The organism is Deefgea piscis, assembly GCF_013284055.1.
GTDB classification, from domain to species: Bacteria; Pseudomonadota; Gammaproteobacteria; order Burkholderiales; family Chitinibacteraceae; genus Deefgea; species Deefgea piscis.
In genome coordinates this window covers 1433902-2356647 of sequence record NZ_CP054143.1, presented here as the reverse complement: position 1 = coordinate 2356647, position 922746 = coordinate 1433902, and the positions used below count along the sequence as shown (strand labels likewise).

The 922746-nt window shown below is 48.0% G+C and carries 795 protein-coding genes, 13 tRNA genes, 6 rRNA genes, 1 other RNA gene, 4 pseudogenes and 3 riboswitches (2 of these 822 cut by a window edge); of the genes and pseudogenes, 384 read left to right on the top strand and 435 right to left on the bottom strand.

The annotated features are described in order from the left end of the window. From HQN60_RS10995 to mltA, 10 genes are all read left to right on the top strand, one after another. Nucleotides 1-1215, top strand: the 3' end of a protein-coding gene (locus tag HQN60_RS10995; protein ID WP_173533687.1) for a PAS domain S-box protein. It extends 1674 nt beyond the left edge of the window; the window shows 1215 of its 2889 coding nt (coding positions 1675-2889); the start codon falls outside the window, past its left edge; the stop codon is at nt 1213-1215. A gap of 62 nt (nt 1216-1277) precedes the next feature. After that, entirely contained in the window at nt 1278-2867 is a 1590-nt protein-coding gene (locus HQN60_RS10990; protein ID WP_173533686.1) for a peptide chain release factor 3, read from the top strand. 136 nt (nt 2868-3003) lie between these two features. Further along, nucleotides 3004-3954, top strand: coding sequence for a DUF4396 domain-containing protein (locus HQN60_RS10985; RefSeq protein ID WP_217390111.1), 951 nt, complete (start codon nt 3004-3006; stop codon nt 3952-3954). Between the two features lie 155 nt (nt 3955-4109). After that, complete coding sequence (locus tag HQN60_RS10980) at nt 4110-6371, top strand: mechanosensitive ion channel domain-containing protein (protein WP_173533685.1); 2262 nt, start codon at nt 4110-4112, stop codon at nt 6369-6371. 8 nt (nt 6372-6379) lie between these two features. Continuing rightward, on the top strand, nt 6380-6673 hold the full coding sequence (locus tag HQN60_RS10975) for a hypothetical protein (protein WP_173533684.1): 294 nt from the start codon (nt 6380-6382) through the stop codon (nt 6671-6673). A 355-nt stretch (nt 6674-7028) separates the two neighbouring features. After that, the gene (gene trpS, locus HQN60_RS10970; protein ID WP_173533683.1) at nt 7029-8060 is read left to right on the top strand and encodes a tryptophan--tRNA ligase; all 1032 of its coding nucleotides are present in this window, start codon (nt 7029-7031) and stop codon (nt 8058-8060) included. Nucleotides 8061-8197: 137 nt separating this feature from the next. Next, the gene (locus HQN60_RS10965) at nt 8198-9379 is read left to right on the top strand and encodes a response regulator transcription factor (RefSeq protein WP_173533682.1); all 1182 of its coding nucleotides are present in this window, start codon (nt 8198-8200) and stop codon (nt 9377-9379) included. 210 nt (nt 9380-9589) lie between these two features. Further along, on the top strand, nt 9590-11875 hold the full coding sequence (locus HQN60_RS10960; protein ID WP_173533681.1) for an NADP-dependent malic enzyme: 2286 nt from the start codon (nt 9590-9592) through the stop codon (nt 11873-11875). Beyond that, nucleotides 11868-12119 (top strand): PhaM family polyhydroxyalkanoate granule multifunctional regulatory protein, encoded by a 252-nt coding sequence (locus HQN60_RS10955; RefSeq protein WP_173533680.1) that lies wholly within the window; start codon nt 11868-11870, stop codon nt 12117-12119. Before HQN60_RS10960 ends, HQN60_RS10955 begins: the two co-directional genes overlap by 8 nt. 11 nt (nt 12120-12130) lie before the next feature. Further along, nucleotides 12131-13345, top strand: coding sequence for a murein transglycosylase A (gene mltA, locus HQN60_RS10950; RefSeq protein ID WP_173533679.1), 1215 nt, complete (start codon nt 12131-12133; stop codon nt 13343-13345). Between the two features lie 103 nt (nt 13346-13448). On the opposite strand, the gene HQN60_RS10945 is transcribed toward mltA, so the two are convergent. The 7 genes from HQN60_RS10945 to HQN60_RS10915 all read right to left on the bottom strand — a co-directional run bounded on the left by HQN60_RS10945 (nt 13449) and on the right by HQN60_RS10915 (nt 19723). After that, entirely contained in the window at nt 13449-14720 is a 1272-nt protein-coding gene (locus HQN60_RS10945) for a dihydroorotase (RefSeq protein ID WP_173533678.1), read from the bottom strand. 151 nt (nt 14721-14871) lie between these two features. Then, complete coding sequence (locus HQN60_RS10940; RefSeq protein ID WP_173533677.1) at nt 14872-15834, bottom strand: aspartate carbamoyltransferase catalytic subunit; 963 nt, start codon at nt 15832-15834, stop codon at nt 14872-14874. A gap of 137 nt (nt 15835-15971) precedes the next feature. Then, nucleotides 15972-16388, bottom strand: coding sequence for a Holliday junction resolvase RuvX (ruvX, locus tag HQN60_RS10935; protein ID WP_173533676.1), 417 nt, complete (start codon nt 16386-16388; stop codon nt 15972-15974). Then, on the bottom strand, nt 16385-16939 hold the full coding sequence (locus tag HQN60_RS10930) for a YqgE/AlgH family protein (RefSeq protein ID WP_254456618.1): 555 nt from the start codon (nt 16937-16939) through the stop codon (nt 16385-16387). The genes ruvX and HQN60_RS10930 overlap by 4 nt, the downstream gene beginning before the upstream one ends. Nucleotides 16940-17098: 159 nt before the next feature. After that, nucleotides 17099-18460, bottom strand: coding sequence for a hypothetical protein (locus tag HQN60_RS10925; RefSeq protein WP_173533674.1), 1362 nt, complete (start codon nt 18458-18460; stop codon nt 17099-17101). Then, on the bottom strand, nt 18457-19353 hold the full coding sequence (locus HQN60_RS10920) for an ABC transporter ATP-binding protein (protein WP_173533673.1): 897 nt from the start codon (nt 19351-19353) through the stop codon (nt 18457-18459). Before HQN60_RS10920 ends, HQN60_RS10925 begins: the two co-directional genes overlap by 4 nt. After that, a complete protein-coding gene (locus tag HQN60_RS10915; protein ID WP_173533672.1) occupies nt 19346-19723 on the bottom strand; it encodes a GntR family transcriptional regulator in 378 nt (125 codons plus the stop codon). Before HQN60_RS10915 ends, HQN60_RS10920 begins: the two co-directional genes overlap by 8 nt. A gap of 211 nt (nt 19724-19934) precedes the next feature. Here HQN60_RS10915 and HQN60_RS10910 point away from each other — a divergent pair, with 211 nt between their 5' ends. The 7 genes from HQN60_RS10910 to HQN60_RS10880 all read left to right on the top strand — a co-directional run bounded on the left by HQN60_RS10910 (nt 19935) and on the right by HQN60_RS10880 (nt 28388). Further along, nucleotides 19935-21353 (top strand): cryptochrome/photolyase family protein, encoded by a 1419-nt coding sequence (locus HQN60_RS10910; protein WP_173533671.1) that lies wholly within the window; start codon nt 19935-19937, stop codon nt 21351-21353. Nucleotides 21354-21601: 248 nt separating this feature from the next. Next, complete coding sequence (locus HQN60_RS10905) at nt 21602-22489, top strand: protoglobin domain-containing protein (protein WP_173533670.1); 888 nt, start codon at nt 21602-21604, stop codon at nt 22487-22489. Further along, nucleotides 22489-22857 (top strand): STAS domain-containing protein, encoded by a 369-nt coding sequence (locus HQN60_RS10900; RefSeq protein ID WP_173533669.1) that lies wholly within the window; start codon nt 22489-22491, stop codon nt 22855-22857. Before HQN60_RS10905 ends, HQN60_RS10900 begins: the two co-directional genes overlap by 1 nt. Before the next feature lie 61 nt (nt 22858-22918). Continuing rightward, nucleotides 22919-23260, top strand: a complete 342-nt coding sequence (locus tag HQN60_RS10895; protein ID WP_173533668.1) for an anti-sigma regulatory factor — start codon at nt 22919-22921, stop codon at nt 23258-23260. 132 nt (nt 23261-23392) lie between these two features. Then, on the top strand, nt 23393-23992 hold the full coding sequence (locus HQN60_RS10890) for a SpoIIE family protein phosphatase (protein WP_173533667.1): 600 nt from the start codon (nt 23393-23395) through the stop codon (nt 23990-23992). Then, complete coding sequence (locus tag HQN60_RS10885; RefSeq protein ID WP_173533666.1) at nt 23989-27213, top strand: hybrid sensor histidine kinase/response regulator; 3225 nt, start codon at nt 23989-23991, stop codon at nt 27211-27213. The genes HQN60_RS10890 and HQN60_RS10885 overlap by 4 nt, the downstream gene beginning before the upstream one ends. Before the next feature lie 74 nt (nt 27214-27287). Beyond that, complete coding sequence (locus tag HQN60_RS10880; RefSeq protein ID WP_173533665.1) at nt 27288-28388, top strand: response regulator; 1101 nt, start codon at nt 27288-27290, stop codon at nt 28386-28388. 167 nt (nt 28389-28555) lie between these two features. Here the strand turns inward: HQN60_RS10880 and fba are convergent, their stop codons facing one another. Beyond that, the gene (fba, locus tag HQN60_RS10875; protein WP_173533664.1) at nt 28556-29590 is read right to left on the bottom strand and encodes a class II fructose-bisphosphate aldolase; all 1035 of its coding nucleotides are present in this window, start codon (nt 29588-29590) and stop codon (nt 28556-28558) included. 425 nt (nt 29591-30015) lie between these two features. Here fba and HQN60_RS10870 point away from each other — a divergent pair, with 425 nt between their 5' ends. The 4 genes from HQN60_RS10870 to HQN60_RS10855 all read left to right on the top strand — a co-directional run bounded on the left by HQN60_RS10870 (nt 30016) and on the right by HQN60_RS10855 (nt 33112). Beyond that, nucleotides 30016-31230, top strand: a complete 1215-nt coding sequence (locus tag HQN60_RS10870; protein ID WP_173533663.1) for an MFS transporter — start codon at nt 30016-30018, stop codon at nt 31228-31230. A gap of 88 nt (nt 31231-31318) precedes the next feature. Continuing rightward, entirely contained in the window at nt 31319-31897 is a 579-nt protein-coding gene (locus HQN60_RS10865; protein WP_173533662.1) for a hypothetical protein, read from the top strand. A 148-nt stretch (nt 31898-32045) separates the two neighbouring features. After that, entirely contained in the window at nt 32046-32441 is a 396-nt protein-coding gene (locus tag HQN60_RS10860; protein WP_173533661.1) for a YkgJ family cysteine cluster protein, read from the top strand. Between the two features lie 173 nt (nt 32442-32614). Then, nucleotides 32615-33112, top strand: a complete 498-nt coding sequence (locus HQN60_RS10855) for a hypothetical protein (protein WP_173533660.1) — start codon at nt 32615-32617, stop codon at nt 33110-33112. Between the two features lie 89 nt (nt 33113-33201). On the opposite strand, the pseudogene arfB reads toward HQN60_RS10855, so the two are convergent. Next, a pseudogene (gene arfB, locus HQN60_RS10850) lies at nt 33202-33591 on the bottom strand (alternative ribosome rescue aminoacyl-tRNA hydrolase ArfB); the annotation flags it as partial. 34 nt (nt 33592-33625) lie between these two features. Continuing rightward, the gene (locus tag HQN60_RS10845; RefSeq protein WP_173533658.1) at nt 33626-33928 is read right to left on the bottom strand and encodes an energy transducer TonB; all 303 of its coding nucleotides are present in this window, start codon (nt 33926-33928) and stop codon (nt 33626-33628) included. A gap of 170 nt (nt 33929-34098) precedes the next feature. Here HQN60_RS10845 and HQN60_RS10840 point away from each other — a divergent pair, with 170 nt between their 5' ends. The 5 genes from HQN60_RS10840 to HQN60_RS10820 all read left to right on the top strand — a co-directional run bounded on the left by HQN60_RS10840 (nt 34099) and on the right by HQN60_RS10820 (nt 36905). After that, complete coding sequence (locus HQN60_RS10840) at nt 34099-34302, top strand: hypothetical protein (protein WP_173533657.1); 204 nt, start codon at nt 34099-34101, stop codon at nt 34300-34302. A 66-nt stretch (nt 34303-34368) separates the two neighbouring features. Continuing rightward, nucleotides 34369-34731, top strand: coding sequence for a response regulator transcription factor (locus HQN60_RS10835; protein ID WP_173533656.1), 363 nt, complete (start codon nt 34369-34371; stop codon nt 34729-34731). A 2-nt stretch (nt 34732-34733) separates the two neighbouring features. Next, nucleotides 34734-35345, top strand: coding sequence for a chemotaxis protein CheX (locus HQN60_RS10830; protein WP_173533655.1), 612 nt, complete (start codon nt 34734-34736; stop codon nt 35343-35345). Nucleotides 35346-35350: 5 nt separating this feature from the next. Next, nucleotides 35351-36304: a diguanylate cyclase gene (locus tag HQN60_RS10825; RefSeq protein ID WP_173533654.1), complete on the top strand. Its 954-nt coding sequence runs from the start codon at nt 35351-35353 to the stop codon at nt 36302-36304. 145 nt (nt 36305-36449) lie between these two features. Beyond that, the gene (locus HQN60_RS10820; protein WP_173533653.1) at nt 36450-36905 is read left to right on the top strand and encodes a copper chaperone PCu(A)C; all 456 of its coding nucleotides are present in this window, start codon (nt 36450-36452) and stop codon (nt 36903-36905) included. 183 nt (nt 36906-37088) lie between these two features. Here the strand turns inward: HQN60_RS10820 and tkt are convergent, their stop codons facing one another. The 4 genes from tkt to HQN60_RS10800 form a co-directional block, all read right to left on the bottom strand. Continuing rightward, nucleotides 37089-39089 (bottom strand): transketolase, encoded by a 2001-nt coding sequence (gene tkt / locus HQN60_RS10815; protein ID WP_173533652.1) that lies wholly within the window; start codon nt 39087-39089, stop codon nt 37089-37091. A 246-nt stretch (nt 39090-39335) separates the two neighbouring features. Continuing rightward, the gene (locus tag HQN60_RS10810; RefSeq protein ID WP_173533651.1) at nt 39336-41063 is read right to left on the bottom strand and encodes a PHA/PHB synthase family protein; all 1728 of its coding nucleotides are present in this window, start codon (nt 41061-41063) and stop codon (nt 39336-39338) included. 193 nt (nt 41064-41256) lie between these two features. Then, the gene (gene murU / locus HQN60_RS10805) at nt 41257-41949 is read right to left on the bottom strand and encodes an N-acetylmuramate alpha-1-phosphate uridylyltransferase MurU (protein WP_173533650.1); all 693 of its coding nucleotides are present in this window, start codon (nt 41947-41949) and stop codon (nt 41257-41259) included. 150 nt (nt 41950-42099) lie between these two features. Next, nucleotides 42100-43092: an aminoglycoside phosphotransferase family protein gene (locus HQN60_RS10800; RefSeq protein WP_173533649.1), complete on the bottom strand. Its 993-nt coding sequence runs from the start codon at nt 43090-43092 to the stop codon at nt 42100-42102. A 96-nt stretch (nt 43093-43188) separates the two neighbouring features. On the opposite strand from HQN60_RS10800, the gene HQN60_RS10795 reads away from it, so the two are divergent. From HQN60_RS10795 to HQN60_RS10755, 9 genes are all read left to right on the top strand, one after another. After that, nucleotides 43189-45366 carry an LPS-assembly protein LptD gene (locus HQN60_RS10795; RefSeq protein WP_173533648.1) on the top strand — a complete coding sequence of 726 codons (2178 nt, stop codon included), beginning with the start codon at nt 43189-43191 and terminating at the stop codon, nt 45364-45366. 15 nt (nt 45367-45381) lie between these two features. Next, nucleotides 45382-46671 (top strand): peptidylprolyl isomerase, encoded by a 1290-nt coding sequence (locus HQN60_RS10790; protein ID WP_254456617.1) that lies wholly within the window; start codon nt 45382-45384, stop codon nt 46669-46671. Continuing rightward, the gene (gene pdxA, locus HQN60_RS10785; protein ID WP_173533647.1) at nt 46671-47669 is read left to right on the top strand and encodes a 4-hydroxythreonine-4-phosphate dehydrogenase PdxA; all 999 of its coding nucleotides are present in this window, start codon (nt 46671-46673) and stop codon (nt 47667-47669) included. Before HQN60_RS10790 ends, pdxA begins: the two co-directional genes overlap by 1 nt. Nucleotides 47670-47818: 149 nt before the next feature. After that, complete coding sequence (gene rsmA, locus HQN60_RS10780; protein WP_173533646.1) at nt 47819-48604, top strand: 16S rRNA (adenine(1518)-N(6)/adenine(1519)-N(6))-dimethyltransferase RsmA; 786 nt, start codon at nt 47819-47821, stop codon at nt 48602-48604. A 72-nt stretch (nt 48605-48676) separates the two neighbouring features. Next, nucleotides 48677-49417 (top strand): amino acid ABC transporter ATP-binding protein, encoded by a 741-nt coding sequence (locus HQN60_RS10775; protein ID WP_173534687.1) that lies wholly within the window; start codon nt 48677-48679, stop codon nt 49415-49417. Between the two features lie 308 nt (nt 49418-49725). Then, nucleotides 49726-50625: a glutamate/aspartate ABC transporter substrate-binding protein gene (locus tag HQN60_RS10770; protein WP_173533645.1), complete on the top strand. Its 900-nt coding sequence runs from the start codon at nt 49726-49728 to the stop codon at nt 50623-50625. Between the two features lie 67 nt (nt 50626-50692). Continuing rightward, on the top strand, nt 50693-51439 hold the full coding sequence (locus HQN60_RS10765; RefSeq protein WP_173533644.1) for an amino acid ABC transporter permease: 747 nt from the start codon (nt 50693-50695) through the stop codon (nt 51437-51439). Then, complete coding sequence (locus tag HQN60_RS10760; RefSeq protein ID WP_173533643.1) at nt 51440-52105, top strand: amino acid ABC transporter permease; 666 nt, start codon at nt 51440-51442, stop codon at nt 52103-52105. After that, nucleotides 52102-52830, top strand: coding sequence for an amino acid ABC transporter ATP-binding protein (locus HQN60_RS10755; protein ID WP_173533642.1), 729 nt, complete (start codon nt 52102-52104; stop codon nt 52828-52830). Before HQN60_RS10760 ends, HQN60_RS10755 begins: the two co-directional genes overlap by 4 nt. Before the next feature lie 79 nt (nt 52831-52909). Here the strand turns inward: HQN60_RS10755 and HQN60_RS10750 are convergent, their stop codons facing one another. From HQN60_RS10750 to HQN60_RS10730, 5 genes are all read right to left on the bottom strand, one after another. Next, complete coding sequence (locus HQN60_RS10750; protein ID WP_173533641.1) at nt 52910-55426, bottom strand: sensor domain-containing phosphodiesterase; 2517 nt, start codon at nt 55424-55426, stop codon at nt 52910-52912. A 177-nt stretch (nt 55427-55603) separates the two neighbouring features. Beyond that, nucleotides 55604-57898, bottom strand: a complete 2295-nt coding sequence (topA, locus tag HQN60_RS10745; protein WP_173533640.1) for a type I DNA topoisomerase — start codon at nt 57896-57898, stop codon at nt 55604-55606. Between the two features lie 53 nt (nt 57899-57951). Next, nucleotides 57952-58350, bottom strand: a complete 399-nt coding sequence (locus HQN60_RS10740; protein WP_254456616.1) for a DUF494 family protein — start codon at nt 58348-58350, stop codon at nt 57952-57954. Nucleotides 58351-58418: 68 nt separating this feature from the next. After that, entirely contained in the window at nt 58419-59528 is a 1110-nt protein-coding gene (gene dprA / locus HQN60_RS10735; protein WP_217390109.1) for a DNA-processing protein DprA, read from the bottom strand. Between the two features lie 2 nt (nt 59529-59530). Continuing rightward, a complete protein-coding gene (locus HQN60_RS10730) occupies nt 59531-60598 on the bottom strand; it encodes a LysM peptidoglycan-binding domain-containing protein (protein ID WP_173533638.1) in 1068 nt (355 codons plus the stop codon). A 170-nt stretch (nt 60599-60768) separates the two neighbouring features. Between HQN60_RS10730 and def the strand changes: the two genes are divergently transcribed. From def to HQN60_RS10680, 10 genes are all read left to right on the top strand, one after another. After that, nucleotides 60769-61272, top strand: a complete 504-nt coding sequence (gene def / locus HQN60_RS10725) for a peptide deformylase (protein ID WP_173533637.1) — start codon at nt 60769-60771, stop codon at nt 61270-61272. An 80-nt stretch (nt 61273-61352) separates the two neighbouring features. Continuing rightward, a complete protein-coding gene (fmt, locus tag HQN60_RS10720; RefSeq protein ID WP_173533636.1) occupies nt 61353-62273 on the top strand; it encodes a methionyl-tRNA formyltransferase in 921 nt (306 codons plus the stop codon). A gap of 29 nt (nt 62274-62302) precedes the next feature. Continuing rightward, complete coding sequence (gene htpX, locus HQN60_RS10715) at nt 62303-63166, top strand: zinc metalloprotease HtpX (protein WP_173533635.1); 864 nt, start codon at nt 62303-62305, stop codon at nt 63164-63166. Nucleotides 63167-63256: 90 nt separating this feature from the next. After that, a complete protein-coding gene (gene rsmB, locus HQN60_RS10710) occupies nt 63257-64543 on the top strand; it encodes a 16S rRNA (cytosine(967)-C(5))-methyltransferase RsmB (RefSeq protein ID WP_173533634.1) in 1287 nt (428 codons plus the stop codon). Then, nucleotides 64506-65120, top strand: a complete 615-nt coding sequence (locus HQN60_RS10705; protein WP_254456615.1) for a DUF4390 domain-containing protein — start codon at nt 64506-64508, stop codon at nt 65118-65120. The genes rsmB and HQN60_RS10705 overlap by 38 nt, the downstream gene beginning before the upstream one ends. Next, the gene (locus HQN60_RS10700; RefSeq protein WP_173533632.1) at nt 65117-67243 is read left to right on the top strand and encodes a sensor histidine kinase; all 2127 of its coding nucleotides are present in this window, start codon (nt 65117-65119) and stop codon (nt 67241-67243) included. The genes HQN60_RS10705 and HQN60_RS10700 overlap by 4 nt, the downstream gene beginning before the upstream one ends. Then, complete coding sequence (locus HQN60_RS10695; protein ID WP_173533631.1) at nt 67236-68537, top strand: sigma-54-dependent transcriptional regulator; 1302 nt, start codon at nt 67236-67238, stop codon at nt 68535-68537. Before HQN60_RS10700 ends, HQN60_RS10695 begins: the two co-directional genes overlap by 8 nt. An 83-nt stretch (nt 68538-68620) precedes the next feature. Further along, nucleotides 68621-69997, top strand: coding sequence for a Trk system potassium transporter TrkA (gene trkA / locus HQN60_RS10690; protein WP_173533630.1), 1377 nt, complete (start codon nt 68621-68623; stop codon nt 69995-69997). Then, complete coding sequence (locus tag HQN60_RS10685) at nt 69998-71467, top strand: TrkH family potassium uptake protein (RefSeq protein WP_173533629.1); 1470 nt, start codon at nt 69998-70000, stop codon at nt 71465-71467. It abuts the gene before it with no gap. 59 nt (nt 71468-71526) lie between these two features. Continuing rightward, nucleotides 71527-72162, top strand: coding sequence for a LysE family translocator (locus HQN60_RS10680; RefSeq protein WP_173533628.1), 636 nt, complete (start codon nt 71527-71529; stop codon nt 72160-72162). Nucleotides 72163-72312: 150 nt separating this feature from the next. Here the strand turns inward: HQN60_RS10680 and HQN60_RS10675 are convergent, their stop codons facing one another. Further along, nucleotides 72313-73284 carry a GGDEF domain-containing protein gene (locus HQN60_RS10675; protein ID WP_173533627.1) on the bottom strand — a complete coding sequence of 324 codons (972 nt, stop codon included), beginning with the start codon at nt 73282-73284 and terminating at the stop codon, nt 72313-72315. Between the two features lie 135 nt (nt 73285-73419). Here HQN60_RS10675 and mpl point away from each other — a divergent pair, with 135 nt between their 5' ends. Beyond that, nucleotides 73420-74793, top strand: coding sequence for a UDP-N-acetylmuramate:L-alanyl-gamma-D-glutamyl-meso-diaminopimelate ligase (gene mpl, locus HQN60_RS10670; protein WP_217390374.1), 1374 nt, complete (start codon nt 73420-73422; stop codon nt 74791-74793). A gap of 94 nt (nt 74794-74887) precedes the next feature. On the opposite strand, the gene murB is transcribed toward mpl, so the two are convergent. From murB to ppc, 3 genes are all read right to left on the bottom strand, one after another. Beyond that, on the bottom strand, nt 74888-75904 hold the full coding sequence (gene murB, locus HQN60_RS10665) for a UDP-N-acetylmuramate dehydrogenase (protein ID WP_173533625.1): 1017 nt from the start codon (nt 75902-75904) through the stop codon (nt 74888-74890). A gap of 752 nt (nt 75905-76656) precedes the next feature. Further along, the gene (locus HQN60_RS10660; RefSeq protein ID WP_173533624.1) at nt 76657-77133 is read right to left on the bottom strand and encodes a hypothetical protein; all 477 of its coding nucleotides are present in this window, start codon (nt 77131-77133) and stop codon (nt 76657-76659) included. 28 nt (nt 77134-77161) lie between these two features. Beyond that, nucleotides 77162-79924 (bottom strand): phosphoenolpyruvate carboxylase, encoded by a 2763-nt coding sequence (gene ppc / locus HQN60_RS10655; protein ID WP_173533623.1) that lies wholly within the window; start codon nt 79922-79924, stop codon nt 77162-77164. Between the two features lie 111 nt (nt 79925-80035). Between ppc and HQN60_RS10650 the strand changes: the two genes are divergently transcribed. The 3 genes from HQN60_RS10650 to HQN60_RS10640 all read left to right on the top strand — a co-directional run bounded on the left by HQN60_RS10650 (nt 80036) and on the right by HQN60_RS10640 (nt 83382). Then, a complete protein-coding gene (locus tag HQN60_RS10650; RefSeq protein WP_173533622.1) occupies nt 80036-80878 on the top strand; it encodes a PhzF family phenazine biosynthesis protein in 843 nt (280 codons plus the stop codon). 61 nt (nt 80879-80939) lie between these two features. After that, complete coding sequence (locus tag HQN60_RS10645) at nt 80940-82559, top strand: methyl-accepting chemotaxis protein (protein WP_173533621.1); 1620 nt, start codon at nt 80940-80942, stop codon at nt 82557-82559. Nucleotides 82560-82683: 124 nt separating this feature from the next. Continuing rightward, nucleotides 82684-83382, top strand: coding sequence for an outer membrane lipoprotein (locus HQN60_RS10640; RefSeq protein WP_173533620.1), 699 nt, complete (start codon nt 82684-82686; stop codon nt 83380-83382). Nucleotides 83383-83455: 73 nt separating this feature from the next. Here the strand turns inward: HQN60_RS10640 and HQN60_RS10635 are convergent, their stop codons facing one another. Both HQN60_RS10635 and HQN60_RS10630 read right to left on the bottom strand, forming a co-directional pair. Then, entirely contained in the window at nt 83456-84553 is a 1098-nt protein-coding gene (locus tag HQN60_RS10635) for an AI-2E family transporter (RefSeq protein WP_173533619.1), read from the bottom strand. A 124-nt stretch (nt 84554-84677) separates the two neighbouring features. Continuing rightward, nucleotides 84678-84977 (bottom strand): hypothetical protein, encoded by a 300-nt coding sequence (locus tag HQN60_RS10630; RefSeq protein WP_173533618.1) that lies wholly within the window; start codon nt 84975-84977, stop codon nt 84678-84680. 167 nt (nt 84978-85144) lie between these two features. Here HQN60_RS10630 and glmS point away from each other — a divergent pair, with 167 nt between their 5' ends. Further along, the gene (gene glmS, locus HQN60_RS10625) at nt 85145-86968 is read left to right on the top strand and encodes a glutamine--fructose-6-phosphate transaminase (isomerizing) (RefSeq protein ID WP_173533617.1); all 1824 of its coding nucleotides are present in this window, start codon (nt 85145-85147) and stop codon (nt 86966-86968) included. Nucleotides 86969-87241: 273 nt separating this feature from the next. Here the strand turns inward: glmS and HQN60_RS10620 are convergent, their stop codons facing one another. Further along, the gene (locus HQN60_RS10620) at nt 87242-88348 is read right to left on the bottom strand and encodes an alpha/beta hydrolase family protein (protein ID WP_217390107.1); all 1107 of its coding nucleotides are present in this window, start codon (nt 88346-88348) and stop codon (nt 87242-87244) included. A 247-nt stretch (nt 88349-88595) separates the two neighbouring features. Next, nucleotides 88596-88721, bottom strand: a complete 126-nt coding sequence (locus HQN60_RS16320; protein ID WP_256435129.1) for a hypothetical protein — start codon at nt 88719-88721, stop codon at nt 88596-88598. A gap of 718 nt (nt 88722-89439) precedes the next feature. Here HQN60_RS16320 and HQN60_RS10615 point away from each other — a divergent pair. Next, on the top strand, nt 89440-90381 hold the full coding sequence (locus tag HQN60_RS10615) for a S8 family serine peptidase (RefSeq protein ID WP_217390105.1): 942 nt from the start codon (nt 89440-89442) through the stop codon (nt 90379-90381). 55 nt (nt 90382-90436) lie between these two features. Next, complete coding sequence (locus HQN60_RS10610) at nt 90437-91039, top strand: hypothetical protein (protein WP_173533616.1); 603 nt, start codon at nt 90437-90439, stop codon at nt 91037-91039. A gap of 285 nt (nt 91040-91324) precedes the next feature. Here the strand turns inward: HQN60_RS10610 and HQN60_RS10605 are convergent, their stop codons facing one another. After that, entirely contained in the window at nt 91325-91924 is a 600-nt protein-coding gene (locus HQN60_RS10605; RefSeq protein WP_173533615.1) for a short chain dehydrogenase, read from the bottom strand. Nucleotides 91925-92068: 144 nt separating this feature from the next. Between HQN60_RS10605 and HQN60_RS10600 the strand changes: the two genes are divergently transcribed. Then, entirely contained in the window at nt 92069-93004 is a 936-nt protein-coding gene (locus HQN60_RS10600) for a LysR family transcriptional regulator (RefSeq protein WP_173533614.1), read from the top strand. 247 nt (nt 93005-93251) lie between these two features. Here the strand turns inward: HQN60_RS10600 and HQN60_RS10595 are convergent, their stop codons facing one another. Beyond that, nucleotides 93252-94193 carry a DUF2157 domain-containing protein gene (locus HQN60_RS10595; RefSeq protein ID WP_173533613.1) on the bottom strand — a complete coding sequence of 314 codons (942 nt, stop codon included), beginning with the start codon at nt 94191-94193 and terminating at the stop codon, nt 93252-93254. Then, complete coding sequence (locus HQN60_RS10590) at nt 94190-94792, bottom strand: hypothetical protein (protein WP_173533612.1); 603 nt, start codon at nt 94790-94792, stop codon at nt 94190-94192. The genes HQN60_RS10595 and HQN60_RS10590 overlap by 4 nt, the downstream gene beginning before the upstream one ends. 378 nt (nt 94793-95170) lie before the next feature. On the opposite strand from HQN60_RS10590, the gene HQN60_RS10585 reads away from it, so the two are divergent. From HQN60_RS10585 to HQN60_RS10560, 6 genes are all read left to right on the top strand, one after another. Continuing rightward, nucleotides 95171-95575: a hypothetical protein gene (locus HQN60_RS10585; protein ID WP_173533611.1), complete on the top strand. Its 405-nt coding sequence runs from the start codon at nt 95171-95173 to the stop codon at nt 95573-95575. Nucleotides 95576-95776: 201 nt separating this feature from the next. After that, nucleotides 95777-96976, top strand: a complete 1200-nt coding sequence (locus HQN60_RS10580) for a TolC family protein (RefSeq protein ID WP_173533610.1) — start codon at nt 95777-95779, stop codon at nt 96974-96976. Then, complete coding sequence (locus HQN60_RS10575; RefSeq protein ID WP_173533609.1) at nt 96973-97497, top strand: hypothetical protein; 525 nt, start codon at nt 96973-96975, stop codon at nt 97495-97497. The genes HQN60_RS10580 and HQN60_RS10575 overlap by 4 nt, the downstream gene beginning before the upstream one ends. Further along, a complete protein-coding gene (locus HQN60_RS10570; protein WP_173533608.1) occupies nt 97494-98588 on the top strand; it encodes an efflux RND transporter periplasmic adaptor subunit in 1095 nt (364 codons plus the stop codon). The genes HQN60_RS10575 and HQN60_RS10570 overlap by 4 nt, the downstream gene beginning before the upstream one ends. A 9-nt stretch (nt 98589-98597) precedes the next feature. Continuing rightward, nucleotides 98598-101708 (top strand): efflux RND transporter permease subunit, encoded by a 3111-nt coding sequence (locus tag HQN60_RS10565; RefSeq protein ID WP_173533607.1) that lies wholly within the window; start codon nt 98598-98600, stop codon nt 101706-101708. Nucleotides 101709-101745: 37 nt separating this feature from the next. After that, nucleotides 101746-102120, top strand: coding sequence for a hypothetical protein (locus tag HQN60_RS10560; protein ID WP_173533606.1), 375 nt, complete (start codon nt 101746-101748; stop codon nt 102118-102120). A gap of 166 nt (nt 102121-102286) precedes the next feature. Here the strand turns inward: HQN60_RS10560 and cueR are convergent, their stop codons facing one another. The 3 genes from cueR to HQN60_RS10545 form a co-directional block, all read right to left on the bottom strand. Further along, nucleotides 102287-102682 (bottom strand): Cu(I)-responsive transcriptional regulator, encoded by a 396-nt coding sequence (cueR, locus tag HQN60_RS10555; protein ID WP_173533605.1) that lies wholly within the window; start codon nt 102680-102682, stop codon nt 102287-102289. A gap of 56 nt (nt 102683-102738) precedes the next feature. Next, nucleotides 102739-105144 (bottom strand): heavy metal translocating P-type ATPase, encoded by a 2406-nt coding sequence (locus HQN60_RS10550; RefSeq protein WP_173533604.1) that lies wholly within the window; start codon nt 105142-105144, stop codon nt 102739-102741. A gap of 147 nt (nt 105145-105291) precedes the next feature. Then, nucleotides 105292-105489, bottom strand: a complete 198-nt coding sequence (locus HQN60_RS10545) for a heavy-metal-associated domain-containing protein (protein ID WP_173533603.1) — start codon at nt 105487-105489, stop codon at nt 105292-105294. Between the two features lie 501 nt (nt 105490-105990). Between HQN60_RS10545 and HQN60_RS10540 the strand changes: the two genes are divergently transcribed. Next, nucleotides 105991-107409 (top strand): DUF2252 domain-containing protein, encoded by a 1419-nt coding sequence (locus HQN60_RS10540; RefSeq protein WP_173533602.1) that lies wholly within the window; start codon nt 105991-105993, stop codon nt 107407-107409. 76 nt (nt 107410-107485) lie between these two features. Here the strand turns inward: HQN60_RS10540 and HQN60_RS10535 are convergent, their stop codons facing one another. The 7 genes from HQN60_RS10535 to HQN60_RS10505 all read right to left on the bottom strand — a co-directional run bounded on the left by HQN60_RS10535 (nt 107486) and on the right by HQN60_RS10505 (nt 117273). Further along, entirely contained in the window at nt 107486-108094 is a 609-nt protein-coding gene (locus HQN60_RS10535) for a histidine phosphatase family protein (RefSeq protein WP_173533601.1), read from the bottom strand. A gap of 229 nt (nt 108095-108323) precedes the next feature. Next, nucleotides 108324-109064 (bottom strand): peptidylprolyl isomerase, encoded by a 741-nt coding sequence (locus tag HQN60_RS10530; protein WP_173533600.1) that lies wholly within the window; start codon nt 109062-109064, stop codon nt 108324-108326. Between the two features lie 70 nt (nt 109065-109134). Then, on the bottom strand, nt 109135-109821 hold the full coding sequence (gene narI, locus HQN60_RS10525; RefSeq protein ID WP_173533599.1) for a respiratory nitrate reductase subunit gamma: 687 nt from the start codon (nt 109819-109821) through the stop codon (nt 109135-109137). 2 nt (nt 109822-109823) lie between these two features. Continuing rightward, nucleotides 109824-110498 carry a nitrate reductase molybdenum cofactor assembly chaperone gene (gene narJ / locus HQN60_RS10520; RefSeq protein WP_173533598.1) on the bottom strand — a complete coding sequence of 225 codons (675 nt, stop codon included), beginning with the start codon at nt 110496-110498 and terminating at the stop codon, nt 109824-109826. A 9-nt stretch (nt 110499-110507) separates the two neighbouring features. Next, complete coding sequence (gene narH / locus HQN60_RS10515; RefSeq protein WP_173533597.1) at nt 110508-112061, bottom strand: nitrate reductase subunit beta; 1554 nt, start codon at nt 112059-112061, stop codon at nt 110508-110510. Nucleotides 112062-112071: 10 nt separating this feature from the next. After that, the gene (locus HQN60_RS10510) at nt 112072-115761 is read right to left on the bottom strand and encodes a nitrate reductase subunit alpha (protein ID WP_173533596.1); all 3690 of its coding nucleotides are present in this window, start codon (nt 115759-115761) and stop codon (nt 112072-112074) included. Between the two features lie 108 nt (nt 115762-115869). Next, nucleotides 115870-117273, bottom strand: a complete 1404-nt coding sequence (locus tag HQN60_RS10505) for an MFS transporter (RefSeq protein ID WP_173533595.1) — start codon at nt 117271-117273, stop codon at nt 115870-115872. 735 nt (nt 117274-118008) lie between these two features. On the opposite strand from HQN60_RS10505, the gene HQN60_RS10500 reads away from it, so the two are divergent. The 3 genes from HQN60_RS10500 (at nt 118009) to HQN60_RS10490 (ending at nt 120606) form a co-directional block, all read left to right on the top strand. Then, the gene (locus tag HQN60_RS10500) at nt 118009-118656 is read left to right on the top strand and encodes a thioredoxin domain-containing protein (RefSeq protein ID WP_173533594.1); all 648 of its coding nucleotides are present in this window, start codon (nt 118009-118011) and stop codon (nt 118654-118656) included. Nucleotides 118657-118825: 169 nt separating this feature from the next. Continuing rightward, complete coding sequence (locus HQN60_RS10495; RefSeq protein WP_173533593.1) at nt 118826-119872, top strand: DUF2817 domain-containing protein; 1047 nt, start codon at nt 118826-118828, stop codon at nt 119870-119872. Further along, complete coding sequence (locus HQN60_RS10490; RefSeq protein WP_173533592.1) at nt 119869-120606, top strand: alpha/beta fold hydrolase; 738 nt, start codon at nt 119869-119871, stop codon at nt 120604-120606. Before HQN60_RS10495 ends, HQN60_RS10490 begins: the two co-directional genes overlap by 4 nt. 130 nt (nt 120607-120736) lie before the next feature. On the opposite strand, the gene sstT is transcribed toward HQN60_RS10490, so the two are convergent. The 3 genes from sstT to HQN60_RS10475 form a co-directional block, all read right to left on the bottom strand. Further along, nucleotides 120737-121945, bottom strand: coding sequence for a serine/threonine transporter SstT (sstT, locus tag HQN60_RS10485; protein WP_173533591.1), 1209 nt, complete (start codon nt 121943-121945; stop codon nt 120737-120739). 260 nt (nt 121946-122205) lie between these two features. Continuing rightward, nucleotides 122206-122778, bottom strand: coding sequence for a hypothetical protein (locus HQN60_RS10480; RefSeq protein ID WP_173533590.1), 573 nt, complete (start codon nt 122776-122778; stop codon nt 122206-122208). 65 nt (nt 122779-122843) lie between these two features. After that, nucleotides 122844-123578: a DNA-3-methyladenine glycosylase I gene (locus HQN60_RS10475; RefSeq protein ID WP_217390103.1), complete on the bottom strand. Its 735-nt coding sequence runs from the start codon at nt 123576-123578 to the stop codon at nt 122844-122846. 422 nt (nt 123579-124000) lie between these two features. On the opposite strand from HQN60_RS10475, the gene HQN60_RS10470 reads away from it, so the two are divergent. Then, nucleotides 124001-125488, top strand: a complete 1488-nt coding sequence (locus HQN60_RS10470; protein ID WP_173533589.1) for a tetratricopeptide repeat protein — start codon at nt 124001-124003, stop codon at nt 125486-125488. 106 nt (nt 125489-125594) lie between these two features. Here the strand turns inward: HQN60_RS10470 and HQN60_RS10465 are convergent, their stop codons facing one another. Both HQN60_RS10465 and HQN60_RS10460 read right to left on the bottom strand, forming a co-directional pair. Continuing rightward, nucleotides 125595-129329 carry an AAA family ATPase gene (locus HQN60_RS10465; protein WP_173533588.1) on the bottom strand — a complete coding sequence of 1245 codons (3735 nt, stop codon included), beginning with the start codon at nt 129327-129329 and terminating at the stop codon, nt 125595-125597. Further along, nucleotides 129326-130570, bottom strand: a complete 1245-nt coding sequence (locus HQN60_RS10460) for an exonuclease SbcCD subunit D C-terminal domain-containing protein (RefSeq protein ID WP_173533587.1) — start codon at nt 130568-130570, stop codon at nt 129326-129328. The genes HQN60_RS10465 and HQN60_RS10460 overlap by 4 nt, the downstream gene beginning before the upstream one ends. A 257-nt stretch (nt 130571-130827) precedes the next feature. Between HQN60_RS10460 and HQN60_RS10455 the strand changes: the two genes are divergently transcribed. The 8 genes from HQN60_RS10455 (at nt 130828) to HQN60_RS16240 (ending at nt 140008) form a co-directional block, all read left to right on the top strand. Continuing rightward, the gene (locus HQN60_RS10455; RefSeq protein ID WP_173533586.1) at nt 130828-131637 is read left to right on the top strand and encodes a cysteine hydrolase family protein; all 810 of its coding nucleotides are present in this window, start codon (nt 130828-130830) and stop codon (nt 131635-131637) included. 23 nt (nt 131638-131660) lie between these two features. Further along, nucleotides 131661-132860 (top strand): nicotinate phosphoribosyltransferase, encoded by a 1200-nt coding sequence (gene pncB / locus HQN60_RS10450; protein ID WP_173533585.1) that lies wholly within the window; start codon nt 131661-131663, stop codon nt 132858-132860. 579 nt (nt 132861-133439) lie between these two features. Then, complete coding sequence (locus tag HQN60_RS10445; RefSeq protein WP_173533584.1) at nt 133440-134003, top strand: GspH/FimT family pseudopilin; 564 nt, start codon at nt 133440-133442, stop codon at nt 134001-134003. Further along, nucleotides 133994-134440 (top strand): type IV pilus modification protein PilV, encoded by a 447-nt coding sequence (gene pilV, locus HQN60_RS10440; RefSeq protein WP_173533583.1) that lies wholly within the window; start codon nt 133994-133996, stop codon nt 134438-134440. Before HQN60_RS10445 ends, pilV begins: the two co-directional genes overlap by 10 nt. Beyond that, nucleotides 134437-135459: a prepilin-type N-terminal cleavage/methylation domain-containing protein gene (locus HQN60_RS10435; RefSeq protein ID WP_173533582.1), complete on the top strand. Its 1023-nt coding sequence runs from the start codon at nt 134437-134439 to the stop codon at nt 135457-135459. The genes pilV and HQN60_RS10435 overlap by 4 nt, the downstream gene beginning before the upstream one ends. After that, complete coding sequence (locus HQN60_RS10430) at nt 135456-136010, top strand: pilus assembly PilX family protein (RefSeq protein WP_173533581.1); 555 nt, start codon at nt 135456-135458, stop codon at nt 136008-136010. Before HQN60_RS10435 ends, HQN60_RS10430 begins: the two co-directional genes overlap by 4 nt. 4 nt (nt 136011-136014) lie before the next feature. Beyond that, nucleotides 136015-139584: a pilus assembly protein gene (locus HQN60_RS10425; protein WP_173533580.1), complete on the top strand. Its 3570-nt coding sequence runs from the start codon at nt 136015-136017 to the stop codon at nt 139582-139584. A 1-nt stretch (nt 139585) separates the two neighbouring features. Continuing rightward, the gene (locus HQN60_RS16240) at nt 139586-140008 is read left to right on the top strand and encodes a type IV pilin protein (RefSeq protein WP_308419403.1); all 423 of its coding nucleotides are present in this window, start codon (nt 139586-139588) and stop codon (nt 140006-140008) included. 48 nt (nt 140009-140056) lie between these two features. Here HQN60_RS16240 and HQN60_RS10415 read toward each other — a convergent pair whose 3' ends face one another. Next, nucleotides 140057-141202 (bottom strand): patatin-like phospholipase family protein, encoded by a 1146-nt coding sequence (locus HQN60_RS10415; RefSeq protein WP_173533579.1) that lies wholly within the window; start codon nt 141200-141202, stop codon nt 140057-140059. A 307-nt stretch (nt 141203-141509) separates the two neighbouring features. On the opposite strand from HQN60_RS10415, the gene HQN60_RS16235 reads away from it, so the two are divergent. Then, nucleotides 141510-142196 carry a thermonuclease family protein gene (locus HQN60_RS16235; RefSeq protein ID WP_173533578.1) on the top strand — a complete coding sequence of 229 codons (687 nt, stop codon included), beginning with the start codon at nt 141510-141512 and terminating at the stop codon, nt 142194-142196. A 290-nt stretch (nt 142197-142486) separates the two neighbouring features. Here the strand turns inward: HQN60_RS16235 and HQN60_RS10405 are convergent, their stop codons facing one another. The 4 genes from HQN60_RS10405 to HQN60_RS10390 all read right to left on the bottom strand — a co-directional run bounded on the left by HQN60_RS10405 (nt 142487) and on the right by HQN60_RS10390 (nt 147495). Continuing rightward, nucleotides 142487-144754, bottom strand: coding sequence for an alkaline phosphatase D family protein (locus tag HQN60_RS10405; protein ID WP_173533577.1), 2268 nt, complete (start codon nt 144752-144754; stop codon nt 142487-142489). Between the two features lie 234 nt (nt 144755-144988). Next, complete coding sequence (locus tag HQN60_RS10400) at nt 144989-146173, bottom strand: M20 metallopeptidase family protein (protein ID WP_173533576.1); 1185 nt, start codon at nt 146171-146173, stop codon at nt 144989-144991. After that, the gene (locus tag HQN60_RS10395; RefSeq protein ID WP_173533575.1) at nt 146174-146623 is read right to left on the bottom strand and encodes a hypothetical protein; all 450 of its coding nucleotides are present in this window, start codon (nt 146621-146623) and stop codon (nt 146174-146176) included. A 5-nt stretch (nt 146624-146628) separates the two neighbouring features. Continuing rightward, nucleotides 146629-147495 (bottom strand): DUF3100 domain-containing protein, encoded by an 867-nt coding sequence (locus HQN60_RS10390; RefSeq protein WP_173533574.1) that lies wholly within the window; start codon nt 147493-147495, stop codon nt 146629-146631. A gap of 381 nt (nt 147496-147876) precedes the next feature. Between HQN60_RS10390 and fumC the strand changes: the two genes are divergently transcribed. Then, the gene (fumC, locus tag HQN60_RS10385) at nt 147877-149265 is read left to right on the top strand and encodes a class II fumarate hydratase (protein ID WP_173533573.1); all 1389 of its coding nucleotides are present in this window, start codon (nt 147877-147879) and stop codon (nt 149263-149265) included. 203 nt (nt 149266-149468) lie between these two features. Here fumC and HQN60_RS10380 read toward each other — a convergent pair whose 3' ends face one another. The 10 genes from HQN60_RS10380 to HQN60_RS10335 all read right to left on the bottom strand — a co-directional run bounded on the left by HQN60_RS10380 (nt 149469) and on the right by HQN60_RS10335 (nt 161674). Then, nucleotides 149469-152372 carry a phosphocholine-specific phospholipase C gene (locus HQN60_RS10380; RefSeq protein ID WP_173533572.1) on the bottom strand — a complete coding sequence of 968 codons (2904 nt, stop codon included), beginning with the start codon at nt 152370-152372 and terminating at the stop codon, nt 149469-149471. A gap of 235 nt (nt 152373-152607) precedes the next feature. Next, nucleotides 152608-152748 carry a hypothetical protein gene (locus HQN60_RS10375; RefSeq protein ID WP_173533571.1) on the bottom strand — a complete coding sequence of 47 codons (141 nt, stop codon included), beginning with the start codon at nt 152746-152748 and terminating at the stop codon, nt 152608-152610. Nucleotides 152749-152889: 141 nt separating this feature from the next. Continuing rightward, nucleotides 152890-154131: a DEAD/DEAH box helicase gene (locus tag HQN60_RS10370; RefSeq protein ID WP_173533570.1), complete on the bottom strand. Its 1242-nt coding sequence runs from the start codon at nt 154129-154131 to the stop codon at nt 152890-152892. Nucleotides 154132-154404: 273 nt separating this feature from the next. Further along, on the bottom strand, nt 154405-155724 hold the full coding sequence (locus tag HQN60_RS10365; protein ID WP_173533569.1) for a hemolysin family protein: 1320 nt from the start codon (nt 155722-155724) through the stop codon (nt 154405-154407). A gap of 86 nt (nt 155725-155810) precedes the next feature. Further along, nucleotides 155811-156491, bottom strand: a complete 681-nt coding sequence (locus HQN60_RS10360) for a Fe2+-dependent dioxygenase (protein ID WP_173533568.1) — start codon at nt 156489-156491, stop codon at nt 155811-155813. Between the two features lie 474 nt (nt 156492-156965). After that, nucleotides 156966-159182, bottom strand: coding sequence for a TonB-dependent receptor (locus tag HQN60_RS10355; protein ID WP_173533567.1), 2217 nt, complete (start codon nt 159180-159182; stop codon nt 156966-156968). 169 nt (nt 159183-159351) lie between these two features. Then, nucleotides 159352-159768: an ExbD/TolR family protein gene (locus tag HQN60_RS10350; protein ID WP_173533566.1), complete on the bottom strand. Its 417-nt coding sequence runs from the start codon at nt 159766-159768 to the stop codon at nt 159352-159354. 74 nt (nt 159769-159842) lie between these two features. After that, entirely contained in the window at nt 159843-160505 is a 663-nt protein-coding gene (locus HQN60_RS10345) for a MotA/TolQ/ExbB proton channel family protein (protein ID WP_247646300.1), read from the bottom strand. Between the two features lie 5 nt (nt 160506-160510). Beyond that, nucleotides 160511-161227: an energy transducer TonB gene (locus HQN60_RS10340; RefSeq protein ID WP_173533565.1), complete on the bottom strand. Its 717-nt coding sequence runs from the start codon at nt 161225-161227 to the stop codon at nt 160511-160513. Between the two features lie 243 nt (nt 161228-161470). After that, a complete protein-coding gene (locus HQN60_RS10335) occupies nt 161471-161674 on the bottom strand; it encodes a hypothetical protein (protein ID WP_173533564.1) in 204 nt (67 codons plus the stop codon). A gap of 283 nt (nt 161675-161957) precedes the next feature. Between HQN60_RS10335 and purB the strand changes: the two genes are divergently transcribed. The 6 genes from purB to HQN60_RS10305 all read left to right on the top strand — a co-directional run bounded on the left by purB (nt 161958) and on the right by HQN60_RS10305 (nt 168013). Then, on the top strand, nt 161958-163328 hold the full coding sequence (gene purB, locus HQN60_RS10330) for an adenylosuccinate lyase (RefSeq protein ID WP_173533563.1): 1371 nt from the start codon (nt 161958-161960) through the stop codon (nt 163326-163328). 63 nt (nt 163329-163391) lie between these two features. Further along, nucleotides 163392-164843 (top strand): YdgA family protein, encoded by a 1452-nt coding sequence (locus HQN60_RS10325; RefSeq protein ID WP_173533562.1) that lies wholly within the window; start codon nt 163392-163394, stop codon nt 164841-164843. Between the two features lie 107 nt (nt 164844-164950). Beyond that, nucleotides 164951-166084, top strand: a complete 1134-nt coding sequence (gene earP / locus HQN60_RS10320; protein WP_173533561.1) for an elongation factor P maturation arginine rhamnosyltransferase EarP — start codon at nt 164951-164953, stop codon at nt 166082-166084. Nucleotides 166085-166245: 161 nt separating this feature from the next. Next, nucleotides 166246-166812 carry an elongation factor P gene (locus HQN60_RS10315; protein ID WP_173534680.1) on the top strand — a complete coding sequence of 189 codons (567 nt, stop codon included), beginning with the start codon at nt 166246-166248 and terminating at the stop codon, nt 166810-166812. A gap of 231 nt (nt 166813-167043) precedes the next feature. Next, entirely contained in the window at nt 167044-167451 is a 408-nt protein-coding gene (locus HQN60_RS10310) for an SRPBCC family protein (RefSeq protein WP_173533560.1), read from the top strand. 103 nt (nt 167452-167554) lie between these two features. After that, a complete protein-coding gene (locus HQN60_RS10305; RefSeq protein WP_173533559.1) occupies nt 167555-168013 on the top strand; it encodes a DoxX family protein in 459 nt (152 codons plus the stop codon). Nucleotides 168014-168080: 67 nt separating this feature from the next. Here HQN60_RS10305 and yiaY read toward each other — a convergent pair whose 3' ends face one another. From yiaY to HQN60_RS10285, 4 genes are all read right to left on the bottom strand, one after another. After that, entirely contained in the window at nt 168081-169232 is a 1152-nt protein-coding gene (gene yiaY, locus HQN60_RS10300) for an L-threonine dehydrogenase (protein WP_173533558.1), read from the bottom strand. Between the two features lie 242 nt (nt 169233-169474). Continuing rightward, on the bottom strand, nt 169475-169978 hold the full coding sequence (locus tag HQN60_RS10295) for an FUSC family protein (protein WP_173533557.1): 504 nt from the start codon (nt 169976-169978) through the stop codon (nt 169475-169477). 144 nt (nt 169979-170122) lie between these two features. Beyond that, nucleotides 170123-170923 (bottom strand): MOSC domain-containing protein, encoded by an 801-nt coding sequence (locus HQN60_RS10290; RefSeq protein ID WP_173533556.1) that lies wholly within the window; start codon nt 170921-170923, stop codon nt 170123-170125. Further along, nucleotides 170920-173256 (bottom strand): DNA internalization-related competence protein ComEC/Rec2, encoded by a 2337-nt coding sequence (locus tag HQN60_RS10285; RefSeq protein ID WP_173533555.1) that lies wholly within the window; start codon nt 173254-173256, stop codon nt 170920-170922. Before HQN60_RS10285 ends, HQN60_RS10290 begins: the two co-directional genes overlap by 4 nt. Before the next feature lie 75 nt (nt 173257-173331). Here HQN60_RS10285 and HQN60_RS10280 point away from each other — a divergent pair, with 75 nt between their 5' ends. After that, complete coding sequence (locus tag HQN60_RS10280; protein WP_173533554.1) at nt 173332-174513, top strand: UbiH/UbiF family hydroxylase; 1182 nt, start codon at nt 173332-173334, stop codon at nt 174511-174513. Between the two features lie 55 nt (nt 174514-174568). Then, entirely contained in the window at nt 174569-175297 is a 729-nt protein-coding gene (locus HQN60_RS10275; protein WP_173533553.1) for a DsbC family protein, read from the top strand. 88 nt (nt 175298-175385) lie between these two features. Here the strand turns inward: HQN60_RS10275 and bioH are convergent, their stop codons facing one another. The 3 genes from bioH to bioF form a co-directional block, all read right to left on the bottom strand. Continuing rightward, nucleotides 175386-176147 (bottom strand): pimeloyl-ACP methyl ester esterase BioH, encoded by a 762-nt coding sequence (gene bioH, locus HQN60_RS10270; RefSeq protein ID WP_173533552.1) that lies wholly within the window; start codon nt 176145-176147, stop codon nt 175386-175388. A 113-nt stretch (nt 176148-176260) separates the two neighbouring features. Beyond that, complete coding sequence (locus HQN60_RS10265; protein WP_173533551.1) at nt 176261-177115, bottom strand: Rossmann-like and DUF2520 domain-containing protein; 855 nt, start codon at nt 177113-177115, stop codon at nt 176261-176263. Between the two features lie 16 nt (nt 177116-177131). Next, on the bottom strand, nt 177132-178346 hold the full coding sequence (gene bioF, locus HQN60_RS10260; RefSeq protein ID WP_173533550.1) for an 8-amino-7-oxononanoate synthase: 1215 nt from the start codon (nt 178344-178346) through the stop codon (nt 177132-177134). A gap of 282 nt (nt 178347-178628) precedes the next feature. Between bioF and HQN60_RS10255 the strand changes: the two genes are divergently transcribed. After that, the gene (locus HQN60_RS10255) at nt 178629-179903 is read left to right on the top strand and encodes a nitronate monooxygenase (protein WP_173533549.1); all 1275 of its coding nucleotides are present in this window, start codon (nt 178629-178631) and stop codon (nt 179901-179903) included. Between the two features lie 84 nt (nt 179904-179987). Here HQN60_RS10255 and dapA read toward each other — a convergent pair whose 3' ends face one another. Then, nucleotides 179988-180851 (bottom strand): 4-hydroxy-tetrahydrodipicolinate synthase, encoded by an 864-nt coding sequence (dapA, locus tag HQN60_RS10250; RefSeq protein ID WP_173533548.1) that lies wholly within the window; start codon nt 180849-180851, stop codon nt 179988-179990. A gap of 82 nt (nt 180852-180933) precedes the next feature. Beyond that, a riboswitch (Lysine riboswitch) is annotated at nt 180934-181157 on the bottom strand. A gap of 96 nt (nt 181158-181253) precedes the next feature. On the opposite strand from dapA, the gene HQN60_RS10245 reads away from it, so the two are divergent. Continuing rightward, entirely contained in the window at nt 181254-182234 is a 981-nt protein-coding gene (locus tag HQN60_RS10245; RefSeq protein WP_173533547.1) for a type II secretion system F family protein, read from the top strand. A gap of 79 nt (nt 182235-182313) precedes the next feature. Here the strand turns inward: HQN60_RS10245 and HQN60_RS10240 are convergent, their stop codons facing one another. From HQN60_RS10240 to HQN60_RS10230, 3 genes are all read right to left on the bottom strand, one after another. Next, complete coding sequence (locus tag HQN60_RS10240) at nt 182314-182628, bottom strand: AzlD domain-containing protein (protein WP_173533546.1); 315 nt, start codon at nt 182626-182628, stop codon at nt 182314-182316. Further along, nucleotides 182628-183311 (bottom strand): AzlC family ABC transporter permease, encoded by a 684-nt coding sequence (locus HQN60_RS10235; RefSeq protein WP_173533545.1) that lies wholly within the window; start codon nt 183309-183311, stop codon nt 182628-182630. The genes HQN60_RS10240 and HQN60_RS10235 overlap by 1 nt, the downstream gene beginning before the upstream one ends. Before the next feature lie 174 nt (nt 183312-183485). Next, on the bottom strand, nt 183486-184667 hold the full coding sequence (locus HQN60_RS10230) for a glycoside hydrolase family 18 protein (RefSeq protein WP_173533544.1): 1182 nt from the start codon (nt 184665-184667) through the stop codon (nt 183486-183488). Between the two features lie 258 nt (nt 184668-184925). On the opposite strand from HQN60_RS10230, the gene HQN60_RS10225 reads away from it, so the two are divergent. The 4 genes from HQN60_RS10225 to HQN60_RS10210 are packed head-to-tail and all read left to right on the top strand — an operon-like array spanning nt 184926 to nt 187838. Further along, nucleotides 184926-185474: a chorismate--pyruvate lyase family protein gene (locus HQN60_RS10225; protein ID WP_173533543.1), complete on the top strand. Its 549-nt coding sequence runs from the start codon at nt 184926-184928 to the stop codon at nt 185472-185474. Further along, entirely contained in the window at nt 185474-186370 is an 897-nt protein-coding gene (gene ubiA, locus HQN60_RS10220; RefSeq protein WP_173533542.1) for a 4-hydroxybenzoate octaprenyltransferase, read from the top strand. The genes HQN60_RS10225 and ubiA overlap by 1 nt, the downstream gene beginning before the upstream one ends. Further along, nucleotides 186367-187191, top strand: a complete 825-nt coding sequence (locus HQN60_RS10215) for a hypothetical protein (protein ID WP_173533541.1) — start codon at nt 186367-186369, stop codon at nt 187189-187191. The genes ubiA and HQN60_RS10215 overlap by 4 nt, the downstream gene beginning before the upstream one ends. 2 nt (nt 187192-187193) lie before the next feature. After that, nucleotides 187194-187838 (top strand): glutathione S-transferase N-terminal domain-containing protein, encoded by a 645-nt coding sequence (locus HQN60_RS10210; protein ID WP_173533540.1) that lies wholly within the window; start codon nt 187194-187196, stop codon nt 187836-187838. A 26-nt stretch (nt 187839-187864) separates the two neighbouring features. Here the strand turns inward: HQN60_RS10210 and HQN60_RS10205 are convergent, their stop codons facing one another. Continuing rightward, nucleotides 187865-189400: a S41 family peptidase gene (locus HQN60_RS10205; protein ID WP_173533539.1), complete on the bottom strand. Its 1536-nt coding sequence runs from the start codon at nt 189398-189400 to the stop codon at nt 187865-187867. Between the two features lie 159 nt (nt 189401-189559). Then, nucleotides 189560-191095, bottom strand: coding sequence for a S41 family peptidase (locus HQN60_RS10200; protein WP_173533538.1), 1536 nt, complete (start codon nt 191093-191095; stop codon nt 189560-189562). 364 nt (nt 191096-191459) lie between these two features. Between HQN60_RS10200 and HQN60_RS10195 the strand changes: the two genes are divergently transcribed. Beyond that, on the top strand, nt 191460-192188 hold the full coding sequence (locus HQN60_RS10195) for a YebC/PmpR family DNA-binding transcriptional regulator (protein WP_173533537.1): 729 nt from the start codon (nt 191460-191462) through the stop codon (nt 192186-192188). A gap of 234 nt (nt 192189-192422) precedes the next feature. Here HQN60_RS10195 and HQN60_RS10190 read toward each other — a convergent pair whose 3' ends face one another. The 3 genes from HQN60_RS10190 to HQN60_RS10180 form a co-directional block, all read right to left on the bottom strand. Further along, the gene (locus HQN60_RS10190) at nt 192423-193268 is read right to left on the bottom strand and encodes a hypothetical protein (RefSeq protein ID WP_173533536.1); all 846 of its coding nucleotides are present in this window, start codon (nt 193266-193268) and stop codon (nt 192423-192425) included. A 532-nt stretch (nt 193269-193800) separates the two neighbouring features. Further along, the gene (locus HQN60_RS10185) at nt 193801-194538 is read right to left on the bottom strand and encodes a C13 family peptidase (RefSeq protein ID WP_173533535.1); all 738 of its coding nucleotides are present in this window, start codon (nt 194536-194538) and stop codon (nt 193801-193803) included. Nucleotides 194539-194911: 373 nt separating this feature from the next. Further along, complete coding sequence (locus HQN60_RS10180) at nt 194912-195055, bottom strand: hypothetical protein (protein WP_173533534.1); 144 nt, start codon at nt 195053-195055, stop codon at nt 194912-194914. Between the two features lie 148 nt (nt 195056-195203). Between HQN60_RS10180 and rph the strand changes: the two genes are divergently transcribed. After that, entirely contained in the window at nt 195204-195920 is a 717-nt protein-coding gene (gene rph, locus HQN60_RS10175) for a ribonuclease PH (RefSeq protein WP_173534679.1), read from the top strand. 52 nt (nt 195921-195972) lie between these two features. Here rph and HQN60_RS10170 read toward each other — a convergent pair whose 3' ends face one another. Beyond that, nucleotides 195973-197145: an HD domain-containing phosphohydrolase gene (locus tag HQN60_RS10170; protein ID WP_173533533.1), complete on the bottom strand. Its 1173-nt coding sequence runs from the start codon at nt 197143-197145 to the stop codon at nt 195973-195975. Between the two features lie 275 nt (nt 197146-197420). Between HQN60_RS10170 and HQN60_RS10165 the strand changes: the two genes are divergently transcribed. After that, entirely contained in the window at nt 197421-197876 is a 456-nt protein-coding gene (locus HQN60_RS10165) for a YkgJ family cysteine cluster protein (protein WP_217390101.1), read from the top strand. Between the two features lie 34 nt (nt 197877-197910). Here the strand turns inward: HQN60_RS10165 and HQN60_RS10160 are convergent, their stop codons facing one another. From HQN60_RS10160 to HQN60_RS10100, 13 genes are all read right to left on the bottom strand, one after another. Next, nucleotides 197911-198513 carry a hypothetical protein gene (locus HQN60_RS10160; RefSeq protein WP_173533532.1) on the bottom strand — a complete coding sequence of 201 codons (603 nt, stop codon included), beginning with the start codon at nt 198511-198513 and terminating at the stop codon, nt 197911-197913. A gap of 44 nt (nt 198514-198557) precedes the next feature. Then, on the bottom strand, nt 198558-198965 hold the full coding sequence (locus tag HQN60_RS10155; protein ID WP_173533531.1) for an FKBP-type peptidyl-prolyl cis-trans isomerase: 408 nt from the start codon (nt 198963-198965) through the stop codon (nt 198558-198560). 53 nt (nt 198966-199018) lie between these two features. Beyond that, entirely contained in the window at nt 199019-200242 is a 1224-nt protein-coding gene (locus HQN60_RS10150) for an AGE family epimerase/isomerase (protein ID WP_173533530.1), read from the bottom strand. Between the two features lie 82 nt (nt 200243-200324). After that, nucleotides 200325-201230: a carbohydrate kinase family protein gene (locus HQN60_RS10145; protein WP_173533529.1), complete on the bottom strand. Its 906-nt coding sequence runs from the start codon at nt 201228-201230 to the stop codon at nt 200325-200327. A gap of 178 nt (nt 201231-201408) precedes the next feature. Next, entirely contained in the window at nt 201409-202851 is a 1443-nt protein-coding gene (locus HQN60_RS10140; RefSeq protein ID WP_173533528.1) for a beta-barrel assembly-enhancing protease, read from the bottom strand. Nucleotides 202852-202888: 37 nt separating this feature from the next. Beyond that, the gene (locus tag HQN60_RS10135; protein ID WP_308419402.1) at nt 202889-203302 is read right to left on the bottom strand and encodes a YqaA family protein; all 414 of its coding nucleotides are present in this window, start codon (nt 203300-203302) and stop codon (nt 202889-202891) included. Next, nucleotides 203299-203610, bottom strand: a complete 312-nt coding sequence (cyaY, locus tag HQN60_RS10130; protein ID WP_173533527.1) for an iron donor protein CyaY — start codon at nt 203608-203610, stop codon at nt 203299-203301. The genes HQN60_RS10135 and cyaY overlap by 4 nt, the downstream gene beginning before the upstream one ends. A 56-nt stretch (nt 203611-203666) precedes the next feature. Then, nucleotides 203667-203924: a hypothetical protein gene (locus HQN60_RS16510; RefSeq protein WP_254456614.1), complete on the bottom strand. Its 258-nt coding sequence runs from the start codon at nt 203922-203924 to the stop codon at nt 203667-203669. Between the two features lie 47 nt (nt 203925-203971). Beyond that, nucleotides 203972-204625 (bottom strand): Crp/Fnr family transcriptional regulator, encoded by a 654-nt coding sequence (locus HQN60_RS10120; RefSeq protein ID WP_173533525.1) that lies wholly within the window; start codon nt 204623-204625, stop codon nt 203972-203974. Between the two features lie 152 nt (nt 204626-204777). Beyond that, a complete protein-coding gene (locus HQN60_RS10115) occupies nt 204778-205431 on the bottom strand; it encodes a Crp/Fnr family transcriptional regulator (RefSeq protein WP_173533524.1) in 654 nt (217 codons plus the stop codon). A gap of 10 nt (nt 205432-205441) precedes the next feature. Beyond that, nucleotides 205442-205804 (bottom strand): hypothetical protein, encoded by a 363-nt coding sequence (locus HQN60_RS10110; RefSeq protein WP_173533523.1) that lies wholly within the window; start codon nt 205802-205804, stop codon nt 205442-205444. 115 nt (nt 205805-205919) lie between these two features. After that, complete coding sequence (locus tag HQN60_RS10105; RefSeq protein ID WP_173533522.1) at nt 205920-206846, bottom strand: Tim44 domain-containing protein; 927 nt, start codon at nt 206844-206846, stop codon at nt 205920-205922. A gap of 153 nt (nt 206847-206999) precedes the next feature. After that, complete coding sequence (locus tag HQN60_RS10100) at nt 207000-207356, bottom strand: dihydroneopterin aldolase (protein WP_173533521.1); 357 nt, start codon at nt 207354-207356, stop codon at nt 207000-207002. A 92-nt stretch (nt 207357-207448) separates the two neighbouring features. Between HQN60_RS10100 and plsY the strand changes: the two genes are divergently transcribed. Then, nucleotides 207449-208087, top strand: a complete 639-nt coding sequence (gene plsY / locus HQN60_RS10095) for a glycerol-3-phosphate 1-O-acyltransferase PlsY (protein WP_173533520.1) — start codon at nt 207449-207451, stop codon at nt 208085-208087. A gap of 66 nt (nt 208088-208153) precedes the next feature. Here plsY and smpB read toward each other — a convergent pair whose 3' ends face one another. Next, nucleotides 208154-208609 (bottom strand): SsrA-binding protein SmpB, encoded by a 456-nt coding sequence (smpB, locus tag HQN60_RS10090; protein WP_173533519.1) that lies wholly within the window; start codon nt 208607-208609, stop codon nt 208154-208156. Nucleotides 208610-208647: 38 nt separating this feature from the next. On the opposite strand from smpB, the gene HQN60_RS10085 reads away from it, so the two are divergent. Continuing rightward, on the top strand, nt 208648-209625 hold the full coding sequence (locus HQN60_RS10085; protein WP_173533518.1) for an asparaginase: 978 nt from the start codon (nt 208648-208650) through the stop codon (nt 209623-209625). A gap of 39 nt (nt 209626-209664) precedes the next feature. Beyond that, an RNA gene (gene ffs, locus HQN60_RS10080) (signal recognition particle sRNA small type) lies at nt 209665-209762 on the top strand. Nucleotides 209763-209818: 56 nt separating this feature from the next. Here the strand turns inward: ffs and HQN60_RS10075 are convergent. Next, complete coding sequence (locus tag HQN60_RS10075) at nt 209819-209977, bottom strand: hypothetical protein (protein WP_173533517.1); 159 nt, start codon at nt 209975-209977, stop codon at nt 209819-209821. Between the two features lie 14 nt (nt 209978-209991). On the opposite strand from HQN60_RS10075, the gene HQN60_RS10070 reads away from it, so the two are divergent. From HQN60_RS10070 to HQN60_RS10055, 4 genes are read left to right on the top strand one after another with little or no spacing between them, the layout of a single operon-like run. Continuing rightward, on the top strand, nt 209992-210534 hold the full coding sequence (locus HQN60_RS10070) for a septation protein A (protein WP_173533516.1): 543 nt from the start codon (nt 209992-209994) through the stop codon (nt 210532-210534). A gap of 25 nt (nt 210535-210559) precedes the next feature. Further along, nucleotides 210560-210862 (top strand): YciI family protein, encoded by a 303-nt coding sequence (locus HQN60_RS10065; RefSeq protein ID WP_173533515.1) that lies wholly within the window; start codon nt 210560-210562, stop codon nt 210860-210862. A 9-nt stretch (nt 210863-210871) separates the two neighbouring features. Then, nucleotides 210872-211138, top strand: a complete 267-nt coding sequence (locus tag HQN60_RS10060) for a BolA family protein (protein WP_173533514.1) — start codon at nt 210872-210874, stop codon at nt 211136-211138. 36 nt (nt 211139-211174) lie between these two features. Continuing rightward, the gene (locus tag HQN60_RS10055) at nt 211175-211963 is read left to right on the top strand and encodes a peptidylprolyl isomerase (RefSeq protein ID WP_173533513.1); all 789 of its coding nucleotides are present in this window, start codon (nt 211175-211177) and stop codon (nt 211961-211963) included. A gap of 60 nt (nt 211964-212023) precedes the next feature. On the opposite strand, the gene HQN60_RS10050 is transcribed toward HQN60_RS10055, so the two are convergent. Next, nucleotides 212024-212368 (bottom strand): ComEA family DNA-binding protein, encoded by a 345-nt coding sequence (locus HQN60_RS10050; RefSeq protein WP_173533512.1) that lies wholly within the window; start codon nt 212366-212368, stop codon nt 212024-212026. A gap of 119 nt (nt 212369-212487) precedes the next feature. Between HQN60_RS10050 and hpnC the strand changes: the two genes are divergently transcribed. The 4 genes from hpnC to HQN60_RS10030 all read left to right on the top strand — a co-directional run bounded on the left by hpnC (nt 212488) and on the right by HQN60_RS10030 (nt 216670). Next, nucleotides 212488-213342, top strand: coding sequence for a squalene synthase HpnC (gene hpnC / locus HQN60_RS10045; RefSeq protein WP_173533511.1), 855 nt, complete (start codon nt 212488-212490; stop codon nt 213340-213342). Next, nucleotides 213339-213923, top strand: coding sequence for a thermonuclease family protein (locus HQN60_RS10040; RefSeq protein WP_173533510.1), 585 nt, complete (start codon nt 213339-213341; stop codon nt 213921-213923). Before hpnC ends, HQN60_RS10040 begins: the two co-directional genes overlap by 4 nt. 348 nt (nt 213924-214271) lie before the next feature. Then, on the top strand, nt 214272-215387 hold the full coding sequence (locus HQN60_RS10035; RefSeq protein WP_173533509.1) for a tetratricopeptide repeat protein: 1116 nt from the start codon (nt 214272-214274) through the stop codon (nt 215385-215387). An 8-nt stretch (nt 215388-215395) separates the two neighbouring features. After that, nucleotides 215396-216670, top strand: coding sequence for a L,D-transpeptidase family protein (locus HQN60_RS10030; protein WP_173533508.1), 1275 nt, complete (start codon nt 215396-215398; stop codon nt 216668-216670). 112 nt (nt 216671-216782) lie between these two features. Here HQN60_RS10030 and HQN60_RS10025 read toward each other — a convergent pair whose 3' ends face one another. Then, a complete protein-coding gene (locus tag HQN60_RS10025; protein WP_173533507.1) occupies nt 216783-217523 on the bottom strand; it encodes a beta-ketoacyl-ACP reductase in 741 nt (246 codons plus the stop codon). Between the two features lie 132 nt (nt 217524-217655). Then, nucleotides 217656-217949: pseudogene (locus HQN60_RS10020) on the bottom strand (DUF3579 domain-containing protein); the annotation flags it as partial. Nucleotides 217950-218160: 211 nt separating this feature from the next. On the opposite strand from HQN60_RS10020, the gene argF reads away from it, so the two are divergent. The 7 genes from argF (at nt 218161) to HQN60_RS09985 (ending at nt 222541) form a co-directional block, all read left to right on the top strand. Continuing rightward, nucleotides 218161-219075 (top strand): ornithine carbamoyltransferase, encoded by a 915-nt coding sequence (argF, locus tag HQN60_RS10015; protein WP_173533505.1) that lies wholly within the window; start codon nt 218161-218163, stop codon nt 219073-219075. Next, complete coding sequence (leuE, locus tag HQN60_RS10010; RefSeq protein WP_173533504.1) at nt 219076-219699, top strand: leucine efflux protein LeuE; 624 nt, start codon at nt 219076-219078, stop codon at nt 219697-219699. 43 nt (nt 219700-219742) lie between these two features. After that, entirely contained in the window at nt 219743-220966 is a 1224-nt protein-coding gene (locus HQN60_RS10005; protein WP_173533503.1) for an argininosuccinate synthase, read from the top strand. Nucleotides 220967-221129: 163 nt separating this feature from the next. Then, on the top strand, nt 221130-221330 hold the full coding sequence (locus tag HQN60_RS10000; protein ID WP_173534676.1) for a DUF2788 domain-containing protein: 201 nt from the start codon (nt 221130-221132) through the stop codon (nt 221328-221330). 22 nt (nt 221331-221352) lie between these two features. Continuing rightward, nucleotides 221353-221664, top strand: coding sequence for a pyrimidine/purine nucleoside phosphorylase (ppnP, locus tag HQN60_RS09995; RefSeq protein WP_173533502.1), 312 nt, complete (start codon nt 221353-221355; stop codon nt 221662-221664). Nucleotides 221665-221750: 86 nt separating this feature from the next. Beyond that, nucleotides 221751-222245: a YajQ family cyclic di-GMP-binding protein gene (locus HQN60_RS09990; RefSeq protein ID WP_173533501.1), complete on the top strand. Its 495-nt coding sequence runs from the start codon at nt 221751-221753 to the stop codon at nt 222243-222245. A gap of 131 nt (nt 222246-222376) precedes the next feature. Continuing rightward, nucleotides 222377-222541, top strand: a complete 165-nt coding sequence (locus tag HQN60_RS09985; protein ID WP_173533500.1) for a DUF3149 domain-containing protein — start codon at nt 222377-222379, stop codon at nt 222539-222541. An 86-nt stretch (nt 222542-222627) separates the two neighbouring features. Here HQN60_RS09985 and HQN60_RS09980 read toward each other — a convergent pair whose 3' ends face one another. From HQN60_RS09980 to HQN60_RS09895, 18 genes are all read right to left on the bottom strand, one after another. Beyond that, nucleotides 222628-224253 (bottom strand): ArnT family glycosyltransferase, encoded by a 1626-nt coding sequence (locus tag HQN60_RS09980; protein WP_173533499.1) that lies wholly within the window; start codon nt 224251-224253, stop codon nt 222628-222630. Nucleotides 224254-224346: 93 nt separating this feature from the next. Beyond that, nucleotides 224347-224556 carry a 50S ribosomal protein L31 gene (rpmE, locus tag HQN60_RS09975; RefSeq protein WP_173533498.1) on the bottom strand — a complete coding sequence of 70 codons (210 nt, stop codon included), beginning with the start codon at nt 224554-224556 and terminating at the stop codon, nt 224347-224349. Nucleotides 224557-224645: 89 nt separating this feature from the next. Next, nucleotides 224646-225902: a transcription termination factor Rho gene (gene rho / locus HQN60_RS09970; RefSeq protein WP_173533497.1), complete on the bottom strand. Its 1257-nt coding sequence runs from the start codon at nt 225900-225902 to the stop codon at nt 224646-224648. Nucleotides 225903-226032: 130 nt separating this feature from the next. Then, a complete protein-coding gene (trxA, locus tag HQN60_RS09965; RefSeq protein ID WP_173533496.1) occupies nt 226033-226359 on the bottom strand; it encodes a thioredoxin TrxA in 327 nt (108 codons plus the stop codon). Nucleotides 226360-226469: 110 nt separating this feature from the next. After that, nucleotides 226470-227825, bottom strand: coding sequence for a DNA repair protein RadA (radA, locus tag HQN60_RS09960; protein WP_173533495.1), 1356 nt, complete (start codon nt 227823-227825; stop codon nt 226470-226472). A gap of 58 nt (nt 227826-227883) precedes the next feature. Continuing rightward, nucleotides 227884-229227, bottom strand: a complete 1344-nt coding sequence (gene flgL, locus HQN60_RS09955; protein ID WP_173533494.1) for a flagellar hook-associated protein FlgL — start codon at nt 229225-229227, stop codon at nt 227884-227886. Between the two features lie 24 nt (nt 229228-229251). After that, complete coding sequence (gene flgK, locus HQN60_RS09950; RefSeq protein ID WP_173533493.1) at nt 229252-231273, bottom strand: flagellar hook-associated protein FlgK; 2022 nt, start codon at nt 231271-231273, stop codon at nt 229252-229254. Between the two features lie 30 nt (nt 231274-231303). Further along, nucleotides 231304-232245 (bottom strand): flagellar assembly peptidoglycan hydrolase FlgJ, encoded by a 942-nt coding sequence (gene flgJ / locus HQN60_RS09945; protein WP_173533492.1) that lies wholly within the window; start codon nt 232243-232245, stop codon nt 231304-231306. 383 nt (nt 232246-232628) lie between these two features. Beyond that, on the bottom strand, nt 232629-233717 hold the full coding sequence (locus HQN60_RS09940) for a flagellar basal body P-ring protein FlgI (protein WP_173533491.1): 1089 nt from the start codon (nt 233715-233717) through the stop codon (nt 232629-232631). 19 nt (nt 233718-233736) lie between these two features. Continuing rightward, a complete protein-coding gene (locus tag HQN60_RS09935) occupies nt 233737-234429 on the bottom strand; it encodes a flagellar basal body L-ring protein FlgH (RefSeq protein WP_254456613.1) in 693 nt (230 codons plus the stop codon). Between the two features lies 1 nt (nt 234430). Next, a complete protein-coding gene (gene flgG, locus HQN60_RS09930; RefSeq protein WP_173533490.1) occupies nt 234431-235216 on the bottom strand; it encodes a flagellar basal-body rod protein FlgG in 786 nt (261 codons plus the stop codon). Nucleotides 235217-235240: 24 nt separating this feature from the next. After that, nucleotides 235241-235981 (bottom strand): flagellar basal-body rod protein FlgF, encoded by a 741-nt coding sequence (gene flgF / locus HQN60_RS09925; protein ID WP_173533489.1) that lies wholly within the window; start codon nt 235979-235981, stop codon nt 235241-235243. 9 nt (nt 235982-235990) lie between these two features. After that, the gene (locus tag HQN60_RS09920; protein WP_173533488.1) at nt 235991-237508 is read right to left on the bottom strand and encodes a flagellar hook protein FlgE; all 1518 of its coding nucleotides are present in this window, start codon (nt 237506-237508) and stop codon (nt 235991-235993) included. Between the two features lie 15 nt (nt 237509-237523). Next, nucleotides 237524-238219: a flagellar hook assembly protein FlgD gene (locus tag HQN60_RS09915; RefSeq protein WP_173533487.1), complete on the bottom strand. Its 696-nt coding sequence runs from the start codon at nt 238217-238219 to the stop codon at nt 237524-237526. 8 nt (nt 238220-238227) lie between these two features. After that, nucleotides 238228-238641: a flagellar basal body rod protein FlgC gene (gene flgC / locus HQN60_RS09910; protein ID WP_173533486.1), complete on the bottom strand. Its 414-nt coding sequence runs from the start codon at nt 238639-238641 to the stop codon at nt 238228-238230. Between the two features lie 11 nt (nt 238642-238652). Further along, nucleotides 238653-239066 carry a flagellar basal body rod protein FlgB gene (gene flgB, locus HQN60_RS09905; protein WP_173533485.1) on the bottom strand — a complete coding sequence of 138 codons (414 nt, stop codon included), beginning with the start codon at nt 239064-239066 and terminating at the stop codon, nt 238653-238655. A 214-nt stretch (nt 239067-239280) separates the two neighbouring features. Next, nucleotides 239281-239499 (bottom strand): hypothetical protein, encoded by a 219-nt coding sequence (locus tag HQN60_RS09900; protein WP_173533484.1) that lies wholly within the window; start codon nt 239497-239499, stop codon nt 239281-239283. A 337-nt stretch (nt 239500-239836) separates the two neighbouring features. Next, nucleotides 239837-242527, bottom strand: coding sequence for a bifunctional acetate--CoA ligase family protein/GNAT family N-acetyltransferase (locus HQN60_RS09895; RefSeq protein WP_173533483.1), 2691 nt, complete (start codon nt 242525-242527; stop codon nt 239837-239839). 256 nt (nt 242528-242783) lie between these two features. Here HQN60_RS09895 and ppa point away from each other — a divergent pair, with 256 nt between their 5' ends. Next, nucleotides 242784-243314 (top strand): inorganic diphosphatase, encoded by a 531-nt coding sequence (ppa, locus tag HQN60_RS09890; protein ID WP_173533482.1) that lies wholly within the window; start codon nt 242784-242786, stop codon nt 243312-243314. A 170-nt stretch (nt 243315-243484) separates the two neighbouring features. Here the strand turns inward: ppa and HQN60_RS09885 are convergent, their stop codons facing one another. The 5 genes from HQN60_RS09885 to HQN60_RS09865 form a co-directional block, all read right to left on the bottom strand. After that, the gene (locus HQN60_RS09885; protein WP_173533481.1) at nt 243485-243973 is read right to left on the bottom strand and encodes a dihydrofolate reductase; all 489 of its coding nucleotides are present in this window, start codon (nt 243971-243973) and stop codon (nt 243485-243487) included. Between the two features lie 100 nt (nt 243974-244073). Next, nucleotides 244074-244751 carry a peptidoglycan DD-metalloendopeptidase family protein gene (locus HQN60_RS09880; protein WP_173533480.1) on the bottom strand — a complete coding sequence of 226 codons (678 nt, stop codon included), beginning with the start codon at nt 244749-244751 and terminating at the stop codon, nt 244074-244076. Beyond that, nucleotides 244751-245302, bottom strand: coding sequence for a DUF1415 domain-containing protein (locus HQN60_RS09875; protein WP_173533479.1), 552 nt, complete (start codon nt 245300-245302; stop codon nt 244751-244753). Before HQN60_RS09875 ends, HQN60_RS09880 begins: the two co-directional genes overlap by 1 nt. A 255-nt stretch (nt 245303-245557) precedes the next feature. Next, nucleotides 245558-246373 (bottom strand): flagellin N-terminal helical domain-containing protein, encoded by an 816-nt coding sequence (locus tag HQN60_RS09870; RefSeq protein WP_173533478.1) that lies wholly within the window; start codon nt 246371-246373, stop codon nt 245558-245560. A gap of 127 nt (nt 246374-246500) precedes the next feature. Continuing rightward, nucleotides 246501-246755, bottom strand: a complete 255-nt coding sequence (locus tag HQN60_RS09865) for a hypothetical protein (protein ID WP_173533477.1) — start codon at nt 246753-246755, stop codon at nt 246501-246503. Nucleotides 246756-246890: 135 nt separating this feature from the next. Between HQN60_RS09865 and HQN60_RS09860 the strand changes: the two genes are divergently transcribed. Both HQN60_RS09860 and HQN60_RS09855 read left to right on the top strand, forming a co-directional pair. Beyond that, the gene (locus tag HQN60_RS09860; protein WP_217390099.1) at nt 246891-247496 is read left to right on the top strand and encodes a YitT family protein; all 606 of its coding nucleotides are present in this window, start codon (nt 246891-246893) and stop codon (nt 247494-247496) included. Nucleotides 247497-247709: 213 nt separating this feature from the next. Beyond that, a complete protein-coding gene (locus tag HQN60_RS09855; RefSeq protein ID WP_173533476.1) occupies nt 247710-248483 on the top strand; it encodes a restriction endonuclease in 774 nt (257 codons plus the stop codon). Between the two features lie 102 nt (nt 248484-248585). On the opposite strand, the gene panC is transcribed toward HQN60_RS09855, so the two are convergent. The 4 genes from panC to pcnB all read right to left on the bottom strand — a co-directional run bounded on the left by panC (nt 248586) and on the right by pcnB (nt 252367). Further along, nucleotides 248586-249428 carry a pantoate--beta-alanine ligase gene (panC, locus tag HQN60_RS09850; RefSeq protein ID WP_173533475.1) on the bottom strand — a complete coding sequence of 281 codons (843 nt, stop codon included), beginning with the start codon at nt 249426-249428 and terminating at the stop codon, nt 248586-248588. 171 nt (nt 249429-249599) lie between these two features. Continuing rightward, nucleotides 249600-250391, bottom strand: a complete 792-nt coding sequence (gene panB / locus HQN60_RS09845; RefSeq protein ID WP_173533474.1) for a 3-methyl-2-oxobutanoate hydroxymethyltransferase — start codon at nt 250389-250391, stop codon at nt 249600-249602. A 130-nt stretch (nt 250392-250521) separates the two neighbouring features. Then, complete coding sequence (folK, locus tag HQN60_RS09840; protein WP_173533473.1) at nt 250522-251019, bottom strand: 2-amino-4-hydroxy-6-hydroxymethyldihydropteridine diphosphokinase; 498 nt, start codon at nt 251017-251019, stop codon at nt 250522-250524. Between the two features lie 4 nt (nt 251020-251023). After that, nucleotides 251024-252367, bottom strand: a complete 1344-nt coding sequence (gene pcnB / locus HQN60_RS09835) for a polynucleotide adenylyltransferase PcnB (protein WP_173533472.1) — start codon at nt 252365-252367, stop codon at nt 251024-251026. Between the two features lie 212 nt (nt 252368-252579). On the opposite strand from pcnB, the gene HQN60_RS09830 reads away from it, so the two are divergent. The 8 genes from HQN60_RS09830 (at nt 252580) to HQN60_RS09795 (ending at nt 265332) form a co-directional block, all read left to right on the top strand. Further along, nucleotides 252580-253404, top strand: coding sequence for a PhzF family phenazine biosynthesis protein (locus HQN60_RS09830; RefSeq protein WP_173533471.1), 825 nt, complete (start codon nt 252580-252582; stop codon nt 253402-253404). A gap of 624 nt (nt 253405-254028) precedes the next feature. Then, nucleotides 254029-255423, top strand: coding sequence for a glutamate decarboxylase (gad, locus tag HQN60_RS09825; protein ID WP_173533470.1), 1395 nt, complete (start codon nt 254029-254031; stop codon nt 255421-255423). 130 nt (nt 255424-255553) lie between these two features. Beyond that, entirely contained in the window at nt 255554-256825 is a 1272-nt protein-coding gene (locus HQN60_RS09820) for a carbohydrate porin (RefSeq protein ID WP_173533469.1), read from the top strand. 69 nt (nt 256826-256894) lie between these two features. Next, nucleotides 256895-258439: a glutamine/gamma-aminobutyrate antiporter GadC gene (gadC, locus tag HQN60_RS09815; RefSeq protein WP_173533468.1), complete on the top strand. Its 1545-nt coding sequence runs from the start codon at nt 256895-256897 to the stop codon at nt 258437-258439. Beyond that, nucleotides 258436-259374 carry a glutaminase A gene (glsA, locus tag HQN60_RS09810; protein ID WP_173533467.1) on the top strand — a complete coding sequence of 313 codons (939 nt, stop codon included), beginning with the start codon at nt 258436-258438 and terminating at the stop codon, nt 259372-259374. The genes gadC and glsA overlap by 4 nt, the downstream gene beginning before the upstream one ends. Before the next feature lie 151 nt (nt 259375-259525). After that, nucleotides 259526-260734 carry an efflux RND transporter periplasmic adaptor subunit gene (locus tag HQN60_RS09805; protein WP_173533466.1) on the top strand — a complete coding sequence of 403 codons (1209 nt, stop codon included), beginning with the start codon at nt 259526-259528 and terminating at the stop codon, nt 260732-260734. A gap of 12 nt (nt 260735-260746) precedes the next feature. Then, a complete protein-coding gene (locus HQN60_RS09800) occupies nt 260747-263920 on the top strand; it encodes an efflux RND transporter permease subunit (RefSeq protein WP_173533465.1) in 3174 nt (1057 codons plus the stop codon). Beyond that, nucleotides 263917-265332, top strand: a complete 1416-nt coding sequence (locus tag HQN60_RS09795; protein WP_173533464.1) for an efflux transporter outer membrane subunit — start codon at nt 263917-263919, stop codon at nt 265330-265332. The genes HQN60_RS09800 and HQN60_RS09795 overlap by 4 nt, the downstream gene beginning before the upstream one ends. A 47-nt stretch (nt 265333-265379) precedes the next feature. Here the strand turns inward: HQN60_RS09795 and HQN60_RS09790 are convergent, their stop codons facing one another. Further along, complete coding sequence (locus HQN60_RS09790) at nt 265380-267002, bottom strand: methyl-accepting chemotaxis protein (RefSeq protein WP_217390097.1); 1623 nt, start codon at nt 267000-267002, stop codon at nt 265380-265382. Between the two features lie 243 nt (nt 267003-267245). After that, entirely contained in the window at nt 267246-269012 is a 1767-nt protein-coding gene (locus HQN60_RS09785) for a helix-turn-helix domain-containing protein (protein ID WP_173533463.1), read from the bottom strand. A gap of 100 nt (nt 269013-269112) precedes the next feature. Between HQN60_RS09785 and HQN60_RS09780 the strand changes: the two genes are divergently transcribed. Next, complete coding sequence (locus HQN60_RS09780; RefSeq protein ID WP_173533462.1) at nt 269113-271986, top strand: ImpA family metalloprotease; 2874 nt, start codon at nt 269113-269115, stop codon at nt 271984-271986. 69 nt (nt 271987-272055) lie between these two features. Here HQN60_RS09780 and HQN60_RS09775 read toward each other — a convergent pair whose 3' ends face one another. Next, a complete protein-coding gene (locus tag HQN60_RS09775) occupies nt 272056-272361 on the bottom strand; it encodes a hypothetical protein (protein WP_173533461.1) in 306 nt (101 codons plus the stop codon). 212 nt (nt 272362-272573) lie between these two features. On the opposite strand from HQN60_RS09775, the gene HQN60_RS09770 reads away from it, so the two are divergent. The 3 genes from HQN60_RS09770 to HQN60_RS09760 all read left to right on the top strand — a co-directional run bounded on the left by HQN60_RS09770 (nt 272574) and on the right by HQN60_RS09760 (nt 275500). After that, nucleotides 272574-273716, top strand: coding sequence for a D-alanyl-D-alanine carboxypeptidase family protein (locus tag HQN60_RS09770; protein ID WP_373281522.1), 1143 nt, complete (start codon nt 272574-272576; stop codon nt 273714-273716). Between the two features lie 456 nt (nt 273717-274172). Next, nucleotides 274173-274382, top strand: coding sequence for a VF530 family protein (locus HQN60_RS09765; RefSeq protein WP_173533460.1), 210 nt, complete (start codon nt 274173-274175; stop codon nt 274380-274382). Nucleotides 274383-274438: 56 nt separating this feature from the next. Beyond that, nucleotides 274439-275500 (top strand): M29 family metallopeptidase, encoded by a 1062-nt coding sequence (locus tag HQN60_RS09760; protein WP_173533459.1) that lies wholly within the window; start codon nt 274439-274441, stop codon nt 275498-275500. Between the two features lie 74 nt (nt 275501-275574). Here the strand turns inward: HQN60_RS09760 and HQN60_RS09755 are convergent, their stop codons facing one another. Continuing rightward, nucleotides 275575-276264 carry a DUF502 domain-containing protein gene (locus HQN60_RS09755; RefSeq protein ID WP_217390095.1) on the bottom strand — a complete coding sequence of 230 codons (690 nt, stop codon included), beginning with the start codon at nt 276262-276264 and terminating at the stop codon, nt 275575-275577. A 443-nt stretch (nt 276265-276707) separates the two neighbouring features. Between HQN60_RS09755 and HQN60_RS09750 the strand changes: the two genes are divergently transcribed. Beyond that, nucleotides 276708-277412, top strand: a complete 705-nt coding sequence (locus HQN60_RS09750) for an oligogalacturonate-specific porin KdgM family protein (protein WP_173533458.1) — start codon at nt 276708-276710, stop codon at nt 277410-277412. Nucleotides 277413-277477: 65 nt separating this feature from the next. On the opposite strand, the gene HQN60_RS09745 is transcribed toward HQN60_RS09750, so the two are convergent. From HQN60_RS09745 to HQN60_RS09730, 4 genes are all read right to left on the bottom strand, one after another. Continuing rightward, nucleotides 277478-278797 (bottom strand): sodium-dependent transporter, encoded by a 1320-nt coding sequence (locus tag HQN60_RS09745; protein ID WP_173533457.1) that lies wholly within the window; start codon nt 278795-278797, stop codon nt 277478-277480. Nucleotides 278798-279368: 571 nt separating this feature from the next. Beyond that, nucleotides 279369-280169, bottom strand: coding sequence for a M15 family metallopeptidase (locus HQN60_RS09740; protein ID WP_173533456.1), 801 nt, complete (start codon nt 280167-280169; stop codon nt 279369-279371). A gap of 81 nt (nt 280170-280250) precedes the next feature. Next, a complete protein-coding gene (locus HQN60_RS09735; RefSeq protein ID WP_173533455.1) occupies nt 280251-280829 on the bottom strand; it encodes a hypothetical protein in 579 nt (192 codons plus the stop codon). Between the two features lie 584 nt (nt 280830-281413). After that, the gene (locus HQN60_RS09730) at nt 281414-281950 is read right to left on the bottom strand and encodes a PEP-CTERM sorting domain-containing protein (RefSeq protein ID WP_173533454.1); all 537 of its coding nucleotides are present in this window, start codon (nt 281948-281950) and stop codon (nt 281414-281416) included. A gap of 391 nt (nt 281951-282341) precedes the next feature. On the opposite strand from HQN60_RS09730, the gene HQN60_RS09725 reads away from it, so the two are divergent. Continuing rightward, entirely contained in the window at nt 282342-282641 is a 300-nt protein-coding gene (locus tag HQN60_RS09725) for a hypothetical protein (protein WP_173533453.1), read from the top strand. 864 nt (nt 282642-283505) lie between these two features. Here the strand turns inward: HQN60_RS09725 and HQN60_RS09720 are convergent. Together HQN60_RS09720 and HQN60_RS09715 are read right to left on the bottom strand one after the other, a co-directional pair. Next, nucleotides 283506-284702 carry a toll/interleukin-1 receptor domain-containing protein gene (locus HQN60_RS09720; RefSeq protein ID WP_217390093.1) on the bottom strand — a complete coding sequence of 399 codons (1197 nt, stop codon included), beginning with the start codon at nt 284700-284702 and terminating at the stop codon, nt 283506-283508. 54 nt (nt 284703-284756) lie between these two features. Then, nucleotides 284757-285284 carry a gamma carbonic anhydrase family protein gene (locus HQN60_RS09715; RefSeq protein WP_173533452.1) on the bottom strand — a complete coding sequence of 176 codons (528 nt, stop codon included), beginning with the start codon at nt 285282-285284 and terminating at the stop codon, nt 284757-284759. Nucleotides 285285-285538: 254 nt separating this feature from the next. Here HQN60_RS09715 and HQN60_RS09710 point away from each other — a divergent pair, with 254 nt between their 5' ends. The 5 genes from HQN60_RS09710 to HQN60_RS09690 all read left to right on the top strand — a co-directional run bounded on the left by HQN60_RS09710 (nt 285539) and on the right by HQN60_RS09690 (nt 294318). Then, nucleotides 285539-287584, top strand: a complete 2046-nt coding sequence (locus tag HQN60_RS09710) for a M3 family metallopeptidase (RefSeq protein WP_173533451.1) — start codon at nt 285539-285541, stop codon at nt 287582-287584. 436 nt (nt 287585-288020) lie between these two features. Next, entirely contained in the window at nt 288021-288308 is a 288-nt protein-coding gene (locus HQN60_RS09705; protein ID WP_173533450.1) for a hypothetical protein, read from the top strand. Between the two features lie 102 nt (nt 288309-288410). After that, nucleotides 288411-289694, top strand: a complete 1284-nt coding sequence (locus HQN60_RS09700) for a TolC family protein (RefSeq protein ID WP_173533449.1) — start codon at nt 288411-288413, stop codon at nt 289692-289694. Further along, a complete protein-coding gene (locus HQN60_RS09695; protein ID WP_173533448.1) occupies nt 289691-291166 on the top strand; it encodes an efflux RND transporter periplasmic adaptor subunit in 1476 nt (491 codons plus the stop codon). Before HQN60_RS09700 ends, HQN60_RS09695 begins: the two co-directional genes overlap by 4 nt. Further along, a complete protein-coding gene (locus HQN60_RS09690; RefSeq protein WP_173533447.1) occupies nt 291163-294318 on the top strand; it encodes an efflux RND transporter permease subunit in 3156 nt (1051 codons plus the stop codon). Before HQN60_RS09695 ends, HQN60_RS09690 begins: the two co-directional genes overlap by 4 nt. 256 nt (nt 294319-294574) lie before the next feature. Here the strand turns inward: HQN60_RS09690 and HQN60_RS09685 are convergent, their stop codons facing one another. The 5 genes from HQN60_RS09685 to HQN60_RS09665 all read right to left on the bottom strand — a co-directional run bounded on the left by HQN60_RS09685 (nt 294575) and on the right by HQN60_RS09665 (nt 299003). Beyond that, nucleotides 294575-295342 carry a hypothetical protein gene (locus HQN60_RS09685; protein WP_173533446.1) on the bottom strand — a complete coding sequence of 256 codons (768 nt, stop codon included), beginning with the start codon at nt 295340-295342 and terminating at the stop codon, nt 294575-294577. 201 nt (nt 295343-295543) lie between these two features. Next, nucleotides 295544-296920 carry a chromate efflux transporter gene (gene chrA / locus HQN60_RS09680; protein WP_173533445.1) on the bottom strand — a complete coding sequence of 459 codons (1377 nt, stop codon included), beginning with the start codon at nt 296918-296920 and terminating at the stop codon, nt 295544-295546. A 138-nt stretch (nt 296921-297058) separates the two neighbouring features. Further along, complete coding sequence (locus tag HQN60_RS09675) at nt 297059-297394, bottom strand: DUF5710 domain-containing protein (protein WP_173531755.1); 336 nt, start codon at nt 297392-297394, stop codon at nt 297059-297061. 424 nt (nt 297395-297818) lie between these two features. Beyond that, nucleotides 297819-297894 (bottom strand) — tRNA-Thr (locus HQN60_RS09670). Between the two features lie 86 nt (nt 297895-297980). Then, nucleotides 297981-299003, bottom strand: coding sequence for a CDP-6-deoxy-delta-3,4-glucoseen reductase (locus tag HQN60_RS09665; RefSeq protein ID WP_173533444.1), 1023 nt, complete (start codon nt 299001-299003; stop codon nt 297981-297983). A gap of 82 nt (nt 299004-299085) precedes the next feature. Between HQN60_RS09665 and HQN60_RS09660 the strand changes: the two genes are divergently transcribed. Together HQN60_RS09660 and HQN60_RS09655 are read left to right on the top strand one after the other, a co-directional pair. Next, complete coding sequence (locus HQN60_RS09660; protein WP_173533443.1) at nt 299086-299979, top strand: NAD-dependent epimerase/dehydratase family protein; 894 nt, start codon at nt 299086-299088, stop codon at nt 299977-299979. A 137-nt stretch (nt 299980-300116) separates the two neighbouring features. Next, complete coding sequence (locus HQN60_RS09655; RefSeq protein WP_173533442.1) at nt 300117-300335, top strand: hypothetical protein; 219 nt, start codon at nt 300117-300119, stop codon at nt 300333-300335. Nucleotides 300336-300427: 92 nt separating this feature from the next. On the opposite strand, the gene HQN60_RS09650 is transcribed toward HQN60_RS09655, so the two are convergent. From HQN60_RS09650 to queA, 4 genes and pseudogenes are all read right to left on the bottom strand, one after another. Next, the gene (locus HQN60_RS09650; protein WP_173533441.1) at nt 300428-300877 is read right to left on the bottom strand and encodes a bacteriohemerythrin; all 450 of its coding nucleotides are present in this window, start codon (nt 300875-300877) and stop codon (nt 300428-300430) included. Nucleotides 300878-301105: 228 nt separating this feature from the next. Then, nucleotides 301106-302326, bottom strand: a pseudogene (locus HQN60_RS09645) (HD-GYP domain-containing protein). A gap of 341 nt (nt 302327-302667) precedes the next feature. Beyond that, nucleotides 302668-303780, bottom strand: a complete 1113-nt coding sequence (gene tgt, locus HQN60_RS09640; protein ID WP_173533440.1) for a tRNA guanosine(34) transglycosylase Tgt — start codon at nt 303778-303780, stop codon at nt 302668-302670. 133 nt (nt 303781-303913) lie between these two features. Next, entirely contained in the window at nt 303914-304933 is a 1020-nt protein-coding gene (gene queA / locus HQN60_RS09635; RefSeq protein ID WP_173533439.1) for a tRNA preQ1(34) S-adenosylmethionine ribosyltransferase-isomerase QueA, read from the bottom strand. Nucleotides 304934-305140: 207 nt separating this feature from the next. On the opposite strand from queA, the gene aroQ reads away from it, so the two are divergent. From aroQ to HQN60_RS09580, 11 genes are all read left to right on the top strand, one after another. After that, nucleotides 305141-305596, top strand: a complete 456-nt coding sequence (gene aroQ, locus HQN60_RS09630) for a type II 3-dehydroquinate dehydratase (RefSeq protein WP_173533438.1) — start codon at nt 305141-305143, stop codon at nt 305594-305596. Nucleotides 305597-305738: 142 nt separating this feature from the next. After that, a complete protein-coding gene (gene accB / locus HQN60_RS09625; RefSeq protein ID WP_173533437.1) occupies nt 305739-306203 on the top strand; it encodes an acetyl-CoA carboxylase biotin carboxyl carrier protein in 465 nt (154 codons plus the stop codon). A 77-nt stretch (nt 306204-306280) separates the two neighbouring features. Beyond that, nucleotides 306281-307660 (top strand): acetyl-CoA carboxylase biotin carboxylase subunit, encoded by a 1380-nt coding sequence (gene accC / locus HQN60_RS09620; RefSeq protein ID WP_173533436.1) that lies wholly within the window; start codon nt 306281-306283, stop codon nt 307658-307660. A 583-nt stretch (nt 307661-308243) separates the two neighbouring features. Continuing rightward, complete coding sequence (locus HQN60_RS09615) at nt 308244-308849, top strand: LysE family translocator (RefSeq protein WP_173533435.1); 606 nt, start codon at nt 308244-308246, stop codon at nt 308847-308849. 125 nt (nt 308850-308974) lie between these two features. Further along, nucleotides 308975-309868, top strand: a complete 894-nt coding sequence (gene prmA / locus HQN60_RS09610; RefSeq protein ID WP_173533434.1) for a 50S ribosomal protein L11 methyltransferase — start codon at nt 308975-308977, stop codon at nt 309866-309868. A 16-nt stretch (nt 309869-309884) separates the two neighbouring features. Then, a complete protein-coding gene (locus HQN60_RS09605; protein WP_173534669.1) occupies nt 309885-311012 on the top strand; it encodes a DUF3426 domain-containing protein in 1128 nt (375 codons plus the stop codon). 60 nt (nt 311013-311072) lie between these two features. Continuing rightward, complete coding sequence (gene tpx, locus HQN60_RS09600; RefSeq protein WP_173533433.1) at nt 311073-311624, top strand: thiol peroxidase; 552 nt, start codon at nt 311073-311075, stop codon at nt 311622-311624. A 193-nt stretch (nt 311625-311817) separates the two neighbouring features. Then, complete coding sequence (gene tpx / locus HQN60_RS09595; RefSeq protein ID WP_173533432.1) at nt 311818-312318, top strand: thiol peroxidase; 501 nt, start codon at nt 311818-311820, stop codon at nt 312316-312318. Nucleotides 312319-312374: 56 nt separating this feature from the next. Next, nucleotides 312375-313160 carry a DUF3025 domain-containing protein gene (locus tag HQN60_RS09590; protein WP_173533431.1) on the top strand — a complete coding sequence of 262 codons (786 nt, stop codon included), beginning with the start codon at nt 312375-312377 and terminating at the stop codon, nt 313158-313160. 171 nt (nt 313161-313331) lie between these two features. Further along, a complete protein-coding gene (locus HQN60_RS09585) occupies nt 313332-314528 on the top strand; it encodes an ammonium transporter (RefSeq protein WP_173533430.1) in 1197 nt (398 codons plus the stop codon). Nucleotides 314529-315303: 775 nt separating this feature from the next. Continuing rightward, nucleotides 315304-316491, top strand: coding sequence for a sugar efflux transporter (locus tag HQN60_RS09580; RefSeq protein ID WP_173533429.1), 1188 nt, complete (start codon nt 315304-315306; stop codon nt 316489-316491). Between the two features lie 50 nt (nt 316492-316541). Here the strand turns inward: HQN60_RS09580 and HQN60_RS09575 are convergent, their stop codons facing one another. From HQN60_RS09575 to HQN60_RS09550, 6 genes are all read right to left on the bottom strand, one after another. After that, nucleotides 316542-317405, bottom strand: a complete 864-nt coding sequence (locus HQN60_RS09575; protein ID WP_173533428.1) for a hypothetical protein — start codon at nt 317403-317405, stop codon at nt 316542-316544. Nucleotides 317406-317733: 328 nt separating this feature from the next. Then, nucleotides 317734-318774, bottom strand: a complete 1041-nt coding sequence (locus HQN60_RS09570; protein ID WP_173533427.1) for a sulfate/molybdate ABC transporter ATP-binding protein — start codon at nt 318772-318774, stop codon at nt 317734-317736. 141 nt (nt 318775-318915) lie between these two features. Next, on the bottom strand, nt 318916-319785 hold the full coding sequence (gene cysW, locus HQN60_RS09565) for a sulfate ABC transporter permease subunit CysW (RefSeq protein ID WP_173533426.1): 870 nt from the start codon (nt 319783-319785) through the stop codon (nt 318916-318918). A 15-nt stretch (nt 319786-319800) separates the two neighbouring features. Further along, entirely contained in the window at nt 319801-320625 is an 825-nt protein-coding gene (gene cysT / locus HQN60_RS09560) for a sulfate ABC transporter permease subunit CysT (RefSeq protein WP_173533425.1), read from the bottom strand. Between the two features lie 300 nt (nt 320626-320925). Then, nucleotides 320926-321936 carry a sulfate ABC transporter substrate-binding protein gene (locus HQN60_RS09555; protein ID WP_173533424.1) on the bottom strand — a complete coding sequence of 337 codons (1011 nt, stop codon included), beginning with the start codon at nt 321934-321936 and terminating at the stop codon, nt 320926-320928. A 210-nt stretch (nt 321937-322146) separates the two neighbouring features. After that, the gene (locus tag HQN60_RS09550; RefSeq protein WP_173533423.1) at nt 322147-323148 is read right to left on the bottom strand and encodes a sulfate ABC transporter substrate-binding protein; all 1002 of its coding nucleotides are present in this window, start codon (nt 323146-323148) and stop codon (nt 322147-322149) included. A gap of 300 nt (nt 323149-323448) precedes the next feature. Here HQN60_RS09550 and HQN60_RS09545 point away from each other — a divergent pair, with 300 nt between their 5' ends. From HQN60_RS09545 to HQN60_RS09535, 3 genes are read left to right on the top strand one after another with little or no spacing between them, the layout of a single operon-like run. Then, nucleotides 323449-323985, top strand: a complete 537-nt coding sequence (locus HQN60_RS09545) for a hypothetical protein (RefSeq protein ID WP_173533422.1) — start codon at nt 323449-323451, stop codon at nt 323983-323985. 59 nt (nt 323986-324044) lie between these two features. After that, nucleotides 324045-324947 carry a TraB/GumN family protein gene (locus HQN60_RS09540; RefSeq protein ID WP_173533421.1) on the top strand — a complete coding sequence of 301 codons (903 nt, stop codon included), beginning with the start codon at nt 324045-324047 and terminating at the stop codon, nt 324945-324947. 4 nt (nt 324948-324951) lie between these two features. After that, nucleotides 324952-325989 (top strand): NADP(H)-dependent aldo-keto reductase, encoded by a 1038-nt coding sequence (locus HQN60_RS09535; protein WP_173533420.1) that lies wholly within the window; start codon nt 324952-324954, stop codon nt 325987-325989. A 75-nt stretch (nt 325990-326064) separates the two neighbouring features. Here the strand turns inward: HQN60_RS09535 and HQN60_RS09530 are convergent, their stop codons facing one another. The 8 genes from HQN60_RS09530 to HQN60_RS09495 form a co-directional block, all read right to left on the bottom strand. Next, on the bottom strand, nt 326065-327168 hold the full coding sequence (locus HQN60_RS09530) for an ABC transporter ATP-binding protein (protein WP_173533419.1): 1104 nt from the start codon (nt 327166-327168) through the stop codon (nt 326065-326067). 58 nt (nt 327169-327226) lie between these two features. Further along, entirely contained in the window at nt 327227-328159 is a 933-nt protein-coding gene (locus tag HQN60_RS09525; RefSeq protein ID WP_173533418.1) for a carbohydrate ABC transporter permease, read from the bottom strand. A gap of 20 nt (nt 328160-328179) precedes the next feature. Continuing rightward, nucleotides 328180-329058: a carbohydrate ABC transporter permease gene (locus HQN60_RS09520; RefSeq protein ID WP_254456610.1), complete on the bottom strand. Its 879-nt coding sequence runs from the start codon at nt 329056-329058 to the stop codon at nt 328180-328182. 365 nt (nt 329059-329423) lie between these two features. Further along, nucleotides 329424-330668, bottom strand: a complete 1245-nt coding sequence (locus HQN60_RS09515) for an ABC transporter substrate-binding protein (RefSeq protein WP_173533417.1) — start codon at nt 330666-330668, stop codon at nt 329424-329426. A 698-nt stretch (nt 330669-331366) separates the two neighbouring features. Then, entirely contained in the window at nt 331367-332107 is a 741-nt protein-coding gene (locus HQN60_RS09510; protein WP_173533416.1) for a GntR family transcriptional regulator, read from the bottom strand. A gap of 14 nt (nt 332108-332121) precedes the next feature. Then, entirely contained in the window at nt 332122-333000 is an 879-nt protein-coding gene (locus tag HQN60_RS09505; protein WP_173533415.1) for a glucosamine kinase nucleotide-binding domain-containing protein, read from the bottom strand. A gap of 309 nt (nt 333001-333309) precedes the next feature. After that, entirely contained in the window at nt 333310-334014 is a 705-nt protein-coding gene (locus tag HQN60_RS09500; protein WP_173533414.1) for a phosphoadenylyl-sulfate reductase, read from the bottom strand. Between the two features lie 14 nt (nt 334015-334028). Then, a complete protein-coding gene (locus HQN60_RS09495) occupies nt 334029-334814 on the bottom strand; it encodes a sulfite exporter TauE/SafE family protein (RefSeq protein ID WP_173533413.1) in 786 nt (261 codons plus the stop codon). 138 nt (nt 334815-334952) lie between these two features. On the opposite strand from HQN60_RS09495, the gene cysB reads away from it, so the two are divergent. Next, nucleotides 334953-335891 (top strand): HTH-type transcriptional regulator CysB, encoded by a 939-nt coding sequence (cysB, locus tag HQN60_RS09490; protein WP_173533412.1) that lies wholly within the window; start codon nt 334953-334955, stop codon nt 335889-335891. Nucleotides 335892-335948: 57 nt separating this feature from the next. On the opposite strand, the gene HQN60_RS09485 is transcribed toward cysB, so the two are convergent. After that, nucleotides 335949-338531, bottom strand: a complete 2583-nt coding sequence (locus HQN60_RS09485; protein ID WP_173533411.1) for a hybrid sensor histidine kinase/response regulator — start codon at nt 338529-338531, stop codon at nt 335949-335951. A gap of 104 nt (nt 338532-338635) precedes the next feature. On the opposite strand from HQN60_RS09485, the gene rlmD reads away from it, so the two are divergent. After that, nucleotides 338636-339961: a 23S rRNA (uracil(1939)-C(5))-methyltransferase RlmD gene (rlmD, locus tag HQN60_RS09480; protein ID WP_173533410.1), complete on the top strand. Its 1326-nt coding sequence runs from the start codon at nt 338636-338638 to the stop codon at nt 339959-339961. A 216-nt stretch (nt 339962-340177) separates the two neighbouring features. Here rlmD and HQN60_RS09475 read toward each other — a convergent pair whose 3' ends face one another. Next, nucleotides 340178-341101, bottom strand: a complete 924-nt coding sequence (locus HQN60_RS09475) for an Asd/ArgC dimerization domain-containing protein (protein ID WP_173533409.1) — start codon at nt 341099-341101, stop codon at nt 340178-340180. Between the two features lie 728 nt (nt 341102-341829). Here HQN60_RS09475 and HQN60_RS09470 point away from each other — a divergent pair. From HQN60_RS09470 to aroA, 7 genes are all read left to right on the top strand, one after another. Continuing rightward, on the top strand, nt 341830-342078 hold the full coding sequence (locus HQN60_RS09470; protein WP_173533408.1) for a hypothetical protein: 249 nt from the start codon (nt 341830-341832) through the stop codon (nt 342076-342078). A 79-nt stretch (nt 342079-342157) separates the two neighbouring features. Next, a complete protein-coding gene (locus tag HQN60_RS09465; RefSeq protein WP_173533407.1) occupies nt 342158-342535 on the top strand; it encodes a hypothetical protein in 378 nt (125 codons plus the stop codon). Nucleotides 342536-342865: 330 nt separating this feature from the next. Then, entirely contained in the window at nt 342866-343276 is a 411-nt protein-coding gene (rnk, locus tag HQN60_RS09460) for a nucleoside diphosphate kinase regulator (protein ID WP_173533406.1), read from the top strand. A gap of 288 nt (nt 343277-343564) precedes the next feature. Continuing rightward, a complete protein-coding gene (locus tag HQN60_RS09455) occupies nt 343565-344485 on the top strand; it encodes a branched-chain amino acid transaminase (protein ID WP_173533405.1) in 921 nt (306 codons plus the stop codon). 169 nt (nt 344486-344654) lie between these two features. Continuing rightward, nucleotides 344655-344852 (top strand): zinc-finger domain-containing protein, encoded by a 198-nt coding sequence (locus HQN60_RS09450; protein WP_173533404.1) that lies wholly within the window; start codon nt 344655-344657, stop codon nt 344850-344852. 243 nt (nt 344853-345095) lie between these two features. Then, nucleotides 345096-346103 carry a lipopolysaccharide heptosyltransferase II gene (gene waaF / locus HQN60_RS09445; RefSeq protein ID WP_173533403.1) on the top strand — a complete coding sequence of 336 codons (1008 nt, stop codon included), beginning with the start codon at nt 345096-345098 and terminating at the stop codon, nt 346101-346103. A 188-nt stretch (nt 346104-346291) separates the two neighbouring features. Next, complete coding sequence (aroA, locus tag HQN60_RS09440; protein WP_173534667.1) at nt 346292-347581, top strand: 3-phosphoshikimate 1-carboxyvinyltransferase; 1290 nt, start codon at nt 346292-346294, stop codon at nt 347579-347581. Between the two features lie 114 nt (nt 347582-347695). Here the strand turns inward: aroA and msrB are convergent, their stop codons facing one another. Continuing rightward, nucleotides 347696-348088, bottom strand: a complete 393-nt coding sequence (gene msrB, locus HQN60_RS09435; protein WP_173533402.1) for a peptide-methionine (R)-S-oxide reductase MsrB — start codon at nt 348086-348088, stop codon at nt 347696-347698. Between the two features lie 79 nt (nt 348089-348167). Here msrB and HQN60_RS09430 point away from each other — a divergent pair, with 79 nt between their 5' ends. Further along, nucleotides 348168-348491, top strand: a complete 324-nt coding sequence (locus HQN60_RS09430; RefSeq protein ID WP_173533401.1) for a tryptophan synthase subunit beta like protein — start codon at nt 348168-348170, stop codon at nt 348489-348491. Nucleotides 348492-348589: 98 nt separating this feature from the next. On the opposite strand, the gene HQN60_RS09425 is transcribed toward HQN60_RS09430, so the two are convergent. Then, nucleotides 348590-349378, bottom strand: coding sequence for a ChaN family lipoprotein (locus tag HQN60_RS09425; protein WP_173533400.1), 789 nt, complete (start codon nt 349376-349378; stop codon nt 348590-348592). 187 nt (nt 349379-349565) lie between these two features. On the opposite strand from HQN60_RS09425, the gene HQN60_RS09420 reads away from it, so the two are divergent. The 8 genes from HQN60_RS09420 (at nt 349566) to HQN60_RS09390 (ending at nt 358259) form a co-directional block, all read left to right on the top strand. Further along, complete coding sequence (locus tag HQN60_RS09420; RefSeq protein ID WP_173533399.1) at nt 349566-351716, top strand: TonB-dependent hemoglobin/transferrin/lactoferrin family receptor; 2151 nt, start codon at nt 349566-349568, stop codon at nt 351714-351716. Between the two features lie 78 nt (nt 351717-351794). After that, nucleotides 351795-352841: a hemin-degrading factor gene (locus HQN60_RS09415; protein ID WP_173533398.1), complete on the top strand. Its 1047-nt coding sequence runs from the start codon at nt 351795-351797 to the stop codon at nt 352839-352841. A 93-nt stretch (nt 352842-352934) separates the two neighbouring features. Continuing rightward, nucleotides 352935-353780 (top strand): heme/hemin ABC transporter substrate-binding protein, encoded by an 846-nt coding sequence (locus HQN60_RS09410; RefSeq protein WP_173533397.1) that lies wholly within the window; start codon nt 352935-352937, stop codon nt 353778-353780. After that, complete coding sequence (locus HQN60_RS09405; RefSeq protein ID WP_173533396.1) at nt 353780-354787, top strand: FecCD family ABC transporter permease; 1008 nt, start codon at nt 353780-353782, stop codon at nt 354785-354787. The genes HQN60_RS09410 and HQN60_RS09405 overlap by 1 nt, the downstream gene beginning before the upstream one ends. Before the next feature lie 8 nt (nt 354788-354795). After that, complete coding sequence (locus tag HQN60_RS09400; protein ID WP_173533395.1) at nt 354796-355584, top strand: heme ABC transporter ATP-binding protein; 789 nt, start codon at nt 354796-354798, stop codon at nt 355582-355584. 226 nt (nt 355585-355810) lie between these two features. Beyond that, a complete protein-coding gene (hutW, locus tag HQN60_RS09395; RefSeq protein WP_308419400.1) occupies nt 355811-357076 on the top strand; it encodes a heme anaerobic degradation radical SAM methyltransferase ChuW/HutW in 1266 nt (421 codons plus the stop codon). Between the two features lie 17 nt (nt 357077-357093). After that, on the top strand, nt 357094-357618 hold the full coding sequence (gene hutX, locus HQN60_RS16385) for a heme utilization cystosolic carrier protein HutX (RefSeq protein ID WP_308419399.1): 525 nt from the start codon (nt 357094-357096) through the stop codon (nt 357616-357618). Next, entirely contained in the window at nt 357615-358259 is a 645-nt protein-coding gene (locus tag HQN60_RS09390) for an NAD(P)H-binding protein (RefSeq protein ID WP_173533394.1), read from the top strand. Before hutX ends, HQN60_RS09390 begins: the two co-directional genes overlap by 4 nt. 126 nt (nt 358260-358385) lie before the next feature. On the opposite strand, the gene HQN60_RS09385 is transcribed toward HQN60_RS09390, so the two are convergent. The 9 genes from HQN60_RS09385 to HQN60_RS09345 form a co-directional block, all read right to left on the bottom strand. Further along, the gene (locus HQN60_RS09385) at nt 358386-358709 is read right to left on the bottom strand and encodes a hypothetical protein (protein ID WP_173533393.1); all 324 of its coding nucleotides are present in this window, start codon (nt 358707-358709) and stop codon (nt 358386-358388) included. A gap of 281 nt (nt 358710-358990) precedes the next feature. After that, nucleotides 358991-359065 (bottom strand) — tRNA-Glu (locus HQN60_RS09380). A 68-nt stretch (nt 359066-359133) separates the two neighbouring features. Further along, a tRNA-Arg gene (locus HQN60_RS09375) sits at nt 359134-359210 on the bottom strand. 39 nt (nt 359211-359249) lie between these two features. Further along, nucleotides 359250-359325, bottom strand: a tRNA-Glu gene (locus tag HQN60_RS09370). A 21-nt stretch (nt 359326-359346) separates the two neighbouring features. Continuing rightward, nucleotides 359347-359423, bottom strand: a tRNA-Arg gene (locus HQN60_RS09365). Between the two features lie 20 nt (nt 359424-359443). Then, nucleotides 359444-359535 (bottom strand) — tRNA-Ser (locus HQN60_RS09360). A gap of 179 nt (nt 359536-359714) precedes the next feature. After that, the gene (locus HQN60_RS09355; RefSeq protein WP_173533392.1) at nt 359715-360941 is read right to left on the bottom strand and encodes an aspartate kinase; all 1227 of its coding nucleotides are present in this window, start codon (nt 360939-360941) and stop codon (nt 359715-359717) included. Nucleotides 360942-361275: 334 nt separating this feature from the next. Continuing rightward, nucleotides 361276-362349, bottom strand: a complete 1074-nt coding sequence (gene alr, locus HQN60_RS09350) for an alanine racemase (RefSeq protein WP_173533391.1) — start codon at nt 362347-362349, stop codon at nt 361276-361278. Between the two features lie 96 nt (nt 362350-362445). Next, nucleotides 362446-363054: a DedA family protein gene (locus HQN60_RS09345; protein WP_173533390.1), complete on the bottom strand. Its 609-nt coding sequence runs from the start codon at nt 363052-363054 to the stop codon at nt 362446-362448. A 145-nt stretch (nt 363055-363199) separates the two neighbouring features. Here HQN60_RS09345 and lplT point away from each other — a divergent pair, with 145 nt between their 5' ends. The 3 genes from lplT to HQN60_RS09330 are packed head-to-tail and all read left to right on the top strand — an operon-like array spanning nt 363200 to nt 368734. Next, nucleotides 363200-364504 carry a lysophospholipid transporter LplT gene (gene lplT, locus HQN60_RS09340; protein ID WP_254456609.1) on the top strand — a complete coding sequence of 435 codons (1305 nt, stop codon included), beginning with the start codon at nt 363200-363202 and terminating at the stop codon, nt 364502-364504. Nucleotides 364505-364526: 22 nt separating this feature from the next. Next, nucleotides 364527-365660 carry an efflux RND transporter periplasmic adaptor subunit gene (locus tag HQN60_RS09335; RefSeq protein ID WP_173533389.1) on the top strand — a complete coding sequence of 378 codons (1134 nt, stop codon included), beginning with the start codon at nt 364527-364529 and terminating at the stop codon, nt 365658-365660. Next, a complete protein-coding gene (locus tag HQN60_RS09330) occupies nt 365660-368734 on the top strand; it encodes an efflux RND transporter permease subunit (protein ID WP_173533388.1) in 3075 nt (1024 codons plus the stop codon). Before HQN60_RS09335 ends, HQN60_RS09330 begins: the two co-directional genes overlap by 1 nt. A gap of 117 nt (nt 368735-368851) precedes the next feature. Here the strand turns inward: HQN60_RS09330 and HQN60_RS09325 are convergent, their stop codons facing one another. From HQN60_RS09325 to rluC, 9 genes are all read right to left on the bottom strand, one after another. Beyond that, nucleotides 368852-369727: a diguanylate cyclase gene (locus HQN60_RS09325; protein WP_217390091.1), complete on the bottom strand. Its 876-nt coding sequence runs from the start codon at nt 369725-369727 to the stop codon at nt 368852-368854. A 28-nt stretch (nt 369728-369755) separates the two neighbouring features. Continuing rightward, the gene (locus HQN60_RS09320) at nt 369756-372722 is read right to left on the bottom strand and encodes a tetratricopeptide repeat-containing hybrid sensor histidine kinase/response regulator (protein ID WP_173533386.1); all 2967 of its coding nucleotides are present in this window, start codon (nt 372720-372722) and stop codon (nt 369756-369758) included. Continuing rightward, complete coding sequence (locus HQN60_RS09315) at nt 372715-374196, bottom strand: tetratricopeptide repeat protein (RefSeq protein WP_173533385.1); 1482 nt, start codon at nt 374194-374196, stop codon at nt 372715-372717. The genes HQN60_RS09320 and HQN60_RS09315 overlap by 8 nt, the downstream gene beginning before the upstream one ends. Beyond that, the gene (locus HQN60_RS09310) at nt 374180-375670 is read right to left on the bottom strand and encodes a hypothetical protein (RefSeq protein ID WP_173533384.1); all 1491 of its coding nucleotides are present in this window, start codon (nt 375668-375670) and stop codon (nt 374180-374182) included. The genes HQN60_RS09315 and HQN60_RS09310 overlap by 17 nt, the downstream gene beginning before the upstream one ends. Nucleotides 375671-376069: 399 nt before the next feature. After that, nucleotides 376070-376840, bottom strand: a complete 771-nt coding sequence (motD, locus tag HQN60_RS09305) for a flagellar motor protein MotD (RefSeq protein WP_173533383.1) — start codon at nt 376838-376840, stop codon at nt 376070-376072. Between the two features lie 9 nt (nt 376841-376849). Continuing rightward, nucleotides 376850-377782 carry a S49 family peptidase gene (locus tag HQN60_RS09300; protein WP_173533382.1) on the bottom strand — a complete coding sequence of 311 codons (933 nt, stop codon included), beginning with the start codon at nt 377780-377782 and terminating at the stop codon, nt 376850-376852. Further along, the gene (locus HQN60_RS09295) at nt 377775-378131 is read right to left on the bottom strand and encodes a Rieske (2Fe-2S) protein (RefSeq protein WP_173533381.1); all 357 of its coding nucleotides are present in this window, start codon (nt 378129-378131) and stop codon (nt 377775-377777) included. Before HQN60_RS09295 ends, HQN60_RS09300 begins: the two co-directional genes overlap by 8 nt. Then, nucleotides 378124-378780 (bottom strand): HAD-IA family hydrolase, encoded by a 657-nt coding sequence (locus tag HQN60_RS09290; RefSeq protein WP_173533380.1) that lies wholly within the window; start codon nt 378778-378780, stop codon nt 378124-378126. Before HQN60_RS09290 ends, HQN60_RS09295 begins: the two co-directional genes overlap by 8 nt. Beyond that, the gene (gene rluC / locus HQN60_RS09285; RefSeq protein ID WP_173533379.1) at nt 378780-379742 is read right to left on the bottom strand and encodes a 23S rRNA pseudouridine(955/2504/2580) synthase RluC; all 963 of its coding nucleotides are present in this window, start codon (nt 379740-379742) and stop codon (nt 378780-378782) included. Before rluC ends, HQN60_RS09290 begins: the two co-directional genes overlap by 1 nt. A gap of 627 nt (nt 379743-380369) precedes the next feature. Here rluC and HQN60_RS09280 point away from each other — a divergent pair. From HQN60_RS09280 to HQN60_RS09265, 4 genes are all read left to right on the top strand, one after another. Further along, complete coding sequence (locus HQN60_RS09280; protein WP_173533378.1) at nt 380370-383279, top strand: Rne/Rng family ribonuclease; 2910 nt, start codon at nt 380370-380372, stop codon at nt 383277-383279. Nucleotides 383280-383416: 137 nt separating this feature from the next. Continuing rightward, entirely contained in the window at nt 383417-384241 is an 825-nt protein-coding gene (locus tag HQN60_RS09275; protein WP_173533377.1) for an HDOD domain-containing protein, read from the top strand. 195 nt (nt 384242-384436) lie between these two features. Further along, a complete protein-coding gene (locus tag HQN60_RS09270; protein ID WP_247646786.1) occupies nt 384437-385138 on the top strand; it encodes a basic amino acid ABC transporter substrate-binding protein in 702 nt (233 codons plus the stop codon). 128 nt (nt 385139-385266) lie between these two features. Further along, the gene (locus tag HQN60_RS09265; RefSeq protein ID WP_173533376.1) at nt 385267-386064 is read left to right on the top strand and encodes an amino acid ABC transporter permease; all 798 of its coding nucleotides are present in this window, start codon (nt 385267-385269) and stop codon (nt 386062-386064) included. 47 nt (nt 386065-386111) lie between these two features. Here the strand turns inward: HQN60_RS09265 and HQN60_RS09260 are convergent, their stop codons facing one another. Beyond that, nucleotides 386112-387503, bottom strand: coding sequence for a UDP-glucose dehydrogenase family protein (locus HQN60_RS09260; RefSeq protein WP_173533375.1), 1392 nt, complete (start codon nt 387501-387503; stop codon nt 386112-386114). A gap of 186 nt (nt 387504-387689) precedes the next feature. Next, a complete protein-coding gene (locus HQN60_RS09255; RefSeq protein ID WP_173533374.1) occupies nt 387690-388058 on the bottom strand; it encodes an Mth938-like domain-containing protein in 369 nt (122 codons plus the stop codon). 167 nt (nt 388059-388225) lie between these two features. Here HQN60_RS09255 and HQN60_RS09250 point away from each other — a divergent pair, with 167 nt between their 5' ends. The 4 genes from HQN60_RS09250 to thrC all read left to right on the top strand — a co-directional run bounded on the left by HQN60_RS09250 (nt 388226) and on the right by thrC (nt 393109). Beyond that, nucleotides 388226-389470 carry a pyridoxal phosphate-dependent aminotransferase gene (locus HQN60_RS09250; protein WP_173533373.1) on the top strand — a complete coding sequence of 415 codons (1245 nt, stop codon included), beginning with the start codon at nt 388226-388228 and terminating at the stop codon, nt 389468-389470. Between the two features lie 70 nt (nt 389471-389540). Continuing rightward, nucleotides 389541-390854 (top strand): homoserine dehydrogenase, encoded by a 1314-nt coding sequence (locus HQN60_RS09245; protein ID WP_173533372.1) that lies wholly within the window; start codon nt 389541-389543, stop codon nt 390852-390854. A gap of 431 nt (nt 390855-391285) precedes the next feature. Next, complete coding sequence (locus tag HQN60_RS09240) at nt 391286-391612, top strand: hypothetical protein (RefSeq protein ID WP_173533371.1); 327 nt, start codon at nt 391286-391288, stop codon at nt 391610-391612. A gap of 54 nt (nt 391613-391666) precedes the next feature. After that, complete coding sequence (gene thrC / locus HQN60_RS09235) at nt 391667-393109, top strand: threonine synthase (RefSeq protein WP_173533370.1); 1443 nt, start codon at nt 391667-391669, stop codon at nt 393107-393109. 75 nt (nt 393110-393184) lie between these two features. On the opposite strand, the gene HQN60_RS09230 is transcribed toward thrC, so the two are convergent. Genes HQN60_RS09230 through HQN60_RS09225 form a run of 3 tightly spaced genes read right to left on the bottom strand, consistent with a single transcriptional unit; the run spans nt 393185 to nt 394896 of the window. Beyond that, entirely contained in the window at nt 393185-393910 is a 726-nt protein-coding gene (locus HQN60_RS09230; protein WP_254456608.1) for a response regulator, read from the bottom strand. After that, nucleotides 393907-394089, bottom strand: a complete 183-nt coding sequence (locus tag HQN60_RS16220; protein WP_254456607.1) for a response regulator — start codon at nt 394087-394089, stop codon at nt 393907-393909. The genes HQN60_RS09230 and HQN60_RS16220 overlap by 4 nt, the downstream gene beginning before the upstream one ends. A gap of 15 nt (nt 394090-394104) precedes the next feature. After that, nucleotides 394105-394896, bottom strand: coding sequence for a ParA family protein (locus HQN60_RS09225; RefSeq protein WP_173533369.1), 792 nt, complete (start codon nt 394894-394896; stop codon nt 394105-394107). 259 nt (nt 394897-395155) lie between these two features. Between HQN60_RS09225 and htpG the strand changes: the two genes are divergently transcribed. The 3 genes and pseudogenes from htpG (at nt 395156) to HQN60_RS09210 (ending at nt 398738) form a co-directional block, all read left to right on the top strand. Continuing rightward, nucleotides 395156-397057 carry a molecular chaperone HtpG gene (gene htpG / locus HQN60_RS09220; protein ID WP_173533368.1) on the top strand — a complete coding sequence of 634 codons (1902 nt, stop codon included), beginning with the start codon at nt 395156-395158 and terminating at the stop codon, nt 397055-397057. Nucleotides 397058-397811: 754 nt separating this feature from the next. After that, nucleotides 397812-397904: pseudogene (locus HQN60_RS16475) on the top strand (PEP-CTERM sorting domain-containing protein); the annotation flags it as partial. A 327-nt stretch (nt 397905-398231) separates the two neighbouring features. Next, the gene (locus tag HQN60_RS09210; protein WP_173533366.1) at nt 398232-398738 is read left to right on the top strand and encodes an FxDxF family PEP-CTERM protein; all 507 of its coding nucleotides are present in this window, start codon (nt 398232-398234) and stop codon (nt 398736-398738) included. Between the two features lie 112 nt (nt 398739-398850). On the opposite strand, the gene wecC is transcribed toward HQN60_RS09210, so the two are convergent. The 22 genes from wecC to HQN60_RS09100 form a co-directional block, all read right to left on the bottom strand. Beyond that, nucleotides 398851-400098, bottom strand: coding sequence for a UDP-N-acetyl-D-mannosamine dehydrogenase (gene wecC / locus HQN60_RS09205; RefSeq protein ID WP_217390089.1), 1248 nt, complete (start codon nt 400096-400098; stop codon nt 398851-398853). Next, on the bottom strand, nt 400091-401224 hold the full coding sequence (gene wecB / locus HQN60_RS09200) for a non-hydrolyzing UDP-N-acetylglucosamine 2-epimerase (protein WP_217390087.1): 1134 nt from the start codon (nt 401222-401224) through the stop codon (nt 400091-400093). Before wecB ends, wecC begins: the two co-directional genes overlap by 8 nt. After that, entirely contained in the window at nt 401221-401925 is a 705-nt protein-coding gene (locus HQN60_RS09195; RefSeq protein ID WP_173533365.1) for a WecB/TagA/CpsF family glycosyltransferase, read from the bottom strand. Before HQN60_RS09195 ends, wecB begins: the two co-directional genes overlap by 4 nt. 160 nt (nt 401926-402085) lie before the next feature. Continuing rightward, a complete protein-coding gene (locus tag HQN60_RS09190; RefSeq protein ID WP_173533364.1) occupies nt 402086-403372 on the bottom strand; it encodes a phenylacetate--CoA ligase family protein in 1287 nt (428 codons plus the stop codon). A gap of 238 nt (nt 403373-403610) precedes the next feature. Then, nucleotides 403611-405593, bottom strand: a complete 1983-nt coding sequence (locus tag HQN60_RS09185) for a heparinase II/III family protein (RefSeq protein ID WP_173533363.1) — start codon at nt 405591-405593, stop codon at nt 403611-403613. Next, nucleotides 405590-406651: a glycosyltransferase family 4 protein gene (locus tag HQN60_RS09180; RefSeq protein ID WP_173533362.1), complete on the bottom strand. Its 1062-nt coding sequence runs from the start codon at nt 406649-406651 to the stop codon at nt 405590-405592. The genes HQN60_RS09185 and HQN60_RS09180 overlap by 4 nt, the downstream gene beginning before the upstream one ends. 1 nt (nt 406652) lies before the next feature. Then, nucleotides 406653-407978, bottom strand: a complete 1326-nt coding sequence (locus HQN60_RS09175) for a phenylacetate--CoA ligase family protein (RefSeq protein ID WP_173533361.1) — start codon at nt 407976-407978, stop codon at nt 406653-406655. A 332-nt stretch (nt 407979-408310) separates the two neighbouring features. After that, nucleotides 408311-410524, bottom strand: a complete 2214-nt coding sequence (locus HQN60_RS09170) for a heparinase II/III domain-containing protein (protein WP_173533360.1) — start codon at nt 410522-410524, stop codon at nt 408311-408313. Nucleotides 410525-410538: 14 nt separating this feature from the next. Further along, nucleotides 410539-411132, bottom strand: coding sequence for a serine O-acetyltransferase (locus HQN60_RS09165; protein ID WP_173533359.1), 594 nt, complete (start codon nt 411130-411132; stop codon nt 410539-410541). A gap of 12 nt (nt 411133-411144) precedes the next feature. After that, nucleotides 411145-411567 carry a serine O-acetyltransferase gene (locus HQN60_RS09160; protein WP_254456606.1) on the bottom strand — a complete coding sequence of 141 codons (423 nt, stop codon included), beginning with the start codon at nt 411565-411567 and terminating at the stop codon, nt 411145-411147. A gap of 10 nt (nt 411568-411577) precedes the next feature. Continuing rightward, a complete protein-coding gene (locus HQN60_RS09155; protein ID WP_173533358.1) occupies nt 411578-412765 on the bottom strand; it encodes a glycosyltransferase in 1188 nt (395 codons plus the stop codon). A gap of 32 nt (nt 412766-412797) precedes the next feature. Beyond that, on the bottom strand, nt 412798-413736 hold the full coding sequence (locus tag HQN60_RS09150) for a glycosyltransferase family 2 protein (RefSeq protein ID WP_173533357.1): 939 nt from the start codon (nt 413734-413736) through the stop codon (nt 412798-412800). A gap of 17 nt (nt 413737-413753) precedes the next feature. After that, entirely contained in the window at nt 413754-415148 is a 1395-nt protein-coding gene (locus HQN60_RS09145) for an O-antigen ligase family protein (protein ID WP_173533356.1), read from the bottom strand. Nucleotide 415149: 1 nt separating this feature from the next. Beyond that, a complete protein-coding gene (locus tag HQN60_RS09140; protein ID WP_173533355.1) occupies nt 415150-416658 on the bottom strand; it encodes a lipopolysaccharide biosynthesis protein in 1509 nt (502 codons plus the stop codon). Next, complete coding sequence (gene epsI, locus HQN60_RS09135) at nt 416655-417338, bottom strand: exosortase-associated protein EpsI, B-type (protein ID WP_173533354.1); 684 nt, start codon at nt 417336-417338, stop codon at nt 416655-416657. The genes HQN60_RS09140 and epsI overlap by 4 nt, the downstream gene beginning before the upstream one ends. Continuing rightward, nucleotides 417331-418218: an exosortase B gene (gene xrtB, locus HQN60_RS09130; RefSeq protein ID WP_173533353.1), complete on the bottom strand. Its 888-nt coding sequence runs from the start codon at nt 418216-418218 to the stop codon at nt 417331-417333. Before xrtB ends, epsI begins: the two co-directional genes overlap by 8 nt. Beyond that, a complete protein-coding gene (gene epsG, locus HQN60_RS09125) occupies nt 418215-419081 on the bottom strand; it encodes a chain length determinant protein tyrosine kinase EpsG (protein ID WP_173533352.1) in 867 nt (288 codons plus the stop codon). The genes xrtB and epsG overlap by 4 nt, the downstream gene beginning before the upstream one ends. After that, complete coding sequence (gene epsF, locus HQN60_RS09120; protein ID WP_173533351.1) at nt 419078-420451, bottom strand: chain length determinant protein EpsF; 1374 nt, start codon at nt 420449-420451, stop codon at nt 419078-419080. The genes epsG and epsF overlap by 4 nt, the downstream gene beginning before the upstream one ends. Before the next feature lie 31 nt (nt 420452-420482). Further along, the gene (epsE, locus tag HQN60_RS09115; RefSeq protein WP_173533350.1) at nt 420483-421274 is read right to left on the bottom strand and encodes a polysaccharide export protein EpsE; all 792 of its coding nucleotides are present in this window, start codon (nt 421272-421274) and stop codon (nt 420483-420485) included. Beyond that, nucleotides 421274-422167, bottom strand: a complete 894-nt coding sequence (locus HQN60_RS09110; RefSeq protein ID WP_173533349.1) for an EpsD family peptidyl-prolyl cis-trans isomerase — start codon at nt 422165-422167, stop codon at nt 421274-421276. Before HQN60_RS09110 ends, epsE begins: the two co-directional genes overlap by 1 nt. Nucleotides 422168-422198: 31 nt before the next feature. Next, on the bottom strand, nt 422199-423671 hold the full coding sequence (locus HQN60_RS09105) for an undecaprenyl-phosphate glucose phosphotransferase (protein WP_254456605.1): 1473 nt from the start codon (nt 423669-423671) through the stop codon (nt 422199-422201). Nucleotides 423672-423699: 28 nt separating this feature from the next. Further along, nucleotides 423700-424875, bottom strand: coding sequence for an outer membrane beta-barrel protein (locus HQN60_RS09100; protein ID WP_173533348.1), 1176 nt, complete (start codon nt 424873-424875; stop codon nt 423700-423702). A 525-nt stretch (nt 424876-425400) separates the two neighbouring features. Here HQN60_RS09100 and HQN60_RS09095 point away from each other — a divergent pair. Then, entirely contained in the window at nt 425401-425700 is a 300-nt protein-coding gene (locus tag HQN60_RS09095; protein ID WP_173533347.1) for a PEP-CTERM sorting domain-containing protein, read from the top strand. An 80-nt stretch (nt 425701-425780) separates the two neighbouring features. Here the strand turns inward: HQN60_RS09095 and HQN60_RS09090 are convergent, their stop codons facing one another. Further along, nucleotides 425781-427007, bottom strand: coding sequence for a DUF1615 domain-containing protein (locus HQN60_RS09090; RefSeq protein WP_173533346.1), 1227 nt, complete (start codon nt 427005-427007; stop codon nt 425781-425783). A 355-nt stretch (nt 427008-427362) separates the two neighbouring features. Here HQN60_RS09090 and HQN60_RS09085 point away from each other — a divergent pair, with 355 nt between their 5' ends. From HQN60_RS09085 to infA, 7 genes are all read left to right on the top strand, one after another. Next, on the top strand, nt 427363-428271 hold the full coding sequence (locus tag HQN60_RS09085; RefSeq protein WP_173533345.1) for a ribokinase: 909 nt from the start codon (nt 427363-427365) through the stop codon (nt 428269-428271). Further along, entirely contained in the window at nt 428268-428666 is a 399-nt protein-coding gene (rbsD, locus tag HQN60_RS09080; protein WP_173533344.1) for a D-ribose pyranase, read from the top strand. Before HQN60_RS09085 ends, rbsD begins: the two co-directional genes overlap by 4 nt. Nucleotides 428667-428674: 8 nt before the next feature. Continuing rightward, nucleotides 428675-430150: a sugar ABC transporter ATP-binding protein gene (locus HQN60_RS09075; RefSeq protein ID WP_173533343.1), complete on the top strand. Its 1476-nt coding sequence runs from the start codon at nt 428675-428677 to the stop codon at nt 430148-430150. Beyond that, nucleotides 430147-431085 (top strand): ABC transporter permease, encoded by a 939-nt coding sequence (locus tag HQN60_RS09070; RefSeq protein ID WP_173533342.1) that lies wholly within the window; start codon nt 430147-430149, stop codon nt 431083-431085. The genes HQN60_RS09075 and HQN60_RS09070 overlap by 4 nt, the downstream gene beginning before the upstream one ends. 153 nt (nt 431086-431238) lie before the next feature. After that, complete coding sequence (gene rbsB, locus HQN60_RS09065) at nt 431239-432171, top strand: ribose ABC transporter substrate-binding protein RbsB (RefSeq protein WP_173533341.1); 933 nt, start codon at nt 431239-431241, stop codon at nt 432169-432171. 58 nt (nt 432172-432229) lie between these two features. Then, entirely contained in the window at nt 432230-433237 is a 1008-nt protein-coding gene (locus tag HQN60_RS09060; protein WP_173533340.1) for a LacI family DNA-binding transcriptional regulator, read from the top strand. Between the two features lie 274 nt (nt 433238-433511). Beyond that, nucleotides 433512-433775, top strand: coding sequence for a translation initiation factor IF-1 (gene infA, locus HQN60_RS09055; RefSeq protein WP_027469097.1), 264 nt, complete (start codon nt 433512-433514; stop codon nt 433773-433775). Between the two features lie 600 nt (nt 433776-434375). On the opposite strand, the gene HQN60_RS09050 is transcribed toward infA, so the two are convergent. The 8 genes from HQN60_RS09050 to HQN60_RS09015 all read right to left on the bottom strand — a co-directional run bounded on the left by HQN60_RS09050 (nt 434376) and on the right by HQN60_RS09015 (nt 446541). Then, entirely contained in the window at nt 434376-437498 is a 3123-nt protein-coding gene (locus HQN60_RS09050; RefSeq protein WP_173533339.1) for an AAA family ATPase, read from the bottom strand. After that, nucleotides 437495-438109, bottom strand: a complete 615-nt coding sequence (locus HQN60_RS09045) for an ABC-three component system middle component 1 (protein WP_173533338.1) — start codon at nt 438107-438109, stop codon at nt 437495-437497. Before HQN60_RS09045 ends, HQN60_RS09050 begins: the two co-directional genes overlap by 4 nt. Then, nucleotides 438093-439358 carry an ABC-three component system protein gene (locus HQN60_RS09040; RefSeq protein WP_173533337.1) on the bottom strand — a complete coding sequence of 422 codons (1266 nt, stop codon included), beginning with the start codon at nt 439356-439358 and terminating at the stop codon, nt 438093-438095. The genes HQN60_RS09045 and HQN60_RS09040 overlap by 17 nt, the downstream gene beginning before the upstream one ends. A gap of 7 nt (nt 439359-439365) precedes the next feature. After that, entirely contained in the window at nt 439366-440421 is a 1056-nt protein-coding gene (locus HQN60_RS09035) for a ComEC/Rec2 family competence protein (protein WP_173533336.1), read from the bottom strand. Nucleotides 440422-440541: 120 nt separating this feature from the next. Further along, entirely contained in the window at nt 440542-441390 is an 849-nt protein-coding gene (locus tag HQN60_RS09030) for a restriction endonuclease (RefSeq protein WP_173533335.1), read from the bottom strand. Nucleotides 441391-441421: 31 nt separating this feature from the next. Further along, the gene (locus tag HQN60_RS09025; protein ID WP_217390083.1) at nt 441422-444112 is read right to left on the bottom strand and encodes a DEAD/DEAH box helicase; all 2691 of its coding nucleotides are present in this window, start codon (nt 444110-444112) and stop codon (nt 441422-441424) included. Beyond that, the gene (locus tag HQN60_RS09020; protein ID WP_173533334.1) at nt 444109-446043 is read right to left on the bottom strand and encodes a site-specific DNA-methyltransferase; all 1935 of its coding nucleotides are present in this window, start codon (nt 446041-446043) and stop codon (nt 444109-444111) included. The genes HQN60_RS09025 and HQN60_RS09020 overlap by 4 nt, the downstream gene beginning before the upstream one ends. A gap of 219 nt (nt 446044-446262) precedes the next feature. After that, nucleotides 446263-446541: a hypothetical protein gene (locus tag HQN60_RS09015; protein ID WP_173533333.1), complete on the bottom strand. Its 279-nt coding sequence runs from the start codon at nt 446539-446541 to the stop codon at nt 446263-446265. A 91-nt stretch (nt 446542-446632) separates the two neighbouring features. On the opposite strand from HQN60_RS09015, the gene HQN60_RS09010 reads away from it, so the two are divergent. From HQN60_RS09010 to HQN60_RS09000, 3 genes are all read left to right on the top strand, one after another. Further along, on the top strand, nt 446633-446953 hold the full coding sequence (locus HQN60_RS09010; RefSeq protein ID WP_217390081.1) for a helix-turn-helix domain-containing protein: 321 nt from the start codon (nt 446633-446635) through the stop codon (nt 446951-446953). Between the two features lie 358 nt (nt 446954-447311). After that, entirely contained in the window at nt 447312-452312 is a 5001-nt protein-coding gene (locus HQN60_RS09005; RefSeq protein WP_173533332.1) for an AAA domain-containing protein, read from the top strand. 16 nt (nt 452313-452328) lie between these two features. Then, nucleotides 452329-453753, top strand: coding sequence for a hypothetical protein (locus HQN60_RS09000; protein WP_173533331.1), 1425 nt, complete (start codon nt 452329-452331; stop codon nt 453751-453753). 523 nt (nt 453754-454276) lie between these two features. Here the strand turns inward: HQN60_RS09000 and HQN60_RS08995 are convergent. The 5 genes from HQN60_RS08995 to HQN60_RS08975 form a co-directional block, all read right to left on the bottom strand. Then, complete coding sequence (locus tag HQN60_RS08995) at nt 454277-454726, bottom strand: hypothetical protein (RefSeq protein ID WP_217390079.1); 450 nt, start codon at nt 454724-454726, stop codon at nt 454277-454279. Beyond that, a complete protein-coding gene (locus HQN60_RS08990) occupies nt 454701-456743 on the bottom strand; it encodes a hypothetical protein (RefSeq protein ID WP_173533330.1) in 2043 nt (680 codons plus the stop codon). Before HQN60_RS08990 ends, HQN60_RS08995 begins: the two co-directional genes overlap by 26 nt. Nucleotides 456744-456745: 2 nt before the next feature. Beyond that, nucleotides 456746-458473 carry a site-specific integrase gene (locus tag HQN60_RS08985; RefSeq protein ID WP_173533329.1) on the bottom strand — a complete coding sequence of 576 codons (1728 nt, stop codon included), beginning with the start codon at nt 458471-458473 and terminating at the stop codon, nt 456746-456748. Next, nucleotides 458466-459728, bottom strand: coding sequence for a tyrosine-type recombinase/integrase (locus tag HQN60_RS08980; protein ID WP_173533328.1), 1263 nt, complete (start codon nt 459726-459728; stop codon nt 458466-458468). The genes HQN60_RS08985 and HQN60_RS08980 overlap by 8 nt, the downstream gene beginning before the upstream one ends. A 361-nt stretch (nt 459729-460089) precedes the next feature. After that, a complete protein-coding gene (locus HQN60_RS08975; protein ID WP_173533327.1) occupies nt 460090-461706 on the bottom strand; it encodes an ABC-F family ATPase in 1617 nt (538 codons plus the stop codon). 295 nt (nt 461707-462001) lie between these two features. Between HQN60_RS08975 and HQN60_RS08970 the strand changes: the two genes are divergently transcribed. From HQN60_RS08970 to HQN60_RS08920, 11 genes are all read left to right on the top strand, one after another. Further along, on the top strand, nt 462002-463516 hold the full coding sequence (locus HQN60_RS08970; RefSeq protein ID WP_173533326.1) for a cyclic-di-GMP receptor FimW-related protein: 1515 nt from the start codon (nt 462002-462004) through the stop codon (nt 463514-463516). Between the two features lie 64 nt (nt 463517-463580). After that, a tRNA-Ser gene (locus tag HQN60_RS08965) sits at nt 463581-463670 on the top strand. Between the two features lie 65 nt (nt 463671-463735). After that, a tRNA-Ser gene (locus tag HQN60_RS08960) sits at nt 463736-463825 on the top strand. A 171-nt stretch (nt 463826-463996) separates the two neighbouring features. Then, a complete protein-coding gene (locus tag HQN60_RS08955; protein WP_173533325.1) occupies nt 463997-465016 on the top strand; it encodes a methionine ABC transporter ATP-binding protein in 1020 nt (339 codons plus the stop codon). Continuing rightward, complete coding sequence (locus HQN60_RS08950; protein WP_173533324.1) at nt 465010-465678, top strand: methionine ABC transporter permease; 669 nt, start codon at nt 465010-465012, stop codon at nt 465676-465678. The genes HQN60_RS08955 and HQN60_RS08950 overlap by 7 nt, the downstream gene beginning before the upstream one ends. A gap of 163 nt (nt 465679-465841) precedes the next feature. Continuing rightward, the gene (locus tag HQN60_RS08945) at nt 465842-466618 is read left to right on the top strand and encodes a MetQ/NlpA family ABC transporter substrate-binding protein (RefSeq protein ID WP_173533323.1); all 777 of its coding nucleotides are present in this window, start codon (nt 465842-465844) and stop codon (nt 466616-466618) included. A 171-nt stretch (nt 466619-466789) separates the two neighbouring features. Then, nucleotides 466790-468571 (top strand): adenylate/guanylate cyclase domain-containing protein, encoded by a 1782-nt coding sequence (locus tag HQN60_RS08940; RefSeq protein WP_173533322.1) that lies wholly within the window; start codon nt 466790-466792, stop codon nt 468569-468571. Beyond that, nucleotides 468568-469083, top strand: a complete 516-nt coding sequence (locus HQN60_RS08935) for an SH3 domain-containing protein (protein WP_173533321.1) — start codon at nt 468568-468570, stop codon at nt 469081-469083. The genes HQN60_RS08940 and HQN60_RS08935 overlap by 4 nt, the downstream gene beginning before the upstream one ends. Continuing rightward, nucleotides 469080-469952 (top strand): M48 family metalloprotease, encoded by an 873-nt coding sequence (locus HQN60_RS08930; RefSeq protein ID WP_173533320.1) that lies wholly within the window; start codon nt 469080-469082, stop codon nt 469950-469952. Before HQN60_RS08935 ends, HQN60_RS08930 begins: the two co-directional genes overlap by 4 nt. A 116-nt stretch (nt 469953-470068) precedes the next feature. After that, nucleotides 470069-471376 carry a Xaa-Pro aminopeptidase gene (gene pepP / locus HQN60_RS08925; protein WP_173533319.1) on the top strand — a complete coding sequence of 436 codons (1308 nt, stop codon included), beginning with the start codon at nt 470069-470071 and terminating at the stop codon, nt 471374-471376. Between the two features lie 129 nt (nt 471377-471505). Then, a complete protein-coding gene (locus tag HQN60_RS08920) occupies nt 471506-472675 on the top strand; it encodes an FAD-dependent monooxygenase (RefSeq protein WP_173533318.1) in 1170 nt (389 codons plus the stop codon). Between the two features lie 219 nt (nt 472676-472894). Here HQN60_RS08920 and metE read toward each other — a convergent pair whose 3' ends face one another. Beyond that, nucleotides 472895-475258, bottom strand: a complete 2364-nt coding sequence (gene metE / locus HQN60_RS08915; protein ID WP_173533317.1) for a 5-methyltetrahydropteroyltriglutamate--homocysteine S-methyltransferase — start codon at nt 475256-475258, stop codon at nt 472895-472897. 96 nt (nt 475259-475354) lie between these two features. On the opposite strand from metE, the gene HQN60_RS08910 reads away from it, so the two are divergent. Next, nucleotides 475355-476275 carry a LysR family transcriptional regulator gene (locus HQN60_RS08910; RefSeq protein WP_173533316.1) on the top strand — a complete coding sequence of 307 codons (921 nt, stop codon included), beginning with the start codon at nt 475355-475357 and terminating at the stop codon, nt 476273-476275. A 226-nt stretch (nt 476276-476501) separates the two neighbouring features. On the opposite strand, the gene HQN60_RS08905 is transcribed toward HQN60_RS08910, so the two are convergent. The 4 genes from HQN60_RS08905 to HQN60_RS08890 form a co-directional block, all read right to left on the bottom strand. Further along, entirely contained in the window at nt 476502-477077 is a 576-nt protein-coding gene (locus tag HQN60_RS08905) for a hypothetical protein (RefSeq protein ID WP_173533315.1), read from the bottom strand. Nucleotides 477078-477212: 135 nt separating this feature from the next. Further along, on the bottom strand, nt 477213-477977 hold the full coding sequence (locus HQN60_RS08900) for a class I SAM-dependent methyltransferase (RefSeq protein ID WP_173533314.1): 765 nt from the start codon (nt 477975-477977) through the stop codon (nt 477213-477215). A 474-nt stretch (nt 477978-478451) separates the two neighbouring features. Next, nucleotides 478452-479129, bottom strand: coding sequence for a 4'-phosphopantetheinyl transferase family protein (locus tag HQN60_RS08895; protein WP_217390077.1), 678 nt, complete (start codon nt 479127-479129; stop codon nt 478452-478454). A gap of 104 nt (nt 479130-479233) precedes the next feature. After that, entirely contained in the window at nt 479234-482806 is a 3573-nt protein-coding gene (locus tag HQN60_RS08890; protein ID WP_173533313.1) for a DUF748 domain-containing protein, read from the bottom strand. Nucleotides 482807-482962: 156 nt separating this feature from the next. On the opposite strand from HQN60_RS08890, the gene HQN60_RS08885 reads away from it, so the two are divergent. From HQN60_RS08885 to HQN60_RS08865, 5 genes are all read left to right on the top strand, one after another. Further along, the gene (locus tag HQN60_RS08885; RefSeq protein WP_173533312.1) at nt 482963-484189 is read left to right on the top strand and encodes an STAS domain-containing protein; all 1227 of its coding nucleotides are present in this window, start codon (nt 482963-482965) and stop codon (nt 484187-484189) included. Nucleotides 484190-484262: 73 nt separating this feature from the next. Then, nucleotides 484263-484835, top strand: coding sequence for an ATP-dependent protease subunit HslV (gene hslV, locus HQN60_RS08880; protein WP_173533311.1), 573 nt, complete (start codon nt 484263-484265; stop codon nt 484833-484835). Nucleotides 484836-484972: 137 nt separating this feature from the next. Beyond that, a complete protein-coding gene (locus tag HQN60_RS08875; RefSeq protein WP_173533310.1) occupies nt 484973-485947 on the top strand; it encodes a biotin--[acetyl-CoA-carboxylase] ligase in 975 nt (324 codons plus the stop codon). Further along, a complete protein-coding gene (locus HQN60_RS08870) occupies nt 485944-486690 on the top strand; it encodes a type III pantothenate kinase (protein ID WP_173533309.1) in 747 nt (248 codons plus the stop codon). The genes HQN60_RS08875 and HQN60_RS08870 overlap by 4 nt, the downstream gene beginning before the upstream one ends. Continuing rightward, nucleotides 486687-487421, top strand: a complete 735-nt coding sequence (locus tag HQN60_RS08865) for an SPOR domain-containing protein (protein ID WP_173533308.1) — start codon at nt 486687-486689, stop codon at nt 487419-487421. The genes HQN60_RS08870 and HQN60_RS08865 overlap by 4 nt, the downstream gene beginning before the upstream one ends. Before the next feature lie 118 nt (nt 487422-487539). Here HQN60_RS08865 and HQN60_RS08860 read toward each other — a convergent pair whose 3' ends face one another. The 8 genes from HQN60_RS08860 to thiS form a co-directional block, all read right to left on the bottom strand. Further along, the gene (locus HQN60_RS08860; protein ID WP_173533307.1) at nt 487540-488370 is read right to left on the bottom strand and encodes a transglutaminase-like domain-containing protein; all 831 of its coding nucleotides are present in this window, start codon (nt 488368-488370) and stop codon (nt 487540-487542) included. Between the two features lie 170 nt (nt 488371-488540). After that, nucleotides 488541-489170: a hypothetical protein gene (locus HQN60_RS08855; RefSeq protein ID WP_173533306.1), complete on the bottom strand. Its 630-nt coding sequence runs from the start codon at nt 489168-489170 to the stop codon at nt 488541-488543. After that, a complete protein-coding gene (locus HQN60_RS08850) occupies nt 489163-490398 on the bottom strand; it encodes a flagellar assembly protein T N-terminal domain-containing protein (RefSeq protein ID WP_173533305.1) in 1236 nt (411 codons plus the stop codon). Before HQN60_RS08850 ends, HQN60_RS08855 begins: the two co-directional genes overlap by 8 nt. A gap of 32 nt (nt 490399-490430) precedes the next feature. After that, entirely contained in the window at nt 490431-490982 is a 552-nt protein-coding gene (locus HQN60_RS08845; RefSeq protein WP_173533304.1) for an LPP20 family lipoprotein, read from the bottom strand. A 109-nt stretch (nt 490983-491091) separates the two neighbouring features. Then, on the bottom strand, nt 491092-491814 hold the full coding sequence (gene trmB / locus HQN60_RS08840; protein ID WP_173533303.1) for a tRNA (guanosine(46)-N7)-methyltransferase TrmB: 723 nt from the start codon (nt 491812-491814) through the stop codon (nt 491092-491094). Between the two features lie 126 nt (nt 491815-491940). Further along, a complete protein-coding gene (locus tag HQN60_RS08835; protein WP_173533302.1) occupies nt 491941-492387 on the bottom strand; it encodes a GNAT family N-acetyltransferase in 447 nt (148 codons plus the stop codon). 107 nt (nt 492388-492494) lie between these two features. After that, the gene (locus tag HQN60_RS08830; RefSeq protein WP_173533301.1) at nt 492495-493286 is read right to left on the bottom strand and encodes a thiazole synthase; all 792 of its coding nucleotides are present in this window, start codon (nt 493284-493286) and stop codon (nt 492495-492497) included. A gap of 125 nt (nt 493287-493411) precedes the next feature. Next, nucleotides 493412-493615, bottom strand: coding sequence for a sulfur carrier protein ThiS (thiS, locus tag HQN60_RS08825; protein WP_173533300.1), 204 nt, complete (start codon nt 493613-493615; stop codon nt 493412-493414). Nucleotides 493616-493847: 232 nt separating this feature from the next. Here thiS and HQN60_RS08820 point away from each other — a divergent pair, with 232 nt between their 5' ends. Further along, on the top strand, nt 493848-494192 hold the full coding sequence (locus HQN60_RS08820; RefSeq protein ID WP_173533299.1) for a DUF4870 domain-containing protein: 345 nt from the start codon (nt 493848-493850) through the stop codon (nt 494190-494192). Between the two features lie 55 nt (nt 494193-494247). Here the strand turns inward: HQN60_RS08820 and HQN60_RS08815 are convergent, their stop codons facing one another. From HQN60_RS08815 to HQN60_RS08800, 4 genes are all read right to left on the bottom strand, one after another. Beyond that, nucleotides 494248-496437 (bottom strand): RelA/SpoT family protein, encoded by a 2190-nt coding sequence (locus HQN60_RS08815; RefSeq protein ID WP_173533298.1) that lies wholly within the window; start codon nt 496435-496437, stop codon nt 494248-494250. A gap of 9 nt (nt 496438-496446) precedes the next feature. After that, the gene (gene rpoZ, locus HQN60_RS08810; protein ID WP_173533297.1) at nt 496447-496656 is read right to left on the bottom strand and encodes a DNA-directed RNA polymerase subunit omega; all 210 of its coding nucleotides are present in this window, start codon (nt 496654-496656) and stop codon (nt 496447-496449) included. 70 nt (nt 496657-496726) lie between these two features. Further along, complete coding sequence (gene gmk, locus HQN60_RS08805; protein ID WP_173533296.1) at nt 496727-497341, bottom strand: guanylate kinase; 615 nt, start codon at nt 497339-497341, stop codon at nt 496727-496729. A 40-nt stretch (nt 497342-497381) separates the two neighbouring features. After that, nucleotides 497382-498236: a YicC/YloC family endoribonuclease gene (locus HQN60_RS08800; RefSeq protein ID WP_254456604.1), complete on the bottom strand. Its 855-nt coding sequence runs from the start codon at nt 498234-498236 to the stop codon at nt 497382-497384. Nucleotides 498237-498412: 176 nt separating this feature from the next. On the opposite strand from HQN60_RS08800, the gene HQN60_RS08795 reads away from it, so the two are divergent. The 3 genes from HQN60_RS08795 to eco all read left to right on the top strand — a co-directional run bounded on the left by HQN60_RS08795 (nt 498413) and on the right by eco (nt 500945). Further along, the gene (locus HQN60_RS08795; RefSeq protein ID WP_173533294.1) at nt 498413-499381 is read left to right on the top strand and encodes a serine/threonine protein kinase; all 969 of its coding nucleotides are present in this window, start codon (nt 498413-498415) and stop codon (nt 499379-499381) included. Beyond that, entirely contained in the window at nt 499378-500286 is a 909-nt protein-coding gene (locus HQN60_RS08790; protein ID WP_173533293.1) for a PP2C family protein-serine/threonine phosphatase, read from the top strand. The genes HQN60_RS08795 and HQN60_RS08790 overlap by 4 nt, the downstream gene beginning before the upstream one ends. Before the next feature lie 185 nt (nt 500287-500471). Further along, the gene (gene eco / locus HQN60_RS08785) at nt 500472-500945 is read left to right on the top strand and encodes a serine protease inhibitor ecotin (protein WP_173533292.1); all 474 of its coding nucleotides are present in this window, start codon (nt 500472-500474) and stop codon (nt 500943-500945) included. Nucleotides 500946-501007: 62 nt separating this feature from the next. Here the strand turns inward: eco and HQN60_RS08780 are convergent, their stop codons facing one another. The 3 genes from HQN60_RS08780 to HQN60_RS08770 all read right to left on the bottom strand — a co-directional run bounded on the left by HQN60_RS08780 (nt 501008) and on the right by HQN60_RS08770 (nt 503569). Then, the gene (locus tag HQN60_RS08780; RefSeq protein WP_173533291.1) at nt 501008-502225 is read right to left on the bottom strand and encodes an HD-GYP domain-containing protein; all 1218 of its coding nucleotides are present in this window, start codon (nt 502223-502225) and stop codon (nt 501008-501010) included. A gap of 175 nt (nt 502226-502400) precedes the next feature. After that, nucleotides 502401-503093 carry a DUF1345 domain-containing protein gene (locus HQN60_RS08775; protein ID WP_173533290.1) on the bottom strand — a complete coding sequence of 231 codons (693 nt, stop codon included), beginning with the start codon at nt 503091-503093 and terminating at the stop codon, nt 502401-502403. Between the two features lie 17 nt (nt 503094-503110). Then, nucleotides 503111-503569, bottom strand: a complete 459-nt coding sequence (locus tag HQN60_RS08770; protein WP_173533289.1) for an RrF2 family transcriptional regulator — start codon at nt 503567-503569, stop codon at nt 503111-503113. Nucleotides 503570-503802: 233 nt separating this feature from the next. On the opposite strand from HQN60_RS08770, the gene HQN60_RS08765 reads away from it, so the two are divergent. The 10 genes from HQN60_RS08765 (at nt 503803) to HQN60_RS08720 (ending at nt 513796) form a co-directional block, all read left to right on the top strand. Further along, nucleotides 503803-504822, top strand: a complete 1020-nt coding sequence (locus HQN60_RS08765) for a putative 2-aminoethylphosphonate ABC transporter substrate-binding protein (RefSeq protein WP_173533288.1) — start codon at nt 503803-503805, stop codon at nt 504820-504822. Between the two features lie 259 nt (nt 504823-505081). Continuing rightward, entirely contained in the window at nt 505082-506182 is a 1101-nt protein-coding gene (locus tag HQN60_RS08760) for a putative 2-aminoethylphosphonate ABC transporter ATP-binding protein (RefSeq protein ID WP_173533287.1), read from the top strand. After that, complete coding sequence (locus HQN60_RS08755) at nt 506179-507873, top strand: putative 2-aminoethylphosphonate ABC transporter permease subunit (protein WP_173533286.1); 1695 nt, start codon at nt 506179-506181, stop codon at nt 507871-507873. Before HQN60_RS08760 ends, HQN60_RS08755 begins: the two co-directional genes overlap by 4 nt. Nucleotides 507874-508284: 411 nt before the next feature. Further along, on the top strand, nt 508285-509418 hold the full coding sequence (locus tag HQN60_RS08750; protein ID WP_173533285.1) for a 2-aminoethylphosphonate--pyruvate transaminase: 1134 nt from the start codon (nt 508285-508287) through the stop codon (nt 509416-509418). An 11-nt stretch (nt 509419-509429) separates the two neighbouring features. Further along, the gene (phnX, locus tag HQN60_RS08745) at nt 509430-510257 is read left to right on the top strand and encodes a phosphonoacetaldehyde hydrolase (protein ID WP_173533284.1); all 828 of its coding nucleotides are present in this window, start codon (nt 509430-509432) and stop codon (nt 510255-510257) included. After that, on the top strand, nt 510254-511657 hold the full coding sequence (locus tag HQN60_RS08740; RefSeq protein WP_173533283.1) for an FAD-dependent oxidoreductase: 1404 nt from the start codon (nt 510254-510256) through the stop codon (nt 511655-511657). Before phnX ends, HQN60_RS08740 begins: the two co-directional genes overlap by 4 nt. A 319-nt stretch (nt 511658-511976) precedes the next feature. Beyond that, nucleotides 511977-512537: a DUF2975 domain-containing protein gene (locus HQN60_RS08735; protein ID WP_173533282.1), complete on the top strand. Its 561-nt coding sequence runs from the start codon at nt 511977-511979 to the stop codon at nt 512535-512537. A gap of 8 nt (nt 512538-512545) precedes the next feature. Beyond that, nucleotides 512546-512779: a helix-turn-helix domain-containing protein gene (locus tag HQN60_RS08730; RefSeq protein WP_173533281.1), complete on the top strand. Its 234-nt coding sequence runs from the start codon at nt 512546-512548 to the stop codon at nt 512777-512779. 225 nt (nt 512780-513004) lie between these two features. Further along, the gene (locus HQN60_RS08725) at nt 513005-513355 is read left to right on the top strand and encodes a hypothetical protein (protein ID WP_173531754.1); all 351 of its coding nucleotides are present in this window, start codon (nt 513005-513007) and stop codon (nt 513353-513355) included. Nucleotides 513356-513451: 96 nt separating this feature from the next. Beyond that, a complete protein-coding gene (locus HQN60_RS08720; RefSeq protein ID WP_173533280.1) occupies nt 513452-513796 on the top strand; it encodes a hypothetical protein in 345 nt (114 codons plus the stop codon). Nucleotides 513797-513800: 4 nt separating this feature from the next. Here the strand turns inward: HQN60_RS08720 and phnF are convergent, their stop codons facing one another. Beyond that, nucleotides 513801-514511, bottom strand: a complete 711-nt coding sequence (gene phnF, locus HQN60_RS08715; protein WP_173533279.1) for a phosphonate metabolism transcriptional regulator PhnF — start codon at nt 514509-514511, stop codon at nt 513801-513803. 311 nt (nt 514512-514822) lie between these two features. On the opposite strand from phnF, the gene hdeA reads away from it, so the two are divergent. From hdeA to HQN60_RS08700, 3 genes are all read left to right on the top strand, one after another. Then, entirely contained in the window at nt 514823-515155 is a 333-nt protein-coding gene (gene hdeA, locus HQN60_RS08710) for an acid-activated periplasmic chaperone HdeA (protein ID WP_173533278.1), read from the top strand. A 249-nt stretch (nt 515156-515404) separates the two neighbouring features. Further along, entirely contained in the window at nt 515405-516691 is a 1287-nt protein-coding gene (gene gabT, locus HQN60_RS08705) for a 4-aminobutyrate--2-oxoglutarate transaminase (RefSeq protein WP_173533277.1), read from the top strand. Then, the gene (locus HQN60_RS08700) at nt 516678-518132 is read left to right on the top strand and encodes an NAD-dependent succinate-semialdehyde dehydrogenase (protein WP_254456603.1); all 1455 of its coding nucleotides are present in this window, start codon (nt 516678-516680) and stop codon (nt 518130-518132) included. The genes gabT and HQN60_RS08700 overlap by 14 nt, the downstream gene beginning before the upstream one ends. Before the next feature lie 74 nt (nt 518133-518206). Here HQN60_RS08700 and HQN60_RS08695 read toward each other — a convergent pair whose 3' ends face one another. Beyond that, nucleotides 518207-518605: a DUF779 domain-containing protein gene (locus tag HQN60_RS08695; RefSeq protein ID WP_173533276.1), complete on the bottom strand. Its 399-nt coding sequence runs from the start codon at nt 518603-518605 to the stop codon at nt 518207-518209. Between the two features lie 45 nt (nt 518606-518650). Further along, nucleotides 518651-520171 carry an aldehyde dehydrogenase gene (gene adh, locus HQN60_RS08690; RefSeq protein ID WP_173533275.1) on the bottom strand — a complete coding sequence of 507 codons (1521 nt, stop codon included), beginning with the start codon at nt 520169-520171 and terminating at the stop codon, nt 518651-518653. 393 nt (nt 520172-520564) lie between these two features. On the opposite strand from adh, the gene HQN60_RS08685 reads away from it, so the two are divergent. Next, nucleotides 520565-522340, top strand: coding sequence for a sigma-54-dependent Fis family transcriptional regulator (locus tag HQN60_RS08685; RefSeq protein WP_217390075.1), 1776 nt, complete (start codon nt 520565-520567; stop codon nt 522338-522340). 189 nt (nt 522341-522529) lie between these two features. Here the strand turns inward: HQN60_RS08685 and hmpA are convergent, their stop codons facing one another. Both hmpA and HQN60_RS08675 read right to left on the bottom strand, forming a co-directional pair. Then, entirely contained in the window at nt 522530-523726 is a 1197-nt protein-coding gene (gene hmpA, locus HQN60_RS08680; RefSeq protein WP_173533274.1) for an NO-inducible flavohemoprotein, read from the bottom strand. A 125-nt stretch (nt 523727-523851) separates the two neighbouring features. Further along, nucleotides 523852-524898 (bottom strand): sensor domain-containing diguanylate cyclase, encoded by a 1047-nt coding sequence (locus HQN60_RS08675; RefSeq protein WP_173533273.1) that lies wholly within the window; start codon nt 524896-524898, stop codon nt 523852-523854. 385 nt (nt 524899-525283) lie between these two features. Here HQN60_RS08675 and HQN60_RS08670 point away from each other — a divergent pair, with 385 nt between their 5' ends. Then, nucleotides 525284-527491, top strand: coding sequence for an OsmC domain/YcaO domain-containing protein (locus tag HQN60_RS08670; protein WP_173533272.1), 2208 nt, complete (start codon nt 525284-525286; stop codon nt 527489-527491). A 190-nt stretch (nt 527492-527681) separates the two neighbouring features. Here the strand turns inward: HQN60_RS08670 and ssb are convergent, their stop codons facing one another. The 3 genes from ssb to HQN60_RS08655 all read right to left on the bottom strand — a co-directional run bounded on the left by ssb (nt 527682) and on the right by HQN60_RS08655 (nt 530942). Continuing rightward, complete coding sequence (gene ssb, locus HQN60_RS08665) at nt 527682-528197, bottom strand: single-stranded DNA-binding protein (protein ID WP_173533271.1); 516 nt, start codon at nt 528195-528197, stop codon at nt 527682-527684. Nucleotides 528198-528252: 55 nt separating this feature from the next. Next, on the bottom strand, nt 528253-529647 hold the full coding sequence (locus tag HQN60_RS08660; protein ID WP_254456602.1) for an MFS transporter: 1395 nt from the start codon (nt 529645-529647) through the stop codon (nt 528253-528255). Between the two features lie 329 nt (nt 529648-529976). Continuing rightward, entirely contained in the window at nt 529977-530942 is a 966-nt protein-coding gene (locus HQN60_RS08655; RefSeq protein WP_254456717.1) for a phosphotransferase, read from the bottom strand. Between the two features lie 150 nt (nt 530943-531092). Here HQN60_RS08655 and HQN60_RS08650 point away from each other — a divergent pair, with 150 nt between their 5' ends. Together HQN60_RS08650 and uvrA are read left to right on the top strand one after the other, a co-directional pair. After that, a complete protein-coding gene (locus HQN60_RS08650; RefSeq protein ID WP_173533269.1) occupies nt 531093-532160 on the top strand; it encodes a GGDEF domain-containing protein in 1068 nt (355 codons plus the stop codon). A gap of 120 nt (nt 532161-532280) precedes the next feature. Beyond that, nucleotides 532281-535136: an excinuclease ABC subunit UvrA gene (gene uvrA, locus HQN60_RS08645; RefSeq protein WP_173533268.1), complete on the top strand. Its 2856-nt coding sequence runs from the start codon at nt 532281-532283 to the stop codon at nt 535134-535136. Nucleotides 535137-535200: 64 nt separating this feature from the next. On the opposite strand, the gene HQN60_RS08640 is transcribed toward uvrA, so the two are convergent. From HQN60_RS08640 to HQN60_RS08630, 3 genes are all read right to left on the bottom strand, one after another. Beyond that, nucleotides 535201-537174, bottom strand: coding sequence for a type IV pilus assembly protein FimV (locus HQN60_RS08640; protein WP_173533267.1), 1974 nt, complete (start codon nt 537172-537174; stop codon nt 535201-535203). A 446-nt stretch (nt 537175-537620) separates the two neighbouring features. Further along, on the bottom strand, nt 537621-538757 hold the full coding sequence (locus HQN60_RS08635) for a PilT/PilU family type 4a pilus ATPase (RefSeq protein WP_173533266.1): 1137 nt from the start codon (nt 538755-538757) through the stop codon (nt 537621-537623). Between the two features lie 12 nt (nt 538758-538769). Beyond that, complete coding sequence (locus HQN60_RS08630) at nt 538770-539813, bottom strand: type IV pilus twitching motility protein PilT (RefSeq protein ID WP_173533265.1); 1044 nt, start codon at nt 539811-539813, stop codon at nt 538770-538772. Between the two features lie 88 nt (nt 539814-539901). Here HQN60_RS08630 and HQN60_RS08625 point away from each other — a divergent pair, with 88 nt between their 5' ends. From HQN60_RS08625 to HQN60_RS08610, 4 genes are read left to right on the top strand one after another with little or no spacing between them, the layout of a single operon-like run. Further along, nucleotides 539902-540597 (top strand): YggS family pyridoxal phosphate-dependent enzyme, encoded by a 696-nt coding sequence (locus HQN60_RS08625; RefSeq protein WP_173533264.1) that lies wholly within the window; start codon nt 539902-539904, stop codon nt 540595-540597. A 49-nt stretch (nt 540598-540646) separates the two neighbouring features. Next, nucleotides 540647-541462 (top strand): pyrroline-5-carboxylate reductase, encoded by an 816-nt coding sequence (proC, locus tag HQN60_RS08620; protein ID WP_173533263.1) that lies wholly within the window; start codon nt 540647-540649, stop codon nt 541460-541462. A gap of 15 nt (nt 541463-541477) precedes the next feature. Then, a complete protein-coding gene (locus HQN60_RS08615) occupies nt 541478-542065 on the top strand; it encodes a YggT family protein (protein WP_173533262.1) in 588 nt (195 codons plus the stop codon). Beyond that, on the top strand, nt 542065-542358 hold the full coding sequence (locus tag HQN60_RS08610; protein ID WP_173533261.1) for a DUF167 domain-containing protein: 294 nt from the start codon (nt 542065-542067) through the stop codon (nt 542356-542358). The genes HQN60_RS08615 and HQN60_RS08610 overlap by 1 nt, the downstream gene beginning before the upstream one ends. A gap of 1 nt (nt 542359) precedes the next feature. Here the strand turns inward: HQN60_RS08610 and HQN60_RS08605 are convergent, their stop codons facing one another. After that, on the bottom strand, nt 542360-542773 hold the full coding sequence (locus tag HQN60_RS08605) for an FxsA family protein (RefSeq protein WP_173533260.1): 414 nt from the start codon (nt 542771-542773) through the stop codon (nt 542360-542362). 76 nt (nt 542774-542849) lie between these two features. Between HQN60_RS08605 and cutA the strand changes: the two genes are divergently transcribed. The 3 genes from cutA to HQN60_RS08590 are packed head-to-tail and all read left to right on the top strand — an operon-like array spanning nt 542850 to nt 545119. Then, entirely contained in the window at nt 542850-543107 is a 258-nt protein-coding gene (gene cutA, locus HQN60_RS08600) for a divalent-cation tolerance protein CutA (RefSeq protein WP_254456601.1), read from the top strand. Then, the gene (gene dsbD / locus HQN60_RS08595) at nt 543108-544658 is read left to right on the top strand and encodes a protein-disulfide reductase DsbD (RefSeq protein ID WP_173533258.1); all 1551 of its coding nucleotides are present in this window, start codon (nt 543108-543110) and stop codon (nt 544656-544658) included. It abuts the gene before it with no gap. Further along, on the top strand, nt 544655-545119 hold the full coding sequence (locus HQN60_RS08590) for a TlpA family protein disulfide reductase (protein ID WP_173533257.1): 465 nt from the start codon (nt 544655-544657) through the stop codon (nt 545117-545119). The genes dsbD and HQN60_RS08590 overlap by 4 nt, the downstream gene beginning before the upstream one ends. A 62-nt stretch (nt 545120-545181) precedes the next feature. Here the strand turns inward: HQN60_RS08590 and HQN60_RS08585 are convergent, their stop codons facing one another. After that, nucleotides 545182-545487: an ArsR/SmtB family transcription factor gene (locus HQN60_RS08585; protein WP_226763265.1), complete on the bottom strand. Its 306-nt coding sequence runs from the start codon at nt 545485-545487 to the stop codon at nt 545182-545184. A 192-nt stretch (nt 545488-545679) separates the two neighbouring features. On the opposite strand from HQN60_RS08585, the gene gpmI reads away from it, so the two are divergent. The 4 genes from gpmI to hemG all read left to right on the top strand — a co-directional run bounded on the left by gpmI (nt 545680) and on the right by hemG (nt 551391). After that, a complete protein-coding gene (gene gpmI, locus HQN60_RS08580; RefSeq protein ID WP_173533256.1) occupies nt 545680-547212 on the top strand; it encodes a 2,3-bisphosphoglycerate-independent phosphoglycerate mutase in 1533 nt (510 codons plus the stop codon). Nucleotides 547213-547333: 121 nt separating this feature from the next. Beyond that, nucleotides 547334-548701, top strand: a complete 1368-nt coding sequence (locus tag HQN60_RS08575) for a murein hydrolase activator EnvC family protein (protein WP_173533255.1) — start codon at nt 547334-547336, stop codon at nt 548699-548701. A 50-nt stretch (nt 548702-548751) separates the two neighbouring features. After that, entirely contained in the window at nt 548752-550203 is a 1452-nt protein-coding gene (locus HQN60_RS08570; RefSeq protein ID WP_173533254.1) for a S41 family peptidase, read from the top strand. 630 nt (nt 550204-550833) lie between these two features. Then, on the top strand, nt 550834-551391 hold the full coding sequence (gene hemG, locus HQN60_RS08565; protein ID WP_173533253.1) for a menaquinone-dependent protoporphyrinogen IX dehydrogenase: 558 nt from the start codon (nt 550834-550836) through the stop codon (nt 551389-551391). Between the two features lie 2 nt (nt 551392-551393). On the opposite strand, the gene HQN60_RS08560 is transcribed toward hemG, so the two are convergent. After that, nucleotides 551394-552137, bottom strand: a complete 744-nt coding sequence (locus HQN60_RS08560) for an LOG family protein (RefSeq protein ID WP_173533252.1) — start codon at nt 552135-552137, stop codon at nt 551394-551396. A 348-nt stretch (nt 552138-552485) separates the two neighbouring features. Here HQN60_RS08560 and HQN60_RS08555 point away from each other — a divergent pair, with 348 nt between their 5' ends. The 3 genes from HQN60_RS08555 (at nt 552486) to HQN60_RS08545 (ending at nt 556032) form a co-directional block, all read left to right on the top strand. Next, nucleotides 552486-553436: an HDOD domain-containing protein gene (locus HQN60_RS08555; RefSeq protein ID WP_173533251.1), complete on the top strand. Its 951-nt coding sequence runs from the start codon at nt 552486-552488 to the stop codon at nt 553434-553436. Further along, nucleotides 553423-555498, top strand: coding sequence for a putative bifunctional diguanylate cyclase/phosphodiesterase (locus tag HQN60_RS08550; RefSeq protein ID WP_173533250.1), 2076 nt, complete (start codon nt 553423-553425; stop codon nt 555496-555498). The genes HQN60_RS08555 and HQN60_RS08550 overlap by 14 nt, the downstream gene beginning before the upstream one ends. 135 nt (nt 555499-555633) lie before the next feature. After that, entirely contained in the window at nt 555634-556032 is a 399-nt protein-coding gene (locus HQN60_RS08545; protein ID WP_173533249.1) for a YidB family protein, read from the top strand. A gap of 123 nt (nt 556033-556155) precedes the next feature. Here the strand turns inward: HQN60_RS08545 and HQN60_RS08540 are convergent, their stop codons facing one another. Continuing rightward, nucleotides 556156-556572 carry a GtrA family protein gene (locus HQN60_RS08540; RefSeq protein ID WP_173533248.1) on the bottom strand — a complete coding sequence of 139 codons (417 nt, stop codon included), beginning with the start codon at nt 556570-556572 and terminating at the stop codon, nt 556156-556158. A gap of 105 nt (nt 556573-556677) precedes the next feature. Then, nucleotides 556678-557622 carry a glycosyltransferase family 2 protein gene (locus HQN60_RS08535; RefSeq protein WP_173533247.1) on the bottom strand — a complete coding sequence of 315 codons (945 nt, stop codon included), beginning with the start codon at nt 557620-557622 and terminating at the stop codon, nt 556678-556680. Between the two features lie 700 nt (nt 557623-558322). Here HQN60_RS08535 and HQN60_RS08530 point away from each other — a divergent pair. The 3 genes from HQN60_RS08530 (at nt 558323) to HQN60_RS08520 (ending at nt 563167) form a co-directional block, all read left to right on the top strand. Further along, on the top strand, nt 558323-562153 hold the full coding sequence (locus HQN60_RS08530; protein WP_173533246.1) for a phospholipid carrier-dependent glycosyltransferase: 3831 nt from the start codon (nt 558323-558325) through the stop codon (nt 562151-562153). Between the two features lie 131 nt (nt 562154-562284). Next, nucleotides 562285-562599 carry a YkgJ family cysteine cluster protein gene (locus tag HQN60_RS08525; protein ID WP_173533245.1) on the top strand — a complete coding sequence of 105 codons (315 nt, stop codon included), beginning with the start codon at nt 562285-562287 and terminating at the stop codon, nt 562597-562599. A 70-nt stretch (nt 562600-562669) separates the two neighbouring features. Continuing rightward, nucleotides 562670-563167, top strand: coding sequence for a hypothetical protein (locus HQN60_RS08520; protein ID WP_173533244.1), 498 nt, complete (start codon nt 562670-562672; stop codon nt 563165-563167). Nucleotides 563168-563289: 122 nt separating this feature from the next. On the opposite strand, the gene HQN60_RS08515 is transcribed toward HQN60_RS08520, so the two are convergent. Together HQN60_RS08515 and HQN60_RS08510 are read right to left on the bottom strand one after the other, a co-directional pair. Beyond that, a complete protein-coding gene (locus HQN60_RS08515) occupies nt 563290-566094 on the bottom strand; it encodes a M16 family metallopeptidase (RefSeq protein WP_173533243.1) in 2805 nt (934 codons plus the stop codon). A gap of 296 nt (nt 566095-566390) precedes the next feature. After that, nucleotides 566391-569198 (bottom strand): M16 family metallopeptidase, encoded by a 2808-nt coding sequence (locus HQN60_RS08510; RefSeq protein WP_173533242.1) that lies wholly within the window; start codon nt 569196-569198, stop codon nt 566391-566393. A gap of 293 nt (nt 569199-569491) precedes the next feature. Here HQN60_RS08510 and HQN60_RS08505 point away from each other — a divergent pair, with 293 nt between their 5' ends. The 3 genes from HQN60_RS08505 (at nt 569492) to HQN60_RS08495 (ending at nt 572662) form a co-directional block, all read left to right on the top strand. Further along, nucleotides 569492-571510 carry a site-specific recombinase gene (locus HQN60_RS08505; protein WP_173533241.1) on the top strand — a complete coding sequence of 673 codons (2019 nt, stop codon included), beginning with the start codon at nt 569492-569494 and terminating at the stop codon, nt 571508-571510. After that, nucleotides 571507-572091: a 2OG-Fe(II) oxygenase gene (locus tag HQN60_RS08500; protein ID WP_173533240.1), complete on the top strand. Its 585-nt coding sequence runs from the start codon at nt 571507-571509 to the stop codon at nt 572089-572091. Before HQN60_RS08505 ends, HQN60_RS08500 begins: the two co-directional genes overlap by 4 nt. Nucleotides 572092-572191: 100 nt before the next feature. Next, on the top strand, nt 572192-572662 hold the full coding sequence (locus HQN60_RS08495) for an outer membrane lipoprotein (protein ID WP_173533239.1): 471 nt from the start codon (nt 572192-572194) through the stop codon (nt 572660-572662). A gap of 99 nt (nt 572663-572761) precedes the next feature. Here HQN60_RS08495 and metF read toward each other — a convergent pair whose 3' ends face one another. After that, entirely contained in the window at nt 572762-573598 is an 837-nt protein-coding gene (gene metF / locus HQN60_RS08490; protein WP_173533238.1) for a methylenetetrahydrofolate reductase [NAD(P)H], read from the bottom strand. 234 nt (nt 573599-573832) lie between these two features. Here metF and HQN60_RS16380 point away from each other — a divergent pair, with 234 nt between their 5' ends. After that, nucleotides 573833-575569, top strand: a complete 1737-nt coding sequence (locus tag HQN60_RS16380; protein ID WP_308419397.1) for a chitinase — start codon at nt 573833-573835, stop codon at nt 575567-575569. Nucleotides 575570-575665: 96 nt separating this feature from the next. Here the strand turns inward: HQN60_RS16380 and HQN60_RS08480 are convergent, their stop codons facing one another. From HQN60_RS08480 to HQN60_RS08465, 4 genes are all read right to left on the bottom strand, one after another. Beyond that, nucleotides 575666-576808 carry an HD-GYP domain-containing protein gene (locus tag HQN60_RS08480; protein ID WP_173533237.1) on the bottom strand — a complete coding sequence of 381 codons (1143 nt, stop codon included), beginning with the start codon at nt 576806-576808 and terminating at the stop codon, nt 575666-575668. Next, nucleotides 576805-579795, bottom strand: coding sequence for an ATP-binding protein (locus HQN60_RS08475; RefSeq protein ID WP_173533236.1), 2991 nt, complete (start codon nt 579793-579795; stop codon nt 576805-576807). Before HQN60_RS08475 ends, HQN60_RS08480 begins: the two co-directional genes overlap by 4 nt. Then, on the bottom strand, nt 579792-580937 hold the full coding sequence (locus tag HQN60_RS08470) for an FIST signal transduction protein (protein ID WP_173533235.1): 1146 nt from the start codon (nt 580935-580937) through the stop codon (nt 579792-579794). The genes HQN60_RS08475 and HQN60_RS08470 overlap by 4 nt, the downstream gene beginning before the upstream one ends. 203 nt (nt 580938-581140) lie before the next feature. Next, nucleotides 581141-582361 carry a multifunctional CCA addition/repair protein gene (locus HQN60_RS08465; RefSeq protein WP_173533234.1) on the bottom strand — a complete coding sequence of 407 codons (1221 nt, stop codon included), beginning with the start codon at nt 582359-582361 and terminating at the stop codon, nt 581141-581143. Nucleotides 582362-582454: 93 nt separating this feature from the next. On the opposite strand from HQN60_RS08465, the gene cysK reads away from it, so the two are divergent. After that, nucleotides 582455-583387: a cysteine synthase A gene (gene cysK, locus HQN60_RS08460; RefSeq protein WP_173533233.1), complete on the top strand. Its 933-nt coding sequence runs from the start codon at nt 582455-582457 to the stop codon at nt 583385-583387. 403 nt (nt 583388-583790) lie between these two features. Here cysK and HQN60_RS08455 read toward each other — a convergent pair whose 3' ends face one another. The 3 genes from HQN60_RS08455 to HQN60_RS08445 all read right to left on the bottom strand — a co-directional run bounded on the left by HQN60_RS08455 (nt 583791) and on the right by HQN60_RS08445 (nt 589453). Continuing rightward, complete coding sequence (locus tag HQN60_RS08455; RefSeq protein ID WP_173533232.1) at nt 583791-585980, bottom strand: PAS domain-containing protein; 2190 nt, start codon at nt 585978-585980, stop codon at nt 583791-583793. Between the two features lie 157 nt (nt 585981-586137). Further along, nucleotides 586138-587664: a threonine ammonia-lyase, biosynthetic gene (ilvA, locus tag HQN60_RS08450; protein ID WP_173533231.1), complete on the bottom strand. Its 1527-nt coding sequence runs from the start codon at nt 587662-587664 to the stop codon at nt 586138-586140. Between the two features lie 217 nt (nt 587665-587881). Then, the gene (locus HQN60_RS08445; RefSeq protein ID WP_173533230.1) at nt 587882-589453 is read right to left on the bottom strand and encodes a response regulator; all 1572 of its coding nucleotides are present in this window, start codon (nt 589451-589453) and stop codon (nt 587882-587884) included. A gap of 289 nt (nt 589454-589742) precedes the next feature. Here HQN60_RS08445 and hslU point away from each other — a divergent pair, with 289 nt between their 5' ends. Beyond that, the gene (gene hslU / locus HQN60_RS08440) at nt 589743-591065 is read left to right on the top strand and encodes an ATP-dependent protease ATPase subunit HslU (protein WP_173533229.1); all 1323 of its coding nucleotides are present in this window, start codon (nt 589743-589745) and stop codon (nt 591063-591065) included. Between the two features lie 235 nt (nt 591066-591300). Here hslU and HQN60_RS08435 read toward each other — a convergent pair whose 3' ends face one another. Beyond that, a complete protein-coding gene (locus tag HQN60_RS08435; protein WP_217390073.1) occupies nt 591301-592353 on the bottom strand; it encodes an autotransporter domain-containing protein in 1053 nt (350 codons plus the stop codon). A 205-nt stretch (nt 592354-592558) separates the two neighbouring features. Between HQN60_RS08435 and nrdD the strand changes: the two genes are divergently transcribed. The 11 genes from nrdD to lnt all read left to right on the top strand — a co-directional run bounded on the left by nrdD (nt 592559) and on the right by lnt (nt 603998). Continuing rightward, a complete protein-coding gene (gene nrdD / locus HQN60_RS08430) occupies nt 592559-594712 on the top strand; it encodes an anaerobic ribonucleoside-triphosphate reductase (protein ID WP_173533228.1) in 2154 nt (717 codons plus the stop codon). Between the two features lie 403 nt (nt 594713-595115). After that, nucleotides 595116-595586, top strand: a complete 471-nt coding sequence (gene nrdG / locus HQN60_RS08425; protein ID WP_173533227.1) for an anaerobic ribonucleoside-triphosphate reductase activating protein — start codon at nt 595116-595118, stop codon at nt 595584-595586. A 305-nt stretch (nt 595587-595891) separates the two neighbouring features. Further along, a complete protein-coding gene (locus tag HQN60_RS16375) occupies nt 595892-596323 on the top strand; it encodes a pilin (protein ID WP_173533226.1) in 432 nt (143 codons plus the stop codon). A gap of 58 nt (nt 596324-596381) precedes the next feature. Beyond that, nucleotides 596382-596804 (top strand): pilin, encoded by a 423-nt coding sequence (locus HQN60_RS08415; protein WP_173534650.1) that lies wholly within the window; start codon nt 596382-596384, stop codon nt 596802-596804. A gap of 287 nt (nt 596805-597091) precedes the next feature. After that, nucleotides 597092-597517, top strand: a complete 426-nt coding sequence (locus tag HQN60_RS16370; RefSeq protein WP_282099282.1) for a pilin — start codon at nt 597092-597094, stop codon at nt 597515-597517. 150 nt (nt 597518-597667) lie between these two features. Beyond that, entirely contained in the window at nt 597668-598045 is a 378-nt protein-coding gene (locus HQN60_RS08405) for a hypothetical protein (RefSeq protein ID WP_173533225.1), read from the top strand. A 488-nt stretch (nt 598046-598533) separates the two neighbouring features. Continuing rightward, nucleotides 598534-599877 (top strand): tRNA (N6-isopentenyl adenosine(37)-C2)-methylthiotransferase MiaB, encoded by a 1344-nt coding sequence (gene miaB / locus HQN60_RS08400; RefSeq protein ID WP_173533224.1) that lies wholly within the window; start codon nt 598534-598536, stop codon nt 599875-599877. A gap of 121 nt (nt 599878-599998) precedes the next feature. After that, a complete protein-coding gene (locus HQN60_RS08395) occupies nt 599999-600955 on the top strand; it encodes a PhoH family protein (RefSeq protein ID WP_173533223.1) in 957 nt (318 codons plus the stop codon). Between the two features lie 98 nt (nt 600956-601053). Next, on the top strand, nt 601054-601527 hold the full coding sequence (gene ybeY / locus HQN60_RS08390; RefSeq protein WP_173533222.1) for an rRNA maturation RNase YbeY: 474 nt from the start codon (nt 601054-601056) through the stop codon (nt 601525-601527). A gap of 60 nt (nt 601528-601587) precedes the next feature. After that, entirely contained in the window at nt 601588-602436 is an 849-nt protein-coding gene (locus HQN60_RS08385; protein ID WP_173533221.1) for a CorC family transporter, read from the top strand. A 98-nt stretch (nt 602437-602534) separates the two neighbouring features. After that, nucleotides 602535-603998: an apolipoprotein N-acyltransferase gene (lnt, locus tag HQN60_RS08380; protein WP_173533220.1), complete on the top strand. Its 1464-nt coding sequence runs from the start codon at nt 602535-602537 to the stop codon at nt 603996-603998. A gap of 85 nt (nt 603999-604083) precedes the next feature. On the opposite strand, the gene HQN60_RS08375 is transcribed toward lnt, so the two are convergent. From HQN60_RS08375 to HQN60_RS08360, 4 genes are read right to left on the bottom strand one after another with little or no spacing between them, the layout of a single operon-like run. Beyond that, a complete protein-coding gene (locus HQN60_RS08375) occupies nt 604084-604641 on the bottom strand; it encodes an RDD family protein (RefSeq protein WP_173533219.1) in 558 nt (185 codons plus the stop codon). Nucleotides 604642-604648: 7 nt separating this feature from the next. Continuing rightward, complete coding sequence (locus HQN60_RS08370; RefSeq protein WP_173533218.1) at nt 604649-605032, bottom strand: DUF3106 domain-containing protein; 384 nt, start codon at nt 605030-605032, stop codon at nt 604649-604651. Further along, nucleotides 605029-605379: a DUF3619 family protein gene (locus HQN60_RS08365; RefSeq protein WP_173533217.1), complete on the bottom strand. Its 351-nt coding sequence runs from the start codon at nt 605377-605379 to the stop codon at nt 605029-605031. The genes HQN60_RS08370 and HQN60_RS08365 overlap by 4 nt, the downstream gene beginning before the upstream one ends. Next, the gene (locus HQN60_RS08360) at nt 605376-605942 is read right to left on the bottom strand and encodes an RNA polymerase sigma factor (RefSeq protein WP_173533216.1); all 567 of its coding nucleotides are present in this window, start codon (nt 605940-605942) and stop codon (nt 605376-605378) included. The genes HQN60_RS08365 and HQN60_RS08360 overlap by 4 nt, the downstream gene beginning before the upstream one ends. A 396-nt stretch (nt 605943-606338) precedes the next feature. Here HQN60_RS08360 and ilvB point away from each other — a divergent pair, with 396 nt between their 5' ends. The 3 genes from ilvB (at nt 606339) to ilvC (ending at nt 609692) form a co-directional block, all read left to right on the top strand. Then, nucleotides 606339-608099: a biosynthetic-type acetolactate synthase large subunit gene (gene ilvB / locus HQN60_RS08355; protein WP_173533215.1), complete on the top strand. Its 1761-nt coding sequence runs from the start codon at nt 606339-606341 to the stop codon at nt 608097-608099. Nucleotides 608100-608111: 12 nt separating this feature from the next. Continuing rightward, nucleotides 608112-608603 carry an acetolactate synthase small subunit gene (ilvN, locus tag HQN60_RS08350; protein WP_173533214.1) on the top strand — a complete coding sequence of 164 codons (492 nt, stop codon included), beginning with the start codon at nt 608112-608114 and terminating at the stop codon, nt 608601-608603. 72 nt (nt 608604-608675) lie between these two features. Then, nucleotides 608676-609692, top strand: a complete 1017-nt coding sequence (ilvC, locus tag HQN60_RS08345; RefSeq protein WP_173533213.1) for a ketol-acid reductoisomerase — start codon at nt 608676-608678, stop codon at nt 609690-609692. 180 nt (nt 609693-609872) lie between these two features. On the opposite strand, the gene HQN60_RS08340 is transcribed toward ilvC, so the two are convergent. The 3 genes from HQN60_RS08340 to asd all read right to left on the bottom strand — a co-directional run bounded on the left by HQN60_RS08340 (nt 609873) and on the right by asd (nt 612534). Continuing rightward, entirely contained in the window at nt 609873-610340 is a 468-nt protein-coding gene (locus HQN60_RS08340) for a hypothetical protein (protein ID WP_173533212.1), read from the bottom strand. Between the two features lie 344 nt (nt 610341-610684). Next, nucleotides 610685-611209, bottom strand: coding sequence for a hypothetical protein (locus HQN60_RS08335; protein WP_173533211.1), 525 nt, complete (start codon nt 611207-611209; stop codon nt 610685-610687). Between the two features lie 482 nt (nt 611210-611691). After that, nucleotides 611692-612534 carry an archaetidylserine decarboxylase gene (gene asd / locus HQN60_RS08330; RefSeq protein ID WP_173533210.1) on the bottom strand — a complete coding sequence of 281 codons (843 nt, stop codon included), beginning with the start codon at nt 612532-612534 and terminating at the stop codon, nt 611692-611694. Nucleotides 612535-612649: 115 nt separating this feature from the next. Between asd and pssA the strand changes: the two genes are divergently transcribed. Together pssA and HQN60_RS08320 are read left to right on the top strand one after the other, a co-directional pair. Then, complete coding sequence (pssA, locus tag HQN60_RS08325; RefSeq protein ID WP_173533209.1) at nt 612650-613426, top strand: CDP-diacylglycerol--serine O-phosphatidyltransferase; 777 nt, start codon at nt 612650-612652, stop codon at nt 613424-613426. Between the two features lie 127 nt (nt 613427-613553). Then, a complete protein-coding gene (locus HQN60_RS08320) occupies nt 613554-615356 on the top strand; it encodes a 2-isopropylmalate synthase (protein WP_173533208.1) in 1803 nt (600 codons plus the stop codon). A gap of 370 nt (nt 615357-615726) precedes the next feature. On the opposite strand, the gene HQN60_RS08315 is transcribed toward HQN60_RS08320, so the two are convergent. Both HQN60_RS08315 and wrbA read right to left on the bottom strand, forming a co-directional pair. Further along, nucleotides 615727-616098: a DUF2069 domain-containing protein gene (locus HQN60_RS08315; RefSeq protein ID WP_254456600.1), complete on the bottom strand. Its 372-nt coding sequence runs from the start codon at nt 616096-616098 to the stop codon at nt 615727-615729. Continuing rightward, nucleotides 616095-616697, bottom strand: coding sequence for an NAD(P)H:quinone oxidoreductase (wrbA, locus tag HQN60_RS08310; protein ID WP_173533207.1), 603 nt, complete (start codon nt 616695-616697; stop codon nt 616095-616097). Before wrbA ends, HQN60_RS08315 begins: the two co-directional genes overlap by 4 nt. 67 nt (nt 616698-616764) lie before the next feature. Between wrbA and HQN60_RS08305 the strand changes: the two genes are divergently transcribed. Further along, on the top strand, nt 616765-618000 hold the full coding sequence (locus tag HQN60_RS08305; protein WP_173533206.1) for a YihY family inner membrane protein: 1236 nt from the start codon (nt 616765-616767) through the stop codon (nt 617998-618000). Here HQN60_RS08305 and aroB read toward each other — a convergent pair. From aroB to HQN60_RS08270, 7 genes are all read right to left on the bottom strand, one after another. Further along, a complete protein-coding gene (gene aroB / locus HQN60_RS08300; protein ID WP_373281560.1) occupies nt 617931-619019 on the bottom strand; it encodes a 3-dehydroquinate synthase in 1089 nt (362 codons plus the stop codon). The two genes, HQN60_RS08305 and aroB, sit on opposite strands and share 70 nt — an antisense overlap. Further along, complete coding sequence (locus HQN60_RS08295) at nt 619019-619534, bottom strand: shikimate kinase (protein ID WP_254456599.1); 516 nt, start codon at nt 619532-619534, stop codon at nt 619019-619021. The genes aroB and HQN60_RS08295 overlap by 1 nt, the downstream gene beginning before the upstream one ends. Before the next feature lie 67 nt (nt 619535-619601). Next, complete coding sequence (locus HQN60_RS08290; RefSeq protein WP_217390071.1) at nt 619602-621686, bottom strand: type IV pilus secretin PilQ; 2085 nt, start codon at nt 621684-621686, stop codon at nt 619602-619604. Then, entirely contained in the window at nt 621683-622207 is a 525-nt protein-coding gene (locus HQN60_RS08285; protein ID WP_173533203.1) for a pilus assembly protein PilP, read from the bottom strand. Before HQN60_RS08285 ends, HQN60_RS08290 begins: the two co-directional genes overlap by 4 nt. A 21-nt stretch (nt 622208-622228) precedes the next feature. Beyond that, nucleotides 622229-622858 carry a type IV pilus inner membrane component PilO gene (locus HQN60_RS08280; protein ID WP_173533202.1) on the bottom strand — a complete coding sequence of 210 codons (630 nt, stop codon included), beginning with the start codon at nt 622856-622858 and terminating at the stop codon, nt 622229-622231. Next, the gene (locus HQN60_RS08275) at nt 622855-623445 is read right to left on the bottom strand and encodes a PilN domain-containing protein (RefSeq protein ID WP_173533201.1); all 591 of its coding nucleotides are present in this window, start codon (nt 623443-623445) and stop codon (nt 622855-622857) included. Before HQN60_RS08275 ends, HQN60_RS08280 begins: the two co-directional genes overlap by 4 nt. Next, nucleotides 623442-624515, bottom strand: coding sequence for a pilus assembly protein PilM (locus HQN60_RS08270; RefSeq protein WP_173533200.1), 1074 nt, complete (start codon nt 624513-624515; stop codon nt 623442-623444). The genes HQN60_RS08275 and HQN60_RS08270 overlap by 4 nt, the downstream gene beginning before the upstream one ends. 230 nt (nt 624516-624745) lie before the next feature. On the opposite strand from HQN60_RS08270, the gene HQN60_RS08265 reads away from it, so the two are divergent. From HQN60_RS08265 to HQN60_RS08250, 4 genes are all read left to right on the top strand, one after another. Then, nucleotides 624746-626956, top strand: coding sequence for a penicillin-binding protein 1A (locus tag HQN60_RS08265; protein ID WP_254456598.1), 2211 nt, complete (start codon nt 624746-624748; stop codon nt 626954-626956). A gap of 247 nt (nt 626957-627203) precedes the next feature. After that, nucleotides 627204-627812 (top strand): nucleotidyltransferase domain-containing protein, encoded by a 609-nt coding sequence (locus HQN60_RS08260; protein ID WP_173533198.1) that lies wholly within the window; start codon nt 627204-627206, stop codon nt 627810-627812. A gap of 9 nt (nt 627813-627821) precedes the next feature. Next, entirely contained in the window at nt 627822-628565 is a 744-nt protein-coding gene (locus HQN60_RS08255) for a flagellar brake protein (RefSeq protein WP_173533197.1), read from the top strand. Then, complete coding sequence (locus tag HQN60_RS08250) at nt 628565-629401, top strand: NAD(P)H-hydrate dehydratase (protein ID WP_173533196.1); 837 nt, start codon at nt 628565-628567, stop codon at nt 629399-629401. Before HQN60_RS08255 ends, HQN60_RS08250 begins: the two co-directional genes overlap by 1 nt. Nucleotides 629402-629596: 195 nt before the next feature. Here HQN60_RS08250 and rrf (HQN60_RS08245) read toward each other — a convergent pair. The 13 genes from rrf (HQN60_RS08245) to rplU all read right to left on the bottom strand — a co-directional run bounded on the left by rrf (HQN60_RS08245) (nt 629597) and on the right by rplU (nt 644122). Continuing rightward, a 5S ribosomal RNA gene (gene rrf / locus HQN60_RS08245) occupies nt 629597-629710 on the bottom strand. A 226-nt stretch (nt 629711-629936) separates the two neighbouring features. Further along, nucleotides 629937-632829, bottom strand: a 23S ribosomal RNA gene (locus HQN60_RS08240). 360 nt (nt 632830-633189) lie between these two features. Beyond that, nucleotides 633190-633265: transfer RNA gene (locus HQN60_RS08235), tRNA-Ala, on the bottom strand. A gap of 7 nt (nt 633266-633272) precedes the next feature. Next, a tRNA-Ile gene (locus HQN60_RS08230) sits at nt 633273-633349 on the bottom strand. Nucleotides 633350-633413: 64 nt separating this feature from the next. Next, nucleotides 633414-634947: ribosomal RNA gene (locus tag HQN60_RS08225) — 16S ribosomal RNA — on the bottom strand. Together the 16S, 23S and 5S rRNA genes with 2 tRNA genes alongside form the textbook arrangement of a ribosomal RNA operon. Nucleotides 634948-635352: 405 nt before the next feature. After that, nucleotides 635353-636516 carry a THUMP domain-containing class I SAM-dependent RNA methyltransferase gene (locus HQN60_RS08220; RefSeq protein ID WP_173533195.1) on the bottom strand — a complete coding sequence of 388 codons (1164 nt, stop codon included), beginning with the start codon at nt 636514-636516 and terminating at the stop codon, nt 635353-635355. An 18-nt stretch (nt 636517-636534) separates the two neighbouring features. Beyond that, nucleotides 636535-639366, bottom strand: a complete 2832-nt coding sequence (locus tag HQN60_RS08215) for an ATP-binding protein (RefSeq protein WP_173533194.1) — start codon at nt 639364-639366, stop codon at nt 636535-636537. Continuing rightward, a complete protein-coding gene (locus HQN60_RS08210) occupies nt 639353-639889 on the bottom strand; it encodes a GNAT family N-acetyltransferase (protein WP_173533193.1) in 537 nt (178 codons plus the stop codon). Before HQN60_RS08210 ends, HQN60_RS08215 begins: the two co-directional genes overlap by 14 nt. Further along, complete coding sequence (locus tag HQN60_RS08205) at nt 639886-640545, bottom strand: hypothetical protein (protein ID WP_173533192.1); 660 nt, start codon at nt 640543-640545, stop codon at nt 639886-639888. The genes HQN60_RS08210 and HQN60_RS08205 overlap by 4 nt, the downstream gene beginning before the upstream one ends. A 113-nt stretch (nt 640546-640658) precedes the next feature. Next, nucleotides 640659-641921: a hypothetical protein gene (locus tag HQN60_RS08200; protein ID WP_173533191.1), complete on the bottom strand. Its 1263-nt coding sequence runs from the start codon at nt 641919-641921 to the stop codon at nt 640659-640661. Between the two features lie 238 nt (nt 641922-642159). After that, nucleotides 642160-643320 (bottom strand): GTPase ObgE, encoded by a 1161-nt coding sequence (gene obgE / locus HQN60_RS08195; protein ID WP_173534646.1) that lies wholly within the window; start codon nt 643318-643320, stop codon nt 642160-642162. 192 nt (nt 643321-643512) lie between these two features. Then, a complete protein-coding gene (gene rpmA, locus HQN60_RS08190) occupies nt 643513-643794 on the bottom strand; it encodes a 50S ribosomal protein L27 (protein WP_173533190.1) in 282 nt (93 codons plus the stop codon). 16 nt (nt 643795-643810) lie between these two features. After that, nucleotides 643811-644122 carry a 50S ribosomal protein L21 gene (gene rplU, locus HQN60_RS08185; protein WP_173533189.1) on the bottom strand — a complete coding sequence of 104 codons (312 nt, stop codon included), beginning with the start codon at nt 644120-644122 and terminating at the stop codon, nt 643811-643813. A 403-nt stretch (nt 644123-644525) separates the two neighbouring features. Between rplU and ispB the strand changes: the two genes are divergently transcribed. The 5 genes from ispB to HQN60_RS08160 all read left to right on the top strand — a co-directional run bounded on the left by ispB (nt 644526) and on the right by HQN60_RS08160 (nt 648294). After that, a complete protein-coding gene (gene ispB / locus HQN60_RS08180) occupies nt 644526-645488 on the top strand; it encodes an octaprenyl diphosphate synthase (RefSeq protein WP_217390361.1) in 963 nt (320 codons plus the stop codon). A 135-nt stretch (nt 645489-645623) separates the two neighbouring features. Then, on the top strand, nt 645624-646376 hold the full coding sequence (modA, locus tag HQN60_RS08175; RefSeq protein WP_173533187.1) for a molybdate ABC transporter substrate-binding protein: 753 nt from the start codon (nt 645624-645626) through the stop codon (nt 646374-646376). After that, nucleotides 646373-646774, top strand: coding sequence for a TOBE domain-containing protein (locus HQN60_RS08170; protein ID WP_173533186.1), 402 nt, complete (start codon nt 646373-646375; stop codon nt 646772-646774). Before modA ends, HQN60_RS08170 begins: the two co-directional genes overlap by 4 nt. After that, a complete protein-coding gene (gene modB, locus HQN60_RS08165) occupies nt 646767-647432 on the top strand; it encodes a molybdate ABC transporter permease subunit (RefSeq protein WP_173533185.1) in 666 nt (221 codons plus the stop codon). Before HQN60_RS08170 ends, modB begins: the two co-directional genes overlap by 8 nt. Continuing rightward, a complete protein-coding gene (locus HQN60_RS08160) occupies nt 647425-648294 on the top strand; it encodes an ATP-binding cassette domain-containing protein (RefSeq protein WP_173533184.1) in 870 nt (289 codons plus the stop codon). Before modB ends, HQN60_RS08160 begins: the two co-directional genes overlap by 8 nt. Here the strand turns inward: HQN60_RS08160 and HQN60_RS08155 are convergent. The 5 genes from HQN60_RS08155 to lptF all read right to left on the bottom strand — a co-directional run bounded on the left by HQN60_RS08155 (nt 648291) and on the right by lptF (nt 653700). Further along, nucleotides 648291-649058 carry a type II secretion system protein gene (locus HQN60_RS08155; protein ID WP_173533183.1) on the bottom strand — a complete coding sequence of 256 codons (768 nt, stop codon included), beginning with the start codon at nt 649056-649058 and terminating at the stop codon, nt 648291-648293. The genes HQN60_RS08160 and HQN60_RS08155 overlap by 4 nt on opposite strands. After that, the gene (locus HQN60_RS08150) at nt 649049-650335 is read right to left on the bottom strand and encodes a hypothetical protein (protein ID WP_173533182.1); all 1287 of its coding nucleotides are present in this window, start codon (nt 650333-650335) and stop codon (nt 649049-649051) included. The genes HQN60_RS08155 and HQN60_RS08150 overlap by 10 nt, the downstream gene beginning before the upstream one ends. 179 nt (nt 650336-650514) lie before the next feature. Then, nucleotides 650515-651528, bottom strand: a complete 1014-nt coding sequence (gene galE, locus HQN60_RS08145; RefSeq protein WP_173533181.1) for a UDP-glucose 4-epimerase GalE — start codon at nt 651526-651528, stop codon at nt 650515-650517. A gap of 62 nt (nt 651529-651590) precedes the next feature. After that, complete coding sequence (gene lptG / locus HQN60_RS08140) at nt 651591-652664, bottom strand: LPS export ABC transporter permease LptG (RefSeq protein WP_173533180.1); 1074 nt, start codon at nt 652662-652664, stop codon at nt 651591-651593. A gap of 4 nt (nt 652665-652668) precedes the next feature. Further along, on the bottom strand, nt 652669-653700 hold the full coding sequence (gene lptF / locus HQN60_RS08135) for an LPS export ABC transporter permease LptF (protein ID WP_254456715.1): 1032 nt from the start codon (nt 653698-653700) through the stop codon (nt 652669-652671). 141 nt (nt 653701-653841) lie between these two features. On the opposite strand from lptF, the gene HQN60_RS08130 reads away from it, so the two are divergent. Genes HQN60_RS08130 through HQN60_RS08120 form a run of 3 tightly spaced genes read left to right on the top strand, consistent with a single transcriptional unit; the run spans nt 653842 to nt 656797 of the window. After that, on the top strand, nt 653842-655311 hold the full coding sequence (locus tag HQN60_RS08130; protein WP_254456597.1) for a leucyl aminopeptidase: 1470 nt from the start codon (nt 653842-653844) through the stop codon (nt 655309-655311). A 15-nt stretch (nt 655312-655326) separates the two neighbouring features. Further along, nucleotides 655327-655812, top strand: coding sequence for a DNA polymerase III subunit chi (locus HQN60_RS08125; RefSeq protein WP_173533177.1), 486 nt, complete (start codon nt 655327-655329; stop codon nt 655810-655812). Beyond that, nucleotides 655784-656797 (top strand): hypothetical protein, encoded by a 1014-nt coding sequence (locus HQN60_RS08120; protein WP_173533176.1) that lies wholly within the window; start codon nt 655784-655786, stop codon nt 656795-656797. Before HQN60_RS08125 ends, HQN60_RS08120 begins: the two co-directional genes overlap by 29 nt. A 263-nt stretch (nt 656798-657060) precedes the next feature. Here the strand turns inward: HQN60_RS08120 and HQN60_RS08115 are convergent, their stop codons facing one another. Then, entirely contained in the window at nt 657061-657609 is a 549-nt protein-coding gene (locus tag HQN60_RS08115) for a TetR/AcrR family transcriptional regulator (protein ID WP_173533175.1), read from the bottom strand. Nucleotides 657610-657718: 109 nt separating this feature from the next. Between HQN60_RS08115 and HQN60_RS08110 the strand changes: the two genes are divergently transcribed. Next, nucleotides 657719-658219 carry an HPP family protein gene (locus tag HQN60_RS08110; RefSeq protein WP_173533174.1) on the top strand — a complete coding sequence of 167 codons (501 nt, stop codon included), beginning with the start codon at nt 657719-657721 and terminating at the stop codon, nt 658217-658219. 106 nt (nt 658220-658325) lie between these two features. On the opposite strand, the gene HQN60_RS08105 is transcribed toward HQN60_RS08110, so the two are convergent. Next, nucleotides 658326-661046 (bottom strand): glycosyl hydrolase family 18 protein, encoded by a 2721-nt coding sequence (locus HQN60_RS08105; protein WP_308419394.1) that lies wholly within the window; start codon nt 661044-661046, stop codon nt 658326-658328. A 355-nt stretch (nt 661047-661401) separates the two neighbouring features. On the opposite strand from HQN60_RS08105, the gene HQN60_RS08100 reads away from it, so the two are divergent. Beyond that, nucleotides 661402-664206: a valine--tRNA ligase gene (locus HQN60_RS08100; RefSeq protein WP_173533173.1), complete on the top strand. Its 2805-nt coding sequence runs from the start codon at nt 661402-661404 to the stop codon at nt 664204-664206. Between the two features lie 71 nt (nt 664207-664277). On the opposite strand, the gene HQN60_RS08095 is transcribed toward HQN60_RS08100, so the two are convergent. After that, nucleotides 664278-664706 carry a hypothetical protein gene (locus HQN60_RS08095; protein WP_173533172.1) on the bottom strand — a complete coding sequence of 143 codons (429 nt, stop codon included), beginning with the start codon at nt 664704-664706 and terminating at the stop codon, nt 664278-664280. 115 nt (nt 664707-664821) lie between these two features. On the opposite strand from HQN60_RS08095, the gene HQN60_RS08090 reads away from it, so the two are divergent. The 4 genes from HQN60_RS08090 (at nt 664822) to HQN60_RS08075 (ending at nt 667307) form a co-directional block, all read left to right on the top strand. Continuing rightward, nucleotides 664822-665286 (top strand): NanQ anomerase/TabA/YiaL family protein, encoded by a 465-nt coding sequence (locus HQN60_RS08090; RefSeq protein ID WP_173533171.1) that lies wholly within the window; start codon nt 664822-664824, stop codon nt 665284-665286. A 19-nt stretch (nt 665287-665305) separates the two neighbouring features. Continuing rightward, the gene (locus tag HQN60_RS08085) at nt 665306-665899 is read left to right on the top strand and encodes a LemA family protein (protein ID WP_173533170.1); all 594 of its coding nucleotides are present in this window, start codon (nt 665306-665308) and stop codon (nt 665897-665899) included. 98 nt (nt 665900-665997) lie between these two features. Then, nucleotides 665998-666804 (top strand): TPM domain-containing protein, encoded by an 807-nt coding sequence (locus HQN60_RS08080; RefSeq protein ID WP_217390069.1) that lies wholly within the window; start codon nt 665998-666000, stop codon nt 666802-666804. After that, nucleotides 666804-667307 carry a TPM domain-containing protein gene (locus tag HQN60_RS08075; protein WP_173533168.1) on the top strand — a complete coding sequence of 168 codons (504 nt, stop codon included), beginning with the start codon at nt 666804-666806 and terminating at the stop codon, nt 667305-667307. Before HQN60_RS08080 ends, HQN60_RS08075 begins: the two co-directional genes overlap by 1 nt. A 126-nt stretch (nt 667308-667433) precedes the next feature. Here HQN60_RS08075 and HQN60_RS08070 read toward each other — a convergent pair whose 3' ends face one another. Genes HQN60_RS08070 through HQN60_RS08060 form a run of 3 tightly spaced genes read right to left on the bottom strand, consistent with a single transcriptional unit; the run spans nt 667434 to nt 670797 of the window. After that, nucleotides 667434-669392, bottom strand: coding sequence for an EAL domain-containing protein (locus tag HQN60_RS08070; RefSeq protein WP_173533167.1), 1959 nt, complete (start codon nt 669390-669392; stop codon nt 667434-667436). A gap of 29 nt (nt 669393-669421) precedes the next feature. Beyond that, the gene (locus HQN60_RS08065) at nt 669422-670129 is read right to left on the bottom strand and encodes a transglutaminase-like cysteine peptidase (protein ID WP_217390067.1); all 708 of its coding nucleotides are present in this window, start codon (nt 670127-670129) and stop codon (nt 669422-669424) included. Between the two features lie 38 nt (nt 670130-670167). After that, nucleotides 670168-670797, bottom strand: coding sequence for a helix-turn-helix transcriptional regulator (locus HQN60_RS08060; RefSeq protein ID WP_173533166.1), 630 nt, complete (start codon nt 670795-670797; stop codon nt 670168-670170). Between the two features lie 284 nt (nt 670798-671081). Between HQN60_RS08060 and HQN60_RS08055 the strand changes: the two genes are divergently transcribed. After that, on the top strand, nt 671082-676496 hold the full coding sequence (locus tag HQN60_RS08055; protein ID WP_173533165.1) for a retention module-containing protein: 5415 nt from the start codon (nt 671082-671084) through the stop codon (nt 676494-676496). Between the two features lie 94 nt (nt 676497-676590). Here the strand turns inward: HQN60_RS08055 and HQN60_RS08050 are convergent, their stop codons facing one another. The 8 genes from HQN60_RS08050 to HQN60_RS08015 all read right to left on the bottom strand — a co-directional run bounded on the left by HQN60_RS08050 (nt 676591) and on the right by HQN60_RS08015 (nt 685861). Further along, on the bottom strand, nt 676591-677925 hold the full coding sequence (locus tag HQN60_RS08050; RefSeq protein ID WP_173533164.1) for an HlyD family type I secretion periplasmic adaptor subunit: 1335 nt from the start codon (nt 677923-677925) through the stop codon (nt 676591-676593). After that, nucleotides 677912-680086, bottom strand: a complete 2175-nt coding sequence (locus HQN60_RS08045; RefSeq protein ID WP_173533163.1) for a type I secretion system permease/ATPase — start codon at nt 680084-680086, stop codon at nt 677912-677914. Before HQN60_RS08045 ends, HQN60_RS08050 begins: the two co-directional genes overlap by 14 nt. Nucleotides 680087-680249: 163 nt before the next feature. Then, nucleotides 680250-681560: a TolC family outer membrane protein gene (locus tag HQN60_RS08040; RefSeq protein ID WP_173533162.1), complete on the bottom strand. Its 1311-nt coding sequence runs from the start codon at nt 681558-681560 to the stop codon at nt 680250-680252. A 187-nt stretch (nt 681561-681747) separates the two neighbouring features. After that, a complete protein-coding gene (locus HQN60_RS08035; protein ID WP_173533161.1) occupies nt 681748-682353 on the bottom strand; it encodes a lipid-binding SYLF domain-containing protein in 606 nt (201 codons plus the stop codon). 89 nt (nt 682354-682442) lie between these two features. After that, entirely contained in the window at nt 682443-683954 is a 1512-nt protein-coding gene (ubiB, locus tag HQN60_RS08030; protein ID WP_173533160.1) for a ubiquinone biosynthesis regulatory protein kinase UbiB, read from the bottom strand. Nucleotides 683955-684010: 56 nt separating this feature from the next. Then, a complete protein-coding gene (locus HQN60_RS08025; RefSeq protein WP_173533159.1) occupies nt 684011-684550 on the bottom strand; it encodes a ubiquinone biosynthesis accessory factor UbiJ in 540 nt (179 codons plus the stop codon). A gap of 89 nt (nt 684551-684639) precedes the next feature. Beyond that, nucleotides 684640-685383: a bifunctional demethylmenaquinone methyltransferase/2-methoxy-6-polyprenyl-1,4-benzoquinol methylase UbiE gene (gene ubiE, locus HQN60_RS08020; protein ID WP_173533158.1), complete on the bottom strand. Its 744-nt coding sequence runs from the start codon at nt 685381-685383 to the stop codon at nt 684640-684642. Between the two features lie 109 nt (nt 685384-685492). Next, complete coding sequence (locus HQN60_RS08015) at nt 685493-685861, bottom strand: gamma-butyrobetaine hydroxylase family protein (RefSeq protein ID WP_203564109.1); 369 nt, start codon at nt 685859-685861, stop codon at nt 685493-685495. Nucleotides 685862-686195: 334 nt separating this feature from the next. Here HQN60_RS08015 and phoB point away from each other — a divergent pair, with 334 nt between their 5' ends. From phoB to HQN60_RS07990, 5 genes are all read left to right on the top strand, one after another. Beyond that, the gene (gene phoB, locus HQN60_RS08010; protein ID WP_173533157.1) at nt 686196-686882 is read left to right on the top strand and encodes a phosphate regulon transcriptional regulator PhoB; all 687 of its coding nucleotides are present in this window, start codon (nt 686196-686198) and stop codon (nt 686880-686882) included. A gap of 83 nt (nt 686883-686965) precedes the next feature. Beyond that, on the top strand, nt 686966-688252 hold the full coding sequence (gene phoR, locus HQN60_RS08005; RefSeq protein ID WP_173533156.1) for a phosphate regulon sensor histidine kinase PhoR: 1287 nt from the start codon (nt 686966-686968) through the stop codon (nt 688250-688252). Between the two features lie 130 nt (nt 688253-688382). Further along, nucleotides 688383-689462, top strand: coding sequence for a transaldolase (gene tal, locus HQN60_RS08000; protein WP_173533155.1), 1080 nt, complete (start codon nt 688383-688385; stop codon nt 689460-689462). A gap of 189 nt (nt 689463-689651) precedes the next feature. Beyond that, the gene (locus tag HQN60_RS07995; protein WP_173533154.1) at nt 689652-690278 is read left to right on the top strand and encodes a nucleotide-binding protein; all 627 of its coding nucleotides are present in this window, start codon (nt 689652-689654) and stop codon (nt 690276-690278) included. Nucleotides 690279-690536: 258 nt separating this feature from the next. Next, nucleotides 690537-691655 carry a methyl-accepting chemotaxis protein gene (locus HQN60_RS07990; protein WP_173533153.1) on the top strand — a complete coding sequence of 373 codons (1119 nt, stop codon included), beginning with the start codon at nt 690537-690539 and terminating at the stop codon, nt 691653-691655. Nucleotides 691656-691746: 91 nt separating this feature from the next. Here the strand turns inward: HQN60_RS07990 and HQN60_RS07985 are convergent, their stop codons facing one another. After that, nucleotides 691747-694611 (bottom strand): glycosyl hydrolase family 18 protein, encoded by a 2865-nt coding sequence (locus tag HQN60_RS07985; protein WP_173533152.1) that lies wholly within the window; start codon nt 694609-694611, stop codon nt 691747-691749. A 642-nt stretch (nt 694612-695253) separates the two neighbouring features. Here HQN60_RS07985 and HQN60_RS07980 point away from each other — a divergent pair. Next, nucleotides 695254-695847, top strand: a complete 594-nt coding sequence (locus HQN60_RS07980; protein ID WP_173533151.1) for a 6-pyruvoyl trahydropterin synthase family protein — start codon at nt 695254-695256, stop codon at nt 695845-695847. A gap of 103 nt (nt 695848-695950) precedes the next feature. Here HQN60_RS07980 and HQN60_RS07975 read toward each other — a convergent pair whose 3' ends face one another. The 5 genes from HQN60_RS07975 to HQN60_RS07955 all read right to left on the bottom strand — a co-directional run bounded on the left by HQN60_RS07975 (nt 695951) and on the right by HQN60_RS07955 (nt 701018). Next, nucleotides 695951-697054, bottom strand: coding sequence for a VanZ family protein (locus HQN60_RS07975; RefSeq protein ID WP_173533150.1), 1104 nt, complete (start codon nt 697052-697054; stop codon nt 695951-695953). A gap of 50 nt (nt 697055-697104) precedes the next feature. Continuing rightward, on the bottom strand, nt 697105-698163 hold the full coding sequence (locus HQN60_RS07970; protein WP_173533149.1) for an ABC transporter substrate-binding protein: 1059 nt from the start codon (nt 698161-698163) through the stop codon (nt 697105-697107). Between the two features lie 67 nt (nt 698164-698230). Then, a complete protein-coding gene (locus HQN60_RS07965; RefSeq protein ID WP_173533148.1) occupies nt 698231-699007 on the bottom strand; it encodes an ABC transporter permease in 777 nt (258 codons plus the stop codon). Beyond that, entirely contained in the window at nt 698997-699791 is a 795-nt protein-coding gene (locus tag HQN60_RS07960) for an ABC transporter permease (protein WP_254456695.1), read from the bottom strand. Before HQN60_RS07960 ends, HQN60_RS07965 begins: the two co-directional genes overlap by 11 nt. A gap of 138 nt (nt 699792-699929) precedes the next feature. Next, nucleotides 699930-701018 (bottom strand): ABC transporter ATP-binding protein, encoded by a 1089-nt coding sequence (locus tag HQN60_RS07955; RefSeq protein ID WP_173533146.1) that lies wholly within the window; start codon nt 701016-701018, stop codon nt 699930-699932. A 221-nt stretch (nt 701019-701239) separates the two neighbouring features. On the opposite strand from HQN60_RS07955, the gene HQN60_RS07950 reads away from it, so the two are divergent. From HQN60_RS07950 to HQN60_RS07940, 3 genes are read left to right on the top strand one after another with little or no spacing between them, the layout of a single operon-like run. Further along, nucleotides 701240-702601, top strand: coding sequence for a cyclic di-GMP phosphodiesterase (locus tag HQN60_RS07950; RefSeq protein ID WP_173533145.1), 1362 nt, complete (start codon nt 701240-701242; stop codon nt 702599-702601). Between the two features lie 12 nt (nt 702602-702613). Further along, nucleotides 702614-703870, top strand: a complete 1257-nt coding sequence (locus HQN60_RS07945) for a putative bifunctional diguanylate cyclase/phosphodiesterase (RefSeq protein ID WP_173533144.1) — start codon at nt 702614-702616, stop codon at nt 703868-703870. Next, complete coding sequence (locus HQN60_RS07940; protein ID WP_173533143.1) at nt 703867-705189, top strand: deoxyguanosinetriphosphate triphosphohydrolase; 1323 nt, start codon at nt 703867-703869, stop codon at nt 705187-705189. The genes HQN60_RS07945 and HQN60_RS07940 overlap by 4 nt, the downstream gene beginning before the upstream one ends. Before the next feature lie 48 nt (nt 705190-705237). On the opposite strand, the gene waaC is transcribed toward HQN60_RS07940, so the two are convergent. After that, nucleotides 705238-706194 carry a lipopolysaccharide heptosyltransferase I gene (gene waaC, locus HQN60_RS07935; RefSeq protein ID WP_173533142.1) on the bottom strand — a complete coding sequence of 319 codons (957 nt, stop codon included), beginning with the start codon at nt 706192-706194 and terminating at the stop codon, nt 705238-705240. A 268-nt stretch (nt 706195-706462) separates the two neighbouring features. On the opposite strand from waaC, the gene HQN60_RS07930 reads away from it, so the two are divergent. Beyond that, nucleotides 706463-706732 (top strand): hypothetical protein, encoded by a 270-nt coding sequence (locus tag HQN60_RS07930; RefSeq protein WP_173533141.1) that lies wholly within the window; start codon nt 706463-706465, stop codon nt 706730-706732. A gap of 174 nt (nt 706733-706906) precedes the next feature. Here HQN60_RS07930 and HQN60_RS07925 read toward each other — a convergent pair whose 3' ends face one another. The 6 genes from HQN60_RS07925 to glyQ form a co-directional block, all read right to left on the bottom strand. After that, complete coding sequence (locus tag HQN60_RS07925; protein WP_173533140.1) at nt 706907-707518, bottom strand: M48 family metallopeptidase; 612 nt, start codon at nt 707516-707518, stop codon at nt 706907-706909. A gap of 86 nt (nt 707519-707604) precedes the next feature. Continuing rightward, nucleotides 707605-708342, bottom strand: coding sequence for a lysophospholipid acyltransferase family protein (locus tag HQN60_RS07920; protein ID WP_173533139.1), 738 nt, complete (start codon nt 708340-708342; stop codon nt 707605-707607). A 111-nt stretch (nt 708343-708453) separates the two neighbouring features. Beyond that, a complete protein-coding gene (gmhB, locus tag HQN60_RS07915; protein WP_173533138.1) occupies nt 708454-708996 on the bottom strand; it encodes a D-glycero-beta-D-manno-heptose 1,7-bisphosphate 7-phosphatase in 543 nt (180 codons plus the stop codon). A gap of 124 nt (nt 708997-709120) precedes the next feature. Continuing rightward, nucleotides 709121-711190 carry a glycine--tRNA ligase subunit beta gene (glyS, locus tag HQN60_RS07910; RefSeq protein ID WP_173533137.1) on the bottom strand — a complete coding sequence of 690 codons (2070 nt, stop codon included), beginning with the start codon at nt 711188-711190 and terminating at the stop codon, nt 709121-709123. A gap of 43 nt (nt 711191-711233) precedes the next feature. Further along, entirely contained in the window at nt 711234-711725 is a 492-nt protein-coding gene (locus HQN60_RS07905) for a surface-adhesin E family protein (RefSeq protein WP_173533136.1), read from the bottom strand. A 16-nt stretch (nt 711726-711741) separates the two neighbouring features. After that, the gene (gene glyQ / locus HQN60_RS07900) at nt 711742-712635 is read right to left on the bottom strand and encodes a glycine--tRNA ligase subunit alpha (protein WP_173533135.1); all 894 of its coding nucleotides are present in this window, start codon (nt 712633-712635) and stop codon (nt 711742-711744) included. Here glyQ and HQN60_RS07895 point away from each other — a divergent pair. The 7 genes from HQN60_RS07895 to yaaA all read left to right on the top strand — a co-directional run bounded on the left by HQN60_RS07895 (nt 712528) and on the right by yaaA (nt 720039). Continuing rightward, nucleotides 712528-712854: a hypothetical protein gene (locus HQN60_RS07895; protein WP_173531753.1), complete on the top strand. Its 327-nt coding sequence runs from the start codon at nt 712528-712530 to the stop codon at nt 712852-712854. The genes glyQ and HQN60_RS07895 overlap by 108 nt on opposite strands. A gap of 77 nt (nt 712855-712931) precedes the next feature. Further along, a complete protein-coding gene (locus HQN60_RS07890; RefSeq protein ID WP_173533134.1) occupies nt 712932-714824 on the top strand; it encodes a lytic transglycosylase domain-containing protein in 1893 nt (630 codons plus the stop codon). A 139-nt stretch (nt 714825-714963) separates the two neighbouring features. Further along, on the top strand, nt 714964-715221 hold the full coding sequence (locus HQN60_RS07885; protein ID WP_173533133.1) for an RNA-binding protein: 258 nt from the start codon (nt 714964-714966) through the stop codon (nt 715219-715221). A 4-nt stretch (nt 715222-715225) separates the two neighbouring features. Then, complete coding sequence (locus HQN60_RS07880; RefSeq protein ID WP_173533132.1) at nt 715226-716221, top strand: 2-hydroxyacid dehydrogenase; 996 nt, start codon at nt 715226-715228, stop codon at nt 716219-716221. Continuing rightward, nucleotides 716214-718523, top strand: coding sequence for a PAS domain-containing sensor histidine kinase (locus HQN60_RS07875; protein ID WP_173533131.1), 2310 nt, complete (start codon nt 716214-716216; stop codon nt 718521-718523). Before HQN60_RS07880 ends, HQN60_RS07875 begins: the two co-directional genes overlap by 8 nt. 57 nt (nt 718524-718580) lie before the next feature. Continuing rightward, nucleotides 718581-719210 (top strand): response regulator transcription factor, encoded by a 630-nt coding sequence (locus HQN60_RS07870; RefSeq protein WP_173533130.1) that lies wholly within the window; start codon nt 718581-718583, stop codon nt 719208-719210. A gap of 64 nt (nt 719211-719274) precedes the next feature. Next, nucleotides 719275-720039 carry a peroxide stress protein YaaA gene (yaaA, locus tag HQN60_RS07865; RefSeq protein ID WP_173533129.1) on the top strand — a complete coding sequence of 255 codons (765 nt, stop codon included), beginning with the start codon at nt 719275-719277 and terminating at the stop codon, nt 720037-720039. Nucleotides 720040-720150: 111 nt separating this feature from the next. Here yaaA and HQN60_RS07860 read toward each other — a convergent pair whose 3' ends face one another. Then, nucleotides 720151-721482 (bottom strand): CoA-disulfide reductase, encoded by a 1332-nt coding sequence (locus HQN60_RS07860; protein WP_173533128.1) that lies wholly within the window; start codon nt 721480-721482, stop codon nt 720151-720153. 148 nt (nt 721483-721630) lie between these two features. Further along, nucleotides 721631-723052 (bottom strand): cation:dicarboxylate symporter family transporter, encoded by a 1422-nt coding sequence (locus HQN60_RS07855; RefSeq protein WP_173533127.1) that lies wholly within the window; start codon nt 723050-723052, stop codon nt 721631-721633. Between the two features lie 484 nt (nt 723053-723536). On the opposite strand from HQN60_RS07855, the gene HQN60_RS07850 reads away from it, so the two are divergent. Further along, complete coding sequence (locus HQN60_RS07850; protein WP_173533126.1) at nt 723537-724160, top strand: helix-turn-helix transcriptional regulator; 624 nt, start codon at nt 723537-723539, stop codon at nt 724158-724160. A gap of 33 nt (nt 724161-724193) precedes the next feature. On the opposite strand, the gene HQN60_RS07845 is transcribed toward HQN60_RS07850, so the two are convergent. Together HQN60_RS07845 and HQN60_RS07840 are read right to left on the bottom strand one after the other, a co-directional pair. Beyond that, entirely contained in the window at nt 724194-725114 is a 921-nt protein-coding gene (locus HQN60_RS07845; RefSeq protein ID WP_173533125.1) for a pseudouridine synthase, read from the bottom strand. 165 nt (nt 725115-725279) lie between these two features. Next, nucleotides 725280-725903: a pseudouridine synthase gene (locus HQN60_RS07840; protein WP_173533124.1), complete on the bottom strand. Its 624-nt coding sequence runs from the start codon at nt 725901-725903 to the stop codon at nt 725280-725282. Nucleotides 725904-726034: 131 nt separating this feature from the next. Between HQN60_RS07840 and icd the strand changes: the two genes are divergently transcribed. After that, nucleotides 726035-727258, top strand: a complete 1224-nt coding sequence (icd, locus tag HQN60_RS07835; RefSeq protein WP_173533123.1) for an NADP-dependent isocitrate dehydrogenase — start codon at nt 726035-726037, stop codon at nt 727256-727258. 130 nt (nt 727259-727388) lie between these two features. Here icd and HQN60_RS07830 read toward each other — a convergent pair whose 3' ends face one another. Beyond that, complete coding sequence (locus tag HQN60_RS07830; RefSeq protein ID WP_173533122.1) at nt 727389-727592, bottom strand: cold-shock protein; 204 nt, start codon at nt 727590-727592, stop codon at nt 727389-727391. Nucleotides 727593-727831: 239 nt separating this feature from the next. Here HQN60_RS07830 and clpS point away from each other — a divergent pair, with 239 nt between their 5' ends. Next, nucleotides 727832-728143, top strand: a complete 312-nt coding sequence (clpS, locus tag HQN60_RS07825) for an ATP-dependent Clp protease adapter ClpS (protein WP_173533121.1) — start codon at nt 727832-727834, stop codon at nt 728141-728143. After that, the gene (clpA, locus tag HQN60_RS07820; RefSeq protein ID WP_173533120.1) at nt 728140-730404 is read left to right on the top strand and encodes an ATP-dependent Clp protease ATP-binding subunit ClpA; all 2265 of its coding nucleotides are present in this window, start codon (nt 728140-728142) and stop codon (nt 730402-730404) included. Before clpS ends, clpA begins: the two co-directional genes overlap by 4 nt. 76 nt (nt 730405-730480) lie before the next feature. Here the strand turns inward: clpA and HQN60_RS07815 are convergent, their stop codons facing one another. The 13 genes from HQN60_RS07815 to HQN60_RS07755 form a co-directional block, all read right to left on the bottom strand. After that, on the bottom strand, nt 730481-731311 hold the full coding sequence (locus HQN60_RS07815) for a mechanosensitive ion channel family protein (protein ID WP_173533119.1): 831 nt from the start codon (nt 731309-731311) through the stop codon (nt 730481-730483). A gap of 74 nt (nt 731312-731385) precedes the next feature. After that, nucleotides 731386-732315, bottom strand: coding sequence for a site-specific tyrosine recombinase XerD (xerD, locus tag HQN60_RS07810; protein WP_217390296.1), 930 nt, complete (start codon nt 732313-732315; stop codon nt 731386-731388). Next, the gene (locus HQN60_RS07805) at nt 732305-732790 is read right to left on the bottom strand and encodes a methylated-DNA--[protein]-cysteine S-methyltransferase (protein ID WP_173533118.1); all 486 of its coding nucleotides are present in this window, start codon (nt 732788-732790) and stop codon (nt 732305-732307) included. The genes xerD and HQN60_RS07805 overlap by 11 nt, the downstream gene beginning before the upstream one ends. Nucleotides 732791-732857: 67 nt before the next feature. Further along, nucleotides 732858-733922 (bottom strand): glycoside hydrolase family 18 protein, encoded by a 1065-nt coding sequence (locus HQN60_RS07800; protein WP_173533117.1) that lies wholly within the window; start codon nt 733920-733922, stop codon nt 732858-732860. A gap of 78 nt (nt 733923-734000) precedes the next feature. Then, complete coding sequence (locus HQN60_RS07795; RefSeq protein ID WP_173533116.1) at nt 734001-734351, bottom strand: RidA family protein; 351 nt, start codon at nt 734349-734351, stop codon at nt 734001-734003. An 84-nt stretch (nt 734352-734435) separates the two neighbouring features. Then, complete coding sequence (locus HQN60_RS07790) at nt 734436-735620, bottom strand: DesA family fatty acid desaturase (RefSeq protein WP_173533115.1); 1185 nt, start codon at nt 735618-735620, stop codon at nt 734436-734438. Between the two features lie 87 nt (nt 735621-735707). Beyond that, the gene (locus HQN60_RS07785; protein ID WP_173533114.1) at nt 735708-737012 is read right to left on the bottom strand and encodes a mechanosensitive ion channel family protein; all 1305 of its coding nucleotides are present in this window, start codon (nt 737010-737012) and stop codon (nt 735708-735710) included. Beyond that, entirely contained in the window at nt 737009-737515 is a 507-nt protein-coding gene (rfaE2, locus tag HQN60_RS07780) for a D-glycero-beta-D-manno-heptose 1-phosphate adenylyltransferase (protein WP_173533113.1), read from the bottom strand. Before rfaE2 ends, HQN60_RS07785 begins: the two co-directional genes overlap by 4 nt. Nucleotides 737516-737717: 202 nt before the next feature. Then, nucleotides 737718-737831, bottom strand: a 5S ribosomal RNA gene (gene rrf, locus HQN60_RS07775). Between the two features lie 226 nt (nt 737832-738057). Next, nucleotides 738058-740950 (bottom strand): 23S ribosomal RNA (locus tag HQN60_RS07770). A 360-nt stretch (nt 740951-741310) separates the two neighbouring features. Continuing rightward, a tRNA-Ala gene (locus HQN60_RS07765) sits at nt 741311-741386 on the bottom strand. A 7-nt stretch (nt 741387-741393) separates the two neighbouring features. Further along, nucleotides 741394-741470 (bottom strand) — tRNA-Ile (locus tag HQN60_RS07760). 64 nt (nt 741471-741534) lie between these two features. Further along, nucleotides 741535-743068 (bottom strand): 16S ribosomal RNA (locus HQN60_RS07755). Nucleotides 743069-743614: 546 nt separating this feature from the next. Here HQN60_RS07755 and grxC point away from each other — a divergent pair. The 4 genes from grxC to HQN60_RS07735 all read left to right on the top strand — a co-directional run bounded on the left by grxC (nt 743615) and on the right by HQN60_RS07735 (nt 745938). After that, nucleotides 743615-743869, top strand: coding sequence for a glutaredoxin 3 (gene grxC / locus HQN60_RS07750; protein WP_173533112.1), 255 nt, complete (start codon nt 743615-743617; stop codon nt 743867-743869). A 103-nt stretch (nt 743870-743972) separates the two neighbouring features. Further along, entirely contained in the window at nt 743973-744452 is a 480-nt protein-coding gene (gene secB, locus HQN60_RS07745; RefSeq protein ID WP_173533111.1) for a protein-export chaperone SecB, read from the top strand. A gap of 40 nt (nt 744453-744492) precedes the next feature. Further along, the gene (locus HQN60_RS07740; RefSeq protein WP_173533110.1) at nt 744493-744909 is read left to right on the top strand and encodes an SH3 domain-containing protein; all 417 of its coding nucleotides are present in this window, start codon (nt 744493-744495) and stop codon (nt 744907-744909) included. 36 nt (nt 744910-744945) lie between these two features. Next, a complete protein-coding gene (locus tag HQN60_RS07735; protein ID WP_173533109.1) occupies nt 744946-745938 on the top strand; it encodes an NAD(P)H-dependent glycerol-3-phosphate dehydrogenase in 993 nt (330 codons plus the stop codon). A 180-nt stretch (nt 745939-746118) separates the two neighbouring features. Here HQN60_RS07735 and HQN60_RS07730 read toward each other — a convergent pair whose 3' ends face one another. The 15 genes from HQN60_RS07730 to HQN60_RS07665 form a co-directional block, all read right to left on the bottom strand. Beyond that, nucleotides 746119-746649 (bottom strand): GNAT family N-acetyltransferase, encoded by a 531-nt coding sequence (locus tag HQN60_RS07730; protein ID WP_173533108.1) that lies wholly within the window; start codon nt 746647-746649, stop codon nt 746119-746121. Nucleotides 746650-746772: 123 nt separating this feature from the next. Then, nucleotides 746773-747837 (bottom strand): tRNA 2-thiouridine(34) synthase MnmA, encoded by a 1065-nt coding sequence (gene mnmA / locus HQN60_RS07725; RefSeq protein WP_173533107.1) that lies wholly within the window; start codon nt 747835-747837, stop codon nt 746773-746775. Then, nucleotides 747834-748289 carry an NUDIX hydrolase gene (locus HQN60_RS07720; RefSeq protein ID WP_173533106.1) on the bottom strand — a complete coding sequence of 152 codons (456 nt, stop codon included), beginning with the start codon at nt 748287-748289 and terminating at the stop codon, nt 747834-747836. Before HQN60_RS07720 ends, mnmA begins: the two co-directional genes overlap by 4 nt. 91 nt (nt 748290-748380) lie before the next feature. Further along, the gene (locus HQN60_RS07715; protein WP_173533105.1) at nt 748381-749460 is read right to left on the bottom strand and encodes an acyltransferase family protein; all 1080 of its coding nucleotides are present in this window, start codon (nt 749458-749460) and stop codon (nt 748381-748383) included. A 105-nt stretch (nt 749461-749565) separates the two neighbouring features. Continuing rightward, nucleotides 749566-750441 (bottom strand): metal ABC transporter solute-binding protein, Zn/Mn family, encoded by an 876-nt coding sequence (locus tag HQN60_RS07710; protein WP_173533104.1) that lies wholly within the window; start codon nt 750439-750441, stop codon nt 749566-749568. 478 nt (nt 750442-750919) lie between these two features. Continuing rightward, nucleotides 750920-751795, bottom strand: a complete 876-nt coding sequence (locus HQN60_RS07705; protein WP_173533103.1) for a metal ABC transporter permease — start codon at nt 751793-751795, stop codon at nt 750920-750922. Nucleotides 751796-751925: 130 nt separating this feature from the next. Further along, a complete protein-coding gene (locus tag HQN60_RS07700; RefSeq protein WP_173533102.1) occupies nt 751926-752642 on the bottom strand; it encodes a metal ABC transporter ATP-binding protein in 717 nt (238 codons plus the stop codon). Next, the gene (locus HQN60_RS16315) at nt 752639-752767 is read right to left on the bottom strand and encodes a hypothetical protein (RefSeq protein WP_255587982.1); all 129 of its coding nucleotides are present in this window, start codon (nt 752765-752767) and stop codon (nt 752639-752641) included. Before HQN60_RS16315 ends, HQN60_RS07700 begins: the two co-directional genes overlap by 4 nt. A 163-nt stretch (nt 752768-752930) precedes the next feature. Then, complete coding sequence (locus HQN60_RS07695; protein ID WP_173533101.1) at nt 752931-754610, bottom strand: response regulator; 1680 nt, start codon at nt 754608-754610, stop codon at nt 752931-752933. Nucleotides 754611-754675: 65 nt separating this feature from the next. After that, the gene (locus HQN60_RS07690) at nt 754676-756832 is read right to left on the bottom strand and encodes a UvrD-helicase domain-containing protein (protein WP_173533100.1); all 2157 of its coding nucleotides are present in this window, start codon (nt 756830-756832) and stop codon (nt 754676-754678) included. Between the two features lie 102 nt (nt 756833-756934). After that, nucleotides 756935-757252 (bottom strand): H-NS histone family protein, encoded by a 318-nt coding sequence (locus HQN60_RS07685; protein WP_173533099.1) that lies wholly within the window; start codon nt 757250-757252, stop codon nt 756935-756937. Nucleotides 757253-757345: 93 nt separating this feature from the next. Then, nucleotides 757346-758674 carry a TolC family outer membrane protein gene (locus HQN60_RS07680; protein WP_173533098.1) on the bottom strand — a complete coding sequence of 443 codons (1329 nt, stop codon included), beginning with the start codon at nt 758672-758674 and terminating at the stop codon, nt 757346-757348. A 129-nt stretch (nt 758675-758803) separates the two neighbouring features. After that, nucleotides 758804-761869 (bottom strand): efflux RND transporter permease subunit, encoded by a 3066-nt coding sequence (locus tag HQN60_RS07675; protein ID WP_173533097.1) that lies wholly within the window; start codon nt 761867-761869, stop codon nt 758804-758806. Beyond that, nucleotides 761866-762951, bottom strand: a complete 1086-nt coding sequence (locus tag HQN60_RS07670; protein WP_173533096.1) for an efflux RND transporter periplasmic adaptor subunit — start codon at nt 762949-762951, stop codon at nt 761866-761868. The genes HQN60_RS07675 and HQN60_RS07670 overlap by 4 nt, the downstream gene beginning before the upstream one ends. Continuing rightward, the gene (locus HQN60_RS07665; RefSeq protein ID WP_173533095.1) at nt 762944-763588 is read right to left on the bottom strand and encodes a TetR/AcrR family transcriptional regulator; all 645 of its coding nucleotides are present in this window, start codon (nt 763586-763588) and stop codon (nt 762944-762946) included. The genes HQN60_RS07670 and HQN60_RS07665 overlap by 8 nt, the downstream gene beginning before the upstream one ends. Before the next feature lie 170 nt (nt 763589-763758). Between HQN60_RS07665 and argB the strand changes: the two genes are divergently transcribed. The 3 genes from argB to HQN60_RS07650 all read left to right on the top strand — a co-directional run bounded on the left by argB (nt 763759) and on the right by HQN60_RS07650 (nt 765860). After that, entirely contained in the window at nt 763759-764637 is an 879-nt protein-coding gene (argB, locus tag HQN60_RS07660) for an acetylglutamate kinase (RefSeq protein WP_173533094.1), read from the top strand. A 107-nt stretch (nt 764638-764744) separates the two neighbouring features. After that, a complete protein-coding gene (locus HQN60_RS07655; protein WP_173533093.1) occupies nt 764745-765176 on the top strand; it encodes a CBS domain-containing protein in 432 nt (143 codons plus the stop codon). 63 nt (nt 765177-765239) lie between these two features. Further along, nucleotides 765240-765860: a pyrimidine 5'-nucleotidase gene (locus tag HQN60_RS07650; protein ID WP_173533092.1), complete on the top strand. Its 621-nt coding sequence runs from the start codon at nt 765240-765242 to the stop codon at nt 765858-765860. A 73-nt stretch (nt 765861-765933) separates the two neighbouring features. On the opposite strand, the gene HQN60_RS07645 is transcribed toward HQN60_RS07650, so the two are convergent. From HQN60_RS07645 to ttcA, 7 genes are all read right to left on the bottom strand, one after another. After that, nucleotides 765934-767826, bottom strand: coding sequence for a potassium transporter Kup (locus HQN60_RS07645; protein ID WP_173533091.1), 1893 nt, complete (start codon nt 767824-767826; stop codon nt 765934-765936). Between the two features lie 102 nt (nt 767827-767928). Then, a complete protein-coding gene (gene ampD / locus HQN60_RS07640) occupies nt 767929-768522 on the bottom strand; it encodes a 1,6-anhydro-N-acetylmuramyl-L-alanine amidase AmpD (protein ID WP_173534641.1) in 594 nt (197 codons plus the stop codon). Between the two features lie 46 nt (nt 768523-768568). After that, entirely contained in the window at nt 768569-769936 is a 1368-nt protein-coding gene (locus tag HQN60_RS07635; RefSeq protein ID WP_173533090.1) for a sigma-54-dependent transcriptional regulator, read from the bottom strand. Next, nucleotides 769920-771506, bottom strand: coding sequence for a sensor histidine kinase (locus tag HQN60_RS07630; protein WP_173533089.1), 1587 nt, complete (start codon nt 771504-771506; stop codon nt 769920-769922). Before HQN60_RS07630 ends, HQN60_RS07635 begins: the two co-directional genes overlap by 17 nt. A 51-nt stretch (nt 771507-771557) precedes the next feature. Next, the gene (locus HQN60_RS07625) at nt 771558-772052 is read right to left on the bottom strand and encodes an RNA pyrophosphohydrolase (protein ID WP_173533088.1); all 495 of its coding nucleotides are present in this window, start codon (nt 772050-772052) and stop codon (nt 771558-771560) included. Between the two features lie 169 nt (nt 772053-772221). Continuing rightward, nucleotides 772222-773013 carry a fused MFS/spermidine synthase gene (locus HQN60_RS07620; protein ID WP_173533087.1) on the bottom strand — a complete coding sequence of 264 codons (792 nt, stop codon included), beginning with the start codon at nt 773011-773013 and terminating at the stop codon, nt 772222-772224. Further along, nucleotides 773010-773951: a tRNA 2-thiocytidine(32) synthetase TtcA gene (ttcA, locus tag HQN60_RS07615; RefSeq protein ID WP_217390293.1), complete on the bottom strand. Its 942-nt coding sequence runs from the start codon at nt 773949-773951 to the stop codon at nt 773010-773012. The genes HQN60_RS07620 and ttcA overlap by 4 nt, the downstream gene beginning before the upstream one ends. Before the next feature lie 324 nt (nt 773952-774275). On the opposite strand from ttcA, the gene HQN60_RS07610 reads away from it, so the two are divergent. Continuing rightward, nucleotides 774276-776429 (top strand): Ig-like domain-containing protein, encoded by a 2154-nt coding sequence (locus HQN60_RS07610; RefSeq protein WP_173533085.1) that lies wholly within the window; start codon nt 774276-774278, stop codon nt 776427-776429. A 214-nt stretch (nt 776430-776643) separates the two neighbouring features. Then, nucleotides 776644-776967, top strand: coding sequence for a hypothetical protein (locus tag HQN60_RS07605; RefSeq protein ID WP_173533084.1), 324 nt, complete (start codon nt 776644-776646; stop codon nt 776965-776967). Between the two features lie 360 nt (nt 776968-777327). On the opposite strand, the gene HQN60_RS07600 is transcribed toward HQN60_RS07605, so the two are convergent. Continuing rightward, nucleotides 777328-778185, bottom strand: a complete 858-nt coding sequence (locus HQN60_RS07600; RefSeq protein WP_254456712.1) for an FAD-dependent oxidoreductase — start codon at nt 778183-778185, stop codon at nt 777328-777330. A 150-nt stretch (nt 778186-778335) separates the two neighbouring features. Between HQN60_RS07600 and HQN60_RS07595 the strand changes: the two genes are divergently transcribed. From HQN60_RS07595 to HQN60_RS07585, 3 genes are all read left to right on the top strand, one after another. After that, a complete protein-coding gene (locus HQN60_RS07595) occupies nt 778336-779502 on the top strand; it encodes a class I SAM-dependent methyltransferase (protein WP_173533082.1) in 1167 nt (388 codons plus the stop codon). A 209-nt stretch (nt 779503-779711) separates the two neighbouring features. Beyond that, a complete protein-coding gene (locus HQN60_RS07590; protein WP_173533081.1) occupies nt 779712-780524 on the top strand; it encodes a lysophospholipid acyltransferase family protein in 813 nt (270 codons plus the stop codon). 225 nt (nt 780525-780749) lie between these two features. Beyond that, the gene (locus HQN60_RS07585; RefSeq protein ID WP_173533080.1) at nt 780750-781940 is read left to right on the top strand and encodes an integrase core domain-containing protein; all 1191 of its coding nucleotides are present in this window, start codon (nt 780750-780752) and stop codon (nt 781938-781940) included. A 570-nt stretch (nt 781941-782510) separates the two neighbouring features. Here the strand turns inward: HQN60_RS07585 and HQN60_RS07580 are convergent. Then, complete coding sequence (locus HQN60_RS07580; protein WP_173533079.1) at nt 782511-783974, bottom strand: amino acid permease; 1464 nt, start codon at nt 783972-783974, stop codon at nt 782511-782513. A gap of 201 nt (nt 783975-784175) precedes the next feature. Here HQN60_RS07580 and HQN60_RS07575 point away from each other — a divergent pair, with 201 nt between their 5' ends. Further along, nucleotides 784176-785489: a Na+/H+ antiporter family protein gene (locus HQN60_RS07575; RefSeq protein WP_173533078.1), complete on the top strand. Its 1314-nt coding sequence runs from the start codon at nt 784176-784178 to the stop codon at nt 785487-785489. An 80-nt stretch (nt 785490-785569) separates the two neighbouring features. Further along, nucleotides 785570-785646: transfer RNA gene (locus HQN60_RS07570), tRNA-Met, on the top strand. Between the two features lie 345 nt (nt 785647-785991). Here the strand turns inward: HQN60_RS07570 and HQN60_RS07565 are convergent. Continuing rightward, nucleotides 785992-786870 carry an AraC family transcriptional regulator gene (locus HQN60_RS07565; RefSeq protein ID WP_173533077.1) on the bottom strand — a complete coding sequence of 293 codons (879 nt, stop codon included), beginning with the start codon at nt 786868-786870 and terminating at the stop codon, nt 785992-785994. A 195-nt stretch (nt 786871-787065) separates the two neighbouring features. On the opposite strand from HQN60_RS07565, the gene HQN60_RS07560 reads away from it, so the two are divergent. Together HQN60_RS07560 and HQN60_RS07555 are read left to right on the top strand one after the other, a co-directional pair. Continuing rightward, nucleotides 787066-787611: a carboxymuconolactone decarboxylase family protein gene (locus tag HQN60_RS07560; protein WP_173533076.1), complete on the top strand. Its 546-nt coding sequence runs from the start codon at nt 787066-787068 to the stop codon at nt 787609-787611. Nucleotides 787612-787728: 117 nt separating this feature from the next. After that, entirely contained in the window at nt 787729-788430 is a 702-nt protein-coding gene (locus HQN60_RS07555; protein WP_173533075.1) for a glutamine amidotransferase, read from the top strand. Between the two features lie 316 nt (nt 788431-788746). On the opposite strand, the gene ahpF is transcribed toward HQN60_RS07555, so the two are convergent. Both ahpF and ahpC read right to left on the bottom strand, forming a co-directional pair. Continuing rightward, nucleotides 788747-790294, bottom strand: coding sequence for an alkyl hydroperoxide reductase subunit F (ahpF, locus tag HQN60_RS07550; protein ID WP_173533074.1), 1548 nt, complete (start codon nt 790292-790294; stop codon nt 788747-788749). A 133-nt stretch (nt 790295-790427) separates the two neighbouring features. Beyond that, nucleotides 790428-790991: an alkyl hydroperoxide reductase subunit C gene (gene ahpC, locus HQN60_RS07545; RefSeq protein WP_173533073.1), complete on the bottom strand. Its 564-nt coding sequence runs from the start codon at nt 790989-790991 to the stop codon at nt 790428-790430. A gap of 233 nt (nt 790992-791224) precedes the next feature. Between ahpC and HQN60_RS07540 the strand changes: the two genes are divergently transcribed. Next, nucleotides 791225-792001: a hypothetical protein gene (locus HQN60_RS07540; RefSeq protein WP_173533072.1), complete on the top strand. Its 777-nt coding sequence runs from the start codon at nt 791225-791227 to the stop codon at nt 791999-792001. A gap of 20 nt (nt 792002-792021) precedes the next feature. Here HQN60_RS07540 and HQN60_RS07535 read toward each other — a convergent pair whose 3' ends face one another. Then, entirely contained in the window at nt 792022-793050 is a 1029-nt protein-coding gene (locus HQN60_RS07535) for a LacI family DNA-binding transcriptional regulator (RefSeq protein ID WP_173533071.1), read from the bottom strand. Nucleotides 793051-793378: 328 nt separating this feature from the next. Here HQN60_RS07535 and araD point away from each other — a divergent pair, with 328 nt between their 5' ends. From araD to HQN60_RS07465, 14 genes are all read left to right on the top strand, one after another. Further along, nucleotides 793379-795130 (top strand): L-arabinonate dehydratase, encoded by a 1752-nt coding sequence (gene araD / locus HQN60_RS07530; RefSeq protein WP_173533070.1) that lies wholly within the window; start codon nt 793379-793381, stop codon nt 795128-795130. A gap of 10 nt (nt 795131-795140) precedes the next feature. After that, nucleotides 795141-795932 carry an HpcH/HpaI aldolase family protein gene (locus HQN60_RS07525; protein WP_173533069.1) on the top strand — a complete coding sequence of 264 codons (792 nt, stop codon included), beginning with the start codon at nt 795141-795143 and terminating at the stop codon, nt 795930-795932. Further along, the gene (locus HQN60_RS07520) at nt 795932-796816 is read left to right on the top strand and encodes an aldose 1-epimerase (RefSeq protein WP_173533068.1); all 885 of its coding nucleotides are present in this window, start codon (nt 795932-795934) and stop codon (nt 796814-796816) included. Before HQN60_RS07525 ends, HQN60_RS07520 begins: the two co-directional genes overlap by 1 nt. Beyond that, nucleotides 796809-797684 carry an SMP-30/gluconolactonase/LRE family protein gene (locus HQN60_RS07515; RefSeq protein ID WP_173533067.1) on the top strand — a complete coding sequence of 292 codons (876 nt, stop codon included), beginning with the start codon at nt 796809-796811 and terminating at the stop codon, nt 797682-797684. The genes HQN60_RS07520 and HQN60_RS07515 overlap by 8 nt, the downstream gene beginning before the upstream one ends. 2 nt (nt 797685-797686) lie before the next feature. Next, nucleotides 797687-798559 carry an NAD(P)-dependent oxidoreductase gene (locus HQN60_RS07510; protein WP_173533066.1) on the top strand — a complete coding sequence of 291 codons (873 nt, stop codon included), beginning with the start codon at nt 797687-797689 and terminating at the stop codon, nt 798557-798559. Between the two features lie 32 nt (nt 798560-798591). Then, a complete protein-coding gene (locus HQN60_RS07505; RefSeq protein ID WP_173533065.1) occupies nt 798592-799359 on the top strand; it encodes an SDR family NAD(P)-dependent oxidoreductase in 768 nt (255 codons plus the stop codon). A 13-nt stretch (nt 799360-799372) separates the two neighbouring features. Then, nucleotides 799373-800245, top strand: a complete 873-nt coding sequence (locus HQN60_RS07500; RefSeq protein ID WP_173533064.1) for a sulfite exporter TauE/SafE family protein — start codon at nt 799373-799375, stop codon at nt 800243-800245. Between the two features lie 123 nt (nt 800246-800368). Further along, the gene (locus HQN60_RS07495) at nt 800369-801733 is read left to right on the top strand and encodes an MFS transporter (protein ID WP_217390291.1); all 1365 of its coding nucleotides are present in this window, start codon (nt 800369-800371) and stop codon (nt 801731-801733) included. A gap of 244 nt (nt 801734-801977) precedes the next feature. After that, complete coding sequence (locus tag HQN60_RS07490) at nt 801978-802262, top strand: DnaJ domain-containing protein (protein WP_173533062.1); 285 nt, start codon at nt 801978-801980, stop codon at nt 802260-802262. Continuing rightward, nucleotides 802259-802822, top strand: a complete 564-nt coding sequence (locus HQN60_RS07485) for a hypothetical protein (RefSeq protein ID WP_173533061.1) — start codon at nt 802259-802261, stop codon at nt 802820-802822. Before HQN60_RS07490 ends, HQN60_RS07485 begins: the two co-directional genes overlap by 4 nt. An 80-nt stretch (nt 802823-802902) precedes the next feature. Continuing rightward, complete coding sequence (locus HQN60_RS07480) at nt 802903-803670, top strand: hypothetical protein (RefSeq protein ID WP_173533060.1); 768 nt, start codon at nt 802903-802905, stop codon at nt 803668-803670. Between the two features lies 1 nt (nt 803671). Then, nucleotides 803672-804877 (top strand): hypothetical protein, encoded by a 1206-nt coding sequence (locus HQN60_RS07475; RefSeq protein WP_173533059.1) that lies wholly within the window; start codon nt 803672-803674, stop codon nt 804875-804877. 427 nt (nt 804878-805304) lie between these two features. After that, on the top strand, nt 805305-805919 hold the full coding sequence (locus HQN60_RS07470) for a LysE family translocator (protein ID WP_173533058.1): 615 nt from the start codon (nt 805305-805307) through the stop codon (nt 805917-805919). 29 nt (nt 805920-805948) lie between these two features. Beyond that, nucleotides 805949-806287 (top strand): FKBP-type peptidyl-prolyl cis-trans isomerase, encoded by a 339-nt coding sequence (locus HQN60_RS07465; protein ID WP_173533057.1) that lies wholly within the window; start codon nt 805949-805951, stop codon nt 806285-806287. Nucleotides 806288-806307: 20 nt separating this feature from the next. Here HQN60_RS07465 and HQN60_RS07460 read toward each other — a convergent pair whose 3' ends face one another. The 13 genes from HQN60_RS07460 to HQN60_RS07400 all read right to left on the bottom strand — a co-directional run bounded on the left by HQN60_RS07460 (nt 806308) and on the right by HQN60_RS07400 (nt 819353). Then, nucleotides 806308-806910 carry a 2-hydroxychromene-2-carboxylate isomerase gene (locus HQN60_RS07460; RefSeq protein WP_173533056.1) on the bottom strand — a complete coding sequence of 201 codons (603 nt, stop codon included), beginning with the start codon at nt 806908-806910 and terminating at the stop codon, nt 806308-806310. A gap of 450 nt (nt 806911-807360) precedes the next feature. After that, nucleotides 807361-808794 (bottom strand): sulfate adenylyltransferase subunit CysN, encoded by a 1434-nt coding sequence (cysN, locus tag HQN60_RS07455; RefSeq protein WP_173533055.1) that lies wholly within the window; start codon nt 808792-808794, stop codon nt 807361-807363. Nucleotides 808795-808922: 128 nt separating this feature from the next. Further along, nucleotides 808923-809849, bottom strand: coding sequence for a sulfate adenylyltransferase subunit CysD (gene cysD / locus HQN60_RS07450; protein WP_173533054.1), 927 nt, complete (start codon nt 809847-809849; stop codon nt 808923-808925). Nucleotides 809850-810123: 274 nt separating this feature from the next. Continuing rightward, on the bottom strand, nt 810124-810495 hold the full coding sequence (rsfS, locus tag HQN60_RS07445; RefSeq protein ID WP_173533053.1) for a ribosome silencing factor: 372 nt from the start codon (nt 810493-810495) through the stop codon (nt 810124-810126). Nucleotides 810496-810577: 82 nt separating this feature from the next. Next, complete coding sequence (gene nadD, locus HQN60_RS07440) at nt 810578-811213, bottom strand: nicotinate-nucleotide adenylyltransferase (protein ID WP_173533052.1); 636 nt, start codon at nt 811211-811213, stop codon at nt 810578-810580. Between the two features lie 12 nt (nt 811214-811225). Then, on the bottom strand, nt 811226-811501 hold the full coding sequence (locus tag HQN60_RS07435) for a chorismate mutase (protein ID WP_173533051.1): 276 nt from the start codon (nt 811499-811501) through the stop codon (nt 811226-811228). A gap of 3 nt (nt 811502-811504) precedes the next feature. After that, nucleotides 811505-812761 (bottom strand): glutamate-5-semialdehyde dehydrogenase, encoded by a 1257-nt coding sequence (locus HQN60_RS07430; protein ID WP_173533050.1) that lies wholly within the window; start codon nt 812759-812761, stop codon nt 811505-811507. 267 nt (nt 812762-813028) lie between these two features. After that, nucleotides 813029-813916, bottom strand: a complete 888-nt coding sequence (locus HQN60_RS07425) for a trypsin-like serine peptidase (RefSeq protein WP_173533049.1) — start codon at nt 813914-813916, stop codon at nt 813029-813031. A 67-nt stretch (nt 813917-813983) separates the two neighbouring features. Next, nucleotides 813984-814622, bottom strand: a complete 639-nt coding sequence (locus HQN60_RS07420; protein ID WP_173533048.1) for a hypothetical protein — start codon at nt 814620-814622, stop codon at nt 813984-813986. 147 nt (nt 814623-814769) lie between these two features. Further along, complete coding sequence (locus HQN60_RS07415) at nt 814770-816059, bottom strand: ATP-binding protein (RefSeq protein ID WP_173533047.1); 1290 nt, start codon at nt 816057-816059, stop codon at nt 814770-814772. A 205-nt stretch (nt 816060-816264) separates the two neighbouring features. Beyond that, nucleotides 816265-816984, bottom strand: coding sequence for a two-component system response regulator RstA (rstA, locus tag HQN60_RS07410; RefSeq protein WP_173533046.1), 720 nt, complete (start codon nt 816982-816984; stop codon nt 816265-816267). Nucleotides 816985-817012: 28 nt separating this feature from the next. Next, nucleotides 817013-817657: a HugZ family pyridoxamine 5'-phosphate oxidase gene (locus HQN60_RS07405; RefSeq protein WP_173533045.1), complete on the bottom strand. Its 645-nt coding sequence runs from the start codon at nt 817655-817657 to the stop codon at nt 817013-817015. Between the two features lie 217 nt (nt 817658-817874). Further along, nucleotides 817875-819353: an aldehyde dehydrogenase family protein gene (locus HQN60_RS07400; RefSeq protein ID WP_173533044.1), complete on the bottom strand. Its 1479-nt coding sequence runs from the start codon at nt 819351-819353 to the stop codon at nt 817875-817877. A gap of 268 nt (nt 819354-819621) precedes the next feature. On the opposite strand from HQN60_RS07400, the gene ald reads away from it, so the two are divergent. From ald to HQN60_RS07370, 6 genes are all read left to right on the top strand, one after another. Then, a complete protein-coding gene (gene ald / locus HQN60_RS07395) occupies nt 819622-820746 on the top strand; it encodes an alanine dehydrogenase (protein ID WP_173533043.1) in 1125 nt (374 codons plus the stop codon). Nucleotides 820747-820762: 16 nt separating this feature from the next. Then, complete coding sequence (locus HQN60_RS07390) at nt 820763-821512, top strand: gamma-glutamyl-gamma-aminobutyrate hydrolase family protein (RefSeq protein ID WP_173533042.1); 750 nt, start codon at nt 820763-820765, stop codon at nt 821510-821512. Nucleotides 821513-821569: 57 nt separating this feature from the next. Next, on the top strand, nt 821570-822898 hold the full coding sequence (locus HQN60_RS07385) for a glutamine synthetase family protein (protein ID WP_173533041.1): 1329 nt from the start codon (nt 821570-821572) through the stop codon (nt 822896-822898). Nucleotides 822899-822919: 21 nt separating this feature from the next. Beyond that, nucleotides 822920-824200, top strand: coding sequence for an NAD(P)/FAD-dependent oxidoreductase (locus tag HQN60_RS07380; RefSeq protein ID WP_173533040.1), 1281 nt, complete (start codon nt 822920-822922; stop codon nt 824198-824200). Nucleotides 824201-824341: 141 nt separating this feature from the next. Next, entirely contained in the window at nt 824342-824875 is a 534-nt protein-coding gene (locus HQN60_RS07375) for a YbhB/YbcL family Raf kinase inhibitor-like protein (RefSeq protein WP_173533039.1), read from the top strand. Nucleotides 824876-824918: 43 nt separating this feature from the next. Then, nucleotides 824919-825743 (top strand): helix-turn-helix transcriptional regulator, encoded by an 825-nt coding sequence (locus HQN60_RS07370; protein WP_173533038.1) that lies wholly within the window; start codon nt 824919-824921, stop codon nt 825741-825743. Nucleotides 825744-826111: 368 nt separating this feature from the next. Here the strand turns inward: HQN60_RS07370 and HQN60_RS07365 are convergent, their stop codons facing one another. After that, the gene (locus HQN60_RS07365) at nt 826112-827071 is read right to left on the bottom strand and encodes an ABC transporter substrate-binding protein (RefSeq protein ID WP_173533037.1); all 960 of its coding nucleotides are present in this window, start codon (nt 827069-827071) and stop codon (nt 826112-826114) included. Next, nucleotides 827071-827577, bottom strand: coding sequence for a glycine cleavage system transcriptional repressor (locus HQN60_RS07360; protein ID WP_173533036.1), 507 nt, complete (start codon nt 827575-827577; stop codon nt 827071-827073). Before HQN60_RS07360 ends, HQN60_RS07365 begins: the two co-directional genes overlap by 1 nt. A gap of 284 nt (nt 827578-827861) precedes the next feature. Then, nucleotides 827862-827948: riboswitch (glycine riboswitch) on the top strand. A 1-nt stretch (nt 827949) separates the two neighbouring features. Continuing rightward, nucleotides 827950-828046, top strand: a riboswitch (glycine riboswitch). 92 nt (nt 828047-828138) lie between these two features. Here HQN60_RS07360 and HQN60_RS07355 point away from each other — a divergent pair. Continuing rightward, complete coding sequence (locus HQN60_RS07355; protein ID WP_173533035.1) at nt 828139-828753, top strand: trimeric intracellular cation channel family protein; 615 nt, start codon at nt 828139-828141, stop codon at nt 828751-828753. Nucleotides 828754-828863: 110 nt separating this feature from the next. Next, the gene (locus tag HQN60_RS07350) at nt 828864-829076 is read left to right on the top strand and encodes a hypothetical protein (protein ID WP_173533034.1); all 213 of its coding nucleotides are present in this window, start codon (nt 828864-828866) and stop codon (nt 829074-829076) included. 20 nt (nt 829077-829096) lie between these two features. Here HQN60_RS07350 and HQN60_RS07345 read toward each other — a convergent pair whose 3' ends face one another. From HQN60_RS07345 to dnaA, 6 genes are all read right to left on the bottom strand, one after another. Beyond that, nucleotides 829097-830236, bottom strand: a complete 1140-nt coding sequence (locus tag HQN60_RS07345; RefSeq protein ID WP_173533033.1) for a GNAT family N-acetyltransferase — start codon at nt 830234-830236, stop codon at nt 829097-829099. A 191-nt stretch (nt 830237-830427) separates the two neighbouring features. Continuing rightward, on the bottom strand, nt 830428-831498 hold the full coding sequence (locus HQN60_RS07340; RefSeq protein ID WP_173533032.1) for a restriction endonuclease subunit S: 1071 nt from the start codon (nt 831496-831498) through the stop codon (nt 830428-830430). 59 nt (nt 831499-831557) lie between these two features. Then, complete coding sequence (locus tag HQN60_RS07335) at nt 831558-833594, bottom strand: N-6 DNA methylase (protein ID WP_173533031.1); 2037 nt, start codon at nt 833592-833594, stop codon at nt 831558-831560. 315 nt (nt 833595-833909) lie between these two features. Beyond that, complete coding sequence (gene gyrB / locus HQN60_RS07330) at nt 833910-836339, bottom strand: DNA topoisomerase (ATP-hydrolyzing) subunit B (protein WP_173533030.1); 2430 nt, start codon at nt 836337-836339, stop codon at nt 833910-833912. Nucleotides 836340-836437: 98 nt separating this feature from the next. Beyond that, a complete protein-coding gene (dnaN, locus tag HQN60_RS07325) occupies nt 836438-837544 on the bottom strand; it encodes a DNA polymerase III subunit beta (RefSeq protein ID WP_173533029.1) in 1107 nt (368 codons plus the stop codon). Between the two features lie 245 nt (nt 837545-837789). Next, entirely contained in the window at nt 837790-839181 is a 1392-nt protein-coding gene (gene dnaA / locus HQN60_RS07320; RefSeq protein WP_173533028.1) for a chromosomal replication initiator protein DnaA, read from the bottom strand. A 311-nt stretch (nt 839182-839492) separates the two neighbouring features. On the opposite strand from dnaA, the gene rpmH reads away from it, so the two are divergent. The 16 genes from rpmH (at nt 839493) to HQN60_RS07240 (ending at nt 853799) form a co-directional block, all read left to right on the top strand. Beyond that, nucleotides 839493-839627, top strand: coding sequence for a 50S ribosomal protein L34 (gene rpmH, locus HQN60_RS07315; RefSeq protein ID WP_173533027.1), 135 nt, complete (start codon nt 839493-839495; stop codon nt 839625-839627). A gap of 40 nt (nt 839628-839667) precedes the next feature. Beyond that, nucleotides 839668-840045 carry a ribonuclease P protein component gene (rnpA, locus tag HQN60_RS07310; protein WP_173533026.1) on the top strand — a complete coding sequence of 126 codons (378 nt, stop codon included), beginning with the start codon at nt 839668-839670 and terminating at the stop codon, nt 840043-840045. Next, complete coding sequence (gene yidD / locus HQN60_RS07305) at nt 840018-840227, top strand: membrane protein insertion efficiency factor YidD (RefSeq protein WP_173533025.1); 210 nt, start codon at nt 840018-840020, stop codon at nt 840225-840227. The genes rnpA and yidD overlap by 28 nt, the downstream gene beginning before the upstream one ends. Nucleotides 840228-840260: 33 nt before the next feature. Next, the gene (gene yidC, locus HQN60_RS07300; RefSeq protein ID WP_173533024.1) at nt 840261-841913 is read left to right on the top strand and encodes a membrane protein insertase YidC; all 1653 of its coding nucleotides are present in this window, start codon (nt 840261-840263) and stop codon (nt 841911-841913) included. 133 nt (nt 841914-842046) lie between these two features. Next, nucleotides 842047-843381, top strand: a complete 1335-nt coding sequence (gene mnmE, locus HQN60_RS07295) for a tRNA uridine-5-carboxymethylaminomethyl(34) synthesis GTPase MnmE (RefSeq protein ID WP_173533023.1) — start codon at nt 842047-842049, stop codon at nt 843379-843381. Between the two features lie 211 nt (nt 843382-843592). Continuing rightward, the gene (locus tag HQN60_RS07290; RefSeq protein WP_173533022.1) at nt 843593-844048 is read left to right on the top strand and encodes a Csu type fimbrial protein; all 456 of its coding nucleotides are present in this window, start codon (nt 843593-843595) and stop codon (nt 844046-844048) included. Nucleotides 844049-844279: 231 nt separating this feature from the next. Further along, entirely contained in the window at nt 844280-844738 is a 459-nt protein-coding gene (locus tag HQN60_RS07285; RefSeq protein ID WP_173533021.1) for a spore coat protein U domain-containing protein, read from the top strand. 104 nt (nt 844739-844842) lie between these two features. Further along, complete coding sequence (locus HQN60_RS07280) at nt 844843-845565, top strand: fimbrial biogenesis chaperone (RefSeq protein WP_173533020.1); 723 nt, start codon at nt 844843-844845, stop codon at nt 845563-845565. Further along, the gene (locus HQN60_RS07275; protein WP_173533019.1) at nt 845553-847838 is read left to right on the top strand and encodes a fimbria/pilus outer membrane usher protein; all 2286 of its coding nucleotides are present in this window, start codon (nt 845553-845555) and stop codon (nt 847836-847838) included. The genes HQN60_RS07280 and HQN60_RS07275 overlap by 13 nt, the downstream gene beginning before the upstream one ends. Further along, a complete protein-coding gene (locus HQN60_RS07270) occupies nt 847835-848290 on the top strand; it encodes a spore coat protein U domain-containing protein (RefSeq protein WP_173533018.1) in 456 nt (151 codons plus the stop codon). The genes HQN60_RS07275 and HQN60_RS07270 overlap by 4 nt, the downstream gene beginning before the upstream one ends. Nucleotides 848291-848569: 279 nt before the next feature. Beyond that, nucleotides 848570-849058, top strand: coding sequence for a 5-(carboxyamino)imidazole ribonucleotide mutase (gene purE, locus HQN60_RS07265; protein WP_173533017.1), 489 nt, complete (start codon nt 848570-848572; stop codon nt 849056-849058). A 431-nt stretch (nt 849059-849489) separates the two neighbouring features. Next, a complete protein-coding gene (locus HQN60_RS07260) occupies nt 849490-850629 on the top strand; it encodes a 5-(carboxyamino)imidazole ribonucleotide synthase (RefSeq protein ID WP_173533016.1) in 1140 nt (379 codons plus the stop codon). 10 nt (nt 850630-850639) lie between these two features. Continuing rightward, the gene (locus HQN60_RS07255) at nt 850640-851365 is read left to right on the top strand and encodes a DNA alkylation repair protein (protein WP_173533015.1); all 726 of its coding nucleotides are present in this window, start codon (nt 850640-850642) and stop codon (nt 851363-851365) included. 68 nt (nt 851366-851433) lie between these two features. Beyond that, a complete protein-coding gene (locus HQN60_RS07250; protein WP_173533014.1) occupies nt 851434-851976 on the top strand; it encodes a GNAT family N-acetyltransferase in 543 nt (180 codons plus the stop codon). A gap of 78 nt (nt 851977-852054) precedes the next feature. Then, nucleotides 852055-852933 (top strand): phosphoribosylaminoimidazolesuccinocarboxamide synthase, encoded by an 879-nt coding sequence (locus tag HQN60_RS07245; RefSeq protein ID WP_173533013.1) that lies wholly within the window; start codon nt 852055-852057, stop codon nt 852931-852933. 125 nt (nt 852934-853058) lie between these two features. Next, nucleotides 853059-853799 (top strand): dienelactone hydrolase family protein, encoded by a 741-nt coding sequence (locus HQN60_RS07240; RefSeq protein WP_173533012.1) that lies wholly within the window; start codon nt 853059-853061, stop codon nt 853797-853799. Nucleotides 853800-853836: 37 nt separating this feature from the next. On the opposite strand, the gene HQN60_RS07235 is transcribed toward HQN60_RS07240, so the two are convergent. From HQN60_RS07235 to HQN60_RS07195, 9 genes are all read right to left on the bottom strand, one after another. Next, complete coding sequence (locus HQN60_RS07235; protein ID WP_173533011.1) at nt 853837-854370, bottom strand: hemerythrin domain-containing protein; 534 nt, start codon at nt 854368-854370, stop codon at nt 853837-853839. Between the two features lie 134 nt (nt 854371-854504). Next, nucleotides 854505-854675 (bottom strand): hypothetical protein, encoded by a 171-nt coding sequence (locus HQN60_RS07230; RefSeq protein WP_173533010.1) that lies wholly within the window; start codon nt 854673-854675, stop codon nt 854505-854507. Between the two features lie 74 nt (nt 854676-854749). Next, nucleotides 854750-855097, bottom strand: a complete 348-nt coding sequence (locus tag HQN60_RS07225; protein ID WP_173533009.1) for a DUF1801 domain-containing protein — start codon at nt 855095-855097, stop codon at nt 854750-854752. A 19-nt stretch (nt 855098-855116) separates the two neighbouring features. Further along, on the bottom strand, nt 855117-856250 hold the full coding sequence (locus HQN60_RS07220) for a M14 family metallopeptidase (RefSeq protein WP_173533008.1): 1134 nt from the start codon (nt 856248-856250) through the stop codon (nt 855117-855119). Between the two features lie 131 nt (nt 856251-856381). Next, nucleotides 856382-856729: a DUF2185 domain-containing protein gene (locus tag HQN60_RS07215; protein ID WP_173533007.1), complete on the bottom strand. Its 348-nt coding sequence runs from the start codon at nt 856727-856729 to the stop codon at nt 856382-856384. Between the two features lie 37 nt (nt 856730-856766). Further along, complete coding sequence (locus tag HQN60_RS07210; RefSeq protein WP_173533006.1) at nt 856767-857726, bottom strand: Gfo/Idh/MocA family protein; 960 nt, start codon at nt 857724-857726, stop codon at nt 856767-856769. Nucleotides 857727-857797: 71 nt separating this feature from the next. Continuing rightward, a complete protein-coding gene (gene metW / locus HQN60_RS07205) occupies nt 857798-858415 on the bottom strand; it encodes a methionine biosynthesis protein MetW (RefSeq protein WP_173533005.1) in 618 nt (205 codons plus the stop codon). Continuing rightward, the gene (gene metX, locus HQN60_RS07200) at nt 858415-859545 is read right to left on the bottom strand and encodes a homoserine O-succinyltransferase MetX (protein ID WP_173533004.1); all 1131 of its coding nucleotides are present in this window, start codon (nt 859543-859545) and stop codon (nt 858415-858417) included. The genes metW and metX overlap by 1 nt, the downstream gene beginning before the upstream one ends. Further along, entirely contained in the window at nt 859538-860746 is a 1209-nt protein-coding gene (locus HQN60_RS07195; RefSeq protein ID WP_173533003.1) for an O-antigen ligase family protein, read from the bottom strand. The genes metX and HQN60_RS07195 overlap by 8 nt, the downstream gene beginning before the upstream one ends. A 587-nt stretch (nt 860747-861333) precedes the next feature. Between HQN60_RS07195 and HQN60_RS07190 the strand changes: the two genes are divergently transcribed. Further along, nucleotides 861334-862083: a glycosyltransferase family 2 protein gene (locus HQN60_RS07190; protein ID WP_173533002.1), complete on the top strand. Its 750-nt coding sequence runs from the start codon at nt 861334-861336 to the stop codon at nt 862081-862083. Beyond that, entirely contained in the window at nt 862080-862907 is an 828-nt protein-coding gene (locus HQN60_RS07185) for a glycosyltransferase family 2 protein (RefSeq protein WP_173533001.1), read from the top strand. Before HQN60_RS07190 ends, HQN60_RS07185 begins: the two co-directional genes overlap by 4 nt. 33 nt (nt 862908-862940) lie before the next feature. Here the strand turns inward: HQN60_RS07185 and msbA are convergent, their stop codons facing one another. The 18 genes from msbA to HQN60_RS07095 all read right to left on the bottom strand — a co-directional run bounded on the left by msbA (nt 862941) and on the right by HQN60_RS07095 (nt 883600). Beyond that, nucleotides 862941-864695 (bottom strand): lipid A export permease/ATP-binding protein MsbA, encoded by a 1755-nt coding sequence (gene msbA / locus HQN60_RS07180; protein ID WP_173533000.1) that lies wholly within the window; start codon nt 864693-864695, stop codon nt 862941-862943. A 170-nt stretch (nt 864696-864865) separates the two neighbouring features. After that, nucleotides 864866-865588, bottom strand: coding sequence for a 16S rRNA (uracil(1498)-N(3))-methyltransferase (locus HQN60_RS07175; protein WP_173532999.1), 723 nt, complete (start codon nt 865586-865588; stop codon nt 864866-864868). Nucleotides 865589-865634: 46 nt separating this feature from the next. Continuing rightward, nucleotides 865635-866549 carry a UDP-3-O-acyl-N-acetylglucosamine deacetylase gene (gene lpxC, locus HQN60_RS07170; protein ID WP_173532998.1) on the bottom strand — a complete coding sequence of 305 codons (915 nt, stop codon included), beginning with the start codon at nt 866547-866549 and terminating at the stop codon, nt 865635-865637. Nucleotides 866550-866665: 116 nt separating this feature from the next. Then, complete coding sequence (gene ftsZ / locus HQN60_RS07165) at nt 866666-867844, bottom strand: cell division protein FtsZ (RefSeq protein ID WP_173532997.1); 1179 nt, start codon at nt 867842-867844, stop codon at nt 866666-866668. A 43-nt stretch (nt 867845-867887) separates the two neighbouring features. Then, entirely contained in the window at nt 867888-869120 is a 1233-nt protein-coding gene (gene ftsA, locus HQN60_RS07160) for a cell division protein FtsA (RefSeq protein WP_217390289.1), read from the bottom strand. Between the two features lie 91 nt (nt 869121-869211). Continuing rightward, nucleotides 869212-869985, bottom strand: coding sequence for a cell division protein FtsQ/DivIB (locus HQN60_RS07155; protein WP_173532996.1), 774 nt, complete (start codon nt 869983-869985; stop codon nt 869212-869214). Nucleotides 869986-870137: 152 nt separating this feature from the next. Further along, nucleotides 870138-871055, bottom strand: coding sequence for a D-alanine--D-alanine ligase (locus HQN60_RS07150; protein WP_173532995.1), 918 nt, complete (start codon nt 871053-871055; stop codon nt 870138-870140). Further along, nucleotides 871052-872446: a UDP-N-acetylmuramate--L-alanine ligase gene (gene murC / locus HQN60_RS07145; RefSeq protein WP_173532994.1), complete on the bottom strand. Its 1395-nt coding sequence runs from the start codon at nt 872444-872446 to the stop codon at nt 871052-871054. Before murC ends, HQN60_RS07150 begins: the two co-directional genes overlap by 4 nt. Beyond that, nucleotides 872443-873552 carry an undecaprenyldiphospho-muramoylpentapeptide beta-N-acetylglucosaminyltransferase gene (gene murG, locus HQN60_RS07140; protein WP_173534639.1) on the bottom strand — a complete coding sequence of 370 codons (1110 nt, stop codon included), beginning with the start codon at nt 873550-873552 and terminating at the stop codon, nt 872443-872445. The genes murC and murG overlap by 4 nt, the downstream gene beginning before the upstream one ends. A gap of 62 nt (nt 873553-873614) precedes the next feature. Next, entirely contained in the window at nt 873615-874802 is a 1188-nt protein-coding gene (gene ftsW / locus HQN60_RS07135; RefSeq protein WP_173532993.1) for a putative lipid II flippase FtsW, read from the bottom strand. After that, nucleotides 874802-876196 (bottom strand): UDP-N-acetylmuramoyl-L-alanine--D-glutamate ligase, encoded by a 1395-nt coding sequence (gene murD, locus HQN60_RS07130; RefSeq protein ID WP_173532992.1) that lies wholly within the window; start codon nt 876194-876196, stop codon nt 874802-874804. Before murD ends, ftsW begins: the two co-directional genes overlap by 1 nt. Before the next feature lie 6 nt (nt 876197-876202). Then, a complete protein-coding gene (gene mraY / locus HQN60_RS07125) occupies nt 876203-877276 on the bottom strand; it encodes a phospho-N-acetylmuramoyl-pentapeptide-transferase (RefSeq protein WP_444542352.1) in 1074 nt (357 codons plus the stop codon). Between the two features lie 2 nt (nt 877277-877278). Next, nucleotides 877279-878643: a UDP-N-acetylmuramoyl-tripeptide--D-alanyl-D-alanine ligase gene (locus HQN60_RS07120; RefSeq protein ID WP_308419436.1), complete on the bottom strand. Its 1365-nt coding sequence runs from the start codon at nt 878641-878643 to the stop codon at nt 877279-877281. Continuing rightward, nucleotides 878640-880130: a UDP-N-acetylmuramoyl-L-alanyl-D-glutamate--2,6-diaminopimelate ligase gene (locus HQN60_RS07115; protein ID WP_173532990.1), complete on the bottom strand. Its 1491-nt coding sequence runs from the start codon at nt 880128-880130 to the stop codon at nt 878640-878642. The genes HQN60_RS07120 and HQN60_RS07115 overlap by 4 nt, the downstream gene beginning before the upstream one ends. After that, the gene (locus tag HQN60_RS07110; RefSeq protein WP_173532989.1) at nt 880127-881977 is read right to left on the bottom strand and encodes a peptidoglycan D,D-transpeptidase FtsI family protein; all 1851 of its coding nucleotides are present in this window, start codon (nt 881975-881977) and stop codon (nt 880127-880129) included. The genes HQN60_RS07115 and HQN60_RS07110 overlap by 4 nt, the downstream gene beginning before the upstream one ends. Continuing rightward, the gene (gene ftsL / locus HQN60_RS07105; protein WP_173532988.1) at nt 881977-882276 is read right to left on the bottom strand and encodes a cell division protein FtsL; all 300 of its coding nucleotides are present in this window, start codon (nt 882274-882276) and stop codon (nt 881977-881979) included. The genes HQN60_RS07110 and ftsL overlap by 1 nt, the downstream gene beginning before the upstream one ends. After that, nucleotides 882273-883214, bottom strand: coding sequence for a 16S rRNA (cytosine(1402)-N(4))-methyltransferase RsmH (gene rsmH / locus HQN60_RS07100; RefSeq protein ID WP_217390349.1), 942 nt, complete (start codon nt 883212-883214; stop codon nt 882273-882275). Before rsmH ends, ftsL begins: the two co-directional genes overlap by 4 nt. A gap of 5 nt (nt 883215-883219) precedes the next feature. Further along, nucleotides 883220-883600 (bottom strand): division/cell wall cluster transcriptional repressor MraZ, encoded by a 381-nt coding sequence (locus HQN60_RS07095; protein WP_247646478.1) that lies wholly within the window; start codon nt 883598-883600, stop codon nt 883220-883222. 388 nt (nt 883601-883988) lie between these two features. On the opposite strand from HQN60_RS07095, the gene HQN60_RS16505 reads away from it, so the two are divergent. Then, nucleotides 883989-884159 (top strand): protein MIGRI, encoded by a 171-nt coding sequence (locus HQN60_RS16505; protein ID WP_444542350.1) that lies wholly within the window; start codon nt 883989-883991, stop codon nt 884157-884159. 76 nt (nt 884160-884235) lie between these two features. Here HQN60_RS16505 and rpoH read toward each other — a convergent pair whose 3' ends face one another. From rpoH to ftsY, 4 genes are all read right to left on the bottom strand, one after another. After that, nucleotides 884236-885081, bottom strand: coding sequence for an RNA polymerase sigma factor RpoH (rpoH, locus tag HQN60_RS07090; protein WP_254456694.1), 846 nt, complete (start codon nt 885079-885081; stop codon nt 884236-884238). Between the two features lie 189 nt (nt 885082-885270). After that, entirely contained in the window at nt 885271-886173 is a 903-nt protein-coding gene (gene ftsX / locus HQN60_RS07085; protein WP_173532985.1) for a permease-like cell division protein FtsX, read from the bottom strand. A gap of 29 nt (nt 886174-886202) precedes the next feature. Next, the gene (ftsE, locus tag HQN60_RS07080; RefSeq protein WP_173532984.1) at nt 886203-886856 is read right to left on the bottom strand and encodes a cell division ATP-binding protein FtsE; all 654 of its coding nucleotides are present in this window, start codon (nt 886854-886856) and stop codon (nt 886203-886205) included. 207 nt (nt 886857-887063) lie between these two features. Then, nucleotides 887064-888296: a signal recognition particle-docking protein FtsY gene (gene ftsY / locus HQN60_RS07075; RefSeq protein WP_173532983.1), complete on the bottom strand. Its 1233-nt coding sequence runs from the start codon at nt 888294-888296 to the stop codon at nt 887064-887066. Nucleotides 888297-888363: 67 nt separating this feature from the next. On the opposite strand from ftsY, the gene rsmD reads away from it, so the two are divergent. The 3 genes from rsmD to HQN60_RS07060 all read left to right on the top strand — a co-directional run bounded on the left by rsmD (nt 888364) and on the right by HQN60_RS07060 (nt 890531). Further along, on the top strand, nt 888364-888918 hold the full coding sequence (gene rsmD, locus HQN60_RS07070; protein WP_173532982.1) for a 16S rRNA (guanine(966)-N(2))-methyltransferase RsmD: 555 nt from the start codon (nt 888364-888366) through the stop codon (nt 888916-888918). Nucleotides 888919-889023: 105 nt separating this feature from the next. Further along, nucleotides 889024-889275: a YfhL family 4Fe-4S dicluster ferredoxin gene (locus HQN60_RS07065; RefSeq protein ID WP_173532981.1), complete on the top strand. Its 252-nt coding sequence runs from the start codon at nt 889024-889026 to the stop codon at nt 889273-889275. A gap of 170 nt (nt 889276-889445) precedes the next feature. Next, nucleotides 889446-890531: a tetratricopeptide repeat protein gene (locus HQN60_RS07060; protein ID WP_173532980.1), complete on the top strand. Its 1086-nt coding sequence runs from the start codon at nt 889446-889448 to the stop codon at nt 890529-890531. Nucleotides 890532-890587: 56 nt separating this feature from the next. On the opposite strand, the gene ahcY is transcribed toward HQN60_RS07060, so the two are convergent. The 3 genes from ahcY to metK all read right to left on the bottom strand — a co-directional run bounded on the left by ahcY (nt 890588) and on the right by metK (nt 893850). Beyond that, nucleotides 890588-892003, bottom strand: a complete 1416-nt coding sequence (gene ahcY, locus HQN60_RS07055; protein WP_173532979.1) for an adenosylhomocysteinase — start codon at nt 892001-892003, stop codon at nt 890588-890590. A gap of 194 nt (nt 892004-892197) precedes the next feature. Next, nucleotides 892198-892605 (bottom strand): hypothetical protein, encoded by a 408-nt coding sequence (locus tag HQN60_RS07050; RefSeq protein ID WP_173532978.1) that lies wholly within the window; start codon nt 892603-892605, stop codon nt 892198-892200. A 72-nt stretch (nt 892606-892677) separates the two neighbouring features. Beyond that, nucleotides 892678-893850, bottom strand: a complete 1173-nt coding sequence (gene metK, locus HQN60_RS07045) for a methionine adenosyltransferase (RefSeq protein ID WP_173532977.1) — start codon at nt 893848-893850, stop codon at nt 892678-892680. A gap of 83 nt (nt 893851-893933) precedes the next feature. Here metK and HQN60_RS07040 point away from each other — a divergent pair, with 83 nt between their 5' ends. Both HQN60_RS07040 and HQN60_RS07035 read left to right on the top strand, forming a co-directional pair. Further along, nucleotides 893934-894809: a lysophospholipid acyltransferase family protein gene (locus tag HQN60_RS07040; protein ID WP_173532976.1), complete on the top strand. Its 876-nt coding sequence runs from the start codon at nt 893934-893936 to the stop codon at nt 894807-894809. A gap of 128 nt (nt 894810-894937) precedes the next feature. Beyond that, nucleotides 894938-895798 carry an LpxL/LpxP family acyltransferase gene (locus HQN60_RS07035; RefSeq protein ID WP_173532975.1) on the top strand — a complete coding sequence of 287 codons (861 nt, stop codon included), beginning with the start codon at nt 894938-894940 and terminating at the stop codon, nt 895796-895798. 29 nt (nt 895799-895827) lie between these two features. Here the strand turns inward: HQN60_RS07035 and HQN60_RS07030 are convergent, their stop codons facing one another. The 3 genes from HQN60_RS07030 to HQN60_RS07020 all read right to left on the bottom strand — a co-directional run bounded on the left by HQN60_RS07030 (nt 895828) and on the right by HQN60_RS07020 (nt 900505). Next, nucleotides 895828-896463, bottom strand: coding sequence for a LysE family translocator (locus HQN60_RS07030; protein WP_173532974.1), 636 nt, complete (start codon nt 896461-896463; stop codon nt 895828-895830). A gap of 201 nt (nt 896464-896664) precedes the next feature. Beyond that, nucleotides 896665-899406, bottom strand: a complete 2742-nt coding sequence (gene secA, locus HQN60_RS07025) for a preprotein translocase subunit SecA (RefSeq protein ID WP_173532973.1) — start codon at nt 899404-899406, stop codon at nt 896665-896667. A gap of 220 nt (nt 899407-899626) precedes the next feature. Next, nucleotides 899627-900505: a M23 family metallopeptidase gene (locus HQN60_RS07020; protein ID WP_173532972.1), complete on the bottom strand. Its 879-nt coding sequence runs from the start codon at nt 900503-900505 to the stop codon at nt 899627-899629. 14 nt (nt 900506-900519) lie between these two features. Here HQN60_RS07020 and HQN60_RS07015 point away from each other — a divergent pair, with 14 nt between their 5' ends. The 3 genes from HQN60_RS07015 to HQN60_RS07005 all read left to right on the top strand — a co-directional run bounded on the left by HQN60_RS07015 (nt 900520) and on the right by HQN60_RS07005 (nt 903284). Further along, nucleotides 900520-900957 carry a DciA family protein gene (locus HQN60_RS07015; RefSeq protein ID WP_173532971.1) on the top strand — a complete coding sequence of 146 codons (438 nt, stop codon included), beginning with the start codon at nt 900520-900522 and terminating at the stop codon, nt 900955-900957. Nucleotides 900958-901354: 397 nt separating this feature from the next. Continuing rightward, nucleotides 901355-902179: an undecaprenyl-diphosphate phosphatase gene (locus tag HQN60_RS07010; protein WP_173532970.1), complete on the top strand. Its 825-nt coding sequence runs from the start codon at nt 901355-901357 to the stop codon at nt 902177-902179. A 232-nt stretch (nt 902180-902411) separates the two neighbouring features. Continuing rightward, nucleotides 902412-903284: a DMT family transporter gene (locus HQN60_RS07005; RefSeq protein ID WP_173532969.1), complete on the top strand. Its 873-nt coding sequence runs from the start codon at nt 902412-902414 to the stop codon at nt 903282-903284. Between the two features lie 7 nt (nt 903285-903291). Here the strand turns inward: HQN60_RS07005 and HQN60_RS07000 are convergent, their stop codons facing one another. The 4 genes from HQN60_RS07000 to HQN60_RS06985 are packed head-to-tail and all read right to left on the bottom strand — an operon-like array spanning nt 903292 to nt 905524. Further along, a complete protein-coding gene (locus HQN60_RS07000; RefSeq protein WP_173532968.1) occupies nt 903292-904023 on the bottom strand; it encodes a GNAT family N-acetyltransferase in 732 nt (243 codons plus the stop codon). Beyond that, the gene (locus HQN60_RS06995; protein WP_173532967.1) at nt 904010-904618 is read right to left on the bottom strand and encodes an FMN-binding negative transcriptional regulator; all 609 of its coding nucleotides are present in this window, start codon (nt 904616-904618) and stop codon (nt 904010-904012) included. The genes HQN60_RS07000 and HQN60_RS06995 overlap by 14 nt, the downstream gene beginning before the upstream one ends. Before the next feature lies 1 nt (nt 904619). Continuing rightward, nucleotides 904620-905057, bottom strand: a complete 438-nt coding sequence (locus HQN60_RS06990; protein ID WP_173532966.1) for a rhodanese-like domain-containing protein — start codon at nt 905055-905057, stop codon at nt 904620-904622. A 53-nt stretch (nt 905058-905110) separates the two neighbouring features. Beyond that, complete coding sequence (locus HQN60_RS06985; RefSeq protein WP_173532965.1) at nt 905111-905524, bottom strand: hypothetical protein; 414 nt, start codon at nt 905522-905524, stop codon at nt 905111-905113. Nucleotides 905525-905970: 446 nt separating this feature from the next. On the opposite strand from HQN60_RS06985, the gene pdxR reads away from it, so the two are divergent. Continuing rightward, complete coding sequence (gene pdxR / locus HQN60_RS06980; protein WP_173532964.1) at nt 905971-907395, top strand: MocR-like pyridoxine biosynthesis transcription factor PdxR; 1425 nt, start codon at nt 905971-905973, stop codon at nt 907393-907395. Nucleotides 907396-907785: 390 nt separating this feature from the next. Here the strand turns inward: pdxR and polA are convergent, their stop codons facing one another. Then, nucleotides 907786-910557 carry a DNA polymerase I gene (polA, locus tag HQN60_RS06975; protein ID WP_173532963.1) on the bottom strand — a complete coding sequence of 924 codons (2772 nt, stop codon included), beginning with the start codon at nt 910555-910557 and terminating at the stop codon, nt 907786-907788. Nucleotides 910558-910750: 193 nt separating this feature from the next. Here polA and HQN60_RS06970 point away from each other — a divergent pair, with 193 nt between their 5' ends. The 9 genes from HQN60_RS06970 to HQN60_RS06930 all read left to right on the top strand — a co-directional run. Continuing rightward, entirely contained in the window at nt 910751-911083 is a 333-nt protein-coding gene (locus HQN60_RS06970) for a DUF2782 domain-containing protein (RefSeq protein ID WP_173532962.1), read from the top strand. A gap of 9 nt (nt 911084-911092) precedes the next feature. After that, nucleotides 911093-912031, top strand: coding sequence for a homoserine kinase (locus HQN60_RS06965; RefSeq protein ID WP_173532961.1), 939 nt, complete (start codon nt 911093-911095; stop codon nt 912029-912031). Nucleotide 912032: 1 nt separating this feature from the next. Beyond that, a complete protein-coding gene (locus tag HQN60_RS06960; RefSeq protein ID WP_173532960.1) occupies nt 912033-912617 on the top strand; it encodes a sigma-70 family RNA polymerase sigma factor in 585 nt (194 codons plus the stop codon). Beyond that, nucleotides 912614-912793 carry an anti-sigma factor family protein gene (locus tag HQN60_RS16470; protein ID WP_173532959.1) on the top strand — a complete coding sequence of 60 codons (180 nt, stop codon included), beginning with the start codon at nt 912614-912616 and terminating at the stop codon, nt 912791-912793. Before HQN60_RS06960 ends, HQN60_RS16470 begins: the two co-directional genes overlap by 4 nt. 36 nt (nt 912794-912829) lie before the next feature. Beyond that, a complete protein-coding gene (locus tag HQN60_RS06950) occupies nt 912830-914209 on the top strand; it encodes an FAD-binding oxidoreductase (RefSeq protein WP_254456693.1) in 1380 nt (459 codons plus the stop codon). Between the two features lie 249 nt (nt 914210-914458). Beyond that, entirely contained in the window at nt 914459-916645 is a 2187-nt protein-coding gene (locus HQN60_RS06945) for a type I secretion system permease/ATPase (protein WP_173532957.1), read from the top strand. After that, complete coding sequence (locus HQN60_RS06940; protein WP_173532956.1) at nt 916645-918057, top strand: HlyD family type I secretion periplasmic adaptor subunit; 1413 nt, start codon at nt 916645-916647, stop codon at nt 918055-918057. Before HQN60_RS06945 ends, HQN60_RS06940 begins: the two co-directional genes overlap by 1 nt. Further along, nucleotides 918054-918644: a response regulator transcription factor gene (locus HQN60_RS06935; RefSeq protein ID WP_173532955.1), complete on the top strand. Its 591-nt coding sequence runs from the start codon at nt 918054-918056 to the stop codon at nt 918642-918644. Before HQN60_RS06940 ends, HQN60_RS06935 begins: the two co-directional genes overlap by 4 nt. Nucleotides 918645-918730: 86 nt before the next feature. Beyond that, a protein-coding gene (locus HQN60_RS06930) for a retention module-containing protein (RefSeq protein ID WP_173532954.1) crosses the window boundary here: on the top strand, nt 918731-922746 show its 5' portion. The gene runs 8932 nt beyond the window's last position; the window shows 4016 of its 12948 coding nt (coding positions 1-4016); its start codon is at nt 918731-918733; the stop codon falls past the right edge of the window.

Here is a 922746-nt window from a genome sequence, read left to right as displayed (position 1 = left end):
GTTTACGCCAAAGCCTTGGTGCCTGGCGATATGTCCAAAGGGTTGATCGCGGTGATTGAAGACATCACCTCGCAACGGATTGCCGCCCAAGCGATGCGTCAATCAGAACGTCTTAATCGCACCATTATTGATCAAACTGCAGACGGCTTCTTACTCATTGATGCTGGCCATCGCATCTGCGACGTTAATCACTCATTTACTCGCTTGCTCGGTTTTAGCCGTAAAAACCTCATTGGCCGACACCCGAATGACTTATGGGGTGAAAATGCTAAAAAATTCTTCCCAGATCAATTGGCCAACTTAATTGATAAACACCAAGCGCCGATTGATTTAGAGCTACTCAATCACGAAGGGATTGCACACCCATTCCTGATTAATAGTGGGGTGGTGCTTGATGAGCAAAAATCGATTGAATATGCCTATGCCTTCTTTACCGACATTACCGTTTTAAAGAAAATCGAAACGCACTTAGTTGAAGCGAAAGAAGCGGCCGAAAGTGCCAACTTTGCCAAGTCTTCTTTCCTTGCCAATATGTCACATGAATTACGCACGCCAATGCATGCGATTTTGTCTTTCTCTGAAATGGGCTTAGGCAAAACACAAAACCAAAATCACAGCGAAAATCTCAATTTAAATCGTTACTTTGAACGCATTAATGCCTCAGGAAAACGACTATTAGTCCTATTGAATGACCTACTCGATATGTCGCGACTTGAAGCCAATAAAATGACTTATGACAAAGGCGTGCATAGTTTACAAATGATTGTACGAATGGCGTGCGCTGAAATTAGTTCACTCATTAGCAGCAAACAATTACAACTGCATATTCAAGATGGCGAAATCGAAGCCAGCGCCCATTTTGATAAAGCACGCCTGACTCAAGTGCTGGTCAATTTATTGTCCAATGCCATCAAATTTAGTCCGCACGGTGGCGAAATTGAAATTCACTTTATTGCCAATGCGCAGCTAGAACCAGATCAACCGGCCATCGGCGTCAGCGTTCGTGATCATGGTCCGGGCGTACCTGACGATGAGCTAGAATATATCTTTGATAAATTCATCCAAAGTAGCCGCGCTCGCAATGGCAGCGGTACTGGACTGGGTCTGGCAATTAGTCGACAAATCATTAGCGACCATGAAGGGCAAATTATCGCGAGCAATCACCCACAAGGCGGCGCGATATTTACCGTCCTACTGCCGAGTCATCCGCGCTAAAGGTTTTGCTTATCGCCACATTCGCGTACAATTGCGCGTTTTTCCCCTTTGACATCAATACCATGCCCGACATCATCAGTGAAGTGGCGCGCCGCCGTACTTTCGCCATTGTCTCCCACCCCGATGCGGGTAAGACCACGCTCACCGAAAAACTGCTGTATTTCTCGGGCACGATTCAAAATGCGGGTACTGTAAAAGGTAAAAAAGGCGGTAAGTTTGCCACCTCCGACTGGATGGACATTGAAAAGCAACGGGGTATTTCGGTTGCGTCTTCAGTGATGCAGTTCGATTACCGCGATCACGTGGTCAATCTGCTCGACACCCCAGGTCACCAAGACTTCTCGGAAGACACGTATCGCGTACTTACCGCAGTGGATTCGGCCTTGATGGTCATCGACGCGGCTAAAGGTGTTGAAGCGCAAACGATCAAACTACTGAACGTCTGCCGCATGCGCCACACCCCGATTATCACCTTCATGAATAAGTACGACCGTGAAGTGCGCGATTCTTTAGAGCTACTGGACGAAGTCGAAAGCGTGCTCGAAATCCGTTGCGCGCCGATTACTTGGCCAGTCGGTATGGGTAAAACCTTCCGTGGGGTGTATCACATCCTCAAAGACGAAGTGATTATCTTTACGCCGGGCAAAGGCCCACTTGATGAAGTTGAAGTCATCAAAGGCATCGACAATCCACGTTTGGACGAACTCTTCCCGCTCGAAATCGACCAAACTCGGATGGAATTGGAGCTCGTTCGCGGCGCTTCGCATCCTTTCGTGCTCGAAGAATTCCTCGATGGCACGTTGACACCGGTGTTCTTTGGTTCGGCGATTAATAACTTCGGGATTCGTGAAATCTTGAATGCGCTGGTTGATTGGGCGCCACAACCGTCGGACAGCGCCGCGATTCAACGCGCCGTTTCGCCAACGGAAGAAAAATTCTCCGCGTTTGTGTTCAAAATCCAAGCCAATATGGACCCAAAGCATCGCGACCGCATTGCGTTCTTGCGCGTGTGTTCGGGCGAATTTACTCGCGGGATGAAATTTAAGCATTTGCGCCTCAACCGTGATATCGCCGCCAACTCGGTGGTGACGTTTATGGCGCAAGGTCGTGAGCAAGTTGAAGAAGCTTACGCAGGCGACATTATTGGTTTGCCGAACCACGGCAATATTCAAATTGGCGACTCGTTTTCTGAAGGCGAATTGCTGTCGTTTACCGGGATTCCTTACTTTGCGCCGGAAATGTTCCGCATCGTGCGCATCAAAAACCCGCTCAAGATCAAGCAATTGCAAAAAGGCTTGCAGCAGTTGGGTGAAGAAGGTGCGGTTCAGGTTTTCAAACCGCTCAATGGTGGCGATTTGATTCTCGGCGCGGTGGGGGTATTGCAGTTTGAAGTCGTTGCATCACGCTTGCTGAACGAATACGGTGTGGAAGCGATGTTTGAATCGACGACGATTTACACTGCGCGCTGGGTGTCTTGCGATGACGCGAAAAAACTCGCCGATTTTGAGCGCACGCTCACCAACAACCTTGGGCGCGACGCTGCCAACAGCTTGGCTTATTTGGCCACTAGCCGTGTCAACCTGGATTTGACGATGGAACGCTGGCCAGAATTGCGTTTCCACGCTACACGGGAACACGCGATTACGCTCTAAGGGTATTGCTCTGGATGCAATGGGTTTAATTCGTTGCATCCAGATACCCCATAGTAAATATCACCAAAATCAAGCATAGCATCTCAAAAGTGATGGGCTATAACTACATTATTTCTTTCATAGAAGTAGTGCCATCATGCCCCACGCTCCCCTACCCGATTGGCTAAGCACTCTGGCCATTTGCAGCATACTGGTCGGTATTGCTTGCTTTGTTTACATTCTGCTCGATCAACGTCAACGCCCCAAACCCATGATGTCGATCATGCTGTGGGTGTGGCCGATTAATGCGCTTTGGGCTGGTCCGCTGGCGATTTGGGCTTATCGGCATATTGGTAATGGCAGTAAACCTCGAATTAGCCATGCATCACCACCCCTGCCCGCTCAATCGTCAAAACCACAAGGCGACGAAGCCAAGCCCGCAATGATGCACAATATGGCGATGCATGACATGCCCATGAAGGATATGCCCAATATGGACACGTCCAATATGCAGATGCCTATGCCTAGTCCTACCCCTAGCACAGCCCCTACTTCAACCTCAATGTCGTCCATGCCAGAAATGAAAATGGCTATGCCAATGCATATGAATATGGATATGCCGGCGCAGATGAAAATGAATATGCCGATGCAGATGGGCGCAAAAAAACCGTTCTGGCAAAGCATTACCGCCGGAACACTGCATTGTGGTGCCGGTTGCAGTCTCGCTGATTTGATTGGGCCATGGCTATTTGCCGCCACCCCCTTTTTATTGTGGGGCAGCCCGGTCTTTGGCGAATGGGCGCTATCCTACCTGCTGGCACTCGCCATTGGTGTCACCTTTCAATACGGTGGTTTAATCGGCATGGTGCCTGAAACCGGCGCAGCGCTCTGGTGGCGGGCACTCAAAGTGGATTCGCTGTCTTTAACTTCATGGCAAATTGGCATGTATGGCTGGATGGCTATCGCTATTTTTGTACTGATTGGGCCAATGTCCCCCACCGAGCCGATATTTTGGTTCATGATGCAAATCGCCATGGCTTGCGGTTTTATCACCGCATACCCAATGAACTGGTTTTTAGTCAAAGCAGGCATCAAAACCGCAATGTAACCGTACTTCATTCGTCAGCAATGCCATTGTCACTCCGGCATTGGGTCGCAAGATCGACGTGGCATGCTGACGCCCAAGCCTAAGCTTGCATATTTCTGAATCTCGCCCCGGTGTAACGCGTAAAATACCCCTCTCTGACTCAGCCAGCGCCGACTATGTCTCGTTTTTTTACTGTATTTTTGCTACTCATTTTCTCTCAAGCGATTGCTGCGCCAAGTGAGCTAGGTTTAACACCTAAGCCTACCAGCAGCAGCACGGCATTCGTCAGCACCAGCAGCGAATTTGAACGCTTAAATCAGCGGCTGGAGTTAGCCCAAGCAGCGCTCGCCACTTTAGAAAAAAACACTACCGCACCAGACCGAGAATTAAATCGATTTTGGCTCACGCTCGAAATCTACGCCTACCGCCAACATCTGGCCGCACTCAACGGCTTGAGCGCGCTTGATCAAGAAAATCACGCTCCACCTGCAAGCTTGCAAGCGAGCCAAAGCAAGGTACAGCAGCAAGGCGAGCGGCAATTGCTAGAGCAAGAAGTCGATATTTTACGTAACAATCTCAGCGTGCAAGAAGCCTACCTCAATACCATCCATGATGAGTTAGGCCAAGCACAAGCCGAATTACGCCTCAATCAAGATTTGCTAGAGAAAGCGCCGGCACAAAGCAGCGCTCGCACTCAAATCGCCGCCAAAATTGCGACTTCACAACAAAAAGTCGACACTTGGCTCGCCACCTTGGCCAGTATTGATGCACGGCAGCAATTTAATCGCGCGCAATTGCAAGCGCGCCGAGAACAAGTATTGGCGCTCGATGCCAAACTCGGCCCCAATCAAGATCAATTACAAAGCGCGGTAATCAATGACGAGCTACAACAAATCACTGCGCAACAACAGCATTACGCGCAATTACAAAACAATCAAATCACCAAAGAGCAGCAACTTCGCCAACAATTAACCCAGCTAAAAACGCAGCGCGACACACTCAATAAGCAACTAGAAAACCCAAAAACCAATCATACCGTTGCATTGCAAACGCAGCTTTCAGCACTCGATCAACAACAACAAGTACTCCAGCAACAATTGGAAACGCTGGCAATTGAGTCTGGCGTTTTATCTGACTTAATGATGGCCAACACCATTGAGAGTAGCTTTTGGAAAAAACGACTGGCACTTAAAAACTCCGGCAAGCAAGCGGAAATTCAACAGCTCAATGAAGAGGCGCAAAGCTGGCAGCACACCTTGCAAGGCACACTCGTTGCGATGCAAAAATCGGCAGGTATTGCTCAGGACCAATTAGACCAACTAGGCCGCTCAAGCGATACCCCTGCGGCTTTACAGCAAACGTGGCAAGAACGCGAAACCATCTACCGTGAAGCGGCAATTGATTTACGTCGCTCGAACGAAAAATTTAATCGCTGGCTCAATGAAACTGCACAGCAAGATAAAACGCTGGCCATGCGTACCGATTATTGGCAAGAAAAAATGCACCGTCTGGCGACGAAAATCTGGCGCTATGAATTATTTAGCGTCAATGACAGCGTTGAGGTAGATGGGCAAAACATCAGTATTTCGCGCGGCGTCACCATCGGCAAAATGTGCATCGCGGTGTTGTTAATTACCGTTGGCTTTGCGCTGTGTATTTTCTTTGGGCATTTAATCGAAAAAATCCTCATCAAACGCAGCCGGTTTCCCGAGGTTTCAATTCGCATTGCCAAGCGCTGGATCTTATCGATCGCCTTTATTGGGCTGCTAATCAATTCACTGCTGATTGTGCAAATCCCACTCACGGCCTTTGCATTCTTGGGCGGTGCGATTGCGATTGGTCTGGGTTTTGGCATGCAAACACTGCTCAAAAATCTAATCAGCGGCCTGATGATGCTGCTCGAGCGCCCGTTTCGCCCAGGTGACACCATTGCCGTCGCCGGCATATTGGGCACCGTCGTCGATATGAATGTGCGCGCGGCCGTGGTGCGCGATGTAAATGGCATCGACACCTTGGTGCCCAATAGTACTTTTTTAGAGCAAAATGTCACCAATTGGAGCTACACCAACAGCGTCATTCGCCAAGGTTTTCAAGTCGGTGTCGCGTATGGCAGTGATTTACGACTGGTTGCCAAGCTACTCGAGGACGAAGTGCTGCGGCACGGCCAAATCTGCAAAAATAAACCACCGGAAATATTGCTAGAAGATTTCGCTGCCGATGCGCTCACCTTTGGAATTTATTATTGGGTGGATATCGGCGCCGGTATTATCGGCCGTCAAGTGGCCAGTGACTTACGCTTTATGATTGATGCCAGCTTTAGAAAACACGACATTTGCATTGCTTACCCACAGCAAGATGTGCATCTGGATATTAAAAACCCACTTCAAGTTCAGCTCCAAACGCCAACGCTAGACCCTAGCAAAACCGACTCACATTAAGGCTTTATATGTCAGAACAATCTCCCTTACTTCTTATCGACTGGACTCCCGACGAAGCAAAAATCTATCAACGCCTCAGCCGGCAACGGCAATGCACCAGTGTTGAGCTGATCAAGCACTGTGTCATCCAAAATCCGCACGGTTTAATTGCCAGCATGAATCAAAAGCTCGCAGACAGCGACTGGCAAATTTTCATTAGTGTGGCGCGGAGCAGTCGGCCACAAGCCACGCCCATTGCCTACTATCGTCTATGCCGCAAACCGCTAATGAGTTTTGACCCGCCACCAACACCGTCACGATAAAGTATTGCTATGTCTGCTGATTGTGGTTAAACCGTGCCATGCAGACATACTTCAATCAATCTAGGTATATCACTAAATGCTTTTTAAAATAAAGCGTACAAGCCCATACCTAACGAAATTAATTGCTGTTGGCTTGCAATAAAGGGCAAAACACTTGACGGGCTAAAGTTAAGCCTGTCACTATTGAGCCATGAACATGATCCAACACACCCTTTCTGTTGCTTATTACTGGTGGCGCCTCTAGGCGGCACTGGGCTTGTTGGTATCGACAAAACCTGCCGCCGGATTACGGTGACAGGTTTTTTTGTTTTCTACCCCTCTCCCATCCGGCGGCTCCATTTTAAGGAGCAGCATCATGTCACAAACATCTACCGCGTCGAATCCATCGGCAGCCACCATCGTGGTCACCGGTGATCGCACCACTGGCCCCTTGCATTTAGGCCATTATGTTGGCTCACTACAAACTCGCCTTAGCCTACAAGAAACCCATCATCCCTTTATTTTATTAGCCGACACGCAAGCCTTGGCCGACCATCAAGGCGATTATCGTGCAGTACGTCAGTCGGTGATTGATGTGGCGCTGGATTACCTTGCCGTCGGCATCGATCCGCAAAAGTCGACCATTTTGATTCAATCTATGGTGCCAGAACTGGCTGAGCTGTCTTTTTACTTAATGAATCTGGTTTCCATCGCCCGTTTAGAGCGTAATCCCACCGTCAAATCCGAACTCAAGGCCAAAGGGCAAGATCGCGATGTGGCCGCTGGTTTTTTAACTTATCCCGTTAGCCAAGCCGCTGACATTACCGCTTTGCGCGGCAGCTTGATTCCGGTTGGCGCCGATCAATTGCCAATGATTGAGCAAACCAATGAAATTGTTCGCCGTTTTAACCGCATGGTGGGCGAAAACGTACTCAATGAATGCAGTGCCTTACTGTCTAATACCAGTCGCCTGCCGGGCATTGATGGCAAAACAAAAATGAGCCGTGCCGCAGGCAATCACATTAGCCTGGCTGCCAGCGCGGATGACATTGAGCAGGCGGTCAATAAAATGTATACCGACGCCAACCACCTCACCATTGGCAGCCCTGGCCAAATTGAAGGCAATGTGGTGTTTAGCTTTTTAGATGCATTTGATGCCGAACCAGCACACGTCAATGAATTAAAAGCTCAATACCAGCATGGCGGACTGGCCGATCGAGTGATCAAAGCGCGCCTCAATGAACAATTACAAGCCCTGATCGGCCCGATTCGCGAACGCCGTGCACAATTAGCCAAAGACCCCGATGCCATTTTGTCGCTATTGCTATGTGGCTCAGCCAAAGCTCGACAAACTGCCGCGCTCACCTTGCATAAAGTCAAAACTGCAATGGGGATGTATTACTTTTAATCCAACATCAAACTGTCACTAAACTGCCAATACTTAAAAATATAACCTATAAAGAGCCAAAGCAGGCGCGTTCTGCTTTGGCCTAGCGCACGCGAAGGTCATTGTTATTTCCGGCCATTTCAATGGAAATTTAGCCAATGCCACTCACGCTACTCATTGTTGATCCAGATTGTTCTGCTTACGATGCTTTGCGGCCCAATATCGAGGCACATTTTGTAATACAAATGGCTGAAAACGGCTCAAATGCAATGGCGCTACTTGAGCATGCGCAACCCGATATTCTACTGATCGACGGTAATTTGGCCGATCAGACAGCCTATGCAGTTTGCCAAAGCTACAAAACAAACAACCCAAATGGCCAAATATTGTTTATTGCCAGTACTGAAAAAGCCGATTATGTCGCCGCTTATGGCGCTGGCGCGGACGACTTTATTAGCAAGCCGTTTAGTAATGATGAATTACAACAAAAATTGTTATTGTTTCAACGCAGCATTGAAGAAACACAGCAACTGCGCAGCTCAGTCCAAGCGGCGACCGTTACGGCGATGCAAGCCATCTCTAATTCGGCAGAATTAGGCAAAGTGATTAGTTTTTTTAAACGCGCCAGTTTGGCGCCCGATGAAGCCAGCTTACTCAAAGCGCTAGTCCATACAACCGCCAAATTCAATGTACAAGTTGCCGCCCAAATTCATCAACAAGACACCTTACTCACACTCAATAGCCAAGGACGCAGCAGCCCGCTCGAAGAGCATATGCTACAAACATTGGCGCAAGACCCACAACGTATTTATGAGATGGGCAAACGATTGGTGATTAATTTCCCCAGAATTATCTTGCAAGTCAAAGATATGCCGGTGAACCAGCCCGATTTGTGTGGCCGTTTACGCGACCATATCGCTATTTTGGTCGAAGCGGCCGAAACACGACTGGACGGTATTTTAAATGAAACGCAAATTCGCGCTCAGCAGCAGCTCACCTTAAATGCGATTACCTTAATTCAATCCTCTATTCAAAAACTAGAAAACGAATATCGCCATCAAGCGAGTTCATCAATGCTATTGTTTAGCGAATTACAAGATCAGTTTGAACACAAGATGGTGTATTTAGGCCTCACCGATTCACAAGAAGGGGCACTACTAGATATGATTGCGCATAGTCTGGCTGCAGCCACCCAAATATACGATCAAGGTTTATCGCTAGACGATGAGTTTTCTCATGTTATCGCCACCTTGATTTATCTAACTCAACGATCGCCACAAGCTGTTCCGGCCGTGCCACCCGAGCCCGAAGAACCAAGTGATGACATCATGTTGTTTTAATTACGCAGCATAAAACAATCATCATAAATACAGGGTATAGCCTCGTAAACTATTAACAACACCAATCAGAAAGCAATACCTATAATATTTAGACTCACTTTTTAGTCATCGATGCTCTTTTTTATCTGTCTGTGGGAATATCCCTAATACTTTTCAGCGTCATATTCCCCCAGCATCAACTCACATCGATACACGCACCAGGGGCAGATCATGGACGAAGAACTCAGAAAGAAAGCACTTGAATATCACCGTTTCCCAAAACCCGGCAAGATTCAAGTGGTGCCCACCAAAGGGCTCGCTAGCCAGCGCGACTTAGCATTAGCTTATTCACCCGGCGTGGCAGCAGCCTGCGATGCCATCGTTGCCGATCCATCCGAAGCGCGCAATTTAACCGCGCGCGGTAATTTAGTCGCCGTGGTTACCAATGGCACTGCCGTTTTAGGCTTGGGCAATATTGGCCCTTTGGCCGGCAAACCGGTCATGGAAGGCAAAGGTGTATTGTTTAAAAAATTCGCCGGCATCGACGTTTTTGATATTGAAATCGACGAAAACGACCCCGACAAACTGATTGAAATCATCGCCTCGCTCGAACCGACTTTTGGCGGCATCAACCTCGAAGACATTAAAGCGCCCGAATGTTTTTATGTAGAGAAAAAACTTCGCGAGCGAATGAATATTCCGGTGTTTCATGATGACCAGCATGGCACGGCAATTATTGTCGGCGCTGCCGTCAAAAACGCCCTTGCCTTACTCAATAAAAACATCGCTGATGTTAAATTAGTCGCCTCCGGCGCCGGTGCCGCCGCAATTGCGTGTTTAGACTTACTGGTTTCTTTGGGCGTACAAAAAAGCAATATCTTTGTTTGCGACTCTAAAGGCGTGATTTATAACGGCCGTGGCCCGCTAGACGAAACCAAGCAGCGTTACGCGCGCGACACGGACATTCGCACCCCAGCTCAAGCGCTGGTTGGCGCCGATATTTTCTTAGGCCTATCGGGCCCAGGCGCGATTGATGCCGAAATGCTCAAAACCATGGCCGTGTCGCCATTGATCTTGGCACTGGCCAATCCAAATCCTGAAGTAACCCCGCCAGAAGCCCGCGCAGCACGCCCGGATGCGATTATTTGTACGGGTCGCTCGGACTATCCAAATCAAGTTAATAACGTACTTTGCTTCCCATTTATCTTCCGTGGCGCGCTCGATGTCGGTGCGACCACGATTAATGAAGCGATGAAACACGCGGCAGTGAACGCCATTGCCGAGCTGGCACACGCCGAATTGTCCGATGTGGTTGCCAATGCCTATAGCGGCAAATCACTGGCTTTTGGCGCAGAGTATTTAATCCCAACGCCGTTTGATCCGCGTCTAATCGTAAAAATCGCCCCCGCTGTCGCCAAAGCGGCAATGGACAGCGGCGTCGCCACGCGCCCGATTGAAGATTGGGCAACGTATATCGAAGAACTCACGCAATTTGTTTATAAATCGAGTCTCTTTATGCGGCCCGTATTTATGGCTGCCAAAAAAGCGCAAAAACGCGTGGTGTTTTGTGAAGGCGAAGATGAGCGTACCTTGCATGCCGTCCAAGAATTACTCGACATGCGCTTATGCCAACCCATTCTCATCGGTCGCCCGCCGGTGATTGAGGCACGAATTGAAAAGCTCGGTTTGCGCATTCGCCTTGGTATCGACTTTGAAGTTTGTAATCCAGAAAATGACCCGCGCTATCGCGAATATTGGCAGCTGTATTACAGCATCATGCAACGCAAAGGCGTTTCAGAAGACCTCGCCAAAGCTGAAGTACGCCGCAAAACGACGCTCATTGGCGCTTTAATGGTCGAACGTGGTGAAGCTGACGCCATGATTTGCGGTACTTACGGTTTGTATCACAATCACTTGGCGCACGTTAAAAATGTGCTGGGCTTAAAACCGGGCGTCTCGACCACAGCGGCAATGAATATTTTGCTGTTGCATTCGGGCAATATTTTCATCACCGACACCTATGTCAATGCCGACCCTAACGCCGAACAACTGGCTGAAATCACCATGATGGCGGCTGAAGCGGTACGTAAATTTGGTATTGCCCCAAAAGCGGCGCTATTGAGCCATTCAAGCTTTGGCAGTAACGACAGCCCGTCAGCGCGTAAAATGCAAGAGGCGCTACGGATTGTCACCGAGCAAGCCCCGGAATTAGAAATCGACGGTGAAATGCACGGTGATGCGGCGCTCTCAACCGCCATTCGGGCGCAGGTATTTCCTAATTCCCGCCTCAAAGGGGAAGCCAATATTCTGATTATGCCGAATTTAGATGCGGCGAATATTTCGTTTAACTTGCTCAAAGCCACCGCTGTCGATGGCGTGACGATTGGTCCGATTTTGATGGGCATGGCCAAACCGGTGCATATTTTGACCCCAACGGCATCAGTTCGCCGTATTATTAATATGGCGGCATTGGCAGCTGTTGAAGCCGCAATGGCTGAGGAGCAAAATAATGAGTGAATTTAATCCAAGCGATCCCTTTGGCTTTTTTGCCAATATGTTAAAGCAAGGTGCGAGTAATCCATTTATTCCACCGCTGACCGAAGAAGAAATCGAGCGTAAAATTGTCGAATGTAAAACCGTCGAGCAATGGCTCAGCATGCAAATTGGCATGCTGCAAATGACGGTGAAAACACTCGAAATGCAAAAAGCCGGCTTAGCCGCTTTTAAACAAAATATCGACCCTAACCCTGAACACAGTTAAAACGGATCACAATGATTGAACGTCGCCCCGCCAAACGTCCTGCTTTGGCGTTAAAGCACACACTGGCCAGCTTGTTGCTGGCCAGTTTTTTTACCGCCTGCGGCACTGCACCAGTCAAACCGCCAGCGCAACCTAGCCCAACACCAAGCACCTCCCCAGAAACCACCAGCCCCACAACAGCCGCCGCACCGCGCTATGTCGCCAGCAGCTGGCAAGCGCTACCCGCTTGGTCACAAGATGAACTGATCAAAGGTTTTCAGGCATGGCGTAATGGCTGCGCTCGGCTACAAAAAAATCCAATTTGGTCGCCGATTTGCCAAGACGCCGCCAATGTAGCGCTAACGACACCGGCTATTCGCCAGTTTCTACAAGCCCGACTTACGCCCTACCAATTACAAAATCCAGACCAAAGCACCACGGGATTAATTACTGGGTATTACGAACCAGTCTATGCCGGTAGCCTCACGCAGACCCATACCGCCAATCAAGCCGTTTACGGCCCACCGCGAGACATGATTACCGTGGCCTTGGATAGCGTTTATCCTGAACTCAAAGGCAAACGCTTACGCGGCAAAGTGCTCGGCAATAAACTAGTGCCTTTTCCCGACCGCGCCGAGATTGTCAAAAATGGTGTCAATGCCCCGGTATTGGCTTGGCTGAACGATCCAATGGACGTGCAATTTTTGCAAATTCAAGGCTCTGGGCGCGTTCAACTCAGCAATGGTGAACAATTGCGCTTAGGCTACGCCGACCAAAATGGTCGCCCGTATAAGCCCGTCGGGCGTTGGTTGGTTGAACAAGGCTTGCTGCCGGCCAGCGAAGTCTCAATGCAAACCATTCGCGCTTGGGCCAAAGCCAATCCTAAGCGGGTGAATGAATTACTCAATAGCAATCCAAGCTATGTGTTTTTCCGCACTTTACCGGCCAGCAATGAGGGTCCAATCGGCTCGCTCGGCGTACCACTCACTGCGGCCTACAGCATCGCCATCGACCCGAATACGGTCCCGCTGGGCAGCATGGTGTTTATCGCCACCACACGGCCCGATAACGCTGGCGGCATCCATCGTTTAGTCGCAGCGCAAGACACGGGCGGCGCCATTCGCGGCAGTGTTCGAGCCGATTTCTTTTGGGGAACGGGCGACGCAGCAGGTGAACTCGCTGGAGAAATGAAGCAAAGCGGTAGCCTGTGGCTGCTGTGGCCGAAAGGGCAAGCACTACCGAAATAATCAAGACAACAAAAAGGGCAGCTCCGCGCTGCCCTTGTATACATCATAGCCGTATATCACCATAAGCCTATCTATATATAGCCTATCGCAACATACCTAACTATCAAGCAAAAACCACTTTCCCCTTCACCAAGGTATATTTCACTTTACCGAGCATTTCATGCCCAATAAATGGCGTGTTTTTACCTTGGCTTTTTAGGCGCTCAGGAATCACTTGCCAATGTGCGTTGGCGTCAAACACCACCAAGTCAGCGCGATTGCCAACGGCTAAACCCGCTTCAAAACCGAGCATTTTGGCTGGCATTGACGAGATTTTTGCCAGTGCTTGCGGCAAGCTGATGTGCTGGCTGCTAGCCCATTTCAGCGTTAGCGGCAGCAATAATTCCAAGCCCGTTGCGCCGCGTTCAGCTTGCGCAAACGGTAGCAATTTACCATCATCATCAACCGGCGAATGATCCGAGCAAATCGCATCAATGGTGCCATCGTTCAGCGCTTTAACAATCGCATCGCGATCAGAAACCGCCCGCAGTGGCGGATCAAAACGGTATTGGCTATCAAAGAAGCCAATATCAATATCGGCCAAATGAATGTGATTGATGCTCACGTCGCACGTCAGTGGCAGCCCTTGCGCTTTCGCTGCGCGAACCAAATCCAAACCCGCAGCGCTCGACATCCGCGCTAAATGCACGCGGCAACCGGTGGCGCGCATCAATTGCACAATTTGCGCGACGGCGATGGTTTCAGCAATCACCGGAATCCCAGTCAGCCCGAGGCGAGATGCATACGGACCATCGTGCGCCACACCATCATTGACCAACGATGCTTCTTCAGGGCGCAAGCGCAACTCATAGCCAAAATTAGCCGCATACTGCATTGCGCGATACAGCACTTGCAAGTCGGCAATCGGCACATCGCCTTGCGAAAACGCTACGCAACCGGCCTCATCCAGCATCGCCATTTCGGTAATTTCTTTACCCTTGAGCCCCACGGTTAACGCGCCAACCGGATAAAGCCGCGCTAAATCGAGATTTTTAGCCCGTTGGCGTAAATTCATCACCAAGCCTGACTCGTCGAGCACCGGATCCGTATCGGGCGGACACACCACGCTGGTTACGCCACCGGCAACGGCCGCCGCCATTTCCGATTTGAGCGTTGCTTTGTACTCAAAACCCGGTTCACGCAAACGCGCGGCTAAATCAACCAAACCCGGAGCCACGATCAAGCCCGTTGCATCAATGGTTTCATCAATCACAAACCCAGCAGGCGCAGCACCCACGGCGGCGATTTTGCCACCCGCTAAATACAAATCAGCCACTTGCTCCGTACCGGCAATCGGATCGACCAAGCAACCATTTTTAATCAGAATATTTTTCATTTTCACCCTCGACGTGCGATAAAAACTCACCACAGAGGCGCAGAGACACAGAGACTTCATCCCATTCAATGGCATGACCTGCCACACAATGATGAACTTTAGATTTTTCTCTGCGCCTTTGTGCCTCTGTGGTTCATGTTTTTTTATCCACTTAAATCAATTCACGTTGATTGGCCGCCACGATGCTCAGCACCGCCATGCGCACCGCGATACCAAACGTCACTTGCGGCAAGATCACCGCTTGATCACCATCGGCCACGGCCGAATCAATCTCAACGCCGCGATTCATCGGCCCCGGGTGCAGCACAATCGCATCGGGCTTAGCAAATGCCAATTTTTCTTGGGTCAGGCCGTAGACTTTAAAGAATTCCTGCGTTGACGGCAGATACGCCCCAGCCATACGCTCATTTTGTAGGCGCAACATCGCCACCACATCCACGTCTTTCAGGCCTGCTTCCATATCGTGATACACATGCACCCCAAGCTGCTCAATACCCGTTGGCAACAAGGTTTTTGGCGCGATGACACGAATATCTGGGCAACCCAAAGTCGATAAAGCATGAATTTGCGAGCGCGCCACGCGGCTATGCAATACATCGCCCACAATCGCCACGCGCAAATTGGTAAAGTCACCTTTGTAATGGCGAATAGTGAACATATCGAGCATGGCTTGCGTTGGATGCGCGTGGCGACCGTCGCCAGCATTCACCACCGCGACGCCCGGCTTCACATGCTTGGCAATCAGATGCGCTGCGCCCGAATCTGAATGGCGAACAACGAATAAATTCGCGCCCATCGCTTCAATATTGTGAATCGTATCGAGCAGCGTTTCGCCTTTAGCGGTACTGGAAGCTTGAATATTCAAGCTCGACACATCGGCCGACAGGCGTTTGGCCGCGATTTCAAACGTCGTACGGGTACGCGTTGAGTTTTCAAAAAACAAGTTAAACACCGAAGTGCCAGCTAAATCGGCGAATTTTTGATTCACCAGCTCACCGCCCGAGACAAACTCGGCGGCTTTATCCAAAATCTGCGTCAAAACACGACGCGGCAGCCCTTCGGTGGTGAGTAAATGAATCAACTCACCTTGGGCGTTCAGTTGCGGGTTATACATAGCTTCCTCGCGAAGTAAATTCGTTTTAAACCCACCACAGCGGCACAAAGGCACAGAGAACTGCATAATTTCCACTACACAGTTTTCGCTTGCTCTGTGTCTGTCTGCCTCTGTGGCAAATATTTTTTCTAGCGTCTTTAGACGGGCGGTGTATCAAAGTAAGTTTGCAGAATTTGCATCGCCGCCACTTGATCCAACGCAGTTTTTTGTTTACGACCTTTTAAGCCCGTCTCATTTAAAGCCGAGCTGGCCGCCGCACTACTTAAGCGCTCATCGACCAAATGCACCGGCAAAGAAAATCGCCCATTCAGGCGATTAGCAAAGCGACGAGCCATGCGTGTCATATCATGCTCGGTACCATCGAGATAACACGGCAAACCCACCACCAACAACGAAGGTTGCCATTCTTTAATCAGCGCCTCGATGCGGGCAAATTTTTTATCGTTTTCTTCAAAAGCAATGGTTTCAACGGGCGTCGCAATGCCGATTTCGGTCGAACCCGTGGCCACGCCGATTCGCACTTCACCAAAATCAAAAGCTAAAATCGTACTCATGCGTGACCAATCTCTTTGGACAACATCGCCACATCCACGCCCAATAAAGCCAGCGCAGCGGCATAGCGTTCTTCAGAAGGGATATCAAACAGTTGTTGCATCGTTTCAACCGGCACCGTCAGCCAAGAATTCTCAAAGATTTCTTTTTCTAGCTGGCCCGCTTCCCAACCGGCAAAGCCCAAAGAAACAAATAGTTTTTCTGGCCCCTTGCCTTCGCTCACCGCCAATAAAATATCTTTTGACGTGGTTAAACCGATTTCGGGTGAAATAATTAAAGAAGATTGCCAATCGCCCAATGGGGTATGCAACACAAAGCCACGGTCGGTCTGCACTGGCCCGCCGAAATGAACCGGCAATTCCGCCACATCTGGACGATGCATTTCCAGATCGATTTGTTCAAATAAGGTCGTCAGCGTCATGCCGAGCGGACGGTTCATAATCACCCCCATCGCGCCTTTTTCATTGTGTTCACACACATAAGTGAGTGATTTAGCGAAAATAGGATCGACCAGATTCGGCATCGCGATCAGGAAGTGTCGAGAAAGATTCATTGTGTTGGCGTTTTCCATAACCCAATTATCGCATAGCTTTTACAAAGTCGCTGCGACTAAGCGACGACTCAACATCGGCTCAAGTAAAAAAGATCAAGACCTATGGGTATGAGTCCAGAGGTCTTTATGATCAACGCATAGGAAACAATACACCGTGAGTTAACTTCGTTTCGCGCGCCGAATCGCGCCCAAATCAATTTTCAGTGCTTTGCGGTAAGAAATAAAAGCCAAAATCAACGAAAAGAGCGCAAACACCGCAATCATTAAATGGATTTGATTCTGAGCACCTGAATTCCAAATTATCGACACCACGATAAAGATAGGGAATATAGAGAGATACGTTGGCATAGCGCCTGTTTGCAAAACCCGACCATCTGCACTTAATCCATAAAGCCACATCCATTGCAGACTGAAAACTAAATATCTCAGGCTGGCCAGACCAAACACGAATAACAACGCGCCATTGAAAATATTAGTCAAACTATCAATTCGGAAGATGAACATCAGCACGGAATGCAGGACGGCATTGAACAACAATACCGCAACAAAAAGTTGCTCATCTTCTCGCCATAACTTCGAGCGACTATGACTGCGAGTAAACCACGAACCTGACCACTGCTGGCGACCTGACGCAAACATGGCAAGAAATCCAGGAAGTAACATTAAAAATAATGCTCCAGCCCCCCATTGATCCAGCGTAGGCATTCGCAGTAGATGCTGAGAAGCTAATATAAAAGCATATGGAAACAAAAATGATGAGACAAAAATTTTACGCAACCCTTTTTGATCTAATGCCCCACCCATATTCATTTCTAGCTGCAACAACATCGGGTGTTTTGACTTAGGTTTTAACTTTTCTACACACTTTTCTACTAACTCAACATTTGCAAACTGTCTTGGACGCGCAAATTGCGTAAACTGCCAAATTACCGCTATCAGTAAGCAACTCGAGCTGAAAATAAATATTTGCCGTATCAACCATTCATATTGTGGAAACACAATAAATCCAAGTGATAGAGCCAATGGAATTAAACCCCCTTGCACTTGAAACATTTCTGCTTGCAAAGGATTAGGGTGCTTATTGGTAATCGCCTGTGGCAGCATTAAACTCAGCATGAGCATCAGCAACAACAGAAAGCTGAGTAAAAATAAAATGGTTGAATTTGCTGTTCGATACCAAATGATTACTCCTAGCCCACACCAGACTACCCCATATAACAACAAAGCTTGCGCAGCTACTATTTGTAATTGAGCTGCTCGTAAACGCCATTTTTTCAGTGAAACAAGGACCTCCGCAGTACTCAGTACATGCATATAGCACAACATTCCTATTGAGTAGCCAAACCCCTTAACCAGCTCCGCTGGCATCAGCAGGCAGAGACACGCAAAAAACAAATAGGCAAAAAACCAGCCAATTCGCTTATTAACACTACGCCCCCAAAACTGCAAAAACAGCCACTTCCGCTGCGCTTTCACCGCCGGATCACGCCAGCTTGCCAAGATTTGATAGCCCAAGCTCATTGCGAGATCTCCACAAAAGCGTCTTCCAGCCCCAGCGCTTCAACCTGATACGGCGACGTAATTTGGGCGGCGCATTCGGCAGCCAGCGCTTCATTCCAGCCACGAATAATCCATGTTTCTCGCCCTGTATTCACCTCGGTGCGAATCACCTGCTTGGTGGTCAGCGCCAAGCTGCCATTCACTTGCAACGGTCTGCTTAAATGCAAGCGAACGACGGACTCTTTCAGTTCATCCAAGCCGCCTTGATAGGTGATACGGCCTTTTTCTAGCAACCACACCTCGCTGGCAACGCGCTCGATGTCGCTGAAAATATGGCTGGATAACAAAATAGATCGCTCGCCATCGGCGACAATATCAATCAATTCACCAATCAAAGCGCGGCGTGCCAGTTGGTCTAAACTGGCGGCAGGCTCATCCAGCACCAGCAGCTTGGGTTCATGCGCCATGGCAGCGACCAGCGCCAACTTTTGCCGCTCGCCGACCGACATATCGCTAACTTTCTGCCACGTTGGCACCGACCAACGATCAAGCAGACGATCCACTAATTGATGATTCCAATGTGGATAAAAAAGTCGCGTCGCCGCCAGCATTTCGCTGCCGGTGAGCCACGGCAACAAATCATCTTGCTGCGCAACAAAGCCAATTTGGCTACAAACATCGGCGGGTAATTCGGTGGGCTTATGGCCAAATAGGCTCACCTCCCCTGCGTTCAAAAACGTATAGCCCAGCAAGCCATCAAGCAAGGTGGTTTTGCCCGCGCCGTTTTTACCCAGCAAGCCCACCACTTGCCCCGGCATAATCGTCAGCGTTTGCCCCGCACAATTGACGACACCAAGAGCGACATCTTTAGCCGTGACTAAGGTTTCTAATACCGCAGGGTTGCGATCATTCATGGTCTTGATCCTGATTCAGTTCAGCATGGAGGGCGGCGATTAGCTCGGCGTCGCTCAATCCCAGTTGGCGCGCGGCGGTAATGGTGTCGCGCAAAATCGTGTGTAATTGAAGACTGGCTAAGATGTGCGGCGGCGGGTGCTCAGCGACGGTCATTGGTTTACCGCGTTGCCGCGCCAACAAGCCTTCGGCTTCAAGCAGGCTGTAGGCTTTGGAAATCGTCATGGGATTAACGGCATGAATTTCGGCCAACTCGCGCACCGATGGCAGCGCGGTGCCCGGCAGTAATTGCCCACCCGCAATCAAGCGGCGCACTTGGTCTTGGATTTGCCGATATATCGGCGTGGGCAAAGCGGGGTTTAAGATGAACATGCGCAATCCGCTGGTTGGTGTTTGCGTGTATTGTTGAACTAATACACATATACAGTCAAGCGAGGCGCAGAGTGTTAAGATGCGCATATTCAAAAATGCAACAGAATGCAGCCCACGCCATTCGCACTTCGCGCGCTGCATTCAATAGGTATATGAATCTAGTCGCTTTTTATCAAAGCCTAGCTTCAGATACCCACGAAAAGGAATCAATATGACTACCACTGCCCTCGTCTGGCTGCGCCGCGATTTGCGCTTATTTGACCATCACGCGATGTATGAAGCGTTAAAAAATGCCGACCAAGTGATTTTGGCTTTTGTTTTTGACACAACAATCTTAAAAGATCTTCCTAAACAAGACCGCCGGGTGGAGTTTATTTGGGAAGCGCTTAAAGAAATCAAAACCGAGTTGCGCCAATACAATACCGATCTCGTCATTCGTCATGGCGACCCTCGGACGGAAATCCCAGCGCTGGTCGAACAATTTGACATCAGCGCCGTGTATTGCAATCGCGATTACGAGCCACAAGCGATTGAACGTGATGGGTATGTAGCTGCAAGCCTTAAAGAAAAAGGCGTAGCGTTCAATACCTATAAAGACCAGGTTATTTTTGAACAAGATCAAATCTTATCGCAAAGCGGCGGCATGTATAGTGTGTTTTCGCCGTACAAACGCACGTGGCTGGCCACGCTGCGCGATCAAGACGTTGCGGCCTACCCCGTCAATCGCGTGATCAAGCAGCTAAAGCCGCTGAAGCCACAATACTTCCCGAGTCTTAAAGAGCTGGGCTTTGCCAAAACCAATCTCACCCAGCTAAAAGTACCGCTAGGCATGAGTGGCGGCGAAAAGTTATTCGAAGACTTCAAACGCCGTATTAATGATTACAAAGATGCTCGTGACTTTCCGGCGATTAAAGGCGTTTCTTATCTATCGGCGCACATCCGCTTTGGTACGGTATCGATTCGTGAGCTAGTGCGTTTTGCACATGAACACGGCGGCATTGGCGCAGAAACTTGGTTATCGGAACTCATCTGGCGTGAATTTTATTCGCAAATTTTATGGCATCGGCCGGATGTGGTTGAGCATACGTTTAAGCCAGAATTCGATCAGTTGCCGTTCCCGAATCATCCCGAGTTATTTGCGGCATGGTGCGCCGGTGAAACCGGCTACCCAATTGTCGACGCCGCAATGCGCCAATTAACGCAAACCGGTTATATGCACAATCGATTGCGCATGATTACCGCCAGCTTTTTGGTCAAAGATTTACTGGTTGACTGGCGCTGGGGCGAGCAATTTTTTGCCGAACACTTACTCGATTACGATCTAGCTAGTAATAACGGTGGCTGGCAATGGGCCGCGTCCACCGGTTGCGATGCTCAGCCATATAACCGCATCTTTAACCCGGTATTGCAATCGGAAAAATTCGATGCTAACGGTCAATTTATTCGTCGTTATGTGCCCGAATTAGCCGAGCTACCCGATGTGGCAATTCACTCGCCATGGGCTTTTTCTGCCAATGAGCGGCGCGGCGCATTGTTTGTGAGCTTCTTAGAGCAGACTGATTATTTCCCACCGATTGTTGACCATGCCGAGCAACGCGCTGCGGCACTCGCGCTGTATCAAAATCACTAACATCAGCAATTAGTCCCACCTGAGACACGCCGCCAGCCATTATTGACTGACTCGAAGCGGCGTGTTGATTTGCCCCTCCCTTCTATCCCCCACGCCCGTCGAGTTCATCGGCCCGATTGCCGCCACCCTCGATTTCTTGGCCGACAAACGTCATTGATTTGCCAAGGGATCGGATTGCTTGCGCTTAGCGTGTCTGCTATACCAAACCAATGGCAACCATACTGTCAGCCAAACAAAGGGTTAAGCTCATGCAAACTGATCTTAGAGAAATGAAAACGTCAGGCCTGATGAAAATGCATGATCTTGACGAAAGCGATTTAGTCATGGTTCGTAAGTATGGCGCGATCATCAGCCCCAAACTGGAAGAATACGCGGTGATTTTTTACGAGTGGATTGCTGAGCTGCCTGAATACCAGGTGTTATTTAGCAACCCTGAAGTGATGGGTCGTGCGCGCAGCGAGCAAATCAACTATTGGCGGAGTTTTTTTAATGCCCGTGTTGATGACACTTATGTGCAAGAGCGGCGAAAAATTGGTGAAGTCCACGCCCGCGTTGGCCTGTCATTACCCAGCTATTTTGCCGCAATGAATGTGTCATTTATTATTTTCACTAAAAAACTCTACGATGGCGGTCTGTATAGCGAAGAGTACAGCTCGGCCATTAGTGCGCTCACCAAGCTCATGCACTTTGACATCACGATTGTCGTTGAAACCTATTCTCGCCTGATCAATGAGCGCATCAGTAAGCAAAGTAAAGCGCTGATGGAAATGTCAACCCCCGTCACACAAATCTGGCAAGACATTTTAATGCTGCCGGTGGTTGGCATCATCGACTCTAAGCGCGCGCAAGACATCATGATGACCATTTTGTCGCGCATTGGTGAAACCCGCGCCAAAGTTTTCATTATGGATATTTCTGGCGTGGCGGTGGTTGATTCGGCGGTGGCCAACCATTTATTTAAAATCACCAAATCAACGGGATTAATGGGCTGTACCAGCCTGATCTCAGGGATTTCGCCGGCCATTGCTCAAACCATTGTGAATCTTGGCATCAATGTCGATGAGGTGAACTCAACCGCCACGCTGCGTGATGCGCTAGAGCAAGCGTTTAAAATCATTGGTCGTACGGTCACCTAATGGACTTTGCCAATGAAGAACGGCGCATCCCGGTCTCGATGGTATCCGGTGCCGTGTATGCCTCAATTCAACTTGATCCCGATACGATCTTGCTGCAATGGCTGCGAGAAGATCTACTGAATTTGACCATTAAATATGGTGCCAGAGGCGTATTGCTGGATGTTTCAGGCATCACCATTTTAGATGGTGAAAGCTTTGTTCAGATTGTCAACACCACGCATATGCTCAAACTGATTGGCGCTAAAACGATTGTTGTTGGTTTACGCCCCGGCATTATTGCGGGCTTATGCGCGCTCAATGTCGCACTCAATGCAATTCAAGGTGCCAACAGCGTGGCACAAGCGCTGGAGTTACTCGATGGACGCTAAAAAGGAATTTCCTTGCGAGCGCTTTGACATTAATAACGAGGATGATGTCAGGGGGGCTGTCATGCTCACTTATTCCGAAGTCATGTCACGCTATAGCGACACCGGATTAGCCACCCAAATTGCCACATGTATTTCTGAATTAGCCATGAACATTATTAAATATGCGCAATATGGTGAGGTTTATATTCATTACCAAAATAATTGCAGCATTGAAATTATTGCCGAAGACCATGGCCCGGGGATTGCCAATATTGAGCAAGCGATGCAAGACCATTTCAGTAGCAAAGGTACGCTAGGACTAGGCTTACCCGGCGTCAAACGCATGGTCGATGAATTTGAAATCCAATCAAAAATAAATCACGGCACCCGAATACGCGTAAAGAAATGGATTAATGATTACTAAATCAGCGCCAAAAACAAATGAAATAACCCGCTGTCGCCATCTATCAAATACGAAATTCAACATCAAAAACAACGCGTTTACTGATCAATTTAACAGATGTTTGCGCTGCATTTGCAGCATGTAGGTATCGCAATGGAAATGACTCAGCCAACCGTACGCCCATATCAACACGCCAATATTGGCCGACCTTGCTTTGGTGAAACCGTCACTGGGGATGGCTATGTGGTGATTGATCTAGAAGACAGCCTGCTCATTGGCATTATTGATGTGCTTGGGCATGGCGAAGAAGCACACGAGTTGGCGCGCTTTTGTGAGTCGTGGCTAAAAAGCCATGCCAGCAGCGATATTTTGGGCTTAATGCACGAGTTACATATTCAACTCAAAGGTAGCCGAGGAACAGCCTTAACGCTCGCCCACTTAAAGCCACCTTTAATTCGTTCTGTGGGCATTGGCAATACCATGCTGTACCGAATGAAAGATCAACCGAAAAGTGTTGCTGCGCAATCCGGTATTTTGGGTCAAATTATGCCGACCCTAAGGATTGTTGAAACCCCTTTAATTGCTGGTGATCTGATTTTTTTAGTCACTGATGGCATTAGTGAACACCTAGATAATTGGCGCTTAATGTCTTGGTTTTCACTGCCACTAAATCGATTTTGTGTTGAGATCTTACGAGAGTATGGCAAAGAGCATGATGATGCGACATGTCTAGCAGTGAGGTATCTACCATGAAAACGGCAACATTTGGACAGCTCGAACTCAATACTGAAGCCAGTTTACTCACCGCTCGAACTAAATTTAGACGTGTGTTACAAAGTATTGAACTCGCCCCCCATTTGATTGATTTTTATGCAATTGGCTTTTCTTTACTTATTCGTGCATTAGTCGATGGCAAAATCGGTGCTTTAACCTTGCATTATGACCAACAAAACATCTATTTAACCGCCAATGCACTTGCGGTGGCCCCCAAAGAAATTGAAACCTTTTTTAAAAAACAAGCAGCGAGCAATAGCTCGCAATGGACTTACTCGTTTGGGTTTGCAGGTCAAAACGTTTCGCCTTCATTACTGCAATCAATACAAGAAATCATCACACAGCCAAGCAGAGAAGCGCTTTTTGCTGAACTATCTAGCCGCAATACACAATTAGCAGAACAACAAAATGGCTTAGAACAAGAAATAGAACGCCGAACCATGGCCCTTACCGACAGCGAAGCGCGCTCTCGAGCGGTTCTTGAAGGCGCTCCCGTGGCGGTCGCCTTACTAAACAACCAAGGCATCATTACCGACTGGAATCGTGCGGCAGAACTGACTTTTGGTTTTGAGCGACAATTTGCCATTGGCAAACAAATCATTGATTTAATTGCACTACCCGAAAAATCTCTGCTCTATGAAATTTTAAGTTATCACTTAAACGAAGAATCAAAAAATAAAGTCGGTAATTTATTTTGGGATTTAGAAGCAAAAAATAAAAGTGGCAGCAAACTATCTATTGAAGTTGGCATTACTATTTATCAACAGAATGAAGATTGGGTTGCAACACTCTTTGCCAGAGATATTAGTCAGCGCAAGAAAAATGAAGTTGAGCTACAAATTGCCAAAGCCAAAGCCGAAGATGCGGCCAGCGTAAAATCAATGTTCTTAGCCAATATGAGCCATGAAATTCGCACGCCAATGAATGCCATCATCGGCATGAGCCACTTAGCCTTAAAAACAGATTTAAATCCAAAGCAGCATGATTATGTCGCCAAAATTCATAATGCAGGCACTTCATTACTCGGCATTATCAATGACATTCTTGACTTTTCAAAAATAGAAGCCGGCAAACTGCATATTGAGCAGATCAAATTTGAACTGGATCAAGTGCTCACGAATGTCAGCACAATCACCAGCCAAAAAGCATACGAAAAAGGGCTGGAATTTATTATTCATCCTTTAACTGGCATTCCGGCCCATTTAATTGGTGACCCATTGCGGCTTGGCCAAATTCTAACCAATCTGATTAACAATGCCATCAAATTTACCGATCAGGGTGAGGTCGATATTCGCATCAATTTAGTAGAGCAACTCGATAATCGCGTGAAGCTCGAATTTAGAGTTAGCGATAGCGGCATTGGCATGACCCCAGAACAACAAGAGCATTTATTTTCACCCTTTACTCAGGCCGATAGCAGCACCACACGCAAATATGGTGGCACCGGACTGGGTTTAACCATTAGTAAACGCTTGGTTGAAATTATGTCTGGGCAAATGGCATTTACTAGCCAGCCGGGCATGGGCAGTTGCTTTTATTTCACTGCGTGGTTTGGTCACGATGATATCGAAAATGTGCCGCGTGTATTTCCGACCAAGGTCAACAATTTACGCATTTTAGTCGTCGACGATACCGACAGCGCCCGCCAGCTATTGCATGAAATTTTATCGACCATGCCAGTGCAAATCGAAATTTGTGACTCTGGTGCCGCAGCGGTTGAAATGGCCTTAGGTGCTTTGCAGCACAAAAACCCTTTCCATTTGATTTTAATGGATTGGCAAATGCCGGGAATGGATGGCATTACCGCCGCCAGAGAAATTCGCCAGCATCTACCCGGACAAAACCAACCGCGCATTGTTTTAGTCACTGCGTTTGAGCGTGAAGAAGTTCACCAAACGGTTCGTGATGATTTGCTCGATGCCGTAATTGTTAAACCGGTGACGGCTTCAAGTTTAGTCGATTGTATGGTCGAGCTGTTTGCACCGGAGCAAAAATCCAATAGCGGCGATCAAATCAGCCATGATCAAGAAAATCACTCATTACTCAAAGGTATGCGCGTCTTACTCACCGAGGACAATTTAATTAATCAACAAATTGCTTTTGAATTAATGAGTTCAGTCGGCATTGAAGTGACCATTGCCAACCATGGCCAAGAAGCGATCAGCATTTTAGAGCAACATCCAGATCAATATTTTTCAGTCATTCTAATGGACATGCAAATGCCCGTAATGGATGGGTATGAGGCTAGTCGGCATATTCGCGCTGATGCACGCTACGATACCGTGCCCTTACTCGCCATGACCGCGCATGCAATGGTCGAGGAGCGCGAACGCTGCTTATCACTTGGAATGAACGATCATATTTCCAAACCGATTGACCCTGCAGTTCTATTTGAGCGCTTGCAGCATTGGAAAACACAAAAACAGTCCGCTACGCCACTCAATGAGCAATCATCAATACTGCATTTAGCCACCGCTCAGTATATTGATACGGCGCGTGAAACCGCTTCACCTACCAGCTTAATGCCATCGCCATCAACAAAAGAGCAAACCGATAACGAAATCAGTAATACCTTAAGCGCGATTGCTAAATTACCCGGCATTGATTTAATCGGTGGTTTAAGTCGCTTAATGAATAATAAGCCATTATATTTACAGCTAATGCGTCAATTTTGTCAAAGTGAAGTCGATTGTATTTCTCGTATTAATGCGGCGATTAATAATAACGACCGAGCAACAGCTTCTCGTTATGCGCACACCATTAAAGGTGTCGCCGCTAACTTAGGTGTAACTCAACTGGCTGAAGATGCCGGTATTGTTGAACATTTTTTACGCACAGAAAATGACCAGCACGACTTAACCCCTTGGCTCAACAATATTGAATCCGCATTAAAGTCCATAGGCAATGTGGTATGTAATTTAAAAAATCAATCCAATGCCACTAATACCACAAAAAACACAGCGCGCTCGGCAAACCCAGAAGAACGAATATTACTGAATGAACTACTATCCTTATTAAAACAAATGGATTGTGAGGCACTGGATTTTTTTGAAGTTAATCGAGCCACGTTCTCTTCAATTTTTAATAACGATGATTTTTCTGATCTCAACTCAACGATTGAATGCTGTGATTTATCAGCGGCACATACAAAATTAAACAAGTTACTAACTACCAATGAATCATTAATGCCGGTTAACTAAATATCAATTTAAGGATTTTATAGATTTTATTTTTATTTTTATCTTCGACCTTATATTTTTGGAAATTAAATTAAATGACCACGAAATCGCTACCCACTTTGCTGATTGTTGAAGATAGCCCTGAAAACAGGATGCTATTGATTCACTTGCTAAAGGATAGCTATCGATTAAAAGTTGCCATTAATGGCGAGCAGGCGCTTGAAGTGGTACAACTTGAATTACCCGATTTGATTTTACTCGACATCATTATGCCAGGCATTGATGGCTACGAAGTCTGCCGCCGGCTAAAAGCAGAACCTAGCACGAGTAAAATACCGGTTATTTTTCTCACTGCAATGACCGATGTGGCTGATGAGCAGCTTGGTTTTGAAGTGGGCGCGGTGGACTTTATTTTAAAGCCAGTGAGCCCCCCTATTTTATTGGCTCGTGTTCGTAATCATTTATTGCTGTTTCAATTACTCAATAATCTTAAAAATCAAAATGACATTTTAGATGCCAAAGTCAAAGAAAGAACCGAAGAATTAGAGCACACCCAAGATGCGATTATTTTAGCCATGGCTTCATTGGCTGAAACACGCGATAACGATACCGGCAATCATATTCGTCGCACGCAACATTATGTCGGACGACTCGCCACTCAATTAATGCACCACCCTGATTTCTGCCAACAACTCAGCTTGGCCAATATTGCCTTACTGGAAAAATCGGCAGCCCTGCATGACATTGGTAAAGTCGGGATTCCTGATGCCATTTTGCTCAAACCTGGCAAACTCGATAGCGCCGAATTTGAAGTGATGAAAGAACATTGCCGCTTAGGTCGCGACGCCATTCTTGCCGCAGAAACCGTGATGGGTAAAGAGAGCGCTTTTTTATGCTACGCCAAAGAAATTGCTTACTCGCATCAAGAAAAGTGGGACGGTAGTGGCTACCCCCTAAAATTAGTAGGTGATCAAATTCCACTGTCTGCTCGTTTAATGGCACTGGCCGATGTGTATGATGCCTTACGTGCTAGGCGAGCCTACAAACCCCCAATGAGCCATGAAACCGCAGTAAAAATCATCATCGAAGGTAAAGGCACGCATTTTGATCCACGCGTGATCGATGCATTTATTGTCATACAGCATGAATTTGAAGAAATTGCTGAAGCACTCAAAGATGCGCTACCCGATGAATAAACTCAAACGAGGTAGGCCAGAAGACGACGTAAACTCAGCGCGATGAAGGTCTTGTCACGGTTTTTTGCGTTTGGCGCGGCCTTTACTGCAGACGCCTAACCGCTAACAGGGGTATTTAATTGCAGGCCATATTAATTAAAGACCAGCATCAAATACCCCACTATTTACTATGCTTTAGCTAACATTTTTTCTAATGCTTTTGGCTTGATTTTGTCAGCTTGCCCAGCGGCACCAAAATCAATATAACGCGCATGACACACCGCTGCCATGGCCGCAATGGCCGGTTTTAAATATTGGCGCGGATCAAAATCGGCGGGATTTTCTATTAAATGTCGGCGGATTGCCCCCGTCATTGCCAAGCGCAAATCAGTATCAATATTGATTTTGCGCACCCCCCAACGAATCGCCCGCTGGATTTCTTCAATCGGCACACCCCAAGTTGGTTTTAGCTCACCGCCAAAATCTCGAACTTGCTGCAATAAATCCTGCGGCACACTCGAAGAGCCGTGCATTACCAAATGGGTATTGGGAATCACATCATGAATTTCTTTAATGCGATCAATATCCAACACCGATCCAGTCGGTGGCGATGAGAATTTATACGCGCCATGGCTGGTACCAATGGCAATCGCTAGCGCATCGACTCCTGTCGCCAAAACAAATTCTTTGGCCTGCCAAGGGTCGGTTAACATTTCAGCGTGGGTTAATGCCCGATTGGCGCCGACGCCATCCTCTTCTTCACCCATGCCCGTATCTAAGCGGCCCAAGCAACCGAGCTCGCCTTCAACTGAAACGCCAAAGCTATGCGCCATTTTTACGACTTCGCGAGTCACTTCAAGATTATATTCATAACTTGCAGGTGTCTTACCGTCGCTCATTAATGAACCATCCATCATCACACTCGAAAAGCCATTGCTAATCGCACTCATACAAACCGCAGGGCTAGTGCCATGATCTTGATGCATCACAATCGGTAAATGCGGATAACTGGCTACTGCGCCTTGAATCATTTGCCGCAAAAATAACTCACCCGCATATTTGCGAGCCCCCGCACTGGCTTGCAAAATAACTGGGCTGCGTGTGGCATCGGCAGCTTGCAAAATAGCTTGGACTTGCTCCAAATTATTCACATTAAAAGCAGGTACGCCATAACCATGTTCAGCAGCATGATCCAAAATTTGATTCAGAGAAACGAGGGGCATAGTTTTTTCCTTGTTGCGTTGCACCAGCGCACTGTAGGTGGTAATAAACCGGCTGCCAAATCAGGAAATTCATCATTCGGGAAAGCACTAAAACCACTGCAGCGGCAAATCACCTGCCGTTTTACATTCGAAATACATCGATCTGCCTTACATAACAAGTCCCTTTATCATAGCCTGATGTTCACCATGTGCATTTCACCGCTCAAGACCTCACCAAGCTAATACCACTTCAAGTTTTTATTGCCGACTTACCTGACAACGACCCAAGTAAAATCAACATTCTTCGCTGAGATAGCTGCATTCTTTCGTAAAAAGTCGCATACTCTGAACGCAATATTTCAATAACAAGCTGCCGCCACCCTCTTGCTCTGTCACGGCCCTAGGCCGAAAGCAATACAAATAAAAAAGCCGTATTTTTAAAATCTATGTCAATACAGCCCAACTTATTTAAAAATCGTAATTTTGGCCTTTTATGGCTAGCCTCCATCATTGGTAACTTTGCGCTCGCCATCGCCATGATGGCTGAAACCTGGTATGTCGTTAAAACCTTAGGTGCAAAAGAGCAATTAGGCTGGGTGATGATCGCTGGCTCCATCCCAAGGATCGCCTTAATGGCCATCGGCGGCGTATTGGCCGATCGCATGTCGCGCAGCCGAATTATTTTAGTTTCTTTAGCATTGCGAGTTGTCTTACTCTTTGCTTTGGTTGGGCTGCTGTATTTACAGCGTTTAGATATATGGGCGTTAACCGCTTTTGCTTTCTTTTATGGTGCCTTAGACGCTTTTTTCTGGCCCGCTCGCGATACGCTCACGCCGGCCATTGTTACCGATGGCGATCTCACACGCGCCAATTCGATTATGCTCACGACCAATCAAGTGGGCATGGTATTTGGGCCGGTACTGGGCGGCGCAATGCTGGCGCTGATGAGTTACGAAGCGATTTTTAGCCTCACCGGCGGCATGTTGTTTATTGCTACATTATGTATTGCAGGGATTAAAGAGCCACGTAACCAAACCATTCGTCAAGCCAGCTCGATGCTCACCGAACTCAAAGAAGGCGTCATTTATGCCATTCAAACGCCGGTTTTGCGCGCATTAATGCTGATTTACATCACCGCGAATCTGCTGTTTATGGGGCCGCTGGCATTAGGCATTCCAATTATCGTGGCTGATTATTTACATGGCGAAGCCAGCACCTTGTCATTCTTACAAAGTGCTTTTGCTGCAGGCATGGTCTTAGGCGGTATTTTATTAACGCTTTACCCGCCGAATAAAAAACGTCTACTGATGATTACCGTCATTATTGCTCTTGAAGGCGTCTTACTGTCCTTGCTAGCGCATACCCCTTGGATTTGGGCGGCAGTGGCCATTCAATTTTTTATTGGTATGGGCGTCGCTGGCAACAATGTACCGATGATGTCATTGATTCAGCAGTCCGCTGATCGCGACAAGTTAGGGCGTGTGATGAGCCTGAATAATATGGTGTCGATGGGTCTATCGCCCGTCTCTTACGCGATGGTCACCGCCATGCTTGCGGCACAACTGAGCATCACTTGGATCATGCCTATTTTTGGTTTAACAATGGCACTGGTCATGCTGCTACTGAGCTGGCAACTCAAAGTGATTCGCACCACCGATTAAGCGTTTATAGCTCGGCAACACATAAACCCAAGCTGAACTCAATCTTTCAACCTATAAAGAATCATTCCTTTATTTGGACGATTGAACCATGGTGGAATTACCTTTGGGTGGCTCGGCGGCACACAATCCAGATTTAGCTTGGGATCAAGTTCGTGAAACCATTTTAATGATGGGCATCGCCGTGGCTCAAGTTCGCCATGCGATGGAAGAAGGCAGCGCTTCATTTACCACCTTAGCGGACTCCTTTGCCGTCACTTGCCAGCATATTGAGTCACTGAGGAACGATCTCACCCAAATTTTACCGACACTACCGGCAGAACTCGATCTACCCAATAAAATCAGCGAAATTAATGCGCAAAACATGCAGTCGATCATCGCATTTCAATTTTATGATCGCCTTTCACAACGACTGGAGCATGTTTGCAGCACGATTAGCGAACTTGCGGTACTGGTTTCCGATCATGCTTTGCCGCACCAAGCCCACGCATGGCTTGATTTACAAAGAAAAATCCGCTCGCAATACACGATGGAACAAGAAAAAGTTTTATTTGATGCCATATTACACGGCGACCCAATTCATACCGCGCTCATTAAAGCGGGCAATATTAGTATTAACTTTGACCCCAAACCTAGACCCGCTGATGACGGTGGCGTTGAATTGTTTTAATCAAGGCCAATTCATCGCAATTTCGCGCCAGCTGATTAGGAAAGCCAACATCAACCAGCCTTAAGGTAATATTTTTTCTACCAGAACAACTACTTAGCGAGCCGCAGACTGTGGTATGCTGCGCACCTTTCTTGATTTTGAACGCATCATGACCCGCCAAATTCTCAACCGTACCGAACTCCACGATCCTGATACATGGGTGAAATTCACCAAAGGCAAATGCGACGATTGCTATTCGGGCTGTTGCACCATGCCGGTCGAAGTCAAAATCGGTGATTTAATCCGGATGGGTGTGGTCGATGAATTCGATAAAGACGAACCGGCGAAAAACATCGCCAAACGCTTAATGAAAGCGCGAATTATCGAGCATTTTAATTTCAAACACGAAATTTACACCCTCGCCCGACGCGGCACCCGTGATTGCATTTATTTAAACGAAGAAACTCGTTTATGCACCATTTACGACAAGCGCCCAAATACCTGTCGTAACCACCCCACGATTGGCCCAAAACCTGGCTTTTGTGCCTATATCCGCTGGTTTTAAGTGCGACTAGGCTGGTAGTGTATTGCATCCCAAGCTACATAGATTAAGGCTTAGAGGCAAATACCCCTTGCCTACTTATTTTCACTGCTTCATTACTCAACTTTGAGGCAACACCTTCCCCACGTGTTGCCCGCAGCCATTGAATGGCCGCTGTTTACTTATTTTGGAATTTTATGCAAACGCAAATTATTGAACTCTTTGAATTAATCGCCGATGGCGGTTTAGAGCATGAAGACATTCTTGCCATGACTGCCGAAGTGACCGCGGCTCAGCAAGATCCAATCGCCTATCGCGCTCGCCATGCCGCTGATTTTTATCCGAGTGAAACGGCCGTGCCGCTGTGGGAAGTCGTACTGCTTGAGCAACTCGCTGATGGTTTGATTTTCAATGCCCAAGCAATGCCTGCGCTATACCAGCAAATCAGCGAAGCTTTTGGTGAAGGCGAGCTTGAACTCCAAGCCAGCGCTTTGACTGAATTGAGCGAGACATCGGCACTAAAAGCCATTCAAGATGAACTCAATCCAAATTTCACCTTAATCGACTTTAGTGATCGTGATCAAAAGCAAATGCTCCTGATCCGCACGCATCATCTAACGGCTTTTTTCAAGCTGTGCCAAGCGCTCAATATTCAAGCCAGCCTCGCTTACGAAAACCGCTTTAAAACCAATTAAACGTTTTACAGCGACCCAATCCAAACCGACTTTGCCAGTCGGTTTTTTTCAAACCTGATTCGACAGCAAATCACACTAAAAAAACCACCTTAATACGTTACTTTTCCCCGCAGTGCTTTCACTGAACCTCGCAACTGTTTGCCATCCAAACGACGTTGTTTAGCACCATAACTGGGCTTGGTTGCTCGGCGTGGTTTGGCCAATACCGCGACACTTTCAACCAGCGCCATTAAGCGCATCAGCGCCTCGGCACGATTGGCTTCCTGACTGCGCGAAGTTTGCGCCTTAATGACCACTACGCCTTCTTTATTAATTCTTTGATCATTTAAAGCCAATAGCCGGCTTTTAAATTCGGTGGGCAATGAAGAGTTTGGAATTGAAAAACGTAAATGCACCGCACTTGAAACTTTATTGACATTTTGTCCTCCCGCGCCTTGCGCACGAATGGCACTAAACTCAATTTCATGACTGGGAATTTCTGGTATTTTCATCGCTTTAAAAGATCGCCTAGCTTTATTTCAAATTAAATTCAATCGCAAAAACAACATTGGCCTCTATCGGCACACCGTTCTTTTTGGCTGGGATAAATCGCCACTGCGTCTTCACGGTATCCACCGCGGCCTGATCTAAACGCGGGTAATGACTACTACTTAATACCGTGACTTGAATTGGCTCACCGGCTGCGCTGACCTTCACGTGTAGCTGAACCTTGCCACTTTCCATTTTCATGCGTGACAAACGCGGCATTTCCGGCTCTGGGTTATTTAAATACGCCGCACGATATTGCACGGCGGTCTCCACGACCGCAGCGCTCATACCTGCTGATGTAACAGCGGAGCCCACAATCTGTGTTTGCTGCGATTGAAGCCCCATACTGGCCGCTGAAGTTTGTGGTTTGGTAAGCGGTGCCGCTATGTGCTCTCGTGGCTTTGGCAAAGATGGCGTAAGTTTTTTTTCAGTCGTAGTTTGCCGTAAAGGAGGCCGATTTGATTGAACAACTGAGGGCTGTTTTGCAACCGCAGGGCTCAGTACCGCTGGCGCTTGCAAGAGCACTAAAAGCGGGAGATCCGATGCCACAGCCTCAGTCGCAAAACGCCCCTGCCAAGCAAAAACCACCAGTGCATGCAGTAATAATGAGCTTAAAAAAGCGATTCGCCAGATCATCTTGTAATTCTACAACTCCAATTTAAAACATCATACATTGCAATTTCACAGCAAATACCTACACTGAACTGACTATCTGCTGGAATAAACACATGCCCTATACCATGCTCATTGTTGATGACAGCCGTGTCTCACGCATAATGATACGATCTTTTGCCATCGCACAACGTCCAGACTGGGTTTATCTTGAGGCCGGTTCTGGATTAGATGCCATCGAAATAGCAAAAACCCACAAAATCGATTTCGTTTCTATGGATCTTAACATGCCCGGTATCGATGGCATTGAAGCGGGCACCGCCATCAAAGCCCTGCAGCCCGATTGTTTTATTGCATTACTGACGGCCAATGTCCAAAACAGCACGCAAGAGCGCGCACTCAACGCTGGCTTACACTTCGTGCCCAAGCCCATCGTTGCGGACACCCTTCTTAAAGTCTTTACGATTGCAGGAGCTTAAGCATGCTAGAACTTGGCTCACTGCAACGCGATGCGCTCTGCGAAATTTTTAATATCAGCGTGGGTCAAGCTGCTGCCAGCATGAGCCAAATTATTAACGAAGAAATTTTACTCTCAGTACCGATGGTTGAATTTTATAGCGTCGAGGAGGCTGCCCATTATTTAGAACGATCTAGTCAGCGTGTCTGTAGTGTCAGGCAAAGCTTTGACGGCAGTTTTCACGGCAATGCGCTACTCATTTTTCCTGAGGCACGCAGCTTAGATTTAGTTCGTTTAATGATGGGTAATAGCTTACCCATCGAGCAACTAACCGAATTAGAACAAGATGCCCTATCCGAAATTGGCAATATTATTCTCAACTCTTGCTTAGGATCTCTAGCCGATATTTTCAAACAACCTTTTCAATGTGGTTTACCAGCACTACACATCGGTTCAGGTATCTCAGTGCTCAAAGAGTGCGATGCCGATCATGTGGTGATGGTGCTACAAATTCAATTTTCATTGGCGTCTCGTGAATTACATGGACACGTTATTTTTATTATGAATGCCAACTCACTCGATTTGCTCAGCGAGGCAATTAATCAATTTTTAGGTACCATGATGGTACAAAGCTAAGCTAAATGATGAACAACCATGCTCCTTTATTATTATTTAGCACCTTTGACGCACTCGAACTTGGCGTCCTGATTTTAAATGGTAAAGGTGAAATTGCATTATGGAATCGCTGGTTAGTTAAAGCATCTGGGCGTAATTCAGATGGCTTAATTGGTTTACCCTTAAGTATTGCCTTCCCTGAATTAAAAAATACTCGCGTAGAGCAAGCCGTTAAATTGGCAATCGAAAAAGATCAGTCTTCTTTTTTATCGCAATGTTTAAATCGAGCGCCATTTAATTTATTTCGCCTGCATAATAATGACGAAGTACCCCTTAGAATGCAGCAACAGATTCAAATCACGCCTTTGCGGCAATTTGATAATGAACAGTTTTGCTTAATTCAAATCCAAGATGTCACCGCGTCGGTGATTCGTGAGCAAATTTTGCAAGAACGCGCCGCTGAATTGCATCGTTTTGCCTATCAAGATGGCTTAACCGGCATTCCCAATCGCCGCTATTACGAAGAGAAATTAGCCGAAGAATGGCGTCGAGCCATTCGACAAAAGCATCCTCTGAGTGTCTTGATGATCGATATTGATTTTTTTAAACGCTATAACGACCAACTTGGCCACCAACAAGGCGACACCTGCTTGCAAGAGATTGCCAAAGCGCTGCAAGCGGCATTACGTCGACCTACCGACATTATTGCTCGCTATGGCGGCGAAGAATTTATCGTCTTACTGCCGGCAACACCGATGGCTGGCTGCATCACGATCGCCGAACAATTACTCGATGCCGTTCGTGAACTCGAGCGGCCACACCCAGACTCACCGCACCATATTGCCACCGTGAGTATTGGCTGCGCCACATCAACACCGAACCGTGACGCGGAAGCGAGCGTGCTGATTCAAGAGGCTGATCTTGCGCTGTATTTTGCCAAACAACATGGTAGAAACCAGCTTCGCGACAGCCAATCCTAATCCCGCTATAGTCAACTGACAAATACCCTGCTTTTAAACTTATTCCTCATCCAGTTATACTGACAACTCCCTCGCCAGCCATCAGTCAATGCCTGTGCAATAACGGCTGGCTGTCTTTTTAAGTTGTCTTGTTTTGGAAAAGAATATGTTCAAAAAACTCGCCCTTTTCGCGGCTCTTGCATTCAGTGCAAACCTATCCTTGGCGCAAGATAGCGTGTCAGTGGATCAAGTTTGGACGCGAGCCACGCCACCTCAAGCAGCCAATGCCGGGGTTTTTATGACCATCAATAGCAAAACGGCAGATCAACTGCTATCAGCAAGCTCAGACCTTGCAAGCAAAACTGAGATTCATGAAATGAAAATAAGCGATGGCGTGATGAAAATGCGTCAAATGACGGCTGGACTCCCTGTTGCTAGCAATCAAACGCTGACACTCGCACCAGGCGGCTATCACATTATGCTAATTGGACTAAAAAAAGGCCTTGTTGCCGGTGAAAAACATGCGCTCACGCTCAACTTTGCCAAAGCCGGCGCGATCAACGTGAGCATTGACGTTAAAAACATCGCTCACATGCCCGCTGCAGCGACACACTCACACTAAAACAAGATTGCCTCATTCAGGGCTCAATGGAGCCTAGATCATCGATTTAGCCGGTTAAATAACAGGCTAAATCGACCACTGATTTAAGCCATTCATGCTGACTCAAGATCAACGACTTTCATCGGCGCGATAGCCAATAAAAAAGCGCCCGAAGGCGCTTTGGTCATGCAGTAACTCACTCGCTTATTTCAGCAAAGCTTTCGCACGCGCCACTACGTTTTCAACTGAGAAGCCAAAGTGCTTGAACAATAGATTTGCCGGTGCAGACTCACCAAACGTATCCATACCAATCACATCGCCCTCAAGACCGACATATTTACGCCAGAAGTCGCTGGTTGCCGCTTCGACGGCCAAGCGTGGTACGCCAGCTGGCAATACCGATGCTTTGTACGCTGCATCTTGCTTATCAAACACATTGGTTGATGGCATTGATACCACACGAACCGCAACGCCTTCAGCTTGCAATTGCGCCGCAGCTTTCACTGCTAAATCGACTTCCGAACCCGTCGCCAAAATCAGCAACTGTGGGTTAGCTGCATCAACAAGTACGTAGCCGCCTTTGGCAATATCCGCCAATTGTTGCTCAGTACGCGCTTGGAATTGCAGGTTTTGACGCGTGAACACCAATGATGACGGCGTAGTACGCTCGCCAATTGCAGCAGCCCAAGCTACGACCGATTCAACGGTGTCGCATGGACGCCAAGTGTTCATGTTCGGGATGCAACGCAAGGTTTGCAATTGTTCAATCGGTTGATGCGTAGGACCATCTTCACCCAGACCAATTGAATCATGCGTGTAAACGAAGATGTTATTGGTTTTCATCAACGCAGCCATACGCAATGCATTCAATGCGTATTCGCAGAACATCAAGAACGTGCCACCGAATGGACGGAAACCACCGTGCAACACGATACCGTTCATAATCGCGCTCATACCAAATTCACGCACGCCATAGCTGATGTGATTGCCGGAAATTTGACCGTTTTCAACTTTCAAGCTGGTCGAGCCCTTCCAGTTGGTCAAGTTTGAACCGGTCAAATCAGCAGAGCCGCCCAGCATTTCTGGCACAGATGGGCAAAGTGCTGACAATGCATTTTGGCTGGCTTTACGTGTCGCAATAGTTTCAGCTTTGCTGTTGGCATCTGAAACGGCAGCAGCAACAATGTCATTCCAATTGGCTGGCAAATCGCCTTTCATGCGGCGAGTAAACTCAGCGGCTTCAGTCGGAAATTGTGCAGCGTACTTAGCAAACAACGTGTTCCACTCGGCTTCAAACGCAGCACCAGCAGCTTTACGATCCCAACCTGCGTACACATCAGCAGGGATTTCAAATGGTGCATACGGCCAGCCAATCGCTTCGCGCGTTGCAGCGATTTCAGCATCACCCAATGGTGCGCCGTGGCAATCATGGCTCGCCGCTTTGTTGGGTGAGCCTTTACCGATGATGGTTTTGCAGCAGATCAAAGTTGGCTTGTTGGTTTCTGCTTTTGCGGCATCAATGGCGGCATTGAGTGCATCCACATCATGACCATCAACACCAGCAATCACATGCCAGCCATAAGACTCAAAGCGTTTTGGGGTATCGTCAGTGAACCAGCCTTCAACATGGCCGTCGATCGAAATACCGTTGTCGTCCCAGAATGCCACCAATTTGCCCAAGCCCAAAGTACCGGCAAGTGAGCAAGCCTCGTGTGAAATGCCTTCCATCAAGCAGCCATCACCCATAAAGACATAAGTGTGGTGATCAACGATGTCCAGACCTGGTTTATTAAATTGCGCAGCAAGCAGTTTTTCTGCCAATGCAAAACCCACGGCATTGGTGATACCTTGGCCCAAAGGTCCCGTCGTCGTTTCTACACCTGGGGTGTAATGCACTTCTGGGTGGCCCGGGGTTTTTGAATGAAATTGACGGAAGTTTTTGATGTCGTCCATCGACACATCAAAGCCTGTGAGGTGCAATAACGCATATTGCAACATCGAGCCGTGGCCGTTCGACAACACAAAGCGGTCGCGGTTAGCCCAAGCGGTGTTTTGTGGGTTAAAGCGCATTTTACCGCCCCACAAAGCTAAACCAATCTCAGCCATACCCATCGGCGCACCAGGGTGACCCGAATTGGCTTTTTGCACAGCATCCATCGCCAGTGCACGAATTGCATTTGCTAAATCAGTACGCGTTGCTGCCATCACAGTTTCCTCAGATTGAATATAAGCGCTCTTGCGCCAACTTGATTAAACACGCGCTGCTTGGCCGAACTGCCGCCTAACAGCACGTAAAAATAGGGCTTATTCTCGCTTTAACTCAGCTTTACGACAGAATTAAAGTGCTTATGCTGACATTGTACTCATGCTACCTAAATAGAGATATTGCTTTGGCGCAAACTAAAATTGAATCAAAACAAAAAGCCAAAGCAAAGACCGCTGACTAACCTCTTACTCCAAAACATACGTCCCCGGGGCTGCGCCCAGATTAGGGTGTTGTCGGCTGGTTAACTTGGGTTTGATTTGTGCGCCAGCAAAACCGCGCAACCAGTCAACCCAATTGGGCCACCAAGAGCCCGCTACCGGTGCTTGCTGACCAAGCGCCGCAGGAATGTTTTGGTTTTGATCAAAGGCAATTTGTCGAAAACTGCGCTTTGATTGAGGGCTAGGCGGATTAATAATGCCAACGATATGGCCTGATGTCGATAGGGTTAACCGCACAGGTGCGCTCACCCGATGGGCCAAAGTAAAGGTTTGCTGCCAGGGTGCGATATGGTCTTCTTCGGCGCTCACCATATAGATAGGCTGGGTAATTCGAGCTAAATCAATACCTTGGCCTGCCAAGTGCAAACCATCGGGCTCAATCATTCGATTATGCCAATACAGCTCACGCAAATAGGTGTGATGCATTTTTTTTGGCATTCGCGTGCTATCCATATTCCAATACAAGATATCAAATGCCGTCGATGGCTCGCCCAATAGGTAATTGCTTTGCCAATACTGCCAAATCAAGCTATTGCTGCGTAGCATTCGAAAGCTAGCAGCCATGTCTTTGCCATCCAGATAGCCCTGCCGCTCCATAATGGCGTCGATGGCATCCAGACCGTCTTCATCGATAAATACTTCAATATCACCCGGGCAAGAAAAATCGGTCAATGTGGTCAGTAAAGTCACCGACGACACTGGCACCGCAGCAGGTGAAAGGCGATTAATCCAAGCCATATAAAGGCTCACCAAAGTACCACCAATGCAGTAGCCGACTAAATTCACCTGCTCACTGCCCGAGATTTCTTTAGCCACTTGAATCATCGGCACAATGCCCTGCGTTAAATAATCATCCAAGCCAATCTCGGCCATTGTGGCATCTGGATTTTTCCAACTGGTGACAAACACCGAAAATCCTTGATCCACCAAATATTTCACCATGCTCTTGGCCGGATTTAAATCCAAGATGTAGTACTTATTAATCCACGGCGAAATCAGCACAATCGGTGTTTGGTGAACTGTAGGGGTATTGCTCTGATAGTGAATTACTTCAAGGAGTTCATTGCGATACACCACTACACCGGGGGTTGTCGCCAGATTCTCGCCCACGGTGAATGCCGACAAATCGGTCAAGGCAATATCGCCAGCGCGAACATCTCGCGCAAAATGATCCCAGCCTTGCCACAGGCTCTCGCCTTGCGTTGTGATGGCTTTATTGAGTGCAGTGGGATTACCCAATAAGAAATTATTTGGCGCCAAGGCATTCAACAATTGTCGCAACCAAAATGCCGACTTACGCCGCTCACCCTCAGTGAGCCCTGGCGTGGCATACAGCGAGTTTTGCATCCAGCGCGTTTGAAATAAATAATACTCTTTGACGCTATCCCAAAATGGCGACTCAGACCAAATCGGATCGCTAAAACGCGGGTCGTCTGGCTGCGGTTCGACTAAGTCCACATCCGCTTCGCCAGCAAATCGGCGCAACAGCGCCGCTTGCAATTGAAAGCCATCCATTGCATAGCGATGTAAATTATCCGCCAGTTCAAATGGATGGTTGGCCCATGCTTGCTGGGCTGTTCGAGTCGTTGCCAGCAAACCAAAAGGATCAAATATTTGCTGTAGCTGCCGCTGCAAAACTTGAGTCCGTTGCGCCTGTTCAGTCAAAAAAGCGGTAAACACGGATGATTCAGACATCGCAATTCCCCATCGTGATAACTCGACTTTAATTTACGTTGCAGCGCAACAAAAGACAAGCGCGATGCATTCGCACCTCTAGGAAGCGCACACGCTCAATTCATTACGCTTAAGCGCACTCGGCAACGCCGCAAATCCCAAGTCATCACAACGACGCAATCAAACTACGGTGTTCCGCCACGCTGAATTTAGGTTACAGCTTGGCGGCATATTGCGCCCGCGCCAATGCCAGTCGTTCCACCGTACCCACATCCAGCCACTGCCCATGATGACATTCACCACTCACACGCCCTGCCGCCATGGCGGTCAATAAACAAGGCAATAAAGGCATTGCCTGATCAGAAGGCACATCGGCAAAAAATTGCGGGTGGTAAGCCGCAACGCCGCAAAAAGTCAGCGGTTGATCGTCGCTCTGGCACGGCACCACCAAGCCTGCGCGCAAACTCAGATCGCGCCCCGTTGGATAGCCCGCCTTGGGCACCAACATCAAATGCGCCCAATGCGTTTGCGGATTTAATTGTGCCGCAGTTTGGCTTAAAGCCACAAAATCAACGTCGGTCAGCACATCGCCATTCACCACGAGAAATGGTGCGTCTCCCAATAATGGCAGCGCCCGGGCAATACCGGCCGCGGTTTCCAGCGCCGTGCTTTCCGCTGAATATTGAATCCGCACACCCCACTGCGAGCCATCACCGAGCACGGCTTCTATTTGCTCACCGAGCCAAGCGTGATTAATCACCACGTCGTGAATTCCAGCCGCCGCTAAGCGCGCTAAATGCCAAGCAATCAACGGCTGACCACCCACTTCAAGTAACGGCTTGGGCGTCACATCGGTTAAAGGCCGCATCCGCTCACCACGGCCAGCCGCTAAAATCATTGCTTTCATTGGAAACTCAATCAAAAAAAGTCGAAAAAAAAGCTCGACCAGCGCCATGCTGATCGAGACTGCAAATCAAACATCCAGCCAATGATGCCAAAGCGTAACGACTGCAAACCGCACAGCAAAGTCGCCCGCTATGCGGCAAAAAACGGCGGATTAAAAAGTAAAACCAGACTCGATTTTTTCGCCATTTAAGTTCACCAATAAACGCCCTAATGGCGTTAATTCGCTATAACGCAAGCAAACTTGGCGCACATAATGAAATACGCGGGGAATATCGGCTTGATATTGCGGTTTATTATCGCGGTATTTTAAACGAGCAAATAAACCCAAGATTTTTAAATGGCGCTGCAAACCGGCCATTTCAAATGCCAAGTAAAAGTCACCAAAATCGTCATGCACCGCTAAACCGGCTGCGCGGGCTTGTTCCCAATAACGAATGGTTAAATCCAGCACAAAGGTTTCACCCCATTCGACATAAGCATCACGCAGTAATGACACCAAATCGTAAGCAATCGGCCCTTTGACCGCATCTTGAAAATCAATCAAGCGCAAGGCATCGTTTTGCACCAAGATATTTCTGGAATGAAAATCGCGATGCATAAACAGCGTTGGCTGTTGAATGATTTGCTGCACAATCAAAGCGCAAGCGCGCTCCCAAGTGGCCAATTCTTTACCCGCCAACGTAACGCCAAATTGCTGACCAAAATACCACTCGCGGCAAATATCCAGTTCACGCTGAACAAAAGCAGCATCAAACAGCGGCAAATCATCATCAGAGGTATTGGCCTGCATCTCAACCAGCAATTTGATTGCACGCAGATACCACTCTTTTGCGCTAGTCTCGCTGAGAACACTGGCCAAAGTCACATCGCCTAAATCTTCCAAAACGACAAAACCCAATTGCAAGTCTTGTTCAAAAACTTGCGGTACGGCAATGCCGGCTCCGGCCAATTGTTGCTGGCGCGCCAAAAAAGGCGCGCAATCAAAAACGGCTGGATCAAAATCCATCACCACCACCGAGCCATCGGCGTAACTCACACGCCAATATTGCCGCACACTGGCGTCAGCAGCAGCTAAAACGATGCTTTGCGGCGTTGCAGCGCGCACTTGTTGCAACCAATTGGAGAGCTGTTCACTGCGATTCATGAGAAATATCGTTCCTGTTTACCACGTTTGTTAAGAAAGTTAAGCGCGTTTACTGCTAGAATCCACCAATTCTATCAAAGTAATGACGACAACCACATGCGGGTGCGTAATTCTCCTCCCTATACCATCAAGATCGTAGCGTTCTCATTGGCCATTTTACCGGTACTGAGCCATGCTGCGGCATCCAGCCCTGCCGCCGAGCCGCCCTTATTCATTGAAGCAGATCAAGCCAGCGTCCAAGAAGGAAAATATTCAGAAGCGCGCGGCAATGTCATCGTCAATCGCGATGGCATGGTGGTCAACGCCGACTGGGTAAAGTACGAACTCGAGGCCGATCAAGTTCATGCTGGCGATAAAGTCAAAGTTACGCAAAAAGGCGATACGCTTGAGGGTGACTCGCTGAATATGACGGTGCAGACTCGCTTGGGTGAAATGGACAATCCGATTTACCACATGGCCGAAGGCCAAGTGCGTGGTGACGGTGTCAAAGTTTTATTTGGCGGCAAAGACAAGTACACCATCCAAAAGGGTCGTATGACCACTTGCCGCGATGGGCAAGACGATTGGTATTTACACGCCAGAGAAATTGATCTCGATTACACCAGTAATTATGGCCAAGCTTGGCATGGCTGGGCCGAATTTAAAGGCGTACCGTTTTTTTACTACCCTTTTGTAGATTTCCCACTCAATGGTGATCGCAAAAGTGGCCTCTTATTACCCACGCTAGGCTATAGCAATACCAATGGCTTGCAATACAGCCAACCGTATTACTTTAATCTTGCCCCCAATTACGATGCGACGATTACGCCAAGCTATTTTGGTGAGCGTGGCGTCATGCTCGGTGGTGAATTTCGCTACCTGCAACCCGAATACGCCGGCACCCTACGTGCGGCGGGAATTAACGACAAATCGACTGACACACAGCGGTATGGCGTTTACTTCCAACACAATCAACTGCTGAGCGATCGCTTGTCGTTAAGTATTAATTATCAAAAAGTATCCGACTCAGATTACTTTATTGATTTTTCTGACACGCTAGCGGGTGCCTCGCAAGTTAACTTGCCGCAAGAAGCATTGCTCAATTACAACGGTGATTTTTGGTCCACGTATTTACGCGTGCAACGCTATCAAACACTACAAACCGAAACCAACCCAGTTGAAGATCCATACTGGCGCATGCCACAGTGGTATTTTACCGCGAGCCCACAAATTGGTTATGGTTTAGAAACCAAAATCAGCGGTGAAGTCACGCGCTTTGTGAATCAATCCTTGGTACAGGGCGATCGCGCGTGGATTAACCCTAGCATTAGCCTACCAATGAGTAATAGCTACGGCTTTATTACCCCACGTTTAAGCGTACACGCCAATACCTACCGCACCGAAAGCGCAACAGGCCAAGACATGGGCAATCAATCCTTTGTCGTACCGATTGCCAGTCTGGATACCGGACTCTTTTTCGAGCGCGAAGGCAGTTTGTTTGGCTCAGACATTGTGCAAACCTTAGAGCCACGCGCTTTTTATGTGTATGCCCCGTATAAATCACAAAGCGATGTTCCCAATTACGACTCAGCCGTTGCGGCATTGTCGTGGTCACAGCTGTTTAGTGAAAATAAGTTCACCGGTAATGACCGAATTAATGACGCCAACAATCTGACTTTGGCTATTAGTAGTCGTATTTTTGACGATGCCACTGGGGTTGAGCGCTTTTACGCCGGTGTCGGTCAACAGTTTTATTTCACCTCGCCGCGAGTGACATTGTCCGGCCCAGATAATACCGATGAGCAAAAAAGCTCAAATATGTTTTTGATGATGGGCAGCCAGTTACCCAACAATGTCAATGTGAACTACTTATTACAGCAAGACTTACACACCAAGAGCACCATCAATTCGGAGTTGAACGTCAGCTGGACACCGAGCGAATATAAAACCCTTAACCTACGCTACGTGCATAATAAATCGTCCAATATCGAACAAGCCGACATCTCGGGGCAATGGCCACTGGGCAATGGCTGGTATGCCGTGGGTCGTTACAACTATTCACTGAATGATCGCAAAGCACTAGAGACGATTGCTGGCGTTGAATATAATGCCGGCTGTTGGGCGCTGCGTTTTGCTGCGCAAAGCTATGTCACTACCAATAGCACGTACAAAACCAATTACTTTGCAATCTTAGAATTAGGCGGTTTGGCCGGATTGGGGATGAATCCGATTAGCTTATTAAAGCAATCCATTCCTGGTTACGCCGACACTTATCGCTCTCCAAAACTTCGTTAAAGGCTGTACAACCGTATGAAGACTATGACTTTGCTGCGTACCGCAACGCTAACTTTAGCGCTCTTTAGTAGTGCGGCAATGGCCGAAATTATTACTGCCGATCGCGTGATTGCAATTGTGAATCGCAATGCGATTACGCAGGTGGAATTGAATCAAAAAATCAACGCGATTCGCAAAAACCTCGAACAGCAAAAAGTTCAATTGCCGCCTGAGCAAGTATTGCAAGAACAAGTACTGGAACGGATGATTTTAGATCAGCTGCAGACCCAATACGCTCAGCAGCTCGGCATTCGCGTTGATGACAATCAGCTAGAAATGGCCATCAACCGGATTGCGGCACAAAATCAGATGAGCCTGCCGGTGTTTCGCCAAAAATTGGAAGAAACTGGCATGTCATGGCGTGGATTTCGCGATCAAATTCGCCAAGAAATGCTACTGGCTCGCTTAAAAGATCGCGAAATTGATAGCAAAGTAGTGGTCACTGATTCAGAAATTGATGACTACATCAAGCTAGCGGCCAATAAAGTCCAAATGGAATATAACTTGGCCCAGATTTTTATTCCATTACCTGAAAATGCCGCGCCCGACCAAATTCAAGCGCGTCGTTTACGCATTCAAGCGGCCAAAAAAGAGCTGGAAAGCGGCGCCGCATTTGCCAGCGTCGCTGCTAGCTACTCCGCCGATCAAAACGCCAATAAAGGGGGCTCATTAGGTTGGCGTCCTGCTGGCTCTTTGCCACCGGCATTCACTAGCTTGCTCGACCAACTCAAACCGGGTGGGATTACGGATGTGGTGCGTAGCCCAGCTGGGTTTCATTTATTCAAACTACTGGACAAGCGTAGCCAACAAGAACAAGTTGTGGTCGATCAAAGCCATGTACGGCATATTTTGATTCGCAGCAATGAAATCACCTCGACCACCGATGCACAGCAAAAATTACGCCAAATTCGCAGTCGTATTGAGCATGGCGAAAAGTTTGAAGACCTCGCCAAAGCGTTTTCCGATGATGCCAGCGCGCCCAAAGGCGGTGATTTAGGCTGGCTCAATCCGGGTGAAACAGTACCTGAATTTGAAGCCGTAATGAATTCACTCAAAGTGGGCGAAGTGAGTCAACCGGTACAAACGCCGTTTGGTTTCCACTTGATTCGCGTTGATGAGCGCCGTAAACAAGACGTGACTTTAGAGCGTGCGCGTTTCAAATTACGCAATGAATTAAAACAACGCAAAGCCGAAGAACAATACGAAGATTGGCTGCGCCAATTGCGTGATCGCGCCCACGTTGAATTGCGTCTAAAGGACGAGTAATGCAAAAACCATTGGCGATCACCACCGGAGAACCTGCAGGTATTGGCCCTGAGCTTGCAATACAATTAGCGCAGAGCAATATACCCGCACCTATCGTTTTATTGGCTGATCGCCAATTGCTGCTTGAGCGTGCCAGTTGCGTAGGGATTGACCCTGCCATTGTGGCGACTTGGCCTGAATATCGTGCCGAGGTCAGCGCCCCCGTTTCGATTTTGCACATCCCCTTAGTCGTCAACAGTATTGCCGGGCAACTTGATCCTCAAAATTCCAGCTATGTTTTGGCGCTACTTGATCGCGCCATTGCGGGTTGTATGCAAGGTGAGTTCGCCGCAATCGTTACTGCGCCCCTACACAAAGGGGTGATCAACGATGCCAAACTCGGCGGGTATTTCTCTGGACATACCGAATACCTTGCAGAAAAGACGCATACCCCACAGGTGGTGATGATGCTGGCCGGTCAATACGGCACAGATGCCAAGATGATGCGAGTCGCTTTGGCCACCACACATTTGCCACTCAAAGACGTCGCTAGCGCAGTGACTAGCGATGCATTACGCAGCACATTACGTATTTTGCAGCATGATTTACAGCAGCATTTTGGCTTAGCGCAACCCAAAATCATCGTCGCGGGGCTCAACCCACACGCCGGCGAAAGTGGCCATATGGGCCGTGAAGAAATGGATATCATCATTCCGGTACTTGAGCAGTTACGCGCCGAAGGCATGCACTTAATCGGACCACTCCCCGCTGATACTTTATTTAATCCGCCCATTTTGGCGCAAGGCGATGCGGTGTTGGCGATGTATCATGACCAAGGACTGCCGGTGTTAAAATTTGCCACCTTTGGTGCAGGCATCAATATCACGCTGGGCTTGCCGATCATTCGTACTTCAGTGGATCACGGCACCGCGCTCGACTTAGCCGGTAAAGGTCTCGCAGAGGTCGGCAGCCTGATTGCTGCGACTCAATTAGCCGCCACATTAGCGGCCAACACTTAAGGACTTCAGCGCACCACGTGGACTCTTTTTTCGGCATAGGTCGATAAACTGAATCGATCAACGGAAAAACCACGCGATGCGACTGCTTTACAATAGCGAGACATCTCGCTTTTTATTTTTGTATGTCCCCGTTGGGGGCAAGGATTCAAATGGCACATATTCCCCGTAAACGCTTTGGACAAAACTTTTTGCAAGACCAAGGCGTCATTGCTGGCATCATCAACGCAGTTGACCCACAAGCTGACGACGTCGTCGTCGAAATCGGTCCCGGCCTTGCTGCGCTAACCGCACCGCTACTGGCCCGCGTTCCGCAACTGAATGTCGTCGAAATCGACCGTGATATTGTCAGCCATTTATCGAGCATTTATCCTCCTGAGCGTTTAGTCATTCACAATGCCGACGCACTCAATTTTGATTTTGGCGCGCTGGCGCGTGAAATCGCCCCTGGCAAACGGATTAAATTAGTCGGTAACCTACCGTATAATATTTCAACCCCATTGCTGTTTCATCTGGCGAGCTTTAGCGACATCATTTACGACATGCACTTTATGTTGCAAAAAGAAGTCGTTGAACGCATGGTCGCCGAACCGAGCACCACCGATTACGGCCGTCTTTCCATCATGCTGCAATATCGCTACCTGATGGATCATATTATTGACGTACCACCAGAATCCTTTGATCCACCGCCGAAAGTCGATTCGGCCGTGGTACGGATGGTGCCTTATGACGTGCTGCCTTATCCGGCTAAAAATGAAGATCACCTGCGTAAACTGGTGTTAGCTTCATTTTCACAACGCCGCAAAACACTGCGCAATAATTTAAAAGGCATTGCCAACGATCAAGTACTGGCTGATTTGGGTATTGACCCGAGCTGCCGCCCTGAGAATGTGAGCGTTGCCCAGTATGTGGCATTGAGCAATGCCTTGGCCAACTAGGGTTTTCCCCGCTAGGCTAACCCTGAATACCCTTACAAAATAACAGGTTCACCCATGAATGATAATGTGACCATGATTCGCTTTAATAATGTCAACAAATGGTATGGTCGCGACCACCATGTCTTAAAAAACCTCAACCTTGAAGTTAGGCAAGGTGAGGTGGTTGTGGTCTGTGGCCCCTCTGGCTCGGGGAAATCCACCCTCATTCGGACGATTAATCAACTTGAAGCGATTAATGATGGTGAAATTTGGGTTGATGGCATTCAAGCCAATAGCACCAAAACCAATATCAATAAACTGCGTGAAGAAGTCGGCTTTGTGTTTCAGCACTTCAATCTTTATCCGCATTTATCGGTATTAGAAAACATCACCTTAGCGCCAATTAACGTCAAGAAAGTCCCTGCAGCACAAGCTAACCAGCAGGCTTTGGAATTACTTGAACGTGTTGGGCTATTAAACAAGAAAGACGCTTATCCAAGCAATCTGTCAGGCGGTCAACAGCAGCGTGTAGCGATTGCCCGTGGTTTGGCGATGAACCCACGCGTAATGCTATTTGATGAGCCCACCAGCGCACTCGACCCTGAAATGATTGGTGAAGTGCTGGGTGTGATGAAGCAGCTGGCAGAATCGGGCATGACCATGATGGTGGTTACTCACGAAATGGGCTTTGCACGCGAAGTCGCCGATCGAGTCATTTTCCTCGATCATGGTGAAATTGTTGAAGACACCATGCCAGAAAACTTTTTTACCAACCCACAAACCGACCGCGCCAAACAATTCTTACGCCAAATCTTGACCCCCATGGATCAATAATTACGCGAAAAATACATTAAGCAAAAACAAAATGGCTGCCCTATGGCAGCCATTTTTATGGGGTATCTCGCGGTAGCAATTAGCTAAAATACTGTTACAAACAATACCCCACCATCAGCATACAATCCACAGCATTGCAGTCTATCAAGCTAAATTATAATTCAGTGTATATAACTTCTATGCATGCAAACAATTGACTTGACACTACCGTATTCCCGTAAGGAACATCCCTAGATGTTGCTTTATTCAGTTCTACATATACTGAAAAAAAACTTAAAAAACAAAACCCTCACATCTTGGAGCACGACATGAAAGTATTACTTCCTCTCGCCATTGCAATGTCTCTACTCACCACCGCACACGTTGGCGCAGAAGAACTCAGCGGCACCTTAAAAAAAGTAAAAGAAAGTGGTGTCATTGTACTCGGTCATCGTGACTCATCGATTCCATTCTCTTATCTTGCTAATGATGCAAAACCGATTGGCTACTCAGTTGACCTCTCTAACAAAATCGTTGACGCAGTAAAGAAAGAACTTAAAATGCCGAACTTACAAGTTCGTTATAATTTAGTTACTTCACAAACCCGTATCCCACTAGTACAAAACGGCACCGTTGACGTTGAGTGTGGCTCAACCACCAACAATATTGAGCGCCAACGACAAGTTGCATTCTCATTAGGTATTTTTGAGATCGGCACGCGTCTTTTGACTAAAAAAGGCGGAGCAATTAAAGACTTCTCTGATTTGGCTGGCAAAAATGTCGTAACTACTGCTGGCACGACGTCTGAGCGCATTTTGAAAAAAATGAACGAAGACAAAAAAATGAATATGAATATCATCAGCGCCAAAGATCACGGCGAATCTTTCTTAATGCTTGAATCGAATCGCGCCGTTGCATTTATGATGGACGATGCTTTATTAGCCGGTGAAATGGCAAAAGCCAAAAAACCAAGCGAATGGGAAATCGTCGGCAAGCCACAATCATATGAAATTTATGGCTGCTTATTGCGTAAAGATGATCCGCAATTTAAAAAGATCGTTGATGGCGCCATTGCCAGCACTTATAAATCAGGTGAAATCAACACCATTTACAAACGCTGGTTTGAAAGCCCTGTTCCACCAAAAGGCTTAAACCTCAACTTCCCAATGTCAGATGATTTCAAACAATTAATCGCTAAGCCAACAGACAAATCAGCCGAGCAAATGTAATTCACCGCATACTCAGCAAGCCGAGTAGCACCACTACTCGGCTTTTTTACCTTTGGAGAAAATATCGATGAATTATCATTGGGACTGGGGTGTGTTTTTTAAACCCACCGGTATCGGCAGTGAAATTTATTTAGACTGGTTTATTACCGGTTTAGGCTGGACTATTGCACTGGCCCTCACCAGCTGGATTATTGCTTTATTCATTGGCACAATCGTTGGTGTTGCTCGTACGTTACCGAATAAAATCATTTCAAATTTAGCTGCAGGTTATGTTGCTTTATTTAGAAATGTACCACTCTTAATTCAATTGTTTATTTGGTACTTTATGGTGCCTGATTATCTACCTGAAAACTTAGAGATTTGGTTTAAGCAAGACATTAATCCAGCGACCAGCGCATTTATTAGTACAGTTATCTGTCTAGGTTTATTTACTGCTGCTCGAGTTGCCGAACAAATTCGCACAGGGATTGAGGCTCTGCCGCAGGGTCAAACAAATGCCGCTTTAGCGCTAGGTTTACGTTTGCCACAACTGTATAAAGATGTTTTATTGCCGCAAGCTTTTCGTATCATCATTCCACCGATCACCAGTGAGTTTTTAAACGTATTTAAAAACTCATCCGTTGCATCATTGATCGGCTTGATGGAATTGTTAGCGCAAACTAAACAAACCGCTGAATTCACAGCTAATTTATTCGAAGCATTTACACTGGCAACTTTGATTTATTTCACACTCAATATGAGTCTGATGTTGTTGATGCGTAAACTAGAAAAACGGGTACAAGTACCTGGCCTGATTGCTTTAGGAGGAAAATAAATGGATTTCTCCAATATCTTACCTGCACTACCGAGCATGATGGATGGGCTGTGGTTAACACTTAAACTCACCGTGCTTTCTATTATTGGCGGGGTCATCATCGGGACTTTACTCGCCTTAGCACGCCTGTCTAAATATAAATTTTTAGCCATGGCCGCAGGGTTTTATGTTAATTATTTCCGCTCTATTCCATTGCTATTGGTCATCACTTGGTTTTACTTTATGGTGCCCTTTATCATTGGCTGGGTCACCGGAACGAATCGCCCAGTTGGTGCTCTCACTTCATGTTTAATTGCATTTATGCTATTTGAAGCGGCTTATTTTTGTGAAATTGTTCGAGCAGGGATTCAATCGATTTCGAAAGGCCAAATTAATGCTGCATATGCACTGGGTCTCAATTACCGCCAAGCAATGCAACTGATCGTTTTGCCGCAAGCGTTTAGAAAAATGATGCCGCTATTAATGCAGCAATCCATTATTTTATTCCAAGACACCTCATTGGTTTACGCCGTTGGCTTAATGGACTTTTTAAATACCGCTCGTTCTCGTGGCGATATTGTCGGCCAACCGCATGAATTTTTATTATTTGCTGGTTTAATTTATTTTATTATTAGCTTTGGTGCGTCAAGCTATGTGGCGTACCTCAAAAAGAGGACAACCGTATGATTTCGATTGAACACATTAATAAATGGTACGGTGATTTCCAAGTCCTGACCGATTGCACTGCAGATATCAGCAAAGGCGAAGTCGTCGTCGTATGCGGACCATCGGGCTCGGGTAAATCAACCTTAATTAAGTGCGTTAATGCACTTGAGCCTTTCCAAGAAGGCCGAATTATTGTTGATGGTATTTCAGTGGGTGACCCTCAAACCGACCTACCTTTATTGCGCTCGCGAATTGGGATGGTATTTCAAAACTTTGAGCTGTTCCCACATCTATCGATCACTGAAAACTTAATGCTCGCTCAGCAACGCGTTTTAGGGCGTAGCGCTGATGAGGCGCGCGACACAGGGCTCAAGCTACTCGATCGCGTTGGCCTTAAGGCCCAAGCGGCGAAATTCCCAGGACAGCTCTCTGGTGGTCAGCAGCAACGTGTGGCAATTGCTCGTGCCCTGGCAATGAACCCGATTGCCATGCTGTTTGATGAGCCAACCAGTGCTTTAGACCCAGAAATGGTCAATGAAGTGCTCGACGTGATGACCGAATTGGCACAAGAAGGTATGACCATGATGTGCGTGACCCATGAAATGGGTTTTGCGCGCCGCGTTGCCAATCGCGTGATTTTTATGGATAAAGGTCGTATTGAAGAAGACTGTAGTGCTGTTGAGTTTTTTGGCAGCCCACGTGGTGAACGGGCACAGCACTTCTTATCAAAAATTCTGCATAACTAATCATCGATGTATTAGCTGATAAGCCAATGTAAAAAAGGGCTGCAAGTGTATACCTTGCAGCCCTTTCTTTTCGCCATTGTTACATTTTGGCTTGCAAACCCAGGCGCATCCAAAGTTCGGCAACACCGGCCGGAACGGGCTCACTAAAGTAAAATCCTTGCATATAATTCACGCCCAATCCTTGCAAAAAGCGGGCGGTTTCTAAATTCTCAACGCCTTCAATGACCAAATCCAACTGCAAGCCTTGCGCCATTTGTGCAATCGCATGCATCACCCGTCGGCCATCTTCTGTATGTAAACGCTGCGCAAATGAAACATCCACTTTAAGCATTTGGGCCGGCATTTCATGTAATTGCGACAAACTAGAATAACCTGTACCAAAATCATCAATGGCTAACTCAAAGCCTGCCAAACGTAATTGCCGCAAATGCCGCATTTGCCGTGAATAATCAGTCAGCGCAATACTTTCGGTGATTTCTAAAATAATATCCGAAGGCCGTAAACGAAAGCTCGATAAGCGCTCCACCAATTGCGTCACAAAGCTGGGCAAAAATAATTGACTACGTGAAATATTAATCATCATTTTTTGTGCCAAACCAACATCGCGCCAATCGCGTAACTTAGCAAATGCAATTAGCATAATTTGCTCGGATAGCTCTTGAATTAAACCGACCTTCTCCGCCATCGGAATAAATAACTCTGGGCTAATCCAACCACTTTTATCGTCCTGCCAGCGCGCCAAAGCCTCTACCGAAACCACTTCACCGGTTTTAGCATTGACTACTGGCTGATAAAACACTTGTAAACCACCATGCTGAATCGCACTCGATAACCGCGATTGAATTGCCACATGCTCACGGCCTAGTGCTTTTAAATGCAATATATCGCCATAAAAACAGGCGTTATTTCGCCCTGCATGCTTGGCGTGATACATCGTATGATCTGCCGCGGATAATAACTCTTCACCGCTTTCTGCATTATCTGGATAAATTGCAAAACCAACTGAAATCGTCGGCTGCGTTTCCATGCCGTTGATACTCACGCTTTCTCTTGCTGCCAACCTTAATGATTCAGCAATTATTTTTAATTGTTTGCTGTCTTTTAAGTTTGGAATTAAAGCAATAAATTCATCGCCCCCCCAACGCGCCAAAATAGCATCGTCAGGCAATACCGCCTTTAAGCGCTTAGAAAGACTGATTAATAACTCATCGCCAGTTTGATGGCCAAACGCATCATTAATTTGTTTAAAGTGATCTAAATCGATAAAACCTAAACCGACCTTACAATGATTCACTCGAGCCTGATCGATGGCGCGATGTAACTCATCATCTAATAAAAGGCGATTAGGTAAACTAGTTAATCCATCGTACAGCGCTAATTGCGTAATATGCTGTTCATTTAAATGCGCAACCGTTACATCACGCAATACACCGCGCAAACTGGTAATTTTTTGATCCGGCCCGAAATGCGCGATCAAGCGCGCTTCAACCCACACAAACTCGCCATCTTCACGCATCAATCGGAAACGAACTTGATTAGGCACTGCGGATTTGGCCAATTGCGCTAAAACATCAGCCACCAAGGTCACATCATCCGGATACACCCATGACAAAATAGAGCGAGATAAATCCTGATTTAAATGTCGCGGATCGACCCCGCGCAATTTAGTCCAAGCGGTGGTCGCCTCAGTCAGCAGACCTTGCGGCGACAGATCGATAATGGCCTCTTCCAGCAGATTTAACGTATCGAGCGTGGTTTTTTTGCGTGCGGCATCCTGCATTAATGTCGTCACATCCTGCATCAACACCACAATGTTCTGACGATTGCCTGCGGCAACGCGCTGTAAACGAACCAAAAGGCACACCTGATCTGGCAATACGCAGTGAAACTGCATACTGGTTGGCCCCGCCAGCAATTTAGGCACGCGCTGCACCAACTCGCTGGCTAATTCAAAGGGCAATGCAATCGTTAATGCCCGCCCCAACAACTCACTGGGTGCTGGTAGGCTAGGATGACCGGACCAAACTTGGCAAATCACGCCATTGGGCTCTAGCTCAAACACCATATCTTGCGTTGCACCGACTAAGGCGCGAAGACGCTGCTGATTGGCAATCGATTCGGCCTCTACTTTGGCTTTTAACAGCGCCTGCGCTACGTGATTGCTCAGCATTGATAATAAGCGCAGCTCGGTTGAATCGCGCTGCCGACGCTCATCGTCATTTAAAAAAGTTAAAAATCCAAACAACTGCCCATTATCTAACAATGGAATACACAATAATTGGCGCACCCCGACTTGTGCCAATAGCATTTGCTCAGCGAGCGGCAGCTCAAGCAATGATTTATTCAGCACCATACCAACAGCAAGGGTATCTGCCAGTAATGGATATTGGTCATACTCTAGCGTAACAAACGGCTGGGGGGTATTTCGTGCAAGGTGGCAATCATCATCTCGCCATGCAGCAATGAGTCGTGCAATTTTGCCATCGGCTTCATTCAAATACAGCCCTGTCATCCCGCTATGTGAAGCCTCAGCGAGCGTGCGCAATACTTCGACCATGGCATCAGGATCATCGGCGAGCGCCAATAAATTAACCACACTATCAAAAGCGTTAAAATAGGTTTGGTAAAGGCCTAGGGCCTCATGAGGCGCAAGCGACGCTGCAATAGAGACTAGATTTTCAGACCGCACAAAAGCCTTGAGAAACAATTGAATGAGCTTTATCAAAAAAACACTAAAAACGGGAACCGAATCGATTCCCGTTGTGGTGTGATTTTACGCTTTTTCTGGCGGAGGGATCAGTACTTCACTGTATCCACACTCTTTTTGTGGACACACTTTTTCAGTACCACGGCGTTTCGTGACTTTGATCGTCATAATCGGCCATTTACACTGTGGGCAAGGCTCTGCAACCGGTGGATTCCATGTTGCATATTTGCAATCTGGATACGTATTGCACGAATAAAACAGCTTACCATAACGGCTTTTACGCTCAATCAAGCTACCTTTATGGCACTCAGGGCATTCAATACCCGTGTCTTTTGGCTTTTCAAGCGGCTCAATATGCTTACATTTTGGATAATTTGAGCAGCCAATAAACTTGCCATAACGACCCAATTTGATCAGCAATGGTGATTCACATTTCGGGCAAGTGCGATCAGGCACCACTTCGGGCTCAACCGGTGCTGCATTTGGATCATCGCCAATATTGCGCGTGTAATCACACTCTGGGTACGAGCTACAGCTAATAAAGCGACCACGACGACCTAATCGAATCGATAGCTTATGTTTGCCACATTTCGGGCAATCCTCATCCATCGCTTCATGCGTGACTTCAGCGCGCGTTAAAGCTTGTTTTTCTTCAACTTGCTTATGAAATTTGGTCCAGAACTCATCCAAAACTGGAATCCACTCACGGCTTCCGTTGGAAATTTCATCGAGTTTGTCTTCCAATTTGGCAGTAAAGTTGTAATCCACATACTGAGTAAAATGCTCAGATAAAAACTTATTCACCACTTCACCGGTATCGGTTGGCGTGAAGCGTTTTTTATCTAAGATCACGTACTCACGATCTTTTAAGGTAAAAATAATCGATGCATACGTTGAAGGACGACCAATGCCAAATTCTTCGAGTGACTTCACCAAACTCGCTTCAGTAAAACGCGGCGGCGGCTGGGTAAAATGCTGCTCACCAGAGAGTTTTTCTACTGGCAAAACATCACCTTCAGTCATCACCGGTAAGCGAGCTTCATCTTCATCATCGTCGACATCATCAGCATCTTCTTGGTATACCGCGATAAAGCCAGGAAATACCAAAGTTTGCCCTGTAGCGCGAAATAAATTTTCTGGACTACCTACCGCAATATCAACTGCCACGGTATCGAACTTTGCCGATGTCATTTGGCAGGCCAATGTCCGCTTCCAAATCATTTGGTAAAGCTTAAATTGCTCAGGCGACAAGAAGGTTTTGACTGACTCAGGCGTACGATGAATCGACGTTGGGCGTACCGCCTCATGCGCTTCTTGGGCATTTTTGGCTTTGTTTTTATACGCGATCGCGTCTTTCGGTAAATATTCTTTTTCGAAATGCTCGCCAATATAGCCACGTATTTCAGCTAACGCATCATTCGATAACGCCACCGAGTCGGTACGCATATACGTGATTAAACCCACGGTTTCCCCGCCGAGATTAATCCCTTCATAGAGTTGCTGCGCAGTTCGCATCGCTCTATCAGTGGTAAAACCTAATTTACGCACCGCTTCTTGTTGCAAGGTTGACGTGGTAAATGGCGCGGCAGGACTGCGCGATTTCTTTTTCTTTTCAACCGAATGCACTTGAGCTGGCAAATCAGCTAAACCCGCCAAAATAGTGGCCTGAGCCGCTTCATTTGGAATATCAAACTGATCGAGTTTTTTGCCTTGCCACGTCGTGAGTTTCGCAGCAACTTTACTGCGTCCCTTTTTGGTATCAAGGTGGATTGACCAATATTCTTGCGCATTAAATGCACGAATTTCAGCCTCGCGCTCACAAATCAAGCGCAATGCTGGGCTTTGTACTCGACCTGCCGATAGGCCCGTACGGACCTTACGCCATAGCAACGGCGACAAATTAAAGCCAACTAAATAATCTAAGGCGCTACGTGCTTGCTGCGCATTAACCAAATTAAAATCAATATCGCGTGGATTAGCAACGGCCTGCAAAACAGCAGACTCAGTAATCTCATGAAAGACGACGCGTTTAAAGGTTTTTTCTGGGCTGATTAATTTCTTAGCTTTTAAAATTTCCATAATATGCCAAGAAATAGCCTCACCTTCTCGGTCCGGATCGGATGCGAGATAAATATGGTCAGCGGCTTCAACGGCATCACAGATGGCATCAACATGCTTTTTATTTTTTTCGATGATCTGATACTTCATTTTGAAGTCTTTTTCAGGATCAACCGAGCCCGACTTACGCACTAATCCGCGCACGTGGCCATAAGAAGCAAGGATTTGAAAATCTTTGCCCAAATATTTTTGTAGTGTTTTCGCTTTCGAAGGCGACTCAACGATTAAGAGATTGGCCGGCATGGTTCCCCAAGGCAGCAGAGATTCAAAAACTGGAGTGCGTGGCACCGCGTGGTCTAATGCAAAGCAAAACCTTCACGGCCAAACAACAACTCCTCGATTAGGAGATTGGTTAAAGCATCACGCTTTTGCCAAATCACCATTAAAACTATTAATTTAATTCTTTCTAGAGCGACTTCACCATCCGGTTCACGCCAAAGTCGATCAAGTACTAATTCGCGCTCGCCCGCACTTAAGATTCGCGTCGCATCCAGAGAGTGCATAAATATTGCTGCGTCTTCACTCAGTCTTTCTAGCTCCATCGGATGTAAGGAGCGAAAGCCAAATTCATTGGCATCGAGTAATTTATAGGGAGCAACATCAATTTGTTTGAGCTCAGATAACCACGTCAGCGCGTCATGTATATCTTCACCTTCAAAGCCAGCCAAAGACAATTTCTTGGCTAATTGAGACATATCAGGCAAGCCGTCTGCGTTATAAAACTGCTCAAAAAGGTAAGCAAGCACTTCTAACATAATCTTTATTAAACCCCTCCGCCAATGCGTTGATAGCGTCCGCCAGGCAAAGAAGCCAGCTTCCCTTCCAATTCAAAACCCAACAGAATCTCGTACAGCGCGACATTCGTCAAGCCAGTTCGCAGAATTAAAGTCTCGATATCTACGGGATCCCAACCTAAAGCTTGCCAAAACTCATCCTCAGGCAGGGGTTGTTTAGCCTGTTTGTTAGGCTCAACAGCAACTGAAAATAAATCATTACCAAAACAAAGTTCGCTCAAAATATCATCCCCCGATTCCACTAGCTTAGCACCACTCTTAATCAAAGCGTGGCACCCTTTTGCTTGTGGGGAATGAATTGAACCGGGAATTGCAAAAATTTCTCGGCCAAGGTCAACTGCCTGCTTCGCCGTAATCAATGACCCGCTACCTAATGCCGCCTCAACCACCAAACACCCCAAACCCAAGGCTGCAATAATTCGATTTCGCTGAGGAAAGTGCATCGGCAATGGCGGCGAGCCCAAAGCAAACTCAGACAAAAGTAAACCTGCTGCGGCCAATTGATGTGCGAGTTCACGATTGCTGGCGGGATAGATCCGATCAAGCCCAGTACCCACAACTGCAATGCTCGAACTACGGCCAGCTAAGCCACCACGATGTGCTGCAGCATCAATACCACTGGCCATGCCGCTCACAATACACAATCCCGCATTGGATAAATGCGTAGCAAATTGCTGAGCATGTTCAATCCCCTGCGGTGTAGCGTTTCGACTCCCTACTATACTGAGTGCGGGCTTTTTAAGTAAATTCAAGTCCCCTTTGGCATACAACACAATCGGTGGATCGGGTAGCGACAACAAAGAAGCCGGATACAATGCATCATTTAAAGTTAATAAATGATGCTGAGGCTCAAGCAGCCATGCTTGGGTTAACTCGACGATGCCAACGGGGCTTGGCACAGTCGCGCTCAACACAGCATCAGTGAGTTGCGGAGAAATTAGATCTTTAAATGCGCTGCGTGGCGCAGAAAAAATACGCTCAGGCTCCCCCAATGCACGCAATAAATGCAATTGGCTACGAACCCCTAGTCCAGGAACTAGAGAGAGTCGTAGCCAAGCTTGAAGTTCAGCGGTAAGCAATATTATTCTGCCGCAGCACTGGCCTTCGCGGTATCGCCAGCATTAATCGGCAACGTACTGTCCATCACCAACGCATAGGCGACTTTTGGAAAGATGCGATATACAAATAAATTACCGCTCTTAATCGGTGGTGTATATCGAGTAGGTTCAGCGCTGGTTTCTTTAGCAATCAATCTTGGCGCCTTGTAGCTAAATAGCACCGTTCCCATATCCAAGCCATCGAGTGCACCGCGATTTAAAACCACCGTGGTTAATGAACCCGCTTCGGTTGATCCACCATAAGTAGAAATCACTTTGCCTTCGATGGCATGGGAAGGCAAGTGCGGGACATAATTAATAAACTGTTTTTCCGGCGAGCGAATCAGCCGATCGCCGACTGAAATTTCTTCTCGGCTATTGACGACCGTCATCGTGGTCACATCACCCTCGCGCTTAACGCGAACATCACCCAAGTAAGTGACTTCGATGCCAATCACTTCCTTTGGATTATCTGGATCAACCAATGGTTTACCTTTGCGGAACGCCTGCCAAGTTTCACCAGGCTGTGCATCCACCAAATCCACTGAGTAAATTTGATCGTTAGGACCAAACAATAAGCGGCTATCGGGTCCTGCAGCAATTCGTGGCGCTGCAGTAAAATCCTCAACGCTCATCACTAACGGTTTACTCAAAAAAGGCTCAATAGAGGCATAAGGAATGCTCGCAATCGCATTACCAGTGAGCGAGGTTTCGCGAATTCTCGGGCTTAATTTACCATTTCCGCCACGCCCGTCTACTTTTTGACTTTTCAATAATTTAAGCCGCGGTTGGCCGCTTGAAGTATCCAAGACAATGACATCACCAGGATAAATCCAGTGTGGATTTTTAATATCGGTTTTATTTAATTGCCAGATTTCCGGCCAACGCCAAGGCTGGCTTAAAAATTTGCCGGAGATCCCCCACAATGTATCGCCCTTGACCACCACATAACGATCCGGTGCATTTTTAGCTAACTTCAATTCATCTGCCACGGCAGGCGCGGATAAAAAACCAACCGCTAACAGCAGCGATACAATGGATTTACGCATCATTATTTAAGCCCAAAGCTTACCGGTCATCGACCTTGCAAGCAAAAATTCAAAGAAGTTCACCGATATGATCTTGATATCCAACCACCCCGACCCATATCGAATATAATACAACGCTATAGATTATCTCTATTTTTAATTCTGCATATCAACTTTTGGTCTAGCAAGCACACATGGCAATTCTAAACATTCTGCACTATCCCGACGAGCGCTTACACACAATCGCTCAGCCCGTGACTGTTTTTGATACAGTTCTGCAACGCCAGATCGATGACATGGCAGAAACCATGTACGCCGCTCCAGGCATTGGTCTTGCCGCTTCGCAAGTTGATTTTCATCAGCGCTTGATTGTGATCGATATTTCTGAAGATAAAAACGACTTGCTGGTGTTGATCAACCCAGAAATCATCGTTGCCGATGGTCACACCACGTACGAAGAAGGCTGCCTCTCGGTACCGGGCATTTACGAAGAAGTTGAGCGTGCGCAAACGCTCACCGTTAAAGCACTCGATCGACACGGCCAACCGCTTACACTCGAAGCCGATGGCTTGCTGGCCATTTGCATTCAACATGAAATGGACCATCTGAATGGCAAAATTTTTGTTGAAAAATTGTCGCGCCTCAAACTCAATCGCATCCTACAAAAAATCAAAAAAAACCAAAAACGCACGATGTAATTGTGCCTCCGTTTGCTCGACAACTTGAACTTCGCCGCTAACGAGGGCATTCACATCCAATTTACTTTGCACATAAACCCATGAAAATTATATTTGCAGGCACGCCAGACTTTGCGGCTGAAGCACTCAAAGCATTGATTAGCGCAGGGCACGAGATTGTATTGGTCCTCACGCAACCCGATCGCCCCAGTGGCCGTGGCATGAAACTCACGCCATCAGCCGTCAAAGTGGTCGCCCAAGCGCACCAAATCCCGGTGTATCAACCCGAAAAACTACGTACGACTGAGCAACAAGCGCCTTTAATGGGTATCGAGGCCGACGTTATGGTGGTTGCAGCTTACGGCCTTATACTGCCACAAGTCATTCTCGACCTACCCCGCCTTGGCTGCCTAAATATCCATGCCTCACTCCTGCCGCGCTGGCGTGGTGCTGCGCCGATTCAACGGGCGATCATGGCGGGCGACACCGAAACCGGCATCACCATTATGCAAATGGACGCAGGGCTCGATACTGGCGACATGCTCACTGTCCACATCACACCGATTGCGCACGATGACAACGCGCAAACCTTGCATGACAAGCTAGCGCAACAAGGCGCGAGCGCTATTGTGAGTGCTTTGGCGCAACTGCCAGATTTAACGCCAATGCCTCAGCCTGAGACTGGCGTTTGCTACGCTGAAAAACTCAAAAAAGAAGAAGCCCAAATCGACTGGACGCAATCGGCCAGTCAGTTAGCGCTAAAAATTCGTGCTTTCAACCCCTTCCCTAGTGCGCAAACAACGTTAGATGGCGCAAGCCTCAAGCTCTGGCAAGCCAGTGCCATTGCAGGCCAAGGCGCTGCAGGCACATTGATTGCCACTGAGAAAGACGCGTTGATTATTGCTTGCGGTGAGGGCGCGCTACGCGTCACTGAACTCCAAAAAGCGGGCGGCAAGCGCCTTAGCGCAGCGGCTTTTTTAAGTGGCTCGCCACTCGCGATCGGTCAGCAATTGGGTGCTTAATTTCATTCACATCAACAGGAGCCAAAAACATGGATAACTGGTTTAAAACCACGATGCTAATGGCCGCGATTTTGGCCTTGTTTATGATGATTGGTGGCTTAATCGGCGGCAAAAGCGGCATGTTAATGGCGCTGATTTTTGGTGGCGGCATGAATATTTTCGCTTACTGGAACTCCGACAAAATGGTGCTCAAAATGTATAACGCGCATCAAGTCGATGCGCGAAGTGCCCCTGAGCTTTACACCATGGTCGAAGAGCTCGCGCGCAATGCGGGTCTGCCGATGCCAAAAGTCTTTGTGATTGATGAAGACCAACCCAATGCATTTGCCACTGGGCGCAATCCTGAAAATGCCGCCGTTGCCGCAACAACCGGCATTATGCGGGCGCTCAGTTATCGCGAGTTACGCGGTGTGATGGCGCATGAATTAGCGCACGTACAGCATCGCGATATTTTAATTTCAACCATTTCTGCAACGATGGCTGGCGCCATTTCTGCACTGGCTAATTTTGCCATGCTATTTGGCGGCCGCGATAGCAACGGACACAGCATCAATCCCATCGCACGAATTGCGGTTGCCATGCTGGCACCATTGGCCGCCAGTGTGATTCAAATGGCGATCTCTCGAGCGCGTGAATTTGAAGCCGATGCCGGTGGCGCGCGCATTTCTGGCGACCCTGCGGCGCTGGCTGATGCCTTAACTAAAATTGAAGCTTTTGCGAGTGGCATTCCAATGCACGCCGCTGAAGCACACCCTGAAACCGCCCAGATGATGATTGTGAATCCACTGCACGGTGGTGGCTTACAAAATTTATTTCGTACCCACCCACTCACCAGTGAACGGGTGGCACGCCTGCGCCATATGGCACAACAAAATATCAGGTACACCGGATAGGTATATCTTTGTAGCCATTATTAAAAAAGATCTCTAACTCGATACCCCAAAGCCCGACATCTGGTCGGGCTCATTATTTGGAAGTTTATTATGTTTATTACCCAAAAATTAGCCGGACAAACCGTGGCCCATGTTTTGGCCGGTCAAAATCTCACCGAAGCCCTCAATGCGGTCTGGCGCAGCAACCCCAACCTTGAATCGGGTCAGCGCGGCGCGATTCAAGACATTTGTTATGGCACTTTGCGCCAACTTGGTCTAATTGAAGGCATTCTCAAACAGCTCTTGCGTAGCCCTTTGCACGAGGCGGAACTCAAAGCACTTTTGCTTATTGCTGTATATCAATTGCAATTCACGCGTGCCGCATCGCACACCATTGTTGACCATGCCGTCAAAGTCGCCGCACAAACCGGCAGCGGCTTTGGTAAGGGCTTGGTCAATGGCGTTTTACGTAGCTTTTTACGCGGGAAAGACGAATTAGTCCGTCGTGCGCAAGCCAATGAAGTGGGTTTGTATTCACACCCAGCGTGGTGGATTAAAACCATGAAATCGGCCTACCCAACAGAATGGGAAGCCATTTTAAATGCCAATAATCAACACCCGCCGATGACCCTGCGCGTCAATCCAGCGCATACCACGGTAAATGACTACTTGGCACTATTGACCGCCGCCAATATTGAAGCGATTGCCCTTGATGACTCGGCCATTAGTTTAAAGCGCCCGGTGAGTGTTGACTTTTTACCACACTTTTTTGCCGGCTGGGTTTCAGTGCAAGATTGGGGCGCACAAGTTGCGGCTAAGTTACTGGATTTACACGATGGACAGACCGTACTTGACGCTTGCGCCGCGCCTGGCGGCAAGACTTGTCATATTCTAGAGACTGCCAACGTCACCCTCACTGCGCTGGATAATGATGCAACGCGTCTGCAACGCGTTAAAGACAACCTAAATCGCATCAACAAAACCGCCACCTTACTACAAGGCGACGCTTCTGCCCCCGATACTTGGTACGATGGTCAGCAATTTGATAGAATACTTGCCGATGTACCTTGCTCGGCAACTGGAGTTACGCGTCGCCATCCTGACATTAAATGGTTGCGCCGCAATGATGACTTGGCAAAATTCGCGCGGCAACAGGCAAAAATCCTGGATGCGCTATGGCCACTCGTAGCGCCAAACGGCAAACTCCTGTACGCTACGTGCTCAGTTTTTCCTATAGAAAATGCCGCTTCAGCCGAGGCTTTTGCGCTCCGTCATCCCGATGCAAAGCGCTTAGAATTACCCGCGAGCGCATTACCGAATGGCCAGTCACTTGATGGCCAGTTATTACCCACCGCGGAACATGATGGTTTTTATTACGCGCTCTTCTCTAAATCGTAATTGGCGATACCTGCTGGGTATCTTGCTGCTGCTATGCGCTTACTTAGCGCATGCCGGCAGCATTAAAACCATCAAATCTGAAGTTGAATTTAACGGCAATCATATCGAACTGGCGGGACGTTACTTAGTCACGTTATCGCCAGATATAGAAACCGCACTAAAAAATGGGCTTTCACTGCCATTTACCTACGAATTTAAACTGACAAAACCTAAGCTGTATGCTTGGTATCGCAATTTTGCCGATAGTTTTAATTCCACTGCCAGTATTACTTATCGCCTAAGTTACCAACCGCTCACCCGACAATATCGCCTCAATACTAGTGGACTCACCCGCAGCTTTAATAGCGCCGAAGAGGCACTGGTGGCGCTGAGTATTATTCGCGGCTGGACGGTACTTGAAGGCAGCAATATTGATAGCGACGATTTTGCTGGCAAAATTCGCTTTCGTTTAGATCATTCGCTATTACCCAAATCGTATCAACTCACCGCCTTAGGTGACGAAGACTGGGTGCTCGACTCTGGCTGGCATGAATTACAACGTCCCGTCAGCACACCCTCAGCCGAGCCTGTGCCATGAAAAAACTATTAATTTTTCTCGGCGTTTTGGGTACGATTTTATTATTTCTTTTGGCATCGGCCTCGGGAAATACCTCCGAATCTTCGCAATACTACAAACTGATTTTAGCGCTCAACGCCCTACTGTTGATCGCACTTGCCGTTTTGGTGGGCTCTCGACTCACCCAATTACTCAAACGAGTAAGAAGCAAAGTTTTTGGTTCTCGGCTCACCATTCGTATGGTGTTGATGTTTTCCTTGGTCGCGGTACTACCGGGCGCCTTGGTTTACACGCTTTCAGTGCAATTTTTAAATCGCTCCATCGAAACGTGGTTTGACGTTCGGGTGGATAACGCGCTGGATCGCGGGCTGAATTTGGGCCATAACGCGATTGATTACCAGCTCAATGACTTGCACCGCAAAGCCAGCGTCATCGCATGGGACATTCACGACAATAACCTCAGTGCTTTATTAGAGCGACTCTCCAAACTACGCGATCAAACTGGCGTTCAAGAAATCACGCTGTTTGATAATAATGGCCAAGTACACGCCCATATTGGCAATGAATACGCCAACTTAGTTCCTAGCCTACCCGATAGAAAAATCATTACCGAAGCGGCTCGGAGCAGCTACAAAGCCATTGAATCCGACCCCGTCAATGGCTTGATGATGCGCGTCATCGTGCAATTACCCGGCAGTGAGTTCTCCAATCGGGTCAAACTTTTGCAATTGCTGCAGCCGGTGCCCAAGCAATTAGCGCAAGACGCCGAATTAGTCGAGCAAGTTCGCAGTGAGTACAAGCAGCTCTCACAATCCAGAGAAGGCCTCAAGCTGATTTTTAGCCTCACACTCACCATGGCGCTAACGATGGCCCTACTGGGTGCTTTGGCCTTAGCGATTTACTTATCAGACAAACTTGCCGCACCGTTATCAGTTCTGGCCGCAGGCACCCGAGCGGTGGCCCAAGGCGATTTTACCCAGCAGCATCCCGTGATTAGCCGCGATGAACTCGGGATTTTGACCCACTCGTTTAACCGAATGACCCGGCAGCTCTCTGATGCTCGCGACACGCTAGAGCACAACCAAGCTGAACAAGCCGAAGCCAAAGCCTATGTTGAGGCGATTTTGGCTTCCTTATCGGCAGGGGTATTATCGCTAGACGAAGACTGGCACCTCCAATCGGCCAATCACAGTGCTTTACGAATTTTAGGTCTAGACCCCAGCCGAATCGGCGACTTGCCGCTCTCGAAATGGAATCAAGCCTACCCTAACCTTACCGCGTTTTTTGCCCATACCATTCATGGCTTTTTATCAGATGATGAAGTTTGGCAGCGCCAAATCGAGCTCGATGCAGAAAAACGTGTGCTGTTGGTGCGTGGTACCCGCTTAACGCAAAAAATCGACGGCAGTGATGATTTGCACGGCTACGTGATGGTGTTTGATGACATCACTGAACTGCTCTCAGCGCAGCGCGATGCGGCATGGGGTGAAGTGGCGCGCCGCCTAGCCCACGAGATCAAAAACCCACTCACGCCGATTCAGCTGTCAGCCGAACGAATGGAAATGAAGCTGGTTGAAAAACTCGACCCAGCTGGCGCTGACTTTTTGCGCCGTAACACGCAAACCATCGTCAAACAAGTCGCCGCGCTGAAACAAATGGTGGATGCCTTCCGTGATTATGCCCGTAAACCATCGGGTAAAAAGCGTCCGCTTGATTTGATACAATTACTAAATGAAGTACTGGTACTGTACGAAGCATCACCGATCATGCTCGACTTTAAAGTACACGGTCCTCTCATGGTCAATGGTGACCCAACGCATTTGCGGCAAGTAATTCATAACTTGCTACAAAACGCCCAGGATGCAATTACCGATGCTGCAGAGCAAAGGATTTGCCTTCTGGTGGAAAAAGACGAAAAATGGGCACGTCTTTATATTGAAGACAGCGGCAAAGGCTTTCCAGCTGAACTCTTGCCACGTGTTTTTGAGCCCTACGTTACATCAAAGGCCAAAGGTACAGGTCTAGGTTTAGCAATCGTGAAGAAAATTATCGAAGAACATCACGGGCGCGTTCAGGTGGGTAATTCCACCGGTGCATTTGTTAGGATCGAGCTGCCGCTCTGGGAGGAAACAACTAGTGGCTAATCAAGATATTTTAATCGTCGACGACGAAATCGGCATCCGCGAACTTCTATCTGAAATCTTGCTGGATGAAGGGTATAGCGTTGCACTCGCTGAAAATGCAGAGGCTGCACGCAAATACCGTAACCAAGGTGAACCTCGTTTGGTGCTTCTGGACATCTGGATGCCCGACACCGATGGCGTGACACTACTCAAAGAATGGGCGCGTAACGGCCAACTCACCATGCCCGTCGTGATGATGTCAGGCCATGCCACCGTGGATACTGCGGTGGAAGCGACTCGGATTGGGGCGCTTGATTTTCTTGAAAAACCGATCGGCCTGCAAAAGCTACTGGCTACCGTCAAACGCGCTTTTTCGCAACCTGTGAATCAGGTAAAGCCGAATCAGGGTTTGCAGAGCCTCGGTAATAGCCCAGCGATTACCGCGCTGCGCGAGGCGCTTGACCAGGTTGCAAGCCAAACCCTGCCCATCACATTAACCGGCGAACCAGGATCCGGTTTTGAAACGTGTGCACGGCATTTAACCCGCCCTAACACGCCGTTTATTTCACCAAGCTCTAACGAAGAACTCGCCTTGCCACCGCAAGACTTGCTCAATCGCGCCACGGGCGGCACCATCTTTGTTCGTGATATCGCGTGGCTAGATCGTAAAGCGCAAACCGGCTTACTCAATTTGCTACCTAAGTTGGACAAATACAAAATCCGCTTAGTCACCGCATCTAGTCGGCCACTCGATCAGCTCATTGGTCAGTGCGAACCTGAATTGCTACGCCAACTCACCCAGATTATTCTGGCCGTACCGCCTCTACGAGCCCATGCTGAAGACGTTCCAGCCATGGCCGAAGTTTTATTGGCACAAACGGTCACCAGCAATAAACTGGGCCCACGGCGCTTTTCTAAATCAGCTTTACAATTACTGAGCCAACAAGATTGGCCAGGTAATATTGATCAGCTGGCCAATGTGGTGAAAAGTCTCGCCCTCACGGGTCGCGATGGTGATATTGATATCTTGCCGGTCAGCCGCCTGCTCACTCAGTTGTCGCCCAACTCGCAAGAAGCGACGCTTGGTGTCACTCAGCAAGCCATGCCACTACCGCAAATCGATCTTGATTTACCATTGCGTGAAGCGCGAGATCAATTTGAGCGGTTTTATTTAGAACGCCAAATTGAATTATCCAACGGAAATATGAGTCGTGTTGCCGAACGAATCGGCTTAGAGCGCACCCATCTTTACCGGAAACTAAAACAATTAGGCATTCAAATGCCGCGTAAGCAACGCATCGCTGAAGAGCAATAACTCACGATACTGACGCAAAAAATCGGCCATTTTGTGGCCGATTTTTGTTTTTAAGCCGCTAATTCTGACTATGAGGGTTTATTTTGCCCAATATTTTAATTTTAGGTGCCGGACGAGTCGGCTCTTCGGTCGCCGAACAACTGGTGCATGAACGCTACAACGTCACCATCGTAGATAACGATGCCAGCCTACTCAAACCACTGGCTGATCGCCTGGATTTACGCACCTTATTAGGCTCGGCCAATAGCCCCAAAACCCTCATCGCCGCCGGCATTGAAGATACCGATCTACTACTGGCAGTTACGCCTTATGATGAGGTCAATATTGTCGCGTGTAAAATCGCCCACGATTTATTTAATGTGCCAATTCGCTTAGCGCGAATCCGCGAGCAAGACCTACTGAGCTACCCAAGTCTGTTTAACGACAGCGGTTTTGCCGTTAATCACGTCATCACCCCTGCGCAAATTGTCACCGACTATTTAGTCAGCCTGATTGAAACCACTGAAGCATTGCAAGTTTTAGAATTTGCCGATGGCTTAGCCAAAATGATCGCCGTTCGCGTTGAAGCCGGCTCGCAAATGGATGGGCAAGATTTAGCCTATCTCGCTCGAAAACTCAATCCAACCGAGTGCCGCGTGGTATCGATTTATCGCAGCAATCAACGCTTAAAGCCCAACGGACAAGTGAGCTTAAAATCTGGCGACGAGGTGTTTTTTCTGGCCGCAAGTCGTGATGTCAGTCGCGTGATGAGTGAGTTTTGTACTCAAATCAAACCCATACGCCGCATCACCATTTGTGGCGGTGGCAATGTCGGCTACCGGCTGGCTAAACAGATCGAAAAACGCTATGCCATCAAATTGATCGAAAGTAATCGCGATCGCGCGCAATGGCTGGCTGAACATCTCACTGATTGCTTAATTTTGCACGGCCAAGCCACCGATGAAGACTTACTCGAAAACGAGCAAGTGGATCGCTGCGATTTATTTTTGGCACTCACATCTGACGATGAAGACAATATCATGTCGTCTTTACTCGCCAAGCAAATGGGCGCGCGTCGCGTGGTGTCAATTATCAACCGCTCGCGCTACGTTGATTTATTGCAAGGCGGCAAAATTGATGTTGCGCTCTCGCCAGCGCAAATCACCATAGGCGCACTACTGGCCCATGTTCGGCAAGGCGATATCGTAGCAGTGCATAGCCTACGTCGCGGCGAAGCCGAGGCCATTGAACTCATCGCCCATGGCACGCCAGACACCTCCAAAGTCATTGGTCGTAAAATCGAGGATATCAAATTGCCGCAAGGCGCTGATTTAGCGGCAGTGATTCGCGATAACACCGTCTTAATGGCGCATCACGACACGGTGATTCTCAATAACGACCATGTGATTTTATTTATTGATAATAAAAGCCATATTCGTGACGTTGAGAAATTGTTTGCGGTTTCATTAGGGTTTTTCTAAATGCAATTGGCACAAAAATTATTACCCACCGTCAATATCGTCGCTCGCGTCTCGATCTTGTTTTCTCTGAGTCTATTGGTGCCGATTGCAATGGCATGGTGGCGTCAAGACGCGGCTTTACTGCCTTTCATCCAAGCGTTGATTGGTTTGCAGCTGTTTAGCATCAGCTTATTTTTACTCACTCGGCATTACCGGCGAGAGCTATTACCGCGCGATGGTTTTATTTTGGCCGTGGGCCTGTGGACGGCGCTACCTGCCGTAGCGGCAGTGCCATTGATGCTATACGACCCGCAAATGTCATTTACCAATGCGTACTTTGAAACAATGTCGGCGCTATCCACTACCGGTGCCACGGTCATGGTGGGCTTAGACCATTTGCCTCAATCGATTAATTTATGGCGACACCTACTTAATTGGCTAGGGGGTATGGGTATCATTGTGTTGGCTGTTGCGATCTTCCCGCTATTAGGGGTGGGGGGTATGCAATTATTTAAAGCCGAAACCCCAGGTCCAATTAAAGACAGCAAGCTCACGCCACGCATTCATGAAACCGCCCGCAATCTGTGGCTGATTTATACGGGCCTCACGGTATTGTGCGCACTGCTACTGCGTTGGGTGGGTGGCATGAGCTGGTTTGATGCGGTGTGTCACGCTTTTGCGGCACTCAGTCTTGGCGGGTTTTCTACTTATGATGCTAGCGTTGGCTTTTTTAATTCGCCGCTGATTGAGGCGATTTTGATGCTGTTTATGCTGTTAGCAGCAACTAATTTTGCCACCCATTACTTTGCCTTATCCGGTCGCAAGCTTTCGGTGTATTGGCACGACTCTGAATTCAAAGCCATGCTGTTGCTGATTGCATCGAGCATTGCCGGTTTAAGTGGCTTTTTAGTCTGGCAGCAAACCTATCCAGATTTGCTCACGGCATTACGCCATGTTTCCTTTAATTTGATTTCAATTGCCACCGATTGCGGCTTTGCCAGCGTCGATTTTGGTCAATGGCCGATTTTTGCCCCCTTAGTCATGCTGCTATTGTCATCGATTACGGCGTGTGCCGGCTCAACTGGTGGCGGGATTAAAATGATTCGTACCATTATCCAAACGCGTGAAGTTGGTCGGCAAATGTCATTGCTGCTGCACCCACAGGGGATTCACCCATTACGCGTTAACGGCCAAATCATTCCCAATTCGATTTTGGCTTCGGTAATGGGCTTTATCTTTTTATATTTCACCAGCATTGTGGTGCTCACTTTTGCCTTACTGGTCTCGGGCTTGGATTTTATTTCCAGCTTTAGCGCCATTATTGCCTGTATCAATAATGCCGGCCCAGGACTTGGTGAAGTGGGTCCTGCTAGTAATTACTCCGGCCTCAGTGATTTTCAAACTTGGGTGTGCAGCTTTGCAATGCTCTTGGGGCGGCTAGAAATTTTCTCAGTTTTAATTTTATTTACTCGGGCTTTTTGGCGGAGTTAATCCCGCATTGACTCAGTTACGACCCGCAATTGGCTTTAACTCGCAACGAAAGAAAAACAATGGAAACACTTTTTACCGGTATTTTGCTGTCTTTATCACTGTGCTTAGATATAGGCATGGTGAATGTCGCAATGATTGATGTCGCCATGAAGCATGGCCGCCGTGCTGGCTTTATTTTGGGACTTGGTTCTTGTTTTGCCGATTTGTTCTACGCCATTTTAGCGCTGCTTGGCATGCGCTATTTATTGCAGTTTCCTGCCGTGCAATGGGTCACTTGGCTCGGTGGCGGCAGCATTTTGATTTATCTGGCGTGGAAAATGGCCAAAGAAGCATTACAAGACGCCCAACGTGCCGAAACCGCCCATCCGCCCCTGCCCCCCAAGCATCATTTATTTGGCCGTGGACTGATGCTGGCCTTGGCCTCACCGACGTCGATTTTATGGTTTGCCGCCGTCGGCGGTGCGCTGATCGCGCAAGCCACCGATGGCTCTTGGTTCAGTAGCGCGGAATTTTTACTCGGCTTTTTTATTGGTGGCGTCGCGTGGAGCCTAGGAATTGTAATGGCCAGCCACCACGGCGGCCAAGTGATGGGCAATCGCTTTAAGCAAGCTTGCCATGCGATTTCGGCGCTGCTGTATGTGTATTTTGCCGTGCTCGTGCTACGTAATGGTTATCTGGCCCTCTGGCTGAACTAGGGTCTGTTGACATTGGGTTTACCAACCGCGCTGGCGCGAATTTTGGACTGAGGCAAAGCATCAAGCGCACAGCGTAGATTGCCACGCCAGCGCTTTTTAGTAATGCAGCATCAGCCCGAGAACCGCCAACCCCGAAGGGCAAGATCACGCTTAATCGGCGATTTCGGTCTTGCCCCGACCCGATTGCTTGGCGCGGTACAAAGCCTCATCCGCACGCAGCAATAAGGCGCGGCCATTTTCGTCGTCTTTTAACTGCGCAATACCCGCAGAAAAACGCACTTCAATTCTTTGATTGTGGTGAATATACGGTGTTCGCCCGGCCACCAATTTCAGTCGATCAATCACATAACTGGCACCACGAATATCGGTATCGACCAACAACAGTAAAAACTCTTCGCCACCATAGCGCACTAACACATCGGATTCGCGCAGCACCGCTTTGGTGAGGTTAGTCACGTGAATTAACACCTGATCACCGACTAAATGCGTAAAGCGATCATTAATTAACTTAAAGTCATCCAAATCAATAATCGCAGCGGTTAAACGACCATCGATGCGCTGCGCCCTTTTGACTTCACGCAGCAATAAATGATCCAGCCCTTGCCGATTTAAAGCACCGGTTAAGGCGTCTTGCTCAAGCACTTTACGATTAAACGCTAAGTCTTCTTCAATATGCCGAATTGAATCGCGAATCGTCTGTAAATCGCTATGCGATGTTCTCACGGTAGAGTGCACATTATGCGTGGTGCTAATCACCACATTGAGCATGTCTTCTAAAGACGCTTGCGTTTCTTCAATACTCACTTGCTGCGCCACATGCGCTTGGCGCACTTGCTTTAAATCACCGAGTTTTTGTTCAAAAACTTGGCTAGAATCGGCCAGATTTTCCAATAAACATTCAGTCAGTAAACTTGCCCCGTCCACAGCATCATCGAGCTTATACAACACCTGCCAAGCCACTTGCATCTCACTGGCGGTTTTGCTTTCTGGTGCCTTAATCGTCAAAATTGCGTTATAAAATTGGGTGTAATTTTCAGGCGTTGGCGGCAAAGCGCGCTCAGAAAGCCGCTTAAGTGCAATGCGGGCAATTTCCACCGGATTAACAGGGGTGGACAGAGTCATGGAATTAAAGCCTAATTGTTGGTTTATACTATTGCCCTCGATTGTAAGGACAAGCGCATACTTCGCCAAGTCCATTATTCAAAAACAATCGTTTTCATTTCATTTAATTTCGCCACGGGCACTACGGTTATCTCCATTATGCATATTCATATTCTTGGTATTTGCGGCACTTTTATGGGTGGCATTGCCGCACTCGCGCGCGCCGCAGGGCATACCGTTACCGGCTGCGATAGCAATGTTTACCCTCCGATGTCGACTCAACTCGAAGCGCTCGGCATTGAGCTCATCGAAGGCTTTGGCGTAGAGCAATTGGCACTGCAGCCCGATTTATACGTCGTGGGTAATGTGGTTAAACGGGGTATGCCGCTGATGGAGGCTATTTTAGACGCAGGGCTCCCTTATACCTCGGGCCCTCAATGGCTAGGCGAGCAAATTTTACAAGGCAAGTGGGTGTTGGCCATTGCCGGTACACACGGCAAAACCACCACCACCGGCATGCTGGCGTGGATTTTAGAATACGCTGGCTTGGCCCCCGGATTTTTGATCGGCGGCATCCCAGAGAACTTCGGCATTTCGGCGCGCTTGCCGCAAACGCCACGCCAAGATCCGCACAGCACCTCGCCATTTTTTGTGATTGAAGCTGATGAATACGATACGGCTTTTTTTGATAAACGCAGTAAATTCGTGCATTACCGCCCGCGTACTGCCGTTTTAAATAATTTAGAGTTTGATCACGCTGATATTTTTGCGGATTTAACGGCGATTGAAACCCAATTTCATCACCTCGTTCGCACCGTTCCCGGCCAAGGCCGCGTGATTGTGAATGGCAAAGAGGCCAGCTTGCAACGCGTACTCGATCGCGGCTGCTGGAGTGAGACCGAGTTTTTTGCTGGCAGCGAGCACGGCTGGCAAGTGGGTACGGTCTACCCAGATGGCTTTGACGTCTTACTCGATGGCCAAGCACAAGGTCGCTTGACGTGGGCGCTGATGGGCGAGCACAACGCGCACAACGCCTTAGCGGCGATTGCAGCGGCGCGCCATGTTGGCGTTGCGCCAAGTGTCGCCATTGAAGCGTTGGGGCAATTTGCCAATGTTAAACGGCGTATGGAAGTCAAAGGCTGCGTCAATCAAATCACCGTTTACGATGATTTTGCCCATCACCCAACGGCCATTGCCACCACCATTGCTGGGCTACGCGCCAAAGTCGGCCAAGCGCGGATTTTAGCGGTGCTTGAACCACGCTCAAATACGATGAAGCTCGGCACAATGAAAGCAGCCTTACCCGCCAGCTTAGCGGCCGCCGATCAAGTCTTTTGTTATGGCGCCAATTTAGGCTGGGAGCCCAGCGAAGCACTGGCTCAATTGGGCGATAAAGCGCAAAGCTTTAATGACATACCGGCATTAATCCAAGCGATCACGGCATCCGCGCAAGCGGGCGACCATATTTTAGTGATGAGTAATGGCGGCTTTGCGGGCATTCATGACGCTTTACTCAAGGCCTTGGCATAAGCTGCAACGTAGCCGCAACGCTCGAAGATAAAAAGAGAGCGATACCGGGGTATCGCTCTATAATCAATATTTCATAATATCTAGCGGAATATACCTACCATTTAACTGGTTCCGATTCTAAAGCCAATTCAAATAAAGCAGCAATATCAGCCTGTACCGCTTGCTCCAAAGCCAGCACATCAGCGGCGGTTGCACCACCGTGATTAACCAAGACTAAAGCTTGTTTTTCATACATCCCAACCGGCCCTAAGCGCCGCCCTTTCCAACCAGCTTGTTCAATCAACCAACCTGCGGCCAATTTATACTGACCATCGCCCAAGGCATAAGCCACCAATTGCGGATAGCGCGCCTGCAATTTTTGATAATGCGCGGCACTCACGATGGGATTTTTAAAATAACTGCCAGCATTGCCAATCACAGCAGGATCGGGCAATTTTGCTTGTCGAACTTGGCAAATCGCTTGTGAAACGGCGCTTGGCGTTGCCGGCAATTGCATCGCCTGTAAAGCGTTAGCAATATCCCCATAATTGGTTTTAGTTTGATGATTTTTTGGTAAGCGAAACACCACTTCACAAATCAGCCAAGGCGTTGTTGATTGCTTAAAAAAGCTATCGCGGTAAGCAAACTGACACTGGGCAGCACTAAATTGTTGCATCTGGCCACTGCTTAAGTCGACGGCGGTCAAATGATCCAAGGTATCTTTAAGCTCAACGCCGTAAGCGCCAATATTTTGTACCGGTGCTGCGCCAACAGTCCCCGGAATTAAAGACAGATTTTCCAGCCCACCCCAGCCCTGCGCCAAGGTCCATTGCACAAAAGGATGCCACAGCTCACCGGCTGCCGCTGCGACGTACCACGCCTCATTATCCTCGCGTAAGAGTCGCTTGCCTTTGAGCTCAACATGCACCACCACTCGATCCAGCGACTCGGACAACACCAAGTTACTACCGCCGCCTAAAATCGACCACGGCAAAGTATTTAATTCAGGATCAAGTCGCCACTGTTCGAGTTGTTCAATCGACTGTAGATGTAAAATTCGGGCCGCAAAAGCTGTCAAACCCAAGGTATTCATTGCGCTTAAATTCGCACGCGGGCTTAATGAAGCAGACATAATCATCACAACAAAGCAAAAGGCGATTATCCACCACTTTGCGTACGGGATAAATAAAAAAACCCTTCCACAAGGGAAGGGTTGATTGGCAATCATGCACTACGTTAGCAACACAGACCCCGATCGAGTCCGGTTCCGCCTCTTTGCCATGGCTTCATCTCTATAGCTTGAGTCATCAATGCCGCTCAAGCTTTTTATTCCTAACAATATTAGTCTCCATCCTCATTATTTTTGGCATTACCCGCGCAATCGAACTGGTCTTGCCTCAACCTTAAAAATGAAAGATTAATGTAATATTAATTCATTTTTAATGATTGTATCGCGTCGAAATTATATTTTTGATCACGATAAAGTCTATTTAGTAGCAAAGCATTTTTTCTGTCAAGCGCCTCAACCATGAAATAAACCAATTTGAAAACATGCTCAACAATCAAGCAGCGGCACTACCGAATAGCGCAAAAACATCAGTGTTGCGTTGCAACATAAAACAAATAAACTGTGCTTATCACTAGGTATTAAGCTTTAAATTAAATATTGCACTGCAACATCAACAAATAATGATGTAGTCAAAACCGCAATTAATCAATTTATAAGTATCAAAAAGAGATGGCGTATTTCCGACACTTTTAAAAATAGCCAGAACAGCCATTTAAACCGGTCGCTGTAATATTAATATTTTATTACAAATAAATAACAAACACGTAATAAAACAAACCTGTATTGAACTTTTAAATGACTAGAAAGTGGTATTTCTATGGACGGTTACCCAAATTCCAGCGCGCACAATACCATTTGGTTTGCTCTGCCGAAGTCGGTACCAAGACACTACCAAATTGCGATAAAAATCGAGGATATGGCCCAGCAAGTTCAACAAAACGCATTCCGAGTCGCTCCTCGATATTTTTTCTTACCGTGGCCACGGGTGAATTAATCAATACGCCAACCATCAATGCGCCAGATTCTGGGGTATTCACAAAGATTTCTTGGGCGGTGTTACCCGCTAATTGCGCATTTTTGCCGGCATACCACTGCGCCTCACCCCAAACCCGAATCGGTGCATCTAAGTGCAATTGAAAGTAACTATGCCACCACTGTGTTGACCATTCACTGCGACACGCCAAAGCCGCCTCGACTTTATCGCTAAAGTGACTGGGTAAGGCCCACGTTGGCGCAGAATGCAAAAACGCCACCATACAGCCACAAGCAAACAATCGTTTTACTGGGCGCATGATGGCGTTTCCTTGTTATTGCGAGTAATTAGCCGCTATTACGTAAACCGGCTGAAACCCCATTGATGGTCAAATGCACCGCATGACGTAATTCTTCAGAATCATCACCGCTACGGATTCGCTTGAGTAATTCAACTTGCAAGTGATTGAGTGGGTCCAAATACGGCAAACGATTGTCCAGACTACGCGCCAACATTGGATTATCTCCCAATAACTCGGCATGCTCGGTAATCACCAAAACGGCATCCACTGAGCGTTGCCATTCGGCTTTAATCCGACCAAAAATACGTTTGGCAATCGCTTGATCCTGCACTAATTCAGAATAGCGCTCAGCAATGGCAATATCCGACTTAGCCAAGACCATTTCCATATTCGAAATCGTCACTTGCAAGAACGGCCAAGTTTTATACAGCTCACGCAATAAGGCTAAACCTTCTGCCCCTGTTTCATCGAGATACTCCGCCACGGCAGTACCAAAGCCATACCAACCTGGCAGCATTAAGCGGCATTGTGACCAAGAGAACACCCAAGGAATCGCACGTAAATCACCAATGCTGGTGGTATTGCGACGCGCTGCTGGACGTGAACCAATATTCAAATTCGGAATTTCGGTAATCGGCGTGGCTTCTAAGAAATAAGTAATAAAGTCAGGTGTTGCATAAACTAAATCACGATAGAACTGATACGCACGGCTCGACAAACGCTCCATCAACACACGACGTGCCAAGACATCATCGGTTTGCTCGATCAAAGGCTGAAAGCTGGCGTCCAAAGTAGCGGCAACCAAAATTTCCAAATTACGTCGACCCACTTCACGGTCGGCATATTTGGCGGTAATCACTTCACCTTGCTCAGTAATGCGGATTTGTCCATTTACTGAACCGGCTGGCTGCGCCAAAATCGCATCGTAAGCAGGTCCACCACCACGGCCAACCGTACCACCACGACCATGGAATAAACGCAGCGTAACACCAGCAGCAGAAAACACTTCGACCAAGTTAAGCTCGGCTTTATATAGTTCCCAATTAGAAGTGAGGTAGCCGCCTTCTTTATTTGAGTCAGAATAACCCAGCATCACTTCTTGCACTTGATTACGGCAATTGAGCAGCAAACGCCATTGTGGCAAGGCAAATAACTCACCCATGATTTTGCCGCTATCGCGCAAATCGGGGGTGGTTTCAAACAATGGAATGATATTGACTTTACTGCGAACTTGCGGCGCCAATGACACCAAGCCCACGTCATTGAGTAATACCGCCACTTCCAACATATCCGAAACGGATTCACAGTTAGAAATAATATAATTCGGTAATACCGCCTCACCATAGCGCGCTTGTAATTCAGCGGCAGCGAGCAAGATATCTAATTCTTGCTGCACTTCAGGGCTATAAGTCACATCGTATGGACAGATTAATGGCCGTGGGCTTGAAAGCTCACGCAGCAGTACCGTACGGCGAGATTGCTCATTGAGCTTGCTGTATTCTTCTAAACCGGCTTGCTGGAACAGCTCACCAATCATTTTTTCATGAATGGCCGAATTCTGACGCATATCGACTGGCGCTAAGAAAAAGCCAAATACTGATACTGCACGCTGCAAACGGCGCAAACGACCATTGGCTAATTTCACCGCACCATGGGCTTTTAATGAGCGCTCAATCGTTGCTAAATCTGCCGATAATTCTTCAACATTTTTATAGGGTGCAGCCCGAGCCACATCGTGTAATTCATGATGGAACGTGCCAATTTCTAGCGCGGTAGCAAAAATGCGCGATGCAATCGCCGATACCGCCTGACGATAAGGCTCGCCAATTTTGCGATTTTTATCATCAACGGCGCTTTCAGCCAATTCAGACAAAGCTTGATCAACGGCCACTAAGCGCGTCGACATCGACAACTCGCCTTCCAGCTTCAAGCATTGTTGGTAGTAATGATCTAATGCCACCCCTGCTTGGCGTGACACGGCATAACGCATCACATCGGCCGTGACATTAGGATTGCCATCGCGATCACCACCAATCCAGCTACCGACTTGAATAAAGTTAGGCAACTGAATGGCTTCACCACTCATATCAGAAAACTTGTCTTCTAAATCTTGGTAAAGGCGTGGGATTTCATGCAAGAAGGTATTACGGAAAAAGGTCGAGCCATTTTCAATTTCATCTTGCACGGTTAGTTTTACCGTACGCACTTCGCGGGTTTGCCACAAAGTCAGCATGACCCGTTCCATCGCCTCTTGGTTGTCGCGAACTTCTTCTGGCGTCATCTGGCTACGATCGCGCTCTGTCAGTAAGGCGGCGAGCGCATTATGACAATTGAGGATGGTTTTACGCTTCACTTCTGTCGGATGCGCTGTCATCACCGGGGCTATCAGTGTATCCGCCAATAACGCTAACATTTCAGATGGCTTAACGTTACGTTCTAATAGATCATCAATCACCGCTGCAATACTGCCACGTTGTGGTTTTGAACCGGCAATTTTATGCGCGCGGCGGCGGCGATTATGGTGCAAATCCTCTGCTATATTAGATAAATGCGAGAAATAACTAAATGCACGCACCAAGGCCATGGTGGTTGGCATATCCAATATCGACAAGGAGCGCGCCAATGCTTTACCCGCATCAGGCTCGTGCCCTTGCACGTAGCGGAAAGCAAGTTGACGAATGGCTTCAATTTGTTCAGCAGTTGCAGCACCAGCCTGTTCACGAATCGTGTCAGACAACAAGGCAGCAAGCAGATCAAGATCTCGCTTTAAGGGTTGGTCTTTCTCAGCAATAGGTAAGTTCACAGGCATGGCAGTCCAACTTTTTGGAAATTCAAGACAATATTTTTTCTATCTTACCAAAAAATACCAATTTTTGCGTCACTAAGTGTCAGCAAGCAATTCTTTCAAGGTTATCGCCGCATGCCACAATATTCCTTTCACATGCTGAATGTTTTTGCCGAAAAGCCCTTAGCTGGCGATCCATTCGTGGTTTTTGTGGTCGATGACTTCCCAGATACTGAAATCTGCCAAGCCCTCGCCTACCAAATGGGCGGCACCGAAGTGGCTTTTTTTAGTCCAAATAGCAAACAACTGCAATGCTTTACGCCGCAATACGCATTGCCATTTTCGGGCCGGGCTTTAATTGGTGCCGCTGCCGTTGCTCGGCATTTAGATCCTGAGTTTAAGTCGCTCTTCATCACGCACAATGTACGGCAATTTAAGGTGGGGTATAGCCATGAAGAATATGATTTCATTAGTTCACCAAGCAGTACCCGCCCTTATGACCAAAGCCCACTGGCCTTAGCCCAAGCGCTCAATATTAGCGTGCATGATTTAGTTTTGCCGATTTTATGGGTCGATAATGGCGTCGAACAGCTCATGATTCAAACGCATTCACGGCAAAGTGTGTTACAAGCCAAGCCCCACCCTGCTTTGTTAGCGCAAGTTCTCAATAGCCCCCACGCCTTGGCACAAGTCACCATCTGGCGGCGTGATGCTGAGCTATTTACCGTGCGCTGCTTTAGCTCAGATGCTTTTGGTGTCGAGGAAGATTTTGCATCGGGCACGGCTGCGGCCAATCTGAGCAGCTACTTACTGGCCACCGGTGCTAAAGCACCGTTGCAATTTAGAATTGAGCAAGGCCACACCATCCAAAAACTGATTAGCCGACTTTGTGTGATCAATATCAAAGTTAATCCACTACTACAGATTTACTGCTCAGGTAAAGTGAACTATTTAGGAAACGGTATTATTAATCTCTAATATCCAAGGCATAATAGCGCCCATACACCGTCTTTGTTACAAATGGTATGGGACCTTCACGATGACACTTAAATTTAAAGCATGGGCCTTATCCATTGCCGTTCTCGTCGCCTTAATCGGCGTCATGTTAGTTGGCTTAATCACCATGCGTGATATGAGTGCAAGCGATAACCAAGCACGTATTGAACAACTTCTCAAAAGCACCTACCTGACCATTACTCAGCTAGAAAACTTAGCGGCCAGCGGTCAACTCACCGAAACACAAGCCAAAGCCATTGCAACGCAAATTTTACGCGAAAACAAATATCACAAATCTGAATACGTTTACGTTACCGACGAAAAACTCAACTTTATTGCGACGCCACTTGATCCACAATTGCACGGCACGAGCTTTAATGAATTTAAAGACGCCAGAGGCGGCAGCGTTGGCGCTATTGCACTGGCAGCACTGAATCAATCGGGCGGCGCACTCACCGCGTATCCGTGGACCTCAGAGCGCGATGGTAAAGTCGTTGAGCTACTGTCTGTGGCACAAAAAACACCACGCTGGGGTTGGATTGTCGGCAATGGCGTTAGCTCAGCCGAAGCGCACGCTCGCTTTTGGAGCAATGCGCGCTGGCAAGTTTGGATCTGCCTAGTGGTGGCTGGCATTGTTGGTTTTCTAATGCTCACCACCGTGCGCCGCATTTTAAATGACTTAGGTGGCGAGCCCGCTGAGGTATTAAAACTGGTGCAAAGCGTTGCCGATGGCAATTTACAAAATCACCACGAAGCCGACAACGCCTCCCCGCATAGTATTTTTGCCTCGGTCATCCGCATGCGCGAATCATTACGCACCGTGATGTCGCAGCTATCACAAGCGGTATCTACCTTACATCACACCAGTGAAGACATCGTGGCACGCGCCCAAGACAGTAATCGTCTAATCGAAGCGCAAGGCCATGCGGCCAGCCGCATCGCGCATACCGCAGAGCAATTTGCGGCGCAAACTCGCTCAGCTGAACAGCAAGCCAATACAGCCCGCCAACAAAGCGAATCAGCCACGGCCATTTCGGCACAGGGTCTCACCGTGATTTCATCGGCTGTCACGCGCTTTGCCGATATCGAACAAGCGGTTGGCGATACCCAAAGCAGTATTGATGATTTAGCGCAGCGCGTTGGCAGCATTTCCGCCGTCATTGCCGTCATTCGCGACGTTGCCGACCAAACCAATCTACTGGCTCTAAATGCAGCCATTGAAGCGGCTCGCGCTGGCGATATGGGGCGTGGCTTTGCGGTGGTTGCCGATGAAGTGCGCAAACTCGCCGAGCGCACCAGCTCAGCAACGCAAGAAATTGGCCTCACCATTACCGCAGTTCAAGGCAGTGGTCAGAATGCCAAAACTAGGATGGATGATATGTTTATCCAACTCAAAGAAGGGATACGCCAAGCCAAAGAAGGCGGCGAAGCAGTCAAAGCCATTCGCCAAGAGACCGAAGCCACCGCAATGGTGGTGGGCGCGATCGGCAATGCGCTCGCCGAACAAGTGCATGCCAGTATGGCGATCCGTAATGATGTCGATGAAGTCGCCCAATCTTCAAACGGCACCATGTCGGCAGCCCAAGGTACGGTCGGCGCAGCACAATCGATTAAAGTCGTATCAGAGCAACTGGCGACCTTAGTGCATAAATTCCGGCTATAACACCCTCCTCGTAAGACCAAAGCTCGTCGTTATTCACGACGGGCTTTTTTTATAACTGTGCACCACTTCATAGCTTGGTTTATAAAAACGGCGCAAAATCAATGGATTCCAAGCAGGAGCATTCATGATGAGCACGACGACCTCAAGCACCCATCCTCTGATTTTAGCGGCAGCGGCGTCTGTCATTTTGGCATCCGGTGTCGGCATCGCCCATTGGCTGGGCTATGTCGGTAATACGCCTCAGCCTAGCGCCAGTGCCCCCGCGCTGATTGCCAGCAGCACAGCAACCGCGAGCCCAACACCTACGCCGACAGCAACGCCAACGCCAACGCCAACCCCCACTGCAAGTCCGAGTCCGAGCCCAACGCAGGCCCCAACCGCGGCACCGACGCCCAGCAAAAAACCAAAATATCACCCGAAACCAACGCCAGTACCCGTTGCACCTGAGCTGGTGTGGACTAAAGTCCCGGCAAGCAATAGCCCGGTTAGCTGCCCCAACTGCGGACAAATTACCCATATTGAAACCATTCAAACCGATGGTGAGGGCTCTGCCGCGGGTGTATTACTCGGCGGCGCTGCAGGTGGCGTGATCGGCAATCAAATCGGCAAAGGCCACGGCAAAACCGCCGCCCGAATTTTAGGCGCTATCGGTGGTGCACTGATTGGCAATCAAGTCGAAAAACGCGTTAATACACAAACCCATTATGAAGTCACCGCACAATTTGCCGATGGTAGCACCCGCACCATTCAATACCCAGAAATGCCAACATTACGCGTTGGCCAGCAGGTTAAATTAATCAATGGTGAGTTAGTTGCATACTAAAACATCGCAGCAATCGAGGGATTAAGCGAAAAAAAAACCGCAAAGCATTTTGCGGTTTTTTTATGCTGTCTATTTATTCTTTCGGCTCATCGGGCAAGGTAGTAACGGTTGCTGGCGGCAAACGCTGCGGATAAAAAATCCAGCTACGTGCAAGCTCATAAAAAATCGTCAACAACACTGGACCAATAAATACACCCAGCATCCCAAACGCCAAAGCGCCGCCAAGCACACCAAAGAAAATCAAAATAAACGGCAGTGAACTACCTTTACCAATCAACAATGGTTTAATCACATTATCGGCCGAGCCCACCACAAATAGCATCCAGACCACCATAAAAATCGACCAGCCCACTTCGCCTTGATAATACAACCATGCCGCAGCTGGCAAACCAATCAACGACGGACCAAATGGCATTAACGCTAAAATAAAGCTCGCAAAACCCAGTGAGGCGGCATTCGGTACGCCCGATATCAAAAAGGCCAACCATGCCAACACCGCTTGCACCACGGCCGTTCCCATAAAGCCGTAGACCACGCCCTTAGTCGAAGCCAAAGAAATACCCAATAATTCAATACTGCGCTCTCCAGCGAGTCGCTCAACAAAGCCGCGAATCCACGCCAATAAATCTTCGCCACCCATATAAATAAAAAATGAAATAAATAAACTCATCACCAACAGCATCATGCCACTGCCAATCTCTTTGGCCAGCAGCAGCAATAACTGAGATGCGGGCGCGATATAACTACGAAACGAGGTAATCGTTTCGGCGTCTTTGGCGCCAAGTTTGTTCCAAAATTGATCAATATAGTTACCCGCAACCGGCAAAGAAACTAACCATTGGGGTAATGCTGGCCAGCCCTCGCCAAATGCTGCATGCAGCTGAATACTCCAAGTAGAAGCCGCACTAGAAAAATCACTCGCCGCCAAAACAATGGGTAAAAGAATGAAACAACATAGCGCAGCAATCATCGTCACCGCAGCCAATGCACGCCGACCACGCAGGCACTTCACCAAAAAAAGGTAAGGTCGCCATGTGCTAATCACCAAAATACCGGCCCACAAAGTGGCAGCCAAAAAGGGGCGAACAATCGAAAAAATCGTCAATGACAACAAACAGATCACTGCCAATGCAACCAAGGGCTCAACAAAATCAGCCGTTTTGTTTTTCATAGCATGTAAGCTCAACAAGTAAATTGGGCTAAGCATAATCTAAAAAGCCGTCACCTGTCGTGATCGGCAATAAAAAAACGACCCATCGTAAGATGGATCGTTTTTAAACGACACTCAATTTAAATTATCGTCCTTGATTGGCCGTCACTCGTGCACGGTAAATTAACAAGCCCATCATATTGCTAATATCTCTTTTAACTTGCAAAGAGTCCACTCGCCCAAAACGATCGCTCAATGCTTCATGCACTTCGCAGGCCAAATGAAATAATAATGGTTTTTCGCGCATTGGCGCGCTCACCAAATAATGATTAATTTCATTCACAATTTGATCGGCTAATTCATCGGGATAAATTGCTTTCGAATTTAAAATACAATCGAGTAAGCGCACACCAATCACACCCAGCGAAAGCAATTGAATTGTCATTGCAAACCTCTTTGATCCAAGCATTTGCTTCACTTTAGTGAGCATGCCCTTGTAATGTCGGCCAATCCGTCAAACGGTACTCAGACTAGGGGTATTCCAATAGCGACAAAGCATGTAATTTATTTTACATTTCAATGATGCAATGCACCATTCGGAGAAACCAATTTATGTGCGGAATTGTTGGCGCAGTATCGAATCGAAATGTTGTTCCTATGTTATTGGCAGGTCTTACCCGACTTGAGTATCGCGGTTATGACTCCAGCGGCATCGCACTCAATGGCGAACAGCAGTTAGAACGCATTCGGGTAGCAGGCCGAGTGGCCGATTTAGCTGAACGCTGCCAGCATGCATCCGGTCAAAGTGGCATTGCCCACACTCGCTGGGCGACCCATGGTATTCCGTCAGAAGCCAATGCCCATCCGCACTTAGGCGGCGACTCCGTCATGCTGGTGCACAATGGCATTATTGAAAACCACGCCGAACTCAAGCTTGAGCTACAAGCCGCTGGCTATGTGTTTAGCTCAGAAACCGATACTGAAGCGATTGCGCATTTAATCCATTTAAATTTGCAACGCAGTCATCATCTACAAACCGCAGTGCAAGAAAGTATTCTTCGTTTACGCGGTGCATTCGCCATTGGTGTTGCCAGCTTAGCCGAACCCAATGTGTTAATTTGCGCACGACAAGGTAGCCCCTTGGTCTTAGGGCTGGGTTTTGAAGAGCAATTTTTTGCTTCAGACATCGCCGCCCTATTACCACTCACCCAACGCATGATTTACCTCGAAGAAGGTGATTTAGCGGTACTCAACACCAGCGGCATACAAATTTTTGATCGACAAGGCCAAAGTGTTGAACGCCCTGCGCGCACCTTGGATGTGGTCACCGATTCAGCAGACTTAGGGCCTTACCGCCACTACATGCAAAAAGAAATTTTTGCCCAACCCGTTGCCCTTGCCGACACACTTGCTGCCGCGCTCAAACACGGCTTCTCCCCTGCGCTATTTGGCAGCGATGCGCATGACATATTCAGCAAAACCACCGCGATACGTATCGTCGCTTGTGGCTCAAGCTATCACGCTGGCCTGGTTGCTCGATACTGGATTGAGGAATACACCGGCTTACCCGTCAGCGTCGATATCGCCAGTGAATACCGCTATCGCAGCGGCAAAGAGCAAGACGGCACCTTGATCGTGGCGATCTCTCAATCGGGAGAAACCGCCGATTTACTCGCCGCACTTCGTTCCGCCAAAGAGCGCGGCCAAGTGCATATTTTGGCCTTATGCAATGTCGCCCACTCAACACTCACTCGCGAAGCTGACCTGGTCGCGCTCACTCATGCCGGCATTGAAATTGGCGTTGCTTCTACCAAAGCATTCACCACCCAACTGGCCGCGCTATTTACTTTGGCTGGCTCACTAGCTCACTGCCGGCAAACTTTAGACCCCGCAGCATTAGCGGAACTGGCCAATTGCCTGCCCCGCTTGCCTGCGATGTTTACGGATATTTTCCCGCTAGAAACCGCGCTAGAAGAATGGGCGCACGAACTGAGCCACTATAACCATGCGCTCTTTTTAGGCCGCCATACGCTATTTCCAATTGCGCTAGAAGGCGCACTCAAGCTCAAAGAAATTGCCTACATCCACGCCGAAGGCTACGCCGCTGGTGAACTCAAACACGGCCCACTGGCTTTGGTTGATGAGGAAATGCCGGTCATTGTCTGCGCCGCCAATGATGCGCTATTTGATAAATTACTATCTAACCTGCGCGAAGTCCAAGCACGTGGCGGCAAGATTTTTCTAATCGCCGAGCCCGGCTGCGAAGCCGCTTTTGACTATTGCCATCGCACCATTACCCTGCCGAGTAAAACCGGCCCACTGGCACCCATTGTCTTTACACTGCCACTGCAATTTTTGGCCTACCACACCGCCTGCCGCAAAGGCACCGACGTCGACAAGCCGAGAAATTTAGCCAAAAGCGTCACCGTCGAGTAATTGTTAAACGGTGAAATTTAATTTTTTTGTAATTTTAATGCAATGTTTTGCATTAAAATTACCTCGTAGGTGTCAAAAAGTTTAAAACTGAAGTTCATACGTCAAATCTGAGTCAATGTATCGATACACAGGCTTGAAAATGTCGAAGGCCGCGACCTGATGGTTTGCGGCCTTTCATATTTTCAGTATTCGTATCAGCTCCTCTGTCTAAACGGACATTTCCGGCTTCCAGCACCAAGTATTTGCATGTCTACCAGACGTGAAGCAGTCCATTCAGTAGTCAGTAAGCTCTTGAACAAAAAACTTCGCGATAGCAGCATTCAACTTGGGAATGCTCACCGCTCGATCAAACGATGGAGGATCGCTCAAAAGATGATCTGCGATGCTTCCTCGTTCAAAGGGTGGCAGCGGTGAAAGCATTGCACCATGCCCAGCCTCAATCAGCTCAGCCAATATTTGGCACCTCGGTTCACAGGCCGACTGAATGGCCTTGACGTGGAATCTTGGTACTTGATTGATGTCTTTTTCTGCAATAACCAGACCAAGTGAGGTTTGCGGTGTCTTCAGGGACTCAGCAGAAAAGTCTGCTGCGAACGGGACCATGGCGACCACGGCTCGGACGCGCTTGTCGGTGTATCTGTATGAGGTTTCATCGTCGAACCGCCATCGGATAATCAGTTTTGCTATCGATAGCTTTAGGGAATCTAGCCAAGTACCGTGTAAGCGCGTTGCAAAACCCACGCAGGATGAAAAGTCATCCGCGATGTGTTGCATGCAGTGATCGCGGAATCGAGCTGGCGACCACTCGCCACCAGCAAATGAGAGTGCCGTGTGCCCACCAGCTGACCCACCAAACACCCCTACCGCGTCCAAACGCAGTAGAGGCGCAAATAATGGATTTGTCGACACTTGATTGATCGCTTGACTGACCTCAAGTGGACGCCGCTTCCAGCTTGGTGGACCAGGTTCGGAGAAGTCGAGATAGTTGTCGCCGGCATGTTGAGGAATTGCGACAACGAATCCGTGCTGAGTTAGCGTGCGTGCTAAATCTGTATGCACCCATGGTGAGCCGCCTGAGCCATGCGAAACCACGATCAGTCGGCCATTGCCCTTGAGTGGCGCGCTATTCTCCGCCCAAGAGAGTCGGAATGGGCCTTGGGAGACTTGCGTTTCGCTAGCAAGAGTTGGAAAGAAGACCATTGTTGTCCCGCCACCTTCTTGAGGCTGTCGAATTAGCCCCATGTTCATGGCTTGCGCAGCGGGAGGCAAACCGCAGAGAAAGAAAATCAGTACGCGGAAAAATTGGCATCGCAGCGCATAGCGCCAGCATCGGCCTTGATGTGGCCAAGTTGTTTGAGGCTGTGAAAGGTACTGCAACATATAGGCACCAACGCTTGGGACACGGTCTGTCCGCACAATAAAACTGGATAGTTCGGCTTGGCCGATCTGTCGATACAAATCAACGACAAACAACAAACCGTCAGGTTGAAGGTTACTGCCTTTATTAATTAGCTGGCATACCTTTGCAGCCCAGCCTAATCAGATAGGTTCAAATTTCTGCTCCTATGGCTTTTGCGAGTATCGAATACTGCCCATCGGTCTGAATAATTGCTCGAACCAATATCCACTAGGCTATGGCGGCCATAAATAGCACACAGCCATACAGCGCTACAGGTATTTGAGCAAAATGGTTTTCACCCATCCAGCCTGTGGCAAAGACAAAACGACGAAATAAACCGTGTTTAATTGCCATATGAAAGCAAATCAGTTGCTAGCGATGATTTATTGCCCCATTAGCCGACCACCGTCAGCTGACGTTTGAGTGTCAACTTGTACCATAGCTGACGCAAAAGTAAGTTGTGAGATGTCGTCGAAAGATTTCAATCGTGGCAGCGATGGCCGCGGGCTGTTGGTTTGCGGCCTTTCGCATTTTTATTGCTTTAGCAGCATCACTGCGCTCTGATTGAACGGTTAATCCCTCATAACCGAAAGCCAAAACCAGTATCTCACTACAGTTCATTAAATGGCTCGTTTCACGGGTAAATGTCTAGCCGTATTCGAGCCAATAACGAGATGTAAGCGCGGAAAATTGAGCCGAAAACAATTCAATCCGGTTTCGTTTGGCATATTGCGCGGCTTATGCGCTAACCGTTGGGCGGCTGAGCAAAGCCTAAACAACGACACGATTGCTCGCCGCGTCTCCAAAACCAAAATGTTATTTCTACGTCATTAATCAGGGTATAGGCGCCTAAGCCGCCATTCAGAATGCTTTAAGTATTATTCCCCAGCAAGGTATCTCAATATATTACTAATTATTGTGATATTTCTTACTTCGCTAGCTCAATAAATCAAATAATTACACGCAATGAAATGAAGATGGACGGCACATCCCGATCTTGATACCTATATCAGACAATACTAATTTACATTTAGTTTTTAAATAGCCTTGGGGAATGATGATGAAAACCAAAATGTTCGCATTATTAATTACAAGCAATTTTATTATGCTAAATGTTAAAGCAGAGACAGCTTTAGATAATTTAAATTTAGAAACAACAGCAACACCTGCAATAAAAAGTGTAGCGCCACCAACGCCAGTTTTAAGAAATTGGATGCACACAGACATAAAAGCAGCATGGGACAAAGGCTATAAAGGCCAAGGCACCAATGTTTATGTAATTGATGATTTTTCTAGTGCTAATAAATTCTCAGGTAACTTAGTCGGTGTAAATCAAATTCAAAGACATGGGGAATGGACCAGTGCCGAAATAAATGCAATTGCCCCATCAGGAAACATGACCAGAATAGACTTCAATGGAAAAAATGCAATCGCATTCTCAAAAACTGGATTGAACGTAGTCAATGCCAGTTATGGGCTGTATGCCAGAAGTGGATATAACGTAAATCAAATTGGTTTTGGTAATTTACATGGCAGCTTAATCAATGCAGCAAAAAGTGGCACCGCAATCGTGGTAAAAGCTGCTGGCAATAATGCAGTTGCTGTCAATGGTTCCTATGCTGGAAATAGTGACTATCTCAACTTAGCTTTAATTGGCGCACCAACTGCAATTTTTGCAGGCGCATTAAATACCAATGGTAGCACCACATCTAAAGCAACAATGGCGAGTTATTCAAATTATGCCGGCAATGATATAAGAGTACAAAACCAGTTTTTAGTGGTTGGCGTGGAAGGTAATAAAACCAATCTTTATGGCACATCATTTGCAGCGCCTATCATATCTGGGTACTCTCAAGTTTTAGGTAGCAAATTTACCAAAGCGACTGCCACTCAAATCACTAAGCAGTTATTAACTACAGCTAGAACCGATACCATTCAAAACTATAACCCCTCAATACATGGCAAAGGTGAGGCAAGCTTATCAAGAGCTTTATCACCAGTAACCTTAAAATAAAGTCAGCGTAATGTTAATCACATTAACACCAAGACAAAGGCGTACGAGTAAAATAATGGCATATATTATTTTATTTTTATGTCTTTGTTTTAGCTCTGGATTTTCAAGGTCTGAAACTTATACCATCTATGAAAATTTACAAGAAAGCGACCAAGATGTTTTTGAATCGACGTCTTTATATGATTTAAAACAGGGCTCCGAGCTATCGGATAATATATATAGCTTTAGGAATGTATCTTACGAAAGCTCGTTAGGTGATGCAATTAATCTTAAAAACTTTTATAAAACAAACTGGACTGATCTAAGCTTAACGTGGATAACTAAAATAGATAAAAATTTTGGTTTAATATGGGGCGGCAGCACTGGAGAATATGGAGAGAAATACACAATTTATCCAAAGTTTAAATTTGGATTTGTGTTCCAAACTTTTTTATCAAAAAATTCAAAACTAAGCTTATATGCGAAAAGTTATTTAGGCGGCATGCTAAAAGAAAAAACCTGCCAAGCAGACTATGGTGATATAGGAGGAGTACAAACAGTGAACTGTCGTTTAGCAGGCAGTACTTTACAACCAGCGGAAACCTTAAAGTACTTGCTAAATAAAAAACCGAAATACGACCAATTTATATCAGTTTCTTTAAATATTAGTTTCAATTAAATCAGAGTATGGCTACACCAATCATTCTAAATAAAATTTATAGTTAAAATAACCCACAATTTTAACTATAACCCACCATTTTTAGCCACAGCTGCAAACCACAGACATACTAGAACTAATTTAACGACTTGAATCGATCGGCACAATCAAATTTAGTCGTGAAATTGACCCCCATAAAAATGCCCCTTGCTGCAAAGGGGCATTATCAGTTTTGCTCGCTACGCTAAATAATTGAGCGTAGCGCCATATCCAGCCACATCAAGCGGCGTGATTTGCATAAGGAGATTATTGAACGTGGTAGATTTTACCTGTTTGTTGCCCTTCGACGCTTTTACTAAAAGCAAGCGCGACTTTTGCGGCATCCACTGAAGCAAAACCACGGAAATAAGGGCCATATCCGGACAGCGATTCAGTGAGCACTGTCGGGCTAATCGCATTAATACGCAGGCCACGCGCCAATTCAATCGCCGCACCAATGACAAAACCATCAATACCCGCATTAACCATGCTGCCGCTACTACCGTAGACAATGGGGTCGTGAGACAGTACGCCACTGGTTAAAGTGAAGCTGCCACCATCATTCAATACATGTTGACCAGCCAATACCAAGTTAACTTGCCCCATTAATTTATCAGCAATGCCGATTCCCATTAGCTCCGGTGTCATATCGGCTAGAGGGCCAAAGTGCAGATTGCCTGCCGCTGCAATGACAGCATCAACGGCGCCCACTTGAGCATACATGGCCTGCACCGAGGCAAAGTCTTTCAGATCGACACGAACTTCACCACTATTGCGACCGGCGGTGATGATCTCGTGACGGGGTGAAAGCTCAGTTTGGATGGCCTGTCCGATTGTGCCGTGCGCGCCGATTAATAAAATTCTCATTTGTTTTCTCCATCAGTGGTTATCAAGTTCGTTTGAAGGTCGTGGTGTATTTGTCGAGCTTGATTGAACGGTTGTTAATGAATTCATCATATCTGGCGCTACATTTACGATAAACTAGGCTTTTATTGATTCATTGTTAACGCTATGGCGACAATCAATCGCATCGATGAACAGCAGCTTTGGCCATGGGCCATGGCATTTGCTGCTGTAATGAGCCACGGTAGCTTTACCGCCGCCGCCAACGCACTTGGTGTTTCCAAGGCCTTGTTAAGCAAGCAAGTGCAGCAGCTGGAGCGTGCGCTAGGAACGCAATTACTCTACCGCACGACACGGCGGCTGAACCTCACTGAGGCGGGCAAAGTGTATCTGGCGCATTGCCAAGATTGGCAATTACGAATGCAGGCGGCAAACCAAGCCTTGCAAGAACATGGTCAGACCGTGGCTGGGCATTTACGCTTAACGGTACCAACGAGTTTTGGTGGCGTGTTTATGGCTAAAGCATTAATGGATTTTCGGGAACAATATCCCCATGTCACCGTTGAGCTTGATTTGTCGACCACCCCGCGTGACTTGGAAGCCGATGGCTATGATTTAGCAATTCGCGCCAATTTGGCGCCACCCGAACGCCTCGTGAGCCGACCTCTGGCTTTGGTCTATGACTGGCTACTGGCTACCCCTGCGTTTTTGGCTAAATATCCCCCATTGACGCATCCTGAGCAGCTAACTCGGTTGCCATGCATTATCAATATGCATTTTGCGCAGCCGCAGCGCTGGGAACTGAGCCGCTCGGGTGAGCTATATGTAGCGGAAGTCAGTGCACCGTATCAGGCAAATGACTATGGCTTGTTGCGTAATTTTGCATTGCAAGGGGCTGGCGTAGCGCGTTTACCTAGCTATCTAGCGGCTGCTGATGTAGAAAATCATCGGCTGCAACGGGTGTTGCCTGAATATCAGTTGCACGGCCAGGCTATGTATATGATTTACCCGCAAAGATTACCTCAGCCAGCCAAGGTGCGAGCATTGGTGGATTTTCTACTGAGTTGGTTTGCAAAACCTGAGCAGGTCAAAATGTGGGAATGAATTTTGATGAAATCTACTTTTTAGCGGCACTAACAATCGTTAGTGCCGCGTGAAATGGTCAACTATCGCCACATATTAGGATGATTTACCCCCCAAGCGCAGCCATAGTTTCAATAATGGGCCATCCCCTGTAGCGCATAAAAATCCGTATCTCAAAGCGCTCAGCAGTCGCTAGAAAAACCAGAGCGATTCAGTCATGATTCCAAAACGGTTACACGAAAGACGGCACATCAACCGGTTGCGGCGCCTAGCCTGTTTGCTTGATGTATTTGTTGTTGATTCTAACTGCCAGCACACCCGCGCCAATCAGCAACACGCCCAACAGCACCAAGCCGATAGGCCCAGCAAGACTATCCGCAAAATGCTTATTCATGAAATAACCGACATAAGCTAGCGTAGCCAATGTACCCACGGTCAGCAGCGCGCCCGAGCGCACCACGGTCGATAGAAAAATAGTGCCGCAGGCTAGACCAAGGAAAAGGATTTCAATTGGCGTATTGCGCAGCCAGTCGCCCATCGCACACAGGAACATCATCGACCCAAATAAATAGCAGATCGGCGCTAAAGACTGGTGCTTAGATTTGCCAAGACTCCAGCCGATACAGGTGAGTGACAGCCCCATAACAACGCCGATCAGGTTCGCATCAACCTGCATCAAATCAAAAGCAATGGCGAAAAAGAAGGCGCCAAAGAAGATCGTCGTGAATGCCAGCACCGTACGATCCTTAGCCCAAAACGTAAACCCTTGTTGTATCGCCATCACGCAACACATAAACAGCATGCCATGCGCAGGGTTACCACCACGCGAAAACTCATTCAGCGTCACCAAAATGCCAGTTGGCTGTAGCAGCGCAGCCAGCAGAAATAATGGTGTTGCCGCTTTTTCGAGACTAGGCCGCGTAGTACAAGTAATGGCCATGATAAATACGCAGTAGCCCAAGCCCAACGTGGCCAAAATTCGCGCAACCGTGCCCATTTCGTCCCACTGCATACCGATAAAATAGGCCACGCCTGAAACAATGAATAAACCGCCGATATATCCGAATAGGCGCGCGAGAATGCTACTGCCCTTTTTCGCCTGGACTTCGGCGCTGTCGTGTAAAGCGCCCGTGATTTCATCAATCGTTATCGCGTGGTTTTTCATCAGCGCAATGATGTCATTGAGTGCATCGTCTCGGTTTGTCATCATGGAATAACCCAGCCAATAAATTGCGCCTGTCCGCTGTAAAAATAAGTGCGCCCGTCGTCTGGCGACAATTTTACATTGCGTGATCCGTTGCTAATCATGCTATTGCTCGAACTACGACCCCAGCCGAAGAAGATCTCGTTGAACAGCCCACGGTGTTGATAGCGGTCACTCAATTCGTAACCATCCGGCGATTTTAGCTCGGTCGACAGTTTCAAGCCTTTCGTGCTCTGAACGACTTCTTCACGGGTGCCGCTGATTTGATCAGCGGCATTAGGCAGGCCAAACTCCAGCTCGCGTACTCCTTGTGTCTTCGCATCGAATAAATACAACTTTGGCCAGTAGGAACCATAGTTGTTATTACGGTCTTTTAGCTGGGTGTACTGCGCCATTAACACACCATTTTTTACGACTAGGTTCGCCGAAATCGGCATTGATTGATTGCTGCGGTAATCGTTAATACTGAAAACGAGACTGTATTTCGGCGGCTCCCCCGAAGCGGGTAAAGCGCTAGCCACCATAAACCCAATCATCAGTAGCACCGGCAAGGCCAATCCGATGATTAGTACGAAATTATCCTTAAAGAAATTCTTTGCCGCCATATTGTGTTCCTTCGCCGCAACCGGCTTAGCAGTTCGCATTGATATTGCTTATCACTTGTTGTGATTCAGAGGATGACGATACCCGCACCTTGATTCACGACGAAACACGCTTTTCTTGGTCGATATTATCCCTTACGAAATCATAGAGCAAAGGCCCAAGTAAGAAATACGTTTGTGAGTATTAACTACTGCCGCTATTGCGCAGAGAATATATCGCCAGATGAATAAAGCAAAATCACCGGCATGACCGAACGGCAGTAAGCATTCAATTCATACTGCATTTTTGAACCCAGTTAGCTTAGAAATAAATGCTTTTAGTTTTTAAGTTGGCGTCAGCTGCTGCTATACATGCGATTTGCATTAATGTAAGCTCATGGGATGAAATCGCTGCGTCTCTTCTTTTTTTGCGTGTTGGCCTTGGTGCTGCCAGTTAATTCCGTGCTGGCACAGATGCCTGCGTATGCAAAAATAGCCAGCGCTCATACTGAGCATGCCGCGCATCAACATGATGCCAGCGCACCCCACTTAAGCCAGACCCCAAGCAGCGAGCAGCTGCATATTCATCTCGGTCTTTTTGGTCAGCAAAGTGTTCATGTGCATGAGCCAATGCCGGTGACAACCACCGATTGCGCCAAAGCGTGCCAAACCAGCCTTAACTCCATTTTGCTGGACCCTTTGTTTGCAATACCGCTTTTCTCTGCCATCTTGGTGGATGCTGCACCTGCCACCTTATGCAGTGTGACGCTAGCCCCGCTCGAAGACCCGCCTAAATTGCGCGCCTAATCAGGCGCGTTTCCGACCTATTTTTTAATTGCTCTGGCTTTTTCGCGGATGACTTAGCGAAATTACGCGCGTATCGCGTTAATTTGCTGCGCTTTTTTGCGGCCAGAGGATTGAATCTGCGGCGACTGATGCGTCTTTTCTTACTGACCGGCCAATACACGCTATTGGCCGATGTTCTGTAGACATGATGATAGGTACACCATGCAATCAAAACGATTTTATGCGCCCATTTTGTGGTGCACATTGATCGCGTTGCCCGCACACGCGGCAACGATCAAAGAAGCCTTTGCGCTGGCCAGCCAAATCGATGCGCCAGTACAAACGGCGCAGCAACGCAAAGCACTGAGCGCGCTGCGTCATGCGCAGTCGATAACACCAGAGCCCTTATCGCTCACGCTTTCGGGTAGCAATTCGCTCGACGACAACTTATCGCCAAGCCAAGGCTCGCGTGAATATGAAGCCGAGCTGGGCATTCCTTTGTGGCAATGGGGGCAAAAAGATCGCCTCTTGGCGCAAGTCAATCAATTGACCAAGCTCGAACAAAGCCAGTGGATGCTCAGCCGCTGGGCGCTGGCCGGTGCGCTACGTGAGGCCGTTTGGAGCGCTCGTTTGGCCAAACTGGCGCAAGACAGCGCGCAGCAAAAACTGCTGGCCTTAGAAAAAATACACCACGATTTACAGCGCCAGCTTCAAGCCGGTGAAGTTGCTCCGCTCGATGTCAATCTAGCCCATCAAGCATGGCTAGAAGCACAGTTGCAATTGGCGCTCAGCGCGCAGCAATTGAACGACAGTTTGCAGCAGTTTCAGGCGCTAGCCGGTGACATCCCGTTACCGGATCAGCCCGAGACGCGCCCTCTTGCGCTCGAAACGATGGTTCATCCACAGCGCCAAGTTTTACAAGCGCAGACCGAGTTAGCGCTGGCACAATTGGCACAAGCGCAATACGACACCCGCGACACGCCCGAGCTGGCGCTTAGCCTAACGCGTGAACGTGGCGCGCCGGATGAGGACTACAAAAATCGCGGCAAAATCTCCATGCGTATTCCGTTTGGCGCCGAGGGACGCACTCAAGCCCGCGTCACAAGCGCCAATAGCGAATTGATCAGCGCACAAACGCAAGTACAGCGTACTGAGCGGCAAATCAGCACTCAGCAGCAAATGGCGCACCACGCACTGACGCTGGCGAATCAGCAATTGCAAATGGCGCAACAGCGTTTACAACTGGCGACGCAAGCATGGCAATGGCAACAACGCAGCTACCGCGCCGGACAAACCAGTTTGACGGCTTTTTTGACCGCGCAAAGTGATTTTCTTGAGCGCGGCTTTGCCGTGCAGCGCGCCGAATTAGAACTGGGCCGTGCCGATTCACGATATTTACAAACACTTGGGGTATTGCCATGAAACGTATTACTGTATTGATCTGCGGCCTAATACTTAACACTGCAGCTTGGGCGCATGGCGATGATGATCATAGCGCAGCACCACAAACGGCCGCCACGCAAGCGAGCTTAACCAGCGTACCCAGCGCTGAAAGTGCATCGAGCGATTTTGAAGTGCTAGCACAGATGGACGGGGAAATACTCACGGTTTACCTCAATCGTTTTGCCGACAACCGTCCCGTTAGCGATGCCAGCCTCGAAGTCGAAAGCGGTGCGTTTAAAGCCAAACTCACCGCCGTCGCCTCAGGGATTTATCAAGCCCCAGCCGCGCCCTTAGCCAAAACCGGCGAGCATGCCCTCACGCTGACGCTCTTCGCGGGCGAACAGTCTGATTTGCTCGGCACCACCTTAAACGTCGCGGCACCGACACTCGCGAATGCACCACACATACACATTCAAACTTGGCTATGGATTGGTGGCGGCGTTGCTGCCCTGCTACTGCTGCTGGTGGCATTGCGCCGCCGTGGAGGAAACAAATTATGAAACGCAATGCAATCATCCTCAGCTTAACCATGGCCGTTGCCGCGCTTAGCCCAATCACGGCATCGGCCCATGGCGATGACAATCATGCACACGATGCAGCACCAGCGACGCAAACCGCCAATAAACCACAGCGCCTACCCGATGGCCGCGTGTTGGTACCCAAGCTCACCCAATATCAACTCGGTGTGCTAACCCAGTTGGCACAAACCAGTTCGGCGGCAAAAACCATCGAGCTCAACGGCCATGTGGTGATGAACCCCAATCATGGCGCCCGCGTGCAAGCCAGTAGCGGTGGACGCGTTAGCGCACCGGCAGGTGGTTTACCGCTATTGGGAAGCCGGGTTAAAAAAGGGCAAATTCTGGCGTGGATTCAGCCAGCACAAAGCAGCTATGACACGGCGCAGCAGCAAGCCGAGTTAGCCGAAACCCGCGCTAACTTAAAGCAGGCCGAACAAAACTTGGCACGCCTGCGCCAACTCGAAGGCTCGGTACCACGCAAAGAAATTGAAGCCGCGCAAGCGCAGCTCAGTGCGATTCAAGCGCGCAGCGCCGCTTTATCAACCGCCCGTCGCGGCGAAGCCTTGCGCGCCAGTTTGGACGGCGTACTGGCCAGCAGCAATGTGGTGAATGGTCAGATGATTGATCCGGCCACCATCTTGTTTGAAATTGTCGATCCCAAAGGCTTTTTGATTGAAGCACTGGCTTACGACCCAGCAATGCTAACGCAAATCGAAAGCGCGGCCTTTAATGGCGTCCAATTGCGCTATTTAGGCGGCGCTAGCGCAATGCGTAATGGCGCTTTGCCCTTATTATTCGCGCCGAACGAAGCGATGCCGCTGGCCTTAGATCAAGTAGTGAAAGTGATCGCCAAGACGCGTGAACCAACGCGTGGCGTCGTATTGCCCGCCAGCGCCATTGTCAAAAACACCAGCAATCAAAACGTCGTCTGGGTGCTAGAACAAGCCCAAATATTACGCGCCGTGCCAGTGCAGCCGATGCCACTCGATGGTCAGCGCGTTTTGGTCGGCCAGCTTAAAGACGGTCAGCGCATCGTGGTGCAAGGCGCCAATCTGATTAACCAGATTCGATAGGAAAGCATCATGTTGAGTTGGATTGTGAATGCCAGTTTAAAAAACCGGCTGTTTGTGGTCGCCATTGCGGTGATCATGATGATTTATGGCGGCTATACCGCCAGCAAAATGCCGGTGGATGTGTTTCCGGATTTAAATAAACCCACCGTGACCATCATGACCGAAGCGGGCGGGATGGCGCCCGAAGAAGTCGAGCAATTAATTAGCTTTCCGCTAGAAACCTCACTCAATGGCATGCCCGGCGTCACCCGTGTTCGCTCGGTTTCGGGCGTGGGATTATCGATTGTCTATGCCGAATTTGCTTGGGGCTCGGAGATTTATCGCAATCGACAATTGGTTGCCGAGCGATTAGCCGAGGTCAAATCGCAACTGCCTGACGGTATTAGTCCAACAATGGGCCCAATATCGTCGGTCATGGGCGAAATTATGCTGATTGCTTTTCCAATTGTGGCGCAAGGCGCGAATCCACAGCAAGGCATGGCAGTGCGTGAGTACGTTGATTTTGTACTACGCCCTCGCCTACTGTCGATTCCGGGCGTGGCGCAGGTCATTCCCATTGGCGGCGAAGTGCGTCAATTTCGGGTTGAACCCAATTTGGCAATGATGGCGCAGTTGTCTGTTGGGTATGAAGACATAGAGCAAGCAGTCAATGGCTTCTCTGGCAATACCAGTGGTGGGTATTTGGAACAAAACGCGCGTGAATATTTGATTCGCAATATGGGCCGCACCACCAAGCTAGCCGACATGCAAAATCTGGCAGTCAAAGTGAACAACGGCCAGCCGGTGCTACTCAAGCAAGTGGCCGAGGTGAAGTTTGCGCCAGCGTTTAAACGCGGCGATGCTGGTTTTGGTGGCCAGCCGGCGGTGATTATCGGCGTGCAAAAACAACCAACTGCCGACTCGGTACGGGTAACGCGTGAGGTTGAAGCGGCGTTAGCCAGTCTGAGCAAATCATTACCGGCTGGCGTCAGCACGCCCAAAGTCTCGTTCCGTCAGGCCGATTTTATTGAAGCCTCGGTCAATAACGTCGAAGAAGCGCTACGCGATGGCGCGATCATGGTCGCGGTGATTTTATTTCTGTTTTTAATGAACACCCGAACCACGATTATTTCGCTGACGGCGATTCCTTTGTCGTTAGCACTGACCTTTCTCATCTTCAAAGCACTGGATTTATCGGTGAATGTGATGACGCTGGGCGGTTTGGCCATTGCCATTGGCGAGCTGGTCGATGATGCCTTGGTCGACGTTGAAAACGTCTTGCGGCGCTTAAAGGAGAAAAAGCCGCAAGGTGCGATCGCTTCGATCAAAGTGATTGCCGATGCGTGTAATGAAGTGCGCTCGGGCGTGGTGGTGGCAACGCTGGTGGTGGTATTGGTATTTGTGCCGCTGTTTGCCTTGCCGGGGATGGAAGGACGCTTATTTGCCCCCTTGGGCATCGCTTATATCACCTCGATTTTGGCCAGTTTATTGGTGGCGCTCACCGTCACACCGGTGATGTGTTACTACCTATTACCCAAAATGAAGCAGATCGAGCATGGCGATTCCAAGCTGGTGCAATGGCTAAAACGCCACGATCAACGCTTATTAGAAGGTTCGTTTGATCGTGCCCGCAGCCTGCTGGCCGGTGGCGTGCTCATGCTGGTGGTGGCAATGGCGAGTCTGCCGTTTTTGCCGCGCGCATTTTTGCCCGCGTTTAACGAAGGCACTTTGCTGGTCAGCCTGCTGCTTAATCCGGGTACGTCGTTGGCCGAGTCCAATCGCATTGGGCAATTGGCTGAAACACTGGTGCAGCATGTCCCAGAAGTGGAAAGCGTTGGCCGCCGTACCGGTCGGGCCGAACTCGATGAGCATGCCGAGGGCGTGCATACCAGCGAGCTCGATATTGACTTAAAAGCTTCGGATCGACCGCGCGACGAAGTCTTGGCGGATATTCGGCAACGATTATCCAGCCTGCCTGCCACCGTGATGTTGGGCCAACCGATTTCGCATCGACTCGACCATTTACTCTCGGGCGTTCGGGCGCAAATTGCCTTAAAAATCTACGGTGATGATCTCGATACACTGCGCGCTCAAGCGGCTGACGTGCAACAAAAACTGTCGGGAATTCCAGGGCTGACCGATTTGCAAATTGAAAAGCAAGTGTTGATTCCGCAAATCAAAGTGCAAATTGACTACGACCGTGCTGCGCAGCTTGGCGTTGCGCCGGGGACCTTACTCAAAACGCTAGAGGCCTTAAGCGAAGGCGATACAGTGGCACAAATTGTGGATCAAAATAAGCGCTTTGATCTGGTGATTCGCCTGCCGGATGCGGCACGAGATGCGGCGGGTTTAGCCAATATCTTGATTGATACCCCGCATGGCAAGGTGCCGCTGTCGCAAGTGGCAACGATTGAGGAAGGCGATGGCCCCAATCAAATCGGTCGAGAAAATGGTCGGCGGCGCATTGTGATTTCGGCCAATACCGATGGCAGCGATATGGCGCAGATCATCGCCCAAATGCGCGGCGTGTTAGCCGAAAACAGCATGCCGGAAGGCTATTTCGTCAGTCTGGAAGGACAATTTCAAGCCCAAGAAGACGCGACGCGGCTGATTGCTTTATTGTCGATTTTATCGCTGGCGTTGATTTTTATGGTGCTGTACACGCGCTACCAATCTGCGGTGCTGGCGGCGGTGATTATGGCCAATATTCCAATGGCGCTCATCGGCAGTGTGGTGGCAATGTGGCTGGGGGGCATTACCTTGTCTGTGGCATCGATGGTCGGCTTTATTACGTTGACCGGCATTGCCACTCGCAACGGTATTTTGAAAGTCAGCCACTATATCAATCTGTGTAAATTTGAAGGCGAAACCTTCAGCAAACAGATGATCGTGCGCGGCTCGCTAGAACGGTTAACGCCGGTGTTAATGACGGCATTAACCGCGGCGCTGGCCTTAACACCACTGCTATTTGCTGCTGATGCGCCGGGTAAAGAAATTCTCCACCCCGTTGCGGTGGTGATTTTTGGGGGTCTAGTCAGCTCGACCTTACTCGATACTTTACTCACGCCGCTGATGTTCTGGTTGTTTGGCCAAAAGCCCTTGCAACGTTTGGTCGATGATCAGAGCGCAACCACGTTTTAACTTTGCCTAACGGGCATTAATGACTGAAGGAAATACCATGAAAAAAACCTTACTCACACTCAGCTTGGTCTTGCTATCTCATATGGCGTTGGCCGATGGTGAAATGAAACCAGCGCATCAGGGCGTGATGGCCGAAGCGAGCACCGGGACTCGCGCCGAACTGAGCACCCAGGGCAATATGCTGATGGTGTATCTGACGACACACAGTGATAAGCCCATTGCGACCAAAGGCGCGCTCGCCGAATTAACCTTGCTCAATGGCAGCGAAAAACAAACCGTGAAGATCTCCCCATCGGGCGACAATTCGTTTATGGTGTACGGCCCATATAAAGCCGTTGCTGGCACCAAAGCTTTGTTAAAAGTCACGTTACCGGGAAAACCGGCTGAACAGTTTCGCTTCTCTTTGAAGTAAAATCTATGGGTATTGCCATCATGCCTTTAAAAATAAAAGTATGCGTGGCAATACCCTTCCCTACTATATAAAGTCATCACTTTGACCAAATAAACTACTGCAAGCGAGTGGTTGCAAACTTGAAGCGCAGGGGTTTAAACACAATCGCCGCTGGCGTGAACTTGATTCAAATGGCAGCGCTAGATAGCGATGTTAAAATCGGGCAGTTCGGATCGGCGCTCGCCGGACAGATGTCGATCAGTTGCTCTAAGGTGTGTTTCATCTGTTGCATTGATTCAATTTTGGCGTTGAGTGCATTGATGTGCTGCTCGGCAAGCATTTTCACATCCATACTGGCGCGATCTTCTTGATGCCAGAGCTGCAATAATTGCCCAATTTGTTCCAGCGAAAAACCCAATACCCGCGCTTGGTGGATAAATTTAAGCTGGCTCAGATCAAAGTCATTAAAGATTCGATACCCTGCTGCGCTACGCCCTTGAGGTTTGATCAGCCCTAGGCTTTCATAATGTCGAATCATTTTGCTGCTAAGCCCACTGAGCTGGGCGGCTTGTCCGATATTCATTGCCTATCCTTTTACGTTTTCCATAAAAAAGGGGCGATACCCCTATTCAGATGGCGCTAGGGTTTCCAGCGCTTCAATAATAAGGCATTAGATATCACGCTAACACTAGAGAATGCCATTGCACCACCCGCAATCATTGGGTTGAGCAATCCAAATGCAGCCAAAGGAATTCCGATGGCATTAAAAATAAATGCCCAGAACAGATTTTGCCGAATTTTACGGTAAGTCAAACGCGAGATTTCAATCGTTTGGCTCACCAATTGCAGGTCACCGCGCATTAGCGTAACGCCGGCCACATGCATCGCCACATCGGTACCGGTGCCCATTGCAATCCCAACATCAGCGGCAGCCAGTGCCGGCGCATCGTTCACACCATCGCCGACCATCGCTACCACTTGACCTTGAGCACGCATCGCTTCAATGTGTGCGGCCTTTTCATGCGGCAAGACTTCGGCGATCACTTCATCAAGATTCAACTGCTTAGCAACCCGCTGTGCAGCAAAGCGATTGTCGCCCGACAACATCACCGTTTTTACCCCCAAGGCCCGCAGTTGCGAAATCGCGTCTTTCGCGCTGGCTTTGATGCCATCACTAAAAGCCAGCATCCCGATCAAGGACAAGTCTTGTTCACGCGCTAACCATGACACGGTATAACCTTGGCCCAGTGCCTGATCATGCGCAGCTTGCATCACGCTCAGATCAATGTTTTTTTCTTGCATTAAACGCTGATTACCCAGTAAGTAGCGTGTGCCGGCAATATCACCCGCAATGCCGCGCCCTGGCAAAGCCTGCACATGATCTGCTTGATGGCGTTGAACAACATCGGCTTTGGCAATCACCGCAACAGCCAGTGGATGCTCGCTGCCGCGTTGCAATGCGGCGGCCAATTCCAGCATTTCAGCCTGTTCGCCATCATGAGCAATGAGCTCGGCGAGATGAGGTTTACCCTCGGTCAGCGTACCCGTTTTATCAAATACCACCACTTGTACTTTGTGGGCCAGTTCGAGTGCCTCGGCGTCTTTAATCAAAATGCCAAACCTTGCCGCCACGCCAGTCCCGGCCATAATTGCCGTCGGCGTTGCCAAACCCAGCGCACAAGGACAAGCAATAACCAACACCGCCACAGCATACAAAATCCCGGTTTCTAAATTGCCGGCCCAAAACCACCACGCCAGCACAGTCGTCAGTGCAATCACGAGCACCACCGGCACAAACACCGCGCTGACTTGATCAACGAGGCGCTGAATCGCCGCTTTCCCCGCTTGAGCGTCTTCTACCATCTGAATAATGCGTGCGAGCGTGCTTTCGCGACTTAAAGCTGTGGTTTCAACCAGTAAAACGCCATCATGGTTAATTGCACCGCCAGTGACTTTGCTACCCACTTCCTTGGTGACCAGTACACTTTCACCAGTGAGCATGGATTCATCGTGCTGACTTTCACCTTCTCGTACCAGACCATCAACAGGCACTTGCTCCCCCGGCAAGACCAGCACCCAATCACCCAGCTGTACCTGCTCGAGTGGCATTTCCATATCCTGCCCATTTTTACGCACTCGAGCGACGCTGGGGCGCAAGGCTTGCAACGCTTTAATCGCTGCCGTAGTTTCCTGTTTGGCGCGGGCCTCCAGCCATTTACCCAAGAGCACCAAGGTGATGATCACGGCCCCTGCCTCAAAGTACAAAGCGCCTTGGCTGGCATCAAATAACCAGTGATAAAGCGACAATCCATAGGCGGCACTGGTCCCTAGCGACACCAGCAAATCCATATTGCCGCGCCGATTGCGTACCGCATGCCATGCCGAGCGATAAAAACGAGCACCTAGCCAAAATTGCACCGGTGTCGCCAATAAAAACTGCACCCACGCCGGCAACATCCAATGCATCCCCAAGGGCTCGACCAGCATCGGTAGTACCAAGGGCAAAGACAGTAAAGCGCCGAAGCCTATCGGCCAAAACGGTGACGACTTCACCGCAGTGGTGTTGACGATATCGACCGTTAAAAGACGAGCTTGGTAACCCGCGCCAGCAACGGCATCAAGTAGTGTGGCCACGTTAACGCCGGATGTAATCCGCACTTGGGCAGATTCAGTCGCTAAATTGACCACGGCAGCAACCACGCCTGTTGTGGCCAGCAAAGCACTTTCTATCCGCCCAACACAGCTGGCACAACTCATACCACTAAGACTCAAGTTAACCGTTTGCTCAACGTCGAGGCGCGATGCATTCACCAGCTTGGCTGAAAAACCAGCCTTGGCCACCGCATTGAGTACACTGCCCTCATCATGACCGGCTTGCAGTTTGACTTGCGCGGTTTCCATCGCCAAATTCACTGCGGCACTCATCACGCCCGGCGTTTGTCGTAATGCCGCTTCAATATGCGCCACACAACTCGCACAATGCATGCCAATAATGTCGAGCCTTAATTCCCGATCTGCGTTTAATGATAAAGATGCGTTTTTCATGATGATGACGGCTTATTTGTGGTCAATGAATAGAGTCTCAGCCTTGCCACAATAGGAAGGTCAAGTACGATATTTTTTGGGTACAAAGAGGCAAAAATGAAAAAGCCCTGTGGAGACACAGGGCTGGAAAGGGATAAGACATGAGCGTCATATCACAGCAGTTGGATAACCGATTTGATCCAATGCCGTTCGAATTTCATCGAGTGAGAGATCACTTTTCACTTGAATAATCCCCGCCATGCGATCAATGACGATTTCGGCGGCTTCATCTACGGTCTTCAAAACGGTGTTAATTTTAGCGGCGCAGCCACCACAAGCAATTTTAGCGACCTTAAGTGTGTACATAGTCTGTTCTCCATTGAGCATCGGCCAACGTTGACCGTGAATGCACGATAAAGCTTGCCATCATGGCAAGGTCAAGTGCTCATGGAAATATTTCCTATTAGCCGGACGACGTCACTGCTTGCAATGATGCGCCAAACATTGCGGTAATTTGCATCAGTGAGTACCCGAATTGCTCGGCTTTTTCGGCTTCTTTTTTCTGACGGGTTTCATCTCAAGCATTGGTGTGTTAATCAGGCAAACCCTTTTGATGCAACCTTGCGATCAGGCATTGCTTAATTTTTTTGCCGCTGAACACGCAAAAAAATACCCCATCACAATGGGGCATTTGGCTCAGTGGCGCTAAATGTAAAAGCTATCTCACCGAGTGTAGCCTGCGCAATGCTTTCCAGCCTTAACGATCGCTTGCGTTAACGATAACAAGCCACTAGAACACGACAAGCCTACAGAATCCCTGCCGTGAAGCTGATAAACTAAGCGGCAATTCATTTGGGAGTTGTCATTATGCTCAATGCACTGCAACAGCAACTCAGCAAAGGACAAGCACGACGTCAAGCAGCGCCAATTGCCGCGCATGCCACTTTAGGCAATATTCAACGCGATCCGCTCGAGCTACTCATTGCCAGCAGTCAAGGCAGAATTGAACGCTTAATTCCTCTGCGTTATGGCCGAATGCTGGTGTCGCCATTTACCTTTTTTCGTGGCTCAGCCATGCTGCAAGCGCATGATTTAGCGGCCACGCCACACAGCGGCATCATTCAGCAAATTTGTGGCGATGCGCATTTGGCTAACTTTGGTGGCTTTGCCTCACCCGAGCGCACGCTGTTATTTGATCTGAATGATTTTGATGAAACCCACCCGGGGCCTTGGGAATGGGATATAAAACGCTTGGCAGCCAGCTTTGTTTTAGCTTCACGTAGCTCAGGGTTTTCTGCAGCGGCGGCCGATGAAACGGTCTATCGATTGGTGCGTAGTTATCAGCATTGGATCGCGCAGTATGCCGAGCAAGGTGCGATGCAAATTTGGTATGACCAAATTAGTTATGAGCGACTGCTGGCCAATATTACCGACAAAGACGCACGCAAGCAGCTGAGCAAAGAAATGAAACGCGCTCAAAAGCGTACCCACGAACGTTTGCTACCCAAAATCAGCAGCAAGGTCGATGGCCGCTGGCAAATTAACGATGAATTACCGGCTTTATTTCATATTTTTGGTGAGAACAGCATCTTTGGTGAACATGAGCGCGAAATTTTATTAGGCAATCGCCAAGCATTGGCACAGCAATTATTTAGTGAATACCAAAACACCATCAGCATCAGCCACCGCCAATTACTATCACGGTTTACGATGCAAGATCTGGCTTGCAAAGTCGTCGGCGTAGGCAGTGTCGGCACGCGTTGCTTGGCGCTACTACTGACCGATGAGCAAGATAAACCTTTATTTTTACAAATCAAAGAAGCTCGCCCTTCGGTACTCGCGCCGTATGTACCTAGCGGGGTATCACCGTATAGCAATGAAGGGCAGCGCGTGGTGGTTGGCAAGCGATTAATGCAGGCGTTTAGTGATATCTTTTTGGGCTGGTCTAGTGCCGGCAATCATCATTTTTACTTCCGCCAATTGCGCGATATGAAAATCTCGCCAGCCATCGATAGCTATACCCCATCAATGATGACGCTGTATGGTGAGTTGTGTGGCTGGGTGCTGGCGCGTGCGCATGCGCGCAGCGGTGGTTTTGCGGGCGAAATTGCGGGCTATTTGGGTGAGGATGATGAATTTGCCATGACCATGATGCGTTATGCGCGTAACTATGCCGACCAAAGCGAACAGGATTACACGCTATTTCAAACCGCGTGTAAAAGTGGCCGACTGCAAGCGCAATCTGAAGCCGATTTTGTCAGTAGCATGAGCAACCAAGGCTCTTAGCGCGGCAATCAATCGCCAGCAACAACCCAAGCGAAACCACGTCGCTTGGGTTTAATCTATAGCGGCACTAAACAAGTTACACGGAAACGATAGGCAAGGGCTGGCACTCAATGCGGGTCAGACTGCCATTTTGTAAGCGGAAAAACGCATCTTGCGGCATATCTTGCTCCCACAGCGCAGCGGGCGATAATTGGGCATAAATCCCGCGTAAAATGCGCCCTAATAAGCCATGCGCCACCACAATAAGCTGATCTGGCAAGGTGTCATCGGCAAGCCAGTTTTCAAGTCGCTGCACCACATCGGCGTAGGCTTCACAACCCGGCGCTTGAAAATGCCAATCCGGTAGCGTTGCTAAGTGAGGATATTGCGTATGCAGAGTTTGAACTTGCTGCTGCTCCCAATCACCAAAACCGACTTCAATCAAGCGTGGCTCTGGCTGGATACAGCGACTGGCTAAGCCTAGCTCGGCGCAAACCAGTTCGGCGGTCTGCATGGTTCTGCCCAGTGGGCTGGCGAACACTTGCCAATTGTCCAGCGAGCCCAATTCTGCCCGTAAAGTCGCGCCCATGGCTCGCGCTTGCGCCACACCAAGCTCAGTGAGGGCGGAATCACAATGCCCTTGCATGCGACGTTCGAGATTAAATTTCGTTTGTCCATGCCGTAGCAAATAGATGGTACGTGACATCAAAAGCCCCTCGGATCAAAAGGGGTAAAGTGTAAAACCTTTTAAACAGAAAGCCCAAGGGAATAACACCAGCGCTTGACAATACCCCTGCTGCGTATTGGCTTAGCAAGCATAATTTTAGCGCTTTACACCGTAATACCAATCATTATGTTCATGCTTTGCACAAGCGCTGATCACTAAAAAATGAAAAAACATATCAACATTGCAGCCAAAAATGCATTCTGATTCGCTATTGCATGAGCACCGATTCGGCGCCGACAAGATCAAACCCTTCTATCTTTGCCGCTCTCACTTTTTGCTGCAAATAGTGATTCATTCCCTGCCGAGTGGCCGCTTCGTGTAAATACTGCGCGATTTTATTTTGCACCATCGCAAAATCTAATCTTTTGCCAAGCAGCTTATGCTCACAGCGTAAGATATGTAAACCAAAACGAGTTTCTAATAAGCGCGGCGAGATTTCCCCCGCTTGCAGCGCAAACACCACTTTATCAAATTCAGGCACCATTTCGCCGCGCGAAAACTGCCCTAAACTGCCGCCCACTTGCCCAGAAGGGCAATTTGAATACTGCCGAGCACATTGCTCAAACAAGGCTGGATTTTGCAATATATCCGCCAAAATAGACTCGGCCTTCGCCCGCAATAATTCCAAATGGACCGTCTCGCTGACTTGAAATAAAATATGACTGGCCGTCACCAACTCCCCTTGCACAAAGGTTGACGGGTGCTGCTCATACCATTGCAGACAACTTGCCGCATCGGCCTGCGGCACTTTGATTTCTCGATCTAATAGGTTACCAATGATTTCATCGTCATCTTGACCTGCAACGTCTAATTTTTGCGCCTCTTGCAGCAAAACCGTCCGTAAAATAACTTCTTTGACGACCTCATCAAGTGTTTTATCCGGTTGCATTTGCCGCTCTAATTGAATCACATCGTCACTAATATCCACCCCATTCACCGAGATTCCCATCGCTATTTCCTTTTTTATTTGCCAATAAAAACGGCGAACTCAGTTCGCCGTTATCATGTAATGCGTTAAATTAAGCGCGCGGCCGGACCAACTGCCAAGCTCGTCCCAAATAAGTCACACTGGCAAAACCACTCCAGACATGCACCATACGAGTAAATGGGAAAATAATAAAAAACGTCATTCCAAAGAAAATATGCAGCTGAAACACTAAAGGAGAACCAATAACAAACGGCGCGGCATCACCACGAAAGGTCACAATTCGCTGCGCCCACTCCATAAACATCACCATCATGTCGCCGTTTAAGTGCGCCATCGACAATGGAATTGTCAGTAAACCTAAACCTAAGGTGACTAACAACCACAGCAATACCACTTTATCTCGCATTGGCGTCATTGCTGCCAAACGCTCATTACTAAAGCGGCGATAGAGTAAAATCAGCAAGCCAATAATGCCTAAACCACCCAAAATCCCCCCTGCCGTCATCGCTAAGATTTGTTTTGCTTCGTGGGTCACCCCCAAGGCTTGCCACACTGCCATCGGAGTGAGTAGTCCGCCTAAATGCCCCAAAAATACGCCAATAATCCCGATATGAAACAAGTTTGAACCTAAGCGCAATTGCCCACGATGAATCATTTGCGTTGATTCGGATCGCCAAGTGTATTGCTCGCGCTCAAAACGGACTAAAGAGCCCAAAAGGAAAATAGTTAGCGCAATATAAGGATAAATACCAAAAATAAAATATTGAAGGTAGTCCATCGTCAAACTCCTTGCGAGGCGCCAACCGGGGCAGCCGTACGTGGATAAAACTGTATCGTTTGCGTTGTTGCCTGATGACTCAAACTCGGGCTGAGCAGTGGCTCAATGCCATCTACCCCACTACCAAACTGCTCCATGACTTCATCCATGTCTCGTACGGGTGGCTCTGCCAATGGCAAAGGTTCAACATCCGTTAAACTGCGTAAAGCGGTAAATACGCCATGATAAGGACTCTCTCCTTCATCAAGCTTGTCACCAATCCGTGCGATCACATGAATGGATTCACCCAAAAATTCAGCGGCAGTCGCTTCATCGGTTTGCCCCAAAAACTCGAGAAACATGGGCAAAAAATCCGGCAATTCATCGGCAACCACCAAAAAATTGTGATTGGTGTATTCCTGCATCAAGCTCACCATTGCTGGGCCCCGCTCTCGACTTTCCCCGTACACATGCTCAAATAAATGCAAACTACAGGTTCGATTACGATCAAACGTGGCAACATAATTTTCTTGCAGTTCAATCAAATCATGCTGCGCCAAATAAGCCAAAAGCGGCGCAATCGAAGTGTGAACTTCAGTCGAACAATGCTCTAGCTCTGCATGAATCTCTGGCAAAGCCTCTAACAAGGCCTTTTCGGGGTATTGCAGTAAAGCCGATAGTATTTGAAAGCTCCGCATAGATACCCCCTATTCTTCTTGAGTTGATTTTTTGCGTGATTTAGGCATCTCGACAAAAATAATCGAACCCTCTTTTTTCTTACCAAATAAAGTCCCTGAAGAAACGCCCGTCGAGCAGCCATTACCAAAAGTAAAGCCGCAACTGCCTTTTTCATTAAAACTATCTTCAACGACTTCTTTGTGGCTTGATGGAATCACAAAACGATCTTCATAATTGGCAATCGCCATGATTTGGTACATATCATCGACTTGCGCTTGCGATAGTCCAACTTGTTTTAGCACATCCAAATTGTCGACTTTATCTACTGTTTTGCTACGCATATAAGCGCGCATCGCGAGCATTTTGTCCAGCGCAGATAGCACTGGTTTTTCGTCACCCGCAGTGAGTAAATTGGCCAAATATTTCACCGGAATTCGCAACTCTTTCACATCGGGCAAAATCCCATTGCGCCCCAAAACGCCACGTTCGGCCGCAGCTTGAATTGGTGATAAAGGCGGGATATACCATACCATCGGCAAAGTGCGATATTCAGGGTGTAATGGAAATGCCACCTTCCACTCAACTGCCATTTTATACACTGGCGATCGTTTAGCTGCGTCGAGCCACGAATCAGAAATACCTTGCTTGCGAGCCTCTTCAATCACCGAAGGTAAATTTGGATCGAGGAAGATTTTAAGCTGTGCTTCATACAAATCTTGTTCATTGGCCACGCTCGCTGCCGCTTCGATTTGATCGGCGTCATAGAGCAAAACACCTAAATATCGAATCCGGCCAACACATGACTCAGAACAGACCGTTGGCTGGCCGCTTTCAATGCGGGGATAACAAAACGTACATTTCTCCGCTTTCCCTGAATCCCAGTTGTAATAGATTTTTTTATACGGACAGCCCGAAATACACATCCGCCAACCACGACATTTATCTTGGTCAACCAGAACAATGCCATCGTCTTCGCGTTTATAAATAGAGCCCGATGGGCATGACGCGACACAAGCTGGGTTTAAGCAATGCTCACACAAACGCGGTAAATACATAATGAAAGTGTTTTCAAATGTCGAATACATTTCTTTTTCGATATCTTTAAACAATTGATCTTTACTGCGTTTGGCAAACTCGCCTCCCAGGTCGTCTTCCCAATTCGGCCCCCATTCGATTTTGTCCATTTTTTTGCCCGTTAACACCGAAATCGGGCGAGCCGTTGGCGGTGTTTGCATCTCTGGCGCATTTTGCAAATGTTCATAATCGTAAGTAAATGGCTCGTAATAATCATCAATTTCGGGCAAGTTCGGATTGGCAAAAATATTGGCTAAAATCCGTAATTTTCCACCCTGCCGAGGTTCAAGCTGACCTTTAGCATTGCGCTGCCAGCCACCTTTCCATTTACTTTGGTTTTCCCATTCTTTTGGATAACCAATCCCAGGCTTGGTTTCTACATTGTTAAACCAGGCATACTCGACACCATCTCGGCTAGTCCACACGTTCTTACAGGTGATCGAACAGGTATGGCAACCAATACATTTATCAAGGTTAAGGACCATCGCTACTTGAGCACGAATTTTCATAACGATCTCCTCACGCCTCAACTTTATTGAGTGGCTGTTCTAACCAATCAACATTTTTCATTTTACGAATAATCACAAATTCATCGCGATTACTCCCCACGGTGCCGTAGTAATTAAAGCCATACGCCAATTGTGCATAACCACCAATCATATGCGTTGGTTTCATCACCACACGCGTCACAGAATTATGAATGCCGCCACGCTTACCCGACATTTCAGCACCGGGCACATTGATAATTTTTTCTTGCGCGTGATACATCATCGTCATTCCATCCGGCACGCGTTGGCTAACCACCGCTCTTGCGGTTAATGTGCCGTTGACGTTAAAGACTTCCAGCCAATCGTTATCGACAATCCCTGCGCGCTTGGCATCGCCTTCAGACAACCAAATGTGTGGGCCGCCACGACTTAAAGTCAGCATCCGCAAATTATCGGAATACGATGAATGAATGCCCCATTTTTGGTGTGGCGTAATGAAATTAAGCGTAATTTCAGTTTCACCATTGGGTTTTTTACCCAAAATACCTGCCGTCGTTTTTAAATCAATGGCTGGCTTATACACCGCAAATCCTTCACCAAAATCAATCATCCAACGATGATCTTGATAAAACTGCTGACGGCCCGTCAGCGTGCGCCATGGAATTAACTCATGCACATTGGTATAACCTGCGTTGTAACTCACTTCTTCAGATTCAATGCCTGACCATGTTGGACTTGAAATGATTTTTCGCGGCTGCGCCTGAATATCACGGAAACGAATCGCATCGTGCTCACGTGGCAAAGCCAAATGCGTGTGATCTCGCCCAGTGATTTTACCTAAAGCTTCCCACGCTTTGACCGCAACATGGCCATTGGTTTCTGGCGCTAGGCTCAATATCATCTCAGCAGCATCAATGGCGGTTTCTAATTTGGGCTGACCATTTTCAGCTTTGCCGTTGAGCTGCAAAAGTTGCTCAACTTCTTTTCCGGTTTGCCAAGCAATGCCCTTACCGCCATTACCTAATTTGCTCAATAAGGGGCCAATCGTGGTGAATTTTTCATAAATTCGTGAGTAATCGCGCTCAACCACCGTCATTTGTGGCGCAGTTTTGCCAGGAATTAAATCGCATTCCCCATGCTTCCAATCTTTAGGCGCAAATGCCTGACCCAACTCACTCGGTGTATCGTGCATCAGCGGCGTCAGCACCAAATCTTTTTGTATTCCCAGCTCAGGCCCGGCCATTTCGGTAAAGCGTTTGGCGAGTAATTTGTAAATTTCCCAATCGCTTTTTGCTTGCCAAAGCGGCTGCACAGCCTCTGAAAGTGGATGAATAAACGGATGCATGTCTGAGGTATTCATATCGTCTTTTTCATACCATGTTGCCGTTGGCAGCACGATATCGGCGTACAAACATGTCGTGCTCATTCTAAAATCAAGCACCGTCAATAAATCGAGTTTTCCTTCCACAGCCGGACGAATTTTGACTTCCGATGGTTTAATTCCTGTCGCTTCATCATCAAATAAAGCGTTTTGTGTGCCAAGTAAGTACTTGAGAAAATATTCATGCCCCTTACCGGACGAGCCCAAAATATTTGAGCGCCAAACCATCATATTGCGAGGGAAATTACGTGGGTTATCTGGGTCATCGCACGACATTTTTAATGCGCCAGATTTCATATTTTCAACCGCATAAGCCACTGGATCTTGGCCGGCTTCTTGGGCGGCGCGAGTGACTGCAAAAGGATTGGTTTCTAATTGCGGCGCAGAAGGCAGCCAACCCATACGTTCAGATTTGGCATTAAAGTCAATCAACGACATGCCATCGAACTCAGATTTGGTCGTTGTGGGGCTAATAATTTCATCGACAGCTAGTTTTTCATGCCGCCATTGGCTGGTATGCGCATAAAAGAAACTTGTGCCATTCATTTGCCGAGGTGGACGAGACCAATCCCCAGCAAAGGCGAGTGGCGCCCAGCCTTGTTGTGGACGTAGTTTTTCTTGCCCAACATAATGCGCCCAGCCACCGCCACTTTGACCGATACAACCACACATCATCAATAAATTGATAATGCCGCGATAAGTCATATCCATGTGATACCAATGATTGAGCGCGGCGCCGACAATCACCATACTCTTACCTTGGGTTTTGTCGGCATTATCGGCAAATTCACGCGCAACAATCTCTACATCAATAGCCTTAACACCGGTATGTTTTTCCTGCCATTTTGGCGTATATGGAATATCCATATTGTAAGAGATAGCGACATTGTCACCGCCATGCCCATTATCCACCCCGTAATTGGCCAGCATTAAGTCATACACCGTTGCCACCAAAACGCTACTACCGTCTTTTAAGGTGACACGCTTAACCGGCACATTTCTTTGCAAAACTTCACCGTGCTCGCTGCCAAAATATGGAAATCCAACACTAACCACTTCATCGGCTTTGTCTTTCAGCGACAGCAATGGATCAATTTCTAAGCCAGATGTGGCTTTTAATTCTAAATTCCATTTGCCAATTTGATCGCCAGTCTCGCCCCAACGTAAACCTATTGCGCCATTGGGAATAACAATTTCACCGGATTTTTCATCAATCAGTAGCGTTTTCCAATCTGGATTATTCGTACTTTCATGTTCAGATAAATGCGACGCCCGTAGGTAATGATCGCCAACCCAGCCTTGACCATGATCTTTAAGCATCACCAGCATTGGGAAATCGGTATATTGCTTGCCGTAGGATTTAAAGTAAGCGCTTTTACCTGTTTTGTGAAATTCATTCAAAATCACATGCCCCATCGCCATCGCGAGGGCGGCATCAGTGCCTTGTTTCGGCGCTAACCAAATATCACCAAATTTGGCCATTTCACCGAAATCACTCGAAACCGCAACCGTTTTAGTCCCTTTATAGCGAACCTCGGTATAAAAATGCGCGTCGGGCGTGCGCGTCATTGGCACGTTAGAGCCCCATACCATCAAATAAGTCGAGTTATACCAATCTGCCGACTCTGGCACATCGGTTTGTTCGCCCCAAACCTGTGGGCTAGCAGGCGGCAAATCACAATACCAATCGTAAAAAGATAGGCAAACACCGCCAATTAAACTCAAATAGCGACTACCTGCAGCGTACGACACCATCGACATGGCGGGAATCGGCGAAAAACCAACCACCCGATCAGGGCCAAACTCTTTAATGGTATAGGTTTGCGATGCGGCGATAATTTCAGTGGCTTCATCCCAAGATGCGCGAACAAAACCACCTAAACCACGGATTGATTTATACGCTTTAGCCCGCTCAGGATTTTGGCTAATGTATTCCCAAGCCGCGATTGGCGACATGGTTTTCCGTGCTTCGCGCCACATACTCACCAATCGGCCACGAATCATCGGATATTTAAGACGCTGGGCAGAATACACATACCAAGAATATGAAGCGCCACGTGGGCAACCGCGCGGCTCATGATTGGGTAGATCTGGCCGAGTGCGTGGATAATCAGTTTGCTGCAGCTCCCAAGTAATCAAGCCATTTTTTACATAAACTCGCCAGCTACAGGAACCCGTGCAATTAACGCCATGGGTAGAGCGCACAACCTTGTCTTGCTGCCAACGGGCACGATAGGCGTCCTCCCATTGACGATCTTCAGCAACGACTGCACCATAGCCATCAGCAAAAGTTTCTCGAGTACGGCTTAAGAATTTTAAACGATCTAAAAAATTACTCATGGACCCTCCAACAAGCAGCTGTCAGTATGTGATAGGTGCTTTCGCTTGAGCTGAACACCTTAATTCTCGGCAAGCGTTAACGGCTTGCCTCTTGATCAATAGGGTGAACTAGCAGGGTAACGGTGCATTTTTCCGTGCATAGAAAAACCAAGTGATGGCGAAGCACAGCGCATAAAACACGATAAAACAATACAATGCGACTTCGGGGCCTCCGGTGTTTTTCATCGAAAGCCCAAAGCTTTGCGGAATAAAAAAGCCACCATAAGCGCCAATCGCACTAATAAAACCAGCTGCCGCCGCAGATTCTTTTAAGCCGTCCAATCTAGATTGCTCAATGGCCGCATCGCCTTTGCCTTGCGCTTCACGACGGCATACCGTGGCAAAAATAGTTGGAATCATTTTGTAAGTTGAACCATTACCGACGCCGGTTAACGTAAACAAACACAAAAACATGGCAAAAAATCCAGTCCAACTGCCACCGACTAATTGCCCAGTTGCATCATGTGATGGCAAGAAATACAGCACACCTAACACAGCAATGACCATGCCGAAAAACACCGCCGCAGTGACCTTAGCGCCACCTAATTTATCGGAAATCGCGCCGCCAACCGGACGAATCAAAGCGCCAATTAAAGGGCCTAAAAAGGCATAGGTTTTAACGCTAATCTCAGGAAACATTGTTTTGGTCAGCAATGCAAAAGCGCCTGCAAAACCAATAAAACTGCCAAAGGTACCTAAATATAAAACGCACATAATCCAATTATGTTGCCGTTTAAAAATCACCGCCTGCTCAGCAAATGAAGCCCGTGCATCAGCAATATCATTCATACCAAACCATGCGGCAATCGTCGCAATCGCAATCAACGGCACCCACATAAACCCGGCATTTTGTAGCCACAGTTGATGCGTCACACCGTCTTTTAAATAAGTTTGCGCTTCGCCGCCAAAAACGCCCATCAAAGGCAAAGTCACCGCCAAAGGAATCAATAATTGCGCCAGTGACACGCCCAGATTACCAAAGCCAGCATTCAAGCCATTGGCTGAGCCTTTTTGTGCTGTAGGAAAGAAGTACGCAATATTGGCCATCGAGCTGGCGAAGTTGCCGCTACCTAAACCACACAGCAAGGCAATGGTGAGCATGACCGGATAAGAAGTAGTTGGATCTTGAACAGCAAAACCAAGCCATAAGGCCGGAACCAGCAGCAAGCCCGTTGAAATCGTGGTCCATTTACGCCCTCCGACTAAGGACGGCATAAATGAATAAAAAATACGCAGTGTGGCACCGGATAATTGCGGCAAAGCGGTCAATAAAAACAGTTGTTCTTTGGTAAAGGTAAACCCCGCGTTGGGCAGATCGAGTGTGACCATGCTCCATAACACCGAGATAATAAAACCCAAGGTCAGACATGGAATAGAAATCCAAAGATTACGCTTCGCAATCGACTGGCCTTCTGATTGCCAAAAAACCGGATTTTCAGGTTCCCATCGTTGCAATAGTCCCGCTTTTGCCATTTTTCTCCCCTTTTTCGATTCGATTTTCGTCAGCTAGCGAATGATGCCCAGACTCATCAGTAGCTGGCATTTCCTTTCATTTCAAGCGCACGATGTAATTTAGCTAGACCAATGGTGATCGCTACGCGGCTTGTAAAACAGCCAAATCAGCACCATCAAAAGAACCAAGTAAGAACAAAACAATAAACAAACCTAAAAACTTACACCAACAAAACAAAGATTAAACATCAGGCGTCAAAATAGCATCGTAAATAATGCAAACTACCTCTTTGTTGCTAGGGGCTGTTGACGTTTGGTTTGCGGATCGCGTTTGTGCTGATTTTGGCCTGAAACAAGGCGAAAGACGCGTGGCATAGTCATTCTATGCAAGCGTTTTTCAACGCAGTGTCAGGTCAAAAGCAGCCAAACCCTAAGGGCTGGGCGCTTTTCGCGGCATCTCTGCGTTATTTCATGCTCGAATAACGGGTTATTGGTCGCATAAAATGCCTTGATCTGCCGCGAAAATCGCGCCAGCGCGACCGAAAACCAAACGTCAACAGCCCCTAGGATTGGTGGGGATTGGATTTCTTACTGTGCTCGCGCGATGGCGAGCGCGAGAGGTAACTCGGCGGCATGCTTTGACCGGCCTATGCACGATGCAAATTGATCTAACAAACCGTACTTTTGGTGCATTCAACACGTTAAAATCAAACGCTGGTTATTTTCTTATCGATCATGGATCGCTTGAAGGGGTATATGCAGCGCCGCACTTTTTTAGCTTTACTCAGCACATTACCGAGCACGGTATGGGCGCAATCATCCCTACAAGACATGCAGGCTGAGGCCAATCGTCGCCGCGTTATTTTTTTAGCGCAAGTACGCCAAATGGCCATCGAGCAAGATCCAGCGATTTACTTTAGCGCCGCCGATCCGGTGATCGGTGCAGCCACTGCGCCACGTACGGTTTTGGTTTTTACAGATTTTAATTGCCCTTATTGCCGCAAAATGGATGCCCTGCTGCAGCAAGTAGCCCAAGCATGGCCCAATGCACGCTTTGTTTTAAAATGGCAAACCATGATGGCTGATAGCAGCGCCAGCGCCGCCAACTTCGCGCTGCAGGTTTGGCAATCGGCGCGCCAGCAGTATTGGCAAGTCCATCAAGCCCTAATGCAATCACCGATTCCCATCACGCAACAAGCCATCAATGACATCGCGCAGCGCACCCAAACTCAGCATTTACTGAATTTGGCCGAGCCCGCAGCGCTCAAAGCCAGCGTCCAGCTCGGGCAGCAATTGCGGGTATTTGCCACGCCGAGCTTATTGATCGGCAGCAAAATGATGGGCGGGATGACGGATGCCAAAACGCTGAAAGCCACGATTTTGCAATGGCCACTCAAGCCTTAAATGGCCTATTTGTTGCGCCATGCTGGCATTGCGGGGTGATGAAATATGAAATTTAAATGACAAGTATCTTTATCCAGCCCATATTGCATCTATGCTGGCTTGATATACCGTGTGTTTTTTGAATCAAGCACTACACTCAGTTTATTCTCTTGCCCACTGAGACTTCACTTTGTACCTTGCTGAACTTGCCGCACTCGAAAAAATCATTGCCAGCGCCGGCGCCCAGCTACGCACTCAACAACACGGCAGCGTGACGTATCAGCAGCACTCCTTCCCACTATATAGTTTGCAACTGGGCTCACAAGATTCGGCCGCGCCGGTGATTGGTTTTTTTGGCGGGGTTCATGGCTTAGAGCGCATTGGCAGCCAGATTTTAATTGGCTTTTTACATAGCCTATTGCAAAGGCTCAAATGGGATCGCAGCCTGCAATATCAGCTTGAATCGCTACGCATCGTGTTTATGCCCATCATCAATCCCATCGGCATGGCGCTGGGCCGCCGTGCCAACGGCAATGGCGTTGACTTAATGCGAAATGCCCCGATAAATGCCGCTGGCCCCGCGGCGTTTTTAGTCGGAGGCCAACGTATCAGCCGCCATTTACCTTGGTTTCGCGGGCTAGAGGGCGCGGCAATGGAGGGCGAAAACCAAGCGCTTTGCGCGGTAGTACAAAACCAATTACTCAGTAGCCCGCTGAGCATTGCCTTAGATTGCCATTCAGGCTTTGGACTACGTGATCGAATCTGGTTTCCCTACGCCGCTACGCGCCAACCCATGCCGCAATTGGCCGAAATTTACGCCTTACAACAGCTTTTAATCCAGTGCTATCCGCACCACCCCTATGTGATTGAACCGCAAGCGCGGCAATATTGTACGCATGGCGACGTGTGGGATTATTTATTACACACCCTCACCCCAGCCCCAGCGTTACAAAGCGCCAGCGTACCCCCTCACGCGCATATTTTTTTACCCCTCACCCTTGAGCTTGGTTCTTGGCTGTGGATTAAAAAAAACCCACGGCAATTGTTTTCTATTGCGGGCTTTTTTAACCCCTTGGTCGCGCATCGCCAGCGACGAGTATTGCGCCGCCATTTACCGCTGCTGGAATTTCTCATTCGCGCCACCCACGATTACCGCAGCTGGCTACCGCAATCGATCCAGCGCATGGATTGCCAACACGCCGCCATCGAGCAATGGTATCGGCAGGATAGGCCATGAAAAACTGGGTGTTACTCCGTGGCTTGATGCGTGAAACGCGGCATTGGGGCGATTTTTCACAGCAATTGCAGCTGCAATACCCGCAAGATCGCATCATCATGCTCGACTGGCCGGGCAATGGTCAGCTCAATGCAGAAATCAGCCCAAACCGCATCGAACACATGGTGCAATACCTCAGGCAAACGCTGATCGAGCAAGGGCATCAAGCCCCCTACCATGTAATAGCGCTCTCACTTGGCGCGATGGTGGCCATTGCTTGGGCGCAGCAAGCGCCTAATGAATTGGCTAGCGCGACGCTGATCAATACCAGCTTGCGCCCCTTTAATCGGTTTTACCAACGCCTAATGCCACGCAATTATCTGCAACTACTGCGCCTACTGTTCAGCACTGCTGCGCAACAAGAACAAATCATTTTGCAACTCACCAGCAATCGATCTCAAGCTCAGCTATTACCGCAGTGGATCGCGTATCAGCAGCAATATCCAATTCGCCGCAGTAATATTTTGCGGCAATTATTCGCTGCCCTCAGCTACCGCAGCCACCTTGAATGCCCCGCTGTTCCGCTGCAATTACTAGCCAGCCAATGCGATCAGCTGGTGAGTGCACAATGCAGCCAAACACTGGCACAGCGCTGGCAAATCCCGCTGTATAGCCACCCCAGCGCAGGGCATGATTTACCGCTAGACGATGCCGCATGGGTGCTAGCGCATTTGCAGCTTGGCCAGCCAACATGATTTTGATAGGCAATCGAACTTAGGCAAATAAAAAAGGGTATATCAACACAGCGCTTATGGATAAAGCACTATATCGATATACCCTTAAATCACCAGCCGCATTACGGCGGCATCAAATCAGCAAATCAATTTATTTTTTATTTTCTTCGGCTTGACACGCCGCAGCAGTAAACAAGACATCGGTCGAAGAATTCAACGCGGTTTCTGCCGAATCTTGCAATACGCCAATAATAAAGCCGACTGCGACTACTTGCATTGCCACATCATTCGAAATCCCAAACAAGCTACACGCCAATGGAATCAATAGCAGCGAACCACCAGCCACGCCCGAAGCGCCACATGCACAAATCGCGGCCACTACACTCAATAGCAAAGCCGTTGGCAGATCAACCACAATACCCAGCGTATTCACCGCCGCCAAAGTCAGCACCGTAATCGTAATTGCCGCACCGGCCATATTGATGGTTGCGCCCAATGGAATCGACACCGAGTATGTGTCTTCATGCAGGCCTAGCTTTTCACACAAGGCCATATTTACTGGAATATTCGCGGCTGAACTGCGGGTAAAAAACGCCGTAATCCCGCTTTCGCGTAAGCAAGTAAATACCAAAGGGAATGGATTTTTGCGGGTTTTCCAAAACACAATCAAAGGATTAAGTACCAAAGCCACCAGCAACATACTGCTCAATAGCACCGCCAACAACTGGGCATAGCTCCATAGCGTGCTAAAACCGGTTTCGGCCAATGTCGCCGCAACCAAGCCAAAAATACCCAAGGGCGCAAAACGAATAATCAAACGCACAATAAACGTGATGCCATAGCTTAAATCGTGCACCACCAATTTAGTGCTTTCCGAAGCATGTCTAAGCGCAATCCCCAGTGCAATGGCCCACGCCAAAATGCCGATAAAATTAGCTTTTAATAAGGCATTAATTGGATTGTCCACCACATTAAACATCAAGCTTTTGATGACTTCACCAATGCCACCGGGCGGTGCTAATTCGCCGGTTTTCGCCACCAAAGTCAGCGCAGTCGGAAAAGCAAAACTCATCATCACCGCAACCAAAGCGGCCGAAAACGTACCCAATAAATACAGCACTAAAATCGGCCGAATATGCGTTGGTTGGCCTTTTTTATGATTGGCAATCGATGCGGCAACCAAAACAAACACCAAAATCGGTGCCACCGCTTTTAGCGCACTGATAAATAAATTACCCAGCAACCCCACCGATTTTGCCGCGTCGGGCGCAATCAAGGTCAACAAAATACCTGCCGCCAGACCCAGCATAATCTGGCCCACTAAACTTCCATGCTTTATATAGCGCAGCAAATGATTCATTTTATTCCTCTCTCAAAGTGACCCCCCCTCAAGCGCAGCATCAGCCGCCTTAAATTCGAAGGGGGTCGACAGTCTAGCGGTAAAAACGTCACTAATTTGAAATAAACCACAACAATTTACTATTTTTTGCAAACAGAAAGCCAATCACTAACAAGTAGTAAATAAGGAGTTGATTTTGGGTAAGAAATAAGCCGAACTACTGACAAAACGCAGCAATACTCGCCAACGTAACAAAACCCACTCGCACCAAGCAATGGGCGCTAGCGAGCTGGGCTTAGGCTATTGGCGGTATAAATGAGCTGGCCTTGGTAACGAATATAAAACTGATCTTTAGCCCGCAAAATACTCAGCCCTTCAGTCTTGTTTTGATACAAGGTCGGCGTGACATCGCCCTCAAGCACCTTTTGAGCGCTCAAGATGGCTGGTTTATCGCTAGTGGCAAAAAAGATTTCGGCTTGCTGCCGATCAGCAGACAACACCACAAAAATAGACTGCGGCTCGCTCGCCTTGGCGTCATAACGCTCAAAGCGAATACCGCGCTCAAACAGGCGAATACATTCACCCAGCATCGCCGACCATTGATACCCTGCCGAAGCAATACAGCCGTTGGCATCTCGATCCGCACCCACAACCTTTAGCACCGACCGCGCTTGCGCGACATTCGTCGACGATGCGCTGATGGCAGCGCGACTCACAACGGGCGCATCAGCAGAGGTGCATTGATTGCCCGCCGCAGCACCAGCTTGATCGAGACAACGATCTTGTTGCCCAAAAGAGCAAGCCCCCAAGCTTGCCAATAATAGGCATGCGCCCAATCGTTGATATTTTTTCATTCGTTTTAGTCCTTCAAACAAGCCACTCAACAGCAAGCGGCTAGCCTGTAGTCGCCGCCTGCCACTTAATCCATCATCGCATTAAATTTACTCACGCTGTGATCAATCTGTTCTGGGGCGTAATTATTACCCACCGAATAAGCCGCAATCTTGCCCAGATGGGTGTAGCTCAAACCGGTTTCATCCGCCCAAGTATTAAACGCCTGCTGAATGCGTTCTAAATCGCGTTTGGCGCTCGGTTGAGCGGGAATATCCAAACCGGCTTGCTGCAGCGCCAACACCACATCTTGGCTTAATACAAAACCATCTTTGCCGACATAGCGCAAAAACCATTGCCCGGTATTACCACCCAAGCGGCTACCGCGTTTTTTTAACACCGCCATCAAGTCGATCTGCCTCGACGCAGGAAACGTATTTAAAAACCGCGCAAAACTACCGTACTCATGGCTATACGCCCGCACAAAGCTGACATTCTCCATTAGCGCTTTAATCCGCGGCCAATGCCGCACCACACGAGCATCATTGCAATACGCCTCCCACTGCTCAGCAGACAGCATCGCCAATCGATCGACATCAAAACCCAAAAAAGCCGCCTCAAACTGCGGCCATTTGTTATTGATCACCGTCCAATTAAAACCCGCTTGATTAATCGTGCGGCACATCATCGCCAACACCCGATCATCGGGCAACGCCAAAAACTGCGCCTCGCTCGCCACCTTGGGCAATAAAGCCTGCAAAGCCTGCGCCCCACCTTTACGCGCCATCGCGCGGGCTTGAATCTCAGCAAATTTTTCCATCATCGTCTCCAAATCACCAAACAACGCAGCAAATCAAAATCGAGCCAAGTCGCTACCAATCATGATACCCAAGTCCAACGCAGCGCAGCGCGTACTGATGGCTAAACAACGCGATCAACGCAACATCGCCAAGAGCGATTCATCCAGTGAGGAAATAACAAGTGGAGGTTAATACGGGGGTATGAATAGCAAGGCTTAGAAAATAAAGAGCGGCAATTAAATACCTAGGCAGGGTGTATTCGACGCGCAGCGGCAATACGCCAATCGGCTTAAGGATTCAGCATGGTGGTGTGCGATGTGGATTGATTACGGTATGCGGCGTAATGCCTTCGGCGATTACGCCCTACTTCGTACCACTGTATTTCACCGAGACAGCTTGCAGATGGCATAATGTCAGCTCATTGTCCAATATGGCACGCTCAGCTATGCGCTTATCCCTTCGTTTGTTTGTCCTTAGTTGCTTGCTGTGTCTTGCCCTGCCTATCGCCGTCGCCAACGAAAAACAAGATAGCAATGCACTAAGCACCCAGAAAGAATTGCTGCAACTAAAAATCGACAGTAACCGAGAAATACAGCAAAAAGATATTGAGAGCCTAAAAGCCCGCATTGATGCATTTGACAAAAGAATCGATGACCAAAATAACCGTGTAAGTGATATTAATTCTGAGGTAGATCGGTTTGCTATCGCTACTGGTCTGCTTGGCTTACTAATTACCGTTGTATTTTTTCTTGGCGGTTGGGCGGCGTATGTTTCTGTGGCCAACAAAGCGAAAGAAGATGCCAAATCAGCCAGCAAGCAATGGTTTGATGACAATGCTGATAAGTTGATGACGCAAATGCTGGAACTGGAAAGAGCGGCAGAACAAGCACATCAGACAATAAATGATAAGGTGGCTGATGTGGAGCAGAAACGTAGCGCAGCAATTAAAAATATGCAGGACAGCATGTATGCATCTGTAAAAGATGCTCCGCCAATTAGTGATGAAGATACTAAAGCACTTCGTAGCAACGAAGAACGCCTACGGCATATCCCGGAAGCTAGCTATTCTTATGAAGATTGGAACCAGCGAGCTTTCGCTGCATACAATGCCTCGAAGCTTGAAGACGCTGCCTTATTCTGGAAACGTGCTAGTGAAATCCCAAACACTGGTGCAGATAAAGCGGTACAAGCACTATTTAATCGCGGCGTTGTTTTAGATCAAATGAAAATGCTAGATGAGGCCATCGCCACTTATCAAACAATGATAGACACTTACACGACAAGCTCGACTCCAAACATTCGTTTACTAATAGCCGCGGCAATGCACAATAAAGCGATCATCCTTAAACAAAATCAACCAGAAAACGCTATTGCTGCCTACCAACAGCTGATCGATACTTTTGTTTATGACACAACGCCTAAAATCTGTAAGTACGTAGCGACAGCAATGCATGACATGGGCATTGCTCTTACAGAGATGCAGAGATTAGATGAAGCAATTGTCGTTTACGAACGACTGATAGATAAGTATCTAGTTGACTCAACTCCGGAAATTAGTGAAGTGGTGGGACAAGCGTTCGGCGGAAAAGGCTTTGCACTACTGATGAAGGCTAAGAAAAATTGGGCTAATCGGGAAGAAGCCGACTCTCTGCTCCATGCAGCAAAGGCCGCGCTAGAAGAAGCCCTTAAATTATGTTCGGATTGTGGGATTTCCCGCGGCAATCTAGCTTATGTGCACTGGTTGCTTGGGGATGCAGCAAAGGCAGAGGTATGCTTTCGCATTGCGCTGGCCTCTGCTCAAAAAGGAGGCGAAGAACTGTACGTAGCGACGCAAGGCGATTTTGATCAATACCCTCTGCCAGAAGATGAAGGTATGCGCGCAATGATTGATCGCTTATGGAAAGACTATTCACTCGCATCAAGTAGCGTGTAATAAGCGAAGCGCATACCTTGTTATGCATAAATTTGATACAACGCCATGCGAGATGTATTTGATTGCAGGGCTTTATTAACAAAGCCCTACCACCAATACCCCCCAATCACCGCCCTTCCATCACGCTAATCACGCTTCGACCGCCGGCGGTTTTTTGTACGCTGATTTTGCTGGCGATGCGTTCGGTCATTTCTTGTACGTGCGAGATCACGCCGACTTTTCGGCCTAGCGCTTGCAGGCCGTCGAGCGCATCCATGGCGATGCTGAGGGTGTCGGCGTCGAGGCTGCCAAAGCCTTCGTCGATAAATAGCGATTCAACGCGCACGCGCTGCGATGAGAGTGATGCCAAACCGAGCGCCAGCGCTAGCGACACCAAGAATGATTCGCCACCCGAGAGCGAATGCACCGAGCGCGCTTCGTCGCCCATGTCTTGGTCAATCACCATCAGCGCCAGCGTGTCGTTAATCCGTTGCAAGCGATAGCGGCGGGAGAGTTGCTGCAAGTGCCGATTGCTATAGCCGAGCAGCACATCCAGCGTGTATTGCTGGGCGTAATTGCGAAATTTTTTACCGTCGCTTGAGCCAATTAAATCACCCAGTTGCGCCCAGCGGCGCTGGATGGTTTCTTGCGCGGTGATTTCTAGCAACAGATCGGCGGCGGCGCTGCGGCGCGCTTCGTCTTGGGCGAGTTGTAACTGCAAGCTCGCGGCTTTCGCCTGCGCGGCGGCTTGCTCGCGGCTGATGTCTGCAACCTGCGCTTGCAATTGCGCCAGTGCGGCGCCGTCCTCAGCGTTGACGAGCTCGGGCTGTTGCGCTTGGTGATGCTGCTGTTGCAAACAGCGTTCTTGCAATACCGTTTGCGCGTGCAATACCGCTGTATCGAGCGCCAATAGCGCGGCGCGCTCACTGGCTAACCCTGCGGCATCCAATGCCAAATGTTGTCGTAACACCGCCAGTTCAATGCCCTGCTCGGCCAACCATTGATCAAGTTGCTGCTGCGCGCTGTGCGCTTGTTGTTGCCACTGGCTCAGCTGCGCTTGAGCTTGGGCCAACGCCGCTTGCTCGCGAACCACGTGCTGCGCGGCCGATTGTGCGGCGAGCTGGGCTTGGTTTTGCAGCGCTTTGGCGCTGGTCAAGGCTTGCGCCAATTGCGCCTCAACACTCGCTACGCTGTGTCCGGCAAACAGCGCCTGTCGTTCCGATTGCAATGCGCTTAGCGCGGCTTGCTCGGCATTGAGTTGCGCTTGCAAGCGCTGCTGCTCGGCGCTGGTTTGTTGTGCGGCGGCGAGTAATCCGGCCACCGTTTGCGCCAGTAAGGCGGTGCTTTGCAGGCCGCTCGCGTGTGCGCTGTGCTGCGCCAACCAAAGCTGAGCTTGCTGTTGCCAATGCGCTTGCTCCACCGCCGGATCGGCCTGCCAGCGCGCTTGCCAAGCAGCGTCAAACTGTAAAGCCGGTGCCAATTGCGCCAAGCTGGCGGCGCAGCGCGCGGCGTGCTCTTGCTCGGCAAGTTGCGCGGCAGCACGTTGCGTGGCGATCTGCTGCAATACGCTTTGGCATTGTTGCACCGCGTCTTTCTGGCTTTGCTGCGCTTGGTTGGCTTGCTCAAATGCTGCTTGCGCGCTGTCTTTGGCCTGCTGCGCCTGTTGCCATGCGGCTTCTTGCGCGGCCATGGCGCTGGCTTGTGTTTGTAATGCGGTGTGTTGCTCGGCAAACCATGCGGGCTGCTCAGCCGGATTCATTGCGCTAATTTCGGCTAGTAAAGCATGGTTTTGCCATTGCGAATTTAAGGCATCGCGCTCTGCGGTGATGCGGGTAATTTCGGGGTGAATCTCGGCCAAAGCGCGCTGGATGTTGGCAAGCTCGGCATTCAATTGGCTGTGTAAGCTTAATTGCTGTTGCTGCTGCTGCTGCTGCGTGGCGACTTCGGCTTGCAAGCTGGCCAACATCGCTTGCAACTGCGGATTTGCACTGACGTAAGGATGATCGAGCGCACCGCAGACAGGGCAAGGTGCATCCTCTTGCAGCGCATCGCGTAGCGACTCAACGTTGCTGTTACACGCCGCTTCGGCCGATTTGAGCGAGCGCTCAGCTTGCGCCAAGGTGGCGGCAATCAGCGGTTGCTGCTGCGTTAGCACTGCCAAATTTTGCTCGGTTTGCGCCTGCGCCGCTTGCTGCATGGCTTGCTGATGCAGCAATTTATTCAGCTGCGCCGTGTATTCGCTAATGCGCTGCACCAGTTGCTGGGCGCTGGCTAAATCATCGCGCCGCTGCGTCCATTGCACTTTTTGCGCTGGCAAGCTGCCAATGTCGATTTGCGCCTGCTGGGCTATGGCGACTTGCCGCTGCTGCTCGGCCTGCTGCAGCGCGATTTGTGCTGTTGCTAATTGTTCATTCGCGGCACTGAGCTGCGCTGTTTGCATAGCGTGCGCTTGCGTCAATTGGGCGCATTGGCTGGCCGCGCCTTGAGCGGCGGTGCGCGCCGCTGCCGCTTGTTGTAGCTGCACCGCATACACAGCCCAATTCTGCGCCAAATCTTCATACTGGGTATGTGCATGCAGCCATTTTTCAGCATTGGCTAGCTGTACATACCCATGCTCAAGCTCTTTTTGTTGCTGCTCGTGCTGCGCCCATGCTTGCTGCGCGGCGTGATTGGCTTGCGCCACCGTACTGTGCAATGCCGCTTGTGCGGATTGGCGAATGTCGATGCTGGTGTCGAGCTTTTTGGCGGCATCCAGTTGTGGCGCCGCAGCGCTTTGCGCTTGTTCGGCCGCCAGTTGCTGGCTTTGCGCTTGGCTCAATGCGGCATTGGCTGTGTCACTGGCCTGATTGGCCGCGCTCAATTGCTGCTGCCCCACGGTGATGGCCGCGCTGGTTTGCGCCAAACTCGTGGCAAGGCGATCCACATCAAGCAATAAAGGGCGGGCGGCTTGCACCAGATCGAGCTGCTGCAGCATTTCGCGGCGTGAGGCCGCCGCCGCGTGGGCAGTCTGTTGTTCATCCACGGCAACTTGCGCGGCGTTCACGCCAAGGGCGAGTTTGTCGGCCTCGGTGTACCAGCGCAGTGCGTTATTCAATGACTGCGCCGTGGTATCGAGGGTGCTTAAAGCTTGCGCGGCAGTAGTGGCCGCCACATCCAGCTCGCTACGCGCCTCTGCACTGAGTGGTTTTTGATCGGCGAGTCGATCGTTAATCCGCTGCAGCGCTTGTAATTCAGCTTTGGCGCGAACAAAAGCGCCTTGCGAGAGCTGACTATAAATGGTGCTGCCGGTGAGCGTTTCTAATAGCTCGCCGCGCTCGTTGTCATCGGCTTTTAAAAAGCTGGAAAACTCATTTTGCGCCAGCAATACCGCGCGAGTGAATTGCTCAAAATTCAAACCAATGCGCTGGATGATCTCGGCTTTGACTTCATTTTTTTTGCCGCCAATCGGCTGCATATGCGGCAATTGCAGCAGCGACATCGTACTGGCTTGCAAGCTGCCTTTAACACTGCCGCGCGCCCGGCGCACGCTCCAGCGCGCGCGATAGCTCGCACCATCGTTGCCGACAAAATCCACTTCGGCATAGCCATCAGCACAGCCACGGCGCAGCAAATTGGCGGCGTCTTGATGGGTGATTAAATCGGTGCCGTCAGGCAAGGTTTTACCGCTACCGGCTTTAAGTAAGCGCGGCGTGCTCTCATACAGCGCCATACACAGCGCGTCCAGCAATGTGCTTTTGCCAGCGCCCGTTGGGCCGCTAATGGCAAATAAACCGGCCGATTTAAGTGGCTCTTGCTCAAAATCAACCCCAAATTCACCGGCCAAAGAGGCAAGGTTTTTACCGCGTATCGCTAAAATTTTCATTTTTCATCCGCCCCTGCATTGAGCATTAATTCGGCCAATGCCGCCATCAATTCGGGCGGTGCATCCGCCGCGTATTTGCTGCGATAGAGGCGATTAAAAATGGCATCGGGCTGCAATTGCGCTAACTCAGGCAAGGTTTCATCTTCAAGCTCAGCGCTATTTTTAGCGGCAAAGCGGGTTTCAATTTTGGCCAAGCGCACCGGTTTTCCTTCAATGGCCGCTTCAATTTGCGCACGCAAACCGGGCTCGGGCTGCTCCAGCGCAATACGCACTTCTAAAAACGGATACTGCTCCGGCGCTAAATCAGCCGGTAAATTAAGCGCCGCAAGTGCCGCCAACACCTCGGCCATTGGCGCGGCTTTGTTCGGCACGCGCAATAAATCCACCGCGCGCGGCACCAATAAAGGCGTCACATCTACCACCGTTTCACCTGCGGTATCAAAGCGCAGCACTTGATGCGGATACGCCACTTCGGCAAACGACAACGGAATCGGGCTACCGCAATAGCGAATATGCGCTTGTTGCCCCACCATTTGCGCCAAATGCAAATGCCCCAAAGCGGCGTAGGCAATATTGGCGTCAAACATTTTGGCCGATAGCGCTTCGCTGCCACCAATTACAATCGGCCGCTCTGAATCTTGCGAGACTTCACCGCCCACCATATGGCAATGCCCGAGCGCAATAATCGGCTGGCCCGCTTGGCGCAGGCTCAGCGCATGCGCCAAAGTCTGTTGATACAGCGCAGTAATGCCGGCGGTATACGGGTCAAGCCCTTCGGCTAAATCGGCAACGCGCGGCACATCCCCCGGGCGTAAAAATGGAATCGCCAAACACCACGCCGCCACGCCTTGCGTGTCTTGCAGGGGAATCACTAAACGGCTGACGTCGATTTGCCCTGCCGCATCGCGCGGTACAAAGCCGATTACGCTGGCATCCATCCCCGCTAAAAACGGCGCAGGCATTTCAAGCCGCCCCGGTGAATCATGATTACCGGCGATAATCACAATATTCAGCGCCGGAACGCGCGCCTTGGCTTGCTGCAAAAATTGATAAAACTGCTTTTGCGCTGCGGCCGAAGGGTTGGCGTTATCAAAAATATCACCCGAAATCAGCAAGGTTTGCGCTTGCTCGGTCACCAAGGTCGCCAGCAACCAATCCAAAAAACATTGATGCTCAAATCGACGCTCAAAATGATGCAAGGTTTGGCCTAAATGCCAATCAGAGGTGTGAATAAAACGCATACCAATCCCAAAGTGAATAACTCAATGTGCCAGCGCCCAAATCAGCACAAAACGCCCCAATATAACCGAATCAATCCGCTGCCGTCAGTAAGCCAAGCCAAAGCCGCGCACGAATCCCCACTCCCTACTCCCCATTCCGCCCCAACCTTGATCCAGATCGCGCAGTGTGCCTAGTTTACTGCGCTCAAGTACAGTTCGGAGTATGCTGCCAATCCCCGCGTTGCCCGTCACTGGGCGCAATCAATGAAGGAACGCCGATGCCTGAGCGCAATGTGCAACTGATCATCATCGACCCGCAAAATGACTTTTGCGATCAAGCCGGCGCGGCGCTGCCCGTCGCTGGCGCCAGCGCTGATTTGCAGCGCATTGGCGCACTTTTAGCCCAGCAAGGCACCGCGCTCAGTCAAATTCATGTCACGCTCGATTCGCATTTACCGGTGGATATTGCCCACCCGAGTTGGTGGTGTGATGCCGCAGGCCAACTCCCCGCGCCGTTCACCGTGATCAGCCAAAACGAGGTAGAAAGCGGTGTGTGGCGGGCGCGCGATCCGGCGCAGCAAGCGCATAGTTTGGCGTATGTGCAAGCGCTCAGTTGCAATCAACGCTATCAACTGATGATTTGGCCCGAGCATTGCCTGATTGGCAGTTGGGGGCAAGCGGTGCAAAGTGATTTACTCGCTGCGCTTTACACATGGCAACGGCAAACGCTCAAACCGCTGCACTTTATTCATAAAGGCAGCAATCCGCGCAGCGAGCATTATTCGGCGCTGCAAGCCGAAGTGCCCGATGTGAATGACGCCAATCCAGCCGATACCGCGTGGTTAACTGAGCTTGCCAAAGCCGATTTGATTTTGATTGCCGGCCAAGCGCTATCGCATTGCGTGGCCAGCACGGTGCGCGATTTAGCCAACGCCTTGGGCGAAGCGCAGATTCATAAATTATTATTACTCACCGATTGCACCAGCCCGGTAGCGGGTTTTGCCGAACAAGGGCAAGCTTTTATCACCGAGATGCGCGCCCGTGGCATGCAAACCGCCAGCCATTTAACGCTGGCGCTCGATCATTGATCCAACTTAGAAGCGATCTTTGCATGACAACTTTAGTGCCTGTGATTGAGTCTTTACTCGACACCGATTTATATAAATTCACCATGATGCAAGAAATCTTGCATAGCCAGCCGCAAACGCAGTCGGAATACGCGTTTAAATGCCGCAATCGTACCGCGCTGCCGCTCGCGGCTTGCCAAGCCGAAATCAACGCCCAGCTGGATCATTTGTGCACGCTGCGCTTTAGCGAGGACGAGCTGGCGTATTTGGCGGGGCTGCGTTTTATCAAATCGGATTTTGTCGATTTTTTGCGTTTATTTCAGTTGCAACGCCGCTTTATTTGCGTGAGCGAATCAACGCAACAGCCGGGCGAATTAAGCATCACCGTGAAAGGGCCGATGCTGCATTGCATGTTGTTTGAAATCTACGTGCTATCGATTGTGAATGAAGTGTATTTCCGCCAGTTTGCGCTGGCGCCGGCATTAGCAACAGGCCGCGCCCATCTGGCGGCCAAAATCAATACTTTGCAGCAATTTGCCCAGCAAGCGCCGCTGGCCAATCCTTTTGTGTTTTTTGATTTTGGCACTCGACGGCGCTTTTCCCGGCAATGGCATGCTGAAGTGGTGCAAGCACTCGCCAGCCAAAGCAGTGCAATGCGCGGCACCAGCAATGTATTACTCGCCAAACGCTTTGGCCTTACGCCGATTGGCACCATGGCGCATGAATATCTGCAAGCGTTTCAAAGCTTTGGCTCACGACTGCGCGATTTTCAAAAAAATGCGTTAGAACATTGGGTGCGAGAATATCGTGGCGATTTGGGCATTGCGCTGACTGACGTTGTCGGCACCGATGCGTTTTTACGTGACTTTGATTTGTATTTTTGCAAGCTGTTTGACGGCGTGCGCCATGATTCAGGCGACCCATTTATTTGGGGTGAAAAAATCATCGCGCATTATCACAAAATGAAAATCGACCCGAGCAGCAAGCAATTGGTGTTTAGTGACGGGCTCAATATTGATAAAGCCATTGCGCTCTACCAACACTTTGCGCCGCGCTCACGTGTCGGTTTTGGGATTGGCACGGATTTATCCAATGACTGTGGGCTAGAACCCTTACAAATCGTCATGAAACTGGTGTATTGCAACGGGCAACCGGTGGCCAAAGTCAGCGATACGCCGGGTAAAGGCATGTGTGAGGACGTGAATTTTCTCAATTATTTGTGTGATGTTTTTAAAATCAAATAAGCCGCAAAAACCCATAAAAATCCAATATCGCCGCATCAGTGCAAGCAGCAAATCCATGCCGAGTGGTGTAATGCTGACAAATTCAGGCGTATTGTGATTGATTCAAAAGACGCGAGCGCCTTCCCCTTTGCTGGGATTGCAGCAACACGCAAACCCTCACTTCTTCATCGGTATTGATGGGTATTTACTTGTAGGCAATGATGACAATTGCCTGCAGGTAAATACCCATATAGATAGTATTTCAGCACTCGCCTTAATACCCGTTAAACCGACCCCGCTCGAATAATGGCAATCGCCAACAAAAAACAATACAATAAAAGAAAGAATAAAGTAAGATTTAACACCTTATTTACGCAGCTTACTCGGCAAACTATTCTTGCCGCGATCTCACCCGACTAAAGCCTTACGGATCAACACGCTACAGCTGAAAACTGATGCATGCAAACCACAGAAAGCGGCAAATTGCATTAGGCATTTCCCCTAAAATGACGACATGCCAAATAAATTACTAGTCATTTAAGCTGTAACCCAATACCATCAGCATTAACTAATATACCGTTAATCTAATTTAAAGCCACCATGCCGCACCAACCCCATTTCAATCCACTCTGCCATTGCGTTAAAACACCATTTCAACTGGGCTTTACCTTAATCGAGCTCATGGTCACGCTGAGTATTTTGGCCATTTTAACCGCCATTGCTGCCCCCAATTTCAGCCAAATGATGGTCGCCAATCGCATGACCACGCAAAACAATGAATTGATTGCGGCGATTAATTTGGCACGCTCCGAAGCCATCAAACTCAATCGCAGCGTCACTTTTTGTAAGCTTGATTCGGCCAGCGCCAGTGCGTGCTCGAGCACTGCCGGCAATTGGTTGCATTGGGGCGTGATTTCTAACGAAGGCCTAATCCGCCGTGGTGTCATCACCACCGCCAGCGAAATCAAAGTCATTAGCGATTTAACCGCCAACCAACTGCGCTTAGGGGCCGATGGCTTGGCTTACAACAATAACAATTTAGCGGCCGCCAATATGTCGATTTGGTCGTGTAGCTGGGGCCGTCCTAGCGACAATTTAATGACGCTCGCCATTGGCGCCGGGAGTCGTTTAGTCAGCACTAAAGGGAGCAAAGTATGCCCGTAAACTCATTGTCTTCGCCCCGATCACAAGCTGGCTTTAGCTTAATCGAAGTGCTGATTGGGATTGTGGTGCTATCAGTCGGTTTATTGGGTTTGGCGGCGTTGCAATTGGCCACGCTCAAGCACAACCAAAGCTCGACCGAGCGCAATATGGCGGTGATTCAAACCAATTCAGTGCTCAGCGCCATGCGCGCGGATCGCGAAAACGCCATTAACGGGCAGTTTAATCTGGCGATCGATAGCGCCGTCAGCTCTGGCAGCAGCTTTGCCAGCGGGGTACTGAATCGTTGGCGCACCAGCATTAGCAATCAGTTGGGTGAAGGCGCTAGTGGTGCGGTCAACTGCAAAGCAGCACTATGTACGGTGACCATACGCTGGGATGATTCGCGCGCGGCGCAAGGCGAGCGTGAACAAACCATCGTCACCGAGGTGTTTCTATGAGCCAAGCCGCCCTACCCGCTCGAGCCGGACTTTTAACTGAGCGCGGGTTTTCGATTGTCGAATTGATGATTGCCGTCGCCATTGCCTTACTGATGATTGCCGCGGTGTCTGGAGTGGTACTGTCGAGTAAGCAAAGCTATCGCAGCTCTGAGGGCTTGTCACAAGTCAACGAAAGCGGCCGCAGTGCGCTGAGTTTTCTAGAGCGCGCCATTCGTGGCACCGGCGTGATTGCTTGCGGGAACACCCAGCAAGTAGCCAATGTGTTAAATAATCCAACGTCACAATGGTGGTCCAATTGGGCGGCAATTCGCGGGTTTTCTGGTGATGCCGCGACCAGTGCCGCCGCTTTTGGTTCGGGCGTCGGCCAGCGCATTGCTGGCACACACGCGATTCAATTACAAGGCATGAGCGATTCGGCGTATAGCATCGAAAGTCACAACGGAGGCTCGGCCAATATGAAGCTCGCTGGTAGCGGGCACGATATTGTTGCCGGCGATATTTTAATGGTGTGCGATACCGATCATGCCACCATTTTTCAAGTTTCCAATATCAATGGCACCGGCAATCTGGTGCATAACAAAGGCAGCGGTACTTCTCCGGGTAATTGCGGCAATGGCTTGGGTTTTCCGACGGATTGCAGCAGTGGCCCTGCGAGCAAATATGAATTTGCCCCGAATTCAACCGTGGCTAAATTGGCGGCTGCCACTTGGTATATTGGCAATAATGGCCGCAGCCAAGACGGTGGCCGCTCGCTCTATCGCGTTGGCATCGATGGCACACGCATCGAGATGGCCGCTGGCGTGGTTGATATGCAAATCAGCTATCGCATCCCCAGCAGCACCAGCTGGGTGGACGCCAGCAGCTTAAACAATACGCAGTGGGATCAAGTCAACGCCGTCACCTTAACGCTCAGCCTACAAAGTGCGGAAAAAAACATTGCCACCGCAGCGACCACGCCCAATGGCCGTTTAACACGCGAAATCACCCAAGTTATCTCGCTGAGGAATCGAACATTATGATGCGCGCAGCGTCTTACCGCCCTGCACAAGCGGGGATTATTTTAATCATGGCGCTGGTTTTGCTATTGATTGCGACCTTGCTCGGCGTATCGGGCATTCGCAATGTGCTATTGCAGGAAAAAATCAGCGGCAATAATTATGATCAATCCATGGCCTTACAAGCCACCGAATCGGCACTGCGCGCTGCCGAAGCCAAGATTGAAAGTAACCCCGATATCACCGCGCTTAATGGGCAAAGTTGCCTTGCGCCCACGCTATGCCCGATTTCTCCGCCCGATGATGCCCCAACTGGCTGGACCGATATCGACGCAGCCTATTTGGTCAACACCGCCTTGCTTGAAGGCAAGCCGCAGTATTTTATTCAGCTAATGTCCGAAACCAATAGCGATGATGAATCGGGGATTTCAGGCAGCGCCTTAGCCAATCAATACGGCGGTAGTGGCGGGATTGTTTCGCGCACTTACCGCATTACCGCGCGCAGCCATGCGCCCGACGCGGCCACTGGCCGTGCCGCAGTTCGCCTACAAACCACCGTCAAAGTCGATAGGTAGCACCATGTTTAAATGTCAGATCAAATCGATCACCTACTTGGTCGCGATCGCGGTTGCGACGCTAACGCCGCCCGCTTGGGCTGCGATTGAGATTGCCCCTGCTCCCTTGTATGTGGGTGGTTTTGTGCCCGGCAGCTTGGCCTTAGTGCCCTCAGTTGAGTTTCCGACCATTATTAGTCAGGCCAATGTCGGCGCTTATTCATCTGCCAACGAATACACCGGCTATTTTGACGCCAATAAATGCTACACCTACGTCAATGACCCCATAGAGGCCAATCGCCATTTCAAACCCGTCAGCAGAGCAAACGCGCGCAGTTGCTCGGGGAATTGGAGTGGTAATTTTATGAATTGGGCGGTCACACAAACCATAGATCCATTTCGCGCAGCACTAACTGGCGGCTATCGCGTTCGCGATACGGTAGGCGAGACGTGGCTAGAAAAAGCTCGCCATGATCGTGGCGGCGGTTATGGTGATCGCACCAGCAACGTCGCCGGTACTACGCCATTTAGTTGGGGCAATCTGACGATACGCGTCGCCAATTTGGGCAATAAGATGTATTTCACCGGCACTGGTAATGTCAACAACCCAGGCACAGTGCGGCCTTATCCTGATTCAATCAGCAATGCTAAAAAAGATCAGGTGTTTGAAGCCTCGGTGCGCGTGAAAGTCTGCGACTCGGCCTTCCCCGAAAAAAACTGCACGCAATATGGCAGTAATTGGAAGCCAGAGGGCTTGATTCAACAATATTCAAGTAACTTGCAATACAGTATTTTTGGCTATCTCAATGACAGTAACGCACTGCGAGATGGTGGCGTGATGCGCGCCAAAAATAAATTTGTCGGTGAATATAAACTCGACCCCAGCAGCAACCGTTTAGTCGCCAATAGTTCACGCGAATGGGACCCTAGCACAGGGATTTTATACCGCAATCCAGATTCTGCTGATGCGGCCGATACCAATGCGGGCATTCAAGATAGTGGCGTGATTAACTATCTGAATAAGTTTGGCCAAATGACCAATCGCCAACACAAAAGTTACGACCCGGTGAGCGAGCTGTATTACGCCGCGATTCGTTATTTTAAAAACTTGGGCAATGTAGCGAGTTATTCCACTTTGTCCGGCGATAGCACGCAAAAATATGAGCAAGCTGATGGCTTTCCGGTGATTACCCGCTGGGATGATCCGATTAAATACTGGTGCCAAAAAAACGTGATTTTAGGGATTGGCGACGTTAATTCGCACCGAGACAAAAACTTACCGGGCAGTACCCAAAGTCGCGGTGAGCCAAGCATGCCAAGCGAAGTGAGTGATGACAAAACCATTAATGTGGTCACCGCAACGCAAAAAATCGCGCAATTAGAAGGGATCAGCATCAACGATACGCAATTTACTGGCCGCGACAACTCAGCGTATATCGCCGGTTTAGCCTATGACGCGCACACCGTGGATCTGCGCCCCGAAGGGACTAGCAGCAGTAGCGAGCAACTCAAACGCATTAAAGGCATGCAAACCTTATCTACGTATTGGGTTGATGTCCGTGAAGGTGGTGTTTTAGCTAACCGCAGCAGCAATCAATATTGGTTAGCAGCAAAATATGGCGGTTTTAAAGTACCGAATGACTTTAAACCTTACGATAGCAAAACCATCAGCATTGCCGATGCACTGTGGCATACCTCAGGCGAAATTTTATCTCCGACCAACGACAAGCGCCCAGATAATTTCTTTGTCGCTAGTGACGCACAAAATATGGTCTCAGGCCTGACTAAAGCCTTTGCTAGTATCAGCGCCGAGAGAACCAGCTCGGCCGCGGCCCTGACTTCGTCGAGCAATAAAATTGAGCCTGGCGTCGCGGTGTTTCAAACTACGTTTTCTAGCTCTAGCTGGAGTGGTGATTTAAGCGCCTACGCCATCAATCAAACCACGCAAAAACCAGAAAGCACGCCGTTATGGAGCGCCGTTGCCGCACTACCTAAGCCGGCTGACCGTAAAATTTATTTTAATCAAACCCCACAAGCGGCCTCAGGCAAGACTGAATTTAAGCCCGGTGCCAGCGGTTTAGATCCCAATGTATTCACGACTGATATCGTTAACTACTTGCGCGGGGATCGTAGCAAAGAAGTACCGAGTGGCGCTTTTCGAGCACGTAGCAGTGCACTGGGTGACATTGTCAATTCTGCGCCAGTGTATGTCGGCAGCCCTAACCCTCGGCTGTATGCCAAAGACGCCAGCTATGTGCAATTTGCCAAAGACAAAGCCAATCGCACGCCGATGGTGTATGTCGGCGGTAACGACGGCATGTTGCATGGGTTTAATGCTAAAACCGGCGTTGAAGTGTTTGCCTTTATTCCCAATGCGGTACTCAATAAGCAGCTGGCCAACACGGCCTCACCCGACTATAGCCATCAGTACTTTGTCGATGGTGAAATCACCGTGGCCGATATTTATATTAATTCCCGCTGGAAAACGATCTTAGTCGCTAGTCTAGGCCGAGGTGGCCGTGCGACTTTTGCACTGGACGTGACCGACCCCAACAATATGTTGCCACTATGGGAAAACAACCCACAACGCGCGCCAAACATTGGCCAAGTCATTGGTAAACCGGTGATTGCACAATTAGCCAAAGGCAGTTGGAGCGCCATTATGGGCAACGGCCTTAACAGCGCTGGCGACAAAGCCCAATTGATGATGATTGATATCGACAGCGGTGATGCCACCTTTGTCGACACCGGCGTTGCGAGCAATAACGGCCTATCTGCGGCCGACGTGTGGGATACCAATGGCGATGGGATTCATGACACGGCCTACGCGGGCGATCAACGTGGCAATCTTTGGAAATTTAGTAATTTAAAAAGCAACCCCACTGCCTTCAAGCTGTTTAGCGCCACCAGCAGCTCGGGCGCTCAAGCGATTAGCGCGGCACCGATTGCTGTTGTTAACCCCAAAACCAAAGTTCGCTGGGTGTTTTTTGGCACTGGCCGTTTTTTAAATACCAATGACTTAAGCAATAAAGACGTGCAAAGCTGGTATGGGATTATCGACAGCAATCAAGCGGTGGAGCGTAGTAGCTTGATGGCGCGAAGAATCCTCAAAGACGGCTCGACCACCAATGGCTCGATTCGCGTGATGTCCACACCAAGCCCGAATGATATGCAAGGCAAATCAGGCTGGGTGATTGATTTTAAAGGCTCGGGTGTGGCCATCGAGGGCGAACGAATGCTGTTACCGAATCAAATTCGCGGCAATAGCTTAATTGGCACAACTCGGATTCCAGACGGGAGCGATCCTTGTTTACCCGAAGGTCGCGGCTACACCATGGCCATTGATCCATTTAGCGGCGCGAGTTTAGATCAGGGCTTTTTTGATCTCAATGGCGATGGCAAAGTCGATGAAAAAGATCAAATTGATGGTGCTTACGCCAGTGGTGTTGGCTTTGACAGTAGCCCGAATGCGCCGATTTTTGTTGGCGACGGCATGATTTCCAGCTTGGAAAACGCCGGTACTTCACACATTAAAACCCAAGGAAAATTAGGACGCATTGTTCGCACTTCTTGGCGTGAAATTTTAGGAGTTTAAGTTGAAAATCCAATCGCCCTACCGCGCAGCACATGGCTTTACGCTGATTGAAATGATGATTGTGGTCGCCATTATTGGTATTTTGGCCGCGATCGCCTACCCCTCTTACACCCAATACGTAGTGCGTAGCCATCGTGCGGCGGCCAAAGCGTGTCTTTCTGAGCAAGCGCAATTGATGGAGCGCTATTACACCACGCATATGAATTACACCGGCGCGTCACCAACGCTGGCTTGCCAAACGGAGAGCGGCATGGCAACGCGCTATCAATTTACAACGGATATTGCCAGCGCTCGCAGCTACACCGTCACCGCTACACCGCTTGGCACACAATTGAGCCAAGATCGGCAATGCGGCGCGCTGAGTATTGATTCACAAGGTGGTAAAACCGCCAGCGGTAGTGGCGGCGCAGCCGCTTGTTGGTAAAAAAACGGCGCTACCAAGCAGCGCCGTTTTTTTATCTTGCCTGCCCGCTCAAACTGGACACAAGGTCTGCATCTCTTCACCCCGTATCGTATGCACGGCAGTGCCAAAATGCGCTGGCTTCACATGTTGCGTCCATGGTGATTTGGCCAAAGCATGTTTCATATCGGCATAACCGGCATTGCGTCGCTCTAAAATCGATGGCCGAGAAAACTCAGCATCTGAATCGGCAATCTGCTCACCGCTAGGGTGATACACCAAGTGGACAATATCAAAATGCGCATTGCCATTATGCGCGCTCAGGTTCAAATCATCGCTCACCGCGCTAATATCGACGCTAGCACCTTGTGCAACATGATGCATCGCACGGCGATGATTATGTCGCTTGGCCAAAGAATCAATATGCTGCTGAGTACGGCTAGCGTATTGAATCTGTTTTTGTCGCCATGCCACACTGTCCATATTGCGCGGCGCAGGGCCGTGCGCATCCCATAAATCAATCATAAACACCAAGGTGTTGCCGTCGAGCTCACTGTGAAAAATCGCATCCAATGGCGTGTTAGACACACAGCCGCCATCCCAGTACAGCTCACCCTCCACCTCGGTGGCCGGAAACCCCGGAGGTAATGAACCACTGGCCAAAACATGCTCTGGACCGATGGTTTGTCGATGATTATCAAAAAAAACCAACTCACCAGTCGTGACCTTGGTGGCGCCCAACACCAATTGCGCGCCTTGGTGGTTGATCAAATCAAAATTGGCCAAACGCTGCAACGTGGCTCGCATTGGCGAGGTATCGCAAAAACTGGCAGTCTCGGGCGGCATATCATTGAGTAATAAAGGACTAGGAAACCGTGGTTGCCAAAAATTAGGCTGGCCCATGGTGACTGCTTCCATAAAACTCAATTTGTTATACATTCGCCGCCAATCGCCTTGTAGATATTCACCGCTCATATTTTTGCGCGAAATATCTAACCATAATGCATCCAGCTGGCTTAAACGATTTTCAGGGGTATTGCCCGCTAAGATGCAAGCATTAATAGCCCCAATGGATATACCCGCAAAAAAATCCGGCTCTAAGCCGGCTTCATGCAAAGCTTGATACGCACCAATATGATAAGCCCCTAAGGCGCCACCGCCTTGTAGCACCAAGGCAATGCGCGGTTTTTGAGATGCTTTTTTTTCTGCCACAGCCATCAATCGCTCCTTAATCCAATAATCAGCAAACCGGTTTTATTTTTTGCATTACGGGTCATCACGCTGTTGCAAAAAACATTGCTGCGCCGCAGCAAATAAAGCGTAGTCGATGAATGGCACGTTGGCATTATTTTTAATCATCACCATCACCCGGCGATCTTGATCAAGACTCTGAAAGGATTTTAATCATAAACTTACAATAATCTGTACAATCCACCGCACAAATTTGGCTAGCAAGCTAAACACCGATGCAAAAAACCTTTACCGGTCTTCATCCCATTTGATTCACCCTACCTAAGGCGCCAAGATGCTGCGTTTTTTCCTAATTTTATTGTTCATGACCTCGGTGCACGCCGAAACACTGAGCGGCCATATTATTGGCATTAACGATGGCGACACCGCCACGCTACTCACCACCGACAGAAAACCCGTCAAGATTCGCCTGTGGCAAATCGATGCGCCGGAACGAGACCAAGCTTTTGGCGAAAAATCCAAACAATCTTTATCTGATTTAATTTATCGAAAAGACGTCACCGTGCAGGTCGATACCCAAGACCAATATGGGCGCAGCGTCGGCAAAGTGTTTGTTGGCGGGATGGATGTCAATCTGGAACAAATCAAACGCGGCATGGCTTGGTTTTATACCCAATACGGTAGCGATGAAAAATACCGCGCCGCTGAGAAGCAAGCTAAAGCGGCAAAATATGGTTTGTGGATCGACCCTGCAGCTGAAGCGCCATGGCAATGGCGCGCCAGTGGCAAAACCAGTCGCCCAGCCGCCGTTAACCCACCGGCCGCTAACCTACCTGCGCCAAGCAAAGCCACCACCAGCAATCCGTCCGCCATCGTTAGCAATTACCGCTGTGACGGCCGACAACACTGCTCACAAATGAGCTCTTGCGCGGAGGCAACGTACTTCATCAAGCATTGCCCCAATGTCAAAATGGACGGCAATAACGACGGCATTCCGTGTGAAAAACAATGGTGTAAATAAGGCAGATTCACCTCAGCGTTAAGCAACTCAAATCCAACACAGAGGCGCAGAGACGCGGAGCAAACCAGAGCAAAAAAATCAGCAAAACACGGCTTAAATCGTGTTTGCTCAGTTCTGATTTGGCCTTTCTCCGTGCCTCTGCGTCTCTGCGTCAAAAAGGTTTTATTGCGTTTAGCAGTTTGATCTGACTTGGTTTTCTCTGCGTCAAAAAGACTTTCGTCAGTGCGGCATAACGATCGATTGATCCTCATGCCGCAACGCAATCCACTGAACAAGCTGCGTCCCTGCAATTAATTCACTTTCACCTCAAGCACTCCTGATTGAATCGACAACTGCGTGTCTTTCATAATGATCTGGCTAGGCACTTGGCCGTTTTGCAAGGGGTTGATTTTGCGGAAGGTGCATTGCAATTGCGTCGGGGTTAATTTCACCACCGCGTAGCCTTGTGCATCAGTATCGGCGTAACGGATCCATGGATTATTCACCGGTGCTGCCCCCGTTGTTGGATTGGCAAAGGGATTCAAAAATGGCGTGACTTGGCTGGCAGGAATCTGCGCCGCCGTGATGCCGCCGCCGACTTTTTGCGCGATATTTTGTGCAATAAAACCGGCGAGTGTTTGCGCGGCGATGGATTTTTTAGTCGCCGCCAAGTTGGCAATCAGCGCGGCAATGGTTTGCCCGAGTTGGCCACCAAGCAAATCATTAAAAGTATTCACCTCGCTGCGGCTTAAACCTGCCGTGGCGACAAAAGCTTGCGCCGGCACAATTTTGGCCTGTATTGCTGCCGTCACCGCGGCGCTCACTTGGCTGCTATTACTTAAATCGCTGACCCCAGCTTGCTGCGCGATACCGACGCTGAGCATTTGAATCGCAATTTGCTCCGCCCCCGCCTCACTACTAAACACCAAAGCCTGCGCGCTCGCCAAAGCCGGGTCACGCACCGCACTGGCAAAATAATGGTAGAACGAATCGCTACTCATTCCCGCCGTCACCAAATCGATCAATGCTGGCGTATTGGGCGGCGTAGCGCTGTAGTCGGCGTGAGCCACACCGGCGTAAAAACTATGAATATCACCAGTAATCGCCACCACATTTTTGATTTGATTTTGGCGAATAAATTGCAGCAAATCGCTGCGCTCGGCATTAAATCCGTCCCACTGATCGGCGTTAAGGACCAAGTCTTGCTGCAAGGCGCTTGGCACGCCGGGCAAATTGCGGGCATCTAAGCGCATTTTGAGTAAAGACACTTCATTGCCCCACACCTTCCACTGCGCTTTGGAATTTTTAAGTGTACTTTTCCACCAATCACGTTGGGTTTTACCCAAAATCGACACCAGCGCCAACTCGTCGCCCTGTGCTTTACCGATGGCCATTTTTTGCGCTTCTACCGCGCTTAATTGCTGGCTAGGCACCAAATACCGACTGCCAACACTGCTGCCCACTGCCGCTTCGGGCAAGATATGGTCAGCGCGGTAAAGTCGCTCGTCGGTCATCACCAAATGCATCAGCTGGCCAAATTGAAAATCGCGATACAGTCGCACGGTATGAAAACTACTGGCCTTGGCGTCAAACACGATGTCTGCCGGCATAAATTCATACCATGCTTGATTGGCCGAACGGCGACGCGTTGTTTCGTGCTTGTTATCACCGCCGCGCTGCGGATCGTAAGTCCCATTATCGTAGGTGGTCGCATCGCCCCAGCAATCATCAGAAAACTCATGATCATCCCAGATGGCAATCATCGCAAAGCGCGCATGCACTTGCTGCAAGCGTGGGTCGCTGCGGTATTGTTTATACAGCGCGCGGTAATCGGCCAAAGTCAGCGCATAGCGCGCACCGCTATTGCCCGCTTTAAATGCACCATCAGGTAGTTTTAGCGCGCCGTGACGAGCTTCAACCTGACCGGTTTGAAAGTCTTCACCAATGGTTTCATAAATATAATCGCCAAGATGGACGATAAAATCGAGATCCTCAGTCAACAATTGGCTAAAGCCGCCCCAGTGATGAATGCTCCAATCCTGACAAGACAAAAACGCAAACTGCAATTGCGCTAAATCAGCATTGGCTGCCGCTGCGGTTTTAAAGCGCCCCACCATCGAGCGCGAACCATTCACAATAAACTGATACCCATAGTAGGTATTGCCCGCTAAGCCAGTTAATTTGTGGCGTACGCTGTGATCCCACTCAGAGAGCGCCTCGAGCGTGACATTAGCAACCACTTTACCCGTTATCACCCCTTCGCTACCGGTCAAGCCCGCTGGATCGCCCTCGGTCACCAATAACTGAATCGTGCTATTCATTGCCGCACCTTGGCTGGCAATCGGATCAACATTGCGCGGTAAAACGCGAGTCCATAAGACGATGCTATCGCTGCGTGGATCGCCAGCCGCAATGCCTTGTGGAAACTGATACTGCATAGGATTAGGACTCGAACTTGGGCTTAGACTCTCTGTTGGCCCTAAAGCCGAGTCAGTGCCACCACAAGCAGTGAGTAAAATTGGGCTAGCTGCGCTGGCAGTCATAAAGCCAGCAAGACGAATAAATTGACGGCGATCCACGGTTTTCTCCCAGAAAGAACGCCATCCTCCTCGCCTTGTATTGCAACAATATAAACGGGTGTTTTATTTTTGATTCTGTTGTAAGCGTGCCTAGCCGCGTCTGCCTAAAGAGGCAAAACTCAAGTCACCCATCGCCATTTTTAAACTGTACAGATGTCGATAAAATCCAAGCCAACAAAAAGCCCTGCAGGTATTAAGCTGCAGGGCTTTTGTGGTTGGTCTAGAGCTCAATACTTAATGCGTTGCTAGGTGAATAAAGATTTGTGCGCCAACCAGCATAAAGTCGTCATCGACAAAATACGGGTTTGCGTGCAAATAGTTATTGATGCCTTTGCTGCGATTGCCGCTGCCTAAAAAGAACATCGCACCACGTTGCTCGCGAGCGGCGTTCACCATCAGGCTAAAGTCTTCGCTGCCAGTCATGGGTTTGCAATCGGCTTGCAGCAGCTCAGCAGGAATAATGTCCTTGGCTGCTCTGACTACGCGCTGATATGCATCTGGATGATTAATCACTGCTGGGTAACCGCAGTAATCCATGCTGGTAACAAAACCGCGCAAGGTGCTTTCTTTAACAATCCCATCAAAACTATTTTTTAAGATTTGATCGGTATTGGCATCCATGGCGCGAATCGTGCCGCGCGCTTGGGCATGGTCGGCAACGGCATTGGGAATCGTGCCGCCATGAAACATACCGCAGCCAAAAACGGCGGGGCTAAATGGGCTGGTTTTTTTGGCGACGATATAGTCAAAATCCATAACGATTCTGGCGGTTTCGCGAATCGCATCCAGACCTTTTTCTGGCGTTGAGCCATGCGCCGAAATCCCTTGCACATCCAAAGTCCAAGCCGAACCATACGACGACATTACGCCAGCATTAATCAGCACCGTACCGCATTCGCGTGAGGCATCGTTATGCAGGGCATACACTTCGTCAACGCCGTCCATGCAGCCCAATTCAACCATTTTATCCGCGCCCGGCACGCGCATATCTTCTTCGGCCATTTGGAATACAAAGCGCACATTGTGCTTTAATTCTTCACGGTGCAAAGCCAGATAACGCGCGGCAGTCAGCGCAATGGTCATATGCGTATCATGACCACAATTGTGCGCGCAGCCGGCATGTGTTGAGCTATACGCATCATTGGTCAGGTCATCCATCGCCAAGGCATCCATATCGGCACGGAAAGCCACGCGGCGCGCATCAGGATTGATATCTAAATCAGCAACAAAGCCAGTAAAGCCAGCAAACGTTGTGATTTGGTAACCCACTTCACGCATCAAGTCTTGGCAGAACTGCGTGGTTTTATGCTCTTGCCCAGATAACTCTGGGATTTGATGCAAGTGACGACGCGTTTGAATACTAAAGTCGTGCAACTCACGCAATTTGGCGTTCAATTGAAAGGCATTTAACGTGCTCATTTAGATGATTCCTTTCATTTGGAAGCCAATTTGCGCCACCAAGGATGCGCCAAAGAAGCAGCTAGTCGAAACAATCAAGAAAATCACGATGACTTTCCACGACATTTTTTTCAATTCTTCCATCTGGCCACCCACTGACAAACCAGCAAAAGTCAGCAAAGGTACACAGCAAGACAGAAAAGAGACTTTACCAATCGATTCTAAAAAATAAGCACGCACCAGCGTATCGGGCAAACAAATCGCAATACCGATCAAAGTCGCGTAGGCAAAAGTCGGTAGCGACGATGGAATAAACTGTTTGGCAACCAGGGATAAAAACACCACGATCGACATCGCTAAAAAGCTATGCAGCATGTCAACAATCGGCGTTCCTGTCGTCAGTAACTGGGTAAACATGGCTAAGATAATGGCCATGAACACCAGTTTCATATCGATTAAGATGGCTTTCATTGAATTTAGCCCTCCTTTTTATTACAAAATTTATACATAAATTCAGCCAGCGGTACACCAAGGTAAGTCAAAGACAAAGCGCCTAATACCGATGACAATAAATTTGATGCGGCAGCAATACTGAGTACTTTTTGTGCCACAAGTGGATCTAGACCATGAATCAAAGCGCCTGATGCAGCACTGAGCATTGAGCCACTACCTACGCCAGCACCAGCGGCCAAGGCCAATGGATTTAAGCCAGTCAATGGGCCTAAACTGCCCAAAATACTGAACCACAAGGTACCAACCACAGAGCCACATAGATAAATCGCCAACACGCCAACGTACTCTGGGCTGCCGGTACCAAATCGACCTTGAATCACGGCAATAGATGGCTCGCGACTAATTGACGAGCAAGCGCCGATGGCTTTACGGCCAAAACCAAATTTCACCGCCAATGGAATCGCGATAAAAATTGGCAATAAATTGCCTAACTCTTGCATCACCAAAGGAATACCGGCGGTAACGATAATGTCTAGATTAGGAATAATCATGCCGGCGTATTGGGTACCGAGTACCAATAGACAAATGCCGACCATTTTGGAACAGAAGCTTTCTTCTTTTTCAGTAAAGATTTGGCCCCAAGCTTTTACTTTTTGCTTAGTCCAATTGACTGACAAACCCATCCCAATCATCACCGCAAACAACATTGGCAAGATCGGCAATTTAGCAATGCCAACATCGATTTCTTGTTTGCCAATAATAAATTGCGCAATAAAAATAACAATGGCAGCGACAATCCCACTGGTCACCGCAATTTTTATTCCGCTTCGACTAGGGCCTGACTCATCCGCTAGCGGCGTTGCGCTGGCATGATCCTGATTTGTGGACATTATTTTCCTTTGCTTAAAGCATACCCAACGGTATCGTTTCCGAATGTTAGCGATAGTAAGGCAAGCCCAAGGGCGAAAAATTGACTGACATCAATTTTTAACAGCCGAACCGTAGTGACATAATGCCAAGTAAAAGTCAGCCCAATTAGTAAGCCATTGTGTTAACTACCGCGTTTCAGACCACAAAAATAACCATAAAAAACATCACGATAAGCAGCAAACAAGTGAGAAAATAGCTTTTCATAAAATTACACTTAGCGTAAAAAACCGCCTACTTATTTGAGCTATTTACACGCTGAAGTGGCGCCAGCTTGGCGTTCAGACGGCAACGCTGGCTCGCTTGCGCTATACCAAATGATCAACTCGCCACAGGCCAAGATCATGAGTAACTACCGCATCGAAACCGATTCTTTTGGCGCCATACAAGTCGCAGATTCGGCGCTATGGGGCGCGCAAACACAGCGCTCTTTAATGCATTTTCATATTTCGACTGAGCGGATGCCGCCCGAACTGATGTTAGCTTTAGCGCGCGTGAAGCGCGCCTGCGCGGCCAGTAATCAAGCACTGGGATTAATCGACAGCAGTAAAGCCAACGCAATTATTGCCGCTGCCGATGAAGTGCTCGCTGGGCAACACGCAGCGGCGTTTCCCCTCTTGGTTTGGCAAACAGGTTCAGGCACACAAAGCAATATGAATATGAATGAAGTGCTCGCCAATCGAGCGTCTGAATTACTCGGCGGCTCGCGCGGCGCGGCGCGATTATTGCACCCCAATGACGACGTTAACCTTGGGCAATCGAGTAATGATATTTTCCCCACCGCGATGCACGTTGCTGCCGCACAAGGGATGCAAGATGAGTTATTACCCAATTTGGCCCGTCTGATTGAAAGCCTGCGCAGCAAGTCGGCCGAGTTTGCCGACATTGTCAAAATCGGTCGCACGCACTTACAAGACGCCACTCCGATCACGCTAGGGCAAGAAATATCCGGCTGGTATAGCCAGCTAGAGCACGCCGAACGCATGCTCAAACTCAGTTTACCGTCCTTATGCCAATTGGCCGTTGGTGGTACCGCCGTTGGCACTGGGCTCAATACGCATCCACAATTTGGCGCTCGCGTTGCGGCCGAATTAGCGCTGCACACGGGTTTACCCTTTGAAAGCGCCAGCAATAAGTTTGCCGCTTTAGCTGGGCACGATGCGATGGTTAGCGCGCATGGTGCGATGAAAACCTTGGCCACGGCCTTAATTAAAATCGCCAATGATATTCGCTGGCTAGCCTCTGGCCCGCGCTGTGGCTTGGGCGAATTGCAATTACCTGAAAACGAACCGGGCAGCTCAATCATGCCCGGCAAAGTCAATCCAACCCAATGCGAAGCAATGACGATGCTGTGTTGCCAAGTATTAGGCAACGATGTCGCCATCAGCATCGGCGCGGCATCGGGCAATTTTGAACTTAATGTTTTTAAGCCCTTAATTGCTTATAACTTTTTGCAAAGCTTGCGCCTTTTGCGCGATGGTATGGCGAGCCTCACAACGCATTGTATTGTCGGCATCAGCGCGCAGCGCGAGCATATTGCCGCACTGCTTGAACAATCCTTAATGCTGGTCACCGCGCTCAGCCCGCATTTGGGCTACGATCAATCGGCAGAAATCGCCAAATACGCCCTGAAACAAAACTGCACTTTAAAACAAGCCGCGCTGGATTTAGGTCTATTAACCGGCGAGCAATTTGATACCTGGGTGAATGCCAAAGCGATGACGCATTCCTAAAATCGGCTACCGTCGGCGTGACCGCTGCTGACACGGGTTTAGCGCTCAAGCAAGGTCTAAGAAGCGATGCATCGTTGGCGACATGCACTGGCTACACAGCGCAATCATCGCAAAAAGGGCCGCAACCGCGGCCCTTTTTCTTTATCCAACCCTGATGATCAGTCGAGCAATTTCAAGCGATGACTAGAGCATGACTGAAGCAATTACTGGCAGGCGCCCAAATCTTGCCACGGCATAGCGCTACCGGTATTGCGGCTTGGCCGCTCGCCTTGACTGAGCCATTTGGCTTGATATTGATGGCCTTGATCAGTGACAACACTACCCGCTGGATAACTCATCTGGCTTTGCCAAGGGCTAGCACAGCTAAGTGTTTTGCCGCTCATCGTCACGCTACGCAGCGTTTGCAATGGTTGATTGGCCGCGGCAATAGCACGAATTTCGCTAGCTGGTAAAGCGCGATTCCACACGGCAACATCGTCAAAAGCCAAGACAAATTTTTCTTTCGGATAGCGCTTATAGTAATCACCACGGGCGTCTTCATTGAGCGCCCAACGCTGATAACTGGGGATGATTTTGCCCGTCACATTGGCGTACGACAGCACACTCTCACCAATCAAACCGGCCGCATTGCTGGCATAACAGCGCATGCGTTTTTGCGCTGGCTCAAGCACAATCGCCACATACACCCAAGCGCCAGTGACCATGCCTAAATACGTATCCGCGCGATTGGTGCCATCGCCAATATTAAATTTAAAGCGACCATCGCCCGAATGGCCAATTGAAATACCGATATTTTTGCCCGATGCCCAGTCTTTATTGGCCACCACACTGCACATATTGCTGCCCATATTGCTTGGCATTTTGACCCAAAACCCGAGCGTAAAATCAGCGGCACTCGGATCAAAAGGCATAAATGCAGCACTACCCTTAGTGGCATCAAGCTGCAAGGCAGATAAATATTTGGCGCCAGCGCTATACCCTACGGCTCCAACGGGCGTTAACGCCGCATTACCGATCTCATCATTGAGGGTGTTTTCAAATTGATAATAATGACTCACTTGGCTCAGTAAGGCGGCGGTAAACGGCGCTTGCACCGGCGGAGTTGGCGTGGGTGCCGGACTTGGCGTTGGCGTTGTCACACCCGCTATCGGCAAGCGGCCCGGATACGTTTGGCTGATACCGCCTTCGATATGACCGCAGTATTCATAAATAAACCGGCCGCTACTGTCATTGGCGAGCAAAATCATCACGTCATACCAATTATTCAGCGTTGCAATCGTCCAGCTAGCGCTGGCATTCGCGCCAATCACTTGCTGGCTGCGTTGCCCAGTTAGATAGTCATCGACATACAGCGTTAACACCGCTGGGGCGCGATTTTGCACCTGCAGCGTGATAAAACCACCACTCAAATTGGGCACCATGCTGATTTGCGGATAAGCGCCATTTTGCCAAGCATTGGGCAATAAACTACCGGCAAAGCGTCGATAAAAACTATTTGGCCCATGAATTGCCAAATCAAACTGCCCAGCACTGGCGGCGGCACCCTCAATGACTTGGTTTTGTGCGCTGTTGCTCGGTACGGTGACAAAAATCGGATTAAACACCAAACTTTGATAGCCATGAATATCAAAAGCCGCCGCTTGCGCCCCGCTATTACTCATTTGCAGCGTGATTTTTTTACTCGCAACATCCACCACGGCATCGACATTGACTTGCACCGCCACTGGGCGTAATGGTCGCGAACCACCAGCCGAACTCATCGGCACGGCGGTTTCTCCATTCGGTTTCGCGGCCGGCAAACTGCTACAGGCAAAAGCGGCATCACTGGCCAAAATGGCGGTATCGGGTACGCCGGTTGGATAGGCATAAGGGCTGGCCGTAAAATCAAAGCCATCCATTAAATCAGCACAGACACTACGCCGCCACGCACTGATATTCGGTTCTTGCACGCCGGTGAATTTTTCTAAAAAGCGTATCGTCGAGGTTAAATCACACGTTTGGCTATAGACATAACCGCCAATACTCCACGGTGAAATCAGCCACGTTGGCATACGGTGGCCTAAGCCCAGCGGAAAACCGTTTTTCCACTCATTGGCTGTACCAATCGGCGCTGTGGGCGGCACAACGTGATCAAATATCCCGCCGTTTTCGTCATAGGTATAAATAAATACGGTTTTTTCCCACACTGCGGGATTGCTCGCCAGCGCATCTAAAAAAATCTTGGCGTAATTGGCGCCAGCATTTGGTGCATGGGCTGGGTGCTCAGACAATGCCGCAGGGGCAATAATCCAGCTCACCGCCGGCAACGTATTGTTGGTCACATCTTGAGCAAATGCATCGCGGCTGCGCTTAACCATTCCGTTTAAATACAAAGGTGAACTAGGCAGTGCGGTTTTAAACTTGGTAAACCACGCTAGCGCATTGTCATCATAATTATCTTGCTCTTGATACATTTTCCAGCTGACACCCGCCGCTTGCAGCCGCTCGGCATAGGAGGTCCAGGTAAATGGAATCACTTCGCTATTGTCCATGACCGCGCCTGCAGACCATAGCCCTTGGCCATTACTGCCGCTCATTAAAAATAAGCGATTGGGATTGGTACTGGTATTACTCGAACAAAAGAAATGATCGCACGTAGTAAAAACATCGGATAAAGCGTGGTGAAAAGGAATGTCTTCGCGCTGGTAATAACCCATCGCATAATTGCCTTTATTGGCAATCCATTGATTCATTTGCCCGCCATTAAATGCATTACGGCCAGAAACCCAATCATGCGTCACATCAACCATGCATTGACCATTGCTGGTTTTGCTATTGAGGCGAAACGGCCAAATGGGCTGATTATTGGCATTTTTTTGCGCAAAAACGCTACTGCCATCGGGTTGGCGTAATGGATGTGGATCATTAAAGCCACGCACGCCATTGAGCGTGCCTAAATAATGATCGAAAGAGCGGTTTTCCTGACTCAAAATCACCACATGCGCCACCGAAGACAAACTACCGCTACTAGTCCCTGCGGCTAAAGCGCGTTGCACGCTCAAAGGCAAAGCGGCTAATGCGCCGCTGGCGCTGGCATATTTTAAAAACTGACGACGATCGAACCCCATGACTTCTCCTTAGAAAAGTCAGCATCGTCGTCTAGATGTATTGAAGTTTTATCACGGCCAAATCAAATTTATATGACATACGCCAATTCGTTCCGCATCCAAGCTGCAAATAGCTCGCGCCGCCTGATGCCGTAAGCTGACGCCTCAGAATATGCAACAGCAATAAAAACAGGGCACCCGAAGGTGCCCTGTGGTTAATTTAAGACGCTGTGCTTTTGAGTTGTCGGCAACGCAATTAGCTACCCATTGAGCCAGCGTGTTTCGCCGCTTCATTGGCTTGCTCGGCGGCCGAAGGCGCGGTGTATTCTTTTTCTGCGGCGCGGACGGCACCAGCGACAAAAGTAAACACCAAGGCCAGCATTAAGAGGATTTTCATCGTCCTACTCCTTTATCGATTCATCCAGCTTTAGCTATAGCCCTCTCCAGATTGAAATCGGTCTAAATAGCGCTCAACGGCGCCATTTGGCTGGATCATCGGAGGTTTATTTGCTGCCTGAAAAACCCTAGCGCCTTGCTGTCAGTTTGAGTCTGGCTCATGCCCTTCTTGCTGCGCTCTGGCGGCTGCGGCGCGTAATTTATCTTTTTTACTCATTCGGGCGCCTTTAATCCCGCCCTCACCCGAACCAGCAACGGCTTGCTCTTGCGCGATAAAACCATCGATATGCTCGCGTACAATTCGCATTTCAAGGCGTTTTTCCAGCAGTCTAAAATGCGCTTCACTGTGCGGCGTCACCAAGCTAATCGCCACGCCACTGCCACCGGCACGGGCAGTGCGGCCAATACGGTGGGTGTAATCGGCGGGCGAGCGCGGTAAGTCAAAATTAATCACGCACGGCAAGTCGTCAATATCAATGCCGCGCCCAGCTAAATCGGTTGCCACCACCACTTGTAGATTACTGGATTTAAATTCCGCCAAGACTTGGCTACGCCGACCTTGGCTAAATTCACCATGAAACGGCGCAGCTTTAATTCCGGCACTGGCTAAATAGCGCGCTAATTGTTCCGCGATATTTTTCGATGCAACAAACACCAAAGCCCGCGCATCGCCACTATCCAAAATCAACTGCACCAATAAATCAGCGCGCTGCGCTTCATCCACCACAATCGCACGCTGCAAAATATCCGGGCGATTTTCAGCGTTGTTTTCGATAATAATTCGCGTTGGCTGCTGCAAAATGGCATCGGCCAGCGCATTAACATTGCTTGGAAAGGTTGCCGAGAATAATAAATTTTGTCTCTGGCTGGGTAGCAAGGCCAAAATGCGATTAATTTCTTCGCTAAAGCCCATATCCAGCAAGCGATCGGCTTCATCGAGCACCAACGTGGTAAAGGCTTCGGGCTTAATCGCATTTTGCCCGATCAAATCGAGCAAACGCCCCGGTGTGGCCACCAACACATCCGCGCGGCCGCGCAATTGCATCATTTGTGGATTGATCGACACCCCGCCAAACACAGCAACGACTTTAATTGGCGTCGCCAGCATTTGTACCAGCGATTTGATTTCTTGCCCCACCTGCATCGCCAACTCACGCGTTGGCACCAAAATCAACACCTTACGCCCAGCGCCTTGCACCAATTGCAATAAAGGCAAAGCAAAAGCCGCGGTTTTACCCGATCCAGTCGCCGCCTGCGCCAGCACGTCCTCACCACGTAAAATCGCCGGAATTGCCGCGGCTTGAATTGGCGTAGGCTGAAGGAATTTTTTCTTGCTGGCAGCAAGGGCTAGAGCGGGCGATAAACCCAAAGCGCTAAAGGGCATAGCAGGCCTTAATCAAAGAATATGTCGTGCATGATACCAAGTGAGGGGGCCACTGGACGAAAAACATCGCGGTTTGGCTTAGCCAACGGCAAGACAAAACCATGAATCGCCCTGTTCCCAGCCACAAAAAAGCCGCTACGCATGTTGCGCAGCGGCATTGATGGTTGATAAAAACAATGCAGCTTCAATCAAATACTGAATTTCAAAACCAGCGCCACAAGCAGTAGGTATATCTATGCAGACCTTTATTTACAAGCCAAAAGCAGCAATACCCTAGCCATCAGTATTTTTACTTATCTCGTCAATCGGCGTTACTGGTTTTTCGGTAGCGAGGATTTTATCGATGCGGCGACCATCCATATCAACCACTTCAAACTGCCAGTTTTCCCATTGCGCAATATCACCGGTTCTTGGCATTTGCCCCAACAGCAGCATCACCAAGCCACTTAAGGTATGGTAACTGCCCTTTTCTTCATCGGGCACCCTCGGTAAAGCCAAACGATCTTTGAGCTCTGGAATCGGAATCAAACCATCGAGCAACCACGAGCCATCCACCCGCTGCACCGCCCAAGCATCACTACTGTCCTCAGTGGTAAATTCGCCGGTCAATACTTCCAGCACGTCTTGCAATGTGACCAAGCCTTGCACTTCGCCGTATTCATCGATCAAAAAGACCATTTCCACGCCGGAGGTTCGCATTTGGTCAAGTAGCTCTAAACCGCTCAGCGTTTCGGGAACAAACACGCAAGGCTGTAAATTACTGGATAAATCAATCGACTCGCCTTTGAGCATTTTTTGCAAAATGTCTTTCGCGCTTAAAATGCCGAGCAAATTATCTAGCCCATCTTGGCATACTGGAAAGCGTGAATAACGCGCTTCAGACACTATCGCCATGTTTTGTGCGACCGAGTCATCTAAATCAAGCACCACCATTTCTGAGCGCGGCACCATCAAAGACGCCACTTTTCTATCGTCTAAACGCAGCACATTTTTCATCATAGTGTGCTCGTGCTCTTCGATTAAACCGGCCGCCGAGCCTTCGTGTAGCACGGCATCGATTTCATCTTGCGTCACGCTTTGTTGGGTATTTTGATCAGCCCCCAATAAGCTAAGCACACCTTTGGTTGAGCCAGTGAGTAAGTGCACAAAGGGGCGTGAGATCAAAGCTAAAAACTGAATCGGCCGAGCGATTAAGCAGGCAATTTTTTCTGGACTGATTTGCCCAAGACGTTTGGGAACCAATTCACCAAACACAATAGAAAAATACGTCACCGACATCACCACCAGCACCGTGGCAATCGTGGTACTGAGTTCAGGGCGCATGCCCGATTGGATGAGCCACAGGGCAAATGGTTCGGCCAGCACCGATTCACCAACAATACCGCTTAAAACCCCAATCGAGGTAATGCCAATTTGCACCGTAGACATGAATTTAGTTGGTTCATCGGCCAGCTTTAAAGCCGCTGCAGCGCCTTTATTTCCTGCTTCTGCCATTTTGCTAAGCCGCGCTTTGCGTGAGCTAACCAAGGCCAACTCCGACATTGCAAATAGGCCATTTAGCAAAATCAGCCCCAGCAGCATGAACACTTCCATGAATCAATCCAAATTATAAATAATGAGTTTAGATGCGGACAAAGCGAAAAAATTCAATGCAAGTGCGACCGTTTAGCGTGGTATTTTTAAATGTCACCCCATTTTCGTAGCAAATTATGGTAAATCCCGGTCATTGAAATCGCCGTTTCCGTGTCGCCCATATCTTGGCGTAACTGCCGAATATTACGATCCAAATCAAATAATAAGCCGCGTTCAGTCCCGTCTTTAATCATACTTTGCAGCCACATAAAAGACGCCACGCGATGGCCTCGGGTAATCGGCTCAACGCGGTGCAAACTACTCGATGGATACAGCACCATATCGCCGGCGGCGAGTTTGACTTCGTGTACGCCGTAAGTGTCTTCAATCACCAACTCACCGCCATCGTATTCATCGGGCTCGGAAAAAAACAAGGTCGCCGATAAATCCGAGCGCACCCATTCACCAGTGTCGGTAATACGGCGCATGGCGTTATCAACGTGCATGCCAAAGCCCATACCTTCGCCATAGCGATTAAATAACGGAGGAAAAATGCGCTTGGGTAAAGCGGCAGAAAAAAACAAATCATTTTTAGCCAGCGCCGCCAAAATCACCGCCCGCACGGCCACGGCATTGGCTTCATCGTTGGCCAATTGCTGATTGTTTTTGACTTTGGCCGACTGACTGCCAGCGGTAATTCGCCCATCCAACCAATCGGCTTGATCCAAGCGCTCGCGGCAGGCTTTAACGGTCGCCAAATCAAGTACTGCGGGGATGTGTAACAACATACAAAACTCCAAATTCAAACATAAAGCGAAGCGCAACAAAATTCGGCGAACTTTGCAATATTCATCAAAGGTATATCCAGCTAAGTCATAATAATTAATGACTTCATGGCTATACCCAAAATAAAAATATTCGAATTGAGTGTTAATGCTGTGCCACGCTCGTTGGTCTGGGCTTTAAACCCCGTCCAAGCGCACCGAGTGAGGAGAGAGACAAACCGTTTTATCGTTTGGCTCACGACAATCGAGGGCATCGGGGACCGATGCGCGCTCGGGTCGCCTTTCTTTGCTTACTTTCTTTGGCGACGCAAAGAAAGTGAGTCCCCGTCGCGGACTGCGACTGCAAACATCGGTGCCGCAGGCACACCATCAACACGTTATCCGAACAAACCAAAAGCAATAACAAAAACCAGCAACAGCAAAGCCCTGCATCCATGATTTGGACTGATGTGGACTTTGCTGCCGTGGTGTGACGACTTAATTAAACTTATAGCTGGCGCTTAAACGAGCAGAACGCTGAGTGCCCGGTAAAGTGAAGCCTTGATACAAACCTTCGTAATGGTCGGTATCAAATAAGTTGTACACATTGAGCTGCACGCTAACATCACGGTGATTCCATTCGGCCATCGCATCCCAACGCACATAGCCTGGCAGGTTCACGATATTGTCCAAATTGGTGTAGCGCTTGCCCATGGCGTTAAAGCCGCCACCGACTTTCCAATTGCCGTCGATTTGATACGTGGTCCACAAATTGGCGGTATAGCGCGGCGCATTGTCCGGCAGATTGCCTTCTTGATATTTACGTTGTGGATTAGCAATCTCGGCAACCACCGGATCCATCAACGCCACCCCAGCAAAGATTTGCCAATCGGCGCTCAACTGCCCAGCGGCTTCGAGCTCAATCCCGTCGGTATAACGGCGACCCGACAGCAAATACGGTTTCACCACACCGGGCTCAATATCGGTTTGGCGTTCATTGGTTTTCTCGGTACGGAAAATCGCCGTACGCAAGGCCAAACGACCGTCATACAAATTAAACTTGGCGCCGATTTCGTAGTTGGCGTTTTTTTCTGGATCGGTCAGCGCGCTCTTTGGATCGGTTGAATACGCTTCAGCCGATGGATTAAACGACGTACCGTACGACACATAATACGATTGCACCGCAGTCGGCTGATAAATCAAGCCAGTGCGCCAGCTCCATACATTATCAGTACGACCGGTATTGATCGCAGCAGGCAGCTTGGTGAAGGATTCATTGGTGGTTTCAGCTTTGAAATGATCATAACGTGCGCCAAGTAACACTTTCCAATGCGGGTTTAAATCAATCATGTCTTGCAAGTAAAACGCCACCGTATCGGCCGTTGAATGCGCGGCAACGGTATTAACTGGTGCGCTGCAATTGGGCGCGCCGCCTAAGTTTGGATTGCCCACGGTGGTCGACGGCATAATGCATGGTCTTAAACCAGCATCATTGGGTTTAGCCGTGCCGGTGAGATCTAACTGCATGCGGCCAGTGCTGGTGAGTTTTTCGCGCGTTAATTCCATCCCCGCCAAAATACTGTGGCGGATGGTGCCGGTTTCGACATCCCACAACACATCGGTTTGATTGGAGATAATTTCTTGATCGCGCATCCGCAATTTACGGCCACGAGTGACCTTGGTGCTGTCGCTTAAAGCGTCAGAAGGGCTGGCAAATTGCAAGCCCGGTGCGCTGGCGCGTAAATCAAGCTGATATTTACCCAAACGCGTGCCGTTTTTGAGCAATAAATTAGGGGTAATTTGATGCTGAAAATTCAAACTCAGCATATCGGCCACGGTGTCTTCCGAATCAAAGTCGCGTAAGCCATAAAATTGATCGACGTTGCCAATCGGCTGATCGGTACCATGAATCGACGCACTTTTACGGTAATACGGCACGCCATAATCGGGCACATTATTTTCTTCGTAATGCAAATACATCACGCTCAACTGAGTCGGCTCGCCAATACCAAAGGTCACCGTCGGCGCCACGCCCCAACGATTCATCTCGGCGCCATCGCGGAAACTATCGGCTTTTTGCCCCATTACATTCAAGCGAATGGCGGTGTTGTCGTTAATGGCTTTATTAAAGTCGCCTTCGGCGCGGTAATACGCATCGGTTCCCAAAGTGGTGGTCACTTGGTTTAAATCGCCTTTAAAGGCTTTTTTACTCACTTGATTCACCACGCCACCGGTTGAACCACGGCCAAACAACATCGACGCAGGGCCGCGTAATACTTCGACCGAATCAATAAAAAAGGTGTCGCGATTGTATTGCGCCGCATCGCGGAAACTATCGAGATACAAATCATTGGAAGCGCCAAAACCACGAATACGAATGCCATCGCCACTGGCGCCGCCTTCAGCAGCATTAAAAGTCACGCCAACGGCATTACGCAGCGCTTCTTTGACCGTGTTGGCGTCTTGATCGTGCATTAATTCTTGGGTAATGGTGGTCACCGATTGCGGCACATCAAGGGTATCTTGCTGCATACGGCCCACACTCACGGTTGGCGCGTTATACGTATTAGAAGTGCCATTTTGATTGGCTTCAGCACTCACTTCAACCGGCGCTAATACCGCCTCATTGGCATGAACGCCGCCGGCAACGGCGCTGAACAACGCTGCTGCTGCGGGGAATTTGGCAAAGTGCCGAATACCTGATTTATCTCGCATGAGTTTCTCTATTAATCAATTTTTGAACAAAAAAAAGGCGGGGTTAACCGCCAAAACGAGGGTAAGTTGTTGGTGTAAACGTCGATGTCAGCCCTCCCCTAAGCGCATTCAGTGCCTAGCAGGGGGTGACAACGGGCCTTTACTCAATCACTTCAGTTAACAGGACAAATCAGCCTCCTTGCCCATTGGTCATTAATCCAATTTTGTTTAAACCGGCGCGCTGCGCGGCCGCCATGGTTTGCGCGATGCGTTCGTACTGCACGGTTTTATCGGCGTATAAATGCACCTCAGTCTGCGGATCGGCTTTAAAAACGGCGGCCAATTTAGCGTCCAACTGCGCGGCATTCAGTACGGTTTGCTCATCGAGCAAACTACCGTCGGCTTTGAGCGTTAAACGCAGCGGCGTTTTGACCACCTGCTGCACACTGGCCGTCGCCTTTGGCAATTCCACTTTGACGGCATGCGTCATCACCGGTGCCGTCACAATAAACACCACCAACAGCACCAGCATCACATCCACCAGTGGCGTGGTATTGATTTCTGCCATTGGCGCGGCATCTTGCTGCCCAAAACTACCAAAACCCATTATCAAACTCCTTCATTCATTCATTGCCAGCGCTAGCCCAAGCCAGCACTTGATTTTCAACCGCAAGCCTAGCATCAGGGTGCTTCGCTTAATAATTGCGCGTGCAAATCATGGGTAAAACCATCGAGCTCTTGCCCAAAGCGGCGATTGGCACGAATAAACGCGTTGTACGCCACCACTGCCGGAATCGCGACCGCCAAACCGGCGGCTGTTGCCACCAACGCTTCACCAATGGGCCCGGCCACCGTGGCGAGTGAGGCATTGCCGCTGGCAGCAATGCCGACCAAGGCGTTATAAATCCCCCACACGGTGCCAAACAAACCAATAAAAGGCGCCACCGAACCGGTCGTTGCCAGCCAAGTTAGGCCGCGCTCCATCTTGGCGGTTTCTTGGCTTAAACCGGTACGCAATTGCCGCACTAAATAATCATCCAGCGACACCGCTTTAGCCAAACCACGGCCTTCGTGCGCACGGTAATGCTGCAAACCAGCGGCACCCGTTGTGGCTAATTTGGCGGCGGGCGATTGATTTTTTGCGGCCAAATTAAGCGCAACTTGCCAATCGCTGGCCTCCCAAAATTGACTCATAAAGCGCTGCTGATGGCGCTTCATCACCCACAGCAAACGTGAGCGCGCCACAATCACCACCCAACTGACAATCGACATCAACACCAACAAACCAAATACCGACTGCAAAATCGGATCACCCGAATGCAAAACCAAAGATAAATCCATCATCAACCTCAAGACTTTTTAATAGAAAAATGCACCGGCACAATCACCGTGCCCGCCACCGCATCTTGGCCGCGCTTGGCCGGAACAAAACGCCATTGCGTTACCGTAATCTGCGCCACCCGATCTAGGCGCGGATAACCACTGCTTTGCTGCAAACTCACCGTTTCGGCACTGCCTGCGGCGCTCACTTGTACTCGAAGCATCACCACGCCTTTTTCACCCAGAGCTAAAGACTGTGGTGGATACGGTGGTTTGGGATTGTTTAAATAATTGGCATGAAAGCTCGGCTCAGTCACGCTATCGACCACTTCCGCACTTTGCCCATGCGCCCCAGCACTCGATTGCGCAGCAGGACGACTTTGCGACACCGCGTCAGCTGTTTGGCTTTCAGTGGCGGGCGTAGTTTTCTCTGCCGCGGCTACCATCATCGTCGATGTGCGCTCCGGCGTAGGCGCAACGCGACTTGGCTTGGCTTTGGCGATGACGGGGTTTGCCGCCGTTTTCACAGGCGTCTTGGCCGCCGTAACTGGCTTGACTTTGGGCTTGGCTACGGGCGCGGCGGCTTTGCTAAGTTCTGGCGCGGGTTCGCCCTGACTGAGCGGCATCGCTTGCAGCAGCATCGGCTCGGGTAAACGGCTAGCACTTGGCGTACTCATCACCCCATGCAATAAACCGGCATGGGCCAACACCACCAAACATAAAGAGTATTTGTTATCGAGAATCATTCTCGTATGTTATCAAGAAGCATTCTCATTAGCAATATGCCATTGAATTTATCTTTCGCCGCTGAACCGTGGCGATGCAATTGACTGGTGTGGCGTGATGATTTAAAAATCAGAACTCACGCAAAGAAGGATTACGAAGGATTACGAAGGATTTTAATGAGATGGGTATAGCCCTGTACCCTTTAATAAAAATAGATTTACAGGCTATACCCTAAGACGAAGAGCAATAAGACCAGTAGCAAATTAATGCGCATCCTTAAGTGGCGCGGCACTTTGCGATTCTTTTGCCAGGTTGGATGAAAAATGAAACACCATGGCATTGGCAAACATGGCATCAAAGCCTTTGGCAATCATCGTCTGCACCAAAGTTTGTGCCTGACAACCACGCTCTAGGTTTTCAATAATCCATTGCTGCCATTCAGGGGTTAAATGGGTATAACTAGACATGCACTCTCTCCATAGGTTTTATCACGGCCAGCTCGAACGGCCAGCTCGTCACTTGATCGATACTTACAATTGAAACCAAAAACAGCGACAAACACGCCAAAATTGTAAGACAACGGTATTATTCATCTGATTAGCCAGCACTGTCACGATTCCATTTTTTGCTGTGCAAACCATCCACATAATGCGTGTTGTCACGCACACGCAAGCACTGCTGTGAGTGGATGAAGGCACTGTGTTAGAATCGGCGCTTTGATAGACCAAGACCTACGGACGGGTTGGCATTATGGAACTTTCAGCACTCACCGCACTTTCGCCACTTGATGGCCGCTACGAAAAACAATTGACCGATTTACGGGCTCATTTTAGCGAATACGCATTGATCAAAAACCGCGTAACGGTTGAAGTGGCTTGGCTTAAAGCCCTCGCCAGTGACGCTGCGCTTGAAGATATCAAGCCTTTTTCTGCTGCCACCATTGCTGAACTCGACGCAGTCGTCAGTCAATTCAATACCGAACACGCACTCGAAGTTAAAACCATCGAGCGCACCACCAACCACGACGTAAAAGCGGTTGAATACTGGTTAAAAGAGCGCCTATCGGGCAACGCCGAAGTCTCTGCAGCCAGTGAATTTATTCACTTTGCCTGCACCTCTGAAGACATCAACAATCTATCACACGCCTTGATGCTCAAAGGCGCACGTGAAAGCGTGATGTTGCCAAAACTGTCGGAAATCATCACCAAGCTTAAAGAATTAGCTCACGAGCTCGCTGATGCGCCAATGATGAGCCGCACCCACGGCCAACCGGCAACGCCGACAACCATGGGTAAAGAAATGGCCAACGTGGCATTTCGTCTAGAGCGCCAATTGTCGCGCATTAGCGAAGTTGAATTACTCGGTAAAATCAACGGCGCAGTAGGTAATTACAACGCACATTTATCGGCTTACCCTGGTTTTGATTGGGAAGGCTTTTGCCGCCGCTTTGTCGAAAGCCTAGGCATTAGTTTTAATCCCTACACCATCCAAATCGAGCCACACGATTACATGAGCGAGTTGTACGACGATTTCGCTCGTGCCAACACCATTTTGGTCGATATGAACCGCGACATCTGGGGCTATATTTCGCTGGGCTTCTTTAAGCAACGCGTTAATAAAAACGAAGTTGGCTCTTCGACCATGCCGCACAAAGTCAATCCAATCGACTTTGAAAATTCCGAAGGTAACCTCGGTATGGCCAACGCGGTATTGTTCCATTTAAGCCAAAAATTACCGGTATCACGCTGGCAGCGTGACCTGACTGATTCGACCGTATTGCGTAATATGGGCGTAGGTTTGGGTTACACTTTGCTGGGCTACGTTGCGGCATTAAAAGGCTTGAATAAATTAATGGCCAATCGCGATGCCATGGTTTTTGATTTAAACAATAATTGGGAAGTATTGGCCGAGCCAATCCAAACCGTGATGCGCCGCTATGGTGTGCCTAACCCATACGAACAACTCAAAGAGTTAACGCGTGGCAAAACCGGCATTACCAAAGAAGCACTGGCGGTGTTTATTGATGGCTTAGCGATTCCGCAAGACGCCAAAGATCGCCTCAAAGTATTAACGCCTGCCACCTACCTTGGTACGGCTGAGGAACTTGCTCGTCGTATTTAAGTCTGCAGCATAGAGCTCGGGCAGCGCTGCCCGGCTCTTTTTACCGTATTTAAGGAACTCACAGTGAAACGTAAAGTTGTTTTGGCCAGTAGCCTCACCTTCGCCGCGCTTGCCATCGCCTACGTCGGGGGCAGCTATTACGCTGGCCAAGCCGTAGAACAGACCATGCAAAAGCAACATGCTTGGCTGGCTAACTTGCCGTATTTCATTGTGAAATCGCACAGCTATCAGCGCGGTTGGTTTAGCTCAACTGAAACCACCACCTTGCAAGTGCGTCCTGAGCTGTATCGCTTTATGCTGGAAAAAGAAGGCGAACCCCTGCAAACCTTTGCAGTGACGTACACCAATCACATCAAGCATGGCCCACTGCCCTTGCTCAGCCAATTTAATTTCATGCCGTATAAGGCTGCAGTGAATACAGAATTTGTGTTTGCGCCCGATACTCAGAAATTTTTAAGCAAATTCTTTGGCGAACAACAGCCAATTAAAATCGAAAATCGCATTAGTTTTAACGACGATGGGATTGTGAATTTATCCATCCCCGCGTTTGAATACGAAGAAGCCCTGTCCGGCATTAAAGCGCACTGGGAAGGTCTCACCGCCAGCCTCGATTACGGTGGTGACTTTAACCGCGTAACGCTGATTGCCAATGCGCCGGGCCTAAAAGGCGAAGCCAAAAACAAAGGCCAATTTGCCCTCAAAGACTTTAGCTTTAACATCACGCAAGTGCGCGGCACCAGCGGCTTAATGATTGGCAGCACCACCGCCAAAATCGGCCAGCTCGACCTCAATCTCACCGAAGGCACGCCGTTTAAACTCAAGCTGGAGCAATTGGCTTACGCGGGCGACATCAAAGAAGCTGGCGAATTTATCAATGCCAGCGCCAAGATCGATCTCAATACCTTGACGCTGGATCAGCAGCCCTACGGCCCAGCGGTGTTGATTGCCGAAGCGAATCATTTGCACGGCAAAACCTTGGCTAAAATTGGTGACGAGCTCACCTTATTACAAAAACAAAACCTCGATCGTGACCAACTGACGGCCGCGCTGACTAATCTGGCCAAAACCCAAGGCCTGCCTTTATTGCAAAACAATCCGCAACTGGCGATCAAAAAATTCGAAGTCAAACTCCCCGATGGTGCGCTGCGCTTTACTGGTGAAGTGGGCTTAAATGGCTTTGTCGCAGCAGATTTAGAAAACCCAGTTGATTTAGTCAATAAAATCGACGCTAAAGCCGATTTTTCTGTACCACGAAAAGTCGTCGAAACCTTGGCGCTATGGCAAGCACGCAATGTATTTGGCGGCGCCGATAGCCAAGTGAATATGGCCGATTTGGACTTTCTAGCTGGGCAATTTGTCGAAGGACAAATCAATAAACTGGCCGAACAAAACCTAATTCGCGTTGATGGCAAACTGCTGGCAGCGACGGCCTCACTGAATAAAGGTAGTTTTATTCTGAACGGCATTAAAGTGCCGCTACCATGGGCAACACCAGCCAGCGCAGAGGCCGAATAAATTACGGCGGCAATTTAAACTCAAGGCCTATTTACGGGGCCTTTTGTTTTTTATGCTAAGCGCAGCCGACACGCTGCGCCAAGCCCCATCAATCGCAAGGAAAGCCAATGCAAACTTGGACAATTTTTTGTCGCGTGGTCGACAATTTTGGTGATATTGGCGTGTGTTGGCGTCTAGCACGGCAATTGGCCACTGAGCATCAGTTGGCCGTCACTTTATGGGTGGACGATCTAACCAGCTTTGCCCAAATTCGGCCAGAAATTCAGCCTGATTTAGCCGAGCAACAGCTCGACAGCGTCACCATCAGGCACTGGTCTAGCCAATGGACAAACACCGCCGCTAGCGATGTGGTCATCGAAGCCTTTGGTTGCGATTTACCTAGCGAGTACCTCGCGCAAATGCAGCAATGGCCAAGCAAGCCCATTTGGCTGAATTTAGAATACCTCAGCGCCGAAGATTGGGTGGCCGGTTGCCATGGCTTGCCATCGCCACAAATGGGTTTAAATAAATACTTTTTCTTTCCCGGCTTTAGCCAGCGCACCGGCGGACTCATCGCTGAGCGCAGTATGCTCAAGCGCCGAGCACACTGGCAGGCCAGTGACAGCCAGCAATTGCGCCGCCAATTGGCGCCGCAATTGCCCGCCGAAACTGCTGACACCGTGTTTATTTCTTTATTTGCCTACGAAAACCCCGCCGTGATCGACTGGCTGAGCGCACTCAAAGACAGCCCTACCCCGATTCATTTGTTTATTCCTACCGGCAAGGTATTGCCACAGATTGCACAGCTACTCAATCAGCCAGCGCTATACATCGGGCACGTGTATCAATACGGCGCGTGCCATATCGCTATATTACCGATGCTCAGCCAAGACGATTACGACCCATTATTGTGGAGCTGTGATTTAAACTTTGTTCGCGGCGAAGATAGTTTTGTTCGCGCCCAATGGGCTGGCATACCGATGGTGTGGCAAATTTACCCGCAAAGTGAAAATACCCATTTAGACAAACTCGCGGCGTTTTTGGCGCTGTATACCGCCGACTTACCAACTCAGAGTGCCGCAGCTTTAACCGCGTTTTATCAGTGCTGGAATCAAGGGGGTGAGGTTGCCGCCAGTTGGCTGGCCTATCGCCAGCAATGGGCAATCTTGCAAGAACACGCCAAAAACTGGGCTTTTCGACTAGCGGAACACGGAGATCTTGCGACTAATCTGGTCAAGTTCACCCAATCCAAGTTAAAATAGTCGATTGTGTCGAGCGTGTTTTAAAAGTACGTGGCTCGATTGATGTTTTTTGGCCGTAGCAAAGCCAAGCATCAACGGATGCTCTGGTTCACACCGACAAAATCGCCGCACTCTTAAAACCCGTTCTATTTAATCTGCTTTTAGGTATGTAAAAAATGGCAATCAAAACTGCTCAAGAAGTTCGCGCTGGTAATGTGATTTTAGTTGATGGTCAACCTTGGGTTGTGCAAAAAACTGAATACAGCAAATCAGGCCGTAACTCATCTGTTGTTAAAGTTAAAGCTAAAGGTTTGTTATCAAGCCAAGGCTCTGAAGTTGTTTACCGCGCTGATGACAAACTCGACGTGGTCACTTTAGAAAAACTTGACTGCACTTACTCTTATTTTGCTGATCCAATGTTTGTATTTATGGATGCAGAATTTAACTCGCACGACGTTGAAGCTGACAATCTTGGCGACACTCGTGGCTTGATCGTTGACGGCATGGAAGACCAATGCCAAGTGACTTTCTACGAAGGCAAAGCAATCTCTGTTGAATTGCCAACCGTGGTTGTGCGTGAAGTGGAATACACTGAGCCAGCAGTTCGTGGCGATACCTCAGGTAAAGTCATGAAGCCAGCTAAACTCAAAGGCACTGACTTTGAATTGCCAGTGGCTGCCTTTATCGAAATCGGCGACAAAATCGAGATCGACACGCGCACTAACGAATTCAAAAAACGCGCTGCTTAATTGCTCGTTTAAGCTGCCAAAAGCCACCGTTCGCGGTGGCTTTTTTATTGTCATGTCGATCCACAGCACACCTTCCCGCAAAAAGACTTTCAATTCCCCTGCCCCGTTACAGCACCAGCAAACCACAATTAATGCGCTATTCAAATTGGCAATCTAAACTATTTTGACCGTTCCCCCTCACACGAGAACATCAGACAGCTGTAGTTGCCAACGACCAGTAGGAGTTAGCTAATGAAAATTACGGTTGAAACCATCATCAATGCGCCAATTGACAAAATCTGGAGCGCCTACACCACACCCAACGACATCATGCAGTGGAATGCCGCTTCTGATGATTGGCACACCACGCAGGCAACGGTTGACTTACGTGTGGGCGGGACATTTTTATCGCGCATGCAGGCGAAAGATGCCAGCTTTGGCTTTGATTTTGCAGGGACCTATACCCAAATTGTGCCGAACGAATTGATTGCATATTCTTTTGGCGGCCGTAGCGCTGAGGTCGTATTTGAAAGCCGCGCCAACGGTGTATCTATTCGTGTCACTTTCGATGCGGAAACTGAACACACAGTGGAACAACAACGTCAGGGATGGCAAGCCATTCTAAATAATTTTGCTATGTATGTGACAACACACCCATGAATCCATGCGTATCAAAAATAAGGCGGCATAAATTGACTCAGTCCAGTAAGAAACTCACCCAGTCAGCGACTACAGTACAATCCAATGATCAAGGTGAAGCAAAATGCTGCAAAAATGTATCCCCGCGCTGATTCAAGCCAAAATACTCGACGCCTTAGCCCCAGTTGCCGATTTTTTACTGCGACTCTATCTGTGTAAAGTGTTCTTTCTTTCTGGTTTAACGAAAATTCAAGACTGGAATACCACGCTATTTTTATTTACCGATGAATATCATGTGCCACTGCTGCCCCCCGTTATTGCCGCCTTATTCGGTACCGCAGCTGAGCTAATTCTACCCATCGCTTTACTCTTTGGTTTATTCACTCGCAGCTCGGCTCTGGGTTTATTTCTAGTTAATGGCATGGCGGTGGTGGCGTATTTTCATGTGCTCAAAACGATCCCCTCAGCACTGCAAGACCATTTGGAATGGGGCCTAATGCTGCTGGTCTTAGTTGCTATTCCGACGCGGCGCTGGGGTTTAGATTGCGTGTTACTTCGCGCACAAAAATCACCGAAACTTTAAAAGTTTAAATTTTCAGCGCAAAAAAAAACGCCACAGCGATGTGGCGTTGTTTACTGCACTCTTGGCGTTACATCGCCGCGCGATAGATTTCGCAAACTTCTTCAAACGTCGGCTGTTTTGGATTGGTCAAACCACACGCGTCTTTTAATGCATTCGTTGCCAAGGTTGGAATGTCTTCGAGCTTGGCCCCCAATTGCGCGACGCCAGTTGGAATACCCACATCAACCGACAATTGACGGATCGCAGCAAGGCAAACATCGGCGGCAGCATCGTCACTTAAGCCATCCACCTTCTCGCCCATTGCCCGTGCAATATCGCCCAAACGTTTAGCACACACTTGCTTGTTATACGCTTGCACATGTGGCAACAAGATTGCATTGCAAACGCCATGCGGTAAATCGTAAAAACCACCCAATTGATGCGCCATGGCGTGCACATAACCCAGCGACGCATTATTAAATGCCATCCCAGCTAAAAATTGGGCATACGCCATTTGTTCACGCGCCGCAATATCATCACCGTGACGCACCGCTTGGCGTAATGATTGGCTAACAATCTCAACGGCTTTGAGCGCACACGCATCGGTAATCGGCGTTGCTGCGGTTGATACATACGCTTCTACCGCGTGCGTTAAGGCATCCATCCCCGTGGCGGCGGTTAAACCGGCGGGTTTAAGCAACATCAATTCAGGATCATTCACCGACAAAATCGGCGTAGTGTGCTTATCCACAATGGCCATTTTTACATGTCGCGCTTCGTCGGTGATAATGCAAAACCGCGTCATTTCACTAGCGGTACCGGCCGTGGTGTTAATCGCAATGAGAGGCAATTGTGGTTTAGCCGAGCGATCTAGCCCTTCGTAATCTTTAATATCTCCGCCATTGACCGCAACCAGAGCAATGCCTTTAGCGCAATCGTGCGGAGAGCCACCACCGACTGAAATCACGCAGTCACAGCCATTTTCTTGCAGCATGGCCAAACCTGTCGCCACATTGGCGGTGGTTGGATTAGGGTGAACACCATCAAATACCACACTGGCAACGTCTTCTTGCGCCAATAAATCAGTGACAGTTTTCACCACCCCAATTTTAACCAAGGGTAAATCAGTAACAATCAGGGCTTTTTTAAAGCCATAACTTTTAATTGTTTTTGCCGCATCGCGTAAGCAACCAGCACCCATTAAATTCACACTCGGGATAAAAAAAGCAGTCGTTGTCATGATCAATACCTCGTTTCACAGTAGTAACTACAATACGTCTAGACTACTCCGAAAACCGCTGTAATAAATTGACGTATATCAGAACCCACACCCACAAAGTACCTCATAAGCAATACCCGCAATAGGTGTAAATCATTGCGTTTATCTAACTCTAACGAGGTACTTTGCGGTGTTTTTTAAATTGAAAAACGCTCGCTGAGACTGAGCACCGCCAGCATCGATTGAACGCTTAGCACGAGCGCTTATTTTTCGCCTTTCGCATCAGCATCTGTTGGCCACAAACTAATCGCCGCCATCGACAAAGCAATGCCAATCATCGACTCGCTAAAGCGCAATATAGAATTTAAATAAGGATTGATTGAGGGATGCAAACTGGCCATGACCATCGTGATACACACGGTAATCGATGCTAAACGGGCATTGTCAGGAATATTGAGCATTTCACACAATAAAACCGTCGCAAAAATCGTCGCCCCCATGCCTAACCAACTAAAAGGGAAAAACTGAAAATACAGCGCACTCATGCTGGCCCCAATCAAAGTGCCTAAAGTGCGCATCCACGCCGATTCAATCGTGGCTTTTTGCGTCGCCTGCAACACCACAATCGATGAAATTGCCGCCCACAAACCACCAATGCCTGCCGATTCACCCTGAAAAAACTGCGTAAAATGCACCCCAAAATAAAATGACAGTACAGAAACAATCGCAACCTGTAGCGAAACATGCAAAGATCGGCGTCGAATCATTGGGCACTCCTTAACTATTTGGTCTGCTAACGCAATCACTTCAGTGCTCGTACAAATATTTTATGGCAAGGCATGAAAGCCATAGACAGAATATCGACTAGAGTAAAGCGCGACAACGATGCAAGACCACGCTGACTTAATCACTTAATCCTTGTAACTTAGCACTTCAACCGGCAAACCCAGTTGTAATGCGCCGCCTTGCACCACCCGCGCGTTTTGGCCAAACACCACTGCAGCGCCCATTTTTCTAAACTTAGCCAAACTACGTAGTGGTTCTGAATCTTTGGTGCGCTCAGCAGTATCTGGGTCGAGCGTCGTCATCAAACAACGTTCACACGCTTTGGCTAATTCAATCTCCACCTCGCCAATCCGAATCCGCTGCCAAGTATCCTCAGCAAATGGCGCGCTATTGGCAATGACCAAATTAGGCCGAAAACGCAGCATCGCCAACTCACGGCCAACGCGCGCATTAAGCGCTTGCAAAGAGCCTTCACCAATGATTAATAAGGGATAGGTGTCAACAAAGCTAATGGCCACATCTGGATGATTTTTTAAGCGCCGGTGCGGCTCTAAGCCCAGCCACATCAGATGTACGGTTTGATTTAAATACGCAGACAACCACGCATCAGCATCGAGCGCCCCGCGCCGAGCTAAAAACTCGGTTTCCCAAACATCAGCCTGATGCAGCTCATTAAACAGCGCTAGCACGACAAATAAATCGGCCATGCCCGGCGCTTTTAACCACAAACCATCGGGCGTGACCTCAGTAGCAATCAATAAAATACGTGGCTCGGTGCGCGCGGTGATTTGCACGCCAGCCGAATTGGCAATCATCCATTCTCGATCTTGTGGCAAGCCGCGCACCTCAAGCTGGCTCTGGCTCAGTGCTTGAGCACGACATGATTTAAGGGGGTAGCGGTATAAAGCAGAAAGCAGCATGGTCATGGCGAAATTCCAACAGCCGTTTTTGGATCAGAATAAGTCGCAGTGTACCAATATCGCGGCGCGATGGCGCGCTGCTCTTGTAGCTTAATCAGCTCTCCGACAGTAAATTGTAATGATCCAGACTGATCCGTTCGCAATAGCCTCGCCCCGGCTGCTGCATAGCGCTGCTGTACATCGGGATGCGGATGCCGAAATTGATTCATAAACCCCGCTGAAAATACCGCGTATTGCGGTTGCAGAGCCTGAATAAATGCATCCGATGAAGCGCTTTTACTGCCGTGATGTGGCGCAATCACAATCTCGGTGCTGGTTAAACCTGCCGCGAGCAGCTCCCCTTCTTCAAGACGGCTAATATCAGCCGGAATTAAGGCGCTATGCCAGCGATTATGAATGCGCAGCACACAACCGCGGGCATTGTCATTGTTAGCGGCATAGTTGGGGTGCAGCCATAACACCTCAAAATCAACGCCATCCCAGCGCCAACGCTGCCCAGTTTGGCAACGCTGCTTGGCCACTTTACTACTTAAAATCGGCAAATCTTCTGGCAAACTATGCAAAATCAAACCCATCGGAAAAGCCAAGCGATCGCCCTGCCCCAGCAAAATCGGCGCGCCACCAATATGATCGTTGTCATTATGCGATAGCAATAACGTATCCAGCCGAGTAATTCCTGCCTGACGCAACACCGGCAAAATCACGCGTTCGGCATTGGCCTCACGTCCGGTATCAAACAGTAAAGCGTGTTGCCGCGTTTGCACCAATACACTCAAGCCTTGATCCACGTCGAGCACCTGTAATTTAAACTGCCCATCGTCCAACTTGGGCTGCGGCATAAAAAACAAGGGCAGTAGCATCAGCCACCCTAGCCAGCGCGCCGGAATACCTCGGGGTAATAGCAGCAAAGCCACACCCAGCATCGCCACTGGCAATATACCCATTGGAGGAGAGCTGATCTCTAGCGCCGGCCACGGCCAAGTCAAGATCCATTGCAATCCGCGATCTAAGATTGCAAACAAACCCTCAGCCCAGCGCAACAGCGTTCCCGTTGGGTCGAGCAAACCCAATAAAGCCAAAGGCGTAATCAAGACACTCACCAAAGGAATCGCCAAAGCATTGGCTAGTGGCGACAGCAGCGGCACCTGCCCAAATACCAACACCAAAATCGGTAACGACGCCAATGTTGCCGCCCACTGCGTACTTAGCCATAAGCGCCACGCGGGTTTGCGCCCAATGCGATTGGCGCCCATCCATAGCAAATATGCGACCGCCAAAAACGACAGCCAAAAACCAACCGAGAGCACAGCAAAAGGATCAAACAGCACCACCACCGCCAAGGCACTAGCCCAAATGGCGCTGATTGCCATCGGCCTGGCTCGCCACAAGCAACAGGCGCTGACCAAAAGCATTAATACGGTGCGCTGCGTTGGCACACTCATCCCCGCCAACACGCTATACATCAACGCGATCAAGACTCCCGCGATTAAAGCCGCACGCTGCGCGGCCAGCCTTTGCGTTAAATACGCACTGCGCCGCCAGCCATATAGCACGAATGCCATCCCCATCGCCGCCAACATCGTAATATGTAAACCCGAAATACTGATTAAATGCGTAATGCCCGTCAGGGCAAATCGTTGCCACTGTGGCTTGGGAATCCCAGCTTGATCGCCAATGGTGAGCGCAACAATCACCCCTTGATACGGCGCATCCTGCAAAGCGTGCTCAATGCGTTGGCGTAGCGCGGCGCGAATTCGCAGCACTGCCGCTTGCGCCGAAAAGCCTGCTAAACGCTCGGCCGACTTCATGCTGGCGATCGCAGCAATATTTTGCTGTAAAAACCACGCTTCTAAATCAAATCCGGCGGCGTTCACCACACCATGAATTGGCTTGAGTTTGAGCTGCAAGCGCCACCGCTCGCCAGCGCCAAACGGCCCGCCTTTGGCGTTCACTTGAATGCGATCAACTGCCCAAGCTCGCTTGGGATCGGCATCCGGCGTAAAAATAAAGCGCGGCCCATAGCGCGATTCTTGTGGTAAATCGGCAATAAAACCCGACATCCACACAGTTTGACCGACCAAATCGACTGGAATACGCTGCGCCATCCGAATTTGCGCCCGCCATGTGGCCCAAGCAAAACCCAAACTGAACGCCAAGACCAGCAGCACCAGCCACTGCAGAGCCCGATGTTGATTAAAGCGCTTCAGACAAAACCATAGTCCCAGCGCTAAGCAAGACATCGCCAACGGCCAAGTAACCGCAGGCAAAGTCGCTTGCCATTGCAGCGTAATTACGCCAAGCACCCAAGCAAAAATAAATAATAAATAGCGACTTAACATCCATCTAGCTTAGGCAATCGAGTGCTGACTAGCCCAAGAAATCACCTTGCACGAATCATTCACAATGTTAAACTCATGCGCATGAAAAATTTCGATGCCGATATCATTATCGTGGGTGGTGGTTTAGTCGGTGCCGCATTGGCGCTGGCCCTCAAAAAAACCTCGCTCTCGGTCATCTTGCTCGAAGGCCGTGCGCCTTGCCTAGATTTTGATCTCTCCACGTGGGACCAAAGAGTCTATGCCATTAGCCGCGCTAGTCGTCAGCTCTTAACGCAGATTGGTGCTTGGCAACGCATTCGCCCAGAACGTTTATCGCCGATTTGCTCGATGAAAATCCGCGGTGACGCCGTGGATGCCCTGTTGGAATTTAACGCCCTAGAAAGCGGCGTTGACGAGCTGGCCTTTATCGTTGAAAACCGTGAATTACAGCGCGCGCTTTGGTTGGCACTGGCTGACTGCAGCCATGTTGACATCATCACTCCCGCCAGCGCGCAAGCGCTATCGGTCGATCTCGAAGCTGCTACGCTAACCTTGGCCGATCAACGCCAATTCCGCGCACGTTTAGTCGTTGGCGCCGATGGGGCGCAGTCTTGGGTTCGCGGGCAAGCAGGGATTCAAGCCAGCACCAAACCCTATGCGCAATTTGGCGTTGTTGCCAATTTTGCCATTGAAAAACCCCACTACGGCTGTGCCCAACAATGGTTTAAAACCGACGGAATTTTGGCGTGGCTGCCGCTCGCCGAGCAAAAAATGTCGATGGTATGGTCGTGCGATGCCGAGCTTAAAAATGAATTACTCAATTTAAGTCCCAGCCAACTGGCTGCCAAAGTGGCTCAAGCCGGCAATGCCTCACTGGGCGAACTCACTATAATTACCCCGCCCGCTGCGTTTGAGCTAAAACTCAATCAGATTGAGCAGTGCGTCAAACCGCGTTTAGCTTTGGTTGGCGATGCGGCACATACGGTGCACCCTTTAGCTGGACAAGGCGTTAATTTAGGTTTTGGTGACGTTGCCGAACTGGCTGACTTATTAACAAAAACGCATCCGGAACGAATCGGCGATTATTTAGTCCTAAGGCGCTATGAGCGCGCCCGCCGCGAGCCGGTACGATTAATGCAATCCGTTTGTGATGGATTGCAGCAGCTCTTTAATAATCACCATCCCGTTTTAATGCGTTTACGCAATTTTGGGCTGGGCTTTACCAATGCTTTACCATGGCTAAAACGGCAATTAATTCGCCACGCAATGGATTCATAAAACCGCTGATCGCTGCTGCTGTTGCTAGCACACTCACCAGATTGAAGGATGACTCATGAAACACCTGACCCGTACTCTCATTGCCGCCGGCATGATCGCGCTCACTGCATGCAGTGCACAAGCGGACGCGCCTCCGAAAGACTTGAAAGCTAATTTGGCTAAAAAAATTGGCCAGCCGGTTGATTCTGTACGTGAAACGCCAATCAAAGGCTTGTATGAAGTCGTTTTAAACAAGCGCCATATTGTATATTCCGATGCCAAAGGTGAATTTGTCGTCGTTGGCGATATGGTCAATGTAGCGACTAAAAAAAGCCTAACCGAAGCCCGTATGGCCGAACTCAATAAAGTGGACTTCGCCAAATTGCCACTGGCTGACGCCATCAAAGAAGTACGCGGCAACGGTAGCCGTAAATTAGTGGTGTTCTCTGATCCAGATTGCCCATTTTGCAAACGCCTTGAAACGCAAAGTTTGGCAGGCATCGAAAACATCACGATTTACACTTTCTTGATGCCACTGGCTGGTTTGCACCCAGATGCCGCGCGTAAATCTGAGCTCATCTGGTGTAGTGAAAACCCGCAAAAAGCATGGAGCGAATTCATGCACAACGGCAATTTGCCTACCGGTGGCAAAACCACCTGCGACAACCCTATCGCACGCAGCGTTAAACTCGGCGAATCGCTCGGCATCAACGGCACGCCAGCACTGATTTTTGCGGATGGCCAAATCGTTTCAGGGGCAATTCCAAAAGACGAAATCGAAAAAATCCTCGCTACACAAAAATAATCGCTAGATGCAAAAAAGCCTCGATTTCTTCACCAAGAAATCGAGGCTTTTTATTTCCTCATCATCATTCTAACCGCAACGCCCGCAATTAATTCGCGGCTAAAAAAGCCTGTTGCGCAGTTAAAAAATCCGCTCGATGCGATAAAAACGGCGCATGCGCGGCGCCTGGATGAATTTTTAACGTCACATCACTGAATTGACTGGCCAACCAATGCGCCACCGCCACTGGCGTTAAGGTATCGCGATCACCGTATTGCAGCAGCACTGGGCAATCAATTTGGCTGATTTGCGCGCGTAAATCGGTATCGCGCAAAATCGCCAAACCCTCACTCAACGCGGTTAAACTCGGCTCACCGTGCTTAAATAAATCCGCGAGTAATTCCTTGGTCACCGCGCGCGCGCTGGCATCCCCCATCGCTTGCAAACTAATAAAGCGTTTCAGTGTACCTTGCCAATCTTGCTGCAATTGCTCAGCAAATTGCGCCAATACCGTAGCTGGCATCGCGCTCGCCCAATCGGCTTGCTGCATAAAGCACGGACTAGATGCAATTAAGCTCAAGGATTTTACTTTTTGCGGCTGACTGATCGCCCAAGCAGCCGCCACCGCGCCGCCCAAAGACCAGCCGATCACTTGCACCGGCCAAGGAAACGCCGCATCCACTGCCGCCACCATCGCCGGCAAACTTAACGTCCCTTCAGCCGGCGACGCACCATGGCCGGGCAAGTCGACTAAATGCACGCAATAATCTTGCGCCAAAGCATCCGCAATCGAATTCCATACCGTGCTATTCATCGCCCAACCATGCAACAACACCACATCAGGCCCTTGGCCCCGCGTTTCAATCCACATTCATTTATTCCCAGTCAATCGATTGAGGGCGAACATACACCCATCATGCCAACTGGGTATCTGTATACAGCCCCTTAATTTCATAGGCTGCAATCATATACCCACCCAACATATCATTGATTATTTAAATATTGCGCCAGCGCTTGCTGCTGCTGCGGGTTTAAACGCTCGCCAGCTAAGCATTGCGTGTGTTGCCCTAAAACTTGATACAGCACGCGATACTGGCTGGGCAAAACCGCCAAGTGCTGGGCGACGGTAGCACTATCTCCGCGCACAATCGGCCCCGTCAATGCCGCAGCAGGCCCGATGGCGACGATATTATTTAAGGTTTGCTGCATCAAGCCCAACACCAAGCGCTGCGCCATTTCGGGCGCGATCCCCGCTTGATTGGCCGTTTGCAGCGACACCTCAGCCAAAGTCACCAGATAATTGGCGGCCATGCTGAGTGCGGCGTGATACGCCGTTTTACCGCCAGCTTGTAGTGCAAATGGCACGCCGCCCAAATCACTGACCCACGCTTGCAAGCGCGCACACGCCACAGCGTCGCCTTCAATCGCGCACAGCGTACCGGCAAAAGTCGCCACTGCTCGCGCGGGATCGGCAAAAGAAAACGCCGGATGCACACTCGCTAGCTGAGCGCCTTGCGCGCGGAGTGGCGCCAGCTGTTGCGCATCCAATGCGCCGCTGGCATGAAACACCACATCCCCTGCAGCAACTACACCTGCCTGAGCCAGCTCGCTCGCCACCGCAGCAATGGCTGAATCGGGCACGGCAAGCAACCATAAATCAGCGGCGGGCAAGGCTGACAGCGTTGTAACCGCCTGCCCTGCGCCGATAAAATCCAGCGCTTTATGCGCCGCTGGCGTTCGCGCCAATACGCCAGCAATCTGATATTGACCCGATAATTGCGCCAAGCGGGCCATAGATTGCCCCAAGCGGCCAGGGCCGATGAGATTGAGTTTGAGCATAAAAACGCCTTAATCCTTAATCTATTACGCCTGCAGCGCTTGAACCGGCCGCTGGCGTTAAATCGGCCGCAGGCAACGCCGTCAAAATCAGCAACAACTGCTCACACAATGCCGCCACTTCATCCTGCGTATGCGCAGCACTGAGCACCACTCGCAAACGCGGCGTGGCCACCGTGGGTGGGCGAATTGCCGCCACCCAAAATCCAGCGGCAAATAAAGCCGCAGAGACTTGCACGGCGATTTCGCTACTGGGCAAAATAATCGGCTGAATTGCGGTGGTGGACGGCAATAAAGTGCAAGCGCCTGCCAAGCGCTGGCGGAAATACGCAATATGCTGCTGCAAGCGCTCACGCCGCGCCACATCTTGCTCAATCAAATCCAAGCTGGCATGCATCGCCGCAGCAATCAATGGCGGCGCAGCCGTGGTGTAGATATACGGCTTAGCGGTATTGATCAGATAATCAATCACCACCTGCTCTGCAGCAATATACGCCCCGGCAACGCCCGCAGCCTTACCCAAAGTCGCCATATAAATAATCCGTGGCGACGATAAACCCAGCTCAGCCAAAGTGCCGCGGCCATTGCCTAATACGCCAAAGCCATGCGCATCATCCACATAAAGTAGCGCGTCGTATTGCTCGGCCAATTTCAGCAAATCGGCCAGCGGCGCAATATCGCCATCCATGCTAAATACCGCGTCGACCACAATCATTTTGCGTGCGGCTTTGGATGCGGCCAGTTGCCGCGCCAAGGCTTGCATATCACCATGCGCGAAACGTTTTACGTCGGCGCGCGACAACACCATCGCATCATTGAGCGAGGCGTGATTGAGCTTATCGGCAAAAATCGCATCGCCACGCGACATCAAACCAGTAATCACCGCCAAATTGGCCATATAACCAGTCGACAAGGTGATCGCCGCCGGTTTATTCGCCCACGCCGCCAAGCGCTCTTCCAGCTGCTGCTCAACGGCAAAATGCCCGGCCACCAAATGCGAAGCACCACTACCGACGCCCCAACGCACCGCGCCCGCTTGGGCTGCAGCAATCAATTGCGGGTGGTTAGCCAAGCCTAGATAATCATTACTGCAAAAATTACACAACACTCGATCTGCCACTGTGACGTGTGCGCCTTGTGGCGAAGCCAGCACCCGGCGCGATCGATAGAGATGCGCTGATTTTCGCTCGGCGAGTTCGGCAGCAAGTTGTGAAAACCAGTGCAACTGCGACATAGCAGGTCCTTTTGTCTCGAAGTGAGCATTCTAAATGATTTAGATTTGAAATTCTCTTTACATCAAGCACCCTTATTTCTGACTAAACCGGAAATAACCACGACAAATACAATTAAATCTTGCAAGAAAAAAGAGTTACACAATGATGCCTTTGGCAAAATCTTGCGTATTGTCATCATTGACACAAGCCAAAAACCCCTTTTACACGTTATCATTCGCCATTGAAAAATTTTACTCATCATTGAGCTGGCCTTAAAACCAGCTTAAGAATGGAACGATCTAATGAAGCGTGTTGATGATTTTCGTCTGAAATTTGGTAAAGAAGAGTATGTGCCGATTATGATCGGTGGCATGGGTGTAGACATTTCCACAGCCGACTTAGCACTAGAAGCTTGCCGTCTTGGCGGTATCGGGCATATCTCCGACGCGATGATTAATACGGTCACCGATCGTCGCTACAACACAAAATACGTCAAAGACAAACTCAAGCAATACAAATTTAATGTCGCCAATAGCGACAAAGCCGTGGTGCAATTCGATTTAGAACAGTTGGCCAACGCCACCCGTTTACACGTTGAAGCCACCATGGCACGTAAGCAAGGCAACGGCATGATCTTCATCAACTGTATGGAAAAGTTGACGATGAACGGCCCAAAAGAAACCTTACGCGTGCGGATGAATGCCGCGCTCGATGCCGGCATCGACGGCATCACTTTGGCCGCTGGTTTGCATTTAGGCTCTTTTGCGCTGATTGAAAATCATCCGCGCTTTCATACTGCCAAGCTCGGGATCATTGTTTCCTCAGTGCGTGCGCTGCAATTGTTTATCAAAAAATCGGCCCGTACTGGCCGCCTACCTGACTTTGTCGTCGTTGAAGGCCCGCTCGCGGGTGGTCACTTAGGCTTTGGCATGGATTGGGCTGATTTTAAGCTGGAAGACATCGTGGCCGAAGTGCTCGCTTGGGTGCAAAAAGAAGGTTACGAGAATATGCCGGTGATTCCAGCCGGTGGTATTTTCACGGGTTCCGACGCGGTGAAATTCTTAGAAATGGGCGCAGGTGGCGTACAAGTCGCAACGCGCTTTACCGTAACCAAAGAATGCGGCTTGCCAGACGATGTGAAGCAAGAATACTTTAAAGCCGATGAAGATCTGATCGAGGTGAATCAGATTTCACCCACGGGCTACCCAATGCGGATGTTGAAAAACACCCCCGCCATTGGCTCTGGTATTCGCCCCAATTGTGAAGCGTATGGGTATTTGCTTGATGCCAGCGGCAACTGCTCTTACATTCAAGCGTATAACAAAGTCATCGAAGAAAATCCAAACGCGAAAAAGATTTCTGAAATTCACGTTTACGAAAAAACTTGCTTGTGCACGCACATGCGTAATTTCGATTGCTGGACTTGCGGGCACTTTACCTACCGCCTCAAAGACACCACCAATCGCCTTGCCGATGGTCGTTATCAATTGCTTACTGCTGAGCATGTGTTTAAAGACTACCAATTTAGCACTGACAACCAAGTGGCTTTGCCCGAATTGGATGAAGCTGCAGTCTAAGTGAATCTGCAGGCTCAAAAAAAACCGCCATCATGGCGGTTTTTTTTGTATCTATCTTTACCTGTCACGAAGGATGGTGAGCGTTTAAGCCGCAGCCCATTGCAAATCAGCTGCCAATAACGGCGCCAGCGAGGCTAAATCTTCGGCGCATAACGGTAAGCGCAATACATTACTGGCAATGCGCTGCTGATAATGCATTAAAGCTTTGGTCGGAATCGGGCTTGGTGCGACAAATAAGCTCTCCGCCGTTTCGCGCAATACCGCACCAATGGCCTCACCCGCCAAGCCTTTAGCCACAATATCGGCCACTTGCTGCGGCCAAACATTACTGGCCACCGAGACTAAACCGGCCGCGCCCAATAAGGCATGCTCGGCAAACCATACATCGTCACCCGAGTACCAGGCAATTTGCGGAAACGCCGATTTAAGTTCCGCAAAGCGCAGTGGATTGCCGCCAGATTCTTTCACCGCCCAAAAATTCGGATGACCGATTAAAGCGGCAATCGCCGCTTCAGCCAAAGCCACGCCCGAGCGTGATGGAATGTTATACAACATACACGGTTTGCTCACCGCATCGAGTAAGGCTTTAAACCAGCGCTGCTGACCTTGTGCGCCGGGTTTGGCATAAATCGGCGTGACCAATAAATACGCCGACACTGGCTGCGTTTCGCAAAAGGCCAACCAATCTAATTGGCTGGCCAAGTCCAAACCGCCCACGCCCACCATGAGCGGCACATTCAGTTGCAAACGACAGGCATGCTCGATAATCGCTTGGCGCTCGGCCAAACTTAAATTCGCGCCTTCGCCGGTTGAGCCCAGCAAAGTAATACCATTGCCGGCGGCCGCTTGCTCGTGCAATAAACGCGTTAACGCCGCAAAATCCACGCAGCCATCGGCTTGCATCGGCGTAATCAGTGCGGTCCAAAGAGGGGTCTGGGTAACAGTCATGGTGATCTCCAATAAAAGACGCTTGGAGAGAGGAAAAGTGCGGCAATGATGCGCTGGCAACACGCCAGCTGACAATGAAATCATCACCAAGAGCACTCCAGTAATCGATGATTACTGACAGTTCAGAGGATTCAGCCTCTGTAACCAGCAATCGGAGATTCAAGTCCCCCATCGCTTCGGCCTTGCTCCCCCTAATACCACCGATGGTGCTGCATGGTTCAATTGGGGGAAGCCAACTGCGCCTAGCGCACACAGAGCTTGATCTCTGCGGTAGTACGACCTGGGCAAGGCGCCTCTCTTGTCGTTCAAGAACTGCTATTGCAACTGAAGCCTGTCTGATTGTCAACCACCTGACAGGGCACTCGCTCGCATTTTTAAGCTAAATCAGCAATACTCGGCGCTATGAGCTCATTTTCACCGCTACCGCATCCGATTCGTGCTGATTTATTCAGCCAATTGGCCGTGCTCGAGCGCGCTGGCTTACCGACTGATCACGCTTTAGCCAGCCTGAATCTACCGCCACGCTATCAGCCGCAATTAGCCGCGATGCGTAAAGCCTTGGCGCGCGGCAAAAGCATCGCCCAAGCGGGCGTGCAGGCGGGACTATTTAATCCACTGGACGCAGCACTCATCGCAGCATCTTGCCATGCTGGCAGCCCTGCCCTGCTGTATCACCGCCTCGCCGAGCAATCGGCGCTGATTGCCCGCTTAACGAAGCAAGTTCGCGCCAAATTAGCGATGCCCGCCCTCACCCTATTACTGGCGCTGCTGATTAATCCACTGCCCGCTTTCATCATGGGATCGCTCAGTGTATCGAGCTATGCTCTGGGAGTGATCACGCCGCTGCTATTGATTTACTTGATGTATCGGCTTGGGAGAGGCGTATTGCAATCGTTTGAGCGTAATACCTCAACAACGTTGGTAAAAGCCCTGCTGCAAACGCCGCTATTGGGCGCTTGGTATTTACGCAGCAAGCAGCATGATTTTATCGCCAGTTTGGCGCTGCTGCTGCACGCAGGCGTGTCGATATTTAGCGCCATACCCATTGCCCAATCGACACTCAACTGCGCGTATTTACAACAGCAAAGCCAGCCATTATTACGACAATTAAAGCGCGGCCAAACACTCACCGCCGCTTTCAGCGCCGTGCCATGGTTGGCCGATCCGCACTTAGTGGCGATGGTGCAAACGGGGGAAGCCAGCGGTACATTGCCCGAAATGCTGCAACGCGTTGCCAATCAACACAGTGCCGATCTAGCGCACAGCGCCACGCAAATGGCCGCCTGGTTACCGCGCCTCATTTATGTATTGATCGCCGGCTGGATGGCGTGGGGTATTTTGACCAGCGGCGCATTCATGCCGCAAGTGCCGGCAGATTTATAATTGCGTGGAGTTGGATGCTGCAGCTTTTCTATTGCTGCTGCGCGCCTCAAACTAGGGCTTAACACCATCGGCGGTAACGCTAAAGTAAGCGCAAGGCGTAATACACCGCCATCCCCAGCACAATCCCCAACATGAGTTTTTTGCTGCGCCACACGATCAAACCGGTCGCAATACATCCGCCCAATTGCGGGCTCAATGCTTGCCAATGACCTTGGGGCATAAAAATTTCTGGGGTAATAATCGCCGTTAATACCGCCACCGGTACATAGCTTGCCGCTTGGCGTAGCACTGGCGGAAAGCGCTCGCCCACGCCGGGGAGAAAAAAACACACCCGCAAACCATAAGTCACCAAGGCCATACCAAGCAGCAAGCCGATTGTAGTCAGTATATCCATCAAGCCTTTTCCTTAAATAGCATTGCTGCCCATACCCCAAGCAACACTGCCAACAATAGGCCTAATTTATACGGCAAGCCATGCGCCAATAGCGCCGTCGTCCCAGCCACCACCGCGCACAGCACTTGTGCGCGCGACACCAGCAGCGGCACCACAATGCCGGTAAAGGTCGCCACCATCGCAAATTCAAGCCCCCAGTGTTGCAACTGCGGGATATTGTTGCCCAATACAATGCCGATAGCGGTAAATACAATCCACGTGCTGAAATTGACCAACCCTGAGCCCAGCATCACCGAATCCAGTGGCAGCATTTTGCGGCTGGCGGCGCTTTGCACCACGGCAAAAGTTTCGTCGGTTAAGAAAAACGCCAGCAGCGCACGCCGCCAAAATGGCAGATGGGCAAACGGCAGCTGCAAGGTGGCGCTATACAGCGCATGGCGCAAATTAATAATCAGCGTGGTAAAAATAATCACCGGCAGCGCCGCGCCGACAGCCAGTAAGCTCAGCGCCAAAAACTGGCTAGATCCGGCATAAACTAATACCGACATCGCCATGGTTGCCCATGGCGACAAACCCGCTGGCCCCGCCAAGGTGCCAAAAATGAGCGCAAACGGAGCCACGCCCATTTGTAAAGGCAAGGTATCGAGCACGCCGACTTTGAAAGCTGGATTTAAATTTTGCATCGCAACATACTATGACAGTTCACTATTACTGACAACCGCCATCAGCCAAGCCCAAGCACTAAAACCGCCGATTACGCGCCAGCAGTGCCGCTCGCCAATCGCGTTTTAGATATAAAAACGCCCCATTAACAGCCATGGGGCGCGGGCCAAATCCAAGCAATCAGCAAACAACGCTCAGCTAAATGGTTTGGCGTTTAAACTTCGGCGCAAGCTTTTGAGTAAAGTAAAATCGGCATCGTCTTGCGTGATTTCCCAAATCATCACCCCGCCGAGTTGTTTGTCTTTAACGAATTTGACCTTCTCGGCCAATGAGGTTGGGTCGTCAAAGGTGATCAACTCTTTTTTAGCGGCATGGTAAAGATATGGCGTCTGCCCTGACTCGGCATTGCGATGCACTTGCCAGCCTTGACTTGGCAACTTCGCCGCCTGCAATTGACCCCACGTCATTACGCCGACTTCTGCCTGATCGTTCAAACCCGGGCCCGACATGCTTTGTGCCAAACCATCACCATTTGGCCCCGCAGCAACATTGCCTAAACCACGGGCATAAAACGGCACGCCGAGCACCAATTGCGCTGGCTTAGCGCCTTGCGCCAGATAATATTCAATGGCTTTACTGCTGGAGAAAACCCCACCATCTGGGTCACCCGGCACCGCATGCAAGCTCGCTTGCAAGGTGGCGGTTTTACTCCAGCCGCCTGCGCGATCATAGGCCATTAAAAACACCCAATCGAGCATCGGCAACGCCGCTTTTAAGTCATACCCTTGCATCACCCAACCGCCATTATTGCCCGGGGTGGCAACACTTAACACATAGGTTTTTTTATCTTTTTTACCGGCAGCGTCTAAGCCTTGGCGCAAATCACGAATTAAACTCACCCAGTTTTGCGCATCTGCGGGTGATGCGTCTTTGGCATAATCGCCCCCCGTCACCGGATGCTCCCAATCCAAGTCCAAACCGCTGCATTGGTAATCGCGCATAATGCCAATCGCCGATTGCACCAGTTTTTCGCGCCCCGCTTCGGTTTGCGCGGTTTTGGCGATATTGCGCGATCCAGTCCAGCCACCAATGGCCCACATACAGTTAAATTTGGGATTGATTTTTTTGGCTTTAACAAACTCAGCACGCCATAAATCAGCCCCAGCTTTGGCCGCTGGCGAAAGAAACGCTTTGCCGTCGGCGTCCACTTCGATAAATGACAAAATGCCATAATCGAGCACCGGCAGTTGCTGGCCCGCTTGGCTCACTACTTTGGCATCACGCCAAGTCGGTAAATACGACACTAATTTTTCTGCGGCAAAACTTGGCGCAGTTAAAGCCAGCGCACTCAAAAATAACACCGGTAATTTCATCATGATGCAGCTCGAAGGGGTTAAAAAGGGGCATTACGATCAGCGATACAGCAATTGATACTCAGCTCAGAGCATACGGACTTCCTTACATGGATTAAATGTCCCAATCAACCGGCGATTTGTCTCAATCACACGGCAGACGCCCTTATTCGCCCGATGTGCTTGCTCGTGAACAAATCCAGCAACGCAATGCTGGCCCGACAGGCTAACTGGGCTTTTATGGCATAATGGCTCGGTTTTGATGAACCCCTTCTGTGCCCTATGCTGCATACCGCTTTTTGGCATACGCCCTTGGCCTTGGCGCCGTGGTCGTTGCGACCTTGGTTGAGCGAACGCGGCTCATTAACCCAACGTTTAATCGCGCATTTTCCGCAATTAACCGTGCGCGTTTTACAACAAGGCTTTCGCCGCCCACACCCAGATGAAACGCAAATTTTGCAGCTGCCAAGCGCCAGCCACGTCGCAACACGCGAAGTTTTACTGTGTAGCCAAGAGCGCCCCTTGGTATTTGCCCATAGCATTACCTGTCGACAGCACTTACAAGCCGGCTTTCATTTGTTTGAACGCTCCGGCAGCCGCCCTTTAGGTGCGCTGCTGTTTGCCGATCCGTGCATTCGTCGCTCGACATTGGCCTGGTGTAAGCTCAGCCCGCGCCATCCTTTATGGCAAAAAGCCCAAGCCGCCGTCGGCGGGCAAGCCGCGACTTTATGGGCGCGGCGTTCAGTGTTTTATTCTGGCGCGGCGCAGCTGTTGGTCACCGAAGTTTTTTTAAGTGATTTTCTTTTGCCTTCACCTTGCGAACCCATTTAATGCCAACGCCCTATTTCAAACCGCAGCGCTGGTCGGCGTATATTCCGGCGTATATTCGTTTAGCCCGTATGGACAAACCCATCGGCACTTTATTACTGCTCTGGCCCACGCTCTGGGGCTTATGGATTGCCGCGCAAGGTCGGCCGGATTGGTCTTTGTTATTGATTTTTTGCCTTGGCACTTGGCTGATGCGCTCCAGTGGCTGCGTGATGAATGATTGGGCCGATCGTGATTTTGATGGCCATGTTGAGCGCACCCAAAATCGGCCTTTAGCCACTGGCGAGATTAAGCCCAAAGCCGCGCTGTATTTTGCCGCAGCCTTGGCGTTGCTGGCTTTATTGGTGGCGTTGCCGCTGAACCATTTGGCTTTATTACTCACCATTCCTGCGGTATTTTTGGCGGGATCTTACCCTTTTACCAAGCGCTTTTTAGCCATCCCACAAGCGTATTTAGGCATTGCGTTTAGTTTTGGCATTCCAATGGCGTTTGCCGCCCAAACGGGCAGCGTGCCCTTGATTGCTTGGGCACTGGTCGCAGCCAATCTACTCTGGACCGTGGCTTACGATACCGAATACGCCATGGTCGATAAGCCCGACGATCTAAAAATCGGCATCAAAACCTCAGCCATTACCTTTGGCCGCTTTGACGTGGCAGCGGTGATGCTGTGCTTTGGCGCATTTGTGCTGTGCATGCTGGGCATTGGTTATGCCACTGGCCGTGGGCTGATTTACTTTGCCGGTTTGGCCTTGGTGATGCTGGCCGTGATTGATCAGTATCGGCGGATTCGTGGCCGGCAGCGCGATGCCTGCTTTGCGGCTTTTTTGGCCAATAATCGCATCGGTGCGCTGATTTTTGCCGCCTTAGTACTCGATTACGCTTGGCCGATTGCACTATGAACACCGCGCTGACAGCAGCAGAGCAAGGCGGCTTAATGCGGCGGATTTCAGATTTAGAATCGGGTTCGGCGCGGCAATGGTATTGGCTAGAAATCGCGCAAAATTACCCGCACGGTACGGCAAGTAAAAAAGAAAAAATCCTTGGTATTGCCCTGCAGATATTTGGTATTAATGCCTGCCAAGCGATACTGCAAAGATTAGGTCTAACCGGCTTGGCGCTCTATCAAACCGCTAGCGATACTTTTTGGCGCTTGGTACAACACAAAACCAATGACGCCATCTTGATCATCGGCGGGGTATTGGCGCTGCTCATCGGCTTTAATCGCCTGCCTGCCAGCCAGCAATTGGCCGCATGGTGTTTGGCCATCGGCGGCGCATTTTGGCAAATTGCGCGCATTATTCGCACCCCGGCACCTGCGCCAAGCAGCGAAGCTGTCGGTGCGGAGGATAGCCTAGGGTTACAAGGCCTACTGATCACTGCGGGCGTTTCACCGGCGGTGTCGACAGCCTTGATCAAAGGGCTGATTCAAGCGCCACAACAATTTTTAGCGCCGTTACTGGTCAACCTACCCGAACTCGCTCCCGCGAGCCAACCCAGCCGCGCGCAGCAATACTATTGCAGTGCGCTACCGTGGTTGCTCATTGGCACCACCAGTAGCGCCATCATCGGCGCATTGCCGCCGATTTGGGGCGGCATCACCGTGTTAGTGCTGCTACTACTGTTGGCCTACGGCATTCACCGCAGCGCCAAACCATTGGCGTTGTTGGCAATCAGTTGGCTCACTTGTGGGCTATTAGCGCAACTTACGCACTGGATTTAAGCATGTCGCACACCCCGATTTTGTATTCATTTCGCCGCTGCCCCTACGCGATGCGCGCCCGTTGGGCGATTTGGCATACGCAACTTCGCGTTGAAATCCGTGAAGTGGTGTTACGCGATAAACCGACTGAACTATGGGCGGTGTCGCCCAAAGGCACGGTGCCGGTGTTATGTCTACCGGATGGCCAAGTGATCACGGAGAGCTTAGAGATTATGCTGTGGGCGCTGAGCCAAGATGCTTGGCACCCCAGTCACTTGGCTGCGCAGCAAATGGCGTTGATTTTGCAGCACGACACCGAATTTAAGCCCTTGCTCGACGCCTACAAATACCCCGAGCGACATCTGGCACTCAGCCCGCAGCAGCATCAAGACAATGCCATGTATTGGCTTGAAGCTAATATCTGCAATCGGCTAGCAGCACATACCTATTTGATCGACGCCGAGTTTCGCCTTAGCGATGCCGCCATTGCGCCGTTTATTCGGCAATTTGCAGCAGTTGCGCCAGATTGGTTTTTACAGCATGCCAATCCACTGCTACAGCAATGGCTCACGCGTGTCTTGCAAGACGATTTTTTTGCCGCCGGCATGCAAAAATACCCCCGCTGGCAAGCGGGTGATGCCCCACGCTATTTTCCCGCTAAGGGGTAAGCGCGCCATTAGACTAAGCGCTGCGCTTATTTCGGCCATGCCAAGTATTGATTTTTATGGATTTCCGGTTTGGCAATATACGCCGTTGGATCGGCAATCGCAGTCCCCCCCATACCGAGCGCGGCACCCGACGCCAATGGGCGATTGAGCGCAAGCAATGGCTTACACGAATTGGGGTTGCTGCGCCGATATAAAGCCGCCGCCAGCATGCCTTCGTTGATATCGCCTAAAGGCCGGCTAAAATCATCATTGGCGATGCATTGCGGCGCAAAACCATCGCTAAAATCACCAAAACCTTTGGCATTACTGCCAATGAATTCAATCGGAAAATAAGAAATCCCACAATTGGATTGCCCGATAAAACCATACGGCTTGCCACAGGTAGTTTTACCAATGATTTGCACATCAACATCAATCCCACGCAAACCATTAATAATCGCTTCACTGGCTGAACAAGTGTTTTCTGTGGCTAAAATAAACACCTGCTTTAAATTCAAATTGGGCAATAATTGTCCCGCCATGCCCGATTGCGTGGATTGCGCCGTGGCATAAAATGGAATGACATTTAACGCCGTTTGCGCTGGCCGCTGGTCACTAAATTGCAAACGATCAAATACCCGATTTTGAATTTGATTCGGCCCCGCAATCATATATGCCAATTCACTGGCAATATATAAATAACCGCCACTGTTATAACGTAAATCTAAAATCAAAGATTGAACATTATTGTTTTTAAATAAGCGAATTGCATCAATCAGTGGTTTTTCAGCACTGCTGATATGCGAATTAAACACCAAATAACCCACAGGCCCATTGGCGGTATTAATAATTTGTGCCGGCAATACTGGCATGGTTTTGGTACTATCGGCCAAAACATTAAAACTCACTACATTCGCGCCGCGCTGAAACACCATCGCGTGTGAGCTCGCCGCTTTGGGATACAGCGCAGCATTCACCGCCGCTTGATTACTGGCCGTACCGTCGGCCGGCAGGCCATCGATAGTGATTAATTGATCTCCCCGCAACACCCCCACGAGTGCCGCTTGTGAGCCGGGTGACACATACGCCACCGTCATTTGCCACGGCGCGCTGCTGCGACTGTAATGCCATTCAATACCGTAATTTAATACGGCGGCACTTTCTAAAAAACCCTGCCAATCGCGCGTTAAAGCCGTGAAACTAAATTGATCTTTTTTTGCTCCCGACGCGGTTAAATAGGGTGATTTCAGCGCCTCAAAATAATTATCCAGCGATGCATAAGGATTGGCTTCTTGGCTAAATTGCGCCAAAGCAGGATTGACATTGGGTATTTCGGCATACCATAAGTATTTTTCCTGCATATTGGCTTTTAGCCATACCTTTTCATCGTTTAAAGTGCCGGTGGTACTAAAAGCGGTATCGTCAAACCGATAGGGATTATTGGGGGAGCATTTTTGCGCAATCGCCGTACCCGGACTTGGCGTTGGGCTCGGTGTTGCCGATGTTGAACCGCCACCACCGCCACCGCAAGCGGCAAGTAAAAGAAGCAGAGCGCCAGCCGAAAACACATTCTTAAATTTCATTTAGCTTTCACCGATGGAAATACATATTCCATGCTAGTGGGCAAGCGACAAAACACAAGCGGCGTCAGCGCTTAAATCTCGGCAAATGCATCGCAAAGCCAGCATAAAAAAACGCCAAGACCTCACAGTCTTGGCGTTCTCTCGTTGTCGCTGGTTTGCTTAACGAACAGTCCAATATTTATTGTTTTGCATTTCAGGCTTGATCACCAAGCCTTGCGCAGCGCCTTGCCCAAATCGGGCGGTACCTGAATAAGCCATGGCTGCGGCAGGTTTACATGAGTTCGGATTGGCTTGACGATAAATCGCAGCAGCAAGTAGACCTTCGCTGCTATCACCTAACGGTTTAGTAAAATCATCATTGGCGCTACATTGAGGCGCAAAACCATCGGCAAAGTCACCCACGCCTTTGTCATTCACCCCTTTAAATTCCATCGGGAAATAAGAAATACCGCAATTGGATTTACCCATAAAGCCATAAGGTTTACCACACGTGGTATTGCCAATAATTTGTACATCAATATCAATACCGCGCAAGCTATTAATAATTGATTCACTAGCCGAGCAAGTATTACCGGATGCCAAAATATAAACCCGTTTTAGGTTTAAAGTTGGTAGGAATTGGCTTTTCTCGGTGGAATTATAAAACGGCATCACGCCATTGGCGGTGTCGACTGGGCGTTTATCATTGTATTGCAAACGCTCAAACACTTTATTTCTCGTTGCCGTTTCCCCTGCAATCATATAGGCCAATTCACTGGCAATATATAAATAACCACCGCCGTTATAGCGTAAATCCAAAATTAATTCGCTGACATTATTATCTTTAAATCCTTGCACCGCATTAATTAGAGGCTGCTCAGCGGTTGAGATATGCGAATTAAATAATAAATACCCAGTTTTTTTACCGGCCACATCGATGACTTTATTCATCGGCACCGGAGAAATGGTGATGTCGGCGGCTGCCATGCTCACGGGTTGTACATTGCCAGCCCGATCAAAAACAAATTGATGCGTCGCACTATTACGTGGATAAAGTAAGGCCGATAAACCGGTCACAGTACCGTCACCCGCTATACCATCTACCGACTTCAATACATCACCGCGCAAAATACCAGCCAGTGCTGCTGGTGAATTCGGTTCAACATAAGCCACCCGTATTGCCAGCGGCGGCGCGTCGCCGGTGTAGTGCCACTGAATACCGTAGTCCAGTACCTTGCCAGACTCGAATAAACCATTCCATTCGCGGGTGATTTGCATAAAGCTAAATTTATCGGTTTTAGCACCCGTGGCGGTCAGCGTCGGCGTTTTTAGTGCCTCAAAATACGCCGACAAAGAACCATACACTTGGGATTCATTACTAAAGGCCGGTGTCGCTGCATTCACCGTTGGCATATCTTTATACCAAAGGTAATTTTTATTCATATTGTCTTTAAGCCACGCTTTTTCATCATTCAACGTGCCGCTGGTACTCAATGGCGTATCGTCATAGCGATATGGGTTATTCACTGAACATTTTTGCGCCACGACCGCCGTGCTGGGTGCAGGTGTGACAACTGGCTTATTCCCAAAATCGGGTTGTGGGCCATCAAAAATCCCCGGGCCATCACCGCCACCACCGCAAGCACTCAATAACGCAGTCAAACCCATTGCCGAACAACGCAATGCCCATTTTTGCCCCTGATTAACTCGCATCATATTCGCTTTTAAATGTAATTTTGGAAGATGCTAGACAGATAATTACAAAACATCAAGCTGACAAACATTGAAACAAATAAATCATAAAACGCTGATATGTAAATAAAAACCCTAGTGCGTTAATTCCAAGGCAAATACGCACTTTCAGCGACGAAATGCCGACAACGGCTGACAATATCCAATGCAGCATCACCGCGCTCAGCGTCGCATAAAGACGACAATGCCACTTCATTCAAGACAATACCGCGTCATAAACTCTGCGCCCAATCAAATGGCGAGCAATGACTGTCTGCGGATATTTTTTGCCATCGACGACCGTGCTAGAATATCGTCCTATCGACTCAATGAAAAATACAGGTGCAGCATGGCAGGTCATAGCAAGTGGGCAAATATTCAACACCGCAAGGGCCGTCAAGACGCCAAGCGCGGCCAAGTTTTCACCAAATTGATCAAAGAAATCACCGTTGCCGCCAAAATGGGCGGCGGCGATGTACTGATGAATCCACGTTTGCGTTTGGCCATTGATAAAGCCAAAGCGCAATCGATGCCAAAAGACAATATCGAAAACGCGGTTAAACGCGGCTCAGGCGCACTCGATGGTGTGGACTACCTCGAAACACGCTACGAAGGTTACGGTCTCAACGGCGCAGCGGTGATGGTCGATTGTCTGACTGACAATAAAGTGCGCACCGTCGCCGACGTTCGCCACGCTTTTGCCAAATACGGCGGCAATATGGGTTCGGACGGCTGCGTGTCGTTCCAATTTAAGCATTGCGGCTATTTGATTTTTGCGCCGGGCACGGATGAAGATGCGTTAATGGAAGCCGCGCTCGAAGCCGGTGCTGATGATGTAACAACCAATGACGACGGCTCAATCGAAGTGATCACCCCACCTTACGATTTTGTCACCATCAAAGAAACGCTCGAAGCGGCCGGTTTTAAAGCCGAAATGGGCGAATCAACGATGAAACCACAAACCGAGACGGAGCTTGAAGGCGATGATGCGATCAAAATGCAAAAATTGATCGACGCGCTCGAAAGCCTAGACGATGTGCAAGAGGTGTATACCACGGCGGTATTTGACGAAGAATAATTCCAGTTCTGAATTCAAACCTGACTTTGTCGGCAGCACCTTGCCGTGCTACAGCACTATCTACGGCTCACCTTCGTGTCAGCTTTGATTCATAACTGGACATAGGCGGCGTTAAAGCGTCGTGAAATTGCAGCATATAAAAAACCACCAAATATTTGGTGGTTTTTTTGTATCGCGCGAAACCGTAGGATGGGTGGAGCGAAACAATACCCATCCATTTTCTGCGAGGTTTAATCAATACCAGATACGGATGTAATTCTGTTGCTCATTTGGGTAAACCACAAATTCCTGAATCAACATACGAGTACCAGCAGTATCAGTCAGCGAATAAAACATGAAGCTGCGTTTGCCGATACCATCAGCCGTTAAGACATGGCCACCATTTGCCAGCAATTGCATTTGGCTAGCGCTCATCGCTTCTGGCAAGCTGCCACTTTGAGTGGTATTCAAAGTCACATTGCCCGAGGCATCAAATTGCATAACACTCAATGCTGCTGAACACTGACTTGCAGTAAAATTCTTAGCTTGCAAAGTTTGGTTTTTAAACTGGGCCAAGCTGTCTGCAAACACCCTTCGTGCATCCGCATTCAGCAGAAAATATCGCTTACCCGGCGTGCATAGCGCAATAAAATCGCGAACCGCCGTCGCCTGATTGGCCAAGCCGCCACCGATCAAACTGAGCGATTTCTCGTCTGGATATTCCACCGTGAATAATTTTTTACCATTGATTTCCTGCATCGCACGCGAGATTCTATTCGCGTCTTCCTGCCATGGTTGTCCTGCACTAAAAGCCAATTGACCCTCTGGCATAGCTGCGGCTTGGAAATATCGTCGAGTGCCATCTAGGTCAATAGCACCATCGGCACTCGCAACAAATAATGCGGTCGTGCGAAGGCCGGTTTCGGGCTGAGTAAGCACAAATTGACTTGGTCCAGTCCAAGCTTTTAACGGTGGCACGGGTGTTGGCGTAGGATTAATCACCAAGTCGAGCCCTCCACCGCCGCCACAAGCAGACAGTAGCGCGACTAAGACCACACTTGCAGTGACACCTGGCCACTTAAAACGAGATATGTTTTTCATCAGTTTTAGCTTTATATTTAAAAATAAGTGATATGACTTACTGGAGTTCCAGCCAAATATGGGCCGTTAAAACACCAATAAGGCGTATAAAGCAGCCAAAACCGCCCTGAAAAACCAATCTTTTCTAAGGGGATACGGGCCTTAAAAGCCGCGCTAGCTGCCAATTAAACTCAACATCAAAGGCTAAATATGCCAATCAATGAGCCGAATTCTATCAAATGTGTACTTTTACACTTTCACACTTTTCACCAAATTTAACGCAACTATTTACTTTTATTTGTCATAAATCGCCACTCACAAGCGCAAACATTTGGTGGAACTCTAAGCATCGATTGATTTTGCCGATGTGTAAGCGACAGTCAACTCTGCGGTTTAACAAAAAAATATGCTGAATTTGAAGCATAAAAAAAGCCACCCAATTTTGGTGGCTTTTTCATATCCAGCGAAAATCTAAAGTGGGCGCAGCGAAGCGAAGGCCATCAATTTTCAGCTCGGGATATCAGCAAACACGTAGTTCAAGCTATTTATGGATTTACTGTGACGACGTGATTGATTCAGCATTAAAGCTCGCCAAATACGCCGCAAAGTCCGGTCCCATCCAAAACTGTGGATTCGAATGCTCAAAGCCTCGGCCTTGCTCTCTGTCTTTCACATTTTTAACGGTATCTTGAAAAATCGAATACCAATCCACTGGAGCAGCAAAATTGCGATCATTGAGTAACTCATTGCCAAAATAGGTATATTTCTGACCAAAATTACAGCCAAATGAAGGGTGCGTGGCATCTGCCGCTGTCATCACCATCGATTTGCTGGTTTTTAAGGTGTCCATAAATACACCTGAATAACAGGCCGAGATAAAAACCGCTTTCCACGGTGTCGGCGCTTCAAGTAAGGCCAGTTGCATCTGATAAGGAGAAAGCAAAACCAATGGAACGCCACTCTGCTTTAAGGCCACGCCATCTTTACTACCATGCGAAACGATGTAGACCACCAACAAATCTTCCTCACCATTCATTTTTTGTGAGAACTTATCAATCGCCTTCTGTAATCGAAATGGTGTTACTTGCGACATTAACTCGGCGTCTTGTGTCGAATTACTCAGCAGCAAAGTCCGCGATTGCGCATTAAAAACCTTGCCCAACTGCTTAGCCGCCAATTTCATTTCATTGCTAAACACGGCAGGCTGATCAAATCCAGCGATCACCAATAAAAAGGCTTCTTTCTTACCTTCAACACCCGCTGGAATTTGCGTCAATTGCTGCTCAATCATGGCCTCCATTTGCAGATTCGTTTGCGGCGGCACCGTGGTGCAAGCTGTAGCCAGAAGTAGCGCGAAAAGGATCAGAAGTGATTTCAAGATGACAACTCAATAAATAAAAATGCCATTATTTATTAAGTCGTAAATATATAGCAAGAAAAATGACATATAAGTTTACTTGTATTGCTGTTTATACAAGCTAGTTTACAAAAACTCTAATTAAAATTACATTTTTTACAATACAAAGCATTACACAGCACAGATAAGAAACTGCGAAAAAATACAACACGTCACTCGCATTCGGGGGTCAATGCTTATAACGAATTGCACTGCAACTCAAAGTGGCAATGCGCGTAGCTTTTGACACCCCACAACAGCATCCCGATCAGCGGAACAAGAAATAATAAATCACATAAAACCAGCTCAAAAAGCCGTGAATAATCGCCCATAAAATGGAGTGATTGGCGCTCCATGACAGCGCGACGGCGATGAGCGTGCCAAGACTAAATCCACCGATAACGTTTTTCATTGTTGCTATCTCCATGTATTGATCGTAAGTCATGATAGCTGAATCCAGTTGGCTGTCATACCGCGCCAAAATGCCCGCGATGCGTCTGCGCCAAGGCAACGCGCTGCGGTATACTGGCGCGCAATTTAATCCGTCTTTAGGAAATCCCATGCGCCCTTCACAACGCCAACCGAACGAGCTTCGTACTGTCACTTTAACCCGCAATTACACCTGCCATGCCGAAGGCAGTGTGTTGATTGAGTTTGGCGCGACCAAAGTACTGTGTACCGCTAGCGTTGAAGAAAAAGTACCGCCGTTTTTAAAAGGCAAAGGCGAAGGCTGGGTAACGGCCGAATACGGTATGTTGCCGCGCTCCACCGGTAGTCGGATGCGCCGTGAAGCCGCAAGTGGCAAACAAAGCGGTCGCACCCAAGAAATCCAACGCTTAATCGGCCGTTCATTGCGCGCGGTGGTGGATTTAAAAGCGTTGGGTGAGCGCCAAATTACGATTGATTGCGATGTGATTCAAGCCGATGGCGGCACACGCACGGCCAGTATTACCGGTGCATTTGTTGCATTGACTGATGCGATCAATGGCTTAATTGCCGAAGGTAAATTAGCTGCAAGCCCGATTCGTGAATCGGTAGCGGCCATTTCAGTGGGTATTGTTGGTAGCACGCCAGTGCTTGATTTGGATTACATCGAAGATTCGGGCTGTGAAACCGATATGAATGTGGTGATGACGGCCGCTGGTCAATTTATTGAAATCCAAGGCACTGCCGAAGGTGAGGCGTTTAGTCGTGCAGAAATGAATGCATTACTGGATTTGGCTGAACTGGGCATCCAGCAATTGATCGAAAAACAAAACGCAGCGCTCGCCGCTTAAGTTATTGCGCCAGCCTGTTGCTAGGACTGCAACCGGCTGGTTTCGCATAAAATCACAACGTTGAAAATTGCGGTATTGTGGGTGATGTTTCCACCGACAAATCGTCTTGGAAATTGAGTGCAATCTCGCTGAACTCGTGGCTTAATTCAACTAAAGCCGCCACGCAATCGGCATCGAGTTGCCCCACTTGCACCATCCGATTTAATTCATCACACGCCTTTTCCATTGTCCATGCTGTTTTATAGGGACGCGGACTAATTAAGGCATCAAAAATATCCGCCACCGTGACAATGCGCGCTTCAATTGGAATATCAATCGCAGTTAATTGCTGGGGATAACCACTGCCGTCTAAATATTCATGATGGCATTGCACAATGTTTAATAAAATTTGTGAATCAGATAATTTCTGCAAGCCAAAATCACCGATAATTTTTTGCACCACGGCAACGCCTTTTTGTACATGACTTTGCATAATGTATTTTTCATCACTAGTCAGTTTCCCAGGCTTGAGTAACACATGGTCAGGAATGCCAATTTTGCCAATATCATGCAGCGGTGCAAATAAAAAAATATGCTCAATCGTTTCATCGCTTAAGTGATGTTTTTCGGCAATTTTTTTGGCAATCATTCGCGAGAAACGCGCCATTCTTTCCAAATGCGCTCCGGTTTCAAAATCACGTAAATTGGCAAAATCGCGCGCCATATGCGCTGATGCCAGCGTAATACGCACAATAGCCAGCTCATTTGAAATCAACATATTGATCAAATTACAGTACAAGATTAAATCGCGCTGTACTGCGGTCGTAAATGCCGATGGTTGTAATGAATCAAAAAAAATAAATCCTAAAAACACCCCTTCGTCATACATTGGTACGGTAAATGATGAACGGTACCCCTGCTTTAATAGCCAATCGGAATGCGCTGTACCGATGCCAATCGTTTGGGATATTTCACTTAATACTCGATACTCTGAATTTTTAGCCAACAAGTTTAATTCATGGCTGGTCGATAATTTACATTGATAATTATTAATGGCTTCCCCATTACGAGTGCTATTGATAAATGTTTTTAGTAAGTCTTCTTTTTCTTCATAAATTGCACAGGCAATGCGATCAATATTGGGAATGCGCACTAAAATTTGATCATGCAGCTGCACTAATTTTTGGTTGAGCTTATCGCTATGCTCAAACACTGGGTTATTAAAATGATGATTGACTTGAGGCATGATGGCGATGTGCTCCCAATGCTTAAGTTACAAAACCAACAAAACCTTCCAAAAATCTGACTTCAATCGTTAAATATAACTTTAGTCGAAAAAAAATCCTTTACCAATCAACAAGCAATATTGCACTGCGCAATGGCGATTGACGGCTATTTGATGCTCGGCTCATTTCGTGCAATTGGTAACTTAAGCCCTCAACCTGAACCCGCATGACGACAGTATAATCAGCAAAACCACAGCCATTATGCGCTGGATGGTCATACCCTTATAAAGCCACCATGAACAGCCAAGACCAACAAATTAAAATACCGCAAGAAGACGGCCGAGTTTTTGTCGATATGCCCGATGACAATACCCATGTTTGCGCCAGCTGTGGTGCGTGTTGCAATCATTTTCGAGTTTCGTTTTACGCCGGAGAAGTTGCCGGAAGTTTTACTGACAGTGCGTTTGCCGTTCCTAGCGATAAAATCATTATGATCTCGCCGGTGTACGCCGCGATGAAAGGCACCAATCAGCAACAAGTGACGTGCATCAGTTTTAAAGGTGAAGTTGGCAAAAGCAGCTATTGCAGTATTTACCGCCAGCGCTCTAGCACTTGCCGTGAATTTTATGTGTATGACGAAGCCGGTCAACCGAACCCAGCCTGCCAAACCGCCAGAGCCGCGCATCAATTAAAGCCATTGATGCCATTACCCACTTTGCAAACAGCACAAAAACAAACTGCCGAGGCTTAGCTCGGCAGTTTTTTAGGCGATTATGGATCGCTGTTTATTTCAGCAATTTACTTTGTAGCGCACTAATTTCACTTGGCAATTGAATCGCCTCGCCTGCAGAAGGAAGGTTTTTCAATTGACCATTCACAATTTGCCCTGCGGCTAGCTTGCGATTGGCGGTGTCAATCAGCAACCAAGTGGCTTGATCTGGCTGATCACTGAGTAAATACAATACCTTGTCTTGCTTGAGCACGGCACCGGCTAACGCGGCTTTAATCGCTGTCGCTTGCTCACCGAGCAAGGTATTTAACTGGCCATCAATCGGACTTACGGCGGTGAATAAGCCGATTTCATTGGGCGTTTTACCGGCTAATGAATTTAAACCGGTCCAATTCACATTCGATGGCATGGCTTGGCTAATTAAACTACTGGTTTTATCTTTAATCGCGCCACTTACTTGACTGGCATTGATACCAAACGGCGCCAATGCTTCACTGGCTTCACCCACGGTTTGGTCAATCACCGCATTGGCTTGATTTTTAATTTCTTGACCAACGATAGCGCCTACGGATGAAGCGGCTTGCTGCGCCAATTGCGCGCCTTGATCACAAGCACCTAAACCTAAAACCAAGGCGACGGGAAGAACAAATTTGAACATAGCAACTCCAATGATTTCAAATGTCGACACGTCGCCGACACGGATTATTTAATTTCTAAAACTTCTACTTCAAAAATCAAGGTGGCATTAGCTGGAATCACGCCGGCAATACCACGGCTACCGTAGGCCAATTGTGGCGGGCAAACTAATTTAGCTTTACCACCCACTTTGATTTTTTGTACACCTTCAGTCCAACACGGAACGACACCACTCAAAGGAAACGTTGCTGGTTTGCCGCGTTTATATGAGCTATCAAATTCAGTGCCGTTTTCTAAAGTGCCTCGATAATGCACGCTCACAGTATCGCTGGCTTTAGGTGCCGGCCCAGTACCCGCTTTTAAAGTGGTAATTTGAATCCCGCTCGGGGTGGTTTCAACGCTGGCTGGCGCAGTTGCAGCGTTTGCAGTCAAGGCACTGCCAAGTAAGACCATCGCAGTGAGTAAATGTTTCATACTAAATCCTTTTTAATTTAAATTGAGCGTATCAAGCAATGCTCGATGGCGCATCATAGCAGTTGGTATTTATGTCTTGGCGACGTTGTTTGATTATTTAATGGCGCACTCAACACTTTGAGCACTTCGTAACAAGCCCCCATCGTGTGGTAATCCGTTTTACCTGCTGGAGATTTGCAATGGTCTAGTTTCTGATTATTTGGGCTCAGTACGCGGTACCACGCACCATATTCATGATCAACAAAATATTGCCAGCTATACGCCCAGATTTGTTCATACCACTGCCAGTAGCGCGCCTCGCCAGTGCGATCTGCTAATAATGCAGCGGCAGCGAATGATTCGGCTTGCACCCAAAAATATTTGTCTTCATCGTAAGCGCGCCCGTCTAAGTCGTAGCCATACATTAAGCCACCATGAATCTGATCCCAGCCCGATGCCATTGCGGCATCAAATAAGGCGCGAGCGCGTGCCAAATGCCAAGCTTGTGGATCATGCCGATCTAAAATCAGCAATAATTTTGCCCATTCTGTTTGATGCCCAGTTTGAAAGCCCCAAGGTCGAAAAATATTACTTTTATCGCCTTTGTTATAAAGCAAATCCGGCGTCCAGTCGGGGTGAAAATGCTCCCACACTTGGCCATTGGTGAGTGCGGCTTGGCGCAAAGTAAAACGCTCAGCCAGTAATTTAGCTCTTTGCAAATAACGCTCTTCGCCGCTGGCTTCAAACGCGGCCAACATGGCCTCGCAGGCATGCATATTATCGTTTTGCCCGCGATATGCCGTTAACTGCCAATCCGCGTTGGCCTCACTGGCGTAAGCACCATAATCAATCAACCAAAAATGCTGCTCCATTAAGTCAAAGATTTCAGCGAGCCATTGCCGTGCTTCGTCGATGCCGCAACGCAGCGCGCAGGCATAAGCCAACATCACAAACGCTAAGCCATAACAATGATTGGTGGTATCGCTCACCTGCCCATCGACGAGTTCCCATGCATAGCCGCCGGTCTGCGGATTACGGTGAACCTGCCGAATAAAATCAATGCCGTGCTGCACGCGTTCCCGGTATTGCGCTTCGCCAAACTGCAGATACGCCATCGCATTATTAAAAACAAAGCGCGTTGACGAGACTAAATGCCGAGTGTGCGAGTCATACACCGTGCCATCATCGAGATAAAAATGAAAAAAACCTCCCGATGCATCCACCGATCTAGGATCGTAAAAGGCCATCGTGTGACGAATATGCTTGAGTAAAAATTCAGAACTGCGAAAGTCGGCCATACCAGAGTCCCTGATGAGCACAAACTGCTGCGCGATTAATCTAATGTCAATCTAATGTCGATGCGCTAGTAATCGAGCGCAATCAATGCCCTGCTAAGGTGCTATTTACCTCAGCCAATTGTGGTGCATACGCGCCCGGATATTGACACACGGTCGCTGCAGTAGCGGCAGCAAATTGGGCATGCTCTTGCGGGCTACGCGCCGGAAATGCCAATAAACTGGAGAGCCAACCGCCCATACTGGCGTCACCCGCCCCAACGGTATCGACCACGGTCACTGGTAATGCGGCAATGAAATCGACCTGACCATTGTGATATAAACGCAGACCCTGCGCGCCTTGGGTATACAAAATTTGCGCGTCGCCAGCCCATGCAATCACTTGTTCAAGCGCTAAATCTAAAGGTAACTCGGGCAATAAATGGGCGAGGTCTTCGTCAGAAATCTTAATCCAATCGGCAATGCTTAAGAAAGTTTCAAACCGTTGCCGATAATCTGGCCCCATTACATTGCGCCAATTGGGGTCATAGCTAATTTGAACGCCTGCTTGCTTTAACTCCATCGCCAAAGCGAGCAACTGACTGGCTAATGGCTCTCGAACCAAACCAAGTGAGCCAAAATGCGCAACATGCAATGATTCACGCCAATGGGGAGGCAGCAGCTCAATCTGAAAGGCAAGATCCGCCGTATCATTGCCCAAAAAGTAATACGCCGGCGGTTGAGTTTGATGCACAACGGCCATGAAGGGATTTTTGTCACTGCGCTGCAAAAAGCGCAGATCCAGCCCGGCGGCAGCCGACTGCTGAGCGATTTCTTCACCAAAACATTCATTGGAAATGCTGCCGGCAAACCCCGTCGCAATCCCAAGGCGGGCCGCAACTCGGGCCACATTCCAACAAGAACCGCCTGCGCGTGTTAGCCAATGCGAATCATCAAGCCGAATCATGTCAGTCAGCGCTTCACCAAACACCAATAAACGGGGATTTTGCATATTACTTTCACCATGTTGTTGTCTGGGTAAGAGTACCGTGCTTGGCGCAGCAATAACAAGTCGCAAAGCACCTTAGTCTGCCGTGATACACGCGGCTGATCCTGACGATCTAACCCTATCTATTTGGCGACGCAAAGCGGTACTGAGATAAAAATATCGTACTTAAATGCGCAATTAACTATTTTTTCTTTCGTGCATCTTGCTGCTCTTGCCGCAATTGATTGAGCCTTGCCTCAATCCCAGAGAGCAGGTAAAAATCATTTCCAGGCTGTTTCAGCGCCAATTCAAACTGTTCAAATGCAGCGGTATATTCTTGTAGCCTAACGTAGTATTCGCCTTGAGACTGATACTGCCGCATTAAATCACCTTGCTTGGCATACATCTTCGCCTGCCTTTGGTACAACCAAGCATCCGAAGGATAAAACTCCAAAGCATCATTCAAACTCGATTTAGCTTCAGCAAATTGACCACTGGCAATATAAGCATCAATCAAACCATAAAGTAATGCGCGATTGGCCGGAAAAGCCTGCACCGCATCACTCATGATTTGCACGGCTTCAGCGTTTTTGCCTTGCCCCAATTTAATATTGCCAGCCAAAAATGCCAACATTGGATGATTTTTAGCTTTAGATAAACTGGCTTTGGCCGTTTGCAGAGACTGCCACGCCAAATCATATTGCTGTAATAAATAATACGAATACGCCAAACCATAGTGCTGCGCAGTTTCATTGGCGTAGCGTTTTTCTTGAATGATGCCTTGATAATAAGGCACCCCATCACGCCCACCCATTTGCATCGCCCGCGACTTTTCTCGAATTAATAAAAATTCAAGGCTATCGGGAACCGCCTTAAATTTAATTTCACCCAAGCGCGCTTGGGCATCAGAAATACGCTTGAATGTAACGGGGTGAGTACGTAAAAAATCCGGGGCATTGTTTTCATACAATCGATTATGTTTTTGCAAGCGCTCAAAAAACACCACCATCGCACTGGGATCGTAGCCGGATTTTTTTAAGGTTTGCATGCCGATGCGATCGGCTTCTTGTTCAAACGAGTAGGTAAAATCAAGCTGTCTTTGCACCGCAACGCCCGTTCCCGCAGCAATGGCTGCAACTGCAGCGTCACCTCGACCGGCTTGCGACGCCAATAAAGCCACCGCAATCGATGCCAATGAAATCCACGGGCTGGATTTTGTACCATCAATTAAACGGGCAATATGTCGCTGACTGACGTGGGCGATTTCATGCGCCAACACGCTGGCGACTTCAGACTCATGCTGTGCTTGCACCAATAAACCGGTATGCACGCCGACAAAGCCACCCGGCATCGCAAAGGCGTTGACGCTGGCATCGAGTAAGGGGAAAAAAGTAAATTGAGGCTGGCTAATTTCAGCGGCGTCAGTCAGGCGATAGCCGACTTGATTCAGATAGGCAACGATTTCAGGGTCTTCGATCATTGCACCGCTACGGCGAATTTGCCGCATCGCATTTTCACCGATTTCACGCTCTTGTTGCGTACTCAAACCTTGCTGCGAAATATCGCCAAAATCTGGCATCTCGCCAGCTTGAAGTGGTGTTATGCCGCAAGCGGCGATCAACAAAGCAATTAATTTTTGTTTCACTACGCCCTACTTCTTAATGACACCCAGAATCAACGATTTAAACTGAAAACCACTGCAGCATCAATGCATAAATGACCAAATAGCGCAGCACTTTACCCAAAATCAGGTAAAGCATCACTGGGCGCCAAGGCCAACGCAGCCAACCGGCAACACCACACAACACATCGCCCATCAAGGGCACCCAAGACAATAATAAACTGACGGGTCCTAAACGCTGTAAGCGCGGCAACCACTTTGCTTCGGGCGCCTTAGGCAAACGGCGCCCTAAATACACCGTCAGCAAGCCACCAAGCACATTCCCCAAAGAGGCAACAGCAACCGCCAACCAACCTAAGTCGGGTTTAAAATGCAAAGCGGCCACTAATGCAGCCTCAGAATTACCCGGTAATATTGTTGCCGATAAAAAAGCCGTGGCAAATAAACCCGCTAACCATAAAGACAACTCAATCAAAAATGAAATGCCTCACCCGCATGCGCACTAATTGCAGCAGCAACATCACTGAATAATTCACCTTCGCCACGCGTATTGCGCCATTGCCCATCGACTAAGCGATAGTGATAGCCACCAGAACGCGCTGCCAGCCAGATTTCTTGATTGGCCGCATGGCGATTCACAATCACTTTGCTCGCGTCTTCAAATTCAATTTCTAATACATTGCCAGTGCATAGCGTGTCGACATCAAAATCAACCTCATCTAAAGCGACTTCAATTTGACGAAAAATTGCATCACTCACCGTTAAAAACTCTGATTCTGTCATTGCATATTCCTTGCATCATTCGCACGACGAACAGTCCTTCATCAAGGACTAGCATGCTAAAATAACCATTCTACCACCGACAGCCAAGCGACTATGCGCTCCCTATTTGCCTTTTTACTGACTGCTTTATTCCTCACCGCCTGTGGCTTTAAAGGTCCGCTGTATTTACCTACCGCAACGAGTGCGACGTCAACCAACACCAGCAATGACAATATGACGCGAGCCAGCAGCCCGTCAGCGTCGGCAGCAAGCGCCGTGAGTTTACAAAAATAAAACATCACGCTTGCAAGCCCAATTGAATCTTTTTCAGGCATAAAAAAAAGCGATCAGAAGATCGCCTTTTTTATGCCTAAATATGGTGTTAAAAACGCTCAGGCAGCTTTTGAATAATAATGATTTTTTTGTTTTCTAAGCGAATATAACCGCCAAAAACCAATTCTTTTAAAATCCGTGCAATCATTTCACGCGATGAGCCAACACGATCAGCAATCGCTTGCTGTGTTAATGGCTGAGAAATCATTTCCTGCCCATCAACGGTTTCTAGCATGGATTCAAATAAGGCCCGCACTCGGCCGTATACATCGAGCAATGCTAAATTTTTCATCGTGGTCGATAAAATCCGCACCATACGCGCCAAATTAAGAATGACAACATCCTTAACTTGCGGCTCACGATTGAGTGCCTCGCGAAACTCTTGCTTAGAAAACATTAAAAAGGTGCAGTTTTCTTCACACTGTACCGACCAGCCGCGTGGCTCGTCATCAAGTAAAGAAATTTCACCCATCGCATCACCCGGCTCAGCAATCAAAAAGACAAATTCCTTGCCTTGATTATCGCTACTAAAATAGCGAGTCTGGCCTTCAAGTAACACATACATGCCTTCTGCAGGATCACCTTCGCGGAAAACAAAAGCCCCTTTGGGCATGCTACGTTTCACGCCAACTTGAACCATATATTCAAGTTGTTCCTCAGAAAAACCTTGTAACAACGGTACATTTTGTAAAATAGATAGCATAAAAGCCTTGTAAATGACGCGTATCGCGCCTTATCAAATCAGCATCAGTGTAAAAGAATTTCAGCCAGTTACTTTTTTTACTCAATGGCAAAAAATAATACAGTTAAAACGGGTTAAATCTGTTTAGCTACAAATACTTCAATTTTTATAAATTAAAATTGCTCTGGTAATTTTTTCAAAATCACCAATCGCTTACGTCCGGTCTCTACGTAGCCGCCCGCTACCAGTTCTCGCATAATTTTAGCAATCATTTCACGCGAAGCGCCAACACGATCAGCGATATCTTGTTGACTCATTTGCTCGTCAATCAACAAACCTTCTGCTGTAGGTTGGGCTAAACGCTCGAACAAAACTCGAATTCGTCCATAAACATCTTTGAGTGCAAAATCTCTGACCATATTTGTCAAAGAAAAAATAATCTTCATTGCACTATTGAGCATTTGGTCTTTCAATTCTGGCGTAGTGAGTAATAAACTCATAAAGTCCGCTTTATGAATACTCATCACCACGCAATCGGTTTCGGCTTCAGCACAAATTGAACGACGCTCATCGCAAAACAAAGCCAACTCACCAAAAGAAATACCGGGCTCAGCAACGTGATAAACAAACTCTCGCCCACTGTCATTACTGGAGTAAAGCTTTAAACGCCCTTCCAATAACACATACATGCATTCGACCACGTCGTTTTCATAAAATAAAATTGTGCCTTTTGCAATATTACGCAAAATACCTAAGGATTCAACCTGTGCGAGTTCTGCATCAGTTAAAGAACAAAATAATTGTGTTTGTGCCAATATTGAACGCATTCATCATCCATTAATGTTTTGCAGCTTTTTCAGTTGCTGATGCTTCTGCGGCTTGTGAGGCCGGCATTGACGAATCAAGGTCGGCAATTGGCGACAATGAGCCAGTTTTTACATCCGGAGGTGGTGCGACCTCATTAATTTTTTTCGACTGCATATATTCATTCATTTCTTTCCAGCCAGCAAAAATATCAGCTTTGGCCACTTTGCCATTGCGCCGAAAACAGTCCTCTAAAGAACGGCCACTATGCCGACATGATGCGCCAATCGCTTTACCATTGGCTTTTTGTTTATTCAACATTTCTAGCATCTGATCACAGCCACTGAGCATCATCATCAATGGCAAAACCAGCGCTAGGGTTTTTACTGACTTCATAAGCAAGGGCCCGTAATTTTCAGTCAAGCCAAATTGTATGTGAAAAAGCCCATCACGTCGCAAAGACATAACGGGCTGACCTACTTAATTGCGCATTTTACGATAAATTGGGAGCTTACGCCTGCTGAATTCCAGCCAACATCCACCGTGGATCACCATCAATCGGGCGAACAAAGTGCCAGATTTCACGGAATGCCACAGGTGCTGCATGCAAACTTTCACTCACCGTACCAGAGAACTCAACGCTGGCGATCATACGACCCCCTTCATTGACCGCTTCAAGTACTTGCAGATTCAACACAGGGAACTCTGCGACATCTGTATTGCTGCCAATCTCATCTTTCAAGTCAGCAAACAACTCAGGCGTCATATAGCGGCGCATTTCTTCAGCTTGCGACGGCGAATTCAGCGACTGCATGTGCATAAAGCTTGCACGCGCTTGGCGTAAAAAGGCCGCAACTTCAGTGCCATCTGGCAAACGAGTGATTGGTGCTGCACTTAATGGTGCTGCCCCACCCCATGCTGCCGTTGGTGCTGCAGCGCCTTCACCAATTCGAAACACACGATCTTGCTCAACAGGTGCCGTTGATGCCGCTGGCATTGGTGACATACCGGCATAATTCATTGCATTAGGGCGTACGGCTTGCGCTTGAGCCTGTTGACGACGACGCATCCACATCACACCACCCGCAGTTAAAGCGCCGAGTAATAGCAAAGTACCCCATGGAATACCGCCATCACCTTGAGCAGAACCCGATGCATTGCCGCTATTGCCAAACATATAACCCAATAATGAGCCCGCAGCCAATCCACCCAATACACCGCCCATCATGCCCATGCCGCCTGATTTTTGCTGCACAGGTGCGGGTTGCTGTTTTGGTGCTTGTTGTTGCTGCATATTATTGCGCTGTGGCGCTGGCGCGGCTTGACGCTGCATTCCACCTGAGCGGCCACCGCCAACCCGTTTTGCTTCTGCCATATTGGCAGTAAACAAAGCAGTACTCATCATGACGACCATTAAAGTGTTCGCAAAACGCGCCATTTTAAAATCCTTGGTTAATTAGTAACTTTGTTTAGTTAGTTGGGTCAAAGAGTAATAAGTTCAATCCATTTAAAAATATTTACTAAAAAAACAAAGTCTATTGCCATAAAATCAAAGTGTTATCTTCAACACCAGTTACTTTAAACTACCCACTTAAGCACGCTGTCCACGCTCAATCGTAACCCCAACGCGAGCAACTTCTTGCAAAATACCCAATTTAGTGACCGAAACTTTAATCCAAGGGGCACCAAAATCATTCAGCACAATATTGGCAATATGCTCAGCCAAAGCTTCGAGTAGAAGAAAATGCTTGGCGGTTAAATCTTGCCGAATCTGCGTGACCACTTTGTCATAATCAATCGTGTCGTTTAAATGATCAGAAACACAGGCGCGCGCCGAAGGCAGGCCGATTTCTAAATCCAATTCGACGACTTGTGACTGTGTGCGTTCCCAGTCGTACCAACCCAATACCGTGCTGGCACGCACTTGCTGCAAATAAATAATATCCATGTAATCTGTTTACCGTCGGTGTACGTAACCGGTTTGAGGATGAAGCCGGTTTAGCTTAGAATCAAAACCCCCCAATTGTAGTGGAAATTTAGATGTCGCTGCCAATGTCATTGCTGATTATCGCCGCCTATTTACTCGGATCGCTGTCTTTTGCCGTGATTGTCTCGAAAACGATGGGCTTAGCTGATCCACGCACCTATGGCTCAAACAATCCAGGCGCTACCAATGTTTTACGCTCAGGCAATAAAAAAGCGGCTGCACTCACCTTACTTGGTGATGCATTAAAAGGCTGGATCGCCGTCTTTGCCGCCCAATGGATTGCCCCCCTGATCGGGCTTGGAGAAGCCGGCTCACCCAGCTACACCCTCGCCATTGCCGCCGTCATGATTGCCGTGACCATTGGTCATATGTGGCCGATTTTCTTTAAATTCAAAGGGGGTAAAGGTGTTGCCACTGCGGCAGGGATTTTATTGGCGCTCAATCTATGGCTTGGCTTAGCCACACTCGCAATTTGGATCTTTGTGGCCAAAGTCCTCAAGATCTCATCGCTATCGGCATTAATCGCAGCCGCAGCAACGCCGTTGCTGACCGCTTTATTATTGCCAAATCAAACCGTTTATCTTGGTGCGGTCACGGTGATTGCAGTGTTACTGATTCAACGGCACAAACAAAACATCATCGGTCTAATGAAGGGTAAAGAAAGCAAAATCGGTGATAACAGCAAGTCTTAAGTTTTCAGTCAACAGAAACCAAAAAGCCGAATAATAAATTCGGCTTTTTTATCGCTAAAAATTCAATCAACCTTGTTTGGTCGCATCCCGAACGATTCTGGCTTTTTCACGCACCCATTCACGATCTTTTTCTGTTTGGCGTTTATCATGTTGTTTTTTACCTTTTGCCAGACCAATCTCAACTTTGATAAAACCATTTTTCAGATGCATATTGACCGGCACCACGGTATAACCCGCGCGATCCACTTTCATCGCCAACTTATCGATTTCGCGTTGTTTGAGCAATAATTTGCGCGTACGGACCACATCGGGAACGACATGCGATGATGCATTAAGCAGCGGTGAAATATGGCAACCAAATAAATAAAAGTCACCATTTTTATGGATCACATAAGCTTCTTTGATTTGCACGCGGCCAGCTCGGATGGACTTAACTTCCCACCCTTCGAGCATAATGCCCGCTTCTAGCTTTTCTTCAATAAAGAAGTCGTGAAACGCTTTACGATTATCGACGATAACCATGATGCGTCTCCTGTACGGAAAAAAGAAAGGATTCTAGCATGCCAGCGCAGTACAAAGCACCTCAACGCATTCTTTGCCTCTATACCGGCGGTACCATAGGCTGCGCGCCAAGCCCTTTAGGTTTAGCGCCTAAAGCAGGGATTTTAAGTCCAGTAATTACCGACTTACTCGCACAACAGCATAACCTCGGCATTTCACTCACTTTACGCGAGTACCCTGAGGCACTCGACTCATCAAGTATGCAACCCTTAGATTGGCTAAGAATCGCCCAAGATATTGACGCTGCCTATCATCAATTTGATGGATTCATTATATTGCACGGCACCGACACCTTAGCTTGGACCGCTGCCGCACTCCACTGGCAACTGAGTCAAATCGATAAACCCGTCGTCATCACCGGTTCTCAGCGCCCGTGGCTGGAGTTGGGTAGCGATGCGCCGGCGAATTTTCAACTGGCACTTGAGGGCGTGCAAAGTCAACGCCGCGCGGTGATGGTGGCATTTAGTGGTTTGTTACTACCTGGGCATGCCGTAAAAAAACTCGACGCTGACGCCGATGCCGCATTTGCAGCGCCAAACTGGCAAGGGGAATGGCCAACTATTCAGGCTGGCAACTACCAGTTTTACCCGCTCAATCCAAGCCTAAACATTCTCAGTGTTAAACTTTACCCAGGCTGTGAGACTTGGTTAGCATCGAGTATAAATTCGCAGGTATTTGCTGGTATTGCCATAGAAACCTATGGTAGTGGCAACATACCCGACCATTTTTTATTAAAAAGTGCATTAAAAAATGCAGTTCAAGCAGGAAGCCTAATTATAAATTGTAGTCAGTGCATTCGAGGTCAAGTGCGCCAAGGGCATTACGCAGCAGGTAGTTTTTTACAAGAAATCAATGCATTAGCTGCCGATCGCTTAAGCGTAGAAGCGGCAACCACATGGCTCTACACGGCACTAGCCCAAAAAACTGACCATGATTCATTACGTAAGGCATGGCAAACTGCAACACATATGGTATAGTTGCGCCCTATCGTTATTTTGCATGCCAAAATACTCGACGGCGGGCCTCCCCGCATAGCTAGAAGGTGAACTTGGTCAGGTCCGGAAGGAAGCAGCCACAGCTTTTGATGCTAGTGCCGGGGGTCGGGCTCGCCACCTCACCCATACGCTATTGCCAAATTAACAATCAAAGTCCGCCAGACTTTGATCGACATCAACGCACGTCTTCACGAAAAAAAACATAATGGGTTTCGCAAGCTGATGCTTCGTGTATCTCCAGTGGTATTTTAGCGCCATTCACCAAAAACGGTTGAATGGCGTTTTTTTCACCTTGAATCCCTGCCCACTCCCCTGCATAATCGCGCAAATCCATTTTGGGCGCACAGCATGAAATTTCTTTTTGATCTATTTCCTATCCTGTTGTTTTTCGGCGCTTATAGCTATACCAACGATATTTTTCTAGCCACGGGCGTCACCATTGCAGCCACTTTTGCACAAGTGGTCTACAGCTGGATTCGCCATCGACATGTCGACAAAATGCTGTGGATTAGTCTGGTATTGATTACCATCATGGGCGGACTCACCATTGTCTTTCACAACAAACAATTTATTATGTGGAAGCCAACTGTTTTATATTGGCTATTTACCTTGGTACTCGTTGGCGCTTGGCATCTGAAGCAAAATAATTTAATTGAAAAACTCATGGGCGCACAAATGAATTTACCGCGCTCGATTTGGACTCGATTAATGTACGCTTGGGCCTTGTTTTTTCTCGCGATGGGCGCACTTAATATCTTCATATTTCATAGCTTTGACGAAGCCATTTGGGTCAAATTTAAAGTGTTTGGCACCTTAGTACTCACGCTCGTTTTTGTCGTGGCACAAAGTGTTTATTTATCCAAACATATTCAGCCCGAAGAAAAAGATTAATTAAACCATCGCAAGGATTGTTTAAATGCCTTTATACGCCATCATCGGTACCGATAAAGCAGATTCACTCGCCGATCGACTTGCTGTTCGACCAGCACATTTAGCGCGCATGGAACTACTTAAAGCGGAAGGACGTTTAGTCCTGGCCGGTCCATTCCCCGCCATTGACAGTGTGGACCCAGGTCCCGCTGGTTTTAGTGGTAGCTTGATTGTTGCTGAATTTGAGTCCCTGACAGACGCTAAAACATGGGCGTCAGCGGATCCTTATGTAACAAGTGGAATTTTTACCGATGTGTCAGTCAAGCCCTTCCGACATGTACTACCCTAAGAGTCTGGTATGATAAGCATTACCGAAGAAATCCGCCTGCGTTTAGCTGTGCTAGAGCCCGAAAACATTGATATTTTCGACGATAGTTCGGCGCATGCAGGACATGCCGGAGCCGCCAATGGCGGCGGTCATTTTGAAGTGACCATCGTTTCACCTGTATTTGCGGGTAAGAAATCGCTACAGAGACACCGTATGGTGTACCAGTATTTAGCTGACTTAATTCCAACACAAATACATGCACTCAGTATTCGAGCGTTAACGCCGGATGAATTTTAAAATAGAATTAGCCGATTCATAGAGGAAACACTGCACATGTTTAAAGCAAACCGTTTGGTTTTGGCAATTGCCGCAGCCACTCTAACCACAAGCGTTTTCGCCGCACCTGCCGGCACTTTAGCCACAGTGAATGGCGTTGCCATTCCAAGTAGCAAAGCGGAACTATTCATCAAAGAATTAACCGCGCGCGGCCAAAAAGATACGCCTGAATTGCGTGCTCAAGTGAAAGATGAACTCATTAAAAATGAAGTAATCTATCAAAATGCATTGAAAAAAGATCTGGCTAAAAACCCAGAAGTTCAAATGCAAATGGATATGATGAAACAACGGATTTTGATCGGCGCTGATATCAACGCATTTGTAAAAGCCAATCCAATTACCGACTCTGAATTACGCAAAGAATACGACAAAATCAAAGTCAACTTTGCTAGCAAAGAATTCAAAGCACGCCACATCTTGGTTCCAACTGAAGCTGAAGCCAACGCCATCATTGTTGACCTGAAAAAAGGCAAAAAATTCGATGAATTGGCTAAAGCCAAATCAATGGATAAAGGCAGCGCAACCAATGGCGGCGATTTAGGCTGGGCAAACCCAAATAACTTCGTGAAAGAATTTGGCTCTGCTTTAGCTGCTTTGCCAAAAGGCAAAATGACGGATAAACCAGTTAAAACTCAATTTGGTTTCCACATCATCAAGCTTGACGATGTACGTGAAGCCAAAGGCCCAAGCTTTGAAGAAGCCAAAGGCGAATTAATGCAGCAAATGCAAGCGCAAGAAGTGCAAAACTATGTGAACGAATTGGTTAAAAAAGCCAAAATCGACTAAGCATTGAAAGGCCATAAAAAAACCGGATCAATGATCCGGTTTTTTTATTCACTGCGAATATTATTTTTTAACTGGTGCACTGGCTTTCATTGGCATACTGGCTTTCATGGATTTATCCATTTTAGCAGGTGCCGCAGGCGCAGCCATTTTACCGCCAACTGAAATCTCACCTTTGATTTTAGTGTAAGTACCTTCTTTAATACCCGGCACTTTCATGATGTCTTCCGTCGTTTTGAAAGGACCATTTTTAGTACGGAAATCAATAATGTCTTTGGCTTTACTCGGACCAATCCCCGACAATGCCTCCAATTGCGCTTGGTTTGCCGTATTTAAGTCAACCGCCGCAAAAGCCATACTCATCAAGGCAAAACTGGCAAATACCGCAAGAAAAAGTTTTTTCAGCATAATCTAATCCCAATCAAGTTTGAAAAATAGCATCATTGCGTATCATTGGATACGTGTGGCAACTATAGCAGGCCATCTCAATAATTCCATATTTTGTCAGCCAGCAACAAGGAAACCGTATGAAGGGCATCACATCGCAGCACACTGTTGAGCATTATGAGAATTTCCCTGTGGGTTCTTTTTTGCTGCCAAAACAATACCGCCCTGCGGTTGCGGTGGTTTATCACGTTGCTCGATATGCTGATGATCTCGCCGATGAAGGCCATGCCAGTGCCAGCGAGCGCCTTGCAGCGCTTGATGAATGCAGCGCAGAACTGCAACGAATTGAACGTGGCGAGATGGCGCTCACTGCGCGATTTCAAGCGCTCGCTCCAGTCGTGCAACGCTACCAAATTCCATTACAACTGTTTGAAGACTTGTTTTCAGCCTTTCGCCAAGATGTGGTTAAAAATCGATACCAAAACTTTGGTGAAGTCATTGATTACTGCCGCCGCTCCGCCAATCCTGTTGGGCGCATTTTGCTACATATATTTGATCAAACTGATGCACGCCAATTGGCGTTGTCAGATGGCATTTGTTCGGCACTGCAACTGGTCAATTTTTGGCAAGATGTGGCGATTGATTGGCAAAAAGATCGCGTTTATTTACCGCAAGATGACTTACTTCGCTTTGCCGTGACTGAGCAAGATCTAGCCAATGGCATTGCAACTCCGGCCTTCAAACAATTGATGCACTTTCAATGTGATCGAACTCGACGCATGCTGCGCGCCGGATCGCCGCTGGGCGTACAATTGCCAGGTCGAGTCGGCTTAGAAATTCGCACCATCGTTCTCGCCGCAGATCGGGTCTTAAGTAAAATACAAACGGCACAATACGATGTGTTTAATGCCAGGCCGACCTTAAGCCGAGGCGATTGGCCCGCCATTTTATGGCAAGCACTGAAAACAGGAATCACGAAAAAAACCGCCAAATGAAACAAAAAAATCAACGTGCCTTAATCAATTTATTGACTGCTCGCTCATGGCCCGCACGCATTTCAGCCATTGTCATTCTGAGCATTGCCGCTGTCACATGGTGGAATGAAAGCACGGTTTCGCCTGGTCAGCTCGCCAAAGGCAGCAGTATCGAAGGCCAAGTGGTTGCCGTTGCCGATGGCGATACCATCACGCTACTGGATGCCAATAAGCAGCAATACAAACTGCGCTTGGCCTATATTGATGCGCCCGAAAAGGCAATGCCTTTTGGCCAAGCCGCCAAAATCCACTTGTCTGATCTGGTATTCAAACAAAATGTCAGCGCACAAATTGATGATGTTGATCGCTATGGACGTGGCGTCGCCAGAATTAGTAAAAATCAACAAGATATTAATTTGGCACAAGTGAATGCAGGTTTTGCTTGGCACTACACGACCTACGCCAAAAAAGCGCAACCAACAGCCGACTTTGCTGACTACGCCAATGCGCAACACGCAGCAAAATCGGCACGACTCGGTTTATGGCAAGACCCTCAAGCCATGCCGCCATGGGATTGGCGTAAAGCCAAGCGCAGTGAATGAGGTATTGCCACCTAGCTCATATTGCATATGACGCTTAGAGCAATACCCTTAAAGAATAACTTACAACCGTAATGAGGCAATACCCATAATACAAAACATGATGATGACAATCACCCAATAAATCGCAACATCAGTACCTTGCTGCATCACCGATGAGGTACTTCGCTCAACAAGCTACAGTTCGCAGCTTGAAAACGTCGACACACAATGACAATGACCGCTCAAATTTCGCAGCATTGTGAAATAACACCTGTAACGTCGTTACAGCTCAGTTCATCAAGGCCAAATCACTAAATATTTGGTAGAATTGCGCCAATTTATCGCAGTTCCTCACCGCATGGAATCAAAATGTCTGTAGCTCGTATTACTTTCGCCGCTGTTTTTTCTGTTATGACCTGCATGGCCTATGCCGGTGAAGCAGAAGATCTGCAGCAACTCTTACGTGCACGACAATTTGGGCAAGCGGTAGAGCGTGCGGATAAGTTTCTCGCCAAAACCCCGAAAGATGCGCAAGTTCGATTTTTACGCGCCATTGCGTTAACCGAAATGGGGCGCAATGAAGAAGCGATTAAGGCGTTTAATAAACTGTCTGAAGACTATCCGCACCTGCCTGAGCCCTACAATAATCTTGCTGTGCTGTACGCCAATACCAAGCAATTTGACAAAGCCCGTACCGCATTGCAAATGGCGATTCAAACCAATCCAAGCTATGCCATCGCCCATGAAAACATGGGTGATTTATATGCACGCCTTGCCTCGCAAGCGTATGACAAGGCATTGCAAATTGAAAACAGCAATCCGCAGCTACAAACCAAACTCAAATTAGTTGGCACCCTATTCAATCCAAATCAAGCCCCGGCAACGCGAATCGCTGCGGCGCAACCAACAACCATACCATTAGCCGCCAAAGTACTACCTGCGGCCAACAAACCCCAAGTGAGCGCTGCGGCCAATATTGGCATTATTACGCCACAGCCAACGTTACCGGCCATTGCCCCAAGTAAAACCGCTGCGCCCAAAGCAACAGCACTGGCCAGCATCAGCCCGAGCCTAACACCAAAGAGCACGCCAACGACGACGCCAAAGGCGACAAGTACGCCTAACGCTGATAAAGACAAAGATCAACGTCAGCAACAGCAAGTCATTGCCAGCGTTGAAGATTGGGCCAATGCGTGGAGCAAGCAAAATGTCGGCGCTTACGTCAACAGCTATGCCAAAGCATTCAAAGCCCCTGGCGGACGTGCCGCGTGGGAGAAAGATCGTCAAAGCAAAATTGCCGGACCTAAATCGATTGACGTCAAACTCAGCAAATTTAAAGTCAGCATGATTGACGAAAACAACGCCAAAGTCACACTGCGTCAATCGTATAAATCTGATCGCTTATCCAGCAACACCACCAAAACACTGATCATGCAAAAAAGTGGCAATCGCTGGTTGATTCTTGAAGAACGGATCGGCGGCTAAAAATCAGTATGCTACGTTTATCCCCTTGGACCAAGCGTCTACTTTGCTTGGCTGCGCTGCTTTGCTTGGCACCCGCCGCTACCCCACGTTTTTTTGAATTTAGTGATGCTTCGTTTGAGCTGAGCAGCGAAGCGAAAGGCGTGGCGCATACCGGCAGTCATGAAGAGCGAATCATCGCCGCATTGGATGCGATTCGCAGTGGCAATATGGCCGACGCTCGCGCCACCGTCGACGCGCTGATTGCCGAGCAACCCAACTATCGTCTCGCCCAATTATTACGTGCCGACCTCTACGCCATGCGCGTGATGCCGCTATCGACCATCGGCGGCGGCGTCGCCAGCGCACCGAGCAATGTGCTCGATGATTTACGCAAAGAAGCCTTAGTGCGAATCGCGCACCGCAACGATAAGATTTATGCTGATCGTTTACCGGCCAATATTGTGGCTTTTGCGCCGCAGCAAAAATTCGCCATCTTAATCGATGCCGCCACCTCTCGACTGTATGTGTTTGCCAATGACAATGGACAACCCAAACGAGTCAGAGATCATTACGTTACCGTCGGTTTATTGGGTGTTGATAAAAAAATAGAAGGTGACCAACGCTCACCACTGGGCGTTTACTTTGTTACCAGCCACCTACCTCGCGAGCAACTCGATAAAACCTATGGTTCACTGGCGGATCTATATGGTGTTGGGGCTTGGCCGATTTCTTATCCGAATGAACTCGATCGCAGTCAAAGCCGCACCGGACACGGCATCTGGCTACATGGCAGCCCAGCGGCCACGTATGCCCGAGCACCACAAGCCTCCAATGGCTGCGTCGTACTCACTAATGAAGAAATGCTCGATGTCGCCCAATATTTGCAACCGGGCAATACGCCAGTCATTTCGGTACCCGCTATCAAATGGGTTAATGCCGAGCAATGGCAACAACAACACAATGCCGGACTGGCCCTGCTGGAGCAATGGAAAAGCAGCTGGGAAACGCTCAATACCCAGCAATATTTGAATTTTTATTCGCCCGATTTTCGCAGCGGCGAAGGACAAGACATCAGCACTTGGCGTGAGCAAAAAGCGGCCGTCAACGCTGGAAAAACTTGGAGTAAAGTTCAGTTAAATGATGTATCCATTTTTGCTGCGGGCCCTCAAGCCAGCCAAATGGTAGCCACCTTTAATCAAAATTACCGCAGTAACAATTTGAATAATCAAATGAAAAAACGCTTGTATTGGCAACAAGATGCCGCAGGCTGGAAAATCGTTTGGGAAGGTAATGCGCTCAATTAATTAGGCGATCAGGGGTATTTACTTCAATCTCAAACCAGCAATCGCTTGCAAACATATACCCAATAAAAAACCCGCAATTAATCGCGGGTTTTTTATTGGCAAACATGTGTATTTACAAGGTCAGGCCACCGGTAACTTCAATCACCGCGCCATTGATATAGCTGGCTTCATCCGATGCTAAAAATGCGTAAACGTTCGCAATTTCAGCGGGCTGTGCCAAACGGCGCATTGGGACTTTTTCTTCCATCGCTTGAATGACTTTTTCTGGCATATCATTCAAAATTGGCGTTGCTACAAATCCAGGACAAATGGCATTGGCACGAATGCCTTTTTTACCGAGTTCTTTCGCCCATGTTTTTACAAAGCCAATCACGCCAAACTTGGATGCGGCATAATTGGTTTGGCCAAAATTGCCGTAAATACCCACCACTGAGGATGCGTTTAGAATCACACCAGATTTTTGCTCAATCATAGTATCCACAACCGCTTTAGTGCAGTTGTAAACACCTTTTAAATTAATATCAATCACGCGATCAAACTGATCTTCAGTCATTTTAAATAACTGCGCATCCATAACGATGCCCGCATTATTTACCAAGACGTCAATTCGCTGATATTTATCCTTCACCGCGGCCACCATCGCAGCAATGGTATCAGTCTTCGTGACATCAACCACATAACCCACTGCATCAGCGCCACCGGCAGTTAATGCCGCCACCACAGCAGCTACGCCAGCTGGATTAACGTCACACACCACGACTTTTGCACCTTCGGCGGCGAATTTAATCGCCGTGGCTTCGCCGATACCGCTCGCAGAGCCCGTAATGATCGCTACTTTATCTTTCAATCTCATAACATACCCCTACACGCTGTCAGATACCCATACGGGTTACTTATGCAGCATAGAACAAATGCTGCATCGCAACAACAGGATTTACGTCAATTGATTGTAAATCAGTGCCGATCGCACGACTTGGCGTTAGAGATCACTCTCTTGGATCAGGGAACGACAATCGACCACTCGCAAATCATTGTCGCGGGCGAAAGTCATAATAAATTCAAACACGCGTGGATCGATTTTTTCTAATTGCTTGTCAACCGCCACACAGCGCACATTGTTATGCACCATAGGCCGAACAAACGGGGCGTAAGACAGCTTTTGATCGACACCAAAAGTAGAGAGGATACCTGAGAGGCGCTCAGCCCAATCACTAGGGCGAAATTCGCGCCCGTTACTGGTAATGCCTTGAATAATGATTTCGTAGGGATTGCAGATCATGTGGGCGAATGCTTTATTTAATTCGAGAACTGTTATCAGTATAACACTCCACCTAGACTCCAGCGCATGAAAATGTAGCACCATGCTGAATAAGTACACAGCCAACAGATCCAGCAAATGACTTGCCTTTATAGGGAAAAACATTGAATAATGTTCGTTTTTTCAGCCATTTGGTCACATGCTAAGTGCTAATCGACCAGGACAAAATCTGATGCGCCACTACCTCAAGTTCAGCGATTTTACTCTAGAAGAATATCAATACCTCTTTGAACGCACGGCAAAATTAAAAGCTCGCCTCAAATCAGGTGCGCTTTATCAGCCACTACCTGGCAAAGTCTTGGGAATGATTTTTGAAAAATCATCAACTCGAACCCGCGTTTCATTTGAAGCAGGCATGTATCAACTAGGCGGCCATGCGATGTTCTTGCAATCTAAGGACACGCAACTCGGGCGCGGCGAACCGATCGAAGACGTCGCTAAAGTCATGAGCCGAATGGTGGACATCGTCATGGTGAGAACTTTCGAGCAAAGCATTATTGATCGCTTTGCCGAAAACTCATTAGTTCCCGTCATCAATGGTTTAACCAATGAATACCATCCTTGCCAAATCATGGCGGATATCTTCACTTATATCGAACACCATGGCTCGATTGAAGGGAAAACCGTTTGCTGGATTGGTGACAGTAATAATATCAGCCGCACTTGGCTACAAGCGGCAAAAATCTTCAACTTCAAACTCAATTTAGCCTGTCCACGCGGCTATGAAATGACAGTGCTTGATGGTGAAAGCTACAGCACCGACAACTTCGAAACCTTTAACGACCCTTACTTAGCCGCCATTGGTGCTGATATTGTCACCACCGACGTGTGTACGTCGATGGGCTATGAACGCGAAACCCTGCAGCGTAAAAAAGATTTTATTAACTACAAAGTTTCTGAAAGCTTAATGCAGCAAGCTAAGCCTAATGCGCTATTTATGCATTGCTTACCAGCGCATCGCGGCGAAGAAGTCGACCCTGAAGTCATTGATGGCCCGCAATCGGTAGTATGGCAAGAAGCAGAAAATCGCATGCACACCCAAAAAGCCGTGATTGAATTCTTACTACTTGGCCGTGTGAACGACTAAATGTTAGGCATCACCGATCTTTGGGCGTATGTATTGGGAACGGTACTGATTATTTTAGTACCGGGCCCTAATTCCTTATTTGCGCTCACCATGGCCAGTACTCGTGGTCGCAAAGCGGGCTTTGCGGCGGCAGCCGGCATTGTGGTTGGCGATTTAATTTTAATGCTGGCGGCCAGTTTAGGGGTTGCCTCTTTAATGAAGGCCAATCCGATTGCCTTTGATATTGTGCGTTATTTAGGCGCTGCTTATCTGACGTATATCGGTATACGCGCTTTATTTGCTAAATCGCAGAAAGATACCCCAGAGGCCACTCGCCCTCAGCATTCAGCAAAAAAAGCCTTTCGCTCTGCACTCGGCATTTCACTAGTCAATGTAAAAGCCATTTTATTTTTTATGGCGTTTTTCCCGCAGTTTGTGAACCCGAGTTACCCACATGTTTGGCATACTTTTGCCGCACTCGGGCTCATCGTGCAATTGGTCAGCATCAGCTATTTGACCACTTTAATCTTGGTCGGTAGCAGCCTAGCACGCCGACTTTCAGCTAAAATCTGGCTGAAAACATTGTTAAATAAATTAGTAGGCACTTTGTTTGTCAGCTTTGGCTTGCGCCTCGCACTGAACTGATTGAGCAATTATCTTTCTTGAACTAAAGACTAAGGCAATATGTATGTCCGATATTAATAAAGTAGTTCTCGCTTATTCCGGCGGCCTTGATACTTCTGTGATTTTGAAATGGCTGCAAGACACTTATCAATGTGAAGTTGTCACCTTTACTGCCGATCTCGGCCAAGGTGAAGAGCTAGAACCTGCCCGCCAAAAAGCGCTGCAATTTGGAATTAAGCCAGAAAATATTTTTATCGATGACTTACGCGAAGAATTTGTTCGTGACTTTGTTTTCCCAATGTTTCGTGCCAACACCGTGTACGAAGGCGAATACCTACTTGGCACTTCAATTGCCCGTCCATTGATTGCCAAACGTCAAATTGAAATCGCTAATCTAACCAATGCCGATGCGGTATCACATGGCGCAACAGGCAAAGGCAACGATCAAGTTCGTTTCGAATTGGGTTATTACGGCCTGAAACCCGACGTTAAAGTGATTGCACCTTGGCGTGAATGGGATTTGTTGTCGCGCGAAAAACTGCTGGCTTACGCAGAAAAAAACAATATCCCAGTGGATATGAAACACAAAAACGGCGGCGCACCGTACTCAATGGACGCCAACTTGCTGCACATCAGCTTTGAAGGCCGTCACCTCGAAAATCCATCGGCTGAAGCCGAAGAAACGATGTGGCGCTGGAGTGTTAGCCCAGAAGCTGCGCCAGATGCGGCTGAATACCTTGATATTGAATTTGAAAAAGGCGATATCGTGGCACTCAATGGCGTGCGTATGTCGCCAGCGACGGTGTTAACCAAACTGAATGAACTCGGCGGCAAGCATGGCATTGGTCGCTTGGACTTGGTAGAAAACCGCTACGTCGGCATGAAATCACGTGGTTGCTACGAAACACCTGGCGGCACCATCATTCTGAAAGCGCATCGCGCGATTGAATCAATCACGCTCGACCGCGAAGTGGCCCATTTGAAAGACGACCTCATGCCACGTTACGCCAGCATGATTTACAACGGTTTCTGGTGGGCTCCTGAGCGCAAAGTCTTGCAAACATTGATCGATGCCACGCAAGAAACCGTCAATGGCTGGGTGCGCGTGAAATTGTATAAAGGCAATGTGATTGTGGTGAGTCGCGACTCAAAAACCAATTCGCTATTTGATATGAATATCGCTACTTTTGATGATGACGGCGGCGCTTACAATCAAGTGGATGCCGGTGGCTTTATTAAATTGAATGCCCTGCGGATGCGAATTGCCGGCCGTTTAAATCAAAAATAATGCTCGTTTACTACGCCGATCTTGCTTAAAACCCAGTACGGCGTAGATGCAATAAGTAGTACAACAGCGCAACACAATTACTTATCGACTGAACGGCTCGGAAAATTCTGAGCCGTTTGCATTCCCTGAATCGAGATTACACATGCTAGACGCCTTATTAGCAATGGATGAAGAGCAATTCACCACTTTATCGGTGACCATTTTATGCAGTGCTTTGATCATCTATATGGGCTTTATCATTTACAATCTGGCCAAAGAATCCAAAGCAGGTAAATACGGCACCATTGTGCTGTTTTTTGTGCTTGGTTTTGGCATGCTCGGTTTTATTGCCAAAGAAATCCTATCTAAAGTATTACTCAAATAAACCGCTTACCAAGGAAGTTACTATGAGCCAATTTGATCAAGTTTCTGTATTAAAGCAAGGCAATGTCTATTTTGATGGCAAATGCGTGAGCCATACTGTTTTGTTTGCCGATGGCAGCAAAAAAACCATCGGTGTCATTCAGCCATCAGCACTTACTTTCAATACCGGCGCAGCTGAAATCATGGAAATTATTGCTGGGGTATGTTCAGTTAAACTAGCCAATGAAAGCACTGCAACTACATACTCTGCTGGGCAATCATTTAGCGTTCCAGCTAACTCAAGCTTTGATATTGAAACCATCGAAACATTGCATTACGTTTGTCATTTCGCCTAATTAATTGCAAGCTTCAAGTGAATCCACACTTGATTCACTTGAACTTCAAACCTATTTTATTTATTCATCATACTGCGAGCCTCATTATGCCTTCTTTCGACATTACCTCTGCCACCGATATGGTCGCGCTAAAAAATGCGATTGACGTGGCGGCAAAAACCATTATTAATCGTTACGACTTTAAAGGCACCAGCGCCAAAGTTGAACTGAACGAGAAAGATAAACTCATCACACTACACGGTGATTCAGATTTCCAACTCGATCAAATTAAAGATATTGTTTTCCCAGCCCTAGAGAAAAAAGAAGCCGATAGCAGCAAACGCCTAGAACAAGGCGATGTGCAAAAAGTATCGGGTAATAAAGTCAAACAAACACTCACCATCAAAGATGGCATTGACCAAGAATTAGCCAAGAAAATTATTCGCATCATTAAGGATTCAAAACTGAAAGTGCAAGCGGCGATTCAAGGCGACGAAGTCCGTATTACCGGCAAAGATCGCGATGCGCTACAAGGTGTTATTGCTTTAATGCGCCAATCGATCAGCGACTTTCCTTTGCAATACCAAAATTTCCGTGACTAATTTGCCAAGTAAGTTGTGGTAAAAACGGTGGCTTGTCGAGAAAACCCAATCAAAACAAGCCACATTTGACCTTTATCAACATCAATGACAAGGCAATAAGATTAGATAGTGTTCATCACTAGGAGAACACTATGGAAAATACCCCGCTTGCCAATATCCTAACCTCAACTATTGGTATATTGAGCCTGTTTACCATCGGCTTTATCATTGCCATGGCGATTTACCTCTATATTTATGTGCAACGCCATATCAATGCTGAAATTGCCGAACAAAATTCCAAACAAGATCAAGTCTAAATGACTCGATTTTTGTCACACAAATAAATAATGCCGAGCTCTATGAGAACTCGGCATTATTTATTTCAGAAAAAAACCATAAAAAGTCAGCGTGCGTAGAGCGAAAAAATTTCGCGATGCTCACCCAAACGATGCCCCGTCCAAACCAAATCTTTAACATTCTGTTTGGCGTCATTTTGCTGCAAAGTAAATGAACAAAGATTACCTGCTCTCGCATCAAACTGAAGATCAGTAAAATAGACCATCGCTGCAATCGGATCTTTTGATAGCTGAGAAACATCAATACAAGCCTGTGGATAAGGCTTCATGGCTTTAACTAGACTTTCAGCCACCGGACGATAGGATTTGCCCGCATCGATCCAAGTCTGAAATAAGCCAACCATCAAACCAATTACCAGCGTTAAACCACAAGTCCAATTGACTAAGGCACGACGGCCAATTGGCCGTTTGCGAAACAGCATACGCCCCCAAAGCAGAGTGACGACAATCGCAAATACTAAACCCAAGCCCAATGCAGGCATTGGCGCCGAGCTGTATTTTTGCAAATAGTCACCCAAGCCCACTGGAAATCCAGTCGCCAAAGCCAGCCAAGCCATCCACACAATGAGTGCCGCGAGCCCCAATGTGAGCAAGCTAAACCAATTTAATGCTGCAGCAGCACCTCGCCTTAGTTCATCAACACCAGCACTTGCAATCAAGGCTAAGGTAACCAAGAGCGGCAAGATCAATGGTTCACTGGTCTTACCCGATAAAACAATAAATGCCAGCTGGGCAATCAACATGGTTAATAATAATTGCCAGCGCGGCTGCAGCATTTCATGTCGAAATAAATAAATCGACCATGCCGCTAGTGGCAATGCAGGCCAAGCAAACCACACCAACACTGCCGGCAAAAAGCCAAACTCATGCCCAATTGCAAATGAGCGAGCGCCACCAAAGACACCCCATGCATAATAACGCCACCACGTTTGAAATAATTCGCCAGAGACATTTTGCAGCGAATACCCCCACAACGCAGCAAAAGGCAGCGCAATAATCAGCGCGGTAATCAGCGTTACCAGATAACTCATTTTTCGCCACTGCGAAAACAGCAATAAAAGAGATGAGATACAAACTGCCAATAATGCATCGGCCCAACTAGCACCCGTCAACAAAACTAAAAACACCAACGCCAAGATCACGCCCGCTCGCAATGGACGCTTCATCGCCAAGGTTAAGGCATAGGCCAGCCATGCAAATGCAGCCAATACCACGACCGCAGGTGACACATGATGCCCCCACAAAGGTAAGCCCAAGCAACCCAATAAAATAATAACGGCCATACGGCCAAAACGTCGACCAAACAAGTCACGAGCAGCTAAGCCCGTTCCCCACATGCCAAGTCCCATCCATAAGCCAGTACTCAATCGAGCCGCATCGTGGGCTGCAATACCAAACCAGGACAAAGCATTGGCCAATAGTGTGGCCACCCAATAATAAAGTGGTGCTTGGCTAAATTGCGGAATCTCAGCAATCGACGCAATGGTCCAATTTGAATGGCGCATAAAATAGGCCACAATGGCCATGCTGGTATTTTCATCCGGCTTCCAAGGGTCGTGCCCAACGAGTCCGGGGATAAGCCAGAACAAACAAAGTAACAGCAAAAGCCAAGGTTTATCTTGAGTTTGTCCTGCTTGGGGTGCCGATTTTAGATTCGCTTGATAGGTCAGCATGTCATATTCAATCAATTTATTCGAAATAATTTTGGCATAAACCAATAAAAAAAGGCAGCTGAAAAGCTGCCTTTTTTTATTTCTAAATCTAAATTAGCGCGTAAAACGAGCAAATTTAGAATTGAATTTCTCAATACGGCCTGCCGTATCAACGATTTTTTGCTTGCCAGTGTAGAATGGATGGCATTCAGCACAAACCTCAACGTGCAAGTCTTTGCATAAAGTAGACTCAGTTTTAAATGCATTGCCGCAAGAGCAAGTCACGTTGATTTCTTCGTAATTAGGGTGGATACCAGCTTTCATAATTTTTTTCCTTAGGTTATCGGGCGCCGGGGTTTTGCCGACGCTGCAAAGCATGGGATTATCGCAAAACAATCCCCAATCTGCAAGAATTAACGACGCATCGAGTCAAAAAAATCTAAATTCGTTTTTGTTGACTTGAGTTTATCCATCAAAAACTCCATCGCTTCCAAATCATCCATAGGATAAAGTAATTTACGTAACACCCAAATACGCTGCAACTGCTCAGGCTTAATCAGCAGTTCTTCACGACGCGTACTCGATTTATTGATATTAATCGAAGGGAAAATTCGCTTTTCTGCCATTCGGCGATCAAGTTGAATCTCGTTATTACCCGTACCTTTAAACTCTTCGTAGATCACATCGTCCATACGACTACCGGTATCAACCAAAGCCGTCGCGATAATGGTCAAACTACCACCTTCTTCAATATTTCGAGCCGCACCAAAGAATCGCTTTGGTCGCTGTAAAGCATTGGCATCGACACCACCGGTTAATACCTTGCCTGATGACGGAACGACCGTATTATAAGCACGCGCTAACCGGGTAATCGAATCGAGCAAAATCACAACGTCTTTTTTGTGCTCTACCAAACGTTTCGCTTTTTCAATCACCATCTCAGCAACTTGCACGTGGCGTGTCGCTGGCTCATCAAACGTAGATGAAACCACTTCGCCTTTCACTGAGCGCAACATCTCTGTCACTTCTTCAGGACGCTCGTCAATCAGCAATACAATCATCACCACTTCAGGGTGATTTGCGGTAATTGCATGTGCAATATGCTGCAGCATAACCGTTTTACCGGTTTTAGGCGGCGCCACCAATAAGGCACGCTGCCCTTTACCAATCGGGGCCATCAAGTCGATAACACGACCAGTGATATTCTCTTCCGCTTTAATATCGCGTTCTAACTTCAAACGTTCAGTCGGAAATAAAGGGGTCAGATTTTCAAACAGAATTTTATGCTTAGAGGCTTCTGGTGCATCGCTATTGACGCGATCAACCTTAACCAAAGCAAAGTAACGTTCGCCGTCTTTAGGAATTCGAATTTCGCCTTCAATCGAATCGCCCGTATGCAAGTTAAAGCGACGAATTTGACTCGGGCTGACATAAATATCATCAGGCCCTGCCAAATAAGATGTATCTGGACTGCGCAAGAAGCCAAAACCATCTGGCAACACTTCGAGCGTACCTTCACCGAAGATACTCTCCCCTTTTTTTGCACGATTTTTAAGTAAAGCAAAAATCAAATCTTGCTTACGCATGCGGTTGGCACCGTCAATTTCAAAACTAATCGCCATTTCGACTAATTCAGTGACGTGCAGATGTTTTAGGTCAGACAAATGCATAAATAATTACGCTTAAAATAATATAAAAGGGGAGGTATTACGGAAGTTCTAGAAGGGGTAAACAGTGATGTGATCAGATTTAACACATCACTGCTACTTTTTTGAAGCGTATATGTATTTAACTGCAGTGTCAAATATTACTATCAATAAATGCAGTCAACTGCGATTTAGACAACGCGCCAACCTTAGTTGACTTCACTTCCCCGCCGACAAAAAGCATCAACGTTGGAATACCGCGAATACCAAACTTAGGTGGTGTTGCTTGATTTTCATCGATATTTAATTTGGCCACTTTCAACTTCCCAGCATACTCAAGCGCGATGTCATCCAAAATCGGCGCAATCATTTTGCAAGGGCCACACCATTCTGCCCAGTAATCAACCAACACTGGTTCTTGAGCTTGCAGCACTTCAACATCAAAACTTGCATCAGTAACGTGTAAGATATTTTCACTCATTAGGATTCTCCAATTTCATAAAAGCATTTAAGCTAAGTAAAATAGTAACAAATAACAGCAATCGATTCTTTAGTTAATGTGGTCGAAAGTCATTATTTCAAGCATTTTTATCAGAAAGCAGCAGCAACTGCCTCATCCAAACGCTCAACAGAAATCACAGTCATACCGTCGATGGGCTGCCGAGGTCGATTGGCTTTCGGCACAATCGCATGGGTAAACCCCAATTTAGCGGCCTCTTTAAGGCGCTCCTGACCGCGCTGCACGGGACGCACCTCACCTGCCAAGCCAACTTCTCCAAAAACAACCATCTTTGCAGGCAAGGGTTTATTTTTTAACGACGAGACAATCGCGAGCAACATTGCTAAATCGGCAGCAGGCTCTGAAATCCGTACCCCACCAACGGCATTAATAAACACATCTTGATCAAAGGCGACAATACCAGCGTGGCGATGCAATACAGCCAGCAATAAAGCCAATCGATTTTGCTCTACGCCAACAGCCAAACGCTTTACCTGCGGTGAATGCGCATCATCCACCAAAGCCTGCACCTCCACCAGCATCGGCCGAGTTCCTTCTTGTGTCACCATGACACAAGATCCAGCGACAGGTTCAGCGTGTTGACTTAAAAACATCGCCGATGGATTAGAGACTTCGCGCAAACCTTTATCGGTCATCGCAAAAACACCCAATTCATTGACTGCGCCAAATCGGTTTTTAATGGCTCGAATCAAACGAAAACTAGAATGGGTATCACCCTCAAAATACAGCACTGCATCGACAATATGCTCAAGCACGCGTGGGCCAGCAATGGCACCATCTTTGGTTACATGACCAACCAAGAGCACTGACGTCCCATGCCGCTTGGCAAAACGAGTCAACTGCGATGAACATTCTCTGACTTGCGCCACACTACCTGGCGCACTCGTCAATGCTTCAGTGAACATGGTTTGAATCGAATCAATCACCACAACTTTAGGGATTTCGGCAGTCAGGGCTAATAATATTTTTTCCAAACTGATCTCAGGATAAAGCCGTACCTTTGCCGTTGGCACTCCTAATCGACGCGCCCTTAAAGCAATTTGCTGTGCTGATTCCTCACCGCTGACATACAAAACGGCCTGAGTTTCCGAGAGCTTGGCTAAAGCTTGCAATAACAGAGTTGACTTACCAATACCCGGATCGCCGCCAATCAATACCACACCACCGGGCACCAAGCCGCCGCCCAACACACGATCGAGCTCTTCCATTTGTGTTGGAATGCGCGGCACCTCTTCGGCATTCACTTCCGAAAGATTTTTAATTGCGCCATCGGCAGCCAATGATTGAAAACGCCCTGTGGCGGCTTTATTTTCAACCACACTTTCTTCTAGCGTATTCCAATCGCCACATTGCGGGCATTGCCCCTGCCATTTGGGAGATGTACCGCCACACACTCGGCAAACAAAAGTCGTTTTTACTTTACTCATACAATCCAAATCAAAACGGCTCGCAATGCGAGCCGTTTAAAAACTCACTCAAGAATTACTAAATATATTTAAACAAACTCAAGTCTTGCACCTGAGCAAAACTTTTACGGGTGGCATCAAGCACCATTTGATTTTCGGCAAAATCACTAATGGCCGCAGCATAATCAAGCCCCTCGAGCGCCGTACGTGTCTTAGTGTATTGCAATTTCATATCTTCAGTAGTGTCTTTTACTGAATCGGTTTCATTCATCCGAGCACCAAGATAGGCCTGACTCGTCACCACACTACCCAGAGAATTCGATAAATTAGATAAGGCGGTGTTTAGTTGATTTTGAAATGCCGCCTGCCCTGTTGGACCTGATTGATAGGTATTTAAAGCACTTGATAAAGCGCCCAACGTAGCAAATAAACCAACATCACTACTGGTTTTAACGCTAAAGCTATCGTTCGTGGTGGCCGTCGCGGCTGGTACACCTTTCACATTAGTCTTAATGCCATAATCCCATGCTACTACAGGAGGCACAGCAACCGGATCAGTGGCTAATTGTTTAAACTCAATATCCCCACCTTCAGCATAAGTTCGCGGGAAAGCCGTACCCGCAGCACGTGGCATAGCCGCACCATCAATCAAAGACACGCCGGTGGTGTTATTGACCAAATCATACGTGGTTATATTTTTAGAGGTATTGGCTGGGTCAGGTAAAACTTGAAACCGAATACTAAAATCACGCGGCGCAGGAGCCAAAGCCCATTTATTAGGATCCGTCACTTCACCAGGGCCTACAATACCAGATCCGGTATTACTCGCGTTATACGCTGTTACAAACGTCCCATTCCCATTTTTAATTTTTTGAAAAATATCGCTACCAGCTTCAGAGATTGGCAGTTGTCGGCCATCCGAAATTTGCACCAAGCGTTTTCCATCATCACCTTGGTAAGTAACTTGGCCAAAAGATGTTTCTGTAAATGGTTTAATATCCCCCTTAAAGCCAGAAAAAAGATAATTTCCCTGCCCATCCGTGGTATTGGCCAAACCCAATAACTCTTGATAACGACCTTGCAACTCGGCATCCAGTGTTTTCTTTTCACTGGCCGTTAAGGCTGGATTACCGGCCCGCACTGCAAGCTCTTGAACGTTTTGAATCGTTGAGGTCACTTGCTGCAAAGTCGACTCACTCAAACGCATAAATGAATCCGCGGTCGCACTATTGGTTGCATACTGGCCATTAATTGACTGCGCTTGCGCCAAATCCAAAATACGCGCTGACGCAATTGGATCATCTGCTGGGGTTAAGACCCGCCGATTGGCTGACAGCTGCGCCTGTAATTTAGCCTGATCACTTTGATGCATTTGCAATGCATTACTGCCAAGGCTAAATATGGTCGTGGTTGCGATGCGCATAGTGTGAGTTCCTCTTAAGCGATCTTATCGGCCTAAATTAACGATTTCATCAAAGGCTTTTTGAGCTATTTGAATGACTTTACTTGAGGCTTGATAAGCCTGTTGATAGCGCAATAAATTAGCCGCTTCTTCATCTAAATTGACCGCAGAAACTGAATTGCGATTATTTTCAGCAGTAATTAACAACTTACCTTGTGCCTTTCCCATAATGGTTGCCTCACTGGTTTGCGTCCCTACCGTGGACACCATCCGGCCATAAGACTCTTGATAAGTCGCTGTATTGCCATCCAATACACGGGTAGTTTGTAATTTCCCCAGCGCCAAAGCATTCCGGTTATCAGAACTAGCGGTCACCGCATTTTTTTGCACAGTAACACTATCACCACTCGCGGGCTTACCATCAAGCTTCATCGTCCAGCCGTTATAGCTAATCTCTGCGCCCGCTTGATACGGAAGATTGCCCGTTACAGCAGGCACCGCGCCTGTCACTGAATATGCCATCCCCGATGGCACCACCGACGGATCAGATACAAATGTCAACGTCACAGGGGTAAATAAATTTGGATCTATCGAGGTATCGGTCGTCACGGCAGTCTGTGGTTTCACTTCAGGCTGATACACCTTTAAAGTCCCTGTATTGACTGCAGCAGGCGCTTTAGGCTCAACGGCAGCAACTGGACCGGCGGCGGCAATTTCACGTGGATCACTGACATTAACCTTCGCCTGATCAATCAAGCCTTTTAAAGGCATGATGGTAAAGCGATCCCCCGCGGCAGGCGTTGCGCTCAGCGACAAAGACAAACCGGTTGAGCTAGTAAATCCCGCTGGTGTGGTTAACGCAGTCGCCTCGGCAGCCGTCAAAGTGTATTTCGTACCATCACTTAAATTACCTAAGGCGTAATTCGTGCCGTCAAAACTAAGCTCATAATTGCTGGTCGTTAGCTTCGAGATATCTTGAATATACCCCGTTAATGCTGCTGTCGCAGGTACGCTATTATTGGTATTGGGTCGAATCAAGCCGATGTTCGGGGCATCAATGCCGGGGCCTAAATTGGTTGTTGGATAAGACCAAAATGCTTTACCCATATTGCCGTTTAAATCTTGCCCAGCCTGATGCTGCTGATTAAACGTACTTAACAAACCCAATGCAGTGCGCTCTAGGCTATTTTGTGCCAAATCAAGCGATTGATTGCGATAATCCAACAAAGCGCCCAACTGCCCACCAGTCACTAAATTATCGGGCAGTAAAATTGACTTGCCATTTTGCTCATAACTAATTGAGAGACTTTCTGTATTACCAGGATTGGGGACTGCACCTAAAGTATAGGTTTGTGAACCAACCACCAAGCCTTGGCCATTACCCACAAATAAATTAATCGACCCATCGCTTAACGGCAACGACGTAGTTTTAATCATTTTATTTAAATCTTTCACCAGCAAATCACGCTGATCCAGCAAATCATTGGGCGGCTGACCACTACTTTGCGCGACGACAATTTTTCCGTTCAAATCAGCCACTTGCGCCGCATAGGCATTAATCGTTCCCACGGTATTGGAGATCTCGCCATTGAGCGAAGCACGCTGCTCATTTAAGCGCTGAGAAAAAACCTGAAAGCGATTCAGTAAAGTTTGTGCGCTTGACAACATCGATTGGCGCGACGGTGGATTGCTTGGATTGGTCGCCACATTTTGTACCGAAGCAAAAAATTCTTGCAGCGCCGGAGACACCCCTGCGGTTGGATCAGCCACAATATTATTCACTTCGGCCAAATGCGCCAAACGAGTTTGCTGGTAACTCGACTGGGTTTGCGCAATATCGACAGCACGCGTCAAAAACTGATCATAAACCCGTTTAATCGAATCGACCTGCACGCCCAAACCATTAAAACCATTGCCAGTTAGCAAAGGATAAGGCGCGCTTTGCTTAATCGTTTGCCGAGAATAGCCATCGGTATTGACGTTGGCAATATTATGCCCTGTGGTCGTTAAACCTAAATTAGCGGCATTTAAGCCCGAGACGCCAATACCAAATACCGATGAGGCCATGATGAAACTCCTATACTTATTCTATCGGCGTTAAGCGCCCAATCTTGAATTTTGAGCACTTAAGCGCGCCACCACGCTGTCAGCAACACGCGCGAATTTTTGTGCATATTGTGGATCAGTGGCATAACCCTCTTTGGCCAAAGCTTTACCAAAGCCAAGCGCATCGCTACCTTGCTCCAAAGCATCGCCAAAGCGCCGCTTCATTACACTGGCATAGTCAGCAAATGCATCTTGATATGAATCGTAAGCCCGAAACTTTTCAACCCTCTTTTGTGCCGTGCCATCGACAAACTCAGTCGTCAATACATCAACCGTTTTTCCCTTCCAGCTACTTCCCGCCTTAATGCCAAATAAATTAAATGAATCATTACCGGCAGCGTCGTTCAGCGTTTTTTTACCCCAACCCGTTTCTAGCGCGGCATGCGCTAGCAATAAATGTGGCGCCACGCCCAAGGCACTGGCAGTACTTTGCGCCGCGGCGCTGATTTTATGGATAAAGTCAGCAGCACTAGACCTTGCGCCATCGGCAAGATCAGTCGGTATAGCGGCAGTTTTTGCCGCGACCGCTGCATTCGGAACCGTTTTCACATTACGATAATCCAAACCCTGATCAATCAATGGATTGACGCCATGGCGCAAGGGTTGTTGTAATAAAGCAGGATTTTGCTGCACTTGAATCTGACGCATAATCACATCGGCCAAACCCAAGCCGCCCTGATTAGCCCACATTTGCGTGAGCTGCTGATCGTGCATGCCACGAAACATCTCAACGCTGCTGCTGTCATTCATGCTATCGGTGGGTGCCGCAGTACGCATCGATGACAACATTTGCTGCATCAACAGCGCCTCAAATTGCTGGGCAATCGCTTTGGCCCCCGCCGCCGTGTCGGCGCGATTGGTCACCCGCAATTGATTCATGGCTTTAGGATCAATCGCGAGGGTGTTTTGAATGGCATTACTGGCTGAATTCACAGTCGGCTCCGAACACATCAATAGCTTAGTTGTTAATCCATAAGCAAAGAGTATGCCGAGAGGTATTGGGGACTGATTTTGCGAGGAAAAAATGCTAAGTAATCAAGCAATAGTGGTCTTGCACTGTTAGGTTAGCTTGGCATACTCAATTGGCTGCAACGCTTTACCAGCAAACTGCTGCACGAGCAGTGAGTGCATCGATAGCAACAAAATCGTCTTGCTTTCATGTTTCGTATTTTTTTTTGGGGGGGGGATTTTTATCGCGAGAAAGGTCATTTTGATACAAACACTTAAAACCACATGGGTATATACATGCAAGCTTTATACAAAAAGATTGAACAGCATATACCCAGACATACATTGTAAATTTATGAAGCAACAAATTAAATCACTTCAATGGTCGCCTTTAATGCGCCCGCCGCTTTCATTGCTTGCAAAATAGCCAACAAATCTTGTGGCGTTGCCCCAACGGCATTCAGTGCCCTAACCACTTGATTGAGCGAAGTCGACTTTGGCACTCGCACCATCGGGCCTTTACCGGTTTCAATTTGAATCTCGGCATTTTCAACCCGTTTGGCCGCCCCACCGGCGAGCGCATTGGGTTGCACCACGGCATTTTCTGCCAAAATCGTCACCGTTAAATTGCCATGCGCAATGGCACAGGCATCCACGGTAACCGCTTGATTCATCACAATCGAGCCGGTTCGAGCATTAATAATCACTTTGGGATTGCTTGGCGCTGGCGTGACATCGAGCGTTTCTAGCCTCGCCAAAAAAGCCACGCGCTGATTTGGATCTTGCGGTGCGCGCACCTGAATGACTCGCCCATCCAGCGCAGTGGCCACCGCGCCAATTTGGCCATTAATGGCATTCACTACTCGGCTTGCCGTTGAAAAGTCCGTTTGCAATAACTCTAGCTGGACAAACTCGCCATTCCCCAAAGAAGTTGGAACGGCACGCTCCACCGTTGCCCCTGCCGGCACCAAACCTGTTGCGAGTTGATTCACTTGCACGCTGGTCCCGGCCGCTGCAGCACCAGCGCCTGCGACAATCAAATTGCCTTGTGCCATGGCATAAATTTGCCCGTCAGCACCTTTCAGCGGCGCCATTAATAAAGTACCACCTCGCAAACTTTTGGCATTACCAATCGAAGAAACCACCACATCCAAAGGCTGGCCCGGGCGCGCAAAGGGTGGCAATGTCGCCGTAACCATCACCGTAGCCACGTTTTTAAGCTGTAAATTACCCCCCGTAGGCACTTGCACGCCAAGATTGGTCAGCATGTTTAAGATCGATTGCACTGTAAACGGCGTTTGGGTGGTTTGATCCCCGGTACCGTCCAAGCCAACCACAAGGCCATACCCCACCAATTGATTATTTCGTACGCCGGCAAAGCTGGCGAGCTGTTTTAAAGGCTCAGCCATACTCAACATCGACGTACAACACAGTAAAACCAACAATAAGTGGCGCATTACTTTCCTTTAAACCTACTTAAAATGGCCAAATCGACATAAAAGCACGCTGCATCCAACCCATGGTGTTGGCATCAGCAATCGCACCCTGCCCAACTTGCTCAATACGCGCATCAGCGACCCGAGTCGATGAAATCGTATTGCCTGCCTTTATATCGTTTGGATTAACCACACCTGAAAAACGAATCAAGCTGGTTTGGCCATTCACGGCAATCTGCTTTTCACCGCCTAAGACTAAATTACCATTGGCCAATACATCAACCACGGTGACTGCGATTGTGCCTTTAAATGTATTACTGCTATTGGTTTGACCTTTGCCAGCAAAGGTGTTTTCAGAGGTGATATCTGCGCTACCCGACAATAGCTTTTCTATCGCCCCGGGCATATACGGCAAACTCGTTGAACCACCCAATGACAGAGTACCTGAGCGATTCGCGCCACTATTGGCTGAGTTAACTGCAGATAAATTTTCTTCGATGGTAATAATCAAAATATCGCCAATGCGGCGCGCAACTGGCTCTTCAAACAGCAATTTAGCCGTTCCCACTTGAAAAATTGCGCCATTATTGCTTTGTGTGAGTACATTTTGCTGCGGACGCGCGCTAATCGGTTGCGTCACAATCGATTGCGGCGCCACGCAAGCCGCTAAATTCAACAACAGCAATCCAGCTAAAATGCTGCGAAGCGGAATCAATTTAAACAATGTTGCCACGTTATAAAGTACCTAGTTTTTGCAGCATTTCGTCCGACGTTCGCACTGAGCGAGAATTCATTTCATACGCCCGCTGGGCTTGAATCATATTAATTAATTCTTCGGTCACATTCACATTCGACGCTTCAACATAACCTTGATTCAAGGCACCAAGACTATTTGTACCGGGCGTACCCACTGTTGGCGCACCACTGGCCGCCGTTTCCAGATACAAATTACCGCCAACTGCCTGTAAGCCCGGCGGATTAATAAAAGTAGCCAGCTGAATATTGCCCAATTGGGTCGGCGCGGCAGAATCATTATTAATGATTGCCGTCACTGTACCATCTTTGGCAATCGTCACCTTGGTTGTCCCCAAGGGAACTTGAAGCGCGGGCTCTAATGGATAACCATTCGAGGTCACTACCGTACCTTGGTTATCGACTTGAAAGCTACCATCTCGGGTATACGCCGTTTTACCATCTGGCATTGCAATTTGAAAAAAACCGGCGCCATTAATCGCCATATCCAACGGACCATCAGTCAGCTGCATATTACCCTGCATAAAAATACGCGCAGTAGCGACAGGGCTCACCCCTGTTCCCACATCCAAGCCCGTTGGCAATTGAGTTGATTGGCTAGTGGCCGAGCCGGGTTGACGCAAGTTTTGATACAGCAAATCTTGAAAAACGGGACGCTCTCGCTTAAAGCCCGTGGTACTCACATTGGCTAAGTTATTCGAGATCACATCCACATTAAACTGCATGGCATCCATGCCAGTTTTTGCGGTCAATAATGAGCGAAACATTCGGCTTTATTCCTTATCGAAGACTTAACCGTTCAACGATAAAATCGAAGCGGCAGAACGTGAGTTCTGCTCGGCGGTTTGTAATAATTTAATTTGCATATCGTAATGACGCTGAGTGGCAATCATGGTCACCAACTGATCCACCGCATTGACATTGCTCCCCTCGATCCCGCCTACGGACAAGCGCACATTTGGATCGGGCTGCCCGGCTTCACCATTACGGCGGCGAAATAAACCATCCAGGCCTTTTTCCATTTCTGCCGCAGCGGGATTCACCAACTTCAAACGCCCAACTTCCACCGCTTGCGCAGGATTGGCCAAGTCAATGGCCGACACCGTACCATCTGCAGCAATCGATGCTTGCGTGTTTTCTGGAATCGTCAGCGGGCCACTATCACCTTCAACAATCAAACCGGTGTAGGTTTTTAGCATCCCGCTGGCATCAACCACAAAGTTACCATTGCGGGTATACGCCTCACCCGAGGCACTCTGCACTGCAAACCAACCGTCACCACTAATGGCCGCATCCAGTTCACGACCGGTTTGCTGAAAAGACCCCTGACTTAAATCAGAGCCTGCACCTTGCTCAACCGCAAAGGCACGCGTGGCCAAACCGGGGCCACCAAGCACCGGAACCGCACGAAATGCCGCCAAATCCGCACGAAAACCAGTGGTATTGGCATTGGCCAAATTATTCGCAACGGTCGATTGGCGATATTCAGTCTGCTTAGCGCCCGTCATTGCCACGTAAATTAAACGATCCATATCTCTCTATTAACGCAAGTTAACGATGGTTTGCAAAATGGTATCTTGCGCTTTAATCGTTTGTGAGTTGGCCTGATAATTGCGCTGCGCAGTAATTAAATTAACCAATTCACTGGTTAAATCCACATTCGAATCCTCAACGGATGCAGACTGCAGCAATCCAGTACTGCCTGAGCCTGGCGCATTGGTGAGCGGCTGACCTGACGCCGACGACTCTGCCCAGCGATTATCCCCCAAGGGCTGCATCCCTTGCACATTGGTAAACGAAGACAACACAATCTGCGCCACATTCCGCGTTTGGCCATTGGAATAACGACCTTGCACCATCCCGTCTTTATTCACTGAAATACCAGTCAAAATCCCATCGGTATAACCGTCTTGCGTCAGCGTACTCACCGAATACGGGCTACCAAACTGCGTTGATTTATCAAAATACATTTGAAAATTCAAACCGTTTGATCCGTTATTGAGCCCCGCAGCGGTCACATTAAAATTCGTACCACCAACCGGCATACCCACAGGGCGGCCATTGGCATCAAAGGTAATTGAACTTGATGAATACAGCGCAGAATTCGCAGCTTGTGCCGCAGCTAAGACCGAAGCGGGCGTTGCCCCTGCCGCAGCTGCTGCCGTTGCAGCGGCGGTCGCCACGGCGGTCGCACCGGCGGTATTGTCAGTCGCCACAGCCGCTTGAATGGCAGCATTCACCGACGCAGCCGTGGCTGGTGGTACAGTCACCGCAGCCGCCGTAGTGCCAGCTTTCATTGTTGCTGCCGCTTGCGCACCTAAAGTACCATCCACATTGACGTCTTTCCCATCTAATGCGTAATGCACTTGCCAAGTGCTCGTTGGTGGCGTAGTCGGCGTAGCTGGCGGTACATTTTTACGGAAGTAAAACGTTTGCGTATGGGTGCCGCCTAAAGAATCGTACACCGTGGCTGACGTTGAGTAATTGTAGGTAGTGGGATCAGTCGATGAAAAAGCGGTGGTTGCGGGTATCACTTTATCGTTGGCGTTCAGGTTTAAACCCAAGTTCAAGCCGGCACCGGTCACACCAGAGCCGCCGGTTTGGCGCGCACCGATATTAGAAAACTGCAACTGAATTGGTCGAGGGGTTGAGCCTGCCAAAACTTGACCCGTTCCGCCATCCACCGGCCAACCGGTTAATAACTGCGCGTTATTGACGATAAAGCCATTTTTATCCAACTGGAACTGGCCATTGCGTGCATAGCTAATCGTGCCAGTTGGATCTTGCATCCGGAAAAAACCATTACCCGTAATGGCAATATCCAGAGGGTTATTGGTCGAGGTGGTATTGCCTTGGCCAAATTGCTGTGCAATGGTCTGATTCTTAGCACCGATACCGGCAATATTGGACGAAGAGCCAAAGGTACTGGCATAAATATCGGAAAACTCAGCGCGTGCACCTTTAAAACCAACGGTATTGGCATTGGCCACGTTATTGCCGATCACATCCAAGCTTTTTGCCGATGCGCCCAAACCACTTAAACCTTGTTGAAAACCCATGATATTCCCCTACTTTTATGCGTTAGTGCTGCTGCCAGCGGCGCGAATTTGAATCACATCACCAAAACCCGTTTTATTGCCGTTGGCCAAATACACGCCAACGCCAGCACTACCGAATTCAACTGATTTAGCGACTTGCCAAGTTACCGTGTCTAAAGCAATTTCCTTGCCATCTCTTTGCCCTTTGGCGGCAACGGTATATTCACCTGCTGGCAATAGCGTACCATCGGCTTTTTTGCCATCCCACTCCACCTTCGCCAAGCCTGGCGTGGTAGTGCTGGAAGGAATCTTGGCGACCTCAACCCCATCTTTATTAAATACACTGAGCACAGCGCCCGTGGTGCCTTCTGGAATATTCATTCGCAAATCGGCCTTGTTGGTACCGTCAAAATGGAAGCCTTTGCCGGGGCTAAGGACTTCTTTGCCGATTAAATTTGCCGCTTGCATCACTTGCGTTCCGGCATACAGCGATTGCATCTGCATCATTGTTTCATTGAGCTTGCCAATCCCAGTCACCGTATTAATCTGCGCCATTTGACTGGTGGTTTGCGCGTTATCCATTGGATTCATCGGGTCTTGCGTTTGCAGCTGCTTGACCAGCAACTTCATAAAACTGTCTTGCTGCTGTTCCGCCGCGGTTTTGACTTTATTGTTTTTGGTATTTAAAGATGTGTAATCAAAATTATTATTTACGGGTGCCGTAGCCATCATGATTCTCCTTAAGCTTGACCGATCGACAAGGTGCGCATCAGCAAGGTTTTTGCCGTATTCATTACATCGACATTGGTTTGATACGAGCGTGACGCTGAAATCATATTGGTCATTTCTTCGATCACACTGACATTAGGCATCGCGATATAACCGTTGGCATCGGCAAAAGGGCTCTTTGGATCGTAAACCAAACGCGGCGGTGATTGGTCTTCGATCACCCCAGCAACCTTCACCCCTACCGAAGCAGCATTATGGGTATTGCCCTGTACAGCTTGAAATACAACCTGTTTAGCTCGATACGGCTGCCCATCAGAGCTCGTCGCAGAATTCACATTGGCTAAATTACTCGCCACCACATTCAAGCGCGCCGACTGCGCATTCATTGCCGATGAAGCAACATCAAAAACACGAAACAGAGACATTTATGTATTCCTTATTGGCCACCAGTTAACGCGGTTTTCATCGACTCAATCCGGCGCGTCAGAAACGTCACCGCTGCCTGATAGCGAATCGCGTTATCGGTAAATTCTTTCATTTCGGTATTCATATCAACGGTATTGCCATCAATCGACGGCTGCTGCTCATTGCGATACAGCCGCTCTGGGGCAAATAAATCGACTGTTTTGCTCGGTTGCAAATGACGACTATCGCTGGTTTTCAAGGGCGCAGTATTCGTATTTGACGAGGTTCGAGCCGCCTCAAAAGCCGCTTTAAAGTTAATATCCCGCGCTTTGTAATTGGGCGTATCGGCATTGGCGATATTTGAACCCAAAATTTCTTGGCGGTAACTGCGTAATTTCAGTGCGGCTTCTTGATTGCGAAAATAATCGTCGAGACGGCCTAGCATATTCAAACTCCATGAAGATGGAATAAGCACAAGCAGGAAGCGTGCCAATAAAAAAAGCCAAGCAAAAGCTTGGCTTAATTAAAAATAGGCTGCGGATTGAATTAAAAATCACCCTCATCCGCGATAATGCTCGCCGAGCGCCCAAACATAGGCAATGTATCAATGGGCACGGCAAAAAATGTAAGCGGCATCGGCAAGTGTTGCCGAAGGCAAATTAATGAAACTGAGATTGAATTTGCTGACGTGCAACCGCTGCGGCACCTTGTAAAACAGAATGCACGGTAGCACGTTGTGCTAACGGCGCAGGCTGCCAATCGGTAACGGGTTTACGCGCATTGCCATGGCAAATTACAATTTGAAACCAACCTTCCATCTCGGCAGAACGAGTGGACGGACGAGCTTCTACATCAAAATCAAACATACGATTAGTCATTTATGGAATCCAAACTATGGGGCTCGGCTAACCTTGTTGACGGTTGCTAAGCCAATTTCCGCCCAAAAGCCGGACGGTAAAGCACCAATAGAAGAGCACCACGTTTCGAGGAAACTTTGCAGATAAGCTGAGGAGGCTTGCTGGGGAGGAACTACTAAACACTTGGCGATCATCACGTCGAGGTGAAGTCGCATTCAATGTGCTCAATCAAATTAGTGCCGCAAATATACGGCACCTAAAATCAAAAGTCAAAGCAAATGTCAAGAAAATGACTAAAAAAAGCAACAAGCTTTTGAATTTGCAAGTTTTTTCAGCCAAAAATCCCGCCCAAAGGCACTTAAATTGGGTCTTGTAAGCGCTTCACCACCCACTTCAAGCTATCATCCTCAGCATGGCGCGTAATACTAAAACCCATGTGTTTCATAAAGGTGAGCATCGTTTTATTACTACTTAACACCTCCCCTTCAATCACCGACAAGCCCATATCACGCGCAGCGATAAACAAGGCATTCATCAAGCGCCCACCCAAGCCCATCCCTTGCCACTGATCACTAATCACCACCGCAAACTCGCAACTATCTCGATCAGGATTGGCATTAAAACGAGCGACGCCAATGATCTCAGTGCCGATCGCGGTTTCAACCGTCGCCACAATCGCCATTTCTCGGGTGTAATCGAGCTGAGTAAAACGCGCGAGCATCGCTTGAGGTAATGATTTTAAAGTGCTCATAAAGCGGTTGTAGCGACTTTCATCCGACAACTTACTCACAAACAACGCAATCAAATCGGCATCTTCAGGACGAATCGGGCGCAATACTAGCGGCAGGCCATTTTTCAATTGGGTCACTTGCGCTAAATGCGCCGGATAAGGGTGAATCGCCATATGGCTATAGCGACGCGCATGCTCGGCCAATGGCGCCAAAACAATCCGCGCATCCACGGCAATGACACCATTTTCATCGGCAATCAGCGGATTAATGTCCAACTGCTGAATTTGTGGAAACTCACACACCATCTCAGAAACCCGCATCAACACAGCCTTAACCGCCGCCATATCCACGCCGGGTAAATTGCGAAATGGTGCGAGCATTTTTTTGACTCGCGTGCGACTAATTAGATTTTCAGCGAGGTATTCATTGAGCGGCGGCAAAGACACTGCGATGTCATTAAATACCTCAACAGTAACCCCACCATAACCAAAGGTAATCACCGGGCCAAACGCACGATCACGTCCAACGCCAACCATTAACTCGCGACCGGATTTTTTGCCATGCATCGGTTGAATCACCAAGCCACGCACATTCTCGGCACCGAGTCGTTCATGCGCGCGCGACAGCATTTTACTGGCCTCAGTGGCCACCTGAACCAAGCTATTGAGGTTAAGCACAACGCCATCAATATCGGTTTTATGCAATATGCCTTTGGCGTCGATTTTCATCGCCACGGGCAACCCCAAACCCATTGCCGCCGAGACAGCTTCGTCAACCGATTGCGCCCGAATGGTCAGCGTAACGGGGATATGAAACGCGCGTAAAATCGCTTTTGATTCCACTTCATCGAGCACTTCACGGCCACTGGCCAATACCGTGCTAATAATCATTTGCGCAGTTTCTAGATCTGGCGCCTCCATTTCGCCCAATGGACTTGGCGTTTGTAGCAACAATTGCTGATTGTATTGCCATGCAGCTAGCGAATAAAACACTTCAACCGCGCTTTCTGGCGCATTAAAAAACGCCATTTGCGATTTGCCGAGTAGTTTTCGGCTAGCATCGATTTTCTTGCCGCCCACCCACGCCAATAGCAAAGGCTTATCGGTGGTCTTTTTCAGCGCAATCATCGCCTCGGCCGTCGCCATATCGTCAGTGCCAACTTGCGGGGTAAACACCACCAACACGCCATCGACATTTGGATCTTTAATCACCAACTCAGTAGCAAGTTTAAAGCGTTCGGCATTGGCGTCACCCAACACATCCACCGGATTGTGAACGCTGCTTTGTAGCGGCAATAACCCGCGCAACTGGGCAATAGTGGCGTCGGCCAATTGTGGCAATTCAATATGTAAATCGTTGGCGCGATCGACCGCCATCAACCCTGCACCAATACCGTTGGTAATAATCGCCAGACGGCGACCTTTGGTACGGTAAGAACCGTCCATCACTCGAATTGCGGTGAACAATTGATTGATCGAGCGTAAACGCAATACCCCAGCTCGTTTCAGCGCCACATCAAACACATCATTGTGATTAATTAAGCGTTCGGAATGTGTGCGTCCAACTTTAATTTCTTGCTCATAACGCCCGACTTTTAACGCCAAAACCGCTTTAGAGCGTGACGCAGCGCGTAGCGCCGACATAAATAAGCGTGCGTCTTTTAATTCTTCGATATACAGCAAAATAGATTTGGTTTTTGGGTCAGCAACCAAATAGTCGAGCACATCGCCCACGTCGATATCGGATGCGGTACCTAAAGAAACCACCGAGGAAAAGCCAACGTCGTGTAACTCTGCCCAGTCTAAAATCGCCGTAGTGACTGAAGACGATTGCGAGACCACCGCCAAGCTGCCACTTTTAATTTTGCCGCTAAAATTGGCCGCCAATAATTTACTCGAGACGCGGCAATAACCAAATACCGAAGGCCCTAAAATACGAATATTGAGCGACTTGGCCAGCTGTAAAATTTTATTCAGCAGTTTTTGGCTGGCTTTATCTTGGCCAACAAAATCGCACGACATAATCATGACGTGGCGAATATTTTGTTGAGCACAGGCTTCGATTAACTTCAGTAGTGTACGACTGGGCGTCGTGAGAATGGCTAAATCGACCGGATTGGTGATCTTACTGAGCGTCTTCACCGCTGGTAAACCCTGCACCGTTTTATGCTTTAGATTCACCGCATACAGCGCACCAGCATAACCACCATCCAGAATGTTTTTCGTCACCGAATACCCAACTGAGCCAACCGTATCCGATGCGCCCACCACCGCAATTGAGCTGGGATCAAACAAAGGGGCAAGATAGTGGGGTTTCATCGCGAGCAACCTCAAAGAGTAATGATTAATTGTATACTGTGCAGCAGTATGCCATGCCCTTATTGCAGTGCAATATTTGTACTTTCCCTACATTTTCCGTTCAGCAAACTATCAAGAGCCACAAGGGATAGATATAATCGGGGGGTTTATATTCAATGCAACCTTGAAAACCCACCGTCAACGCCGGTTATGCTAGCGTAATATTGACGACTGATTTAGGGTTTTCTTTCGCTTTATCTACTCAGGACAATCCACCATGGACATCAGCAAGATCCCAGCCGGCAAAAACCTGCCAGAAGACTTTAACGTTATCATCGAAATCCCAGCCAATGCACCACCCGTTAAATACGAATTTGACAAAGAATCTGGCGCGATCATCGTTGACCGTTTCGTTGGCACTTCAATGTCGTACCCAATGAACTACGGCTTTGTGCCGCACACTTTATCGCTCGATGGCGATCCTGTTGATGTTTTGGTGCACACACCATTCCCACTCGCCCCAGGCATGGTCATCAAATGCCGTGCAATCGGTGTTTTGGGCATGGAAGATGAATCTGGCTTTGATGCGAAAATCATTGCTTTGCCAGTTGAAAAAGTTTGCGCAATGTATGCACACATCCAGACTTTAGCTGACTTGCCAGAATTGCTCTTGGCACAAGTAAAACACTATTTCGAGCACTATAAAGATCTCGAAAAAGGCAAATGGGTTAAAGTACAAGACTGGGGCGATAAAGCCGCAGCTGAAGCTGAGATCATGACTAGCTTTGAACGCGCGCAACAAAAATAAGCACGCCCTAATACAGCAAAAAGCCGATCATTGATCGGCTTTTTTTGTAGCAACAACGAGCATTGTTTGGCTTCAGTTGAAATATCATCTCAGGCTGACACTAGGGGTATATAGATTCAAGCATTACAAATAAATCCCCAGAAGCACATACCCATGTCAGATAGCCTGAGTTATTTTACTTTTTTATAACACACAAAAGCATATTCAATCCCGTTGCTCGACACCCCCGGTTCGCGACTTTGTTCTTGCCACTCTTGCAAAGAAAACTCAGGAAAGAATGCGTCTCCTGCGGGGCTTAATGCCACTTCGGTCAAATACAGCGTATCGGCCAGCGCCAAGCTTTGTTGATAAATTTCTCCGCCACCAATCACAAACACTCGCTCATGCCCGGCCGCTTTGGCCGCATCAATGGCCTCATTCAGCCCAGCAAATACCGTTGCGCCCTCGGCAGACCATTGCGGGTTACGGCTAATCACCCAATGCGCTCGGCCGGGCAATAAGCCGGGTAAAGATTCAAATGTTTTACGCCCCATGAGCATCACGCTCCCCATGGTCAGCGCTTTAAAATGCTTTAAATCTTCTGGCAAGCGCCAAGGCAATTGATTATTAATGCCAATCACTCGGTTTAGGCCAACCGCCGAAATCACTGCTACTTGCATTTCCTACCTCAATGTACACAGAAACACGCTGCCTTAAATTGACGAGCGATCTTTAATCTAAATGAAATTCTATCGTTTTATGCGCCCCCAAAACCGGGCATTAACGACTCGGCAGCGCACTCAGCGGATTAATTGTTTTGCCTTTATAGCGCACTTCAAAATGCAACTTCACACTATCTGTTCCAGTTTTGCCCATCGCCGCAATGGCTTGCCCCTGCTTCACTTGCGCGCCCTCTTTCACCAGCAGTTTTTGATTATGTGCGTAAGCAGTTAAATACCCTTGCGCATGCTGAATAATCAGCAACAAACCATAACCACGAATCCCATCGCCGGAATACAGCACTTTACCATCGGCAACCGCAACAATCGGCGCAGCTAAATTGCCACCAATGCCAATGCCTTTAACGCGTGGCGGCGCATAGCTATACAGTAATGGCCCCTGAGCCGGCCAAACCATCTCAATACCCACACTGCTTGGCGGATTAACCACCGGCAAACTCGGTCGAGCTGACTGCGTCGGGCTTGGCTTAGCCGTTGCCGTACTCCCCGCTGGCGGCGTCAATCGCAATAGCTGACCAACCTGAATATCATCGCTTTTGGATAAGCGATTCCAGCGCTGCAACTCGGCAACGCTTTGATCATTATTTTTGGCAATTCGATACAAGGTATCGCCCGATTTAACGCGATAAAAGCCAGCGGGTGTCGGCCCCGAAACCGAAGCTGGATTACTGCCGCAGGCGGCCAAGCAAAGACTAAAAATAACAATCCAAATCCGCATTATTGACCGCTGGCTTTTAAGCCCAAGGTCAACCAGCCGGCCAGACCGATTTTTTCCAAGGTGGCGATATTACGTTCAAAAATCACATCCGGATTTGGAAACGCAGCCACTGCTTTCGCAATACTATCTTCCCGAATCAAATGCAAAATCGGATACGGTGCACGGTTGGTGTAGTTACTGATGTCGCTAGGCTCGGTATCGGCAAACTGGAAATCGGGGTGAAAACTCGCCACCTGTAAGATCCCATCCAGTTCGTGCTCAACAACGATATCTTCGGCCAGTGCTTGTACATCATTAAAAATCGCAAAATCCGGAAATAAACTCGGATGAATCAATAACGTGGTATCTACTTCATCGGCCGGGGTTTGTTGCAAAAAATCCAGCTCACGATCCAAATCATCCAAAAAACCATCTAAATGCTTCGCATCACTCACCACATAGCGAATTTGATTTTTGACATAGACGGATTTAGCAAAGGGGCACAAATTCAAGCCAATCACCGCTTGCTCGAGCCAATGCTGTGTTGTTTGAATGATTTCGGCGTGGGACATGATGTTTCCTCAAATGAAGCGGCAATTTTACCTGTCTACGCTCATTTTGGCTCGTTACAAACACCATTGATGATTTAAGCCATTAAAAAGGGCCGATTCAGATCGGCCCTTTCTGTAGTAAGTTACGGCGAGCTTGTTATTGATGAGTATCATCACTATCGCCTGAATCACGACTCGACACGTCAACTTCAACACCAAAAACAATGAGGTATAGCCCCAAATCAATTTAAACACATAAGCCAGAGATCAATACCCCTAGCGCAATAAACTCAAGACTTGCCCAGCATTCGCCCTCGCCTGAACTTGCATCGCCAAATTAGCGTTATTTCGCACCTTATCCCGCGTCCATTGCGCCGTTGTTGCTGCGTAATCGGTATCGGCAACCCGACTCTTGGCGGCAGATAAATTTAAAGCACTGGTTTGTAAATTTTGAATGCCGCTATCAATTCGATTTTGAAAAGCGCCCAATTGCGCTCGCTGCCCAGAAATCAGCTCAATATCACGATCGAGCAAAGAGAGACTGCTATTGGCCGCACTGGCGCTTGATAAATCGAGCGATCCGGCGGCACTTGCCAATCCATTCGCACCATTTAAGGTTGGATTATTCAAACTGAGTAAATCATTGGCATTGGGCCCGGCTTGAAAATTAAATGAGCCCCCTTGCAACAGCGCCTGACCATTAAATTGCGCATTTTTAACCATATCCGCATTGCTTTGTGACAACGCATCGGCCTCAGCCTGCATCGCCTGTCGATCACTCGCCGACAAAGTGCCGTTACCCGCTGCCACCGTTAATTCACGCAATCGATCTGTATTATCCGAAATCGAACTCAAAGCCCCTTCGGCGGTTTGCGCCAAAGAAATACCATCATTCAGATTTCTCACCGCTTGATTGCTACCGGCAATTTGGGCGGCAAATTGCTCAATTAAAGCACTACCGGCCGCATCATCTTTAGCGCTATTGATTCGCGAGCCACTCGACAAACTTTGCATGGCCTTGGACGATGCCGATTGAGAGACCGCATCTCGACTTTGCATCCCTAAAGCCATTACATTCGAATTGATCATCATGATCATCTCCCGCCATTCAAGCTGAATACTTTAAGACTATGCTCATTATCAATATAGGCAAACTCTAATATGACTGGCGGCATGCCAACAACATAAATCGTCATTCAAAGACTATTCATGCGCCTTGCTATAGCGCTCTCCTTGAATGCCGCAGCATACTTCGCATCAATAATGCCATTTTGAATGCCTGTGGAAGAAAGCTGGAGCTGAACCACGGGAGAATAATGTAGTTTTTATCGACTTTATCGGTACTAGCCATAACAGGAACAAACAAAGAAAGTTGTAAAGCCATAATCGAAATACCTTGAGCGATTTCCATAAAATCAGCATTCCATATTTCAATAATAAATAATTTTTCATTTTGAAAACGCAAAAACCGCATACTTTCAGCTCACCACCCTAGTTCACACCTATTTGTAATTCAATTGCCTAAAATGAAATGCTGAAAGTAATTTCATTACAGCCAATCACAAAAAAAGCCGCTATGCTGCAAGCCACCATTATTTCTTGACTTGCTATGCCACAAAAACACCTATCACACACCTTAATTGATGACTTACAAGGCATGCTCACCGGCGTTGTCTTTGTCGCACTCGCCATCCAGCTTTTTAAGCATGCCGGACTGATTACAGGGGGTACTACTGGGCTTACCTTTATTTTATTTTATTTGAGCGATATACCCTATGGCCTCATCTTATTTATACTGAATGTACCGTTTTATATTTTTGCTTACAAAGTATTCGGCAAAGAATTCACCCTCAAGACTTTTGCTTGTGTAGCGAGCTTAGCCCTAATCACAGAATGGATGCCGCACTGGGTTAGTTTTGGCAATCTGAATCCTATTTTTGCCGGCTTAATGGGCGGCCTCATGGCAGGCGTAGGCATATTAATGTTGATTCGGCATAAAGCCAGCTTAGCTGGGGTCACGGTATTGGCGCTCTATTTACAAAAAACCAAAGGCTGGCGTGCTGGGAATATTCAATTAATTATTGATTTAGCCATTTTAGCCGTGGGTGCTGCCATTGTAAGTTGGCAGCAACTAATTATTTCAATCATTGGCGCTTTTGCACTTAATTTAGTCATTACCAGCAATCATAAAACCGGACGCTATATGGGCATGTAAGCCATTGAGTCGGCCGTTAAATATGGCTTAATCCGCATGAGTCGAATGCAATCAGGTATTCGAATCATGCGCCCTCAGCCACCAGCCACCAGCCACCAGCCACCAGCCACCAGCCTGCACATAAAGCCAACAAAAACTTACAAAAATCAATCAAACATTGATAGAAAAAAACACATGCAGTAATATACCCAAAACCAACGATTCCCATTCGCTATGTCAACACTGAACGCTTTCTTTCGTCAGTTAATCCAAATTCGATATACTGCAATATTCTTTATATTCATACCTACGATATTTATCGTCGGCTATGTTTTTATTCGCTTATTTCTAGAAGATGCATTTTATTTTAAAATTCTATTGCCACAACTTCATTTGGCTATCTTTCTTATTGTCAGCTTATGTTACTTCTCAATAATTTTATTTATTTTTATCAATAAAGAAAATAAACCCAATCCATCATCTCGGCATCGCACTCAAATCAAAGAAAGCACCACGCAGTTTAAAAAAATAACCCTCTCCGCAATCAGTCAATACCTTGAACGACCGACCTGGCAAATTGATTTAATTAACAATTTAAACGAACAGCAATTCAAGCAGCTGTGCATTGCCTACTATCAAGTTAAAGGTATCAAATATTCATTATTTACCATGGGGGTTAATAATAGTCTTGATATTTTAATTTGGAAAAATGAAGTCATTAGCAAAGTGATTCATTGCAGCACACTCGCAATTATTGATCTCGTCGAAATCCGGCATTTTCTTGGTGTGATGGTGCATGAGAGAGCAACAGAAGGTTTGATCTTGCACCGCGGTCATGTCAGTGAAGCGGCGCATTTATTTGCCAATAGCCATCAAATTCAATTACGCAGCGAATATGACTTATTAGCACAAATAGAATTATTGACCGAGAAAAAGCAGCGCCGATTATGGGCTTTATTGCGAAGAATCAAAGGCGCTGAACTAGATGAAGAAAGCCTAAAAAATTGAACTTAGCCGATATTATTTATATTTAATCGCCAGCTTCATTGTGCATAAAAAAATCATCGCCGTGATCGTGACGATGATTTTTTAATTTTCGTGATTCACGATTTAGTCGAGATTAACTTCAATGTTATCGATAAGTCGAGTACTGCCGATCCGAGCGGCAATTAATATCACTAACTTGTGATCAGTATTTGAGGCGGCTTTTAAGGTTTCAGCATTTCGTGTATCGACATAATCAATATCATGCCAACCGCGCACGCGCAAATCAGTGACAGCCTGCACCGCGAGTTTAGAATAATCCCGATCCCCCGCTTCAATTGCCGCTTTCATCCGCGATAAATGATGATATAAACGCGGCGCCTCATTACGCTGATCTGCGGTTAAAAACGCATTGCGTGAGGACAAAGCCAAACCATCTTCTGCACGGCCGGTATCAACCGGCAAGATTTGAATATTCATATTCAGATCTTTCACCATGCTCTGAATGACAAATAATTGCTGGAAATCTTTTTTACCAAAACACGCAATATCGGCTTCAACAATATTGAATAATTTAGTCACCACCGTCGCGACGCCACGGAAATGCCCCGGACGGAACGCACCGCAGAGTTCTTCAGCAATTGCTGGTGGTGTGACTTGATATTGCTGAATCACATTCGGATACAGTTCTTTCTCGTCCGGCGCAAAAATCACATCCACGCCACCTTGCTCGGCGATCAGTGCCGCGTCGTTTTCTAGCGTGCGCGGATAGCGATCAAAGTCCTCGCCTTGACCAAACTGCAAGCGATTCACAAAAATACTCACGACGGTATGTTCCGCTGCGGCTTTTGCCGCATGGATGAGCGACATATGCCCCGCATGCAAACTGCCCATTGTCGGCACAAAAGCCACTGTGCCCACGGTTTTGCGCCAAGCGCGAAGTTCTGCAATCGTATGGATAATTTTCATGGTGTGTGATGACTGAAATGTGAAGGTAGATAACAACAACTAAAATACGAAAGCAACGAAACCCCGAGCGCGACAGTAAAAACAGCAGAGAAACACCGCAATTGGCCGATTAAAACCATAACTTAAGCTTTAATTCGGCCTTTTTCGTCCTATTCGTAATCCAGTTTTCAATTAAAACGAATGCTCCTCGGCTGGGAAAGTTAAACCCTTCACCGCTTTCACATACGCCTCAACCGCGCCTTGAATACTATGGCTGCCACTCATAAAGTTTTTCACGAAACGCGCTTTCTTGCCGGGATAAACGCCGAGCATGTCATACAGCACCAGCACTTGGCCGTCGACATCAACACCCGCACCAATACCAATCGTAGGGACAGACAGCGATTCGGTAATGGTTTTGGCAACTGACGCTGGCACCATTTCCATCAACACCATACTGGCGCCAGCGGCTTGTAATGCCAATGCATCGCGGACCAGAACTTCAGCTTCTAATTCCGTTTTGCCTTGTACTTTATATCCGCCATACACATGCACCGATTGCGGCTGTAAGCCGATGTGTGCGCAGACTGGAATACCGCGTTGCACCAAAAATTGAACGGTATCGACCATGACTGCACCGCCTTCAATTTTGACCATTTCAGCACCAGCAGCCATCAACCGTGCGGCGTTTTCATAGGCTTGGGCGTGTGAAATTTGATAACTACCAAAGGGGAGATCAGCCAAAACTAGACCCGATTGCGTGCCACGCGCCACTGCCTGTGTGTGGTAATGCATATCATCCATTGTCACCGGCAAGGTTGAGCGGTGCCCTTGGATCACATTGCCAAGCGAATCACCAACCAAAAAAATATCCACGCCTGCGGCATCCAATAGCGTCGCAAAGCTAGCGTCATAGCAAGTCAACATGGCTATTTTTTGGCCATCTTGTTTCATTTTTTGTAATGTAGTCAGAGTCGTCTTCATGGTTCGATATCCATGCAGTTTAAAAGATCAGCACTTTTGGTGCTGCTGTTGGCGCTGCGATGACGGCAAATTGGGCCGTCCCCGCAAAGTGCACCAATCCTAATGGAGATAGATCAGAAAATCGATACATTTAAGCCGCAAGCGTGGCTTTCTGAGGAATGCGCGTCAACACTTGCTCGGCCACGCCAGCAAGAAAGTGCTTCGCTGGACCGAGTTGTGGAATTTCAATTTCAGGCGCAATTTCCAGCAAGGGCTGCAAAACAAAAGCCCGCTGGTGCATCCGTGGATGAGGAACTTGCAAGTCTGCCAAGTCATATTGCGCTTGACCATACAAAATCAAATCCAAATCCAAGGTGCGGGGTGAGTTTTTAAATTCACGAGCACGACCATTTTGGGTCTCAATCGAGAGTAACGCCGCCAAAACTTCGAGGGCCGTCAACTCGGTGTTGATTTCGCAGACCGCATTCACAAAATCCGGTTGTTGGGTATAACCCACTGCAGCGCTACGATAAAAAGAAGAGCTGCGCACCAGCGTCATTTTTGGCCAAGCAGCTAAGCTGGCCAATGCTGTATTGAGTTGGGCGATTGGATCACCCAAATTGGCGCCTAAAGCGACAAAAATTTTCATCGCTTTAGTTTCCAGACTGCTTTAGAGCCGCAGGTTTACGCTGACGACTACGTTTACGACGTTTGGCGGGAGCATCACCCGATTGGCCATTTTTGGCCGCCAAGTCAATCATCGCCGTTCGTTCGGTTTCGTCACTCACTTGAAATTGCGTCCACCAATCGGCCAATGATTTTTCCACTAAACCGCAATCGGCACGCAATAACAAGAAATCATACGCCGCCCGAAATCGCGCTTGCTCTAAAAGTCGGAACGGACGCAGACCAACACGTTGCTCAAATCGCGGCTGCAATAACCAAATTTCTTTCATTGCGGCACTGTAGCGATTGGGCACTGCCAAACGTTTGCTGACTTTACTTTCAACATCATTCATCGCGTCGATCAAGGCGCTGATTTTGCTTTCACCGGCAGCAAGACGCTTTTGCCACAGCGCTTCGACTTCGTGCCAAAGTAAAGCGGCAAACAAAAATCCAGCCGAAACCGGCTTATCATCAGCTAAGCGCTGATCGGTGTTTTCAAGTGCTTTTTGTAAAAACTTGGCGGTTTCTGGCTGAGAAAGCAGCTTATCCAATAATGGAAACAAAGGCTGATGTAAACCATGCGCCCGCAACGCTTGCATACAATCCCACGCCTTGCCCGACAGTAATAACTTCATCATTTCATCGAACAATCGCGCTGACGGGATATTTTCCAGTAAAGCGGCATGATCACGAATTGGCTTGCGAGTATCTGGCGCAATCGCCAAACCTAATTTGGCCGATAACCGCGCGGCACGCAGCATCCGGACTGGATCTTCGTGGTAGCGTTTAACCGGATCACCAATCATCACCAACTGCTGCTTTTCTAAATCTTCGATACCGTGGTGAAAATCGATAATTTCTTCGGTATTTGGATCGTAATACAAGGCATTAACCGTAAAGTCACGACGATCAGCATCTTCAGCAATCGTGCCATAGACATTGTCACGAATAATTCGTCCACTGGCATCGGTGGGGGACTCTGCGCTACCACGGAAGGTGGTCACTTCAATAATCTCTTCACCGCCGCGATCATAAAATGGCACATGCACAATTCGGAAACGGCGGCCAATAATGCGCGAACGATTAAAGATATGCCGCACCTGCTCCGGCGTAGCGCTAGTCGCAACGTCAAAATCTTTGGGTGACTTACCAAGCAATAAATCACGCACTGCTCCGCCCACGATATACGCCTCGTAACCCGCCGCTTGCAGACGATCACAGACTTTCAACGCACCAGAGTGCAGTTGATCACGGCGAATACCATAATGCTTGGCGTGCACTACACGCCGTCCTGGGCGCCGTAGCACCTTGCCGATAAATTTACGAATCATGGAGTAATTTTGAAACTGCAAAGAGGCGAAACCCAATATTATACAAGCGGAGTGCTGCATTCAGTGGATGATTTATGCGCTGCGTGAAGATTCCAGAACAAAAGTGGACTAATCACACTTATTGATCAATCTTAAATAATCTGAAATTTGATAGGTATAACCATATAAGCCATTCATTTAATAACCTATATGCATATACCTAAGAGACAATAATGAGAAAAATACAATATCAGCTCGTCAATGTTTTTACGACCGAACACTTGTTTTCCGGCAACCCGCTCGCGGTTTTTCCCGATGCTAGCGCGATAACAGCCACAGAAATGGCCGCGCTAGGCCAGCAGATGAATCTTTCTGAAATCACTTTTGTCACGCCGAGTGATCAAGCAGATGCGGCCGTACGTATTTTCACCCCCAGCTATGAAATGCCATTTGCAGGCCACCCAACGCTTGGCACCGCCTTTGTGATTGCTCAAGGCCGTTCACAACTCACACTGCAAATGAAAGCTGGATTAATCCCTGTGCAAGTCGATGGTCATCAAGTCACACTCACCGCCAATTCACCCAGCTATCGCGATGGCCCCGAATTCACTGCACTCGCGAGCGCCCTTGGTATCTGCAGCAGTCATATTGTGGAACAACCACTATTTGTTAATTGCGGCACAGAGCAGTTAATTATTCAATTAGATAGTGCTGACAGCGTCGCCGCTTGCCAGCCTATTTCGGAGCAGTTCATGCAAGTGGCCATCAATTTAGAAGGGCGTGCGGGTGCATTGGTCTGGGCTTACGCAGGGGAAACAGTCATCGCGCGTTATTTTTGGAATCAAAATGGCGTATCTGCTGAAGATTTTGGCACCGGCTCAGCCTGCGCCAACTTAGGTGGCTATCTCATCGCAAAACATAAACCAACCCCATTTAGTCTTATCATGGAACAAGGCCACGGTATCAAGCGTATTGCGCGCTTGCGACTCGATGTAGAGACCTCAATTAAAGTCAGCGGCAAAGTGAGCCCGATCGGCCAAGGTGAGTTTTGGATTTAACTCCCCCTTAGCCCACCGCCCATTGCGCTCAGACGACCTTCGCTGAGCGCTAATTGGCACGATGAACTCGCTGCATCAGCGCCCCTTTTCCTCCACGCTGACACAAAAAATCAAAAGCTTACAAATTACAATCAAAAAAATACTTAGATTGTAAAAAATACCAATTCCTACGCCCTCACTACATAAAAAACCAAAAATCATAAAACAAGCTATTGTTTTTAAATAAAAATAAACACTTCAAACTCAAAATCTGCTGTCACCTCAATTACAGTACTTCTTACTAAATTCGAATTATTTTCTAAAAAAATACCACGTATCTGGCTCACCTATCAACGGGGTATCGCCACTCAATCCATTTAAACAAAGACATTCAGAGACATACCTACCGAAAAAGTATTTACATCCACTGACTAAGTGATAAATAAATAACTAATATCACTTACATATCAAAACAACTAATTTATGTAACATGAAAGCATTAAAAATAACCAAGTAAGTATTTGATTTCAACTTCACAGAATTGAATGCGGACTTGAATTTCTGATCTATAAATAAGCGCTAAATCCATTTTTAACTGGCGGTTATCTAGCCATAAGCTATGAATCATCACCTAGAGGATTAAAAATGCTACACGAGAAAAATTCAGTACGAAGCGATTTATTGGATGAAGTTTTTGCTTCAAATGATCTATCAGTCGCTTTGCCAAAATACAAAATGCCTGCACAAGAGCACGAAGCTCGCCATGTACTGCAAGTAGTTACCGATGAGCTCATGCTTGATGGTAATTCACGACAAAATTTAGCCACATTCTGCCAAACATGGGCAGAGCCTGAAGTGCATCAAATCATGGATATGACGATCGATAAGAATATGATCGATAAAGATGAATATCCACAAACAGCAGAAATAGAAGCTCGCTGTGTTCATATGATCGCGGATTTATGGAACTCACCTGATGCCAGCAATACTCTCGGCACTTCAACAACTGGCTCTAGCGAAGCGGCGATGCTGGGCGGACTGGCATTGTTATGGCAATGGCGTGCCAGACAAAAAGCGGCCGGCAAACCGTATGACAAACCAAATTTAATCACTGGACCAGTACAAATTTGTTGGCATAAGTTTGTTCGCTACTGGGATATTGAAATTCGTGAAATCCCCATGGATAACGGCCGTATTGTGATGAATGCGGCAGAAGTGCTTAAGCGTTGTGATGAAAATACCATCGGTGTGGTTCCCACACTGGGTATTACCTTTACCGGCCAATATGAGCCAGTAAAAGAAATCAGCGATGCTTTAGATCAATTGCAAAAAGACACGGGGCTGAATATCTCCATGCACATTGACGGTGCTAGTGGTGGTTTCCTTGCTCCATTTACTTATCCAGAGCTCGTTTGGGATTTCCGTTTGCCACGCGTGAAATCAATTAATGCTTCCGGCCATAAATTTGGTTTAGCGCCACTCGGTGTAGGTTGGGTTATTTGGCGTGACAAAACAGATTTACCTCAAGATTTGATTTTCAATGTGAATTATCTTGGCGGCCAAATGCCAACATTTGCCTTGAATTTCTCTCGTCCAGGCGGACAAATTGTTGCGCAATACTATACGTTATTGCGTCTTGGCAAAGAAGGTTACCGCAAGATTCACCAAGCCTGCTATGACACGGCGATGTTCTTGTCCGATGAAATTAGCAAAATGGGGCCATTTGAAATCATTTATAACGGCGACCCAAAACAAGGTATTCCAGCGCTGACTTGGAAACTTAAAGATGGTGTTGATCATGGCTTTAGTTTATTTGATCTTGCCGATCGCCTGCGCATGCGCGGCTGGTTAGTACCGGCCTATACCTTACCGCCTCATTTAGAAAACATTCCAGTACAACGCATTTTAGTTCGCCATGGTTTTAGCCGTGACCTCGCTAGCTTATTGCTGAAAGACTATAAAGAAGCCGTAGCGCATCTCAGCAAACATCCTGTTAGCGTACCGCTATCAGAGCAAGAAGCGAGTGGTTTTAAACATTAAATGAAAATTATGATTTAAAGAACCATCAGCAGTCGTTCTGTATGAATTTATTCATCTTGGCGCTGCTGATGAATTACTTTGAAATCTAACTGATTGATTTTGTAGCATCTTAATCAATTAGGGGAAGATTATGCGAACACGTCGTAGTCAGTACGTATTTAAAATTGCGAGTGGAATTGCTTTAATAAGTGCGGCTCAAATTGCATCGGCTCAAAGCGATGCGTCAACTAACGAATCTTCAGATGTCGAAGACGTTCATAAAATTAGCCGTATCCAAGACAATATTGATCGCGCAACAGCTAGGCATTCTTTATATCAGGATGCAAGTGATCTCTATGGCGAATATTCAGCATTTAAAACTAAAACAGCCAAAGAAGACGGTATCTCATGGTCAATGGATCTGAGTTACTTACAACAATGGGGTCGACCAAACGGCGGTAGCCCAGCTGGACAATGGCTAGCGACACCATCATTAGATTGGACGCTATTTCAAAATAATACTATTGGTACTGGCTCATTGCAGTTTGCCTACACTTGGGTTCGATACAGCACCAATCAAAATGGTGCAGATCTCCAAAACAATTTAGGATTAGTGACCCCCAATAACGATTTTGGCACACGGCAAAATACATTTGCCCAATTGACTTACACTCAAGCATTACCAGGCAATAAAGTCTTGATTTCTATAGGACAATATCCTTTTTATAATTTTGATGGCAATCAGTATTTAAGTAGTCAACAACAAAATTTTAATAATGATATTTTAAGTCAAAATGGTACATCCACATATGCCATTGCTGGTTTAGGCTCCTATATACAAATTAATCCAAGTAGCACACTGCAGTTTGCAACTGGTTTTCAAAGCGCGGACAACATCAGCGGGGCAACACTATCAACTAAGCACTTTGCTGATGGTGGCTATTCATGGTTTGCCTATGCTCAATGGACCCCGAAATTTGAAGGACTTGGGTCAGCTCAATATTCAATGACTTATTACCAAGTACCTAGTGTTCAATTGCAATCACCCAAGAGCCATGGATGGTCATTTAATGCGGTTCAAAATTTAAATGACTCATGGGCGATATTTGGCAGGGCGAATCGGGCTTCTGGGTATACCACGGCGATCAAAAGCTCTTATGCATTAGGTACAGCACTCAACAATCCACTTCAACGCAGTCCTACTGATCAAATAGGTTTAGCGTTTGGCTATAGCGATCCAGCAAAAAATACATCAAACCAAAACCAATTACGTAATGAAAAATTAATTGAATTGTATTGGAATTGGACTGTAGCAAAGGGTTTGCTCATTACTCCCGATGTGCAATATGTTCATAACCCTGGCGCGGATCCAACTAGAAATAATGCTTGGACACTTTCATTACGTTCAACACTGATGTTTTAAATTTTCAAATGTAATTCAAAAAATTTTTTGCTTTCTAAATTCAAATAGAAACAATAATTGGAGAAACCTATGACTACCGCAGCCCCTGCTAAGAGTGGCACTTTACGCAAAGCCACACTTGGTGTAATGACATTAGCAATTATGAACATAACTGCAGTGGTAAGCCTTCGCGGACTACCTGCAGAAGCTGAATATGGCTTAACTTCGATTTTTTATTACATCTTTGCTGCCGTTTTCTTTTTAATTCCTGTTTCAATCGTTGCTGCAGAGCTAGCAACAGCTTGGCCACAAAAAGGCGGTGTTTTTCGCTGGGTAGGCGAAGCATTTGGTCCTCGCTGGGGGTTTGTTGCTATCTTTTTATTATGGGTTGAATCAACGATTTGGTTCCCCACCGTACTGACCTTTGCTTGGGTTTCACTCGCTTTTGTCGGACCAAATCAAAAGTGGGATGTGGCGCTTTCAGCAAACACGGTTTACACCATCATTGCCGTTCTTGTTGTTTATTGGGGCGCAACATTAGTCACATTACGTGGCGTTAAATCGTCATCAGCAATTAGTAAATGGGGCGGCCTTATTGGTACGATCATTCCTGCGGCAATTCTGATTTTATTGGGTGCCATTTATTTAATTGAAGGCCGTCCAATTCATATTGAATTAGGTTGGGACAAGCTGATTCCTGATTTTTCTAAATTTGATAATTTGGTTTTAGCTGCTGGTATTTTTCTTTTTTACGCTGGTATGGAAATGAATGCTATCCACGTTAAAGAAATTGATAACCCAAGTCGAAACTATCCATTAGCAATTTTAATTTCATCTCTAGCGACTGTAGCTATTTTTGTGCTCGGAACACTAGCCATTGGCCTCGTCGTACCACAAAGTGAGATTAATTTAACGCAAAGTCTGCTAGTCGCTTACAACGATTTTTTCCACTTTTATGGCATTCCATGGGCGGGTTCTATTGTTGCATTGGCACTATTTGCTGGTGTAATCGGTGGTGTCACTGTTTGGGTTTCAGGCCCATCAGCTGCCATTGCTGTTGTTGGCCGAGCTGGTTATTTACCTCCGTTTTTCCAAAAGCTGAATAAAAATGGCGTGGCATCAAATCTTTTGATTTGCCAAGGCTTAGTCGTTACTTTCTTAGCCGTTATGTTTGTCATTTTGCCATCGGTACAAGCTGCATATCAAATCTTAAGCCAATTAACTGTAACGCTTTACTTGATTATGTATTTCTTAATGTTTGCTGCCGCAATCCATCTACGCCACACCGAGCCAGTCACCAAACGTCCATATGTTGTGCCATTTGGCAGTGCAGGGATGTGGATTTTTGCCGGCGCAGGTTTAGTTGGCGCAATGGTCGCATTTATTTTGTCATTCGTACCACCATCACAAATTTCAGTGGGTAGCCCAAGTACCTACATCGGTATTCTTATCGCTGGCAATGTCATTTTTGTCGCAATACCACTATTAATTTATGCCAACCGTAAACCACATTGGAAAACAACAGAAGGTGCGAGTGACTTTGAAGCATTTGGTTGGGAATTAGAAGGCCGTAATCCAAGTGAAGTTCAAACCAAAGTTGTTGTCTTAGACGAAAATAAAGGGGTGGCACAATGAGCTTGGATCACGCAAAAATAGCCGCAGTAGTTAAAGAGGCATACGATAAATTTTCACAAGCTGCGGGCGGCGAAAATGCGAGCTACATTCCTTATCTCGCATCAGTACCTTCTTCGCTAGCGGGTGTGACGGTTGTTACCAAAGATGGCACAGTTTTTGAATGCGGTGATTCAAATTATGAATTTGCTTTAGAGTCGATCTCCAAAGTATTTTCATTGGCACTCGCTCTTGAAGACGTTGGAGCTGAGGAAGTACATAACAAAATTGGCGCAGACCCAACAGGCCTACCTTTCAACTCTGTAATGGCACTTGAGTTACATGGTGGAAAACCACTGTCACCACTCGTGAATGCTGGTGCGATGGCAACAGTGAGTTTGATCAAAGCAAGTAGCCCTGAAGAGCGTTGGTCACGTATTTTAGGCATGCAAAGCCAACTTGCAGGACGGCAGATTGCACTTAGCGAAGAAATTAATCGTTCAGAGCAAACGACTAACTTCCATAATCGCGCGATTGCTTGGCTGCTTTATTCTGCCGGGGCGATGTATTCAGACCCAATGGAAGCTTGCGATGTCTACACCCGACAATGCTCGACTTTAATCTCAACGAAAGATTTGGCCGTAATGGGCGCAACATTAGCGGCAGGCGGTATCAACCCTTTAAATAAACAAAGGGTATTGAAAGCTGAAAATGTTCCCCGTATTTTAGCCGAAATGACAATGGAAGGCCTCTATGATAGTTCTGGAGATTGGGCCTATACCGTTGGATTGCCCGGAAAAAGTGGCGTCGGTGGCGGTATTTTAGCCGTTGCTCCCGGGCAATTAGCCATTGCCGGCTTCTCCCCTCCCCTTGATCCAATTGGCAATAGTGTTCGTGGTCAGTTAATGGTTGCTTACATTGCAAAAGAATTGGGCTTAAATTTGTACGCCGTAAATTAAATTTAAATAATAAAAAGGGCATGGCCTCTTTTAAAAATAGGCCATGCCCAATAATTGCTAATGCTGAATTAATTAAAATTTTTGAAATGAGTGCAATAAACAGTCTAACTAAAATTAAAGCTGCTTCACTCAATATATATCGGAGAGAAATATGAACTGCATGACTCAGCGCAACACTCATGCAAGATGGTATAGCAGCTTTTTTATTGCAACCCTCATTACTTTAACTGGCTGTGACAAAAAATCTGAAAAACCGAATATCCCTGTAACTGCAGTAACTGCAATCACGATTACGCCTCAAAATATACCCGTTGATTTTCCTTTTGTGGCACGCGTTGAAAGCTCGCAAAATGTCGACATTCACGCTCGAGTCTCTGGTTACCTTGATAGTAAAAATTATACCGAAGGTGGCAAAGTCACTAAAAATCAAGTTTTATTTAAACTTGATCAACGACCATTTCAGGCTGCATTAGATGCCGCTCGCGCTCAGCTGGCCAATAATCAAGCCGCTCTAAATACCGCGCAACTGACTTTAAACCGATATAACGAATTAACACCACGCGGCGCAGCTTCCCAGGCTGACCTTGATAATGCCATAGGCACTTTTCAGCAAGCAAAAGCAAGTGTAAGCCAAGCAAAAGCCAATGTAACGCAAGCCGAATTAAATTTAAGCTATACCGTGATTACTTCGCCAGTTGATGGCATCAGCGGCATGGCAATTCCTTCTGTTGGCACTTATATCGATGCTAGTAATAGCAAAATGACCACCGTCGCAACGCTATCACCAATGTGGATTAATTTTAGCGTTTCCGAGAATCAACGCCAAAGCCAAACAGAAGCAATAAAAAAAGGTTTGCTACGTGCACCTACAAACGGAATATATGAAGCAGAAATTTTACTTGGAAACAATCAAGTTTATGCTCAAAGAGGCAAACTCACTTTTGCATCGCCTTTTTATAATAGTAATACTGGTACTTTCATGGTCAGAGCCTCAGTAGACAACCCCAATGGCGCCTTATTACCCAATCAATATGTCAATGTAGTCTTAAAAGGTGCTGTTCGTCCAAACGCCATTTTGTTACCGCAACGAGCAGTCCAGCAAGGTGCTGGAACCAATTATGTTTGGGTTGTCGGTAAAAATTCACAAGCAGAATATCGCCCAGTTACAACCGGACAATGGCGAGGATTAGGCTGGTTTGTCAACAGTGGTTTAAATGCTGGTGAACAAGTCGTCGTCGATGGCGTAACCACCTTGCGCCCAGAAGCACCACTCAAAGTGACTCCGTTAAGTGCTGCAGAAATGAATAAATCCCTTGGTCTAACTCAGACTATTGACGCCCCTTCTGCGGCAAAAAAATAAACGAGGCCTACTATGTTTTCTCGATTTTTTATTGAACGGCCAATTTTTGCCGCAGTAATTTCCATTGTCATTTCAATTGTGGGTGCGTTGGCGCTATATAGCCTGCCCGTCGAGCAATACCCGGTGATTGCACCAGTGCAAATACAAATCACCGCCAATTATCCTGGCGCTGATGCACAAACTGTCGCACAAACTGTCGCCGCCCCTATCGAACAACAAATTATTGGGGTTGATAATTTACTTTATATGAAGTCAAGCAGCTCATCGAGCGGCACCATTACCATTACGGCTTACTTCAATCTAGAAACAGATCCTGATATTGCTCAAGTTCAAGTACAAAATCGAGTAGATCGCGCATTACCGCAATTACCAGCAATTGTTTCTCAAAATGGTGTTTCTGTAGAAAAACAATCATCGAGTATTTTAATGGTGATTGCTGTTTATGATAAATCGGGGAAAATGTCTTCAGCCCAGCTCGATAATTATACCAATATTAATATTATGGATGCGATTAAACGCGTTCCTGGCGCTGGGCAAGCAACTTTATTTGGCTCGCCAGATCAAGCAATACGCATTTGGTTAAACCCTCGAAATATGGCCTCTTTAGGCGTTACAACGAGTGATATTAAATCAGCAATTGCCAGTCAAAATGCGCTGGTTGGTGCTGGGCAAATCGGGCAAGCCCCCAATGAAGGGCAAGTTGAAATGACCTTCCCGGTCGTGACCGATGGTGCTTTTTCCGACCCAAGCATTTACGAAAATATGATCATTAAAGCGTCCCAAAATGGCAATGCGATTGTTCATTTAAAAGACGTAGCAAAAGTCGAATTTGGTCGACAATATTATTCAGGTGAGAATGTATTTAACAATCGTCCCACCTCTGCGATTGGTGTTTATCTGCAAGCAGGAGCAAATAGCATTGATGTTTCTAACGCAATTCGGAAGACACTCAGTACCGCCAAAGCTGATTTTCCAAGTGGTTTAGATTACACCATTGCATTAGATACAACTGATTTTGTACGTGACTCAATTAAAGAAGTTGTTATTACATTATTAGAAGCACTAGTGCTCGTTATTTTTGTGATGTACTTATTCTTGCAAAACCTTCGAGCCACTGTCATTGCTACGATTGCAATTATTGTTTCCCTACTCGGTGCATTTATTGGCTTAGCGGCAATGGGTTTTTCAGTTAATTTATTAACATTGTTTGGTTTGGTACTCGCAATTGGGTTAGTGGTCGATGATGCGATCGTCGTCATTGAGCACGTAGAACATACCATGCATGAACACCCAGAAATGTCGGTAAAAGACGCCGCAATACTTTCAATGGACGAGGTCTCTGGGGCGGTTTTAAGTATGACGCTCGTTCTTTCTGCCGTTTTCATCCCAGCACTGTTTGTATCAGGTACCACAGGTCAACTCTACAAACAATTTGCCACGACCATTGCAAGTGGCGTATTGATATCGGGTGTCACCGCACTCACTCTGACACCCACTCTTTGTGCCATCTTACTCAAACGCACCTCTCCACCAACCAAAGGTTTTTTTGCTTGGTTTAATAATTGGTTTGCTCGACTTACAAAATCATATGGTGTTATTTCGCATACGATCATTCGTCGCTCGGCGCTTTCCGTTTTACTTTTGGCCATTATGGTGCTCGGCTTGTGGCAGTTATTCAGAATTGTACCAACCAGCTTTGTACCACAAGAAGATCAAGGCTATATGCTTGCGGCTTTAATGATGCCCGAGGCAGCCAGTTTACAAAGGACTATTAGCGCTGGCGAACAACTGAATAAAGTCATTCGTGACAATCCTGCTGTCAGTTACAACACCATGATTAATGGTTTTAGTATGCTCGATGGGCAAGTTAAAACCAATGCAGCAACTGCATTTATTGGTTTAAAACCATTTGATGAACGAAAGTCTGCATCAGAATCCGTTTTTGGCGTTACACAACAAATCGCCAAAGATACGAGGAGTATGACCGGCGGAGCAGTTATTCCATTAATCCCTCCTCCTATACCTGGTATCGGTACTTCAGGCGGTTTTGAAATTTGGTTGCAAAATAAAGGCACGGATACACCAGAACAAATGCAACAGGTATTACAAAAATTTGTTGCGGCTGCCAGTAAACGACCGGAATTAGGTGGGCTTACCAGTACCTTTAATGCCAATAGTCAACAATTGAAAGTAACGATAAACCGCGAGCAAAGTAATCTCATTGGCGTCCCTATTTCTGATGTTTTATCGGCCCTACAAGCCCAATTTGGCTCTTTAAGGGTGAGCCAATTTAATCAGTACAGCCGCGTTTGGGATGTCACCATGCAGGCTGAAGCACGCTACCGGCAAAAACCAGAAGACATTGACCAAATTTATACCCGTTCACAGAATGGCGACATGGTGCCTTTATCTGCTGTTGTGAATATGAGCTTCGTTAATGGCCCAACGATTATGTCGCACTTTAACGGGTTCCCAGCGGTCAACATTATTGGCTCGCCTAACCCAGGCTACAGCTCAGGCCAAGCAATCTCAGCCCTAGAAGAAGTGGCAGCGGCAACCTTGCCAAGTAGCTACAGTTACGCATGGGCAGGATTATCTTATTCAGAAACGACTTCGGGCAACGACTCGATTTATATTTTCTTGCTTGGCATTTTAATGGTCTTTCTGATCTTAGCGGCGCTATTTGAATCATGGTCGCTGCCTGCCGCCGTTATCTGTGCCGTGCCCTTTGGTTTGCTGGGCGCTTTGAGTTTTACTTGGTTACGTGGGCTAGACAATGATGTTTATATGCAAATTGGTTTATTGGTTTTAGTTGGTTTGGCCGCTAAAAATGCCATTTTGATCGTAGAATTTGCAATCAAGCAGCATCAAGCCGGTCATAGTTTGCTCGAGTCAGCAGTTGAAGCCGGTGAATTACGTTTACGCGCTATTATCATGACTTCACTTGCATTTATGCTAGGCACATTACCTTTGGCGCTCGCATCTGGGAGCGGCGCCAATGCTCGCCACTCGATTGGCACTGGCATTATCGGTGGGATGGTTTTACTTTCCTCACTCGCTTTAATTTATGTACCTTTGTTTTATTATCACTTTGAAAGTTGGCGAGAAAAAAGCAAAAGCAAATCAGCTCAAGCAACAACAGAGCCAAAGCCTGATGCAAGTCCTACAGAGGAGCAGCCACAATGAAATATTTAACTCCTTTATTGGGCATCACTTTACTTTCTGCCTGTGCTGTTGGCCCAGATTATCAACGGCCTGCTGTAGACATTCCCAGCAGCTTTCAATATGCACCAAGTAAAGCACAACCAGATGCACTAGATACTGAATGGTGGCGACAATTTAATGACCCCATCCTTGACCAATATGTGCAAGAAGCTGTGCAACACAACCGAAATCTGGCCATTGCGCTCGCCAATATTAACGCCGCAGCAGGGCAACTCACCGTTGCTCGCTCGGCACTTTACCCATCTATTGGCTATCAAGCTGGTGCCACGCGTGGATTATCTAGCGGCGAGCGACGAGCAGGTAGCCAGCGTGTTAGCAATAGCTATCAAGTGGCAGCGAATGTTAACTGGGAAATCGACCTATGGGGTGGATTGCGCCGGCAAAGTGAATCAGCTAACGCGCAATTGGAGGCGAGTAAACAAGCGCGTCGTGGTGTATTACTGAGTGTGGCCGGAGCGACCGTGCAAACGTATTTACAATTACGCGGCCTAGACCAACAACTCAATATCGCCAAAGATACGGTCAATAGCTATCAACGCACGGTTGAATTATTCGAACTGCAATTCAAATACGGCGTGATTGCTCGAATAACGCTTGAGCAAGTCAAAAGCCAATATCAAGAAGCACAATCCAATATTCCACCGATAGAAAAAGCCATTGTCAGTACCGAAAATGCGCTATCCATTTTAATGGGACGTAATCCAGGGCCGATCACCCGAGGTAAAGCACTAGATGCCTTAACCGCACCGGTGATTCCTAGTGCCTTACCTTCTAGCTTATTAAGTAATCGCCCTGACATCTTAGAAGCAGAAAGACAGCTTGAAGCTGCCAATGCTCAAATAGGCGTTGCCCGTGCACAGTACTTCCCGCAAATATCGCTAACCAGTTTAGCTGGCGGTGTTAGCGAGCAATTGAATAATTTACTTAAAGCCGGTAGCTCGATTTGGAGTTTAGCCGCACAAGCCAGTGGCAGCGTATTTTCTGGCGGCTCAACGCAAGGGCAAGTCAAAAGCGCCGAAGCACAAACTCAAGCGGCAGAGCAGCGCTATCTACAAACGATACAACAGTCTTTTGCTGATGTAGAGAATGCTTTATCGAGCTACCAAGCCGATGGAAAAACCCTAAAATCACTGACCCAGCTGGTCAATACCAATCTGGAATATTCAACGCTGGCATCACTGCAATACAACGGCGGTTTGGCGCCTTATTTAACCGTTCTCGATGCACAGCGCCAAGCTTATTCAGCTCAGCAATCGGCAACCTCTGCACGAGTCGCGTATCTGAGTAGTGCGGCGAATTTATATCTCAGTCTAGGTGGCGATTGGATTAATCAACTCGATCAGCAATCAAGCAATAAACCCTCTCTGCATTAAAAAACCAGCGGCTGTGTTGCTTTGCATAAAGCAACACAGCCGCTTAGTTACACCTTAAACTGCCCCACTACCCGATTCAGTTGAATTGCCACTTGCTCCACTTGGCTTGCATTTTGCGCCGTTTGCGCAATCGCGCTACTGGTTTTCTCCACCATTTGCGAAATATCTTCTACGCGCATCGCAATACTATTGCTGGCCAAACTTTGCTCGCGCGTTGCTGATGCAACCTCATGCAAATGCGTGAGCGTCGCTTCTGCGCCCTCTTGAATTTGGCTCAGTGATTGCTTAACTTGTTGCGCCAGCGCCACCCCACGAACAACCTGTGGAATCGCTTCATCCATCACCGCCACCACATTTACAGTTTCACCTTGAATCGCATTGAGCATGGTTTCAATATGCACTGTGGCGCTAGCGGTTCGTTCTGCTAATTTTCGAACTTCATCGGCCACCACCGCAAAACCACGCCCTTGCTCACCTGCGCGTGCGGCCTCAATCGCAGCATTTAAAGCTAATAAATTCGTTTGTCCTGCAATATCTTTAATGACCGCGGCAATACCCGAAATCTCTCTCGCCTGAGTGTCTAACGCCCGAATTTGGCCGCTTGCTTGTGTCACACTCGCAGCAATATGCTCCATCGTCGTTGTTGCCATTGCCACTTGCTCAACACCATCACGTGACAAAGCTGTCGCTTGCCGCGATGCCTGCTCTGTCAGACTCGAGCTATCCGAAATATGACTAATACTGACGGTCAACTCTTCCATCGCGGCAGCCATTGCACTGGTTGCATCAGTTTGCTGATTGGCCGCCAAGGCAATGGATTGACTCGATTGTGCAATTTGCGTGGCTTGTTGATTCAAAACATCCGCATCATTTTTTACATCCAGCATGACTTTGCGCAAACTGGCCGCCATTTCTGCCAAAGAAGCAAACATACTCCCCGCTGGTGCCTGCTGCATTTTCAACTGCAAATCACCTTGCGCCAGCTGCTGCATCAATTTGATCCCCTCGCTTGGCTCGCCCCCTAATTGGCGCAAAATACTTGCTGTAATTAGCCACGCGAGCAAACTCACCAAAATCGCCAAAATCGCTAATTCAATCAATCCCCAAATCAATATCTTTTTCATTTCGGCGTCAATATCATCAATATAAACGCCAGTACCAATGACCCAATTCCACTCAGGAATTAATGCCGCATATGAAATTTTGAGTAACGCTTCAGTACTACCGAGTTTGCTAAAATAATAGTCAACATAACCGCCACCTTGTTGCGCAGCGCGGGTTAAATCCTGCAATAAGAATTTACCTTTTTTGTCCTGCAATGTACTTTTATTTTGCCCTTCAAACTCAGGTTTATTCGGCGATAATTTATATACCTGCTGCGTATCAGTAATAAAAAAAGATTCCCCATTACCGTAGCGTACATGGCGCATTGCAGCAATTGCCGATTTTTGCGCTTCCTCGACGCTCATAACCCCACTGCGGTTCAAGTCCTGATAATGCTTAATAATAGAAACCGCCGTTTCAACTTGGCTTTTAATGGCAAACTTTCGCTCGTCCAATGTGACTTGCTTTTGATTATAAAGGCCAATCGCCATAATAATGGCCATACCAGACAAAGCCAAAATACTCAATAACAACAATCGAGTACGAATTTTCAAAGACATTAACATGATTATTTCCATTTAATTATTATATTCAGAAACCCCTCCCGCTAGAATACTCAATTTAAAATGACATGGGTATAGCAAATTCGATATAGATTTAGTACATTTCGGCAATGTCTTAAAATAAACATGCCACATCCGCTTTATCTCAAGCGACTGCAAGCAAAACTCAAGACATCTAGCAAACCACTCTCAATCATCGATAGCGATTAAAACAAGTCAACATCAATACGAATAATTATCAATAAATTAAATCAGCGTGAATGATTCAAGATCGCATAAATGGGCGAAATAAGGACTTTCAAGCCGATGATTAATCTGCTTTAAAAGTAAATCCCACTGCGAATAAACTTGATTTTGTTGCCCAAACTCAACGCGCCAACAACCATAAGCTAGAGATTGTTGATCTAATCGCGCGGACAAATAATCTAAGGCGTGTTCTAAATAATCAGAAACAAGCGTTGCATTGTTTGACCAGCGCAATAAATACGACAGTACATCAGGGTTCACTCCCCACAAAATCAGCAATAAGGCACTACGGCGACAATGCTCAGCGAACGGTAAATCTTCAAGCGGTGTTGCTAGTCGATGAAAATAAGCCGCCCAAACCATAAGCCCATGCTCAGCATCCAAGGTGGCAAATGCGCAATCTTCAAGCACCGCCCGTGAAAAATTAGCCACCAGCAATGCTCGCTGATACTGCTCTTGCTCTAAAGATTGCGGGATGCCTCGCGAAGAACACAAGAGATTTCGATAGGTATAGGCCTCCAAGCTATATTCAAACTTAGCAAACTCATGCATACCCTTATTAAAATCAATTTCTAACAGATTTAACTCAACCAATAATAAAGCGGTATGTTTTGGATTATCTAGCCAATATGGCGCCAACTTCGACAACACAACCAGCTCTTGATCCAAAGCCTCATCCAATCGCTTAGAGTGGCATTCAGCAAAAGACCAAGCCTCTGCAACATGCCACTTTGCACGGTGTCGATGCGGAAATGATCGATTCAACTCGCGACGAAATTGACTTGGCGACCAAGTAAACCACAGCCCAAATGCACGCTCAAAAGTACTTCTTTCGGCAAAACCCAAAGAATGGGCAAGGTCTTCAAGACGAATCTTAGAATCCAACAACGCATGAATCGCTCGATTACGCTTCATTTGCACACTAATTTGGCGAAAGCTCGTCCCCTCTAAACTCAGTTGGCGACGAAATGAAGCGCTACTTAAACCTAAGGCATGCGCAGTATTGGCTAAATCAGCCCAAGCCAACTGCTGCCCTCGAGATAAATGCTGCCAAGTGCGCCACAGCAAAGTATGTTGCGCCTGAAAATGCTGGAATCGTTGATTGAACATGGCTTGCAAAGTGGAATGCAAGCTCGCACTAAAACCAGGCAGTTTGCTCTGCAAATATGACGTAGGCCATGCCACGCTAAAACATTCAGCCTGATAAACAATTGGCGTCGCGCAAATCGTCTCTAGCTCAGTAGACCCCATCTTGGCCGTCATGACTTGCATCGACAGAGGGCGGATATCAGCGCCCAAAATACAACTCACCGCTCGGATTAGCCACACGACAATCGCCTCATAGCGCAGCAAGCCGCCCAAACGATCAGACTGCGGCAACGGTGAAAATTGAATTTGCCATTGCTCTGCCTCAGTCACAACACGCATATCACCATCGGGAAACAACATCGGTGCAAAACGCAACAACTCGGCAATCGCCGTCTCTAACACATTCGCGCTGCGTAAGTAATAGATAAAACCATCGCCGGCGGCCAAATCAATCTGACTTGCCACCCAACTCATGGCATGAGGATCACCCAAGGCGTGTAAGTATTCATTCAATTGCAAAGCCGATTCGGCAGCGATTTCTGACAAATTATCGGATGCCACTTGGCGCAAACCAAACAAATACTCGAGTTCACTTAATAAAGCAGGACGATCACGATAGCGTACATATAAGCCCTGCAAATGGCGTAGTTGCACCGTTTGATGTTGCCGTGCTGACAAACTTCCCCCAAGACAATGAACATAAATGTCATAAAAATAGTACGAAACAGCATATCAGAATATTCTTACATTCAATATGATGAAAGAAAAACACTGACAAATGCCCAACAGCAGCGGCATTGCTGTTATTTATTTCAATACCCAGAGCGAAATTATGAATCCCAAATACTTCGGCAGCGCCATACTCTTACTGATATTAACAGCATGCGGTGGCGGTGGCGGTACTGATGGCAGCCCACCTTTAACTGGTGGAGGCAGCACTGACGGTGGCAATATAGGAATCGGACCAAGCGCAGCCCCCGGTGTCAGTCCAAGCTCAGAACCCACAGCCCAACCCACACCTGCACCAACCATAGAGCCGATCCCCGACCCAATCGAAGTCGCGCTAAAAACCGGTAGCGTCCAAGGCCTCAAAAGCAGCGATATGCCAACCTTACTGCGTTTATCACAACAAACTGCAGGCCAGTACCAACAGCAACAAACCGCCGCGATGGCTGATATTTATGGTGATCGCACATTAAATCTAGCGCTCAACCACACAACCAATAGCATCGAAATTAACCGCTCCATTTCCACCATGGCGACTCCGCTGATTGTTGCTGACGACGGCAGTGGCATGGCCGCCATCTCGCAATATGGCAAAGGACGTGGCCTAGCTTATGGCGTGAATATGCTGCAATGGATGGCTGATAAATCTCGAGAAACTCAGCACTTGCCACTGTTTACCCGCGCATTCAATTGGGTTGTGACCGGCAAAGCAACGGGTCCACTGCCTGAAACGCTTAAATTTGCCACCGCTGGCTATGACGCAGCAACAGTAAGCAAATTCATCACTTTATTGGGTAAAAAGCCCGAAACCATTAGCTGTGATTTAACGCTCAGCGGCAATACCTGCTGGCAAAATGCCGATGTACTGGTGTTTGGTGCTGGTGTTAGAGATGATGCCAATTTAAATAATTTGGTACGTCAATACCAAGCCAGCGGCAAAGCCATTATTTATATGCACCCCAATTGGATTGACTCTGGCGGTGGCCGCAAAGTAGCCAAAGCGATGGGGATGGACCTCGGTGGCTACCCTGGCAATTACTATGCCGGTGCAGCCGGCGTATCGGTGAACGGCAACCGCACCATCGCCGACACACTACAACGCAACGACCAGATGGGAGGACTCAATAAAGCGCTAGAACAAATGAGCACAGACAATCTCAGCGTCGACTTAGCGACAGATACTCGCGCCACCTCAGCCATCAGCCAAATTCATAACGAAATAGCCACACTACAAAGTGGCGGTATCGATTTTTTTGCTGAGCCCGCAACTGATTTACATCGCTTACTCATTCTCTGGGCCGACCTTTATCGTCCAACTATTCAATACGGAAAAATCAATCGCACCAGCAATCCCGACGAATTTTTACGCACCTACGCTTCAGACTCTTGGCTCGCTTATAACCGCAGCTACACCACTTTTGCCGCAGCTGGCCAAGGTGACTTTATGCCGGTTGCCGCACAAAGCATCCCCGTCAGCCAAAGCGATGAAATCATCGACGTTACCATTGCCCAAACTGGTGGCACCACTGCCATTGGCCGTGCCGCAATACCCGGCAAACCGGTTTACATCGAAGTGCTAGAAAAAGGCGGCGCGAATCTAAGCATGCAAACCAACCATGTGCGCGCCTTTGGCAATCCACTCACCGACAATGTGGCCGAAGGTTATAAACGCCCACGCCGTCCACAGTCATTTGCGATTCCACTGAATACGACGAAAGCCACCGTCTTTGTGTCACCATTTGGTGGTCCGCTCTACCTCAACTACGGCGGCGCAGCGGCAGGGCAAACCGTCACGCTAAAAATTCGTGGCGCAGCCAAATATGCGCACTTTGACTTTACCAAGCCGCAAAGCGACGCTGAAATTAATGAGGCCGTTGCCGCACTCAAACGCAAAGACTTTGGCTGGCAAACGGCGAAATTTGTCGGGGGAGAAATCCAACAAACGATCAATTACGCCAATCAAGCGATGGGCAATATCGACCCGAAGGTGTATATCCTTGATCAAGTCAAAGGTAGTTTGTTTGATAGCAATCACATCGCCAATGGCTATAGCAATATGCCGATGTCGGCCAATGTATCGCAGCTATGTACTCAGTTTGGTTGGCAGTGTGATGGGCCAATTCATCGCGCACCGAGCGTGCAGCACTTTGTTGGTTGGATCGCTCAATGTGGATTTCTTTGCTCGGGCAATCCATCCGATGGCTTTGCGGGTATCAGTGGCACCGGCTGGGGACACGCGCACGAGCTCGGTCACAACACGGTGCAACGCGTGATGAGTATTGATTTTAATGGCCAAGGTTGTGTCGTTGAATGCAATAACAACATCCTCGCCAGCGCACAAATGATGCGACAATTTAAAACGCTCGGCGTAGATACAGGGCATACCACCAACCACCCATTACTGTATCAATACATTATTGCCAATCGAGCAACTGGATTAAGTGGCGACGCCAAAATCCTCGATATGCAAAAACGACTTTGGACCATGGCAGCCCAAGATCCAATGCGCGCCGTGCACTTTCAATTGGCGTTTTTGTTTAGTAAATATCGCATCGGTGAAGCCACGCCGAGTATGGAAGCGAGTCTGGATTATTTCACGCTACTGACCAAGGGCGATCGCTTGGTGAGCCGCGCATGGGATGCCAATAATAAAGGCAAATATGCGATGGGCAGCTATGCCGATAATAAGATTAACAACCCAGATTTGCTCTATGTTTTAAGCTCAAAAATCATCGGCAAAGACTTAAAAAACATCTTTGCCATGTATGGCATCACACTCACCCCCACCGCAATCAGCTCCGTCGCGGCCTTGGGACTTGAAGTTTTACCGGAAACTTTTTACGCACTCGCAACCAGCAAGTACAACCAAGTCAGTACCGGTGTTTGGCTCAACCTCGCTGGTCAAACTCCGAACTATCCGTTTTAAACTTGAATCACAGCGCCCGACGACCTTAATCAAAGGTTGTCGGCGCTGTTTTTTTATTCTGATCTGAAATTAACTCGCAGCACCAGGTCCACTCACCCATTTGGGGCAAGACTCCACTTCACCTTGGCGATTCACAATCACCGTGCTCGGGCCAATCTTGCACCAACGAAAGCTGCCAAAATCAAAAACATGATCAATATCTGATTGCTTGCCACTAAAAGTGCCGGCCGCTAGCGTATAGATACCATGCTCACCATCCCAAACGGCAACGGGCAAAATACTATAATTAATCACTTTGCCATTCATCGGCCAAGGCCAAATCATCGCCATCGCCGGCTGCAACACAAAAAAAGACAACATAAACAAATATCGCATCAGCAACTCCTTGGTTAGGAGCCGCATTTTCGCAAAGCTCGGCCCAATCCCCCGTGACCAATTGCCAAAAAAATGAGGTATTTTGTCGCAATGCATTCAAGCTTATTGTGAATGTAAATTTTCAACGCAGCAAAAGGCATTCAATCACAGTTTTCGCGGCACTAAACGCCGTATAATCTGTCCTTTGTGCTCCGACTCACTTTTAAATAGCCATGAATTCGATGAAAACCAGCCTGATTGCCGCCCTAATCGCTCTACCTAGCCTTGCCCACGCTTTTGTGCCGCCGGTTCCCGAAATTGCGGCCAAGTCGTATTACCTCTACGACAAGCAAAGCGGCCAAGTACTGGCTGCGCGTGATCCGGACATGAAAATCGAGCCGGCATCGCTCACTAAAATGATGACCGCCTATATCACCTTTAAAATGGTGAAAGAAGGCAAACTCAAACTCGACCAAACGCTCTTGGTGTCTGATAAAGGCTGGCGCACTGAAGGCTCGCGCATGTATTTGGACCCTAAAGTCCCTGCCACCGTGGATGACCTGATCAAAGGCATGATCGTGCAAAGTGGTAACGACGCTTGTGTGACTTTGGCCGAAGCCATTGCCGGCAGCGAAGAAGTGTTTGCACAATTAATGAATAAAGAAGCCAAGCGCCTTGGTCTACACAACTCATTCTTTACCAATAGCACCGGTTTACCCGACCCCGCTTTATTGGTCACCACCAGTGATTTAGGCCGTTTAGCCACAGCAATAATCAATGATTTCCCAGAGTACTATCCGATTTACGGCATTAAAGAATTCAAGTACAACAACATCAGCCAGCCTAATCGCAATTTATTGCTCTACCGCGACCCTTTTGTTGACGGCATGAAAACCGGCCACACCAACGCAGCAGGCTACAATCTGGTGGCCTCAAGTAAACGCGATGGCCGCCGCTTGATTTCAGTCGTTGTCGGCACCACCAGCCCTGAAGTTCGCGCCACCGAGTCGTCAAAACTGCTTAACTGGGGTGCACAATTTTTTGAAACGCCACGCCTTTACGCCGCCAAACAAGCCGTACAGCAAGTACCGGTATGGAAAGGTAAAGCCGACACCGTTGGCGTTGGCTTTATGCAAGACCAATACATCACCGTACCCAAAGGCGATGCAGCAAAACTTAAAATTGATTTAGTGAGCCAACAGCCTTTAATGGCACCGATCAAAGAAGGCCAAGTGGTCGGCACGATGAAAATCAGCTTAGACGGCAAGGTCCTCTCTGAACGCAAAGTGGTAGCGATTGCTTCAGTTGAAGAAGCCAATATTTTTGGCCGTGCATGGGATACGATTCGTTTGTGGTGGAAAGGTTTATTTAACTAATTAAACCACCCGCCCTAGCGACCATGAGCCCAACGCGCAGTTGGGCTTTTTTATTAATTCAATATTAACAATGGGTATATGCCGCTAGCGCTCATACCATAAGTCATAGTGAAAGATACCTATTAATTACGAGTGAAGCTCAGATTATGTGTTAATGGTTTTAAGTGCCTGCGGCACGGCTGTTTACAGTCGCAGTCCGCGACGGGGACCCTCTTTCTTTGATTCGCCAAAGAAAGAGGGGGAAAGAAAGGCGACCCGAGCGCGCATCGGTCCCCGATGCCCTCGATCGATCGTGAGCCAAACGGTAAAGCTGTTTGTCTCACTCCTCACTCGGTGCGCTTGAACGGGTGATTAAGCCCCAGAACGACGAGCGCGGCACAGCATCAACCCCCAATCTGAACCACGCTCAATAATGAACTAAATGGGTTAAAAATAATCCCAATCAAGGACCGCAGTATGTACAACCAAGACCCGCAGCATGGCATTACACTAGAAAAAATGCTCACCGACTTAGTCGATCATTTTGGCTGGGAAGAACTCGCTCGCCGTATTCCGATCAAGTGTTTTTCTAATGACCCATCGATCAAATCCAGCCTAACTTTTTTGCGCCGTACGCCATGGGCGCGCGCACAAGTTGAGCAACTCGATGCACGCATGCGGCGCTAAGCGCAGCGGCCAATCAGCCCTATTTTTGCCATTTAATTTGATAAGCCAAGCCAACGATGAACGACTCAAGCAGCAATCCCGAAATCCATACTTTCACCGCGTCCAGCGCGCTAGTGGCGCTTGCCCAGCAGCATTTAAGCGATGTACTGCGCATTGCCTTTGAACACAGCGCGGCAGAAAAAGCGGTGGTGGTATTTGATACTCGCAGCGAATTGGCCGTCACCCTCACCGCAGCCTACCGCCATTGCCTACCGCATGCTCATTTTATTGATTTTGACCACAGCACACCCGAGCAAGTGCTGGCCGAATTTGCCGATCTCGCCGCCAAAGACTTAGTCGTATTGGTGCAATCGACGCACTTTCGCCTGGAAGCATTTCGGATTCGCGTTGAGCTCTTTAAACGCAGCCTCAAAGTCATTGAGCATCCCCACTTGGGTCGAATGCCCGGCGCAGAAGTCGCCTACTACATCGACTCATTAGCGTACGATCCTGGCTATTACCGCGATGTTGGCCATGCGCTCAAAGCCAAAATCGATGCCGCACCACACGGTATGATCGACAGCGGTGCAGGCAATCAACTGATTTTTGCAACACCATTTGAATCGGCCAAACTCAATATTGGCGACTACCGCCAGATGAATAACACCGGTGGGCAATTTCCATTGGGTGAAGTGTTTACCGAAGCGGCGGATTTAGATTTAGTGCATGGTCGGGTGCGGATTTTTATTTTTGGCGACACCCGCTTTCGCGTTAACCGCCCCGCTACGCCCATCACCTTGGTGATTGAAAAAAGCCAAGTCATTGACGTCATCGACTCCACCCCTGAATTTGACGCCATGCTGGCGATGATTCGCGCCGATGAAGGCGGCGTGGTTTGGGTAAGAGAGCTTGGCCTCGGCATGAACCGCGCCTTTAGTTTTGCGCGCACCGTCAGCGATATTGGCACCTATGAGCGAATGTGCGGCATTCATTTATCACTGGGCATGAAGCACGGTATTTACGCCAAGCCGCATATCAAACGCGGCGAAGGCAAATATCATATCGACGTATTTGCCATTACCGACTCCGTCCAATTTGGCGATGACGTCGTCTACCGTGATGGTCAGTGGGTGGTATAAGCGCCCAAAACAAAACGCCCGACTTGATTCGGGCGTTGTTTTCTTTCGGCGCAATCGCTGCGCCAGCATCAAACTTATAAAGCCCGTGGGTCAGGATAAATCACCGGCGCCATTTGGCTGGCTTTTTTCAGTGACGGCGGTGGTGTAATCCCCATCGACACATAAATACTGGTCAGTTTATCCACGCCAATATTCGCTGGCCGTATCCATTCCTTGGGGATATACAGCAAGCCCCCCCCAATCGGTACTGGCGCGGTAGGCACTAAAATCGCCTGATACTCGCGGCCATCAATCTCAATCGGCACGGGATTGGGCATCAAAGCCAAGACCGCCACCCCATCCCCACCAAACAAGCACCACACTGGGCTCATGGCGCCAATATCGGCATCTTGCTTTTGATCGAGCAAACCAACAAAGCGATCGGCCATATTATAAAAACTACCAATCACCGGAATGCGCCGCACCGTACTATCAACCAGTGCCGCCAATGGTTTTTTCAGTCGTGAGCGCACCAAAATACCCAAGGGATAAATCGCCCCCAGCAGCATCACCCAACCAATTAAATAACCAAATACCGGATGATCCACCACCGGCTGGCCAATAATCGAAAACAACTGCCCAACCAGACTTTTTGGCCCTAAATAATCATTGAGTAAATTCACCACCCACGCCAACAGCGAAATAGTGAGTAAAAAAGGCAGCAAAGCCAATAGCCCCGACAACCAAGTGGTCAACACACTTTTTAAACCACGCTGTAACAGCATCACAACTCCATTGATGACGACGACAATCTGAACTGCAGACCTGCATTCTACAGTGGCAAAGCACTTGCGCGTCATCGCGCAATTAAAATTAAATCTAACAAATGTGTTTTTTATCAATCCATTCTACGCATCCGCAATAATTAAATGGCATATTTAATTATTTCAAAGCGATTACATTATTAATGTCAGTCATGGCAATACAATTTAAATTAATGAATCAATTTTGCAACAATCGTTTTTATATGTGTAATTCAAACAAACTATTTTATTACCTCAAATTATCTTTTTATTTCCAATTTCTGACAAGCAACGAAACATTAAACAAATTCGCAAAACACCTACAAAATTGTAATAAATACCATTTACCCGCCAAATATAAGCGAATTATGATCGAACTAATGGCACTGCCATTTCACTTTCTACTTTATTCGAGAATTTAAACCATGAAGATTAAATACCTTGTCGCTCTAGCTTGCAGCGCAATTGCCATTCAAGCACATGCAACTAGCATCGACTTCCGTGGCGGCTACAAAACGGGTAGCGAAAAATACGAATCACGCTTCTTATTGAGCCACGAAATGGCCAATGGTTTTGGTGGTGGTGTTGAGTACACTATGAGCAATACCAGCCTGCCAGGTGAAGGTATTGATCAAATGAACTGGACCGACACTGAGTTTGAAGTGTATTACAAACACAAACTCAATGCTGCTGTGACTTTGCAGCCAGGTTTCTTGGTACAAACCGTTAAAAACAAAGGCGAAGCTTACAAAGCCTACGTACGTGCCAACTGGGAATTTGCCCCAACTTGGCGCTTTGACAGCCGTTTGCGTTACGACTTTAAAGGCTGGTCAGAAAAAGACTTAAACGGCAAGTTTGAACACGACGAAGTGATTCGTGCTGACTTCTGGTTACACAAAACATTGAACGAAAAAACCAGCGGTTACTACAACTTCCGTATGGATCACAAACTCAATGACTTTGAATACGTGAACAACAGCAGCAACTACTACGAACACAACATTGGTTTGGGTTACAAACTAACGCCTTCAGTTCGCGTTTACACCGAAGTCGGTTACTTGGGCGAAACCGCGAACAAACAGCAAGATGCTGAATGGCGCGTTCGTTTTGGTAGCACTTACAGCTTCTAATCGATTTTCCTGTTGATCAGATTTGAAGTAAACCCAGCCTCGGCTGGGTTTTTTTATTGGCAGCTTTATAAATTCTTGAGTAATAACACGCTAATCAACAACGGCGCGAGCACGCGGCAACTCCACTTTAAACCCCATAATGCTCCGCCCGCTAAACCACAATGCTGCGCCACATGCGGCCAAACTCGCCAGCCAGCAAACAGCGCCACGGCAATCCCACCAATAGGCATCATGACATTTGACACGCTGTAATCCATCAGCTCAAAAATGTTTTTCCCCCACCCAGTCACATCAGCCCAGGGGCCAAACGACAAAGAGGCTGGAATACCACACAAAAACACCACCAGCGACAACACGACAATCACCGGGCGACGCGGTAATTTAAATTCATCCAAAAATAGCGTCGCGATCAATTCAAGCATCGACACCGATGAGGTCAGCGCCGCCAGCGTCAATAAAGCAAAAAAAGCCATCGCCCACAACTGCCCCAATGGCAAGCTAGCAAACACCACCGGCATAGTCATAAAGGTTAAACCCGGCCCCGCCGCCGGATCGAGACCAAATACATGTAGCGCCGGGAAAATCATCAAACCGGCCAAAATCGCCACCGCGCACGATAAACCCACCACCCACGCCGCCGAATGCAACACCGGCGTTTGCTGCTTAAGGTAAGAGCCATACGCAATCATGCCGCCCGTACCCAAGGACAAAGAGAAAAACGCCAAACCCAAAGCATCCATCGCCATCGTCGGCGTGAGCTTAGAAAAATCCGGCGTAAAAAATAGCTTCACCCCATCCCACGCCCCGGGCAGGGTTAACACCCGAGCAATTAAGATCAACATCAGCACCAACAGCGCCGGCATCAACAACTTACTGGCGCGCTCAATGCCTTTTTCTACCCCGCCAATCACAATACCCAGCGTGGCTAAAACAAAAGCGGCGTGCGCCAAAATTGGCCAATAGCTGTGCGATACAAAGCCAGTAAAAATAGACTTTAATATTTGGGTATTGCTAGTAACGACACTGCCATCAATAGCTAGCGCCAAATACCCAATAGTCCAGCCACCAATCACACTGTAAAAACTATATAAAACAAAGCCGGCAAAAACCCCCATCAAGCCAATCAGCGGCCAAGCCTTACCCGCTAATTGGCCAAACATGCCCACCGGCCCGGTTTGCGCGCTGCGGCCCAGTGTTAATTCGATCATCATCTGCGCCAAGCCGAGGGTAAAACTAAACAACAGGAATAATAAAATAAACACGCCACCGCCATTCATCGCGGTGACATAGGGGAATTTCCAAATCGCGCCCAAACCAATGGCCGAGCCAGCGGCCGCCAAAATAAAACCCAGCTTAGAGCCCCAAGTCGAACGAGTTGTCATCATGATCCTTTGTCGTAAACCAACAATGCAGATCCAGACAGACGTTTTTGGGCGGCGCAAATGCAACAAGGCCGCCCATTACGGCGGCCTTGGATCATTCATTTGGTGTAATTTAAATGAACGCGACCCATCGGGCTGCCGGTTGGCGAGCCAGATAATAATAAGAAAAATACGCAGGGGTCGAATTCAGTAACATGACGCTATGTTCAAGCGTATCCCCATCAGGTGTCAAGCCAGCTCTAGCGCCAAAATGGGCATTACCCAAACCGGCCAACTCAATATCAATTCAAATTAAATCCAATCTAAAACCAATAAAACAGCCAACTGCAAGCACTTCAGCAGCAAATTGAGGCAAAAAAACCACAACTGCAATTTCACCTTCAAGCCGTATCAATGGGTAATATCACCCAAAAAAAGCGCCCTTTTCGCCGCTAAAAAGCCCGCCAATCGCTCAACACCCACTCAATATCCCGTCAATTTCAGCACGACAACACGCCCAAAGCACGCCGTGTGCGCCCAATATCGGCGCAATTTTCTATTTTGTGTCAGCAAGTCTTACAGCAATGAAATCGAATTATTGCCTGACCTTAGCCACGCAAAGCGCTCTAATTTCACTCAGGCTACCCGTTTGGCTCGCAGCGCATTGCCGATAGCGATCGGCATAATGCTGAAAGCTCGCTTGCGCGGCAGCTGGATCAAGCGCGATTAACTGCTCAATGAACGCTCGGCTCCCAATCTCAAAATGCTGATAATCAATCGGCGAATCCCAATCACCACCCCAAGTCATAAACCCATGTTGCGCAAATAAATGCACCACCGCCTCATTCACCATCCCGCTACGGCGCGGTTTATCGGCGCGCAACTCAGCGCGATTTAAAAAGGCCTTGGCACTGGCTGCTGGCAAAATCTGCGCCGTACCATCATCAGCGAAACTCACATACGGATTTTGCACAGGGTTCACATCAATCGCCACGCCATATGCATGTTTGGACCATTTTTGGCCTGCGGTCACCGCGCGACCATTGAACGCACTGCTGTTATTGGCATTCATCGATAACACATCATTGCCCTTAAATTGCGTCAATGGCTGCGCCGATTGCAGCGGAAACTTTGCCGCGCGCAATGCCAGCATTAAGGACTCCACTTGTGGCGCCACCGCATCGAGCACGATCAACTGCCCCGTGCTTTGCTGCCCTTGCCAATCAAGGTGCGAAAAACTCACCCGCTGCAATCGCTCGCACGGCACTGGATTGGCAGCACTCAGCACGCCATTGGCGAGTAAATCAGCACAATCGGCCGCCGTTAAAGGCTGTATCGCCGCCCATGTCGTGGCAGACAATAGCCCGCAAACCAGTCCAGCACTTAATCGCGGCATTGCAAACCCCTTCAATTCATTTATTTTGCAGCATAAAAAAACCTCGCCATCGCGAGGTTTTTATTCAAATAAGAAGAGCGCTTATTTTGCCGCAGCGACCACCATCGCCAAAGCTTGCGTGTAAGTGCCTTTGATTTGATCGCCTTTTTTGATCATTTTCAATTGCGCTGGATCACGCACTTTTAATGTCACGGTGCGATTCACGCCTTGCACGCGAATCGTATGTTTTTTGGCATCCACACCAATCACATTGCCCACCACGGTCAACTGCTCGCCAACAAAACCACCGGCCTTAGCCGCAGGCGCTGAAGCGCTGCTGGTTTCAACAATCCGCTCACGCACGTTTGAGCCAGAACCGAGCAATTCCAAAGTCAGCACTTGCATGTATTCGGCTTTCACTTTGTCGCCCACTTTGAGCTTATCAAAGTTTTTAACCCCTTCACCGGCCATCACACTCATCGTTTGACCGGCTTCATTTTTTAACGTCACTTTACGCGTTGCCGCATCAATCGCAGCAATCGTGCCATTGGCCTTAACTGCCTCAAGCAAAGTCACCGCGCCCGGCGCAGACGCTGCCACCAACTCTTCAGCGCTCGACGCTAAAACCGGTAAAGACAACGCAAGCAACAAAGCACCCGTGCAAATTAAACCTTTTTTCATTCGTCTTACTCCAAAAAGTGAACAATCAAATCTAACCGCACCATCATAGGCCAGTCACGCCACAAAGCCAACACCACAAGTAAGATCAAAGTCAAATAAGTGTGGGGTTAGGGATTGGGGATTGGGGATTGGCAATAGCATAGCGCTCAATAACAGATGTCACCACGATTCATGCAACAAAGGGCGCAGTTAACCGACGGCCTTAGCCGCCAACCCGTTGCCGACATCACTGAATGCACACAGAGGTATTGCCATAAAGACATTACAAATAAATGGCCACAGGCTAATACTATCGTAGGGGGTGAAAATCCCGCAGGGATTTGCCCAGCCAGAGCGCGATTCAAACCAGCCACAGTTTGAATCCGCGCATCAGCCGCGTGCGTAAATAAAATCTGGCGCTCCCTTAGGGTCTGTTGACGTTTGGTTTTCCGCCGCTGCTTACGTGCTTTTCACGACGAATCAAGGCGTAGTAAGCGATGGATAGTCATGCTATGTGAGCTTGCTACCCGCAGCAAAAATAAAACCCGCGCAATAAAAAAGCCACGCAATTCGTGGCTTTCGCAATATATTACAAGCCGCAGCGATTAACGTTGCCGGCGGCGCGCGGCAAACAAAGCAAGCAGTCCCATACCCATCAAAGCATACGTTTCTGGCTCAGGCACCGGCGCTAAAACTAAATTATCAACACTCATATGGCTGCTGGTATTCAGTAAATTCAGTCGCGAAATATTATTCCAGCCATTAAAACTCAACGTGCCAACGTTGGGCCCAATCACGCTAGAAAACAATACTTCATTCGATCGACCATACGCAGTTAAAGTACTCGCCGCGTCAAGCGCCGCAAAGCTCACATCAATGCTTTTTAGGCTGAACAAGCCTGGGGTAAAAGTGAAGTCAACAGAATTACCCGCATACCCCACCGCATCTAAATGCAACTGCCCAGCAACTGGCCAGCCCCATATTTTTCCTGCCAGCGGTGTGGTGACAATACCGTCTTCAACATACGTCGCTTGATCAACAATCATGCTCGTTACGCCACTAAATGTGCTGATATTGGCCTGTGCGGCAGTCGCCGAAAAAAGCATGGCAGCACACCAGCTCGATAATTGAAGAAGCTTCATTGGACGGTTCCTAGTTGGTTTACGTACAAATATTACACTCAATGTAATCTAGTTTCCGTTGCCAACACATGCAAACAGCGATCACTTATATGCTAGTGAAACAGTCAAACAAAACAGATAAGCCAATGATTTAAAACAACAAAATAAAACGCCAGGCGCTTTTCAGCAAAAAATTAGCTCGCTAAGCACCCGCTGCGCAAGCAATCTCGCACAAATCAATGCCGATTCCTTTAGCACACGGCATCGGTGTCATTTGAATGCAGCAACACAACAAATTAAATCTTACTGGCGTTTTACGGATAAAATAAACCACCTGTATTTTTTAGTCCCCCGTATGACTGCAAAGACTTTCTTTTTTTCGCTCATCGCCTTGAGCCTCATCGGTGTGGCAATGGCTTTTTTTATCCTCAAAGAAAAAGAGCATGATGGTCATTGGCCGTGGCCGCTCAATGGTCGAGTGATCAATCACAGCCCAAAACCAGTCAAAGTATGGGATGACAATAGCCAATTTTACTTTGTCGCCGCCGGACAAAACAGCAGCAACAGCCTAGACATCGACCACGTACAAGAGCCCAGCAGCCAACGCTGGTGCAAAATCGACGCCCATCGTTTAGTCGTCAATTCCAACGGCACATTCGACAACTGCCCCTGCTACGCCCTCGCCGCCGGCCGCCCGTGCATTAAGTTTTAAACCCACAACGCAGCACATAAAAAAAAACCGCCAGAATGATCTGGCGGTTTTAAATTTCACCGCAAATTGCGCCGTATGCGCTGCAAATAACCATTGCAACGGTGCGTTCGCGTCGCTTTCAGCACCCTATGCTATTGCGCCGTTCGCGGTACAAGACCGTGTTCTTTCGCAGGAAGTCGCGCTCATGCCGCGCGGCACCTACCTTTCTTTGCTTCGCCAAAGCAAGGTAGGCGAAAGAAAGGCAACCCGAGCGCGCATCGGTCCCCGATGACCTCGATTGTCGCAAGCCAAACGATAAAACTGTTCGTCTCGCTTCGCACTCGGTGCGCTTAGACGGGATCTCAAGCCCCAGACCCACGATCAAGATCATATTTAGACGTATTGGCAGCAACGCATTGTAATTCAAGGGCTATAAGCAAATACATCCGTAGGGTGTATTCGACGCGAAGCGGCAATACACCAAGCAATATTCATGCGGCGTAATGCCTTCGGCGATTACACCCTACTCGCGGCACCAGCACCAGCACGACACCAAGCACGCCCATGGTGGATTCATGGTTTTTTATCCCCTGTATCCAGCCGAGTGAGGAACAAGCGGGGCGGGGTTTTTGCGCTCATTGTTTGAGGCCGCAGGCCGAGTTTTGAGCGCAACCGCCTCGATTGTCCGCAGCGAGGGCACCGACGAAGTCGGCGCAGATACCGGGGGCTGCTTTGGGTTGTTAGGGGGTTTGCAGATGACGGGGCCCCCGCAAAGTTGCAAACTTTGTGGGGTGTGAGGCAAATCCCCTAACCTGCCAGCGCGGCGGAACGCGCACCAAAAACCACGCGGCGCAGCCGCATAAAAAATAGCCATACGCAGTGATATTATTTCCAGTTTCGCTTTGGCAGCGTTAAAACTTCTTTAGCTAAATCTTCAACAGTCATTTCTTGCTTCAAAATAGCATTCAAAACTTCAACTCTTCTACTATCAAAAATATGATTATTTATTGGTGAGTCATTTGGCGCAATAATAAAATTATATGGAGTTAAAAACTTCTCAATTAATTTTGCCTCTCCATTCAAATTAACTACTTTCCCGTCAATCACCGCAGCACCATCGTCATATTCCTCCCTTCTGATTAGAACACCATTAAAGTCGGCATATTCCTCATATGCATAACCCCAATTTTCAATCTGTGCATCAATCCTTGATATATCAAAAAAACATGAAGGCACTGACGGACTTGTTTTTACATATAAAAATTGTTGCCAGTAAGCACCAATATTTACAGCAACTACTTCATCAATAATTAATTCTTGACGACCAAGCTGCACAGTATTAGAAGATAAAACAGTCAACTCGTCAATATGAAGATCTCCATCTCTCCACCACCAAATTGGTGAATAACCGGCAAATTTGATCGGATACTTCAATAATAAACGTAGTCTTTCAACAGCCACACTGGGTTCAGTAAACCATTCAATTCCACGAACACCAGGAAATGCAGCAGCAAAACGTTCGCTAAAAAAAGTAGAGCTATTTTCACCAGCCGGAAATTCAACATCGCAAACTGTTGATTTCTCTTCATCAATCAATAAAAATGGGTTATCACCTAATTTAGGTTTCTTCTTTAATGGGACATCATGCAATTCATGCAACAAAAATTTATAATTATCCTCAAAATCAATATCATTTGAAAATTCAATATACGTGCGTGAAGCTAAACAAATAGGTGTTTTCACAGACCCTGAAACGCCTCGAATACAAGGAATAAATTTCTTTGAATCTTGGCTAACCATCAGTTCTGATGTGAGAATATTTTTCTCATAACCTACACCACCGGTTCCAATATTAGCTTTAGCATTATAATTATCGGTGCAAATCACTAGTACACGTTCTGAGTTAGTCAGCCCTTGCTCCATAAATTTTGTTAAGTTTGACCCTAGCGGCAAATCCCATTGATCTAACAATACGTCAACACCATCACAAACCAATTTAGTTGCAAGCGTTAATACCCATTCCTTATGCTCTTCACTATCATGAGAATAAGAAATAAATATTTTTGGTGGTTTCTTCATCATTACTTAATTCAACCTTATTTATATTATTTATAACGTACTACATAAATTAATTTATTACCCCACATACTTCCCCATCAACCTTACATAATGCGCTGCCGAATAAGCAAAATGCTTAATTTCATCGGCAGTTAATTCCCGCACTTCTTTCACCGGTCGGCCCATATACAGATAACCCGAGCGTAATACTTTATTTGGTGGCACTAAGGATCCGGCGCCGATCATCACGTGGTCTTCGATGATGGCGCGATCGAGCACGATGGTGCCCATGCCGATCAGGCATTCATTGCCGATGGTGCAGCCGTGCAGCATCACGCCGTGGCCGATGGTGACGCGCTCGCCGATCACTAGTGGTGCGCCAAGTGGATCATCAGGGCGTTTGTGGGTGGTGTGTAGCACGCTGTTGTCTTGCACATTGCTGTCTTTGCCAACGTGGATATGGTTCACATCGCCGCGCAGCACCGCGCCCGGCCAAATTGAGACATTGTCACCGAGTTTGACTTCACCAATCACACTCGCTTGCGCGTGTACCCAAGCTCCGGCGCCGATTTCTGGGTGGATACCGTCAAATTGTTCAATAGACATTGTTGCTCCTTGAATTAAGGCGACTCACGCCCATTTAATAATGATCAAAACTTGCGATCTGCAAGCACATTTAAAACCCACCACCGAGGCACCAAGACACAGAGGAAAAACGTAAGCTGCAGGTTCAGGTGTCTGGGGAATGATTTTTAACCAAACGCCTCACCCTTAAATTGGTTTTCTCTGTGCCTCTGTGCCTCGGTGGTAAAAAGCTTTTTACAAACTTTCAATTAAAGCCATTCTACCCGAGACCGACCATGACCCAAGCCAATCCCCTACTCGATTTTGCCGATTTACCGCGCTACAGCGAAGTTAAACCTGAACACGTGAATCCGGCGCTAGATATTTTGCTCGCAACGGCGGCGGCGGCGATTGCCCAAGCGGAGCAAATTAGCGATGCCAGTTGGGATAGTTTGAGTGTTTTAGAGGCGCCGCTCGAAAACCTCGGCCGCGCTTGGGGGGTGGTGGCGCATTTGGAATCGGTGGTCAATTCACCCGAATTGCGCGAAGTGTATAACGCCAATATTCCACGGATTTCCAACTTTTTTACTGAAATCGGCCAAAACGAAAAGCTATTCGCACTCTACAAAGCGGTGAAAGAGCGCGAATACGCCAGCTTAAACCCAACCCGCAAAACGGTGATTGATGATGCGATTCGCGGCTTTGTATTGTCGGGCGCGGAATTACCAACTGAGCAAAAAGATCGCTTTAAAGATATCGAAGAAAAACTCTCTGAGCTCACGACTAAATTCTCGCAAAACGTACTCGATGCCACTGATGATTTTGCGCTGTATGTCACTGCGGCAGAATTGACTGGCTTGCCAGCCGATAACCTTTCGGCGGCGGCAGCGGCGGCAAAAGCCGACGAAAAAGACGGCTACAAAATCACGCTGAAAATGCCGTCGTATATGCCGGTGATGCAATACGTGCAAAATCGCGAATTACGTGAGCAACTGTATAAAGCGTATTCCACCCGCGCTTCTGAATTTGGCAAGGCTGAATGGGATAACGGTAAATTGATTCCAGAAATCTTGGCGCTACGCCAAGAAGCGGCGACAATATTGGGCTTTAAGAATTTTGGCGAAGAATCACTGGTCACCAAAATGGCCGATAGCCCACAGCAAGTCATCGACTTTTTAAGCGATTTGGCGCAACGCGCCAAGCCCTTTATGCTGGCCGATCGCGCCGAGCTTGAAAGCTTTGCTAAGGCTGAATTTGGCATTGAACAATTACAAGCTTGGGATGTGGCCTTGGTGTCTGAGCGCCTGCGCGAGCAAAAATACTCGTTTAGCGAACAAGAAGTAAAACAATACTTCACCGAACCAACGGTACTGACTGGCTTATTTAAATTGATTTCCGAGCTGTATGGCCTGCAGTTCGTGGCGAGCCAAGCCCCTGTGTGGCATACCGATGTACGCTACTTTGATCTCAAAAACAACGACGGCAGTTTGGTCGGTGGCCTGTATATGGATTTGCATGCCCGCGAAGGCAAGCAAGGCGGCGCGTGGATGAATGATGTGCGCGGCCGTAAATTGCAGGCAGATGGCACCGTGCAAACGCCCGTGGCGCTGATTGTGTGTAACTTCGCCAGCGGCGTGGATGGCAAAGATGCGATGTTACCGCACGATGATGTAATTACCTTGTTCCACGAAATGGGCCATGCCCTGCATCATTTGCTAACTGAAGTGGATGAACTCGAAGTCTCTGGTATCAGCGGCGTGGAGTGGGATGCGGTGGAATTACCAAGCCAGTTTATGGAGAACTTCTGCTGGGAATGGCAGGTATTGCCAGCACTGACGCATCACACCGATACCGGCGAAGCGATACCTCGCCCATTGTTCGATAAAATGTTGGCGGCGAAAAACTTCCATAGCGGCTCAGGTTTACAACGCCAATTGTATTTCTCGATTTTTGATATGGCTTTGCACCAAAAATCCGAAGCCGTTTCTGCCGGTGATTTAAGCGCCTTTGCGCAAGCGGTGCAGCAAGAATTGGCGCTGCCATTGCCACCAGAATACAACCGCTTCCCGCAATCGTTTAGCCATATTTTTGCTGGCGGTTATGCCGCAGGGTATTACAGCTATAAATGGGCCGAAGTGTTAAGCGCCGATGCCTACGCCGCATTTGAAGAAGCCGCAGCGCAAACCGGTGCCAGCGTGGTCAACGCTGACGTTGGTGCACGTTTCCGTAAAGAAATTTTAGCCGTCGGTGGCTCGCGCCCTGCTGCCGAGTCGTTCGCCGCCTTCCGTGGCCGCGCACCAGCGATTGATGCGCTGCTACGCCACAATGGTTTAAGCGAATAAATCGATCACGCTGCCTCGCGTTGCTTGCTGCAAAGCGCGCGAAGATCAATGTGAAACGGCAATTAAAAAAGCGAAACTTCGGTTTCGCTTTTTTAGTGGGTATTTCACTATAAGCTTTATTATAAAAGCACTACAGCGTAATACCCAGTACTTAAGGCTTTGTTTAGATTTGGTGTTGATATTTTAATTGCAAACATTTGAGCACATCGACTGTAGCCCCTTCCCCCTCGATGGGGGAAGGTTGGGATGGGGGTGTTGAGGCGTGCAATGAATTTGATGCGCATCATAAAACCAGCACTTACTCAAATGGCATACGCATGACTCACATATACTGCCGATTATGCGTGGCATTCTCTATCTCCTTTTCTTTATCTCCATTGCGTTTCAAGGCTGGGCCAATGCTCGCCCGCAAGAATCGCACTGCATGATGAAAACGATGAGTTCACCCGTTCAAGCGCATTCAACGCACCAAGCCCAGCACATCCAGCAAACGCAAGATTGCGATCAAGCAATGCCAGCATGTTGCGATGCGCAGCACACGGCGCAAACCTCCCCATCAAGCTGTCAACACAATGTCGACTGCCAATCCAGCCAATTGGGTGTGTTAGATCTGGCGTTTGCCAAACCGCAGCTATTTTTTACTGCGATCTACACCCCAACGCTACATGCCGTTCCGGCGTCTTTTGATCCATCCAACGTTTGGCGTCCGCCACAGCACAGCTAATTCCAAGCAATAAGCCCCTCTGACTCGGTACTGTTGCAGTCCGGCATGAGGCTTTGTGCTCGCTGCTTGATTGCAGCCAGCAAATTGATTTGGAGTTAGACCATGAGACATTTCTCGTGCCCACGCCTTGCCAGCCATCTGTGCTTAGCAGGTCTGATCAGCTGCATCCCTGTTAGCGCTATTGCCGTAACCTTTGAATCGGCCCAACAACTGGCTCTGACCAATGCGCCGCAACTGCGCGCCAGCCATGCGCAAATCACTGCGGCGCAACAATTGGCCATTCCCGCCGGTGAATTACCCGATCCAAAAATCAAATTGGCGGTTGATAATCTACCCGTCTCGGGCCCCGATCGGTTTAACCCCAGCTTTAATGGCATGGCGATGCAAACTGTCGCGCTGATGCAGGAGTTTCCCAATCGCGATAAACGCAATGCGCGTATTCAAGCCGCTAATGCGCGCATCGCCATCAGCGAAATGGACAATAAAATCACCCAGCAAAATGTGGCGCGAGACACCGCCCAAGCTTGGATTACGCAATACAGCGTTGAGCAACAACTGCGCCTAATTGATGCTCTCGAAGCCGAAAATCAACTCTTTAGCCAAGTAATTCAGGCGCAATTGGCCTCAGGCAAAGGCAGCATCAGCGATACGATTTTGCCCAAACAAGAGCGTGCCCGACTCGGTGAAATGCGCGATGAACTCAGCGCACGCCGCGCACAAGCAATGGCGCAACTCAAGCGCTGGGTGGGCATCGCCGCCAATGAAGGCGTCACTGGGCAGCTACCAACGTTTCAGATTGATGCACACACTTTGCAAAACCACCTCGCCAATCGGCCAGAGCTGGCTACGTTTGACCCCAAAGGCAATGTACTCAATGCCGAAATTGCCGAAGCGCGCGCCGGTAAAACCCCTGATTGGGGCGTTGAGCTGAAATATCAGCGCAATCCGCATGATGACGATTCGATCATGCTGGAATTCTCCTTTGATTTGCCGATTTTTTCGGGCCAACGCCAAGACCCAATGATTGCCGCCAAAGTGGCAGAAAAAACCGCACTCGACGCCGAGCGCGAAGCATCTTTGCGCGAGCGCAGTGCTGAATTAGCCAACGACATCGCCGATTTACAGCGTTTGCAACAAGCCAATCAACGCTATCAAACCACGCTCATTCCCTTGGCAGCAGAAAAAATCAGCCTGACTTTAAGCGCGTGGAAAAGTGGCAAAGCACCGCTGAGCGAAGTGATTGCGGCACGGCGTGATCGGCTTGATACCCAGCTCAAAGCCATTGCAGTAACGGGTGAGCTGCATCAGCTGCAAGCGCGTCTGCACTTCACCTACCACAACGCCATCACCAATATCGCCGCCAACACCGCAGGAGCCGCACAATGAATACCCAAAAAACCCTCATCGCCCTCGCTATCGGCGCGGCCTTGCTCGGCCTTGGTGTGCTTGGCGGCAGAATGAGCGCCTCGCCCCATCCAATGGCGGCCGTGCCTGCCCAGCCAGAAAAAACAGTGCTGTATTGGTACGACCCAATGAAGCCCGATATGCACTTTGATAAACCGGGTAAATCGCCGTTTATGGATATGGATTTGGTGCCGAAATACGCTGGCGACAGTAGCGATACTGCTGGCGTCAAAATCAACGCGCAAACGCTACAAAATACCGGCATGCGCGCCGCCGTGGTGGAGCGCGTACCCGTTGCTCAGCACATCGATACCAGCGGAATACTGGCGTTTAATGAGCGCAACATCTCGATTGAACAAGCGCGCAGCGCGGGTTTTGTTGAGCGTGTTTGGCCTTTAGCACCCGGCGACATTATTGCCATTGGCCAGCCGCTGGCTGAAGTTCTGATGCCAGAATGGACGGCCGCGCAGCATGAGTTTCTGGCCATTCGTAACAGCAATGACGCCAGCTTAATCAGCGCCGCGCGCGAGCGTTTGCGCCTAACTGGCATGCCAGCGAGTTTGATTGCTGATGTTGAAAAAACCGGCAAAATCAGCGCCCGCCAAACGTTACGCAGCAGCCAAGCGGGCGTAATTCAAGAGCTCGCTGTGCGTAGCGGCATGACGCTGGCAGCAGGACAAACGCTAGCCACAATCAACGGCATTAGCTCGGTGTGGCTCGATGTGGCCGTTCCCGAAGCGCAAGCGGCGTGGATTCAAGTCGGCGGCCAAGCCGACATTGCCTTAGCCGCTTTCCCCGGGGTACCGCTCACCGGCAAAATCACCGCGATTTTGCCTAGCCTGAATGAGACCAGCCGCAGCATCAAAGTGCGCGTTGAGCTGCCTAATCGCGATGCTCGTTTACGCCCCGGCATGTCGGCGCAAGTCAAACTTGCTGGGCATGCAACCGACTCCGCGCTAGTCATCCCGACAGAAGCCGTGATTCGCACCGGCAAACGCGCGCTGGTGATGCGGCTCAATGCGGACAATCACTTTGAGCCAGTTGAAGTCATCCTCGGCGCCGAAGTCGGTGACAAAACCATCATCGCCAGTGGCTTAACTGAAGGGCAAAAAATCGTTGCCAGCGGGCAATTCTTGATTGAATCCGAAGCCAATTTAGCCGGCATTAAAACCAAGCTAAGCAGTGAGCCAGCCGCCATCAGCACGCCTGCCGTCGTCATCGATGAAGCCAACGCCAGCATTAAAGCCATTGACGACACCCAAGTCACGCTGGCGCATGAGGCGTTCAAAATCATCGGTATGTCGGCCATGACCATGCCGTATACGGTGAGCAATCCTGAAGTAATCAAAGGCTTTAAAGTCGGCGACAAAGTGCGCGCCACCGTGCAGCAAACCGATGATGGCTTGCTGCTTAAACGTCTACAGCGGGTAGCAAAATCAGGAGACCATTCATGATTGCTCATCTTATTCGTTGGTCGGTGGCCAACCGATTTTTAGTGCTGCTGGCGATGGCTTTTCTAACCGCTTGGGGCGTTTGGGCGGTGAAAACTACGCCAATTGATGCCCTGCCCGATTTATCTGATGTGCAGGTCATTATCCGCACCAGCTATCCGGGGCAAGCGCCGCAAATTGTCGAAAACCAAGTTACCTATCCGCTAACCACCACCATGCTATCGGTGCCCGGCGCCAAAACCGTGCGGGGGTTTTCTTTCTTTGGCGATAGTTTTGTCTATGTGCTGTTTGATGACAGCACCGATTTGTACTGGGCGCGCTCGCGGGTTTTGGAATATCTCAATCAAATCCAAAGCCGCTTACCCGCCTCAGCCAAATCGTCACTCGGCCCCGATGCCACCGGTGTCGGCTGGATTTATCAATATTCATTGGTGGATAAAACCGGTAAACATGATCTGGCCCAACTGCGGGCTTTGCAAGATTGGTATCTAAAATTTGAGCTTAAAACGCTGCCCAACGTCGCTGAAGTGGCCACGGTCGGTGGCATGGTCAAGCAATATCAGATCGTTCTGGATCCGGTGAAGCTAATCAACTTCGGTATCAGCCAAAGCGAAGTGCGTGAAGCGGTGGAAAAAGCCAATCAAGAAACCGGCGGCGGGGTTTTAGAAGCCGGTGAAACCGAGCTAATGGTACGTACCGACGGCTACCTCAAGTCAATTAACGACTTCAAGGCTATACCCATCAAACTGGCGAATAATGTGCCGGTTTTACTCGGCGACGTGGCCCATATTCAGCTTGGCCCTGAGATGCGCCGCGGGATTAGCGAGCTCGATGGCGAAGGTGAAGTGGTTGGCGGCGTGGTGATTTTGCGCTCAGGTAAAAATGCGCGCGACACCCTGACTGCGGTGCATCACAAGCTAGAGCAACTTAAACCCAGCCTGCCCGCTGGCGTTGAAATCGTCACGACTTATGATCGCAGTCATTTAATTGATCGCGCCATTGAAAACCTCAGTTTTAAATTACTTGAGGAATTTTTGGTGGTGGCGCTGGTTTGCGTGATTTTTCTCGGGCATTTTCGCTCTAGCATGGTGGCGATTGTCTCCTTGCCGCTCGGCGTGCTGATGGCGTTTTTGGTGATGCGCTATCAAGGGGTGAACGCCAATATCATGTCGCTCGGGGGGATCGCGATTGCCGTTGGCGCAATGGTCGATGCCGCGGTAGTGATGATTGAAAACGCGCATAAAAAAGTTGAAGCTTGGCAACACGCCCACCCCAATGAGGAGCTCAAAGGCGATGCGCATTGGCAAGTAATGACCGATGCCGCGGTTGAAGTTGGCCCTGCGCTGTTTTTCTCGTTGCTGATTATCACGCTGTCGTTTATTCCGGTATTTACGCTCGAAGCGCAAGAAGGCCGTTTATTCTCGCCGCTGGCCTTTACCAAAACCTATGCCATGGCCGCCGCTGCCGCGCTATCGGTCACGCTGATTCCGATTTTGATGGGCTATTGGATCCGCGGCAAACTGCCAGAAGAGAATAAAAATCCGCTCAATCGCTGGTTAATTCGGATTTATCGCCCACTGCTGGATGCGGTTTTGGCCAAACCCAAAACCACGCTGGTGGTGTCGGTGCTGGTCTTTTTGACTGCGCTGTGGCCAATTCGCCATTTGGGTGGTGAGTTTTTACCGCCGCTTGATGAAGGTGATCTGCTGTATATGCCATCGGCCTTGCCGGGCTTATCGGCGCAAAAAGCCAGCGAGTTGCTGCAGCAAAGCAATCGGATGATTAAAACCGTGCCCGAGGTAGCGCATGTTTCGGGCAAAGCCGGTCGTGCGGAAACGGCCACCGATCCAGCGCCGCTAGAAATGTTTGAAACCACGATTCAATTTAAGCCGCGCGATCAATGGCGACCCGGTATGACGCCGCAAAAACTAATCGACGAATTAGATAATGCCGTCAAAATCCCCGGCATGGCCAATATCTGGGTGCCACCGATTCGTAACCGCATCGATATGTTGGCCACTGGGATTAAAAGCCCGATTGGCGTCAAAATTGCCGGCAGCAATCTGGATGATTTAGACCAAATTGCACTCCAAGTTGAAGCCATCGCCAAAACCGTACCGGGCGTGAGCTCGGCGCTGGCCGAGCGGCTCACGGGTGGACGCTATGTGGATGTCAAAATTGATCGCGCGGCGGCAGCGCGCTATGGGCTCAATATCAGCGATGTGCAGGCGGTAGTTGCCAGCGCCATTGGTGGCGACAATATCGGGGAAACCGTTGAAGGTTTGGCGCGCTTTCCGATCAATATGCGCTACCCGCGTGAATGGCGCGATACCGTCGACAAGGTGGCGAGCTTGCCGCTATTAACCCCACAAGGCGCGCAAATTACGCTGGGCATGGTGGCAAAAGTGTTGGTTACCGACGGCCCGCCGATGCTAAAAAGCGAAAACGCCCGCCCTACCGGCTGGGTATATGTTGATGTGCGGGATCGTGATTTGGCCTCTGTGGCACAAGATTTACGCCGCGCCGTGAGTGAGCAAGTCAAACTTGAGCCCGGGATTAGCATTAGTTATTCAGGGCAATTTGAGTTTTTGGAACGCGCCAATGAACGCCTCAAACTGGTTGTTCCAGCGACTTTGCTCATCATTTTTGTGCTGCTTTACCTGACGTTCAAGCGCTTTGATGAAGCCTTGCTGATTATGGCAACGCTGCCGTTGGCGCTCACCGGCGGCGTGTGGTTTTTGTATTTAATGGGTTACAACCTATCGATTGCCACAGGGGTGGGGTTTATTGCTTTGGCGGGGGTTTCGGCTGAATTTGGCGTGATTATGCTGCTGTACCTAAAAAATGCGCTGCAAGAACGACTCGACAAAGGCGATCACAGCGATGCGGGCTTACTCGATGCGATTACTGAAGGCGCGGTATTGCGCGTTCGCCCCAAAGCCATGACTGTTGCTGTGATTATCGCCGGTTTACTGCCGATTTTATTTGGCAGTGGCTCAGGCAGCGAAATCATGAGTCGGATTGCGGCACCGATGGTCGGCGGCATGATTACAGCGCCTTTATTGTCGCTATTTATTATTCCCGCCGCTTACCAATTAATGCGCCGAAAAAAACCGGCAACCCGCGATAAATACGCGGCTGACCGCGTCGTTTAACACCGTACTCGACGGCAAGGCGCTGGATCAAATATAAAAAAAGCGAAACCTCGGTTTCGCTTTTTTATTGGGTATAGCTATAGAGATCTTATCTAAAAAGCGCCACCAATAGATACCCTATCATTTAAGGCAATATTCAGATTATGTGTTGATGGTGATGAAAGTTTCGCGGCATTCCCTCGATGGGTGAGGGTTAGGGTGATACTCCGGAGTATATTTTAAGCTCAACACACCAGCACCAAATCTTAAAAAATGCTTATTTAGCTGGGCGGCCAGTTTTGATTTTTTCTAGCTGCTGCAGCATTTTATGCAGCTCTTCATCGGCCAAGGCGCTTAAGGCATTTAAGCCTGCACGAATCAATTCGCTTTTTTTCACTTCAAGACCGGCACTGATCACCCGCTGCTTTAATGCCGCAATCAAGGCGTAGTCGGATTCGGGGAAGGTAAAACTATCGCGAATCAATTTGGCTTTTTTTGCTGATTTTTTAGCTGGCAACTGGCTGGCTTTATCCAGTTTTTTACCCATTTTGGCCTGTGGTGCGGCGCTCGATTGCTCGCTGAGTAAATGCGTAGCCAAGGTTTCTAGATCATCGACAGAGGCCGCCGCTTTGCGTTTGCTGCTGACTTTGGCCATGGGCACGTCGGCGACCGAGCTGGCTTTTACTGCATCGGCTTTGGCGCTATCAAATTTGGCTGCGGTAGGCTTGGCTGCGGCGGTTTTACTTGCGGCAGTTTTAGTGACAGCAGGCTTGCGCGCAACTGTTTTAGTCGCCGCCGCGGGGCTGGCTTTGGCCACACTTGGCGCTGGCGATGCAATCGTGCTCGCTTGCGCTGCGACGGTTGTCTCCGTTGTTGTTTTTGCTGGCGCAGTTCGTGCGCGGCGCGTGGTCGGTTTACGCGCAGTGCTGGTGTTGGTTTTTGGCGCGGTCGTTGGCGCTGCGGCAGGCGCTGGTGTTGCTAGGTTTTCTACGGCATTTTTTGGCTCTTTCTCGCTCGCTGGCACTGGATTTGCGGGTTTAGTCATCAAAATCTCCATTAATAAAAAGATATAAACCGTATAAACACTTTACCTTGCTATTTTGCATGGTTTTAGCTGAAACATACATGTCTATTTAATGACTAAAGCTTAAATACAAACTAACGATGTCTGAAAAATCCAAAAATCAACCCGTTGCTGCGCGGCAAGCTCATGGCTTGGCTGCTTGCGCCCCCCTGCCCTAGCGATTCACTGCAAGCCGGTTTTTAGTATTAAACCCAACACCGCACTGGCGGCAATCACGTGAATCACATTGCTTTTGTATTTAAATAAAGCAATGGCCGCGGCGATGGAGATCAATACCGCAATCCAATCGACTGAGCTGACAATGCCGCCAGCAAAGCCGCTTGGCCACCACACGTGGTAGCCAAAAAACAGCGCCAAATTCACGATCACCCCCACCACCGCGGCGGTAATCGCCGTTAAGGGCGCGGTAAAGTTCAAATCATTGTGGGTGGTTTCAATCAACGGGCCGCCAGCAAAAATAAACAAAAATGACGGTAAAAAAGTAAACCATGTCACCAAACAAGCGGCGAGCGCACCGGCTAAAAATACCGATTCGGGACCAAACAGCGCTTGGGTATAGCCACCGATAAAAGCAACAAACGCCACCACCATAATCAACGGCCCGGGTGTGGTTTCGCCCAGCGCCAAGCCATCAATCATTTGCGTTGGCGTTAGCCATTGGTAATCCATCACCGCGCCTTGATACACATACGGCAGCACCGCATACGCGCCGCCAAACGTCAGTAGCGCGGCTTTGGTAAAGAACCACGCCATTTGCGTGAAGGTGTGTTGCCAGCCGAAATACGCCATCAATAAGCCCATCGGCACCAGCCACAGCAGCGCACCGATAACGATAATTTTAAGCAGTCGGGCCCAGCTAAACATCGCGTGCGCTGGCGTGGGCGTATCGTCGTCAATCAATGCCGCGCCGTAAGATGCCCCCGTTTTACCATGCCCACCGCCGGTTTTAAATTTATCGGGGGCAAATTTGCCGCCCCAATAACCCAGCACCGCAGCGGCGGCGACAATCAATGGAAACGGCACATTCAAAGCAAAAATCGCCACAAACGACGCGCCGGCAATACCCCACAACAGATTATTTTTAAGCGCGCGCGAGCCAATGCGGTGCGCCGCTTGCAGCACAATCGCCGTTACCGCCGGCTTAATCCCGTAGAACAAGCCCGCCACCAGCGGCACATCACCAAAAGCAATATACAGCCACGATAAAACAATCAGTATCACCAGCGAAGGCAATACAAATAACACCCCAGCGGCAATACCCCCACGGGTTGTATGCAGCAACCAGCCGATATACGTCGCCAATTGTTGCGCCTCGGGGCCGGGCAACACCATGCAATAGTTCAGCGCATGCAAAAAACGCCGCTCTGAAATCCAGCGCCGCCGCTCAACCAGCTCTTGATGCATGATGGCAATTTGCCCAGCAGGCCCGCCAAAACTAATCAAGCCGAGTTTTAACCAAAACCAAAACGCCTGCCAAAAACTCACCGGCGGGGGTGGCAGCTCAGTCGATACGGCGGTGGGGGGGTTATTTGGATTCATTTAAGTTCCGAGCATCAAGCGCAGCAAAATCAATCAACAGGTAAAGCGCATTTACCGCGCTGCCAAGCATTGGCAGACATAGGCGCGGATCAATGCGCTAACAGCAAAAATCCCCCTATCTGCACCAGCCATCCCTAGTTAAACATCCCACGGCGGATCATTCGGGTCTGAACTGGCGGGCAATAAGGGGCGCAAGGCTGGTAGGGGCGTCGTCAGTACGGCGGGCGATTTGGCGATTGGGGATTTGGCAACGGAGGGCTTGGCTTTTTTGGCTGGCGCCGCGCTCAATTCGGGCGCAGCAAACTGCGCGAGCGACTCGGGCAACCAGCGCACAAAACGGCCCACATCCACGCCATGCGGCACGTACCACGCCTTGGCATCGGGATCAAACCTTGCCCCTAAAGCCTTGGCTTGGTCTTTTTCTTTAAAAGGGACTTTGAGATAAACCTGCGCCTTACTATGACCCGCTACCATCGCCAAAACCCCTTAATTGTCAAAACCACGCCATGATAAAGGCGCTTGGCAAGCAAAGGCAGCTTTTTTTAAACGCCGTAGCATAGTCAAACTCATCAGCGCGCTTGAAGCTATGGCCCTATTTGATGCTCAACGACATTCAAAATCAGCCCCACTACAGCAATACCTGCAAGCTGTCGCTAGATAGTCCAAACACCGCCCAGCCAAACTAATCAAGTAATTGGGTGGTATATCGCTGCTGGTATTTTTGAATCGAGCCTATACGCATATACCAACGATATTTAGATCAGACGAATAGCGCCCGTAAAACAAACATCACCAAACGCGTTAAACATAGTGATGAAAAAACAAATCTAACCATTCAATGTTTTTCGAGCGCAAACGAAAAAGGGTTCCAGCTAAAAAGCTGGAACCCTGTGTTCTTTGGTGCCGACGGCAGGAATCGAACTCGCGACCCCCTGATTACAAGTCAGGTGCTCTACCAACTGAGCTACATCGGCAACAGGACTGCATCATATAGAACGACTTGTTTCAAGGCAAGCACTTCTTACAAAAGAATCGATAAACGTCTGGTTTTACAACGTTTTTATTTTAAATCCTTGCTGGTAAAAAAGGCGTCGGAGAAAAACGCATCGCTCGGTAGTTGGTGCGAAAGGCAGCCGGTATAGGCCGCTTCGACCATCATGGGTGATCCGCAGGCGTAAACTTGGTAGTGAGCAAGGCTGGCAAAGTCGGCCAAAACCACTTCGTGCAAGAATCCCGTGCGCCCTTGCCATTGATCTTCGGGCTTGGGGTCGGACAATACTGGGATAAAAGTAAAGTTCGGATAGAGCTGCTGCCACTGCGATGGCAGTTCAGGCATATAAAGATCGGCCAGCGTGCGGCAGCCCCAATAGAGCACCATTTCGCGTTGGGTATGATTGGCCAGCGCATGCTCGATCATGCCTTTGATGGGGGCAAAACCGGTGCCGGTGGCCAGGAACAAGATCGGTTTATCGCTGTCTTCACGCAAAAAGAAGCTACCGAGCGGGCCGGTAAAGCGGAAAATCTCGCGCTCTTTCATCGTGTTCCATACGTAATCAGAAAACTCGCCGCCGTCGATATGGCGAATATGCAGTTGCAAAAAGCCCTCGTGATGCGGTGGATTGGCAATGGAGAAGCTGCGCTTTTTGCCGGTTTTGGTATGGATATCAATATACTGCCCAGCCAGATAGGTCAGTTTTTCGGTTGATGGCAGTTTTAACGTCAAAATAGCGACGTCAGGCGATACTTTTTCGATGCGCTCGATGCGCGTTGGCAAGGTTTTAATTTGGATGTCTTTAGTGGCACTGACTTCGCGGCATTCGATGCTCACTTGCTCACTCACCGGTGTGGCGCAACAAAATAGCGCATAACCTTGTTCTTGCTCGGCAAGGCTGAGTGCGGTTTCAGAATGATCGCCATGAACGACTTCGCCGCTGAGCACCTTGCCTTTGCAGGCGCCGCACGATCCGTTTTTACAACCATACGGCATATTAAAACCTTCTCGCATGGCGGCGTCGAGCAAGGTCTCTCCTTCAAAGACTGAGAGTTGCTGGCCCGAAGGTTCGATGGTAAGTTGTTGACTCATATTCATTCCATACTTTGTTAATGCGTGTCGAGCATTGACTAATGCCTGCCCTTAACTGCGCCACGCTGTGAGCTACTAATCTATGAAAAAACCACGCTTACTCATTATTGGTTGTGGCGATGTTGTTCGCCGCGCCCTGCCTTGGCTGATGCAGCACTTTACGGTGTATGCAACTGCACGCTCGAAAGAATCTGCACTGCAGATCAATACCCTTGGCGTTCGCCCTATTCTTGCCGATTTAGATCGGCCGCAATCTTTAGCGCGCCTAAGTGGCACTGCCGAGTATTTGATTCACAGCGCCCCACCCGGTGACGGCGCGGGCGATCAACGCACGCGGGCTTTAATTGCCGCTTTAAGCCACGCCAATATCAAGCAAAATAAAATTTTACCACAGCGCTTACGCCGAGCTGTTTACATCAGCACCAGCGGCGTTTATGGCGACTATGCTGGGCAATGGATTGATGAAAGCAGTCCGCTTAAAACGCAATCGCTGCGTGCATTGCGTCGAGTCGACGCCGAAAAACAATTGCGTGATTGGGCCGGACGGCACGGAGTTCGGTTGAGCATTTTACGCTCGCCCGGTATTTATGCGGCCAATCGTTTACCGCTTGAGCGCATTACCCGCGGTGAACCAGTGCTACACCGCGAAGAAGACAGCTATAGCAATCATATTCATGCCGATGATTTAGCGCATGCGCTGTGTTTGGCGCTGTTTCGTGGCTTGCCACTACGCACTTACAATATCGTGGATGATGAGCCGCATAAAATGGGCGATTATTTTGATCAAGTCGCCGATGCCATGCAGCTACCTCGCCCGCCACGCATTAGCCGCGTTGAAGCACAAACGCGGCTGTCGCCCGCCCTATTGTCTTATTTGAATGAATCGCGGCAAATTGGCAATGCTCGCGCCAAAAATGAGCTCAAGCTGCAATTGCGCTACCCCAATACCGCTGCCGGTTTAGCGAGCGGCCTTTAATACTGGCGCCAGTATCGATGATGATTCCATCGCAACCTAGTTCGTTTCAGTCGCAATAGAAAGAACGGTAAGCAAACTACTTGCTTTCGACATATCTTTTACTAAGCTGACTGATTATTGACTGCGGAGCATGGATCATGATCGGTATCTGGATCACTTGGGCTTTAATCTTGGCTGGCGCAGTATATTTAATCTATTGCTGGTGGACTTTTCATCATAGCGCCGATGCGCCGCGTGTTGATTACCGCGATGATCAGGCGCATTTTAATTTACAGCTGTATACCCATGCTGAGTATTTCTCGCCAGCCAAACCCGCCAAAAAGATCGTGAATAACAATAACGATCAATCCGCGTGATGCGGTAAAGGCCGCCTACAGGTCGCAATAAAAAACGCACAGCCCGCTGTGCGTTTTTTTTTTCGGCATCACCACCGGTATACGATTGGCGATCAAGACCAAAAACGTTCTAACCAGCCTTTCTTTTGCCAGGTTTTTTGCACGCCGCGCGATAAGAAATGCTCAACATAGCGTTGGTCGGCCTCCATAATATGCCGCGTTAACCAATTGCGTAAAAAGTGCAGCAGCTCAAAAGATACCGCTTCACCTTGATTGAGTCTGGATTGCAAATCTACCATTTGCCCAATCAATTCTTCATGGTGCTGCTTATGCGTTTCATAATCGGGATAGCCCAAAATCCGCATCAAGCTTTCTTCTACCGTGAAGTGGATACGGGTGTAATCGGCCAAACGCTGCAAAATCTCCACCGAGGCCTCACGACCATGATGCTGGCGAATGGCATCGTGTAATTCATTTAATAAATTCACCAGCACTTTATGCTGCTCATCAATCTCTTGAATCCCGACCGATAACGTATCATTCCATTCAATCAATAAACTCATCGCTGACTCCCTCAGAAGCCGCCATACTGCCCAGCGCCGCACTGCCACTCTTTGATCCACATCAAAAAGCAGCACAAGCTCAATCTAGCTTCCCCTATCTACAACACTTAGCGCAGGGTTTAAATTCATTCACGGCAAACGGCTACAGGCAAACCCTTAGGGCTTATTAATGGTGAAGTTTTTGCTGCTTACGCGATTTTGGGCTGGCGTCACCGCCAGCAATGACCATTAAAGCACCGCAAGTGGCGCTCGCTCTCGAATCAATACATTTTGCAATGCGGCAAAACATTCAGCATCAATGGCTGATCCCACCATGCCGCGCATAATCTCAATGGTTTTTTCTGGCGAATTGGCGGCGTGATACGGGCGCTCGGCACTGATGGCGTCAAAAATATCGGCCACGGTGATAATGCGCGTTTCCATACCAATCGCTGCGCCACTGATTTTTTTAGGGTAGCCATGACCATCTAATCACTCGTGATGGGCGCCGGCGACAACGGCCAATTCAGCAAACTGCGCAATTTTTCCCAAAATAGTCTCAGTTAAACTGGCGTGCTGTTGTACCGCACGAAACTCTTCCTCGGTTAATCGGCCCGGTTTCTCCAAAATACGGCTACTCACCCCGAGTTTGCCGACGTCGTGCAATAACGCGGCGCGGGTAATCCACTGGCAACGCTCGGCAGAAAAACCCATTTCTTGGGCGATTAAATTGGCATAAAAGCCCACCCGTTCGCTATGCCCAGCGGTAAACGGGCTTTTGGCATCCACCACTTGACCAAATGCCGAGGCAATATCATCCATATAGGCTTCATCTACGGGCCGCGTCCATTGCGCCGGTTCCAGTGCCTGCACGATTTGATCAATATTGGGGTCGTTTAACACCTGCCAAAATGCCGCGTCTTGGCCGACCACATTAAACGCCGCCACCAATTCAGGGTCAAACCACACGCCAGCACGCTGCTGAATTTCTAAACGGGCGGCATCCGCGCCGTGCGAGAAATGAAATACATCAATCACTTGGGATAATAAGGCGATTCGCGCGTGGATTGGAATCGCATTACCACGCAAACCTTCTGGTCGGCCGCTACCATCCCAATGCTCATCTAAAGAATGTATCCCTTGGGCTACGGATTCAGGAAAACGCAGCTGCCGGGCAATGCGCGCGCCACGATCACAGCGCGTTTGAATGAGTTCTTGGGCTATTTGTTCGCCATTACGCAAAATATTTAAAATCGCAGTTAAGCGCTGGGTCCAGTTTTCATTTTTGCCGGTATGCTCAAACACAAAGCCTAAAACTTGCGATAAATTATTGCCGACCAATTTGAAATCATGCTTAAAGTGCTGATCATCGACCAAATACAGCTCGCAAATGCGCGCCGCATTGCTACTGCAACCCAAGTCTTTTAATAGCAAGGTGTAATACAAAGCCCAAATCTCGTCCTCTGCCATGCCAATTTGCCGGCCAATATGCACGCCAATCCAGCAACAACGCACACAATGCCCTTCAGGCTGTCCTTCAGTCAGATCCAAGGCGTAGCTGAGTGAACCCAATAACTCCGCTAGTTTTAAAGTTGCAGCCATTTTTCGTCTCACTCAGCGAAACAATAAAGGTCTTTACACCTGATTTAAGTGCTGGCGCTGGCGTACCAGCAAAACTCAATGCAGTACGCCATCGATCCACATGGGTTAGCGCGACATCAAACCCAGCATAGCTTAATTTAGACTGACTTAATCCATACGCAAAAAAGCCACCTTGCGGTGGCTTTAGCAATGCTGCAGCAATAAATGGCTTAATCTACGCCGCGAGCTCGCTCGGCATTAAATTTGGCAACAAATTGCGGGAATTGGTCGACTTCAATTGCGGCGCGCATTTCCGCCATCAGCACTTGGTAGTAGTGCAAATTGTGGATGGTATTCAGTTGCGAGCTCAAAATTTCTTGGCAGCGGAATAAATGATGCAAGTAGGCGCGGCTAAAATTGCGGCAGGTGTAGCAATCACAACTTTCATCGAGCGGGCGCATATCTTTTTTGTAATGGGCGTTTTTGATTTTAACGTTGCCATAACGGGTAAACATCATGCCATTGCGCGCATTGCGCGTTGGCATCACGCAGTCAAACATATCAATACCTTGCGATACGCCATACACCAAATCTTCTGGCGTACCCACACCCATTAGGTAACGTGGCTTATTCACTGGCAATTGCGGCGCAGTGTGCGCCAAGATGCGCTCCATCTCTTCTTTGGGCTCACCCACCGACAAGCCACCAATGGCCATGCCGTGGAAATCCAACTCATCCAGACCGGCGAGTGATTCATTACGTAGATCTTCATGCATACCGCCTTGCACAATACCGAACAGCGCATTGGGGTTTTCTTGGCGGTTAAATTCATCTTTCGAGCGCTTAGCCCAACGCAGCGACATCCGCATTGAATCGGCGGCAGTTTTATGGTCGGCTGGATACGGCGTGCATTCGTCAAAAATCATCACCACATCTGAATTGAGTACTTTTTGAATGCGCATTGATTCTTCTGGCGTCAGGAATAATTTGTCGCCATTGATTGGGTTTTGGAACTTCACCCCTTCTTCGGTGATTTTGCGCATCGCGCCCAAGCTAAACACTTGGAATCCACCCGAATCGGTCAACATCGGCTTATCCCAGCCCATAAATTGATGCAAACCGCCAAATTCTTTAATCACTTCCAAACCTGGGCGCAGCCACAAATGGAAGGTGTTGCCGAGAATGATTTGTGCTTTGATGTCATTCAAATCGCGCGGCGTCATCGCCTTCACGGTGCCGTAAGTGCCAACAGGCATAAAGACCGGCGTCTCAACCACGCCGTGATTCAAAGTCAAAGTACCGCGACGGGCCCCTGATGAGGTGGTTTTTAATTCAAATTTCATGTGTTTCCTCGCAAGCCGGAAAACAGTCCGGCGCTCATTAAAAACATTGACCACAGCGGCGCAAAGTCACAAAGAACCCCCCTGCGGATTCGGTTTTCCTCTGCGTCTTTGTGCCTCTGTGGTTCAAATTTTTTTACTTTCGTTCTAACAACATCGCATCGCCATAACTAAAGAAGCGATATTCATTGCTCACTGCATGTTCATACGCTGCGCGCATGGTATCAAATCCAATAAAGGCTGCCACAAGCATTAATAACGTTGATTTGGGTAAATGAAAGTTAGTAATCAAGCGATCAACCACTTTAAATTCAAAACCTGGCGTAATAAAAATATCGGTATCGCCCACCGGCTCAGCCAACAAGCCTTGCTGTGACGAGGCTTCTAGCGCGCGCAAACTGGTTGTTCCCACAGCAATCACCCGGCCACCGCGTGCCTTGGTCGCCAAAATCAGCTCAATCGTCGCTGGCGGAATAAAGTACCGTTCATGATGCATGGTGTGTTCACTAATATCATCAACGCGCACCGGCATAAACGTGCCAGCACCAACATGCAAAGTCAAAAACGCCGTATCCACGCCCATGGCACGAATTTGCGCTAATAAATCATCGGTAAAGTGTAAGCCCGCCGTTGGCGCCGCCACTGCACCGGGGTCACGTGCGTAAACGGTTTGATAACGCTTAGCATCTTCATCGTCGGGCACATGGGTAATATAGGGTGGCAATGGCAATAAGCCCGATTGCTCCAAAATTTCAAACACGCTCAAGTCGCCTTCAAAGCGCAATTTAAATAAATCGCCTTGGCGCTCGACCATTTCGGCGGTGAAGCCGCCTTGAAAATGCAAAATCGTTCCGGCCTTGGGCGCTTTAGATGCTTTAACGTGCGCCAAAGCCGTATGTTGGTCTAAAACCCGTTCAACCAGCGCTTCAATTTTACCGCCACTGGCTTTTTCACCAAATAAACGCGCTTTAATCACCTTGGTGTCGTTAAACACCAAAAGATCGCCAGCACGCAAAAAATTCGGCAAAGCGCCAAATAGCGTATCTTGTCGCGTTTGACCGTCAATATGTAGCAAACGACTCGCGCCACGCACCTCAGGAGGGAACTGCGCGATCAATTGATCGGGCAAATGGTAATCAAAATCGGCAATCTGCATTAAAAAAACGCCTTCGTCGCATATGTAGCAAAACTACAAGATTGTATCAGCAAACATCGATATAAGCCGCGCCAACATTGACGTAGGCACGATTTAAAACAATCGTTTACACCCTCAGTAAAAAAGAAAAAGCACGCTTTTTCTGGACAAGTTCGCAGAACTTGCGGCAAACTCCGTCGATTACATTGTGTTACAAGGAGTTCGCGAATGGCCGATATCGGTAAAATTCTGGTTTTGCATGGCCCCAACCTTAATTTACTCGGACTACGTGAACCCCAACATTACGGTAGCAGTACATTGGCCAGCATCAATCAACAGTTGATTGACTTGGGTGCTAGCCAAAAAGTTTCAGTCGAGACTTTTCAGTCCAATCGCGAATACGAAATCATCGAACGCATCCATGCCACTTTACAAGACGGCACAGATTATATCGTGATCAACCCTGCTGCGTTCACGCATACCAGTGTGGCGATTCGTGATGCTTTGGCTGGTGTCAAAGTGCCTTTTGTCGAAGTACATCTGTCGAATGTACATGCACGGGAAACCTTCCGTCATCACTCCTATTTTTCTGATCTCGCCATTGGCGTGATCTGCGGCCTCGGGGCTAAAGGCTATGCCTATGCACTCGAGTTTGTCATCGACCGCTTAAAATCGGCCAAATAAAAGGCTAAACAGCCGTTTTCTGACCAACAACCAAGCACAGTACGGCAAAACAAGACCGACTTTTACTGACACACATTTGTTTAAACCATAAGGTGGCCTGCACGACAGGACACCCATTTGACCTTTCAGAGGGGATTGCAACATGGATCTACGTAAACTTAAAAAACTCATCGACTTAGTTGAAGAATCAGGCATTGCCGAATTAGAAGTTACTGAAGGCGAAGAAAAAGTACGCATCACCCGCACCGTTGCCAACGCACAATATATGCAACCGATGCAATATCATGTTCCAGCCCAGCAACAAGCTGCCGCTCCTGCTCCAGCACCTGCTGTGACGGTTGAAGCCAGCGAAGCTGCGGCACCGGTGGTTTCAGGCAACACTCAAAAATCACCAATGGTTGGCTCTTTCTATCGCTCATCGAGCCCAGATGCCAAACCATTTGTAGAAGTTGGCCAAAGCGTGACTGCGGGTCAAACGATTTGTATTATCGAAGCAATGAAATTATTGAATGAAATCGAAGCTGAACACAGCGGCGTGATTAAAGCCATCTTGGTAGAAAACGGTCAGCCCGTTGAATATGGCGAACCAATGTTTATTATTGGCTAATTCTGTGAGATGCAAGGGCTAAGGAATGGGGTATATCAGCCCCACCTCAGCCCTCACTCACTGATCACGGAGTACCTATGTTTAAAAAAATCCTCATTGCCAATCGCGGCGAGATTGCACTACGTATCTTGCGTGCCTGCCGTGAAATGGGCATCAAAACCGTTGTGGTTCACTCAGAAATCGACCGCGAAGCCAAATACGTCAAGCTGGCGGATGAGTCAGTTTGTATCGGTCCTAATCCTTCTGCGCAAAGCTACCTGAATATGGCGGCGTTAATTTCTGCGGCCGAAGTGACTGAAGCCGAAGCAATTCACCCGGGCTACGGTTTTCTTTCTGAAAACGCTGATTTTGCACAAAGAGTCGAAGAATCGGGCTTTGTATTTATCGGCCCACGCCCAGAAACCATTCGTTTAATGGGCGACAAAGTGTCGGCTAAAGACGCAATGAAAGAAGCTGGCGTACCTTGCGTTCCGGGTTCTGACGGCGCTTTGCCTGATGATGGCGATGAAATGATTAAGATTGGCCGCAAAGTGGGCTATCCGGTCATCATCAAAGCCGCTGGTGGTGGTGGTGGTCGCGGTATGCGCGTGGTTGAGCGCGAAGAAGACTTGCTGGCCGCAGTAGCAATGACGCAAGCCGAAGCTGGCGCAGCATTTGGCAATCCAGTGGTATATATGGAACGCTATTTGCAAAACCCACGCCATATCGAAATCCAAATTTTGGCCGACCAGCACGGCAATGCGATTTATTTGGGCGAGCGCGATTGCTCTATGCAACGTCGCCACCAAAAAGTACTCGAAGAAGCGCCAGCACCAGGCATTACCCAAGAGCAGCGCGAGCGCATCGGTGAATCTTGCGCCGAAGCTTGCCGCCGTATGGGCTATCGCGGTGCAGGTACATTTGAATTCTTGTATGAAAACGGCGAGTTCTTCTTTATTGAGATGAATACGCGCGTACAAGTTGAGCATCCAGTGACTGAGCTCATTACCGGCATCGATATTGTGCAAGAGCAAATTCGTGTCGCTGCCAACTTACCACTGAGCTACACCCAAGCGGACGTTAAAATCCACGGTCATGCCATTGAATGCCGGATCAATGCCGAAGATCCGCTGAACTTCTTCCCAAGTCCAGGCCGGATTACCACGTATCACACGCCGGGTGGCCCAGGCGTTCGGGTTGATTCGCACGTGTATCAAGGCTATTTTGTGCCGCCAAACTATGACAGTATGATTGGCAAAATCATTACTTACGGTGACACCCGTGAGCAAGCGATTGCGAAAATGCGCATCGCTTTGTCCGAAATGGTAGTGCAAGGGATTTCAACCAATATCCCATTGCATCAACAGCTCTTGGTGGATGCTGAATTTATCAAAGGTGAAACCAGCATTCATTACCTTGAGCATCAAATGCCGGAAATTCGCAAATTGATCGCGGAAAAAACAGCCGCATCGCAGTAAACCTCGCTGTAACCCTAGAAAACGGAGCCCAAGGGCTCCGTTTTTTATTTTGCCCTTGGCAAACCAACGGTGCTGTTCAGATTACGTGTTGCTGGTTTTAAGTGCCTGCGGCACATTGTTTTACAGTCGCAGTCCGCGACGGGGACCCCATTTTCTTTGATTCGCCAAAGAAAATGGGGGAAAAGAAAGGCGACCCGAGCGCGCCCAGCTCCGCTGTGCCCTCGATTGTCGTGAGCCAAACGATAAACCCGTTTGTCTCTCTCCTCACTCGGTGCGCTTAGACGGGATTTTAAGCCCCAGCTCGACGAGCGCGGCACAGCATCAACACCAAATCTGAACACCGTATTGGGCCCTAGCCCGCCATCGATATCGGCTGCGGATGAATACCTCATCAAAAACGCGGACATTCAAATTGAGCATCGCGGCTATCCCACCCTCATCGACTTGGGACTGAAAAACCAGTCCAGTACATCTGCACCTCACGATCAATCAAACTGTAACCCTCAATTTACCGCGGCAATGCCTCTGTCATGCCACTGTAATTCCCCCTACTATTTCAGCTCATTATCTTGCCGAGGTGCTTGTGCTAAACATTGCATTACTAACTTATGTCGCCATCATGTCGGTCACGCCGGGACCGAATAATTTAATGCTCGCCGCTTCGGGTGGCAATTTTGGTTTTCGCCGCACCCTACCGCATATGCTGGGAATTAGTATTGGCCATGCGGTGCAGGTGTTTTTAGTCGGGATGTTTTTGGCATGGGTGATGGCTGTGCTCAGTAGCGTTCGGCCGATTTTGGGCGTCATCGGTTGCGCTTATTTACTGTGGTTGTCATGGCAGATTTGGCGCTCGGCCTCACCCGAAGGCAAACAAGTCGCGCGGCCGATGTCGTTTTGGGCCGCAGCGGCGTTTCAATGGATTAACCCCAAAGCATGGGTGATGGTCATCAATACGGTGATTTTATTTTTGCCACACGGGCCAGCCAATCTGGGCGCAGTGCTGAGTTTGGCGCTGATTTGCGCTTTGATCAATTTACCCTGTATTGCCATATGGGCTTGGCTGGGCGACGCATTACGCCACCATTTGCTGGTGCCAAAAAACCTCAAATTGTTTAACGGCACTATGGCTTCATTGATGGCGCTCACGGCATTTTATTTGCTGTATGGCGAACTCATCGTACTGGTTTAATCATGCCCTTAGTTCCTGAAACTAAACATTTTTGCGACGCAAAGTAAACAAGCACAAAAAGCTTTTTCGTCGATAGGGTGCGGTTCGTGGCAAAATACGTCCCTACAGAACTTAGGAACAGCATCATGGCATGGCAAGAACTCCGCCTAACAACCGATTCTGCACAAGCAGAAGGCTATTCGGACACCTTATTTGATTTGGGCGCGCTTTCCGTGTCGATTGAAGACGCAGCTGCAGGCACCGATGCTGAAAAGCCTATTTTTGGCGAACCGGGCGAGCCGGTCGATCAATTGTGGGAAACCAGCATTGTGGTGGCGCTGTTTGATGTTGAGATGGATGTCGCCACCATTGTTGAGCACGCAGCGCAAATCCTGCAACTGCCAGCGCCAAGTTTCGAGATCATCAACGTAGCCGATCAAGACTGGGTGCGCTTAACCCAATCGCAATTTGATCCAATCCCAATCTCTCCGCGCCTATGGATTACCCCAACATGGCACGAATGCCCCGATCCTGCGGCAGTAAGCATCCAGCTGGACCCCGGTTTAGCCTTTGGTACCGGTAGCCACCCAACAACTCGCCTGTGTTTGCAATGGCTAGATTCCAACCTTGCTGGCGGTGAAAACGTCCTCGATTACGGTTGCGGCAGTGGGATTTTGGCGATTTCAGCGCTCAAACTCGGCGCAGGCGAAACCGACGGCGTGGATATCGACGCCCAAGCGATGATTGCCAGCCGCCAAAATGCCGAGCAAAACAACGTTGTCGCCCAATTTTATTTGCCTGATGCTGCGCCGAGCAAAAGCTACGACGTGGTCGTTGCCAATATCCTGACCAATCCACTCAAAGCATTAGCACCATTACTGGCCAGCCGTTGCCGTATCGGTGGCAAGATTGTGCTATCGGGTATTTTGGCCGAACAAGCGCATGAAATTATCGCCATTTACAGCCAATGGTTTGATTTTTCGCCAGCCGCCGAGCACGAAGGTTGGGTTTGCCTCTCCGGTATCCGCAAATCCGCTTAATGAGTGAAGTCAGCGCATGAACCAAATTACCTGCTGCCCCAATTGCAGCACCGCCTTTCGGGTGACCGATCAGCAGCTCAGCGCACATCAAGGCAAAGTGCGCTGTGGTCGCTGTGCATTTGTGTTTCATGCGCCTGATTTTATGCAAGCGCCCATTGCCAGCAATGGGCCAAGCCAGTCCGACGATGCCGAAATCAGCAGTATCCCTGCCCAAGCGCCCCCAGTGGAACCTGAGCAGCAACTCAATCAAACAGAGACCATCGCAACCGTCTTTGAACCGCTGGACACGCAAGCTGATCAACAAGGTATAGACGCAGAGCCTTTAATCAATAAAGGTGACAGCAATATACCCGATGATATTGCTCAAGAAATCGATTTACTCCAATTTGAAGTCCTCGCCCGCAACAACAGCAGCAATGTTGAGCCGGCATTGGAGACTGAAAGCGAACCTCAAAGCCAAGTTGAAACGGCCGCTTCACCAAGCGCAGCACAAGACCCGACACTGGCAATGGAAATTGAACTGGCTTTGGCCGCTGCTGCAGCGACTGAAGACACCAGCCAGCCGGTGATGAGCGCGCCAAACCAAAACCACGTTGAAATTGATAGCAATGCTGAATATCAGCCGATTCTCAGCGATGACGATTTATTTGTACCACACAAAAAAACCGCGCAACACACCGGTTGGTGGGCGCTAGCCAGTCTATTGGCAGTGATGATCTTGGTACTGCAATTGTTGTATCAATTCCGGCTTGAGCTCAGCCAAGACTTTCCTGCTTTACGCCCCAAATACCTAGCACTGTGCGCCAAACTCGATTGCGCCATGCCGCTGCCACAAAAATCACCATTGCTGCGCTCGGAATATTCAGAACTCAGTTTTATTCCCAATAATCCGCAGTTAATTCAACTGAATGCCACCTTGCGTAATCTAGCGCCCTTTGCCCAAGCACTGCCCAAGCTAGAGCTCACGCTGACTGATGACAATGAACGCGTCATCGTTCGCAAAGTATTCACCGCCAAACAATATTTGCTGCAAAACGAGCGCCAACAAGATCGCATCGAAGCCAACGAAGAAATTCCTGCATTCTTACAATTAGACTTGGGCGATTTACATTCAACTGGTTATTCCCTGCTCTGGTTCTACTAAGAAATCTTGTTTTTCTGACAATTGAAGTCATACTGACAAGATAAACTCAGGAGATCATCAATGTCGACCGTTATGCTCAATAGCACCCCTGTCAGTATTGGTGGCCGTTTTCCTCGTGCAGGTGAAACGGCACATAGCTTTATGCTGGTCGACATTCAATTACAAGATGTGCCGCTGTCCAAATTTTGGGGACAAAGAAAACTCATTGCCGTAGTGCCTAGCTTAGATGCGGCGATTGGTTTAACCATTGCCAGAAAACTCGAAACCATAGGGTATGAACTCAAAAACGCCGTGATTATGACGGTTTCGGTCGATACCCCCTATGCACTATCACGGATTGTTGATTCTGAAGGTTTTCGCAAAATCCAATTAATGTCGACCTTGCGTGGGCGTGACTTTCATAAAGACTACGGCGTGATGATTACCGATGTTCCGCTGTCTGGCCTGATGACCACCGCCTTATTTGCGCTCGATGTTGACGATACCATTTTGTATTCCGAGCTGGTGAGTGATCTCAATGCCGAGCCCAACTATACATCGGCGCTAGATTTACTCGACCCGCCTGCCGCTACTGCCGCCGTAACGGAAGTCGAAGTACTCAGTATCGAATAACACCCAAAGCTAAACGCCAAGATTGGAGCAACGATCCATCTTGGCGTTTTTGCGTCTGCAACACCCATCTTTTGCAAACACGCCAGCGATGGAATAAAAATTACGGCACTTAAGCAAATAATCACTTTTGATTTACTAAAACAACCCCACTTACTTTCATGCAGCATTCAATATAAAAACTAAGGAGCATTACATGGCATCAGTTACTCTTGGCGGCAATCCAGTCACCCTCAATGGCACGTTCCCAGCAGTGGGCAGCACCGCCCCAGCATTTAGTTTGGTGGCGAAAGATCTTTCAGACGTGAGTTTGGCTAGCTTTGCTGGTAAACGTAAAGTTTTGAATATTTTCCCTAGCGTTGACACGCCAACTTGCGCGATGTCAGTGCGTCATTTCAACGAGTCAGCCGCCAAACTCGAAAACACCGTGGTATTGTGCATTTCTGCTGATTTGCCATTCGCACAAAGCCGCTTTTGCGGTGCCGAAGGCATTGAAAACGTGGTGAATTTATCGACCATGCGCGGCCGTGAATTTTTGGCCAATTATGGTGTTGAAATCACCAGCGCGCCACTGGCTGGCGTCGCTGCGCGTGCAGTGCTAGTTTTGGATGAGAATGATCAAATCATCCATGCTGAACTCGTTGCCGATATTAAAGACGAGCCTAACTATGAAGCGGCATTGAAAGTTTTAGCTTAAGCGCCAGATCAGGGTTAAACTTCGCACTGTTTAACCCTGTTTAATTTTTGAATTTTATGACCTCATGGCCCCTTGATTTTTTCTCGAGCACCCCTGCCTTTGCACCGGTTTTACCCTATCTAAAGCGCTTTTCCCAAGCCCCATTGCACGCCGATTGGTTAACGGTGAGTGAGCGTATCCAAACCCAAGGCGGCGCAAACATTCAGTTTGTCGATCCCGATAGCATCACTGAATATTACGAACTTGAAATCTACCAAAAAGGCCGTGTCGCTACCCGCTTAAACTGGCATGACACGTTTAACGCCACCATTTGGCAAGCCTACCCCAAAAGCAAAGTGGCACTTAATGCGCTGCACTTTAAAGCGATGCAAGCCGATCCCGACAGCAAAATCCGTGGGCCAGTGCGTGATGCGGCCACCTTGTTTGATGAATGCGGCTTAATTTTGCCGTATAGCCGCCCGGCGCTACTTGAGCTGATGGTCGCGCATCAATGGCAAGCCTTATTTGTTGACGAGGCCAAAGCATGGGGCCAAGAAATCAGCGCCTTTGTTTTTGGCCACGCCACGCTGGAAAACCTATTACAACCTTTTATTGGCCTAACCGGTAAATGCTGGCCGATTCAAGTAGATACGGATTTTTTTGCGCTTGATTTAATCCTGCAACGCCAAGAACTTGATCGCCGAATTGCCGAACAAATCGAGCAACACGCATTACAAACCCCACGCCAACTGCCGCCACTGCCGTATTTGGGCATTCCACAATGGTGGCCCGAGCAAGACGCCGACTTTTATGCCAATACCCGCTATTTTCGCCATGCACGGCAAAAAAGCGCACCAAAATAAATCCGTACGCACCATTGCGGCACGCTGATTGCCCCTGCAGTGCCCGCAATCGAGCACCATTCTGCTGCGCCTAGCGCCATAAGCCCATCAAATCAATCACTTAATGGCAATGGCATAATGCTTGCTTTTAGTGCCGATCCGTTTTCAAGCTGATCACTAAGGGAGCAAGCAATGAGTGCGAGTAGTGTCGACGTTTTATTTATTTTATTAGGCGCCATTATGATTTTGGCGATGCATGCCGGCTTTGCTTTTTTAGAATTAGGCACGGTACGCAAAAAAAATCAGGTCAATGCCTTAGTTAAAATTTTGACCGACTTTGCCGTATCCGCCATCGCTTATTTTTTTATTGGCTACGGTATCGCCTACGGCGTGCATTTTTTTGGCCCCGCCAGCGATATGCTACAAAACCATGGTTTTGAGCTGGTTAAGTTTTTCTTTTTACTCACTTTTGCTGCCGCCATTCCAGCCATTGTTTCTGGCGGTATTGCTGAGCGCGCCAAGTTTCATCCACAATCGGCGGCGACTTTTTTACTGGTCGGCTTTATCTATCCCTTTTTTGAAGGCATGGTGTGGAATAATAATTTCGGCATGCAAGATCTATTTAAAGCTTGGTTTGGCGCGCCCTTTCATGACTTTGCCGGCTCAGTGGTGGTGCATGCGGTCGGCGGTTGGATTGGCCTAGCTGCGGTACTGCATCTGGGCGCGCGCCGTGGGCGCTACAGTAAAGAAGGTCGTATCGCCGCGCATCCACCATCTAGCATCCCATTTTTAGCCTTAGGCGCCTGGATTTTGATCGTCGGCTGGTTTGGCTTTAACGTGATGAGCGCGCAAAAAATCGCAGGTATTTCCGGCCTAGTGGCCATGAATTCACTCATGGCGATGGTGGGCGGTACATTAGTTGCCACCGTCGTCGGCAAAAACGACCCCGGCTTTATTCATAACGGCCCACTCGCTGGCTTAGTCGCAGTGTGTGCTGGCTCCGACATCATGCATCCCTTGGGCGCGCTGGTTGTTGGCGGCATTGCTGGTGGGCTGTTTGTATGGCTATTTACCCTGACGCAAAACCGCTGGAAAATCGACGACGTACTTGGCGTCTGGCCACTGCATGGTATTTGCGGTGCATGGGGGGGTATTGCTGCAGGAATTTTTGGCAGCACCTACTTGGGCGGTATAGGTGGGGTGAGTATCCTAGCGCAAGTGGTCGGCACCCTACTCGGCGTGGTGATTGCTTTTGCTGGTGGCTATCTGGTGTATGGCGTATTGAAAAAAACCGTCGGCATTCGTCTGACTGACGAAGAAGAATTTAACGGCGCCGACTTAAGCATCCACCAAACCTCAGCCAGCCCCGAACGCGAGACCAATTGGTAAGCTTTGACTCAGTAAAAAACCAGATCCGGCCTCTTTCATGCAGAAAACGAGTTGTTTGCTTGGGCATGAAATCGGCACGGGGCGAATGCTGCACCGCCAAAGTCACCGCTTAAATGGTTTGGTGGGTGGCAGATGTCCGCCGAGTTAAAGCTGCCGTAGGGCGACAATGAGCGCAGCGAATTGCGCCGCATTAGCCGTAAATAAACATCGCAACGGCGCGATTTGCGTAGCTTTCAGCACCCTACAGTATTGCGCCGTACGTGGTGAGCTTGCGAAGCCCAACAATCGCGGTAAACGTTGGGCTGCATTTCATTTAGCCCAACGCACTGCGGATGTCCGCCGAGTTAAATCTGCCGTAGGGCGACAATGAGCGCAGCGAATTGCGCCGCATTAGCCGTAAATAAACATCGCAACGGCGCGATTCGCTACGCTCATCAGCACCCTACAGTATTGTGCCGTACGTGGTAAATGAAGCTGCCATTTCGCATGTCATAAATGAGCTTCAGTAGTTTCGGACAAATCCTCAAACCGTATATCCACTAACCTATGCGTTGTATCCAACCGTAGGGTTGCTCATACTTCTCAGGTGGCCTCAAGTCGCAAAGGTATATTTTTGCGAACTAAAAGATATATCTTGGCGGATTTTGTGTCGCTACTGGCTTATGTATGATTTGCCATCCAAATTGCTTTTTTCTGCAATTTAAAATTCAAATGCCACTCTATTGATAAAGAGAGATTGGCATTTATTTATGCAAATCATTCTCTGGGCTCATCAATGCCAAAAATAAATTCAAGTCAATTCATATTCCTTGGAGTCACTTTTCTTATGGGGATTTGTTCATCAATTTTTGGGCCATTGCAAAGCTATTTTTTTGTGAATGAGCTGGGCGCTACGCCATCTCTCGTTGGCACTTATCTTGCTATATCTAGTTTTGCTACGATTTTGGTATCACAGCTAGTTGCCATGTATTCAGACCGTGGTATCGCTCGGCATAAATTAATTATATTTTCAGCTGCATGTGGCATATTGGCCTTCATCGGTTTTATCTTTATCAAGAATATCTACGCGCTCGCATTTATTGGCCTGACTTTACTGGCCTGCGTGTCAATTGGCGCTCCGCAGCTTTTTGCTCTTGCCGCTGAAGTGTTCGGTGATGAAAATGAGTCTTTAATGGGAACAATGCGTGCAGTAGTATCTATGGCATGGGTAATTGGCCCACCAATGGCCTTTAGCCTAGTTAGTTTATTCAGTTTTAATATTACGTTCGCAATTCTGATTGTTTCATATGCTTGCATTGCCTTTGCCGCGTTAAAGCTGCATATGCCGCTCGCGGTAAAGCCTGAGCAGCAAAAATTAGAAACCGGTTCTGAAAATACAAAATTAAATCTCAAACTATTATTCGCGATAGCGGGGATGGTGTTTTTATTTGCAGCGGGAACCAATTATACGATGGCCATGCCTTTGTATATTATGAAAATGGCAAAACATCCCGAGTGGCTGCCCGGTGTTTTTTTTGGATTGACTGCAGCATTTGAAATTCCTTTAATGTTGCTATCAGGAAGAATCAGCAAAAGAATTAGTCATCAAAAACAATTACTTCTTGCTGCAGCCTTAGGCTCAATTTATTACCTATTGTTTGTAACTGCAGCATCCATGGTATTTTTACTGGCAATACAAATGATAGGTGCGGCAAGTATCGCCCTGAGTGCAACAGCAGGCTTACAATTTTTTCAACATCAAGCCAAAAATCGATTGGGTTATGCATCGACCTTATATGCAAATTCAATCGTAGGTGGCATGGCGCTGGGGGCTTTTGTTGGCGGCTTATTGGCAAGTAGCTGGGGTTATCACCTTGCTTTGGCGAGCAATGTCATTATGTGCATTCTTTCCTTGATTTGCTTTCATCTTGCGCGGCAAGCCGATACTAATTGCATTGCCATTACAGCGCCTACATGTGCGTAATTGCATAGCTGCAATGACTAAATTTAATCCCAGTACAGTTGCCTTAATTGTTAATTAATGCGCTCGGGCACATTACTCAGAGCGCCTTGCAATTGTTGGATACGCGCATGCTGCTCACCAAATAGACTTAACATAGACTGGAAATTATCGGCATTTCTCTTGTTAAGATTTTGCAAAAGCCCTTCAATAACAGAGGTTCGGTCTTTTCGTCTTTTATTAATCAGGGAATAAAACGTACTTCCTGTTTCAGCCCAATTTGTATCAATGCTGAGTGCGACATGAGCTCGCGCATATAAGAGCAGTGAGATACTGATTTTTTCTGCTTGGCTGGCATATTTAGCGTAGGTAGCCGCAGATACGCCCAACAAATGCGCCATTTCACCGCGAGATAAATTGTGAAAGTGACGCATTGCCTCAAAGTTTTTCATAACTCTGAAATAGTAATTGGTCAGTACATCATCAAGAGCCTGTTGAAAATTTAGTGCCTCATCATCTGCAGCAACACAATTACTCCACTCAGGCTTGCCGGACAGCAAACTGAGTAGCGAATAAAAATTCTTATCATTCGATTTGGCAATTAAATTGAAATAGGAGCGACATATCAATTCTTCCGGCGGGAAAAATTTAGCGTATTCGGTATATTTGAACAACAGCGGTAATGGTGCCCCTGTTGTCGCAGACCATCTAGCCGCTGAATGCATTTTAGGCACATCAATTCCAGCTTCATATTTACGATATTGCCCAATAGAAACGCCAAAGCAATTGGCCATTTCTTGCTGCCCGTTTTTTACACATTTGCGGTAATCCGCAAGACTGTGCCCAATTGCATAAGCAATATTGTTCTCGTATTTTTCAAAATCTACGGAAATTGGTTTGCCTATACATTCAACTGATTCAAAACAAAAATAATCCAAGTGAAGCTCTTTTAAATGCAAATAAAATGGCCAGTGTATAGGTTGGGCTAAATGAAATGCAGCCCAACGTTTACCGCGATTGTTGGGCTTCGCAAGCTCAGCACCAAGCTACAAACACCTTCCTTTCTGGGCCGACAACGGCCACTGATAGCCAGTTTAACTTGCCTACGAAAATCACACGACTTAGCTGTATGTATCGTTGCATTAACCGTAATGAGCAGCCCAAAAATAGAAGTCATTGCCTAATGACAATGACTTCGTTAATGGCAAGGGTGTAGGTTCATCGCTCACCCAATATCCACCTTGATATTGGGCTGAGCTAAACGCATTAGGCTGCGGTGCTAATTTTGATTTCGCGTGGCACGAGGTAAACGGTTTCGGCGACTTGCCATGCGCCTTCGAGCTGTCGCTCGCGGGTGAGTTCGACTTCAACGACTTCATGATCTGCCACTTCCACTTCAAGCCTCACCGTCGCGCCCAATAAACGAATATGGGTGATGGTGCCTTCAATCGCATGCAAGCTGGCAATACGGCTCAAATCAATTTCATGCGGGCGCACATACACGGTGGCGTGCTCGCCTGGCTCGGCGGCAAATTGACCGCTGCCCACCTTGGCCCAGCCTTCGTGTACCCGAGAGTGAAATAAATTCACATCACCCAAAAACTGGTACACAAACGGGCTGGCTGGCGTGTCGTAAACTTCGCTTGGCGTACCAATTTGCTCAATTTGGCCTTGATTCATCACCACTACGCGATCTGCTACTTCTAGCGCTTCTTCTTGATCGTGGGTCACAAACACTGAAGTAACGTTGATTTCATCGTGTAGGCGGCGCAACCAACGGCGTAACTCTTTACGCACCTTGGTGTCGAGCGCACCAAATGGCTCATCGAGCAGCAAGACTTTCGGTTCAACCGCCAAAGCCCGCGCTAATGCAATGCGCTGTCTTTGCCCGCCAGACAGTTGCGCAGGATAGCGATCGGCCAACCAATCGAGTTGCACCAGATTGAGTAATTCATGCACTTTACGTTTAATTTCCGCGTCGCTCGGTCGGGTGGATTTCGGGCGCACGCGTAAGCCAAACGCCACGTTTTCAAATACCGTCATATGGCGAAACAGGGCATAGTGCTGAAAGACAAAACCCACTTGGCGTTCACGCACATGCGTATCGGTGGTATCTTCGCCGTGAAATAAAATTTGCCCAGAGTCTGGCGTTTCTAGCCCGGCAATCACCCGCAGCAAAGACGTTTTGCCGCAGCCTGACGGCCCAAGCAGCGCAATTAATTCTCCAGATTCAACATTCAAGCTCAAGTCATTAAGCGCTTTAAAGTCGCCAAATGTTTTAACGATATTGCGAATTTCGATGCTCATGGTTTATTCCTCGTGCCACCGTATCAGGGTGATATGCTAAGACCACCAATACGGTGACTGATCTATTCGGTTTTTGATCGATTGCTGCGTCGCCGTGCCGCGACTTTCAATTGGGTTCAATTGGGCGACACGGTGCTGCATTTAGGCTTGCATTGCCGAACGACGATCGGCGATTTCTTGCTGCTCGGTACGCCACTCGATATAGCTTTTGATTGCCAGAGTCAGTAACGCCAATAAAGCCAGAATCGACGCGCAAGCAAAAGCACCGACAAAATTGTATTCGTTGTACAAAATCTCAACGTGCAAGGGAATCGTATTGGTCATGCCGCGAATATGCCCCGACACCACCGATACCGCGCCAAACTCCCCCATCGCCCGGGCATTGGCCAAAATCACGCCGTACAGCAAGCCCCATTTAATATTGGGTAAGGTGACATACCAAAACGTTTGCCAACCGCTTGCGCCAAGCACCAACGCCGCTTGCTCTTCATCTGTGCCTTGCGCTTGCATCAGTGGAATCAACTCTCGCGCCACAAACGGAAACGTCACAAACACCGTTGCCAAGACAATGCCGGGAACGGCAAAAATAACCTTAATATTGTGTTCCGCCAGCCACTCGCCCCACCAGCCATGTGCGCCAAACAGCAGCACATAAATCAAGCCAGCCACCACCGGCGACACGGCAAACGGCAAGTCAATTAAGGTAATCAACAGGCTTTTACCTTTAAATTCAAACTTCGCTATCGCCCAAGCGGCAGCCACACCAAAGGTTAAATTTAACGGCAGCGCAATCGCCGCCACAATCAACGTCAGTTTTATCGCCGCCAGCGCATCGCTTTCAACCAAGGATGCTTGATACAAGCCCCAGCCTTGATGCAAAGCTTCAAAAAACACTGAAAACAACGGGATAATCAGCATAACGCCGATCAATACCAAGGCCAAACCGGTCAGCGTATAGCGCACCCAAGGCGCTTCAGTGGTGACTACTCTTTTTGCAATCTGTGTTGCCATTTTATTCTCCTAGAACTAGCGACGATGCCGTGTCACCCACCACTGCAAACCATTAATCAGTAGTAATAATGCAAATGAAACCACCAGCATCACCACCGCAATCGCTGTCGCGCCCAAATAATCGTATTGCTCCAATTTGGAGATAATCATCAAAGGGGTGATTTCGGATTTAAACGGCATATTGCCCGCAATAAAAATCACCGAACCAAACTCACCAATCGCGCGAGCAAAGGCCAGCGTAAAACCAGTCAGCAGCGCCGGAAAAATCGTCGGTAAAATCACTTTGCAAAAAATCTGCCAGCGAGTGGCCCCCAAGCTAGATGCCGCCTCTTCCAGCTCTTTTTCCATGTCCTCGAGCACTGGCTGCACCGTGCGCACCACAAACGGTAAGGTAATAAAGGTCAGCGCCAACACAATGCCGGCGGGAGTAAACGCAATCTTGATGCCGAGCTGATCTAAAGGCGCCCCCAACAAACCATTGGGCGCATACAGCGTGGCTAAAGCAATCCCCGCCACCGCCGTTGGCAACGCAAAAGGCAAATCCACCAAGGCGTCGATAAAGCGTTTGCCGGGAAAGGAATATCGCACCAACACCCAAGCAATCAGCAAGCCGACAAATAGATTAATCAGCGCCGCGATCAATGAAGCGCCAAAAGTGACTTTATAACTGGCCACCACTCGCGGCTCGGTGACAATGGCCCAAAACGACGCCCAATCCAAACCCATCGATTTACTAATCAAAGCGGCCAATGGCAGCAATACAATCAACGATAAATACAGCACGCTATAGCCGAGCGCTAAATTAAACCCGGGTAAAACGCTACTTTGTTTCCATTTCATAGTGATTCCTTATGGGAATGTGCAGATTAGGTGCTGATGGTTAGCGTCGCGGCATTCCCTCTCCCTTGATGGGAGAGGGCGTAGGGTGAGGGTGATCCGCCGGCGTGTTTTGTAAGCTCAACACCCCCATCCCAACCTTCCCCCATCGAGGGGGAAGGGGCTGCAGTCGATCCGCTCAAGCGCTGGTGATTTAAGCAATCAACACCAAATCTGAACATTGCCACCTTATTAGGGTATATCTATCTAATCAATGACTAGCAAAGGCTAGACGGATATACCCAAGTTTTCCATCAAACTGCATTAACGTTTTTTGGCGATTTCCGCTGAGATTTGGTCGTAAATTGCGCCGTCGTCAAAGAATTTTTTCTGCGCAGCTTTCATGCCACCAAATTCAGCCACCCCAAATAATTTAATCGCTGGAAACTGCTTGGCATATTTAGCTGCCACAGCCGCATTACGTGGACGTAGATAATTTTGCGCTGCGACTTCTTGCCCTTCTGGGCTCCACAGATAGCGCAAATATTCATCCGCCACTTTGCGCGTGCCGCGTTTATCAACCACTTTATCCACCAAAGCCACCGGCAAATCAGCATCAATCGACACCGATGGATAAATCACTTCAAAATTACCCCGGCCAAACTCACGCGCAATCATTTCGGCTTCGTTTTCAAACGTCACCAATACATCGCCCATTTGGCGCTGCATAAATGTCGTCGTTGCTGCGCGACCACCGGCATCAAGCAACGGCACATTGGCAAATACCGCGCGGGTAAAATCACGCGCCTTGGCTTCATTGCCGCCATTTTGCTTGAGGGCTGCGCCCCATGCGGCTAAGAAGGTATAGCGACCATTGCCACTGGTTTTCGGATTTGGCACCACCACTTGCACATTCGGTTTAATCAAGTCTGCCCAATCTTTAATGCCCTTGGGATTACCTTTACGCACGATTAAAACTTGCATACTCGAAAAAGGTGCCGCTTCATCAGCGTATTTCTTTTCCCAGCCCGGATTAATTTGTCGGCCTTTTTCCACAATGGCATCAATATCGGTGCTTTGATTCATCGTCACCACATCCGCTTCTAGCCCATCAATGACCGAGCGCGCTTGTTTACTTGAACCACCGTGCGATTGTTGAATGGTTAATTTATCTTTGTATTTCGCTTCGTAATATTTTTGGAAAACCGGGTTATAGTCTTTATAAAAATCACGCATTACGTCATAAGAAACATTCAATAAAGTGGTATCGGCCCAGCTCAAAGCGCTGAAACCACTGAGCGAAATCGCCAGCACTATTTTTTTAAATTTAGACATGATGCGCTTCCTTAATTTGAATACTGGCGACTGTAACAACTCGGCAATAGCGCGACAAAGAATATAAATCTATTTCTATATTCCATTTAATAAAATTAAATTTTTATTTAAATAAAAACAACGACTTACTCAATATCACCACCAGCAATCCGCCACAGTAGCTTGGCAACATTGCATCGCCAAAGCACTGCGGCTCAAATACCAATTGGTTTATTTATTGGCATTGATCATTTGATCAAAGATGCCGCCATCGGCAAAATGCAGCTTTTGCGCTTTGTGCCAACCGCCAAAAACATCATCAATATCAAAGCGTTGAATCACCGGAAATTGCTTGGCATATTTTGCCGCAACCTCTTTATCAATCGGTCGATAATAATTTTGCGCGGCGATTTCTTGGCCCTCTTTGGAATACAAATAATTGAGGTATTCAGTCGCGACTTTACGACTGCCTTTTCGATCCACATTTTTATCGACAATCGCTACCGGCGGCTCCGCTTTAATCGACAATGACGGCGCAATAATTTCAAATTTATCTCGACCTAATTCACGAAATACCAATTCAGCCTCGTTTTCCCACGTCACCAAAACATCGCCAATTCCACGCTGTGTAAAGGTCACGGTTGAGCCCCGTGCGCCAGTATCTAAAACCGGTACGTTTTTAAATAGTTTTTGCACAAATTCGCGCGCTTTTTCATCCGAGCCATAATTCTTTTTCGCCCAGCCCCACGCTGCCAAATAATTCCAGCGTGCCCCGCCCGAAGTTTTTGGATTTGGGGTAATCACTTTCACATCGGCCCGAATTAAATCATTCCAATCTTTAATGCCTTTGGGATTGCCCTTTTTCACTAAAAATAAAATCGTCGATGTATAGGGAGATGCGTTGTCAGGAAACTGCTTTTGCCAATCCGCTTTGAGTAGCTTGCCATGCAAGGCCAAGACATCAATGTCAGACGCTAAAGCCAAGGTCACAATATCGGCATCCAAGCCATCGAGCACTGATCGCGCCTGTTTACCCGAGCCACCGTGCGATTGTTTAATCGTCACATCATCGCCGGTTTTCTTTTTGTAGTAAGCAGAAAATGCTTTGTTGTAATCTTGATAAAGCTCTCGTGTTGGATCATAAGACACATTGAGTAGCTCAACACTCGCGGAATAACTTGGCGCAGCAATCGCCAAGGTCAAGATAACTAAGGCTATTTTTTTGATTTGCATGATAAATTCACCACCGAAGGAAAGATGAAATTATCATGTCATATTTTTAATATAATCATTAATACCTTATTGTTGATTGTAAATAACAAATAGGAATATTAAATGAAAATTGCTTGTAAGTATTTGATATTATGGTGAAATAATAAAACACCCTACTTCAGATCGAAATCCACGATCTGCTAATGCAACCATAGCGCAGCTCACCCAACAAAACTGACACCAACAAAAAGCAAATCGTCTTATTGATGAAACACATTGTTATTATGCTGCGAGCATTTATCGCCAAACAAGTTGACGACCATGCCGTGCAGCGCCACTAAACTTAATGCCATTTACTGCAAAACAGCGACAGGCGAAAATGAAATTGCGACGCGTCAGCACGGATTATTGAGCAAACAAAGACAAGCGCTGATACTGATCGATGGCAAAAAAAGCTACGCCCAACTCAATCAATTACTACCAACAATTGAACTTGATCAATTGATTCACCAATTACTTCAATTAGATTTAATTCGCGACGCAAATGCCACCCCTTTATTGGCTCCGCAAAACCCTGCCGCCAACCATGTCATTTGCATTACTGAAAGCAGTGCTAAAGCCACAGCAATACCGTTAGACATCGAGCGTTTAAATGCGATTAAGCAATTGATGATTGATAGTTCAAAAACATTACTGGGGATTTTTGCCAACACCTTGATCGAAAAAATTAAATCTATTGAAGATGCAGCACAACTCAGCCCCGCGATTGCGCAATGGAACCTAAGCCTGCGCGAATCAAAAAATGGCCAATTACATGCCGAACAATACTTAGAAGCCATTAAATCACTGATGAAATAGCGTAATAAGCAGCACGGCGATATACTAAGAATCTATCTTTTTTTACTAGGTTCGCTCTAATGCTTGCTCGATTCAGCTCATCATTATTTGCCGCAATGACCGCACTTAGTTTTACTGTGGCACCACCGGCATTGGCCGACCAAGGCGAAAAACAAGCCATTTTATGGAAAATTGACAAAGCCAATACGCCCTCTTCTTGGTTATTAGCCACAATTCAAACTACCGATGGTCAAACTGCCGAATTTACGCCTGCAACCTTAGCGGCACTCGGCGGTGCAAAATACATTGGCACTGAATTTCATAATGATATTAATTCAGTCGTCGATATGGCGCGCACCATGCTGGATGAAAAACCGAGCTTAGCGCAAACCTTAGGCGCGGCGGATTATGCCAAGTTATTACCGTTGATTGAAAGCCGTGGCTATCCTGCGTCGGTCACTGCCAAATTAAAACCTTGGGCCGCGATTATGATGTTGCTTTCGCCGCGTCCGGCCAAAGATTTAATTCCAATGGATGATCGTTTACTCAAATATTCAATGGAAAATGGCCGTAAATATTTTGGGGTTGAAAGCGTTGAACAGCAATTAGCGCCATTTCAAGCGATTCCAGCAGCAAAACAAATTCCTTTGTTAAAAACGCTGATTAAAAATGAAGCCAAGCTGGAGCAAAATTACAAACAAATTGTTGCGGCTTATTTAAAGCAAGATTTAAATCAAATCCAAAAACTATTGCAAATCGAAGCATTAGCGCTCCCCGAAGCTGACCGTGCTTGGTATCGTCAATGGCGCAACGAGACATTAAATCAACGCAATAAAATCATTGTTGAGCGCTTAAAAATTCCGTTTGAGAAAGGCGATTCTTTTGTCGGTATTAACGCCGGCCAATTACCTGGCAAAGACGGTTTAATCGCCAAATTACGCGCCGCAGGTTATAGCGTTAGCGCTTTTTCGGCAGCGAAATAATCCTATGCAGATGAAAACTTTACCCGGCACGGATTTAACCGTGTCGAGCCTATGCTTAGGTACGATGACGTTTGGTGAGCAAAATACCGAAAGCCAAGCGCATGCTCAGCTGGATTTCGCGGTTGCGCACGGGATTAATTTTATTGATACCGCCGAGATGTATCCGGTGCCAGCCAATGCCAAAACCCAAGGCTTAACCGAGTCTTATGTTGGCAGCTGGCTAAAACAGCAGCGCCGCGATCAATTGATTGTCGCCACCAAAGTGGCCGGTCCCAATCGCGGCATGGAGTGGATACGCGGTGGCCCACAACTCACACGGGGGCATATCCTTGCAGCCTGCGACGCCAGCCTGCTGCGGCTCAATACCGACTATATCGACCTGTATCAATTGCATTGGCCGGCACGGCATGTGCCAATGTTTGGGCAAACCTATTACGAGCCTAGCCAAGAATATACCGATGCACCTGAGTTACACGCGCAATTAGCCGCGCTCAAAGAATTAGTCGATCAGGGCAAGGTTCGTTATGTCGGCGTTTCTAATGAAACGCCGTGGGGCGTCATGGCCTTTACCCGTCTGGCCGAACAATATCAATTACCGCGGATTGCGACGATTCAGAATGTTTACAATCTGATCAACCGAACGTATGACTATGGTTTGGCAGAAGTTTGCCATCGTGAACAAGTGAGTTTGTTGGCGTACAGCCCACTGGCTTTTGGTTTACTCAGTGGTAAATATCTGCACGACGCGAAGGCTGATGGTCGAATGACGCGCTTTGCCAATTTTGGTCAGCGCTATTTAAAACCACAAGTGCCCGCCGCGATTGCGGCCTTTACCGCTTTGGCCGAGCGTCATCAAATCAGTCCCGCGCAAATGGCCTTGGCTTGGCTGCAAAGCCGTTGGTATGTGGCCAGTACCATTATTGGTGCTACCACGATGGCGCAGCTCGCGGAAAATATTGCCAGCACGCAACTCACATTAAGTGACAGCTTATTGGCCGAAATTGAAGCGATTCATCGTTTGTCACCGAGCCCTGCGCAGTAATTATTTGCAGACCGGTATCAAGCAGCATAAAAAAAACCCGCAATCTACATTGCGGGTTTTTTTATACAGGTAAGCTTAGCGATTGCGTTTAAATGCCAAACCTTCAGCATCAAACAACATGCTGTGTTTCTCTGGGAACACAATGCGCACCATATCGCCAAACTTCAGGCCGGTCATATGTGCTGGCAATTTGATGCAAATGATTTCATTCACGCCTGGAATTTCAATATAAGCCAAAACGGTATCGCCCAAATGTTCAACCAAATCCACTTTAGCTGGGATTGAACCGGCAACGCTTTCGTCGGCCAATTCAATGTGCTCTGGACGAATCCCCAAAGTCACTTTATCGCCCACTTTGGCGCTACCTGGATGTACCGCTGCGCGAGCAGTAATGCCTTTTGGCAAGCGAACTACAGCGGCATCTTGCTCAACGCCAACCAGTTGCGCTTCAAACAAGTTCATTTTTGGTGAACCCAAGAAGCTAGCCACAAACAAGTTCGATGGGTTTTCATACATTTCAAGCGGGCTACCCACTTGCTGAATGATACCGGCATTAAACACCACAATGCGGTCAGCCAAAGTCATCGCTTCCACTTGGTCATGCGTTACATACAGCATGGTGGTTTTGAGTTCTTGGTGCAGTTTTGACAATTCAACCCGCATATTCAAACGCAATGAAGCATCCAAGTTCGACAATGGCTCATCCAACAAGAATACTTTTGGATTACGCACAATCGCCCGACCAATTGCCACACGCTGACGCTGACCACCTGACAAAGCTTTTGGCTTACGTTCCAGCAAATGTGTCATTTGCAAAATGTCTGCGGCTTTTTTAACGCGTTGATCGATTTCTGGTTTCGGCGTGCCAGCTAGCTTCAAAGCAAAAGCCATATTGTCATACACGCTCATGTGCGGATACAAAGCGTAAGACTGGAACACCATCGCGATACCGCGTTTTGATGCGTGCAAGTCATTCGCCAATGTGTCACCGATATACAACTCGCCTGCAGTGATCTCTTCCAAGCCTGCAATCATACGCATCATGGTTGACTTACCGCAGCCTGATGGACCAACAAATACTACGAATTCGCCGTCTTTAATCTCTAAATCAACACCCTTGATCACACAAACGTCTTTGGTGTAGTTCTTTTTAATATTTTTAAGAGTAATGCTAGCCATTTTTAATATTCCTTAATTCTGAATTGGGTATTTTGTAAAGCGCCAATACAAGAGCATCTTATTTAACTGCGCCATCCATACCAGAGATAAAGTAGCGCTGCGTGAAGGCAAAGAAAATCAATACAGGGATAACAGTCAATACAATGGCTGCCATCAGGGTATTTTGCGAACCCGCTAATGGACCGGTCAAATCATTAAATACACCAACTGCCAATGGCTGCATTTCTTTCGAGCGCATAATAATCGACGGCCAAATGAAGTCATTCCATGAATTCACCAAAGTGAAAATACTCAGCGCGGCAAGCGACGGTACAGTTACAGGCAACATTACGCGCCACAAAATTTGCATCTCCGTTGCACCGTCAACACGTGCGGCATCGATCAAATCTTGCGGAACCGCTTCAAATGCTTGTTTCATCAAGAAGATACCAAATGCACCAGCAACACCAGGAGCAATAACGGCAAAGTAGCTATTAACACCAACTAAGCGTTTCCAGGTTTCATCAGGGCTGCCAAGCAACGCTTGCACTTCATTCATCCAATTACCGAACTTAGAAACGGTGATGAAGTTCGTCACAAAAGCAGCTTCACCAGGCAACATCAAGGTGCCAATAATTGCCATAAAAATCACATTGCGACCGAAAAACTTCATTCGAGCTAATGGATATGCGGCCAATAATGAAATAATTGCAGTAAAGATCACTGAAAAGCCAGAAATAACGACCGAATTAAAGAAGTATGTTCCAAATGGGATTTCAGTAAAGACGCGCTGGAACCAAATCAGCGTCATGCCAAATGAATAGTTTCCACTACCATCATCCGTGGTTGGCATAAAGCCAGTAGGGAATCGATAGGCTGTTGTACCATCTTGTGAAAGCGCAAATGCCAATGCCCACAACAAAGGAAACACAGTAAAAAAGGCAAATAATATTAAGCCACTGTAATGTGCAGTTAGGCCTAATGCTTTGCGAACGGCTTTATTTTTAAACATAACAACTCTCCTCTATGTTCTTATTGTTTTTCGCCAAAGAAGCGGAATTGAAGAGCGGCCAGCAATACACAAAAGAATGTAACAACCAAGCCAGCAGCAGCCGATACGCCGAAGTTGAAGTTTTTAAACGCCTGATCATAAACATAAAACAGGGCGGTATATGTTTCAGCCTTACCCGACGTCAAAACCACCACTTCTTGGAACACTTTAAGTGCACCAATCGTAGACAGCATCGTACACAGCAAGATCGTTGGTTTCATCATTGGCACTGTAATCTTCCAGAATCGATCCCACGCATTTGCACCATCCAAAATAGCGGCTTCTTCTACTTCACTTGGAATGCCTTGCAAACCAGCAAGGTAAAGCACCATGTAGTAGCCCAAACCTTTCCAGAAAGTGAATAACATAATTGAATACATTGCGATTGCTGGATTACCCAACCAATCGGTTTGAATCATTTCTGTCGAAGGTATGATATGGAGAAAATGTGCAACTGATGATGTAATCGCATTCAACATACCTGCGTAATTCAGTACAAAAGACCAAACCACACCAGCAATCGAAATCGCAGTAATTACAGGAATGTAGTAAACCGCACGAAAGAATGTCATACCTGGTAATTTATTGTTTACTAATTTAGCAATCAGCAAAGAAAACAATTGAATTGGCGGTACAACTAATAAGAAAAACAAAGAATTTTTTACTGCCTGACGAAATAATTCATCGTCCCAGATATGCTTGAAATTGGCAAAGTTATTCCAAGTTGTTGCTCCCCCTGCAATCTCATAGTCATGAAAAGCCAAATAGGTGTTAAAACCCACAGGCCAAAAAACAAATACACCCATCAAGATCAAGGCAGGTGCCAAGAAGAAATAGGCTAACAAATTGGAGTTTTTCACGTTTCGACTCTTCAGTGCGTTACAGACAAGGTAGATAATAACCCAAACCACTGTAATTGTGACTTGATATTAACCAAACCCATGTGATATTCAGAGAAGAGATTATAACTTAAGCAATGCAAATTTTGCACATTTGCATTGTGTTTTTTAAACAAGTCAAATGTAACTAGAAAATCTATAGTACAAAATATAAAAAAATAGACATTGCAACAACAGTGCATTTTTTTATAATGATGCAGCATTTTGGTGCACGATTATTTACTTCATTAGTAAAGACTAATTAACCACTTCAATTTAATTTCTGCAGCGCACAAAAAAAGCGGTAATGCATAATGCATTACCGCTTTTTTTTAATTAACTAAATATTATTTAGCGAATTGAGCATTCCAAGCAGCAACAGCCTCATCCAAAGCTTGCTTAGCTGGGATACGACCTTGGATCGCAGCATCGATCTTGTCGTTCATTACTTTGGTCAAAGCAGCTTCGTCAGCACCTGCTGGCAAGTCTTTTACCATGAAATGACGTGTTTTATCGATTACCATGCCACCCATCTTGAATGCTTTCTTGCCTGGGTCAGTCATGTCATTCAAAGCTGGATCTTTAGAAGCTGCAGCATTCGCCAACTTAGTTGATGCAAAAGTGTAAGATGCTTTAGCAAATTGCTCTTGAGCCCATTCGCCAGTGATGAAGTTACCCACAACACCAACAGACTTCATGTCTTTTTGGCCTTTTGGCACTACGTACATAGTAGTCCAACCACCAAATGCCAATTTGCCGTTATCGCCCAATGGGAAGCTAGTTACGTCAGCTGCTTTGTAAGCTGCTGGGTTAGCATCTTTAATTTTCTTAACTGCGTGGCCGCCTTCAGCGAACATTGCGAAGTTGCCATTAGCGAAACCAGCAATTTGCTTGTCAAAGTCAAGGTTCACATCTTTAACGATGGTGCCTTCTTTGTATGCATCAGCAAATTTTTGTACCAAAGCGACGTGTTTAGGGCTATTGAATGCCGCTTTGCCGTTAGCCATCAAAGGCAAACCTTCAAACATGAACCAGCCAGTGAAGCCGTCTTGAAGTTTAGAAGCCCAACCTGGTTTGCCAGTTGTAGCTTTGATTTTCTTAGCTGCAGCAAATACGTCGTCCAAAGACTTGAATTCTGGCTTAACACCAGCTTTAGCCAACATGTCTTTGTTAAATACCATTACGGCAGTAACTTGATAAGATGGGAAGCCGTAGATTTTGCCGTCAACAGTCGCGTTAGACAAAGCAGCGTTAGTGTATTGCGCTTTGTTGATGATGCCATCAACTGGCGTCAACAATTTGCCCGACATTTCATTCATCCAGTCGGTTGGCACCAATGCCAAAGCTGGCACGTTACCTTCAGCAACAGCAGCAACGATAGCTGGCTTCATTGCGCCCCAACCCAAATCTTTTTGAGTCAATACGATGCCATTATTCAAGCTGTTGAATTTGGCAACAACTTCTTTGTGATATGCATCGTAAGTTGGAGCCAAAGAGTGAGACCAGAACTCAACTTTAGTAGCAGCTTGAGCTGTAACAACAGAAGCAGCGAAAAGTGCAGCACCAACAAGAACGGAACGTTTAAAGTTCATAACAACTCCTAACATTTAACATTGAATACGAGCAACACAAGGTCGCAGGAAAAGGGCGCAAATCAACAACAAGTAAACCAAAAAATTTCAGGGCAATCTCAAGTCAAGTGCATCAATGAATTTCTTTTCACGCATTACGTTCCAAAATGAACGCTTTTAGTACTTTTAATTTCATCAAGCCATCTTGATCACTCGGTGACTCGAATTAGTTTCGTAAGCCACTGCGATCACACTACGGAATCTAGATTACCGTAATTCGCAAGATGAGTGAACATTCTCACCAACAGTGCGTCAGCGCCCCCTTGCGCTTGACGGATCGATACGGATCAAACCGCAAGATTGATGAGATCAACACAATAAGAAAAATCTGTAGGCAAAAGCCCTAATGCTTTTTAAAGACTACATTTAGCCGATATTCGTTTTTCGAAAAAGCACTACAAAACAAGGAAATATCGTGTAAGCAAAGACTAAAAATGTAGGAAATCCCTTATGTTTTGGGTATTTTTGAGTAAAAAAATACATTCTTACTGACAAATTGCGAGAGAAATTACATTTCTCCACCCAAAGTTCGGCCCAATTTAGGACAGGGTGTGTAAATTAACCAATGTAATTTTTGTACCATTAGCGCAACACCCTGCAATAAAAATGGCGTATCGACCTTCGCCGTACGCCATTAGAAAACTGAAGTCGCTCGTTTTTTAACGATATAACTCCACGACAAAATCATAATAATCACTACGAAACCATGAATGCGTGAGCTCAATCGCTGTGCCGTCTTCTAAATAGCCAACTCGCGTGAGATGCAACATCGCGGTGCCGGTAGGTACGCCGGTGAGTTGCGCCAATGCTTCAGTGGCATTCACTGCGCCAATATTTTGAATAGCGCGCACCACGGTTAAATTCGCGTCTCGCATGTATTCATATAAAGACTCGCCTATTTTCTCTGGCTCAGGTACGAAGTGATAAGGTAAAGCGGTGTATTCCACCGCCATCACCACATCATTGGCAAAGCGTAAACGCTCCAAATGCACCACACGACTATTGGGCGTGAGATTAAGCCTGAGCAATTCTTCTGATCCAGCTAAAGCCAGCTCACGCTTGAGCCATTTGGATGATGGACGAAAGCCACGCTGCTTGAGCATTTCCGACAAATTAGTCAACCGAGTGAGTGGTTGCTCTAATTTAGGCGTGATATAGGTGCCAGAACCTTGGCGACGAATAATTAAGCCTTGCTCGAGTAATAAATCGAGTGCTTTACGGGCTGTGACGCGTGAAATACCCAGCACATCACAAAAGGTACGCTCTGAAGGCAGGGGATCATCCGCTTTCCAAAATCCAGCATGAATCGCGGCGGCAAGCTTATGCCCAAACTGCAAATATAATGGTGTTGCACTATCACTATCGGGCTTGAGCACCAAAAGCTTGTTCTGATTTTGCATCCCCTACTCCTGAATTACTTAAATTCACGCGCAATTAAGATTAAAGCACCGGCACATGAGTCTTTTTGCGCGCGCGATGTGCTGGCTAAAAACTCACTCGGCATATACGGGCGTAATGCTTCAGATAAACCACCGCCACAAATCGCAATCGGTAATTGAGGTGCCGTAGCACGCAATGCACTGGCGATATTTTCAATTTCGCGACCTGCATCCAAGACAAATGCTTTGGCAAATTCATCACTATCGGCAAACTCCAGCACAATCGGTGACAAAGAAGCGCATTCGCTTTGCTTCATTGTGCCCATCCAGGCGAATACTTGCTCACGGGTGTTGCCAGTAATCGACAACAATTTTTCGCCAAATGCCGTCATCGGACGACGACCATCCATGAGGCGCTGCACATGGTTAATCGCTTTTAAACCCAAGTAAGCGCCAGAGCCTTCGTCTGAAGTTGGAAAGCCCCAACCGCCCACTTCTAAACGGGTGCCATCACTGAGCCAAGCCTCACCAATCGAGCCAGTTCCAATCGCAATAATGCCGCCATGCTGGCCATTATGTGCCCCCAATAATGTAGAGTAGCCATCAGTTTCAATCACCACTTTGGCAAAGCCTGGGTTTTGACTGGCAAACGCGTCGGCCCATGCTTTAACTGTAACCCCTGACAAACCAAAACCAACCGCACACTGCGCAAAGTCTGGCTCATTCACGCCGATGGCTTTAAAGCCTTCTACAATCGCTTGGGTAATATTGTGCCAAGCTTTCTCGATGCCCTGCCCTAACGCAGAAGGACCAGCTTGTGCCCGAACTTTTTCCACGCCATCCAAACCTGCGATACAAATCCGTGTTCCCGTACCACCGCCATCCACGCCGATTAAATACTGAATAGAGCTCATTTTTCTTATCCTATATGAGTTGAATTAACTAAGCCGCCCTCCCCAAAAGAGCGAATTAGCTTAGAACTTGCAGACCACTTGATATTTTTTTCAATTAAACTCGTTCAGCACATCAATTAAATTGCGTCTTTAGCATTACATTTAATTTACGAACACGCCGAATTAAGCATACCAATTTAGTGAGAGCGGCCTAACTTGTCAATTACACCAGACAAGAAAAACGCCCGATAAGTCGGGCGTTTGTTTTCAAACAAATAAATAGGCCTGTAAAAAAATTAAGCCCGACTTTATAGGTTGATCTGCAACCCCTTATTTGAGCAGGCTCACGGCATTGTCTTTAACATGTAAACCACATTCTTTATTTTCTGGGTTTTCCCACCACCAGCGTCCGGCTCGAACATCTTCACCCATTGCAATCGGCCGAGTACAAGGCGCACAGCCAATTGAAGGCACGTGCTGATCGTGTAGCGCGTTATAAGGGATTTGATTGTCGCGAATAAAAGCCCAGACTTCTTTTTCGGTCCATTCAAGTAAAGGATTAAACTTCTCCAATCCATTACCCGCATCAAACTCTTGCTGCGCTAAATCCGTGCGTGTTGGCGATTGCTCGCGGCGTAAACCGGTAATCCAGGCTTTTTTGCCTTGCAAAGCGCGTTGTAAAGGCTCAATTTTGCGAATATGGCAGCACGATTTTCTTAGCTCAACCGAGTTATAAAATGCATTGATGCCATTGCTATTCACATACTGCTCAACCGCCGCTGTTTGTGGGAAATACACCGTAATGGGATGCGATGGATATTGCTCAGCCACTTTTTGCATCAAGGTATACGTTTCGCTGGGTAAACGGCCGGTATCAAGACTAAAGATACTCACAGCAATTTGCTGCTTGGCTAATAAATGCGTAATCACCATATCTTCAGCGCCAAAAGAATTGGCAAATGTAGCTGGACTATATTCAGCCGCGATTCGTTCTAATAGCGCGATGGTCTCGGCTAATTTTTGCGAAAAATCCATAATAAACCCCAAAATTAAAAAATCAGTTTGTAGCCAATGAATACCAGCATGGTGGCCAAGCAAGGCCGCAAAACACGATCAGAAATAACGCCAGATAAATGACTGCCAAAATAAATACCCGGCAAAGAGCCCATTAATAAATACGCCAATAAACCCCAATCCATATTGCCCATACTGGCATGCCCTAAGCCTGCGACTAAAGTCAGCGGTACCGCATGGGCGATTTCAGTGCCGACTAAGCGTTTAGTGGTCATCAAGGGATACAGCAAAAATAAAGCCACCGTGCCTAATGCACCAGCGCCAATCGAGGTTAGGGTCACAATCGCCCCTAGCATCACCCCTGTCAGCACCGTCAATAAATTTAAACGAGCACCGCTCATTTTGAATCGATCACCGGCATGGCGCTGCGCCAAGGCGATAATTTGCTGCTTAAACACAATCGCCACGGCAGTAAACAATAAAGCAAAGCCCAAGCCATGCTTAATGACGGCATTTAATGTTTTGGTGTCGGTATGAAGATAATGCAGCACCAGCAAAGTCAAAGCCGCGGCGGGTACGCTACCTAAAGACAAATAACCGGTAATCGACCAATCAATATTGTTATTTTTTTGATGCACATAAACACCACCAGCCTTGGTGATCGAGGCATAAAGCAAATCAGTGCCTACCGCCGCAGCGGGAGGAATACCAAACCATAACAATATCGGCGTCATTAAAGAACCACCGCCAACGCCAGTCATCCCCACAATAAAACCGACGACTAAACCCGCAATGACAAAGCCTAAAACTCCAACATCCATCTTGCATCCTAAGGCCAACAGGCTTGGCGGTATTGATTTAGCCTTGCATCATAGCAATTATACTTATAACACCTTAGACAAATATGTTAGGATTTTAGAACCAAAAATTCTCAGTCAATTCTTTCACGAGTCCACGCTATGAAATTACAACAACTCCGTTATTTGGTCGAAGTCGCAAAGCAAGGGCTCAATGTTTCAGAAGCGGCGGAAAAACTGCATACCTCGCAACCGGGGATTTCCAAGCAAATCCGTTTACTGGAAGACGAGCTTGGCGTGCAGATTTTTATTCGCAACGGCAAACGCGTGGTCGACATCACGGCACCGGGGCGTGAAATTTTGCGGATTGCTGAGCGTATTCTGATGCAGTCGCGCAATCTAAAGCGCATTGGCGAAGAGTTTGTTAACGTTGAAGGCGGTAGCTTAATTATTGCCACCACGCACACCCAAGCGCGCTACGCACTACCTAAAACCATTCAAACCTTTATGCAGCGTTACCCCAAAGTGCGCCTCTCGCTCAAGCAAGGCAATCCTACCCAAATTTCAGAAATGGTGGTCGATGGCAGTGCCGATATTGCGATTGCCACCGAAGGGATTGATCATTACCCAGAGCTGGCCACGCTCGATTGCTATTCGTGGAATCGCATTGTCGTCGTGCCCAATGGCCATCCTTTAACGACACTGCAGCGGCCAGTCACGCTAGAGGATATTGCCGCTTGGCCTTTAATTACGTATGACTTTGCCTTTGCCGGGCGCTCTAAAATTAACCGCGCATTTGAATTAAAACACCTGATTCCAAATATTGTGCTGACTGCGATTGATTCGGATGTGATTAAAACATATGTGGCTTTAGGCTTGGGTATCGGCATTTTGGCCAGCATGGCGTATGAGCCAGAGCGAGATACCCAACTCACGTCGATCGATGTGAGCCATTTATTTGAGCCCTCGACCACCCATATTGGCGTGCGCAAAGACGCTTATTTACGTGGCTATGGCTACGATTTCATTGAGCTGTTTGCCCCGCACCTGAACCGCCAAGTGGTGCAAGCGGCATTATTGTGTGAAGCCGAAGAGGATTAAACGAAGCAAGCCTCTCGTGGATTGATCGCACAATCCACGAGTTTTTTTGCCAGCGCATCACTCCGATGCAGGCAAATATTGCGCCACAATATGTTGTAATTTAACTAAGTTCAGCGGCTTGGCTAAAAAGCCATCCATGCCGGCCGCCAAACATTCGTTTTCACTGTGCTCAAAGGCATTGGCAGTGAGCGCAATAATCGGCAAAGCACGAGTATGCGCTTGGCTGCGTAAAATCCGTGTTGCTGCCAAGCCATCCATTTCCGGCATTTGCCAATCCATTAACACCAAATCAAAGTTTTCAGCATCGGCAGCCAATAGCGCTTCACGGCCATTTTCGGCCAGCACCACACTGCAGCCCAATTTGGCTAAAAAAGCCTGCACGACGCGCTGATTAATTTTATTGTCTTCTGCCACTAGCACTTTGCCTCGGTATTGCACCGTAGCAAGTGTATTTATTGGGCTGGCAGTAGATACCTCTACACAATGCAATAATTCCGCCACCGCTCGCAATACCGTGTGCTCGGCCAATGCCACTTTGCACAAAAAAGCCTGTTGCGGACGTAGCGCGACATCGGGCATTTGCCAACCCAGTAATAAACTCGGCAACTCAGGCCACAACTGCAGCAGTTGCGCCTCTTCAACCATCAATAAATCAACGCGCGCCATCGATTCTGGCGGCGTGGTAAGTAAACGAACCCCAGCTCGCGCCAAGCATGGCAATACCGTACGCGCCACACCGTCGGCCTTGCCCAACCAGAGCACCGTTTTGCCTTGTAAATGATAGTTGGCGAACTCACGCGGTTTGGCCAAGTGCTGCTGCGGCAAGCTAACGATAAATTCAGAGCCCTGCCCCAACACCGAGCGCAACTGAATATCGCCATCCATCAAGGCCAGCAACGATTTAGAAATCGCCAATCCCAAGCCCGTACCACTAAAGCGCCGGGTTGAGCCCGATTCGGCTTGGTAAAAACGTTGAAATAATTGATTGGCGCTGGCGGTGTCGATGCCAATGCCGCTGTCTTGCACTGCGATGCAGATTTGCTGTTGATCGCAATACGCCGCAATGCGCACAAAACCATGCTCGGTGAATTTAATCGCATTGGAGATTAAATTAATCAACACCTGCTTTAAGCGTAAAGCATCGCCAAAATACCAAGCGGGCAGCTGAGGATCAATATCGAGCAGCACATCGAGTCGCGCCTCAACGGCGCGCGATGCCAAAACGGCAGCCGCTTCTTCGATGACCAGCGCCAATTCAAATGGTGCTTTGATCAGCTCGAGTTTACCGGCTTCAATTTTAGAAAAATCGAGTAAATCATTCACCAGCAACACCAATGAATCGCCCGATTTATGCACATTGGTCACATATTCGGCCTGCTCGGCATTCAGTGGGGTATTACCGAGTAATTGCACAAAGCCCAAAATCCCATTGAGCGGCGTGCGAATTTCATGACTCATCGTCGCCAAAAAATTCGACTTGGCGCGGTTGGCCGCTTCAGCCGCATCGCGCGCCACAGCCAAAGAATCACTTTGTAATAACAGCCGCTCATTGGCTTGACGCAGCTCTTCTTGTACTTGTTTGGCGCGAATCAATAGCGACACAATCGCCGCAAACAACTTCATCACTTCGCGCTGGTACGGCATCAAGCTGCGACGATGCAAAAAATTATCCGCCGCGATCCAACCAAGTAAAGTGTTGTCGGCATACAGTGCCACTAAAGAATTCCAACCTCGGCCAACGACGACTTTATTGTAATAAATCGCCGCGTCTTCTTTCACCATCACTTCGCCCGGCTGCGCTAATGCATCCCGAAAAAACTGATGCTGCGGCGTTGGACTGCGATACCACGCTTCATTACACAGCTCACCATTATTATCAGTGCCATAGGTGCCGCACATTTCATTGGTTTGCAAATCAGCGGTAAATAAAGCCGCACGATCAATCCCCAAATCACCAATGGCGGCGATGACCACCTCCCGATACAAATCATCTAAATGTGTGGTTTGAGTGAGGCGCAGCGTGACTTGATGCAGTTTTTGCAATAACTCACGATATTCTTCGGCGCGTTGCAAGCTTTGCTGCAAACGCTGCGTCATTTCGTCACGCTCTAAATTGTGACCATACAATAATGCCGCCACCCGCCCTTGCAGCATCTCGGCCAAAGCCTCGCATTCAATGCGAAATGAGGCGGTATCTAAATACGTTTGTAATAAGCCCACATCACTTAGCTCAACATAAAGCAATGCTTGCAGCTTATTGCCACTCATTAATGGCAAGATCAAGCGCGATAATGCAACGGCTTCTTCATCAGCCACGTCCCAAATTTCTTGCATTTGATAGCTAACCGGACGAATCGACACCGCCGGTTCGCGCATTTGCCAAGTCAACTCATCGACTGGCACGCCAAAAAAGCCCTTCGCTTGCTGTGGCTCAGAAAATGCCAAAGGCCGCTGGCCGATCACCGCCTCGGCATAGATCGCCACGGTCTCAGCGCCGTCACTGGGCAAAATCAAATACGCACGTTTGGCTGAAAAAGAATCTCGCACCGCGCCAACCAGCGTCGCGGCAAATTGATCCCAAGATTCAGCTTCTAATAAAGCGGGTAAATTTAATACGGATTCGAGTTGCGTCAATTGCATTGCCAACCTAAATATTGAGCAAAAATCACGCCGAGTATGACTCAGCACCAAGCGCAGCATTGACTGCGTTATACTATGCAACTGTCTAATTGAATTAGTTCGTCATGAATCCATCTGCACCCAAAACCAACCCCATTGCCACAGTTGAATCGCTTGACCATGAAGGCCACGGCGTAGCGCGCTACGAAGGTAAAACCATTTTTATTGATGGTGGCTTACCTTTTGAAACGATTACGTTTAGTAGCTATCGCAAAAAGCCAAGCTTTGAAAACGCGCAAGCAATTACCATTCATAATGACAGCTTTATGCGCGTTAAGCCCAAATGTCCACACTTTGGTGTTTGCGGTGGGTGTTCGATGCAACATATGGAATTTGGCGCACAGGTGGCTGCCAAACAGCGCATTCTCGAAGACAATTTACGCCGTATTGGCAAGGTCAGCGCCGAATCGATGCTGCCCGCCATTTATGGTCAAGCTTGGGGTTATCGCTCGCGCGGTCGACTCTCAGCGCGCTATGTGGCAAAAAAAGAACAAGTCTTAGTTGGCTTTCATGAGCGCCGCTCTGGCTTTATCGCCGATATGCGTGAATGCCATGTGTTACCCAAATCCATGTCCGATCAATTATTGCCGCTGCGTGAATTAATCAGCGCGCTATCGATTGTCAACGACATGCCGCAAATCGAGCTGGCCGTCGGCGAGAACGTCACCGTGCTGGTGTTTCGCGTGATGACCGACATTAACGACGCGGACTTGGCCTTATTTAAAGCCTATGCCGACCGCTGGCAAGTGCAAATCTGGTTGCAACCCAAAGGCCCCGATTCAGCCTACCCACTCTACCCGCTCGATGCGCCAGCACTGACGTATTCACTGCCTGAATTTGGCATCGAAATGCCGTTCAAACCGACTGAATTTACCCAAGTCAATTATGCAATTAATCGCGTTATGGTGGCGCGCGCAATGAGTTTACTCGATCCGCAACCGGGTGAAATCATTGCCGATATGTTCTGTGGTTTGGGCAATTTCACGCTACCAATTGCGCGTAGCGGTGCCAAAGTACTGGGTATGGAAGGCAGCAAGCAATTGGTTGAACGCGCGCTAGAAGGAGCGATTCACAATCAGCTCGATCACCTCACTAGCTATGAAATCGCCAACTTATTTGAAATGACCGAAGAATGGCTCGATAAGCTCGGTCGTTTTGACAAAATGCTGATCGATCCACCACGCGATGGCGCCATGGCTTTATGCCAATCAATCAGTATTGAGCACGGCCCTAAACGCATTGTTTATGTCTCATGCAGCCCAGCTACCTTGGCGCGCGACGCGGATATTTTGGTCAATGTAAAAGGCTACACACTCAAAAACGCTGGCGTGATTAATATGTTCCCACATACCGCGCATGTGGAAAGTATTGCTTGGTTCGAAAAAGAATAAGCCCACCGCAAGCGCAGTATTGAAGCCATAAAAAAATGCCGTTCAATCGTAAGATGAACGGCATTTTTTCGGCAAGTCAGCGGCTAAGTAACTGAGCAAAATTTTTCACGCAAGGCGCAAGGCCGCAGACAGTACACACGTACGACAAGGCGAAGCAACGATGCACGGAAACTTTTGCCTGCACTTATCGCTTCACGGCCAAGCCGCAAAACCGCGTTACAGCAAAGCCAATAGCAACACTGCCGCACGCGCTGGCAAGCGCGCATTATCGGCCACCAACCACATTTGTACTGAACGACCATCAGCCGCCACTTGCAATTGATTGAGCCACACTTTGTCGCCACCAATCGCGTCTTGTGGCGTCGCAATGCCGGCGGCGCCGTCGGCTTTCAGGTAATACAGCGCCGGTGAGGCTTGGATTGCCGCCTCAACTTGCGCCAGCGTTACCACGTCATGCATCAACACATTGATGCTGACTGCATGACCAAAAAACACCGGTACACGGCTCACGGTAATGCAGTTTACTGGCGTACCTACGGCAATCAGTTCGGCACTAATTCGCGCTTCTTCACCACAATCGGCCGTTGGTAATAAATTAAACGCCAAACGCTTAGGGTAACCGGCTAGCTCCACTTCTTGCTGCGCAAACAATTGCCGCGTTTGCATCGACAGCGCTTCAATCGCTGCTTGGCCGTCTTCGGACACCGACAACATCGCTGTTGCGCCAGCAAAATCAATCGCCCCCACGGCTTGCAATGCCGCCAATGGCGCTGACATCATTGACGTCAACACATGCGGCAAACCCACAATTTGGCCGCGCTGTGGCTTACCCGATTTGCTGGCGGTGGCACCTGTTAAATCAATCACCGCCGCACCGGCATCACACGCCGCTTGGGCATAACGTTTAGCTAATTCCGGCGCGCCAATAAACACCACCGCGTCGGCTTTTTTCCAATCAAAACTAGCAACATCAATCATCGGCAAGCTTTGATGGCGCAACTCAACCGAGACAGCGTCTTCATCATCCGACAAAGGATACAGTGCGGTCAAAGCCAATGGCATTTCACCCAATACATCTAAAAATGCTTGAGATGCAGGGGTATCAGCCCCAACAAGAGCAACTGCAATAGCTTCAGACATAGACCCACTCCAAGTATCAAAAAAACAACCGCCACATACACATCATCGTATGGGCGGTGAAGGCCGCATTTTACTCGGTCTGGCCCGATAAAACGAGTAAAGATCACCGAGGGTTTGTTGACGTTTGGTTTTCCGCTGCGGCTTACGCAATTTTCGCGGTGAAGCAAAGCGTAGTCAGCGCCACATCGTCATTCTAAGTCAGCTTGCGACAAGGTACGATGCACCGCGCAAAGCGCAAAGCCCAATCACAAATTTTATCGCTGGCTCGGCTTATTCGCTAAGCTATTACCCGTATTGACCTCCCCTAGGCTGGCAATCGCTGACAAAATAAGCTAAACCCAAAAGGTAATTCCACACCGACAATTCCAGTAGCAATTAACAACTCAGTCAGGCAATGTTCAGGTTTGGTGTTGATGTTGATGTTGTGCCGCGCACGTCGAGCTGGGGCTTAAAAACCCGTCTAAGCGCACCGAGTGAGTCAGAGACAAACAGCTATATCGTTTGGCTCACGACGATCGAGGGCACAGCGGAGCTGGGCGCGCTCGGGTCGCCTTTCTTTCCCCCTCTTTCTTTGGCGAGTCAAAGAAAGAGGGTGCCGCCACTGACTGCGACTGTAAACAGCCGTGCCGCAGGCACTTAAAACCATCAACACGTAATCTGAACACTGCCCTAAATAATTAGGTATCTAGCTTTAAACACTATAAATAAACGCATAGCGAGGTATACCCATGAAATTTACTACTAAAAAATACGGACTCCTCGGTTTGGGATTCCTGCTTGTTGCCGGTTTAGCCAGCGCCAGCGCGACAACCGAGCGCACCCAACTGGCCAAAGACAATCATGGCTGCGTGGGTGAAGAAGGCTATTCATGGTGCGTAAAACAAAAACAATGTGTACGCCCCAGCAAAGTATTAATCGACAATGATCTCGAGCTCACCGCGGAAAACTTCCATAATTTTTGCGAAAACAATCGTTAAACTTCACCACCGCGAGACTTGGGCATGTTGCTTCATCTCAAGCATGCCTTCTTCGCCACCACCAACAAGAATCATGACCATGAATAAATCCCTGCTTTTTACCCTGCTGTTAGCTTGCAGCAATCTCTATGCACACAGCGATATCCCGATTCAAGCCGAACACGGCGGCACAGTCAAAGAATCTGCCGCAGGCCATCAACTGGAACTCAGTTACCGCCCTGATTCACTCACGCTGTATCTCAAAGATCATGACGGCCGCCCAATCAAAACCAGCGGCGCCAGTGCGGTGGTGATTTTACAAAACCAGCAACAACAACGCCGAGTTGCACTTACACCGAGCGGGGGCAATCAACTCAGTACTCAGGGCGATTTTGCGGCACTCGCTGGCAGCGTCGCCATTATTCAATACACGCTTGCTGGGCAAAAATTAGAACAAGCGCGGCTAACACTACAGTAGGTCGATCTACAGCCAATTGATCTGCAGCCGACTTGACCAGAGTGCCAATAACACTTCTAGGCAAACCAAACGTCAACAGACCCTAGCAAGCCGGCTGCTGCTTGATTCATCGTCTTGCTGGTTGTTGGCTTTTTGGCATAAAACCCGCCAACAAAAATAAATTACTAATGCAGTTATTTTTAAATAAGAAAAACAATAAAAATCTAACTTTAATTTTTAATTCAAGCCGATTATTAACAATGACTTTTTGTCAGGCTTTGAGAGAATAGCCAAATCAATGCCGAGCGATGCTTGGCTTTTTTTTTGAATTATTTTCTTAAGGAAATCGTCATGGATCAGCAACCCTCAATTACTATTTCAAGCCTTGATTTAGCGCGAATCGAAAAATTAATGCATTCAGCAGCGGCGAAAAATAGCCCAGGCTTAGCCGCTCTGCAAAATGAACTGGATCGGGCCAATGTGCTTGAGCCAACGCAAATTCCTCCGGGCTTAGTCACAATGAATTCAACCGTGCGCTTTATTGAAGACGCCAGCGGTGCTTTGTCTGAACTCACGCTGGTTTACCCCGATGAAGGCGGCGCAGCGGGATCGGTTTCAATTTTGGCGCCCGTCGGCAGTGCGCTTTTGGGGCTCTCGGTTGGTCAATCGATTCATTGGCAAGTGCCGGGCGGGCGAGAACTTGAACTACGAATTTTAGACGTCGTCAAACAGCCAGAGGCGATGGGTAAGTTTCATCGTTAATCCCCCTACCAGCGGTGTAGCCGCAGCCAAGCCATCAACGACGCGCGCGTATTCACCGCGCGTCGTGATTTTATGAGCGGCAATACGCCGCCCATACTGCCAAAAAAATAAGCGCCGAAGCATTGATTTAATCCCCGCAAATCCGCTGCAACGTGGGGTTTACACCACAAGTCTTACAGCACGACCAGCCACATGTAACTCTGTGTACGGCGCTACGCAGAATCCCCTATTTTTAAGTTACAATCACCGTCTTTATTAGAAACCCAGAACTCAGGCAGGAGAGCATCGATGTCAATGGCAGATCGCGACGGCGTTATTTGGTATGACGGCAAAATGGTACCTTGGCGCGAAGCCACGACCCATGTGCTGACCCACACTTTGCATTACGGCATGGGCGTTTTTGAAGGCGTTCGCGCTTACGAAACCAGTACCGGCCCTGCGATCTTCCGCCTGCAAGATCACACCAATCGCCTGTTTAATTCGGCCAAAATTCTGAATATGACTTTGCCGTTTACTCGCGAAGAAATTAACGCCGCGCACATCGCGGTGATTAAAGAAAACGGCTTAAAATCGGGCTATATGCGCCCAATGGCGTTTTACGGTTCAGAAAAACTCGGCATCGCGCCACCAAAAAAAGACGTGCACATTATCGTTGCCGCTTGGCCTTGGGGTGCGTATTTGGGTGAAGATGGTTTGGCCAAAGGCATTCGCGTTAAAACGTCGAGCTTTTCGCGCCACCACGTGAATGTGACGATGTGTAAAGCCAAAGCCAACGGCAATTACATGAATTCAATCATGGCGCACGATGAAGCTGCCGCCGATGGTTACGACGAAGCGCTGCTGCTGGACGTGGATGGTTTTGTCGCTGAAGGCTCGGGCGAAAATATTTTCGTCGTGCGTGCTGGCAAGCTGTACACCCCAGATTTGACCTCGTGCTTGGACGGGATTACCCGCAATACGATTTTCCAAATCGCCACTGAGATGGGCCTGCAAGTCATCGAAAAACGCATCACCCGTGATGAAGTGTATATCTGTGACGAAGCATTCTTTACCGGCACTGCCGCTGAAGTCACGCCGATTCGCGAACTGGATAACCGCACCATTGGTTGCGGTAGCCGTGGCCCGATCACTACTGAAATCCAAAAGCGTTATTTTGATATCGTTCAAGGCCGTAACAGCCACCATGCCGATTGGCTCACTGCCTGCTGATAAACACCGTTGGGTGGGTTGACGGTTTTTTGCCGCAGACCCACCGCTAAGAACAACGCCGATCTAACCGCATCAGCTGCACGATGGCTGACAGCCGATGAGTCTCGGCGTTTTTTTAGATACAATGCAGCGAGCTAACCCCTACAAAATCCTCATTCGGAGTTCAACTATGAGCGTTAAAGAATCGCAAAAAGACATCGAAGTACTGGCTAAAGACTTGCCACTGCATTGCCCAATGCCAGAAATGAGCAGCTGGAATTCGCATCCTCGCGTGTTTCTCGATGTTAGCAAAACTGGCGCCGCCCAATGCCCATACTGTGGCACGACGTATCGCCTTAAAGCTGGTGAAGTTGTTAAGGGTCATTGATATACCCCGTATAAAAGTTGTATGGCAAGGCGTCTAAGCCACTGGCAACGCTCAAAGTGAAACAGCGATGCTCGCGGCAAGCAGCAAGCCCAAATCGCCAACCGCAGCCGCCCGCAGCCAGATTGATCAATAAAGCGGCTTAATACGCCGCTTTTGTCGTTGATAAGTCGTAAAATAGGGCTTTGCCACGCTGCGGCGACACGCGTTAACACCTTGCTAGCGCAGTATTTAGGAAAATTAATTTTGAAACGAATTCTCATCGTCGCTCCCGCTTGGGTGGGCGATGCCATTATGGCCCAGCCCCTGTATGCACGAATCAAAGCGCGCCACCCTGATGCGCTAATCGACGTGCTCGCGCCTGCATGGACGCGACCGCTGCATGCGCGGATGGCCGAAATTAACGATTTGATCGACGCGCCATTTACCCATGGCGAACTCAAATTACGTGAACGCTGGGCCTTAGCCCGACAAATCAAAGCACGCGGCTATCATCAAGCGATTGTGCTGCCGAACTCACTCAAATCGGCCTTAGTGCCGTTTTTTGCTGGCATTGCCAAGCGCACCGGTTGGCTGGGTGAAATGCGCTATGGCTTACTCAATGATGCGCGCGAGCTAGACCCGATTTTGCTACCACAAATGGCGCAGCGCTTTTACGCCCTAGGTGCCGATGCGGGCGTACCGCTCACTGAAGCCATGCCGTTTCCGGTGCTCACCATCAACGCCGACGCGCGCGATGCCACGGTGCGTAAACTCGGTTTAAGTTTGGATACGCCCATCGTCGCCATTTGCCCCGGTGCAGAATATGGCCCAGCCAAACGCTGGCCTGCGGTACACGCCGCAGCATTGGCCAATCGATTGATCGCCGAAGGTCAGCAAGTTTGGCTATTGGGCTCGAATAAAGACCAAGAAATTTGCAGCGAAATTCGCCAGCTGGCACCGCAAGTACTCGATTTAGCCGGCAAAACCAGTCTGGCCGAAGCAATTGATTTAATGTCGCTCGCCAGCAGTGTGGTGTGTAATGACTCGGGTTTAATGCATGTGGCCGCCGCATTGCAGCGCCCTTTAGTGGCGGTGTTTGGTTCGAGCTCACCGAGCTTTACCCCACCGTTGGCGATTAAGGCCAAGATTGTGACCCTTGATTTAGAATGCAGCCCCTGCTTTGCCCGCGTTTGCCCACTAGGGCATATGAACTGCCTCAATCAACTTGAAGCGGATCTGGTGTATACCGCGCTCAATAAATTAAAAACATAATTAGCTCGGCAAAAGTTTCCGTGCATCGTTACTTGGCCTTGCGCGAAAACTTTTGACCAGTTGGCGCTCAATCGCGGCGCACCGAGCCAGTCTAAATCGATGCTTCAACAACAGCGCCACTGATTGAGCTCGCCAGCGAATCGATCAGCGCTGCCCATTTAACACCGTGTTATTTTTAGGAAACCATGATGGAATTTCTGGATCTTGCCCCGATTGCGGGCGTGAATGGCAGCGTTGCCCTGCCCGGCTCAAAAAGCATTTCAAATCGCACGTTGTTACTGGCAGCACTGTGCCAAGGCAGCACCCGTGTCTTGGGTTTACTCGCTTCGGACGATACCGAACGCATGCTCGAAGCCCTCACGGCGCTTGGCATCAAGATCGAGCAAATCGGCAACAGCCGTGATTTTATCGTGCATGGCTGTGGCGGTGAATTCCCGGTTAAACAAGCCGATTTATTCCTTGGTAACGCGGGCACGGCGTTTCGCCCATTGACTGCGGCGCTAGCCTTTGCTGGCGGCGATTACCGTCTGTCTGGCGTGCCGCGCATGCACGAGCGCCCAATTGGCGACTTAGTAACTGGCTTACAGCAAGCGGGCTGCAATATCGAATATTTGGGCAACGAAGGCTTTCCGCCGCTACAAATTCGCCCCGGCAGCGTGACGAGCAATCGCATTGCCGTGAAGGGTAATGTCTCCAGCCAGTTTCTGACTGGGCTGTTGATGGCGATACCCCTTACCCAACGCGATATGACCATTGATGTAATCGGCGAATTGATCTCTAAACCGTATATCGAAATCACACTGAATTTAATGGCCAAATTTGGCCTGAAAGTCGAGCGTAAAAGCTGGAACGAATTTTTCATCCCCGGCGGCCAAAGTTATACCAGCCCCGGCGAAATCCACGTTGAAGGCGACGCATCCAGCGCGTCTTACTTCCTCGCTGCCGGTGCCATCGGTGGCGGCGTAGTGCGCGTGGAAGGCGTGGGTTCTGACAGTATTCAAGGCGACAAACGTTTTGCCGATACCTTGGCCGAAATGGGCGCGGTGATTACTTGGGGTCCTAACTGGATTGAAGCGGCACCACCGGCGAGCGGCCAGCTCACCGCAATTGACGTGGATCTCAACCACATCCCTGACGCCGCGATGACCATCGCCATTGCCGCGCTCTACGCCAAAGGCACCACTACCATCCGCAATATCGAAAGCTGGCGCGTGAAAGAAACCGACCGCCTTTCGGCCATGGCCACCGAGCTGCGTAAAGTCGGTGCCACCGTGGTTGAAGGACAAGATTGGATCTCGGTAACGCCACCCGAAGCACTCACCGCCAACGCCGAAATCGACACCTACGACGATCACCGCATGGCGATGTGCTTCTCACTGGTGGCGATCAAAGGGGTACCGGTTCGCATTAACGACCCTAAATGCACCGCCAAAACCTTCCCAACGTATTTTGAAGAATTGGCACGGATCGCAAATTAAAGCCCGCGAAAACCAAACAAAAAGCCGCACTGTTTAGTGCGGTTTTTTGTTTTTTACATTGAGGTATTGCCATGTAGGCAATGAATTTAAAGAGCTACAATTAAATACTGCCCCTTACTTAGCCTCAAAATCCAGCGCCACCGAATTAATACAATACCGCTCGCCAGTGGGTGCTGGGCCGTCGGGGAAGACGTGGCCTAAGTGCGCGTCGCATTGTGTGCAGCGCACTTCAATCCGCTCCATGCCATGACTGCGATCAACGATACGTGTGACGCCAGATTCGTCGGCCGCCAGCGAGAAACTTGGCCAACCGCAACCGGCATCAAATTGATCAACTGAATCAAACAACAGCGCGCCACAGCAGATGCAATGGTATTGCCCTGCGGCACGATTTTTTTCGTATTGACCGCTAAATGGGCGCTCGGTGCCACTTTGCCGCGTCACGTAATACGCGGCAGGACTGAGCTGAGCCTGCCACTGGGCATCGGTTTTGCTGACTTTTTCCATTGATTACTCCTTAGATCATCTACAGCCTACGGTTAAACTGCTAACATCAAACTTAAATGTTTCTTATGAGCCTACCATTATGTTTTATGCCCGTCGAAATGCCCAAGGCGAAATCATTACCCTTTCGGTGGAAGCTTCGGCTGAAAACCAAGAAAGGCTCGATAGCAATCATCCCGATGTGGTCAATTTTTTAGTGAAATCGGACGAGGTTTTTTATTCGCTCGATACCGATTTAATTCGCGTGATTGAAGACTTGGTCGATGTATTGATTGATAAAAACGTCCTTCGGCTCACTGACTTACCGTTGCCGGCACAATCGAAATTGCTGTCGCGCAAAAAGGTACGTAACACCTTAAAAAATTCGCTGAATATTTTAGTCGACAATGATGAAGGCTTGATTTAAATCCCAACTCGAGCAGCATTCAGCACGCGTCGAGCAGCCATAAAAAATGGGCGCGAATCTTTCGCGCCCTAATTACGCCTGATGCTCAATCTGGCAATTTACGACTTATTTAACTGCAATGTCGCGCAAGGATCTGGGCGTTGCGCTGCAGGAATTGAGTGCACTTCATCAAAATAATGTTCTTGCTCTGATTCAACAAATCCCACCGAATACGCTTGCGGTAGCCATTGGGCTACGCCGATATCACGACGGGTATGTCCGTTACCTGCAATCAATACAACGCCTTGCGACAAATACGGTGTCATCACTTGCGCCATTAAGCGATCACGGGCAATTTGCGCCCGCGCCATCGGTTCTTCCATCGCCAGCGGTAGTTTTCCACAATGCCCTGCTTGCACTGCTTGCCGCTGCCCAGCTAAAACGGCGGGCGCAATAGCCGCATTTAAATCCATTCCCGCCAAACTAGTTAAACTCGCTTGCGGGTTTTTCATCAAAGCCGCCGCGTCTTGGCGCGATAAATTGGCCGCCAACAAGGGCAAATCATATTGCATTGCCAATTGAATAATCGGTCGATATAAAGGCCAATCCCAGCGCGCACCACCGGCTTTTTTAATTAGAAAATCAACGTCTTTCGGGCGTTTGGCGCGCGCTTGATCAATATCGGCTTGCCGTTCAACGTCAAATTGTTCCATGGCAATCGCTGGCCGCCAACCCGCTTTAATTCGGGCTTTGAGCCATGCATAGCGCTGCTGATGGCCCAGCGCATTGTCGTGTACTTCGCCCAATAACACCACGGGCTGAGCTGTCGGCGCAATGGATTGCAAAGAACTAGGCGACTGACAGGCGGCCAATAAGCTCAGTAGTAATAAGGGATAGATTCGTTTCATTCGCTGATTGTGCCATTGAAGGGAGGGGTTAATTTTAGGGGTAAAGATTATAACTTGCAAATGAGAATAAATATCATTAACATGCAGACCACAAATTGATAACGATTCTTATTTACGTTTGGTTTGGTCTCTGCTGATTTGCAAACGCATCATTCGCGCTGCACTGCGGGCCGCTAAAGGACAAAAAATGAAAGCCACGGTTTTGACTTTGACGCTACTTTCTGCCGCGATGCAGCACGCGTTTGCCGCAGCAGAGCCGGTATTTCCAGCTCTTGACCCAATCGTGGTGATTGGCACCCGCACCGAGAAAGAGCTCAGCGAGCTGCCACCATCGATTACCACCACCACCAGAACGGTGCTCGACGACGATATGATTGATGATTTTCGTGATTTTTCGCGAGCCGAGCCGGGGGTGAATATCCGGCAAAATGGCCGCTATGGTTTATCTAGCGTCAGCATCCGCGGTTTGGATAGTAACCGCGTATTGATGATGGTCGATGGCATTCGCCTACCGGATGCGTTCTCTTTTGGCTCTTACCTTAATAGCGGCCGCGACCAAGTCGATTTTTCTCAGTTATCGGCAATTGAAGTCTTACGTGGCCCTGCGTCAACGTTGTATGGTTCGGATGCCTTAGGCGGCGTGGTCGGCATGCGCACTACCAATCCCGCCGATTTATTACAAGGCAGAGGCGATGTTGCCGGCCAAGTGAAAGCCGATTACGCCAGTGCCGACCAAAGCTACGGCGCGCAAGCGGCGGTGGCGTTTGCCATGGGTGAAAATACTTTGGGTTTAGTGCAAGTGGCGGGGCGCCGTGGCCATGAATTAGCCACCATGGGCACTGTTGATACGCAAAAATATGGCCGCACCACCGCCAACCCACAAGATACGGAACAACGCAGCGCCTTAGTGAAATTGCAGCATTATCTCGATGGTGGTCATCAATTAGGCTTTACCGCCGAAACCAATCAAAAGTCGGTCGATACCTTGATGTATACCGACATCGGCGCCCCCATGATGAGCTCGGTGAAATCGAGCCACGCTGAAGACCAACAAAATCGCCGCCGCGTATCAGTCGATTATGCATACACCGCACCAAACCAAAATGGCTGGATCGATGCGGCACAAGCGATGGTGTACCGCCAAGATATGGACACCACACAAAAATCGTATCAAGTGCGCCAGCAAGGCAAAACTTACACCCCAAACTGGAGCCGTATTTCCAGCTACGACCAAGACACTGTTGGTGTTAACGGCTTGGTGGAGAAAAAAATCGCTGGTGATATTGGCCAACACTGGACTGTGGGCGCGGAATGGTTCCAAACCCATTTGACCGAATTGCGTGACGGCACGCCAAGCTCAAGCTCACTCAATGTGCGCGATGTGCCCAAAACAAAAACCACGCAATGGGGTATCTACGCGCAAAATGAATTGAGCTTTGCCCAAGGCCAATTCACCCTCACCCCCGGTTTACGTTACGACAATTATCAACTCAATCCCGACGTGGATGCCGCATTTAGTAATGGCGGCGGTAAAGCCGTGGCGCTGAGCGATTCAGCGCTATCGCCCAAGCTGGCTGCGGCATGGCAAGTGAACGACAACAGCCGTTTATTTGCCCAATACAGCGCGGGTTTCCGTGCGCCGAACGCGATGGAGCTCAACGGAAGTTACGTCTCACCAATGGGTTATGCCGCCATTGCCAATCCAAACTTAAAACCCGAAACCAGCCATGGTGTTGAGGTGGGTGGCCGCTTTGGCGACCATGATTTAGGCGCCAGCATCGCGACCTTCCACAATCAATACGACAATTTTATTGAGCAAGTGAGCTTGTCTTGCCCAGGTAGCGCGCAATGTGTGCCTGGCACCACCACCACCTATCAAAACCAAAACATCAGCCAAGCGCGTATTTACGGGGCTGAAGTGCGAATGAACTGGCAGATCGGTCAAGGTTGGCATACATGGGCTAACGCCGCTTGGGCTGTTGGCGTGAATGAGACCAACGATAGGCCATTGGGCAGTGTGGCCCCCTTAAAAGCCGTTACCGGCTTGGGTTATCAGCAAGCGCAATGGGGCGGGCAAATCTTATTCACCGCAGTAAAAGGCCAAGACAAAGTCGCAGGTGAAGCAGACTTTCAAGCGCCGGGTTATGGCTTAGTGGACTTAATCGCTTGGTGGAGCCCACGCAAAGATCTGAAGATTACCGGTGGTGTTTTCAATCTGGGTGATCGCAAATATTGGGTTGATAGCGATGTCCGTGGTTTAGCGGCCAACACCGAACACATGGATAGGCTCACTCAACCCGGCCGCAATGTACGTGTGAGCGCCGATTGGAAATTCTAATCATCCGCCAAAACCGTCCACTTTGAACCTCACGTTGTAAACATATTTTGCTCTCGAGCTTATAGATAAGGAAAACCAATGAACGCGATGACTTATTCCGAACGCGCCGCCAGCCTGCAAGCCGCAGACCAAGCATTACGCCAAACCGAGCCCAAATTACGCATCAGAGATCGTGCACTGCGCCTGCAAGTGACTGAAGCGGAGCTGGTTGCCGCCGAATGTGGCGTCACCGCTACCCCACTCAAAGGCACAGCCCAAGCCATTTTCCGCGACTTAGCCCCTTTGGGCGAAGTGATGGTTTTGAGCCGTAATGAATGGTGCGTGCACGAGCGTCATGGTGAATACGAACACATCGAAGCTGAAAAAGCCATCGGTTTGGTTTTGGGTACAGATTTAGATTTGCGGATGTTTTTTAATGCATGGCAAAGCCATTACGCCGTTCAAGATGGCGATCGCCTCAGCCTGCAATTTTTTGATGGCGCCGGTGTGGCCGTACATAAAATCTTTATGACTGCCAACAGCAATCTCGCAGCTTACCAAGCTTTGGTTGCTAAATTTGCTGATGCCGCCCCCGCTTGGCCTAGTATTGCGCCCTACCCAGCTGACGAAATGCCACGCGATGCCGCTGATCCTGCAGCGCTGCGTGCCGCATGGTTGGCATTGACCGATACGCACGGCTTTTTCCCAATGCTGCGCAAAAACCAAGTGAGCCGTTTAGGTGCTTTACGTGCAGCGGGTGCTGATTTAGCCCAAGCAGTGCAAATGGATGCCGTTGAAACCATGCTGCAACAAGCGGCGGATTCAGAATTGGCGATTATGTGCTTCGTTGGCAATCGCGGCATGGTGCAGATTCACTCTGGTCCAGTTAAAAAGCTGGTTCGCACCGGCCCTTGGTTCAATATTTTGGATGAGAAATTTAATCTGCACCTCAATACCACCGCCATTGCTTCGTGCTGGGTAGTGAATAAACCCACCGTCGATGGTTGGGTCACTTCGCTTGAGGTGTATAGCGAAAGCGAAGAATTAATCGTGCAGTTCTTTGGTGTGCGAAAACCCGGCGTGCCGGAGCTGGCGGCTTGGCGCACCTTGCTAGAAAACTTATGCCACACGCCTTTGGCGCAATAAATTGCTGTTCTGAACTTGGGTTTGAGCTGCCACGCTATGGCAAGCCAAACCCAGCGAGCTTGAGTCCATAACTCGTTTACTGCTGGATATATCATGCGTATTTATTATTCTTTGACCTCCCTTTTGCTGCTCTTTTTTATTGCGAGTTTCAGCGCGCTGGCTCTGGCTACCCCCCCCCGCGTGGTGAGTTTAGGTGGCCCGCTGACTGAAATTATTTACGCACTGAACGCCGAGCAACATTTGGTCGCAGTCGATCAATCCAGTGTGTATCCAGCTGCGGCCAATCAACTGCCTAAAGTCGGTTATTACCGGCAGTTTTCGGTTGAAGGCATATTGGCCAGCAAGGCCGATATGGTGTTGGCGACTGATCAAGCTGGGCCACCACAAGCCTTAGCCCAGCTACGCAAGATGGGCATCAAAGTGATTATTTTGCCCGGCCAAGCCAATCTGTCGGCCTTATCGCAACGCATTCGCGGTGTCGCCACGGCACTCAATCAGCCGCAACAAGGCGAGCAATTGGCCAATAAAATCAGCCAAGAAGTCAAAGCATTGCAGCCGACGGCCAGAACAATCACCAGCACCAGCAGCGCGTTAATGCTGATGAGTCGCAGTGGCGAGCCTGAAGGCGCCGGCAAAAACACCAGCGCCGATGCAATGATGCAATTGGCCGGTTTACACAATGTGTTAGCGCAGCAACAAGGCTATAAGCCATTGTCACGCGAAGGCATGGCGGCGCTGCGCCCCGACGTGATTATCACCACCACCAGCACCTTAAGCAGCATGGGTGGGATGGCCGGTTTATTGGCGCGCCCGGGCTTGGCGCAATCGCCCGCAGCCAAAAATAAACGCGTGATTGTGATGGATGATTTATTACTGCTTGGCTTTGGCCCGCGCCTGCCAGAAGCGTTACGTCAACTCATTAACACGGCGAAATATTAATGTGCTGTCGACTTCAGTTTACCCATTCAATTAACTGGCTGTTGGCCGTCGGCGTGTTACTCGCCTTGCTCATCTTTACCGCTAGCCACGGTACGGTGCAAATTCCCCTCAATGCCATCCCGAGTTTGTTGTTCAACACGGCGCAAAAATTGAACGATGAGCAGCAGTTTTGGCGCGATGTTTTGCTAGAAATCCGTTTGCCCCGCGTGCTGTTTGCCGCTTTAGCCGGCGGCGTTTTGGCGTTAGCGGGGGCGACAATGCAAGCGCTGTTTCGCAATCCATTGGCTGAACCCGGACTCATAGGTATATCGTCCGGCGCTTCTCTGGGTGCGGTCTGTGCGATTGTACTGGGAGGGGGTAGTTTTGCGATTTTAGCGCCTGCGGCATTTTTAGGCAGTATTTTAGCCACCGCTTTGGCGTATCACCTTGGTCGGCGTTACGCCGGCATGGCCGGTTTATTACTCGCGGGTATTGCGATTAACGCCATTTGTGGCAGCTTGATGGGGCTATTTACTTATCTGGCCGATGACAATCAATTACGTAGCCTGACTTTTTGGAATATGGGTAGTTTAGCTGGCGCCAGCTGGCAACGCTTGGCGATGCTTGCGCCCTTTTTATTGCTGATTTCAATCTGGATTATGCGCTATTGGCGCGCCATGAATGCGCTACTGCTCGGTGAGCGCGAAGCCTTGCATCTGGGTTTTGCGATTAAAGGCTTACGCCGCAAATTAATTGTATTAGTGGCGCTATTAATTGGCCCCTTAGTCGCCGCCACCGGTGGCATTGGTTTTGTTGGTTTGGTGGTGCCGCATTGCGCGCGCATGCTGTTGGGTGCCGATCATCGGCGCTTATTACCGGCTTCATTGTTACTCGGTGCTATCGCTTTAGTGCTCGCCGACTATATCGCCCGCATCGCTGTGGCACCGGCCGAGCTCCCCATTGGCGTCGTCACTAGCTTGATTGGCGGGCCGTTTTTTCTTTGGCTATTACTTAGCCGCAAGTCTTAAGCTGATTTATGTTAACTCTCGATCAAGTTTCTTTTGCACGCTGCCATCGGCCGATTTTAAATCAAGTGTCATTGGCGATTCCTGCTGGCGAATTCACCGCGATTTTGGGCGCCAATGGCGCAGGCAAATCCACACTGCTGTCTTTACTTTCAGGCGAGCTGACGCCCCAGCACGGCCATGTGCGCTGGGCTGGGCAAGATGTCCGTGAGTTCGACAGCCAGCAATTGGCGCGTGTTCGTGCCGTTTTGCCGCAAAATCCCGGGCTGGGGTTTAATTTATCGGTCGATGAAGTGATTGCCATGGGCGCGTATCCGTTTGCCGAATTATCGCCCAGCACGGTGGCCGAGGTGGCGCATGCGGCGCAGCAATGGGCGGATGTTAGCCACCTCACTGGGCGGCGCTACCCGACTTTATCCGGTGGCGAGCAGCAGCGCGTGCAATTTGCCCGTGTGTTGGTGCAAGCCTTGGCAGCGCAACAAGTGGGAGAATATCGCTGTGTATTGCTGGATGAGCCAACGTCGAGTTTAGATCCATTGCATCAACATGGCCTCTTGGCTGCGGCGCAAAAACTCACACGAGAGGCCGGCATTGCCGTGGTTGCGGTGTTACATGATGTGAATTTGGCCGCACGCTACTGTAGCCGTATTGCCATGCTGGCCAAGGGTGACATTATTGCCAGCGGTATACCCCAAGATGTTTTAACCCCTGAACATTTACAGCAAACGTATCAACTCGCCGCCACCGTGATCACCCATCCGCAAGACCCACAGCGGCCTTTGGTGTTATTTGACGGTTAAGCTACCCTATCGCCACCCGCTAAGGACGGCGTGACGCCTCGTTGAGGCGGAGCATCCAGCGCGTTGGATCGCCAAACCCAGCGTAACCAGCAAGTAGTGCCCTGCCACAATCGCAAGTCAGTTGATCACTATTGTTCAGCCTCGATCGGATTTGAATTGATTTAAATCAAAAAATTTAATGCAATTCAAATGATAATGAATATCATTAACATTTAAACCCAAAGCCATGAAGCCATTCACCTGCAACAACGATGTATTACCCGACGCTTTTCAAGAGCGCAAAGCACTAATGCCGATGTGGGGCGCCAATCCGATTCCTGCTGAGCAATGGCCGCAGATGCAAGCCACGCTAACGCAAGCGGCCATTAGCGACGGCGCTTTGGCTTATTTTCATATCCCATTTTGTGCCAATCATTGTGTGTTCTGCGGTTTTTATCGCAATGCATGGCAAGAAAAACACGGCACGCCCTATGTCGATCGCTTGATTGCCGAGCTCGCTCAAGACGCCAGCACTCGCCCTGCTGGCGGTAGTATTCAAGCGCTGTATTTTGGCGGCGGCACGCCAACGGCATTATCCGCCAACGATTTAACGCGACTATTGAGCGCCGCTCGCCAGTATTTGCCACTGACAGATGATTGCGAAATCACCATCGAAGGGCGGATTTCGCATTTTGATCGCGACAAAGTCAACGCTTGCCTCGCGGCGGGCGCCAATCGGATCTCGATTGGCGTGCAAAGTTTTGATAGCCAACTGCGCCGCCGTTTAGGCCGCCACCATAGCGGTGAAGCGGCTGCGGATTATTTGCGCGCTTTATGCCAAGACTGTGATGCCGTGATTGTGGCCGATTTAATGCTTGGCCTACCGGGCCAAGATGATGAGAAATGGACGCACGATCTGGATGTGGCTTTGTCTTTAGGGCTTTCAGGACTGGATATTTATGCGTTTAACGCTTTTCCGTCTTTGCCGATCAATCGCATGATAGCAAAAGGCGCGCTCAAGCCTTTGCCTGATTTGGCCACACAAGCACGTCAATACGCCTACGCCGTGCATAAAATGCAAGCGGCCGGTTGGGTGCAAGTGAGTAATAGTCATTTTGCCAATCCGCAAAAAAACGAGCGCAACCGCTACAACAGCGCGATTAAAACCGGCCACGACTGCCTCGCCTTTGGCTCGGGCGCGGGCGGCTGCCACTCGGGTTTGAGCTATCAAGTGCAGGGCGAATTAGCGGCTTATTTGGCCAGCACCAGCAAACCTTTGAGCTATATCGCCGGCGTGAGCGATAAAAAACGCATTTTCGGCCAGATTCAGGGCGAACTTGATCGCGGCGTGTTGTCACTCGAGCGACTCGCCGCCTACCCCGCTGCGCTAGAAAAAATCAATGATTGGCAAGTCGCAGGCTTACTCAACATCGATGGCCAACACGCCGCACTGAGTATTGCTGGCCGATTCTGGTCGCCAACACTCACCCGCGAACTTGCTGTATTACTTTAATGCTGTCTGGAGCCACCATGAACCCAACTTTAAATACCGAACAAATCGAAGCGCTACAAAACCGCCTAGCTAAAAACCCAGGAATTGTTTTAGAGCAATTGGCCGATAGCCTCGCGTGCCCGCTACAAACCGTGATCGAATGCCTGCCTAACACCCTGTGGCAAAAAATGGCTGGCAGCCAGTTTGTCCCGCTATTGGACATGATGCATGCTTGGCACAGCAGCGTGACGGTGATCAGTAATAGCAATGATGCGATTTTAGAATTTACCGGCCCGCTCCCCTACGGCGAAGTCAGTCACGGGTTTTATAACTGGAAAAACAGCACTGGTTTACACGGCCATTTACGCTTTAGCCAATGCAGCGCCATCTATTGGATTGAGCGCCCATTTATGAATAAGCCAACAGCTTGCCTTATTTTTTGCAATTTAAATGGCGACCCAATGTTTAAAATCTTTGTTGGTCGTAATGAAGCTGGCGAACTACGCCAAGATCAGCTCGATGCATTACGCCAATTTGCCGCGCAATATTGTGAATTAGCATGAAACAACACGATCTATTGATTTTGGGAGGCGCGGCCAATACTGGCTGGCATTTAGTGCAACACGCCCGCCGCCAAGGCTTGCGCGTTGCCTGCATGGTGCGCGCTGGTCGCGACACCCAAGCACTGGCTGCTGCCGGCGTGACCATTTTGCACGGCGATGCGTTTAATTTGAATGACTGCCAAAATGCCATTGCAGCGGCTGGTGCGCCTTTATTAATTAGTCTACTTGGCGGCAAGAATGCAGAAGGCCGCCGTGTTGACGAGATAGGCAATATCAATGCCATTAATGCCGCGCAGCAAGCCAGTCATGCATGTCGATTTGTGTTGCTGACGTCTTTGGGCTGCGATGAACAATGGCCACGTTTATCACCAGCAGCGCAAGCGGCATTGGGCGAAGCGCTGCAAGCGAAAACCCGCGCCGAACAGCATTTACGTCGCAGCCAGCTAGATTGGCTAATTGTTCGTCCCGGCGGGCTCACGCATCAAGCGGCCACTGGCCACTATGTGATTGAAGATGAAACCACAAACGCGCAAGACAGCTGCGATTATTTGCCACGCGCCGACGCGGCGCAAGCCTTGCTAGCGCTGGCTTTACGTACAGATAACCGCCGAAAAGTCATCACCGTTTTAGGAAAAAAATAAACCGCTAACAGATGGCTGTTGATCGAGCGTTTTCGCCGCAGCGTTGAGCTTAGGCATTAAAAAAGGGTGTAGTTCATCAAGAACTGCACCCTTTTTTCAATTCGAGAAATAATGCACGCACTAAACTTACTGCGCTCGCGTGCTGTATTGATAACGGTCATGCACCAATGGTTCATTCAAATGCGTATCGGTGAGCATAATGCCTTGCTTAGCCGCTCTGGCTTTCACGTCGTTGCGACAAGTCTCATCGGTCGGCGCTGAAGCGGCGTATAGCACTTTGCCACACTCACCCAGCACCGCGCTAAATTGGGCGGGATCGATATTCAATAATGGATTTTGATATTTTGGATCAACCGAATTGGCGTCAATTGGCGTCTCAGCAGGCTTTTCACCACAAGCCATCAAACTCAAACACAGCAAACCTGCCAGCACTAGATTATTTTTTTTCACTGTCTCATCCTTATTCTTGATTTAAGCGTAATGTACCTGATTTAAACCCAGCTGACAGCGTAGCGAGACTGAATTCGCGCGTAGCGTCGCAAAAAATCATCAAATTGTAAGACATGCCTTGCGAGTACACGGCTTGATTGGATTGAATTGATTGAATTGGTAGGCAAAGCGGACAAAAGACATCGATTAACCCTGTCTGAGCGCGAAATCATCGGGTGATGAAAGTGACAGGCAATAAAAAACGACTTAGCTCGCGCTTAAGTCGTTTTCTATTCGAATTCTGGCGTCCCCACGGGGAATCGAACCCCGGCCGCCGCCGTGAAAGGGCAGTGTTCTAACCGCTAAACTATAGGGACTGTGTTGCAAATAAGGTCAAATATAAAAAAATTTGATCAAAAATGCATTTAATGCAATAGTAAGAAATTGGTGCGCCCGGAGCGATTCGAACGCCCGACCCTCTGGTTCGTAGCCAGATACTCTATCCAACTGAGCTACGGGCGCACTGTATTTCAAACTTTTAAAACTCACCAACTCGACAGTTGGCGTCTCCACGGGGATTCGAACCCCGGTCGCCGCCGTGAAAGGGCAGTGTCCTAGGCCTCTAGACGATGGAGACTCGGTAAAACGCTTTAAGTGTTGGTGCGCCCGGAGCGATTCGAACGCCCGACCCTCTGGTTCGTAGCCAGATACTCTATCCAACTGAGCTACGGGCGCACTGTACAACTTAAAGATCCTGGCGGAGACGGAGGGATTCGAACCCTCGATACAGGTTACCCCGTATGTCGCCTTAGCAGGGCGGTGATTTCAGCCACTCATCCACATCTCCGTTCAGGGAGACCGAATAATATACACACTATCGGCCTCCGTCAACACTTCTACTTGAAAATTTCTGATGAAATGTCGATTAACTACGTAAGCTACTGATTTTACAACAAGTGTATTTTTTAGCCTGAAACGACATTTTTAAATGGCGCAGCCAAAAGCAACACTCAATCAGCGCTTAAATTACACCGTACGGTCTAAACCAAACGCTTTATGCAATACACGCACGGCCAATTCCAAGTATTTCTCGTCTAAAACGACAGAAATTTTGATTTCAGACGTCGAAATCATTTGAATATTGATACCTTCTTCAGCCAATGTGCGGAACATCGTTGAGGCCACACCAACGTGTGAGCGCATTCCCACACCAACGATAGACACTTTACAGATTTTGTCGTCGCCCGATACCGATTTACCACCGATATGGCTTTGCACGCCTTCCAGAACCTTAATCGTGCGCGCTAGCTCACCTTTAGGTACCGTGAACGAGAAATCGGTTGTACCGTCTTGACCGACATTTTGGATAATCATGTCGACATCAATATTAGCATCGGCCACTGGGCCCAAAATTTGGTAAGCGATACCGGGCTTATCAGGAACACCAATAACGTTGACACGGGCTTCGTCACGATTAAAGGCGATGCCGGAGATGACTGGTTTTTCCACGGTAGAGTCTTCCTCGAAGGTAATCAGCGTGCCCTCGCCTTCTTCTTGGAAGGAAGACAACACGCGCAATTTCACATTATATTTACCAGCAAATTCAACTGAGCGAATTTGCAATACTTTTGAACCCAGGCTGGCCATTTCCAGCATTTCTTCAAAAGTAATCGTTGTTAGTTTTTTCGCTTCTGGCACCACGCGTGGGTCGGTGGTGTAAACCCCATCCACGTCAGTATAGATTTGGCACTCATCGGCTTTTAATGCTGCAGCTAAAGCCACACCGGTGGTGTCTGAACCACCACGACCCAAAGTCGTGATGTTGCCATCAGGATCAACACCTTGAAAGCCTGCAACCACGACCACTTTACCGGCACTTAAATCAGCACGCATATTGGCATCATCAATATGCTGAATACGTGCTTTGGTGTGCGCGCTATCGGTCAAGATTTTCACTTGGGCGCCAGTATATGAAATCGCATCGATGCCGATGTCTTTCAAAGCCATGACCAGCAAGCCAATTGTGACCTGCTCACCGGTCGAGACGATCACATCGAGCTCACGCGGATCAGGATTGACTTGCATTTCTTTAGCGAGGCCAATCAAACGATTGGTTTCACCAGACATGGCAGACAGCACGACAACAATATCGTGACCTTGTGCTTTATGTTTGGCGACGCGGCGAGCCACATTTTTAATTCGGTCGGTCGTACCCACCGATGTGCCACCGTATTTCTGGACGATCAATGCCATGATTCAACCTGCAGGGCGGGATTAAAAGAAACAGACTAATTGTAAAGGAAGCCCCCCTGCTTGGGGAGTGGCAATTGAATTGATTTATGAAGAATTTATTTAAAACGAGAAACTGCGACAGAAATAAAATATATAAATAGCTCTAATTACAACAGTCGCTAAAAATAGAATGCAAAAACATTAAATTCGCGGTAGCGCCTATCGCGTTTTATAACTTTCTGGAATGAGTTAATACTTTTGAATGCACGCCGATAAATACGCAGTTTTTTATACCGATTTATTATCGCGCCGCAATTCAAACCCAACATGATCTATACACAATGCCACACTCCACTTAGCGTTGCGTCTGCACTGGCACGCGCGCAGCTATCGCGCACATTAATTCATAACTTAAAGTCCCCGCAGCACTCGCGACCTCATCAATCGGTAAATGCTCGCCCCACAGCTCAACTGAGCTACCAACATCAAGCTCAGGCCATGGCGTTAAATCAATACACAGCATATCCATAGAAACGCGTCCGAGTAGACGCGTTTTTTGCCCGGCTACCCACACTGGCGTACCTGTCGGCGCATGCCGTGGGTAACCATCGGCATAACCGCAAGCCACAATACCGATTTTCATCGGCGCAGGCGCAATAAAGGTCGCCCCATAACCCACCGATTCGCCTGCCGCGACGGTTTGCGTGGCAATCACTTCCGAGCACAGCGACATCACCGTTTGTAACCCTAAGCTCGCCGCCGATTGATCACTAAATGGCGATGAACCATACAGTGCCAGCCCAGGCCGCACCCACGTGCCATGCGTTTGCGGATACGCAAATATCGCCGCCGAATTGGCCGACGATGTCGGTAATGCCAACGATTGCGTTGCGGCAATAAATCGCAGCCACTGGCGCTCAATGCCTTTGCTTGGCTCATCAGCGCAGGCAAAGTGCGTCATCACCGTCACGCTGGCGACATTGGGGCAGCGCGCCAAGCGTTCTGCCCAAGCTGGCGCCGATTCGGCAGGAAATCCCAAGCGATTCATGCCGGTATTGAGCTTGAGAAAAACCGCAATCGGCCGCGATAATTGTGCCTGTTCTAACCATTCAATATGCAATGGCAAATGCAATGCAATGGCTAAATCAAATTCGGCGCACGCCGTTAATTCAGCCGCACTAAACACCCCTTCCAACAGCAAAATGGGCTGCTGAACGCCAAAGCGCCGCAAATCCATCGCCGCATTGATTTCTAAAATCGCAAAACCATCGGCATCGGGTAATGCCTCGACTACTCGCTGTACACCATGCCCATAGGCATTGGCCTTAATCACCGCAAAAACGCGTGACGTCGGTGCGCTTTGCCGAATCAATTGATAATTGTGCGCTAAGGCGAGTGAATTAAAGCGAGCTTGGATCGGGCGCGACATATTGGCTTCAAAATTAGAAATTCAGAAATAAGTACTCGTACAAAAGTTCAATGACAAGAACACGCGGCAAAAAAACTTTTGTTGAACGACTTCGAATTACTTCGGTTTACGACAATGGCGGAAATACCACACAGCGACAATCACAGCAATAATCGCGACAAAAACCATAATCGCCGATTGGCCTCGACCTAGCCATTTAATGAGCCATTCATGATTGGAAGCACCGTAATACCCCAAATACACCCAGATCGGCACGCTAATTAAGGCGGCAAAACCATCAAGTAGTAAAAATCGGAAATAAGAAATACGACCCGACATCCCTGCGGTCAGATAAATCGGCGTACGTAATCCGGGTAAAAAGCGGGCCACAAACAACACGCGATTGCCATAACGTTCAAATTTATCTTGTACCGCAGCATATCGCTCGGGGGTCATCATTCGCGCAAAATAGCGGTGTTGTAATAAGCGCGCGCCAAAATGGCGGCCCGCTAAAAACATACAACTATCACCGATCAATACGCCCAGCATACCCACGGCAAACATCGTGTGCACATGCGCATAGCCCAGCCCCGAAATCACGCCGCCGGCGACCAAAGACACATCTTCTGGGATTGGCACACCAAAACCACAGATTAATAACACTGTAAATACAGCGAGATAGCCGTAATCGGTAAATATCGTAACTAAAAACTGCAGAATATCCATTGCAGCGCCCAAGCTTTTAAATTGTGACGCCTGCGATCATACCACGCAAAACAGCGTACTTTAATCTTACACCACCGTCAGAGGCGGTAGTTTTGTCATATTTAGCTGATATAAATTCACAATCTCAGCACCGTGCAAGGCACAAATGATGCAAAGCGGATTTTATAAAATATTGGCAGCACAGTTTTTCTCAGCTTTAGCCGATAACGCCCTGTTTTTTGCCGCCTTGGCCTTACTCAAATCACAACATGCGCCCGAGTGGCATTTATCGATGTTGCTGTGGGGCTTTACGGTTTCTTATGTATTAATTGCGCCCTATGCTGGCGCACTGGCCGACGCCAGACCTAAAAATCAAGTGATGATGCTTTGCAATGGCATCAAACTACTCGGCTGCATATTAATGGGCTTGGGCGCCTCGCCATTATTGGCTTATGCCTTAGTCGGCTTGGGCGCTGCGGCCTACTCGCCCGCCAAATACGGCTTAATCACCGAGAGCTTAGCACCTAAGCAACTGGTTGCTGCCAATGGCTGGCTCGAAAGCTCAACCGTCTTTGCGATAATTTTAGGTACCCTCATTGGTGGGTATTTATCTGGATCAAATGTTAATCAATGGTTATCGGGCAATACCCTTGGTCAATACCTAAACAATAGCCAGTTTACAATTGTCATCATTGGCGGGTTATATAGTATTGCCGCGCTGATTAATGCGGCCATTGCCCGTCCAAATATCGCTCTCAAGCCACTCCACCTCAGTCCACGCTATCAAATCGCAGAATTTTACGACTGCCTCAAACGGCTGTGGCGTGATCCGCAAGGTCAAGTGTCGCTGGCCATCACCACTTTATTTTGGGGCGCAGGCGCAACCATGCGCTTGGTGGTGCTGAACTGGGCACTGCTGTGGCTGGGTATCAATTTAGAGTCCGCCACCCATTTAATAGCCATTGTTGCCGTAGGTATTGCCATCGGCGCTTTATTGGCTGGACGATTTGTGTCATTACCCCATGCTTTTCGCGTTATGCCGGCTGGACTTTTGATGGGGGCATTACTTATTTGTATGTTGTGGGTCAACCAAATTGCCCTAGCCGCGTTATTGATGCTGCTGATTGGGATTTTATCGGGATTTTTTGTTGTCCCTTTAAATGCAGTATTGCAGCATCGTGGCCAACTACTGATGGGGGCTGGGCATTCAATTGCGGTACAAAACTTCAATGAAAATCTGGGCATCTTAATCATGGTGGGCTTGCACGCTTTAATGATTAAATACCTCAGCTTGCCACTTGCACCTAACAGTAGTGCGCTACTGCAAGTACAATACGCCACGCATGGCGTGCCACCGATGCAACTGATACTGATCAGCTTTGGTCTCATGGTCATGCTGGCCATGGCCACGATTATGCTGCATCACCAGCGGCAAACATTGATCCACCGTCGTTCACCAACGGCGCTTTAAACTATTGAATTGAGCGAGTTAAATGAATAGATTCAACCTCGCAGCATTGAGTTGCTGTTGTTTGTTAGCATTGAGTGCTTGCGAGAAAGCGCCGGACAATAAAAATGGCGCGAAGCGCCCAGTCAATATTATTAGTACGCAAGTCAAATACGGCGCACTACCGCATCAGATTAGCGCCATTGGCCATGCCGAAGCGGTGCAAACCGTTGAAGTACGCCCGCAAGTGAATGCACAAATCGCGCAAATTCATTTTAAAGAAGGCGACATCGTCAAAGCCGGGCAATTGCTATTTACGCTCGATTCGCGCAGCGTGCAAAGCCAAATGGGCCGCAGCAAAGCCCTCACCGAAAAAAGCAAAGCCGAGTTTGCCGAGGCCGAACGCAATTTAAAACGTAGCGAAGAACTCGCTCAAGCTGGATTTTTATCCCCATCGGCAGTCGATACCGCGCGCGCTAAAATGGGCAGTTTGCAAGCCCAAGTGGCAGCAGCCCAAGCCGACGAGCGCGCCAACGCAGTCGATCTGTCTTACACCCAAATTCATGCACCAATTACCGGCCGAACTGGCGCCATTGCCTTAAAACAAGGCAGCTTAGCGCAATCGAATGCCGCCCAAGCCTTGGTGACGATTTCGCAAACCGACCCGATTCAAATCAGTTTTAATATTAATCAAAGCGATTTACCGGCCCTACTTGCGGCGCAAAGCCAAGGCAAAGTCCCTGTAAAAACACAATTACCGAACGGCCAAACTCGCCTTGGCGAATTGGTGTTTCTCGACAATACCGTCGACAAAGCCAGCGGCACCCTATTGGCCAAAGCGCAATTTGCCAACGCTGATTTGCAATTGTGGCCGGGCCTCAGCAGCAGCGTCACCATTGAATTGGCCGAACAAAAAGGTTTAGTTGTGCCGATTCAAGCGATTCAAACCGGTCCTGAGCAGCGCTTTGTGTATGTCATCGACCAAAATAAACAAGCACAGGTCAAGCCGATTCAAGTCATCCGCAGTGTTGGTAATCAAGCGCTGATTGAAGGGGTTGCCGCCGAAACCAAAATCATTAAAGAAGGCGGCCAAAATGTGCGCCCTGGCGCTCAAGTCATCGAAGCGAGTCGTCCGGCCGTGGCCGCCAGCAGTGCCGCTTCAGCGCAAGGGTCAAAATAATGAGTCACGGAATTTCTTGGTGGGCGATTCATCGCCCTGTGGCCACGCTGTTGCTGTGGATTGCCGTCATGGTGGCCGGCACGATTGCTTGGTTTCATTTACCCATTGCCGCACTGCCGACTTACGATACGCCAACGATTAGCGTGTCAGCCAGCTTAACCGGCGCGTCGCCAGAAACCATGGCCAATGCCGTAGCAACGCCGCTCGAAAAGCAATTTTCAACCATCCCGGGCTTGGCGATGATGACATCGACCAGCAAGCTCGGTAGCACCAGTATTACCTTGGAATTTGCGCCTTCGCGGGACATTGAATCAGCGGCGGTCGACGTACAAGCTGCGCTATATCGCGCCAATCGTAGCCTGCCTACCGATATGAAAAGCCCACCGAGCTATCGCAAAGTTAATCCATCGGATGCGCCGATTTTGATGTTGAGTATTAACTCGCCATCACTATCGCTAGCGCAGCTGAATGATTACTCAGACAACCTGATTGGCCCGGCTTTATCTACTATTGATGGCGTGGCGCAAGTGACCATTTATGGGCAAAAACGCTTTGCAGTCCGCGTGGCAGTTGATCCTGATTTATTGGCTGCGCGCGACTTATCTTTGCCTGAATTAGCCAGCGCGCTCAAAACAGCCAATGCCAACTCACCCGTCGGCCAGCTTGAGGGCGAGCGCCAAACCTTAATGCTTGAAGCCAATGCGCAGCTCAAAAATGCCGCTGAATTTAGCCGTCTCGTTGTCGCCACCAAAAATGGTTTACCGATTCGACTCTCGGATGTAGCCACCGTGGAAGACAGCGTTGAAAACATCAAATCAGGTAGCTGGATTGACGGTCAGCGCTCGATTATTCTGGCCATTTTGCGCCAGCCCGGCGCCAATACCGTCGCCACCGTGGATGCCATTAACGCCATGTTGCCGCGACTGACGTCGCAAATGCCCGCCTCTGTTGAAGTTAAAAAACTCAATGACCGTTCAACCTCGATCCGCGAATCGATTCATGACGTGAGTTTGACCTTGCTACTCACCATGGGCTTGGTGGTGTTGTCGGTATTGCTGTTTTTACGCCGCGCTGCCGCCACGTTAATTCCATCGGTATCGCTCCCGATCTCAATGCTGGCAACGTTTGCATTGATGTACTGGCTGGGGTATAGCCTAGATAATATTTCATTAATGGGCCTAACTGTGGCGCTCGGCTTGGTGGTCGACGATGCGATTGTGGTACTGGAAAACATCGTTCGCCATATCGAAGAAGGCATGGCGCCATTGGAAGCGGCCATCACCGGCGCAGGAGAAGTTGGTTTTACCGTGGTCTCGATTTCGATTTCGCTGATTGCAGTATTTATTCCGATCTTTTTTATGCCCGGCACCATCGGCCTGTTATTTCACGAATTTGCCGTCGTCGTGTCTTTAGCGGTATTGGTTTCAATGGCAGTCTCATTGACCTTAATTCCACTATTTGCTGCTCGCTTTTTAAAATCACACGACGAAGAAAAAATCGAGCCGGCGTGGAGTCGTTATTTTGAAGCCGGTTTTAATCGCTTACTGGCCGCATATCAGCGCAGTTTAGCCGTCGCTTTGCGCCATCAACGCTGGATGCTGTTGCTGACCTTGGCTACTTTTGCCGCCACTGCCGCGCTGTATATCCAAGCACCCAAAGGCTTTTTCCCACAAGAAGACATCGGACAAGTGCAAGCGAGCATGGATGCCTCGCCGGATATTAGCTATCCGGCACTGTTGGCGTTACAGCAAAAAGCGGCACAAGCTTTACTCGACAACCCCAATGTCGCTACCGTCGCCTCTAGTCTAGGCAGCAGCGGCAGCGGCGGGCGTTTCTTTATCACGCTCAAGCCACGCCAAGAGCGACAAAATATGGCCAAAACGCTCGATAGCCTACGCAAATCAACCGGCAAAATTGCGGGTATTAGCATGTTTTATCGCCCTACCCAAAATTTGCAGATTGGTGGACGTAGCGGTAAAAGTAGTTATCAATATACTTTGCAAGCCGTGAGCTCCGACCAGCTGGAATCATGGGCCGATCAGCTTAAAAACACGCTGGCCACCAACCCCACATTCCGCGACGTGACCTCTGATTCGGAACAAAAAACGCTGCAAGCCAAAATCAATGTCAATCGTGATCGCGCCAGCGAATTAGGCATTGATATGCAAAGCTTGCGCGATACGCTGTATGGCGCGTATGGCGAACGCGAAGTGGCAACTATTTATGCGCCGCAAGACAGCTACTCGGTGCTGATGCAACTCAAAGACAGCGCACGCCAAGATGAAAACGCGCTCAATTTACTTAAAGTGCGCAGTAAATCAGGCGCTTTAGTGCCTTTAAGTAGCTTTGCCACCATCGAAAGAACCGCCGTTACCACGGCAATCAATCACCAAGGCCAGCTACCGGCGATTACGATTTCATTTAACTTAGCCGAAGGCGCATCGCTGTCGGATGCTGCACGCGAAATTAAAGCCAGCGAAAGCCAAATCGGCCTGCCCGGTTCGATCTTTGGCGCATTTGCCGGGGATGCCGCGCTGTATCAACAAACGCAATCGAGCCAGCTCTGGCTGATTTTGATCGCCGTTGCCGTCATTTATGTGGTGCTGGGGGTGTTATACGAAAGCTGGATTCACCCGATTACCATTTTGGCGGGGATTCCATCGGCAGCGATTGGTGCGCTACTCGCCCTGCAAATCACCGGACTAGAGCTTACGTTTATTGCGATGATTGGGATTTTACTGTTGGTCGGGATTGTCAAAAAGAACGCCATTATGATGATCGACTTTGCCCTTGAAGCGCAGCGCAAAAACGCCCTACGCCCGATTGATGCCATTACTGAGGCCAGCGCCAAACGCTTTCGGCCCATTATGATGACCACGCTCGCGGCGCTGATGGGGGCATTGCCTCTGGCACTGGGCTTAGGTGCTGGCGCGGAACTACGTCAGCCATTGGGGGTGAGTATTGTCGGCGGGCTGATTTTCTCGCAACTCATCACGCTCTACATCACGCCAGTTTTATATCTCACCTTAGAAAAGCTAGAGAAACCACGAGGTATATCACTAGAAAACAAATAATTCATGGCGCGCAAAGCAATACCCGACTTAACTTTGCACGGTGCGCGCCAATCAGCGACTCGCTTATATGAACTGATTGCGATCATGCTTGGCAATAGCGCAATTGAAATGAGCACTTTAGAGTAAATTCACACTCGCATGACGGACTTGATTACGGCCCTGATCTTTGGCCGCATATAAGGCTTTATCGGCATTCATTAATAATTGCGCATGCTGAATCCGGCTTGCAGCACTCGAAGTTGCAACGCCAATACTGGCCGTCACACACGTTGTGACGGCACTATTTAAATGCGGGATTTGCAAAGCCTCAATACTGCTACGAATTCGCTCGGCGATTTGTATCGCCAATTCCTGATCTGCATTTTCCAGCACACAACAAAACTCTTCGCCGCCATACCGAGCCGCGACATCGGTCACGGAGCGTAACGAAGATTGAATCACCCCCGCAACTCGCTGCAAACAAACATCGCCGGAAATATGGCCATATAAATCGTTGTATTGCTTAAAAGAATCCACATCGATTAATAAAATCGACAATGGCTGAGTCAGCCGCAATGAGCGATCTTGCACTTGATCGAGTAATTCAAACAAACGACGGCGATTGGCCATTCCGGTTAAAACATCGGTTTGTGATAACACCCGCAGCAAATCTTTGGTTCGTTTTAACTCTAAATGATTGTGCACTCGAGCCCGAACAATTGAAGCATTAAATGGCTTAATAATATAATCAACAGCCCCCGCCTCTAAACCTCGAGTTTCTTGTTCAGGGGACGACAATGAGCTTATAAAAATAATTGGGATATCCCTAGTCTCTAACTTAGATTTGATAATCTCACAAAATTTAAATCCATCCACTTCTGGCATCATGATATCGAGCAAAATCAGCTCAGGGAGCTTGCGATCGATATGACTTAAAGCCTGCTCAGCACTCAAAGCAAAATGGACATCGTGCTCATCGCCCAAGACCTCGCCCAGCGTCTCGATCGTATTCATCTGATCATCAACTACTAAAATAAAAGCCTCATCCATTCACAATCACCTCTTCCACTGGTACAGGAATTCGTTGATTCAATGCTGCTAAAGCAGCAGGATAATCTAACTTTTCTAAAGCGCTAGTTACATCCACCAGCAAATTAAATTTAGATTCTGGTAATTCGGCCAACAAGGCCAAAAGTATTTTTCGAGCACGTAAACTGTTATTTTTCAAAGCTGTTTGCAACCCTAAAGCGGTAGTTAAACAACTTTTTGGCAAAAGGCCCTCAGCCTGAATCAAAGTACTCGATAGTGATTCAACCTCGATGAGCGGCAATATTTTGTTCTTCGCACGGACCCATGCTTGTTCTAGCTTATAAAAATCAGGGAGCGTTTTAATTGACTCCTTCTGCTGCTGAAATAATGCTTGTTCTAGTTCACTCGCGGTACGATAAAAATCCATTAAACCTAATGTGCCAGAGACACCACGCATTGCATGGATTTTTTCAATATAATCATCCAAATGATCGATATGCTTCAGCTGATTGATTTCAGTGAAAAACTGCTGATTTTCTGTAAAGAAATGCAGTAACCATCTCTGATAACGAGATAAATTACCATTCAAGCGATCTAAAGCCTCGTCAACAGCAACACCCAAATCAGTGAGCTGCTCTATCCATTGCAAGGCTGGCGCTGATAATGATTTTTTTAAATTAGCAAGATTTTGATCCGCCGTTATTTTCATTAATGGTAATGAAATACCGCGTTGTAATTGATAATGAATCGCTTGGTTTAATGCCTGATGTAAACCTCGTACTGAAACAGGTTTAGTTAAATAATCATTCATACCAATAGTCATACCTTCATTTTGCTCTTTTGCGGTGGCATTGGCTGTTAAGGCAACGATATAAACATCAGGATCTTTAACACGGTATTGTAGATTCCCCCCTTCGCGAATTAAACGCGTTGCGGTCATTCCATCCATAATTGGCATACGCCAGTCCATAAAAACAACATCAAAACTCATTTCAGACAATGCCCGTAATGCCTCTTCACCATTATCAACAACGGTCAATGAAAGATTCATTTCTTCAAGCAATGCACGCACAATGAGTTGATTCGTTTCAACGTCTTCAGCATACAATACTTTTATTTTGTAATTTAACGGCAGCAATGGGCTTTCATATTTTGATAATTCCATAGGCACATCTGCAATCGGCAATGGAATTTCAACTCTAAAATGGCTCCCCTCATTCGGTGCACTTGTCACCCCGAGAGAGCCATCCATCAAATCAATTAAACCACGACAAATTGATAACCCTAAGCCAGTACCACCATATTTACGAGTTGTTGACGTATCAGCCTGCTCAAATTTTTGAAACAAACGACCAATCGTCATTTCATCCATGCCAATGCCAGTATCACTAATTAATATTTTAACTTGTTCATGATCCCGATACGCCGTAATGGTCACTGTGCCCTGTTCGGTAAATTTAATTGAATTACCAATTAAATTAAATAATATTTGCCGAATCCGAGTTGGATCCCCCAAACAACCCACTGGACTAAATCGAGAAATATTTAAAATAAACGTGATGCCTTTTTCTTCGGCGCGCGCAGTAAAAAAATCAACCACTTGATGCAATAATTTAATCAAATCAAATGGGATTGATTCAATCGAAAGTTTCCCCGACTCAATTTTTGATGCATCCAGAATATCATTGATGATTTCTAATAATAACTCTGCATTTTCTAAACCCATTCGAACTTGAGTACGAGTCGCAGAACGCAATTCTTTTTGCCCGCCCGCCAAACGTAGCATGCCAATAACCCCAGACAATGGGGTTCTAATCTCATGACTAATTAACGCCAAAAAATCACTTTTTGCCTGATTAATTGCAATTAAAGTATTTTTCTCTGCAAGATGTTCTGCTTGCTGCCGAATACTCTCATTGAGGATATTTTGTTTTTGTTGCTCTGATTTTAATAATTTCAATCGCATTTCCATACGAGAGATCTTGCGCATCGTGCTGCTTTCTATTTGGGTAAAAGTTCTCTCTTTGGCTAATTTAATCGCTAACTCAGTATGGCGCTCATACAAAGTCAGCGCCAATTCAAACTTCCCCATATGCTCATATACCGCAGATTGAATTCGACTCGCTTTCATTTCTTGATGTTGTGAGCCTCCTTGATAGGCTGCATCAAGTGCATGTTGCGATTCAACTAAAGCAACCTGCATATCACCTTGCAGTAAGGCGACTTCAGCAATTCCCAGCTGCCCCATCACTGTTGACCAAGCATAATGATGGCGTTGCGACAAAGTAATCGTTTGTAAAAAGCATTGCCTCGCTTCGTTGTATCGCCCCAAGCCTAGTTGGGCATAACCTGAATGCATGATTGCTTCACTCATCATCCCTGCATCATTCGTTTGCGGATAAAGTGCGCGACATGAGGCTAAATGCTGCAAGGCTAATTCATGCTGTGCTAATCGTTGATAATCATGACCTAACCATAAATGCAGCATCATGAGTAATTGGTCATCATTTAATTCTTGAACATAATCATAGGCAATTTTATGGTGCCGCAAAGACTCTTCAGCCATGTCAAAATACAAATAAACACCGCCAATTCCTACATAGGCCTTTATATAATGAACAATAGAATGTTGATCAAGTGCGAGCTCAAGACACTGCCCCCAAGTACTTAATGCATTATTTAAATCACCTAAAATGTAATACACTTTACCTAGACATTCATAAATATCTAACAACAGTGCATCCAAATTTAGATTCACTGCAATTTTTAAAGCCGATTCTAATATTTGTCTAGCGGAAATATAATTCCCTGTTTTTTCAAATGCCTCGCCACGTAAAAAAAGCGCTTGAGCCAATATTGTTTCATTACCGGCCTCTTGGGCTTGCTCGACTAATTTCTCTGACAATACCAATGCTTGCTGAAAATTATGTCTTCTAAACTGTTTTTGCTGTGATAATAAACTTGCCAGTGGCTCAGACATACTCCAGCTCCTTTTTCAATAAAACATCAACCTGTCTAAGCATGGTTTCATTTGCAAGCTGTAGTTTAAATTTAACTTTAACCCTATCCTTACCATATCGATCCCATGGTAAATTTTCTATCGCCATGGCTAAAGACTGTGCAAAATCCATTAAAATAAAACTCGATTCTTTTGGATAAATAATATAACGACAAGGTGGAACAAAAATCCACAAATCACTCAAAGCACAATAATCATTAAGTAATATTGAAATACGCTGTTCAATAACAGAGTCAATCAGCAAATCAAAAGTAAGCTCAATAACTCGATCGCTAAAATCTGCAGACTCACATCGCAAGCGAAATTGTCGTAAGTGCTGTAATGAAACACCAGGAACAACCCAACCCGCTAATTTTTCAAACTTAATATGCGTTCTAACTAGTAAAGCTCGCGCTTTATCCAAACGATTTAAATTCAACCTAAAGCCTTTCTCCCCAATTTCATTCGAAATATGACGAATCGCTTGTCTTTCATAAGCGCGTAATACACTTAAAGCTGATAGATAATCTCCACTCTCACGATATGCCTGATAAAGCAAATAATTCAACCTAGCATCTAAATCATTATGATTAATTTCTTTTAATATTTTTTTCGAATTCAGCAGCAAAGGAAAAATATCTGCTAATTTATTTATGCCTTGCAAACATTCGCCATAATTAATAACGGAGATACAATACCCCCAGGTCATCTTATAATGATTTGCTATAGCCACAGCGACTTCAAAATAAAAAATACCTAATTCATGATTACTATTATTCCAATATGAAATTGCATATCCATTACAAATTTGCACCAACCATGTCATATCACCATGTGCTAATGCATAAGGTTCAATTCTAGCAAGTAAAACTAAAGCCGCATCATAGCGCTCAGCCAATAACAAACCTTCCATCAAAAAAATACCACTTTTTGCGATTAATTTATTACTATGAATTGACTCAGCCAACTTCAAGCCATTACGCATCAAAACATCTGCATTTTCATTTTGACCTAAATGATAATAAACCATTGATGCATTTAAATATGCTTCAACACCATACTCGAGTTGAGTCAATTCCAGCGCTAAGTCAATTGTTTTAACCCAAACTTCAATAGCATATGTATATTTACAATTTCTTTCTAAAGCCACCCCGAGCCACAGCATAGAAAAAGGGAGGTGCTCGATATCTTTATTTTTTTCAATTAATTTCTTCCCTTTTTGCAGTATCGATAATGCTTTAGTATTTTCATCAAATGCTAATAAAATTCGACCATAAAGAACATACGCATAACCAAGCCAAGGATGGTTTTCATTCTTACAGCGTTGTACTAAATTTTCACATAAATCACGACTATCCGATCCAGCATCCCAGTAGGCTTTATCTACATCAAAAAAATACGTTTCAATGGCCTGAGAGAAGGCTAATTCATCTGCTTTATTAGATAAGCAATTCATTTTTTTGACCTCCCTCTTCCAAAGGCAAAAGCAATTCCATTGCTGATTGAAGTGGAATCAATTGTATTTTAACTTCTGGTGGATTTAATCCATGCCAACGCCACGGAAATCCATTGATCACCTTTTCTAATTGATGTAATGCCAGCGCAGAATTAATATAGGCTTGATCGGGGATAATTAAATATGCAAAATTGGGTAGCTTGGTCCAAGTTGACTCAGCAAGACAAAACTCTCTTAATAGAGCATTCATTTTTTGCAGATATAAGCCAGTTACATACAACAAACCGAGTAACTGAACATGAATGACTTCAACTGAATTTGAAGCACTGGAACATTTTAGTTTAAATTGCTGATACCGAACCCTAGACTCTCCAGGTGAAATCAAATCAAGCATATGCTCAAAATTTTTCCTGGTTGTAATTATTTTTTTTCTTGATCTATCTAGTCTTGATAAATTTAATGCATTACCCTTCAAGCCATGCAACAAATGATCAGATAATAATGACTCTGAAAATTGCTTATATTTTTTTATTTCAAACAAGGCCGATTCAAAATCACCAATATGCTTATATGCACAAAGTAATAACTTCGCACTTTTCTGCCTTACATTACCATAATCAAATTGACTAATCCCTTCAACAGAAACCTCCAAACAATCAATAGCCTCTTCAAATCGATTTTGCTGAATAAGAAACTCACCATATTTCAACAAGGTTAATGATTTCGCCCATAATGCATGATTAAAATTTGAAATAGCTAGCATTGACTCGAAATACACTTCAGCCAATTCACTTTCATTTATTCCGGCATATGCTGTAGCAATATTAATGCCGGCCTCAACCACCCAGGTCATATCACCATACTGGAGTGAGCTTGATTCTATTTGATTAAGGATATAAAGTGCACTAGCATGATCGCCAGATTCAATTAAATAATTAGATAAAAAAATACCACTTTTTGTTATTTGTTTATGATCATTTAATAAAACAGCGAGACGATAACCAATAATTAAAATTTCTTTTGAAGCGTCATATTGCTCTGCAAAATAGTATATTTGACTTATATTGACATACGATTCAATCGCAATACTAATCTGTGAATACTCTAATGCTAACTCTACGGCATAGGTAAAATCTTCAACAGCAATAACATGCCGCTTCAAATTAAGATTGCATTGGCCACGCCACAGATAGGCTTCTGCTTTTAATTCAAACAATGAATGACTTTGAATTATTTTTAATGTTTGTGTTATGGCATAAAGAGCTGCATGATATTGCCCTTTTCCCCATAGCATTTTGCTATGCAGTAAGTGCATTTTTGTTAAGTGCAGGGGCGATGGCTCTATTTGCTTACAACGTGCCAATAAGGCGCAACTTGCCACATAAGCTTGATCAAGATCGAATAAAAATAACTCCTCAAGCTGCTGAAAAAAAAACGGCAGCTGGTCATTACTCGCCGATGAAAAATCCTGCAAAGCTCACTCCTTAGCACGCAGCCTACGTCAATATGTCTACAATCAGATTAGTTGCTTAATTTTAAAATTGCGAGAATTGTCACAATTCAACGCAAAAAATTAATTACTTAGAAATACTGAAGAAAGGTTTTGATTTAACATGGTGATTTGAAACGCTGGCAACAGTGCTTTTGAATGCACTAAATCGCTTGAATAAATGCTATCGCTAAATTTAGATTGATCCTCACCACGACGATGCCTTATGCCCGTTTTAGTGGTGAAAAAACTCAGCAGCAAGAGAGAAATTACAGAGGAACTAAAGCGTGTTTAGCCATGAATCAGTGCGCTAGCACGCTACAATCGAGTCAAAGAGATAACAAGATCATTGCCGATCGGCATCAGCGAAACACAAAAGATAAATTAAGGATTGCTCGGCAAGATCGCAACCTCATCTTTGTTATCCGCTAAAATATTTAAAGTCACACGCCGATTTTTAGCGCGTCCTTGCGCAGCATCGTTGGTATCCATGGGCCGAAACTCACCAAAACCAATTGCCGCCATTCGCTGTGGCGCAACCCCGGCTTGCTCAAATAGACGCACCACACTCGCCGCGCGAGCGGCCGAAAGCTCCCAATTACTTGGAAACTGCCCTGCTCGAATCGGTTGATTATCGGTATGACCTTCTACTTGTATGAGGTTGTCACTCCCTTTAACCAAGTCAGCAATGGTACTTAAAGCGTCTTCTGAGCTGGCTTGTAGGTCTGCACGTCCGGTATCAAATAAAATTGAATCACTAATTTCCACAGCAATCCCACGTTTTGACTGAGTGACTTTCACTTTACCTTGATCAATCAAACTCCCCAATGATTCACGCAAGTCATTGGCCATACCTTTCATTTTTTGCGTTTGTTGTTCGAGTTTAGGATTGCTTGGACTGGTTTGAGGTGCCAATTTAATTTGTTGTGGACTACCTTTGATGGCTTGATTGTCTAGCTGCACGGCTGGAGGATTTTGCTGTGGTTTGAATGCATCGACCAAGGAATTAGACAGTACTTTGTACTTGCCTTCGTTCACCGATGAAATGGCATACATCACCACAAAAAAAGCAAACAACAGCGTGATAAAGTCAGCATAAGAAACCAGCCATCTTTCATGATTTTCGTGCTCTTCATGCCGTTGTTTGCGTGCCATAACGCCTACTTATTTAATTTGTAAACCAAGATGGGTGCTTAAGGTCGTTGCAGCAGCAACCCCCAATTGACGCGCAAGGCGATCGGCATAAGTCGGTTGCGGCGTAAAGTCGACGATGTTATCGACTTTAACAATATCACGCGCCACACTTTCTACTGAACCTAAACCATCGACTAAGCCAAGTTTGACACCGGTTTCACCTGACCAAACGAGACCTGAGAATAAGTCCGGATTATCAGCCAATTTTTTACCGCGCCCAGCTTTAACAACGCCAATAAATTGCTGATGGATTTCATCGAGCATGCCAAGAGCGCGCTCTTTTTGCTCAACGCTTTGCGGTGAAAACGGATCTAAAAAGCCTTTGTTTGCCCCAGCAGTGAGTAAGCGACGCTCAATTCCGACTTTTTCCATGGCACCAGTAAAGCCAAAACCATCCATCAATACGCCAATCGAACCGACAATCGATGCCTTATCCGCATAAATTTGTTGGCCTGTTACTGCGGCGTAATAACAACCCGAAGCGCAGATATCTTCAATCACCACATAAAAGGGGATTTGTGGATGCAGTTTTTTGAGTCGCTGAATTTCATCGTGCATCATGCCCGCTTGAACTGGACTACCACCCGGGCTATTGGCACGCAAAATCACCGCTTTGGTATTTTTGTCTTCAAACGCAGCGCGTAACCCTTCAGTAATCAAAGCACTCGTCACCTCGCCACCAGCAGCAATTGTTCCTTGCAGATCCACGACCGCGGTATGTGCTTTCATGGTGGCTTTATCAGCATCTTTACCCAGCCAGCCCATCAACAATGCCAAGATGAGGAATAAATAACTAAAGGTCAGTAACTTAAAGAAAATCCCCCAACGACGCGCACGGCGCTGCTCTTTAATTGAGGCGCCGAGCACCTCTTGCAAAACACTACGCTCTTGCGCTTCATTCATTACTAATTCCTTCCTCAGTCAGCCAGATGGCTTCATTTTGTTCAAATACCGCAATCGATTGCAATCGTTGCCCCGAACATGGGCCACCTAAACATAGACCATTGCGGGGGTCGTAATAAGCACCGTGGGTAGAGCACACTAAATACTGTCTACTTAAGTCAAATACATCACCAAGATTGTAATCGAGTTCAATTGGTATATGCGCACATTCATTGAGATAGCCATACACCATCCCCTGAAAACGAATCAATATGGCTTGACGTTCTCGCCCTTGCTGCATCAAAACAAAACGAAACGCCAAGCCACACTCAACCACATCCGTAGAAACGCAAATCTTGCGTTTAGCCATGCGCCAAAATCCAATCCGTCAATCGACTAAAATCATCAAAATGGGCTAAAGGCTTTAACGGTAATAAATCATGTAATGGATGCGCACCATAGCTTAATGCCACACTCGCCGTGCCGGCATTGATTGCCAGCTGCAGATCGTGGGTTGTATCGCCAATCATTAAAGTGCGATGCCCTTCGATATCACATGCCTCAAGAATGTATTCCAACATTGCAGGATGTGGCTTAGAAAAAGCTTCATCCGCAGTGCGGCTCACTTCAAAAAATGGCGACAATCCCGTTGCTGCCAACACGCGATCTAAACCTGCGCGTGACTTTCCTGTGGCCACTGCCATGCGAAAACCTGCCGCTTGTAAACGTAACAAGCCTTCTTCAACGCCAGAGTAAAGCTGCAACTCATGGTCTTGAGATAAAAAATGACCACGGTAGGCATCGACAATGCGTTGGATCTGCTCCGCGTTTAATTCTGGTCCCAAGTATTGCATCGCTTCATGTAAACCATAACCAATGACAAAGCGTGCATCCTTATCACTTGGTTCAGTTAAACCAACATCGCGAAATGCACGCTGAATCGAGCGTGCAATCATGCCAGTACTATCCATCAAGGTGCCGTCCCAATCGAACACCAATAAATCAAATTGTCGGCTCATTATTTTCCTTGAGAATTCAATGTATCTAAATAAGATTGCAACTCTACGGGCAAAGGCGCTTCAAGCACCATCCGCTCGCCCGTTAGTGGGTGATCCAAACTTAAACGCCAAGCATGTAAAAACATCCGTTTTAAACCATGTCGAGCCACTGTTTTATTCACGGAAGCATCGCCGTATTTATCGTCACCTAAAATCGCATGCCCACTGGCTGATAAATGCACCCGAATTTGATGGGTTCGACCCGTTTTAAGTTCACATTCAAGCAAACTCGCTTGATCTGGCCACACTTGCTTACGGTTTACTGTGGTCTGAGACGTTAAACCATCGCTATGCACTTTAACTCGCCGCTCACCTTCTGGTGTTTCATACTTGAGCAGTTTAAATTTCACATGACTACGTTCATTGGGCCAAACACCCTCAACCAAAGCCAAGTAACGCTTATCAATACGGTGGTTTTCACGCAACACTTCATGCATTTTAACTAATGCACTGCGCTTTTTAGCCACCAACAATAAACCGGAGGTATCTCGATCCAAACGATGCACCAATTCTAAGAATTTGGCTTGCGGCCTTTGCGCACGCAAAAGCTCAATGACGCCAAAGCTAATTCCAGAACCACCATGCACAGCCATTCCTGACGGTTTATTTAAAACAATCAAGGCATCGTCTTCAAAAACAACTGGAATTTGTACCGCCTGTGCAGCACCAGAAACAGTAGCTGGTACCGCCGCTTTTTCGGCAACACGTACCGGTGGAATACGAATCACATCATTGGCAGCAATGCGATAGGTCACATCGACCCGCCCCTTATTCACTCGAATTTCACCCGAGCGAACAATGCGGTAAATATGGCTTTTAGGTACCCCTTTCAACATTTTTAATAAAAAATTATCGAGCCGTTGACCGGCATCTTCTGCTTCGATCGTCACGAAAGTGACAGACGCTTTGCTAGTCTCGGACATATTGACATATACTCTGTGACGCGCTGCAATTTGCAGCAAGTTGTGGCCGCTTTAAGTTAAATACTTAAAGACTGGGGTGGCAACGCAATTTAGGTATGAATAAAAAAATACTGCTAAATTGCCCGTGGTGAGGCTTTACCAAAGCGCACCACCGATCTAATTACAAATTCCGCTCTTTGACCGCAAGCTCAGCCTTATCAGCTGACGAATTCTTTCCCGCCGTAGATAAAAATACTTTATCTGCCAACTCCATATTTGGAGCTGATGCGCGGGGCTCGTCATGCCAGAGAGGTGACGCCGGTTATCAGAGTCGGAGAACGGTTATAACGCTCACCGTAGCATCAAGCAGCGATGGTAATTGATTTATTACATTAGTGCACTGACCGGATTGATTCACACTAAGTTGTCTAAAACAAAGAAACTTAGGGTATAGCTAGACAGACCTCATAATGATTATTGTGGAGAACGATACCCAGTTCCTAAGCCGCAACATCTAGCCATTTTGTTAGCTCCCGCAGATTTAATTTATGTCTGCACCAGATAGCATGGCTGCTATTGCGCCGAATTGACGTCTTCATCACCCTGTTGATTTGCACTCAATCTGAGCAGTGTGCGCCGGAGCCTTACATGAAGCGCATGCTATTTAACGCAACACAAGCTGAAGAGCTACGTGTTGCGATTGTCGACGGTCAAAAACTGATCGACCTCGACATCGAAACCGTTGGTAAAGAACAACGTAAATCCAATATCTACAAAGGCGTCATCACTCGCATCGAGCCATCGCTTGAAGCCTGCTTCGTTGACTACGGTTGCGACCGCCACGGCTTTTTGCCATTTAAAGAAATTGCTCGCTCATACATGGGTGACGGCGAAGGTGGCCGTGGCCGCGTAGCTGGCAATCTTTCTGAAGGCCAAGAAGTCATCGTTCAAGTAGAAAAAGACGAACGCGGCAATAAAGGCGCAGCCCTCACTACCTACATCAGCTTGGCCGGTCGTTATTTAGTTTTGATGCCAAATAACCCACGTGGCGGCGGTGTTTCTCGCCGTATCGAAGGCGAAGAGCGCAATGAATTGCGCGCAGCAATGGATCAACTAGATACGCCAGTGGGCACCAGCCTCATTGCACGTACTGCCGCTATTGGCCGCAACGCCGAAGAATTGCAGTGGGATTTATCTTATTTGCTACAACTGTGGCGCGCTATCGAAGACGCAGCAACCAAACAAACCGGCGCATTCTTGATCTATCAAGAATCTAGCCTGGTGATTCGCGCCATCCGCGATTACTTCCAACCGGATATCGGTGAATTACTCATCGACAAACGTGACATCTACGAGCAAGCCCAGCAGTTTATGGCGCACGTGATGCCAGGCAGCGCGCACAAAGTAAAATTCTATCAAGATGATGTGCCACTGTTTTCACGCTTTCAAATCGAACATCAAATTGAAACCGCTTATTCACGTGAAGTGAGCTTGCCATCCGGCGGCGCCATCGTACTCGATCGCACCGAAGCGTTATGGTCAATCGACGTCAACTCGGCTAAAGCTACTCGCGGTGGTGACATCGAAGAAACAGCCGTGCGTACCAACCTTGAAGCGGCCGATGAAATCGCCCGTCAAATGCGTTTGCGCGACGTAGGTGGTTTGATCGTGATCGACTTTATCGACATGGAAAACCCGAAAAACCAACGCGAAGTTGAAAACCGTGTCCGTGAAGCATTACACCACGACCGTGCTCGCGTACAGACTGGCAAAATCAGCCGCTTCGGTCTACTTGAATTATCACGTCAACGCCTGCAACCAAGCTTAGAAGAAACCAGCCACATGGCGTGCCCACGCTGCCACGGCACCGGTTTCATTCGCGGCATTGAATCATCGGCATTGCACATCTTGCGCATCATTCAAGAAGAAGCAATGAAAGAAAACACCGGCGCAATCCACGCCCAAGTGCCAGTTGATGTCGCCACATTCTTGCTCAATGAAAAACGTGCGGAATTGTTTGCAGTTGAAGATCGCCTCAAAGTCGGCGTGATTTTGATTCCAAATACGCACCTAGAAACCCCAAACTACAGCATCACGCGTTTACGCCACGATGATGTTAACCAACTTGAAGACATCCTGCCTTCTTATCGCATGGTTGAACAACCGACGGATGAAGGCTATCAGCCAGCTAAAGCCAAGGAAGAACAAGCCAAGCGTCAAGAAGCGGCTGTAAAAGGCATCACACCGTCACAACCTGCCCCTGCGACCTCGGAACGCCCAACTCGCCAACCTGCGCCGACAGTACAAATCTCGTTATGGCAAAAAATTGTTTCATGGTTTAGTGCTACGCCAGAAGTCGTTAAAGCTGAGGAAGTTAAGCCAGCACCGCGTCCACAACGCGGCCGCAACGATCAACGCCGCAATCGCAACGAACCACGTCCAGATAGTCAGCGCGGTGAAACGCGTGATGCAACTCGTGATCGTACCGATCGTAATGCGCGCCCAAGCAATAAGCCGCGCATTGAAGAAGATTTGCAAAAACGTGACAATCAAAACCGCCCCGAAAAAGCGGAACGCCCTGAGCGCGCCGAGCGCCCTGAACGTCAGCCACGTCCGGAACGCCAACCTCGTGCAGAACGTACGCCGCGCAATGAGCAACGCAGTGAAACACTCAAGGCCGATTTGGCTGCAGTCACCACAGCGCCAGAAAACGCGGCAACAGCGTCAACTGACAGCAACGCAGAAACACGTAGCCGTCGCCGCCGTGGTCGTCGTGATCGTCGCGACCGTACTGATGCTGAAACAACAGTTGTTGAAAGCACTGCAATTGCGGCTGAAACACCAGTAACTGAAGTTGAAGTGATGAAGACAAGCGCAGCGGAACAAGCGGCTCCTGCACAAATCGCTAGCGCTCCAGTAGTGTCTGTAGCTCCTGCTGCTCCTGCTGCTCCTGCTGCTCCTGCTGCTCCTGCTGCTCCTGCTGCTCCTGCTGCTCCTGCTGCTCCTGTTGCTCCTGTTGCTCCTGCTGCACCTGCTGCACCTGTAGCTCCTGTAGCTCCTGTTGCACCTGCACCAGCTGCATCGCCCACAATCGCTTCAACACCACAAGTAGCTGAAGAACCAGTTGCTGCGGCACCAGCGATGCAACCAGCGGCTGCAAGCGAATCTGTTACTGCAACGCCTGCCGTACACAAAGAAGTCGTAGCGAGTGTGACAACAAGCAATGTAGAAGCACCTGCTGTTGAAACCAAAGCCGCCCCTCTAGAAGCTGCTAGTAACTTAACGCAAGTTGCAACGCGTCAAACTACAGCACCTCAACCTGAGGTGGAGATCAATACGACTGCGACGCGTCGACGCAATGCAGTGGCTAAACCAGTCATCGTCAATGAAGCAATTGAGCTAAAAATGGTTGAAACGGCCACTACCGTTGTCGTGGCAACAGCGATTGATGTTCAGCCACTAAAAACAGTTCGTCGCCGCCGCGATGTTGCTGCAGAAACACAGGCAAAAAATATTAGTGCTGATGGTTTATCTCAAATCGAGACTCATCAAGACTAATCATTCACAGCCACAATCGCCAAAAGCCGTACTCAATCAATGAGTACGGCTTTTTTACGTTTCGAACTGGCATAGTGATTTCTGGTGTTCTAGTATGACTAGGCGTCACTGACAAAAATACACTGGGAGTAAGACCAATGAAATTAGAAGAAGTCTTTGAACAAACTCACAAGTTACCCACCATCCCTAAAGTCGTTCAGGAACTGATCGACAGCTTTAGCAAAGATGACATCGACATTGACACTATTGCGAAAAAAATCTCGCAAGATCAGGTTATTACCGCCAAAGTCCTGCGCCTTGCTAACTCAGCACACTTTGGCGCTAGCCGCCAAATTGGTTCAGTACAAGAAGCAGTGGTCGTTTTAGGTTTTAATACGGTGCGTACACTGGTGGTCGCCTCTGGTATTACTGGTGCATTTGTTGCAACACCGGGCTTTGATCGTAAATTATTTTGGAAAAATAGCCTCTCAGTCGCCACGATTTGCAAATGGTTAGCCAAGCAAGCCAAGATTAATGCTGAGGTCGCCTTTACATGCGGCATGATTCACAATATTGGTGAAATGCTCATCCATATTATCGCGCCAGAAATCGCCGTTAAAATTGATAAATTTGTTGAAAGCGGTGGTGATCGTGTCGCGTTGGAAGCCAATAATATTGGATTTGATTATGTCATGGTCGGTGAAGAGCTAGCTCGACGCTGGAATTTCCCTGTCGAAATCCAATTAGCCATTCGCGGTCAAAACTCACCGCTCAGCCAAGAACCAATCAGTAAACTCACTGCAGTGCTGTTTTTAGCCAAATTAATTACCGTTTTAACCACAGAAAAAACCAGCATCGAAGAGCTAGCCGAACAAATTCCAGATTCAGTTTTAGTAGAGACTGGCATCAATAAAGACGAGCTATTCTTTAAGCTTTCTGAATTGTCTGAACTATCCAGCGGGATGGACGACATCATTGGTTAAAACAGTGCGATCGCTACAAACCTAGGGATAATCCTGATTATATTGAACTTTAAAGCTTACTAGCATCTGGGCAGCGTGAGAATTTTGTGTATTTCATATACAATTCTCGTCCTGCCCTTTTTCTTGTTGTACCTGGAGATAATAATGAATACAAAAAAACTAGGTTTTCTTGCTAGCGTTCTGTTTGCCAGTCTGATGTTCAGTACACATGCCAATGCTGCAAAAGTGTATCAAGTTGCAACCGATGCAGCTTATGCGCCCTTTGAGTCACTCAACAGCAAAAAAGAAGTGGTTGGATTTAGTGTTGACATTCTTGAGGCCATTGCCCAAAAAACAGGCATGAAAATCAAATTCATCAATACGCCATGGGAAGGTATTTTTGCCACACTACCCAATGGTGATCGTGACATGGTTATTTCATCAGTCACCATTACGCCTGAACGCAAACAATCAATGGACTTCTCAGAACCTTACTTTGAAGCTAAACAATTGATTGCGGTAAATAAAAAAAGCAAAGTAAGTAAATTTACTGATTTAAAAACTATCAAAGTCGGTGTACAAACGGGTACGACAGGCGATGAAGTAATTCAAAAATTGCAGGGCAAAACCAGCCCAAATATCAAACGATTTGAATCAACGCCTCTGGCCATCAAAGAATTGGAAAATGGTGGTGTAGATGCAGTCGTCGCAGATAACGGTGTCGTTGTTAACTTTGTTTCAAACAACCCAAAATCGAACTTAAAAATCATCGACGACGCGACTTTTGCCAAAGAATATTATGGTATTGCGGTGAAAAAGGGTAACAAAGCCTTGATCGAACAAATCAATAAAGGCTTAGCCGCAATCAAAGCCGATGGCACCTACGAAAAAATCTACACCAAGTACTTTGGTAAATAAGCGAATCAGCAGTAGTCACTCAGCATCAATTTAAGTTTGATCCGTTGAATTGGCATTAAGCATCAACCCTAGAAGCGCACCGCTGAACGGTCGCGCTTCTTTTTCTTCTGTATCAAATAGGTATGACCATGGATTTCATTACGATTTGGCAACAAATCCAACAAACAGCACCGCTCCTTGAGAACTTCCAACTACAAATTGTTTGGGAATATCGAGATCTATTTATTGACGGCGCCAAAATGACACTCGGCATCACCTTAGTTGCGGTGACCGTGGGAACCTTAATTGGTCTATTTGCCGGCATGGCTCGATTGGCTGAAGTGAAGCATGGTATCTGGAAATATCCAGTCAAACTCTTATTACGCTGGCCAGCGACTGCTTACGTGACTTTTTTTCGTGGCACGCCGCTATTCGTACAAATTTTATTGACCCACTTTGCCGTGATGCCTTTATTGGTTCATCCCGATACCGGTATTTTACTCAGTGGAGATATGGCGGCCACTTTACGCCAAGAATATGGTGCATTTTTGTCAGGTCTAGTCGCCCTCACATTAAATGCTGGCGCATATATTACCGAGATTTTCCGCGCAGGGATTCAATCGATTGCCAAAGGTCAATTTGAAGCTTCTCGCTCATTGGGTATGTCGTATGGCCAAACCATGCGCTTTGTGATTATTCCACAAGCATTCCGCCGTATGTTGCCACCACTTGGCAATGAAGCCATTATGCTGGTGAAAGACAGCTCCTTAGTTTCTGCGATTGGTTTAGCTGAACTGGCCTATGCCGCGCGTACCGTTGCGGGTGCCTATTCTCGCTACTGGGAGCCGTATCTCACCATCTCATTTATCTACTTAATCATGACTTTGGTACTCGCAGCCGGAGTCAGCCACTTAGAAAAACGCTACCAGCAAAGTGGTGGTATGTAATCAACAGCGGTTGGTCGTGGCCGACGCCATGATCAACCGCAATTAAATCAAGCCAGATTCAATGCCTGTTCAGACGGTTCCGTCATCAATGCGCGTGCAATTAATGCTGGATAAATTTGTTCCCGTCCAATCGGATAGTACTCAAACCCTTGTTTTGCCAAATACTGCGGCTCGTATAGATTTCGCCCATCAAAAATAATCGCCTGCGACAATAGCGCCTTCATTTCCGCAAAATCTGGACTACGAAACGCCTTCCACTCGGTCATCACCACTAAAGCATCGGCTTGCTTGAGCACGGCCTGAGGCCCTTCTCCATAGCGCAGACCCGTTGCATGAGGCATCACCCGCTGCGCCTCGATCATCGCGACGGGATCATACGCCGCAATCGTTGCACCTTGCGCCAATAGGTACTCGATTAATACTCGACTAGGTGCATCGCGCATATCATCGGTATTGGGCTTGAAGGCCAATCCCCATAATGCAAAATGCATCCCAGCTAAATTACCGGCAAAACGCTGCTTGATTTTATGAATAATGACGGATTTTTGCGCTAGATTGGCGTGCTCAACCGCCGCTAGCACGCGCAACTGAATACCGTTTTCATTGGCGGTACGCTGCAAAGCTTGTACATCTTTAGGAAAGCACGAGCCACCATAGCCCACGCCGGCGTATAAAAAATGGTAGCCAATGCGCGGATCGGCACCGATCCCTTTGCGAACCAGCTCAATATCGGCACCTAAAATTTCCGCCAAATTCGCCAATTCATTCATCAATGAAATGCGCGTCGCCAACATCGCATTGGCCGCATACTTGGTCATTTCAGCCGAGCGAATATCCATCAATAAAATTCGATCATGATTACGCACAAACGGCGCGTATAAAGCATGCAATAAATCGCTCGCCGTTTCATCCTCGCAACCCATCACAATCCGATCTGGCCGCATAAAATCATCAATCGCCGCCCCTTCTTTTAAAAACTCGGGATTGGCGACGACCGCAAAACTGGCATTTAAACCACGTAGCGTCAACTGCGCCGCAATCACCGCACGAACCTTATCGCCCGTGCCAACAGGCACCGTGGATTTATTCACAATCACTTTATAGGTATTCATATGGCGACCAATATGGTTGGCTGCCGCTACGACGTATTGCAAATCGGCGGAACCATCCTCATTGGGTGGCGTTCCCACCGCAATAAATTGAATCGTGCCATGCGCCACTGATTCAGCAATATTGCTTGTAAAGCGTAATCGAGAGGCTGCACGATTGCGCTTGATCATTTCCTCTAAGCCTGGCTCATAAATAGGCACTCCGCCTTGATTGAGCAACTCAATTTTGCTGACATCCACGTCCAAACACAGCACATCATTGCCGTACTCAGCCAAACACGTTGCCGTCACCAAGCCAACATAACCCGAGCCAATAACCGTCACTTTCATTTTATTTCCCCAATCAGGGTGAAAATCGGATGACTTACAAGAAATAATCTGTGGGTATAAACGTCTAAGGCTTATCTATATTTGGCTAAAAACAGATACCTAATAAAAAAATAACTCGCGCTAACATTCACCCCACGCAATGAAAATAACAGATAGATCTTACTAATTAATGACAATAAAATTAAATTAACTATGCAAAACCAAGGCTAGTACACGACGATTTTCTGCTGTCAGCACATTAAAAGTGCGGCACAGTGCGCCTGTATCCATCATATCAATGCCAATTCGCTGACTAGAGAGCGCGGCGTACAGCAGTGGATGTGGGAATTGAATCTTGCTCCCCGTGCCCAACAGCACCAGCTCAGGCTCATACCCCAACAACGCCGCAAAATCTTCCGCAGTTAAATCGGCAAACGACGTCGGACGCCACGTATGTATTTCATTGGGCAGCACCAAGACACTGCCTTCAAAACGCTCATCGTTCACTTTGACACCCGTGGTGTCATACGCAGTAAATTGATTCACATTTTTTACTTTGGATTGATGCAGCTTCATGCGCAAATGCCTATTTAAGTGATTTTGCTCGATTCTACCAAAGCCGCCTGCGTCTAAAGCGCAAAAATACGTGCGAACTATGCATTTAATACACGTAGATGACCATTTCCCTCATTCTTTCGTTAGAATACGGGGTTTCCCTGAAAAACCTTTGCGCAGGCCATACGATGGAAGCCATCCTCAAGTCCAACAAATTATTGAACATCTGCTACGAAATCCGTGGGCCGATTCCAGAGCGAGCGCGGCAGATGGAAGAAGAAGGCCATCGCATTATCAAACTTAATATTGGCAACCTCGCCAACTTTGGTTTTGATGCGCCCGAAGAAGTCGTGCAAGATGTGATTCGCAATTTGGCCAATGCCGCCGGTTATGTGGATTCCAAAGGTTTATTCCAAGCGCGTAAAGCCATCATGCATTACACGCAACAAAAAAATATTGCCGACGTCACCGTTGACGATATTTATATTGGTAATGGCGCGTCTGAGCTCATCGTGATGAGTATGCAAGGCTTACTCAACACCGGTGATGAAGTGTTAGTACCGATGCCAGACTATCCACTCTGGACTGCCGCAGTCAGCCTCGCCGGCGGTACGCCACGGCATTACCTCTGCGACGAGGCCGATGGCTGGATGCCATCGTTGAGCGATATGCGCGCCAAAATCACGCCAAAAACACGGGCGATTGTGGTCATCAACCCGAATAATCCAACCGGCGCGCTGTATCCAGACTCCGTGCTGCTCGACATCATTGCGCTGGCGCGTGAGTTTGGTCTGATTATTTATGCCGATGAAATTTACGATAAAGTGCTTTACGACGGGGTTAGCCACACCTCAATCGCTTCGCTGGCTGATGATGTACTTTTTGTCACGTTTAACGGTTTGTCGAAAAACTACCGCGCTTGTGGTTATCGCTCCGGTTGGATGATTGTTTCTGGCGAAAAACATCGCGCCAAAGACTATATCGAAGGCCTCAATATGCTGGCGACGATGCGCTTGTGTGCCAATGTGCCATCGCAATACGCCATCCAAACCGCGCTCGGCGGCTATCAAAGCATTGATGATTTAGTGTGCGAAGGCGGCCGTTTAGCCAAACAACGCGATTTGGCTTACAACATGCTCAGCGCCATGCCCGGCGTGTCGGTCGTCAAGCCGCAAGCCGCGCTGTATATGTTCCCTAAGCTCGATCCGGTGATTTACCCGGTGAGCGACGATCAGCAATTTATGCTCGAATTGCTGCAAGATGAAAAAGTACTACTGGTCCAAGGCACTGGCTTTAACTGGCCACAACACGATCACTTTCGCGTAGTTTTTCTGCCTAATTTGGATGACCTCACCGATGCGCTCAATCGCGTCGCCCGCTTTTTGACGCAATGGCGTAAACGCCATGGCACCGGTGAGTTTGCTGCAAAATAACCGTAGGGTGGGTCTGCCACCCGCTAATAAACCGTCGGGTTTCGCTAACCCGAGCGACAAGGGAAGCAAAATGAAAGCAATCAACGTTGGCCTCTGTGGCGTAGGAACAGTCGGTGGCGGTACCGCCACCGTTTTAAAACGTAACGGTAATGAAATCGCCCGCCGCGCTGGCCGCCCTATCGTCATTACGATGGCCGCCAATCGCGACTTAGATCGCGCACGCGAATTAGTGGGTGACGATGTACTGCTCACCGACAATGCGATGGATGTAGTCAACAATCCCGATATCGACATCGTCGTTGAACTCATCGGCGGCACCACCGTTGCCAAAGACTTGGTTTTAGCCGCAATTGCCAACGGCAAACACGTGGTCACTGCCAATAAAAAACTCATCGCCGAATACGGCAATGAAATTTTTGCCCTCGCCCAAGAAAAAGGCGTCATGGTGGCCTTTGAAGCCGCCGTTGCGGGTGGTATTCCAGTCATCAAAGCACTACGCGAAGGTTTAACCGCCAACCAAATCGAATGGGTGGCTGGCATTATCAACGGCACATCAAACTTTATCCTGACTGAAATGCGCGATAAAGGTTCGGCCTTTGCCGATGTATTGGCCGAAGCGCAGCGCCTCGGTTACGCCGAAGCCGATCCAACCTTCGACATCGAAGGCCACGACGCCGCGCACAAGCTCACCATCATGAGCGCGATTGCTTTCGGCATTCCAGTGCAGTTCGACAAAGCGTATTTAGAAGGCATCAGCAAACTTGACGCTGCCGATATTAAATACGCCGCAGAATTGGGCTATCGCATCAAATTACTCGGCATGACGCGCCGCCGCCCGAACGGCATTGAATTACGCGTGTCACCGACATTGATTCCGGCTGGTCGCTTGATCGCCAATGTCGATGGCGTAATGAATGCGGTGCTGGTCAAAGGCGACGCAGTAGGCGCCACCATGTATTACGGCCCGGGCGCTGGCGCAGAACCAACGGCATCTTCGGTGATTGCCGATTTGGTCGACATCACTCGCCTACACACTGCCGATCCAGAACATCGCGTGCCCCATCTGGCGTTCCAACCGTCGCAAATCGCTAATCTACCGATTTTGCCGATCGACGAAGTGGAAACTTGCTATTACCTGCGCTTAACCGCCAAAGATTTACCTGGCGTGTTGGCCGATGTCACGGGTATTTTGGCTGAAGGGCAAATTTCGGTCGATGCCATGCTGCAAAAACCTGCTGCGGCAGCTGGCGGCACGGCTGAGATCATTATCGTGACGCACATCGCGATCGAAAAAAACATCAACATCGCCATCGCCAAAATCGAAAACCTCGCCAGCACGCATGGCAAGGTGGTGAAATTGCGTTTGGAGCATTTAAACGGCTAAAACAGCGGCTGCGAGGCACGAATGCGGCTTCATAAGCGCCCCTTAAAATCCTCATGTACACGAACGTACATTCCGGTTTTTCGAAGCGCTTATGCATTGCCTTCGCACCTCTCGCTCGCTGTTGAATTCTGATTACAGCATCGTAGGGCGTATTCGACGCGAAGCGGCAATACGCCGAATGAAGTGGATTTTTAATACATGGTGGCGTAATTCCTTCGGCGATTACGCCCTACGCACTTCACGTCTCACGTTCGCTGTTGAATTTTGAATGCAAGGTTGTCGTAGGGTGAATTAGGTCGGCAGATGACGTCGATTAACGCCGACGCGAATCGGCGGCAACCTCCGTTTTGTGCTCTGATTAACAGCGCAATGGTGGGTACGCGGCATAAAAACCGCCTAAGCAACCCTAAGTCAGTGCCAAGGAAATGCTGATGAATCCGATTGAGCAAATTGAAGCGGAAAAACTAGCAAAAGATGTAGTTAGACGCGCAGATGCGCTGACGGTTTTAGCGGCGCCGAACCGGATTTCCAAATGGGCTTGGATTTCTCCTATAGGCCTAGCTTTCATTGGATTAATTCAATCAGGCGGTTTGACTTGGTTAATGGGCGGTGAATTAGTGCCACTAACCCCCTTTAACGATGTGTTTGTCAGTATTTTGGCATGGGGTGGCTTTTCCTTAGCCGCACTCGCCTATCAAGAAGCCAGACAAAACCGAAAGCGCCTAGAAGCGGCACTTTCATTATTAGATTTAACATAAAACGTACGTATATTAACCCAAGCCTTAAGAATACTAACCTACAAGCAGATACCCATGAAATACATCTCGACTCGTGGCGGTATGAACGCCCAAGCATTCAGCGATATTCTTCTTGGTGGCCTCGCGCCCGATGGCGGCCTGTCGATTCCAGAGCAATATCCGCAACTGTCTCAAGCCGATTTAGAAAGCATGGCCACGCTCAATTACCGCGATTTAGCCTTCGCGGTCATTAGCCGTTTTGTCGACGATATTCCTAGCGACGATCTAAAAGCCTTGATCAACAAAACCTACACCGCCGAAGTGTATTGCAATGGCCGCTCAAAAAATCAAGCCGATCACATCACGCCACTGATTAAGCTCGATGGCTCGCTGTATATCCAAGAACTCTCCAACGGCCCAACGCTGGCATTCAAAGACATGGCGATGCAATTGCTCGGCAATCTGTTTGAATACGTGCTGGACAAAAAAGGCGAGCAAATCAATATTGTTGGCGCAACATCAGGCGACACCGGCTCTGCTGCCGAATACGCGATGCGCGGCAAACGCGGCGTAAATGTATTTATGCTGTCGCCATTTGGCAAAATGAGCCCGTTCCAACGCGCACAAATGTTTAGTCTACAAGACGAAAATATTTTCAATTTATCGGTGCATGGCTTTTTTGACGCTTGCCAAGACATCGTTAAAAACATCAATAAAGACGCTGAATTTAAAGCCCAATACAAAATTGGCGCAGTCAATTCAATCAACTGGGGCCGCATCGTGGCCCAAGTGGTGTATTACTTCAAGGGCTACTTTGCCACCATCTTAGCCACCGGCAAAAAAGTCGGCGATAAAGTCGATTTCTGCGTACCGTCGGGTAATTTTGGCAATATCTGCGCCGGCCATATTGCCCGCCAAATGGGCTTGCCGATCGGCCAACTGGTCGTTGCGACCAATGAAAACGATGTGCTGGACGAGTTCTTCAAAACCGGCGGCTACCATCCACGAGATGTAGCCAACACCTTTGAAACCACCAGCCCGTCGATGGACATTAGCAAAGCCTCTAATTTGGAGCGCTTTGTGTTTGATTTGATCGGCCGTGATAGCGCGCGTTTAGCTGCATTGTGGACCGAAGTTGAATCGGGTGGCGGCTTTGATTTATCCCCTGCTGAATTGGCGCTAATGCAAGACAGTTATGGCTTTAAATCATCGGCCAGCAATCACAGCGATCGAATTGCCCATATTCGCGAAGTGTTTGAAAAATACGGCGTACAAATTGATCCGCATACCGCTGACGGCTTTAAAGCCGCCAAAGCCCATCGCAATCTTGCTGTGCCAATGGTGATTATGGAAACCGCCTTGCCAGCCAAGTTTGAAGACACCATGCTCGAAGCCCTCAAACAAGCGCCGTTCCGCCCCAAAGGTTTGGCCGGCCTAGAAGCCTTGCCACAGCGCTTTGAGGCGATTGATGCAGATACCAATTTGCTGAAAAAATACATCGTTGACCATCTCGCTTAAATAGCAAGATACAATACAAAAAGCCCGTTACGAATGTAGCGGGCTTATTTATTTCTGAGGGTATATTTATCTAGCTTAAGGTTTACGTAGCACTCGAACCAATACCTCATTGCCTTTGCCTTGATATTCCAAACTATCAAACGACATCATTCTGGCCATTGAAATTCCACGGCCATGCGGATCAAACGCACGCTCAGGTGAAAACTCTAAAAAAGGCTGCCAATCAAAGCCCTGCCCTTCATCCAAAATATGAATCTGAATTTCATCTTCATCCATGCTGTACTTTACGGCGACTTTTCTTTGGGCGTAATCAGGGCTGGCCAAGCGAGATTCCACTTCATCTTGCCAACGGCCCGCTTGTAATAACCGTGATTTATCAGCGTAGCTAATGCCCAAATTGCCATGCTCAACGGCATTCACCAGTAACTCAGACAAACCCATCGCCACCCGCTGAGGCTCTGGGCAAGCGCGTGACAGCATTAATGTCAATTGTCTGGCTTCATCTAAAGTACGAAAATGAAATTCGCCATTCACCAATAAACGATAAGACTCGGCGTGCTCAGTAATCTGATCTTCTAGCTGCTTGCGCTCTTTGTGAAAGCCCACTGCGGCCGCCACAATCGCCAACAACATTTCACGCTGAAACGGTTTAATCAAATAATAGTAAGCACCGGCAGCCAAACCTTCACGCACATTCTCTGCTGCGCCGACTGCGGTTTGCATAATGACTGGAATATGCAAAAAATCAGGATGTTGCTTTAGCTTGGCCAAAACCTGCATGCCATCCATACGTGGCATCATTCGATCGAGCAATATGGTCGAAAACCTTGCTGATCGTGCTGCAGGATTTCCCAAGCCGCCTCACCATCTTCAGCAGTCACCGTTTCATAGCCCGCATCGGCTAAATGCTCGGACAGTATTTCTAAATTAAATGGTTCATCGTCAACAATCAGGATTCGATTGAGCGGTTTCGTTGCCATATTTACCCCAACTATTTAACTTATGCTGACAAGCACATCACCGGACAGCTCGGCGTATAAATGACAAAATTCTTGTGATAGCTTATGTTTGGCATCCAATGCAATCAAAGGCATGGCCTGATCATGCGACTCACGCACCTTCACTGAGCTCGACAATCTAGCTTGTAATACCGGCAAGCCCTGCGCCTCTAAATCCTGCACCAAACGCTGTGGCAAACTAGCGCGTGATTGATATTGATTGACAATAATGCCTTCAATTTTCAGCTCACTATTATGATCTTGCCGAATTTCTTCCACGCGGGCGATTAAACCCAGTAAGGCGTCGCGCGAGAATGTATCACAATCAAAAGGAATCAAGCAGCCAGAGGCGGCAATCAAGGCCGAAAGTGTGAAAAAGTTAAGTGCTGGCGGGGTATCAATATAGACCTCATCAAATTGCCCGGTGAGCTCGGCCAATGTTTCGCGTAATTTATAGATTTTGTAGCGCGACTCTAATTTAACTTGCTGTTCCGCAATACTGGGATGCGAAGGCATGATAAATAGATTTTTAAACGGCGTAGGATGGATAAACTCAGCAGCGCCTTTGGCATACAAAGAGAAATTAAGCACTTGGTCAAAAAAATCGGCCAATGTGGGCGTGCACTCGTAAGCTGCAGCGCCCAAAACATAATGACTGCTATTGCCCTGTGGGTCTAAATCAACAATCAGAACGCGTTTGCCTTGTGCCGCAGCCACGGCGGCCAAATTCACCGTAATCGTTGATTTACCGACGCCGCCTTTTTGATTAAACACCACCCGTCGTAACATGCTCACGCCTCGCCAAGTTTGCCTCATCACACTATAACACTGAGCGCCATGCGGCTAGGTGAATGCCTTATTGCACGGGATAAGCTGCGTCATTTATGACAACTAACAAAAGAAATAAACAATACCAGCGTCAACCATTGTCGACTATTAAGCAAGCTATTGATAATAAACCCGCCACATCTCTTGAAGCCCTCACCTCTGCCCCCATTTGCTAAGCATTCATGTTGTTATGTTCAACCCACAGGAAGCAATAAAGACTATGTCTAAAGAAACATTAGGCTTTCAAGCCGAAGTCAAACAACTCTTGCAACTGATGATTCATTCTTTGTATTCCAACAAAGAAATTTTCTTGCGCGAATTGGTGTCCAATGCCTCTGATGCATGCGACAAATTGCGCTTTGAAGCAATCAATAATGACAGCCTGTTTGGCAATGATCCCGAACTCAAAATCCACGTGAGCTTTGATGCCGATGCCAAAACCATCACCATCAGCGACAGTGGTATCGGTATGAGCCGCGATGAAGTGATCCAAAATATTGGTACCATCGCTCGCTCTGGCACCAAAGAATTCTTTAGCCAACTCTCTGGCGATGCACAAAAAGATGCGCATTTAATCGGTCAATTTGGCGTGGGTTTTTACTCGGCCTTTATCATTGCCGATAAAGTCACTCTCACCACCCGCCGTGCAGGCGAAGAAACCGCCACGCAATGGGAATCCAAAGGCGATGGCGAATTCACGCTAGAAACCGTTGAAAAAGCCAGCCGTGGCACGACCATCGTGTTGCACCTCAAAGAAGGCGAAGAAGAATTCCTCAACGATTGGCGTTTACGCAGCATCATCCGCAAATATTCAGACCACATCACTTTGCCGATCATGATGCCAGCGCAAGCGGGCTACAACGAAGACGGCTCAATTAAACCGGCCGAAGGCGAAGAAACCGTCAATCAAGCCAATGCTTTGTGGACGCGTAGCAAATCAGACATCACACCTGAGCAATACACCGAGTTCTATAAACACGTCGCGCACGACTACGAAGAACCGCTCGCTTGGAGCCACGCTAAAGTCGAAGGCCGCCAAGAATACACCGAGCTACTCTACGTGCCGAAACGGGCACCATTTGATTTATACGACCGCGAACGTCGCCATGGCGTGAAGCTCTACGTGCGCCGCGTATTTATCATGGAAGACAGCGAAAAATTGCTACCGCAATACCTGCGCTTTATCCGTGGTGTGATTGATTCGGCCGATTTGCCGCTCAACGTATCACGCGAAATCTTGCAACACAGCAAAGACATCGAGCAGATTAAATCCGGTTGCGTTAAAAAAGTGCTGGGTCTGTTAGAAAGCATGGCCAACTCTGACGATGGCGCAGAACAAGCCAAATACGCCGCATTTTGGACTGAGTTTGGCAAAGTGCTCAAAGAAGGCGTTGGTGAAGACCATGCCAACAAAGAGCGCATCGCCGCGCTATGCCGCTTTGCTTCGACCCACAATGACAATGCCGAACAAACCGTCTCGCTCAAAGACTATCTGGGTCGCATGAAAGAAGGCCAAGATCAGATCTACTTCATCACCGCCGATTCGTATGCCGCAGCGAAAAACAGCCCGCATCTGGAAGTTTTCCGCAAAAAAGGCATCGAAGTCTTACTTTTGTCTGACCGCGTTGATGAATGGGCATTTAGCGGCTTAACCGAATTTGAAGGTAAAAAACTCCAGTCCGTTGCCAAAGGCGAGCTCGATTTAGAGCAATTTACCGACGAAGCCGAAAAGCAAGAGCAAGAAGCCGCAGCAACCGAGCTGAAAGACGTCATTGAACAAATGAAAGCGGTACTTGGCGATTCAGTCAAAGACATCCGCGTTACGCATCGCTTGACCGACAGCCCAGCTTGCTTGGTCGTCGAAAACCAAGACATGAGCGCCAACCTAGAGCGCCTACTCAAATCAGCCGGGCAAGACGTAAAAGGCAGCAAACCAATCTTGGAAGTGAATCCAACACATCCACTGGTGAGCAAGCTCAAAGCAGAAGCAGCTAGCGACAAATTTGGCGATTGGACTCAGTTGATTTTTGACCAAGCGTTATTGGCCGAAGGCGGTCAGCTCGAAGACCCTGCTTCATTCGTAAAACGCTTAAATGGCTTGATGCTGGCGATGCAAAACTAAACACCTGCGTGGCTAACAACCACGCAGTATCGATGTCATGACAGCGTGACACCCAAAAAACCGGCGAATTCGCCGGTTTTTTTTCGTGTCGACTTTGTATCAACTACGGTTGTTCTCCATGACTTTATTTCAATTAAATTACCATTAAATTTTTATTACCCAACAATAACTTACGAAATTACTTTGACTTTGCAACGATATGCCACTAGTATTTTATCTCAATAAATGTCGTTAATAATCAATCAGTTAGAATATTAACATGTACTAACTTTCAAACCCTGAATGAGACTTGAATATGAAATTAATCCATATTGCAGCCGCAATCGCCTTAAGCTCGCTCGTCAGCTTAAGCCAAGCCGCCACCCTTAATTTAACCCCAACTGAACAAACCGTTGGCAAGCAACTCGTGACCTTATTTAGCGCCACTCAAGATGCGAGCAACGTCACCAGCTATGGCTTTTTTAATATTGCACAGACTGGAGACTATAAGCTGACGTTTAAAATTGATGCCGCGCCAAACTCAGGCGACCTAATCAGTGCACTGTCATTTATCACCCAAGTTAATTGGACTGGCAGCAATCCAAACTACACCTCTGCACCCCATATCATTTCAACATTTCAAGATGCAATGGTGGGCACGTCCTCTTGGGCTCGCACCTATACCTTTAGTGCGATTCAAGATGCCAAATATGCTTACAACACCCAATTTACCTTTGCCAACCCTGGCTTTAAGGGCGGCACATTTACAGCAACAGTCACCCCAGTGCCTGAACCAGAAACTTATGCCTTAATGGGATTGGGCTTGATGGGTTTACTAGCAGCACGCCGTCGTAAACAAGCTAAATAATTAAGCCCACGCCAAAACAGTGCTAGCAATACGCTAGCGCTGTTTTTTTATGGCCAAACTATGTGCCCCAATAAATCAGTGCGTAATCAATCTAATGGTGACTACAAATGATTAATAACCACATTAGTTGCAGTTAATTTATTAATACACCGCTGGTCATTCAATTGCTGAAAGTAATAAAAATGAAATCAATTGTGCCGAGAATACAGTTATAAAAATAAATTCACACAATATTGAACTAAATGCTTTGAGCTAAAGGCAGTAGCAGTTAGAATGCCAACTATTAACATACTTTCAATTTAAGTAATCTATTATATAGGTATATATATGAAAAAGATTAACCACTTTGTAGGTGCTGCAATCATTGGCCTGGCTGCGGTATCTAGCCAAGCAGCAGTAACTAAAGTGACATTAAGTCATGGCAGTGATTTTAGCGCTGCGCAAAAAATCAACAAAACTTCTGGCGATGAATGGATTTATAACTCAGTTACTTTTAAAGTAACGGATAACTCGCCGATTTTGTTTAGCTTTTTTAATGAACAAAAAGCCAATAACGTTGGTAAAGGCACTTTTGATTTATTGACGGTAAAACTACTGGAAGGCAGCAAAGTAATCAGCACCCATGCCTTTGGTAGCACCGGCCAGTATTTATTTAGCAATACATTTGCTGCTAATAAAAACTATAAATTCCAATTTAATGGCTTTAGCACCAACTACGTCGGCAACTTAAACTACACCGTTGCTGCCGTACCAGAGCCAGAAGCCTACGCCTTAATGGGCTTAGGTTTGATTGGTCTACTGGCTGCTCGCCGCCGTAAATTAAAGTCAATATGATTTGCTAAGTCGCGATTTAAAAATCGCGCCTATCCCTGCATGCGTATGTATATAAAACAAGGCAGCAAAAAGCCCACTTCATTGAGAAGTGGGCTTTTTTAATCAATACCATTTAACTAGCGGACCAAAATCCACGCGTATCAATCACCACACAACGCTGGAGTTTTTCAGGGCGAATCCGATTAAAGTGCTTGTGATCAACTAACAAAATGACAATATCGGCTTGATCAATGGCGGTTTGTGTATCAACCAACTCAACCTTACCCAGCAATTTATTCGGCAAGCTTGAGACATGCGGCTCAACAGCCAAAATACGGCCAATACCTTTTTCAGCTAATTCGGCCACAATGCCAACTGAGGGGCTTTCACGCAAATCATCGATATTGGCTTTAAACGCCAACCCCAAACAAGCAATCACCGGCGCTTTAAATTTGCTCGCGGCATTCACGGCCTGCGCCACAATATAATGCGGCTTAAAGTCATTCACTTCACGCGCGGTGCGAATCATTCTCGCCTCTTCTGGGGCTGAATCCACAATAAACCAAGGATCTACCGCAATACAATGCCCACCAACACCTGGGCCGGGTTGCAAAATATTCACTCGAGGATGGCGATTTGCTAGTTTGATTAATTCCCAAGGGTTAATCGATAACTTATCGCAAATAATCGACAATTCATTCGCAAAAGCGATATTCACATCGCGGAAAGAGTTTTCGGTTAATTTAGCCATTTCCGCGGTGCGCGAATCGGTCAATAAACACTCGCCTTTTACAAAAATACTATACAAATCGGCGGCCATTTCGGCAGCACGCTGCGTCATCCCGCCAACAATTCGATCGTTCTCAACCAATTCACGCAACACGTGCCCAGGCAAAACGCGTTCAGGACAATAAGCCAATTGCACATCAGCACTTTCGCCATTTTGCTGCGGAAAACTCAAATCAGGGCGCGCTTCAGCCAACCATGCGGCCAGCTTCTCTGTAGCGCCAACCGGAGAGGTTGACTCTAAAATCACCAAATTGCCTTTTTTCAAGAATGGGGCAATCGCCTTTCCAGCAGCCTCGATATAGCTCAAATCAGGCTTATTACCTTCTGTAAATGGCGTTGGCACTGCAATCATGAACGCATCTGCTTCAGCAGGCGTCGTCTGTGCCACCAGCAAACCTTCATTTACAACGTGATGTACTAAACCATCCAGATCAGGTTCAACAATATGAATTTGTCCACGATTAATCGTATCAACAGCGTGCTGACTAACATCCACACCAATCACTTTAATCCCACGACTCGCAATCACTGTTGCGGTTGGCAAACCGATATAACCCAAACCGATCATTGAAACTGTTTGATACTTAATCATACTTAAAACTCCCGATAGCAAGAATGTCGTTAATTCGTTTTGCTGCTAAACCATCACCATATGGATTATGTGCGCGTGACATTTGTTCATACGCGGTCGGATTGTCGAGTAACTCAGTCGCTTCTTTAACAATCAGAGCCTGATTAGTCCCCACCAATTTAACCGTGCCCGCCTCAACCGCTTCTGGGCGCTCTGTCGTATCTCGCATCACCAAAACAGGCTTACCAAGAGACGGCGCTTCTTCTTGCACGCCACCGCTATCGGTTAAAATCAAATAGGCTCGTGTCATCAAATACACAAACGGCAAATAATCTTGTGGCTCAATTAAGTGCACATTACTCAAACCCGACAAAATACGGCGCACAGGCTCTTGAACATTTGGATTCAAATGCATTGGATACAAAATCTCGACATCGGGGCGCTGCGCTAACTCAGCCAAGGCGGCACAGATATTTTCAAACCCTTGTCCAAAATTTTCTCGGCGATGGCCGGTAACCAAGATTAAGCGTTTATTCGCATCCAAAAATGGAAACTGCGCGGCCAACTCAGTATTGAGCACGACATCGTTTTTAATCCGTGCAGCCACATCCAGCAAAGCATCAATCACCGTATTACCTGTTACATAGACATTAGCGGCGGGCACCGCTTCGCGCAGTAGATTGTTCTGAGAAGTCTCTGTAGGAGAAAAATGCAGCGCGCTAATTGCACCCGCAATTTTTCGATTCATTTCTTCTGGCCACGGTGAATAAATATTACCGGTACGCAATCCTGCCTCGACATGCCCAACAGGTATCCGCTGGTAGAACGCAGCCAGACTAGCTGCCATCGTGGTACTCGTGTCGCCATGCACCAAAACAATATCCGGCTGCCATTCAGTCAATACTCCCCGCATACCCAATAAAACCCGACTCGTAATATCGGTGAGATCTTGCCCTTGCTGCATTAAATCCAAATCAAAATCCGGTTTAATCGCAAACAAAGCCAACACTTGATCCAACATTTGCCGATGCTGTGCGGTAACACACACCTTGGCATTAAACCGCGCATCGGCCTGTAAAGCCGCCACAACAGGCGCCATCTTGATCGCCTCGGGGCGAGTACCAAAGACCACCAAAACTTTCATCATGATTTACCCATCGCTTTTACAAAAACGGCCTTACCCAATAAAACAAAGAAATACATATCTTCAATAAAATAGCGCTTAAACATTCGACGTGGCTCTTGCAAAAAGCGATAAAACCACTCAAACCCAGTTTTTTGCATCCAAACAGGCGCACGCTTGGTTTTACCCACCATCACATCAAACGTACCGCCCACGCCCATCGCAAACGGCACTTTCATTTGCGACTGATATTTCCCCAAGAACTGTTCTTTTTTTGGTGAGCTAATGGCCACAAAGAGCAAATCAGTTTTACTTAGGGTAATTGCATCAACAACTGATTGCTCTTGGTCCGCAGACCAATACCCATTACGGTAGCCTGCAATTTGCAGATTTGGATACTGCACGGTGAATTTATCCACCACGCCTTTCACCACTTCCTCTTTCGCACCTAAAAAATAAACTCGCCAGCCCTGCTCAGCCGAATAGCGCATCAACTCAACAAATAGATCCACTCCTGCTACGCGCTCTTTGAGTGGGATCCCAAGCAATTTCGAAGCCCAGACAACAGGCATACCATCGGCATTGATTAATGCACAATTATTGATAATCTGACGTAACTCTGGATCTTTTTCAGCTTTTACGACCTTATCAGCATTAATCACTACATGCTGATTAGGTAAGCCTGAAGCAATTAATTCACCAATTCTTACTAGTGTCTCTTGCATATTAAGATTATCAACATCACAACCAAGAATTTTAATTCGCTGCAAGTGCATACTTAATTCCATTTAAATTAAAACAACGAAAAAACAAAAAACAAATAATAAAAACCAGACAAACAACCACTTATTTTAAAACCAACAAAAATCCTCGTTACACTTAGCTCTAATCAAAATAAAAAAAAGAGCTCTTTCCAGATTTTTTTCTTTTCAACTCATCACAAAAAACAACCTCAACATCAAACAACTCACACCATAGATCAACTTGTCGTTTAACAATTTGATTGCAAACGACAACCGAATCAAAACCATCTTTTAATTTTATATACAAAGTTAATTTACCCGGCTCTTTTTGTGCAATTTGCAGATGAGCGATCCATTCCCAATTAACATCATCAAGAATAAGACTAGGAATTTTAGAACCATCTTTTGCCAGTAAAAAATTCTGCAATCTACCTTCTATATCAACAATAGCGTCATTATTTTTTCTTACGTAATCTTGTGTTTGGTAGCGAATCAATGGCATCGCATTATTCCACAATGATGTACCAACAATCTGTACGCCTACATCATCACAAATAAATTCATTCACTGAGTACAAATCATCAAAGCAATAATTACTAAGCTCCCCATCAATGAACTTAGCAAAACCAATATTAGTTCGCTCAGAAAGACCATAACTAATATAAATTGGACACCGAAAAACATCTTGAATAATAGCCAGTTGTTTTTTGTATATAGATTCGGAAGCTAGAAAAACAGCCTTAATCTGAATACAATTTGGACTCTCTCTATACAATTCAGCAAGCTCAGTCACACAACTTGGGTAGCCATGAATATAATCAGGGCTAAATCGATGAATTGCTTCTGCCAATTTTGAAAAATTTCTTTTATCAATATGGGTAGGAGATATTAGCAATCGATTGCCTTGTTGCCGACATGGCGGCTCAGACAAACCCACTAAAGCATCCTGACCCAATCTTAATACTCTTGATTTTTCTAATGAAAAACCAGTATCGCCCCAGTAATAATTATAAAAAGCACGTTCGACATCTGAAGACATCTTACTGCGCTGCACGACAAGCCCAAGACCTGTAGAGCCCCCAGAAGATGATCTTAAAATTTTAGGTTGCAGTTTGCTGGTAAAGAAATCTGAGTTATATGCAACCACCTCCTCCTTAGAAAGCAAGGGAAATAACGCCAGCATTTCATGCGGATCATTATTAAGAATATCTTTCGCCGACAATTTAACCCTACTTGGGTAAAACTTAGTTTTTGTAAGCGCCAAATATAAGGTTTCTCTTAATCTAGACTTAATAACTATATTTTTTTTATCTAAATCATGATCAAGAAGCAATTTGCTAACAGCAAAATATTCCTTACCATACAATAGCCGCGTCGGAAAAAGTCTTCTAAACTCAAAATAAATATCCTTGGCGACGGAACTCAGCATAAAAAGCACTCCATAAGAAGCTGAACCTTAGTATTTTCCGCAGCAAAATACAAACATCAAATTCAAATAAAATTAAATTAAAAACATTTTAATTTAAAATAAAACAACTTGCATTAGCGATCAATTTACCACTTACATAATTTTGCCTAACACATCAGCCAGCCTAAAAAACCTTTAACGACTAAGCCCAAACTTCCATTTAAAAAAATCAAAAAACCAAAAAAATCATTCATTCATTTTAATTTAAGCGTTCAATTTTAAATTCAGTAATCCATTGTGCTTTACCAATATGGCCATTGACACGACAATCCACACGAGTCGCGGGCTGCTTTTCTCCATAACGTTCCGAAACCCAGCCAGCAATTGGACTCAATGCACCACATTGAGAAATCAAAGAAAAATCAGTCCCTATAACACGCGCCACAATTTGCAATTGTGGCGTGCTAATCAGCCATCCAACATCATTACAAACCACGTCTAGATCAGCGGCATGCTGCCAATTGATTGAAAAATCACACGCTGAGTGAGATTCAATTTCATCAAACACCCGAACAATTCGTTCAGCACTTGAATATTCAACACGTCTTAAATGTGAAACTTTGCTAGGCAAACGTTGGTAACCATCGTGAGATGCACACCAAGTCGTCAAGCCATCACCAGATGTAAAATCATGCAGTACCGATTTAGCCTGCTTTACCCACATAAATTTACCGCCGCTAACAGACTGATCTTGCCCGTTAATACAGACCGTATTGTGTGCAGCAGTACCGCGAAAATAATCACGCCATCCGCCTTCAGCGTGATAGCTATAAGTACCAGCATCAACCAGCACCGGCATGCCGCCCACAGAAAGTAATACGGCTAAGGCATCAGCATGCCCATGAGCAGCTATACCCAGATAACCTAATGGCCCCGAATCCAGTATTAGCTTAACCTCTGATGGCATACCCCAGTCAGAACCAATCACTGCATACCCACCCTCAGCAAACAAGCGCGGTACGGCCTGCAAATTGGCATTGCGTTTAGGTTTTGATAAAGGGAACGACAGCCACCATTTTGCCGCTGCTGAATGACACCCTAATGTCTGCCACTGCGCACATCCAAAAATTTCACCACAGACTTGCAATAAATGATCAAACGGTGATGTCGATGAATCGCGCGCTAACTGCGTGACATAGCCATCATCCGCATCACCAATACCCGGGACATTGCCAGCCACATCTCGAACAGCGGCAACCCATTCCCCCATTGCATGCAAACGCTCCCAATAGACGGCAGGAAATTGATGCGGTGTATTCTCAACTGAACGCCCAGCCCAGAACAAAAATTCAAACACAAATTGCTGGTAAGACATGGCCTGTTCGCGATTGACACCATCAACACCGTTTTGCAACAGAGCTTGTCTTAGCAGGTTTTCCTTCGCGAAATCTCGCCATTCACTGCATTCGCTCCAGAAAGGCCAAGTCATACAAGCCACCAACAAGCCTGATAACTCACCAATTAAATGATTATTGGCAGAAGAATGTTGAGATAAATGATGCCGAATAAAAAATAAGGATTGATATATATGCGCTAACCAATCTGATTTGAGTTTTTGACCTACTTCACCAGCCCACAAAGCAGAATCATCTTGCCCTACTAATTGCCAAATAATCGACCAATTAATCAAGCGAATTGCTGTTTCAAGGCTACTCGACCAATGCGGCCCATTCGGATAAGGCGCATCTTTCAACCACGAAGCGAAGCAATCTTGCAGTGCAGAAATGTAGCGTGAATCTTGCGTTAAAGCCCAAGCCTGCGCCAAAGTCACTAATTCAAGATGACGAGCTGGCTCCCACAGATATTTGATATCCCCAACGACGTTACGTTGACTAATCGGTATGCGCAAACCGAAGCTTAATGGGGCACGGATACCCGTTAAAGGATCAACTTGCCAATCAGGTGGCATGCCCAATGGCAATCGTTGACCAAAAACATCCCAGCGCCCAGCCAGCAAATGCGCTGCAGCATTTAAAATGGCGGCCCCCTCATCAGCACTTAAATTGACTGGCTTTTGAATCCAAGGCGTCGTCGCCACAATACGTTCGGGCGTCTTTGAATGAGCTAATAGACATCCATTTTCTTGTAAAACTTTACTTGAATGCTCGGCCACACGATGCGCAACCTCTGGCAAACTCATACAGCGCAAACGATTTAAATACCAATCTAGTGAAGCCATCATTTATTTTCCAACAAGCGCGTATAAAGTTGTGTTAATTCATTTGTAACAACTTCAACATCAAATTTCTCCGCCACGGTTTGCTGCAATTTCCGTGCTATTTCCCCACGCAAATCATCGTCGATCAATAAATGATTAATTTTTTTTGCCAGATCATCCACATCGCCAGGCTTAACAATGCAATCGGCTATACAACTAGCAAGCGCCTCAGGAATGCCACCCACATCACTTGCAATCACCGGCAAGCCATAGGCCATCGCCTCTAAAATCGACATCGGTAAACCTTCGTTATACGAAGGTAGCAGTAATATGCTCGCCGAATTGAGCAGCCGCTCTTTATCCTCGCCAACCACCCAGCCCAAAAACTCAATATGTGTATCGACTTTTAAATCGACCGCCAATTGGCGAGCCGCTTCAATTTGACCCGTGCCACCTATTTTTAATTGAACAGCAGGATTTAATTTAATCACATCAGGCATTGCACTAATCAAATCAAAAGTGCCTTTTCTATTTCCGACATGACCAAGAAACAAAATAACATTTGGATCACGAACATCAGAAACTTTCAACGGAGTTGCTATCGGGTTATAAATAGTAACTACATTTGCAATATTACAAATTCCGCGCAACTGCTCATTCCATTTATGCGACAAGGCAATAACACAATCTGCATTAGATAAAACATAGAGAACCATTTTCTTCTGAAAGAAATTACTTTTTTCACGATAGAAAAGTTCAAACTCAGCACCATGCACATGAACGATGGTACTGACATTAAAGACTCTAGCAACGACAAAGAATAAATACTTCCTCATAAAGCTGCCATATGATGCAGTTTGCAAATGCAAAATACTTACCTTATCTAGGCAGCAATAAAATATGAATTGCACAAACCCAAATAAAAATACAGTACACTTTTTTAGAGCTCCATCAGCAACATGAGATGAAATATATTCAATATTATTTTTCTCGAATAAGCCGGCATTTTGATAAGTACGCACCACAGAAGCAATACCTCCCTGCCCTTGTGGATCGGTACCGACCATAATTATTTTTTTCATATTAATTCTTCATCTCATTAACAACCCATCTAAACTTACCAGAAATTGTATTAGGCAAGTCGTCTCTTAGAACAATATTAATTTGAATAGTCGCATCAACTAATTCAGCGACATTACGAATAAGCAACGCCCCATTTGCATCAGTATATTGATGATCTGGAACAATCCGGACCTCCCAAACGCCCGATGTTATTTGAGCGACCTGTGATTTTTTAATATTTTGAACACCTTTAAACGCAAAAGTTAAAACCGATGGACTAATTGGCGCTCCATTTCCACCAAATATCTGATCTTCGTATTTTCCGACAATAGGCTCAACCACAGGAAAAACACTACCACATTGGCAAGCTATTTTTTTCCACCGAGTTCTATCAGATAATTTATAACGAATCAAAGGCATTGCCATATTATGAAAAGTAGTACCAACTACATAGCCATAATCATCTGTTGCGATACCATTATCATCGACTATTTCAACCAAAGAATAATCGCTATTAACATGCATTTCACCATGTTCACATTCAGTTACAAAAGCAACACGCTCGGCCATACCGTACATATCATAAATTTTTCCCTGCAAGCGTGATTCAATAAGTGTTCTTTGATGTGAATACAATGGCTCCGAACTGGTAAATATTATTGGAATAGACAAATATTGGTTTTTCTCTTCCAAATATTTCGCCAAAGTAAATGCTGTAGAAGGATAAGCCTGCAACATGTGAGGGGAAAACCCCCTTAACTCATTTATAATTGCATCTATACATGCAGCAAGCAAATGACGAGACGAAATTAACAACTGATTATTATATCGATTAAAAAACCAAAACGGAGGTGTACTACTATTTAATTCAACGACATGATCGCCACGTAATGAAGCACATTTTTGCCCAAGAAAAAAACCACATTCTTGCCAATGACGTTTTACAAAATAATTCTCAATGAGCACAGAATATAGATCACGAAACATCACAAGAGGTGATCCAGTTGTACCACTCGATTTCCCTACCGTATACCATCGTTTCGGCTTAGCATGATTGGGATAATACATAGTCGGTTTTTCTAGTAGATCAACCTTGCTAATTATTTTAAACTTACCAATCAAATCAGCTAAAGAACAGTAATTTTTCTCGTGCAAATCAATTTGAGCATACGCAGGTAACGTCTCAACAGCACGGACTAAACTTTTATTCAACATTTGAAATTGATAATCAGACAAACTTTGCCCACTAGGCTGCGAACCCAAAACCTTAAGCAACACAAACTCTGCAATAAAACTATCTCGAACAAGGTATCGAAAAAAATATTTTAATTCTTTTTTTAGGTGCATAAAAATCACTTATTAACTGTGAATTGAATTGATTAATACTTTCCTGAGCAGTCTATTTAACCCAATAGCCGTCATCAACAAACCATGCCCATGCCGTCTGTAAAATCGACTATCTAAAATATTTGATCTTATAATGGCTTGCTGGAAAATCACGCAATTTATACCGATGACTGCAGCAGCAGATACAAAAATACTTTTCATGCGATGCATTTATTTATAAAAATGAGTCATCAATTTATTTTAATAATTTTGGTATTTTTTGCTTAGCCTGCCGAGCACCACCGTGCCATACAACAATGACTGTAGCCAATATAAAAACTTTAAATATTAAATTAAAAATCAATTGATTTATCACCAAGACGCATTTTTGATTGCTTCAAATCAAGTTCATAGTCCGGCTTTATCAAACAGTTTAAATTAATGATATGCACAAATTGTTGCTCGGTGTTTAAACTCGTGGCAACACGCAAATTCCAAATCGTCGCAGCTGTCTTCATTTCAGGTAATGTATCGTAGCCCGTCGTTTGATTAAGACTCACTGTTTCAGGCCAAACTCTATCGATACAAATAGGATTATCTTTATTCGGTAAAATATATTGTTTTGAATTAGCAAGCTCAAAAGGCTCATTGGCATGTAAATTCCACTCAAATTTTCTGGCCACTGGCGACTTCAACTTATCCCAAACCACAATTAAATTTTGATCACGTAAATACCAAATCCGGCGTAATGCTTGGCTTAATTGACCACCATAGGCTTGGGTGGCATCGCCCTCTACCATATCGATATTGCCTGCAAATTGATATTGAGTAATTTTGCCTTTGGCCGCCATCCCCCCCATATCGTCATCAACGATCTGACCTTTTCCGCCATCAAATGTAATGCCATTGTGCGCTTTGGTTTGCCGATACCATTGATAAAAATGCGGTGAACCATACCAATCATAAACACCACTATCGACCAAGATAGGGCGGCCTTTATCCACTAAAGTAAACGTATTTTGATCGCCATGGCTGTGATTAAAGCTGCCATAAGGGCTAGATTTGAAATACACCGAAGTCCTGCTGCGATCGGCCAATTCACTGTGCATCGCAGCCCAGCCTATCGTTGGTAAATACTGCGAATTCACATCAGGCGAGGTATTAGCCAGTCCATCGATTGGCAAAGGTATGGGCGCTGAAAGTAAGGAGCTTGGCGATTCATCACCCACTAAATTTCGATAATACCAAGCGGCCAATGGGGTATTAAAGCGGCTTGCATAGGCTTTTAATAATCGATTGACTGGCTTGGTCTCAGCGGCATCGCCAAACAGATGGCTAGGCGTACCTGGAGGTACAAAATAGGCAAAGAAATCCAACAACCCTTTTGACCAAGGTTTGTCATAAAAACTCACCCCAGTCGCGATAGACAGCGGGTCCCAAAGCTGTAAATACACATCGGCAGAATATTCTGCGTAAGCGGTTCCACCAGCAAACCCACCGTCTTCACCACCGAACGGATTGATATATTGCGCATAGCCTCGAAAGGTATCGCGAAACCATAGATCAGCTTCAGGCACATCGCCAACCAACAGCGCAGAAATCGCCGCCACATAACCATACTGCGTCGAGCCATGCGAATCAAAAGGACGCTGATCTAAACGCCAATAACTATTCGCTAAATCACGATACATATCTAATGTTCTTGATTTGGCATTGTTTAGCCAAGCAGTTCGGATAGCCGACGGCAAATCTAAAGCCAAGAAATCATTTGCCTGCACCAGCCCCCATGCAATGGCACGAGTTGCTTGGTCTTGATTTTTAAAGTGAGTAGCCCCCTTTAAATTCAACGCGATCAGTCCATTACCACGCCGTATTGCTTCGGAAAAATAGCGCGGATCACGCGTAATTTGCCAAAGCAAAGCACTATTACGCAATTGCGCTGTTTCTGCATTAATCCGCTGACGAATATTCGTTAAAGAAGCAGCCCAAGCGGATTCATCGACACTCGCCGCAACCAATGGCATATCTGCATCAGTTAAAATGGCTTGTTGCATATAGCGGTCGACATCATTACGCAGGCTGAGCACTGCATTGGCGCGAGTAGAATTAATTTGCTGCCGCCAAGCCTCGATCCCTGCACCACTAATAGGTAGAGACTTAGGTCTAGATTTTGCTTTTAAACGACTTAATAAAACATTGTGTTCAGGCACAAGAAAAACATCTGCATTGGCTGTAATGGTAAATTTGCGCCAATCACTCCAAGCTGCGCCCGCCGTCGTCGTTCGCACGCGCCAAGAATACGTATCCGCAGCAAAGATTTGGCTCGGCAGTAGCCAGTTGCGCGCCACCGTATAGTTAGAGCTTTTGCCTTGACTACTTAATATTTGAACCTCATACCCCGATGGAATTCGCGCCGGTTGCGGCCAGCGAAATTGCGGTGGGTTTTGTTTAATATCAGCTTGCTGGCTAGGAAATGCCTTTACAGTGAGGGGATCAGAAATATCGATCCAATCGGCAAAGGAATAACTAGCAATCAAAGAAAAAAAAATACAATAAAATAAGCGCATAAATATTCCGATGTTTAATACTGGTCTAGCGGTACCCGATTATAAACATCAGGAATACAATTTGATTTAGTTATAACACCCGGATTACCAGACACAACAGAGTAAGCGGGAACATCAAAATTAACGAATGCACCACCCGCGATACGACTGCCTTTCCCTATTCGTACACCCCCTACAATAATTGAATGGGGACCAATCCAAACATCATCTTCAATAATTGGGTATGCAGTCACACGGTCACCGAGCGAATTTATTTTATCTAGTCGACCAATTGTTACACCATGAAAGATAGTCACATTGCGACCAATCACCGCCATTTCATTAATAACGGCACCCCACCCATGAGTAAAAATAAAGCCACCATTAATATGTGTACGCCAAGATAAATCAATACCAGCAAGCCCAGTGCAAAAACGATGCAGCACAATAAAAAGCGGTAATACAGACCTGAAAAATAAATTTCCAGAATTAAAAAATTGACACAGACGTAGCGTAACTATAGGCCTAAAAGTTCTATATAAAAAAAAACCTTTAATTAATTTAAATAAACCGAAGCAACCAAAAACTCTAAATGTATCACACTTCAAGTTACTCAATGATGACGTCATTACTAAAGAACCCTATAACTTATTTTTAATTCGAATAACTTTCGCGGGAACACCTACCACAACAGCATAATCTGGAACATCATTAATAACAACTGCATTTGCACCAATATCAACATGATGCCCAACTTTAATAGGCCCAAGAATTTTTGCACCTGAACCAATAACCGTATCATTACCTATTATTGGAACTGCATAAATTTTACTACGGCCGCCAATTGTAACGTTTGTACCAATCACAACTCCATCGCCAATAATCACTCTTGGATGAATGACAATGCCAAGCCCTTGATAACCTAAAATTACATTCTTTCCAATTTGAGTTGATGCAGGTAGTACAACAGAGAAAACAACTCTATTAAAATAATAAATTAGTTTAGGTAACACAGGAATATTATTTCTGCTTAGAAAATTTGCAAGTCTGTATAGCTTCAACATAAATACACCATTAAATTAATTCACGATATTTTGAAAAAAGAGTTTCCGACAGCACGGTGTAATTCCTGTTGTGTAAAACATAATTTTTAGCATTGACGGACATTTCTTCACGCACTTGCGGCAGACACCATAATTCAACAATCGCCATAACAAATGAATTTACATTCATTTCGACACACAAACCTGCTTCACTTTCTTCTAAAACTAATTTCTGGTCTGGAATATCGTTACCAATACAGGGAATACCGCACGCAAGATACTCAACAGCCTTAGTTGGAGAGGAAACATCAAACAAAGGCCCCCTAGGTATTGGAGATAGACCAATGTGTGAATTAGCTACTAATGATATACCCTCGCATTGAGGTAACCATCCAGTGAGCTCTATAGAACTAGCTAGTCCCCTAGCATCTATCTCTGATCGAAACCAAGACTGTTCACCAGCAGTCAGAGCATCACCCACAATAATGAGCTGTGCATCGGGTATGTGCTGAAGTACTCCCTTTAACACATCCAATATGAATTCCGATTTTCTTGCCTTAGCTACCGTGCCTAAATAACAAAGCTTGAGAGTACTATCCTTTATGTCATTAAGATTTGTACTGATAGCTGAAAACATTTCTAAATCGACACCCATTGGAACAGGCATCATTTTCGTTTCTGGTATACCTAGCAAACAAAATGCTTCTTTCATTGCACTACTCTGTACAAATATATAATCACAACAAAAAGGCATGATTTTATAAAAAAGAAAATTAGATAAACAGTAGCGAATATTTAGAATAAATTTCCTTAAAAATTCACCTTGGTCACAATCTAAGAAAACTTTACGATGTCCCTCAACAATAGGAAATGATACCCAATACACCAAAGGTTTACGCCATAGATAACTAGATAACCAAGCTGCTGGCAATAAGCGAATCCGATCTCGAACTTGAATAATATCGGCAGTGCGGCCATACCTTAAAAGAAAAAATGATTCCAACAGCAAACAATAAAAAGTTTTAATTGCCCCTTCACCATCGAGCGCTGAAATCGACATTTCACCAGCAGGCCAACTCTCGGCACTGACTGCTTTAGCTTTTGAACGGCCTACCAAATGCGTAAAGATGCCTTTCTTGAATAAATACTGACCAAACAACATTTTTACATCAACCCGAAATGGCGGCAGCGCATCCCGCATCGCAAATAATATTTTCATTTTTCTAGTCAATTAAATCGTCGTTAAATCGTTTAAGAAGGTTTCATTCGGTTTTTTTCGAAATTTGCAATCATTCTTTCACTGCAGCACAAAACCAACACCCAAGTCACCCACCATCTTTTTTCGCGGTAGCCACGATGCACACTCAATAATTGTTGAATACATTTGAGTCGAGAATGATTCTGTAAATTTTTCCTTGCCTCAATAATTCGAGCATACGCTACAAAACTAAATGCGGAATTAACCAGTTCAGTCGAAATTGTCCCCGTTAAAGCACGCTGCTCTAAGCGTAAAAAAGCGGGCCAAAGTGCCGTTTGCGTATTATTTGCGCATAGGCTATTGGATATTCCGACTCGATATGCCGATAGCTCAGCCGAGCAATGGCGTAATGAAAACCGCTCAGCTAAGCGAAACCATAAATCTAAATCTTCCGCCATCGATTCACCAACCGGAAAACAAGGCTGCATGGCGTTTAAGTGGCATCGCCAAATTGCGACTGTATTGGTGCAAAAAAAAGCACCATAGTTTATTTTTTGATTATAAAAGTCAGTAACTTCTACCGAGGCATCAATTCCAGAGGTATTAAGTTGTTCAACATTCATTTGTTGATCTGCCAACCGACGATAGCTCGTGCTATACCAGCCATAATCAGGAAACTGTTCTGCCATACGAACGATGGTCTGTAAAAACAATGGGTGAAACAAATCATCGGCATCCAAAAAACAAACCAAATCACCGCTGGCTTTCTCAATACCAATATTCCTTGCCCTAGCTACCCCACCATTAGGCACTTGAATTAATTGAATTCGCGCATCTTGTATTTGCTTAACTTTTGTAGCCCCATCATCTTTAGAGCCATCGTCAACGATCAAAACTTCAAAATTAGAGTATGTCTGGTTTAAAATTGATTTTAATGTTGCAAGTATATAATCGGATTTATTAAATAAAGGAACAACAATTGAAATTAACATTCTATGCACCAATAAAATTAAAGCTTGGGGTATTTTTTAATATTGCGGAGCGATCCAGCAATCACCATCAACAATAATAATTGCACCACCTGCTCCAAGCCCAACCCATGCAAAGCCAATGGAACTTCACTCACACTTCGAAAAGAAATCACAATAAACAACGCAATTGACAATCCCATACTTGACTTATTCACTTTAAATCCGAATTTCAATAACGTAGCAATATAAAAAATAAGTCCAAATACACCAACTAATCCTGCACTTGCAAGAACCTGATAAAATTGACTATGAGCATGAACAGCGGCAGGTAAGGCATATTGCATTCGGTGAAAATCATCGAATAAATTTAGTCCATAGCCAAATAATGGGTGTTGCTGCCATTCACGCAATGCAATTTGCCAAATATCAGTACGGCCTGTCATTGTAAGTAAATCACTACCTTCCCTAGTTTGCAAAAACTGATCAACAAATGAAAATTTGCCAAACATAATAAATGCACTTGCAACAAGTAGAATAAGCATTAAGACCGATAATATGCTGGCAGCAAGCGCGGGACGGCGAAAATCAAAAAAGCGTTCAGCTACTTGCTGGCGGTAATTGGTATAGGTCAAGTAAGTTAATGCGGCCAACGTAGCTAACCAAGCTGTTTTTGATTGCGCAAGTAGTAAACCTGCTAACCCTAAGACCCAAATAATTCGATTGATCCATGAATTACTAAAGGGCTTAACAAACAACAGTAGTAATAAAACCACCATTAAAGGTCCCATTACATTCGGATGATTTGAAAGACCAGAAAAACGTAACGATAATCCAGGAATCAAACCCTGATAATTACTCCATGTCACCATGCTAGGTTTAATCGCTAACACAATAAAACTGAAGAATACAAATAAGGCCAGTGCATTGCGCTGATGCCGTACCATATTCCACATATCATCAGAAGTCGCCAATATAACCGCTACGCCAACAAATAACATATACAGTTGATCTGTCGCAAAATATGATCGATAACCAAAAAAAAGTGGCGAAATTAAATTAGTTGCATAAAAAACAAGATATGCAATGAGAAGCCAATAAGAGCCTACTCGCTCCGAGCTAGGATTAAATGTATAGCGAACAATCCGCTCCAGCGAAAATAACAAAATCAATAAATTTGTTAGGCGAGAAAACCAAATCACAATCGGATGCTTCATTTGTAGCACTGGCACAATATCGGTAGGTAGGCTTAAATCCCGACCACCTAAAATAGTAGTTAATGCAACGACAATTAAAACAGGATAAGACAAAAGTAGTGGAAAGAAACTATTTTCACGGTTACTACCAAAATGTAAAGAACCCTTAATTAATAATACAACCGCAGATATCAACACCAGCAGCGCGATAAAATAGCCAAAATAGATTACATATTCCATCTTAATCAATTCCCTGACTTGATAGTGTTGCCATTTTGGCTTTTAAATAATTTTTTAGTTTTCCTGGGCTAAACCGGATTAATAAGTTCAATGCGGATACGCCGATCAATTTAGGAAAAAGTAGCGCTATTGATATCAAAACGGCAAAGCCAACCAGTGTACTAACAACTAATTTAACTAAACTGATCGCCATCACGGCGATCATGATCTGCTGAGCTACATAGATCGAAATATAAACCAACAATGAAATCAACATGCCACGGGCCCACATAGGGAAAAGTTGCCCCATACCCAGACCGACCAAACGGCACGCTGTAAAGCCAATCACTAGCGCACGTAGAACGAGAATAAAAGCGGCTACCATAGCGAATGCAGCTATACCAAAATCAGCAAAATAAATCATCAGCAGCAAGCCAATCAATACAATCGGCAATTGCAAAATGGATTCTAAATGTTTCTTTCCCGTGTTCCATAAAATAGGCGTAGACATACCCCACATCACATAAAAAGGCATTGCAAGCGCGAGGATAGATAAAACTACACCAGCCCCCTGCCATTTCTCTCCATACATAACACGAATTAAATCATTGGCAATCGCAGAAAAAATAACAAAGCTAGGTAAAATCAAGATCCAAATTACCGCAACAATTTGCACATAAGCAGTGCGCATTTTTTCTTTTTCATCTTGCAAACGCGCACCGATTGATAAAAATGCCGGTTGCAATGCACTAAGCAATAAACCATTGGGCATAACCGCCAAATTATACGAAACCGTATACAAACCGACGGCATGCGTATTGAGCAAGCGCCCTAGAACAATTCGATCAATATTATTAAGGAACCAATTGACTATATTTGTGATAAACACGGTCGAACCGATGTTCGTCATTGATTTGGCATCGGAATACCAAAACAGCGGCTTTACTGAATGTGATTTTCTAATAAATTGTAATACCATCCCCGCAAACGATTGCATAAGCCAAGCCGTTACCAAGGCCCACACACCATAGCCCAAATATGCCATCGGCAAACCAATCAACACATAACCAATCACATAACTCGCTATTTGTAACAAATTAAGTGTTTTGAAATCCAAATCTCTACGCATTAAATTAGCGGATGGCGCACTCAGAGCATTAAAAATACACGCCAAACTGAGCCAAGAAATTATTACCGTTAACTGCGGCTCTTTAAAAAATAAAGCAATATATTCAGAAAATATTAATAACAAGCCAGCGACAACAGTCCCAAGGATAAACTGCCATGTCATGGCAAAACGAATATCTTGCTCGGTTACTTCTTTTTTCTGCACCAAGCCCCATGCCAAGCCAAAATCAGCTAGAAAATTACTGAACAACATGACCAACATACCAAGCGCAAATAAACCATAGACTTGAGGACCCAAAAATCGCGCTAGAATAATTTGAACTATTAATTGGATAAAATATTTTGATAACGTTCCTAGCAGTGCCCAATGTACTGCTGACTTTGATCTTTCTCCTAAACTCACAAATCACCCGCAAGGCGCGCTGCCATACCTTTATCTAGTGATTTTATTAATTCACGAATAAATGAATCTTGAATTGAAAATGCCGATTGCGGGTTTTTATCAATAGTGGATACACGAATCAAATAGCCATCTAGAACATCACCATGCCATTTCTTCATTATTTCTTTAGTTTTCTTTTCCACATTACCTCGGACAACCTCACCCGACAATGTGGTCCAATAAGTCACAGGTTCAAATCTTTCTTGTGAATGATTCGTCATTACACGGCGTACACGAAGGTCTTTATTGGCAATCAAAATCGAATCGTCTTTACTTGAATCAATAACAAAACCTTGAGCCGGATAACAAACCTCTGGGTAATGCAATGCATTACCCTCGCGTTGATCTTCACCATAAGCAATCACCAGCATAATTCGATCGCCTTTGTTATTAACATATGTACGACTCAAAACATCAGAATATAATCGATTAACACTAGCCTCTAATTCTGGATTGACTACTACATTCGTATTTTGTACTTCTTCTGTCCATTCCCCAATTTTTGCGGGTATTGTCATCGCCAATTTTTCTGGCGCTGAAAAGTTAATCTTTGAGTCTTTAGATGTCAGATACCATGTAAACAAGGCAGAAAATAGCATTAAAAAACAAAGGATCGTATGAGTAATGAGCTTATTATTCATTTTTCTTATCCTTTATAAAAAAACCCAGCAGCATATCCAGCATAAACATTCCAATTAATGCAATTGCAAACAAAGCCATGCCCGCAAAATCATGAATAAAGCCCTGCCCTGCCGCATCACCAAAATGATACGTGACTAATATTAAAGTCATTACACGAATAATATTGGCGACAAAAGCAATTGGGATGATCGCAAGGATCAATAATATATTGCGTATTTTGCTGCTGTGATTGGTGATATACACATACAACGAGCCTACTGCTAATAGGCTAAACATTGAATGCATGCCCGAGCAGGCATCAGCCACTAGTAATTGATATTGCCCAACCGTAATTAATACACCGCTACGCGCTACGGGATAGCCAGCGGCATAAAGTAATACTTCAGCAATATGGGAAACTTGGCTTTTTAATGCCCCGGTTAATGCATCGACAATAGAGCCCGGTAGCGGAATCAAAAACAGCATAAAAATAATGGCAAACCATGCTATTGAAATCGCACGCCAGCCTTTGCTGATCAGCAATAAGCCACAAACTAGGGGTATAAATGCGCCAATTTCAAATAGCAAAATGGCTTGCGATCGGCCTAATACATACATCAATAGCGCAGTAATGATCAGCACAAAACCCATGATTGGATTGGATTTTGCATCAATTGCCGCTATTTGCTCTTTGACTTGCCAAAACAACCAAATGATAATTGCCAGAATAATTGGCCCATGCGCTTGATCATCATTTTGCCAAATGCCTTTGCTTAGGCTAATGATGGTTGGAATTGCTAACGCAAGAAATCCAATTAATATTAGAATATTCTGTTTAAAAAAAACGGCCAAATTAAATTGGCCATTTTCAATAATTGCATTGCTATTTTCCATCATCATTCTTCCTGAGATAGAACGCAACCAAGCAAAGTGGCACTTGCTGATTGCAATTGTAATTTAGCGGCTTCTAGCCCTTTTACTGGCGTTTTATTACGGCTGGCCACCAAGATCGTGCCTTTAACACGTGAAGCAACTAATTGCGCATCCGCGGCATCTTTTAATGCGCTAGTGCTATAGATCACTACGTCATAGGCTTGTGCTAACTCAGCAACGATATTACTGAATACGTCTCTGGAAAGTAGTTCTTGTGGATTAGGCGCCGTGGTACCAGCGGTTAAGATTGATAAATCCCTAAACTCACTAATGCGCTGTACTGCCTCTATACCACTCCGGCCAACTAAGATATCACTCAGCCCTTTACCGTTTTCTACCGCAAAGAGTTGGTGCTGCACGGCATTGCGTAAATTAGCGTCAACCAACAAAGTGTGTTCACCCAATTGCGAGAATACAATTGCTAAATTGGCGGCCAAGATATCGCAGGTGTTATCGGCGTCGTAGGAGGCTAATGCTACTGATTTATTTCCGCCCTCTAGCCAACGCAATAAAATTTGGCTGCGTAAGCTACGTAAAGCTTCAACTCGAGAATCAAATGGGGAATACGCCGCTACCAACTTTTGATCAACGGCACTTTGCCCTGCGACGAGGTAGGCATATTCAAATTGCTGCGCCAATACATCTTGGATGTCATCTTCGGTAACAAATCCCAGCTTGATGGCGGCTTCGCCAAAACGGCCACCAGTCTCTTTTTGTAGTCTTAAAATTGTTTCAGCTTGTTGCGCATTAATTTTGCCATTAACCAACAATTGCTGGCCAATATTGCCTTTAATCACTTCATTGGCAATTGGATCAGGGATTGCATTCATGCTGCGGCTCCTACTTTAAAACCAAAGCGACGTTTCTTTTTGGGTGGGAGTAAATCAGCTAAGACTGTCAGCCCGAGCATGGCTTCAATATCATCTTTAGACCGAATACGCCGATCAGCTAATTCAGCCAACATTGCAAATCCAATCGCCAATAATCCACCAACAAACACCGCCAAAATGAGGTTCAGCAGCGTATTTGGACTGGAATGCTTCATTGGCTCAGTCGCTGATTTAATGATCGAAATATTACTTTGATCAGAACGGCTTTCGAGCATGGTTTGGCTAAAGCGTTGCAATGCTTGGTCGTAGCTGCGCTGAGCACTATCTACATTGCGCAGCAACACATCGATTGCAGCACGCTGCGATTTTAAATCCAAGACTTTTTCTTTTTGTGCTTGCAATGCGCTATTGAGCGAGGCCTGGCGCGATGCCGAATTACCAGCTGCGCTATTGAGGCCACCGGCGTATTGCCCCATCAGCTCATTCAGCTGGCTGCGCGTTGCATTCAGCTCAGCCATAGCTTGTTGGTTATGCGGATGATTAGCACCATTTTTTTCCGACAGCTGCTTGTATTTGGCCTCTTGCACGGCCAGCTGGCCTTTCAACTGCTGAATCAATGGATTGTTTAATACGTCCGGTGCAACATTACCGCCACGAGCACGTGATTGTGCATCATAGGTTTGCGATTGCGCGCCCACTACTTGGCTAGATAATTCATTCAGACGCTGAGTTTCAACATCTAAACGCTCGTCTGAGCCAACAATGCCGTGGGTCTGCTGATATTCAGAAAGTTTATTTTGGGCTTTTTCTAAATTACTTTGTAATGATTTAAGCTGCTCTTGGAAAAACACATTATTTTGCTGTGCTGCGGCAGTTTTAATATCAATCGTGGTGCGGATATACGCTTGTGCAAAATTATTTGCCAATGCAGCGGCAAATTTAGGATCTGTCGCGGTGTATTCCAAATTAATGATATTGCTTTCCCGGCTTGGCTTTACTTCCAAACCTTTTAGCAATGACTCGGCGAACCAATTCCGAATATCACCCTTGCCTTGTGTTGCCTCTTGAAACTGCGCTTGCGCCTCGGGCAACTTTGCAAAGCCTAGGGTATCAACCACTTTTAATGCCGTATTCTGGCTAGAAATCATCTCAACTTGGGTCGCCATATAGCTGGGGGCCATATAGCCAGCGATCTGTTGCCCAGTCACAGGATCAGCGGCTTTTACATCCATTGCTAATGCTGCTTCTGCCGTATATTGCTTGGGGAGCAACAGACTGACCACCAACGTGGTCAGTATTACGACAAAGAACACCGAGATTGCGATCCATTTTCTAGCGCGCAGAATATTTAATAATTGTTCAAAAGTCATCAAATTTACTCAGCAATAATTAAGGGCGCGATTAAAACCAGCTTTCTTGCACATAAACGGTATCGCCTTCACGAATGAAGTCGGTCAGTTTTGCCGAAAGTTTTTCTATTTGTCCTTCTGCTGTAGCACGATGAATTTGCATGCTGCGCTGCGACGCACGTTGATTAAATCCACCAGCCAGTGAGAGCGCTTGCATCAAGGTCATTTTCGGCTCTAAACGAAAAGCACCGGGGCGATTAACCTCGCCATACACATAAAATTGCTGTGCTCTCGGTACATACACCGTATCGCCATTCATAATTTGAATGTGGCGTTTTTCTGGATTGGCTAATTGCGTTAGTTTGCTTAGCTCATACTCTATACGTTGCTCACCGCGCAAGATCACCACCTTGTCACCACCATTCGGGCTGATCCCCCCCGCGATCGCAAGTAAATCAATGATATTGGTGGCACTATCGAGCGCATATCGGCCCGGTTTATTCACTTCACCCAATACCGCCACCCTTTGGCTGCGGTATTGCACGATTAAAACATTTACATTTGGCTTTTTAATGAAATTACCTTCAATTAATTTTTTCGCAATTAATGCTTCCGCTTGCGTGTAATCTAAGCCCTCGAGTTTCACCACACCAATTAAAGGAAAAGCCAAAGCCCCTTCATTATTGAGCTGAACCTCTGTGGTTAAATCAGGGTGGTCATACACTTGGATTTTCACCACATCGCCTGAGCCCAAAACATAGTCACCTTTCGGTTGGGCCCAAGAAATGGCAGTCAGCAGACTTAGCAAGCTAAAACACAGTAGCATGCCCAATTTCTTAATCATTATTTCAATCCTTTTAATCCAGCTTTCAGGCTTTCATCCACTGCCGAGGCTGCGCCAGTAGTTGGCGCTGCCACAGGAGCGGAAGCAAATTTTTGTAAATACTCAATTTTTGCCGCAGCTCGTAAAGCTTTAAGTTTAGTTTTTGCGTTTTCTTGTGCGTCATTAGTGCTTAAATAACGCTTAATTAATGGCTCAGCCTCAGCCGGTGTAACAGGTGCTGGTTGGCTATCTTTTAATTGCAACAGCATAATTTTGTCGCCTTCATTCATCGACAAAATATCGCCCTGCTTCATTGCCACAAATTTAGGTAGCATTTGCATTGGTAATTGCTCTGCTGCGCGGCTGCCTTCATTGGTTTCATATGCAATCTTTGCGCCATCGAGGATGGCTTTGACTTGCATCGGCGTGACAGCAGTATCTAGCTGCGCAATAACTGCATCGTCAAACTTAGACTTGTCGAGCAAAAACATTACAAATTCATAGTTTTTTCTATCTGCGAATAAACCTGAATTTTTTGCATAAAAATCATCAATTGCAGCTTTACTTGGCTCTGCAGGCTTACCAATCACACGCTCGGCGGCGGCTTGCGCCAATATTTGGCGTTTAGAGGCTTCAATCGCTTGAACAACATTTGGCTCACGGTCTAGCTTTAACTCAGTTGCTTTATTCACCAATAATTCTTGATCAATCAATTGATCTAATATTTGTTGTTTTTGCTCTGCACTGGCATTGGGTACTTGGCCTAATACAAAATTTAACTGGTGAACCGTAATTTCTCCGTCATTCACTTTGGCGAGCACTTGGCTCGGCGATTTTTTTTCTTCTTTATCATTACATGCAGCGAGCAAAAATACAGTTGAAAGTGCAAGCACAACAGGGCTTAATTTTTTCATTGTTAATTCCTCAAAGTGTAATTTAACATTATTAAAAAGCATTTTTATCTCGAAACATTCCGGTAGCAGTTCGCCAAATAATTTTTAAATCCAGCCATACCGACCAGTTTCTTAAATAATCTAAATCATAAAAAATTCTGCCTTGCATTTTCTCTAACGTATCCGTCTCGCCACGAAATCCATTGACTTGTGCCCATCCAGTAATACCCGGCTTCACTTTATGACGAATCATGTAACCTTTAATCAATTTTCGATATTGTTCGTTGTGGGCATTCGCATGTGGCCTTGGGCCTACAATACTCATTTTCCCTTGTAATACATTAATAAATTGCGGCAATTCATCCAATGAGGTTTTGCGAATAAAGCCACCAATTGGCGTTAGCCGACTATCATTTTTCTTCGCTTGAACAACTTGATCGCCATCTTCCATCACCGTCATAGAGCGAAATTTATAAACCAAAACACTCTGCCCATCTTCACCATAACGCTTTTGTTTAAAAAAGATAGGTCCAGCAGACGTAAGTTTAACGGCAACAGCTACGGCCAGCAGCACCGGCCAAATTAGCATTAAAATAATCAATGACAATACAACATCTGTAATTCTTTTTACTAAACCATTAAAACCTAAGAATGGACTTTCACAAATAGCAACCACCGGCAAGCCAGCCACATTATCAAATCTGGCATTAATCAAATCAAAAACAAACAAATCTGGAATAAAATAAATTGATGCGGTACTGTCTTTCAAATGATCAAGTAACTCCATCACTCGCGGCTGCGCAGTCATTGGCAATGTAATATAAATCTGGTGAACTGGATTTTCACAAATATATTTAGAAAAATCGTTCAAATCGCCAATAATCTCTTCCGACTTAATACCATCTAACCTTGAAACCTCTCTATCTTCAAAAAACCCTAAAAACTCCATTTTCAAAAATGATTGTTGCTGAATATTCTTAGCTAAGAGTTGGCCTGGCTTATTGGCACCAATAATCAATACTTTTTTGATATGATCTTGAGCTGGGTGCAGAACAAATTGCCTAAATAGAATATGGATAAAAATCAAAACCAACGGCGCCACAACTGCCCACGTTAGATAATACGGCGGGTACATATAAGCACTAAACCCAGAAACCTGACCAATCAAAAACAAACTCAATAATACGCATCCCCATTCCAGCGTAAAACGCCCTAAACCTAACCATGGACGAGAATAACCAGGTACAAATAAAAATACGCCATCAAGCAAAATTGCCGTCAGCAAAAATGCTAAAACGCCGAATAAAAACTCTACCCCATCAAGTGAAATCTCAAATGGAATAGCTAATGCATACAGCGTAGCCACGACCATAAATGGATCTAAGCAAAGCTTAAAAAAACCAATCACTGGAGACGAATTGCTAAACTCGCGAAAACGATCACCCAACATGCTGGGCACTTGGAATGCTTGCTCGCTCTCTGTCACCGGCTTTAATAGAATTTTTTCAGGAACATCTTGATGCAAGGTAGTTACATCCTATTAATCATATTAATCAGAAATTGTATTTTAACGACACGCCGACTTGCTCGTCGTTATAATCAAACTGGTTAATCTTTTCATTTCTTAATTCAAATTGAACATAAGACTGAATCATCATGCTGCGTAACATTTGGTAATCGTAGGACACTCGAAAAGTGTCATAAGTAGAATTTTGCGTCACAATACCAAGTGATGTTTCTGTTTCTAACTGCCGATAGTTATATCGCGCCCCCAGTTTTGATTTATCGGTAAAAGCCCAATTCGCAGATAAATATGCAGTTCGTTCCAAATCACGACCAATCACATTGCTACCAAATGAATCAAATTTTTGTCCGGCGCCTGTTTTTAAAGTTGTTTTTGCGGTTACAGCCCACATTAAATCAATATTTGCGGTTGGCTTTGTATTTTTAGTGCCATTAAATTGTGATTTCCATTGGCTATAACCTGCTGTTAAATTGGCATTAAATTTATCAGATACCGGCCAATTCAAACCCAAACTCGTATTTTGATCTGAATAGCCTCGCAAATTAGCAGGGATAAAAAACAAGGGCTCTGCATAATTGTATTTAGACCAGTTGTGTAGCAAGGTCAGCGCGAATCCTCGGTCTGAGATATACCGCAAGCCACCGCCAAATTGACGATCATTTGCATTTTCATACTTTCTTACATCATGGTTTTCTTCGGTATACGATGCGTTCGCCACTAGAGCCCAATTGCTCAATAGTCGCCAACTGCCATTCCAATTAGCTCGATTGGTGTTAACGGTATCAACTACGGCCACACGTACGTCGTCAAACGAGGATAATTGACGGCTAGATGACACGGATAGATTGCCATTCCATTGATTGCCCACGACCCAATCCCAGCCCAAGCCCACATCCCAAGCGGGGTTATTTAGCTCATCAAACACCAAATAATGTGCTTGTGAAAAATCAGCCGTTGCATAGAAATTTTGCCGACTCACCGGCAGATCAACCCGCCCACCGACGCCAACGGTAAAACTTGAGTCACCTTTTTGCTGGTGTTTACGTGTTGAGTTATTTTGCTGCGTGTCCGATAAGCGAAACACGTTCGAGTCATAAACATAAGCAATATTTGTAAATAATTTGACCGTATCTTCAGGATCATAAGCAGCTTGTGTATTACCGATGGCCAGTACACTCAATAGCAACAAATTCTTTTTCAACATTACCTGTTTATTCCAAAAATAGGGTGCCGGACACATTATCAATACAAAGTTTTAAGATTTAATTACTTATTTACAAATGAACTTCGAACTATACCACTGTCATTGATTACTGTGAAATAAATACAACAACAGATGTTTAGTAATTTATTATTATCTAATATGTCTCATAGCTTATTCATACTCAGTTGCAAACTTACCAAGCACATCATTAAACATTGAAATTAACGTCAACTTGCGCCATGCTGATTACATAAATACAATCCTAAATTGTATAAATCTGGCTGATTTTGAGGCTAAATTCATCGTTTTCAGTCGCATCAACACGCAGTGCTCGGCACCTAAAGTGGTTTGCAATTTTCGCTAACCTATTGACCTATAACAGATACCGTTTAATCGATAGCTTTTACCTATCAATGCACGACTATCATCAATATAGAATTCTCGTACTCAATGAAATTTAATTTTATAGCCTTACTTTGCCTAGTTTGCTTCAATTCGCACGCATCAATAATTCAACACCACGCGGTGATTGACTCACCGTCGATCTCCGTCCTGCCGGGTGAACAGCAAAATGGTTATGCGGCTATTGAGTCGCTATTTACCAACAATACAATGTCGGCACAGGATGCTTTGTCGGATAGTTTGATTTCTTTTACCGATTCACCAGCTTTTGCAGCGGCGCCCGAGCGAAGAGCAGCACCCGCCGCTTTTGCTGTACAGAACGACTCAGCACCAATTCCAGCGATACCAGAGCCTGAAACCTATGCGCTGATGGGCATTGGCCTATGTGCTTTATTAGCTGCACGCCGCAAACGTAATCAATAACCAAAAAATTCAGACGAAAAAAAAGAAGGGATATCCCTTCTTTTTTTTTAATCTATTCAATCACACTGCCTGAGTGACGATCAGCGGCGTGCCATACATGTTTCGTAACGCCATAAAACGCGTTTAGCAAACCATTCAGTGGTTAGTTTTCGGGTGATTTTGGGGCTTTTTAAATCGATTTGCGGTAATGCCGCACGCGGAAAAGTCTGGCCATTTTTTTCTGCTAAAGCATAAGTTTTTTTGTAGAGCTCGGTTTGCCCAAACCCAGATAATTTTTCTAGTTTCAGGTCGCGTAAAATCGCTTCATTACTCATCGCTAATTGCTTGGCAAGTCGATAAAGCGCTGTTTGCGTACTGCTGGTGCCTGTTGGCGCACCATTGCTATACCGGAGCAAATCGCCGTCTTGTTCTAAGGCTTGTCCGGTGAGTTTGGAAACCAGCTGTTGAAATGCGGTATTACGACTGGCATATCGTCCAGCGTTATAGTCCGCAAAGCGATACACCATATCGGTATAGGGCGCTGGGTATTGCAGCAAAATGGCTAGGCCGAAATACGTACCTCCACGGCGAGTAAACACTTCACTGCGTACGCTACCTTTCATTGCATAAGGATAAGGCCATGCCTTAACGTGACCTTGCGCAAATTCAACGCTCACTTGCATTGGGCCACCGGTACGAATCGGATTTTTCATATTCAGTGGCAAATTAAGATTTTCCGCTTCATCAGCCAAATCTTCAAATAAAGCATTCATTTCACGCTCGGTGCGTAGCGTATCAATTCGCGCTTTGTAACTCTGTCCTGTCGGTGATTTTTTTAGCAACGCCGTTTGCACTGCAATCAACGGAATATGGTATTTCGCTGCCCGATCGCCAATCGCACGCCACACAATTTTTGGCAATCCCGGTACGGTTGGATCGCCCTGCCAGCTTGATTCTTGTTCAATGGTTGCTGCGGCCGCGCAGAAATAGGCGGCGGTATACGGCAATTTTAAAGCCGTAAAGGCATCCAAAATATCGGCCGACCACCCTGCTCGCTCGGGCATTTTGGCCGGTAACAATTGATTTAACAGTGCGCGTGCCTCCTGCACAGTCAATGGTTTGGCGGTCGAAATCGGCGCAGGACTCAATGTCGGCTCAACGACGACAGCCGGCATCGGCGTCGGCGTAGGGGTTGGCCGAACTGTAGGTGTCGTTAGCGGAGTCGGTGTTGCGACAGGCAAAGGTGCCACAGTTTGCTGCGATGAAGGTGTCGCACAGGCTGCCAAAGCCATGCTGATGGCTAAAGCCCCCAGACTACGTAAATTCATGTTCTAACTCATTTTATTTTCTTAATCGCGCAGCTTAAAAAATCCATCTAAGAACAGCAAGCAAAAATACAAATGGTTACCCATATTGAAGCTGGTCATCACGCTGAAGCACCCAAAAATGCTCGCTTTTATATTCATTTCTTTTTGCGCCTTCATTGCTCAAATTTGGCTCATTTTTATTATTTTCTCTCCTTTTTTTGGCGGTCTACAGGCTTACCGCACTAGGGATGTAGTGTATTTATTTTCACTACATTAGTTTGATATAAATCAATTTTGCGCTGCTGATTACGGTTTAGCATACCAAATCGATGAGAAATTCATCACCTAATCCGATTAGCATCGTTGCGGAGGCATCATGAGTCAGGTTTTGGTTGTTGGTAGTATCAATATGGATTTAGTCGTTCATGTCGCGCAGTTTCCTCGCCTAGGCGAAACGCTGTTTGGACAGTCTTTTGCCACCTATCACGGCGGTAAAGGCGCGAATCAAGCGGTTGCTGCTGCGCGATTAGGGGCTCAAGTGACGATGATTGGTCGCGTCGGTGACGATGCTTTTGGTCAAGAACTCATCGCAGCACTCGCCGATGAAGGCATCAATACTGAATGGCTAAGTCAAAGCAAAAACCAAGCAACAGGCATTGCCGCAATCACTCTTGCCGGTAGCGACAACGCCATTATTGTTGTTCCAGGCGCTAATGCCGATCTAAGTCCTGCGGACTTGCTCGCTGCTGAAGCGGCATTTATCAATGCCGATGTCGTGCTAGCCCAACTTGAATCGCCGATGGACACCATCGAGATGGCGGCGCAGCTCGCCGCACGTCACAACAAACCCTTTATTCTCAATCCAGCACCAGCAATGCCGTTATCCACAGCATTGCTAGAACAAGTGAGCTTACTCACGCCCAATGAATACGAGCTAGCTACCGCATTAGGTCTTCCTGAAGCCGATTGGCAAGCCAGCCTAGCGGCGCATCCAGGCAAAGTGTTAATGACTGCCGGTCAAGACGGCGCTTATTACACCAATGCACAAGGTGAACTTCAGCAGCAAGCCAGCTATACAGTGACGGCAATTGATACCACGGGTGCCGGGGATACGTTTAATGGCGCATTGGCTGCGTTCTGGCATTTGGGCTTAGCCGAGGCCAGTAAAATGGCCTGTGCCGCAGGCGCTTTATCGGTGACTCAAGCCGGTGCCCAAGGCGGCATGCCAACTTTAGCGCAATTGCAGGCTTTTTTAGCCGCCAATGATGCCAAGGAGCTGGTATGAAAAAACATGGTCATCTCAACCGAGATATCAGTCGGGTGCTGGCCAGTATGGGCCATACCGATTGCATCGTCATTGCCGATTGTGGCTTACCGATTCCACCGCATGTTGAATGTATCGATTTATCGATCGAACTCGGCAACCCTGCTTATTTCACCGTTTTGGATAGCATTTTGGCCGACTTTCAAGTCGAACGTGCGGTACTCGCTAGTGAATGCCAAAGCCTCAATCCTGCCGTCGCCAACCAAGCTGAATCCATGCGCCAACAAGGTGTCAAAATTGACTTTGTACCGCATGAACAATTCAAACAGTTAAGCCACCATGCACGCGCCATTATTCGTACCGGTGAAGCCAGCCCTTACGCCAATATCGTGCTGTATTCCGGCGTTATTTTTTAGGGGGCGGCATGTTGATAAAAATGAGTGGCATCAGCAAGGCCTTTGGCCCGGTCAAAGTGCTTGAAAACGTTGAGTTCTCGCTCGAGCGCGGTCAAGTCCATGCCTTAATGGGTGAGAACGGCGCGGGCAAATCGACCCTGATGAAAATCTTATGCGGCGTACACCAAGCCGATCAAGGTCAAATCGCAGTGGATGGCAAAACCGTCAAAATCCACAGCACCAATGATGCAGAACAGTACGGCATCGCGATTATTCACCAAGAACTCAATCTCATCCCGCAATTGTCGGTGATGGAGAACATGTTTTTAGGCCGCGAGCCACAACGCTTTGGCGTGATCAATAGCATCAAAATGCGCGAACAATGCCTGGAATATCTGCAATTGCTCGGCATTGAAAATCTCGATCCCGATATTGAAGCGGGGCAATTATCGATCGGTCAGCAGCAAATGGTCGAAATCGCCAAAGCGCTATCGCTCAATGCACAAACGCTGATTATGGATGAGCCCACTGCGGCCCTTTCTGAGCGCGAAACTGAAAAACTATTTGCCATTATTGCCGATTTGAAATCACGCGGCGTGGGCATTGTTTATGTCTCACACCGAATGGAAGAGATTTTTAAAGTCTGCGACAAAATTTCAGTGCTACGCGACGGGCAATTTGTTGGCGAGCGCGAGATTGTCAAAACCAATTTTGATGAAATTGTTCGCATGATGGTCGGTCGTGAAATCGGCGATCGCTTTCCAGTCCGCAACGCCCAACTCGGCGAAGTCCGGCTTAAAGTCAGTGATTTAGCCGACGCCAGCATTAGCGGTATTAATTTTGAAGTGCGGGCCGGAGAAGTGCTCGGTATTGCTGGCCTGATGGGTGCTGGGCGCAGTGAGATTCTTAAAACCATTTTTGGGATTAACCGAAAATTAGCCGGTCGCATCGAGCTCGATGGCCAAGAACTCACTTGCAATCAGCCCAGTGACGCCATCGCTGCCGGTATCGGCTTTGTCACCGAAGATCGCAAAAGCCAAGGTTTAGTACTGGGTATGTCGGTGCGTGAAAATGCCACCTTAGCCAATTTATCGGCCCATGCCAGCTACGGCGTCATCCATCATGCACGGCAAATGCAAGTGGTACAGCGAGAAATCGACCGTATGCATATACGAACTCGCGACGCCGAGCTGGAAGTGCAATCGCTTTCCGGTGGCAATCAACAAAAAGTCGTGTTTGCCAAATGGTTAGGAATTGCGCCAAAAGTACTCTTACTTGATGAACCCACTCGTGGTGTTGACGTCGGTGGCAAAGCCGAGATTTACCAAATTATTAATGAATTAGCCCAATCTGGCGTTGCGATTGTCATGGTCTCGTCTGAGCTACCCGAAGTCTTGGCCTTAAGTGATCGAATTTTAGTGATGCACCAAGGTCGTCAGGCTGGCATTTTTAGCCAAGCATCCGCCGAAACCATTATGACTGCCGCAACAGGAGGTTTGAAATGAATGTACAACAAAAAGCTACGCTCCAAAAATTAGGTCCTTTTTTGGCGCTCTTAGTCTTAGTCGCTGGCTTGGCCATTACCAGCCCCGATTTTCTAACAGTTGGCAATTTACTCAATGTATTTCGCCAAGTTTCTATCAATGCTTTGATCGCCTTTGGGATGACGCTAGTCATTTTACTCGGTGGCATTGATCTATCGGTGGGTTCGATTTTAGCGTTGTCATCGGTCCTTACCGCATTGATGCTCAGTCATGGCATTGATCCGGTGGTCGCAACCAGCGTAGGGGTTTTGGCCGGCGCCGGTATGGGGATGCTCAACGGACTGGTGATTAGTAAAGGCAAGGTTGCGCCGTTTATTGCCACTCTCGGCATGATGACGATTTTGCGTGGTCTCTCTTTGGTGTTTTCTGATGGCCGTCCAATTTCGGGTTTACACAGCGACTTCTTTGCCATGCTCGGCGGTGGCTATGTTGCCGGCTTGATTCCAGTGCCGGTGATTATCATGTTGGTGATGTTTGCGGTGTTTTGGTTTGTCCTCAAAAAGACCGTATTTGGTCGTCACGTCTATGCCGTCGGTGGCAATGAAGAAGCGGCGCGGCTTTCTGGCATCAATACTGATCGCATCAAGATCTGGGTTTACACCTTATCTGGCGCAATGGCGGCAACAGCCGGGATGATTTTGACCTCTCGACTCAGCTCAGCGCAACCAACCGCAGGTACTGGCTATGAATTGGATGCGATTGCGGCGGTGGTCTTGGGCGGAACCAGTTTAACTGGCGGTCGTGGCTGGATCTTCGGCACTTTAGTCGGCGCGCTGTTAATCGGGATTTTGAATAACGGCTTGAACTTGCTTGGCGTTTCATCGTTTTACCAGCAAGTGATCAAAGGCGTGGTGATTTTGCTCGCCGTCTTACTGGATCGCGCAAATAAAAAATAATCGCACTAGAGCAAAGCAGTAGCGAGACCGATTGCCTTGCATATGAATGTAATCGGTCACTACAAATAACAGCAGTATCGCCCTACAACGAATAACAAGCAGTGCATAAGAAGCAATACCCCGTAGTTTTTCTATATTTGATTGGAGTCAAACATGAAACGCATTCTTTCCCCGCTTTTAGTAGGTTTATTGGCTGCAGGTTTAATGGCTTGTTCTAAACAAGGTCCGGATACACAAGCTGCAAGTGCCCCTGCCACGACAGCCTCAGGTGCGGTCACCATCGGCCTGGCGATTTCAACCCAAAACAACCCCTTCTTTGTTGCGCTACGTGATGGGGCAGATACCGAAGCTAAAGCCCAAGGCGTCACTTTAATTACGGTGGATGCACAAGACGATTCGGCGAAACAAATCTCGAATATCGAAGATTTGATTCAGAAAAAAGTTCAAATCATTATGATTAACCCAACGGATTCAGATGCGGTTGCCGGTGTCGTTAAAGAAGCGATGAATGCCGGTATTAAAGTGATTTCTCTGGATCGTAATGTAAACGGTGCCGACGTTAGCGCACATATTGCCTCAGACAATAAAGCCGGCGGCAAAATGGCTGCCGAGTACATCCTGGAAAAAATCGGCAATAAAGGCAATTTAGTTGAGCTGGAAGGCATTCCAGGTTCATCAGCGGCGCGCGAACGCGGCCAAGGCTTTCATTCGGTGGTAGATGGCCATGCCGATGTCAAACTCGTTGCCAAACAAACTGCAGATTTTGACCGTGCCAAAGGCTTATCTGTTATGGAAAACATCTTGCAAGGCAATAAAAACGTGACCGCCGTTTTTGCTCATAACGATGAAATGGCCTTAGGAGCATTTAAAGCAATTGAAGCGGCAGGCTTAAAAAATGTTGTCGTCGTTGGTTTTGATGCCACCCCCGATGCCGTAAAAGCCGTGAAGGCAGGTCAATTGAGCGCGACTGTGCAACAAAAACCCGAACTTATCGGTAAAATGGGCGTCGATACCGCAATCAAATTAAGTAAAGGCGAAGCTGTTGAAAAATCGATTCCAGTTCCACTGGCATTAGTGACTCAATAACGCTTCACAGCAACAAGATCAGCCGATACCAAGGTGTCGGCTTTTTTATGGGATTAGCATGACCGCTTTTCAACGCCTGACGATGGCGGATATTGCCCAACTGGCCGGTGTTTCTAAAACAACGGCCAGTATGGTACTCAATGGCCAAGCGGAACAATACCGCATCGCTGCCAGTACCGTGGCACGAGTGCGACAAGTTGCCGCGGAGCATCATTTTCAGCCTTCGGCATCGGCACGCTTATTGCGCTCACGCCGCAGCGGCACTTTGGGTTTAGTGGTGCCAGAGCTCACCAACTTTGCGCACGCGCTGCTCGCTCAAGCTCTCGAGCCCTTATGCCGTGATGCAGGATTTCAACTGTTTGTAGTCAGCAGCAACGATCAAGCGGATATGGAAACCAAAGCGGTTGAGCAATTATTAGCCCGCCAAGTCGATGGGCTGATGTTGGTACCGTGCACCAACAATGCCAAGCTCTACGCCAAATGGGCCAAGCGCCTGCCGCTGGTGTTGGTCGATCGCCGCGTAATCGATAGTAATTTACCTTTTGTAGTGAGTAATGCCGAAGAGCAAGTGTTTACTTTGATCGAGCATACACTCGCGCAAGGCGTGACTGAGATCGCCTATTTTGGTGGGCAAATGCTGCTCTCTCCCAGTATTGACCGGCTCGCTGGCTACCAACGCGCTTGGCAAACTCGGCAATTAGCACTCAATCCGGCACTCATTTGGCAGCGTGATTATCAAAATCAAAGTGGTTACGCCATGATGAGTGAGTGTTACACCCTTTTAGGGCGCTACCCTGAAGCGATTTTTACCGCCTCGATTTCATTGCTTGAAGGCGTTTTAGCTTTTATGAATGAACACAATCACTTTAACAGTGCACCGCAACATTTACTTAGCTTTGATGATCACCGTTTGCTAGACTGTATGCCACTACCAATCAACACCGTGGTGCAAGATAGCGCCCAACTGGCAGCCCAAAGTTTACAACGTATACTGGCTTTACTCGCCGGCGAAACGGTGGAATCAAGTTGGGTCGCCGCTCATATCAACTGGCGGCAAAAAGTGTAGTTGGCTGTTGCAGCAGGCAAAATACCTGTATAGTGTAGGGCTGTTCGTGAACCGCCCTTCTGTAGATTGGCCGTAACACGCAGGCAAATAAGTTGCTAACGCCTTTATTTGCTACAAATTAGCCTATGTCCGGCATCTGATCGTTCGCAAGTTCGGCTATTCCCGCATAGATCACACTCCCGCATTGCGGGAGACTGCCGAGAGCGACCTTTGATAGGTATTGCAGCGGCAGGCTCCGTATTCAATTGCTTATGTGCAAGAACTGGAAAAGTAAATGTCAAAAGAAGACGTTGTAGAAATGGAAGGTGTAGTGGCCGAGGTTTACCCGGACACTCGCTTTCGTGTCACCCTGACAAATGGTATCGAAATCACGGCCTATGCCTCAGGCAAAATCCGTAAAAACCACATCCGCATTATCGCGGGTGACCGTGTAACGGTTGAAATGTCGCCTTATGATTTAACCAAAGGCCGCGTGAGCTTCCGCCATAAAGATGATCGCCCTGCTCCTGCGCGCAATAACCAATTCCGCCGTCGTTAATTAATCGGCTAGGTATATTGCTCCAGCACTTATCAAACAAGTGCTGCAGGGTAATACGTCATTAAAAAAACGAACCCATGGGTTCGTTTTTTTATGCCTGCGATAAAAATCATCATAATGACCGCCACCGAGACAATCTCATTGTGCATAAAAAAAGCCCGATTACTCCAAAGAGAATCGGGCTTAATCTTGGGTCTGTTGACGATTGGTTCGCCTGCCACGCAAACGCGGCGGGCAAACTAAACATCAGCAAACCCCAAAAAACACTTAAGTCGCTAAACCGCGGCTTGAAACGTAAGTGCGTGTTAACGACCCATGGACAAGTGCTAAATACAATGAGAACTCATGCCTTGCCCTTCTTTGACTTAATGTCCATGATTTGTGCAATTTTTCAATCCAACTTTAGTAAAATGTCCATACCAATAAAATTTAGTTACATGTTGATCACATATTCGGCTAACCCACAATCAGCGCAACCGTGGATCCACGCTCTATTTTTTGCAGCTACGCAACGTAAAAGGGTAACGTGCTGCTTTCATGTAGAATCTCCTCAAAGACTGCGAGAAATTTCTACTTAAAATGAGCTGGTTTGGTAGGGGATTACACCACCGGGGTTACAACTCCGAAACTTTTCAACTTAAGAAATTTCGAGTCAAATATTTCAGATGGAATTTTTTTCTGCAATAACCCAAAAAAATTCTCATCATGCGTTGATATAATAATTTGTTTATCACATTGCAATGAAATATTTCTCAGTAGATCAATGGTCGCAAGTACATTAATTGAATCCATAGACTGGATAGGGTCATCGATAAGAATCACATCCAGTGAATCACCTTTATTGTCTTTTGCATGCAGGGCTCTTGCCAGGAACACGCTAAGGCTAAGAATATTAAGCTGGGCTGCACTGAAGTAAAGATTCGGAGATATGGAATAATTCTTTTCATCTGTTACAACAATATTTAAACCAGGCCGTTCAGGATTTGAGAAATCCGAAGTAAATTCTACCTTCTTAAAAGATGGATGAGGATCTATCTTACTATAAATTGCATTAATCAAATCAGCATAGAAGAATGAATCAATTCTATTGTGAAGCTCAGCTAAAATTACATCAAGCTCTGATTCCAGTACTTGCTGCACTTGCAAATGCTGCTTTTGCTTTATTTTTAATTCAGTTAGTGATTTTTGGGACGCTAGATTTTTAAAAAAGAGCTTAAATGCCTCAAGCTGCAACTGAAGCAAGTCAAATTTATTATTTTTTTCCAAAATTTCTGACAAACTTTGATCAATCTTCTCAATTTCTTCGACGATAGCAGTTCGAACAAGATCTAAGTTATATTCAACTTCAGTAGATAATATCTGTTTTTGTCGAACAAAAAATGAATTAACCTTCAGCTCTAAATTAACAACGTCTTGCTCAATTGCCTCCTTCATTACAACTAGAGAACCAAACTCTATCAAGCTCCCATCCTGTAGCATAATTTCATGTAAAATTTTAATTTTTTCAGATACTTCATCTTTTTGTTGAACTAACGCATCTCTATTATTTAAGCACTGTTGAAGTAGCCTACTATGCTCCTCTTTCAAGTTTTCATGAGCTATGCTATTTTCTTCAATAAATTTCCCAACCTGAAAAAAATACGGCATGGCGTTGATGCTTTGAACTTGACTACTAGATTTAGATAGCTCTCCATCGAAGCCACTTAATAGGACTTTTAGCTCTGCAACAGTTTTTTTTATTGTCACTAAATTACTTTCAGTTTCGCTCTTAAAACAAGCAAGTTCTTTAATTTCATGATTAAGCCTATGCACGAGATCTTCTTGATTAAGATTTAAAACCTTCGCGTGTAAATCTGCAATACGTTGCTGAGCACTAATAATTTTACTTTTTATGATATCTCTATCATGCTCCAGAACTGAAATTTTCTCCCCAAGATCTGCTAATTTAGTCTGCATTTCAACATTACGTTCAGTCTTTTTCGCTTGGACTTCTGTTAATATTAAATCTATTTCTTTTTTCAATATTCCTTCTAATCTTTTAAACTCCTCTAATTCTTTCGCATTTACTGCTCCCAACTCTGAAACGAGTAAATTCCCTTCAACTATAGCTTTTAGTGCTTCAGATGAAGAATATTTAGTCTGGCAGAGAGGGCATACATCTGTCTGCACGGCACTAACATATTCCAAGCCTAATTGAACAAGATGCTCAACCAATCCCATCTGCTTGGTGACTGTCTCCTGAACACGTCGTATATTCTGTTCTTGAGCCTCAAGTGAATTTAGCTGGCTCGCAACTAGTTTTATCCTAAATAACTCTTGCTCGTCCAAATTTAATATATTTATATCTAGAGATAGAAGCGAATGAATATCTACCTCAACATTCGATAGCTTATTACTCTCAATCTCGACTCTACTTTTATCAATTCTCCTGCCATTAATTTCTGCAGTTTTTTCAATCAAAAAATTTTCAAGGAATTTAACTTTAAACTGAAATGAAGATATCTCTTTATAGATCTCATCAGATTCTTCCAGCAGACTCCGTAATTCTAAGTTATTTTTATCAGTAGCTAGTATTTGGCTATTATGTAGTTTTTCCGAGGCATCAAGCTCTGTCAATCTAGCAATAACTTCATCTTTCTTTTTTGTTACAACTAGCTTGTTGCATTCAATATCCTGCACTTGCTTCAAGTCGATAATATAATTAGGTATAATAGCTGTGATTTTACTTAATGATTCAGCATTTTGACTTTCTAGCTGAAGTTTCTTTACACACATATCTAGGATATGGTGTAAGTCTCTATTTCGCTGAGAATCCTCAACTCCCTTTTGCAGCTTGACTAAACGAGGTTTCAGTTCTTCTAAGGAATCTAAGCTATGTTGAATCTCAGGAAGTCGAGATAGCTGACTACTCAGCTCGCTCTTTAACATCAATTGCTTATCACGAATTGCATTTAATTCATGGATACGCGTAACTATAGCAGCCAATATTTCATGTTCCATCGCAGCAGAAAAATCACGCGCAACAATCTTTACAGACTCTCCAGCCTTATTAAGGCTCATGGCTGTAGAATTAAATATATCGAATATAGACTCATCCACGGGGACTAGAAGCTGAGTTTCTAGATGAGTGATTTCCTGCTGTAATTCATCTAGCAAATTAAAATTATCTAGACGTAAAGCTGTAATTTCTCGACGCAGTTGCTCAGACTCTCCACCAAAGGATTCCATGAAAAGAACGTACCGCTCTTGAGGCTTCACTTCTCTCAGAAAACGGTCAATGCCATCTTGAGAAAGAATGATGCTTCGAAATACCTCAGAGTTCTTTTCAGTATCCTGCTCACTAAACCGGAAATCCCGTGAATCATGCCTAATAGTACCTAAACTTCGAGTGAATGTTTTTTTTGTCGTACTCACAGTCACCGATGTAGCACTACCAATCTCAGCATCTTTATTACGTAAAATATACTGTGGAACACCCGAAATCTTGGTACTCTTTGCCGCTTGCTCATTATTTCTTTTATTCTGATCTCTTAAATACCGTTCTAGATTGTTAGTAAGTGCCCACTCTACAGCATCATAAAATGAACTTTTACCAAATCCGTTAGGTGCATAGATAGCAATAAAATTGGAGGGTTGAACCCCATCTATCGTAAAATTAAAAATGCCATCTTTTTTGAGTTTGTAGGCACGAAAACCTTCAATCTCAACTTTTTTAATCTTCATTTTGTATTTACAAGCTCAATAATATTGTTAATGATAGTTGCACGTTTTGATTTTGAGCTAGCAGACATGTCCAAAGGAGCACCGCTAATTAGTTTTACGAGTGCACAATTACTTGTATGTTTAGCACTGCTCTGAGCTTCTTTGTTTTTTAGATTGGTATTGAGGACTCCGTTACTGATAGTCTTTTCAGTTTCCTCCATCTTACCTGCAATCTGAATTTCTTTGATAGACAGATCCGCCCCAAGTAATTCATTATTTATAATCTTCTCGGCCTCTTCTAGGGTCGGAAGTTTATTCATTCCATCAAGAACAACCTTTCTCGCTGAATATTTATCATTTTGAATGATATATTTCTCGTTAAGTGGTAGTTGTTCCGCGCAAAAAAACACAAGATAAATATTCCATTTGGCCAAATTACCGCTTGGTTGAAAGTATGCAGATAAAATACTCTGCATCGCACGCCAGTTGTGGACAACGTCGTTAGCTTGCTCACACCAACAAGCAATACAAGTCATAAAAAGGTCTTCACCCGACGCGAAAAGTTTGAATTTAACCTCCTTAAACTCGGAGGTCAAAAATCCAACATCATATTCTTTACTTGACAAATGCATTGTATTTACCCTTGAAATGTGTCAGGAGCTGACTGGCAGGCAATTCTTTATAATCCCACTCATTTTCAATAACACATTTGTTTCGTAATCCCTTCAAATGCGTAATTGCATAAGTTTTGTAAATACTCTCACTGATATTGTCAATTTGCAGAAGTGCTCCATCTGTGGGCACAGATGAAATATCATCAATGATATTGGCTAAGTACGACGGAGGTGGTGATATTTGTGCATTTTCTTGCGGCGAATTAACGATAATTGTTCCTTCTGCATCTAAAGTATTTTTGGCTGCTTTTAAAATATCCGCAAGACTACACAACCAATTTTTCTCACTCCGGGAATAAACAATTCTTCTTTTTCCCTCTAAACCACTAAGATATTTTTCATCAATAACTACTACATTATCAATAATCGCGCATATAATCAGAAATTCGAAATACGCCTCCCAAAGAGCGCTATCTTGAATTGCGCTTTCATGCTCATGAGCCAGCAATAAACTCATTCTGTACTGCATCATTAATTTATAAGGTGCAGGCAATCCGTTTGTGACAAGCAGATCAGCTACTGAAAGTAGCTTTTCTTTTAATTTATTTATATTTAATGGTTCAACAACATTGAATTCGAAAATTCGATCTTTTAGGGACGAAAAACACTCTAAATAGCCAGGCAGAATTGGACTGAGACTGAAGTGACTAGTGATATCTTCAAAGCGGCGCAAGCTGTTACATCGTAAACGCCCAAACATTTCAAGTACGTCCGTCCCATCCATGCTGCACTCAACACCAATGAGATAAGCGCGGCCTTCACATAAATAGTAGACACCACCACCTGACATACCATTTATTAGTTCTACTGACGGAATTCCCTCGGCAGTAAAAATAAATAACTCATTGGTGATACTAGTGAACTCTCCATCCCAATGCTTAATTTTTTCCAGTTCACGTCTACTAAGCTCAGGAAAGCCCGCGAACATAAGTTTGTCATTATGATTGACCGTACTAGCAGAACAACATGTTTGCTTGATGTTAGGCACATAATCAACTTTGATAATTGCACAGTCAAAAGCAGCATCGGGATGCTGATGTACGTCGATGACATTCATGGCATTGCCAACATAATCGGTCAACGTATTCGTTTCTTTTAACGCATGACGAGCTGTTAAAACATACGAATACTGGCTGGACATCGCGCTTACGAGTACGCCACTAGCCTCATTAACCATTACACAATATGTCGAAATTAACTCATACATATTCATATCAAAGCTTAATTCTATTAGTTAGTAGTTGCAGTTGATCAGAAAATTTATCGTATTCCTGCGGCAAAAGCAGACTTTTAATAGGCCGTACGTAATTAAAAGAGATAACAGCATTTGGATTTGAATTAATGATTCTTGCGATAGTTCGCTTATCTGGATGCCCATGATGTAATCCATCAGTGGATATCAAATAATTTTTAGCTTCAATCATCGCTAGAAATTCAGGGCTGGTGTTGTACTGACTTCCGTGGTGTGAAATTTTTACTAGATCCACGTGTAATTTTTTCTCGCGGCTATATCTGAGATTTTGGAGACTCTCCACAATAGTTTTATCATGAGCATCACCTAAGAACAGCATAGCCTTTTCATCGGCTTCAACAATAAAGCCAATGGAACTTCCATTCGTCTTAGATGGATCCCCGCAAAAATCATCAACGGCTAAAATCTCCTCAAAACTAAGAGAATGATCATTCTGCGCTCCTGCGGTTTCTGAAGTCCTCCCTTCACACGGCCAGACGCATAACAACTTTTCGAGATTAGCTTTGTTTGGAGACAAAATTTTGAATGTAAAAGGCCCTACTTCTAGGACTTGACCGGATATTATTATTGGCTCACGTTTACACTCAATTTCATCCAACAAAAGTTCAAGTTCTTTACCCTTCTTAATCCCAGTCTCCGGTGAAATATTTCGTAAATAAACATTATTTTCACTGATCTCAGAATGATCAAAATATTGGGTTATTTTTTTTGATGAATTAAACCATACCCTTTTAACCATATCTTGGAGGTAGCCTTGCTCTTCAAAGGCCCGAAGCAATCCGCCAATATGGTCATCATCTATGTGGGTTAAAATGGCCAAATCGATATGTTCTTTTCTGCCTTTAATTTGATCTAAAATATTGCACAGATGTCCATTATATTTTAACCGCGGTCCGTATTTAAAAGTTTTCGTATCGCCGCCATCAATCAGAACATTAAAAGTAGCTTGATCAACTTGGTGAGAAATGAGAATGCAGTCACCATGGTTTGCATGTAATACTTGGACGCTTATGCCCATACAATCTTCCTGTTGAAGCTATGATCATCCGTCTTATCAATCCGCAGAAATCTTAAATGATAAAACTAGCAATTAATCAATAACACTTGAATATGAACATCACTTTTTGCATTCTAAAAGTTAATCGATCGCACGTATTCCCCGACAAGCCGGAAACGATTGACACCCCCAAAACTCATTACCAGCATTAGTGCCTTGTTTGGCGATTCGTTTAACCATACTGCCGCCACACTTTGGACAGTCTGGGCTTGTTTGATAGTTTAGTTTTACTGCTGTCTTAGATTGAACTAGTGAAGCACTCGCACGCGCTTTATCTAGCATGCGTTTCAGTGCGGTTCCATTGATCAATTCAATGTTTCTACCTTCCGCAAAACGGACCGCGTCAGCGGTATATTCGCCCGAAGTCACCACAAAGCCACCCGTCGCATTTTGCGCGGCCATCACTCCGAATAATTCTCGAACTACATTGACTGAAACTTTGTACGCACGCCACTGCTTGCATTGAACTACAAAAACTTCACTGCCACGCTTTAATACCAAATCTATCCCACCGTCAGCTCCGCCACCACCAGTCTCATGAACTTGATAGCCCTGCTGGCGAAAAGCTTCACCCACCAGCATTTCAAACTCTTGCCAGCTCATTTCTCCCAAGGCGTTACGTGAAGGGTTATCAGCGACAGCTTTTGCCAGTCCTTTTCGTTTTTCACGCCCAAGATATGAGGCAATCGCTCCAGCACCAAATACAAGCGGTAGAACATACTGAAATACGCTCGCCATGGTTTTAGTCATCTGCCCAACCATCATTTGACCAGCTTGGCTTGGTGTCGTTGCTAAAGCAATTTCGCGCACGGCATAGTGATGCAAGAAAAAATATGAACTAACTGCCAGCAGCGCTCCGCACCACCATGGCAGCATTGCTGCAATTTCAAACAAATCCTCTAAAGCCCCAGAGTTTTTCTTTCTTGCCATTTACCATCCCCTACTAGATCACAAAATCGGTTTATTCTTGATCAACTGGCGTATGCAATTTCAGCCAATCACGCAATTCCTGCAAGTCAGCAAGATCAACCTCATCGCCCATCGTGCCATCGTCTTTAACCCACTTCAGTCGCTGATCGTCTTTAGTTAAGAACAGCACCTTGCCGTAATACAAGGGAACGCGACGCGCTTTTCGCTCAGCATCTTTTAGACTTTCTTTGGTTTCAACCAAACGAATCAGCGGCTCATCACCCGGATCGTGCTCTAAGCAAACAATAAAGTCTGGATAGAAAAAGTGCTTATGCTCAGCCCGAACCACACGAACGGCATACCGCTTGCCGTCACCTGGCGGATTGCGATGCCACCAAGCTACGAAATCACTTCGGTCTAAAGACTTAGCAAATGCGAGTTCTTCTGAGTTCATCGACAAGCTTTGATCAAATTTGCCTGTGATATATGCTCCCTCTGCCAATGACCACTCCTGATCTCGTAGCAAACGCATAGCATCAGGCAATAACACCTGATCCAGTTTGCCCAACTCTTCAACACTTGGCGGCAACACTCCGTAGATATTCCTTGCCGATGCTTGGAGTGGGAGCGCAACTGGGAACAGCATTGCGTTTGGCAAGCGGCCAGCCTCTTCTAATTGAGCCTGTTGGCTCACTATTTCATGTAGGTCCACTGCAAGCCGATCAGCCTCGCTACGCGCAATCCAATTAGCGGCATCTCGAACAACGCGTTTTAGTGCTTGATCATTCAGCACCAAATTCTGGGCAGCCAGAGAATTCTGCAATGCAGGATCAATACGCTCCACAAACGTTTGCAGAATAATGACGACATCTGCTTCTTCAGTTTGCGGCAACAGATTTAGCAGCTTGCTACGTGCTTCCCTTGCTAAAGCTGCACGGTCGGTAATGACCTCAACGCTTTCCGACTTTTGCGCACCTGATGTCAATTCAGTGTGCAACTCCTGCGCTTGCAGCTGATTCAATGAGGCACGGATAGCCATCGCAATGACTTTGTCATTCAGCTCAAGCTCCTGAGCCACCTTTCGACTCAGCTCACTCATTGCCAAAAACTGTGGGCGGCGCTCGCGCTTCAGTGCTTCAGGTAAATTTCGGACGTTGTCTCGACGGTAATAAGCCTTAATTTCTTGAACCGTAAAATGCTCAGTCAGTTCTGCCATGTTTGCTGGAACAGTATCTTTAGCTGCTGGTTTATTGATCGGTGCAACAATCACCTGATCAAGCTCAGGCAGCTCGGTATCTAAGAACAAATCTAACTGCGGGGCGGCTGGCTTTGTCTGCTCCCCACTAGGCTCAGCAACATGGTTTACCAAATCACCGCGAACCGGAGCCAGATCATAAGTAATCGGTAATTGGGGGCTTGGCGCATTGGTATATACCGTTGCACCGGAGCTTGTTTTTCGCTCAACCAGTTTCGTCGTTTCACCTTCCAACTGGCTCTTCACCAAACTCGCAGTTGCAACAGCAGAAGCAAAGCCTTGCTGCGCTTCTGCATTGGCCAAATACACAAAAGCAGTGTTAAACCATGGTGGAATATCATCAACTTTGGCAAACCGATTTCGAATTGGGGATGCGACGCGCATGACACGGCCAATAAATTGCATCGCAAAATCGGGGTCATTTACCGCTTTAGTCGATGCCAACACAAATGCGCGTGGAGCATCAAAACCAGTTCCAGCTGATTGTTTAAAGATCAGCACTTCTTTGGTCACGTCAGCAGCAATTGCGGCCATCAAAACAGGATCTGGATCATCAGAAGAATGTTTGCCAATCGCAGCTGCCGGTACTTTGCAAAGATTAATCAGTTCTCGCTCAACATCCTCAATCGTTTTTTCACCATTTGCGACCTGAATCAGAAGCAGTGGCGTTAGCGGAATCCCAGCTTTGGCTAGCTCTGCTTTAAGCCATTGATTACGTGCCCAAGCCTGCCGAACAACGGTTTGCTTCAAATCCGCAATCGATTGCAAACCATGCTGTAAATCGTACACCACGGCTTCGATGTATTGCTTATTCAAGCGGGCTTGAACCACATCGTGACGACTAACTGAAAATGCTTCAAAACCAGTTCGTCCTGCGGAGGCCAAAAAGTCATTCAAACGCTGATCTTTCGGGGTTGCCGTTGCCATCAACAAATAATCGGGATTGAGCCACTGCGCAAACTTGCCAAACTCGGTGGTTTTATCTAGCCCAATATGTGCCTCATCTACCACCAAGCCAATTTGTAAACCACGCGCTTTCGCACGGGCGACCCATTGCGCGATGGTTCTCACGTCATCATCACCATCGGCGTCATAGCCTTTGGTACGTGCCTGAGCTTTTGCGACAGCACTTGCGGTAGAAATCAGAACTTGTCCCGACTCGGCTTCCTGATTTCGTCCGTGGTTCAACAATAAGGGCGTTAAATCATTGGCATTGCTTTTAATTGCATCCAACGTTTGTGCCACCAGATTTACATAGGGCACAAACCAAAGCCATACAACATCTCGCTCGGCACACACATTCGCCAATACGCGAGTCAGCATAAATGTTTTACCCGAGCCTGTTGGCGCGTGCAGCAAGCACGGAGGATGATTGGTTCGGAGTAATGCACTGCCAATGTTTTGAATCAGGATGGCTTGAAATGATTCAGCTGCAAGTAAATCACCTTGAGCTGTAGTCACTGCTAAATTGAGCATTGGGGCGTTCATGATTTTCTCCCGCCAGCCTGCCCACGCAACAGTGCATCATGCAGACTATGACTAACTACCTCACGACCTGCATCGGTAAAATACTGTGTGACCGTTTGCGGGCGCGTTGAATAAACGACCAGCCGCTCACCGGGCCAACTGAGCAACGCACTCAATGCCACCTCATTTGGATCAGGCACCAAAACAATAGCCAACTGCCCATCATTGGCTATGGGTATAATCCCAAGACTCTTGTATTCTGTATCATTTGAATCAATACCCGCCAAAGAACCATGATTAATTTGCAAGCTTAGTAGTTGGGCAGCATGGGCTGGTGTGACTTCAAACTGCACATCCGCTTCCTGATATTTATCCAGTTGCAAATAGGCAAAGCTGCCACCAAGGCCTGTCTTGTTACCATAACCCTGCATCACACGACGCAAGCGCTCTGCACAGATATCACGACACAGATTTTTATTTGGCTCTTTAGTTGTTGCTTCGGTGCTAGAGCACAGAATAAAACGGCGATTGCCCTCATCTTCAGCATTCAACTCTAATATTGCCTGTCCAGTCGTACCTGATCCGGCAAAAAAGTCCAGAATGAGATCTCCTGGACGAGATGCTTGTTGCAATAAATTTTTAATAAGGCTTAACGGCTTTGGGTATGCAAAGTCTTTATTCTCTAGTACTTTTCTAACTAAAGAGGTGCCTTCTGAAGTTCCGCCCGTACCCAATGAAATTACTTCATCAAAATCTTCTAGATCGGCATCAGGTTCTGAAGCAAATGAAATCCATGACGACAGTGGATTGGTTTCTCTTTTCAGGCTATTTCTAAAACGCTTATATCTAGGGCGGCCATAACCAAGCGTTTTCCCCACCCAAAATTCCAAAGGCTCAATATATTTAAGCAGACGTGCAACTTTGACATTAGTTTCAGCAAGTATACTCAACTCATTAAGCTGAAGATATATCCTAAATTCTTTAGGAGCCGTACCATCATTAATTCCTTTTGATAGCTCTTCCAAAGATTTATAAATAATTGTTCTCTCATTTGAGGGCCACAATATTCTTTTTTCTGAAATTATGATTTCAATTGGGTCTGCTTGAAGTTTCTTCTTGTTCAATGGTCTAGAAGTTGATGCAAAACGCCAAACACTATCGGGCTCACATAAGTACCACACTACTGTTTCTGGATTTAAAATTGGGTAATATGCTTCTGGCCTCTCTTTAGCAGTATGCGACTTTATGAGCATCTGACTACCCCAAGCGCCTCTTGGATCATTATCAGAATTGTCGTATTTGGTCTCATCACGCCCGCTGCCCGCAAATTCAAAATTTGCGTTTCCATAAACTAGTACATGTTCATGATCAATACTTAGTAAGCCACGCTGGGCATCATTTGAGCCCTTTCTCGTACGCCAGACAAAACTACCAATCTTTCTACTAGGCATAACTTCGTCGAGCATCAACTCCAATCGTGATCGATTTTCATCGTTGATTGACACAAGAATCACACCGTCACTTGAGAGTAAGTCACGAGCGAGGCATAGGCGCTGATAAAGAAACTCTAGCCATTGTGAATGACGGTAGCGATCATTGGTGCTGACGTAATGGTCGTTGTAAACCCAGTCTTTTTCACCCGTATTGTAGGGCGGGTCAATATAGATAACCCGAATTTGTCCCCGATGCGTGGCACGTAACATCCGTAGCGAATCAAAATTATCGCCTTCGATAATCAAATGCGGCACCACACCTTCAATGGGTAAGGCATGGGAATATTCATCAACCAACCGAGGAAAAACCAGATCGGCGTTGAGTGCCTGATCACGCTTTATCAGGTTCGCTTCCCAGTGCAAGCCCAGCTTGCGTTCGGTGAGATGCTCAACCAATATGCGGCGTAATTGTTGTTCATTAAATTGATCGAGCTGATCTAACAGAGATTGGTGACTCATCGTGGCTTACTTGAGTTGAAAAACAAGTAGCAATGCTAATCGAAAAGCCCCGCCAACCCAAGCTATATATAGGCTTGCCAACTGCTGTTGCATAAAAAGTGGCCCCGCCGCTCCCCTGCAATGTTTGATATCACTAAGAAAACCATACAATTAGCGTGGCTTTTAAAATGATCACGATAAAACAATTAAAGGTAACAATTAGAGCAACCACCATACTATCTACAGCAAGAACAAAAGTTTTGCCGCCTGCCTCAGCACCGTGTTTTCTTGCTCCAACCTTTGAATACGCAGCTCTAGTTCTTGAGTGGACTTTCTAACCTCCAGTTGATTGCCAAGGGGCAATTCACGTTTCATAAACTCTTCGAGCCCAATTCTTTGCCAAGTTGCCAGTGTTGAGATGTGAACATCAAATCGATGTGCCGTTTTAGTCAAGCTTCCTACCTTGCGCAGATATTGCAAAGCCTCAACTTTGAAGTGATTTTGATAATAATTTTTCATGATAGGATTGAAAACTAAGAATTCCTTAGTATATCTTATGTGACGGAACTAAGAAAATCTTAGGCATTGCATCTTCCAAGTGAAACTCGTAATGCCTATTCAGTCTCCGTTCCCTGCTCGCTTGAAAGAAGCAAGAGCAATCAAAGGCTTGACTCAGCTGCAGCTGGGTTTGAGATTAGAAATGGATGCGAACAGTGCGAGTGCACGTATGAATCAATATGAAAAAGGCAAACACGCGCCAGATTACGACACAATGAAGCGCATGGCAGATGAGCTTGGCGTGCCAGTTGCGTACTTTTTTTGCGAAACTGCGCTTGATGCGCAACTGATTCAGCAAGTGAGTCGTTTACACGAAGATGCTAAAAATGAACTACTAGCTCAACTCATTCAAAACGAGCGATCTGAAAGTTAAGCCCTATCCAGCCCTAGTACGAAAAGCCAATACCACAATCAAATAATCATTTGCGGATTCTCTCCATTTTATCCAGCCGTTCTTATCGGCTACAGCCACCCACGCTTACGCATTTATACTGTGGGATTGGCTGTCTTACCCCAAAACGGCTGTTTTAGAACCAGGCCACTAAATATACACCTGAATAGGTGTATATTTCACGTTAGTTGCTAGGTGAGATGTAGTGATTCGTTGGATTCTAAAACACAAGTGCATTCTTATAGTTCCCGTAGTGGGTATGCAGAAAGCAAATTAAGCCCCTTGGGTCTCGCTAACAAAGCGAGATGGAAAATTAAAGAATAAATTAAAGTAGAAGTGTATGAAAATTGAGCTATGGGAAGGCGGCCTTCTATCCCACGAAGTAGAAGCCATTGAAGAAATTGAAAAGCACTTTGAAGAAAAGACTGTCAAAAAAGACTCTGTGCAACCTGCAAAGTTAGAATCAAAGAAACCTATGAAAGGTGAATCGCTTGCTGATCAGTTAAGTGGTTTGAAACCTAACACACCAAACAAAGTACCAGTAAAAGATAGCATGTTCCCTTGGAAGGGATATGCTGGCTTTCGTTTGGTTGAAAATGGTAAAGAAGGTGAATTTGATTTAGTGATTGTCACTCACTGCAATGTGATTATTGTTGAACTTAAAGACTGGAATCACGGCAAGGTAACTTGCCAGGGTAATAAGTGGTTTTTAGGCAATAAAGACATGGGGAAATCCCCTGTTGAAGTGACGCGGAATAAGAAATACCTTCTTGATCGAAAGCTTGATAAGTTCAAAGGAAAGTTTACTAATGGGGGGCGTAAACCTTTTATTCACTTTTTAGTGTTGATGACTGGTAATGCTGATTTTAGTAGCTTAAAAGAAGATCAAGCTGAGCATACAATGTCGCTTAGTGACTTCTTAAAACTTAAAAATGAACATGCCTTTAATAAGCTATTTAAACCGCACCCGGACTCCAAGGTTTTGAATCAAGACTTTCATATTTTTGATGCGCTGTTTGATAGAAATACCGTGCCTCCTAAGCAAGTAAGCGTTAATGGCTACACATCTAAAGAATTAATTTTTACTCATCCTGATGAAATTTATCAGGAATTCGAAGCCGTATCTGAAACCACCAGTAAAGATACAGCGCTTTTGCGCTTGTGGAATTTTAACAAGGTTGCAGGCAGTAAGGCTAAAACGCAAGACGGGCAGCATGAGATTGTATCCCGTGAGCGAGAAGTTTTAAGCTATATAAAAAACAATAACCTTGATCTATATAATCACTGTTTGAACTCACTGGTAGCTATCCAAAAAGAACAAGTATCAACTCAGTATTCAGAACTATATGAACTTAAACCTAACCATGTTCGTTTTAATGAGTTTGTCGGTAAGTTCGTGGGCGGTTTTGCTGAAGCGGATCGCATTAAGCTAGTCACTTTACTTATTAGTAAGTTTGCTAGCTTGCATGAAACCAAGGTCGCCCACCGTGATTTAGGAAATCACAGTATTTGGCTGTCACCCAGTAAAGATGTGGCCATATCCAGCTTTATATCAGCCTATCACCAGCCACAAGGTACGGTTGGGGATTTCAGGAACCTTTTGTCAGTATCTGGCAGTACCCCCTATGGCATGCAGGTCAATGACAAGACAACCCCTTATCAAATAGACGTATATTCACTGGCTGTCATGGCATGGCATGTTATCAATGCTAAGCAAATATCTCCTAAAGGTTTAGCGGTTTTTAATAACGAGGTTAAAAGCGAGAATCATTGGTATTCCAATGTTATTAAGAAGGGGTTGAGTCAAGGTTACAATAATGCTGTAGAGATGTTTGATGCTTTTAAGCAAGCCGAACCCAAAACAGAGATAAATTTGGATTTTGATGAGGCAGAGTTTGATGCTTACAAGCGATCTATCAAACTTTCTCGACAATACCCAGAAGATGATGGTGAGTTTTTAAAAGAAACAGATGAGAAGGAAGTTTATCTTTCTAACGGTAATTTGGTTAAAGCTTGGCTGAATGTTTCTGTAACAGACTGCAGCGCTCGTTTAGGTTATGACTTATTACACTTCTTACAGCGTGTAGCAAAACTTAAATCTATTGCGCCACCTTATTTACCGACTATTTTCGAATTTGGCCTCGCCACTAAGAGCTCTGAGTTATTCATTGTATCTGACTACATTGAAGGCCCTGCTTGGGGCGATATTGAACCAGATGAGAAAAACTTACCTCTGGTTCATAAATTGATTCAGGCGGTTGAGCATCTGCACACATTGCATATCCCTCATGGTGATCTTCACCCTGACAATGTGATTGTTAATGTGGAATCTGAAACCGTTACATTGATTGATATTCCCGATTTCTGCCTTGATGGGAGTGAAGTTAAAAACCACACTTATAGTCCAGACAATATTGACGGCTGTACCGCATATGAAAGAGATAATTTTGCAGTGATGCGAATGAGTGCTGAGTTGCTTGGCCTAGAGTGGGGCAAGCCAAGCGCGGATATGCAGGATATAAGCGATGTAATTCAGGTTGAGCTGAATGATGTTGAATACGGATTTAAGAGCTTAGAGCGCTTTAAAGATGCCTTTAATGGTAGTGATTCGGATATTGAATTTATTAATGTAACCCTTAGGCCAAAAAATGATGAGATCTTTACTACATTAGAAATATTTCCAGAAAATGGTTCGTTGTATGTTGATATTCAATCAAGCAATCAAAAAACCGATAATCTGATTGTGGAAATTTATGGCATTGGCGGTAGTGTTCGGTTCTTTTATGACAAATATGAGAAAGAATTAAAGTTTGGGTTGAAGCCCACCTCTAGAGCAGATGTTAGTCCGAAATATAGGGAAAAAAGTAAATTAGAGTTACCTTATGGATTAAGAATTCATTGTGATTATTCTCCAAATATTGACGCCCTAAACAGAGATTTACGTCAACGAGCTGAGTTTAGACGTGCCATTTCTCTTTTTGAATCAGTTGTAGCAGAAAATTCTCAGGTAGAAGCTAGCCCAGAGTCTGAAACAGCATCAACGAATGATCCAATTATTAAGCCTGTCGATATATCAACCCGTGATTTATGGCGTAACATTTTAAAAACAGAAACGGAATCATATCCATATATCGAGCTGGCTACTGAGGCTGAAGCCGTCCCTGACCATGATGATGAAGTTATCTTAAATCATGAATCTGAACATGACCCATTATCTAAATTTAATAGGAATGATGTGATTGAAGCGGTTCAACGCAAGGGGGACGATGAAAAGGTATTGGGGGTTGTTAACCTTAAAAAATCAGATCTAACTGAAGTACGTTTGCATAAAATAAGAAGTTCTGCAAAGCACCTTAAAGAGTCGGAAGAGCTATTCTTCAGAACCAAGCAAGATAAAGCGTCTTATGAAAAACGAAAAGGTGCGTTAGAAAAAATTCTGGCCAGTGAGTCAACCATACCTGACTTGGTTGATTACTTTGAGCCCACTTCTGATAGAGACCCTATTTCATATGAAATTACGGTGACAGACAGTGACTTTAAACGCTATGACCGTGAAGATGATAAAGGCAATTTGATAAGCTTAAATGAGCAACAAAGGTTGGCATTTCGGCAGTTACTTAGAACTGGCCCGGTATCTTTGTTACAAGGCCCTCCTGGCACGGGTAAAACAGAATTTATTGCAGCTTTTGTTCATTATTTAATTGAAAAACAAGGGGCTGAAAGAATTCTGTTAGTGAGCCAATCACATGAGGCTGTTAATACGGCAGCAGGACGAATTCGTAAACACTGCTTGCGATTAAACACCCCGTTAGACGTTGTGAGGTTTAGCAACAAAGAAAGTTCTGTATCTGATGGGTTAAAAGATGTTTATTCGCAGGCTTTGGTGGATGAGCGTCGGGCTCTATTTGTCGCCGAATCTAAAGAGCGTGTTTCTTCTTTAAGCCAGTCGTTAGGTCTTGATAAGGCATTTTTGAGTGAAGCGTGTGAGTTAGAGCTGCTAATCATTAGGCAAATAGATACGCTTCTCGGGTTTCAAAAGTCTATTGAAAAAGAAGGTACTCATGAAGATGATATTGAAGGATTGAAAAAACAATTTAAAGAACTGTTCTCAAATCTTAAGGATAGAATACAGAATCAATTTGAAGTTCAGCTTAAAGCGGATAATTTGGCTGGGATGTCATCGACATTATGGGCGGCTTTAGAGGCTGCTTATGCCATACAACCTAAAGAAAGTATGCGTGCAAAAGTACTTTGTAAAATTTCAAGAGATATGCTTGAGGTATTAGAGAGCGGGCGTGTTAACTATGATGAGTTCTTTGCACGTTCTAGGCAGTTAGTAACGGGCACTTGTGTGGGGATTGGCCAGCGCCACATTGGTATTGCAGAAAATCAATATGACTGGGTTATTATTGATGAAGCTGCCCGTTCCATCTCTAGTGAGTTAGCCATCGCCATGCAAGCTGGTAAGCGAATATTATTGGTCGGTGATCATCACCAACTACCGCCGTTATATACCATACCTCATAAAAAGGCCTTGGCAAAAAAACTGGGCGTATATTCAGATGAAGTCGATCTAGACGAATTAGTACAATCCGATTTTGAAAGAGCTTTTAAATCACATTATGGCAAATTGGCCGGTGCTAAATTACTTACCCAGTATCGAATGGTTGAGCCCATCGGTAACATGGTATCTGATTGCTTTTATCAAGGTGAACTTGTAACAGGATTTAGGGAAATACCAGATGTTTACCAGTCTCTGCCTAATGGCATAAAAGCTTATACAACCTGGTTAGATACAGCTGCGTTTGGTAAAAGAGCTAATCATGATAAAGATGGTAAAGGCAGCAGCATTGCCAATACCACGGAAGTTAATGTGATTATTAAGCTATTATCTGGAATTGCTCAGAAAGATGATCAAGTTGAGTCTTTAGCTTTACAAATGAATAAAGATAAAGGCGAATTGCCAATTGGTATTATTTGTATGTATGCCGAGCAAAAGAAACGTTTGCGTCGGAAAGTGGCAGAGCAGACCTGGAGTGAGCAGTTTAAATCATTGATACGTATTGATACTGTTGATAGCTATCAAGGTAAAGAGAATAGAATTGTTATTTTATCGATCACTCGTAGTGACACTCACCAAAGTCCAGGTTTTTTACGGTCGCCAAATCGTATTAATGTGGGTCTTTCACGGGCGATGGATAGGCTGGTAATAGTGGGCAATAGTGAAATGTGGAAAGGTAAAAACCAAGATTTGCCGCTGGGTAAAGTATTTGACTATATTGAGCAGAGAAGGTTAAAAGAACCAAGCAATTACAGTTTGATTAATGCGGAAAATTTCTAAGAGGTGAAAAAGTAAAATGAGCAACCTGAAAATCACTTTTAATGAAATTGACTTTATATTGCCAAGCTATCGTTACAATATTAAGTTTTCGTATGCCACCAAACAGGGGCTGCCCTTTATAAGGGAATATATCCTTAGACTAGCACAGCTAGGGGCTATCTCGCCAAATCATATTGCTCGCTATTTTGGATTAAATGAGCGAGAAACCAAAGAAGCAATCTCTGATTTAATAAAGAGAGAAGAGCTTAAGTACAACGATCGCGATCAAGTTTTCCTGACTGAAAAAAGCGAAGGATACTTTGAAACGTTAGGGAGTACTTTAAATGTAAGTGAGTTGCGCTCTACCGGCGCAACGCTAGGCTTTGAATTAACGTCCTTAACCTGTGTTTCTACGCAAAATAAACGTCTAGGAAGATTATGGACTCAGGGTTTTAAACTAGATGTGGCCAGTAGCAAAGTGGCTAACAGAGATCGACTGGTCTCTAAGGCCTTTCAAAGGCACTTCCAAGACCTAATTGAAGATGGCTACATGGATCATGTAAAAGATAAAGAAGGTGGTAAGCCAAATATTTATAAAGTGGAGTCGCTAAATCAAATTGGAAGTGAGCCCTATCGCATCAAATTAGCATTTGAAATGGATGTCGATGGTAAAGCGGTTGACACAAATGATATCGAGGGCCTTAAGGAATCTTCTGAAGCTTTGGAGTTGATCGCATCTGAGATTAATGCTCAATCTAGAAGAAATAACCATATAGAGATTCTAAGTGCCATAGAAACATTAAAAGACAGGAATACACAAAAGCTATTCAGTGCCAGTGCTTTTAAAGTTGATGAATTTATTCAGTTAAAAGCCGGAGAGGATGCCAATAAAGGAAGGTATATTCCATTTGTTGGAGGTTTATATAGTCCTGAAAATTGGCCAAAATTTTATGAATTATTTGAAAAAGAGAAGAAAGCTATTATCGCACAGCACCAAGATGGTGTGGTGGATATGAAGTGGTTAGTCCCAAGTAACCCGTTCTGGGGTAAAAGTGATCGTATCAATTCTTGTCTTACTGAGCTTGTGACTGGAAGTAAGACAAGCGGTAAGAGATCTAAAATAGTGTACGATTTTAAAGTCATGGTACCTCTATCAGGCGAATATACCCCTAGAGAAAAGAATGATTGGCTACATAATTTAGCGGATATTAAAAATAACCTGCATGGATATGTGGAGGGTTACCTAAACGGTGATGTAGAGGTTGTGTTGCTTGAAGATAGGCTTGTGGCTGTCACTTATTACTTGAGCTTACCTGACAGTTATCGTGTACCTGTGCCTATTGGCTTTATATCTACGGATAAAGGCGTTATTGGTTCAGTTGCACATTCGTTAAATGGATATTTGTCTGAGTTTTATGATGAAGATAAGAGAAAGAGCTTAGGCAGTTTTGGCAAATTATGATTTACACATATATAAACCAACATAATCCGATTAAGGCGCAACTAACAAGTTGCTGCACACGGATAAATTACTCGCTGCGCTCCTAATTTACCGGTGAGCGCGGCGTTAAATCCAGATAGGGGCTACCGGCTTTCAAATTAACATTTAAGAATAGTCGAAAGGGCGGTACTTCATACAGCCCCAAAAAAATGCTATTAAAGCGTTGTGTCGTAACGCGACGCATAACATGCATTTTATACGCACGCAACACGAAGCAACGCTGACCGATTTGATCGGGACGGGTTGGGCGGGTAACAAAAGCTGTCGGTCACTACATAATTTAAGTGTCTGCAATCGAAGTCATTGCAGGCGTTCATTTATCCCAAAAATGTTGCGCCTCAGAGTTCGTTGTTGGCCGACTGCGGCTGTCACCTAGTCTAACTCAGTCGTTCCAGCGAGCATTAACCCTCATTTGTTGGTGGCGAAATAGGTAATCGTGCTGGCGATGGACGATGAATTTGGGTGGATAAGCAAGATTCCGCAATCATTTTCGCAAACTCAAAATATGAGCAGTCGGTTGAAGCTGATCCAACCGAGTTTGTAAATCCGTCACTTTATCGCTCAACTCAAGAATTATCAGGTTTGCATCCGCAAGTAATCCGGCGGCAATATCCCGTTGTATTTTCAAAGCCTCCAATGCCTCTTTCGTGGTCCGATTTTTTTTTCGCTGCTTGATATTTTTTTGACGATCTGAAATTGGTTGATCAATTTGATGAGTATTAATCCACTCTTGAATTTCCAAAACCAGCAATGGGAAACGAGCTTTCTTCAGGGCACTCGGATCACAGCCCGCCTCTTTAGCTACATTGTTTTGACTAACTTTTGATCCTTTAGGCACTTCCTGCGGCACTCCGAGTTTCAAGCGCTCAAAAGCCTCACGAAAACGTTGTTCCGCACCTGAAGATAGATCAGATTTCATTTCTGATATAGGCAAAATAATTCTCCAATCCGCGCCGCTCTTGCTCAAGATGGCGATAGCGCGGTGTATCCACTGGCGTCGCCTCTATTTGCTTAATCACCCCCGCCAGCCGAATTTTGTTCTTTTCAGCATTAGTACGATCAAACAAAACATTCGCACACGGGGCTTTACCATCTCCACCAGCACAATCTCCAATCGAAGACACGCAGTCCCCATCGCAAGGCCCATTTTTCATACATGCACCCAGCGCCGTTAATCGGAAATTTAGCTCTTGTCGTCGTGCAGATTTTTCATAGTGCTGGGCATCACCCTCGCTAATAAGATTTACTGGTTGCCCGTTATTAGCTGGAGCAAGAAGCCCCGCCTTGTGATTATCACCATAAGGGCTAATAAAACGATCAGTATGCACTTCAGCCAATTGCCTTCCCATGACCTCGTATTGCGAATTGACTAGCAAAACACGCACAGCATCATTCAAACGAAGTGCTGTGTTGCCGCGCCCATAATAAAGTGGCATTAATCTGGTTTGATGCTTCATCTGAAATTGCATTGATGGATCGCTAATCAAGCCAGACGCAAACATATTTACCGCGCTTGTACGACGAAACTGATGCCATGCTATTGGCCATACAAAGCCAATCTTAAATTTCTCTGTATTGAGAGGACCCACGCTTTTTGCAATTTTAAGATCGTTCTCATTAATTGTGATCTGCTGAGCATCAAAGAGTAAAGGATTTACGCGGACAAGCTCACCCAAACTGCCTACACGAGCTTTGAGTCCAGATCGTTTAGCCGATTTCCTACCTCCCATCCATGGTTCAAATGGCACGGTTAATAACAGGGGATTATTCTCTTCTGCCCATCGCCCCACACTTGACAGTCTTATCTTTGCAATCGATTTTAGGGTGTTTATCGCGGGTTCAACACTTGGGCTAGTTACCCACAAAGCGCTATCGTCTGGATCCGTTTTAGTCGTTTCGGCCTGAATAAGGGGCACTCGACCGTACACTGGATCGTCGTACCATAATAGGCAATTCAAACGAACGCTTGCAGCCTCTTCGACACGCATCATCGTGAAAGCTACAATATTTGCAAGTGCCACGTTCTGAATCAACGATAAATAGGCTCCAAATTTTCTGATACCCGATTTTTCGTCAACTCTTCCAACCCAACGCTCAATTACCTCTTTTATCCCAAAGCGCTCTGCTGTATCAACAAAAGCCCCGAGATACACAAGTTCAGAATTTTTGCTTTTTCGAGCGGACTGAAATGGATTGTAATGTGTCTTTCCTGTACTCTCGCGATAAGCGATCACATTATTATTTACGTACGCACTTATGCAAAATTCAAAACAAGCTTCAATTTTTTCTTGATGCACAATGTAGTCATTAATGCACTCCGCAATTCGTAGAACCAAATAAGTCCAAATACGACTCGGAATGTACTCGGTTTGAAAACTATTATGAACCGGTTGCAAAACTTTCAAACGCATAATCCCAGCGGCATCAAGTAATTCAAAGCCTAGGAATTCACTTGCATCCCTTAAGCGATCTAATTCCGCAACAATTTGACTAAAAGTAGCTTTCGGCAGTTGTTGAGCAATTTCATCAATAACAGCTGGATAACGTGACAGATCAGAAGCAAGGATATTATTTTCACTACAAATAGAAATAATTTTTCTTAAGGGAATGGCAAAGTTACCCACAAGGGTGTGAACATTTATCGCTGCTCGAGGCCCCCATCCTCTCCAAGTTACCAACTGACGTAGAAGTTCAATATTAGCCAAATCGATAACATGCGAGCGCGAATTTAATTTAGGACCATCTCCAAAATGAAAATTTAAAGTTATTCCTGCCCAAGGATAAAAATGCCATATTGAATCGCCATAACAAGAAACAGGATTCCCATCCCGATCCTCAATACACACCCAATCTTTCGGTGGAGGCCAAGATGGTGGCCGAAAGGACATAGAGGGGGAGGATACTTCAGGTAATTCCATACACAAACCAAAATGGCTTAAGTTAACAGTCATACTTAAATTCCCTCCGCGCTTTTGATCAAATAATGCCAATGCGCATGAAACTCACCTTCTGCCAGTTTTTCATTTGCCTCTTCGACCCACGCCTTACGGTGGAGGTTTGAGTCGCTATACCACTTTAATTTCTTTGTCAGTACTTCGATGGCCAGTTCTATATGACATGCTGTATCAGCTTTACCCTTTAACATAGGCCGATAGTGCTGCAAAATTATTGTATTGAAGTAAAGCATACTGGCTGTTGCCCAAACATAATCGGCACTATCAATGTCACGGTAATGCTCACAAAATAGACATCCGACCGGATTTGAACAATCAGGCTTAGTTGCCTCAGGAGGTAAATCAGAAAAAGGGGTTGGCACGCCATCACAAACGCCCATAGTGGGACCAGGCATCGGACTTCCGGCCAATAGTGGGTCATTTTCTTGCCAAAATTGGATAATTTCAACCAAAGCGACTTGCAAACTAGGCTTCTCATAATCGCGAAGCAAAGTAGCCTTTGTATGTTGCGCCTGCTCAGCGGTAAGGTCAGGGTTAAGAGATTGACGTAACAACCAGTTGATACGTGTTTTTCTAAGTTGCTGGGGGCCAATAAATGGAACGCCTGAGGGTATACAGATTTTTTTCTTAAATTCCATAAAGTCAGGAGGTGTCGATTCGAGGGCTCCATGTATTCGAAAAAGCGGAAACAGTCGGTCGGAGCTATCACCAAAAACTTTATCTCTCCAAACCAAGTAATCTTGAAAGAGCGTTTTATACTCGGAATAAAACTCGAACAAGACCTCTCCCTTGCGCCGAGCCTTATAGGATCTCACTTCGTAACCATCTATCGTACTCTTGTAGCTAAATTCATCACGGAGTAGTGAGAAAGCCTGAGCAAGGTTCATTCCGGTTTGTGCGATAAATACCAGCAGCTCAGTAACTACTCGAAGGTTGGCAACCGGATGGCGAGTTCGTAATGTGCGATCAGCTTCCCTATTTGCTCGATCCTGCCGAACTTTTTCCGCATAGGATTTAGCCTTATAATCCGGTTGCAGGGCAATCACATTGATAGGATCTCTAGATTTAGACCAATGCTCCAACGTCTTACCGTCACGTAACTGGATCTTTATTGGTAAGGGACCAAAAATCGCGTCAAAAGACAAACTCTTAATAACATCAAGGCATATGTGTCCAAACGCAAATGAATCTGCGAGATTTTGCTTATCTGCTGCGATACCAACAGCACGTACCGCTCTCCTTTTTCGCCGAAGGCGAGTACTAACAATCAATGGCTGAGTTCGCTCCAAGACCAAATCAAGAATTCTCGATACTATAAGTCCAAGGTGATAAGCTGTAACATTCTTGATTTGCTTTAGCCTTTGACGATTCACCAAAAAATCACACCAATGGCGATAAGTATCCTCCACTAATTCAAGTGACAGTCCTTGAACACAATCCTCCGCCCAAGTAAAAAAGTTTTTCAAACATTTCAAATAGGTAATAATCGAATACTTTGATTCACCCCCAACAATTTTCGCAGTCAATTCTTCGTGAATTTTCATCACTAACGGCAAACGCTCATGCAGTGGCTGCCCCAACTGACCTGCTGCAATCATGCCAAATACTTTCCTCGAATTAATCTTTGCACCTGATTTGTAAAGCAAGGCTCGCAGATCTAAGGGGATCTCTAGCCGCCCGTATTTCAATGCCGGAAATGTAAGGTCAGGAATAAGCCCGTCAAGCATTTGCATCCCCCTTCAACCGAGTTTGAAGGCCAAGAAATGCTTCGGCGAAATTATTTGCAACCTCTATCTTTATTTGAGTATTTTTGATGAAGGTGATGTAGCCAAACGTAGTCGATTCATTCTTGTGGTGCATAGCCCGCTTCACGAATTCAATAGAAGCTTTAACCGAAGTTGCTGAGAGGCAGATAGACATAAGCCAAGTACCATAAGTGGCTCTTGTTTGGTGAAACTTAAAATTTTGAAGAAACCTCAACCCTGCAATCTGTCCAACTCTGCGAAAATGAACCATTTCTCGATCCACTGCGGCCACTTTATATGGTCTGTTAAATCGAGAAAGAAAAAGATATGACTTGTTTGCATTGTTTGCCCTGATTACTCGCTCCAAGTGACGACGGGAAGTCATGTAGGCTTTAAGAATAGTCATAAGCTGATCTGGGATCATCAAATCTCCAGACACATCAAATTTGCTAGCAATTCCAGTCCCAGGCCCTACAGGTATTATCCACATGCCCGAAACTTGAGAATCACGTATAGCTTCATTTAATGCTGACACTCGAAGAGTCGTAATGGTCCCTAGCCGGGCACCAGAAAAACATCCAATCAACAGCATCAAATACAATTCTTCTGAAGCAGACTCTTTTGCAAATTGCAACATTTCGACCATATGATCTTCACTTAGAGGTAGCAGTCCACCCTCTAATCGAATACCGGGACGACGGCGATTTGGAATAGATATGTCAGTGGTAATACGAGTCATGGTGCGCTCAAAACCCACAGCATCAAAATAAGGCAGCACTACTGACTTATCCCGCCACATTGGCGCATCTCGACTTATGAAATTTCGGCTAGCTGCATAGCGATAAAACCGAATTACCGCGTTCATACGTGCCGTAGTCGTCGATGGACTTAACTCTCTGCGATCACGTGCCTCCACAAGAAAACCACGAAACCGCACCAAAACACGATGTGCCTTGGTTTGAGGAAAATGCCGCCAATCAAGCTGCTCCTGTTCCAGCCAATTCGCATATTTGTGCAAGTGCTCCAGCAGACTATGAATAGTTTTGAGATTTACATCACGATTTCGCCCCATTTCGAGCGCCCAAAGATTGAGTTCTGACCATGGCTCTCCAGTCAACCAAAAAACTTGCGGAAGCCGCTCTACACTTTGAACTGAAGTATCGAAATCCCAATGAATAGAACGCTCACATATCACTGCGCGATGGGATTTGTAATGGATGTATTCAAGAGAGGCCATTAGTCAGTAACCTCATCAGATTGAATAGAAGTTAAGCTTTGTAGGGACGCAATCAAACAGCCCAAGTCAGGCAGTGAAGCAAATATGAATCTCAGGTGAAAAACAAGAGTAGAGGGACTGTAAAGAGTATAGGAATGATTATGAATTGCGGTTGTTGAATTCACGTCAACGAAATAAAACGTGCAAAGGGGAACTAACCGATTACAAACGTCACGGGCAAAGATTTTGCCAAGATGGGACCCAATTAAGCAATTGGGTCCACTGAAATTCAACTCTTGATTACACATGTGAATCCTTAGCCATCTTTGTACTTTTATTAAAGTACAAAAGAAGGAAATGTCCACACAATGTATTTAAATACTTAGTCGCCCATACCCGGTTTCACGCGCGTATCTAAGTATTCTTCATAGCCACCCAAGAAGTGATTAAAGGTGCCATCACCATTGAGTTCCAAAATTTGCGTTGCGAGTGACGATACAAATACGCGGTCATGCGAAACGAAAATCAACGTGCCTTTATACAAGTCCAAAGCCATATTGAGCGACTCAATTGATTCCATATCCATATGATTGGTTGGCTCGTCCATCACCAATACATTCGGCGTTTGTAAAATCAATTTGCCGTACAACATGCGGCCTTTTTCACCACCCGACAAGACTTTGACTGATTTTTTCACGTCATCGCCGCTAAATAGCAAGCGACCAAGAATACCGCGAATCACTTGCTCTTCAACACCGGTTTCAGCCCATTGGCGCATCCAGTCAAACAGCGTCATGTCTTCAGCGAAGTCTTCTTCGTGATCTTGAGCAAAATAGCCAACGTCGGCTTTTTCTGCCCATTTCACTGAACCAGCATCAGGTTTCAATGCGCCAACCAACATTTTCATCAATGTTGATTTACCGACACCGTTACCACCAATGACAGCGAGTTTATTGCCCGCTTCAAAGATCAAATTCAAACTTTGGATGAGCGGTTTGTCGAATGACTTCGACAAATTGGTCAATTCAAACGCTTGACGATGCAGTTTTTGCTTGTCGTCAACGTCAAAACGAATATACGGATTTTGACGGCTCGACGGTTTCACTTCGACCATACCGTCTTTAATCTTATCAGCCAGTTTCAAACGGCTGGTTGCTTGACGGCTTTTTGATTTATTTGCGGCAAAACGCTGGGCAAAAGCTTGCAACTCAGCAACGCGTTCTTTGGCCTTGCTGTTATCCGTCAGTGTGCGTTCACGCGCTTGCGTAGACGCCAACATGTAATCGTCGTACGTGCCTGGATAAATACGGATTTCACCATAATCAACGTCGGCAATATGCGTACACACTTGGTTCAAGAAGTGACGATCATGGGAAATAATAATCATCGTTGAATCACGCTGATTAAGCGTGTCTTCCAACCATTGAATGGTGTGAATATCCAAGTTATTGGTCGGCTCATCGAGCAGCAACACATCCGGATTTGAGAACAAAGCTTGTGCGAGCAATACGCGCAATTTCCAACCCGGCGCCACGTCTGACATCGGGCCGTTATGCAACTCAATTGGAATCCCTGCGCCCATCAACAAGGCGCCAGCGCGCGCTTCGGCAGTATAGCCATCGTACTCTGCTACTTTGCCTTCCAGCTCAGCCGCGAGCATATAGTCATCTTCAGTCGCTTCAAGATTGGCGTAAATCGCGTCACGCTGATGGATCGCCGCCCACAATTCGCCATGACCTTGCATCACCACGTCGATCACGCGCTGATCTTCAAAAGCAAATTGATCTTGCTTTAACTTACCCAAACGGACACCAGGATCGAGCGCCACATTACCTGCGGTTGGCTCTAAATCGCCACCGAGGATTTTCATAAAGGTCGATTTACCGCAGCCATTGGCGCCAATCAGACCGTAGCGATTTCCATCGCCAAATTTAACAGATACCTTTTCAAACAGTGGCTTAGCGCCAAACTGCATTGTGATGCCATTCGAACTAATCATTGTCTTTTACGCTTTCTCGCCAACATAACTATGCCAGCAAGGTGTAAGATGTGAGAGTCGCGCTTGAGTGAAAAAACCGCCCAAGGCTCTAAACAGTATATTTTAGCACAATGCTAAAAACTAAGATGACCGTCGAATCGACCCAATAAAAAGGGACGCCTTTTAGTGCCGTCCCCACAAAATAGTTACAAATACAACCACTTATATTTCACAGTGCTTGCGTAAATTCATCAAAAAAGTTTACCTTTACTGACATAAAAAATCAAAAATAGCTAAATTAGCCCGGAAGCCTATCATGTTCGATTTTAAAAGCCTCATTAACGCCTTGCTCGGAAAAAATAAAAACGAAGGGGTTTATGACCTAAAGTCTGCTACCGTCATGATGAATGAATTGCCCGAAAGTGACATATTGCAAGCTCAAATTGAAATCATCAAAGCATTACAACAAATTAATAGTAATCCACGCACCAATATCAAAGAACGCTTTAAAACCATTCCCTATTTAGATGAAAAAGCGCGTACGCTACAAAATCATTTAGTCGCCATTTACCAAGGAAAGCTACTTGACGACGATGCCAGCCCCAGTCAGGTATTGCCAAGTTTGCTCGCTTTTTGGAATGAAATGGGCGATGGCTATCGGCTCTGTATTAAACAAGCCAGCGCCAGTCTGCCACGCGGCCTCGAAAAAGAATTACCGTTATTTACATTGCGTGGCTTAATGTATTTTGCCGAGCAAGCGCGCTGGTCTTATTTGCGTTATCTCGAGTTAGATAGTCGAACTTGGCGCAATTTGAATCGCTTATATTTATTTGCCGAACAACAAGGTTTTGCAACTCAACCGCTACAACCCTACCCCAATGCAGAAATTACCGATATTCGTCGAGAATTCATTCAACTCTTAATGCTATCGTTGGCCGTGCCCGAAAAACTACAATCGGCACAAATTGAATTAGTCACACAGTGGCTCAAGCGCTGGGCCAGTCGTGTCGATCTTGAAGTGCAAATCAAACCCAATCGCCAGCTATTTGCCATAAATATTGCGGGCTCAACCCCACCCAAACGTCTTCGTCGCGACATGGTTGGTGAAAATTGGCGCTATTGGTTCACTGAAACCCTCACACTGCACATTAAAGATACCATTGAAAAACTACAGCAAGGCATCGATCCAATTGAGTTAGGTTTACCAGCAGAATCAGCACAAGTGGCTCATTTAGATTTGATGCAGCATCTCATCAATTTATGGTCACGCGACACCCCTACCCCCGTGCGCAAAGCTGAGCGCCATATTAGCCAAAAATCAATTCAAGTGACTCGTGGGTTAGATGATGTGATTGCTCGTTTAAGCGGCGCAGCCAATCTAACAGAAGCCGCCAGCTGGACATTAGATAATGAAAGTAGCACCGGCGTTGGCATCAACTATCAAACCAGCCGTGATGATCAATTGCAGGTGGGTGAGATTGTCGGGCTCGATGGTATAGGCCGAAATGCAGTATCCATCGGCATCGTTAGGCGCATCACCAAAAAGCGCGATGGGCAAGTCAACGCCGGAATTGAAACCATTTCGCAAACCCCCATTGTGGTTGAACTCACGCCACTATTGGGCAATCGTAGCTTTCTAGGTATTTACTCGCCAGAAAACGCCGCCATTCAACAGGCGCGTTTTTTAGTGATACCCCAAGCATTTTTTGCGGATAACCGAGAGTTTCGCTTAGCCGCACAAGGCAAAAGCTATCGCATTCGCCTCACTCCGGTGATTGAACACACGGCCAGCGCATCCTTGGCCAATTTCGCTGTTTTAGAAAAATTATAAATATTTTCAAAAAAAGCGAGACAAACAGTGAAATGCTTGCTATGATGCGCACCTGTTCAAGAACGGAAGCGTGGCTGAGTGGTTTAAGGCAGCGGTCTTGAAAACCGTCGAGGATGTGAGTCCTCCCAGAGTTCGAATCTCTGCGCTTCCGCCAAATGAACACAATAATTAAGCTCTGACGCTGTCGGGGCTTTTTTATTCAGATACAAAATAAAGTACGGAAGCGTGGCTGAGTGGTTTAAGGCAGCGGTCTTGAAAACCGTCGAGGATGTGAGTCCTCCCAGAGTTCGAATCTCTGCGCTTCCGCCAAAAATTTAAAACCCACTGACTTGTCAGTGGGTTTTGTTTTTTCTAGCGCGGATTTTATTTCCCCCGCGTAATTACGCGCAAAATTGCGCTCAAGTTCACACATTTACCTTGCCGTGTTGAATTGCCTGATTGAATACTATGCCAGTCAGTTTAGCGGCCAATAGGTTAGCCATGATCCAGTTAAAAAACTTAAGTAAATCTTATCGTGTCGACGGCAAAGACATCCCTGCCCTCAAGCGCATTGATCTCAATATTGAGGCTGGCGAAATTTTTGGGGTGATTGGACATTCTGGCGCGGGTAAATCCACACTGATTCGGTTAATTAATTTACTCGAGCGTCCTAGTGGTGGCACTGTTTTACTCGATGACATCGACCTCACAACACTCTCAACCGCAGAACTGCGTTTAGAGCGGCAAAAAATTGGCATGATTTTCCAGCATTTCAATTTGCTGTCAGCCAAAACCGTTGCCAATAATATTGCCTTCCCCTTGCAAGTGGCTGGCCGACTCAATAAAACCCAAATCGAGCAGCGCGTTGCCGAATTGCTTGAGCTGGTTGGCTTAAGTGAGCACGCTGACAAATATCCAGCCCAGCTCTCTGGCGGACAAAAACAACGCGTCGGTATTGCCCGTGCTCTGGCCAATAATCCTAAATTATTGCTTTGTGACGAAGCCACTAGCGCACTTGATCCGCAAACTACGCAATCGGTCTTGCAGCTGTTATTAGAAATCAATCAAAAGCTCAATCTGACGATTGTTTTAATCACCCATGAAATGGATGTGATTCGCACCGTTTGCGATCGTGTTGCGGTGATTGATGGTGGCGAAATTGTCGAAATGGGGCCAGTAACCCAAGTCTTTTTGCACCCCAAACACCCCACGACACGTCGCTTTGTGTTTGAAAGCGAGCACGTTGACGAAAACAAACAATTTGAAGACTTTGCCCATGTGCCCGGCAAGATCGTTAGACTGACTTTCATTGGTGAATCAACGTATAAATCGCTACTTGGCGATATGGCGCGCGATTTTGGCATTGATTTTTCAATTTTGGCAGGCCGCATCGAGCGAATCAAAGGCACTGCGTGTGGTCAATTGACCCTGGCCTTTACCGGTGCCGACAGTGGCGTTGCCGCCGCCTTAGCGCGCTTTACTGCCGAAGGCATTGATTTTGAGGAGTTACGTGCATGCTAAATGAATTGATGAGCAATATCGATTGGAGCGAAATTGGCTACGCCACGCTAGATACCTTATCCATGCTCGGTGGCTCGCTGCTGTTTACGCTCATTTTGGGCTTACCACTGGGCGTATTATTATTTTTAACCGCCAAACGCCAATTATTAGAGCAGCCTTATGTCTACGGCGTGCTGTCCTTTTTGGTCAATATTCTGCGCTCAGTGCCGTTTGTGATCTTACTGATCATTATGATCCCCTTCACCGTATTACTGACTGGCACATCACTCGGCGTTGCCGGTGCCATTCCGCCTTTGGTTGTGGGTGCAACGCCATTTTTTGCACGCTTGGTCGAAACCGCTTTACGTGAAGTGGATCGCGGCATTATTGAAGCCACGCAAGCCATGGGCGCTAATACACGGCAAATCGTGTTTAAAGCCTTACTCCCCGAAGCGATGCCCGGCATGATGGCTGCCGTTACCGTCACCGCGATTACTTTAGTGTCGTATGCGGCGATGTCGGGTGTAATTGGTGGTGGTGGCTTGGGTGATTTGGCGATTCGTTTTGGTTACCAGCGCTTTCAAACCGATGTGATGGTGGTCACCGTGGTCTTACTGCTGGTCTTGGTGCAAGTTTTGCAAATGATCGGCGATCGCCTAGTGATTCATTTTAGTCGCAAATAAGCTGCGCTTGAATTAGTAAAGAACAAACCGTTCTATAAACTTCATCGCAAATAACTTACAATGATTTTCATCTTGTGCCGCAGCGGAAAACCCTTATCCCACGGCACAACTAAACACTGCACAATCTATCTGTAAGTTTAATTTCTACGCTTGGATGCTAAAGATGAAAAAAACACTCACTGCTATTGCCCTTGCCACGCTGGCTTTTACTGCGCACGCTGCTGACAAACTCTCGATTGGTGCTACTGCAGTACCACACGCTGAAATTCTCGAGTTTGTTAAACCAACACTGGCCAAACAAGGCGTTGACTTAGAAATTAAAGTCTTCACTGACTATGTACAACCTAATGTGCAAGTAGCCGAGAAACGCCTAGATGGTAATTTCTTTCAACATCAGCCGTACTTGAATGAATTTAACAAAGGCAAAGGCACCAATCTAGTTAGTGTGGTCGGTGAACACATTGAGCCATTTGGCGCTTACTCAAAAAAAGTTAAAAAATTAGCTGACCTTAAAAATGGCGCGACCATTGCCATTCCAAATGATGCTACCAACGGCGGCCGGGCTTTACTCTTGCTCGACAAAGCTGGGGTGATCAAGCTGAAAGACAATAAAAACATTTTGGCGACCAGCAAAGACATCGTGCAAAACCCGAAAAAACTGAAAATTCGCGAGTTAGAAGCTGCCACCTTGCCACGTATTTTGGGTCAAGTTGATGTGGCTTTAATCAACACCAACTACGCACTTGAAGCCAAATTGAATCCACTTAAAGACGCTTTGATTATCGAAGGCAACGACTCACCGTATGTAAATATCTTGGTGGCGCGTCCGGATAATAAAGACAGTGCCGCCATGAAAAAACTCGGTGCTGCTTTGCATAGCCCAGAAACCAAGAAATTTATTTTAGAAAAATACCAAGGCGCAGTGATTCCAGCGTTTTAATTGGCCCTACGCCATCGGGCAAAGTGCCTAGATATCAATGGCGGTATTGATTAAAATAAACCACAAAGAGGTAAAGCTACGCTTTACCTCTTTTTCCATTGTTTAAACCCAAGGCTTATTGTGATATCGCCGCTGCTGCGTAAACATGCGTATTTCGCGCTATGGGCTTTTTTGGCCAGTCTTATTGCGCTCGATTTTGTTGGCGTGCAATTTGGCCAAATCGCCGATCAACGTTTTGGTGATGTATTACAACGCCAATTAGCCAGCGCGCGCCCTGCGCATTCCGACATTGTCGTGGTCAATATCGACCAAAAAAGTCTGGAAGATCTCGCCGCCGATGCCGGTCGTTGGCCGTGGCCACGCTCGATTCATGCCGAACTAATTCATTACATCGCCGCACAAAAACCACAAGCCATCGTTTTCGATTTATTGTTTAACGAGCGCGATGTATTTCGTCCGGAACATGATGAAGCCTTACGCGCTGCCGCCCAACAAGAAAACAAGGTTTATTTTCCCTATCTCACTTTAAGTGATGGCGAAGCGACGCCGATCAAAGACCTACCTACGCAACTGGGTATATTGCCACAACCCATATTTGATAAAGACGCCAAGGCAATACTACTACTACCTTGGGTACTTAACCCCGAGCAATGGCAAGGTGGCACCATTAATTTTAATGCCGATAGTGATGGCATTGGTCGTCACTATTCGATTTATCACGATATCGCTGGTTGGCAAATCCCATCACTACCTGCGCGCTTAGCGCGAGATTTTAATTGGCCCCTGCCCCAAGCTGAGCGCATGCGAATTCATTGGCAAACACAGCGCCAACATATTTCCTATTCCGATCTTTATCAGGCTGCCAATCTCGAGCATTCAAACCGCTCGATGAATGAATTTACCGACAAAATCGTGATCATCGGCACCGCTGCGCCGGGCCTACAAGATTTACGCCCAACCACGATGGGGCCGCTCTATCCTGGCGTGGATATTTTGGCCACGGCCATCGACAACCTGAAATACCAAGATTGGTTGATCGAATCGCCACGCGCACCGTATGGTTTACTCGCCCTATTGCTTTGCGGCCTACTCGCTTGGGGATTTACACGCGGCATCAATACCATGCGCTTAGCGCTCGCCTTGATCTTAAGCAGCGGCTTAACGCTCGGCTTGATGTGGTTGGGATTGACCCACAATTATTATTTGCCGCTGATCTCCTCCTTATTGTGGGCTTGGGCTTATTTTTGGCTGGCGGCACTGATCGCGTATTGGGCGGAAAAAAACTCGCGTGAGCATGCCGTGGCGCTGTTTTCTCGATTTTTGGACGCGCGCGTCGTCAAGCAACTGATTGCCAGTGGCGATATCGATTTAGGCCAAGTGGCCCAATCAAGAGACATCACCGTACTGTTTTCTGATATTCGAGGCTTTACTTCCTTATCCGAAAAACACGATCCAGCGGCAGTAGTGCAATTACTCAATCAATACTTTACCTTGCAAGTGGAGATTATTTTTAAGCATGGCGGCACGCTAGATAAATTTATTGGTGACGCCATCATGGCCTTTTGGGGTGCGCCGGCCAACGATACAGAACATGCTCGCCATGCCGTAGCCGCCGCGCTAGAAATGTCGGCGGCGCTGGACACCTTTAAACAGCAATTAAGCGATATCGAACATTTTGAAATCGGCATTGGCCTACACACAGGCCCCGCCGTGGTTGGCCTGATTGGCTCGGCATCGCGCTTGGATTACACGGCGATTGGCGATACAGTGAATCTAGCCTCTCGAATCGAAGGGCTCACCAAAGGCTGTGCGCGAATTTTAGTCTCCGATGCGACGCGCGCGGCGTGTGAAGCCAGCGCCGCACCCTTTGAATTTATTGGCCACGGCCAGCATCCGGTCAAAGGCCGTGAGCAAAACGTTTTATTATTTGAACCCAAGGAGAAAGCACTTTGAAGCCTCTCGTTTGCGCCCTGCTCTTACTGATCGCTCAGTCTGCCCTCGCCGATAGCGGTACCGTCATTCGCAATAGTGATTTACGTGAAAAGCCATTTTCCGACTCACGCAGCATTGCCACTTTAAGTAGCAATAGCAAAATTGAGATCCAAAAAAATCAAGGCACGTGGATGCAGGTTAAAACCCCTCAAGGACAAGTTGGCTGGATTAAACTGCTTAATGTTCGTACCCAATCAGGAACGCGCAATAATGGCCTCGCCACCCTCGGCAATGTGATCAAAACCGGTTCGTCAGGACAAACCGTGACCACCGGCGTGAAAGGACTGTCTGCCGAACAAATCCAAACCGCTGAGCCGAATATGGCTGAAGTCAATAAAATGGAAAGCTATTCAAGCTCCAATTCAGAAGCCAGCCGACTCGCCAGACAAGCCCAGCTCAGCCCGAAAAAAGTAGCCCCGCTGAGCAATAGCAACACCAACGTCAATACGCCAAATAACGGGAGACGTCCATGATCCGCCGCCTATGCCTTAGCTTGGTCGCCGCTGGCGCGCTCAGCGCCCCAGCACACGCTTTTGATTTAAACGAGTTGAGTAAATACCTCACGCCAGAAAACATCGAATCGGCGACCAAAATCATTAATAACACGGTTGAAGCCAACCAAGTGGTCGGTCCGCGCCAAGAAGTCATCATGGGCCAAAATGTGATGGCCACCTTGCTGGGCGCCGCGCCGTTAGTCAAAGATGCCGCGCTGCAACGATACGTCAACCAAGTGGGCACTTGGATTGCTTCGCAATCGGCGCAGCCTCAGCTCAATTGGCATTTTGGCGTGATTGATAGCCCCAATATCAATGCCTTTGCTGCACCCGGCGGTTATGTGTTGATTACCCGTGGTTTGTGGAATCAATTGCGTAGCGAGGCGGAGCTGGCGGCGATTTTGGCGCATGAAATCAGTCATGTGATCAATAAAGACCAAATCGAAGCGATGAAAAGCAGCAATCGCGGCGCAATTACCGAAGAGCTCATCACCGCCGTACTCAATCACAAAGTCCAAGGCGAGCGGCTGGATCTCGCTAAAAAAGCCACTAAAGCGGCCACTGAAGGGCTGTATATCAAAGGGCTGTCCAAAGACACCGAATATGCGGCCGATCTCAACGGCATGCTGCTAGCGGCACGCGCCGGCTACAACCCTTATGCCATGGTGAGCATGCTGCAAACCTTAGGTAATGTCAGCCCGAATGATAGTGCGGTAGCGCTGTTTTTTAGCACTCATCCTAGCCCGCAAGATCGAATTGATCAGATCGACAGGAAGATCGGTGATCAACTCGAAGCCTATGCCAATGGCGTGGATAACACCGCTCGATTTAGCAAAATTTCTCGCTAAGTTTCTAGATATTTAGTATCCAGCCGCGCTAGCGTGCTTGGTAAAAATTGACGGCCGTGCACCGTGGCGCGGCCGTATAATTACCCCCTGCCCTGAAGGCTTCACTCGGAGTTTGTATGTCTGCATTGATTAACGCTTGCACTACCCGCCGCGCCAACCTCGCCGCTCGTTTAGAACCCGGCATTGTCATCGTACCGAGCAGCCAAGAAATTCTTCGCAATGCCGACAGCCATTACCCATTTCGCTTTGATTCAGGCTTTTACTATTTAACTGGCTTTACTGAGCCCGATGCAGTTTTGGTGCAAGTCATCAGTAAAGATCAAGTGCAAAATATCCTGTTCTGCCGCGCCAAAGACATTGAGCGCGAAATCTGGGATGGTTACCGCTTTGGCCCAGCCGCCGCTGCCGAGCAGTTCGGTTTTGATGCCGCCTACCCCATCGAAGAGCTGGATATGCGGATGGCAAAACTCATCCAAAATCAGCCGCGCATCTATTACCCACTGGCCAAAGAAATGCGCTGGGATCGCCGTATCAATCGCTGGTTGAGCGATGTGCGTGGCCTCGCGCGCACTGGTGTCAGCGCGCCGACAATGATGCTTGATGTACGCGCTACGCTGGATGAAATGCGCTTAATCAAAGATGCTTATGAAGTAGGTATCTTGCGCCAAGCAGCTAAAATAAACACTCAGGCGCATATACGTGCCATGCAATTTGCCAAGCCTGGGCAAATGGAATATCAAGTCGAAGCCGAAATCTTGCACGATTATTATCGCCAAGGCAGCCGCTCTCCGGCATATAACAGCATCGTCGCCAGCGGCGCCAATAGCTGTGTACTGCATTACGGCGAAAACAATGCCCGCATGAATGACGGCGATTTATTGCTGATCGACGCCGGTTGCGAAGTGGCCGGCTACGCCAGCGACATCACCCGCACTTTCCCAGTCAACGGTACATTCACGCCAGCACAACGCGCCGTGTACGAAATCACCCTCGCCGCGCAAGAAGCCGCCTTGGCAACGATTTACGCGGGCAGCACTTGGAATGCACCGCATGACGCCGCCACCCGCGTGCTGGCGCAAGGCATGCTCGACTTGAATTTGCTCAAGGGCTCGCTCGATGAAGTCCTTGAAACAGAAAGCTATAAGCAATTTTATATGCACCGCACTGGCCACTGGATGGGCTTGGACGTACACGATTGTGGCGCGTATAAAATCGATGGTGAATGGCGCAAACTAGCAGCGGGCATGGTGCTAACGGTTGAACCGGGCTTTTATATTCGCCCCGCCGCCAATGTACCGAAAGAGTTCGAAAACATCGGCATTCGTATCGAAGACGATGTACTGGTGACTGCTGACGGTTATGAAAATCTCACCGCAGCCTGCCCCAAAACCATCGCCGACATTGAAGAGATCATGGCAAAATAAACCGCACAGCCAGCCTAAGCGTTAGCTCAAGCACTTAGGCTGGTCTGCTGCGGCAATCCATGCTGTTTACCACCACTGCTTTCTATTTTTCGCGGTAAAAAAGAGCCACAAAACCGCTTTAGGAATCTCATGCTGATCAGCAAACTTCCACCGCACGTTGACATAGTCATCGTTGGCGGCGGCCCAGTGGGTGCCTTACTCGCTCAGCGCCTTTACGCCAGCGGGCATGATGCGCTATTGGTTGAAGCCAAATCATCGATTGGCAATGATCCACGCGCCTTAGCGATTGCCTATGCCAGCCAACAAAGTTTGGCCGCCAGCCAGCTGTGGGCCGACTCACTTGCCGCAACGCCGATTACCCAAGTGCACGTTTCGCAAGCGGGGACTTTAGGTCGTACCGTGCTCAATGCCGATGAGCTGGACTTGCCGATGCTCGGCAGCGTGGTGAAATACCAAAATCTGGCGCAATACGCGCTCGATCAACTCAGCACTGGCCCCGCTCGTTTGGCGCTCGCCAGCAAAGTCACCCACATTCAGCGCTTGGCGCGCTTTGCGCAACTGACTTTAGCTACCCCCAGCGGTGAGCAAAAAATATCCTGCCGCTTGGTGATCTTGGCCGATGGTGGGCAGTTACTTAATCAACTGCCGGAAATTCGCCAAACGATTAAATCCTACGAGCAGCATGCGGTGCTTGCCACACTGACACCCAAGCAGCCGCACAAGGGTATTGCCTTTGAGCGCTTTGCCGATGATGGCCCGCTGGCATTACTCCCTACCGGTAATGACTACACCTTAGTGTGGACGCAAACACCGGAACAAGCGGCTGCGCGTTTAACGCTATCTGATGCCGATTTTATTGCCGAAGTCGAACAACGTTTTGCCGACCGTGTCGCTGGATTTGCTGCGGTGACCGGCCGCGCTAGCTGGCCGCTGGCATTAAAAACCGTCAATTCGGTGGTCGGCCAGCGCGTGGTACTGATTGGCAATGCCGCGCAAACGCTGCATCCGGTTGCTGGGCAAGGCTTAAATTTAGGTTTACGTGATGCCACCACGCTTGCCGACGTATTGGCCGCCACGCCAGCGCGAGAACTGGGCGAAGCGGCCAGTTTGGCGCGCTACGCCAAGTTGCGTTCGCGCGATGCGGGTCTGGTGACTGTCGTCACCGATCAATTGATTACGCTATTTGATTCTTCATCCTTGCCGCTCAAACATGCGCGCAGTTTAGGCTTATTGGCCATGGACCAATGCGCGTGGCTGCGCCGTGGTTTTGCCGAGCGCATGGTATACGGCGCGCGCTAAGCAAAAATCCACCGCGCAAACGGGACTGAAACAAGCCGACGCAGAGGCGCAGAGCAAATCACAGCTTTAATCACCGTAATGCTATCGGTTTAAATTCTGAATTTGCTTTTCTCTGCGTCTCAGCGTCTCTGCGTCAAAGCGTTTTTCTAAGTGAACCGCATGACTGCCCAAACGGTAGATTTTTGCTCGCAACCTCAGCATCAGGCCAATGAGACTGGATCAACCTACCTCTGCCGTACCATGACAAGCACAAGCGCCCTGCGCCGCTGCGCCGGTTGATGAAGCGTCAAACACCAAGGTTTGCCCGGCCGCAATTGCCGCTCGCGCTTGCTGCGTCGCCAGTAGCATATTATTTAATGCTGCCTCAGTCTCTGGCCAGCCGCGTGTTTTTAAACCGCAGTCAGGGTTAATCCATAAGCGTTCTGCCGGCACCACTTCTAGCGCTTTGGCGATTAAACGCAGCATTTCATTGACTGACGCCACGCGTGGGCTGTGAATATCGTAAACCCCCGGGCCAATTTCATTTGGATACTGAAAGCTGCCAAATGCCTCGAGTAGCTTCATGTCGGAGCGGCTGGTTTCGATGGTAATCACATCGGCATCCATCGCCGCGATCTCCGGCAAAATATCGTTAAATTCCGAATAGCACATATGGGTGTGAATTTGCGTGGCATTGCCCACGCCGGAAGCCGACACGCGAAACGCTTGACCAGCCCAAGCCAAATAACTGGCCCATTGGGATTTTTTTAGCGGCAAACCTTCGCGGAACGCCGGCTCGTCAATTTGGATCATTCCAATGCCAGCCGCTTCTAGGTCTTGCACTTCATCGCGAATCGCCAAGGCAATTTGTTGGCACGTTAAGGCGCGTGGCTGATCATCGCGCACAAACGACCATTGCAAAATCGTCACCGGCCCGGTCAACATGCCCTTCATCGGTTTGTCAGTCAGGCTTTGCGCGTAAGTCGACCACGCTACGGTCATTGCTTGCGGGCGGCTCACGTCACCAAACAAAATCGGCGGTTTCACGCAGCGGCTACCGTAGCTTTGCACCCACGCCAATTGCGTAAAGGCAAAGCCGGCCAATTGTTCACCAAAATATTCAACCATATCATTGCGCTCGGCTTCACCATGCACCAACACATCAATGCCCAGCGCGTCTTGTTTTTGCACTGCCAAAGCGATTTCGGCCTGCATCGCCAATTCATAATCGGCAGCGCTTAACTTGCCTTGTTTAAACGCAGCGCGAGCGGCACGAATCTGGCTGGTTTGTGGGAAAGAACCAATGGTGGTGGTGGGTAATGGCGGTAAATGAAAGCGCTGTTGCTGCGCCGATTGGCGCTCAGCAAATGGCGCGTGGCGTTGATCAAATTGCGGCGGTAAATTGGCCAAACGCTCAGCAACCGCCGGATTATGAATCCGCGTCGAGGCGCGGCGCGCGGCTTGTGAAAATGCATTCAGCGCTAAAATATCGGCCACATCGCTGCCATTAATGGCTTTTTTGAGCACTTTAAGCTCGGCTAATTTTTGCTTGGCAAACGCTAGCCATGATTTTAATTCGGCATCGAGCTGGGTTTCTTGTTCTAAATCGACTGGGCAATGCAGCAAGGAGCATGATGGCGCCAACCAGAGGTATCCGCCTAGCGCCTTTGCTGGCTCAGCAATAGCGGCCAATACCTGATTTAAATCGCTGGCCCAAATATTGCGGCCATCAATCACCCCCAAAGACAGCACTTTATTTTTGGGCCAAATCGCCGTAAACGCCGCCAATTGCGCCGGTGCGCGCACCAAATCCAAATGCACGCCAGCCACCGGTAAATCCGCCAGCAATTGCGCATGCGACTCAACCGAATCGAAATACGTCGCCAATAAAATTTGCGTGCCTTTGCCAGCCAGCATTTGATACGTTGGCGCAAATGCTGCCTGCCATTCTAACGGCAGCTCTAAAGCTAAAATCGGCTCATCGAGCTGTAATAAGCGCACGCCTTTGGCCGATAGCTTTTCAATAATGGCGGTATAGCGCGCTAGCAATTTAGGCAAAAGGTCTAGCTTGTTATACCCGTCTTTCGCTTTGGCTAACCACAAAAAGGTCAAGGGGCCGGGCAACACCGCTTTCACTGCGTGGCCTTGGGTTTGCGCGTCTTCAATTTCATGAAAAAACCATTCAACACCGCCATCAAAGGTGCTCTCGCTTGAGAGCTCAGGCACCAAATAATGGTAATTGGTATCAAAATACTTGGTCATTTCTAGTGCCGGCTGCTCGGCGTTGCCGCGAGCCAAAGCAAAATACTGGCTTAAACTCAGGCGCTTGGCATCAAAAGCAAAGCGCTCGGGCAAGCAGCCCAATAAAGCCGCGGTACTTAAAATCTGATCGTACCAAGCAAAATCGCCCACGCTGACCCAATCGAGATCGGCTTCGCTTTGCCAAGCCCAATGACGGCGACGCAAGGTCTGGCCGACTTTGACTAATTCGGCTTCAGAGATTTCGTCGCGCCAAAATTTTTCTAGCGCAAATTTCAATTCGCGCTGTGCCCCAATACGCGGAAATCCTAAAATATGCGCCTTAGCAGTATGAGTCGTAGTCATCACAAACACCTCTTTCTATGAATAGTATTTGCATCATACGGCGCAGCTGATTATGATTACAGCTCATTATTTTCACACCAGCCATGAGAAATACTAATGCAGTCACTCCTCGAATTGCGTCACCTCAAAACCATTCTTGCAATTCAAGACAGCGGCAGCTTAACGCGCGCTGCTGAGCGGCTGCATTTAACCCAATCGGCTTTATCGCACCAAGTGCGTTTACTTGAAGACCATTACGGCCTGCCGCTATTTGCGCGTAAATCAACGCCACTTAAACTCACCGCCGCCGGTGAAAAACTGGCTTTATTAGCACAAACGGTGTTGCCAACCATTGCCAGCACCGAGCGCGATATTGCCCGTTTACGCGAAGGGCAAGCTGGGCAATTGCGCATCGCGGTCGAATGCCACACCTGTTTTGATTGGTTAATGCCGGCGATGGACCAATTTCGCCAACATTGGCCTGAGGTTGAGCTCGATATCGTCTCGGGCTTTCATGCCGATCCGGTACAGCTGTTATTTGAAGATCGCGCCGATTTGGCGATTGTGTCGGAAGTCGAGCCGCAAGTTGGCTTAAGCCATTTGCCGCTCTTTAGCTACGACATGGTGGCGCTACTGGCAAGCGATCATGCGCTGGCCAATAAACCGTATTTAGACGCCGAAGATTTTGCCAATGAAACGCTGATTACTTATCCCGTGCCCGATGAAATGCTCGATTTACTGCGAAAAGTACTCAAACCGGCAGGCATCAACCCCAAACGCCGCCCAACTGAACTCACCGTGGCAATGCTGCAATTGGTCGCTAGCCGCCGCGGCATTGCGGCCTTGCCGCGCTGGAGTGTGCAACATTATTTAGAGCGCGGTTATGTCGTCGCCAAACCGATTACCCAGCAAGGGCTGACGTCAGAACTCTATGCCGCCATGCCCAGCGAGCGTAGTCATAGCGTGTATTTAGCTGATTTTGTGGAAATTATGCGCAGCGTAAGTGTGCAAACCTTGCCTGGCGTGAGTCTGCTTTAAGCTGCTTTAAGCTGCGATAAACTGCGGATGTACACCGAGTCAAATCTGCCGTAGGGCGACAATGAGCGCAGCGAATTGCGCCGAATTACCGTAAATAAACATCACAACGGCGCGATTCGCGTAGCTTTCAGCACCCTACAGTATTGCGCCGTAAGCGGTGAGGCTTGCTAAGCCCAACAATCGCGGTAAACGTTGGGCTGCATTTCATTTAGCCCAAACTACGCACTCATGCTGAAAACGTAAGTTGGCAAAAATTTTCAACTCGTATTATTTCACCTAGTTTGCGTGTATCAAGGGTGAATTCGTATTCGCCTAAGTAGACTGAGTGTTTTGAAGGGGCTGCAATAATTGAAGATGCTGGGGCAGTGGTCTTAAGAAGTGTGCCGCCGCTATGAATTGCGTTCAAGCCCCTACCAAACATGCGGGCAATTTCTTCCCTGCTGCTCCATGCTGTCCCGATCTTGTTGTTATCGAACCTATGAATGTTTTCACCACGGTATAGCGTTATTGGAGAACGATCTTTGTAGGGGGGAAGCCAAACCCATAGCACGTCAATCAATAGATCGTCATTGCCTATTAGCTCTCGGATGTAGTGATGTGATATGTGCCAGTTTGTATGGAAAGTTTTGGCCATCTCGAGATTTTCTGGTGGGCAATTTAGTAGCTCTCTAAATAAATTTCGCCATGCGAGTTGATGCTTCGTAAAGTTTTTACTGTTCAATATCGAACCATATTCTTTACCGTCTAAAATATGTTTCAACAGTGGCGGATAATTTATGGCCGAATACGATTGTCCCGTCATCAGCTTTCCTTGTTAATTGAAGCTGTTATTGATCAGTGCGTAAGTTGGGCTAAATGAAATGCAGCCCAACGTTTACCGTGATTGTTGGGCTTCGCAAGCTCAGCGCCAACCTACCGTGCTGTCCCAATATTTGCCTTATTTTCTGCATTCATAGACAACGCTCTCATCATTTTCGTCTGGGGTAGCTGAGCCATCAAAAGCCTTTATTACACGAACTTTAAATCCACAACTTTTGAGAATTTCAGTTAACTCATGCTGATCGTAAATTCTGACTTTCAATTCTTCAATTTCTGTATGAATAATGCTGTTGTTGTGGATTAGTTCGTATTTGTCGATCGAATTGCAAACATTGTCCTTCATGGTGGCTAATGAACTTAGCATGATCATCTGACCATTGGGTTTGTACCATACAGAGCCACGCCATACATCAAGTGGTGGCACAGCTTTAAGAGTTTCACCTTCAAACAATAAAACACCATCATCGCTTAGATGATGATGAAGTGTTTTAAGTGCTGATTTCACTGCTGCAGGATCAATAATTAAACAAAAAGACCCACTAGGAATAAAAATCAAATTGTATTTTTCTGGAAGTTTTAAATCTTCAACAAAGCCTTTCCATACCGTAGCATCAAGATTTTTAGTTTTGGCTTTAGCATGCAAGACTTTAAGCATATGGTCGCTGGCGTCAAAGCCATGCACATTGAAGCCTTCTTCAAGTAAGGGCAGTAAAAATCGGCCTGTACCACACATCGGCTCTAAAATAGGACCGTTCGCTCTCATGGCATAGTCACGATAAAAAGCATATGCATCTTCCGGTGGGTTTGGCTTGCTTAATTCGTAAACCTCTGTACAAAGGCTGAGGTAGGTGTTGAGGGTTTTTATATCTGAATCTTTATCCATAAAATTTATTTCTCATGTTATTAAAACCTTTAGGGTTTTGGTTACTATCTATAAAATCAATTATTTCTCTAGCAACATATATCATCAACTTTGATCATGCCGTCATTAGCCTCTGCTGATATTTAATTTGCAAAGCTAAGCCTAAAAACAATAACACCAAGGCCCATATTGTTAAGTAACTTAAGCTAACTTCGCTAGGCGCGTGATAATGCTCAAAGTGCGCAGGTTGGGCTAAATGAAATGCAGCCCAACGTTTACCGCGATTGTTGGGCTGCGCAAGCTCAGGACCAACCTACAAAAACCTTCTACCCAGAGCCTACAGCGGCTTATTCCCCAGTCGTTCCAACCGAGCATTAGCCCTAGTTTGCTGGTGGCGAGATTGGTCAGCGTACTTGCGAAAGTCGATCCGTTTGAGTGGATAAATCAAGTCAGACTTTGCACAAACTCGCCTAGCAAACCCAACGTCAACTGCCCCTAAGCAATCTCAAGCAATAACTTCCAATCTTCCGCTGGATTTAGCTGCTGCCAATCTTGTGGCGTATCGCTGGCTAAGGCCAATAAAACATTGGGTTTCACCTCCCACACTTGCAAATACCACGGATGTGCATCGGGGCTATGGCAAGTCCATTGGCCTTGCTCGAGCAACAAGACAAAGCGCGCTAAACCGCCAACAAGGCCCAGCCCCAAGGCTTTGAGCAAGGCTTCTTTGGCCACCCACAGGGTATAAAAAGCGCGCAACTGCGCTGCATCACTCAACGCGGCCAGCCACGCGGTTTCGCGTGGGTCGAAATATTGCTCGGCAATCGCCAAGCATTGCCGACGAGCGCGTATGGTTTCTAAATCAACGCCAACCCGCCCCTGCCCCAAGGCCGCCGCGCAAAAATTTTGCCCATGACTCCAAGATAATCCGGTCAAAAATGGCCAATCTTCCGCCACAGGACGGCCTTTATCGTCTTGGCTTAACGCCAATTGGCGGTGATTTTTGTGCAATAACTGCTGGGCTAAAGCGCGGGCGGATAAAAATTGGCCACGGCGGGCCTGATTTTGTATTTGCGATAAACGCGCCAATTGCAACGCATTCAATTGATCAATAGTGCTCGAAAAATCAGCCTCTGGATCGATAGACTGAAATTGAAAATATGAACTTAACACAGCTTAAATCCCAAACTTAAACAGAGCCATCAGCATGGCAACTAGCGGATTTTCCAGCAAAATATTGGCTGAATAATCCGCTGTAATCACCAGCAACCTTAAAGTTATTTAAGTTTAAATTGCACTCTAGATAATGAGCCCTGATCGGCAGCCAAATCGCTTTGAGTGGCATTAATTTTGGCTTGAGCAATAAATAATCGCGCACTATCCACCCCTGCCGCTTGTAATGCGGTTTTTACCTGCTGCGCGCGGCGCATGGCCAAAGCTTGCAATTGCTCATTGCTAATCACTGTATTGGCTAAAATGAGTTTCTCCATTTCAGCTGGTGGTAGTGATTTATTGAGCCCGAGTACATTTTTTGGCTTAGGGAATTTTTCGTTTTTATACACTTGCGTGAGCAGTGCATCACGCTCAGTGGCAGCAATCACGATATCGGAATCAGACTCTATCGATTCCGATTTTTCCCCGAGCTCAGCGGCTTTAATTGCCCGCATTTTTTTATTTAAATCTTGTAGCCGCAAACCGGCCGTATCACTCTCTAGGCTAGCCCAACCAATGATATCTAGATTTAAACTCGGTCTATCTAATAATGCTTGCGATAAATTGTTCACCACCAATTGCGCCTGCTCATTGAGCTGTGCACTACCCGAAGCAAAATCAATATGCGATAAACTCGGGCCATCGCTAAAGGCATCTGATAATGCATCAAAGGGTGAAGTCACCACTTTTTCAACCACATTCACAATCGCCTGCCAAATAATGCCACCCAAACTAAACTGCGGATCATTGAGTGAACCTTGAATCGGCAAGTTCAAATTAATTTGCCCTTTGCGATTGGTGAGTAAAGACAGCACAAATTTAACCGGCAATTTAGTTGCTGTCGCACTTTCAACGGCAGGCCCTAAAGTCAATTGATCTAAAAATATTTTATTACTGGCGGTTAATTTTTGGTTTTCAATCAAATACGATACATCCATCGACATTTTGCCTTTTTCGATGCCATATCCGGCGTACTTAATGGCAAATGCCGATGCATTGGTTAATTCATAACCTTTAACGCCACCTTTCAAATCAATAAATAATGTTTTAGACAAAGGATTCAAACTACCTTGAATCTCAACCGGCGCCACATAATCCATACTACCGCGCAAATTCAACGTAGCTCTATCGTTTTCATTACTCGACAAACCACCAATAACCCCACCCATTTGCGTTAAATTGGCAGAAAAATTCGGTTTAATAAATAAATCGGTATATTGAATTTGCCCATTATTCAGCGTTACTTTGTTGATTTTAATCGGAATATCTAGTCCGCTACTTTCTGCTAAGGTTTTTTCGGCCTCGATGGGCGCGCTGGCGGTCGCAGCGCTGCGCTCAGTGGTACGCTCGGTGGTCACAGAGACTTCGCCAGCATCTTTCACCATCACGTCTTGTAAATTTAGGCGACCATCGGCAGACAAAATCAAGCGCGAATAAAAGTCACTCAAAGCGATTTCATTGATATCAATATTCAGCGGTGATAACTGCGCTTTGATGCCACCAATATAAAAACTTTTCCATTTCAAAAAGTCATTGCCAGTTATTTTATCCAGCGCATACACATTATTTGCGCTCAAATTACCAGTATAAGATGCCGATAGTTTGGGCTCTACAGCCAAACGTAAATTACCTTTAGCGTTTAAAAAGCCACGCGCTAAAGAAATATTAACGTATTGATTAAAATACGGCTGGCCATACGCAGCATCAAAATTGGCTAAATCTAAATCTAAATTCGCTGAAAATGGTTGTGGCACCCATGAACCGGCTACTTTTATTTTAGCGCTGCGCCCACCTTGGGCCTGCAAATTCAGGGTGGATCGACTATTTGGCCGGCTATCGACATTGTTTAAATTCAACGCAATATTTTTCCAAACCAGCGGTTTACTATTGGCAATGCGCTGATCAATATATTCAACCTTCCAATCTTGCCATTGTCCGGATTGCAATAAAACAGACCATTCAGGCGTCTGTTTAGCTTGCGCTGGTTTTTTACCTTTGGATTCAGGCAGCAATTGCAAAAGATTAAGTTCACCATCTTTTTGCTGTAAAACGTTTAAATACCCATTTTTGCTGAGTAGATTGCCCACTTTAACGGCTTTAGTGGCTGAGTCGATACTGGCTTCAGTCAACTGCAATTGCGCAATGGTTAAGGCGGGTTTTTTGGCTTTCGCAGCGGTTAAAGTAAAGCGATCAATATCCAGCTGCAGATTTTTTAATGCATATTGCATTGGATCTGCCTGCAGCTCGAGTTCGGTGGCAAAACCAACTGTGGCGGCTAATTGTGCGGGTAATTGAGCTTGGTAATAGCCGGCATAATCAGCAATTTGAATCTGTGAAGCGTTTATTTTTCCGGATAATTTAAGCGGCGAGGCTGTCACTTGCAATTCTGCGGCCAAACTCGCCGCTTGCTGCGTTTTCGCGCTCAATTGCACAGAAAATGGGCTTTGGTTTTGATTTGAATAATTTTTAATATTCAAATCAATCGCTTGCAATGCAGTCTCTACTTTAGGGTTGACCGCTTGATCAAGCCAATGCAGCTGACTATCACTGACTTTTAACTCATTAAACGCCAATAAAGTCGATTTTTTTTCTGTGGGCTCTGCCGCCGCTTTTGCATTAGCCGTGTTTTCAGGGACTAACGTTTGCCAATTAAAAACGGCAGCCTGATTGCGCGACAATTGCACATCCAAACCACGTACATCAATCAAACCAAAACGATATTCTGCCAGCAGGGGTTTAATATTTTTCAGCTCAACCTTTAGCTGGTCGAGCGCAATAAAAGACTGGCTGTTTTGCGTAATCGCGGCTTGATTCAGCTGTAAATGACCATTAAATAATAAATCGGCACGATCTTTTTGCTGGCGAAACACCATCTCGACATCGGCACTTAATACCGCCGATGGCACCGCAATCCCCTGAGGAAATGGCGCATAAGCCAAAAATGGGGTCAGGTCTTGCTGATTGATTTTAAATTTTAGTAAGGTATCTAAACTATCTTCAAACGGTTTACTTTCTCCTTTTAATTCAAAGGGACGGCCATTAAATCGAGCAGACAGTTGTGGCTGAATATATTCGTTAATTCTTTGTGGTAATGTCGATAAAAATGGCAATGAAAAATTGAGCTGATCGAGTGTTTGATTTTCGCCAATCACCCGATCATCTAAGTGAATATCGCCACCAATAATGCGAATATTATTCAGCGAGAATCGTGGCAGCGGCTCATTGCTTTTAGTCGTTTGGGATTTTTTGGGGATTAAATCAGAAAAATTATAACGATCGGCAGCCAGACGAATGAGTGTTACTTTCGGCGTGTCTAAAGTAATGCTGCGCACCACGGGCGCCATTCGCCAGATTGAGCGCCATTCGGCATTCACTTGCAAAGATTTAAAGCTCACAAATGGACCATATTGGTCACGCACAGCAACATCACTTAAATCAAATTGCAGTGAATAAGGATTAATCGCCAATTCACCAATTGTAACTGGGCGGTGTAATATTTGGCTGGCTTCTTTTTCTAGCCACGGCCGCAGCAGCGGTGGTAATGCCCAATGCACCAATGCGCCCAATAATAAAATACTGGCCAGTACATATACTGCAAAACGAAACCAGCGCTGACGCTGAAAAAATGATTTAAGCATATATAGATTTAAATGAGATAGTCACAAAGAATTAGCGAATATTTTGCTTGTAAATAAGACCCTAGGCTGCGCATCATTCGTTCACCTATACTGCCTAATGAATATTAGCAGTAAAATCTAAGCGCTTTGAGTGATTTCACCAACAGGATATCAGCAGTGTTTTCGTTTTTTCGTAAAAAAGATCAAGACGGTAATGAAGTTTTAACGCAGACTGCCCCCATCACGGTAGCGGCAAGCCGAGAAGGCATCGCAACACAATCTCGCCCATTTGGTCCGGAAACCATCATTCCCCTCGCTACAGAGCCTACTGAGCCGCCACAACATGAGACTCAGCAATACGATTTATCGCTATTAAAAATTGAAGTCCAAACAAATCACGATAGTTTATCAGCAGCCGAAGAACAGGCTGCCATGCTACACGCTAACAGTCAACTTTCAGCAGCAATCAGCATTTTAGAGGCGGATCGCCCAGAATTTATCGGTCAACGTCGGCTTGAACCGTGGTTAATGCTGTTTGAATTGTACCAACAACAAGACAATCGCGAAGCCTTTGATGCTTTGGCGCTTGAATTTGTGATGACTTTTGAAAAGACGCCGCCCATTTGGCGGCAGCATAGCCAGCATCAACCGCAAGTTGCCAGCACTTCGGCTTACTATGGCTTCCCAGCCAAACTCGGGATTGAAACCATAGAAAAAGAAGCCAAGCAATTTTTGGCCTTACGTAAAAAAAACCCGAATATTCGCGTCGATTTTAGTAAGGTGCAAAAAATCGATGCACTGGGTGCGGCTGAATTAGTTGCGGTTTTACCACGGCGTAATAAAGAGCAAGGTCAGTTGCAATTGATTGGCGCACAAAATTTAATCACGCTAATTAGTAATAAAATTGAAGTGGGTCGACGTATACCTGCAGAAGCCCCATTTTGGCTGCTGTTGATCGAAATACATCAGATTTTAGGTCAACAAGAAGCGTTTGAAAATTTAGCGGTTGATTATGCAATTACCTATGAGGTGTCGCCGCCTTCTTGGGATATTGCGCAAGCGCCAAAAGACAGCCAACAAATTGCCTTAGATGAAGCTAAAGCGCGCGCTGAACTGGCCAGTGAAGCCGATCAAGAAGCCCAACTCATCGGCATTATCACTGCCGAACAACCGCAGTTGATCCAAAAAATTGCCGATCTGGTCAGCGATCAATCCGTTACCACGCTGGATTTTTCGCGAATTGATCGGATTGATTTTGAATCTGCCGGACAAATCCTCAATTTGGCGATGACGTGGTTACAGCAAGGCAAACAAATTCGCATTATCAACATTAATGAATTGGTGCTGGGTTTACTACGGGTGATGGGCATTGCTGACATGTTGCAAATGGAAAGACGCAAATAATCCCAAGCTGGCTTGCTTTTCATGCAACTGATGCCATCTAGAACCCAAATTTATTTCAAAACAGGAGTTCAGCATGGAACAATTTGACGGCACAACAATCGTCTCAGTACGTCGTGGCAAACACGTGGCCGTTGGCGGCGATGGCCAAGTCACTTTGGGCAATGTCGTCATTAAGGGCACAGCCAGAAAGGTGCGCAAGCTGTATCACGACCAAGTGATTGTCGGCTTTGCCGGTGGCACGGCGGACGCCTTTACGTTGTTTGAACGCTTTGAAGCCAAATTAGAAAAACACCAGGGCCATTTAACCCGCGCTGCGGTTGAGCTGGCGAAAGACTGGCGTACCGATCGGATGCTACGTCGACTCGAAGCCATGCTGATTGTGGCTGACCCAACGGCCACTTTGGTCATTACCGGTAATGGTGATGTGCTTGAGCCCGAAGAAGGCATTGCTGCCATTGGTTCCGGTGGCGCATTTGCGCAAGCAGCGGCGACCGCATTATTGCAAAACACCGATTTATCCCCCGAAGTGGTGGTGAAAAAAGCCCTCGAGATTGCCGGTAATATCTGTATCTATACCAATCAAAATCACACCATTGAAACCATGGGTGGCAGTGAACCGGCCAAGATTGCAGCGCCGACGAACTAAGCTCGACTCAGGTTGGGTTTGCCCATGGCGGCAAATCCAACCGCCATCGATGCAATGTTGAACTCAATCACGTAACTTGCGCGCATACCACATGGATCTGCGCGCACGCTTGCGCCAATCTGCAGTAAAATCGCCCCATGCACGATACCATCAGCCTTCTGCGCGAGCTTAATGCGCACGATTTCACCTCAGGTGCCGAGATTGCCCAGCGCTTGGCTATTTCCCGTGCGAGTGTCTCACTGGGGCTAGCCAAAGCCGAAGCCTACGGCGTTAACCTCATCCGTCGCCACGGAGTCGGCTACCGCCTAGAGCAGCCGATTGATTGGCTAGACCAAAGCCTGATACAGGGGTATTTACAGCAAGGCAGTATCGCCAATGTGGTGGTGAGTAATACCCTAGGTTCAACTAATCGACAATTATTGCTTGATCCACAGCACGGCAAATTACTCGTCACCGAATGGCAAGACGGCGGCCGAGGGCGTTTAGGTCGCCCGTGGATGGGCGTGCTCGGTGGCAGTCTGTTATTTTCTTTAGCGTGGCGCTTTGATGGCGGCTCGGCGCAATTGGCCGGCTTACCACTGGCCGTTGGCGTTGCGGTGGCCAGCGTGCTGCGCCAAGCGGGCGTCACTGCAATCGGGCTGAAATGGCCGAATGATTTATTACTGCAACTTGATCGCCAACAATGGGCCAAAGTGGGCGGTATTTTAATTGAAATGCAAGGCGATGCCCTTGGCCCTTCGCACGTCGTCATCGGGATCGGGCTCAATATCGCCCTACCCGCCCAAGCGCAAAACCAACTCGATCAAGTCGCTGCGAGCTTAGTACCGGCAGGCTTAAATTGCGGGCGTAATGAATTACTGGCTAGATTAATGAATCAATTAGAAACAACGCTCAGCCAATTTGCCCAAAGCGGCTTTTCGTCTATCCGTTCGCAATGGGAAGCACTTCATGCCTGGCCCACTGAATTACTCAATGCTATCGCCCCGAATGGGCAAATAAAGACCGGGTATTTTGCTGGGCTGAGTGCTGATGGTTCACTACGGTTAAATACCCCCGATGGTGAATGCTTGATTCATACCGGCGATGTGAGCTTAAGGCGGGCTACAGCATGAAGCAAACCGCCTTTTTATTACTCGATTTAGGCAATAGCCGAATCAAATGGCGACATAGCCCATCTGGCTGCAGCGGCGTTGCCCATACCAGCAGCGAGCTTTGGCAACAGTGCGCCAATTTACCCGCTGGCGCGCAAATTTTAGGCTGCGCGGTGGGCGCTGCTGATTTACAACAACAAATCGATCAACTCTTTAGCCAACACTGGCAAGTGCGACCACAATGGCTGCAAGTCACTCGTCAGGCGCTAGGGATTGTGAATCACTATCCACAACTTAATGAGCAAGGTCCTGATCGCTGGGCGGCCATTTTAGGCGCTCGCCAGCACTTTCCACAGCAAAACCTCTTGGTTATTTCGGCAGGCACCGCCATTGTCATCGACACCCTTCTGGCCAATGGCGATTATTTAGGCGGCAGCATCGCCCCGGGGCTTGGGCTGATGAAATCGGCGCTGCATCAAGCCACCGCCCGCTTGCCGCACGCCAGCGGTACGCTGCAAGCCTTTCCCCAATCAACACTCGACGCCATCGAAACCGGCTGTGTGCGGGCCATCATCGGCTCCATCGAGCAAGCACTCAGCGCCGCAATCGCTCATGGTCATCCTATCGAGCAAGTGATTGTTTTCGGTGGTGATGCCGCCTATTTACAACCTTTACTTAACGCCAAGGCGATTGCGGTGGATAATCTGGTGCTCGACGGTTTAGCCGCTTTACTCACTGCAGACGCAGGAACATTACACCCATGAAATGGCTGTTTATTACACTCGTTATTGCCAATTTAGCGGTCTATGGTTTTTCTCAACTCGAAACGCCACCGTCTTCCATTGAGCTCAGTCAGCGCGAAAAAAACGCCAGCGCGGTGAAAGTGGTCACCGGGCAATTAGGCCAAGTCACTGCGGTTAACATGGCCAGTGAGCCTGTGCCAGCAAGCGCACCGCTGGCGACTGCGACTGCGACTGCAACTGCGACTGCGACGGCGAAGCCAACCAGCAAACCCACGCCAACGCCGGTGGCCGAGATAGGTCGTTGCTGGCGCTGGGCCGGCATTACTGGCGATCAAATCGACAGTGCCCGTACTAAAATTCAAAACCTCAGCTTAATTGCCAGCGAAACCGCCAGTGGCGAATCGAGCAAGGTTTGGGTGTATATGCCGCCGCTGGCCACATTAGAAATCGCCAAACAAAAAGCCGCACAACTGGCCGAAATGGGCGTCACGGATTATTTTGTCGTCAACAATGGCGGTCGTTGGCAAAATTCGATTTCACTGGGCGTATTTAGCAATCGAGAAGCGGGCGAGCGCCATTTGGCTGAGCTCAAAGCCCTTGGCGTTAAATCGGCCGTGGTACGCGAAAAAGACGATACCCTAAAACAAGCGAGCTTTAGCTTTAAAAACCTCAATTCGCAGCAAAGCGATAAATTGGCTAAACTCAGCGCGCAATTTAGTGGTTCGGTATTACGCGAAAACAAATGCAAATAAGTGTTCATGCAAAAGTTTGATGACTCGCCTTTGAGGCCATAAACAGAACACTGTAATGCAAACATTAAAATAAAAAGGCATAAACTTTTAGGTTTATGCCTTTTTATTTACAAGCAAACTAAATCATTTTAATTCGATCTTTATCTGGATAAAAATCTGCCAAAATATGCGTCATTGTTGCAGCAGAAATAGGATGTTTTCTTTGAAATACTTTAGGCGTTTTCGCGCCAATTGGCATTAAGCGAATTTGCGTTGCATTCGCATTAAAATCATAGCGATGCTCTAAACGCGTAGTAAAGTAATACAAATACGGCTTAATCCATTTTAAATAATATTTAGGTTTAATTGCCGTCGTTGACTGCAAACTCAAATTATCATCGCCTTGATAAATCGCCTGCGTGAGTTCCAGCGCATTCGCCGCTTGCTGATTGAGCATGGGCATAATATTCCATTGGGCATCAGCCATCACCCATTTGGCTAAATCATGTAAATACACTTCCGTGACCACATGACCGGCACATGAGCGTTTATGCTCAACATCCTGCGTCATCAAACTCAGTATTCTTGCTGGGAAACCCAAGGCAGCCAAGGCCGTCGCCAAAACGATGCCATATTCAACACAGCGAAACTGCTGCCCTTGCGCGGCCTCTGCAACAATGGTCATCGCATCATTTTGGCTGGGGGTGTTTTGGCCATTGTGCTGCCAAAGATGATGTACCCAATGCATCACGCGCTGTAAACGCGCGGTATCTGTTGCTGCTGATTCAATCAATTCATCTAATGCGTATTTAATTCTAAATTGGGTTAGATATTCATCTTGATCGCTGGCAAAATGCGATTCTAATACAGATAATGCTTGCTTATCAAAATCAATACGCTGATCAATTGGCGCAACCAGTGAACTTATTTTTTTAAATAATTTAAAACGCTGCAGTCGATTGCGTAACATTGCACACCCTCAATTAAACACCAGCACTGCGATAAATTCAGCGTCGAGTTTAATACACTGCTACAGCGACTGCATCAATCGAAATTCAATCTGAATTAATCAAGCTAAAAATACAACAAAAAAAACAGCGTAAAAACGCTGCTTTTTTGCTCATCCAATCATGGCTCAAATTAAGGGTAACTATAATATTGCCAGCGCAGTTCGGAGTTTTTCTCAGTATAAAATTGCGGTGCTGCTAATTTGCGTCCCGGCACCGGCATTTCGGGCTCTGGTACTTTAGTCGCCTCAACTTCTTGTCCCCAAGCAGGGCGATTTTTTGTCGCCGAACTCATCCCTTTGGCTGGCGGCAAAATGGCATAGCTTGGAATTTGCGATGCCGGCAATACCCGCACATAACCCGGTGTTGCCCTATACGATTTAGCATGAGTGCTCGACTTGGCGTGTGTTTTGGATTTTGCCGAACCATGCGCCCCCGGCGCTTTAGAGCGAACCACCGGCCGATGCACTGTAGGCGCTGTATATTGTGGCGCAACATATCGCACTACCGGCGGTGGTTTAACCGGCATCACTTCTGGAGCGGCGGCAGGCTCGGCAGCATGCCCGCCTTCGGGTTGAGCGATTTTAATCGGCGTACTCATTTGCTGAGGTGCCGCATGACGCGATTTTTCCGCCGGTTTTTCTGCGCCCGCCGGCGCATGCGATTCAGCGGCCTTAATCGGTTTGGTTTCAGCTTTATGCGCTGGCTCATTGGCCCAAAGCACGGTGGGCATCAAAAATATCAGCAGTGTTTTCTTAATCATTATTTCGCTCCGATCCAACAAAACGAACATAATCACCCGGCTCCACTTTCAAGCCGTCGATCCTTCCCATCGCAAATAAAGGCTGCACTTGTTGCACCGTAAATGTGCCGCCTTTTTGTTCCGGCATACCTAAGCGCATTGTCGGCGCGAAATTGGCCGAATCAACCGGCATTGCGGTCGGCGAAATGCGATATACCTGTAGGGTATCGCCAGGCCGCAAATTAGATGTATAGCCTGCATCGACATACACCGAGTTTTTTTCAACCCGAGTAATTTTGGCCGAAAACGGAATACAGCTTAAATCTTGTGCCACTAAGCGACTGGCTTCTTTCAGTTTATCGTTCACCAACCGGCCATAATCAGTCGCAGCAAAACCTGCGGTACCCAAAGCACTACTCAGATCTTGCACCACTTCGCCATTGGCTTTACCAGCAATTCGGTGCCGATTAACTAGCGCTCCCGATACACCATCAAAGACAAATAAATCTAAATCAAAGCGACGTGCGGCAGGCACGGCTTTGACGCCAACTTGGGCAAAATTAAGAATCGGTAAGCTCGCCACTGATTTTTTTTCATAAGGGCGAAGATCTGAGCCGTAGGCCAGGGTATAGCGCTCGCCGAGCATTGAGGTATCGCGCACAATGCCGCCAACGATAAACTGCACTGAATATTGCTGCGCTAAGGCGCGTACTCGTTCAGGTTGCAATAAAGGATCCACAAATTGCGGCAACACATCAAACACCGCCACGCCCGGTGCGCGTTGCGGTAAAAACTGTTGGCTGTCGTACAACTGGCGAACCAGCTCGATTTGAATTCCTTCGGGAAACCGATCTAAATCTTGCGTTTGTGCCGGATGCTCAATCCAAAAATACGAAATCAGCACCTTACGGCGTAAATCATCTAAATCACAACGGGCGGTATTGGCTGGACGCTGAGTGGGCGTATTGGCTTTACTCACTGGCGCAGCAGGTGGCGCAATATTGACAACAACGTGGATAAAGCCATTGCTTTGCCACTCTCGCAGCAGCTGATAATCACCTTGCGGCGTACCGCTCACTTTAGTCGTTTCGCCCCATTGCCCTTGTTGTTTGACGCTTAAACTCGTCACTTGCGCGCCATTAAACAGCGCGGCATTTTCTAGCGCATCTTGCACCGCCAATGTTCGCGCCGCAGCCACCCCATCTAAACCGACTGGCGCAATCCCTTCAAATTCGGCAGCCCATGCCATTTGGCATAACAGGCAAAAAACAATAAATTTTTTCACAAGGAGAGATAGTAATTCTGAGTGGGTGAAATATTCGCGGCTAAGGGCTGCGGCACCACCGGCATTGGCGTTGGCGCAGCGGGCGCATGCGCTGCTGCTGGTGCGGCAACGGCCTCTTTCACTGGCGGCGCTGCACGGTAAAAATCACCACCGAGCGTCAATTCTAAAATGGTTTCAAAAGCACCATCCGGCAATGGCGTAATACTGACGATTTTAGCGCCACGTAAATAAGCCTCAACATAGGCTTTATAACTATCGCTCGTCAGCGCCATTGCAGAAACGGTACTGCTACCCACGATTTTAATGCCAGCAACGGTTTCCGCTAATGATCGATACGCATCGAGCTTGGCCGCTCGCATGGCTAATAAGTGTCGCTGAGCTTGGCTTAAACCTTCGCCAAGTGGCATTGCGCCATGTCCCACTGCGGTTACTTTAGTGGGTAAAACTGCGGGCGGCATTGCATCACCCGCTACTTTGCCCGAACTAGCGCAAGCCGTTAGACCGAACACGGTCACCAGCAAGACAAGAATCAGTTTTAATTGGTGCATATTACGCTCCCGCCCATACAATAAGATTAACTCTAGCAAGCCTAGCGACAGGCGCTAGTTCTTTTATATCGGCGGAAAATGACTTTTCTAAAGCGTAATCGCCCCAAGCTTATTTTTTCTTAAACACTAAATCCCAAACACCATGGCCTAATTTAATGCCGCGGTTTTCAAACTTAGTCAGCGGGCGGTATTCAGGACGCTCAGCAAAGCCAGTTGGGCTGGTCGCAGTATTCTCGAGCGTCGGTTCAGCACTTAACACCGCCAACATTTGCATCGCATAATCTTCCCAATCGGTTGCCAAATGCAAATAACCACCTGATTGAATCCGCGAGACCAATTGCGCAACAAATTCAGGCTTAATTAAGCGGCGCTTATTGTGGCGCGATTTATGCCAAGGATCTGGAAAGAAAATATGCGCGCCCGCCAAACTATCCACTGGCAGCATGTTTTCTAATACTTCCACCGCATCATGTTGCACGATGCGCAAATTGCTTAATGACTGCTCACCGATCAATTTTAATAAGCTACCCACGCCCGGCGTATGCACTTCAACGCCTAAAAAGTCGGTCTCTGGCCGCTGCGCAGCAATCTCTGCCGTTGCCGTGCCCATGCCAAAACCGATCTCTAAAACGCGCGGCGCATTGCGACCAAATGCTTGCTCTAAATCCAGCGCATTCGGGCTGTAATCGATGCAAAATTGCGGCCCAAATTCTTCTAAAGCCCGTGCTTGGCCGCTCGACAAATGGCCTTGGCGTAAAACAAAGCTACGAATGCGACGTTGTTTGTGCGCATTGTCTTCGCTGTCAACTGCGGGATTTTGTTCGTTTTCCATGATATTTCCTTATGCTTTACCGGATAAAAAATGCCGCGGCATCGGTTTAGCGGCGGCATTTTTATTGAATACGCGTATGGTAAAACGACTGGCCGATTTCACCAAGCTTTACCCACGTTTCAAGGCTCAAACGGCCAAGGAATAATTACGAAATTCACGATCAAGTTGATACGCCAATGATTCATACAAAGCTTGCGCTCGGGTGTTGCTATGCGCAGTAGAGAGTTCAAGTCGCGCCGCACCAACGGCTTTGGCATGTGCGGCGGCTTTTTGCATTAACTGACGCGCCACACCCTGCCCGCGCGCCGCTTCAAGCACATATAAATCATTAAGCAACAAAATACGCTGGCATAGCGATGAGCTAAACAAGGGATAAAGCTGGATAAAACCCTGCACCGCACCAGAGTCGCCCTCGGCCAGCAAAATCACCGACTCACCCAAAGCTAAGCGCTCACTTAAAAATTGCCGCGCTAAAGCCAGATCACTGGGCATTTGATAAAACACGCGATAAGCATCAAAAACCGGAACCAGTGCATCCAGATCATCTAAATTAGCGTAGCGAATTAAGCACATATGCATCTCAAATAAAAAAGGGTATTGGCTTGCAGCATACGATTAGCAGTAGCAGCAAGGCAATACCCTGATTACTCAAAATTTCAGAACAGCGTGTTCTCTCATTTTTATTTCGCAGCAGCAATCATCCCTGTCACCGGGCTGGATGGATCAGCGCTATACAGTTTGCGCGGAACACGGCCCGCCAAAAAGGCATCGCGACCAGCTTGGACCGCCAATTTCATCGCTCTAGCCATCCGAATCGGATCGCGTGCACCGGCAATGGCGGTATTCATCAAAATCCCATCGCAACCGAGCTCCATCGCAATCGCCGCATCGGATGCAGTACCCACACCGGCGTCGATCAACACTGGTACTTTGGCCGAATCAATAATCAGGCGTAGATTCCATGGATTAATAATGCCCATGCCCGAGCCAATTAAAGATGCTAACGGCATGATCGCGCAGCAACCAATTTGCTCGAGTTCTTTGGCAATAATTGGATCATCCGAGGTATACACCATTACATCAAAACCATCAGCAACCAGGATTTCTGCCGCTTTTAAGGTTTCACGCACATTGGGATACAGCGTATTGGGGTCACCCAAGACTTCGAGCTTGACTAATTTGTGGCCATCGAGCAATTCACGCGCCAAACGCAAAGTACGCACCGCGTCTTCACTGTTGTAGCAACCGGCAGTATTGGGTAAGTAAGTGTATTGCGATGGTGGCAGAGCCTCTAATAACGACGGCTGACTGGCATCTTGGCCAATATTGACGCGGCGAATCGCCACAGTGACAATCTCAGCGCCCGACTCATCAACGGCGGCACGCGTTTCTTGGAAATCTTTATATTTACCTGTGCCAACAATCAAGCGTGACTGATAGGTTTTACCGGCAATTTGAAACACATCTGACATAGTAAACTCCCTGCGTAGCAATGAATTATTTTGCGCTCCACACCAAAGCGGCCTATTGGTGGTACGGCTATTTTTATAGGTATCTTACTGTAGCCAATATTAAATAGCAGCTACAGACTTATACCTCAACCACCACCCACAGCAACCACCATTTCTAGCACATCCCCATCGGCCAGCATGGTCGCCGCATATTGGCTTTTTGCAATGATTTCACCATTGCGCTCAATCGCAATCCGCTTACCGAGCAAATCTAAAGCCACCACCAACTCAGTGACATTGAGCGCAGCAGGAAAAGTTTTTGCTTCTCCATTGATTGAAATTTGAATCATGAAATCAGCCCCCGAGGCAAAGAGATCGTCAGTTTATCATGCTAACTGGGTGTTTTTTTGATGCCGCGCAGCTCTAACCCGCATTGCAGCAGTCAATCTGGGTAAAAACTGAGGGCGCTTGATCGTAGACTCACTTTGTTTGGTGAATTTTGACTAAGCAAACAAGGATTAGTAAGTTTGTAGTATGCTTGGTAATTCAAAGCGTCGCCCAAAGCACGAACAAGGAGTTGTTATGAATGAAATCGAAATCAACCCAAGCCCCAGTCGCGAAAGCCAAAATATAATTTTGCTGATCTGGCTTGGCACTTTATTTTTTGGTTTTATCCCATCGTTGATTATTTATTTAGTGAAGCAAGACGATGCGGCGGTCACTGATCAAGCCAAAGAAGCACTCAATTGGTCGATCACCACCATGCTGGGCTACGCCGTAGGCTGGGTACTGATGTTTGTTTTGATCGGTTTTTTAATCTTGCCGGTAGTTGCCATTTGCCATTTGATTTTTTGCATTTTAGGGGTCGTCAACGCCAGCAAAGCGCAGCCTTATCGCCTGCCATTCAATTTACGCTTACTGAAATAAAAAAAGCATTCGCCTCGATAAAGGGGAATGCTTAATTTTGCTGGCGCTGTTTTTGCTACAGCGCGCGCACCCGCTGCAAACGATACACCGTCGGCAAACTGCGTAAACTCTTTAACACCCGCGCTAAATGTAAGCGATTACTCACCTGCAGCGTAAATTGCACGCTCAAATAGCGCTCATGTGAATCGACCATATCGCCCATCGTCACCGCTGAAATATCAGCATCAGCATCAGCAATGGCAGCAGCTAATGCCGCCAAAGTACCACGTTCGTTTTCTGCTAATACTTTCACCGGCACATCAAACATGCGAGCGACTTCAGGATCCCAATCGACATCGATCAATTTCTCGGCATCGATTCGGCCTTTGGATACTTGTGGGCAATCATGCGTATGCACCACCAAGCCTTGGTCTTTTTTCACAAAGCCTAAAATCGGATCGCCTGGAATCGGATTGCAACAGCGCGCAAATTGAATCGCCATGCCTTCGGTACCACGAATCGACACCGACATTGGTTTTTTACCTTGGCGCCCGTCTTCCGACCAAGTGCCCGCTAATTGCAATAAGCGCTTAGCGACCACCACGCCTAATTTTTGCCCCAAACCCACATCAGCCAGTACCGAATCACGTGATTTTTCGCCACTTTCGCGCAGATATTTTTCCCACACCTCATCACTGACTTGCAAAGGCTGATGCAAGGCGGAAAAAGCCTGATTGAGCAATCGCTCGCCCAAATGCACCGATTCATCAAAGCGCATGGTGCGCAAGAAATGCCGAATCTGCGAGCGTGCTTTACCAGTGGTGACAAACGCCAGCCAGCTTGGATTAGGCTTGGCATGCGCGGCCATTACGATTTCAACGTGATCGCCATTTTTAAGCTTATTACGTAGCGGCACTAACTCGTGATTCACCTTGGCTGCAATACAGCGGTTACCAATATCGGTATGCACGGCATAGGCAAAATCAACGCAGGTCGAGCCATTAGGCAGACTTAAAATCGTGCCTTTGGGCGTAAACACATACACTTGATCCGGGAATAAATCGACTTTGATATGCTCAAGAAACTCAACCGCATCACCACTTTCAGATTGCAGCTCAAGTAAAGACTGCAGCCATTGATGGGTTTTTTGCTGAACTTCAGAAAAACCTTCATCACCGCTTTTATACATCCAGTGACTCGCTACACCTGCATCGGCAATGCGATGCATTTCACTGGTGCGGATTTGCACCTCAATCGGGGTACCGTAAGGGCCAAACAAGGTCGTGTGCAAACTTTGATAACCATTGGTTTTAGCAATGGCAATGTAATCTTTAAACTTACCCGGAATCGGCTTAAATAAGGCGTGCAAAGCACCTAAAGTCAGATAGCAATGGGCAACATCTTTAACGATGACCCGAAACGCATAAATATCCAAGACTTCAGAAAAGCTCAGATGCTTTTCTTGCATTTTGCGATAAATCGAAAATAAGTTTTTTTCTCGGCCAGTCACCACAGCGTCAATATGCTGAGTCTGGAGTTTGGCTTGAATTGAATCGAGGATTTTTTGCAGTACTTCTCGGCGATTGCCGCGAGCCGCTTTTAATGCTTTGGATAAAACATAATATCGCCGCGGATGAATGTATTTAAACGCTAAATCATCTAGCTCTTGATAAACACCATTCAAACCAATGCGATTGGCAATCGGCGCGTAAATTTCCATCGTTTCGCGTGCAATGCGTTTTTGCTTATCCGCCCGCATCGAATCCATCGTACGCATATTATGCAAACGATCCGCCAGCTTAATCAGCATCACGCGTAAATCACGCGCCATGGCCAAGAGCATTTTACGGAAATTCTCGGCTTGAGCTTCTTCTTTGCTTTGAAATTCCAACTTGTCGATTTTGCTCATACCATCAACAAGCTCAGCAACGGCTTTGCCGTAACGCTCAGTCAATTCCAGCTTAGTTACACCGCTGTCTTCCATCACATCATGTAATAAAGCGGCAGCTAAAGCTTGAGCATCCAGTTTCCATAGCGTAAGAATGCCAGCTACAGCTAAAGGATGAGAAATATAAGGTTCACCAGACTGACGCATCTGACCACGATGCGCCGCCTCGGCAAACAAAAAAGCCGAGAACAACATCTCTCGGTCTTCATTTTTGAGGTAAGCCGTTTTTTCATTTAAAAACAGGCTTGCCTCCTCAATCACTTCCGGCGCGTTAATCAACGCCGGGACATCAGCTGAAGTGATAGAGAGATTCTGCATCGTTTACAATTAAGAACGAGTACGAGTCAGAATATCAACACCGACCAAACCTGCCGACATTTCGCGCAATGCCAACACGGTTGGTTTTTCACGGCCGTTGTTTTCTACTTGTGGGGTTGAACCGTTTTCGATTTGGCGCGCACGAAATGCAGCCGCCAAAGTCAGGTCAAAACGATTAGGAATGCGATCAAGGCAATCTTCAATAGTTACACGTGCCATAGGGTTTATCTCCGAGTGCGGCTAGCCCGTGGATGGGCGAAACCGCGTATTATATCACTTACTGCGAAAATTAGCCTTTTAAGCTTGAAATCAAGGCGGTATGGCGCTCGGATTGACGCGCTAAGGTCAATCGCTGTGCGCGCACGACTGCAATCATGTCACGAACTGCATCATCGATATGTTCATTCACAATCACAAAATCAAATTCATCAACGTGATTCACCTCTTCTTTGGCCACCGCCAAACGACGTGCAATCACTTCATCGCTGTCTTTGCCACGGCCACGCAGCCGACTTTCCAAGGTTTCCAAGCAAGGCGGCAAGATAAAGATGCCGATGGCTTCAGGGAACAAACGCCGTACTTGCTCGGCGCCTTGGCAATCGATTTCTAACAAAATATCACGGCCATTGGCCATGACTTCATTGATCCACAGCTGCGATGTGCCGTAATAATTGCCATAAACTTCGGCAAATTCCAATAACTCACCCGCCGCAATCATGCGCTCAAATTCGGCGCGATCAACAAAGTGATAGTCTTTACCATTGATTTCACCCTCGCGTGGTGGGCGCGTGGTAAACGAAATCGAAAGCTGAACCTGACTATCGGCAGCGAGCAAAGCCGCAACCAATGTTGTTTTTCCTGCACCTGATGGTGCTGTCACCACCAGCAAATTACCTTTGACCATTTTTTAAATCCTCTACAACCTACAAACAAGTCGCAATAGTTTACTCAATATTTTGTACTTGTTCGCGCATTTGTTCGATCAAGACTTTCAGTTCCATCGCCACTTTGGTGGTTTCAACCGAAACCGATTTCGAGCCTAAAGTATTGGCTTCACGGTTAAGCTCTTGCATCAAGAAATCTAAACGCTTACCGGCATTGCCGCCTTTTTGCAAAATTCGGCGCAATTCTGCGATATGCGTTTGCAGGCGATCGATTTCTTCCAGAATGTCTACTTTTTGCGCAAAGATCACCATTTCTTGGCGAACTCGGTCGTCATCGCCACAGCCTATGGCCTCAACAAAACGTAAAGTTAGCTTGGCTTCATAATCAGAGATAATTTGCGGCAATAATGGTTTTACGCCAGCAATCAAGGCTTCCATCGCGTCAACACGCTCTAATAAAATCGCCGCCAACTTAGTGCCTTCGCGGGCACGACTGGCTAGGAAGTCAACCAAAGCCACATCCAGCACTTCAAGCGCAGTTGCTTGCAATAGCTCTGTTGGCAATGCATCCGATTCAATCACACCGGGCCAGCGTAAAATATCGGCCATACGTAAATCGCCGGCGCTCGCTTGGTGCTCTTTGACTTGATCGGCTAAACGTAGCAACTCTGCGACTAAAGCGTTGTTTAAGCGCAACTGCGTGTTGGCCGCTTCACGAACATTAAAATTTAAACGGCATTCTAATTTGCCACGATTAAGACGCCCGCTGAGCTTCTCACGGATTGCGCCCTCTAAAGCACGGAATTCCTCAGGCAATCTTAGGCTTAGATCTAAAAAGCGATGATTGACGGCGCGCAACTCAACCGATAACACACCATGGGACAATTCTCTTTGGGCACTTGCGTATCCAGTCATGCTATAAATCATATAACTTCCTTCTTTAATACGCGCCGCTTTACACTTACGACGGTAGGGCTGACACTAATGGTCTATTGACGCTACATTCACCGCGAAAACTGCGTAAGCTGCGGCAGAATGCCAAACATCAACAGGCCCTAGACTATTTACTCAGAGTATAACCAAAACTAAGCATGGCCACCCCAAGCAATCAACCGCTCGCACGCGGATACCAATTACAGAACTACACCATCGCCAAGCTTTTATCTGCTGGCGGCTTTAGTATTGTGTATTTAGCCCACGATGAGCACGACTACCCGGTCGCAATCAAAGAATATTTACCCAATTCTTTAGCGCTGCGCAAAGAAGGCGTCGCCGTGCAAGCCGTGAGCGAAGAACATATCGCGTTGTTTCGGCATGGTTTGAAATGTTTTTTTGAAGAGGGCAAAACACTCGCCAGAATTCAGCATCCGAATATTGTCCGAGTGCTGAATTTTTTCCGTGCCAATGACACCGTGTATATGGTGATGGAATATGAGCGCGGCCGTACTTTACAAAAAGAGATTCAAATTAATCATGAACGTGAAGGCGTTGATGAAAAACTCATTCGCAGTGTATTTTTTAATTTACTCAATGGTTTGCGTGAAGTTCACCTGAATAAATTACTGCACTTAGATATTAAACCCGCCAATATTTATATTCGTAAAGATGGCTCGCCGGTTTTGCTCGATTTTGGCTCCGCTCGCCAATCGTTGACTGCTGAGCAATCACGACTTACGCCAATGTATACCCCCGGCTTTGCTGCGCCCGAGCAATATCGCAAAAAAGAGCAATTAGGTCCTTGGACTGATATTTATGGCGTTGGCGCATCGATGTTTGCCTGCATCGCCGGCACCGCACCACAAGCGGCCGATAGCCGCGAAAAAGACGACAAAGTACAACGATTAGAGCAAGCCTATGGCGATCGATATTCGCCAGAATTATTAGCCCTGATTCATCAGTGTCTTGAAATTGATCATGAAAAACGCCCACAAAGCGTATTGCAAATACAAAAATTACTGCTGGAGCCGGGCTCAGTGCCGCGTAAAAAAGGCAGCCTTATTCATATGATCAAGCGAAAATGGACCGAATTGATTCGCCCTAAACGCGGAGATCAATCATGAAATTTACCGTGTTCCAAGAAAGCCGCAAAGGTGGCCGGCAATATAATCAAGACCGTTATGGCTATTCATATAGCCGTGATGCACTGCTCTTGGTGGTGGCCGACGGCATGGGCGGCCATTTACACGGAGAAGTCGCAGCGCAAATCACCGTCGAATTACTCAGCGACCAATTCCAAAAAAAAGCCACGCCAATTATTCATAATCCCAATGAATTTTTGCATGATGCTTTATTGCGCTGCCATGATGCCATTTATAACTACGCCATTGCCCATCACCTCATTGAAGTACCACGCACAACGATTGTGGCCTGTATTATTCAAGATGGCATCGTGTATTGGGCGCACGTTGGCGATTCGCGTTTTTATTTGATTCGCAATGGCCAAACCATTGCCCAAACCAGAGACCATTCCAAAGTAAGAAAACTAGTAGATGCCGGCTTAATTACCGAAGAAGAAGCCCTACATCACGCAGAAAAAAACAAAATCTACAATTGTTTAGGCGGTAGTTTATTACCTGAAATAGAAATTGGCGGTAAAGTCAGCCTCAATGATAGCGATGCGATTTTATTGTGTACCGATGGTTTCTGGGGCTCGTTAAGCGCAGCAGAAATCAATCATTTTCTTTCTTCATTCCCGGTTTTATTCTCGGTTCCACAACTCATGGATCGCGCTGAATTACGCGGTGGTGCGCATAGTGATAACCTGACCGCATTGGCCATTAATTGGCATGAAAATACTGAATTTGGCGATACCGAAGCATTTGTTTCGACTCAAAATTTAGATATCAATACCATTAGTACCCATATTGACGATCAAAGCTTTATGACCGCGCCAGAAATTAGCGAAGATGATATTGAAAAAGCCATCGCCGAGATCCAAGCGGCAATTAATAAATACTCAAAATAAAGTGATGCACTTCATTGGCTCACTGTGAATAGTTGCTACTTTTCAGCAAATAGATTCCTTATGATGCTTCAAATTGTGTCAGTTGCAGCTGGCTGCATTGACTCTTGTATGGATGAATCCGTTATCAATCAAGGCTTTTTGCACGTCGATATCCATCAATCGTGCAAGCCCAGATAGGACAAAAAATGAAACTTCACAACGCCATCATTGCTTTAAGTGCCATTACTTGCGCAACTGCATTTGCTTCTAGCCCAGATCCACTGCAAGCTTATCCAGCCGCAGAAGCCGGTTTTGTACGTAAAGTGATTCAATTACCTAAAGTTAAAAATCCTGAACTTTATCGTGTGCAATTATTAGCCGGTAAAATGATGGAAGTCGATTGTAATCAAACGCGTTTAGCCGGCGAGCTCAAAGAAGAAACCGTACAAGGCTGGGGTTATAATTATTGGGTATTACCAGAAGTAAAAAGCGGTATCAGCACCATGATGGCTTGCAACCCAAAAGAAGCTAAAAAATCAGCTTTTGTTGCGGTCTATTCAGAAAAACTCTATCGCTATAATGCTAAATTACCAGTCGTGGTTTATGTGCCAGAAGGCATCGAATTACGCTACAGAATTTTCTCGGCAAAAGAAAAAACACAAATGGCAATGGACAAATAATCCAATTTAAGTCAAAAAATAAGCAAGCATTGCCTTATTCAATCCATTTATAAATGGCGGGTTTAAGGCAATAAAAAACGGGCGATGTTGATCTGCCATTTGGCGGGATCTTCATGGCCCATTATTTTATCCGCTCCCCCCTTACCCATGGGCCTGGCTAAATCAACAATAGTGGGCGTGATATACGTATTGGATTTGGTAGTAAAGATTACTTTTAATTTTGGCTGCAATAAACTGCCTTCATTTTGCTCAATCACAATTCCCAAACGACCTGATTCTAAACGCACTAAAGAGCCAACCGGATAAATCCCAATGGTGCGCATAAAAGCTTGTACTAATTCAGGGTTAAAATGAAATTTACTCCATTCCCAGAGTTTTCTTAACCCTTCCGTCGCTGGCATCCCTACGTGATAACAACGGTCTGACGTAATCGCGTCATATACATCGACCACGGCGGCCATTTGCGCCATTTGGCTAATTTCATTGCCCGGTAATTTATGTGGATAACCGGTACCATCCATTCGCTCATGATGATGCAAAGTAATCTCTAGCGGAATCGCCTCCATATCATCAATTTGCCGCAAAATATTCCATCCTTCCTCAGGATGGCGGCGCATAATGGCAAATTCTGCGTCAGTTAAACGCCCCGGTTTATTTAAAATTTCATTGGGGACTTTCATTTTTCCGGTGTCATGCAATAAACCACCAATTCCAGCCAAACGAATTAAATTGCGATCCATTCCTAATGATTGCGCGAAAGTCACCATCAAAGTGCAAACGCTGACCGAATGCAAAAAAGTGTATTCATCTTTATTTTTAATTGCTAATAAACCGACTAAAGCGCCGCTATTTCTTAATACCGATTCGGTAATATCGCCCACTACATTGGCCACATCATCCATTTGAATCGCTTGCCCCATACGCACATCACGCATGACAGTTTTAACGGCATTGGTCGCTTGTTGGTGAATTTTATGCGCCCGGCCTAACTCTTCGGCATACGAGACTTTAACAATCATCGGTGGTGCTTCGGCAATGCGTAATAAATCCGCATCTAATTCGGCATTCACTTCTTCTATCGTCGGCGCATCGGACATATCAAGGCCAAGCGCGGTATCAATATAAATTTCACGCACGCCAGTGGCGGTAATTTTGGCGATTTCTTCATCGGTTTGAATCACAAAACGATTACGCACAAAGGGATGATTCATCCAATCAACGTTTAAATCATGGATATACATACCCGGTTTGATGTATTCAGCAGGGATTTTTTTTATCATGGGAATCGCACTGGCTAAGATTGATTCATGCTAGTACAGACTGATGCAAGCCGCACGAAAACACGCCAAGCGATAGACTGACGAGCACCTCGATATTTTTAGCTGACAGAGCAACGTTAAAAGCAGATACCGGCAAACAATGCGCAGATCGGGATGGTTGGCGTTGTTTGCGGGCTTAAACCAACAAACTCGCCCCAATATTGACCGACAAACCCAAGATCACCATATTGAAAACAAAAGAGAGAATAGACTGCAATAAAACCAAACGCCGCATTGCGCCACTACCAACGCCGACATCCGCAGTTTGCGATGCCACCGCGATGGTAAAAGAGAAATACAAAAAATCGGGATAGGTCGGCTCAGCAGGCTGCTCTGCAAACAGCAATAAAGGGATTTTTCCTTGGTGCTGGTAATACAGATGGGCATAGTGAATCGCAAATGAAGTTGGCACCAATAACCAAGAGCCGGCCACCGTCATAAAAGCCAATAGCAATGGCGCATATTTAAACCAAGCTTTAAGCTGGTTATCCATTGCTAAACCCAAGACGATCGCCACCAAACTGGCCACTGCCGCCAAGCAAACAAAGGCCAGCACCTGCTTGGCATTCTCATCTTGTACTTTTGCCACCGCCCGAATATGTTTGCCGGGCGCGCGAAACATTAAAATCGATAAGCTAATCAAATACAGCCACGAACAGGTATTCCAAGCCAGTAAAAAGCGCATTAGCAGCGAAAAATCAGCTGACAAAGCAAAAAACATCATCACGCCAGCGACCACCGAAAACATCAGCCGTGGTCGCGCCACAAATAAATGCCGCAACGCCGCAAATTGTCCCTGCGGCTTTATTTTATCGTTTTCAAACGCCATGGATTTAGCTGTGCCTTTTAGCTTGGGCGGTGCCGCTCAGGCAAGGCCACATGAAATACTGCATTGAGCTCAACCGGATTGAGCACCAATTGCGCCAAACAATAGCGATCCAGTACCGAATAAAAAGCGGCCATAGCTTCACTCAACACGCCGCGCAAACGACAAATGCCATCGATACTGCACATCGAATGCGTTGGATCAAAACATTCCACCATCGGACTATCGGCCTCACTTAAACGCACCAAACGCCCAACCATAATTTGCTCTGCGGGCACGGCCAAACGCATACCACCGCCTTTACCGCGTAAGGTCTCTAAAAAACCATGCCGAGATAAAAAATTAACCACTTTCATCAAGTGATTATCCGAAATGCCATAAGCGTGGGCGATCTCGCTGCGCGTCACAATCCCCCCTTCTTGTACTGCCACATAAATCAATGTGCGTAAGCAATAATCGGTAAACACATTCAGACGCATTACGCCCCCTTCGGCAAAATTGAGAATCCATAATACACAGAATCGGCGGGCAACGTGCCTCAGCAAACCGAATCCACCAACGCATTCAACGCCAAAATAAGCCAAAACAGCAAGGCAACGAGCTCGTGCAGCGAACCCATCGCGCACAAAAAATTCATCTAGATGTAATCGGTTTGTCACTTTGCGCTGAGCATAATAGCGCCACATTAAACCCACGCAATAAGGCTTGTGCAATGAAAACCCTCACCTCGCTGTCGCTTGCTCTGTCGCTACTTTTGACGGCACCACTGGCTTTGGCCGAAACCACACTCACCGTTTATACCGCGCTGGAAGCCGATCAGCTCAAAGCGTATCAAGCCAAATTTGAAGCTGAAAATCCAGACATCAAAATCAAATGGGTGCGCGATTCTACCGGAATTATTACCGCAAAATTACTTGCAGAAAAAGCCAATCCACAAGCCGATGTGGTGATGGGCCTAGCCGCATCATCATTATTGATTTTTGAAAAAGACGGCATGCTGCAACCCTATGCGCCTAAAGGCGTAGAGCTACTCAGTAAAGCCTATGTCGATGATCGCAAGCCGCCAGCGTGGGTGGGCATGGATGTATGGGGCGCAGCGATTTGCTTTAACACCGTTGAAGCGGCCAAACAGGGCATTAAAAAACCGGAAAGCTGGAAAGACCTCACCAAGCCTGAATACAAAAATAAAATTGTTATGCCCAATCCTGCTTCAAGCGGCACGGGTTATTTTGACGTGAGCGCATGGTTGCAAATCATGGGAGAAAAAGAAGGCTGGGCGTATATGGATAAATTGCACGATAACATCGCGCAATACACCCATTCTGGCTCAAAACCTTGCAAACAAGCTGCTGCCGGCGAATTCCCCATCGGCATTTCATTTGAATACCGAGCGGCCAAAATCAAAGAAGGCGGCGCGCCGATTGATTTGGTGTTTCCAAAAGAAGGCCTAGGCTGGGATTTGGAAGCCACAGCGATTATGAAAGGCACCAAAAACCTCGAAGCAGCGAAAAAACTCGCCGATTGGTCAGCATCAAAATCGGCCAACGAGCTGTATGAAAAGAACTTCGCCATCGTCGCCATGCCAGGTATTGCCAAACCGAATGCACATATTCCAGCGGACTACGAACAACGCTTAATCAAACAAGACCTACGCGTCTCTGCCGCCATGCGCGACAAAACCCTCGCCGAGTGGACCAAACGCTACGACAGCAAATCAGAGCCGAAAAAATAAGTCCGCAGATTGGCAGCAGATGTTCAGATTGGGTGTTGATGGTTTTAAGTGCCTGCGGCACAGCATCAACACCCAATCTGAATACCAGTAAATTGCATAGGTATCTCCATGTATCTCTTTTGAAATATGAGATACATGGAGATACCCATAAAAATAATTTAACCCGCGCCACCGCGCAGCAACATCCTGTACCAGCAAGAGTAGGGCAGCATTGTTTTGGGTCTACTGCATGAAAGGCCAGCCACCGTAAGGACTTCGTATGAACCGAGCACCCGCCATCGCCAGCCAACACGCTGAATTAACCATTCATGGCGTGAGTAAAAACTTTGGCGCATTTAGCGCTTTGCGCGATATCTCACTGGCCGTTAAAAAAGGCGAATTTGTTTGCTTATTGGGGCCGTCTGGCTGCGGCAAAACCACCTTGCTGCGTATTATTGCTGGCCTTGAATCGTGTGATCGCGGGCTGATTGCTCAAGCGGGCCGCGACATTACCCACGCCGCCCCCAATCAACGCGATTACGGCATTGTGTTTCAGTCGTATGCGCTGTTTCCCAATCTCACAATTGCACGCAATATCGCCTATGGCCTCAAGGGGCGCGCACAAGATCAGCAGCGCCGCGTCAGTGAATTACTCGATTTAATCGGCCTTTCGGCTTTGGCCGAACAGTATCCGTCGCAAATTTCTGGTGGCCAACAACAACGCGTTGCGCTGGCGCGCGCTTTGGCCACATCGCCGAATTTACTGCTACTGGACGAGCCGCTCTCGGCGCTCGACGCGCAAGTTCGCGCGCATTTACGCGGCGAAATTAAAGCGCTGCAACAGCAACTGGGCATCACCACCATCATGGTGACGCACGACCAAGAAGAAGCGCTCACCATGGCCGACCGGATAGTGGTGATGAATCATGGCGTCATCGAGCAAATTGGTACACCAGCTGAAATCTATCAACACCCTGCTAGCCGTTTTGTCGCCAGCTTTGTTGGCCATTGCAACTGGCTTCATACGCAGGCCGTCAGCAGCCAACAGGTGCAATTAGGTCGCCACACGCTGGCGACGCATCACGCCAACGCCTTGGTGCAAGGCCAACACTACGATGTGTTTATTCGCCCAGAAGACATTGAGCTATTGCCGCAATGGCGCAATGACCCGCAAGTGGGTTTAGGTAAATTGCGACAACTTGAGCTATTAGGCAGCGTTTATCGCCTACGGCTACTGGTCACTGAATGGGATGGCATTGAGCTAGAAGTTATTATTAGCCATCGCGAAATGGCGCAATTGCGCCTTGCCGAGCAGCAACTGATTCCGATTTATTTACCTGCCGACAAATTGCGCTGCTTTTTGCCCGAGGTGAGCGCATGAACCCAACACTCACCCTCGCCGCACCGCGCGCGCGCTGGCGCAATGAATACTGGGCCACGCTGATTGCTGGCGGCATTGTGCTGATTTTGCTGTTGATTTTAGCTGGCCCCCTATTGGCGATTTTAAGCCAAGCGTTGTTCGATCCTAAAACCGAGCAATGGGGCTTAGGCAGTATTGAAGCGGTACTCGATTCAGCCAGCTTGCTGCAAAGCTTATTCAATAGCGTCAAATTAGCGCTGATGAGCACGCTGATTGTGATTCCACTGGCGTATTTATACGCCGCCGCCCTCACTCGCTCGGCCATGCCGGCCAAAGGCAGCTTGCGAATGCTGGCCTTGATTCCGCTATTAGCACCGTCGCTATTACCGGGGATTGCACTGGTGTATTTATTTGGCAATCAAGGCTTGCTGAAGTCGTGGTTTCCTGACGGCAGTATTTATGGCTTTTGGGGCATTGTGATCGGCCAAGTGTTTTTTACTTTTCCGCACGCGCTGATGATTTTACTTACCGCTTTGCGCGTTGCCGATGGCCGCTTATACGAAGCGGCGAGCGCGCTCGGCGCAGGCCGCAGCCGGCAATGGTTTAGCGTGACTTTGCCTAGTGTTCGCTACGGCGTGTTGTCGGCGGCAGTGGTGGTGTTTACCTTGGTGATCACTGATTTTGGCGTCGCCAAAGTGATCGGTGGCTCATTTAATGTGCTGGCGCTCGAAGCGTATAAGCAAGTGATCGGTCAGCAAAACTTCTCGCGCGGCGCGGTCATTGGCTTGCTGCTCTTGGTGCCGGCGGTATTGTCTTTTGTGCTGGATCATTACGCCCAAAAAAAACAACAAGCGCTGCTCACGGCGCGAGCGCAAACACTCCATATCAAGCCCACCCCATGGCTAGATCGCTGCGCTTTATTGTTTTGCCTCGTCGTCAGTGGCGCCTTGCTGTTGATTCTAGGCACCGCCATCGCGGCGGCGTTGATTAAACAATGGCCGTATCAAATGCAACTGTCTTTGCAACATTTTAATTTTGATGATGTGGATGGCGGCGGTTGGAGTGCGTTTAGCAATAGCTTAAAAATGTCGGCGTATACCGCGCTATTTGGCTCGATTTTGGTGTTTACCGGTGCATGGCTTACCGAAAAAGTCGCCACTTGCCGTGGATGGCGACCCATCTTGCATCTCTTAGCCATGCTGCCAATGGCGGTGCCGGGATTGGTGCTGGGCTTGGGTTATGTGTTCTTTTTTAATCATCCAAGCAATCCGCTCCATGCGCTCTACGGCACGATGTCGATCTTGGTGCTGTGCTCGATCGCGCATTTTTATACCACCGCGCATCTCACTGCTGTCACCGCACTCAAGCAACTGGACGCTGAATTTGAATTGGTCGCCGCCTCGCTCAAAGTGCCGTTTTGGACCACCGCTTGGCGAGTCACGCTGCCGATTTGCCTGCCCGCTGGCCTAGAAATTGCGCGCTATTTCTTTATTGCCACCATGACCACGGTGTCGGCGGTGGTGTTTATTTATACCCCCGACACCATGCTGGCCTCGGTGGCGGTGCTTAATATGGACGACGCTGGCGACACTGCCGCTTCGGCGGCGATGGCGACCTTAATCGTCATCAGCTCCGCCGCCGCCTGCGCTATTTTTGCCGTGGTCAGTCATTTTTTACAACAACGCAGCCAACGCTGGCGGCGACAAGAATAAAGGAGGCAGAGCTCAAGCTCAGCGTAGCAACGAGTTGGTTTGGCTTAAGTATTCGTGGCTTTAAGTGCCTGCGGCACGGCCCCTGATCAGCGCGCAAACCCTTTGGGCTTTGTTCAGATTTGATGTTGATACGTTAAATCACAATCGTTTGAGTCGCGGGACTGTAGCTCCTTCCCCCTTGATGGGGGAAGGCTGGGATGGGGGTGTTGAGCTGCACGCCGTCGTATCACCCTCACCCTAACCCTCTCCCATCAAGGGAGAGGGTATGCCGCGATGCTTTAACCAGCATTAACACCTGAGCAGAACCAGTAGGTATTTAACTACCAGCTTTATTTAATATTGATCACACCGCAATACCCCCGCGCTTTAGCGCTTTTTTCGGGGATAAAAATTCATCTAGATGAAAGGACTATGATGCGCCAAGAAAAAATCTTACTCACTCCCGGGCCACTGAGCACCAGCTTGGCAACGCGCACCGCAATGCTCAAAGACTGGGGCTCATGGGATGGCGATTTTAATGCCCTAACCGCGTCGGTGTGTGCTGATCTATTGGCGATTGCCAACGGCCAAGCGCAGCACTGCTGCATTCCATTGCAAGGCTCAGGCACTTTTGCTGTTGAAGCGGCCATCGGTACGCTGGTGAGCAAGAGCAGCAAAATATTGGTGCTCAACAACGGCGCTTATGGGCAAAGAATGCAAAAAATCGCGCAGAAAATCGGCTTAAATGTGGCGACATTAAGCTGGCCTGATGGCGTGCCAGTCGATCCGGCGGCACTCGATGCGGCGCTGAGCGCCGATCCCAGCATTGGTTACGTGGGCTTGATTCATTGCGAAACCGCCACCGGCCTCTTAAACCCACTTAGCGACATCGCCGACATCGTCGCCAGCCATGGCGCCGAGCTGATTGTGGATGCGATGTCGTCTTTTGGCGCGCTGGACATTGATTTAGCGCGGATGCCGATTTGCGCGCTGATTGCCGCCTCGGGCAAATGCTTAGAGGGCGTTCCCGGCATGGGTTTTGTGATTGCCAAAACCAGCGCCATCGCGCTAGCCCATGGCAACAGTCCGTCGCTGGCGCTCGATTTGGCCGATCAATACGATTATTTACAGCGCACAGGGCAATGGCGCTTTACGCCGCCAACGCATGTGGTGGCGGCACTACGCGCCGCGATTGACCAGTATCAAGCTGAAGGCGGCCGCCTTACTCGCCTAGCGCGCTATACCGCCAATGCCAAGGTATTAATCGAATCTTTAAGCCAAGCCGGTTTAGCTTTATTTTTAGCGCCTGAGTTACAAGCGCCAATTATTTTGACCTTCCACGCGCCGCGCCATCCCGAATATCAATTTGCCGCTTTTTATCAAGCGATGAGCCAGCGCGGATTTTTACTCTATCCGGGCAAACTCACCACGGTAGAAACCTTTCGCGTTGGCTGCATTGGCGCCATTGACCCCGCGCAGTTGCAACAAGCCGCGCACGCCATCATCGACGTCCTCACTCAATTGGGTTGGTTAAACAGCCAGCCCAAGCACTCAACTATCCAATAAGGAAATCCAACATGCTCAACACACACGCTTATACCGGTCCTTTGCAAGCGGTTATTTTTGATTGGGCAGGCACCGTGCTCGATTTTGGCTCATTCGCCCCTACCCAAGTCTTAGTTGCAGCTTTTGCACAATGCGGCATCGCAATCACCTTGTCCGAAGCACGCGTGCCGATGGGCTTAGCCAAATGGGATCACATCAAAGCCGTTGGCCGACTCGCGAGCGTTGCTGCGCGCTGGCAAGCTCAATATGGTCGCGAAATGAACGACGCCGACGTGGACCATCTCTATGCGCTGTTTATGCCGCTGCAAATTGCGCATGTGGGCGAGTTTTCGCAACCGATCACCGGCGCCATCAACACCATTAAACAATTGCGTGAGCACGGCCTTAAAATCGGCAGTTGCACCGGCTACCCACGCGCAGTGATGAACGCGCTGCAGCCCATCGCCACACAATATGGCTTTACACCGGATTACACCGTCGCTGCCGATGACCTTAAAGCCGGCGCCCGCCCGGGGCCGTGGATGGCGCTGGCCAATGTAATTGAGCTCGGCATCAGCCATGTTGCCGCCTGCGTTAAAGTCGACGACACCGTGCCGGGCATTGCTGAGGGTTTAAACGCGGGCATGTGGACCGTCGGTTTAGCCATTAGCGGCAATGAAGTGGGCCTCACTGAAAACGACTGGCTGGCGCTCACGCCCAGCGAGCAAGCGCCGTTGCGCGAACAAGCCACGGCCAAACTCAGCGCCGCTGGCGCGCATTTTGTCATCGACAGCATCGCGGATTTACCCCGCGTGATCACACAAATCGAATACGCTTTAGCGCAAGGCCAACGGCCATGAGTGAAACTTTTCAACCTTGGTGGTTTGCCGATGCGCTAGCGCAAGAAAACCGCCCGCCACGGCCAAGCTTGAATGGCACACACCACGCTGATGTGTGTATTGTCGGCGGCGGTTATACCGGTTTGTGGACGGCGATTTTACTTAAACAACAGCAGCCCGAGCTGCAGATTGTCATCATCGAAAAAAACCTGTGCGGCAGTGGCGCATCGGGGCGCAATGGCGGTTGCGTGCTAACTTTAGCCCCCAAATTAAGCACGCTGACGCGGCTATTTGGTGAAGCTGAAGCCGTCAAAATTGTCAAAGCCTCAGAAGCCGCCGTCTACGCTATTCAGGACTTTTGTGCGCAGTATCAGCTGCAAGCCGATCTGCGTATTGACGGCGCGCTCTATACCGCCACTAATCGCGCACAAAGCGGCAGTATGGATGGCGTATTGGCGGCGCTCAACGCGCATGACATCAATAGCTGGCAGACTTTAGATCGCGATGAAGTGCAAAAAATCGCCGGTTCAACTCGGCATTTATCTGGGGAATTTTCGCCAATTGCCGGCAGCGTGCATCCGGGGCTGTTGGTGCGCGGCATGGCGCGCGTTGCCGAATCCTTGGGTGTGCTGATTTATGAAAACACCAGCATGCAGCGCATTGAATACGGTGAGCCAGCGCGCGTGGTGACCAGCGATGGCGAGATTGTCGCCCAGCACGTGGTGTTGGCGATGAATGCGTGGATGGCCAGCCAGTTTCGCCAATTTGCACGCAGCATTGCCATTGTGTCGTCCGATATGGTGATTACCGAGCCCTGCCCCGAAGCAATCCAAGCCCTTGGCCTCACGCATGGCGCGTCGATTTGCGATTCGCGGATATTTGTTCATTACTATCGCAGCACCAGCGATGGCCGTTTAATGCTCGGCAAAGGCGGCAATACCTTTGCTTTTGGCGGCAAAATGCTGGCCGAATTTGACCAAGCTAGCCGCTACCAAGCCCAGCTAACACAAACGCTGCACGACTATTTCCCGCGTTTGGCTGAGGTGCCAATTGCCGCTTCGTGGAATGGTGCGTCCGATCGATCCGTCACCGGTTTGCCGTTTTTTGGGTTTCTCGATCAACAGCCCAATATTTGCTACGGCTTTGGTTATTCCGGCAACGGCGTGAGCACCTGCTATTTGGGCGGGCAGATTTTAAGCAGTATGGTGCGAGGGGAAAAAGACGGTTGGGCGCAATGCGCCTTGGTCAGCGGGCCATTGGGTTACTTTCCGCCCGAGCCAATACGCTGGCTAGGCAGTATGTTGGTACGCAACGCCATCCGCCGCAAAGAAGCCTGCGAAGACAACGATCAACGCCCGATGTTTTTTGACAAAATCCTCGCCCGCTTTGCCAACGCCGCCGGAAAGTCGGACAAAGCCTAAGTCACCAACGAATCTACCGCGTGCGCAAATCCCGAAGATTTGCATACCCTACTGGGGTATTTTGTGCCATCGCTTTATATTCAAAGCCTATGGCCATATACCCAATATGCCAACAGAGCTTGCGCACGCGGCACGACGCCTCATTTTTTGCGTGATTAAATGAATCACGCCAGCGCACATTAGCCGCAATACTTTCGCAGGAAAACGGCTTCATTCCAGCGTCTTAAACGCAAAATATGTATTTTTTACAATCATTAATGATTGTTTTACGATCATTTTAATCATATTCTGCGAATCTCTTTGCTGCCGATGCGAAATAATGACACCGATTAAAATGGCGCAAACCAGCCAAAAGCTGGCCTACTTTTCTTTATGCCTAGCCTTAACGATTTTGCTCTTGAACGCCGCCTTTTGGCTGTTTCCGACATTGGCCGCATTCAGCCAACAAGCAGGTTTGGGGTTTTTACTCACTGAACGAGCGCAAGCCTATATAAACCCACTGACGGCGCTGCCCATGTGGCAAGTGGCTGGCGCGATTGTGTTGTCGAGCATTCCACTGCTGGCGATGAGCTTTGGTCTATTCCATTTACGCGCGCTATTTCAAACCTATGCCCGTGGCGACTATTTTTCGCTGGCCGCGGCCAGCCACTTAGGTAAAGTGGCGCATGCCGCAATCGGCTGGGCAGTGCTGGATTTTATTTGCTCGCCGCTGCTGATTTTATGGGTCACGATGCTCAATCCAGTCGGGCAACGTGTACTGAGCATTAGCCTAACGCCTGCCAGTTTGATGCTGGTGTTTTTAGGGCTGAGCCTGAGCGTTATTGCGCATATTTTGCAGCAAGCCAGTGCATTGGCCACAGAAAATCAGCAGTTCGTGTGAGCCGCAATATGCAAATTTTAGTCAAACTCGATGTGATGCTGGCCGAACGAAAAGTGAAGTCCAAAGACCTCGCTCAGCATATTGGAATTACTGAGCAAAATTTATCGCTACTGAAACAAGGCAAAGTCAAAGGCTTGCGCTTTTCGACTTTGCTGGCGATTTGCGATTTTCTCGATTGCCAGCCCGGTGATTTATTGCAATTTAGCCGCGATAGCCCGCCCGACCATGAAGCCAGCGATTAATACGCCCCCCGCAGCCATCGCCACGCCTCACTGGCGCTGGCTTTTGCTGCTCTCAGTCATTCTGCATGCGGCGGTGCTTATTGGCTGGCCTAGCAGCCAGCCAGTCCCTCCCCTTCAAGCGCCGCTGGTTTTCACAGTATTAGCCACGCCCATCGTGAAACCGCCCAAACCTATCCCCCCGCGCCAGCCATCAAGCCACAGCCTCGCACTCGCCCTACAACACGAATGGTCCCTGTTCGCCCTGCTGCTGAAATACAAGCGAACACGGTTCGCTCTAAACTCAGTACGCTTAATCGTTTATCGGCCAGCAGCATGGATGCCGAAAAACCCATAAATCAAGCCTTAAATCTTGCTCTGCCGAGCGAAGCCATCCCGCCAGAGCGGCAACAATTAGTCAATCGCCCGCAAAAGCCAACTCAACTCAATACGCAACTTAACGAACACGAAACCACGCTGAGCAAAGATTTGAAAAAAGCCACTCGCCGCGATTGTCGCAACGCCTATCGCAGCATGGGTTTATTGGCGATTCCGTTGTTAATTAAAGACAGCGTGAATGATGAAGGCTGTGATTGGTAAGTGACCAGAATTCGCGCAATCCATCTTCTTGCGCCAAGGCAAGTATTGCGGCTAGGGCTGTGGCACACTGATAGCCTGCCTTGTACATTTGCCATTATGAATCTTGCTACCGCCAAAACCATTGTCACCCACTGGGATCAACCGATTATTCGCCAGCTGTTTTGGTATTTAATCATTCCAGCGTATGTCGAAATCCAGCGCGCCGATCCAGCCACGTTTGCTTATCGCAACGCCAAGGGCTTCGCCTATCGCTGGCTATTTTTATGGCAATTGGTGCTGTCGGTGCTGATTTTAATGGCAGTGAATACCATAAGCGCCAGTTGGCCAAGCGAGAGTTTGGCCGGCCATTTGCTGCTGATTGTGAAGCTGATCAACGCTTATTTTATTGCCATGTATGGCGTCTGGGCTTTGGCGTATTGGTCAATGAAAATCCCGCGCTAGGATTTTATACCTCTGGCGTAATCACCAATTGAATCGCATGGGCGGCAAAGCGCGTAATGCCGTACTCAATCACTTGCCCGTGATCGTCTTGATAAACACTCTCGACATACAGTACCGGCTGGCTTTTGGGTTGCGCCAATTGCGCGGCCACTTCAGCGCGCGGAATGCGGGCGGTAATTTTGGATGACTTTCTGCTCATGCTCACTACCCCTGCGGCGCGCAACGCTTCACTCATTGCGCCATGCTCGGCCAGCAGTAGATTAAAACCAGCAAAGCGTGGCAAAGGCAGGTATTCGGTGCAAACACCCACCACTTGGTCGGCAACGAAATCCAGCGCTTCGATTTTTAACACTTCACTACCGGCGGCAATTTCGAGTTGCTGGCACACCTCATCACTGGCAATGATGACGTCACTGCGTAAAATTTGGCTTGCCCCACTCAAGCTTTGCGCAGCCAAGCTGTGCGAAAAGCGCCCGCGCCGCCCCATTTGGTAATCAATTAAATCTTCTTGCACAAAAGTGCCGCGCCCTTGCTCGATCCGCACCAAGCCTTGGCTTTCTAAAGCTTGTACCGCACGGCGTACGGTATGCCGGTTGACGGCAAAGCGCTGCGCCAAGATCGGCTCAACCGGCAATTGACCGCGTAAGGTTTTTTGGGCAATTTCTTCAGCTAATAAGGTGGCGATTTGCTGCCATTTGGGCGGGGTCTTTGGCATGGTCATCCTCTAAGGTGCTACGCCATTATACGATGTGCTGATGACGTCTAGACGAAAGAAAAATGACAAGGCCATGTAACGAATAGACTCCGCGTTGCCATCCGTAATCACTCCGGCCCTAGCGCTCGAATCGGATCGACTTGAACTGCGATTTTTTGCCTCAAGCAAAAATCGCAGTTGAGCAGGCCAAATGGGTATTTTCACCACGCAATGGCAGCCCATCGTCTAGTCTGTTGGCAGGCAGTACCCGTTTCAGGTCTGCCCTTTTCGCTGAGCTTGTTTGCTGAATCTGTCTCAATAAGGATATTGCGATGAAAAAACTAACCCTCACTGCTGCTGTATTAATCGCTATTGCCGCACAAGGCGCTTTTGCGGCCACCGCCAGCGGTACGGCGAGCGCCAAAAAACCCGTTGCTAAATGGATGTGCGAAGACTTTCTCGCTGTTGATGAAAGCTATCAGCCTAAAGCAGTCTATTTTGCTGAAGGCTTTAATAAGAAAAACAAACCCGTTGATTCAGTGATGGACGTCGATGGCATTGAAAAAATCGTGCCTATGGTCATTCAAGAATGCAAAAAAGACCCGAAATCATCGTTCTGGAGCAAAGTAAAATCGAGCTGGGCCAAGGTTAAAGCCGACATGTAATTGGCATGATTACCGTAGTGGCATAGCCAAACAAGCCAGATTTTATCTGGCTTTTTTTACGGATACCGTCAGTACTCAGCTATAAATAACAACAACGGTAACGGATAAAAAAAGCCAGCAGCGTAGGTATCTCAATGAAAATGAATATAAATAGGGCCACGAAGGCAATACCTACGACCTATTGATATTGGGTTTACGCTCAAAACCCATCACGTCAACAGCCTCTAAGCGATCACGAAGGAGTTCGACATGAGTAACAATCAAACCCTGCGCCAACGCCAAGCAGCGGCCACACCGCGCGGCGTGGGCGTGATGGCGCCATTTTTTATTGAACGCGCACTCAATGCCGAGCTGTGGGATGTGGAAGGCCGCCGTTTTATTGATTTTGCCGGTGGTATTGCGGTACTCAACACTGGGCACTGCCACCCCACAGTCAGCGCCGCAGTGCAAAAGCAACTCGCCGCTTTTACCCATAGCTGTTATCAAGTTGTGCCGTATGAATCGTATATTGCCTTGGCAGAACGCATTAATGCCTTAACACCGGGGACGCATGCCAAAAAAACCGCTTTTTTTTCTAGCGGCGCCGAAGCGGTCGAAAACGCAATCAAAATCGCCCGTGCCGCCACCGCTCGCAGCGCGGTGATTGCTTTTACTGGCGGTTTTCACGGCCGAACGATGATGGGCATGGCGCTCACCGGTAAAGTGACGCCGTATAAAGTCGGCTTTGGCCCCTTCCCCGGCGAGGTGTATCACGCGCCTTTTCCGCAAGAATTACACGGCGTGAGCATCGAGCAATCGCTGCAAAGACTCAATGAGCTGTTTAAAGCCGATGTCGATCCGCAGCGCGTGGCGGCGATTATTTTTGAGCCGGTGCAAGGCGAAGGTGGCTTTTATATTGCACCGCCAGAATGGCTACGCGCGCTGCGGCAATTATGCGATCAACACGGTATTTTGCTGATTGCCGATGAAATCCAAACTGGCTTTGCCCGTACCGGACAATGGTTTGCGATGCAGCATTACGATGTATTGCCCGATTTAATGACGCTGGCCAAATCATTAGCCGGCGGCTATCCATTATCCGCCGTGTGTGGCCGCGCCGAAATCATGGACGCACCCAGCCCAGGCGGCCTAGGTGGCACCTATGCCGGCAACCCGCTGGCCATTGCCGCCGCACACGCGGTATTAGATGTGATCGAGACAGAACAACTCAATCAACGCGCCAATCAACTCGGTGATCGACTCCAAGCGCGCTTGCAAATCATCGCCAGCGCCGTGCCGCACATCGCGCAAATCCGTGGCTTGGGTGCGATGGTGGCCATTGAATTAATTGACCCGGCGACGGGTGAGCCTGACGTTGCCAAAACCAAAGCCATTCAAGCGCACGCCTTAGCCCAAGGTTTAATTCTGCTAAGCTGTGGTACTTACGCCAATGTAATCCGCTTTTTATTTCCACTGACCATCGAAGACACGGTCTTTGCTGAGGCGCTGGATATATTAGAGGCGGCACTAAAGGGGAATGCAGATGTTGCAACTTGATGATCCAACCCTGCTGCGCGAACACGCACTGATCGACGGGCTGTGGCAATCGGCCGACGATGGCGCAACGCTGGCGGTTCATAATCCGGCGGATAATTCGCCAGTGGCCATGGTGCCTTGCATGGGCGTTGCTGAGACACAACGCGCCATTTTTGCCGCACAAGCGGCGCAAATCGAATGGCGCGCGCGGTCGGGCAAAGAGCGATCGATTGTTTTGCGCCGCTGGTTTGATTTACTCATGCAGCATCAAACCGATCTCGCCAAAATCATGACCGCCGAGCAAGGTAAACCCTTGGCCGAAGCCAAAGGCGAAATCGCCTATGCCGCCAGCTTTATTGAATGGTTTGCCGAAGAAGCCAAGCGGCTAGATGGCCATGTATTGCAGCATCCACAAGCGGATAAACGCATTTTGGTCCTCCGCCAAGCCATTGGCGTAACGGCAGCCATTACCCCGTGGAATTTCCCCGCCGCCATGATTGCGCGTAAAGCTGGGCCAGCGCTCGCTGCGGGCTGCAGCATGGTGATTAAACCCGCCAGCCAAACACCACTCACCGCTTTGGCCATGGCCGAGCTCTCATTACGCGCCGGTATTCCGGCTGGGGTGTTTAATGTGATTACCGGCAAGGCCAGCGAAATCGGTGGCGAGCTCACCCGTAATCCGATTGTGCGCAAACTCAGCTTCACTGGCAGCACCGCCGTTGGCAAAGCCTTAATGGCGCAATGCGCCGATACCATTAAAAAAGTGTCTTTAGAGCTGGGCGGCAATGCGCCATTTATTGTGTTTGAAGATGCCGATCTGGATGCCGCTGTGGCCGGGGCAATGATTGCCAAATTTAGAAATGCCGGACAAACCTGCGTCTGCGCCAACCGGATATTGGTGCACGACGCGGTGTATGACGAATTTAGCCACAAGCTACGCGTCGCAATGCAAGCGCTCAAAGTGGGCAATGGCATGGATTCAGACGTCATGCTCGGGCCTTTGATTGACGATAAAGCGATTGCTAAAGTCCAAGAACACCTGAGCGATGCACTCGAGCATGGCGCACAGCTCTTGCTCGGCGGTGGTCTAGATGCTTTAGGTGGCCGTTTTTTCCAACCGACTTTGCTCAGCCATGTCACCACCGCGATGAAAATCGCCCACGAGGAAACCTTTGGCCCGGTGGCACCGCTATTTCGTTTTTACCACGAGCGCGAAGCGATTGATTTGGCCAATCACACCGAATTTGGTTTAGCCGCGTATTTTTATAGCCGCGATATCGGCCGAATTTTCCGCGTGGCCGAAGCGCTGGAGTCCGGCATGGTGGGTATCAATACCGGCTTGATCTCGAATGAAGTCGGCCCATTTGGCGGCATCAAACAATCAGGTCTAGGTCGGGAAGGCTCGCGCTTTGGCATCGATGATTATGTTGAATTAAAGTATCTGTGTGTTGCTGGCTTGTAAGTCACTCCAACCGATTAAATTGACCAAAAAAACATCCATCAGGGCAAGCATCTCTGATGGATGTTTTTATTGAGTCAACCCGCAGCAAATGTCACTGGATGCGCAGCAAGCCATTGCCATTCCTCATCGGTAAACAAGCGCGAACGCGTTAAAAATCGACGTCCGGTGCCACTTTCTAAAGAAAACATCCCACCCATTCCAGCCACCACATCGATGTTTAATTGCGTGTGCTGCCAGTATTCAAACTGCGAAGTACTCATATAAAACGGCGCACCGCCAATATCGCCCAAATACACATCACCCGCCCCCACCTGAAACTCAGTACGCGAAAAACACATCGGTGCGCTGCCATCACAGCAGCCACCCGATTGATGAAACAGCAAAGCACCATACCGCTGCGCTAGCGAATCAATTAACTGCAATGCGGCCTCGGTGGCGATCACTCGCGGCACGACTAGATCTATATTTGTCATTGAAATTCTCCTGAGCGATCCATACACAGGATCGCCCAGCGGATTTTAGAAAAAACCCAGCGCTTGATTGGAATAGCTCACGAGTAAGTTTTTAGTTTGTTGATAATGATCGAGCATCATTTTGTGATTTTCTCGACCGATACCCGATTGCTTATAACCACCAAAAGCCGCGTGGGCCGGATACGCGTGATAGCAATTGGTCCAAACTCGGCCCGCTTGAATCTCACGGCCAAAACGATACGCCTGATTGATATCTCGGCTCCAAACACCAGCTCCCAAACCGTATAAAGTGTCGTTGGCGATTTCTAGCGCTTCTGCTTCGGTTTTAAAGGTGGTGACCGAGACCACAGGGCCAAAAATTTCTTCTTGGAAAATCCGCATTTTGTTATGCCCAACAAAAATCGTTGGTTGGATATAAAACCCTTGGCCCAATTCGCCATCGAACCGTGTTGCCTCACCGCCGGTTAAGCATTTGGCACCTTCTTGTTTGCCTAAATCTAAATACGACAGGATTTTTTCAAACTGTTCTTGCGATGCTTGCGCGCCAATCATGGTATTGCCATCGAGTGGATGACCTTGACGAATCGCTTTCACCCGCTGCACCGCCCGCTCCATAAATTGCTCGTAAATGGATTCTTGAATCAAAGCGCGTGATGGGCAGGTACACACCTCGCCTTGGTTCAGTGCAAACATCGCAAAGCCTTCGAGTGCTTTATCAAAATAAGCGTCATCGGCTTGCATTACATTGGCAAAGAAAATATTCGGGCTTTTACCACCCAATTCGAGTGTGGCCGGAATCAGGTTTTGACCGGCGTATTGCATAATCAAACGACCGGTCGTGGTTTCTCCGGTAAAGGCAATTTTGGCAATGCGTTTACTACTGGCTAGCGGTTTACCCGCTTCTAAACCATAGCCATTAACGATATTGAGTACCCCTGGCGGTAATAAATCAGCAATCAACTCCGCCAACACCAAGATCGAAGCTGGCGTTTGCTCAGCCGGTTTTAACACCACGCAATTGCCTGCGGCCAATGCCGGAGCGAGCTTCCAAGTGGCCATTAAAATCGGGAAGTTCCACGGAATAATCTGCCCAACCACGCCCAGCGGCTCATGAAAGTGATACGCCACCGTATCATGATCAATTTCTGAAATACCGCCTTCTTGCGCACGAATTGCGCCAGCAAAATAACGAAAATGATCAATCGCCAACGGGATATCGGCGGCGCGTGTTTCACGGATCGGTTTGCCATTGTCGATGGTTTCGGCCACGGCCAGCATTTCTAAATTGGCCTCCATCCGATCGGCAATCTGATTCAATATGCGAGCGCGTTCCGCTGCGCTAGTACGGCCCCATGCCCCTTTAGCGGCATGCGCGGCGTCGAGCGCCATTTCAACATCTGCCGCTTTCGATCGAGCCACTTGGCAAAAAACTTGTCCGGTAATCGGCGTGATATTGTCAAAATATTCGCCATCAAGCGGCGCTTGCCATGTGCCATTAATAAAATTGCCATACTGCTGACGATAAGGAAATGCAATATTCAAAAACTTCATTTCAGCATGGTTCATTTTGCTCTCACTCCTAAGCGAGGAAATATAAAAACTGCACTCAATCCCGCGCCAACAGTTGCTCCCAATACCGTTGAGCATCATCGGCTCAAAGCATGCGGAGCCGCTTTGATTCACTGCCCGTTGACTGTTGCGCCAACAATGAATTGCAAAAGCCATGCCAAGTTTTTAAATCACGCTTAACCTATGATTTCATTGGGTTTATTTTTTTATCTCGCTAAATAAAAGACCTAAATTGTGTCAATTTGGAACAACTGTACTGCACAGCTGTTACAGTCCAACAGCAGCAAGTGTTGCGTTTTTTAATCGGACAGACACACAATAAATCTCAGTCTTTGCGCCACACAATCAACCCAGATCAATCCCTGATTCATCCTTTGCAAGGAGCTTGTTGTGGATCAATTTGAACTCAGCCAATCGCCGCATTTATTGGCAGCGCATCAACGCTCACAGCAATATGGTTTGGATGCGGTGACGCAAGCTGACTATGTGATTTTATCGGCCAAGCAACTACAAGCGCAGCAAGAAGAGCAGCGTGGTTTTTATCTACAAGCTTTGCCGGTACTGAGTACGCTCTACCAACAAATCGCTAAAAGTCACAGCACGATTGTGCTCACTGACGCCAATGGGCTGGTGCTGCATGCCTTGGGTGAAGATCAGTTTTTAGCCAAAAACCACAAAGTCGCCCTCAAGCCTGGCGCAATTTGGAGTGAGCAATATCAGGGCACCAACGCCATCGGCACAGCATTGGCCGAGCAACGCGCCATCACCGTCCATGCCGAGCAACATTTTTTACGCGCCAATCAAGTCCTCACTTGCGCCAGCGTGCCGATTTTTAGTCCCGATTCCAGCTTGCTTGGCGTGATTGATGTAACCGGCGATTACCGCAGTTACCATGCATCGACGCTGTCGTTAATTAAAATGTCAGCACAAGAATTAGAAAATAAAATCCTGTATCACACCTTTCGTAATGCCCTTTATATTAGTTTTCATAGCCGAGCTGAATTTATGGGCACAGCGATGGAAGGCATTTTGGTGTTTGATGTCGATGGACACTGCTTGGCCGCCAATCAAAGCGCGCTGTTTCAGCTCGGTGCTGCTGCGCCAATGCCATTTGTTCATTGTTTTGATGCGCGCCAACAATCGATCAACGACATCCTCAGCGCCTGCCGCGTTAATCCTGCGCAGCTGACACTCACTTTGCACAATGGCATGCGTATTGCGGCCATTGCCCGCTTTGCGAACACGCCGCAAGCGACGCTCAGCAAACGTTTTTCACACTTAAATTACCTCAATACCGGCGACAGCCAAGTGGCCCGGATTATTGAGCGCGTCAGCAAAGTATTAGGCCATGGCATTCCGATTTTAATTACCGGCGAAACCGGCAGCGGCAAAGAGCTACTGGCGCAAGCCATTCATAAAGACTCACCGCAAGCGAGCAAGAATTTTGTTGCCGTCAATTGCGCGTCGATCCCTGAATCACTGATTGAATCTGAATTATTTGGCTACGCAGAAGGCGCATTTACTGGCGCCAAACGCAGTGGCAACCACGGCAAAATCATTCAAGCGCATGGCGGGACTCTATTTTTGGATGAAATTGGTGATATGCCCTTGGCTTTGCAAGCGCGCTTACTGCGGGTGTTACAAGAAAGAGAAATCACGCCGCTGGGCAGTGATCGTTCAATTGCCATAGATATGGCACTGATTTGCGCCACCCACCGTGATTTAGCCGCGCAAGTGGCGCAAGGCTTGTTTCGCGAAGATCTGTATTATCGAATTCAAGGACTCACCGTAAAACTACCACCGGTGCGCGAACGTGGGGATTTGGCGATTGTGATCCGCAAAATGTTGCATAGCTTAGGCCAAAAAGAACTGTCATCTGCCGCGCTGGCGTTGTGCTTAAACTACGATTGGCCGGGCAATTTTAGACAGCTCTACACGGTATTACGCACTGCAGCGGTCTTGGCTGGCGATGAAAAGCAACTCGATATTGCGCATTTTCCGGATGATTTTATCGACGCGATTGCGGCCAACCATCAGCAAGCAAAACATTTACACACGCTCTCAACGCAAGCCATTCAAGCGGCGATTAGCGAGCACCATGGCAATATCTCGGCCGCCGCCCGCGCTCTGGGCATTTCGCGCAATACGGTTTACCGCAATAAATGATTGAGATTAAAACGGCACAACTGATTCATCAGCATCACCGTTTCATCGTTGCTATTAAGATTTTTAATCTATGTTTACAGGGTATATTGATGCAGGTTATATAAATATTAACCCCCATCAATATACCCGCCAAAGTAGCATGTCGCTGTACTATCATGCTCTGAGGTAAACCAGTCATTCGTTCAGCAATTAAACGCTCACGCCACCCGTGCCAAATGCTTCGGCATGAATTCGTTCACTCGGTACACCCAATGCCTGCAGCGATTTAATTTGTGCCTGCATAAACGCCAAAGGGCCACACAAATAATAATCGGCATCCGGCAAAATCACCCGATCAGCGAGCTTGGCCAAATCAATTGGCCCAAGGTGATGGCTGGCTGCTGGATCGGCGTGATCATAAAACACCGTCGCGGCGAAATTAGCCTTGGCCGCAGTCAATTGCTGCACCTGCTGTTTAAATGCATGCACTTCCGGATTGCGGCAAGCGTGAACTGCGCTCACTTGGCGCTCAGTGCCGGTGGCATGCAGATGCTGCAGCATCGCCATCATCGGGGTAATCCCAACGCCACCGCTGATCAATACCACGGGACTACTGCGATCGGTATGCAAGACAAAATCGCCAGCCGGTGGGGCCACGTCAATCACGTCACCCACTTCAATCGTGCGGTGTAATAGGTTTGAGACTTGCCCAATGATTTGTTGGTTTTGCTCACGCTTGACTGAAATGCGCAAATAATCTTGCCCCGGCGCATCCGACAAGCTGTACTGCCGTGGCTGCATCAATTGCCACTCAGGCACAAACATCCGCACCGAAATATATTGCCCCGGCAAATAATCCGGCACGGTACCGCCATCGGCTGGGCGTAAATAAAACGACGTGATTTCACTGCTTTCAACTACTTTTTTTGCCACCACAAACCCACGCCAGCCCGTCCAGCCGCCGTTTTTAAATGCCGCTGCGGCATACAATTGCGCTTCTTCGGCAATCAATACATCCGCCAGTTGGCCATACGCCGCCGCCCAAGCGGCGATCAACTCATCGGTGGCGGCAGCACCCAGCACTTCACGGATCGACGCCAATAAATGATGGCCAACAATCGGATAATGCTCAGGGCGGATGCCCAAACTAATGTGTTTATTGGCAATGCGCGTGAGTACCGGCGCCAACACACTCGGGTTATCAATGTGCTCGGCATACGCGGCAACCGCCATCGCTAAGGCTTGTTGCTGAGCACCAGACTGCTGATTACCTTCGTTAAAAATCTGTTTTAACTCAGGATTATGCTGAAACATACGTGCATAAAAATGCGTGGTTAACGCTACGCCATGCTGTTTAAGAATCGGCGCGGTGGCGCGAACTAAGTCACGATCAGTCAAATTAAGCATGGTTATTCCTACATCAGTTTATAAAGATGTATTTATTATACATATTTATAAATATAAGAAAAGACACGGCATTGCGGTATTTTGCCGCGTCTAGCATCGCAATACTAAAAGTAAGGATTTATGCTTTAGTGATTCACTGCTTGAGCGATTTCAACTCGCCCTCGGCCCAGCTTTTTGGCCTGCAATAAAGCGTCATCTGCCCGCTGAATCAAATCACAGGCACTGCATGACGTCTCAGCCGGCATGGTAGCCACGCCAATACTCGCGGACATCGTAATGGTTTGCTGATTGATTAATAATGGTGTGTTTTGAATGGCCAGTAAAATCGCATTGGCTTTTTCAACCGCGTGCTCGTGTTGAATATCAGGCAACACAATAATAAATTCATCACCGCCATAGCGGCCTAAATGATCATAAGAGCGTAAGCAAAACTTAATCAGCCGCACAAATTCAATCAATAACTGATCACCAACTGGATGGCCGAACTGATCATTGACTTGCTTAAAATAATCCACATCCACCATCATTAAAGCCAAAGGTATATGGCTGCGCCCAGCACGCGCCATTTCGCGCTTGAGCAAATCCATAATGGCGCCACGATGCCAAATATTGAGTAAAGGATCGAGCAAAGACGCGCGTTTCACTTCGCACAATTCAGCAAACATCATTTGCTGCGATTCGCTTAATTCTCGCGTTAAAAATACTTGCTCTACCCAGCTGCCCAAATCATTCAAACAATGGCGTTCTTCATCAGAAAGTACACGGGGCATATGGTCAATAATGCATAAAGTGCCAACATTATGCCCATCGCTATTTTTTAATGGCCGACCGGCATAAAAAATAACATAAGGCGCATCCAGCACCAGCGGATTATCGGCAAAACGAATATCTTGACGCGCATCGGGAATGACAAATAAGCCTTCACCCGCAATTGCATGTCCACAGAACGACACATCCCGTCCGGTTTCTCTCACCGGTAAACCCATGCAGGATTTAAACCACTGCCGGTTTTCATCAATGAGCGACACCAAAACAATCGGCACATTAAACACCCGCTTAGTCATGCGAACAACGCGATCGAAGACCTCTTCGTCGGGCGTAGAGAGCAATAACATCTTACGCAATGAGGCAATTCTTTCGTCTTCATTGCTCGGGATGGGGGCCGGTAACATGCGTACTCCAAAACTAAATTGATTGATAAAGAATGATAACTCGCTCAACGCCTGTCGCTAAAAATGACGCTGGTGAATTTTGCAATGCACAGCGCTAAATCAAAAAATACTGCATTGCTAAAAATATTGATCACGCATTCAACCATCATTCATTACACAAAACAATGTTAGAACTTACTTATCAACAAAACAAACAGCACCGTCATTGCACCAGCGCTCAGGGGCAAAACATGGCAATGCGCCAGCATCGATCAGCCGCAAATTAAACCGCAACGCACTTGAGACTAGCCCGTTGGCGGTATTACTGCAAAGCGCAGGACTACAGCGGCAAAAATCCGGATAATGCGCGCTAAATCAATATGCGCGCTATTAAAGGAATTCTGCCATGGAAATTAAGGTTAACTTTCTCGATAAGCTTCGTCTTGAAGCCAAGTTCGATGATTTCACAGTGGTGGCCGATCAGCCGATCCGCTACAAAGGCGATGGCTCGGCACCGGGTCCGTTCGACTACTTTTTAGCGTCATCGGCGTTGTGCGCGGCGTATTTTGTGAAATTGTATTGCGATACGCGCGGTATTTCGACCGAGCATATTCGTCTATCGCAAAACAATATTGTTGATCCTGAAAACCGCTATCAACAAATCTTCAAAATTCAGGTGGAATTACCCAAAGAAATCTCAGACAAAGATCGGCAAGGCATTTTGCGCTCGATTGAGCGCTGCACGGTCAAAAAAGTCGTGCAAACCGGACCTGAATTTGTCATTGAAGAAGTCGATAATCTCGACGCCGATGCGCAGGCTTTATTGACCTTAAATCCCGATGCGGACGCCGCCACCTATATCGTTGGCAAAGATCTACCGCTCGAGCAAACCATCGCCAATATGTCCGGCCTATTGGCCAACTTGGGCATGAAGATTGAAATCGCTTCGTGGCGCAATATCATCCCCAATGTTTGGTCGCTACATATTCGTGACGCACACTCGCCAATGTGTTTTACCAATGGCAAAGGCGCAAGCAAAGAAAGCGCTTTGGCCTCGGCCTTGGGCGAATTTATCGAGCGACTCAACTGCAATTTCTTTTATGCCGGCCAGTTTTGGGGCACCGACATTGCCAACGCCGAGTTTGTGCATTATCCGAACGAGCGCTGGTTTCAGCCGAGCCCCAACAATGCGCTACCGACTGAAATCCTTGATGACTATTGCCTGCCGATTTTCAACCCCGATGACGAGCTACTCGGCTCGCATTTGATTGATACCAATTCGGGCAATACGGCGCGCGGCATCTGCTGCTTACCGTTTGTGCGTCAGTCAGACGGCGAAACGGTGTATTTCCCGAGCAATTTGCTCGAAAACCTGTTTGTGAGTAATGGCATGAGCGCCGGCAATACCTTGGCCGAAGCGCAAGTGCAATGCCTATCAGAAATCTTTGAGCGCGCAGTGAAACGCGAAATTCTCGAGGGCGAAATCACGCTGCCGGATGTGCCGCAAGCCGTGCTGGAAAAATACCCAAGCATTCTGGCTGGCATTCAAGGCTTAGAAGAGCAAGGCTTCCCAGTCATCGTGAAAGACGCATCGCTGGGCGGATTGTATCCGGTAATGTGCGTCACGCTAATGAACCCGCGTACTGGCGGCGTATTTGCCTCATTTGGCGCGCATCCGAGCTTAGAAGTCGCCTTAGAGCGCAGTTTGACTGAACTGCTGCAAGGCCGCAGTTTTGAAGGTTTAAATGATTTACCTCGGCCAACGTTTGAGAGCCAAGCTTTGACTGAGCCCAATAACTTTGTCGAGCATTTCATTGATTCGAGCGGCATTGTGTCTTGGCGCTTTTTCAGTGCCAAAGCGCAGTATGAATTTGTTGAGTGGGATTTTTCTTCTCAGGGCGACAACGCCAATGCCGACGAAGCGGCCACCCTGTTCGGCATTCTGGCCGACATGGGCAAAGAAGCCTATATGGCGGTGTACGATCAACTCGGTGCCATCGCCTGCCGCATTTTGGTACCTGGCTATTCGGAAATTTACCCAATCGAAGACTTGGTTTGGGATAACACCAATAAAGCACTATTGTTCCGCGAAGATATTTTGAACTTGCATCGCCTAAGCGATGTGCGTCTGGTCGCACTGCTCGATCGTTTAGAAGACAACGAGCTGGGCGATTACTCCACCATCACCGACTTGATTGGCATTGCCTTTGATGAAAATACCGTTTGGGGTCAACTCACCGTACTCGAACTCAAACTATTGATTCATCTGGCCTTGCATCAATATCCGGAAGCGCATGAGCTCGTCGGTGCTTTCTTGCAATACAACGACAACACCCTTGATCGCGTGCTGTTCTATCAAGCAATGAATGTGGTGCTGGAAGTTGAGATGGATGATGAAATGGAACTGGCCGACTATGAGGTTAACTTCCGCCGCATGTTTGGCAATGAACGGATCGACGCGGTGATCGGCTCAATCAACGATACCATCCGCTTTTACGGCTTGACCCCAACCAGCATGCAACTAGAAGGGCTTGATCGCCACCAGCGCATCATCGACAGCTACCAAAAACTGCACACCGCACGCGCGAATGCAGCGGGAATGTCGAACACTTAAGCTTTAAGCATTGTTGATAGGTATATGGCTGTAAATGTTTATTGATCATATTTTCAGCCATATACATACATAAAATGTAGGATGGCTACCGCAGAATTTTGGCGAAACCCATCGATGCACCATAAAAAAACCCTCAAAACAATTGAGGGTTTTTTTTATGGCTATTGACTGCTGATTAAACCGTCTGGGCTCAGAACGGGATATCGTCTTCAAAGTCGTCAAAATTACGCGCCGGTTTTGCTGCAGCTTGCTGTGGTGCTTGGCGTGGCGCTTGTTGTTGCTGTTGCACTGGGGCGCTGTATTCTTGGTTGAAATCATCGCCACCACCTTGTTGGTTGTAACCACCGCCGGCGTTACCACCGGTATCACCACGCCCGCCGAGCATTTTCATTTCATCAGCGATAATTTCAGTAGTGTAGCGATCAGCACCGGTTTGCTTATCTTGCCATTTGCGGGTTTGCAAACGACCTTCGATATACACGCTACTGCCTTTTTTTAAGTATTGACCGGCAATTTCAGCCAAACGGCCATACATGCTGATGTTATGCCATTCGGTTTTTTCTTGCTTTTGGCCAGATTGCTTGTCTTTCCAGCTCTCAGTGGTGGCAATCGAAAAATTACATACCGCATTGCCATTGGGCATAAAGCGCGTTTCTGGGTCTCTACCCAAATTACCAATTAGCAATACTTTATTTAATGAGGCCATTCATTTGCTCCAGTTTTTTAATTCAATTCAATTTTTACGGCTAGCACCGCACAATTTATGTCGTAGCGATATTGGTTTCAGCAATGAGTCGATCCACTTCAGCTTCGTCATAGCCCGCTTGCATCACTTTGAGCAGGGCGACACGCTCGTCGATCAAAACCACCGCTTCTTTTACACCATCAATGGCGCCTAGTTTAGCAGACAGTCGGCCTACATCGCCTGACCATTCCTCACCAATATGGAACATTTTGGTTTTTACCGGCAGTGGCGCTTGCATTCCCCAAGAGACTAAAAGCCAGAAGGCCATGAGTAATGCGCATAGCGCAAACACCGGCATAGGGCTTTGAAACTCTTGGTATAAATACCCTGCCAAAGCCGAGCCCATAAACATACTCGCCGCTTGGCAAGTGTTGTAAACGCCCATCGCCGTGCCTTTGGCGGCGGTCGGCGCGATTTTAGAAATCAACGACGGTTGGGTGGCTTCTAAAATATTAAAGGCAATAAAATACACCCCTAGCCAAACCACAATCCACGTTAAGCTCGGCATCCATAAGGTCATGCCCAGTTGCGCGGCAAACATCAGCGCGATGGCAAATAAAAACACTTCTTTAAGATGATTTTTTTTCTCGCCATAAATAATCGCCGGCACCATCAGCACAAAGCCGATCAACACAACGGGCAAATACACCCACCAATGATGAGCCACATCGATGCCACCAATTTGCTTAAGCAGCAAGGGCATCACGGTAAACATGGCCATTTGCGACGCGTGTAGCGCAAAAACACCGTAGTTCAAACGCAGTAATTGCGGGTCTTTTAGCACTTGCGGCAAGCGGCTGGTATTGGCTTCGGCATCAGAATGAAAACGCGACACCGCGGGATTGGGTACCACCTTCCACACCCCAATCAAGGCGGCAATAGTCAGCCCCGCGGTGAGTAAGAAAATCCCCGGCAAGCCAATCCATTCAGCGAGCTTGGGCGCAGCCACCAGAGAAATAGCAAAGGTTGACGCAATGGAAGCGCCAATCATCGCCATTGCTTTAGTGCGATGCTCTTCGCGGGTTAAGTCAGCCAATAGCGCGGTCACGGCCGCCGAAATCGCCCCAGCCCCCTGCACTGCACGGCCCACAATCAACCACGCAATATGGTCCGCCATGGCGCACATAATTGAGCCGATAGCAAACAGCGCCAAGCCGATATAAATGACTTTTTTGCGGCCGACATGATCCGACCACATACCAAATGGCAATTGCAGCAAAGCTTGCGTTAAGCCATAAGCGCCAAAGGCCAAACCGACCATGGTGTGATTTTCACCGCCGGGCAAATGCCCCGCGTAGACCGCAAACACCGGCAAGATCAAAAACATACCCAGCATGCGAAGTGCGTACAGCCCAGCTAGGCTGCTTGCGGCGCGCAATTCTAACGCCGACATAGTAGGAGAAACAGACATCAGCAGCCACATCAACAAAAGGATGGGCGATTTTAACAGCTCAGCCTCAGGATGGCAGTGTTTGCTTTGTGATTGATCAAGAATATCTATGCCATGACTGACAAGATTTAATCGACCTTATCTGGGTATATCGCCAAAGCTTATTAAAATCAAAGCCTACAACTTAATACCTATTGGCTATAGATTTTTGCTTCGCCACTGCGGCTTACGCAATATTCACAGCAAGCCAGGCGTAGCATGCGCGGGGCAATCAACTGTCGCCAGCGAAGTCCAATACGCCTTGCCAGCGCGAAATGGCAAGGCATCGCTGATGTATCCGTGCCACGGTTTCAGCCTACGTTTTCAGACGTCACGATGGCCTGCGCGGCAAGCACAGCATCGGCCACGCTTTGAAAATCGGCATCCACTTGCGCCAATTGTGCGAATTTATTCGCAAACCACGCCGCATCGTACCAAGCGACATTCTGGCTATGCTTTACATCGTCCCACAAAGAAAAAAACCAGCGCCGCGCCGCAAAGCCATCGGCCAGCGGCTGATGCTCGAGATAGGTTTCCAATAAACGCCAATCGGGAAACGCATCCGCCAAATGAAAAATATCCTGCTCACGATGGCGAAATGCCACATCGCACGGATCAATCGCTGCAACCGGCAAGCCGCTACTGGCGTCATATAAAAAATTACAGGCATGGGGATCATCATGGCACAGTGACGATGGCCCCGTAATCGGTGCTAACAACCGTTCACGCTCTGCCCAAAGCTTGGCAAACGCACTGCGTAATTCAGCAGAAAACGGCGAGGCCGTGGTATTCAAGCCAGCCAGCAATGGCCGCGTCCACGATTCAAAGGCAGGTAAAAACGCTGGCGTGAACTCGCCATTAGCATGTTCAAAACCTCGCGCATCACTCACGGCATGCCACGCCAACATTTGCTCAACAATCTGCTGCGCCGTTTGTGCCGGATTAGGCAAAGGATTGGGTAATTCCCAAGCAGGAACGCCCAATAAGCGCGGCATCAGCAAGGTATCGAGTTTGCCATGCTCACTCCAAATCTCGCGATGCTCTAAAACCTCGGGCATCGGCAATACGCTATGTGGGCGTAAGCGATTCAAGGCGGTCACCTCCGATGCCAAACGCCCAGCTTGCCGAGAAAATTTAACGACAAACTCACCCTGCTCGGCTCGCAGCAACACCACATGCCCATAAAAAGACGGAATTTCTTGCGTTACTTGCGGATTGGCTAAGCCCGCTTGCGCCGCAAAGGCCAATGCTGGCACTGGGTAAAACGAAGGATTCATCGCATTCACAGTATTTACCTCGTACTTATGTTTTAAGGCTCGAGTAACCTTCACTTAATATGGCTATTGCAAGCCCAGCTCGCGCCAACTATAAAGTACAAATCAATATTTTGAATTTTTAGCGACTTCGCACAATCAGGAGTGTGGTTTATGCTACAAGCGCCAACCACGATGTTAAACGCTTTAGCAGCTCTGACTAGCTTGCATGATCGCGACGCACTCTCATTGAGCTTGTGTATTACCTTGCAAGAAATTTTTGACTTCACACAGCTCGATCTCTATCACTACCGAGCGGCGCCGCTACAAACCGACTGCGCATGGCAAATCAAACACACGATTCATCTGCAAGATGGCCAAATGTCACAATCTTGGCATTGGCATGACCATGAAATTCTTAGCAATCTGTCGCCCGAGCTTGATCCTCTGATTACCCAAGCACTGAGTTCAAGTGAAGCCAGCGTTTTATCGGCAGATGGCTACCGTGTTGTGCGTTGCCTATATTCGGCAAATCAACCCCAGCTGCTCATCGACTGCCGCAATACCACCACGTTAAGCGCTAAAGATTTACATGTGCTGCATGGCATGACGCGAATTTACGAAAATCACAGCACCCTGCTCGACTATGGCCAAACCGATTCCTTAACGGGCTTACTCAATCGCAAAACCTTAGAGCAGCAATTTTTCAAAGTGATGGCGCATCAAAAAAACCTCAACAATCTCGATCTCAGCAGCGCAGACATTGAATGTGAACGCCGCAGCCATCCTGATAACGAGGTTTATTTCCTCGCAGTCATGGATATTGATCATTTCAAACGCATCAACGATCAATTTGGGCATATTTATGGCGATGAAGTGTTACTTTTGATCGCCCAACTGATGAAGGCCAGCTTTCGCAGCGAAGATCATTTGTTTCGATTTGGCGGAGAAGAATTCGTCATCATGATCGGCCCACAATCGGAATACAGTGCATTACAAGCCGTCGAACGATTTCGCGAGCGAGTCGCGCAGTTTGATTTTCCACAAGTAGGTCAAGTCACCATCAGCATTGGTATCACGCAATTGCTTGATTTTGAAATTCTAAGCACTGTACTTGGTCGTGCAGATGAAGCCTTATATCAAGCCAAAGACCAAGGACGTAATCGCGTCGTTAGCGCCGCGATCGATGCCAGCAGCATCAAAGCACACAGCCCGAATAATGGCAGCATTGAATTATTCTAAGCAGCTACTTCGCGCGTTGGGCCAGCACTTTAGCGGCAAAGTGAACATTCGTACTCTTCACTACCCCGCGCTGCGGCAAAGCGCTACAATGCACGGTTACTTTTGCCGCCGGATAATGCCATGTACCGCTCTGCACTTGCCACTGACCAGCCAATGATCCGCATTCGCGGAGCCCGTACACATAACCTCAAAAACGTGAACTTAGACTTGCCGCGTGGCAAGCTGATTGTCATCACCGGCTTATCTGGCTCAGGTAAATCGTCTTTGGCTTTCGACACTTTGTATGCCGAAGGGCAACGCCGCTACGTTGAATCACTCTCAGCGTATGCAAGACAGTTTTTGCAATTAATGGAAAAACCCGATGTCGATTTGATTGAAGGGCTGTCGCCAGCCATTTCGATTGAGCAAAAAGCCACCAGCCACAATCCGCGTTCCACCGTGGGCACCGTGACCGAGATTCACGATTATTTACGGCTGTTATTTGCCCGCGTTGGTACGCCATTTTGCCCTGAACACCAGCAGGCGCTGCAAAGCCAAACCGTCAGCCAAATGGTGGATCATGTGTTGGCGCTGCCCGAAGACAGCAAACTAATGATTTTAGCGCCAGTGATTATGGGCAAAAAAGGCGAAAACGCCGACTTGCTCGAAGAGCTGCGCGCACAAGGTTTTGTTCGCGTTCGCATCGACGGCGAAGTGTTCGAGCTCGACGAAACGCCGAAACTGGACAAAAACAAAAAACACACCATTGACGTCGTCATTGATCGGCTGAAAGTACATGCCGACATTCAGCAACGACTTGCCGAAAGCTTTGAAACCGCCTTGCGCCACGCCGAAGGCCGCGCCATTGCGGTTGAAATGGACACAGGCAAAGAGCATTGGTTTTCGGCTAAATTTGCCTGCCCAATTTGTAGCTACAGCTTGCCAGAACTTGAACCGCGCTTGTTCTCGTTTAACAACCCAATGGGCGCTTGCCCTTCATGCGACGGTTTAGGTCACCGCACCTTTTTTGATCCCAAGCGCGTCGTGGCGCATCCTGATCTAAGCTTGGCCGCCGGCGCAGTAAAAGGCTGGGATAAACGCAATCAGTTTTATTTCCAAATGCTGATGAGCATTGCCGAACATTACGGCTTTGATATCAATACGGCGTGGAATGAATTAAGTAGCGAAGTACAAGACGCGATCTTGCAAGGCTCGGGGCGCGATGAAATCGCGTTTATGTATACCAATGAACGTGGCAATAAATTCGAGCGCGCCCATGCTTTTGAAGGGATTATTCCGAATTTAGAGCGTCGCTACAAAGAAACCGACTCAATGGCGGTGCGTGAAGAGCTCGCCAAATATCAAAACAATCAAGTTTGCCCAAGCTGCAATGGCGCGCGGTTACGCACCGAAGCGCGTCATGTACAAGTTGGGGGTATTACCCTGCATGCCATATCCAAAATGGCTTTGCGAGATACACTGCTGTTTTTTACCGGTTTACATTTAGAAGGCGCTAAAGCGCAAATTGCCGAAAAAATCGTCAAAGAAGTCAGCGAACGACTCGGCTTTTTGGTCAACGTGGGCCTCGACTACCTGTGCCTTGAACGCAGCGCCGATACATTGTCGGGCGGCGAAGCACAACGCATTCGCTTAGCCAGCCAAATTGGTTCTGGCCTTACTGGGGTGATGTATGTGCTCGATGAACCCTCCATCGGTCTGCATCAGCGCGACAACGACCGCTTGATTGGCACCTTGATTCATCTGCGCGATTTGGACAACACGGTGATTGTGGTCGAGCACGATGAAGACGCGATGCGCGCTGCCGATTGGCTGATTGATATGGGCCCGGGCGCTGGCGTACACGGTGGCGAAGTGATTGCCTACGGTAAACCGGACGACGTATTTAACAATCCAAACTCCGTCACCGGCCAATTTATGACAGGAAAACGCAAAATTGCGATGCCCGCCACTCGCCGTGTGCCTACCGAAGGCCGCTGGCTGCATATCAAAGGCGCCAGCGGGAATAACTTAAAAGAAGTCGATCTGGATTTGCCACTGGGCATGATGGTGTGCATTACTGGGGTTTCTGGCTCGGGTAAATCCACGCTAATCAACGACACTTTGTATGCCATTGCCGCCCGTGAACTCAATGGCGCTGGGCTCGAATCGTCGCCATATCACAGCGTGCATGGGCTTGAGCATTTAGACAAAGTCATTAATGTCGATCAATCGCCAATTGGCCGCACGCCACGCTCGAACCCAGCAACGTATACCGGGCTATTTACGCCGATTCGTGAGCTGTTTTCTGGCGTACCGATGAGCCGCGAACGCGGTTATGGGCCGGGGCGATTCTCGTTCAACGTTAAAGGTGGTCGCTGCGAAGCGTGCCAAGGCGATGGCGTGATTAAAGTCGAGATGCATTTCTTGCCCGATGTGTATGTACCGTGTGATGTCTGTCATAGCAAACGCTATAACCGTGAAACGCTGGAAGTCTTGTACAAAGGCAAAAACATTACTGAAGTATTGGAAATGACGGTGGAAAACGCGCTGGCCTTCTTTAGCGCCGTGCCCACCGTTGCCAGAAAGCTGCAAACATTAATGGACGTTGGCTTGGGCTATATTCGCCTCGGGCAAAGCGCCACCACGCTATCGGGCGGCGAAGCACAGCGCGTGAAATTGGCGCTAGAGCTCTCCAAACGCGATACCGGTCGCACCTTGTATATCTTGGATGAACCAACCACGGGTTTGCATTTTCATGATATCGACCTGCTGCTGACCGTAGTGCAGCGCTTGGCCGGTCATGGCAATTCAATTGTGGTGATTGAGCATAATCTGGACGTGATTAAAACCGCTGACTGGGTGATTGATTTGGGTCCTGAAGGCGGCGCAGGTGGTGGACAAATTATTGCCACCGGCACACCTGAAGAAGTCGCTAAAAACCCACATAGCCATACGGGGTATTACCTTGCACGCTCTTTAAATAAAGCGCCAGAGTAAGATACCCAATCAAAAAAAACCGCCAACATTGCATTGGCGGTTTTTTTGTCTTTCAATTGGCTGATTAGGGTTGCCCATAGTGGCTGAGTAATTTATCCAGCCATTTCGACGCACTTAAACGCTGCGGCATGGTGCCTTTATACAAGAGCATTTCGAGTTGCTCAAAGGCTTCACGGCGTTGGTTATCGGCAATCAAAACGGCAATGGCTTGCAAGGTGGCATCGTCAGAAACAAAATCTTTCGCTTCAAATTTGGCACTGCGCTGCGAAACAGCCGCTGATGCAGGCGCCGAAATGGCCTCAGCTTGATCGACCTTGGCTGCAAACACACTGAGTTGGTCATCTCGCGGATGAGCCTGCGCAGTGGACAACAAATCTAAGTCAAAATGAAAGGCATCCTGCGGCGCTGTGCTCAAGTCGCTACTTACTGGGCTAGCCGCTAAAATTGGCGCAATCATTTCTGTGCTGTGCGCCAATGAATGCGCGGCGCTGCGCGCATCTAGCGATTGATATAAAGGATTATTGGCATCGATTTGCTGCCCCATGCTTTGCACTTGCTGCCACAATGAGTCGCTAGCAAATTGCAAGCGAAACGCCACGGCGCGCTCTTGAAATGCTTCGAGCATGTTTTCTTGCGCAAAGACCTCCAAGAGCTTCATCCACAAAGCCAATGCATGCGGATGATCCAGCAATTCATCGCTAAGTAGCTGAATGGCTTGGGCCTGCATGCCATAGTCGAGTAAAAGTTGAGCTTCTTCTGCAACCGAGCTTGGCGAAACCACATCCACTGCTTCATTACGCCAATCCCGCTCGTCACGCTCGTCATACTCCGGCGCGCTGTGTGTTTCTTCCGGCGTAAAGCCGCTGGTTCGCGTGAGTGAATGCGGAAAATGACTTGGCGTTCTTTGCGTCAAAATCGACGTTGGATTGCCATGTAAAGTGGCTACGCCCAATGCAGAATACGAGGTCTCTTCAGTAACACGCTGCCGTTGCCGCCAAATCAGCACCGCGATCGCCAATGCAATTAAGCCTAAAAATAAAAACCATTGCCAAGAAAATAAAATATCTTCTTCAATCTTGCTCTTGCCTTTCTCTACAGGCGAAACCTTCGCCGCACTCACTTGATGCAGTTGCTGCTCTAATTGCTTAATTTGATCTTTAAGCTGAAGCATTTGCGCAGCTTGTTCATCGGATTCAAGCGACAATAAACGCTCTCGCAAGCGCAAGATTTCCGACGGAGATAAATTATTTTTTTGTTTTAAATCTAATGTCGGCAAAGACAGGCGTAAACGAAACTCACCATCCGCAGCAGGTACGGCGAGCGGTTCGATCGCCTCCGCAGCTCGATTGGCTGGCGTTAAACTGAGTCTGGCTTCAGTAGCGAGTGGCAGCACATGCTGTCCGCTTGTGACTTTCGTTTTTGGATTCGAATTTGTTATTGGCGCTGGCAGCTGAACTCGCCATTGATTGCCTAAACGTACTGTCGTGCCTTGTGGCAAATCAGGATTCAATTCATACAGCTGTTCAACAAAACGCGTCCGCAATTGCGCTTGATTTGGGTAATAACGGCGAGCGATATTGGCCACCGTATCCCCCTCTTCGCTTAACCACACCGAGCCTAAGCGCGGTAAATCACGCTGACTGATGGGGGGATTCATCGGTGCATTGCGTTTTTTATTTGGCGCTTGGTATTCATGCGGATCGAGTAGTACGCTGTAATCGCGTTGAAAAACCCGATTTTCTTCCCCTGGGCATTTCACTCGCACGGCAAAATTCAATATGGGCTCATGCCAAGCATCCAGCCCCTGCACCAAAAGTCGTCCACCCGCGCCATCGGGCTGAAAAACCAGCTTGGCACGGCGCAGTACATTGAGTTCTTCGCCACTATGTAAACCCACTAAACGAAAACATTGGCTATTGAGGGTTTCTTCTTCTAAAGCAGCAACAGCCACACTCGCCGAAAATTGCTCACCCAATGCCGAATACACTCGCAAATCGCCCAACATCGCCGCGCGCGCGCCCGCCGCAATCATCAACATTGCAGCGAAAACGAAAATAAATTGGGGAAGGCGCAGCAGATGATGCAATTTTCTTATCATTATTTTTTCATAGACACTTCAAACACACATCAACAAAACACCATCGCATAAACCGCAGTACGCTGAAATTAAATCGCTCAGGCCCACTCTGAGCTATCCATTCTTGTCCAGCAACAAACCCGCTTGCTATACGCTTGGCGCTTATCTTTTTGCTCAAACTCGGTCACTAATACAATTCAATACTTCAATAAAACGGCTCCTCCGAGCCGTATTGTTGATGCATTTAATCAGCAACAAAATTCCTGTATCAACTCAAACCATATCTAATAAATACCATCAGCATTAATCCATGCAATCAAGCTGTATGCTCAATAATCCTAGCGCACTACAACACAAAATGAGTTGTAGTGCATTGAGTACGCTTAACTAATGGTTAGCGATTGATTTTATACAATATCAAGATGATCTAGACCAGACAAAACGTCACGATTTTTCGATTCTGTGCCATTTAATTTGATTTGCAAGCGTAAATCATTCACCGAGTCGGCATTACGTAAGGCATCTTCATAGCTAATGCGATTGGCTTCAAATAAATCAAATAGCGACTGATCAAATGTTTGCATGCCTAATTCACGCGATTTTTTCATAATTTCTTTAATCTCGTGCACTTCACCTTTAAAGATTAACTCTGAAATCAACGGCGAATTGAGCATCACTTCAACGGCAGCAACGCGGCCTTTACCCGATAAGTGCGGTACTAAGCGTTGTGACACAAAAGCTTTTAAGTTAAGCGATAAATCCATTAATAACTGAGAACGGCGCTCTTCTGGGAAAAAGTTAATAATCCGATCCAGAGCTTGATTGGCCGAGTTGGCATGCAAGGTTGCCATGCAAAGATGCCCGGTTTCGGCAAAAGCAATCGCGTAATCCATGGTTTCACGATCACGCACTTCGCCGATCAAAATCACATCTGGCGCTTGGCGCAACGTATTTTTCAGCGCCGCCATCCAAGAATCAGTATCAACGCCCACTTCTCGCTGCGTAATAATTGAATTTTTATGCTCGTGCACGTATTCAATTGGATCTTCAATAGTAATGATATGGTCATAGGCATTTTCATTGCGATGACCAATCATTGCCGCTAACGATGTGGATTTACCTGAGCCAGTCCCACCAACAAAAATCACTAAACCGCGCTTAGTCATCGCAATATCACGCAATACTGGCGGCAAATTTAATTCATCGAGTTTAGGAATTTCCGAATTAATCGTTCGCAGCACCATGCCAACACGGCCTTGCTGCATAAACGCATTCACCCGAAAGCGCCCCATTGATCCTGGGCTAATCGCGAAATTACATTCTTTATTGGCTTCAAAGTCTTCAGCTTGGCGATCATTCATAATCGCCCGCGCTAATTCTTTGGTGTGTTGTGCGGTCAGTTGCTGATTTGAAACCGGCGTCACTCGCCCGTCGATTTTCATTGCTGGCGGAAAATCAACGGTAATAAATAAATCCGAAGCATTTTTACTGCGCATATGCCGCAATAAATCATGCATAAACTTGGCTGCTTGTTCTTTTTCCATAATCTACTGAAATTAACCCTTAAAATTATCTGGAATCGCCGCTTTACCACGCGCATCGATAATTGATACCACATTACGTTGCACTAAATTTTGCAGACACTGATCCAAGGTTTGCATGCCATATTGTGAGCCGGTTTGAATCGATGAATACATTTGCGCAATTTTATTTTCGCGGATTAAATTTCGAATCGCAGGAATCCCAATCATAATTTCATGTGCCGCAACGCGCCCTTGCCCATCTTTGGTTTTTAACAAGGTTTGCGAAATCACTGCGCGCAATGATTCAGAAAGCATAGAGCGAACCATTTCTTTTTCTGCGGCAGGGAAAACGTCAACAATCCGGTCAATGGTTTTCGCGGCCGATGTGGTATGCAAGGTGCCAAACACCAAATGCCCGGTTTCTGCGGCGGTGAGTGCCAAACGAATGGTTTCCAAATCGCGCATCTCACCGACCAAAATCACATCCGGATCTTCACGTAAGGCGCTACGCAATGCATTCGAAAACGACATTGTGTGCGGGCCGACTTCACGCTGATTAACCAGGCATTTTTTAGATTGATGTACGAACTCGATGGGGTCTTCTACCGTCAGAATATGGCCATATTCATTGTCATTAATAAAATTAACCATGGCAGCGAGGGTGGTTGATTTGCCCGAGCCAGTTGGCCCGGTGACTAGCACCAAACCACGTGGATTTTGCGCAATGTCCTGAAAGACTTTGGGACAGCCCAGTTCTTCTAATGACAGCACTTTAGAGGGAATCGTCCGAAATACCGCACCAGCGCCGCGATTTTGCACAAAGGCATTCACCCGAAAACGCGCTAAATTGGGAATTTCAAAGGAAAAGTCGCATTCTAGGGTGTCTTCGTAAATTTTTCGCTGGCCATCATTCATAATGTCGTACACCATATCGTGGACGTCTTTATGCTCCATTGCCGGTAAATTAATGCGCCGAACGTCGCCATGAACCCGAATCATCGGTGGCAAACCCGCAGAAAGGTGTAAATCGGATGCTTTATTCTTTACCGAAAAGGCTAAGAGTTCTGAGATTTCCATTTATAATTCTTCCTCTTATCCATCAAATTGGCCCAACAACAGCCCATCATTAAGCATGGGCTTGGGCTTTTGAGTTAATTTTCCCATTATGGCAACGATTTTTACTGCATTGCAAGACGTACAGGCGAGGATTGACACTGCGTGCACAGCTGTAGGGAGAAACCCCGCAGAGGTGAAGCTGTTAGCGGTAAGTAAAACCTTTCCGGCTAGCGATATCCACGCGCTCTATCAATTTGGTCAACGTGCCTTCGGTGAAAACTATGTGCAAGAGCTGGTCAATAAATGCCAAATTCTGGCCGAGTGTAAAGACATCGAATGGCATTTTATTGGCCCGTTACAGAGCAATAAAACCCGTTTAGTGGCTGAAAACGCCGCATGGGTGCACACCATTGATCGACTCAAAATTGCCGAGCGTTTGTCCGCGCAGCGACCACAGCATTTGCCACCCTTAAATATTTGTCTGCAAGTCAATGTTTCTGGTGAAGCGAGCAAATCAGGGCTCGCTGCCGATGAGGTGATCGCTTTAGCCGAACAAGTGGTCAAATTACCGCAACTATGCTTACGTGGCTTGATGTGTATCCCCGAATCAAGCCATGATTCAACCATACTGGCACAGCAATTTTCAGTTTTAGTGCAATTAAAAGCGCAACTCCAAGCGCGCGGATTGACCTTAGACACCCTATCGATGGGCATGTCGAACGATTTAGAGTCCGCCATTGCTGCGGGCTCCACTTTACTTCGCGTAGGTAGCGCCATTTTTGGCCTGCGACATTATTCATCATGAACGCCGTAAGATGCTCAGGCACACGGTTTGATCAGGACATCCAATAACCATGAAAATTACATACATTGGCGGTGGCAATATGGCCAGCGCAATGATTGGCGGCATGTTGTCACAAGGCTTTAGCAGTGATGACATCCATGTTGTTGAGCCCGATGCCAGCAAACGCGCGGAGCTTGCGCAGCAATATGGTATTAGCTGCAGCGCACCGGATGAAGCGCTGCCAGCGAGCCAAGCGATTATTTTCGCGATTAAACCGCAACAATTTCGCGCTGTGGCGCAAAACATCCTGCCACAACTGAACACAGCGTTAGTGATTTCTATTGCCGCCGGCATTCGCGCAGCCACCATCAGCCAATGGCTCGCTGGCTATCAACGCATTGTTCGCGTGATGCCCAATACTCCAGCCTTAGTTCAAGCGGGGATTTCTGGGGTGTATGCCACCGAACACGTGACCGATACCGACAAAGCCTTAACGACGCGCATTTTAGCGTCTATTGGTGAGCAAGTTTGGGTTCAAGACGAATCGCAAATGGACGGTATTACCGCGATTTCTGGCAGTGGCCCTGCCTATGTCTTTTATTTGATGGAAGCCTTGCAGGCAGCGGCTTTGGCTCAAGGCTTTGATGCCGAAATCGCAAACAAACTGGCCTACCAAACTTTTGCAGGCGCGGTAAAACTGGCGCTAGCTAGCCCTGATGACGCAGGAACTTTACAGGTCAAAGTGACTTCTAAAGGCGGAACGACTGAGCAGGCGATTCAAACTTTGCAATCGCACAATGTGCGCGCAACGTTGATTGCCGCCGCTGCCGCTGCCGCTGCGCGCTCAATCGAGCTGGGTGACGAACTCAGCCGAGATCCAGAATAATAATTAGGAGGCTCTATGCTCACCAGCGTACTCGATTTTTTAATACGCAATGTACTCGACTTCTTCATTTTATTGCTGTTGGTTCGATTTTATTTGCAAGCAGCTCAGGTTTCATTTCGGAATCCGATTGGCCAATTTACGCTCGCGTTAACCAATTGGATTGTGCTACCCATTCGCCGCTTTATTCCGCCATTTAAAGGCTATGACAGCACCAGCCTTGGTTTAGCTTGGCTATTTGCGCTCGCAATGCATGCCTTACTTTTGGCGATTAGTCCGTGGCCATTTAACTTTATGTCAGGCAATTCAATTTTAGCTTTGACGCTGATTGCGACACTTGAGCTATTCAAAATGTCGTTATATCTATTGTTTGCTGCTGTCATTGGCCAAGCCCTAATGAGCTGGCTTTCGCCCTACAACCCATTTATGGCGATTTTAACCGGCTTAACCGCGCCGTTTTTACGGCCAATCCAGAAAGTAATTCATCCGATTGGTGGGATTGATATCACACCATTTATTCTTATTTTATTCATTCAGCTCCTACTCAATGTGTTTGTCGCACAAATGGAGCCGATGATTCTTCAACAAGTCGTGGTATCTGCATAATGGCGCACAATCGCTGGTTCACTCAAAACGGAACAACCCTCACCCTACGTTTACATGTTCAAGCCAGTGGCAAAAAAACTGAATGTATTGGCTACTATGGCGATGCATTAAAAATCAGGGTGGCAACGCCCCCTGTTAGCCACAAAATGAATGTGTGCTTAGTCACTTGGCTGGCCGATCAATTTGGAGTTCGCCCACAGCAGGTGGGGCTAAATAGTGGTGAAAACTCGCAGAATAAAGTTTTCACCATCACAGGTAGCAAGGTATCGCCCGAGAAGCTAAACCCAGCTTAACTTAGCGATCAATACGTGGTGTGGTATCGACAGGATCAACTCGGCGATACTCCGCCTCAATGATGCCATCGTCCGGTCTAGGCTGGCCGATGGTCGATTTACTTTTCCAGGGTAAGAGCAAAATCAAAGCCATTGCATCACTGATTAAACCCGGAATAAGCAACAGCACCGCAGCAATAAAATAGCGCGCAATGCCTAATAAACTATTGATCCCAACTTGGCCAGTGCGAATATCGTGCATCAGCTTTAAACCCATCGCCAAGCGATGATGACGTAGCATCAAAATACCCAAGCAAAACGATGCGATAACCCAAATCAGCGTCCAAAAAGTGCCAATGGTATCGGCAAGCCAGATCAAAGACATGACTTCAAGAAAAGGATAAGCCAATAGGCATCCGAACAAAAGGTAAGGCATGACAACTCCAACTGAAATTTTAATCGTGTGGTGCAACTGCCCCGATCATGCCACTGCAACGCATTTGGCATCGGGTTTGGTTAAAGAAAAACTAGCCGCTTGTGTGAATGTTTTACCTGCAGTGGAATCTATTTACCATTGGGAGAATAGGTTAGAAAATGCCACAGAAGTTCCATTGATGATCAAAACCACTCGCGCCAACTATTGCCAACTTGAAAACTGGTTACAAACTCATCACCCTTATACAATCGCTGAAATTATCGCCACGCCGGTCACCGCAGGCTTGCCCGCCTATCTAAACTGGGTTCGTACCGCCACTGCAGAGAACATTTAAATGCAACGTTTTTTAAGCTTTATTTTTTTAATCTTTATTTCTTTTAGCTCGCAAGCTCAAACCGAGTTACTGGCCCCAGATAAAGCATTTATTCCCAGCTTAATTGCGCTTGACCCCCATACCTTTGCAGCTGACTTTACTGTGGCACCGCAATATTATCTATATCGTGATCGAATCAGCTTTTCTGCTAACGGCCACGATATCGAAACGGTATTTCCCAAAGGCGAGATGAAAGACGATCCCAGCTTTGGTCGAGTCGAGGTATATAAACACGATACCCGCATTGTGCTGAAATTCAAACAAGCCGTCGACGCAACGCTGCCCATCACCTTCAAATATCAAGGTTGTGCCGATGCGGGGATTTGCTACCCACCACAAACCCAAATTTTACAGCCTGGGAAAAATACCCAAAATAAAGCCGTGAATGATTTATTTGGCAGCAGTAGTAATAGTTCTCCATCACCAGATGAACCCGATTATTTTGCTGGCAGTTTTCTTGGCACGCTGGGCGTGTTTTTTTTGGCCGGCATTGGCCTAGCACTCACCGCCTGCATGTATCCACTCATTCCAATCGTGTCTGGCATTGTCATTGGCCATAACGCCAAACAAATTAAGCCACAACGCTGGCAAGCTTTTGCCCTTACTTTTATTTATGTACAAGGCATGGCACTGGCCTACACCGCGATTGGCATCGCCGCCGCCGCAACCGGGACATTATTGGTGGTGGTCTTGCAGCAACCCATCGTGATTGCCGCATTTGCTTTATTTTTTGTCATGATGGCTTTGGCCATGCTCGGCGTGTTTCATTTGCAATTACCCCAAGGCCCGCACAATTTTATTAATAATCTAGCCAACCGATTACCGGGTGGGCGCTGGTTATCGGTATTTGTGATGGGTTTACTCTCGGCCTTATTAGTCGGCCCCTGCATTGCCCCTCCGCTGGCTGCCGCCTTAGCTTATCTGGGTAAAACCGGTGATTTATTACTTGGTGGTGCAGCACTGTATATGATGGCGCTTGGACTTGGCTTGCCCTTATTGTTGATTGGTGCATTTGGTTCAACGATCTTACCGCGCCTTTCTGGCCGCATCATGCAAGGCATTAAAATCGCTTTTGGGATTGCACTACTGGGAATGGCGCTGTGGGTATCACGCCCATTGTGGGAAGTCTATTTACGCCCTGCTGCCCATCAACTTAACTTTGCTACAGTGACCTCATCTAGCCAGCTCGATCAAGCGCTCTTGGCGGCACGTGGCAAACCAGTCATGGTCGACTTTTATGCCGATTGGTGTGTGGCTTGTATTGAATTTGAACGCGAAACCTTAAGCGACGATGCCGTGCAGGACAAGCTCAAACAAATCGTCTTGATTCGCGTTGACGTCACTAAAAATAGTCCAGAAGATGCCGCGCTATTAGCCCGCTTTGGTTTATATGGTCCACCGGCACTGATTTTTTATTCATCGGCCGGTCAAGAATTAAAACCTCGGGTTATTGGTTTTCAAAATCCACGCGACTTTCTACAAACGCTGACCAAGATTGAGGCCCAGCAATGAAAAAATGGTTTCTAGCGCTGTTTTTATTGCATGCCAGCTGCTTTGCTGCCAACGATCTAGCGGGCACATTGCCTGATTTGACCGGCAAGCCGCAATCGCTATCGCAATGGCGCGGGAAACCAGTAGTGATTAATTATTGGGCAACATGGTGTGGCCCGTGTCGCCAAGAAATGCCAGAGCTCATCGAGCTACAAGCCAAATACGCTGGGAAAGTGCAATTTATTGGGATTGCGATTGATGATGCCGCCGCCGTCAGCGCCTTTATCAAGCCGCTCAAAGTGAATTATCCAATGTTAATCGGTGGCAACACGGCAATGGAAATGATGCGTGCACAGGGCAATCTGCATGGCGGACTGCCCTTTACGGTGATTTTCGATGCGAAGGGACAAAAAATCGCCGTCGAGTTAGGTCGGATCAAGAAAGATCGGCTTGATCGCGCTTTAAATTTATTAAGTCAATAAGGCGCTAATATCTTAGGTATATCAATCTAGCCACTAGTAAATAATGGCTAGAAGCATATACCCTAAAAGCCGCAAAATACGTCGCGCATCATCGCCACCACATCCAGTGTGCGCTGATCACCGACGCGGTAATAGACCCGATTGGCGTCTTTACGCGTTCGCAACACGCCTTTTTCGCGCATCAAAGCCAAGTGCTGTGAAATATTCGATTGCGTGGTACCAACCCGCTCAACGATATCTTGCACGCTCACTTCCTGATCGGCCAATACGCATAAAATTTTCAAGCGCAACGGGTGCGACATCGCCTTCATCGCTCGTGAAGCTTGGTCAATATGCTCATCGCCCATTAATGCAATAGAATCCATCATGTCTCTTATCTTTTTTATTAAATCTAACTTTATGTTTTCTGCTTTCCATCAGCAAAAAGACCAAACGCACACGGCATGATACCTGCTTAGGTTAGAATACTACCTACTATTGAATTTGATTCCAACCGCACTTACTTATTAATTGCGCGCCAAGCAATTCCATTCTTCTATTTAAACCTCAAGGATCGAGATATGACGCAAAAAATCACGCCTGTATTACTACTTATTTTAGATGGCTTTGGTTACCGTACAGGCGGCAATGACAATGCGATTTTACATGCTCGCAAACCGCATTTCGATCGTTTGTTTAGCCAATACCCATTTACCACAATTAACGCCTCAGAACAATTTGTGGGTTTACCAGCAGGTCAGTTTGGTAATTCAGAAGTCGGCCATTTAAATATCGGCGCCGGCCGTATCGTACAGCAAGATATTAGCCGCATCGACTGCGATGTTGCCGAAAATACACTGAAAGATAATCCGGTACTCAAAGCCGCGATGGACTCGGCCAAAGATAATCATAAAGCGCTACACATCATGGGCCTGATGTCCGATGGTGGCGTGCATTGCCATGAAGCGCACGTTTTTGCCTTGATCAAAGCCGCGCATGAATACGGCGTACAAGATATTCGCGTTCACGCCTTCCTAGATGGCCGTGATACCCCACCACGCAGCGCTGAACGTTATATCGACCGCCTGCAAGCCATTTGCGATACCAATGGTGCCAAAATCGCTGGCATCGTGGGTCGTTACTGGGCAATGGATCGCGACAATCGCTGGGAACGAGTTGAACCTGCGTACAAACTGATTGTTGACGGTGTTGGCCTTTACAGCGCACCAACCGCCATCGAAGGCTTAAAAGAAGCTTATTTACGTGATGAAAACGATGAATTCGTTTCTGCAACTGTCATTGGCGAACCAAGCCAAATGGCCGATGGTGATGCCGTTGTCTTTATGAATTTCCGTGCTGATCGTGCGCGCCAATTAACTACCGCCCTCACGGCCAAAGACTTCCAAGGTTTTGAACACCCACAACGTCAACCGCAATTTGCTTATTTCTGCACCGCAACCGATTACGGTTCGGCTTACGATTTACCTGTGGCGTATACCAAACCGAAAGTACAAAACGGCTTTGGCGAATATGTGGCAAGTTTGGGCTTAAAACAATTACGTATTGCCGAAACTGAAAAATATCCACACGTAACTTATTTCCTCTCCGGTGGCGAAGAAAAAGAATACGCTGGTGAAGATCGTATTTTGGTGCCATCGCCTAAAGTGGCCACTTACGATTTAAAACCAGAAATGTCAGCACATGAAGTGACCGAAAAACTGATCGAAGCGATCAATAGCCAACAATATGCCGCCATTATTTGTAATTACGCCAATGGCGATATGGTCGGTCATAGTGGTATTTTTGATGCGGCAGTGAAGGCGGTTGAAACCCTAGACCAATGTGTCAATAAAGTCGTTGACGCTATGTTGGCTGCAGGTGGTGAAGTCATCATCACTGCCGATCACGGCAACTGTGAAATGATGTATGACCGCGATGCCAATCAACCGCATACCCAACACACTACCGACGTAGTGCCATTTTGCTATATCGGCCGTAAAGCAAGCTTAAGTGCCGGTGGTGCATTGAAAGATATCGCACCTTCGTTACTGGCCATGATGGGGGTATCGCAACCTAACGAAATGACCGGTCAATCTTTGATTCGTTTTTTGTAAAAAGTAGCAAAAAGCCGCGTAATTCACACTGAATCACGCGGCAATTTCAGCTAAAGGTTTAGTCGTTGCAATGAATCGAGTACAGTAGCGGTTCTGATCATTCTTTACTCGAGTCGATGTTGTGTTGCGACGACTATTCTTTATCCTAACGACCGGCATGGTCGGCTTTGCTGTGGCAGCGCCCAAAGCGCCCACTACCAGCAATACCCAAGAACAACAAGCCGAGCTGCAAGAACTGCGCGGCCAAATTAAATCCCTGCAAAAAGACCTTTCTGCCAACGAATCAAACCGCAATGAAGCCGCCGATGCGCTTAAAAATGCAGAAAGCTCAATTTCAGAAGCCAATCGGGTGCTCAAAGAATTAGATAATCAGCGCCAACTCACCGCAGAAGAACTCAATAAGCTCAACCTAGACATTAGCAATACTCGCAATCACATTCGCGAGAGCCAAAAACGCCTAGGCGATTTACTCAGTAGCCGTTACAAAACCGGCAATGTGGACGCATGGCGCTTGCTGATCAACCAAAAAGACCCCAGCCAAGCCACGCGTGACTTAAGCTACTACCGCTATATTGCCAAATCACAACAAGAGCTCGCCAAACAGTTAGAAGTTCAACTTAATGAACTCAACCTGCTCGCTAATGAAATTCAAGAAAAAAACCAAGCCTTGCAAGAAATCGCTAGCGACAAACAACGCCAGCGCCAAGCCCTAGTCTCACAGCAACAAGAGAAAAAAGAGTTATACAGCCAACTCTCACAGACCATCAGCAGCCAACGCAATCAGATTCAAAAATTAGCGGCCGATGAAAAGCGTATCACTCAGTTGATTGAACGCTTAAACGCGATTATCAAACAACAAGAAATCGCCAGGGCCAAAGCCGCAGCCAAACAAGCAGCCGCGCGCAAAGCAGCACAAATCGCAGCGAAAAAAGCCGCAGAAAAAGCCAAAGCCGAACGTGCGGCACAACAAGCTAAATTAGAACAAGCGGCCAAGGCCGCAGGCAAACCGGCACCAACCCCACCACCAGAGCCTAAGACCGCGCCGGAAACCGATAATGAAGTTAATAATACCGTGCCAGATGCTAGCCAAGCGGGGCTTGCATTTGCGACACTCAAAGGCAAGATGCGTTTACCAGCCAAAGGCGAAATTATTGGCCGATTTGGCGCTCAACGCGGTGAAGGCGGAACTTGGAAAGGTTTATTTATCCGCACCAATACCGGCGAATCAGTCCATGCTGTAGCAACAGGACGCATTGTTTTTGCTGATTGGTTGCGTGGTTTTGGTAATTTAATGATCATTGATCATGGTGGCGGCTATATGAGCCTCTACGGCGCTAATGAAAGCTTGCTGAAACGTGTTGGCGATTCGGTGAAAGCTGGCGACCTCATTGCCAACGCAGGCAATAGCGGCGGAATGGCAGATTCCGGCGTATACTTTGAAATACGCCAAAACAGCCGCCCGCTTGACCCTGCGGCTTGGGTAAAATAATTATTTAGAGGCCTTTATGAGCCTTAACGATTCAAAACAGGAATAATCGGATGTCGCACAAGCCTTACAGTCGCTGGAAAAAAGTCAGCCTCCTCGCTGCAGGCGCTGGCCTCGGCGTAGCTCTTAGCCTTTCATTTAATGCTTCGGCAGATAAAGATTCCGTAAGCAATCCATTGCCGATTGATGAGCTTCGTGCATTCTCAACCGTTTTTGGCGTTATTAAACAAAGTTATGTCGAGCCAGTTGAAGATAAAAAGCTCATTAATGAAGCCATTAAAGGCATGGTTGCCGGGCTAGATCCACATTCAAGCTACCTTGATGAAGCCGCTTTTAAAGAGTTAAAAGTGAATACCCAAGGCGAATTTGGCGGTTTAGGCATTGAAGTCAATATGGAAGACGGCTTAGTGCGCGTGGTTTCGCCAATCGAAGATACACCGGCCTACCGTGCTGGTGTTAAGCCGGGCGACTTTATCGCTAAAATTGGTGATACCCAAGTGCAAGGTTTAACCCTTAACGAAGCCGTCGCCAAAATGCGCGGCAAAGTGGGCGAACCAGTCACCCTCACTTTACTCCGCAAAGGCGAAACCAAGCCTATCGTCGTAACACTGAAACGCGCGATTATTAAAGTGCAATCGGTTAAATACAAACTCGCGGAACCTGGGTATGGCTATATCCGCGTAACGCAATTCCAAGAACACACCAGCGAAAACCTCGGCCAAGCAATTGAAGCGCTTTACAAAGAAAACAAAGCGCCACTCAAAGGTATTGTGTTGGATTTACGCAATGATCCAGGTGGCTTACTCGATGGCGCAGTCGGCGTTTCAGCCGCTTTCTTACCGAAAGACGCCTTGGTCGTTTACACCGAAGGCCGTGTTGCCGACTCTAAAATTCGTTTAACCGCGAATCCACAATTTTATCAGCGCGATAGCAAAAAAGACTTTTTCAAAGATCTGCCTGCTGACGCAAAAAATGTACCGCTGGTAGTGCTCGTCAACGGTGGCTCAGCCTCGGCCTCTGAGATTGTCGCTGGCGCCTTGCAAGACCATAAACGCGCTTTAGTGGTTGGTACGCAAACTTTTGGTAAAGGCTCAGTACAGACGATTCTGCCAATTGATGCCAAGAGTGCACTCAAGCTCACTACTGCACGGTATTTCACGCCAAACGGCAGATCAATTCAGGCCAAGGGCATTACCCCTGATATTATCGTCGAAGACGCTACGCTCAACGGTAAAGAAGACTTTGGTTTACGCTTGCGTGAATCAGATCTGGGCAAGCATTTAGATAATCCAAGTGATAAAGATGCAGGCAAAACTGAAGCCACACCAGCAGTGGTGAAAACCGAGATCAAAAAGCCAGCCAAACTCAATGCCAGCGGTATTGATCCGGATGAAAACCCGCGCGAATTGGTGTCAAAATCGGACTTCCAATTGCAGCAGGCGCTCAATGTACTCAAAGTACAGCAATTAATGCTCAATAAAGACAAGCCCGGCGCGAAAAAATAATTCGCGCCCAGCAAAAAGCCACTCGATTGAGTGGCTTTTTTTCGTCAATATTGTCAATATACACAACGAATCTGGTATTCAGATGAAGTAATGCCCCGTTGTTCAGTACGGGGCATTGGGGCCTTACTCTCGTATCGGTCAACGTGTTCAAAGCGTTAACCTAGGATCATCATACCGAGCAAAAACCAACGCTTCTCTGCATTTTTGCCATAATTAGAGTGTACTAATTTACATAGCTCGTTAGCATAAACATCCAGCTATCCTGCTAAAAATCAGTGCACGATGTCACAACAAGTAAAAATGCCCCGTTGTTCAGTACGGGGCATTCGATGGTTATATCTTTTGGTAGCGTGTTCAAGGCGCATCCCATGCATTGAATAATACGCGACTCAAAACCTCAGTGCGTTGTATTTTTACCACCAAAACAAAAAGTTCTTTACTTTGATCGAATAGATCTTGAATTTATATAAACTCAGATTCATTGCTTATTTCTCACCGCCAGCACTGCGACACAAAAATACGCTGGCGCAAAAACCGCATCACACTCGTGAATCAAAATGAAATGCCGCTAACGAGCCCATCTGATACCGCTCAATATCGCGCGACGTAGCGTCATTTATACTTGTGTGAATGAAACCGACTTTAATTCTTTACGCCAGCCGCGATGGACAAGCCAAGCACATCGCGCAAACGGTGCAGCAACATTTAGCCCAGCAAGCCTTGCATTGCGAACTTGCCGACTTAAAATACCCTCCCAATATGGCCAAAAACTGGCAGGCGATTATCGTCGTCGCCTCAGTTCGCTATGGCCGGCATCATGCCGAAGTGCATCAGTTTTTTGAGCACAATACACTGCTTGCGCCATTGGCGATGATGTCGGTCAGCTTAAATGCCCGCAAAGGGGATGGCACACCGAATGGCTATTTAAAAAAACTGTTAGCGCAGCACCATCTGCAGCCGTTTACCGCAATGTCAGTTGCTGGTCGTCTGGATTATCCACGTTATGGCTGGTTAGATCGGCAAATGATGCGCCTGATCATGAAAATGACTGGCGGTCCTAGTGATGGAAAATGCTGCGTTGAATATACCAATTGGCAACACGTTTCCAAATTTGCAGGTACAGTGAGTCGCTATATTCAGCAAGAACAAAACCCGAACGCCAAACCGCTGTCGCAGTTTGGCGCTTAAGATTAACGTGGTGGTGAAGTTCGAATTTGCTTGAGCTCACCATCGAGTTTTTGCCAACGCGCATGATGCTCACGAATCAACTGCACCGCGTCTTCGATCGAATCAACCACAATCGGAATTTGCATATCAACGGCGCTGGCTAAACCGGCGTTATTGTCGACCATATGGCGTTGTGCCCAATCCACCAGCTCGTGCCACATTTCGCCAACTAAAATAATCGGCGTATCGTAGAGTTTTCGCACCTGAATCAACTGCCAAACCATCGACAATTCAAGCAAAGTGCCAATGCCACCGGGCGTCACAATAAACGCATTCGAGCGCATAATAAAATGATGTAAGCGCGAAAAAAACGTTTTATGTTCAAACACACGCCCCACAAAATCATTCACATTTTGCTCAAAATCCAAATCAATCCGAATCCCCACCGACGCCTCAGGCTTATTGGGCGCACCTTGACTGGCACCCTCATTGGCGGCTTGCATTAAGCCGGGCCCACCACCGGTTACGATATGGCAGCCCATCGCCGCCAACTGCGAAGCCAACTGCTTCACCGCCTCATACGCCGGCGTATTATCTTCAATACGTGCCGAACCAAAAATCGTCACATGATAATCTGGCGTATGCGCTGGCCGCAGGCGCGATAAATCATCAACTGCATCCCATAGTTTTAAAACCGCTGAACCAACAATATCCAGCGCCTCTTCATCGTCAATCGTGCCGATGGGTTTGTTATATTCATTAATCATGATGAGTCACTTCAGTTACGCGCCATCAGGCTACAGACGCTTTGATCTTAGATTGAAAGTCGCTCATTGCAGGCGCTAAAAACTGGGCCGCACTGCAATACCTTGCTCACATCCATTGTACAAGGTCATTAGAAATACAGCATACGCACTCTCTGTTGCAAACCGACGCACAACATATGGGCAAAGAAAAAACCAATTCCCATCATTCAACAGCTTGCCATCCAATAAGCCTTTAGAATCTACCACTCGGTGTAAATAAAAACAAAAGTAAAATTCAAAAAAGTAAATCTTGCCGTAAGTAGATCCAAGTCCTAGCCTTAAAAAAACACCATCTTGAGATCTGAATCGATGATTTTTTTTGAGTTAGTTTGGGACACGCAGCAAAATTGGACCGGACTCTTTGCCCATCACGCACAACAAGATGCTGATGCGCTCAGCGAGGCCTGCCATACCTACGAATTACACGGTTTGCCGTGCATGCTCCTCGATGATACTGCAGCACCACTCCCATCTCCATTGATGGCCTTAATCCGTGACGATCACGGCATTTCACTGCCACAAGGCGGCGGACATTTGCATTTCAAGGTGCAGCATACCGCCGACTTAAGCCATCTTAGCCAGCATGACCTCGCCTGCGGACCGTGGTTTACCGAAGCCGCTGATCCAAGCAGCACCAGCAATCCAAGCCGCCCTGTTTTACTTGAAGTACTCAGTTTGATTGTTAGCGACGCTGAAATCGCTCAGCTTGAAACTGCATTGGCAAAAGCCCCGCAACTGATGCTGAACTTGCTGCGTCTGGTGAACTCAGTGGGTATGGGCAGCGCAACGCCCGCACGCAGCATCCGCCAAGCCATTACCCTACTAGGACGTCGTCAACTGCAACGTTGGCTACAGCTACTAATTTATGCCGAACAATATGGCGATAGCGGCAAACCGGCACTATTGATTGCCGCAGCGCTGCGTGGCAAGCGCATGGCGCAATGGGCCGAACACGGCTGGCTTGGCAATATACAAGCCGATGAAGCTTTTTTATGCGGCATGCTATCGCTATTGGATCGACTGTTTGGTGAGCCCTTGCAGCAATTACTGGCCCCGCTACCACTGGATGAGCATTTACGCTCGGCGCTGATTGCTGGCGACGGGATTTTGGGCGCGGCCTTGGTTCAACTTACCGCACTAGAAGCCGGTGACACCGAGCACCCCTTGATTGCGCCGTTATTAGCCAAACAAAAAACGTGGCTCAATAGCGAAATTCAAGCCATAGCTTGGGTGCATCGCTTAGTACGTGAGTCGCTGTAACGTGTCGACACTCAATGAACTTGGCCCCAGCAGCTTGATTGTCAATGATCTGGCTGCCTCTTTAATTACCCTCGATTTACAAGGTTATATTACCGGTTGGAATAAAGGCGCTGAGCAGCTGTTTGGTTACTCTGCCGATGATGTGCTTGGCCGGCATATTTTGATACTCTATGCCGACGAAAGTGGCGATGACAGTGAGCTGCTACATGCCGTGATGATGAGTGGCCACGCGCAAATGGAGGTTCTACGCCGCAAAAAAAATGGTGCGGTATTCTGGGCCAATATTCACCTCACCCTCATTCGTAATGATGAGCAAAAACCCGTCCGCATGATCGGTTACCTCACCGACATCACCGAGCAATTGGCTGTCGAAGAAAAAAATCAACTCTATAGCCATATTCTCGAGCAAGCGCCGGATGCAATTGTCATTACCAATTTACGCTTTAGCTGTGTTGGCTGTAATGCCGCATATCACCACATTACTGAGCGAAAATTAGAGCAAACGCTGGGGCAACTCCCCAGCTTTATGCTGGCGCAACAAAGAGAATCGTCCATCTTGCAGCAAATGTACGATTTGCTGGAACGTATTGGTCATTGGGAAGGTGAACTTTGGGATGAGCGCGCCTCGGGTGAGCGCTATCCAATTCATTTGGCCATCAGCGGGGTTAAAAATAAACGCGGCGACCTGACGCATTATTTTGCTATTTTTTCCGACCTGACAGAAAAAAAACACGCCGAAGCCCAATTGCATCGCCTCGCCTATTTTGACCCACTGACCAATCTTCCCAATCGCACCATGCTCTTTACCTTGCTGGAGCAAGCGCTTAGCGAGGCGCGCCGCAACCAGCATCATGGCGCTTTATTGTGCTTTAACATTGCCCGCTTTAAAGCACTCAACGACTCTTTTGGCCATACCGCCGCCGACCAAGTGTTAATCGAAGTTGGCCAAAGAATACGCGCCAGCTTACGTGACGAAGACGTGGTTTCGCGCTTTGCCGCCGATGAGTTTTATATTGGCTTATTTGATATTCGCCACCGTGATGATGCAGCGATGGTGGCGCAAAGGGTTTTACTTCGAATTAGTCAGCCTTTTCTGCTCTCAGAAGAAGAAATACTACTCAAATCCTATATCGGCATTAGTATTTATCCCGACGATGGTCGCGACGCCGAAAAACTCATCAACCAAGCCGCTGTGGCCTTGCATCGAGGCAAGCAAGCGCAGCAAGATTTATTGTTTTACTCTCCCGAAATGAATCAACGCTCGATGGCGCGTTTAAAGCTATCGAGCGAATTGCACCACGCCTTAGAGCGCAATGAGTTAAAACTTTTTTACCAAGCGCAGTACGACACGCAAAACACCCGCATTGTGGGCGCTGAAGCTTTAATTCGTTGGCAACATCCTAGCCGTGGTTTTATTTCGCCTGCTGAATTTATACCCTTTGCCGAAGAAACTGGGTTGATCGTGCCGATTGGCGAATGGGTACTCTCCGAAGCGATTGGGCAACTAGCGCAATGGGATCAAGCCGGAATCAAACTCAATCGGTTATCAATCAATTTATCGGCGCAACAATTTAAAAGTAATTTGACGGACCTATTATTAAAAATACTCAAACAGCATCAGATTCAAGCGCAACGTATCGAGCTAGAGCTCACAGAATCCATGCTAATGAAAAATGATGAAGCCACGCTTAGCCTATTACTGAAGCTTAAAGCCGCAGGTTTTTCTTTGGCGCTCGACGACTTTGGGACGGGCTATTCTAATTTATCTTACTTACAACGATTTACCCTCGACTACCTCAAAATCGACCAAAGCTTTATTCGTGGTCTGCCCGACAACCCCGGCAGTGCCGGCATCGTCAACGCCATTTGCGGCATTGCCAGTAGTTTGAATTTACGGCTGATTGCTGAAGGGGTAGAAACCGCCAATCAATTAAGCTTTTTACAAAAAACAGCCTGTGATCAAATTCAAGGTTATCTATTAAGCCGCCCGATTCCTGCCGATGAATTTGCCGTGTTATTTACACGCAATCTTGAACATTTTCAGCCCAATCAAACACAATAACTGCCCCACTATTGGCAAGCAGCGGCGTCGCGAATCTAAAATTTAACTTGTTTTTATCGACCCTCTCCATAAGAATAAGTCGAAAGCCAAATTATGCGCTGAGCACTTATCCCCTTACTTTCATAGGAAAATATCATGGGTTTACTCGATTCTTTAGCTGGTCAATTTCTCGGTGGCAGCAATAGCGAAGGCACAATGGGCATGCTCAGCACCTTACTTGAACAACAAGGCGGCGTTGCTGGCGTGGTGGAAAAATTTCAAAATGGCGGTTTAGGTGAAATCGCACAATCGTGGGTGGCCAGTGGTCAAAACCTGCCGATCTCCAGCGAGCAAATTGAAGCCGTGCTCGGTAACGAAACCGTCGCTGGCATCGCCAGCAAACTGGGTATTGATCCAGCTACAGCTGCAGGACAAATTTCAAGCCTATTGCCGCAATTGATTGATAGCTTAACGCCAAATGGCCAAATCGAAGCTGGCAACCCCGATGTCATGGGTGCGGCAATGAATTTAATCAAAGGTAAATTATTCGGTTAATTGCCGCTGATGTTCTGATTGGGTGTTGATGCTGTGCCGCAAGCACTTAAAACCATCAACACCGAATCAAAACAGCAAAAAATACGTGGGTATATAACTCTAAGCCATACCCTAAAAGACCAGCTAATCAATACCCCCTGCAACACCCCCTGCCTGCTTTTGTCGAAACGCCCACCAATGACTACCGCTAAAATTCCACAGTAAACCCACCGCCGTGGCCAATAGTTGCGCTGGCCAATAACCCCAAAGCCAATGCCCAACCAACAGCGCCATCAAACCAGTATTGATACACCAGCCGACGCCGGTAATAGCATAAAACTTACTGATCGCTTCTCGATGCGGCTGACCATGCTGCTTAAACGTTAAAAAGTAATTTAATAAGTAATTGGCCACCGAGCCCAGCGCATAGCCAATACCCGATGCCACTGCCGCTTTGAGCGCCAATAGTTCAACGCCCAACCACAGCACCAAATATTGAATCGCCGTGCCGCAAACACCTACCGCGGCAAAGATGAAGAATTTTTTTACCGTGCGATGCATCGATTAACCCAATAAGTGCTGGTGCAACATTGTTATGTCAAAGCGTGAACGCCTAGTCAGTACATCAAGTACGACTAGGCGAGACAAGGATGCCAAAACTCAAACTTATTCTTTCGGTGGAAAGCCAATACGATCTTGCACCACGTATAAAGGACGACGTTTTATTTCGTTATAAATCCGCCCGATATACTCACCCAAAATACCGATACACAGCAATTGCACCCCGCCGATAAACAGAATCGCCACCATAATCTCAGCCCAACCGGCCACCCAATCGGTGGTGGTTAAACGCACGATCAAGGTATTGATAATCCCGATCAAAGCCAAAAATGAAGCGACTAAACCAATCGTGATCGATAGCTGCAAAGGTTTGGTCGAAAAAGACAAAATGCCGTCGGTGGCAAAACGCACCATTTTGCGCAGTGGATATTTACTTTCGCCAGCAAAACGCTCGGCGCGGCGATAAGGCAATGCCACCTGCTTAAACCCCACCCAGCTCACCATGCCGCGCACAAAACGATCGCGCTCAGGCATGGCTTTGAGCACCTCAACCACCTGTCTATCCATTAGACGAAAGTCGCCAGTATCCAGCGGAATCGGCACGTCGGAGAGTTGATTGAGCACCCGATAAAAAGCTCTGGCGGTAATCAGCTTAAACGCCGATTCGCCGGGGCGATCAACCCGCGTGCCATAGACCACATGATAACCATTACGCCATAACGCGATCATTTCACTAATGACTTCGGGTGGATCTTGCAAATCAGCGTCGATTAACACCACCGCGTCACCGCTGGCGGCATCAATGCCCGCAGTAACCGCAGTTTGATGACCAAAATTACGCGCAAAACCAATCACCCGCATTTCTGGATTTTCGGCTTGTGCCGCGAGTAATAAGGCGCGAGTCCGATCTTTACTGCCGTCATCGACAAAAATAAACTCGCAATCCATATCCACCACCATGGCGCGAAACTCGGCCAAACGCCGCAGTGTTTCGGCAATCACTTCTTCTTCGTTGTAACACGGAATGACTACAGATAAACGTTGTTGCATGTCCCCTCCTGCGCTCGGATGGCGCTCAGCCTAAGGCTATTTTTAATTTTTATTTTGCTAGGGTCTGTTGACGTTTGGTTTGCCAACCACGTTTGCGCGGATTTTGGCCTGAGGCAAGGCACGAAGCGCGCAGCGTAGTCATTCTACGCCAGCGCTTTGTAACGCAGCATCAGGCCAAAAGCCGCCAAACCCGAAGGGCTGGGCGCTTTTCGCGGCGACTCCGTGTTGTAGCAAGCTCACATAGAATGACTATGTATCGCTTACTACGCCTTGATTCGCCGCGAAAAGCACTCCAGCGCGGCGGGAAACCAATCGTCAACAGACCCTAGCAGTACCCCGCCAACGATTCACAACCTTACAGCATCACCGTGACCTTGGAAAGCCCAGTTCGTCTCAAGCTGAGCTGTGGTTTTGTTTTCAGCGAGTCCACCGCGCAGAGTGATGCAATTACACGACAAAGCCAAGCCAGCAAACGCTTTAGCGTTCACTAATATAGCGCCATCGATATTGCACTGCAGTATCGCTGCCAAACCATAGCTGGCTTCATTTTGTAAGAAAAGTGCTATTTCTGCGCCATGATGAGCAACGATCAGCGCCAAATGATTGTTAATGCCGCGCTAGGCGTAAGGATTTAGAGTCGCTATAGTGCTCACTTTGCTTGAAACTGAGTCAGCCTGACATGCCTCGATATGCTGCACCTATGCTCGCCCGCCAATGGGTGATGATTATTCTGCTGGGATTATTACTCCCAATCTTAAGCAGCCTTGCGCATGCCGAAACAGCAGCCAATTTATTGCACAATGCCGACGCCGAAACGAGCAGCCCATCGGGCAACGCTGCGGGCTGGAATTTTGACCACTGGACGCAAGGCGAGCCCGCCAGTCAGGCCAGCCGCGACAGCACGGTCAGCCATAGTGGCAACGCATCGCTCAAAATCAGCTTGCCGCAAGGCGATGATGGCAAGTTAATCCAAGCCGTGCCAGTTGAACCCAATACCTGGTATCGGTTATCAGCTTGGGTAAAAACCGCCGGCATTCCCAATGAAGTCAAAACTGGCGCCAACCTGAGCGTGATTGACGCAATGGAGTTTGTTGGCGACATCAAAGGCGATCAAGACTGGCAACAAATCGTTGCATGGGGTAAAACCGGCCCTGAGCAAAAAGAAATCAAAGTCGCCGCTCGGCTAGGCTTTTACGGCAGTTTAGCCACCGGCACCGTCTGGTTTGACGATCTCAGCCTAAGCCAAAGCGAGCCGCCAGCGGGCGCAAAAATCATCAGTTTTACCCCGCCACCGCCAGCCCCTGCGGCCACAACCAGCCCCTCTGCGGCGCTGATCAATAGTGTGGTCATTACCGCAAGCTTGGCCTTTTTACTCTTAGCATGGCTCGCCATCCAAAACCGCAGCGCACTGAATCAACGCCTTGCTGCAATCACCGATGGCACGCGTTCTTGGCAGCAAACTGCGCCAGTACTGGCTTTCATCGCCCTCGTTATTTTGGCTAAAGCGTGGGGCGCGGGGTCATACCTTGGTTACACCCAAGACGTTGGCACATTTAGCGCATGGGCGCTTGATATGTATAGCCGTGGCTTTGCTGGCTTTTATCAACCGGGTTATTTTGCCGATTATCCACCCGGCTATATCACCGTACTGTGGCTGGTTGGCGCGATCTCCAACACCTTTGGCATTCATTACGGCACGCCGGGATTTTTGGTGTTACTCAAAATGCCGGCCATGCTGGCTGATATCGCCGGAGTGGTGTTTTTACTCTACGTGGCGCGCGAGCCACATCGCGCATGGGCGCTGATCGCGGCGCTGTTATGGTTACTCAATCCTTTAGCTATCGTCACCTCCGCATTTTGGGGACAGGTCGACAGCATTTTTACGCTGATTTTAGCCGCGTCATTTTTAATGCTCGAGCGTCGCCGCATCGTCTTGGCGGCCAGTTTGTACGCCGTTGCCGTGCTGTTTAAGCCACAGGCTTTATTGGTCGGGCCGATTGCCTTAATCGCGCTATTGTCGCTGCGTGATCGGACTGTACAGCTCAAAGCGCTCGCTGCCGCCGTCGGTACATTTATTTTGCTGTCACTGCCGTTTACCATTTCACGCGAACCCTTATGGATTTTCAGTCTGTATGGCGGCACGCTCGCCAGCTACAACTACCTCACGCTGAATGCATTTAATCTTTACGCGCTACTAGGCCAAAATTGGCTACCGAATGAAACGCTATTTCTGGGTTTGCAAGTGAGCACTTGGGCTTGGCTGCTGACATTAAGCGCCTTGGCTGCCGTCTGCTGGGGCGTCATTGCCAGCCCGCAACGCGGGCCAGCCACTGGCCGATTCTTGTATGGCGCTTTTGCCATTTTTGTGCTGTTTTTTGTGCTTGGCCCCAAAATGCACGAGCGCTATTTATTCCCCGCGGCCTTTATGGGTTTAACGGCATTTTTGGTCATCGGTGATAAGCGCGTATTGTGGTTGGCCATTACCGCCAGCATAACAACCTTTGCCAATACGCTGGTTACGCTCGATATGATGTCGCGGCTACAAAGCTCGCAAGTCCCTAATAGCAATGGCTTTATGCTGCTCTGCAGTTTGCTGAATGTGATTTTACTGATCCAAACCTTGCGTATTGGCTACGATATTTTTTGGCGTGGCCAAATCAAAACATATACCGATACCGATACCGATACCGATCAAACTGAAGCCACCGATCCAGCCGCTCAGACACTACAACAAACGCCGCGCGCTGATCTGGTCGAGCAATTACCGCTAGCGCCAGTGAGTCGTTCCGCGTGGTTGGCCTTGGCGGGAATTTGCCTGCTGTACAGCATTGCCGCCTTTACCTATTTGGGCAATTTTGCTTCGCCGCAAAAATTCTGGCAGCCCAATATTGGCACGGAATCGGCAGTATATGACTTGGGCCAAATCAAATCGGTGGCTAGCGTGCAATACCACCATGGTTTAGGTACGGGTGAATATGCACTCGCTTGGTCGAGTGATGGGCAAAACTGGGTGAGTCGCGCAGGGATTATTGTTGATAATCGCTTTGCCGAATTTCGCTGGCGCACCCTGCCGGTTAATCTGCCTGCGCGCTATTTAAAGGTCAATCTCAGCACCGGCGCATTGCAAATGAACGAACTGGCGCTGCGCGACCATCAAGGGCAATTACTCGCGCTACAGCAAATTAGCGGGCCAAGCCAAGCCAATGCCTTGATTGATGAACAAGACAAAACCGTCACGCTATCGACTGCGCTCAATGGCATGTATTTTGACGAGGTGTATCACGCGCACAGCGCTTGGGAAATCCTGCAAGGCATAGATGCCACCGAAAACACCCACCCCCCTTTGGGCAAAATCATCATCGCCATCGGCGTGGCGATTTTTGGCATGAATCCTTTTGGCTTTCGCTTTATGGGCGTGACCTTTGGGATTTTGATGCTACCGGTGTTTTTTGGTCTATCGCGGCGGTTGTTACGCTCCGAGCCATTTGCACTCTTGGCCACCGCGCTGCTGGCGGTCGATTTTATGCATTTCACACAAACGCGCATTGCCACCATTGACACCTATGGGGTGTTTTTCATCCTCGCCAGCGCCTACTGGATGCTGCGCTTTATGCAAAGCGAGCCCGCCAAAAACCACTGGCAAACCGACATCAAGTCGCTGTTACTCTGTGGCACGATGTTTGGCCTAGGCGCAGCCAGCAAGTGGATTGTGCTGTATCACGGCGTTGGCCTCGCGGCACTTTATACGTGGCATCTATGGCGACAAGCCCAAGTCGCGCGCCAATTGCCACCGGCGCTACCCGATCAGCGCGGCTACGCACAATGGCTGATCCAAACGCTATTGGTTTCGGTGCTGGGCTTTATTGTGATTCCGCTACTGATTTATACCGCTGCGTATATTCCGCTCATGCAAGCCACTGGCCAAGGCATTGGCGGCATGCTCGCCAACCAAAGCAGCATGTTGCAATACCATAGCCAGCTTAAAGCCACCCACCCCTTTAGCTCGTTCTGGTATGAATGGCCAACGATGGTTAAACCGATGTGGTATTACGGCGGCAGCGAATGGACTGGCCCGGCCAAAGTCTCCACCATTAGTGCTTTTGGCAACCCAATCACTTGGTATTTGGGCACCTTGGCGTTTTTAGTGCTGCTCGGCTGGCGTCTGCTACTGAGCAATGCCAAAACCAGCGCCGCGCTCTGGACACTCAGCGCGCAGCAAAAAATGGCGATGGGCTTTATCCTGATTGCCGGCTTGGCGCAGTTTTTACCTTGGGCGGTCATCCCGCGCAAACTGGTGTTTATCTATCACTTTTTTGCCTCGGTACCGTTTATTATTTTGGCGCTGGTGTGGCTGCTGCAAGCCGTGCAGCTCAATAACGCCAACCGCACTTGGGCCAAATATCTGCCGTGGAGTGTCTTTGGCGTCGCCCTGGTCCTGTTTATCGCCTACTTCCCCGCTATCAGCGGCCTACCCGTCCCCCGAGGCTGGCTCGAATTCATCAGCCACGGACCGATTGCTTTGTATTTTTAAATGCTCAGCCCAATAAAAAACGACCTGCGGGTCGTTTTTTATTACGGGCTCAATCCACAAAGTACTAACCATTCAATCAATACTGAGCAATATTCCTTGCCCAATCACGACAAATACGCTGAAATCGCGCCATGACTTTTCAATGCCGCCCCTTGTGTGCCGCCTGCTGCACCGCCCCTTCTATCTCTAGCCCGATTCCCGGCATGCCCAAGGGCAAGCCTGCCGGAGTGCCGTGCATTCAACTTGACCCACAACTCGGCTGCAAAATCTTTGGCCAGCCAGAGCGCCCAGCCGTCTGCGCAGGGCTGCAACCGTCATTAGAAATGTGCGGTGAGAACACCCCGCAAGCGATGTTTTATTTAACGCAGCTTGAAATCGCCACTGATCCTAGAATTCCAAGCGGGGGCGACCTCCAAACAAAATCAATATCAGCAACCCAGTTCTAAATGCCATGCTCAACATAATGCAAAATTTCCGGACATGACCTGTCTCTAACTTGAACAGAAGGATTCATTAATGAACACCCACTCGGCATATCACCAACTCGGGCAATTCATCGTCAGTTTTCAGTATTTGGAAGAAACAGTGAATGAGCTGATTGTACTCATGGCCAAAGATGATAGCGTCGTTCGGATACTTATAAACGATCTTGAATACAGCAAACGACTCAAAGCCGCCAATGTCTTATTCTCACATTTCATCGACCTTCACAACAACACACTGCCGGAAATGAAAGCTGAGTTTAACAAGCTAGCTTCGGAACTTCACAAACTAGGAGAACGTCGCAACGAACTAGTTCATTCAAGATATAACCCATGGCTAGATATTAACGGCAAGGAAGGGTTGTTGCGCACGAATTCAAAGCTCAGTGGCAGCAAGGGTAAGCGTCAGGAAAATGAAGAGGAATTGCAACCCGAAGCATTTAACGCTGATCTTCTGCGTCTCGATGTTGCAGCAGAGAAACTAGAGGAGTTTCGCCTGCAAATCATAGATATACTACATGGCGGTGTTTGAGGATCGAAACAGTGCTGTCGCTCTGATAGCGCACAGCGAAATCGAAGGCATCGCCGCGTACCCCAGCAACATTTCATGCGGGCGATTACGCGGCGCTCATCGCACCAGTTCTTGGCGACGGATTAATGACTCGCCGCAGTCAGCGTTTGATCGAGCACGGTTAAATCGGGCAAGGTTTTGCAGGCATCAGCTGCCACAATCCATTTTTCCGGCACAAACCAGCTTTTGGCCGCCGCATCGACGTTGGCACGGGTCAAAATCTGTTCTGGTTTTGGATTCACCCAGCTCAAATCTTGATTATTCACCCAATGAAACATTTGCGAATTCGCATACCCGTAGGGATCTTTCGGGGCATCATCCAAACCTTTTTGCATCAATTCACGCATCGACTTCAATTCGATATCTGTTACTGAATTTTGACTTATTTTTCTAAGTTCCTGCGCGGGCAGTATTATTGACTGGCGGCATTTATCTCGCGGCAGACTGTAACTGATATTTAACGTGAAACCGTAATAGGGGGACATTTCGCCCTCGGTATTAACGAAGTATGAGTTTCCCGCTTGTTCACGTAATACACTGATTAAGCGCTGCTTAATCACATCACTCAAGCCTTTCTGCAAAAATAAATTCTGAGTATTACTCTCTACACTATCCAAGGCAACACCCCAAATAGCGTATGAATTATCATAATGCGTAAAGGTATTAAGGGATTCTTTGACGTGCGCACTCAACACCGCGGGTAATCCCAAATTTCTTGGCGTTATTTTGCTAGGTAGCAGTAAAGTTACAGCGGGATCAGCAACAGGAATGCTGGCGATATATCGCTCAACCAAATCCTTGGCTTGCGCCATATCAGCAACGCCAGTGAGCACGATTCGTAATTGAGCTGGATTGCCATATAACTGCTGACGCAGCTGTTCTAGTTGTTCGGTTGTAATTGAAAAATCACTCCGCCCCCAATGACCATACGGCCAAACAGCACCATACAGATTTTGCAAAAATCCTGGACCATTAGGCCAATAACGATCATACCCTTGATCGAGCGCATTTTTTAACGCAACGTCATCACCACGCGGTTGTGCCAAACCGAGATAAATCAGCTGCATCAACGGCGTCAAAGAGCGTGCCGCCGCTGAGCCGCCAAAACCATGCTGATCGGTTTCAAATATTGGCTGTAATTGCAACTCTTCATTGCGAACAACTTGCCACATCTCGTTGCTAGTTAAATTCCCAGCCCCCGCTGCTGCCATATATTTTGGCAATATTTTCGAAACAAATCGCCACTCTTCGGGCAGGGCCAATGCGCCGCCCGCAAACCGAGCATTAACACCAATTCGTTCATCAGCCTGACGCTGATGCCTCACCAACACTTGTGCGCCATTACTGAGCGTCCAAACCGTAGCGCCATTTTCGGTTTTCGTTTGTACAACCTTCCCACGGGGTGGTTCTTTAGGCAGTAAGGGTTTTTTGGCATAGGCAACCAGCTCTTGCAAAGTTTCAGCATCCACAGCAGTCATCATCTCGACCAGTTTTTCGTCATGCCTGCTGTAAAAATCTTGATGCGCATCACCGATTGGCATACCCATTAAGATTGCAATTTGATCGGGAGTCGTTACGATATGCTGCCATGCTGCATTCACTCGCTGCGGCGTAATCTCAGCAGAATCAAACATTGCTTTTGGCTCAGCAGCATACATGGCTGGAACTCCTTCTTTGGCCGAAGCTAATAGCGACTCAGCCCAAGTTTTATTCGAAATCGGCATCGTTTTCATTACCACATTAAAAGTAGCGATAGCATCCCTCACTTCGGCATCGCTAAACCCCCCTTCGCGTGAGCGACGCACCTCGCGATACAGTTGAGTTAATGCATCACTAAATTTTCCATCTTTAACTACGGCACTTAAAGTCAAAAACTGCTTGCCACCAATAGCACCAATATTGTTACCAAATCTCACACTAGAAAAAGCTTGTTCCTCATGCGTAGCCAGTTTTTGTAAGCGCTGCAACATCGCCATCAATGCAACCAGTTGCAATTGCTCTTGTTTGGTATCCGTTGCTGGCAGCAGACTAAAACTCCACGCTACAGCAGGCTCATTATCTGGCCATGCGGGAGCCTTCCCGCGATAGATACGTACTTTCGGTGTGAGTGGCAAAGCTGGATATTGACTAGCTTGGTTGCCCATCTGCGAGCGAGAAAATAAAGTCTTTATCGTTTGCTCGATATTCTTTAGCACATCCCCAGCGACGACCAATGTCATTTTTTGTGGCTGATAGAGCTTGCGATACAAAGCTTCAACTCGTTCGGGCGACAAGTCGCGTACATTATCCTCAACGCCAGTTGGCATATTTTCTAAATGGGGTGAATCAGGAATGAGTATTGAATAAAACTCCCGCCAATTACTTGTTTCGTTCTGGCTAAAGTTCATTTCATCAAGCACCACTTGCCGCTCAGCCTTTAGCTCTTCGGGGTCAAACACAATATTGCCATTGGCCCAGTCGGCCATGAGTAACAACCCACGATCGATAGCTGTGGAGTTCACTTTAAAAGTGTACGTCGTACTTTCATGGGTAGTCACGGCGTTACTATCTTGTCCCCAGCGCATGCCGTTACTATTGAAAAACTCTTTCACCTCATCTTTACCAAAATTTTTGGTCTGCCGAAACGCCATATGCTCAATCAAATGCGCAACGCCGCGCTCGTCTTTGGCTTCGCTCAGCGAGCCGCTATTGACCAGCAAACGCAGCTCAACTTCACTGGCTTGCCCAGCTTGTGGCGCAATCGGTTTGATTAAATAACGCAGGCCATTGGGCAATTGCCCTTGGATGACACTGGGGTGCAGATGCGGAATTAGCGGCAGTTTTTCTACCGCGCCAGCCAACGATGCCACGCTAAATAGGGCTATAAAGAGTAGGTTTGTTTTTTTCATGACAGCCTCAAGAAATTATGCCTGCGAACTATACCTGCATTGCATAATTCTTTCAGTTGAGCATATGTCAGCTTTAAGTTGAAGTTCGTACAGCGCCAAGCCACTCACCTCGACGTAAGGCAACGATGCGCAAGCCTTAACGACACAAAAAAAACACCCAAAAAATATGGACGAGTGTCCAATTTTTGGGGTGTAGTTCAATTTGTAGCCGGTTTTTTAGCTCGGTATAAATCCAGAAAGCGAGGCTTTATCCCCAGCAAAGCAGCCAAGGCTACGAAATATTGCTGAGCGACGGATTAATGACTCGCCGCAGTCACCGTTTGATCGAGCACGGTTAAATCAGGCAAGGTTTTGCAGGCGTCGGCAGCCACAATCCATTTTTCCGGCACAAACCAGCTTTTGGCCGCCGCATCGACGTTGGCACGGGTCAAAATCTGTTCTGGTTTTGGATTCACCCAGCTCAAATCTTGATTATTCACCCAATGGAACATTTGCAAATACGCGTACCCGAAAGGGTATTTCGGGGCGCTATCGAGGCCGTTTTGCAACAATTCATGCATCGCTTTCAGCTCGACATCGGTCACTGAGTGTTGACTGAGTTTTCGCAATTCCTGCGCGGCCAGCACTAAAGCCTCACCGCATTTTTCACGCGATACGCTGTATTCAAAACCCAGTGTTGGTCCATAGTACGGTGACATTTCGCCCCTAGTATGCACCCCATATGAATCACCCGCTTGCTCGCGCAATGTCCTGTATAACCGTTGTTTGATCACGTCATTCAAGCCCTCTTGCAAGAATCCATTCTGGGTATTGGACTCCACGCCATCCAATGCAACACTCCAGACCGTATACTTATCATCACGAAACGTAAACGTCTTCAGCGACTCTTTCAAGCGTTCACTGAGCACGGTGCTCGACAAAGATTGGACTTTCGGTTCAATTTTGCTCGGTAACAAGGTCACTGCCGTTGGCTTGGCTGGCGGAATGCTGGCGATATAGCGTTCAACCAAATCTTTGGCCTGCGCCATATCGGTAACGCCAGTTAACACGATGCGTAGCTGTGCTGGGTTGCCATACAACTGGTCGCGTAACTGATCGAGTTTTTCAGTTGTAATCTCAAAGTCGCTCAGGCTACCCCAAACGCGATATGGCCACCCTGCGCCGTATAGGTTTTGCAGAAATCCCGGGCCATTGGGCCAATAGCCACTCATGGCCAGATCTGCCGAGTTAATTCGGGCTGCATCATCACTACGCGGCTGCGCCAAACTCAGGTAAATCAGCTGCATTAAAGGTTTCAAAGAGCGTTCCGCAGCTATGCCGCCAAAGCCGTGCTGTGCGGTTTCAAACATTGGTTGAAATTGCAATTCTTCATTACGAACGGCTTGCCCAATTTCAGCCGAAGTTAAATCACCTGCACCTGCTGTTGCCATGTATTTTGGCAACATCTGCGAAACAAATCCCCACTCTTTGGGCAAGGCCAATGCGCCGCCGGCAAAGCGACCATTGATGCCAATGCGTTCATCAGGCAGACGCTGCTGGCGAACCAAGACTTGTACGCCATTACTCAGCGTCCAAACGGTCGCGCCATTTTCGGTTTTCGTTTGTACCACCTTGCCGCGTTGCGGCTCTGTGACCAGTAATGGTTTTACCACAACAGCCGTCGGCGCTTGCAAAGTCTCGGTCTCCACTGCGGCGATCATCGCGTTCAATTTATCGTCATGCCAGCTGTAATAATCGTCCTTTGCTGCTTTCGTTGCGGGCTTACCAATTAAAATGGCGACCTGATCGGGTGTAGTTAAAATTTGCAGTAGCGCGGCATTGACCGCTTGCGGTGTGATCGTTGCCGGATCGAAAATCGCCTTTTGCTCGGCGACATACAATTCAGCAACGCCCATTTTGGCCGACCCCGTTAAGCTATTGGCCCAAACCTCATTTGTCGCTGGAATACTTTTCATCGCCAACACGTACGTATCGATGGCTTCTTTTACTTCAGCCGCCGTTAAGCCAAATTCGCGCGCACGGCGAATTTCTCGATACATCTGCGTGAGCGTAGCACCTGGATTTTGCTCCCTTACTACCGCATTTAAGATCAAGTATGACTCGCGGCCGATACTGCCACTCCAGTCGGCCATCGACGCACTGGCAAACGGTTCATTTTCCAGCGTAGACATCTTGCTCAGCCGTTGCGACAGGGCCAACATCGCTATTTTTTGTAATTGAACCTGCCGTGCATCACTGATTGGCGATTGCATAAAACCCCAAGACACCGCCAGCTCATCTTGCGGCCAAGGATTGCCGCGATAGCTACGTACTTTAGGCGTTAAAGGTAAAGCAGGGTATTGGCTAACTTGATCACCCATTGGCGCTTTGGCAAACAGCGTTTTAATGGTTTGCTCGATGTTTTTTGGCACATCGCCAGCAATCACCAAAGTCATTTTTTGCGGCTGATACAGCTTGCGATACAGCGCCTCGATCCGCTCTGGCGACAAATCGCGCACATTTTCTTCAAAGCCAATCGGCATATTTTCTAAATGCGGCGCATCAGGAATCAACACCGAATAAAAACTTTGCCAATTGACAGAATCACCTTTACGCAGATTCAGCTCATCAAGCACCACTTGCCGCTCGGTTTTCAACTCTTCGGGATCAAACACAATGTCACCATTGGCCCAATCAGCCATTAATTGCAGGCCACGATCTAAAGCCTCGGGCTTCACTTTAAAAAAGTAATTGGTGCTTTCGATATTGGTATAACCATTGCTGTCATTCCCCCAGCGCATGCCATTGCTATTAAAAAAACCTTTCACTTCGTCTTTGCCAAAGTTTTTAGTCTGCCGAAACGCCATATGCTCAATCAAATGCGCAACGCCGCGCTCGTCTTTGGCTTCGCTGAGCGAGCCGCTATTGACCAGCAAACGCAGCTCAACTTCGCTGGCTTGCCCAGCTTGTGGCGCAATCGGTTTGATTAAATAACGCAGGCCATTGGGCAATTGCCCTTGGATGACACTGGGGTGCAGATGCGGAATCAGCGGCAGTTTTTCTACCGCGCCAGCCAACGATGCCACGCTAAATAGGGCTATAAAGAGTAGGTTTGTTTTTTTCATGACAGCCTCAAGAAATTATGCCGTCGTACTATACCCCTGTTAGTCTTTTCTTTCAGTTGAACTTATGTCAGCTTTAAGTTGATGATCGTACAGACATGCCACTCACAATCATGTGATCGCCAGCGAAGCCACTATTTAAGTGCTCTTTTATGGCCATGAAAAAAACAAGGTACAATCAAGCGTTTTACACGGGCGGTGGCACGCAGTAAGCGCCAACCGAACGCCTCATCGTGCAGTTCAACCCATTGAACTGCGGTGCGTTAGCCCCCTACATCACGATGGAAAATTGAGATATGGAACAAACCCTGATTCGAATGATGGATGCCAAAAGCGATCCGTTAACGAGCCTGAAAGAACTCATTGACGCCTTGCGCCCGGGCAAGGTGATTGATGGCGTCACTGCGATTAATAATGCGCGCGCGCTGTGCTATTTGCTCGAGCAACATGTTGAATATCGGGCGGCGCTGCGTAAGCAGTTGTTTACCTTATTGGGCACAACACGCCAAGTACAGCTCTATACCGATACCGGTATTTTATCCAATGAAAGTGTCTTTACCGCGATTGTTCGCCGTGTCGGCTCCAAGCTATTACCGCCACCGGTTAAGCCTGAATATCTGAAAGATTTATTTGGGGTATTGTTCCCCAATACTAATGATTATGTTTGGCTTAACGATATACCCACCGAAGTTTGGTTTGAAGTCGGCGCCGCCGCGCATTTAGAAGAACTGAGTTTAGCCGAGATTCCAACGCATATTCGCTTGCAACAGCTCGAAGCGATTCAAGTTTTGTCGTGCCGGCTGTCGGCGATTGGTTTAGAGCCAGAAATCGTTTTGCATCACCCCGATGTCGAGCGGTTTGAATCGCCGTTTGTGCGCTTGAATGCCGAAGTTTTAAGCTATATCGAGCGCTATCGCGAAGACCTCACTGCGCGCCGCCCACCGGATGAAGATCATTCGCATATTTTGGTTTTGCTGCAGCAATGCGAGCAAATCATCGCCAAAGTGTGGAAAATGGCCGCCAAAAATGGCGCGTCCGTGAGTCTCACCTACCATTTGCTGCGCCTAAAGCAGCATATTGATCGGCTCAAAGTGCTGTTTGATTTAGTCGATTCGATGACACCAGAAAAACACGGCCCGGCCTTGCTTGGCTTGTTTCTTGAGCTGGTAAAAGCTGAAAACCGCAAATACAGCGTGCGTGATGTATTACAAGAAAACACCGAATTGCTGGCACTACAAATCACCGAGCATGCCAGCCACACAGGCGAGCATTACATCAGTGAAACCCGCAGCGAGTGGCTGCAAATGTTTCGCTCGGCCGCTGGCGCTGGGGTGATTGTTGGCTTTATGGCTTTGATTAAAATCTTGTTCGCCAAAGCGCACTTACCCCCATTACTCGAAGCCTTTGCTTTTAGTATGAATTACGCACTGGGCTTTATGCTGATTCATATCCTGCATTTTACCGTCGCTACCAAGCAGCCAGCGATGACGGCAGCACGGATTGCAGCGGCGTTGCCAACGATAGAAAACAAAAAAAATGAAGCATATACCGAGCTGATCGAATTGATGATCAAGGTGATTCGCACGCAATTTATTGCGATTGTCGGTAACGTGTTACTCGCCATTCCCGTGGCGCTGGGCATTGCTTGGCTATGGTGGTATGAATTTGGTCAACATGTGGTCGATACCACCAAGGCCGATAAAATGCTGCACGAGCTGATGCCAATTGCCGGGATGGGGATTTTTTATGCGGCGATTGCCGGTTGCTGCTTATTCTTGGCTGGTTTGATTTCGGGCTATTACGACAATAAATCGCTATACAACCAAATCCCGCAACGGATTGCCGCGATGCCACTCCTGAATAAAATCTTTGGCGAATATCGCAGCCGCCGCCTTGGCCAATATATCGAGCACAATCTGGGCGCGCTGGCAGGTAATTTTTATTTCGGGATTATGCTGGGCAGTATGGCCACGCTGGGCTTTCTACTCGGGCTGCCGCTCGATATACGTCACATTACCTTCTCTGCGGCCAACCTCGCTTATGCAGTATCCGCGTATGACTTTACGCTGGCTTGGCCGATTGTGGCTTGGGGTGCGATGGGGGTGGCCGTGATTGGTATCACCAATTTATTTGTCAGCTTTACCTTGGCGCTATGGGTGGCGATGCGCTCACGCAAACGCCGTATGAGCGAGCTAAAACCGTTATGGGGCAAATTCTGGCGTCGGGCGATGAGCCGACCGATTGATTTATTTATTGCCCCCAAACCGGCCATCGAGGCAGTCAAAACACCGCCGCTAGAGGAAAAACAAGGATGAGTATTGATCTTGAGATCGTTGAAGCTTTAACCGGCCCGGGCTATTTAGTCTTGCCTAATTTTTTAGACGCCAACCATTTAGCGCAGTTAAATGAATTATTTGCCAGCCGAGAAGAAGACTTCGTTGCCGCTGGCGTAGGCCGTGAGGCTGCGCTGCAAGTGCGGCAAGACATTCGCGGCGATGCCGTGCTTTGGGTCGAAAACGATGATCCGGCAATGCAACAAGCCAATCAAAGAATGCGCGATTTACAGCAAACACTGAATCGCGAGCTGTATTTGGGGCTGGATGAATTGGAATGGCACTTTGCCCGTTACCCAGCGGGCAGTTTCTACCAGCGCCATCTTGATCAACATCGGCATCAAGACAGCCGCGTAGTCACCGTGGTGCAATACCTCAACCAAAATTGGCACGAGGACGATGGCGGGCAATTGCGAATTTATTTAGACGACGAGCAAACTCTGGATGTCACGCCGTATGGTGGTACGTTGGTGGTGTTTTTATCCAATCGATTTGAACACGAGGTATTACCCGCTCGGCGAGAGCGGCGTTCACTCACCGGTTGGTACCGCCGCCGTCCGTGAGCCTCACCACAGCCAAAATCAACCATACCGAGTAAAATCGGTATGGTTTTTTTACGCAATTGATCGTTGAGCACCCTCAGCGCAGCCCAAGGAGCATTTGATGAATACGCATTGGATTAAAATAGGCTTACTCAGCGCCGCCTTACTCACGGGTTGCGCCAGCAATGATTCGGCCAAAATCTATACGCAAAATGAAACCATGCAAGTGGCGCGTGCACGCAGCGGTCAAATCGAGCAAATTCGCGATGTTGAAGTCAAACCGGGCCAACAATTGGGTATTGGTGGTGTAGCTGGCGGCGTGGTCGGTGGCGTATTGGCGGGCAATCACATCGGCCAAGGCACAGGTAGTGTGATTAGCAGCGTGTTTGGTGCTTTATTAGGTGGTTTTATCGGCAATCAGCTCGAAGACAATATGCGCACAAAAATGGCCAAAGAGATTACCGTCCGCATGCACGACAATGGCGAGCGGCTAGTGATTGTGCAAGATGCCGACCCAGCGCTGCGCGTGGGGCAAAAGGTGGATGTGATTGCCAACGCCAACAACGCTCGAGTAGTGCCGGCCCAGCCCTAGGGTCTATTGACGTTTGGTTTTCGGTCGCAAACCAAACGTCAACCAACCCTAGCAAGGGGAACGTCCGAGGCGCAATGCCGCATCGGACGTCGATACAAATTAATAGCCCAAACGCTGACATACCGTCGACACTGCGCCTGCGGCGTTCAGCGTGTAAAAATGTAAGCCCGGCGCCCCGCCCGCCAAGAGGCGATCCGATAGCTCGGTCACAAAGTCCAAACCAAACGCACGAATCGACGCGGTATCATCCGAATAAGCCTGCAACCGCAGGCGTAACCAGCGCGGAATCTCGGCCCCACACATATCCGAAAAGCGCTGTAATTGACTGTAATTTTGAATCGGCATAATTCCCGGCACAATCGGGATGCTCACGCCACGCGCTTGCACTTCGTCAACAAAGCGAAAATACGCGTCAGCATTAAAGAAATATTGCGTAATTGCAGAATCAGCCCCGGCATTCACTTTATTAATAAAATGACGCAAATCGGCTTCGGCACTGGGCGACTGCGGATGAAACTCCGGGTAAGCGGCGACTTCAATATGAAACCAATCGCCAAATTCACTACGCAAAAAACTCACTAATTCATTGGCATAACGAAACTCGCCAAATTCACCCATGCCCGATGGAATATCGCCGCGCAAAGCGACGATATGTTTAATGCCATGATTTTTGTATTGCTGAACCACTTGGCGAATATTGTCTTTGGTCGAGCCAATGCAAGATAAATGCGGCGCGGCGGCGTGGCCGGCAGCTTGAATATCGACCACGGCGCGCAGCGTGCCTTCTTGCGTAGTGCCGCCAGCGCCAAAGGTCACCGAGAAAAATTCAGGATTAAATTGCGCTAATTGCCGGCGAGTCGTGGCCAATTTAGCCGCACCTTCATCGGTTTTTGGTGGGAAGAATTCAAAACTAATCGGACGCAAAGGATTCGTCATGGCAAAGCCGCTTTTTTACAATCGCAATAGATGAATCATATCACTGAGCTTCTATCATCATCATGAAGGTAATTCATAGTCAGATTAATCTTTTTATTAATGACTATAAAGCCGCAACACTATTCAGCCAGACGTTTATATCAGTAAGAAAAGCGCCTAATATTCTTGTGAACTTGAGCATTCGACTCAGGCTTGGCAATCCAGATTGCCAAACACCAACAGGAAGAGACGACCATGACACGCAACACAATTCGCATCGCCAGTCTGCTTGGCGCACTGCTTTTCGCCGCTGGCGTTCAGGCCGCAACATGGCAAGAAGGCAGCACGTATTCGGCCAATACCATCGTCGATTACAACGGAAAAACCTATAGCGCTTTAGTCACGCACACCGCTTATGTCGGTGCCGGCTGGAATCCAGCGGCAACGCCAACACTGTGGAAAGAAGTCGGCAGCAGCGTTAGCCCCGCCCCATCGGCAGGACCGACGACAAGCCCAAGCACCAATCCAACAGCAAGCCCAACAGCCACCCCCACCACCAGCCCAGTCGCAAGCAATACCCCAACCCCACCACCGAGCACCGGTGTAGCCGCTTGGGATGCCAGCAAAGTGTATAACGGTGGCGCACGCGTGAGCGTCGGTAGCGCCATTTATGAAGCCAAATGGTGGACCCAAGGCAATGTGCCAGGCAGCGACCAATGGGGGCCATGGAAATTAATTTCAGGCTCAGTAGCAACTCCAACCGTAACCCCAACAGCAACACCAACGACCACAGCAACCCCCACAACAACGCCAACGGCCACCCCTTGCCCGATTGTGACCCCAATCCCGGGCAGCACTTGGGTGCCGCCAACGACACCTGGCACTTGTGGCTATTGGGTACCACCGGTCATCACCCCGACCCCTTCACCGACACCAACGGTGACAACGAGCCCATCGCCAACCCCAACTGCTAGCCCAACCGCTAGCCCCACCCCAAGCACCACACCGGGTACTGACTTGCTACCTAAGCACGTGGTGGTGGGTTACTGGCACAATTTTGACAATGGCTCTGGCGTAATGCGCCTCAAAGACGTGCCGGCCGAATACAACATCATCAATGTCTCGTTTGTCGAAGGCGATCAAAGCGCCGCCAAAGGTACCGCCGCTTTTGTACTGGATAAATTGTTTAACGAAGCTGAATTTATCGCCGACATTAAACTCAAACAATCGCAGGGCGTGAAAGTATTGGTTTCTTTAGGCGGAGCCAATGGGGTGATTGTGATCGACTCACTCGAAGCGCGTGAACGGTTTATTAAAACGCTGGGCGACATCATTGCCAAATATGGTTTCGATGGTCTCGATCTAGACATGGAAAACAATCTAACCATTACCGCTCAAGACGACTATCGCAAACCCGTTACGCCACAAATTGTGAACGTGATCGCTGGCGTGAAAGCCATCAAAGCTCGCTTTGGTGACAAATTTATTCTGACGATGGCGCCGGAGGTGAACTACGTTCAAGGTGGGCATGGCTTCTACGGCGGTACATGGGGCGGCTACTTGCCGATCATCCACGGCTTACGTGATGATTTGAATATGCTACACGTTCAGCATTACAACACCGGCAGCATTGGTGGCACCGATGGCAAGCAATATTCACAAGGTACGCTGGACTTCCAAGTGGCGATGACCGATATGCTGCTCACTGGCTTTAATTTGGGTGGCGACGTCAATAAACCCTTCCCTGCACTGCGTGCTGACCAAGTGGGCTTTGGTTTACCAGCAACGACCAGCGCAGCCGGTGGCGGTTACCTGCCGATTGCCGAAACGCAAAAAGCCTTGGATTGCTTAATGAAATTGCAAAATTGCGGCACTTACAAACCATTGAAAGCACAGCCCGATTTACGCGGCATTATGACTTGGTCAATCAATTGGGATAGCAAACAAGCCTACCAATTTGCCAAAAGCCATAGCGCATACTTTAAAAAATAAAGCGCAGCCATAAAACAAAGCGGCCTCATTTTGCGGCCGCTTTTTTATCTACAAATGATCAAACCATCGCCGATTCATTGCGCATTAGATGACTAATTAATGATTCGCCGAGCAAGCCATATCGTTAATATCTTCATCATTTGGATCGGCATATTCTTCGGCAATTTGTGCAAATCGATCGGCTAAAGTTTGAAACGCATCGACTAAATCAGGGTCAAAATGCTTGCCACGCCCTTCAATAATGATATTCATCGCCATTTCATGTGAAAATGGCGGCTTATATACCCGCCGACTACGCAATGCATCATACACATCGGCCAGCGCCATTAATCGAGCACTCACCGGGATTTCTTCGCCTTTCGCACCAAGAGGATAACCAGAACCATCCCATTTTTCTTGATGACCATAGGCAATTTCACGCGCATAGCGTAAAAATAAGCTTTCCCCTCCCAACATTCGTTCCACTTCTAAAATAATATTCCGGCCATATGTTGGATGATTTTTCATAATGCTAAATTCTTCCGGCGTTAAACGCGCCGGTTTATGCAAAATCGCATCCGGAATGCCGACTTTACCAATATCATGCAAAGGCGCTGATTTAGCCATCCATTCAATACTAATGCTATCGAGCTCACCTATAAATCGAGGGTGGTTCATCACCGCATTGGCCAATAAACGTACATATTCTTGCGTGCGTTTTAAATGCAGGCCAGTTTCTTCATCCCGCAATTCAGCCATCACCCCCATCGCCATAATAATGGCGTCCTGCATTTTATAAAGCTCTTGAGTACGCTGCGCAACGCGATCTTCTAATAATAAATTATGCTCTTGGATTGAGTTTTTTAAATCTTGCATTAACAAGATATTTCTAACTCGAATCAAAACAATCGCTGGACTTAATGGTTTGTGTAAATAATCTGCAGCTCCAACATTAAACCCATTAATTTCATCAACTTCTTGGGTTTTAGCCGTTAAAAAGATAACGGGAATATCTGCAGTTAATACATTATTTTTTAACCTGCGACATACCTCAAATCCATCCATCCCCGGCATCATGACATCCAGCAAAATTAAATCGGGGATCGGCAAACGCTCGGCTAAACGTAATGCTTGTTCACCATTATTCGCAATCCTAACTTTATAGGTATCTTTTAAAATAGCATTCAGTACCGTTAAATTATTTGGCGTATCATCAACCAGCAAAATAGTTTGTCGATAGTTAGTCAGTATTTCACTCATGACAAACCCCTTGCTAATTGAATTTCTTTTAACCACCTGGTCGCAGCAGAAAAATCAAAATCATTGGCAATCGCGCAACCCAGCCGATCAAGTAAACTCACATCCACGACATGCTCTAAATCATCGCGTAATTTATAATAAATCTCAACGGACTCGCCATCGCAGGCATCGAGTAATTCAAATAACTGCTCGATTAACAGCTCAGCTTCGGCTGAATTTGATACCACCGCCAGATTACTCACCGCGGACTCGCTATAGGCTGTTGAAACCATTTCAATCATTCTATCGAGCTCTAAACAAAATGCCGTTGCATTTTTAGTAGTTGCTTTGGGATCTTGCTTTAGATTATTTTCGAGTGCAATCGTCGCCTCAAGGAGTGAATGCATGCCTAAAGTACCCGCAACGCCTTTCATTGAATGAACAAATAACGTAGCACCCCTTAAATCTTTTTTAAGTAAGTGCGTTAATGTTTCACTGCCATTTTTATATTCATGTAAAAATTGTTTAAACAGTTGGGTATATAATTTTTTATCCCCCATAAACCGCTGCAATAATTCTTGCGTATTGATCCCTGGAAATTGAATGAGATGATCTTCATTAAAATGTTGCTGAATCACTTCAATATCATCAAGAATAATATTTTGCGTTGCCGCCCACTTAATTACGGTGGCAAATAAAACATCGGGGCGAATCGGCTTGGTAATATAATCATTCATGCCATTTTCTAGACAGCGCTGCCGCTCATCGGACATTGCATGCGCCGTCATCGCAATAATGGGTAAATCGACAAAACGTGGATCACTACGAATTAATTGCGTCGTTTGATGCCCATCTAGCACCGGCATTTGTAAATCCATAAAAATAAAATCACACGGCAATGGATCAATCGATAACCAGCCTAAAGCTTCGCCACCATGCTGAGCCAATAACACGCTAGCGCCGGCACCGGTGAGTAATTCCTGTGCAACCTGCTGATTTAATGGATTATCTTCAACCAATAAAATACGTACCCCATTCAGATTTTTTCGATTTTGGGTTGGATTATCCACCTCAATATCAACCGAGGCACAGGCCAGCCATGCCGTAAAATGAAAAGTACTGCCAAGATTGACTTGGCTTTCAACCCAAAGCTCGCCCTCCATCATTTCAACTAAGCTTTTGCAAATCGATAAACCCAGCCCTGTTCCACCAAACTTTCGGGTTGTTGAACTATCGGCTTGAGAAAATGGCTTAAATAAACTACTCATTTGAATCGGAGTCAGGCCAATACCACTATCTTGTACTGCAATATGCAAGCGAACTTTATTTTCTAATTGTGCGACGACTTCCACAGATACTTTAATTTTACCTTCTTTCGTAAACTTAATGGCATTACTCACCAAATTATTGAGAATTTGCCCTATCCGAAGTGGGTCACCTAATAAAGTAGACGGGCAATCTTGCGCAAGAATTATTTCTAATTCAAGTTTCTTTTCCTCGGCTTTTATTTCATGCAAAGAACGAACTTGATTTAATACCTGATCAAATCTAAATGGAATGGTTTCCATCCCTAAGCGATCGGCTTCAATTTTTGAAAAATCCAAAATATCATTCAAAATATGCAGCAATGATTCTGCAGCCAAACTAATTTTGCTTAAATAATCTCTTTGCTTATTATTTAACTCAGTCTGTAATGTGAGATGCGTCATACCAATAATGGCATTCATTGGCGTACGAATTTCATGACTCATATTGGCTAAAAAATCACTTTTTAAGCGATTTGCCTGATCGGCCGCTTCTTTGGCATTAATGAGTTCGGTTTCTACGGCTTTTCTTAATTCGATATTGTCATAAACGGCCACAAAGTGCGTAATTTCTCCGCTTTGCTCTCGAATCGGAGAAATAGAGACGGACATCCAAATCAAAGAGCCATCTTTACAAATATTACGTAAATCTTTATGCCACTCTTGGCCTTGTAATACTTGCTGCAAAATTTTATTGTGCGCCACAGGGTTAGGCACGCCACCACCGAGTACATCGACCGGACTTCTGCCCAGCATTTCTGCGCTCGTAAAGCCAAAGGTTTGCTCAAATTTTGGATTGGCGTACTCAATCAATCCTTGCAAGTTGGTAATTAAAACTGGATTGGGGCTGGCTTCGATGGCGGCAGAAAGTTGCCGTACTTGCTGTGCAGCCTGTTTTTGCTCGGTGATATCAAACAATATCCCATCTAAATACTGCACCTGACCCTGCGTATCGCGCAACACTTGGCCACGCTCATAAACCCAATGCAAAACACCTTGTGCATCATGAATTCGATATTCAACGCTATAACGCTCGCCGCCCGCGACGGCCGTAGCAATGGCTCGATCGAGCAGCACCATATCATCGACCATGATGAGGGTGTGATAACTCAGCTGTGGTGATGAAGTTAGAAATAAATTCGGGGTATAGCCCGAGAGCACTTCAATTTCCTTGTCGATATACTGCATACCCCAAGGCTTAGCGATCTCTCGGCGAAATACCACGCCCGGAATATTATTCACTAGCGTTTGAAATTGTGCTGCTTGTGCTTGTAAAGCCAGCTCGGCTTGTTGGCGCGCATCAACCAGCTGCCCCATCAAAATCGATAATTGCTCTAAATCTGCCGTCGCATTATTTACCACCGGCAGACCCAAGCTCATTTGTAGCTGGCACGCGGTTTGCCATAAAGCATCTATTGCTCTTTGTCTGGTTTCACTTTCGAGCCGCAAAGTATCATTACTGCGGGTTAATTCATCCGAGCTAATTTGTAGGCTACGCGAACTCAATGCCAAATCACGTTCGGACTGCTGATAAGCTTCATCAATCACAGTCAATAAACGCCGAAAATTTGCCCCTAAACCCAGACAAGGAAATTCAGGGTGTGCTGCAATATATTCTTCGATTGCGCACAGCTGAGCCTCAGACATTGCTTCATCGGCCCACGCCAAATGGCGTTTTAACTGACGAGCAAGCATTCGATTCATACTTGCGGCTCACTCAATGTCGTAATCGTCATGGTCTGATTGTGTAATTTGCACTCAGTTGAGCTCACAAACGGACTGATTTCGCCATAGGAATAAAAGCCAGCGAGTGTGACATGCTGACCAAACACATCGGCAACCGCTTCAACTTCTTCATCAACTCGGCTCCCCATCACCAGTTTTCGCCCCACACAGCTGACCAATAAGCCCAAACTTTGATCGGCTGGCGTCACCAGCATTTGTGCGGCATGGGCGGCAGCTTCTGCGCCTTCAATCAGTGCGTCATTACTGGCGTGCATCAGCCGTAAATAACCATCCGCCACAATATCGCCCGCCAATATCAAGCTGCCATCGTCTTCATTCACGCCCAAGATAGTCCGCACGACCCCCATTGCCTGATGATCTTGCCCGAGCATTTCAAATGGAAACAGCAAGCCCGATGACGGCAATTGAGCGGCGTATTCACCGAGGTAATTCTTATACACATCCAGCGCCTGCTCGCCATCAAGCTCAAACAGCACATTGCCCACGCTGCGCGTAACGCGCCGAGCAGGACCAAAGGGTTGCCAGCCACCAAACGAGCCATGCCCCACCGCAATCTCCGGCGGGATCGCCATGGCAACGATGCTATTACTGGCAATGCCTTCGTTGCTGAGCACCAAGGTTTGGCTAAATGCGGTGCCATCCCCAGCGAGCCCGCCCATGACCGGTACCTTGGCAGTTAAATTTGCAATCAAGCCTTGCACCAAGGCGCTGCCATTAATATCCGCCCCTTGGCCCAGTACCAGTACCCCGCCCAGTGGATGCTGATTGAGGGCATCAGCCAAACGCCGCCCTGCGGCCTCACTATCGGCCATTCCTGCCAAGGGTGTGATCGCACAAAAAGGAATCCCTGCCCGCCAATGTACCGCCGTGATCACGCAGCAATCATCATCTACGCCGTCATTGGCAATCTCACCGGCAGTGGAACAGCCCAATAAGGCCGCTGTTGGAAAATGCTGACGCAATTGATTAAACCATTGCGTATCAGTCAATAAGGCTCGACTGGCAAAAACCAGTAAGAAATGAGGATCAATCTGACTTATATTTGCTATTTTTCCCTCTAAATCCTTAATATTACTGACTTTAATCTGAGCCACTTTCATGATATTGCCTCGCAACATGGATAATTCAGCTTAGCAAAGGCATTTTTTTTCGCCGAAAAAAAAGCACTCTCTAGCGAGAGTGCGGTCTATAGCGACTAAATAAGTCTTAATAAATACTGACAATCAAAACTCAAACCATCACACACACGATATAAACCCAAGCCATAAACCGGCATGCAAATTTAAAATCAGCCGCTAACAATTCAACGAAGTATTGCTAGCTTAGCTTGGGCAATCGCGGCAATTCTGGCCGCTTGTACAGCCTTGGCGATCTGTTGCGGCTGCGAACATTGCGCCGCAATTGCCCCTGCATCCACCGCGGCGACCACATCACGCAAATGCAACAAAAAGACCTGCTGCGGGTAGTCACACTGCTCAAACTGCCAGCGACCACGCGCATCGGCCAAACACGCATCAAGCAATTGCTTAAATCGCTCGGGCCGACGCAAAGCATCGCAGCGCATGAATAAAGCACACAGCGTTTCGGGGCGTAATTGCTCGGCGGTATGCACCAAGGTATGTTCGCGGCAGACTAAAACGGCCAATTCTTTACATTCAGTTGGCACTCGCAAGCGCTGACACAGCCGCTCTACCAGCGGCACGCCGCGTGCTTCATGGCCGATATGGCGCGGCAAGACATCGGCCGGCGTTACGGCCTTGCCCAAGTCGTGACACAGCGCGGCAAAGCGCGTTGCCAGTGGCCAGCCTTGCGCGGCGCAATAGTCCAGCACCAGCATGACATGCACGCCGGTATCGACTTCTGGATGGTAATCGGCACGCTGCGGCACGCCCCATAGCGCATCAATCTCTGGCGCGATTTTGGCTAAAGCGCCACATTCGCGCAAAATGGCAAACATTAAGCTGGGCTGCGCTTCCATTAAGCCTTTGGCCATTTCCTGCCAAACACGTTCAGGGACTAAATGATCGACTTCACCGTCGATGACCATTTGCCGCATCAAAGTCATGGTTTCTGGTGCTACTGCAAAACCAAAGCGCGCGGCAAAGCGTGCCAAGCGTAAAATTCGCACGGGGTCTTCGGCAAAAGCCGGTGAAACATGGCGTAATACTTTCGCGGCTAAATCGTCCTGCCCAGCGTAGGGATCGATCAAGTTGCCCTGCTCGTCCTCGGCAATAGCATTGATGGTTAAATCACGGCGCAGCAGGTCTTCTTCTAAAGTAACATCGGGGCTAGCCTGCACTTCAAAGCCGGTATAGCCATGGCCGCTTTTACGCTCAAGGCGTGCCAGCGCATACTCTTGATGTGTGTTAGGGTGCAAAAACACAGGGAAGTCTTTTCCTACCGCTTGATAGCCCAAATCGAGCATCGCTTGTGGCGTACTACCCACCACCACCCAATCAATGTCTTTGACTGGCAAACCCAATAAACGATCACGAACAGCGCCGCCAACACGGTATATCTGCATTGCTTCTTTCCTTAGGCAAAAAAGTGCTTTTAACTGTGCACATAATACCGTCTACAATCTGCAGATTGCCGTTTAATTTTAGCTGGAGCTGCTATGAAGATCGCGAATAATGTTACTGAACTGATCGGCCACACCCCATTGGTGAAACTCAACCGCATTACCGAAGGCTGCTTAGCCACCTTGGTGGCCAAGTTGGAATACATGAATCCATCGCACTCGGTTAAAGATCGGATTGCCGTGAGCATGATCGATGCGGCCGAAAAGGCTGGCCTCATCCACGCCGATACGGTGATTGTTGAGCCTACCTCGGGCAATACGGGGATTGGTTTGGCGATGGTATGCGCTGCGCGCGGTTATAAATTGGTATTAACCATGCCAGAAACCATGTCTAAAGAGCGCCGTGCCTTATTACGCGGCTATGGTGCGGAGCTGATTTTAACGCCGGGACCGGATGGCATGGGCGGCGCGATTGCTAAAGCTAAAGCGCTCACCGAAGAAAACGCCAATTACTTAATGCCACAGCAGTTTGAAAACCCAGCTAATCCAGAAATTCATCGCCAAACCACGGCGATTGAATTATGGGAAGACACCGATGGGCAAATTGATATCTTGGTCGCTGGCGTAGGCACCGGTGGCACGATTACTGGCGTTACCGAAGTGCTTAAAGCCAAAAAACCGTCGTTTCAAGCGATTGCGATTGAGCCAGAAGCCAGCCCAGTGTTGTCTGGCGGCGCCAAAGGCCCACATCCGATTCAAGGCATTGGCGCAGGCTTTGTGCCTAAAGTGCTCAATACCGAGATTTACGACGAAGTGATTGGCGTGAGTAATGACGATGCCTTTGCCACTGCCCGCTTAATGGCAACACAAGAAGGCATTTTGTGCGGTATTTCAGCCGGTGCGGCAGTCTGGGCAGCGCTACAAGTAGCCAAACGCCCAGAAAACGCTGGCAAGCTGATTGCGATTATTATCCCGTCGTTTGGCGAGCGCTATTTATCCACCAAACTGTTTGAAGGTCTGGCCGACTAAGCTCGGTTAAGTCGCCAACAACATGGCCCGCCCAGCACGACGCGGGTTCAGTGATGACTGGAGCTCGGTCTGGGAGTTTGTGCAAACGACGTGTTAAAGTTTTTAAGAACCTGCGGCAGCACCGTTTACAGTCGCAGTCAGTGGCTGAACCCTCTTTTCTTTGTCTCGCCAAAGAAAAGAGGGGAAAAGAAAGGCGATTTTGATCTCGCCCAGCTCCGCTGTTCCCTCGATCGATTTTGAGCCAAACGATATAACTGTTTGTCTCTGACTCACTCGGTGCGCTTGGACGAGTTTTTAAGCCCCAGACCAACCAGCGCGGCACAGCATCAAATTTCTGCACAATCTACAAACCATAGGTATAACTTGCAAAGCTAAGCCAAATAAAGCCTAGAAAGTTATACCCCTAAAACCCAAACACTCTCGCCTCTTCATCTTGCCAATTACTAATATCACGAAACACCAAAACAGCCCCCAAAGTGCCGTGCGCTTCGTCTCGAATTCGCGCAGCGCTTTCTTCAATATAAAAATGCAGGCCAAGTTTATTGAGTAAAATACTGCGCCGTGCGCTCTGGCCTGGGGTTGAATTTTGCAAAGCCAATGCTGCTAAGCCCGCCAGCGGCAAGCGCGTTTTGGTGTCGATGGTTTGGTAAACCGAACTTAAATATTGCCCTTGCGCCATTTCTGGCTCCCAGCCCAATAAGGCGGAGGCCACAGGGTTTAGATAATAAATCCGGCCGTTTAAATCCGTCGTTACCACCCCATCAACAATCGAAGCCAAGGTTGCTTGGGCGCGCTGTTGTTCAGCCAAGAGCGCCGCTTGCGCCAAGCGAATCGCCGTCACATTGCGGCCCACACCACGGTAACCGATAAATTCACCGTTATGGTCAAACACGGGCCGACCTGAAACGCTTAAATACAGCGACTGCTGATTCAATTCGGTTTGATACTCAAAATCACGATACGCTTGTTGCGATGCCAGCACCGCGCGATGCGCCGCCCACTGCGCCGCCGATAAACCGCCTTGGCCCAACTCCCAGCGACATTTGCCAATAAACAGCGCTGGGTTAATGTCTAAATCAGTAAAAAACCCGCCCGATACCGCAGTAAATCGCCCTTCACGGTCTTGTTCCCAAAACCAGTCATTGGAAATATCCACCATCATGCTTAAGCGCTCAACTTGCTCACGCAAGGATTTAATCGTGGCTGAACTGGCGCTAATATCTCGCGCTTGCATCACCGTACCAATCCACTGCAAGCGATCATCACGCAAGGGCTTGAGCATCAGTTCGTACTGCCGCATTTGTTCGTCGCGATCAATATGGCTCACCATCAGTTGCTGCGGCATGCTTAATCGCCCTAATTCAGCAGCATCAAATACCGCATCAATGCTGCCAAGCAAACTACGGTCATGCTGAGCCAAGCGCAACTCGGCGACGGCATTGGCGTAAGTAATTTGCCCGCGTGCATCACGCAATATCAAAGGGTCACTCACCGCTTCAAGTAATGTACGCGTTGGTAGCTCCGGAGTTAAACGCAAACTTTGCTTGTCGACGTTGTCATCCATGGCTGGCTGCGGCATGCGAGTGCGACGCTGTAATAAGCTGGCCAACAACAAACTAAACACCAAGCCCAAAACCGCCAACCACGTCATGAACTGCATTTGCTGCAAACTGATGGCACTGACGATGGGTTGAAATTCAAACCGCCATTGCCGCCCCAAAACATTCTGCGGCACCAATGACCAGGACTCACTCACTTCTGGCTTAAATTGACTCGAGGTATAACGTATTTTTGCCGCGGCCTTTGTTCGCCCCACGGCATCAATGAGCCCCTGATCCACGACGCGAAAAGCCAAGCCCGCCGCGCCAGCCAAGCGCTCTAGCCCAGCAAAAAAAGGTTTGCTGGGTAGTAAAACAATGGCGCTGCCCAAGTAATTACTCGCTCTTAATGCAGGCGTGCTCGGATTAAATAAACTGCGATAAATCGGTAAATAAATCACCAACGACTCAGTACGCACCAAGCTAGCAGTAAAGCCATCACTCATCCACGGCTGACCATTGCTTTTGGCACGCTCTAAAGCGCGTTTCAGCGCCGCATCATGGGCCAAATTAAAACCCAACCACTGCGCAGTCGTACTATTGAGTGGGCTGAGCATATCCACAATCTGTAAGGCTTCTTTTTGCTGCGGGCTAGCGACATCAAATACCGAATAAAACTCAGTCGCAAAGCGAGTATCGCTGCGATTTTGCTCAATATATTGGCGCAAAAAGTCCGCCGAGACCGGACGCACAAAGCCCATCGCCAGCACGCCTGTGCTGATTTTTCGGGATTGACTTTGTAATTGCAATTGGCTGAATTGCTCGGGGGAAAGTTGATTTTGCGCGATAAAAGCCGCTTGAATGAGCTGCAAATCGGACTGGGCCAATATTAATTGCGTCCGAAAATGCGCTATTAACTGATCTTGGCTTTGTTGCCAGCGACCACGCGCCGAATCAATGGCCTGCCAATAATACAAGCTGATGCTCGCTAGCGTGAACAGCAAGCCAAGCAATAGCGTCACAATAAAAACTGTGTATTTTTTTAGCTCAAACATAACACTCTATTGATTAGGCAATGATAATGCTTTGCGCTGAGCGCAAAATAAACATGCCACTATAAAGTGATATCGTTACAAAAGAACAGCGTCATAAAAAAATGGCAGGTGCCAAACAACACCTGCCATCAAAATAACAAAAATAGTCAGATTAAAATCAACTCGCGGCTTCGGTACCCAAAAATAATTGGTATGCCAAATTATGCGTCTCTAACCAATACGGATAAGCCAAACGCGTTAGGAAGGCATTAAATTCGGCATCATCACTTGGCGGCACCTGAATCCCAACCAATACTCGACCATAATCCGCGCCATGATTACGATAATGAAATAAAGAAATATTCCAGTTGTCGCTCATACCATTTAAAAAATTCAACAAAGCGCCAGGGCGTTCTGGAAACTCAAAGCGAATTAAACGCTCATTCACCGCTTGCGGCGCATGCCCACCGACTAAATGGCGAATATGCAATTTAGCCAATTCATTGTCAGTTAAATCCACCGCGGCCAATTCATGGCTTGCTAAGGTGGCAATTAAATCCACCACTTCGGAGCGATGCTGAATCGACAAGCCAACAAACACATGCGCTTCGCTTTCTTTGGCATAGCGATAATTAAACTCAGTGACATTACGCGCGCCAATCAAGCTGCAGAAGGTGCGGAAACTACCCGGTTTTTCCGGCACCGTAACCACCATAATCGCTTCGCGCTGCTCACCCATTTCGGCTTGCTCTGCAACATAGCGCAAACGGTCAAAATTCATATTGGCACCAGAAGCAATCGCCACAAAAGTTTTATCTTGAGCGCCTTCTCGTGCCGCCCACGCCTTCATCCCCGCAATGGCCAATGCGCCGGCAGGCTCTAAAATCGAGCGATTGTCTTCAAACACGTCTTTAATCGCCGCACACATCGCGTCGGTATCAACCAAGATCACATCATCAACAAATTCTTGTGATAAGCGGAATGTTTCTTCGCCCACTTGCTTGACCGCAACGCCGTCAGCAAAAATACCCACTTGCGGCAAAGTAATACGCTCGCCCAATTTAAGCGATAAATACATCGCATTGGCATCAGTAGGCTCAACGCCAATAACTTTAACTTCTGGACGCAAACGTTTGATATATGCCGCCATACCCGCCAGCAAGCCACCACCACCCACCGGAATAAACACCGCGTCAATCGGATCAGGATGTTGGCGTAAGATTTCCATCGCCACTGTGCCCTGCCCAGCAATCACATCGGGATCATCATAAGGATGCACAAAAGTGGCTCCCGATTGCGCCGCTAGTTTCATCGCGTGTTCGTAGCAATCAGAATAAGAATCACCAATCAGCACCACTTCAGCACCTCGGCGCGTAACTGCGTCCACCTTAATGCGCGGCGCAGTGGCTGGCATCACAATCGTTGCGCGGCATTTTAAATATTGCGCGGCCATCGCCACACCTTGCGCGTGATTGCCCGCCGAGGCGGCAATCACACCACGCTCTAAATCCGCGCGTGATAACTGCACCATTTTGTTATACGCGCCACGAATTTTAAACGAGAACACTGGCTGCATATCTTCGCGCTTGAAATACACCGTATTTCCAATACGACGAGATAAATTCGGAGCGTGCTCTAGCGGCGATTCAATCGCAACATCGTATACACGGGCTGAGAGTGTTCGTTCGAGGTAGTCTTTATTCATTGGCGCATGACCTTGGTTTAATCCATTGATTGACTCAGTGACGCGGACAAAATGTTAACGCAAAGCGTTGCTCAGACCGTAGCCTACGACGAGAGAACAACGCCAAAAAACATTTTGCTTCACGACTTAATCCAGCAATCGATTGCTAACGGCAAAAAAAGGGGCGATTTATTACAATCGCCCATTCTAACCGTAAAAGTCACGCCTTACGCATAGATTAGTCAGCGTAATCTCGATAAGACATTCTGATTTCTTCAATTTTTGGTAAGCAACGGAAAAACGCATCCACCACCTGCGGATCAAAATGTTTACCCGATCCGGCTTTAATTTCATCCAACACCCGCTCACGCGACCATGGTGGTTTGTAGCAACGTGAATGCGCCAGCGCATCATACACATCGGCCAAAGCAATAATTCGCCCAGCAATATGAATCTGCTCACCCACCAATTGCTGCGGATAACCACTGCCATCCCATTTTTCATGATGCTGGTGGGCAATGACGGCCGCCATTTTTAAAATCCGTGGTTTAGACGCTTTGAGCATTTCATAACCGAGCTGCGCATGTGTATTCATCACCGCCCGCTCTTCGGCATCTAAAACGCCGGGTTTATTGAGCACCAAATCCGGAATCCCGACTTTGCCAATATCGTGCAAGGGGCTGGCGATGCGAATAATCTCGGCCTCTTCTTCACTCAGGCCCAGCTCAATGGCCAGCGCATAAGAAAACTCAGCCATACGGTGAATGTGTTTGCCGGTATCTTTGGAGCGATTTTCGATCACTTCTGACAGCTGATAAATAATGCTGCGCTGCGTTTCTTCGATCTCTTTATTGAGCATCAAGTTTTCATACGCAATCGCGACATTTTTACAAAACATATCGATTAAATTGGAATCAGGATGCGACAGCGCCACCGGACCATCAATAATCAGTAAATTCACCGAGCCATAAGGTGCTTGAAAAAAACCAATGAAATGGTCTGTCGCAAAAATGCTATGTCGCTGCGCCAGTGCTTCGTCAATCGATGGTTTTAAGCGACTTAATTCGGCATCAGCCAAGGTCTGCCCACAAAAAGCCTGATAACCACCTGTGGCATACATAATGGTTAAATCATCGCTTTGCGATAAAGCCGCCAGCCCACCCGTCACCACCACATACAACGCGTCTTGTTCAAAAAACAATAATGACTGCAATTGCTCAAGCACGCCTTGCGCGAACTTAATCACCGATTGCTGCTTAAAGATCGTCGTCGACGCATCGACGACTTTAATCAAGCCACGACGATTGGCATCCAATTGCCGGCGTTGATGTTCAATCAACATAATGTCGTTATACGAGCGCAATGTGCCTAGCACCGCCGTATACAATTTATCGCGAGTCAGCTCGGTTTTGGCTTTGTAATCATTAATGTCGTAGTTTTCAATGACGTGTCGTTCTGGTGCAACACCGGGCTGGCCGGTGCGTAAAATAATGCGAATATGGTGATTGTGTAGTTTTTCGCGAATATCTCTCGCCACATTTAAACCGGCGTCTTCTGACTCCATCACCACATCGAGCAACACCAAGGCGATATCGTCCCGCGTATTGAGCATATCCAAGGCTTCTGCGCCGGAATAACACGACAATAAATTAAGCGGTCGGTTTAAAAAATCAATATTAGATAAGGCCAATTTGGTCACATGATGAATATCGGGCTCATCATCCACCACCAGTACATTCCACGGCTCTATCTCCGCACGGAGCGATAAATCAGTATCTTCTTCGAGCCAATTTTCATCATCAATCATCATGCGCCCCTGTTAAACCGCATCGTGTGGTCGCCTCTTACAACACACGCAAAATTTTATACATTTAAATCATTGTGAAACAAGGATTCAAACAAGCAAACGTCATCTCCACGCAAGCCATATTTAGTAGATTAGTCAAAATTCAGGGAAATGCACGAGCTAATCACAGCCGAAAGCACATCGGTAATCGCAACAACAATTCCAGCGGCGTCGTCACCCGTCGCATTCAGACCTTTAAAAATTACCAAATGCCCTGATGTGATTCAAAACCGTATGAATTAAGGACGACGCAATGACTCAAATGACTCCACAAGAAATTGTTCACGAACTCGACAAGCACATCGTCGGCCAAGCTGCAGCCAAAAAAGCTGTTGCCATTGCGCTACGTAATCGCTGGCGTCGTCAGCAAGTGGCCGAGCCACTGCGCAGCGAAATCACGCCAAAAAATATTTTGATGATTGGCCCAACTGGCGTCGGTAAAACCGAAATCGCCCGCCGCTTGGCCAAATTATCTGATGCACCATTTATTAAAGTTGAAGCGACTAAATTCACCGAAGTCGGCTATGTCGGCAAAGATGTCGACAGCATCATCCGTGATTTAATCGAAATCGCCATCAAACAAGTTCGTGATCAAGCCATCAGCAAAAATCGCATCAAGGCCGAAGATGCCGCAGAGAACCGCGTACTGGATGTGCTGTTGCCACCTGCAACGCCAGCCTATGGCGAAGTCAATGCCAATGATGGCATGAGCGAAACGCGGCAAAAATTCCGAAAAATGCTGCGGGAAGGCAAATTTGACGACAAAGAAATCGAAATCCAAGTCGCCGCCACAGCACCGACAATGGAAGTCTTTGCGCCACCGGGAATGGAAGACTTTTCTAGCCAGATTCAAAATATGTTTAAAGGTGCAATGAGTGAAAAGACCAAGGCGCAAAAACTCAAAGTGCCTGATGCGCTCAAAGCATTGATCGACGAAGAAGCCGCCAAGCTGGTCAATGATGAAGACACCAAAGCCGAGGCGCTGCGCGCTGTTGAGCAAAATGGGATTGTGTTTATCGATGAAATCGACAAAGTAACCACTCGCTCCGAAGGGCAAGGCGGCGAAGTCTCTCGCCAAGGTGTACAGCGTGATTTGCTGCCGCTAGTGGAAGGCACCACCGTGACCACCAAATACGGCATGGTCAAAACTGACCATATTTTGTTTATCGCCTCTGGCGCGTTTCATTTGGCCAAACCATCGGACTTGATTCCAGAATTACAAGGCCGATTCCCAATTCGCGTTGAGCTCAATTCACTTACAGTGGACGATTTCGCCACCATTCTAACCGGCACTGATGCCTGCCTCGCCAAGCAATATCAAGCTTTGCTAGCGACTGAAGACGTTGAGCTGGTATACACCGAAGACGGCATTCGCAAACTGGCCCACATGGCGTGGCAAGTGAATGAAAGCACAGAAAACATCGGCGCGCGCCGTTTGTATACCGTGATGGAGCGTTTACTCGCCGATATTTCGTTTGACGCTAAACGCGGTACGGTGACCATTGATGCTGAATTTGTTAGCAGCAAACTTGCCAGCGTCGCCAGCAACGACGACCTTGCCCGCTTTATGCTTTAAATCGCAGCCAAACTGCTGGAATTTAAAACTTCAACTACCAAGGTATTGCCTTCTAGCAATTAATTTTAAATGCTTAGATGGCAATACCCAACAATCAAGCAATTAAAATCGGCCAACCGTAGGGTGGAATAAACGAAGTGCATTCCACCATAAGCTTCGCGACCAGGTGGAATGCGCGGTGCTTATTCCACCCTACAATGGCATTTTTTTTTATATTGGCTGAAAGCTAATCCCATCAAAAACTCATCGCAATACTCATCCCAGAGCCTGATACATTCGGGCCGAACATATAGCGCATTATAAAGCGGGTACGGGTTACAAACACGGGATGGGCGCTGCTATCAACTTCAAATCCCAGCCCCAAGGTGGATAAATAATCAAAGCCCAATACCCCAGCCTGATCGCCGTAATAATGTGAATGCGATGCTTCTAAAACATAACGCAGCGGACGGCTTAAAAAAGTCATGCCAGTGGGGGCGCGATAACGCGTCCATAGATTTGCGGTTTGCGAATTGGCACTGCCTGCTACCGCATCGTCAGTTTTAAACGTTTGCAAATGCACTTGCGATAGGCGCAGCTCTAAATCCACTTCATATTCGGGCTTAACCAGCTCGTAATCGAGCATCAAAGCGCCGCCTAAGCCATACACATTCATGCTGCCTTTATCAAAAAAATTAAACTCTTTACCGGTTTTATAATTAACCCACCAATTGGCGATTTTTAAATCACTCGCCACTGTGCCCAGTGAAAAATTAAAAATCGGTCGCAGCACCCAGTTTTCTGCAATCGGAAAATCCCAGCCGATACCGCCCGTACCGCTCAAAGAAGTCCATTTCAATGGGATAGCACGCTCTTCTTCACCATTGGTGGCGACAAATGTCGGGTCAAAACGGCTGCCAGCTAATGCGCCTTCCAAATACAAGGGCAACTCTTTGCTGATGGTGGCGCCGCCGCCCAATTGCGTCATCATTAATTTTTGATTTTCGCTTTGTGAGCCTTTAATCGACAAACTACTGGCGGCTAAATCCAAAATCACCGAATACGACATCAAAGACAACACCGCATTCGCGCTGCGCTGCACATTGCTATTGGGCAATAAATGCAGCTCTTTTTTATCCTTTGCCGACACCGCAGGCAGCCAGCTTAAACCGAGCAAAACAACCAACAGTAATTTTTTCATAAACAGATCGTTCTGTAGATATTGCAAAGAGATTTTCAGCATAGCATCAACGCTTGCCAGCCCAGTAAAGCCGTGCAAAGGCGCGGCATAAACACGACAAATTGTCATTATTTGGCCTCAACCAAACAAAAAAACCAAATATTGACCATCATCAAAAGCAGCTCATTATGTGCAGCAAGCAAGTATAAAACACCATATATTGTGTTTGCTTCGAGATAAAGCCACAAATAAATGACAGGCCAAAAGCAAAATGTCTGTCAGCCAATAATCTCAATACCTGTACCACTGATTACGCATCAAGGAAAAAACAGCAATGCTCAAAGTGATTAAACGCGACGGTGCCAAAGCCGCCTACGACAGTGCCAAAATTTTTGAAGCCTGCCGCCGCGCTGCCACTGCTGCGAAATACCCGCAGCCAGAACAATTGGCCGAGCAAATCACTAGCCAAGTCGAAGCGCAATGCCGCACGATGAGCCAGCACAATGCTCCTGCCGGCTTATTAGATATTCCAACGATTCAGCAATGGGTCGAAGACGCCTTGATGCATGATTACCCCGAAGTGGCGCGGATTTATATCCAATATCGCTACGATAGAGATCGCACGCGCGCGCAAGGCTCTGAGCTACACGCCAAACTGATGGGCTTAGTGAATAAAACCGACAGCGAAGCCACTACGGAAAACGCCAATAAAGACGCCAATGTGTTTCCGGTGATGCGCGACCTGATGGCCGGCATTGTCTCGAAACAATTTGCCAGCACCTTTTTGCCCAAAGATATTTTAGAAGCGCACCACCAAGGCGATATCCATTTTCATGATTTGGATTACTCACCGTTTTTGCCACTGACCAATTGCTGCCTCGTCGATTTAGAAGGCATGCTCAAAAACGGTTTTCGCCTTGGCAATGCCAAAATTGAAAGCCCTAAATCCGTTGGTGTAGCTTGTGCGGTCACCGCGCAAATTATCGCCCAAGTGGCCAGCCATCAATATGGCGGCACCACCATTCCCAATTTGGACCAAGTGCTAGCGCCGTATGTACTAAAAAGCCATGCCAAAAATTTAGCCATTGCCCATGAATACGGCATTACCGACCCAGAACGCTACGCCACCGAGCGCACCGAAAAAGAAGCCTACGACGGCATTCAAGCGTGTGAATATGAGATCAACACGCTATTTAGCTCTAACGGTCAGCAGCCCTTTGTGACGTTCTCATTCGGCATGGGCACCAGCTGGGCCGAGCGGATTATTCAGCAGTCGATTTTGCGGGTGCGAATTAAAGGCTTGGGCAAAGAAGGCACCACACCGGTATTCCCTAAATTGGTGTTTTTTATCGACGAAGGCATCAACCTCAAGCCCACCGATCCCAATTACGACATCAAACAATTGGCGCTTGAATGCACCTCAAAACGCATGTATCCGGACATTATCTCGGCCAAGCTCAATCGCCAAATTACTGGCTCTAGCGTGCCCGTATCGCCTATGGGTTGCCGCAGCTTTTTGCCCGCTTGGCGCGATGAACAAGGCCAAGAAATCCTTAACGGCCGCAATAATCTAGGGGTAGTCAGCCTGAACCTGCCGCGCATTGCCATTGAAGCGCAAGGCAATATCGAGCAATTTAATCAGTTATTACAGCAGCGCCTGCAAGTGTGCTTACGCGCACTCAATATTCGCATCCAACGTCTGCAAGGCGTCAAAGCCAATGTGGCCCCGATTTTGTATACCGAAGGCGCATTTGGGATTCGACTTAAGCCGCAAGACGACATCATGACGCTATTTAAAGATGGTCGTGCCTCGATCTCTTTGGGTTATATCGGTTTACACGAAGTCGGCGTATTACTTTTTGGTCAACACCCTGCCGATGCCAGCGCAGCGCAAGCCTTTTTGCACAATGTGGTCAAAACCATGGGGGATGCCACGCAGCGCTGGAAAGCAGAAACCGGCTTTGGCTTTTCGCTCTATTCCACGCCCAGTGAATCGCTGTGCTACCGCTTTTGTAAACTCGACCAAGAACGCTTTGGCGACATTAGCGACGTCACCGACAAAGGCTATTACACCAATTCATTCCATCTGGACGTGTATCGCAAAGTCAATCCATTTGAAAAAATCGACTTTGAAACCGGCTATGCCGAGCTCGCGACCGGCGGCCACATTACTTATGTTGAGCTGCCCAATATGAAGCACAATCTATTGGCACTCGAACGCATTTGGGATTACGCCATCGAACGTGTGCCGTATTTTGGCAGTAATACGCCGGTTGACGCCTGCGGCGCTTGTGGCTTTATGGGCGAAACCCTCGCCACCGCCAACGGTTTTGTTTGCCCAGACTGCGGCAACCACGACAGCGCCACGCTATCGGTCACCCGCCGAGTCTGCGGCTACCTCGGCAGCCCCAACGCTAGACCGTTTAACAACGGCAAACAAAAAGAAGTCATGCGCCGAGTTAAACACCACGCGCAGACTGTTGAGTGATTGGGAGTTGGGAAAAGTGTAGGTGCGAATAGCGCAGCGTATTCGCACGCATGAAGCGGCTGCAGAAATTAAAATGCGCTGTTGGCGCGGCAATGCCTGCGATGATGCGAAGCCCATCGCAGCTAACCGAAAAACACAGGCTTTGTTCAGATGGGCTGTTGCGACGTTAAATCACAACTGCTTGAGTAAATCGACTGCAGCCCCTTCCCCCTTGATGGGGGAAGGCTGGGATGGGGGTGTTGAGCTTAAAATATACTCGGTAGTATCACCCTCACCCTAACCCATCAAGGGAGAGGGAATGCCGCGATGCTATAACCACCATCAACACACAATCTGAACACGATCATAAACAACAGGTATACCCATACCCGCATTTTAACGAAAAGCCCACAGCGCTATACCCATGAATTACGACCGCTATTACACGCATGATCTCATCAACGGACCCGGCATCCGCGTGACGCTGTTTGTCAGCGGCTGCCAACATGCGTGCGAAGGTTGCTACAACCCATCGACATGGGATAGAAAATCCGGCCAAGCCTTCACCGCCGAAATCGAGCAACAGCTATTACAAGCCTGTGCAACGCACGATGGCCTGAGTCTATCCGGCGGCGATCCGCTGCACCCCGCCAATCGGGACGCCATCCTCAAACTCTGCCAAGCCTTTAAACAACGCTACCCCGAAAAAAACATCTGGCTCTGGACCGGCTACGTCTTCGAAGACCTACAAGACCTCGCCATCTTGCAATACATCGACGTGCTCATCGACGGCAAATTCGAACAAAACCACCCCACCAGCCAACCCTGGCGCGGTTCCAGCAACCAACGCCTGATCGAACTCAGAAACTACCGTGGCCGTGGTGGTGATAATTAATTTGCGGCTGTGTATGGGGATTTAGGATTTGTGGGAAATGTAGTTGCGAATAGCGCAGCGTATTTACGCGCATGAAGCGACCGCAAAAATAATATGTGTCTCCGATTACACTACGCCAATCGCAGCTACTAGCTAATGTTTAGCCCCTACTTACTGCCAAAATCAGTCAAACAAAGTGACGTTTTACGGCAAAATTTACAAATCACCTCTAATTATCTGTCAATAAAACAACTATAAAAAGCTGGCACGATAGTTGCATGTCATGTTTCAAGTCAGAATGACTACCTAACTTTCGGAGAATGAACATGCAACGCGCACAGCAAGGTTTTACACTCATCGAATTGATGATCGTCGTCGCAATTATTGGTATTTTAGCTGCGGTGGCAATTCCTTCTTACCAAAATTACACAGCCAAATCGAAATTTACTGCAGCACAGGCTGAAGTAGCTGCTGGTAAAACTGCATTTGATGCGTCTTTAAACGATGGCGTCCCACCAACAACAGCTTTAGTTGGCTTTAAACAAGGTACTGCAAACTGCACCACAAATGTAGTAACACTTGTTGCTGCTGATGGTACCGATGGCACCATGATTTGTACTATTAATGGTGGCCCTGCTACGGTAGCTGGTAAAAAAATTACTTACACACGTACGGCTGCTGATGGAAGCTGGGTATGCTCTTCGGATCTAGCTGCGGGCGACAAAGCCACTCTTGGGTCAAAAAGCTGTCAAGGCTAATTTTTTAATTTAAATAAAAAATTAAATATACATTTAAACTCGGAGTTAAATCATGAACATGAAACAAGCACAGCAAGGCTTTACTTTAATCGAACTAATGATTGTCGTTGCAATTATTGGTATTTTAGCGGCAGTTGCGATACCTTCATATCAAGACTACACCGCAAAAGCTAAATTCACCTCAGCTCAAGCTGAAATTGCCGCAGGCAAAACAGGCTTTGATTCTCAACTGAATGATGGTGTAGCAATTACTGCAGATGCCGCTGGATTAGCTTTAGTTGGCTTAAAAGGTTCAACTAGCAATTGCACAACAACTGTAACAGGAAGCACTATTGTATGTACTATTGTTGGTGGTCCAGCAACAGTTGCAGGTAAAAAAATCACCTTAACTCGTGCAAATGATGGCGCTTGGACATGTGCATCTGATTTAGCAGATGCGGCAACCAAATTGAAACTAGCATCTAAATCTTGCCAAGGTTAATTGATTTAAGTTAATCAGCTGATTCAAAAAGCCCCAGCTTAACTGCCGGGGCTTTTTTATTTTATCCAATAAAAAACAATTAATTTACATACCAAATTAAAATAAAAAATTGAAATCAATTATTTAAAAATCACAAAAACCCAGCAAGAAAAGAATTAAATTCCACAGGCATATTTAATTGTCATTTTGTAAAAAATACCAAATTTCAAATATAAATCTGGCACAAAATCTGCTAAATCATTGACTCAGGTTTAAAAAACCATTTACAAATAAAAGGGATTTCTAAAATGACTATGAATAAAGCTCAGCAAGGTTTTACATTAATTGAATTGATGATCGTTGTTGCGATTATCGGCATTTTGGCTGCAGTGGCTATTCCTTCCTACCAAGATTACACCGCAAAATCTAAATTTACTGCGGCGCAAGCAGAAGTTGCTGCAGCCAAAACGGCCGCTGATACCTTGCTAAATGATGGCACAGCAATTGCCACCTTCGCTGACGTTGGCCTGAAAGAAACAACAGCTAACTGCACAGCAACTGCTGAAATATCTTCAGCAGGTGAAGGCACAATGACTTGCACAATTATTGGCGGCCCAGCAACTGTCGCAGGGAAAATCATTACCTATACACGTGATGCCGAAGGTTTATGGACTTGCTCTTCAGACGTAGGTAACACTAAATTAGCTTCAAAAAGCTGCCAAGACGCGACCTAAGCGGCTTAAAAATTCATAAGCTAAATACCCCGCCATTCGCGGGGTATTTTTTTGCTTTTGATTCAACCTTTCCACCCGACTCTCACATTAAAACTTCCCTGACAAATCTGGGCTTGTTACCATCAAGCTCATCAGTTAACGAGGTGGCGTATGCGTTTATTTTTGGTGGTTTGCTTATTGCTCAGCGCCCTGCCCGCCTTTGCGGCGCGGATTTTGCCGGAAGGGGCTTATGCGCAGATGGATTATTATGCGCCGCCGGTGATTCGTTTGGATGGCAAGGATTATTTGGTGTCGGCGGCGTTTCAGGTGCGTGATCAGCAAAATCGTTTGATTCCAATCCAGCGTGTGCCACGTGATGCGCCGGTTTGGGTGCAGCTTGAGGCCAATCGCAAGGATTTGGTGTGGAAAGCGTGGCTACTATCGCCAGCTGAGATTGATTTTCTCAAATCCATCGGTCGAATCAAAGATGCACGCGGTGGTTTTTTGGGGATAGGCTGCTGGTTTGTTGACTGCTACGCGGTGCAATAGCGCGCTCATCCATAATGAAGCCAAAGCGGTCTTGCGCCCTTGTTCCGACTTGCTGTACTCAATCAACTGTTTACAGCTTCAACATCTTGCTCGCAAACTTTTGCACGGACAGTATCGGGGCGATGAGCGCAGCGTCATCGCCTACGTAGCACTTAAAATCCCCCTGCCTACGCAGTGATGCTTTCGCTGCGCGGGGGCGACGAATCTCAGCACCAACTCTTGCCGCAAAAATACTCGCTGCCGCTGCCAGTTGCATGACATGAATCGGCGGCGAGTTCTTGATTGCCGCTGCTCATCTCTGTGTAACAAATCCCATGTCATAAGAGCGCCGCTTGCGAGTCGATTTGCGTTAAAATCACGCCCTAGCCTTTGCTGGCATTACGCCCAGTGGCTCAAAGAAAATTCTTATTTTATTGCCTTCCAAGGGTATTGCTATGCAGCCCTTGTTGATAAAAGCAGTAAAACCAATACCCCTATAGAAGAAAGCCATGAGCAAAAAAGTATTTATTAAAACCTTCGGCTGCCAAATGAATGAATACGATTCAGACAAAATGGTCGACGTGCTCAATGCGGCCGATGGCTTGGTGAAAACCGAGAATGTCGATGAAGCTGACATTATTTTATTTAACACCTGCAGCGTGCGCGAAAAAGCGCAAGAAAAAGTCTTCTCGGATTTGGGCCGCGTTCGTGAGCTTAAACTGGCCAATCCCAATATCGTCATCGGTGTGGGCGGCTGTGTGGCCTCGCAAGAGGGTGATGCGATTATCAAGCGCGCGCCGTATGTAGATATTGTGTTTGGCCCGCAAACTTTGCATCGTCTGCCCGAGCTGATTGCCGAAAAACGCAAATCTGGCATCAGCCAAGTGGATATTTCCTTCCCCGAAATCGAAAAATTCGACCACATGCCACCCGCGCGCGTTGAAGGTGGCGCGGCGTATGTGTCGATTATGGAAGGCTGTTCGAAATACTGCAGTTTCTGCGTGGTGCCGTACACCCGTGGCGAAGAAGTATCGCGCCCGTTTGAAGACATCCTGACCGAAGTCGCGCATTTGGCGCAGCAAGGCGTGAAAGAATTGCATTTGCTCGGCCAAAATGTGAACGCGTATCGCGGTGTGATTTTGGATGGTGAAGACGCTGGCGAAATCGCCGATTTGGCGACGCTACTAGAATACGTACACGAAATCCCTGGCATTGAGCGTATTCGCTACACCACCAGCCACCCCAAAGAAATGACGGCGCGGATTATCGATTGCTACCGCACTTTGCCAAAGCTGTGCTCACAACTGCATTTGCCAGTGCAAGCGGGCTCGGATCGGGTGTTGGTGAATATGAAACGCGGCTACACCACGCTGGAATACAAATCAGTGATTCGCAAATTGCGCGAAGCGCGCCCAGATTTGTGTTTCTCGAGCGACTTTATTGTCGGCTTTCCGGGCGAAACCGAAGAAGACTTCGAGCGCACCATGAAGCTGATCGAAGACGTAGGTTTTGATACCAGCTACAGCTTTGTCTACAGCCGCCGCCCGGGCACGCCTGCTGCTGATTTACCCGATGATGTGCCAGAAGAAGTCAAACTCGCCCGCTTGCAACGGATGCAAAAACGCTTAGAGCAACAAGCCGAAGCCATTAATCTATCGATGATTGGTAGCGTGCAGCGCGTGTTGGTGGAGCGTTTTGCCAAAAAAGACAAGTCTGAGCTCGCAGGCCGCACCGACAATAACCGTATTGTGAATTTTGAAGGCAGCCCACGCCTAATGAATCAGTTTGTTGAAGTTCGCATTACCGATGCCTTCCCACGCAGCTTGCGCGGCGAAATCATCATTAAAGAGTAAACCCGCGCTTGCGATCAAGCCGCCAAGCGACCCAGCGCCATCGGTCAAATCGACCGATGCATCTGGATTTTTTGGCTGGCTCAATGTGCGCCAAACTGATTTTGATTTCAGGAATTAAACCTTGCATACAGAAACTCTGCATTTCACGCCCATCGATAATCTGCGTTTGGCCAATTTATGTGGCGCGCTGGATGAAAACTTAAAACAAATCGAAGTGGCGTTTGATGTCACGGTGCATCGCCACAATGAAGCGTTTCGCGTCAGCGGCGAATTAAAATCAGTTCGTCAGGCGCTCGATGCGCTGGAATGTTTTTACGAAGACAGCGCCTCGCCACTCGACGTCGATGCAGTGCAATTGGGTTTGATGGAAATCTTGCGTAATCCCAACGCACAAATTATCGACCCTACCGTGCCGCAATTGCGCACCAAACGTGGTGATTTACGCGGGCGCACGCCGGGGCAAAATGTGTATATCAAAGCCATTGCCGACAACGACATCACTTTTGGCATTGGCCCGGCTGGTACTGGCAAGACGTATCTGGCGGTAGCCAGCGCCATTGATGCGCTAGAGCGAGATACCGTGCAAAGATTAGTTTTGGTTCGCCCCGCCGTTGAGGCGGGTGAAAAGCTGGGCTTTTTGCCGGGCGACTTAGTGCAAAAAGTCGATCCGTATTTGCGACCACTGTACGATGCACTGTACGACTTAATGGGCGTAGAAAAAGTCACCAAGTTATTTGAAAAACAAATTATCGAAATCGCCCCGCTGGCGTTTATGCGTGGCCGAACGCTAAGCCACAGCTTTATTATTTTGGACGAAGCGCAAAACACCACGCCAGAACAAATGAAGATGTTTTTAACGCGGATTGGTTTTGGTAGCAAAGCGGTGATTACCGGCGACGCGACGCAAGTCGATTTGCCTAAGCATCAAAAATCCGGCCTTACCGACGCGCAAGAAGTCTTGCTCGGCGTGCGTGGCATAGGCATTCACCACTTCACCGCCGCTGATGTGGTGCGCCATCCACTGGTGCAAAAAATTGTCACTGCTTACGAAAAAGCCGCAGCAAAACGCAATCTATAAATTTAGGTTGGGCTTGTAGGATGGGCTTAAGCCCACCACACAAGCTCCGATTGACTGGGCCAGCCCAGCCTACAGTGACCAAGAAAAAGCTCGCAATAATGAAAAATCAAATCCAGCTCGCCATTCAAAACGAAAGCCGCAACAGCCCCATTCCACGTAAAAGTTTATTAAGAAAATGGGTGAACGCCGCTTTGTCCAAGCAAATTGAGCACGCTGAAATCACGCTGCGCTTTGTTGATGCCGACGAAGGGCAAACGCTGAACCGTGATTATCGGCAAAAAGATTACGCCACCAATGTACTCACGTTTACTTTTGATGATGAATTACCACAGCTTGCGGGCCAGCCTTTAATGGGCGATTTGGTGTTGTGTGGCGCGGTGATTGAGCGTGAAGCGCAGCAGCAAGGCAAGGCTTTATTGGCGCATTATTGCCATATGGTGGTGCACGGTACGCTGCATTTACAAGGGTTTGATCATCTTGAAGAGGCCGAGGCCGAAGCAATGGAATTGCTCGAAACCCAAATTGTCACGCAGCTGGGTTATGATGACCCTTATCTGACCGAGCGTGAATAACTTCGCTCATTGATCGCTGCAGGCCAGCCCTGCTATCCACCCATAGGAGCAATACGCATTATGGACGACGTTCCGTCCCCGAGTTATAAGCCCAGCTTATTAGAAAGATTGACCCATTTCCTGTTACGGGAGCCGGAAAACCGCGGCGAACTGGTTGAAATTCTCCACACCGCTTTCGAGCGCCAATTACTCGACGCCGATGCCCTCGGTATGATCGAAGGCGTGCTCAATGTGGGCGACATGCAAGTGCGCGATGTGATGGTGCCGCGCTCGCAAATGGATGTCATCGACATCAACGACTCCCCCGCCGAATTTATCCCCTTGGTGATTGAAACCGCCCACTCGCGCTTTCCAGTCATCGACGGCAGCAAAGACCATGTATTGGGCGTGTTGCTAGCCAAAGATTTACTGCGTTTTTATGCCAGCGACAGCGAATTTAATGTCCGCGAAATGCTGCGCCCTGCGGTGTACATCCCCGAAGCCAAACGCCTGAATGTGCTACTTAAAGATTTTCGGAATAATCGCAACCATATGGCGATTGTGGTCGATGAATACGGCGGCGTTGCCGGACTAGTCACCATTGAAGACGTGATGGAACAAATCGTCGGCGATATCGAAGACGAATACGACGAAGATGAAGACGAAGACAATATGGTGCAAGATCGCCGTGGCGCTTGGCGCGTCAAAGGCGTAACAGAAATCAGTGATTTGAATGAAACCATCGGTAGCCGCTTTCCAACCGATGAGTTCGACACCATTGCAGGAGTGATGATGGATTGCTTTGGCCATGTGCCTAAACGCGGCGAAAGCATCGACTGCCATGGTTACCGCTGCTTAATTTTGCGCGCTGATAGCCGCCGCGTGCATTCAATTTTGCTAGAAAAAATCACCGATCATCACGAAGCTTAAGTCATCCATGGATCACGATAAAATCAATGCGTCGTGATCCAAGCCACCTCCTCTTCGCAAACCACCTTGCACCGCGACTTCGACTTCGCTTTTAGACCATGCCCAAAAATCGCTATCTATTCCTACTCATTCAATGCCTTGCCGGCGCTAGCGCTGTGGCCGCTTTTGCGCCTTTATCGCAATTTTGGCTGCTGCCAATTTCGCTGTGGATTTTATTTACCGGCTGGCAAAAAGCCGGTTCTGCACGGCAAGCTTTATGGCCGGGCTTAGCTTGGGGGCTGGGGTATTTCGTTGCCAATGCCGGCTGGATTTACATCAGTCTACATACCCACGGCAAAATGCCAGCGCCAGCGGCGGCTGGCGCAGTGCTGCTGTTTGCGACTTATTTAGCCTTGTTTCCAATGTTGGCTGGCTGGCTCACATGGAAAATACCCTGCCGCGATAGCTGGCGCTTTACGCTGATTGCGCCAACGATGTTTATTTTGTGTGAATGGCTGCGCGGTTGGCTGTTTACTGGCTTTCCTTGGGCATCGGTCGGTAGCGCACAGATTGATTGGCTTGGCGGGCTATACCCTATTATTGGCAGCTATGGCGCAGGTTGGTTAATGGCTTTATGCGTTGGCGTATTTTTATTGGATAAAAAACTCGCGCTTGGTTTGGCGATTGCATTATTCAGTAGCAGCCAATTACTGCAAAAAATCAATTGGACCTACCCCATCGGCGAGCCACTCAAAGTCAGCGTTTTGCAGGGCAATATCGGGCAAAGCATGAAGTGGAATGCTGACTTTTATTTTGACAGCCTCAAAAGCTATCTCACGCTCAGCCAAGCCGCCCAAGGCCAACTGATCTTGCTGCCCGAAACGGCGATTCCGTCGTTTTTTAACGAGATACCGCCCGACTATCTGGCAGAACTACGCCAAATCGCTCAGCAAAAATCCGCCACGCTGTTAATGGGCGTGGCCACGCGCGGGCCAAAGCCAGATCAATATCAAAATTCAGTGGTGAATTTAGCCAACCCAGCCCAAGAGCAATACGCCAAATCACACTTGGTGCCCTTTGGAGAATACATTCCGCTGCCGTGGCTATTTGGCTGGGCGTATCAAATGCTTGAGATGCCAATGAGCGGTTTTCAGCGCGCACCACTGGCGCAAGCGCCATTGACGATGAATGGCGGGCTGATCGCCGCTAATATTTGCTACGAAGACGTTTTTGGTGACGAAATCCGCATTAACGCCGCTAATGCGACATTACTGGCGAACTTTACCAATATGGCGTGGTTTGATGGCTCTTGGGCGGCCGAGCAACACGCGCAAATGGCGCGCGCCCGAGCGCTCGAAAACGGCCGCTACCTCATCCGCGCCACCAACACCGGTAAAACGGCGATTATTGATGCCAAAGGCCGAATTGTGAGCAGCTTGCCCGAGCAAACCCAAGCGGTTTTAGAAGGCGAAGTTCGCCATATGCAAGGCCATACCCCGTATCAATGGGCCGGTGATAAACCCGTAATTGGCTTGTTGCTGGCACTGTTAGTACTGGCTTTTTTCCGTAGTCGCCAAAACTAAACCCGGCATAAAAAAACCGTTGCACTGCTTCATACACCAGTGACAACGGTTTTTTCGTCGCTAAATACCTGCGCTTTAGCCTAGACTACGCTGCCTCATCCTGACTGGGCTTGGCGTATTTTGACGGCACTTCTTTGGGAAAAAACACCGTGCGGGTGTTGGCAAAACGATCGTAAATAAACTGCTTATCCCGATCAAACAGCGCCCAAATAAACGGCAATACAAATAAACCGCAGGCAATATACAAGCCCATTTGATATTCCGGCTGTTTACGCGCCAACAGATAAATCGGCAATAACGGCAGATAACAGGCGCTCGCCACCACAAAACGAATCAACACCGCTTTAGGCGTTAAATTCGCGCCATCTTGCATCAGCAAGCGGCAGCGCCAAGTTTTCATCGCCAAGGTTTGCCCGCCGCGGATCCAGCACCAGCCAAAATACAGCAAGCTCACCAGCGTTAGCCAGGCAAAATTGAGGGCATTGAGCCAAGGATAAGCACTTAACTCGGTCACCGCGTGCCCAGAAAACAGCTGAAAGCCACCTTGAAACAGCCCTTCGGCAATCAGCAATAAGGCGGTGAGTAATAAAATCTCATACAAAAACGACACAAAACGGCGTGTTAAACCCGCACTAATTAGCATATTGGTCCTACTCAGTTTTTGGTGAATTACAGCAAGCTTGGCTGGCTCGTCGGTGATGGCGCTGTTGCATCAGTTTTTGTCGCTCTTCAGGCGACATCGCTTGCAAACGCCGATAGTTTTCGCGCGCACGTTCACGCTGCTCAGGGCTTAATGTGGCCCATCGATTGATACGCGCGCGCATTTTTTCTTGATGATGTGGCGGCATTTGTGAGCAGCGCAACGCCAAAGCAGAAAATCGTTGCTGATCTTCATTTGGCAAACCATCCCATTGGGTTTGCATGGTGCTTAATACTTCGCGTTGAGCTGGCGTTAGTTCCGACCAAGCTGGCGCCGCCTGCGCAGCAGCACTCCAAAACAGCAGCGTACACAGCAATATGATCAATCGTTTCATCGTGACTGCGCATCCAATAAAGTAGGGTCAAGTAAATCATCCATCGCCACATCGCTACTTAATAAAGCCAAATCAATCGAGCTTGTCATTGGTTTGGACTGCTGCTGTTGCACGAAAGTGACACTCAATAACAGCACCAGCAATACACTCACCATGCTGATTTTAGGGTGTGCATTAACCAGCGCTAACACCTCGCTAGCGCGAGAATGCGGTGCCCCAGCCTGTGCCACCGCCGCTTGGCGGGCTTGAATTAAACGGGCACGAATTTCTTCAGGAATCGGCGCATCAGCCACCTGGCGACTCAATTGTGCTAAATGCTGCTGCTTTGCTTCATCAAATTCATTCATAGGGTGAGCCCCCTTTGTTTAAGCCAATCGGCCAAGGTATGACAAGCGCGCGAACAATGCGTTTTAACACTGCCTTCAGAGCAGCCCATCACTTGCGCGGTTTCTTGCACATCCATCTCCTCCCAATAACGCAGCAAGAAGGCTTCACGTTGACGTGCTGGCAATAAAGCCAGTCCTTCTTCGATTAACGCCATATTTTGCTGCTGCAATACGGCTTGTTCTGCACTGGGATTGAGCTCGCTATTGTGCGGAACATAAGATAGCGGATCAGCTGAGTCAGTTTCATCATTAGAATTAGATGAAAATTTAGAGAATAAACTCACCCAAAATTGACGCAATTTATTTCGACGAAGAAAGTCTCGTATTGTATTTTGCAAGATAGTTTGAAATAACATTGGCCATTCTGATGCTGGTTTGTCAGCATAATGTGTGGCTAATTTCAGCATGGCATCTTGCACTATATCCAAAGCGTGCTCGTGATCGCGCACGGCGTACTGAGCTTGCCGCCATGCACGGCGCTCTACACTGGCTAAAAAATCATTCAATTGTTGCTGACTTGCCAAACGGGACTCCAAAACAGGAAAGCGTAAAACTGCTGCCAAATAGCCAGCAAAAACAGGGGATTGATACTAACAAAAGCAAAAATATTCAGCCAGAAAAACTTGCCAAAATAAAGCCTATCGTTTACCTTTAACCCCCTACACAAAGTCACTAAAGCGACCGGTCGTTTAAACAGACGGCAGGGGCACTGGATCGACACCGCAAGCGCATCACACTTCGTTCTTGATGGCCACAAGCCAGTGAACTGCGGCAAGTCCAGTTAATAAAATGCCCGCTCTAATAGATGAGCTCTTGAAGCTTACATGCGCGGCATTGGCTATTGAACGCTCTTCAATAGTTGCCTGCTGCTAACTAGCAGCTTGCACCAACCGATCAACGATTGACTCAGGACTTAACCCATGCAGATCTCGGGCGCTGAAATTCTTGCGCGCTGTCTTGCCGAAGAAAATGTCGAATTTGTATTCGGCTATCCCGGCGGCGCGGTTTTGGAAATCTATGATGCGATTTTCAAACAAAACAAATTCAAACACGTACTCGTTCGTCATGAACAAGCTGCCGTTCATGCCGCTGATGCTTACTCACGATCCAGCGATAAAATTGGCGTCGCGTTAGTGACATCGGGCCCAGGCGCTACCAATGCTTTAACCGGCATTGCCACAGCGTTTATGGACTCGATTCCAATGGTGGTGATTTCTGGCCAAGTCGGTACGCCATCGATTGGCTCAGACGCCTTCCAAGAAGTCGACATGGTCGGCTGTTCACGCCCGATTGTGAAGCATAATTTCTTAGTCAAAGACGTTAAAGATCTAGCCACAACGATCAAAAAAGCGTTTTACATTGCCACAACGGGTCGTCCCGGCCCAGTGGTGATTGACGTACCTAAAGATGTGACGCAAGCCAAGGCCGTTTTTGAATACCCTAAATCGGTGGCCATTCGCAGCTATAACCCGCCAGTGAAAGGCCATCCAGGGCAAATCAAAAAAGCCGCGCAATTACTCGAGCAAGCTAAACGCCCATATATCTATGTGGGTGGCGGCGCGATCTTGGGCAATGCCTCAGAAGAAGTGACTGAATTGGTGCGCATGCTCAATGTGCCATGCACCAATACGCTGATGGGTTTGGGTGCTTATCCCGGTTCAGACAAGCAGTTTTTGGGCATGCTCGGCATGCATGGCACGTATGAAGCCAATATGGCGATGCAATACGCTGACACCATCATCGCCATCGGCGCTCGTTTTGATGACCGCGTGATTTCAAATCCAGCGCAGTTTTTGTCACAAAGCAAAAAAATTGTACAAATCGACATCGATCCATCGTCGATTGCCAAGCGCGTTAAAGTCGACGTGCCGATTGTTGGCGACGTAAAAGACGTACTGAAAGATCTCATCGCCGTACTCAAAGAAACAAACGCCCGTCCAAGCGAAAAAGCCTTGAATGCGTGGTGGGATCAAATTAACGAATGGCGTGCACCAAAAAGCTTGTGGTACCCACAAGACGACGAAATTATTCAGCCGCAATTTGTGATGCAAAAATTGTTCGAAGTCACCGGTGGCGAAGCCATCATTACTTCGGACGTTGGTCAGCATCAAATGTTTACCGCGCAATATTATCAATTTAACCGTCCACGCCAATGGATTAACTCTGGCGGCTTGGGCACGATGGGCTTTGGTCTACCTGCCGCGATGGGTGCCCAACTGGCTAATCCGTATGCTGATGTGGCTTGTATCACCGGCGACGGCTCGATCCAGATGAATATTCAAGAATTGTCGACGTGCAAGCAATACCACACGCCAGTGAAGATTATTAATCTGAACAACGGCTACTTGGGTATGGTTCGCCAATGGCAAGAGTTCTTCTATGGCACGCGTTATTCTGAATCGTATGTCGATGCATTGCCTGACTTTGTGAAGTTGGCTGAAGCCTATGGTCACGTTGGCATGCAAATCACTAAGCCAGCCGACGTAGAGCCGGCACTACGCGAAGCGTTTGCCATGAAAGAGCGCTTGGTATTTATGGATTTCTTAACCAATCCAAAAGCCAATGTGTTCCCAATGATCCAAAACGGCAAAGGGCTTAACCAAATGGACTTGCCGCCGCATATGCAATCAATGCAGCTCACGCCATTTGAAAACAACCGTGATTACGGCAATCTTTGCTAAGGAGAGATGAACATGCGCCATATTTTATCTGTCCTGATTGAAAACGAAGCCGGTGCGCTATCGCGTGTGACGGGCCTGTTTTCGGCTCGTGGCTACAATATTGATTCACTGACGGTGCAAACCACCGAAGATCCAACCATGAGCCGCATGACCATTGTCACGCACGGCTCGGAAGATGTGATCGAACAAATCACCAAGCAGCTCAACAAGCTGATCGAAGTGGTTAAAGTGATCGACCTGAACGAGGCCGATCACATTGAGCGTGAACTGATGCTCATTAAAGTACGCGCTACCGGCAAAGATCGCGACGAAATGAAACGCATGGCGGATATTTTCCGTGGGCGTATCATCGACGTGACCGAAAAAACCTATACGATTGAACTGACTGGCACTGGTGAAAAGCTCAGCGCTTTTATCAATGCACTCGACCAATCAGCGATTTTAGAAACCGTGCGCACCGGTGCCTCAGGCATCGGCCGTGGTGAACGGATCTTGAAACTATAGTTAGGGTATTTGCCTGTAGGTATTTACAGGCAAGCCCCACAACCCAATACCTATTACCACTAAGGAAATAAAATGAAAGTTTCTTACGATAAAGATTGCGACTTAAACATCATCAAATCGAAAAAAGTAGCCATCATCGGTTACGGTTCACAAGGCCACGCTCACGCTTGCAACTTGCAAGATTCAGGCGTTGATGTGACTGTTGGTTTGCGCACGGGTTCTGCTACTGTAGCTAAAGCGCAAGCACACGGCTTAAAAGTAACTGACGTTGCCACTGCCGTTGCTGGCGCTGACGTAGTGATGATTTTGACGCCGGACGAGTTTCAATCAAAATTGTACAAAGACGAAATCGAACCCAACATCAAGCAAGGCGCAACACTGGCTTTCGCGCACGGCTTTGCGATTCATTACAACCAAGTGGTGCCACGTAAAGACCTCGACGTCATCATGATCGCGCCAAAAGCCCCAGGCCACACTGTACGTTCAGAGTTCGTGCGTGGCGGCGGCGTGCCAGATTTGATCGCTGTTTACCAAAATGCTTCAGGCAAAGCGCTGGAAATCGCCATGTCTTACGCTTCAGGCGTGGGCGGCGGCCGCACAGGTATCATCGAAACCACATTCAAAGACGAAACTGAAACTGACTTGTTCGGCGAACAAGCCGTATTGTGCGGTGGCGCAGTTGAGTTGGTGAAAATGGGCTTTGAAACTTTGGTTGAAGCCGGTTACGAGCCAGAAATGGCTTACTTTGAGTGCTTGCACGAATTGAAATTGATCGTTGATTTGATGTTCGAAGGCGGTATCGCCAACATGAACTACTCAATCTCGAACAACGCTGAATACGGCGAATACGTAACTGGCCCACAAGTAATCAACGAAGAATCTCGCAAAGCAATGCGTCAAGCACTGAAAAACATTCAGTCTGGCGAATACGCGAAACAATTCATCTTGGAAGGCCAAACCAACTACGCATCAATGACTGCAGCGCGCCGCAACAACGCTGCACACGGCATTGAAGTAGTAGGTAACAAATTACGCTCAATGATGCCTTGGATTCAAGCTAACAAAATCGTTGACCAAACTAAGAACTAATTTTTAAGCGGCTGCAACGTGATTGAGCCGAGAAGAAAATAAAACATCTTCGCTGCGCGCCCAATCGCGTTTCGCTCGCTAAAATGATGCATCAAATAAAAAACCGGCTTCGCGCCGGTTTTTTACATTTATATCAATTCGTTTATTTCTAGCTAAAATCGCAGAGTCCTAGCGGTGACCCTACTGAGAAAAACCCTTTGACATCAACACGCCTTTATTCGTGATATTTAAAATGCCTGCCACTCTTTGAGCCTCAGACTCAGCATTCTCAAGCTCGACACTGAATAAAACCAACTCGTCGCGGATCGTGCTAAACAAAGTAAGCTCATAACCATAACGTCCCTCTTTCACATAAACATAAGAAAAATCAGAAACAGGCATCGTTTTTTCACTCGCCATTCGCCAAGCAAAAATAGATTTTTCTAAGAAAAGAGCATTTAATTCAGCATCAAAAGTACACTCAATTTTACTTGCCAAATGAATTAAAAGACCAAGCAGATTTATAGCCACAAAAAGTAGCGCAAACTTAAAGCCATATTGGTAATGAGCATAAGCAAGCAATGCTGATAGTAAAAAAGAGGCCATAATAATATGCGTATTGTGCCGAATAGAAGTACCAGCACTACACCCTATTTTGATTGAACTCATTTATTCACCTCAGAAAAACCATCGTAGCTTCGACTAACTGCAATCGTACCGAATACGATGCAGTCGTAGGGGGCAATGAGCTTAAGCGAATTGCACCGGCTTTTGCGTTAATTGAATCCATCTGTTGGTAAAATGGATCATGCTTGAATCACACAGGGTTGTTGCTCCGCGTTTATTCGGCGCAATTCGTTTCACTCATTGCCGCCCTACGTTGGAGCTTGCTTTTACGAATGGATGGATCGTAAGCCACAATCAAGCCCAATCCGATGCACCGCGTATGACGCGAACTAAACGGTGGAATGCGCTGCGCTTATTCCCCCCTACGCATGGCAAATCAGCCAACATCAAACCAACGTCAACCCCGCCATTTTCGCGCGGGGCACAACCATCGATATTGAAAATAAAATATCCGAGCAATCGCCAAAAGCGTGTTCGATTTCTGGGTTAAGGATAAAGACCATGCCTTCGCTCACCGCAGTAGCTTGCTCGAGTGGATTACTCGCGCCAGTCATTCGCAGCACGCCCTCGCCTTGCAGTACCACATGCAAAAACGCGACGGGTTCGTCTTGCACCAAAAAACCAATATCGGTGTGTGGATCAAGCTGGGCGTAGCCCATCAAATTGGCGTCGTGCATATATTCGGGCGCAAGGCCCAAACGATTTAATAAGGCGATGCCAAATGCGGTTTTTTCCGCATCCAGCTGCCACGCATCCCCCGTCGGCAGGTTGGGATTGCCTTGCGGATAATAATGCACCTCAATCACGCCTTTGGCGGCAAACGCCGAACTGCGCGTTTGGCGAATTTCGCCGAGGTTTCGCTTGAGCGATTCAGGAATCGTAATCTGGCCTAATACCCTTATCGCATTCATTTACAGCTCCAAAGCGTTTAATACAATCCTGATTATGACTCTGTTGCAACAGGTTTTTGTAGGGCCGCTTTTAAGCGGCGGCATTGCTTGAGTCGCGGGCTAAAGCCAAACCTACGAAATCATTGGATTTCTGAACGTAAGTCATAAAAACAAAGTTAGGCAGTATAAGCCAGCAAATCATATTTAATAATGGCTAGGGTCTGTTGACGTTTGGTTTGCGGATCGCGTTTGTGCTGATTTTGGCCTGAAACAAGGCGAAAGACGCGTGGCATAGTCATTCTATGCAAGCGTTTTTCAACGCAGTGTCAGGCCAAAAGCAGCCAAACCCCAAGGGCTGGGCGCTTTTCGCGGCATCTCTGCGTTATTTCATGCTCGAATAACGGGTTATTGGTCGCATAAAATGCCTTGATCTGCCGCGAAAATCGCTCCAGCGCGACCGAAAACCAAACGTCAACAGACCCTAGCAACCTATACCCTTACCATCAATCCGCCATCACCTCGCCTAAGCGCACACCGCGGCCCGCTTTCCAGTCGGTATTAAATTCCAAATCGCCTTCAGGAAACAGCAATACCACGGTTGAACCAAGTAAGAAGCGGCCCATTTCGGCGCCCTGCTCTAGGACGATTTGCTGATCGCGATAATCTTTAGTCCACACCGATTTGCTGCGCGGCGGATTAACCACGCCGTGCCATGTGGTCGCCATACTGCCAACAATCGTCGCGCCGACCAGCACTTGCACAAAAGGCTGACCGTTGTCGGCTTCAAACACGCATACCACCCGCTCATTACGCGCAAACAAACCATCGACGCCGCGCGCTGTGGCTGGATTCACCGAAAACAACTCACCCGGCACGTAGGTCATTTCTAGCAAACGACCACGGCATGGCATATGAATGCGGTGGTAGTCTTTCGGGCTGAGATAAATCGTGGCAAACAAGCCATTTTCAAATTGCTTGGCCAATGCCGCATTGCCACCCAATAAAGCCGTAGTGGTAAATTGCTTGCCTTTGGCTTGATAAATTTGCCCGTGTTCTATTGGCCCAAACTGACTAATTGCCCCATCAACAGTACACAGCAGTTGTGCATTGGCCAGTGGCCGCGCGCCATCTTTTAAGGCGCGGGTAAAAAATTCATTAAATGTGGCATACGCAGTCGGATCGGGATTGGCCGCTTCGGCCATATTGACTTGGTATTTGGCGACAAAGCGAGTAATCACTGCGTGAGTCAGGCTGCCAGCACGTAATCCGGCTAAGGCCCCCATCAATCGAGTCAACGCCAACTTGGGGATGACATACTGCAAAAGTACAAATAGACGCTCAGACACGAAAGTCACCTAGGACAAATAAGAGCGCGGATTATAACGTATCTACCCACATGCTACCGATGGCACGAGACGTCAGTTACAATGTTGCCTCAAATGCTATGCAATCGAGGCTTTCATGCAACTGCAACCCCCATCAAGCCGCGCACAAACTTTGCGCCGTCAAAGTATTTACCTGCTACCCAATTTATTTACCCTCGCCGCACTGTTTTCTGGCTTTTATGCCATCGTACAAGCCATGAATGGTCAGTTTGAATCGGCGGCTTTAGCGATTTTTGCGGCGATGATTTTAGATGGCCTTGATGGCCGTGTCGCCAGAATGACGCATACGCAATCTGAATTTGGTGCGCAATTTGATAGCTTGTCTGACATGGTGTCGTTTGGTGTCGCGCCGGCTTTAATTATGTATGAATGGGGCTTGTCTGGCTTTGGCAAACTCGGTTGGGCGGTGGCCTTTATCTACTGCGCTGGCGCTGCGCTGCGTTTGGCGCGCTTTAATACCAATATCGAAGTGGTTGATAAACGTTTTTTTCAAGGTTTGCCCAGCCCTGCTGCTGCTGCCTTAGTTGCAGGATTGGTGTGGATCAATATTGAATACCATGACGATTTGTCGCCCTTGGTTGAGCTACTGCCTTATGCTGCGCTGTGCTTTACGCTGTTTGCCGGCTTAACCATGGTGTCCAACGTGCCGTACTGGAGCTTTAAAGAGCTACATATGCGCAAAACCGTGCCCTTTGTGAGTTTATTGATCGCGACCTTAATTTTACTCATCGGCGCATCACGCCCAGCCTTGGTGTTGTTTAGTTTCTTTATCTGCTACGCCGCCTCAGGTTATGTGTATTGGCTGTGGCTTGTGATGAAACGTCCAAAACAACACAACAAATTAGACAAATAGTCTAATTTAAAAATATAATGTAGAAAATAGAGCGGCCAAAACAACAGGCCGCTCTTTTTTATTGCCAAGGTTTGACACTAAGTCTAAATATGGCTAATCTCAAGTCATCGCTGCAAAGGAGAACACTGTGTCATTAGACATCGACCGTCTAATCGCTGATTTTGGTGGACCCAGTACACTGGCCGATCAGCTTAATGCTGCTTTTCCAGATGATCCGGTATCCCGAGCTGCGATTTATAAATGGCGCGAACGCGGCAGCTTGCCGCTCGCTCAAGTGAATAAACTGGCTCAATTGGCAAGTCAGCAAGGCCGGCAATTCAATATCCAAAATTATATGGGCCGTGATCAAACCACCGCCTCAGAGACTCAGGAGCACAGCATGACTCAACGCAGTAATGACCGCTTGGTGATTTTTGATACGACATTGCGTGATGGTGAGCAGTCTCCTGGCGCATCGATGACCAAAGAAGAAAAAATCCGTATCGCCCGCCAATTGGAAAAACTCGGCGTTGACGTCATTGAAGCCGGCTTTGCCGCCGCTAGCCCTGGCGACGCCGATGCCATCAAAACCATTGCTGGCATTATCGAAAACAGCACGGTCTGCTCTTTGGCGCGCGCCAATGAGCGTGACGTACGCGCGGCTGGTGAAGCAATTAAAGATGCCAAACGCGGCCGCATTCACACCTTTATCGCCACCAGCCCGATCCATATGGAACACAAGCTGCGTATGACGCCAGATCAGGTGGTTGAAGCCGCAGTGAAAGCCGTCAAAATGGCGCGTGAATACACCGATGATGTTGAGTTTTCGGCTGAAGACGCCTTGCGTAGCGATATCGACTTTTTGGCGCGGATTTTTGGCGCAGTGATCGAAGCTGGCGCAACAACATTGAACGTACCCGACACCGTCGGCTACGCCGTACCCCAACGCACTGAAGCGTTTTTCCGCGAATTGATCGCCAAAACCAAAGGTGGCGATAGCGTCATCTGGTCGGCGCACTGCCACAACGATTTGGGCATGGCGGTGGCTAACTCTTTGGCTGCCGTTTTGGGCGGCGCACGTCAGGTTGAATGCACGATTAACGGCTTGGGCGAGCGCGCTGGTAATGCCTCACTCGAAGAAGTCGTTATGGCGACGCGCACGCGCCGCGATATTTTCAATGTTGAATGCAATGTCGATGCCACGCAAATCGTGCCAACCAGTAAATTGGTGTCAACGATTACTGGCTACCCAGTGCAACCGAATAAAGCCATTGTCGGTGCCAACGCCTTTGCTCACGAGTCAGGCATTCACCAAGATGGCATTTTGAAGTGCCGTGAAACTTACGAAATCATGAGCGCCGAATCGGTCGGCTGGAGCACGAACCGCTTAAGCTTGGGCAAATTGTCTGGCCGCAATGCGTTTAAAACCAAATTGATTGAATTGGGCATTGAGCTGCAATCAGAAGAAGCATTAAATGCCGCTTTTGCGCGCTTTAAAACTTTGGCCGATAAAAAACGCGAAATTTACGACGAAGATTTGCACGCCTTGGTGTCCGATGAGTTGATTTCGATTGAGCAAGAACACATCAAACTGATTTCATTGAAAGTGATTTCCGAAACCGGCGAAACGCCAAGCGCCGATCTAGTGGTCAGCGAAGCGGGGATCGAGCGTCATGCGACGGCGCACGGCGATGGTACGGTCGATGCCACCTTTAAAGCGATTGAATCACTATTTAATAGTGGCGCAGAAATGCAACTGTATTCGGTTAATGCGATCACCTCAGGAACAGATAGCCAAGGTGAAGTGACGGTCCGTTTGATGAAGGACGCCAAAATCGTCAACGGCCAAGGCGCAGATACCGACATTATTGTTGCCAGCGCCAAAGCGTATATTTCAGCACTCAATAAAATCCACAACAATATTAATCGAGTGCATCCACAGCCAGTTTAAGTTGATGCATTTACAGCGCCATCAACTACGTTTTTGTCGATGAGCAGCACGTTTTTTGGTACTGCTCAATGGCAAGCATTTGCGAAATACGGCACCGATCGATACCACCCCATCGATTGGCGGAGGCAGCAATCACAAATTGCGCGCGCTCAAGCTTTCAGTCTGGTGAACCTAAACCACAACTGAAGAAACCGAACGCATAAACTACAAAGCCCCGCTGCGATCCAGCGGGGCATTGTTCTATCTATCCTGCGGTGTATTTGCAGCAGCTCAAGCCGAAACAATAAACCTAATTAGCACTAAATCATGGGTATATTCATAAAGGCGTTTAAAGAAAAGTAATTCAGCCATATACCCATTCCACCGCCAATTAATTTTGTGCCAATAAGCTCGGTCGTGAATATTTAGCGTATAAGGTTGCACTCACAAAACTCACCACCGTTAGCACCACTTGAATCCCTGCCAATACTTGTGACAAACCTTGGTCACTCCATGCGCGCATCACGCCTTCCATAAAAAAAACCAGCACAAACATGGTGTACCACTGATAGGTATAACGGCGGCCATGCAATAAACCGCGTAACGGCAAAAATAAAATCAGCGCTTTTAATACCACCCAAGAACCACCGGGCTTAAGCGGCGCCAGCCATAATTCCCATGCCGTGGTTAGTAAAATCATCGCCACCAAGGCAATCACAGTCATGCTTTGCAATGCCGGCAAATTGGCAGGACTTAATTTCATTCACTTCTTCCTTTTAATTTCAGTGCAATTTCAGCTAATCGACGCCCTTGCGCCAAGCACAGCACTCGCTCAGAGTCGGAAATCGATTGATTTGACTCAGTCCCAGCCCAATGGCTCGGCCCATACGGCGTACCACCGGTCGTGGTCGACATTAAAGCGGTTTCTGAATACGGCGTCCCGACAATCAACATACCGTGATGTAACAGCGGCAACATCATCGTTAGTAATGTGGATTCATTGCCACCGTGCAATGTGCCAGAACTGGTAAAGACTGAAGCCGGTTTGCCGATCAAAGTACCTTTGAGCCAGTCGGCAATGGTCGAATCCCAAAAATATTTCATCGGTGCCGCCATATTGCCAAATCGAGTCGGGCTACCCAGCGCCAGGCCATCACATTCAAGTAAATCGTTGAGCGTGACATATGGCGCCCCTGCATTTGGAATATCCGCCTCGGTGGCTTCACACACTGTAGAGATCCGCGGCACAGTGCGTAAACGTGCAGAACAGCCAGCAGTTGCTTCAATGCCACGTGCAATGAGTTGCGCCATCTGACGCGTAGCACCGTGGGTTGAGTAATACAAAACAAGGATTTCAGTCATTATCTTAACAGGGGCGGCTTTCAGGATGCGCTATTATAATGGGATTCGCTTCTTATCGTTGTCTGCTATGAATTTTGCTAACACTTTCCCGCAACTGGCCCGAATTAGCGGCTTTTCTCGCTTCGTCGGTCAACGTCTACTCAATGATCGTTGCCTCGAAACCGCCGGTAGCCTGACATTTACCACTTTGCTGGCGGTCGTGCCGCTGTTTACTATCGCGATTACGCTGATTTCGGCTTTTCCGATGTTCAGCATCAATGTGGGTAAATTTCGCGGTTTTATCCTCAATAACTTAGTACCCGAAGCCTCCGGCAAAGTGATTGGGGTGTATATGCGCCAATTTGCCGCCAATGCCGATAGTCTCACCACCATGGGCATGATTGGCTTATTGGCCACGGCGCTATTGATGATGTTTACCATTGAGAAAACGTTTAATTCTATTTGGCGCGTTAAACGCCCCAGAAAACTACTGTCTCGCACGCTCACTTATTGGGCCGCACTCACTTTAGCGCCCATTTTAATTGGTTTAAGTTTGTCACTCACCAGCTGGATATCGCAAAACTCAGGCCTAGGTGGACTCAACATCCCCATGTTGCAGATATCTTCATGGCTGCTGATGTTTATTACTTTGGGATTACTGTATCTCACGCTCCCCAATTGCTTTGTCCCACGTTCGCACGCCCTAATTGCGGCACTGTTTAGTAGCGCGTGCCTCGAATTGATGAAGATGCTGTTTGGTTTGTATATCAAGCAATTCACCACATACAACTTGGTTTACGGCACTTTTGCTAGCTTTCCGATCTTTTTGATGTGGTTGTATTTGTGCTGGGTCTTGATTTTGGCAGGGGCGGTATTGTCTGCGAGCTTATCGTATTGGCATGGCAATGGCTGGCGCTGGGATAATCATCACGGCACGCGCTTTGAGCAAGCCGTACAGATTTTAGCCGCCTTAGCCCGCGCCCATCAAAATGGTGAAGTACTGCACATCGATCAATTACGCCGCAAAGTTGAGCTAGGCATCGATGCCACACAGCAATTATTAGAGCAAATGACCGCTAAACAATGGGTTGAGTCAACTCGGGATGGCGAATGGATTTTAGCGTGTAGCAGCGAGCGAATTAGTTTGCTGACGGTATTTGAATTGGTGGTAAGCCCACTCAATAGTGAAGTCGATAGCGGGCTAGAATCGCATCTAGAGTTAGCCCGCTCGGCTTTAGATCTATCGCTTGCAGATTATTTGCTGGACTCGCAGCCCGCCAATAGCGCGGTATCAATCGCGATCTCGGGTAATTCACCGATATAAGCTTCACCCAATTGGCGCAGCAAGATAAATTTAATTCGACCAGCGTCGACTTTTTTATCTTGCGCCATTAAAGCTTTATAACGCTCGCCACCCAAAGCCGGAGAAACCACCGGCAAGCCGGCTCGTTGCAATAGATTGATCACGCGATCCACGTCAGCGGCTTGCAAATGCCCTAATGCGCGCGAAGCATGCGCTGCGAGCACCATCCCCGCGGCAACGGCTTCGCCGTGCAGCCAAACGCCATAGCCCAAACCCGCTTCAATGGCATGGCCAAAGGTATGCCCCAAATTGAGTAAGGCGCGCTGACCAGTTTCTTTTTCATCGGCAGCCACAATTCGCGCTTTATTTTGGCAGCAGCGTTCAACGGCATAGGCGATTAAATCCACATCACGCGCCATTAAAGCATCCATGTTTTCCTCAAGCCAAACGAGAAACTCTAGATCGTCAATCAAGCCATACTTAATGACTTCGGCCATACCTGCAGAAAACTCACGCTGCGGCAAAGTCGATAGCGTACTTAAATCTGCGAGTACCAGCTTGGGCTGATAAAACGCGCCCAGCATATTTTTACCCAAAGGATGATTAATCGCGGTTTTACCACCGACCGATGAATCAACCTGAGCCAGCAGCGTCGTTGGAATTTGAATAAACGGCACGCCGCGCTGATAGACCGCAGCCGCAAAGCCGGTCATATCACCAATAACACCACCACCTAAAGCGACTAGGGTTGTTTTGCGCTCGGCACGTGCAGTTAATAACGCATCAAAAATTAAATTTAAACTGTCCCAAGTTTTATATTTTTCACCATCAGGCAGAATGATCGACTGACATTCAACGCCAGCAGCTTCTAATTGAGCCACTAAACCCGCCAAGTACAACGGTGCAATGGTCTCATTGGTGACAATGGCAACGCGCTTTTGCGCAAGCAATGCAATCAGTGGCTCGACGGACTGAAGTAAACCTTCGCCGATCAAAATCGAGTACGGGGCGTGGTCAATATCAACGTGTACATTACGGATCATGTCTGACGCTCCAATTCTTTCAGCAATAATTGCAAAAGGGTATTCACAGTTTGTTGGCTGGTATCAATCACCAGATCGGCCACTTCGCGATACAGCGGATCGCGTTGTTCGTAGAGTTCTTTGAGTTTGCCTAAGGGATCTGCCGTTTGTAATAAAGGCCGATTTTTATCGTGGCAAGTGCGTGAATACAGCTCTTCAGGGCTAGCGCGCAAATAAATCACATAGCCATTACGCCGTAAATGATTCCGGTTAATTGGGTTTAAGATCGCGCCACCACCGGTTCCCAATACAATGCCTTGTAATTTGGAAAGCTCGGCGATGGTCTCTGCTTCTCGCTCACGAAACCCACTCTCTCCTTCGATTTCAAAAATCATAGGAATACGAGCGCCAGTCCGCGCTTCGATTTCATGATCCGAATCATAGAAAGTTTTCTGGGTTGCACGCGCAAGGGCACGCCCCACGGTCGTTTTGCCAGCCCCCATTAGGCCGACTAAATAAAAATTGCCTGGCATTCTCATGCCAGGCATTTTACTTGAATCTAAGTTCCTTAGCGAGCCATGGCCTCGCTACGTTGCTAGATTATCGCAGCGTTAAATCCGATTCCAATACCCGAGGCGTCAAGAAAATTAACAACTCTCGGCGCTCTTTCTTGTTTGATCGATTCTTAAACAAATTACCCAACACCGGAATATCACCCAAGAGTGGTACTTGCGTAATCGTATTGCTGGAGTTTTCGATAAAAATACCACCAATCACCACGGTGCCGCCGCTTTCAACCAAGACCTTGGTTTTAATTTGTTTAGTATTAATCGCTGGGCCATTTATGGTTTCGGTTCCTCGGCTGTCTTTATTCACATGTACATCCATAAATACGCTGCCATCTGGCGTAATTTGTGGCGTAACTTTTAATGACAACGTGGCCTTTTTAAATTCAACTGTGGTGGCGCCATTTTGCGACGAAGTCGAATATGGAATTTCTTGACCATCTTCAATCACCGCCTCAACTTGATCAGCAGTCACCAAGCGCGGGCTCGAAACGATTTTCAACTTGCCATCTTGCTCTAATGCGCTCAATTCCAGACCCAAAATACCATCAGAACCGGCAATCAACATGGCAATTGAGCCGGGATTAAAACCGGTAATCCCTGCGGCAGGCAAACTCACCGAAGGCACATTGCCACCAATGGCTGGCCCAGGGAAAGTAGAACCACCTGGACTGGTGTAATCTTTGCTGGTTAAATTGCCGCCAAACGCCGTATCGCCTTTAGCATATAAACCATGCAATTTCACACCTAGCTGGCGTTGAAAGCCGTCTTCAGCCTCAACAATCCGCGCTTCAATCATCACTTGGCGCACTGGGATGTCAATTTTGGTCAATAACTCACGAATTTGCTCAAGCTTAGATGGAATGTCTTGCACCACCACTTGATTGGTACGTGGATCAATGACCGCAGAACCGCGTGGCGAAAGGATTTTCTGTTTTTCATCACTTAAAATCGTTTTCAACGCATCGGCTTTATGATATTTCAATTGGAAATATTCAGTACGAGTTGGCTCTAATTCAGAAATTTGTTTACGATTTTCTAATTCAGATTTCTCTTTCGCCGCCAATTCATCCCGTGGCGCAATCCACATCACATTGCCGGTTTTGCGTTGATCAAGCCCTTTGGCTTGCAAAATAATATCCAGCGCTTGATCCCAAGGCACGTCTTTTAATCGCAAGGTTAATGCACCACCAACCGAGTCACTGGTAATAATATTTAACCCCGTAAACTCTGCGATAACCTGCAATACCGTACGCACTTCAACATTCTGGAAATTCAAAGATAATTTCTCACCTTTGTAATTCGCTTTACTTGCCGCTTTATCTTTATTGGCGCTGGCATCACGTACTTCAACAACAAAGCGATTTTCTGTTTGATAAGCCGAGTATTCCCAATTGCCCTTAGGCTCAATCAGCATTTTGACTGAGTCGCCCTGCGCATGCGTTTCGATTTTCTGAATTGGCGTGCCAAAATCAGTCACGTCAAGCTGGCGCTCTAGATTTTTTGGTAAGCCCGCTTTTGAAAAATCAACCACTAGATTTTTACCTTGCTGGCGAATATCAATGCCAACATTAGGGCTGGATAAATCAATAATGACTTTACCTTCACCGGCTGAACCACGTCGAAAATCAATCGCTTGAATTCCTTCTGCTTTGCTGCTGGATTTCGCATCTGAAAACTGCGTATTACTCCGAACAGGTGCGCTATTGACGGCGGTATTTGCAGCGGCTGCCGCATCAACCGTAATCAAATAGGAATTGCCTTCAACGCTGGTTTCATAACTGGCTTGTTTTTGTAAATTAAACACTAAGCGAGTGCGACCGGTACCTTCGGCAACATTCACCGAGCGCAATGCGGCACCATTCACGGGATAAACATTCTTCCCAGTTTGATTTGCGGTATTGGCAAAATCAAATGCAATCCGAGGCGGCGTATTCACAGAGAAGCTGGTTGGTGTTGGTGGCGCACTATTAAAGGTGACTTTAATAATTTGCTTATCTGCACTGACGTTGCTGACTTCAACATTGGTGATATTGGCCGCGTCGATTGCAAATGCAAATGGCGTTAACAAACATAAAGCAAAATAGCTTAAACGCGCTAGGCTCTTATTCATTTTCATTTTTTCTGCTCCGCATCATCCAAGCCCAAGACAGTCGTTCGCTCTACCCAATCGCCACCACTGTCTTCAACAATTTCTTTTAATGTAATTTCAGTTTCTGACACTTTAGCGACCATGCCAAAATTTTGCCCCATATAACTACCTTGCTTAACTCGATACAAATTACCATCAGGCGCACGAATTAGCGCTTGTACTGCGGCACCTTGTTGTAAAGTCCCAACCATGCGTAGTTTTTCAAGGTCGTAATTTTCTAAAACCTCTTTTACACGATTCATATTCGGCGCTAAACCGCTACCATTGGTCTTTTTGGCCAATTCCATTTTACTAGTTCGAAATGGATCAGCGATTTCAAAGGCCTCATAAGGAAATGCAATATATACCTTTGCCTCAGGCAAGGGCTCTATTTTTCCTCGCAAGCCTTTTGATTGTTCGACCATCCATTCTTTTAAATCACTATGTTCATCGCCAAAACAGCCGGTTAATCCCGTTAGCAACAATACATAAAGGAGCCATCTTTTCACAATATTTTCTCCGATAGACCTTTATTTTTTCTTTTTACGCGCTTCAGCTTCAGCCTGACGAATCGCTTGTAGTTCAGCCTCATCCAATGCGCGATAAGTTTTGATTGTCGCTTCCATGGTCAGCAGCTGATCTTTTGAAGTGCTTAATTTAATATCACTTAAAATCACAATTCGTGAAAGCTGCGCAATATCACTCACAAAAGCAGCTAGATCATGATAGCTACCAGTGACTTTAATTGAGATCGGCGCTTCGACAAATTCAGCTGTTTTTATCTCAAGGCCAGGTTTGAATAGTTCAAACAATAAACCACGCCCTACACCTGCTTGATTTATCTCAGTCAGCAATGTTTCCATTTCAGAGCGATTTGGCAATTGCTTGAGTAAAGCACCAAACGATTGTTGAATTTCTAACAACTGCTGCTTGTATTCAGCGAGATTAATGGCTCGTTTTTTCTTATCAATAAATTCAGTTTTTAATTGAACTTCTGTTGCTTGCCCCGCATCCAGTTCTTCGACCTGAGCGCTCCAAACATAAAAATAACCTGCAGCAATTGTTAAAACTAATACGACGATCAATGAGCCTAACTGAACCTGTATTGGCCAATTCCCTGCATCTTTTGGATCTAAATTTCTTAAATCATCCAATGTCATTGCTGGCCTCTCTTCACTGAGCTAGCTGTATTTTCTGCTGGCTCATCAACTCGTGTTAATTTTATGTTTAATGTGAAGTCAGATAATCTTTGATTACCTACAGAAGCTGATTTTACTTCGATCAACAGTGGCTGCTCAAAAACAGGAGAATCGTTTAGATTGCGCATTAATGTGGACACGCGCGCATTAGATTGCGCGTAGCCGGTTAATACCAATTGCTCATTGGTTTGCTTAACCTCTTTCAAATAGACACCCTCAGGCACTTGTCGTGTTAACTGATCAAGTAAATGAACTGTTTCTGTTCGATTAGATTGCAAACGCTCAACAATTTTTTTCCGATCAAGCAAAGCTTGTTTCTCGGTTTTTAATTTGTCAATTTCTGCTATTTCTCGATCGAGCTTGGCGTTTTCTTCGGTCAAAAAGTGATTACGTCCATTTTGAATATCTACTTTTGCTGAAAGCACCATATAACCAGCGAGTATTACCCCCACTGCCAGCAAAAAAGACATAATCAACATTGACACATATTGCCGCTGCCGTGCCGCACGCTTTTGTTCGCGATGTGGCAATAAATTAATCCGAATCATACTGGGTCAAACCTCCGCATAGCCAAACCACATGCAATCAGCAATGAAGGCGCATCCAGTTGAATTTGCTTACCTTTGATCTTGCCAGTTGACATACTAAAAAATGGGTTTGCCCGCATAGTACTGGCGACCTGAGTACGACTTGAAACCGCTTCATCGAGGCCATGAATCACGCTACACCCTCCAGCCAAGAGGATATGATCCACTGCATTGTAATTACTGGAAGTGTAGAAAAACTGCAGCGAGCGAGAAATCTCCAGCGCCATCGTATCCATAAATGGCTGCAATACATCTGGCTCGTAATTATCAGGCAAACCACCTTGACGCTTGGCTTGCTCAGCCTCTTCGGCTGACATATTGAATTTTCTTTGAATCTCTTGGGTGAGTTGATTGCCAGCATAGCCTTGATCACGACTATAAATTGACTGACCATCTTTAAAGATATTCATGTGCATTGCTGTTGAGCCAATATCGACAACAGCAACGATTTGATTTTCTCCACCGTTGGGCAATTGTGGACGCATCAATTCAAAAGCTGCCTGTGTGGCGTAGGATTCCACATCCAATACAACCGCCTTTAAGCCTGCTTCTTCAATTGCCGCTACGCGCTCATCGACTTTGTCTTTTTTCGCCGCAGCAATCAGTACATCTTCTTCATCTGGATTATTTGCGGCAATCCCTAGCACCTGAAAATCAAGGTTAACTTCATCTAAAGAAAATGGAATATATTGATTAGCCTCGGTTTCTACTTGGCTCTCAAGCTCGCGCTCGCTCATGCCTGCTTGCACTAAAATCTTTTTAGTAATAACCGCTGAGGCCGGCAACGCTGCGGCTACATTTTTAACCTTACTTCCCATCCGCCGCCATGCATTTCGTATTGCATGTGCCACGGCTTCGGAATTCACGATATTATTATCCGTCACCGCATCTTTAGGTAAAGGCTCAATAACATAGCGCTCAAGGCTAAAATTGCGCCCCGCTTGACTCAGCTCAACCATCTTTACGGCAGAAGAGCTGATGTCTAGACCGATAAGCGGAGGAGCTTTCGGTTTAAGAAAATCGAGGTTCAACGCAATATTCCCTATTGTAATTGGTAAAAAATCCTATCAGTGACACCTTACTCCTGTAAAGTAAGCTAACTCTTAATCTCTTTTTTTGCAACATCAGTACAAAACCCGTAAATTACCACTCACTGAATAATAGATTCATACTCATGGCAAAAAAATTAATTATTTCCCTATTTATAGTTTTCTTTGGAATTACAATCATCGGCATAAGTTTAGCGGCTTTAGCTGTAATTGTGACCTATCCAAAGTTGCCTCCGCTCAATGCGCTAACTGACTACAAACCTAAAATTCCATTGCGAATTTTCAGTGAAGATAAAGTTTTAATTGGTGAGTTTGGCGAAGAAAGACGGGCATTTGTTCCCATCAATCAAGTTCCACCCATGATGATTAATGCGCTACTGGCAGCAGAAGATGAGCGTTTTTATCAGCATGGTGGCATTGATTATCTCGGTGTGCTACGCGCCATTGTTGGCAATGTAATTTCTGGGCACTCCCAATCGGGAGCCAGTACGATCACGATGCAGGTTGCCAAAAATTTCTATTTATCCAATGAAAAAACTTACACTCGCAAGTTCAATGAAGCCTTACTTGCATTCAAAATTGAACACAATTTATCTAAAGATCAGATTTTAGAACTTTACATTAACCAAATTTATTTAGGTCAGCGTGCTTACGGCTTTTCTTCTGCCGCGCAAACTTACTTTGGAAAAAACCTCAAAGACCTTTCAATTGCTGAATTTGCTATGTTGGCCGGCTTACCCAAAGCGCCATCAGCCTACAATCCAATTGTCAATCCAAAACGAGCAACATTACGTCAAATGTATGTGCTGCGCAGAATGGCCGAGCTTAATTTTATTGATGCCGCACAGTACAAAGCAGCACAAACAGAACAATTAGTATTTAGCCGTAATAGCCAGCAGTTCCCTGTTCATGCTGAGTATGTCGCTGAAATGGTACGGCAAATGATGTTTAAAAAATATCAAGAAGCGACCTACACACAAGGGTTCCAAGTCTTTACAACAATTAATAGCCAAGCACAAAATGAGGCTTATAGTGCATTGCGTAGCGGCATTCTCGATTACGATAATCGTCATGGTTATCGAGGTCCAGAAGGCTTTATTGATGCGGCACTACTGGCCAATCAAGTTGACGAGCAGCTCGATGAAGCACTCAGCAACATCAAAGAAGCAGATGACTTACGTCCGGCCATTGTATTAAGTAGCAATAACAAAGAAGTTCGTGCTTACTTGCAAGGTGGCGAACAAATTACGATTCAAGGTGATGGCTTACGCTTTGCACGTAGCGCCCTATCCGATAAAAATACTCCCGCAAACCGGATCCGGCCTGGCGCTATCATTCGAGTGAACGCAACTGAAAAAGGCTGGGCAATTAAACAACTTCCTGAAGTCGAAGGTGCAATTGTCGCAATGGATCCACAAAATGGTGCGATTCGAGCGCTGGTTGGTGGCTTTGATTTTAATCACAATAATTTTAATCATGTCACTCAAGCATGGCGACAACCCGGCTCTAGCTTTAAACCGTTCGTTTATTCGGCAAGTTTAGAGCGCGGGGTCACCCCAGCAACCATGATCAATGATGCACCCTTGGTTATTGAAGTTGGTGGGCAACGCTGGGAACCGAAGAACTACGATGGTCGTTTTAGAGGCATGACCTCGGTGCGTAAAGCTTTAACCCTATCGACGAACTTAGTGTCAGTGCGGATTTTACAAGCCATCGGTACCGACTATGCCCAGCAACATCTAACTCGCTTTGGCTTTGACCCGAAACAGCATCCAGCCTATCTGACCATGGCGCTTGGAGCGGGCAGCGTCACGCCGTTGCAATTGGCAGAAGGCTACTCGGTATTTGCCAATACCGGCTACCGTGTTCGCTCATTTTTTATTGATCGAATCGAAGATGCGCGCGGTAAAGTATTAGCGCAAACCCAGCCAGAGGTTGCCGGAAAAAATGCACCACGCACGTTGGATACGCGCAACGCTTTCATCATGAATTCCATGATGGGTGATGTCATTAAAATGGGTACCGCAACGAAAGCTAAAGTACTAGGCCGCAGCGATTTAGCGGGCAAAACCGGTACAACCAATGATGCTTATGATGCTTGGTTTGCAGGTTATCAAGCTAATTTAGTCACCATTACTTGGATTGGTTTTGATCAACCTAAATCACTCGGCGCACGCGAAACCGGTGGCGGTGCCGCGCTGCCTATTTGGGTGAATTTCATGGGCAAAGCACTCAAAGATATTCCTGAATCACCTTGGGTCATGCCAGATGGTGTCACCAGCCGAACTACCGAAACAGAGCGCGGCCCGATTACCGAATATTTTTATCAAGAGTTTCAATCTACCAATCCACAACTTGGTCTAAGTGGTGGCAGCGAGACTGAAGCAGCACCGATCGATGAAATTAAAGAGCAATTGTTTTAACGCTCAGTTGACGAAAAATAACGCAGCAAGCACAGATTAATTAACCGTAATCTACTGAGTTAAATCGCCGTCGTTTTAATGACTCAATGATAGAAAAACCGATGTATATCTTTAGGAGCCAGATGTTAATTAGGCTTCATCGATATACATCGGCCTATAAATTATGCTGTTGTTAAAACATTGTCCTGCCATAATGATGTATTGATGCATTACTCTCCCTTGAACTCGTGCTACAAGGAAAGACGGTATGTCTATCACAACGACATTAATATCTTCCCACCGCGATAAAATGGCCCAACGTGCGGCACAATTGATACACGAGGGTCGAGCTAAAAATTTTGAGCAAGCACGTCGTCAAGCCTGTCTCGAATTAGGCTTATCCAGCAAAGAGATCGGCGCTTGCACTGCTGAAATAGAAGCTGCAATGGCGCATTATCAGCACTTATTTTGCCCCGATTTTGATGAAGATTTACTTAAATTACGCCAAAAAGCATTGGCTTTAATGCTTTTTTTCCAGCAATTTGAGCCATATCTCGTGGGTTCGATACTCAAGGGTAATGCCAGCAAGCATTCCGATATCAATCTCTTGGTTTACTCTGATGACCCCAAAATTGTTGAAATATTTTTATTAAATCAACAAATAGACTACTCAAGTAAAGAGAGAAAGACGCAATATCGTCAAACCGATTCTCCAACAATTGCTTTCTGGTTTGATCAAACAGAAGTACATTTACAAATATTGCCCAGTGTCGCCCGTCATCAATACGCCAAAAAAAATGAGCGCGCTAATTACCGACAACTTCAACAACTGATTGCAGACTGTCAATCGACACAAACTCTTGCATCAGAGGAATAGGATTAAATTATGGCTAGCAACTCCTCATTAACGCCGATTCGGCTCAAAGACCCTAGCCCTTATTTAGTCCATGATCGCGATGAGATTTTTCTTGTATTAACTCGGCTAGCTAAAAAACCTGAATTAGTTTGTCTGTATGCCAATCAACAAAGTGATGTATTTATTTTGAGTGCATTACTTCAGGTAAATCAAAACAATCTTATTTTCGATCTAGGCCGAAATGCAGAGTTAAATCAACGGCTACTTTCTGCAAAAACAATCTGTTGCGTTGCACACATTAATAGCATTCATTATCAATTTGATTTAATCGTGAGTGCGGCCACAAGTATTAATGAACAAGCTGCTATTGATTGTTTATTTCCAACGCAAATGCTGAGTTTGCAACGTCGAGATTTTTACCGGCTCTCGATTCCATTATCGACCCCATTATCTTGTCTTATACCATTACAACAAGGTGGCGATGTCGAGATTTCAATGTCAGATATTAGCCTTGGTGGAGTTGGCCTACTCGGCTTTGTGCCTGATATTTCACTCGAAATTGGCAGTATTTTGCACAATTGCCGTATTGAGTTACCCCAAATAGGTCTGATTACCGCAGATATTGAAATATGCACGAGTAATGAACTGATTATGAAAAACGGCATCCGCACCATTCGTAGTGGTTGTCGATTTATTAATTTATCCGGTTCAGGGCAAACCTTGGTACAGCGCTATATCAACCATGTTGAACGCAAGCGCTTGGCACTAGAATAATGACACTTCGAGCCAGCTCTGAACTACTTCCTGCTTTACGACAATTAATTCGACCATTAGATACCCACAAAGGCCTCTACGGGAGCGTGGGTATACTAGGCGGTGCATCAGGAATGATTGGTGCGGCATTACTTGCAGGACGCGCAGCACTGCATTTAGGGGTCGGCAAGATTTGGATTGGCTTATTAGACTCACGGCTACTCGTTGATCCAAGTCAGCCGGAATTGATGATTGTCGCTACGAATCAAATATTAAAACAAAACCCAAGTCATTTACTCATCGGCCCAGGTTTAGGGCAATCCCAACAAGCAACCGAGCTATTACATCACTGTTTAATGAGTTGCTTGCCATTAGTACTTGATGCTGATGCATTGAACTTAATTGCGCAAGAATCTGAGTTTCAATCACTACTGCGCACTCGAGCCGCAGTAACAATCATTACCCCTCACCCTGCCGAAGCGGCACGTCTGCTTCAGTGCCCCACAGAAACAGTACAAGCTCAACGTGAAACAGCCGTCAAAACGCTGAGTAATGAGTTTTGTTGTCACACTATCCTTAAAGGCAGCAACACTTTAATCGCCAATCAACAGGAGATTTGGATCAATACGAGTGGCAATTCAGCACTGAGTAGTGCTGGGCAGGGCGATGTCTTGAGTGGGGTTGTCCTAGCACTATTGGCACAAGGCCTAAGCGCAATAGAAGCAAGCTGTTGCGCAGCCTATTTACATGGCTGCGCCGCCGATTCATGGAGAAAAAAACATCCCAATGGTATTGGTCTAACCGCCAGCGAAACCTGTTTATTGGTGCGTGAAGAACTCAATCTACAATTAAACTAAGTCAAGCACATTGCTAAATTCGAGTTTCAAACAAGATTAGCAATAAACAATAACGACAGGTATATTCCTCAGCAGTATATATTGCAAGGGCTAGGAAGAGATACAGTACATCGGTATCTACAATTTGTACTCCAGCACCGAAACGACGCATAGCAAAAAGCCCGACTCTTTCGAATCGGGCTTCTCTATAGGGAAGTCTGGCAATGACCTACTTTCACACGGGCAATCCGCACTATCATCGGCGCTGAGGTGTTTCACTGTCCTGTTCGGGATGGGAAGGAGTGGGACCACCTCGCTATGGTCGCCAGACATTAAACTGTCTGGTGCAACTCTTTCGAGCTACACGAGAGTTATCGCATTCAGCCGCTATCTTTTCAGACCGCAACCTACAACGCTAACTCGTAAAATCAATAGAAGAAGTAATTATACTACACACCAATCAACACCATTTAAGTATTTTTTGTAGTTCAGCGCTTTCACACCGTCCTACTTTGGGTCAATTATATCCATCGTCGCACTACGCGCTTCAGGTTATAGGATCAAGCCTCACGAGCAATTAGTATTGGTTAGCTTAACGCATTACTGCGCTTCCACACCCAACCTATCAACGTCCTGGTCTCGAACGACTCTTTAGAGGATTTAAAACCCTAGGGAAATCTCATCTTGAGGCAAGTTTCGCGCTTAGATGCTTTCAGCGCTTATCTCTTCCCGACTTAGCTACCCGGCAATGCCACTGGCGTGACAACCGGTACACCAGAGGTCAGTCCACTCCGGTCCTCTCGTACTAGGAGCAGCCCCTCTCAAATTTCCAACGCCCACTGCAGATAGGGACCAAACTGTCTCACGACGTTTTGAACCCAGCTCACGTACCACTTTAAATGGCGAACAGCCATACCCTTGGGACCGGCTACAGCCCCAGGATGTGATGAGCCGACATCGAGGTGCCAAACTCCGCCGTCGATGTGAACTCTTGGGCGGAATCAGCCTGTTATCCCCGGAGTACCTTTTATCCGTTGAGCGATGGCCCTTCCATACAGAACCACCGGATCACTATGTCCTGCTTTCGCACCTGCTCGACTTGTCGGTCTCGCAGTTAAGCCGCCTTTTGCCATTACACTATCAGTACGATGTCCGACCGTACCTAGGCGACCTTCGAGCTCCTCCGTTACAATTTGGGAGGAGACCGCCCCAGTCAAACTGCCTACCATGCACGGTCCCCGATCCGGATAACGGACCAAGGTTAGAACCTCAAAGGGGTCAGGGTGGTATTTCAAGGACGGCTCCACAGAAACTAGCGTCTCTGCTTCAAAGCCTCCCACCTATCCTACACAAACCACTTCAAAGTCCAATGCAAAGCTACAGTAAAGGTTCACGGGGTCTTTCCGTCTAGCAGCGGGGAGATTGCATCTTCACAAACACTTCAACTTCGCTGAGTCTCGGGAGGAGACAGTAGGGCCATCGTTACGCCATTCGTGCGGGTCGGAACTTACCCGACAAGGAATTTCGCTACCTTAGGACCGTTATAGTTACGGCCGCCGTTTACTGGGGCTTCGATCAAGAGCTTGCACCCCATCAATTAACCTTCCAGCACCGGGCAGGCGTCACACCCTATACATCCACTTTCGTGTTGGCAGAGTGCTGTGTTTTTGATAAACAGTCGCAGCCCCCATTTCTCTGCGGCCTTATATAGCTCCAAACGCAAGGTTCTTCACCTATAAGGCACACCTTCTCCCGAAGTTACGGTGTTAATTTGCCGAGTTCCTTCTCCCGAGTTCTCTCAAGCACCTTAGAATACTCTTCCTACCCACCTGTGTCGGTTTGCGGTACGGTTCAATATAAGCTGAAGCTTAGTGGCTTTTCTTGGAAGCAGGGTATCAGTTACTTCATCACCTAAGTGAATCGTCATCATGCCTCAGCGTTAACAGCGTCCCGGATTTGCCTAAGACACCCGCCTACACACTTAAACCAACTATTCCAACAGTTGGCTAACCTAACCTTCTCCGTCCCCACATCGCACTTATATCAAGTACAGGAATATTAACCTGTTTCCCATCGACTACGCATTTCTGCCTCGCCTTAGGGGCCGACTCACCCTGCGCCGATGAACGTTGCGCAGGAAACCTTGGGTTTTCGGTGAGGGAGCTTTTCACTCCCTTTATCGCTACTCATGTCAGCATTCGCACTTCTGATACCTCCAGCATCCTTCTCAAGACACCTTCACAGGCTTACAGAACGCTCCTCTACCATATGCCATAAATGGTCATATCCGCGTCTTCGGTTATCAATTTGAGCCCCGTTACATCTTCCGCGCAGGACGACTCGACCAGTGAGCTATTACGCTTTCTTTAAATGATGGCTGCTTCTAAGCCAACATCCTGGCTGTCTGTGCCTTCCCACCTCGTTTTCCACTTAATTGATCATTTGGGACCTTAGACGGCGGTCTGGGTTGTTTCCCTCTTGACCCAGGACGTTAGCACCCCAGGTCTGTCTCCCATGCTCGCACTTGACGGTATTCAGAGTTTGCCATGGTTTGGTAAGTCGCGATGACCCCCTAGCCATAACAGTGCTTTACCCCCGTCAGTGATACATGAGGCACTACCTAAATAGTTTTCGAGGAGAACCAGCTATTTCCAAGTTTGTTTAGCCTTTCACCCCTATCCACAGCTCATCCCCTAACTTTGCAACGTTAGTGGGTTCGGACCTCCAGTGCGTGTTACCGCACCTTCATCCTGGCCATGGATAGATCACTTGGTTTCGGGTCTACGCCCAGCAACTATGCGCCCTATTCGGACTCGGTTTCCCTACGCCTCCCCTATTCGGTTAAGCTCGCTACTGAACGTAAGTCGCTGACCCATTATACAAAAGGTACGCAGTCACCCCATTTTTCAAGGGCTCCCACTGTTTGTATGCATCCGGTTTCAGGTTCTATTTCACTCCCCTCCCGGGGTTCTTTTCGCCTTTCCCTCACGGTACTGGTTCACTATCGGTCGATGATGAGTATTTAGCCTTGGAGGATGGTCCCCCCATCTTCAAACAGGATTTCTCGTGTCCCGCCCTACTTCTCGTACGCTTAGTACCACAATTGACTTTTCATATACGGGACTATCACCCACTATGGTTGGACTTTCCATTCCATTCTATTAAGTCTACTGCTATCACGTACAGGCTCTTCCCATTTCGCTCGCCACTACTTTGGGAATCTCGGTTGATTTCTTTTCCTCCGGTTACTTAGATGTTTCAGTTCACCGGGTTCGCTTCGCTAGACCTATGTATTCAGTCTAGGATGACCCAAAAGGGCCGGGTTTCCCCATTCGGAAATCGTGGGATCAAAGCACTTTGCCAGCTCCCCCACGCTTATCGCAGGCTATCACGTCCTTCGTCGCCTATCATCGCCAAGGCATCCACCAGATGCACTTATTCGCTTGATCCTATAACCTCAAACACGTAAAACGTATCTCAGATTACTGAAATCGTATTTGCGACTTGCAAGTGAGTTCTCATTTCACTTGCGGTTCAGTTACACTGGCATGAGACCAGCACAACTGAACAGATACAATCAACCCAATATTTTTACTTTGAAACTAAACTCAATAACAACTGCAAGCAGTTATTCTCAAATCTAATTCCATTACAATGTTTATTGGAATTAATTACTTCTTCTATTTTGTTAAAGAGCGATATTTAATTAATCATTAAATGACTAATCATTCTAATTTTAGAAACCAGAATAAAATACACTGCACATAACAACGTGCAATACATAGAATTCTATTTTCTACAGCAGATAATGGTGGAGGTTAACGGACTCGAACCGTTCACCCCCTGCTTGCAAAGCAGGTGCTCTACCAGATGAGCTAAACCCCCGTGATACTGGTGGGTCAGATAGGAATCGAACCTATGACCCCCGCGTTATCAACACGGTGCTCTAACCAACTGAGCTACTGACCCATATCGTTTCTTTCAAATCTACAGCCGATGAGTGTGAGTACTTAATCTACCAATCTTTCTCTTGAAAGGAGGTGATCCAGCCGCAGGTTCCCCTACGGCTACCTTGTTACGACTTCACCCCAGTCATGAATCCTACCGTGGTAACCGGACTCCCGAAGGTTATCCTAGCTACTTCTGGTAAAACCCACTCCCATGGTGTGACGGGCGGTGTGTACAAGGCCCGGGAACGTATTCACCGCGACATGCTGATCCGCGATTACTAGCGATTCCGACTTCATGCACTCGAGTTGCAGAGTGCAATCCGGACTACGATCGGTTTTGTGAGATTAGCTCCCCCTCGCGGGTTGGCGACCCTCTGTACCGACCATTGTATGACGTGTGAAGCCCTGGTCATAAGGGCCATGAGGACTTGACGTCATCCCCACCTTCCTCCGGTTTGTCACCGGCAGTCCCATTAAAGTGCTCAACTAAATGTTAGCAACTAATGGCAAGGGTTGCGCTCGTTGCGGGACTTAACCCAACATCTCACGACACGAGCTGACGACAGCCATGCAGCACCTGTGTTACGGTTCCCGAAGGCACTCCTCTATCTCTAAAGGATTCCGTACATGTCAAGACCAGGTAAGGTTTTTCGCGTTGCATCGAATTAATCCACATCATCCACCGCTTGTGCGGGCCCCCGTCAATTCCTTTGAGTTTTAGTCTTGCGACCGTACTCCCCAGGCGGTCTACTTCACGCGTTAGCTGCGTTACTAAGCTCCGAAAAGCCCAACAACTAGTAGACATCGTTTAGGGCGTGGACTACCAGGGTATCTAATCCTGTTTGCTCCCCACGCTTTCGTCCATGAGTGTCAGTATTAGGCCAGGGGGTTGCCTTCGCCATCGGTGTTCCTCCACATCTCTACGCATTTCACTGCTACACGTGGAATTCCACCCCCCTCTCCCATACTCTAGCGAGACAGTCATAAACGCAATTCCTAGGTTGAGCCCAGGGATTTCACGTCTATCTTATCAAGCCACCTGCGGACGCTTTACGCCCAGTAATTCCGATTAACGCTTGGACCCTACGTATTACCGCGGCTGCTGGCACGTAGTTAGCCGGTCCTTATTCTTCGGGTACTGTCATCCCCAGCAGTTATTAACCACTAGGATTTCCTCCCCGACAAAAGCGCTTTACAACCCGAAGGCCTTCTTCACGCACGCGGCATTGCTGGATCAGGCTTTCGCCCATTGTCCAAGATTCCCCACTGCTGCCTCCCGTAGGAGTCTGGACCGTGTCTCAGTTCCAGTGTGGCGGATCGTCCTCTAAGACCCGCTACTGATCGTTGCCTTGGTAGGCCTTTACCCTACCAACTAGCTAATCAGCCATCGGCTGCTCCAATAACGTGAGGCCTTGCGGTCCCCCACTTTCCCCCTCAGGGCGTATGCGGTATTAGCACTCCTTTCGAAGCGTTATCCCCCATTACTGGGTACATTCCGATGTATTACTCACCCGTTCGCCACTCGTCAGCGGTGCAAGCACCCTGTTACCGTTCGACTTGCATGTGTAAAGCATGCCGCCAGCGTTCAATCTGAGCCAGGATCAAACTCTTTCGTTTAATCTAGCTGAATTTACATACTTGGCTTAGTACTCATTACTCAAAGAAACACTTGGTTAAAAACCAAGATTTCTTTTAAATCTTGAGTGTAAGCACTTGTTTGACTGGCAAACCAAGCACTCACACTCATCGGCTGTATTTTGTTAAAGATCAGTGGCTTAGACACCGAAACCAGCTGGAAAACCGCTTGTTTCGTTTGCTGTGTCAGCAGCAGAGAGGCCGAACTATACCCACCCACCTAAAATCCGTCAACACCTAGTTGCAAAGAAAACCGAGGCAAGGTGATAAGTTATTGATTTATATAGAATCAGATTTAACTCAAAAATGCAGCAAACGACAAAAACAAACAAGGGCGCTATCGCGCCCTTGCTTTGTAATCACATAAAAACAGTTAAAACGTACTGTTTATTCTTCTTTTGGCTTATCCCGATTGCCGCCAGCAATCATTTTGTACTCAAACAAGCGGCATTCCAGTGGGCCATTAAACAATACCGTGCGTTTTGACGCCTTCAAACGCATATGTTTAGGCATATCTAAGTCGGCAGTGAGGAAATAAGTATTCCAACCGGCAAAGCGTTGCTTTAATAGTGTTGCCCACTGTGGATACAAACTAGCCAAATGCTCTTTCTCATCCATCCGTGCACCATAGGGAGGATTACAAACCCACACGCCAGATTCTGCTGGTGGTTTGGCATCAAGTACATTCAATTGCTTCAACTGAATACTGTCTTGCATGCCAGCCGCTTCAATATTGGCTTTGGCGTGAACCAATACGGTGCTCGATACATCACTACCCATAATGATATTTGGCGCAGCACTAAGTTCTTGTGCTTTTGCTTCAGTCAAAATGTTTTGCCAGAAAGACTTGTCGTACATGCGCATTTTTTGGAATGCAAATTGTCGATCCATACCCGGCGCAACGCGACGCGCAATCATCGCCGCTTCAACAAGGAACGTACCCGAACCGCACATCGGATCATAAAACGCTTGATCTGGCGTCCAACCGCTTAAGGATAAAATCCCCGCCGCTAGATTTTCACGCAATGGCGCGTCACCGGTTTCAACACGATAGCCACGCTTAAACAGCGGCTCACCGGATGTATCTAAATACAGCGTGACGTTTTTCTCTGATAGGTACACATTAATCCGCATATCGGGTGCTTCAGTATCTACGCTAGGGCGATTACCGCATTTAAGGCGGAAACGATCGCAAATACCGTCTTTCACTTTCAACGCAACAAAATTGGTACTGCGTACCGGCGAGCGCACTGCGGTAACACTCACTTTAATGGTGTTTTCTACCGCAAAAATATCCGCCCATTCGGTATCACGTGCCAAACGGAAAATATCGTCTTCCGAACGATAAGGTTTTTCAACCAATTTCCATAAAATCCGACTCGCCACGCGTGAATGCAGATTGGCTTTATACATCAAAGTCCACGGGCCAGAAAAAGCCACACCGCCATCGGTGACGTGAATTTTCTTCGCCGCCAACGCCTCGAGCTCTTTTTCTAGTACAACTTCAAGTCCACGTGGACAAGGAGCAAAAAAATCAAAAATTTGTAGCACAAGTTTCTTCTTTAAAAATTAAATAGTTATTGCTAGTGTACTCGCATCCTGCGGCTCGGTGCGGCGACGCGTTTGCATAATCAGCGGTGCCCAAGTCTCGCCGGGGCGTTTTTTACGCGTTGTCAGCGTCAATTCAGACGGCCCATACACATTGGTATTGTGTGTAAGCGGCGTGGTAATCAAATACTGCGCATTAGTCGCTTTTAGGAAAGCGCCAACACGATCAATATTGAAAATATCCAAATGCGCGAACGGCTCGTCGATAAATACAAAGCCTGATGGATTACTTTCATCCATCATTAAGCCAATCAACAAGATCAATGATTTCATCACCTGCTGACCACCCGACGCCTCGCCGTCGTTCAAACCCATCATGCCTTTTTGATCGAAATTGAACCTTGCCGTTAAGCCAGCTTGCGCCAGCACCACATCATCGTTTTCCAAATGTGGCATATCGAGTTCAACATCAATCCCAGCCAGCTCGCCCAAGCCTTTCACATTACGACCATAGGCGCGAACTGTCGCGCGCAATTTATTAATATATGCAGCACGCGCTTCATCGGTCAGCTGGGCGGTGCGATCGACTTCTTGGCGATGACCGAGCGACTCACCTTCGAGCGCCTTGTAATCGTTCACCAATTTATCGCGGCGCTGCACGATGGTTTCGTCTTTTTCCCAGTGCGCTTGGCTTAACTGCTCAGTTTGTCGCAGCATCATATGCCGCACTTCAGCAACGCTATTGTAGTCTTCCTTCAATTGGCGCAACGTGGCAGGCATCAGCCAAACTGATGGCACTTGCTCACGCAAAGTACGAATCGACGTCAATTGCCGGCTGATTTCATTACGTTGACGCTGCAACTGCGCTTGCATTTCATCGATGGCGCGTTGTAACTGATCGCGCTCAATCTCGATTTTTTGTGCGCCCAAACGTAAATCAGCACGACCTTCGCGAGAAGACTCCAGCGCCGCTTGCGCTGCAGCGAGTTCAGCCCCCAAACGCTGTACCGCAGCTTGCTCTTCAGGATAACGCGCGGCAGCAGCGGCCAATTCGGCCTGACGACTCGCCAGCTGAACCACCGCCTGCATACCCATTAATTGCTGAGTAATCGCCGCAATATCGCGCATCAAACTATTGAGATCGGCTTCTTTATTTAAAATTTCTTCGTTCAGCGCTTTTAAACGCAATGCAATATCGGCCAAGCGAGAATGACGTGCCGCTTCACCAAAAGCGTAATCACGGGTATCTACCCCGATAAAGCGTGCACCACGGCGTTCACGCAGATACCCCTCACGGGTAATCCAATCGCCATTAATGCGTGCACCCGCTTCAACCGATTTAACGCGCTGAATACCATTCAATTGCCGCGCCAACCAAGCGGGCACCGGCGCTTTAAAGTCGAGAATTTCTAAGATCGAACCCAAAGTCGCTCTTGGCGCAGGCTCGCGCTCAGACACAATAAAGCTGCGATAACGCAGGCGCTCGCCCACTTCCCATGCGCGCTGCTTATCCGATTCGCGCTGCAACAAGATCAAATGCTTCGATGGCGCGAGCAGCGCCTCGACCGCATCTTGCCAAGTATTGTCTTTCACTTCGCAAATTTCGGTCAGCAATTGATGAGGAATCCCTGCGGCATCAAGGCTGGAGCGCATTTGGCGCACAAATTCAGGCGATGGCGCTTTACCCGCTTGCAAGGCAAATTGCGCTTCGGATAATTGCTGGCGTTCTTCTTTGGCATTTTTCAGCCAAATTTTAAGATCGCCCTCTTGCTGCTTTAATTCACCCAAACGGTCATTCAAGCCCACGGCATCCGCGCCGTGCTCACGCTCAGCCAACTCACGCAGGCGTTCGCCCTCTTTGATTAGTTTTTCAGTATCACGCGCTGCATCCCGTACCGCTTGGAACGCTTGAAACTGCAGATCGTAATCAGCCTTGCTTTGTGATTCACCCTGCAAAGTTTGCTGCGCCGCTAAGCGCGCCACCGCTAGCTGCTTTTCTAGCTGCGCCAAATCACCGCGTCGATGCCAAAAACTGCGACGGTTTTGCTTAAACTGCATCAAGTAATGCCGCAAATTCTCGTTGGCCTCAGCCACTTGCAACGCTGGAATCACCTCTTGCTCTAAGCGCTGAGTATCAGTGCCTAAAGAGCACCATTCCAAATAGCTACTGGCGCGCATCCGAAAACGCTCAACATCCAAGCCCAGTTGCGACAACTGCTGGTTCATTTTATCCAACTCGCCCTCTGCCTCACGCAGACGCACCTTGGCTTCTTGATAATGATCGAGCACTTCTTTGTCGCCAAACACCTGAAACACCAAATCGAGCAGTGTTTTAGGGGAGTATTCGCACAGCTTATCCGTATCACCTTGCTCCAAGGCCAATACCTCGGCAATCGCTGGGGTTAAACCGGCTTGCTCCAGGCGGCGGCGATAATCCCCCACCCCCAACCATTGCAGATGATTTTCAGTCGTGCCATCGAGCTGCGCATCCCCTTCGGCAATCGCATACTGCCGCACCCAATCCCCGCCCTGCTTTTTAATCCGACAAAACAGCGTCACCGTTTCACTGGCCAGCGGAAAAAACAAATACGGAAAAAATCCACCACCGCTGCGGCGTGGGTTACTCACCACAGCACGCAACCAAGCGATGTTTTCTTTATTATTGCGAACATAACGCTTGTAATCGCGACGACCGGAGCATTTCAGCGCCAACATAGTACGCAGCGCGTCAAGCAAAGTGGTCTTACCCGAACCATTTGGCCCGACGACAGTCACAATTTGCGCATCGAGCGGCACTGAAATTCTTTGCCAGAAATCCCAGTGCACCATTTCTAAAGTTTTAATCTGGAACATTTTGACTTCCTTGTAATGTTTGCGGCCATTCTGATGCCAGCAAACCTAAAACGACCTGATCCTGTGACTCGCCAGCGATCAAAAAATGTTGTCGCAACACACCTTCTCGAACAAAGCCAACCCGCGCAGCCAAGGTCAACGAAGGTTGGTTATGAGCTGAAATCAATGCGCCTAGGCGGCGATAGCCCGTGCTGAGTAACAACTCAATCCATAGACAAAGTGCCTGTGTTGCAAGCCCTTTGCCTCGCCACTCAGGTAGTAATGAATATGCAACCTCTGTATATCGCATCATTGGCGAGCGCTGATTCGCGCCGACCATACCGACCGCTACACCATCAAGTTCAATGATGTACATCAACTCAGCCGATTCAGTTAGATTGATCTCCTGAGCCGCTGCGGCAATACGCGTCAGCATGGCGGCAAGATCTAACTTAAGTAAGGGCATGTACTTCAGTGCCATCGGATCAGTACGCAGAGCGAGTAGAAATGACGCGTCACTGCCCGTTGCTGCGCGTAAAATCATGCATCAACCTCAGTCTCCGCAATCTGCGTGCCTGTCAATTTCAAAATATCGGCGAGCGCGCCGTTGATAATGCGCGGGGCGAGTTTGGCGTAATCAATCATCAGATCCAGCAGCGGGCCTTCATAAATCATCCGATTGCGGCGATTGATAAAGCCTAATTTAGTCAGTTGCCCCAAATTGGTGGCAAACCGCATTTTGCCGCCGAGCACTTTGCCAAAGTCAGCGTACAGCGCGTCTTCTGAAATACCTTGTGCGACGCCTTCACCATGTTCGATGGGTTTTTCTGCGCCAAACATATCGCTTTGATCTTCAGAGCCAATGGCAACGCGGGCGATTTGTCGTTCACGTTTTGGCAAAATAATCAGTGCCCACACCACGACTAAAAGTGCAATCCCATCACGCGGCAAGCCCATATTATTGGACAACCACGCGTCACCCTCACCAAACACCCATTCTTCCATTTGCGGCTGCAACGCAACGGCAATGTGTTCGGCGTAAGGATTTTCTAGCAATTGCAGACCACAATCGGCCAAACGATGCTCGAGCGACTCACGAAACACTTCATCGATCAACGCACGCCGAGCCAGCGGGTCTTTGCGCAATACAAAACGCTGCGCCAACAGGCGAGCGACTAAAATATTCAGGGCTTGATCCATATTTAACCTAAGTTCTTATTAACCACAGCGGCACAAAGGCGCAGAGAACACGCTTTCTTCTGAGTCTCAGTGCCGCTGCGATGAAAGATTTTGTCTTTTCATTACCGTGATCATCACTGTGACATCAGTCGCCCAGCGCTAATACTGGCCACTTCGGGGTGATCGGGCTCATGCAATTCACCGCTGATCTCGAGCCGCAATGGCAACTTCACAATATCGGCAACGACGCTTTTCTCTAGCGCCGCTTCAGCGTCACCCAATAACGACAATAACGACAAGCGATAGGCAGTTTCTTTATACGTTGGTGCCAGCACCGCCGTTGGTAAGTCGCCGCCCATACCTTGCGCCACCAAAAGACTTAACTCATCAAACAACGCTTCGGCGGCCAATAAACGCTCCGCTTCGACAGCACCAACCTCTTGTGCCGCTGCGCCTTGCGGCATTTCGCTGATCACATGCGTGGGTCGTTCGCGTTCGATAATTTCAAACTCGGTCACGTCGAGTAACACATCAGAAACCACAAAGGCGGGCTCTGGATGAAACAACACCAAATCTCGGCCCAAATCAGCCAGTTTTTCCTGCTTTTGCTGACGCAACCAATCGGCGACATTGGTCGTGGATAAACCGGACTGCCCCAAATGCACCCGTTGCGATGCCAGCTCGGACAAGCGACGGTGAAACACCGAAGTCAGTCGCAGCATTCGGGCTTGCGCCAAGGCAATCGATTGAGCAATTTGATACACCCGAGGATCGGTCGTCTCATCGGTCAGCACCGTGCGAATCACATCGGTGCCTTTTTCCACCCATTGCCAGACTTTTTCGAGTTTTTCCCGCGCAGCGCGGATTTGGAACTCAGACTGCGACTCCAGCGCCGCTTCAAAGTCGGTATAAAGCTCGTTCAAACGCGCCAATAAATTGAGCAGCACTTCGTTCGAGACTTGACCGAGCGACTGCCCGGCGGCAACTTGTGATGTTAAATATCCCAACTCAGCGTCGCCATCAGCAAATTGCACCACGGTGCCGAGCGCTGCCAGCGCAACGCGGCCCGATTCGCTCATCGCATAGAGCTGCTCATCCACATCCCAAATCAATAAGCCGTTTTCACGCAAGCGCTTGAGCACCGTATCGAGCTTGATTGGATTGAGGTAGGAAAAATGCATTTGCAAATCTTGCGGCGACCACCGCGGCGCATCAGCGCGCGCGCCAATTTCACGCAAAATCAGTAAGCGCACTAAAACTTCGTCTTCGCCACCGCGAAATAACGTAATAAAAGCATCAAGATAATGCCGCGCGCGCAATAAACTCGCCATCGATGGCAAATCATCGGGCGCGAAACCATTGGCAAAAAATTGAGAGAGTTCGTTTTCGTCTTGCATGAGGATGACAAATATCAGGGAGGAGCAAGGCTAAAGCTAAATGCGCGGAAAAACAATCAAAACATCAGCCAGCCAAGAGAAGTCTCATTGAGAGAAAAACAGCACAAGCACTGCGCCAGTCGATATTTACCGCCTAAACCACCGTTAAATCCGTGTGGAAATTAAAACGCCACCCTCAAATAAATTCATCTGAGTGTGGCGTTAAACAGATTCGCTGTGGATCAACGGCAATCTTAAATTACTTCACATCACCCGCTTCTAGCGCTGCTGCACGCGCTGCCAGCAAAGCGGCTTTTTCAGCAGCGACGCGTGCGGCTTCAACTTCAGCTTCCTCACGGGCGATTTTTTTCGCCGCTTCAAGGTAATCCATAATCGCGTAAGTCAAATCGCGGCAACCTTCGCCGGTCAAACCCGCAATCACAAACAAGCGTGGTTTTAGTGGTTCAAAATCGGCGTATGGATTTTGTACGCCCGCATCCCAACCGTAGGCTTCCAAAAAGGCCGCAACGCGTTCTTCACGTTCGTCCTCTGGAATCATGTCGACTTTATTCAGCACCAACCAGCGCGGCTTATTGTAAAGATTTTCGTCATATTTACGTAGTTCTTCAACAATCGCTTTAGCTTCGGCAACCGGATCGGTATCGGCATCAAACGGTGCTAAATCGACCAAGTGCAACAAAATACCAGTACGTTGCAAATGCTTTAAGAAGCGATGACCAAGACCCGCACCGTCGCTTGCACCTTCGATCAAACCCGGTACGTCAGCAATGACAAAACTGCGGTTTTCATCGATACGCACTACGCCCAAATTCGGATGCAGAGTCGTGAAAGGATAATCGGCCACTTTCGGCTTGGCTGCAGATACGGCACGAATAAAGGTTGATTTACCCGCATTCGGCATACCCAACAGGCCCACATCGGCCAAGACTTTCAATTCCAAACGCAAATCACGGCGCTCGCCTTCAAAACCAGGCGTGGTTTGGCGTGGCGCACGATTAATCGACGATTTAAAGTGCAAGTTACCAAAGCCGCCAGTACCGCCTTTAGCAATCGCAATCCGTACGCCATTACTGGTCAAGTCGGCTACAACTTCACCAGTTTCAGCGTCGGTAATCATGGTACCGATTGGCATGCGCAATTCGATATCATCGCCGCCTTTACCGTAACAATCCGCACCGCGGCCATTGTCGCCATCACGGGCTTTGTATTTCTTTTGAAAGCGGTAATCAACCAGCGTGTTGATGTCTTCGTCGGCAATCGCCCACACCGTGCCGCCTTTACCACCGTCGCCACCATCGGGGCCGCCACGGGGAACGAATTTTTCTCGGCGCATACTGGCCGAACCATTGCCACCTTTACCACCAATGGCTTCAATTCGAGCTTCATCAATAAATTTCATCATTTTCTCCTACCGATCTCGGCGCAGGCTCTGGGGTATTGCACTGCAAGCGAAGTGGCTTGACGCATAGAGCCATATACATCACGACTCTATCTGGCAAACCGCTTAGACTCAAATCCGTATCGTATTTATAAAACAAAAAAAGCCCTATCACAGAGACAGGGCTTTCAAACCTACCAAAGAAGCCGCTAATTAAGCAGCAGCTTCTTCTTCGCCAACGTATGGCAATACAGTTACAGTGCGGCGTTTCAAAGCGCCTTTCACTGCGTACTGAACATAACCATCGCACTTAGCGAATAAAGTATGATCTTTACCCATGCCAACATTATCACCAGCGTGGAATTCAGTACCACGTTGACGAACAATGATTGAACCTGCAGGGATCAACTCGCCGCCGTATACTTTGATACCAAGGCGTTTTGATTCAGAATCACGACCGTTACGTGAACTACCACCAGCTTTCTTATGTGCCATTGTTTAAGCTCCTTAATTAAGCGACGATAGCGTCGATACGGATTTCGGTGTAGTTCTGGCGATGACCAGCACGACGCATGTAGTGCTTACGGCGACGCATCTTGAAGATGGTAACCTTTTCGCCACGACCATGAGAAACCACAGTTGCTTTGATGGAAGCACCGGCCACCACAGGGGTACCGATCTTCACTGCTTCGCCGTCTGCAACCATCAATACTTCTTCGAGTACGATCTGGCTGTCAACGTCTGCAGTAATCTGTTCTATGTTTAATTTTTGGCCGACGACAACTTTATACTGCTTGCCACCGGTTTTTACGACTGCATACATAACAAGCTCCTAGGGAGTTTGGCCCAACACGCTGCACAAACGCTAGCGTGCCTTCCCAAATTGGGAATCGGGCATTCTACAAACGTTTTCCAATTGAGTCAATGACTTAATTGATGCAAAGCCCATTCCACCCACAAACTGAGCCGCAAGCGCCAATATGCTGTGAAATCAAGGCGCAAGTCAAAAACCAATCACATGCAATCTAAAGTCATTTCGCCCTGAACGACAGTGCGCCGCCCTCGATTTACGCCCTATTTGGGCACGCAAAAAAACGGCGATTGCATCCCGCAGCGAGCAAGGCGGCGGGATGGTGGCTTTTCTGCTAAAATCGCCGGATTATTTTTAATGGCGGCGTGCACTCCTTTGCAACGCGGCTTAATTCTAGGGTGAACCCAGCGTGTCGATGAAGTTTGTTAAATCGGTAGTTGATGCCGATATGGCCTCAGTAGATAGCGTCATTCGTGAGCGTTTATATTCAGAAGTCGTTTTGGTCCGCCAAGTGGCCGAATATATTGTTGCTTCAGGTGGTAAACGCCTGCGTCCAATGATTGTGCTCCTCGCAGCGCAAGCGCTGGGCTACCAAGGTAATAAACACCATGAACTCGCTGCGGTGATCGAATTTATTCATACCGCGACACTACTGCACGACGATGTAGTCGATGAATCGAGCCTGCGCCGTGGCCGCGATACGGCCAATGCTTTGTTTGGTAACGCCGCTTCAGTCCTCGTCGGTGACTTTCTCTACAGTCGCGCTTTCCAAATGATGGTTGGCTGCGGCTCGATGCGCGTGATGGAAGTACTGTCAGATGCAACCAATATCATCGCCGAAGGCGAAGTGTTGCAATTAATGAACATCGGCAACACCGATGTCGATGAAGAAGACTATCTGAAAGTCATTCGCTACAAAACGGCCAAGCTATTTGAAGCTGCGGCGCGTTTGGGTGCGATCTTAAATAACAGCGATCCAGCGCTAGAAGACGCCATCGCTCGATACGGCATGCATTTAGGTACGGCGTTTCAAATTATTGACGACGTGCTCGATTATTCAGGCCAACAAGAAGAAATCGGCAAATCACTGGGCGATGACCTCGCTGAAGGCAAGCCCACTTTGCCACTGATTTATGTGATGAAGCATGGCGAACCCGACGCGGCAGCAGTTGTCAAAGATGCGCTCGAAAATGCCAAGCGTGAAAACTTCGACGCGGTATTAGCGGCAGTACAGCAAACCGGCGCGCTGGAATACGCGCGCCACACTGCCGAGCAAGAAGCCGAACGCGCCAAAGCGTGTTTGGCCAGCTTACCGGATAATCCATTTACGCAAGCGCTGCACGCGCTGGCAAGCTTGGCGATTGATCGAAATAGCTAATGTTAATTCATGTTGTCATGCTGGGTATCAGCCTAAGGTCCGCCTTAGGCTTTTTTACGCCTGAACCCCATCGAGGTATGGGCAGCCGTCAAGAATCGACTTATAGTCTTTACTCTTTTCTTGGGGTGCTTTGACATGAAACACTGGTTTTTATCGCTCTGTTGTCTCGCGCTATGGCCCAGCATCAGTGCTGCCGATTCGTTTCGTCTCGCTGCCGCGGCCAATTTACAAGCCGTGACGCAAGCATTAAGCCAAGACTTTTCCCAAAAAACCGGTCATCAGTTTCAAACTAGTTTTGGCGCTTCAGGTAAATTATTTGCCCAAATTAGCCATGGCGCGCCGTTTGATGTATTGATGTCAGCCGACCTGAAATACCCACAAACATTGCTCAATCAAGGCGCGGCCATCGCGCCACTGGTGCATTACGCCAATGGAGTGTTAGTGCTCTGGACCCAGCAAGCGAGCATCCCGAAAGATTGGCAGGCTTGGTTGCAATCGAGTGCAGTGCAAAAAATTGCCATTGCCCAACCCGAAAGCGCCCCTTATGGCCGAGAAGCGCTGCGAATTTTAAGCGCCCTACCGCAATTTCCGGTACTCAAAAGCAAATTGGTGTATGGCGAAAGCATTGCTCAAGCCAGCCAATTTATTGCCACTGGGGCAGCACAAGCCGGTTTTAGCGCCAAATCTATTGTCAGTAACCCAGACCAACGCCAAAGTGGTGCTTGGATCGAAATCCCGCAATCCGCGCATCAAACCATCGCCCAAGGCGCAGTGCAAACGCGCTACGGCAAAGACAATGCCGCAGCCAAAGCCTTTATGCGTTATTTACACAGCCCTAGCGCCCAGCAAATTTTGCTGCGCTATGGTTACTTGGTGCCACAACCATGAATCGACTTCCTGCAGCCTTAGCTCAAATTGATATTGATGGCGGCATGGCGTTTATTGCTGCCGATTATTTGCAATACCGCTTCAGCGCCATGCTACTCGGCATTCAAGACGATGTTGCCCAATGGCAAGTTGGTCAGGCAGTGGAGCTGGCTTTTGCGGAAAACGACGTCGCACTTGCTGTGGATTTACACGGCCAAATTAGCCTCCGTAATCGCTTTCACGCCCAAATTGAGCACATTGCAAATAGCCCGCTATTAAGTCGAGTGACGCTGCGTTTTGGTGAACAGACCTTGCATGCTTTAATTACCCGCTCATCGTGTGAGTCGCTGGGTTTGCACTGCGGTCAAAGCGTTGAATGGTTAGTTAAATCCAATGCCATGCAGGTGAACCGTGCTTGATCCACAACCCTTATTGCTCACGCTGCAATTAGCGGCGCATACGACGATTTTACTCACCATCGTGGGTATTCCTCTGGCGTATTGGTTGGCTATGGGCCAGAGCCGTATACGTTATATAGTTGAAGTCATCACTAGCCTGCCCTTGGTGCTACCGCCAACGGTACTGGGCTTTTATCTCTTGCTGCTATTTAGCCCGAGCAGCAGCGTTGGCGGTTGGTTGGCCGCTCATTTTAATGTGCATTTGGCGTTTTCGTATGCCGGCTTAGTGATTGGCTCGATGCTGTTTAGCTTGCCATTTATGGTGTTACCGCTAACCAGTGCTTTTCGGCAGCTCTCGCCCACCCTACTCGATGCCGCACGCACACTAGGTAAAAGCGAAAGCAATATCTTATTTCGCGTCATTTTGCCCAATTGCCGAGTCGGCCTCATCAGTGCGCTGATTTTAACTTTTGCCCATACGGTGGGTGAATTTGGCGTGGTGTTAATGATTGGCGGCAATATCCCAGGGCAAACGCAAGTAGCATCGATTGCGCTATATCACGAAGTTGAAACCCTTAATTACAGCGTCGCGCATTTATACGCCGCAGTGCTGGTTGGCTTTTCTTTTGTGGTGCTGATGGCGCTGCGCTTAATCAGCGGAAAAACCCGCCATGAATAACCTCTATCTGGATATCCAAACCCCAATGCAATCGGCGCATGGCGCCCGATTATTGCAAGTCAAAACGCAAATTCAAGCCGGTAGCATTACCGCGATTTCCGGGCCATCTGGCGCCGGAAAATCAACGCTATTGCGATTGATCGCCGGATTAAACACGCCGCAACAGGGTGAAATTCGCTACGGTGACCAATGCTGGTTTGACGGTAAAACACGGGTGGCAACACGACATCGCCACGTTGGCATGGTGTTTCAAGACTACGCGCTGTTTCCCAATCTCACCGTGCGCGCGCAATTGGCTTATGCCCAGCAACAACGCAACAACGCGCAAATTGATCAACTGATCGAGCAAATGGGTTTGCAGCAATTGGCCTCACGTAAACCCGAACAACTCTCTGGTGGCCAACAGCAGCGCGTGGCGCTGGCCAGATCCTTGGCGGCCGAGCCAAAAATCCTCTTACTCGACGAAGCCCTAGCAGCGCTCGATCGCAGCCTGCGGGATGAATTGCAGCAGCACTTACTCAATTGGCAGGCGCAATCGGGCGCAATACTGCTGGTGGTAAGCCATGATTTGGGCGAGATTTTTCGTTTAGCCAGCCGCGTGATTCAACTGGAAAACGGCCAAATAATTGCCGATGGCACGCCTGCGGCCGTGTTGCTGCCGCAAAGAGCCAGTGGCCGTTTACAACTGATGGGAACTTTACTCGCCATTGAATCGGCCGGCGTAGCGGCCTTACTCACCGTGGCGTGTGGTAACGAAACCGTGGCCACCTTAGTTAGCCCCGAAGAAGCCGCTCGCTACCGCGTTGGGCAATCGATTTCACTCACAGTCTCTGCGGCCAATGCTTGCGTGAGCACACTCTAAGGTAAACGCTCGGCACTGACTAAGCGGTAATACAAAATTGTCGTGGGTAACCACGTGAGTAAATCATCAAATTCAGCGTCAGGCGCATCTTGTACAAAGCGCGGCGTCGATCCATCGGCGATGGCATCGCGGTTTTCTAGCTCGTCGGCGCTGCTCCCTACCCCATTGGGGCCGCCGGAAAAAACCACCGCGGCCGCATCGTCAATGCGTTTAATCGCGCTCACCGCCTGCCCATCTCGGCGACTGGCGGAATACACGGCGATCTTCCCCAGTGTTGCCAAAGTAAAGCACGGTTTCATCGCCGAGCTGCCACAATTGGGCGTACCGGCATCGTCTCGGCCGGCCAAATCATTGGCATAACTACTGCCAGCTCCGCCCGTGGTCGACGTTGTCACCTGATATTGCAAACGGCCACCCCACGCATCCAATTCAGGCAAACCCAAGTCTTGCCATGGCAAATCACCAAACACCAAGCTGCAGCGATAGGCATTGGCCCCTGCGCCATTACGCGCTTCTTTGCCAGCATTGGCCGCGGTATTGGCCAAGCTAGGATCCGCTGGGCAGGGCAAACGATTATTGCTCAACGCAAAACCAATCAGCGCCTCATTGGCGGCGCGCAACATCTGCTGTGTTTCATTCCAACGGCGTTGGCTGATTTGTACATTGAGCGCTCCCAAACCAGCAGCCATCAAAATACCGACCACCAGCAAAACGATCGCCATCTCCAGCAGCGAAAACCCCACCTTGTTATGCATCATGAGCATGATTTTTTCCTTGCGCTACAGACGCCTAAGCGGCAGAGATACAGCACATCATTACTACTGCATGACGGGCTGACGTACTGCCTGTCTAGCGGGTTGAGCCAATGCGTTTGATTTTGGCCATCGTCTAAATACAGCGCTAAATCAGAGCTGGCATTAGCGGCCAAATTCGGGCTAGGCGCTAAATTATTCGCGCGAGGCACTCGGCTCGCGCCCGGAACAATCAAAATCGCCTCGATGCTGGCATCCACCACACCATCGAGCACAAAAGGCGCCGCGCAACTATCACCTTGCTTGACCGCATAAAATACTGCCCGATGCCAAATATTTTGTAAAAACCACTGCGCCAAACCATTGCTTGCGGCTAGCGGGAACACCCCTTGCCCAGTCCAACTATCGCTGGCGCGGGGCAAAATACCGGCGCATAAATTCGCTTGGCTAGCGCAAGATAAAGACGTGGTATCGGGTTTATTGCTGCGGCAACTGGCATCGGCCACCAGATTGGCAGGATAAGGATAAGGCGCCGGCGTGGTGATGGGTAAACTCGGCACAGCAATTTGATACGCCTGCCAATAGCGCTTTAATTGGGCCGCCACCTCGAGCGCCAATCGATGCGTGGTGCGATCAATTAACTCTCGTCCAGTAATTGAGCCAACTTGATCATTAAATGTCTCGCTCATCGCCGCAGCAATATAAGACCCGCCCAAGGTCGCGTTATTTTGTCCCTGACTGCCTTCCAAATATTGATTCATCGCCCACGGCGCGGCGCGCAGTTGATGACTGAGCGCTGGGCCCGCAGCAAAAATCAGCGCCGCTGGCGCTTGGCCATGGTCACTGTGCCGCGTGACGCCATCGGCAGCATAGAGCGACAAATTGGCAAAACTATCGCCATTCACGCGCCGAGCTTGGGTAGCGCTGGAGCGCACGGCAAAAGCCAAATCAACGACATACCATAATGGCTGGCCATCGCCATCCAGCAGCTTAGGGATGCCCAGTGTTTTCCACGGCAATAAGCCAATGCGGTTGGCGGCATTGCTGCCATCACAATTGGCAATCGACACGCCCTCTAGCGCGCCACTGGCGCCAAGGGTGGCCGGACAAGGTAATTCTGCTGGGCTCAAAGCGCGCCCGCCCGATGTACCCTCGCGGCTCAAAGACCACGCCAGCAGCGCCTGTCGGGCGGTGGCGATGGCGAAACGACTGTTGTCACGGCGCTCATCGGGCTGATAACGCACTTGCGCCACAAGGGTTGAAGCCAGCACCAAAACCATAAGCAGCATCAGCAGCAGCAACGTGGCGCCAGCTTGCTTATGGTTTTTTTTCTGACAATACATGGGCGGCTAGCCTGTTTATTTTAGCAAGCTTAAACCATAGAATACGCGGCATAAAAAAACACCCCAATGGGTATTGGGGTGTTGCTTTTTGTATATGCTGCCTAGCGGGCTATACCCTCTAAAACTTAATCGGGAAAGCCATTTGGATTTTGGCTTTGCCAGCGCCAGCTATCATTACACATGTCTTGCAAGGTTTTTTCTGCGCGCCAGCCCAGTTCAGCCAATGCTTTACTCGGATCGGCATAACACGTAGCAATATCACCCGCGCGGCGCTCAACAATGGCATACGGCACTGGATTACCACTGGCCTGCTCAAACGCTTTCACCATATCCAGCACCGAATAACCAACGCCAGTGCCTAAACTCACCGTGATATTGCCCGGTTGGGTTTCAAGTTTTTGTAGCGCTTTCACATGGCCAATCGCTAGATCCACCACGTGAATATAATCTCGCACGCCGGTGCCATCGGGCGTGGCATAGTCGCCACCGAAGACCGACAATTGCGCGCGTTTTCCCACTGCAACTTGGGCCACAAACGGCATCAGATTATTTGGAATCCCTTGTGGATCTTCACCAATCAAGCCCGATTCATGCGCGCCAACCGGATTAAAATAACGCAGCAAAGCGATATTCCATTCTGGCTCGGCAACGCGTAAATCGCGCAAAATGTCTTCCACCATCAATTTGCTGCGCCCATACGGATTGGTCGCCGACAGCGGGAAATCTTCTAAAATAGGCACTGCATGAGGGTCCCCATACACTGTGGCACTGGATGAAAACACCAGGTTTTTAACATTCGCGGCTTTCATCGCATCGAGTAAACGCAAAGTGCCAACGACATTATTGTCGTAATATTCCAGCGGCTTGGCGACCGACTCACCCACGGCTTTCCAACCGGCAAAATGCACCACCGCGCTAAAAGACCAGCGCGCAAAAACGGCATCGAGGGCTGCGCGATCACGCACATCGGCTTTAACCCATTCAATGGCTTGGCCAGTAATGGTTTTCAAGCGCTCAAGCACTTCAGGTTTGGCATTATTAAAGTTGTCTAAAATGACCGGTTTAAAACCTGCTTTGACCAATTCAATATAGGTATGTGAGCCGATATAGCCCGCACCACCGGTTAGCAAGATATACATCGATATTTCCTAAATATTTAAACTCAATTTGATCAGTAAAAGAACACAGGCTGCGCCAGCAATTAGCTACGCTCTTGCCGCCACAAGAAAAACAAGGCCATGCTCAATAACACCATCGTTGGAAATCCAGCCGCCAACATCGCCGGCAAGTTATAGAGCTCGCCCACATAGGTCACCAATTGGCTACCAAAGTTAAAGCTCACTCCCAATAAAATCCCGAGGAAAATTTTAACCCCGACATTCCCCGCCCGACGTTGTGCCAACGCAAACGGCAGTGCAATCAACATCATCGATAAGCAGGCTAAGGGGTAAAACAATTTGCCCCAAAAGGCTAATTTATAGCGCTGGGTACTTTGTTTATTGTTTTCTAAATGGCGAATATAGGTATTGAGCGCGTCGACTGACATTTCTTGCGGTTTCACCATTAACACCGCCAACATATCGGGATTAACCGAGCTTTGCCAAACTTGCTCTTTAACGGGCGTTACTTGCACTTTGGCTTCAGAGAAATCAGTACGCTGCACATCGGTGAGTTGCCAGCTGCCATTTTTTTGATATTTGGCTTTATTGGCGTCCAGTATATAAGCGAGCTTTGCACCGTCGCCCAGCTGATAAATCCGCACTTTCTCCAGCGTCATATCTGGATTCATCACCGAAACATTGATGATTTGCTTTTCATCTTTAACCCAAACGCCCGACTGAAATTTGCCCAGCAAGACCGATTGCTTGGCCTCAATTTGATAGCGCTTGGCCGCCTCAGAACTCATCGGCGCCAGATATTCGCCCAATAGATAAGTCAGTACCGCATAGCTGGCACCACACACAATCAACCAAGCACAAAGCCGCAGAATAGACACCCCAGCGGTTCGCATGACGGTAATTTGCGAGGTATCGGCCATGCCAGACAAAGCAAAAATACTGCCAATTAATACGGCAACTGGCAGCAATTGATACAACCGACTTGGCAAAGTCAGCAGCACATACACTAAGGCATCTTTGAGCATGTAGCCATCTTTGCCCACGTCGCGCAGCTCGCCAATCATGTCAAAAAAGATAAAAATACCGGTCAAAACCACCAACGTAATCAGCACATAGCCAAATACGGCACTAAATATATAACGACCCAATCGACTCATGACCTTAACCTCGTACGCGGCTGCGCCACCAGAACAAACCGATGGTCAGTAAGGCCACCAAACCATGCAAAGGCCACATCCCTATTTGCGGTGAAATTTTGCCGACGGCAATCCAAGCTTGCATCACATTGATACCGTTGTAATAACCAAATGCCAATAAAGCGGCAATCACCAAATGAAAGCCACGGCCGCCACGAGGATTGGAAAAGGCCAACGGAATTGCGGCCAACATCAATAAAAAGGCCTGAATCGGCAACGCCATTCGCCAAGCTAACTCGGCTTGATATTCCCGCGAATCACTGCCCCATAATTTGGCGGTACTCATCGCCGAGGTTGCAGGATTCACCACCACTGGCGACGGGTCTTCAACGCGAACGCGGCCTTCTTTAAACGTTAAAATATCGTATTGTGGCGAGCCGCTAGGGGCTTTATAGGCAGTAGCGTCTTTAAGCCACATCCAACGATCGCCCATTTCATCAACAAACATGCCGCCTTGCTCGGCCAGCACGGTGGAGATTTTGCCGTCTTGGCGAATTTGCACAAAGACGTTTTCACCCTCACCGCGATCACCGGAGAAATTTTCAATAAAATACACCCGATCCGCGCCGCGCGACTCACGAAAAACCCCGGGCGACACTTGCGAGACTTCTTCGTTTTTTAAACTGGCATCGCGATATTCTCGCCCTTTGAGCTGCGCCCACGGCGATACATACAAGGCCAGCAAGGCGATTAATATCACCACCGGCACGCCCATTTGCATTACCGGTAAAATAAAGCTGCGAATCGAGCGTCCCGCCGCGAACCACACCACCATTTCGTGGTCTTTCCACAGTCGGGTGAGCACCGTCAAAATGGCGATAAACAGCATTAAAGAAAATAAAATCGGGAAATAACGAATCGCCGCAAAGCCCATCACCGCCCACACGGCCGAAGAGGCTAATGCGCCCACCGCGGCTTCTCCGAGCAAACGAACGACTTGCGAGGTCATGACAATGACCAGTAGAACCACGAATAGCCCAAAAGCCACCCAGGTCATTTCATGAATAAGTGTTTTTCGAAACAGCATGGCGTATTTTAATCTGTCTTTTGACTTGGCCCGAGGGTCAGTGAATAATCAGTGAACTAGAGCAAGGTTTGCTCAATGTCTATTAGCGCAAGACCCAATAAGGAGTCCCCCGTGGAATTTACCATAGTTTCCCCCGCCCCCGAGCATGCAGATTGCGTCGTATTACCCGTTCTAGGCGAAAAATTACCAAGCTTTGCCAAAGAGTTGGATATTAGCTGCGGCCATCTATTTACCACGGCGATCCAAGATGGTGAATTAGCCGCCAAAGTCGGCAGCACGGTCTCACTCGGTTTGCCAGTCAGTTTAGGCTATAAGCGCGTTTTATTAGTGCAACTGGGTAAAGAACCCAACATCAAAGCAATTCGTGACGCCAGCCGCGCGATTGCCAAAGCCTTATTGGCCAGCAAAAACAAAACCGTTTGCTTGGCGCTATCATTAGCGCAGTTTAAAAAACAAGACAACGAAATCCTCGCCCAAGAATTAGTGCAAGCATTAATGCTGGAAGCCTATCGTTTTGAGCAGTTTAAATCTGAGCCAGCACCAGCGGCCACACTCGAAATCGTGAGCTTAGTCGCACCGAAAAAAACCGACATCGAGCCCATCGAAGCCGGTTTAGTATATGGCCTAGGTATTGGCCACGGCATGAATCTAACACGGGACTTGGGCAACTTACCCCCGAATGTTTGCACGCCGAGCTACTTGGCCGCCACCGCACAACATTTAGCGCATACCTATGATTTCTCTTGCCATGTGTTAGAGCAACCCGAACTCGAAGCGCTCAAAATGGGCTCTTTCCTCTCGGTCGCCAAAGGCTCTAGCGTGCCACCACAATTTATTGTGATGGAATACCGTAATGCCGATAAAAAAATCGCGCCAACAGTGTTAGTCGGCAAAGGCATTACTTTTGATTCTGGTGGTATTTCACTCAAGCCCGGCGAAGGCATGGACGAAATGAAATACGATATGTGCGGCGCAGCCACCGTGCTCGGCGTGTTCCGTGCCGTTGCCGAACTGGACCTCAAAATCAATTTAGTGGGCGTGATTCCGGCGTGTGAAAACATGCCTAATGGCAACGCCGTCAAGCCCGGTGATATTGTTACCAGCATGAGCGGACAAACCATTGAAATCCTCAATACCGACGCCGAAGGCCGTTTGATTTTATGCGACGCGCTCACCTATGTTGAGCGCTTTGAACCAGCCGCGGTGATTGATATCGCCACACTGACTGGCGCTTGTATTATTGCCCTGGGCCACACCACGACAGGGCTGTATGCCAATAACGAGCAATTGGCCGCTGATTTACTCAGCGCCTCACGCCAATCGGATGACAAAGCCTGGCAAATGCCGTTGTTTGACGAATACCAAGAGCAATTGAAATCGAACTTTGCCGATATGGCCAATATTGGTGGCCGTCCCGCCGGCTCGATCACAGCTGCAGCGTTCTTATCGCGCTTTACCAAAAAATATCATTGGGCGCATCTGGATATTGCCGGCACCGCGTGGAAATCAGGCGCCGCCAAAGGCGCCACTGGCCGCCCAGTACCCTTATTAGTTGAATATCTACGCGCGCAACAAAGCTAAAAGGAGTGTAGCGCCGTGTTGTTTTTCAGCACGGCGCAAAACAGCATGACCGAAATTTCATTTTATTTTAATGTGAATAACCGAGAATCCGCGCTTTGCCAATTAGTTGGTAAAGCACTGCTGCAAGGCCATCGCATGTTCATCTTAACCGGCTCAGAAGCAGCAACCAGCGTACTAGATCGCCTGCTTTGGGAAATCCCACCGGCCGGCTTTTTACCGCATTGCCAAGCCGACGCCGAGTTTGCCGATCAAACGCCGATTATTATTGATCACCGTGTTGAATTAATCACACCGCGCAGCGTGCTATTTAACTGGACTGAGCGCGTGGCGCCCCGCTTTAGCGAATTTGACCGTTTAATCGAAATTGTCGACAGCGACGAAGCCCTCAAAGCCGCCGCACGCAGCCGCTGGGCCGCGTATAAAACGCAAGGCTTTACCCCCAATGCAACCGACATGCAGGAGCTACTCAACCGTGGCCGAACAGAATCTACCGCTCAATGAAGACACGGTAAGCCCTTTATTTAATAAAATGGATGCGCTGATGGCGCGCCATCGTAGCCCTGCGGGAAAAACTCAGGCTGAAATTCCCGTTCTCACCGATCTCGCGCCTAAATTAGCCGACATACCGGTGCTCACCGACGTCATTAGCCAAGAAGAACTACTGCAAAAAATCGAACATATCGAGCGCAGTCTCAGCGACGAGCCCGCCGCCGCGGTGGTTCGCGAACCCATTCAAAATCAGGGCATTCCAGTTTTAATGTTCTCGACGCTGTCCTCACCCGATAGCGAGCTTGACCTCACGCCACCACCGCCCGTGCTAAGCAATATTCAGTTCGAAACGCCAATCAGCGAACCAATCCCAGCGCCCGCCGAACCGATTTTTTTTAATCTGCCGCGCTTAGATCTCGCCGCCATCGAAGACGACATTCCGTTAATCCCGGCCAGTAAACCCGCCGCCGCCCCAGTCGCCGCGCCATTTGAATGTGTGGCCGATGATTTAATCATCGACTTCTCCAACCCAATCGACACCCAACACCAAGTCAACGCCGAACCAGCTGCTGCAGACCTCGTCATCCCCCCTGCCCAAGCCACATCCGAGCCAGCGCCCGCTATTGAGACCAGCACCAGCCGCCAGCCCACACGACTTGTTGCCACCAGCACGCTAGTTTGGGAAGACGACGTCGAAAGCGCTCCGCAATCACTCAGCACGCCAAACGAGTCGCCCAGTGCAAACGCACTAAGCGAAGCGGCCATCGCCGACCTCACCGCCATCGTCGGCGCTCAATTAGCCGTCGACATCGCCAGTGAAGTTGAACAACTCGCTCGACAGCATTTTTCTAAACTCATGGCGCAATTTTACGGCGACACGCTACGCGAACTCACCAGCGAAATCAGCCAAGAACTAGAAACCCGCCTCGCGCCAAGAATTAGTGAATTAGTCAAACAAGAATTAATCAGCCAAGGGCTGATTAAAAACGCAGAATAAACTGAACACCACCAGCGACGCTCAAGCCCAAAAACCAGCACACTCAGCTCAAACGCAGCGAAAGCAGCGTTTGAGCGTGAATTGCACAGCCAACTGCAACCGCGAAACAAAACCATCATAAAAAGGGTATCTAACCCCAAGCGTTAAACATCAACACTAAGCGCTAGATACCCTATCAATACAACTTCAAACCAATCATTAAAATATTCAAATCTCTAGCCTAACGACCAGCAAACTCACTTTGCGCTTTCCAAATGCACTATTTACGGTGCTTGGAATATTTGCGCGACTGATTTTGAGGCCGCCTCAAGCAATAATGCAGAAGGCCCCATAATCTGCATTGCAACAATCAATCCCTCACCAATTAAAAACAATTGCATTGCCATTGTTGCTGGATCCATTGCGCCAGCTTGAGCACAAATCATTTCAAGGTAATTCAAGACGCGAGATTTATGCGCTTTGGACAAAACATGCGGGCTAGCGCTATGTTCAGCAAACTCAGCGGCCGCATTAATAAATGCACAACCACAAAAGTTGTCTTCATTACCCCAATTCGCCAAAAAAGCCACATATGCTTGTGGTCGATCAACAGCGTCAGCGGCCTCAACAAAAGCCTGCATGCGTTCAAAAAATTGCGTATCGCGCAAGTTTAATGCCGCAGCAATTAAGTGGTCTTTACTCGGAAAATAACGATACAAGGTCCGCTTGGTCACACCAGCAACACGGCTGAGCTGATCAACGCCCGTTGCGTGAAAACCATGCTGGTAGAACTCGTTCAGTGCTGCGTTAACAATTTGATCAGATGTATTCATAACGATCATTCTAATATGAACATTAACAACAAGTACACCGATCTGTTGACTTAACTATACACCGATCAGTATCCTAGCTGATCATCTACCTGCAAATTGGAGTTCGATCATGGCTTTTAAATTTCGCCTTAACTCAAAAGCACCGCCAGTGCCATCCACTCAATTTGTATTGATCTCCATGCTAGGGGCTTTTTTAGCCATTGGAATCACCGCGTGGTTATCAAAAATTTCTGGATTTTCTTGGCTGATGGCCCCATTTGGTGCGAGCTGTGTTTTAGTTTTTGGATTACCTGATTCGCCGTTAGCTCAGCCACGCAGCGTGATCGGCGGCCATTTGATAACCACTCTTGTCGGCTTAACCATGCTGTATGCCGTAGGCGATTTTTGGTGGTCAGAAGCGTTGGCCGTTGGTTTGGCTTTAGCCCTCATGCAAATCACCCGAACAGTACATGCCCCAGCAGGAGCAAATCCATTATTGGTGATGGCAACTCATCCGGGATTTGGTTTTCTAATTACGCCGGTATTGCTTGGTGCGTTGAGCATTGTCGGGGTTGGATATTTAATCAACAAACTCAGGCAACGCGGTAGTTACCCTCGATATTGGCTGTAATTTAATTAGTGCTATTCGCACCAATAAAAAAGGGTATCTAACCCCAAGCGTTAAACATCAATACTCAGCGCCAGATACCCTTTACTTCAACAACTAAAAACCAGGATCAAAACTTCCCAATTGGTTTATTGGGTTGTTCTTGCTTGATGGCGAATGTTTTGCCTTTGAGCGTGATTTGCACATTGCTTGGGCCGGTAATCGGTAGGCGGTAGGTCACTTTTACATCTTTGGCCGCGCCAATGGCCAAGGCCGGTAGTGCCATTTCCACGGTGTGAAAATCGCCTTTTAAGCCGCCGATATTATTGCCGGTATGACCCGATGCCACTGCGGTGATTGCGCCGCCGCTTAAATTATCCGGTGCAGAAACTGGATATTGGAAGCGGATTTTGCCACCCGATGGAATCGCTACACCGGTGTTGTTGACGATATGCAGCGTTGGCGTGATCGGGAAATTATCGTCGCCCATGGGGAATTTATTCAATTCCACACTCACGTCGATCACTTCGGTCGGCGTAATGGCGCTCACCGGATTGGTAGTACTCGCGACGGTATTGCCATAAGGCGCTGCGCTACGGAATTTATCCGCCAACAAACGCGTTAGGCTTGAACCCGGTACGTACTGCCCTTTTCCGCCGTTCAGATTGGCTTGATTGGCATCCCAATCATAATCGCCGGCCAATTCCCAGTTCATCGCACCGCCAATGCCGTTTTTGATAATCCAGTCGGCCTTGGTTTGCATTGCGGCTTCATCTTCAGTCGAGATAAATACCTTGGTGGTATCGTTCCACAGCCAAGATGCCACGAGCGTTGGATCGTAATACCTTGTGTATTTACCGACGATATTGGCAGCAGACATATTGAACTGCGCGAGGTAATCACCGGCAATGCCTTTTTCGAGGTTTTTGGCATGCCACATTGGATTGGAGCCATCGGCTTGTTCTTTGCCGTTGGCATCGACGTCAAACCAAATATTGTCGATGCCATACGCGCCAATGCCGCACGGTGCAACCAAGCCCGGTGGGCAAGTTTGCGTGGTGGCATCGCCCCACAAACCGCCTGCACCGCCGCCCTTCACATCACGCCAGCCACGGGTGTAATACGGCACCCCCATATTGATGCGCCCTGCTGGCATCATGCCGCGATAAAAATGGTAGGCCCAATCGGTATTCAGATAGCCAAGACCTTTGTATTGCGGGTCGTTATAGATGTTGTAAAACACCAATTCGCCGTCTTTACCATCGTCATACAAGGCGGCATTCGGGCCAACGTAGGGGCTCCAAGTGCCGTGTAAGTCGTAACTCATTACGTTTAAAAAATCGAGGTATTTGGCCGCTTGGAAGGTTTCCATGCCGCGTAATAAATAGCCCGAAGCCGGTACGGCGGCGGTGAGTTGATAGTATTTATTATCTGCAACAGAGGCGGCATTGAGTTTTTCACGCAATACACGCATCAATTCGCGGTAGCTGGCTTGTAGGCCTTTTAGGCGCGGCGTAGAAGCCGTCCAATCGAGTGGATTGCCCGCGTCTTTGAGTGAGGTTGGATATTCATAATCAAGGTCGGCGCCGTCAAATTGGTATTGACGGAGGAACGCCACCACTGAATCGGCAAAGGTATTAATCCCTGCAGTATTGATTGAGCCATCAGCGTTGGTCGTCATCGAATAAAAGCCACCAGACGACACACGTTTGCCATCTGCGCCAAAGTAGCCGCCAGTTTCTGCCCAACCGCCAATCGACACCAACACGCGCATATTGGGATATTGATTTTTGTATTTGGCGAGCAAATTGAAATGCCCTTTAAACGCCAAGCTCGGGTCCATCTCTGCGCCTACAACCCCCGGCCATGTCATATCGGTGGATTCATTGCCTGCCACTTCGGCATTGACCGAAATTTTATTGCTGCTATCGATATGTGCGAAGGCGTAATTAATATGCGTTAGATTTTTCCACGGAATATCACTGGCCAAATAGCGTTGCTTGCCGTCTTTGCCGGTGCGCCAATTGGTGAAATAGCCGATATTGCGGCGTTGCAAACCATTGGCAAGTTGCTCACGGCCAGCGGTGTCGTACACCAAGCAGTACGGCACATTGGCCACCGCAGACACTGCCATGCCTTCAGGGCGACAAGCATCGTTATTCCCAACTGGCGGCGTTGGTGTGCTACTTGGTGTCGCGGTTGGTGTGGCGGTTGGCGTTGCACTTGGGGTGGCTGTCGGCGTGGTGCTTGGCGTGGCTGTTGGGCTGGTCGTCGGTGTGGCGCTTGGCGTCACTGTCGGTGTAATCGTCGGTGTGGCTGTGGGTGACGATGTTGGCGCTACCCCACAAGCGCCTAAATCTTTCCACGGGCCCCATTGATCGCTGGCCGATGGTGTATTACCTTGTGTCCACCATTTGGCCTCAAAATTTCGGCCGTTATAACTCACTCGCTGACCGCCGTTATAGGTACTGGCGCTATTCCAAACCGCCAAACAATTCCCCACTGGTGCAGCGCTGGTGGGCGTCGGCGTCGTGATGGGTGCAGTAGTTGGCGTAGTCGTTGCGACCGGGGTTGGCGTGGCGCTAGGCGTTGGCGTGCTCGTTGGTGCCGCAGTACTGCTCGCGCTCACGGCCTCCCATAGAGTTGGCGTTGCTGCTGGGTTCCAGCCTGCGCCGACATACGCAGTATGCGTTGAGCGGGCGGTATAGGTCTTACCGGCATAAGTGACTTGCGTTCCAGCGGTATACGTCGTTCCTTCGGCCCATTCAGCAGCAAAAACCCCACTACTAAGCAACAAACCCAGCGCGACCACCGACAGGCGTAAACGCCAACCTTGGTGTTGATTCATCATCTCTCTCATCCTCGTTTTTATATTTTGCTTGAGTTCTGTTTTCGTTGGGGTTGCCATGCAAATCGCTTCAGCGCTGCGGGCAAACAAACGTCAACAGACCCACTAGGGTTATCCCTAGTGTCATCGAGAATAGTCCGCTTCATCGCTAACGACAAAACCACAAAGCACAAATTGGTATTGATACAACAAGCAAGTCAATACAACTTTGTTGGGAAATATGGATGCAGCTTGCTCATTCGCCGCGCAGATTTGCAGTGGTAAAAAAAATATTGCCGCTGCGTTTTTTTTGCGGCATTCCCCATTCGCGCCAAGCAAGCTTTATAATCTACGGTTTCGCTTTAACTGAGCACGCACCATGGAACTCGCCAAGAGCTTCGAGCCACAGAATATTGAATCGCATTGGTACCCGTTTTGGGAAAGCCAAGGCTACTTCCAACCGAGCATGGACCTTGCTCGCGAGGCATTTTGTATCCAATTGCCACCGCCCAACGTCACTGGCACGCTGCATATGGGCCACGCGTTTAATCAGACCATCATGGATGGCCTCACGCGTTACCACCGCATGCGCGGGGACAATACGTTGTGGCTGCCCGGCACCGATCACGCCGGTATCGCCACGCAAATCGTTGTCGAACGCCAGCTCGATGCCCAAGGCATTAGCCGCCACGAACTCGGCCGCCCGGCTTTCCTCGAGAAAGTATGGGAATGGAAAAAAGAATCTGGCGACACCATCACTAGCCAAATGCGCCGCATGGGCTCGTCCGTTGATTGGAGCCGCGAATACTTTACGATGGACGACAAAATGTCGACCGCCGTCGTTGAAGCCTTTGTGCGCCTGTTTGAAGAAGGCTTGATTTACCGCGGTAAACGCCTATCAAACTGGGACGCTAAACTTGGCACCGCCGTTTCTGATTTGGAAGTGATTTCCGAAGAAGAAAACGGCCATATGTGGCATATCAAATATCCGGTTGTTGGTTCTGACGAATTCATCACTGTCGCCACCACTCGTCCAGAAACCCTCTTGGGTGACGTGGCAGTGGCGATTGCGCCGGACGACGAGCGCTTCTTGCATCTGGTTGGCAAAATGGTTGAGCTACCGCTCACTGGCCGCCAAATCCCCGTCATTGCCGACGAATACGTTGATAAAGCTTTCGGTACTGGTTTTGTCAAAATCACCCCAGCGCATGACTTTAACGACTACCAAGTCGGTAAACGTCACAACACGCAACTGATCAATGTGATGAGCTTGCAAGCGACGATTTTGGCCAAAGCACAAGTATTTAGCTTTGAAGGCGCCAGCCTTGGCAGCGTTGAATTGCCAGCGGCGTATGCTGGCATGACCACTGCTGAAGCGCGTAAAGCGATGCTCGCTGATTTGGATGCACAAGGTCTGTTACTCGACACTAAACCGCACAAATTGATGGTGCCGCGTGGTGATCGTACTGGCACGGTGATCGAGCCATTGCTAACCGACCAATGGTTTATGGCGATGAGCAAGCCTGCCGCTGATGGCACCAGCATTACCGAAAAAGCCCTTGAAGCAGTTCACAGCGGCGAAGTGCAGTTCGTACCGAATGACTGGGTGAATACCTACAATTCATGGCTTAACAACATCCAAGACTGGTGTATTTCTCGCCAATTGTGGTGGGGTCATCAAATCCCAGCTTGGTACGACGAAGACGGCCAAGTGTATGTGGCACGTACGGAAGATGAGGCGATTGCCAAAGCGGGCGGCAAGTCTGTAACGCGTGATAACGACGTTTTGGATACGTGGTTTAGCTCGGCACTGGTGCCATTCTCTAGCCACGGTTGGCCGAATGAAACACCTGATTTGAAAGCATTCTTGCCTTCATCGGTGCTAGTGACTGGCTACGACATTATTTTCTTCTGGGTGGCCCGGATGATTATGATGACCAAGCATTTCACCGGCAAAGTGCCGTTCAAACACGTGTATATCCACGGTTTGGTGCGCGATGCGGAAGGACAGAAAATGTCCAAATCCGAAGGCAACGTGCTCGACCCAGTGGATTTGATCGACGGTATTGCGCTAGAGCCCTTGCTAGAAAAGCGCACCACCGGATTACGTCGCCCAGAGAACGCGCCGAAAGTCGCCGCTAAAACCGCCAAAGAATTCCCAGAAGGCATTCCAGCGTATGGTGTAGATGCACTGCGCTTCACGTTTGCGTCATTGGCGTCACTCGGCCGCTCGATCAATTTTGACCAGAAGCGTTGCGATGGTTATCGCAATTTCTGCAACAAAATCTGGAACGCAACGCGCTTTGTGATGATGAATGTCGTCGACAAAGATTGCGGTCTCGAAGACGGCGCAGAGTTGGAATACAGCTTTGCCGATGAGTGGATTATTTCTCGCCTGCAAGAGACAGAAACCACCATCACCACCGCGCTCGATACCTTCCGTTTCGATTTGGCGGCGCAAGCGATCTACGAATTCACGTGGAATGAATATTGCGATTGGTATATCGAGCTCGCCAAAGTGCAAACCCAGCACGGTACCGAGCCACAACAACGTGCGGCGCGCCGTACTTTGATTCGCGTGTTAGAGACCATCCTGCGCTTGATTCACCCGATCATGCCGTTTATTTCGGAAGAAATCTGGCAAACCGTGGCACCACTGGCGGGCAAGAAAGACACCGAGTCATTGATGATGGCGGCGTGGCCAGTTGCGGATGCATCGAAGATCAAACCGGAAGCGGTAGCGGCGATTACTGAGCTCAAAGCCATTGCCTTTGCCGCGCGGAATTTACGCGGCGAAATGGGCTTGAGCCCTGCGCTAAAAGTACCGATGTTTGTTGAAGGCGGACCCGAGCTGCAAAAATACGCTAAGTATTTGCTGCCACTGGTGAAATTGTCGGAAGTGAACATCGTTGCGAAGTTACCTGAAGGCGATGCACCCGTTGCCGTAGCAGGCACCACGCGCTTGATGCTCAAAGTCGAAATCGATAAAGCCGCCGAAACTGCGCGCTTGAATAAAGAAATCGGCAAAACCAGCGATGCGCTAGAAAAACTCGTCGCCAAGCTAGAAAAGCCCGGCTACACCGAGAAAGCGCCAGCGCATTTGGTGGAAAAAGATAAAGCGCAAGTGATCGAGCTACACGACAAATTGCACAGCTTGAATGTGCAAGTGGATAAATTGAAATAAACCATCCATCGCAAAGCAAAGGCCACTCGCAAGAGTGGCCTTTTTTAATTCATCGCCAATGTCAGCACAGATTATCGGCAGCGCAAGGTTTCAGAGCGACCTTCACGTACATCGATTTTTTTCAAATCACCACGGCAAAAATATTCGATCGTCGCGGTTTTTTTACGACCATCCGCCGGGTCACCACACCACTGATTACCCGCTTTAAATTCATACACAGTGCGCCCATTGGCTGAGCGAGCAAGACGTTGGGTAAAATCACAACGATAACGCGATGCACCATAAGTTGCGCGTGAAATGCGAATTTCACGATTCCAATTGCCATTGTTCCCATGACCACCGCCATTCATCATGCGAACCGCTTCACGAAAACCATCGCGAAAACCATCTTGATACTGCGAATTTTTGCCACGTAGCATTTGTTCTGGCATGCGTGGCTCACCCGCAATCACGGTACTCGACAGCAAAACCAAGGCACAACATAGTTTGAGTTTCATCATTGACCCTTCAATTGAAGGTCAAGATCATCAAGTTTGGGTAATAAGATGGCAAGCGACATAATTACGATGCTGTAATATTACAAACACGCTTATTTCAAAATAGAACTCAATCACCATGCTACTTGGCCATTTAAATCATTCCAACGGCGCCTTACCGGCCATCATCGAAACCGCACTCAATTATTTACGCCATACCGACTTTAGCACCATGGCGGCAGGCCGCTATCCGCTCGATGGCGAGCGCATGATTGCCATTGTGCAAACACCAATGACCCAACCTTGGGAAACGGGCATGCCCGAGTTTCATCAACGCTATATTGATATTCAATACTTGGTTGCTGGTGAAGAAGTAATTGGCTATTTACCACCCAATCCAGCGCTCAGCTTGAGTGTCGATCAATTGGCCGAGCGCGATATTGCTTTTGTTCCCCCACAAGACAATGAATCACGGCTGGTGTTAAGTGCTGGCATGTATGCCATCTTTTTTCCTGGCGAATTGCATAAACCGTGTCGTGCGCTCAACACTCCGGTAAGCATTAAGAAAGTTGTTATTAAAATTGATATAAACTGTCTCAATTAAACTTTTTTAGGAGCACGGCATGAAACGATTATTCATTAGCGGTATTTTGGCTTTGTCACTCACTGGTTGTGGCTATAACGCATTGCAAGCCCAAGATGAAACAGTGGCAGCGGCTTGGTCCGAAGTGCTCAATCAATATCAGCGCCGTGCCGACTTAGTCCCTAATTTAGTCAATGTCGTCAAAGGCTATGCCGCGCATGAAGAAAAAGTATTGCTCGGTGTCACCGAGGCGCGCGCCAAAGTCGGCAGCATCCAAATCACCCCAGAACTCGCCAATGACCCTGCCGCACTCAAGCGTTTTCAAGAAGCGCAAGCCGGTATGGGCTCGGCATTATCACGCTTGATGGCGATTTCAGAAAAATATCCCGATCTAAAAGCCAATGAAAACTTCCGCGATTTATCGGCCCAACTTGAAGGCACCGAAAATCGAATTACCGTCGCGCGTAATCGCTACATTCAAGATGTAAAAGCCTTTAATACCACTGCGCGAACCTTCCCCACTAATCTGACAGCCAAGATTTTTGGCATCGAAGTGAAGCCCAACTTTAGCGTTGAAAACGAAAAAGCGATTTCCAATGCGCCAACGGTGGACTTTAGTGGCGAGAAAAAATAATGCAGCGCCGCTGCCAATTATTGTTTTGCATACTAGGTATATTGCTATGCCCTTTTTTATTTGCTGCCAGCATAGCAATACCCCAGCTTAATGCCCGTGTGACCGATTTAACGCAGACGCTCAATGCCCAGCAAACTGCGACTTTAGATCAGCAGTTAGCCAGTTTAGAGCAGCGCAAAGGTAGCCAATTGGCAGTGCTGATTGTGCCTAGTACCGGCGACGACAGCATTGAGCAATTTGCGATTAAAGTCGTCGATCAATGGCAATTGGGCCGCAAAGGCGTGGATGATGGCGTGCTGCTGTTGGTCGCCAAAGACGATAAAAAAGTGCGTATCGAAGTCGGTCGAGGTCTTGAAGGCGCATTACCCGATGTGGTGAGTAGCCGGATTATTCGTGAATTTATTTTGCCCGCTTTCCGGCAAGGCGATTTTGTCGGTGGTATCGATGCTGGCGTCGCCAAAATTAGCGCTGTAATTGACGGCGAAGCACTGCCGCCAGCAGCAGCGACGGCACCGGCGGCGGCCGCGCCTTTCAAAATCCTCGGTTTAGAGCCGCTTACATTGGCGGGGATTTTATTTGCTGGCTTTATTTTGAGCCAAATCGGCGGTCGCTGGTTGGGGCGTGGCGGTGTAGCGGCAGTGAGTGGCTTTGCCGCCATCAGCACCGGCACACCAATCGCGCTGGCTTTGCTACTTGGCCTAGGGATGGCGCTGACACTGAGTATTGTTACGAGTCGTTTATTTGTCGAACTCATCGGCCTAGTTTTAAGCCATCAAAGTGGACGCGGCGGCAGTTTTAATCATCGCGGTGGCGGCTATGGTGGTGGAGGCGGATTTGGCGGCGGCGGCGGTTTCAGCGGCGGTGGTGGTGGATTTGGAGGCGGTGGCGCCTCGGGAGGATGGTAATGCAAAAATTCAAACGCCTCTGGCTGCACTTAAAACCCAATCAGGCGGTGCAATATTTTAATGCTGCGAACCAAGCGGCACTAAGCCAAGTCATTACCAGCGCCGAGCAAGGGCATCGGGGTGAGATTCGATTAATCATCGAAGCGCGCTTACCGATGGCTTTAATTTGGCAAAACACCACCGCGCGTGAGCGAGCGCTAAGCTGGTTTTCTGATCTACGCGTTTGGGACACCGAGGGCAATACCGGCATCGTGTTGTATTTGTTACTGGCTGAGCGCCAATTGGAATTAGTGGCTGATCGTGGCATTGCCAACAAAGTACCGCCAGCGCAGTGGCAAGCCATTTGCCAGCAATTAGAGCGCGATCTGGCCGCCAATCAGGTGCTGCCCGGTTTAAGCCAAACGCTCAAGCAATTGGGCGACTTATTAGCGCAGCACTTTCCTTTGCCAATCGATAGCGAGAATCCTAACGAACTGAGCAATGAGCCAGTGATTGTGATTTAAACCCAAGCCCTCACCCTACCGGGCTGAGGGCGGTCAACGGCGATGGCTCCATCATTGCCATTGATCTATTTCATCGGGTATATCAACAAACTGCTTATTAAATATTATCTAGGCACTGATACCCTATCAGTTAACCTCCCACCTCATGATTTCTTCGACGGCAAAGCCTTGGATACCATCGATTCGTATCGCCGCTAACGTTGCCTGCTCGGCTGCCGTTTCAACTGATTTGGCAATCACCAAAAAATCCAAACCATGGGCAATTTTAATCATCGCGTCCATATAAAATTGGTGATCGCGGTTGTGATCAATTTGCTGACTAAACGCGCCATCCACTTTGAGATAGTTTACTTTTAGCCGGCTTAAATACGCCAATGAACTCAGGCCACGGCCGACATTATCTAAGCCTACTTGCACCTGCAACGGCGCCATTTTGGCGATAAAATCAGCCACATCGGCCAATTGATTCATTACTTCATGCTCTGCCAATTCAAAACTCAGCCGCTGCGCCAAATGCGGTGCGGCGTTCAATCGATCGTCAAGCCAAGCCATAAATTCAGGATCGGCGATAGAAATACCAAATAAATTAATCGCCAACCGAGTTTGTGGCGGTGCCGCGGCCAGTTGCGTTAAACAGCGATCAATGACTAAACGATCAAACTGCGGCAATAAACCATGCCGCTTGGCCATCGGTATAAATAAAGCGGCAGGGATCAACTTACCATCGGCATCACGAATTCGCGCAAATACCTCATGGTGCAAACTCTGTCCATCGAGCGCTTTAACCCGCTGAGTATCGAGCTCGATATTTTGCTGGCTTAACGCCGTTTGCAACAAATCACGCCATTGCGTGGCACTACGCGTTGCCAAGGAATTTTTATCATGACCGTCATCCAGATAAAAAGTATTGTTCCCCGCGGCTTGGGCGGTACGTAGCGCCAAATCAACTTCAGACAGCCATTCACTACCGGTTTGCGAGTGATACATCACCACGCCAATATGGCCAATTTGCGCATACGGCGTCATGCCCTGTTCGTTGAGCGTACTCAGTTGCTGCATCAAATCCGTCGCAATCTGCGCCACTTGCTCTGATTCAGCATCGGCAATCAAACAAGCAAATGTATTGCCACTCATGCGCGCAATAAATGAGTCTTCAGCGTTATTGGCTAAATGGGTTTTTAAAATGTTGGCCACGGCAATCAATAATGCATCAACCGTCTGAAAGCCTTGCTGCTCGTTAAGTGCATTTAAGTGGCTCACCTCTAAAAACAATAAAGCACGATAAGCCAAGGCTTCGTCAGCAGCTAAAATTTGCTGAAAATGCAAATCAAAATAACGCCGATTGGGTAAACCCGTTAGCCGATCAAGATAGGCATCTTGCCGTAATCGATCAATGCTGGCCATTTGCTCGACAAACATTTCTTTGAGCTTTTGTGTCATTTGATTCATGGCTTGCACTACTCGGCGTAAATCTAAAGTCCACGGTAATTGGCTTGGCGCTGGATATTCCCGATTACAAATCGCCATGGCTTGCATTTCAACCGCGCGTAATGGACGTAAAACCACGTGTAACAGGCTAATCGCGACGAGTAATGTAATTATAAATGCCGCCAAAAACCAATAAAAAGCATTCACACTACTGCCCCACAATGAGGCATAGGCAATCCCCGGATTAGCTGCAATCCGAATTGAGCCAGCTTGCTGCCAGCCATGACTCAGAAGTGATTCTCCGCTTGGCGTTTCAATTGGAAATAATCGCACAAACCAATCGGGCACCTGATTAACATGCAAAGGTGCAATTCTTTCTAAAATCACAATGCCATTGACATCGACAATTTGAATTTTGCGGTAATAGCCACTATCAAACACCGCATCGAGCATACTTTGTACGATAACCCGCTGCTGTGGATCTAAAACCAACGGTGATAATTGCATTCCCAATGAGGTTGCGGTGTCTTGTGCAATCGTGCTTAATTCTTCCGCTAAAAAAGCGCGTGAACTTTGTATGCTTAAATAAATACTGCCACAAAATAAAACACTAAATAATAATACAATCATTAGAATCAACTGTTTTAACAGTGTCATCACGTTCTCCTTAAAACTGTAAAATCATTTTAATCATCCAGTTCGTGACCACGACGCGACATTAATTGCGACCAGAAACCAATATTATTTTTTCTCGCCTTGGCGTTGCCACTACTCCGATCTTTAGCTAACCACAAGCCTTGACCATTAAAGCTATAAATTGGCGTCAAATCCGGACGTAAAGCGGCCTGGCGAATTTCAGGAATTAAATTATCTAAAACTAATGGGATTTCTGCTGGTGTGGGATAATAGGTTAAAACCATATGCGCTAAATTACTTGGCCCAAAACCACTGGCTTGCACATAGGTAATTCTTAGTTTATTTTCTGCCACCCCCAAAGCCAACAAAGAAAAATACTTCGCAATCGCAAAGTCTTCACAATCTCCTCGCCCTTTAGCTAACATTTCTATCGGTGTTGCCCAATAATCTTCTACCCCCCAATTCTGGGCATCACTCACAAACATAATTTGTTGATTAAAAAAATCATTCACTAATTTTATTTTTTTTAAATCATCCGTTTTTTTGTCACTCGCCAATAATTCTTGCCAAGCTTCTAGCCTTTGCTTACTTGCTGCACCATATTTTTTATCGACTTTATCTAACATTTGTGGGCTTAATCGATACGAATCACCGCCTTGGCTATCTGACAATAAAATGATTTGCGGCAATAGCAAAGCCACAACAAGCAAGCATTGCCGCCAAGTAAAATATCGAAATGATTTATTGAATTGCCACACACAAAACACCTATTAGATTCATACCTACGGACCACCCATTAAAACTGACGATTCATAAATAAAGCTAAATGTACTCGGTCAGAAATATTTAATTTTGAAAATATCGTACTTAAATGTGTTTTTACTGTGCGATCTGAAATATTTAATTCACGAGCAATTAATTTATTTGACTGGCCTTGCGCCACTAAATTGGCAATTTTTCGTTCTTGAGGAGTGAGTTGCTTTAAATTTTTATTCGTATCGTGCACAGAATGTGAAGCGGTGTAATGCTGCAGACCTTTTAGTAAAAATGGCAGTGCGGCAGTTGAAACCCAAATCCCATCGCGCGAAGTTACATCCACAATCACCTGTAAGCGTGCCAGCGGCAAATCAGGCGTGCAGCAAGCCTTCACACCGATAGCCAACCATGCAAGCTCAGCATCGACTGATAGTTCACTAAATGCCAACAACAAACTCGTCGCTTTAGCCAGATGCATCAACTGCAAAGGTTCAGGCATCGTCAAAAAAATTCGCATATCCAAAACACAAGAACGTGGTGGATTTAGTATTAAAGCTGCCAATGGCGTCATCTCGGTGCACTGAGTTAGCGGCCCTTTGTCAGCCAAAACCTGCGCCCAAAGCGCATGAAATTCCGCATGTTTAGAAATGACACAATGTGTCTCAGACATGATTCATCCAGCTTAGTATTGGCAAGAGTACGGGTTTAACCCTAGTACCTGAGGACGATTCGATCACGACAACAAGGCCATAGAATCAAGATCATGTGTAAGCGGTGACGCAAAAACTCGTTTGCATCGTTAAGTAGCATCAAAGCGGCGGTCGCTTTTTGTCATCGAAATTAAGCACTGCGTAGCATTGATCGACTTTAAGCCTCTTCAATAGTTTAGGTCTAAGCCTTGTGAAATACCAATGAAAGCAACTAGACCGCATTACCTATAGCGAGAATCTCATCATGGCCAAGCAAGCAAATATCTCGACTCAGACCATTGCCAGCAAAGGCACCGTGACGCAGGTGATCGGCGATGTCAAAGTGCTCACCGCCGCCGGACAAACCCATACACTGCAAGTTGGTGATAAGGTCAATATCGGAGATACCATTCAAACGGGAGCTACTGGTGCAGTCGCACTGATGATTGATGGAGCCAACGCAATTAGTCTTGGGCATTCAGATTCATTAAGCATTACCAGCGAATTACTCGCTAGCTTGTATCAGCCCGCAATCAACGCAGCCAATGATGCTGCCAAAATTCAAGCCTTAATCGAGCAAGGCGCTGATCCTACTCAAGTCGCAGCAGCCACTGCTGCCGGCGGCGCAGGGGGTGAAAATGCAGGGCATAGCTTTGTGGTTATTGAAGGGCCGAACTCTCGCGTGACGATTCCAACTGGATTTCCTACTGAGGGCATTCTGCTTGATGGAAAAAATACTTATGTTGACCCCATTATTGGCAATCGAGCTCCGCAGGCGCGAGATGATACGAGCCAAAGCCTTAATGGTTCAAATGCGGCTGATGATGGATTAACTGTTCCAGAAGACAGCGTTTTACAAATTCCAAGCAGCCGCCTATTGCAAAATGACATCGACCCCGATGGCGATACGCTGACGATTATTAGCGTGCAAAATGCCGTGAATGGCACGGTGGCATTAGTTAATGGCAATGTAGTGTTTACGCCCAACCCTAATTACAACGGGCCCGCTAGCTTTACTTATACCGTGAGCGATGGCCGCGGCGGTACTGCTACAGCCACAGTGAATATCGGCGTTACCCCCGTCAATGACGCACCAAAAGCCAATAACGACAATAGCACCGGCGCAGCGGATGACGCTTTAACCACACCAGAAGATAAGCCACTCACCATTAACCCTGCGTTACTACTCGCCAATGACAGCGACCCCGATGGCGATACACTAACGATTATTAGCGTGCAAAATGCCGTGAATGGCACAGTAGCATTAGTTAATGGCAATGTAGTGTTTACGCCCAACCCTAATTACAACGGGCCCGCCAGCTTTACCTATACCGTGAGTGATGGCCGCGGCGGTACTGCTACAGCCACAGTGAATATCGGCGTTACCCCCGTCAATGACGCACCAAAAGCCAATAACGACAATAGCACCGGTGCTGCCGATGATGCTTTAACCACGCCAGAGGATAAACCACTCACCATTAACCCTGCGTTACTGCTCGCCAATGACAGCGACCCCGATGGCGATACGCTGACGATTATTAGCGTGCAAAATGCCGTGAATGGCACGGTGGCACTAGTTAATGGCAATGTAGTGTTTACGCCCAACCCTAATTACAACGGGCCCGCCAGCTTTACCTATACCGTGAGCGATGGCCGCGGCGGTACTGCTACAGCCACAGTGAATATCGGCGTTACCCCCGTCAACGACGCACCAAAAGCCAATAACGACAATAGCACCGGTGCTGCCGATGATGCTTTAACCACGCCGGAAGATAAGCCACTCACCATTAACCCTGCGTTACTGCTCGCCAATGACAGCGACCCCGATGGCGATACACTAACGATTATTAGCGTGCAAAATGCCGTGAATGGCACAGTAGCATTAGTTAATGGCAATGTAGTGTTTACGCCCAACCCTAATTACAACGGGCCCGCCAGCTTTACCTATACCGTGAGTGATGGCCGCGGCGGTACAGCTACAGCCACAGTGAATATCGGAGTCACCCCCGTCAATGACCCACCAAAAGCCAATAACGACAATAGCACCGGCGCAGCGGATGACGCTTTAACCACGCCGGAAGATAAGCCACTCACCATTAACCCTGCGTTACTACTCGCCAATGACAGCGACCCCGATGGCGATACACTGACAATTATTAGCGTGCAAAATGCCGTGAATGGCACAGTGGCATTAGTTAATGGCAATGTAGTGTTTACGCCCAACCCTAATTACAACGGGCCCGCCAGCTTTACCTATACCGTGAGTGATGGCCGCGGCGGTACTGCTACCGCGACGGTGAATATCGGCGTTACGCCAGTAAATGATCCACCCATTGCGGAAAATGATCGCCATACCGGACTTGAGGGCGACCCACTCAGCACACATGAAGATGAAGCGCTGTCGATTAATCCGGCCATTTTATTAGCCAACGATCATGATCTTGACGGCGATACATTAAGTCTGGTGAGCGTACAAAATGCCAGTCATGGCGCAGTCAGCATCATCAATGGCCAAGTTGTATTTACACCTGCAGCCGACTTTAATGGTATTGCCAGCTTCTCCTATACCATCAGCGATGGTCATGGAGGCACTTCTACTGCGACAGTGACGATTAACGTGATCCCAGAAAACGATGATCCTTTGCCCAATAACGACAACAGTACCGGCGCAGCGGATGACGCTTTAACCACGCCAGAAGATAAGCCACTCACCATTAACCCTGCGCTACTACTCGCCAATGACAGCGATATCGATGGCGACACACTAACGATTCTTAGCGTGCAAAACGCCATCAACGGCAGCGTAGCGTTGATTAATGGCAATGTGATCTTCACCCCGAACCCCAATTACAATGGCCCTGCCAGTTTTACTTACACCGTGAGTGATGGCTTCGGCGGCACAGCTACGGCAACCGTAAATATCGGCGTGACACCCGTCAATGACGCACCAAAAGCCAATAATGACAATAGCACCGGGGCCGCTGGTGATGCTTTAACCACGCCAGAGGATAAGCCGCTCACCATTAACCCTGCGTTACTACTCGCTAATGACAGCGACCCCGATGGCGATACGCTGACGATTATTAGCGTACAAAACGCCATGCATGGCACGGTGGCGATTGTGGATGGCAAAGTCGTCTTTACACCCGCAGCGGATTATCATGGCCCAGCCAGCTTTACCTATACCGTGAGCGATGGCCACGGCGGCACAGCCACCGCGACGGTGAATATCGGCGTTACACCGGTCAACGACGCACCAAAAGCCAACAACGACAATAGCACCGGTGCCACTGGTGATGCTTTAACCACGCCAGAGGATAAGCCACTTACCATTAACCCTGCGTTACTACTCGCCAATGACAGCGACCCCGATGGCGATACGCTGACGATTATTAGCGTACAAAACGCCGAGCATGGCACGGTAGCGATTGTGGATGGCAAAGTCGTCTTTACACCCGCAGCGGATTATCATGGCCCAGCCAGCTTTACCTATACCGTGAGTGATGGCCACGGCGGCACCGCCACCGCGACGGTGAATATCGGCGTGACACCAGTAAATGATCCACCCATTGCAGAAAATGATCGCCATACCGGACTTGAGGGCGACCCACTCAGCACACATGAAGATGAAGCGCTGTCGATTAATCCGGCCATTTTATTAGCCAACGATCATGATCTTGACGGCGATACATTAAGTCTGGTGAGCGTACAAAATGCCAGTCATGGCGCAGTCAGCATCATCAATGGCCAAGTTATATTTACACCTGCAGCCGACTTTAATGGTATTGCCAGCTTCTCCTATACCATCAGCGATGGTCATGGTGGCACTTCTACTGCGACAGTGACGATTAACGTGATCCCAGAAAACGATGATCCTTTGCCCAATAACGACAACAGTACCGGCGCAGCGGATGACGCTTTAACCACACCAGAAGATAAGCCACTCACCATTAACCCTGCGCTACTACTCGCCAATGACAGCGATATCGATGGAGACATACTCACCATCACCAGCGTGCAAAACGCCGAGCACGGCACAGTGGCGATGGTGGATGGAAAAATCGTCTTTACGCCAGCAGCCGATTATCATGGTCCAGCCAGTTTTACCTATACGGTGAGCGATGGCTTTGGTGGCACAGCGACCGCGACGGTGAATATTGGCGTAACACCAGTCAATGATGCTCCTGTCATTTTCGATACACACAACTGGATGTCGAGCAATCCTACTCAAGCGCCAGCGGCATCCGCACCTTATTACGCGTTGTTAGTTGACATACCTAGCGATGTTGACTCAACTGACAATTTAACTGTCACCGCTGCTAACGTCCCCACTGGCGTTTATTACTTTAATGGCAGTACATCGATTGCCGTCAGTGCAGGCATGACGCTCTACGACGCAGCAAGCAATATTAACTTGCTCGACAATTTGTTCTACAAACCAACCGCGCCAATCAACGATATTCAAAATTTAGCATTAACACTCAATGTTTCAGATGATGGCGGCATACATCAATGGACCCAATCGGTGTTTATGCATGAAGTCTTTCAAACCGCCACCCCGGGTCCACAGGGGGCAATTTCCTCTGGCAAAGCGCCTTTAACCTCAGGACACAATGCCGAAGCCAGCAGCGTGCTCTCAGCCGGCTTTGTCAAATCAATTAATGCAGACCCTGGTGCTGGACAGCTGATTCTTAAAACTAATTTCCAAAGCTGGAATCACAAAGTCAGTAATCCAGTGGTAGATGGCGGATTCCAAATTAATTCGGGTGATCGAAATGGCAATGCTTTAGAAGCACAGGTTAATATTTATATTTTTGTTGATGGCATCAAATTCCAAGCTGTCAGCACTGCCGATGCTAATCCCAACACTTGGACTTATGATGGGACACCGCCTAGTGGCAGCGGTTTAATGAAAACCACCATTGATTTTGATGCTGTGGTTAACACCAGCAATCCAAGTCAATCTCTTGCGAGTTATTTACAAGGTCACCCCTCTTCGATTGGTGAGACTTGGACGATTCAATACGATGACACTCAAGGCGGGAACGAACAGGCGCGCTATGTTTCATTTGAATATCAAGTATTCGATCCTGGTAATCCTGCCATTGCCGTCAATGGCAGCGAGCTCGCGGATCAAATTTATGGCACATCCGGGAATGAAAACATACTCTATGGCAATGGCGGTGATGATGAGATTTTCGGGCAAGCGGGCAATGACAACTTAAATGGTGGCGCAGGGAATGACACGCTCACTGGCGGTCGCGGTAACGACATACTCAACGGCGGCGTAGGGCATGATATTTTGAATGGCGGGAATGGCTCAGACCTATTTGTGCTCGGCAATTTAGCCGCGAACTCAGATACGATCCAAGATTTCAAAGTAGCAGCACCTGATAACAACAACACCAGCAATAGTGGCGACATCCTCGACATTACCGATTTACTTAGTGGGGCAAGTGCTGCAGCAGGCGTTTTTGTCGCTGGCAATGCCGTCGCAGCAGGCGCATTCCTGCAATTTGAATCTGATGGCCTAGGCAATACTAAGGTCTGGTTTGACGCCGATGGCAGTGGCGTTGGCAACCCTGCGGTACAAGTTGCTACACTCATGGGCGTTGCTGTCGACCCAAGTACTTTACTCAATACCTTACTCAATAACGGTGAAATACAAACCCATCACTAAACACAGGCATGACATGCTGATATGAATATACCCAGCAATGCTGGGTATATTCATGTAACCATTAAAATACCAAGTCCAGATAACAATACCCAATCTATCGCTCACGTAAAGCTTCGTCTCTCGCCTTCACTATCGGCTTCATTAAATACTGCATGACCGTTTTTTTACCGGTGCGGATATGGACGGTAGACAGCATGCCGGGAATAATCGCTAAAGCATGCTGACCTTGGCCAAGATGATTGCTGCGCGTGCGTACTCGAATTAAATAAAAACTCTCTTTTTTAGCCTCATCAACCACCGAATCAGCAGTAATGGTTTCTACATCAGCATCTAAACCACCATAAATGGCAAAGTCATATGCGGTGAGTTTCACGGTGGCATCTTGCCCTGGTCGCAGAAAGCCAATATCTGAAGGACGAATTTTGGCCTCAACCAAAAGATTATCTTCTAATGGCACGATCTCCATCACATCCATACCGGGCTGCAACACGCCGCCGACGGTATTCACTTTAATTAATTTAACGATGCCATCTAATGGTGCTCGAATCGTGGTTCGCTCAAAGCGATCATTCAGTGCAACAGTAGTGGCTGCGGTACTCCCAAATTCAGCTTTGACCAAAGACAATTCATTACCGGCGTCGGCAATGGCTTTGGCGCGCACGCCGGCTATCTTGCCATTGGTTTCACTCAAGCTACTTTGCAAACGAGGAATGGATAATTTGGCCTCATTAATTTCTCCTTTTAAATCGCTAATTTGCCGTTGCAAGTGCATAAAATCGATTTGAGAAATTACATTTTTTTCAGCCAATGGCTTACTCATTTCATATTCAGCATTGGCTAACTTCAAACCCGCTTCTAACTTAGCGACTTTTGCCCGCATGGCTTCAACTTCATGTGCACGCTGAGCAGCCTCACTTTGCAAAATCGCCACCGACGATTCAAGTTCGCGCCGTCTTGCGGCAAACAGTTGCTGCTCTGCGGCAATCACTTGTGGATTTTTTTTTAATAAATCGGCAGGCGGCTCAAAGGCCGTACCATTGGCCTCTGCGGTCAATCGCGCCATTTTGGCTTCGAGGGCATCGTGCTTGACCGTGCTTTCTTCTAAAGAGGATGAAAAACGCTTCTCATCCAACTTCATCAAAACCTGCCCTTTGCGGACAATTTCGCCGACTTTAACTGGAATCGACGCGACAATTCCGCCTTCTAAATTCTGAATGATTTGGATCTGGCTTGACGGAATCACCTTGCCTTCAGCCACCGTGACTTGATCGATTTCGGCAAAAATGGCCCATATAATCAGCAGTAATAGCAATGCCGAACAGACATAAAGCAAAATATTAGCGTGTCGAGTCGACTCACCATAGATAGCGGCGGCACCATCATCTAAAAAATGCAGGTCATCCCGTTTGATCGGCTTATTTTTCGGCATGAAGTTTACCCCCTGCCAACATGGCGAGTACATCAGCCTTAGGCCCATCGGCAATTAAACGACCACTGTCGAGCACCATTAATCGATCGACCAAGCTGAGCATCGACATCCGATGCGTAATCAATAACAAGGTGTGATTTTTGTCTAAACGATGCGCAAAACGCTGTTTAAATTGCTCTTCACTACGGTTATCTAATGCACTCGAGACTTCATCAAAAACATAAATAGCAGGATTAAGTAATAAGGCACGGGCAATGCCAATCGTTTGTCGTTGCCCGCCAGAGAGGCCAATGCCTCGCTCTCCGACCGGCATATCAAAGCCTTTAGGATGCCGACTCACAAATTCAGTCACCCCTGCAATATTGGCCGCATCGAGCATCATTGCATCATCAATATACGGCGCAGCTAACACAATATTGTCTTTTACCGATCCATGGAACAAAAACACATTTTCCGGAACGTAAGCAATATTATGCCTAAGCTGCGCGGGATCAATTTGGCGTACATCTACGCCATCAACCCAAACCGCACCGCGCGTAGGCTCATGAAAACCAAGAATCATTTTTTCTATGGTACTTTTGCCCGAACCGATTCGACCAATAATGCCAACTCGCTCTCCGGCAGAGATATGAAATGAAATATTATCCAGCGCCAATACATCTTCACCGGGATAAGAAAAGCTCACATTTCTAAATTCAATATCGCCACGAAAATCAGGCCGATGCACAAAATCTTGCCCCTTCGGGCGCTCAATATCTAATTGCATCACCTGCTCCATGCCATTTAAGCCCGCACGCGCCTGATGATAACGACTGATTAAACTCGCCACTTGCGCAAATGGACTTAAAGCACGCCCTAATAATAAATTACATGCAATCAAGCCACCGACGGTTAATTCATGAGCCCCAATTAAATATACTCCCGCGATCACCATTGCTACTGTGGCGATTTGTTGAATAAAACTCGCTTGAATCATGATCAATGAAGAAAATCCGCGAGAACGAACCGCCAAATGACCAAATTCACCAATAATTTTTTCCCAGCGGGTTTGCGCAATACTTTCGGCATTACAGGATTTAATACTTTCAATTCCAGCTAATGTTTCAATTAAACTGGCTTGTTTTTGTGCTGCAACGCGAAAACTTTGTTGAATAATTTCACCCAACGGACGCTGCAATATCAAACTTAAACCCACAATTAATGGAATACATACAATAGGAATCAATACTAGCCAGCCACCGAGCCAGAAAATAACCAATAAAAATAAAATCACAAATGGAATATCAACAATCACCGTAATCGTTGCTGAAGTAATAAAATCCCGAAAGCCTTCAAACTCTTGAAAATGACTCACCATCGTGCCTAATGAATTAGGGCGTGACGTGGTTTTCAAACTCAAAACATGCTCAAAAATTTGCGCAGATAACATCACATCAATTCGTTTTCCGGCTAAATCAATATAATAAGCACGTAAAACTTTAATAATAAAATCAAAAACCAATAATAAAATAACGCCAATCGCCAGTACCCATAAAGTGTCATAAATTTGATTGGGAACCACGCGGTCATACACATTCATCGTAAACAGCGGCAAAATTAAAGCGAATAAATTAATCAAACCCGCGGCCAGTAAGACATGGCTATACAGTGGATAGCAAAGTCGCAAACTACTCCAAAACCAATGCTCGGCACGTGGAATGTGTTTTTTTTGAGTACGACTATCAAATTGAAAACTCGGTTTTACAAAAATGACAAAACCGCAATACAACGCTTCAAGCTGCTCTGCCTCAATCCATTGCTCACCACCAGAAGACTCAGCCTCTAAAATTTTCCAGCGCGTGTCCTCGCGTTCAATGGCAACGCATGCGCCGCCATCTTTCAATAAAATCACAACGGGCAAAGCTAGCTCAGGAATATCACTGAGTGCTCTACGTTGTAAACGCGCGTTCAAACCCGCGCGTGACGCCGCGCGTGCAAACAAAACAGCACTTAAGCGATTGCCTTGCAATGGCAATCCACTGGTTAGCGTTTGCGCAGAAAAGGGTCGGTGATAAAAACGAGTTAGTTGAATTAAGCAGGTGGTGAGCGGATCGTTAGGGATAAAAGCGGTATGTGGAATCGCTGACTCATGAGTGGTAAATTCTGCAGAATTGGTATCCACGGCACACGTCCATTAGATAGAGCCATTCAGAAAATAAAGGGTCAACTGTGCTTCGATTGGCGTTAGCACCAAGATGATTGAGCATTGCGTAAAATATTGAGCGTCTTAAGTTTAAGCAAATGACGCTCAATATTTTATAGGCCAACAAAACACAGATCTACGCCTACTCGGGCAATAAAGTGCCATCCAATGGCGTAACACCCAACGTTTTTAGTAATTGATTCCCATCGGCGAGCAATCTAAATCGAGCCCGTAATTCATCAAATTGCCCGATCACCAAATCACGACTAGCAGTGAAATATTCATTTTCGCCATCGAGTAAATCCAGCAAAGAGCGCTGTCCCAAAGAGAACTGCTTACTGTATTCATCTCGTGCTAATTTGCTCGACTCTGCATATTTTGTCAGTTCAGGAATTCGCTCTTTGGCGATCTGCATTGAGTTCCACGATAAACTTGCATTTTGTCGTACCTGACGCTCAACCCGCCGCGCTAACTCTTGTGCGGCATAAGTGAGTTCAGTTGTCTCAGCGACTCGTTGTTGATCAGCACCACTTTTAAAGGCATAACGCATTCTAACCATGCCATAAACTCGGCTAGCACCTTCAAAAGAAAGCCCATCTAATGAATTACTATAAGTCGCCCCAGCCTCTAAATTAACGCGGGGATACATTTGCGACTTAGCAATTCCCAATTGAGCCCGAGCACCATCAACGTCTGATTTGGCAGCTTGTAATAAACGATTGCCAGCCACCGCCCAATCCCCAACTAAATCGGGATGATTAGGCAAGTCTTGTGGTGCTTCAGGGCGAACTAAATCTTGTGGTGCTTCGCCAACAAAACGAACATAGGCAATCTTGGCTTCATTCAGACTAGACTGCGCTGCGGCCACATTGGCTTTTGCCAAGGCGACCCGCGCATTGATTTGCTCATCGTCTGACTTTCGACCAAATCCACCTGCGGTGCGTAATTTAACTTGCTCGGACGTACTTTCATGCGTGGCTAAATTAGCTTGCGTTAAAGCCAATAAAGCTTGGGCTTGCAAAACATCCAAATAAGATTCGGTAGTTTTTAATGCAATATCCTCTGAAGTACTCGCTAAGCGATTCGCTGCGCCAAACTGACGTGCCCGCTGACGAGCGACTTCACTGGCGGTGCCTTGTGCATCAAATAGCATTTGCGTCAGCAAAGCCTCTGCATCACGCCGAGTAAAACTCGTTCCTCTGTCATTAAAGGCCACGCGAGTGGCCAGGTTTTTATCGTATTCTCGCCCTATCCCTGCAGACAAATCCACTTGCGGATAATAAGCTGATTTTGCTTGTTCAACGGCGTAATTACTGGCTTTACGGTTGGCCGAATCGATCAAAATATCAGGACTGGTTTGTAGTAAGCTTTCAACCACTTGTGGTAATGGTGCGGCATAAACTATTGATGCAAAACTCGTCATTACCGCCATAAACACTTTTGATTTATTCATGCTTTAACTCCTCACTAACAACTCCCTGTCAGCAGCATCTGATTTAATTCTTTCAAGTCTATTCTTTTGTGGGTACTTAAGACCAAGCGCATTTCGAGAACAAGATTTCTAGGATGGTCGGTAATTTATTGGCGAAGTAAGGTAGGCAAAGTTAGATGACGCGACAGCCCTCGTCTCTATTCATTCTTTACTTCGAATTTAATGCCGCGTCTTGATAGTATTTAGAGCCAACCACCGTGGCTTCTGCGGTTAATCCAGCTTCGGTGAATTGATAAAAATACACCCCTTTACCTAAATGTCTGGCGCCAGAAATCGCTTTGCCGCTCTCGTCGGCTTTCGCAGCTAATGTCGCTTCAGCAGAGCCAGTCCAACCTTTATTGATAAATTGTTGGAATGCTTTCGCGGTCGAAAAAACAAATACTTGTCGTGTTTCTTTAATCCCGAAACCAAGGCCTGCTTTAGCCAATACCATTTTCATATAAACTATTTTTTTGCCTGAAACGGCCATCCCATCACCAGCACCTGCGCCAAGCAGGACCAGCTGTACCCCACCAGTTTGGAACACGGCATAGCCTGCGGCTTTGGCAATTTGCGCTTGAGCATCGGGATATAATTTGTAGACTTCGTTGAGTGTGGCTTGGGTGTGTTTTTGAATGGCGGCACGCTGCTGTGCGGGTGTGAGTTGAACTTGGCCCGCAGCAGGCTCGCCTTGTGGGCCAGGCATCGTTTGGGCCAACAACACACTACTTGCTAGCATCAAGCCGCTGACGAATATGAGCTGCTTCATCCGCATGATCAAAACTCCTAATGTAAAGCCATCACTGGCTAGACATTAGGTATAGCAGAAATTATCGTGTCAGCTACGATGATTTCTGCTTAAACTTACCACCATATTGTGAGCAAAATACCCGCCAACAACGCGGCAATCACCGCCAGAATCGCATTGCGCTTTTTTTGCTCCCACATCAGGCCGCGATAACCGGTAAGCAATAATTCGGTGTGGTTTTGATTCAGTACTTCATTAAGCTTACGCGGTAAGGTTGGCAGTAATGTGGCCCATTGCGGCGCTTCTTTTTTCAAGGTCAAAATCAAACCCCGCCAGCCCATTTGCTCATTCATCCAGCGCTCTAAAAATGGTTTGGCGGTTTGCCATAAATCCAAATCCGGATCGAGCTGACGGCCTAGGCCTTCAATATTGAGCAAGGTTTTTTGTAACAACACCAGCTGTGGTTGGATTTCAACATTAAATCGGCGTGAGGTTTCAAATAAACGCAGCAATACAAAACCAAAAGAAATTTGGCTTAATGGCTTATTAAAAAACGGCTCACACACCGTGCGAATCGCCGATTCAAGTGCTTCAACTCGCGTATCCGCCGGTACCCAACCACATTCAATATGCGCTGTGGCAACACGATGATAATCGCGGTTAAAAAAGGCCAAGAAGTTAATTGCCAGATACTGCTTATCGGTATCAGACAGCGTACCAACAATACCAAAGTCTAGCGCGATATACCTATTATCAGGCGCGACAAAAATATTGCCCGGATGCATATCAGCATGAAAAAAACCATGGCGAAAGACTTGGCTAAAGAAAATCTCGACGCCAAAACGACTGAGTTTTTTCAAATCCATACCGGCCGCTTTTAATTCATCAATGCGGCCAATCGGAATACCGTCCATCCATTCCAAAACCAAAACTTCTCGTGAACAAAAGTCATAAAACACTTCTGGCACAATTAATTGATCGGAATTGAGAAAATTACGCCGCAGTTGGCTGGCATTGGCCGCCTCATGCATTAAATCCAATTCATCGTGCAAATAGCGATCAAACTCAGCGACCACTTCACGCGGTCTTAAACGTTTGCCATCAGCAAATAGTTTTTCAACTAACACCGCCAGCGTTTTCAATAAGGCCAAATCGCTTTCGATCACCGGCAAAATACCCGGGCGCAGTACCTTTACCGCCACGGCCTGCCCATTATGCAACCGCGCCCGATGAACTTGCGCCACCGAAGCTGAGGCAACTGGCTGTGGATCAAACTCAAGAAATAACTCAGCAATTGATCGTCCGGCACTGCGCTCAATCTGCTCAATCGCCACTGCAGAAGCAAATGGCGGCACATTGTCTTGCAATTGGGCCAATTCATTGGCGATGTCGAGCGGCATTAAATCACGTCGAGTCGACAGCACCTGACCAAACTTAACGAAAATCGGCCCTAATGACTCCAGCGCTAAACGTAAGCGCACCGCACGCGGCTGATCGAGACGACGCCAAAATAATGCACGATTAAATAATTGCCCCAAACCACGCACTCGCTCATGGCCGAGTAAAAACTCATCCAAACCAAACTGGACAACGACACGAGCGATTTTAATAAATCGAAACAAAGACATCCAAGATTTCCGTGAAGCCAATTACGCAGCGCACTACGCCAACTGGCGGAGACTAATTAAGAACGTTCAAGACGGCGTAAGCGTAATTCGAGTCGAGCAACATCATCGCGCAAATGGTCAACTTGATCACAAAACTGGGTCACCGCATACGCTTGCGGTAGGATTTTTTGCTCATCGCGACAATACTCAACCAAGGTTTGTGCCATCCGCTCCCCCATCATTTGTGGAGTACGCACCATGCTGACCGCAACACGGCGCACACGTTCGGCCAAAACATCGCCCAGCAATAACGACAAATCCTCGCTCGCATCCCATTGTAAAGCCGCAAGCACATTTCCTACCTTACCTGCCAGTTCAGCATCGCCGCTAATTTGCACCAGCCGAGATGCCGCCGGCCGATCTCGCCAACGCGTAATAAAAAATCGCGCCGGTAGGGTTAAGACCGCCTCAGCATCCGCCTGTGAATCTGCCAGTAAACCCGCTTCAGTGACCACCACCGTTGCCGCAGCAAAAGGCAATTGCACCCGAAAGGTACGCCCCTGCAATGGCGCTAACTCAGCGGCTAACATCGGCGCCTGAGCGAAGAGGTGATTCAAAATTCCAGCAAGCAGCATTACGCAGCACTCATCATTAGGTATTTTCCGACAAGCCCTATAAAACAAAGGCCATAGAGCAATACCTTAAGTTAAAATTTAATCCCTTTATGCAAAGCCACTACACCACCCGTCAAATTATGAAAATCAGCACGGCCAAAACCGGCATCAAGCATCATTTGTTTCAGTGTTTCTTGATCGGGATGCATCCGAATTGACTCGGCCAAATATTGGTAAGAATCAGCATCATTAGCGACTAATTTGCCCATAAATGGTAGCAATTTAAAAGAGTAAATATCATAAGCGGGTTTCAATGGTGCCCACACTTTTGAAAACTCCAGCACCAGCAAACGACCACCCGGTTTTAACACCCGATGCATTTCTTTTAACGCCGCATCTTTATGCGTCATATTGCGCAGACCAAACGCCACTGACACCAAATCAAAGTAATTATCTGGAAACGGCAGTTTTTCAGCATCGCACTGGGCAACAGGGAGTGCAAAACCTTGATCCATCAAACGATCACGACCAACCCCTAGCATGGAGCTATTAATATCCGTCAACCAAACTTGGCCGGTTTTACCGACTTTTTTGGCAAATGCTTTCGATAAATCACCCGTACCACCGGCAATATCGAGCACTTTATCGCCCGCTTTAACACCGCTGGTTTCAATCGTAAAAAACTTCCAAACTCGATGCAGACCACCGGACATCAAGTCATTCATCACATCGTACTTTTGTGCGACCGAGTGAAACACCTCGGCGACTTTCTGCGCTTTTTCTGATTCATTAACGGTTTTAAACCCAAAATGAGTCGCTTGATCGTGTTCGCTCATCGTGCACCTATTTCTTGATTTGAGCCTAAGCCCATTATTAATAACCCTTGGGTATATCTATCAAAAGCTAACCAAATAATGGCTAGCTAGATATACCCATCTAAATAATCTAGCGTGACGCGCCCGCTGCCGCTAATTTTTGCAAATATTGATCCCAAAGCGCGGCTTGATCTCGCCCTAGCTCGTACAAATACTCCCAAGAGAACAAGCCAGAATCATGGCCATCGTCAAACACCAGTTTGATCGCATAATGGCCAACAGGCTCAATCGCGGTGATATTGACCTTGGCTTTACCGACTTGCAACACTTCGTTACCAATGCCATGGCCACGTACTTCGGCTGATGGGCTAGAAACGCGCAAAAACTCACACGGCAACTGAAATCGAGCCCCATCGGCAAAGGCGATATCCAGCACCCGTGAAGCTTGATGCAAGACCAGTTCAGTGGGTTGCGGCGTTGTTGGCAATAAACCAGCCATAAAAATCACTCTCTCTCGAATGGAGTCGCCATAATACCCTGCTTTTCACTTGCTTCGCAGCCTCGAGGCGGTCAACGATTGATTTAACAGCGGCATTTTCTGGATTTAGCCTAAGGATTAAAAACACCGTACACGGCCTAACTTTGGCATCGCCAACGAGCTAAGTCAGCATTTTGTAACGCCACGTCGGGGGGAAATCCAAAAAATACCCCGTGCATTTCTTTACATAGATTGAAAATATATATCGGCAAGTCGTCGACTTGTAATATTCTATTCATATAAAAGCCTTATTCTCGCAACAAACAAATTGAACTTTTTCCGCGAGGAGCACTCTATGGCCGCTACAATTTTACTGGTTGAAGACGAACCAGCAATTCAAGAGTTAATTGCTTTTAATCTTTCCCAAGTCGGTCATCACATTATTCGTGCAGATTCTGCAGAGGCCGCTAGCAGCGTAGTTCGCAACGCACTGCCCGATCTTATTTTATTAGATTGGATGCTGCCGGGGATGACAGGGATCGATTTTGCTAAAAAATTACGTGCTGATGAGCGTACTCGATCGATTCCATTGATCATGCTCACTGCCCGCTCCGATGAACAAGATAAAATCATTGGCTTAGAAACCGGCGCGGATGATTACATTACCAAGCCATTTAGCCCACGCGAATTGCAAGCGCGCATCAAAGCAGTCTTGCGCCGCCGAGCACCACAAGTCACCGATGACCCAGTGGAAATCAAAGGTCTACGTTTAGATCCGATTACCCATCGGGTGTTTGGCAATGCTCAGCCGCTCGATTTAGGGCCAACAGAGTTTCGCTTATTACACTTTTTTATGACGCATCCTGAACGCGTTCACTCGCGCGCTCATTTGCTCGATCAAGTGTGGGGTGATCATGTATTTGTTGAAGAACGGACCGTGGATGTGCATATTCGCCGCTTAAGATCGTCTTTAGAAGGAACTGGGCACGACAATTTAATTCAAACTATTCGTGGCTCAGGCTATCGACTCTCTGTGAACTAAGCCCGCAAAAATCATCAATACCACCTCGCATTGATGATTTTTGACGTCGCCAAACATTTTTTTGCACTACCAAAGGCCGTTTCATGTTCTGGCTGCGCTCGATTATTTTGTATTTTTTTATTGCTGTTATCGCTTTTGCCATCAGCGCCTTCACCGATATTCTGTGGGGGTTTGTGTTTGCACTCGTGATGCTCAGCATCACGATTTGTTACCACCTCATTAACCTCAATCGGCTCAACCAATGGCTCAAACATCCTGACGTGGATACCGTTCCAGGCAGCATGATGCTGTGGCAAGATGTATTTGACCAACTGTATGAACAAGTTCGTTCGCAAAAAAAATCCAAAGATCGCTTAGCCAATACCCTCGATCGCTTTTTATCCGCCGCCGAGGCCTTGCCCGATGGCGTCGTCATTTTGGATGAATATGATCGTATTGAATGGTGTAACCCAGCCAGCCAGATTCACTTAGGCCTAAATCGCAAAACCGACTCTGGTCAGCAAATTACCAATTTACTGCGCCACCCAGCACTGCGTGAATATTTAAAAGAACAAGATTTTAGTCATCCCGTCACCTTGCGCACCATGCGCCCTCAAGAGCAAGTGCTGTCGGTGCAAATGATTCCTTTTGATTCAACGCGCAAACTCTTACTCAGTCGTGACATTACCCAGCTAGATCGCGTACAAACCGTACATAGAGATTTTGTTGCCAATGTTTCGCATGAATTACGTACCCCACTCACGGTCGTTGGTGGTTTTATTGAAACCATGATTGATATGCCGCATATCGATGCGCCAACGCGTGAACAACATATGCAGTTAATGTACGAGCAAACGCAAAGAATGCAGCGTTTAGTCGATGATTTGCTCACGCTATCCAAGCTGGAAAATGGCCAGCAGCTCAAAGAAGAAGAGGTTGATATCCCTCAGCTACTCCAGCTACTCCGCATTGAGGCTGAAGGTCTATCACAAGGCCGCCACAGCATCAGCATTGAATCCATCGCACGCCAGCGCTTAATCGGCAATCATGATGAGCTGCATTCGGCTTTAGGTAATCTCGTGTCCAATGCGGTGCGCTATACGCCGGCAGGCGGCCAGATCATGCTGTCTTGGCAAATGCGCGGTGATGAGGCGTGCTTTGTCGTCAAAGACACCGGGATTGGTATTGCCCCAGAACACGTACCTCGACTCACGGAACGCTTCTACCGGGTTGATCGTGGTCGCTCACGCAATACCGGCGGCACAGGCCTAGGTTTAGCCATTGTGAAACATATTTTGCATCGCCACCAAGCGGTAATGGCTGTCGAGTCACGACTCGGAGAAGGTAGTGAATTTGCGGTAAAATTTCCAACACAAAGGGTTTTGGAGTAAGTATCAGTAACATAAAACAAAAACAGCGCAAGAAAGCATGACAGTTTGTGCAAACACAAACCCAGCCTCTTGATGTTACTAGATAATGCCCCAAGATCATTATTACCCACTCACACAGGCGTATGTAACTATGAGCAAAATTGCGGCAATTAAACCTTTCGGTCAAAGTATCTGGTTGGACAATCTTTCGCGTGGTCTCATCGCCTCAGGTGAATTGGCGAAAATTCTTAAAGAAGACGCGATTGCTGGCGTGACTTCTAATCCGGCTATTTTTTACAAATCAATCTCTTCTGATCCGCTTTACACCGGTGATTTAGCTGAATTGAAAAAACAAGATTTGACTGCCGAACAACGTTACGAAGCGTTGGTAGTACCGGACATTCAAGCCACTTGCGACTTAACTCGCTCAATCTATGACCAAACCAAAGGTGTTGATGGTTATGTGAGCTTGGAAGTGTCACCAACACTCGCCAACGACGCACAAGGCACCATTGATAATGCCAAACGTCTTTGGGCTGAAATTAACCGCCCGAACGTGATGATCAAAGTGCCAGCTACACCAGCCGGCGTGATTGCATTTGAAGAGCTGATTACTTCAGGGATTAACGTTAATGTGACCTTGATGTTTAACTTGACTCACGTTGACAACATTTTGACTGCCTATATTCGCGGTCTTGAAGCACGTGCTGCTGCTGGCTTGCCAGTTGATCACGTACATGCCGTTGCATCGGTATTCTTGTCACGTGTTGATAGCTTGATTGACCCACAATTAGAAGCGATTGGCACACCAGAAGCACTCGCGTTGCGCGGCAAAGTTGCGCTGTCTTTTGTTAAAGTATCGTACCAACACTACAAAAAACTGTTTCATGGCAATCGTTTTGCCGCACTTAAAGCATTGGGTGCTCATCCACAACGTCTGCTTTGGGCTTCAACCGGTACCAAAAACAAAGCATATAGCGATGTGATGTATGTTGAAGAATTGATCGGACCAGAAACTGTTAACACCGTACCTGATGCAACCCTCGCGCTATTCCGTGATCATGGTAAAGCAGCAAATACACTCGATACCAATATTGATGCCGCAGTTGCAAATTTAGTGGCCGTTCGCCAACTTGGCATTAACTACAACCTCGCTGGTGAACAGTTACAACAAGAAGGTTTGAAGCAATTTGACGAAGCCTTTGTGAAGCTGCTTGAACTGACAAAATAAACCCGCAGTTGAATAAAAAAGCCCAAGTTAAAAACTTGGGCTTTTTTTATGCATTAAATTCATGCAACAGCCATCAAGCCTTTATAAATACTGACAAATATTACGCAATTATTTATGATACCCTTACGAAAGCCAACTTAACGCAACAGAAAAGCCGTTGCTTATGTCTCTTCAAGCAAAGGAAACCAAATGCGAAAAATCCTCATTGCCAACCCCAAAGGAGGCAGTGGCAAATCCACACTGGCCACACATTTAGCATCTTGGTTTGCATGGCAAGACGATGCCGTCATGCTTGGTGATTTAGATAAACAGCACTCAAGTCATCACTGGCTTGATCTTCGCCCTAAAACCTTACCCAGCATACAGCGCTGGGATATTGGCACAGATCATATCGCTCGCCCGCCCAAAGGCTGCCAAGTTGCTATACTCGATACGCCAGCATGCTTTAGCGGAAAAAAACTCAAGCATGCCATTCACCTCGTCGATCACATCATCGTTCCGGTATTGCCATCGGCCTTTGATCTTTGGGCTTGTGCTGATTTTTTCGCTGATCTGGCTGAGCTAAAGGCAGTTCGCCACGATGAAGTCAAAGTCGGCATTATTGGTATGCGGGTTAATTCACGAACCCAATCTGCGCAGCAGCTGCCTGCGTTTTTAAGCCGCTATGATTTACCCTTATTAACCTGCTTACGAGATACTCAGCTTTACAATCAAACCATACAGCGCGGCATGACCTTATTTGACTTGCCCTACTCACGCACCGAACGGGATCGAAAAGAATGGCAGCCGCTTATTAATTGGCTGCATATCCGTTAAATCAATTTATGGCAAATTGTTATGTCGTCCAGTCGATATGGCAGCATGCACAGCTAACCCCGCTTTCTCGCCACCAAGCAGCGCTTAGAATCATTTTTGCCATCATCCTTTCATCTGCAGACCATAAAAAACAATAAAAACAAAATCAAAAAGACAGAAGATCTCTAGTTTTTTACTAAGCTATATGAAAGTTGTTTGCAGTTTGCGCCAACTACATTGCCAGTATTCTGCATTTTTAATTTATTTTGGAGAGAACCAATGTTTGGCTTTACTTTTCAGACCGAGCAAAAATCCGTACCACTCATCAATGAACTTGCGATGTATACCGCCGCTTTAGATGAAATTGATGCCGTCATCATGTTGGCCGATACCTCTCCAGAAAATAAGATTTTTTACATGAATCGCACCGCGCGAACGTTCATGAATAATAATCGTGCGGTGATGAATCAATCTTTAGTCGCGGGTGCAGATGTTGGATCTGCAATGAAAAATTCTATTCATCAATTTCATCGTGACCCTTCTCGAGTAAAAGCTTTATTACAAAATCTAGCTAGCGGCCAAGTCAAAGAGCATTTGGCGGATATTCCTGTTGGCGATATTTTATTCCAAACCAAAGTGAGCCCAATCTGGGGTGAAAACAATAAACTAATTTGTTTTATGGCTCAGTTCAAAAATATTTCAGCAGAAAGAAAAGCCCAAGAATTAGTCGAACACAATCGGCAGCGACAGTTATTTTTAGAAGAACGCATTGCCGAACTCGCCGATAATTTAGGTGCGATGGCGGTAAGTGTCGAAAGTGTCGCCGTTCAATCTTCTTCAGCATCGCAATCTTCAGAAGTCATGCTCAATGAAAGTAAGCGTGGTGTTGAAATCGTCAAAGACACCAATGTGAGTATCGAAGAAGTAGCACGAACGATTGATTTAACTGCCGCCAGCTTGCTAGAACTAGGGCAGCGCTCAGAATCAATTGGCATGATTGTGGCGGTCATTCGCGATGTGGCAGATCAAACCAACTTATTGGCACTCAATGCTGCCATTGAAGCGGCACGTGCTGGCGAACAAGGTCGAGGCTTCGCGGTGGTTGCCGATGAAGTGCGTAAATTAGCAGAACGCACGACCAAATCCACCAGCGAAATCTACGGTATGGTCAAAGACATTCAACATGAAGTTAAACGCAGTGTTGAAGCGATTCATCTCGGGCAAACCGCAGTTCATACCTCAGTCGATGATTGCAAACAAGCCGTTGAGGCCTTAGAACGCATCCTCAATGAAGTCCATCGTATGAATGACTACATCACGCAAATTGCCAGCGCAGCCGAAGAGCAAGCAGCAGCATCGCAAGATATTTCCAGCAAAGTGAATGATCTATCAAATTAAGCATTTCTTTGGTTGAATAAAATAAAAAACGCCGCGAATGCATCGCGGCGTTTTTCATCGCACTCAAAACAACTGAGTGCGCCACAGCTACTTATTGCTTAATGCCATACACTTTGCCATTTGGTAGAGTGAGTGTAACCCCAGTTGGTACTGTCAAAGGCATAAATACACGCATACCGATGGTGATGGTTTTGCCTGCGCTGAAATCAGACACTCCCCAACCTGATGCTTTCAACTCGTACGACAGGCGGTGGAAACCATTTGGCAAGCCGCCAACGTTGCCCACAGTGCTTGATGCTGGCACTGCAGTCCAAGTACCACCGCTGTAGATATCAACGAGGTTTTCTACACCGTTACCAGCTGGTGGATCGCTTGGTTTCAGGTATTGAACCTCAGATGGAACCAATGGCGTAGATGGAGCTACGTTGAACGACACTTTCGCGCCAGTCAAATCAACATTTGAGTTGTTTTTCAGTTTCACACCGATAGCGAGTGGATAGTTATCATCGCCTTTGGGTTTGAAGCCAACCAAATCAATAGTCACATCCAACACTTCAGCTGGCTGAACAAATTTCTCATCACCTGCTTTCACACCGTACGGGGCTGCTGCGCGCAATTTTGTCGCCGCCAATGCCGTCAGATGGCTACCCATACCGTATGAAGAAGTCCCATTTTGAGCTGGCGTACTGTAGTCACCCGCCATTTCCCAGAACATGATACCGCCGGCACCTTGGTCGATTGCGTACTGTACTTTGGCTGCAAATGATTTCTCATTTTCAGTCGACAAGAACACTTTCTTTTGTGGGTTCCACAACCAAGACGATTTAGCAACATCATCGTAGTACTCAATGTAGTTACCAGTCACTTGACCTGCAGGTTTAGTCACATCATGACCGTATTGAGCAACGTATGGCACAGGCAAGCCATCACGTAAGTTGTTCACGTGCCACAATGGATTCACACCGGCAAACATTTCATTGCCAGCCGCATCACGGTCGAACCACAAGTTATCAATCCCTTGTGCGCCAAAGCCGCATGGTGCACCGGCTTTCGGGCTCAATGCATCTGGGCCTAAGTTGCCACCAGTACCGAGGTAACATTTCTTCTGATCAGCTAAAGCAGAAATACCCCACAGACCATTGGTGCCGCCTGTTACGTTTTGTGAGCCGCGAGTGTAGTACGGTAGACCGATATTAATACGACCACCGGCAAGTGCAGTACGGAAGTATTTATATGACCAGTCAATGTTCAAGTAACCTTGCGAATTGTAGTAATGCGCATCGCCGCCTTGGTAGATTTTCGCATCAGCGATTTCATTATCTTTACCTGTGTCATACAAGGCAGCATTGTGGCCCACGAAGTGATTCCATGCACCGTGCAAGTCATAAGTCATGATGTTAACGAAGTCGAGGTATTTAACCGCTTCGAAGTCTTCCATACCACGTAACAAGTAGCCTGACGATGGTGATGCAATCGTCAACATGTAGTATTTCTTATCTGCAACGGCTTGTTTGTCCAACTCAGCACGTAGCGTTTTGGTCAAAGCCATATACCCTTTCCACAAATCACCACGTTTTGCATTGCCGATCTTCCAATCTTCTGGATTACCTGCATCAGACATTGAAGTTGGATATTCGTAGTCGATATCGATACCGTCAAAGCCGTATTGTTTAACAAATGCAGCTGCTGACTTCGCAAATGTATCGATACGATCTTGGCGAACTGCGCCAGTCGCTGGATCAGTCGTCAAGGCATAGAAACCACCTGATACTGTACGGCCATCAGCATCATTGAAGAAGCCACCAGTCTCAGCCCAACCACCAACAGAAAGCAGCAATTTCACGCCGTTCTTGTTGTTGGTCTTCAACATATTGAAGTGACCTTTGTATGGCAGATTTGGGTTCAGTGCATATTTAGCACCTTTTTCTGGCCATTCCATGCCCACTGATGAGTTATTTGGATTGTTTACATCACCAATCGATACTTTCCATTGATCATTCACGTGCGCAAATGCGTAGTTCACGTGTGTGATGTCATTCCAAGGCACGTCTGCACCAAGGTAAGAAGGTTGACCGTTTTTACCGGTACGCCAGTTCGTGAAGTAGCCGATACTGCGGCGTTTCATATTGTTGGCGAGTTTTTCACGACCATCAGTACCGTACACATCGCAATATGGCACGTTCGCAACTTCAGAAACCAAACCAGCTGGACGACATTGATCTTGCGAACCAGGAGGAATTGGCGTTGCCGATGGTGTTGCTGTCGGGGTCGCAGTTGGCGTCGCTGTTGGTGTCGCTGTCGGCGTCGCAGTTGGCGTCGCAGTTGGCGTCGCGGTTGGCGTCGCAGTTGGTGTCGCAGTTGGTGTCGCTGTCGGCGTCGCAGTTGGTGTCGCTGTCGGCGTCGCAGTTGGTGTCGCTGTCGGCGTCGCAGTTGGTGTCGCTGTCGGCGTCGCAGTTGGCGTCGCTGTCGAGCCAGCACATGGACCCAAATCTAACCACGGTTTACCAGAACCCACATTCACCGAAGGCTCATTACCTTGCGTCCACCACTGTGCTTTATAGTTACGACCATTTGAACTAACCAATGCGCCGCCATTATAAGCAGTTGCACTATTCCATGCGGCATAAGTGCAACTACCCGGTGCAGCCGTTGGCACTGCTGTAGGTGATGCTGTAGGTGCCGTAGTTGGCGTAGCGGTAGGCGCGGTACTCGGTGTGCTGGTTGGCGCAACAGTTGGACCTGTCGCTTGTAGCTCCCAAGGACCCCATTGATCGGCACCAGGCACATTACCCTGAGTCCACCATTTGGCTTTGTAATCTTTATTTGCATAGCTAACAACATCGCCAGCAACATAAACACTAGCGCTATTCCATGCAGATGCAGCCATTGCATTCACTGAAATCATTGCAATCGCGGCAGGTAATGCGGCAAGAGCAATACGATTGATATGGGACATTGATGTCTCCTCCTATATTATTAATTGGCATTCATGCGATAGAAAAAATGGTCCTATCAATCACACGGGGCTGTTATCAATTTGTAAGAATCATGATATTTACCCTTGCTAAGTGAGCCTGCAATGATTGGGTCAACTTTGGCATTACTGATTAATACTGAAGCGAATTCTATTGTCAATATGACAAACAATGGCAAAACCGGATTGGTAACAACCCAAGCCATTCACCATCAATAAAACTACATAACAAGGACGAAAAAAAAATGCCGCAGCACAACAAGCCAAACTCAAGCCACTGATAAATAACAACTTAAATCAACACCCGCATGTTCTCAACGCAAAATAAGAAAGAACTGATGTAACTCATGCAAGCAAATTTGGCGATAAAAATCGCAAAATACTTCATTACACCTGCGGCATATTGCAGACAGATTTTATAGATTAAAAAAACCATCACAATCACTACAATTTAATTGCTTTCATAATACTTGCAAAAACCAATCAAAAACTGTCATCACAGATGCTTACATATTGAACCAAATAGGTATCAAGTTGAGTATCATTATCAAAAGCTAGATCGAGTATTGCTCAAATGCGATATCATCTAGATATAAAATAAAGCTCACTCATTGGTCACTGATTATGTTGATTCGTAAATTATTCAAATTTGAAAATGCACACATTGTTCGCAACTGCTCATCTGAACGATGCCGTACTTCGATTCATGGTCACAGCTATAAAGTGGAGGTATTGCTAGAAGCAGATGCTTTGGATAATGGGCAAATGATCTATGACTTTGGCCTCATGAAAGGCACGATCCGTGATGTCATTGATGCATTTGATCATGCAATTTGTTTTTGGGATAAAGATGATGCGGAATATATTCGGCTGTGCCAAACCTTTTCGGCACGCTGGATTTCTATGCCGGTATCACCGTCTGCTGAACAATTTGCTCGCGTATTTTTTGTCATCATCGATCAACTTTTACAGCAAACCATGATGGCCAATGGCGAAAGTGACGTGCGACTACACTCAATCATTGCGCACGAAACTGAAACCGGTTACGCACAAGCCTTTCGACATGACGCCTACAATCCACGGATGGGTGAAATTAAGCTCAGTGATGTGATTTTTTCTGCACAATGCCAGAGCGAATGGCACGATCCACAGATGTATGAGAAATTATTGGCAGGCGCTCAATTTCAAAATCCTGTAATACCACAGCAGATTAAATGAGCATTCAGGCAAGGGCGTATCGCTAGGCATAAAAGTAAAAGGTGAGCAGTTAATTACTTTTATGCCTGATCAGAATAAAAAAACATTAAATTAGCATTCTTTCTTATTCATTATCTTCAGGTAAAAACAGCATAAAATAAAATAAAAATAGCATTGCGCCTATCGGCCAAATATCGCCAATTGCACTCGACATGCCATTAAAATGCTGCAAATGACCATAGCTCCACTTATAACCATCTAAATTATTGCTACTATTTGGCGACAATGGCCATAAATAAGTAATAATATTAATTAGGCATAGAGCAAAAAAACCAGCCCATGCGCGTAAACGACGATTCAAACGCAGGAAAAAAGCCAATAATACAACTCCCACGATACCACCCAAAGCAATATTCAAATTAATCCAGGCAAAGAATTGCTCTGGCTGCAATAACATCCCAGCAAAACCCATTTTAACCAATAAAGCGCACATCAATACGCTAGCAATTGCTCGGGGAGCATAGCGATGATATCGAACCAATAATGAAACAAATAAAGCCACTGCCAATAGATGCAGCATCATTCCGCCGCCCTCTAATAACCTTAGAAACAAAGCAGGACTTTGAATTGGCGAAACAAAAGGTTGCGGTAAACCTTGCGGCATCACCACAACGCCCAAAAATGGCAAACTCGGATCAAATTGAGTAACAAACCACAATGCTAACCAAATAAATCCCCACTCAACAACGGCGCTGGGAGCCAAATAATCATGGCGAAAATGCAGCCAATACTGCAAAAAATAGCGATGACTTAATACAACACCTGCTATCGCACCGATCCCTCCACCTAATACATTGCTGATCATATCCATATTTGAGGCAACACGACTCGGCAAAAACTGCTGCACAAACTCAATACTCATTGAGACTAAAAGACAAATACACGTTGCATACAAAAAGGCCAAACGATAGCGACGCAAAATAAGTACCGCGCTTAATCCCAATGGAATATAAGCCAAGATATTAATCGCGTTATCAAAGACGGTGAAATAGTAGGGTAATGGATAGGTATAAAACGCAGTAATCGGCTCACCAGTAAAACGCCAACCACTAAATGGATACAAACTGACAATCAAAATGAGGAGCAATGAAACAGCAAACAAAAATGGCGAAACCATTGTGGGTTTGGTTTTTTTTGCTAAGTAACGAATAGAAGAAATAGATGACATAGAGAGTCAATATACCGGCTAACTCGCGCTAGCCGGTATATTGATGGTACTTATTTAGAAGTTTTCACTTTGGTCCACAATTTATTGAGTTCTCGCAATTGTTTTCCTTCTAAGGCATTAAGTTGCTGCAATTTCTTCATCACTTGCGCATCAGGGAATACCGATGGAATAGACTTAATATCAGCCTTCACGAAAGGCACCGCAGCCAAATTAGGATTGCCAACGCCAATCAAATTGGTTAAATCTGCGGCATTCTTACCTTCTAGAATAAAGTTCATAAACTTATATGCTAAATCAGGGCGTGGCGCATTTTTAAGGACCACCATGCTATCGACCGACATGGTATTACCTTCTTTTTGCAAGCCGTAATTCACAGTAAATGACCGTTTGGCAGCTTTTGCATCTGCGACCGCTTGAAACATATCGCTAGAATAGCCATGAGCCACCCAGATATTGCCTACAGTCAGTTCCTTGATATAGCTTTGGCCATTGAATGCCGCCCAATATGGTTTGGCTTTAATAATGGTTTCTTGCGCTTTTTTTAATTCATCTGGGTTCGTTGAATTCGCAGAGAAACCGTTATACATTAACGCCGCAGCAAAAACCTCACGACTATCATCCAATACCGTTACTTTACCTTTGATTTTAGCCAAGATAACTGGATCAAAAATCAATGACCATGAATCAGCACTGATGCCCAATTCTTTGAGTTTATTCTGGTTGTAACCCAAGAGAGTCGTTGTAAATGAATAAGGTAATGAATATTTATTACCTGGATCAAATTTACTATTCATAAATGCAGGATTAATATTTTTAGCATTTGGCAATTTAGCCAAATCTAAACCCTGCAATAAATTTTGTTTCGACAATGGTGGAATAGCAAATCCGGTTGGCACCACAATATCGTAACCTTTTGCGCCAGCGGATAACTTCGCCAACATTTCTTCCATTGCGCCATAATAATCTTGAACCACGCGACATTTACAGCTGGCCTCAAAACGTTTCACCGTTTCTGGTGCAAGGTAGTTATTCCAGTTATAAATATGCAATACATCTTCAGCTTGTGCGACACCCGCAGCCAACATCAACGCCAGAAAAAGTTTTTTCATTGGTGAAAACTCCAAATTCAGTGGTATTTAAATATAAGTCAATAATAAATATGACGTTTAAATCTAATTATTTAGCCCGCAATGCACTTGGTGCGACTTTACTGGCAATCAAAATCAAAGTCAGTGTCAGTAGCATCAATAAAGTAGAAATGGCATTCACTTCTGGTGTCACTGCAATCCGAATCATCGAATAAATTTGCAATGGCAAAGTGGAAGCGCCAGCCCCCGCAGTAAAGAATGTAATAACAAAATCATCGATCGATAAAGTAAATGCCATTAGCGCACCAGCAATAATACCGGGCATAATTAACGGCATTGTCACCAGTCTAAATGCTTGAATTGGGCTAGCACCTAAATCACGTGCAGCCTCAACCAAAGCCTCATCCATGCCTTGTAAACGCGAACGAACAACAATGGCGACAAAACCAATGCAAAACGCAATATGCGCCAAAGTAACCGAGACCATCCCCAATGTCATATTGAGCATCACAAAAAAGATCAATAAAGCAACACCCATCAAAATTTCAGGGATCGCAATCGGGGTCAAAACTAAAATCGGCAACACGCGCAGCTTGTATTTATGCATTGCTAAACCAGCCAAAGTACCCAATACCGTCGCACAGCAGCTGGTCACCACCGCAATAATTAACGAATTACGCGCCGCCACGAGCATTTGCTCATTGTGAATTAATAAGCCATACCATTTAAAAGTAAAACCAACCCACTCTGCATTGAGTTTTGAATCATTAAATGAATAGGCAACAACAATAATCAATGGCACATATAAAAAGCCATATACAAAGATTGCCGCAGCCCAAAGCCATTTAGATTGTTTAGAGTGCATTACGCTGCTTCCCCCGACCAATCAACATTCCTAGACCTGCCATCATCAGTACCGCTAAAGTTAGCATAATGGAAAGTACTGAGCCGAAAGGCCAATCACGACTATCTAAAAATTGTTGTTTAATTAAATTACCAATCATCATGCCATCGGTACCGCCAAGTAAATCGGGTACTGCAAACATGCCAAGCGCAGGAATAAATACCAAGGCTGAACCTGCCCATACCCCAGGTAGGGATAGCGGCCAAGTTATTTTCCAGAAACGCTGCCAGCCAGATGCCCCCAAGTCTTGGGCTGCATCAAGTAAAGCTACATCGTGCTTTTCAAGATTGGCATATAAAGGCAAGACCATAAATGGTAAGTGCACATAAACCAGCACAACGATAACCGCAAAATGACTATACATCAGCTGAATTGGCGCAATACCTAGCCATGCCAATCCTTGATTAATCGTCATCGCAAAATAACCTTGCGGACCAAGAATAATCATCCAAGCATAAACTCGAATTAGAAAATTACTCCAAAATGGCAAAATAACTAGTAAAATCAATAAATCACGGTATTTTTTAGGACTACGCGCAATTAACCATGCTAGCGGATATGCCATAAGCAAACAAACAAACGTAGTTATGCCTGCATACCAGAATGATTTAATAAATAACTCAACGTAGATTGAATCTTCAAAAAAACGTGAAAAATTTTCAAACGTAAGATATTCCTGCCAATTCCCAGCATGGATTAGCAGCTCATTTTTACCTGTATCTGGATTGATATCAATTAAAGGCAATAAACCACCGTAATCACCTGGAAAACGGAAAGCGGCCAAAGCCATAATCAATGTTGGTATCGCAAAAAATATCAATAGATACAATAACGGTGGGCCAGAAATTAACCAACGGCCTAATGATTTATTTTTTGCCATGGTTTAACTCAAAATAAAATGGCCAGCGTCATAACGCCATGCCAATTCGACCAAGTCATTATCATCAAAGAATTTTGCCCGTCCTGGCGCAGAATTCGGCAACATGGTTTCGACCAACACGCCATTTTCTAGTTCAATAACATAAATCGTTACGTCACCCAAATATAAGCAATCGTGTACTTTGCCTTTGAAATGAACTTCATCGGCCACATCCAATGGCAAGCTTGCGGCGAGTTTGATTTTTTCAGGGCGAAGCGTGAGCGTGCCTTTTTGGCCCACTTCAACGTCGGGAAGTAATAAAGTTTCGGCAATGCCAACACCGGCAATTTCAACTTGCATTCGATCATGGCCAATGGCAACAATCGTGCCATCAAGCAAATTACATTGCCCAATAAAATCAGCCACAAAGCGACTTTTTGGATGACTATAAATCACTTCAGGCACATCAAGCTGTGCAACCTGCCCTTTATTCATCACCGCAATTCGGTGCGATAAGGCCAACGCTTCACCTTGATCATGGGTAACATACACAAAGGTAATACCGACTTCTTTTTGCAAATTAATTAATTCAATTTGCATTTCTTCGCGTAATTTAGCATCCAGCGCAGACAATGGCTCATCGAGTAATAATAAGCGCGGACGATTAACCAAGGCGCGCGCAATAGCAACGCGTTGGCGTTGGCCACCCGACATTTCATGCGGAAAGCGCTGAGCAAACGGCGTTAATTGCACATCTTCTAAGACTTCCGCTACGCGCTGTTTTAACTCTTCACTGGGCACATTGGCCATTTTGAGTGGAAAAGCAATATTTTGCGCCACGGTCATATGTGGAAATAAAGCGTAATTTTGGAATACGGTATGTACCGGGCGTTTCTCGGGCGGAACACCTGCCACATTCACGCCATCCAAAATAATTTCACCGGAATCAGGTTGTTCAAAACCCGCCAACATCCGTAATAGCGTTGTCTTTCCACAGCCAGATGGGCCGAGCAGCGTAAAAAACTCGCCCGCTTCAACGGACAAACTCACGTGGTTTACTGCAGTAAAATCACCAAATTGTTTTACTACATCACGGATTTCCAGCAATGCCATGATTATCCTCTATACAATTAGCCCTATATTTTAACAAGATAACGCGCAGAGGGGCGACCAATACTGCACCGATATCGATGAAATAAAGCCCAACAGTCCCCAAATGTCGCATTGTGGCAGCACCATTTCAGCAAAAACACGGTTTTCTCCGGAATCAAGCAAGAATTGTACGCAGAACGCATATAATTGCTCAGTTCATCTCTGTCGGCATGGGTTCGCAAGTGGAAATTCGCATTCCTGTTGTCAAACTACAATTAGGCCAGTTCGTTAGCGAGCTCGATCGCCCTTGGCTTGACACTCCGTTTTTAATGCAAGGCTTTTTAATTGAAAGTCGCCAGCAAATCGAATTACTGCATATTCACTGTGAACATATCACCCTCGATCTGAATCGCTCTGTCGGCGGAATCGCGCAATGGACCTCTTTACTCACAACAACAGATCAAATCGAGTCTAGTCGATATCAACCACATAATCCGCCTACTTCTGACAAAGCCGCCGCAGAGCAAAGCCATGATCGACTCAATATATTACGAGAACTGCGTAGGCTGTTTTCTAATTGGCGTCAACAATCGGCAACTAGCAGCAATACCCCATCAGCACTTAGCACAGACATTGTCATTTATGACGATACCGCGGCGGTTGAGCAAGAAATAAAAACCGCCAGCAATTCACATCAAACCGCGCAGCGTTTGGTACTTAGTTTGATGGAAGCGGTTCGCCAAGACTTACAACCTCGGGTTGAAGAAATTAATGAAGTAGTTTCAGATTTAGTCGGCTCAATTATCCGTAATCCCAATGCCCTGCTTTGGCTTACGCAACTAAAAGATCGCGACCAATATACCTACGCCCATTCGATTGACTCAGCGGTGTATTTACTCGCTTTTGGTCGTCACTTGGGCTATCCCCGCGCCGAATTACAAAATTTAGGCATGGCCGGTTTAATGCTCGATGTGGGCAAAATGCGCTTGCCACCTGAATTATTAACCCGCACTGGGCGCTACACCCCGGGCGAATTCATGCTGATGAAAACGCACGTGAATCATAGCTTGGATATTTTGTCGCAAATGGAAGGCATCCCTATTGATGTGTTTGATATGGTGGCGCGCCACCACGAACGCTATGATGGCAGCGGCTATCCACTGGGACTCAAAGCCGAGCGCATCGGGATGTTTGCCAGTATGGCGGGCATTGTGGATTGTTTTACCGCACTCACCAGTGATCGCAGTTATTCCAATGCCAAGTCAGCGCATGAAGCGTTGCAACTCATGTATAAATGGAGCGAACGGTATTTCCATCCGGCACTGATTGAGCAGTTCTCACAATGCGTGGGGATTTTCCATGTAGGGACACTCGTAGAGCTCTCCACCGGTGAAGTGGGCATTGTCATTGGCCAAAATCGGGTGCGTCGTCTCAAACCCAAATTGCTGATTATTTTAGGTCCGGATAAACATCCCTACGCCAAACCGCATACGCTTGACCTCATTACCAACCCCAGCTTACCTAGTGGTTTGCCGATCAATATTCGCCGAGAGTTACCGCGCGGCGCACATCAAATTGATCCTCGTGAGTTTTTTTTGGAATAACCATTGATCCCAATGCCAGCGACTGCCTTTGCTCACGATCTGAACGAGATCGAAATCCGCCATATTGAACGCTTAACAACCGCCCTCTCGCACACGCACAGTGGCCGCTATTGCGGCGTATTGCATATTGAAGTTCGCCATCGGCCGCATCGCCCCAAACAAAGCGCCGTAGTCACGCAAATGGCCAATGCTTTACGCTGTCTATTACGCGAAAACGATCAGTTATTTCATATTGACCACCAAACACTGGGCTTATTAATTCCGAATATTGCCGGCATTAGTCATGCCCTATTGGCGGCCAATCGCGCGCAATATTTATTATGCGAAGCCCCAGAAACACCACAACACTTACATCCGCATATTGGCATTGCCATTTACCCAGAGCATGGCGAAAACATGCCTGATTTACTCAACTCTGCGCGGATCGCGGCGCGTGATTTTACACAAGATCAAATTGGCGTTTATGACCCAAGCCGCGATTGGCTCGGCCAACAACTGGCACGGCTCGAAGCACCTTTACGCGAAGCGTTGGCGCAAAACCGCTTTCATTTAGCCTTTCAAGCGCAAATTAACACCCAAAAGCAGCAGGTCATTGGCGCTGAGATTTTATTACGCTGGGAAGACGCCGTCTTAGGGCAAGTGCCACCCGATCAAATCGTTGAAGTCGCCGAACATCTGGGGCTGATGGACACACTGACCCGCTGGGTCATTCAATCGGGTTTGCGACAATTTGCCTTGCTGCGCAGCGAAGGCTATCGCGGCACAATGAGTATCAATCTGTGCCCAAGTAATTTAGCGGATAAAAATTTAGCGATGTATATCGCTAACGCGCTTGAAGTATGGGATATTCCAGCCAATACCCTCGTACTAGAAATAACCGAATCGGCACTTATTGCCGATATTGAAGCCGCCCTGAAACAATTAGAGCAACTCAAACAAATGGGCTGCCTGCTGTCTTTGGACGATTTTGGCACTGGTTATTCCTCTTTGTCCTATTTAAAGCGGCTCCCTATTGATGAGCTTAAAATTGATCGCAGTTTTATTCAATCGATGGGCAGCTCCGACAAAGACGCCGCCATTGTGCAAAGTATTATCGAACTCGCCCATCGTCTGCAGCTCACCGTGGTCGCCGAAGGCGTAGAAAACGCCGCCAGCGCCGCATTTTTACAGCAGCATCAATGCGACACAATACAAGGCTTTTACTACAGTCGCCCCGTCTCACTGGCGGACTTTAAAGCCTACTTCCAACACATGGAGCAAGCCGCATGATGAACTGGCAACAACTGCTTTCGGCCAACCGCCTTGGCGTCGAAGATGGCAGCCTCCCCGATTTTGAATCCGGACGCAGCAATTACCACAAAGATCACGACCGCATCGTTTTTTGCTCGCCGTTTCGCCGCATGGGCCGCAAAACCCAAGTGCATCCGATGACCGAAAACGACCATGTGCATACCCGCCTCACCCACAGCATCGAAGTTGCTTGCGTGGGCCGCAGCTTAGGCGTACTGATTGGCGAACAGCTCAAAGGCCAGTTGCCCGCGCACATCAGCCCATTTGATTTAGGCGGCATTGTGCAAGCCGCTTGTTTGGCACACGACATCGGTAACCCGCCATTTGGCCATGCTGGCGAATACGCCATTCGCGACTGGTTTCGCCGCCCTGAGCAAGCGTATTTAATGCAAACGCTGACCGCTGCCGAGCGCCGTGATTTAATGACGTATGAGGGCAATGCCCAAGGTTTTCGCATCATCACCCAGCTTGAAAACCATCGTTTTGATGGTGGTCTGCGCCTCACCTATGCCACGCTAGGCACCACGCTCAAATACCCGTGGAGTAGTGAATTTGCCGGCAAAAAAGGCAAATTTAGTTGCTATCAATCCGAGCTTAATATCTTAGAAAATGTTGCCAAAGAGCTCGGCCTACCGCTGATTGAAACCAATAAATGGGCCCGCCATCCACTGTCGTATTTAATGGAAGCGGCCGATGATATTTGCTACGCCATTTTGGATTTAGAAGACGGGATTGAGATCGGCACGCTACCGTATGAAACGGTTGAGCCTTTGCTGATGAAAATTTGCGGCGGCCAAACCAGTCTATTACAACTCGAAATCGCCGCCGCCCCTTCCACCCGCCGCAAAATCTCGTTACTGCGTGGCAAAGCGATAGATCGCAGCATCCGCGATGTGGCCGCCACCTTTATGACGCACTATGACCGCATTATGGCCGGCACCTACCAAGGCGATTTACTCAATGATTGCCCACCGAGCATGCGACTGGGCTTGGCTGAAGCCAAGCAACTGGCGCGCGACCGGATTTTTAACGAACGGCGCAAAATTGAAATTGAAGTCGGTTCATTTACCTGCTTAGAAATCTTACTCAGCGCCTTTTGCACCGCCGCCTACGAACAGCATATCAGTGCAGAAATGCCGTTTCGCATGCGCCGAGTGCTCGATTTAATGGATTACAACGCGCCGAAAAAAGAATGGCCCTTAATCGAAGCCTACCGCCGAGTACTCGATTTTATCGGCGGTATGACCGATAACTATGCCACTTATTTAGCGCAGCAAGTTGGGGGGATGGGACGATAGGTATAGCCACCTAGTAGGTATAGCCACCTAGCTAATTAAATATAAAGCTTAGGTAGCAATACCCATTATATCTAACACTTGCTTCGCTTCTGGAACCTCCCCTTGCCCACCCAAAGCATAAGCTTGGGTATTCCACACCGGGTGATAGCTGGCCGAATCAGTTTGCGTATACAGCGCAATCGTGGCGCGGCCCATGTTTTCTGCCAAATGCGTCATGCCGGTATCCACACCAATCGACCAATCGGCATGGCGAATCAAGCTGGCAATCTGTGTGATAGTGAGTTTTGGCGGCACCATTGCCTGCGTTAGTCCCGCCGCCAATTGCTGCGCCACCGCATATTCGCCCTCGGTTCCCCATGGCAAGATCGCCATCACGCCCTGCTTTTCTAAGGCCTGCAACACCTGCAACCATTGCGCCACTGGCCAAGTTTTTTCAGCCTTGGATGCGGCGTGAAAACACATCACATACGGACGATTGGCTGGCATCCAAGCCGGCAAGCATTCATCCGCTTGAATACCAAAATCAATCTCTCGCTCAATGGAATAATTCAGCGCTAAAGCGGCATAACTGCGATACCACTCGACTGCGGGCAAATTGGCATCCGGCACCACTTGCCGATGATAAGCCCAGCGCGCGGCGTTTTCACCTAAACGATAATCGGGCGGCCCAATAATTAATTTGGCTTTAGCGACTTGGCTAAATAACGCCGATTTAATCATCCCATGACAATCTAAAATGACATCATAATGCTCACGGCGCAATTGCTGAATTGCCGATCGAATACCCTGCCAATTCTGCCGAGTTGATTTACGCCTATAACCGCGTAAAGGCACAGCAATCACTCGATCGATTGCCGGATGCATTGCCGGCAACTCAGCAAATTGCGCATCCACCAACCAATCAATCTGTGCATCAGGGAAATGATATTGAATATCACTAATCATTGGCATGACGAATAAAATATCACCTAGCGAGGTGAGTTTTGCAATCAGAATTTTTTTCATTCTTACCTAAATGCTTAATTCGACGAAAACAAAAATGGGGATTTGGAATAAATTCGATCATATCGCTAAATAAAAACCATTTTTGTTTAGCAAGACATCGTTGCCAATCATTAAACCTGCGAGCATTAAAATTAATCGCAATGGATTAAACCAGATCTACCCAGTAATATCTACTCCCTTACAGATTTTAACTGAGTACTTTTTTATCTCGACGAATCGCGCTAAGTCGCCGACAATCCATGCCTTTCTATCGATAGCGGAATACCGAGTGTTTAAATTACCCGCCGTGCTCTGCTTGGCCTTATTACTCAATGGTTGCGCGGTGGTAACGACCGCCGCCTTGGTCGGCTCAGTTGCCGTTGGCGTCACCACCAGTGCTGTTGGCCTGGCTTATGACGCCACCAAATTGGTAGCAACAGGAACGGTTGCTGCCGGGGGTATGGCGATTGATGCGATGTCAGCATCCAAACCTGCGAACAATACCCCAAGCCCTACACCGCAAGCAAGCGTCGAAATCATGCCACTCACAGAGCAATAGCCAGTCAATCACGTCTGGCGCATTGCTGTTGCGGCGAGCGCGCTCAATTCAAACCTCAATTTAAAACAATGAAATGCAGGATGATGGGAAGGTTAGTGCGGGTTGGATGCTAAACCCCGCGCAGAAATGCGCTACTGCGTGATGACGATAAGTCTTAATTAAACCACAAAGCCATTAGCCCCAAGCCAGCAACGCCACGGCATGCTGCTTAAGCCAAGCCCGCTCGGCTTGCCAATGCGGGCAAGCTTTGGCGACGATGGCCCAAAAGCGGGCCGAATGATTCATTTGTGCTAAATGCGCCAATTCGTGAATCACCACATAATCAATCACGCTGGCTGGCGCTTGCATTAAGCGCCAATTCAAGCGAATGTCACCCGCCGCAGTGCAACTGCCCCAGCGCGTTTTGGCCGACGACAACTGCCATTTTCTGGGCTGCAGCGCCATGCGTTCTGCCCACAAGCCCACGCGTTCGGCCAAATAAATCTGGCCAGCACGTTGATAAAAACGAATTAAAGCCGGGGCAATTTTGGCTTCATTGGCCGCACAGAGCGACAACACCCCTGCGCCAAGTTGGCTGCGTAACGCCGGTTGCAAAATAAAAGACTCGCCCAGATACAAGGCACTCGCCCCCCAGCACAAGCTCGGCGGCACGAACTCAGGCTCAGCGCACCGCGCAGCCAGTTTGGCGCGCACCCATGCCAGTTTGAGTTCGATGACGCGCTCGGCCTCACGTTCGGCAGCGCTTTGCGGCAAAATCACCGTTAATCCCTGCGCATCAATTTTCAAACCAATACTTCGCCGCCGCGAGCTACGCTTTACTTGATAGGGTATATCTCCAGAGCTATTTTTAAATAAACACTGCAAGTGAATACCTATACTTTTTTCTGCTCAAAACACGGGCCACGGCCACTGATTTCGTCCATCTGGCCTTCGATCCAGTTTTCGACTTCTTTAATCAGTTCTAATGATTTTTTACCTTCCGAAGCAATCGGCGGCCCCACGCGCACGGTGATTTCTCCGGGCCATTTTAAGAAAGAATTTTTCGGCCAAAACTCACCCGAATTCATCGCCACCGGCACAATCGGTACATTCAAATCCAGCGCCAAGCGCGCGCCACCTTGTTTATATTGGCCACGCTCACCGGGCTTAATCCGCGTCCCTTCTGGAAAGATCACAATCCATAAACCTTTGGCTAAACGATCTTTACCTTGCTCCATCAATTGCCGCTGTGCGGCGGCGCGCTGGCCGCGATCAATCGCGATCGGCGACGTAGTTGCCAAAGCCCAACCAAAAAATGGCATTTTGAGTAATTCGCGCTTCATCACCCACACTTGCGGCGGGAAAATCAATTGCAGCGCCATCGTTTCCCACGCCGATTGATGTTTACACATAATCATCATTGGCCCTTCGGGAATATTTTCTGCGCCTTCAACCCGAAATTTAAGGCCGCAAGTCAGGTGTAACCACTTAAGTAAAATCACTGACCACCAGCGAATAATTCGATTTCGCATCACCGCAGGCAACGGCAAAATCACAATGGCAATCAAGGTAAATACCGGCGTAATGATAATGAGTAGCAACCAATACAAAATAGAGCGCAACCAGATCATGTAACGTAGACTCGCGAAAAAAAGCAGAATGGGAAAACTAACAACGACAGCGCTAGTAAAAATAAGCGAAAACTCAAGCCATCCGCAGCGGATGGTTTGAGCGGCAGTAGCTTAATCTGCCGAATACATTAACCAATTAGCGGCCGCAGCCAAATCATCAAAAATCAACGTACCATTGGGTAAATTGCCGCGGACTTCGGTTTTCATGCCATTGCCAGTTCTGACTAAAATAGCGCGCCCACCAGCAGTCGCAATTGCTTGTAAATCACGTAGTGAATCACCGACCATATAACAATCTTTGACATCAACACGAAAGCGCTTGGCTATATCTAAAATCAGGCCTGGCGCCGGTTTACGACAAGTACAGCCACTATCTGGTGCATGCGGACAGAAAAAAACCGCGTCCAAATGTCCACCCATATGATGCACCGCTTTATGCATCTTGCTATGAATCTGATTGAGTGTGGCCACATCAATCATGCCGCGCCCAATCGCACTTTGATTGGTTGCGACCACCAAAGTCCAGCCTGCTCGGGTTAATTCACCAATCGCATTTAAACTACCTGCAATCGGTAGCCACTCTTCAGGCGACTTAATATAATCAGGACTGTCTTCATTGATGACGCCATCCCGATCCAAAATTAAGAGTTTCATTTTTTGCATCCTTAACCTTGAATATCGAGCGAGATTTTCGTCCTCAGCGACGAATAAGACCAATAAATAAAATCAGCGGATCAACCGCACATGGAGTTGCACGATCAATCCGCCCTCAGCCAATTTAATCAGCTAATAATGACAATTCAGCGACGCGATTCATCAAATCAGCCAGTTGCGACAACAGTGCTAAACGATTGCCACGCTCGGCCAAATCATCGCTCATCACCATCACAGAATCAAAGAAGGCATCAACCGGTGCTTTAAATGCCGCCAATTGCTTCAATGCGCTGGTAAAGTCGTTGACCGCCAAAGCGCTTTCAACCGCCGGTTGCAACGCTTGCAATTGAGCAAACAATGCTTGTTCAGCACCGGCGCCAATTAAAGCGGCATTTAATGCTGGCAAATCGCCTTCGACTTTTTTCAGAATATTGCGAATGCGTTTATTTGCCGCTGCGAGCGCCGCGCTTTCTGGTAAAGCTTTAAATTCAGCCACCGCCGCCAAACGCACTGTCAGGTCGTCAAAGCACGTTAGTGATTTAGCCAACACCGCATCAATATCCGCAGCTGGATATTCAGCCGCCAATAAGTTTTTCAAGCGCTCCAACATAAAGCCATACAAACCATCCACCGTGCCGGCTTTAATCAAGCCCGCTGGGAAGCTGGCTTCAGCAATATTGAGCAACGCTTTCAAATCGAGTGGCTGCTCGAGCAAAATCCGCAACACGCCCAGCGCTGCGCGGCGTAATGCAAATGGGTCTTTGTCGCCTGTTGGGATCAAGCCAATACCGTAAATACCGACTAAGGTTTCCAATTTATCGGCCAAAGACACGGCCTGTGCTGTCGCGCCTTCTGGCAGGGTATCACCCGCAAACTTAGGCTTGTAATGGGCTGCAATCGCATACGCTACATCCGTATCTTCGGCATCATGCACGGCATAGTATTGCCCCATAATCCCTTGCAACTCAGGAAATTCACCAACCATATCGGTCGACAAATCGGCTTTGGCCAAGTAAGCCGCACGCGTGGCTTTACCAACATCAGCGCCGAGTAATTTGGCGATTTCACCGGCAATGCTTTCCAAACGCTGCACGCGCTCCAATTGCGAGCCAATTTTATTGTGGTAAACCACATTGGCTAATTTGCCGACGCGGGTATCGAGTTTGGCTTTTTTATCTTGCTCAAAAAAGAATTGAGCATCAGATAAGCGTGCGCGCAACACGCGCTCATTGCCATTGATAATGTGGCTAGGATCGGCAGTTTGCAGATTGGATACCAGCAAAAATTGATTCATCAATTTGCCATTGGCATCAAGCAGCGGGAAGTATTTTTGATTTTGCTGCATGGTCAAAATCAAGCATTCTTGTGGCACATCGAGAAATTCAGCTTCAAACTCCCCTTTCAACACCACTGGCCACTCCACCAAGGCAGTCACTTCGTCAAACAAAGCATCATCAGCAGCAATCGTGGCATTCAATGCCGCGGCGGCCGCTTGCAGTTGTTCACCGATTAATGCACGGCGCTCGGTAAAGCTGGCAATAACGCGACCTTGCTCATTGAGTAAACGCGCGTAATCATCGGCGTTAGACAGCACCAGCTCTCCGCTAGATAAAAAGCGATGCCCCAATGTGCTGCGGCGTGAATTCAGGTGCAAAATTTGTCCGGCAATCAAATCATCGCCGTGCAACATCATCAAACCATGCACCGGACGAATAAATTGGCCGTCACGATCACCCCAGCGCATTAATTTTGGCGCAGGCAGTTTTTTTAATGCCGCAGCCACAATACCGGCAAGGACTTCGTCTAGTGCTTGACCAGCTTTGGTCATGCGGAAAACAAACACTTCTTGCTTGCCATCGTGCAGTTTTTCTAAGCTATTGACTGCGTCAGCCGCCAAGCCGCAAGAGCGAGCAAAACCGAGTAAAGCCGGGGTGGGCTGACCGTCTTTAAACCCAGCGGCGACCGCTGGACCGCGCTTTTCAATGGCTTGCTCAGGCTGAACTGCGGCCACATTAGCAATGCTCACTGCCAAACGACGTGGGCTAGCAAACGTGGTGTATTGCGCATCAGCAGGGACAAAGCCCAGTTTTTGTAATTCAGCAAAAATCGTATCGGCAAATACCGCGCCCAATTTAGGCAGCGCCTTGGGGGGGAGTTCTTCCGTTAATAATTCAATAAGCAGTGTTGGGTTCATGCTGTTTCTCTTTTTTAAGTTCATTGCCCAGCGGGTCGTTGACCTAAGCGTCATCTTGTTGTGCGGCGTCTTTGTCGCTCATGATCTTGCAGACTTGTCGAATAAAATCAGCACCATAGCTGTCTTTGACCGGGTCGGTGAATTCCCACTGAAAGCCCGGTACATCATAACGGGCCACTTCTTCGTCTTCGCTATCGTGCAAGGCCACGGCCACGCCAGCCATACGGCCAGAGTCACAATGGATCGCTGAGCGTGTGTACTTCAGCCGATATTGGCCTTTGCCGACTTCGTCAGTTTGATCGGTATTAAATCGCTGTAACATCCAAACAAAGGTGTAGTTGGCTTCTGAATATTGCGGATCATGCTGAACTGAATTGGCATCCACCAGCATTTCAAAATCCGCGGTTTTGCCATAACTACGCCATTCCGCCTTGGCATAAGGCACGGCAACAGGGCCCTTCACGCCTTCATTGAATTTCTTATCGCAAGCACTCAATAACAATACTGCGCTGAGTAAACTGCAACGAAGCAACATGGCGAGCCCCTGTGGATTATTCCGGCAATTGGCACATTGGGAAGCCCAAGGCTTCGCGGCTGTCGTGATACGCTTGCGCCACCAGACGCGCTAGATTGCGAACTCGGCCAATATAAGCGGCACGCTCAGTCACTGAAATCGCGCCACGCGCATCCAGTAAATTGAACATATGCGAGCATTTCATCACCATTTCAAAACCGGGTAAGGCTAAACCGCCTTCGATCAAGCGTTTGGCTTCAGATTCAAAATGATTGAATTGATCAAACAAAAACGGCACATTCGATTGCTCGAAGTTATAAATCGATTGCTCGACTTCGTTTTGGTGATAAATATCGCCATAAGTGACTTTTTGACCATTTGGGTACACCGTCCAAACGATGTCGTAGATACTATCTACCCCCTGCAGGTACATCGCTAGACGCTCGACACCATAAGTGATCTCGCCTAATACCGGCTTGCAATCTAAACCGCCCACTTGCTGGAAGTAAGTAAACTGCGTCACTTCCATACCGTTGAGCCACACTTCCCAACCCAGACCCCAAGCGCCCAAAGTTGGGCTTTCCCAGTCGTCTTCAACAAAGCGCACATCATGCACTGAGGTGTCGATACCCAGCTCTTGCAATGACCCTAGATACAATTCTTGGATATTGTCAGGCGAAGGCTTAAGTACAACTTGGTATTGGTAATAATGCTGGCAACGATTTGGGTTTTCGCCATAGCGGCCATCTTTTGGACGGCGGCAAGGTTGCACATAAGCGGCATTCCAAGGCTCTGGGCCAATTGAGCGCAAAAAGGTGGCAGTATGAAAGGTTCCTGCACCTACTTCGATATCATAAGGCTGCAGCAAGGCACAGCCGTGCCCAGCCCAGTAGGTTTGGAGCTTGAGAAGGATTTCCTGAAAAGTCAGCATAGGATTCTTGGCGCACGGCACAGTTCTTTAATCAATGAATTCTACCTGTTTTTGCCGCCATCGTGGCAGCTCGCTCGCAATGAGCGTCGCGGCGTGGCAATTTCACCGCGCCTTAGCGTGACAACTGCGCCGCTGCGCGCTGCAAATGGGCTAAAAAATCACGGCGTCACCGAGCAAAAAACGCTTTCTTACGCCTTTACTCAGAAATATTATAGATAAGCGCGCCAGAAAGTCGGCGTTCTTGTTATGCTTAAGCTTTTTGGCGTCCATCTCGCCACTTTCACGGCTTAATTTCTATGCGCGCACTCTCAGTTACCCTACTTCTCAGTAGCCATTTATTACTCAGCGCCAGCGCTTTTGCCAACATCGACTTAGATGAACTGCGCCAAGCTGTTCGCGCGCGTGATTTACCGCGACTGGCCCAAATCAGCGATGCCAATCAGGGCAAACCGCTAGAAATGTATCCCAACTACTATTGGCTCACATTGCAACTGAAACAAATCAGCGCAGACGATGCCAATCAGTTTTTAAATCGCTACGCCAATACGCCGCTGGCCAATCGCTTTCGTGATGACTGGATTAAAGAATTAGCCCGTCGCCAAGCTTGGTCATCGTTCGAACAAGAATATGCCAAGATCGATTCGCCTTCGGCTGAATTGCAATGCTTTAAAAGCCAAGCTGCGCAAGTGCGTAACGATAATTCAACCCTCAAAGCCAATAAGGCTCTGTGGTTTACCCCCAAACCACTCGCCGCCTCGTGCAATCCGATTTTTGATACTTTATTTGCCAATGGCAGCCTCAGTGAAAACGATGCTTGGTGGCGAATTCGCCAAGCTTTAGCGGCCAATCGGGCGGATTTTGCTCGGCAATTGACGAGCCGCGTGGGTAGCCCGAGCGAGTTTTCGGCCAAAAACCTGGCCGCAATCAATAGCGCACCCGACAAACAAATTAAACAACTCAATGCCGCTGGCCGCGCCAATCTTGAATTACAACTGTATGCTTTAGAGTTAATTGGCCGCAAAAGTCCAGAACAAGCCGCGCTGATTATTGAACAACTCAGTCCAAATTTATCCGCAGCAGATCAGCGTTTTGCTTGGCAACAACTGGGCCTAAGCGCTGCGCGGCGTCACCATCCCAATGCCTCATTTTGGCTGAGCAAAGCCGATATGAATGATTTGGAAGAAGAAGATCAAGCTTGGTTTATTCGCTCCGCACTACGCGCCGAAGATTGGAATGCCGTCGAGTCTCGTATTAAGGCACTTCCTGCTGAAACACAGGCCAAAAACACCTATCGCTATTGGCTAGCTCGCGCTTATGAGACGCAAAATAAAGCCAATGCTGCCAATGAAATTTATCTTCAATTGGCGGATGGCTTTGATTATTACGGCCTGTTAGCGCAAGAAAAACTCGGCACCATGCTGCAAGAATCCCGTGCGCCCTACACCAGCAAACCTGAAGAAATCAATGCCATTGCCGCCCTGCCCGGTGTCGTGCGTGCTTTGAGCCTAAATCAGCAAAACTGGCGGGTTGAAGCCAATCGCGAATGGAATTTCGCCATGCAAGGCTTAAGCGATACACAATTGCTGGCTGCGGCTGAATTAGCGCGTAAAAACAAAATGTATGACCGCAGTATTTATACCGCCGAGCGCACGCAAAAAATTCATGACTTTACCTTGCGCTACCCAATGCCCTATCGCGAAGAAGCCGAGCAAGCGGCCAAAGAGCAAGGTTTAGATCCAGCTTGGGTTTATGGCCTCATGCGCCAAGAAAGTCGTTTTATTAGTGATATTCGCTCCAGTGCTGGCGCAGCGGGCTTAATGCAATTGATGCCCAATACCGCCAAATGGGTCGCGGGTAAAATGAAAATCAGCGACTTCAGCTCCGCTGACATCACGGACGTCACCAGCAATTTGCAAATGGGTACTTATTATCTGGCCTACTGGGCAGAAAACTTTAACGGCAATGCGATTTTAGCCACTGCGGGTTATAACGCAGGCCCGGGCAATGCCAGAAAATGGCGTGCGGATCGCGAATTAGATCCGACAATTTACATTGAAACCATTCCGTTTAGCGAAACCCGTGACTACGTGAAAAAAGTACTCAGTAATGCCAGCCATTACGCGCATTACTTTAAAGGCAGCCCAACGCAATTAAGTCATCGCTTAGAAAAGGTGCCTGCCGCACAATAGAAATGTCGTGCCTATTACCGATACAGCTTGGCATTTCGCCGATAGGCACGATTTTAATTACTGCAGCACAGGCTTTAAGAAAACCGTTGTTACAAATCCCTGTTAGTCTGACCAACCACTAAGATTGAGGTGATTCATCATGCAAATTGTTATTGGTAACTTTCCTCCCGCCACGCGCAGCGAAGACGTTATCGCGCTCTTGGTCGAGCAATTGGGCGCACCGATTCCAGTTGAAATTACCACCAGCGAAGGTGCTGGGCGTAACGTCATCGCTTTAGTGCAATATCCAGCAGAAGCACCGCATACATTGGGCGATGTTTTGGTCAATAAATTAAATGGCTATCACTACCAAGGTTTTCACCTTAACGCCACCGTGACGCATAACTTTAAGGACTAAACCGATGCGGATCGCCGTCTTTGATAGCAAGCAATACGACAAGACCGCTATCAATGCGGCCAATGTCCAATTCGACCACGACATCGTTTTTTTTGATGATAGGCTCAACGCCAAAACCGTACCCTTAGCGCAAGGTTTTGACGTTGTTTGCCCCTTTGTGAATGATAAGCTCGATGCGTTTACCATTAACCAGCTGGCCCAGCTTGGCGTCAAACTCATCACATTGCGCTGCGCGGGTTTTAATGGCGTGGATTTAAAAGCGGCTGCCGCACATGGCATCACCGTTACACGAGTGCCGGCGTATTCTCCCGAAGCCGTAGCCGAGCATGTATTTGCACTGCTACTGACTTTGGTTCGCAAAACGCACCGTGCTTTTAACCGCATTCGTGATGGCAACTTTACCCTTGATGGCTTAGAAGGCTTTAACTTGCACGGCCGCACATTTGGTATTGTCGGTGCCGGTAAAATCGGTCTAGCCACCGCGCGCATTGCGCGTGGCTTTGGTTGCCAGATTCTCGCCTATGATCCTTATCCCCCCGCAGAATGCGATGTCGATTGTGAGTTTGTGTCCCAAGAAGATGTATTTAAACGCGCCGATATTATTTCCTTACATTCGCCGCTGTTTCCAACCACGCACCATATGATTAACGCGACCACGCTAGCGCAAATGAAACCGGGCGTTGTACTCATCAACACCAGTCGTGGCGGCCTAATTAATACACTAGCACTGATTAAATCGCTGAAGTCAGGTCATGTTGGTGGGGTTGGTCTTGATGTCTATGAGCATGAAGAAGGGGTGTTCTTTGAAGATCTTTCAGACAGCATGCTCAAAGATGATATCTTGGCGCGCTTAACGACGTTTCCGAATGTGGTGATTACCTCGCATCAAGGTTTTTTAACCACCGAAGCGCTCGACAATATTGCCCATTCTGTGTTGCAAAGCATCGATGATTTCATCCAACAACGTCCCCTTGGCAACGAGGTAAAAGCCAGTGCCTAAAAAGCAGTTCCGTGTCGAGGAGCCAACGATTTCCCGCTGGCTGCTCACCATTACCCCGTTTGCCGCCGCCTTGTTTGCCTTAGTCTTTGCCTTGTTTTTAATTCAAACTGCGCATAAAGAAGACCAAGCGATCACCAGCACCCTCGAGCAAGACCTGTTGTGGCAAAAGCAAGCGCTCAAAAACCGTCTGGAAAATCTACAGCATCAACTCGATGGTCTTGCCGACGTCATTGTCACTGATGGTTTAAGCTCGGCAGAGTTTAGTGGCCGCTATTTATCGATTTTGCAAGACTCGCCCGAAGTCATGAGTCTGGAATACATCGATGAAACCAATCAAGTTCGCTGGCAACATCCACTCAATCGTCCCGATTTGTTACCCCCACAGAACCATCGCAATTTGGTCGCAGCGCGCAGTGTGGTGTTGGTCAATAATGCGCCCCAATTTAGTACGGTGTTACAAGGGCAAAATCAAACGCCATTGCTGGCCTTTGTTACGCCAGTGCGCCTCAATTACCATGGTCGGCACACCTTAGTCGCCATTCTCAATCTCAACACCCTACTGCAACAGCAAGTACCGTGGTGGATTGCCCAGCGCTATCAAATTTCTTTGACTGAAAACGGCGCAACCATCGCCAGCAAATTTAATCGCAATCTAGATCCAACCGGCTTACATCAAGCAATCGACTTTGATTTGGCGCCCAATCAATTTCAGTTGCAAGCGACGGTATATCAGCAGCAACGCAGCTGGCAACAATACCTACTCACGCTCACGGTGATTGCGCTCTCTATCTTGATGCTCGCCTCCACGTGGGCGCTGCGGCGACACATTAAAGAGCGACACAATATCGAAGCACAATTGCGCCAAGAAACCGCCATGCGTGAAGCAATGGAGAACTCCTTAGTCACCGGCATTCGGGCGATGGATAAGGATGGCCACCTGATTTATATCAATCGGGCCTTTTGCGATATGGTGGGCTACAAAGCCGAAGACTTACTTGGCCAAAGCCAAACCATGCCGTATTGGCCGCCGGAAGATCTGGATCGCTGTACTGCCGTGTATCGAGCGATTTTATCCGGTCGCGCCGAACCCTCGGGCTATCAAATGCGCTTTATGCGTGCCAATGGCGAGCGCTTTGACGTGCGCCTTTACGCCGCCAAACTGATTGATGGCGACGGCCAGCATACCGGCTGGATTAGCTCGATTTACGACATTACCGAATTACAGCGCGAGCGAAATGCGCTGCAGGCATCCCATGAGCGTTTTGTGAATGTGCTCAATGGCCTAGAAGCCGCGGTTTCCGTGAGCGACGCGGCCAGCTGCGAGATGCTCCTCACCAACCGGCAGTTTGATCGGGCGTTTAATATCCCCGATTGGCATGGCCGCTATTGCGCCTTACCGTACACGCCGCGCCGCAAAGGTGCGCCTGTCGAAACCGAATGGTTCGACGCCTATCGTGGCCACTGGTATCAAATTAAAAGCCGCAGCAGTGTCTGGGTCGATGGTTCAGAGGTTTGGCTCGAAATCGCGACCGACATCACTGCGCTCAAAAATGCCCAAGAGCGCGAACGCCAGCAAAACGAGCAATTACAACAAACCACACGCTTAATTAGCATGGGTGAAATGGCATCCAGCTTAGCGCACGAGCTTAATCAGCCCTTGGCTGCCATTGCCAGCTATGCCACCGGTTGCCGCAATGTGCTGTCGCAAGCCGAGCCCAATATTGCTCAGCTAGATCAAGCCATCGAAAAAATGGCCGGCCAAGCCAAACGCGCCGGCAAAATTATTTCGGGGATTCGTGAATTTGTGCAACGCCGTGCACCACACCGCAAGCCCTGCGAGGTTGCCGACTTGGTTGATACCGTGCGCACGCTACTCGCCGCCGAAGTGGCCAAGCAGCAAGTCAAACTCAGTATCGGCGAAGTGAATAATTTACCGATTGTATATGCCGATGCGGTGATGCTGGAACAAGTCATGTTTAACCTGATGAAAAACGCAATTGAGGCCATGCACGACACGCCGATCGCCAATCGGACGCTCGATTTAAGTATTACGACCAATAAAGACTTTTTATCGGTCATTATTGCGGATCGCGGCACTGGTATTAATCCTGAACAAATGGAACAATTGTTTAAGCCCTTTTACACAACAAAAAATACCGGGATGGGAATGGGTTTAAATATTTGCCGCTCAATTATCGAGCACCACCAAGGCCGACTGTGGGTCGAGAGCAATCCAGGCGGCGGCAGCCGCTTTATCTTCACTTTGCCCTTACCACAAGAAAGTTTGGCTGGTGAACCCTAATCGCGACACAATTTTCAGTAATTTGTCATCGTTACTCACTGCAGGAGCATTCATTTTATGAACCTTGATCGCCCAAACACCCGAAAAATCGCCATTGTGGATGATGACGACGCGATTCGCGACGCGCTATCTTGGTTATTCTCTACCCGTAATCATCAAGTCAATACCTTTGCCAGCGCTGAAGACCTATTAGCCAGCTACCGCCCAGAAGATTACGGCAGCCTCGTGCTCGATGTACGGATGCCGGGCATGGGCGGCTTAGAGTTATTCAATAAGCTACAAGCGTTTAACTATTGCCCGCCGATTATTTTCCTTACTGGTCACGGCGATGTGCCAATGGCCGTTGCGGCACTCAAACAAGGCGCCGCCGACTTTATCGAAAAACCATTCTCGGATAACGATATCGTTGATTTAGTCGAAAGCTGCTTATCGCAAGATCAGCTCAGCCGCGAAGAATGGCAAACGCGGACGGCGGTTGATCAACGTTTGGCCTGCCTCACGCCGCGCGAGCGCGAAGTAATGAAATTGATACTCACTGGTCGCTTGAATAAACAAATCGCCGATGATTTGTCGATCTCGATGAAAACCGTCGAAGTGCATCGCGCGCGGATTTTAGAAAAAATGCAGGTTAAAACTGCAATGGAACTCGCGGCGCGCTTACGTGATGCCGGCGTAGAACCACATTAATACCGTATGACCCTGTAGCCCATATTTAATATGGGCTACAAATTAATACCTCAAGGATTTTGTTGTGCTAATGCTTATTTCTCCAGCAAAAACGCTGGATTACACTCGCCCCACGCCAGCGGGTTTGCCGCAGACGACGCCCGATTTTTTAGCGCAATCACAGCAATTGATCGACGTGTTGCGGCAAAAAACGCCCGCCGATATTGCCAAGCTGATGAAGCTGTCCGATCCCTTGGCAACGCTCAATTTTGGCCGTTATCATTCGTGGCAAGCCAACTTTAATCCCGATAACGCCAAAGCGGCGGTATTGGCTTTTATGGGCGATGTCTATACCGGTCTGGCTGCCGAGCAGCTTTCGATCGAGCAACATGCGTATCTGGCGCAACATCTGCGTATTTTGTCGGGTCTATACGGGCTATTGCGTCCCCATGATTTAATGCAAGCTTACCGCCTAGAAATGGGCACCAAGCTGAGTAATCCGCGCGGCAAAAATTTATATGATTTCTGGGGCGACACCATTACCGACGCGGTGAATGAGATTGAACAGCAAGAGATTGTTAATTTGGCCAGCGAAGAATATTTCAAAGTGATTCGCCCAGCAAAATTAAACGCGCCGGTGATTACGCCGATTTTTGAAGACTTTAAAAACGGCCAATACAAAATCATCAGCTTCTACGCCAAACGTGCGCGTGGCCTGATGGTGCGCTACGCCGCGCTCAATGCCATTACCCATGCCAATGATCTGAAGCACTTTGATTTGGATGGCTATGCTTTTGATGCCAGCAATAGCGAGCAACAGCGCTGGGTTTTCCGCCGCCAGGCAGAATAGGTATATCGCTGCGGAACTTATTCAACATTAGCCAGCGAGCAATACCCAAGCAATAAAAAACCGCACCCATTGACTGGTGCGGTTTTTTTCATTGCAACGAGTGGCGGTGATTTACTTGGCCACGTTACCGGCGATATTCAAAACATTCCATGTTCTGGCAAATGGCGGCGCGTAAATGAAATCCATAAAGCCCAGCTCTTCAACTGTGATGCCGCTATACACTGCGACTGCCAAAGCATCGACGCGATGTACTGCACCACCGAGATAAGCGCCACAAACTTGGCCACCGAGTAAACGGCGCGTGCTGCGCTCATAAATCAGTTTGACCCACATTTCGCTTTGCGCTGCCACGTAATCGGTGTGGTTTTTATCTTTAATCCAAACGGTGCCATAGTCGATATTTTGCTGCTGCGCTTCTTGCTCAGTAATCCCAGTACGGCCTGCTTCAATATCAAACACGCGAATGCCGCTAGAACCCAAAGTGCCAACAAATTGACTTGGCTGCCCAGCCATCACTTCACCCACAATACGGCCTAACTTATTGGCCGTCGTGGCCAATGGAATATAAGCCGTACCGCTGATGCGGTGCGGTACTGTCGCACAATCGCCGGCGGCGTAAACATCAGGCAAATTGGTTTGGCATTGGGCATCAATCACAATCGCCCCTTGCTCGGACAAGGTTAAACCACTGCTCGCTAAAAAGTCGGTATTGGGTTTAAACCCCGCCGCGACGATCACCATATCGGCGGGATATTGGCCTAGATTGCTCACCACCTGATGCACACGACCTTGTTCGCTCACGAGTTCGGTCACCATTTCGCTATTGCGTAAATTAACGCCATGGCGCTGGAGTGAGTCTTCTAAAATCGTGCTGATTTCAGCATCAAAAATCGTTTCAAGCACACGAGCTGATAAACCAATCAAAGTGACGTTTTTACCCTGCTCACGCAATGCTTCGCTGGCCTCAATACCAATAAAGCCATTGCCAATCACGACAACGTTTTGCACTTGCTCTAACTGATCAACAATCAACTGCGCATCGCGCTTAGAGTGCATGGTGAAGACGTTTTGTGTCTTTAAGCCTTTAATCGGTGGCTGCACGGGCGACGCGCCAACTGCAATCAACAACTTGTCATAGGTAAAGGTTTGCGTTTGCTGCTCGGCATTAACTGCGGTAACGGTTTTACTTGCCGCATCCAGCCCGGTCACCGTATGAAAACAGCGTACATCAATGCCAATTTTGGTGAATTCCGCCAAAGAGCGTGCCGTCATTTGCTCAATGTCTTTAAATTCGCCACCAACATAATACGGAATCCCGCAGGCGCCAAATGACACCACGTCGCTCTTTTCTAGCACCGTGATGTTGGCGGTTTTATCAAACTTTAAAATTCGTACTGCCGCCGACATCCCTGCTGCATTCGCACCCAAGATTAAATAATTCATTGTGTTACTCCATGGATTGCGAGCCATCGGCTCTCATTTCAATTAATACACTCATCGGCGTGACCGATTGAGCGCTAAAAACAATTCGAGCGGCAAGGTCGCATCGATACTCGATATCCCCATGCCGCTCCATTTAGCTCAATTTAACTTAAGCTTCTTCGCTATCTAGACCCGCATTTGGATCATTAAATACCTTCATATCCATCAGGCCCATTTCGCGATCCGTAGCAACGGCAGCGGTCATGGTGCCAGATACATTGGCCAAAGTGCGTGCCATATCGATCACCGGATCAATTGCCAACACCATACCAATCAGTGCGAAATGCTCACCCATGCCCATACCCGACAAGGCAATCGTTGCGGCTACGGTGGCCGTACCTGGAATACCGGCGATACCAATTGAACCAATCGTCACCACAATCAACATCATGATGTAGAACTGCATATTGGTTTCAATCCCCACCATATGCGCCACCATCACCACGATCATCGCTGGGAAGAAACCGGCACAACCATTCATACCAATCGTACTACCTAATGAGCCCACCAAGTTAGATGTGCCACTATTCACACCCATACGATTAGTCAGCGTTGAAATCGTCATCGGCAAAGTGCCCACTGAAGAACGACTCGTGAACGCCATCAACCAAGTGCCGATTGATTTTTTAACAAACATCGTTGGTGAAACGCCATGCAGCGCAACAATGAAGATGTGCAGCAACATAATCGCAGCCATCGCAATATATACAGCAGCAACAAAACTAGAGACTTCTAAAATCGCAGGAATACCATTGCTGACAATTGTGCGGGCCAACAAAGCCACAACAGCGTACGGCATAAATTTAATCACCGTCATCGCCACCGACATCACGATTTTATGCAAACCGAAAATCAAGGTTTTAAACGCGCCAATCACTTCTGGATTTTTCTTTTCCATCCGAGTTGCAGCAATACCTAGCAAGGCAGAGAAAATCACTAAGCCAACAATGTTTTCACCGTGCATCGCAACGACGATATTACTTGGAATCAAGCGAACAATCGTATCAACCAAATTGGTGTATTGCTTGATTTCAGCGGTACCGGTCGCAGCACTCACGCCATGGCCCAAACCAAAAGCATTAGCCAAAACGATACCCAGTACACAGGCCAAAGCGGTAGTAAACAGCAACCAGAAAATCCCACGGAAAGCGATTTTTGGTAAGTCTTCTTTACCCGAGAAATCCAGAATCACTTTGACGATAGAAACAAAAATCAAAGGAATAACCAGCATACGGATGAAGGCAATAAATGCACGACCCGCTAAGCCATACCATGTTGCGGTTTCTTGCATCCATGTATTGGCTTGCATTGGAAACCCAACCGACGCTTGCACTAGCAAACCCAAACCTGAGCCCAGTATTAAACTCACCAACATGCGCTTGGAGAAATCAATTTTTTTGTTTTGTAATTGTTTTAATACCCAGAACGACGCCAACAACAGCGCAATTGCAATCAGTGTTTGATAGTGGGTGATTGATAAGAAATTCTCAAAAAAAACCCCATGAAATATGGCGTGGCTTGTGTCATGCATTGTTAGTGCCTCTTTTTACAAAAATTAAAGCGTTTTTTAATTCATCATTATCTGAATGTCGGAAATCGAGCATGTTGTTTATGGCAAGGCATTGAGTCTATGAGGCTTTCATTACCCAACCAAACAATCTTTAGCACCATGTAATTTTGTGGTTTACATGCCCCCAATCAGTTCCCTAGCATCAAGATAAAGGGATTGGCGCGGTATTCACTTGACCCAAATCAAGTCTAGGTCCGTTTCTGAAAAAAAACATTCATGACGATAATTTATTATTACACCAGATCGTGGACTTGAGTATCGCGATATCATCTCACTAATAGAGCAGGGAAAACCATTGATTTCTAGGTAAAAAAGCAGCAATTCGCCTTAACTCAAAGCAAAAATCACAAAGAGCAAGTAACTCAAAGACATTGTTTTGATTGGTTTTTTATTAAAAAGATTGTTAGAATCTTAACAAGATAAATTTCATTTAGTCACTTACGCCATGAAAATACAGATTGATGCCGAGTTACTGGTTAACTTCATTGCCGGTGTTTTAGGTGAAGACTCTGAGGTCGTCGTGCATGACCTTTCCAATATCAACGCCTCCTTGGCGGCGATTAGCAACGGCCATCTCTCAGGGCGTCAAGTTGGTGCGCCCGCCACCGATCTCGCTTTACGTATGGTGCAAGAGTATCGCCAATCAGACGGCGTTAGCTATAAGCTCAATTACCGTAGCAAAACCCATCGTGGCGTATTACTGCGATCTTCAACACTGATCATTAATGGTGAAGACGGAGAACCCGCCGCGATGCTGTGCATCAATACCGACGATAAAAGATTGCTCGACTTACAAGAATCAATCCGTAAATTGCTTCCCAATGAGCCAGAACAAACTCATCAAGAATCACTCTCGATGTCGGTCGATGATGTTGGTCAAGATATTTTGCAAAGCGTACTGGAGCAATATCCAATCGCCCCAGCAAGGATGTCTGCCGAAGAAAAATCGCAGGTGGTTAAAGATTTAGAGCAGCGAGGTTTGTTTTCGATTCGCGGTTTTGTTGCCAAAACCGCCCAGATCCTCGAAATTTCCGAACCGACTTTGTATCGCTATTTGAAAAACAGTTAAAACCTGAGCGTCTATTGGATGCTCAATCGAGCCCTAGCTCATCGTGGATGGCTCGGGCCAAGCTAAGGCGCGCTGACTACTAAACTGCCGCGCCTCCCCCGTAACAGGGTCGATAAATTCAATCGTTCTGGCCAACAATTGCAGCGGCGACGAGAAATCGTTGCCTTTATCGGGCATCAGCTCGGGATACCACGCATCATTGACAATCGGAATCCCCAAACCCGCCAGATGCACCCGCAACTGATGTTTGCGCCCAGTATGGGGTGCAAGGCGGTAATGCGCATATTCGCCACGTTGTTCAATCAGCTCAATTGCCGTTTCACTATTAGGCGCGCCCGCCACTTCCTGCACAGTAAACGCATCATCGCGATTTTCGATGCGGCTGTGATGCACGTAGGGCAAAACTAAATCACGGCGAAATCCAGCAATGGCTTCATAGGTTTTTTGCACTTGCCGCGATTCAAATAGCGCGTGATAAGCATGGCGATGCGCGGGCTGTTGGCAAAACAAAATTACGCCAGCGGTTTCTTTATCCAGCCGATGCAACGTCGTAATTTCAGGATTATCCAAACGCTGGCGCAAGCGCGTTTGCAGATTTTCTAGCGCGTAGCGCCCAACCGGCGTCACGGGCAGAAAGTGCGGCTTATCAACCACCAGTAAAATCTCGTCTTGATACAAAATCGTCTCAGTAAACGGCACAGTGAGCGGTTCGGGCTGCGGGCGGTAATACCACAGCACCGTACCGGCGCGGTACGGTGAGTCGACAGCATACGGCGTGCCAGCTTCATCGACGACTTCGCCGCGCAGCAAACGACCACGAATATCCGCCGCCGCAACATGGGGAAAACGCACAATCAAAAAGTCCAGCACCAGCGGCCAGTCGCCTTGTGGCAAACCAACAAAACTCGGCGCGATGCCGTCTTTATGCGGAATCGGGGCGATAGGTTTAGCCATTGATTGGCCTCGCATTGAAAATTCGCCGCAGAGACGCAGAGGCGCGGAGCAAGACAGACATACCAATGTCATATGGAATAGACCAGACAATGCAGAAACACATACCCAGCTGGCTTTTGCTCTGCGTCTCTGCGCCTCTACGGCGCAAGATTTCTTTCTGCAGCATTAGCGCACCTTATTCGGGCCACGACGGCCGCGTTGTTTCGGTTTGCCTGCCGGTTTAGGTGTTGGCATATGAACAGCAGGCACGCTCATTTCTACCCACTGGCCCAATTCAATATTATCAAGGGTATAAGCCCCTATCGCATAACGAATAAGACGCAGCGTTGGATACCCTACTTTCGCAGTCATCCGCCGTACTTGACGATTTTTTCCTTCTGAAATTTTAATTTCTAGCCACGACGTCGGAATTGCGGCGCGCTCACGAATCGGCGGCACGCGCGGCCAGATGATTTCGGGTTGCTCGATCAGACGTGCCTCGGCAGGGAGTGTTTTGAAATCTCCCAAATCCAAACCACCCGCGCGCAATGCCGCCAGTGCAGCATCATCGGGGATGCCTTCAACTTGCACCCAATAGGTTTTGACGAGTTTATGCTTCGGGTCGGTAATTTTGTGCTGTAAAGCACCATCTCCCGTAAGCAACAGCAATCCTTCTGAGTCGGTATCTAAACGACCTGCAGGATAGACAGCTTTCACGGAAACATAATCAGCCAAACATTGATGTGGTGGGCTCGGTGAAAACTGGCAAATAACACCGTAAGGCTTGTTAAATAAAATCAATTTAGGCATGGCAACAATTGTCTAGTAAATCTTGGCAGAATGGCGATAAACCTGTGATAATAGTTCGGTTTTTACCGCGACAAAAATTTTAATAAGCTTGCGGTGAACGTTTTCAACCACTGAATTCACAGGTGTGCCCGATGAGTCTAATCAAAGTCCCACAAGGGGGCGAAAAGATCGTTCCTAACCTAGCAACGCCAAACAATCCTATCATCCCATTTATCGAAGGTGATGGTATTGGCGTGGATATCACCCCAGTAATGATCGATGTTGTCGATGCCGCTGTGAAAAAGTGCTACGGCGACGACCGTAAAATCCACTGGATGGAAATCTATTGCGGCGAGAAAGCCTCTAAATTGTACGCTGATGGCTCATATCTGCCACAAGAAACCCTCGATGCATTAAAAGAATACGTGGTTTCAATTAAAGGCCCATTGGCAACACCAGTTGGCGGCGGCATCCGTTCATTGAACGTGGCATTGCGTCAAAACTTGGATCTTTACGTTTGCTTACGCCCAGTGCGCTACTTCCAAGGCGTACCATCGCCAGTGAAACACCCAGAACGCGTTGATATGACCATCTTCCGTGAAAACACCGAAGACATCTACGCCGGTATCGAATGGGATGCTGAATCTGAAGGCGCGAAAAAAGTTATCGAATTCTTACAAAAAGAAATGGGCGTAACTAAAATCCGTTTCCCAGAAACTTCATCGATCGGTATCAAACCGGTATCGAAAGAAGGTACTGAGCGTCTAGTTCGCAAAGCAATCCAATACGCTATCGACAACAACCGTCGCAGTGTTACCTTGGTTCACAAAGGTAACATCATGAAGTTTACCGAAGGCATGTTCCGTACTTGGGGCTATGAATTAGCGCGCAATGAATTCGGCGCTGTTGAGATCGACGGTGGCCCATGGATGCAACTACCAAACGGCATCGTCATCAAAGACGTGATCGCTGATGCATTCTTGCAACAAATCTTGTTGCGTCCAGCAGATTACGATGTGATTGCCACATTGAATCTAAACGGCGACTACATTTCTGATGCCTTGGCAGCAGAAGTTGGCGGTATCGGTATCGCACCAGGCGCAAACTTGTCTGACAACATCGCTTGCTTTGAAGCCACTCACGGCACGGCACCAAAATACGCAGGCCAAGATAAAGTGAACCCAGGTTCAATCATCTTGTCGGCTGAAATGATGTTGCGTCATATGGGCTGGACTGAAGCTGCTGACAAAATCATCGAAGCAATGGGCAAAGCCATTGCCGACAAGCAAGTAACTTATGACTTCGCTCGTTTGATGGACGATGCAGAAGAAGTATCTTGCTCAGCTTTTGGTAAAGCCATGATCGCTCGCATGTAAAAACAATGCGTGTTTGACATTCAAACCCCTGCCAATGGCAGGGGTTTTTTACGTTTATGCATCATATTTTAGTATCACCACAACAAAAAACCCGCCGAGGCGGGTTTTTGTTTTTCACTTAAAGCGAAAATTAAGCAGCTTGGATGTTACCAGCTTGCTTGCCTTTCTGACCTTGAGTGATATCGAAAGAGACACGTTGGCCTTCTTTCAATGTTTTGAAGCCTGGCATGTTGATCGCAGAGAAGTGAGCGAAAAGATCTTCGCCGCCTTCGTCTGGAGTAATAAAGCCAAAGCCTTTAGAATCATTGAACCACTTAACAGTACCTAATGCCATGTTGAGGACATCCTGAATAACAAAAATAAAATAAATTGCCGATCGTACTAAAGTACAAAACCGGTAAACCGGTTTGTCGTGGGCATCCCAAAACAAACATGTATAACTTTTTACGCCACTTTGACATATAAGGTCAAGCATAAATAATAGATACGCGGCACACTGTGGTATTGCATTCACGCTTGAAAAAATCGTGGTGAGCGCCAAAATAAAGATTGAATAGGGACTAAGATAAAACAATGGCGATCCAGCATCAGAACGATACCGAACTCAAAGACGCAGCAGTTCGAACTGCACCACCACCGATGTGGCAAGTGGTGTTGCTCAATGACGATTACACTCCAATGGATTTCGTGATTGATGTGTTACAGCATTTTTTTGCAATGCCAAGCGAAAAGGCCAATCAAATAATGCTGAAAGTCCACACTGAGGGTCGTGGTATTTGTGGGGTTTATCCTCAAGATATCGCGGCAACGAAAGTAGCTGAAGTTACACAGTATGCTCGGGCGCATCAGCATCCGTTGCAATGCATTATGGAGGTGAGTCAATGATCGCCCAAGAACTTGAAGTTAGTCTGCACATGGCGTTTATGGATGCCAGACAAAAGCGCCACGAGTACATTACTGTGGAGCATTTATTGCTAGCTCTACTCGACAATCCTTCAGCCATTGACGTTATTAAAGCGTGTGGCGCCAACCTAGAAGAACTACGCCGCCAGCTTGGGGATTTTGTCACTGAGCATACGCCCGTGGTCTCAGGCAGTAATGAAGTTGAAACCCAGCCCACAATCGGCTTTCAACGTGTGATTCAGCGCGCTATTTTGCACGTTCAATCCTCAGGCAAAAAAGAAGTCACTGGTGCAAATGTGCTAGTGGCTATTTTTGGCGAAAAAGACAGTCACGCGGTGTATTTTTTACATCAGCAAGGCATTACGCGGCTTGATGTGGTCAATTACATCGCCCATGGCATTAGTAAATCAGCCAGTAGCCAACCAGCAACCCCTCGCGCCGAGCCCAATGAGGATGGAGAAACAGAGGCCACGCCTGGCGGCGCATTAGAAAGCTACACCCAGAATATGAATGAGCAGGCTCTGGCTGGAAAAATAGATCCGCTCATTGGTCGCGATGCTGAGCTTGAACGAGTGATTCAAACTTTATGCCGTCGCCGCAAAAATAACCCACTCTTAGTCGGCGAAGCGGGTGTAGGAAAAACCGCTATTGCCGATGGCTTGGCGCGTTGTATCGTCGAAGGACAAGTCCCGGATATTCTGGCTGATGCCACTGTATATACGCTGGATATGGGGGCACTCTTAGCAGGCACAAAATATCGTGGTGATTTTGAGCAACGCCTCAAAGCCGTGATTAAACAATTGGCTGACGAGCGCAATGCCATTTTATTTATTGATGAAATTCATACGCTGGTTGGTGCTGGAGCGGCTTCTGGTGGCACACTTGACGCCTCAAACCTACTGAAACCGGCGTTATCCAATGGCACTTTAAAATGCATTGGCGCCACCACCTACAACGAATATCGCGGTATTTTTGAAAAAGATAATGCGCTATCGCGTCGCTTCCAAAAAATCGATGTGGTTGAACCGAGTATTGAGCAAACCATTGAAATTTTAAAAGGTTTGAAAGATAAATTTGAACAGCACCATGGCGTGAAATACACCCAAGCGGCGCTCAGCACTGCGGCAGAATTGTCTGCAAAATACATCAATGATCGTCATTTGCCGGATAAAGCCATTGATGTGATTGATGAGGCAGGCGCTGCGCAAAAAATATTGCCGCGTTCAAAACAAAAGAAAACCATTGGCAAAGGTGAAATCGAAGACATTATTGCTAAAATTGCCCGAATTCCGCCTAAATCAGTCTCAAGCAATGATAAAGACACGCTGAAAACGCTCGAGCGTGATTTACGTAATGTCGTTTTTGGCCAAGAAAAAGCGATTGAAGTGCTCGCCACATCAATCAAAATGGCCAGAGCTGGCTTAGGTAATCCGCTAAAACCCATCGGCTCATTCTTATTTTCTGGACCAACCGGCGTTGGTAAGACTGAGGTTGCCCGTCAATTGGCCTATACGATGGGCATCGAGCTGATTCGTTTTGACATGTCTGAATATATGGAACGGCACGCCGTTAGCCGTTTAATCGGCGCGCCACCGGGATATGTTGGCTATGAGCAAGGTGGTTTACTCACCGAGGCCGTGAATAAACATCCATACTCGATCTTATTGCTGGATGAAATCGAAAAAGCGCATCCGGATATTTATAACGTTTTATTGCAAGTGATGGATCATGGCACGCTCACCGACAATAATGGTCGTAAAGCCGATTTTCGGAATGTCGTCATTATTATGACCACCAATGCCGGTGCCGAAATGTTGGGTAAATCAACGATTGGCTTTACCAATAAAAAAGAAGCTGGCGATGAAATGCAGGAAATAAAGCGCCTATTTACGCCAGAGTTCCGGAATCGTATTGATGCCATCATTCCTTTTGCTTCATTAACGCATAGCATTATTTTGCAAGTTGTCGACAAATTTCTCATGCAACTCGAAGCACAATTGCACGAGAAAAAAGTCGAAGCGCATTTCACCGATGCTCTTAAAGACTATCTAGCCAAACACGGTTTTGACCCGCAAATGGGCGCCCGCCCAATGGCTAGGTTGATTCAAGATACCATTCGCAAAGCGCTTGCAGATGAGTTGTTATTTGGACGTTTAGCTGGCGGTGGCGAAGTCACCATCGATATTGATAATGAAGGTAAGGTATTGCTCAATCTACCAGAGCTAGAAAAGGTTTCGGCTTAATACCCTACCCTCATGCAATAAAAACCCCGCAGAATTAAAGTCTGCGGGGTTTTTTATTATGTCGTAGCAAAATGTTTTATTGTGCCGTATTTTCTTTTTGTTGAACTACCACCAGATGCGATGGCGTCGGCGCTGGGAATGTCGCTAAGGTATCTAAAATCGCCTTATTCGCTTGGAAGTAAACTTGCCAGTAATGATCATTATGGCAATATGGGCGCACGGCAAGAACTGGGCCAACCAATTGAAACTCAAGCACTTCAACCTCAACACCTGGCTCAACCATTACATTCGGAATCTTCGCAATCGCCTCTTTCAGTAAGGCAATTGCTTTTTCAGCATCAGCGGCACCAGAAAGCTGGGCTTTTAAATCAACTCGGCGATATTTAGTTGCGGTGTAGTTCTGAATATTATCCGTAAAGATTTTATTATTACCAACAAAAGTCAGCACATTATCTGGTGTCATAATCGTTGAGGAAAATAGCCCAACTTCATGTACTACCCCCGTTACCCCACCGGCAGTGATCATGTCTCCAACTTTAAAAGGCCGCAATACAATTAAAAATGCACCGCCAGCAAAGTTAGCCAACAACCCAGACCACGCCATACCTACAGCAAGACCCACAGCAGCAAGCAAAGCCGCAAAAGTCGTGGTTTGAATGCCGAAGTAACCCAAAATGCCAATCACTAACAACACATTCAACAACACGGTCACTGCAGAACCCACATAGCGTAAAACCGTCGCATCGACTTTCTGCCGGACTAAACCAGCTTGAATAAACCGCACCACCATGCCAATAAGCCAACGACCGATAACCCAAAAAGCAATACCGGCGATAATTTTTACACCAAACTCAGCAACATATCCCATGATGATATCTTGATATTTGCTAATCAAGCTTGTATCCATTTTAATCTCCAATGTAAGTGCCATTGAGTGGCAACATCAAAAGATTATCTGATATGCATAAAATATTAAATCATTTACCCTCTTGGGTGGTTAGTTTGATGCAATGTTTTCAATCTGGTTGACGCAACCTGCGTGTAAATTTGAGTTGTAGTTATGTCAGAATGGCCCAGTAACATTTGTACCACCCGCAAATCAGCGCCATGGTTAAGTAAATGAGTCGCAAATGCGTGCCTTAAAACATGCGGACTGAGCAACTCTGCCGGAATATTTGCCTGCACTGCATACTGTTTAATAATAAACCAGCAACCTTGTCGAGTGAGTGGCTCTCCACGTTGATTTAAAAACAACGTGGCTTGCGCGGCATTTTTGAGCAGTAGTAAACGCGCCTCTGTAAGGTAACGGCTGAGCCATTGTGCCGCCCACTCGCCAATGGGCACTAAGCGCTGTTTTCCGCCTTTACCATTCATAACCCGAATGTATTTCTCACGTAGGAAAAGATGATTTACCGATAACTCAACCAGCTCAGTTACACGTAATCCAGTGGCATACATTAACTCCAGCATGGCTCGATCACGCAAACCGGCGGCAAGATTGATGTCTGGCGCTGCCAATAACGCGGTAATACTCGCCTCAGGTAAGGCTTTAGGTAACGGTCGAACTCGACGTGGCGAGGTTAATTCAGCGGTGGGGTCGACTGTAATTTGCCCATTGAGCAAGGCTTGCCGATAAAACTTACGCAAACTGGCCATTCGCCGCGCTAAGGTCGAGGCCTTCATATCGCGAGATTGCCGAGCTAAAAATGCCTGCATCGCATCTCGATCAGCAATTAATAGTTGTTGTTCACGCTCACTAGCGAGCCATTCAGCCCAAATCAGTAAATCACGACGATAACTTTCAATGGTGTTGCTCGCCAAACCATCTCCGAGCCAAATAGCGTCCAAAAATTGATTGATCAACGCCATCTCACTGTCGGCAATCATTGGCAAAGGCGCTTTATTGGCCATCAATAACCCCTTCATGTTGTAATAACCAGCGCTTGATCGGCAACCAATCAAGTCCATTTCGGTTGGCATTAAAACCGCCAAGTCCATGCATCGCTACCACGCGATGACAAGGAATCACCAATGGAATCGGGTTACGCCCGCAGGCGCCACCAATCGCCCGTGGGCTTGAGCTGCAACGCCGAGCAATCTCGGCATAAGTCAGCACTTCACCCGCAGGAATCTGTGCGATGGCTTGCCATACTTTCAGTTGATGTGGCGTTCCATTAAGTTGATAAGGCAAATCAAAAACAAATTTAGGCTCATTAAAATACGCCAAAATCTGCCGCTGCGCCTCTTGCAATAAGGGGTGATGATTTGCTTGTAATGGCGTGTCAGCAACCAGAAAATCCACGGCACTTAAATATTCGTCTTGCAAGCTCAAACCAATTCGCCCAAAAGGCGTCGCAATCACGGCATCAGACGGTATGCCAAGCATAATCATCACTCCATAGGTATATGATGCAAAACCATACAAAACAATGGCTACATCAATATACTACCAATCAATCTTGTAGGTTTTGCCACAATACATCCAATAAGACGTTACTTTGATCTTCAGTGTATTCCCAAAACATAGCGCCAGCTAAGCCGCGCTGTTTCACATATTGTCCTTTCAGCGCTATCGACTCAACATCTTCATAACTAATAAACTCATCACCATCAAACAACCATGGTGCCTTTGCTGATTCGTCCCAATGCCGAGTAAAACGACCACTAGGAATAAGCTCATTCGCAATTTTGTAATAACTATGCGTACCATTCGATTGCGCTCGACCCTCGGCGCCTAAACCTGGACTCGCCACACCCAATAAACTCCGGCCATAAAATGGACAACCCAACACCATTTTTTCTGCCGCGACACCATGATCAAGAAAAAGCTGTACACCTCGGTCTGCACTATCGCCACTAGGATCATGCGCGGCGGTCAATAAATTAGCATGATGCCCTGCGCAAGTTGCCCAACCATTATAAAAATCGTACGTCATCAAATTAATAAAGTCGCACTGCGCCGCGACTTTTTCTAGCTCAACGCCCTCTAAATAGTATGTACCTACCCCTGCAGCAATGGTTAACAAATATGGGGTTTTACGTTCCATTTGAGCAGAAGCCTCATCGAGATGAATCCGTAATGAGCTCAACATTAAAGTGAAATTTTGCCGATCTTCTGGTCGCGCTTTAATGCCTGCCATCGCATTGCTTGGATACTCCCAATCCAAATCAACACCATCAAACTGATATTTCTGCATAAAGCGTAGTGTCGAACGGCTAAACTGCTCACGTGATGCCTCGGTTAATGCAGCATCAGAAAAGCCATCTGCCCCCCAACCGCCAATCGATATCAAGATTTTGAGTGCTGGATTTCTAAGTTTTAATTGCTGCAATTGCGCACATAATTTCTGACAATACGCTTCATTACTAAGCAGTGGATCACCAGATTCTTGCTCAATCACTTCGCCATCGACAACTTTGGCGAAGGCATAGCAAAGATGCGTTAATTTTTCTACCGGCAAAGCACTGATATCGCATTGCTGCCAACTTGCTAAGTACGCCAACATAACTCGAGACATCTGCAACCTCGTTAGACAATGAAAGACCCGAATCACACTACCTAATTGTTAACTTACATTCTATGCACAATAACCAATTTAGAGCGCGGCGATCACCGTCATTTCTACCTTGTAACGGGGATCAGCCAACTTAGCTTGAACGGTTGCTCGGGCTGGCGTATGCCCTTGAGGGACCCATTCACCCCAAGCTAAATTCATCGCATCAAAATCAGCCATATCAGTGATAAAAATTGTAACCTGCAAAATTTTTGTCTTATCTGAACCTACTTCTGCCAACAAGCGATCAATACACGCCAAAACTTCTACAGTTTGTCCCAAGGCATCTTTGTCTAAATCTTCAGCAATTTGCCCTGCCAAATAAACGGTGTTGTTATGCACTACGGTTTCACAAAGACGAGGGCCAACATGGTAACGCTGAATAGATGACATTGTTTTATTCTCCAAAATAAATATAAAAAGGCGAACCTAAGGTTCGCCTTCAATTAATGATGACACTATTTTAAAACTTTTTTCTTAAGCAATCGCACGTAAACGCAAAGAAAATTCACGTAAAGATTGAATACCGCTATTTTCTGCGCGTGTGCACCAATCTTGTAACTGCAAAACTAATTCATGTCGATTCAACGTTGATCGCTCCCAAATACGCGTTAATTCTTGTCGCATTTGATATACCTGCTCCAGCACCTTACTTTGCGTCAAAATTAATTCCAAATGGATTTTATCGCTAGCCGAAGTATCTTTTGCATCTTGCTTTAACCAAAGCTTCATGCGTTTTGCAATATCAAAACTCATTGAAGGCAAAGCAGCCGTTGCCGATAAGTGCTCAATCTCTGCGGCAACAGTTTGTTTTAAGGTGCGAGCATAATGCGCGGCAATTGCGTATCGATTTGCAATAATCGCTTGTAAGACCTGCTCATCGAGCTCGGGACGAATAGTTGTAACTTTTAATTTAGGTGCGACTTTACGAATTTTTGCTAAACCCAAAATAGCCATCGTGCGGATATACAACCAACCAATATCAAATTCAAACCACTTATAAGATAATTTCGCTGATGTACCAAATGTATGATGATTATTATGTAATTCTTCTCCACCAATCAAAATTCCCCAAGGCAACAAATTCGTAGACGCATCTTCTGTTTCAAAATTACGATAGCCCCAGTAATGCGCAAATCCATTGATAATCCCTGCTGCAGTGACTGGAATCCATAACATTTGCACGGCCCAAATCCAAATACCATTTACCCCAAATAGTAATAGGTCAATCACCGCCATTAAAGTCGGTCCCCACGATGCATGGCGCGAATACAAATTACGCTCTAAAAAATCATCCGGAGTGCCATGCCCATATTTTTGCAATGTTTCTACATTCGCAGCTTCTGCCCGATACAACTCCCAACCCTGCCAAAATACTTTGCCAATACCCAATATCTGTGGGCTATGTGGATCATCGACGCTCTCACATTTAGCATGATGCTTGCGATGAATTGCTGCCCACTCCTTAGTTACTTGCGCCGTGGTTAACCACAACCAGAAACGAAAAAAATGGCTTATCAATGGGTGTAAATCAAGCGCACGATGCGCTTGATGCCGATGCAGGTAAATCGTTACCGATGCAATCGTAATATGCGTTAGCGTGAGGACGACCAGTACATAGCCCCACCACGGTAAAACAACCATTCCATTAAGCCATTCCATTCCATCTTCCTTGTGCAAGGTTTATGCCATTGCGATTAAAAATAATCGAACGCTGATTTTACTCAGCATTACTCAAAAACAACAGCATTACACATTTGAATTAGGTAAAACTGATCCAGGTAAAATCGTAATATCACGCCGAGGGTAAGGAATCTCAATATTATTTGCTTTAAATGCCCGCCAGATTTTCATATTTAAGTCAGATTTCAAACCCAACTGTCCATTTTCTGGATCCGCTAGCCAAAACCCTAACGTCAAGTTAATACCACTATCGGCAAATGCTGTAACAAATGCCCCTGGAGCCGGTTCTTTCAAAATACGCGATTCATCTTTAGTAATCTCTGTCATGAGACGCATAACTTGATCTAAATCTGAGTTATATGCCACCTGAATAGGCAGACCAACCCAGACCGAACGATCGTTATAAGACTGATTCACGACGGTTTGAGAAATTAAAGTGTCATTTGGTACCAAAGCTTCAGTGCCATCAGGCGCTTTTAAAACAATATAACGAGAAGTTAAGCCACTAATAATGCCTTGGCGATTATCAACTGAAATCAAATCGCCTAATTTAATCGAGCGATCCAACAGAATAATAAATCCAGAAACATAATTAGAAGCAATTTTTTGTAAGCCAAAACCCAAGCCGACACCTAAGGCTCCACCAAAGACCGACAGGACCGTTAAATCAATACCAACCATTGATAAAGACGCAAGCACCGCCAAAACAACCAATAGCGAACGCATTACCTTAACTAGCACAACACGAACGTTCATATCCATAACATCTGTAGACATTAAACGCTGCTCGATTAAGCGTCCAATCCACATTGCAATCAGTAGCGTCGCACCAACCGACAATAAACCCTGAATTACGGTAAGTATAGATATATGAACTTTTCCAGCATCGAAACTAATCGTATCTAATGCCTCTAAAATCTGCGGCAAAATACCTACAACATGCAATACATAACCAATCCAAATGACTACAGCAATATATCGCTCCCAACGCTGCACCCAAGTTGCACCTTCAAAAGTTCTTCGAATAATATAAACAAGAATACGAATATTAACCAAGCCAACCATCAGTAGATTAGCAAGACGCAATAAAGAGCTGGTTTGTCCTTCAAACACTTGGTATGTAATATTGCCTAGAGTAACTAAAATCAGTGCTAACACAGGAAATAATAAACGCTGCACACCATCATTAGCTAATTGCCAACGGAAATTTTTTGCTGCGACACGCCTCTTTGAACGGTTTACAATTAAAAAAGCTAAACCCCAGCATGACAATAAAACAGCAATTTGTAATAAAAAGTCCGTACTAAAAAAACCTAAATGTTTAACATCCTTAACGACATTGAATAAAACATTCTCTGTATTTGAACTCATTCATCACCTCTTATTTTCTTCAATGTCTGGGTCGTAGAAGTATCAAATAAAAATGGAATCGAATGTACAACCCCGCCTCTAGCTAAAACTTCTCGACTGCCGACGATCTGCTCTAATTGCCAGTCGCCGCCTTTAACAAGAATTTCCGGCTGGACACAATCAATTAAATTAAAAGGCGTATCTTCATGAAACCAAGTCACAAGATCAACCGCAGCTAAACTCGCGATCACTGCAGCACGGTTAGCCAGTGGATTAATTGGCCGATCATCGCCTTTACCCAAACGACGCACCGACTCGTCCGTATTCAATGCAACGATCAGACTCGCCCCCAGCGCACGAGCCTGCGCCAAATAAGTTACATGACCACGATGTAAAATGTCAAAACAGCCATTAGTAAAAACCAAGGGGCGTGCTAGTAATTGAATTTTCTCTGCCAATAACTCTGGCGGGCAGATTTTACTTTCGAATTCAGGCATAGAATAAATAGGTAGAGCGTTTTGCATTAAAGCCCCTTTGATTTAAATATTAATTTGGCCGTTAAGTTCTGAATACTAACCTAAGTTAAAGTTATCACACCAATAAAATGAGAACGATGAACTACATATTGAAATGTAGTTAACATCAAATTTATTTGATAGTGTGCTCGTAAAAGTAAAGAACAGCAAAAAGCCCGACTCTTTCGAATCGGGCTTTCTGGTATGGGAAGTCTGGCAATGACCTACTTTCACACGGGCAATCCGCACTATCATCGGCGCTGAGGTGTTTCACTGTCCTGTTCGGGATGGGAAGGAGTGGGACCACCTCGCTATGGTCGCCAGACATTAAACTGTCTGGTGCAACTCTTTCGAGCTACACGAGAGTTATCGCATTCAGCCGCTATCTTTTCAGACCGCAACCTACAACGCTAACTCGTAAAATCAATAGAAGAAGTAATTATACTACACACCAATCAACACCATTTAAGTATTTTTTGTAGTTCAGCGCTTTCACACCGTCCTACTTTGGGTCAATTATATCCATCGTCGCACTACGCGCTTCAGGTTATAGGATCAAGCCTCACGAGCAATTAGTATTGGTTAGCTTAACGCATTACTGCGCTTCCACACCCAACCTATCAACGTCCTGGTCTCGAACGACTCTTTAGAGGATTTAAAACCCTAGGGAAATCTCATCTTGAGGCAAGTTTCGCGCTTAGATGCTTTCAGCGCTTATCTCTTCCCGACTTAGCTACCCGGCAATGCCACTGGCGTGACAACCGGTACACCAGAGGTCAGTCCACTCCGGTCCTCTCGTACTAGGAGCAGCCCCTCTCAAATTTCCAACGCCCACTGCAGATAGGGACCAAACTGTCTCACGACGTTTTGAACCCAGCTCACGTACCACTTTAAATGGCGAACAGCCATACCCTTGGGACCGGCTACAGCCCCAGGATGTGATGAGCCGACATCGAGGTGCCAAACTCCGCCGTCGATGTGAACTCTTGGGCGGAATCAGCCTGTTATCCCCGGAGTACCTTTTATCCGTTGAGCGATGGCCCTTCCATACAGAACCACCGGATCACTATGTCCTGCTTTCGCACCTGCTCGACTTGTCGGTCTCGCAGTTAAGCCGCCTTTTGCCATTACACTATCAGTACGATGTCCGACCGTACCTAGGCGACCTTCGAGCTCCTCCGTTACAATTTGGGAGGAGACCGCCCCAGTCAAACTGCCTACCATGCACGGTCCCCGATCCGGATAACGGACCAAGGTTAGAACCTCAAAGGGGTCAGGGTGGTATTTCAAGGACGGCTCCACAGAAACTAGCGTCTCTGCTTCAAAGCCTCCCACCTATCCTACACAAACCACTTCAAAGTCCAATGCAAAGCTACAGTAAAGGTTCACGGGGTCTTTCCGTCTAGCAGCGGGGAGATTGCATCTTCACAAACACTTCAACTTCGCTGAGTCTCGGGAGGAGACAGTAGGGCCATCGTTACGCCATTCGTGCGGGTCGGAACTTACCCGACAAGGAATTTCGCTACCTTAGGACCGTTATAGTTACGGCCGCCGTTTACTGGGGCTTCGATCAAGAGCTTGCACCCCATCAATTAACCTTCCAGCACCGGGCAGGCGTCACACCCTATACATCCACTTTCGTGTTGGCAGAGTGCTGTGTTTTTGATAAACAGTCGCAGCCCCCATTTCTCTGCGGCCTTATATAGCTCCAAACGCAAGGTTCTTCACCTATAAGGCACACCTTCTCCCGAAGTTACGGTGTTAATTTGCCGAGTTCCTTCTCCCGAGTTCTCTCAAGCACCTTAGAATACTCTTCCTACCCACCTGTGTCGGTTTGCGGTACGGTTCAATATAAGCTGAAGCTTAGTGGCTTTTCTTGGAAGCAGGGTATCAGTTACTTCATCACCTAAGTGAATCGTCATCATGCCTCAGCGTTAACAGCGTCCCGGATTTGCCTAAGACACCCGCCTACACACTTAAACCAACTATTCCAACAGTTGGCTAACCTAACCTTCTCCGTCCCCACATCGCACTTATATCAAGTACAGGAATATTAACCTGTTTCCCATCGACTACGCATTTCTGCCTCGCCTTAGGGGCCGACTCACCCTGCGCCGATGAACGTTGCGCAGGAAACCTTGGGTTTTCGGTGAGGGAGCTTTTCACTCCCTTTATCGCTACTCATGTCAGCATTCGCACTTCTGATACCTCCAGCATCCTTCTCAAGACACCTTCACAGGCTTACAGAACGCTCCTCTACCATATGCCATAAATGGTCATATCCGCGTCTTCGGTTATCAATTTGAGCCCCGTTACATCTTCCGCGCAGGACGACTCGACCAGTGAGCTATTACGCTTTCTTTAAATGATGGCTGCTTCTAAGCCAACATCCTGGCTGTCTGTGCCTTCCCACCTCGTTTTCCACTTAATTGATCATTTGGGACCTTAGACGGCGGTCTGGGTTGTTTCCCTCTTGACCCAGGACGTTAGCACCCCAGGTCTGTCTCCCATGCTCGCACTTGACGGTATTCAGAGTTTGCCATGGTTTGGTAAGTCGCGATGACCCCCTAGCCATAACAGTGCTTTACCCCCGTCAGTGATACATGAGGCACTACCTAAATAGTTTTCGAGGAGAACCAGCTATTTCCAAGTTTGTTTAGCCTTTCACCCCTATCCACAGCTCATCCCCTAACTTTGCAACGTTAGTGGGTTCGGACCTCCAGTGCGTGTTACCGCACCTTCATCCTGGCCATGGATAGATCACTTGGTTTCGGGTCTACGCCCAGCAACTATGCGCCCTATTCGGACTCGGTTTCCCTACGCCTCCCCTATTCGGTTAAGCTCGCTACTGAACGTAAGTCGCTGACCCATTATACAAAAGGTACGCAGTCACCCCATTTTTCAAGGGCTCCCACTGTTTGTATGCATCCGGTTTCAGGTTCTATTTCACTCCCCTCCCGGGGTTCTTTTCGCCTTTCCCTCACGGTACTGGTTCACTATCGGTCGATGATGAGTATTTAGCCTTGGAGGATGGTCCCCCCATCTTCAAACAGGATTTCTCGTGTCCCGCCCTACTTCTCGTACGCTTAGTACCACAATTGACTTTTCATATACGGGACTATCACCCACTATGGTTGGACTTTCCATTCCATTCTATTAAGTCTACTGCTATCACGTACAGGCTCTTCCCATTTCGCTCGCCACTACTTTGGGAATCTCGGTTGATTTCTTTTCCTCCGGTTACTTAGATGTTTCAGTTCACCGGGTTCGCTTCGCTAGACCTATGTATTCAGTCTAGGATGACCCAAAAGGGCCGGGTTTCCCCATTCGGAAATCGTGGGATCAAAGCACTTTGCCAGCTCCCCCACGCTTATCGCAGGCTATCACGTCCTTCGTCGCCTATCATCGCCAAGGCATCCACCAGATGCACTTATTCGCTTGATCCTATAACCTCAAACACGTAAAACGTATCTCAGATTACTGAAATCGTATTTGCGACTTGCAAGTGAGTTCTCATTTCACTTGCGGTTCAGTTACACTGGCATGAGACCAGCACAACTGAACAGATACAATCAACCCAATATTTTTACTTTGAAACTAAACTCAATAACAACTGCAAGCAGTTATTCTCAAATCTAATTCCATTACAATGTTTATTGGAATTAATTACTTCTTCTATTTTGTTAAAGAGCGATATTTAATTAATCATTAAATGACTAATCATTCTAATTTTAGAAACCAGAATAAAATACACTGCACATAACAACGTGCAATACATAGAATTCTATTTTCTACAGCAGATAATGGTGGAGGTTAACGGACTCGAACCGTTCACCCCCTGCTTGCAAAGCAGGTGCTCTACCAGATGAGCTAAACCCCCGTGATACTGGTGGGTCAGATAGGAATCGAACCTATGACCCCCGCGTTATCAACACGGTGCTCTAACCAACTGAGCTACTGACCCATATCGTTTCTTTCAAATCTACAGCCGATGAGTGTGAGTACTTAATCTACCAATCTTTCTCTTGAAAGGAGGTGATCCAGCCGCAGGTTCCCCTACGGCTACCTTGTTACGACTTCACCCCAGTCATGAATCCTACCGTGGTAACCGGACTCCCGAAGGTTATCCTAGCTACTTCTGGTAAAACCCACTCCCATGGTGTGACGGGCGGTGTGTACAAGGCCCGGGAACGTATTCACCGCGACATGCTGATCCGCGATTACTAGCGATTCCGACTTCATGCACTCGAGTTGCAGAGTGCAATCCGGACTACGATCGGTTTTGTGAGATTAGCTCCCCCTCGCGGGTTGGCGACCCTCTGTACCGACCATTGTATGACGTGTGAAGCCCTGGTCATAAGGGCCATGAGGACTTGACGTCATCCCCACCTTCCTCCGGTTTGTCACCGGCAGTCCCATTAAAGTGCTCAACTAAATGTTAGCAACTAATGGCAAGGGTTGCGCTCGTTGCGGGACTTAACCCAACATCTCACGACACGAGCTGACGACAGCCATGCAGCACCTGTGTTACGGTTCCCGAAGGCACTCCTCTATCTCTAAAGGATTCCGTACATGTCAAGACCAGGTAAGGTTTTTCGCGTTGCATCGAATTAATCCACATCATCCACCGCTTGTGCGGGCCCCCGTCAATTCCTTTGAGTTTTAGTCTTGCGACCGTACTCCCCAGGCGGTCTACTTCACGCGTTAGCTGCGTTACTAAGCTCCGAAAAGCCCAACAACTAGTAGACATCGTTTAGGGCGTGGACTACCAGGGTATCTAATCCTGTTTGCTCCCCACGCTTTCGTCCATGAGTGTCAGTATTAGGCCAGGGGGTTGCCTTCGCCATCGGTGTTCCTCCACATCTCTACGCATTTCACTGCTACACGTGGAATTCCACCCCCCTCTCCCATACTCTAGCGAGACAGTCATAAACGCAATTCCTAGGTTGAGCCCAGGGATTTCACGTCTATCTTATCAAGCCACCTGCGGACGCTTTACGCCCAGTAATTCCGATTAACGCTTGGACCCTACGTATTACCGCGGCTGCTGGCACGTAGTTAGCCGGTCCTTATTCTTCGGGTACTGTCATCCCCAGCAGTTATTAACCACTAGGATTTCCTCCCCGACAAAAGCGCTTTACAACCCGAAGGCCTTCTTCACGCACGCGGCATTGCTGGATCAGGCTTTCGCCCATTGTCCAAGATTCCCCACTGCTGCCTCCCGTAGGAGTCTGGACCGTGTCTCAGTTCCAGTGTGGCGGATCGTCCTCTAAGACCCGCTACTGATCGTTGCCTTGGTAGGCCTTTACCCTACCAACTAGCTAATCAGCCATCGGCTGCTCCAATAACGTGAGGCCTTGCGGTCCCCCACTTTCCCCCTCAGGGCGTATGCGGTATTAGCACTCCTTTCGAAGCGTTATCCCCCATTACTGGGTACATTCCGATGTATTACTCACCCGTTCGCCACTCGTCAGCGGTGCAAGCACCCTGTTACCGTTCGACTTGCATGTGTAAAGCATGCCGCCAGCGTTCAATCTGAGCCAGGATCAAACTCTTTCGTTTAATCTAGCTGAATTTACATACTTGGCTTAGTACTCATTACTCAAAGAAACACTTGGTTAAAAACCAAGATTTCTTTTAAATCTTGAGTGTAAGCACTTGTTTGACTGGCAAACCAAGCACTCACACTCATCGGCTGTATTTTGTTAAAGATCAGTGGCTTAGACACCGAAACCAGCTGGAAAACCGCTTGTTTCGCTTACTGTGTCAGCAGCAGAGAGGCCGAACTATACCCACCCACCTAAAGTCCGTCAACACCTAGTTGCAAAGAAAACCGAGGCAAGGTGATAAGCCGTTGATTTATATAGAATCAAATTTAAAGCATTTTAACTATTTAAAGCTAGAGTGCTCATCACTATTAAATTTAGTCACTTATATATTATTGAGATGAGCATCAAAACTACGCAAATGACATGCAAGCGGAGCAATTAAGTTATATGTCATGCATTTTAATCATGAAAAAACCATTCTAGATCTTGTTTCCGCTTCATTTGCCCCTATGTTCTTAACAAGATTAAATAAGCGATATACCGTTTGAGGAATAAATTGATGGCGAAAGTAACAATGTATAGCACCGGTACTTGCCCATACTGCGACCGCGCTGAGCGCTTATTACAGCATAAAGGGATTACTGATTTAGTTAAGATCCGGGTGGATCTCGACCCAAGCCAAAGACAAGTCATGGTAGAGCGTGGTCAGCGCACTGTGCCGCAAATTTATATCGACGATTTTCATGTGGGCGGCTTTGATGACCTCGCTGCGCTAGATCGCGCCGGTAAGCTCGACCCATTACTGAATAAATAGTATCGTCTCGATGGCATCGGCATCGCAAACTATGCGATGATTTCCATTGAAGCATCGTAAAATTCTTTTTTATATAATACGCAACCGTTTTTAAGGGATGATCATGAGCGAAGAAACTCAAGAAGTACAACAACCGATTTTTGCCGTACAAAAACTTTATGTAAAAGATATCTCTCTTGAATCTCCAAGTGCACCGAATGCATTTATGGAACAAGAACAGCCAGAATTTAACATTCAGTTCCGCAATCAAGCGCGTAGCTTTGACAATGGCTTTTTTGAAGCCAGCTTAACAGTGACCGCCACTGCAACCGCTGAAGATCGGACTATTTTCTTGGTTGAGATTACTCAAGCCGGTTTATTCCAAATCGAAAACGTGCCAGAAACTGAACTTGATCCATTACTCGGTATTGGCTGCCCAAGTATTTTATTCCCTTACCTACGTGAAGCCGTTTCTGACTTAACGACTCGTGCAGGCTTCCCACCACTGCTTTTACAGCCAATCAACTTTGAAGGCATTTATATGCAACAACGCCAACAAGCTGAAGCTGCAGCACAAGAAGCCAATGAACAAATCACACATTAATTTGGTAACGCGATCTGCGTTATTAAATCGAGTGTGCGTCATGAGCCTACTTGCCGTTTTGGCAAGTGGCGCTCAGGCGGTTGATTACCGATCAACCGCACGCCACGGCGTCATTGTTTATGATGCCCCTGCCGACACAGCCAGCAAACGTTTTATTCTCAGCGCTAACATTCCACTCGAAATGCTCAGCGAGCAAGGCGACTGGATTCGCGTTCGTGATCGTGATGGCACGCTAAGCTGGATTAAAAAATCCGATGTAGTCGCCCGTCGCTACGTCCAAGTCAGCCGAATGAGTGCCGTTCACCAAGCGGCGAATAAATCATCGGCGACCATCTATAAAGTAGAACGTAATGTACTACTTGAACTACTCGACTCTGCGGGCTCAGGCTGGCTAAAAGTCAAACATCGCGACGGTCCAATTGGCTTCATTCGTATTGAAGATGTTTGGGGCGCTTAAGGCGTCGATTCTCCGCGCAATCAAGAGGAATACCCATTGAAACTAGCTGTTTTAGGCGCTGGCGCTTGGGGCACCGCCCTTGCCATTCGATTTGCTGACCGCCAAACCGTCAGCCTGTGGTCGCGTGAGGCCGAACAAGTAACACAAATGCAGGCAGAACGCTGCAATCAGCGCTACCTCGCCGACGCCCCCTTCCCTGACAATCTCAGCGTGACCGCAACACTCGCCGACGCCATTGCTGATGCTGGCTTGATCCTCATCGTGACGCCGATGTCAGGATTACGCAGCACGCTCAAAGCGCTGCGCGAACTGGGCAGCACTGCGCCGGTACTGTGGGCGTGTAAAGGCCTTGAAGCCGGAACCATGAAATTACCGCATCAAGTTGCGCAGGAAGAAATGGACGATACCATTCCACGCGGCATGTTATCTGGCCCTAGTTTTGCGCAAGAAGTTGCCAAAGGTCTGCCAGCCGCAGTCACTATCGCCTCGAGTGATGCCGCTTTTGCTCAACAAGTGGTGCAAGACTTAAATACCAGCGTGCTGCGCCTCTATGCCAGCGACGATTTAATCGGCGTTGAAATCGGCGCCGCAGTTAAAAACGTGATGGCGATTGCCGCTGGTGTTGCCGATGGTTTGAACCTGGGCCTGAATGCCCGAGCCGCACTACTCACTCGCGGTCTAGCGGAAATGGCGCGTTTCTCCACCGCACTGGGCGGCAAGGCCGAAACGATGATGGGCTTGGCCGGGATTGGCGATTTGATGCTGACCGCAACGGGTGATTTATCGCGTAACCGCCGTGTTGGACTGTTGTTGGCGCAAGGCTTGAATTTAGACGAAGTGTTAAAAAACCTTGGTCACGTCGCCGAAGGTGTACCGACTGCGCGTGAAGTAGTGAGCCAAGCTGCGGCGCTAAATATCGAAATGCCCATCAGCCGCGCCGTTTGCCAAGTGCTGTTTGAAAACGTGCCAGTCAGTGAAATCATTACCGACCTAATGGGCCGCAGCCCGAAAATGGAAACGCTACAATAGGGGTATTTAACGCTAGTCATTTACAGATAATGGCTGCATAACAATACCCACGAAAAAGCCACTCGATTGAGTGGCTTTTTTTAATTCAACGATAAACGCACACCAAAGCAAGCATTTTTGTAGGTTGGCGCTGAGCTTGCGAAGCCCAACATTCGCGGTAAACGTTGGGCTGCACTTCGTTTAGCCCAACCTACCGTACTGGCTAGGTATACGATAAATAACAGAGTTGTATTTCCGTGTTACACAGCGATCAACAATTACCCCATTCAGTGACTTAGCGATGAGGCGGCTCGGATGATTGTCTATTGCAACAGGATAAATGAAACTTGTAACACCCATGTCCTGCGAAGCCCATTGCGCAATTAAGCCCACCGCTTCACGACCAAATCCTTGCAGATGACGATCCTCTCTAATCCATATTCCCAGCTCTGGAGTAATGCTTCGTAAGTGATGGAGGCCAACCAAACCCAGGAAACTACAGTCACTGATATGACGTATCGCGAAAACATAGTCAGTTCCATCATCGATAGCTGTTAACCAAGAGCACCAAACCAAGTCAAAATCATCTCGGCTATCGGGAGGATCCCATGACATAAAACGAGTAAGCGTGGGTGTAATGCAAGCAAAGACCTCGTCAGCATCACTGGCGGAAAAAGGTTTAATCAAAAGCCGAGTCGATTCAATATGAACTTTGCTTTTTATCTGATCCATTTCCCTTCCTTAAATATCAACGAATTAGCCGACTTCAGCCTAACTCAGTCGATTCAGAAGTGCATTATCGCTAAATGAAATGAAACATATATTCCACAATTTTACGCACCCTGTTTTGATGGCTTACTGAATAATCCCACCACCCAAGCAAACTTCATCTTTATACAGCACCATCGACTGCCCCGGCGTCATCGCCCATTGGGGTTCGTCGAACACCAGCTGCACGCCGCCGTCGACGTAGCTCAGCGTACACGCAGCGTCTTGTTGGCGATAACGGGTTTTAGCGGTGTAGCGACCCTCAAGCGGGGTTTCACCCAAAATCCATGAGCAATCTTTGGCGATCATGGTGGTATTCAGTAGCAGCGGATGATCGTGACCCTGCACCACTAGTAGCTCATTGGTCTCGAGATTTTTGCCCGCGACAAACCATGGCTCGGTATTGCCTTTGGTGCCGCCGATGCCCAGGCCGCCGCGCTGACCGAGCGTGTGGTACATCAGGCCTTGATGCTCGCCCATCACTTTGCCTTCCGGCGTGACCATTTTGCCCGGTGTTTTGGGCAGGTAGCGATTTAAAAACTCACGGAATGGCCGCTCGCCGATAAAGCAAATGCCGGTAGAGTCTTTTTTCTTAGCATTCGGCAAATTAATTTGCTCGGCAATCACGCGCACTTCAGTTTTTTGCAAATCGCCGAGCGGAAACACCGCGTGCGAGATCTGCTCTTGGCTTAGGCGATACAAGAAATACGTTTGATCTTTGCTTTGATCGGCTGCGCGCAGCATTTCGGTACGGCCGTCGGATCGCAAACGAGTCTTTGCGTAGTGGCCGGTAGCCAATTTTGCGCCGCCGAGTTTGATGGCAAATTCTAAAAACGATTTAAATTTGATTTCGCTATTACACAAAATATCGGGATTCGGCGTGCGGCCTGCTGAGTATTCAGCCAAGAAATGCGCAAATACGCGGTCTTTGTATTCCGCGGCAAAATTGACTAGCTCGATATCGATGCCGAGCAAATCGGCCACCGCAATCGCATCCATGCTGTCTTCTTTGATCGAGCAATATTCGTCGCTATTGTCGTCTTCCCAGTTTTGCATAAACACGCCGTGCACTTCATGCCCCGCCGCTTTGAGTAAATGCGCCGCCACCGACGAATCCACGCCGCCGGATAATCCAATCACAATTTTTGTCATTTCGCTAACCTATCAAAATCTTTCAGTACCGCCAGCGGGTACGACTGCCCCGCCAAATAATCATCAACACACGCCAATAATAACGGGCTGCGATGCTGATCGGCTCGCGCCACAATCTCGTCACGCGTCAACCACAGCGCCGCTTCAATGCCGTCATCGAGCGACAGCGTCGAATCGCATTCGCCCAAAACGCCTGTAAACGCAAAGCGCAAATAGGTTCGCTCACTGCCCGGCACCGTCCATTGATAGAGGCCCTGAAACGCGGTTGGCGTGAATGTATATGCGGTTTCTTCACGTGTCTCACGCTGGCAAGCGGCGACAATCGATTCACCAAATTCAATATGGCCCGCCGGTTGATTGAGTTTTAACTCACCCTCAATGCGCTCTTCAACCAGCAAAAATCGACCGTCTTTTTCGATCACCGCGCAAACGGTGGCATTGGGTTTCCACATGGCTGTCTTGTTCACGTCAAATAATGTTCGATTTTACCTGAAGCCTGCCATCGACGGGGTAAGCGACTATCGGTCGCATTACACACGCGGCTTAAGCGCGTGCCAAAACTTGCTTGCCCCAACGAATGCCGCGCAATTCAATCGCGTGATAGCTCCAGCGTGACAGCCATAACACCAAGGCCAAAATCGCCAAGCCGATTAAATTATCGCCCCAAGCACTGCCGCTACTGAGATACACCAAGCCATTGCCCACGCGTAACCATTGCGAGAGAAAGGTTTCAAATCCGGCTTGAATCAAATGCACCACGGCGTAATGCGTGAGGTAAATTGAAAACGACCATTTACCCAGATTCACCCACCACGCTTGCCGCAGGACGCGAGAAATCATACCGCTTTCAAACGCAAAACCGATGATGGCCACAGCAAATGCCCACGCAGCAAAAAAGCTCTTCATTGGGTATTGCGCGGTAATGACCACATACAAAGCGATTAAGAGCAATACCTCAATCACACTGCCCAGAACACGGCCAATATACCAACGATGGATCACATCAAAGCCGTGATACGCCAAAGCGCCTAAGAAAAAACACGTGATACCGCGAAACCCGCCGCTGCCAACAAAATCGGCTTGCAAATACACACACGCCGAGCAGCCGAGCAGCACCAGCGCAAAAGCCCAACGCTGAAAACGACCGCTAGCCCAGAGTATCAGCCCGAACAGCACATAGAGATAGAACTCCACGCTGATACTCCATGCCGGGCCATTAAAGGCAAACGGATCTGCCGTTGGCAACCACGCTTGCAGCAAGACAATTTGGTACAGCCACTGCCCAGTCATCGCCCATGCGTTATGGCCCACTTGCAGCAACAGCAACACGGTAAACAGCAGCAACATCACCAGATGCAGCGGATAAATCCGAAAAAACCGGCTCACCATATAGCGCGCAAACCCACGGCCATTCATCGCTTCTTGCTGATAGCGATAAGCCAGCACAAAGCCACTGAGGGTAAAGAAAAACTCCACCATTAAGCCGGCCGAGCGAAAAAAGTCCCATTCGCTAAAGCCTTGCCATAAATGCAGATGAAACACGACCACACTCAAGGCACAAAGGCCACGAAAGCTATCTAAAACAATGAAACGATGTTTATGCCTAGGGCTGGGATGCGTCATACGATTACACAAAAAATCGCCGGCGATTGCCGGCGTTAGCATTAAAAAAACAAGTCAGCGCGCAAAAATCAAACCCGCGCCTTGCCCCGCGATCAGCGCCGCAGCTTACTGTAAAGCGCGCAAAATAGCTTGGGTATTGTATTCAAATAAGCCCATCCAGCTATTGGCTGGCGCTTGTTTGGCCAAAGCATCAGAGTAAATTGCCGGCCCGACTTTAGCGCCAGTTTCGCGGGCGATTTGCTCAATCAATTTTGGGTTACTGATATTTTCGGCAAACACCGCTTTGATTTGGCTTTTGCGCATTTGGCGAATTAACACCGCCATTTCTTTGGCGCTTGGCTCAGCTTCGGTTGAAATGCCCTGCAAAGGGAAAAACTCAATGGCGTAACGATGGCCTAAATAGCCCAAGGCATCGTGGGAGGTGACCACTTTCTTTTTGCCACTTGGAATCGCCGCAAACGCCGCTGCGGTACGTTGATCCAACTGCGTGATTTTGGCTTTAAACGCCGCCGCATTGGCTTGATAAGCCGCCGCATGGCTGGCGTCGGCCGCTTGCAACGCAGCGCTAATTTGATCGACCATCAGCAATACGGCGCGCGGATCATGCCAAGCATGTGGATCGGTTTTGCCATGACTGTGTCCATGATCATCCTCCAGTGCCAAGGGTTTAAAACCTTTGGTCACCGTAATGACTTTACCTTTGTAGGCCGCAGCTTGTTCAACGCGTTTTAGCCAGCCTTCAAAACCCAGCCCATTAACAAAAAACAGCGAAGCGCCCGACAGTTTTTTCAGATCGGCGGGTTTGGCCTGCCACACATGCGCATCCTCGCCCGGCCCAACCAGCGTAGTCACTTGCACGTGATCCCCACCCACTTCTTGCACTAGATTGCCCAAAATACTAAAGCTGGCAACGACTTTAAGCGGCGCGGCAAAGCTGAGCGAACTCAGCAACAAACACATCACAGCAAAGATTGAGCGCATAACATTTCCATTTAATCAGCGTGTCCATAGACACCCACGTTAAGCAACAAAGCACATCGACGTGCTGCATTTTGAACTAGAGATCAGTGCCGCCGATGACGACACAAAAAAAACTGATGATGTTCAGATTGCGTGTTGATGATATTTAAGTGCCTACGGCACATTGTTTTACAGTCGCAGTCCGCGACGGGGACCCCATTTTCTTTGACTCGCCAAAGAAAATGGGGGAAAAGAAAGGCGACCCGAGCGCGCCCAGCTCCGCTGTGCCCTCGATTGTCGTGAGCCAAACGATAAAACCGTTTGTCTCTCTCCGCACTCGGTGCGCTTGGACGGGATTTTAAGCCCCAGCTCAACGATAGCGGCACTGCATCAACACCAAATCTGAACATCATCAAAAACTCGATGTATATGCAGCAAGCGCTTAACCAAAAAAGCTTATCACTCTATACCCACACATCGAGCTCGCATGGCATTACCATTAAATCGCATGATGACGGCGCGCTTTACGGCGCTGCGCCCACAAACCAAACGGCGCAAAGACTAAAGAAAAACAATACAAGCCGCCCGCCACCAGCACAATCGCCGGCCCGGAAGGCAAATCCCATTGATACGACGCCATCAAGCCAAACAGACACGACGCAAGAGCCACAATCCACGCGGCCACAAACAACATCGACAAACGCTCAGCCCATAAACGCGCCGTTGCTGCGGGTAACATCATCAAGCCCACTGCCATTAAGGTGCCCATGGCTTGAAACGCGGCGACAAAATTCAGTACCGCGATAATGACAAAGCCAATATGAAACCGCGCCCCATTGCCGGTGGTTGCCGCAATAAAACCTGAATCCGCGCATTCGAGCACAATGCCGCGGTATTCCAGTGCCAGCCAAATCAAGGTAATCGACGCCACTGAACTCACAATCAACAGCGATGGATCATCAATCGCCAGCACCGAGCCAAATAGCAAATGAATCAAATCAACGCTACTACCCCATTTCGAGACGATCAGTACACCGATGGCCAAGGCCAGTAAATAAAATCCAGCAAAACTCGCGTCTTCATTGAGCCGCGTTTTGCGCGCCGCAAAGCCAGCGGCCAGCGCCACCAGCAAACCAGCGACCAAACCACCGCCCGCGAGCCACGGCAAAGACAAGCCGCCAAGCAAAAAACCAATCGCCGCACCGGGCAATACCGCATGGGAGAGTGCGTCGCCAAACAAGGACATCCGCCGCAGTAAGAGCAATACCCCCACTGGCGCACAACCCACTGCCAAAGCCAAGCTACCCACCAAGGCGCGGCGCATAAAAGCAAATTCGCCTAAGGCGTTAAATAATTCAATATCGGGAATTAGCATGACTCGCCCATTTTAAAAGCGACCACAGAGGCGCAGAGACACCGAGGAAAAACAACAGGCACACGAGTCAGGGACTCAAGCTCAGCGCGGGTCTCTGTGCTTCTGTGCCTCTGAGGTGAAAGTTTTTGATTTAACACTCTTGGCACCATGTCGCATCATTGCGCCAATGTTGCGCTCGGCGATTGGCTTCTTGTAGATTTTCCGGCGTTAATACTTCTGGGGTATCGCCCCACGCCAAAGCCGACTGCGCCAACAATAAAGTTTGTGGATAGTGCGCGCGCACTTGGCTCATATCGTGCAATACGGTAATTTGCGTTTTTCCGGCCCGATGCCAATCGTCTTGCACCGCCAATAAATTGGCGATGGTTTCGGTATCCACATTGGCAAAAGGCTCGTCGAGCAGCAACACATCGGCGTCTTCAACAATCAAACGGGCAAAACGGGCGCGCTGTAATTGTCCGCCGGATAAATTACTAATCGGTGCTTGAGTAAAATCACTCAAGCCCACCCGATCCAACGCCGCATCAGCACGCAAGCAATCCGCTTTAGCTAACCCGCGCCATGCGCCGCGCCGCTGCCATGTTCCTGCCAAGGCCAATTCGCGCACCGTGAGTGGAAACTGCTTGTCCAACGTCGAGAGCTGCGCCAAATAGGCAATCGCGCCATGCCGATGAATATGCCCTTCATCAGGCTGCTTGACGCCAGCGAGCGCCGCCAAAAGCGTGGACTTACCTGCGCCATTGGGGCCGACCACGGCGGTATGGCTACCCGCTACAAAACGCCCCGTCAACGCATGCACTGCAGCGCGATCGCGGTAGCATAAAGTCAGGTGTTCTACTTCGATCACGATTGCATCGCCCAAAAAGTAAACGCCCACAACGCGGCCAATAGCGGCGCGATACACAATAATCGCTGCCAACCGGCCATGGCAAAAAAGCCAAATAGATTAAATCGAGACAACAAACGCTTCAAAACACCACTCCACGCAGGCCAAAGTCGCTGCAATTAGCGGCAAGGATATACAAAAAACCGCCCTTGGTGCAAGTCAGTTGCATTTGGCGACAAAAAAAAAGCCACGATACCGTAGCCTCAGCGATTTAACTTGCTGCCCAGTCCGCCACCCAATCGGGCAAGATTAAGTCGAGCTCAATGCAAATCGCCGCTGAGTTTTGCGATAAATCTCTGCCAACTGCAGCGCACGCCCCGAAGTGGGATCCAGCGCCTGAACTCGAATTAATAACTCCCCCGCTTGCTGCAAATAGCCCGCGTGACCACCGAGCTGATTCACCAAGGCCAACAAAGCATTGACGGTATTGAGTAAGATTTGCAAATTATTTGGCATGTCTTGCAAGGCGGCTAAAAATCGCTCCGCTGCCGCAGTTAAATCACCTGCTTGTGCCAACGCCACCGCTTCATTATTAAGCTGCACAATATCCGCCGCCGTGGCTTCGATTAAACGCAGTGCTTCCGCTTCTTGGCCTTGTGATTTAAATACCCGCGCCACTTGCGCCGCAAGCTTAGGGTCATCGTGCCGATTTTGTAGCACGGCACGGGTTAATGTTTGCGCCTCGGCCATGCGATTGAGCCCCAAACAAGACTGCGCCAAAGCCAAACCCAGCGTCGCGGAAGGTGCGCTACTAGCGGCCTTAAGTGCCGTATCGAGCAAAGTGCGGGCTTTGCTGGTCTCGCCCAGCTTTAATGCGACGTTCGATTCCAATACATCGGCCAAGATGCGGTCATCGCTACGAGGGAAATCTTGGCGAATTTGCCCAGCGGTTTGCCGTGCGGCAGCTACATCACCACGGCGTAGCTGCACTTCGGCCAGCGCAGCGTAATCGCTCACCTGTGGCACAAATGAAAAGCGCGCCATCCGAATGCTGTCACTCAACGCGGTCTCAGCCAAAGGCCAATCTTCGGCGGCAATCGCCACCTCACCCAGCTCTCGTCGCCGCGCCAGCATCGGCGAGCGCTCACAAGCGGCTTGCAAGGTTTGTTTGGCGGCAGCTAAATCATGCGTGGCACTAAAGGTTTGCGCCAAGCCATCGTAGGCCGCCAAAATCAGCGGATATTGATTGATCAGCTGCTGAAAAATCTGCTGCGCTTCGGTATATTCTTTTAACTGCAATAGCGCCTTGCCCAAGGCCATTTTAAGCCAAGGCCAATCGTGCTCAACTAGCTCGGTGCGCGCTAAATCACGTACGGTTTTCCAATCGCCAATCCGCAATAAAAGATGCACTTTCATACGCAGAAAATCGATGGCTTGAGCTGGGTTTTCTTTGCTCGCAAACTCACACAATTGAATTGCACGTAAAAAATCATTGGCAATATACGCCGCATCAATCGGCTGAAACGGTGATTTTTTATGCAAGGCTCGCTCAATCCGCGCGTAGAGTACTTCACCGGTAAAGGGCTTGAGCAAAATCGCATCGGGCGCTAATTCAGCAGCGCCAATCACTTTGCCACTTTGCCGCTCGGCGGTGAGCAAGATAAACACGCTACTGGCTTTTAACGCGCCATAGCGACGCGCGGCTTCAAATACATACAGACCATCAAAACCATGGCCCAAATCATAAGCACACAAAATAATATCGTAAGCACAGCCACGCATTTGCGCTAACGCCTCATCGCTGCGGCTGGCGTATTCAATCTCTTTGGCGCCAAATTGTCCGAGCATCATGCCCAACGTCATCCGCATTGCGCTGACGTGATCAATCACCAAAATTTTATATTGCGAAAAATCACGAACACCGCTCGTCGCCACCGGTTCATCGATAGCCGCTCGCTGAGTAAACGAATAAGGACGAACTTTGCTCATGCTGACTCTTTACGATAGGTATTTATAGGAAGCACTTACTGAACAATAGCTGCAGCGCAATACCATCACACAACTTTCAATTTAGCGTAGGCAACCGCCAACCATTTACTGCCATGCAGGGCAAAGTTCACCTGCACATTTCCCGTCGCCCCGCCTTCGTGATCCGTCACCACGCCAAGACCAAATTTAGGATGCTCCACCTTGCAACCAATCGCCAAGCCATGCTCGGGGGTGGCTTTTTTAGGCGCAGCCACCGGTTTTGCTGCCGCTGCCGAGTTAAAACTACTCGGCGCAGCCGAACTATAGCTACTGGGCGCATAACCACGATTTAAATATTTTAATAAAGTCTGTGGAATCTCATCCAAAAAGCGGCTGGCAACACCGTAGCGCGTTTGCCCATGCAGCATGCGGCTTTGCGCTAACGTCAGATATAAGCGCTGGCGAGCGCGAGTAATCGCCACATACATTAAGCGCCGCTCTTCTTCGACGCTGGCCTGATCTTTACTGCTGTTTTCATGTGGAAACAAGCCTTCTTCAAGGCCAGACAAAAACACCGCGTTAAACTCCAAGCCTTTGGCCGCATGCACCGTCATCAATTGCAGCGCGTCTTCATGCGCCCCCGCTTGATGGTCGCCCGCTTCTAAACTGGCGTGCGATAAAAAGGCGATCAGATTGTTTTCATCTTCACTAATAAACGTCGCAGCGGCATTGACCAGCTCTTCCAAGTTGGCAACCCGCTCTTCGCCATCTTTGTCTTTTTGGTAATGCGCCAGCAGGCCAGACAACTCAAGCATGACTCGCACTACGTCGGTCATTGCCAAACCGGCCATCCGATTTTGCATGCCATCAATGATCTGAACAAACTGGCCTAAAGCCGCCGCACCACGCCCTGAAGCGCCCATACACGCGGCCTGCCACAGTGAGCAACCTTCTAAACGCGCTTTTTCTATCAACGCCTCAACGCTGCGTGCGCCAATTCCGCGAGTGGGGAAATTAATCACCCGCAGCAAGGCATTGTCATCGCTAGGATTGGCCATTAAGCGCAAATACGCCAAAGCGTGTTTAATTTCTTGTCGCTCAAAAAAGCGTAAACCGCCATACACGCGATAAGCCACACCCGCTGAAAACAGTGCATGCTCAATAATCCGCGATTGTGCATTACTACGATATAAAATCGCAATTTCGCTAGCCGCCATGCCATCGCGAATTAAGGCCTGTGCTTCTTCAACAATAAATTGCGATTCTTCAAAGTCCGAGCTGGCCTCAAAAACGCGAATCAATTCACCGGCACTGGCCTGAGTCCATAATTCTTTCCCCAAGCGCTGGGTATTATGGCTAATCACCGCATTGGCGGCGTCAAGGATATTGCCGTGGCTGCGATAGTTTTGCTCTAAACGAATCACATGTTTGACTAAAAAATCAGATTGAAAATCAATCATATTGCCCACATTCGCACCGCGAAATGCATAAATAGATTGATCATCATCGCCAACAGCAAAAATAGCTGAATTTTGCCCAGCTAATAATTTAAGCCAAGCGTATTGCAATCGATTCGTGTCTTGAAACTCATCGACTAAAATATGCGAAAAACGCTGTTGGTAATGCGCTCGAATTTCGGGTTTATAAGACAACAATTCATAACACCGAAGGAGTAGCTCGGAAAAGTCAGCCACACCTTCTCGATTGCATTGTTTTTCGTATTCTTCATACGCCAATTTCAATTGGCGAGAATAATCATCCCACGCCTCAACGTCAGCAGCACGACGACCATTTTCTTTATGGCCATTAATGTAATGCTGCACGGTACGCGGTGGATATTTATCGTCATCTAAAGTCAGTAATTTTAATACACGCTTAATCGCGCCCAATTGCTCAGATTGATCCAAAATCGCAAAAGCTTCGGGCAAGCCTGCATCACGGTGATGCAAACGTAACATTCGATTACATAAACCATGAAATGTGCCCACCCATAATCCACGCGGATTTAATGGCAACATTGCAGTAATTCGCGACAACATTTCTTTGGCTGATTTATTGGTAAATGTCACCGCTAATAAACCTGATGGGCTTATTTGTCCGGTAGATAATAGCCATGCAATTCGTGTGGTTAATACACTGGTTTTACCACTGCCTGCCCCAGCTAAAATTAAAGCGTGTTCAGCAGGTAATTCAACCGCAGCCGCTTGTTGAGGATTTAATTTAGCAGTTAAAGCATGGGACATAGCTTGGCTCGACAATAATCAATGGTAAATAATTACAACTTCAGAAATAAAAACAGGGCGACCATGCGCCCTGTTTTATTTACTTTACATACAAATCAATACTTAGATTTTTAATGTGTCCAATGTTGCGCCATTAGCGATTGCATCGTGAACCCATTGTGGTTTACGACCACGGCCAGACCAAGTTTGGCTAGCATCAGCTGGATTGATATAAGCAGCTGCTGCTGGCGCTTTCTTTGCGCCTTTTTTGCCAGATACTTCACCCAATAATTCAGCAATAGTAAAACCGCTAGCCGCAGCTGCGCTTTGCAATTGGCTCAAAATACGGCTTTTTTCTTGTTCTTTACGACGAACTAATTCACCATCAAGTTGTGCACGTAACTCAACTAATTCTTGGTAACCTAAAGTTGATAAATCCATTTGTTACTCCTCGTATAATGCTATGTTTGATCAATACCAATTGATTATGCGGCCTCAATTCTAATAATTCAAGGCGAATATTGCATTCAATATTTATTGGACCAACCATTGATTTACTGCATACAACTGTTTTTCATCTAAATCACCAACAACGGCAGCGAGCTGCAATCTAGTGTAAAGATAGGTATATCGGGCAACGGTTAATGCATAACGCGTATTATAAAGTTTTTGTTCTGCATTCAAAACATCCACTGTTGTTCTTACGCCAACATCACGGCCTAATTTACTCGAAGCTAATAAACTCTGGCTCGACTTTAATACCTGTTCCAAAGCATTAATTTGTGCCGCACCGGCATTAACCCCTAAAAAGGCTTGCGTGGTGGATTGTTCGGTACTGCGCCGAGTCGCTTCTAATGTTTGTCTTTGTTCTGATTCTTTGGCCGCTGCTTCGCGTAATTCAGATGAACGACGACCACCGGTATAGAGTGGAATAGATAGCTGTAACGTAATTGCGCCTTTGTTGGTTTGATCTAAGCCGCCAGATCGAGATATACCGCTTGCCTCCCAATTCTGTCCATAATTAGCCACTAAATTAACTTGCGGGCTGCTTTCAAATCGATATTTATCGACTTCACGCTTGGCAATATCTAATTGCAATAATTGGCTACCAATATTCAAACTGGTATCACTCGATTTTTTCAACCAGACCGAAATATCATTGGGCTCAGCTAAAGTCGGTGCGATATTTTCCCGTAAACGTGCAATCGATTGGGCATTTAGACCGGTCAGTAAAGTAAATGCATTTTGCTTTACCACTAAGTCATTTTTTGCGACGACTTCTTCGGCCAAGATACTGTCATAACTCGCTTGCGCTTCATCGGTGTCAGCAATGGTTGCTACGCCGACTTCAAACGCTTTTTTAGCAAATGCCAATTGTTCACCAATGGCTTTTTTTTCTGCTATCGCTAAAGCGACTTTTTCATCGGCGGCCAAAACCTCAAAATACGTTTTAGCCACGCGTAAAATCAGATCTTGTTCGGCCGCTTTAAATGCCACATCAGCCAATTTAGCTTGCGTTTTTAATTGATCTGCCGAAGCAAAGGCATCAACACGATAAATCGGCTGAGTTGCCGTGACACCATAGTTATATCCATGGCCACTTTGGGTACTCGAAATACTAGAATTGGCATTGCCGGGTAAATATTCATTGTCCGAATGCGCTACATTGGCGCCGAGTGTCACTGTTGGCAACAATAAAGATTGGCCCTGCTGCTTTTTTTCACTACCCGCAATCTGCGCATAACGTGCAGCAGAAAAACTCGGGTCATATTGCTGAGCGGCCCGCCAAGCTGCCAATAAATCAGCGGCAAAACTGGGCGTACTGAATAAAGCAAGGCTCAATATCAATACGTTTTTTTTCATTTTTAATCCAATTATCAATTCGTAAACAGGGTCTGTTAACGCAGGGTTTGCGCCGCGATAAAGACAATTTCGCGGCACAATGAACGAGTACAGCAATACATAACGTATTAAGTGCAACTTTGGATGACGTTATACCGATTGAGCGGGCTTTAATTTAAACCACGCGGCATATAGCGCAGGTAAAAACAGCAGCGTTAAAATCGTGGCGACAAACAATCCGCCCATAATCGCAATCGCCATCGGCCCCCAAAATGTATCGCGAGTCAGTGGAATCATCGCCAAAATCGCCGCCAGCGCAGTGAGCATAATCGGCCTAAAACGCCGCACTGCCGAATCAATCACCGCATCCCATGGGGCACTACCGTGATGAATATCTTGCTCAATCTGGTCCATTAAAATCACCGAATTGCGCATAATCATCCCCGAAAGCGCGATCACCCCCAAGGTCGCAACAAAGCCAAATGGCGCTTGGAATAATAACAACGCAATCGTTACCCCAATCATCCCCAATGGCGCGGTCAGCAACACCATAATCATTCTTTGAATGCTTTGCAGTTGGATCATTAATAAGGTCATGACCACAATCAGCATTAAAGGCATCACTGCTGCAATGGAGTCTTGCGATATTTTCGACGCTTCTACCGTGCCACCGGCTTCGATATGGTAACCCACCGGTAGTTTGGCTTGAATCTCTTGCATTTTTGGCCACAAAGCATTGGAAACATCAGGCGCTTGTGCTTTGCCAATCACATCAGCCCGCACCGTTAACGCCGGTACGCGGTTGCGATGCCAGATAATACTCTCTTCGCTTTCTAACTTGATTTTTGCCAGCTGCGACAAGGGCACGCTTGACCCTGATGGCAAAGGAATCGGCAAGTTGGCCAAGTAATCGAGCCGTGTGCGCTCATCGGGTGCCAAACGACTAATGACTTCAATTTGCAGGTTATCTTCACGCAGCGCCGTTGCGGTGACGCCGGAAACGGCCATCTGCAGTGATTGCGCCAATTGCTGCGACGTTAATCCCGCCGCTCGCAATTTATCTTGATTCACATCCAAACGCAGCACTTTAACTTGCTCGCCCCAATCGGTGTGCACTTGGCGCAGATTTGGATTCTGCCGCATGAGATGAGCAACGTCATTGGCAATCTTTTTCAGCTCGCGCTGATCAGCACCAATCACCCGAAACTGCACCGGATAACCCACTGGCGGGCCGTTTTCTAAACGAGTGACTCGACCACGAACATTGGGAAAATCAGTGTCAAATAACTGCTTCACGCGCTTATAGACATTCTCGCGCACGTGCTCGTCTTTGGTCATCACCGTTAGCTGGCCAAAATTTAAGTTGGGCATTTGCTCATCAAGCGGCATGTAATAACGCGGCGAGCCGACGCCCACATAGCTAGTCACGCTAGCGACATCGGGGTCTTGCATTAAAATCGCTTCGATTTTTTTGACTTCTTGCTCAGTGGCGTTAAATGACGCGGTATACGGCAGCCATAAATCCACCATCAATTCTGGCCGACTTGAAGCCGGGAAAAACTGCTTAGGTACGGCAATGGCAAATAAAATCACCGATAGCACAAACGCACCTAAAGTCAGCGCAATCGTGGTCTTGCGCCAAGTGATACACCAGGTCACCCAGCGGCGAAACGCGGTGTAAAACTTGCCACCATGCGCATCATGCGGATGCTCTTTGAGGTTTTCTGGCAACAAGTGATAGCCCATATACGGCGTAAACAGCACCGCAACAATCCACGACATAATCAATGCAATGCCAACCACAGCAAAAATCGAGAAGGTATATTCACCGGCATTCGATTTAGCAAGGCCTACCGGCAAAAACCCCGCTGCGGTAATTAAAGTACCGGTCAGCATTGGAAACGCTGTCGAGCTATAGGCAAAAGTAGCGGCACTAAAGCGATCCCAGCCTTGTTCTAATTTCAACGCCATCATTTCAACCGCAATAATCGCGTCGTCAACCAATAGCCCGAGGGCAATCACTAGCGCCCCCAGCGAGATGCGCTGTAATTCCAAATTAAAGATTTTCATGCATAAAAAGGTCAGCGCCAGCACCAGCGGAATCGACAGAGCCACCACAATCCCCATCCGAAACCCCAGCGCCAAAAAGCTCACCGCCAGCACAATCACCACCGCTTCAAGCAAGGATTTCATAAAGATATGTACCGCGGATTTCACCACAGCGGGCTGATCAGAAACCGCTTGTATTTCGATACCGACCGGTAAATTTTGCTTGGCTTGATGCAGTACAGCGTCAATTTGCTCGCCCATTTTGAGCACATTGCCGCCTTTACGCATTGAAATCCCTAAGCCAATCGCCGGCTGACCTTGGTAATACATCCGCGTTTCCGCCGGATTGAGCGAAGCGCGATAGACATCCGCCACATCATTCACACGAAAGGTTTTGCCATTGACGGTAATTGGCGTGGCTTTAATCGCGGCGATGGCGTCAAACTCGCCACTCACGCGTAAAAACACTCGCTCCTCAGCCCCTTCAACCACCCCTGCCGGCGTCACCGTATTGGTCGCGGCCAGCACTTGATTAATTTGCAAGGGGGTAATGCCGAGCGTGGCCAACTTGGCGCTGCGATATTCAACGTAGATTTTTTCGTCTTGCGGAGCGATTAACGTGGCTTTATTAATGTCCGGAATCCGCAGCAACTCGGTTCGAACATTCTCGACGTATTTTTTTAACTCCGCATCGCTAAAACCGTCGCGAGTAAAGGCGTACAAACTACCGTAGGTTTCACCAAATTCATCATTAAAAAATGGCCCCACCACGCCGGGTGGCATTTTGCCCTTGGCGTCGTTAATGCGCTTACGGACTTGATACCACACGTCGTTGACTTCTTTGCCACGAATGCTTTCTTTGAGCATCACGGTAATGAGTGCCTCACCCGAGCGCGAATAGCTCTTGGTAAAGTCGACCTCAGGAATACCTTGCAGTGCTTCCTCCAGTTTATCCGTCACTTGCTGCTCAACCTCGGCGGCAGAAGCGCCAGGCCAAAAACTGCGCACCACCATCGCTTTAAAGGTAAATTCTGGGTCTTCTTTTTGCCCTAGCTGGGTATATGCCAGAATACCAGCTACAGAAAGGATCACTATCAGATACAGCACTAAAGACTGATGCGTGAGCGCCCACGCAGATAGATTAAACGACTGTCGTTGTTCGTTCATTGCTGCGCTCCTTGCGTTGATGGCAAGACTTTGATTTTTTGCCCTTCACGCAATAAATGCACCCCAGCAGTCACCACGATCGATTTGGCTGGAATACCTTGAATTCGAACTTGCTGACCTTGATGACCCAACACGGTAATGGCTTGGCTATGCACGGTGTTTTTATCATCAACTAACCACACTCGCATCATTTGCTCTTTACCAAACACCGCCGACATGGGTACCGATATTTCATTAGGTATCTCTTTAGAGGCAAATACTTGACTCACCTGTATCGTCATACCCAGTGCTGCGGCATTTTTTTCTGGTAGCGCGACCTTAACTCGAAACGTGCGGGTTTTACTATCGGCCGCGGGTGCGACTTCGCTCACCGTACCGACCAATTCACGGTTGGCATCGGCCCACAGCTGCACCGCCACTTTTTGCCCTGGCTGCCACGCTTGAACGCGATTTTCTGGCACATCAATCACCGCCTCATACTGCCCAGCTTTAGCCAACATCAGCACCGATTGCCCAGCAGCCACCACCGCCCCCGGTTCGGCCAAGGTTTGCGTAATCACGCCATCACCATCGGCAGTGAGCTGGGTATAGCTCGCCTGATTATTCGCCAAATCCACTTGCGCCTTGGCTTGCTCAGTAAGTTTTTGCGCTGAAATCAGTGCCGTTTGTCGCTTATCCACCTCGGCCTGGCTAACAAAATTCTGTGCGTGCAAATCTTGCGAGCGCTGATAATCGAGCTTGGCTTGCGCTAACTGCGCCTGTGCTGAAGACAAAGCCGCGCGCGCCGCCGTGGCGTTGAGCGCCACATCGCCAGCATCGAGTTGCGCTAACACCTGACCTTTTTTCACCGTATCGCCCACGCTCACCGCGCGAGAAATTATTTTGCCGGGAATGCGAAATCCCAACGGGACTTCATGCTGCGCTTTCACCTCGCCGCTATACACCTCAGCCGCCGCAGGTAAGGCCCCACCCACCACCATGGTGCGCACCGGACGAATTTCTTCGACCGGTTTTTGTTCTGATTTACAACCGGCTAAAACTAGCATCGCAGCAAGTAGTGTCACTGACCATTTATTAAGCATGAGAGGCATCCATAGGACGGGCCAGAAGGCCGGTTAAAAATAAATCCACCGTGCATTGCACGTAACGCTGGGCTGAAAAATCAGCGGGTAAACAATATAAAGGGGTGTTTTGCAGCAGCATGGCCATGACCATCGGACTAGATAAAATATGCGCAGCGTAGTCGATATCGTTAACCACAAATTCGCCACGTGCCACGCCCAGCGCTAGCACATGCCGCAACATTGCCTGTCCCGGCGCAATCACTTCTTCATTGTAAAGCTGCATCACCTCAGGGAAATTACCCCCTTCAGCAATCATCAATTTGGGCAATGCCGATAGCGATGTAGCGCCAACATTACGCCACCACAAATGAAATAGCTCTTGCAGCAAATCCCGGGCATTGCCTTGCCAGTCTTGTAATAGCGTTGCACCAATCGCCAGTTGCGGTAACAGCAAGGAACGAATCACCGATTTGAAGATTTCTTCTTTATTGGCAAAGTACAAATAAGGCGTGCCACGGGTTACGCCGGCGGCACGGGCAATGTCTTCGATCTTGGTGGCGGCATAGCCTTTTTCGACAAACAAGGCTAAAGCCGCCTCGAGAATTTCCTGTGGCCGCGCTTCTTTCCGTCGCGACCAACATTTGATGGGGCACATGACATTTCGCTAATAAATGAACGTTCATTTATTATCTACACTCCCAATTTCAACGTCAATCATTCAAGGTGATTCATCTACTATTTATTTTGCGACACAATCCACCCCCAGATTTCTGACGAATACGGTACAATCGCGGCAATTTAGTCCCGCCTATCCTGGAGACCGCCGTGCCTGAAATAACCCCACAAATCAAAGCTGAAATTCTTTCTGAAGCCCTGCCATATATCCAACGCTTCTTAGATAAAACCATCGTGATCAAATACGGTGGCAACGCAATGATTGATGAAGAGCTCAAAGATGGGTTTGCATCAGATGTGGTGTTACTCAAGCTAGTGGGCATGAATCCAGTAGTGGTTCACGGCGGTGGCCCACAAATTAATGATTTACTCGATCGCATCGGTAAAAAAGGCGAATTCATCCAAGGCATGCGCGTCACCGACGCCGAAACCATGGATGTGGTTGAAATGGTCTTAGGTGGTCACGTCAATAAAGAAATCGTGTCGTTGATTAATAAACACGGCGGCAAAGCGGTCGGTTTAACCGGTCAAGACGGCCACTTTATCCGCGCGCGTAAAATGATGCTCAAAGACAATATGGGCGAAAACAATATCGACATCGGCCAAGTGGGCGAAATTCAAAGCATCGACCCATCGATTGTGCTGCATTTAGACGCCGCCGACTTTATTCCAGTGATTGCGCCAATCGGTGTTGATGCCACTGGCGAGAGCCTGAATATCAATGCCGACCTAGTCGCTGGCAAATTGGCGGAAGTGCTCAAGGCCGAAAAACTCATCTTAATGACCAATACCCCCGGCGTTTTGGATAAAGAAGGCACACTGCTAACCAAACTCACGGCACGCCGGATTGATGAATTATTTGCCGATGGCACTATCTCTGGCGGCATGTTGCCGAAAATTGCTTCGGCACTGGATGCAGCCAAAAGCGGCGTTAATGCAGTGCATATTATTGATGGCCGAGTTAAACATGCCTTACTGCTCGAAGTATTGACCGAGCAAGGCGTGGGCACGATGATTCGCGCGAAATAAACCGCTAGCAATATGATAAAAAGGGCGACTGAAGTCGCCCTTTTTTCTTGCATGTTAAACCCTGTCAGCTACAGTAAAAACACTGCTTAGCCAAGGGAAAACCAACAATGACAACCGCACGTCAAATGCTCGCCGCCAAAAACAAACACGAGACCATCGCAGTCTCTCCAAATGCAACAGTCTATCAAGCCTTACAAATGATGGCCGATGCCAATATCGGTGCCATTTTAGTGATGGAAAACGACAAACTCGTCGGGATTTTCTCCGAGCGAGATTACGCGCGCAAAGTCGTTCTGATGGGAAAAACCTCATCTGGCACACCGGTTGCCGAAATCATGACGCATAAATTACTGTGCGTTCCCCCCAATGCCACTACCAATGAATGTATGGGGCTCATGACTGAAAAACGTATTCGTCACCTACCGGTACTGGACGGCGATACCGTACTGGGCGTGTTATCGATCGGTGATTTGGTGCATGAAAAAATGGCCGAGCAAGAATTCACCATTGAGCAACTTGAGCAATATATTTACAGCTAAACACATTGTTTATCTTGAATAAACTCGACACAATGGCCGATCTCATCGGCCATTTTCTCTGCTATGCCCCAACCCACTTGGATTTTTGATCTCGACAATACGCTGCATCACGCCAGTCGGCATGCATTTCCCGTTATCGATTCGGCAATGACCGCTTGGCTACAAAGTGAATTACAGCTGCAGCAATCGGCGGCCAATCAGCTGCGCCAAGATTATTGGCGGCGCTATGGGGCGACTTTATTAGGCTTAGTTCGCCACCATCCCCACCTAAACCCGCATCATTTTTTAGCTGCTTGCCACCCCTTGCCGCAACTACTGAGCCAAGTGCATCCAATGCCACAGCTTAAATCCACACTGGCCCGACTCAACGGCAACAAGATTTTATTTACCAATGGCCCCATTGCTTACGCCAGAGCCATGCTCGCGGCACTCGATATTGAGCGATATTTTATGGGTATAGCGGCCATCGATACGCTTAACCTTACCCCTAAGCCAATACCCAAGGCTTATCATCAAATGCTACGCCAATTTAAACTTCAAGCCAGCGATTGCATCATGGTTGAAGACAGCATCGACAATCTAATTACTGCCAAAAAATTAGGCATGCAAACGGTCTGGTTGCGCCACGGCAATAAAAATCATCCCGCAGCCGATCGCTGCATTACGCAACTGAAACAGTTATAAAAAAACGCAGCCCGTAGGCTGCGTTGATGTATAGGTCGATAAACCTTAATTCATAATGCTTGGAGCAATATACCTATAGCTCTACCTGCATCCCCATTTCAACCACACGGTTCGGTGGGATTTTAAAGAAGTTCGTTACCCGCGTTGCATTGCGACTCATCAAGCTAAACAAGCGGCGACGCCACCAGCTCATTGATGGATATTTCGCCTCAACAATCGTTTCACGCGACAAGAAGAACGAGGTATTCATTTCATCAAATACCAACTCCGGCTGCAACTGGGTCACTTGCAACAAAACAGCAGGAATATTGGGTTCTTCTTTAAAGCCAAACGTCGCCACAATTTGGTAAAAACTTTCCCCCAATCGCCGCACTGTGACGCGCTCTTTCAGTGGCACATAGGGAATATCATTGGTTTGCACCGTCAAAAACACCACTTGCTCATGCAGCACTTTATTGTGTTTTAAATTATGTAATAAAGCATGCGGCACCGTATCGGTATTGGCGGTCATAAAGATTGAAATCCCTTCCACGCGCTGCGGCGGATGCGCTTCAAGGCTTTCCACAAAGCCAGTTAATGGCATTTCACCTTCAAGCAATTTCGCCGAAAGCATCTTACGACCGCGTTTCCAAGTCGTCATCAAGATAAAGGCCACTAAACCAATCACCAATGGGAACCAGCCACCCTCATGGATTTTGAGCGAGTTTGAAGCAAACAACGCCAAATCAACGACTAAAAATAAGCTCAACATGGCATATAAGCCGTACTTTTTCCAACCGGCCAAACCACGTCCCAAGACCATAAACGCCAACAAAGTGGTCATCACCATGGTGCAGGTCACCGCAAAACCATACGCGGCCGCCAAATTACTCGATGTTTTAAAACCAATGACCAATAAAATCACCGAGGCCAATAAAAACCAATTAATCCCCGGCATATAAATCTGACCAATTTCACGCTCAGACGTATGCTGGATATCCATCCTCGGCACAAAGCCGAGCTGAATCGCTTGGCTAGTGACCGAATACGCCCCAGAAATCACCGCTTGCGAAGCAATAATCGACGCACAAGTGGCCAATACCACCAGCGGCATGACCATCCATCCCGGTGCCATCATATAAAATGGATTTTTAATCGCTTCGGGGGTGGTCAACAATAGCGCGCCCTGGCCGAGATAATTAAGCATCAAAGCAGGCAATACCAAGCCAAACCACGCATAGCGAATCGCCGGACGACCAAAGTGCCCCATATCGGCATATAAAGCCTCAGCACCGGTTAAAGCCAACACCACCGCACCGAGTAAAATAAAGGCAATTTTTGGACTGCCGATAAAAAACTCAATCGCATACAAAGGGTTAAGCGCTTTTAAAACTTCAGGCGCTTGAATAATTTGTGCAATGCCTAAGCCCGCCAATGCCAAAAACCAAGCAATGGTAATCGGGCCAAATAACTTGCCCATACTGGCCGTACCGCGCGCTTGAATCCAAAACAGCGCCACCATCACCGCAATAGCAATTGGAATAATGTAGGGATCAAAGGTATGCGAAACAATGCTAATCCCCTCTAATGCCGAAAGCACAGAAATCGCCGGGGTAATGATCGAGTCGCCATAAAACAAGGCTGCGCCAAATAGACCAATAATGGTAATCCACATGGCCTTGCGAGAACCAGGTGTGGCATTACGCGCGGCCAAGGCCATCAAGGCCAAAATGCCGCCTTCGCCGCGATTATCTGCGCGCATAATGAACATGATGTATTTCGTCGAAACGACGATCATCAGGCTCCAAAAAATCAGCGATAAAACCCCTAAAATATTCGCTGGATTTAAATCAAGGGCCACATGGCCGTTAAAACATTCTTTCAGAGTGTACAGCGGGCTAGTACCAATATCGCCATAGACCACACCAATCGCACCAACGATCAGTCCAGCCAGCTTTTTTGGATCCTGCGCTTGAGAAGTCGACATGTATATTTCTATCAAACCAAGTAGAGGTTGCGGATTATAGTCCTGCGATACACTGCAGGGGCATGAATAAACGACAATCGTTGCGGCAACGCAGCAGAAATATTAGCTTTGGCTGATGTTGCCAGTTTGGCGTAATTCCAAAATCGGCGCTGCAAGCGCATTCCAGTTAAAATAAGGCCCGGGATCGGTTTTTCTTTCCGGTGCAATCTCGCTATGCCCGAGTAAAAAAGCCAGCGGGTAGCGGCGCTGCAATGCTGCAGCTAGAGAATTTAACGCTGTATATTGCGCCGGCATAAAGGGCACAAAATCTGAGCCTTCCATTTCAATGCCAATCGAAAAATCATTACAACGCTCACGCGCTTGCCAGCGTGAAACGCCCGCATGCCAAGCGCGCAGCTCGCACGGTACAAATTGCAAGATTTCACCGCTGCGGCGAATCAAAAAATGCGCCGACACCCGCAATTGCGCCAACTCAGCATAACAAGCGTGATCCGCCACCTCCAGCGTATTGGTAAATAGCCGCTCAATATCCGAACCAGTAAATTCAAGCGCGCCAGCAGGTTGCGGTGGCAAATGAATATTGTGAATCACCAGCATATCGGGTGCTTGCCCTGCTGGGCGAGCATCACAATTGGGGCTAGGGATCCGCTTAGCCGCATTGCACCAGCCCAATTCATCAATTTCAAATTGCAGCATTGGCTCACTCGATTTGATTGTTGCGGATTCAAGCTGCTCAAGCGACTTACTCATCTTGCGTAATTCCCAATCTTTCTAAGCGATAGCGCAAACTACGAAAGGTCACACCGAGTAGTTTAGCGGCCTGCGTTCGATTAAAGCCGGTTTTATCCAAAGCGGCGATAATGGCGACTTTTTCGACTCGGTCCAGATAATCTTGCAATGGATAGGTGTCGCCTAAATTGGCCGCAACCGCTTCGGCTTTGTCACCAGAGGCATGCTGCAATTGCAGATCATCAATATCGATCTGCTGGCCATCGGCCAAAGCCATTGCGCGCTCAAGTAGGTTTTCTAATTCACGCACATTGCCAGGAAAATCATAACGACATAACGCATCTTTAGCAGCCGCGGTAAAAGCCAATACCGGCATACCATGTCGCGCGGCGATGTCTTCGACCAAAAACTGAGCGATTAATAGTACATCGTTGCCCATTTCGCGCAGCGCCGGCATTTTCAGCTCGATCACATTCAATCGATAATACAAATCTTGTCGAAAACGCCCAGCCTCAACGCAGCGGGATAGATTTTGATGCGTTGCCGAAATAATCCGCACATCCACGTCTTCTTCTTGCACGCCGCCCACTTTGCGTACTTTGCGCTCTTGAATGGCGCGCAGCAATTTAACTTGCATCAGCAAGGGCAAATCGGCAACTTCATCCAAAAATAGCGTACCGCCATGCGCGGCTTGAAAAAAACCTTCGCGATCTTCTTGCGCGCCGGTAAATGCCCCTTTGCGGTAACCAAAAAACTCACTTTCCATTAAGTTTTCTGGAATCGCACCACAGTTCACCGCAATAAATGGCTGATCCGCACGGCTAGAACAGCTATGAATCGTTCGCGCCGCCCGCTCTTTACCCGAGCCCGATTCTCCGGTGACATACACAGGCGCTTGATTGCGCGCTAGTTTTTCAATTAACACCAAAGCGTGTTGCAAAGCTGGCGAATCGCCCAACAACGGACGATCTCGTCGCGCGGCTTTTACCGCTGGCGTAGCTTCAATTTTCAGTGCCGATTTGACTAAAGCCCGCAATTGCTCCAACGCCACGGGCTTGGCCAGATAATCAAACGCGCCCGCTTTTAGTGCCGCTACGGCATTCTCGGTATTGCCATATGCCGTAATCACCGCAATCGGTAAATCTAAACCTTTACTTTGGATATACCGAACTAGATCCAAGCCCTCACCATCGGGCATACGCATATCGGTTAAACACAAATCAAAATGCTGCTTATCAATCAAAGCTTTCGCGGCAATCACCCCATTGGCGGTTTCAACCGCCAGCCCCATTTTGAGCAAAGTTAATTCGAGTAAATCGGCCAAATCAGGCTCATCATCCACCACCAAAACTCGGGGTAATACTTTAGATTTTTTCGCCATCGGTATATCCAAATAAAATTCGAAAACAAGCGCCGCTCTCAGGCGGGGATTGATACTCCAGTAAAGCGGCATTGGCGGCGCAAATCTCCCGCGCAATATACAAACCTAAACCGGTGCCTTTACTTTCAGTGGTAAAAAAAGGCTCAAACAGCTGGCTCTGCGCGTCGCTCGGTACCCTAGGTCCATCGTTAATGACACTGAGCATCCAGCCAGAGCGAAATTCACTCACGGTAAAACGCAGACTATGATCTTGCTTTAAGCAATAGCGCCAACCATTGCGCGATAAATTCCATAGCACTTGATGCAAATGCCCCACATCAAACCGTACCGTCGCATCCGGCGGGCAAATAATAGCGAGCTGCACCGGTATTTTTTCTTGCTGGCGAAATTCATCGACAAAATTGGCCAGCCAATCGGCCAAGTGAATATCGATACGCTCAACACGATCACGACGATTAAGCTCTAAAACGTCTTTCACCATTCGCTCAAGGCGTTGGCTATTGTCGTTAATAATTCGCGTCAATTTTTGCAATAAGGGATCATCATTCGCTTCTTCACGCATCAGCTCAGCCGCATGGCTAATTGCACCTAAAGGATTGCGAATCTCATGCGCCAGATTGGCGGTTAAACGCCCCAGCGCTGCGAGTTTTAATTGCTGTGATTCTCGGCGTAAGCGCGCCATATCTTCGAGATAAATCAGCACATTCCCGCTCGAATCATGCGTTAAAGACACAAAACGCGCTCGTAAAGTATTGCGCCCACCCGCCGTTTGCACTAATTCACTACTGCCCAGCTCTGGAAACTCGCGCCAGCGGTGTAACGGCGCCGCCAATTCAGGAAAATCCGCCGCCAATGGGCTACCTAAATCAGTACGAACCCCGGTGACTCGAACGGCTTGCTCATTAAATTGCTGAATTAAATTACGGCTATCCACCACCAGCACACCGTCAGACACGTCTTGTAAAATCCGCGTATTGAGCTGACCTAAATTTGCAATATCGACACTACGTCGCTCCGCTAATTCGCGGTTTTCTTCGGCATACCGAGAGAGGCGGTATGCTAGCCAAGCCACCGCAAATGAAGCGATACAGAGAAATACCGTCGACATTGGTATCGTTGACTCTAAATCACCGTGAATCGCGCTCCACAGCATTTCAGCCAGTAAAGCAATGCTGGCAATCGCCGCATGAAAGATCGTCATTCGCCCACGGGCAATCAAACCGGCGCCAGCTAAATACGGCAATAATAAAATCCCAAATCCGCTTTTAATCCCGCCACCGAGATGCATCAACGCCACAATAAAAATCACATCAATCAACACATGAATCGACAATTGCACGTCAAAACGCGGCCATTTTTTGGCAATGCCAAAGGCAAAAATAATCCCGCACAGGGTGTAACACCCTAAAATCCAAATCACCACCCAAAAATGATCGCGCTCTAACAAGCTCTCACCGGTGAGTAAAAACGCCCCCACCATCAAGCCGATCACGATTAATAGCCGGAAAATATTAAATAGGGATAGCGATTGCCATAGATGCTCACTCGATGAGCGATTGAAATCGGACATAAGATCCAAATAAAAAAACGGGCGACCCAAGCCGCCCGTTCTAATGCTGTTTTAGTTGACGACTGAAGGCGGATGTTGACCAATCAATCGCGCTAACTCACCCAAAGCTGCTTCATATACGCCACGTTTGAAATCAATCACTGCCTCAAGCGGCGACCAATATTCATTCCAGCGCCATGCATCAAACTCGGGATGCGTGGTTTTACGCAAGCAAACGTCAGAATCTTTCCCGACTAGCCTGAGCATAAACCAAATTTGTTTTTGTCCTCTATAAGTACCGCGCCATTCACGGCGCACCCAATTGGTCGGCACATCATATTTCATCCAGTCCCGCGTGCGGCCCACAATTTCTACATGTTCCGGCAGCAGACCAACTTCTTCGGCCAGCTCTCGAAACATCGCCTGCTCAGGAGTTTCCCCCTGCTTAATGCCGCCTTGCGGAAACTGCCACGAATGCTCTCGCACGCGTTTCCCCCAAAACACTTGGTTCTGTTGATTAATGATAATGATGCCGACGTTTGGCCGATAGCCATCACGATCGAGCATAAGTACGACCTATTTAAGATTTCGTTGATTACCCTGATTTTTTCACATTCGCGAGCACTTGAAAACCTTTATTCGTATGGGGAGTCGGGAGTCGGGATTGGGGTGTAGTCAAAACACCATATCGCACCGCTTTGACTCCCTACTCCCCATTCCCCATTCCCCGCCCTAATCAGAGAAACAAACGTCGATCGTTATGTGGATTCATTCGCGCTAAATCACTGACAAATTCATTAAATTCAAGACCATACTCAGCTTCGAGTTTTTTGGCTTTATCGGCTAATCGCTCCCACTGCGGATTGTTTTGTCCACGCATAAAAGCAAAAGCGATGACATTGCCTTTTTGTCTTGCTGGCAAACAAATTAAACGGCCATCAAATACGCTCGCCAATTGCTCACAATACTGCTCGAACCGGCGATCAATACTCCATAAATTCACCGCCAAAACGCCATCATCGGTCAGCTTATGTTTGCACGCGGTAAAAAAGTCGGTACTCGCCAATGGCGCAGCAATGCCGGTTGCCGAATATGCGTCCATCATAATCATATCGACCGATTCGTCGGCCATATTGTAAACATGCGCCGCGCCATCGCCGGTAATCACCTCCAAACGCTCATCATCTGGTGGCAAAAAAAACATCGAGCGCGCCACATTCACCACCTGCTGAAATAGCTCAACGCACGTCAAATGCGTCGTCGGCAAATACTCATGCACCCATTTGGCAATCGAGCCGCCGCCCAAACCAATCAACAACATTTTTTGCGGCGGTTCTAAAAACAATAAGCTGGCAAAAACACACCGCGAATACGCCAGTAGCAATTCATTGGGCGCATTGATCTTCATGGCGCTTTGCGTGTCATCACTACCAAAGTGCAGCTTACGAACACCGCCCTCCTCTGAGACATCGATCATCAGCTCATCATCAAAATTTCTCGGGCGACGCCGCGTGCGAGATAACATCATGACGCATCTCCACACGCGCTCGCCGCAGGCTTGCTCGACAAAATCGAAATCCGGCTCGGATCGCTAAACGTTTCACGATCAAACGCTTTATCACCATCGGCGCGTGGTGTGCCATCGGCCTTAGCGTTCACGAAATCATAGCGTTTTGGATCAGCCAAATGTGATGGCACCACATTACACATCGCGGTAAACATCGTTTCCAAACGACCAGGGAAACGTTTATCCCAATCACGCAACATATCGCCAATCACTTGGCGCTGTAAATTGGGCTGCGAGCCGCATAAATTACACGGAATAATCGGAAATTCACGCGCGGCGCTGTATTTTTCAATGTCTTTTTCACGGCAATACGCCAACGGGCGAATCACCATATGTTTGCCATCGTCCGATACCAATTTGGGTGGCATGCCTTTGAGCTTGCCACCGTAAAACATATTCAAAAACAGCGTTTCTAAAATGTCATCCCGATGATGACCCAACGCAATCTTGGTCGCGCCCAATTCATCCGCCACGCGGTACAAAATGCCACGACGCAAACGGCTGCACAAACCACAGGTGGTTTTGCCCTCTTCGATCACTCGCGTCACAATCGAATAAGTATCTTCTTCGATAATTCGGTGTTCAACGCCGATTTCGGCCAGATACGTTGGCAAAATATGCTCAGGAAAACCTGGTTGTTTTTGGTCCAAATTCACCGCAACAATCGAAAAATTAATCGGCGCTGATTTTTGCAAACTCAGCAAAATATCCAGCATGGTGTAACTGTCTTTGCCGCCTGACAAACACACCATCACCCGATCGCCATCTTCGATCATATTAAAATCGTTAATCGCGTCGCCCACGTTATGGCGCAAGCGTTTCACCAACTTATTGAAATTATATTTCTGCTTTTGTTCCGCCTCGGTCAGTTGCGGTTTCTCTTGCGGCTGTTCGGTCATTGCGTTCATAGAATAAATACGGGACGCCCAAAGGACGCCCCGCTATAGGTAATTGAATTGGCAGTGATTTTACCTGAAAAACCCCTACTCGTACGCACAAAGCCATTTGCCAACAACAACACGCTGCTGAGCGTTTGATTTTTCACCGCAATCTCATACCGCAATCGGCAGCCAAACCCGCATGACAAATAGGTGTCACTTTTAGTAAAAGTAAGCGAAAAGCAACATTCAAACAGCATATCTTGCTTAAAATACATAAATTAAAAAATCAGTAGAAAGAAAACACTGATTTGCTTGTAAATAAATCGTAAAAGGCAAGACAAAATGCACTCAACCCCTCGCAAAGCCCTTATTCATCTGGCCATTGTCGGCGCAATCGCCAGCACACTCACCGCCTGCGGCGGCGGCGGCCCTGGCGGTGCCGATCTGATTGCGGGAGGTAGTGGTGGTGGCAGCGGCGGAGGTGGCGCAACGCCAACGCCAATTCCTGCGGTTGCTAAAATCGTTCTGACACCAACGCAAGCCAGCCTTGCCCTTGGCGAAACCATTCAAGTCACTGCGTTGGTCGTCGATGCCAATAACAGCCCGATTGCTGGCGCGGTAGTGAATTTTACAACCGATACAACATTAGGTTTACTAAGCCCGAATGCCGGTCTAACTAACTCCGCTGGTCAAATGACGACCACACTCAGTGTGGCCAATATCAGCGCTAGTGGCAAAGTGGGTGAACTCATTGCCAGCGCCAAATATAAAGACGCTAGCGGCACCGATCAAACCATTACCAATTCGATGGCGTATCAAATTGGCTCTTCCACATTAAAAATTGATAGCATGCAAGCAGGCTTAGCCAGTATCAGTGCCAATGCCAATACCAGCGTAGAAGTGCAGGTCAGCGCCAATGGCAAGCCAATTTCCGGACAAACCGTTAATTTTTCATCACAATGCGCGCAAGCCGGCAAAGCCACCATCGACGCAACAGCGCTCACCAATGCCAGCGGTAAAGCGATTGCTTCATTTACCGATAAAGGCTGCGCCAACACCGACACGATTACTGCAACACTATCGAACGGACAAAGCCAAAACGTTCAAGTTACCATTGCGCCGCCCACCGCTGCCTCACTCTCATTTAATGCAATTACCCCGACCGATGGCGTAATCACCCTCAAAGGCTATGCCAGCGCAACCCGCCCTGATACTGCCCAAGTACAATTCAAAGTGGTGGATGCCACCGGCGCGCCAATTCCCGGTCAAGCGGTCACTTTTAGCTTAAACACAGCCGTCGGTGGCGTTACTTTACTCAATGCGGTATCAGGTAAAGTCACCGTAACCACCGATAACAATGGCGTTGCAAATGCCACGGTGATTTCTGGCAATCAACCAGCCTCAATCCTCGTGACTGCCGCATCTGGAGCATTAAGCAGTACTTCTCGAAAACTGGCGATTAGTTCTGGCTTCCCTGACCAAGATTCGACTTCATTGGCTGCGGATAAATACAATATCAATGGCTGGAACTATGATGGCACCGAAGCCAAAATTACCATGCGCTTTGCCGACCACTTTAATAACCCAGTACCCGATGGCACCGCGATTAACTTTATTACCGACGGTGGCCGTATTGGCACGGGAACCCAAGGTAGTTGCACTACGGTGGATAGCAGCTGCCAAATCACTTTAACTTCGCAAAACCCACGCCCAAGCAATGGTCGAGTTCATGTACTGGCTTATGCCCTTGGTGAAGAAAGCTTTGTTGATAAAAATAATAATATTATTGCTGATCAGAATAGCGAACTCGTCGACATTAACGGTAATGTCGGCGGCGGCGGTGGCGGTGAGCCAATTGATAAAACGTGTACCACCAAAGCGGGTAGTGGTTGTATCGGCGTAGGCAGTGACATTGGCGAAGCTTTCAACGATACAAATGAAAATGGTTTTTATGATCAAGGCGTCGATCATCTGATCGACTTTAACAGCGACGGTAAGTATAACGGCCCCGATGGGCTTTATAGCGGTACATTGTGCGCAACTGGATTTGCCAAATGCTCAACCAACAGAACGCTTAATATTTTCCAACAAGCAACATTTATTTTCTCCAGTGACGATCCTAAAACCCCATTAATTACACCTGCATTACCCACATCACTCGTGGGCACCTGCGGTACATTGCGTGATTTCACTGCTTACATACCCGATATAAAAGGCAACATTCTGCCAGCAGGAACCAAAATTAGTGTTGCAAGCACCAACGGAACAGGTTCGGTTGTTACAGGAGCAAGCCAAACAATCGGCTCTGCAACTCCGCTTGTTGGTGCGCAAGTTCTGAACCAAACACTATTCCAATTCCAGTTCCAGTTTGGTGCCGCAGCAACGCCTTGCCCAGCAGCCAGCACAGGGGTCTTGACAATTACCGTAGACACCCCAGCAGGGGGCGGCCAAGCAGCCAAGAAAACATCCTTTAATTACAACTACAATATTAATTAACACTCAATACCGCTCAAAAAACCGCCCTATATGTGAACTGCACCCCCAAAATTGGACACCCGTCCATATTTTTGGGGTGCAGTTCATATGTGGCAGTTTTTTTATACCAACCAAGCCTGAATTTCTCGCCCGATCTAATTACTAAAATCAGATAATTACTTAAGTTAACGAAGTTAACTTAAGTAATTATCCATCAGTGAATTTCCATATCGCCATGCAAACCATCCACCTCCACCCACTCGCTCCCGCCAAACCCACTATGGGTGCGGTGTGTAATGGTTGCGGGGTGTGTTGTGCGGCGGAGCCTTGTCCGGTGGGGGTGTTGATTAGTCGCAAACGGCGCGGGCGGTGTGTGGCTTTGGTTTGGGATGAGGGGCAAAATCGGTATTGGTGCGGCATGCTACTGGAACCCGCTCGCTATTTACCAATCAATTGGCCTTGGCTTAATCGACGCATTAGCCGCTGGGCGCAGCGCTCAATTGCGGCTGGGCTAGGCTGTGATTCGGATAGTGTTGTTGCCACTGAGCATGATGCGTGAACGCTGTTGGCCAACGAGGAGCTGGTATTGTCTTCGCCAGCAAACGCCATCTGGCACGCTTTAACCAAGGGCCTATCAAAAAATAAAGCGAGATATCTTCATACCAATACAGCTTTAAAAATCAAAACCTAACGCAAAGATGCCAAGAAATAACGAGTCAATGCAACGGATTTTTAAACCGAGGTCATCTGAAATAACTGTTTTTGCTTTTCTCTGCGTCTCTGCGTCAAAAGTTTTTTAATCAATGAGATGGGTATATTAATACAGACTTTATGATGCAAGGCCTACATAAATATACCTATAAAAAACAACTCAAGCACAGCTAACCAAGACTAAATCGGTGCAATGTCTACTGCGCCTTCAGTCGCCCGATAACGCGTGATCGATTTGCTTGGCCACCACTGCGGCTTGCCCTTGGGTGAGTAAAATATTGGGATAAGTTGGGCCAGTCATATCGCCCAGAATAAACACATCGCGGCTGATTTGCTGCTCTGGCCCATACAACACCGGAAAGTCCGTGACGACTGTTGATGGCTGATAGCCATAATACACCGCGGCATAATCGTAAGACTCGCCGAATAATTCGATCCCGCTGGCGCTGACATTCAAAGGCAAAGCATCGCCATACACTCGAAAATCAATCTGCGAGGCGCGCAATTGCTGCGCTAATACCGACGATGCGCGTAATGCGTGCCGTACCAGCATCACCACCGAGCAGCCCATCTCTTGCAATATCAGCGCGTGCTCTGCGGCATTATCGCCACCGCCTAACACCAACACCCGATCTCCGGTTTGTAGATGGGCAATTTTTTGTAATCCCGGCCCAACAATCACCCGCTCAGCCGGAGCAAACGGCGAAACCGGCGCTGCGCCACAGGCAAACACCAGCTTTTTGGCCACCATAGCGCGCCCATTACTGAGCTGACAGCGCCAAGCTGGATCAATCTGATTTCGCTGAATCTGCGTTAATTCACAAGCAAGCTCGCAATGCGCCGTCTCAATCCCCGCCACAATGGCGGCCATATAGTCGCGCCCCGACACTGCGGGCCAGCCCGGAATCCATTTCAAAACATATTGGCTGTGCGCCAAGGGGCCGCCCAAATAAGCTTCGCGCTCAACAATGCGCCAACTGCGCCCCAGCCCAGTGAGCCATTGCGCCAACGTTAGCCCGCCAACGCCGCCACCAATAATCAATACATCTACGCAGTGATCAGTCATCACGGTTTAAATTTTTCTCCATGTGCTTATGCTTTTATTAACGGCCATTCATGCCCACACTAGCGCTGTTTCGTGCCGACGATTGCCTCGGTACGCCATGCAGCAACAATGCTAAAATTGGCGACACCTTTCTATTTGATCGACTTCGCCATGAATCAATTGCAATTACCCGTGCCATCGAGCGACGCGCTCGAAGCCAGCCAAGCCTTGTGTCAGCATATTGCCGAAGCGATTAACGCCCACGGCGGCTGGATTTCTTTTGCCGACTTTATGCGCTTGGCGATGTACACCCCGGCGCTGGGTTATTACAGCGGCGGCGCGACCAAATTTGGTGGCGCCGGCGACTTTGTCACCGCACCGGAAATTTCGCCTTTTTTTGGCGCCACGGTGGCGGCGACTTTGGCGCATGTGCTCGATGAACTCGGCCAAGAGTCCGCCAGTATTTTGGAAGTCGGCGCTGGCACCGGCCAACTGGCCGGCCAAATTTTGCAAGAACTCGAGCGCCGCAACGCCTTACCCGTACACTATGCCATCTTGGAGCTTTCTGGCCAATTACGCGAGCGTCAGCGTCAAACTTTGCTTACTTTAGTACCACATTTAATCGATCGCGTGCAGTGGCTTGATGCGCTGCCCGAGGATTTTGTTGGCGTGATGATCGGCAATGAGGTGCTCGACGCCATGCCATGCGAGCTAGTGCAACTGGCCGATGGGCAATGGCAACAACGCGGCGTCATCCTCGGCGAGCAAGGCTTTGCCATGCAAAATCGGCCGATTCAATCCGCGCAGCTGGCCGCCGCTTGCGAGCCTTTGCCCACCATTGCCAACTACACCAGCGAAATTCACCTCGAAGCGCAAGGCTTTATCGCCGCACTCGGGCAAAGCTTACAGCGCGGTATGATCATATTGATTGATTATGGGTTCCCGCAGCGCGAGTATTACCATCCAGAACGCAGTATGGGCACGCTGATTGGCCATTATCGCCACCACACCATTCACGACCCGTTCTTTTACCCTGGCCTCACCGACATTACCTGTCATATTGATTTTACTGCTATGTATACCGCTGCAGATGCTAGCGGGCTTAGCCTAGAGGGCTATACCACTCAGGCTAGCTATTTGCTCGACGCAGGCATTCTCGACTTCGCCCAACAACTGCCCACCACCAGCATCGACTATATGAAAAGCGTCGCAGCGATTCAAAAACTCACCACCCATGCCGAAATGGGCGAGATTTTTAAAGTCATCGCTTTTTCTAAAGGCCTCACTGGCGACACCGCCCCCGGTTTACGCGGGCGCGATCGCTCTGGCGAGCTATAAAAATCCGCACGCCCCACCGCAGCGTGGGGCGTAGCTTGCGGCGCTTGCTATCGCTAAACCGCAGCCAAAACCATACACAAAATCAGATAAATCCGCTTTACTCCCCAGCACAATACTGAATCTCACGCAGTTGGTGTATGTTGATGCCCGCGTAAGCAATACGCGCCGCAAACACCAATGCCACGCCAATTGAACAAGGGTAAGTCGTGATGAGAACTTGGTTGAGAATCCATCGATTGCAGCAATTTGTCCGGCATGTGATTTACGGCATGCTGCTGGTGCGCTTTCAGTTTCCTCGGCTCAATCACGCGGCGCGGCTGAATAAAACCCAAGTTTGGTCGCAACAATTAGCGCAAAAACTCGGCTTCACCATCAAAGTCTTTGGCCAAGCCACCCCGCTACACCCGGCTAATCATCTACTGCTGGCCAATCACATTTCATGGTTTGATATTTTTGCCATCAATAGCATTACCGTCGCCCGCTTTGTCGCCCGCGCCGACGTACAAACTTGGCCAGTCATCGGCATGTTGTGCCAAGGCGCTGGCACGGTGTTTATTGATCGCAGCAAAACCCGCGACACGCAACGCGTCAACGCCAGCATCAGCACCGCGCTCAATAATCAAGAATGCATCGCTTTTTTCCCCGAAGGCACCACCAGCGACGGCCAAGCAATCCGCCCATTCAAAGCCTCGCTCATCCAAAGCGCTTTTGAAACCAACGCTACCATCCAACCGATCTACCTGCGCTACACCAACGCCGCCGGCCAATACGTCAGCGATGCGGCGTATATCGACGACATGAGCATCGCCGACTCGCTGTGGCAAATCACCGGCGCGCAGCACCTCTGTATCGAACTCCATTTTCTAGCGCCATTAAAGCCCGAAGGACGAGACCGACGCAGCCTCAATAAAGAAGTCGAAGCCATGATCCGCGCTAAACATGACAGCTTGCAGGCGACTGGCGCTTTGCAGCAACCCGCCTGCGCGCAAGGTGTGGATGAGGCGGTGACCTCGACGATGTGAGGGATAGTTAGGTAATGTTCAGATTACGTGTTGATGATTTTAAGTGCCTGCGGCACATTGTTTTACAGTCGCAGTCCGCGACGGGGACCCCATTTTCTTTGACTCGCCAAAGAAAATGGGGGAAAAGAAAGGCGACCGGTATGGTTCACACTCATAGGTAACACATTAGTTCAAAGACATAGGTAACACTTCTCTGGTTTGTGATACGCGCAACCGGAGCACGCTATGCCGTGGAATGAGGTGAAACCGATGGACGAAAAAGTAAAATTTATCGCCGATTACTTGCGTGGCGAGCTGGCGTTCAAGGCCTTGTGTGCTCTGTATGGGATTAGCCGCAAGACGGGTTACAAATGGGTACGGCGTTATCACGCGATGGGGCTCGAAGGTTTGCAAGCGCAAAGTCGTCGTCCGCATGATTCGGCTGTCACCCCCTATGTCGTGCGGCAGGCGATACTGGAATTGCGTAATCACAAGGGCGATGTGCTGGGGCCAAAGAAAATCCAGCCGCTGCTGGCTGCGCGATTTATCGAGTCGCTGATTCCGTCGCAAACGACGATTTACAATATTTTGAAAGCGGCGGGTTGCGTAAAAAGTCGAAGGCGGATTAATCGCACGCTGCGTTCGATTCAACCGCTCAAGACAGCAACACAGGTCAATCAGCTGTGGAGTGTGGATTACAAAGGGCAGTTCAAGTTAGGTAATGGGCAGTGGTGCTATCCGTTAACGATCATGGATCACGCCAGTCGTTATTTGCTGAGTTGCCAAGGGTTTAGCGGTACGACAGGGGCAGAGGCCAAGGCGGTGTTTGAGCAATTGTTTCGCCAATATGGTTTGCCGGAGCGGATTAGGAGCGACAACGGCACACCATTTGCCAGTGTGGGTGTCGGAGGGTTATCGAAACTATCGATTTGGTGGATTCGGCTAGGGATTATTCCAGAGCGAATTACGCCAGGGCAACCACAGCAAAATGGTCGACATGAACGGATGCATCGGACGTTGAAATTACGCATTGGTCAGCCCGGTGCGGCCGACTTAACGCAGCAACAAGTGATTTTGGATGAGTTCTTGCGCCACTATAACGAGGATCGTTTGCATGAGAGTTTGGGGCAGTGTGTGCCTAAATCGGTGTATCAGAGCTCATCGCGCCGCTATCCAGAGTCGCTGCCAGAGTTGGTTTACCCTGACTACTTTGAGCGTGGACGAGTCTGTCAAAGTGGACTGATTTATTGGCGTAGTTTACGAGTTTACATTGGCTATTTATTGCGTGGCGAATGGGTCGGTTTGGAGTTGGTCGGTGAGGGTATTTGGGACGTTTATTTTGGTCCGATTCGACTAGGCTCGTTGGACGAGCGAGAAGTGAAAGGGACCAAAAACGATTATTTAACGCTAAAAGTGTCACCCATGTCGTTGAATTAAAGTGTTACCTATGTCCTTGATCTTTCAACCCGAGCGCGCCCAGCTCCGCTGTGCCCTCGATTGTCGTGAGCCAAACGATAAAACCGTTTGTCTCTCTCCTCACTCGGTGCGCTTAAACGGGTTTTTAAGCCCCAGACCGACGAGCGCGGCACAGCATCAACACCAAATCTGAACATTGCCGATAGTTGTTGGGTATGGCTGGCGGGGCTTTTTAGATCAGGGGCTGCAAGCAAATACACCACCATCATCGGGCGGGTTAGCCTTTAGGCATAACCGCCAATTTGAATCAGTCGCGATAAAATTAGCAGCCCCATTCCCTTTCGTGTGCAAAAATTTACGCACAGCGGTAGGGTGAAATAAACGAAGTGCATTCCACCTAGGCCACAACGATCCGGTGGAATGCGCAGAGCTTATTCCACCACACAAAGACAACGTATTTAATTGCAGCCCACAAGCTACATACCGTTACAGGCAATACCCATACCCACATGATTCAGATATTGCGCCTTGTTTTTTCTGCAAAAAAAAAGCCCCGACGCTGCGGGGCTATTTCTGCATTTGCTGGCGAGATTAATCGCGCTGGCTGTCTAAATCCATTTTTTCATACGTGATAAATTGCGTTTTGTTTTTGTAGCGATAGCTAAGCCAAATCAACAAAAACAGTGGAATACCGATATAAGTAGCAACTACACTACCCCAATCAATGGTGCCGGCCATAAAGGCTTGGTAGTTTTGACCGAGCATAATCACCATACACAAGGCAAAAGCAAACATCGGGCCAAAGGGGTAAAACTTCGAGCGATATGGCAAATCGTTGATGTCACGGCCTTGCAAGATATACGCTTTACGGAAGCGATAATGGCAAATCGCAATCCCGAGCCAAGCAATAAAGCCGGTCATCCCTGAGGTGCTCAATAGCCATAAATACACGGTTTTTTCACCGAATACCGAGGCAAAAAAGCACAACATGGCCACCAAAGTCGTCGCGTATAAAGCATTGCGTGGCACGCCATTGCTCGACAATTTAGCGAACATTTTTGGCGCTTTGCCTTCCGAAGCCAATGAATACAACATGCGGCTTGAGGCATACATGCCTGAGTTACCGGCCGATAAAATCGCCGTTAAAATCACCGCATTCATCACGCTAGCAGCAAAGGCAATGCCGGCATTTTGAAACACCAAGGTAAATGGGCTAACGCCAACATTGGCCAAATCGCTTTTAAGCAAATTCGGATCAGTGTAGGGAATCAACATGCCGATGACGAAAATCGCCAATACATAAAACAACAGAATGCGCCAAAACACTTGCTTGATCGCACGCGGAATGTTTTTTTGCGGGTTTTCTGATTCGCCAGCGGCAATACCAACTAATTCAGTGCCTTGGAATGAGAACCCGGCAATCATCGCCACCCCGAGCATGGCGGGGAAACCACCGACAAAAGGACCGTCGCCCATAGTGAAGTTTTCAAAACCAACGCTGTGCGTGCCGCTTAAGATGCCAAAAATCATCAACACACCGGTGACAATAAAAATCACCACGGTGACGACTTTAATCAGCGAGAACCAAAATTCCGCCTCACCAAAGCCTTTTACCGAGAGGTAATTGAGCGAAAACATCAGCGCCAAAAATAAGGCACTCCACATCAGGCCTGAGCTTTCTGGAAACCAAAATTTCATCACCATGCTGGCGGCGGCCAATTCAACGGCGATGGTCACCGCCCAGTTGTACCAGTAGTTCCAACCAAGGGCAAAGCCAAAACCGGGCTCAACAAATTTAGCCCCGTAAGTTGAAAACGAACCTGAAACCGGCATATAGGCAGCCATTTCGGCCAAGCTGGTCATCAAAAAATACACCATCAACCCAATCACGGCGTAAGCAGCCAAAGCGCCACCAGCGCCCGCTTGGGCCACCGTCGCGCCCGAGGCAACAAATAATCCAGTTCCAATCGAGCCACCAATGGCAATCATGGAAAGATGACGAACACGCAAATTGCGTTTGAGGTGGGGTGCCGTCTGTGCTTCCTCTGCGATCATGCTAAATCCTTTGAACATAAAACGGGGGAGCAAAACCAATCTTCACCCCCAAGGGGACAAGATGGTATCAGTTCAGATCGATTCCTAATACCCATAAAATCCCATATACGCAATCAAGCGAAACATCAATTAATGATTTATCTCTAAACAATTACCCTCATCTACAGGTAAAGTGGCATCTTTTTGACCAAGTTTTTACTTATGAATGCCGTTTTAATTGCAGTAACACTGATGCTCGCGCTCTCATTGAGCCGCATTCATGTGGTGGTCAGTATCCTAATCAGTGCTGTGGTCGGGGGTTTGGTTGGCGGTTTAGAGCTGAGTAAAACCATCGCCGCATTCAATAGTGGCCTCGGTGGTGGCGCAGGGATTGCGCTGTCTTACGCGCTGTTGGGCGCTTTTGCCTTGGCGCTGGCCGAATCAGGTTTACCACACGCGATGGCCGATGGCTTGGCCAAATTAAGTGCCAAGAGCAGCAATACCCAGCGTGTTAAATGGGGCATTGTGCTGGCTGTTTTGGCGCTGGCAATTTCGTCGCAAAATATTTTACCGATTCATATCGCGTTTATTCCTTTGGTAATTCCGCCGCTGCTCTTTACGCTGGCGACATTTAAAGTCGACCGCCGTTTATTGGCATGCGTGATGACTTTTGGTTTGATTACGCCGTATATGTTGTTCCCTGTTGGCTTTGGTGAGATTTTCTTAACTCAAATTTTATTGGGCAGCATTACCAAATCAGGCTTAGATGTCACCCACGTGAATGTGATGCACGCGATGGCGCTGCCCGCACTCGGGATGTTGTTTGGTTTGCTCACTGCCGTGTTTGTCACTTACCGTAAACCGCGCCAATACAATATGGACGTACTCAAAGCCGTTGAGCGCGAAGACAGTCGCTACACGCGTCGCTCATTGAGCGTGGCGCTGCTGGCAATGGTGACGACCTTTATCGTGCAACTGTGTGTTGATTCGATGCTGCTCGGCGCGCTGGCAGGCTTTACCGTCTGTGTACTCGGTGGCGCAGTGCCTTGGCGACAAGCTGATAGTGTCTTTAGCGAAGGCATGAAAATGATGGCCGGCATTGGCCTGATTATGATTGCGGCTTCGGGCATGGCCGAAGTCCTGAAAGCTACGGGCGATGTGGCCAGCTTGGTGACGCAATCGGCGGATTTAATCGGCAATAGCAAAGCACTGGCAGCGTTTTTGATGTTGTTGGTCGGTTTGATCGTGACCTTGGGCATCGGTTCTTCATTCTCGACGGTACCTATCCTCGCCACCATCTACGTACCACTCGCGATGCAGCTCGGCTTTAGCCCAGAAGCAATTGTTTGCTTAGTCGGTACAGCAGGCGCATTGGGTGACGCTGGTTCGCCTGCATCAGATTCAACGCTAGGCCCGACCGCCGGTTTGAATGTGGATGGTCAGCACAACCATATTTGGGATACTTCAGTACCGACTTTCTTGCATTTCAACCTGCCATTAATGGCTTTTGGTTGGGTTGCGGTGATGGTTTTATAAATATTTTGCGTTTTATCTGATTATTTATAAAAAAGGGCTTGCCAAGATTAAATTCATCGGTGATAATAGCGCCCTCTCTTGGCTATGTAGCTCAGTTGGTTAGAGCACAGCACTCATAATGCTGGGGTCGCAGGTTCGAGTCCCGCCATAGCCACCAGTTATCATTCTCTGGCTAGCACAGAGAATTCAAAAGCCCCGTCAATCTTAGGATTACGGGGTTTTTTGTTGTCTGCTCGATATTGATTACCGATGTATTGCCAGCCAAACCAATATAAAAGCTGATTGCAGCCATATACCTGCAGCCAAGTCCAGATTAAACACTGTACTTGGCCTCGCGCTCGGACCAAGACTTGCAAATCACGCCAAGCACAGCAAACCCCACATTGATCGCTTGCCAAACGAATTAGCGAAAAATCCATTCACTCATAGCCAGCTTAGAGCTTGAATACATTCGCTCTGAACTATCGCTCGGCATTTCGTGCATCCAACATTCAAATCTATCTCAAACCTCTGGACTCTGATGCTGCGACAGCCAAGCCCTTGGCGACAAACCAATTCGTTGCGCAAAAACCCGTGACAGCGCCGACGAATTGGCATAACCCAAATTGGATGCAATCAATTTCACCGCATAGCCTTGCCGCAGCTGCTTCTTTGCCAGCGCCATGCGCCAGTCAGTGAGGTATTCAGCTGGCGCCACCCCGACAACCCTTTTAAAGCGACTGGCAAATGCACTGCGAGACAAGCTGGCTCGCTCAGCCAGCTCTGCTAGCGTCCAAGGCAACTGTGGATTTTCATGAATGGCAGTGAGTGCGTACGCCAATTGTGGATCGGCCAAGCCCGATGCCAAACCAATCGCCACACCCCCTTCTTCACCATGATCGAGTAGCCAGCGCAGCAACTGCAGCAGCACAACGTCAAATAGACGATCTGCAATCAATTTCTGCCCGCACCGCACTTGATCGACCTCCTGAAACAATAGCTCGAGCGCCCCAGCCAAACTCGGCACCTTGGATAGCGGTAGCACAATGAGTGCTGGCAATGCCCGCACCAAAGGATGCGTCACTCCACCCTCAAAAGACACTGTCGCGCAGGTGAAATCAGCGCCATCTTGCGGCGCATTGTGAAACTGATGCGCCAATGGCTGAGGATAAAACAGCAGCGTAGGTTCAACAATCTCAATGCGCGATTGCACTCCTGAATTTTTGTGGTGCGTCACCACCACGCCACCTTTGCGCAGCACATGAAAAAAACCTCGCCCAGTCTGCGCCTCAAAACGATGAACGCCACACAGCATTCCGGTATGAAAAAGGCTAGCAGAAACCTGAAAACGCTCCAGCAGCGAGGACAGTCGATCTAAAGTGGGTCGTGAATCAATCGGCATGTGTACGAATAGATATATTGTTGATACGGTTAGATACCAATAGTACACGGTAACGGAGCAAACTGCCCTCAGTGCATCTTTGCACCGTTTGACGAACTAGCAGACACGTGGCCCCTCAACTAAGCACAAGCGGATCAGGCCAATTATTAGCTCGTCGATATCAATTGATTCTCGATTTACGAAAAGGAAATCATCATGCCCCGTGTACAACTTATTAACGCCGCCGAAACCACCGCCAACCGCCAAGTTTTGTTAGCGCAGATTCAGCAGGCTTTTGGTGCCACACCCAATATGTTTAAAGCCGTTGCCAACTCGCCCGCAGCACTCACCAGTATGTGGGGTTCATTTGCGGCCTTAGGGGCCGGTGTATTGGGAGCAAAACTCGGCGAGCAGATTGCCGTCGCGATTGCCAACCAGAATCGTTGTGAATACTGCTTAGCGGCGCATACGGTATTGGGCAAAAACGCCGGCGTGAGCGCCGATGAATTACGGGCCGCCCAAGCTGGCCAATCAAGCGACCCGAAAACCGCAGCGGCATTGGCGTTTGCCTTAAAGGTCGTCAAAAACCGAGCGCAGGTGTCTAATCAAGATATCAGCGAATTACGTGCAGTGGGTTTTGACGATGAACATATCGTCGAAATCCTCGCGCATATTGCGCTGAATATTTTCACTAATTATGTAAATGTCGCTTTTGAGGTGCCGGTGGACTTCCCGCTAGTGGCGTTAAATCCTATCGATTGATCGATGCGAGGCGTTTGGTGCAACACGACCCAACGCCTCGCAAGCATTAGCGAATGCGCGATACTGGGTAATGAGCATCAACAACAGTGCACTAGCAACAAGCGAGCGGAGCATCCTATGCAATGTATTGCCATACGACACCTGCAGTTTGAAGACCTTGGCATCTTTGCTGAGGTTTTAATCGAGCAAGGTTTTGACATCACATACATCGACGCGGGAATGGCGCAATTTGATCTCAGCACATGCCATGCCGCAGACCTCGTGATTATCTTAGGCGGACCAATTGGCGTCTATGAGGCCTCAATATATCCGTGGCTCACCACCGAAATTGAGTATGTAGCGCAGCGAATACGCCAGAACTTGCCGGTGCTTGGTATTTGCTTGGGCGCGCAAATCATTGCCGCAGCACTTGGGGCGGCGGTTTATCCCGGCAAAGCGAAAGAAATTGCTTGGTCGCCATTGCAATTGGCTCAGGCGGCAGAAAATTCATTTCTGAGCGCGTTAGCGCACGTCGATGTGCTGCATTGGCACGGCGACACCTTTGATTTGCCCCTTGGCGCCACCTTGCTGGCGTCAACAGCGCTCACACCGCATCAGGCGTTTTCTTATGGCGCGCATACCTTGGCATTGCAATTTCATGCTGAAGCGCATGGCGATAAAATGGAGCCATGGCTCATTGGCCATACCGTCGAGCTACACCTTGCTGGCGTTGATATTCCAAAGTTACGTGCAAATGGAAAACACAATGCACTCAGCAAAGCCTCCGCCGGAAAAAACATGCTCCGCCAATGGTTGCGCCAGATTGGGTTGACTGAATAAACCAGCCAACCCGATTCACGCATTGGCTAAAGCTCAGAACAAAATCGCGCAAGTTTGAGTGGTTTGAGCGTGCGAACAGCTTGCTCTGCTTTCTCACAATCTTAGTGTATTACCAGCTATCGCTTTTAAATAAAAGCCTACAGCCATATACCATTAAGTAAGCAACGACTATTGGCAAAGCATTTACACCGCAAACCGTGCCCGCCACACCACTAAGTCAAACAGCCATACCAGCAAGTTTTACCAGCTAACTTTCATCTGCCCATAAAAAAACGAGGCGCTTGGCCTCGTTTTTTACGTCATTTTAATCTCGCGATTAATGCCCGCTGCGAATCAGGTGATCAAACGCTGATAACGAGGCTTTGGCGCCTTCGCCCATGGCGATAATGATTTGTTTAAACGGCACGGTGGTCACATCACCGGCGGCAAACACCCCTGGCACCGAAGTCTGGCCGCGCGCATCAACGATGATTTCACCGCTAGGGCTTAAATCGACCACACCTTTTAACCAATCGGTATTAGGCAACAAACCAATCTGTACAAAGATACCTTCCAACTCAATGCTACGCGCTTCACCAGACGCACGATCGGTGTAATTGAGCGCAGTGACTTTTTCGCCATTGCCGATCACGGCCGTGGTTTGCGCTTGCGTCAAAATCGTTACATTCGGCAGGCTACGCAATTTGTTTTGCAATACCGCATCAGCACGCATTTGCTCGCCAAACTCAAGCAAGGTCACATGACTCACAATCCCCGCCAAATCAATCGCCGCTTCGACGCCGGAATTGCCGCCACCAATAACGGCAACGCGCTTGCCTTTAAACAATGGGCCATCGCAATGCGGGCAGTACGCCACACCACGACCACGGTATTCTTGTTCGCCCGGCACGTTCATTTCACGCCAGCGCGCACCTGTCGACAAAATCACGCTGCGACTTTGCAATTTTGCGCCGTTGGCCAATTCAATCTCAATCAAATCGCCTGGGGTTAATTTGCTAGCGCGTTGCAAATTCATAATGTCCACTTCGTATTCGCGAACATGGTTTTCTAAGGCGCTGGCCAATTTCGGGCCTTCGGTGGCTTTAACCGAAATAAAATTCTCAATGCCCATGGTATCGAGCACTTGACCGCCAAAACGCTCAGCAACCACGCCAGTACGAATCCCTTTACGGGCGGCGTACACTGCAGCAGAAGCACCCGCTGGGCCACCACCCACGACCAACACATCAAATGGTGCTTTGGCGTTGATGTCTTGCGCGGCACGCTCACCACTGCCGGTATCGAGCTTGGCCACGATTTCTTCAACCGTCATCCGACCTTGACCAAAAGGCTGATCGTTCAGCAACACGGTTGGTACCGCCATCACGCGCTGCTCAGCAACATAATCTTGATACAAAGCACCATCGACCATGGTGTGGGTAATCGCCGGGTTGAGCACCGCCATTAAATTCAAGGCTTGCACAACATCAGGGCAGTTGTGGCAAGACAAAGAAATAAACGACACAAAATTCAATGGACCTGGCAATGATTTGATCGATGCAATCGTTGCCTCATCTACCCGTGGCGGATGGCCTCCGACCTGCAATAAAGCCAAGACCAAAGAAGTAAATTCATGCCCCAATGGAATACCGGCAAAATGCACCCGCGGCGCATCGCCAAGGCGAGCAATGGCAAACGATGGGCGCAATGCGGCAACGCCATCCATACGAACAGTAACTTTAGAATTTAATGCCGCAATTTCTTGCAACAAAGTGGCCATTTCATTGGCAGCAGCAGTTTGATCTAATGAAGCAATCAATTCGATCGGATATTGTAGTTTTTCGAGATAGCCCTGCAATTGGGCGCTAATTTGAGCATCGAGCATGGGGATTCTCCGGTTGAATTTCACTGATCAAGTGAAGCTTGATCACTGAAATCCATGCCGCCAGTGGCGGCACGGATTAACAGACTGATCTAAATACTTAGATCGCTAAAGCAGAGGGTTTACAGCGCAGGACTTAGATCTTGCCAACCAAATCCAAAGACGGCTTCAAAGTGTCTTCGCCTGGTGTCCATTTAGCTGGGCAAACTTCACCCGGATGGCTGGCAACGTATTGCGCTGCTTGTACTTTGCGGAGCAATTCTTTGGCATCACGACCGATACCCAAGTCATGAATTTCAGCCACTTTGATCTCGCCTTCTGGGTTGATCACGAAAGTACCGCGCAATGCCAAGCCTTCTTCTTCGATCATCACGTCAAAGTTACGAGTAATCGTACCTGTTGGATCACCGATCATTGGGTAGTTGATTTTTTTGATGGTGTCAGACGCATCGTGCCAAGCTTTGTGAGTGAAGTGGGTATCAGTAGATACTGAGTACACTTCAACACCCATTTTTTGGAATTCTGGGTATACATCAGCCAAATCGCCTAACTCAGTTGGGCAAACAAAAGTAAAGTCAGCTGGGTAAAAGAAAACCACTGACCACTTACCTTTTAGCGCTTCATCGCTAACAGGAACAAATTTGCCTTCGTGGTAAGCAGTTGCTTTGAAAGGTTTGATAACAGTATTGATAATGGCCATGGTGTAACTCCTTGTGAACAGCGTTGTGTGTAATTGACAGGAGCTATTCTAGCCACAATGCATCGATAGTTAAAATGAAATATTTACATCGACTCGTTAGTTTTTTTATATCGAAAATCAATTTCAGCCGCCCGGTAAAGCAATCCAACATATGGAAAGCCAAGCAAAAACTGTCTATTTCATTGCTAATTTTGTATGCTTAATGACGACAATTTGTTTGGAAACAAGTCAACATGCGCAAAATATTACTGGCATTGCTACTTGGCATGAGTTACCTCACAACCAGCCACGCCGATGATTGCAATGGCATCAAGACCACCAATTACACCTTTCCAATTAATGCACCCGACTTTCACGGTGTCGCAATTGAATTACCGGGGATTTTAGAAAACAGTAAAACCGGGCCTTTCCCTGAGCTCATCGCCGTCATCAATCAGTTTTATCCTGCTGGCAAGATCAAATTTAGCCTTGAGCCAGTCAAGCGAGTTTATCTCGACATTAATAACAAAAATGCCGATTTTCGCTTTCCAACGATGAAGATCAAAGATGGCGCAAAAAATGCAGCGCCCTATCAATATTCCAAAGAAATGCTCGGTAAAGTCACCTTCGTGCTTTACACCAACAAAAAACAAATTGTCACCAAACAGCAAGTCATTCAAGCCAGCCCAGACACCAGCACGCTGATTGAAGCGCCACCGGCTGATTGGGGCTTTCCAACTCGCAGCGTCATCAATCTTGAGCAGTCACTCAAAAAGCTCAATGCGGGCCGAATTGCTGGCGTGCTGTGGGCACAAGAAGAAAGCGACTATCTGATCAAAAAATTAAAACTACACCAAATCCACCGCGCGCACTTTGACGACTACCCCGATGTCTTGTTTTTTTCTTGCAATGAACGCGGCGATTTCGTGAATGACGCCATCAGCAAAGCCATCAAAGCTGCCCGCGAAAGCGGTGAGCTTGAAAAAGCCTACGCCAAAGTCCATAAACCCTACCAAGATTGGCAGCCTTAAGAGGCGTCAATACAGAAAAACTAAATCACCAAGCGTGTACTACCACGAGGAATTATTTCATAACCAACATCGACAATATCCCCTTGATAATCAATATCACGATTCATTCTCAGCATCATTTTTCCAGTAGTTTCTGCGATGCAAGGCGCGTTGATATTGATCGTACTTAGACTGGCAGGTGCAAGATGCGCGCTAATCGGAAAATCACCAAACCCGAGCACACTAAGCTTATCTGGCACTGCGATTCCCTTGTCTGCAGCTTCAATTAATAGCGCGGCTCCAATTCCATCATTGGACGCAACAATGCCATCAAGCCCACGTTCTTTAATCATGGTCTTCAACAGCAAAGGACGTGTTGCCGTATATATATTGTCCGACTGCGGAACATTAACCACGATCGGCAACTGATCTTGTTCGGCTACTGCCTTTAGATAGCCGGTGTAGCGCTTCCCTGCTCGTACATCTTCTTCAAATCGCGTCGTAAAAAACGCCACTTTCTGACAGCCCGTTTCATATAAATAGCGTGTGGCATGATAGCCAATCGAGAAATGATCAACCCCCACTTGAGCCGGGAATCGTTGCCCCTCCACCTGCCACATCTGCACGACAGGTACACCACTTTGCTGCAGCATCTTTATGGTTGCATCCGTATGCTCTGGACCAGCCAAAGCAATCGCTGCGGGCGACCATTCCAAAAACGACCGAACCTGTGCTTCTTCTTTTTCAAGACTGTGGTTATGCGAAGCAATCAATAACTGAAAACCTTCTTCGCTAACAATTTTTTCAATTAACTGAACTGCCTCACCAAAAATAATATTCGCCACCGACGGCACAATAACGGCCATCGACAAGCGAGCGCCGCCAGTAAATTGGCTGGCAATTTTATTTCGCACATAGCCCAATTCTTCAATTGCGCGGCTGATTTTCTCTGCCGATTTCGCCGAAACCTTATCTGGATGTCGCATATATAACGATACGGTTGACGGTGAAACGCCAGAATGTGCCGCCACATCATCGAGCTTTACTGCCGGTTTAAAACGTGAGCGCATAAGCAACATTTCCTAGTGAGTCATTAAAGATACAAATCACACTCTTGAGAATTCACCTTCTTTCAATAAGATGACTCAAACAAATCAAGCCATAAAAAATCTACGTCAGCAAGAAATTAAACAATACTCAACTCAATGTAACATTAACCCATTTTAGCAAAAAATTGCAGCGCTGCAACAGCCTACACAACAATAAAAACCGTTCATATACACCACAAAAATCCACTGCGCACAAAAATGTAGTGTTAAAAATACTGTTTCAATCGTAGCGCTACGATTGTAGAGTAATTGCCATCAACTACACATTTGAAACCACAGGCTGGAATCCATGTTTAACAAAGAAAACTTAAATCGGCTTGATGTAACAGCGCTACGAAGTCAGCGCTGGTATGCCCCAGATACCATTCGGGCTTTTGCCCATCGCCAACGCACTCAGCAAATGGGCTTAAACCGTGAAGAATTCATGGGCAAACCTGTTATTGGCATCATCAATACTTGGAGCGAAATGAGTGCCTGCCATATTCATTTACGCGATCGAGCAGAAGCCGTAAAGCGGGCGGTATGGGCAGCTGGTGGTTATCCAGTCGAGCTACCAGCGCTATCGGTTGGTGAAGTCATGGTGAAGCCAACGACGATGCTTTACCGCAATTTTTTAGCGATGGAAGCCGAAGAGTTGCTACGCCAACACCCAATCGATGGCGCAGTGCTTTTAGGCGGGTGTGACAAGTCGACCCCAGCGCTATTGATGGGTGCATTGAGCATGGACATCCCAATGATTTTTTGTCCGGCGGGCCCGATGTCAACTGGCAAATGGCGCGGTCAAGTTACCGGCGCGGGCACCCATACCAAAAAATACTGGGATTTAGTTCGCGTTGGCACCATTAAAGAGCATGACTGGGTTGAACTAGAAGGCGCAATGACGCGCTCAATTGGGACTTGCAATACGATGGGAACGGCGTCGACCATGACTTCAATCGCCGATGCCATTGGCTTTACATTACCGGGTGCCAGCTCAATCCCTGCTGCAGATTCTCGCCATACGCAAATGGCCGCGCAATGCGGTAAAACCATTGTCGACATGGTTTGGTATGACCACAAACCGTCAAAATGGCTAAAACGCGAAAACTTCCTCAATGGCATTGTGGCGTATATGGCGCTCGGTGGATCAACCAATGCCGCCATCCATTTAATCGCAATGGCCAATCGCGCCAACATCAAAATTACGCTGGATGACATGGCTGAAATCGCCCGCCAAGTGCCAGTACTCGCCAATTTATTCCCATCTGGCGATCAACTGATGGACGAGTTTTTCTTTGCCGGCGGCTTGATGGCACTACTCAAAAAAGTCGAGCCCTTCCTTCACACGCAAAGCATTGGCGTCACCAATCAAATGGTTGCTCACTGGATTAAGCATGCCGATTGCTACGACGACAACGTGATTCGAAATATGGACAACCCCGTTATTGCACTCGAGCAAGGATGTGCTTTAGCCGTGTTGCGCGGCAATTTATGTCCGAATGGCGCAGTGATGAAATCATCAGCAGCCAAACCTGAACTACATCGACATTGCGGCCCTGCGGTGGTTTTTGATTCGGCCCAAGCGCTATCTGAACAGATCGATGATCCTGCACTCGATATTCATAAAGACTCGGTCATTGTCCTGCGTAACGCCGGGCCGGTTGGCGCACCGGGCATGCCTGAATGGGGCAATTTGCCCATCCCGAAAAAGTTGCTCAAAGAAGGCGTGACCGACATGGTACGAATTTCTGACGCTCGAATGTCAGGAACTCATTACGGGGCCTGCGTTTTGCACGTTGCTCCAGAAGCGGCAGTCGGCGGCCCACTTGCGCTAGTCAAAACCGGCGACATGATCGAGCTCGATATCGCCGCAGGCACGCTCAATATGTTGGTGTCTGACGAGGAGCTCGCTACGCGCCGAGCCGCACTACAACCTAGCCATCGCGTTTATCAGCGTTCATTTGCCGCACTGTATCAACAGCACGTAACTCAAGCTGATGAAGGCTGCGATTTTGACTTTCTCCAAGCAGGCAGCGACGTGCCTGAACCGGCAATCTGTTAAGGACATCATAATGAATCACTTTAAAACAGCCATTCAAAGCGGAAAAACTCAATTAGGTACATGGATGATGACGGGCAGCGAAACCGTTGCCGAAGCCATGGCTGGCGTTGGTTTTGATTTTTTAGTTCTCGATCAAGAGCATGTTGCAGTCGACACGCTGGATGCGATTCGGATTGATCGGGCGATTCGTTCTGTAGGCCGTTCTGTTACGCCGTTATATCGCCTAGCTTGGAATGACACCGTACTCATCAAGCGAGCGCTCGACGGCGGCGCAACAAGTGTCATGGTGCCATTTATTGAGAACGCAGACCAAGCGCAAAAAGCTGTTGAAGCCGCCTACTACCCTCCGTTGGGTAAGCGCGGGTTTGCCGCGGTCCATCGTGCAAGCCAATACGGACACCACACTGATTTTATTCGCGCCGCACGAGAAGATCTGTGCTTAATTTTGCAGCTCGAAACCCCAGAAGCCATTGATCAAATCGAGGCGATTGCCGCCGTCGAAGGTATTTCTGGATTATTTATCGGTCCTGGTGATTTGTCTGCCGCAATGGGCCACATTGGCAATCCATCCCACCCCGAAGTTCAAGCCAAAATCAAACAAGGCTTAGCGCAATGCCAAGCGCTGGGCATACCTTGCGGCATTGTGGGTGGCAATCCTGATTTGGTGAATAAATATCAGCAATGGGGCTTTAGTTTTGTCGCGCTCGGTTCTGATATGAGCATGTTGATGGCCAGAGCCAAAGAACAACTGGCAGCAATTCGTGGCGAAAACATCACAGTCAGTGGCGGTGAGGTGTACTGATGCTGACGCTAATAAGCAAACAATGCGGTGATTTGCAATTGATACTAGTCCCCCAATTGGGGGGGGCAATTGCCGCTTTGAAATACCAGGGTTTTGATATCTTGCGACCAATGCCATACGGTATGGCTTCACAAGCGAATCAATGTGGTTCTTTCCCGCTAATACCCTATTCAAATAGGATTGAAAACGGACAGTTCTCATTTGCAGGTCAGCACTACACGCTGGCAAAAAACTTTGGCGATCATCCGCATTCCATTCATGGCAATGGCTGGCAGTCAATTTGGCACGTTGCTGAAACTTCGACGCAGCAAATCGTTTTGCAGTTAAACCACGATGCGCAAGGCGAACAAACAGCCCATTGGCCTTGGCCATATCGTGCAAAACAAGTGTTTTCACTGACAGAAAACAGTCTGAAAATTGAATTGAGTTATCTCAATGACGCCGCACATGCTGTGCCTGTTGGACTTGGCTTTCACCCGTATTTTGCCAATGCCGATCAAGCGCAACTGCAATTTTGTGCGCAAAACGTCTTAATCAACGACAGCAATATGCTGCCTTCGGCACGAACAGCGATTCCGCCCCAGTGGGATTTCAGACAAGTACGTCCGGTTGAGCCCAATTCAATCGACAATTGTTTTCTCGGCTGGGATGGCTCAGCTCAAATTCACTGGCCAACACAAAAACTACACGTCGAAATCACTTCACCCGACGCCGGCAATGCCATCGTTTTTGTACCTTCGACAGAGAAAAACTTCCTCGCTTTTGAACCTGTGAGCCATAGCAATAACGCCATCAATCAAGATCATGGCGCCGCAATGTATCTCTTAGCAAGCGGTGAAACGCACTCAATTTCAATGACCATGAGGATTGTTGGTGATGCATAAAGTTGAAGTGTTATTTGACTATATCGGTGAGCTTCCTGAGAGCCCCGTCTGGTGCAGCAAAACGACGAGTCTCTACTGGACCGATATCTTGCAAAAAGAACTGCATTGTTTGCAGATTGAAACGAAAACCCATCGGGTGTTAGCGATGCCAGAAGAAGTCGGTTGCTTTGCCCTACGTGAACAAGGCGGCTTTATTTTAGCCATGCGCAGCGGTGTTTATCTGGCAACTGCAGATGGGCAGATCGAGAAAAAGGTGTGTGACAACCCAAACAACCCAGCGCTAGCCCGCTTCAATGATGGCGGCGTTGATCCGGAAGGGCGTTTTTATGCCGGAACGTATTGGTCGCCGCGCGACTACAACGGCGCCTTACTGTGTCAAGTTGATGCCGATTTAAAAACACAGGTCATGCAATGCGACATCCTCGGAGCCAACGGTTTGGCATTTAGTCCAGATGGGCAATGGATGTATACCACCGACACCCCCAACCACCGTTTATATCGCACCCCTAGAACGCCTCAAAGTGGCCAATTGGGTCTCAGAGAAACGCTAAAAATATTCCCCACTGGCCATGGTCGCCCCGATGGCGCGGCGATGGATGTCGAAGGCTGCTACTGGACCGCGCTGTTTGATGGCCACCGCATTGCACGCCTGTCGCCGACCGGCGAGGTGCTAGCTGAATACCCTCTCCCTGTTCGCTGCCCAACGATGCCGTGTTTTGGCGGCGCGGATATGAAAACGCTGTTTATCACCACCACTCGCGAAAACATGAGTGAAGAAGAACGAGCAGAACGTCCACTTTCTGGCGCTTTGTTTTACCTGCGAACTGACGTTGCAGGCTTAGTTAAACCTACTTTTAAAGAGAATTAATCATGAAAACTATCGGTTTTATCGGTCTTGGTCTTATGGGCTCGGCAATGTCAAAAAACATTATCGACAAATTTAATGGCGACGTACTGGTGTATGACATCAATGCCGAGGCCGTGGCCAAGCTGGTCGCCAGCGGCGCAACTGCCGCGCATTCAATCGCACAAATCGCCAAAGACGCCGATGTCATTATCACCATGGTGCCAAAGTCTGAGCATGTAGAAGCGGTCTACCTAGAGTTATTGCCACATTTGCATCAAGGGCAAATCACGATCGACATGTCAACGATTGATCCTGCCGTTTCTCAGCGCTTGGCCAAACAAGTTCAAGCCACGGGTGCCAGCATGCTTGATGCACCCGTCGTGAAATCAGTACCAGCTGCGATCAATGCTGAACTCGGCATTTATGTTGGTGGTGACAGCGCTGCGCATGAGCAAGTTCGTTCCGTGCTGGCCATGATGGGCTGCAATCAAATCCACCTTGGTGACAATGGCTCAGGCTTGGTCATGAAGATGCTGCACAACGTTTTAGTTGCCGGCATTCAAAACAGTGTCAACGAAATGTTGGCATCTGCAGCAGCCTATGGCATTGCCAAACCACAATTTAATGAAGCCATCTCGTTTGGCGGCGGCGGGAATTTTTATCTCAGCAGCAAAATTAAAAGCCTCACTGAAGAGAATTACAACGCGGCATTCTCACTGCAAAACATGGCAAAAGACGTCAACATCATGCTGGGCATGATGCAAGAAAAAAACCTCCGCCTTCCTGGTGTTGAGCTGGTCAACCAAGTCTATCAACAAGGTTTAGCCACCGGACTGGGTGGTGAAGATTTTTGTGCCACTTACAAGATTGTGCAATCAAATAGCCAAGCGAACTGAAGTGATTTTTTATTTTCCTTAAGGAGTAAGTCATGAATTATCAAGAACACGTTGTCTATGCCTCTTTGAAAGATAAAGTTGCCGTCATTACTGGTGGCGCTTCAGGAATCGGTGAAGAACTGGTTCGTGCTTATGTCAACCAAGGAGCCAAGGTTGCTTTTCTCGATTTCAATACCGAGGCCGGTGAACAATTAGCACAAGAATTAGGCTGTATGTTTTTATTCTGCGACGTTAGCAATCTGGCGGCGTTCCAAGAAAGCTTTAAACAAATCGAAGCTCAACTTGGCAGTATTGATATTTTGATCAACAACGCCGGTAGTGATGATCACCACAATATCGAAAGCATTACTGAAGCCTATTTTGAAAATCGTATCAACGTTAATTTACGTCACCAAATTTTTGCCATTCAATCGGTCATTGATGGCATGGCCAAAAAAGGTGGTGGTTCGATTATCAATATGGGCTCCATTAACTGGATGCGTGGCCGTCCTGGCCGTGTGTTGTATTCGTTGTCAAAAGCAGCCATCCATGGCTTCACTCGTACCTTGGCGCAAGAGCTCGGCGCACGAAATATTCGCGTTAATAGTTTAGTGCCTGGTGCGATTCGTACAGCAAAACAAGATGCCATGTGGGCCAAAATGGACCCTGCAGCGGTCAATCAGTTTGTTGAATTACAAGCATTGAAATTCCGTCTCGACGGCACACACTGCGCACGCTTAGCTCTCTTTTTAGGCTCCGACGAATCATGTGGCTGTACTGGACAAGACTTCGTCGTCGATGCTGGATTATCACTAAATTAGGGAGCTAATCAGCATGGACTTTTTTAATCTAAATACCCCAGATGGGGAGCAACTCTCGCCGGCAACCATTATTTCGGTAGTGCTGTTGATGTTTATGTACACCTTTGTCGGCATTTGCGCTGGCTTTGGTGGTGGACTAACCACAATGCCGCTGGTTTCAATGCTGATTCCAGTCAAAATGGCGGCACCAATGTCGGTCATTGTCGGTACGGCGACCGCTTTGTATGCCACTTGGCTCTCACGAAAAGAAACCGATTGGAAATCCGCCGCGGTATTGATTGGATTTTCCTTGCTCGGGATTCCGTTTGGTCTTTACGCACTCTCGAATCTACCTGATGCAACGATGAAAATCGGTTTGGGAACGTTCCTCTTGGTTTACTCGTTCTACAGCCTGTTTATCCCTCGCTTGCCAGTGTATGACAAACGTTGGATTGCCGCGCCAATGGGCACGATTGCTGGTGCACTGGGCGCAGCCTTTTCAACCAATGGACCACCGGTAGTGATTTACGGCATGTTGCGAAATTTAGGTCCTGCAGCTTTTCGCGGCACACTCAATGCATTTTTTACCGCCAGCAATATATCGATCATCGTCGGCCTAACCAGCAGCGGCATCATGACGGTTTCAACAGTAAAACTCGTACTTTTTGCGATTCCAACCATGATTTTAGGTTCACTGGTTGGTCAATGGGTGCACAAGCGTTTGCCAGTGGCTCTATTTCGCAAATTGGTATTTATTTTGCTGATTGCCTCAGGCGGCATGCTCATTAAAGGTGCAACAGGTTGGCCAGCTTATGCGGTACTCGGCCCTGTCTTTGCATTATTGGGTTTATTACAGTTGATCTTTGGTAAAAAAATCGCTGCAATCCGTGCTGAGCAAACTGCTTAAATAATTAGATTTCAAGCGTATCAAGGCAGATTTTAGAGTGCCTAGATTGAATCAAACACCTCTAATCTGCCTTCTCAACTTCAGTAACAGTAACAATTTATTGATTGGAAGTGAGGAATGGTCATGGCAATGAATGATAAAACGACCTCTCAAAGTAAAGAGATTCGCAAAGTAGTTTCTGGAAGTTTTGCTGGTGCTTTGTTGGAATGGTATGACTTTTTTATTTATGGCATGGCCTCTGGCCTACTCTTTGGACAATTATTTTTTCCTGATGCCGATCCAATGATTGGCATGCTCGGTGCTTTTGCATCATTTGCTGTTGGTTTTTGGGCCCGCCCCATTGGTGGCATTGTTTTTGGGCATTTTGGTGATCGCTTTGGCAGAAAAGCCACATTGCTATGGACCATTATGATTGTTGGTATTTCGACCGTATTAATTGGTTGTTTGCCGACTTATGCGCAAGTGGGCATCTGGGCACCAATTTTATTAACCGTGCTCAGATTAATTCAAGGATTTGGCTTAGGTGGCGAATATGCCGGCGCAGCATTGATGGCCATTGAATCGGCGCCAAAATCACGCCGCGGCTTTATCGGCTCTTTGCCTCAAGCAGCAGCATCAGCAGGCTTGGTGTTAGCAACTGCTGTTTTTGCCCTATGCAATGCAACTTTAAGTAATGAACAATTCATCACATGGGGATGGCGGATTCCCTTCTTGCTGTCAGCCTTATTATTACTCGTTGGCCTATATATCCGATTTAACGTAAAAGAAACCAGTGATTTTGTGCGTGCCGCACAGCCTGCACCAACGACCCCTTGCGGTGATAGCAGTCATCGCTTTCCACTCATTACGCTATTACGCACACAAAAACGCAATCTCCTTTTGGCCATGGGTGCAAGATTGATTGAAACCGTGATGTTTAATATCGTCTATGCATTTGCCATTGTGTATATGACGCAATCGCTCAATATGGATCGACAACTACCCTTAATGGCGCTCCTTTGTGCTGCAGCGATTGGGATCATCACTTGCCCTGTCGCGGGCTGGCTTTCTGATCGTTATGGGCAAAAATCAATTTACCTATTTGGCGCCGCATTTTGTGTTTTATTTGCGTTCCCATTTTACTTTTTACTTGGCACTCAAAATACCACGCTTGTTTTTATTGCGATGATTTTGGGCTACAACCTTGGGCCGACTTTGATTTTCGCCGTACAAGCTACGATGTTTTCACAAATTTTTGATGTTCGCGTTCGCTATACCGGTCTATCTGTGGCGTATCAAGTTTCAGCGATTGCCGGGGGCATGACTCCCGTCACTGCGATCCTGCTGCTGATGGCCAATGATGGTCAGCCTTGGTATGTCGCAATTGCCACCGCCATCATTGGGATTATTTCATTTGCTTGTGTACGACTCATTCATCAAGGCGAGCCTGTTAACCATAAAACAACGGCCCCCCTCGCTTTGCCTCTGCATGTATTACAAGCTAAATAGGCTGCTCGTTACAGACAATCCAACAGGCATTGATTTCATGGCGATGGGGTGAGTTAAAATCTGCTATAATTGCGCCCACTTGTTGCTATATTTTGAGCTGGGTTTCACTCGATAGCACCTAGGCGAGCTGACTTATTTCTCTCGTTTAGCTCTCCCAGTCATCAAGCTAAAAGTCCGCTTCGCAAGAAGTGGGCTTTTTGTTTGCTAGTTCACAAGATCACCCTCTTCACAATGAGGATACTGGATGTCTTTACATGATCACTATGCTCGGCTTGGCGTTCAGCCTAATGCCAGCATCGAGCAGATAAAATCGGCCTACCGCAGAAATGCGACTAAATTTCATCCCGATAGAAATCCGGCCCCTGATGCCGCTGCGCGATTTAGAGAAATCCAAGTCGCCTATGAAGTGCTTTCCGATAGCGAAAAACGTAAAGCTTACGATGATTATCGTCAGCGCAGCTTAATTGATGATCCTTTGGCTGTTGCCCAAGAGATTACTGCCAAATATCTACAAGGTTTGTTTCAGTGAATATATCGCCCTTTTTTGCCGAATTAATGCCCGTTTATGACGCGGAACTTGATGACTTAATGACCGATTCAGAAGGTCGCCCAGCGCTAAAAAAACGCCTGAATGAAAAACGCCAACAATTTGCGCATCTATTGCCGATGATTGAATTCAGCCCTGAAATGGTGGCGGTGGTTTTCTACAATGCATTTAGCTTTACTTCGCCCGCAATGATGAAAGCACTGATCGCCAGCGAGCCCGATGGCGATGATTTTATCTCTTGGGATCAATTGCAAGACAACCTCAATATTGCCGATTGGGCGCAGCAATACACGACAGCAGCCATTGATGCCGATGGTGGTGAGCAATTTTTAGTCATTGCCGCTGCGCTTGAATATTTGCGAATCAAAGGCGGCCACTACAGCAGCGCGCCAGAGAGCCATGCCGAGTCTGAATCCATTGACGATGATCATGATGTTTACAATTCAGACGACGATGGTGGACAGATGGGTGATTTAGACGCATCAGGTGCATCTTGGTTATCAGAACAAGGTTTTGAATCGCACGAATCAGAGAGTAAATAAGTGGCCGCGATGGGTACCGACGAGAGTCGGTTGACCATTGGCTCTTACTACCGAAATTCAACGCTGCAAAAGGACTGATCATGCATCCAGCAATTATCAATGCCTCACAACTTATTTTGGTCGGCGATATTTTAGGCGCCGAAAAAGTGCTGTCCGATATTGCCGATCAACACGGCGATACGGCGCTGATGCAAATTCTAGGGGATGTTGCGCCCAAAGATTTGCTGGCGATTATGCGCGAATATGATTCATCCAAAGAATCTTTACTGAGCATGATGGTCACCCCCGAGCAATTTGCCCGCGCAGTGGTGCTTGATAAGCAATATGGCGAGCGCAATAAAGACAAAATGCGCGGCATGATTAATGCGGTGATCTATAAAAATCCCGATTTAACCAGCGAATATCTCGAGCCGATCTTTAAAGAAGCCGGTGGCGTTGAGACGATGGCGGATTATTTTTATGGCCGTTTAGAAGATGTGCTCAATTTTGTGATGCACGCCAGCAATACCACGACACCGCTGCCATTTTTGTCGGATGATGGCGATAGCACCAGCGATGAAATTCGCGAGTTCTTTAATGTGTTTCATTCCTTGGAACATATTTTGGATAAAACCAACTGGAGCTATACCCGCTCAGAAGTCGCAGACAACGACTGGAAAGAAACCATTTGGTTGCTATTTCACGAGCTACCCGATGAATTTGAATTACTCATCGGCGAATTACAAGGCCGTGTTTTGATGCAAGCGATGCACAATGAGCGCCGCAGCAAACCGATTAGTGATAGCGCACTCGAAAGCCTGATGCAGGCAATTAGCAAAACGGATGATGCTGAGGAATCGGCAATTTAATATGACAATAAGCACGACCCTCACCGCGTTTGACTCGCGCCGCTTTTTTGATAAAGCCTTTGTGTATGGCGTTCAGCACGGCATCATCAGTGCTGAACGGCAAACGACGATTCAAACCGATTTAGCCAAAGGCATGGTGCAGATTGCCAATTATTTTGGCACTGCTTACCTGCGCCCCGATCTAGAGCTAGCGATTATCCGCATCACCAATTTAATCAGCATTTACCTCGAAGACCATGCTCAAGGTGATGTACAAATTGGCGCGCAGTCGTTGCAAAATAACTCGCTTCTTTCGCACTCGAAACAAGGCGCCGATATGCTGCGCCGCCTACACGCCATGCCCAAAGAGACCTTGCTATTGCAGCATGGCCCAGCGTCTAGCGACGAGCAGCAATCATTTTTAAATGAAATGAGCGGTGAAACGCAAATTTCATGGCCTGACTACCAAGCTCAATTAGCGCGTGGGCAAGCGATTCAAAACCTGCTGGATTTAGGCTTTTGGCTAGCCAAGAAACTGCAATTAGCTAGCGAAGAAATTTGCGATGCCGAGCAACTGATCAACACCGCGATGCTGTTGATTTTAGCGCCTAAAGCCGCGATTAAACTGCCCAAACGCAGTGAGTTTGATGCTTTGATTAAGGCGGTCAAACCGAAAAAAGTCAGCGAAAATCCTGAGCGTTTTGCATTATTTTTTAGCGATGCACCGAAAAAAATCGAGCAAATCGCCCAAAAAGAAATGGCGCGATTTATCGCCCAAGAATGGCCAAAAATTCGCAATAATAGTTTCAATCTTGCCCATTATTATTTGAAAGGCGGCATTGATGCGATTAGCGAATACGATGAAGCCATTGCCAAAAACTGGCAGCGCATTAGCCATAACGATGACAATAGCGTGATTGCCACGTTGTTTTTATTGGTCGCCACTGGTCAACCAGTTAAATCTGCCATGCTCAAACGCGAAGCCAGCGCCATGGTGCAAGCGCTGCGTGAGCATGGCCTGAACGACGCCGCGGTGATTGAATTTATCGAGCACCATGTGCCGGTTGAATTACGTGAAGAACTGACTGATTTTTGGCTCAACGATTTAAAAGAAGACGCAGACACCGCTCTTGCTAATAAAGACCCAGAGTTTCCGGATCTCTATATGGAACGGGCATTTAAATATCTGCAAAACAACTGCAACACCACTTGGAAAGGCCGCAGCTAAATACCATTAGGGCGATGTCCAGATTACGTGTTGATGATTTTAAGTGCCTGCGGCACATTGTTTTACAGTCGCAGTCCGCGACGGGGACCCCATTTTCTTTGACTCGCCAAAGAAAATGGGGGAAAAGAAAGGCGACCCGAGCGCGCCCAGCTCCGCTGTGCCCTCGATTGTCGTGAGCCAAACGATAAAACCGTTTGTCTCTCTCCGCACTCGGTGCGCTTAAACGGGATTTTAAGCCCCAGCTCGACGAGCGCGGCACAGCATCAACACCAAATCTGAATATTACCAGTCTTAGAAGGGTATCTGACTACAGCCTTTATGCAAAAAAAGCCCCATAGCAATACCCTATAGTCTGCAGGTCTTGGCGTGCCTTTTGGTGTTGGTAGTTCAGGCAAGCCCAGGCCAACAGCGCCTCAGGAGATAAAAAATGTCTTTGCAGATTTGGTTGGCTTTTATTGCCACCACTTGTTTTATCTCGGCAACGCCCGGGCCAAATATGTTGCTGATGATTAGCCATGGCGCTCGCTATGGCTGGCGAGCGACAACAGCGACGATGGCAGGCACCATTGTCGGTTTGGCCTTGCTACTGGGGGCTTCGGCGATGGGCGTCAGCACGATTTTAGCGACTTCAGCGCTGCTATTTACTGCGCTAAAAATCATCGGTGCCTTGTATTTACTGTATTTAGGCTATCAATGCTGGAATGCTGGCAGCCAACTGTCGCTACCGAGTGCCAACGCCGATACGCCGCGTGCCCGCTTTCGCACCGGCCTGACTATCGCCTTATCTAACCCCAAAGCCATTTTATTTGCCGGTGCTTTTTTGCCGCAATTTATTAACCCCAGTTTGCCGCAAGCCCCACAATGGCTGATTTTACTCAGTAGCTTTTTTGTGATTGAGCTCAGTTGGCAACTGATTTATGCCTTGGGTGGCATGTCGCTGGCTCGCTGGTTAGCCAGCGGCCAAAGAATTAAAGCGTTTAATCGCAGCTGCGCACTGGCTTTTTTTGCTGTAGGTGGTGCTTTAGCATTCGCCAAACGCTAATTATTGATCCACTTTTTGATTCCAAAACGATGACCACAGAACTCATTATCGAAGACCTCGTCGTCGGCGATGGCAAGGCCGCAGTCAAAGGCGCGTTGATTACCACCCATTACACCGGCACTTTGCTTGACGGCACGGTGTTTGATTCTTCACACCTTAAAGGTCGGCCATTTCAATGCGTTATTGGCACAGGCCGAGTCATTAAAGGCTGGGATCAAGGGCTGATGGGGATGCAAGTCGGTGGCAAGCGAAAGTTATTCGTCCCCGCGCATTTGGCCTATGGCGAGCGGCAAATTGGCGAGCATATCAAACCCAATTCGGATTTGTATTTTGAAATTGAATTATTAGAAGTATTAACCCGCGACTAAGTCGCGTTGGCGACAGCGCGTTAATATGGTCCAGTGGCCAGCCAGCGCTCAAGTTGCGGCAAACGATCATTGCCCCAAAAGCGCTCGCCCCCCACCATAAAAAATGGCGAGCCAAATACGCCGCGCGCCTCAGCCATATCGACTTCAGCCTTCACCCGAGCACGGCTACTTGGATTACTGCAAGCCTCGTGGAATTCTTCTGCAGAGATATCCACTTGGCTTGCCAGCGCTTGCAGCTCTTCTAAGATGGCGATGTTTTTGTTTTCAACAAAATAAGCCTTCAGCACCAAGCTAGCAAAAGCGGTGCCTTGCTGCGGATCTCGATCGTGTATGGTATGAAACAGCCGTGCTGCTTGCTCAGTATTCACGCCGACTAAAGAAGGGGTGTGATAAGCAATGCCATAATAAGCCGCCAAACGCTGGGCATCGCGCTTAATATAATCGGTTCGCATCATATTACCGGCCATTTTCATTCGCTCAAGCGATTGAAAATTATCATTTAAGACAATCGCATGCCAATGACTAGAGCGGCCATATTTTTCAGCGAGGGGATCGATCAATTGCGAAGCGATATAACCGTACGGCGAAGAAAAATCAAAATAAAAATCAATGGCCAGCGACATCTTTAGTGTTCCCAGGGTCTGTTGACGTTTGGTTTTCCGCCGCTGCTTACGCGATTTTCGCGGCGAGTCAAGGCGTAGTAAGCGATGCATAGTCATTCTATGTGAGCTTGCTACAACGCGGAGTCGCCGCGAAAAGCGCCCAGCCCGCAGGGTTTGCCGGCTTTTGGCCTGATGCTGCGTTACAAAGCGCTGGCGTAGAATGACTACGCTGCACGCTTTGTGCCTTGCCTCAGGCCAAAATCCGCGTAAACGCGGCTGGTAAACCAAATGTCAACAGACCCTAGTATTGGCGCGTCAGCGGGTAAACTCATGGCATTAGTTTAGATGCAGAATCTCAATTCGGTAAGCTTTCGCTCGCATTTTCATCATCATCAACACATCGGTGCGGTAAATCAGTGCCCATAAAAAAACCCGCAACTTCGCGGGTTTAGTTTTGCGGCGTTAATGCCCTTACTTCAGCAAGTCCAAAATATCTTTTGCGCCCCAATGCGGGAAATGTTTGCGAACTAGCACATTCAAATCCGCTTCAAAGGCACGTAAGCGCGTCAATTCATCGACTTCTTCACCTACCGCTGCCGTTGCTGGCGCGTGGATCATGCCGGCGGCGGAAGTTGCATTGGTCAAACGATCGATAATGATCAAATTACCGGTACCACGGCATTCACGGTAGGTGTCGAATGCAATCGGCGCGGTCAAATCAATACGCACCAAACCAATCTCATTGAGTTTCAGTTCTTGCACATTCAGATGATCAAGGCTATTCACGTCGATACGATACTGGATGGAGGTAACACGCCCGAAGCATTGTTTACCGCCAAGCTTAACCATATACTCCTTGCCAACCACCAACGGCGCCTCGTTCATCCACACCAAATGCGCGTCGAAGGCACTGCCAACATGCGGCTGCGCGTCTTGGGCGCGAACAATCATATCGCCACGGGAAATGTCGATTTCGTCTTCCAGCGTGAGCGTAATCGCTTGGCCTGAATATGCAGCCGGCTGCTCGCCTTCATACGTGACAATCGCTTTAACTTTCGATTTTTTGCCTGATGGCAGCGCAATGATTTCGTCACCCGGCAACACATGGCCCGCGGCAATCGTGCCGCAGAAGCCACGAAAATCCAGATTCGGGCGATTGACGTATTGCACTGGCAAACGGAACGCGTCGAGCTTGGCGTGTTTATTGATTTGCACGCTTTCCAGCAAGCCCATCAAAGTTTGCCCTTCGTACCATGGCGTTTTGTCTGATTCATTGACAACGTTATCGCCGCGCAAAGCTGACAATGGCACGAACTCGATGTCTTCAATCGCCAAATCTTTAGCAAAATCGAGATACTGCGCACGGATTTCGTTGTAACGCGCCTCACTGAAATCAACCAAGTCCATCTTATTCACCGCAACGATGACTTGTTTAATACCGAGCAGTGACACAATAAAGCTGTGGCGACGCGTTTGCGTTTGCACGCCGTAACGCGCATCGATCAAGATAATCGCCAGATCAGACGTTGAAGCACCCGTTGCCATATTGCGCGTGTATTGCTCGTGGCCTGGGCAATCGGCGATGATGAATTTGCGTTTTTCAGTCGAGAAATAACGGTAAGCCACATCAATGGTAATGCCCTGCTCACGCTCAGCTTGCAGACCGTCAACCAGCAACGCCAAGTCGATTTCTTGGTCAGTGGTGTTAAATTTTTGACTGTCTTTTTGAATCGCCGCGAGGTGATCTTCAAAAATCAGTTTTGAGTCATGCAGCAAACGACCGATCAAAGTCGATTTACCGTCATCCACATTGCCGCAAGTAATAAAACGCAGCATGTCTTTGTTTTCGTGTTGCTTCAAATACGCCAAGATATCGCTGGCGATCAGTTCTGATTGATTTGACATGTTTAAAACCTTAAATCTTTTGAACCACAGAGACGCAGAGGCACAGAGAAAACCTCTTTAATCACTTTCCAACCACCTGAAGCACTTGACTTAAAACTCTGTGTCTCTGTGCCTCTGTGGTGACGATTTTAAAAGTAGCCTTCCATTTTTTTCTTTTCCATCGAGCCACTCGAATCATGGTCAATGGCGCGGCCTTGGCGCTCGGAGGTGGTCGCCAGCAACATTTCCTGAATCACCTCAGGCAACGTCGTTGCACGCGATTCCACGGCACCGGTCAATGGATAACAGCCCAGCGTACGGAAACGCACCCATTTCTTGCTGATCGTCGCTTTTTGCTCTGGCGTCAGATATTGCAAAATGCGCTCGTCATCGATCATGATCAGCGAGCCATTGTATTCAACCACTTCACGCTCTTCCGACAAATACAGCGGCACGATCTCGATGTTTTCCATGAAGATGTATTGCCAGATGTCGAGCTCAGTCCAGTTCGAAATCGGGAATACGCGAATCGATTCGCCTTTGTCGACCTTCGAGTTGTAGATATTCCACAGCTCTGGACGTTGATTTTTTGGATCCCAACGATGGTTTTTATCGCGGAATGAATACACACGCTCTTTAGCGCGAGATTTTTCTTCATCACGACGTGCGCCGCCAAAAGCCGCGTCAAAACCGTATTTGTTCAAAGCTTGCTTTAAACCTTCGGTTTTCATTACGTCGGTATGTTTCGCTGAGCCAGCAGTAAACGGATTAATCCCCGCAGCGACGCCATCTTCGTTCACGTGGCGAATCAAATTCCAACCATCAGCGATTTGTTTATCGCGCAGCTTATACATTTCTTGGAATTTCCACGTGGTGTCCACATGCATCAATGGAAACGGTGGTTTGCCCGGCGCAAAGGCTTTTTTAGCTAAATGCAGCATCACGGCAGAATCTTTGCCAATGGAATACAGCATGACGGGATTTTCAAATTCAGCGGCCACTTCACGAATGATGTGGATCGATTCGGCTTCAAGCTGCTTTAAGTGCGTCAGCCTTGCTTCGGACAAAGTATTCATAGCGCCTACAATCAAGATGATCTGGGAATGGATGAACTGTACGGAATATTAAGCGAATAAAAAAGATCATTTGCTTATATAGATATAATGCCGGATCAGCATCAATGGCATAACTCAATTTCGCGCAGCATCGTTCGCTAAGTCGTACTGAATGTACGGCCTACAGCGGCGACACTTTCTGATCAAACTTTTGCGCAGAGTCGGCCTGCGTCTGAACCACGCAGGCGAAAAAAAAGGCGAGTCCAGCAAAGCTGAAACTCACCTTATGCAGTGATTAAACTGCTGACCAAGCTTTACCCATTGGGTTAAAGGTTGGTTTTTGACCACCCCATAATTGCTCAAGGTCATAATAATCACGAACTGCAGGCAACATCACATGCACAATCAAACTACCGGCATCAACCAATACCCAATCGCCAGTCTCTTCACCTTCGGTGCTGAGGATTTCATAGCCTTTGGCTTTCAGTTCAACGGCCACATTATTGGCCAATGCACGAACTTGACGGTTTGATTCACCGGTAGCAACAATCATGCAATCGAATAAATCAGTTAGTGTGGTGGTATCCAAAACTTGGATTTCTTTACCTTTAATATCTTCAAGCGCCAAAACGGCGATATCACGCATTGCGTCGACGTATTCTGTCATTGTATTTCCTTGTAAAAGCTTCATCGCCACCGCCGAAGCTGATTTTTAACCAAATCAACCACTTACGGCGCAGCATTATAATTTAACGATAAAGCCCACTTTGATCTAACAGGTCGAACACGGGGGTGAGCGCTGAAACATCTTCCCCACGTGATAATAAATCACGCACTTGCGTCGACGAGATAGGCATAAGCGGGCTGGATAATAAACTGATTTTACCCCGAGACAGTGTATCGGTGTTGGCTATTACGTGCCGACTGGCAAATTCTTCTGCTAAATCAGGGCTTAAGCGTGAATTTTCCACGTCAATATCAAACTCAGGCCGCGCTGCGATCAGTAAATGCCCCAAATCCAATAATTCACGCCAAGCATGCCACGTTGGTAAATGCTGCCAAGAATCAGCCCCAATCAACCAAACCAGCAAGGCTTGCGGGTTTTCTGCTTGGATTTCGCGCAACGTATCAAAAGTGTAACAGTAGCCTGCTCGGCGAACTTCTCGATCATCGGCCAGCAAACCGGCTTCACCAGCAATCGCCGCCCGCACCCACGCCAAACGCTGCGCGGGTGACACGGGTGATATCGGACGATGCGGCGGTAAACCTGTGGGGATTAAACGTACTTCATTGAGCTGCAATTGATCGCGCATACAGCGCGCCAAAGCCAAGTGCCCATAATGAATGGGATCAAACGTACCGCCAAAAATGCCGATTTTTTGCATACTTAAATTCAATCAGCACTGCTGATGCTGGATAACGACTTCATCCAAAATCAAACGCTGAAATCGCAGCGCCCAGTCGGGATCAAGGCCTGTTTCGCTCGCCAAACGCTGTATTTTTTGCAATTGCGCTGATTCGCGTGCCAAGTCTTGCGCCGGAAGTTGGAATTGTTTTTTCAATTCCCCGACCTGTGCGGTAACTTGAAAACGCTCGGCCAGCAGCACAAACAATTGCTGGTCGAGCGCGTCGATTTGCTCGCGCAGTGCGATTAGCTCAGCGGGCACGCTCATCCTTTAAACTCGAATCTCGCCATCGCCAAACACAATCCATTTTTCGCTGGTCAGCCCTTCTAAACCGACTGGACCACGGGCGTGGATTTTGTCGGTTGAGATGCCAATTTCAGCGCCTAAACCATATTCAAAACCATCGGCAAAGCGCGTTGACGCGTTAATCATCACGGATGCCGAATCAACTTCACGCAAAAATTGGCGTGATTTAGTGTAATTTTCGGTCACGATGGCGTCGGTATGATGGCTGCCATAGGTATTGATGTGATCCATCGCCTGATCCAGATCGTCAACAATCCGAATGGCAATAATCGGTGCTAAATATTCGGTACGCCAATCGGCTTCTGTCGCCGCCAAAGCATCTGGCAAAATGGCTTGTGTTGCTAAGCAACCGCGCATTTCTACGCCTTTTTCGCGATAAATCGCCGCAATTTGCGGCAAAATCGTCGCCGCAATGGCTGCATTCACCAGCAGCGTTTCCATGGTATTGCATGGTGCATAACGATGCGTTTTGGCATTGTCAGCGATACGAACCGCTTTGACTGGATCGGCTTCATTGTCGATATACACATGGCAAATACCGTCCAAATGCTTAATCACCGGCACACGGGCATCACGGCTAATGCGCTCAATTAAGCCTTTGCCGCCGCGCGGGATAATCACGTCGACAAATTCATTCATTGTAATCAACTCGCCAACCGCAGCGCGATCTGGCGTTTCGATAATTTGCACCGCGCTGGCTGGCAAACCTGCCGCAGATAAACCTTCTTTAACACAGGCCGCAATGGCTTGATTACAGTTAAATGCCTCACGGCCACCGCGCAAAATCGTCGCATTACCCGATTTGATACACAGGCCCGCCGCATCTGCAGTCACATTCGGACGAGCTTCATAAATAATGCCGATCACACCCAGTGGTACGCGCATTTTGCCGACCTGAATCCCGCTCGGACGGTATTTAAAATCACCCATATTGCCGATTGGATCTGGCAAGGCCACCATTTCACGCAAGCCTTGCGCCATTGTGGCGATGGTTTTTGGCGTGAGTTGCAAGCGATCGAGCATCGCCGCATCTAAACCATCGGCCTGCGCTTGATCCATATCTTGTTGGTTGGCGGCGAGTAAAAGCGCGGCATCACGCTCGATGGCATCAGCAATCGCATTCAATGCGGCATTTTTGGCACCGGTATTGGCTTTGGCCATTAAGCGGCTGGCCGCACGCGCGGCGCGGCCAACGTCTTGCATATATTGTTGGATATCCATCGATGACTCCATTAAAGATTTACTGCAATTGTAGCGGAAAGGCCCTAGTCGCAGGAAATCTCACACCACACCCGCTGGCAAGTGCGCCAATTGTGGTCAAGGCGATCGGTTTGCAGCCAGCTGGCTGAGGCGTTGATGACCAAACAAAGCGATGACGTTTAGTTAAAATAATGGGTATATAGTCGTAAACCATATTAAATAATACTTGCTGCTATATACCTACATTCTATTTTAAACCACCCGCAGTGCTAAATGACCTGAAAGCACTTACAGCGCAGGCAACTGTAAAACGCTCACGCCAACATTGTCCGCTTGTTGGCGATTAAACCAATCGGGGGCCGAGCTTTGTACGCCGATCAAGAGCGGGCCGTTGTTGGTCGTTAACCAAATCGGCGATCCAGAGTCACCCGATAAGGTGTCGCAACGATGAAACAAGGTATTGTTTTGCCGAAATTTAGTTAAGCTGCAACCCAAATGCGCGGTGAGTAATTGATCGTGATCTTCAGCAAAACCACCTTGATTGAGCTGCATGTTCGCCGTTTTAAACGCCAGCTCTAAAGCCGCCCGTTCGCCTTTAAACAAGGGCATCGGCGCGGGTGCCACACCTTCAACCAGCTTTACTTTTAACCAAGCAATATCGTATTCAGCGGCTTGCGGCAAGATATACACATCATTGCCTTTGTATTGCAAACCGCGTTTAAACGCTGGGTGAAACACTTGATCGAGCACTTGGTATTTGGCTTGATATTCGCCCTGATGAAAACCGGCTTTAAACCATAAACCGGCATCCGGTTTCCGTGCTTCCATCATAAAACAATGCGCCGCGGTCACCGCTAAATCGGGGGCGACCAAGGTGGCGGTACAGTTGTAATCATTTTTGGTGGTGAGCTGGCCAATGGCAGCAAACGGCGCGGGATACGGCGCGGGAATCACCAAACGATCATCCGTACCAAAAAATAGAATTTGCTGCTGCCGAGAGAGTTCAGGATTTTGTTTGTCTGGCATGCTCGCCGCACGAACAAATGAGGCCACCGGCACGCTCGGTTTGGCGCTATGAATTCGCGGTGGATTAAATGCCAGCGCCAAGGCACCGATGAGGGTGAAGGCACTTAAAGTTAAGCCTAATGCTACGGCGATTTTTTCTTCAATTTTCATCTTGATCCAATCCACAATGCAAAAAGGGACGCTAGCGCGTCCCCTTTCTTTACAACGATGCGGCTAATTATTTAGCAGCAACAGTTGAAGCTTTAGAAGCTACAGCAGAGGCTTTTTTAGATTGTGCTTTTTGAGCAGCAGAAGCTTTAGAAGCTACGGCAGAAGCTTTTTTAGATTGTGCTTTTTGAGCAGCAGATGCTTTAGAAGCTACAGCAGAAGCTTTTTTAGATTGTGCTTTTTGAGCAGCAGATGCTTTAGAAGCTACAGCAGAAGCTTTTTTAGATTGTGCTTTTTGAGCTGCAGAAGCTTTAGAAGCTACAGCAGAAGCTTTTTTAGATTGTGCTTTTTGAGCAGCAGAAGCTACAGAAGCGCCAGAAGCTTTTTTAGCTTGTGCTTTTTGAGCAGCAGAAGCTACAGAAGCGCTAGAAGCTTTTTTAGCTTGTGCTTTTTGTGCAGCAGAAGCTACAGAAGCGCCAGAAGCTTTTTTAGCTTGTGCTTTTTGTGCAGCAGAAGCTACAGAAGCGCTAGAAGCTTTTTTAGCTTGGGCTTTTTGTACAGTCGATGCTTTTTGTGCAGTCGAAGCTTTCTTAGCGTGTTTCTCAACTTTCACTTCTTTTACTGCAGAAGCAGAAGAAGCTGGCGCAGCAGCGATAGCAACAGTAGAAGACAAAACAGCAGCTGCAATGATAGCGAGGAATTTGTTCATTTTGATCATCTCTTAAAATTGGGGTTAGCTGGAATTTGTATCACAGCTTTGACGGAACGGATTATGCGTTGGGCGTACCAAAGAGAGAAGTGGACCTTGGTTGCGTCTTGTAACTGAAAGTACGTAGTTAAATTACAATGCTTACATTTACACACGCAAAGGACTTGGCCACGCCAAAATAATCCGGGCCCCGCCCGCTGGCGAACTCTCTATCGTCACTTGCCCACCATGACCACGCAAAATCATTGCCACAATCGCCAGCCCCAAACCAAAACCGCCAGTGGCTTTGTTACGGCTGCCTTCCATTCGCGTAAACGGTTGCAATAAACGACTGCGTTGTTCCTCTGGAATCCCCTCGCCATTATCATCAATCAATAATTGCGCCATGCCTTCATGCCACTTCAGCGTCATTACAATGGTATCGCCACCATAGCGGCGGGCATTACTTAACACATTGCTCACCGCACGGCCAAAGTAATAACTATCCATCTCCAGATACGGATCAATTGCATCAATCTGATTGACGATCTGCGGGGCTTTGCCACTCAAGCTTAACTCTGCAGCGATTTTACCCAACCAAGGCAACATCGCTTGCGGCTGGATATTCATCTGCATTTGCGGGCTATCCAAGCTCGACATCGTTAGCCATTCTTCGATCAAGGCATCAATCTGCCCTAAATCACGCTCTAACGCCGCCACTTGCGGGCCACTGTCGGCGCCCGATTTAATCGCCTCTAAGCGATAACGCATCCGCGCTAACGGCGTGCGCAAATCATGCGAGACCGCATCAATCATGGCGCGCCGTGAAGTCGTTAGCTGCTCAACGTCTTGCGCCATACTATTAAAGGTCACGCCCAAAGACGCCAAGGCCGAGCTTTCATCGAGTTTGACTCGGGCGGCAAAATCGCCCTGCCCTACGCGGCGGCTTTGTTGAATGATTTGCAATAAATCACGCCAAAATGGCCGCAACCAGAGCCAAGTTGGCAAACCCAGCGCCGCCCCCATCATCAATAAGGCCAGAAAATCGAGCCAAGAAATATTATCCAAATCAGTCAAAAATGGAATCGGCCCCAACACCACCATTTGATCGGTTTTGTGAATCCGGTGGATATAAAGCCCTTTATCGAGCAATAAAATAATATCGCCCTTTTCTAAGGACTTTTGATTCTCGGCGCTTAAGCTGTATTCGCCGAGCTTTTCAATTTGCACCGGCACCGGCAATTTACCGCGCAAACGTGATGCTTCGTCATGCCATAAAGACGGCGGTAAATCGCCGAGTTCTTCTTCGATAATCGACACCGTCGATTTAAAAATATCGGTGAGGTAACGCTGATTAGTGCGCTCGATGAGCTGCTTATAAATGCCGCCAATGAGTAAAGACGTGGCCAAAAAACACACGACGACGGTCAAATAAAATCGCAAAAAAACTTGGCGCATGAAAATCCATGGAGCGGAGTAATAAATAGGGCAGCAAAAGCCTTACCACAGAGGCACAAAGACACAGAGAAAACCATTAAATTGGGGGCAGTAGAGACACCAAAACTGATTTTGTTCAAAGATGTCTTTTGTTTTTCCTCTGTGTCTCTGTGCCTCTGTGGTGAATCGTTTTTTTTACGACCTCTTTTATAACAAAGGTATATACCTACTCGTCTTGCCAGATGTCGCTCGCAAACAAATACCCTTTGTTACGGATAGTTTTGATTTTGCGGGGATCAATCGGATCATCGTCGAGTTTTTTACGTAAGCGCGAAATCGCCACATCCATACTGCGATCCAGGCCATCGTATTCAATACCGCGCAGTTTTTTCAGCAAATGATCACGGCTTAAAATCTCGCCGGCGTGGCTGGCCAATTCCCACAGCAAATCAAAATCGCTGCTCGACAAACCCATTTGCTCGCCGCGATACACCGCGCTGCGATTGCGGGCATCAATTTGTAAACGACCAAAGTTAAGCCGTGATTGATCTTGCACCGGCACTGCCGCCAGCAAACTGCCACTACCGGCGTGGCGTAAATGGGAACGAATCCGCGCTAAAAGCACCGAAGGCGGCGTGGTTTTAACCACGTAATCAGTCGCGCCGATTTCAAAGCCCAAAATCTGATTCATATCGCTATTGAGCGAGGTGAGCAGCACAATCGGCCCAGTATAAAATTCACGCAGTTCGCGGCAAATGGTCAAACCATCTTTGCCGGGCAACATAATATCGAGCAAAATCAAATCTGGGGGATTGGCTTTCACATTGTCATTCACCCCTAAACCATCGCCGAGTACTTCGACGGTAAACTCAAACGAGCGCAAAAAACCGCCAATCAATTCAGCCAATTCAGCGTCGTCTTCAACAAATAATACTCGGGTACTCATTGTTTATCCTTTGTCTTACCTTGGGCAGTTATGCCCGAATCACAGCATCAATCGCCGCGCGCAGCGCAGCCAGATCGAAACGATCGCAATGCAAAATATGCCGTTCTAGCTGTCCATTACGGCGCAAATCACAGCCAGCCCAATCAACACCAATCAATTCACACCCCTCGGGTAGCAGGGTACTCTGAATCAGTGCGGACTCATCGGCCAAACTCAGCTGTGCTGCAGTCTCCCATTCATCCCCTTCGATCCAACCCATTTTGCCAAATCCGGCGATATAGCGCGCACGGCGCGGCCATAAACGCCAAACCGAAAAATCAGCCATTGCTAAATAGCTCGCTAATTGCGGATTTTGCCGCGCCAAGCGCGCCAGCAGCAATGGATCATCCGGCACCGGCTGTAAATCACCCAAAATCGTCAACCGAGCACCGGATAAGGTGGCGCTTGGCTCGTGGACTAAAAAGCTGACTTTTTCATCCAATAACACATTCTGCGTATGCTCGGCCAAACGGCTCATCACCAGCACAATGCGGCCCGCCTCATCCAAGACCAACGGTAGCCATGAAGCATGTGGATAGCCGGGCAGCACCAGCGACTGTGTCGCCAATACCCCATGCTGGGTTTGCCGTAACAAGGCGAGCGCCGCTGAAAACAAGGCCGATGATTGGGTCATAATAAGATGTGCGCTCGATGGGGATTCATCGGCAACGATTTTATACTAAAAAAAGCCGCAATTTAAAAAGCTGCGGTATTCAACGCCAGCATTCCCCAAAAAAACAAAAGGGTATTTAACGCTAGGCTTATTAAAATAAGGTCTAACGTTAAATACCCTGAATTATTGTATATACAAAGCGATGCAATACGGTGAGTCAAATTCCAAATTCTTTGTTTTAAGACAATTTAATCAAAGTCGATTTCAACTCGGTGTATTTTTCTAATGCGTGTAGCGATTTATCGCGGCCATTGCCCGATTGCTTATAGCCACCAAAAGGCAGATTCATATCCCCGCCTTCGTCGTAGCAATTAATCCATACCGTTCCGGCACGCAATTGTTTAGCCATGCGGTGTGCGGTATTTAAGTCTCGCGTCCATACTGCGGCTGCCAAACCATATTCACTCTCATTGGCAATGGCAATCGCTTCATCTGGCGTATCAAACACAATCACCGTACAAACTGGGCCAAAGATTTCTTCGCGCGCAATGCGCGCTGAGGGACTGGCTTTAAAAATGGCCGGGGTAATAAACCAACCCGTTGCCACATGTGCCGCTTCGCCACCACCTAACCACTCGGCCTCTTGCTTACCAATATCAATCCAAGCCAACACTTTTTGGTACTGGATCTGATCAACGATGGCGCCCATTTTGCTGGCTGGGTCGAGTGGATTGGTTGGGGCGTAGTCCTTAGCGGCGGCTTGCAAGGCCGCCATAAACTCGGAATAAATCGCCCTTTGCACCAACACCCGCGAGCCTGCGGAGCACATTTCGCCTTGGTTATAAAAAATCCCACCCGCTGCGGCCGCGGCGGCAGCGCTCACATCGGCGCAATCGGCCAAAATAATATTCGCTGACTTACCACCCAACTCGAGCCAAACGCGCTTTAAATTACTCTGTGCTGCCGCCTGCATAATGGCTTTACCCACCGCCGTTGAACCGGTGAAAGTGATGCAATCCACGTCAAGATGCTCAGCCAATAAGCGCCCCGTTTCAGCCGCGCCCGGTAGCACTTGCAACACGCCATCGGGCAGTCCTGCTGTTTTGGCTAAAGCCGCAATATAAATCGCCGTTAGTGGCGATTTTTCGGATGGTTTTAAAATCACCGAATTGCCCATGGCCAAAGCCGGGGCGATTTTCCAACTGCTCATCAAAAGTGGAAAATTCCAAGGTACCACCGCAGCGACCACGCCCACTGGCTCTCGCGTCACCATACCCAGCATATTGCCCGCCACAGGCACCACCTCACCCGCGACTTTATCAATCGCCTCGGCAAACCACTGCATGCAATAGGCACTGCCAGCAATATCCACCGCTAACGCGTCCGAAATCGGCTTGCCGGTGTCGAGGGTTTCCAGCAGCGCCAACGTATCGGCGTGCTCACGAATCAACGCGGCCAAGCGCAGCAAAATACTTTTACGCGCGGCAGGCGCCAAACCCGCCCAACGCTGATCATTAAACGCCGCGCGTGCCGCACGCACCGCCGTATTCACTTCAATGTCCGTACAAAGGCTCACGGCGGCCAAAACCTGCTGCGTGGCTGGATTAATACAAGGAAAAGTATTCGCGGTTTGGCAATACGCACCATCAATAAAAGCGCGGCCTTCAAACTGTAACTGCGCTGCAAGCGCCGACCAATCTTGTTGAGTTTTTGCCATGATTTAATCTCTTTGAAGTGGCTGAAGCAACGCGGCAGTGCGGCGGTGCCAGCGTGATTTAGAGCTAGCCGCGCTGCCGAGTGAGCTCGCGTTATTTTCATTGCTTATCAAGCAAATATTGCATCTATCTACCGGGTAAAACCAAAGCTAGCTGACTTTTAGCATACACCATACCTAGAAACCGACCTTGGAAAAGGCAATTACCTAGCTACACTCTAAGTAAGCTCGTTAAAAATACTCAACGCCATTGCGCGCCAAGGTGAATCAGATGTTGATCGGCATTCCGAAAGAAATTAAAAATCACGAATATCGTGTTGGCCTCACCCCAAGCGGGGTCAAAGAACTCGTCAAACACGGCCACCAAGTGTTAATTCAACAATATGCTGGCGACGCGGTGGGTTTTACCGCCCACCATTACATCGGCGCAGGCGCGCAGATCGTCGATTCGGCGCAAGAAATTTTCCAGCGCGCCGAGATGATTATCAAAGTTAAAGAGCCGCAAGCCAGTGAAATTGCCCAACTGCGGCCCGGGCAAATCCTGTTTACTTATCTGCACCTCGCCGCCGATCCGGAACAAACCCAAGGCTTGTTGGCCAGCGAATGCATTGCCATTGCCTATGAAACGGTCACCGATGCACGTGGTGGTTTGCCATTATTGGCGCCGATGTCCGAAGTCGCGGGGCGAATGTCGATCCAAGCTGGCGCACATTGCCTAGAAAAAACCCAAGGTGGCTCGGGGATTTTGCTCAGCGGCGTACCCGGCGTTGCGCCGGCAAATGTAGTCGTCTTAGGCGGTGGCGTGGTTGGTATCAATGCCGCCAGAATGGCGCTGGGTTTAGGCGCCAACGTGTCGCTATTTGATGTGTCTTTAGCGCGCCTTAAAGAGCTCGACGCTCAATTTGGCCCACAACTGACCACGCTGTTTTCAACCACCGACGCCATCGAAGTGGCACTGGCCAGTGCCGATTTAGTCATTGGTGCGGTGCTCATCCCTGGCGCTGCGGCACCAAAACTAATCTCGCGGCAAATGCTTAAGCTCATGAAACCGGGCTCGGTGTTAGTCGACGTGGCGATCGATCAAGGCGGCTGCTTTGAAACCTCACACGCCACCACGCATGAGTCACCAACGTATGTGATCGACAATGTGATTCATTACTGCGTGGCCAATATGCCCGGCGGCGTAGCGCGGACCGCCACCTTGGCGCTGACCAATGCCACCTTACCGTTTGCGCTGGCTTTGGCCAATAAAGGTTGGCAGCGCGCCTTGCAAGATGATTCGCATTTACGCAATGGCCTCAATATCTGCCGTGGCAAGCTCACTTATGCCGCGGTAGCGCGTGATTTGGAGCTGGATTACACCCCGAGTGAACAGCTCTTAGCCACATTGATTTAAATATAAAGAGATCATTATGGGTCTGCCCATCATTGGTATTGTTTGCTGTCGTTGGCGCTTAGAAAGTGGCCATTTTTATCATCTAGTCGGTGAAAAATATCTCGCCGCCATTGCCGGAACAGGTGGGCTGCCGCTGTTGATTCCCGCCTTAGGCGCTCGCGATCACGCGCAAATTTTGGCGCTCGTCGATGGGCTGCTGTTTACCGGTAGCAATAGCAATATTGAACCCGAGCATTATGGCGGCACGCCCTTAGCCGATGATTTTAATGACGCAGCACGCGACGCCACCACCCTGCCCTTTATTCGCGCCGCGATTGCGGCCCATATCCCCATTTTGGGCTTATGCCGTGGGGCGCAAGAAATGAATGTCGCTTTCGGTGGCAGCCTGCATCAACAAATTCAAACCCTGGATCAAATGCTCGATCACCGCGAACCCGAAGGTGATATCGACACCATGTATGGTTTTGCTCACCCCATCGAGCTGGTGCCTAGCGGCTTACTGCACCGCCTATATGGCCAGCAACAGGCGATGGTCAACTCGCTGCATCAACAAGGCGTCAAACAACTAGGGCATGGTTTAGTCGCCGAAGCGATTGCGCCAGACGGCTTAATCGAAGCATTTCGCTTGGCCGACGCGCCAAGCTTTAATCTGGCCGTGCAGTGGCATCCGGAATGGCAATACGCCGATAACCCCCTCTCGATGGCGATCTTTAACGCTTTTGCTGCCGCCTGCCAAGCGCATTACCAACATAAACATTTCGCTTAAGCGGGCAAGACCATCCGCGCTCACCCAAGCGCAGCACTTTTGTTTGAAGGAATGACGATGAGCTTAATTAGCGAATGGCTGCGTGAGCGGCGAATCACCGAAGTGGAATGCGTAACCCCTGACTTCACGGGCATTGCCCGTGGCAAAATCGTGCCGCGCGAAAAATTTAACGAAGACGACGGCATGCGCTTGCCGCAAGTGGTGCTGGTGCAAACGGTAACTGGTGAATACGCCGATGGCATCACCCCCAGTACCGATCCCGATATGGTACTGATTCCCGACCCCAACACCATTCGCCTAGTGCCTTGGGCCAAAGACCCAGTGGCGCAAGTGATTCATGATTGTTTTCATTTTGACGGTACCCCCGTTGAGCTATCGCCCCGCTATGTATTACGGCGGGTATTAAAGCTTTATGAAGAGCGCGGCTGGGAGCCGGTGGTTGCCCCCGAAATGGAATTTTATTTGGTCGATATCAATCGCGACCCCGATCTGCCCTTGCAACCACCGCTCGGGCGAACAGGCCGCCCCGAAACCGGACGCAAAGCGTATTCGATTGATGCGGTGAATGAATATGATGATTTATTCGAAGACGTGTATGACTATTGCGATGCACAAGGTTTGCAAATCGACACCTTGATTCACGAAGTCGGCGCTTGCCAAATGGAGATCAATTTCTTGCATGGCAACGCCTTAGAATTAGCCGATCAGATTTTCTTATTTAAACGCACGGTACGCGAAGCGGCGATTCGCCATCAAATGTATGCCACCTTTATGGCCAAACCAATGGAGCATGAGCCCGGCTCGGCCATGCATATTCATATGAGTGTGGTGGATAAAACCAGCGGTAAAAATATTTACTCCAATGACGATGGCCAACCGAGCACGGTGTTTTATCAATCCATCGCGGGCATGCAAAAATACTTTCCGGCAGTGATTTCGCTATTTGCGCCGTTTGTGAATAGCTATCGTCGGCTCACACGCTACTATGCCGCCCCGATTAATGTGCAATGGGGTTTTGATAACCGCACTTGCGGCATTCGCATTCCATATTCCACCCCTGCTGCACGGCGAATTGAAAACCGCGTGCCGGGGGTCGATTGCAATCCCTATTTGGCATTAGCGGCTACTTTGGCCTGCGCTTATTTGGGCATTGTCGAACAACTCGAACCGACTGAACCGCTCACGGGCGATGCATATAGTCTGCCGTTTGCATTTGCCCGAGAACTAGAGGGCGCGATCAACCAATTGGCAGAATGCGCACCGATTGCCGAGGTGCTCGGTGAAAAATTCATTACCGCGTATTGCGCGGTCAAACAATCGGAATACATCGAATACGCCAAAGTGATCAGCCCTTGGGAGCGTAAACATTTGCTACTGCATGTTTAATGTTTTGCCAACGGATACCCTATGAGTCAACTCAAGCACGCCGCCTCTTATTACGCCGCCAGCGCCCATCCACAGCCAGCAAGGCCTGAGCTCAACCGCGATTTAGACGTGGATATCTGCATTATTGGCGCCGGATTTACTGGGCTATCGGCCGGTCTATTTTTGGCTGAGGCGGGTTATAACGTGGTGATTTTGGAGCAAGCACAAATCGCTTGGGGGGCTTCGGGGCGCAATGGCGGGCAAATCGTGAATTCGTATTCGCGCGATATGGATGTGATTGAACGGCAATATGGCAAAGCCACCGCCGACGCTTTGGGCGCAATGGCGTTTACTGGCAATCAAATTATTCGCCAAAGAATCGCGCATTATCAAATCGATTGCGACCTTAAAAATGGCGGCCTGTTTGCCGCGCTCAGCCACAAACAACTGGGGCATCTGGTGGCACAAAAGGCGCTATGGGAGCGCTACGGCCATACCCAGCTAGAAATGCTAGATAAAGCCGCCATTGGCCAAGCCGTTGCCAGTGAGCGTTATGTTGGTGGCTTAGTCGACCATAGTGCTGGGCATATTCACCCGCTCAATCTGGCGCTCGGTGAAGCGGCGGCATTTGAATCCTTGGGCGGACAAATTTTTGAGCAATCGGCGGTCACGCAGATACAACGCGGGCCACGCCCTTGCGTACAAACAGCGCAGGGCTCGGTGCGGTGCCAATTTGTGATTGTGGCTTGCAATGCCTATTTGGGCGATTTAGTCCCTGAGCTGGCCGCCAAAACCATGCCTTGTGGCAGCCAAGTGGTTGCCACCGAGCCGCTGGGCGCACTGGCTGAGCAACTGATTCCCAGCAATTATTGCGTCGAAGATTGTAATTTTTTGCTGGATTATTATCGCTTAAGTGCCGATCGGCGCTTGATTTACGGCGGTGGCGTGACCTATGGCGCGCGCGACTTAGCGCATATTGAAGCGGTGATTGTGCCGAATTTACGCCAGACTTTTCCGCAGCTCAGCCATATTCAAATCGATTATGCGTGGACCGGTAATTTTTGTTTAACGCTTTCGCGCTTACCGCAAATGGGGCGACTAGACAGCAATCTGTATTACTCACAAGGCTGTAGCGGCCACGGCGTGACTTATACGCATTTGGCTGGGCGCTTATTGGCGCAAGCCATACAAGGCCATAACAGCCAATTTGATGCTTTTGCCAAACTGCCGCACCACCCTTTTCCTGGCGGGCGCTTATTGCGCGTACCGCTCACCGCACTGGGTGCTTGGTATTACGCTTTACGCGACCAACTCGGCATTTAGTAGCAGCAAAAATACTTAAACGCTCAAAAACAATAGCTAACACACAAAATAGAGCGTTTAAGGATAAAATCAGAGCTTTGCTGAACCGTCACTCTTTAAGATGCTGGGTATGATGGCTTTTCAACGACACGGAGAGCAATCATGAAACTCATTCGCACCGCTTTATTTATGGCCTTTAGTCTGCACACCGCCTTTGCCGCTGAGTTCCAACTCACTAGCCAAGACATCCAAGCCAATGCGCCGATGACTCAAAAGCAAGAATTCAATGGTTTTGGTTGCAGCGGTGCCAATATTTCACCGCAACTAAGCTGGAAAAATGCCCCAGCAGGCACCAAAAGCTTTGCCATTACCGTGTTTGATCCAGACGCACCAACGGGTAGCGGCTGGTGGCATTGGAATGTGGTCAATATCCCTGCCCAAGTGCAATCGATTGCCAGCGGCGCAGTACCTGCCGGCGCACTAGAAACGCGTACCGACTTTGGTCAAAGCGGCTACGGCGGCGCTTGCCCTCCGGTTGGCGATAAAGCCCACCGCTATATCTATACCGTCTGGGCGTTAGATACCGAAAAACTCCCAGTCGACGCCAATGCCAGCGGTGCTTTAGTGGGCTTTATGCTTAACCAACATCAACTGGCAAAAGCGCAACTGACTGCGACCTATCAGCGCAGCAAATAATCCACGCGGCAGCCTTGCCGCCAGCACATAAGAGCCAGCGGCAATGCCAGCATTCCAAACCAAGCAAATCAAATTGAGCCAAATCCAAGCCAAATCAACGCAATCTCTGCGCCAAATTTGCTGCTTGCAGCCGATGCTGATGCGCGTTCGCCAAGGTGAAAAACATCTTTTTATTGGCGAACAGCATTTCATTGCCCGTGTGGGGGATTTGGTGATTGCGCCCGCCGGGCTAGAGCTAACCTTGCGCAATCAAGCCGATCATTCTGGCTATGCCTGTGATGTGGTATTGCTCGACCCGCAGCTGATTGCCAGCTGCCGGCAGCAATACCCTGAAGTTTTGCGGGCCGCCCTGCAGCAGCCCGCGCAGCTTTGCGTCAAGCTTGATCCGTGGGTTGCGCTGCAATGGGATCAGTTATTTCAAGCCAGCGACATCGAACCGCCGGCATTGCTGCACCATCGTGCGGTGGGCTTACTGCTGGCGCTGGCCATGGCGGGGCAAGGACAAGCGATTTTTATCGATAAAGGCGATTCAATTAGCCAGCGCGTGCAGCAATTATTATTGCTACACACCAGTAAGCCGTGGACGGTTGAGCAAATGGCGCAGCAATTGCATTTAGGCGCGTCGACATTGCGCCGACAATTGATGCAAGAAGGCCATTCATTTCGGCGTTTACTGGAACAAGTGCGCTTAAATACCGCGCTAGGCATGATACAAACCACCTCGCACAGCATTGGCGATATCGCACAGCAATGTGGTTATGCCTCAGCATCCCGCTTTAGCAGCCGTTTTAGCCAGCAATTTGGTGTCAAACCACTACAACTGAGAGCCACCGTCGCCTCAGGCGCAGCGCTGACAGCCCGCCATTAAAATATCTAACATCTATGGGTATATCAACATAAACCATTAATAACAAAGCCTATATTCATATACCTACAAGAGAAGATAACTATTCTTTATTCGTGTTGATGCTATGCCGCGCTCGTCGAGCTGGGGCTTAAAACCCCGTTCAAGCGCACCGAGTGAGGAGGGAGACAAACCGCTTTATCGTTTGGCTCACGAGGATCGAAGGCATCGGGGACCGATGCGCGCCCGGGGCGCCTTTCTTTTCCCCTCTTTTCTTTGGCGAGACAAAGAAAAGAGGGTGCCGCCACTGACTGCGACTGTAAATAGTCGTGCCGCAGGCACTTAAAACCCTCAATTCGTCATCTAAACATCGCCACTAAAAAAGAGCCAATTTAAGGCAACCAACTCACTTGTTTACTTAATTTATTGGGAATTTGAATTTTCCAGTAGCTCGCCTGTGTTCGGCTAAACATCAAATGCCCATGGTTACTTTGGCGTATCGGTAACGATTGCTGGGGATTTTTTAAAATCGAACGCGCCATGCTGCCAGCCATTGCACCATGCTCAAAACCCGATAACACCATGCCGCCCGCTGCCGCCTTGCGACTAATGGCAAAATCCCAAAAACCAAAAATGGGCACCGGACTATGCGCACGCGTCCACGCCATGACTTCATCGGCATCCACATGTTTGGCATCGGCGCCAATTAACGCTTGATAAGTACCCAATACAATTGCATCGTATTGCAAATTGGCATTCATCACTTTGTTTTGCCAAAGCGAATAATTATTAACCAGCACCACATCAATATCATTGCGTTTTAAACGTTGAATATCCGTCTGTAAAAAATATGCCGATCGATCTTGATCTAATAACACCAAAATGCGTTTGGCATGCGGCAATAATTCGCGAATCAAATTAAAGTTTTGCTGGTACAGCGGTCGCTCAATCACCCCAGTGATATGTTCAGGTAATTTACCGCCAAAATACTGCGCTGGATCGGCATTAATGCCTAAAAATACCACCGGCATTTTCATTCTGGCCAATCTTGGCCCCAATAAAGCCAAGGCGGCATCATCACCCAATACCACTAAATCGGGTTTTTTTTGCTGAATTTCATAAAAGGCTAAATCAGCTTGTTCCAAATGCGCGCTGGTGGGTAATCGTTTGGTATCTAAAGCAATAAAATCCAGCTCAGCAACACCATCCAATTTACTGCGTAAACCATTTAAATACGCTTTATCCCAATCATTTTCTGGATGATAACTCTCCACCACAATCACTAAGGGATAAGCCATTACGGCGGAGGCAATAAAAAACAGCAGCAGCGCAACGTAACGTAAACGGGACATTAATCAGCCCACTCCACCATTAAATCATCGGCAATACATTCTAATTGGCGATGTACTTGGTCTAAATCGACGTCCAACGGCGCAGATAAGATTAATTGCGCATGAAACATCATTTCACCCGACATGGCGCCGCTCGATAGCCACGTTTCGAGTTTTTCAATATTCACCGCAAAGCGCGCCAAAATCGTTGCCACATCTTTGACAATCCCAACCCGATCATGGCCAATTAAACTTAATGCCACGCTTTGCGAGACAAGCGCCGTTTCTTCGCGCTCAACATCCAATACCCCACGAATATCCAGCCCGGCAATTTGCTGCAAAGCCAATAACACCTCTTCACCCGCACCAATAACCGCAACTTTAACAATTCCCGAAAACTGCCCGGCTAAACGAGAAAAAGACGATTCAAGCCAATTGCCATTTTTGGCCGCAATCGTTGCCGCCAATTGCTCAACCAAACCGGAACGATCTGGACCAATCACTGAAACAATCAATACATTATTCATGATCTACCCTTGCCAAATCACCATAGAGACTTAGCTTAGCCGATTTCTAAAGCCAAACTAACAATTACCCGAATTACGCAGCGAAATTCCCACAACAAACTGAATTCGGCGCACTACAGCCAGCATACCGCTGCAATATGACAATGCCACAATGAAGTAAATACATTAATTGACCCATTTTTAAATCCAGTAATTGGCCAGCCATGGCGATGAAATCCGCATTTAAATCACGAATAATCTAGCGACGCTTAAATTGACGCGTCTGCGCTTTAGCGTTAGCATCGCCCCTCCTCGCGGGAGAGAAAGGCAACAGCCTTCGCCGAAGACGCAAGCTCCCAGAATCGCTCAGGCCCATGTACCGCAGGAATTTTGATTCAGCCAATTGGAGAGCGGTTGCTTAGCGCAACCCACCGAAGGGGCAAGTGGCGCCAGCCACGCAACTCTCAGGTAAAAGGACAAAGGGAGAGGCTATTCCAACACTTGGAATTTACGCGAGGAGCCCGCCTTGTCCGCAATTAATCCGCAGCAAACTACCCCCAGCACCACACAGCGAGCTCGCCCATGCTCACATTAATTTATTTATTGGCCATTTCAGCCGAAGCCATGACTGGCGCCCTAGCCGCAGGCCGGCGCAATATGGATATTTTTGGCGTATCGGTGATCGCCTTTTTAACTGCTTTAGGCGGCGGCACGGTGCGCGATATTTTATTGGGCCGCTACCCCATCGCGTGGACGCAGCATCCTGAATACGTGGCTTTAGTCATCGCCAGCGGCATCGCCGCCGTCTTAATTAGCCGGCATATGAAACGCCTGAATCGGCTATTTATGTTCCTCGATGCCCTTGGCCTTATCGCCTTTACCATCATTGGCTGCGACGTGGCTTTGGCCATGAATTACCACCCGTTAATCGTTTTATTATCCGGCATGATTACGGGTATTGCCGGCGGCATCTTGCGCGACATGCTCTGCAATCGAGTACCCATTGTTTTTTTGCGCGAACTCTACGCCAGCGTCTCGATGCTCGTCGGCTTACTGTATATCGGCCTATTCACGCTCAAGATCGACCACGACCTCAACGTCGCCGCCTGCTTCGCCCTTGGCCTACTACTGCGACTCACCGCCCTCAAACGCGGCTGGCGACTCCCAGCATTTAATTATCGACACGATATGCATTGATCTCATTCGATCAAAATTAAAGGCCGCAAACCATTGTTTGCGGCCTTTTTGTTATTGGGCACATCAATATCGTAGGGCAGCTTAGCCTTTAGGCGTAAGCTGCCAATTTGATGCTGATAGCACCAAACTCAATCAGCAATGTAAGTTGGGCTAAGCCTGCGCAGCCCAACAATCGAGAGGCTAAGCAAACAGTTTGTGCCAAATTATTTGCAGGTATAGAGATGAAAGCTAGGCATATTGGAATCTATACCAATATACCTATTGAACTTGGCGAAGAAGAAAAGAAATCAAAGGGTTCAGACTCGATTGATTTTCTTGCTTGAGCAAATACCTAAGGCTGATTTCAGCTTTCTCGCCGAAACGGCAGATGCGTGCTCATTTCCAATTGGTATTGCTCGGTGGCGGCGGCTTCGCGGGCGATGAATTGGGCGACACTGTGGCGCATGCGGGGGTTGGCGATCCAATAGCTGCCCCAAGTCATCACCGGCTCAAAGCCGCGCGCTAGCTTGTGTTCGCCTTGTGCACCAGGCTCAAAAGTTCGCAGTCCATGTTCAATCGCGTAGGCGATGCCTCGGTAATAGCACAGCTCAAAATGCAGGCCGGGGCATTCAATATCCGCACCCCAATGGCGGCCAAACAGTGTCGTGTCGCTGCGATAGCAAATCGCCGACGCGACCAGATCATCGCCTTGGTAGGCGACAAACACCACCATTGCACGGCCAATTTGCGCGGCGAGTTGCTGGAAAAATTCGAGTGAAAATGCCGGATGATTGCCATAGCGGCGGAAGGTGTCGGCGTATTGCCGATAAATGGCTTGCCAACTCGCCGCGTCGATTTCGTCACCATGCAAAGTCGCTAAACGTAAACCCGCATCGCTGACATAACGGCGTTCGCGCTTGAGTTTTTTGCGCTTCATCGCGGTGAACGTCGCCAAAAAATCGTCAAAATCGGCGTAATTTCGATTTTGCCAATGAAATTGCACGCCGCCACGCAGCAACATCCCCGCATTTTCTAGCGCGGCGCGATCGCTCTCTTGCACAAACAAGCATTGCCATGACGAGGCTTTGAGCTCTTGCGCGACATGAATCGCTGCTGCAATTAGCTCATCTCTCGTGGATTCAGGCGCGCCTTGCGCCAAGACACAGCGCGGCCCCGGCGATGGTGTAAATGGAATTGCCGACACCAATTTGGGATAGTAGGCCAGCCCTGCGGATTGCCAAGCTTGATCCCATTGCCAATCGCGCGAAAAATCACCAAAGGAATGCTGGCGCAAATACAGTGGCAAAACAGCGCGCGGTGATTCGTCTGCCGCTTGCAGCACGACATGCACAGGCTGCCACGCTAAATCAGCGCTGGCCGCGCCAGTGCTTTCGGCAAGCCCCAAGAATTCTCGACTCAAAAATGGATCATTGCCGCGTGCCAACTGCGCCCATTGTGCGGGGCTGAGATCGTTGGCGGTATTGAGTAGGGCAATACGGGTCATGACATCACTTGCCAGATTGAATAGAGAATGATGCTAGCACAATAGATTGCCGCGTTCGTTTGGATTTGGCAGTCATACCTGTTATTTGAAAATCAAAGGAGTCAGACTCGATTGATTCCACGGAAAACTAGAAATCAATAGAGTCTGACCCCATTGATTTCCCCGCCCTACTTATTAACAATCTATATCACTTATCGTTTAACGATTGTTTTTGTAGCCGCTATCTTGCTATCGACATGCAGCACTACGTCTTTGATGACCAATTTTTGAATCGCTGATATAAATATCTCCATCGTAGCGTAATCTGGTTTATTGCCATTGGTAGGAAGGGAGACTTTATCCTTTTGTATTTTTTTATTGCTTATACTATCGCCCCAAGAGTATTGATGTCCTAAGCTTTTATTAAGACACGTTACTAAGTACAATTGATTCAATTTATTTTTTATATCTTCATTTTTTAGCCACAAAGTCAAGTTGTGACTATCATTAGAATAAAAATCACTGTCTTGATAAGTCACCACAAAGGTTTTTCCGCCAATAAATATGCATTTTCCTTTTTCCAAGTATTTATTATCATGGGAAATATACGAACTTACAGCGTTGTTTTCTGCACTTGCACACAAATATGGTATTTTTCCACTATTTTCAACAATATCTCTAGATAAAACATTGCTTGTATTTTTAACATGAAAAATATCAATTACGTTGAAAGGTTCAAAGAGCCGCTTCTCATAATCAATTAAAACCTGCTGTTCTTCGACTGTTAGTGTGTAATCCTTAAGACCCGTCGCCAACAAATACGCCTCCAGCTCTGCTAAACGTTCCGCCTCCAGCTTTGATATAAAATCTTCTATAAACGAAAAATCTATTCTCCAGTTTTTGGTAGGGAGTTGGATTTTCATATCTTTATATATTTGCAAACCAGGTTTTCGATTGTACGAAAATTGATACATCAACTTGAAAATTGCAATTGAAATAAAAACACCATTCTTTTCATTTAACCAATCAGCTTTAGCAGTTATAACTTGGCTAGCCCCAAATTCTCTTGGTTGGTATGATACCGCTGGTAACGTTACACCTAATACAATCCGGTTACCTGAAACAGGGGCTTCATTATGCTCAATCAACCATTGTTTATTGACAGTTCGTGAAACCATATTGTTAAACATTGATTGAACAATATAAGGCACACCATTTTCTGTGTCATCTATCGGTATTTCTCTTTGAGATTTTGCTTGTTTTATAGCCTCAAAAACGAACAAATCTCCTAATTTAAACTCACCCCACTCAACATTTTGTAGTTGCTCGCTGAGCAGGGTATCTACTTTCCCAGACTTTCTCCTATTTTACTTTGTTGCTTAAGGATGTTGCTTACTTCCCAAGCTAGGTAATCACCCACCGTTCTTTTAAAATCTTGCAACGAGGGCTTGGTGTCGATAGGTGCGGTTTGATTCCAATCGGCACCATTTTTGGGGTCGATTGTTCCCTCATAGTATTCTTGATTGCTCAATATACTGAGTTTGCTTTTACCGAAACGCACCAAATTGACCAATTCTTCATAACGCTCTTTGGCTTGGTCGGTGTCTTTAAGGTTGTTACTGGCTTTTTTTCGATTGGTACGGGTATAGCCATCGTGAGTAAAATCAATAAACTTCACCACGTCGTCTTTATGATGCGCTTCAGCCACCTTAAAAACATAAATATGAGTCTGGACGCTCGACTTACCAATAAAAAGATCTATGGGCATTTTAATACTGGCAATCAGCGTATTTTTTTTCAAAATTCTTTGATTAAAGTCTTTGGCTTTACCAGAACCAGCGGAGTTTTGAATGATAATTGCGGCATAGCCTTTACTCATCATGCTAAGGGCTTTTTCTACAAAATTCATGCCATTACCATTGGCTGAATAAGGCGGATTAAGAATAAAGGCGTCGGCAGGAAAATTACTACCCGTATTTCCAAAGCCATATTTCCCATCGAAATCGATCAATGAATCTTTGTTGAGGATATTAGAGCTGCCATCACCCATCATAATCATATTGAGAATAGCCAACATATATACACTGGAAAGCAATTCCAGTCCCAGCAATTGCTCGGATTTAATTTTTATTTCTTTTTGGTTGAGTTCTTCAGGTGAATTAATGGTGTTTTTGGCATCAATCAGCATTTCATTCATGGCTGCTACCAATAAACCCGCAGAACCTGTGGCAAAGTCCCAAACAAATGAGTCTTTATTTACTCTTGCCAATTTAACCAATAATGTTGCTACATAAGAAGGTGTAAGCACTACATCGTTGAGCTTGTCTTGTGAAAAACCAAGCCAACCGTACATCTCATTAAATAGCTTTCCTGTAAAATCGGTGGTCAAGCCGATTTTGTAATAGATACCAAGGTCATCAACAATTTTCGTAAAAACCCGTTTGAGTTGGCTCTCACCATTCTCTACCTTATTGATGTTTTCAGTCAGCAGGGTATTGGAAAGAGTGCGAATGATGAGTTCTTTTTTTTCTGTAGGTAGATTTTTCTTGCCTAAAAAAGCAGTAATTCTTTGGATTAAAATATCCCCATCTCGCCCACCTACATAAGTGTGCGATTTGAGCTCATCTTTTTCCAGAACGGGGACTTCATTAGGAATGCCTAGTGTGGCAATGATTGCGGCAGCTACAAGGTACACACGGTCGTTTTCACCCAAGCCTTTTTCGTTTTGATAAATGTCGTTATTGAGTTTAACAAGACTTGCATCTATTTCTTTTTCACGTTGTTCTTTGAGCTTATCGATTTCCGCTTGCGTCAGGCTAAGCGTTTTTACCTTATCGACAAAAGCTTCAAAGTTAGCCGATGCTAGAAATGAAAAATCAGAATAGTCGCCTACTCGTTGTCCAACGCCAAAATTGCTTTTTGAAACAAAATAGACGCCTATTTCATGCTGTATTTTTCCAGCTTCGTCTTTGTAGCCGGTCATACCAATTGCAATAATGTCGGTGTAGCTGGTGTGATGCAATACCGCATTCGCGTAATGTACAGCCCCATTCACTGCAAATCCGTTAATATTTTTAAAATTTGGCTCACTCTTAGCATTTCGATTGTCAACTTGTCCATTAGCATCAAGTTTAACCAGCTTGTCTTTATAACCTTTATATTCAATTAGAATCGGGTAATAATTTTGATTCTTGTCTTTTAGGAGTAATTTGGCATCTGGTCGATTTGCTCCTACTCCCCCATTTTTTGTAAAGTAATCAGACAGGGCTTTGTCAATCTCGATATTTAAAGGCTCTTGTTCTAATTTGTAATCTAATTTATATGATTTAAGCCATCCATTGGCCAAATCAGCAATATTTGGTTCGATTGATTTTGACACCTAATTTCCTCCGAAATAAATTTATTTTCATGGATTTTACCAAAGCTAGGGCAAACTTGTGCCCTTATATGTGCGCTAATTCAGTCTTATAGGGTGTGTGCAAATCTTGATTTGCGCACGCGGCTCGGGCGCCAGCAAATGATCACGTTCGTTTTTTGGTGCGCAAATCCCACTGGGATTTTCACGCCCTACTTGCCCTATTTTTGACGGGTATTACCTTGTCGCCATCAACAAATAAGCTTTGCATACCAATACCCAAGAAAACAAAAAGCCACCGCATGCGGTGGCTTTTTGGTACTGACAAAAAATTTTCTTTTAAACGTCCAGATTACGCGCTACGAGGGCGTTTTGTTCGATGAATTGACGGCGGGGTTCGACTTGGTCGCCCATTAATGTGGTGAATACTTCATCCGCAGTAATCGCGTCTTCGATGTTCACGCGCAGCAAACGGCGAACGGTGACGTCCATCGTGGTTTCCCATAATTGTTCTGGATTCATTTCACCCAGACCTTTATAGCGCTGAATGCTCATATTGCGGCGCACTTCGGCGAGTAACCAATCGAGGGCTTCTTTAAAGCTTTTCACTGGCTGCTCGGCGGCACCACGGCGAATTACGGCATCGGCGTGGATGAGGCCCATTAAGGCATCGGCCATGCGGGTAATTTGCGCGTAATCGCCAGACAATAAGAAGTCGCTGTCGATGTATTGCATCGTTACCACGCCATGCAAGCGGCGCTCGATGCGAATCTGCCAACCGGCGTCGACCAGTTCAGCGGCAAAGTGAAATGCCGGATGATTCACTGCGGCGCTGAGGCGCGCAATGCTGTCGTTGGCGCTGGCTTCGTCATCCAACACCAGGGCTTTAATTTTGAGCAAGGCGTTCAAAATCATTGGATCGAGGAAACGGCTTTCACGCTCAATCACGGCTTCAGTCAAGAAGAACTGTTTTGCGAGGGTTTCCAGTGCTTCACCGCTAATCGTTGCTTGATCAACGCCAGTAGATAATTGCGCGCCATTCATTGCCGCGCGCAGCAAGTGCTGTTTGAGCTCTTGTTCGTCTTTGAGGTAAGTTTCGTTTTTACCTTGTTTGACTTTAAATAGCGGCGGTTGCGCAATGTAGATATAGCCACGCTCAACTAGTTCTGGCAGTTGACGATAGAAGAAGGTCAACAGCAAGGTACGGATATGCGAGCCATCCACGTCCGCGTCGGTCATGATAATGATGCGGTGGTAGCGCAGTTTTTCGATATTAAAGTCGTCTTTACCAATGCCACAACCGAGCGCCATGATTAGCGTGCCAATCTCTTGGCTGGCGAGCATACGATCAAAACGAGCGCGTTCAACGTTGAGGATTTTACCTTTGAGTGGCAAAATCGCTTGGAATTTACGATCTCGCCCTTGCTTGGCTGAGCCACCCGCGGAATCACCCTCGACGAGGTAGATTTCTGACATTGCTGGGTCTTTTTCTTGGCAATCGGCCAATTTACCCGGCAAGCCCAAGCCATCCAATACGCCTTTACGACGGGTGATTTCACGCGCTTTACGCGCGGCTTCACGCGCACGCGCTGCATCGACGATTTTGCCGCAAATGATTTTGGCGTCGACGGGGTTTTCCATCAAAAAGTCGGCCAAAGCACCGCTTAAGACTTCACTGACCACCGGGCCGATTTCGCTCGACACCAATTTATCTTTGGTTTGGCTAGAGAATTTTGGATCTGGCATTTTGACAGACAGTACGCAGGTCAAACCTTCGCGCATATCGTCACCGCCGGTTTCTACTTTGGCTTTTTTGGCAAAGTCATGGCTGTCGATATATTGATTGAGCGTACGCGTCATGACTTGGCGCAGTGCCGTCATATGGCTACCGCCATCGCGCTGCGGAATATTATTGGTAAAGCATTGCACTGATTCTTGGTAAGAATCATTCCATTGCATCGCCACTTCCACACTCATGCCGTCTTTTTCGCCGATGGCGTAAAAAATATGTGGGTGTAATACCGATTTGGTGCGGTTAACGTATTCAACAAAACCACTGACACCACCGGTGTAGTTAAAGATTTCTTCTTTGCCGCTACGACGATCCAATAGCTGAATGTTGACGCCATTGTTCAAGAATGACAGTTCGCGAATCCGCTTGGCTAGAATTTCAAAATGATATTCCACCACGCCAAAGGTTTCGACCGAGGCCATAAAATGCACTTCAGTACCACGGCGCTCGGTGTCGCCCACTTCTTTTAGTGGCGAAACGGCTTCACCATGGCGAAATTCCATGGTGTTTTTCTTACCATCACGACGAATCGTTAGGCGCAACCAGTCTGACAGCGCGTTAACAACCGATACCCCCACCCCATGCAAACCGCCGGAGACTTTATAGCTATTCTGGTCAAACTTACCGCCAGCGTGCAATTCAGTCATAACGATTTCAGCGGCAGAGCGCTTAAATTCGTCGTCTTCTTTAATTTGCGTTGGAATACCGCGACCATTGTCTTCAACACTCACCGAGCTATCGGCGTGAATGATGACGCGAATGGTGTCGCAATGCCCAGCCAATGCTTCGTCAATCGCATTGTCGAGCACCTCAAAGACCATATGATGCAGACCGGTGCCATCTTGGGTGTCACCGATATACATACCGGGACGTTTACGAACGGCTTCGAGACCTTTTAGGATACGAATACTATCTGCACCGTAGTCGGCTGACTGGGCGCTCTCTGGGGCTTGCGGGAGGTTTTTTTCTTCGTTCATGGCTTTTTTGAGTATGGGGATTAGGAAGTGGGGATTAGGGAGTGAGGCGCAGAAAACCGGGGCGAATGCCCCATTCCCTACTCCCTACTCACCGCAGCCTAGATACGCATTGGCATCACAATGTATTTAAAGTGTTCGTTATCTGGAATCGTCACCAGCACACTCGAATTGACGTCGCCAAAATAGCAATGCAAGTTTTCAACCGACAGATTGGTCAATACGTCGAGCAAGTACTGAATGTTAAATCCAATATCCAGCGTTTCGCCGCTATAACCCACTTCAACTTCTTCTTGAGCTTCTTCTTGCTCATTGTTATTGCACAAAATCTTTAAGGTACTATCGGTGAGCACTAAGCGCACGCCACGGAATTTTTCATTCGACAAAATCGCCGCACGTTGCATCGACGACAATAAAGCCTGACGATCAACCGTTAATAGCTTGTCGTTATTTTGTGGGATCACGCGGTTGTAATCTGGGAATTTCCCGTCAACCACTTTGCTGTGAATCACAATTTTGCCAAAGCTGAACTTCACTTGATTGCTGGCGATATCAATGGTGACTTCGTCATCCACATCTGACAGCAATTTAAATAATTCCAAAATCGTTTTGCGCGGCAAGATGACTTCGTTTTTTTCAAACGACGTGCTCAATTCTGTAGACACAAAACCTAAACGATGGCCATCCGTTGCCACCAGTTTGAGTAAATTACCATCCGTAACCATAAACAGGCCATTGAGGTAATAACGAATATCTTGGTGTGCCATCGCAAATTGCACACGGCCGAGCAAGGCTTTAAGCTGGCCTTGTGGCAAGCGAATGGTAGCGCGCAGATTGGTATCAACGGCTAATTCAGGAAAATCAGCCGCCGGCAAAGTTTGCAGCGCAAAGCGGCTTTTGCCCGCTTTAATGGTTAAGCGGCCTTCGGCCTCTTCGAGCGTAACCACCGTTTTATCGGGAATCGCTCGCAAAATGTCCGACATTTTTTTTGCCGCAACAGTAATCGCAAAATCGCTACCAGAAAAGCCTTCGGTTTGTTGGCTACTGATTTGGATTTCAAGATCGGTACCGGTAAAAGACAAGGCATCGCCGTCTTTTTTAATCAGTACATTCGACAAAATAGGCAAGGTGTGTCGACGTTCGACAATACCCGTTACAGTGGCCAGTGGTTTTAGGAGCGAATCGCGTTCAGCCTGCAGCAGTTGCATTTACTCTCACCCAAGTTGTGTATTAGTTTATCGGTAGCATCCGCGATTCTACCTCAAATCGAGGCCAAAATCAGGAATGCGAAAGCTTTGCAGCATTGGCGATGCGGCTTCAAGGTATAAATACACTCAAAGCAAAATAGCGTCGGTCATATAACAAGGGTATGCGCCTGTTAGCAATTTTGCTAAAGGCTCACATTCACATACCCCATCAAATAGATATATTTGTTATAAATATGCCGCCAGCATCAAGAACGCAACATTTGCAGCAGCACGCTGTATTGATGCGCCATCTCGCTGTCATTTTTGCGGAATTCTTCAATCGTGCGGCAAGCATGCAGCACCGTCGTATGGTCGCGACCACCAAATGCATCACCAATCGCTGGCAAACTCATTTGGGTTAATTCTTTAGTCAGCGTCATCGCCATTTGTCGTGGCCGCGCAATATCTCGCGTGCGCTTTTTGCTGTGCATATCGGCGACTTTGATTTTGTAAAAATCAGCGACCGTTTTTTGAATATTTTCCACCGAAACTTGGCGGTTACCCGAGGCTAAAATATCGCGTAGCGCTTCTTTGGCCGATTCAACGGTGATCGGTTGATTGGTAAAGCGCACATACGCCAGCACACGTTTGAGTGCGCCTTCGAGTTCTCGCACGTTAGAGCGAATGTTTTTTGCCATAAAAAAGGCGACATTGGCATCGAGCTTGAAATGCTCGGCTTCGGCTTTTTTCAGCAAAATCGCCACGCGCATTTCGGTTTCTGGCGGCTCGATCGGTACGATCAAACCCCAAGAAAAACGGCTGGTTAAACGCTCTTGCAAACCATCAATCTCACGCGGGATTTTGTCCGAGGTGAGGATAATTTGTTTGCCACTTTCAAGTAGCGCATTAAATAGATAGAAGAACTCTTCTTGCGTGCGGTCTTTACCAACAAAAAACTGAATATCATCGACCAGCAGCAAATCCAGCGAATGGTAATAGCGCTTAAATTCATCAAACGATTTATGTTGATACGCTTTCACCACGTCTTGCACGTATTTTTCGGCATGAATATAGCGAATCTTGGCCTGCGGATTATGCTGGTGAACAAAATTACCAATGGCTTGAATCAAATGCGTTTTACCCAAGCCCACGCCGCCGTATACAAATAGCGGGTTGTAGCTCACACCGGGGTTTTCGGCCACTTGCATAGCTGCAGCGCGCGCCACCTGATTGGCTTTACCCGTTACCAGCGTCTCAAAACTATGCGAGGGATTAAGCCGTGTGGTTTCATGGCTAGCGCCACCGGCGTCAAAGCGTTTGCCAGTTTTAACTGGCGCAGCCGCTGCCGCAGGTGCCGCCTCATCACTGGCGGCATTGGCGGAGCGCGCGGCAACGCGTGGCGCAGGCGCGCTCATCTGGCCGACTTTCAGCTCAATCGGCGGCGGAACGCCGGCACACAACTTCGCTGCGGCCATTTCGATCATGCCCAGATAGCGATCACGGATAAATTGCAGAAAAATCTGATTGGGCACTGCAATGACTAAAGTGTCGTCAATCATCTGCGCCGACAAGGGCTTAATCCAGATATTAAATTGACTGGCACCTAAATTTTGTTGCAATTCATTTAGGCAATGCGGCCAAAGTGTTTCTATTTGCATAGGAATAAATTACCACGGCTTAGGGTCAGCGGGCACCAGATCAAGGCCAAACTCGGCGATGTTATTTTATTTATTGGCATGGAATTTGAGGCACACCGCGCAAAGCCTTGAATATTAAGCCAAGTTTCGCACGGCCATTTTGGCCACTGAGAGTTACCGAGAAGTAGGGCATTGTACTCGCAAGTGCAATACTTATCCACAAGCACAGTAGGCAATCGATCCACGGTTAATTACGACTCTCACTTGACAAGCTACTAGCAGTACTGATTAAATCGCGTGTTTACTGCCCAATTAGCACTTAGGATTTAGTCATGAAACGTACTTTCCAACCTTCTGTAATCAAACGTAAACGTACTCACGGTTTCCGTGCTCGCATGGCAACTGTTGGTGGCGTTCGCGTTTTAAACGCTCGCCGTGCCAAAGGCCGCAAAGTTTTATCGGCTTAAGCTGTTGCGAACCAACGCCCCTGCTTGCGGAGTACTCGGCATGCAGAGCGAAAAACGCTACCGCTTTGCGCGTGATGCACGCTTACTAAAAACGGATGATTTTTCATCCGTTTTTAGTTTGCGTGCTTCAGTGAGCAATGATTACTTCCAAGTTTTAGGTAAACCCAATCTAAGCCAGCATGCTCGCTTAGGGTTGGTGGTCGGCAAAAAAACCGATAAACGTGCCGTAGGTCGTAATTATATTAAGCGCACTGTCCGCGAGCTGTTTCGTCAAAATACTGAATTGCTACTCGGTCTGGATGTGGTCGTTAGATCGCGAAAACCGTTTGCACGTCAGGACGGGGCCGCTGCGCGTGCCGCGTTATTGAGTTTATTTAAACGAATCAAGCAATGTCGCGCTTTATCATCACGCTGCTGAAACTTTATCAGTTGATGATCAGTCCACTGCTAGGTCCTCGTTGCCGCTTCACGCCGACTTGTTCACAATACGGTATTGAAGCGGTGAGCCGATACGGGCCAATAAAAGGCAGTTGGCTCACGACAAAACGTCTGTGTCGATGCCACCCCTGGGGCGGCTGTGGACATGATCCTGTTCCGTAAATAACCCACCGAGTTGGGAGCTCTTCCGTTCAAATGGATACTAAGAGACTAATCCTCTTTATTGCGCTGTCTTTCAGCATTCTGTTTTTCTGGCAAAAATACATGGAGCAGCGTTATCCGCAGCCCAAAGTAACGGCCAGTGCCACAGCCAGTGCCGCTTCGGCTAGCGCAACAACGACCAGCAACACCACCACCAACACTACGCCAGAAAGCAATGTCGCCAAAGGACAGCGGATTACCGTCGTTACCGACTTATTCCGCGCTGAAATCGACGCCAACGGTGGCGATTTACGCCATGTTGAGCTGCTTAAAGTCGGTGCCACTGATGATCCAAGCAAACCTTTTGTCTTATTACAAGATGAAGGCGAGCATGTTTACATCGCGCAAACCGGTTTACTTGGCGAAGGCATGCCAACGCATAAAAGCGTTTTCACCGCGGCACAAAGCAACTACACCTTGGCTGAAGGCCAAAATGAAGTTGTCGTTCGCTTAGAAGCGCCCGGCCCGAACGGCGTCAAAATTGCCAAAATCTACACTTTCAAACGCGACAAATACTTAGTCGATGTGAAGTACCAAATCGTCAATGCGGGCACTGCACCGCTAACGACCAGTGCTTACTATCGCTTGGTTCGTGACGGCAAAGTAGAAAACCCTGGCATGTTTGGTACGCACACCTTCACCGGTCCTGCGGTTTATACCGAAGAAGCTAAATTCCAAAAAGTGGATTTCGATAAGATCCGTAAAGGTGAAGCGAAATACATCCCTTGGGCTAAAGACGGCTGGATTGCGATGATTCAGCACTACTTTGTTTCGGCTTGGATTTTCACGCCAGAAACAGGTGGTGATGCTTGCACGCCAAATGCCTGCCAAATTGAAATGAAAGCCTTGCCGGATAATTTATTCTCTGTCGGTGCCATCGTTCAATTGCCAAGCATTGCGGCTGGCCAAACGTTTGAAAAATCGGTACCTATCTTTATTGGTCCACAAGAAAGCAAACGTTTAGACACCGTGGCACAAGGTTTTGATCTGGTTAAAGATTACGGGATGTTTACTATCTTCTCGAAACCTTTATTCGCAGTCTTGCAATTTATCCATGGTCTTGTTGGCAACTGGGGCTGGTCGATTATCATCGTGACCATCTTGCTTAAAGCCGCGTTCTATCCATTAGCGAGCGCCAGCTACCGCTCAATGGCGAAAATGCGCTTGTTAGCACCACGCATGGAAGAGCTGAAAAAACGTCACGGCGAAGACCGCGTGAAATTCCAGCAATCTGTAATGGAAATGTACAAAACGGAAAAAGTGAATCCGCTCGGGGGTTGTTTACCGATGCTGGTGCAAATTCCGGTGTTCATTGGCTTTTACTGGATGTTGTTGGCCGCAGTTGAATTGCGCCAAGCGCCGTGGGAATTCTGGATCCATGACTTATCGGTGAAAGATCCACTCTACATCTTGCCACTGATTATGGCGGTATCGATGTATGTGCAAACGACCTTGTCGCCACCACCGCCGGATCCGATGCAAGCGAAGATGATGAAGTTTATGCCATTGATTTTCTCGGTGTTCTTCTTCTTCTTCCCAGCCGGTTTGGTACTGTACTGGGTCGTGAACAATATCTTGTCGATCATTCAGCAATATGTGATTACCAAGCAAATTGAAAATGCCGCACAAAAAGCCAAAAATAGTTAGCAAGGCTTAAAATAAAAACGCCGCCTTCGGGCGGCGTTTTGCTATCTTTACTGAAAGCCAATTCAAAACGATGTATCGAGCGACAGCGCTTGTTTTACAATAATTAGCAGCCAATACCCTAAGAGAATTCACCATGCTTTATACCCCCGATACCATTGCCGCCATTGCTACCGCACCGGGTCGAGGTGGCGTTGGTGTGATTCGTATTTCTGGCAAAGACATCCAAAGCGTCATTAGCGGCCTGATTGCCCGTCCACTCAAACCGCGCTTTGCCCACTTTGCCCACTTCCAAGCTCTTGATGGCAGCACCATTGACGAAGGCATTGCCCTGTTCTTCCCTAATCCGGCCTCATTCACCGGTGAAGACGTATTAGAGCTACAAGGCCACGGCGGGCCAGTGGTGATGAATATGCTGCTCAAACGCTGTATTGAACTCGGTGCCCGCCACGCCGAGCCGGGTGAATTTACCAAGCGCGCCTTTTTAAATGGCAAACTCGATTTAGCCCAAGCCGAAGCCGTTGCCGACATTATCGACGCGCAATCAGAGGCCGCGGCCAAATCCGCCATCAAATCACTGGATGGCGCATTCTCACGGGAAGTGCATACGCTAGTCGACGCATTGATTAATCTACGCATGCTGGTTGAAGCCACGCTGGATTTTCCTGAAGAAGACATCGACTTTCTAGAAGCTGCCGATGCGCGCGGTAAATTACACACCATTAGCGCCCAACTCGCGCGCGTCATGGATACCGCCACGCAAGGCAAATTACTGCGTGAAGGCATGCACGTGGTGCTGATTGGCCAACCCAACGTCGGCAAATCTAGCCTAATGAACGCGCTGGCTGGCGAAGACGTAGCCATTGTCACCGACATTGCTGGCACCACCCGCGACACCGTCCGTGAGCTGATTCAGCTCGATGGTATTCCGCTACACATTATCGACACCGCGGGCCTGCGCGACACCAATGACACCGTGGAAAAAATCGGTATCGAGCGCACTTGGGCGGCCGTAGAAAAAGCCGATCTAGCACTCTTACTGCTCGATAGCCGCGAAGGCATTACCGAGCACGATCAACAAATTTTAGCCAAACTACCCGATTCATTAGCGGTATTGCGGGTGTTTAATAAAATCGATCTCACTGGCGATCAAGCCGGCGAAATCGCTGACGATGAAATCCACGTCTCTGCCAAACAGGGTATTGGGCTGCAAGAGTTAAAGCATAAGCTATTGAAGAAGATAGGTTGGCAAGGTATGAACGACGGAGTGTTTATCGCTCGCGAGCGTCACCTCGCCGCGATTCGCGTAGCCCGTGAGCACCTCAACACAGCGGACGCCTGCTATTTGCAAATCGAGATCTTGGCCGAAGAACTGCGCCTAGCTCAACAAAGCCTCAACGAAATCACCGGCGAATTCACCTCTGACGATCTACTCGGGGTGATCTTTAGCCGTTTTTGTATTGGTAAATAACCATGCCCCGCCACGCGCCATTGTATTGCTTAAGCCTGCTTTGCTACCTTAGCCCGAGCATGGCCAAAGAACTGATTTTGCGAGCCAATGTAGTTGGACAATGCCAAACTCAATGGCAAAGCGCCAGTGAGCAAATGCCGCCCAAGATCAAAGTCAGTTGCCGCTCAACGCAAGTTATGGCAACCCGAATCCATCAGGACAAAACTGCGTCATGGCCAAATACAACTTACGATTTTTAGCCGCACTCAGCATGGCGCTCGTGCTGAGTACGCCCAGCTTCGCTTCATCCGGCGGCAGTATGCGAATTCGTATTTTTGTTGAATCCGCATGTAAATTCACCAATGCCAACGCCATTAATATGGACTTTGGCGATTTAGCCCACGGCAATAAAAGCATCAATGCCAGTACACAAATTAATTGCGTGAGTGGCACCGCATTTAAATTGCAATTAAACAATGGTTTATACGCAGCAGGTACACAGCGACGAATGAAGCATGCTACCCAAGCCGCATGGCTGCCGTATGGACTCAGCGTCAGTCCGAGCGCGGGAACGGGAAATGGGCAAAATATCAACGTTACCTTGACTGCCACAGTACAAGAAAGCGACTATCAAAATCAAATCGTTGGTCGCTACAATGACGTCGTAATACTTACAATAACACCGTAAGATTAAAAAAAGATTGAAATTAAATGCATTAAACCATCTAAAATTAATTACAATTATCTTTCAATAAAAATTCATTTCAACTAATTAAATACACTTTCGTCACCATTTTAAAAATAAGTCTTTGTAACTACTGGTATTTTTACAAAGCCTTCAACATGACATTCCATTTAAAATACATAAATCAATGAGATTAACCTTAAAAACGATTTATTTATTTCATCAGGAATTACCATGAATAAAAAGCTAACTCAAAGCCTTGCTATTGCACTCGCACTATTAAGCAGCGCCAGTTTTGCCGAGAAAAAAAACGTTATTATCAATGCAAACGTCGTTGGCACTTGTGCTTTTGCTGACGCAAACCCAATTACAATTGATTTTGACAGTTTACAAGCTGGCACAGCGCCTACCGACAAAACTGGAATCGCTAAATTTTGGTGCAGTAACGGCACGAGCTATACGCTGACGGCCAATAATGGTAGCAATACCACGGACACTCAGAAATACTTAATCTCGGGCGTCAACAAAATCCCTTACTCTTTAGTTTTAGATAATAAAGCCACCGGAACAGGTGCAGGGGTAGGCACCCCCATTAACGTTGTTTTAACCGCAAGCATTACTGAAGCGGCGCTTGATGACGCCCCCGTTGCCAACAACTACACCGATACTGTGACCTTAACGCTTAATCCATAAATAGCGTGGTTGTCCTCTCTTGCACCTTGCGATCAAGAGAGGATGCTGATCAGAAAATGACCACCTATACTCTATAATTATAATTTTCTAATGAAGTAGAAATAATGCAATGGATTCTGACTCTAGTCATCGCCTTGACCAGCACATTACTTTCTGCCGGTGAGTTTTCGATTAGCCCGATTCGACTCGATTTCACCAGCCAAACCAAAAGCCAAGCGATTACCGTCAGCAATAATGGCAATACGCCATTACGCATTGCGCTGGTACTGAAACGCTGGACGCAAGATGCCGCGGCCAATGATGTTTATTTAGATGCCCAGCAAGATTTAATTTACTTCCCGCGCCAATTTGAATTGCAACCCCAGCAAAAACAAGTGGTGCGCATTGCGCGTAAATCCGCCAGCCAAGAACAAGAATCCGCCTACCGCTTGTATTTTAATGAGCAGCCAAATAGCGCTGCCGACTCAGCGCAAAGTGGCAATGTGGCGATGGTGGTGAGTTTTGGCGTGCCAATTTTTATTGAAGCTAACCCACAAAAAATCGGCCTCGAAGCTAGCCCGATGCACGTCGAGCAACAGACACTCAATTTCACCCTTAGTAACACCGGGAATGTAACGCAAAAAATGCGCCAAATCCAAATCGGCACGCAAGGCGCCACCATTCAACAATTTGATAATTGGTATCTATTGCCCGGCGCAACTCGGCAATACCATTTGCCTTTGCCGCCCAATGCCTGCAGCGATCAAGCGCAAGTTATTAAAATTGAAACCGATCATTCCAATATTGAACAATCACTCAACATCCCTCTGCGCGCGTGCAAGTCTTAAACACTTTATTTTTTATTGCGCTGATCAGCCCTGCCCTTGCTGCCGATCCATTGATTGTGGCGTTAACACTCAATGGCGTCGCACAAGGTGATGTACCTGCGCTGTATGATAATAATGAGTATTGGATTGCAGGCAGTGCATTGCAGGGCTTAGAGGACGATACCCAGCATGCTATTTGGTTTGAAGGTGAGAATTACTACGCAATTAATTCGCTAAAAGGCCTACACAGCCGATTTGATCCGGCGCAATTAAGCCTAGAGCTCACTGCCGATGCCCGCCATTTTGGCGAAAATGAAATCACACTCAGCCACGACCCTAGCCAGCTATATGCCGCCCCAACGGCTTTATCGTGGTATCTGAATTACCAACTTTCGCTGCGCAAACAAAGCCAAACGCAAGGGGTGGATTTTCAATTTAATCCAACCCTCAACATCAATCATGGCTATTTAAACTTTCGTAGCGAACAAAGCTATAACCACCAGCCAGATCAATCAGAATGGCGGCGTATCAATACTTTGCTCACTTACGACGTGCCGCAATCCATGTTGCGCTTTAGCGTCGGCGACATCATGCCGACAACTGGGCCATTAGGTCATAGCCAAGCCATGGCCGGGATTGGTGTTGCGCGGGTGTTTGCCATGCAGCCCAATTTTAATGCCAGCCCTAGCGCTCAATTACAGGCGCCAGTTACCCAACCATCAACCGCCGATATTTACCTCAACGGCCAACAAATTTCGAGCCAAAACTTACAACCCGGCGTCTACAACTTTAATGACCTTAGCTACTACACCGGTTTACAGGATGTAGAGATTGTCATTCGCGATAGCAGTGGCCATACGCAGCGCTATCGCACGCCGTATTATTTTGATGACTCTTTACTCAAAGCTGGGCTGAGCGAATTTAATTACAATGTCGGCGTGGCGCGACAAAATGGCAGCTTTAATGATTACCAAGGGCTCACGTATTCTGGCTACCAACGCTTTGGCCTTACTGATTGGCTCACGCTCGGCGCGCAGGCTAGCGGCCAAAGCGATCAGCGCCGCGTAGGGGTGCTGGCCAATATTGGTCTCGGTACCTATGGCACACTGGGTAGTGCCGCATCATGGGCCAAGCATGACGGGCAAAGCAGTGGCTCGGCTCAAGTTTTACAGTATCGCTTTGTTGATCAAGCACTCAGCATCACGGCCAATGCACGGCGACAAAGTCGTGATTTTCTCGCAAATAAAGAGATCTTTGCCGATCTGACCGCGCCCGACTGGTCGGCCGATTTCGGCGTCAGCTGGGGAGCACCGGCGCTAGGTAATTTGAGCTTGAATATTGGCCGACAAATGGGCGCCAACGAGCAACAAACATTCACGCGCTACCAAGTCGGCTACTCGATTTCGCCGATTCGCTCAGTCGCCATTAGTACGCAACTGCAATTGCAGCAATTTGCCCAACAGCGCCAATTCAGTGGCTTTATCAATCTGTCGTGGTATTTTGATCAAGGCCGTAGCCTCTATCTGAGCAGCCGCATGCAAGATGGCCAGTATTTCACAAGTGGCAACTTAAGCCAAAGCACACCGCAAGGCCAAGGCTGGGGCTATAACATCGGCGTCCAACAGCAAGAACAAGGCACAGACTACAGCGCTTGGCTGCAAAATAAGCAGTCTTTAGGTCAAATCGAGTTGTCCTTCCTACAAAACAATCAACTCAACCAAAGCATCAATAATGGCCAAATCACTTGGTCGAGTGCGCTGGCGTATAGTGGTGGGCATTACGCGATCACTCGCCCCATCAACCAAAGTTTTGCCGTAGCGCAATTGGCTGACATTCCCGATGTATCGGTATTACAAAATGGCAATGCCATTGCCACCACCAATAGCGAGGGCATCGCTTTCTTACCGGATTTGGCTAACAATAGCTGGCAGCAAATTAGCGTTGATCAATCCCAAATTCCATTGCATTACAGCCTACCGCAACTGAGAAAAGACGTTTTAACCGGTAATTATAATGCGCAAAAAATCGTCTTTGCGGCGCGAGAAATTGCGGCGGTGACTGGCCAGTTGCAACAACAAGATGGTCAAGCGCTTGCCAATCGGCGCGTTACCATTGGCAATGCCAATCACCAAATTAAGGTGCAAACGGCCTTAGATGGTTATTTTTATACTGAAGATTTGCCAGCCGGAAAATATACATTTCATACCGACAACTGTACTGGCACGCTCGAAGTTCCCAAGAGCCAAGCCATCGTGAATGAAATTTCACCGAGTATTTGCAAGGAATTGCCATGAAACACTGGATATCCGCCTTGTTGTTCACAGCCCTTAGCGCCGCCAGTTGGGGCAGCAGCTGTAGCATGTCACTGCCCACAGGCGACTTGGGCGGCTATGAACCGTCAGTTAACGAAGCAGGCGTATCGATTCAGCAGGCATTTTGGGTGACTTGCCCCAAAGGCGTTCCACTGCAGATTACCGCTGGGCCCTCGCAAACCTCGGGCAGTATTCAAAATCGGCAAATGCGCGGCAACCTCTCCGGCACCTTACTTAACTATCAACTCTGCCACGACTATCCGGGCGCAGGCACTTGTGCACGCATCTTTGGCGACGGCCAAGTTGGCACGCCACTGACCGCAACGGGCACGGGCGCTCAGCAAGGTGTTTATTTCTGGACACATGTTTTTGGCAAGCAAATGATCGACGGTGGCGAGTACATTGATTACGTCGCCATTAGCATCAATCCCTAGGGTCTATTGACGTTTGGTTTGCCACGGCAAACAAAGCAAATGGAGCAGATCCTCAGCAAAAAAAAACGCCAAATCGGGCGATTTGGCGCGCAAAAAAACATAGGATGGAAACAATGCAATTGCATTGCTTATTAGCATGCAATCCAGCGCAATATTAGTCAACACTAATACTAAAGGTGTCTTGCTTTTGCCTAAAAATCACCTAGCGAGATGAGATAACTATCAAAGCGCAACGTTTTTTCGGTAAAATCGCGTGCTTTGCTCAAAGGGTAAGCCGCCATGATACAAGTCGGTGTAGTAATGGGTAGCAATAGCGATTGGGATGTCATGCAGCACGCGGCCAAACAGCTGCAAGCGTTTGGCATCCAATTTGAATGCCGCGTAGTCTCTGCACATCGCACACCTGACCTGCTATTTTCTTATGCCGAAACTGCAGCGGAACGTGGCTTAAGCTGCATTATTGCCGGTGCCGGTGGCGCTGCGCATTTACCCGGGATGTTGGCGGCTAAAACGGCGGTGCCTGTGCTTGGCGTTCCAGTGCCTTCCAAATATCTACGTGGCGAAGATTCTTTACTCTCCATCGTGCAAATGCCTAAAGGCATTCCAGTAGCAACGTTTGCCATTGGTGAAGCTGGCGCGGCCAATGCCGCCTTATTTGCCATTGCGATGCTGGCCAATGGCAACGCTGAATTAAGCGCCAAGCTCAACGCTTTCCGCGAAGCACAAAAGCAAACCGTCCTTGATATGCAATTACCCGCCATCGAGTAAGCACGATGACTGAGCGCCAAAAGGTCAACGCGGCCTCTTGGCGCTAAAATCAACACCCGCCACATTCAAACGTACTCGCAATACGGCAGCTTGATGTAAAATACGCTGTTCACCGTACCACCCCCATTCAATCGAGCTACAATATAAATCAGCGCTTTCGCTCTGAGGTAGAATGAAATCCAGTGCAAACATAGGCCCAATGCGATCATTTTGGTATTGGGTGTTATTCAGAGGCTGCCTACTCTGGGGCGGCCCTTGCTGTTTAATTTTGGCTGCTCTGCGCTATGCGAGCGGCCAAACTAGTTTTATGGCGGGGGTATTGAATGACATGCCTTTCAGCTTAATAGGTGGCGTCATATACGGTATGGGTGCCTACGGTTATAAATCGCATCAAGCAGCAAAGCACCGAATGAATACAAGGAATAATAAAGATGGCCAGTAAAGTAATTCTTCCCCCAGCAATGCTCGGTATTTTAGGCGGCGGTCAACTCGGGCGGATGTTTGCCAGCGCAGCGAAAAATATGGGGTATGGCGTAACTGTGCTTGATCCCGATTCGCATGCGCCAGCGGCCGACTTTGCCGATGTTCATTTGTGCCAATCTTTTACTGATCCGGCCGCTTTGCAATATATGGCCAGCCATTGCGCTGCCATTACCACCGAATTTGAAAACGTCAACGCCGATTCAATGCGCTGGCTGGCAAGCCAAGGGATTCCGGTATCACCTAGCGGCGATTGCTTGGCGATTGCTCAAGATCGAATTGCCGAAAAAACCTTTATTCGTGATGCCGGCTTAGACGTTGCACCGTTTTTAGCAGTGAAAAACGCCGGCTGTTTAGACGGTGATTTAAGCGCTTACTTACCCGGTATTTTAAAAACCGCACGCTTAGGCTACGACGGCAAAGGGCAAATTCGCGTTAAAACAGCCGAAGACGTGCGCTTTGCGCATGCTGAAATGAAACACCAACCGTGCGTGCTGGAAAAAATGCTGTCGCTGCACAGCGAAATTTCAGCGATTGTGACGCGCACTCGGGCCGGTGAAATTGCTTGCTTTCCGGTGGCCGAAAACGAACACGTGAATGGCATTTTAGATGTTTCTATCGTTCCAGCTCGCGTCAGTCCGGCTTTAGCGGAACGCGCTCGAACAATGGCAATGCAACTCGCTGAAAAACTCGATTACATTGGCGTGATGGCGGTGGAATTTTTTGTGCTCGACAACGAGCAATTGGTCATTAATGAAATGGCCCCACGCCCACATAACTCAGGCCATTACACCCTTAACGCCACGCTGACTACGCAGTTTGAGCAGCAAGTTCGGGCGATGTGTGGTTTATATCCAGGCAAAACCGATCTCCTGAGCCCTGCGGTAATGGTCAATTTATTGGGTGATGCATGGCAAGACGATGGCAGCGAACCCAATTGGGAAATCCTGATGACGGCGCCCAATACCAAGCTGCATCTTTACGGTAAAAAACTCGCTCGACCAGGGCGTAAAATGGGTCACTTTAACGTACTGGCTGCTAGCGCAGATGCGGCACTCGAGCAAGCCAACGCGATTAAAGAAACGTTGTAATGAGGCTCTGATGACTTTGGGTTTGCCACCGCGCTTGCACCCCCAACGTCAACAGACCCTAGCGTGCGATTTAGCGGCCTATCAGCAGCAGCTCAATCGCGCAGCAGATCCAATTCGGGCAGCGGGTATGTCCGCCTATATGCGGCATCAATTTAGCTTCATCGGCATACCAACACCTGTTCGTCGCAAACTGATTCAAGCCATCGAAATCTCTGCCGCACAGCAATATAGCGAAAGCGACTTGCTCAAGCTCGCTCAAGCGCTGTGGCAACAAGCTGAACGTGAATACCACTATTGCGCCATCGAGTTACTGATCCGCGGCCAAGCCAAGCTCAGTCTTGCAGCAATACCGGTCATCGAGCAATTGATTTGCTCCCAAAGCTGGTGGGATAGCGTCGATACGCTCGCCAGTAAAGTCGTTGGCGAACTCGCTCGCCATCAGCCAGAGCTACTTGCTCAGCTCGATCAATGGCCTACCTCACCGAATTTATGGCTACGCCGCACGGCGATTCTGTATCAGCTTAATTGGAAAACCAATACCGATACCGATCGGCTCTTTCACGCCTGCCGGGTTAACGCCGCTGACGCTGATTTTTTTATTCGCAAAGCCATTGGTTGGGCGCTAAGGCAATACGCCCGCACGGATTTGCTGGCAGTGCAGCAATTTGTCGCACAAACCGCGTTGTCGCCGCTATCGCGCCGCGAAGCACTCAAGCAACACCTTCAGAGTATCTAAGTAGAAAATCTCGTTACACTAACAAGCATCAGTTAACATCAATCTATTCTTTCGTTGCCATGGTGTAAATGATGCCCGAACCCACTCAATACACATTTCGCCGCGCAGCACTGGACGATCTACTTTTTGTCGTTTCATGGGCTCGATCAGCCGAAGAATTACGCTACGTTTTTCCACGCGCGGCGTGGCCTGCCGAAACACTGCAATTGGTCGAGCACTTAGCGAGTCACGAAGAAAGCTTTGTCGTTTGCGATCAAAACCGTGTGGTGGGCTTTGCCAATCTGTATAATCCGCGCGCACAAAAAACGTGGATTGGGCATTTCATCGTTCATCCCGATCACCGCCGCAGTGGTGTGGCGCATTTTTTGATCTGCGCCTTACAAACGATTGCCAAAGAGCGCTACCAATCGCACACCTTGGCCACGATTTGCTTTGAAAGCAATCCAATTGGGCTGGCATTTTATCAGCGCCTAGGCTTTACCATCGCCGGTTGGGAAACGCGTTTAGATCATCGCGCAGAAGGCGCGAAAGTTTTCCGTCTAGAAAAAATCCTCGACGAAATCGAAGCCAGCTCAGAAAGAACACTGCGCAGTCATGCAGAGCAGCACTAATTCAGGCAAAATAGCGGCCTCAATTTCTGAATCTTGGTCAGCCAACGACCAAGGCATCCGCTGCTTCTGGAGATCTGTATGTCCGGCCTTACTACGACCAACCTCACTAGCCTGAAAAAAATCTATTCTGGCAAAGTGCGTGACCTGTACGAAATCGACGACCAACGTATGTTAATGATCGCCACCGATCGTCTCTCGGCATTCGACGTTATTTTGGCCGAACCGATTCCAGAAAAAGGCAAAATTCTGACTGCGATTTCTAATTTTTGGTTTGAAAAACTCAAAGACGTGGTGCCTAGCCATTTCACTGGTGATCAGCCCGAAGACGTGGTTTCTGCCGAAGATCTACCGCAAGTCGTCGGCCGCGCCGTGGTGTGTAAACGCCTCAAACCCGTCCCAGTTGAAGCCATTGTACGTGGGTATATCGCTGGCAGCGGCTGGAAAGAATACCAACAGAGCAATACTATCTGTGGCATCCCTTTACCTGCCGGTTTACGTGAAGCCGATAAATTGCCAGAACCCATCTTCACCCCATCGACTAAGGCCGAATTGGGTGATCACGACGAAAACATCAGCTATGCCCGTTGCGAAGAAATCTTGGGCGCGGAACTCGCCGCTAAGGTGAGCGCCACCGCGATTTTGCTGTACAAAACCGCCAGCGAATACGCTGCTACGCGTGGCATTATCATTGGGGACACCAAATTTGAATTTGGCCTCGATGAAAACGGCACCTTATGCCTAATGGACGAGGCATTGACCCCTGACTCAAGCCGATTCTGGCCTGCAGACCAATACCAACCGGGCAGCAACCCGCCGAGCTACGATAAGCAATTCGTTCGCGACTGGCTAGAAACCACCGGTTGGGACAAAACCCCACCAGCACCAGCACTACCGCAAGCAGTAGCAGAAAAAACTGCCGCCAAATACCGCGAAGCGCTGGAAAAACTGACTAAATAAACTAACGCCCTTCGGGGCGTTTTTTGCAGGCTAAAGCCAACGCCTACTTACAGCCAGCATACTGTCACAGGCTGGACTAAAGTAATGACGCACAACCACCGCCAATCAATTTGAGGACCAGCACGATGATCATTCAAAGCACCAGCCACGACCTAGCAACGCCAACAGGGGTAATGCGCACTTACCTACACCAGCCCAGCGATGGCCGGCAATACCCTACGATTTTGTTTTATTCCGAGATTTTCCAGCAAACCGGCCCGATTGAACGCGCAGCGCGTTTGATTGCCGGCTATGGCTACAACGTATTGGTGCCCGAAGTGTTTCACGAGCTCAATCCCATTGGCACCGTATTGGCGTATGACGATGCCGGTCGCGATAAAGGCAATGCCGACAAAATGGCCAAGTCGATCGAAGGCTATGATTCGGACAATGCGGCACTGATTGCTTGGGCGAAAACCCTGCCGTGGAATAACGGTTTATTTGGCGCGATGGGGTTTTGTATTGGCGGCCATTTAGCATTTCGCGCCGCGCTACAGCCGGAAATCAAAGCCACCGCGTGTTTTTACGCTACTGATTTGCATACGCATGTGATTCCGAATCAAGCTGGCCAACACAGCATGGACAGGCTAGCAGAAATCAGCGGTGAATTATTAATGATTTGGGGCAAGCAAGACCCGCATATTCCAGCTCCAGGTCGCGCCCGCGTTTACCAAGGGTTGGTGGCGGCAGACAAAACCTTTACTTGGCATGAATTTAACGGCCCACACGCCTTTATGCGCGACGAAGGCGAGCGTTATGACCCACAACTAGCCGGCTTAGGTAATCAACTGGCACTCGACTTATTTAGCCGCCGCTTGCGCGCCTAAACTGCAGCGTGGCGAAGTGCTCCTCGCCACGTGCCATTCACGCACTACGGGCTGCATCGGTTCGCCGTGCGGCCATATTTTTACCTAATTGCGCCAAGCAATTGGCGTCGAGTAATTGCGCTGCCGCAGGATAAATATCAATTTCTTCTTTGGCGGCATGCGCCGGGTAAAGCTTGGCGAACGACTGCGCCAGCGCCAAATTCAAGCGGCTGGCATCCCCGGCAATCACCGCCAATAAAGCTTGGCGAACTTGATGCCAAAGCTGAGCGAGTTCTGCATGTTCAGCCATGACTTGCTCAATGTCTGCGCGCAATATGGGTGACGCATGCTCTAACAATGCCGGAAATAAATCCTCATCTTCATCTTGATGATGCAGCGGCGCAGCGATATCAAAGTAACGCAAAATCGACTGCGCGCCAGCCACAGCGGCCGCATCGGCGCCTTGCTGCTGCAGATGCAGCGCCAAGGTTTCGGTCAGCGCAGCATATTGGCGAACGCGATCATGGCAAGCAATCAGCATGGCGATCGGGGTTTCAAATGTCACTGTTTCAGTGGCGAATGGATTAAGCATCTTTAAATCCCAAGTGACGAAACGGTCTTAAACTTACGCCTGTTGTGAGGCTTTGCCAAGACAACAAATCCACATTCTCGCCACATAAAAAACCCCGCAGCACGCTACGGGGTTGATTGGCGATTCAATGGCGCTTACGCCGATTTAAAAATCTCGTTGTAGCGCGCTGAAACTGCAGCTTCAATTTGCACATTGCTTGGCGCTGTTGGGCTCATCAGCAAATTGCACAATACTTTTTCAGCTTCACGCAATAAATAGCGTTTTTGTTGGCGTTTAGTCAGACGTTTGATTTTTGCATTCATCATGCCTTCTCCTTGATTAAAGTGAGGCCAGTATAACGGCTTCGGGCGGGTCGTGCTTGTGGCATCCTGCCAATCAGTTACAGCGCGTGCGCCTGAAAAATATATTGCGCCACCGATTTGGCCTCTAAATCAGCCACCTGCATCAATTTGATATGCCGACGAAATTTACCACCACCTTCGAGCACGCCTGCGACGTCTTGCAAATCACAACCACGGCCAAACTCGAGCGAAACGTGATTTTTATACGCAAACACCCCGCAAAAATCGCTGGCGTCGCCAAACATCAAACCGCCATACATCACACGCTCGCTGGCCGTTGGCACTTGCGAATAAATCAGCGCTCTGGTGGCCTCAACAATCGCCAGTATGTCGCCATCGGCCAAAGCCAGATCATGCAATAACTGCGTTACTCTAGGGTCATTCATGACGAACTCCGCAAACAGCTTATTTCAACTGGTGTGCCACCGCTAACAAGGCCGTTAATACGCTCGCGCCAAACTGCTTAGATCGCTCACCATTCCAGCCAACTTCGGGCAGAGGATGGCTGGCGGTATCTTTAAACGGCATTTCCACCGTATACGCCAAGCAATCAAAGCTGTGACCCACCCAATTGGTACCCAACGTTAAGGTTTCTGGACCAAAATGGCTATCGGTATAGCCAAATTCAGTTTGAAAATCTGGGCTCGCCGCCAACCATGCGGCTTTGAACGTGGCTTGCAAATCGCGTTGTTTGCTAGAAAACGACGGGTTGTCTTCGCAACCGGCAACAAAGTTATGTGGAATCGCTTCATCACCATGAATATCTAAAAACGCATCGACGCCGATTTCTTGCATTTTCTCCCGCACCCAAAAGACTTCAGGGCTACGCGCCAAGCTCGGTGTACCCCATTCGCGATTCAAATTCGCCCCCATGGCATTGGTGCGTAAATTGCCGCGCACACTGCCATCGGGATTCATATTCGGGACGATATAAAACACACAATGCTCGAGCAAGCGGCGAGCGACGGCATTTTCTGGATCGAGCAAGGTTTCTAGCAAGCCCTCAACAAACCATTCAGCCATCGATTCGCCCGGATGCTGACGCGCAGTAATCCAGATGTTTTTCTTATGCCCGAGGGGTATGCCAACGCGCAGCATGTCTAAATCATGGTCGTCAGGCGTTACCCCAAGGGGTATTAGATCAACCCACGGCGCATAGCTTAAAGCACTGCCGATCAAGGCTTGATGGCGCTCCCAAGAATACGGCTCAAAATAAGCAAACCACACCGCATCAGTCATCGGCGTATGTTGAATGCTTAAAGTTTGCCCATCGTATTCGGTATCAACGCGAAACCAATTCTCGCGATCGTAACTGGCCACCGCCTGATAATCAGGCCAACCATCGGGATACGCGCTTTGCCCAGCGTTTTCAATACGCAAAGTACAATCCTGATCCCGCGCGCCGGTTAAGCGAAAGTGAAACCACTGCGAAAAGTCAGAGGCATTATCGGGGCGCAATTGCAGGCGAATATTCGCGGCATCGCTGGCGTCGATCACATCGATAGAACCTGAGTCAAACTGGCTGGAGATCCGAAGCATAGGGCCCTCTTATCCTCAAACGAGGAAAAAAATTACACCGCAGGCACAGCAAGGCGCAGAGCAATACCAAGCATAAAATTGCTTTTACTCTGAGTCTTAGTACCTCTGTGGTAAATGAGTTTTGATCAAAATTAATCCAACGGCGACCAATCGGTCACCGCGACAAAAGCCTCAGCATCTGGGCCTTTTTCAAACACGCTGCCAATCGGCGAATCGAGCAAGGCAATCACGCTGCTGTCGTAATTGGCGACGACGTTGACATCCAATTCGCTGTGATTTTTTGGATTGTTCAGAAACTTGTCATCTTCGCAGCCAGAGAAAAAACGCCAGCCGCTATCGCCAGCTTTGCTGGGCTTTTCTCGATACATCAACCCAACCGGATAGCCTTCAATCGTCACTTCATCACTGACCACACACAGGCCATGACCAGTAGCGACTTTCTTCATACGGCTTTCATCTAGTAAATAGTCTTTACTCATGTATCTCTCTCTATGCATTTATTGGAATGGCTTAGTATCAAATACCCAGTACAGCTTGCCGTGACTGCAGCGTCATCTGTAAAGCTGCGCGGGTTTTCGCGTGCGGTAAAATAGGGCTTTCTTGCTGCCCAGATCGCAGCAGCTCGCAAAAATGTGCGGTTTCGTAATTCAGGCCTGAGCCAATCGGCGCGCGTGCCAATTCTTCACGTTCGCCAGTCGCCGTGACCAAGGTTGCTCGTGCGGGATTCCACCATTTGTCGTGAAGCAATACATAGCCCTGCGTACCTGCAATCAGCGCTTCGCCACTGCCTGCCACATCCAGCCCGCAATACAGCTGGCTAATCCCATGCTGATGCTGGCTCTGCCAACTGGCAAAAGTATCCACGCCAGTGGCGCCAATTCGCCCTAAGCTTTGCACTTCGCTCGTCGCGCCCAGCCAATCTACCGCCAAAAACGCAGCATAAATGCCAATATCGAGCAAACCACCGCCCGCTTGCGCTGGATCGAGCACTGCGTGGCCAGCAGGCAGTGTCGGATTCGAAAAACCCGCCCGAATAAACTTGACCTCACCGATGGCGCCAGCAGCGATGCGTTCGCGAATCTCTCGGTATAAAGGAAAAAACGCCGGCTTCATCGCCTCCATATAAAGGCGCTGCGCCGCTTGCGCAGTGGCGATAACCTCATCCAACTCGGCCAAAGTAACCGCAGCGGGCTTTTCACACAACACCGCTTTGCCTGCTTTGAGCGCCGCGATACTCAGCGCGGCATGACTAGGATGTGGCGTGGCGATATACACCGCGTCGATGTCACTCGCGAGTAGTTCATCCAGCGTGGCATAAATTTGGGGTATTTGATTGGCGGCAGCAAACAGATTGGCTTTGCTGGTGGTACGGTTAAATACCGCCACCGCTTCAGCCTGCGGGACATGGGCTAAACCAGAGACAAAACGTTGCGCGATACTGCCGGTACCAATGATGCCAAAGCGTATCGCTTTCATGTTTTGCCTTTGAGGTATAGCCCTAAGAAGAAATAATTATCAATGACACGGGGCAATACACCTATCAAGTATTACCCTAGGGTCTGTTGACGTTTAGTTTGACTAAACTGCACCAGCGCCAAACTACCCAATAAATTAGGCAGAAAATTGACTGGTTCACCTTGATGCAACACCACTTGGCCATCCACTTGCATGCCTAATTTTGCGAGCAACTGGCTAAAGTCATTCACGGTACAAAAATGAATATTCGGCGTGTTATACCATTCATAAGGAATGGTTTCCGAGACTGGCATTTGCCCTTTAAGGATTTGCCAGCGGTTTTCCCAATAGCCAAAATTTGGAAAGGTCACAATCCCGCAGCGGCCAACGCGCAGCATTTCTTGCAAAATTAGCTCGACGTTATGCATCGATTGAATCGTCAGCGACAACACCACAAAGTCAAAACTGCCGTCTTCAAAATGCTGCAAACCGCTTTCCATATCGGCTTGAATCACGTTCAGATTTTTTTCAACGCAATGCACAATCGAATTCACATCGACATCAACGCCAATGCCGCGCACTTGTTTATTCGCTTGCAGCCAAGCCAATAACTCACCATCAGCGCAGCCCAAATCCAACACCCGAGATGCTGGCTTAATCAACTGCGCAATATGCTTTAAGTCAGGACGAAGATTTATGAGTTCAGCCATTACACCAGCTCCTTCGCCACATTGTTTAAATAGGCGCGCATCACATTCATATACGGCGCATCTTGCATTAAAAAGGCATCGTGCCCGTGCTGCGATTCAATCTCGGCGTATGAGACGGTTCGATCGGCGTCGAGCAAAGCTTTTACAATTTCACGCGAGCGCGCTGGGGCAAAACGCCAATCGGTGGTAAATGACACCACCAAAAACTTGGCTTTTGCCTGCCGCATCGCCTCTGCCAAACTGCCACCGTAATGCCGTGCCGGATCAAAATAATCCAATGCTTTGGTCATTAATAAATAGGTATTGGCATCAAACACATTGGCAAATTTATCGCCTTGATAACGTAAATACGATTCGATTTCGAATTCAACGTCAAAGCCATATTGGTATTCACCGGTACGCAATAAGCGACCAAATTTCTCGCCCATGCCACCATCAGACAAATAAGTAATATGCCCGAGCATGCGCGCTAAGCGCAGTCCACGCCGAGGCACGACGCCATGCTGGTAAAAGTCGCCGCCATGAAATTCAGGATCAGTCAATATAGCTTGGCGGGCCACATCATTAAACGCAATATTCTGCGTGGTTAACTTCGGTGCAGACGCAATGACTAAAGCATGACGTATACGCTCAGGATATGTGATTGACCAGCGTAGTGCCTGCATACCCCCCAAGCTGCCGCCAATAACTGCCGCAAATTGTTGGATCCCTAAACGATCGGCCAAGCGCGCTTGTGTCTCCACCCAATCACGCACCAAAACCACCGGAAAAGCCGAGCCATACGGCTCACCCGTCGCCGGATTAATACTCGAAGGACCAGTTGAGCCGTGACACCCCCCCAGATTATTCACGCCAATGACAAAAAAGCGATTGGTATCAATCGGCTTGCCCGGCCCAATCATACTGTCCCACCAACCCGGGGCTTTATCCTCCGCCGTGTGGTAACCCGCCACATGATGATGGCCCGACAAAGCGTGACAAATCAAAATCGCATTCGATTTATCGGCATTAAGCTCACCATAGGTTTCCACCATCAACTCATAGCGCGGTAATACGGCGCCCGATGACAGTGTGATCGGCTCCTCAAACACCCATTTTTGCGGGGTAACGATGCCAACTGAATCAGACACGATCCAACTCCTTTTTTGACTTGGCGATGAATGCTGACGCGGCCAGCAATAGCGCAAAAAACACCGAAAAAGTATTTCCTTCGGAAATATCCATCAGTAAAGAATTAAACAAACTACACACTGCGTACGACAGCGTCACACCCACCGCAACGGCAGCCCAAACGCGAGGCAGACCCAGCGCCATTTTGAGTGCACTCGCCAGTAAAGCCAGATACAAAGCCACGCCAAGCAATCCCAGTTGCATGCCTTGTAGCAAATATTCATTGTGCGGATTACTCATCTCCAGCGGGCCAATTTGCGTCTTAATCGCCCCAGTGCCCTTACCCAACAGAGGATATTCAGCAATTTGCTTGAGCGCCGTGAGATAAAAAACACTCCGTATGCCCATTGACGTTAAACACGCCTGATCTTGCTGTGGTGTATTGAGCGCCGCTTGGCAAGCGATGACTTCGGTTACGCCCAATTTTGCCCGTTGTTGCACAGGATTGTTGGTAAGCGCAATCACCAGCACGCCAAGGCTCAATAGCGCCACAAACCCATACCGCCAGCGATGCTGCAAAAACATCCAGCCCAAAGTCATCAGCAACACTAAACCAGCCAAATGCCCGGTGCGCTGCGGCGACATTAAATACACGCCAGCAAAACTAGCTGCGGCCAGCAAAAACCCCGCCCATTGCCGATAGCGAATCCCGATGGCGAACCACACTACGCCAGCAAAAGCCATTAAGAAGGTTTGCGCGATGGCATTTTTAGAAATCGCCGATGCGGCGACAAACGTCGTGCCAAACCATGTCGGCTGGCCTGTAAACCAGACCAAGCTTGATAGCAATAAAATCCCTAAATTGCCGACTAAAAAACCAGCAATCGCATACTGGATGGTTTTCTCTGGCCCTTTTAGAAAAAACAGCGCCAGCAAGGGAATAAACAGCAGTTTTTTATATTTAGCAAAATAAGCCCACGCTTCTGGCGCCGGAGAAAACACCGCACCTAGCCCCAATGCCAACCACAACAGTAAGGGCAATAAGGCGAATGGGTTGCTGCGAAAGAAATCAACAATTTGGCCACGCGCCCAATATAAGCCCAACAGACCACACAACGGCACCATGATATTGGTCAGCGCAGTGCTGCTTGGCAGCGCAAACCCGAGCAAAGCCGAGAACAATAACACCACCAATACTGCTTTTTGATTCGTCCACAACATTGCTAAATGACCTTGATAAAATGTTTTCTCCTTAGCTCAAAGCCAAAGATGAACTTGAATTCACGACGATTAGATCGCGAGATGCTAGGGTCTGTTGACGCTTGGTTTACCAGCCGCGTTTGTGCGGCTTTTAGCCTGAGGCAAGGCACGAAGCGTGCAGCGTAGTCACTCTACGCCAGCGTTTCGTAACGCAGCATCAGGCTAAAAGCCGCCAAACCCGAAGGGCTGGGCGCTTTTCGCGGCGACTCTGTGTTGTAGCAAGCTCACATAGAATGACTATGTATCGCTTACTACGCCTTGATTCGCCGCGAAAAGTACTCCAGCGCGGCGGGAAACCAAACGTCAACAGGCCCTAGAGTCGCAATTGATTTGCTCATTTTGTTCTCTCGGCAAAGATTCATCCACTCTCAATCCGCTAGCAATCGAGAACGGCGCAAAAAAAGCCAAAATCACGAAACTCCATCACTCGGAGCAATCGGTCAAGTCGCTAACTTACGGCCAACACTTTGCCCCAAGCGCCAAGCCGACTTGCCTGACGCCGCGAGAAGAGCGATTATAGCAGCCTGACTCAAGTAAAAACGAAACCCATGCCGACTATTGGCGTTGCCATCATTACTAAAAATGCCCAAGCTCATCTTGCAGACTGTCTTAATGCTGTCACTTGGTGCGATAAAATCGTTGTTTTAGATTCGGGTAGTACCGATCAAACTTTAAGCATTGCACAAGCTTACGGCGCTCATATTGAGCAAACCACCGATTGGCCCGGCTTTGGCATCCAAAAAAATCGCGCAATCGCCCTACTCGATACCGATTGGATTTTAGCGCTGGATGCCGATGAAGTTCTCGATGCCGAGCTGATGCAAAGCATTCAAGCCGCGATCAAAGCACCGACGGCCAGCGTGTATCAAATCAGTCGCCTATCCAATTACTGCGGCCGCTGGATTAATCATTCCGGCTGGAAACCCGATCATTTGCCACGCTTATTCCAACGTGGGCACGCGGCTTATTCCGAATCTTTAGTGCATGAAAAACTCAATTTTTCAGGCCAAGCGCCGCTATTAGCTGGCCAGCTTTTACATTACTCATTTGATCGCTTAGATGACGTACTCGATAAAGTGAATCGCTACTCCAGTGCTGGCGCAGAGCAACGTTTGCAGCGCGGCGAACGCTCGAGCTTAGGTAAAGCAATTTATAAAGGCTGGTGGACGTTTATTCGTACTTACGTTTTACAACGCGGCTTTTTAGATGGGCGAGAAGGCTTTATTTTGGCGGTATCTAATGCCGAAGGCGCGTACTATCGCCAACTCAAACTGATGTATCTGCAAGAAAAAAAATGAAAATTTCTATCATTGTCACCACCTACAATCGGCCTAAAGCACTCAATTTAGTCCTCGCTGGATTAGCCCGACAAAAAACAACCAGCCCTATCGAATGGGAAGTGCTTATTGCCGATGATGGCTCTAAAAATGATACTTTTGCATTAATCCAATCATGGCAAAGCCACTTTCCATGTGCATTGCACCATGTATGGCACGAAGATCTTGGCTTTCGCGCTGGCGCAATTCGTAATCGAGCAGCAGCCCAATCCAAAGGGGATTATCTGGTGTTTCTCGATGGCGATTGCGTGCCGATGCCCGATTTTTTGCAACAACATGCCATATTGGCAGAAACCGCCTGGTATGTGGCGGGCAATCGAATCCTGCTCTCGGAAGCATTCACCGCAACCTTACTCGAGCAACCAGACGCCATCAACATCATGGACTGGTCAATCTGGCAATGGTTTACCGCCAAATTATCCGGCAAAACCAATCGAGCTTGGCCTTGCCTACGCTTAAAAATCGCTGATGCACGCAAAAAACGGCGAACTCGTTGGGAAGTGGTGAAAAGTTGTAATTTAGGCGTTTGGAGAGCCGATTTCATCGCCATCAATGGCTTTGACGAAAGCTTTTCTGGCTGGGGGCATGAAGATTCGGATTTTGCAATCCGCTTGCTGCGCCTGGGCGTCGGCATCAAAGACGGCCGTTTTGCTGTGCCGGTGCTGCATCTTTGGCACCGTGAAAACGATCGCTCTAAACAAGCAGAAAACTGGAAAAAACTCGAAGAAACACTCAAAAGCACGCATATTGAAGCCAAAATTGGCTTAAAGTCACTGACTCAATAAACAATCAGCACGGCAATGCCGTGCTGATGCGTATTAGCGCGTCGCCACGGTGTTTTCCGCAAGTGAAAACTGTACCGCATGCATTTGCGTATACACGCCATCACGCTCAATGAGCTCTTGATGCGTACCGCTTTCAATGATTTTGCCTTGCTGCATCACCACAATGCGGTCAGCTTTTTCAATGGTGGATAAGCGATGCGCAATTACCAAGGTAGTACGCCCCACCATCAGGTTTTCTAGTGCTTCTTGCACTTTACGTTCTGACTCGGTATCAAGCGCACTGGTTGCTTCATCCAAAATCAAGATCGGTGCGTCTTTATAAATCGCCCTTGCAATCGCTAAGCGTTGTCGCTGGCCGCCCGATAAACGCACACCATTTTCACCGAGCATTTCCGCAAAGCCTTGTGGCATTTGTTCAATAAATTCAGTAGCAAATGCCGCATCGGCCGCCGCCCGCACCCGCGCCATATCGATTTCATCCACACCATACGCAATATTGGCGGCAACGCTGTCATTAAATAACACCATATCTTGCGACACTAAAGCGATTTGTGAACGTAAATTGGCCAAACGATAATCCGCCAGCAACTCGCCATCAAGACGAATTTCACCGGCGCTAGGCTCATAAAATCGCGGAATCAAATTGGCCAAGGTGGTTTTGCCACTGCCTGACTGGCCGACCAAAGCCACGCTTTCACCCGGTTTGATGTCTAAATCAATACCTGCTAACGCTTTCACGCCATCCACTTGATAGGCAAACTCCAGCTGGCTAATCGTGATATGTCCTTTCACGCGCTGCGGCGCCAATGTGCCGTGATCTGGCTCTAATGGCTGATCCAAAATACCAAACACCGAGTCTGCGGCGGCCAAACCGCGATGCAATGAATCGCTGAGCTTAGATAGATTTTTAATTGGCTGCTGTAACAGCATCATGGAACTCATAAACGTCACAAATGAGCCTGCGGTCATCGCGCCATCGGCTGCGCGTAAACCAGCAAAATAAATAATCGCCGCAATCGTTACCGCAATTAAAAACACCGTAAAGCCAGAGTTCAAACTCGCGGTGGCTGCGCGCTTTACGGTTAAACGCCGCACATTTTGATTGGCGGCACCAAAACGTTTCGCTTCATAGCTCGCTCCACCAAAAATCTTAATAATTCGCTGTCCACCCAAGCTCTCATCCAAGATCTGGCTCATTTCGCCCATGGTGTCTTGCGTTTGTTGCGATAATCTTCGCTGGCGTTTACTCACAATCCGAATCGATACTGCCGCACCGGGCAGCATAATCAAGCAAAACAAAGTCAGCTGCCAATCGGTCCACAGCATAATGCCAAGCAAAGCAATCGCCATCACCGAGTCTTTGACCAACACGGTGAGCACATTCAAGCCCGCATCCATAATCTGGTTAATATCAAACGTCACCCGCGACAATAAAACACCGACTGACGATTGATCAAAAAAGCGAATCGGCATGGCCATCATCCGCTCAAACACTTGCTGGCGTAAATTATGCATCACGCGTGACGACAACCAAGCACTGCCATATTCGTAGCCAAAGCTAGAAATCAAACGCACCAAGCCTAAGCCAAACAAAGCCAATGGCATCAACCATGCGGCCTGTGCTGCCGCCTGATTTTGCTTAAAGCTATCAATAATCACGCCGAGCATTTTGACCATCGCGGCATCGACACCGCCAGCCACCACCATGGCCAAAATCGACATCACGACGATGCCACGGTACGGGCCAAAGTAGGCAAGAATTCGGAAATACAGCTGTTTGCTATTCATGAGCTCAGTAGAAAAAAAGCAATAAAGTCAGATTATAACGGAGTCACGTCTCGCTCAGGACAGCAGCGCAACATTCACATCATTTACCGCAAAATAAAAAGCCTACGCAGGCGTAGGCTCATCATCTGGTATTCATCGCTGTCGGGGCAATTTAAACTGCAAGACGCGCTTTAAAAATCCCCATAACGCGATTGCAATAAGCCCGCAATCACCGGCGCAACACTTTCGGTGCGTAAAATCCTCGGCCCCAATAATACAGAGGTATAGCCCGCAGCAATTGCTAAATCATCTTCTTCAGACGAATACCCGCCCTCAGGGCCGATCAGTACACAAACGCTCGCAACTTTCTCGGGCAAACTAGCCCAGGCCACTGCGCCGGTTGGGCACAGCAATAATTTTAATTCGCCAGCATTTGGCTGAGCTAAAAATTGCGCCAACGTGAGGATGGGCCGAATTTCTAATAAGCGCGTTCGGCCACATTGCTCAGCGGCACTGGCAGCAATCGCTTGCCAATGCGCCAGTCGTTTTTCGGCGCGCTCGCCTGAATAGCGCTGCTGGCAATATTGCGAAATCACCGGCTGCAACACCGCAACGCCGAGCTCGGCGGCTTTTTGCACCGTGTAATCCATGCGATCAGCCGCCGAAATCGCCTGCACTAGGGTGATTTTCAACGGTGATTCACGATCTACATCGGCAAAAGACAACACATCGACACTAACGGTTTTTTTACCCATGGCCGCAATTTGCGCAGTAAATTCACCACCTTGGCCATTAAATAAAATAATTTCTTCGCTAGGCTGCAAACGCAATACTTGCACATGCCGCGCCACCGACTCGGGTAAGTCAAAACTTTGCCCAATTGAAAGTGGCAAATCAATATAAAAGCGCGGCATAAACCATCATGTCCTTGCAATAAAACACGCGTCAATCAAAGGGGGATTAAATCCCAAGCGGAGGGAGGTCATGAAACGACGATGGCACATCTTTAAGCCGATCAAAACTCACCATTTCATAATTACTTGGATCTGAAAGTAGCTCACGCAGCAATTTATTATTCATGGCGTGCCCCGATTTATAGCCAGAAAAAGCCGCAATCAAAGGGTGGCCTAAGATATATAAGTCGCCAATCGCATCGAGGACTTTATGGCGAACGAATTCATCTTCAAACCGCAAACCACCTTCATTCAGCACGCGAAACTCATCGATCACCACGGCATTATCCATATTGCCGCCGCGGGCCAAGCCGTTCATGCGTAAATATTCAACTTCATGAATAAAACCAAAGGTGCGCGCGCGGGCAATTTCACTGATGTAATTTGAATCAGCAAAATCCAACGTGATCGTTTGCGCAGATTTTTTAAAGGCGGGATGCTTGAAATCGATCGTGAGGGACACTTTGTAGCCGTTATGCGGCTCAAACTTGACCCATTTATCACCATCATGCACTTCGATCGGTTTGATGACTTTGACAAACTGCTTGGGGGCATCTAATTCGCGCACCCCAGCCGTTTGAATCAAATAAATAAAAGGCGCAGCAGAACCATCCATAATCGGCATTTCTGGCGCATCGACTTCGACAATCACATTGTCGATACCGAGCCCAGCAAATGCTGACATTAAATGCTCAATCGTGCCGACACGCACGCCGTCTTGCACCAGCGTTGAGGAGAGTCGCGTGTCGTTCACTAAATCGGGGCCGACTTTGAAAGGCGCCGACTCGGGTAAATCAGAGCGCTTAAAAACGATGCCAGTATCAGCAGCAGCCGGTCGCAAAGTGAGTTTTACTTTCTCACCCGAATGCAAACCAACCCCTGTCGCATGGATCGTCGAATCCAAAGTTCTTTGTAAAAACATGGCCATTCTGCCTAAACAATCAATTGCTTGATTTTACCAGTCCTAGGCAAAAGACTGGTTAAATCATTCCAATCACATTGATTGATTTCATTTATTACGCTAATCCAGCGAAACAATTAATCCGCTTGACGACGTAAAAATGCCGGAATATCCATATCGATATTACTCATTGCGGCCGGACGAGCTGGCGCTTCAGCGGCACGGCTACCACGATTATTGCGCCAAATTGCTGGCGTATCATAGGCATCGTCGTAAGCGGCATTATCGGTGCCAGTTTTTTGCATTGGGTTATTCACCACAGTCAGTGATGGCGTGCTAATCGCTTTGCCACCCAAACCAGTTGCCACTAAAGTCACGCGGATTTCGTCTTCACCCAGTGCTTCATCGTAAACCACACCGTGTTTTACCAATGCGCCTTCAGCAACGTGTGATTCGATAATTTCTAGCGCTTGGCGGGTTTCTGATTTTTTCAATTTGCCCGGTGCGGTCGAGAAATTCACCAACACGCCACGTGCGCCTTTAAAGCTAATATTGTCGAGCAATGGGCAACGGATGGCTTCTTCGGTGGCACGAATAGCACGATCTGGACCTGTGGCATGTGCCGAACCCATCATCGCCATACCCATTTCACGCATCACAGTTTTAACGTCAGCAAAGTCAACGTTAATCAAGCCTGGGTATTGAATGATTTCAACAATCGAACCCACTGCATTACGTAATACGTCATCAGCCGCACGGAAAGCTTCATCCACCGTGACATCATCGCCTAAAACTTCTTCAAGTTTTTGGTTAGAAACCACAATCAAAGAATCCACATAGCGCGACAATTCATCAATACCGACTTGTGCCACTTTTTGGCGACGGCCTTCATCTTGTCCAGGTGAAGTCACCACGCCGACAGTCAAAATACCTTTTTCACGCGCCACTTGTGCGATCACAGGTGCGGCACCAGTGCCGGTACCACCGCCCATACCGGCAGTGATAAATAATAAATCTGCGCCAGAAATCAATTCAGCAATGCGCTCGCGATCTTCTTCAGCAGCTTGTCGGCCAATATCAGGATCACACCCAGCGCCAAAGCCTTTGGTGAGTTCAGCGCCCAACTGAACCACATTGTCCGCCCGCGATTGCTTCAAAACCTGAGCATCGGTATTGGCGGAAATAAAATCAACGCCGTGCGACTGCATCGCATGCTCGATCATATTGTTGATTGCATTGCAGCCTGCGCCGCCAACGCCAATCACTTTGATATTCACGTGATGTGAAACCTCTGGTACTTCAATTAATAATGCCATTTTCACTCTCCTCTTGCCCGATTTTACTGCTTACCCGAATATTTCAGAAGTTATTTTGAAACCATGCCTTCATTCTGCTAAAAACATCACCCATGCCGCCTTCTTTCCCTCTGGCACCGGGCGCTTTTTGCATTTGTTGGCGCGCCAATAACAGCAAGCCAACTGCAGTGGAATAGCGTGGATTTTTAACCACTTCAGCCAATCCACCCACATAACGCGGCAAACCTAAGCGCACCGGCATATGGAAAATTTCTTCAGCCAAATCAGTCATACCCGGCATCAATGAAGCGCCACCGGTAATCACAATCCCGCTCGACAATCGATCTTCCAAACCGACACGGCGCAATTCGGCTTGCACAAAGCTATACAATTCTTCAACACGGGGCTCAATCACTTCAGCCAGCGTATGTCGGCTCATTTGCCGCGCACCGCGCTCACCCACGCCAGGCACTTCGATCATGGTTTGCGGATCGGTCATATGGCGTAATGCCACACCATGTTGGATTTTGATGTTTTCGGCTTCACCGGTTGGCGTACGCAATGCCATTGCCACGTCATTGGTAATTTGATCGCCAGCGATTGGAATCACTGCGGTATGGCGAATTGAACCACCAATAAATACCGCGATATCGGTAGTGCCACCACCGATGTCAACCAAACACACGCCAAGATCTTTTTCGTCTTCTGTGAGAACGGCGTAGCTGGAGGCCAATGGCTGCAACACCACTTCAGCAATCTCTAGCCCACAACGGCGCACGCACTTGGTGATGTTTTGTACTGCCGACACTGCGCCAGAAACAATATGCACCCGCACTTCTAAGCGCACGCCAGACATACCCAGCGGCTCTTTCACATCTTCTTGACCATCAATCACATACTCTTGCGACAAGATATGCAGGACTTGATGATCGGTTGGAATATTGACTGCGCTCGCCGTTTCAATCACTCGTTCAATATCTGCCGGGGTGACTTCTTTATCTTTAATCGCCACCATGCCATGCGAATTGAGGCTCTTGATGTGGCTACCGGCAATCCCGGTATACACTTCGCTGATTTTGCAATCGGCCATCAATTCTGCTTCACCCAATGCCGACTGAATCGCTGCAACGGTTTTTTCAATATCAACGACAACACCGCGCTTCAAGCCTTTCGATGCTGCGGACCCTAAGCCCACCACATTCAAAGAGCCATCTTCCTTCACATCAGCCACTACCGCGACCACTTTAGAAGTCCCGATATCTAGCCCAACGATGAGGTTTTTTGCATCCCTAGTCACTGACAGCCTCTTTTACAATTCTTAATGTTTAACTTTAAATACCCCAGCCAACTTATTGCTTTTTAAGTATTAAAAATACCAAAAGCATAAATCATGCCGAAGCTTTATTTGCCTTAGGTTTTACGACCGGCGGTAGCTTAACGCCCTGTTTGCCAGCCTCTACCGGCGTATACGATGGTAAATGCACGGCAAAACCATTCGGATAACGCAAATCCACATACTCAAATGGCTGCTGCAATAAAGCCAATGAATTAGGGTAAGCATTCACAAAACGCTTCACTCTATCCACCGCTTGATCACGCCCTACTTCTACGATCAATTGCTTATCTAATTCAAAGCGCCATGCCCGGCGATCCGATAACCACAAACGAGTTGGCGTTCGCTGTAAAGGCAATAACGCGGCTTGCAAAGCCTTAAACTCACTCACCATCAATTTTTCAGAGCCTTCAGGTCCTTCCAAAATGGGCAAAGGATCACTGGTTGCGGCATCAAACTTTTCACCGTACGAATTGAGCAACCCAGTCGTTCCCCAACGCGCCACTGCTTTGTGCTCTTCAATATTGACTTCTAAACGATCAGGCCAACGCCGACGCACTTCAACCTGACGTACCCACGGTAATTTTTCAAAATTCTGCCGCGTTTTATCCAAATCCAGCGTAAAAAACGTCCCTTTCAATTCATTTTTAATCACATAGCGTAATTGCTCGCGCGTTACATGCGCTAAATCCCCATCGACCTTAATCCGGCGAACCGGAAACAATGGCGAATGCACCGCCAAAAACAATAAGGAGTAAAACAATAACATCAATGCTAAAGCTGTCAGCAAGTTAGCAAGCCACATCAATAGCTGTGGCTTATCCCACATAACAACTCACTTTTAAGTGTCGATTTAAAGCCCGCTCAGGCATATTGATTGATTCCTAATTGGGCGCTTCAAACACCCATCTATCATGGGTATGCAAACGTAGCCAAATTATAACAATAGTTGCAAGGATATACCCTTACAAAGCGTAAAACCTATGAGATTGTTCCCAAAATTGTCAATACCAAGTCGTCATAGCTAATGCCTGCTTCACGCGCGCACATTGGAAATAGACTGTGTGTCGTCATACCAGGCGCCGTATTGGGCTCAAGCAAAAACATTTCGCCTTGCTCATTCATTAAAAAGTCGATTCGCGCCCAACCCGAAGCGCCGAGCACCCGATATGCTTGTTCACATAATTCACGCGCTTTTTGCTCTTGCTCACCCAATAATCCGGGGCAGTGATACACCGTGTCATCACGGATATATTTTGCTTCAAAGTCATAAAACTCAGTCGCAGGCTCAATCTTCACTGTGGCCAAGGCCTTGCCATCAAGCACCGCGCAAGAGTATTCACCGGCGTTAATTGAGCGTTCAGCCAAAACCAAAGCATCGTACTGTGCTGCCAAAGCGTAAGCCTGAGCAATTTGCGCAACGCTGCTACAACGCGTCACCCCCACGCTTGAGCCACCATTGGCGGGTTTTACATACAGCGGCAAATCTAACTGCTTGGCAACGGCAGCAAAATCACTGTTGGCATCGAGTAAAACATAATCAGGAATCGGCAAACCGGCCGCTTGCCACATCAGCTTGGTGCGCCATTTGTCCATACCAATGGCCGAAGCCATCACGCCACAGCCAGTGTAAGGAATTGACATAAATTCCAAAGCACCTTGGATCGTGCCATCCTCACCATAACCGCCGTGTAAGATCAAAAAGGCGCGCTCAAATCCTTCATCATGCAACGCTGACAATGGCTTTTCAGCCGGGTCAAAGCGATGCGCATCCACGCCTTGGCGAACTAAAGCCTCCAATACACCTGCACCGCTGAGCAAAGAAATTTCTCGCTCGCTCGAAGCACCACCCATTAATACTGCGACCTTACCCATCGCTTTCACATCAACACCGCTCATTTCACCATCTCACATAATAATTTCGGTGTATTCCCAATGGTGCCAGCACCCATCGTCACGACCACGTCACCCGCTTGCACTGCGGCAAAAATTGCCGTTGGCATGTCGGTAATTTGCGCCACAAACACCGGCTCAATTTTGCCGGCCACTCGCACAGCACGGGCTAAAGATCGGCCATCAGCAGCAACAATCGGCGTTTCACCGGCGGCATACACCTCGGCGAGCAACAAGCCATCGACCGTGTTAAGTACTTTGACAAAATCTTCAAAACAATCACGGGTTCGCGTATAGCGGTGCGGTTGAAACGCCAATAACAAGCGACGCCCCGGGAACGCGCCACGCGTCGCTGCCAGCGTTGCCGCCATCTCAACCGGATGATGACCATAATCATCGACCAAGGTAAACGTGCCACCGGCAGGTAAAGCGACTTCGCCATAGCGCTGGAAACGACGACCCACGCCTTGGAAACGCTCCAGTGCCGATACAATCGCGGCCTCATCAGCACCCACTTCAATCCCGATAGCAATCGCAGCGAGTGCATTGAGTACATTGTGCATACCCGGCATATTGAGCGTGACCGCCAAGCGACGTGATTCGCCGTTTTGCCAAACCGCATCAAAACGCATCATGCCGTTATCCGCCACAATGTTTTCTGCACGCAGCATCGCGTCGTCTGACACCCCATACGTGGTCACTGGGCTGGTCACTTTCGGCAAGATTGAGCGCACATGCGGATCATCAATACACAAAATCGCTCGGCCATAAAACGGCAAATGATGCAGAAAATCGATAAAAGCTTGCTTTAGTTTTTCAAAATCATGGCCATAAGTGTCCATATGGTCGGCATCGATATTGGTCACTACCGAAATCACCGGCGTGAGCAGCAAGAACGACGCATCGCTTTCATCGGCTTCGGCCACCAAAAAGTCGCCCTGTCCTAAGCGGGCATTCGAGCCTGCGGCGTGTAGCTTGCCGCCAATCACAAAGGTTGGGTCCAAGCCAGCAGCCTCGAGCACACTGGCGCTCAAGCTAGTTGTCGTGGTTTTGCCGTGCGTACCGGCAATGGCAATACCTTGCTTTAAGCGCATCAATTCAGCCAACATCATTGCGCGGGGTACCACGGGAATCTTGCGCTGGCGCGCGGCAATCACTTCTGGATTGTCGTCTTTCACCGCACTCGAAATCACTACCACGTCGGCATCGGCAACAAACTCTGCCGCATGCCCTTGAAATACTTGGGCGCCCGCATTCACTAAGCGTTGCGTTGTAGCGCTGACACCTAAATCCGAACCACTAATTTCAAAACCTAAATTGAGCAATACTTCGGCAATCCCACTCATGCCGACACCACCAATCCCAACAAAATGGATGCGTTTTACTTTATGTTTCATTGCGCTAATTCTTTAATCACTGCAACGACTGCGGCCGTTGCATTAGGTTGAGCTAAAGCACGCGCGGCCGTTGCCATCGTTAGGCAGCGTTCACGCGTCATTTCTTGAATCAATTGCGCCAGTTTTTCTGGGCTACTATTGCTTTGCGCTAATAAAATCCCCGCGCCAGCTTCACTTAAAAATTGCGCATTGCCGGTTTGATGGTCATCCACCGCATGCGGAAATGGCACCAAAATACTTGCCGCACCCACGCACGCGAGCTCGGCCACCGTTAGCGCACCGGAACGGCACAAAATCAAATCGGCATCGGCATACGCTTGCGCCATATCGGCAATAAACGCCACACAATCGGCCGTTACATTCGCCGCGGCATAATTCGCGCGCAATGTCTCTAAATGCTTTTCACCCGATTGATGCGTCACCAGCGGGCGATCAGCCGGTGAAATCAGCGCCAAGGCTTTCGGTAATTGTTCATTAAATACTTGCGCGCCTAAACTGCCGCCCACCACCAAAATCTTTAAAGGCCCAGTTCTGCCAGCAAAACGCATAGCAGGTTCGGCCACATGGGCGATTTCACTGCGTACTGGATTGCCCACACAATCGGCCTGATTAGGAAATGCCGACGGAAACGCAAACAACACTCGATTGGCAATTTTCGACAACACACGGTTGGTTAAACCCGCCACTGAGTTTTGCTCATGAATCACCAACGGCAACCAGCACAAACGCATCGCCAAACCGCCAGGAAAACCGGTAAACCCACCAAAACCAATCGCTACATCAGGACGACGACGGAAAATCAGATTCAATGCCGCCAATAACGCTTTGGTTTGCACCCACGGCTGGCTGAGTTTTTTTAACCAACCTTTACCACGTACGCCGGTAATTTTTAGCGTGACCAAATCGATACCTTGCTGCGGTACAACGCGGGTTTCCATCGCGCCGCTTGCGCCTAACCACACCACATCCCAACCCTCAAGACGCAATGCATTGGCCACGGCTAACGCGGGGAATATATGCCCACCTGTACCACCAGCCATCACCAACAACGTACGTTGTCCGCCTGTGGCTGCGGGTTCAATCCATTCGGCATCTTCTTTGCGCATTCGCCATCCGCTAACAATCAAAGCCAGCATGGCAACAATAAACAGTACCGAGAAAATAATCGTCATACCTTATAGCCTCGAATCATTTGACGATTTTCAAAATCAATCCGTAATAAAAAACCTAACGCTAATAAATTGGCCACAATCCCCGAGCCACCAAACGACAATAAAGGCAAGGTTAAACCTTTAGTGGGCATCACGCCCATATTTACGCCAATATTAATCACCGTTTGTACACCAATCCAAATACCAACGCCTTGCGCGGCTAATGATTGCCAATGCCGCTCTAATTTATTGGCCTGTACGCCAATCGAAAAAGCGCGAAAAACTAAAAATGCAAATAAGCTAATCACCACGGCAACGCCAATAAAGCCAAATTCTTCCGCAATAATCGCCATTAAAAAGTCGGTATGCGCTTCGGGTAAATAAGAGAGCTTTTCTACACTCAACCCCAAACCGACGCCGGTAAATTCACCTCGGCCAAAAGCGATTAAGGAATGACTTAATTGGTAACCTTTGCCATACGGATCTTGCCAAGGATCTAAAAAGCCCAAAACCCGCGCACGGCGATAAGGACTAGAAATAATTAAGGAAAAAAAAGCGCCGCCTAAAAAAATGATCAGGCCAGCAAAGATTCGCCAACTAAATCCAGCCAAAAATAATATGCCCATCGCAATCGCCGTTACGACAATTAACGCGCCCATATCAGGTTCGGCCAATAATAAGCCACCCACAATGGCCATTACAACGCCTAGCGGTAATAAGACCTTAGTTAAGCTATCAACAAAGGTTGAAGTCATACTGCTATTTTTACGCACGCTATAATCTGCGGCATACAGTACAGCAAAATATTTCACTAATTCGGAAGGCTGCAAATTAATCACAAACAAACTTAACCAGCGCCGACTACCATTCACCTCACGGCCGATCCCCGGAATCAACACTAAAATTAATAACACAATACCCAAAATAAATAACGCCGGAGCGTAACGACGCCATATTTCGGTTGGAATATTAAATGCAACGAATCCGGCCAATACGCCAACGACCAAATATGCCGAATGGCGCATCAAAAAATAACTCGAATTAAAGCCAGTATCTTTATCTACCTCAGCCATTGCAATGGATGAGGAATACACCATTACCAAGCCGATAGTCAGCAATAAAGTGACGCACCAAAATAAGCCTCGATCATATGCGCTCATTTTGGGCTTCATTCGCTGCATCGCTTGATAAAGAATTTGCCGCATTACTGCTCCAACTCTTTCACTGCGGCAATAAATACTTCGGCGCGATGATGATAATTACGGAACATATCTAAGCTAGCGCACGCCGGTGACAGCAAGACCACATCACCAGATTCGGCAAAATTACTCGCGACCGAGACCGCCATTTCTAGCGTCGGTAACATCATCACTGGCAAATAGTTATCATCGTCATCAGGCAAATACGCCGATTGCGCTTCATTTAATACGTCCGCCAAAGCGGGTGCATCTTTACCAATGAGTAACACCGCACGGCAAATTCGCTCACAGGCTTCAAGTAATGGTGAGAAATCTTGCCCTTTGCCCTCGCCACCCGCAATCAAGACCACAGGCCGCGTCATGCCTTTTAAAGCCGCTTCGGTCGCACCAACATTGGTGCCTTTTGAATCGTCGTAATACGCCACACCATTGATGTCGGCGACAAATTCAACGCGATGTGGCAAGCCTTTAAAATTTTTCAGAGCCTCAAGCAATGGTGCTAACGGCAAATCAGCAGCGCGGCACAAGGCAATCGAAGCCAGAGCGTTTACGGCATTATGCAAACCCGCAACAGGCAATTCCGATGCTTTGAGTAATTCAGTTGCGCCATAGCGAAGGCTAAAATCATGATCGATTTCAAGTAAACCATACTCGCCATCAGCAGGGGTATCTGCACCAAACCACACTATATTATGGTCTGGCTCGGCCATACCCTTACACCATTGATCTTCACGATTAAGAACTCGCACCCCTTGGCCATTAAAAATACTGGCTTTAGTCGCCGCATATTCTTTCATTCCGGCGTAGCGATCTAAATGGTCTTCCGAGACATTCAATACCGTCGCCGCAGTCGGCGCTAAAGAGTGCGTGGTTTCAAGTTGGAAACTGGATAATTCCAGCACCCAAAAATCGGGCCACTCGCCGCGCGCCTGCCATTGGGCTAATGCGGCCAACACCGGAACACCAATATTGCCAGCCATCACCGTGGTTTTTCCGGCGGCTTCACACATTTGCGCCACCATCGTGGTCACGGTGGATTTGCCATTTGATCCAGTAATCGCAATCACTTTGCCGGGCTGGCCTTGCAGGGCCAATGCCAATAATTCAATATCACCGATCACAGTAATGCCGCGAGCGATCGCTGCGGCCACTTCGGGTGTTGCCAGTGGCACACCCGGGCTGGTAATCAATAAATCAGCATCGGCAAACGTATCCACATTAAATGAGCCCAAGCGCAACGCGACCTGTGGCAACTCAACTTGAAGTTGCGCCAAATTAGGTGGCGTTGGGCGGCTATCGGCCACGGTCACTTGGGCGCCTTGTCCAACCAACCAACGTGCTGTTGCCAAGCCAGTTTCACCTAAACCGACGACGATGCAATGCTTTGCTTTGAGTTCCATCTTTGCTTACCGTAATTTCAAGGTGGCCAAGCCCACCAAGACCAAGAGCATGGTAATAATCCAGAAACGGACCACCACTTGAGTTTCTTTCCAGCCTTTTAATTCGTAATGATGGTGCAATGGCGCCATCCGAAACACGCGTTTTCCGCGGGTTTTAAAGCTGGCAACTTGAATCATCACCGACAGCGCTTCAACCACAAACACACCGCCCATAATCAACAGCACAATTTCTTGCCGCACAATCACCGCGACCATGCCCAAACCCGCGCCGAGCGCCAAAGCGCCAACGTCGCCCATAAAGACTTCAGCGGGATAGGCGTTAAACCACAAAAAGCCAAGCCCTGCACCGGCCATTGCCGCACAGAACACCACCAATTCGCCAGCACCAGGTACGTGCGGGACACCCAAATAAATCGCAAATTTTGCATTGCCCGCCACGTAGGCAAAAATACAAAACGCCCCCGCAATCAACACCGTCGGCATAATCGCCAAGCCATCTAAACCATCGGTGAGATTGACGGCATTACTGGTGCCAACAATGACAAAGTAAGTCAGAATACAAAAACCAATGGCGCCAAATGGGTACAAGATTTCTTTATAAAACGGCACAATAAAACCCGTTGTTGCCGCATCATTACCAAAATTCACCAGAAATAAACCGGCACCAATGGCAATCGCCGACTGCCAAAACATCTTGGCTTTGGCTGACAAGCCTTTCGGGTTTTTCAGCGCCACTTTTTTATAATCATCCACAAAACCAATAATGCCGGTAGCCAAAGTCACCACCAGCACCAGCCAAATGTATTTATTGCCTAAGTCACCCCACAATAAGGTGGTCAAACCAATCGACAGCAAAATCAAGGTGCCACCCATCGTCGGCGTACCGGCTTTGATTAAATGCGTTTGCGGGCCGTCATCACGAACCGCTTGGCCGACTTTCATTTCGGTCAATTTGCGAATCACCCATGGGCCTAAAGTCCATGAAATAGTCAGGGCGGTAATTGTCGCCAATACAGCGCGTAAAGTGAGGTAATTAAATACATTAAAGGCACGAACTGATTCGCCGAGCCATTGCATCAACATCAGCAACATGGCTGTGCTCCTTCTAATTCGTTAACAACGTCTTCCATGCGCATAAAGCGCGATCCTTTCACCAACACCATCGATTCGGGCGTCAATGCGGCACGCAAACTCGTCAACAATTGCGCTTTACTGGCAAAATGCTGACCGCGCTCACCAAAAGCGCCCACGGCATGCGCCATGTGTTCACCCACGGCGAATAAAGCGGCAATGCCTTGTTGCTGCGCATAAGCACCAATCAATGCATGCTGCTCAGCGGCATCAGCGCCCACTTCACCCATATCCCCCAACACCAAAATGGTATGTTTTGCCCCCATTGCCGCCAATACATCAATCGCCGCCCGCATCGAATCAGGGTTGGCGTTATAGCTATCGTCCAAAATTTGTGCGCCATTGGCGGCTTTTTTGGCTTGTAAACGCCCTTTTACCCCTTGCCATGCCGAAAGACCGGCAGCAATATCGGCCAAAGGGACTTGCATTGCCAGCGCCGTTGCCGCTGCGGCCAGCGCATTACGCACATTGTGTAAGCCCGGAACCGCCAGCTGCACTGATGCCGAGCCTAACGGGGTGAGTAATTGAAACTGACTGCCTAATGCGCCCAATTCAATCTGCTCGGCGGTGATTTCAGCGTCTTGCAGTCCAAATGACACACATTGATGCTCATCCGCTAATTGCCGCCACAAACCAGCAAACTCATCATCGTGATTAATGATGGCCACGCCATCGGCGACTAAACCGGCAAAAATTTCGCCTTTGGCTTGAGCCACGCCAGCTACTGAGCCCAAGGCTTCTAAATGGGCGGCGCCGGCATTATTGACGACCGCGACGTCAGGGCAGGCAATGCGCGTTAGGTAGTCAATCTCACCGAAATGATTCATTCCCATTTCAGCAACGACAAAACGATGCTGGGCATTGAGCCCTAGCACCGTTAATGGCAAGCCAATATGGTTGTTTAAATTGCCTTTGGTTGCGTGTACTTTGCTGGCGTCACCAACATGCTTAGCCAAAATACTGGCCAACATTTCTTTCAGGCTGGTTTTGCCATTACTGCCAGTAATGGCCGCTAGCTTAATGTCGGCGTGCTTTGCACGCCAATACCTTGCCAATTGTCCCAGCGCTTGTAAAGTGTCCGCCACCACAATCCGGTTACCCTCACCGTCTTTTTCAACGATGGCAGCGACGGCGCCTTGCGCCAAAGCCTGCTCAACAAAATCGTGTGCATCAAAGTGCTCGCCTTTTAAAGCGACAAATAAATCACCCGCGCGAATGTCACGACTATCGGTCGTCACACGGCTAAAGACCAATTCGGGGACACCCGAAAGTCGGCCATTGAGCGCTTGCGCAGTTTCCTGCAAATTCAACATCATGACTTCCTTATTGCTTTTTTGGCGAGCGCTTGGCTAGCCACTTCGACATCATCAAAATGTTGCCGCACGCCATCGATTTCTTGGTAGGTTTCATGCCCCTTACCGGCAACTAAAATCACATCGTTAGGACCGGCCATATCAATGGTGTCAGTAATGGCAAAACCACGATCCGACTCAATCGCATAATTGGCTTCGCCATTGCCCGGCACCCCTTCTACGCCAGCAATAATTTGCTGAATAATTGCCTGCGGTTTTTCGCTGCGCGGGTTATCACTGGTAATCACCACCGAGTCGGCCAAACGGCAAGCAATCTCACCCATTAACGGGCGTTTGCCATTGTCTCTATCGCCACCGCAACCAAAAACGCAAAATAAGCGCGCGCCTTGCGGCATCACTTCACGCAAAGTAAGTAGCGCTTTTTCTAAAGCATCTGGCGTATGCGCGTAATCGACCACCACCAAAGGCTTGCCCGATCCACCCAAGCATTGCATGCGACCTGGAGCCGAACGAATTTGGCCTAGCACTCGGCAGGCATCATCCAATGCCACGCCATCGGCCAGTAAGACGCCTAAGCAAGCCAGTAAATTGCTGACATTAAAGCGTCCTAATAGCGGCGAATTAATCGCACCAACACCAACCGGCGTATCGACTACCAAAGAGATACCGTCTAGCGAGGATTCAAAATGCTTAACGCGCAAATTACCGTGCTCAAAGCCATAGCTATACACTTTGGGCGCAGTGGTAAATTCAATCAGCTCACGGCCAAAAGCATCGTCAGCATTGATAACGGCCGCTTGCAAACCATCCCACTGAAATAATTTGGCTTTGGCTGTGGCATACGCGGCCATCGTGCCGTGATAGTCCAAGTGATCACGAGTTAGATTGGTAAAAACGGCGGTCTTAAACGGCACGCCATGTGCCCGCCCCTGATCTAAGCCGTGTGAAGAAACTTCCATCGCCACATGCGTTGCGCCATTGGCTTTAAACTTGGCTAACCAGCCTTGTAATGCCAAAGGATCTAAAGTGGTATGGGTTGAAGCGACTAAGTCGCTCACAAAACCATTGCCCAAAGTACCTAAAATGCCGGTTTTATTGCCCAATAAATCAAAAGCTTGTGCCAACCAATTCGCAATCGAGGTTTTGCCATTCGTTCCTGTGATACCGACGATAGGCATAAGTCCAGAATCGTTACCCAACAACGCACAGGCCACGATACCCGCTTGATAGCGTAGTGCTGGCACGGCTAAATTAGGTACATCCCAGGCTGGATTCCACACAAAATCGTCAGCTTCCCAAATCACCGCTGCGGCGCCTTTGGCTAGCGCATCGGCAATAAATTGTCGACCATCGACATATTCGCCACGAAAGGCCATAAATACATCGCCGGCTTGTACTTGGCGGCTATCGGCCACCAAAGGGCGAGCGGACTGTAATTCAATCAGCGCAGCTAAATCAAAAGCAGGCAATTCCCAACTCGCAGGCTTCATGTTTCTTCCTTTACTTCGGCTTCGGTATTGGGTAAGAAAATATTGGTCGTTGGCGCATCAGGTGGCACTCCCAATAAGCGCAAACTTCCAGCAACTACATTACTAAAAATCGGTGCGGCAACTAAACCACCGTAACGCATTGCAAATGATGGTTCGTCCACCATCACTGCCACGATCAAACGCGGATTTGAAATAGGTGCTAAACCGACAAAAGAACCCACACGCGCTGTATCGGAGTACTTACCATCCACTAATTTTTTCGCCGTACCCGTTTTACCGCCGACTCGATAGCCCACCACTTGCGCCCGAGTTGCCGTTCCGCCGGGCAACGTCACCATCTCCAGCATTTTGCGAACTTGTTCTGCCGTCTTGGCAGTAACCACTTGCTTGCCCGGTGCTGGCGCGACCAATTTAGTAAATGTCACCGGATGAATTTCACCATTGCCTGCAAACAGCTGATACGAGCGCGCCATTTGCATTAAGCTCACCGACATCCCATAACCAAAAGACATGGTGGCTTCTTCAATCGGGCGCCAGTTTTTCCAAGGTCGAATACGGCCAGCAGCTTCACCCGGAAACCCGGTATGCGGCGCTTCGCCAAAGCCAACGTCTTTATAAAAATTCCATTTCGACTCACGATCCATCATCAAAGCCATCTTCGCCACGCCGACGTTGGAAGACTTTTGCATAATGGTTTCCACCGTTGCCGCCCCCACCGCATGATCGTCCTTGACCATATTCGGGCCGATGGCCATCGTGCCACCACCGGTTTGAATAATGGTCTGCGGGGTGACTTTATCCGCATTCAGTGCCATTGCGACCGTCAGCGCTTTCATCGTTGAACCGGGCTCGTATAAGTCGGTTAAAGCACGATTGCGTTTATGCGCGGGGTCGATTTTGGCGCGACTATTGGGGTTGTAAGACGGCGCATTGGCCAATGCCAACACCTCACCCGTTCGCGCATCAAGTACCACAATCGCCCCACCCACTGCACCGGAGCTATCGACCATATTTTTCAGCTCGCGGTAGGCTAAATATTGAATTCGTCGATCAATCGACAACTGCAATGTTTGCCCTTCTTGCGGCGGTACGATGGTTGAAACGTCTTCAACAATGTAGCCACGTCGATCACGAATCACCGTACGAGAACCTGGCTTACCCGCCAGCATTTTTTCTCGTGTTAACTCAAAGCCTTCCTGCCCTTTGCCATCAATATCGGTAAAACCGACAATATGGGCCATCACTTCGCCTGCCGGGTAGTAACGGCGATATTCTGTTTGCGAATAGACTCCGGGGATTTTCATCGCCATCAGTTTTTTTGCATCTGCAGGTGAGATATGTCGTTTCACCCACAGAAAATCTGATTTTATTTCTTTGCCTTGCGAGTTTTTTCGTGATGCGGTCAATTTTGTTAACAGCTCTCCCGACTTCAATTGCAAATGCGTTTCTAATTTTTTAACTTCGTCGAGCGACAACGGCATCAGCTCATCGTCGTTCGCAGGCTTCCAATCTTCGGCACGCTGCTGCCCTGCTGGCAAAATCAGCATGCTGCGTGGGCTCATCCAAATCGACTGAACCGGTGTGGAAATCGCCAACGGCTCACCATTACGATCGGTGATCATGCCGCGATTGGCTTCTAGTTTTAACACCCGGCGATAGCGTGCATCGCCTTGGTCTTGTAAAAAACCTTCATTCCATACTTGCAAATACAAGGCACGACCGATTAAGGCGGCAAACAACACCATCAAACCGCCCAATACCGTCCAAACCCGCCAACGCTCTAACTTTGGGATTACGGCATACTTTGGTCGACGACGGCTAGCCGCCGTTTTTCCCGCTGTTATCATTACAGATCTTTAACCTCAGGTTGCTTCACGAGTTCACCGTGCTCCAAAATAACCTGAGTGCGATTCGATGGTGCCACTTGCATTTCCAAATTGTGTCCAGCTTCTTGCTCAATGCGAGAGTGCATCGCCCAAGTACTTTGCTCTAGTTGTAACTGTCCCCACTCAACATCGAGCTTACGAGTCAGTACGTCTTCTTTTTGCAATTCAATAAATAGTTTTCGCGACTTATGTCGACTGGTAATCACCGCTAAAGCGCAAATCACTAAAACTGCCAACAAAAACATATTTAAACGCGTCACAAAGGCCCCGCTGTACGTGCTGCAACCCGCAAAATCGCACTACGCGCACGCGGGTTGGCTTTAATTTCGATCTCTGAAGCTCGAATCGGTTTACCGAGAACCTGCAACGGCGCTGCGGCAATTTCGCTGGCACGCACCGGCAGACGCGAAGGCAAATGATCTCCCTTAGCGGCATCTTGAATAAACCGTTTGACGATGCGATCTTCCAGAGAGTGAAATGCAATCACGGACAAGCGTCCATCCGTTTTCAGCAAGCGCAATGCCTGAGGGAGTGTTAGCGACAGTTCCTCAAGCTCACGATTGATGTAAATCCGTATAGCTTGGAAGGTACGCGTCGCCGGGTTCTGGCCCGGCTCACGGGTGCGGACAGCCGTTGCCACGACCTCGGAAAGTTCTCCTGTTGTAGCAAAAGGTTTGCTTGCCCTACGCGTAACAATCGCTGCTGCAACCTGCCGAGCAAACCGTTCTTCGCCATAATCTTTTACCACCTCTGCAATATCTTTTTCTTCGGCAGAATTAAGCCATTCAGCCGCTGTTTGCCCTCGGGTCGTATCCATACGCATATCCAAGGGCGCATCAAATCTAAAGCTAAATCCGCGCGCGCCATCATCCAATTGTGGTGAGGACACGCCTAAATCCATCAATAAACCATCTATTTTTTCGATCCCGAGTCGGGCAAGAGATTCAGCCAACGTGACAAAGCCCTCGTGCACAATCGTGAAACGAGGATCGGTAATCGTTGCTGCTTCGGCAATCGCATATAAATCTTTATCAAATGCGATTAAGCGACCATTGGGTCCTAATTTGGACAAAATCAATCGAGAATGGCCACCACGGCCAAACGTGCAATCCACATAAGTGCCATCAGGCTGGATCGCTAACGCATCCACTGCCTCATTAAGCAATACCGTGCAATGCACGAAGTTTGTTCCAACCACTTCACTCAAAGCACGATTCCTTCCATATTATTTTCTAATTCATGCGGATCCATCGCCATCACAGAATCCGTCACGGCATTCCATTTAGCTTCATCCCACAATTCGAATTTATTTCCCATGCCAACCAAAGCAACCGCCTTATTCAGTTGCGCGCGTTGCCTTAAAGTCGCTGGGATTAAAATACGGCCCGCTGTATCCATTTCGATTTCTTCAGCGTGACCCACGATTAAACGACGCACAGACATCTTTGAGCCAGATAAAGTGTTTAGCTGATCTCGCACCGGTATCCATTGCGCCTCAGGGTAAATCAGCACACAGCCAGCCGGATCAATGGTAATCACCAGTCGCCCTTCAGCGCACAATAAAGCACGGTACTTAGCTGGCATCGCTAAGCGCCCTTTACTGTCCAATGAAAGAGATGACACACCACCCAACATGTATGCAGACGCCCCTGTTTGTTCGCTAACGAGATCAAAAAACCGCTCAATCTACGCGCGGTGCAATTTTAGCGAAAAAATGACTATAAAAATACACTTTTACCCACTTTACCCCACTGAAACCCACTATAGAGCAAAAAAAAAACTGGCACAAGTTGCGCCAGTTTTTTTATCTTTTGATACAATAACTTAGTTATAAATATTTTTAATTCATAAAAGTCTTAAAAATAAGTATGAAACAATCGAAATCTAAGGTAATACATTAAGTGTTGTAAGAATATACTACACAATTCAATCGCAACATCCCGACCACCGGACATCCCGTGTACTTTCATTCATGAGCAGCAAGCTCTTTTATCTATGCTTACTTTTGATCATTGCTCACTTTGCTTGGCGTGCCATTCATCCTGCGCACCGCAAAGAATTACATCGAATCAGTAAAATCAGCGCCGCAACACTGATTGCAGCCAGCATAATTGCCATCACTTGGCACTTTTTTCGCACATAAAATTGCAATACAAAACAGATTAATTCCAGCAATAAAAAAGAGCGCCCTAGGCGCTCATTTTTATTGCTGACTTGATTTAAACCGTAGCAGGCAACAAAGCTTGCTTCATTTTTTGCAATGCTTTGGTCTCGATCTGCCGAATTCGCTCGGCCGAAACTTTAAACTCTGCGGCTAAATCATGCAAAGTCAAAGACTCACCGTCATCGGTCAGCCAGCGCGCTTCAATAATGCGGCGACTACGCTCATCTAGGCCGTCTAAAGCTTCTGAAATACCGCTTGATTGCAAGCGATCAGTCGCAATTCTGGCCATCGCGGCAGTCGGTTCATTGTGGCTATCTGCTAACCAATCAATCGGCGCATAGCCATCATCATCACTATCATCAGCCACCAGTGCAATATCTTGACCGGTCATGCGCGTTTCCATCTCAAGGACTTCTTCGGGCTTAACGCCTAAATCATCCGCGATTTCTTGCGCTTGCTTATGCGTTAACGCAGCAAAGCTAGTTTTCATTGAGCGCAGATTAAAAAACAATTTACGTTGCGCTTTAGTCGTCGCAATCCGAACTAAGCGCCAATTGCGTAAAATATACTCATGGATTTCAGCTTTAATCCAATGCACAGCAAACGAATACAAGCGCACACCGCGTGTGGCTTCAAAGCGTTTAACCGCTTTCATTAAACCAATATTACCTTCTTGGATCAAATCAGCTTGTGGTAAACCATAGCCACTATAACCTCGCGCGATCGAAACAACGACGCGCAAGTGGGACATCACAAGCTGACGCGCGGCCTCCACGTCACCACTTTCTTGGTGTCGTGTCGCCAAATCGTGCTCTTCTTGAGGTGACAGCATAGGTACCGCATTAACGCGCTGAATATAACGTTCAATACTATCGCCAATCGATAATGTTGAAAGTGTCATCGCATTGCCCATCGCTTGAATCTCCTGTCGTAACAACAAAGCTGACTGTAGCATAAAATATTAGCACTCAAACGCTCAGAGTGCTAAATCGCTTCCAATCAGAATTCTATTCAATCACATGCAGATCGCATTGTGCACGGTAATTATTACTATTCAAGTCATAGCCTAAAGCAATCTGCTTAGCGGCATTTAGCGGAATTGATATAAATAACGCGACACCGCCAAACTAGCCCCTAGCAAGCACAAAAATGCACTCGCTAAACAAACCACCACCGTGGTTAGAAAATCGGGCGCCAATAAGCTCAGAGATTGCCCATAGGCACTCGCCAGCTCGACAACGGTTGGATTTACATACGCCACCAAGCCCCACACAATCAACACGGCAACCCCACCACCGAGCAATCCTTGTACCAAGGCAGCATGCATAAAGGGGCGACGAATAAATGAATCGGTCGCACCAATCAGTTTGGCGACTTCAATTTCATCACGGCGCGTTAGGATTTGCATCCGGATGGCATTACCCGTAATCAGCACCAAGGCCAAGGCCAATAAGCTCGCCAACACTTCAAAAATAGCTCGTCCTAAATCGGTAATCCGCGCCAAACGCTTGGCCCAATCAGAATCTAACTGCACTTCTTCGACGATCACAATCGACGAAAGTTCTTTCTTTAAAGCCTCTAAACCTGCCGGATCATTCTCTTTTGCTTGTAATACAAAAGCGTCGGGGAGTGGGTTTTCTGCTAATCCAGCGGTTAAATCCGTTGTTCCTAAACTGGCTTGCAAGGACGCCAATGCAGTGGCTTTGGGAATAAATTCAACTTTAGCCCAACGCGCATCGGCTTTTAATGTCGCTTGCAAGCCCTTTACGTCTTCAGCTGTGGCACTGTGCCGCAAAAAAATAGAAATTTGCGGTTCAACAGACACTTGATCGCTAATTTGCGAAACGCTCATAATCAAAGTCCATAGCGCCAGTGGCAGTGCCGTTGTAATCCCGATCACCAATAAATTCAGCAGGCTACCTAGCGGGTGGCGAAACAAGCTACCAATCGTGCGTGTTAGTGCCAACAGATGCAGGCGAAACCAATTTTTCATTATTTTTCCTTAGCTCAACTTTGCTGTGTTTAAGCGCAAAACTGCCCATGTTTTAAACGCAAAATACGTCGACCATAATCGGCCATCAACGATTCATCGTGCGCCGAAATCAAAATCGTTACACCGACTTGATGGAAGGATTTAAACAACTCCAAAATATCATGCGCATAATCACTATCCAGATTCGCCGTTGGCTCATCGGCCAACAAAATCGACGGCCGATGCACCACCGCACGCGCAATACATAGACGCTGCTGCTCACCGCCCGATAGCGAAATTGGATTGAGCTTTTCTTTACCCGCCAAACCCACTTTATCTAACGCAGCCAATACGCGGCGGCGACCTTCGGCATGGTCAAAGCCAATAATATCCAGCGGCAGACGCACATTATCAAACACATTGCGATCATACAAAATCTTATGATCTTGAAAAATCAGCCCAATATGTCGCCGCACAAACGGCAAAGAAGCACGACTCATCCGCGCTAAATTTTGCCCATTGAGCAATACCGCGCCGCTACTGGGTTTTTCGATCCCTGCCATTAATTTGAGTAAAGTCGATTTACCCGCCCCCGAATGTCCCGCCAAAAACACCAGCTCGCCATCGGGAACTTCAAAACTTAAATTACGAATGGCATCAAAGCCACCGGGATAGCTTTTACTAACTTGTTGAAATTGAATCATTAGAATCCTTCATTCTCAAAACGAGCCACCCAAGCGACTTGTGGCCACTGATTCATAGCCCGCCGATTGCCCGTTCTAAAACGAGCAATCGTCTACATGCATTCAGGGATGAAATCAAAGCGAGCGCCTCTGCATCAACGAAATTACAGAGAGCATGGGTATATGAATACAAAGCTTATTCAAAAAAGCCTCTAAACAAATACCCACTTATTCAAACAAGGCATCGATATAATCTTTTGCCACAAATGGGCGTAAATCATCAATCGATTCACCCACACCGATAAAGCGCAGCGGTACGGGGCGGTTTTTAGCAATCGCCGCAATGACGCCACCCTTGGCGGTGCCATCAAGCTTAGTCAGCACTAAACCGGTCAAACCCAAAGCGTCGTCAAACGATTTAACTTGTGCCAAAGCGTTTTGCCCCGTATTGGCGTCCAGCACCAGCAATACTTCATGTGGCCCAGTTGGATCTGCTTTTTGCACCACGCGTTTTACTTTTTTGATTTCTTCCATCAGGTGCAATTGCGTTGGTAAACGCCCTGCGGTATCGACAATCACCACATCAATACCACGCGCTTTAGCGGCGTTGACCGCATCAAACGCCACCGCGGCGGCATCGCCCGACGCTTGTGCAATCACTTGCACGCCGTTGCGCTCGCCCCAAACGACCAATTGCTCACGTGCCGCAGCGCGGAATGTATCCCCAGCCGCTAACAACACCGATAAATTTTGCGATTGAAAATATTTGGCTAACTTACCGATGCTGGTGGTTTTACCTGCGCCGTTCACGCCAGCCACCATCAAAATAAATGGCTTGTGGCCCGATACATCCAGCGGGATTTCTAGCGGTTTAATCAAATCAGTCAGGCTAAGTTTCAGCGCGTCTTTAAGTTCACCCGAGTCTTTTAAACCACGCAGTGACACGCGCTCTCGAACGTCTTTTAATAAATGCTGAGTCGCATCGACGCCCATATCGGCGGTCAACAATACGGTTTCTAGCTCTTCGTAAAGCTCGTCATCAATTTGGCCACCACCAAAAATACTGGCTAAGCTTTTGCCTAATTTATCGCGAGTTTTTGCCAAACCCATTTTTAAGCGTTCAGTCCAAGATAATTTAGGACGTTCTTGTGGCTGAGCTAAATCGGCGGGCGGTACAAACGCATCGGCATGCGCTACAGGCTCAGCTTCTTGGGCAATCAAAGGTTCAATCGCTGACTCAAGCGGCGCAACGGGTGCGGGCTTAATCTCAATTGCAGCAGCAACTGGCTCAACTGGCTCAATCGGTTCAATTTTTGCGATCGGTTCAGCGATGACGGGGGTTTCAGCGATAGCGACTGGAGCGAGCGGCTCAGTTTCAATCACCGTAACTGGGGTTTCTGGCGCAATTTCTGCGACAATTTGCGCCTCTGGCGGCTTCTTTTTCTTAAAAAAACTAAACATGACGTTGGCGGCTATCCTACAAATCGAGGAAAATGGTTGATTATTTAGATTTTAACGCGGAGCGGCAATGTCAGCACAGCATAAAAATCAGGTTCGTGTGATTGGTGGACAATATAAAAGCCGAATTTTAAAATTTCCGGACTCATTGGCGTTACGCCCGACACCTGATCGGGTTCGTGAAACGCTCTTTAACTGGTTAGGGCAAGATTGCACCGGGATGGTTTGTCTGGATCTTTTTTCTGGCAGCGGTGCGCTCGGTTTTGAAGCGGCTTCACGCTGGGCCAAAAAAGTAGTCATGATTGAAGCAGCAAGACCGGTGGTTGCGGCACTCAAAAGCAATCAAGCTTTACTCGCCGCCAATCAAATTGAGATTATTTGCAGTACTGCCGAGCAATACCTCAGCCGATGCCAAGAACAGTTTGATCTGATCTTACTGGATCCTCCATTTGCCAGCACTTTACTCGATGAAATTTTGCCGAAAATTGCCAAACACCTCAGCCCCACAGCGCGGGTGTATATCGAATGCGCCCAATGGCCAGAGCTCAGCGATTGGGAGATTTTGCGCGAAGGCAAAGCAGGCACGGTCAAATATGCATTATTGTGCCGTGCATCAGGCCAATAAGATACTTTTTCCCACTCAAAACACTTAGGGTTGTGACTTAGGCCCGAAAGTGGGAAAATCCCCACATATCGAATACTTGACTATTTTACTAAGGAATTGTCAATCATGGCACTTATTATTACCGACGAATGCATTAACTGTGATGTTTGTGAACCGGAATGCCCAAATAGCGCCATTTCACAAGGCGAAGAGATTTATGTCATCGACCCTAATCTCTGTACCGAATGTGTTGGCCATTACGATGAGCCACAATGCCAACAAGTTTGCCCAGTTGACTGTATCCCGCTCGATCCAGAACACAAAGAAAGCAAAGAAGAACTTCAAGCCAAATATTTGATTATTTCAGGTCAAGCTTAAGTAGTCATAATTTCAGATCAGCGGGCTTAGGCCCGCTTTTTATTTGCGATATGATGCGCAAAATTTCAGCGGATCAACCGCGCAGCAAATCATCACGTAAGACAATTTTTGCTTAACGATGCACAACCCTGTACTGATGCCGCAGCGGTTTTAGGCAGCAGGAGAACAGAGTGGGTTTTTATGATTTACGTGCCGAAATCGAGCAAATGCTACTCATTGCACGCGCTCTGGTGTATACCGACCCCGCCGAAACCCTTCGTTTAGCTCAATTTATTACTTTTCGCGCCCAAAGCATTAACGATGCTCGCGCTGAAACACAAGCCGCTTTACTTATTGCCTTAGCTTTTCGTGCAACACCCAGCGTCGCTGAAGGTGTACGCGAGCATATGGCCGAGGTTGCAACTCAGCTGGCACGCCACAATGCCGATGATGAAAGCTGGCTCGCCGCCATTGATTGCCATGCTGATGTTGCCTATGACATCGCCAACTACGCCAAAGCCATGGATTTATGGTTGCAGCTGTTAAAACGCTCATTAACCCAACAATGGCCTGAAGGCATGGCTCGAGCCTATATCGGGCTGGGTAAACTGTTTTTTATTAGTGAAGATTTAGCCAGTAGCCTCGCCACACACTTAAAAGTAGCACCGCTACTGACGCAAATTAGCGACAAAAACCTACATATTTGCCATCACATCAATGTCGCCGCAGCCCAATTACATTTGGGCCATGATGCCGCGGCTCAATCAGCACTAGATCGAGCCCAAGCGCTGTTAATTGAACTGCCATTTTGTGAATTTGAACCTGAACTACATTACTATCGTGCGCATTTATTACGCAAAGCAGGTCATCAAGACTTGGCGAAACGGCAATTAGAACGAGCACTCGCACTCAGCGCACGCAGTTGCAATCACTGGGGAAAAGTCGTCAATATGATTGCGCTCGGTGAGCTGCATTTAGAACAACAACAAACGCATGCCAGCCAATATTTTATGCAGCAAGCGCTCGATACCGCGACCGAAATCCCAGCAAAATATCTCGTCCAACTCGCGCATGCCGGTTTAGCCAAAAGCTACGCGGCCAGTGGCCAAACTGATTTGGAATTTACGCATTGGCAACAACACTTTGCCATTTACGAAGAAATAAAAAGCATCAACCTACGTCAGCAACTCAGCAGCGATAAGTTAAAGGCTTTGCTACTGCAGCTCGAGCAACTGGAAACGACCCCAAACTCAGGCAATTACAACACGCATCAATAGCAATAGCCTCGATCAGGCAGCGCTGCCAAGCAGCGCCACCGATCGTTAGGCGCGCTTTAATAGCGATAATGCGCGGATTTATACGGCCCTTCTTTCGGCACATTGATATACGCCGCCTGCTCATCGGTTAAAACAGTCAGTTTCGCACCAATTTTCTTCAAGTGTAAACGCGCGACCATTTCATCCAAATGCTTGGGCAATACATACACCCCAACTGGATATTGATCCAATTTGGTGAACAATTCGATTTGCGCCAAGATTTGATTGGCAAAAGAATTACTCATCACAAACGAAGGATGGCCAGTGCCACAGCCCAAATTCACCAAGCGGCCTTCGGCCAATAAGATGATGCGTTTGCCATCCGGAAACACCACATGATCCACTTGTGGCTTGATATTGTCCCATTCGTATTGCCGCAAACTCGCCACTTGAATTTCAGAATCAAAGTGGCCGATATTGCAAACAATGGCGTTGTGCCGCATGCGCAATAAATCGGCATGCGCAATGACACTGACATTCCCGGTCGTCGTAACAAAAATATCCACTTGATCCGCTACGTCATCCAAAGTCACCACGCGATAGCCTTCCATCGCGGCTTGTAGTGCACAAATGGGGTCAATCTCGGTAATCATCACCGTTGCCCCAAGGCCGCGCAGCGACTGCGCGCAACCTTTGCCCACATCGCCATAACCCAGCACCAAGGCCACTTTACCGGCCACCATCACATCCGTCGCGCGCTTGATTGAATCGACCAAGGATTCTCGGCAGCCATACAGATTATCAAATTTGGATTTGGTCACTGAGTCGTTGACATTGATCGCAGGAAAAGCCAATTTCCCTTGCTCATGCATTTGATACAAGCGATGCACGCCGGTGGTGGTTTCTTCAGTAACGCCGCGAATCGCCGCTAAACGCGTTGAATACCATTTGGGGTCTCGCTTAATTTTTTCTTTAATTGCGGTGTAGAGGACAGTTTCTTCAGCATTACTGGGCTGACTGACAACACTCAGGTCACTTTCGGCACGCGCCCCCAAATGCAATAACAAAGTGGCGTCACCACCATCATCCAAAATCATATTGGCGTATTGGGGCTGGCCATTAGCGTCGTTAGGCCAATCAAAAATTTCATGGGTAAATTGCCAATACTCACAGAGCGATTCACCTTTAAAAGCAAATACCGGCGTATCGGTCGCCGCAATAGCGGCTGCAGCATGGTCTTGGGTGGAAAAAATATTACAAGAGGCCCAGCGTACCTTGGCCCCCAATGCTTGCAAGGCTTCAATCAAGACGCCAGTTTGGATTGTCATATGCAAAGAGCCCGCAATTCGCGCCCCTTTGAGCGGTTGCTGAGCCCGATATTCATCTCGCACCGCCATTAAACCCGGCATTTCGGTTTCAGCAATGGTGAGCTCTTTACGGCCCCATGCTGCTAACGATAAATCGGCCACTTTAAAATCGGTAAACTGAGTCATTGGTTTTCCTTTTAAAAATAAAAGCAAATCCAAGGTATAGCTACGCAGCCTTTATGAATAAAGGTCTACATTGCTATACCATTACAGTATGTAAAGCTGCAGTAGCCGAACAACCGACGACCGACCTGCTTAGGCGAATAAGTACACCTCAATGGCAGCAGGTATGAAGGCGAGATGGCAATAGAAATACCAGACTATTTTGCAGCTCTATGTAAGATTTGCAATGCACAATCGCCAGTTTCGCGACTTGCTTTTAGTTCTAGCAGAAATTCAGGACATGTGATGCTGGGCTCGATAAAACCATGCTCAGCCAAGAGGGCGGTATCCACCGCTTGCGCCAGTGCCCAGCAAGCTTGATGGGCAATCCAGCGAGATGCATCTTGCATTAATAATGCGGGTGCTTCGGGATGATCGGCTTGTAAGCCATGTAATATTAACTCGCCACGCTCGTGGCTTAAGCGAACTAATCCGACAAAACGAGCATCGATTTCAGCCACCACCAATAAATCAGCCAAACTAGGCTCACCCAGTCGGGCGGTATCGGCATACGCTTTAACAGCAGCTAACTCAGCAGGACGAACTAAACGCGCAATAACGGTCATCGCTAAACTCCAAGCAAAAAAAAGAGGAAGCCGCACTCGCCCCAATGGGTAGAGTGCGAATTCCTCTTTGTATCACTTTAAGCCAGCTGCCGCTTTGAGCTGTTCGACCTTATCAGTACGTTCCCAAGAAAAATCAGGTTCGTCACGGCCAAAATGACCATACGCCGCAGTGCGGCTATAGATTGGACGCAGCAAATCGAGCATTTTGATAATGCCTTTCGGACGCAAATCAAAGTTTTCTTTGATAATGTCGACGATTTTATCGTTTGGAATCACACCGGTATCCCAAGTATCGACCATGATCGACACCGGTTGCGCCACACCAATGGCGTATGACACTTGCACCAAGCATTGCTTAGCAATACCAGCAGCGACGATATTTTTTGCCACATAGCGCATCGCATAAGCGGCCGAGCGATCCACTTTACTTGGATCTTTACCCGAGAAAGCACCACCACCGTGCGGCGCAGCGCCACCGTAGGTGTCGACAATGATCTTACGACCTGTCAAACCACAATCACCCATTGGGCCGCCAATCACAAAACGCCCAGTTGGGTTGACCAAGAATTTGGTATTGGCCGTCAGCCATTCTTTTGGCATGACTGGCTTGATGATTTCTTCAATCACCGCTTCGGTCAATTGCGCGTGTGATACATCGGGATGATGTTGCGTCGACAACACGATGGTGTCGATTTCTTTCACTTTGCCGGTTTCGCCATCGTAACGCAGCGTCACTTGTGATTTCGCATCCGGGCGCAACCATGGCAAACGGCCATCTTTACGAAGTTCAGCTTGGCGCTGCATCAAACGATGCGCGTAATAAATTGGCGCTGGCATCAATTGTGCTGTTTCATCGCAGGCATAACCAAACATCAAGCCTTGATCGCCGGCACCCATGTCTAAATCAAGGCCTTCGCCTTCATTCACACCTTGGGCAATATCCGGTGATTGCTTATCGTAGGCCACCAAAACCGCACATGTTTTGTAGTCAAAACCGATGTCCGAATGATCATAACCAATGCGCTTAATGGTATCGCGCGCTATTTGGATGTAATCGACATTGGCATGCGTAGTGATTTCACCCGCCAAAACCACTAAACCGGTATTGACTAAAGTCTCTGCCGCAACGCGAGCATGTTTGTCTTGAGTGAAAATGGCATCCAAGATTGCATCCGAAATTTGATCGGCAACTTTATCAGGATGGCCTTCTGAAACAGATTCAGAAGTAAATAAAAAGTCTTTCATTCGTGTATTACCCTCGGTTACATGACCCCAAATGAGCCAATCGCAGCTACAATCAGGCCTTAAATCACAGTTTTCATCGAATTATGCTGCTTACGTTCTGCAAATTATTGGCTAAATTGCCGCTGCCCTTACTGCAAGCGCTCGGTTGGTTGCTCGGCTGGCTTGTCTGGTGGGGCAGTGCCCACCATCGCAAAGTCCTACGTAGCAACCTCACGCAAAGTGCGATTGCGAAAAATAGTATGGATTATACCCGATTACTTCGCTCAAGTATTCCTGAGCACGGGATCGCGGCCACCGAACTGTTGGCGCATTGGATGCGACCGATTCCTGAGCTGCTCGCACTGGTGCACGAAAAAACCGGCTGGGAACACGTCGAAGCGGCGCTCAAAACCGAGCGACCGATTATTTTTGTTTCACCACATTTAGGCGCCCTAGAAATGGTTGGGGTATGTGTTGCTGGCTTAATCCCTAAAAAGCTTGCACCGTTATACCGCCCACCTAAACAAGCTTATCTTGAACCATTGATGATTTACTCACGCTCGCGTAGTGGTGCCGAACCTGCGCCAGCCAATGCCTCTGGCGTGCGTGTTTTGCTTAAAACCCTTAAGCAGGGTGGTGTGGCGTACTTATTACCCGATCAAGCGCCGGGTGGCGGTGAAGGCGTTTGGGCGCCATTTTTTGGTCGCCCTGCCTACACCATGACCTTGTTGTCTAAATTAGTAAAATCGAGCAATGCCATTATTTTGCCGTGTTATGTCGAACGCCTTGGCATTGGCAAAGGCTATCGTTTTCATGTGCAACCGTTTGTCGGCGAACTCAATGGTGATAATGAGCACGACGCCACAGTGCTCAACCAAAATCTGGAAGACCTGATCCGCCAAGTGCCAGCGCAATATTTCTGGAGTTACAGCCGTTACAAACACCCAGCAGGCGCACCCTTGCCGCCCGATGCTGTGTAACTTGCAATTGTCTAAATCCATCCACAACCCGCACCAGCACGGCAGTGCTCACCGCGCACTGGCAAAGACCGATGGGGATGGATTGTATTTTTCAGCGCGGCACCATCTACGCGCTGCTCGGAGTCATCATGAAACTTAAACTCACCATCGCCCTACTTTGGTTACTGCATTTATTGCCATTTCGTGTGATGCAATGGATTGCGATTCCATTGGGATCGCTACTCTTTTTCGTCGTCAGTGGCCGCCGCAAAGTCGGGCTCACCAATTTGCGTTTATGCTTTCCAGAATGGACAGAAAACCAGCGCCGTAGCGTGCTGCGCCAGCATTTTATTCAAATGACCAGTACATTGCTGGGCTACAGTATCTTGCTACACGGCAGTAAAAACAGGCTACGCAGACTGATACATATCGAGGACTTTGAAAACTTCACGGTAGTTCAAGATCGACCGATCATTATGTTAGTCCCGCATTTTTTAGGGCTCGATTTTGGCGGCATGGGTTTTATCATGGATCATCAAGGCAGTAGTATGTACGCCGAACAGCGCGGTGTATTTCATGAAATCAGCCTGAAAATCCGCTCGCGCTACAATAATCCACAACTAATTAAACGCAGCGCCGGCATCCGCTCGATTGTTCGCACTTTAAAATCAAAACTGCCATTTTATTATCTGCCCGACCAAGATATGGGGCCGCAGCAATCGATTTTCGCGCCATTCTTTGGCATCCCTACCGCCACCTTGCCGATGCTCGGTAAACTCGCCGAAATGACCGATGCCGCTGTCGTGCCCGTCATTACCACCATCGCCAAAGGCCATGTGGTTTCGCGCTACTACCCAGCTTGGGAGAACTTTCCGAGCGGCGATATGCTCGCCGACACCACGCGCATGAATCAATTTATCGAAGACATCGCCCGTGAACACCCAAGCCAATATTATTGGCTACACCGGCGCTTTAAAACGCGGCCTGAGGGCGAAGCGAGTTTTTATTAATTCTGCCTGCAATCCCCAACAAAAACGCATCAACGGTCAACCAAGGCCAATTTAATCCCAAATGAAATAAATAGCGCACCGATGAGTCGATTTAACCATTGACTCACTGCGCGACTCGCTTGCAAACGCTGGCTGGCCATGGCGGAAGTCACTGCAAGTAAATGGCACCACAGCATGCCATTTAAATTAAAAATACAGCCCAAAAGAATAAAGGCGAGGGCTTTATTTTCCGCTTGCGGGCTAATAAATTGTGGCACAAAAGCCAAAAAGAAAATCGCTACTTTAGGGTTAAATACATTAGTCAAAAATCCCTGCACATAAATACGCCGTAATGATAAAGGCGCTAATACGACGTCATCAACCGATGTTACTGCCGCTGATTTACTCAGTAATAAACCAATGCCGATATACAATAAATAAATCGCGCCGATATATTTCACAACTGAAAATGCAGTGGCCGAAGTCGCTAAAATCGCGGATAAACCTAAAGCCGCGGCAATAATATGAATCAATGTACCGCTACCGATTCCCAATGCGGCAGCCGATCCCGCGCGCCAGCCTTGCGCCGCACTACGCGTGACGATTAATAATGAATCCGGGCCTGGGGCCATATTGAGCAATAAACCCGAAATCATAAACAAGCCTAAATCATGAATCCCAAACATTCATTTACCTCGGTCTATTGTTAATCCAAGAGCAATACTGCAAATATGCAATATAAATTACCTCCCCATTAAAAACGACCATCTCGGCAAGGTCAATTTTTATAGCTAATCACGATCATTCAATCCAATTAAAATACAAATACAAATTTTTAGTGCAAAAAAAAATCCCGCGATAACCGCGGGATTTTTTAAATCAATGGCTTAAGCTAATTGGCCATGACAATGTTTGTATTTCTTACCAGATCCACATGGGCAAGAATCATTACGGCCAACGCCTGAGAATTGGATTTTTACCCCGCTATCTTCTTGCATCGCCGCCATCAAAGCTTGACGAATTTGTTCTTCGTCGCCACTAGCTAGAATTTCTTCTAATGCTTCGTGCGAAAATTGCATCGCTGATTCTGGCACTTCATGCTGCTGCACTTCTGGCACATCTTCTGGGCCACGAATTTGCACCGTCATAATCACTTTCAACACATTGCGCTTAATTGAATCGAGCAAGCTAGAGAACAATTCAAACGCTTCACGTTTGTATTCTTGCTTCGGATTTTTTTGTGCGTAACCGCGCAAATGAATCCCTTGACGCAAATGATCCAGCGCTGACAAATGATCACGCCATTGCTGATCAACGTGCTGCAACAACACTGAGCGTTCAAAATGACGGAAGTTGGTTTCACCCGCTTGTTCAACTTTGCTGTCATAAGCGGCTTTGGCAGCGGCCAAAACACGCGCTTTCATATCATCAATGGTCAAGGTGGTTTCATTGGCTACCCAGCCAGTGATATCCACTTCAATTTGCATTTCAGCCAAGGCCGCTTGCAAACCAGCCGCATCCCACAATTCATCCATCGAATTCGGTGGAATATGTTGATCAAACATATCCGCAATCGCGCTATCACGCATCGCGTTGATCGTTGCTGAGACTTCTTCGCTTTCTAGAATTTCATTGCGTTGGCCATAAATGGCTTTACGCTGTTCATTAGATACATCATCGTATTCCAGCAATTGTTTACGCATATCGAAGTTACGACCTTCGACTTTACGTTGCGCTGATTCAATGGCGCGTGACACCATGCCCGCTTCAATCGGCTCGCCTTCTGGCATTTTGAGCTTATCCATCACGTAGGCAACGCGATCACCGGCAAAAATACGCAATAACGTGTCTTCCAGCGACAAGTAGAAACGGCTTGAGCCAGGATCACCTTGACGACCAGAACGACCGCGCAATTGATTGTCGATACGACGTGAATCATGGCGTTCAGTACCAATGATGTGCAAACCACCCGCGGCCAGCACTGCATCGTGTTTAATTTGCCATTCAGCTTTCAAAGCAGCAATTTGCGCGGCTTTGGCTGCGGCATCGAGTGACTCATCGTGCTCGATTTCTTTAATTTCACGCTCAATACTACCGCCGAGCACAATATCAGTACCACGACCGGCCATATTGGTGGCAATCGTGACTTGGCCTGCGCTACCGGCTTGCGCCACAATTTGCGCTTCTTTGGCGTGGTGTTTGGCATTCAATACATTATGGGCAATGCCATCGGCCGTCAAAATACCCGAGAGTAATTCCGATTGCTCAATCGATGTGGTACCCACCAATGTCGGCTGACCGCGCTCTGCGCAGCCTTTAATATCGGCGATAATGGCTTTGTATTTTTCATTGGCGGTTTTAAACACTTGATCTTGTCGATCATCGCGCAGCATGGGTTTATTGGTTGGAATAATGACGGTTTCCAAACCATAAATTTGCTGGAATTCATACGCTTCAGTATCGGCGGTACCAGTCATACCCGATAATTTAGCGTACATACGGAAGTAATTTTGTAAGGTAATGGTGGCCAGCGTTTGGTTTTCTTGCTGGATTTCCACGCCTTCTTTGGCTTCAACGGCTTGATGCAAGCCTTCTGACCAACGACGACCCGACATCAAACGGCCAGTATGTTCGTCAACGATAATTACATCGCCATCCATCACCACATAGTGCTGGTCTTTGACAAACAAGGTGTGAGCGCGCAATGCGGCATTCAAATGATGGATTAAATTGATATTGGCAGCGCCATACAAGCTTTCGCCAACGGGCAACAAGCCCATTTCACCCAAGATAGCTTCTACTTTTTCATGGCCAGCTTCAGACAACATCACTGAATGGGCTTTTTCATCAACCCAATAATCGCCTTCGCCGTCTTCAACGGTTTGTGCGACCAATTGCGCTGGAATGCCATTCATTGCCAAATACAAATCGGTATTGTCGTCAGCTGGGCCAGAGATAATCAACGGCGTACGTGCTTCGTCGATCAAAATCGAATCCACTTCATCGACAATGGCAAAATTCAAGCCGCGTTGTACGCGCTCAGCCACTGTAAACACCATATTGTCGCGCAGATAATCAAAACCAAATTCGTTATTGGTGCCGTAAGTGATGTCGGATTCGTAAGCGGCTTTTTTGTCTTCATGTGCCATTTGGCCCAAGTTAACGCCACACGTCATACCTAAAAATTCGAACAATGTCGCCATTGTGTCGCGGTCACGTTTGGCCAAGTAATCATTCACGGTAATCACGTGAACGCCTTTGCCAGACAATGCATTTAAATACGCCGCCAAAGTAGCGACTAGCGTTTTACCTTCACCGGTACGCATTTCGGAAATCTTGCCTTGATGCTGAACCAAGCCACCAATCAGCTGAACATCAAAATGACGTAAACCTAAACTGCGTTTCGCACCTTCTCGGCACACCGCAAAAGCTTCGGGCAAAATTTGATCTAAGGTTTCGCCTTTCGCTAGACGTGCCTTAAATTCATCGGTTTTTGCGCGCAGCGCCTCATCCGACAAAGCCACCATCTGTGGCTCAAGCGCATTAATCTGCTTTACGATGACACCGTATTGTTTGAGCAAACGGTCGTTACGGCTTCCGAAAACTTTTTTAAGCAGAGTTGAGATCATCTTGTGCTACCAGCGTTTGGTCTTTTGCAGACTTTAGTTATAAATAAATACATCGGCGTTTTATCAAGCTATTAAAGCTATATGGTTACATGCTTACAAAATTTCAAGCCACAATCAATTTCTTAAATACACGGGCAAAAAATCAGCCCCGCAAAGCCACCATCAGCATGATGACGATCGGTTAGACCATTAAGTAGAACAGCACCTGCTCGACTTCGCTTTATTTTTGCGCCAATGCTGACGAATTAGAATCGATAAATCGCAGCGGATTTTGGGCAACACCACGATAGCGGATTTCAAAATGCAAATGGGGCCCAGTTGATCGACCGGTGCTACCCAATAAAATCACAGGGTCTCCCGCCTTTACCGCATCCCCTACTTTCACCATCAAGCGGCTGCCATGGGCATAGCGGCTGGTTAAGTCATTACCATGATCAAGCTCGACCATATTACCATACTGAGGGTGGTAAGCCGCATACACCACCTTGCCTGTCGCGGCGGCACTCACAGGCGTTCCGGTACTGCCCTGAAAATCCACCCCTTCATGAAACACTTGCGAGCCATTAAATGGGTCAACTCGCCAGCCAAAACTCGATGATTGCGGTGGCGCTAGCATTGGAGAATGCCGTGGTAAATGCTCAGAATTTGGTGTTAATAACACCGCTTCAGCCAAAGTCAGCTGATCAATCAGCGCCGACATTTTGCCTGAAGTTTGCTCTAATATTTGCGCTAAACTCGGCACAGTAAACGACGAACCTGGCGCAGCCAAACCGCCTTGCGGCACGGCATTGCGGCTTAAAAACGGTTGTACATCAATACCGGTTTTGTCCCCTACTCGCGCCGCCAAACCATCCAAACGCGTTAACTTAGCCTGTAATTCACCGACTTGTACCGCCAAAGCGTCGATTTCACCCTGCCGCGCATGTTGGCCCGGCATTAAACGCAATAAAGGTTCCACGCGATTGGGCGCAAACAGCATGCCTAAACCAAATGCCGCAGCACCGACTAATAGCGTTAAAATTAAACCTAGAGCCAAGAGTTCTCGCTGCCCCAGTGAAATCGCTTTATCAAGACGACTGGAAACCACAATGATATTCATACGATGCGCTGCTTATGTATCATAAAAACCCCTCATTTGACCGCTTGCTCCATCGTGATTTTCAACTCAAACGTTTGGTGCAACAGGTCGACACACTCAATCAAATTTTGGACATTGTTCGCGGCGCGCTGCCGCCCGAAGTGGCCAATGTCTGCCAAGGCGTCGCTTGGGCCGGCACTGAGCTGATGATCGCCGTGCCCTTTAGCGCTGCCGGAACGCGCCTACGACAAGCTGCGCCGGATATTTTGCGCGCATTAGACGCGGCCGGTTGGCACGCTACCGCAATTAAGCCCAAGGTGCAAGTTGCATTACAACATGGAAACCCGATTCAAACCAAGAACTTACAAATCCCTGAGGCAGCGCAAACAGCGATTGATGAGCTAAGTCAAAAAGTCGATGATCCTGCACTCAAAGCCGCGCTAGCGAGCCTGCTCAAACATCATCGCCGCTAAAATCTGCTGGGCTCATTGTTAAGTGTCTGTAGCCCTGTACGGCCATGTCGGATGATTGGCCGATGCTATAGATAACAGGCAAAAAAAACGGGCACCCAAGGTGCCCGATCAAATCAGGGAGGAGATGAACAAAATGTATTTACGCCTTGCACTCTCCCTATCAAAACTGGGGACAGAGATAGACTTTAACAAGTCTGGTGTAAATATTCACAAAGAGTAGTGAAACCTTCAAGCTTTGATCGCCATCCTGTCGAGCTAAACCAGCTCCGCATTCACGCCAGATGGCAAGCCATCACAACAGAAAATCGATGCTGCGATATTTTTACCGACAAATTACAATATCACCCCCGCAGCCGCTTATAATCCCACCCCATCTATCAACCCACTGAGCACCAGCATGGATCCGATTTTATTATTTCATTCCCTCATCATGGGTTTGGTTGAAGGGATTACTGAATTCCTGCCAATCTCATCGACCGGTCATTTGATTTTAACTGGCGATTTGCTCAATTTTTTGAGCAAAGAGAAACGTGACGTTTATGAAATCTTTATTCAACTTGGCGCGATGATGGCCGTGATGTGGGAATACCGCGCCAAACTCTGCACCACGCTATCGGGCATTCAGCGTCCGGGCAATGAGCGCAATTTATTTTTAGGCATCGTCATTGCCTTTATTCCTGCGGCCATTTTGGGTTTGTTATTTAGCAAAACGATTAAAGCGCATTTATTTCAACCGATTCCCGTTGCCAGCATGTTTATCATTGGCGGTTTGATTATTTTATGGGCCGAAAAGCGCCAGCATAAAATCACCGTTGCCACGGTGGACGACATCAGCCTGAAAGACGCCATCAAAGTCGGTCTTTGCCAATGCTTGGCCTTGATTCCCGGCACCAGCCGTTCGGGCGCAACCATTATTGGCGGCATGTTTTTAGGCCTATCGCGCAAAGCGGCGACCGAATTCTCATTCTTTTTGGGGATTCCTACGCTTGGCGCCGCGTCGATTTATAGCCTACTCAAACACCGTAATGAGCTGAGCATGGACGACTTTGGCGTGTTTGCCGTGGGCTTTTTAGCGTCATTTGTTTTCGCCTTTATTGCCATCCGCGCCTTAATCAAATTCATCTCAACACATACCTTTATCGTCTTCGCTTGGTATCGCATCGCCTTTGGCTTAGTGGTATTGGGCACGTGGTATTTTGGTTTGGTGAACTGGACGGCTTAATTGGCCATTATTCAGCTGCCGTGTTGCTGGGTTTAATTGCCTGCGGCACAGCGGTTTTACCGTCGCAGTCCGCGACGAGAACCCTCGGTCTAGTTTCAAACTCATCCCGCCAACCATGGCGGGATTTTTTTTGATTACGCCATACGCCGTTACAACAACCGCCGTCGTCAATTAGTCATTTGGCATGCTTGTTTGACATACTCGTTGATTGTTCACTTTTGCCGCACATTCAATGACTATTGAGCGCCGTAACGGTATTTTCTTGATTATTTTATCCGCCGTGGCTTTTGGCTGGATGCCGATTTTTGGTCGTTGGGCCTTCGATAGCGGCATCAATACCCAAGGCTTACTGCTGATTCGCTTTACGCTCGCCGGTTTAGTCATGCTCATGATTATGCTAATACGCCGAGCAGCATGGCCACGCGGACGCACTTTGCTCGGCCTGATGGTCATGGGTGGGGTTGCTTATGTCGGGCAAGCTTTTTGTTATTTTTCCGCGCTCCGTCACGGCTCGGCTGCTTTAGCGGCTTTGCTACTCTATGTGTATCCCGTATTGGTCACACTGGCCTGTGCATGGTGGTGGAAAGAAAAACTATCGATGTATACGCTGACCGCCTTAGGTTTAGCTTGCTTTAGTCTGATGCTCACCATTGGCCCTGCCAATGGACAATGGCTAGGCATCGTCTTTGGTCTGTCTGCCGCCGTGGTGTATTCCGCCTATATCATTGCTGGTAGCCGATTAAGCCGCAGTGTCGGTGCTTTACCGGCCGCCACTGTGGTGATGCTGTCAGCAGCGGGCAGCTTGTGGCTAAGCACACTCTGGAGCAGCCCCACTTGGCCAACCACGACGGCAAGCTGGTCGGCGACGGTGGCGATTGCTTTAATTTCAACGGTGGTGGCGATTTTTGCCTTTTTGGCTGGTTTAGATTATTTATCCGCCAGCGAAGCGGCAACGCTGTCGACCTTAGAGCCCGTCGTTAGCGTGTTACTCGCCGCATTGATACTGGGCGAACATTTATCCATGGTGCAGTGGCTAGGTGGCATGGGTATCTTGCTGGCCGCATTGCTGATTGCGCTAGTGCCAGCAATACCCATCAGCGAATAGCTTGAGCTTATGCCGCGCTAATTGGATCACGCTGAGCCACTAAGGGCCAAGTTAGCGTGGATAACGACTGTTTTTGCTGGCCATTGGCGGCAAAATTGTCGTCATTTAACCAAGCGATTAACACCGCCGATAAAGCCGACCACTCGGTGTCGATCACCGAAAACCATGCGGTGTCTCGATTGCGGCCTTTATTCACGGCGGCTTGCCGAAAAATCCCTTCAAAGCTAAAACCTAAACGCTGCGCGGCTCGCCGTGATGGCGCATTGAGCGCATTGCACTTCCATTCATAGCGCCGATAGCCCAGTGCAAAAGCGTTTTGCATCAGCAATACCATCGCCGCAGTGGCCAAGCGCGTGCCTTGTAGCGCCGGCGAAAAATGCAGCCAGCCGATTTCAATCGACCCCGCTTGCGGCGCAATGCGTAAATACGCCGCCAAACCCAAGGCCGCCCCCGATTGCGCATCGACAATCGCGTAATACTGCGGGTCTTGTAGCTGTGCGCGCTGGCTTAATTCATGCTCAAACGCCACCAAATCAGCATACGGGCCAGCACTAAAATACGTCCATAAGGCGCCACTATCGGCGCTAAATGCCTGCCATAAACTGGCGGCATGTTGCACCGCATTCAGTGGCTCGACGCGGCAACCCCAACCTTGCAACACCCGCCATGGCGGAAAAGGCGCCCCCTGCCAATCGGCAACGATGTCACCCACCGGCTGGTTAAATTCATTGATTGGCATCGATGATTCCTCGCGCCCAAGGCGCCGCCAATTGCGCGGCAATCCCCGCTTGATTTTCTGCGCTTTGATTTTGGCTGAGCTTAAATTTACCGCTAATTTGTTCAATCTTGATTTCAATCCCCACAATCGCCGCCAGCATTTTTTGCATAAAATCCGCCGGTGCTTCGTCGATATGCCAAGGCCGTTCGCGCCCAGCTTCATGCTGCGCCGTCATGTGCGACACAATGGCGCGAACTTCAGCCGTATCGTCCATGGCGCGTAAAGCCCCTTTGATTTGCACCAGCGCATAATTCCACGTTGGCACCACGCGCGGATCACTCGCTTTGCTTGGATAAAATGACGGCGACACATAGCCATTCCCCGCTTGAAACAGCGCCAATATGGCTGAATCGGCCTCTTGCCATAGCGGATTTTTTCGCGCTACATGACCACGCAATACGCCCAATTCAGAGCCATCATCCACCCAATACAGCGGAATCACATTGGCGCTCAGCCCAGCCTTGGTCGATTGCACCAAGCTCGCCAGCGGATGTGCCGCAATTAAATGTAATAAGCGCGAACGATCTGTTACTGCAAAATGTGGAGGGGTATACATATCAACACTCGCAATCAATTGTGTTAGCCATCAATACCCCAGCAGCATCGCCCGTCGCTACGGCATAACCATCTTGCTGCCAATAGCGCAAACCGCCGATGAGTTCTTTCACCTGAAACCCCAGCTTGGCCAATTTATACGCGCCCCATGTCGAGCCATTGCAACCGATACCGTCGCAATAACACACATATACCAGCTGACGATCCCAATTGGCGGTGGATTCAACAGTCATCGTACGATGGGGCACACTCACAGCGCCGGGAATATGCCCCGCCTGATACGCCGCCGTTGAGCGCGTATCAATCACCACAATCTGTGCTTGAGCCGCGATTAAATCCGCCGCCAAATCCGCGGCATCAGTACGAAACTGCAATTGCGCGGCAAAAAACTGCGCTGACTCACTCGCCGTTGCTAAACCACTGGCTAATACTGCACTCATTTTTCTCTCCCCATTGATCATTAAGCACCCAATCACTCAGCAAACCGCTGCCCTTAAGAAAACGCCATTACCGCAGCCAAAATCGCCAACACACTGGCGGCCAAACTGACTTTACCCAATATCGGCAAGCGCAATAACGCCGCCGGTTGCTGCGGCACTTGTCGCATCCGCCATACCCCGAGCACGGCACAAATCACAATCACCGTGACCGCAAGCGCTTTGACCCACAGCCACGGCATCTGCGCTAACTGTGTGCTGTAAGGCCGCAATAAAGCGCCGCCCGACAGCACTAACAGCAATAAACCAACATACGAGGCATAGCGCAGCGCAAACAAGCGCACCATCGTCTCGCGCCTAGCCTCTGCTGGCCAACGCTGCGCCAAATGGCCAATAAAAAACAACGCAAAGCCAGAACCTGCTCCAAGCACCAAACCCAAAAAATGCACCAACAATAAAACATCCCGCACGCTGATTTCCTTTAATCAAATCATTCGCAAGCGCCAACGCGCACTGCGATCAAAGCAGTCAACATTCAGATTCAAGTCAAGAAACCAACACTGCTGCTGACCAAACTACCTAGGGTCTGTTGACGTTTGGTTTCCCGCCGCGCTGGAGTGCTTTTCGCGGCGAATCAAGGCGTAGTAAGCGATGCATAGTCATTCTATGTGAGCTTGCTACAACACAGAGTCGCCGCGAAAAGCGCCCAGCCCGCAGGGTTTGGCGGATTTTGGCCTGATGCTGCGTTACAAAGCGCTGGCGTAGAATGACTACGCTACGCGCTTCGTGCCTTGCCTCAGGCCAAAATCCGCGCAAACGCGGTTGGCAAACTAAACATCAACAGACCCTAGGCAATTTACTATAACGGCATAATGGTCTTTTGCTACAGACCAATTTATCCAACTAGGCCAGACCAATGTCCGCATTGCCCACTTTATTTGCCGCCGAGTCGCAACCTGATTTAGCACTGTATGAACAATTATCGCGAACTTTACGCAAGGCGATTTTGGCGGGGTATTTGCCATTGGGAAGCAAAGTGCCGGCCAGCCGCGTGCTGGCAGCCGATTTGGCGATTTCACGCAGCACGGTTGAGCTGGCTTTTTCGCAATTAGAGGCCGAAGGCTATCTGCATCGCCAAGTGGGCGTTGGCAGTTTTGTCGCCATTGCCGCGCAGCCCAAGCCAGCTCGTCCGCGCAAAACCGCCGCAGGTTTATCACAACGCGGGAAAATGATGGTTGAGGCCGGCACCTGCCGCGATGCCACCTCGCCATTCACCGCTTTTACTGCGGGCCAACCCGACCCTGCCGCGTTTCCCCGTGAGTTGTGGGGCAAAATGACCCAACAGCGCTGGAAAAAAGACGGCGAGCGCTTGATGCGTTATGGCGATTCGCAAGGTCTGCCCGAACTACGCGAAGCCATTGCCGGCTATTTGGCGCAATCGCGTGGCGTGGTTTGTGATGCGGCGCAAATTTTAGTGCTGACCAGCTCGCAGCAAGCACTGCAATTAATTGCCCAATTACTGATTGATCCAAATGACACCGTATGGCTCGAAGAACCAGGGTATTTGGGCGCACGCAACGCGCTGCTCTCGGCGGGCGCAAAAATCATTCCAGCACCGGTCGATCACGATGGTCTCAACACCGAGATTTCCAGCACCCTATCGCCACCCAAGCTAATCTACACAACGCCCTCACATCAATACCCGCTTGGGGTAACAATGAGTTTGCCCCGCCGCATGGCCTTACTCGAGCAAGCTGCCCAGCACCATGCCTGGATTATTGAAGACGATTACGACAGCGAATTTAGCTACGAGCAGCGCCCACTCCCCGCCCTGCAAGGGCTAGATCAGCAAGGCCGCGTGATTTATATCGGCACCTTTAGCAAAGTGCTGTTTCCATCATTACGCATCGCTTATCTCGTTTTACCGCCCGATTTAATACCGGCCTTTGTCAATGCGCGCGCCGCGTTTGACGGCCATACACCGCAACTGGCGCAAGCTGTTACCGCCGATTTTATGCACCAAGGGCATTTCGCCAGCCATATCCGGCAAATGCGCGTGCTCTATCGTAGCCGCCGAGATTTATTGCTCACGGCCTTGCAACCACTCTCTGAGCTGATTCAAACCGTTAATGTGAACGGCGGCTTGCAATTTGCAGTTGAAGTCGACCATCACCGCGAACCGCAATGGACCGCAGCCGGCCAAGCGCAAGGCCTCGCGCTACGACCACTGTCGCAATTTTATTTGGGGGAAAGAAAAAAAAGCGGCTGGCTGTTAGGGTATGCATCGCTGAGTAATATTCAAATTAACTCAGCAGTCGATACCCTCAAAAAATGTCTTTGATTGAAGATTTTATTCAATATAAAGCCAGCTGCATCTTAAAAACAACGATGGCAAGCCATGCTGGCGACAATGAGCGAAGCGAATTGCGCCAAATTACCGTGGGTAGATAACCCAAGCCAATGAGATTCAAGCATTGAGCAATCCGCACCAAGATCGGTTCAATTTACGCCAAAGCCGGTGCAATTGGCGAAAGCTCATTGCCCCCTACGGTTGCATCGAATTCGGATCGATTGCGGCTTAGGACTGGATGTTGCAGTTCAGCACGGGTCACGACCCGCCCTTACAGCGCTTTACATCCGCGCCATTTCGCACATAAAAAAAACCGCCATTGCTGGCGGTTTTCATTGCATCCGGCGTCTTAGCGCTGCGCGAGCAATACGCCGAACAAAATCAATGCGCCTCTTCCCAATTATTGCCCACGCCGACTTCGGCCAATAACGGCACTTTGAGTTGCGCCACGCTGGCCATGATTTCGGGCAGCTTGCGCGTCACCAATTCCAACTCGGCTTCAGGCACTTCCAAGATCAATTCATCGTGCACTTGCAGTAATAACTTACTTTGCAATTGTTCGGCATCCAACCACTTGGCCACCGCAATCATTGCCAATTTGATTAAATCAGCGGCAGTACCTTGCATTGGGCCGTTAATCGCCGCGCGCTCGGCACCGGCGCGTTTGGCGCCATTGCTCGATTTGATTTCGGGCAGCCATAACCGGCGACCAAACACGGTTTCGACATAACCTAGCTCGCGCACCGATTGCCGCGTTTGCTCCATATAATCGGCCACGCTGTAAAAGCGATTAAAATAGCGCTCGATAAAGGTTTTGGCCGCTTCGCGGGTGATTTCCAATTGCTGCGCCAAACCAAACACGCCCATGCCGTAAATCAAACCAAAGTTAATCGATTTGGCATAACGGCGCTGCTCGCTGCTCACTTCGTCCAGCGCAATGCCAAACACTTCGGCGGCAGTGGCTTTGTGAATGTCTTGCCCTTGTTCAAACGCTTTGAGCATCGCGGCATCGTTAGATAAATGCGCCATAATCCGCAGCTCGATTTGCGAGTAATCGGCCGAAACAATTTTGCTGCCCGCTGGCGCGATAAACGCTTCGCGAATTTTGCGGCCTTCAGCAGTTCGCACCGGGATATTTTGCAAATTCGGCTCGGACGAGCTCAAACGCCCAGTAACTGCAACGGTTTGATTAAAACTGGTATGAATTCGGCCCGTTTTTGGGTTCACCATTAACGGCAGTTTGTCGGTATAGGTGGATTTTAATTTCGACAAACTACGATGCTCGAGCAGCACTTTGGGCAAGGGATAATCTTTGGCCAATTCGCTCAACACTTCTTCGTCGGTGGATGGCGCGCCTTTCGGGGTTTTTTTAATCACTGGCAATTGCAGTTTTTCAAAAAAGATTTCGCCCAATTGCTTGGGTGACGCCAAATTAAACGGCTGACCTGCCAGCTCGTAAGCGTGGTTTTCTAATTCAATTAAGCGCAAACCAATCTCGTGGCTTTGCTTTTGCAATAAAGCCGAATCAAGCAATACGCCGTTGCGTTCCATAATGTACAGCACATCGCGCGATGGCATTTCGATGTCGCGGTAGACTTCAAGCAAGCGGCCGGTTAACCGTGGCTTAAGGGTATGCGCCAGGCGCAAAGTAATATCAGCGTCTTCGGCCGCATACCGAGTGGCGGTATCAACATCGACCTCGGCAAAGCCAATTTGCTTGGCGCCTTTACCGCAAATATCAGCGTATTTAATCGTGGTTTCACCGAGCTCTCGTTCCGCTTGATCATCCATATTGTGCTTTTCATGGCTGGCCAATACGTAAGACATCAATAAAGTGTCATCACAAATGCCCGCCAGCTCAATACCGTAATTGGCTAAAACATGTTGATCGTATTTCAGGTTTTGCCCAACTTTGCCGTGCTGGCTTGATTCTAACCACGGTTTTAACAAAGCCAAGGTTTCATCAAACGGCAGTTGTTCGGCATGATCTGGGCCGCAATGCGCCAAGGGCAAATACGCCGCCTCGCCCTCAGTCACCGAAAACGACATCCCCACCAAGCGCGCCTGCATGGCGTCTAGGCTGGTGGTTTCGGTATCAAAAGCGGTGATTGCTGCGGCATTGATTTTGGCTAGCCAATCGCTGAGCTGCGCTGCGGTTTGAATAGTTACATAATGCCGCTCAATGATGGGTGCGGCAGGTATTTCAATCGGCGCCTCTTCTGCTATTACTTGGGTAGCAATACCTGCGGTTTTTTCTGCGAATAAATCATCACTGCCGCTGCTAACTGCGGGCGCGCGACTTTCTAATTCGCGTACCCAGCTACGAAAACCAAACTGCTTAAACAGCGCCAATAAGGTCGCGCTGTCTTCGCTCGTTGGCACTAAATCGGCCATGCCTTGCGGGATTTCGGCGCTTAAATCCACATCACATTTAATCGTGACCAAGGCTTTGGCCATCGGCAACCACGGCAAGGTATCACGCAGATTTTGTCCCACTACACCTTTGATTTCATCAGCGTGAGCGATGATATTGTCGAGGGTTTGATATTCAGCCAACCATTTGGCGGCGGTTTTTGGGCCGCATTTTGGCACGCCCGGCACGTTGTCCACGGTGTCGCCAATCAATGCCAAATAATCAACGATTTGCTCGGGCCACACATTAAATTTGGCAAACACTTCATCGCGGCGTAGCACTTCGCTAGTCATGCTGTTTTCGATTCGCGCGTATTCATCCACCAATTGCGCCATGTCTTTATCGCCAGTCGACATAATGGTCGTAATGCCTTGGCGGCTCGCTTCGCGCGCTAAGGTACCGATCACATCGTCGGCTTCAACGCCATTGATCATCAAAATCGGAATCCCAAACGCGGCCACGGCTTGATGAATCGGCGCGATTTGCACGCGTAGCTCATCGGGCATCGATGGGCGCTGCGCTTTATATTGATCATAAAGTGCATCGCGAAACGTCGGTCCTTTGGCATCGAACACACACGCGATATAATCAGCTGGGGTTTGCTGACGCAGTTTTTTCAACATATTCACAAAGCCATACAGCGCATTGCTAGGTGTACCATCGGGGGCGGTTAAATCTCGAATCGCATGGAAAGCGCGATACAAATAAGATGATCCATCGATTAAAAGCAGCGTTGCCATGCGAGAATTCTCTATACTGTTGTAAGAATGGGGATTGCAGCCCACATTATACGCCGTACTCAGGCCAAAGATTCCCAATGCGTTGCGCGCCCTTGCGCAGTGCCTTTGGCGATGGATTAAAGCCGCACTGATTGATCAGCTTGGTGACAGCTCAACATCGCTCGACCTTATTTTTACTCCCAAGGAGTGCCTCATGCGTCACCTTATTTTGAGCCTTAGCTTTTGCTTGGCGCTACCGGCTTTTGCCGCCACCATCGGCGATGGTGTTGCCGATACCCCGCCGGCGATGCCAGCAGAGACCAAATCGACCAAACCCCAGCCGCAACCTGATATTCGTATTGTTGAAAAAGGCGATGCTACGCTCACTGAATACCGCATCAATGGTCGGCTATATCAAATCAAAGTCGTGCCGAAAGTTGGCCAGCCGTATTTCTTAATTGACCCCAACGGCCAAGGTAATTTTGTGACGCAAGGCAATATGATTGATAATATCGCCGTCCCAAGCTGGGTTATATTGGAATTCTGAGAGCGCTCCATGTCTGTTTTTACTACCGTCGCCATCGACGAAATTACGCCATTTTTGCACCGCTATTCATTAGGCCAATTGGTCGAGCTTAAAGGCATTTCTGCCGGTGTGACCAATACCAATTATTTTGTCACGACGACGCATGGTAAATATGTACTGACTTTGTTTGAAACACTGCGCGCTGATGAACTGCCTTTTTACGTCAATTTAATGGTGCATTTGGCGCAGCACGGCATTGCTGTCGCCGCGCCGATCGCCAATTTGCAACACCAATATATTGATGAACTCAACGGCAAACCAACGCTGCTAGTACCGTGTTTGCCCGGCTCGGTCGCCGAATCGCCCACCGTAGAACAATGCGCCCAAGTGGGTGAAATGTTGGCCCAAATGCATTTGGCTGCAGCGAGCTATCCAGCCAAAATGCCCAATCCGCGCGGCCCACACTGGTGGACGACCATTGCGCCGACGCTATATTCATTGATGAATCCACAAGACGCCGATTTACTCGCCGCGGAAGTGGCATTACAAACACAGCACCAACACGACACGCTGCCAACTGGGGTGATTCATGCGGATTTATTCCGTGATAATGCCTTGATGAATGGTGAGCACGTAGGCGGTTTTATTGATTTTTATTACGCCTGCACCGACGTCTTGCTGTACGACTTAGCGATCACGCTCAATGATTGGTGCGTACTTGAAGACGGCGAAATCGATGATGAACGGGCACTGGCAATGCTCAAGGCCTACCAAAGCGTGCGACCACTCAATCCTGCCGAAATTCAAGCTTGGCCAACGCTATTGCGTGCTGCGGCACTGCGTTTTTGGGTATCTCGCTTGCTGGACTTTTACCAGCCAGCGGCCGGTGAAATGACATTTGCTAAAGATCCAAGCCACTTCCAGCGCGTCATCAGCCGACACGCGCAACGTCGCAATTTCTGGATTTAATATGGCCATCTCGGCAAACGAGTTGCAATCTCATCATTCGGCCTTATTACGCTATGCGCTGTTTCAGCTTGGCGATATGCCTTTGGCCGAAGATGTAGTGCAAGAAACTTTGCTGGCAGCGCTCGAAAAGCCCGAGTCTTTTACCGGGCAATCCAGCGTCAAAACTTGGTTAACCGCCATTTTGAAGTACAAAATTATTGACGTACAACGTCGCCGCTACCGCGATCCGCAACTGATCTCTCCGCTGATCGACGAAGAAAACGATAAAAGCGATTTTGATTCACTGTTTGATTCGCACGGTCACTGGGGCAGCGAAGCGCCACGCAACTGGGGCCAGCCCGAAGCCAATTTAAGTGATCAGCATTTCTGGCAAACGTATCATCTGTGCGCGACCAAAATGCCCAAGCGCACCGCCATGGTGTTTACCTTGCGTGAGGTCATGGAGTTAGACATCAACGAAATTTGTCAGCAATTGGAGATCACCGCGACTAATTGCTCGGTGATGCTGTATCGCGCTCGTATGAGCTTACGGCTGTGTCTAGAAAAAAACTGGTTTGACGCAAAAATATCGGGGACCACATCATGATGAAATGCCGCGATATTGCTTTTTTACTCTCTGAATCGCAAGATCGATCACTGTCTTTAAGCGAGAGCCTCCAGCTGCGCCTGCATTTATTCATGTGTAAAAAATGCACTAATTTTTCACACCAACTCAAGGTAATACGCCTCGCGAGCCAAGCTCAAAAAGACGATCGCAAATAACTCATGCCCAGTAATTTTTTGACACAACTTCAGTCAATGACTGAATCTCACGGCCTATTGTTCGGCGAAAACACTGCGCCCTATTGTCTCGATCAACGCCGTCGTTTCCAAGGCCAAGCATTGGCCGTCGCCCGCCCGAAATCAACTGAACAACTGGTGGAGCTGGTCAAACTTTGCGCAGAGCACCACATTGCGATGGTGCCACAAGGTGGCAATACCAGTTTATGTGGTGCCGCTACGCCAGACAGCAGCGGCCATAGCCTGATTATCGCTTTTGAACGGATGAATCAATTCATCGAAGTCGACGCCGACAACAACACCATTACCGTGGATGCCGGCGTCACGCTACAACAAGTGCAAACCGCCGCTTTAGCCGCCAATCGCTTATTTCCAGCCAATTGGGGGGCCGCCGCCAGTTGCCAAATTGGCGGTGCGCTGGCCACCAATGCCGGTGGCGTCAATGTACTGCGCTACGGCAATATGCGCGAACTCACCCTCGGCCTCGAAGTCGTACTGGCTGATGGCACGATTTGGCATGGCTTACGCGGTTTACGCAAAGACAATACGGGCTACGATCTCAAGCAATTATTTGTTGGCGCGGAAGGCACTTTAGGTTTAATCAGCCGTGCCGTATTGCGGCTTTATCCACTGCCAACGGCGCACGCTACCGCCTTAATCGACGTCGATTCACCAGCGGTTGCCGTTGAATTACTGCGCGATCTACAAGCTAAAGTGGGTGATCGAGTCACCTCATTTGAGTTAATTTCGCGCCCCTGCCTAGATTTACTCAAGCGGCATTTTCCAGAGCTGCAACAACCCTTTAGCCCATCACCGGCTTGGTGTGTCTTACTTGAGCTGTCTGATGGCGGCAATAGCGAGCAATTAATTTCGCAATTAGCCGAGATTTTATTTGATGCGGGCTTTAGCAATGCCTATGTGGCACAAAATCAGCGGCAAGCGCAAGATTTTTGGCGTTTACGTGAACGCATTCCCGAAGCGCAGCGCATTGAAGGCGTGAGTATTAAACACGATATCAGCATTCCTGTCGGCGACATTCCGCGTTTTTTAACTGAATGCCAAAATGAATTAATTCAGCAATATCCCGATGCCAATATCGTGGCTTTTGGTCATTTAGGTGATGGCAATTTGCATTACAACTTGTTTTTAACTGAAAAAACCGCGTTGATTTATCAATTTGAGCTAGCCATCAACGCCATCGTTTATCGTTTAGTGGCTCAATATAATGGCAGCATTAGTGCTGAGCATGGGATTGGGCAATTAAAGAAACAATCTCTGAGTCAATATCGAACCGCAACCGAGCTTTTAATGATGCGAAGTATCAAACAAGCACTCGACCCACAACAACTCATGAACCCAGGTAAAGTTTTGCTGGATTTAAATCAGCAAATTGATTGATTAGATAATTCATCGCTAAGTCATTCATTAACCATCAATATTTATGCAAAAATTTTCTAACGCAGTGCCAAAACCACAGCTCATCTCAGCCAATGGGGCGAGAAGGTCAGAAAATTTTTGCTTTTCTGTTTAGTACATTACAAGAAAAGCCCGACTTTTAGATTATTATATCTACTTACCATATCTGTGCTTGCTGTATGCTTGCGCCCCAAGAAACAACACTAATACCCATCATTACAATGAGTCGCTATGGATAGTTCTACAAGCAGCTCTGCCAAACATGCATTCGATTGGCATTTTAGCGAAAATCAAGCGCATTTCGATCCCCTACTCGATTGCTTAGTCGAGCTCACGCGAATTCATGGTGCGCCGTGGACGCATGAAGCTCTGGCTGCCGGCTTGCCTTTAGTTGAAAACCGGCTTACGCCATCTTTATTGCCACGCGCTGCCAAACGCGCGGGTCTATCAGCACGCGTATTGCGCCGCAACCTCAATGAAATCCCCGATCGCTTGTTGCCGGCCATTTTATTGCTCAATGATCAGCGCGCGTGTTTATTACTTGAACGCCAAGCCGACGGCCAATACAAAGTGCGCTTTCCCGAGGGCGCAGAATCGGTTGAAATCTTAAGCGAAGCCGAATTAGTTGAGCTGTACAGCGGCATTGTGCTGATTGTTCGCCCGCGTTTTCGCTTTGATTTACGCACGCCCGAAATGGGCAAAATTCGTGAACGGCATTGGTTTTGGGGGGTCGTGTTTGATAATTGGCGAATTTACCGCGATGCCTTAATTGCGGCATTGCTGATTAATATTTTTGCCTTAGCCATGCCCTTGTATTCGATGAATGTTTACGATCGGGTGGTGCCCAATCACGCGATGGAGACGCTGTGGGTGCTTGCGCTGGGCGCGATCCTCGTCTTGGGTTTTGATTTCGTACTACGAACTGCGCGCGGCTATATCCTAGATGTCGCCTCAAAACGCATCGACGTGACTTTATCGGCGTTGATTATGGAGCGCGTTTTAGGCATTCAAATGAGCTCGCGCCCCGCTTCAGTGGGCTCATTCACTGCCAATTTGCGAGCATTCGAATCGGTTCGTGATTTTATTGCTTCGGCCTCGATTACCACCTTGGTTGATTTGCCGTTTGTATTGATTTTCTTTTTGGTTTTAATGTGGATTTCGCCGTGGCTGGTGTTACCACCGCTGGTTGGCGCGATTTTAATTATTGCTTTTGCTTGGCTGGCTCAAGCCAAAATGAATCAACTGGTTGAACTGACCCAACGCGCATCGGCACAACGCAATGCCACCTTGGTTGAAAGCATGGTTGGACTTGAAACCATCAAAATCATGGGTGCCGAAAGCGAAATGCAACGGCGCTGGGAGCGTGCTACGCAGTTTTTGGCGCAAATTGGCGGCCGTTTAAAATTAATGTCGACCACCACCGTTAACTTTGCCCAAGCCATCACCCAATTGGTTTCTGTTGTAATGGTGATTGTGGGGGTGTATTTACTGATTGAAGGCCAGCTCTCAATGGGGGGCATTATTGCCGCCTCAATGTTGGGGGGCCGCGCAATGGCACCACTCGGACAAGTAGCCGGTTTATTGATGCAATATCAAAACGCCAAAACCTCGCTTGGCGCGGTTGAGTCGCATATGCAAATGCCGATTGAACGACCTGCCGATAGTAACTTTTTGCACCGTGAATCCTTCCGTGGCGAGATTGAATTTCGCAATGTGACGTTCAAATATCCGAACAATGACGATATCGCCTTAAAAAACGTTAGTTTTAAAATGAATGCCGGAGAAAAAATCGCCATTATTGGCCGAATTGGCTCGGGTAAATCAACCATTGAAAAACTAATCTTAGGGCTGTATCAGCCTACAGACGGCGCGGTGCTTATTGATGGGATCGATACCCGCCAAATTGATCCGGCAGAATTACGTCGGGCCATCGGCTATGTGCCGCAAGATCCATTACTATTTTTTGGCTCATTACGCCAAAACATCGCCATGGGTGCGCCCTACGCCGAAGATAACCACATTATTGCCGCTGCTGATTTGGCGGGGATTGCCGAGTTTGTTAACGCCCATCCGCGTGGCTTTGAAATGCCAATTAGTGAACGCGGCGAATCGCTGTCTGGCGGCCAACGTCAAGCGATCTCCATCGCCCGCGCGGCACTCAATGACCCGCCGATTTTTATGCTCGACGAGCCTAGCAGCGCGATGGATCACCAAAGTGAAGAGCGCCTAAAGGGCCGCTTGCGTACTTATCTCGCCGGTAAAACGATGATTTTAGTCACCCACCGCACCTCATTACTGGAGCTAGTTGATCGACTGATCGTGATCGACCAAGGACAAATCATGGCCGATGGGCCCAAAGCCCAAGTCGTTGAAGCCTTGCAACAAGGTCGAATTGGCAAAGCAGGGAGCAGTTCATAATGCAGCGACTACTGCAAAGCCTCAAATCAATGTGGGCGCGCGTGCAACATTGGAGCGACTTGGTCTTTGATCGCTATTTATTTAGCACCGATAAAAGCGATTTAATCGACGATAGAGATTTCATCGCCGATGCTGACAATGTCATTATGGAGCAAAGCCCACGCGGCGCTCGCGTACTGATTCGCACTGCTGCGCTAGCTGTGGCGGTACTCATACTCTGGGCCGGTTGCGCCAAAATCGATGAAGTCACCAAAGGCGATGGCCGGGTGATTCCATCGAGTGAATTACAAGTGATTCAAAGTTTGGACGGCGGGATCGTCAAACAAATTTTGGTACATGAAGGCCAAGCCGTAAAAAAAGGCGATTTGCTGATCAAAATTGACTCGACCCGTTTTGCCTCGTCGCTGAATGAAGGCCGCGCACAATATTTGTCGCTCAAAGCCAAAGCCGCCCGCCTTGACGCCATTGCCAATGGCAAAGCACTCATGATTCCTGAGGATGTTGAAAAAGAAGCGCCCGATCTGGCCGCACAGGAAAAGCTACTTTATCAATCCAAAATGGCCGAGCTCGATGCCAGTATGGGCATTGCTAAGCAGCAACTGAATCAAAGAACGCAAGAGCTCAATGAAGTGCGCACCAAGCGTGAGCAAGCGATTCAAGGCTACGATCTGACTAAGCGTGAGCTCGATGCCACTCGCCCACTATTAAAAAGTGGCGCCGTCTCGGACGTTGAAGTTTTACGTTTAGAGCGAGACGTATCTCGCTACAAGGGTGAGATGGACGGGGCTTCGGCGCAGATACCCCGTATTCAATCCTCTATTGCAGAAGCCAGCAGAAAATCGCAAGAAGTCGACTTAATGTTTCGCAACCAAGCGCGCACTGAGCTCGCCGAAGCTTCAGGCAAACTGAGCAGCATCAGCCAAGGCAATTTAGGCCTAGCCGACCGAGTGAAACAATCGGATATTCGCTCCCCAATGGACGGCACAGTGAAACAACTCTTTGCCAATACCGTTGGCGGCGTCGTTCAGCCCGGTAAAGACATTATCGAAATCGTACCAGCAGGTGAAAGCTTACTGCTAGAAGCCAAAGTCTTACCCAAAGACATTGCTTTTTTACGTTCAGCACAACCGGCTTTAGTTAAATTTTCTGCGTATGACTTTTCGATCTATGGTGGATTAGATGCTGAAGTTGTCAACATTAGTGCTGATACTGTCAAAGACGAGAAAGGCAATGCGTTTTATTTGGTTCGAGTCAAAACCAAAAATAGCTTTTTAGAAAAAGACGGTAAACGTTTACCAATTATTCCGGGGATGATGGCTGAAGTGGATATCTTAACCGGTAAAAAAACGATTCTTTCTTATTTAATCAAGCCAGTACTTCGGGCTAAATCTTCTGCATTGACCGAACGATGACACCAGCCATTTATTTTTATACTCAAGACAGTGGCCTATTGCGCCACTGGCAAGCCAGCTTTGATGGCGTTGAGTTGCCACAACAAGAATGGGCACATGCTGCTGGTAGTATTGCGGTTATCGATAGCCAATACCCAGCACTGCCTGCATGGAACGAGCCGATTTGGCAGCAACGGATGCAGCATCAGTTCGTTATCGTCGTGAATACCTTCCCGAACGATGAAGAAGGTTATGCAGTGCTTTTGGCGGGCGCTGCGGCGTATTGCCATGCTGCGGCACCGAAAGAATTATTACAGCAAGTCATTAGCGCTGTTATTTCTGGCGAAATCTGGGCTGGTCGTAGCTTGGTATTGCGCTTACTGAATGCCGTCAACCGACTTCCAGCAAAACCCGACCCACTCTTAGTGCTGTCTGATCGTGAACGAGAAGTCGCGCACGCGGCTGCCCGTGGTCAAAGCAATAAAGAAATCGCCCGCGCGCTCAATATCACCGAACGTACGGTTAAAGCGCATTTGAGTGCTTGTTTCGAAAAACTCAAGGTCAATGACCGAGTTCAACTGACACTCAAAGTCAACGGCATCAATTAATCACGCAAGTTGTACTTCAGTACAATCGCATTTGTCATAAGCTGTGCGTAGACTTCAAAATAGAACAATCTATCTGGAGTCTGATCATGGCCGAGCAAATCATTGCAGCAAATAGTGGCGCAAAACAACAAATCGTCGTCGTTCAAGGCGAAGCATTTATTAAAGATGCTCGCGGTCAGCTGCAAGCGATTAAAGCCGGCGATGTATTGCTTGAAGGCCAAGTCATCGTTACCGATGCCCAGGGTCACCTCACCGTACTACTGCCTAATGGACAAATCATCGAACTGGGCGCCGATCGATCTTTATTGATCGACGGCGACCTGCTCGGCACCGCCCCTACCGACAGCACCGAAGCCGCTGTCGCCAAAACCAATGACAGTGCCGACCAAATCATCAATGCCCTCAACGAAGGCAAAGATCTCTCGACCGATTTAGAAGCCACTGCTGCAGGCCTTAATGCCGGTGGCGGCACCGACGAAGGCAGTGGTTTTGTGCGTTTAATGCGCGTTGCCGAAGGCGTTGATCCACTCAGCTTTAATTTTGCGTCTGCACTTGATGCCACTGAGCCACCTCCGACAGCCACTTTTGCCGACGTGGTCGCCGCAGAAATCATTGCTGACAACAAAAATCCAGAATTTGTTGACGACAATAATGCTCCTCTCGGTAGTGATCAAACAGCAACAACACCCGAAGACACGCCAATCAGCGGCAAATTACTCGCAAAAGACGACAATGGCGACCCACTGGTCTTTAACAAAACCAGCGATCCAGCGCACGGTACCGTCGTCGTCGACATCAATGGCAACTGGACCTACACCCCAAACAAAGACTACACCGGCCCAGATCAATTCCAAGTTCAAGTCAACGACGGCAAAGGCGGCACCGACACGATTACTGTTAATGTCGGCGTTACCCCGGTCAATGATCCAGCGATCATCGGTGGGGTGAAACAAGGTGAAGTCACTGAAGACGTCGCAGTTGTCGGTAATGAAATCAAAACCCAAGGTCAGTTGACCATTACCGATCCGGATGCCGGCGAAGCCGTATTCCAAACCCAAAATACCACGGGCAAGTATGGCCAGTTTGCGGTTAATGCTGCAGGCTTGTGGACGTATACCGTCGACAATAGCCAAGGCATTGTGCAAGGCTTGGACGACAAAGAAACCCTCACTGAAAGCTTCACGGTCTTGTCCAAAGACGGTACGCCAGTGACGATTACGGTCGTGGTGAATGGCACGAACGATGCGCCAGTCGCAACCGCCGCTACGCTCAATGTGAAAGAAGACGACGCGCAGGTGAATGGTCAATTGATCGCCACCGACGTGGATGTTGAGAAACTCACCTTCGCCGCTAAAAACCCATTGCCAGCTGGCTTGACGCTCAACGCCGACGGCAGCTACACCTTTAACCCAGCGGATCCAGCGTACAACAGCCTTAAAGCCGGTGAAGAACTTAAAATCACCGTACCGTATACCGTTACCGATGGCACAGTGACGGTCGATAGCACCTTGTCGTTGACCATTACCGGCACCAACGACAAGCCAGTGGTCACCCCACCGACTGAACCAGTACCACCGACGGTTAACTTCGACCCGAACACTGGGACCTACACCCACAATGTGCCGGAAGACACGATTGTGACCGGTAAAGTCAACGGCGCCGATGTGGATGGCGACACCTTGTCGTTCACACAAGCGAGCAACCCAGCACACGGTAAAGTGGTGCTGAATCCGGATGGCAGCTACACCTACACGCCAAACCTCGACTACATCGGTAGCGACAGCTTCACGGTCACCGTCTCCGACGGCAAAGGCGGTACCGCCTTGGCCACGGTGAACATCAACCTCACGCCCGCCTCTGATCCAGCGATCATCGGTGGGGTGAAACAAGGTGAAGTCACTGAAGACGTCGCAGTTGTGGGTAATGAAATCAAAACCCAAGGTCAGTTGACCATTACCGATCCGGATGCCGGCGAAGCCGTATTCCAAACCCAAAATACCACGGGCAAGTATGGCCAGTTTGCGGTTAATGCTGCAGGCTTGTGGACGTATACCGTCGACAATAGCCAAGGCATTGTGCAAGGCTTGGACGACAAAGAAACCCTCACTGAAAGCTTCACGGTCTTGTCCAAAGACGGTACGCCAGTGACGATTACGGTCGTGGTGAATGGCACGAACGATGCGCCAGTCGCAACCGCCGCTACGCTCAATGTGAAAGAAGACGACGCGCAGGTGAATGGTCAATTGATCGCCACCGACGTGGATGTTGAGAAACTCACCTTCGCCGCTAAAAACCCATTGCCAGCTGGCTTGACGCTCAACCCCGACGGCAGCTACACCTTTGACCCAACTGATCCGGCGTACAACAGCCTTAAAGCCGGTGAAGAACTTAAAATCACCGTACCGTATACCGTTACCGATGGCACGGTGACGGTCGATAGCACCTTGTCGTTGACCATTACCGGCACCAACGACAAGCCAGTGGTCACCCCACCGACTGAACCAGTACCACCGACGGTTAACTTCGACCCGAACACCGGGACCTACACCCACAATGTGCCGGAAGACACGATTGTGATCGGTAAAGTCAACGGCGCCGATGTGGATGGCGACACCTTGTCGTTCACACAAGCGAGCAACCCAGCACACGGTAAAGTGGTGCTGAATCCGGATGGCAGCTACACCTACACGCCAAACCTCGACTACATCGGTAGCGACAGCTTCACGGTCACCGTCTCCGACGGCAAAGGCGGTACCGCCTTGGCCACGGTGAACATCAACCTCACGCCCGCCTCTGATCCAGCGATCATCGGTGGGGTGAAACAAGGTGAAGTCACTGAAGACGTCGCAGTTGTCGGTAATGAAATCAAAACCCAAGGTCAGTTGACCATTACCGATCCGGATGCCGGCGAAGCCGTATTCCAAACCCAAAATACCACGGGCAAGTATGGCCAGTTTGCGGTTAATGCTGCAGGCTTGTGGACGTATACCGTCGACAATAGCCAAGGCATTGTGCAAGGCTTGGACGACAAAGAAACCCTCACTGAAAGCTTCACGGTCTTGTCCAAAGACGGTACGCCAGTGACGATTACGGTCGTGGTGAATGGCACGAACGATGCGCCAGTCGCAACCGCCGCTACGCTCAATGTGAAAGAAGACGACGCGCAGGTGAATGGTCAATTGATCGCCACCGACGTGGATGTTGAGAAACTCACCTTCGCCGCTAAAAACCCATTGCCAGCTGGCTTGACGCTCAACCCCGACGGCAGCTACACCTTTGACCCAACTGATCCGGCGTACAACAGCCTTAAAGCCGGTGAAGAACTTAAAATCACCGTACCGTATACCGTTACCGATGGCACGGTGACGGTCGATAGCACCTTGTCGTTGACCATTACCGGCACCAACGACAAGCCAGTGGTCACCCCACCGACTGAACCAGTACCACCGACGGTTAACTTCGACCCGAACACCGGCACCTACACCCACAATGTGCCGGAAGACACGATTGTGATCGGTAAAGTCAACGGCGCCGATGTGGATGGCGACACCTTGTCGTTCACACAAGCGAGCAACCCAGCACACGGTAAAGTGGTGCTGAATCCGGATGGCAGCTACACCTACACGCCAAACCTCGACTACATCGGTAGCGACAGCTTCACGGTCACCGTCTCCGACGGCAAAGGCGGTACCGCCTTGGCCACGGTGAACATCAACCTCACGCCCGCCTCTGATCCAGCGATCATCGGTGGGGTGAAACAAGGTGAAGTCACTGAAGACGTCGCAGTTGTCGGCAATGAAATCAAAACCCAAGGTCAGTTGACCATTACCGATCCGGATGCTGGCGACGCCGTCTTCCAAACCCAAAATACCACGGGCAAGTATGGCCAGTTTGCGGTTAATGCGGCAGGCTTGTGGACGTATACCGTCGACAATAGCCAAGGCATTGTGCAAGGCTTGGACGACAAAGAAACCCTCACTGAAAGCTTCACCGTCTTGTCCAAAGACGGTACGCCAGTGACGATTACGGTCGTGGTGAATGGCACGAACGATGCGCCAGTCGCAACCGCCGCTACGCTCAATGTGAAAGAAGACGACGCGCA

Excerpts from the sequence above, each read along its gene's own strand:
- nrdG (WP_173533227.1), top strand. The coding sequence starts at position 595,116 with ATGAATTACGACCGCTATTACACGCATGATCTCATCAACGGACCCGGC.
- rpmH (WP_173533027.1), top strand. The coding sequence starts at position 839,493 with ATGAAACGTACTTTCCAACCTTCTGTAATCAAACGTAAACGTACTCAC.
- HQN60_RS07375 (WP_173533039.1), top strand. The coding sequence starts at position 824,342 with ATGAAACTCATTCGCACCGCTTTATTTATGGCCTTTAGTCTGCACACC.
- HQN60_RS07720 (WP_173533106.1), bottom strand. The coding sequence starts at position 748,289 with ATGTGGAAACCCAATGCCACCGTTTGCGCGGTGATCGAAAAAGACGGT.
- HQN60_RS09880 (WP_173533480.1), bottom strand. The coding sequence starts at position 244,751 with ATGCGGATTTGGATTGTTATTTTTAGTCTTTGCTTGGCCGCCTGCGGC.
- HQN60_RS09155 (WP_173533358.1), bottom strand. The coding sequence starts at position 412,765 with ATGAAAATATTATTTGCGATGCGGGATGCGCTGCCGCCATTTCGGGTT.
- HQN60_RS07600 (WP_254456712.1), bottom strand. The coding sequence starts at position 778,185 with ATGACTGATCACTGCGTAGATGTATTGATTATTGGTGGCGGCGTTGGC.
- pdxR (WP_173532964.1), top strand. The coding sequence starts at position 905,971 with ATGTCCGCATTGCCCACTTTATTTGCCGCCGAGTCGCAACCTGATTTA.
- HQN60_RS07020 (WP_173532972.1), bottom strand. The coding sequence starts at position 900,505 with ATGAATATCATTGTGGTTTCCAGTCGTCTTGATAAAGCGATTTCACTG.
- HQN60_RS09010 (WP_217390081.1), top strand. The coding sequence starts at position 446,633 with ATGCCTATTCAGTCTCCGTTCCCTGCTCGCTTGAAAGAAGCAAGAGCA.
- HQN60_RS10885 (WP_173533666.1), top strand. The coding sequence starts at position 23,989 with ATGAAAACGGCAACATTTGGACAGCTCGAACTCAATACTGAAGCCAGT.
- rho (WP_173533497.1), bottom strand. The coding sequence starts at position 225,902 with ATGCATTTGTCTGACCTAAAACATCTGCACGTCACTGAATTAGTCGAA.
- HQN60_RS10305 (WP_173533559.1), top strand. The coding sequence starts at position 167,555 with ATGCTGCAAAAATGTATCCCCGCGCTGATTCAAGCCAAAATACTCGAC.
- trpS (WP_173533683.1), top strand. The coding sequence starts at position 7,029 with ATGTCACAAACATCTACCGCGTCGAATCCATCGGCAGCCACCATCGTG.
- HQN60_RS09175 (WP_173533361.1), bottom strand. The coding sequence starts at position 407,978 with ATGCACCTAAAAAAAGAATTAAAATATTTTTTTCGATACCTTGTTCGA.
- HQN60_RS08100 (WP_173533173.1), top strand. The coding sequence starts at position 661,402 with ATGGAACTCGCCAAGAGCTTCGAGCCACAGAATATTGAATCGCATTGG.
- HQN60_RS10235 (WP_173533545.1), bottom strand. The coding sequence starts at position 183,311 with ATGCAAAATTTAAATCCAGCTTTCAAAGTCGGCGTGCTCGATACCTTG.
- trmB (WP_173533303.1), bottom strand. The coding sequence starts at position 491,814 with ATGGAAAACGAACAAAATCCCGCAGTTGACAGCGAAGACAATGCGCAC.
- accB (WP_173533437.1), top strand. The coding sequence starts at position 305,739 with ATGGATCTACGTAAACTTAAAAAACTCATCGACTTAGTTGAAGAATCA.
- HQN60_RS08750 (WP_173533285.1), top strand. The coding sequence starts at position 508,285 with ATGATGCGCCAAGAAAAAATCTTACTCACTCCCGGGCCACTGAGCACC.
- HQN60_RS08555 (WP_173533251.1), top strand. The coding sequence starts at position 552,486 with ATGATTTTTTTTGAGTTAGTTTGGGACACGCAGCAAAATTGGACCGGA.
- HQN60_RS10455 (WP_173533586.1), top strand. The coding sequence starts at position 130,828 with ATGCCTGAGCGCAATGTGCAACTGATCATCATCGACCCGCAAAATGAC.
- rsfS (WP_173533053.1), bottom strand. The coding sequence starts at position 810,495 with ATGACAGAATACGTCGACGCAATGCGTGATATCGCCGTTTTGGCGCTT.
- HQN60_RS08775 (WP_173533290.1), bottom strand. The coding sequence starts at position 503,093 with ATGGCGTTTGAAAACGATAAAATAAAGCCGCAGGGACAATTTGCGGCG.
- HQN60_RS10370 (WP_173533570.1), bottom strand. The coding sequence starts at position 154,131 with ATGCCCTTTAGCGCTTTGGGTTTATCGCCCGCTCTAGCCCTTGCTGCC.
- HQN60_RS10660 (WP_173533624.1), bottom strand. The coding sequence starts at position 77,133 with ATGCGCCCAGTAAAACGATTGTTTGCTTGTGGCTGTATGGTGGCGTTT.
- HQN60_RS09655 (WP_173533442.1), top strand. The coding sequence starts at position 300,117 with ATGATCGGTATCTGGATCACTTGGGCTTTAATCTTGGCTGGCGCAGTA.
- HQN60_RS08585 (WP_226763265.1), bottom strand. The coding sequence starts at position 545,487 with ATGATGGATTCTATTGCATTAATGGGCGATGAGCATATTGACCAAGCT.
- HQN60_RS09465 (WP_173533407.1), top strand. The coding sequence starts at position 342,158 with ATGAATAAATCCCTGCTTTTTACCCTGCTGTTAGCTTGCAGCAATCTC.
- HQN60_RS08755 (WP_173533286.1), top strand. The coding sequence starts at position 506,179 with ATGAACCCAACACTCACCCTCGCCGCACCGCGCGCGCGCTGGCGCAAT.
- HQN60_RS09530 (WP_173533419.1), bottom strand. The coding sequence starts at position 327,168 with ATGGCTAGCATTACTCTTAAAAATATTAAAAAGAACTACACCAAAGAC.
- HQN60_RS10240 (WP_173533546.1), bottom strand. The coding sequence starts at position 182,628 with ATGGATATACTGACTACAATCGGCTTGCTGCTTGGTATGGCCTTGGTG.
- phoB (WP_173533157.1), top strand. The coding sequence starts at position 686,196 with ATGGCCGCTACAATTTTACTGGTTGAAGACGAACCAGCAATTCAAGAG.
- HQN60_RS10985 (WP_217390111.1), top strand. The coding sequence starts at position 3,004 with ATGCCCCACGCTCCCCTACCCGATTGGCTAAGCACTCTGGCCATTTGC.
- ftsZ (WP_173532997.1), bottom strand. The coding sequence starts at position 867,844 with ATGGCATTATTAATTGAAGTACCAGAGGTTTCACATCACGTGAATATC.
- HQN60_RS08455 (WP_173533232.1), bottom strand. The coding sequence starts at position 585,980 with ATGTTTGAGCTAAAAAAATACACAGTTTTTATTGTGACGCTATTGCTT.
- HQN60_RS08865 (WP_173533308.1), top strand. The coding sequence starts at position 486,687 with ATGAAATGGCTGTTTATTACACTCGTTATTGCCAATTTAGCGGTCTAT.
- HQN60_RS09515 (WP_173533417.1), bottom strand. The coding sequence starts at position 330,668 with ATGAACTTTAAACGTTCCGTTCTTGTTGGTGCTGCACTTTTCGCTGCT.
- obgE (WP_173534646.1), bottom strand. The coding sequence starts at position 643,320 with ATGAAATTTATTGATGAAGCTCGAATTGAAGCCATTGGTGGTAAAGGT.
- HQN60_RS07195 (WP_173533003.1), bottom strand. The coding sequence starts at position 860,746 with ATGTTGTGGACGAATCAAAAAGCAGTATTGGTGGTGTTATTGTTCTCG.
- HQN60_RS10050 (WP_173533512.1), bottom strand. The coding sequence starts at position 212,368 with ATGCTGAAAAAACTTTTTCTTGCGGTATTTGCCAGTTTTGCCTTGATG.
- HQN60_RS08375 (WP_173533219.1), bottom strand. The coding sequence starts at position 604,641 with ATGCTAATTAGTGCGGGTTTAACACGCCGTTTTGTGTCGTTTTTGTAT.
- HQN60_RS09865 (WP_173533477.1), bottom strand. The coding sequence starts at position 246,755 with ATGCGGTTTTTGCGTTTTCAAAATGAAAAATTATTTATTATTGAAATA.
- HQN60_RS08700 (WP_254456603.1), top strand. The coding sequence starts at position 516,678 with ATGTTGCAACTTGATGATCCAACCCTGCTGCGCGAACACGCACTGATC.
- HQN60_RS10085 (WP_173533518.1), top strand. The coding sequence starts at position 208,648 with ATGCCAGCGCAGTACAAAGCACCTCAACGCATTCTTTGCCTCTATACC.
- HQN60_RS06935 (WP_173532955.1), top strand. The coding sequence starts at position 918,054 with ATGACACCAGCCATTTATTTTTATACTCAAGACAGTGGCCTATTGCGC.
- HQN60_RS08740 (WP_173533283.1), top strand. The coding sequence starts at position 510,254 with ATGAGTGAAACTTTTCAACCTTGGTGGTTTGCCGATGCGCTAGCGCAA.
- HQN60_RS10365 (WP_173533569.1), bottom strand. The coding sequence starts at position 155,724 with ATGGAAGTGTTCATGCTGCTGGGGCTGATTTTGCTAAATGGCCTATTT.
- HQN60_RS10195 (WP_173533537.1), top strand. The coding sequence starts at position 191,460 with ATGGCAGGTCATAGCAAGTGGGCAAATATTCAACACCGCAAGGGCCGT.
- HQN60_RS09535 (WP_173533420.1), top strand. The coding sequence starts at position 324,952 with ATGCAGATGAAAACTTTACCCGGCACGGATTTAACCGTGTCGAGCCTA.
- HQN60_RS10310 (WP_173533560.1), top strand. The coding sequence starts at position 167,044 with ATGAAAATTACGGTTGAAACCATCATCAATGCGCCAATTGACAAAATC.
- ahcY (WP_173532979.1), bottom strand. The coding sequence starts at position 892,003 with ATGACTCAGTTTACCGATTTTAAAGTGGCCGATTTATCGTTAGCAGCA.
- HQN60_RS09920 (WP_173533488.1), bottom strand. The coding sequence starts at position 237,508 with ATGGGTTTTCAACAAGGTTTAAGTGGTTTGGGCGCATCGGCAAAAAGC.
- HQN60_RS06970 (WP_173532962.1), top strand. The coding sequence starts at position 910,751 with ATGCGTCACCTTATTTTGAGCCTTAGCTTTTGCTTGGCGCTACCGGCT.
- HQN60_RS09225 (WP_173533369.1), bottom strand. The coding sequence starts at position 394,896 with ATGTTACGACGGGTGGTGTTTAATCAAAAAGGCGGCGTCGGTAAATCA.
- HQN60_RS08990 (WP_173533330.1), bottom strand. The coding sequence starts at position 456,743 with ATGACTGTTAACTTAAGCCATTTTGGTTTGTGTATGGAATTACCTGAA.
- HQN60_RS07975 (WP_173533150.1), bottom strand. The coding sequence starts at position 697,054 with ATGTCATCTATTTCTTCTATTCGTTACTTAGCAAAAAAAACCAAACCC.
- HQN60_RS08210 (WP_173533193.1), bottom strand. The coding sequence starts at position 639,889 with ATGATTTTACGCGCAGCAACGGGCAGTGACGCGTCATTTCTACTCGCT.
- HQN60_RS10060 (WP_173533514.1), top strand. The coding sequence starts at position 210,872 with ATGATAAGCATTACCGAAGAAATCCGCCTGCGTTTAGCTGTGCTAGAG.
- HQN60_RS07185 (WP_173533001.1), top strand. The coding sequence starts at position 862,080 with ATGAAAATTTCTATCATTGTCACCACCTACAATCGGCCTAAAGCACTC.
- HQN60_RS10620 (WP_217390107.1), bottom strand. The coding sequence starts at position 88,348 with ATGTTGCAGTACCTTTCACAGCCTCAAACAACTTGGCCACATCAAGGC.
- wecC (WP_217390089.1), bottom strand. The coding sequence starts at position 400,098 with ATGATTAAGTATCAAACAGTTTCAATGATCGGTTTGGGTTATATCGGT.
- ssb (WP_173533271.1), bottom strand. The coding sequence starts at position 528,197 with ATGGCCTCATTAAATAAAGTATTGCTAATTGGTAATTTGGGTAGAGAC.
- HQN60_RS09495 (WP_173533413.1), bottom strand. The coding sequence starts at position 334,814 with ATGGATGTTGGAGTTTTAGGCTTTGTCATTGCGGGTTTAGTCGTCGGT.
- HQN60_RS09040 (WP_173533337.1), bottom strand. The coding sequence starts at position 439,358 with ATGTATGAGTTAATTTCGACATATTGTGTAATGGTTAATGAGGCTAGT.
- HQN60_RS07650 (WP_173533092.1), top strand. The coding sequence starts at position 765,240 with ATGCCCCAACCCACTTGGATTTTTGATCTCGACAATACGCTGCATCAC.
- HQN60_RS07420 (WP_173533048.1), bottom strand. The coding sequence starts at position 814,622 with ATGAACAAATTCCTCGCTATCATTGCAGCTGCTGTTTTGTCTTCTACT.
- HQN60_RS07250 (WP_173533014.1), top strand. The coding sequence starts at position 851,434 with ATGATGCCCGAACCCACTCAATACACATTTCGCCGCGCAGCACTGGAC.
- HQN60_RS09060 (WP_173533340.1), top strand. The coding sequence starts at position 432,230 with ATGACCGCTTTTCAACGCCTGACGATGGCGGATATTGCCCAACTGGCC.
- rluC (WP_173533379.1), bottom strand. The coding sequence starts at position 379,742 with ATGTCCGAGACTAGCAAAGCGTCTGTCACTTTCGTGACGATCGAAGCA.
- HQN60_RS10075 (WP_173533517.1), bottom strand. The coding sequence starts at position 209,977 with ATGGATTTGCGCGATTATGCAGGGGAGTGGGCAGGGATTCAAGGTGAA.
- cysN (WP_173533055.1), bottom strand. The coding sequence starts at position 808,794 with ATGTCAAATCAATCAGAACTGATCGCCAGCGATATCTTGGCGTATTTG.
- HQN60_RS08760 (WP_173533287.1), top strand. The coding sequence starts at position 505,082 with ATGAACCGAGCACCCGCCATCGCCAGCCAACACGCTGAATTAACCATT.
- radA (WP_173533495.1), bottom strand. The coding sequence starts at position 227,825 with ATGAGTAAAGTAAAAACGACTTTTGTTTGCCGAGTGTGTGGCGGTACA.
- tal (WP_173533155.1), top strand. The coding sequence starts at position 688,383 with ATGAGCAAAATTGCGGCAATTAAACCTTTCGGTCAAAGTATCTGGTTG.
- HQN60_RS09085 (WP_173533345.1), top strand. The coding sequence starts at position 427,363 with ATGAGTCAGGTTTTGGTTGTTGGTAGTATCAATATGGATTTAGTCGTT.
- dapA (WP_173533548.1), bottom strand. The coding sequence starts at position 180,851 with ATGACTGTTACCCAGACCCCTCTTTGGACCGCACTGATTACGCCGATG.
- aroQ (WP_173533438.1), top strand. The coding sequence starts at position 305,141 with ATGGCCGATATCGGTAAAATTCTGGTTTTGCATGGCCCCAACCTTAAT.
- HQN60_RS07655 (WP_173533093.1), top strand. The coding sequence starts at position 764,745 with ATGACAACCGCACGTCAAATGCTCGCCGCCAAAAACAAACACGAGACC.
- HQN60_RS10560 (WP_173533606.1), top strand. The coding sequence starts at position 101,746 with ATGAAAAAAACCTTACTCACACTCAGCTTGGTCTTGCTATCTCATATG.
- HQN60_RS09875 (WP_173533479.1), bottom strand. The coding sequence starts at position 245,302 with ATGTCCCACGCCGAAATCATTCAAACAACACAGCATTGGCTCGAGCAA.
- HQN60_RS09725 (WP_173533453.1), top strand. The coding sequence starts at position 282,342 with ATGGCTTTTTTTATCCTCAAAGAAAAAGAGCATGATGGTCATTGGCCG.
- HQN60_RS08900 (WP_173533314.1), bottom strand. The coding sequence starts at position 477,977 with ATGGATAAAGATTCAGATATAAAAACCCTCAACACCTACCTCAGCCTT.
- HQN60_RS08945 (WP_173533323.1), top strand. The coding sequence starts at position 465,842 with ATGAAAAAAACACTCACTGCTATTGCCCTTGCCACGCTGGCTTTTACT.
- alr (WP_173533391.1), bottom strand. The coding sequence starts at position 362,349 with ATGTCGCGCCCGATCCAAGCTCGCTTTAATTCACTCGCCTTAGCGCAC.
- HQN60_RS08500 (WP_173533240.1), top strand. The coding sequence starts at position 571,507 with ATGAGTATTGATCTTGAGATCGTTGAAGCTTTAACCGGCCCGGGCTAT.
- HQN60_RS09210 (WP_173533366.1), top strand. The coding sequence starts at position 398,232 with ATGAAAAAGATTAACCACTTTGTAGGTGCTGCAATCATTGGCCTGGCT.
- HQN60_RS09050 (WP_173533339.1), bottom strand. The coding sequence starts at position 437,498 with ATGAAGATTAAAAAAGTTGAGATTGAAGGTTTTCGTGCCTACAAACTC.
- HQN60_RS07665 (WP_173533095.1), bottom strand. The coding sequence starts at position 763,588 with ATGTGCCCCATCAAATGTTGGTCGCGACGGAAAGAAGCGCGGCCACAG.
- HQN60_RS08770 (WP_173533289.1), bottom strand. The coding sequence starts at position 503,569 with ATGCGTCTGAATGTGTTTACCGATTATTGCTTACGCACATTGATTTAT.
- HQN60_RS10700 (WP_173533632.1), top strand. The coding sequence starts at position 65,117 with ATGAAAAAACTATTAATTTTTCTCGGCGTTTTGGGTACGATTTTATTA.
- ftsY (WP_173532983.1), bottom strand. The coding sequence starts at position 888,296 with ATGTTTAGTTTTTTTAAGAAAAAGAAGCCGCCAGAGGCGCAAATTGTC.
- accC (WP_173533436.1), top strand. The coding sequence starts at position 306,281 with ATGTTTAAAAAAATCCTCATTGCCAATCGCGGCGAGATTGCACTACGT.
- HQN60_RS08060 (WP_173533166.1), bottom strand. The coding sequence starts at position 670,797 with ATGTCTGAGACACATTGTGTCATTTCTAAACATGCGGAATTTCATGCG.
- HQN60_RS08560 (WP_173533252.1), bottom strand. The coding sequence starts at position 552,137 with ATGATTAATGAATATAACAAACCCATCGGCACGATTGACGATGAAGAG.
- xrtB (WP_173533353.1), bottom strand. The coding sequence starts at position 418,218 with ATGATGATGGAAAATAGCAATGCAATTATTGAAAATGGCCAATTTAAT.
- HQN60_RS09020 (WP_173533334.1), bottom strand. The coding sequence starts at position 446,043 with ATGAGTCACCAATCTCTGTTAGATCAGCTCGATCAATTTAATGAACAA.
- HQN60_RS09045 (WP_173533338.1), bottom strand. The coding sequence starts at position 438,109 with ATGCATTTGTCAAGTAAAGAATATGATGTTGGATTTTTGACCTCCGAG.
- HQN60_RS07260 (WP_173533016.1), top strand. The coding sequence starts at position 849,490 with ATGGCCAGTAAAGTAATTCTTCCCCCAGCAATGCTCGGTATTTTAGGC.
- HQN60_RS10180 (WP_173533534.1), bottom strand. The coding sequence starts at position 195,055 with ATGAAAAACGTTATCGGTGGATTTAGTCTTGGCACGCTCATCGCCGTC.
- ilvB (WP_173533215.1), top strand. The coding sequence starts at position 606,339 with ATGCAGATCTCGGGCGCTGAAATTCTTGCGCGCTGTCTTGCCGAAGAA.
- HQN60_RS08110 (WP_173533174.1), top strand. The coding sequence starts at position 657,719 with ATGGCTTTTAAATTTCGCCTTAACTCAAAAGCACCGCCAGTGCCATCC.
- dnaA (WP_173533028.1), bottom strand. The coding sequence starts at position 839,181 with ATGCAAATAGAAACACTTTGGCCGCATTGCCTAAATGAATTGCAACAA.
- galE (WP_173533181.1), bottom strand. The coding sequence starts at position 651,528 with ATGTATATCTTGCTAACCGGTGGTGCGGGCTATATCGGCTCACATACC.
- HQN60_RS08790 (WP_173533293.1), top strand. The coding sequence starts at position 499,378 with ATGAAATTTACCGTGTTCCAAGAAAGCCGCAAAGGTGGCCGGCAATAT.
- HQN60_RS07670 (WP_173533096.1), bottom strand. The coding sequence starts at position 762,951 with ATGCTTAATAAATGGTCAGTGACACTACTTGCTGCGATGCTAGTTTTA.
- HQN60_RS07155 (WP_173532996.1), bottom strand. The coding sequence starts at position 869,985 with ATGTGGGATAAGCCACAGCTATTGATGTGGCTTGCTAACTTGCTGACA.
- htpX (WP_173533635.1), top strand. The coding sequence starts at position 62,303 with ATGGATAACTGGTTTAAAACCACGATGCTAATGGCCGCGATTTTGGCC.
- HQN60_RS06945 (WP_173532957.1), top strand. The coding sequence starts at position 914,459 with ATGGATAGTTCTACAAGCAGCTCTGCCAAACATGCATTCGATTGGCAT.
- ubiE (WP_173533158.1), bottom strand. The coding sequence starts at position 685,383 with ATGAGCGAACACGATCAAGCGACTCATTTTGGGTTTAAAACCGTTAAT.
- pcnB (WP_173533472.1), bottom strand. The coding sequence starts at position 252,367 with ATGATTCGTAAATTTATCGGCAAGGTGCTACGGCGCCCAGGACGGCGT.
- HQN60_RS09730 (WP_173533454.1), bottom strand. The coding sequence starts at position 281,950 with ATGAAGCTTCTTCAATTATCGAGCTGGTGTGCTGCCATGCTTTTTTCG.
- rlmD (WP_173533410.1), top strand. The coding sequence starts at position 338,636 with ATGAATCCATCTGCACCCAAAACCAACCCCATTGCCACAGTTGAATCG.
- HQN60_RS10630 (WP_173533618.1), bottom strand. The coding sequence starts at position 84,977 with ATGACAATTCAATTGCTTTCGCTGGGTGTGATTGGTGTGCGCTTACTC.
- rpmA (WP_173533190.1), bottom strand. The coding sequence starts at position 643,794 with ATGGCACATAAGAAAGCTGGTGGTAGTTCACGTAACGGTCGTGATTCT.
- HQN60_RS10530 (WP_173533600.1), bottom strand. The coding sequence starts at position 109,064 with ATGGGAATCTCGGTGAATGGGGTGGATATTAGTGACGATGTGATTCAA.
- HQN60_RS09405 (WP_173533396.1), top strand. The coding sequence starts at position 353,780 with ATGTGCTGTCGACTTCAGTTTACCCATTCAATTAACTGGCTGTTGGCC.
- HQN60_RS08920 (WP_173533318.1), top strand. The coding sequence starts at position 471,506 with ATGCTGATCAGCAAACTTCCACCGCACGTTGACATAGTCATCGTTGGC.
- eco (WP_173533292.1), top strand. The coding sequence starts at position 500,472 with ATGAAACTTCACAACGCCATCATTGCTTTAAGTGCCATTACTTGCGCA.
- rsmB (WP_173533634.1), top strand. The coding sequence starts at position 63,257 with ATGTTTATTACCCAAAAATTAGCCGGACAAACCGTGGCCCATGTTTTG.
- folK (WP_173533473.1), bottom strand. The coding sequence starts at position 251,019 with ATGAAAATTTTTGTCGCTTTAGGCGCCAATTTGGGTGATCCAATCGCC.
- HQN60_RS10890 (WP_173533667.1), top strand. The coding sequence starts at position 23,393 with ATGGAAATGACTCAGCCAACCGTACGCCCATATCAACACGCCAATATT.
- HQN60_RS10800 (WP_173533649.1), bottom strand. The coding sequence starts at position 43,092 with ATGAATCGCAGTGAACAGCTCTCCAATTGGTTGCAACAAGTGCGCGCT.
- HQN60_RS07360 (WP_173533036.1), bottom strand. The coding sequence starts at position 827,577 with ATGAATAATGTATTGATTGTTTCAGTGATTGGTCCAGATCGTTCCGGT.
- HQN60_RS10600 (WP_173533614.1), top strand. The coding sequence starts at position 92,069 with ATGGCGACAATCAATCGCATCGATGAACAGCAGCTTTGGCCATGGGCC.
- lpxC (WP_173532998.1), bottom strand. The coding sequence starts at position 866,549 with ATGTTTTTACAAAGAACTTTGGATTCGACGATCCATGCGACAGGGGTT.
- HQN60_RS08260 (WP_173533198.1), top strand. The coding sequence starts at position 627,204 with ATGTCTATCACAACGACATTAATATCTTCCCACCGCGATAAAATGGCC.
- HQN60_RS09185 (WP_173533363.1), bottom strand. The coding sequence starts at position 405,593 with ATGATGGCTTCACTAGATTGGTATTTAAATCGTTTGCGCTGTATGAGT.
- dsbD (WP_173533258.1), top strand. The coding sequence starts at position 543,108 with ATGCAACGTTTTTTAAGCTTTATTTTTTTAATCTTTATTTCTTTTAGC.
- gadC (WP_173533468.1), top strand. The coding sequence starts at position 256,895 with ATGACTACCGCAGCCCCTGCTAAGAGTGGCACTTTACGCAAAGCCACA.
- HQN60_RS08095 (WP_173533172.1), bottom strand. The coding sequence starts at position 664,706 with ATGATGAAACTCAAACTATGTTGTGCCTTGGTTTTGCTGTCGAGTACC.
- HQN60_RS09590 (WP_173533431.1), top strand. The coding sequence starts at position 312,375 with ATGACCTCATGGCCCCTTGATTTTTTCTCGAGCACCCCTGCCTTTGCA.
- HQN60_RS09270 (WP_247646786.1), top strand. The coding sequence starts at position 384,437 with ATGTTCAGTACACATGCCAATGCTGCAAAAGTGTATCAAGTTGCAACC.
- HQN60_RS08830 (WP_173533301.1), bottom strand. The coding sequence starts at position 493,286 with ATGTCAGATGTGTTTCAAATTGCCGGTAAAACCTATCAGTCACGCTTG.
- HQN60_RS08780 (WP_173533291.1), bottom strand. The coding sequence starts at position 502,225 with ATGATAAAAAAAATCCCTGCTGAATACATCAAACCGGGTATGTATATC.
- HQN60_RS09470 (WP_173533408.1), top strand. The coding sequence starts at position 341,830 with ATGAAATTTACTACTAAAAAATACGGACTCCTCGGTTTGGGATTCCTG.
- HQN60_RS10465 (WP_173533588.1), bottom strand. The coding sequence starts at position 129,329 with ATGAAAATTTTAGCGATACGCGGTAAAAACCTTGCCTCTTTGGCCGGT.
- ftsW (WP_173532993.1), bottom strand. The coding sequence starts at position 874,802 with ATGCGGCAAATTCTTTATCAAGCGATGCAGCGAATGAAGCCCAAAATG.
- HQN60_RS07680 (WP_173533098.1), bottom strand. The coding sequence starts at position 758,674 with ATGAAAAAAAACGTATTGATATTGAGCCTTGCTTTATTCAGTACGCCC.
- HQN60_RS07995 (WP_173533154.1), top strand. The coding sequence starts at position 689,652 with ATGCGAAAAATCCTCATTGCCAACCCCAAAGGAGGCAGTGGCAAATCC.
- HQN60_RS09895 (WP_173533483.1), bottom strand. The coding sequence starts at position 242,527 with ATGAAACCCCACTATCTTGCCCCTTTGTTTGATCCCAGCTCAATTGCG.
- HQN60_RS07785 (WP_173533114.1), bottom strand. The coding sequence starts at position 737,012 with ATGAGTTCAAATACAGAGAATGTTTTATTCAATGTCGTTAAGGATGTT.
- msrB (WP_173533402.1), bottom strand. The coding sequence starts at position 348,088 with ATGGAAAAAGTCAGCAAAACCGATGCCCAGTGGCAGGCTCAGCTCAGT.
- cysB (WP_173533412.1), top strand. The coding sequence starts at position 334,953 with ATGAAATTACAACAACTCCGTTATTTGGTCGAAGTCGCAAAGCAAGGG.
- HQN60_RS09830 (WP_173533471.1), top strand. The coding sequence starts at position 252,580 with ATGAGAAAAATACAATATCAGCTCGTCAATGTTTTTACGACCGAACAC.
- HQN60_RS08070 (WP_173533167.1), bottom strand. The coding sequence starts at position 669,392 with ATGACACTGTTAAAACAGTTGATTCTAATGATTGTATTATTATTTAGT.
- HQN60_RS09450 (WP_173533404.1), top strand. The coding sequence starts at position 344,655 with ATGAGCGTTAAAGAATCGCAAAAAGACATCGAAGTACTGGCTAAAGAC.
- HQN60_RS08875 (WP_173533310.1), top strand. The coding sequence starts at position 484,973 with ATGCACGATACCATCAGCCTTCTGCGCGAGCTTAATGCGCACGATTTC.
- rbsB (WP_173533341.1), top strand. The coding sequence starts at position 431,239 with ATGAAACGCATTCTTTCCCCGCTTTTAGTAGGTTTATTGGCTGCAGGT.
- cyaY (WP_173533527.1), bottom strand. The coding sequence starts at position 203,610 with ATGACAGAATCAGAGTTTTTAACGGTGAGTGATGCAATTTTTCGTCAA.
- HQN60_RS10505 (WP_173533595.1), bottom strand. The coding sequence starts at position 117,273 with ATGGCAAAAGCGGGACTATTGCAACGATGGGAACCTGAAAATCCGGTT.
- HQN60_RS10865 (WP_173533662.1), top strand. The coding sequence starts at position 31,319 with ATGGTGGAATTACCTTTGGGTGGCTCGGCGGCACACAATCCAGATTTA.
- HQN60_RS10225 (WP_173533543.1), top strand. The coding sequence starts at position 184,926 with ATGCTGCATACCGCTTTTTGGCATACGCCCTTGGCCTTGGCGCCGTGG.
- HQN60_RS09915 (WP_173533487.1), bottom strand. The coding sequence starts at position 238,219 with ATGATGGCTACGGCACCCGTAAATAATAATTTTGATTACACATCTTTA.
- HQN60_RS08795 (WP_173533294.1), top strand. The coding sequence starts at position 498,413 with ATGGCCACCCCAAGCAATCAACCGCTCGCACGCGGATACCAATTACAG.
- topA (WP_173533640.1), bottom strand. The coding sequence starts at position 57,898 with ATGCCGGCCAATCTCTTAATCGTTGAGTCGCCTTCGAAAGCGAAAACA.
- HQN60_RS10345 (WP_247646300.1), bottom strand. The coding sequence starts at position 160,505 with ATGATGGATTTATCTTTGGTTTTGCATTCGGGTGATCCGATTTTGCAG.
- HQN60_RS10350 (WP_173533566.1), bottom strand. The coding sequence starts at position 159,768 with ATGGGTTTTGGTAGTTTTGGGCAGCAAGATGCCGCGCCAATGGCAGAA.
- HQN60_RS10185 (WP_173533535.1), bottom strand. The coding sequence starts at position 194,538 with ATGATTGAGCAGCAATTGACGCAAATTCCAGCGGGTGTTGAAGGTAAG.
- HQN60_RS07515 (WP_173533067.1), top strand. The coding sequence starts at position 796,809 with ATGCATAAAGTTGAAGTGTTATTTGACTATATCGGTGAGCTTCCTGAG.
- gpmI (WP_173533256.1), top strand. The coding sequence starts at position 545,680 with ATGACGCAAAAAATCACGCCTGTATTACTACTTATTTTAGATGGCTTT.
- HQN60_RS10765 (WP_173533644.1), top strand. The coding sequence starts at position 50,693 with ATGAATTATCATTGGGACTGGGGTGTGTTTTTTAAACCCACCGGTATC.
- HQN60_RS10150 (WP_173533530.1), bottom strand. The coding sequence starts at position 200,242 with ATGGCCGACTTTCGCAGTTCTGAATTTTTACTCAAGCATATTCGTCAC.
- HQN60_RS10000 (WP_173534676.1), top strand. The coding sequence starts at position 221,130 with ATGGATGAAGAGCAATTCACCACTTTATCGGTGACCATTTTATGCAGT.
- HQN60_RS10825 (WP_173533654.1), top strand. The coding sequence starts at position 35,351 with ATGATGAACAACCATGCTCCTTTATTATTATTTAGCACCTTTGACGCA.
- mnmE (WP_173533023.1), top strand. The coding sequence starts at position 842,047 with ATGCTTTATACCCCCGATACCATTGCCGCCATTGCTACCGCACCGGGT.
- gad (WP_173533470.1), top strand. The coding sequence starts at position 254,029 with ATGCTACACGAGAAAAATTCAGTACGAAGCGATTTATTGGATGAAGTT.
- aroA (WP_173534667.1), top strand. The coding sequence starts at position 346,292 with ATGGAATTTCTGGATCTTGCCCCGATTGCGGGCGTGAATGGCAGCGTT.
- rnpA (WP_173533026.1), top strand. The coding sequence starts at position 839,668 with ATGCAGAGCGAAAAACGCTACCGCTTTGCGCGTGATGCACGCTTACTA.
- HQN60_RS07945 (WP_173533144.1), top strand. The coding sequence starts at position 702,614 with ATGCCAGCGACTGCCTTTGCTCACGATCTGAACGAGATCGAAATCCGC.
- HQN60_RS10275 (WP_173533553.1), top strand. The coding sequence starts at position 174,569 with ATGAAACACCTGACCCGTACTCTCATTGCCGCCGGCATGATCGCGCTC.
- HQN60_RS09240 (WP_173533371.1), top strand. The coding sequence starts at position 391,286 with ATGAATCCGATTGAGCAAATTGAAGCGGAAAAACTAGCAAAAGATGTA.
- HQN60_RS07610 (WP_173533085.1), top strand. The coding sequence starts at position 774,276 with ATGCACTCAACCCCTCGCAAAGCCCTTATTCATCTGGCCATTGTCGGC.
- HQN60_RS10755 (WP_173533642.1), top strand. The coding sequence starts at position 52,102 with ATGATTTCGATTGAACACATTAATAAATGGTACGGTGATTTCCAAGTC.
- HQN60_RS07245 (WP_173533013.1), top strand. The coding sequence starts at position 852,055 with ATGTCCGGCCTTACTACGACCAACCTCACTAGCCTGAAAAAAATCTAT.
- HQN60_RS08085 (WP_173533170.1), top strand. The coding sequence starts at position 665,306 with ATGAAACGATTATTCATTAGCGGTATTTTGGCTTTGTCACTCACTGGT.
- HQN60_RS10480 (WP_173533590.1), bottom strand. The coding sequence starts at position 122,778 with ATGAAAAAATATCAACGATTGGGCGCATGCCTATTATTGGCAAGCTTG.
- HQN60_RS10570 (WP_173533608.1), top strand. The coding sequence starts at position 97,494 with ATGAAACGCAATGCAATCATCCTCAGCTTAACCATGGCCGTTGCCGCG.
- HQN60_RS07890 (WP_173533134.1), top strand. The coding sequence starts at position 712,932 with ATGCGCGCACTCTCAGTTACCCTACTTCTCAGTAGCCATTTATTACTC.
- HQN60_RS09400 (WP_173533395.1), top strand. The coding sequence starts at position 354,796 with ATGTTAACTCTCGATCAAGTTTCTTTTGCACGCTGCCATCGGCCGATT.
- mnmA (WP_173533107.1), bottom strand. The coding sequence starts at position 747,837 with ATGACAAAAATTGTGATTGGATTATCCGGCGGCGTGGATTCGTCGGTG.
- HQN60_RS07000 (WP_173532968.1), bottom strand. The coding sequence starts at position 904,023 with ATGCCAATCAATGAATTTAACCAGCCGGTGGGTGACATCGTTGCCGAT.
- trxA (WP_173533496.1), bottom strand. The coding sequence starts at position 226,359 with ATGAGTGAAAATATCTTACACGTTACTGATGCAAGTTTTGATGTTGAA.
- HQN60_RS10595 (WP_173533613.1), bottom strand. The coding sequence starts at position 94,193 with ATGATGACAAACCGAGACGATGCACTCAATGACATCATTGCGCTGATG.
- HQN60_RS07435 (WP_173533051.1), bottom strand. The coding sequence starts at position 811,501 with ATGAGCGTGCCCGCTGAGCTAATCGCACTGCGCGAGCAAATCGACGCG.
- HQN60_RS09540 (WP_173533421.1), top strand. The coding sequence starts at position 324,045 with ATGCTTGCTCGATTCAGCTCATCATTATTTGCCGCAATGACCGCACTT.
- HQN60_RS09500 (WP_173533414.1), bottom strand. The coding sequence starts at position 334,014 with ATGGATTTTTCGCAAAAATTAGCCGAGACCATCGCGCTATTAGAACGA.
- HQN60_RS10870 (WP_173533663.1), top strand. The coding sequence starts at position 30,016 with ATGTCAATACAGCCCAACTTATTTAAAAATCGTAATTTTGGCCTTTTA.
- HQN60_RS07150 (WP_173532995.1), bottom strand. The coding sequence starts at position 871,055 with ATGAGCGGTGTTGATGTGAAAGCGATGGGTAAGGTCGCAGTATTAATG.
- HQN60_RS09545 (WP_173533422.1), top strand. The coding sequence starts at position 323,449 with ATGCCGTGCAGCGCCACTAAACTTAATGCCATTTACTGCAAAACAGCG.
- HQN60_RS07605 (WP_173533084.1), top strand. The coding sequence starts at position 776,644 with ATGCAAACCATCCACCTCCACCCACTCGCTCCCGCCAAACCCACTATG.
- HQN60_RS09330 (WP_173533388.1), top strand. The coding sequence starts at position 365,660 with ATGAGTCACGGAATTTCTTGGTGGGCGATTCATCGCCCTGTGGCCACG.
- HQN60_RS09740 (WP_173533456.1), bottom strand. The coding sequence starts at position 280,169 with ATGCCGCGATTAAGTGCTGGACTGGTTTGCGGGCTATTGTCTGCCACG.
- fmt (WP_173533636.1), top strand. The coding sequence starts at position 61,353 with ATGAAAATTATATTTGCAGGCACGCCAGACTTTGCGGCTGAAGCACTC.
- HQN60_RS08835 (WP_173533302.1), bottom strand. The coding sequence starts at position 492,387 with ATGTGCTTAATTCGCTACGCTAATTTAGATGATCTGGATGCACTGGTT.
- tkt (WP_173533652.1), bottom strand. The coding sequence starts at position 39,089 with ATGGCAGCAACGCGTACTGATTTAGCAAATGCAATTCGTGCACTGGCG.
- HQN60_RS16235 (WP_173533578.1), top strand. The coding sequence starts at position 141,510 with ATGCTGCGTTTTTTCCTAATTTTATTGTTCATGACCTCGGTGCACGCC.
- HQN60_RS09100 (WP_173533348.1), bottom strand. The coding sequence starts at position 424,875 with ATGTTGAAAAAGAATTTGTTGCTATTGAGTGTACTGGCCATCGGTAAT.
- HQN60_RS09755 (WP_217390095.1), bottom strand. The coding sequence starts at position 276,264 with ATGCTGTTACAGCGTGGTTTAAAAAGTGTGTTGACCACTTGGTTGTCG.
- HQN60_RS08930 (WP_173533320.1), top strand. The coding sequence starts at position 469,080 with ATGATCCGCCGCCTATGCCTTAGCTTGGTCGCCGCTGGCGCGCTCAGC.
- HQN60_RS10580 (WP_173533610.1), top strand. The coding sequence starts at position 95,777 with ATGCAATCAAAACGATTTTATGCGCCCATTTTGTGGTGCACATTGATC.
- HQN60_RS10380 (WP_173533572.1), bottom strand. The coding sequence starts at position 152,372 with ATGGGGTTCGATCGTCGTCAGTTTTTAAAATATGCCAGCGCCAGCGGC.
- HQN60_RS08155 (WP_173533183.1), bottom strand. The coding sequence starts at position 649,058 with ATGCTCATGATGCATAACAAGGTGGGGTTTTCGCTGCTGGAGATGGCG.
- purB (WP_173533563.1), top strand. The coding sequence starts at position 161,958 with ATGGAACTTTCAGCACTCACCGCACTTTCGCCACTTGATGGCCGCTAC.
- araD (WP_173533070.1), top strand. The coding sequence starts at position 793,379 with ATGTTTAACAAAGAAAACTTAAATCGGCTTGATGTAACAGCGCTACGA.
- HQN60_RS08115 (WP_173533175.1), bottom strand. The coding sequence starts at position 657,609 with ATGAATACATCTGATCAAATTGTTAACGCAGCACTGAACGAGTTCTAC.
- panC (WP_173533475.1), bottom strand. The coding sequence starts at position 249,428 with ATGAAAATTATCCATACGATTGCAGAACTTCGCGCTTGGCGCAAAACC.
- murD (WP_173532992.1), bottom strand. The coding sequence starts at position 876,196 with ATGGAACTCAAAGCAAAGCATTGCATCGTCGTCGGTTTAGGTGAAACT.
- HQN60_RS07120 (WP_308419436.1), bottom strand. The coding sequence starts at position 878,643 with ATGATGTTGAATTTGCAGGAAACTGCGCAAGCGCTCAATGGCCGACTT.
- HQN60_RS10105 (WP_173533522.1), bottom strand. The coding sequence starts at position 206,846 with ATGGCGCGTTTTGCGAACACTTTAATGGTCGTCATGATGAGTACTGCT.
- HQN60_RS07620 (WP_173533087.1), bottom strand. The coding sequence starts at position 773,013 with ATGATGTTATCTCGCACGCGGCGTCGCCCGAGAAATTTTGATGATGAG.
- xerD (WP_217390296.1), bottom strand. The coding sequence starts at position 732,315 with ATGGCCAATAAAGCGCCTTTGCCAATGATTGCCGACAGTGAGATGGCG.
- leuE (WP_173533504.1), top strand. The coding sequence starts at position 219,076 with ATGTTAGGCATCACCGATCTTTGGGCGTATGTATTGGGAACGGTACTG.
- HQN60_RS10635 (WP_173533619.1), bottom strand. The coding sequence starts at position 84,553 with ATGAAAAACAAAACGGCTGATTTTGTTGAGCCCTTGGTTGCATTGGCA.
- HQN60_RS07965 (WP_173533148.1), bottom strand. The coding sequence starts at position 699,007 with ATGCACTCTAAACAATCTAAATGGCTTTGGGCTGCGGCAATCTTTGTA.
- HQN60_RS09190 (WP_173533364.1), bottom strand. The coding sequence starts at position 403,372 with ATGCTGAGTTCCGTCGCCAAGGATATTTATTTTGAGTTTAGAAGACTT.
- HQN60_RS10030 (WP_173533508.1), top strand. The coding sequence starts at position 215,396 with ATGCTACGTTTATCCCCTTGGACCAAGCGTCTACTTTGCTTGGCTGCG.
- HQN60_RS08570 (WP_173533254.1), top strand. The coding sequence starts at position 548,752 with ATGTCGCACAAGCCTTACAGTCGCTGGAAAAAAGTCAGCCTCCTCGCT.
- HQN60_RS09570 (WP_173533427.1), bottom strand. The coding sequence starts at position 318,774 with ATGAGCATCGAAATTCGCAATATCGTTAAAACATTTGGCGACTTTAAA.
- HQN60_RS08200 (WP_173533191.1), bottom strand. The coding sequence starts at position 641,921 with ATGCAAGACGAAAACGAACTCTCTCAATTTTTTGCCAATGGTTTCGCG.
- HQN60_RS09790 (WP_217390097.1), bottom strand. The coding sequence starts at position 267,002 with ATGTTAATGTCTTTGAAAATTCGTACTCGATTGTTGTTATTGAGTATT.
- polA (WP_173532963.1), bottom strand. The coding sequence starts at position 910,557 with ATGGCAACGCTGCTTTTAATCGATGGATCATCTTATTTGTATCGCGCT.
- HQN60_RS09900 (WP_173533484.1), bottom strand. The coding sequence starts at position 239,499 with ATGACTAATCGTATGTTTGATTTTGATGTAGAAGCTCGTCCGTCCACT.
- HQN60_RS08950 (WP_173533324.1), top strand. The coding sequence starts at position 465,010 with ATGCTAAATGAATTGATGAGCAATATCGATTGGAGCGAAATTGGCTAC.
- HQN60_RS08205 (WP_173533192.1), bottom strand. The coding sequence starts at position 640,545 with ATGGATCAAGCCCTGAATATTTTAGTCGCTCGCCTGTTGGCGCAGCGT.
- HQN60_RS10880 (WP_173533665.1), top strand. The coding sequence starts at position 27,288 with ATGACCACGAAATCGCTACCCACTTTGCTGATTGTTGAAGATAGCCCT.
- HQN60_RS09430 (WP_173533401.1), top strand. The coding sequence starts at position 348,168 with ATGTTTTATGCCCGTCGAAATGCCCAAGGCGAAATCATTACCCTTTCG.
- HQN60_RS10730 (WP_173533638.1), bottom strand. The coding sequence starts at position 60,598 with ATGATGCGTAAATCCATTGTATCGCTGCTGTTAGCGGTTGGTTTTTTA.
- HQN60_RS09355 (WP_173533392.1), bottom strand. The coding sequence starts at position 360,941 with ATGGCATTGATCGTCCAGAAATACGGTGGCACATCGGTGGGTACGACC.
- HQN60_RS07280 (WP_173533020.1), top strand. The coding sequence starts at position 844,843 with ATGCAATGGATTCTGACTCTAGTCATCGCCTTGACCAGCACATTACTT.
- epsE (WP_173533350.1), bottom strand. The coding sequence starts at position 421,274 with ATGATTAAGAAATTGGGCATGCTACTGTGTTTTAGCTTGCTAAGTCTG.
- fba (WP_173533664.1), bottom strand. The coding sequence starts at position 29,590 with ATGCCCCTCGTTTCTCTGAATCAAATTTTGGATCATGCTGCTGAACAT.
- HQN60_RS07520 (WP_173533068.1), top strand. The coding sequence starts at position 795,932 with ATGCTGACGCTAATAAGCAAACAATGCGGTGATTTGCAATTGATACTA.
- HQN60_RS09580 (WP_173533429.1), top strand. The coding sequence starts at position 315,304 with ATGCCAAAAATAAATTCAAGTCAATTCATATTCCTTGGAGTCACTTTT.
- rplU (WP_173533189.1), bottom strand. The coding sequence starts at position 644,122 with ATGTATGCAGTCGTAAAAACCGGTGGCAAGCAGTATAAAGTTGTCGTC.
- pncB (WP_173533585.1), top strand. The coding sequence starts at position 131,661 with ATGACAACTTTAGTGCCTGTGATTGAGTCTTTACTCGACACCGATTTA.
- HQN60_RS09710 (WP_173533451.1), top strand. The coding sequence starts at position 285,539 with ATGACCCAAGCCAATCCCCTACTCGATTTTGCCGATTTACCGCGCTAC.
- HQN60_RS10475 (WP_217390103.1), bottom strand. The coding sequence starts at position 123,578 with ATGATGGAAAAATTTGCTGAGATTCAAGCCCGCGCGATGGCGCGTAAA.
- HQN60_RS07370 (WP_173533038.1), top strand. The coding sequence starts at position 824,919 with ATGCCAGCATTCCAAACCAAGCAAATCAAATTGAGCCAAATCCAAGCC.
- panB (WP_173533474.1), bottom strand. The coding sequence starts at position 250,391 with ATGAAGACGACTCTGACTACATTACAAAAAATGAAACAAGATGGCCAA.
- HQN60_RS10215 (WP_173533541.1), top strand. The coding sequence starts at position 186,367 with ATGAACACCGCGCTGACAGCAGCAGAGCAAGGCGGCTTAATGCGGCGG.
- HQN60_RS07845 (WP_173533125.1), bottom strand. The coding sequence starts at position 725,114 with ATGGCTAAACCTATCGCCCCGATTCCGCATAAAGACGGCATCGCGCCG.
- HQN60_RS07005 (WP_173532969.1), top strand. The coding sequence starts at position 902,412 with ATGACTATTGAGCGCCGTAACGGTATTTTCTTGATTATTTTATCCGCC.
- HQN60_RS10120 (WP_173533525.1), bottom strand. The coding sequence starts at position 204,625 with ATGCTATCTATTTTACAAAATGTACCGTTGTTACAAGGTTTTTCTGAG.
- HQN60_RS07355 (WP_173533035.1), top strand. The coding sequence starts at position 828,139 with ATGCTCACATTAATTTATTTATTGGCCATTTCAGCCGAAGCCATGACT.
- HQN60_RS08605 (WP_173533260.1), bottom strand. The coding sequence starts at position 542,773 with ATGCCTTACCTTTTGTTCGGATGCCTATTGGCTTATCCTTTTCTTGAA.
- HQN60_RS10895 (WP_173533668.1), top strand. The coding sequence starts at position 22,919 with ATGCTCACTTATTCCGAAGTCATGTCACGCTATAGCGACACCGGATTA.
- HQN60_RS10280 (WP_173533554.1), top strand. The coding sequence starts at position 173,332 with ATGCGCATGAAAAATTTCGATGCCGATATCATTATCGTGGGTGGTGGT.
- HQN60_RS07970 (WP_173533149.1), bottom strand. The coding sequence starts at position 698,163 with ATGAAAAAACTTTTTCTGGCGTTGATGTTGGCTGCGGGTGTCGCACAA.
- flgL (WP_173533494.1), bottom strand. The coding sequence starts at position 229,227 with ATGCGCATCGCAACCACGACCATATTTAGCCTTGGCAGTAATGCATTG.
- HQN60_RS07855 (WP_173533127.1), bottom strand. The coding sequence starts at position 723,052 with ATGCATGACACAAGCCACGCCATATTTCATGGGGTTTTTTTTGAGAAT.
- grxC (WP_173533112.1), top strand. The coding sequence starts at position 743,615 with ATGGCGAAAGTAACAATGTATAGCACCGGTACTTGCCCATACTGCGAC.
- ilvC (WP_173533213.1), top strand. The coding sequence starts at position 608,676 with ATGAAAGTTTCTTACGATAAAGATTGCGACTTAAACATCATCAAATCG.
- HQN60_RS08695 (WP_173533276.1), bottom strand. The coding sequence starts at position 518,605 with ATGACAAATATAGATCTAGTCGTGCCGCGAGTGATCGCCACCGAGGCC.
- HQN60_RS10255 (WP_173533549.1), top strand. The coding sequence starts at position 178,629 with ATGAAGCGTGTTGATGATTTTCGTCTGAAATTTGGTAAAGAAGAGTAT.
- HQN60_RS08495 (WP_173533239.1), top strand. The coding sequence starts at position 572,192 with ATGAATACGCATTGGATTAAAATAGGCTTACTCAGCGCCGCCTTACTC.
- epsG (WP_173533352.1), bottom strand. The coding sequence starts at position 419,081 with ATGAATGCAATCCCTGATCCAATTGCCAATGAAGTGATTAAAGGCAAT.
- HQN60_RS10675 (WP_173533627.1), bottom strand. The coding sequence starts at position 73,284 with ATGACTCTGTCCACCCCTGTTAATCCGGTGGAAATTGCCCGCATTGCA.
- HQN60_RS09335 (WP_173533389.1), top strand. The coding sequence starts at position 364,527 with ATGAATAGATTCAACCTCGCAGCATTGAGTTGCTGTTGTTTGTTAGCA.
- HQN60_RS10535 (WP_173533601.1), bottom strand. The coding sequence starts at position 108,094 with ATGTCACGTACCATCTATTTGCTACGGCATGGACAAACGAAATTTAAT.
- HQN60_RS09005 (WP_173533332.1), top strand. The coding sequence starts at position 447,312 with ATGAAAATTGAGCTATGGGAAGGCGGCCTTCTATCCCACGAAGTAGAA.
- HQN60_RS07645 (WP_173533091.1), bottom strand. The coding sequence starts at position 767,826 with ATGTCGACTTCTCAAGCGCAGGATCCAAAAAAGCTGGCTGGACTGATC.
- cysT (WP_173533425.1), bottom strand. The coding sequence starts at position 320,625 with ATGAAATGGAAACAAAGTAGCGTTTTACCCGGGTTTAATTTAGCGCTC.
- sstT (WP_173533591.1), bottom strand. The coding sequence starts at position 121,945 with ATGAATCATTTGCTGCGCTATATAAAGCATGGAAGTTTAGTGGGCCAG.
- HQN60_RS07010 (WP_173532970.1), top strand. The coding sequence starts at position 901,355 with ATGGATCCGATTTTATTATTTCATTCCCTCATCATGGGTTTGGTTGAA.
- HQN60_RS09750 (WP_173533458.1), top strand. The coding sequence starts at position 276,708 with ATGAAGATTAAATACCTTGTCGCTCTAGCTTGCAGCGCAATTGCCATT.
- HQN60_RS10115 (WP_173533524.1), bottom strand. The coding sequence starts at position 205,431 with ATGCGTTCAATATTGGCACAAACACAATTATTTTGTTCTTTAACTGAT.
- HQN60_RS09170 (WP_173533360.1), bottom strand. The coding sequence starts at position 410,524 with ATGCGCTTATTTTATTGTATTTTTTTTTCTTTGATTGCTAGTTATTCC.
- HQN60_RS09550 (WP_173533423.1), bottom strand. The coding sequence starts at position 323,148 with ATGCAAATCAAAAAAATAGCCTTAGTTATCTTGACCTTGGCGATTGCT.
- HQN60_RS10565 (WP_173533607.1), top strand. The coding sequence starts at position 98,598 with ATGTTGAGTTGGATTGTGAATGCCAGTTTAAAAAACCGGCTGTTTGTG.
- HQN60_RS07555 (WP_173533075.1), top strand. The coding sequence starts at position 787,729 with ATGCAATGTATTGCCATACGACACCTGCAGTTTGAAGACCTTGGCATC.
- ppnP (WP_173533502.1), top strand. The coding sequence starts at position 221,353 with ATGAGCCAATTTGATCAAGTTTCTGTATTAAAGCAAGGCAATGTCTAT.
- HQN60_RS07795 (WP_173533116.1), bottom strand. The coding sequence starts at position 734,351 with ATGTCATCTATTCAGCGTTACCATGTTGGCCCTCGTCTTTGTGAAACC.
- wrbA (WP_173533207.1), bottom strand. The coding sequence starts at position 616,697 with ATGACTGAAATCCTTGTTTTGTATTACTCAACCCACGGTGCTACGCGT.
- HQN60_RS10445 (WP_173533584.1), top strand. The coding sequence starts at position 133,440 with ATGCCGCACCAACCCCATTTCAATCCACTCTGCCATTGCGTTAAAACA.
- HQN60_RS09770 (WP_373281522.1), top strand. The coding sequence starts at position 272,574 with ATGAATTCGATGAAAACCAGCCTGATTGCCGCCCTAATCGCTCTACCT.
- HQN60_RS09180 (WP_173533362.1), bottom strand. The coding sequence starts at position 406,651 with ATGAAAAAAATAATTATGGTCGGTACCGATCCACAAGGGCAGGGAGGT.
- HQN60_RS09685 (WP_173533446.1), bottom strand. The coding sequence starts at position 295,342 with ATGACTAAACCCGCAAATCCAGTGCCAGCGAGCGAGAAAGAGCCAAAA.
- HQN60_RS09165 (WP_173533359.1), bottom strand. The coding sequence starts at position 411,132 with ATGACGTCATCATTGAGTAACTTGAAGTGTGATACATTTAGAGTTTTT.
- HQN60_RS07490 (WP_173533062.1), top strand. The coding sequence starts at position 801,978 with ATGTCTTTACATGATCACTATGCTCGGCTTGGCGTTCAGCCTAATGCC.
- HQN60_RS07015 (WP_173532971.1), top strand. The coding sequence starts at position 900,520 with ATGTATCATAAAAACCCCTCATTTGACCGCTTGCTCCATCGTGATTTT.
- HQN60_RS10210 (WP_173533540.1), top strand. The coding sequence starts at position 187,194 with ATGTCGCACACCCCGATTTTGTATTCATTTCGCCGCTGCCCCTACGCG.
- HQN60_RS07800 (WP_173533117.1), bottom strand. The coding sequence starts at position 733,922 with ATGTCTCGAGTTATGTTGGCGTACTTAGCAAGTTGGCAGCAATGCGAT.
- HQN60_RS07740 (WP_173533110.1), top strand. The coding sequence starts at position 744,493 with ATGAGCCTACTTGCCGTTTTGGCAAGTGGCGCTCAGGCGGTTGATTAC.
- HQN60_RS07540 (WP_173533072.1), top strand. The coding sequence starts at position 791,225 with ATGCGCAAAATATTACTGGCATTGCTACTTGGCATGAGTTACCTCACA.
- HQN60_RS10940 (WP_173533677.1), bottom strand. The coding sequence starts at position 15,834 with ATGTATAACCCGCAACTGAACGCCCAAGGTGAGTTGATTCATTTACTC.
- HQN60_RS08365 (WP_173533217.1), bottom strand. The coding sequence starts at position 605,379 with ATGAATGAATTTGATGAAGCAAAGCAGCAGCATTTAGCACAATTGAGT.
- HQN60_RS08385 (WP_173533221.1), top strand. The coding sequence starts at position 601,588 with ATGGACGACGTTCCGTCCCCGAGTTATAAGCCCAGCTTATTAGAAAGA.
- HQN60_RS09775 (WP_173533461.1), bottom strand. The coding sequence starts at position 272,361 with ATGCGATATTTGTTTATGTTGTCTTTTTTTGTGTTGCAGCCGGCGATG.
- HQN60_RS09015 (WP_173533333.1), bottom strand. The coding sequence starts at position 446,541 with ATGAAAAATTATTATCAAAATCACTTCAAAGTTGAGGCTTTGCAATAT.
- HQN60_RS07285 (WP_173533021.1), top strand. The coding sequence starts at position 844,280 with ATGAATAAAAAGCTAACTCAAAGCCTTGCTATTGCACTCGCACTATTA.
- HQN60_RS07350 (WP_173533034.1), top strand. The coding sequence starts at position 828,864 with ATGCTGATAGCACCAAACTCAATCAGCAATGTAAGTTGGGCTAAGCCT.
- HQN60_RS10110 (WP_173533523.1), bottom strand. The coding sequence starts at position 205,804 with ATGAAGTCAGTAAAAACCCTAGCGCTGGTTTTGCCATTGATGATGATG.
- rbsD (WP_173533344.1), top strand. The coding sequence starts at position 428,268 with ATGAAAAAACATGGTCATCTCAACCGAGATATCAGTCGGGTGCTGGCC.
- glmS (WP_173533617.1), top strand. The coding sequence starts at position 85,145 with ATGTGCGGAATTGTTGGCGCAGTATCGAATCGAAATGTTGTTCCTATG.
- HQN60_RS08470 (WP_173533235.1), bottom strand. The coding sequence starts at position 580,937 with ATGAAAGTGGCTCAGATTAAAGTCAGTAATATTAAGGATTTAGAGGGA.
- proC (WP_173533263.1), top strand. The coding sequence starts at position 540,647 with ATGAAAATTACATACATTGGCGGTGGCAATATGGCCAGCGCAATGATT.
- HQN60_RS07415 (WP_173533047.1), bottom strand. The coding sequence starts at position 816,059 with ATGCGCCAAGTTTTTTTGCGATTTTATTTGACCGTCGTCGTGTGTTTT.
- tpx (WP_173533433.1), top strand. The coding sequence starts at position 311,073 with ATGTCGACCGTTATGCTCAATAGCACCCCTGTCAGTATTGGTGGCCGT.
- HQN60_RS07565 (WP_173533077.1), bottom strand. The coding sequence starts at position 786,870 with ATGCCGATTGATTCACGACCCACTTTAGATCGACTGTCCTCGCTGCTG.
- HQN60_RS10855 (WP_173533660.1), top strand. The coding sequence starts at position 32,615 with ATGCAAACGCAAATTATTGAACTCTTTGAATTAATCGCCGATGGCGGT.
- HQN60_RS08525 (WP_173533245.1), top strand. The coding sequence starts at position 562,285 with ATGACTTTTCAATGCCGCCCCTTGTGTGCCGCCTGCTGCACCGCCCCT.
- HQN60_RS07860 (WP_173533128.1), bottom strand. The coding sequence starts at position 721,482 with ATGAATTATTTAATCTTGGGTGCGAATGCAGCAGGGATGTCGGCGGCA.
- HQN60_RS10230 (WP_173533544.1), bottom strand. The coding sequence starts at position 184,667 with ATGATGAAATTACCGGTGTTATTTTTGAGTGCGCTGGCTTTAACTGCG.
- ubiA (WP_173533542.1), top strand. The coding sequence starts at position 185,474 with ATGCCAACGCCCTATTTCAAACCGCAGCGCTGGTCGGCGTATATTCCG.
- HQN60_RS08040 (WP_173533162.1), bottom strand. The coding sequence starts at position 681,560 with ATGAATAAATCAAAAGTGTTTATGGCGGTAATGACGAGTTTTGCATCA.
- HQN60_RS10470 (WP_173533589.1), top strand. The coding sequence starts at position 124,001 with ATGCGCTTATCCCTTCGTTTGTTTGTCCTTAGTTGCTTGCTGTGTCTT.
- ttcA (WP_217390293.1), bottom strand. The coding sequence starts at position 773,951 with ATGACCGAACAGCCGCAAGAGAAACCGCAACTGACCGAGGCGGAACAA.
- HQN60_RS16370 (WP_282099282.1), top strand. The coding sequence starts at position 597,092 with ATGACTATGAATAAAGCTCAGCAAGGTTTTACATTAATTGAATTGATG.
- HQN60_RS08535 (WP_173533247.1), bottom strand. The coding sequence starts at position 557,622 with ATGCAACAACGTTTATCTGTAGTCATTCCGTGTTACAACGAAGAAGAA.
- HQN60_RS08215 (WP_173533194.1), bottom strand. The coding sequence starts at position 639,366 with ATGTTCCAGATTAAAACTTTAGAAATGGTGCACTGGGATTTCTGGCAA.
- HQN60_RS08505 (WP_173533241.1), top strand. The coding sequence starts at position 569,492 with ATGGAACAAACCCTGATTCGAATGATGGATGCCAAAAGCGATCCGTTA.
- HQN60_RS09675 (WP_173531755.1), bottom strand. The coding sequence starts at position 297,394 with ATGGTAGCGGGTCATAGTAAGGCGCAGGTTTATCTCAAAGTCCCTTTT.
- HQN60_RS06950 (WP_254456693.1), top strand. The coding sequence starts at position 912,830 with ATGACTGAATCTCACGGCCTATTGTTCGGCGAAAACACTGCGCCCTAT.
- HQN60_RS07175 (WP_173532999.1), bottom strand. The coding sequence starts at position 865,588 with ATGCCGCGCTTTTATATTGATTTGCCACTTTCAATTGGGCAAAGTTTT.
- HQN60_RS07040 (WP_173532976.1), top strand. The coding sequence starts at position 893,934 with ATGCTGCTTACGTTCTGCAAATTATTGGCTAAATTGCCGCTGCCCTTA.
- ilvN (WP_173533214.1), top strand. The coding sequence starts at position 608,112 with ATGCGCCATATTTTATCTGTCCTGATTGAAAACGAAGCCGGTGCGCTA.
- rpmE (WP_173533498.1), bottom strand. The coding sequence starts at position 224,556 with ATGAAAGCTGGTATCCACCCTAATTACGAAGAAATCAACGTGACTTGC.
- ispB (WP_217390361.1), top strand. The coding sequence starts at position 644,526 with ATGAAGTTTGTTAAATCGGTAGTTGATGCCGATATGGCCTCAGTAGAT.
- adh (WP_173533275.1), bottom strand. The coding sequence starts at position 520,171 with ATGAACCATGCTGAAATGAAGTTTTTGAATATTGCATTTCCTTATCGT.
- HQN60_RS08250 (WP_173533196.1), top strand. The coding sequence starts at position 628,565 with ATGACACTTCGAGCCAGCTCTGAACTACTTCCTGCTTTACGACAATTA.
- HQN60_RS10395 (WP_173533575.1), bottom strand. The coding sequence starts at position 146,623 with ATGAAAGCCATCTTAATCGATATGAAACTGGTGTTCATGGCCATTATC.
- flgG (WP_173533490.1), bottom strand. The coding sequence starts at position 235,216 with ATGTTTCGCTCATTATTGACCGCAAAAACTGGCATGGATGCCATGCAG.
- HQN60_RS08985 (WP_173533329.1), bottom strand. The coding sequence starts at position 458,473 with ATGCTTGACGGGCTTATTCCTGACCTTACATTTCCGGCATTGAAATAC.
- HQN60_RS09705 (WP_173533450.1), top strand. The coding sequence starts at position 288,021 with ATGAGTTCACCCGTTCAAGCGCATTCAACGCACCAAGCCCAGCACATC.
- HQN60_RS10160 (WP_173533532.1), bottom strand. The coding sequence starts at position 198,513 with ATGTTCAAATTTGTTCTTCCCGTCGCCTTGGTTTTAGGTTTAGGTGCT.
- HQN60_RS07815 (WP_173533119.1), bottom strand. The coding sequence starts at position 731,311 with ATGGATACAAGCTTGATTAGCAAATATCAAGATATCATCATGGGATAT.
- HQN60_RS09665 (WP_173533444.1), bottom strand. The coding sequence starts at position 299,003 with ATGAGTCAACAACTTACCATCGAACCTTCGGGCCAGCAACTCTCAGTC.
- HQN60_RS09000 (WP_173533331.1), top strand. The coding sequence starts at position 452,329 with ATGAGCAACCTGAAAATCACTTTTAATGAAATTGACTTTATATTGCCA.
- hdeA (WP_173533278.1), top strand. The coding sequence starts at position 514,823 with ATGAAAAAACTAACCCTCACTGCTGCTGTATTAATCGCTATTGCCGCA.
- murC (WP_173532994.1), bottom strand. The coding sequence starts at position 872,446 with ATGAAACATAAAGTAAAACGCATCCATTTTGTTGGGATTGGTGGTGTC.
- HQN60_RS10930 (WP_254456618.1), bottom strand. The coding sequence starts at position 16,939 with ATGAATCTTTCTCGACACTTCCTGATCGCGATGCCGAATCTGGTCGAT.
- HQN60_RS10810 (WP_173533651.1), bottom strand. The coding sequence starts at position 41,063 with ATGTCTGAATCATCCGTGTTTACCGCTTTTTTGACTGAACAGGCGCAA.
- gmhB (WP_173533138.1), bottom strand. The coding sequence starts at position 708,996 with ATGAAACTCTTAATTTTGGATCGGGATGGCGTCATCAATGAAGACAGT.
- HQN60_RS09555 (WP_173533424.1), bottom strand. The coding sequence starts at position 321,936 with ATGTCTAAATTTAAAAAAATAGTGCTGGCGATTTCGCTCAGTGGTTTC.
- HQN60_RS07990 (WP_173533153.1), top strand. The coding sequence starts at position 690,537 with ATGTTTGGCTTTACTTTTCAGACCGAGCAAAAATCCGTACCACTCATC.
- gyrB (WP_173533030.1), bottom strand. The coding sequence starts at position 836,339 with ATGAACGAAGAAAAAAACCTCCCGCAAGCCCCAGAGAGCGCCCAGTCA.
- hutX (WP_308419399.1), top strand. The coding sequence starts at position 357,094 with ATGAACCCAACTTTAAATACCGAACAAATCGAAGCGCTACAAAACCGC.
- HQN60_RS10760 (WP_173533643.1), top strand. The coding sequence starts at position 51,440 with ATGGATTTCTCCAATATCTTACCTGCACTACCGAGCATGATGGATGGG.
- HQN60_RS07470 (WP_173533058.1), top strand. The coding sequence starts at position 805,305 with ATGTCTTTGCAGATTTGGTTGGCTTTTATTGCCACCACTTGTTTTATC.
- HQN60_RS10945 (WP_173533678.1), bottom strand. The coding sequence starts at position 14,720 with ATGAAAAATATTCTGATTAAAAATGGTTGCTTGGTCGATCCGATTGCC.
- HQN60_RS08170 (WP_173533186.1), top strand. The coding sequence starts at position 646,373 with ATGAATCGACTTCCTGCAGCCTTAGCTCAAATTGATATTGATGGCGGC.
- HQN60_RS07675 (WP_173533097.1), bottom strand. The coding sequence starts at position 761,869 with ATGAACGAACAACGACAGTCGTTTAATCTATCTGCGTGGGCGCTCACG.
- HQN60_RS07480 (WP_173533060.1), top strand. The coding sequence starts at position 802,903 with ATGCATCCAGCAATTATCAATGCCTCACAACTTATTTTGGTCGGCGAT.
- HQN60_RS10285 (WP_173533555.1), bottom strand. The coding sequence starts at position 173,256 with ATGTTAAGTCGCTATTTATTATTTATTTTTGCTTGGGTGCTTGGCGTA.
- HQN60_RS10390 (WP_173533574.1), bottom strand. The coding sequence starts at position 147,495 with ATGTCCACAAATCAGGATCATGCCAGCGCAACGCCGCTAGCGGATGAG.
- HQN60_RS06990 (WP_173532966.1), bottom strand. The coding sequence starts at position 905,057 with ATGAGTGCAGTATTAGCCAGTGGTTTAGCAACGGCGAGTGAGTCAGCG.
- HQN60_RS10100 (WP_173533521.1), bottom strand. The coding sequence starts at position 207,356 with ATGGATATTATTTATTTGCAGCAAGTGCGTGCCAGCACGGTATTGGGT.
- HQN60_RS08035 (WP_173533161.1), bottom strand. The coding sequence starts at position 682,353 with ATGCGGATGAAGCAGCTCATATTCGTCAGCGGCTTGATGCTAGCAAGT.
- HQN60_RS07710 (WP_173533104.1), bottom strand. The coding sequence starts at position 750,441 with ATGCGCTCAATCTTTGCTGTGATGTGTTTGTTGCTGAGTTCGCTCAGC.
- HQN60_RS07920 (WP_173533139.1), bottom strand. The coding sequence starts at position 708,342 with ATGATCTGGTTGCGCTCTATTTTGTATTGGTTGCTACTCATTATCATT.
- HQN60_RS10510 (WP_173533596.1), bottom strand. The coding sequence starts at position 115,761 with ATGAGTAATTTTTTAGATCGTTTAAAATTCTTAAGCCGTACTCGAGAA.
- plsY (WP_173533520.1), top strand. The coding sequence starts at position 207,449 with ATGTCGCTGCCAATGTCATTGCTGATTATCGCCGCCTATTTACTCGGA.
- HQN60_RS07715 (WP_173533105.1), bottom strand. The coding sequence starts at position 749,460 with ATGACGCATCCCAGCCCTAGGCATAAACATCGTTTCATTGTTTTAGAT.
- pepP (WP_173533319.1), top strand. The coding sequence starts at position 470,069 with ATGTCTGCATTGATTAACGCTTGCACTACCCGCCGCGCCAACCTCGCC.
- HQN60_RS07510 (WP_173533066.1), top strand. The coding sequence starts at position 797,687 with ATGAAAACTATCGGTTTTATCGGTCTTGGTCTTATGGGCTCGGCAATG.
- rsmD (WP_173532982.1), top strand. The coding sequence starts at position 888,364 with ATGTCAGCACAGCATAAAAATCAGGTTCGTGTGATTGGTGGACAATAT.
- thrC (WP_173533370.1), top strand. The coding sequence starts at position 391,667 with ATGAAATACATCTCGACTCGTGGCGGTATGAACGCCCAAGCATTCAGC.
- narI (WP_173533599.1), bottom strand. The coding sequence starts at position 109,821 with ATGGACTACCTTCAATATTTTATTTTTGGTATTTATCCTTATATTGCG.
- HQN60_RS10360 (WP_173533568.1), bottom strand. The coding sequence starts at position 156,491 with ATGTTGTTACACATCCCCGCAGTACTTGATTTGGCGACCGTTAAAGCC.
- modA (WP_173533187.1), top strand. The coding sequence starts at position 645,624 with ATGAAACACTGGTTTTTATCGCTCTGTTGTCTCGCGCTATGGCCCAGC.
- clpS (WP_173533121.1), top strand. The coding sequence starts at position 727,832 with ATGGCGATCCAGCATCAGAACGATACCGAACTCAAAGACGCAGCAGTT.
- HQN60_RS07115 (WP_173532990.1), bottom strand. The coding sequence starts at position 880,130 with ATGAAGCCTGCGAGTTGGGAATTGCCTGCTTTTGATTTAGCTGCGCTG.
- epsF (WP_173533351.1), bottom strand. The coding sequence starts at position 420,451 with ATGACTTTTGAACAATTATTAAATATTCTGCGCGCTAGAAAATGGATC.
- HQN60_RS08800 (WP_254456604.1), bottom strand. The coding sequence starts at position 498,236 with ATGACTGGATACGCAAGTGCCCAAAGAGAATTGTCCCATGGTGTGTTA.
- ahpF (WP_173533074.1), bottom strand. The coding sequence starts at position 790,294 with ATGCTCGATGCTCAAATTAGCGCCCAATTGCAGGGCTATCTCGAAAAA.
- HQN60_RS07050 (WP_173532978.1), bottom strand. The coding sequence starts at position 892,605 with ATGACCGTTATTGCGCGTTTAGTTCGTCCTGCTGAGTTAGCTGCTGTT.
- HQN60_RS09820 (WP_173533469.1), top strand. The coding sequence starts at position 255,554 with ATGCGAACACGTCGTAGTCAGTACGTATTTAAAATTGCGAGTGGAATT.
- HQN60_RS10055 (WP_173533513.1), top strand. The coding sequence starts at position 211,175 with ATGTTTAAAGCAAACCGTTTGGTTTTGGCAATTGCCGCAGCCACTCTA.
- HQN60_RS08910 (WP_173533316.1), top strand. The coding sequence starts at position 475,355 with ATGCAGTCACTCCTCGAATTGCGTCACCTCAAAACCATTCTTGCAATT.
- HQN60_RS10900 (WP_173533669.1), top strand. The coding sequence starts at position 22,489 with ATGGACTTTGCCAATGAAGAACGGCGCATCCCGGTCTCGATGGTATCC.
- HQN60_RS09605 (WP_173534669.1), top strand. The coding sequence starts at position 309,885 with ATGAACCAAATTACCTGCTGCCCCAATTGCAGCACCGCCTTTCGGGTG.
- HQN60_RS10820 (WP_173533653.1), top strand. The coding sequence starts at position 36,450 with ATGTTCAAAAAACTCGCCCTTTTCGCGGCTCTTGCATTCAGTGCAAAC.
- HQN60_RS10335 (WP_173533564.1), bottom strand. The coding sequence starts at position 161,674 with ATGTCTAGTTATACCCATTTAACCCCTGAATGGCAGCAATGGATTATT.
- HQN60_RS09700 (WP_173533449.1), top strand. The coding sequence starts at position 288,411 with ATGAGACATTTCTCGTGCCCACGCCTTGCCAGCCATCTGTGCTTAGCA.
- HQN60_RS09745 (WP_173533457.1), bottom strand. The coding sequence starts at position 278,797 with ATGATGACAACTCGTTCGACTTGGGGCTCTAAGCTGGGTTTTATTTTG.
- icd (WP_173533123.1), top strand. The coding sequence starts at position 726,035 with ATGAGTCTAATCAAAGTCCCACAAGGGGGCGAAAAGATCGTTCCTAAC.
- HQN60_RS07635 (WP_173533090.1), bottom strand. The coding sequence starts at position 769,936 with ATGGCGAAAAAATCTAAAGTATTACCCCGAGTTTTGGTGGTGGATGAT.
- HQN60_RS07905 (WP_173533136.1), bottom strand. The coding sequence starts at position 711,725 with ATGTTGCTTCGTTGCAGTTTACTCAGCGCAGTATTGTTATTGAGTGCT.
- HQN60_RS09390 (WP_173533394.1), top strand. The coding sequence starts at position 357,615 with ATGAAACAACACGATCTATTGATTTTGGGAGGCGCGGCCAATACTGGC.
- HQN60_RS09070 (WP_173533342.1), top strand. The coding sequence starts at position 430,147 with ATGAATGTACAACAAAAAGCTACGCTCCAAAAATTAGGTCCTTTTTTG.
- rnk (WP_173533406.1), top strand. The coding sequence starts at position 342,866 with ATGGATCAGCAACCCTCAATTACTATTTCAAGCCTTGATTTAGCGCGA.
- murU (WP_173533650.1), bottom strand. The coding sequence starts at position 41,949 with ATGAAAGCAATGATTTTAGCGGCTGGCCGTGGTGAGCGGATGCGGCCT.
- HQN60_RS08510 (WP_173533242.1), bottom strand. The coding sequence starts at position 569,198 with ATGAAAAAAACAAACCTACTCTTTATAGCCCTATTTAGCGTGGCATCG.
- HQN60_RS07535 (WP_173533071.1), bottom strand. The coding sequence starts at position 793,050 with ATGCGCTCACGTTTTAAACCGGCAGTAAAGCTCGATGATGTGGCGGCA.
- HQN60_RS08295 (WP_254456599.1), bottom strand. The coding sequence starts at position 619,534 with ATGCCAGGCAATTTTTATTTAGTCGGCCTAATGGGGGCTGGCAAAACG.
- HQN60_RS16505 (WP_444542350.1), top strand. The coding sequence starts at position 883,989 with ATGAGCAGCAAGCTCTTTTATCTATGCTTACTTTTGATCATTGCTCAC.
- lptF (WP_254456715.1), bottom strand. The coding sequence starts at position 653,700 with ATGACCTGGGTGGCTTTTGGGCTATTCGTGGTTCTACTGGTCATTGTC.
- narH (WP_173533597.1), bottom strand. The coding sequence starts at position 112,061 with ATGAAAATTCGTGCTCAAGTAGCGATGGTCCTTAACCTTGATAAATGT.
- HQN60_RS10040 (WP_173533510.1), top strand. The coding sequence starts at position 213,339 with ATGAAACAAAAAAATCAACGTGCCTTAATCAATTTATTGACTGCTCGC.
- HQN60_RS07065 (WP_173532981.1), top strand. The coding sequence starts at position 889,024 with ATGGCACTTATTATTACCGACGAATGCATTAACTGTGATGTTTGTGAA.
- HQN60_RS08955 (WP_173533325.1), top strand. The coding sequence starts at position 463,997 with ATGATCCAGTTAAAAAACTTAAGTAAATCTTATCGTGTCGACGGCAAA.
- yidD (WP_173533025.1), top strand. The coding sequence starts at position 840,018 with ATGTCGCGCTTTATCATCACGCTGCTGAAACTTTATCAGTTGATGATC.
- HQN60_RS10065 (WP_173533515.1), top strand. The coding sequence starts at position 210,560 with ATGCCTTTATACGCCATCATCGGTACCGATAAAGCAGATTCACTCGCC.
- thiS (WP_173533300.1), bottom strand. The coding sequence starts at position 493,615 with ATGATTCAAATTTCAATCAATGGAGAAGCAAAAACTTTTCCTGCTGCG.
- HQN60_RS09260 (WP_173533375.1), bottom strand. The coding sequence starts at position 387,503 with ATGAAAGTGACGGTTATTGGCTCGGGTTATGTTGGCTTGGTGACGGCA.
- HQN60_RS08015 (WP_203564109.1), bottom strand. The coding sequence starts at position 685,861 with ATGGCTGGTTTATTGCCAACAACGCCGCAACCCACTGAACTGGTCTTG.
- rfaE2 (WP_173533113.1), bottom strand. The coding sequence starts at position 737,515 with ATGCAAAACGCTCTACCTATTTATTCTATGCCTGAATTCGAAAGTAAA.
- HQN60_RS09760 (WP_173533459.1), top strand. The coding sequence starts at position 274,439 with ATGAACGACTCAAGCAGCAATCCCGAAATCCATACTTTCACCGCGTCC.
- HQN60_RS10550 (WP_173533604.1), bottom strand. The coding sequence starts at position 105,144 with ATGAAAAACGCATCTTTATCATTAAACGCAGATCGGGAATTAAGGCTC.
- cysW (WP_173533426.1), bottom strand. The coding sequence starts at position 319,785 with ATGGCAACACAGATTGCAAAAAGAGTAGTCACCACTGAAGCGCCTTGG.
- HQN60_RS08630 (WP_173533265.1), bottom strand. The coding sequence starts at position 539,813 with ATGGAAATCTCAGAACTCTTAGCCTTTTCGGTAAAGAATAAAGCATCC.
- HQN60_RS09690 (WP_173533447.1), top strand. The coding sequence starts at position 291,163 with ATGATTGCTCATCTTATTCGTTGGTCGGTGGCCAACCGATTTTTAGTG.
- murG (WP_173534639.1), bottom strand. The coding sequence starts at position 873,552 with ATGCGCAAAGAAGATGCCGAATGGATTGAACCCGCAGCCACAGGCGGA.
- metW (WP_173533005.1), bottom strand. The coding sequence starts at position 858,415 with ATGGCTGAACTCATAAATCTTCGTCCTGACTTAAAGCATATTGCGCAG.
- lptG (WP_173533180.1), bottom strand. The coding sequence starts at position 652,664 with ATGAGTCGATTGGGTCGTTATATATTTAGTGCCGTATTTGGCTATGTG.
- HQN60_RS07495 (WP_217390291.1), top strand. The coding sequence starts at position 800,369 with ATGGCAATGAATGATAAAACGACCTCTCAAAGTAAAGAGATTCGCAAA.
- ybeY (WP_173533222.1), top strand. The coding sequence starts at position 601,054 with ATGAAAAATCAAATCCAGCTCGCCATTCAAAACGAAAGCCGCAACAGC.
- HQN60_RS07885 (WP_173533133.1), top strand. The coding sequence starts at position 714,964 with ATGCAAATTGTTATTGGTAACTTTCCTCCCGCCACGCGCAGCGAAGAC.
- HQN60_RS09455 (WP_173533405.1), top strand. The coding sequence starts at position 343,565 with ATGTCAATGGCAGATCGCGACGGCGTTATTTGGTATGACGGCAAAATG.
- HQN60_RS10640 (WP_173533620.1), top strand. The coding sequence starts at position 82,684 with ATGATGAGCACGACGACCTCAAGCACCCATCCTCTGATTTTAGCGGCA.
- HQN60_RS09265 (WP_173533376.1), top strand. The coding sequence starts at position 385,267 with ATGGATTTCATTACGATTTGGCAACAAATCCAACAAACAGCACCGCTC.
- ald (WP_173533043.1), top strand. The coding sequence starts at position 819,622 with ATGTTGATCGGCATTCCGAAAGAAATTAAAAATCACGAATATCGTGTT.
- HQN60_RS08730 (WP_173533281.1), top strand. The coding sequence starts at position 512,546 with ATGCAAATTTTAGTCAAACTCGATGTGATGCTGGCCGAACGAAAAGTG.
- HQN60_RS07685 (WP_173533099.1), bottom strand. The coding sequence starts at position 757,252 with ATGGATTTATCAACTTTAGGTTACCAAGAATTAGTTGAGTTACGTGCA.
- rstA (WP_173533046.1), bottom strand. The coding sequence starts at position 816,984 with ATGAGTACCCGAGTATTATTTGTTGAAGACGACGCTGAATTGGCTGAA.
- infA (WP_027469097.1), top strand. The coding sequence starts at position 433,512 with ATGTCAAAAGAAGACGTTGTAGAAATGGAAGGTGTAGTGGCCGAGGTT.
- HQN60_RS10190 (WP_173533536.1), bottom strand. The coding sequence starts at position 193,268 with ATGAAAAACATATCTCGTTTTAAGTGGCCAGGTGTCACTGCAAGTGTG.
- ruvX (WP_173533676.1), bottom strand. The coding sequence starts at position 16,388 with ATGAGTACGATTTTAGCTTTTGATTTTGGTGAAGTGCGAATCGGCGTG.
- purE (WP_173533017.1), top strand. The coding sequence starts at position 848,570 with ATGATACAAGTCGGTGTAGTAATGGGTAGCAATAGCGATTGGGATGTC.
- chrA (WP_173533445.1), bottom strand. The coding sequence starts at position 296,920 with ATGAATCCAAATAACCCCCCCACCGCCGTATCGACTGAGCTGCCACCC.
- HQN60_RS10845 (WP_173533658.1), bottom strand. The coding sequence starts at position 33,928 with ATGAGCGCTGCGGTCGTGGAGACCGCCGTGCAATATCGTGCGGCGTAT.
- HQN60_RS09300 (WP_173533382.1), bottom strand. The coding sequence starts at position 377,782 with ATGAATGAAGCGCAAGAGCGTAGTGTTTTGCAAGAGGTGCTCGGCGCC.
- HQN60_RS07870 (WP_173533130.1), top strand. The coding sequence starts at position 718,581 with ATGAACCTTGATCGCCCAAACACCCGAAAAATCGCCATTGTGGATGAT.
- HQN60_RS16470 (WP_173532959.1), top strand. The coding sequence starts at position 912,614 with ATGATGAAATGCCGCGATATTGCTTTTTTACTCTCTGAATCGCAAGAT.
- HQN60_RS09025 (WP_217390083.1), bottom strand. The coding sequence starts at position 444,112 with ATGAACGCCCCAATGCTCAATTTAGCAGTGACTACAGCTCAAGGTGAT.
- pdxA (WP_173533647.1), top strand. The coding sequence starts at position 46,671 with ATGCAAAAACCATTGGCGATCACCACCGGAGAACCTGCAGGTATTGGC.
- earP (WP_173533561.1), top strand. The coding sequence starts at position 164,951 with ATGCAAACTTGGACAATTTTTTGTCGCGTGGTCGACAATTTTGGTGAT.
- HQN60_RS10705 (WP_254456615.1), top strand. The coding sequence starts at position 64,506 with ATGATGGTTTTTATTACGCGCTCTTCTCTAAATCGTAATTGGCGATAC.
- HQN60_RS08855 (WP_173533306.1), bottom strand. The coding sequence starts at position 489,170 with ATGATTAAGAAAACACTGCTGATATTTTTGATGCCCACCGTGCTTTGG.
- HQN60_RS09145 (WP_173533356.1), bottom strand. The coding sequence starts at position 415,148 with ATGGAATATGTAATCTATTTTGGCTATTTTATCGCGCTGCTGGTGTTG.
- HQN60_RS10975 (WP_173533684.1), top strand. The coding sequence starts at position 6,380 with ATGTCAGAACAATCTCCCTTACTTCTTATCGACTGGACTCCCGACGAA.
- HQN60_RS10920 (WP_173533673.1), bottom strand. The coding sequence starts at position 19,353 with ATGAATGATCGCAACCCTGCGGTATTAGAAACCTTAGTCACGGCTAAA.
- HQN60_RS08845 (WP_173533304.1), bottom strand. The coding sequence starts at position 490,982 with ATGCACCAATTAAAACTGATTCTTGTCTTGCTGGTGACCGTGTTCGGT.
- HQN60_RS10290 (WP_173533556.1), bottom strand. The coding sequence starts at position 170,923 with ATGACCATGCTGCTTTCTGCTTTATACCGCTACCCCCTTAAATCATGT.
- HQN60_RS10680 (WP_173533628.1), top strand. The coding sequence starts at position 71,527 with ATGGAAACACTTTTTACCGGTATTTTGCTGTCTTTATCACTGTGCTTA.
- HQN60_RS10070 (WP_173533516.1), top strand. The coding sequence starts at position 209,992 with ATGAAATTTCTTTTTGATCTATTTCCTATCCTGTTGTTTTTCGGCGCT.
- gabT (WP_173533277.1), top strand. The coding sequence starts at position 515,405 with ATGAGTAACAATCAAACCCTGCGCCAACGCCAAGCAGCGGCCACACCG.
- metF (WP_173533238.1), bottom strand. The coding sequence starts at position 573,598 with ATGACGAATCCTTTGCGTCCGATTAGTTTTGAATTCTTCCCACCAAAA.
- HQN60_RS09485 (WP_173533411.1), bottom strand. The coding sequence starts at position 338,531 with ATGCAATTGACGCAACTCGAATCCGTATTAAATTTACCCGCTTTATTA.
- HQN60_RS09110 (WP_173533349.1), bottom strand. The coding sequence starts at position 422,167 with ATGAAAAAATTAAGCCCTGTTGTGCTTGCACTTTCAACTGTATTTTTG.
- HQN60_RS10830 (WP_173533655.1), top strand. The coding sequence starts at position 34,734 with ATGCTAGAACTTGGCTCACTGCAACGCGATGCGCTCTGCGAAATTTTT.
- HQN60_RS07500 (WP_173533064.1), top strand. The coding sequence starts at position 799,373 with ATGGACTTTTTTAATCTAAATACCCCAGATGGGGAGCAACTCTCGCCG.
- HQN60_RS08615 (WP_173533262.1), top strand. The coding sequence starts at position 541,478 with ATGCTCACCAGCGTACTCGATTTTTTAATACGCAATGTACTCGACTTC.
- hutW (WP_308419400.1), top strand. The coding sequence starts at position 355,811 with ATGAAGCCATTCACCTGCAACAACGATGTATTACCCGACGCTTTTCAA.
- HQN60_RS10775 (WP_173534687.1), top strand. The coding sequence starts at position 48,677 with ATGATTCGCTTTAATAATGTCAACAAATGGTATGGTCGCGACCACCAT.
- HQN60_RS07030 (WP_173532974.1), bottom strand. The coding sequence starts at position 896,463 with ATGTTTGGGATTCATGATTTAGGCTTGTTTATGATTTCGGGTTTATTG.
- HQN60_RS06965 (WP_173532961.1), top strand. The coding sequence starts at position 911,093 with ATGTCTGTTTTTACTACCGTCGCCATCGACGAAATTACGCCATTTTTG.
- HQN60_RS09650 (WP_173533441.1), bottom strand. The coding sequence starts at position 300,877 with ATGAGTTTATTGATTGAATGGAATGATACGTTATCGGTCGGGATTCAA.
- queA (WP_173533439.1), bottom strand. The coding sequence starts at position 304,933 with ATGCAGATTGCCGATTTTGATTACCATTTGCCCGATCAATTGATCGCG.
- HQN60_RS10375 (WP_173533571.1), bottom strand. The coding sequence starts at position 152,748 with ATGAAAATCCTCTTAATGCTGGCCTTGGTGTTTACTTTTGTCGCTGGT.
- HQN60_RS09985 (WP_173533500.1), top strand. The coding sequence starts at position 222,377 with ATGGAAAATACCCCGCTTGCCAATATCCTAACCTCAACTATTGGTATA.
- metE (WP_173533317.1), bottom strand. The coding sequence starts at position 475,258 with ATGACTACGACTCATACTGCTAAGGCGCATATTTTAGGATTTCCGCGT.
- HQN60_RS09245 (WP_173533372.1), top strand. The coding sequence starts at position 389,541 with ATGAAAGCAATCAACGTTGGCCTCTGTGGCGTAGGAACAGTCGGTGGC.
- HQN60_RS10585 (WP_173533611.1), top strand. The coding sequence starts at position 95,171 with ATGAAATCGCTGCGTCTCTTCTTTTTTTGCGTGTTGGCCTTGGTGCTG.
- fumC (WP_173533573.1), top strand. The coding sequence starts at position 147,877 with ATGAGTAACTACCGCATCGAAACCGATTCTTTTGGCGCCATACAAGTC.
- HQN60_RS10650 (WP_173533622.1), top strand. The coding sequence starts at position 80,036 with ATGCCACAATATTCCTTTCACATGCTGAATGTTTTTGCCGAAAAGCCC.
- HQN60_RS10200 (WP_173533538.1), bottom strand. The coding sequence starts at position 191,095 with ATGATGCGAGTTAATCAGGGGCAAAAATGGGCATTGCGTTGTTCGGCA.
- HQN60_RS09860 (WP_217390099.1), top strand. The coding sequence starts at position 246,891 with ATGCCACAAAAACACCTATCACACACCTTAATTGATGACTTACAAGGC.
- HQN60_RS09510 (WP_173533416.1), bottom strand. The coding sequence starts at position 332,107 with ATGCAAAATCAGAACAAGCTTTTGGTGCTCAAGCCCGATAGTGATAGT.
- HQN60_RS07805 (WP_173533118.1), bottom strand. The coding sequence starts at position 732,790 with ATGCTTGGCATACCGTCTGATGCCGTGATTGCGACGCCTTTTGGGCGA.
- HQN60_RS09195 (WP_173533365.1), bottom strand. The coding sequence starts at position 401,925 with ATGCAAGAGACACTAGTAAGAATTGGTGAATTAATTGCTTCAGGCTTA.
- HQN60_RS09325 (WP_217390091.1), bottom strand. The coding sequence starts at position 369,727 with ATGAATACGATCGAGACGCTGGGCGAGGTCTTGGGCGATGAGCACGAT.
- HQN60_RS08340 (WP_173533212.1), bottom strand. The coding sequence starts at position 610,340 with ATGAGTTCAATCAAAATAGGGTGTAGTGCTGGTACTTCTATTCGGCAC.
- cysD (WP_173533054.1), bottom strand. The coding sequence starts at position 809,849 with ATGAATACTTTGTCCGAAGCAAGGCTGACGCACTTAAAGCAGCTTGAA.
- HQN60_RS09980 (WP_173533499.1), bottom strand. The coding sequence starts at position 224,253 with ATGCTGACCTATCAAGCGAATCTAAAATCGGCACCCCAAGCAGGACAA.
- HQN60_RS08055 (WP_173533165.1), top strand. The coding sequence starts at position 671,082 with ATGGCCAAGCAAGCAAATATCTCGACTCAGACCATTGCCAGCAAAGGC.
- HQN60_RS09320 (WP_173533386.1), bottom strand. The coding sequence starts at position 372,722 with ATGTCTGAGCCACTGGCAAGTTTATTATCACAGCAAAAACAGTTTAGA.
- HQN60_RS08655 (WP_254456717.1), bottom strand. The coding sequence starts at position 530,942 with ATGAATCCTTCGTTTTACCCAGTGCCAGCATTGGCCTTTGCGGCGCAA.
- HQN60_RS09290 (WP_173533380.1), bottom strand. The coding sequence starts at position 378,780 with ATGAGCCGACAATTTGATTTATTGGTGTTCGATTGGGACGGCACCTTG.
- HQN60_RS07525 (WP_173533069.1), top strand. The coding sequence starts at position 795,141 with ATGAATCACTTTAAAACAGCCATTCAAAGCGGAAAAACTCAATTAGGT.
- smpB (WP_173533519.1), bottom strand. The coding sequence starts at position 208,609 with ATGGTTATCGTCGATAATCGTAAAGCGTTTCACGACTTCTTTATTGAA.
- HQN60_RS10545 (WP_173533603.1), bottom strand. The coding sequence starts at position 105,489 with ATGTACACACTTAAGGTCGCTAAAATTGCTTGTGGTGGCTGCGCCGCT.
- HQN60_RS10170 (WP_173533533.1), bottom strand. The coding sequence starts at position 197,145 with ATGCCTCAAGTCAATCATCATTTTAATAACCCAGTGTTTGAGCATAGC.
- HQN60_RS10790 (WP_254456617.1), top strand. The coding sequence starts at position 45,382 with ATGAAGACTATGACTTTGCTGCGTACCGCAACGCTAACTTTAGCGCTC.
- HQN60_RS08475 (WP_173533236.1), bottom strand. The coding sequence starts at position 579,795 with ATGAATCGAATGCTTGCTCGTCAGTTAAAACGCCATTTGGCGTGGGCC.
- HQN60_RS10960 (WP_173533681.1), top strand. The coding sequence starts at position 9,590 with ATGGACGAAGAACTCAGAAAGAAAGCACTTGAATATCACCGTTTCCCA.
- HQN60_RS10795 (WP_173533648.1), top strand. The coding sequence starts at position 43,189 with ATGCGGGTGCGTAATTCTCCTCCCTATACCATCAAGATCGTAGCGTTC.
- HQN60_RS10835 (WP_173533656.1), top strand. The coding sequence starts at position 34,369 with ATGCCCTATACCATGCTCATTGTTGATGACAGCCGTGTCTCACGCATA.
- HQN60_RS07110 (WP_173532989.1), bottom strand. The coding sequence starts at position 881,977 with ATGATAACAGCGGGAAAAACGGCGGCTAGCCGTCGTCGACCAAAGTAT.
- phnF (WP_173533279.1), bottom strand. The coding sequence starts at position 514,511 with ATGCCAAAGACCCCGCCCAAATGGCAGCAAATCGCCACCTTATTAGCT.
- motD (WP_173533383.1), bottom strand. The coding sequence starts at position 376,840 with ATGGCACGCAAACAACGGCATGAAGAGCACGAAAATCATGAAAGATGG.
- HQN60_RS07690 (WP_173533100.1), bottom strand. The coding sequence starts at position 756,832 with ATGTCCCATGCTTTAACTGCTAAATTAAATCCTCAACAAGCGGCTGCG.
- HQN60_RS08405 (WP_173533225.1), top strand. The coding sequence starts at position 597,668 with ATGCGTTTATTTTTGGTGGTTTGCTTATTGCTCAGCGCCCTGCCCGCC.
- HQN60_RS09870 (WP_173533478.1), bottom strand. The coding sequence starts at position 246,373 with ATGATGATCAATTCGAATGTAATGGCTTTAGGGATGCAAAGTCGAGAT.
- tpx (WP_173533432.1), top strand. The coding sequence starts at position 311,818 with ATGGCATCAGTTACTCTTGGCGGCAATCCAGTCACCCTCAATGGCACG.
- def (WP_173533637.1), top strand. The coding sequence starts at position 60,769 with ATGGCAATTCTAAACATTCTGCACTATCCCGACGAGCGCTTACACACA.
- HQN60_RS08150 (WP_173533182.1), bottom strand. The coding sequence starts at position 650,335 with ATGCTGCTTATGGTTTTGGTGCTGGCTTCAACCCTTGTGGCGCAAGTG.
- HQN60_RS07560 (WP_173533076.1), top strand. The coding sequence starts at position 787,066 with ATGCCCCGTGTACAACTTATTAACGCCGCCGAAACCACCGCCAACCGC.
- HQN60_RS09230 (WP_254456608.1), bottom strand. The coding sequence starts at position 393,910 with ATGATGCCACGTATGGATGGCATGCAGGTTTTGGCCAAGCTAAAGCAA.
- HQN60_RS09425 (WP_173533400.1), bottom strand. The coding sequence starts at position 349,378 with ATGAAACGAATCTATCCCTTATTACTACTGAGCTTATTGGCCGCCTGT.
- glsA (WP_173533467.1), top strand. The coding sequence starts at position 258,436 with ATGAGCTTGGATCACGCAAAAATAGCCGCAGTAGTTAAAGAGGCATAC.
- HQN60_RS08520 (WP_173533244.1), top strand. The coding sequence starts at position 562,670 with ATGAACACCCACTCGGCATATCACCAACTCGGGCAATTCATCGTCAGT.
- HQN60_RS09030 (WP_173533335.1), bottom strand. The coding sequence starts at position 441,390 with ATGGCAAGAAAGAAAAACTCTGGGGCTTTAGAGGATTTGTTTGAAATT.
- HQN60_RS08765 (WP_173533288.1), top strand. The coding sequence starts at position 503,803 with ATGAAAACCCTCACCTCGCTGTCGCTTGCTCTGTCGCTACTTTTGACG.
- HQN60_RS08305 (WP_173533206.1), top strand. The coding sequence starts at position 616,765 with ATGAATTTTGCTAACACTTTCCCGCAACTGGCCCGAATTAGCGGCTTT.
- HQN60_RS07850 (WP_173533126.1), top strand. The coding sequence starts at position 723,537 with ATGAAAATACAGATTGATGCCGAGTTACTGGTTAACTTCATTGCCGGT.
- HQN60_RS08820 (WP_173533299.1), top strand. The coding sequence starts at position 493,848 with ATGAATGAAATCGAAATCAACCCAAGCCCCAGTCGCGAAAGCCAAAAT.
- HQN60_RS10740 (WP_254456616.1), bottom strand. The coding sequence starts at position 58,350 with ATGTCTCAATTAGCCAAGAAATTGTCTTTGGCTGGCTTTGAAGGTGAA.
- pssA (WP_173533209.1), top strand. The coding sequence starts at position 612,650 with ATGCAACTGCAACCCCCATCAAGCCGCGCACAAACTTTGCGCCGTCAA.
- HQN60_RS08280 (WP_173533202.1), bottom strand. The coding sequence starts at position 622,858 with ATGACATTGGATGATTTAAGAAATTTAGATCCAAAAGATGCAGGGAAT.
- HQN60_RS07210 (WP_173533006.1), bottom strand. The coding sequence starts at position 857,726 with ATGAAAGCGATACGCTTTGGCATCATTGGTACCGGCAGTATCGCGCAA.
- HQN60_RS08635 (WP_173533266.1), bottom strand. The coding sequence starts at position 538,757 with ATGGAAAAAGAACAAGCAGCCAAGTTTATGCATGATTTATTGCGGCAT.
- ppc (WP_173533623.1), bottom strand. The coding sequence starts at position 79,924 with ATGCCTGTGAACTTACCTATTGCTGAGAAAGACCAACCCTTAAAGCGA.
- yidC (WP_173533024.1), top strand. The coding sequence starts at position 840,261 with ATGGATACTAAGAGACTAATCCTCTTTATTGCGCTGTCTTTCAGCATT.
- HQN60_RS08640 (WP_173533267.1), bottom strand. The coding sequence starts at position 537,174 with ATGTTGATGATTGCGGCGGGCGCGCGCGCGGCGATGTTGGGCGATTTG.
- HQN60_RS07220 (WP_173533008.1), bottom strand. The coding sequence starts at position 856,250 with ATGCTTCGGATCTCCAGCCAGTTTGACTCAGGTTCTATCGATGTGATC.
- nrdD (WP_173533228.1), top strand. The coding sequence starts at position 592,559 with ATGCTCAAAGTGATTAAACGCGACGGTGCCAAAGCCGCCTACGACAGT.
- HQN60_RS10645 (WP_173533621.1), top strand. The coding sequence starts at position 80,940 with ATGACACTTAAATTTAAAGCATGGGCCTTATCCATTGCCGTTCTCGTC.
- miaB (WP_173533224.1), top strand. The coding sequence starts at position 598,534 with ATGAGCAAAAAAGTATTTATTAAAACCTTCGGCTGCCAAATGAATGAA.
- metK (WP_173532977.1), bottom strand. The coding sequence starts at position 893,850 with ATGAAAGACTTTTTATTTACTTCTGAATCTGTTTCAGAAGGCCATCCT.
- HQN60_RS08105 (WP_308419394.1), bottom strand. The coding sequence starts at position 661,046 with ATGATGAATCAACACCAAGGTTGGCGTTTACGCCTGTCGGTGGTCGCG.
- HQN60_RS10990 (WP_173533686.1), top strand. The coding sequence starts at position 1,278 with ATGCCCGACATCATCAGTGAAGTGGCGCGCCGCCGTACTTTCGCCATT.
- HQN60_RS09315 (WP_173533385.1), bottom strand. The coding sequence starts at position 374,196 with ATGAATTGCTTATCTAATAAAGCAGATGAATTAGCCTTCTCTCAGGCC.
- flgF (WP_173533489.1), bottom strand. The coding sequence starts at position 235,981 with ATGGATCGTTTAATTTACGTGGCAATGACGGGCGCTAAGCAGACTGAA.
- HQN60_RS08275 (WP_173533201.1), bottom strand. The coding sequence starts at position 623,445 with ATGATTCGGATTAATTTATTGCCACATCGCGAACAAAAGCGTGCGGCA.
- HQN60_RS10265 (WP_173533551.1), bottom strand. The coding sequence starts at position 177,115 with ATGCTCAAACTCAATCTCATCGGCCCTGGCCGCTTGGGGCAATCTATG.
- HQN60_RS10980 (WP_173533685.1), top strand. The coding sequence starts at position 4,110 with ATGTCTCGTTTTTTTACTGTATTTTTGCTACTCATTTTCTCTCAAGCG.
- HQN60_RS10575 (WP_173533609.1), top strand. The coding sequence starts at position 96,973 with ATGAAACGTATTACTGTATTGATCTGCGGCCTAATACTTAACACTGCA.
- HQN60_RS09990 (WP_173533501.1), top strand. The coding sequence starts at position 221,751 with ATGCCTTCTTTCGACATTACCTCTGCCACCGATATGGTCGCGCTAAAA.
- HQN60_RS08610 (WP_173533261.1), top strand. The coding sequence starts at position 542,065 with ATGGCGCACAATCGCTGGTTCACTCAAAACGGAACAACCCTCACCCTA.
- HQN60_RS16375 (WP_173533226.1), top strand. The coding sequence starts at position 595,892 with ATGCAACGCGCACAGCAAGGTTTTACACTCATCGAATTGATGATCGTC.
- HQN60_RS07575 (WP_173533078.1), top strand. The coding sequence starts at position 784,176 with ATGAATGCCGTTTTAATTGCAGTAACACTGATGCTCGCGCTCTCATTG.
- glyS (WP_173533137.1), bottom strand. The coding sequence starts at position 711,190 with ATGAACCCAACACTGCTTATTGAATTATTAACGGAAGAACTCCCCCCC.
- HQN60_RS10245 (WP_173533547.1), top strand. The coding sequence starts at position 181,254 with ATGAGCTCATTTTCACCGCTACCGCATCCGATTCGTGCTGATTTATTC.
- HQN60_RS09695 (WP_173533448.1), top strand. The coding sequence starts at position 289,691 with ATGAATACCCAAAAAACCCTCATCGCCCTCGCTATCGGCGCGGCCTTG.
- secA (WP_173532973.1), bottom strand. The coding sequence starts at position 899,406 with ATGATCTCAACTCTGCTTAAAAAAGTTTTCGGAAGCCGTAACGACCGT.
- HQN60_RS07625 (WP_173533088.1), bottom strand. The coding sequence starts at position 772,052 with ATGCTCGATCGTGATGGCTATCGGCCAAACGTCGGCATCATTATCATT.
- HQN60_RS07465 (WP_173533057.1), top strand. The coding sequence starts at position 805,949 with ATGACCACAGAACTCATTATCGAAGACCTCGTCGTCGGCGATGGCAAG.
- HQN60_RS07705 (WP_173533103.1), bottom strand. The coding sequence starts at position 751,795 with ATGCTAATTCCCGATATTGAATTATTTAACGCCTTAGGCGAATTTGCT.
- HQN60_RS10415 (WP_173533579.1), bottom strand. The coding sequence starts at position 141,202 with ATGGCTGTGGCAGAAAAAAAAGCATCTCAAAAACCGCGCATTGCCTTG.
- HQN60_RS09295 (WP_173533381.1), bottom strand. The coding sequence starts at position 378,131 with ATGGCTAAACGCAAGATTTGCGTTTCTACGGATGTGGTTGAGTGTGGC.
- HQN60_RS10035 (WP_173533509.1), top strand. The coding sequence starts at position 214,272 with ATGTCTGTAGCTCGTATTACTTTCGCCGCTGTTTTTTCTGTTATGACC.
- HQN60_RS10205 (WP_173533539.1), bottom strand. The coding sequence starts at position 189,400 with ATGAAATTTAAGAATGTGTTTTCGGCTGGCGCTCTGCTTCTTTTACTT.
- dnaN (WP_173533029.1), bottom strand. The coding sequence starts at position 837,544 with ATGCAACTGCTGCAGGCTGAACGCGATTCGCTCCTAAAACCACTGGCC.
- HQN60_RS07630 (WP_173533089.1), bottom strand. The coding sequence starts at position 771,506 with ATGTCCGATTTCAATCGCTCATCGAGTGAGCATCTATGGCAATCGCTA.
- phoR (WP_173533156.1), top strand. The coding sequence starts at position 686,966 with ATGTTCTGGCTGCGCTCGATTATTTTGTATTTTTTTATTGCTGTTATC.
- HQN60_RS09410 (WP_173533397.1), top strand. The coding sequence starts at position 352,935 with ATGCGTATTTATTATTCTTTGACCTCCCTTTTGCTGCTCTTTTTTATT.
- HQN60_RS08370 (WP_173533218.1), bottom strand. The coding sequence starts at position 605,032 with ATGAAACGATTGATCATATTGCTGTGTACGCTGCTGTTTTGGAGTGCT.
- HQN60_RS08335 (WP_173533211.1), bottom strand. The coding sequence starts at position 611,209 with ATGAATGCGATAAGGGTATTAGGCCAGATTACGATTCCTGAATCGCTC.
- HQN60_RS10955 (WP_173533680.1), top strand. The coding sequence starts at position 11,868 with ATGAGTGAATTTAATCCAAGCGATCCCTTTGGCTTTTTTGCCAATATG.
- HQN60_RS09255 (WP_173533374.1), bottom strand. The coding sequence starts at position 388,058 with ATGAAGCTGCATCAATCCAAAGTAAAAAATGTGAATCAATTTACTGCG.
- HQN60_RS10295 (WP_173533557.1), bottom strand. The coding sequence starts at position 169,978 with ATGATTCGACGCCGATCTTTGCATGTTTCGCTACAGGTTGCGATTGTT.
- ppa (WP_173533482.1), top strand. The coding sequence starts at position 242,784 with ATGGACATCAGCAAGATCCCAGCCGGCAAAAACCTGCCAGAAGACTTT.
- HQN60_RS08445 (WP_173533230.1), bottom strand. The coding sequence starts at position 589,453 with ATGATGATTGATGATGAAAATTGGCTCGAAGAAGATACTGATTTATCG.
- HQN60_RS10340 (WP_173533565.1), bottom strand. The coding sequence starts at position 161,227 with ATGATTCTCGATAACAAATACTCTTTATGTTTGGTGGTGTTGGCCCAT.
- uvrA (WP_173533268.1), top strand. The coding sequence starts at position 532,281 with ATGTACCGCTCTGCACTTGCCACTGACCAGCCAATGATCCGCATTCGC.
- HQN60_RS10435 (WP_173533582.1), top strand. The coding sequence starts at position 134,437 with ATGAGCCAAGCCGCCCTACCCGCTCGAGCCGGACTTTTAACTGAGCGC.
- narJ (WP_173533598.1), bottom strand. The coding sequence starts at position 110,498 with ATGCGGAGCTTTCAAATACTATCGGCTTTACTGCAATACCCCGAAAAG.
- HQN60_RS07730 (WP_173533108.1), bottom strand. The coding sequence starts at position 746,649 with ATGGATCAGATAAAAAGCAAAGTTCATATTGAATCGACTCGGCTTTTG.
- HQN60_RS07830 (WP_173533122.1), bottom strand. The coding sequence starts at position 727,592 with ATGGCATTAGGTACTGTTAAGTGGTTCAATGATTCTAAAGGCTTTGGC.
- HQN60_RS07585 (WP_173533080.1), top strand. The coding sequence starts at position 780,750 with ATGCCGTGGAATGAGGTGAAACCGATGGACGAAAAAGTAAAATTTATC.
- HQN60_RS16510 (WP_254456614.1), bottom strand. The coding sequence starts at position 203,924 with ATGCCTGAAAAAGATTCAATTGGGCTTGCAAGCGTGATGTTTTATTTT.
- ubiB (WP_173533160.1), bottom strand. The coding sequence starts at position 683,954 with ATGTCTTTGTTTCGATTTATTAAAATCGCTCGTGTCGTTGTCCAGTTT.
- HQN60_RS09475 (WP_173533409.1), bottom strand. The coding sequence starts at position 341,101 with ATGTCTGAAGCTATTGCAGTTGCTCTTGTTGGGGCTGATACCCCTGCA.
- HQN60_RS09275 (WP_173533377.1), top strand. The coding sequence starts at position 383,417 with ATGAAATTAGAAGAAGTCTTTGAACAAACTCACAAGTTACCCACCATC.
- HQN60_RS08625 (WP_173533264.1), top strand. The coding sequence starts at position 539,902 with ATGGCAACGATTTTTACTGCATTGCAAGACGTACAGGCGAGGATTGAC.
- HQN60_RS10925 (WP_173533674.1), bottom strand. The coding sequence starts at position 18,460 with ATGAGCTTGGGCTATCAAATCTTGGCAAGCTGGCGTGATCCGGCGGTG.
- HQN60_RS07270 (WP_173533018.1), top strand. The coding sequence starts at position 847,835 with ATGAAACACTGGATATCCGCCTTGTTGTTCACAGCCCTTAGCGCCGCC.
- HQN60_RS09715 (WP_173533452.1), bottom strand. The coding sequence starts at position 285,284 with ATGTCTATTGAACAATTTGACGGTATCCACCCAGAAATCGGCGCCGGA.
- ampD (WP_173534641.1), bottom strand. The coding sequence starts at position 768,522 with ATGCTGCAATTTGAAATTGATGAATTGGGCTGGTGCAATGCGGCTAAG.
- cysK (WP_173533233.1), top strand. The coding sequence starts at position 582,455 with ATGAAGATCGCGAATAATGTTACTGAACTGATCGGCCACACCCCATTG.
- HQN60_RS06940 (WP_173532956.1), top strand. The coding sequence starts at position 916,645 with ATGCAGCGACTACTGCAAAGCCTCAAATCAATGTGGGCGCGCGTGCAA.
- HQN60_RS07425 (WP_173533049.1), bottom strand. The coding sequence starts at position 813,916 with ATGAAAATTGAAGAAAAAATCGCCGTAGCATTAGGCTTAACTTTAAGT.
- HQN60_RS10165 (WP_217390101.1), top strand. The coding sequence starts at position 197,421 with ATGAACAGCCAAGACCAACAAATTAAAATACCGCAAGAAGACGGCCGA.
- flgK (WP_173533493.1), bottom strand. The coding sequence starts at position 231,273 with ATGGCCTCATCGGTATTTGGTATTGGCGTCTCGGGCTTAAATGCCGCT.
- phnX (WP_173533284.1), top strand. The coding sequence starts at position 509,430 with ATGCTCAACACACACGCTTATACCGGTCCTTTGCAAGCGGTTATTTTT.
- HQN60_RS08720 (WP_173533280.1), top strand. The coding sequence starts at position 513,452 with ATGAATCTTGCTACCGCCAAAACCATTGTCACCCACTGGGATCAACCG.
- HQN60_RS09345 (WP_173533390.1), bottom strand. The coding sequence starts at position 363,054 with ATGGATATTCTGCAGTTTTTAGTTACGATATTTACCGATTACGGCTAT.
- HQN60_RS07695 (WP_173533101.1), bottom strand. The coding sequence starts at position 754,610 with ATGAGCAAAGTTCGTCCTTATTCGTTTACTCAGCGAGCGGCTATCGAT.
- HQN60_RS08815 (WP_173533298.1), bottom strand. The coding sequence starts at position 496,437 with ATGCAGAATCTCTCTATCACTTCAGCTGATGTCCCGGCGTTGATTAAC.
- glyQ (WP_173533135.1), bottom strand. The coding sequence starts at position 712,635 with ATGCTGACTTTTCAGGAAATCCTTCTCAAGCTCCAAACCTACTGGGCT.
- HQN60_RS08290 (WP_217390071.1), bottom strand. The coding sequence starts at position 621,686 with ATGAAAATGAATAAGAGCCTAGCGCGTTTAAGCTATTTTGCTTTATGT.
- HQN60_RS07235 (WP_173533011.1), bottom strand. The coding sequence starts at position 854,370 with ATGCTTAATCCATTCGCCACTGAAACAGTGACATTTGAAACCCCGATC.
- wecB (WP_217390087.1), bottom strand. The coding sequence starts at position 401,224 with ATGATGAAAGTTTTGGTGGTCTTTGGTACTCGCCCCGAGGCGATCAAG.
- HQN60_RS08860 (WP_173533307.1), bottom strand. The coding sequence starts at position 488,370 with ATGTTACGCAATCGACTGCAGCGTTTTAAATTATTTAAAAAAATAAGT.
- HQN60_RS07380 (WP_173533040.1), top strand. The coding sequence starts at position 822,920 with ATGAGTCAACTCAAGCACGCCGCCTCTTATTACGCCGCCAGCGCCCAT.
- HQN60_RS09035 (WP_173533336.1), bottom strand. The coding sequence starts at position 440,421 with ATGGGCATAAGCGTCCAAGTATTACATGCAAACCATGGTGACTGCATT.
- HQN60_RS08090 (WP_173533171.1), top strand. The coding sequence starts at position 664,822 with ATGCTACTTGGCCATTTAAATCATTCCAACGGCGCCTTACCGGCCATC.
- HQN60_RS08660 (WP_254456602.1), bottom strand. The coding sequence starts at position 529,647 with ATGTCTGTTTCTCCTACTATGTCGGCGTTAGAATTGCGCGCCGCAAGC.
- HQN60_RS07190 (WP_173533002.1), top strand. The coding sequence starts at position 861,334 with ATGCCGACTATTGGCGTTGCCATCATTACTAAAAATGCCCAAGCTCAT.
- HQN60_RS07290 (WP_173533022.1), top strand. The coding sequence starts at position 843,593 with ATGGCCAAATACAACTTACGATTTTTAGCCGCACTCAGCATGGCGCTC.
- HQN60_RS07895 (WP_173531753.1), top strand. The coding sequence starts at position 712,528 with ATGAAAGGTTCCTGCACCTACTTCGATATCATAAGGCTGCAGCAAGGC.
- HQN60_RS16220 (WP_254456607.1), bottom strand. The coding sequence starts at position 394,089 with ATGGCAACGAAACCGCTCAATCGAATCCTGATTGTTGACGATGAACCA.
- lplT (WP_254456609.1), top strand. The coding sequence starts at position 363,200 with ATGATGCAAAGCGGATTTTATAAAATATTGGCAGCACAGTTTTTCTCA.
- HQN60_RS08980 (WP_173533328.1), bottom strand. The coding sequence starts at position 459,728 with ATGGCCTCTCTTGAATACATCCATTACAAATCCCATCGCGCAGTGATA.
- hemG (WP_173533253.1), top strand. The coding sequence starts at position 550,834 with ATGAAACCGACTTTAATTCTTTACGCCAGCCGCGATGGACAAGCCAAG.
- HQN60_RS08850 (WP_173533305.1), bottom strand. The coding sequence starts at position 490,398 with ATGGCATGGGCTGCCGAATTTGAAGGGATTGCGCCAGTCGGTTTAGAT.
- HQN60_RS08975 (WP_173533327.1), bottom strand. The coding sequence starts at position 461,706 with ATGATTAGTTCGAATGGCATCACAATGCAGTTTGGCGCTAAGCCACTG.
- HQN60_RS07980 (WP_173533151.1), top strand. The coding sequence starts at position 695,254 with ATGTTGATTCGTAAATTATTCAAATTTGAAAATGCACACATTGTTCGC.
- HQN60_RS08540 (WP_173533248.1), bottom strand. The coding sequence starts at position 556,572 with ATGCATCGCACGGTAAAAAAATTCTTCATCTTTGCCGCGGTAGGTGTT.
- HQN60_RS07390 (WP_173533042.1), top strand. The coding sequence starts at position 820,763 with ATGGGTCTGCCCATCATTGGTATTGTTTGCTGTCGTTGGCGCTTAGAA.
- HQN60_RS08545 (WP_173533249.1), top strand. The coding sequence starts at position 555,634 with ATGGGTTTACTCGATTCTTTAGCTGGTCAATTTCTCGGTGGCAGCAAT.
- HQN60_RS08870 (WP_173533309.1), top strand. The coding sequence starts at position 485,944 with ATGAAGCAAACCGCCTTTTTATTACTCGATTTAGGCAATAGCCGAATC.
- HQN60_RS09855 (WP_173533476.1), top strand. The coding sequence starts at position 247,710 with ATGTCAACACTGAACGCTTTCTTTCGTCAGTTAATCCAAATTCGATAT.
- HQN60_RS07215 (WP_173533007.1), bottom strand. The coding sequence starts at position 856,729 with ATGAGTAAAGACTATTTACTAGATGAAAGCCGTATGAAGAAAGTCGCT.
- pilV (WP_173533583.1), top strand. The coding sequence starts at position 133,994 with ATGCCCGTAAACTCATTGTCTTCGCCCCGATCACAAGCTGGCTTTAGC.
- HQN60_RS08435 (WP_217390073.1), bottom strand. The coding sequence starts at position 592,353 with ATGACAATTTGTCGTGTTTATGCCGCGCCTTTGCACGGCTTTACTGGG.
- HQN60_RS08530 (WP_173533246.1), top strand. The coding sequence starts at position 558,323 with ATGCTCGCCCGCCAATGGGTGATGATTATTCTGCTGGGATTATTACTC.
- HQN60_RS10615 (WP_217390105.1), top strand. The coding sequence starts at position 89,440 with ATGTTCGCATTATTAATTACAAGCAATTTTATTATGCTAAATGTTAAA.
- HQN60_RS07580 (WP_173533079.1), bottom strand. The coding sequence starts at position 783,974 with ATGATCGCAGAGGAAGCACAGACGGCACCCCACCTCAAACGCAATTTG.
- HQN60_RS16380 (WP_308419397.1), top strand. The coding sequence starts at position 573,833 with ATGACACGCAACACAATTCGCATCGCCAGTCTGCTTGGCGCACTGCTT.
- HQN60_RS08160 (WP_173533184.1), top strand. The coding sequence starts at position 647,425 with ATGAATAACCTCTATCTGGATATCCAAACCCCAATGCAATCGGCGCAT.
- HQN60_RS07460 (WP_173533056.1), bottom strand. The coding sequence starts at position 806,910 with ATGTCGCTGGCCATTGATTTTTATTTTGATTTTTCTTCGCCGTACGGT.
- HQN60_RS10685 (WP_173533629.1), top strand. The coding sequence starts at position 69,998 with ATGCAATTGGCACAAAAATTATTACCCACCGTCAATATCGTCGCTCGC.
- HQN60_RS09160 (WP_254456606.1), bottom strand. The coding sequence starts at position 411,567 with ATGTTGAAGCTATACAGACTTGCAAATTTTCTAAGCAGAAATAATATT.
- HQN60_RS10155 (WP_173533531.1), bottom strand. The coding sequence starts at position 198,965 with ATGAAACATTTACTCACTGCGATGGTCTTACTTGGCAGTGCCTTGACT.
- HQN60_RS07240 (WP_173533012.1), top strand. The coding sequence starts at position 853,059 with ATGATCATTCAAAGCACCAGCCACGACCTAGCAACGCCAACAGGGGTA.
- HQN60_RS09525 (WP_173533418.1), bottom strand. The coding sequence starts at position 328,159 with ATGTTTAAAAATAAAGCCGTTCGCAAAGCATTAGGCCTAACTGCACAT.
- HQN60_RS06960 (WP_173532960.1), top strand. The coding sequence starts at position 912,033 with ATGGCCATCTCGGCAAACGAGTTGCAATCTCATCATTCGGCCTTATTA.
- secB (WP_173533111.1), top strand. The coding sequence starts at position 743,973 with ATGAGCGAAGAAACTCAAGAAGTACAACAACCGATTTTTGCCGTACAA.
- HQN60_RS09735 (WP_173533455.1), bottom strand. The coding sequence starts at position 280,829 with ATGAAAAAAGGTTTAATTTGCACGGGTGCTTTGTTGCTTGCGTTGTCT.
- cueR (WP_173533605.1), bottom strand. The coding sequence starts at position 102,682 with ATGAATATCGGACAAGCCGCCCAGCTCAGTGGGCTTAGCAGCAAAATG.
- gmk (WP_173533296.1), bottom strand. The coding sequence starts at position 497,341 with ATGGTCAAAGGTAATTTGCTGGTGGTGACAGCACCATCAGGTGCAGGA.
- HQN60_RS10770 (WP_173533645.1), top strand. The coding sequence starts at position 49,726 with ATGAAAGTATTACTTCCTCTCGCCATTGCAATGTCTCTACTCACCACC.
- HQN60_RS09280 (WP_173533378.1), top strand. The coding sequence starts at position 380,370 with ATGAAGCGCATGCTATTTAACGCAACACAAGCTGAAGAGCTACGTGTT.
- flgB (WP_173533485.1), bottom strand. The coding sequence starts at position 239,066 with ATGCTAGGCCGTCTCGACGATTATTTTCGCAATCAAGAAGCCGCACTG.
- HQN60_RS09660 (WP_173533443.1), top strand. The coding sequence starts at position 299,086 with ATGAAAAAACCACGCTTACTCATTATTGGTTGTGGCGATGTTGTTCGC.
- HQN60_RS08675 (WP_173533273.1), bottom strand. The coding sequence starts at position 524,898 with ATGTTACCGGCCCCCATCCCGAGCAATGAAGACGAAAGAATTGCCTCA.
- HQN60_RS07790 (WP_173533115.1), bottom strand. The coding sequence starts at position 735,620 with ATGGAATGGCTTAATGGAATGGTTGTTTTACCGTGGTGGGGCTATGTA.
- flgC (WP_173533486.1), bottom strand. The coding sequence starts at position 238,641 with ATGTCTCTGTTTCGTGTTTTTGATGTTGCTTCATCGGCAATGAATGCG.
- yiaY (WP_173533558.1), bottom strand. The coding sequence starts at position 169,232 with ATGACAACGACTGCTTTTTTTATCCCGAGTGTGAATTTAATGGGTGCT.
- HQN60_RS07035 (WP_173532975.1), top strand. The coding sequence starts at position 894,938 with ATGAAACTTAAACTCACCATCGCCCTACTTTGGTTACTGCATTTATTG.
- hpnC (WP_173533511.1), top strand. The coding sequence starts at position 212,488 with ATGAAGGGCATCACATCGCAGCACACTGTTGAGCATTATGAGAATTTC.
- HQN60_RS07400 (WP_173533044.1), bottom strand. The coding sequence starts at position 819,353 with ATGGCAAAAACTCAACAAGATTGGTCGGCGCTTGCAGCGCAGTTACAG.
- HQN60_RS10430 (WP_173533581.1), top strand. The coding sequence starts at position 135,456 with ATGATGCGCGCAGCGTCTTACCGCCCTGCACAAGCGGGGATTATTTTA.
- HQN60_RS07840 (WP_173533124.1), bottom strand. The coding sequence starts at position 725,903 with ATGCCTAAATTGATTTTATTTAACAAGCCTTACGGTGTTATTTGCCAG.
- HQN60_RS10860 (WP_173533661.1), top strand. The coding sequence starts at position 32,046 with ATGACCCGCCAAATTCTCAACCGTACCGAACTCCACGATCCTGATACA.
- HQN60_RS10425 (WP_173533580.1), top strand. The coding sequence starts at position 136,015 with ATGTTTAAATGTCAGATCAAATCGATCACCTACTTGGTCGCGATCGCG.
- nadD (WP_173533052.1), bottom strand. The coding sequence starts at position 811,213 with ATGCAAAAAATCGGCATTTTTGGCGGTACGTTTGATCCCATTCATTAT.
- HQN60_RS08905 (WP_173533315.1), bottom strand. The coding sequence starts at position 477,077 with ATGACGGGACAATCGTATTCGGCCATAAATTATCCGCCACTGTTGAAA.
- HQN60_RS09795 (WP_173533464.1), top strand. The coding sequence starts at position 263,917 with ATGAAATATTTAACTCCTTTATTGGGCATCACTTTACTTTCTGCCTGT.
- ilvA (WP_173533231.1), bottom strand. The coding sequence starts at position 587,664 with ATGAATAAAGACTACCTCGAACGAACACTCTCAGCCCGTGTATACGAT.
- HQN60_RS06995 (WP_173532967.1), bottom strand. The coding sequence starts at position 904,618 with ATGTATACCCCTCCACATTTTGCAGTAACAGATCGTTCGCGCTTATTA.
- HQN60_RS08465 (WP_173533234.1), bottom strand. The coding sequence starts at position 582,361 with ATGCAGATATACCGTGTTGGCGGCGCTGTTCGTGATCGTTTATTGGGT.
- HQN60_RS09150 (WP_173533357.1), bottom strand. The coding sequence starts at position 413,736 with ATGTTAATTTCAATTGTTGTTCCTTTATTTAATAAATCCGATTATATA.
- HQN60_RS09075 (WP_173533343.1), top strand. The coding sequence starts at position 428,675 with ATGTTGATAAAAATGAGTGGCATCAGCAAGGCCTTTGGCCCGGTCAAA.
- HQN60_RS16320 (WP_256435129.1), bottom strand. The coding sequence starts at position 88,721 with ATGGCAATTAAACACGGTTTATTTCGTCGTTTTGTCTTTGCCACAGGC.
- HQN60_RS09800 (WP_173533465.1), top strand. The coding sequence starts at position 260,747 with ATGTTTTCTCGATTTTTTATTGAACGGCCAATTTTTGCCGCAGTAATT.
- HQN60_RS10965 (WP_173533682.1), top strand. The coding sequence starts at position 8,198 with ATGCCACTCACGCTACTCATTGTTGATCCAGATTGTTCTGCTTACGAT.
- HQN60_RS08890 (WP_173533313.1), bottom strand. The coding sequence starts at position 482,806 with ATGCTTAAATCATTTTTTCAGCGTCAGCGCTGGTTTCGTTTTGCAGTA.
- ftsX (WP_173532985.1), bottom strand. The coding sequence starts at position 886,173 with ATGAAAAATTGGTTTCGCCTGCATCTGTTGGCACTAACACGCACGATT.
- HQN60_RS08725 (WP_173531754.1), top strand. The coding sequence starts at position 513,005 with ATGGTCCCTGTTCGCCCTGCTGCTGAAATACAAGCGAACACGGTTCGC.
- HQN60_RS07985 (WP_173533152.1), bottom strand. The coding sequence starts at position 694,611 with ATGTCCCATATCAATCGTATTGCTCTTGCCGCATTACCTGCCGCGATT.
- HQN60_RS10145 (WP_173533529.1), bottom strand. The coding sequence starts at position 201,230 with ATGCAAAATCCCCGTTTATTGGTGTTTGGTGAAGCGCTGACTGACATG.
- ahpC (WP_173533073.1), bottom strand. The coding sequence starts at position 790,991 with ATGGCCATTATCAATACTGTTATCAAACCTTTCAAAGCAACTGCTTAC.
- HQN60_RS08315 (WP_254456600.1), bottom strand. The coding sequence starts at position 616,098 with ATGAAATTAAGTCCTGCCAATTTGCCGGCATTGCAAAGCATGACTGTG.
- HQN60_RS08255 (WP_173533197.1), top strand. The coding sequence starts at position 627,822 with ATGGCTAGCAACTCCTCATTAACGCCGATTCGGCTCAAAGACCCTAGC.
- HQN60_RS08590 (WP_173533257.1), top strand. The coding sequence starts at position 544,655 with ATGAAAAAATGGTTTCTAGCGCTGTTTTTATTGCATGCCAGCTGCTTT.
- HQN60_RS09090 (WP_173533346.1), bottom strand. The coding sequence starts at position 427,007 with ATGAATTTACGTAGTCTGGGGGCTTTAGCCATCAGCATGGCTTTGGCA.
- HQN60_RS07595 (WP_173533082.1), top strand. The coding sequence starts at position 778,336 with ATGAATCAATTGCAATTACCCGTGCCATCGAGCGACGCGCTCGAAGCC.
- HQN60_RS10590 (WP_173533612.1), bottom strand. The coding sequence starts at position 94,792 with ATGGCGGCAAAGAATTTCTTTAAGGATAATTTCGTACTAATCATCGGA.
- HQN60_RS07225 (WP_173533009.1), bottom strand. The coding sequence starts at position 855,097 with ATGAATGACCCTAGAGTAACGCAGTTATTGCATGATCTGGCTTTGGCC.
- HQN60_RS07430 (WP_173533050.1), bottom strand. The coding sequence starts at position 812,761 with ATGGATATCCAACAATATATGCAAGACGTTGGCCGCGCCGCGCGTGCG.
- HQN60_RS10025 (WP_173533507.1), bottom strand. The coding sequence starts at position 217,523 with ATGAGATTGAAAGATAAAGTAGCGATCATTACGGGCTCTGCGAGCGGT.
- HQN60_RS10610 (WP_173533616.1), top strand. The coding sequence starts at position 90,437 with ATGGCATATATTATTTTATTTTTATGTCTTTGTTTTAGCTCTGGATTT.
- HQN60_RS08650 (WP_173533269.1), top strand. The coding sequence starts at position 531,093 with ATGCTACAAGCGCCAACCACGATGTTAAACGCTTTAGCAGCTCTGACT.
- mltA (WP_173533679.1), top strand. The coding sequence starts at position 12,131 with ATGATTGAACGTCGCCCCGCCAAACGTCCTGCTTTGGCGTTAAAGCAC.
- HQN60_RS09720 (WP_217390093.1), bottom strand. The coding sequence starts at position 284,702 with ATGATGAAGAAACCACCAAAAATATTTATTTCTTATTCTCATGATAGT.
- HQN60_RS07880 (WP_173533132.1), top strand. The coding sequence starts at position 715,226 with ATGCGGATCGCCGTCTTTGATAGCAAGCAATACGACAAGACCGCTATC.
- HQN60_RS09415 (WP_173533398.1), top strand. The coding sequence starts at position 351,795 with ATGAACGCGATGACTTATTCCGAACGCGCCGCCAGCCTGCAAGCCGCA.
- murB (WP_173533625.1), bottom strand. The coding sequence starts at position 75,904 with ATGTCTGCTTCATTAAGCCCGCGTGCGAATTTAAGCGCAATGAATACC.
- HQN60_RS10460 (WP_173533587.1), bottom strand. The coding sequence starts at position 130,570 with ATGCGTTTTATTCACACCTCTGATTGGCATTTAGGCCAAACCTTGCAT.
- HQN60_RS10605 (WP_173533615.1), bottom strand. The coding sequence starts at position 91,924 with ATGAGAATTTTATTAATCGGCGCGCACGGCACAATCGGACAGGCCATC.
- prmA (WP_173533434.1), top strand. The coding sequence starts at position 308,975 with ATGGCATGGCAAGAACTCCGCCTAACAACCGATTCTGCACAAGCAGAA.
- HQN60_RS07405 (WP_173533045.1), bottom strand. The coding sequence starts at position 817,657 with ATGACCCAATCATCGGCCTTGTTTTCAGCGGCGCTCGCCTTGTTACGG.
- hmpA (WP_173533274.1), bottom strand. The coding sequence starts at position 523,726 with ATGCTTAATTTGACTGATCGTGACTTAGTTCGCGCCACCGCGCCGATT.
- HQN60_RS08050 (WP_173533164.1), bottom strand. The coding sequence starts at position 677,925 with ATGCCGAAAAATAAGCCGATCAAACGGGATGACCTGCATTTTTTAGAT.
- HQN60_RS09940 (WP_173533491.1), bottom strand. The coding sequence starts at position 233,717 with ATGCGCCACTTATTGTTGGTTTTACTGTGTTGTACGTCGATGTTGAGT.
- HQN60_RS09765 (WP_173533460.1), top strand. The coding sequence starts at position 274,173 with ATGTACAACCAAGACCCGCAGCATGGCATTACACTAGAAAAAATGCTC.
- HQN60_RS10400 (WP_173533576.1), bottom strand. The coding sequence starts at position 146,173 with ATGAGCACGTTAAATGCCTTTCAATTGAACGCCAAATTGCGTGAGTTG.
- HQN60_RS09805 (WP_173533466.1), top strand. The coding sequence starts at position 259,526 with ATGAACTGCATGACTCAGCGCAACACTCATGCAAGATGGTATAGCAGC.
- rpoZ (WP_173533297.1), bottom strand. The coding sequence starts at position 496,656 with ATGGCACGTGTAACTATTGAAGATTGCCTTGATCGCATTCCTAATCGT.
- rsmA (WP_173533646.1), top strand. The coding sequence starts at position 47,819 with ATGGCACATATTCCCCGTAAACGCTTTGGACAAAACTTTTTGCAAGAC.
- HQN60_RS07230 (WP_173533010.1), bottom strand. The coding sequence starts at position 854,675 with ATGATGAATGCAAAAATCAAACGTCTGACTAAACGCCAACAAAAACGC.
- argF (WP_173533505.1), top strand. The coding sequence starts at position 218,161 with ATGCGCCACTACCTCAAGTTCAGCGATTTTACTCTAGAAGAATATCAA.
- clpA (WP_173533120.1), top strand. The coding sequence starts at position 728,140 with ATGATCGCCCAAGAACTTGAAGTTAGTCTGCACATGGCGTTTATGGAT.
- HQN60_RS07955 (WP_173533146.1), bottom strand. The coding sequence starts at position 701,018 with ATGGCATTGCTGGAAATCCGTGATGTAGTAAAACAATTTGGTGATTTT.
- HQN60_RS07940 (WP_173533143.1), top strand. The coding sequence starts at position 703,867 with ATGATGAACTGGCAACAACTGCTTTCGGCCAACCGCCTTGGCGTCGAA.
- HQN60_RS09250 (WP_173533373.1), top strand. The coding sequence starts at position 388,226 with ATGGAAGCCATCCTCAAGTCCAACAAATTATTGAACATCTGCTACGAA.
- HQN60_RS10490 (WP_173533592.1), top strand. The coding sequence starts at position 119,869 with ATGAAAAACTGGGTGTTACTCCGTGGCTTGATGCGTGAAACGCGGCAT.
- HQN60_RS08075 (WP_173533168.1), top strand. The coding sequence starts at position 666,804 with ATGCAAAAATTCAAACGCCTCTGGCTGCACTTAAAACCCAATCAGGCG.
- HQN60_RS08670 (WP_173533272.1), top strand. The coding sequence starts at position 525,284 with ATGGAAATTAAGGTTAACTTTCTCGATAAGCTTCGTCTTGAAGCCAAG.
- HQN60_RS10500 (WP_173533594.1), top strand. The coding sequence starts at position 118,009 with ATGCAGCGCCGCACTTTTTTAGCTTTACTCAGCACATTACCGAGCACG.
- lnt (WP_173533220.1), top strand. The coding sequence starts at position 602,535 with ATGCCCAAAAATCGCTATCTATTCCTACTCATTCAATGCCTTGCCGGC.
- HQN60_RS08970 (WP_173533326.1), top strand. The coding sequence starts at position 462,002 with ATGTTCGATTTTAAAAGCCTCATTAACGCCTTGCTCGGAAAAAATAAA.
- HQN60_RS10005 (WP_173533503.1), top strand. The coding sequence starts at position 219,743 with ATGTCCGATATTAATAAAGTAGTTCTCGCTTATTCCGGCGGCCTTGAT.
- HQN60_RS09505 (WP_173533415.1), bottom strand. The coding sequence starts at position 333,000 with ATGAGCTCTATTCAGTATTTAATCGGCGTGGATGGCGGTGGTACGGGA.
- rpoH (WP_254456694.1), bottom strand. The coding sequence starts at position 885,081 with ATGACACTTTCAACATTATCGATTGGCGATAGTATTGAACGTTATATT.
- hslV (WP_173533311.1), top strand. The coding sequence starts at position 484,263 with ATGGAACAATTTGACGGCACAACAATCGTCTCAGTACGTCGTGGCAAA.
- hslU (WP_173533229.1), top strand. The coding sequence starts at position 589,743 with ATGACTCAAATGACTCCACAAGAAATTGTTCACGAACTCGACAAGCAC.
- HQN60_RS08735 (WP_173533282.1), top strand. The coding sequence starts at position 511,977 with ATGACACCGATTAAAATGGCGCAAACCAGCCAAAAGCTGGCCTACTTT.
- HQN60_RS10915 (WP_173533672.1), bottom strand. The coding sequence starts at position 19,723 with ATGTTCATCTTAAACCCCGCTTTGCCCACGCCGATATATCGGCAAATC.
- epsI (WP_173533354.1), bottom strand. The coding sequence starts at position 417,338 with ATGAATAATAAGCTCATTACTCATACGATCCTTTGTTTTTTAATGCTA.
- HQN60_RS07095 (WP_247646478.1), bottom strand. The coding sequence starts at position 883,600 with ATGCCAGCTAAGTACCGTGCTTTATTGTGCGCTGAAGGGCGACTGGTG.
- bioH (WP_173533552.1), bottom strand. The coding sequence starts at position 176,147 with ATGTGGATTGAAACGCGGGGCCAAGGGCCTGATGTGGTGTTGTTGCAT.
- bioF (WP_173533550.1), bottom strand. The coding sequence starts at position 178,346 with ATGTCGCAGTTGCACTGGTTTTCACAACTTGCTGCCGAACTCGCCGAG.
- HQN60_RS09780 (WP_173533462.1), top strand. The coding sequence starts at position 269,113 with ATGCCCAACAGCAGCGGCATTGCTGTTATTTATTTCAATACCCAGAGC.
- ftsE (WP_173532984.1), bottom strand. The coding sequence starts at position 886,856 with ATGATTCAATTTCAACAAGTTAGTAAAAGCTATCCCGGTGGCTTTGAT.
- HQN60_RS10910 (WP_173533671.1), top strand. The coding sequence starts at position 19,935 with ATGACTACCACTGCCCTCGTCTGGCTGCGCCGCGATTTGCGCTTATTT.
- HQN60_RS07365 (WP_173533037.1), bottom strand. The coding sequence starts at position 827,071 with ATGTCCCGTTTACGTTACGTTGCGCTGCTGCTGTTTTTTATTGCCTCC.
- HQN60_RS10905 (WP_173533670.1), top strand. The coding sequence starts at position 21,602 with ATGCAAACTGATCTTAGAGAAATGAAAACGTCAGGCCTGATGAAAATG.
- msbA (WP_173533000.1), bottom strand. The coding sequence starts at position 864,695 with ATGAATAGCAAACAGCTGTATTTCCGAATTCTTGCCTACTTTGGCCCG.
- HQN60_RS09420 (WP_173533399.1), top strand. The coding sequence starts at position 349,566 with ATGAAAGCCACGGTTTTGACTTTGACGCTACTTTCTGCCGCGATGCAG.
- HQN60_RS08515 (WP_173533243.1), bottom strand. The coding sequence starts at position 566,094 with ATGAAAAAAACAAACCTACTCTTTATAGCCCTATTTAGCGTGGCATCG.
- rph (WP_173534679.1), top strand. The coding sequence starts at position 195,204 with ATGCGCCCTTCACAACGCCAACCGAACGAGCTTCGTACTGTCACTTTA.
- HQN60_RS08480 (WP_173533237.1), bottom strand. The coding sequence starts at position 576,808 with ATGAGTGAAATACTGACTAACTATCGACAAACTATTTTGCTGGTTGAT.
- htpG (WP_173533368.1), top strand. The coding sequence starts at position 395,156 with ATGTCTAAAGAAACATTAGGCTTTCAAGCCGAAGTCAAACAACTCTTG.
- HQN60_RS10355 (WP_173533567.1), bottom strand. The coding sequence starts at position 159,182 with ATGCGAGATAAATCAGGTATTCGGCACTTTGCCAAATTCCCCGCAGCA.
- tgt (WP_173533440.1), bottom strand. The coding sequence starts at position 303,780 with ATGAAATTTGAATTAAAAACCACCTCATCAGGGGCCCGTCGCGGTACT.
- HQN60_RS10540 (WP_173533602.1), top strand. The coding sequence starts at position 105,991 with ATGCTCAATGCACTGCAACAGCAACTCAGCAAAGGACAAGCACGACGT.
- HQN60_RS08415 (WP_173534650.1), top strand. The coding sequence starts at position 596,382 with ATGAAACAAGCACAGCAAGGCTTTACTTTAATCGAACTAATGATTGTC.
- HQN60_RS07475 (WP_173533059.1), top strand. The coding sequence starts at position 803,672 with ATGACAATAAGCACGACCCTCACCGCGTTTGACTCGCGCCGCTTTTTT.
- HQN60_RS09585 (WP_173533430.1), top strand. The coding sequence starts at position 313,332 with ATGAGTGCGAGTAGTGTCGACGTTTTATTTATTTTATTAGGCGCCATT.
- HQN60_RS07255 (WP_173533015.1), top strand. The coding sequence starts at position 850,640 with ATGACTTTGGGTTTGCCACCGCGCTTGCACCCCCAACGTCAACAGACC.
- HQN60_RS07505 (WP_173533065.1), top strand. The coding sequence starts at position 798,592 with ATGAATTATCAAGAACACGTTGTCTATGCCTCTTTGAAAGATAAAGTT.
- HQN60_RS09885 (WP_173533481.1), bottom strand. The coding sequence starts at position 243,973 with ATGCAAGTAGCAGTGATTTCGGCGGTTGGCCTAAACCGAGTGATTGGC.
- waaC (WP_173533142.1), bottom strand. The coding sequence starts at position 706,194 with ATGAAAAAAATTCTGATTGCAAAACTCACCTCGCTAGGTGATATTTTA.
- HQN60_RS07590 (WP_173533081.1), top strand. The coding sequence starts at position 779,712 with ATGAGAACTTGGTTGAGAATCCATCGATTGCAGCAATTTGTCCGGCAT.
- HQN60_RS07385 (WP_173533041.1), top strand. The coding sequence starts at position 821,570 with ATGAGCTTAATTAGCGAATGGCTGCGTGAGCGGCGAATCACCGAAGTG.
- HQN60_RS07345 (WP_173533033.1), bottom strand. The coding sequence starts at position 830,236 with ATGACCCGTATTGCCCTACTCAATACCGCCAACGATCTCAGCCCCGCA.